Below are 922,746 nucleotides of genomic sequence, written 5' to 3'. Positions count from 1 at the left end.
GCTGCCGCAGGCTGCGGTCTCTTGATTTTCAAGATCAAAAGATCGCAGCCTGCGGCAGCTCCTACAGGGGATTTGTGGTGTGGCACATCAAATGTAACGTCTGTGCGTTGGTGATTTGGCAATCGCGGCGCTAAGGTCGGGGCTGCTCTGACTCAATGGATTGAGGGAACGCGCCATGCAAGCACCGATCTGCATTCGTCCAGCGAAACCTGCCGACGCCGGCCTCATCAGTCGCATCATCGAGCGCTCGATTCGCGTCGGTTGTGCGCTGGAACACCGCAACGACCCGCAACTGGTCAGCCGCTGGATCGGCCGACAATCTGCCGACGTCATCAGCGCGCACCTTGCCGACGCGCGTTGCTACCTGAATATCGCCTTGTTGCAGGACAAACCGGTGGGTGTCGGCATGGCCACGGCCAGCGGTGATATCGGCTTTTGCCATGTGCAGCCGGAATGGTTTCGCCGTGGCGCAGGACGTGCGCTGATGAGCGACCTGGAGGGCTGGCTGCGGATTCGTGGCGTGCCGCAGGCGTGCATCGCCAGCACCCGCATTGGCGCGGCTTTTTATCGACATCTGGGCTATTGCGATTCGGCGCCACCCGCCAGCGATCAAGGCTTGCACCGCGTGACGCTGTACAAGCCGTTGGCATTGCCTGGCTGACAACTTGATCAAGGGTCTAAATCCTCGCCCCGCTTAAGCGTTTCCAGAACAGGAAAACCTGCATGTGCGCCCCGCGACCGGAACGCGCACCTGTGCGGTGTGCTGTTTTGGTCACTATCCATAGCGTATTGAGGGGTCGAGAGATGTCAGTCGCCACCAGCCTTATCGAAGAGTCGTCGGGGCGGATCACCACCACGCCGGCGGAAACCCTGTACCAGTTCAACGAATCGCCACTGTTGGCCCGGCAGAGCCAGCAGGAGTCCAATGCCCGCAGCTACCCGCGACGCATTCCGCTGGCCCTCAAACGCGCCAAGGGCCTGTACGTCGAGGATGTCGAAGGGCGTACGTTCATCGATTGTCTGGCCGGCGCTGGCACGCTGGCCTTGGGGCATAACCACCCGGTGGTGATCGAGGCGATCCAGCAAGTATTGGCGGATGAATTACCGCTGCACACCCTCGACCTGACGACGCCAGTGAAGGATCAATTCGTCCAGGACCTGTTCGGCCTGTTGCCGCCGGCACTCGCGGCCGAGGCGAAAATCCAGTTCTGCGGGCCGACCGGCACCGATGCGGTGGAAGCCGCGCTGAAACTGGTACGCACCGCCACCGGGCGCAGCACCGTTCTGTCGTTCTCCGGCGGTTATCACGGCATGAGCCAGGGCGCCTTGAGCCTGATGGGCAGCCTGGGGCCGAAAAAGCCGCTGGGCGCCTTGCTCAGCAACGGTGTGCAATTCATGCCGTTTCCGTACGACTACCGTTGCCCGTTCGGTCTCGGCGGCGCAGCCGGGGTCAAAGCCAACCTGAGTTATCTGGAAAACCTGCTCAACGATCCTGAAGCCGGCGTGCAGTTGCCAGCAGCGGTGATCGTCGAGGCGGTGCAGGGCGAAGGCGGGGTGATTCCGGCTGACGTCGAGTGGCTGCGCGGTTTGCGCCGGATTACCGAGAAGGCTGGCGTGGCGCTGATCGTCGATGAGATCCAGAGCGGTTTCGCCCGTACCGGCAAAATGTTTGCCTTCGAACACGCCGGTATCGTCCCCGACGTAGTGGTGTTGTCCAAAGCCATCGGCGGCAGCCTGCCATTGGCGGTGGTGGTCTATCGCGACTGGCTCGACACCTGGCAGCCGGGCGCCCACGCTGGCACCTTCCGTGGCAATCAGATGGCGATGGCCGCCGGCTCCGCGGTGATGCGTTATCTGCTCGAACACAGGGTCTGCGAACACGCTGCCGCCATGGGCGAACGCCTGGGCGAACACCTGCGCATCTTGCAACGCGACTTTCCGCAACTGGGCGACATTCGCGGGCGTGGCTTGATGCTCGGCGTCGAGTTGGTTGATCCGAACGGCGCACCGGATGCGCTCGGTCATCCACCCGCGTTCGCACGTCTGGCACCGCTGGTGCAGCGCGAATGCCTCAAGCGCGGACTGATTCTCGAATTGGGCGGCCGGCATGGCGCGGTGGTGCGCTTCCTGCCGCCGCTGGTGATCACCGCCGCCGAAATCGACCGTGTCGCCGAGATATTTGGCCGGGCCTTGGCTGCTGCCACTGCCGCTGAGTAAATTTTTCGCAGCGCCGGACGTTCTTTCTACATAACCGGCTGCACTCGGCTGCAGCCCACCCTCACAACGATGGAGAACCAGCATGACGTCAGTATTCGACCGCGAGGACATCCTCTTTCAGGTCGTGGTCAACCACGAAGAGCAATACTCGATCTGGCCGGATTACAAAGCCGTGCCGCAAGGCTGGCGAACCGTGGGCAAGAGCGGCCTGAAGAAGGAATGCCTGGCCTACATCGAAGAAGTCTGGACCGACATGCGTCCGCTGAGCCTGCGGCAGAAGATGGAAGGGCAGGCGGCTGCTCAGTAATCTGACAGGTAAAAACAAACCCGCTGGACTGGTGAAAGTCAGCGGGTTTTTTATGGGCTTCAAAAGATCGCAGCCTTCGGCAGCTCCTACAGGGTGTAAATATTCCCGTGTAGGAGCTGCCGAGGGCTGCGATCTTCTGATCTTAGGCCGAAGGCCCGCCGCTCAACCCCTTGAGCAACAAATCCACATTCCCCTCCAGCTCCGCCACCGGATCCTCGGCATCGGTACTCAACACCAGCAAATGACTGCCCGACGCGGCAATCGCCGCTTTCACCGCCTCGGACGGCTGGCGATGATGCAGGACCACGGCCACGTCATTGTCCTTGAGCGTCGACGTGAGTTTCTTCAAGTCCTCGGTTGTCCACTCGGCATCCGGCCTTGGATCCTGACCAATCAGCTCCAGATTCAGGCTGCCGATCAGGTAACCGAAGTGATCGCTGAGGCTCACCACACTCAAGTTGTCGACCTCGGCCAGACGCGCTTCGCTGTCGGCGCTGAGCTTGAGCAGGCGCTGTTTCAGCGCCGCCAGATTGGCCTCGACCTTCGGTTTGGCCGACGGCGCCAGGCGCACCAGATCCGCCGCGATCACGTCAGCCATCCGTCCCATGTTGTTGCTCGCCAGCCATGGCTGACTGTTCAAGCCATCGACCTTCAGCCCCGGCTGCACAGCGATCCCCGGCAGGGCGCCGTCCACCGGACGTGCTGCGTCGACCTCGACAATGCGAATGTTGCTGCGCCGTGCGATCGGGTACAGCGGATCGTCCGCCCACAGCGAGCGCACGCCGATCACCGCATCGGCATCGCCTGCCAGTTTGCCCAGCGCCGGTGCGCCGCGACCGGTGAAGTACGCAGTCTGACGGCTGCCCGGCAGATTGGCCGGGGCCGCGCGTTCCAGGCTGACGTCGGTGCCTTTGAGCAGCACTTCGCCGAGGCCGTAGGTGATGGGCAGCGAGGCCAGTACGCGTAGCGGTTGAGGGTTTTCAGCCGCCAGCAACGGGCTGCCGACCACCCCGCACAGGGTCATGGCCAGGGTCAGTTTTCGCAGGGAGAAAGTCATTTATCCAAGGTTCCCTTTCAGACTCGGAACAACCCCGCGCGCAATGGCGGCGAGGGCAAAGGCGATGCCGGCGACCAGAATGATCGCGGCGCCGGACGGGATCGGCAGATCGAAGACGATCGGCGCGAGAATTCCGCACAGGGTGCTGACGGTGGCAATCAGCACCGAGCACCAGAAGAAGCCCTTGAGCGACTGGCTGAGCAAGCGTGCTGCCGCCGCCGGAATCACCAGCAATGCGCCGACCAGAATCGCGCCGATGACCTTCACCGCCGCGACGGTGATCAGCGTCACCAGGATCACGAACAGGTAATCCAGAGTCTTCACCGCGACCCCGCGCACCGCCGCCAGTTGCGGGTTGAAACTGGCGAGCATGATCCGGTTGTACAGCGGCAACGCCAGGGCCATGACCAGCGAGCCGACAATCGCCAGCACCAGCAGGTCGTTGCCGTTGACCGTCAGCACCGAACCGAACAGCACGTTCTCCAGAATGTGCACGTTGATCTTGCCGGCCAGAATCAGCAGCAGGCTTGCACCCAAGGCCAGCGACACCGAGAGGAACACACCGATCAGGGTGTCCGGCGCCAGACCGGTGCGGTTGCGCAGGTAATTGAGCAGGATGCCGAACAACAGGCAGTAGCCGAACAGGCTGCCGTACGGCCCGGTGTAGGGTTCGCCGAGCAGAATGCCGATGGCCACGCCGGTCAGCGCCGCATGGCCGACCGCTTCGGAGAAAAACGCAAAGCGCTTGACCACCACCAGCGTGCCGAGGCCACCAAGCACCGGGCCGATCAGCAGCCCGGCGAGCAGCGCGTTGACCACAAATCCGTAGGCCAGCGCTTCCGGCAGGTAACCGGACGACGCCCAGCCCTGAACCATCAAACGAAAGGCTTCGTAACTCATCAGACCGCGCTCCGAGGATGGGTGGAAAACAGGCTCAGCAGCCGTTCCGGGGTCAGCGCCTGTTGCGGCGTGGCGTCGAACAGCACGCGGCGGTTGAGACCAGTCACCCGGTCGGCCAGACGCTTGACCGCTTCCAGATCGTGCTCGATCCACAGCACGGTGATGCCAGCCGCGCGCCAGTCGCCGAGCAGGCGTTCGAAGACCTGAATCCCGGCTTCGTCGAGCGCTGACATTGGCTCATCCAGCACCAGCAATTGCGGGGCCGGGATCAAACCTTGAGCGAGCAACACACGCTGGCGTTCGCCACCGGACAACGCGCCCATGCGCCGCTTGCGTTTGTCCTGCATGCCGACCCGTTCCAGCGCCTCGCCGATGACCTTGGCAAAGTGCTTGCTCAAGCCGAGAAACGCCGGCCGGCGCTGACACATGGCGGCCATGAAGTCGTCGACGGTCATCGGCAGGCCTCGATCGAACTCCAGCGCCTGCGGCACGTAACCGATGGTCCCGGGTTGACCGGGCCAGTGCAGGCTCAGTTGACCTTGGTGCGGCATCTGCCCGAGCAGGGTCTTGATCAGCGAGCTCTTGCCGCCGCCGTTGGGGCCGACCAGGGCGTGCACGTGGCCGGGTTGCACTTGAAAGGTGACGTTGTCGAGGATTGTCGTGCGCCCGAGCGTCAGAGAGACTTGCGCAAAATCCAGAGTCGGCCCCAATCCCTGTGGGAGCGAGCCTGCTCGCGAATGCGGTGTGTCATTCGACAAAGATGTTGGCTGACCCGGCGCCTTCGCGAGCAGGCTCGCTCCCACAGGGGATTGATGGGTGTCAGAGAGGGTTTCTTTTGCTGTCATGCCCCGGACTCCTGAATCGCCCGCACCACGGTGTCGAGGTTGCCGGTCATTTCCTTTTCGTACTTGTCGGCGCTGTATTCGCCGTAGGAAATGTGCGACAGCGGGTACAGCTTCACCCCAGACTCACGCTGGATGGTTTCGACGTAGGTCGAAGGGAAATCCATCTCGGAGAAGATCACCTTCACATCGAGCTCGCGCAGTTGGTCGATGGTCTTTTTCAACTGGCTCGGGCTCGGTTCGATGCCGTGGGCCGGCTCGACCACGGCCGTCACTTCCAGGCCGAATTCGCGCAGCAGGTAGTCATAAGCCGCATGCACCGTGGCCACGCGCAGTTCGGCGTTCGGTGCCTCGGTCAGTTTGGCCAAGGCATCGGCGCGCATCTGCCGCAGGCGTTTGCCGTAGGCGCGGGCGTTCTGGGTATAGGCCTTGGCGTTGTCCGGGTCGAGTTTGCCCAGCTCGCGGGCGATGTTATTGACCTGGGCTATCGAAGCGCTGATCGACAGGAAGGTATGCGGGTTGACCACTTTGCCGGCGCCGCGCGCGGCGGTTCCGGTGGCGGCCAGCAGCGGCACGTTTTCGTTGGCTTCGATGGTCTTGATGTTCGGCGTTTCGCTGGCGGCGATCATGCGGTCGGCGAAGTCGTCATGGCCGACCCCGTTGAGCACGATCACGTCCAGCCCGCTGATGCGCTTGATGTCTTCGGCGCGTGGCTCGTAGGCGTGCGGGTTGAAACCGGCGGGAATCAGCGGCACCACCTCGGCCTTGTCGCCGACTATGTTCGCCACATAGCTGTAGTACGGGTGCAGGGTGATGCCGATGCGCAGGCGTTTGCCCGGATCGGCGCTGGCCAGCGGACTCAGCAGGCACGCGCACAGGCCTAAGAGCAAGGTGCGCAGGAGGGGACGGCGAGGCAGGGAAATAAGCATGGGCAAGCGGTCTTCTCTCGGGTGAAGGCGAAGGTTCAGTGGCGATGCTCGCGGGTCACGCCGGCATCGAACTGCGCGATGATCTGTTTCCAGCCAGCGGCGGACAGCGCGGCGTCGGTCAGGTCGGCGGGCGTCTGCAGCTCGGCGGCGCGGTTGAGCCAGATGTCCGGCGCGGCAGTGGCGTCGGCGCTCAGCCGCATCAAGAATGAACCGGCGACGGCGGGCGCCTGGCTGTGGCCGAAATAGGCGGTGTCCGCCAGCAATTGCCAGGCATGCCCGCCACGGCTGACCGAACTGGCGTCCTGGGCGAACGGGGCGAAACCTTCTTCGGCCAGGGTCGGTGGCGTCGGCAGGCTTTGCTGTTCTGCACGCAGCAGGCGGATTTCGTCGAGGGTCACTCGCAGGTCGGCGTAGATGCCTTGCTCGGCGGCACTCAGGTCGCGCCGCGCATCGAGCTGATGGCTGGCAACCGGTTCCGGTTCATGGGACACCCCGCGCCATGTCACCACCGAGCCGGCGACGGCAAGGATCAGCAAACACAACAGCAGAACGTTAAGGGTTTCATGCCCGGCACCGGCCGGGCGGACGACTTGCGAGGTGGGCGTGCTCATGGGGCCTCGATGTCGGCTTGGTCGATTTCCACGACGTGGCCGGGGCCGGCGTCGAACAGCACGTAAAACTCGGCCGCCGGTTTCTTGAACGTCACGGTCGAGTCGGCGCCGAGCTTGCCCGGCAGCAGAATGGTTTCGTCGTAACCGATCACATCGAGGGTCACCCCCGGTGCGCCGCTGCCGTCGGAGAAGCCGCCGGTGCATTTGATCTGCTCGGCATCAACGGCTTTGCATTCGCACATCGGGTTATGGGCCAGGGCGCCGGCGCTGAAACCTGCGCACAGCATCAGCAACGCGGCGCGCAACCGCAGGCGGGAAGGGCGTTGAACGCGGTTCATGGTTTGGCTCCTTGTTTGGTCAGCCAGGCGAGGGTCGCGGGAGAGGCCTGGCTCAGGGGAATCGAGGCTTGGTGCAGGCTGCCGTCCCAGCCTTCCATGGTGATCCACAGTTCGGCATCGGCCTTGGTCTTTTCCGCCACCGGCAGTTGCGCGCCCATGCGATACGGCGTGCCGAAGAAAATCACCCCGGCGGCGCGCAGGCTGCGCGGTTTGCCGATGCGCAGGTAGGTGGCCTTGACCTGTTCGACGCAGGCGTCGCAGAGGGCGGCATTGAAGTCCTTCATGTAGCCGGCGGGGCCGCTCAGGCGCGGTGCTTCGTTACGCAGTTCGGCCAGGCGCAGGCTCCACGGGCCGACCTGGATTTCGCCGACCTCATGTTCACCGAGGCCGACGTCACCGCGAAACAGCGCAGCATCGGCGAAGTACTTGGGCATGAACCCCAGCGGAATCAGCAGCAACAAGGCGTTCAGGTGAAAGCGCCATTTGTGCCAGAAGCGGCGCAGGGCGGACGGTTGGGCAGTGCGATTGGACGGGCTCACAGGCTGACCTCCGCCGGTTCACGGCTGACGCGGGGGCTGCGGGCCTTTTTATTCTCGCGCTTGAGGGCGTTGGCGGTGGCCAGCGCGGTGCGCTTGGTCCAGATCAACAGGCCGCTGAGGACCATCATGCTCAGCAGCAGGCCGAAGAAGAACCAGATCAGTTTGATCCACAGACCGCCGAAATCACCGGTGTGCAGCGGGCGCATCGACTCGGTGACGAACTCCAGCGAAGAGCGGTCAGTCAGCAGTCGGGTGGCGGCCATGTCACCGTTGTACGGGTTGAGCGTGGCGGTCTGGAACATCAGTGGATACCAGCCGCGACCGCCAACGCTCAGGTGACTGTAAGCATTGCCCGGCAGGCTGACGAAGCTGACATCCAGCCCGGGGATGTGCTGTTCGGCGATCTGTACCGCGCGATCAAGGCTGATTCGCGGGGGAGGACTGGCGTCGTTCGACATCGGTACGCTCTCCCGGGACATGGCGGGAATGATCGGCTCGCTGCTGATGGACACCTGGTTGTCGGCCAGAATGGCCTGAATCAGAAACCAGGTGCCGGTGATCGAGATCACCGCGATGAACCAGATTGACCAGATGCCGCTCAGTCGATGGAAATCGCCCCAGAAGATCCGCGCGCCGTGGCGAAATCGCAGGGTGGGCTTGAAGAAGCCTTTCCAGAATCGTTTGTAGACCACCAACCCGGTGACCAGCGAGGCCAGCATCGGCAGGCCGAGGAATGACACCAGGTACCAGCCCCAACTGAAACCGTTGGTGAACGGCACCAGCCACCAGCCGTGCAGGGCCCGGGTGAACGCCTTGAAGTTGAAGTCCGGCGCCGGGCCTTGAATCACGCCTGTGTACGGGTTGACGTAGACCGTCTGGGTGCGGCCGTCGGGGTAGCTGACCTCGACATCGAGGGCGAAGTGCGACTCGTCGGGACGGCTGATGCTTTCCACCAGCGTCTGCGGTTCGGCCTGTTTGATCGCGGCCAGCACCTGATCGTAACTGAGCCGCGGCGCATCGTCCGACGGTTGGCTGGCGCGCATCTGCGGGTTGGCCAGCCAGACGATTTCCTGGCTGACCACCGCCAGCGTGCCGGTGACACAGACGATCAGGACAAAAAACCAGATCGGCAACGCGAGCCAGCTATGCACCAGGAACCACAGTTTGGAACGGGATTTCTTCGACATGATTGCGCGTCTTGATTTCGATGAAAGGGCACGCGGCTACGGGCTTCGCAGCGCGGGTGTCCGCAAAAAGGCGCGGTCGTGGCGGTTGCCTGTGCGAACGGCCTGCATCTCTATAGGACGGATGAGCCGGACAAATCCCGATGGCTGATATGAAAGTAAATGTTTCGCACTTCCCCCAGTCACCACCAACCCCTGTGGGAGCGAGCTTGCTCGCGAATGCGGTAGATCATTCAACATTGATGTCGACTGACACGACGCCTTCGCGGGCAAGCCCGCTCCCACAGGGGCGTTCGCTGATCAGCCGATCAAACACGCTTCATGAATGGCGCTCTCACTGTCGGGCAATTGATGGCCGGTTCGCGCTCCTTATGATGGAAAGCACTGGATTTCCCGAGTGAGCCCCCTGATGAGCCCCAGAACCCTCTACGACAAACACATCGATTCGCACACCGTGTGCCGCCTCGACGATCAGGGCCATGTGCTGCTGTATATCGATCGCCAGGTGATCAACGAATACACCAGCCCGCAGGCGTTCAGCGGTCTGCGCGCCGCCGGGCGCAAGGTCTGGCGGCCGGGCACGGCGCTGGCGGTGGTCGATCACGTCAATCCGACCACGCCGCAACGGGTGGCGGCGATGCCCGATGCCGGCGGTGCGCGGCAGGTGTCGTATCTGGCGGAAAACTGCCGGGACTTCGGCATCGAACTGCTGGATATCCTCGACAAACGTCAGGGCATCGAGCATGTGATCGCCCCGGAGCAGGGCTTCATTCTGCCGGGCATGGTCATCGCCGCGGGCGACAGCCACACCACCACCTACGGTGCGCTGGGGGCGTTCGGGTTTGGCATTGGCACCTCGGAAATCGAGCACCTGCTGGCCTCACAAACGCTGGTCTACAAACGCCTGAAAAGCCTGCGCGTGACGGTGGAGGGCGAGCTGGCACCGGGGCTGACGTCCAAGGATGTGATCATGGCGCTGATCGGTCGCATCGGTGCGTCGGGTGCCACGGGTTATGCCATTGAATTCTGCGGTTCGACCATTGATGCGCTGAGCGTCGAAGCGCGGATGACCATTTGCAACATGGCGGTCGAAGCCGGTGCACGCGGTGCGTTCATGGCGCCGGACGAAACAGTTTTTGCTTATCTCGAGGGCAAACCCCGCGCACCGCAAGGCGAACTGTTAGCGCGCGGCGTGGAAAAATGGCGTGAACTGCGCAGCGATCCCGGTGCGGTGTTCGACCGAGAAATCCACCTCGACGCCACTCTGCTGGAACCGATGGTCACTTGGGGTACCAGCCCGGATCAGGCGGCGCCGATCGGCGCGCAGGTGCCGGACCCGCAAAGCATCGCCGATCCGATCCTGCGTCAGGACATGCGCCGCGCCCTGCATTACATGGGCCTGGAGCCGGGCATGGCGCTGCGCGATATTGTCATCAGTCACGCGTTTATCGGCTCCTGCACCAACGCGCGGATCGAGGATCTGCGTGACGCCGCCAGCGTCGTGCGTGGGCGGCGGGTGGCCGGGCATGTGCGGGCGATGATCGTGCCCGGTTCCAGCGAAGTGCGCGCTCAGGCCGAGGCTGAAGGGCTGGCGCAGATCTTTATCGACGCCGGGTTTGAATGGCGTCAGTCCGGTTGCTCGATGTGCCTGGCGATGAACGATGACGTACTCGCGCCCGGCGACCGTTGCGCCTCCAGCACCAACCGCAATTTCGAAGGCCGCCAGGGTGCCGGGGCGCGTACGCACCTGATGAGCCCGGCGATGGTCGCCGCCGCCGCGATCAGTGGCCACCTCACCGACATCCGCCACTTTGGAGAACGTCCATGAGTCTGCAACCCTTCACGCAAGTCAGCGGCCAGGCCGCGCCGCTGCTCGCGGCCAACGTCGACACCGACGTGATCATGCCCAAGCAATTCCTCAAGGGCATCGACCGTCAGGGACTGGATCGTGGGCTGTTTTTCGATCTGCGCTTTCTCGCCGACGGTACGCCCACCCCGGAATTCGTGTTGAACCAGCCAGCCTGGCAGGGCGCGAGTTTTCTGGTGGTCGGGGCGAATTTCGGCTGCGGTTCCAGCCGCGAACACGCGGTGTGGGGGTTGCAGCAAATGGGCATTCGCGCGCTGATCGGCAGCCGTTTCGCCGGGATCTTCTTCGACAACTGCCAGCGCAACGGGGTGTTGCTGATCACGCTGGATGAGGCGCAGGTGCAGCGCATTGGCCGGTTGGTGAGTCAGCCTGAAACGGCGCAGATCAGTGTGGATCTGGAGACGCAGCAGATTCATCTGGCGGACGGTGAAGTCATCGATTTCCAGATTGACGGCTTGCGCAAGACCGCGCTGTTGCTGGGGCTGGATGCGATTGGCAGTACCTTGCAGCGACGAGCGCAGATCGAGGCGTTCGAGCGCGAACACCTGGCCGCCAACCCATGGCTGGCCTGACACACCTTTGACCCTGTGGGAGCTGGCTTGCCAGCGATGAGGCCAGCACATCCAACATTTATATTGGCTGAGCTGACGCCTTCGCTGGCAAGCCAGCTCCCACAGGGTTTTGTGGTGTTTGGGCTAGAGAGAAAGATCCTTGAAATGCCCCTGCAAAAACTCCACACACGCCCGCAGCTTTCCGGAGTTGGCCAGCCGCGTCGGGTACACCGCCCAGACATTGGCGCTCTGGCTGTAATCGGCCAGCACCGGCAGCAGTCGGCCCTGTTCCAGCAACGGTTTCACATCCCACAATGAGCGCAGCAACACCCCGCGTCCGTCGAGCGCCCATTGCAGGACGATTTCGCCGTTGTTGGACGACAGCGGCCCACTGACGCGCACGCTTTCCTGCGTGCCGTCACGATCCAGATCCCAGATGCCGAACGCGTTGTCGCGCTCCTTGATCACCAGACAATCGTGTTGTTGCAGATCGTCCAGGGTCTGCGGTGTACCTCGGCGTTCAAGGTATCCGGGCGCAGCGCACAGCACCCGGCGGTTGCTCACCAGTTGCCGGCCGATGTGCTGGCCGGGCAGGTCGTCGCCGACGCGGATTTCCAGATCGAAACCTTCGTTGACGATGTCCACCGCGCGGTCGAACAGGTCCAGGCGAATCTGCAATTGCGGGTGCCGTTCCGCCAGCAGCGAAACCGCAGGCGCCACATGGTTGCGGCCGAAGCCGAAACTGCTGCAGATGTGCAGGCGTCCGCGTGGGCTGTCGTGGGCGTCGGCCAGATCGTCGTGCAGTTGCTGGAAATCATCGAGGATGCGCAAAGCCCAGCGCTGCACCCGCTCGCCGTCCTCGGTCAGCGACACGCGGCGACTGGTGCGGTGCAGCAGGCGGGTGCCGAGGGTCGATTCGAGAATCTGGATGCGTTTGCTGACGTAGGCCGGGCTCAGGCCCAGCTCATCGGCGGCGGCTGCGAAGCCGTTCTTGCGGATCACGGTCAGCAGCACCCGCAGGTCTTCGGGCAGGGGCACGGGGTCTTGGTTCCGGGACATGTGGGGGCGGGCACTGGCGGCACAAGCCGCCAGCATAGCATCGGTGGGGAACGCTCGATTCAGCGCAGGAAATCCAGCGCTTCGGCGAGCAACAGTTCGGGCACTTCTTCGGCCAGATAATGCCCGGCCGGCAGCGCCTTGCCACTGACGTTGGTTGCCACGTGCTGCCATTCCTTGAGCGGGTCGAAGCAGCGCCCGACCGTGCCTTGCGCGCCCCACAGCACCCGCAGCGGCAGGTCAAGATGATGGCCGGCAGCGAGGTCGGCCCGGTCATGTTCCAGGTCGATGCTGGCGCTGGCGCGGTAGTCCTCGCAAATGCCTCGGGCGCTGCCGGGACGTTGCAGACAACGCAGGTATTCGCTGAACGCTGGCCCGGTAAACGGCGTGAGCCCGGCGCTGCGGCTGCCCATGACGCTGCGCAGATAGCCTTCAGGATCGGCTTCGATCAGGGTTTCCGGCAACGGCGCCGGGCGGATCAGGAAGAACCAGTGCCAATAGGCGCGGGCAAAGGCCTCGTTGGTCTGCGTGTACATCGCCAGGGTCGGGGCGATGTCCAGCAGCATCATCCGTTGCACCGCAGCGCGGTGGTCGAGGGCCAGGCGATGGGCGACCCGCGCGCCACGGTCGTGGGCCAGCACCGAAAACTGTTCGAAGCCCAGCGCCTGCATCAACTCGAGGTTGTCCCTGGCCATTTCGCGTTTTGAGTAATGACGATGTTGTTCATCGGCAGCCGGCCGGGCGCTGTCGCCGTATCCGCGCAGGTCGGCGGCGACCACGGTGAAATGCTCCGCCAACTGCTCGGCAATCTTGTGCCAGATCACATGGGTCTGCGGGTGTCCGTGCAACAGCAACAGGCCCGGGCCGCTGCCGCCGAGGCGGTAGGCGATGTCGACACCGTTGATGTGGCGCTGGTCTTTGCTGAATCCGGCAAACATCGGGCTGATCCTTGTTCAGGTGCGGGTGGGATGCATCCTGAAAGTGTTCGGCATGCGGGGCAAGGGTTGAAGCGTGGTGTGGTGGTTCATGAAGTGTGATGTGTGTCGCCAGGGCTGGCCCCTTCGCGGGCAAGCCCGCTCCCACAGTGTTTTTCTGTGTGACACCCATCGTGTAAACACCAAAGATCTCTGTGGGAGCGGGCTTGCCCGCGAAGAGGCCAGCCCAGCCCCTGAAAATCTCAACCCTGCTGAAACATCTCCATCGCCCGCTGCCTGATCTGCTCCTCGGTCAGATCCTCCTTGCGCGTCGCCAGAAACCACAGATGCCCATAAGGATCTTTCAGCGTCCCGCTGCGATCACCATAAAACTGATCCTTGACCTCGGACACCGCTTGCGCCCCGGCCTCCAGTGCCCGCTGAAAGGATTTGTCGACATCGGTGACATACAGATGCAGACCGACCGACACGGCATGGTCCGGGCCGCTCAATGGCCCTTGATCGCACGGTGTGCCGAGCATGATCGCGCTGTCGCCAATGCGCAGCTCGGCGTGGCCGATACGGCCGTCCGGCATGTCCAGGCGCATGACCACCGTGGCGCCGAAGGCTTTTTTATAGAATTCGATGGCATCGGCAGCCTTTAGGATGCCGAGGTACGGGGTAATGCTGTGATACCCCTCGGGAATGGGTTTGACGCTCATGACGTTCTCCCTGTTCTTTGTTTTGCGAGGTAGGGCTCCACCGGATTTGTGGAAAATTCACTATAGAACTGTCTGCGCGGGCAGAATTTTTCCCCGACGAGCCGTCAGCCGAGAAAGTGCGCCCCCGGCCCTTTCTCACCGAGCACATCGCCCTGGTTGCGCAACGGGCAAGCTTCCATCGACAGACAGCCGCAGCCGATGCAGCCGGTAAGCCGGTCACGCAACAGGGTCAGCTGATTAATCCGTTCATCCAGCTCGCGGCGCCATTGCTCGGAGAGGATTTTCCAGTCCGCTGCGGTTGGTGCGCGGTCGTCGGGGAGTCTCTTCAGCGCCTCGCCAATCTCCGCCAGCGGAATACCCAGGCGTTGCGCGACCTTGATCAACGCTACTCGGCGCAAGACCGCCCGTGGATAACGGCGCTGATTGCCGGCATTGCGCTGACTCTTGATCAGGCCTTTGGCTTCATAAAAGTGCAGGGCAGTGACCGCGACACCGCTGCGCGCGGCGACTTCGCCGACGGTGAGCTGTTTGTGCAGGTTTTCCGGGGTGATCATTTTGCAAAGGGCTCTTGACCTTGACTTAACTAGAGGTTTTACCCTGCAGGTCTTCGAGTCGCAAGACTCGGCTTAATCAGTGGGGACTTCTCATGCAAACCTCAGCGAAAAATCGCAGTTTTACCCAATTGATCGAATTCGAGATCGAGCCGCGTCAGCAGCCGGCATTGGTTTCGGCGCTGTCGCAGCAGAGCGAACATCTGGCGCAGCGCTACGCAGGCTTCGTCAGCGCCAGCGTCCAGGTCAGCGACGACGGTCGGCGGGTGCTGAGCTTGCTGCAATGGCAAAGCCGCGAAGCCGGGGAGGCGGCGTTCTGTCGCTATGAAAGCGGCGAGCAGGATTTCTGGCAGCTGATCCGCGCCCATCAGGCGAAAACCGTGACCTTCAATTCATTTCAGGTGTTGAGCAGCATCGCCCGCAGCCATGACGATGCGCTGCACTGCAACCTGGTCGGCTAGATCGACAACTGGATCAGGCGTTCACCGCGCAGGTTCTCCGTGAGCCGCCGCTTGTTCACCGCCAGTTCGCCGATCTTTATCAGCCGTGTGCGCGTGACGTTGCGGCTCAGACCGAGCAGCGCGGCGGTGTGCACCTGGTTGTAATGGCAGAAGCGATAGGCGGCGCGCAGCAAGGCGTCTTCGACCTTTTCGTGGAGGGCGCCGGCCTGTTGCTCGAAGAGCTTTTGAAAGGCCCGTTCCAGCAACGCTTCCGGTGAATCGTCGGCGCCTGACTGCTGATCGTCCGCGCGCTCGATGCGCAGGTTGGACAGGCGCAGATCATCGCGCTCGATCACACCGTTGCGGCAGATCAACAGGGTGTGATGGATGACGTTTTCCAGTTCGCGGATGTTCCCCGGCCAACTGTAGCTGCGCAGTTTCTGTTCGGCACCGGGGCTGATACTGACCCGTCCGTAACCCAGGCGCTGGCTGTAGGCCTCGATGAAATGCCGGGTCAGCGGCAGGATGTCGCCGGGCCGTTCGCGCAGCGGACTGAGTTCCAGATTGACCACGTTCAACCGGTAGAACAGGTCTTCGCGGAAGTTGCCGGCATTGATCGCTTTCTCCAGTTGCACGTTGGTCGCGGCCAGCACCCGCACATCGATCGGAATGCTTTTGCGCGAACCGAGGCGCACCACTTCGCGTTCCTGCAACACCCGCAGCAACTTGACCTGAATCGCCATCGGCAAATCGCCGATTTCGTCGAGGAACAAAGTGCCGCCGTCCGCCTCTTCGAACCAGCCGGCCTTGGCGCCGAGCGCGCCGGTGAAAGCGCCTTTTTCATGGCCGAACAGCTCGGCTTCCACCAGTGATTCGGAGAAGGCGCCGCAGTTGACTGCGACAAACGGCCGATGCCGGCGGTGGCTCAGGTTGTGAATATGCCGCGCCACCAGTTCCTTGCCGGTGCCGGTCTCGCCGATGATCAGCACGCTGGCTTCGCTCGGCGCGACCTGTTGCAGATGCGCCAGCAAGGCCTGGGATTTCGGGTCTTCGAAGACTTGCGCGGTGGCACGGATCGACGTCGCCAGAGCGGGTGAGGGCGGAAGGGTCAGCAGTTGCATGGGACTCGCTCCATTAAAGGCAAGATCAGGAATAGAACGTCGGCACCGGCAGCGCCTGGTTCAGCGCCCAGTCGCCCAGCTCGTGTAGTTTGTAATCGAGCGGGTCGTGCAGAGTCTGCGTGCGCAGGTTGCGCCAGTGTCGGTCGAGACGCAGCGAGGCGTGGGTTGAACGCGCGCCGGTGACTTCGAACAAACGGCTGCAGATGTCCAGTCCCTGACGACTGGCGGCGACCTTGGCGGTGGCAATCGCCGTGGCCAGATGTCCACGTTCTTCTGCGGTCAGGTTCGGGCCTTTGGCCCAGGCCTCGTCGAGCAGCGCGGCGGCCCGCTCGACCAGCAGACGAATGCCTTCCAGTGCGACCCAGAACTCGCCGTAATGCGCGAGCACGTATGGGTCTTCGCGCACGTCGCGGGCGGCGGATTTGTGCCAGAGCCGGGTTTCGCTCAGGGTGTATTGGCGGGCTTCTGCAAAGGCACCTTCGGCGATCCCGAGAAACAGGTGGGTGAAGGTCAACTGCGCAATCAGCGGACGCAGGCAGGCGAACGGCGTGCTCAACGGGCCGGGATCGAGCAGCAGCTCGGATTCTTCGACCCGCACCCGTTCGAACGTGGCGCTGCCGCTGTCGGTCTGGCGCTGGCCGATGTTGTTCCAGTCGTCGTGCAGAGTGATGCCGCTGCGACCGCTGGGGATTGCCGCGATCAGCAATTTGCCGCCGGCACTTTCGTCGACGGCGGAAGCGATCAACATCTGCGAATCGCTGGCGCCGGAGCAGAAGCTTTTCTTCCCGGAAAACTCGCGCCAGCCGCCGAAGTCCTTGACCACAGTGCGGGTGTCGAGTGGGTTGAGGGCGTTACCCCAGAACCAGTTCTGCCGCGCGGTCTGTTCGAACCATGGCTGCCATTGTTCGGGCCGCGAGAACAGGCGCACGGTGGCAAGCATCAGGTGATGAAAGCCGAAGACGTGGGCGATGGAACTGTCGACCTTGGCGAACTCGCGCACGACTTGCAGGGTTTCGCTCCATGTCGCGCCGAGGCCGCCGTAACGGTTGGGAATGCTCAGAGCCAGCAGGCCGCTGTCGCGCAGGGCATCGCGTTCGGCCTTCGGTGTACCGCCGCGCTCGTCACGTTCGACGGCGGTCAGGGCAAATTCGGCGGCCAGTTGGCGCGCGGTCTGCAGCGGGGAGAGCAGGGTGCTTTGTGGTTTGGCGGTCACACCAAAACTCCTATGTTCTACAACTTCCGTGTAGGAGCTGCCGAAGGCTGCGATCTGTTGATTTGATTTTTACAAGCAAGATCAACAGATCGCAGCCTTCGGCAGCTCCTACAGTGGACGTTTTAGGCCTTTGCCTGGGTGGGCAACACATCGTTGGCAATCATTTCGCCAAACGGCCCGGTGAGGTTGGTCACGCCGCGTCCGGCCAGGCTCGCGTAGGGTTCCGGCAGCAGCGGGAACACCAGTTCGGCAAAGCGGTAGGCTTCTTCCAGGTGCGGATAACCGGAGAAGATGAAGCTCTCGATACCGAGGTCGGCGTACTCCTTGATCCGCGCGGCCACTTGCTGCGGATCGCCCACCAGCGCGGTACCGGCACCGCCGCGTACCAGACCGACGCCGGCCCACAGGTTGGGGGCGATTTCCAGGTTGTCGCGACGCCCGTCGTGCAACGCTGCCATGCGTCGCTGGCCTTCGGAGTCGAAGCGCGAGAAGGATTTCTGCGCGGCCTCGATGGTCTCGTCGCTGATGTGCTCGATCAGTTTGTCCGCCGCTTTCCATGCTTCTTCAGCGGTTTCGCGGACGATCACGTGCAGACGAATCCCGAACTTCACCTTGCGCCCGTGCCGCGCCGCACGTTCGCGCACATCGGCGAGTTTTTCGGCGACGGCGGCGGGCGGTTCGCCCCAGGTCAGGTACACGTCGACTTGCTCGGCAGCGAGGTCATGCGCCGCGTCGGACGAGCCACCGAAATACAGTGGCGGATAGGGTTTCTGCACTGGCGGATAGAGGGCCTTGGCGTTCTGTACTTTCAGGTGTTTGCCTTCGAAATCCACCGATTCGCCTTGCAACACCCGGCGCCAGATCTTGAGGAATTCGTCGGTGACTTCGTAGCGTTCGCTGTGGCTGAGGAAGCTGCCGTCGCCACGGTTTTCGTCGGGGTCGCCGCCGGTCACCACGTTGATCAGCAGGCGGCCGTTGGACAGTCGATCGAGCGTCGCCGCCATGCGCGCCGAAACGGTGGGCGAAATGATCCCCGGACGGATCGCTACCAGATAACGCAGGCGCTCGGTCAACGGCACCAGCGCCGAAGCGATCACCCACGAGTCTTCGCAGGAGCGCCCGGTGGGAATCAGCACGCCGTGGTAGCCGAGGCTGTCGGCGGCTTGCGCCACTTGTTTCAGGTAATTCAGGGTGACCGGGCGCGCGCCTTGGGTGGTGCCCAGGTAATGCCCGTCGCCGTGGGTCGGCAGGAACCAGAAAACATCCATGAACAGCTCCTTAAGCGATTTTCAGCAACGGTTTGATTTGCGTGCCGAACAGCGGCGCGGCGCGTTCGGCGGCCAGGCGAATGCGCGCTTTCAGCGGTTCGCTGGTGATCTGGTAGTCGGCGAAATCGGCCTCGGTGGCATAGACCCCGATGGGCAGGGTCACGGCCTGGAAGAAACTGAACAGCGGCCGCAACTGGTGATCCAGCACCAGCGCATGGCGCTCACTGCCCCCGGTGGCAGCGAGCAGTACCGGGGTGTCGATCAGCGCGTTGAGGTCGATCAGGTCAAACAGATGCTTGAGCAGGCCCGGGTAGGAACCGCGATACACCGGCGCGGCGACGATCAGCAGATCGGCCTGTTCGATGGCTTGCAGTTCGGCCTCGACCTCGGCGTTCAGCTCCTGACGCGACAGGGCACCACCCAACGGTCGGGCGATGTCACCGAGTTCGATCAGATGACTCTCGACCGGCAAGTGTCCGGCCAGTTCGGCCAACAGCGCTTGGGTCAGCACCAGCGTGCGCGATGGACGCCAGGTGCCGCCGGAGAGGGCGACGACTTTCAGGGGACGCGACATGATCAGTTCCTTTTTTTCAACAGTTGCTCAGCGAGCAGTGAGTCAGTGCCAAGGCTTGAGCAAGCGCTGTACCAATTCCTGAGAGGCCCGGTTTTATTGGGCCTGAGCGCTCTGGCGTGAGTCGGTTGTGCGGATATCAGGCGGGTTTGTTGATCTGCTGTTGCCTGGGCAACAGTTGCTGGAGCAACAGTTGTTCGCCGTGTGCAGGGATTTATAGCGACTGCTGTTTATTCCGTAAAAGAACGTTAATCGATATTTATAGATCATTAGGAGATATGGCGACGATACAGCTGAAATCCTGATAGCCACTATTGAACGCGTTGATTTTTGCCCGGACGGGCGCGGGCGTAGCCTTTGTCCATCGACTACCACCGCCCCGCCAGGACGCTCCCCATGAATCATTTACTGACTGTTTCGCTGTTGCTCGCTGTCTCCGTACTCGCCGGTTGCGCGACCCACGTTTCCCCCGAACAACGGCCTTACACCGCCGAAGAAACCCGCGAACTGGCGATGGAAGCGCTGAATCGCAGCGGCTTGTCCTTCGACGAATATCACGCGAAGAAAGCCGCACTGCTGGGCGAATCGCAATTCGACAAGAAAGCTGAAATGAGCGCCGGGCGAGCCATACAGCTGCACGGTCGTCCAAGTTAATCGAAAACTGTACTGCTCGAATTTTCGCGTAACTGTCCGTGGGTTTGCGGGCTGCCGTGCGATAGGGTCAACACCTGAATGACCCCCGACGGATTGCCCTCCATGACCCTTTCGCTTGATCTGCTGTTGGGCTTTGCCCTGTTTGCCCTTGTCACCTCGATTACACCGGGGCCGAACAACACCATGTTGCTGGCGTCGGGGGTGAACTTCGGCTTCAACCGCACCATTCCTCACATGCTCGGCATCACCTGCGGTTTCTTCGTATTGGTGGTCGCGGTGGGCTTTGGCCTGGGCGCGGTATTCCAGACATACCCGATTCTGTACACGGTGCTGCGCTATGTCGGCGCCGCGTATCTGTTGTACCTGGCGTGGAAAATCGCCCACTCGGGGCCGGTGGGCGAGGGCGTCGAAGGCGAGGCCCGGCCGATCAGCTATCTCGGCGCGGCGGCGTTCCAGTGGGTCAATCCCAAGGCCTGGATCATGGCCATCGGCGCCATCAGCACCTACACGCCGATGCAGGGTTATTTCACCAACGTGGTGGTGATTGCCGCCGTGTTTGCCATCATCAACCTGCCCAGTGTCGGCGTCTGGGCGGCGTGTGGCACGCTGTTGCGCAACGTGCTGAAGGACCCGCGCTGGTTGCGCGTGTTCAACTGGGGCATGGCGGCGCTGTTGGTGATTTCGCTGTACCCGTTACTTCTCGAAAGCTTTCACTGACGCATTGCTTCAACCGCCGGCCCGATGCCTGTTAAGCTCGGCTTCAGGAGCGTTCCTACGCACTTTTAAATGAAGTTGTTCTTCTTTAACGGCATCCGATCAGGTATTGATGACGCTCTCGAACCGACGCGCAGCTCACAAGGCTGCGTTGTGCCGTTTGCAGACACGAGCCTCCTGATCCCGGAACACGCTCTGCGAGTCTTTTATGAATAAACGTCCGCTGTATTTCGATTACGCCGCCACCACCCCGGTGGACGAGCGAGTCATCCAGATGATGATCGACTGTCTGGGTTTTCACGGTAACTTCGGCAACCCGGCGTCCAGTTCCCATGCCTTTGGCCAGCAGGCCCGGCAAACGGTCGAGCAGGCCCGTCGACAAGTCGCCGAACTGGTGGGCGCCGAAGCCGCGCAGATCGTCTGGACCTCCGGTGCCACCGAATCCAACAACCTCGCCCTCAAGGGCGTAGCCCAGGCGCGCGGCGTTGCCGGTGGCCACATCATTACCAGCCAGATCGAACACAAAGCCATTCTTGATACCGCCCGGCAATTGCAGGACGCCGGTGTTGCGGTGACCTATCTGGTGCCGGATGCCGAAGGCCTGATCACCCCGCAAGCGGTCAGCGAAGCCATGCGCGACGATACCTTTCTGGTGTCGCTGATGCTGGTCAACAACGAACTCGGTACCCTCAACGATATCCCGGCCATTGGTGAAGTCGTGCGCGGCCGTGGCGCGCTGTTCCACGTCGATGCCGCGCAGGGTGCGGGCAAAGTGGCGATCGATCTGCAGCAATGGCCGGTGGACTTGATGTCGTTTTCGGCGCACAAACTCTATGGCCCCAAGGGGATCGGCGCGTTGTATGTCGGCCCGCGCGCGCAGCAGCGTTTGCAGGCGCAGATTCATGGCGGCGGCCACGAAGGCGGGCTGCGTTCCGGGACGCTGGCGACGCATCAGATCGCCGGCATGGGCGCGGCATTCGCCCTGGCCGCTGTGGCGTTCGATGAGGAGAAAACATCCATCGTGGCGCTGCGTGAGCGCTTGCTCGAACAGTTGTCGAGCCTGCCTGGCGTGCGTCTCAACGGCAGCGCTAGCCAGCGCATCCCGCATACGTTGAGCCTGACGTTCAGCGAAGGTGAGTTCAACGGTGCAGCCTTGAGCCAGTCGATCGCCTTTTCCGCGACCTCGGCCTGTAACTCGGCGAGCAACACGCCCTCTCACGTGCTGTTGGCCCTGGGGCACGATGCCCGGCTGGCCGGTCGCACCATTCGCCTGAGCCTCGGCCGTTTCACCACTGCCGACGATATCGATCAGGCGGCAGAACTGATCAAAAGCGCCTGCGCCAGTGCTCCGGCATTCTGGGCGACAGGGCTTTAACCAGCCGGTTTTCACGGCTACGAACAATAACGATGAAGTGATTGGCAGGAGACATGATGAGTACCCAGACTTTGACCGAAGGAACGGTTCCCCAGCGCCTGGCGCGCACCCGTGAACTGATGCGCCGCGAAGGCATTCATGCGTTGCTGGTGCCATCGGCGGACCCGCACCTCTCGGAATACCTGCCGGGTTACTGGCAAGGGCGCCAATGGCTGTCGGGCTTTCATGGCTCGGTCGGCACGTTGATCGTGACTGCCGATTTCGCCGGGGTCTGGGCTGACAGTCGCTATTGGGAGCAGGCGACCAAGGAACTCAAGGGCAGCGGCATCGAACTGGTCAAGCTGCAACCGGGTCAGCCGAGTCCGCTGGACTGGCTCGCCGAGCAGACACCCGAAGGTGGCGTGGTCGCGGTCGACGGTGCGGTGATGGCCGTTGCCTCGGCCCGCACGTTGAGCAGCAAGCTTGAAGCCCGCGGCGCGCGTCTGCGTACCGACATCGATTTGCTGAATGAAGTCTGGGTGGACCGCCCGAGCCTGCCGAACGCGCCGATCTATCAACATCTGCCACCGCAAGCGACGGTCAGCCGTGGCGAAAAACTCGCCAAACTGCGTGAGACCTTGCGGGAACGTGGCGCCGACTGGCACTTCATCGCCACCCTCGACGACATTGCCTGGCTGTTCAACCTGCGCGGCGGCGATGTCTCGTTCAATCCGGTGTTTGTGTCGTTCGCGTTGATCAATCAACAGCAAGCGACCCTGTTTGTGGCCTTGAGCAAAGTCGACGCCGAGTTGCGCGCAGTGCTGGAGCAGGATGGCGTGACTCTGCGCGATTACCGCGAAGTCGCCGACGCCTTGCGCGCTGTACCAGGCGGCGCGAGCCTGCTGGTGGATCCGGCGCGGGTGACCAGCGGTTTGCTGGATAACCTGGACAAAGGCGTGAAACTGGTCGAAGGCCTGAACCCGACCACGCTCGCCAAATCGCAAAAGAGTGAGGCTGATGCGCAGCACATCCGCAAGGCCATGGAGCAGGACGGCGCGGCGTTGTGCGAGTTCTTCGCCTGGCTGGAATCGGCCTGGGGTCGTGAACGCATCACCGAACTGACCATCGACGAGAAACTCACTGCTGCCCGTGAGCGTCGTCCGGATTACGTGTCGCTGAGCTTCAACACGATTGCCGCGTTTAACGCCAACGGCGCAATGCCGCACTATCACGCCACCGAAGAAGAACACGCGGTGATCGAGGGTGATGGCTTGCTGCTGATCGACTCGGGCGGCCAGTACCTGGGCGGCACTACCGACATCACCCGAATGGTGCCAGTGGGGACGCCAACGGCTGAGCAGAAGCGTGATTGCACTCGCGTACTCAAAGGCGTGATTGCTCTTTCGCGGGCGCAGTTCCCGAAAGGCATTCTGTCGCCGTTGCTCGACGCCATCGCCCGCGCACCGATCTGGGCGGAAAGCGTGGATTACGGTCACGGCACCGGTCATGGGGTCGGCTATTTCCTCAACGTTCACGAAGGCCCGCAGGTGATCGCCTATCAGGCAGCACCGGCACCGCAAACGGCGATGCAAGCGGGGATGATCACCTCGATCGAACCGGGCACTTATCGTCCGGGCCGTTGGGGCGTGCGCATCGAGAACCTGGCGATGAATCGCGAGGCGGGGAGCAGCGAGTTCGGTGAGTTCCTCAAGTTTGAAACCTTGACCCTGTGTCCGATCGACACGCGCTGCCTGGAACCGTCCTTGCTGACGCAGGAAGAGAAGCAGTGGTTCAACGCCTATCACGCTGAAGTGCGTGAGCGTCTGAGTCCGTTGCTGGAGGGCGCTGCGCTGGAGTGGCTGAACACGCGCACCGTGGCGATCTGAATGGCTGAAACCCGGGCGCTGTCGGCAGTGCCCGGGTGTTGTTTCTAATCTTGACGCAGGGCCTCTTCGACGAAGTCGAGGCGGTCCTGTCCAAAGAACATCTGGTTGCCGATAAACATGCTCGGCGCGCCAAACACCCCGCGTTTAATGGCTGTTTCGGTGTTGTCCTTCAGGGCTGCCTTTACTGTCTCATCGTTGGTCAGGGCCAGAACTTCATTGGGGTCGAAGCCGTGCTCGCTCAATACCGCAGCGACAGTTGCCGGCTCATCAAGCGGGCGTCCCTCCACCCACAATGCCTTGAACAGACAATCGATAAACGCGTGAAAGCGTTCCGGTTGGCGCAGTTGGATGCCGGTGACGGCTCGCATCAGCATCAGTGTGTTGATCGGAAAATGCGGATTGAATTTCAGCGGCACGCCGTAACGCTTGGCGTAGCGATCCAGATCCTGAAACATATAGCGGCCCTTTGCCGGAATCATCGCCGGCGATGCGTTGCCGGTCGCCTTGAACACGCCGCCCAGCAGCATCGGGATGTAAATCAGCTGGCTCGCGGCCTCGGCACAGATCTTCGGCAACTGGGTATAGGCCAGGTAAGTGGCAGGGCTGCCGAGATCGAAATAGAACTCCACGGTTTTCGTCATCTTCGCTGCTCTCTATTTATTGTTATGGAGGAGGTGGGGCTTACCAGCGTTCGTTCCACGGGCGCAGATCCAGTTCGAAGGTCCAGGCATCCCGTGGCTGACGGTGCAGATACCAATAGTTTTCGGCGATGTGTTCTGGGTTGAGAATACCGTCCTGATCCTTGGTCGCGTACTTCTCCGGGAAACTGTTGCGAATGAAATCGGTGTCGATGGCGCCATCTACCACCACGTGCGCGACATGGATGTTCATCGGCCCCAGCTCACGCGCCATGCTTTGCGCCAGTGCACGGATACCGTGTTTGGCGCCGGCAAACGCGGCAAATCCGGAAGCGCCACGCAGTCCAGCGGTAGCGCCAGTGAACAGAATGGTGCCGCGCTGGCGCGTGACCATGCGCTTGGCCACTTCGCGGGCATTGAGAAAACCCGAGAAACAGGCCATTTCCCAGATCTTGAAATACTTGCGCGCAGTTTCTTCGAGAATGCTGCAAGGCACGTTGGCGCCGATGTTGAAGACAAACGCCTCGATCGGACCCAGGCGGGTTTCGATCTCTTCAATCAACGCGATGACGTCTTCTTCCTTGCGCGCATCGCAGGCAAAACCATGTGCTTCTCCACCCTCGGCCAGGATCGCGTCGACCAGCGGCTGCAATTTGTCGGCACTGCGCCGGGTGACGCAAGCGACAAATCCTTCCCTGGCAAAGCGCTTGGCAATCGCTCCGCCGGTGGCATCGCCGGCACCAACGACTAATACGACCTTCTTGTTGTTATTCATGGGTGAATCCCTTTAGTAAACGATCGTTAAGTGAACGAACGTTATGCTAGGATCCGGACAACGTCAAGGCGGTCGATCAAGAGGGTAAGCACATGCGGTATTCCGCCGGTCACAAGCTGGAAACCCGAGAAAAACTGCTGAACAGCAGTGCACTGTCAGCCAAGCGTTCGGGCTTTTCCACAGTCGGTGTCGATGGTTTGATGAAGGCTATCGGCTTGAGTGGCGCGGCGTTTTATAGCCACTTCTCGTCGAAAAACGAGCTGTTCACCGCTATCGTCGAGCGCGAACTGTGTCAGAGCCTGGAGCGGCTGGGGGGGAAGGGGGCGCAGGACCGTGAGCGGCTGGAACGCTGTCTCAAGCAGTACCTGAGCATGGCTCACGTGGAGCAGCCTGAATCGGGCTGTGCCTTGCCGACGCTGGGCGCGGAAATTGCCCGTTCAGATGATCAGGTTCGCGAGCAGGCAGAGTTGTGGATTTGTCGGCTGCAAGCCAGTTGGGCGCAGATTCTGGAAAGCGACAGCCTGGCCTGGGCGATTCTGTCGCAATGCGTCGGAGCGCTGGTAGTGGCGCGGATGCTGGTGACGCCGGAGATTCAACAGACGGTATTGCAGTCCAGTCATGAGGAAATCGGGTGTCAACTGGCTGCTCGGAAAGGCGGGCAGCCTGAATGATTCACTTGCAGATGACGATCATGCTGCGGCTGGTATAGCCAGCCGGATTGAGACCGAACGGGTAATCGCCTGGCTCTTCCACGGCGTCCCCGGATTTGGCGATGACCTTGTAGCCTTTGGGGGCGCAGGAATTGGCGGCGCTGGTGTAGCACTTGTCCCAAGAGGACGACAGCCCGGAACAGTTGATGTGCAGCCCTTTTTTACCGTGCTTCACCTGGGTCTTGGAGGTCGCTGCGCACCCCGCTACTGCCAATACAGCGATCAGTATCAAAATTCGTTTCATTACCGTCCTTATGGTAGCCACGAGTCTGGCGCTCGGGTCTGCCTGTATTCGCCTGCGCTTTAAGCGGTTTGATATCCCTGTCCGAAAAATCCATGTCTGGCACTGAGTCAAGGGGGCTAAACATGGCCTAAATGAACGCCAATTGCCAGACCTTCGTCAAATCCTGTCTCAATCCGCCGCAACGGCGGGCTTGGCGGTGCTGCCCATGGTCATGGTTGCCCCGACGGAAGCCAGAATAATGCAGAGGATCGCCATCCATTGTGACAGCGTGAGGTACTCCTGCAAAAACAGGAGGCCCGACAATGCGCCGAAGGCCGGTTCGATACTCATCAAGGTACCGAAGGTGCGGGCAGGCATGCGGGTGAGGGCGACCATCTCAAGGGTATAGGGCAAAGCTGTTGAGAGGATGGCGACGCCGATGGCGATCGGGATCAGCGACGGGGTCAGCAACGCGGTGCCGGCATGCACGATGCCGATCGGCGCGACAAACAGTGCGGCGATCATCACGCCCAGAGCCGCAGTCGTCACGCCGTTGTCTGCACCAGCTTTTTGGCCGAACAGAATATACAACGCCCAGCACACGCCGGCGCCCAGGGCATAACCGGCGCCGACCAGATCAATTCCCGCGGATGTTGCTCCCGTCGGGATCAACAACAGCAGGCCGACCGCCGCCAAGGCAATCCAGAGAAAATCGATAGCGCGGCGAGAGGCGTAAATGGCGACGGCCAGCGGACCCGTGAACTCAAGCGCGACTGCAATACCAAGCGGTACGGTGCGCAATGACATATAGAAGAGGAAGTTCATCCCGCCCAGCGCCATTCCGTAAACGATCACTGTCCGCAGCGACTGAGCTGTCAGCCTTGCGCGCCATGGGCGCAGCAATAACAGCATGATTACGCTGGCGAAGACCAGACGCAGAGTGGTCGTCCCTTGAGCGCCGACTACCGGGAACATGCTTTTGGCTAAAGAGGCGCCAGACTGGATGGATGCCATGGCTATTAATAAGAGGCCAACCGGGAACAGCGTTGAGGCCAGAGAGCGAGGTTGGTCAGTCATTGCGAGGCATCGTCCAAAGGTAAGAGCAGAGTATTGTTTTAGGTGTTGGGCAATATACTGCGCATTCGGAGGCATTGCGTCTATATATAGCTGGCTTTTTCGGTGTCTCGACAGAAAACTGAAATTAACGGTTGACTGCAGATTCTGGAGGTCTATAATTCGCCCCACTTCCGGCGCAGTCGAAACGGAAAACTCCTTGAGATTCAATGAGTTACGCAGTTTCGGCAGCGGCTTGCTTCAGTTTATCGAAGCCTGGAAGGAGTTGAAGGGGCGGTGATGTTTGGCTCTTTTGACGGTTCGATCTTCTCGGTCGAAAGCGGTGAAAAAGAGGTGTTGACAGCAGCGTGTAACGCTGTAGAATTCGCCTCCCGCTAACGAGAGATCGGAAGCGCAAGTGGTTGAAGTTGTTGAAGAATTCTTCGAAAGCTTCTGAAAATAATCACTTGACAGCAAATGAGGCTGCTGTAGAATGCGCGCCTCGGTTGAGACGAAAGATCTTAACCAACCGCTCTTTAACAACTGAATCAAGCAATTCGTGTGGGTGCTTGTGGAGTCAGACTGATAGTCAACAAGATTATCAGCATCACAAGTTACTCCGCGAGAAATCAAAGATGTAACCAACGATTGCTGAGCCAAGTTTAGGGTTTCTTAAAAACCCAAAGATGTTTGAACTGAAGAGTTTGATCATGGCTCAGATTGAACGCTGGCGGCAGGCCTAACACATGCAAGTCGAGCGGATGAGAGGAGCTTGCTCCTGGATTCAGCGGCGGACGGGTGAGTAATGCCTAGGAATCTGCCTGGTAGTGGGGGACAACGTTTCGAAAGGAACGCTAATACCGCATACGTCCTACGGGAGAAAGCAGGGGACCTTCGGGCCTTGCGCTATCAGATGAGCCTAGGTCGGATTAGCTAGTTGGTGAGGTAATGGCTCACCAAGGCGACGATCCGTAACTGGTCTGAGAGGATGATCAGTCACACTGGAACTGAGACACGGTCCAGACTCCTACGGGAGGCAGCAGTGGGGAATATTGGACAATGGGCGAAAGCCTGATCCAGCCATGCCGCGTGTGTGAAGAAGGTCTTCGGATTGTAAAGCACTTTAAGTTGGGAGGAAGGGTTGTAGATTAATACTCTGCAATTTTGACGTTACCGACAGAATAAGCACCGGCTAACTCTGTGCCAGCAGCCGCGGTAATACAGAGGGTGCAAGCGTTAATCGGAATTACTGGGCGTAAAGCGCGCGTAGGTGGTTTGTTAAGTTGGATGTGAAATCCCCGGGCTCAACCTGGGAACTGCATCCAAAACTGGCAAGCTAGAGTATGGTAGAGGGTGGTGGAATTTCCTGTGTAGCGGTGAAATGCGTAGATATAGGAAGGAACACCAGTGGCGAAGGCGACCACCTGGACTGATACTGACACTGAGGTGCGAAAGCGTGGGGAGCAAACAGGATTAGATACCCTGGTAGTCCACGCCGTAAACGATGTCAACTAGCCGTTGGGAGCCTTGAGCTCTTAGTGGCGCAGCTAACGCATTAAGTTGACCGCCTGGGGAGTACGGCCGCAAGGTTAAAACTCAAATGAATTGACGGGGGCCCGCACAAGCGGTGGAGCATGTGGTTTAATTCGAAGCAACGCGAAGAACCTTACCAGGCCTTGACATCCAATGAACTTTCCAGAGATGGATTGGTGCCTTCGGGAGCATTGAGACAGGTGCTGCATGGCTGTCGTCAGCTCGTGTCGTGAGATGTTGGGTTAAGTCCCGTAACGAGCGCAACCCTTGTCCTTAGTTACCAGCACGTTATGGTGGGCACTCTAAGGAGACTGCCGGTGACAAACCGGAGGAAGGTGGGGATGACGTCAAGTCATCATGGCCCTTACGGCCTGGGCTACACACGTGCTACAATGGTCGGTACAGAGGGTTGCCAAGCCGCGAGGTGGAGCTAATCCCACAAAACCGATCGTAGTCCGGATCGCAGTCTGCAACTCGACTGCGTGAAGTCGGAATCGCTAGTAATCGCGAATCAGAATGTCGCGGTGAATACGTTCCCGGGCCTTGTACACACCGCCCGTCACACCATGGGAGTGGGTTGCACCAGAAGTAGCTAGTCTAACCTTCGGGAGGACGGTTACCACGGTGTGATTCATGACTGGGGTGAAGTCGTAACAAGGTAGCCGTAGGGGAACCTGCGGCTGGATCACCTCCTTAATCGACGACATCAGCTGCTCCATAAGTTCCCACACGAATTGCTTGATTCATTGAAGAAGACAAAAGCTAAGTAAAAGCTTAGAAATGAATATTCCGGCGTGAATATTGATTTCTAGTCTTTGATTAGATCGTTCTTTAAAAATTTGGGTATGTGATAGAAAGATAGACTGAACGTTACTTTCACTGGTAACGGATCAGGCTAAGGTAAAATTTGTGAGTGACTCTTAAGAGTTTTGCGAATTTTCGGCGAATGTCGTCTTCACAGTATAACCAGATTGCTTGGGGTTATATGGTCAAGTGAAGAAGCGCATACGGTGGATGCCTTGGCAGTCAGAGGCGATGAAAGACGTGGTAGCCTGCGAAAAGCTTCGGGGAGTCGGCAAACAGACTTTGATCCGGAGATGTCTGAATGGGGGAACCCAGCCATCATAAGATGGTTATCTTGTACTGAATACATAGGTGCAAGAGGCGAACCAGGGGAACTGAAACATCTAAGTACCCTGAGGAAAAGAAATCAACCGAGATTCCCTTAGTAGTGGCGAGCGAACGGGGACTAGCCCTTAAGTGGCTTTGAGATTAGCGGAACGCTCTGGAAAGTGCGGCCATAGTGGGTGATAGCCCTGTACGCGAAAGTCTCTTAGTCATGAAATCGAGTAGGACGGAGCACGAGAAACTTTGTCTGAATATGGGGGGACCATCCTCCAAGGCTAAATACTACTGACTGACCGATAGTGAACTAGTACCGTGAGGGAAAGGCGAAAAGAACCCCGGAGAGGGGAGTGAAATAGATCCTGAAACCGTATGCGTACAAGCAGTGGGAGCAGACTTTGTTCTGTGACTGCGTACCTTTTGTATAATGGGTCAGCGACTTATTTTCAGTGGCGAGCTTAACCGAATAGGGGAGGCGTAGCGAAAGCGAGTCTTAATAGGGCGTCTAGTCGCTGGGAATAGACCCGAAACCGGGCGATCTATCCATGGGCAGGTTGAAGGTTAGGTAACACTGACTGGAGGACCGAACCGACTACCGTTGAAAAGTTAGCGGATGACCTGTGGATCGGAGTGAAAGGCTAATCAAGCTCGGAGATAGCTGGTTCTCCTCGAAAGCTATTTAGGTAGCGCCTCATGTATCACTGTAGGGGGTAGAGCACTGTTTCGGCTAGGGGGTCATCCCGACTTACCAAACCGATGCAAACTCCGAATACCTACAAGTGCCGAGCATGGGAGACACACGGCGGGTGCTAACGTCCGTCGTGAAAAGGGAAACAACCCAGACCGTCAGCTAAGGTCCCAAAGTTATGGTTAAGTGGGAAACGATGTGGGAAGGCTTAGACAGCTAGGAGGTTGGCTTAGAAGCAGCCACCCTTTAAAGAAAGCGTAATAGCTCACTAGTCGAGTCGGCCTGCGCGGAAGATGTAACGGGGCTCAAACCATACACCGAAGCTACGGGTATCACGCAAGTGATGCGGTAGAGGAGCGTTCTGTAAGCCTGTGAAGGTGAGTTGAGAAGCTTGCTGGAGGTATCAGAAGTGCGAATGCTGACATGAGTAACGACAATGGGTGTGAAAAACACCCACGCCGAAAGACCAAGGTTTCCTGCGCAACGTTAATCGACGCAGGGTTAGTCGGTCCCTAAGGCGAGGCTGAAAAGCGTAGTCGATGGAAAACAGGTTAATATTCCTGTACTTCTGGTTATTGCGATGGAGGGACGGAGAAGGCTAGGCCAGCTTGGCGTTGGTTGTCCAAGTTTAAGGTGGTAGGCTGAGATCTTAGGTAAATCCGGGATCTTAAGGCCGAGAGCTGATGACGAGTTACCTTTCAGGTGACGAAGTGGTTGATGCCATGCTTCCAAGAAAAGCTTCTAAGCTTCAGATAACCAGGAACCGTACCCCAAACCGACACAGGTGGTTGGGTAGAGAATACCAAGGCGCTTGAGAGAACTCGGGTGAAGGAACTAGGCAAAATGGCACCGTAACTTCGGGAGAAGGTGCGCCGGTGAGGGTGAAGGACTTGCTCCGTAAGCTCATGCCGGTCGAAGATACCAGGCCGCTGCGACTGTTTATTAAAAACACAGCACTCTGCAAACACGAAAGTGGACGTATAGGGTGTGACGCCTGCCCGGTGCCGGAAGGTTAATTGATGGGGTTAGCTAACGCGAAGCTCTTGATCGAAGCCCCGGTAAACGGCGGCCGTAACTATAACGGTCCTAAGGTAGCGAAATTCCTTGTCGGGTAAGTTCCGACCTGCACGAATGGCGTAACGATGGCGGCGCTGTCTCCACCCGAGACTCAGTGAAATTGAAATCGCTGTGAAGATGCAGTGTATCCGCGGCTAGACGGAAAGACCCCGTGAACCTTTACTATAGCTTTGCACTGGACTTTGAATTTGCTTGTGTAGGATAGGTGGGAGGCTTTGAAGCGTGGACGCCAGTTCGCGTGGAGCCATCCTTGAAATACCACCCTGGCAACTTTGAGGTTCTAACTCAGGTCCGTTATCCGGATCGAGGACAGTGTATGGTGGGTAGTTTGACTGGGGCGGTCTCCTCCTAAAGAGTAACGGAGGAGTACGAAGGTGCGCTCAGACCGGTCGGAAATCGGTCGTAGAGTATAAAGGCAAAAGCGCGCTTGACTGCGAGACAGACACGTCGAGCAGGTACGAAAGTAGGTCTTAGTGATCCGGTGGTTCTGTATGGAAGGGCCATCGCTCAACGGATAAAAGGTACTCCGGGGATAACAGGCTGATACCGCCCAAGAGTTCATATCGACGGCGGTGTTTGGCACCTCGATGTCGGCTCATCACATCCTGGGGCTGAAGCCGGTCCCAAGGGTATGGCTGTTCGCCATTTAAAGTGGTACGCGAGCTGGGTTTAGAACGTCGTGAGACAGTTCGGTCCCTATCTGCCGTGGACGTTTGAGATTTGAGAGGGGCTGCTCCTAGTACGAGAGGACCGGAGTGGACGAACCTCTGGTGTTCCGGTTGTCACGCCAGTGGCATTGCCGGGTAGCTATGTTCGGGAAAGATAACCGCTGAAAGCATCTAAGCGGGAAACTTGCCTCAAGATGAGATCTCACTGGAACCTTGAGTTCCCTGAAGGGCCGTCGAAGACTACGACGTTGATAGGTTGGGTGTGTAAGCGCTGTGAGGCGTTGAGCTAACCAATACTAATTGCCCGTGAGGCTTGACCATATAACACCCAAGCAATCTGAATGCTCGAAAGAGACCAGATTGCGGTGTGTGAAGACGCAATGAACCGAAAGTTCGCGCAGCTTACAAACACCTGTATCACATACCCGATTTGCTGAAGCGAGGCCAGTTGGTCACGAGTCAGTACCCGAATTTCTTGACGACCATAGAGCGTTGGAACCACCTGATCCCATCCCGAACTCAGAAGTGAAACGATGCATCGCCGATGGTAGTGTGGGGTTTCCCCATGTGAGAGTAGGTCATCGTCAAGATTAAATTCCGAAACCCCAATTGCGAAAGCAGTTGGGGTTTTGTTTTGCCCGCAGGAAAGTGCTTGGCTCGCCAAGATCAGACGATACAGGTGTTCCAACCGTCGCCAGGACTGCCATTGGAGAAAATCCTTCTGAAGTGACCAATCGGTTTTTGGTATGGTGCAGCTCGTTTTTTAACGGATTGATGTCATGCCCATGGATCGGCGCTCAAATTATGTCAAAGAGTTGCTGTAGAAATGCCTGAACCCATCCCGATCAAAGATCATGAAAAAGAGAAGCGCTTGGTCAACAAACGGTTGATCGCCTGCGCTTTGTTTGTCTTTGCTATCAGCTGCGCGCTGGTGGTGCGCTTGTACATCCTGCAGGTGGTTGAATACGACTACCACTCGACCATCTCTGAAAACAACCGCGTGCACGTCTTGCCGATTCCGCCGACGAGAGGCCTGATCTACGATCGCAATGGCGTGCTGCTCGCTGATAACCGTCCTAGTTACAACCTGATCATCACCCGCGAACGCGCCACTGATGTTAATCAGGAGCTGGACGAGGTGATCAATCTGCTGCATTTGCCCGCTGAAAATCGTACGGTTTTCGATAAGGCCATGAAGCAGTCCCGTCACCCGTTCACCCCGGTGACGCTGTTCTATGGACTGACGGAGGAGCAAATCGCCGTGTTGGCGGTTAACGAGTTCCGTTTGCCGGGCCTCGATGTCGAGCCGCAGTTCGTTCGGCATTACCCGCTGGGTCCGCACTTTGCGCATTCAATCGGTTACGTTGGCCGGATTAACGAAAAAGAATCCAAAACCCTCGACTCGGTGGAATACCGCGGCACGCAATCCATCGGTAAAACCGGCATTGAACGCTTCTACGAAGCGCAGCTGCACGGTCACGTTGGCTACGAGGAAGTTGAGACCAACGCCCAAGGCCGAGTGTTGCGAGTGCTCAAGCACACCGATCCGGTCCCTGGCAAAAACATCGTTCTAAGTCTTGACGTCAAACTGCAGGAAGCTGCTGAAGCCGCACTGGGCGACCGCCGTGGTTCGGTGGTGGCTCTCGATCCATCCACTGGTGAAGTGCTGGCCATGGTCAGCAATCCGAGCTTCGACCCGAACCTGTTCGTCACTGGTATCAGCTCCAAGGAATACTCGGCGCTACGCGATTCCATCGATCGGCCGCTGTTCAACCGTGTGCTACGCGGCCTGTATGCACCGGGTTCGACCATCAAACCCGAAGTGGCGATTGCCGGCCTTGATGCCGGTGTTGTGACCCCGCAGACACGAGTCTTCGACCCGGGCTATTACCAGCTCCCGGATTTCGATCACAAGTACCGTAACTGGAACCACAGCGGCGATGGCTGGGTGGACATGGACGCGGCGATCATGCGTTCCAATGACACCTACTTCTACGATCTGGCGCACAAGCTCGGCATCGATCGCCTGCACGACTACATGGCAATGTTCGGCCTCGGCGAAAAAGTCTCGCTGGACATGTTCGAAGAGTCGCCCGGTTTAATGCCATCTCAGGCCTGGAAACGCGCCACGCGCCGTCAAGCCTGGTTCCCTGGGGAAACAGTAATCCTGGGCATCGGCCAAGGCTACATGCAGGTCACGCCGCTACAACTGGCTCAGGCCACCGCACTGATCGCCAACAAGGGCGTTTGGAATCGACCGCACTTGGCGAAGACCGTCGATGGCGTTGCGCCGGTCGACGAGCATCCTATGCCGAATATCCTGCTGAAGAACCCGCGTGACTGGGATCAGGTCAACCACGGCATGCAGATGGTGATGCACGATGCCCGGGGTATCGCGCGCGCCGCAGCGGCCGGTGCGCAGTACCGCATCGCCGGCAAGAGTGGTACGGCGCAGGTGGTGGCGATCAAGCAGGGTGAGCGTTACAACCGTGAGAAAACTCTCGAACGGCATCGCGACAACGCCTTGTTTGTCGGCTTCGCTCCGGCAGAGCATCCGAAGATCGCCATCTCGGTGATGATCGAAAACGGTGAGGCCGGTGGTCGGGTTGCCGGTCCCGTGGTGCGGCAGATCATGGACGCCTGGCTACTGGACCAGGACGGCCACCTCAAGCCGCAATACGCGGCGCCGGCCAAGCCGCCGGGTGACCCGCACGTGTAGCCGGAATGCGCTTCACCGCTCCGGCTCACGTTGGCTACGCCGTGAAGCTGTCGAGACAGAGGTTTGGGTAACAGACTATTTGCAGCTGTAACCCTCGGGCATCGTGACGCTGTAGTTACGTTGCACGCGATCCTGGAAGTCCAGATTGTGCAGGCCCTGTTCGACCAGAAAGGCCTCGACCTTAGCGGCCTGACAGTCCTCGTTATAAGACGACGCCCGCAGCAGATACACCGTGCGTTTGCTCGCCTCATCCCGGGCGGTGGCAATAAAGGTACTTAAGGTGGTATAGCCGATTCGCTCCGAAGTACCTACCGGACCATAGGTCGTATTGGGCTTACTGGTGCAGGTCAGTCGGTCATCTTTCTTCTTGGTATTTTTGCAAACGGTCGTAGTACTGGTTGGCACTTGCCCATAGTCGGTAGCGGTATAACGGTAAGACACTTGCCGGCTGCCGATATCGAGGCTGATGGTCATTTTGATCGGTGCGTGATTTCTGGGCAGGCTGGCGTCGGTATAGACCTCTTGGAAACCCCTGTCTTTCAATGCGTTGACCATGTCGCGGAGATAGTAGCGGGCACTCAGTGCGTTTTCATCAGCGCCATTCGTCGAGGTCACCAGTACGGTTGCCTTTCGGTCGAACTGATAGTCCGGATCAGGAATTGCATTGAGTGCTACGTCAAATTGTGTGGCGCAGCCGCTGAGTGACGCTGTCAGCAATAACAGCGTGCATAATAAAAAACGGGACATGACAAAGCCGCCTTGAAACTAAGGATTGAATAAGCGTTAACGATTGGGACCTGCGACAAATAACTCGCCGTCCGGAGAATATCTCAGTCTTTCTGGTATTCCAGCAGATCGCCCGGCTGGCAATCGAGCGCAGCGCAGAGCTTGTCCAGAGTTGCCATCTTCACGCCTTTGACTTTGCCGTTTTTGAGCAATGACAGATTGGCCTCGGTTATTCCGAGCAAGGCGGCTAACTCTTTCGAGCGAATTTTTTGCGTGGCCATGACGACGTCAAGGCGGACGATAATGGTCATTATGTTGTTCTATATGTATTGGCTTTGCTCATCGCTGAGTACTTTTGCGTCACGCATGATAATTGAAAAGATACAGAGTAATACGCCTTTGATTATCTCGTAGGCAGAAGCGGAAGACAGGCCGATCGAGAACTGGAAAATCCGATCCCCCGGCGGCAGATCTATCGACAACGCCAGCCCTTGCAAGGTCTCTATTAGCGGGTAGGTTGCCGGAGAAACGATGCAGAGTACGCCCACTCGCCAGAGCACCCTGATGTTGCGGTCGGTCCATGTTTCGCCGCGCGACAAGCGCAGAAAAAACAACCCGGTCAGCCATAACGCGTAAGCCGACAGGACAACGGGCAGGAAATCCAGAAAGACGATCAGCGCAGTGACCGTTGATGACAGCCAAGTGTCAGGATCAAGCAATGCACCTTCGACAAACGGGTCAAGCAATTGCGGCGAGCCTTCTGCAAAGGCATAAAGCAGGCTTGCCAGCATTTCATCCTTCTTGAAGAACCAGATCGTCACGTTGCCACCGACCTCCGTAACCCCCAGAACCCAGACAAGAATCGCAGCCAGCAGCCCGATCCAGTGCATGCGCTGCGGCGCCAATCCGTTGATGTGAGTACTCATGAAAATTCCTGGTTGTTACAATTTGGTAGCGAATTTTCGATGAAAAATTATCTTATTACAATAATTAATTTTGATTTTGTTGCTGCTCCACCTGCTTCTGTTCCGGCTCCGCGCAATCGCTTGTAATGGTGCGGAAATCGATTCACTGGCCAGCGAGCCGAAGCTGCGCCAAGTGTGGAATCAACAACCCTGGCGGCAAGACCGAAGCCACTACACAATCAGGTCCCTGGCACTGGGCAACTCATGTCACCTTCCTGACACTTCAAATACTGCTTCAGCGCCTCAATCCGTGCCTTGGTCACAGCGGTCAGGCAATTGCTGTAGATCAGCGGATAAACACTCCCGCCCTCGACCCCGGATGCCGAAAACTTGCACTCGGTATCGCGAAACCCGATCCACGCTCGCTGCGCACCCACCAGCAGCTTCTTGCGGTCAGGGTTGTCCTTCAAACGGCCGATGATCTGCTGATACACCACGTTCAACTCCTTGTCAGTCGACTTGAATTCCTGCCCGGCACACTGGTTCATGGTGGCCTGGTCGCTGGCATTGGCGCAGTCGACGGCAGCGTGGGCGAGGGGGCTGAACAGAAAGGGTGTCAGGGCCAGAAGCAGGCGTGGCGACATTGGGTAATCTCACTGAGTCGGATGGAAAGTGCAGTGCAGTCTAGCGGCTATGGAGCGTCTAATCAGGGACGCGTAGCCGGGAGGCGTCGAGCAGGCGATCTGCGGTGGCTGCAATCTCCTCGCCGTCATGGAGCATTTCCAGCCAGTGGGCGGGAATCGACCGAATGCCGTAGTAGGCCCCGGCCAATTGGCCGACGATCGCGGCAGTAGTGTCGGCATCATCGCCCAGGTTGGCGGCTTGCAGAATCGCCGCAGCGAAACCGTCAGTGTGATGAAAACACCATAGCGCCGCTTCCAGCGACTCGACGCTGTAGCCGCTGCCACGGATTTCGCTCGCCGACTTTGCGAGGTAATCACCTCGGGCGATGGCTGCGACTTTTGGCTGAACGAAGGTTGTGTCTGGCAATTTGCGCAATTCTGACTTGGAGGCGCCTAGCAGTGCTTTGCTGAGCACTTCGGCAAATAATTGACAGCATTCGATGGCTTCAGGTGCAGCATGGGTGGTTCGCGAACTGTCACTGGCGAACTGGCGAATCTGCCGGGCATCAGGGAAATAAAACAGCACCACCGGCACCAGGCGCATCAGCGACCCGTTGCCGGCGGTAAACGGGTCGGTAGATCCCGCGAACGGCTGACCGGTTTGCTGATACCGCGACAGCGCCTGGCTGACCGTCATGCCGATATCGAAACAATCACCGGTTGAACTGAGATACCCCCATTGCCACCAATTCAGATAGCGTCCCATCTGGTCCGCGGCATCGAATGTGTTTTTCCTCAGCAGGCTCTCCGCCAGGCACAGCGCCATCGAGGTGTCATCCGTCCATTGCCCGGGTTTCAAGTGAAAGGGGCCGCCACCGACCATGTCCGTCAGCGGCTGGAATGAGCCTCTTGGCCTGAACTCCACCGTGGTGCCGACGGCATCGCCGCAAGCGAGGCCGAGCAGGGCGCCGCGATAACGTTCGGAGAGAGAGGGCTGCATGCTTCGTCCTTGTCTGTGTCTATCTCGCAGGAAACGGTAACAGGTTCATCGCAGGGGGGCGCTCGTTTCAATGAACGGAAATGCCGCTGAATGTTTCCTTTGGATTGGACGGGTGCAGCCCTTTGATACAACTTCAGGTTGGACATGTGGTCATACAAGCCTACTGTTCAAAACAGGAGGTGACTTATGAAACCGGTACCCAATAGTTTCGAACGAAAAATCGCGCTCAAGGCGCCACGTTCATATGTCTGGCGTGCATTGGTCGATGCCGAGGCGTTTGGCCAGTGGTTTGGTGTGGCACTGGAGGGCAGGCGGTTCATTGCCGGGGAATGGACGCAAGGGCAGGTCACCTATCCCGGTTATGAGCATGTGCTGTGGAACGTACTGGTGGAGCGGGTGGAGCCGCAGCAGCTGTTTTCGTTTCGCTGGCATCCGTACGCGGTCAATCCGAACATCGACTATTCCCAGGAGCCGACAACGCTGGTCAAGTTCGAGCTGCAGGATTACGAGAGCGGCACATTGCTCAAGGTGTCCGAGTCCGGTTTTGCGCATATCCCCGATGTGCGGCAGAAGGAGGCGTACTACATGGACAGTCGTGGCTGGGAGGAGCAATTGAGTCGACTTGAACAGTTTCTCGCCGAAAGTGCGAAGACGCGCGAGCGTGATGGTGACTGATAGCGCAGTATTTGAACCCTGGCTGCAACGCTGGGCGCTGGTACCGGATGGTGAGCCGATCATCACCCCGGGTAGCCGTTTGTTACCGGTGAATTACGGTGATGCGCCGGCCATGCTCAAGATCGCACTGGATACCGACGAACAGTACGGCAATCGGCTGATGGTCTGGTGGGACGGTGACGGCGCCGCGCAGGTGCTGGCCCATCATGAGAACGGTCTGCTGCTGGAACGGGCGATGGGGCGGCGTTCGCTGATGCACATGGCGCTTCATGGTGAAGACGACGACGCCACCCGGATCATGTGCACGGCGCTGGCGCGCTTGCATGCGCCGCGTCCGACGCCATCACCGCCGCTGGTGGAGCTGGCACCGTGGTTCGCGTCGCTGCGAGTGGCCGCCGCCAAACATGGCGGCGCTTATGCCTTGAGCCTGCAAACGGCTGAAGCGTTGCTCGCAGACCCGCAGGATGTGGTGGTGTTGCACGGAGACATGCACCACGACAATGTCCTTGATTTCGGTAAGCGCGGCTGGCTGGCGATCGATCCCAAGCGGGTACGCGGTGAGCGTGGTTTTGACTACGCGAACCTGATCTGCAACCCGGATTTGCCGACGGCTGGTGATGCCGAGCGTTTCCGGCGGCAGGTCGACGTCATTGTCGAGGCCGCCATGCTGGATCGCCAACGGTTGCTGCAGTGGGTGCAGGCGTTCGCCGGGTTATCTGCCGCCTGGTTTATGGAGGATGACCAGCAGGAGCAGGCCATCGGACAGCTGAGCGTCGCGTACATCGCGGCCTGCATGCTCGGTGCCTGACGAGCGTAGGGGTTTTCGGAAGGGCTTTTATAGCGAATGTCTTACACGCGGCGGTAGCTTTTGCGACTATTGCCGATTGGATCCACGGCGTAATCTATATCCATCAACTGAGACACAGGGAGTGTTTCAGGATCACGGATGATCGACCATTAGCAAGGATCGCTGCCGACAGGGAGTCGATAATGGTCTTGGGAAAAACCCGCTTCGGCGGGTTTTTTTTCGCCTGTAGAAAAGTACATCACCCTGTAGGAGCTGCCGCAGGCTGCGATCTTTTTGATCTTGCTTTTGAAAGCCAAAATCAAAAGATCGCAGCCTGCGGCAGCTCCTACAGGGAAACGTGTTTTCAGGAAGCAATCAGTTGGCGCAGGACGTAATGCAGAATCCCGCCCGACTTGAAGTACTCCACCTCATTCAACGTATCGATGCGGCACAGCACGTCGAGCTTCTCCTGGCGGCCGTCATCGCGAGTGATGACCAGGGTCAGGTTCATGCGCGGCGTCAGCTCGACGCCAGTCAGCCCCTGGATATCAAGGGTTTCCTTGCCTGTGAGGTTCAGGCTCTTGCGGTTCTGATCGAGCTTGAACTGCAGCGGCAACACGCCCATGCCCACCAGGTTGGAACGGTGGATGCGCTCGAAGCTTTCAGCGATCACCGCTTTGACACCCAACAGGTTGGTGCCCTTGGCCGCCCAATCGCGGCTGGAGCCGGTACCGTATTCCTGACCGGCGATTACCACCAGCGGCGTGCCCGAGGCCTGATAACGCATGGCGGCATCGTAAATCGGCATTTTCTCGCCGCTCGGGATGTAGATCGTGTTGCCACCTTCTTCGCCGCCGAGCATCTCGTTACGAATGCGGATGTTGGCGAACGTGCCGCGCATCATCACCTCATGGTTGCCACGTCGTGAGCCGTAGGAGTTGAAGTCCCGCGGTTCCACGCCTTTCTCGCGCAGATAGCGCCCGGCCGGGCTGTCAGTCTTGATGTTGCCGGCCGGGGAGATGTGGTCAGTGGTCACCGAATCACCGAGCAGCGCCAAAACCCGCGCACCCTTCACGTCAGTGATCACCGGCAATGGGCCGGAAATGTCGTCGAAGAACGGCGGATGCTGGATGTAGGTCGAATCGTCCTGCCACACATAGGTGGCGGCTTGCGGCACCTGGATCGCTTGCCACTGTTCATCGCCGGCAAACACCTCGGCGTATTCCTTGTGGAACATCGCGGTGTTGACCTGATTCACCGCATCGGCGATTTCCTGGCTGCTCGGCCAGATATCGCGCAGGTACACCGGATTGCCTTGCTGGTCGTTACCCAGAGGCTCGCTGCTGATGTCAGTGCGCACACTGCCAGCCAGAGCATAAGCGACCACCAGCGGTGGCGAGGCCAGCCAGTTGGTCTTGACCAGGGGATGTACCCGGCCTTCGAAGTTACGGTTGCCGGACAGCACCGACGCCACGGTGAGGTCAGCTTTCTGAATGGCCTTCTCGATCGGCTCCGGCAATGGCCCGGAGTTGCCGATGCAAGTGGTGCAGCCATAACCGACCAGCGAAAAACCGAGCTGATCAAGGTATTGCGTCAGCCCGGCTGCCTTGTAGTAGTCGGTGACCACTTTCGAGCCGGGGGCCAGCGAACTCTTGACCCACGGCTTGCGCGTCAGGCCTTTCTCCACGGCTTTTTTCGCCAGCAGACCAGCCGCCATCATCACGCTCGGGTTGGAGGTGTTGGTGCAGGAGGTGATGGCGGCGATCACCACCGCGCCGTTTTTCAGACGATAGGTGTGGCCTTCATATTCGTATTCGGTTTCGCCGACCAGATCGGCGTTGCCCACGGCCACCCCACCGCCGCCCTCGCTTTCCAGGCGGCCTTCTTCCTTGCTGGTGGGCTTGAATTGCAGGTCCATGAAATCACTGAAAGCCTGCGCGACATTCGGCAACGAGACCCGGTCCTGCGGGCGCTTTGGCCCGGCTAGGCTGGCTTCGACGCTGCCCATGTCCAGCGCCAGGCTGTCGGTGAACACCGGTTCCTGACCAGGCAGGCGCCACAGGCCCTGAGCCTTGGTGTAGGCCTCGACCAGTTTCACCACTTCAGCCGGGCGGCCGGACAGGCGCAGGTATTCGAGGGTTACGTCATCGACCGGGAAGAAGCCGCAGGTCGCGCCATATTCCGGGGCCATGTTAGCGATGGTCGCGCGGTCGGCCAGGGGCAGGTCGGCGAGGCCGTCACCGTAGAATTCGACGAATTTGCCAACCACACCTTTCTTGCGCAGCATCTGCGTGACGGTCAGCACCAGGTCGGTGGCGGTGATGCCTTCCTTGAGTTTGCCAGTGAGTTTGAAGCCGATCACTTCCGGGATCAGCATCGACACCGGTTGGCCGAGCATCGCCGCTTCCGCCTCGATTCCGCCGACGCCCCAGCCGAGTACGCCGAGGCCATTGATCATGGTGGTGTGGGAGTCGGTGCCGACGAGTGTGTCGGGGAACGCGTAGGTGCGGCCGTCCTCATCCTTGGTCCATACCGTGCGCCCGAGGTATTCGAGGTTGACCTGGTGGCAGATCCCGGTGCCCGGTGGCACCACGCTGAAGTTGTCGAAGGCGCTCTGGCCCCAGCGCAGAAACGCATAACGCTCGCCGTTGCGCTGCATCTCGATGTCGACGTTCTGTTCGAAGGCGCTCGGGGTGGCGAATTTGTCGACCATCACTGAGTGGTCGATCACCAGATCCACCGGCGACAGCGGGTTGATTCGCTGCGGATCGCCTCCGGCCTTGGCCATCGCCGCACGCATCGCAGCGAGGTCGACCACGGCGGGCACGCCGGTAAAGTCTTGCATCAATACCCGGGCAGGGCGGTACTGGATTTCCCGATCTGAGCGGCGCTCCTTGAGCCAGGCGGCGATGGCCTTGAGGTCGGCGCCGGTGACAGTTTTTTCATCTTCCCAGCGCAGCAGATTTTCCAGCAGGACTTTCAGCGACATGGGCAACTGGTCGATGTTGCCCAGGCTTTTCGCGGCATCCGGCAGGCTGAAATAGTGGTAGGTTTTTTGGTCGATCTGCAGTGTTTTAAGGGTCTTCAGACTATCGAGGGACGGCATTACGATCACTCCTTTGAGTCCGCACGGCTACGGACTGAGGGGACGGGCAGAGCTATCAACGTAGCCCTGTTTTCAGTAGCTGGCTAATAACTGGACTCTATCGATAAGTCCAAGGTTCCGAACTCGGCTATCATGCGCCGGTTTTCGTGACAGGCTTTGCTTCACCGCAAGGCTTGAGCAGCGTGCAGGGGCCGAATATCCGCCCTCTGCCCAGGAGTAAGAATGAACACCCTATTCATGCATTGCCGGCCAGGCTTCGAAGGCGAAGTCTGTTCGGAGATTTCCGACCTCGCCGCCCAGTTGAATGTGGCCGGTTACGCCAAGGCCAAACCGGCCACCGCGTACGCGGAGTTTGTCTGCAGCGAAGCAGACGGCGCCGAGCGCCTGATGCGCGGCCAGCGTTTCGCCGAGCTGATTTTTCCGCGCCAGTGGGCGCGCGGTGTATTCATCAATCTGCCGGAAACCGATCGCATCAGCGTGATCCTCGAGCAGATGGCGGAATTCCCGGTCTGCGGCAGCCTGTGGCTGGAAGTGGTCGATACCAACGATGGCAAAGAGCTGTCTAACTTCTGCAAGAAGTTCGAAGGCCCGCTGCGCAAGGCGCTGACCGGTGCCGGCAAACTGGTGGACGACGCCAGCAAACCGCGCCTGCTGCTGACCTTCAAAAGTGGCCGCGAAGTGTTCCTCGGCATGGCCGACGCCGGCAACTCGGCGATGTGGCCGATGGGCATTCCGCGCCTGAAGTTTCCGCGCGAAGCGCCCAGCCGTTCGACCTTGAAACTGGAGGAGGCCTGGCACCATTTCATCCCGCGTGATCAGTGGGATGAGCGCCTGCACAGCGACATGACCGGTGTCGACCTCGGTGCGGCACCCGGCGGTTGGACCTGGCAACTGGTCAACCGCGGCATGCTGGTGACCGCCATCGACAACGGCCCGATGGCCGAGAGCCTGATGGACACCGGACTGGTGCAGCACTTGATGGCCGACGGCTTCACCTTCAAGCCCAAGCAACCGGTGGACTGGATGGTCTGCGACATCGTCGAGAAGCCGGCGCGTAACGCGGCGATGCTGGAAGAATGGATCGGCGACGGTCATTGCCGCGAAGCGGTGGTCAACCTCAAGCTGCCGATGAAACAGCGCTATGCGGAAGTGAAGCGCTTGCTCGAGCGCATCGCCGATGGCTTCAAGGCGCGCGGGATCAAGGTCGATATTGGCTGCAAGCAGCTGTATCACGACCGCGAGGAAGTGACCTGTCATTTGCGTCGGCATGACATCAAGAAAGCCAAATCCCGCTGAGTCACCATTAAACCCTGTGGGAATGTCTCTGTGGTGAGGGGATTTATCCCCGAGGGGGATGCAGCGCATCCCCACTCTTTGGGGCCGCTTCGCAACCCATCGGGGATAAATACCCTCGCTACAGATGACTGAGCACCCGGCAATGCGCGACAATGCCGGCCAGTTTCAGGAGTGAATCATGAGTGAAATGATCGATACCCCGGTCGACGGCACCCTCGACGCCACCGGTCTCAATTGCCCGGAGCCGGTAATGATGCTGCATCAGCACATTCGTGATCTGGTGCCGGGCGGCCTGCTCAAGGTGATCGCCACCGATCCCTCGACCCGTCGCGACATTCCCAAGTTCTGTGTGTTTCTCGACCACGAACTGGTGGGGCAGCACGAAGAGGCCGGTACTTATCTGTACTGGATCCGCAAGAAGTCCAATTGAATCAGGACAAAAAAAGACCTGCATGTGCAGGTCTTTTTTTATGGCTGATCAGCCCACCGAACGACTGATCCGAATACGCTTGCGTGCACTGCGCGTCAGGCGAATCGACAACATCAGCGCCGCGCAGCTCAGGCCGACAATCAGCCCTTGCCACAGACCGCTTGGGCCACGCGGTTCGCCGAGCCAGTCGGTCAGACCGAGGGCGTAACCCACTGGCAGGCCAATGCCCCAGTAGGCGAACAGGGTCAGAATCATCGTTACCCGGGTGTCCTGATAACCGCGCAGAGCGCCGGCAGCCGTCACCTGGATCGCGTCGGAGAACTGGAACAGCGCCGAGTACACAATCAGCATTGCCGCAATCTGGATCACCATCGGATCGGCGGTGTAGATCGACGCGATCGGCTCGCGCAGCAACAGCATCATGCTCGCCGACAGGCAGGCATACGCCAGTGCGGTGCCCATGCCGACGCCGGCGGCAAAGCGTGCTTCCCGCGGCTCTTCACGGCCCAGCGCCTGGCCGACACGCACCGTGACGGCCATGCCCAGCGAATACGGAATCATGAACACCAGCGAGCTGACGTTCAGCGCGATCTGGTGCCCGGCCACCACGGTGGCGCCAAGGCTGCCGATCAGCAGGGCGATCACGGCGAAGATGCTCGACTCGGCAAACACGGCGATGCCAATCGGCAGGCCGATCGCCAGCAGACGTTTGATCACCGCCCATTGTGGCCAGTCGAAGCGGCTGAAGATCTCACTCGAACGATACGCCGGCGCCCAGCGCTCCCATCCGGCCAGACCCAGCGCCATGACCCACATCACGATGGCCGTGGCCCAGCCACAGCCCACGCCACCCATGGCCGGCACGCCGAAGTGGCCATAAATGAAGATGTAGTTCAGTGGAATGTTCAGCGCCAGACCGCACAGACCCAGCACCATCGCCGGGCGGGTACGGCCGATGCCGTCACTGGTGCAACGCAGCACGTGATAGAACGCCACCGCCGGCAGACCGCTGGCAATGCCGTGCAGGTATTGCATGCACGGGCCGATCAGTTCGGGATCGACTTTCATCAGGTGCAGCACCGGCTCGGCGGCGACCAGCATGCACGTGGCGATCAGGCCGACCACCAGTGCCAGCCACAGCGCTTGACGGACAATCGGGCCGATTTCGCTGTGGGTGCCGGCGCCAAAACGCTGGGCGACTTTCGGCGTGGTGGCCAGCAGGGTGCCAGTCATCAGCAGAAACACCGGGACCCAGATCGAGTTGCCCAGTGCTACCGCTGCCAGGTCACGCGGCCCGACACGGCCGGCCATCACCGCATCGACGAAGCCCATGGCGGTGGTCGCCAGTTGCGCGATGATGATCGGCAGCGCGAGGGCGAGCAGATTCCTGAATTCCAGGCGAATTCGCGCGGGGCGGGTGAGTGAGGCAGCGAGCGGTTGATCAGTAACAGAATTCACAGGCAAAGCGTCCACAGGGATTGATGCGCAAGGCGCCGCATTCTACGCCGCTGACGCTTTGGTCAGGAAAAATCCTCTGTTGCGGATTTGTAATCTGTAGGAGCTGCCGCAGGCTGCGATCTTTTGATCTCGATCTCGATCTTGAAAAACAAAATCAAAAGATCGCAGCCTGCGGCAGCTCCTACAGTTAAACTGCCGATCCGCCCAAGGAGCCCGCCATGCTGATTGTTGCCGACGAAAATATCCCCCTGCTCGATGCGTTTTTTGCCGGTTTCGGCGAGATCCGCCGGGTACCGGGCCGTGCCATCGACCGCGCGACGGTCGAGCAGGCCGATGTGTTGCTGGTGCGTTCGGTGACCAACGTCAATCGTGCTTTGCTCGAAGGCAGCAAAGTGCGTTTCGTCGGCACGTGCACCATCGGTACCGATCACCTCGATCTCGATTATTTCACCGAGGCCGGCATCACCTGGTCCAGTGCACCCGGTTGCAATGCGCGAGGTGTGGTCGATTATGTGCTCGGCAGTCTGATGACCCTGGCGGAAATCGAAGGCGTTGAATTGCCGCAACGTACTTATGGGGTAATCGGTGCCGGTGAAGTCGGCGGTAGGCTGATCAAGGTGCTCAAGGGCCTGGGCTGGAATGTCAAAGTCTGCGACCCGCCGCGTCAGGCAGTCGAGGGCGGTGATTACGTGAGCCTCGAGCAGATCATCGAGCAATGTGACGTGATCAGTCTGCACACGCCGTTGACCCGTACCGGCGCAGGCGCGACCTGGCATCTGTTCGATGAGCCGCGTCTGCAACAGCTCAAACCGGGTACCTGGCTGATCAACGCCGCCCGTGGCCCCGTGGTGGATAACGCTGCGTTGCGCAACGTGCTGCTGGCGCGTGAGGACCTGCAAGCGGTGCTCGACGTGTGGGAAGCCGAGCCTGAAGTCGATGTCGACCTCGCCGAGCTCTGCGTGCTGGCCACGCCGCACATTGCCGGCTACAGCCTTGATGGTAAACAGCGCGGCACGGCGCAGATTTATCAGGCTTATTGCGAATTCATCGGTCAGACGCCGAGCATCCAGCTCAGTGACTTGCTACCGGCACCGTGGCTGTCAGAAGTGACCCTGCACGCCGACAGCGATCCGGCCTGGGCGCTGGCGATGTTGTGCCGCGGGGTGTACGACCCGCGCCGCGATGACGCGGATTTTCGTCGCAGTCTTGTCGGCAATGTCGCGGAACAGCGTGCGGCATTCGATGTGTTGCGCAAGCAGTACCCGGTGCGGCGCGAGATCGAGGGGCTGAAGGTGCGGATCGACGGAGATTCGCAGCAGTTGCAAAAGATTGTGGCGGCGCTGGGGGCGGTGGCTGTCTGAAGTTCCTGTAGGAGCTGCCGGAGGCTGCGATCTTTTGATCTTGCCTTTGAAAAACAAAGTCAAAAGATCGCAGCCTTCGGCAGCTCCTACACAGAACAGAAGAGAACGGCAGGCAGAAAAAACCCGGCCAAACAGGGGCCGGGTCAGGAAGACAGTGGCTATATCACTTTTGTTCGGCAGGCTTGGCCAATCGCTTCTCCAGCTCGCGGCACGCGTCCTGGATCATGTCTTCAGTGATCGGTACTTCACGCCCATCCTTGTCGATAATCGAGCAACCCAGAGATTGGCCGGGCTGGGTGCGGATCACTTGAATCTTGTCATCGCTGCTGTGTTGCAAGGACATGGCCTGTCTCCTCATCAGGTTGTGCACGTAGATTAAAACCGCCACGTGACCAGGCTGTGACAACACCCTTGGGTCTGTCAAAAGCGGCATCTCCACTCCAACAGAAATGACCGCTCGTCTCAACCGGGACATTAGACCAATAGCAACTATGGCCTAGTCTTTGGGGGCATATTTAACCTGACTCATTGTGATTTACAGAGTTCCGCCCCATAGAAGGTTTAGGCTAGCCCTTTCATCAACACGGATGTGTACCTGAATGATCTCGAAGCTTTCTTCCCGGCACCGTCGAGCGCTGAGTCTGACCAGCCGGTTTCTGGCGCCTTATCGTTGGCAAGTCTGCGCTGCGCTGTTGGCGTTGATCGTCACTGCGGCCGTTACTTTGTCGATGGGGCAGGGGATCAAATTGCTGGTCGATCGGGGTTTCATGACGCAGTCGCCGCACCAACTGAACCAGAGCATCGGTATCTTCATGCTGATGGTGTTGGGCCTGGCGATTGGCACCTTTGCGCGGTTTTACTGGGTGTCGTGGATCGGCGAGCGAGTTGTCGCGGATATCCGGCGCGAGGTGTTCAACCATCTGGTCTACCTGCATCCCGGCTTTTACGAGAATAACCGCAGTTCGGAGATTCAATCACGGCTGACCGCCGACACGACGTTGCTGCAATCGGTGATCGGCTCGTCGCTCTCCATGTTTCTACGCAACCTGTTGATGGTGATCGGCGGAGTAGTGCTGCTGTTCGTGACCAATCCGAAACTCACCAGCATCGTGGTAATCGCCTTGCCCTTCGTGGTCGCGCCGATTCTGATTTTCGGGCGGCGCGTGCGCAATCTGTCGCGGTTGAGTCAGGATCGGGTCGCCGACATCGGCAGCTACGTTTCCGAGACGCTCGGGCAGATCAAAACCGTTCAGGCCTACAACCATCAGGTGCAGGATGAACGCCGTTTCGCCACGACGGTCGAGGACGCGTTTGATACTGCGCGCAAACGGATCTTTCAGCGCTCCTGGATGATTACCGTGGTGATCGTGCTGGTGCTCGGCGCGGTGGCGGTGATGTTGTGGGTCGGCGGCATGGACGTGATAGCCGGGCGCATTACCGGGGGTGAACTGGCGGCATTCGTTTTCTACAGCCTGATCGTCGGCAGTGCCATCGGTACGTTGAGCGAGGTCATCGGCGAGTTGCAGCGTGCGGCGGGTGCCGCCGAGCGCATTGCGGAGTTGCTCAGTTCGCAGAACATCATCCAGCCACCGACCCTCGGGCTGGTGACGTTGCCTGAACGGATCAAGGGCGAGTTGCAATTGCAGAATGTGCACTTTTCCTACCCGTCGCGTCCGGACAGCTATGCCATCAGCGGCTTGAGCCTGACCATCAGGGCTGGTGAAACCCTGGCCCTTGTCGGGCCTTCCGGTGCCGGTAAATCCACGGTGTATGACTTGTTGCTGCGCTTCTACGACCCGCTTGAAGGCCGGATCCTGATTGACGGGGTGCCGCTGACGAGCCTCGATCCGCTGGATCTGCGGCGCAATTTCGCCCTGGTCTCGCAATCGCCAGCGCTGTTTTTCGGCAGCGTCGAAGAGAATATTCGTTACGGCAATGCCAACGCGACACTGGAGCAGGTCAAGGAAGCGGCAAGAATTGCCCACGCCCATGACTTCATCGAGAAGATGCCCAACGGTTATCAGACTCATCTGGGGGACGCTGGCCTCGGCCTTTCCGGCGGCCAGCGTCAACGTCTGGCGATTGCCCGCGCGTTGCTGGTGGATGCGCCGATTCTGCTGCTGGACGAAGCCACCAGCGCTCTCGATGCCCAGAGCGAACATCTGATCCAGGAAGCGCTGCCAAGCCTGATGCACAACCGCACCACGCTGGTGATTGCGCATCGCCTGGCCACGGTGAAGAACGCCGACCGGATCGCCGTGATGGATCAGGGCCGATTGGTCGCAATCGGTACGCATCAGGAGCTGATCGTGAGCAATCCACTGTATGCGCGGCTGGCGGCGTTGCAGTTCAACGACGGGCATGCGATGGCGGTGTAGAACTGCCGAAGCCTTTCCTGGCAGCAAAAAAATGCCCGCATCGATGGATGCGGGCATTTTTCATTTCAGGTATTCAGCACCTGTCATTGATCGTCGAAATACCGCTCATGCCAATCTACCAGCGGCTGCGGCGAATTGAGTTTTTGCCCGTAGATCACCGAGTACGACAGCACGTTCTGCACGTACTGGCGGGTTTCGTCGAACGGGATGCTTTCCACCCACACATCGAAGCTCAGGTGATCGGCGCCGCGCAGCCACTGGCGCACGCGGCCGGGGCCGGCGTTGTAGGCGGCGGAGGCCAGGACGCGGTTGCCGTTGAACTGGCTGTGCACCTGGCTCAGGTAAGCGGCGCCGAGCTGGATGTTCTTGTCCGGATCGAGCACTTGCTGCGGCGAGGCCAGCGGGATGCTGAACTTGCGCGCGGTTTCCTTGGCGGTGCCGGGCATCAATTGCATCAGGCCGCTGGCGCCGACGCCGGAGCGGGCGTCATCCATGAACGCGCTTTCCTGGCGGGTGATGGCGAACACCCAGCTCGAATGCAGGCCGCGCGTCTTGGCTTCACGCACCAAGGTGTCGCGGTGGGCCATCGGGAAGCGGATATCCAGGTCGTCCCAGTATTGCGCCTGACTGATGGTGCGAATGGCCGGGAAGTACCATTTCAGGTCGTAAGCCAGTCTGGCCTGGGCGACCATTTCGTCACGATTGAAATGGCGGCTGACGTGATACCACTCGCGGCGCCCGTCGACGATCTGCCCGCGCGCATGGAATTCCAGAGCGCGACGCACACCGGGGGTGTTACGCACTTTGTTGATGGTGGCCTGGCTGAGTACCAGCGGCTTGTTCATCAGCGAGTAAGGCAGTTGCGAGCGGTCGGCGGCGAGGAAGCCGTAGAAGTCGCGTTCTTTCGCCAGGTTCTTGTACAGGGTCTGCGCTTCCGGGTTCTGCGGTTGCGCCAGTTCCAGGCTGCGGGCCTGCCAGTAACGCCAGCGGTTGGTGGTCGCCAGATCCTGCGGCAGCCGACGGGTCAACTGATACGCATCGTCCCAGCGTGCCAGACGCAACAGCAGGCGCAGGCGCCATTCGGACACGGTGTTGTCACGCAGCTCCGGATCGTATTTGGTCATCACGTCCAGCGCGCGGCTGTCGAAACGCCGAGCCAGTGTCAGGCCGATTTCCCGGGCAATCGCGACTTTTTCGTCACGGGAAAAATGCATGCTGCTGGCGTATCCGTCGAGCAGGGCCATGGCCTTGTCCGGGTCCTGACGGGCGAGGCGGCGCAGGCCGAGGCTGACCACGTCGGACATCGGCTCGTCAGCGGGAGTGAAGCGCGACGGCTGATTGAGCAGTTCGGGTTTCTGCGCCACATCCACCAGCAGCCGACCGCGTGGGGCGAGGGTGGTGAGGCCGTTGACCAAGCTGTTGGCCAGTGGATAGTTGCGCGCCTGTGCGGCAAGTTTGGTGCGCTCCCAGCGTTTCTGCTCGGTCAACTGGCCATCGGCCGCCCAGATCCCGAACAACCCGTCACAGGCGGCCGGTTGCGATTTGCCGGTCAGCCACAGTTTGTCGGCGTTGGCATAGCCCTCGGCCTTGTGGCCGCTGCTGATCTGGTACTGCGCATTGAGGCAGTCCAGTTCGGTGAAGTTGAGTTTCGGGTCGTAATATTTGGTGAAGGTGGCCCAGTCGCCACGGTCGGCGAGCCAGCGCAACCAGCGCAGCTTCATCCAGTTGGCCTGGGGCAGGTCGCCGTGCTCGGCGAGGAATTTCTCGATTTCCTCGTTACTGGCGGTTTTCAGACGCGCGGTCAGTTCGTCGTAAGCCAGGTACGGTTCCAGCGGGTAATCGGCCAAGGCCTGGCTGTAACGAAAGTACGGGCCGGTATCGCCCTTGGCCAGTGCGCGCTTGGCTTCATCGTAATACTGGCGCTGGGTCGACAGGTCCACCGCCTGGGCGGATTGAGCGGCAGCGGCGGTAAGTAGCAAACAGGACAAGACACTGAAAAGGCGACTGCGCATGAGACATCCGGGCAGAGAAATCATGACAAGTACCGGCCGCGGCCAGCACTGAATTGTCTGTAGCTTAGCCTTTTGCCAGCAACGGGCGAAAGCTTTGCGGGTCTTGCAGCACAAGTTCGCAACAAATGTTGTGCAGAGTGCTTCAGCAGACAAATTGCCGGCCTGTTGAGGTCCTGATTCAGGTAGAATGCGCGCCCGGTTTTTGGAGAAGCTCATGACCCTGCTCAAATTCAGCGATGTGTCCCTTGCATTCGGCGCGATGCCGTTGTTGGACAAGGTGTCCTGGCAGATCGCCCGTGGTGAGCGGGTGTGCATCATCGGCCGCAACGGCACTGGCAAATCCAGCATGATGAAACTGGTCAAGGGCGACCAGAAACCCGATGACGGCTCGGTGTGGCGTGCCCCCGGTCTGAAAATCGGTGAATTGCCGCAAGAATTGCCGGTGGCCGACGGGCGGACGGTATTCGACGTGGTTGCCGAGGGGCTGGACGGTGTTGGCGCCTTGCTCGCCGAATACCATCACTTGAGCCAGAACATCGTCACCGACGCCGATCTGGACAAGCTGATGCACGTTCAGCACGACCTCGAAGCCCGTGACGGCTGGCGTTTGCAGACGCTGGTCGACAGTACCCTGAGTCGCCTGCAACTGCCGGCCGACAAGACTCTTGCCGAGTTGTCCGGCGGCTGGCGTCGCCGCGTGCTGCTGGCGCAGGCGCTGGTGTCCGAACCGGATCTGCTGCTGCTCGACGAACCAACCAACCACCTGGACATCGGTGCGATTGCCTGGCTCGAAGAAGCCCTGAAGGATTTCCAGGGCGCCGTCCTGTTCATCACGCACGACCGTTCCTTCCTGCAAAACCTCGCCACGCGCATCCTCGAACTGGATCGCGGCGGTCTGATCGACTGGAACGGCGACTACGCCAGCTTCCTCGTGCATAAAGAAGCCGCGCTGGCTGCTGAAGAAACCGCCAACGCGCTGTTCGACAAGCGTCTGGCTCAGGAAGAAGTGTGGATCCGTCAGGGCATCAAGGCCCGTCGCACCCGTAACGAAGGCCGTGTGCGTGCCCTGAAAGCCCTGCGCGTTGAGCGCAGCGAACGTCGTGAACGTACCGGCAAAGCGAATATTCAGCTGGAAACGGCAGAGAAGTCCGGCAAGCAAGTGATGGTCCTGGACAACGTCAGCTTCCATCACCCGGACGGTCCGTACCTGATCAAGGACTTCTCGATGGTCCTGCAGCGTGGCGACCGTATCGGTCTGCTCGGCGCCAACGGTACCGGCAAGACCACTCTGCTCAAGCTGATGCTCAACGGCCTGCAACCGACCAGCGGCAAAGTGGAAGAGGGCACCCGGATCGATGTGGCCTACTTCGATCAGTTGCGTCATCAGCTCGATCTGGAAAAGACCGTGATCGACAACGTCGCCGAAGGTCGCGACTTCATCGAAATCGATGGCCAGAGCCGCCACGTCCTGAGCTACCTCGGCGACTTCCTGTTCAGCCCGCAGCGTGCGCGCACGCCGGTGAAGGCGCTGTCCGGTGGCGAGCGTGCACGTCTGTTGCTGGCCAAACTGTTCAGCAAACCGGCGAACCTGCTGGTACTTGATGAACCGACCAACGACCTCGACGTCGAGACTCTCGAACTGCTCGAAGAAGTGCTGCTGACGTTCAACGGCACGGTGCTGATGGTCAGTCACGACCGGGCATTCCTCGACAACGTGGTCACCAGCACTCTGGTCTTCGAAGGTGAAGGCAAAGTCCGTGAATACGTCGGCGGTTATCAGGACTGGATCCGTCAGGGCGGTTCGCCGCGCCTGTTGGGCGTGACCGAGAGCAAGTCGGGCAAGGCTGACCTGAACTCGGCGGTGGTCACTGCTGAACCGGCCCCGGTTGCCGCGCCTGTCGCTGCGGCCCCGGCTGCGAAGAAGAAACTGAGCTACAAGCTTCAGCGCGAGCTGGAAGCGCTGCCGGGTGACATCGACAACAAAGAGCAGCAGATTGCTGCGGTCGAGGCTGAAATGGCTGAAGCCGGCTTCTACCAGCGTCCGCCGGCCGAAACGGCCAAGGTGATTGCCTCACTTGAGCAGTTGCAGGCTGAGCTGGATGCACTAGTGGAGCGTTGGGCGGAGCTGGATGCCTGATTGTTTCCAGGCATGAAAAAGCCCGGCGTCCAGTGATGGACGCCGGGCTTTTTAGCTTTTCACAAGGGCCTGGGATCAGCGTTTGACCAAGTGCACCGCCAGCACATCACAAGGTGCGCCGTGCAAAACATCGTTGGCGGTTGAACCCAATAGTAGTGCCAGACCATGTCGGCCATGGCTGCCGACCACGATCAGGTCGCATTCCTGATCCTTGGCGAAGTGGTGGATTTCCTGGCGTGGCTGGCCGTAGGTCAGGTGGCAGTTTGAGCCTTCCAGTTCGGTGTATTTGTGCTTCAGGCGCTCCAGGCGTTCCTTGGCTTGATCGAACTGTTGTTGTTGCAGTTGTGACAGATCCATCGGTACGTCACCCCCAAAGGCCATGGCCATCGGTTCGACGATATGCACCAGCGACAGCTTGGCGCCATTGCTCACCGACAGCTCTCGGGCGCGGTGGATCACAGGGTCGCACTCTTCGGTCAGATCTACGGCGACCAGGATATGGTGGTAGGGCATGAGGTGCTCCTCGTGAGGGATCAATATTGTTAAGTATGGCTGGTTTCAAGCGCATTGGTTCCAAAGTGACGCAATGGGCTCATGACAAAACGGGAGTAGAGATATGACGGTCTGGCTGGTGGTGTCAATCCTGCTGGTGGTGTTGAGCCCCCTGGCGTGGTTGCGTCCGTCCCGTGCACAGAGTGGCCGGATAGCCTTGCGCACGGAGGCCCGGCGCATCGGGCTGGCCATGCAGCTGGCGCCCCAGGAGTGGCCGCACTGGCTGAGCCAGGAGCCGCCAAACCCGTGCGCGCAATACCATCGGCCACGGCGCGGCAAGCAGCCGGCTTGCTGGACGTATTGGCAGAAAACCCCGGGCGTGTGGGTCAATCAGTGGCAGGAAGTCTGTGAAGATTCGCTCCTGTTGAATCATCTCGAAAAATTGCCGGGCAACGTTTTCAAGGTCGAAGCTGACAAGCAGATGATCGCGCTCTATTGGGGCGAGAAGGGTGACGCTTCGGTTCTGCTGGAAATTGATGCCACGCTGAAAGCACTGGCATGACTCATGGACGTTTCGCGCTGCAACGGTGCGAAACGTCTGGCAGACGAGCAATAAAAAGCCCGACATGATTCATCGGGCGGGGTGGCCAGGCAGGCCGGAAATTCTTTTTGATGTTGATTCGGCGTGTTCCGGTCAACACACGTGCGCTTGTTTTCCTTCGTGGTCCAGCGAGCGTAGCCTGTTAAACAAGGCTTGCAGCGAATTAGGGCGACATTTCTAACTATTAATCTTATGAATACCCTCACATGCAAGCATGTGTCGGCGGCTGCGTCTTACAGAAATGACCGCAAAGTCGCATTTCAACCCGTATTTAGGGCGATTGACAATTGTCGGAAATTCCGTGAAGGTGGCGTACCCAAATCAAACGGGCGTATGAATTGAGCGTTTGTCTTACAGACTGCTCCTACAGAATCCCGACTATCGCGTTGGCGGGTGTGCCGGGTGGATTGGCGTCAGCATCGACGAAAAAGCGTCCTGCCGAGCCATTTACCTGCGTCCGACGTGTACTGTTCAGCTTCCATATCGTGGAGATCAGTTGATGATTTACGAAGGTAAAGCCATCACGGTTAAAGCTCTTGAAAGTGGCATCGTCGAATTGAAATTCGACCTCAAGGGTGAGTCCGTCAACAAGTTCAACCGTCTTACCCTGAACGAACTGCGTCAGGCCGTGGACACCATCAAGGCAGATGCTTCGATCAAGGGCGTGATCGTCAGCAGTGGCAAGGACGTGTTCATCGTCGGTGCCGACATCACCGAATTTGTCGACAACTTCAAGCTGCCGGATGCCGAGCTGGTTGCTGGCAATCTCGAAGCCAACAAGATCTTCAGCGATTTCGAAGACCTCAACGTTCCGACCGTAGCCGCAATCAACGGCATCGCCCTGGGTGGCGGTCTGGAAATGTGCCTGGCGGCGGATTACCGCGTCATGTCGACCAAGGCCAAGATCGGTCTGCCGGAAGTCAAACTGGGCATCTACCCGGGCTTCGGCGGTACCGTGCGTCTGCCGCGCCTGATCGGCGTCGATAACGCCATCGAGTGGATTGCCGCCGGCAAGGAAAACCGTCCTGAAGACGCGCTGAAAGTCAGCGCCGTCGATGCCGTGGTTGCTCCAGAGAAGCTGCAGGAAGCTGCCCTTGAACTGATCAAGCGCGCGATCTCCGGCGAGTTCGATTACAAGGCCAAGCGTCAGCCAAAACTTGAAAAACTCAAGTTGAACGCCATTGAACAAATGATGGCTTTCGAAACCGCCAAAGGTTTCGTGGCAGGGCAAGCTGGCCCGAATTACCCGGCGCCGGTTGAAGCGATCAAGACCATCCAGAAAGCCGCGAACTTCGGTCGTGACAAGGCGCTGGAAGTCGAAGCTGCAGGTTTCGTCAAGCTGGCCAAGACCTCTGCCGCGCAGAGTCTGATTGGCCTGTTCCTGAACGATCAGGAACTGAAGAAAAAGGCCAAGGCCTACGACGAAATCGCCAAGGACGTAAAACAGGCTGCGGTACTGGGTGCTGGCATCATGGGCGGCGGTATCGCCTATCAGTCGGCCTCCAAAGGCACGCCGATCCTGATGAAAGACATCAACGAGCACGGTATCGAGCAGGGTCTGGCCGAAGCCGCCAAGCTGCTGGTGGGCCGCGTTGACAAAGGCCGCATGACCGCTGCGAAAATGGCTGAAGTGCTCAACGGCATTCGTCCGACCCTGTCCTACGGCGACTTCGGTCACGTCGACCTGGTTGTTGAAGCCGTGGTCGAGAACCCGAAGGTCAAGCAAGCCGTGCTGGCTGAAGTCGAAGACAAGGTCAAAGAGGACACCATCCTCGCGTCCAACACCTCGACCATTTCCATCAGCCTGCTGGCCAAGGCCCTCAAGCGTCCGGAAAACTTCGTCGGCATGCACTTCTTCAACCCGGTGCACATGATGCCGCTGGTGGAAGTGATCCGTGGCGAGAAGTCCAGCGAGCTGGCGATTGCCACCACCGTTGCCTACGCCAAGAAAATGGGCAAGAACCCGATCGTCGTCAACGACTGCCCGGGCTTCCTGGTCAACCGCGTCCTGTTCCCGTATTTCGGCGGTTTCGCCAAGCTGGTCAGCGCCGGTGTGGATTTCGTGCGCATCGACAAGATCATGGAAAAATTTGGTTGGCCGATGGGCCCGGCGTACCTGATGGACGTGGTCGGCATCGACACCGGTCACCACGGTCGTGACGTGATGGCTGAAGGCTTCCCGGATCGCATGAAGGATGACCGTCGCTCGGCAGTCGACGTGCTTTACGAAGCCAAACGTCTGGGCCAGAAGAATGGCAAGGGCTTCTACGCCTACGAGACCGACAAGAAGGGCAAGCAGAAGAAGGTGGCCGATCCGTCGGTGTTGGAAGTGCTCAAGCCGATCGTTTACGAGCAGCGCGAAGTCACTGACGAAGACATCATCAACTGGATGATGATTCCGCTGTGCCTGGAAACCGTGCGTTGCCTGGAAGACGGCATCGTTGAAACTGCCGCCGAAGCCGACATGGGTCTGGTTTACGGTATCGGTTTCCCTCCATTCCGTGGCGGTGCACTGCGCTACATCGATTCGATCGGTGTTGCCGAGTTCGTTGCCCTGGCTGACCAGTACGCTGATTTGGGCGCGCTGTACCACCCGACCGCGAAGCTGCGCGAAATGGCCAAGAACGGCCAGAGCTTCTTCGGTTAAGCGCCCCCAACTAGAGTGAGAGTGAACTTATGAGCTTGAATCCTAGAGACGTCGTGATTGTCGACTTCGGTCGTACTCCGATGGGCCGCTCCAAGGGCGGCATGCACCGCAACACCCGTGCCGAAGACATGTCGGCGCACCTGATCAGCAAACTGCTGGAACGCAACGCCAAGGTCGATCCTGCTGAAGTCGAGGACGTGATCTGGGGCTGTGTGAACCAGACCCTGGAGCAGGGCTGGAACATCGCGCGCATGGCGTCGCTGATGACCCAGATCCCGCACACCTCGGCCGGCCAGACCGTCAGCCGTCTGTGCGGCTCGTCGATGAGCGCCCTGCACACCGCTGCGCAAGCGATCATGACCGGTAACGGTGACGTATTCGTGGTTGGCGGCGTCGAGCATATGGGTCACGTGAGCATGATGCACGGTGTCGATCCGAACCCGCACATGTCGCTGTACGCGGCGAAAGCCTCGGGCATGATGGGTCTGACCGCGGAAATGCTCGGCAAGATGCACGGCATCACCCGTGAGCAGCAGGACGCCTTTGGCGTGCGCTCCCACCAGCTCGCCCATAAGGCGACGGTGGAAGGCAAGTTCAAAGACGAAATCATCCCGATGCAGGGCTACGACGAAAACGGCTTCCTGAAGCTGTTTGACTACGACGAAACCATTCGTCCGGAAACCACTCTGGAAAGTCTGGCGGCCCTCAAGCCTGCCTTCAATCCGAAGGGTGGCACCGTGACTGCCGGTACTTCGTCGCAGATCACCGATGGTGCTTCGTGCATGATCGTGATGTCGGCGCAGCGTGCACAGGACCTGGGGATCCAGCCGATGGCCGTGATCCGTTCGATGGCGGTGGCGGGTGTGGATCCGGCGATCATGGGCTATGGTCCAGTGCCGGCTACACAAAAAGCCCTGAAGCGTGCGGGCCTCGGCATCAACGATATCGACTTCTTCGAGCTCAACGAAGCTTTCGCTGCACAGGCCCTGCCAGTGCTGAAAGATCTGAAAGTGCTCGACAAGATGAACGAGAAGGTTAACCTGCACGGCGGCGCGATCGCCCTGGGTCACCCGTTCGGTTGCTCCGGTGCCCGTATTTCCGGCACTTTGCTGAACGTGATGAAGCAGAATAGCGGCACCTTTGGGGTGGCCACTATGTGCATTGGTCTCGGCCAAGGCATCTCCACCGTCTTCGAACGCGTTTAAGCGTCTCGTCGATGGAAGCCGGGGCCAAGTGCCCCGGTTTTTGTTTTTGTGGATTTATTTTTGTATTTATTTTGAAAAAATTTGAGTGAGGGCCGAAGCATGCCGATACAACCTGGGCTCTACCAACATTACAAAGGTCCGCAGTACCGCGTATTCAGTGTGGCGCGGCATTCCGAGACCGAGGAAGAAGTGGTCTTTTACCAAGCCCTGTATGGCGATTACGGCTTCTGGGTACGCCCTTTGAGCATGTTCGTCGAGTCGGTCGAGGTTGACGGCGAGCAGGTGCCACGCTTTGCTTTGGTGCAAGCCGAACCGAGCCTTTTTTCCAAGCCATGAGGCGAGTGCGCACAGAACCCTGTGCTTGACCTCACCTTGTAGCCACTATATATAGCGGTGCCGCGTCAGGCGCCAACCGCCTTTCACTTCTAGAATTCAGGAATTTTCTGATCCATGGGCAAATCGCTGGTCATTGTGGAATCCCCGGCTAAGGCCAAGACCATCAACAAGTATCTGGGCAACCAATACGTGGTGAAGTCGAGTATCGGCCATATCCGAGACCTGCCCACCAGCGGTTCGGCTAGCGCCAGCAAAGAGCCGGCCGCCAAGCGCGGCAAGGCCGCCGCGGGCGAAGGGCCGGTGCTCACGCCGAAAGAGAAGGCGCGCAAGCAACTGGTTTCGCGCATGGGTGTCGACCCGGAACATGGCTGGAAAGCCCAGTACGAGATCCTTCCGGGTAAAGAGAAGGTCATCGAAGAGCTGCGCCGGCTCGCCAAGGATGCTGACACCATCTATCTCGCAACCGACTTGGATCGCGAGGGGGAAGCCATTGCCTGGCACCTGCGCGAAGCCATCGGTGGTGACGACAGCCGCTACAAGCGCGTGGTCTTCAACGAAATCACCAAGAAAGCGATTCAGGAAGCGTTCTCCGAGCCGGGCGAACTGGACATCGATCGTGTGAACGCCCAGCAGGCGCGTCGTTTCCTCGACCGCGTTGTGGGTTACATGGTCTCGCCACTGCTGTGGGCCAAGATCGCCCGTGGCCTGTCGGCCGGTCGCGTGCAATCGGTTGCCGTGAAGCTGGTGGTTGAGCGTGAGCGTGAAATCCGTGCGTTCAACCCGGAAGAGTACTGGGAAGTGCACGCCGATCTTGGCACCGCCAAGGGCTCGACTGTACGTTTCGAAGTGGCGCGCGAGAAGGGCGAGGCCTTCAAGCCGCTGAACGAAGCCCAGGCCACGGCCGCGCTGGAGAAACTCAAGTCCTCCAGCTACAGCATCGTCAAGCGCGAAGACAAGCCGACCAGCAGCAAGCCGTCGGCGCCGTTCATCACGTCCACCCTGCAGCAAGCCGCGAGCAATCGTCTGGGCTTCGGCGTGAAGAAAACCATGATGATGGCCCAGCGTCTGTACGAAGCCGGCTACATCACTTATATGCGTACCGACTCGACCAATCTTTCGGCCGATGCCGTGGCGATGGCGCGCACCTACATCGAAGATGAGTTCGGCAAGAAGTACCTGCCGGAAGCGCCGAATGTCTACAGCAGCAAAGAAGGCGCACAAGAGGCTCACGAAGCGATTCGTCCTTCCGACGCCAACACCACGCCAAGCAAGCTTGCAGGCATGGAGCGTGACGCTGAGCGCCTTTACGAGCTGATCTGGCGCCAGTTCCTTGCTTGCCAGATGCTGCCGGCGCAGTACCTGTCGACCACTGTCAGCGTCGCTGCTGGTGACTTTGAGCTGCGCGCCAAGGGCCGCATCCTCAAGTTCGACGGTTACACCCGCGTCCTGCCGCAGATCGCCAAGCCTGGCGATGACGACGTTCTGCCCGACATGGCCCAGGGCGATGTGATGAAGCTGATCAAGCTTGATCCGTCGCAGCACTTCACCAAGCCGCCAGCGCGTTACTCCGAAGCGAGCCTCGTGAAAGAAATGGAAAAACGCGGTATCGGTCGTCCCTCGACCTATGCAGCCATCATTTCGACCATTCAGGATCGCGGCTACGTGACCCTGCACAATCGTCGTTTCTACTCGGAAAAGATGGGCGACATCGTCACCGAGCGTTTGTCGGAGAGTTTCTCGAACCTCATGGACTATGGCTTCACTGCCGGCATGGAAGAGAACCTCGATGACGTGGCTCAGGGCGAGCGTGACTGGAAAAACGTGCTGGACGAGTTCTACGGCGACTTCAAGAAGAAGCTTGAAGTGGCGGAGAATCCGGACAATGGCATGCGTGCCAACCAGCCCGTGATGACCGACATTCCGTGCACCACATGCGGTCGTCCGATGCAGATCCGTACCGCATCGACCGGTGTGTTCCTTGGCTGCTCGGGTTACAGCCTGCCGCCGAAGGAGCGCTGCAAGGCCACCGTCAACCTGGTGCCAGGCGACGAGATTGCCGCGGACGACGAGGGCGAGTCGGAGTCGTTGGTTCTGCGTGGCAAGCATCGCTGCCCGATCTGCAGTACGGCGATGGACGCCTACCTGCTTGATGAGAAGCGCAAACTGCACATCTGCGGTAACAACCCGGATTGCGCGGGCTACGAAATCGAAGAGGGCAACTATCGCATCAAGGGCTATGAGGGTCCGAGCCTGGAGTGCGACAAGTGCGGCAGCGAGATGCAGCTCAAGACCGGTCGTTTCGGCAAGTTCTTCGGTTGCACCAACCCAACTTGCAAGAACACCCGCAAACTGCTGAAGAGCGGTGATGCGGCGCCGCCGAAGATGGATCCGGTGAAGATGCCTGAGCTGAAATGCGAAAAGGTCAACGACACCTACATCCTGCGCGACGGTGCTTCGGGTCTGTTCCTGGCAGCCAGTCAGTTCCCGAAAAACCGCGAGACCCGTGCTCCACTGGTGATCGAGATTCTGCCGCACAAGGACGAGATCGATCCGAAGTACCACTTCCTGTGCGAAGCGCCGCAGAAGGATCCTGATGGTCTGCCAGCGGTCATCCGCTACAGCCGAAAGACCAAGGAGCAATACGTGCAGACCGAAGTAGACGGCAAGCCTACCGGCTGGAAGGCGTACTACGATGGTGGTAAATGGACTGTTGAAGACAAGCGCACGAAAGCCAAGGCTGAGTAAGCGTTAGCCTGATACAAAAAAGGCCGCATGATAACCCTCGGGTTTTCATGCGGCCTTTTTGTTTTGTGCTTGCGGTCGGATCCGTTGATCCATGACACTGTAGGGTCTGTGTGACGCAATTATTTCGCTGTGGAGACTGCCGGCATGGCGCACGAACTCTATACCCGCACCAATCAGAAAATCTATTTCGCCGGCCTGTCGCTGGAAGCTCTGGCTCGTGCCGAAGAGGGGCGAGCGATGAATTCGCTGGCGCTGATCCAGGCTGGGCGTGAATCGGCGTTATTTCACCTCTACGGCGCGCTTTTGGGACTGTGCCATGAGATCGCCGGTTTCTATCGTCTGCCTCAGGCTAATGCGTCGCGAGCAGAAGTGTTGTTGACTCGTGACGTCCTGGAATCGATTGCCATCCCTGAGCTGGCCGAGATGGTGGAACTGGCCGGTAACCCTGAAACCTGGCTGGCGAAACTGCTGGCGGCGCATTCGGCGTTGTTCCAGCCGCCACGGGTGCCACAGAAGCCCAAGGGCGATGTGACGCAGCCATTGATTCAGGCCATTAATCTCGATGAGGAAGAGGCGCCGCAGGAGTTGAGTCGCGAAGAGCTGGAGAGCTGGCGGCAGAATCTCAAAGGTCTGGCGATCCGCTTTCGCGAAGGTCTGAACGAATGCTGATGGGCATTGGTACGGTGGCAATCTGAAACATGCTGCTGGTCAAGATCCCGAGCGAAGCCCGAATGATGTCTATATAATCCCTGCCTTTCGTGGAGAACAGACCTATATGCCAACGTCCTTTCTAGAAATTGTCGAGTTACCAGACGGCCGAATCGAACTGCGCAGGGCTGAGGACGAGGGTTCTCTGGTGACGCTGGATTTCTCCGAGGATGCCAAAGCGTTCCTGCAAGGCCAGCACGTGGAAATCGCCAAGGCGATGTTAAGCGTCGGCGTACAGATGGCCGGTCGTATGGTCGAAGGCGAGTTTGATAAGGAAGAGGGGCCGCGGGTTCTTCACTGAGCCCCGCCTGTCGGCGATTGCCGCTATCGCATCAGATCGGCTTCTCTGTCCCTGGAGAAGCCATGCGCTTCACACAGCGCGCGTTACCAGTGAATCAACCCAGTCGAATGTTCAGGCTCTGAGCGTCGCCCGTGCGGGCAGCGCCGATCAGCTGTTGCCGGGAACTTGTGTTCAGTGGGTTGAGCCATGTCACCACTGTGTGGCTACGGCCCAGACGCAGCGCTTCACACGCCAGTTGCTGAGCGCTTTGCGCGCCACGTGGTTGCAGCAGCAGAATGCGTTCACGGTTCAGGCCGGCCTCTCGCAGCCAGGTTTGGGTCAGGCTGGCGGGTGGGGCGATCAGCGTCAGCCAGCGCGCGTCCTGATCCTCGCTCAGTTCACGAAGGATCGGGGCAAGCAGGTTCAGGCAGTTCCCGGCCGCACCGCGCAGTGACAGCTCACTGAATACTTCCGGTTCGGCAATCCATGGGCGCTCGACGACATCTTTCAGGATCGGCGCCATCGGTTGTGCCAGAAACGCTTCGAATAAAGGCAGTTGTGTTTGCTGAGGTGTGTGTGGGAACTGCATAAAGCCTCCTTTAGCGGCGGATGACGCCGACACTCAAGCCTTCGATCACCAGTTCCTGATCTTTCAGGTCGACTTCGATAGGGGCGAACTCAGGGTTTTCGGCAATCAGCCAGACTTTGCTGCCTTCGCGCTTGAAGCGCTTGACCGTCACTTCATCGCCGATCCGTGCAACCACGACCTGGCCATTGCGTGCTTCGCGAGTAGTGTGAACCGCCAGCAGGTCACCGTCGAAAATGCCGATGTCCTTCATGCTCATGCCGTGTACGCGCAACAGGTAGTCGGCTCGGGGATGGAAGAAGGCCGGGTTGATGTTGCAGGACTCTTCGATGTGCTGCTGGGCGAGGATCGGAGCACCGGCGGCGACCCGGCCAATGATTGGCAGGGTGGAGTCATCGGTCTTGGCTTCGAAGCCAGGGATGCGGATGCCCCGAGAAGCACCAGGCGTCATCTCGATGGCGCCTTTGCGGGCCAGGGCCTTGAGGTGCTCTTCAGCCGCGTTTGGCGACTTGAAACCCAGCTCCTGAGCGATTTCCGCGCGGGTTGGCGGGTAGCCGTTGTCTTCGAGGCAGCGTTTGATAAAGGCCAGAATCTCGGCTTGGCGTGGCGTCAGCTTTAGCATATTGATCGCTCTGTCTTTTTATACAGTGACTGGGATTATATACAGTGAAGCAGTCTTGGCAATGCCCGTTTTTTTGCGGCCCGCCGGACGGTCGGCTGCCGTGCTTATTAAAGGAGCGGACGAGTGTGGTTAAATAGCTGACCGACCATTCCCAAAACGAACTGGCAGGCTTGACAAGGCACAGGCTGAAACGTATGTTTCAAACAAGTGTTTGTCAGGCGGAGTAGCCATGGCCCAGTCGGAAACCGTTGAACGCATTCTTGATGCTGCCGAGCAGTTGTTCGCGGAGAAAGGTTTCGCCGAAACCTCATTGCGTTTGATCACCAGCAAGGCCGGGGTAAACCTGGCGGCGGTGAACTATCATTTCGGCTCCAAGAAAGCCCTGATCCAGGCGGTTTTTTCGCGCTTCCTCGGGCCGTTCTGCGTCAGTCTTGATAAAGAGTTGGAACGGCGTCAGGCCAAGCCGGAAAACAAACCGACACTTGAAGAGTTGCTGGAGATCCTCGTTGAACAGGCGCTGGTGGTCCAGCCACGCAGCGGTAACGACCTGTCGATTTTCATGCGTTTGCTCGGGTTGGCGTTCAGCCAGAGCCAGGGTCACCTGCGTCGTTATCTGGAAGACATGTACGGCAAGGTGTTCCGCCGCTACATGCTGCTGGTCAACGAAGCGGCTCCGCGCATTCCGCCAATCGAACTGTTCTGGCGCGTGCACTTCATGCTCGGCGCTGCGGCGTTCAGCATGTCGGGCATCAAGGCCCTGCGCGCGATTGCCGAGACCGATTTCGGCGTCAACACGTCGATCGAACAGGTGATGCGCCTGATGGTGCCGTTCCTCGCCGCTGGCATGCGTGCCGAAACCGGTGTCACCGATCCGGCGATGGCAACAGCGCAATTGCGTCCGCGCAGCAAGTCGACTCCGGTAGCCGCCAAGGTTTAACCGCACACGGGTGGGCGCGGCAGTTTACATCCGCTAAGCTAGCCGCCCATGCCGACTCTCGTTCTGAACCCGAAATCCCAAGAAATTGCCGACCTGCCGAGCATTGCTCACGGTAGCGATTTCCTGCGGGTCGGGTTTTTCGTTTTCAAGGAATTTCTATGACTGCTGGCCTGCAAGGCTCGTTGATGGTGGACGTCGCCGGTACCTGGCTGACGGCCGAAGATCGCCAATTGTTGCGTCAGCCCGAAGTGGGTGGCCTGATCATTTTTGCCCGTAACATCGAGCATCCACGGCAGGTGCGTGAGCTGAGCGCCGCGATCCGCGCCATTCGCCCGGATCTGCTGCTGGCGGTGGACCAGGAGGGCGGTCGCGTCCAGCGCCTGCGTCAGGGCTTCGTGCGCCTGCCGGCGATGCGCGCCATTGCTGACAACCCGAATGCCGAGTACCTCGCTGAGCAATGCGGCTGGATCATGGCCACTGAAGTGCTGGCGGTCGGCCTTGATCTGAGTTTCGCCCCGGTACTGGACCTGGATTACCAGCGCAGCGCCGTGGTTGGCACCCGTTCGTTCGAGAGTGATCCCGAGCGCGCCGCATTGCTCGCTGGAGCGTTTATTCGCGGCATGAACAGCGCCGGCATGGCTGCCACTGGCAAACATTTCCCCGGTCACGGCTGGGCTGAAGCCGATTCCCACGTCGCGATCCCGAACGACGAGCGCAGCCTTGACGACATCCGCGCCAATGACCTTGTACCGTTCGCCAGGTTGAGTAAGCAGCTCGCGGCGGTCATGCCCGCCCACGTCATCTATCCGCAAGTCGATTCGCAACCTGCCGGCTTCTCCCGTCGCTGGTTGCAGGAGATCCTGCGCGGCGAGTTGCAGTTCGACGGGGTGATCTTCAGCGACGACCTTTCAATGGCCGGCGCTCACGTGGTTGGCGATGCCGCCAGCCGTATCGAAGCCGCACTGACTGCCGGCTGTGATATGGGGCTGGTGTGCAACGACCGCGCTGCTGCGGAACTTGCGCTCAGTGCCGCGCAACGGATGAAGGTCAAGCCGTCCACGCGCATTGCGCGGATGCGCGGCCAGGCGTTCGCCAGCACCGACTACCGTCAGGACCCGCGCTGGCTCACTGCAATCGGTGCGCTCAAAGACGCTCAACTGATCGATTAAGGATTATTTGCTATGACGGTTTACGCAATCATTGGTGGCACTGGCCTGACTCAACTCGAAGGCTTGACCATTCGCCAATCGCTGGCGGTAGACACGCCTTATGGCGCGCCATCAGCCGACGTGCAGATCGGTGAATACGCTGGCAAGGAAGTGCTGTTCCTCGCCCGTCACGGCCATCCGCATCGCTTTCCGCCACACAAGGTCAACTACCGCGCCAACCTGTGGGCGCTGAAGCAGGCTGGCGCGGAGGCGATCATCGCGGTCAACGCGGTGGGCGGGATTCACCCGGCCATGGGCACCGGCCATTTCTGTGTGCCGCATCAGATCGTCGACTACACCAGCGGTCGCGAACACACGTTTTTCGCCGACGATCTGGAGCACGTCACCCACATCGATTTCAGCTTTCCTTACAGCGAGCCGCTGCGTCAGCAATTGATTGCGGCGGTGGCTGCCGAAGGTTGCGAATACAGCGATCAGGGTGTGTATGCCTGCACTCAGGGCCCGCGTCTGGAAACCGTGGCGGAGATCGTGCGACTGGAGCGCGATGGCTGCGACATCGTTGGCATGACCGGCATGCCGGAAGCCGCGCTGGCCCGTGAACTGGAGCTAGATTACGCCTGCCTGGCGCTGGTGGTGAATCCGGCGGCGGGCAAGACCACCGAAGTGATCATCATGGCCGAGATCGAGCAGGCGCTGCATGACGGGATGGGCAAAGTGAAATCGGCGTTGGCGCGGGTGCTCAAGGGCTGAGTCTGACCGAAACCGATTTGGCCTCATCGCTGGCAAGCCAGCTGCCACAGGTATCGAGTTGAATCACAGTGTTGTGTTCGACTCATAACCTTGTGGGAGCTGGCTTGCCAGCGACAGCTCTCTAATTGGCAGGGAGGGGCTCAACGCTTGTCGAGCTTATCCGGCAACGGCGCAAACAGCGCTTCGATGTCATCGCTCTGTAGTTTCCAGTCTCCGGCCTTGCGCCCATCCAGCACGCCAGCTGCCAGGTCGGACTTTTCCTTCTGCAGGTGCTGAATCTTCTCTTCCACCGTGCCCCGGGCAATCATCTTGTAAACGAACACCGGCTTTTCCTGGCCGATCCGGTACGCGCGGTCAGTCGCCTGATTCTCGGTTGCCGGGTTCCACCACGGGTCGTAATGAATCACCGTGTCCGCTTCGGTCAGGTTCAAACCAACGCCACCGGCCTTCAGGCTGATCAGAAAGATCTGACGCTTACCGCTCTGGAATTCCTTCACCGGCGTGCGCCGATCGCGGGTCTGTCCCGTCAGCAGGGCATAGGCCACGTTGCGTTTTTTCAGTTCGTCTTCGATCAGTGACAGCATCGACGTGAACTGCGAGAACAGCAGAATTCGCCGACCTTCCTCAAACAACTCCTCGAGCATTTCCATCAGGCTGTCGAGCTTGCCGGAACTGCTGCCGCGAGCGGGCAGGGTGGCGTCGTTGACCAGGCGCAAGTCGCAGCAAACCTGACGCAGCTTGAGCAGGGCTTCGAGAATGATGATCTGGCTACGCGCCACACCCTTGCGAGTGATCTCGTCACGAACCTTCTTGTCCATCGCCAGGCGCATGGTTTCGTACACGTCGCGCTGGGCTTCGTTGAGATCGACCCAGTGGATGATCTCGGTCTTGGGTGGCAGCTCGGTAGCCACCTGTTCCTTGGTGCGGCGCAGCAGAAACGGTTTTATCCGCCCATTGAGGTGCTGCAATCTGACTTCGCTGGCGCGTTTTTCGATCGGAACGCGGTAGTCGGCATTGAAACTTTTGACGTCGCCCAGCCAGCCCGGCAGCAGAAAGTGGAACAACGACCACAACTCGCCGAGGTGGTTTTCCAGCGGTGTGCCGCTCAGGCACAGCCGTTGGCGCGCGTTGAGTTCGCGGGCAGCCTGTGCGGCTTTGCTGTTGGGGTTCTTGATGTATTGGGCTTCGTCCAGCACCAGAACGTGCAGCGGCTGTTGCGCCAGGCGCTCGACGTCCTTGGGCATCAGCGCGTAAGTGGTGAGGATCAGGTCGAAATCGGCCAGATGCTCGAAGTGTTTTTTGCGGGCGGCACCGTACAGCGCGACCACTTTCAGTTGCGGCGTGAAGTGCGCAGCTTCGTCGAGCCAGTTCGGGATCAGGCTGGTGGGCATCACCACCATGCACGGCCGATCCAGGCGCCCGGCATTTTTCTCGCTGAGAATATGCGCCAGAGTCTGTAGGGTTTTGCCCAGGCCCATGTCGTCCGCCAGGATCCCGCCAACCTCTAGCTGACGCAGGGACTGCATCCAGCTCAAGCCTTCGAGCTGATAAGGCCGCAACGTCGCGTTCAAGCCCTTCGGCGCTTTGGCGCTGAAGTCGCGAATGTCGCGCAGGCGTTGGGCGAAGCTGCGAATCTGCTCGCCGCCTTCCCACAGCAGGGGAAGGCCTTCCAGCGAATTGAGCCGCGTCGCGTCGGCTTTGCTCAGGCGCAGGGTGGTTTCGCCCGGCTCCTGCAAGTAAAACTCGCCCAGTGTCGCCAGCACCGGTTTCAGTCGGCCAAGGGGCAGGGCCACCTGCAGTGGCCCGTGCTCACTGTTGCGTTGCGGAATATTGACCAGAATCAGTTCGTCATCGCGTCGCCGTGCCAGGCGTTCCGGGTTGAGGATTTCCGTGTGCGAGCGCATCAGGTTGAGCAGGATCGGCAGCAGGCTCAGGCGTTCGCCATTGACGATAATCCCCAGCTCCAGATCGAACCAGTCGCGCTCCGGCGCCTGTTCGACGGTGGCGTACCAGTCGTCGACGGCGGTCAGGTCGAAGCCGAATTCCTCGTCGATCTGCAATTCCCAACCTTGGGTGCGCAGCTTCGGCAATTCGTTGAGGGTGAAGGTCAGCCAGGCGCTGTCGTTGACCATCTCGTACAGCTCGCCGGCGCTTTCCGGCAGCGCCTTGCTCTGGCGGGTGGCGATGCGAAAGCCGAGGATTCTTAACTGTTCGCGGTAGGACTGTTCCACTTCAGGATGGCGTTTTATCCGCAGCGTCTGGGTTTCCTGGCGGATCAGGATGTCGCTGTTTTTCTGTCCGCTGACGTATTCATCCAGATAGCTGAACGACAGCGCCGCGCGATGCTGGATGTAGCGCTGCATCTTGCCGTTGCGTGGCTCGAACGCGCTGAACTCGACGCTGGCCAGCCACAGGCGCGGCAGCGGTTGCACGTTGTCCACCAGCACTTGCGGCGGCGCCTTGGGGCTGCGGTTCTCCAATACGGCCTGGAGTTTTTCCAGCAGTTCGGCGTCTTTTGCGGCGGCCGGGTATTCGAGGGTTTCCTGCACTTGCAGAAGTACCGCAGCGCAGTGCTTGCAGTTGTTGCGCACCGGGCAGGTACAGCTGGCGTCAACCAGCAGCAGGGTGCCTTTGGCTGACTCACGCAGGTGAATGGTCTGACGGTAGACGTTACCGCCAGAGCCTTCGCAACTGGCGGTGATGGTCGCATCGCCAACCTGCGCGATGCGTACCCGATTCTCCAGGGCGTAGCGGCGGCCACGCTCCAGGCTCTGTTCCTTGAATCGGCTGACCCAGGAGGGTGCCAACGGTTTACTCAGGGGCGGGGACATAAGGACTTCGATCAGTCCGGAATCGCTTCAGGAGCTTGCCGAGGGGCGGGCGCCGTCAGGGAAGTGATCTTGATCAGCAGCGCCAGGTGGCCGTTGTCGAGATAGTTGAGCTGGCCGTTTTTAGTGTGGCTGTCCTGCTTCAAGCGTTCGCTGGCAGTGACCATGCCGTTGGCGTCGATCTGGTTGACCCAGAAGTCGGCGTTCACGTCGGTGAAGCGCCCGAGTTTCATTTCCAGGGTGCCTTCGATCGGGAACTGGCCGAACTGTTCCTTGCCGTCGCTGACGGCCACCTTGGTCGGCGCTTCGCCGAGGGTTTGCTGCCAGGCCTTGTGCAGCAGCACGCTGTACTCGCCGGTGGCGCTGAGTTTGTTGGCCACCTCATTCAAGGCAGGTGTGCGCTGGCTGGCATCGTCGAGGCGTTGAGCGCCGGCTGCCCAGTCTTCCGGGGCCGCGCGGCTGACAATCGCCGGTACGGCGTTCTGCCGCACCAGAATCATTTCGACCATGTAGGTGTCATCGGCAAACGCCATCGGTGCTACGAAGCTGAGTAGCAAAGTCAGTGAGCGAAACAGGCGCATGCGGCGTCCTTCAAACAGTTTTCGGGAGGAGGCGCTCGAACAGCGCCTCTACAGTATTAAAGCGCTCTTCCGGGCGTTCCATCGGCACTTGGAACTTGAACATTGTGGCGCCTTCGAATTTGTAGCGTTTTGGCTGAGTCTGGATCAGTTTGATCAAGGTCATCGGGTCGACCGGCGTCTGCGCGGCGAACTCGATGCGGCCACCCTGCGGGCCACCGTCGACTTTCTTGATGCCCAGTTGTTCGGCCTGCAACTTCAGCGCGGTGATGCGCACCAGATTCTTGGTCGGCTCCGGCAGCAGACCGAAGCGGTCGATCATCTCCACTTGCAGATCCTTCAGGCCTTCCTCGTCGGTGGCCGAAGCGATGCGCTTGTACAGGATCAGGCGGGCATGAACATCCGGCAGATAGTCTTCCGGTATCAGCGCCGGCACCCGCAGGTTGACTTCCGGGCCACCGCCGAGCGGTTGATCAAGGTTCGGTTGCTCGCCCTTGCGGATCGACTTCACCGCGCGTTCGAGCATCTCCATGTAGAGCGTGAAGCCCACGGCCTGAATCTGCCCGCTCTGGCCGTCGCCGAGCAATTCGCCGGCGCCACGGATTTCCAGGTCGTTGGTCGCCAGTACGAAACCGGCGCCCAGATCCTGAGTGTTGGCAATCGCTTCCAGACGCTTTTCCGCGTCCGAGGTGATTTGCTGGCGCGGCGGCGTCAGCAGGTAGGCGTAAGCCTGGTGGTGACTGCGACCCACACGTCCGCGCAACTGGTGCAATTGCGCCAGGCCGAACTTGTCGGCGCGCTCGATGATGATGGTGTTGGCGCTCGGCACGTCGATGCCGGTCTCGATGATGGTCGAGGCGATCAGCACGTTGAAGCGCTTGTGATAGAAGTCGCTCATCACCTGTTCGAGTTCGCGTTCGCGCATCTGCCCATGGCCGATGCCGATCCGCGCTTCCGGCACCAGTTCGGCGAGATCGGCAGCGCACTTCTCGATGGTCTTCACGTCGTTGTGCAAGTAGTAAACCTGCCCACCGCGCAGCAGTTCACGCAGCAGGGCCTCTTTGACCGTGCTCTTGTTCTGCTCCATGACGAAGGTGCGCACCGACAGGCGGCGCGCTGGCGGCGTGGCGATGATCGACAGATCGCGCATACCCGACACCGCCATGTTCAGCGTGCGCGGAATCGGCGTGGCGGTCAGTGTCAGAATGTCGACTTCGCTGCGCAGGGCCTTGAGCTGCTCTTTCTGCCGGACACCGAAACGGTGTTCTTCGTCGATGATCACCAGTCCGAGGTTTTTGATCTTCACATCGTCGGACAGCAGCTTGTGCGTACCGATGACGATGTCGATCTTGCCTTCCGCCAGATCGGCAATCGCCGCGTTGACTTCCTTGGCCGATTTGAAGCGACTCATCACTTCTACGGTCACCGGCCAGTCGGCGAAGCGGTCGCGGAAGCTGTTGTAGTGTTGCTGGGCGAGCAGGGTGGTCGGCACCAGAATCGCCACCTGACGCCCGCCGTGCACGGCGATGAACGCTGCGCGCATCGCCACTTCGGTCTTGCCGAAACCGACGTCGCCGCAGACCAGGCGATCCATCGGCTTCGGCGCGAGCATGTCTTCGCGCACGGCTTCGATGGTCGCTTGCTGATCCGGGGTTTCTTCGAACGGGAAACCGGCGCTGAACGTCGCGTAATCGGCTTTCGGGTCGGCAAACGCGTAGCCTTCGCGCGCGGCGCGGCGGGCATAGATGTCGAGCAATTCAGCAGCGACATCGCGCACCTGTTCGGCCGCCTTGCGCTTGGCTTTCTGCCAGGTTTCGGAGCCGAGGCGGTGCAGCGGTGCCAGTGAGTCATCGCTGCCGGTGTAACGGGCGATCAGGTGCAGGTTGGCCACCGGCACGTAGAGCTTGGCGTTCTCGGCGTATTCCAGGGTGAGGAATTCGGCCGCCTGATTGTCGATTTCCAGAATCGTCAGGCCCAGATAACGCCCGACCCCGTGATCGATGTGCACCACTGGCGCGCCTTCGCGCAGCTCGGTGAGGTTCTTGATCACGGCATCGTTGTTGGCGTCGGCACGTTTTTCCCGGCGACGACGCTGCATCACCCGCTGACCGAACAGCGGACTCTCGGCCACCAGCGCCAGCGCCGGGTCATCGAGCATCAAACCCTCGTCGAGCGGGGCAATGGTGATCGCCAGACGGTCCTTGCTCGCAACGAAGTCCGGCCAGCTGTCGACGGTTTTCGGCCGCAGCTTCAGACGCTCCAGCAACTCCAGCAGGACTTCACGACGGCCCGCGGATTCGGCGGTGAACAGCACGCGTCCGGGGAATTCGTCGATGAATGCCGAGAGTGCCGCCAGCGGTTGCGTCGCCTTGGCTTCGATCGCCAGGTTCGGCAGCGCTTGCGCCGGGAAGCGCTCGCGACCGGCACCGGCTTCGACGTCCTGCTGACTGGCCACTACCCGTGGCCAGCTCTTGAGACGGGCGAAGCAGTCCTCCACCGGCAGGAACAGTTCGGCGGGCGGCAATAAAGGACGTGATGGATCGACGCGGCGCTCTTCGTAGCGATTGCGCACGTCGTTCCAGAAGTTTTCCGCTGCTTGCTCGATGCCCGGCAGCGAGAACACTTGCGTGTCCTGCGGCAGGTAATCGAACAGCGTCGAAGTCTCATCGAAGAACAGCGGCAGGTAGTACTCGATACCGGCGGGCGTGATGCCGCTGCTCAGGTCCTGGAAGATCGGGCAGCGCCGGAAGTCGACATCGAAGCGCTCGCGGAACCGCGCCTTGAAGCGGGTGACCGCATCTTTCTGCAGCGGAAACTCTCGCGCCGGCAGCAGTTTGACCGATTCGACCTTGTCGATGGAGCGCTGGTTTTCCGGGTCGAAGGTACGCAGGGTTTCGATTTCGTCGTCGAACAGGTCGATGCGATAGGGCAGTTTGCTGCCCATCGGGAACAGGTCGATCAACGCGCCGCGTACGGTGAACTCGCCGTGCTCGTAAACCGTATCGACGTAGCGATAGCCGCTGGCTTCCAGGCGCGAGCGCATCTGTTCGACATCGAGCTTCTGCCCGACATCCAGCACCAGGCTGCTGCCGAGCAGAAATTTGGTCGGCGCCAGGCGATGCAGGGCGGTGGTGATCGGCACCACCAGCACGCCGTGCGCAAGTTCCGGCAGCCTATAAAGACTGGCGATGCGCTGGGAAATGATGTCCTGGTGCGGCGAGAACAGATCGTACGGCAGGGTTTCCCAGTCGGGGAAATGCAGCACGGGCAAATCCGGGGCGAAGAAACTCAGCTCCTGTTCCAGCCGTTCGGCACTCTGGCTGTCGGCGGTCAGTAGCAGGGTGAAGCGCTTGGCTGCGCTGGCAGCCTCGGCAATCGCGAGGCTGAGGGCGGCACCGGGCAAGTTGCCCCAATGCTGTTTACCTGCCGCGGCAGGGAGAAGCGGTAGACGCAGAACAGGCACGGAAGGTTGAGCTCCAGGCGTTGCGACAAAGTCGGTAATTGTAGCGGCGTCAGGTGCCGGCTGTCAGTTGCAGACTGCGTCTATCTGCGCGGTTTGCGCGAAATGTAGTGGTAACCATAAAAACGAGCACTTTTTTTACGGTTATGTAGTGCCGAAATCGACCGGTGTTACGGAGGGTTACAGACATCGTTTAACAGTCGTCGAAAAATTGACTGCGCTGAAAGCCCCGGTTTTACTGGGCTGGCGCGAGGCGTAATTTTTTTGAACGGAATTTTGTTACCGATTGCGCGACAAGCGCGCATTGCTACAAGAGGTTCTCGGCGGCATAATGTAGCCCCTTTTTTCTGCCCCTACATGTGGAAGGTTCCCGTGACTCAGAAGCCCGACCAGTGTCTTGGTGAATGGATCGACCGTGAAGCACTCGCAGAAGCGATGATTCCGCTTATCGGTCAGCTCTACCGCAATAACAACGTGGTGAGCTCGATCTATGGCCGCAGCCTGATCAACCAGTCTGTCATCGCGATTCTCAAAGCTCACCGCTTTGCTCGCCACCGTTCCTCCGACGATAGCGAACTCTCCGTCCACGAAACATTCCCTCTGCTTAAAGCCATGAGCGAGCTCAAGCTCGGCGCGGCTTCGGTAGACCTGGGCAAGTTGGCGTTCAAATTCCGCAGCGAAGGCAATGGCCGCAGCGCCGAGCAGTTCGTGCGTGAAGAACTGGCTGACGTGGTTGGTCAGCAAAACGCTTCGGCCCGCAAAGGCACTGACGTTGTGCTGTACGGCTTCGGTCGTATCGGCCGTCTGCTGGCGCGCATCCTGATCGAGAAAACCGGTGGTGGCGACGGTCTGCGTCTGCGTGCCATCGTCGTGCGCAAGGGCGCCGAAAACGACCTGACCAAACGCGCCAGCCTGCTGCGTCGCGATTCGGTACACGGTCCGTTCAACGGCACCATCGTCATCGACGAAGAAAACAACACCATCACCGCCAACGGTAACCTGATCCAGGTGATCTACGCGAAGAACCCGACCGAGGTGGATTACACCCAGTACGGCATCAAAGACGCGCTGCTGGTGGACAACACCGGTGTATGGCGTGACGCCGATGGCCTGGGTCAACACCTGCAATGCCCGGGTGTTGCTCGCGTTGTTCTGACCGCGCCTGGCAAAGGCAAGCTGAAGAACATCGTTCACGGTATCAACCACAACGAAATCACCGCTGACGACAAGATCGTGTCCGCCGCTTCTTGCACCACCAACGCCATCGTGCCGGTGCTGAAGGCTGTGAATGACAAGTTCGGCATCATCAACGGTCACGTCGAAACCGTTCACTCGTACACCAACGACCAGAACCTGATCGACAACTTCCACAAGGGTGACCGTCGTGGCCGTTCCGCCGCGCTGAACATGGTCATCACCGAGACCGGTGCTGCCACCGCTGCTGCCAAGGCCCTGCCTGAGCTGGCCGGCAAGCTGACCGGTAACGCGATCCGCGTTCCGACGCCAAACGTGTCGATGGCCATTCTCAACCTGAACCTTGAGAAAGCCGCCAGCCGTGAAGAGATGAACGAGTACCTGCGCTACATGGCGCTGCACTCCGATCTGCACAAGCAGATCGACTTCGTCAACTCGCAGGAAGTGGTGTCCACTGACTTCGTGGGTTCGCGTCACGCCGGTGTGGTCGATGCTGAAGCGACCATCGTTCAGGACAACCGCGTTGTGCTGTATGTCTGGTACGACAACGAGTTCGGCTACAGCTGCCAGGTGGTTCGCGTGATGGAAGACATGGCCGGTGTAAACCCGCCAGCGTTCCCGCGCTAAGCCTTGACTGCAAATGAAAACGCCCCGACTTAGGTCGGGGCGTTTTTTTATGCCTGGCAGATCTCTATTGCCTGATCCGGCCTCATCGCTGGCAAGCCAGCTCCCACAGGTTTCCTGGCAGGCTGCGCAATGGCATGTACGCCTCAAGACCTTGTGGAGCTGGCTTGCCAGCGATGGCGTCCTATCTGGCGCCACCTGCCACAGCGGCTTGCGCAGTGCGCAATTCATGTTTGTTTCCGCGGAACAGCACCAGCGTCGCAATCAGCCCCAGCACCGCCGCACCGCTGAGCCAGATTCCCGGCGCAGCCTTGTTGTCCAGCACGTGAATCAGGTAAGTACAGGCCGCAGGCGTAAAGCCGCCAAAGGTCGCTGTCGCCAGGCTATAGGCCAGCGAGAACCCGGTCGTGCGCACTTCCACCGGCATGATTTCGGTCAGCGCCACCACCATCGCGCCGTTGTACGAGCCGTACAGGAACGACAGCCACAGCTCGACGATCAGCAGATGACTGAAGCTCGGGTTCGCCACCAGCCACGACAGCGCCGGGTAAGCGGTCAGGATCGCCAGAAGGGTCGCCGCCAGCAGTAGGGGTTTGCGCCCGATCTTGTCGGACACCGCGCCCATCACTGGCAGCCAGAAGAAGTTCGACAGACCGATGCACACCGTTACCAGCAGCGCGTCGAAGTCCGACAGATGCAGTTCGGCCTTGCCGAACGTCGGGGTGTAGGCAGTGATCAGGTAGAACGAAACCGTGGTCATCACCACCAGCGCCATGCCAGCGATGACGATGCCGAAGTTCTGACCGATCGAGCGGACGATTTCCCGCAGGGTAGGGCGATGTTTGCGCGCCTGGAATTCCGGCGTTTCTTCCAGCGAGCGACGAATCACGAAGATCACCGGAACGATCATGCAACCGATCAGGAACGGCACGCGCCAGCCCCAGTCACCCATCTGCTCCGGGCTCAGCCAGTGGTTGAGACCCACCCCGAGCAGACCGGCAAACACCACCGCTGCTTGCTGGCTTGCCGACTGCCAACTGACGAAAAAGCCCTTGCGGCCCGGCGTGGCGATTTCCGCCAGATACACCGAAACACCGCCCAGCTCGACGCCGGCCGAGAAGCCTTGCAGCAAGCGACCGAACAGCACGATCAACGGCGCGGCGACACCCAGGGTGGCGTAACCCGGCACGCAGGCGATCAGGATCGTACCGGCGGCCATCAGCGCAAGGGTAATGATCAGGCCCTGGCGACGACCGTGACGGTCAATGTAAGCACCAAGGAAGATCGCCCCCAGCGGACGCATCAGGAAGCCAGCGCCGAAGGTGGCCAGGGACAGCATCAGGGAAGCGAAGGCGCTGTCGGCCGGGAAGAAGGTTTTGGCAATGGCCGTGGCGTAGAAGCCATAGACCATAAAGTCGAACATCTCGAGAAAGTTACCGCTGACAACGCGAAAAATCGCTTTGCCTTTGCCCGTGGTCGAGGACATTTTCAGTTACTCATTATGGGTTTCTTGTAACGCGTTGCATCCGTTGGGGAGCGTGCGGGCCTTTGATCCATAATGGCTGGCGCGCTTTTATGGGGAGATGAAGAATTGTTCACTGGACGATGGGTTGGGCTTGTGAGTGTGGTGGTTGTACTCGTGGCCTGTGGCAACGGTGAGTCCATGGAAAGCTTTGGGGGGCCGACCATGGGCAGCACGTATTCGATCAAGTACGTGCGACACGCGGGTATTGCCGAACCGGCGCAAGTTCGCCGGGAAGTGGAGGCTATCCTCGCGAAAGTGGATCGGCAGATGTCGACCTATCGCAATGACTCCGACATCGAACGTTTCAATGCCTTGCCAGCGAACAGCTGTCAGACCATGCCGGCTGCCGTGCTCGAATTGGTCCGAGTTGGTAAGCAACTGGCAGAGCAAAGCGAAGGTGCCTACGACTTGACCGTCGAGCCGCTGATGAATCTGTGGGGGTTCGGCCCGCAAGGGCGTGAAGAGAAAGTCCCCGACCCCGCCGTGCTGGCCGAAACCCTGCAGCGGGTCGGCTACCGCCATTTGCGTATCGACGGCGACCGCTTGTGCAAGGACGCTGCTGTCGAAGTCGACTTCAACAGCATCGCCGCCGGATACGCCGTCGACACCATCGCCGCCAGACTCGAATCGATGGGCATCCATGACTATCTCGCCGAAGCCACCGGCGAGCTGAAGGCCAAGGGCAATAAGCTCGACGGCTCGGCATGGCGCATCGCGCTGGAGGCGCCGCGTGACGATCAACAGGTGGCCGAACGGATCATTCAGGTCGATGGCTACGGCTTGTCCACCTCCGGTGATTACCGCAACTATTTCCTGCAGGACGGCCGGCGCTATTCCCACACCTTCGATGCGCGGAGCGGGGCGCCGGTCCTGCACAACCTGGCATCAGTCACGGTGATTCATCCTTCAGCGTTGATGGCCGATGGACTATCGACGCTGTTGCTGATTCTCGGGCCTGAAAGGGCTTGGGACTATGCCGAAAAACACGACATTGGTGCATTCTTCGTGATTCGTGCCGATACAGGCTTTGTTATTCGCACCAGTGCGGCTTTCGAGCGCCTGAGTCGTGCAAAAGTTGACTGAAAACAGTACGAAAGCTGGCGTTGTAGTGCAGGCAAAAGTAGCCTACGACGCGACCAAGGGTTAATGTGCGCGGCGTTGACGCTTCTATAGACTGTGTCCGGGTTCTTTACTGGCCCCCAATTGTTCCTTCGCGCCGCGATTCGGCGTGATTTAGCCGCCGGTGCTGCTGGCACCGCGGCCTGTTCTGAGGAGTACGCATGGCTGTCTACAACTACGACGTGGTGGTGCTGGGTTCCGGCCCGGCGGGAGAAGGCGCGGCAATGAACGCCGCCAAAGCAGGGCGCAAGGTGGCCATGGTCGACAGTCGTCGCCAGGTCGGCGGCAACTGCACCCACCTGGGAACCATCCCGTCCAAGGCCCTGCGTCACTCGGTGCGGCAGATCATGCAGTTCAACACCAATCCGATGTTCCGGGCGATCGGCGAGCCACGCTGGTTCTCCTTCCCGGACGTGTTGAAAAGCGCTGAAAAGGTTATCTCCAAACAAGTCGCTTCGCGCACCGGCTACTACGCCCGTAACCGCGTCGACGTGTTCATCGGTACCGGCAGCTTTGCCGACGAGCAAACCATCGAAGTGGTCTGCGCCAACGGCGTGGTCGAGAAACTGGTGGCCAAGCACATCATCATCGCTACCGGTTCGCGTCCGTATCGCCCGGCGGACATCGATTTCAATCACCCGCGTATCTACGATAGCGACACCATCCTCAGCCTTGGCCACACCCCGCGCAAACTGATCGTTTACGGCGCCGGCGTGATCGGTTGCGAATACGCCTCGATCTTCAGCGGTCTGGGGGTGCTGGTCGAGCTGGTGGACAACCGCGGTCAGTTGCTGAGCTTCCTCGACTCGGAAATCTCCCAGGCGTTGAGCTACCACTTCAGCAACAACAACATCACCGTGCGCCACAACGAAGATTACGATCGCGTTGAAGGCGTGGACAACGGCGTGATCCTGCACCTGAAGTCCGGCAAGAAGATCAAGGCCGACGCTTTGCTCTGGTGCAACGGCCGTACCGGTAACACCGACCAGTTGGGTCTGGAAAACATCGGGGTCAAGGTCAACAGCCGTGGCCAGATCGAAGTCGACGAGGCTTACCGTACCTGCGTGCCGAACATCTACGGCGCCGGCGACGTGATCGGCTGGCCGAGCCTGGCCAGTGCCGCCCACGACCAAGGGCGTTCGGCGGCTGGCAGCATTGTCGATAACGGTAGCTGGCGCTTTGTGAATGATGTGCCGACCGGCATCTACACCATTCCGGAGATCAGCTCGATCGGCAAGAACGAGCAGGAACTGACCCAGGCCAAAGTGCCGTACGAAGTCGGCAAGGCGTTCTTCAAGAGCATGGCGCGTGCGCAGATCGCCGGCGAGCCGCAAGGCATGCTGAAAATCCTGTTCCACCGTGAAACCCTGGAAGTGCTGGGTGTTCACTGCTTCGGTTATCAGGCGTCGGAGATCGTGCACATCGGTCAGGCGATCATGAACCAGCCGGGTGAGTTGAATACGCTGAAGTACTTCGTCAACACCACGTTCAACTACCCGACCATGGCCGAAGCCTATCGGGTAGCGGCGTACGACGGCCTCAACCGGCTTTTTTGACGGGCTCCGGCCGGTGGCCTGAGCCGGCCGGGGAGACCGATTTCAGCAATTCTCGAGGGTGGCAGTGGCCAAACCGGGAAAGTCTGTAATCAGGCTGTCAACGCCGAAGTCGGCGAGTCTGCGCATCAGCGCAGGCTCGTTGACGGTCCACACCGACACATGCAGCCCCTGACGCTGCGCCTTCTGCAGGCGTTCCGGCGTACACAGCGTCCAGTTCAGCGCCAGAATCTCACAGCCATAGCTGGCGGCGACCTTCAACGGGTCGAGCCAGGCGTATTCGGCGACCAGTCCACGCGACACGTCCGGCACCAACTCCAGCGCTGCCTTCAGTACTTCCCGCGAACTCGAAGTAATGGTGACCTTGTCCAGCAAGCCATGACGCTGGGCCATTTCGCGAATCGCCAACACGGTGGTGGCGGCGCGGGTGCGTGAAGCGCTTTTGACTTCCAGTTGCCAGTGCTCGAAATCGCACTGCTCGAACAGTTCTTCCAGGGTCGGAATCGGGCACGGCTTGATCCAGCCCGGGCCGCCCTTGCGCGCGTCGTAGGTCACCAGTTCGGCGGCGGTGTGCTCGACCACCTTGCCGCGCCGGTCGGTGGTGCGCTTGAGGGTCGGGTCGTGGATCACCATCAGCTCGCCGTCCTTGGACAGGTGCAGATCCAGTTCGCAACGGCGTACGCCGTGCTTGAGACATTCCTGAAAACTGGTCAGGGTATTTTCCGGTGCTTCGCCCTTGGCGCCGCGGTGGCCGTAGATGAGGGTCACGGTGCTTCCTTAATTAAATGCCTGATTCGTTCTGTTCACGGGCCAGGCGTCGTTCCTGGGCCTGTTTCTGCAAGATATAGCGGGCGAGCAACTGGCGTTGGGCGTCGGTCAAGTGTTCGAACTCGGTGCCGACGTCGTAGCCATCGCCCTTGCGGTCGCAATGGGTCACGCGGGCACGCAGCAGCAGGCCCAGTGCCTGCGGCATCAGCACCAGTTTCACCGACAGGTGCGCGCCCGTGGCGATCGGCGTCGGGTGCTGAAAGTCGATTCCGCCTTCGGAGAGGATCACCGGCTGCGGCTCGCCGATATGGCCGAGCACGGTCAGGGCGACCACCTGACTGAGCAGATCGATGCGTTTGTTCTGGGATTTGAGGAACGCGGCAATGGCCCGGTCGCGCTCGCTGATCTGGCGCAACAGGTGCTGCGACTCGAATTCGCTCAGGTGCAGTTCGCTGAGCAGGTTGAACAGCGGGGAAGCATCCTGCAACACTTCCTGGCCTGCGGCTTCGGGAGCGGACAGGGGCCGAATTTCCAGTGCGATCATGTCCTCGATACGGTAGTATTCGCGGCGATCTTCTTCATCTAATGTCGACATGGCGAACCCATGGTAGCGGCGGTGGTCTGAGTGTAAAGCTGGTTATCGACCCCCGCCACAAGGACGTTCCTTTTCCCTCCGAACAAGCCCCGACATGTTCAGACCTCTCTTCGTATTTATCGGCACGCGTTATACCCGTGCAAAGCGTCGCAATCATTTTGTGTCATTCATTTCCCTGACTTCGATGATCGGGCTCGCCCTCGGCGTGATCGTGATGATCGTGGTGCTCTCGGTGATGAACGGCTTCGATCATGAGATGCGTACCCGCGTGCTGGGCATGGTGCCCCACGCGACTCTTGAAACCGGCGAACCGATCAACGATTGGCAGAGCCTGGCCGCCAAGGTCAAGCGCAACCCGGAGGTAACGGCCGTTGCGCCGTTTACTCAGATGCAGGGTTTGCTGACCAACAACGGCCAGGTGTCCAAGGTGTTGCTCAACGCCATCGACCCCGCGCTCGAGCGCAATGTGTCGATCATCGACAACTTCATGAAGCAGGGCAAACTCGACGATTTGACGCCGGGCAGCTTCGGCATCGTCATCGGCGACAAGGCCGCGACCAAGCTCGGCGTGGGCCTGGGTGACAAAGTCACCTTCGTCGCGCCGGAGGTCAGCGTGACCCCGGCCGGGATGTTCCCGCGCATGAAGCGCTTTACCGTGGTCGGCATCTTCCATGTCGGCGCCGGTGAGCTGGACGGCTATCTGGGCGTCACCAACCTGCAGGATCTGGCGAAGATGCACCGCTGGAAACCTGATCAGGTGCAGGGCATCCGGTTGAAGTTCGATGATCTGTTCCAGGCGCCGCGCGTGGCCTGGACCATCGCCCAGCAGTTGGGCGAAGACCATTACTACGCCCGCGACTGGACCCGTACCCACGGCAACCTGTATCAGGCAATCCGCATGGAAAAAGCCATGATCGGTCTGCTGTTGCTGCTGATCGTCGCGGTGGCTGCGTTCAACATCATTTCCACGCTGGTGATGGTGGTGAATGACAAGAAGAGCGACATCGCCATTCTGCGTACCCTCGGCGCTACGCCGGGGACGATCATGCGTACGTTCATGGTGCAGGGCACCGTGATCGGCGTGGTCGGTACGGCGATTGGTGCGGTGGTCGGGATCTTCGCCGCGCTCAACGTCAGCGCTGCTATTTCCGCCCTTGAAGGGCTGATCGGCCACAAGTTTCTCAACGCCGACGTGTATTTCATCGATTACCTGCCGTCGCAGGTGCAGAGCCAGGACGTGGTCATGGTCTGCGCCGCTGCGTTGGTCCTGAGTTTCCTCGCCACCCTGTATCCCGCCTGGCGTGCTGCGCGCACCCAGCCGGCGGAGGCGCTACGTTATGAGTGAGTCGGGCATGAGTGATAAAGCAATCTTGAGTTGCCGCAACCTGGGCAAATCCTACGAGGAAGGCCCGGAGTCGGTGCAAGTGCTGGCCGGTCTGCAACTGGAGTTGCACCCGGGCGAGCGTGTGGCGATCGTCGGCAAATCCGGTTCGGGCAAAAGTACCTTGCTCAACCTGCTGGGCGGTCTCGACACCCCAACCGAGGGCAGCGTCTGGCTTGACGGCGAAGAACTGTCAGCGCTGAGCGAAAAGAAGCGTGGCCTGCTGCGTAACCGTGCCCTCGGGTTCGTGTACCAGTTCCACCACTTGCTGCCGGAATTCACCGCACTGGAAAACGTCTGCATGCCGTTGCTGATCGGCAAGACCGCGATCCCGCAAGCACGTCAGCGTGCTACCGCGTTGCTGGAGCGTGTCGGTCTGGGCCATCGTCTGGAGCACAAACCGGCCGAGCTGTCCGGTGGCGAGCGCCAGCGTGTGGCCATCGCCCGTGCGCTGGTGAACAATCCGGGCCTGGTGATGCTCGACGAGCCGACCGGCAACCTCGATTCGCACACCGCCGAAGGCATTCAGGACTTGATGCTGGAACTCAGCACTTCGATGCGCACGGCGTTCCTGGTGGTGACTCACGACATGAACCTGGCCCGCCAGATGGACCGCGTCCTGCAACTGCAGGAAGGCTGCCTGACTCCAATCGCTTGAGAGCTACTGCGCTCGGAAATACTGCGTTAAAAACAGGCTCGGAATGCTCATTTACAGCCAGTAGACTCCGCTTCCTCGCCTGTTTTTGCCTTGTCTTTCCTTCGCTCGCTACGCTCTCAAACGATTGGCCGCTTTTTTAAGCTTGATTTTTTATACGGTGCCCCAGCGAATGTTCAGACCGTTATCGATCTTTATCGGCACGCGCTATACCCGCGCCAAGCGCCGCAATCGCTTTGTTTCGTTCATCTCGATGACTTCGATGATCGGGCTCGCCCTCGGCGTGCTGGCGATGATCGTGGTGCTGTCGGTGATGAACGGCTTCCAGCGCGAAATGAGCTCGCGCATCCTCGGCATGGTGCCGCACGCGACCATCGTTGGCGTCAAGCCGATCAATGACTGGCAGCCGGTGGCCGCTGCCGCGCTGAAAAATCCCGAAGTGACCGCCGCCGTGCCGTTCACCGAGATGGAAGGCATGCTGTCTTACAAGGGCTTGATGCAGCCGATCCAGATCAGCGGTGTCGATCCGGCTCAGGAAGGCAAGGTGTCGATCGTGGCCCAGCACATCGTGCAGGGGCGTCTTGATGATCTGAAGCCGGGTGAGTTCGGCGTGGTAATCGGTGAAATCACCGCGCGCCGCTTCCGTCTCAATGTCGGCGACAAGATCACCCTGATCGTCCCGGAAGTCAGCAGCGCACCGGGGGGCATCACCCCGCGCATGCAACGGCTGAACGTGGTCGGTGTGTTCAAGGTAGGCGCCGAGCTGGACGGCTCGATGGGCCTGATCCACGTGGCCGATGCCGCGACCATGCAGCACTGGCAGCCGAATCAGGTGCAGAGCGTGCGCTTGGCGGTGAAGGATCTGTACGCCGCGCCGAAAGTCTCCTCGGACATCGCCGCAGGCCTGGGCGCCGAGTTCAAGGCTGACGACTGGACCCACACCCAGGGCAGTCTGTTCAGCGCGATGAAAATGGAAAAAACCATGATCGGCCTGCTGTTGCTGATGATTGTCGCTGTGGCGGCGTTCAACATCATCGCCACGCTGATCATGGTGGTGAACGACAAAGGCGCGGATATCGCGATTCTGCGCACCATCGGCGCCACGCCACGGCAGATCATGGCGATTTTCATGGTGCAGGGCACGGTGATCGGCATTGTCGGCACATTGATTGGCGGTGTGCTCGGCGTGATTGCCGCGCTGAACGTCAGCGAGATGGTCGGCTGGGTCGAGCGCGTCACCGGGCAGCACATCTTCAGTTCCGACGTGTACTTCGTCAGCAACTTGCCTTCGGAATTGCAGGGCGGGGATGTGCTGTTGATCTGCTCGGCGGGCTTTATTCTGAGCTTCCTGGCGACGGTGTACCCGGCGTTGCGGGCGGCGAAGATCGAGCCGGCTCACGCGTTGAGATATTCGTAAGCGCTGAAATCGCCATCGCGGGCAAGCCCGCTCCCACAGGTATTGAGTTGAGTCACCATTATGTGAACGACACAAAATACTGTGGGAGCGGGCTTGCCCGCGATGGGGCCGTACCTGCTGGCCTCAAGCCTCCTTGGGCAACTCGATCACAAACCGCGTCCACCCCGCAGCCGATTCGCAATGAATCTGCCCACCATGCGCCCGGATGATCGATTGGGTAATCGCCAGCCCCAACCCTGCATGCTCACTGCTGCCTTCATGCCGCGCCGGATCGGCGCGATAGAACCGGTCAAACAGCCGTGGTAACAGCTCTGCCGAAATCTCTTCGCCACTGTTCTCCACCGACACCTGCACCGCATGCGGCTGATCGACGATGGACAGGCGCACGCTGCCTCCCGCTGGAGTAAAGCGCAGTGCGTTATCCAGCAGATTCGACAAGGCCCGGCGCAGCATGCTGCGATCGCCCTCTATTCGCGCATGACCTTCACGGCTCAGCGTCACCCCGGCGTCTTCGGCCAGTGGCGCGAAGAATTCGAGCAATACATCGCTTTCATCCGCCAGCTCCAGCGCCTCGCGCTTGGGCATCAGCAAACCATGGTCAGCCTTGGCCAGATAAAGCATGTCGTTGACCAGTTGGGCCATCCATTGCAGTTCTTCGAGGTTGCTGTGCAGGGCTTCGCGGTAATCCTCGAGCGGCCGTGGGCGGGTGAGGGTGACCTGGGTGTGGGTCAGCAGGTTCGACAGCGGTGTGCGCAGTTCATGGGCGATGTCGGCAGAAAACGCCGACAGCCGCTGAAACGAGTCATCGAGGCGTCCGAGCATGGCGTTGAAGCTGTGGGCCATTTCTGCCAGCTCCGGCGGCATTTGCGCTTCCGGCAGTCGGGCATTCAGCGATTGTGCGGAAATCCCACGGGCGACTGCACTCATGCGCCGCAGTGGGCGCAAGCCGCTGCGCGCCGCCCACGCGCCGAGCAGCGCAGTGGCCAGGGCCGACAAGCCGACGGTCAGCCAGATCAGATGCTGCATGCGTTGCAGGAAGTGCTGGTGATGGGTGATGTCCAGCAGCAGCGTCAGTTGTGGTGTATCGGACTTGTCCGGGTAGAGCGGGGCGTTGAGCACGCGGTAGTCGGCGCCGTCATGGCTGATGGTCGACAGGCCGGATTGTTTCGGCAACTCCGTAGGGATCTGCGTCGAACTGTCGTACCAGCGCTGGCCGTCACTGCCGGTAATACGCAGCGCCAGATCGGCCTGGCGGCTCAGCTCATCCGCCAGCCGCGCCTCACGCTGAGCGGGTTGCACATCCTGCAAGGCCCGGCGCAGGCCGATCAGTTTGCCATCCAGCAATTGCTGATCGAGCTCAATAAAGTGCGCCTCGCTGGCGCGGCTGAACAGCACCCCGGCGAACAGCGAGACCACGGCGGTGCACGCGGCAAACAGCAGAGCCAGACGAGAACTCAGCGACAGGCGACGCATCAGGCTGGACGCTCTTCAAGCACGTAACCCATGCCACGCACGGTGTGGATCAGTTTGCTGGGGAAGTCATCGTCGATCTTCAGACGCAGGCGACGGATCGCCACTTCGATCACGTTGGTGTCGCTGTCGAAGTTCATGTCCCAGACTTGCGAGGCAATCAACGATTTCGGCAACACTTCACCCTGACGGCGCAGGAGCATTTCCAGCAGGGCGAATTCTTTGGCGGTGAGGTCGATGCGCTGGCCACTGCGTTCGACCCGGCGGCGAATCAGGTCCAGGCGCAGGTCGGCCAGTTGCAGGCTGGTTTCCTGGGGTGTCGCACTGCCCCGGCGTAGCAGGCTGCGCACCCGCGCCAGCAACTCGGAGAAGGCGAACGGTTTGACCAGATAGTCGTCGGCGCCGAGTTCGAGGCCATGAACCCGATCCTCGACTGCATCTTTGGCGGTAAGAAACAGTACCGGCGTGTCGAGGCCGGCACTGCGCACTGCTTGCAGAATCTGCCAGCCACTGCGCCCGGGCAGCATCACGTCGAGAATCAGCAGCGCATAATCACCGCTCAACGCCAGTTGCTGGCCGCTGTTGCCGTCGGCCACCAGTTCGGTGTTGAACCCTGCCTCGGTCAGGCCCTGGCGCAGGTAGTGGCCGGTTTTCGGTTGGTCTTCGACGATCAGCAGTTTCATGGGCGACTCGGATATAGAGAAACGAAAGCGTTATACCGTGGGAGCAGACGGCGTGCGCCAACCTGACAAAGTTGTAATCTGCCTGTCAGGTAGCTGCCAGCGCAGGCGGGCTAGAGTTTCCCACAGGCTGAACCTTTTCTTGTTGGAGTATGACCATGTTTTTGCGCAACCCTCTGGCCGTCGCCGCCTGCTTGCTGGCACTGAGTTCACCTGTCTGGGCCGCTCCCGCACACACTTATGATTTTGGCCAACCGGCACCAGCAGCCAAGGCTACTCGCAGCATTGAAGTTGTACTGAACGACATGTCGTTCGACCCCAAGGCGATTCAGGTCAAGGCCGGTGAGACGGTTCGCTTTGTCCTGGTGAATAAAGGCCAGTTGCTGCACGAATTCAACCTCGGTGACGCGGCGATGCATGCCCAGCACCAGCAGGAAATGTTGCAGATGCAGCAAAGCGGCATGCTGACGCCTACCGGCATGAAAGAAATGTCCCACGACATGGCGGGCATGGATCACGGCAGCATGGGCCACGGCATGCAGCACGACGACCCCAACAGCGTGCTGGTCGAGCCGGGCAAGACCGCGGAGCTGACCTGGACCTTCAGCAAGGCCACCAGCCTGGAATTCGCCTGCAATATTCCCGGTCACTACCAGGCGGGCATGGTCGGCAAACTGACTGTCAGTCAGTAAGCACTCAAAGGCGGGCGCAAAGGCTGATAGAATCCGCTGATTCTTCAGTCAGGTTTCCGCCATGCATCCCGCAGCCGAACATTCGCCGCTGGGCAAATCCAGCGAATACATCGCCACGTACACGCCGTCACTGCTGTTCCCGATTCCGCGCACCGCGAAATGGGCCGAACTGGGCCTGACCGCTGAAACCCTGCCGTATAAAGGTGTGGATTTCTGGAACTGCTTCGAACTGTCGTGGCTGCTGCCGTCGGGCAAACCGGTGGTGGCGATCGGTGAATTCAGCATTCCGGCGGATTCGCCGAACATCATCGAATCGAAGTCGTTCAAGTTGTACCTGAACTCGCTGAACCAGACGCCGTTTGCCGACATCGCCAGCCTGGAAGCGACGCTGGTCAAGGACCTGTCGGCCGCTGCTGGCAAACCGGTCGGCGTGCGCGTACGCAGCCTGAAAGAGGTCGAGGCCGAAGGCGTCGTGGCGTTGCCGGGCGTGTGCATCGACGATCTGGACATCAGCGTCAGCAACTATGAGCATCCGCGTCCGGAACTGCTGCGTTGCGATGATTCGCGAATTGTCGAAGAGAGCGTGCACAGCCATCTGCTCAAATCCAACTGCCCGGTGACCAGCCAGCCAGACTGGGGCAGCGTGGTCGTGGAATATCGTGGCGCGGCGCTGGATCACGCCAGTCTGCTGGAATACATCGTCAGCTTCCGCCAGCACTCGGACTTCCACGAGCAGTGTGTGGAGCGGATCTTCCTCGACCTGCAGCGTTTGCTGAAGCCGGAGAAGCTCACGGTGTTTGCGCGGTATGTGCGTCGCGGCGGGCTGGATATCAACCCGTATCGCAGCACCGAAGCGGTACAACTGCCGAACCACCGACTGGTCCGTCAGTAAGATCAAAAGATCGCAGCCTGCGGCAGCTCCTACATGAGATTCCCTGTAGGAGCTGCCGCAGGCTGCGATCTTTTGCTTTTTTGGGATGCCCGCGAATCAGATCCCCATGCTGCCCAGCGCATTGACGATATTGCGCAGGGTGCCGGCAATGGCCGGGTGTTCGAGTTCAAAGCGGTCAACCGCCAGGTTCACGCCATCGGCGATACTGGCGTCCTGGGTGGCGCTTTCCAGTTTGATTTCGGTTTCAATCTGCGCCATCAGCGCGTGCAAATCTTCACGCTCGGCTTCGGACAGCGGCGGATTCTGCTCCAGTTGCTCGCGCAGGGTGTCGAGTTGTTTTTGCAGTTCTTGGGCGGGCATGGTGGTTTCCTTTTATCAAGAGGCACTGGCATTGACCGCAGCCGCGCGCCAAAGGTCTATGGCTGACCTTTAGATTAATCCACTCTGCTGCAACCTGCATGATCCCGGTCAGGGCTTTTCGCCCTTGAGGCGGCGCAGGTTGATGTCGGCCAGGCAGGTGTCGAGTTCGCCCAGGTGGTCGATCACCGAATGCACGCCCAGATTGAACAACTGCAGGGTCGCCTTGCCGCGGCGCTGTTCGCGCTCCTGTTGGCTCAAGGCTTGCCACTCGCTCGGCGACAGGCCGCACAACGAGCCGCAGGAAGCCAGGCCAATGGTCCACAGCCCGGCGTTGAGGCCCGCTTGCAGCAGGCGCGGCTCGCCACTGACCAGCACGCAGCCATCCAGACGGCTGACGTTCAAGCCCATCAGCGCCTGCCAGCAGGCATTCGGCGCGGGCCATGGATTGTTTGTTGCTGAATATTGCGTCGGTTTGATCCACGCCGGTAGAGAGGCCGCCAGGGGATGCGCGAGGGCAGGGGGCAGTTCATCGATCCACGCACAGGGAATCTGCTGGCGCTGCAGGCTGAGCAAGCTGTCAAGGGCGCCGGGTGTGGCGTCGGCGTGCTCGGGCAGCATGCTGGCGTGTTGCCGGGCACGGGCACCGAAATCCACCAGACAGCCACTGAGTCCGAACAGCACGGCGGTCAGGCCGGGCGCGGCGACAGGCAAGGCTTCAGCGTGGGTCATGGCAACGTCCCTGAAATAGTCACGAGGTTAGGCGACATCGGTGACAGCTGGATGACAGGTGTGTGAAGGCGCTCTCTGGAAACGTCCTGCATTACTCTTGACAGGTAGACTGCCCAAAACGGCTTTTGCGCTTATACTAGCGGTCTTAACGCTTGGGCCGACGGTGCCCGCGCCAGTACGAATCCAAGGAGCTTTTCTATGCGCTGGAGCAATCCTCTCGCTCAGCTATGTGTATGTGCCAGCGTCTTGCTGGTTCCGTTCGCCGCCAATGCTGCAACGGAAGAAGACCCTTGGGAAAGCGTCAACCGCCCGATCTTCCAGTTCAACGACTTCGTTGACACCTACGCGCTCAAGCCGCTGGCGCAGGGCTACGAGTACGTGACGCCGCAGTTCCTTGAAGACGGCATCCACAACATGTTCCGCAACGTCGGTGACGTCACCAACCTGGCGAACAACATTCTGCAGGCCAAGCCCGCAGCCGCCGGTGTCGATACCGCGCGCATCATCTTCAACACCACGTTCGGCCTGCTGGGCTTCTTCGATGTCGGCACCAAAATGGGCCTGAATCGCAGCGATGAAGACTTCGGTCAAACTCTCGGTTACTGGGGCGTCAGCAGCGGCCCTTACGTGATGCTGCCGTTGCTCGGCCCGAGCACCCTGCGTGATGCGCCGTCGAAGTACGTCGACAGCTACACCGGTCCGTACCGCTACATCAACGACGTGCCTGTGCGTAACTCGGTGTTCGGCCTGAACATCGTCGACACCCGCGCCAGCCTGCTGTCGAGCGAGAAGCTGATCAGCGGCGACAAGTACACCTTCATCCGCAACGCCTACCTGCAGAACCGCGAGTTCAAGGTCAAGGATGGTCAAGTCGAAGACGATTTCTGATTTCGACCGATGACAAGAAGGCGGCCCTTGGGGCCGCCTTTTTTGTGTGCGCTTATTTCATTTTCAGAATGCTCAGGCCGAGCTTCTGGCTGTCGCCATCCTGGGCCTTGACCCAGACCACTTCGGTCTCCGCTTCCAGACCGCTCAAGGCGGCATGATCGGAGTCGATGCGCACACTCAAGCGGTCGCCAACCGCGAACTGGCGCGGTGCCTCAACCTGCATGCCGCTGCTCGAGAGGTCGATGCACACCGCTGATACCTCATCCCCCTCATGGATCAACACCACATCGGCGTCGACCCGCATGCGGATGAAATCACGCTTTTCGCTGTAGTCCCGACCGGTTTGACTCATGGTTTTGACCTTCCATTGGGTTACGGTTTGAGCGGTTCTTATAACTCTCGGTGATTTGACAAGTAAAGTCGTCAAGCGACCATCGGCGCATGCTTGAAACGCCCCGCGGATGGGAGTACCGTCTGCGCCTTAGAAGGGCACCTCTGGTGCAATCGCGTTCCGGGCCACTGCTCGAAAGCGGTGCAGCAGAGAGGCTAGAAAGCGAATCCAGTAGTCTGAGCCGGGCCGATGCCCCGCCTGCTACGCCAACCTAATTCTGGCGCCGTTTGCCCACATGCCAAAAACCAGTGCCACGCTGCTGATAATCGATGATGACGAAGTAGTGCGCGCGAGCCTCGCGGCCTATTTGGAAGACAGTGGTTTCAGCGTCCTGCAGGCCAGCAACGGCCAACAGGGTCTTCAGGTATTCGAGCAAGACAAGCCCGACTTGGTCATCTGCGATCTGCGCATGCCGCAGATGGGTGGGCTCGAACTCATCCGTCAGGTCACCGAGCGGTCACCGCAAACGCCGATGATCGTCGTTTCGGGTGCCGGCGTGATGAACGACGCGGTCGAGGCGCTGCGCCTGGGTGCGGCGGACTACCTGATCAAGCCTCTTGAAGACCTGGCCGTGCTCGAGCACTCGGTGCGTCGTGCGCTTGATCGTGCGCGCCTGCTGCTGGAGAACCAGCGCTACCGCGAGAAGCTGGAGAAGGCCAACCGCGAGCTCGAAGCCAGCCTGAACCTGCTGCAGGAAGACCAGAACGCCGGTCGCCAGGTACAGATGAACATGCTGCCGGAAAGCCCGTGGCGCATCGACGAGTTCCAGTTTGCCCACCAGATCATCCCGTCGCTGTACCTGTCGGGAGATTTTGTCGACTATTTCCGCGTCGACGAGCGTCGGGTGGCGTTCTACCTGGCTGACGTGTCGGGGCATGGCGCCTCTTCGGCGTTCGTCACCGTGCTGCTGAAGTTCATGACCACGCGCTTGCTGTTCGAGTCCAAGCGCAACGGCACATTGCCGGAATTCAAGCCTTCGGAAGTCCTTGGTCATATCAACCGGGGGCTGATCAGTTGTAAGCTGGGCAAACACGTCACAATGGTCGGTGGAGTCATCGACGAGGAGACCGGTTTGTTGACCTATAGCATCGGCGGCCATCTGCCGTTGCCTGTGTTGTACACGCCTGACAGTGTTCGTTACCTCGAAGGCCGCGGTTTGCCGGTGGGCCTGTTCAACGAGGCCACCTACGAAGATCACGTGCTTGAGCTGCCACCGGTGTTCAGCCTGACGCTGATGTCCGACGGTATTCTGGATCTATTGCCAGAACCTACGCTCAAAGAAAAAGAAGCCGCTTTGCCACAACGGGTGAAGTCGGCGGGCGGCAGCCTGGATGGTCTGCGGCAAGTGTTTGGATTGGCCACGCTAGGGGAGATGCCGGATGATATCGCCCTGTTGGTGTTGAGCAGGAACCTTCAATGAGTACCGGTAGAATCCAGTTCGCCGAGCAGGACGGCACCTTCGTCCTGAAGTTCGTCGGTGAAGTTCGCCTGACCCTGTGTTCGGCGTTGGATGCGACTATTGAGAAAATCTTCACCGCGCTGAATTTCAACGCGATTGTGATCGATTTGACCGAAACCCGCAGCATCGACAGCACCACCCTGGGCCTGTTGGCCAAGCTGTCGATCCTGTCGCGGCAAAAGGTCGGCCTGCTGCCGACCGTCGTCACCACCCACGAAGACATCACCCGTCTGTTGCAGTCGATGGGCTTCGAACAGGTGTTCAACATCGTCAACCACCCGGTGCCGTGCCCCGAGTGCCTGGACGACCTGCCGGATCAGGATCAGTCAGAAGAAGTGGTGCGGATCAAGGTGCTTGAAGCGCACAAGATCCTCATGGGGCTGAACGATTCCAACCGTGAAGCCTTCCATGACCTGGTGAATGCCCTCGAAAGACACTGATTCTTTGAGGTTGAGGTTGTCTGTTCCGGCCTCTTCGCGGGCAAGCCCGCTCCCACAGTGATTGAGTGAACCCGAGATCTTCATTCCACACCTGACCCTGTGGGAGCGGGCTTGCCCGCGAATGCGTCAGTCCAGACGATGCATCTTCAGGCACTGCATAAATAAAAAGGGCGAACCCAACCGGGTTCGCCCTTTTTGCATTTCAACCGCTCAGATCACAGCTTGGCCTGCAACAGCGCCTCGAGCTTCTCCTGGTCACGGGCAAACTGACGGATGCCCTCAGCCAGTTTCTCGGTGGCCATCGCGTCTTCGTTGGACAGCCAGCGGAATTGCGCTTCGTTGAGGCTCAGGCGCGCTTCGCCGGCGTGGCCCGGGGCGAGTTTGCGCTCCAGTTTGCCGGTGTCGGCTGCCAGCTTGTCGATCAGATCCGGGCTGATGGTCAGGCGGTCGCAGCCGGCCAGTTGTTCGATCTGGCTCAGGTTACGGAAGCTGGCGCCCATGACCACGGTCTTGTAATCATTGGCCTTGTAGTAGTTGTAGATGCGGGTCACCGACTGCACGCCCGGATCATCGGCACCGGTGTAGTCGTTGCCATTGGCCTTCTTGTACCAGTCGTAGATGCGGCCCACGAACGGTGAGATCAGGAACACCCCGGCGTCAGCGCAAGCGGCAGCCTGAGCGAAAGAAAACAGCAGGGTCAGGTTGGTCTGGATGCCTTCCTTCTCGAGAATCTCGGCTGCGCGGATGCCTTCCCAGGTCGACGCGATCTTGATCAGTACGCGGTCACGGCCGATGCCGGCCTTGTCGTACAGCTCGATCAGGCGATGGGCACGCTTGAGCACGGCGTCCTGGTCGAATGACAGGCGCGCATCCACTTCAGTGGAAATGCGGCCCGGAATCACTTTGAGGATTTCCTGGCCCACGGCGACGCCGAAACGGTCGCTGGCCAGGCCCACGTCGCCCTTGCAGTCGCTGACGCAAGCGTTCAGCAGCTCGGCGTAAGCCGGGATGGCGGCGGCTTTGAGCAGCAGGGAAGGGTTGGTGGTGGCGTCGACCGGCTTGACCCGGGCGATCGCTTCGAAGTCGCCGGTGTCGGCAACCACGGTGGTCATCTGTTTGAGTTGTTCCAGCTTGGAAGTCATGGGTGTGCTCTGTCCTGTGGGTTTGACGACATTACCCGAGCGCTGACGGCCACTCAAGGGCATCAAGGCGTAACGGGCTCCCCGGGGGCAACAACCTGAGAACGGCTGTTTGAAGGGTGGGGCGCGGTATCGATGAATACGATGCCAAAATCGGCCGCAGGTTCAAAGCAACTGACCTGTGACCAGGCCAGTTGCCGCTGACTTATTGGGCGTTAAGTTGCAATTCGGCCGCCGCTCTCGCCGGTTTTGGCTGGCCGTCAGAGGTCAGCAAGCCGAAGTTCTTCTCTCGTTCATTGCTGCCTGAATCACTGTTTTTCCATTCATAGATCGAAGTCAGTGGAATGTTCAGCCTTTTGACGTCGGCTATGAACGCCCCGACTTTGCTGGCTTGTCCTTCAATCCCGCCGTTGGAACCGAGCGCCGAAATACCCCATTCACTGATGACTCCCGGCAGATGGAAATTCTGCTGGATGAACGATTGCGCATTGCTGATCTGCGTGGCTGTCATGCCGTAGGGATGGTAGGAAATCGCATTCAGGCACTTGGGGTATTCACTGACAATCCTGCTCAACGCCACGGTGGACGCCGAACCGGCCGTTGGCGGCCGCGCGAAACCGTAGCCGACCCGCGGTGCTGACTGCGGTTTGTCCTGGAGTGTTTTGCACACCGCACTCATGAACGGCACAAACGTGGTGTCGAAATTGCGCGTGGGCCAGTAGGTTTCCAGATCTGGCTCGTTCCAGATCTCCAGTGCTACCAGTTGTGAGCTGTAGGCGGTTTCAAGGCCGGTCAGGGTATTGGCAAAAGCTTCGCCTGCCGTCGTCAGTTCATTAGTGTTGGCCGGCGTCGTGGTCAAAGGCTTGATGGCGCGCACGGTCAGGAGCACCGGCAGGCCAGCAGAGCCGGCTGCGGCGAAAGCATCGCTGACCTGTTTTTGATAGGCCTTGGCGCTGAGGCTGTCGCTCCATACCCCGAAGCGCACGAAACTGAAGCCGGCAGCCTTGATGTTGGCAGCGTCGTCGGCGGTGAAACTCTGGATCTTCACCTGGACGCCGATGGTTCTGGCGGGAAGCTTGGGAAACAGTTCACTGGCGTGAACATGGGTGGCGACACTGAGTGCCAGCAGCGCCGAGGCGCCGAGCTGTGTGAGATGGGCTGATTTCATGTCTGCTCTCCGGATGAGAATGACAACAACGAATAGTTATCCCGTTACTCCTGTTTCGAAACTAACAAGGGTGCTTAGTGCGTGATTGTTATTTTTTGTCAGGAAAACAAGACCTGAAAATCACAGTTATTTTTAGTCCGGTAATTCTGTTTTGGCGGCTTTTGAGGCTGTGGTACTTAATACGCTGGTACTGACAGGGCGAATCTATTTCTGAGTGCAGGATGATCTAGTGGGTTCATTAATATTCGCACTAGATGTTGGCAGAATGATATTACACAGGAAAGTAAACCTTGTTCAGAAATATCCTGGTTGTGTGCGTTGGCAATATTTGCCGAAGTCCGACAGCAGAACTTCTGCTGCGTAACGCGCTGACCCCCTCAACCATCTCCGTGACTTCCGCAGGCCTCGCAGCGCGAGTCGGCGAAGGCATGGAAGCCTCGGCACGCCAGGTGCTGGAAGATCACGGGCACAGCGCCGAGGGGTTCAAGGCGCGGCAATTGACGAGCGATATCGTCAATGCATCAGACCTGATTCTGGTCATGGAAAAACAACATGTGAATCAGGTGCTGAAGATTGCTTCGCATGCCCGAGGCAAAGTGTTTCTTCTTGGCAAGTGGCAGGGCGAAAGAGAAATACAGGATCCGTATCGTCAAGGTAAGGCCGCTTTTATTCATGCCCATGCATTGATTGAAGATGCTGTTAGCTCGTGGGCGCAGCGCCTCGGACATTGATGAATATTCTTCAGATCAGTGAATGGTAAGAAAGACTTATGCAGTTACCGTCAGTAATCGCCAACCGTGATAACGATCAAGACAGTATTGATCTTCTCGGCATATTCGGCAGTTTGATCGACCAGAAATGGCTGATCGGTGCATTCACCGGTGCCTTCATGGCCGCCGGCGTTGCCTACGCGGTATTGGCGACGCCGGTGTACCTGGCGAACGCGCTGGTGCAGGTCGAGCCGAAAAAAAACGACATGCTCGGCTTTTCCGACCTCAGCAGCATGCTCGGTGGGCAATCGCCGTCGGTCACCGAAATCGGCATCATCAAATCCCGCGCGGTGATCGGCAAAACCGTCGACGACCTGCGTCTGGACATCGACGTCACCCCCAATACCTTCCCGGTCATCGGCGGTTTTCTCGCCCGGCGTTATCGCGGTGAAACCGAGTCCAGCGTGGCGCCGCCGCGTTTTGGCTTCAACAGCTACGCCTGGGGCGGCGAGCGTCTGGAATTCGCCCGGCTCGATCTGCCCAAAGAACTGTTGGGCAAGAAGCTCACCCTGATTGCCGGTGAGCAACAGCACTTTCAGTTGCTCGATGACAACGACAACCTGCTGATCGAAGGCGTCGCCGGCGAAGCCTTCGCGCAGGACGGCGTCGAGGGGTTGATCGAGCGTCTGCAAGCCAATCCGGGTGCCCGTTTTGAAGTGGTGCGCAATCCACGGATCGTGACTATTCAGGGTTACCAGGATGCGCTGGATATTTCCGAGCAAGGTAAAGAGTCGGGGATTATCCGTCTGGCGCTGGCCAGTGCCGACGCCGCCGAGGCGGTGAAGATCCTCAACAAGATTGCTGCGCTCTACGTGGATCAGAACGTACGTCGCACCTCGGCGGAAGCGGCGCAAAGTCTGGCGTTCCTGCAAAGTCAGTTGCCGCAGGTCAAGCGTGATCTGGCCAAGGCCAGCGATGCGCTCAACGCTTACCAGACCCACGGCAAGACCGTGAACATTTCCCTGGAAACCCAATCGGTGCTCGGTCAGTCCGTGGCGCTGGAAACGCGGATTTCCGAGCTGAAAATGCAGCAGGCGGAAATGGATCGCAAATTCACCAAGCAGCATCCGGCGTATCGCGCCTTGATGTCGCAGATCGGTGAATTGACCCAGCAGCAGAAATCGCTGGAAGGCAAGGTCGGCGACCTGCCGGCGACGCAACAGGAGCTGCTCAACCTGACCCGCGATGTGGAAGTGGCTTCGCAGATCTATACGCAGTTGCTGAACAAATCCCAGGAGCTGGACATTGTTCGCGCCGGTGCGGTGGGCAACGTGCGCCTGATCGACCCGGCGGATGTCGACCTGACCAGCCCGGTCAAACCGAAAAAAGCCCTGATCGTGCTGATCGCGACGTTCCTCGGCGCCTTTGTCGGCGTGGCGCTGGTGCTGTTGCGCAAATCCCTGAGCAAGGGTCTGGAAGGCCCGGAAGCCATCGAACAGCTCGGGCTGCCGGTGTACGCCTCGATTCCCTACAGCGCCTTGCAGCGCGAAGAGGATACGAAAAAGGGCCGGGCCAAAATCACCGCTGAAACACCGGCCTATCTGCTGGCGTTGCGCAACCCGACCGACCTGTCCATCGAGTCGATCCGCAGCCTGCGCACCTGCCTGCATTTCGCCGCGCTGGATTCGACCAACAACCGCATCATGATCTCCGGCCCCAGCCCGCAGGTCGGCAAGACCTTCGTCTCGTCCAACCTCGCCGCGGTCATGGCGCAGAGCGGTCAGCGCGTGTTGCTGATCGACGCCGACATGCGCAAGGGCCACTTGCACAAGACGCTGAATGTACCGATCGCCAATGGTCTGTCGGACCTGCTGGTCAAGCGCTGCAGCATCGAGCAGGCGATCAACACGGTGGAAATCGACAACCTGCACTTCATCAGCCGTGGTCAGGTTCCGCCGAATCCCTCCGAGCTGCTGATGCATGCCAACTTCCGCGACCTGCTCGCCGAGCTGAGTCAGCGCTACGACGTGGTGATCATCGATACGCCGCCTCTGCTGGCGGTGACCGATGCGGCGATTGTCGGGCGTGAAGCCGGCATCAGCCTGATCGTCACCCGGTTTGCGGTTAATCCGGCCAAAGAGATTGAAATGACCATCCGCCGCTTCGCGCAGAACGGCATCGAGCTCAAGGGCGCGGTGTTCAACGGCGTCGAGAAGCGCGCCGCCAGTTACTACGGCAACGGCAACTACGGTTACTACAACTACGAATACGCGTCGGACAAATCCTGAGTGTCAGCGCTTGTCCTTACATGCAAGGAAGTGGGTGGGTTGTGAAGAAAATACTGCACGTGGCTGAAACGATAAAAGGTGGGGTTGCCACCGTTATCCGCACGATATCGGCGTCGCCCGAAGGCCAGGACGCGAACTACGAATGGGTCTATCTGGTGCCGCTCGACCAGAAACAGGAGCTGCACGGCATCGATCAGCGCCAGATTCGCACGTTCGTCAGATCCGGGCGTAACGTGCCTTCGCTGCTGAGCTTTGCGTGGGAACTGGCACGGACGCTGTTCAAGGAAAAACCCGATGTGGTGCATCTGCACAGCACGTTCTCCGGGGTGATCGGCCGCTGTGTTTGTGTGCTGCTCAAGCCGTGGCGTCGGCCGAAAATCGTCTACTGCCCGCACGCGTTTTCGTTCCTGATGGAAAGCTCGCCCATCAAGCAGAAGGTCTACGCCTCGATCGAGCGTGTCTTGCAGAAAGTCACCGACGTGATCATTTGCGTCAGTCGCTACGAGATGGACAAAGCCGCGCGGTTCGGTATCGAGCGCAAGCGCATGCGCCTGATTTACAACGGCATCCCGCACAAGGATGACGCACCGAGGGCCGACAACCCCGCGCCGATTCATCTGCTGTTCGTCGGTCGCCTCGACTACCAGAAAGGCTTCGACGTATTGCTCAAAGCCTTCGCCAAGGTGCAGCGCAGCGATCTGAAGCTGACGGTGGTTGGCAGTGCGGTCAACGAGGACAAGGTCGAGTGCCCCGAGATGGACGCGGTCGAGTACCTGCCGTGGGTCACGCCGGCCGAAGTGCAGGCGCTGTATCAACAGGCCGACGCGCTGATCGTCCCGAGCCGCTGGGAAGGTTTCGCCATGGTGCCGCTGGAAGGCATGGCCATGGGTTTGCCGGTGATCGCCAGCAACTGCACGTCATTGCCCGAACTGGTTACCCATGAAGTGTCCGGCTACGTCTTTCCCACCGGTGACCACCAGGCGCTGGCCGATGTACTGGCGCGAATCCAGAAGCCGCGGTTGCTCGACCTCGGCAGCGAAGGCCGGAGCATCGTGCGTGAGCGCTTCAGTGCCGCGCTGATGATCCGCCAGACCTACGACGTGTATTGCGCTCCCACTTATTAAGTAGAACTCAAGCTTATGAACGTAACGATTTTGCATGGCTACAGTGCGTCCAACTCAGGTGACGGCCTGCTCGTCGATCTGGCCATCGCGTTGGTGCAGCGCAACTTTGGCGAAGACACTTCGATCAACGTCGTGGCCTCCGACCCGCAGTCTTTCGCCTACCTGCCGCACCCGCGTTTCGACGCGCCGGTGATGGCGGCCAAGGGCTTGGGGCGGGTCAAGCAGGCGGTGTTCCTCAATCAGTCGTATGCCGGGCTGGCGGATCTGTTGCGCAAGACCGATCTGATCGTCGGCGTCGGTGGCGGCTACATGCGCTCGAAAAGTGCCTTCGAACACATCAAGCTCAAACTCGGCCACGCCAAGCAACTGGAAACGGCGATCCTCAGCAAGGTGCCGTCGGTGTACCTGCCGCAAAGTATCGGCCCGTTCCATGGCGAGAGCCGCCAGATCGTCGATCACTACGCCAGCGCTGACGCGGTGTTCGTGCGCGATAACCGCTCCTCGGCAATGTTCGATGCCTGCGAAAATGTCTACCGCGCGCCGGATCTGGCGGTGCAGTCACTGGCGAGCAAGATCCTTCAGCAACCGAAGTTCACTCGCTGCGCCGCTTCGCCGGCCACCGTGTGCGTGGTGCTGCGCAAGCCGCCGGAATGGAGCAAGGAAAAGAAGGTCGCCTACGTCGCCAACCTGAAGCTGCTGCTGCAGCGCCTGAAGAACAAAAGCAAAGTGGTTTGCGCCGTACAGAGTGCCGTTCGCGGTAACGACGACGGTGCGTTCTATCGCGAGCTGGGCATCAGCGAAGAGCTGCTGTCGTTGAAGGCGACGATTGCCAAATATCAACCGGACCTGGTGATCTCGGTGCGTCTGCACGGCGCCATCGAATCGCTGTTGTCCGGTGTCCCGGCGTACCACATCAGCTATGAACGCAAAGGCTTTGGCGCCTATCAGGACATGGGCGTGGAAGACTGGGTGATCAATGGCGGCGACATCAATGTCGACCAGATCATCGACACCGTTTATGCGCCGAACGCGCTGTCGAACTTCGGCAAGCGCCTGACCGACACTTGCCGCGAAATCGAAGCCAAGACGGTGATGATGGACGAGATCATCAAAGGCGTCGTTCGATGATATTCCGCTTGCTGCTGCGCGGCGGAGCCTTGGGCGCGAAGTTTCTGCTGGTGTTGGCCATCACCCATTACCTGGGCTACGAAGCGCTGGGGTTTTATGGCGTGGTGGTCGCCGCGTCGCTGATCGCTTCGAAGTTCTACAGCGTTGGTTTCAGTTCCGAGATCAATCGGTTGATCAGCGTCGGCGGCAGCTCGCGGCGGGTGGTCGACAAAGTCCTGCTGCTGTACCTCGCGGTGGGGCTGCTGCTGTCGCTGGCAACGGTGGGGATCTATTCGCTGTTTCAGCAGGTCGAGGCGGGCACCGCGCTAATCCTCTGCGTGACGCTGGTGTTGCTCACTGAACACCTGTCCTTCGAGATCAACTCGTTCGTGTTTTCCGCACAGAAAGCCACCGCGGGTGCGCTGCTGTTCTTCATCAAGACCGGTCTCTGGGCGCTGCTGGCGGTGGGCGCGATGATGCTCGACTGGGTGTCGGGCATCGCCAGTGTGCTGTGGTTGTGGGTGGCCGCCAACGTGTTGGTGATCGTCGCCGGTTACCTGATCGTGGTGAACGTGCACAAGGGCCGGGTCAGCGAAGCGCTGACGACGGCGACCGTGTGGAAGGCCGGGTTGCCGTTTTATTTCGGTACGGGCTTGATCGCGCTGAGTCAGTATGCCGAGCGCTTTCTGATTGCCGACCTCGAACCGTATGCCAATCTCGGTAAATACGTGTATGCGTGGTCGGCGGCGAACACTCTGCAGGCGCTGTCTTACGCGGTGGTGGCGGTAGTCGGCATTCCGGTGCTGGCCAAGCGGTTTCAGGCGGATCAACAGGCGTTCAGCGTCCGGCAGTTGTTCGTCAACAAGTGGGTGATGCGCTCGTTAGCGGTGTCAGCGGCGGTGGCCGTGCTGATCTATCTGTTCTTCAACGTGGTGCTCGATTACGTCGCCAGCAGCGTGCCGCGTCCGGATAACGCACTCCTCGGCGTGTTGATCTTTTCCTTTGCTCTGCGGGCCATCGGCGACATCGTCTGGGGCGGTCTGATCGCCTCGAAAAACAGTCGGGTGTCATTCGCCAGTGCGGCGATTTGCTTGCTGGTGTCGGTGCCGGTCAGCTACCTGCTGATCAAGCACTATTCGATTTATGGCGCGGCGTGGGGCAATGTCTTTGCGATCATCGTGCAGCTCGGGGTGATCGCCGTGTTGACTCGAGCGGCCCGTGCCAAAGGGGCGCTGGCATGGGGTTGAAGTTGCCGTGCATCGAGTTTCGCGGCCGCAAACTCGATTCCTCGCTGTCGTTCCTGATTCTGTTTACCGGGCTGTTTCTGTCGGTGGCGATGCCGCTGCTGATCCCGCGCGATCCGGGGCCGGATGCGATGACCTTATGGTCGTCCTACGCCCGCGCCGACAACTGCAATTTCTGGAACCCGTTCTCGCCGGATCGCTCCTCCTACGAGTGTTCGGCGTTCCTGCTGCGGCCCACCGGGATCAACCTGACCAACGCCTGGGCCTACGGGATGTTCTGCAACTTCTTCCTCACGGCGATCCCGGTGGTGGTGTTTCGGCGCATGCCACTGGCGATCTTCGGCACCCTGTGCCTGTGGGGTGTGGTGCGTTCGTTTTTTCTGGAAAACCTGACCAAGGAAATCATCGTCTCGGTGGCGGTGCTGAGCATTTTGTTCAGCGCATTGACGCGCAAATACCGCGGCGGTTTTTTTCTCTCGGCGGTGATCTATGGCGTGCTGATCCGGCCTTACTGGATTCTGTTTTCGCTGTCGTGGGTCGGCGTTTGCGTGATGAAAAAGTACGTGTCGCGCTTCACCTTCTTCCTGATGCTGTTCCTGTTTTACCTGGCGGTGGCCATGGCGATTCAGCTGGCGCTGGGCTTTCCGGTGTCGTCGATTCGCGCCAGCAACAACGAGTTGCGCACGGCGGGGGAGGAGGGGTCGAAATCGCTGATCGTCTCGTGGCTCAGTGGCAGCGACTTCGTCTCGCAGGCGCTGGACTCGATGATCATTTTCTTCCGGTTGTCGTTCCCGGTGGAGCTGATTCTGTTGTCCGGGCCGGGTCAGGTGATCTTCGTCGCGCTGATGATCATGACCGCGCTGCTGCTGTTCAAAGTCATCACCTCCACCGATTACAAAGGTGCGCCGATCGAGACCAAACCCAAGGAACTGATCGCGATCCCGCTGGCGTTTCTGTTGGTGCAAGGCTTGTTCGAGCCGGACTTCGGCTCCTTTGCCCGACACTTTTCCATGGTGGTGCCGGTGCTGTTTGTCGGCCTGGGCCTGATGTTGCGTGCGAACAAACCGGTGCGGGTTGAGTCACGCGTTCTGAATTGAGGCAGGTGCTGTATGTCGAGCAAGAAAAAGTCCCTGGAAATCGAAACCCTGCGTGGTCTGGCGTGCCTGCTGCTGGTGCTCTACCACGTCATCGGCCCGTTGGGCGGAGGGCTGAAAATCGATCTCGGCTCGCCGTTCCGGGTGATCGCCGATTCGATGGTGTACGTGCGCATGCCGCTGTTCACCTTTATTTCCGGCTACATCTATTCGATCTACAAAATCCGTGGCAATGACTTTTCCGCATTCTTCAGCGGCAAGGTGCGACGGTTGATCGTGCCGTTGTTTTGTGTCGGTGTGCCGTTCTCGGTGTTGCAGGCGGTGGGGCCGGGGGTGAACAAGGACGTCGGGGTGATCGATGCGCTGCTGTCGTTCTGGGTGCCGGTCAATCACTTCTGGTTCCTGCAGGCGGTGTTCATCATTTTCATGTTCGTCGGCCTGCTGGAATGGCGTGGGATGCTGCGTTCGATGACCCGCTTGTACCTGCTGTTCGCCTTCGCTGCGGCGCTGTTTCTGCTGCCACCGTTCAAGCTCGATGCGTTCGGCATCAACGGTGCGATTTACCTGCTGCCGTTTTTTGTGGCGGGGATGATCGGCCAGGAAAATGTCGAGGCGTTGAAGCAACGGTTCAAGGTGATCGGGCCGCTGGTGTTTGTGTTGATTTCGTTGACGCTGCTTTACGTGGCGGCGATTGATCGTGAGTTGATTGTCGACCGCCGTAGCCTGATTGGCTTGACCGTGGGTTGCGTGTCCTGCATTGCTTTGCTGTCGAGTGACATGCGCTCGAAGTGGCTGACCTGGCTGGGCGGCTACTCTTACGCGATCTTCCTGTTTCATGTGTTGTTTGCGGCGACTTCGCGGTTTGTCATGGGGCGGTTGGGGGTGAAGGACGAAAGCATTCTGGTGCTCACTGGCCTGCTGTTCGGTCTGTTGGGGCCGGTGGTGCTGTCGATGATTTTCAGTCGCTTCAATGTCACTTCGGTGCTGTTTTTGGGCGAGCGTGCGGCGAAGAAAAAACCGGTGGCGGGCATTGCTCCGGTGGTGCCGGCCAGTAGCTGAAAAGCTTCGCGAGCAAGGATCTCTGGAACTCACCATCTCTGTGGGAGCTGGCTTGCCAGCGATGGGGCCAGATCAGATGAAGTTTATGCGCCTGACCCACCGCCATCGCTGGCAAGCCAGCTCCCACAGGGTTTGGGTGTACAAGGATTTAGCGGATGACCTCAACCGCTGCTCGCGAAGGGGCCATTCCAGACTGAAGGAAATAATGCATGTTGGCAGTAAATGACGCTCAGCCCGTCGCGGCGTCGGTGGTGGAAGTGGGCGATGCCCGCGAGCGCTTTGCGCAGTGGCGCGAAGGCAAGGCCGGGAAGGTGTTGTCGGTCTCGGTAATTGGCGACAGCTACAGCGCCGGGCAGGATTTCTACCTGAACAAACTGGTGCAGCGCGTGGCCGGCGAGGTCGGATTTGCCGGCCCCGGTTATGTCGGTTTCAACCATGGCGCGGCGCTGGGCGGCACGCATTTCAAATACACCCGCAGCAGCGAAAAATACTTCGGCGGTGGCTGGCAAGTGTCCGGCCTCGGCCAGGCCAGCCCCGACAGCCGCACGGTGATCGGCAAGCCCGGTGCCTGGCTGCAAATCGATGCCAGCCCGACACCCGCCATCGACACCCAAGTCACCCAGGCGAAATTGCTCTACCTGGGCAACGGCGAGCCGAGTGAGCTGCGTTACCGCTGGACGCCCGCACAAGCCTGGCAACCCTTGAAACTTGAAGGTTCAGGCGTACAGGAACTACCGCTCGCAGGTCTTTCGGCAGCCGCAGACTGGTCGTTCAAACTGGAAGTGGTGAAGGGCGCACCGACTTTGTTTGGCCTGTGGCTGAGCAACGAGCAGAACGGCGTGCGGGTCTCGAAACTGGCGGCCTCGGGCGCGGCCTCAGCGGACTTCTATCACCGCGATCCGCAATGGCAAGTGCAGTGGAAAGCCGCCGTGTCGAAGATCCCCGCCGACATTTACCTGATCATGCTCGGCGGCAACGACCAGGGTTTCGGGGTCAAACCCGAGCAGTACCTGCACAACGTTCAAGGGTTGGTGGCGATGATCCGCGAGATCCAGCCGGCGGCGAGCATCAACCTGATCATGCGTCAGGACACCACGCGGTCCAGTGCCTATCCGATGTCGGCGTATGCGCAGGTCTTGCAGCCGTGGGCGCATGAGCAGCAGTTGGGCTTTGCCAATCTGCAATGCGCGTTCGGCCCTGACGTCAAACGCTATGCAGCGGCGATGATCGGGCCGGACAAGATTCATCCGCAGCCCGCGACGGGTGGGAAAGTGATTGCCGACTACTTCTATCGCTGGATCGTCAGTGGCATCAACGCAGACAGTTGCGACCCAACGAAACCCCTGTAGGAGCTGCTGAAGGCTGCGATCTTTTGATCTTGATCTTAAAAACAAAGTCAAAAGATCGCAGCGTTCCGCAGCTCCTACAGGGGGAGTGTTTTTATTTGAAGTGATCTATCTGGCTCAGGAGCTCCGCAGTCTTCTGCGGCATCAGTTGCGTCGCACACCGTGTCTCGACATTGATGATGATCGCCGGCTCGTTGCAGCACAGGCGTACGCGGAAGCGCCAGTCGCTGAAGATCACTTTCAGGCCATCGCGGTCGTCCATTTCCAGCGCCTGCTCGGCATACAGGTGTTTCAGATGGGCGAGCAGGGGATAGGGATCGGCCAGCGGCCGGCGAATGTCGCCGGACGAGGGAAACATGCCGATGCGTTCCACCAGCAGGATGCTGCCCAGCCAAGACTCGTTGGCGCTGGGCAACGGCTGATGCCGTGACAGCCGGCTCACCGCCCCGAGGTTGCCCACCTCCCGTTCAATCTCTGCTGCATGCTGTGCCATGTTCATGGTTGCCTCCTGAAAAGAGAAGTGGGCGGAAGCCGTCTCAGCGGCCCTTGAGGTAGACGTTGTCGTAGCAGAAGTTGGTCGCCTGCAGATAACCCTCGGCGTCACCGCAGTCGAAGCGCAGGCCCTTGAACTTGTAGGCCAGCACGCAACCGTTCTGTGCCTGTTTCATCAGCGCGTCGGTGATCTGGATCTCGCCGCCCTTGCCCGGTTGGGTGTCGGCGATCAGGTCGAAGATGTCCGGGGTGAGGATGTAGCGGCCGATGATCGCCAGGTTCGACGGCGCGTCCTGCGGCGCCGGTTTTTCCACCATGTTATTGACCCGGTAGATGCCCTCGGACATCAGTTCGCCGGCGATCACCCCGTACTTGTGGGTCTGGTCGGCCGGGACTTCCTGGATGGCGACGATCGAGCAGCGGAATTTCTTGTACAGCTGGATCATCTGCGAGAGCACGCCGTCACCGTCCAGGTTCAGGCACAGGTCATCGGCCAACACCACGGCGAAGGGCTCATCACCGATCAACGGACGGCCGCTGAGAATCGCGTGACCGAGGCCCTTCATTTCCACCTGACGGGTGTAGGAGAAGGTGCAGGTGTCGATCAGCTCGCGGGTGCCGGCGAGGAATTTCTCTTTCTCGGTGCCGCGGATCTGGTGTTCGAGTTCGTAGCTGATGTCGAAGTGGTCTTCCAGCGCACGCTTGCCCCGACCAGTGACGATGGCCATGTGTTGCAGGCCGGCGTCCCGTGCTTCTTCAACGGCGTATTCGATCAACGGCTTGTTGACGATCGGCAGCATTTCTTTCGGCATGGCTTTGGTCGCCGGCAAGAAACGCGTGCCATAACCGGCAGCGGGGAACAAACATTTACGAATCATAAAAGTATCCTGGACAGTCATGGAACACAGGCAACGGATGCGCGCACTTACGAACGCGCACAAGTTTCAATGATTATTGAACGAGTACTTTAATACCTGAGTCAGGTTGTTAATGGCAATTAGTGCGGAGGGTAAAACCTGACAATGTTATGAGATGTCGGTTATAGCGTTATTGGTTATTTTTAGTCGGTATCTGTTGATAGTGATGAGTGCACTCGGGGTGCTAATAAGTACCGGGCAATACAGTTTGACCTGCAAAAATATTTATTGCCAGTGGTTGAACTAATTTTGTTTAAGGCTGTTGTCGTCCTTATTTGTGTGGTGCGCCACAGATTCAATGAAAGGGACTTGACAGGCTACTTGTCACTTATCCAATGACGGACCGCGCTATGAAGATTCTGGTAACGGGTGGCGCCGGCTATATCGGCTCGCACACCACACTTGCGCTGCTTGAAGCAGGTTATGAAGTTGTTGTACTGGATAATCTTTGCAACAGCAGCGATGCGGCACTGCATGCGATAGAAGGTATTTGCGGCAAAAGCGCGCTGATGATTCGCGGCGATGTCTGCGACCGGCCGTTGCTCGACCGGATTTTTCGCGAGCATCAAATCGACGCGGTGCTGCATTTTGCCGGGCTCAAGGCCGTCGGCGAGAGTGTGCGCAAGCCGCTGGATTATTACGAGAACAACGTCGGCGGCAGCATCACGCTGTGTCAGGCGATGGCGGCGGCCGGGGTGTTCCGGCTGGTGTTCAGCTCGTCGGCCACGGTGTACGGCGAGCCTGAGCAGATGCCGATCCGCGAGGATTTCCCCACCGGTATTCCGACCAATCCTTACGGCCAGTCCAAGCTGATCGTCGAGAACGTGCTGCGCGACCTGAGCCAGGCCGAGCCGCGCTGGAGCATCGCCTTGCTGCGTTACTTCAACCCGATCGGCGCGCATCACAGCGGGCATATGGGCGAAGACCCCAGCGGCATCCCCAACAACCTGCTGCCCTACATCAGCCAGGTCGCGGTTGGCAGCCTGCAGGAACTATCGATTTTCGGCGACGATTACCCGACCATCGACGGCACCGGGGTTCGCGATTACATCCATGTCGTCGACCTCGCCGATGGCCATCTCAAAGCCCTGCAATCGATTGCCGATCGTCCGGGCATTCACACCTGGAACCTCGGCACCGGCGACGGCTACAGCGTGATGCAAGTGCTGCATGCCTTCGAACAAGCCAGCGGGCGTCCGGTGCCATACCGAGTGATGCCGCGGCGCAGCGGCGATATTGCCGAGAGTTGGGCCGACGCCTCCAAGGCCGCAAAAGAACTTGGCTGGAAAGCCACGCGCAGTTTGCAGGACATGGTCACCGACACCTGGCGCTGGCAATCGAATCATCCACGCGGTTATCTCGAATGATGTCGTTCTAATACTGAATGTTAGTTTCGGTCAGCTGTTAGATATCGTCGGGAAAATACGCTGGAAATGCCTTTTGCAAGTCCGTAGATATAAACCTGCCGTTCGACTTTTATCAGTTGGGTAAGACTGTGAAAGAACGACGGATCTTGTTCGCGATTTTCGCGAACTTGAACGCTACCACCGCTAACTCAGGCCGGTTTTTAACAGGCCGAATGTTAGAAAGGAGTTGATATGAAAAAAGTGATGGCGATTGCCCTGTTGACGATGTTGAGCAACTGGGCGTCCGCTGCTGAAGCGCCGCTTACTGCGGTGACCAATGTATCTGGCAGTGTCGCGGCTTCTACAGCGCCTGCTGCCAGTACTGCAATGGTTGCCAGTGCAGTCGCGGCGTCCAACAGCGGCGGAAGTGCCAACGGCGGTACCACGGGCACCACCGGTACTACCGGCACCACTGGCACGCACAACTAACAGGAACATTTGTTAGTGCAGTACAGGGTCGCCCGACGCAAGTCGGGTGACTTTATTTTTAGATTCGCCCTTGGATAGCGTAGTGCCATTATGACTCGTAGTTTTTCTCTTTTGCTGTTGGCAAGTATCGCTTTGCAAGGTTGCATGTTTTCCCCCGGCCAATACCTGAGCACCGGCGACATCACGCGCCAGGGCGCCAGCGAAAGCAGTCGGGTCGAGCTGATTCCGATCACGCCCAAGCTGATCTCGATGACCCGCGCCACGCAAAAGCGTGAGTCGGTGCCGGCGGAACTGTTGGCAACGCCGGCGGAATACCGCATTGGCAGCAACGATGTGTTGTACATCACGGTCTGGGATCACCCGGAGCTGACCGCGCCATCGGGGGCACAACAGCAGATCGACGCCAACGGTCGACTGGTGCGCTCCGATGGCACGCTGTACTACCCGTTCATCAAGGAAGTGCAGGCGGCCGGCAAGACCATTCAACAGCTGCGCTCGGACATCGAATCCCGCCTGTCGGCATTCATCGCCGAGCCGCAAGTGGATGTCGCGGTGCTGCGTTTCGCCAGTCAGAAAGTGGTGGTTTCGGGCGCCGTGGCGAAGGCCGGTCCGCAGCCAATTTCCACCAACCCGCTGAGCGTGGTCGAAGCCCTCGGTACGGCCGGCATCGACACCAACAACGCCGATCTGTCGGGCCTGCTGCTGACGCGCAATGGCCGGGTGTATCCGCTCAATCTCGACTCGCTGAACCAGCAGGACTCCGAGTTGCAGCACGTCTTCCTCAAGGGCGGCGATCAGTTGTATCTGCCGTACAACGACAACAAGCGCATCTACGTCATGGGTGAAGTCAACCAGCCCCGCGCGCTGAGCTTCAAGACCGCGACGATGAACCTCTCCGATGTGCTTGGCTCGGTCGGCGGCTTGAGCCAGACCACCTCCAATGGCAACGCGGTGTATGTGATTCGCGGGGTGGAAAACCTCGATGTCGAGCCGGCGAAGATCTATCAACTGGAAGCTCAGTCGCCGACCTCAATGGCACTCGCTTCGCATTTTGAAGTGCGTCCGCAGGATGTGGTGTACGTCGGCCCGGCCAACGTCACGCGCTGGAACCGCTTCATCAGCCAACTGGTGCCGTCGGCATCGATCGTCGGGACCGGGGCTTCCGCTGCGAAGAACTGGAGCGAATTCAGTAACAACAGCAAATAAGGCCGACCGTGAAAACCTTGAAAGTGGGCGTCTGCCTGATGGCGGCCTTGATGTTGTGTGGCTGCAACCCGCTGATGACCGCCTCGGTGCGCAACCTCAAGTCGGCGGTGATCGGCCCGGACGAGCTGGACGTGAGCGCGGCCCAGGTGGCCGAGGTCAAGTACCCGCAAATCAAACTGACCACGCCGTCCGGCTCCGGGGTACTGGCGCTGGTGCGCGAGCGTGAAGACCTGCAGTTCTGGGTCGCCTCCGGCAAACAGGTGTTGCTGCTGCGTGACGGCCTCGCCGTGCGCACCATCGGCCTCGGTGTCGAGGGCGATCTGGACGGCACGCGGCTGGCTGACAACGCGCCGTTCAAACGTGGCCTGCATCAGGTCGCCGACGGCTTCACCAGTCAGCGCTGGATCGACCTGTACAAGGGCCAGGAAGTCGGCTTGATCGTCAACAGCCGGTTCTCCCGCTGTTCCACGCAAACCCTGCACATTCTCGACAAGGAATATACCGTGCTGCGTGTCGACGAACGCATCGACGTCCCGGCCATCGGCCTGCGCGCGACCAACCATTACTGGGTCGATCCGCTGGACGGTTTCATCCTGCAGAGCGAGCAGCAACTGACCACGCAACTGCGCGTGCGCATCGTGCAACTGACCCCTGATCGCAGGCATCTGCCGTGAAGCGCTTACGCATGTTATCGGCAGGGTTGTTGTTGCTCAGCGACGTCAGTCAGGCAGCGGTCACGGTCAGTGGCGATGTGGCCAATCCGGGGCCGGTGGAATTGCCGCCGGGCGGGCGCTTGCTCGACGTGATCAGCGTGGCGGTGCCGAATGCCGAAGGTTACTGGCTGGCCGGCGTGTTGCTGCGCCAGTCGTTGCTGGAACAGCAGGCGCGGCTCAAGGCCGGAGTGTTGTTCGATCTCGATGTCTTGCAGCGCATGGCCTCGTTGTTTGATCGACCGAGCCGCGCGGCACTGGCGCTGCGTCTGTCCGAGCAGGTGCGGCAGATGCCGGTCACCGGGCGCCAGGTAGCGGACCTCGATCCGGTCGCGGTGGAAGTCGGTTTCGCGCGCAACATGCGTCTCGACGATGGCGATCGTCTGATCTACCCGAAACGGGTCGACGAGGTGCAAGTGCTGGGCGCGGTTGCCGAGACCTGCCACCTGCCTTATCAGCCCTTGCTGGAGGCGCGCGAGTATCTGGAAAACTGCACGCCGCTGGACGATGCCGAAGCCGATTACCTGTGGCTGATCCAGCCCAATGGTGCGGTGCGGCGCGTGGGCATTGCGCACTGGAATCGCGAGAGCGGGCAGTTCCCCGTGGCCGGCAGCAAGATTCTGGTGCCGGTGAAAAACGATGATCTGGATCCGCCTGTTCCTGAACTGAATCAGCAGTTGGCCGAATTGATTGCCACGCAGCTGGCTGAGGTGGTTCGTTGAAGTTACGTGTTGCAGCTGTGTTGTTATTGCCGTGCGGCCTGGTGTATGCCGAGCCGCGTATTACTCAAAATGATTTTGGTGGCACCGGTCTGTTGCAGACCCCGACCGCGCGCATGGCGCCGGCCGGCGAACTGAGCGTCAATGCCAACCGCACCGAGCCTTACAGCCGCTACAGCGTGTCGTTGCAGCCACTGGACTGGCTCGAAGGTTCGTTCCGCTACACCGCGATCACCAACCGGCCGTACGGCCCCGAGGCGCTGAGCGGCAGCCAGAGCTACAAGGACAAGGCGGTCGACGCCAAAGTCCGGTTGTGGCAGGAAAGCCACTGGGCGCCGGAAGTGGCGCTGGGCTTCCGAGACATTGGCGGTACGGGTCTGTTCTCCAGCGAATTTTTTGTCGCCAACAAACGTTTCGACAATTTCGATTTCAGCGCCGGCATTGCCTGGGGTTATCTGGGTAATCGCGGCGACCTCGACAACCCGCTGGGCTACGTCAGTGATCGCTTCGATACCCGACCGGCTCTCGAAGGTACCGGTGACGTCAACTCCGGCTCGTACTTTCGCGGTCGGCCGTCGTTCTTCGGAGGCGTGAGCTACCAGACGCCGTGGGATCGACTCAGCCTGAAACTCGAATACGAAGGCAACGACTACAAGCACGAGCCGAAGGACAACGTGATCAAGCAAGATTCGCCGATCAACTTCGGCGCGGTGTTCAAGGTGGCCGATTCGGTGGATGTCAGTGCGGCGTGGGAGCGCGGCAATACGGCGATGTTCGGCATCACGTTCCACACCAATTTCGTCAGCCGCAAAGCGCCGGCCAAGACCTACGATCCGACGCCGGAACCGCTGCCGGCGAAGATGCCAACCACGCCGATGGAACAGGTCAACTGGGCCGACGTGTCGCAACGTTTGCAGCAGAATGCCGGGTACAAGGTCGAGCGCATCAGTCAGCGTGATTCCGAGCTGATCGTCTACGGCGAGCAGCAGCGCTACTTCCATTCGTCCAAGGCTGTTGGCCGCGCGAGCCGGATTCTCGACAACAGTGTGAACGACGACATCAACTGGTTCACCGTGGTCAACAAGCGCTACGACCTGCCGCTGGAAGAGACCAGCGTGCCGCGCCAGACCTTCCGCGAAGTGATCAACAACGAGGAACCGCTGGAGTCGCTGCACCGCACCACCGAGATCAACCCGGCGATGCCGCACAACGAGAAAACCCTCTACAGCGAAGCGCCACAGCACTTCAATTACGGCGTCGGCCTGGGCTTCAAGCAGAACGTCGGCGGCCCGGATGGTTTGCTCTATCAATTCAGTGCAGACGCGGACGCGGAGTACCGCTTCAACCGCAATACCTGGTGGAACGGCTTGCTCAGTGCCAACCTGGTGAACAACTTCGACAAGTTCACCTACGACGCGCCGAGCGGCCTGCCGCGGGTGCGTACCGATTTGCGTCAGTACCTGACCACCTCGGAGGTGACCATGCCGTTATTTCAGGTCAGCCATGCCGAGCAGTTGGACAAAGACCTGTATGGCATGGTCTACGGCGGTTATCTGGAGTCGATGTTTGCCGGTGTCGGCGCTGAGGTGCTGTTCCGGCCGACCGGCGAGCGCTGGTCGGTGGGGGCGGATCTGAACTACGTGCGCCAGCGCGAGTTCGACCAGGGTTTCGGCCTGCGCGACTACTCGGTCTGGACCGGGCACATCACTGGCTATACCGATTTGCCGTACGACACGTTGGCTGCGGTCAGCGTCGGTCGTTATCTGGCTGGCGACTGGGGCGGTACGCTGGACATCTCTCGCGAGTTTTTCAACGGTGTGCGTTTCGGCGCTTGGGCGACGATCACCACGGCTGGCAGTGCCGAGTACGGGGAGGGTAGTTTCGACAAGGGCATCTACCTGTCGATCCCGTTCGACGAAATGATGAGCATGTCGACCATGCGCCGCGCCAATCTGGTCTGGGCCCCGCTGACCCGTGACGGCGGCGCCAGGCTCAATCGCAGCTTCCAGCTGCACTCGATGACCGATAGCCGCGAGGGTGACATGTTCTACCGCAACTTCTCGAAGATTACCGAGTAACCCCAGAGCCTGCTCGGGAGCTGTGGGAGCGGGATGAACTGGATATCCCGATCCACCCCCAATCCCTGTGGGAGCGAGCTTGCTCGCGAAGGCGCCAGTCCATTCAAAACCCATGTTGCTTGACCCACCGCTATCGCTTGCAGGCAAGCTCCCACAGTGATTTTGTGGTGTGCCCGATTTGAGTGAACACCGCCGGACCCTGTGGGAGCGAGCTTGCCCGCGAAGGCGTCGGCACATTCAACATCTCTGTCGGCTGACCCACCGCCATCGCGGGCAAGCCACGCTCCCACAGTGGATCGGGATGAACTGAATATCCCGGATCCACCGCCGGACCCTGTGGGAGCGGGCTTGCCCGCGAAGGCGTCGGCACATTCAACATCTCTGTCGGCTGACCCACCGCCATCGCGGGCAAGCCACGCTCCCACAGTGGTTCGGGGTGAAGCAAATATCTTGATCGACAACCCAATCCCCGTGGGAGCGGGCTTGCCCGCGATGGCGTCGGCACATTCAACATCTCTGTCGGCTGATCCACCGCCATCGCGGGCAAGCCACGCTCCCACAGTGGTTCGGGGTGAAGCAAATATCTTGATCGACAACCCAATCCCTGTGGGAGCGGGCTTGCCCGCGAAGGCGTCGGCACTGCCACCCTCGCAACCGCCTGATCCCACCACCAAATCCCGCCCACAAAAAAGGGGACTTTCGTCCCCTTGCGCTATCGCCTGGCTTGTCACCAGTCCATCAATAAATATCTTTCGACAACAGCGTAAACGGCGTCTTCACCAGGATCTTCAGATCCAGCCACAACGACCAGTTGTTGATGTAATGCAGGTCCATCTCCACCCGACGCTGCATCTTGTCGAGGGTGTCGGTCTCGCCACGGCAGCCGCTGATTTGCGCCAGGCCGGTGATGCCCGGTTTGATTCGGTGACGAGCCATGTACGCGAGGATTTTCCCCGAGTAGTAGTGGTTGTGCGCGACAGCGTGAGGGCGCGGGCCGACCAGGGCCATCTGCCCCTGCAGCACGTTGAACAACTGCGGCAACTCATCCAGAGACGTGCGGCGGATGAAGCGTCCGACGGCGGTGATGCGCGAATCATTACGGCTGGCCTGAACCACTTCACGATCATCGTGCACGCGCATCGAGCGGAATTTCCACACCTGAATTACCTTGCCGTTCCAGCCGTGGCGATCCTGTTTGAAGAACACCGGCCCCGGCGAGTTGATCTTCACCGCCAACGCGATGAACAGCAGGACCGGGCTCAACAGAATGATCGCCAGCAGCGCCACGCCTTTTTCCACCAGACTTTTGCTCAACGCAGCAGTAGGGCGGCTGGTCAGCGGGCTTTCGTTGAGGCAGATTGCCGGCAGACCATCCACGACCTTCACCGAGTGGTTGAGCAGGGTCAGACTGTTCAAGTCCGGCACCCAGACCACATCAACGTTGGCCCCGAGCAAATCGACGTACATCGCTTCGATTTTCGCCGCTTCCGCCAGCGGCAGGGTGATGTACAGACGGCGGATGTCATGATCCTTGATCAGTTGCAGCAGATCTTCCTGATCGCCCACCACCCGTGGTGCATCCGAGTCCAGAACCGGTTTCGTGCCATTGCTGACCAAACCTACCAGTGGCAGGTTTTCCACCAGACTGATCTTCTGCGCCAGGCCCAGCGCCAACTCACCCGTACCGACAATCAAGGTTTTCTGCGCATTGGTACGGGAACGCTGGTAGTACTTGGAAAACGCATGCAGCGGCGCGTACAGCAGCGCCTGACCGAGGAAGCCGTACACCGCCCAGCTCAGCGTCACTTCACGGGAAAACACCTCGTCGGCCTTGCACACGAACGCGATGCCGGCCAGCGCGAGCATGGTCATCGACCAGCCCATGAACAGACGTCCCAGACCCGTCAGGTAATTGTCCTGTTTGCGATAGACGCCGCTGAACGTGTACGCCGGTACCGAGGCCAGTACCGCCAGTGTTGCGCACAGGCGGTAATAGAACTCGACGGTGCCGGTATGGCGTTCAGCAAGTACGAACAACAGCGCGACAATGAAACCTTGCGCCAGCGCCCATTGGCCCCAGAAGGTAAGTCCCTTGAGGCCGCTATTTCGATTGATCCGTAGAGAGAGTTCCATGAGATATCCCCAGAAATACGTCCATTCAGGTTTCGACAGTTAAAGTCCGAGTTGCTAGATAGGCTTGTTGTTGTTATTGGACGAGTGTCCTGAGGTAACAACGTCGATAGGCCGAACTGTCGTCAATCAATAGACTAAGTTATTGCCGGAGAGGGTGTCTGACGAGTTCTAACAAGATGGCACTGTGCCAACTTTCGAACAATCAAATACAAGGCTGTTAGAAAAGGTCGTGGAGCAAGGGGTGAATAAATGATGTTGTGTTTGTTACTGTAGGAGGGGTGGAGGCAGGGAACTTTTATTTACCAGGGAGGTGAAGTCAAACAGAGTGCTCTTGTTGTTTTTGTAATCGCACTGTTTTCTGTTTGTTTTGTTCGCGGAGATCGTGCGTGTTTACGCAACGATTTCCTGGATGAGGCAATAACCGCGGTTTCTTACGGCACGGAACAATCGCTCCCCATTACTGGCGCTTTTGAACTTGTCCTGCAGGCGACTCAGGCACATCTCCAGGCCACGATATTGCTCCGGTTCACGGCCGATGCTGAGGATCAGATCGTCGCGGCTGACAACGCGCTCTTCGTGATGGAGCATTTTGCGCACCAGCGCGGTTTCCAGTCCGGTCAGGCTGATTTCGACGCCTTCCTTGATCAGGGCGCCTTGATCATCGTCCAGATGCCAGGTCGTGTTGCCAGTGGCAGCGTCCTCAATGGCGGCAGTGCGGTTGTCGCTCTCTGCACTCTGAAACGGCTTCGCCGATTGTGCGGACAGCCATTCCGATTCGAGGGTGGCGAGGATGCGCTGGGTATCGTGTTCAATTGTGCGGGCCACGTGTTTACGGGTGCCGCTTGGGTAAGAGAACTCCATCAGCATGGGCGCGGAAGAGGGCGAAGTAGCACCTTCAATAAACATTTGTGCCTGAGACGTGCCAAACGAATTGAAGCGCTCGCTGGACAGAATGCTCTCAAGTTCACGCTGCGACGTTGTACTGTGAGTCACGACGACAAAATATTTTCTCGGGAGGGTTGTACTCGTTTCCATGTCTCTCTCCTAAAATGTGCACCAAAATGGGCGAAAAGATAAATCGGCAGGCGAGCAATGACTTCCTCGGAAGTAATCGACAGGCAGGGTCTGGGCTTAAAATGGCCCTCGATAAGTTCCACTCGTTCTGCTGCTATGTTGTGAAGTTTATTGTTATGGTTCGGTGTAGCCGTGCTCATTCAATGGCTTGATTATAATTAGATGTGAAGTACAACTAGAGCGGTATGGTTGCATATGACGATCCTTCGTGATTATGCAAAGAGGATGGCTGCCCGAGAGTCAGGCAGTCGATATCAGACCCCGCATCAGGCGATAGCCGTAGCCGCGGATGCTCTGAATCGCGTTCGTACCATACATGTCCTTGATTTTTCCACGCAAGCGGCTGATGGATTTTTCCAGCGCTCTCGGGTCGTAGAAATGGGTGTTGAGCCCCATGATGCTGGCGATTTCATCATGGCTGAGGATGTGATTGCTGGTCTGCGCAAAGGCTTCCAGGATCTTCATCTCGGCGAACGAGATGTCGAGTTTCTGACGGGGGCTGCCCAGCAGGCAGATACGCGTAGGGTCGAGCGTCAGATTAATATCCCGCTGCCATTCTTCACTGTTGAAGAACTCACCGAGCAGCTCGTCGCCCTCGTCGGCAAGGGTATTGAGTTTGATACAGAAGTCGGCACCAGCCAGAAAATACTTGATCTTGTTGAACGCGCCGCGACCGGTAATGACCGCGCAGATGATCGGCTTCAAGTTGTCGCTGCGCAGGCTTTCGATCAGCGCAAGATTGTCTTCCAGCGCTTGCGGAGTATCGATAACGATGAAAATGGCGCGATACGGACCAGAAAGTTCATTGTTGAAGGAACTAGTGTACGACTCGGCCTCAAGTGCCATATCTGTGCGAACGTGCTTCGCGATCAGCGCCCTGAAATTTTCGGCCACGCCACGGGTACGACCCAGAGTAAGAACACCGGGTACGTCGTTAGTCGGGCGCGGACTTCTAGTCGCCAAGTTCCCTGAGAGCATCATGCATTGACTCGAATTAGGTGCTGACATCGGGATGTTAAAGCACCGGTTCTCATCTGTGACTGACAATTGGTAACATTCACGCGATTTTTAGACGTGGCTCCCGAGTTTTCTAACAATAATTAAGCATTTCAAGCTTTTAGTTGATTTTCTCGGGGCTGTGAACTAGTCGTTACATGGTGGCAATGTGGAATTGTGCCACTATTTTGAATCTATGGCGATGGCTTTATTCATGTCCAATTGCCACTGTTCACGATCCTGAGACAGTGTGAGCTGGATCACACTTTATTGGCGAATCGAACTTTTTTCTACTATAGGCCTAAATATTTTTCGGGTAGTTGGTAGGCGGACGTTTATTAACATGGCTTGAGTGTGTCTTTTGATAAGACATATTCTCCGTCGCCTGATCAGGCAATGGGTGTCGCGTTATACCGATTGTTTAACTTCAGATACTCAATTCCTGAATACAGTTGACCGGTCGCTCAGCAAGAGCGCTCTGACGGAGGATTAATGGATTTCTGGACCTTTATCCAGGTGTTGATTTTGGGCGCGGTAGAAGGCCTGACCGAGTTCTTGCCGATCTCCAGTACCGGCCACCAGATCATCGTCGCCGACCTGCTGGACTTCGGCGGCGAACGCGCGATGGCGTTCAACATCATCATTCAACTGGGGGCGATCCTGGCCGTGGTCTGGGAGTTTCGCCCGAAGATCTTCGACATCGTCAAAGGCCTGCCCACCCAACGCAATGCGCAACGTTTCACCCTCAACCTGCTGATTGCCTTTCTGCCGGCGGTGATCCTCGGCGTGCTGTTCGCTGACAAAATCCATCAATACCTGTTTAACCCGATCACCGTGGCCATGGCCTTGGTGGTGGGCGGCATCGTCATGTTGTGGGCGGAACAGCGCAGCCATGTGGTGAGCGTCGATCACGTCGACGACATGCGCTGGTCAGACGCGTTGAAAATCGGTTTCGTGCAATGCCTGGCAATGATTCCCGGCACGTCGCGCTCGGGCTCGACCATCATCGGCGGTTTATTGTTCGGCTTGTCCCGGAAAGCCGCCACAGAGTTCTCGTTTTTCCTCGCCATGCCGACCATGGTCGGCGCCGCGGTGTACTCCGGCTACAAATACCGTGACCTCTTCCAGGCCAGCGACCTACCGGTGTTCGCCCTCGGATTCGTCATCGCCTTCATCTTCGCCATGATCGCCGTGCGCGGCCTGCTCAAATTCATCGCCAACCACAGTTATGCGGCGTTCGCCTGGTACCGGATCGCGTTTGGCTTGTTAATTCTGGCGACGTGGGTGTTTGGCTGGGTGAACTGGACGGAAGCGGCGGCGGGGTGATGCGCACGCCAGGCGGATCAACCCGCCTGGCGCGTTTTACGGAAGGAGGGCATCAACGCCCTTGCAGCAACTCACCCGCCTGATCCAGCAGCGCCAGCGGATCCTTGGCCTTGTGAATGTCCACCGACAACAACTGACGGAATTTACGCGCCCCCGGGAACCCGGTGCCCAACCCCAGAACATGCCGGGTGATGTGATGCATCGCACCACCCGCCTGCAAATGCTCGGCAATATAAGGCCGCAACTGCGCCAGCGCCTCGGCACGGCTGATCACCGGCGCGCTGCTGCCGAACAACTGCTGATCGACCTCCGCCAGCAAATACGGATTGTGATAAGCCTCACGCCCGAGCATCACACCGTCGAAGGTCTGCAAATGCTCGTGGCAGGCCTCCATCGTCTTGATCCCGCCGTTCAACACAATCTCCAGCTCCGGAAAATCCGCCTTCAACTGCGCCGCCACGTCATACCGCAACGGCGGAATGTCGCGATTCTCCTTCGGCGACAACCCCTCCAGAATCGCAATCCGCGCGTGCACGGTAAAACTGGTGCACCCGGCATCCCGCACCGTCCCGACGAAATCACACAACTCGGCGTAACTGTCCCGCCCATTGATCCCGATCCGATGTTTCACCGTCACCGGAATCGACACCGCATCGCGCATCGCCTTCACACAATCCGCCACCAACTGCGGATGCCCCATCAGGCACGCACCGATCATATTGTTCTGCACCCGATCACTCGGGCAGCCAACATTCAGGTTCACCTCGTCGTAACCATGCGCCTGCGCCATGCGCGCGCAGGCGGCCAGATCGAGCGGAACACTACCGCCGAGCTGCAGCGCCAGCGGATGCTCGGCTTCGTTGTGACGGAGGAAACGTTCGTGATCGCCGTTGAGTAGGGCGCCGGTGGTGACCATCTCGGTGTAGAGCAGAGCGTTCTTCGACAGGAGGCGCAGGAAGTATCTGCAATGCCTATCAGTCCAATCCATCATGGGTGCAACGGAAAACCGTCGAGATAGCGCAGGGCTTGAGTTTACTGGGCTGGAGTGGGTATTTGGTACCATTTGGCTCAACGTATTTATAGCGTGTTTTTAGGCGTTTTCAGGCGTTTTTTCGATGGCGCTGGTACAATGTACCAATCACTTTCGGAATTGTACCAGTCGATTATGGCAACGATCAGAGCACGAAAACGCACCGATGGCTCAGTCAGTTACACGGCACAGATACGCCTGTTTCGCGATGGAGCGCAAGTCTACCAAGAGAGCCAGACCTTCGCCCGGAAACAGGCGGCACAAGCGTGGGTGCGGCGACGTGAGGCAGAGCTAGATCAGCCTGGTGCGATTGAGCGGGCGAACCGCAAGGGCGTCACCGTTCAGGACATGATCAAGCAGTACTTGGATGAAATGGAGAAAGTCCGGCCGTTGGGTAAAACCAAGGAAGCCACTCTAAATGCTATCGCGGCGACGGAGTTTGGCCAGACCGTTGATTCGGCTATCAACAGTCAACGATTGGTGGATTTTGCACTCTGGCGAATGAGTAAAGAGGGCGGCGGCGTCCAGCCGCAGACGGCTGGCAACGATTTGGCGCACCTTGGGGCTGTCCTTTCGATTGCGCGTCCCGCTTGGGGGTATGAGGTAGACCCTCACGCGATGCCGGACGCTCGGAAGGTGTTGAGGAAGCTCGGCTACAACATGAAGAGCCGGGAGCGCGATCGTCGTCCAACGAAGGACGAGCTGGATAAACTTTTGGAGCACTTCGTCAGCATGCAGCAGCGTAGGCCTAGTTCGATCAACATGCTGAAGGTGATTGGCTTCGCGATTTTTTCCACGCGTCGGCAGGATGAGATAAGCCGAATTCAGTGGGAGGACGTCGATGAGTCGAATCAGCGGGTGCTGGTGAGAGATATGAAAAACCCCGGGCAGAAAATTGGCAATGATGTTTGGTGCCACCTACCCGACGAAGCCTGGAGAATTCTGCAGAGCATGCCAAAAGAGCGTGGGGAAATTTTCCCGTACAACTCGTCGTCGATCTCCACGGCCTGGGCGAAGGCGTGCAAGTTTCTAGAGATCGAAGATCTTCACTTCCACGATCTGCGACACGACGGAGTGAGTCGGTTGTTTGAGATAGATTGGGATATTCCGCGGGTGGCCAGTGTGTCTGGGCATCGTGATTGGAATTCATTGCGTCGATATACCCATCTGCGCGGGCGAGGTGACCACTATGCCGAGTGGCCGTGGTTAAAGAGGATAATTCAGGCGCCCGTGAAGTTGGGCGCCTGGGGTAAGCAGTGATTTAACTGGCTCGGCGGTACCCGTTGAGCTGGTTGCACTCTTTCACCGCAGCTTCCCGTTGCAGATCAAGGTAGGCTGCCAGATCAGCGATGTGGATGCCTTTAGCGCTTTTCTGACTCGACTCCAGCCGTGTGATCGGGATTTTGATCTGTCCTGCCATAACCTTGCGCTGGAACATATCGGTCGTCAGGTGCGTGAAGTAATCTTTGCAGACCTGCTCAAGTGGGATAATGGCCCGGCCATTGTATTGGGCCATTAGAATGAAGGAAGTATTCATTTATTCTCCTCGCGAATAACCACTTTTCTTCTGCTGGCCGCAGATAGGTTTGGTATTAATGCTGGTGCGGGCCTTACAGTAAAACATGTTCCACCCACCTCGACTGTTTGAACACCCCTAAGAAATCCAGTTATGTCGATATCAATGCCATTCTTTAAACGACGTTGATGAGCCGCTACCAAATGTAGTATCGGTCGTTTTCGTCCTGTCTCGGTCAGTGGAACTGATCTCGCGTACAGCAAGGATTTAATTTGCTCGGGCATCGAGCCCAGGCGGGCGAGGCAGTTGGATTCGCGGGCCTCTATAGTCCAGCAATGTCGGCTATCGGCTATGAATTGCAGAGCGATTGAAGCCCTGGCTTCACGATCTTTGAGCTCCTTTTCGGGAGTGGTGAAATAATGATTACTTTTGTATCGATCAGATAGCTCAAAGCGTTGATCACAGGCAACCACTTTGCCTTCTTTCGTTATGCAAAAGAATGATCGCTCACCTTCTACAAATTCATTTTCCGATGCGGCAATTATAATTTCATACAACTGTCCACCTGACCGTCTATACCAGGTCTTGGGTAAATTGGTGACTTTTCGAATATATGTGGCTTGAAAGAAACCACCATATTCATCGGGCCGGGCTTGATGAGTTCTCGTAAACCCAATGCATCCAATCGAAGGCATAGGGTCATTGATGACATCAAACTCCCAATCTCCAACGCACGTTGTATTGGGCGCGATGATGACTCTGTCGTTGCTCGGAATATACGGCCCGATCCGTCTGATAAGGTTCAATCGCTCATTAGTAAGCGTGTTAGGACCCGCTCCTTTACTTTTTTTGATTCTGGTCTCAAAACAGGTAATTAAGGCAGCGGCGACACAGTCTTCAAAAGAATCAGTTGTCCATAAATCTTGGGTGTCTGTCGCCTGATATCCATCGTTTCCAGAAAGGTGCGTATACCCCACTGCAGGCTGCGCGGGCGGGCGATCCTGAGCGATTAGCGTTGCATTGGGTGTGGCTGCCTCGCGCAGCTTTTCGTGGGGTATAAGTACCTCTGCAGTGGCGCTGGAGGAGGCAATAATGCCTGCTGCTGCGCAGCAGAGACTATTGTTTACAGGCGTGTCGATCCCACTGTCATCGCGAAGCAAAGCGGCCAGCATTTGCGTGTTGTCCTGTGAGTGCGTCATGCCGCTTTCCTCCGATGTTCGATAGCAAGTTGATCCATCAGGCGCTGGTGGTAAGTGTTGCGCGCCTCTGCGGCAGACCACGGACGGATGGTTTCAACCATGGGTTCAATGCCGACCAAGCAATCCCAGATAGCCGGTTCGGTTGGCATGAGGTCGCGACGTTCGGTGGCCAGTGCTATCAGGTCGGCCTGATGGATGCAGGTCGGGAGTTCTGGGGCGATATCGAACCGCTCGCAAACGCGCCACCAAATGCAGTCCTCGAAGTGTTGGTAGGCACTAATCCACTGCTTGAGTGGCCGTGTCATATCGCCCAAGTACGCCTCGGGAGCGTCATGGAGCAAGGCCACAAGTTTGTGTTCTTCTGGCACCAGGTCGGCGACGATGCAGCTGTGCTGAGCCACGCTGTAAAACTCGCGGGTGTGGCCGTTGAAGCGGCACAAATGAGCCAGCGAGTGTGCAATGTCTCGCGGATCGATCATTTCGGCGTCCGGCTCAAGCAAATCAAAGCGCTTGCCGGTATGGGTGAGGATCCAGCTCATGCTGCACCTCTCGATTGCGCGGCGGTCGCAATAGCCTGGTGTTCTTGTTGGAAAAAAACGGCAGCGTTCTCCGCATCGTCCGTGCTGAGAGCAATACGAAGAGGAACCACCTCAACCTTTGCAGGGCCTGTTAATTCGGCGGGTTTCAGTAAATCGGCCATGGCGAGCGCTTGGTCGATCAGGGCGCGGGTTTCGCGTTCGAGTTTTTTCCCCGTGCGGAAGGCGGCGAACGTATCGGCGGCAATGCGGAGCTTTTCGGCGATTTCGAGCAGCGTCTGGCGTTCGGGATTGCCGAGCGTCAACGCTTGCTGAAGGCGTTTGCTGAATTGCGCCAAGTGGGCGTGGTCAGCCTTGATGAATTTGAGGGAGGCTCTTAACTCGCTAATGGTCTTGGCGCTTTCGGCGCGCAGGATGTCGTCGCTTTGTTTCATGCCAGCGGACATGCCGTCGGTACGGCCCATGATGTAGCCGGCCCAGACTAATAGTCCGGCCAGAATGATTAGGGCGATGAGTGCGCAGATTTGAATTGCAGTCATTTGGTTTGCTCCTGGTTCAGTGTCGGACTGGTGGTGGCAGTCCTTGAGATAAGGCTTACTCGGTTGGCTCGTCTTGCTGGCTCTGCATGTCTTCGTCGGCCTGGTAGGCGCGGATATCGATGAGCGATGCAACGTGTCGAATGTGGGCGTACTTGGGCGCTTTCCGACTTGAGTCCAGTGTGGTGATCGGAAGCTGGATCCGACCGCTGTTGATTTCAATCACAAACTTTTGCTCGTTGAGGTTGCGGAAATACTTTTCGCGTACGGCCTCCAGCGGAATCAGCACATCACCGAAGGTGCGGTACAGCAGCTCGATGGTCGTGGATTCAGGAGCGGGGCGTAGCCGCAGTGGGGCTTGGGCTGCATTACTCATGGCTTTGTGTGGCCTCCTTGCGTTTGCTTCTTGCTGGATGGTTCCAGGCGTTCAGGCAATGGCGTTTGGTCAACTCCCGCAGATGCTCGGGCACCTCAAGGAGCGCGGCATTGCGCTCCTCTCGTGTCCGCATTGCGATGATCTGTCGGGCGTATTCCCTAGGCCACGTCACGGCGGTCTGCCGGAATTTCAGGTAGGTCGATGCCGAGTTTTTCAGCCAGCCAACGAATGCCGGCTTGCTTGACCCGCGTCGACTGGCTGTATTGCAAGCCGTACTTTTCGTCATGCCAGGTGCCGTCCTTGACCCGCAGATACTCTTTGTCCCGTTTTGGGTAAGCCGGCAGGTTGCCCTTAAGCAGGTCTTTTTCCCGCATGAGTGCAATCAGTTTTGGACGTGTGAGGCCTAGTTGCGAGGCTGCTTGGGCGAGGGTGCGTTCCATGTCGTCCACCTCATGCCGCATGTGCGGCAGGTGTTGCTGCGGCCGCGAGATGGTTGATGGACTCGATAACCATCAGGTAAATCTCGGCATCGGTGTCGCTCACGGTGAAGCATCGGGTGTTGGGGCTTTTGTTCCCGATGCTCAGGATGATGGTCGCCCTTCGGCGCGTGTGTGTGCGGTGAATGGCAACGTGCAGGGGGAGATCAAACCCCATGTCGAGGCTCAGCACGCCGCCGGTGCGCACCAGCTCAAGCACGCGCTGCTTGTCTTGGGTTTCAAAGCGGCCGTATACGCGGCTGGCATGCGGGAGATGAACCGGATCGCTGCTATTGCTCGGATCGAACGGTCCGTTAGCGATCTCTTCAATGAAGTCGGCCAGCTTAAGGTGAGTTTTCTTGTCGCTTGGAAGGGTCAGCGTGTGACGCTCAGTCCCCAGCTCGACACTGAATGCGGTCTCAGTTGCGCCCCGTTCCACTTTGAGGCGGAACGCAAGGCACTCGCGCGTGGGAGCGGTTCGTAGGACATGATTGAAGGTTTCGGTCAGGTTGACCTGAGCTTTGAGCAGCTGCAGGGTGCGGTTGTCGATTCGGTATTTGCTCATGCCGCGTGCCCTCCGCCATTTGGATCAAATGGAGAGGCTTGGGGCTTGGCAATAAGCTTCGGTTTGTTGTTGTGAATGATGACCAAGCAGCCGGTGATGGACTGCAGCTGCTCGATCATCTTTTTATTACTGACGCACGCCGGGTGGACGTGGAGGGTTGCACTGGTTTGCATAGGTGATGCCTCGCTCTGTGGTGTGAGAGTGAGGCAAATATCACGCAGTGTGTTTTTTAAGTCAACACGGTATGTGATTATTTTTCACGGCGCGTGCAAAAAACGAGATGATTTTAGGATGCCGCCGACCAGGTGGATCTCAATTACGTCGGCCGCGGCGATATGAATTGGTGGGTGTTCGGCATTCACGCTATCCAAGCGGTACATCCCATCTCTCAGGTAAATGAACTCCTTGATCATCGTTCGGCCTTCTGTGGTTCTTACCACGACCTCATCGCCGCTGAAGTAGTTCTTGTTGGGTTCGATCAGCACGTACTCACCATTTTTGATCCTGGGAAGCATGCTGTCGCCGGTAACCTTCAATCCGTAGGCATCTGGATCATCGCTGTGGATACTTAAGTAACCATCGCCGTGGCCTGGAGGAAAATCAAGCGCTTCAAAATATCCTTCATTGCCCAGCTGTGCGGTTCCAACCACCGGAACACTCCCTGTTTTCGCTTGTCCTGCCGATGTCAATCCTTCGCTCTGGCTGCTCTTGAGTCGAGGAGGATATCTGATGTCGTAAATATTGCCGTGCGCATCACCAGATAGGTGAGGTAACGGCCCCTCGACATCTTTGACCAACTGTGTGAGCGACGTTTTTAGGGCAGCAGCAATTTTCCCTAGATCCTGAAGGTTGGGCTGGCGTTGGTCCTTCTCATAGTTACCTATGCGAGATTGTGATTCCCAGCCACAGGCAAGGGCCAGATCTTTCTGGCTCATACCCTTGGCTTTTCTAAGTGATTTGATGCGTGAGCCGAGTGTGTTCATTTGCATTTTTTACCACGCATTGAAATAAATTTATCGCACTTTGCGTGTTGTAAAAATCACGAATCGTGTTTATTCTGCGGTTCAGTTATAGGAGGTCGTTATGAACAGGATTGCTGACCATCGAGAAAGGGCGGGTATAAAGCAGCGGGATTTGGTTTCGACTCTTGGATGGACGCAGACACGGCTTAGTAATTATGAGTCCGGACGGCGTATAGCTGGACTTGCAGAATCTCGTGCGATTACGGCTGCGTTGAATCAGCTCGGAGTCAAATGCTCGCTTGATGATGTCTTTCCGCCAGAGATAGATTTCAAAAAAGTAGCTTAGAAAAAAGGCGACCGAAGGGTCGCCCAGTTCCTCCCGACACGCACCACCACAGCGCTGTCGGGCCGCGATTGGGATTGGCGGGCAAACCAAATGCAAAACCGCCCATTCCTCTCGCGTTTTCCAGAGCTCGGAAGCTTTGGTGTTGCTGCCTTTTCCACCACAGAGCTGGCAGCTTTTGCGCCAGGGGTGAACAACGGATTGTTCGCCCCGGCACGGTGCCGGTGTTGGTCATAGGGACCTCGCCGGCGTTTGGGCCTATCAAGCCACACGACAAATGTATCACTACTGCCTGTCGTGCGGCACTGGCAACATTCAAGGATTAATGCCATGAGCCGAATCGCTCTGAGTTCTGTAGATCGAGCCCAGCGGGAAGTCCTGCCGCTCGATCTTGCGCTTTATCACGCTGCACGCGACTACCCAGGCGGCGCCGCTGCTATCGCAGCCACCACTGGCCGCAACGCCACGACGTTGCAGCACAAGCTTTCCCCAACCCATCCAAGCCACACCGTGAACATCCAAGAGTTTGGCGAGATCCTGGAACTGACTAAGGATCGCCGCATTCTGGATGCGGTGCATGCGCTGGTCGGCGACACGACTTGGCAGGAACTGGCTGAGGCCTACACCAACGACATGCCCGAGACATTGACGACCGGCATCGCGGAGTATTTCCGGCAAGTGGCGGATCTGGCCGAGACCTGGGCTAAGAGCATCGGTGACGGCGTCGTCACCGACCAAGAACTGGCGGCGATTCGTCTGCAGGTATTTCGTGGGATTCAGGGTCTGCTCGGATTGTTCAACCGCGCCACCTACGTCAACCAGACGACGCGAGGTGCTGACCATGGCTGACATCGCAGACTTCGCTAATGATCTGGTTCTAGAGCGTGTCGACCAAGCGCTCGCAGCACGTCGAATCGCCGCCAAACCTGCCTTGGCGGCGCACTCGTTTCAGTTCTGCGAAGAGTGCGATGAGCCAATTCCGGAAGCGCGCCGTGTGGCGCAGCCTGGCTGCACGCATTGTGTGGATTGTCTTTCCCTCGTGGAATTGAAGGGAGCTCGTCATGCTCGATGAAGTATTGGCGCAGTTCGCGGACTACGGTCTTTTACCAGCGCAGCCGCTGGTGTTCGGTAAGCTCACTCGGTGCAAGACAGCGCAGGATAAGGGCACAGAGAAAAACGGCTGGTATGTCGCCCATGAACATCGCACCGAGAAAGGCGAGACGCTTATTTTCGGCTCATTCGGCGATTGGCGTTCGGGCGAAACGCAGAAGATCAAGGTTAAAGCCGGTCGGATGTCTCCCGAAGAACGCGAGGTTATGCGCGCCCGTCAGGAGGAGGGCAAACGTCGTGCTGCTGAGGTGGCAGCCAATTCGGCGCGCCGGGCGGCGAAGCGTGCGGGCGGCTTATTCCAGCGCATGCCGGAGAAGGGTCGCAGCGAGTATCTGGACCGCAAGCAGATTGTCGGTTTCCGGGTTCGCTACGCGCCGCGCTCAGGTGCAGTCTTGGTTCCCATGAGCAATGCGCGGGACGAAATCGTCGGGCTTCAGGTGATTTACCCGAGCAAACAGGAAGACACCGGTCGGGACAAGTCCTACTGGCCCTACGGGATGTCGAAAGAGGGTGCTTTCCACCTTATCGGGCCGGATGCTGAGCCAGGTGATCCAGTACTGGTATGTGAGGGCTACGCCACCGGCGCCAGCCTGCACATGGCGACTTCGCTGACCGTGGCGGTGGCATTCGACGCGGGTAACCTGCTGGCCGTGTGTAAGGCCATGCGCGAGCGGTTTGCCGGTTGCCCTCTGATCATTTGCAGGGACGATGACTGGAAGACCACGAAGCCAAACGGCGACGCCTGGAACCCAGGTGAAGAGAAGGCCAATAACGCGGCACTGATCGTCGGTGGCCAAGTGGTTGCGCCGATCTTCTCCAGTGAGCGGGAAGTGAAGTGGACCGACTTCAACGATCTGCATGTCGCCGAGGGTTTGGAGGCGGTGCGCCGTCAGGTATTGGCTGTGGTCAAGCCACCGGCTGCAGGTGGTTGGAAAGATCTACTAGCTCGCAGCGATAGCGGCGCTCTGATCGCACACATGCAGAACGTTGAATTGATACTGGCCAATGATCCACGTTGGGCTGGGGTCATCAGCTACAGCGCCTTCAGTTCGAAGCTCGTCAAGCTACGTGCGGCGCCTTATGGCGGCGGCACGGGAGACTGGGCGGATATCGATGACGTGCGGGTGATGAAGTGGCTCGCGCAGCAATACAACCTTCGGGTCAAGGCGTCCCATGTGATCGAGGCGGTCAGTGTGGTCGCACATGATCATGCGTTTCATCCGGTGCGGCAGTACCTGCGCAAGCTCGAATGGGATCGCGTGCCTCGTCTGGAAAGCTGGCTCACCGATGTCATGGGTGTGAAGGCCACCGACTACTCGTCCAAGGTTGGCAAGCGCTGGATGTTGTCGGCCGTGGCGCGAGTGATGAAGCCTGGCTGCAAGGCTGACTCGGTGATGATCCTTGAGGGTGCGCAGGGCGCCGGTAAGTCGACGGCGATGAGCATTCTCGGCGGCGAGTGGTTCATGGATACGCCGTTCGCGCTGGGCGACAAGGACGGCTTTCAGGCGATCAGGGGCAAGTGGATTGTCGAGCTGGGCGAGCTGGACAGCTTCAACAAGGCCGAGAGTACCAAGGCCAAGCAGTTTTTCTCGGCGTCCACGGACACTTATCGCGAGAGTTACGGCCGTCGCACCATGGACGTGCCGCGCCAGTGCGTGTTCGTGGGTACGACGAACCAGGACGAATACCTCAAGGACGCGACTGGTAACCGCCGTTATTGGCCGGTGGCATGTACCAAAGTGGATCTGGAGTTGTTGCGCTCGATCCGCGACCAGCTTTGGGCCGAGGCGGTTTTCTGCTACGACGCGGGCGACCTCTGGTGGGTAACGCTGGATGAGGCGGCATTGTTCGCGGAGGAGCAGGACGAGCGCTTCGTAGTGGACGAATGGGAAACACCAATCTTGACCTGGTTGGAAGAGTCGCAGATTGGTGAGACCACGACCGGCAGCGAGGTGCTGACTCAGGCTCTCAAGCTCGACCCGGGACATTGGGGTAAGCCGGAGCAAATGCGTGTCGGTGCAATCCTGCATCGGTTGGGCTGGAGACGTTTCCGGCTCGGTGCAATGACCAAGAGTCGGCAGCGGTTGTGGGGCTACAAAAAGCCAGCGGACTGGGGGAAGGCGCCTGCCTTGGAATTAGAAGCTTCAGAGGAGCCTTGTTTCGGTGATTAAGGAGATCGATTCGCTGCTTCGGTTGTGGGCGCAGGAGCTGCATTCCGAACATTCGAAAGGGGGGCTTGCTGGGGGGAACATGGTTGCCATGATGATGGAGAGCAATGGGCAACTGATTCGTGGACGGCGGGCCTTTCGTGCGCCGCTGGAGAGTTCTCTCGACATCGAGCTGATCGTGAACAAGCATCTTCCGCCTGAGCTGGTGACGGTTGTGCGGGAGCATTACTGCACGCTCGACGTTGATATGCGCTTGCGGTACGCGCACTGCGGTTGTGGCCGTGACACGTACTACCAGCGCCTGCATGAGGCACACCTGCAGATCTTCGGCGTAATGATGGGGATGGCTGCGTGACCCCAGGCTTTCGTCCGGCTGTTGCTGTCCCACCGGCCCGCCTTGTCCCACTATGTTTAGACGTAGTGGGACAGGTGCGGGCCTTGTCTTTGCTGGGCTGTCCCACCGTCCCACCTTGCAACGTCACCCGCCCGCATATGCGTAGCAGACACAATGCACGCGCGCTTCACGCGCAAGCGTGTTTATAAATTTCTCTCTTTACACGAGAAAATAGATAAATAAGTAGGACGGTGGGGCAAAGCCCCGAATCTAGGCGCTCTCAGGCGTCCCACCTCAATTCTAAAAGGTGGGACAGATGGGACGGCGCCGAAACAACAGAATGCCGTGGTGAGATATTCGCTTACATTCGCTAGACGTTCACACCACATTGACCACTTATTCACCGGGTGGCATTAAACCGGGGTTGCTGCCACCGGAATCGACCTGTAAAAAGTAGTCATCTTCGATAGGTGCGACCGCAGAGAGCGGCACGCACCAACCACCAAACCCGGCCATTGCGCCGGGTTTTTGCGTTTAGGGGTTGGCGATGACAAGCGAGCAACAAGCACTGGCAGAAATGCCAATCTGGTTAGTGATCGTCCTGGCTCTGGTCGGTGGCGTATCGGGAGAGATGTGGCGGGCCGACAAGGACGGGGCGCGTGGCTGGGCATTGTTGCGCAGGCTGGCACTTCGGTCCGGCGCCTGCATTGTGTGCGGGGTGTCGGCGATGATGCTGATGATCGCCGCCGGCATGACAATCTGGACGGCTGGCGCCTTGGGTTGCCTGACTGCGATGGCAGGTGCAGATGTGGCCATCGGGTTGTACGAACGCTGGGCTGCCAAGCGGCTTGGCGTGTGCGATGTCCCGCCGAATGGCGGTGGGCCAGCCTGAAACCGCCGGGGACCCTGGGGTTATTCGGAGGGTACGGGGTCGGAAACCCGCGGGAAAGTGTTAGCGGGGGCGCCCCCAGCTTACTGAAATTCAATCCATTGAAATTGAAAGGTCTGCATTGAAAAGCCGTTGAAAGGAGGGCTTATGACAGAACCAACTTACCTGTCAAAAAGCGCCTTTGCGGCGCGGATCGGCAGGGCACCGAGCTACATCACTTGGTTGAAAAACAACAACCGCCTGGTGCTGTCGCCGGACGGAAAACTGGTGGACGTTCAGGCCAGCGAAGCGTTGATTCGCGACACCGCTGACCCGAGCAAAGCCGCCGTCGCTGATCGGCACCAACAAGACCGGATTCAGCGTGACGTTTACAACCAACTGTCGACCCAAACCGAGCCGACTTCCACGGCTGCGCCGCCGCAGGTGCTTACCGGCGAAGGCAAACTCCCCGACTTCCAGAAGGCCCGCGCCCTGCGTGAGCACAACATGGCCAAGCTGGCGGAGATCGAACTTGGCAAAGCCCAAGGCTCGCTGGTCTCCAAGGAGGCGGTCGAAACCGGTGCCTACAACGCCGGCCGAATGCTGCGCGATCAACTGTTCGGGCCACTGCCGCAACTGTCCCACGACCTTGCGGCCATGACCGATCCCTGGCTGATCGAAAAACACCTGACGGCCACCTTCCGTCGAACGCTGGAAGAAGCCGAGCGGCTCTCTTCGGCAGATCTTGAACACGCCATGACAACGGACTGAACCCATGCACGCGGAATTTCCTGACGGTGCAGAGGTGTACCGTGAGGCTTATTTCCGTGGACTGCGCCCCGATCCAGACCTTTGGATCGACGAATGGGCCGATGAGTACATGCGAATCCCGCGTGACACCGGTGCCCCTGAACCCGGCCAGTATCGCACCTCACGGACACCTTATGCCCGCGAGCCAATGCGCTGCCTGTCGCCGGCTCACCCTTGCAGACGCGTGGTCACCATGGTGGCCTCGCAGCTGATGAAAACGCAGATCGCCCTGAACTGGATGGGCGGCCTGATCCACATGGCGCCGTCGAACATCCTGGCATTGCTGCCGAGCCTGAGCCTATCCAAGCGGGTGTCTGGGCGGATCAGCAAGACCATCAAAGCGACGCCGGTCCTGCGCGAGCGAGTGGCTGCTACCCGTTCGCGGGATGCACGTAACACGATGGACACCAAGGAATTCGAGGGCGGCTCGCTGTACGTCACCACCGCCGGTTCTGCGGCCAACTTATCGGAGCTGTCGGCGCGTTACATTTACGGCGATGAGGTTGATCGCTGGGAGAACGATGTCGGCCAGGAGGGTGATCCCATCCGACTGGCGGAGACGCGAGCGACCAACTTCGGCCGCAACGCCAAGATCTATTTTTCCAGTTCGCCAACGATCAAGGGTGCCTCGCGAATCGCGGATCTGTTCGAGTCCAGCGACCAGCGGCATTACTACGTGCCGTGTCCCACCTGCGGTCACATGCAAGTGCTGGAATGGGAACGGCTGCACTACAGCAAGGACTTCAGCACTGTGCATTACGAGTGCGCAGCACCTGAGTGCGACGTCCTGATCGAGGAGCACCACAAGAGCGACATGCTTGCCCGAGGCGAGTGGCGCGCTCATGCCGCTGGCGACGGCAAAACCGTTGGTTTTCATCTCAATGCACTGTACTCGCCGACCGGCTGGATGAATTGGGCCGGCCTTGCCGTGGAGTTCGAAGACGCCAAGAAAGCCCAGGCCCAAGGCGACACAAGCCTGATGCAGGTGTTCTACAACACCCGGCTGGCCAAGGTCTGGGACAGCGCACTCGAACAGACCAAGGCGGAAGTGTTGATTGCTCGGGCGCGGCTGGAGACCTACACCCTCGGCACGATGCCGGCCGGTGTGCTGATGCTGACCGGCGCCGTCGATGTTCAGGCCAATCGTCTGGAACTGATGGTGATGGGCTTCGGCGTCGGCATGGAACGCTGGGTAGTCGACCACCAGATCATCTGGGGCGATCCGGCAGACGAACGCACCTGGGCGGTGCTGGACGAGAAACTCAAGGCGCGTTACCGGCATCCTTGTGGTGTCGGCCTGGCGATTCTCGCCGTCGGCGTCGACTCCGGTGGTCACCACACCGATGAGGTCTACCAGTTCTGCCGCGTTCGCCGCTGGCGCAACATCTTCGCCATCAAGGGCGCGAGCAAGCCGGGCCGACCGGTGATTGCACAGCGCCCGTCCATGGTCGACGTGACATGGAAAGGCCAGACCGAACGCAACGGCGCCGAGCTGTGGTTTGTCGGTACCGACACTGCCAAAGACTGGATCTACAACCGCTACCCGTTCCCGGACGGGCCGGGTTCGCTGCACTTTGCCAACGACCTGCCGGACGAGTTCTTCGCCCAGTGCGTCGCTGAACGCAAAGTCGTTCGCTACGTGCGCGGACACAAGCGCATCGAATGGGTGAAGGGCAAGGCCGAGCGCAACGAAGCGCTCGACCTGATGGTGTATTGCCTCGCGATGGCGCATTACCTCGGCATCAACCGCTACCAGGAACACGACTGGGATCGGGTGCGTCAGGCGCTGGCCCAGTCCGGCTTGTTCGACGACGCCTTAGGCATCAAGCCTGTTCAGGGCGAGCGACTTGATGGCGAGCAAACACCGGCGCCTGCAGCTGTGCGCCAGGCTCAGACCGCACCACCACCCGCTGCACCGGCTGCGCAATCGCGACCGGCAGCTCCCCCTCAACGCCGTAGTTCCACCAGCGGTTACCTGAAGAGACGCTGATATGTCCTTTACTCAAAAACACCTCGACGCCATCGAGCGCGCCATTGCGCGTGGCGAAAAGACCGTGCGCTACAGCGACAGAACGGTGGAATACCGCGACGTCGACGAACTGCTCCGCGCCCGTGAAGAAATCCGCAGCTCGCTCACCAGCGCTGCCGGCCCGCGCTCGCGGGTTGTGCGGCTCAGTCATGGAGGCAAGGGAATCTGATGGCTCGACAATTCCCGGCGCTCTCACGTAGCGGATTCTTGCTGCCATCGAACATCAAGGCCAGCTACGAAGGCGCCGGGGAGGGTCGCCGATCTGCTAGCTGGGATGCCACCGACAACGGCATCAACAGCATCAACACCCCGGCGCTGCGCAACCTGCGTGCCCGCTCACGGGCGGCGGTGCGCAATGACCCGTATGCGGCCAACGCCATCAACAAACGGGTCAGCAACCTGATCGGCACCGGCATCACGCCACGCCCAAAGGTCAAAGACGAAGCACTGCGCAACCTGCTGCAGGAACTATGGGACGACTGGGCTGACGAGTCGGATGCCGACGGTCTGTGCGACTTCTACGGCCAGCAGGCGCTGGTGGCTCGCACCGTGGAAACGGCGGGCGAGTGTTTTGTGCGGTTGCGTCCGCGCAGTCTGGACGAAGGCCTGGTGGTGCCGCTGCAGCTGCAGACCCTGGCACCGGAGTTCGTGCCGCACGACAAGTTCGAGATGACCAAGACCGGCAACATCATACGCGCCGGGATCGAGTTCAACCCGGCCGGCAAGCGCGTGGCCTACTGGATGTACCGCTCGCACCCGCGTGATGCATCGTCGCTCAACAGCGGCTACAACCAACTGGTGCGCGTGCTAGCCAGCCAGGTGCTGCACATCTTCGAACCGCTGGAACCGGGACAGTTGCGCGGCGTGCCGCGTATGTCACCGGTTCTCAAACGTCTGCGCAGTCTCGACAACTACGACGACGCGGTGCTGTTCCGGCAGGAAGTCTCCAATCTGTTCGCCGGCTTCATCAAACGTCCGTCGCCGGACATGGGCCAGGTACCTCGCGACCCGGTCACCGGCCAGTTGATCACCGCCGACCGCGACGGCTTCACGCCAATGGTCGCGCTGGAACCCGGCACCATGCAGGAGCTGGGCGCCGGTGAGGAGGTCGAGTTCTCCAAACCACCGGACGCTGGCAACAACTACCCGGACTTCATGCGTCAGCAACTGATGGCAGCGGCAGCGGGTACCGATACGCCCTACGAGATCCTCACGGGTGATATGAAAGGCATCAACGACCGTGCGCTGCGCGTCGTACTCAACGAGTTCCGGCGCCGCCTCGAACAACTGCAATTCAACGTCTACATCCACCAGCTTTGCCGGCCGGTCCGCGCTGCTTGGCTGGATATGGCGGTATTGAGCGGCGTGATCGAACTGCCGGACTACGCCAAGCGTCGTCGCGAATTTCTGCGCACGCGCTGGGTGCCGCAAGGGTGGGCCTACATCCAGCCGGTGCAGGACGTGCAGGCGCGAATGCTCGAGGTCAATGCCGGGTTTGGTTCGCGCAGCGAGATGTGTCTGCGCACCGGTTACGACTCAGAAACGGTCGACGCGGAAAACGCCGCCGACGCTCAACGTGCCCGCGACCTGGGCCTCAATTACCGAACGCTCGTCGAGGTTGATAGTGAACACGACGATCAGGAGAAACCATGAAACCGCCGTTCACTCTACGAATCTTCAACAAACTGGACGGGCAACTGCCCGTGCAAGACAAACACTGGTACAGCCTCCGGGCCAGCGGTGAAGCCGAACAGCGCACTATCGAGGTGTATGTCTACGGCGAGATCGGCACCTGGGGTATTACGGCCAATCAGTTCGTGCGTGACCTAGCCGCGCTGGATGACGGAACTTCACCGATTGTAGTGGCGTTCAACAGCATCGGCGGCGACCTGTTTGACGGTCTGGCCATTCATAACGCCCTGTCGCGTCTGGGTGAGCGCTGCACCGGTCGTGTCGATGCCCTGGCAGCCAGTGCCGCGAGCGTTGCAGTCTGCGGCGCTCATCGGGTGGTAATCGCGGAAAACGCCGCACTGATGATCCACAACCCGTGGACTTATGCCTCGGGTGATGCCGAGGATATGCGCAAGGTAGCGACCGCTTTGGATCAAGCGCTGGAGCTCATCATCACGGCCTACAAGGCCAAGGCGCCGGATATCGACGAGGTAGAGTTGCGGCGCCTGGTCAATGCAGAAACCTGGCTGACGGCTCGCGAAGCGGTGGCCCTCGGATTGGCCGATGAAGTCGGCGACGGTGTGCAAATCAAGGCGTGTCTGGGGCAGGGCACGGTCATGCAGAAATACCAGCGCACGCCCCAGGCGCTGCTGGATCTGCTCAACGAACCCACGAAACCGACCGAGCCGGTGGTCGACAAGCCTGAGCCATCGGCACCTGGTGCGGATGCAGCGGCGCTGGCTCTGCTGATCACCCAGTCATGCACTCAGGCCGGTATCAGCAACTTGATCGAACCGCTGATTGCAGCGACCAAGCTGGTTGACGAAGCGACTGTGCAGGCCGCGATCACCCAGGCCAAGTCGATCCGCGATCTTTGCGTTGCTGCCCGGCTGCCAGAGTTTGCGGTGGAGTTTGTACAGGCCGGACTGGACACCGGTGCCGTGCGTGCGCGGCTCTTCGATAAGGTCGTAGGGAAAGGCGGGGGCTTCGAGATCGACAACAGTCTGCCGCAGAACGAAGACCCTGCTCCCAAAATTCAGGCCAAGCAACCCGATCCGCCATCCATTTGGGCGGCACGTCAGGCCGCTCAATCTCAAGCCTTTAAAGGAGTAAGACCATGACCATCAAACGCGAACCGATGCATGCAGGTGAGTTCCTGCTGTCCGAGGGCGCCGGGACCATCTCGCGAGAAGCAATCAACGTCGCTGCCGGTCACGCACTGGAGCCGGGTCAGATCCTCGGCCTGGTGACCGCGAGCAGTGAGTTCGCCCCGTACAACCCAACCGCCGAAGACGGCACGGAAAACGCCGTTGCCATTCTCTACGGCCCGCTCGGTGAGTCGGATGTCGTTCGTCGCGGGCGCGCCGTGGTGCGTTTGGCCGAAGTCAGCGAAGCACACCTGACCGGTCTGGATCTGGCCGCCGAGAAAGCACTCGCCACTCATTTCGTGATCGTCCGCTAAGTCGATCCTTCTTTTATATGCATCCCGCCGCGTGCGGGATTTTTCGTTTCTGGAGAGTACCCATGGCCGATATCACCATTTTTGACGACGAAGCTTTCAGCGTCGACTCGCTGACCGCTGCACTCAATGATCAACCTTACCTGCCGGGACGCATCAGCGCCCTGGGCCTGTTTCGCGAGGAAGGCATCACCACCCTGACCGTTCAGATTGAAAAGGACGGCGATACCCTGGCCCTGGTGCCGGCTGGTGAGCGTGGCACGTCCGGCCTCGTGGTTGCAGGCAGCAAACGCAACCTGATCCCGTTCAACACCGTGCACCTGCCGGAGCGCTTCACGATCAAGGCCGACGAGATCCAAGGCATCCGTGCATTCGGTACTCGTACTGAGTTGCAGGCAGTGCAGGACGTGGTCAATGCACGTCTGGCCAAGGCGCGGCGCCAGTTGGACGCCACGCACGAATTCCAGCGCATGGGTGCATTGAATGGCCAGATCCTTGATGCCGATGGGAAGACCGTACTGCTGGACCTCTATGACCGATTCGGTGTGGATCGCCAGAAACTGTCCATGGGGTTGGCAGATTCGAGCACTGAACTGCGGGTTAAGTGCGGTGAGGCCCTGGACATGCAGGAAGACGCGCTCGGCAGTGTGACTAGCACCGGATCTCGCGCCTTCTGCGGCAAGAACTTCTGGAACAAGCTGATCGTTCATAAGTCGGTCAAAGAGACCTACCTCAACAACCAGCAGGCAGCAGCCCTGCGTGGTGATGCTCGTGAGAGCTTCGAGTTCGGCGGCATCATCTGGGAGCGCTACCGTGGCAAGGTGGCCGGTGTGTCGTTCGTGCACGACGACAAGGCGTTGCTGATTCCCGAAGGCGTGCCGGATCTGTACATCTCGGTGTTTGCTCCTGCTGACTACATGGAAACGGTCAACACCCAGGGTATTCCTTACTACAGCATGATCGAACCATTGCCGTTCAAGAAAGGCATGGCCGGTGAAGCCCAGTCTAATCCGCTACACCTGTGCACGCGGCCTCGGGCGCAGATCTTGCTGGAGCTCTGATCATGTCCTTCCGCGAATTGCTGGAAGACGTCGACGACACGGTGTTCGAAACCCTCGGCGACACGGCTCGGATTGAGGGCTACGACGAGCCGGTGTTGGGCATGTTCGCCGCACCGTGGTTGCAACCCAAGATGGGCAATACCAGGACGGCGTTGCGTGAACCAAAGTTCGAGATTCGCGTCCGCGATTCGCATGGCCTGAGAAAAGGGCTGCTTGTCAGTGTGGATCTGCCGGAGCTGGACGGCGGTGGCGACTATGACCTGCTGCAGCTGGAGCCGGGCGGTGATGGACTCGTCGCCTTGATACTGAGGAAACGCCCATGAGTGTTGGTAGCCACTTCAAGCCCTCGGCCGGCGGCGGGATGATCTCGCTGCAGACCTCGGCGGCAGATCTGAAAGCCTTTCAGGACTTTGCCGCCTTGCTGCCAAAAGCAGCGGCCAACGCCCAGCGCCGAGCCATCAACAAAACCCTGCGCTGGCTTGCCACACAAATTGCCCGCGCCGTCGGCCGGCAGGAACGCATTGCAGTCGCTGCTGTACGTCAGCGCCTGCGGGCCTACCCGGTCAGTGGTGGTGCCAACAGCGGCAAATTGTGGTTCGGCCTCAATGCTATGGAGGCCAGCCGCATTGGTCGCCCTCGGCAGAGTCGATCCGGTGTCTCGGTGGCAGGCCGGCGCTTTCAGGGCGCGTTCTTCAAGAAGGTCTACGGCAACAGCGCAGACGTTTGGATTCGTACCGGCAGCAAGCACTTCAGGGCGAGCGATTATCCCGACAGCGATGTCAGCGGTGCGGTCGGCGCGAGTTCGGGTTGGATCGCCGAGCACGACAACCGCTTCCCCCTAGCCAAGGCCAAGGTGTCGTTGGAGCAGGCCCGCCCGCACTTCGAGAGCTGGGTACGTCAGGCTGACGAACACCTGGTGCATGTCCTGCAGCAGGAACTCAATTTCGAAGTGCAGAAGCACTTGAAGGGGAAATGACGTGACGGATCAATCGGACGAGCCGTTCAGTCTTGAACAGCTGTATCACGCCATCGAGCGGCGCATTCAGCAACACTTTCCGTGCCTGCAGGCGGTGTGCATGTGGCCGGATGATTTGGATCGCTTACCGCTGCCTGCGGTGCTGATCGAATTGGCCGAGATGGAGCCGGGTCTCGATCCGGGAACTGGTGAAACCGGCTTGGCCTGCAAGTTCGAGGCTCGGGTGATCACCGATCCGATTCAGTCGGATCATCATCAACAAGCGGTGTTCTTGGCGGGCCACCTCGCCGCGTTGCTGCGCATGCAGTGCTGGGGCGTTGGGGTTGAGCCGGCCGAGTTCGTTCAGGCCATGCAGGACTGGACCAAACCCGAACTGGACGGATACACCGTCTGGGTCGTGGAATGGACGCAGCAGATCTACCTCGGTGAGGCCGAATGGCCTTGGCCGGATCAGCCGCCGGGCATCCTGGTGTTGAATATTGACCCAGGCGACGGCCCGTTCCGTCCGGAGGACGTGCAATGAGTTCCGGTTACGTCGCGGCCCAGCACGACCGCATGCTCGCCGGCCTGGTCAAGGATTGCTATGTGGTGGCGGTGGATTTCGCCGCATCCCCCCCAGTGTGCCGAGTCTCGGACGGGGAGTGGGTCAGCGGCTGGGTTCGCTGGCACAGCGTTGCAGCAGGCAAGGCGCGGCACTGGCGGGCGCCGAGCATCAATGAGCAGGGCACTTTGATCAGTACCAGCGGCGATGTCGCGCAAGGCACGTTCATTCCTGGTCTTTACGGCAATGGTGGCCCACCACCAGACAACCGCGACCACGTCGAGGTCTGGCGTTTCGATGATGGAGGCTCACTGGTCTACGACTGGCAGGCCAATAGTTACACCATCACCCTGCCGAGCGGTACGGTCACCATCAAGGTCGGATCGACCCAGGCCGAAGTCACCGACAACGCTGTCAGCGTGAAGTCGGGAACGATCGATCTGGAGGGCGCCGTGAACATCAAAGGGCCGGTCAATATCGACGGCCCGCTGCACGCGACACAGAGCATCACCAGCGATGCCGATATTCTGGCCGCCGGTGTAAGTGACAACCACCACAAGCACTAACTCATCACTCATTCAGCCCGCCGCGAGCGGGCTTTTTCATGCATGGAGAAACCATGGCCAAACATCAAGACGATTTGCCTGCGCCTGAGTCCGTCCCGATCAGCGCCGTGCAGATGACCTCGACCGTGACCTTTCGCGACACCCTCTACACCTCGCGCACGGTCATCCTGCCTGACGGCCGCACCCTGGCCGTAGCGAAAGCCCAGGTGTCGGTTGATGGCACCGACGATGTAGCGCTGAAGTGCCTTAAAGCCCACGCCGAGTTCGAGCAACTCAAGGAGTAAACCCGATGATCGGAATGGATCGCCACACCGGGCAACCCATCTCCGGCATCGAGCATTTACGTCAGTCGGTGGCGGACATCCTTGGCACGCCGTTGCTGAGCCGCCGCGAGCGTCCGGAGTACGGCAGCAAGCTGCGGCGCATGGTCGACCTGCCCATCAACGAAGGCTGGAAAAGCGCCGCTCAAGCGGAAGCGGCCCGGGCGCTGCGCCAGTGGGAACCGCGACTAAAGCTTGAGCGCGTCGTCGCCATCTCGGTATTGGGCGGGAAAATCAATTTCAGAATCAGCGGCGAGTATCTCGGTGAGCGCGGCACGTTGGAGGTGTGGGTATGAGTACGCTGGTAGATCTGACTGAGCTGCCCGCACCGGACGTGCTGGAGCCTCTGGACTTCGAAGAAGTGTATGGCGAAGCGTTGAACGTGTTTCGCAGTTACATGGGCGACAACTGGACAGCGGCGCTGGAGAGCGATCCGGTGACCAAGCTGCTGGAGGTCGGCAGTTACATCAAACTCGGCAACCGGGCGCGAGTCAACGATGCGGCCAAGGCACAGTTGCTGGCTTATGCGATCGGTGCCGATCTGGAGCAGCTGGCCGCAAACGTGAATCTGAAACGCTTAGTCATTCAGGCGGCGGATCCGCTGGCGGTGCCGCCGGTCGAGGCGGTGCTGGAGTCCTACGATGCCCTGCGCGAACGGGTGCAGATGGCCTACGAAGGGTTGACCACGGCGGGGCCACGCAACAGCTACATCCTGCATGCCCGTAACGCCTCTGCGCTGGTTGCTGACGCAACAGCCGAAAGCCCGGCGCCGGCCTGTGTGGACGTGACGGTGCTGGGCCTGGAAGGGGACGGCGTGGTTGGGCCGGAGCTGCTGGCCTTGGTCGCTTTGGCTGTGAATGACGACGATGTGCGCCCGGTTGGTGATCGGGTCAGGGTACGCGGCGCCGAGATCCTGCGGTACCGGATCGATGCGGTGCTGCACATGAAAGGTACCGGCCCGGAAAACGACGCCGCACTCGCCGAGGCGATCAAGCGCCTTGAGGCCTGGATCAATCCACGCCGTCGCTTGGGCGTCGAGATGGCCCGCTCGGGTGTCGATGCGCAGTTACACGTCGCCGGTGTGGCCCGCGTTGAACTCAAGGACTGGCAGGATCTGAAACCCACCAAGGCGCAGGCGGCGTACTGCACCGGTTTCACCGTCGTGTTGGGAGGCTGATATGCGCAGTCTTCTACCGCTCAACAGCACTCCCCTGGAACGGGCTATAGAGGCGACCTTTGCCGAAACCACGCTGATTCCGTTGCGCACACTGTACAACCCCGACACCTGTCCGGTGCACCTATTGCCGCATCTGGCGTGGGCTTGGTCAGTTGACCGTTGGGACCCGGCTTGGCCGGAAACGGTCAAACGCGCCGCGATCAAGGCCTCGTTCTACATCCACAAGCACAAGGGCACTATCGGCGCTCTGCGCCGGGTGGTTGAGCCACTGGGTTACCTGATCGAGGTGCTGGAGTGGTGGCAAAGCGTACCGGAAGGCGTGCCAGGTACCTTCGCGCTGAAGGTCGGCGTACTTGACACCGGCATCACCGAGGAGATGTACCTCGAACTCGAACGCCTGATCGACGATGCCAAACCAGTCAGTCGCCAGCTCACAGGACTGGCGATCAGCCTCGAAACACAAGGCGATATGAATATCGCGGCGTGCCTCTACGAAGGCGACACGATTGAGGTTTACCCGCCCGTCATGCGTGACATCGAAGTCACCGGGACTATTGGCGTGATAGGTCGCGAACACACTATAGACACTCTGGATGTTTACCAATGACTGATGCGAACTCTCAGTTTTTTGCCATTCTCACGAACGTGGGAAAGGCCAAGCAGGCGAACGCTGACGCGCTCGGTATTCCCTGGAAGATCACCGATATGGGCGTAGGTGACGCCAACAACATTGACCCGGTTGTGCCCGTCGAGACGCAGACCAAGCTGATCAACGAATGGCGCCGCCGGCCCCTGAATCAACTCAAGATCGACCCGGTCAATCCAGCGGTACTTGTCGCTGAGCAGATCATTCCGGCCGATGAGGGCGGTAAGTGGATTCGTGAAATTGGCCTGTACGACGCGGACGGCGATCTGGTAGCCGTTGCCAGCTGTGCGCCCAGCTTCAAGCCGTTGCTGTCACAAGGTTCGGGCCGGACGCAAATCGTGCGCATGAATTTTGTCTTCGGCAGCACCAGTAACGTCACGCTGAAGATTGACCCGGCGGTGGTGCTGGCCACTCGCGAATACGTTGACCAGAAAATTCTGGAAGAGCTGTACAAGCTCGACAATAAGCAGTCGGTACGGGTGGCCACCACAGGCAATATTACGCTGGCTGGGATTCAGACACTCGACGGGGTGGCCTTGGTGGCCGGTGATCGTGTGCTGGTGAAGAACCAGGCCTCCGCCAAGGACAACGGGATCTGGATTGTGGCAGCGGCGGGCTGGTCGCGTGCGGCAGATGCGGACTCGAATGCCGAGGTAACATCCGCGTTGCTGGTGTCGGTCGAGCAAGGCGCTACGCTCGCCGACACCCGTTGGCAGTTGATTACCGACGGGCCGATTGTCCTGGGTACCACGGCGCTGACATTCCAAAACGTGACGCAAGGTTTTGCGCCAATCAACGCCCCGGCGCTGGTCAACCCGACGGCCAATACACCGCCACAGTTTGATACTTCATCGAAACTTGCCACGACCGAATTTGTGCAGCGCGCAATGGGCAGTCTGGCCGGCTACGCTGCCTACTCAGCAAATACGGTTTTGACGGCTGCCGATGTCGGCAAGTACGTCTATGCCAATGCCCCGACAATTACTCTTACGCTGCCTGATGCCTCGCTGTTGCCTGCTGGGAGTCGCTTTTACATTCAGGCGTCAGCCACGGCTACCTGCACCGTAAAATCAGTAAACGGCAACATTGCTGGGCCTAATGGCAACACTATTGGTTCGCCCAATGTGGTGTTGGGTAACGGCGTTGCGTCGGAATTCATCGCGGGGGGTGGTGGCTGGCTTGCTGTAGGCGGGTCGGGTGTTTCTTCGATTCTGGGGAGTGGCTATCAGCGGCATCCGTCGGGGTTGATCGAGCAGTGGGGTACAGGCGTTACGGATGCTAACGGATACGTCTACATCACATTCCCTGTCCCGTTTCCCAACGGCTTGCGCAACATCATCCCTATTCATGTCGGCTCGCTATGTCTCATGCCGGCGGTCATGGGGGCGAGTCTGAGTTTGACCGGTTGTACGGTGCGCATGCAAAGCTCTAACGGCACATCGTCGACTAATTGGTTGGTCTGGTGGCGGGCAATAGGAAACTGATGATGAATAGAGTTGTATTTTTTAGTCCCTCAACGTGCGGCGCCTACTTGCTGGAAGTCCATGGCTCTGACATGCCAGCGGACGTGGTAGAGGTGGCGGCGAGTGTTTGGCAATCGCTGCTCGATGAGCTGTCGCGCAGTCCGAAAAAAATGTCGTCACGGCCCAATGGTCAGCCGGTTCTGATTGATCCGCCGCCGCTTGACTCGGAGGTGCTGGCCGAAACTGAGCGCGCTTGGCGGGATGCGCAGTTGGCCCTGTCCGATCCGCTGGTCTCCCGGCACCGCGACGAGATCGAGGAGAGCGGTGCGACCTCGATCACTGCTGAGCAATACGCAGAGCTGCAGGCTTATCGCCGGCAGTTGCGCGACTGGCCGCAAGGCTCGCAATTCCCGCTAGCCGAACATCGGCCGATCGCGCCGCTGTGGCTGACCGAGCCGCCTCAATAAACGCCCCGCACTGACGGGGCGTTTTCTTTTCCGTTACGCGTAACACCAACACCAACACCAACACCAACTCCTCAAGCCTCGCAGACACGCGGGGCTTTTTCGTTTCTGGAGAACGAGCCTTATGAGTTTCTTTCACGGCGTCACGACCACCTCGGTCGATACCGGCGCACGCACTATCTCGTTGCCGTCCTCGTCGATCATCGGCTTGTGCGACACCTTCAGTCCCGGGCTGCTCGGTGGCGGTACCGCCAAGGCCGGCGAACTCAAACTGATCACTACCGAGCGTGAAGCCATTGCCGCGTTCGGCGCCGAGTCGGCGATCACCAAAGCCTGCCAAGCGATCTACGCCAAAGCCAAGGCGGTCATCGTCGCCATCGGTGTGCCGGAGATGGACGACCCGGCGCTGCAGACATCGGCCATCATCGGCGGTGTTCTCGCTTCCGGTCAGCGTACTGGCCTGCAGGCGCTGCTTGATGGCAAAAGCCTGTTCAACGCTCAGCCGCGATTGCTGATCGCGCCCGGCCATTCCGCCACGCAAGCGGTGGCCACGGCCATGGATAGCCTGGCGCAGAAGCTGCGAGCCATCGGCATCATCGACGGGCCATGCACGACGGATGAGGCTGCCATGGCCTACGCCGACAACTTCGGCAGCCGCAATTTGTTCATGGTCGATCCTGGTGTGCAGTACTGGGATACCGGTGAAAGCAAGACGGTGGATGCGCCTGGCTCTGCATGGACGGCGGGCCTGTTTGCCTGGACGGATGCCACCTACGGTTTCTGGGCTTCGCCTTCGAACAAGGAACTCACCGGCATCACCGGTACCACCCGCGCCGTCGAGTACCTGGACGGCGATGAAACCTGCCGGGCCAACCTGCTCAACAACGCCAACATCACCACGATTATTCGCGACGATGGATACCGCCTCTGGGGTAACCGCACGCTGTCCAGCGATCCGAAATGGGCGTTTGTCACCCGCGTACGCACGCTGTTCATTCTGATGGACGCGGTGCAGGCCGGGCACAAATGGGCGGTCGACCGTTCGATCACCAAGACCTACGTCAAGGACGTTACTGACGGCCTGGAAGCGTTCATGCGCGATCTGAAGAATCAGGGCGCGGTGATCAACTTCGAGGTGTACGCCGACCAGGAGCTGAACACGGCCAGCCAGATCGAGCAGGGCAAGGTGTACTGGCGGATCCGCTTCACCGACGTGCCGCCAGCCGAGAACCCGAATTTCCTCTTCGAAGTCACCAACGAGTGGATGACCGAAGTGCTTGAAGCCGCCTAAGGAGGCCACCTGATGATTCCTGAAGTTCTGTCCAACTGCGCCGGGTTTATCGACGGCGTGAGTTTTGCCGGCGAGATGCCGAGCCTGACCCTGCCCAAGGTCGTGTTGAAAACCGAAACCTACCGGGGCGGCGGCATGGCCGGCGAGATCGAGATCCCGACCGGTGTCGAGAAACTTGAAGCCGGTTTTACCACCAACGGTGTGCGCCGCGAGGCATTGAAATGGTTCGGTTTGTCCGACCGTACCGCCTGCACGGCGGTGTTTCGCGCCTCGTTCAAAGGTCTTAAGGGCAAGGTCACTCCGGTCATCGTGACCATGCGCGGCGGTCTCAAAGAAGTCGACATGGGCGACTGGAAAGCCGGCGAAAAAGCCGAGAGCAAACACAACATGGCGTTGACCTACTACAAGCTCGAAGTCGGTGGCCGGTTGATCTACGAGATTGACATGGTCGGCATGGTGCTAGTAGTCGACGGCGTTGATCAACTGGCAGAAGAACGCTCGGCCCTGGGCCTTTAAGGACATACGCAATGACTCAAGCAATTCAAGTTACACCCGAACAGTCGCTCCCTAAGTGGATGGAACTGACCGAGGAAGGATTTCGTATCAGCCTCAAATACCCGACCGAACTCAATGGTGTGCAGGTCGACCGCCTGACTATGCGCGCACCTTGCGTGCGGGATGTGCGGGCCGCGCAAGCGGCCTCCAACGGTGATGCCGAACAGCGAGAACTGTCGCTGTTTTCCTCGCTGACCCAAACCTCCGAGGCGGACCTGGTGGGGCTCAAGATGGTTGATTACATGCGCTTGCAGGCCGGCTACTTTCGTCTGGTCACGGACGACTAAGTGCGACGGTTCTACGTTGAAGATCCTAGCCAAGCGTATGGCCAAAGAGACCGGATTCTCGGCGGCCGAGATCCTGGCCATGTCCTTCAACGAACTGGTGTGGTGGCTCTCCGATTGAGCCACCGCTTAACCAACCTTGCGCATAAGGTCCGCACATGGCGAAGAACCTCGCACTCGGCTTTGTCATTGGCGGCGCCGTCGATCCGACGGTAGGCAAAGCGTTCAAGGACGTCGAAAGTAAGATCAAACATTTGGACACTGTGGGCAGCAAGGCCCGTGTGTTGCAGAACACCATTGGCGACACCATGCGTCTGCGCGATGAATGGCGTAAGGCACACACCTCCGGCGCCGAAGGCGCAGACAAGCTGCTGGCGAAATACGAAAAGAATCTCGCACTGCTCAAGAAACAGGGCGTCGAGGTGGGGCGGCTGAGCAAGGCTTACGCCACCATGGGCCGCGTGGCCGCCGGCGCCGAACTGAAAGCGATGGGCCACCGGCAGATCGAGGAGGGACGGTCCGGCCTGAAAAGCACCCTCGGTCAAGCGGGTGCCCTGACCGCAGCAGCTGCCATCCCGACCAAGGTCAGTGCGGACTATGGCGCGATCATCCGGGACATTGCGATCAAGGCCAACATTGCCAACTCGCCGGAAGAGGCTCAGCTGTCCAAGACTGTGATCGACACCTCACGCGATACGGGCATGGCGCGCAATCAGGTGGCCGAGGTGGTTAACGCCCTGGTCGGCGCCGGTATGGAGTTGGACAAGGCGTTGTCCTATGCACCGACCGCAGCCAAATTCGCGGTGGGCCAAGGATCGGAGGGCACTGAAACGGCGAAGATGATCAACGCTTTAGGGCAGAACGCCAAGATCACGGACCCCAAGGTGATGCAGCAGGCGCTGGAGGCCATCGCCTACCAGGGCCAGGCGGGCAGTTTTGAAGCGGTCGACATGGCCAAGTGGTTTCCCGAGTTGCTGGCCGGCATGGGCAAACTGGGTATCACCGGCATGGATTCGGTGACGCAACTGGGCGCGATGCTGCAGGTGCAAATGAAGACCGCCGGTGGGTCGGACGAAGCGGCGAACAACCTCAAAAACTGGATGGAGAAAATCGGCTCCGGTGAAACGGTCAAGGCTTACCAGAAGGCCGGGATCGACTATAAGGGGTCGATGCAGACCGGTTTGCAGAATGGTAAATCCACACTGGAATCCAGTTTTGCCCTGGCCCAGAAGTACATCGAAGCGACTGATCCGAAGCGGGCAGCCGAGATGGCCAAGGCCACTGCGGCGATCAGTAAAGAGGCCGATCCCGAAAAAGCCAAAGCCATGATGAAGTCTCTGGAGGAGGCTTTGCGCACCGGTGACCTGTTCGCTGATATGCAGGTCAAGGCAGCCTTGACGGCATACATGCAGAACAAGGATCTGTATGAGCAGCTGAAAAAGGAGTCCGCTGGGGCGACCGGTATCCTCGACAAGAACCTGGCCGAGCGCCGGCAAACCTCGGCGCAGAAATGGTCCGAAATGGCCCAGTCGATGGACGATGCCATGCGCAGCATCGGCGATGCGATCCGACCGGTCACCGATTCCGTAGCCGATGGCATCAATAACGTCAGTCGCAAACTGTCGGGCTTTGCCGACGAATTTCCACGGGTCACGCTTGGCATCGGCTCGGCCGTGGCTGGACTGGTTGCGCTCAAGGGGGCCGTCAGCGCCTTCAAGGTTGGCAAGGGGCTGATGAACCTCGGGCGCGGCACCCTGATGGGCAACCCAAACATCCCGCAAAAGGTGATCGTCACCAACCTTCCGGGTGCTAGTGGCGGGCTGAATGGCGGTGATCTCGATGCCAGCGGTGAAGGCAAGAAAGGCAAAGGGGGGAAAGGCGGCGGGAGAGGAGGTAGTGGTCGTGGCGCCCAGATTGTCGACGGCATGAAAGGTCCAGCGCTGCTGGCGGTGGTCGATGCTGGTTTTAAAGCCTACGACACCTACGAAAATGCCGAGACCCAGGATGAAAAAGCGGAAGGCTACGGACAAGCGGCCGGTGGTTTGGCAGGTACCTTGGCCGGTGCGGCTGCCGGTGCCGCCATCGGCACGGCGGTGCCGATCATTGGCAACATCGTCGGCGGCCTGATTGGCGGCTATCTCGGTTACATGGGCGGCGATGCGCTCGGTGGCGTCATGGGTAAAAAACTGTTCGGCGCTGATGAGTCGCTGAAAAAAGTACCGGATGCCGGGCCGTTGATGATGGCCAACGCTGGGCAGAACCTGCCGCCGGTGATGGGCGACATTGCCCGGTCATTCGGACCCAAGCCGGCCAATGGTCCTTTGGCACCTGCTGCAGCAATGGGCGATGTGGCCAGGTCGTTGGCCGCACCTGCGAGTGCACCAGTGCCACCGGCTCTTCTGGCTGCACCGGTTCCTGCTGCGAAAGCCGAGTCACCAAAAATCGAGCAACAGGTCCAAATCTCGGCGCCGCTGCACATCACCGTGCAGGGCGATGCCAAGGATCCGGCGCAAATGGCGCGTGAGCTGCAGCCCTTCATCGCGCAGCAGATGCAGCAGGCCACGCAGCAGTTGCAGAACCGCAAGCTGTATGACGAACCGCATGTGTAAGGAGGGCCAATGGCCTACATGGAACAGCTGCAGTCCGGTCTGAAGAATCTGGCTGCCGCGGGGGAAACTGGACGACGTAGCCTCGACGGCATGATGGGGCCGGTCAACGGTGCCATCAGCGAGATCAGCGGCGCGGCCTCGGAGCTGGAAGGTATTCCAATCGTGGGGCCGGCGGTCGGGGCGAAGCTGCAGCGTGTCATGCGCAGCGTCAACGCCGCGCAGGCCAAGGTCGGCCAGGTGGTGGCCACCTACAATAAGGCCACCCGCGCCGTGTCGCAAATTGATGAGCGGATGGGCGAACTCAAGGAACAGGCAGCGCGGGCGTCCACCGCGATCAACAAGATCGCTGGCAAGGTCAGTCCATCATTGGGGAACATTTTGCCGACCGGCTCACTGGCGGGTGACGCGACACCAATGCCGGAAGCGGTGAAGCCGTTTCCGCACCTGCTGATCGTGCAGCCGCTGGATCCCAAGGCGGTCCCTTATTACTTCAACCTGGACACCGCCGCGTTCGACGAACTGCGACGCTCAACGGAGTACCGCTGGGCGTCGCAGGAACGGTTGACCCGCCGTCCCGCGCAGCAAGCGGTGGGCATCGGTGAGGAAAAAATCACCCTCAAGGGCGCGGTTTTTCCCGGCTTCAAAGGCGGGATCAAACAGCTGGATACTTTGCGCAGTCTCGGTGCCCAGCTCCTGCCTCTGACCCTTACCACCGGCTATGGCGACGTGCTCGGCACCTGGTGCTTGAAGAACGTCGATGAAGAACAGAGCGCGCTCCTGCAGGGCGGGATCCCGCGTAAGCAAGCGTTTACCTTGGAGTTTGTACGCTATGGCGATGACCTGCAGAACGTCTGACGGGGATCTGCTGGACACCTTGTGCTACCACGCCTATGGGCATTTGAGCGGAACGGTCGAGGCGGTGTTGGACGCCAATCAGGGCCTGGCCGACGAGCCGCAACCGTATCGCGCAGGCATCGTGATCGAGCTGCCGGACCTGCCGGCACCCGATGACAGCGAGGTGATGCTGTGGGGCTGATGCCCCTCCGGTATGCCACGCAATGACTCAATCGGCCCGCCCACTGCGGGCTTTCTTTTGGACGGAATGATGACCCCAATCTTTCGCGTCGTGGCCGACGGCGCCGACATCACCCAGCGGATCAATGATCGGCTGCTGCAGCTCAAGACCACAGACAAACCCGGCATGGAATCCGATGAGTTCGAGTTACGCATCGATGACCGTGACGGAGCAGTAGTGCTGCCCCCTCGGGGGGCCAGCATCGAGATCTTCCTCGGCTATGCAGAAACCAAACTGACCCGCATCGGCCGTTACGTCGTGGATGAGATTGAGCTGTCCGGTCCACCAGACACGTTGGTGATCACCGGTAGGGCCAGCGACATGCGCGGCAGTGGCAAGACTACCCGCAGTGGCAGCTGGGAGAATGTGCCGCTGTCGCGGATCGTTGCCGACGTTGCCGCCCGTAACGGCTGGCAGCCGGTGTGCCCGGTGCAAACCAAGGTGCCTCGCGCTGATCAACTCAACGAATCGGATTTCAATTTCATCACGCGTCTGGCCAAGCAGTACGACTGCACGGCCAAAGTCGCCGACGGCAAGCTGCTGGTCATGCCGCGGCAGGCCGGGCAGAGCGCCTCGGGTAAGAGCCTCGGTGTAGTACCGATCCAACGGCGCGACGTCAGCCGCTTTCAGTTTCGTCTCGGTGATCGCAACACGCACAAGGCGGTATCGACCAAGCACCAGGACAAGAAGACCGGAAAGCTCGCAGTGGTCACCCTGGATAACGACGAATCGCCGGACGGCTTGCCGCCGGTGCATACCGATCGACACATCTACCCGAACAAGTCTGCCGCTGAAGTGGCGGCCAAAGCGCGGCTGGCGGCTTTCAACCGTTCCACCGCCGGCGTTCGTTTGGAGATGCCCGGGCGTACCGATCTGTTCGCCGAGCGCTCGATCAATGCTCAGGGTTTCAAGGTCGGCCTCGATGGTGAGTATTTGGTCGATTCGGTTGAGCAGGTGTTCACCCAGTCGGGCTGGAGCACAACGGTCGAATGCAATGGCGGCAAAAAGGGCAAGGCGAAAGCCAAAGGCAAGAAGAAAAAAGCGGCGAAGGATCTGAAGGTCGTTCAGCTCAACTAAGAGCGTCGCATCCCCACACATCAAGGAGACATCAATGTCACTGACAGAACAGCAACTGCAACGCATCATGCCCGCCGCCCGCCGCCAAGCGGGCGTTTTTGTATCTGCACTCAACGCGGCCATGTTGCACCGACAGATCAACACGCCGAAACGCCAAGCCGCGTTCTTGGCTCAAATCGGGCACGAGTCCGGTCAACTGCAGTACGTCCGGGAGCTGGGCGGCGATCAATACCTGAGCAAATACGACACCGGTGCCCTGGCCGCAAAACTGGGCAACACCCCGGCAGCGGACGGCGATGGCCAGCGTTATCGTGGTCGTGGGCTGATTCAGGTGACCGGCCACGACAACTACCTGCGCTGCAGCCTGGCACTGTTCGGCGACGAGCAATTGCTGCGTACCCCAGAGCTGCTGGAGTTGCCGCAGTGGGCTGCTGAATCGGCCGCATGGTTCTGGTCGGTGAATGGGTTGAGCGCGCTCGCGGATCAGAACGAATTCAACGCGATCACCCGCAAGATCAACGGTGGTCTCAATGGCCTGCAGGATCGACTGGAACTTTGGGGGCGGGCGAGGGCGGTGTTATGCGTCTCGGCGACCTGATCCCGGCGCCGTATCGGCTGCTGGGCAAGGTGGTGCTGCTGATCGGCTTGGTCGGCACGTCCGCCGCCATTACCTGGCAGGTGCAGGACTGGCGCTACTGTAGTCGCCTCAGCGAGCAGTCCCGACTACACACCGAAACCCTCAATCAGATGGCCCAGGCCACGGCCGCGCAACAGCGTGCCGAGCAGGACAAGCGCCTCGCGCTCGAGCAGCGTCTGGCAGCCAGCGAACAAACCCATTACCGAGCCTTGAGCGATGTCCAACGTGATCAAGGTCGCCTGCGCGACCGCCTTGCCACTGCTGATCTGCGCCTGTCAGTCCTACTCGACGCCACCAGCGGCGCCGGCAGCGGATCGGTGTCAGCCGCCACCGCTACCGGCGGCGTGGTTCATGGCCCCACAAGAGCCGAACTTGACCCAGCGCATGCTCAACGAATTATCGGCGTCACCGATGACGGCGACCGGGGGCTGATTGCCCTCGCGGCCTGTCAGGCATACGTCAAAGAAGTCTCAATACCGAAGTGAAAAAGAGCGGCCTGTCTGGATGCGTCAACATCCGGACAGGCCGCCGTCCCTGCAGATCGTCCCTGCAAGTCCAGCCAAGGCTCTTGCTCCGTGCACAAAGCGCGGCGAGCCTAGCACCTGTTTATCCATACAGTAAAGGTCTTGCTTTTTATGTCTACACCCATCATCCCTTGGATGGGCGGCAAACGCCGCCTGGCCGACCGCCTCCTTCCGCTTTTTCCGCCACACGAATGCTACGTTGAAGTCTTTGCCGGCGGTGCCGCGCTGTACTTCATGAAGCCCCAGCCGTCGCCGGTCGAAGTCCTCAACGACATCAACGGCGACCTGGTCACGCTTTACCGCGTCGTGCAGAACCACCTCGAAGAGTTCGTGCGCCAGTTCAAATGGGCACTCAGCTCGCGACAGGTGTTCGAATGGCAGAAAATGACCCGCCCCGAAACCCTCACCGACATCCAGCGCGCCGCCCGATTTTTCTACCTGCAGCACCATGCCTTCGCCGGCAAGGTCTCCGGTCAGACATTCGGCACGGCGACTACTGCACCGGCCATCAACCTGCTACGCATCGAGGAAAACCTCTCGGCCGCGTGGCAGCGCCTGTCCGGCACCTACGTCGAAAACCTTCCCTGGCTTGAATGCGCCGAACGCTACGACCGTGCCCACACCTTCCACTACATGGATCCGCCGTACTGGCAGACCGCTGGTTATGGCGTGGACTTTCCGTTCGAGAACTACGAGCGGATGGCCGACTTTATGCGCCGCTGTAAAGGCAAGGTGATGGTCAGCATCAACGATCATCCTGACATCCGCCGCGTGTTCGAAGGCTTCCACTTCGAGACCTTGGACATTCGCTACACCACGACCAATCAGCGGCAGGGGAAGGCCGAAGTGAGTGGCGAGCTGGTGATCATGAACTGGGAACCGGCAGCGTTGGGTGGGTTGTTCTGACAGATGCCGGATATCATTTCTTTACTTCCCACCCTCCCGTCTATCCGATATTTCCTACAGAAATTGACCGAATGCCGATCTGAAAGTTAACTGTACATTCGTACAGTATCGGAAGTCGTGCGTCATGAGCTTTTCAATCCTAGGCCCTATTGCCGTGGCCGGTCGGAAGTTACCTCTTTGCCTTTTTCGAGTGCCGGCAGGTTTTCCTTCGCCGGCAGCGGATCACATCGAAACCCACATCTCGCTCGACGAAGTGCTCAACATTCGTGCCCCACATGTTTACTTGGTGAAAATTGCCGGAGAGAGCATGCAGGGGGCAGGGATCTTTGACGGCGATTTAGCGGTGGTGGATCGTTCACTGGAGCCGGCGCACGGGCATATTGTTGTTGCGCTGCTCAACAACGATCCGCTTTGCAAGCGGCTGTGCATCCGTGGGAAAGAGGTCATCCTGCTGTCTGAAAACCCCAAGTACCCGCCGCGCTATGTGCTGGAAGGCGATGAGCTAGCGATCTGGGGCGTGATTATCGGTAGTGTGCGCAGTCATGTCTAAGCAGGTGCCGGTGTTCGGCCTGATCGATTGCAACAGCTTTTACGCCAGCTGTGAGCGAGTGTTTCGTCCTGACTTGGCCAAGGTCCCCATCGTTGTCTTGTCGAATAACGATGGCTGCGTCATCGCCCGCAGCTACGACGCCAAGCGTTACGTGAAAATGGGCGAGCCTTATTTCCAGATCAAACACAAGCTAAAGCAGCACGGCATCATCCCGTTCTCTTCGAATTACGCGCTGTACGGTGACATGAGTGAGCGCGTCATGACCCTGATCGAGTCCATGGTGCCCGCAGTCGAGGTCTACAGCATCGACGAAGCCTTCGTCGATCTCACCGGCATCACCGATTTGGATGGCCTCGGTCGACAGATTCGGAGTCAGGTACTGAGGTGTGCTGGCATTCCAGTCGGCGTTGGTATCGCTCAGACCAAGACCCTGGCCAAATTGGCCAACCATACGGCCAAACGCCTGCAGGCGCAGACAGGTGGGGTCGTCAATATTTGCGACCCAACTAAGCGTGACTGGGTGCTGCGTAACACCGACGTTTCAGAGGTGTGGGGTGTTGGGCGTCGCATGAAAGTGCACCTAGATACCATGGGAATCAAAAGTGCTATGGATCTGGCCAAAGCCGACCCTTGGACACTGCGTAAAAACTTCAGTGTGGTGATCGAAAAGACGGCGCGCGAACTCGCCGGCACCCCATGTCTGGAGCTGGACGAACCCGATCCGCCGAAACAGGAGATCTGCTGCAGTCGAATGTTCGGCACCCGCCTGACGGAACTGGCACCGATCAAGGAAGCGGTGGCCACCTACATGATGCGTGCTTCAGAAAAACTCAGGGCGCAAAACTCGCTGTGCAAGAAAGTGCGAGTGAGCATCCGCACCGGCATGTTCAATCCGGAGGAGGCGAAGTACGCCAATGGTGTGGTGATCGATATGCCTTACCCTACGGATGACGTCAGGCTGCTAACCAAGGCTGCAGTTGATGCGCTGGATCGGATTTATCGCCCTGGTTTCAAGTACAGCAAGGCGGAGGTCTTGCTAATGAACCTGTGTCAGCCAGGTGAATACACGGACGATCTGTTTGCGGCTTCTCAACCGACCGAATCTACCAAGGTCATGGCCGTACTGGATCAGATCAACGAACGATGGGGAAGGGGGACACTGCGAGCGGCGAGCGTCCCAAGTAACCCAGAGTGGGCCATGCGGCGTGAAATGATGAGCCAGAGCTACACGACCCGCTTGGATCAATTGTGGACGATCAACTGTAGGTAGTGAGAAGTCTGCTATCGGCCAAAAGCGGCCGTCGGGTGTCTACGAAACTTGGGGCTATTCAACGTTAGCGGTGCCTTGGCCGCTATCGACGGCGATGAAGAGTTCATCAAAATGACGCTGGCAATGATGCTGACACCCGAGTGACTGAAGTCGGCCGCTCAGATTTCAGATTCGGACCATCTACAGAATCGCCAACCCTGAAGCCCGTTGCAGACGTTAAGAAATAGAGGTGCTGGAAACCGACTTAACCAACCGCTCACTCATCGTGCGGCCTATAAGCCTTGCGGTTCGTCAGGAGAATCTGCAGACTGGCGTGGTGTTCTTGCGACCTACCCTACGATGAACGGCGAAATTCCACTAGCAGCCTATGCCCACACGCTTCTCCGACCAAGCGGCCCTACGATATCTGACGATCAGAAAGCATCGACGGACAAAAATAGGCATGCCGATGGCCTGGCGACTGCCATGGTTTACGACGTACTGTCCCTATCGGATAGACGTAAGCACGGCATATTTTTCTCTGGTGCTGCCTGGGCAAAGACGCTCGTCTCTCAACTCGATGTCAATCGCTGGCAGCGTTTTATAGATCCGAGTGTGGGTACAGGAGATCTTTTATTAGAGATTTGCCTACAACTGCCACTAGAGGACACTGTATTAGCAACATTGTCTGCTTGGTCGGAGCGACTTGCAGCGATCGATTTACGAGAATCCTTTCTTCATATCGCTTGGGCTCGGATTCAATCATTAGCTCATTCACGGCATACAGAGTTAAATGGCAGGTCAGAAGCGTTTGCCCCACTCCCATTGCCAGCATCTTTCCGCGTCGGTGATGCACTCGAAATGGCGCTGGAGCTCAAAATGGGCGATTGCGTAATCATGAATCCACCCTATCAAAGGGTTATAGCTCCTGCGTCCAGCTTCGTAGGTGCAGGCAAACGATCAGCTGCTGCCCTACATATTGAACATGTACTGAACAATGCGCAAACGGGAGTAGGCGTTGTCGCTCTCATTCCTGACGTTTTGCGTAGTGGAACATCTTATCGTCGATTTAGAGCGGAGCTTTCTCAACGCCTCCAAGTTATTGACTTTAGTCCATTCGGCAGCTTCGGTTCATCAGCTGATGTTGACGTCGCAGTATTAGTCGGCGCAACGGAAAAAAACCCGTCCAAAGTAAATAGCAGCATTAACATCCAACCGACCAACGCTAAATTAGTTGGCGATAGTTTTTCCGTTAAAGTTGGACCGGTGGTCCCTCACAGAGCACCGAAAACCGACGTAATGTATGGCTACTTGACTGCCAAAAACGCAGCAACATGGGAAGAAATTTCTCAACCAAGTCATTTTGAAAGCTTTCAAGCCAGATTGGAAACCGGGCCCTTTGTAATTGTTAGACGTACATCTAGTCCTTCTGATAAAAAACGGGCTCGAGCATCCCTCGTGACCTATAAAAAAGAGCTATTAGTAGAAAATCACCTATTAATACTCAAACCATACAGTGGAAAAGTAAAAGAATGCCGAGCACTAATGAAACTACTGAAAGATTCTCGTACTGATCAGTGGTTAAACGATCATATTCGGTGCCGCCACTTAACAGTAAGTGCTCTATCTAAACTTCCATGGTGGGACTAAAAATCAAGTGGGGGATACACGTATGGATACAACATCGACAGGGTTTCGATTTGCACCCTCTATCCTCACTCGGCTTGGTGAGGAGTTAGTTCCAAACCTCGACCAAGCAATTATCGAGCTCATTCGGAATTCATACGACGCAGATGCAACGATCTGCAACATAGAAATAAAAGATGACCCTGCAAATGGAGGTACCATCGTTCTGTCTGATGATGGCACCGGGATGCTGGAAGAGCATGTTGTAAATAATTGGCTGGTCCTTGGCGGCTCTACTAAAACCAGTTCCAAACTCACCCCAGGTGGGCGTAGAACCGTTGGAGATAAAGGACTAGGTCGACTGGCTGCACTACGTGCAGGAAGCCAAGCAAGCATGATCACCCGCCATGTCAGCCAAGACGCTGACGCCGCAGTGAAGATCACTATCGATTGGAAAAAGTTCGAAGACGTACTTATAGTTGAAGATGTAGCTCTTCCAACCGCGGCAGCGCATCGCGAAAATCATGGTACGACTATCACTTTAACTGGACTTAAGCGAAAGCTGGGACGCAGCGAAATTGATCGATTGGGCCGTAGCATCGTTCTTCTTACAAGCCCATTCGAGGGAAACGCTAGCTTTCGTGTAAATCTTGATGCGCCAGACTATCCCGAACTCGAAGCTCGCGTACGAAACGCTTACTTAGATGATGCTGAATATGTTTTACGTGCGAAAATTTTAGAAGATGGCACAGCATTCGCCGAAGTGACAGACTTCAAGGGTGTGACGCTGTACAGCGATAACTCATCAGAATGGCTGCTCCGGAAGTCTGATGAAAGCTCTATTTATAACGCACCTCCGTCTACATTTGAGCTCTATAGCTACGTCTTTAACAAAAATTCTTTTGCCGGACGCGGATCCACAATAGGTGAAGTTAAACAATGGCTAAGAACGGTCGGCGGCGTGCACTTTTATCACCGAAAATTTCGAGTTCCTCCTTATGGAGATCCAGGTCACGACTGGCTTGATATGAACTTGTCTCGAGCTAGAAGCCCAGAGGAAAGACCATCCACCAACAACAGTGTTGGCCGAGTTATAGTTGATGATCCTGATGGAATACTTCGCCAAAAAACAGATCGATTTGGCTTTATCGAAAGTGATGAGTTTCTTGAGATTCGGAGATTTGCAAAAAACGCACTTGAATGGTTCGCTCGACGCCGCCTTCGAGATGCTGAAAGCCGGCGCGACAATCAAAAAGATGAATCCCGAACGGCACCGGCACAAGCGCGTGCCGAACTGATGGAAACAATCTCGAACTCTATGCCACTATTAGAGCGCGAGAAAGCATTTAAAGCTCTTGACCGTATCCAGCAGAACTATGAGAAGGTTTTGAAAGCAACACGTGAAGATCTTATTTTATATAGATCACTCGCGACTGCCGGTACTACAGCAGCAGTTTTCGCACATGAAATTGGAAAACCCATTCAAACTATTATTGGTAATCAGAAAACCATAACAAGAAGAATCGCAACTCTTAGCCCTCCTGAAGGAGTAGCTCGACTTGCGGAACCACTAGAACTCATAAAAACTGCATCAAACAGGCTGTCAAGATTTGCCGGAATGCAAATAGATTTTTTAAAACGAGAAAAACGCAGGCACGGCGCGGTCGATATAAACTCAGTAATTCGAAACTTACATCAACTGTGGCAACCCGTTTTAGAGGACTCAAAAATCTCATTAAACCTTGAGTTCCATGACGTTCAGGGCGCGGTAATTTTCGGAACCGAAGCTTTAGTCGAGACAATTATAACAAACTGCCTAACCAACTCTGTAAGTGCGTTTGAGCGCGAAGGCGCAAGGACCATCGATCGCACTATTCATTTACGCGCAATCGTTGAAGGTAACACCCTTGCTGTTGAAGTAGAAGACAATGGTCCAGGAATAAATATGAACCTGGACGAAATTTGGCTGCCTGGACGCACCACTCGACAAGAAGGCACTGGCTTTGGGTTAACCATTGTCAAGGACTCAACATTAGATCTCGGTGGCACGTATAATGCTTCGAATGAACAAAGTATCGGTGCTAAATTTCGTTTTGTCTTCCCACTTGTTAACAACAACACGAAGGATCAAAAATGAAGGCAATAAAAACGGTTGCAGTAGTAGATGATGATACAGAAGCTGCTCAAACTATTATCCACACCTTAGAGGATGGAGGTTTCACCGCGTTTCGACAGCAAGCATTCGACACCATAGAGCAAATGGCAGATGCGATAATCGCTGGATCGGACGCAGCGGTCTGCGACCATCGACTTCGGTATGGAGCTTATGCTGACATCACGGGAGCTGAATTGGGTGCTGAACTTATAAAAAGAAAACACCCAACAATTCTAGTCACTCAGTACCTTGATCAGTATGCAGATATTGCTATACGGAGCTACAGGAGCGATTTGCCTGTTGTGCTCCGCCGAGAAGAGGCAGACGAACCAACTGAACTACGCGCTGGTTTCGCACGATGCATTATTGAATTCCGGCGCGGAAAGGTTGACAGCAGAAAACTACATAGCACTATTTTACAAGTAAAAGATATTCAAAATATTGGTGGAACCATGGTTGTTGATGCCATCGTTCACGGTTGGAACTCCAAAGATACTGTTAGATTCCCAATGGATCTCGTTCGACAAGAGGATAGATCTGCAGTGCGCGAAAATAGCTCCCTAATCGCAATGACGAACGTGGGCACTGACGAGAAGGTCGATCTATATTTCGAAAACGTACGTTTGGCCCCAGAACCGGATTCTAATGATGGCCTCTAGTGAACTTATAATATTAGATGTTGGTCATGGAAATTGCGCTGTCATTAAACACGGTACGGAAGCAATCATTATTGATGCACCCGGAAAGCCAATTGTAGCAAGGACACTTGATGAGCTTGGAATTAAGTCCATCCATGCCTTACTTATATCTCACGCTGATAGTGACCATCTGTCGGGAGCGATTCCTTTACTGTTGAACGCTGAACGTCCAGTCGCTCATGTCTATGTGAACCCTGATAACAGAGACAGCAATGTATGGCACAATTTTCGCGTAGCTGTAGGAGAAGCACGCGCTAACTGGGGAACGTCCACTCACACATCGCTGAACGTCGAAGACCCAAAAGGTCTGGCACTCCACGGCACAACACTTAAAATTCTTCATCCGACGCCAGAAATATGCCTCGCAACTACTGCTGGGACACATACGGATGGCCATCGTATAAATGCGAACAACATGTCCGCGGTTATACTTGTAGAGCACAATGGCGAAAGACTTTGCTTACTGGCGGCTGATTCAGATCAACATAGTTTGGAGATAATGGTTGAAGGATCAACAGATTTAAGTGCACCGATTTTAGTGTTTCCTCATCATGGAGGTCACGCTGGGGCGGGAACTGATAATCGAGCATTCGCTCGAGATCTAGTGGCAAATGTCCAGCCTTTGCTTGTACTTTTTTCACTTGGTCGAGGAATTCACGGAACACCCCGATCAGATATTATTAATGGAGTTCGCGAAGGATTGGCCGGCACAGAACCCTACATAGCGTGCACTCAGCTTTCACGCAATTGCTTATCAGGATCAAGCCCAACTAGCGAGAGCAGAAACCTAAACAAACACTCTGACGGATACAACAAAGATAGTTGCTGCGCTGGAACTATCAGTGTGTCCCTCGAGGCCGACGGATTACCTACGCTTCTCGCGGGCTTGGTTGCAAACCATGAAAGTTTTATAAAAAAGGATATACCCAATTCTCTCTGCAGACGTCAGCTCGGGAACAATCAGGCTACACCGCAAGTAATTGCACGTGCCTAGTGATTTTCCGGGGCTGAGCACAACTGAGGTAGAAGAATTTAGCAGTGCACCCAATGTTGGTGAGGTTCGGGACAGGTGATGTGCGCGTGAAGTGGCCAGGTTGGTTGTTGACGCATTCATTCCTGTTGCATTTTTTCACTCGGGGTGGAGATAGAATCGCATATCCTCGCTGCCGCAGTTACTGGCTATGCGGTATTGGTGACCTGGCTTTGGGACTGATCACTGGCCTTTTTGGCCGGAAAGCTATTGTTGCCACCACCGTGGCAGTTGAAAGTGTAGTGCTCAAACACCTGGCCCATCAGCTTCAGGTTCTGGGTGATATCGATCCGCACGCGGTGGTGGCCATCGCTTCGATCGGGCAGGAAGAACAGCACCATCACGATCACTCAGCTGCGCAAATCGATGTAAGCGATCTTCGGTTCAGAGCACTGTCACCGATGGTGATTGCTTGGACTGAAGCCGTGATTTGAATGGGTATGCGTTCTTAGTAAAAGCGCCAAATAGCTTTTTCCATCAGCAATGTAATGAACGACCGCACCTTTCTGGGGCGTCAGCGAGCGTGGTCAAACGTCCACTTCTGGCCGAAAGCAGACCTGGGTGGGTGAGGGCGGAGATGATCTCTGAAAGCTTTCTAGGGCATATTTAGGGCAAATCCGAGGCCGCTTTAGGCCGCAGAGAACCAAGGCACCAAGCGTGAATGCCCGAGATTTTGGGCCTGAAGCGGTCTGCCAAGATATTGGAAGGGGTTCGAATCCCTATCCAAACTTTGGAAGTGGGCAGGTCCTGATGTCGCGGGGATGCTGCAATCGCATTGAACCTGTCACCGCTCATAGCTCTACACTGAATCCTTTCATGCCCACGCTATCGGCGAAGCTCCCCACCGCTGTCAGGCTGGCCTAGGTGCGCATCGATTCACGCCGCGTGAGTACCGACACCCAGCGTGCGCCGTTACCGCCAGTCGAATCGACAGGCCCCATTCGGGGCCACCCTCGATCCTGGCCATTAGGCATTCACGCACCGCGTGTTGTTCAGCCCTGGGCGCGCAACACGTCAGTGTGAATGCCTTCGCCGATCACTGTTGGTGCTCCTCGCGCCGCGCCGTAGCCGCCGTCTCAAAGGTCTTGTACAAGCCTTCGATACTGGCCGCGTTCAGTATCTTGACCGTCTCCAGGCCCAGCACAAAACCTTCGGCGCGATCGCTGGCGCGGAACAGATCGTCCGCCGTGTGCGACAGCTCGATTTGGTGCAGCAGTTTTAGGGTCTGCACCTCCACCGCATTCGGCAGGTTCAGTGCCGCCAATGTATCGGCCATGCTCACTCCCATTTCCAACCGTTGGTGTTCGCCGACGACTCTGGCGTCAGCTCGAATTCCCCAACATTGATCAGCAGCCAGCCGCCGCCCGGTTCGTTGCAGCCATCGATCATTTGCCCCTGTACCAGGTGCCCGTCAGGCAGGATCATCCGAAGCAGGTTGGCCGCCTTGGGTCCATGTAGATACTGGTGCAGTTCAATACGAACGCGCCCAGTGCCGGCATCGCTCAAACGCACTGGACATTCGAGTGTCGTCAGCTCAATCGGTGCCTGCCCTTGGTAGTGGGCGATCACGGCGACGGTAGCCAAGCCCTCATAGGCGTACGACATGAATTGGGTTCCCTGTTCGAAGAGTGGCCTGAATGCATCGACCAGACAATGAGGGAATGGTAGACCAGCAAGGTAGGAAGTGGTTTCCATACTGCCATAAAAAGGCCCCCACACCGGGGTCGGGTGTGGGGGCCGATTGAACATAGGCTGGAATTACGATCAGTGGCCTGTTCACCGTCGGCAGGAACTGTTTCGCCTCCGATAGATGGCCCGTTTTTGGGATTGACGCTCAGTATTTCGCGTATTAAAAATAAATCCTGCGTGGCACTCACAGCAATTCAAACAATAAGGAGGCCGTAACATGATGCGTAGAGGTTCGAGGTATTGGCTCTGGGCGGATTGTGAGTTGCACTGTCGGTCACACGATGAAGTGTTGAGTGACGGGAGCATTATTGATGTTCAGGCCCGAGTTTCGAGAAAGGGCAGAACGCAGTTATTCATCGGTGTATATAACGGGGACGGATTCCCCTTGTTTGAAGAAGCTCATGACGAGTTACCTAACGACACGATGACAACGGCTCTCGCGTGGGGCGTTGATCGTGCGCGTGCAAAGGCAGCAGGCAATCGGGTGCAAGCGACTTCAGTCAGCGAAAATTCGCTGGCACCTTCTGGTCAACAGCGAACATCTGCTGCTTGATCCCCCAACTGCCCCCGGCCTTTTACCGAATCAACCACGGTGTAAGGCCGGTTTACTTTCTTTATCCCCGAAGGCGCATGATCAAATCGGTTAGTGCTTGTGCGTTTTTATCCAAGGTTTCCATCGCCATGCCAGCATTAACGGCGACACACTCTGCTCCGTTCTCCGATAGCCACTTGACGACCTCATCTATAGCGACACCGATCGCGTGCTGATTGTGCAAAAGCAATGTCATCGCATCTGCTGTAGCAATGTTGAGATCTGAATTGTCTGGCATGTGATCCATCCTGGATTAAGGGGTGTCGCAAAGCCTAGCTCATTCCGCCGATGAGACCGGCAAGACGGTACATTCCTGAGGCCCACTTTCGCACCAGAACAATGCACCAGTCCCATCTCAGTCCCATATGGCCTTGTTTCAGACGCCAAAAACCACAAACCACCAATTTTCTCTAGGAAATTCAGGAGATTGCGTTTACTGAATGTGGCGGTGAAGGAGAGATTCGAACTCTCATTTTGTATGAGGCCATTACGAACTGAGCCGAACGACGCGAAGCTCGCTGACCATCTCGACATCCTCATACCCGTGTTATTGACAGTATCAGCATTGTCCAGATTGGAGCCTAAAATGCTTGCTTAAAAATTGCTACGGAGAAGAGCGGACAAAGCAAAATCTCCAAGTGAAGGAATATTGCTGGTACGCAACTGGTACAAGCTTTTTTTTGATGCGCCTTTGGGCTTTATTTAAAGGGGCGGGCGAAACAATGCGTCCGATCCATCATCGGGGCGACGGAGAAGCGGCGGGAGAGTGGGGCGGGTGTGGCGGAGATAGGGGACATTGGCGGTTCTGGATTGGGTGGGGCTGGGAGGTGGGGGAGTTTATCAGGAATGGGGGGAGGACGGGTTTGGAGGCTGGTGGAGGTCTATTTCCGAAAGGTCGACCCGGTGACGATGAATGCTTGGTATTAAAAGTTCGTCTCCTCCTTGTTCCTGTGAGCGAGCAGATTGAGTTGCTCTTTCGCGATCTCGATTGGTTGTACGTTGAAGTGAATACCCCGTACTTCTACAGCCTCGCCGCCGGTGACGAGGCGATGGATAGCCCCTCCCAGTTATTTGGCATCTTTCTGACTTTACCGGCACCAAATGAGCAACGGTGAAGTGTTCGCCGGCATCTGGGCCGACAGTTTTTTTGGCGCCCGGGCGCGGCTGCAAATCCCCGCGGAGCTGCTCGACGGCTACCAGGGCAACCAAAGTGCGATGGTCGCGGCCCTTCCCGGGTTACGACCAGGTGCAACGATCAACAACGGCGAGCGCATCACCAGCGTGACGCTCGCCAATGACCAGATGGCCATCCGATGGAAGACGCAATCCGCCGCGCTGTAGAGCGCCAATTTCCGAACTCACCGGCGGCTACCACTTGCCGCGCTTCGCCTTGGTTACCGCAGTGGCCGACGCGCCGGCGGATGCCGGAATCTGCGACGACTTCCGCCCGCGCTACGCCGTAGACATTGTGGTACTCGGCGCCGACGACGAGCCAGACCCGGCCATACCGCCGCTCACTGGCGTTCCGTTGCCGCTGCCCACCGGTGGCGAAGAAATGGGCATCTATGCCTTTCCCGAGAAAGGAACGCGCGTAGTGGTGTGTTTCGCCTACGGCCTGCCGAACAAGCCCTACATTCAATCAATCTTGCCGCACGGGCTGAGCATGCCGAAGGTGCCCAAGGGCGACCAGGTATGGCGGCACAGCGGCGCCGCCCAACAGCGCGTCTATGCCGACGGGAACTGGCTTCGCCAGACTGATGGCAAGATCCGAGATCACGCGATCGAGCGCGAAGTTGAAGCCCTGAACAACCGCGAACAGTTCCAGAACCACACGCAGACAATTGACGACCACTCGACCGAGTCGGTGGGTGGCGTTAAGACGATCGAGGCGCTGGGCGCGCTCAAGCTGTTGTCGGGCGGATCCGCGAGCCTGGCGGCGTTGGATGATCTGCATCAGGCTACCGGTCGGGATCTGAATCTGGTGGTGGGTCAAAAACACAACGCCACGGTGGGTGGCGATATGCAGGAACGGATTGAAGGGGCGCGTCAGAGTTTGGCAGGTAGACATCAAAAACTTCTGGCGCCCAAAACGTGGATTGGATCAGAAAGTGTCAATGTTTTGCAGGTAATAACCGATCTTATTGATTTAGTGCAACAATTGAGTAATCAACTAGCCGCACGCACTCATGTTCCGGGGCTTGCGCCCAGCACCGCAAGCGCACTTAAGTTTACTAATGACGCAAATATGGCAGCCCAACTATCTGAAAAACTAAAAAACATAACACTATAGAACCTACTCATCCTCATCCAGAAATTTAAATGCGCTACAGTAGTATGTCACCTCAGTAAGTTTTTCTACCTCTGCAACCTCACTTTTGGGGTATTTCATGCGGATGTGAGTATAAAAAAATAAACCCACAGTAATGCTGAATGCAAGAGCAATTATCACTAAAAGAAATCCCTAAAAGAAACTAAATTCGCATAAATTATAGACCAGGAAAACCCTAGCTCAGGTTTTCCAATAGCAGGAATAAAACTCAGAGGATAAATTATCCCTAAAAAGAAAATTATGAGAACCAGTATTAATGCAAACGCAATCTGCCGAGGAGACTCAGGATTATTTCTAATAGAAGCTAAAAATTCAATTGATAGTCGAGAGTGGTGTTTTGCCTCACGATAACTCTTATCAAAATTATCTTTGAACTCAGTCAGTGCACCAGGCCTCAAGTTACCGATATCACCGCAAGTGCTGTAGAAGAGGCGCCCTCCCTGAAATCCGTTAACTCCCATTTGGGAAAGGTACGCATTGGCTTTGGCCATGGTCGCCATATTTAAACTTGCAAAATAATTACCAAACGGTGTGATTGTTCTAGCCGCTTCCGCTTCCGCTTTCTCGACAGCCTCTCGCTTCTCACGATTTGCTGCATTCTCTTCGAATATCGACTTGGCAATAAAACGCAACTCAAATTCAATTTCCGTGCGCTCAGTTAACTCCGAAAAATCATTATCAAAAATAAAATCATCCAAAACCTGGTCCGTGATCTTATCTATTGACTCACAGCCAGAAAAATGATCATCGAGATAATCATGAAATTTACTGTACTCAGGCCTATTATAATGATCGTTATACCAACTGATTTTGTGGCTTTTCGCAGTGTCTTTAATTTTTTTCGCTTGAATTAGCAGGTCATTCAGTTTGGCTCTTTTTTCATAAAATACGGTCTGATTAGAAAATATTTTCGTGATAATGAAAGCGCCGAAAATACCTACAATTGCAGCTGCGGACTGAGAGAGAGTGCTAAAAAACGAATTCCAATCGGCGTTCATATCTTATCCCTGAAGTAGGCATCTTTTCGTTTATCACATCTGATCCAATGGTTGCCAGTCACGCGCTAAGCGTCGGTTTTTCACGAATGATTACCCCTGCCTACACCACCAAGACTGAGCGTATGCGCAACCATCGACGTACTCAATACCACTCAACACAAAGCCCGTGACGGCCATTCCTGCCAGCGTTGCGTCTAGAAGCGGTGGCAAGGGATCCGGATCAAGCGGCATTCCCATCTCGACGCGTGCGACGTTGGCAGCTCTGCCTAGCTCATGACAGTTAGTAGAGTTGACCATGACGTTGCCCCGGATCGCCGGATAGCGGCGCCGCTCTTTGGGATCTAGCGCGACACCGCGTAAACGCATGGGTGTAACCAGTACGTGCATGATTCCTCCTACGCGTCAACGCCAAGATCGAGCTGCGACTCAACGGCATAGGCAAGCGCAGCGTCTGCCATCTCCAACAACTCGCTAAGGTGATCAGAATCAATGACGTGACTCTGGTGCAGCGCATGGGCTTGCCTAGGCAATGTTTTGTGGTGGGCACCAGGCATTGCTAGCAACGCGGCCTCATCCGGCAGCATGACATGCCACTGCGCCATCGCGGATGGCTCCGGGTTAATAGTTCGCGCAGATTGTCTATTCATCGACCATGCTTACCCTCTCAGAATGCTGTATATAAAAACAGTATAACGATAGGGGAATCCCTCAACACCGATCAGGCGACTGACGGCAATCGGCGGTCGCTAGGCTGCCCAGGGAAATTCAGCTGCCACAAGAAAAAATGGCTGAAAAAGCACTTATCCCCCTCCCGCCGACGGAGCCTGCTTCTTTTTTTTTGCAAATTCGTAGGTAGTACAGGCATCCCTGCGGCGTAGGCGGCCCGGGAGTCTTAGCGAATAATCGGCCATTTCACGGAATGCAACGTTTTGCAGGGGTGTGACGCCCGCTTACACGATGTACGGTGGCCCCTCGAGAACGGGATATTTACCGAAGTCCCTGCTTTCATTGAGCCAAAAGATTGAAATAACCATTTCGGTGGCCACCCAGCAAGGATTGTGGCGTGAGTGAAGGTTTCACAGCTTAACAAAATCGATAAGCTTTCTACATTTTTGTCAGCCAAGGCGTCAGGCAGTTTTAGAACTGACGCCCTGAACTGGTGAGAGAGCTTTAGTAAACTATTTTTATCTCAGGGTCTTTGCTTATAAATACATGATTCTCGATTATTTTTCGCCTTGAAGTGCTTGATAAGCGTCGGAACGATTCGTACTGCAATTGGAATATATCTAGCTCTGCTTGCTCTAGCTTGGTTAGTCTTCCAGAAAGCTTAACTAGCGAAGAGCCAACATAGGAAAGGGAGAGACCTAAAAGGCCATCATCTTCTAGACTTTCTTGTAGTTCAAAGAAATAACCGTGCTTCGTAAAAATCGTGTACCACGGCAAAGGTGGATTATCTATCGCGCTATCTATATCAGATTGAGATAAATAAAATCGATCGCCGATTTTGTTGCCCATCACCGCAAACATCTCTCTTGCTTCACCTTCAAGATCCATCGTATTCAGCGCTTCCGTTGCGCCTGCACCTTCAACATTTTGATAGATTCCTTTGACAATCTCTTCAATTTTTTCTGACGCGGCAGTCAGTGCGGCGAGCGTCTGATTCGTCGTAGAGAACTGCTTCGCCAGTGAGCGGGTTTGTAAATAGTCGAAAAACATACCTGCCCATTGTTTTCTAAGATGCTCGAATATTTCTTTGTTCAGGTTGAATCCAAAAAAGCCGTTGTTGTTAGGGGCTTGTCTTACTTGATCGATAAAGTTGAAAATATCAATCGCGTGTTCTTGTTTGTCTATTGATGGAAATTTAATTTCTTTGGCGAAAGACTGATCTTTATTTCGCTGCCAAACATTATGATCATTAAGTACGTCTTGTTTTATGAAGGTGAAAATCGGAATTCCCTGCTCTCGAGCTGCGATGTATTCCGCATTTGTTATAGATTTAGTTTTGTCTGCTATGTATTTTCCGCCGAAACGCCCGCCGATTATAAGAATAAATATTTGGCAGTTGCTAGTCTCTCTTATACATGCAGTGTGAGTGTGCAAGTCGGGATGGTAAAAAACATCTCCTCTTTCACTTAATGCTGTGTCGAAGCCAAAACTTTTGCAAAAAGAAATCATACCATCACGTTCATCAGCAAGATCGTAGCATGTTGAACTGACAAAAACTCTAGGTGTAGCCATTACTTGTCTTCCTGTACTTATAAATGGGCGGTAAAGAATGGTTCAGCAGATTGAGAGGCTTGGCGTGGCTGACTCAACGTTATTGCCATCCTTGCAGAGCGAACGATTGGACTTCCTTTAACTGGTCATTCGACAAATTTAACGGACTCCTCTGAGACGAGCCAAGGTTTGTTTGACATACCCTGCGATTTCGCCAGATGTGTGAAGCGATCCCGCACATTACCTCCGACATCTACCGCATTTTGCTGATCTACCCACGGCGCCAGCCCCACCACCGCAGATCTCATCCAATCAGTCCTTTTCCTGCGCTATCAAGCGTGCCATGCCTTGCTTAATAAAACCGGCATTCTCGCCAATTCGCCCAAGAGCCGAGCGGATATTCTCGCCAGTATCGGTGAAGCCTTCTCCTTCGGCCAGCAATGTCAGTTCCATGATCGCGGCTTCTAAGGCTATCTGATTTTCGTAAATTTTTTCGAGGACTGTGGCGAGGGAATATTCACTGCCCATGGCAACGACTCCATTCGTAAAACTAGAGGCATAGCAGCGCAGTCGGAATGGCCAATTTAAGGTCGAGGGCGGGGAAAGGGTAATTTTGGTAAGGCGATGCGGGAAAGGGGCTGTAGCCCTTGTAAATCGAGGCTTTGGTGTATTACCTCAATGGGTAATATTTGGTAAGACTGGAGGTAATATTCTTTCAAGGTTATGATTTTAAAGGGTTTTCCATGGGGGTGGAATTACTAGCGTCCATGGTAATTGTCTAACCTTTTTCTTACCATATTATTACTTTCATATAATTCACTTAAGTCACTGATTTTATTGGTTTATCTCTCTAATTAAAAAGAAAATTCCCTAAATTACCTTTTCCCCATGGGTCAACCTGAAAAGCCAGTATTGTTGATGGAAGGAGGCCAGTCCGGGCGCTTCCACACAGATCGCATACTGTCACCGGAAGTGTCACCAGCTTCGCCTGTCTCTAACCGACACCGCTGGAAGCATTGAAAATAGTTGATCGGATGAAGGCAATAGAATCCTCATCACCAGCTCGAGAGGCTTTCAATGAGGACTGATTCTGCGGCAACGATAGTGCCGGTGATTGGAGCGGAAAGCGGATGCTTAAATTTGCTAGAGCGGATTAGGAGGGAGGAGCCAGACATGGCAGCGAATATTGCTGGTACAGAGGTGGTACGCGATATGCAGAGTGGGTTTATGGGCCTTTATTTATAGGGTAGTCAGCGAAAGTAGATCCTATCCATCATCGGGGCGACGGCGAAGCGGCGGGAGAGTGGGGCGGGTGTGGCGGAGATAAGGGACATTGGCGGTTCTGGATTGGGTGGGGCTGGAAGGTGGGGGAGTTTATTAGGAATGGGGGGCGGACGGGTTTGGAGGCTGGTGGAGGTCTGTCTTCTTTGCTCAGTAATAGTGGATGCTTGGTAGTAAATAAATCTGACCTACGCAGTTGTCTGTTATGTGGGCCATTTCTTACTCCTTTAACTCGTTGCAGGGAAATGGGTGTACTGACTTTGTTTTTTTTTTGTGTGTGTGTGTGGGGGGGGGATTTATTTTTGATAGTGTTTTTGGATTTCCTTCCAGATGTAGCCATATCTGAATTTTAGCCAGCGTATTACTAGCCTGTCCCGCTGTCGGCGGAAGTTGCTTTTCTCTCTTGCCTTCAGCATTTCATTTATGTCAGCTTTCAAGTTTTCTAAATTGAATGCTGACCATATCATTGGAATCACCGTCTCAAGGTTCGTATGACAGACAGGCGCTACCTCATGATAAAGAATTCGCCTGATTTCATCAGGGTCATAGTCTTCGGTTTGGCGCGCAATAGCTTCGTAATCAACTTCTGTATCAACAAAATCGTCAGATAGCGCCCAATAGACGTAAGCGAGTTCCTCATCCATCATTGAACGTTCCATGCCAAGAGAAACATCGGGTAAAAAATTGGCGAGTTTATTTAGATAAAGCCGCCAATTTTTAGAGGCACAGCTCAGCACTATTTTGCCTGCTTCTCTTTCATTTTCTCGATGGCATTAGGTAGATTTTGAATAAATTTAACACCTAGATAAAAGGACCCTTTGCCGACCAGCTTTGCCGCCGAAGCAGCCCGGTCCATACCCGTACCATGGGAAAAATCATCCTTAACTTCACTCCACGCTTCGCCCATCATTTTATCCAGCGACTCGTTGAAAGAAGGTCCGCTTTTTTCCTGAATCTCGTCGTCCATGCTTTTTCCTCAGGTAAGCAAGCTCACAGCGATAATATGAGCTTGCTATGCAGGTAATCTGTTGGTTTTAGGTTTCTACTGCAGAAATGATTTTTGCCTGACCGCGCTCTCGTTCCTTGATTTTTTCCTTTGCCTGACTCGCACTGCTCGCTCGTACACTGGTAGTAATTACCGAAGAGTTCGTACCGCGAGTAAACGTTATGCGGAAATTCTTGTCGCTCATCCTTGCTTCTCCCAGTGATGTCAATATGCCTTGCAGGCGAATATTTATCAGTTGGGCTTTAAAAGCACAACTCTGTACGACAGATTGATCTGTCCGACGCCACTTGGCGTAAGACAGGACTACATCCACTCATGCGGTAGCGGCTACCCGGTTTAACAGGCCTTCTGAGCAAGCAGCCTTAGCAACATATGCTTGAAACGCTTTCATTCCCCAGGCTGAATTAGTCTGATGATCGCTGCAGCCAGTTTGCCGCTGTGATTTAAATGCAGTACTCCTCAAGCTCCTTCCAAACGATTACTTCCACATTTGTTTAAATGAGGCCCGCTGTCGCAGTCCCGCTCCTACACCACCTTGCACCATCCCCTACACCTAAGACAGAATCCCCCGGCTTGTGCGTCTAGCCCGCAGGTTCTATCGTCCCTACGTCACTGAAAACAGTGTCCGGGTTTGGTAGCCCGTTTCGTTTCTAGACTCATGGCGTCACCGTGTGCAGTCCTTTCCAGGACTCCGATTTCATGGTGGTCATGCGTGGGGCTCATTCGTGGGCGCCGGGTTCTAGTGCGACCGGTCTACCAACCCGCGTATGGCCGCCACCTATCGTTTGGTAGCGAGGGTGATGGCTCCTTTTAGTATTCGCACTAGAGGCTCCATCCATGTTCAAACCAACACCCAACCCACCAGAAACCAACCCCGCATCCCCCTACGAATCCCTCGATTCCCGCAAACTCCACGAAGCCGCCGAGCGCGCCCTTGATCACTACCTCACCCCAACCAGCCAGATCATGGCCAGCGGTGATCAATCCAGACCGATGTTCCTCGCCAACCCGGCCTACGACACCGAATCCCTGCTCGCCAATGCCAGCGAGTCCTTGGGTTCCGCCACCACCATGCTCAACGATTTCGCCGCGTTGCTGGATGTCTCGCACCGCAAGACGCTGTTGGGTATTGCGCAGGTGGTGATGTTGGGGGAGTTGGCGGTGAATCAGGCGCTGGATAACGTCGAGCTCAAAGCGTAGATCGCTGCCCTCCGTGGCAAGCGGCGGGGTCGCGGAGGGCGCTCAGTCGATGCGCAAACCAACCGCCGAAATGGCAGGTTTCAGCCTGATTTCGCAGCAATAGCGATGTGCCACAAAAAATGATGGCAATGCGTCATCATGCGCTCAAAAAAGTTCAACGATTATACAAAAATATAAAGTTGTACAACTTTTCCCAAAATTTATAGCATCTGCTCCAACACCTCTGCTGAAACGATAAATCCAGCGCAAACCCTGGATTTGTCCGCTGGTGCGTGCGCCGTGGGTACGGTTTTTCGCGTCAGTCTGTTGCAGCCGGGACAGTTGGAGCTGTCCGCCATTTGCTCAGGATGACGCCCCCCGAATATGAGCGGCAATTGCGGTTGCCTGAGATAAATTTTTTGTGCCTGACGTTGAATCGCGTCAGGGCGTTAGAGGCTGAACATGGCAGAAGCATCGAGTTTTCTGGGCAACATCAAGGTTTCTCGAAAGTTGGGGGCCGGGTTTGGCGTTCTGTTGCTGGCGGTGGGAGCGGTGGCCTTCATTGGCTACAGCAGCAGCAATGTGCTGGTGGATCGCCTGGACACCACGCGTCTGATCGGCACGCTCAACGATGCGACGCAGGACATGCGTCTGTCGGAGAAGCAATACGAAGCGGCGGCGGATGTCACTTATGCCGAGGCTTATCAGTCGCAGTTGAATGTGTTGCAAGGGCTGATCGCCAAGGCCTTGCAGACTCTGACGCGGGCGGAAAACCAGCAGGCCTTGAAGCGTTTGCAGGACACCACGCTGGCTTACGATCAGCAGGTTAAGCGCCTGGTCGAGGCGGACAAGGCCACCAGCGATGCGCTGAAACCGTTGGGGGCGATGTCGGACAAGTACGCCGAGACCTTCAACAGGCTGTTCGAGAGCGCCACGGCCAGTGCGTTGGCGTCAGCCGACAGTGCGCGGGTGGCGGACTTGCGCACGGTGGCGGATCTGCGCAATGGCATGACGATGTTTCGTCTGATGCTGCGGCGTTATATCGCCGTGCCGAGCGAGGCCAACAAGCAGGTGCTGCTGGACACCACCGATACGTTTCTGACGGACATGAGCAAGGCGCGCAGCGGGTTGCCGGCGGCCCTGTCGAGTCAGCTTGAAGAGGCGCAGGCCGGGATCCGGCGTTATCGCGAGGTGCTGATGGAGGTCGCCGCGCTGTTCGAGCAGAAGCAGAGCCTGCGCCAGCAGGTGGATCAACAGAGCCAGGCGATGGACAGCATCATGACCGGGCTGATGGACACCCAGCAGCGTCTGGCGCGGGACGATCAACATCGTGCCTTTATCCAGATTGCCGTGCTGACCGTGCTGGCGCTGGTGGTCGGTTTGTTGGCTGCGGTGTTGATCTCGCGGCAGATCACCGGGCCGCTGGCGCTGACGGTGGAACTGGCGCGGCGGATTGCCAAGGGCGATCTGACGGTGCAAGCCAAATCCAGCCGTAAGGATGAGTTGGGCGATCTGCAAAACGCGATGCAGGACATGGCGCAAAGTCTGAACACGCTGGTGCAGGGGATCGGTAACGGCGTGACCCATATTTCGACGTCGGCCGAGAAGCTTTCGGCGATGAGCGAGCAGACCAGCGCCGGTGTGCGCCAGCAGAAAGTCGAGGTGGATCAGGTCGCCACGGCGATGCACGAAATGGCCTCGACGGTGCAGGAAGTCGCACGCAACACCACCGACGCATCGGCCGCCGCGACCCTGGCCGATCAGCAGGCACGTCACGGCAGCGCGGTGGTCAAGCAGGCGACTGTGCAGATCAGCGAACTGTCGGTGGCAATCGAGGACCTGGGCGCGGCGATGAACGTGCTGTCCCAGGACAGTGAGCAGATCGGCAAGGTCATCGATGTGATCAAGGCTGTCGCCGAGCAGACCAACCTGTTGGCGCTGAACGCGGCGATTGAAGCGGCGCGGGCGGGGGAGCAAGGCCGTGGTTTTGCCGTGGTTGCCGATGAAGTGCGTTCGCTGGCGCAGCGCACCCAGGATTCGACCAAGGAAATCGAAGCGCTGATTGTCACCTTGCAGCAGGGCACGCAAGCGGCCTCTACACTGATGACATCCAGCCGCGAACGCACGCTGGACACCGTGGTGCTGGCGCAGAAGGCCGAGCAGGCGATTACCGAGATCAACCAGTCGATCGGTACGATCCAGCAAATGAGCCTGCAGATTTCCGCCGCCGCCGAGCAGCAAAGTGCGGTGGCCGATGAGATCAATCGCAGCATCGTCAGCGTGCGCGATGTGGCTGATCAGTCGGCCGTCGCCAGCGAAGAAAGTGCTGCCGCGACCCTTGAGCTGGCGTCGCTGGGGCAGGACTTGCAACGCATGACGGCGCATTTCCGCACCTGATGGCATTTCGCAATGAACTTGGCCGGAATTGACCGGTCAGCCTGTATAAGCGGGGGCCGCCACGCGGCGCCACCCGGTCCGTGCAGTGATTTTTTTCTGGGCCATGGATGGTTGCAACCCGCTCTCAGGGGGCGTCATGACCAATACACCCATTTTCCCCCAGCCCAGCGGGGGGTGCCAAGGCTGCCGGCAAAAAGGCGAGGCCGACATGGCGTTCTCCTTCGCGTTCCAGCCGATTGTCGATGTGCGTGATCAATCAACCTTCGCCCACGAGGCGTTGGTCCGGGGCGTGCAGGGCGAAGGGGCGCTGTCGGTGCTGCAGCAGGTCGATGACCAGAACCGCTATCGCTTCGATCAACTGTGCCGCGTGCGGGCAATCTCCACCGCCGCGCAGCTGGGCCTCACCGGTTTTCTCTCGATCAACTTCCTGCCCAACGCGGTTTATCGCCCGGACCTGTGCATCCGCAGCACGCTGGAGGCGGCGCGTGCGCATGCGTTTCCGCTCGAGCGGCTGATCTTCGAAGCGGTCGAGGGTGAGCACGTTGAAAGCAACAAGCACTTGATGAACATCCTGCGTGAGTACCGCGAGTTTGGTTTCAAGACCGCCATTGATGACTTCGGTGCGGGGTATTCCGGGTTGAATCTGCTGGCGGACTTTCAACCGGATCTGATCAAACTGGACATGGCGCTGATACGCGGTATTCACCGCGACCGCGTACGTCAGGCAATTGTGCGGGGCGTGGTGGGCATGTGTACCGAACTGGGGATCGAGGTGATTGCCGAGGGCATCGAGCACCCGGAGGAGCGGGATTTCCTCGCTGACTGCGGGATTTATCTGATGCAGGGATTCTGGTTCGCCAAACCGGCGTTCGAGGCGATGGCACAGATTCCTGCCGGGGCGTGGCGGGCGGTGTGATGCGAAGCTGAACCCGTGCTGTCGATCAGCCAGGTTTCATCTTGCCGGGTGCGGTGAACGCCTAGGATGCTTGCACAAGATCATCCCAAGGGGAGCCATACCATGCGCGCCGCTGTCGTCAAAGTGCTGTTGATCGCTGCAACTGTCTCGGTATTGAGTGCCTGTTCGGGCGCCGGTGGCTTGACCACCACCAGTTGTTTTTCTGCGGATTGTCAGTCGCCCGAAGGGCGCAGTCATGCCACGACCCTGAAGTTTGGCGGCAACAGCATTGGCAGCAGCTTGAATCAGTACAGCTCCGGGATGTTGCATGATGATTGATCAAAATCGAGGCTGAACCTGTGGCAAGGGAGCTTGCTCCCGCTGCGGCGCGAAGCGGCGCCTCAAAAGAAGGCCTGCTGCGCAGTCCAGCGGGAGCAAGCTCCCTCGCCACAACTGTTTGTGCCTGGACGATTACTGCGGCACTGCCAGCCACTCACCAATGACCTTCTGATAACTGCCAGTGACTTTGCTCAGATGCAGCCACTGATCGACGTACAGCTTCCAGCTGATGTCATCACGCGGCAGCAGATAAGCTTTCTCGCCGTACTGCATGTATTGGTGCGGATTCACTGCGCACAACCCCGGTTTGAGTTTCTGCTGATACAGCGCTTCCGAGGCGTCGGTGATCATCACGTCGGCCTGGTTGTCGAGCAGTTGCTGGAAGATCGTCACGTTGTCGTGCAGGGCCAGTCGGGCCTTGGGCAGGAAAGCGTGGACGAAGGCTTCGTTGGTACCGCCGGCCGGTTCCACCAGACGTACGTCTGGCTGGTTGATCTGCTCGATGGTCTGATATTTGGCTTGGTCGGCGCAGCGCACCAGCGGGATCTTGCCGTCGCTGTCGAGGGTGTTGCTGAAGAAGGCTTTTTTCTGCCGTTCCAGCGTCACCGAAATGCCGCCCATGCCGATGTCGCACTTGCCGGCCTGCATGTCCGGCATCAGGGTTTTCCAGGTGGTCTGCACCCACTCGACCTTGACCCCGAGGCTGTCGGCCAGCGAGCGCGCCATGGCGATGTCGATGCCTTCAAATTCGCCGTCGGCGCGCTTGAAGGTGTAGGGCTTGTAGTCGCCAGTGGTGCAGACACGCAGTTGGCCTTGTTGCTGGATGCTGTCGAGGTGCGAAGTGGCTTCCTGGGCTTGCACACCTGCGGCCAGGGTCAGCGCGCCGCAAAGGATCATCGTGCTTTTTAGAATGGTCATGAACATCGGGCTTCTGCAGAGGACGGTGAGCCAGTGTAGTGAAAGGCCTTCGCGGGTGTCATCCCGCGTCCGGACTCAACGTGCCGAGCCACGCCACCAGCGCCACGATCAGCAGGGCCATGCCCAGTTCCAGCAGCACACTGCGTCTGAGTGCGTTCGCCGCGATGACGTGCTGTCCATCGCGTAGTGATCGCGCCAGCGCCGGCCCAAGGTGGAAGCGGTTCAGCGCGGCCAATACCAGCATCCCGGCAAACAGCACGACCTTGATCGCCAGCAATACGCCGTAAGTGCCGAGCAGCACGTCATCCAGCCTCGGGCCGACGATGAACAGGTAATTCACCACGCCGCTCACTGAGAGCGTCAGCACAATCGTCGCGCCGACCCATTCGAAGCGTTTCACCGCCTCAGCCAGCAGGCGAATCCGCGCTTCATCCACGCGACCCCGTGCCAGCAGCACCAGCGCCAGCATCCCCCCCAACCACGCACCCGCCGCCAACAGATGCAGGATGTCGCTGAGGAAATGCCAGACCCGCAGCGAGCCCTCGTCCATGGCCCCGTGCCCACTCCACGCAAGGGAGCTGAGGACAACCGCGCCGGCAGTCGACTCGAGCCACTTCCCCGGCTGAATCAGCACCACGATCAGCGCAATCATGCGCAGCGCCCACGCCAGCCCGACGTCCGTTTCCAGCAGCATCATCTGCAGATGCGGCCAGAGCGCGGCGAGTTCGGTTTCGCCACTCATGGTGCTTGTCATCAGCACCAGTCCAGCCACTGACAGCAGTGCCCCGATCAACGCCAGTCCACGCAGCATCGGGCCAGAGCGCAGGTCGGCGTTGGCGCTGTACAGCGTAAACAACCCCACCCCGAACAACAGCAGCAAATCCACATACAACCCCAGGCGCAGAATGATGTTGATCAGTTCAGCCATCGCTCACTTCACTTTGAACGTGACGTTGCCGGTGATCGGGTGCGTGTCGGACGACACCGCGCGCCACTCGACCTGGTAGGTGCCGGCAGGCAACGGCGCGAGCGGGGTGACGAGCATGGATTTCGGGTCGCTGCCAGCGCTGACTCTGGCCTTCATCGGCATCGGTGAATGGGCCATGCCGGGCATCTCGGTCATCACCAGTTTGGCGCCGGAGAACCGGGTCAACAGGTTTTCGGAAAAGTGCAGCTCGATCTTGTCCGGCGCTGCGCCGTCAGCACCTTCGGCCGGGGTTGATGACAGCAGTTTCGGGTGGGCCTGGGCGAGGGTGCTCAGGAGCAATCCGCTGGCGAGTACAAGGGTGATATTCAACGTGCGCATGCAAGACCTCTGGGGTGTTTTTCAGTGGGAATTCAAAACCACAGCCGCACACCGAGCACGAGGCGTGCTTCGCTGCGATCCTCGCCTTCTTCGCGGGCGTAATCGGCGGTGTTGCCGTAGGTGCGGTTCCACGTCACGCCGAGGTACGGCGCAAATTCGCGGCGGATTTCGTAGCGCAGGCGCAGGCCGGCTTCAGTGTTCGACAGGCCGGAACCAAGGCCTCGTTGCGGGTCGTTTTTGCCATAGACGTTGAGTTCGGCGGTGGGCTGCAGGATCAGCCGGTTGGTCAGCAGAATGTCGTAGTCGCCTTCCAGCCGCAGTGCGCTTTGTCCGCCCTCACCAAGAAACGCCGTGGCCTCGGCTTCGAAGTTGTACAGCGCCATGCCCTGCAGACCGAACGCGGCCCAGGTTTGTGCGGCGCCGGGTTTGAAGTCCTGACGTACGCCGCTGACCACGTCCCACCACGGCGAAATCGCATGGCCCCACAATGCCTGGAGCTCGGCGTCCTCGGTCTTGCCGTTGCTGCGTTCGCCTTCGGAACGCAGCCACAGGCGATCGATGTCGCCGCCGATCCAGCCGGACAGATCCCAGGCCAAAGCGCTGCCGTCATCGGCGTTTTGCCATTCAAGTTTGTCGGCGAGGAAGTAGCTGTTGATCGCGCTGTCATGCACCTGATGGCCGCCGGGGCTGGCGAACACGGCGGCGCGGTCGGCGTCGGTCAGCGCCGGGATCGGCGTGCGGCTTTCAGTGGGGGCGGCAGGCTGCATCATGCCGTCGTCCATGCTTTGCATCGAGTGATCCATGCCGGGCATCTGGCTGTGATCCATGCCTTGCATGTCGTTGGCGGCCATGACGGAGGTGCCGATGAACAACACGGAGAACGCTGCAAATCGAGTCATCATCAGCCCCTTCATTCTTCCACCCGCACTTCGCGGAACATGCCGGTTTCCATGTGATAAAGCAGATGGCAGTGATAGGCCCAACGACCCAGTGCATCGGCCGTGACCCGGTAACTGCGACGGGTACCGGGGGGCATGTCGATGGTGTGTTTGCGCACCTGGAAGTTGCCGTTTTCGTCTTCCAGATCGCTCCACATACCGTGCAGGTGGATGGGGTGGGTCATCATCGTGTCGTTGACCAGCACTAGGCGGATGCGCTCACCGTACTTCAGGCGCAGCGGCTCGGCGTCGGAGAACTTGATGCCGTTGAATGACCAGGCGAACTTCTCCATGTGCCCGGTCAGGTGCAGCTCGATCGTGCGCCCGGGATCGCGGCCGTCCGGGTCGTCGAAGGTGCTGCGAAGATCGGCGTAAGTCAGCACGCGACGACCGTTGTTGCGCAGCCCGAGGCCGGGATCGTCGAGTTTCGGTGTGGGGGTCATGGCTTGCATGTCCACCAGCGGGTTGTCTTTTTCGCTGGCGGGGTGCGATTGCATCGGGCCCATCGCCGAGTGGTCCATGCCCGCCATGTCGCTCATGTCCATCGAGCCGTGGTCCATGCCACCCATGCCCATGTCGTCCATGGTCACCAATGGGCGCGAATCCAGCGCTGGCAGCGGGGCCGTCAGACCGGCGCGGGACGCGAGGGTGGCGCGGGCGTAACCGCTGCGGTCCATGGCCTGGGCGAACAGGGTATAAGCGTCGGCGGCGGGTTCGACGATCACGTCGTAGGTTTCCGCCACCGCGATACGCAGTTCATCGACGCTGACCGGTTTGACGTGCAAACCGTCCGCTGCCACCACGGTCATTTTCAGCCCGGGTATGCGCACGTCGAAGTAGGTCATGGCCGAGCCGTTGATCAGGCGCAGGCGCAGTTTTTCGCCGGGGCGAAACAGGCCGGTCCAATTCGAGTCAGGAGCGTGGCCGTTGATCAGGAAGGTGTAGGTGGCGCCACTGACGTCGGCGATGTCGGTGGGGTTCATCTTCATTTGCGCCCACATCGTGCGATCGGCGACGGTGGCGCTCCAGCCTTTGTCGCTGACGTCGTCGATGAAATCGCCAACCGTGCGCTTGTGGTAGTTGTAGTAATCGGACTGCTTTTTCAGGGTCTTCATCAGGCTGGCCGGGTCTTCGTCGGTCCAGTCGCTGAGCATCACCACGTAGTCACGGTCGTAGTGGAACGGCTCCGGTTCTTTCGCATCGATCACCAACGGCCCGTAGACCCCGACCTGTTCCTGCAAGCCGGAGTGGCTGTGATACCAGTAAGTGCCGTGCTGCCGCACCTTGAACTGGTAAACATACACGCCACCCGGTTCGATGCCGTGAAAACTCAGACCCGGCACGCCGTCCATGTTGGCCGGCAGCAGGATGCCGTGCCAGTGAATCGAAGTGCTGTCCTTGAGCCGATTACGCACCCGCAGCGTCACCGTGTCGCCTTCGCGCCAGCGCAACAGCGGACCGGGCAGGCTGCCATTGATGGTCAGCGCAGTGCGCGGGCTGCCGGTGAAGTTGACCGGGGTTTCGCCGATGAACAGCTCGAACTCGCTGCCGCTCAGCTCATTGATCTGCCCTGGCCCGCTCAGCGCCCAGACCGGCGCGCGCCACAGACCGAGGCCGCCGAGCAGGCCGCCGGCGGCGAGGCCTTTGACGAAGGTGCGTCTTGAAGTGTTGGAAGGCATGCGCTGGAAGTCCCCGTTTGAAACATGACGGGGAGGCTAACCAGCGCTGGCTTTCAGTTGGCTGAGGGCGGGATTACAGTTTTGACAGTTTACCCGCCCGCGTTACAGGCCGAGCCCTTCCTGCACCACCTGCAACAGATTGTTCTCGGTCAGCGCAATCGCATCCAGCTCCTGTCCGGTTTCCACCGTTTGCAACCACCAATGGCTTTCATGATGTTCATCGACGGTGCGCAGCAGGGAGGTGTTGCGATCCGGCAGGGTGATCTGCACGCGGCCGGCGCCGTCCTCGGTAAACCGGGCGATGGGATCAAAGGTCAGGGTTTGCTGGTTGGCTTCGATCACCAGTTGGTCGATCGCGTAATCGTGGCTTTCGCCATCAGGTGAGCTTTCGCAAACGTGGGTCGGGTTGCGGCGGATTTTCAGGCCGACTTCGGTGACGGGCTGCAGCCAGGCCTCGATGCGGTGGTACAGGTCATAGACCTGCGCCGGCCAGCAATCGATCTCCAGCGCGGCATCCGCGTGGGTGTGCCGGGTTTGCTTGAGTTTGGCGGCGAGTTCGTCTGCTTTACTCATTTCGGATCCCTTGGTTTGATGTCTGCCTGTTAATCGTAGACCTTTCAACGGCGTACGGTCTTGCCTTGCGTCATGCGCTTGCAACACAAGCATGGCGAAATCAGCGCTGGCCAAGTCTGGTCAGCATCAAAAACCACGGACGCAGGCGTCCCAAGGAGCGGGTACATGAAAAAGCTGTTTACAATTCTGGCGCTGATCGCGCTGACGGCCGGTAACATCGGCCTGAGTTCGGCGCGTCAGTCGCACGCCAGCAAGGTGCAAACGGAAGCGGTGGCGGGGCAGTTCGATTACTACCTGCTGACGCTGTCCTGGTCCCCGACCTTTTGCCTCACTCACAAAGATGACGTGCAATGTTCCGGCAAGGGTTACGGCTTCGTGCTGCACGGTTTGTGGCCGCAATACGCCAATGGCGGCTGGCCCGAATCCTGCCCACCCTTGACCACGCTGTCGGCGGCGGAGACGACCAAAGGTCTGACGCTGTTTCCGACCAAAAAACTGCTTGATCACGAATGGTCCAAGCACGGCACTTGCAGCGGTCTGGGCGCGATGGGCTATCTGGATGAGGCGGACAAAGCGGTGGGCGCGGTGAAGATCCCGCAAGAGCTGCAGCCGTTCAGTTCCTCGTATTATTTCGAAGCCCAGGAAATCGCCGACCTGTTCCGCAAGGCCAACCCGGGCATCCCGGCCAATGGCATCGCGGTGATCTGCAGCGGCCCGGAACTCTCGGAAGTGCGGGTGTGCATGGGCAAGGATCTGCAGTTCGGTGCCTGCGGCAAGGGCGTGAAGACCCAGTGCCGGGCGGGGGATATTCGGGTGCCGCCGTCGCGTTGATGTGAGTGGTTTGCACGAATGAAAAAGGCGCCTCGATCGGGCGCCTTTTTTTGCCTGGAGGTTTGAAGCAACCTGGAAATTCACGCATGCTTGCGCCCCCAAAAGGATGACCCGCAACACGGCAAGGAGCTGTTCATGAGCGGAAAACCCGCCGCCCGCGTCACCGATCCGACCGCCTGCCCACTCCCGGGACATGGCACCAATCCGATTGCCAGTGGCTCGCCGAATGTGAATTTCGACGGATTGGTGAAAAGTGGCTTATCTCCTTTGGCCCTTCATTAAACGTCAATGTAGACACAAATTATGCAAATGCTTTGGGGTTGTTTACTGCCCGTATCGCCGGGGCAAGCCGGCAGGCGATATGCTTTTTGACTCAATCATGAAGGAGTTTCCATGATGTACAGGCTACTCCTTTGCGTTTTACTCGCTATTTGCTCTGGTTGTGCGAAGAACCACGTAAAGCCTCCCGCAAACCTGAGCTTCGAGTCTGTGGAAAGAGAAAAGTCGCTGCTATACGTCATCCGGTATCAGTCGGACGTTGATGTGTTGGATCTTTTTGATCGCGGAGAGCGAGTTGGGGTGATTTCGGGCATGCTTCATTGCGCATTGGCGGATGATCATGATTTCTCAGTAGGCAAAGCCATACAGTTTTCCGCCACCGGTTTGATACGCTCGGAAAAAAATGAAAACAACAAGGCCAAGTTTTCCTATCTCACTCGCGCATTCTTGATTGAAACTTCAAGCAACCGGAGTTCTGAAAGAAATCTCTCGGTGGCAGAGCTGAATCAACTCCTCGCCAACAAACAACAAATCCCCTGCAAAGTCGTCGTCACCGCGTACGGCTATAAACCCTACTACTCAAACACCATGAACCTGCCGGTCGCGGATCTACTGCGGGAAATCAACAAACCCCGATAGCTGCCACTGGTGCCCTGCGCGAATGCCCTGCGCAGATACGCGAGGGCGATCACCTGCAAAACGACCTCTGAAAATAAATCGCGGCGCGGCGTTCATCCAAATCCCTCGCGCGCCGATACAGCGAGGCGGGCGTGTGTTGGCGCGGCGGGTTTGCCGTGCGCATCCCGGTGGGCTACGCTCACAAAAAGTAAGGGTTTCGGGCTGCGGCCCCTGTCGTACCTGCCCAGGACACGTTTTTGCCAATCCCCATTCACGAACCGCATCATACTCCCGGCACGCTAAAACGCCTGCCGTTGCGCAAGGCGGCAGCGCTGTTCATCGTTGCGGTGTGCCTGTGCCTGTCCGGCTTGCTTTATTTGCAGCTGGAGCAGACGCGGCGTCAGGATCTGGCGAACGCGCAGGTTGCCTCTACCAACTTGACCCGAGCCATGGCGCAGCAGGCCGAAGACACGTTTCTGGCTGCCGATCTGGTGCTCACCAGTCTCGCCGACTGGGTCGAGGACGATGGTTATGGCGCCGCGCAGCGACCACGCCTGCAAAAAACCTTTGCCCGCCGGGTGCAGCAACTGGAACAGTTGCATGGCATGTTCCTGTTCGACCGCGAGGGGCAGTGGGTGATTACCTCGTTCCCGGACCTGCCTCGTGGCAACGGCGTGGCCGACCGCGAGTACTTCAGGTTTCACCAACAGAATGTTTCTACCGTGGCGCACATCGGCCCGGCGATCCGCAGTCGGGAAAATGGTGAGTGGATCATTCCGATCTCGAAGCGCATCAATGACCGCGCCGGCAACTTTCAGGGCGTGCTGATGGCCGGGATCAAGATGGCGTACTTCGACCGCTTCTTCAAAAGCTTCAGTATTGATGACGACGGCATCATGTTTCTCGGCCTCAAGGACGGCACCTTGCTGGCCCGGCGACCGTTCGACGAAAGCCTGATCGGCTCGTCGCTGGCGCGGGGCAAGATCTATCAGAAACTGCTGCCTGAAGCACCGGCCGGTACGGCGATGATCAGATCAGTGGTCGACGGCGTGGTGCGATTGTACGGCTATCGGCAGTTGGCGGCTTACCCGCTGGTGGTCGCGTCCGCCTCTTCGCGCGACACGATTCTCAAGGGCTGGTCCGAGCGGGCCTTTCAGTCCAGCGTGATTGTGGCGCTGGTGATTCTCGGCGTCGGCCTGTTCGGCTGGGTGTTCATTCATCAGGTGCGTGACGGTGAGCGTATCGAGAAAAACCTGCGCAAGGCACAGCGCGCACTGGAGCAGATTGCGACTCATGACAGCCTGACCGGGCTGGCGAACCGGCGGCTGTTCGAGCAATCGCTGGACATCGAATTCGCTCGCGGTGCACGGCAGTCGAATCCGGTCGGCCTGATCATGCTCGATATCGATTTCTTCAAACGCTACAACGATGCCTACGGCCATGTGGCGGGGGATCATTGCCTGACCCAGGTGGCCCAGGTGCTGAAGAACAGTTGCCAGCGCAAGGCTGACCTGGCAGTACGGTACGGTGGCGAAGAGTTCGCGGTGCTGCTGCCGGACACTGACATCAACGGCACGCTGGCGATTGCCGGGCAGATCCGCCGCAGCGTGATGGACAAGCGCATCACCCACAGCGGTTCGCCGACCGGCTACCTCACGGTGAGCCTGGGTTGTTATGCGTTTGTGCCCAGCGGCAACGACAGCGTGGAAGAATTTATCCAGCGTGCCGACGCGGCGTTGTATCAGGCGAAAAACGCCGGGCGCAATCGCGCGGCGGTGTTGTCGCTGGAATCGGAGGTTGCCGAGTTGATGCGTTCGGATCGCTAAAGGCCCGCCCCTGATCTGTGGCGAGGAGCCAGGTTCCCGCGCCACAGATTGTTGGCTTTATGCCGGATCACCAGCGGTCACGCTTGTTCGTTCAGCTCCCGGTGCCACCGCCGGCACCGCCGGTTCCGCCGCCGGCCGAACCGGTGCCGCCACCCGCCCCCGAACCAGAACCCATGGTGCCACTGTTAGTGCCCGTGCCCTTGCCGGCGCCATCGGTACTGTCGCCGTTTTTCGGTGCTCCGGGATTGGTGTTGGGAGGCATGTTGGTGCCACTTGTCGCACCGGATTGGGTGCCTGAGGAATCTGCCCCGTCATTGGCGGCAAAGGCGCCGAGCGACGCGGAGGTCAACAGCCCGGCGAGCAACAGCGAAGTCAGTTTGCGCGATGTCATGGTACGTCTCCAGAAAGGGTCGGTTACCTGACTTTGGTCTGACGGCCCTGAACGTTGGTGCCACCTGGCTGACGAGCGGTTGCGACCTGAGCTTTACTGAGCATGCGGCAGGTCGCGGCAATCAGGCTAGAGGTGAGCGCCTGTTGCGCGGCAGGCGGTTGATCCGATGCAACCAGCGGCGCCGCCACCGGGTCACAATGGTCATACCTTGTTCGCCGGAGCCTGGACGATGAAAAACCTGCGGATTGCCACCTTCAACGTCAACGGTTTGCGTGCGCGGTTACCGAACCTGCTGCAATGGCTCAAGCGCGAGCAACCGGACATCGCCTGCCTGCAGGAGCTCAAGTCGGTGGACAGTGCATTTCCGGCTGCCGAACTCGAAGCGGCGGGTTACGGCGCGATCTGGCACGGTCAGGCGTCATGGAACGGCGTGGCGATCCTCGCTCGCGATGCGCAGCCGCTGGAAAGCCGTCGTGGTCTGCCGGGCGATCCCGACGACAAGCACAGTCGTTATCTGGAGGCGGCGGTGCACGGCGTGCTGGTCGGCTGCCTGTACTTGCCCAACGGCAATCCGCAGCCGGGGCCGAAGTTCGATTACAAACTGGCCTGGTTCGAACGCCTGATCCGCTACGCCAAGGATCTGCAAAGCAGCGATCATCCGGTGGTGCTGGCCGGCGATTACAACGTGGTGCCCACCGACATGGACATCTATAACACCCGTTCCTGGCTCAAGGATGCGCTGCTGCAGCCCGAAAGCCGCGAGTGTTATCAACGGCTGCTCGATCAGGGCTGGACTGATTCGCTGCGTCATCTGTATCCCGAGGATCGCCTCTACACGTTCTGGGATTACTTCCGCCAGCATTGGCAAACCAACTCCGGTCTGCGCATTGACCATCTGCTGCTCAACCCGGCACTCAGCCCTTACCTGCACGAGGCCGGGGTCGACGCCTGGGTGCGCAACGAACCGCACGCCAGCGACCATGCACCGACCTGGATTCGTATCGGTTCGCGCAAGCGGCGGTAGCGCTGATTGGCGAAATCAATTGTCGGAGTCGGGGCCTGATCCCGTATACCTGTCGGCCAGCGGCACAGCGATCCGCGGCCACATGCAAAAGGACTGAGCAATGAGCGAGCCACGTCTGGCGAATCCGACGTTGTACCTGCAACGCCTGGGATTCGATGCCCCACCGGCACCGACCCTGGAAACCCTGCGGCAGCTGCAGTTACGCCACACCGGCGTCTTCCCCTTCGAGAACCTGTCGACGATCACGGGCGCGCCGGTGCTGATCGATCTGGCGTCGGTCGAACAGAAAGTTCTCCACGGAGGCCGGGGTGGTTACTGCTACGAACTGAACAATCTGTTTCTGGCGTTGTTGCAGGAATTGGGCTTCGAGGCCCGTGGCATCTCCGGCCGTGTGGTGCTGGCGCAACCCGAGGGCACCTGGACGGCGCGCACCCATCGCTTGAGCCTGGTGATCATCGACGGCGAGCGTTACATCACCGATGTCGGCTTTGGCGGCATGGTGCCGACTGCGCCGCTGTTGCTCGATACCGAGGCTGAACAGCCGACGCCGCACGAGTCCTATCGCATCGAGAAACAGGCCGACGGTTACATGCTGCGCGCCAATGTCGCAGGCGAGTGGCGCGCGATGTACCTGTTTGATCTGCAACGCCAGGAAGACATCGATTACACCCTCGGCAACTGGTACGTCTCGACCCATCCCGAGTCACCGTTCGCCAAACGGCTGATGGTTGCACGCACTGGCGATGGCTGGCGACGGACCCTGAACAACGGCAGCTTCGCGATTCATCACATGGGCGCCGACAGCGAGCGGCGCGAGGTGGCGGATGTCGATGAGTTGATCGAGGTGCTGGAGCTGGAGTTCGGCCTGAGCTTGCCTGACCAGCCGCATGTGCGCCAGTCGCTGGCGCGGATGCTCGTACCGGCCTGATCTCAAGGCTTTGCCTCCGGTTCCAGTACCCGGCGGATTTCACCGACCGCCGCCGAGAGCTTTTTTTCCAGACTCTTGAGGTCGGCGGCGGTGATGCCTTTCTTGAATTGCCCGGAGTGGGGCGGCTCGGCCTCCTGCGTTTTGCTGCCAGCCTCCAGCAGGGCATGGCGCAGGGTGTTGTTGATCACCGTCTGATAACCGAAGCCTTCGTTTTCCGCCACGTTGCGGGCGGCTTCGATGACCGCGTCATCGAGCATGATGGTGATGCGGGTCTTGCCCTTGGCGGGCGCCAAGGCGCCGCGTTTGCCCTGCGAGAAGTCGTATTCGTCTTTCATTGTTCAAGCCTCCAGAAAGTAAGCGCAACGCTCGCTCGGTGTGGCGACGCCTGCAGAAATGATTCGTACGACGTTGGCTTCGCGATAACTGTACGCAACCACCAGCAAAAGCCCTTTGCCATCAAGGCCGAGGGTGATCCAGCGCTGTTCGTCATGGTCGTTGTCCTCGATCGTCAGCGCGCGCTCGTCGTGAAAGACCGGCTCGGTCTCGGCAAGGCTGACGCCCCTGTGCTTGAGTTTGTTGGCTGCGTTCTTGCTTTTGTCGTACTGAATTTCGAATGACTTCATTATGCATACTTTATATGTATAAAAAGAGCGCCGGTGCACCGCTGGTCGCCATGAATAATTCAGCCTAGTGCGATAAGAACCGGGGGCAGGAGGGGATGTGTTGCCGGATTTGTGGGAGCTAGAGGTGGCGAGATAGAAGCTTGGGTGGCTACCTATCCATTATGTGACTGATAAGTTGTATACAACTCTATGGACATTTGTCCCGAGTATTGAATACAGTGTGCGCATAACAAAAACCAGGGAACCCCCCACATGAAAACGCCCCATGTTTCACACCAACGGCCCGAGGACGAAAATCTCGGGGTCGGCGCGAATATGGCTTACGGCCTGCAACATGTTCTGACCATGTACGGCGGTATCGTTGCGGTGCCACTGATCATTGGCCAAGCGGCCGGGCTGTCGCCGGCGGACATTGGTTTGTTGATTGCTGCTTCATTGTTTGCGGGGGGGCTGGCGACACTGCTGCAAACCCTGGGTCTACCGTTTTTTGGCTGTCAGTTGCCGCTGGTGCAGGGCGTGTCGTTCTCCGGTGTCGCGACCATGGTCGCGATCGTCAGCAGTGGCGGGGAGGGCGGCTTCCAGTCGGTGCTGGGCGCGGTGATTGCCGCGTCGTTGATCGGCTTGCTGATTACGCCGGTGTTCTCGCGAATCACCAAGTTTTTCCCTCCACTGGTCACCGGCATCGTGATCACCACCATCGGTCTGACGCTGATGCCGGTGGCGGCGCGCTGGGCCATGGGTGGCAACAGCCATGCGCCGGACTTCGGCAGCATGCAGAACATCGGGCTGGCGGCGGTCACGCTGGTGCTGGTGTTGTTGCTGAGCAAGGTCGGCAGTTCGACCATCTCGCGTCTGTCGATCCTGTTGGCCATGGTGATCGGCACGGTGCTGGCGGTGTTCCTCGGCATGGCGGACTTCTCCGGTGTCGCTCAAGGACCGATGTTCGGCTTCCCGACGCCGTTCCACTTCGGCATGCCGACTTTCCACTTCGCCGCGATCCTGTCGATGTGCATCGTGGTCATGGTGACGCTGGTGGAAACCTCGGCGGACATTCTGGCGGTCGGTGAGATCATCGGCACCAAAGTCGACTCCAAGCGCCTGGGCAACGGCTTGCGGGCGGACATGCTGTCGAGCATGTTTGCGCCAATCTTCGGATCGTTCACCCAAAGCGCCTTCGCGCAGAACGTCGGGCTGGTGGCAGTGACCGGGATCAAGAGCCGTTACGTGGTGGCCACTGGCGGCGTGTTCCTGGTGATTCTCGGTCTGCTGCCGTTCATGGGGCGAGTGATTGCTGCGGTGCCCACCTCGGTGCTGGGCGGTGCCGGTATCGTGCTGTTCGGGACGGTGGCGGCGAGCGGCATCCGTACGCTGTCGAAGGTCGATTACCGCAACAACGTCAACCTGATCATCGTCGCGACCTCGATCGGCTTCGGCATGATCCCGATTGCCGCGCCGAACTTCTACGATCATTTCCCGAGCTGGTTCGCGACCATTTTCCACTCGGGCATCAGCTCGTCAGCAATCATGGCGATTGTGCTGAACCTGACCTTTAACCACTTCACCGCCGGTAACTCGGACCAGCAGTCAGTGTTTGCCGCTGCGGAAGAGCGGACCCTGCGTTATCGCGACCTGGCGGCGTTGCGTGAGGGTGACTACTTCAGCGACGGCAAACTGCACGATTGCGACGGCAAGGAAGTGCCGGTGGTCGAGCCTGATGACCACGATCATGGGCATGGCGTGCCGAAGACCCAGATGAAGAGCAGCGAACACGTTTGATCGCTGATTGGGTGAAAAAGGCCGAACTGTAGTTCGGCCTTTTCGTTTGAAGATCAAAAGATCGCAGCCTTCGGCAGCTCCTACAGGGGAACGCATTCCACATGCAGGAGCACCGCAGGCTGCGATCTTTTGACTTTTCGAGCGCCCACAAAAAAGCCCCTGAATCTTTCAATTCAGGGGCTTTGCTATTTGGCTCCACAACCTGGACTCGAACCAGGGACCCAATGATTAACAGTCATTTGCTCTACCAACTGAGCTATTGCGGAATTGGTGCGTATGTTACTGATTCAAAAAGAGAAGTCAAGCAATGGATGTAAATTTTCAGGTGTAGGCAGGACGGACGGTGATTTGTCAGTGATTGGCGGTTACCAGAAAACCATCGGCGGTCTACCATGGGGCCCCGGAAGTGGTCACACGCGCTGCCGGCCATTCGCCGAAAAGGTACGCGCCATGAAGCCTGCAATCCGCAACAACGAGGTGCTCGCATGAGCATCGCGCAAATCAGTCTGCCCAAGGGCGTTGGCCCCCACGCCGAGAAACTCTTCGACGCAATCACTCAGGCCGGTACAGCTGAGGAACTCAATCGCGCTGGCGGCAAAGCCGAAGGTTTCGTGCTCGGCCTGGAAAGCACCAAGGCGATCAAAAGCCAGATCGCCGAATCGCTGTACGTCGTGTATGACGATGCCGCGAGTCAGCGCGCGAGCGAACTGGCTTAACTGCCGAAGGTAATCGTTCCGAGCAGTAATTTGGCGTACGCCGCGGTGGCCGCCAGTTGCACCAGCCACAGGGCGAGACCGCCGAGAAACACCCCGGCGGCGACTTGCAGCACCAGGCTTTTTTCGCGTCTGGCCGGGGCGCGGGGGATGAAGTCATCCAGGTCGTCACGGTCGGCGCGCAGGTTGTCGTTTTTCATTTGGGTTCTCACAGAATTCCTGGATGTATATGAAACCTGTGGGAGCGAGCCTGCTCGCGAATGCTGTCAGCCACCAACAATGGCGACTGACCCACCGCATTCGCGAGCAGGCTCGCTCCCACAATTAAGATTTGTATGCAGTTTAGAGGGAATGTTGCATTCCTTCGGACAAATAAAAAACGGGAAGCCCAAGGCTTCCCGTTTTTCATTGCCAGGCGAATCAGATGACCTGCACGATCGCATCCGTTACCGCTTTGATGTTGCTCTGGTTCAGTGCCGCGACGCAGATGCGGCCGGTGTCCAGGGCGTAGATGCCGAACTCGTTACGCAGGCGATGCACCTGTTCGGTGGTCAGGCCGGAGTAAGAGAACATGCCGCGCTGACGGCCGACGAAGCTGAAGTCACGCTGCGGGGCTTTCTCGGCCAGCAGGGCGACCATCTGCTCGCGCATGCCGCGAATGCGCAGACGCATTTCTGCCAGTTCGGCTTCCCACTGGGCGCGCAGTTCCGGGCTGTTCAACACGGCGGCGACAACGCTGGCACCGTGAGTCGGCGGGTTGGAGTAGTTGGTGCGGATCACACGCTTGACCTGCGACAGCACGCGCGCGCTTTCTTCTTTCGATTCGCTGACGATCGACAGGGCGCCCACGCGCTCGCCGTACAGCGAGAACGACTTGGAGAACGAGCTCGAAACGAAGAAAGTCAGGCCCGATTCAGCGAACAGACGCACAGCCGCGGCGTCTTCGTCGATACCGTCGCCGAAACCCTGGTAAGCCATGTCGAGGAACGGCACGTGACCTTTGGCCTTGACCACGTCCAGCACATTCTTCCAGTCGGCCGGGGTCAGGTCGACGCCGGTCGGGTTGTGGCAGCAGGCGTGCAGCACAACGATCGAGCCGTTCGGCAGGGCGTTGAGGTCGTCGAGCATGCCGGTACGGTTCACGTCGTGGGTGGCGGCGTCGTAGTAACGGTAGTTCTGCACCGGGAAGCCAGCAGTTTCGAACAGCGCACGATGGTTTTCCCAGCTCGGGTCGCTGATCGCCACGACGGCGTTCGGCAGCAGTTGCTTGAGGAAGTCGGCACCGATTTTCAGCGCGCCGGTACCGCCGACAGCCTGAGTGGTGACGATGCGACCGGCAGCGATCAGCGGCGAGTCGTTACCGAATAGCAGCTTTTGCACGGCCTGGTCGTAGGCGGCAATGCCGTCGATCGGCAGGTAGCCACGGGAGGCGTGCTGAGCAGCGCGAATGGTTTCGGCTTCGATCACCGCGCGCAGCAGGGGAATTCGCCCCTCTTCGTTGCAGTAAACACCTACACCCAGGTTGACCTTGGTGGTCCGGGTATCGGCGTTGAATGCTTCGTTGAGGCCCAGGATTGGATCGCGGGGTGCCATTTCGACAGCGGAGAACAGGCTCATTATTACGGCGGCTCTGAATGGAGAGTGGAGGGACGTGTCGCGCTCCAGCCGAATGCACTAGAGCGGTGCACAAACGGGGAGCTAGTATAGAGGCCATTACTGAGCAATGGCGACAGGCGATTCAGCTTTTCCGGCAAGTTTTTCCGATTATTTCTTGACCGTTAGTCGATTGACTCTGTCAGAGACTTTACCGGATGTAGGACGTTTGCCTTGAAAGGCGAGGCAATCGGCTCCACATTGAGCACAATCTTCGTTTTTCCTTGGGCGACAACGGTCGTTTGCGGTCATCCCCGCGGCTCGGCTGTTTTCTGCGCGAGCCGCGATCCCAGAGGTGTGTATGTCCGAATTCCAGCTAGTCACCCGCTTCGAGCCCGCCGGCGATCAGCCGGAAGCGATTCGCCAATTGGTCGAGGGCATCGAAGCCGGGCTGGCGCACCAGACGCTGCTCGGTGTGACCGGCTCGGGCAAGACCTTCAGCATCGCCAATGTCATCTCGCAGGTACAGCGCCCGACGCTGGTGCTGGCGCCGAACAAGACCCTCGCCGCGCAACTGTATGGCGAGTTCAAGGCGTTCTTCCCGAACAACGCCGTCGAATACTTCGTTTCCTACTACGACTACTACCAGCCCGAAGCCTATGTGCCGTCGTCCGACACCTTCATCGAGAAGGACGCGTCGATCAACGACCACATCGAGCAGATGCGTCTGTCCGCGACCAAAGCGTTGCTCGAGCGCAAGGACGCGATCATCGTCACCACGGTGTCGTGCATCTACGGTCTGGGCAGTCCGGAAACCTATTTGAAGATGGTGCTGCACGTCGATCGCGGCGACAAACTCGATCAGCGCGCTTTGCTGCGGCGTCTGGCCGACCTGCAATACACCCGCAACGACATGGATTTTGCCCGGGCGACGTTCCGCGTGCGCGGCGACGTGATCGACATTTACCCGGCCGAATCCGATCTGGAAGCGATCCGCATCGAGCTGTTCGATGACGAGGTCGAGAGCATTTCCGCGTTCGACCCGCTGACCGGCGAAGTCATCCGCAAGATGCCGCGCTTCACCTTCTATCCGAAGAGTCACTACGTGACGCCGCGCGAGACCCTGCTCGACGCCATCGAGGGGATCAAAGTCGAGTTGCAGGAGCGTCTCGAGTACCTGCGCAGCAGCAACAAACTCGTTGAGGCCCAGCGCCTGGAGCAGCGCACCCGATTCGACCTGGAAATGATCCTCGAACTGGGTTACTGCAACGGTATCGAAAACTACTCGCGCTACCTGTCCGGGCGTCCTGCTGGTGCCGCGCCGCCAACGCTTTATGACTATTTGCCGGCCGACGCCTTGCTGGTGATCGACGAATCCCACGTCAGCGTGCCGCAAGTCGGCGCGATGTATAAGGGCGACCGTTCGCGTAAAGAAACCCTGGTGGAATATGGCTTCCGCTTGCCGTCGGCACTGGACAACCGGCCGATGCGTTTTGACGAGTGGGAAGGGGTCAGCCCGCAGACGATTTTTGTCTCGGCGACGCCGGGCAACTACGAGGCCGAGCATGCCGGGCGCGTGGTCGAGCAAGTGGTGCGTCCGACCGGCCTGGTCGACCCGCAGGTTGAAGTGCGCCCGGCGCTGACCCAGGTTGACGACTTGCTCTCGGAAATCACCAAGCGCGTGGCGGTCGAGGAGCGGGTGCTGGTCACCACGCTGACCAAGCGCATGGCCGAAGACCTCACCGATTACCTCGCCGACCACGGCGTGCGCGTGCGCTATCTGCACTCGGATATCGACACCGTCGAGCGGGTCGAGATCATCCGCGATCTGCGCTTGGGCACCTTCGATGTGCTGGTGGGGATCAACCTGCTGCGTGAAGGTCTGGACATGCCGGAAGTCTCGCTGGTAGCGATTCTGGACGCCGACAAGGAAGGCTTCCTGCGTTCCGAACGCTCGCTGATCCAGACCATCGGTCGTGCTGCGCGCAACCTCAATGGCCGGGCGATTCTCTACGCCGACCGCATCACCGGCTCGATGGAGCGGGCGATTGGCGAGACCGAGCGTCGTCGCGACAAGCAGATTGCCTTCAACCTCGCCAACGGCATCACGCCCAAAGGCGTGTTCAAGGACGTCGCCGACATCATGGAAGGCGCCACCGTGCCCGGCTCGCGCAGCAAGAAGCGCAAGGGCATGGCCAAGGCTGCCGAAGAAAACGCCAAGTACGAAGCCGAACTGCGCTCGCCGAGCGAAATCACCAAGCGTATTCGCGCGCTGGAAGAGAAGATGTATCAACTGGCGCGGGATCTGGAATTTGAGGCAGCGGCGCAGATGCGCGATGAGATTGCCAAGTTGCGCGAGCGGCTTTTGGCGGTTTGAACTTCATCGCCTGATCGGGCCCATCGCTGGCAAGCCAGCTCCCACAGGGATTGAGGGCGTACACAAAATGTGTGAGCACCAAAGAAACCTGTGGGAGCTGGCTTGCCAGCGATGAGGCCGGTCCAGGCAACACAGATCAGTGCGACTCCCCGGCCTTCAATCCCTGCGGCAATTTCCTGGTCAGTAATATCGCCAACATGCTGATCCCCAGCGCAATCCCGACAAAGTGAAACGCATCGTTGTAGGCCATGATCAGCGCCTGCTGGTGGACGATCTCGCTCAACTTGCCCAATGCCGCCGTGTCACTGCCAAAGCGGTCGGTCATCGACGCCAGCCGCTCGGCCACTTGCGGATTGGTCGGCACCACCGCCTCGCGCAAATAATCGAAGTAAGTCTTGGTCCGTGCATCCAGCAGCGTGGCGAGCAGGGCAATGCCGATCGCACCGCCGAGGTTGCGCAGGATGTTGAACAGGCTCGACGCCGATCCCGCGTCCTGCGGCAGGATGTATGCGGTAGCGATCAGCGAAATGGTCACCATGATCAGCGGCTGGCCCAGCGCCCGGATGATCTGGATCTGATTGAACTGCGGTCCGGCGAAATCCGGGTTGAGCACTCCCGACGAAAAACTCGCCAGCCCGAACAGTCCGAAGCCCAGGGTGCACAGCCACTTCGGTGGAACGAACTTCATCAGTTTCGGTACCAGCGGAATCAGGAACAGCTGTGGCACGCCCATCCACATGATCACTTCGCCGATTTGCAGGGCGTTGTAGTTCTGGATCTGCGCCAGGTACAGCGGCAGCAGATAAATCGAGCCATACAAGCCGACACCCATGCCCAAACTGGAAATGCTCGACAGGCCGAAGTTGCGATTGCGCAGGATGCCGAGGTTGATCAGCGGGTTGGGTTTGGAGACCTGCACGATGACGAAGGTGATCAGGCTGAGGAGGGCGATGCTGCCGAGGGTCACGATCAGGTTCGATTCGAGCCAGTCCTTGCGGTGGCCCTCTTCAAGAAACACCTGCAGGCAACCGAGGCCGACACCGAGGGTGAGAATCCCGGCGTAGTCGGTGCTTTTCAGCAGTTCCCAGTGCGCTTCTTTCTTCTCCAGCCCGTACATCAGCCCGGCGATCATGATCAGCCCCGGCGGAATGTTGATGTAAAAGATGTATTCCCAGCCCCAGTTTTCCGTGAGCCAGCCGCCGAGGGTCGGGCCGATGGACGGAGCAAAGGTCGCGGTCATGGCGAACATCGCCATGCCTTTGGCGCGATGATGTTCGGGGAGTTTGATCAGGGTCAGGGTGAACGCCAGCGGGATCAGCGCGCCGCCGGTGAAACCCTGCATGGCGCGGAAGACAATCATGCTTTCGAGGCTCCAGGCCATCGAGCACAGCAACGATGACACCAGAAACCCCAGCGACACCCACACCGCCAGCCGTCGTGCCGAGAGCAACTGCACCAGCCACGCGGTCAGCGGAATCATGATGATCTCCGCCACCAGATAGGAGGTGGAAATCCACGAGCCTTCTTCCAGTGTCGCCGACAGCGCGCCCTGAATGTCCTTGAGCGAGGAGTTGGTGATCTGAATGTCGAGCACTGCCATGAAGGCGCCAAGCATCACGCTCATCACCGCGATCCAGTCCCGCCGGGTCGGTTCGCCGGCCGGGCGGATCAGTTGATCACCGGCCATTGTCTGGGGCGTCTTTGATGTTCACGGTGGCGGTGACCGACATGCCCGGACGGATCTTGCCATGCAACGGATTGTCAGCCTTGAACGTTAATTTCACCGGAATTCGCTGCACGACTTTGGTGAAGTTGCCGGTGGCGTTGTCCGGCGGCAACAGGCTGAACTGCGCACCCGAGGCGGCGAACAGACTGTCGACACGCGCCTCGATCGGCGTGTCGCTGTAGGCGTCGAAAGTCAGTTCGGCTTTTTGGCCGGGGACCATGTGGCCGATCTGGGTTTCCTTGAAGTTGGCCTGCACCCAGATGTCTTCGTCCGGGACGATCGACAGCAGGTACGCGCCGGCCTGCACCACTTGGCCGTTGCGCGCGGCACGCTGGCCGACCATGCCGCTGATCGGTGCGTGGATGTCGCTGCGGGTCAGGTTGAGTTCGGCTTGTGCCAGATCGGCGCGGGCGTTGGCGATCTGCGCGTCGAGGCGTTTGATCTCGGCGGTCAGTGCGTTGACCTGCTGGCGCTGGCTCTGCGCATCGGCTTGAGCCTTGGCCACTTGTGAGCGGGCAATGTGGTTGTCGGCGGAGAGGGTGGTGACCCGTTCCTCGGACACAAAACCAGGCTTGCGCAGGGCTTCAGCGCGAGACAGATCTATCTGCGAGCGACCCAGCGATGCCTGGGAGGCAGCCACTTGCGCGTCGCTGGCGGCGATCAGGCTCGATTGCTGAGTCAGTTTGCTTTGCGCCTGCAAGCGCTCGGCTTCGCGGGTGGCGAGGGCGGCGCTGGCGCGATCCACGGCCAGGCGGAAATCATTGGGTTCGAGGCGTACCAGCAACTGGCCTTTTTCCACGTGCTGGTTGTCCTGCACCAGCACTTCGTCGATGCGCGCGCTCAACTGGCTGGAGACGCGGGTGATCTCGCCCTGGACATAGGCATTGTCGGTGCTTTCATAAAAGCGTCCCTTGAAAAACCAATGGGCGAAGAAGCCCCCGGCAATCAACAGAACCAGCAGCAGGAAAACGAACAGGCGACGCTTGAGTTGGGCAGGCATGGGCAAACTGTAGTCGAGGAATTGTAAGGAAAGTTATCAGCGGGAGAATCTGGCACGAAGCCGATAAACGGTAAATGCTGTCGACCGATATTCGGCCATTCGCCACGCTCTATTGGCGTTCCAGCCGCAAACTTGGCTTAAATGCCCTGCCCGCTGGAGCGGGGCGGGTGTCGCCTGTTACCATTCGCCGCTTGATTGTTTTGCTTTTCATTCTTTTCGAGACATGCCATGACCACCGTCCGCACTCGCATCGCGCCATCGCCTACCGGGGACCCCCACGTAGGTACCGCTTACATCGCATTGTTCAACTACTGCTTTGCCAAGCAGCATGGCGGTGAGTTCATCCTGCGCATCGAAGACACCGACCAGTTGCGTTCGACCCGCGAGTCCGAGCAGCAGATTTTCGACGCCCTGCGCTGGCTGGGGATCGACTGGAGCGAAGGCCCGGATGTCGGCGGCCCGCACGGCCCGTACCGGCAGAGCGAGCGTGGCGATATCTATCAGAAGTATTGCCAGCAACTGGTGGACATGGGCCACGCGTTCCCATGCTTCTGCACCGCTGAAGAACTGGACCAGATGCGCGCCGAACAAATGGCGCGCGGCGAAACCCCGCGTTACGACGGCCGCGCGCTGCTGTTGTCCAAGGAAGAAGTCGCGGCGCGTCTGGCCGCTGGCGAGCCGCACGTGATCCGTATGAAGGTGCCGACCGAAGGCGTCTGCGTGGTGCCGGACATGCTGCGTGGTGATGTCGAGATCCCGTGGGATCGCATGGACATGCAAGTGCTGATGAAGACCGACGGCCTGCCGACGTACTTCCTCGCCAACGTGGTCGACGACCACCTGATGGGCATCACCCACGTGCTGCGCGGCGAAGAATGGCTGCCGTCGGCGCCGAAACTGATCCTGCTCTACGAGTACTTCGGCTGGGAACAGCCGGAGCTGTGCTACATGCCGCTGCTGCGTAACCCGGACAAGAGCAAGCTGTCCAAACGCAAGAACCCGACCTCGGTGACCTTCTACGAGCGCATGGGCTTCATGCCCGAAGCGATGCTCAACTACCTCGGTCGCATGGGCTGGTCGATGCCGGACGAGCGCGAGAAGTTCTCGCTGCAGGAAATGGTCGACAACTTCGACCTCAAGCGTGTGTCCCTCGGCGGGCCGATTTTCGACATTGAGAAGCTGTCTTGGCTCAACGGCCAGTGGCTGCGTGACCTGCCGGTGGAAGAGTTCGCCGCGCGTGTGCAGAAGTGGGCGTTCAATTCCGAATACATGATGAAGATCGCGCCGCATGTCCAGGGCCGCGTGGAAACCTTCAGCCAGGTTGCACCGTTGGCCGGGTTCTTCTTTGCCGGTGGTGTCAATCCGGATGCCAAGCTGTTCGAGTCGAAAAAGCTCTCGGGCGATCAGGTGCGTCAGCTGATGCAGTTGATCCTGTGGAAGCTGGAAAGCCTGCGTCAGTGGGAGAAGGACAGCATCACCGCGACGATTCAGGCGGTGGTCGAATCCCTTGAGCTGAAGCTGCGTGACGCGATGCCGCTGATGTTTGCCGCGATCACGGGGCAGGCAAGCTCGGTATCGGTGCTCGATGCGATGGAAATCCTCGGCCCGGACCTGACCCGTTTCCGTTTGCGCCAGGCGATTGACCTGCTGGGTGGCGTGTCGAAGAAAGAAAACAAAGAGTGGGAAAAGCTGCTGGGCGCTATCGCCTAAGCACTTGTGATTCCCTGTAGGAGCTGCCGAAGGCTGCGATCTTTTGCTCTTGCTTCTAAAGACCAACGGCAAAAGATCGCAGGCTGCGCCAGCTCCCAAAGGTCGACGGTGTGCGTAAACCTCCCGGATTTTCGGGGGGAGGGCGGTAAGTGATTGTTATGCCGACAAAAAACTTTGAATTTTTTCAAAAATAAGTTTGACAGGCTTTCGATACGCCCTTAAGATTCGCCCCGTCCTCAGCGATGACATCAACGATGAGGGGCTATAGCTCAGCTGGGAGAGCGCTTGCATGGCATGCAAGAGGTCGACGGTTCGATCCCGTCTAGCTCCACCAATTTACACTTCGAAGCCTGGCCACACCGGCTTCGAAGCGATCAACAATCAGCGTTGATCAGTTGTATGGAAGGGTTTGCGTCCCCTTCGTCTAGTGGCCTAGGACACCGCCCTTTCACGGCGGTAACAGGGGTTCGAGTCCCCTAGGGGACGCCAGTTTTACAGAAGCGATGTTGCAAGATGTCGCTCCGCCGCGAGGCGAAAAATCCGGGGCTATAGCTCAGCTGGGAGAGCGCCTGCATGGCATGCAGGAGGTCAGCGGTTCGATCCCGCTTAGCTCCACCAATTTTACAGTTCAAGGTCTGGCCACACCGGCCTTGAATCAGATCAGATCTCAGCACTGATCAGCTGTATAGAAGGGTTTGTGTCCCCTTCGTCTAGTGGCCTAGGACACCGCCCTTTCACGGCGGTAACAGGGGTTCGAGTCCCCTAGGGGACGCCACGATTACCCGCTCTGCGGGATTTATAAGGGTCATTCAATTATTGAATGGCCCTTTTGTTTGTCTGGCGTTTGGCCAACTCTCCATTTTCCTTACACTGTGCTTCAGACCAGCGGTCATATCCTCGACTTGCAGAATATTATTATGCGAATAATATTCTAGTCGTAATATTCGGAGGCAACGATGAACGATAAAAAAGCTCAAACCCGCGAACGCATCCTCAAGGCTGCCAGCGCTGCGCTGATGCAGCGGGGTCCGGCGGATCCCAGCGTAGGCGAAGTGATGGGCGCCGCCGGCCTGACTGTTGGTGGTTTCTACGCGCACTTCGAAAGCAAGGACGCAATGATGCTCGAAGCGTTCAAGCAACTGCTCAGCCGTCGACGCGACCTGATTGCCGACATGGACTCCGAGCTGACCGGCGAAGAGCGTCGCGCCCTGGTTGCTGCGTTCTATCTGTCGCGCAAGCATCGGGATTCCAGCGATGCTGCGTGCCCGATACCGGCTTCGATTGGCGAACTGGGGCGTCTGCCGGAATCCTTCCGCATCGCACTGAACGAACACCTGGAACTGATGATTGCGCAGTTGGCGTCCAGCCCCGAGGACACCGACAAAGCATTGGCTGATGTGGCGTTGATGGTGGGTGGTCTGGCGCTGGCACGCGCGCTGGGCCCGGGCGATTTATCCGATCGATTGCTGCGCGCTGCCAAGTCGGCGGTGCGTTGACCTGAAGGCAACACGCCTGAGGAGAGAGCGATGAACACGTTGAAGTGGGTTCGTGGCGTTAATGGCACCTTGGGCTGGATTGCACCAAAGCGGGTAGCGAGCAAAATGCGCGTAGCGTTCATGACGCCGCGCACGTTGCCGCTGCGCGATTGGGAGCTGCCGCTGCTGGCGAGCTCCGAACGCATCACTTTGCGCTTTGGCCTGTCGGCGCTGCGCTGGGGCCAAGGCCCGGCGGTGCTGCTGATGCACGGCTGGGAAGGGCGACCCACGCAGTTTGCGGCGTTGATCACAGCGCTGGTCGAGGCCGGTTACACCGTCGTTGCCCTTGATGGTCCGGCTCATGGTCGTTCGCCGGGGCGTGAAGCCAACGTCGTACTGTTCGCCCGCGCCATGCTCGAAGCAGCCGCCGAACTGCCACCGCTGCAAGCCGTCATCGGCCACTCCATGGGCGGCGCCAGTGCCATGCTCGCGGTCCAATTGGGGTTGCGTACAGAAACCCTGGTCAGCATCGCGGCGCCCGCACGGATCCTGGGAGTGCTGCGTGGTTTCGCCCGTTACGTCGGCATGCCGCCGCTGGCACGATCCGCCTTCATCCGTCAGGTCGAGCAGGATGTCGGCATGCGCGCCGCCACCCTAGATGTCGCGCACTATCAACTGGATATGCCGGGCCTGATCGTGCATGCCGAGGATGACAATTTCGTCCCGGTCAAGGAATCGCAATTGATCCACGAGTCCTGGTTCGACAGTCGCCTGTTGCGCCTGGAAAGCGGCGGTCACCAGCGCGTACTGGCCGACCCTCGGGTGGTTGATGGCGTGTTATCACTGTTGGCGGGGCGCAGCCTTCAAGCGCGGCAATCGGCCTGACATCCGTTACACTGCCCCGGTTGAATAATCTGACCGGGAGTGGGGCATGGGCTGGGATCGGGCAACGCCGTTCACCATTGATCTGCAAGTAGGCGCCGAGGACATCGACGGGTTGGGCCACGCCAACAACGCGGTGTACGTGACCTGGCTCGAACGCTGCGCCTGGCGCCACTCGCAGCGCCTAGGGCTGGATCTGGTCGAGTACCGGCGCCTGGATCGGGCGATGGCTGTGGTGCGGCACGAAATCGATTACCTGGCGGCGGCCTACGAAGGCGACGAGCTGCAACTGGCAACCTGGATCGTCGATTGGGATCAGCGCCTGAAAATGACCCGCCACTTCCAGCTGATCCGCCCCAGCGACAACGCCACCCTGTTGCGCGCCCAGACCACCTTCGTCTGCATCGAACTGTCCACCGGCAAGCCCAAGCGCATGCCGGCGGAGTTCATCGAGGGTTACGGCCCGGCGATCCTGTCCCTGGCCTGACCCGATTCCTGTAGGCGCTGCCGCAGGCTGCGATCTTTTGATTGTGATCCTTAAAAATCAAAGTCAAAAGATCGCAGCCTGCGGCAGCTCCTACAGGTGGTCGTGGGTTTAACCGGCTTAATCCAGTAAACTGCCGCACGTTTTTTCTTCCTGAGTAGTGTTTTCCCCATGCAAATTGCCCTGGCGCCCATGGAGGGGTTGGTCGACGACATCCTGCGCGACGTGCTGACCCGCGTTGGCGGCATCGACTGGTGCGTGACCGAATTCATTCGGGTCAACGATCAGCTGCTCACCCCGGCTTATTTCCACAAGTTCGGCCCGGAGCTGCTCAACGGCGCCCGCACCCGTTCCGGCGTGCCGCTGCGCGTGCAATTGTTGGGTTCCGATCCGGTGTGCCTGGCGGAAAACGCGGCGCTGGCCTGCGAGCTCGGCTCGGAAGTCATCGACCTGAACTTCGGCTGCCCGGCCAAGACCGTCAACAAATCGCGGGGCGGGGCGGTGCTGCTCAAGGAGCCGGAACTGCTCAACAGCATTGTCGAGCACGTGCGTCGCGCCGTGCCGGCACACATCCCGGTCACCGCGAAGATGCGCCTGGGTTTCGACAGCCCGGATGGCTCGCTGGTCTGCGCCACCGCGCTGGCCGAGGGCGGCGCCGAACACATCGTGGTTCACGCCCGCACCAAGGTCGATGGCTACAAGCCGCCGGCGCATTGGGAGTGGATTCCGCGGGTGCAGGACGTGGTCAAGGTGCCGGTGTTCGCCAATGGTGATATCTGGAGCGTCGAGGACTGGCGCCGCTGCCGCGAGATCAGCGGCGTCGAAGACATCATGCTCGGACGCGGTCTGGTATCGCGCCCGGATCTTGCCAAGCAGATCGCCGCCGCGCGCGCTGGTGAAGACGTGGTCGAGATGAGCTGGGCCGAGCTGCTGCCGCTGATTCAGGACTTCTGGCTGCAAGCCAAGGCGCAGATGACCGCACGCCAATCGCCGGGTCGCTTGAAGCAGTGGCTGGCGATGCTGACGCGCAATTATCCCGAGGCTACCGAGCTGTTTACTGTGCTGCGTCGCGAGACAGAACCGGACCAGGTCTCGCGTTTACTGGGTTTGCCGGTCGCCGAAGCGGCCTGAAAAAAATCTTCAAATACTCTCTTGAAATCATTTTGGCGGTCCCTATCTAAGGGTTACGCGATGCCGAATTCGGGTCGCGGAGACACAAAAACTTGCTGATTGTTTTCAGGAGATTTGAACCATGAGTACTGCATTTTCCCTGGCACCACTGTTCCGTTCTTCGGTGGGTTTCGACCGTTTCAACGACCTGTTCGAAACCGCTCTACGCAACGAGCCAGGCAGCACCTACCCACCCTACAACGTGGAAAAACACGGTGACGATCAATACCGCATCGTCGTGGCGGCCGCCGGTTTCCAGGAAGAAGACCTGGAACTGCAAGTCGAGAAGGGTGTGCTGACCATCAGTGGCGGCAAGCGTGATGTCAACGAAGGCGTGACCTTCCTGCATCAAGGCATTGCCCAGCGGGCTTTCAAGCTGTCCTTCCGCCTGGCTGATCACATCGAGATCAAGGCCGCCGATCTGAGCAACGGTCTGCTGAGCATCGACCTGTTGCGGGTGATCCCGGAAGAAGCGAAAGCCAAGCGCATCCCGATCAACGGAGCGCAAAAGCCGGTTCTGCAATAAGACCGAGCAATAAAAAAGGGCGCCACTGGCGCCCTTTTTTTGTGCCCGTCATTCGAGCATCTTTTTCAATGCTTCCAGTGCCACCGGCCGACTGTGCAGGTAGCCCTGATACAAATGGCAGCCGAGCCCTTGCAGGAACGCCAGTTGCTCCGGCGTCTCCACGCCTTCGGCAATCACCTCCAGTTCGAGGCTGCGGGCCATGGCGACGATGGCGCGGATGATCTCGGCGTCGTTGGGGTCGGTGGTTGCGTCGCGGATGAACGACTGGTCGATTTTCAGAGTATCGACCGGCAGGCGTTTGAGGTAAGTCAGCGATGAATAGCCGGTGCCGAAATCGTCCATGGCGAAGCTCACACCGAGTTTTTTCAGGCGACGCATTTTGCTGATGGTGTCTTCCAGGTTCTGGATGACGATGCCTTCGGTGATCTCCAGTTTCAGCAGCGAGCAGGGCAGGCCATGGCTGCTCATGCTGTGTTCGATACGTTCGACGAAGTCGTTCTGGCGGAACTGCCGTGGGCTGATGTTCACGCACAGGCTGAAGTTGAGCGGGTCGACCAGTTTCAGCGCGATCAATTGTTTGAACGCCTCGCAGGCTTCATCGAGAATCCAGGTGCCGACTTCCAGAATCAGACCGCTGTCTTCCAGTACCTTGATGAATTCGGTGGGCGATTGCGCACCCAGTTCCGGGTGGTTCCAGCGCACCAGCGCTTCGGCGCCGATGATGCGGTTGTCCTGCGCGTCGACCTGCGGCTGGTAATGCACGTTGAACTCGCCGCGCGACAACGCCAGGCGCAGATCGGTCTCCATGCGCAACCGCTCGCTGGCCGCTTTCTGCATGGTGTTGTGGTACATCTGCGTGGTGTTGCGCCCGGAGTCCTTGGCCCGGTACAGGGCAATGTCGGCGCGCTTGAGCAGGTCGGTCGGGGTCGAGCCGTGGTCGGGAATCAGCGCCACGCCGATACTCGGTGTCACTTGCAGGCGCTGGCCGTCGAGGAACATCGGCTCCGACAGCAGCTCGCGAATGGTGTCGGCCAGCTCGCGCACTTGCGCGCTGACCTCGTTGCGCGTGCCTTCGAGACCGCTGAGCAGTACCACGAACTCATCGCCGCCGAGACGCGCCACCGTGTCCTCCATGCGCACGCTGGCTTCGAGCCGTGCGGTGATGATTTTCAGCACCGTATCGCCGACCGGATGGCCCAGCGAGTCGTTGATGTGCTTGAAGTGGTCAAGGTCGAGGAACAGCAGCGCACCGCGCAGGTTGTGGCGCTTGAGCAGGGCGATCTGCTGGCTCAGGCGATCCATCAGCAAGGCGCGGTTGGGCAGGTTAGTCAGCGGGTCGTGATAGGCCAGGTGGCGGATCTGCGCCTCGGCATTTTTCAGCAGGCTGACGTCGCGCGCGGTCAGCAGCAGACACGCGGTTTCGTTGAGGGTGATCGGTTCGATCGACACCTCCACCGTCAGCAACTCACCGCGCTTGTTGCGTCCGAGCATTTCCTGATGATGCACGCGGCCCTTGATCTGCAGTTCGGCGAGCAGCGCCGAGCGTTGTTTCTCTTCGGCCCAGATGCCGATCTGATACACGGTCTTGCCCACCACCTCGTCGGCGCGATAGCCGGTCAGGCGGCAGAAGCCGTCGTTGACCTCCAGATAGCGCCCGGTGTCGCGCTCGGTGATGGTGATCGCGTCGGGGCTGGAGTGGAACGCCTTGGCGAATTTCTCTTCGCTGGCCTTGAGTGCGGCCTCGGAGCGTTGCTGTTGAGTGATGTCGCGCAGGGTGGTGACGATGCACGGCTGATTGCCAACGCTGATCTGCCGACTGGAAATCACACACGTCAGCGACTGGCCGTCCTTGTGCTGGACGATGATCGCGACATTGCTCAGGCCCTGTTCGCGGATGACGCGTTCGATGCGTTGCAGGCTCTTTGCCGAGGCGTCCCACAGGCCGATGTCTTCGGCGGTGCGTCCGATGACGTCGGCGGCGCTCCAGCCGAAAGTCTGGGTGAAGCTGTTGTTGATTTCGATGAACTCGCCGCTGTCCTGACGGGTGACGCAGATCGGGTCCGGACTGACCTGAAACAATGTCGCGAATTTTTCTTCCGAGGCCACCAGACGTTGCTCGCGCTCGACCTGATCGGTGATGTCCAGCAAGGTTCCGGCCATGCGCAGCGGCGCGCCGTTTTCGTCGCGATAGAGGCGGGCGCGGCTTTCCAGATAACGTGAGCTGCCGTCGGGCAGTTGCACGCGATAAGTCAGCTGATAGTTGCCGGCCGGGCCCTCGCGCAGGCTGCGGTAGGCGTCGCGCATGCTGTCGCGCTCTTCGCCGGGCACGCCTTCGAAAAACTCTTCGAATGACTCGTGAAACGGGATCGGTTCCAGCCCGTGCAATTGCGCGGCCCGCGCCGAGCCGTAGAGCATGCCGCTGGGGATGTGCCAGTCCCAGGTGCCGAGCTGCGCCGAGTCCAGCGCCAGATCGAGACGTTCCTGGCTGTCTTTCAAGGCGTGTTCGGCGGCTTTGCGCTCGGTGGTATCGAGGAATGTGCTGAGCAGATATGGCTGGCCTTCGAGTTCGACCTTTTGCGCGCTGAGAATGCCGTCATGGATCTGCCCGTTGCTGGCGCGAAACTGCACTTCCATGCTGACCAGTTCGCCTTTGGCCTTGGTCTTTTTCACCAGTTCGGCACGTTGTTCGGGGTGTACCCACAGGCCCAGCTCCAGGGTGGTGCGGCCAATGGCGCTCTGCACCGGCCAACCGAACAGGCTTTCGAAATACTGGTTGGCCTCGCTGATCAGGCCGTCTTCCTGGCGCGTCAGCAACACCATGTTCGGGCACAGATGAAAGAGTGTGGCGAAACGTTTCTCCGAGCTGCTGAGGGCCTGTTCGCGTTGACGCTGGTGGGTGATTTCGCGAATCACCCCGATCATTCGGGGACGGCCGTTTTTGTCCGGCAGCAGGCTGCCGCTGATTTCCAGCCAGTGCAGGCTGCCGTCGGGCCAGCGGATGCGGTGGTGCATCGCCTGTTCCAGCGGCGCGCCGGCAATCACCGCGTGGAAGGCGCGCACGGTTTTCGCCCGGTCTTCGGGTGGCAGCAGGTCGAGGTATTCGAGGTCTTGGGGCAGCGGTTGCCGTGGATCGAAACCGAACAGCGCCTGAGTGCCCCGTGACCAACTGATCTGACCACGCTCGATGTCCCAATACCAGGCGCCGAGCCGGGCGCCGTTGAGTGCGGCGAGCAGTTGCGGCGCACTCTCCCAGCTCTGCTCGGAACGTCGCGGATCAATGGCCTGAATACGCGGCATCGGCGGAATTCGGTCAACAGATTTCGGCATTGTTAACGGGCCTTGAGCTGATGGTGGCGTTAGGCACAGGGACAGCGGCTCTATAGGAGTAGCACAAGTTAGCCTGGAGTCCCTGGCAGATCGATTTGCGCATCCAGCAAGGCCATGAAAGCCCTTGCCGCATTCGACAGCGTCCGTTCGGTGTGCACGATATAGCCTAGCTGGCGACTGAGCTGTATGCCCGGCAAAGGTATGCGCGCCACCTGTTCGTCAAGCATGGTACGGGGCAGAACACTCCAGGCCAGACCAATGGACACCATCATCTTGATGGTTTCCAGGTAGTTGGTGCTCATGGCGATGTTCGGCGTCAGCCCTTGGGCTTCGAACAAGCGTTGGACAATGTGATGAGTAAAGGTGTTGCCGCCGGGAAAAACCGCCGGATGACCGGCAACGTCCGCCAGGCTCACGGCGCCATTGCTGATCAGCGAATGCTCCGGCGCTACCACGAAATCCAGCGGGTCGTCCCACACAGGCGTGGCTTTGACCAGTGTGTGCGGCTCCGGGGCCAGAGTGATCACCGCCAGCTCGGCGCGGCCGTGGAGAATTTCTTCGTAGGCCACTTCCGAATCGAGGAACTGAATATCCAGCGCCACTTGTGGGTAGCGGCGGGTGAATTCCCTCAAGAGTGGCGGCAAACGGTGCAGGCCGATGTGGTGACTGGTGGCCAGGGTCAGGCGACCGCTGACTTCACCGGTCAGGTTGGTCAGGGCGCGACGCGTGTCGTCCAGCACGTTGAGAATCTGGTAGGCCCGGGGCAGCAGAGCGCGGCCGGCTTCGGTCAGGCCGACTTCACGACCCAGGCGGTCGAACAGGCGCACGTTCAATTGTTGCTCCAGCCCGGCGATGCGTTTGCTGATCGCCGGTTGGGTCAGATGCAGGCGTTCCCCGGCGCCGGAGAAGCTGCCAGTCTCGGCGATGGCGATAAACGCATTGAGGTTGGCCAGATCCATGGTTTGTATTCCAGTTGGTTATCCAAAGCATAAAAAATATGAATTTGAGTTATTTAATGTAACCCCATAGGATCGGCCTCACAAGCCAAAGGGTTATTGATAAGCCCAGGGCATAGAAACAAGCTGATGAGGAACCGTCTGATGGCCGGCAAAACGCTCTACGACAAGCTCTGGGATTCGCATTTGGTCAAGCAGCGCGACGATGGCTCGGCGCTGATCTATATCGATCGTCACATCATCCACGAAGTGACCTCGCCGCAAGCCTTCGAAGGCCTGCGTCTGGCCGGGCGCAAGCCGTGGCGCATCGATGCCAACATCGCGACCCCGGACCACAACGTACCGACCACGCCAGAACGCAAGGGCGGCATCACGGCCATTGCCGACCAGGTCTCGCGTTTGCAGGTTCAGACCCTCGATGACAACTGTGATGAGTACGGCATCGTCGAGTTCAAGATGAACGACATCCGTCAGGGCATCGTCCACGTGATCAGCCCGGAGCAGGGCGCAACCTTGCCGGGCATGACCGTGGTCTGCGGCGACTCGCACACCTCGACCCACGGAGCCTTCGGTGCCTTGGCGCACGGGATCGGCACTTCCGAGGTCGAGCACGTGCTCGCCACCCAGTGCCTGGTCGCGAAGAAAATGAAGAACATGCTGGTACGCGTCGAAGGCCAGTTGCCGTTCGGCGTGACCGCCAAGGACATCGTCCTCGCGGTGATCGGCAAGATCGGCACCGCCGGCGGTAACGGCCATGCCATCGAATTCGCCGGCAGCGCGATTCGTGATCTGTCCGTCGAAGGCCGCATGACCATCTGCAACATGTCCATCGAAGCCGGCGCCCGCGTGGGGCTGGTGGCAGCGGATGAAAAGACCGTCGAGTACGTCAAGGGCCGTCCGTTTGCGCCGAAAGGCGCGCAGTGGGATCAGGCGGTTGAAGCCTGGAAAGACCTGGTCTCCGACGCCGATGCCAAGTTCGATACCGTAGTCGAACTGGACGCTGCGCAGATCAAGCCGCAAGTCAGCTGGGGCACTTCCCCGGAAATGGTGCTGGCCGTTGATCAGAACGTGCCGGATCCAGCCAAAGAGATGGATCTGGTCAAGCGTGACTCGATCGTCCGCGCCCTGAAATACATGGGTTTGAGCGCCAATCAGGCGATCACCGACATTCAGCTGGATCGCGTGTTCATTGGCTCCTGCACCAACTCGCGCATCGAAGACTTGCGCGCTGCAGCCGTGATTGCCAAGGGCCGCAAAGTCGCTTCGACGATCAAGCAGGCCATCGTGGTGCCGGGCTCGGGTCTGGTGAAGGCGCAGGCGGAGGCCGAAGGTCTCGACAAGATTTTCCTCGAAGCCGGTTTTGAGTGGCGTGAGCCGGGTTGCTCGATGTGCCTGGCGATGAACCCGGACCGTTTGGAGTCCGGCGAGCATTGCGCTTCGACCTCCAACCGTAACTTCGAAGGCCGTCAGGGTGCCGGTGGTCGTACCCACCTCGTGAGCCCGGCCATGGCCGCTGCGGCGGCGGTGAACGGTCGTTTTATCGACGTTCGTGAATTGATCTGAAGGAGAGCGCAGCATGAAAGCTTTTACCCAGCACACTGGTCTTGTCGCGCCTCTGGATCGTGCCAACGTCGACACCGACCAGATCATTCCCAAGCAGTTCTTGAAATCGATCAAGCGCACCGGTTTCGGCCCGAACCTGTTCGACGAGTGGCGTTACCTGGATGTCGGCCAGCCGTATCAGGACAACTCCAAGCGCCCGTTGAACAAGGACTTCGTGCTCAACGCCGAGCGCTATCAAGGCGCCAGCGTGTTGCTGGCCCGTGAGAACTTCGGTTGCGGCTCCAGCCGTGAACACGCCCCGTGGGCGCTGGAAGAATACGGTTTCCGCAGCATCATCGCGCCGAGCTACGCCGACATCTTCTTTAACAACAGCTTCAAGAACGGCTTGCTGCCGATCATTCTGAGCGACGCTGAAGTCGATGAGCTGTTCAAGCAGGTCGAGGCCGCGCCGGGCTATCAGTTGCAGATCGATCTGCACGAGCAGACCGTGACCAGCCCGAACGGCAAGGTGTACCACTTCGAGATCGACGCGTTCCGCAAGCATTGCCTGCTCAATGGTCTGGATGATATCGGCCTGACCTTGCAGGACGGCGATGCGATTGCCGCGTTCGAGGCCAAGCATCGTGTGAGCCAGCCATGGTTGTTTCGCGACGCGTGAGATTGATTTAGTCAGGGCTGGCCCCATCGCTGGCAAGCCAGCTCCCACAGGTTTTGTGAACGCTGCAAATCAATGTGGGAGCTGGCTTGCCAGCGATGAGGCCGGAACAGGCATCCCAAGATCAAAAGGAAGTCCCTATGACCAGCACTGCTCAGCACACTCAGGTCGTACAAAAGCAATTCGGTGAACAGGCCGCCGCCTACCTGAGCAGCGCCGTTCACGCTCAAGGCACCGAATTCGCGCTGCTACAGGCTGAACTGGCCGGGCAGGGCGCGGCCCGGGTGCTGGACCTGGGGTGCGGCGCCGGTCATGTGAGTTTTCATGTGGCGCCACTGGTCAAGGAAGTGGTGGCCTACGACCTGTCGCAGCAGATGCTCGATGTGGTGGCCGCTGCGGCGGTTGATCGCGGCATGAACAACATTGCCACGGTCAACGGCGCCGCCGAGCGTCTGCCGTTTGCCGATGGCGAATTCGATTTCGTGTTCAGCCGTTATTCGGCGCACCATTGGAGCGACCTCGGCGTAGCCCTGCGCGAAGTGCGTCGGGTGCTGAAACCGGGTGGTGTGGCGGCGTTCGTTGACGTGTTGTCACCGGGCAGCCCGCTGTTCGACACCTATCTGCAGAGCGTTGAAGTGCTGCGCGACACCAGCCATGTGCGCGATTATTCTGCCGGCGAGTGGTTGCGTCAGGTCAGCGAGGCCGGGCTGCATACCCGCAGCACCACGCGTCAGCGTCTGCGTCTGGAGTACAGCAGCTGGGTCGAGCGCATGCGCACGCCCGAGGTGATGCGCGCGGCGATTCGCCAGTTGCAGCAGTCGATGGGCAACGAAGTGCGCGAATATTTTGAGATTGATGCCGACGGCTCGTTCAGTACAGATGTAATCGTATTGATAGCTGAGCGATAAGAATTTTTCCGGGCGCGCCCTGAGTGGCGCACCGACTGATGACATGAGGAAAGCATGAGCAAGCAGATTCTGATTCTCCCGGGTGACGGTATTGGTCCGGAAATCATGGCCGAAGCGGTCAAGGTGCTGGAGCTGGCCAACGACAAGTACAGCCTGGGCTTCGAGCTGAGCCATGACGTGATCGGTGGTGCCGCCATCGACAAGCACGGCGTGCCGCTGGCCGACGAAACCCTTGACCGCGCCCGTGCTGCCGACGCCGTCCTGCTGGGCGCCGTGGGCGGCCCGAAATGGGACGCCATCGAGCGCGACATCCGCCCTGAGCGCGGCCTGCTGAAGATTCGTGCGCAACTGGGCCTGTTCGGCAACCTGCGTCCGGCGATCCTCTACCCGCAACTGGCCGACGCTTCGAGCCTGAAGCCGGAAATCGTTGCTGGTCTGGACATCCTGATCGTGCGTGAGCTGACCGGTGGCATCTACTTCGGCGCGCCACGCGGCACCCGCACCCTGGAAAACGGTGAGCGTCAGTCCTACGACACCCTGCCGTATAGCGAAAGCGAGATCCGCCGCATTGCCCGTGTCGGTTTCGACATGGCCATGGTGCGTGGCAAGAAGCTGTGCTCGGTGGACAAGGCCAACGTGCTGGCGTCCAGCCAACTGTGGCGTGAAGTGGTCGAGCAGGTCGCCAAGGATTACCCTGAAGTCGAACTCAGCCACATGTACGTCGACAACGCCGCCATGCAACTGGTGCGCGCACCGAAGCAGTTCGACGTGATCGTCACCGACAACATGTTCGGCGACATCCTGTCCGACGAAGCCTCGATGCTCACCGGTTCCATCGGCATGCTGCCGTCGGCTTCGCTGGATTCGAACAACAAGGGCATGTACGAGCCTTGTCACGGTTCGGCGCCGGACATCGCCGGTAAAGGCATTGCCAACCCGCTGGCGACGATTCTGTCGGTGTCGATGATGCTGCGTTACAGCTTCAATCTGCACGAGGCGGCCGATGCCATCGAGAAAGCCGTCAGCGTGGTGCTGGATCAAGGCTTGCGTACCGGTGACATCTATTCGGCCGGTTGCACTAAAGTCGGAACGCAGGAAATGGGTGACGCAGTAGTCGCCGCGCTGCGGAATCTGTAATCTCTCGGGCCCGCTGCGAAATTCAATACAAAGCAGCGGCCCACTTTTCAAGAAGGTGTAGTTGCGATGAAACGTGTAGGTCTGATCGGTTGGCGCGGCATGGTCGGTTCCGTGCTCATGCAGCGGATGCTGGAAGAGCAGGATTTCGATCTTATCGAGCCGGTGTTTTTCACCACTTCCAATGTCGGTGGCCAAGGCCCGTCCGTGGGCAAGGACATTGCTCCGCTCAAGGACGCTTACAGCATTGAAGAGCTGAAAACCCTCGACGTGATCCTCACCTGTCAGGGCGGCGACTACACCAGCGAAGTGTTCCCGAAGCTGCGCGAAGCCGGCTGGCAGGGTTACTGGATCGACGCGGCGTCCAGCCTGCGCATGAACGATGACGCGGTCATCATTCTCGATCCGGTCAACCGCAAGGTCATCGACCAGCAACTGGACGCGGGTACCAAAAACTACATCGGCGGCAACTGCACCGTCAGCCTGATGCTGATGGGCCTGGGCGGTCTGTTCGAAGCCGGTCTGGTCGAGTGGATGAGCGCCATGACCTATCAGGCGGCCTCCGGCGCCGGCGCACAGAACATGCGTGAACTGATCAAGCAGATGGGCGCGACCCACGCTGCGGTGGCCGATCAACTGGCCGATCCGGCCAGCGCGATCCTCGACATCGACCGTCGCGTGGCCGAAGCCATGCGCAGCGACGCGTACCCGACCGAGAACTTCGGCGTACCGCTGGCCGGCAGCCTGATCCCGTGGATCGACAAGGAACTGCCGAACGGCCAGAGCCGTGAAGAGTGGAAGGCCCAGGCCGAGACCAACAAGATCCTTGGTCGCTTCAAGAGCCCGATCCCGGTCGACGGTATCTGCGTGCGCATCGGCGCCATGCGTTGCCACAGCCAGGCGCTGACCATCAAGCTGAACAAAGACGTGCCGATCGCTGATATCGAAGGGCTGATCAGCCAGCACAACCCTTGGGTCAAACTGGTGCCGAACAACCGCGACATCAGCATGCAGGAGCTGAGCCCGACCAAGGTCACCGGCACCCTGAACGTCCCGGTGGGTCGTCTGCGCAAGCTGAACATGGGCTCGCAATTCGTCGGTGCTTTCACCGTCGGCGACCAACTGCTGTGGGGCGCGGCCGAACCGCTGCGTCGCATGCTGCGGATCCTGCTGGAACGTTGATCGCTTGATGCAATGAAAGAACCCGTGTCTTGTGAGAGGTGCGGGTTTTTTTATGCCTTGGATTTTCGGGTATCAGCTCTGGCCTCATCGCTGGCAAGCCAGCTCCCACAGGTTTCAGGTGTGTACAAATATCTGTGTCCCACACTGACCACTGTGGGAGCTGGCTTGCCAGCGATGAGGCCGGTCAGGCGGCACAAATCCCCGGCAGAAATTGCCTGCATGGCAGTCACCCGGTAAAGTGCCGCTCCCCCCGTTTCGCCAGAGGTAGAACCATGACCCAGACCCTAGATATTGCCGTCGTCGGCGCCACCGGTACTGTCGGCGAAACCCTCGTACAGATTCTCGAAGAACGCGACTTTCCGGTCGGTAACCTGCACCTGCTGGCCAGCAGCGAATCCGCTGGCAGCTCGGTGCTGTTTCGCAACAAAAACGTGCGCGTGCGCGAAGTCGACGAGTTCGATTTCAGCAAGGTCAAACTGGTGTTCTTCGCCGCGGGCGCTGCCGTTTCCCTGAGCTACGCGGCGCGTGCCCACGCGGCCGGTTGCTCGCTGATCGACCTGTCCGGCGCATTGCCGGCCGAGCAGGCGCCGCAAGTGGTGCCGGAAGCCAACGCCGAGGTCATCGCCGGTCTGACTGCGCCGTTCCAGGTCAGCAGCCCAAGCCCGTCGGCGACGACGCTGGCCGTGGTGCTGGCGCCGCTGCTCGACTTGCTCGACCTGCAATACGTCAACGTCACCGCCAATCTCGCCGTCTCCGCGCAAGGTCGCGAAGCCGTGACCGAGCTGGCGCGGCAGACCGCCGAGTTGCTGAACATGCGTCCGCTGGAGCCGACCTTCTTCGATCGGCAGATGGCTTTCAACCTGCTGGCCCAGGTCGGTACGCCGGACGCTCAAGGCCACACGCTGCTGGAAAAACGCCTGGTGCGCGAGCTGCGTCAGGTGTTGGCGCAGCCTTTATTAAAGATTTCCGCTACTTGCGTTCAAGCCCCGGTGTTTTTTGGCGATAGCTATAGCGTGACCTTGCAGTCAGCGAGCGCGGTCGACCTGGAAAAGGTCAACGCCGCACTTGAAGACGCACCCGGCATCGAGCTGGTTGAAGCGGGCGATTACCCGACGGCGGTGGGTGACGCGGTGGGGCAGGACGTTGTCTATGTTGGCCGTGTGCGCGCCGGTGTCGACGACCCGGCGGAACTTAATCTGTGGCTGACGTCAGATAACGTACGCAAAGGCGCGGCCCTCAACGCTGTGCAGGTTGCTGAATTGTTGATAAAAGACCTGCTGTAAAAGATACTTGGCAACAATTTGTCGACTGATTCTAGGTGAGCGCTATGCTTGCCCGGAGCACTCGATAACGTGTCACCCTCCGGGACTTTCCGGGGCATCAAAGAAATGATCGCGCGCGGCATGTGTCGTCGTCGCGCGCAATGCCTTACGGCAGCGGCAATCAACATCTTCTCGCTGGCCGAGGAACGTTCAAACAAAGGATGAGGCTATGGTTCAAGTTCGCAAACTGGTGTTAGCAATAGCGGCCGCCTCGGCGCTGTCCTCCGGTATGGCGCATGCCCTCGGGCTCGGGGAGCTGACCCTGAAGTCGACCCTGAACCAGCCGCTGGTGGCCGAGATCGAGTTACTCGACGTCAAGGATCTCACCGCTGCCGAAGTGGTGCCGAGCCTGGCTTCACCCGAAGATTTCGCCAAGGCCGGTGTTGATCGCCAGGCCTTCCTCAACGACCTGACGTTCACTCCGGTGCTCAACGCCAGCGGCAAAAGTGTGCTGCGCGTGACGTCGAGCAAGCCGCTGTCGGAGCCGATGGTGAAATTCCTCGTGCAGGTGATGTGGCCGAATGGCCGTCTGCTGCGCGATTACAGTGTGCTGCTGGATCCGTCGAAATTCTCGCCACAGACCGCTGACGCCGCCGCGCAACCGGTGCCGTCGCAGACCATCACCGCACCGACCACCGGCGCAACGCACCCGAATCAGTACACCACCACGCCGCGCGATACCCTGTGGGAGATCGCCGCGAAGGCGCGCACCGGCGGCTCCGTGCAGCAAACCATGCTGGCGATTCAGGCGCTGAATCCGGATGCGTTCATCGACGGCAACATCAACCGGCTGAAAACCGGTCAAGTGTTGCGTCTGCCGGACTCGGTGGAAAGCACCGCGCTGCCACAATCGAAAGCGATTGCCGAAGTTGCCGCGCAGAACGAAGCCTGGCGTCAGGGCCGTCGCTATGTGGCCAAGCCGGGTACCGGCCAGCAGCAGCTCGACGCAACCAAGCGTGGTCGCAGCAATGCCGGCACCGGCCAGAATGCCAAAGACAACTTGAGCCTGGTCTCCGCCGAAAGTGCCAAGGCGCGGGGCAAAGGCCCGGCCGGCGATGCCAAGGCCTTGAGCAACAAACTGGCGGTGACTCAGGAAAGCCTCGACACGACCCGTCGTGACAACGAGGAACTGAAAAGCCGCATGGCTGATCTGCAAAGTCAGCTGGACAAGCTGCAGCGCCTGATCGAGCTGAAGAATAATCAGCTGGCGAAAATGCAGGCCGACGGTACCGGTGCCGCGCCAGCTGCCAACGCTGCGGTGCCGGCGATCACTGCTGAGCTGGCCGCCACTCCGCCGGCGACCCCGGCAGAAGCTGCACCCACCCCGGAATCGGCGATTGCGCCACCGGTCGACACGCCTGCCGAGACGCCAGTGGTTGCGCCAAAACCGGTGGTCGATGAAGACAAAACCTTCAATGAACTGCTGACCAATCCGATCCTGCTGGGTCTGATCGGCGGCGGTGCGGTGGTGTTGCTGCTTCTGCTGTTGCTGCTGGCCCGTCGCCGCAAAGCCCAGCAGGAAGCCGAGAAACACCTGCGCATGGCCCGCGCTTTGGCTGAAGAGCAGGAGTTCTCTGCCGAGCAGGATCTGCCGGAAAGCAGCTTCGAAGGTCTGGAAACACCTGCCGCCAGCGTCAAGCTCAACACCCCGGCATCTGCGCCAGCGCCTGCGGCGGTAGTGGCTCCGGTGGTGATGGCCGAGCCGATTGCCGCGCCATTGGTCGCGCCGGCCGCCGAGCGTTCCGATGACGTGCTGGACAAGGCTCAGTCGCATATCAATGCCGGTCGCCTGAATCAGGCTGCCGCGTTGCTGGAAGAAGGCGTCAGCCTTGAGCCGCAGCGCAGCGACCTGCGCCTGAAACTGATGGAAGTCTATGGTCAGCAGGGTGACCGCGATGCGTTCGTCGGTCAGGAGCGCCAGCTGGTTGCCAATGGCGACAACTTCGCCAAGGTCGAAGAGCTGAAAAAGCGCTTCCCGGCCATGGCTGTAGTCGCGGTCGCTGGTCTGGCTGCAGCGGCGGCTGCCGCCGAACTCGATGCGCAATACGTCAAGGAGCTGCTGCTTGACGAGCCCGAGGCGCCTGCACCTGCGCCGGCGGCGGACGATCTGGACAGCGCGTTCGACCTGAGTCTGGACGACCTCGATAACATTACCCCGGTTGAGCCTGCGCCTGTTGTCGCACCTGAAGCACCAGTGGAGCTGGACGAGTTTCCGGCTGACGACGATCTGAGCTTTGAGTCGGTGCTGCAACAGCAGACCGAGATCAAAGAGAACCTCGACGACCTGTCGGACTTCGACCTCGATCTGGACCTCGGTGCCGAGCCTGCGCCAGCCCCGATGGCTGACCTGGCGGACGATGACTTCCTGCTGGATCTGGACGAAGGCGTGAAAGACCTGTCGCCGGCCGAGCCTGTGGTCGCCAACGAAGTGCCACAGGACGATCTGGAGCTGCCCGCCGATTTCGATCTGTCGCTGGCCGACGAGATGGACACCAACCCGGCCGAACCGGATGCCTTCGCGGCAGAGCTGGATGACGTCAACGCCGAGCTGGATCGTCTGTCGCAGAGCATCGCCGAGCCGACCTTTACCGAAGCCGACGCGGCCATGGGTGATGATCTGGGCGAAGACGACTTCGACTTCCTCGCCGGCACCGACGAAGCCGCCACCAAACTCGATCTGGCTCAGGCCTACATCGACATGGGCGACAATGACGGCGCGCGCGACATCCTCAACGAGGTGTTGACCGAGGGGGATGAGAAGCAGCGGGGCGAGGCCAAGGAAATGCTTTCGCACCTGGCTTGAGTCAGCGGTAAATCAAAAACGGCAGCCCGATCAAGGCTGCCGTTTTTGTTTGGGCAGAATTTAGTGGCGGCTGTGCAATCGCCATCGCTGGCAAGCCAGCTCCCACCGGTATTGCATGCGCTGCAGAAACTGTGGGAGCTGGCTTGCCAGCGATGGGGCCGGATCGGTCAACACAGAACTGACTGGCATCCCCGACCCACAGCCTTATAATGCCCGCCTTTGTACATCAGCAGGCTGTCCCACCTTGGCAAACATAGATAATCCGGCCGCCGAAATGGCACCCGAAGGCTTTTACCGCGTGGCACTGGGCGTCGAGTACAAAGGCTCGCGCTACAGCGGCTGGCAGCGTCAGTTGACCGGCGTGGCCACGGTGCAGGAAGAGCTTGAAAAAGCCTTGTCGAAAGTCGCCAATTCGCCGATTTCGCTGCAGTGCGCCGGTCGCACCGATGCCGGGGTGCATGCGTGCGGGCAGGTGGTGCATTTCGACACGCCGGTCGATCGTTCGCTGAAAGCCTGGGTGATGGGCGCCAATATCAATCTGCCCCACGACATCAGTGTCAGTTGGGCGCGGGTGATGCCGGCGCATTTTCATGCGCGGTTCAAAGCCATCGCCCGACGTTACCGCTATGTGATCTACAACGATCAGATTCGTCCGGCGCATCTCAATGAAGAGATCACCTGGAACCATCGCCCGCTCGACGTCGAGCGCATGGCGCAAGCTGCGCAATATCTGATCGGCACCCACGACTTCAGTGCGTTCCGTGCCGGTCAGTGCCAGGCCAAGTCGCCGATCAAGAAGATGCATCACCTGCGCGTGACCCGCCACGGCAAGATGATCGTGCTCGATATCCGTGCCAACGCCTTTTTGCACCACATGGTGCGCAACATCGCCGGTGTGCTGATGACCATTGGTGCCGGCGAGCGCCCGGTGGAGTGGATGAAGGAAGTGTTGGAGAGCCGAGAGCGGCGCTCCGGTGGCGTGACAGCGCATCCGTATGGGTTGTATCTGGTGCAGGTTGAGTATCACGACGAGTTCCCGCTGCCCGAGCGTTTCATCGGGCCACATTTCCTTACGGGTTTCTCGGACCTTGACGGCTGACGCCTCCCGACGCTTTTGTTACCATCCGGGACTTTCCCGGTTTTTACCTTGAGGTTTTTATCGACATGTCAGCCGTTCGCAGCAAGATTTGCGGGATTACCCGCATAGAGGATGCGTTGGCAGCGGTCGAGGCCGGGGCCGATGCCATCGGTTTCGTGTTTTATGCAAAAAGTCCGCGCGCAGTGAGCGTGCAGCAGGCAAGGGCGATCATTCAGGCTTTGCCACCCTTCGTGACGACGGTGGGCTTGTTCGTCAACGCCAGTCGCTGTGAATTGGGGGAAATCCTCGATGCCGTGCCGCTGGATCTGTTGCAGTTCCATGGCGACGAGACCGCTGAAGAGTGCGAAGGCTGGCATCGTCCGTACATCAAGGCATTGCGGGTCAAGGCCGGCGACGATATTGCGGCTGCCGTCGATGCTTATCCGAGTGCCAGCGGTGTGCTGCTCGACACCTACGTCGAAGGTGTGCCCGGCGGAACCGGTGAGGCGTTCGACTGGTCATTGATTCCGCAGCAATTGAGCAAGCCGCTGATCCTGGCGGGTGGCCTTACCCCGGAAAACGTCGCCGACGCCGTGGCCCGGGTCAAACCGTACGCCGTCGATGTCAGCGGCGGGGTAGAGGCGAGCAAGGGCATCAAGGATCCTGCGAAGATCCGCGCGTTCATCAATGCCGTACGCAGCAGCTCGCAGGGAGCGTCTACTTCGATGTGACGGCTGGCAGTCTGCCGCCGTCCATCAATGCACTTGCACAAAGCAGGCGAGGCTGAGGGTTTCTGGAGGTGCACGCAGGTCATGTTTCGCGCTGACCGCGGCGTTCCACGAACCATCGCCACACACATGAATTTAGCTGAAGGGCATACGCGGGGCTGCGAACCAGAGCGTTCGGGCCGCCGGTACTGGAGAAAGAAAGCATGAGCAACTGGTTGGTAGACAAACTGATCCCTTCGATCATGCGGTCGGAGGTCAAGAAGAGCTCGGTGCCTGAAGGTCTGTGGCACAAATGCCCGTCCTGCGAGGCTGTGCTGTATCGTCCTGAGCTGGAAAAGACCCTGGATGTTTGCCCCAAGTGCAACCACCACATGCGCATCGGCGCACGGGCGCGTATCGACATCTTCCTGGATGCCGAAGGTCGCAACGAGCTGGGTGCCGATCTGGAGCCGGTTGACCGTCTGAAGTTCCGTGACGGCAAGAAGTACAAGGACCGTCTGGTTGCTGCACAGAAGCAGACCGGCGAAAAGGACGCGCTGATCTCCGTCAGCGGCACCTTGCTGGGCATGCCGGTGGTGGTGTCGGCGTTCGAATTCAACTTCATGGGCGGTTCCATGGGTGCCATCGTCGGTGAGCGCTTCGTGCGCGCCGCCAACTACGCCCTGGAAAACCGTTGCCCGATGATCTGCTTCGCCGCCTCCGGTGGTGCGCGCATGCAGGAAGCGCTGATCTCGCTAATGCAAATGGCCAAGACATCGGCCGTACTGGCGCGCCTGCGTGAAGAAGGCATTCCGTTCATCTCGGTGCTGACCGATCCGGTCTACGGCGGTGTTTCTGCCAGTCTGGCGATGCTTGGCGACGTGATCGTCGGTGAGCCAAAAGCCCTGATCGGCTTCGCCGGTCCGCGCGTGATCGAGCAGACCGTGCGGGAAAAACTGCCGGAAGGCTTCCAGCGCAGCGAGTTCCTGCTGGAGCATGGCGCAATCGACCTGATCATCGATCGTCGTGAACTGCGTCCACGTCTGGGCAATCTGCTGGCGCAGCTGACCGGTCAGCCGACACCGACCTACGTCGCCGCTCCTGTCGAGCCAATCGTCGTTCCACCGGTGCCTGCCAACGTATGACCGAGCGTACCCTTGGCGAGTGGCTCGCCTACCTTGAACAGTTGCATCCATCGGCCATCGACATGGGGCTGGAGCGTTCGCAACAGGTAGCGTCCCGCATGGGACTGGGCCAGCCGGCGCCTCGGGTGATCACGGTCACCGGCACCAACGGCAAGGGTTCAACCTGCGCTTTCATGGCTTCATTGCTACGGGCGCAGGGCCTGAGCGTAGGTGTCTACAATTCTCCGCACCTGCTGCGTTACAACGAGCGGGTGCAGCTCAATGGCGTCGAGGCCACTGACGAACAGCTGTGCGAGGCCTTCGCTGCAGTCGAGGCCGGGCGAGGCGACACTTCCCTGACTTACTTCGAAATGGGCACCCTGGCGGCGTTCTGGCTGTTTCAACAGGCAAAACTTGACGCTGTGGTGCTGGAAGTCGGTCTGGGCGGGCGTCTGGATACGGTCAATGTGGTGGATGCCGATGTCGCGCTGGTCACCAGCATTGGCGTTGATCATGCCGAATACCTGGGCAATACCCGTGAATCCGTGGCATTCGAGAAGGCCGGGATTTTCCGTCAGGGCAAACCTGCCTTGTGTGGTGATCTGAATCCTCCGCAGCCGTTGCTCGACAAGGCGCGCGAATTGGCGTGTCCGTTTTTCCTGCGTGGGCGTGATTTCGACCTGGGAGTCACTGAGCAGCATTGGCAATGGCGCGGTACCGATGCGCAAGGCCTGCAGGTCGAACTGCATGATTTGCCGTTGCTGGATCTGCCGATGGAAAACGCCGCGCTGGCCTTGCAGGCGTATCTGTTGCTCGGTCTGCCGTGGGATGCCTCGCAGATCGTTGCAGCCTTGCAGGCGACTCGCGTGGTCGGGCGTCTGGATCGTCGCTCCTTTGACTTCAATGGCAAACGCTTGAACCTGCTGCTGGATGTGGGACACAACCCGCACGCGGCGGAATATCTGGCGCGGCGTCTGGCCAGTCGGCCACTGGCGGGCAAACGTCTGGCGGTGTTCGGCTTGCTGGCCGACAAGGATCTGGATGGTGTTGTCGGCGAATTGAATGCTAGTGTCCAGCATTGGGCGGTCGCGCCGCTGGATTCGCCGCGTTCGCGCCCGGTCAGCGAATTGCACGCCGGGTTACAGAACCTTGGCGCATCCGTCACGTCCTATGACAGTGTTGCGGCGGCGCTGGAAGGGCAGTGCGCAGTGGCCACCAGTGACGACGAGATTCTGTTGTTCGGATCATTTTATTGTGTCGCCGAGGCCCTTGAATGGCTGGCCCGGCGCTCCACGGAGGAAGCGGCAAATGGCTTTGCTGGATAAAGCGTACAAGCAGCGCATGGTTGGTGCCCTGGTGCTGGTGGCACTGGCGGTGATTTTCCTGCCGATGCTGTTTTCCCGTCAGGACGAGCAACGTCAAGTGACGGTCGAGGCGCCATCCGCACCGCAAGCGCCGGCTGTGCCGCAAGTGCAGCTCGAGCCGGTAGCTGTGCCTGAGCCGCAAGCACTGCCGCAGGAGCCGGTACCGAGCGACGACGAAGTGGCCGAGCAATCGGCGCCGTCGATGCCGATTGCCGCAGCACCGGCACCCGCGCCGACCCCGGCTCCGGCAGCCAAACCGGTTGCGCCTGCGCCCGTTGCCAAGCCTGCTGCGGCGCCGGCTCAGCCGATTGCTGCGGCTGCGGCCAAGCCTGATACCACGCAAAGCCGGGTCGATGCCAACGGTCTGTCGGTCAGCTGGTCGGTGCAACTGGCCAGCCTGTCGAGCCGTGAGGGCGCGGAATCGCTGCAGAAAACCCTGCGCAGCCAAGGCTACAACGCTTACATCCGCTCCGCCGATGGCAAGAATCGGGTGTTCGTCGGGCCGCTGATCGAACGTGCCGAGGCTGATCGTCTGCGGGATGTGTTGAGCCGTCAGCAGAACCTCAAGGGTTTTGTCGTGCGCTTTCAGCCCGAGCGCGGCTAGGATCTATCGATTCGATTGAAATGCACTGAAAATCGCAGCTTACCGACAGCGGTGCGCTCTGCTAAAATGCGCCGCCTTATCCGTCTGTAGGCTGCACTGTGCCATTTACCCTGGTTGACTGGGCGATCGTTGCAATCATCGCCATCTCCGCTTTGATCAGTTTGAGCCGCGGCTTCGTCAAGGAAGCATTATCGCTGGTGACCTGGATCATCGCAGGAGCGGTTGCCTGGATGTTCGGTGGCTCACTGTCCGAGTACCTCGCCGGATACATCGAAACCCCATCGGCTCGCGTGATCGCGGGCTGTGCCATCATGTTTGTCGCCACACTGATCGTGGGCGCAATGATCAATTATCTTATCGGCGAGTTGGTGCGCGTGACCGGGTTGTCCGGCACCGACCGATTCCTGGGCATGGCCTTCGGCGCGGCGCGTGGCGTGTTGCTGGTGGTCGTGGCAGTCGGGCTGTTGAGCCTGGGGCCGGTACAGCAGGACGGGTGGTGGAAAGAATCACAGCTCGTGCCAAAGTTTCTATTGGTCGCCGACTGGTCCAAAAACCTGATTCTCGGGTGGAGCAGTCAGTGGCTTGCCAGCGGAATCAGCGTACCCGCTGATATTCCGTTCAAGGAGCAGCTCTTGCCGTCGGCCAAAACGCCACAGTGAGTGTTGTTCAGTTCAGATCCATTAAGTAGGGGTTGCGTCGCATGTGTGGCATCGTCGGTATCGTCGGTAAGTCGAACGTCAATCAGGCGCTGTATGACGCGCTAACCGTGCTCCAGCACCGCGGCCAGGACGCTGCCGGTATCGTGACCAGCCATGATGGCCGGTTGTTCTTGCGCAAGGACAATGGTCTGGTGCGTGACGTGTTTCAGCAGCGTCACATGCAGCGCCTGGTCGGCCACATGGGTATCGGCCACGTGCGTTACCCGACCGCCGGCAGCTCGACTTCGGCCGAAGCGCAGCCGTTTTACGTCAACTCGCCTTACGGCATCACCCTGGCGCACAACGGCAACCTGACCAACGTTGAACAGTTGGCCAAGGAAATCTACGAATCCGACCTGCGTCACGTCAACACCAGTTCCGACTCGGAAGTGCTGCTCAACGTGTTCGCCCACGAGCTGGCCCAGCGCGGCAAGCTGCAGCCGACCGAAGAAGACGTGTTTGCCGCCGTGACCGACGTGCATAACCGTTGCGTCGGCGGTTACGCCGTGGTGGCAATGATCACCGGTTACGGCATCGTCGGTTTCCGTGACCCGCACGGCATTCGTCCGATCGTGTTCGGCCAGCGTCACACCGACGAAGGCGTCGAGTACATGATCGCTTCCGAAAGCGTTTCGCTGGACGTACTCGGTTTCACCCTGATCCGCGACCTGGCCCCGGGCGAAGCGGTCTACATCACTGAAGACGGCAAGCTGCACACCCGTCAGTGCGCGACCAACCCGTCCCTGACCCCGTGCATCTTCGAACACGTTTACCTGGCGCGTCCGGATTCGATCATCGACGGCGTGTCGGTGTACAAGGCGCGTCTGCGCATGGGTGAGAAACTCGCCGAGAAGATCCTGCGCGAGCGTCCAGAGCATGACATCGACGTGGTCATCCCGATTCCGGACACCAGCCGCACCGCCGCGCTGGAGCTGGCGAACCATCTGGGCGTGAAATTCCGCGAAGGTTTCGTCAAGAACCGTTACATCGGCCGGACCTTCATCATGCCGGGCCAGGCGGCGCGCAAGAAATCGGTTCGCCAGAAGCTCAACGCGATCGAACTGGAATTCCGCGGCAAGAACGTGATGCTGGTCGACGACTCGATCGTGCGCGGCACCACCTGCAAGCAGATCATTCAGATGGCCCGCGAAGCCGGCGCGAAAAACGTCTACTTCTGCTCGGCGGCCCCGGCCGTACGCTTCCCGAACGTTTACGGCATCGACATGCCGAGCGCTCACGAACTGATCGCACACAACCGTTCGACTCAGGACGTGGCGGATCTGATCGGCGCAGACTGGCTGATCTATCAGGACTTGCCTGACTTGATCGAGGCGGTCGGTGGCGGCAAGATCAAGATCGAAAACTTCGATTGCGCGGTGTTCGACGGCAAGTACGTCACCGGCGACGTCGACGAGGCTTACCTGGACAAGATCGAGCAGGCACGCAACGATGCCTCCAAGGTCAAGACCCAGGCGGTCAGTGCGATCATCGATCTGTACAACAACTGAGTTTCTACCGGCCCTGAGGGGCCGGTTTTGTATCTGGCAAAAGACTTTCATTTATTCAGAACAGGGCAAGGAGTGACAGCATGAGTCAGGAATGGGATGCCGGTCGGCTGGACAGCGACCTCGAAGGCGTAGCGTTCGATACCCTGGCCGTACGTGCCGGTCAGCACCGTACGCCGGAAGGCGAACACGGTGATCCGATGTTCTTCACTTCCAGCTATGTGTTCCGTACCGCCGCCGATGCGGCCGCGCGCTTTGCCGGGGAAGTGCCGGGCAACGTTTACTCGCGTTACACCAACCCGACTGTGCGCGCGTTCGAGGAGCGTATTGCTGCGCTGGAGGGTGCCGAGCAGGCGGTCGCCACTGCCACGGGCATGGCCGCGATCATGGCGGTGGTGATGAGCCTGTGCAGTGCCGGCGATCATGTGCTGGTGTCGCGCAGCGTGTTCGGTTCGACCATCAGCCTGTTCGAAAAGTACTTCAAGCGTTTCGGCGTGGAAGTCGATTACGTGCCGCTGGCCGATCTGTCGGGTTGGGAGGCGGCGATCAAACCGAACACCAGGCTGTTGTTCGTCGAATCGCCGTCCAATCCGCTGGCCGAGCTGGTGGATATCACCGCGCTGGCGGAAATCGCTCACGCCAAAGGCGCGATGCTGGTGGTCGACAACTGCTTCTGCACGCCTGCCTTGCAGCAACCGCTGAAGCTCGGTGCAGACATCGTCGTGCATTCGGCAACCAAGTTCATCGACGGCCAGGGCCGGTGCATGGGCGGGGTGGTGGCCGGTCGCAGCGAGCAGATGAAAGAAGTTGTCGGTTTCCTGCGCACCGCCGGGCCGACCCTCAGCCCGTTCAATGCGTGGATCTTCCTCAAGGGCCTGGAAACCCTGAACCTGCGGATGAAGGCGCACTGCGCCAACGCTCAGCAACTCGCCGAGTGGCTGGAGCAGCAGGACGGTATCGAGAAAGTCCATTACGCCGGGCTCAAGAGCCATCCGCAGCACGAGCTGGCCCAGCGTCAGCAGAAGGGCTTCGGTGCGGTAGTCAGTTTCGAGGTCAAGGGCGGCAAAGAGGGCGCATGGCGCTTTATCGACGCCACCCGCTTGATCTCGATCACTGCCAACCTTGGTGACAGCAAAACCACCATCACCCATCCGAGCACCACCTCCCACGGCCGTCTGGCGCCGCAGGAGCGTGAGGCGGCGGGGATTCGTGACAGCCTGATCCGCATTGCGGTCGGTCTGGAAGACGTGGCGGACCTGCAGGCCGACCTGTCGCGCGGTCTGGCGGCGTTGTGATCGAGTTGTCGACGCCGACGGCGGGTACCCATGGCCGCGTGGCGCTGGTCACCGGCGCCGCGCGTGGCATCGGTCTGGGCATCGCGGCCTGGCTGATCAGCGAAGGCTGGCAAGTGGTGCTGACCGATCTTGATCGCGCACGCGGTTCGAAAGTGGCCAAGGTGCTGGGCGAGAATGCCTGGTTCATCGCCATGGACGTGGCGGATGAAAGTCAGGTGGCATTGGGTGTTGCTGAAGTGCTTGGGCAATTCGGTCGTCTCGATGCGTTAGTGTGCAACGCGGCGGTGGCTGATCCGCACAACATCACCCTGGAAAGTCTGGATCTGGCGTACTGGAATCGGGTGCTGGCGGTGAATCTCAGCGGGCCGATGCTGCTGGCCAAGCACTGCGCGCCGTATCTGCGCGCGCACAACGGCTCGATCGTCAATCTGGCCTCGACCCGTGCGCGGCAGTCGGAGGCAGATTCCGAGGCCTATGCGGCGAGCAAGGGCGGGTTGTTGGCGCTGACCCATGCGCTGGCGATCAGTCTTGGGCCGGAGATTCGGGTGAACGCAGTCAGTCCCGGCTGGATCGATGCGCGGGATCCTTCTGCGCGTCGAGCCGAGCCGCTGGCCGATGCCGATCATGCGCAGCATCCGGCGGGCAGGGTAGGGACGGTCGAGGATGTGGCGGCGATGGTCGCGTGGCTGTTGTCGCGCAACGCCGGGTTTGTGACCGGGCAGGAATTCGTCGTGGATGGCGGCATGACCAAGAAGATGATTTACACCGAGTAGATCGCGTGCTTCTCCTGAGTTTGCGTCAAATGGACTGCCGTCTTCGCGAGCAAGCTCGCTTCCACATTTGGAATGCAATCCCCTGTGGGAGCGAGCTTGCTCGCGAATGCAGTCTTGCAGGATGGAAACAATTTCGTCTTTTTCAGAAAAACTTCAATCCTGCTATTGACTTAGGTTCGCTACCTGCGTAAATTTCGCGGCCTCGGAGATGCAAACGGGTGATTAGCTCAGCTGGGAGAGCGTCTGCCTTACAAGCAGAATGTCGGCGGTTCGATCCCGTCATCACCCACCACTCCCGAGAAACTTGCGAAAGCAAGAGGTAGGCTGAAAGTGCCTCCACCGACGCGCAGCGGTAGTTCAGTCGGTTAGAATACCGGCCTGTCACGCCGGGGGTCGCGGGTTCGAGTCCCGTCCGCTGCGCCATATTTTACGAGTCGGCATTGTCCGGTTCGCGATTGAAAAGCACCGAAGCTTTCAGTCAAAACGAGTTACTTGAGCGCAAGCTCAAAGCGATACGCAGCGGTAGTTCAGTCGGTTAGAATACCGGCCTGTCACGCCGGGGGTCGCGGGTTCGAGTCCCGTCCGCTGCGCCATATCTGTTTCAAGGACCACTGAACGCCTTGAAACACCGAAAGCAACCCTTGGTTGATTCGGAATCGATAGCAAAGACCCTGGTCGAAAGACCGGGGTTTTTTGTGTCTGAAATTTGACCGCTCTCCCTTCACTACCCAGTCCTGCACAAATCCCTGCAGGAGCTGCGGCACGCTGCAATCTTTTGATTTTGATCGTAGAAGCAGGATCAAAAGATCGCAGCCTCGTTTCACTCGATAGCGCCTACATGGGGTGGGCAACCGCATTCGACTATGTAAGGCGGGGGGCAATCGACCTCATGCGGTGCCACGTCGCATTGATTTTTGATTCTTTAGTCAAGTTTTTGTAACTGGTTGTTTGCTGCGAGCGCGGAAACCTTTAAAGTTAACCTTTCGGTCAGCTTTGCACTGTCAACACGCCCTTTGTTTAGCCAAGAAGGGCTTCTGCAAGACTCGAGATTCCCAGTAGATAACCAGAAGGGCGGACACATAACCGCCCAGAGGATGATCCATGTCCAACCGTGATATATCCCGGCGCTCGTTCCTCCAGGGCGGGCTGGTGGCGGGTGTGAGCGTCACGCTCACGCCGCTCAGCAGCCAGGCGCTGGCTGCCTTGATGGAAACCAGCGTCACCGTGCCGTCCGAGAAGTGGCTCGGCAACAACGGCAAGGCGCGTCAGCGTAACGATGCGCTGTCCAAAGTTTGCGGCAGCAAAGTATTTGCCCGCGACATTCGCTCCAAGGACATGCCGGGCTGGCCTGAGCAACAGGGCCACGCCATGCTGCTGAAAACCATCAAGGCCGACCGTATCTACGCTGGTTACGACCTGTCGTGGCTCGGTGCCGACTTGCAACCTGACCGCATCGTCACCGCGGCCGATCTGGACAAGGACGGCATCGTCTTCCCGGAAGAGCACGCGCCGGACCCCTTGCTGCCGGAAGGCAAAGTGCCGATGTTCATCGGTCACCCGGTAGCAATCCTGATCTGGAACGATTTCGAGCGTTTCCGCCAGGCCAAGAACAAACTCAAATTCAATGACAAGGCGATTCGTTACGGTGCACAAGTGCCGTACTACGAAGGCGATCCTTATGGCAGCTTCCGCTACGTGCGCGTGGGCGGTCCGACCTCGGCCGACGAAGACGAATTCGCCAGCCTGAAAGACTCGATCCTGTTCCCGATGCTGAAGAACCGTCGGCCGGTGTGGAATTCTCAGCCGAACCTGCACGGCAACCTGACTGAGCGCGGTCTGTTCTACGCCGATCGCATGAAGAAAGAGATCGATAGCCCGCCAGACAACTGGCTGGTGTTCGATGAGCGCTACAAGACCCCGTCGATCGAACCGGCTGCGATGGAACCGGACAACGGCAACGGCTGGTACGACCCGAAAACCAAGACCCTGCATTTCGTGGTTGCCACTCAGTGCCCGCTGGAAGCCGCGACCGAGACCGCGAAAATGATCGCGCCGTCGCGCTTCGGCCTGGCCAACTTGAACATGCACCCGGGTTACACCGTGGGTTACGGTTCCAAAGACCACAACATCTTCGTCTACTACGCGGCCCTCGCGGCGCTGTACGGTGCCGGTGTGCCGATCCGTCTGGCGAATGACCGCTATGAGCAGTTCCAGAGCGGCATCAAGCGTCACCCGTTCGACATCCGCTACCAGTTGGCGGTGGACAAGAACGACTACAGCTTCAAGATTTTCCGTGCCGAGATGAGCGTCGACGGTGGCGGTCGCATCAACTACAGCCCGTCGGTGGCGGCGGTGGGTGCCACGGCAGCGCAGTCGATCTATTACATGCCGCAGAACGATCTGCAGGTCACCGCTTACCACTCGCGTGGTGTTGAGGCGGGGTCGATGCGCGGTTACGGCACCCTGCAAAGCATGGCCTCAACCGAAATGATGGTCGACGAAATCGCCCATCGTCTCGGCGTTGACCCGATTGATCTGCGTCGCAAGAACGCCTTGCGTTCGGGGATGAAAAACACCCAGGGCGCGATCCCGGCGGGTGCTCTGCGCTTGCACGAAATTCTCGATAAGGCTTCGGTGCACGAAGTCTGGAAAAACCGCGACGCGATCAAGAAGCAGCGCGAAGCCGCCGACCCGGACAACTGGTACGGCGTGGGTTTTGCCATTTGCCAGAAAGACTTCGGCACCGGTTCGGAAGCGCCGATGGCCAGCATCGAATTCACCGCTGAAGGTCGCATCACCCTGCGCCACATCGGTATCGAAATCGGCACCGGCATGTCCACTTCGCAAGCGCTGGTGGTGGCCGATTTCCTCGGTAGCCCCGCGCATGAAGTGAAGACCGGTGAAACCGAATGGCAGGAAATGCAGCTGATCACCAGCGGCAACCCTTACATCATGAGCCAGGCCGAACAGGACAACCTGCTGCGCAATCCGCGCTGGGTTGGCAAGCTGGCTTCGGCGTCGTCCGCGACCAACTCGGCCTACTATTTCAGCCACGCCACCCGTGAAGCGGCGCGCGTGCTGTTCAACAATGGCTTGTGGCCGGCGGCCATGGAAATCTGGCGTCAGGGCCCTTACGGCGGTCAAGCCAACCCATACGTGGTGCGTCGTGAAGATGCGCATTGGGTCGACGGCAAACTCACTGCCAACGGCATGCAGCCGTTGAGTTTTGAAGAGCTGGCCAAGCGCGCTCACGAACGTGGCCTGGTCACCGGTGCCACCGTTCACGCGTTCAACCGCTGGAGCTGGGCCGAGGCTGAATACAGCATCGACGGTGTGCGCGAGCGTCTGCCGCTCGACGGTCTGGCGGTGAAGTACGGCGATGGTGCGCCGAAGGCGAAGAAGGCGCTGATGAACACCGCTGGTTTCCACCTGCTGGATCGCCAGAACATCAACTACCCGGTGGTTCAGTTGAACAATGCCGCGGTGACTTACTACAGCCCGGTCGCGACGCTAGTCGAGCTGAAGGTCAACAAAGGCTCGGCGGAAGTCGAAGTGCTCAACCACCATTCGTGGGTCGAGTGCGGTCGGGTGCTGGTTGAAGAACTGGTCAAGGGCCAGCTCGAAGGCGGTATCGCGATGGGTATTGGTCACGCATTGATGGAAGAGATGCCGCTGTACGAAGGCGGACCGGGGGAGGGTGACTGGAACTTCAACCGTTATCGCCTGCCGATGGCCCGTCACGTCGCAGTGTGGAAGCAGACCGCGGAGATTCTGCCGCCGCTGTCGCCAAGCGATCCGTCCAAAGGCATCGCCGAAGTGGTGATGATCCCGGTGGTTGGTGCCATCGGTAACGCCGTGGCGCATGCCATCGGTAAACGTGTTCGCGATCTGCCAATCACTGCTGCGCGCATCAAGGAGGCCCTCAATGGCTAACCGTCCGCTTCAACTGACCCTCAATGGTCAATCCGTCGGTCCGGTGGACATCCCTGATGACCTGCCGATGATCGACTACCTGCACGAATACAAGAATCTCACCGGTTCGCGCCTGGGCTGCGGCCAGGGCATCTGCCACGCCTGTGTGGTGATCGTCGACAACCCGGACGGCACCAGCGAAGAAGTGCGCACCTGCATCACCGGCGCGCATTACTTCGAGGGCAAAAAAGTCCGCACCATCGAAGGTCACGCCAAACGTGATGAGAGCGGTCAGGTCACTGAGCTGAACCCGATCCAGCAGCGTTTCGTCGACGAATTCGCCTTCCAGTGCAGCTATTGCGCGCCGGGCTTCGTCAACGCCGCGACGGTGCTGGTGGAGAAGCTGCAGCGCCAGCCGATCGTCAAAAGCCAGCTGGAAAGCGTCATCGAAGACAGCCTCGGCCATCACGTCTGTCGTTGCACCGGGTACGTGCGTTACTACAACGCCACGCGCAACGTGCTGACCGATCTCGGCCTGGTCAAGGAGGGTTAAGCATGAAGCATCTATTGACCCGCTTGACCCTGGCGGTCGGGCTGGCTGCGCCGGTGTTATTTGCCCACGCCGACGATCAGGTCAAGCGCGGCGAATACCTCGCCCGCGCGGCCGACTGCATGGCGTGCCACACCGCACCGGGCGGCGCGCCGTTTGCCGGCGGGCTGCCGATCGTCTCGCCGTTCGGCACCATCTACGGCACCAACATCACTCCGAGCAAAGAGCACGGCATCGGCCTGTACAGCGATGACGAGTTCTTCGCCGCGCTGACCGAAGGCAAGCGTCGCGACGGCGCCAATCTGTATCCGGCGATGCCCTACACCTCGTATCACCTGGTGCCGCGGGAAGACTCGGACGCGATTCATGCGTACCTGAAAACCATCGAGCCAATCGAGCGCGCCGCGCCGGCCACCCGCCTGAGTTTTCCGTTCAACGTGCGTCCGGGCCTGATCGGCTGGAACATGCTGTACGGCAAGGCCTTGAAGCTTGAGTCTGGTGAAGGCAAAAGCGAAGCCTGGAAGCGTGGCCAGTACATGGTCGAAGTGCTCGGCCACTGCGGCGAGTGCCACACGCCACGCGGTCTGCCGGGCGCGATGCAACTGGACAAGCGCCTGACCGGCGGCATTCTCAACGGTTATCTGGCACCGAGCCTGCTCGCCACCGATCTGGCGGCGCGTGGCTGGAATCAGCAGGACCTGAGCACGTTCCTCAAGCACGGCATGAGCGCCCAGGGCACGATGTTCAACGAGATGTTCCCGGTGTTCCACAACAGCACCCAGGGCCTGAACGATCAGGATCTGGCGGCGATGGCGACGTTCCTGCTTGGCGACAAGCCGCCCGCGGCGAAAGAGCTGACTGAAGTGTCGCTGGACAAGCTCAGCCCGAGTGCCCAGCGCGGCCGTCAGGAATATTTGAACGTCTGCGCCGGTTGCCATGCTGCCGGCGGCGAAGGCAAGCCGCACATCGCCGTGGCCATGCGCGGCAACACCACGCTGCGTCTGGAAGATCCGCGCAATCTGTTGCGGGTGATCGAGGACGGCATCGGCGAGCAGAAATTCGCCGGGTTCGAACACATGCAGCCAATGCCGGGATTCGCTGACAAGCTCAGCGCTGAACAGCTGACCGATCTGCTGAACTACCTGCGTCAAGGCTGGGGCGGCCAGTCGGCAGAGTTGGCAGTGAGCGATGTGCAGAAGCTGCAGGCTGACGCTCCAGCCGTCGAGCACAAGGCGCACTGACATGCAGCATCTCGATCTACAGGTTGTGCGGCGGGCACTGGAGTGGTCGGTGGCCGGGCAGCGCATTTGGCTCTGTACGGTGCTGACCACTTACGGCTCGGCGCCGCGTGCGCCGGGTTCGCTGCTGGCGGTGAACGATAACGGCCAGTGGATCGGGTCGCTGTCCGGTGGCTGCGTCGAGGAAGACTTTCTCGCGCGCGTCGCTGAAGGTGCGTTTCTCGATGCGGTCAACGTGGTGCGTTACGGCGAAGGTGATGATCCGCGCTCGCGGGTCAGCCTGCCCTGTGGCGGTATTCTCGACGTACTGGTAGAGAAATTTGACGCCGACTGTGAAGTGCAGGCGCATCTGCGTGAGCTTGAATCGGCGTTGCTCGGCCAGCGTCGTCTGATTCGCGAGGTCGATCTGGCCAGCGGTGCGCGCAATCTGTTCGCGGATCGCGAGCAGGGCGCGCGCATCGAGCGCGAGATCGACCGGGTGCGGATTCGCATCGGTGCTGCTCAGCGCTTGCTGCTGGCGGGTTACTCCAGCGTGGCGCAGGCCTGTGCCGAGTTCGCGGTCGGTCTCGGCTTCGAAGTGATTCTTTGCGATCCGCGCGACGAAGTGCTCGAAGGCGTGGTGCTGAATGGCGTGGAGATTCGTCGGCAATTACCGTCAGTGTTTATCGCCGATGGCGGCTGTCATCGCGATACCGCGGTGGTAGCGCTGACCCATGATCCGCGTATCGACGACCTGGCAATGATGGAAGCGGTGCGCACCGAAGCGTTTTACATCGGCGTCATGGGCTCGCAGCAGACCTCGCAGAAACGTTTCGAGCGCCTGCGCAGGATTGGTGGGCTGGGAGAGGTCGAACTGGCGCGGATTCATGCGCCGATCGGGCTTAACCTGGGCAGCAAGACACCGGCTGAGATCGCTTTGGCGGTGCTGGCGGATATCTTGCGGATTCGTAGCGGGATCGCCCGAGACCAGCTCTGATCTGGATTTTGCAAATATTTGTGGCGAGGGAGCTTGCTCCCGCTGGACTGCGCAACAGGCCTTCTTTCTAGATAAAAGAGGGGCCGCTGCGCGACCCGGCGGGAGCAAGCTCCCTCGCCACAGTTGTTTGCCAGTCAAGAAAACTGATCAGAAACCCAGCTTGTCACGCAGTCCGTAATACCACGCACCCAGCGCCGCAAATGGCGTACGCAGCAACTGCCCGCCCGGGAACGGGTAATGCGGCAGATCGGCAAATGCATCAAAACGCTCGGCCTGTCCACGCAACGCCTCGGCCAGTACCTTGCCGGCCAGGTGGGTGTACGTCACGCCGTGGCCGCTGCAGCCCTGCGAGTAATAAATGTTGTCGCCAAGGCGTCCGACCTGCGGCAGGCGCGACAGGGTCAGCAGGAAATTGCCGGTCCAGGCGTAGTCGATCTTCACGTCCTTGAGTTGCGGAAAAGCCTTGAGCATTTTCGGGCGGATGATCGCTTCGATGTTCGCCGGGTCCCGCGCGCCATAAACCACACCGCCGCCGAAGATCAGGCGCTTGTCACCCGTCAGGCGGTAGTAGTCGAGCAGGTAGTTGCAGTCCTCGACGCAGTAATCCTGTGGCAGCAGGGATTTCGCCAGTTCTTCGCCCAGCGGTTCGGTAGTGATCACCTGAGTGCCGCACGGCATCGATTTGGCCGCCAGTTCCGGCACCAGATTACCGAGGTAGGCGTTGCCGGCAACGATGATGAACTTGGCCCTGACCTTGCCTTGCGGCGTGTGCACCACCGGACTGGCACCGCGCTCGATGCGCACGGCCGGCGATTGCTCATAGATCGTGCCGCCGAGGGACTCGACTGCAGCGGCTTCACCGAGCGCCAGGTTCAGCGGGTGGATGTGACCGCCGCTCATGTCGAGCATGCCGCCGACGTACTGATCGCAGGCGACCACTTCGCGAATGCGGCGCTGGTCGAGCAGTTCCAGTTGCGTGTGGCCGAAGCGCTCCCACAGGCGCTTCTGCGATTCCAGGTGACCCATCTGTTTGGCGGAGAGGGCGGCAAACACGCCGCCGTCCTTCAGGTCGCACTGGATGTTGTATTTGGCCACGCGCTCCCGAATGATCCGGCCGCCTTCGAAGGCCATCTGCCCGAGCAGTTGTGCTTGCTTGGGGCCGACTGTGCGCTCGATAACGTCGATGTCGCGGCTATAGCTGTTGACGATCTGCCCGCCATTACGCCCCGACGCACCGAAGCCGACCTTCGCTGCTTCCAGGACTGTGACGCGAAAACCGTTCTCCAGCAGAAACAGCGCCGAGGACAGCCCGGTGTACCCGGCGCCGATCACACAGACATCCGTCTCCACATCATCCTGCAGGGCCGGACGTGGCGGTGCGGCATTGGCCGACGCAGCGTAATAAGACTCTGGGTAAGGGGTGTTCGCCATCCTGCAGCCTCTGTTTAATATATTTTACGAGTGCGTCGATCCTACCCGAGTTGAAAAACCTCCGCCAGCCACCGGAAAAATCTTCTTCACCGACCCTAAATTAAATATTTTGCATATTCATAGGGTTAGGTGAAAAAAAGGTGTTGACACCCCTCCGGAATTCCGTAGAATGCCGCCTCACAGCAGGCACGTAGCTCAGTTGGTTAGAGCACCACCTTGACATGGTGGGGGTCGTTGGTTCGAGTCCAATCGCGCCTACCAAACAAAATCCGCTCTGCTGGGCGGTCTGGAAGGGCTCACCGAAAGGTGGGCCCTTTTTTGTTATCTGCGATTTTTCAAAGCCGTGCTCCAGGCGCTCGCCTCAATCCTTCCGATCTTTCGTTACCCTGACTGCTTAGCGTGTTTCGAAATAACACGACCTGTTGATATGGCGTTCTGTGCTTTTTTTGGATCCGTCGAAAAAGTGTGGATATTGAAGGGGTTACCGGGATTTTTAACCGTCCGGTGATCAAAAAAATGTTGTTGCTGATCGTGAACTTCAGTAACATCTGCCCCGCGTTCACCACCACGGTTTATGCATTTTTAAATCCCAAGCTTCCATCAGCTGCTTGGGATTTTTTTTGCCTGCGATTTGGCCAATCCCGTTCTCTGTCTCCTTGCTTCCTGCGCGAAGCTTTCCAGTCCCACTGCTGTGTGCGGGCGAAACCGGTTTTTTTCGACTACTACTGAGTGGCGTTTTTCACGGCTTTCTCAAGGAGTTCGTCGATGCTGGTTCATTGGTTTCTCGCCGCTATTCATCTCTTGGCTTTTGCACTGGGCTTCTGGGCCGTGTTGGCCCGTGGCGCGGCGTTCAGTCGTTTGGCGACTGGCGTCGGTGAAGCAAAACGGGTTTTGCTTGCCGATAATCTGTGGGGCATTGCTGCGCTGGTGCTGTTGGTGACTGGCGGCATGCGCGCTTTCGGCGGCTTTGAAAAGGGCACTGACTACTATCTGCACCAGCCGCTGTTTCATTTGAAGATGACGTTGTTCGTGCTGATTCTGCTGATAGAGCTGGCGCCGATGATCACGCTGGTCAAATGGCGGATCGCATTGGCGCGGGGCAAGGTGATCGATACCGGGCGTGCAAAGTTGTATGCACGGATCAGTCACGTCGAGGCGCTGCTGTTGGTATTGATGGTGATTGCAGCCACTGGCATGGCGCGCGGCGTGACGTTCGGCTAGCAGGGAGCAATTCCCTGTGTTCTCTCGGAAATGTCTGACAGCCAGGCTGGGCAGTCGCAGGTAGTATCGCGCTGCAGGGGGGAAGGGAGCGAATGAAGTAGAGCGATGGGATGTGTCAGGCGCCGTGCCCAGTGGGCTGGGGAGCGGATGGCAATACGGCGCGTGTATCTCTAGCCAGTCATTATGCAAAGCAAACGAACTGGCTACTGACTGCAATGCGGTTCAGGGCGTTTGTGGCTTGTCCGGGGCGGTCAGGCCGGCCTGAATGCGCTGATAGATTTCTTCACGGTGTACGGCAACGTTTTTCGGAGCATTGATGCCGATACGGACTTGCTGACCGCTTACGCCGAGGATGGTGATCGTAATGTCATCACCAATATTTATGCTTTCACCGACTTTGCGGGTGAGTATCAGCATGGTCTTCTCCTTGATTGCTTTGTAGGGCACCTGATTCAGACAGTGCAGAGGTCGGTGGTACGTATAGATTAGTGCGAAGTCTCACGGTTTGGGTGCCTCTTTCTGACGCGCAGATGCGGCATTAATTCCCAGGGCGTAACTATACAGAGGCTGCAATCATCAATCTCGTTGTTTTGTGCCCATTTTGCGGGCCTCGCGAAGTATTTATGAATGTTAAGATCGCCGCTTTGTGATTTTCGAGGAAAGCGTTGTGCGCAAACTGGTCTGGATGGTCGCGGCACTGGCATTGGCGGGATGTGGTGAAGGCAAGAGTGTAGACGTGCAGAAGCCGAAAACGGCAGTCGCGGCCGCACCTGCGGCGGCGTCCGCCCCGCAATGGGACCTCGAAGTGCGCGGCGAAACACCTCAGGCTGTCAGTGACCTGAGTGGCTGGTTGATCGAGCATGCGTTCGTGCCGACCGTGATCAAGGACAGCAGCGGCAAGACGCGGATCCTGATTGGTCCGTTCAACTCCCAGGCCGACGCGCAAGCACGCAAGGTCGAGGTGGATGCAGCATTGGTGAAGGCCAAGAAGCAGAACGTCGAATCGGTGATCGTCGAGCATCCGCTCGCACCGTAAGCCGCACTTTCCGCGGAGCGGCCTAAAGGACATCGCAGTCGACTCGTCTTATACGAGTCAATCACGATTTCTCGAAGGAGCTCCGCATGGCCTCCGCCGCTCCCTATAAGCTTTTCAATGCGGTTTTGCGCCGCAAGACGCTGGTGAGTCCGCACATGATGCGGATCACGCTCGCCGACCCTTCAATAGGTGGCATGGCCACTTGGGCGCCGGACCAGCGCGTCAAACTGTTCTTCCCTGCTGAAGATGGATCACCTGCGAGCCTTGCGCAGGAGGAGGGCTGGTACGCGCGTTTTCGTTCGATGTTGGCGAGCCAGCGGCCAGCAATGCGCACCTACACCATTCGTCATTTGCGCGCTGATCAGGGCGAGGTCGACATCGATTTTGTCCTGCATGGCGAGACTGGTCCCGCGTCGCGCTGGGCGCTGCGTGCGCAGCCGGGAGCGTCGATGCAGATTCTTGCTCCCGACAGCGGTTTTTCCGCGCAGGACGCCGGAGGGTTCGAATGGAAACCGCCGCAGCTGCTCAAACAGGTTTTGCTGGTAGCGGATGCCACGGCATTGCCGGCCGCCATGGGCATTCTTGACGAGTTGGCTGCCATGTCCGGACCGCCTCAGACTCAGGCTTACTTTGAAGTGGACAGCGCCCCAGACATGCTCCCGGTGCCGGATTGGCCAGGGCTGTCGGTGCAGTGGCTGATTCGCGATCAGGCGCCAGAAGCAGTGGCTGGCGCGCTCATGGTAGAGGCTGTGCAGCAGGCGTTCTTGCCTGCAGAGGATTCATCGGTCGGGCAAGCCGCCGAACTCGCCGAAGTCGATATCGACAAAGACATTCTCTGGGAGATCGCCAACACGGCCCCCGAAGGTTTTTATGGCTGGATTGCCGGCGAAAGTGCTGCGGTCATGCGTCTGCGCAAATACCTGATCAAGGAATGCGGTATCCCCCGCGAGTCACTCAATCTGATGGGCTACTGGCGCTACAACAAGGCTGGCAGCTAAAAACAGAAAAGGCCTCGAACATCACGTTCGAGGCCTTTTCTTTTGCGCTGAAGAATCAGCCGCAGGCTTTCAGGTTCACCGGGCCGACAAATTCATTGCCGTGTCCCATGACGCACGCCACGCTCTGATTACGCTGGCGTTCCCAGTCTTGCACCGGGTACGTCTTGTTCCAGGCTTCGTAAAGCTGCCGATCCTGTTTCGACAGGCGCAAGCCGTACTGCTTGCTCATGTAGAAATAGGTGCGCGCGATCATGCCGCGAATCGACGGGCGAGGCATGACCTTCTTGGCCTTGAAGTCGACTTGAGTCAGGCACGAGCCATACTGACCGGATTGCACCGGCAGCCAGCCGTAGCTGAAGTTGCTGCGATCACCGTTGACTTCGCCAATGCTCGGTACCAGGTTGTGCAGGTCGGCTTCGGCTCTCTGATAACTCGGGTCGTAGCGTGTGCAGTTCTTGCGCCCGCCCGACTGCCAGCATTGACGCTGGTGACCGAATTCCCACGCCGGGACAATGTGCTCCCATTCGATGCGCGAAGCGCGCTTGGCATTTTTGCGTGGCACATAACCGCAAGCCTTCAAGTCCACCTTGTTGCCAGTGTATTTGCATCCGCAGTAAAACTCGGTGGACTGCGGTGCATACAGCTTCCAGGCGGCTTTCTTGGCCTCGGTAAAGGTGCGGGGAGCGCCAGCCTGGGCGCCAAAAGCGATGAACAGCAACAGTAATGCAAAACAGCGGACACTCATTGAATCAATCTTCCTTCGGCACAACCCAAAAAATCTGCACGCCACCATCGTCGCGATAGGCGAGTGTGACGTTGTCGTTCTCGTCGATTTCCTCGAGCAGTTGCTCCCATGCATCCACAGGCTCGTCCGGCAGACGGAAGATCAACGCGGCTTTGGCTTTTTGTGCGGTAGGGGAATTGATGATTTTTTGAACGCGCATACCCATGCGTTCGTAAGCAGCAGGAGCATCAGGGGAGGTGGCCACGAGGTAATCCTTATTAAGCTGTACGTGCATACAGTATTTAACTGTAAGCATTTTCGCAACTGCTTAAAATTCAAGAAAATCCTCTGACAGCGCTTTTGCGATTTTGGTGTAAGCCGGGTCGATTATTTTGTGCGAAAAAGTCGCGCGCAGCGTAGGTGGCTGCACCACCCGCCGCGCGGGCGAGTGGTGAGCAGGTTGCCCGATCCGGAAAGGCTCAGGCGAGGGCCAATCAATATTCCCAGAACATCCGTTGCAGCTCTTTGCTGTCGTTGGTTTTGGTCAGGGCGACCATGGCCAGGATCCGGGCTTTTTGCGGGTTCAGGTCGTGAGCGACGACCCAATCGTATTTGTCGTCAGGTTGTTCGGCGTTACGCAGAACGAAACCACCGGCGTTGACGTGGGACGAGCGGATGATCTGCACGCCGTCTTTGCGCAAGGCTTGCAGGCTCGGCACTACGCGCGAAGAAACAGAACCATTGCCGGTACCGGCATGGATGATGGCTTTGGCGCCGGCCTGGGCCAGTGCTTTGTAGGCGGTGTCATCAACGTTGCCGTAGGAATAGGCGATTTCTACGTCAGGCAGGCTCTTGATGTTCTTGATGTCGAATTCCGAATCCATGGTGTGGCGCTTGGCTGGCAAGCGGAACCAATAGGATTTGCCTTCGACCACCATGCCCAGCGGCCCCCAGGGGCTTTTGAACGCCTCGGTCTTGATGTTGATCATTTTGCTCACGTCGCGACCGGACTGGATTTCATCATTCATGGTCACCAGCACGCCTTTGCCGTGCGCTTCTTTGCTGCTGGCCACGGCGACGGCGTTGTACAGGTTGAGCATGCCGTCCGCCGACATGGCGGTGCCCGGACGCATCGAGCCGACGACGATGATCGGCTTGTCGGTCTTCTCGACCAGGTTGAGGAAGTAGGCAGTTTCTTCCAGGGTGTCGGTACCGTGGGTGATGACGATGCCATCGACGTCTTTGCTGTCGGCCAGTTCGGACACGCGACGACCCAGTTGCAGCAGGTTGTCGTTGGTGATGCTTTCCGAGGCGATCTGCATGACTTGTTCGCCACGCACGTTTGCCAGTTTGCTCAACTCGGGGATGCCGGCAATCAGTTGTTCAATGCCAACCTTGGCCGCCTGGTAGGTGGCGCTGTTGGCTGCGCTGGCGCCGGCACCGGCAATGGTGCCGCCAGTGGCAAGTACCACGACGTTGGCGAGTTTGGTCTGGGTTTCGACTTCTTTTGCCTGAAGGGCGGTTGGCAGGAGCAGGAGGAGGGCCAAAGCGCCCGGTACCAAGGTGTTGAAAGCAGATTTCATTATTTTTCTCTCTAGTAGTGAGACGGTGCTGATGCAGGTTCATCTAGATGCGCCCCGAGCCGATCTGAATGCTCGGGGTCCAGGCTAAGGAGCAGGATCCGTACCAGCGCTACTTTGCTTCAGAGAAATGTTTAACATCATGATTTACATCAGGATTTTATGGATCGGCCAATGGTTGTTTCGATCACCTGTCCGGGTTTCCGAATATTGGGACCTTTCATGTTCGGCTCACCGAAAAAGGCTACAACTCTTGACGAACGAAGCGGCTTGCCGGTTTCGGCTTTTCTGCTAAAGAAACCCGTCAGCAGGCCGATGGGTGTTAAAGGAAACGATTATTTAGGGAGTTCACATGTCACTGACGATCGGTTTTTCACATCCCGGCGCAGTCACCATCGGCGGTAAAACCGCAGCGACAATCAATGCAATGAACCAGGCGGAAGCAGACGCATCCGAAGAGGCGCTGGGCGTTGAAAAAGAGCAAAGCAACCAGGTCAGAACCGGTGGACCTGCGCAAGAAGCCAGCCAGGCGAGTAGCGCTGACAGCGGCGATAGCCTGAGCATCACCGTCAAAATGTTGCTCAAGCGGATGCAGGAATTGCAGAAGCAACTGCAAGAACAGCAACAACAATTGGCGGCGGCGCAGGCGGCAAGTTATCCGACGCCCGAGGCCAAGTCACAGGCGGTCATGTCCGTTCAGGGCCAGATCGCGCAAACCAGCGGCGCGCTGATGGAAGTCGCGGCGGCACTGGTCAAGGAAATGTCCAAGGATTCAACCAGCGGCAACCTGGTCAGTACCACGGCGTAAGCAGGGAAGGGCGAATCAGCCGATTCGCCCTGCGATAAAACGATGATTTCTGATTGTTGACAAATGTCGGCGGGATTCGCATAGTTCGGTCTACGCAAACGTTTGCGCGGCTTCCCCGGTGCCCTATTGGCCGGAAGAGAGCGCTGAAGCTTACGCCAGCGCGAGCGTTGCTCACAATAATCATAAGATCGGAGTGAACCCATGAAGCTGCCATTCGCTGGACGTCTTCTTGCTGTCGCTATGCTGGCTGCTGCAGCCGCCGCACTACCTGTCTCTTCGGCCTTCGCCGAGTCCCCGGAAAAACCCAAAGTCGCATTGGTCATGAAATCCCTGGCCAACGAATTCTTCCTGACCATGGAAGATGGCGCCAAGGCTTACCAGAAAGAACACTCCGCCGATTTTGACCTGATCTCCAACGGCATCAAGGACGAGACCGATACCGCCGGCCAGACCCGCATCGTCGAGCAGATGATTCTGGCCAAGGTCAACGCGCTGGTCATCGCACCGTCCGATTCCAAGGCCATGGTGCCGGTCATCAAGAAAGCCGTCGATGCCGGCATCACCGTGATCAACATCGACAACCAGCTCGATCCGCAAATCGTCAAAAGCAAAAATATCAGTGTGCCATTCGTAGGGCCGGACAACCGCAAGGGTGCGCGTCTGGTCGGTGAGTACCTGGCCAAGCAACTGAAGGCCGGTGACGAAGTCGGCATCATCGAAGGTGTGTCCACCACCACCAACGCCCAGCAGCGCACCGCCGGCTTCAAGGATGCGATGGGCGCGGCGCAGATCAAGGTGGTTTCGTTGCAATCGGGGGACTGGGAAATCGACAAGGGCAACAAGGTTGCTGCTTCGATTCTCAGCGAATACCCGGATGTGAAAGCGCTCTTGGCGGGTAACGACAGCATGGCCGTCGGCGCTGTTTCCGCTGTGCGCGCTGCCGGCAAGGCGGGCAAGGTACAAGTGGTCGGTTACGACAATATCAACGCGATCAAGCCGATGCTCAAGGACGGTCGTGTGCTGGCGACGGCCGATCAGTTCGCTGCCAAGCAGGCTGTGTTCGGTATTGAGACCGCACTGAAAATCCTCAAGGGCGAAAAAGTCGACAGCGGCGCCAATGGCGTGATCGAAACGCCAGTCGAGCTGGTCACCCAGTAAGTCTTTCGGCGACACAACGGCGCTCGTCCGTCCGGACGAGCGCATGGAGAGTTTTTATGTCAGTTTCCGCCCCGAACGCTGTCCTCTCGGTCAGCGGTATCGGTAAGACCTATGCGCAGCCGGTGCTCACGGGCATCGACTTGACGCTGATGCGCGGTGAAGTGCTGGCGCTGACCGGTGAAAATGGTGCCGGTAAAAGCACGCTGTCGAAGATCATTGGTGGTCTGGTCACGCCGACCACAGGCCAGATGCGGTTCCAGGGCAAAGACTACCGCCCTGGCAGCCGTACCCAGGCTGAAGAGCTTGGCGTGCGCATGGTCATGCAAGAACTCAATCTGCTGCCGACCCTGTCGGTGGCGGAAAACCTGTTTCTCGACAACCTGCCGAGCAACGGCGGCTGGATCAGTCGCAAGCAATTGCGCAAGGCCGCCATCGAAGCCATGGCGCAGGTCGGCCTCGATGCGATTGATCCGGACACTCTGGTCGGCGAGTTGGGTATCGGGCATCAGCAGATGGTCGAGATCGCACGCAACCTGATCGGCGATTGTCATGTGCTGATTCTTGATGAGCCGACGGCCATGCTCACTGCCCGTGAAGTGGAAATGCTTTTTGAGCAGATCACCCGTTTACAGGCGCGTGGGGTTGCGATCATCTATATCTCCCACCGCCTGGAAGAGCTGGCCCGAGTTGCGCAACGCATTGCTGTGCTGCGTGACGGCAATCTGGTCTGCGTCGAGCCGATGGCCAACTATAACAGTGAGCAGTTGGTGACCTTGATGGTCGGCCGTGAGCTGGGCGAACACATCGACATGGGCCCGCGCAAGATTGGCGCGCCAGCCCTGACGGTCAAGGGCCTGACCCGCTCCGACAAGGTGCGCGATGTTTCCTTTGAAGTGCGTGCTGGCGAGATTTTCGGGATTTCCGGGCTGATCGGAGCCGGGCGCACTGAATTGCTAAGGCTGATTTTTGGCGCCGACCTCGCCGACAGCGGCACGATTGCGCTGGGTTCGCCGGCGCAGGAGGTCAGTGTGCGTTCGCCGGTTGATGCAGTGAAGCACGGCATCGCCCTGATCACCGAAGACCGCAAGGGTGAAGGCTTGCTGCTCAGCCAGTCGATCAGCGCCAATATTGCTTTGGGCAACATGCCGGAAATTTCCCGGGCCGGGGTCGTCAATAACAGCAACGAAATTTCTTTGGCGCAGCGTCAGATCAACGCCATGCGCATCCGCAGTTCGAGCCCGACCCAATTGGTTTCCGAGTTGTCTGGCGGTAATCAGCAGAAGGTCGTGATCGGTCGCTGGCTGGAGCGTGATTGCTCGGTGCTGTTGTTCGACGAGCCGACTCGCGGCATTGATGTGGGTGCCAAGTTCGATATCTATGCCTTGCTGGGCGAGTTGACACGTCAGGGCAAAGCGCTGGTGGTGGTATCCAGTGACCTGCGCGAGCTGATGCTGATCTGCGACCGGATCGGTGTTCTGTCGGCAGGGCGTTTGATCGATACCTTCGAGCGCGACAGCTGGACCCAGGATGATTTGCTTGCTGCCGCGTTCGCCGGCTACCAAAAACGTGATGCGCAGCTCAATGAAGCGGCGCCTAGGGAACTCCCATGAAAACTGCATCTTCTGCCGGCAAACGTGGTGGCAATTTCTACGGTCTTGGCACCTATCTGGGCCTGGCGGGTGCCTTGTTGGCGATGGTGGCGTTGTTCTCGGTCATGAGCAGCCACTTTCTGTCCTATGACACCTTCAGCACGCTGGCCAACCAGATCCCCGATCTGATGGTGCTGGCGGTGGGCATGACCTTCGTGCTGATCATCGGCGGCATCGACCTGTCGGTCGGTTCGGTACTGGCACTTGCCGCCTCGACAGTCAGCGTCGCGATTCTCGGCTGGGGCTGGAGCGTGTTGCCGTCCGCTCTGCTCGGTATGGCGGTGGCTGCACTGGCGGGTACGGTGACTGGTTCGATCACTGTAGCGTGGCGTATTCCGTCGTTCATCGTTTCGCTCGGTGTGCTGGAAATGGCCCGTGGCCTGGCGTATCAGATGACCGGTTCGCGCACCGCCTACATCGGTGATTCGTTTGCCTGGCTGTCGAACCCGATCGCCTTTGGTATCTCGCCGTCGTTCATCATTGCCTTGCTGGTGATCTTCATTGCGCAAGCGGTGCTGACCCGCACCGTGTTCGGTCGCTACCTGATCGGCATCGGCACCAACGAAGAAGCGGTGCGTCTGGCCGGGATCAATCCAAAACCGTACAAGATTCTGGTGTTCAGCCTGATGGGGCTGCTCGCCGGCATCGCCGCGCTGTTCCAGATTTCCCGTCTGGAAGCGGCGGATCCGAATGCCGGCTCCGGCCTCGAACTGCAAGTGATCGCTGCGGTGGTCATTGGTGGCACCAGCCTGATGGGGGGGCGTGGTTCGGTGATCAGCACCTTCTTCGGTGTGTTGATCATTTCGGTGCTGGCGGCCGGTCTGGCGCAGATCGGTGCGACGGAGCCAACCAAGCGCATTATCACCGGTGCGGTGATCGTCATTGCGGTGGTACTCGATACCTATCGCAGTCAACGCGCCAGTCGACGGGGCTAAGCCATGGCAACGATCAAGGATGTGGCGGCGCTCGCGGGGATTTCCTACACCACGGTTTCTCACGTGGTGAACAAGACCCGGCCGGTCAGTCAGGAGGTGCGGTTGAAGGTCGAGGCGGCCATCAAAAGCCTCGATTACGTGCCAAGTGCCGTGGCGCGTTCACTGAAAGCCAAGACCACTGCGACCATTGGCTTATTGGTGCCTAACAGCCTCAACCCGTATTTTGCCGAGTTGGCTCGGGGTATCGAGGATTACTGTGAGCGTAACGGCTATTGCGTGATCCTTTGCAACTCTGACGATAACCCGGAAAAACAGCGCAGCTATTTGCGGGTGCTGCTGGAGAAGCGCATTGACGGCCTGATCGTCGCCTCCGCCGGTGGCGACATCGGGCTCGCGCAAGGGCTGGCCGGGGTGAAAACGCCGATGGTCATCGTCGACCGCGGGCTGGATGGCGTGGACGCCGACCTGGTGCGCATCGACCATGAATATGGTGCCTATCTGGCGACGCGTCACCTGCTGGAGCTGGGCCATCGTGACATCGCCACCATCGGCGGTCCGTCGAGCACCAGCGTGGCGCAAATGCGTCAGGCCGGTTTTTGTCGAGCGCTGCAGGAGGCGGGCATCAAGGTGCGGGCCGAGCGCATGCTGGAAAGCGATTTCACCAGCACTGGCGGTTACAACGCGGCGGCGATCCTGCTTGAAAGCAATCCGCCGAGTGCGATCTTCGCCGGTAACGACATGATCGGGATCGGTGTGCTGCGCGCGGCGGCCGAGCGCAATGTCCGCGTACCGAGCGAGCTGTCGGTGATCGGCTTCGACGATATCCAGATGAGTCGCTACGTGTACCCGGCGCTGACCACCGTTGGCCAGTCGATCCTGCAGTTGGGCGAGATGGCTGCCGAAGTGCTGCTGCGAAGGATTGCTACCCCGAGTCTGGTCACCGATCAACGAATCGTGACCCCGAGTATTGTCTTGCGCGAATCGACTGCACCGCTGTCAAGCGTGTTCACCGAGTACCGCTGAAATCGAATTGACGAGTAGTGATGTATGCCAGCAAATGTAGTGGTAATAGGCAGCCTGAACATGGATCTGGTCACCCGGGCGCCACGGCTGCCAAAGGGTGGTGAAACGCTGATCGGTCATTCTTTTGCCACCGTTTCCGGCGGCAAGGGCGCCAATCAGGCAGTCGCTGCTGCGCGCTTGGGTGCGCAGGTGGCGATGGTCGGCTGTGTTGGCAACGATGACTACGGCGTGCAATTGCGCGACGCATTGCTGGCCGAGCAGATCGATTGTCAGGCGGTGAGCACGGTTGCCGACTCCAGTGGCGTGGCGCTGATTGTGGTCGATGACAACAGTCAGAACGCCATCGTGATCGTCGCTGGCGCCAACGGTGCAATGACCCCGGCGGTGATTGACCGCTTTGATGCAGTTCTGCAGGCGGCCGACGTGATTATCTGCCAGCTGGAGATCCCGGATGCAACGGTGGGGCATGCGCTCAAGCGTGCGCGTGCGCTGGGCAAGACCGTGATTTTAAACCCGGCGCCGGCCAGTCGTCCGCTGCCGGCAGACTGGTATACCGCCATCGATTACCTGATTCCCAACGAAAGCGAAGCCGCTGCATTGAGCGGGTTGCCAGTCGATTCGCTGGAGGCCGCAGAAAGCGCTGCCAGTCAGTTGATCGCAATGGGCGCGGGCAAGGTCATCGTTACCCTCGGTGCGCAAGGCTCGCTGTTCGCCAATGGCAAAGATTTCGAGCATTTCCCGGCGCCCAAGGTGCAGGCGGTCGATACCACCGCCGCGGGCGATACCTTTGTTGGTGGTTTTGCCGCAGCGCTTGCCAGTGGCAAATCCGAGGCTGAGGCGATCCGTTACGGGCAAGTCGCTGCAGCGTTATCTGTGACCCGGGCCGGCGCACAGCCTTCCATTCCCACCATGTCCGACGTACAGGCGTTCAAATCCGCATGAAAAAAACTCCTTTGCTCAACGTCGCGTTGTCGCGGCTGATCGCATCCCTGGGCCATGGTGACATGGTGGTGATCGGTGACGCCGGACTGCCGGTTCCTCCTGGTGTTGAACTGATTGATCTGGCGCTGACCCACGGCGTTCCGGATTTTGTCAGTACCCTGAAAGTCGTGCTCAGCGAGATGCAGGTGGAGAGCCATGTGCTGGCCAACGAAATCCTCGACAAGCAGCCGACCGCCCTGGTTGTGCTGGACGAGTTGCAAGAAGAGGGCGCCCTCGGTCGGCGCGATCTGCTGACTCATGAGCAATTCAAGGTCCTTAGCCGACAGGCACGGGCGATTGTTCGTACAGGCGAATGTCAGCCGTACTGCAACATCGTGCTGGTGGCCGGAGTAACGTTCTAATCGGGTTTTCGACCCTTTCATTTTCATCAGCACAAGGAATGCGCCATGCACCGTTACGCTCACAAACTCCACCAATTGCTTCGGAGTCTGCTGCTTTTGTCTTTTATGACCGCCACCAGCGCTCAGGCTGCTGAAAAGATCGACCTGATCATCGACACCGATCCGGGTGCCGACGATGTGGTTGCCCTGCTGTTCGCCCTGGCTTCGCCGGATGAACTGAACATTCGCGCACTGACCACCGTGGCCGGCAACGTGCGCCTCGACAAGACTTCGCGCAACGCGCGCCTGGCTCGCGAGTGGGCAGGGCGCGAGGACGTTCCGGTTTACGCGGGCGCGCCGAAGCCGCTGATGCGTACGCCGATCTACGCCGAGAACATCCATGGCAAGGAAGGCCTGTCGGGTGTCACCGTGCATGAGCCGAAAAAAGGCCTGGCCGAAGGCAATGCGGTCAACTACCTGATCGATACCCTGAAAAAAGCCAAACCGCACAGCATCACCATCGCCATGCTGGGCCCGCAGACCAACCTGGCGCTGGCGCTGATCCAGGAGCCGGAGATCGTTAACGGTATCAAGGAAGTGGTGATCATGGGCGGCGCGCACTTCAATGGCGGCAACATTACCCCGGTGGCCGAATTCAACTTGTTTGCCGACCCGCAAGCGGCAGAAGTGGTACTCAAGAGTGGTGTAAAACTGACCTATCTGCCGCTGGACGTGACCCACAAGATTCTCACCAGCGACGCCCGCCTGAAGCAGATTGCCGCGCTCAACAACAATGCGAGCAAGATTGTCGGCGACATCCTCAACGAGTACATCAAGGGCGACATGGAGCACTACGGCATCCCTGGCGGTCCGGTGCATGACGCTACCGTCATTGCTTACCTGCTCAAGCCGGAGCTGTTCACCGGTCGCTCGGTGAACGTGGCCATCGACAGCCGTGAGGGGATCACGTTCGGTCAGACCGTGGTCGACTGGTACGATGGTCTGAAACAGCCGAAAAACGCATTTTGGGTCGAGAATGGTGATGCCCAAGGTTTCTTCGATCTGCTGACTGAGCGTCTGAAGCGCTTGAAGTAAGGCCTGGACCCGCAGGTGCAAGTCTGCGGGTTTTTACTCCCTCTCCGTGTCCGGCGTGCTCTTGTCGTCATGCTGGTACCGTTCGAACACTTGAGCGATAAACGTTTGTGCGCCTTGTGTTCCCATCGTCTTGACCAGCAGATCGATGCTGATCAGCGCCAGCTCCTCCGAACTGCCCGGGCTATACGAACTGTGCCCCTTCGGCCAAAGAACCTTGATGTCGGCGGAGATGCTTACGGTGCTCATGAGTGCGCTCGAAAAGTCGGGAATGTCTGAGCGCGAGTTAACCACTTTGTCGGGCGTTTGGCACTGCGACTTAGGCATGGGCGCGACGCTATGCGACACTTGGTCTTTTCCGGTTGAACCAAGGAATGTGCTGTGCAGATCGATTTGAATTCCCCCGACGGCCTCACACTTGACGCTGTGCGCCAGTTGCTCGCGTCGGCCAGCGATGATGTACACACGCAACTGCGCGTGACCAAGGGTGGGATTGCCTATATTTCTTCCGGTGTGACCGGCGGGCAGGATATTGACGGCCTGCTCTTTCGCCTGGAAACCTGGGCCAAGGGTTCGGGGTATGTCGGCAATGTCGCGGCCAGTGATGAAGTCTGGGTGATGCAGATTTTCAACGCACTGAAAGACAACTGGCCGAATCCGCCGCTCGATTACATCGACGTCTATTGAGCTTCGTTAATATTCGGTGACGATTGTGTGAGGATGCGCTGCACGCTCTTCAGGCAGACTCAGCGTTTTTCCGGATCGTGGGGCAGGGTGGCAGCATTGGTTGTGAAACCAAACGCCAGATTGGCGGTCGCACGATCTCAGCTTAACCATTTGAAAGAAGGAGGCTTCATGCCTTTGAAGTTCGCGTCTCTGGGTGCACTTATGGCCGTTGTCATGTTGGCCGGTTGCAGCACGACCTCCAGCGAGTCGGCAAAGGATCCTGTGGCGACCGATGCCGGTCACAGCCGCTGTGAAGCAAAGGCAGCGGAATTTGCCATCGGTAAAAAGGCTTCGCCGGAACTGCTCGATCAGGCGCGTGCCAAGGCTGGCGCGCAAAACGCCCGTTTCCTCAAGCCAACCGACATGATCACGCTGGAATACCGCTCCGATCGCTTGAATCTGAACACCGACAACAACCTGGTGGTCACCCGCGTCAACTGCGGTTGATCGCAGAGCGCTTTTGTTGCCGGCATAAAAAACCCCGTCACATGGACGGGGTTTTTTTAGCGCGCCGGGAAATTACTCTGGGCGAACTTGTGCAGCTTGCATACCCTTTTGGCCTTTCTCAGCCACGAAAGAGACGGTCTGGCCTTCTTTCAGGCTTTTGAAACCGTCGGATTCGATAGCTTTGAAGTGTACGAACAGGTCGTCACCGCCACCTTGAGGAGTGATGAAGCCGAAGCCTTTTTCATCGTTGAACCATTTAACGGTGCCGGTTTGGCGATTAGACATGGTGTATCTCCAAGAAACATATATTTTCAGTAGTACTGTGCTGCTCAGGCCAACTGGGCACACCCGGGTATCATAGTCGAAATGTTCGCTTTGGTAGCCCCCCGGACGTGCTGTTTGCTTTCATATTGCATCGATTTCAACCTCTGAAATGTCTGCAAGCCCCGGTTTCAGTGGCTTTTGGCCGAAAGAAGAGGGTGTAAAAAAAGCTATAAAACCTGCGTAAATTATCGATTTCGGGGTCTTTTTAGCGATTTTTGGTCTGCCGGACGCCCGAAAAAACATTCATCAGCGCTTATTTCTGCACGCGGCAAACCGAGATTTCTTTCAGTGCACGTTGACCCAGTTCACCACTTGGCGGGGTGTTCTTGTCCATCAGTTGCGCGATCTCTTGCGTGGTGAATTTCTTTTCCAGAACATCGGCACCGCAAGCGCAGTGTTTATTGGCTTCGGCTGGATTGACGCTCTTGCTGGCGGCGGCGGTGCAGTCGTTCATGTACTGGGCTTTGACACCGGCAGGCCAGGCCGCGTTGGCGCTCAGCGGCAGTAGCAGGGCCAGCGGGGCCGCGTAAGCAAAAAGTCGGGTAAGGCGCATGTCGGAAACTCCTTGGGTTGATATCGGCGACGATTCTCAGCTTATTTGAGGCAAAGCGTATATCCCAAGTTCACTTTGCGTCGCAAAAATGCATAAATCTTCAGCACTGAAAATCCTTCGACTCGATGACCGCTCATCTGTGCTAGCATGCCGGGCTCATGCGTTCTCAGGCTCCGGATGGCCTTCAGCCCCGAAGCGGTCAGCGTGCGAAACCCTGATTTGAATCCCAGTCACTCTGGTTCGGTTTTCCGGTTGGCCGCAAGGCTCCTGCCGCTGTAAGGCAGGCGTTCGTCATTGAATGGCCTGGATCGGATCTTGTACTGGCTCATCCCAACCCACGTGACCTTTGGTAGGGGTCACCACTAGGAGAGGAGGCGCCATGCCAACTATTACTCTTCCCGACGGCAGTCAACGTTCATTCGATCACCCGGTTTCCGTAGCCGAGGTCGCCGCATCCATTGGTGCCGGTCTGGCCAAGGCCACCGTGGCCGGCAAGGTCAACGGCAAGCTGGTTGACGCCTGCGACATCATCGACAGCGACGCGACGCTGCAAATCATCACGCCAAAGGATGAAGAGGGGCTGGAGATCATTCGCCACTCTTGCGCGCACCTGGTTGGCCATGCGGTCAAGCAACTGTACCCGACTGCGAAAATGGTCATCGGCCCGGTTATCGACGAAGGCTTCTATTACGACATCGCCTTCGAACGTCCTTTTACGCCGGACGACATGGCCGCCATCGAACAGCGCATGCATCAGCTGATCGACAAGGATTACGACGTCATCAAGAAAGTCACTCCGCGCGCCGAAGTGATCGAAGTGTTCAAGGCTCGCGGCGAAGATTACAAGCTGCGTCTGGTCGAGGACATGCCGAACGAGCAGGCCATGGGCCTGTATTACCACGAAGAATACGTCGACATGTGCCGCGGCCCGCACGTGCCGAACACGCGTTTCCTGAAGTCCTTCAAACTGACCAAATTGTCCGGTGCCTACTGGCGCGGTGATGCCAAGAACGAGCAACTACAGCGCGTTTACGGTACTGCCTGGGCAGACAAGAAGCAGCTGGCGGCTTACATCCAGCGCATCGAAGAAGCGGAAAAGCGCGATCACCGCAAGATCGGCAAGCGCCTGGGCCTGTTCCACACCCAGGAAGAAGCGCCGGGCATGGTGTTCTGGCACCCGAACGGCTGGACCCTGTATCAAGTGCTCGAGCAGTACATGCGCAAGGTGCAGCGTGACAATGGCTACCTCGAGATCAAGACCCCGCAAGTGGTCGATCGCAGTCTGTGGGAAAAATCCGGGCACTGGGCCAACTACGCCGACAACATGTTCACCACCGAGTCGGAAAGCCGCGACTACGCCATCAAGCCGATGAACTGCCCGTGCCACGTGCAGGTGTTCAATCAGGGTCTGAAGAGCTACCGCGAGCTGCCGATGCGTCTGGCCGAATTTGGTGCGTGCCACCGTAACGAGCCGTCGGGTGCGTTGCACGGCATCATGCGGGTGCGCGCGTTCACTCAGGACGACGCGCACATTTTCTGCACCGAAGAGCAGATGCAGGCTGAATCCGCAGCGTTCATCAAGCTGACCATGGATGTTTATCGCGACTTCGGCTTCACCGACGTCGAGATGAAACTGTCCACTCGTCCGGAAAAACGCGTAGGTTCCGACGAGCTGTGGGATCGCGCCGAAGCGGCACTGGCGGCAGCCCTCGATAGCGCGGGCCTGCCGTATGATCTGCAACCGGGCGAAGGTGCGTTCTACGGTCCGAAGATCGAGTTCTCGCTGAAAGATTGCCTCGGTCGCGTCTGGCAGTGTGGTACCTTGCAGCTCGATTTCAACCTGCCTGTCCGTCTCGGCGCCGAATACGTCTCCGAAGACAACAGCCGCAAGCATCCGGTGATGTTGCACCGCGCGATCCTCGGTTCTTTCGAGCGTTTCGTCGGGATTCTGATCGAGCACTACGAAGGTGCATTCCCTGCGTGGCTCGCGCCAACGCAGGCAGTGATCATGAATATCACTGATAAACAGGCAGATTTCGTCGCTCAGGTTGAAAAAACTCTCAACGAAAGCGGATTTCGTGCCAAGTCCGACTTGAGAAATGAAAAGATCGGCTTTAAAATCCGCGAGCATACTTTGCTCAAGGTTCCCTATCTTTTGGTTATCGGAGATAAGGAAGTCGAGATGCAGACTGTCGCTGTGCGTACTCGTGAAGGTGCTGACCTGGGCTCGATGCCCGTCGCCCAGTTCGCTGAGTTTCTCGCGCAAGCGGTTTCCCGGCGTGGTCGCCCAGATTCGGAGTAATTATTATTAAGCGTGAAATGAGACAAGATAAACGAGCTGCACCGAAAGCCCCGATCAACGAGAATATCTCGGCACGCGAGGTTCGGTTAATTGGCGCTGATGGCGAGCAGATTGGCATCGTCTCGATTGATGAAGCGCTTCGTATTGCTGAAGAAGCAAAGCTTGATCTGGTAGAAATCTCTGCTGACGCAGTCCCACCGGTTTGCCGGGTGATGGACTACGGCAAATCGATCTTCGAAAAGAAGAAGCAGATTGCAGCAGCGAAGAAAAACCAGAAGCAGATTCAGGTAAAAGAAATCAAGTTTCGTCCAGGGACGGAGGAAGGGGATTACCAGGTAAAACTGCGCAACCTGGTACGTTTCCTGAGTGACGGGGACAGGGCCAAGGTATCCTTGCGATTCCGCGGCCGTGAGATGGCCCACCAGGAGCTGGGGATGGAACTCCTCAAGCGGGTTGAAGCTGACCTGCTCGAGTACGGTTCGGTCGAACAGCATCCTAAGATGGAAGGACGCCAGCTGATCATGGTCATCGCCCCGAAAAAGAAGAAGTAATCAACAGGGCACGGCAGGCCTTCTGATTATGTTTATCAACTGAATGCGGAGTATCCGAACATGCCAAAAATGAAAACCAAAAGTGGTGCTGCTAAGCGGTTTCTGAAAACTGCTAACGGTATCAAGCACAAGCACGCTTTCAAGAGCCACATCCTGACCAAAATGTCGACCAAGCGTAAGCGTCAACTGCGCGGTAGCAGCTTGCTGCATCCGTCTGACGTGGCAAAAGTCGAGCGCATGCTGCGCCTTCGTTAATTTTAGTCAAGAATAGAGGAAGTAACTCATGGCTCGTGTAAAGCGTGGCGTCATTGCCCGTAAGCGTCACAAAAAAATTCTGAAACTTGCTAAAGGCTACTACGGCGCACGCTCCCGCGTATTCCGTGTTGCCAAGCAAGCGGTAATCAAGGCAGGCCAATACGCCTACCGTGACCGTCGTCAGAAAAAACGTCAGTTCCGCGCTCTGTGGATCGCTCGTATCAACGCTGGTGCTCGTGTTAACGGTCTGTCCTACAGCCGTTTCATTGCTGGCCTGAAAAAAGCGTCCATCGAGATCGACCGTAAGGTTCTGGCTGATCTGGCAGTGAACGAAAAAGCGGCGTTTGCTGCGATTGTCGAGAAAGCTAAAGCCACCTTGGCTTAAGTACCCCCGACAGTCACCCGGCCTCACCTCTGTGGGGTCAGGTGTTAAACGTCATAAATAGGGGAAGAGCCTTCAAGCTCTTCCCCTATTTTGTATCTGGAGTCTGTACATGGAAAACCTGGATGCGCTGGTCTCTCAAGCACTAGAGGCTGTGCAAAGCGCTGAAGATATCAATGCCCTGGAGCAAATCCGGGTTCAATACCTTGGCAAAAAGGGTGAATTGACTCAGGTGATGAAGACCCTGGGGAATTTGCCGGCAGAAGAGCGTCCGCAAGTCGGCGCCCTGATCAACGTTGCCAAGGAGCGTGTTACAGGCGTTCTCAATGCGCGCATGGCCCTGTTTGAAGAAGCCGAACTGGCTGCCAAACTGTCTGCCGAATCCATTGACGTGACGTTGCCGGGCCGTGGCCAGACCTCCGGTGGTCTGCATCCGGTGACCCGGACTCTGGAACGAGTCGAGCAGTTCTTCACCCGCATCGGCTACGGTATCGCCGAAGGCCCTGAGGTCGAAGACGACTATCACAACTTCGAAGCGCTCAACATCCCAGGCCACCACCCGGCCCGGTCGATGCATGACACTTTCTATTTCAATGCGAACATGTTGCTGCGCACCCATACCTCGCCGGTACAGGTCCGGACCATGGAGTCCAAGCAACCGCCGATCCGCATCGTCTGCCCAGGCCGTGTGTATCGCAGCGACTCCGATATCACCCACTCGCCGATGTTCCACCAGGTCGAAGGCCTGCTGGTCGATCACGATATCAATTTTGCCGATCTCAAAGGCACCATCGAAGAATTCCTGCGGGTGTTCTTCGAGAAAGAGCTGGCCGTACGTTTCCGTCCTTCTTACTTCCCGTTCACCGAGCCATCCGCTGAAGTCGATATGGAATGCGTGATGTGCAGCGGTAAAGGCTGCCGCGTCTGCAAGCAGACCGGCTGGCTGGAAGTCATGGGCTGCGGCATGGTCCACCCGAACGTGCTGCGCATGTCTGGCATCGATCCGGAAGAGTTCTCCGGTTTTGCTTTCGGTATGGGCGTCGAGCGTCTGGCCATGCTCCGTTACGGCGTGAACGACTTGCGTCTGTTCTTCGACAACGACTTGCGGTTCCTCGCGCAATTTCGCTAGTCGTAACGAATTCTTAGGAGAGCAGGATGAAATTCAGTGAACAATGGCTGCGTGGCTGGGTTAGCCCGCAGGTAAGTCGCGACGAGCTGGTTGCTCGTCTGTCGATGGCGGGTCTGGAGGTCGATAGTGTGGCCCCGGCCGCCGGTGTATTCAGCGGCGTGGTCGTCGGCGAGGTGCTGAGCACCGAGCAACACCCTGACGCCGACAAGCTGCGTGTGTGCCAGGTCAGCAATGGCGCGGAGACCTTCCAGGTCGTGTGCGGTGCGCCAAACGTGCGTCCGGGCCTGAAGATTCCGTTCGCCATGATCGGCGCCGAACTGCCGGGCGACTTCAAGATCAAGAAGGCCAAGCTGCGCGGCGTCGAGTCCAACGGCATGTTGTGCTCGCAAGCCGAGCTGCAGATTGGTGAAGGCAACGACGGTCTGATGGAACTGCCGGCCGATGCGCCGGTGGGCGAAGATTTCCGTGTGTATCTGGATCTGGAAGACGCCAGCATCGAGGTCGACCTGACCCCGAACCGTGGCGACTGCCTGTCGTTGGCCGGCCTGGCCCGTGAAGTGGGTGCGCTGTACGCCGCTCCGGTTACCCGTCCGGTGGTCATGGCGATTCCGGCTGTGCACGACGAAGTGCGTCCGGTAGACGTGCTGGCGCCTGCCGCTTGCCCGCGTTACCTGGGGCGTGTCATCCGTAACGTTGACCTGTCCAGGCCGACCCCGCTGTGGATGGTTGAACGACTGCGCCGCGCCGAAGTGCGCAGTATCGACGCTGCCGTCGACATCACCAACTACGTGATGCTCGAGCTGGGTCAGCCGCTGCACGCGTTCGATCTCGCCGAAATCAATGGCGGCATCCGCGTGCGTATGGCTGAAGAGGGCGAGAAGCTGGTGCTGCTCGACGGTCAGGAAGTCAGTCTGCGTAGCGATACGCTGGTGATTGCCGACCATACTCGCGCTCTGGCGATTGCCGGCGTGATGGGGGGCGAACACAGCGGAGTGTCCGCGACCACGCGCGACGTGTTCCTGGAAAGTGCGTTCTTTGACCAGATCGCTGTGGCGGGCAAGGCCCGTTCCTACGGCCTGCACACCGATGCTTCGCACCGATACGAGCGTGGCGTGGACTGGCAACTGGCCCGTGAAGCCATGGAGCGCGCCACTGGCCTGCTGCTGGAAATCACCGGTGGTGAAGCCGGCCCGATCATCGAAACCGTGAGCGAGCAGCACCTGCCGTCGATCGCGCCGATCACCCTGCGTGCACAGCGCATCACCCAGATGCTGGGGATGGAAATGGATTCGGCGCAGGTTGAGCGTCTGCTCAGCGCTTTGGGTCTGAAGATTTCCGCTGACGGAGCAGGTCAGTGGCGCGTAGAAGTGCCAAGCCACCGTTTCGATATCAGCCTGGAAGTCGATCTGATCGAAGAGCTGGCGCGTCTTTACGGCTACAACCGTCTGCCGGTTCGTTACCCGCAAGCGCGTCTGGCGCCACAAGCCAAAGCTGAAGCACGCAGCGAGCTGCCTGAGTTGCGTCGTCTGCTGGTTGCCCGTGGTTATCAGGAAGCGATCACTTACAGCTTCATCGATCCCAAGCAGTTCGAACTGTTCAATCCGGGCGTTGAGCCGCTGCTGCTGGCCAACCCGATTTCCAATGACATGGCTGCCATGCGCTCGTCGCTGTGGCCGGGCCTGGTCAAGGCGTTGCAGCACAACCTGAACCGTCAGCAGGATCGCGTGCGTCTGTTCGAAAGCGGTCTGCGCTTCGTCGGTCAGCTGGAAGGTCTGAAGCAAGAGCCGATGCTCTCGGGTGTTGTTTGCGGCAGCCGTCTGCCGGAAGGTTGGGCACAGGGTCGCGACAGCATCGATTTCTTCGATGTGAAAGCGGACGTTGAAGCGGTTCTGGGTTACGCCGGTGCGTTGGAGGCCTTCACTTTCACTCCGGGCAAACATCCGGCGCTGCACCCGGGTCAAACCGCGCGCATTGAACGTGATGGGCGTGAAGTCGGCTTCATCGGTGCGATTCACCCTGAACTGTCCAAAGCCCTGGGTCTGGATCGTCCGGTATTCGTCTTCGAGCTGGTTTTGGCTGAAGTCGCTTCCGGAAAAATGCCGCAATTCCACGAGTTGTCGCGTTTTCCTGAAGTGCGTCGTGACCTTGCACTGATCGCGCACAAAGACGTCGCGGCCTCGGCTGTACTCGACGTAATCCGTGAAAATGCAGGCGAATGGCTCACGGATCTCAGGCTGTTTGACGTGTATCAGGGTAAAGGCATTGATCCTGATAGAAAAAGCCTTGCAGTTGGCTTGACCTGGCAGCATCCATCGCGCACTCTTAATGACGATGAGGTGAATTCGACGACGCAAAATATCCTCACCTCGCTCGAACAAAAGTTGAACGCCACGTTAAGGAAGTGACGTATGGGGGCTTTGACGAAAGCTGAGATGGCGGAACGTCTGTATGAAGAGCTGGGCCTGAACAAGCGGGAAGCCAAGGAATTGGTCGAACTGTTTTTCGAGGAAATCAGGCACGCTCTTGAAGACAACGAGCAGGTCAAATTGTCCGGTTTCGGCAATTTCGACCTTCGGGACAAACGCCAGCGGCCTGGCCGCAACCCGAAAACGGGGGAAGAAATCCCGATCACGGCTCGCCGTGTGGTCACCTTTCGTCCAGGGCAGAAGTTGAAGGCCCGAGTTGAGGCTTATGCTGGAACCAAGTCATAACGACGAGCTACCCGTCATCCCGGGCAAACGCTACTTCACCATTGGTGAAGTCAGCGAGCTGTGTGCGGTAAAACCACACGTGCTGCGCTACTGGGAGCAGGAGTTTCCTCAGCTCAACCCCGTCAAACGCCGCGGAAACCGCCGGTATTATCAGCGCCAGGACGTGCTGATGATCCGGCAGATCCGCGCGCTCCTTTACGATCAGGGTTTCACCATCGGCGGCGCGCGCCTGCGTTTGTCCGGCGATGAAGCCAAAGACGACACCACCCAATACAAGCAAATGATCCGCCAGATGATCGCTGAGCTTGAAGATGTACTGGTGGTGCTCAAGAAATAAAAAGCTGCGTTTGAATACTTCCAGTTTTCAAAAGCTTGCGCTATATTCTTGAGCGCTCTTCGAGATGAAGGGCAGGTTCCAAACCAGTCGGGGCGTAGCGCAGTCCGGTAGCGCACTAGCATGGGGTGCTAGGGGTCGAGTGTTCGAATCACTCCGTCCCGACCATATATTTCAATGACTTAGGCCAATGTTAATGACATTGGCCTTTTTCATGCGCGTGAGTTTTGCGGGACGACTATGCTGTGCCCAGCCAAAAAGCCACGCCTCAATGCAGAACCCTACGGCTCTCACCAATCCTGATCCGGTCCAGCGCCCGGTTCAATGCATCCAGTGCATCCAGAAGTGCCTTTGCTTCTGACTCTCGGCCATCGCCCCATAAACGTTCCGCCATTTTGTTCAGGGCCTGGATCGAGCGTTCGATGTCAGCGACGGTCGCGGGTGCCTGGGTTTGCGCTTCTTTGCTGGGCATACTTTCATTCATCTGCAGGGGATTGGCGATGCCCAGCATGATCGGCGTTCGCTGTCGGTCAATCCAGTGGTTACTGCTTTGTCTTGCTCTGAATATCTTCCGAGTCGCTGGAGGTTGCCGCGTCTTTCTCGGTTTCTTTCGATTCTGCGCCCGAGTTCGAGCCTGAGGCTTCTTCACCTTTCTTGTTGGCTTTTTCTTCGTTTGATTCAGATGTGTTGCTGGATTGATTGACGCCTGGGATGGCCGTGGGCGGTGCGGCTGATCCTGCTTTCTCGGTTGCCAGTGTCAAGGCAGAGCCAGCCAGCATCAGGCTTGCAAGCATCAGGGTTGCAATCTTGTTGTCCATTTTTCCGGCCTTGTTGGGTGGTGTACCGCATTGGAGGCACCAGGCTCGCCAAGGTGCTGCTCATTGGACGAACGGCTGGCTTTGCGCGCCATGCGGCAATTTGCTGGCCCCCAGGTCTGAGCTTCCTCGGCAAAATCGCCTTTTTTCAAAAGGTTAGGTTGGCTATATGCGGACGATTGTCATAACCGTTGCAACGCTTTCCCTGGCTGCCTTTGCTTCGGCCATTGAAGCGAGGGAGTTGAGCAAGAGTCATCGGTTTGCCTGTACCTGGGGCTCGGACATCGCCGCCGGGGCGCAGCAGTCGAAGCTGTCGGGGATCTCGTTGTATGGCGCACGCAAGCAGTTGCAGGTGCGCAAGTTCCAGCAACCGTGGATGCGCATGACGGCGATGGGCATTACCGAGCAGACCTACAACAGCACCTCGAAGCTCAAGCCGGCGGCAGTCAAGCAGACTTATTACGAACAATGTGTGCGGCATGAACTGGCCCAGCGATAAACCCAAAAGCCCAACCTGAAACGGTTGGGCTTTTTCATGCCTGACGAAACGTCAGCGTCACTTGTCGCTCTCGCAATTGACCATCCAGGAGACCCCAAAGCGATCGACCAGCATGCCGAACCGGGCGGCCCAGAACGTCGCCTCCAGCGGCATGTCGACGCGACCGTCCTTGGCCAGCGCATTAAACACTCGCTCGGCTTCGGCAATGCTGTCGACGTTGAGGGAAATCGAGCAACCGCTCATGCCTCCGGTTGGCCGGTCGGGCGTGGTGTCGGAGGCCATGATCATCTGGTCACCGACTTTCAGGCAGGTGTGGATGACCAGGTTGTGGTGCTCTTTCGGTACGTGTTCGGCGGCGGGTGTTTCGCCGAAAGTCATCATCGCTTCGAGTTTGCCCTGCAAGGCTTGTTCGTAAAAAGTGAAGGCTTCGCGGCAGTTGCCGTTGAAGATCAGATAGGGATTGATTCGCATGGTTGCGCTCCTGGCAGTAGGCGCGGAGAGAGGCGATTTTCGCCAGGTTCCGCGAAAGGCGGTTAAAAACATAGCAGAGCATTGGACGTCGCAACGGCCGGAGTTTTTCCAGATGTTTTTCTTCTGAAAACACCGGGTTTCAGCACGGATAAACCCTGCGGAGTACCATGACACCCTGTACGACCTGTCGAGCTTGATCTGCCATGCCTTTGATTTCCCGCTTCAATGCCCTGTTTGATCAGGCCCGGCGCGCCTTGCTATTGGTTTGGGCGACATCACGCGGATTGTTTCTGGGGCTGGTGCTGGCGACCCTGATTGCCGGCGTGCTGCCGGCGCTGGCCGCGTGGCTGGGGCAGCGTATTGTCGATGCGGTGGTGACGGCGATGCAGTTGCACGCGCAGCAGGGCGATGCCCCGCTGTGGCCGGTGTTGCGTTATGTCCTGCTGGAGGCGGGGGTATTGGCGCTGTTGTCCGGCACACAGCGGGCATTGTCGGTCCAGCAGTCGCTGCTGCGGGTGCAGTTGGGGCAGAAGGTCAACACGCTGATTCTGGAAAAGGCCCAGACCCTGTCGCTGGTGCAGTTCGAGAACTCCGAGTTCTACGACAAGCTGGTGCGCGTACGCCGCGAAGCCTCGACTCGACCGCTGGCGTTGGTGATGAAGTCGCTGGGGCTGATCCAGAACCTGATCATGCTGATCAGCTTTGGTGTGCTGCTGGTGCACTTTTCGCCGTGGGCACTGCTGTTGCTGGTGATCGGCGCGTTGCCGGTGTTCTTTGCCGAGGCACATTTTTCCGGCGATGCTTTCCGCTTGTTTACCCGCCGGGCCCCGGAAAGTCGGCAGCAAAATTACATCGAAACCTTGCTGTCCCACGAGGCTTATATCAAAGAGGTCAAGTTGTTCGGCTTTGCACCGTTGCTGCTGCAGCGTTATCGGGACACCTTCGCCAAGCTCTATGCCGAGGATCGGCGCCTGACCTTGCGTCGCGATGGCTGGGGTTTTGGTCTCGGCTTGCTCGGCACCGGGGCGTTCTACCTGGCCTATGCGTGGGTGGTGATCGATGCCGTGCACGGCAATATCAGTCTCGGCCAAATGACCATGTACCTGGTGTTATTCAAGCAGGGGCAAAGCGCGGTCAGTAGCAGTCTGAGCGCAATCAGCGGCTTGTATGAAGACGGTTTGTACCTGTCGAACCTTTACGAATACCTGGCTGAACCGGTGCTGGCCGATTCCGGTCATCTCACCGTCGGCGCGCACCCGGGCGATGGCCTGCGCTTTGAAAACGTCGGTTTTCGTTATCCAGGCGCCATTCGCGCGGCACTGGAAGGCATTGACCTGCACCTGGTGCCGGGCAGGAGCGTGGCGCTGGTGGGGGAGAACGGTTCAGGCAAGACCACCCTGATCAAACTGCTGACCCGCCTTTATCGGCCGGATCAAGGGCGCATCCTGCTTGATGGCAGTGACTTGCAGGATTGGGAAGAAACCACTTTGCGCCGGCGCATCGGCGTGATTTTCCAGGACTACATCCGCTACCAGTTCACCGTGGGTGAAAACATTGGCGTTGGCGATACCCTGGCGTTCAATGAAGAATCACGCTGGAAGGCTGCGGCTACCGAAGGCATGGCCGCGCCGTTCATTGAAGGGCTTGACCGCGGCTACGCCACACAGTTGGGTCGCTGGTTTGCTGGCGGTCAGGAGTTGTCGGGTGGGCAATGGCAGAAGATTGCCTTGTCCCGGGCCTACATGCGCCGCGATGCCGATATCCTGATTCTCGACGAGCCGACCTCGGCCCTGGATCCGGCAGCGGAAGCGGCAGTGTTCGAGCATTTCAGCCAGCACAGCGAAGGTCGCATGACCCTGCTGATTTCCCATCGCTTTTCCAGTGTGCGCAACGCCGATCAGATCATTGTGCTGGAGGCCGGACGGATACTGGAGCAGGGCGGTCACGACAGCCTGATTGCCGCCAATGGACGCTACGCCAAATTGTTCGATCTGCAGGCTCGCGGCTATCGCTAGGAATCCTGTGCGTTGCGGGCCATTGCCGGGCCGGCCACGCGCGGCGCGGGTTTTGATTGCATCAGCGCATCGATCGCCTTGCGATAATTCTGTCCGCCCAGTGCCATGCTGTTGTTGTGGGTCGCGCCTGGCACCAGCAGCAGTCGTTTCGGTTGTCGGGCGGCGTTGAACAGTTGCTCGCTGAAGCGTGGCGGCACGAACGCGTCGGCCATGCCGTGCACTACCAACAGCGGCATGTGAATCTCGGCGATCTTGTCGATGGAGTCGAATTTCTGCGACAGCAGCCAGCGCACCGGTAGCGAGGTGTTGGCCACGGCGGCGGCCACATCGGCGAGGGAGGTGAAGGTCGACTCAATCACCAGACCCTTGACCGGTAGCGGTGCATGGTCCCGCGCGGCGTCCTGGCCGAGCTCTGCCGCCAGATCAATGGCCACGGCACCGCCTAGCGAGTGACCGTAGATCAGGCGCTTGCTCGGGTCGGGCTGCAGCAGTTTGAAGCGCTCCCACGCCACACGGGCGTCTTCGTACACGCTGCTTTCCGAAGGCAGATCGCCCTTGCTCTGACCGAAACCGCGGTAGTCGATGGCCAGTACCGAGTAGCCGGCCGCGCGCAATTGTTCGATGCGGAACAGCTGCCCGGTGAGGTTCCAGCGCACGCCATGCAGATAAAGAATGGCCGGTGCATTGGCTTTTTCCGCCGGCCACCACCAGGCATGAATATTCTCCCCGGCCTTGAAGCTCTTGGGCTGCAGGTCGAGTTCCTGCACGCTGCCCGGCAAGCCGCGATACCAGCCGGCCGTGCCCGGTTCGATGCGAAACAGCAGCTTGCGCTCGGTGTGTTCGAGCACCGCACAACTCGTCGGTACGCCAATGATCAGCGCAGCCATGCAGGCGAACGCCAGACGGCGACGACGCAAACGCGTCATGAAGGACAGGAACATTAAACGATTCACCACGGCGCAGACAAAGAAGGCTTTTTACCAGATGCCTTGATCTGCGCGTGAGTTTTTCGACCACCGTCTCCTCGCAACGATTACAAGATGCTGCAGCTCAGTTCACCCGCAGGACGATTTTGCCGATATGGTCGCCACCTTCCATGCGTGTATGCGCCTGGGCCGCCTCGTGCAGCGAGTAGACCTTGTCGATGATCGGCAGGCAGCGCCCGGCGGCCAGCGCTGGCCAAACATGTTCGCGCAGTTGCCCGGCAATCTCGGCCTTTTCCTCTGTGGTTCGCGCACGCAGCAGTGAACCGGTGATCACTGCCCGTTTGGCCATGATTGCCAGCAGGTCGATGTCGTTGGCCTTGCCGCCGCCGAGAAAGCCGAGCATCACCAGTCGGCCATCCATCGCCAGTGCGCTGACATTACCGTTGAGGTACGAGGCGCCCATGATGTCCAGGACCGCATTCACGCCGTGCCCCGCGGTCTTTTCGGCGATGACCGTGGCGAAATCCTGCTCGCGATAATTGATCGGTTGCCCACCCAGTTTACTGATTGCCGCGCATTTATCGGCACTGCCGGCGGTGGCAAAGGCTTCGATGCCGAATTCACGGCACAGCATCAGTGCGGTGGTACCGATGCCGCTGGTGCCACCGTGGATCAGCACGCGCTGACCACGTTGAGCGTTGCCGAGACCGAACAGGTTGGCCCACACGGTAAAGAACGTTTCGGGGATCGCGGCGGCCTGCACCCAGTCCAGACCTTCGGGGATCGGCAAGGTTTGCCCGGCCGGCACCGTGCAGTATTCAGCGTAACCGCCGCCGTTGGTCAGCGCGCAAACTTTGTCCCCCACGGCAAACTGACTGACCCCCGCACCCAGCGCCACCACTTCGCCGGCCACTTCCAGACCGGGAATCGGATTCATGCCCGGCTTCATCGGGTACTTGCCTGCCCGTTGCAGGGCGTCGGGGCGGTTGATCCCGGCGGCATGCACGCGAATCAGCACTTCGCCGGCTGCGGCGACGGGCAGGGGCACACGCTTGGCTTGCAAGACTTCGGGGCCACCAGGTTGAGTGATTTCGATACGGGTCATTTCGCTGGGAAAGGTCATGTCGATTCCTGTTGCTTGAGGTTCTGAAGATGGGAGCACAGCCCGCAGGCAATGATTCCCTTCAATTTTCACAGACGCGTGGTTCAGTCGCTGAGTGCAGCCATTTCAGGGCATGCTCCAACAAGATCGCCACGCCAATCGCCCCTGCGGCGATCACGAAGAGCATTGCGTGATGACCGCCCGTGGCATTGAACAGTGCCGAATAGGCGAATCCGGCCAGCGCCTGAAACGTGGCAAACGATACGGTGGCGCGGCTCCAGGCGATTTGCTGGCGATGGTGATCAGGCACCAGTTCATGCACGCGAGCCAGGGCCAGCGGCACGATCCCGGGCGGGAATGAACCGATGATCACTGCCAGTACGGCCAACGCCATGAAGGACTTGGAAACCGCCAGCAGTCCCAGCGCAATCGCCTGTACCAGCAATACCAGCCGAATCCCCATCCGCGCGCCAAGCCGATCCGCGAGAAAGCCATAACTTACCGGGCCGACAATTGCGCCCAGGCCATACATCACCCAAACCAGTGCGCCAATTTGCGCCCCGGCACCGAGCCCACGAGCGACGTAATCCACCAGAAACACCATGGCCGGCACCAGTCCTGCGGCCATGAATGCGTATTGGCCGAACAGTAAATAGACGGCGGAAGGGGTTGGCTCAACCGTCGCGCCTGCGTGAGTGGCGGTCGGGTGCGGGAGATCAGCAGGCCAGCCAAACCAGCTTATTACGGTCAGCAACAACGACAATCCGCCCAGTCCCAACCAAGTGGCGTGCAGGCCCATATTCAACAAGGGCGGGACGATGGTCCCGGAGGCGGCAATCCCCAGGCCGATACCGAGAAAAATCGCACCGCTGGCCAGTCCTTTGCGGGATGTCGGCACATGGGGCAGTACAGTCGCCGCCACCAGCACCATAATTGCACCGCCGGTAATCCCCGACAGCAACCGCCAGCCAAAGAACCAGCTCACCGACAACGGAAATGCACAGGCAAAAAACGCTGCGGTGACCAGCAGCATCATCAGTCGCAGGGCGTTTTTATTGCCCAGTTGCCGCGCTAGCGGGCGGCCGAGCAGGGCGCCGATCAGATAGCCGACCAGATTGGCTGCACCGAGGTACACCACGTCGTTGGCAGAAAACCACTGCGCCTGAATCAGCGAGGGAATAAGCGGTGTATAGGCAAAACGCGCCAGACCAATGCCGACCAGGCTGGCGCAGAGTCCCGAGAAAATCGGTAACGCTGAGGTCGATGTACGCATGACAGCCATCCTGAGGAAGTTCTAAGGCACTCAGAATATCGGCTATCTTTGCTGCGGTAATGCAGCGAATTGGCTTTATAGTGATGCAAATTTGCATCGGGCGGGACAGCATGAACTGGGATGATGCGCGGGTATTTCTCGCGGTATGCAGAGAGTCGACCTTACGCGGCGCAGCGCGGGTTCTGGGGGTGGATCAGGCGACTGTCGGGCGACGGATCACGGCGCTGGAAAAATCCCTGAGCGCGACCTTGTTCCTGCGCACGTCCGACGGCTACGCACTGACCGCAGTCGGCGAAGCCGCGCTCAAAAGCGTGGAAAAAATGGAGCAGTCGGCGCTGGCGCTTGAGCGGCAGATTCAGGGCCTGGATGCCCGTCTGACCGGCACCGTACGCGTCAGCACCACCGACTCGCTGGCCATCGACTTTCTGATTCCGGCCATTAGTCGCCTGCACGCGCAGCACCCGGACGTGCGTGTGCAACTGGACGCCTCCACGCAGATCCTCAGCCTGGCCAAGCGCGAGGCCGACATCGCCGTGCGCAATACCCGGCCTGACAATCCCGATCTGATCGCGCGGCGGATTGCGCGCTGGCCCGTGGGGTTGTTCGCTTCACAGGCGTATATCGACGCTCATGGCATCCCGCCGCAGGGTACGGCGTTCGAAGGCCATGACCTCGTGGTCTACCAACCGTATTTGCAGACGCACAAGGACATGACACTGGTGTGCGAACCGCTGCAGCGCGGGCGTATCGTCGCCAGCCTGAGCTCCAGTCTGCTGGTACGGCGCTCGATTGCGGCTGGCCTGGGCTTAGGAGAAATTCCGGTGTACATGGGCGAGCGCGATGGCCTGATCAGGCTTTGGCCGGAGCGCAATCGCCCGCAACCGTATGAGGTCTGGCTGGTGACCCACGCGGACTTGCGCCACACCGCACGGGTCAGGGCGGTGATTGAGCAGATTGTCGAGGCGTTTGCACTGGAGAATGAGTGACGGCTCAAAGCGCTTTGGAGAAGCTACATCGTCTGACGAAACGCCCTACACCCACAGCAGAATCTGCCGGCTTGTGGGCTTGGAGCGCCAGCCCTACTGTTGATGCAACTTGCAGCGCCAGGAAATCGGTGTGAGTGATGCGCCAGAACAGGTATCGGTAACCCAGGGAAGGGATCGGATTGAAAGCCAGGGAATTCGAGCAATATCAAAGCACTGACACATTGAGCAGAGGTCGTAACACATCAGCCATGAACGCAATCAGCCGTGAAGAATTCAACGCGAGGATCGAGACCATCGAGGCAAGAATGGATGCTCGCGTAGAGCGAGTGCACGCAGATATCCGAGAGTTCCTTGGCTCTCAGACAGAGCGAGACAAGGCTATTGAGCGCATCCAGTTCGAGCGGGATAAACGTTACGAGTCAATGATTCAAGGCATTGCCATTGAATCCAGAGAGGCGCTCAAAAAGGCGGGCACCGTGAATGCCAATGTCTGGATGGCAACGGCAGTGTATTTGTTTGGCGTGGTCAGCATTGTCGTGGGTGGGTATTTCGCCAGCCAGGCCAACCTTTATGTAGCGGTACAAACAACGTTGGCGGCGGTTCAGGCGGGCAAGGATGTCGGTGCAGCGAAGCCTGCCGAGCTGCCATCATCGGTGTTGCCAAAATAAACAACGGCCTTCAATCGAAGGCCGTTTTTGTTGCCATTGAAAACCCCTGCCTCATGGCATTTGCGGCAGCTCTTGCGGACGCAAGTCAAACACCAGTACTTCGGCATTCACGCCATTGCTCAGGGTCAGCGCCTGTTCCTCGCGAACCCGCACGCCGTCACCTTCCTGCAGCGACTGGCCGTTGAGTTCAACGCTGCCACGCGCCACATGCACGTAGGCGTAACGGTTGGCGGGCAGTTCCAGCGTCGCGCTTTCCTTGCCATCGAACAACCCGGCGTAAACCCGCGCATCCTGGCGCACTGTCAGCGAACCATCGCTACCGTCCGGCGAGATAATCAGTTGCAGGCGACCGCGTTTTTTCTGCGTGCTGAAGTGCTCCTGCTGGTAGCGCGGCTTGGCACCCGCCACTTCCGGCACGATCCAGATCTGCAGAAAGTGCACTGGACGGGTGGCCGAATGGTTGAATTCGCTGTGGGCCACACCACTGCCAGCGCTCATCAGTTGCACGTCACCGGGGCGGATCACCGAGCCGGTACCCAAGGTGTCCTTATGCTCCAGCGCACCTTCAAGCACGTAGGAAAAGATCTCCATGTCGCGGTGCGGGTGCTGGCCGAAACCCTTGCCGGCCGCCACGCGGTCATCGTTGATCACCAGCAGGTCGGAAAAACCCTGTTCGCGTGGGTCGCGGTAGCTGGCGAAGGAAAAGGTGTGGAACGACTTCAACCAGCCATGATTGGCGAGGCCGCGGTCGGAAGCTTTGCGAAGGGTCAGCATGATGAATTCTCCTTGCAGGACGTTGATTCGTCCGAGTGAGGAGAAGGTTACTGTTAATCGGCTGAGGCAATAAGTAGATCGAAATTGAAATACTGTCCTGCTCAGGTTGACAGTTTTGTGGAGTCGATCACGCATTCTTTTCGCCGGATGTCATGCACTTGGCCATAATGCGGGTCTGTTCCTTCCCTTGATTTCAGTGATGTTCACCCATGAAAACCGTGGCAATGGTGCTGTTCCCCGACTTTCTCCTGCTCGACATGGCCGGCCCCATGGAGGTGTTTTCGGTCGCCAATCGCTACTTGAAACCTGAAGATCACTACCAATTGATCACCCTGGGCACTGAGCACGGGATGCTGCGAGCTTCCAATGGTGTGCAGGTGCAGACCGACCGCCATATTGACGACCCGGCCCAGGCCTTCGACCTGCTGCTGGTACCGGGTGGACCGGGTGCCTATAACGAAAAACACCCGGCGCTGCTTGCCTGGTTGCAACGCTCGGTGGGGCAGTCCGGTTGCTACGGTTCGATCTGCACCGGGGCGTTTGTGCTCGGGCATGCCGGTCTGCTCGACGGTTATCGCGTGACCACTCACTGGAACTACACCGAACGTTTGATCAAGGCGTTTCCCAAGGCGCAGGTGGAAACCGACCAGATTTATACCGAAGACCGCAATCTGATTACTTCGGGAGGCGTGACCGCCGGCATCGATCTGGCATTGGCCGTAGTCGCCCGGGATCACGGGAAAAAGCTCGCTCAGGACGTGGCCAAGGTGCTGCTGGTGGTGATGAAACGTCAGGGCGGGCAAGCGCAGTTCAGTCCGTTGATGGCCGCAGTGGCGCCACAGGAAACCGCGATCACCCGCGTGCAGAACCATGTGCTGGAGCATCTCGACGAAGCCTTTACCGTCGAGCGCATGGCGGGGCTGGCGAACATGAGTACCCGGCATTTTGCGCGGCTGTTTGCGCGGGATGTGAACATGACGCCGATGGAGTTTTTGCAAAACGCCCGGATCGATTGCGCGCGTAATCTGCTGGAAACCACTGAGCTGCCGTTGAAGACCGTGGCCTACAAAAGTGGTTTCGGCAGTGTGCGCCATATGCGTTTTCTGTTTGCGGAAAAGCTCGGCCTGACCCCGGCGCAATACCGCGAACAGTTCAGCTAGAGCGGTTGTGTCCGTCCGGTGCATCCGGATGTCCGTGTTGCGCCCTGTACGGAGGTTGTACCGTCACCTGCGCCTGCCAAGATAAACGGTAACGCTTGGAAGGGAGAAGCGCTGAGCGCCGAGGGCATGCTGCCCGCGCGCGTTGGCGCTGGAAAACGGCATGAACAGCCACAAAGATTTACCCGCTGCATCGGTGTTGTATTTCGGGCCATACGCCTTTCATCTGCGCCAACGGCTGATCCTCGACGGGGATCGACCATTGCGCATGGGCGGCCGCGCCCTCGATATTTTGCAGGTGCTGGTCGAACACGCCGGTCGCGTCGTAAGCAAGGAGCAGTTGATCGCCCGCGTGTGGCCGGACAGTGTGGTCGAAGAGATCAACCTGCGGGTGCACATCGCCGCGTTGCGCCGGGCGCTGGGCGATGGCGAGAAGGGCCAGCGCTACATCGTCAACGTGCCGCAATGTGGTTACAGCTTTATCGCGCCGGTGCACGGCGACAGCGTCGCGCAGGTCGTGTTCGACACCATGCAGACGCCGCAACAGAATCTGCCCGCCCGCTTGACTCCGGTCATCGGCCGCGATGCGCTGGTGGGCCGTCTGGTCCGGCAAATGCCCCTGTGCCGCTTGATGACACTGACCGGCCCGGCCGGCATCGGCAAATCCACGGTGGCGCTGCGGGTGGCCGAATTGCTGTTGCAGCATTACCGCGACGGCGTCTGGTACATCGACCTGTCCATGCTCGGTGATGCGCCGTCACTGCTTGAACACCTGTTGCGCACCCTCGACCTTTCGTTCGATGCGTTAGCGTCGCGTCATGCCTTGCTGCTGCTGGATAACAGCGAGCGGTGTCGTGACTCATGCCGGGCATTGGTGGAGCGACTGCAACTGGCGGCGCCGCGGCTGGCGCTGCTGGTCACCAGTCGCGAACCGTTGCAGGCCAATCTGGAAACCCTGCAACCGATTGTGCCATTGACCTTTCCCAAGGCCTCGACACCGGCCAGCGTCGATGAACTCATGGGCTATTCGGCGGTGCAATTGCTGGTCAGCCGCGCGCGTGCCCGGCAGCACGATTTCAGCTTGCGCGAGCAGGATCTGCAAACCGTGTGCAGTCTCTGTCGTCGTCTCGACGGTTTGCCATTGGCCATTGAACTGGCGGCCGCGCAGATCGATGCGCTGGCGTTGGTAGGGCTGCAAGCGCAACTGGACAACGCCCTGCACCTGCTCAGGCATGGCCGCCGCACCGCGAAGCCAAGACATCAATCCATGAGCGCAGCGTTGGACTGGAGCTATCAGGATCTGCGGCCCTGCGAACGTCGGGTCTTGCAGCGCCTGTCGGTATTCAAGATGGCCTTCACCGAAGAGGCTGCGCTGCGGGTTATCGACGGTGGGCATCTGCGATCGGTGATTGAACGCCTGGCTGCCAAGTCATGGCTGACGGTGGAGCGGGGTGCAGATGCAGTGCGTTACCGAATGCTCAATCTTCTTCGCTGTTACGTCCGTGAACAGACCGAAGCCAGCGTTGAACCGAGTGCTATCGCGTACCATCGCGCGCTGTACCGCAGGCCAAATCGATCAGCTGCGGGTGTGCAACTGTTCATGCAACGCATCGAGCAGTAAGCGCACCTTGCGCAGGTCCGGCGTGGCATAGCCTTCGGTGAAGCGTTGATGGATCGGGGTCAGCAGCTCCAGTGCTTCGCGGTGGCGTGATTGGCGCTGCCACAGTTGGGCCAATGTTGTGGCGCTGCGCAGTTCCCAGGCCAGCGCGCCCTGCGCACGGGCGGTGGCGAGGGCGTTTTGCAGGAGGTGTTCTGCCTGCTCGCCAAGGCGTCCCTGCGGACAATCCGCCTCGTCCGCCAATAACCGCTCAGCCTCGGCCCGCAACACCTCCGCCGTGCTCCAGCCTGCTGCGCCACTGTGCGCCCGCTCCAGCAGCGCTTCGTCGATATGGCGGGCATCGAGTGTGACCATCAGCTCCTTGATCAGCCCGTTATCCGCCGGCGCGTCGGGTTGGGCCAGGCGTTCATCGATCACCTGCGCATAGTGCCGTCCCCAGCGATAGAACAGCAGCACCGAGTGCTTCTGCGCCTGCTCCAGCAACAGTTGCAACAATTCGCGCGCAGTCCTGGCGTCGCCGTTGTAATGCGCAATCAGGCAGCTGGCCAATGCCAGGGTGTAGCAGATCGACGTTCCGTGGTTGATCTGCACGGCGATATCCAGCGCCTGCCGGGCGGTGCGCCACGCCTGTTCGGGAAACCCCTGCAGCCACAACACCCGGGCGAGAATGGTCAACGAAGCCACGCTCTGGTCGTACTGCACGCCAAAGCCGTGGGTGAAGCGGTTGCGACAACCACTGTGGGCCATACGCTGAATCACTTGCTCGGCGTTGATCCGCGCGCGCGGCTGGTCGCCGGCAAAGTGCAGCGCAAGGACACGCAAGCGGTGAATGCTCAATGACAGCAGCGGGTCGTCGTGGCCACCGAGGCGGTCGAATTGTTCGCTTTGCTGCAATGCCGCCTGGTAATGCCCACAGCTGAGATTGACCGCCAGGTGGCCGGAGATTGCGCGCAATTGCGCGGCGACGTCGTGGTGCTGCTGCGCCAGCGCGTTAGCTTGAGTGAACGCTTCAATGGTTTCCGGCGAACCGCCGCAGGTGTGATAACAAGCGCTGCCGAGTGCCAGTTGCAAGGCTGTCTGCAGGCGCGGACAGGGTTGTTCCGCGCTTTTGAGCAAGGACAACGCCTGACGGACATGCGCGCCATATTCCTTGAGCAATGACAGCTCCTGCCACAACGCGGCCGACGTCGCGGTCAAACGGATACCGAGAGGGCGCGAGCCGTTGCCGTGCAAACTCCAGTCGAGTGCAGCGCGCAGATCTTCCAGGCCTCGGGCATAGCGCTCGATCCATTGTGTGGTCGGAGTGTGTTCCCATTCGGTCTGCGCTTGCTCCATCAACGTCAGATAGCGTTCGGCGTGGCGTTCGCGCAGGGTTTCGCGTTCGCCGCTGAGTTCGAGTTTTTCCAGGGCGTAATGGCGGGTGGTGTCGAGCAGGCGATAAAACACTTCTTCATCACCGACTTCCACGTTCAGCAGCGATTTACCCACCAGTTGCGTGACCGATGCGAGCACCTGCGTGGGATCGATGTGTTGACCGACGATCACCGCCGCAGCCGAGGCCAGGCTGAAGCTGCCGCGAAACACCCCGAGGCGCCGCAGGCAAGTCTGCTCGCAAGGGGTGAGCAGATTGAAACTCCAGTCCAGCGTGGCGTGCAGCGTTTGATGCCGCGCATGGCGCTGGTGGTTGCCCGCCGCCAGTGGGTGCAAGTGATCCTGCCATTGCTCCAGCAGGCCGCTCAGGCCCAGGCTTTCGACCTGCGCTGCTGCCAGTTCCAGAGCCAGCGGAATACCGTCCAGACGCCGGCAGATTTCCATCGCCAGGGGTAGCTCGGCATCGCTCAGTTCAAAGCGTTCATGGGCGCCCATCGTTCGTTCGACGAACAGTTGCAGGGCGGCGAAAGTCATCGCCTGCTCGCGATCGAGACGGCTCGTCGCAGGCGGGCAATCGAGGGATTCCAGACGCTGCACGAACTCGCCCTCAGCGCGCAGGCTTTCGCGGCTGGTGGCCAGAATATGTACGTGCGGTGCGCCGCGCAGGAGGCTCTCGACGAGCAGCGCCACGGCATCGATGAGGTGCTCGCAGTTATCGATCACCAGCAGCATCTGCCGTTCGCGCAAATCGTTGATCACACTCGCCAGCGGCGCGCCGTCGTGTACCGCCAGATCAAGCAGGGTCGCCAGTTGCGAGGCGATCAGCGCCGGGTCGGTGAGCGGCGCCAGATCCAGCAGGCGGATGCCATCGCGATAGCGTCCGAGCAACTGCTCGGCGACGCGCAGGGCAACGGTGGTCTTGCCAATGCCGCCGGGGCCGATGAGGGTGATGCAGCGCTGTCGCGGCAGTTGCTGCATCAAGCTGTCCACCAATGACTGGCGGCCGATCATCCGGGTACGGCGCAGCGGCAGGTTGTGGCGCCCGGGCGCCGCCTCCAGTAGCCGTTGTCCGTTGGCGTGCACCGTCAGTGGGGCAACGAAACTGTAGCCGCGCTGGGCCACGGTCACGATATAGCGCTGACCGGCCTGACCGTCGCCCAGCGCCTTGCGCAGGGCGGCCATGTGCACCCGCAGATTGATGTCTTCGACGACGGTGTCCGGCCATACGCCGGCGAGCAGTTGCTGCTTGCTCACCACTTCTCCGGCATGCGCCAGCAGCATCAGCAGAATATCCATGGCGCGCCGCCCCAGCCGCAACGGCTGGTCACCTTCCATGACCAATCGTTGTCCGGTGTAAATCCGATAGGGGCCGAAGCCGATGGCCTGATTCGGGGAAAGACTCAACAGCGCACTCCTGCGGTGATGCGGCGATCCTGGCAGATGGACGCTGCGTGAAGACGCAGATCGTCGGCTACAAGGTATCGCAGCATATTCCTCAGGTTTGGCCATCAGTGCAACGCCGGGCTCTTGCGCAACGCTCAAAAGCTCAGATGCCGTGTCCGGGGGGCGTTGCCATCACGCATGACCTGACAGCGCCAGGCAAACGGATTGATCCCTTCGCTGCGGGTGAACATGTGGCAGAAATGTGCCTGATCACAGAAACCGCATTCCAGGCTGATCTGCGTCAGGCTCAGGCCGGTGTGGCGGATCAGCAGCTTGGCGCGGGCAATGCGCTGCTCGCGGATCCAGTCCTGCGGCGCCAGACCGGTGCTGGCCTTGAACGCCCGGGAGAAATGGCTGCGCGACAATGAGCAGGCGCGTGCCAACTCGGCCACTTCCAGGCTTTCTCCGAGGCGTTCGAGGATCAGTTGTTTGACCTGCCGCTCCCGTTGCGGGCTGAGGCCGCCGATAAGCGGCCGGGGCGTTTCGCTGGCAGGGGCGAGGGCGACGGATTGCTGTAGAGGAGCCATGGCCGGTGTCCGTGTCGTGGAGGTGAAAAACAACGCTGCGCAGAGGCCTTCATTGTTAAGAAGGGACATGCCGGCTGACGAGTTAATCGTTGTTAATTCGCAGGCCTGACACGGATGCAAACCACCGTTGATCGGGTAAAGTGCTCAGCACTTGCGAACGGTCTTAGAAGGAATTGCAGCCCATGAACCGTAACGATCTGCGCCGTGTCGACATGAACCTGCTGGTGATTTTCGAAGCGCTGATGTTCGAAAAGAACCTGACCCGCGTCGCCGAAAAACTGTTCATGGGCCAGCCGGCGGTCAGTGCCGCGCTGGGGCGTTTGCGTGACCTGTTCGATGATCCGCTGCTGTTGCGCAACGGCCGCAGCATGGAGCCGACGGCGCGAGCGCTGGCGATTCTGCAGGAGCTGCAACCGGCGATGGACGTGATTTCCGGTGCGGTCAGCCGGGCCAAGGAATTCGATCCGGCGACCAGTTGCGATGTGTTCCGTATCGGCCTCTCGGATGACGCCGAGTTCGGTCTGTTTCCTCCGCTATTGCGCCAGTTGCAGGAAGAGGCGCCGGGGATCGTGGTCGTGGTGCGCCGCGCCAACTACCTGCTGATGCCGGCGTTGCTGGCGTCCGGGGAAATCTCCGTCGGCGTGAGTTACACCACCGATCTGCCGGCCAACGCCAAGCGCAAGAAACTGCGCGACATTCCCTGCAAGGTTCTGCGTGGCGACGACCGCCCGGGGCCGCTCACGCTTGACGAGTACTGCGAGCGGCCTCACGCCATGGTGTCGTTCTCGGGGGACCTGAGCGGCAACATCGACATGGACCTGGCCAAGGTCGGCCGCAGCCGCCGGGTGGTGCTCGGTGTACCTCAGTTCAGCGGCCTGCGCGCGCTGTTGGCGGGCACCGAGATGATCGCTACCGTGCCGGATTACGCCGCGTGTGCGCTGGTGGAAGGTTGTGCGTTGCGAGCTGAAGATCCGCCGTTTCCGATTGATGCGGCGCAACTGTCGATGGCCTGGAGCGGGGTGCATGACAACGACCCGGCAGAGAAATGGCTGCGGTCGCGGATCAGTCAGTTCATGTCGGTGTCGCTGGATGTTCCAGTGGTGTGAGTGACCGTTCGTCTAAAACAGCGTTCACCCTGTTAGTTCTGACAGTGGTGAGTGCTCGCCTTTCCGTGTTTGATGGGTCAATGCCGAAACGGCCAGCCCTCGGGGGAAGTGAAAATGGACGTGCCGATTACCGCGCTTACCCGTGACGATCTGTCGCGACTGGCAATTAAAGAAAGTTCAAATGGTTTCCTGTTGCCAGCGGCCGCCCGGTACAACCTGACGGTAATAATCGACTTCCCTTGGTTGCCAGGAGACTTACTTTCCATCACGTGGGCCGGGACTCCAGGTTCCGGTTCCTATACGTCGCCGCGCATACCGATCGGCGGATTTAAACCCCCTTTCACGACCCACATTAACAATATTCTGGTGGCTTTCAATCTCGGTCGGACTGTCATCGTCAGTTACACGCTTTACCGTGGCACTGAACCTCCTGTGGTATCGCAACCTTTGCCGCTCTTCATACCGCTCATAAACCAACTTGATCTGCCCCTGCCGGTGATCAAAGAGGCAAACGACGAAGGTGGGGGCACTCACTTGGATGTGAGCGATCTGACTGAGGTTACTTTACGTATCCGGTCATGGCTGCTGAGCAGGCGCGAGCAGTTCTTCTGGCTCCTGCTCACAGGCGTGAAAGCCGACGGCAGTGTCTGGGAGGCCTGGTATTGGCAAGCACCGGGAAATATTGTTGGTAATGAATTCAGCCTCGGGTATTACGAACAAAAGATCCCTGCCGCGCCGCTGCAAGGTCTGCAAAATGGAAGCGTGTTGACAATGAGGTTTTGGGCCGGTCTGCAGAACAGTCCGGATCGGTCCGATGCCCAGGCATTTGCACATCGTAACTACATCGTCCTGACGGACCCTGTGAGCGCGCCAAGGATCGAACGGATCACTGATCCGCTCGATCAGGAGATCGGCGAAGATGGCGACACGCTTTTCACCAGCGCCACATTGCACGGTGCCGCGACAGAAGAAGTCAGCGTGTTTGACGGGCAAGCGCCTCTGGGCAGGGCGCCGGCCATAGCGGGCGTATGGAAATTTCCGGTTACTGGATTGACCCAGAGCCCACACATCTTTAAAGGTCAATACGCCGGTGGCGGGGTATCCAATACTCGGACGATCAACGTTCTGGAAAACCGCGAAGTACGGATCAAGGAATCAACCGGCAACACTCATTTGAATCCTTCTGCGTCCATTAATACGCTGACGTTTGTGCTCGATTATCCGAGCCAGCCTGCCGACCTGGTCAGCGTGCGCTGGATCGCCGCGCAAGGCACGCCAGCGGCAGGTTCGTATACATCGCTGCCGGTCGCTGTGGGTGCCACGCCCAGGGAACTAACGGCGCCTGTCTCTCTGGTGGCCTTCAGCATCGGTAAATCCGTTGAAGCTACCGCCTCCTACGTACGCGGCGGTGCACCGGCGGTGCAGTTGCAACCCTTGGCGCTATCCGTGCTGCCGATCCCGAGCAACTTGCTCATATCCCCAGTGATCGACGAGGCCAAAGACACTCTCGAACTGGACAAGAAGGACATCGTGACCGGAGCGAACCTGACTTTCGGCAACTGGATACACATAGCGAGAGGCCAACGACTGGAACTCACCCTGATGGGCTTCACGGCCAATGGCATCGAGAACAATCGAAGTATCTGGACACCCGATCGCAATTCGGTTCATCAGGCCTGGGTCTTGAATCGAGGCTACACGTTCGGACTCCCGCTCGACTATCTGCTGTCGCTCGGGGTCGGGACATTGGTGAGCATCCTGTTCACAGTGAGAACGGATCAAGTGCCAAGCTCGACGGCAGTCACGGTTTTCGAACCGCGTCGGTACACCATCGTGGACTCGCGCTGACCGGAGGAGGGAATAAGGATTTCGGCTTTGGACGGTTGGGACGCGGAGCATCCCGGCTGCATTCCCATGCAGAACGTGGGAGCGATCGATCAAGAGCAAAGAGAGCACACCCATCCAATTTCCCCCCGATCAATCGTTGCACTATTCCCTGCAATGATTGATCAAGGGTGGATCCATGAACGCTGTACAACGCAATGACCAGGCGCAGAACCTCGGCCTGCTCTTACTGCGGGTGACCGGCGGGTTGTTTCTGCTGTTCGTCCACGGCTTGCCCAAGTTGCTGGACTTCACTGCGCAGCTGCAACAGATCGAAGACCCGTTCCACCTCGGTGCCCACCTCACTTTGATTCTGGCGATCTTCGCCGAAGTCCTCTGTCCGCTGCTGATCGTCGCCGGGGTGCTGGCGCGATTGGCCTGCTTGCCTATTCTGTTTGTGCTGCTGGTGGCGCTGCTGGTCGTGCATCCGCAATGGAGTGTGGCCGAAGGACAGTTCGGCTGGTTGCTGTTGATCCTCTTCACCACTGTACTGATCGCCGGGCCTGGACGGCTGGCGCTCAATGCGCGTTTGCCCGGAGTGCTTCGTTATGCCTGATACCCCGTCCCTGAGAAAACCGGGAACCGAAGAAACCGTGACGCTGATCGTCAAGCACCGGGTCAAGGCCGGCTTCGAACGAAATGATTGCCACAGTGCCGGACTACGCCGCGTGTGCGCTGGTCGAAGGCTGCAACCTGCGCGCCGAAGATCCACCGTTCCCGATCGATGCCGCGCAGCTGTCGATGGCCTGGAGCGGGGTGCACGACAACGACCCGGCCGAGCGCTGGCTGCGCTCGCGAATCAGCCAGTTCATGGCGGCGCCGCTGGATATACCGGCGGCCTGATGCCGTTCGTCGATAACTGGCATTCACCTGTAAGTTCTGGCGATCCGGTGCGCGACCGTTCGTCGTGAATATCAGCGCACCTGTCAGATCTGACAGGTGCGCCAAGACCAGTTTAGCGGTTTGCTGTCACCTGCCCCCAAATAAATGCACAGGTGCACGGCTTATGAACCTCCCCGATTCTGATGACAACGGCGTACTTCAGATATCTGCGCCCTTCGTAGTCGACGCCACCATTCCTGTCAATGGCGCAGCAATAGGCGTCCCGTTGCGTATCTATGACGATGTGGTCGATGGTCTCGGGGCGACCGTGACAGTCGATCCACCGTTGAGCGGAACGGTTGACCCAGGCGATGTCATGCGATTGATGCTGGAGGGCGAGACGGCAATTCTCGACAGTCACATCTTCGGTGATGTCGACGCTAAAGTGTTCATGCGCATCCCCAAGGGCCGGCTGCCATTCGCCAGTGTTTTCGGGCTTTACTGCGAGGTCATACGAGGCAGTCAGAATGTCGGTACTTCGGCGACTGTAACAGGGCTGTACAACAAGATTCGTCCGGGCCACGAGGCCGCCAAGCCCACCAACGGAGTGCATTCGGAACTGAAGCTGCGCTTGCCCGAGACCATTTTGAAAGGCGTCACTGCCGACTTCGTCAGCGCTCAGGTTTGTGTCAGTTACCCGTATTGCCGGGCCTACGACGTAATCACCCTGCGGTGCAACGGCAAACGGCTGAACTACACGGTCAGCGCGACCGAAGCACCGCCTCCGCCCAATCCGGGCTCGGCGGTGCCCATCACTGTATGTTTCACCGTTACCCGGGCCTATCTGGACAGTGCGAAGTGGCCGGATCAGACCCTTGAGTTTGATTACACCGTCACCGACCAATTGGGTAACACTGTTGATCCAGATGCCATCTGGTCGGCTTCGCAGGTCGTTGAAGAGAATCTGGACGGCACCCGATTCCTGCCACTGATCTATCGGGAAGTTCCAGGCGAATCGGGAGATGTCTCGGAAACCATCGACTTGTCGAAACTCGACAGAAATCCCCTGTCGCTGATCGTGCTCACCAACGATAGCCGCATGCGACCCGGCGATATTATCAATGTGACCTACATAGCCAGAGTGCCTGGTCAACCGGATGAAGTGGTAAAGGTCAGCGGTGAAATCGAGGCAGATGCGTTCGGACAGAACCGGCCATGCGTCCTGCAAGTGCCCTATGACCGGGTAATCCCCGGCAGTGCGGTGACGTCGAATTATGAAGTGATACGCGGCGGGGTGCGGATCGGCATTGCCAGTTCCGCCCTGGCGCAAGTGGTGGGAGAAGGGCGGCCGGATCTGCCACAGCTTCGGTTTCAAAAGTCGGTCAATGGCGTCTACGGCCCGGATGATCCGGCGAATGCTGGCGGTGCGAATCTGCAGGTCGAACTGCTGGGCTTTCTGCCGGGAGACAGGGTGCAACCATTCTTCGAGCAGCCGTCCGGAGCGGGTGTACCGTCATTCGAGGCCAAGGCCCTGAACGCCAACAGCCGTGCCAATTATCCGGTGGACAAGCAGTTCATCGAAAATCACCGGGGTGAAACCTTCAGGTTTTTCTCCCTTTTGTACCGCAATGGCCAGACCTATAAGTCGCCACCCTTGTCCGTGTTGATCAGAGAAGCTGCACCCCGGGTCGCGCCGCTGGTCGTAGGTTCACGCGGTACCACCACACGTTACTGGTCGAACAACGGCAGCTCGCGCTTACTGACGGCGCTCGATCCTGCCAGCCTTAGCCCCATGGAAACGGTATGGCAGTACGACGGCGACAGTCAGCAACTTCACGGTTCGCGTTTTGACGACACGCAACCCCGACGTCTGCTTCGGGTCGGTAGCGGTGAGTTTCAGGTGCTGCTGCAACGCGCCAATATATTCGGTGGTGGCTGGGGTGATCCCGCCGCACCCGGCGAAGCCAATGCGGTATTTGCGGCCCTGCGCGATTCCGGAGGGCTGGTGGCCTGGGGGTTGAACCGCTATGGAGGCACTCTGCCGGCGGCCATCGCTGCACTTGGGGATGTAACCGAAGTCTTTGGCGGTGCCCGAGCCATGGCTGCTTTGCGTGCGAATAATACGGTCGTGGCGTGGGGCGATGCCGCTTACGGAGGCGTTCTGTCTGCCGCAGTTTCGCGTCTGACCGATGTGGTCAGCGTCACTGCGGGTGGTTATGGCGGCGCGGTGATTCGCAGCAACGGCCAGGTGGCTGCCTGGGGCGACGTCCTGTTTGGCGGATCGGTACCCGCCGCCATTGCAGCGCTGACCGACATCGTCAAGGTCAGCGCCACGGTTTCCGCATTCGTGGCACTTCGTGCCAATGGGCAGATTGTCGCTTGGGGTGACGCCCGATTTGGCGGTACGTTGCCTGTCGGGATTGCGGCGCTGCGCGACATCGTCGCGGTGACCTGCAATCACAATGCATGCGCGGCATTGCGAGCCAATGGCGCCGTCGTCGGCTGGGGCGAAGGGGTGTCGGGCGGCACCGTGCCTGCCAACATTGCCGGACTCACCAGCATTGTCGAAGTGATCAGCTCCGGATCGGCGTTTGCCGCGCGGCTCACCAGTGGACAAGTGGTCGCATGGGGAAATCCGAAAGCCGGTGGTGTGGTGCCGCCGCGGATTGCTGCGTATGCCAATGTCATTGAAATCATCGGCGGCGGCTATGGTTTTGCGGTCCGCCTGGATAACCATCAAATCGACACATGGGGCGATTCAGCCCAAGGCGGGCTGGTTCCGGCTTCGGTGGCCCGACGTACGGACGTCATGCAAATCGCCAGCACCAATGGTGCCTATGCGGTGCTCTATGCAGACGGCACGGTCGAAGCGTTTGGCAACCCGGTGTGGGGTGGCGATATCAGGTCTCTAGCCGGTCAGTTGACAGGGGTCAGATCGATCACCGGCAACGCCCAGGCGTTTGCTTTCCTGACGTTCGATCGCCGCTTGATCACCGCAGGCTTGCCGGGGGGCGGGGGTAACAGCGATGCGGTTCAGGATCCCCTGTTTCGACAGTTGTCCTATCAGCTCAATTGATGCTGCACGCACTTTTACAGCAGGAGCTGCCGCAGGCTGCGATCGTTTGATGTCGATTTAAAAACAGGATCAAAAGATCGCAGCCTGCGGCAGCTCCTACAGCACATATGTCCAATTTTCCTGCGCCCGTAACGAGCATGATTCAACCCGACAAGAATGAAAGGGTAGGGTCATGAACGCTTTCCAAAAGGAGGAACGGGTGCACGACGCCGGCCTGCTGTTCCTGCGGGTCAGTGGCGGATTGTTTCTGCTGTGGGTGCACGGCTTGCCCAAGCTGTTGAACTTCAGCGCGCAATTGCAACAGATCGAAGACCCGTTCCACCTCGGTGCCCACCTCACGTTGATCCTGGCGATCTTCGCCGAAGTCGTCTGTCCGCTGCTGATCGTCGCCGGGGTGCTGGCGCGATTGGCCTGCTTGCCTATTCTTTTTGTTCTGCTGGTGGCGCTGCTGGTCGTGCATCCGCAATGGAGTGTGGCCGAAGGGCAGTTCGGCTGGTTGCTGTTGATCCTCTTCACCACTGTGCTGATCGCCGGGCCTGGACGGCTGGCGCTCAATGCGCGTTTGCCCGGAGTGCTTCGTTATGCCTGATACCCCGTCCCTGAGAAAACCGGGAACCGAAGAAACCGTGACGCTGATCGTCAAGCACCGGGTCAAGGCCGGCTTCGAACAGCCCTACGAAGCCTGGCTGCGCAATATCGTCAGCGTGGCGGGGCGTGAAGAAGGGCACCTGGGTGTGGACGTAATGCGCAGTAAACAGGGTGGCCTCGCGCTGTTCACCTGCGTGCTGCGTTATTGCTCGACCGAGGCGATGCAGCGCTGGCTCGACTCCCCACAGCGTCAGGCGCTGATCGAAGAGGCCACGCCGATGCTCGCCGACGGCGACCAGACCGAGGTCAATGCGGCCAACGAGTTCTGGTTCACGCCACTGGTCGACGCTGCCACGCCACCACCACGCTGGAAGCAGGCCGTCGTGACGCTGTTCGTGATCCTGCCGCACACCTTGTTGGTGCCGCTGATCTGGGGGCCGCTGCTGCAACTCAATGCATTCCTGTCCAACTATGTGGTCGCCACGTTCCTGATCACCCTGACCATCGTGGTGTCGGTGGTGTACGTCTGCATGCCGGCCGCCACTCGCTTGTTCGCGCCGTGGCTGGCGGCCACTCAGCCCCATGAGCACCTGGAATCCAACGCCCATCCGCCGCGCTGAAGGGGCGGATACGGACTTCGTTTCACTTATCTCGAAGGAACTGCGATGAACGCCGATCTGATTCTGTTCAATGGCCAATTTCATACGGTAGACCGCGAAAAACCTCTCGCCAGTGCTGTGGCGATCAAGGACGGACGCTTTGTCGTCGTCGGCAACGACACCCAGGCCATGGCCCTGCGTGGTTCGGCCACGCAAGTGATCGACCTGCACGGGCGCTGCGTGATCCCCGGCCTCAACGACTCGCACTTGCACCTGATTCGTGGCGGCCTCAACTACAACCTCGAACTGCGCTGGGAAGGCGTGCCGTCGCTGGCCGATGCACTGCGCATGCTCAAGGAGCAGGCCGACCGCACGCCGACCCCGCAATGGGTGCGCGTGGTCGGTGGCTGGAACGAATTCCAGTTCGCCGAAAAACGCATGCCGACCCTCGAAGAACTCAACCAGGCCGCACCGGATACCCCAGTGTTCGTCCTGCACCTGTACGACCGCGCCTTGCTCAACCGCGCCGCCCTGCGCGTCGCCGGTTACACCCGCGATACGCCGAACCCGCCGGGTGGCGAGATCGTGCGTGATGCCAACGGCAACCCGACCGGGATGCTGGTGGCAAAACCCAACGCGATGATTCTGTACTCGACGCTGGCCAAGGGGCCGAAGCTGCCGCTGGACTATCAGGTCAACTCGACCCGCCAGTTCATGCGCGAACTCAATCGCCTCGGCCTGACCAGCGCGATCGATGCCGGCGGTGGTTTCCAGAACTATCCCGACGACTATCAGGTGATCGAGCAACTGGCCAAGGACGACCAGTTGACCGTGCGCATCGCCTACAACCTGTTCACCCAGAAACCGAAAGAAGAGCTGACCGATTTCCAGAACTGGACCGGCAGCGTCAAGTTGCACCAGGGCGATGACTTCCTGCGCCACAACGGCGCCGGGGAAATGCTGGTGTTCTCGGCAGCGGACTTCGAAGACTTCCTCGAACCGCGCCCGGACCTGCCGCAGAGCATGGAACAGGAGCTGGAGCCGGTGGTGCGCCACTTGGTCGAGCAGCGCTGGCCCTTCCGTTTGCACGCCACGTACAACGAATCGATCAGCCGCATGCTCGACGTGTTCGAGAAGGTCAATCGCGATATTCCGTTCAACGGCCTGCCGTGGTTCTTCGACCACGCCGAAACAATCACCCCGCAGAACATCGAGCGGGTGAGGGCACTGGGCGGCGGCATCGCGATTCAGGATCGCATGGCGTTCCAGGGCGAATACTTCGTCGACCGTTACGGCGCGAAAGCCGCCGAAGCTACGCCACCGATCAAACGCATGCTCGCCGAAGGCGTGCCGGTGGGCGCCGGCACCGATGCCACGCGGGTTTCCAGCTACAACCCGTGGACGTCGCTGTACTGGATGGTCAGCGGCCGCACCGTCGGCGGTCTGGCCTTGTACGAAGAAGGTTTGCCGCGCACCACCGCGCTGGAACTGTTCACCCACGGCAGCGCCTGGTTCTCGTCCGAGCAGGGCAAGAAGGGCCAGATCAAGGTCGGGCAACTGGCGGATCTGGCGGCACTGAGCGCGGACTTCTTCCACGTCGAGGAAGAAGCGATCAAGTGGATCGAGTCGGTGCTGACCGTGGTCGGCGGCAAGATCGTTTACGCCGCCGGCGATTTCGAAGACCTCGGCCCACGCTCGATCCCCGTGCTGCCGGACTGGTCGCCGGTGGTCAAGGTGCCGGGCCACTGGCGCCCGAATTCGCCTTTGCAGGCGCAAGTGCATCAGTGTGTCGGTGCCTGCGCGGTGCATGCGCACAGCCATGAAAAAGCCCGACTGTCGAACGCTCCGGTCAGTGACTTCGCCGGTTTCTGGGGCGCGTTCGGCTGTTCCTGTTTCGCGTTCTGATCACTACAAAAAAGCGCCGGCCACCCGGTCGGCGCCTCATGCAACAACCATCCACCGAGGAGTTTCCCATGAGCGTTCCCTACAAGCGTCTGAACAAAGATGATGCGGTCGTGCTGCTGGTCGACCACCAGACCGGTCTGATCTCGCTGGTACAGGATTTCTCGCCAAACGAATTCAAAAACAACGTGCTGGCACTGGGCGACATCGCCAAGTTCTTCAAGCTGCCAACCATCCTCACCACCAGTTTCGACGCCGGCCCGAACGGCCCGATCGTGCCTGAGCTGCGCGAGCAGTTCCCGGATGCACCGTTCATTCAACGTCCTGGCCAGATCAATGCCTGGGACAACGAGGACTTCGTCAAGGCAATCAAAGCCACCGGCCGCAAGCAACTGATCATCGCCGGTGTGGTGACTGACGTCTGCGTGGCGTTCCCGACCCTGTCGGCCATCGCCGAAGGTTTTGAAGTGTTCGTGGTGACCGATTCTTCCGGCACCTTCAACACCACCGTGCAACAAGCGGCGTGGGCGCGCATGTCGGCGGCCGGTGCACATCTGCTGAACTGGTTTGCCGTGGCCTGCGAGCTGCAAGGCGACTGGCGCAACGACATGGAAGGCTTGGCGCACCTGCTGTCCGAACGCCTGCCGAACTACCGCAACCTGATCAACAGCTACACCAAGTTCACTGCCAAGTGATTGCTTGAACTGAAAGTGCCCGCTTGATTGCGGGCATTTTCATGTGCAGTAAAAAGTGGCGTAATCCACCACCTCCTGTGGCGAGGGAGCTTGCTCCCGCTGGGCTGTGCAGCAGTCCCCGAAATCTGTGAGCGCTGCGCACTCAAGCGGGAGCAAGCTCCCTCGCCACAAGGTATGGCGTCCACCTGTTTGTCAGGGCTAGCGCTTTTGCAACCAGCCGAGAAACCCACCCTTGCGCACCGCCACCGGTTTGGCCATCAACGCCAGCCGGCTGTTCTGCTGTCGCACGGCCTGCAATTTGTTCAACGCCTGGCCGACTTCGCTGCGCTGTTCCATGCACTGACGGGTCAGGTTCTTGTCGAGACGGTAGATGATCGAAGAGGTCAGCGCGGTAAACGTTGCTTGCGAAGGCGTATCTGCAAGGATGCTTTGCTCACCCATGACCTCGCTCGGCCCCATGCGCCCGGCCTCGCTGAAGCCATTGCCATCCGGCACGCTGGCGCTGACTACGCCGGTGGCGATCACGAACAGGCTGTCCGGCACCTCCTCCAGATTGAGCACCACCTGCCCGGCGCTGTACTGCTGCGCGACCATCGATTCGGCGAGGCGATCACGTTCCTCATGGCTCAGCGAGCGGAAGACTTTCACTTCATCGAGCAACGCCCGGGCGCGGGTCGAGGGTTCGATCACACCGTCCGGATGCCGGGAAATACCTGCAGCTTCGAGATGCCGGTGGGCGAGGTCGAACAGTTGATTGCGCACTTCGCCTTTCTTGCCCAGCTCGGCGATGAAACCGCTGGCCACGTATTCCGACATTTCGTCGCCGGCCTCTTTCAGCACCGCTTTCGGTGCGGGCGTCAGCAACAGACTGCTGCTGCCTTGGAGCGTGCGCTCGAGGGCGTCGAGCACCCGACGCGGGCGAATGTGGTTCGGCACCTTGATGCTGATCGACACGCCGTGCAGGTTGTTCGGGCGACTGAGGTTGACGATCTTGGCCTTGGCCGCCACCGAGTTCGGCACCACGGCCAGAGTGCCGGTGCTGGACAGCAGATGCGTGGCACGCCAGTTGATGTCGAGCACCTTGCCTTCAACGCCGTCGATGACCACCAGATCATCCACCTGATACGGCTTGGTGGTGTTGAGCACGATGCCGGAAAACACGTCGGCCAAGGTGCTTTGCAGCGCGAGACCGATGACGATGGCCACCACGCCCGAAGTCGCGAGCAGGCCTTTGACCGGCAGATCCAGCACATAACCGGCCGCTGCGACGATGGCCGCCAGAAACACCAGCGCGCCAATCACGTCCTGCAACAGCCGACCGCTGTGGCCGATGCGTCGCATCAGAATCAGGCCGATCACTTCGGTCAGCACCCGCGCGGCGTACAGCCACCAGAGAATGCCCAGCGCCGTCGCCCCGAGCTGTGCCACCGGGTCATCGGCAAACAGTGGAGCCTGCAACGGGCTGACGCCGGCATTGATGGCCAGCGCGCTGAATGCCAGAAACAGCACCAGCCGCACACCGACCCGCGGCGCGCGGTGCTTGAACGGGGCGAGGTGCCAGAGCAGGGCGTCGAGCAGCAACAGCGCGGCGCTCCAGGACAGCAGGTGGGTGAGGAGGATGGACATGGCGATCTCCGGAACTGCATGAACGTCGGTGTTGAAGAGGCTTTTGTGGTGAGGGGATTCATCCCCGATGGACTGCGCAGCAGTCCCCTGCCTTTTTGGTTAGCAGTGGGGTCGCTTCGCAACCCATCGGGGATGAATCCCCTCACCACAAGGGTTCTTGCAATCAAAAAACTCGCCACACTGTTGGGTGTGGCGAGGGAGGGGGCCTCAGTTCAGATGCGTCTTCAGCTCAGCCGCGGCCTGGCGCACGGCCGCTTTCACTTCGGGAATCTGACTCAGCGGATTGAGCAAGCCAAAGTCATGAATCATCCCGTTGTACCGCACCGAGGTCACCGGCACACCGGCCGCATCCAGATGCCGTGCGTAGCCTTCGCCTTCGTCACGCAGCACGTCGAATTCGGCGGTCTGTACCAGCGCGGCGGGCAGGCCCTTGAGCTGTTCGGCGCTGGCGTTGAGCGGCGAGGCGTGGATCTGCGCGCGTTCGGCCGGGTTGGTGGTGTAGTTGTCCCAGAACCACTGCATCATGCCCTTGGTGAGGAAGTGGCCCTCGGCAAATTGCTGGTACGAGCCGTTATCGAACCCGGCGTTGGTCACCGGCCACATCAGCAACTGGAAGCGCAGGGCCGGGGTTTTCTGTTCCTTGGCCATCAACGCCACGACCGCCGCCATGTTGCCGCCGACGCTGTTGCCGGCCACCGCCAGACGCTTGCCATCGACCCCGATCTGCTTGCCGTTTTCCGCGACCCATTTTGTCGCCGCATAGGCCTGGTTGATCGCTGTCGGGTACTGCGCTTCCGGCGACGGCGTGTAATCGACGTACACCGCGACCGCTCCAGAGCCGACCACCAGATCGCGAATCAGGCGTTGGTGAGTCGGGTAATCGCCCAACACCCAACCACCACCGTGGAAGAACATGAACACCGGCAATTCGCCTTTGACCTTGGCCGGCCGCACCACTTTCAGGTTGATGGTCTGGCCATCGACCTTGATCGCCTTGTCGCTGACTTCAACCCCGGACAGGTCAACCTTCACCGACGCCTGGGCACCGGTCAGCACCGCACGGGCATCCTTCGGGCTCAGCTGTTCCAGCGGTTTGCCACCGCCGGCGGCGAGGGCTTCGAGGAAAGCCTGGGTGTTGTGTTCGACGCCCGGGCTGCCGGCGGCGAATGCGTTGCCGATGGAGAGGGCGAGGAGGGATGCGGTCAGGGTTTTTTTGATGTTCATGCTCAATTCCATTTTTTGATTGGTCGTGTTCTCTGTAGGAGCTGCCGAAGGCTGCGATCTTTTGATCTTTAAAAGATCGCAGCCTTCGGCAGCTCCTACAGGTTTGGGGTTGGTTTCAACACCGTGAACACAGATTAATGAGCTGTCGAAATGTGAAAAAGCGGCTATAAAGCGTTTAACTGTCCACCAGAGAGTGACAATGAACCCGTTCGAAGACATGCGTATTTTTTGCCAGGTCATGGACTCCGGCAGCTTCACGGCGGCGGCTGATCAATTGGGCCTGTCCAAGCAGTTCGTGAGCCGCCGCTTGATGCAGCTCGAAGAGCGCCTCGGTGTGCGCTTGTTGAACCGTTCCACCCGACGCCTCGACGTCACGCCACTGGGTCAGAGCTACTACGAGTCGGCGCTGCGCCTGCTCGGCGAAGTGGAGCAGGTCGAACAGGGCATCGCCGGGCAGACCGCCGAGCCGCGCGGGACGATTCGCCTCAGTGCGCCGCTGTCGTTTGCCGTGGCGCATCTGGGTTGTCTGTTGCCGCTGTTTTTGCAGCGCTATCGCGATGTCACCGTGGAAGTGGATTTGAGTGATCGCCCGGTGGACCTGCTCGGCGAAGGTTATGACCTGGCGTTGCGCATCGGTGTGCTGGAAGACTCGACGCTGATCGCCCGGCGCATCGCCGCCATCGAACGGGTGTACTGCGCCAGCCCGGCGTATCTGGCCGAACGTGGCACACCGCTCTACCCCGAAGACCTGCACAGCCACGACTGCCTGCCGTACGGCCATGGTCGTTCGGTGCAATGGCGCTTCAACGCGGGGCAGGGCAAGCCGCTGCTGGTCAACGTCACCGGGCGCATGCGGGTGAACAACGGCGAGTTGCTGCGCGATGCGGCGGTGCAGGGAATGGGGATTACCTATCTGCCGACGTTCATCGTCGGCGCGGCGCTGAAGGACGGGCGACTGCTGCCGGTACTCGACGACTACAGGCCCGAGCCGCTGACCCTGTCGGCGGTGTATCCGCAACATCGCCAGGCGTCGCGACCGGTGCAGGCGCTGGTCGAGTTTTTGCGCGAGCGCCTGAATCAGATGTAAGCGTTCCGAACTACAGGAGTGAGCCTGCTCGCAATAGCGGTGTTTCAGTCGATGATGATTTGGCTGAACCGCCACAATCGCTGGCAAGCCAGCTCCCACAGTGGATCGGCGGTGCGGCTTACAAAGTCGCAACAACCGTATTGATTGGGCTGTTCTAGACTCGGGGCCGCTCAATCACGAGCATCGTCCGGAGTGCGCCATGGAAGTGCCCAACAATAAAACCGCTATCGACAGCAATCGACAGGCGTGGAACGATTCCGCTCGCCATCACCGTGAATCGGCGGAATGGCAAGCGCTGTTGAACGACGTTTCGCAGGCAGATTTTTCCTGCCTCGACGATACCTTGCGCGGTCTGCTGGAACAGGTCGGTGTCGTCGGTAAAGAGTTGATTCAACTCGGTTGCAACAACGGTCGCGAAAGCCTGTCGCTGTTTGCCCTCGGCGCGCGCAGTGTGGTCGGCGTCGATCAATCGGAGGCGTTTCTCGAACAGGCTCGCGAATTGAACCAGCGCTCGCCGTACAACGCTGAATTCATCGAAAGCGATATCCATCACCTGCCGGCTGCGCTGCACAGCCGCTTCGACGTGGCGCTGATCACCATCGGCGTGCTGAACTGGATGCCCGACATCGGCGAGTTCTTTCGCCACGTGGCGTTAACCCTGAAACCGGGCGGCAAACTGGTGATCTATGAAACCCATCCGTTTCTGGAAATGGTTGATCCTGAAGGCGAAGACCCGTACCGCCTCGCCAGCTCCTACTTCCGCGCCGAGCCATTCGTGCAGGAAGAACCGATTGTCTACGTCGGCAAGGTCGAGCAGCAGGCGGCCAAGTCCTACTGGTTCGTGCACACCCTCGGCGCGATCTTCAGCGGCGCCATCGCCGCCGGCCTGAACATCGCACACTTCAGGGAATATGCGCATTCGAATCGCGAAGAGGTGTATGACCAGTATCTGAATCGCGAGGCGCAGATGCCGTTGTGCTTCACCTTGGTCACCAGCAAGGCCTGAAGCTTTCCATCGCTCCAACCGGCCATATCGCTGGCAAGCCAGACTCCCACAGTTTTTTGGTTCGCACGAAAATAGCGAGGACACCTGAACACCTGTGGGAGCTGGCTTGCCAGCGAAGGCGTCGATAAGGTTTCAAGTCTGGCTGAAAGAATGAAAGTCGACTTCGACCGTTTGACCCTTCTGAATGTTCGAGCAAGCCTGTGCCACATAGCCGATGGTTCGAAGCAACTCTTCATCGTCGTCATCGCTTAGCACTTGTTTCAGATACTCACGAATTGCCGCGACATCAACGAGTAATGACGGCAACTCTAGGCTGGTGAGTTTGTAGCTCAACTTTCTGCTCCCTTCTGTTTTTGCGCCAATTTACTTGATCAAGCCATTGGCAACAGTCAGGCATAGCCTTTAGGGCAGGAGGGCGATTCTTTTTCGGCTGTGGGCAAAGTCCTGTGTTACGCAATCCACTGTAGGAGCGAGCCTGCTCGCGCTGGCGGCCAAATGGCCGCCAGCGCTTTTACGACCGAATGACGCCTGCGCCGCCGCACTCACCACTGGCCGGCCAGGTTTGCGCAGGGGGGCCAGACGTGAGCCGCCATAGCGGCTTTCGCGGTAGAAGCGCCAGCGGCCGAACAGGCCGTAGACGTGGGTGACGCGGCCCTGTTCGTGATAGCCCGTGCGGATGTGCAGCTTCAGCGCCGGGATGTTGCGGGTTTCGCAGACGTCGACGACTTTGTCGCAGCCTTGAGCCGCCATGGCTTCCCAGAGGGCGACTTGTACGTCTATCAATCGAGTGCCGCGGCACCCCGTAAAAAATCCTTGTTCAAATCGGCATAGGACACCCGCGGCACCCCCGTCAGCCGCTGCTCCAGCACGCGGTTCAGGGATTCTCCGGGGTTGAGATAGGCATCGCCGAAATCGCTGTCGAGCTGATTGGGGTGGGCGACGATTTCCAGCACGCCGTCGCTCGGTGCGGGGGCGTTGCGCAGGTCCACTGGCGTGCATACGTAGTCCGCCGTCGCGCCGGCCAGGCTCTGCAAGCGCCAATTGAGCAAACCTTTGAACACGCGTTTTGGCAGACTGAGGTTCTGCCCCAGATTGCGCGCCAGGCGAATCGGCACGCCTTGCTGAGCGGCAAACCGCGCGACGATTTCACCAATCGGCCAGATGTTGTGCACGTGTTGGTGCGAATCGATGTGGCTTGGCCGTAGGCCATGCGCGACGCAACGCTGCCACTGCGCCTGCAACTCTTCTCGTACTGCGTCGCGATCTTCGCGACTCAGCCACAGACTATGGCGTGGCAGGCTCAGATCGAACACGCCATGCCCATCGCAAAAGGTTCGGCTGCGCAGAATCGAAGCACTCAACGGCCGGCCGTAAGTCAGATTGAAGTGCAATCCGACCCGACCTTGCAGCGACGCATGTCGGGCCATCACACAGGCCGCCTCAAACGCCGGCATGTTGGCCATGGCCGTGGCCGAGCTGATGACCCCAGCCTGAAACGCGGCGAAGATCGTCGCGTTTTCGTTCGGGCTCAAACCGAAATCGTCAGCGTTGACTATGACTTGGCGAGGCATGATCGCCCTCCGTGGTGATGACGACAGGTGTCGGTGCCGGTCTGGCCGCACGTCGCGCGCGCCATTGCTGCACCGTCGGTTTCAAGCGATGCCAGAGGCGCAACCCCAGCCCCAGCAATATCCCGCTGGGGCGCCAGGAATAGAAACTCCAGCGCCAGTGCTCCAGTTGGCCGGTCATGCGCTCGTGTAACTGGTGGCTGGAGTTTTCCAGGCTGACCCGCGAGGCATCGATCCAGCGCCATTGCTCATCCAGCCCCCAGCGAATCCATTCCTCCAGCAACACCCGGCCGCTGCCCAGATCGGCGTATTGCGGCAGGAACGCGAGGTTGTAATCGTAGAGTCGACCCTGTTCCAGCAAGCCGAGGCGATAGCTGATGCAACGCCCGTTGAGTTCCAGCGTCACCACCCGCACCAGGCCCTGGCCGGCGAGGGCGGTGAAGGCGCGTTCGATCCATTGCCGACTGCGCTCGCTGGCGAAGATTCCCACGCCTTCGTCACCTTTCCAGCTCACTGCTTCGACTTCGCTGATCGCCCGCAACAGCGGACCCATGCTCAGCGAATCGGGGGTAATGCGCCGCACCAGGGCGCCACACGCGGCAATCCGTTTGCGCGCCCGGCGCAGTTTGTAGCGCGGGTCACCGGAGACTTCCTGATGATCGGCCTCGCTGATCAGATGCACCGGCACCCGACAACTGAGACGGCGTTCGCCCGTGGAGCTGTGGGCCATCCATGGGGTGAGAGTGCTTTCTTCACCCGCAGGCTCGGATAACTCGTTGAGTTGCAGCAGCGCGTGCGGCAGGTGTCGGCGGATCAGGCGCAGGGCTTCGCGCATGTCATCGCCCTTGAGCAACGACAGCAGCGCCAGTCGGTCCGCCAGTGGATGGCCCAAGTGATGCAACACGCGAAACGGCACACCGGCAAAGCGCTCGCGGCCCGCCACCAACGGCAGGCACAGGCGCAATTCGTCCGCTTCCCAACCGAGCAGGATGTGCAGGCTCTCGCCCGCGCTCAGTGCCTGCTCTGCCGCGCACAACCAGCCCAGGTGGTTGAACGGCGTGTGATCGGTCACCCGCAAGCGCAGCGCCTCATAGGCGACTGCCGGAAAGTCGGCGGCGCACAGTGAAGTGCGCCATTCGAATCGCGCCGTCATGGGCTCAGGCCGCCGTGGCTGTGACAGGTGGACGGGACGGTTTGCGCAGCGCATCCAGCCGCGAGCCGCTGTAGCGGGTTTCGCGATAGAAGCGCCAGCGACCAAACAGAGTGTAGATGTTCATGATCCGGCCCTGCTCGGTATAACCCATGCGCAGGTGCAGTTTCAGCGCCGGGATGTTGTGGAACTCGCAGACGTCCACCACCTTGTCGCAGCCTTGCTCGGCCATGGCATTCCACAGTGCCAGTTGCACGTCCACCGACAGCTCGGTGCCCCAGAAGGCGCGGGTCAATTCGCCGCCGAATTCGAAGAACTCGCCAGGCTTCACCGGGAACATGCAACCGTAGTAGTGCCGGTCGAAATAGTCCCGCTTGCTGCCCCAGATAAAACCTACGGCATCGCCTTGTTCGTCCAGATACATGAGCCCGGTATGACCTTCGTTGGCCAACTCTGCCATGGTCCCGACACGGTCGCCGAAGTAGCGCGCGAAGGCGCTGGCGTTGTCGGCAGTGATCGTCACTGCCCTCACCGGTGGATACGGCTTGAGGTTGTGCGGCGGCACCGGGCTGACCAGATCGCGTTCCATCCACAGCAGCTCCTGATGGGAAAACACGAAGTGCTTCCACGCCTTGGCGAGGGTGACGCGCAGGCCTTTTTGTTTAATCTGTTGGCTGACTTTTTGCGCAATGCTCATGGTTTTTGCTCCTGATGATATGCAACGCGTGGCGTGCGGGCCCGCGTGGCAGAACATGAATCGACGGTTCATGAAGGGGTCCAGCTGAGGGCGAACAGGGTCTGCCCCGGCAGCTCGAAACGTACGCGGCCGTCCTGGCAGAGAAACGGCGCGTCGCGGCTGCGGTTGTCCGCGCCGAAGTAATGCAATGCACCGTTACTCAGCGGGCACCGGGCGCCGTTCAATTCGATTTGCTGCAGTCGCGTGCCCTTGTTTACGCCGAGCAGGCCACGCTGGGCGTCGCCGGCCATCGCCAGCACATCGACTTCAAAGCCGTCGTTCTCCAGCCACAGCACCTGATGCAGCCAGTGCTGCGCGATGAACTGCTGGGCCAGCCCCACCGGTTTCAGCTCGAAACCCTCAGCGCCCAGGACCCGGATCATGCCCTTGGGGTATTCCGGTTCATCGGCGGCCTGAAACCAGTTGAGCATGCTCAGCAAACCGTCCTGCGAGGCGTTGATCACCACCGAGGTCCACCACAGCGCGGCGTAGCGGGTTTCCTGATCGTAGGGGCTGAGGCTGGAGCCGCTGGACAGGTTGGTCTGATCCAGCAGCAAAGCCTTGCGCGGTTGGCCGCGAGCGTCGAGGCCAACCAGTTCGGCAGCGCGGCGCACGCTGTCGCGGTAGACCCGGGTGGCGAGCAGATCGCGGATCATCCATTCGTGCCAGGCCAGTGCGTCGATCTGCCCGGCGGATTCACCGAGCAAGCGCCGCGCCCAGTCAATGCCACGCTTGTCTGCCGCGTTATCGGCGAACGGCCCGTTGACCAGCCGCGAACTGGCCGGCATGGCGATGCGCACGCCGGCCCTGGCATTCGCTGGATCGCTGCGTACTTGCCTGGCCATGCTGGCGAAAATCGCCCGGTATTGCTCGAAGCTCGAATAGTTGAGGTTCGGCTCATCGGCAAAACCGATGTAGTGCGTGCCTTTGCCGCCCAAGGCGCGGGTGCTGGCCAGCCACGCGTCGAGCCCGCCATTGCTTTGCACATCGGCGCGCAGATCGGCCTGACGCTGGCTGCCGGCGAGCAGGGTGATGTCCTGTCGGATGCCGAAACGCTCCTGATAAACCTTGCGGAATGCGTCTTCGAAGTGCGGGTTCTTCGCCGTGACATCGACAAAGCTGTAGTAACTGGCGGCGGTCGCTTTCAACGCATCCAGCACCGCATGGCTACTGGCGGGCGGCATCACATAGGGCAGGGCGATGCCCAGATCCGGCGTGCGTCCGAGGATTTTTTCGTGCAGGGTCAGGTGGATCTGGCCGGTCTCTTCGCGCACAGGTTTGAGTTGCTGCGGCGTCTGCGCAAACCGATTGGCCGTGCCGTCGAGCCAGAACGCCGCTTTGCCGCTGCCTTGCAGGCGCAGACGCCAGACCTGTTCGCGTTCGCTGACCGGCAACGCCAGTTGATCGAACTGCCAGTAGGCGCGATAGGGTTTGAGCGCCAGCGTCAGTGGCTGATCATCGCCCACGCGTTGCGCCTGCAGCGCGTTGACCCCGCCATGAAACTTGCCGGCCAGCACCGCCTGTTCCCCCGGCGCCACCTTGAAATACAGCTCGTCGCCGTTCTGTGTCTGCGCGCTGAAATGCACCTTGGCCGGCTCGAACAGCGCTACCGTGTGCTCATCGTGTTCGACCCGATAATTGCGGAAGCTGTAGCCAGGGATTTCCAGGCGATAACTGGCAGCGCCGGGCAGCAACGGCCAGCTCTGGGTGCCGCGGGTTTCGCTGGCCTTGATCAAGCGTTCGCCCTGCAGTTTGCCCTGGCCGTCGAGCAGGTACAGATGCTCTTCGTTGGCGTCGGCCTGCCACGCCGGGGTCCAGCGCACGGTCACGCTGTCCGGGCGATCGGCTTGCAGATACAGGCTGCCGTCGCGGATCTCGCCCCAGCGCATCGACGCGGCAAAGGCGTCCAGCGACAGGCCGAGACCGAGCAGCAGGACCAGGCGGTTCATGCGGCCTTCCGGTGCAGCATCTGCCACATCGGCGCGATGTCACTGGGCAGGATGATCAGGGTTTGCCAGAACGCCACGCCGCTCAAACGGCAGTACAACACCAGCATCGCCACCGTCACCGCCAGATAGGCAATCGACGACGCCGCTGCTGCGCCGACGATGCCGTAGGCCGGAATCAACACCAGGTTCAGCGCCAGATTGAGCAGGGCGCCGAGGCCCATCAGCAGCGACACCGTACCGGGGCGGTTTTTTCCCAGCAGGTCCAGACGCAGGATGCTCGCGTAGCACAGCCCGAGCAGCCCCGGCAGCAAGGCGAGCAGCGCCGGATACGCCGGTTGGTAAGCGATGCCGAACAGGGTGACGATCAGCCAGTTGCCGATCACGGCCATGCTCAGGCACGCGCCGAGCATCACTGTGGCGGTCAGGCGCAGGGCCAGCGGGGTGACCTTGTCCATGCCTTCGTCCTGTTGCAGCAGGCGTTTCATCAGCGGCGTGGTCACCGCTTCCGGGACGATCAGCAGCAGTTCGGCGGCGGCGCTGGCCATCGCATAATGACCCAGCGCGGTACTGCCGAGCAGAGCGCCGATGAACAGGTAGTCCGAGCGCAGAATCACCTGCTGGAACAGCAGATCCGGATGGCTGCGCGCGCTGTAGCGCAGCAGTTCGTTCTGGCTGGCGCGATCCCATTGCAGGTGCAGCGGTTGCGCGCGTTTGAGCCAGACCCAACCGGCCAGCACCACCAGGCTGATTCCGGCCAGCCAACTGATCAACGCCGCTTCCAGTGCCGCGCTTTTCCACATCCAGAACAGCGCGAGAAACAGCAGCAGCGGCGCCAGCGATTCGGTCAGGCGCAAGGCGTTGAACGCGACCACGCCACCGGAGGCGTTGTGCAGGGTCAGCAGACCGCTTTTCAGCACGGTCAGCGGTACCGCCAGCAGTAACAGCCAGGCCAGCAGACCGAGCTGCACGGTGACATCCAGTTCACTGCCGAACTCACGCACCAGCGCCACCACCAACAAGGTCAACAGGCCGGCGAGCAAGCATCCGAACACCAGCACCTGACTCAGCAGCAGCCCCATCGGTCGTTGCTTGGCGGCCTGATAACCGACGGCTGAATTCAACCCGCCACTGGTGGCAGCGCTGATCAGATCGGGCAAGGTGCTGAGCAGCGCAAACAGCCCGCGCTCACTGGGGCCGAGGATCCGCGCCAGCAACACGTTGCGCAGCAAACGCAAGGCGATCATCGCCAGTTTGGTGCCCATGCTTAGCGCCAGATGCTTGAGGTAATGGCTGCGGCTCATGGCCGGTTTCCACGAAAGATGCGCCACGACAGCAGCTCGGGATTACGCGCGGTGCGTTGGCTGACGCCGAAACGTGGCAGGTTCAGTGGATCGCCTTCGCCGCGATAGATGCCGGTGCCGGTGCCCAGCGCGAACGGGTAATCGTGGGCAGCAATCTGCCTGCGCACACGGTCGTCGTTGTTGCCGTTGGGGTAGCAATACACCGGCAGTGGCCGGTTGCAGCCGTTGTTCAAGGCGTCGCGGCTGCGACGGATTTCTTCGCTCAGGCGCACATCGTCCAGTTCCGTGAGGATCGCGTGGCTGGCGCCGTGCGGGCCGAAACGCACCAGTCCCGAGGCTTCCAGCGCCCGCACCTGATGCCAGTCCAGCGCTTGCGGCTGCGCTTCGGGCGGACATTCGTCAGTCAGGCGTTCGAGCATCGCCGGTTCAAGGTCTTTGAGGCTTTGCAGGTAATGCAGCAGCGACAGGCTGCGACGGTCGACATCAATGTCATCGACCAGTACCGGCAGTGGGCGATGGATCATGTGCAGGTATTCGATCAAGTGCATGCGGGCCTTTTCGCCATGGCTGCCCCACAGGGTCTCGCCAAGGCTTTCCCACCAGAAGCGCTGGCGGCTGCCGATGAAGTCGGTGGAGAGAAAGATGCTCGCCGGCACCTGATGTTTTTGCAGCAGCGGGAACGCATTGACCGCGTTGTCGCGCCAGCCGTCGTCGAACGTCAGCGCCACCCGTGGACGGTCGCTGCGCAGTGAGGTGGGCGCAAGGATGTCCATCAGCGGCACGCAATCGAAGTGTCGGCGCAGCCACACCAGCAGGTGCTCGAAGGCTTTCGGTCCGACACACAGCTCATTGCGGTGCGGCAGGTCGGCGGCGCGGTCGTTGGCCAGCACCCGGTGCAACATCAGGATCACCCCGGCGCCGTGCAGCTGATTACGTCCCACCGGGGAATTGAGGTAAAGCCAGCCACTGGTGCGTTTTATTAATTGTTTGATCGCCATGGCTTCGCTCCTTTCAACGGTTTTGTTCAGGATTCCACTGGGCGTAACGCTGGCCGCGCAGGAACTGCCACAGGCCGATGCTCATGCCTGCCAGCGTGACCAGCAGAAATGCCGCAAGGCGAAACGGTTTGGGTAACCGGTGTTGTGAATCCAGCAGTCCGGCAATCGCCACGGCGTAACCGAACAGTTGGGCGATCAGGGCCAGTCGATAGAATCCGTGGTCCTCCCACAGCCAGAAATTGCTCAGCAGCAATGGCAACAGGAGGATCGGTGCCAGGCGGCGGATCAGTTTGTGGCTGATCAGCGCAATCGAATACAAGCCATGTTTGAACGGGTTGAGCAGTTCACGGCGCTGGGCGAGGCTTTGCAGGCCACCGACGGTGACGCGTTGACGGCGGCGGAATTGTTTATCCGCTTCGTCGACACCGTGGTCGATCACCTGCGCCTCGGGCACATAGACAATGCGCTTGAAGGCGACCGGCGCGCAGGTGCTGAGAAAGAAGTCGTCATTGACCTCCGCCGGTACGCTCTGGAACAGCTCGCGGCGCAGGGCGAGCAGGGCGCCGTCGGCCGAGACCATGCAACCGGTGCGATTCTCCACCCGGCGCAGCCAGCCCTCGTAATGTCGGTACAGACTGTCGCCGACGCTCAACCCGCCACCGGTCACCGGAATCACCATGTGCCCGGCGCAGGCGCCGACATTCGGATCACTGAGCGGCGCGAGCAGGTAGCCGAGGGTTTCCCGCGACCATTGGTTATCGGCATCGGTGAACACCAGAATATCGCCGGTCGCCAGCGCCGCCCCGGCGTTCAGCGTTGCCGCTTTGCCCTGGCGCGGCAGATCGAGGACGGTGATGCACGAATCGACCACCTTGTGCGCACAGGCCACGGTGTCGTCGGTCGAGCCGTCGCTGGCGAGGATGATCTGCAGCGTGGCCGGCTGATAGTCCTGCGCCAGCAGCGTGCGCAATTTGTGCTCGATATGCCGCGCTTCGTTGTGCGCGGCGATCACGATGCTGATGTTCAGCGGCGGCGCCGGGCTGTGGCGCCAGGCCGGGAACAGCGGTGCCAGCACGGTCAGCAGCAAAGGGTAGCCGAGGTAGGCGTACACCGGCAGCAGCAGGCACAGCCAGAAAATGAATTCAGCCACGGGCAGGCCTCCTGGCATTCCAATGACACAGACTGAGAATGAACGCGGCGCCCGCCAGGTGCAGACGCAGCCAGTGCAGGCCCCAGAGTTGCAGGGTCAGAACGACATTGTGGTGCCGAGCGCTCTGACGAATGCTCAGCACCAGTGCGGGCACCAGGGTCAGCATCACCATGATTGCAGCGTGATGCGGAAAGCCGTCGAGCAAGGCCGAGAGGGTCAGAAAGTCCAGTATCCACACACCAAGCGAGAGCAGCGGAAAACGCAGCAGCCGCAGGCTGAACCCATGGGTGCGCAGCAGTTGCAAGTGACTGCCTTGCCGCCACATTTCCTTGCCCATCCACTCCCGCCAGTTCATTTCGTAGCCCCAGTGCAGGGCCACGCTGCTGTTCACCGACAGCAGCCGCGCGCCTTGTTCGTGCAGACGCAGGGTGAACTCTTTGTCTTCGCCGGTGCGCAGGTGTTCGTTGAAACCACCGACCTTGTCGAACCAGTGCCGGCGCATCAGCAGGTTGCAACTGGGCAGCCAATCCACCGTATGCGATGCCTGGCTCGGCGGGCGCAGCGTGCGGCGTTGCCAGGCGGTGGCGTACCACGGCGCGGCAGCGGGGGTGTGCAGGTCGAGGCCGAACACGTCGGCCTGACCCTCGGCTTGCAGCTCGAACAAGGGCTTGAGCCAGTCTTCGGGCATCTCGACGTCGGCATCGATAAACGCGATCCACTCGCCGCTTGCCAGCAGCGCACCGCGATTGCGCAGCGCACCGATCAGCAGGCCCGGCAGCACCAGCACCTGTGCACCGAACTGGCGGGCGATGTGCGGGCCGTCGTCGTTCGAACCGTTGTCGACCACGATCAACTCGCAGTCGACATCGGCCGCATGTGCGGCTTTTTGCGCGGCCAGCAGCGTGCGGCCAATGTGCCGCGCCTCGTTGAACATCGGGATGATGATGCTGATCCGGCTCATGGTCTGGCCTCGGTCAGTGGCGCCTGTTCGGCTTTGAGGCGCAGGACGCTGGTCAGCGCGAGCATGATCCACACGTATTTCTGATTCGGTGCGCTGAGGAACATCAGGAACAGGGTCAGCGACAGGAAACTCACGCCGAGGTGGGTCATCAGGTCCGCCTGTTGCCAGTCGCGCCGCCGCATCCACGCGGCGCGTGCGCGAATCAGGTTGTACAGGCCGAGGCCGAGCATGCCGACGAACAGCAGGCCGGCAGGAATCCCCAGTTCACTGAAGATTTCCAGGTAGGTGTTGTGCGCACGGCGGTACAGGTCGCCGATCTTGCGGTTGGCGGAAAACGCCTTGGCGTAGCCGGTGGTCGCGTAGTGCAGCGGGAAGGTGCCGGGGCCGGAACCGAGCAGCGGGTTCTCGCGGATCATCTGCCCGCCGACCACGATGTACGAGGCGCGGCGGCCGAGGGATTCGTCCTGTGCCTTGGAACCGGCGCTGAGAATACTCAGCGACTGAATGCGCGCGACGTAGCCGGCGGGCATCGCGTAGATCGCCAGCGGAATCACGATCGCCGCACCGAGCATGGCGAACCCCAGGTGCCGTGGACGGATCCGGGTGAGTTGCGCGCGGTAGTGCCAGCAGCCGATCAGCAGACTCAAGGCCACCACCACCAGCCCGGAGCGCGATTCGGTTTTGGTCATGCCACCGAGCAGCAGCAGGCAGCAAGCGCCCCAGAACAATCGGTGCAGCAGGTTGGGCCCACGAATCACCAGCAGCAGCGCCAACGGAATGGCGAAGGCGATCAGCAGGGCAAACGCGTTGGGGTCTTCCAGAAGACCGGCAGCGCGCCCCTGATCCTGGAATTTGACCGAAAACATCGCCATGGCGCAGGTCGTGCTGACGCTCAGGGTCACCAGTCGGGCGAACAGGTCGAGATTCAGTTCACGGCCAATCAACAGGGTAATGACAAACAAGATCAGGCCGACGCTCAGTTCGCGCAGGTGTCCCAGCGACATGCCCACGTCATCGGTGTTGAGCAGGCTGAGGAAATACAGGACCAGAAACCACAGCAGAAACCGCCAGATATTGCTGCGCAGGCGCTCGCCGGGAATCAGGTGCAGGGCCAGTTGCAGCATCACGATCACCGCCAGCGAGGCGCCGATCAGTTTGCTTCCGGACAGCGCACTGTCCTTGAAGAAACCTTCAAACGGTACCAGCGCGGCAATGCCCAGCAGGCCCCAGGTCGGCTTGCGGTACAACACCGTGAACCCCACCAGACCAATGACCGCACCCGGTGCGAGAAATGGATAAGGGCTGGCGAGCAAACCGATGCACACCAGACCGAGCAGCGTGACGATCGAGAGCGGGAAAATCATGCGCGTGCCTCCCGTGCCGTGCGGATGTACAGCTGCGACCAGCGTTCGGCCAGGGCCTTGAGGTCGTAGCGATCCTGTTGCGTACGCTTTGCGTTGTCACACAATTGCCGAGCCAGGTTCGGCTCGTTCAGCAGGTTATCGAGCTGGCGGGCGAGGTCGGCGCTGGCGGCGGGTGTCGCCAGCAAGCCGTTGTGCCGATGCTCGAGTACATCGGGAATGCCGCCGACCGCAAACGCCACCACCGGCACGCCGCTCTGCATCGCTTCGAGCAGAATCATCGGCGTGCCTTCGGTGCGCGAGCTGATCACCAGCGCATCCAGTTGCTGCCACCACGGCTGCATGGCGGTCTGGTAACCGGGCAGGCGAATTCGTTGCTGCAAACCTGCGGCGTCGATCCGCGCCAGCAGCGCCTCACGTTCCGGGCCGTCGCCGAGCATCACCGCGTCCAGTTGCGGATGCTGGTGACACAGCGGAATCAGGGCATCGAGAAACAGGTCCGGGCCTTTCTCGCTGCTCAAGCGCCCGACATAACCGGCCAGCCAGCGCTGACGGTCAACGTTGCTGACCCGCGCGGCGGCGGCGGGTAACCCGTTGGGGATCACCTGCAGCTTTTCAGCTTGCACGCTGGCCTGACGATGCAATACGGCGATGCTCTCGGCCACGCACACCACCCGATCCACCGAGGCGGTGCGGCACAACTGCAGACTCAGCCAGGTGTAGAACTTCTGCTTGCGACTGCGCGGGGTGAAGCCGTGTTGGGTGATGACCAGCGGCAAACGCAACAGCGTCGCGCCGACCCAGCCGAACAACAGCCCCTTGAAGTTGTGGGTGTTGATCAGCGGTCGTTCGCTGCGCCGGGCCCGCAGGTGGCGCAACAACTCACCCGGCCCGGCACAACCACGACAGTCCACCCCGGCCTCGCGAAAGCGCGCGATCAACGCTGGCGGTGCATCGAGAAACAGCACCTGGTGCTGCCCCGGTGTCGCCAGGCAGTGATCGAGCAACATGCGCTCGGCCCCATAGAAGCCGCCGCTGCTGAGCAAGTGAATGATCGGCAGCGCGGCGTTCGGGGTGGACAGCGTGTTCAATTGCGCACCCAGTGCACGAAGCTTGGCACGGTCCAGTTCTTGTGCGGATTGCTCGGCAGCACGTTTTCGTCGTTGATCACCAGCAACACGGGCAGGCCCAGTTCGTGGGTGATTTGCGCCGGGTGTTTGAACCGGTGATCGAAGAACTCACGCACATAGACCAGGGCAATCGCCAGCAGCAGACCGGTGAACAGCCCGAACGGGATGATCAGCAGCGGTTTGGGGAACGCCGGCTCGGTTGGCTCAAACGGCGGGCTGAGCACTTTGGCGTTCGACAGGTCATCGTTGAGCGAACCGGCGGTGCTGCTTTCGGCGAAGCGTTGCGCATAGGTCGAGAACGCCGTGTGCAGCGCGTCGATTTCCGTGTCCATCTGCCGCAGCTTGCTCTGGGTCTGTTGCAAGGTGTGGATGCGGTTCTTGAACTCGGCGATGCGCGCGGTTTTCTGATCGATCACCTGTTGCACCACGGCCAGGTCGTTGGTGCGTTCCTGAATACGGTTGCTCACCACTTTGAGGAACTGCTGGCGGGTGCGGGCGATCTGCTCGCGGGTCAGCAGCATCGGCTCGCTGCCGGGCTGGAACACCGCGAGGTCATTCATGTAGCGGCTGACTTGCGTGGTCAGTTGCTCGCCCAACTGTTTGATTTCCCGATCCTCGAACGCCACGTTATCGACGGTGGTGGTGAAGGTGAAGGGGAAGGTGTAGTCGTTGAGCTTGTTGCTGCTGGCGGCCGTCAGCGCGGTTTTCAGGTATTCGAGCCAGCGCTGGCTCTGCAACAGGCGATCCTGATACAGGTTCAGGGCTTGCTCTTCGGTATTGATCGCGTTCAGGCGGAAGGTGATTTCTTCTTTCGGATCGGACGATGCAACACTCTCCAGCAGCGCTTGCCGATTACCTTCCAGTCCATCGAGGCGCACCTGATACAGGTGCTTCTTGGTTTCGTAGAAAGACTGCGGCAGGTCGATCGACTGCAGCGCCTGACGGCTGACCAGATAGTTCTGCAGCAGGGTCGCAACGAACGTGGTGCCCTGATGCGGATCCGGGAAACTGTAGATGATCGAGATCACGTTGGAGCCGGGCAGGGTCTCGATCTTCAGGCTGTCGATCGCATCTTGCGTCAAGCCATCGAGCACCGTGTCACGCACCGGATCGGTTTGCAGCCCGAGCATGTTGCGCAGCGGATTGATCACGTACTCACGCAGCGGCGAAGAGACGTAACGGCGGAACGGGTTGCTCACCAGTTTGGCGACTACGCCCACAGGCGGGTCGTACTCGCCCTTGTCGCGTAGCTCGCTGATGGTCTGGCGGATCAGCGCCGGGGACCGCAGGATGTTGCTTTCGGTTTCCATGTCCGCCAGCGACGGCGGAATGAAGGTGGCGTTATCGACCGTCAGTGACGTGGTGGCGTCACCCTGGGAAAGTTTTTTCGACTGCACGATCACCTGGGCGGTGATATCGAAGCTCTGCTTGAGCACCAGCGGCAGTACCAACGCGATGACTGCAAAGATCAGGAAGACCCGTTTCACCAGCTGCTTGTTGGCGAAGAAGATCCTGAAGAACTCATGCAGGTAGTTTTCCTTTGGATTCATGATCGGTCACCTGAGAGTCAGTTGTTGTTACTGCCTTTGTTGTCGACGCGGTAGCCGAAGCTGAAACCCACGCCCTGGAACAACACTACGTCGGCCAGTTGCCGGGCCAGATCGCCGGCACTCGCCAGCTTGGTTTTCGGCACGAACAGCATGTCGTCCGGTTGCAGATAGGCGATCTGCGACGCATCGCCCGACAGGGCTTTTTCCACGTCGTAGTGCACGGCCTGCACCTGATTGCCGTTGCGGCGCATGATCACCACCGAGTCCAGACGCGCCTTGACGTTGGTGCCGCGCGCCAGGGTCAGTGCTTCAAGCACCGACACTGGACGGCGGATCGGGTAGGAGCCCGGTTGGCCGACCTCGCCCAGCACGTAGATCTCGTTGCCAGCGGTGGACTTGAGCATCACATCGACGCTCATCCGCCCCGGCAATTGCGCGTACTTCTGGTTGAGGAAGGTTTCCAGTTGATTGATGGTCATGCCTTGCAGCGGCACGGCGCCGATTTCCGGAAAGCTCGCATAACCGTCGTTGCCCACGGTGATCTCGCGGCTCATGCCGGTAGCGGGGTGATTCAGCGCGCTTTTCAGGTTGTGCTCATTGGTCAGCGGGCTAATGACCTGCACCGTCAGTTGATTGCGGTTGGGCTGGAACAGCTGTTTGCGCTGGTAGGCACGCTGGATTTCATCGCGCGCCTCATCGGCGGTCAGGCCGGCGATTTTCACCGAGGTGTTGGCGCCGGGCAGATTGATGGTGCCGTCGGGCAGCACCAACTGGTTGCCATTGAGCTGGCTGGCAGCGGTGAAGTTCAGGCCGATCTGGTCACCCGACTGCACGCGGTAGGCGTCCGAGCCGCTGGTGCTGATGTGGAAGATCACATCCAGCACGTCTTGCGGGCGCAAGGTCTGCTCGATCTTCGGCATGTCGGTGGCCTGGGCGTTGGCCGGGGTGGCGGTGAGAATATTCACCGGCATGTGCTGGGTTTCGGAATTGCTCGAGCAGCCTGCAAGCGGCAGCATCAGCAGAACCAGTATCTTGGCGTTCATGGCGTCATCCCTCGCGTTTGCTTACAGGTTTTTGTAGAGCCACTTGGGCATGTAGTACTTGCGCCGGTTGAATACGCTGCCGACCACTTTTGCCCCGGCCTGGGTCAGGCGTTGCACGGCGGCCTGGGCGACTTCCCAGCGGGTGTCTTCGGCGCGGACCACGAACACCACGCCATCGACCTGAGTGGCGAGCACCAGCGTGTCGGCGGCGGAATACACCGCGTCACCGTCGATCACCACGAAGCGATACTGCGTGCCCAAGCGGTCGAGCAGCGGGCTCAGGCGCTCGGCGGTCAAGTGCTCCAGGGTGCGGATCGGCCGGCCGTTGGGCAGCACGTGGAACGGCAGGCTGGAAACCTGCACCACGCAATCCTGCAACAGCGGCGGGTTGTCCGGGTTGAACAGCAGGTCGCGCAGGCCGCGCTCCTTGCCCAGGTTCAATTGCTGCGTGAGGCTGCCCGCCGACTGGCTGGCGTCGACCAGCAGCACTTGGCCGCTGCTCATCTGCGCCAGTTGGCTGGCCAGCGCCAACGCGCTGGTGGTGGTACCGGCGCCGGGGTTGGCGGCGGTCAGGAACAGGATCCGCAGATCCAGATCCAGCACGGTCGAAATCAGGTTCGATTCGCTGGGGTTGGCAATGCTCAGGCTTTTGTTGGTTGAACCGTCCATTAGCTTGCTCCGTGGCCGCTGAATACTTTGAAAGGGGTTTTCAACAAGATCTTCAGATCAAGCAAAAGGCTTTGCTCGGCGATGTAGCTGAGGTCCAACTCAACGCGCTGGTCGAAGTCGATATTGCTGCGTCCGGAGATCTGCCACAGGCCGGTCATGCCGGGGTAGATGCTCAGGCGCGCGAGGTGATTGTCCTTGTAGCGGTAGGCGTTGAACGAGGTCGGCCGCGGGCCGACCAGGCGCATGTCACCGCTCACCACGTTGAACAGGTTGGGCAGTTCATCGAGGCTGGTGCGCCGCAGGAAACCGCCGATACCGGTGATGCGTGGGTCCTTGTCGATCTTGAAATCGATGGCGTCGACCCCGTGCTTGTTGAGGTGACGCAGCGATTCCTTCAGCTCTTCGGCGTTGCAGACCATGGTGCGGAACTTGTACATGCCGAAGGTGCGGCCGCGATAACCGGTGCGTTTCTGCACGAACATCACCGGCCCCGGGCTGGTGAATTTGATGGCCAGCGCCAGGCCCAGCAGCAGCGGCGAAAACACCACCAGCAGCACCAGCGCACCGAAGCAGGCCAACACCCGGTTGGTGCGGGACAGCGTCCATGGCCGGCCACCGTCACGGCCGGTCAGCCAGCCACGGCCCTGCCTGTGGATGGCGGAATCGAGGCGCATTCGGTGCTCGGGATCCATGCGCTTGTCGCGGCGCATCTGGTTGATCGGTACACCTTGTTCATGTCCAGTCATGGGGTCCTCCGCTGATGTTCAGCCGCGAGCGGCGCGTGGGCGATAGGCAGTGGGGTAGTAGTCGCGAAACCAGGCGATGAAACGCCCCAGTCCTTCATCCAGCTCGATCCGGGGCTGGAACCCGGTGGCCTGGGCCAGATCATCGGTCTCGGCACAGGTGTTGAGCACATCGCCCGGTTGCAGGGGCAAGAGCTCGACAATGGCTTTCTGGCCGAGGTGTTTTTCCATCAGCGCCAGGTAGGTTTTCAGCTCCACCGGGTGGTGGCCGCCGATGTTGAACAGGCACCACGGGGCCATGCTGCTGCCGGCGTCGGGGTGCTCGCGATCCCACTCCGGGTGGCTGTGTGGCGGATGGTCGGTGAGGCGCGCGATGCTTTCGACGATGTCGTCTATGTAGGTGAAGTCGCGCTGGTGCTCGCCGTAGTTGAACAGTTTCAGCGGCGTGCCTTCGGTGATCGCCCGGGCAAACTGGATGGGCGACATGTCGGGCCGCCCCCATGGCCCGTACACAGTGAAAAAGCGCAGGCCGGTGCTGGGAATGCCAAACAGGTGGCTGTAACTGTGGGCCATCAGCTCATTGGCTTTTTTAGTGGCGGCGTACAGCGACAGCGGGTGATTGACGCCGTCGTGCACCGAATACGGCGTGTGCTGGTTGGCGCCATACACCGAGCTCGACGAGGCATAGATCAGATGCTCCACCGGATGGTGGCGGCAGCCTTCGAGAATGTTCAGGAAGCCGCAGAGATTGCTGTCCAGATAGGCTTTCGGATTTTCCAGCGAGTAGCGCACCCCGGCCTGCGCCGCGAGGTGGATCACCACCTGCGGTTGCTCGCGGACAAACAGCGCTTCGATCGCGGCGGCATCGGCCAGATCAATGCGTGCCAGCGGGAAATGCCCGACCTGGTCACGCACCCATTGCACGCGATCATGTTTGAGCTGCGGGTCGTAGTAGCCGTTGAAGTTATCCAGGCCGACCACCGCATGCCCGTCGCGCATCAGCCGCAACACGCAGTGGGCACCAATGAAGCCGGCTGCACCAGTGACCAGGATTTTCATGGGCGCAGTCCTTCGGGTGCGATGTGGCGCAGGCCGATGCCGCTGTAATGCAAACCGGCGGCGGCCACGTGTTCCGGGTTGTAGAGGTTGCGACCGTCGACAATCACTTTGGAGCGCAACTTGCTCGCCAGCAGCTCGAAATCCACCACGCGGAAATTCTTCCATTCGGTGCAGATCACCAGCGCATCGGCATCTTCCAGGGTGTCGTCGCGGGTGGCGCACAAGTGCAGATCGTCGCGATAGCCGTACAGGCGCCGGCATTCGGACATGGCCTCCGGATCGTAGGCCTGCACGCTCGCGCCTTCGGCCCACAGCGCGTCCATCAGGTAGCGGCTGGGGGCTTCGCGCATGTCATCGGTATTGGGTTTGAACGCCAGGCCCCAGATCGCGATCGACTTGCCAGCCAGGCCTTGCGGAAACTGCGCCTTGAGTTTGCTGAAAAGAATGTGCCGCTGGCTGTCGTTGACATCAGTGACGCTGCGCAGCAGTTTCAGCGGCATGCCGTTGTGTTCGGCGGTGTGCAGCAGGGCGCGCAGATCCTTGGGAAAGCATGAACCGCCGAAGCCGCAACCGGGGTAGATGAAGTGGTAACCAATGCGCGGATCGGAACCGATGCCTTTGCGCACCGCTTCGATGTCGGCGCCCAGCAATTCAGTGAGATTCGCCAGCTCGTTCATGAAGCTGATACGCGTAGCGAGCATCGCGTTGGCCGCGTACTTGGTCAGCTCGGCGCTGCGGTTGTCCATGAACATCAGTTTTTCGTGGTTGCGGCAGAACGGCGCGTACAGCTCGCTCATCTGTTCGCGGGCCGCGTCATCGCGGGTGCCAATGATGATCCGGTCCGGGCGCATGCAATCGGCGAGGGCGCTGCCTTCCTTGAGGAATTCGGGGTTGGACACCACCCTCACCTGGAGGCTGCTGCGGCCGCGGCGCTGCAATTCTTCGCAGGCCTTGGCGGCGACCTGATCCGCCGTGCCGACCGGCACCGTGGACTTGATGATCAGGGTACGATCGGCCTCCATGTGCGAGGCGATCTGCCGGGCGACGTTGAGCACATGGGTCAGGTCGGCGGAACCGTCCTCATCGGCGGGGGTGCCTACGGCGATGAAGATCAACTCGGCATGCTCCACTGCGTCGCTGGCCTGGGTGCTGAACAGCAGACGGCCAGCCTTGATGTTTTCTTCCAGTGCAGCGGATAAGCCCGGTTCGCTAATAGGCGGCACGGCTTGTTGCAGTTGTTTAATCTTGTTCGGGTCAATATCGACACATAAAACCCGATGTCCCACATCGGCAAGTGCGGCGGCTTGAATTAATCCGACATAGCCGGTGCCAAATACGCTCACGTCCATCTGCGCACCCTCGATAGAGCGAAAAGAAGAAGTTCGGAAGAAGACTGTAAAAGGGGTATAGCGCAGGGTTTGGAAAGCGTGTCAGCAAAATGACATGTTGCACCTGTATAACACTTGAGCGCTTTTTGGCGATTGGCCATCAAGTCATTGCTGCGATTGGATTTGTTGATTTTTTGCAGATTTGTTCAGATTCAAAATAAGCGATAAACGGTTGTAAGTCTTTAATTTAAAGGCTTCTAGCGTTTCGTGTGTGTCAGATTTGAGTCACCGGTTTTTTGACGCTTTGTGAAAAAAACAGTCAATTCTTGCGCTTTGATGGCCGGGTGCTAGTGTCAGGTTCTGACCGACAAACCTTTGACTCCCTGCCGTTTTGCGCGAGCGGTATCGCCATGTTCAGATATGCCAAAGAATTACTTTTATTTGTTTACTTGCTGCTTTACTCCGAATATTACATTGATCGGTTAAATGCTATCGGCGCAGGTTTTGCTGTACTTCTTTTTGGCGCGATGTTTTTGGCGCTTACTTTGGCGTTATATCTAACGGCGTATATTCGTCAAGCTCTCATTCGCCACTTGTTCGCAATAACACTGTTTGTCTCGGCAGTGTTTTTCGATGTTTATACCCGGGTCACCGCGGATTACCTGAGCTACAGCAGCTTTGTCTCGCTGGTTTACTCTGGCGGCTTCATTCAGGAAGCCGCTTACCAGTATCGCGACGCGATCATTCATGGCGTGCTCAGCGGCCTGGTGTTGCTGTTCGGCATCGGGCTCAAACCGCGGCATGCGCTGGCAGTGCCCAATGCATTAAGGGTGGCGGCGCCGGTGTGTGGTGTGCTGCTGTTGAGCGCGGTGTTGTTCCTGCGGGCGGGCGAGGGGGCGCGGGGCTTGCCGATCATGTACACGCCGCTGGCCTATCTGAACCTGTTCACCTATGAAGCGCTGCACAACACGGTCGGTCCGCGTGAGCCCGTGACGCTGGCGCGCAGCGCTGCGACGGTCAATCACGACATCGTGCTGATTATCGACGAAAGCATCTCCGGCAATTACCTGGACATCAACGCGCCGTTCGGGGTGCACAGCAACCTCAAGCAGGCGCATCCGGGGGTCGAGATTTTCAACTACGGCTACGCCGCGTCCATTGCCAACTGCAGCGCCGATACCAACGTTACGTTGCGTTACGGCGGTACGCGTGCCGACTACATACGGATCAACAGCACGCTGCCGTCGATCTGGCAGTACGCGAAAAAGGCCGGGTTGCGCACGGTCTACATCGACGCCCAGCGCACCGCCGGCAATCTGCAGAACCTGATGACCGACACCGAGAAAAAGGACATCGACGAGTTCGTGCAGTTTGACCAGACCAGCGTGCGAGACCGCGACATGGCTGCCGCCGCGAAGCTGATCGAGTTGCTCAACGACGATCAGCCGGAGCTGGTGGTGATCAATAAAGTCGGCGCGCATTTCCCGGTGCACGACAAGTACCCCGACGCCTTCATGGCCTACCGTCCGACCCTGCCGCGCGGGCAGTTCACCGAAGTCGCCGATACCGGCAAACGCGACGGTTTCAACGGCCAGCCGGACGATTGGCTGCTGTACCGCAACGCCTACAAGAACACGGTGTTATGGAACGTGGGCGAGTTTTTCGCCCGGGTATTTGCCCAGGCCAGGCTGAACAATGCGCTGCTGATCTACACCTCCGATCACGGCCAGGACCTGCATGAGCGCGGCAATCCCGGGCTCAATACCCACTGCGGTGGTGATCCGGTGGAGGAGGAGGGGCTGGTGCCGCTGGTGGTGATTCAGGGCGATCAACTGCACGGCCCGGATTGGGCGCAGTCATTGCCGGTGAACAAGGACCGTTCCAGTCACTACAACATTTTCCCGACGCTGCTGCAGCTGATGGGTTACGACCTGGCGGGCATCGAGGCGGTATATGGCAAACCGCTGACGCTGCCGACGGCGGACGATTTCACCTTCAACTACCGCTTCAATGCGCGGCTGGGGGCCAGGCCTGAGTGGAAGCACATTGATCTGAACACCATTGTCACGCCGGGGGAGGCGGCGACCAGTGTGGCGACCGGGGATTGAGCGTTGTGTCGGGTTCACTGGCCTCATCGCTGGCAAGCCAGCTCCCACAGTGTTTCAGGGTGAACCTGGTGTTTGTGGACAACCCCAATCCCTGTGGGAGCTGGCTTGCCAGCGATGGGGCCAGTGCAAACACCACTGATTTGATCAGCCCGCAATCCGCTATCCTTGCCCCACACTGATCCAACGGATGGCGGCATGCTTCAGGTTCAAGGCGTCTTCAAAAGTTACCTCACTCCCCAAGGCTCATTGCCCGTGCTGCAAGGCGTCGACCTGACGCTCGAACCCGGCGGCAGCCTGGCGCTGATGGGCGAATCCGGCAGTGGCAAAAGCACTTTGCTGCACCTGATCGCCGGCCTCGACAAGGTGGATCGCGGCAGCATCCACAGCGGCGAGCATCGGCTGGAGCAGATGAACGAAGCGCAACTGGCCGACTGGCGCCGCACGGAAATCGGTCTGGTGTTCCAGCAGTTCAACCTGATCGGCAGCCTGCGGGTCGAGGACAATCTGGCGTTTCAGGCGCGCCTGGCCGGACGCCATGACCCGCGCTGGCAAGCGCATCTGGTGCAGCGCCTGGGTTTGGGTGATTTGCTCAAGCGTTATCCCGAACAACTGTCGGGCGGCCAGCAGCAGCGGGTTGCATTGGCCCGGGCGTTGGCGTCGCGACCGAAACTGCTGCTGGCCGACGAACCCACCGGCAGCCTTGACGAAGCCACTAGCGATGAAGTGCTGCGCCTGTTGCTGGAGTTGCTCGACGACACGCCGACCACGCTGCTGATGGTCACGCACAGCCCACGCGTGGCGGCGCGACTGGCGCAGCGGGTGGTGTTGTCCAAGGGCCGTCTGACGTGAACGTGTTCTGGCAAACCCTGCGTGCGCTGCTCAGCCATTGGCGGCGGCATCCGGTGCAGTTCTTCAGTGTGCTGACGGGATTGTGGCTGGCCACCAGTCTGTTGACCGGCGTCGAGGCGCTGAACAGTCAGGCCCGCGACAGTTACGCCCGGGCGAGCCAGATGATCGGCGGCGAACCGCAGGCCAGCCTTGCTACGCCCAATGGCGCGACGTTTACCCAGCAATGGTTCGTTGACCTGCGCCGCCAGGGCTGGCCGGTCTCGCCGCTGCTGCAGGGGCGGCTGGTACTCAAGGATCACCCGGATCAGCGCCTGCAGCTGATGGGCATCGAACCGGTGTCGCTGCCGGTGGATTCCGCCGTGGCCGGGCAGGCGATGCCAATCGAGCGCATCGTCGCGTTCTTCTCGCCGCCAGGCGTTACGTGGATTTCGCCTGAGACCTTGCAGGCCCTGAACCTCAGCGAAGGCGCAACACCCCAGGCCGTCAACGGCCAAAACCTGCCACCGCTGCAGGTACAAAAGGACATGGCGCCGGGCGTGTTGCTGGTGGACATTGGCGTCGCGCAGAGTCTGCTGGAGCAACCCGGGCAAGTGTCACGCTTGTTACTGCCCAAGGATTTTCACGCCGAGTTGCCGGCCGCGTTCAATGGCCGGTTGCAGCTCAAAAGCAGCGCCGAGGAAAACAATCTGGCGCGCCTGACCGAGAGCTTTCACCTGAATCTTGATGCCTTGGGATTTCTCTCGTTCGTGGTCGGGCTGTTCATCGTGCACGCGGCCATCGGTCTGGCGCTGGAGCAGCGTCGTGGCCTGCTGCGCACCTTGCGTGCCTGCGGGGTCGGTGCGCGGATGCTGATCGGCAGCCTGATCGTCGAACTCGGTGTGCTGGCGTTGATTGGCGGGGTGTTCGGAGTCGTCAGCGGTTACTGGCTGGCGAGCGTATTGCTGCCGGATGTCGCCGCCAGCCTGCGTGGTTTATACGGCGCGGAAGTGGCGGGGCAGTTACGCCTGAGTCCATGGTGGTGGTTCAGCGGTATTGGTCTGAGTCTGTTCGGCGCGTTGCTGGCCGGCGCCAACAGTCTGTTGCGGGCGGCACGTTTGCCGCTATTGGCGGTGGCGGACCCACAGGCCTGGCATCAGCAACATGCGCGCTGGTTGCGCCGTCAGGGTTGGCTGGCGGTGCTATTGGGCGTAATCGCGCTGCTGGCGCTGCTGTTCGGCGACAGCCTGAGCAGTGGTTTTGTGTTGATGGCCGGGTTGCTGCTCGGTGCCGCACTGGCGTTGCCGGTGGTGCTCAGCGCGGTGCTCAATCGATTGCTTGGGCGCAGTCGTTCGGTGCTGGGTCAGTGGTTTCTTGCTGATTGCCGCCAACAGTTACCGGCACTGAGTCTGGCGCTGATGGCGCTGTTGCTGGCGCTGGCGGCAAACATCGGCGCGGGCAGCATGACCGCCGGTTTTCGCCAGACCTTCAACGACTGGCTCGAACAACGCCTGAGTGCCGAGCTGTACCTCAACCCGGTGAATCCGGCGCAATCGCGCGAGATGTACGTCTGGCTCAAACAACAGCCGAACGTCAGCGCGGTGCTGCCCAACTGGCAAGTCGCGGTGACCCTGCAAGGCTGGCCGGCTGATGTCTTCGGGGTGATCGATCATCCTTATTACCGGCAGCACTGGCCGTTGCTCGAGGCGATCGCCGGTGATCCGTGGGCGCACCTGGCGACGGACGATGCGGTGATGCTCAGCGAACAACTGGCGCGACGGCTGAAGGTTCGCGCGGGGGATCATCTGAGCGTGCCGACGCCGGGCGGGCCGTGGTCACCGCGCATCGTCGGCATCTACGCCGATTACGGCAATCCCAAGGGCCATCTGTTGGTCAACAGCAACCACCTGCTGCGCCTGTGGCCGACGCTGACGCCGAACCGTTTCAACCTGCGTATCGCGCCGCCCGACATCCCGTGGTTTTTGACCGCGCTGCAAACGCGCTTTCAGCTCGATGACAGCCGCATCGTGGATCAGGCGCGGCTCAAGGGCTGGTCGGTGCAAGTGTTCGAACGCACTTTCGCCGCCACCGCCGCGCTCAACAGCCTCACTTTGGCGGTGGCCGGTGTGGCGCTGTTCATCAGTTTGCTGACCCAAAGTCAGAGCCGCCTCGGGCAACTGGCGCCGCTGTGGGCCTTGGGCGTGACGCGCCGGCAGTTGATGCTGCTCAACCTCGGCCAGACCTGGTTGCTCGCGTTGCTGACGCTGGTGCTGGCGTTGCCGCTGGGGATCGCGTTGGCGTGGTGTCTGGACGCGGTGATCAATGTGCAGGCGTTCGGCTGGCGTTTGCCGTTGCGGGTTTTCCCGCTGCAACTGCTGCAGCTGCTCGGGCTGGCGTTGCTGGCAACGCTGTTGGCCTCGGCGTGGCCGCTGTATTCGTTGTACCGCACGCAACCGGCGGATCTGCTGAGGACGTTTGCTCATGAGGATTAACCGGGTTGCGTTGCTTTTCACGCTGTTGGTGTTGGGCGGTTGCGATCAGCCTGTACCTGAGCAGAAGGGCTTCGCCGGACTTGGCGATCAGGCTGCGCAGTTCACCGCTGTGGTGCCGGGGCGGGTATTCAGCTTCCCGGCGGATCACGGCGCCCACGATGGGTTTCGTATCGAGTGGTGGTACGTCACCGCCAATCTCAAGGATCAGCAGGGCCACGATTTCGGTGTGCAATGGACGCTGTTTCGCAGCGCCTTGAAACCTGCGCCAGAGCAACCGGGCTGGGCCAGCCAGACGATCTGGCTCGGGCATGCCGCGGTGACGTCGGCCACCGCGCACCATGCCGCCGAGCGCTATGCTCGGGGCGGAGTGGGGCAAGCCGGGGTGAACGTGGCGCCGTTCGAGGTGTGGATCGATGATTGGCGCTTCGCCAGCCAGGCGCAGGATCCGCTGACGGATGTGCAACTCAGTGCCCGCGACAAAGCCTTCAGCTATCAACTGCACCTCACCTCCAGCCGCCCGTTGGTGTTGCAGGGCGACAACGGCTTCAGCCGCAAATCCGAGCAGGGCCAGGCCTCGTACTACTACAGTCAGCCGTTCTTTCAGGCCAGCGGCACCCTGCAAATCGACGGCCAGACCTACACCGTCAGTGGCCCGGCATGGCTGGACCGTGAGTGGAGCAGCCAGCCGCTGGCGGCCAATCAGACCGGCTGGGACTGGTTTTCCCTGCATCTGGACAGCGGTGAATCGCTGATGCTGTTTCGCACCCGACAAACCGATGGCGCACCGTATCTGACCGGCACCTGGATCAACGCCGACGGCCAGACTGAAACCTTGCACGCTGAGCAGATCAAACTCACGCCGCAAAACACCGCAAAAGTTGCCGGGCACACGATGCCGGTGCGCTGGTCGATCAGCATTCCCGACAAACACCTCGACATCAGTCTCGACGCGCTCAACCCCAAGGCTTGGATGAACCTGCGCATTCCTTATTGGGAGGGCCCGGTGCAGATCAGCGGCAGCCATGGCGGGCGCGGCTATCTTGAAATGACCGGATACTGACTGCTGATTGCCATTCATGTAGGAGCTGCCGAAGGCTGCGATCTTTTGATCCTGTTTGTAAAAATCAAAGTCAAAAGATCGCAGCCTGCGGCAGCTCCTACAGGGATTGGGTTGAACTCCGTTTCATTGCGCAGCCTCTACAAACTATTACCCGTGGAGGATTAGCCATGAGCGACGACCTGCAACCCCCAGACCTCAGCACCTGGCAGCGCCTGTTCGACGATCAGACCTACTGGCAGCAGTCCCCCGACGCTCACTATTTCGACCTGCAACGCATCGCCGACGACCTGCTCGGTCAAGGCGCGATCGATCTGGAGCAGTGGCAGATCCTGCGCGCCAAGGCCGATGACCTGCACAAGAATTCGCCCGCCGCGAATGTCGCCAATGAACTGGATGACCCTGACGCCTGAGGAGCACTCCCATGAAACCCGTATCCCCCAGTGAACATCCCGATGAACCCCGGCCACCGGGAGAGACCGAGCGCGATAACGACGCCCTGCGCCCGACCGACCCCAAGCAACGCAAGGACAGCGGCAAGGGCACCGCCAGTGGCGAATCCACTGCGCAAGAGACTGCTGCGGCAGAATCGAAAGCCAAGCCCTGAACAGCGTCTATGCTCAGTGGCACATTCGGCGCCAAACACGCGTTGGCGCCGGTTGCTGCCATTCACTACAGGGAAAGTACCGCTTATGAAGCTCCACGCTCTGGCCAAGGCCATCACCCTTGCAACCGTTCTGTCCGCCACCAGCTTCGTTGCCATGGCGGCGGACATTCCGCTGTCCGCCACCATCGAGGCCGATCAGGTCACCACCAAAGTGCTGGCCGTTGATGCGGCCAACCATCAGGTCGTGCTCGAAGGTGCAGAAGGCCGTCAGGTTCACGTCCAGCTCAGCGACAAGGCGAAAAACCTCGCCAACCTCAAGGTCGGCGACCTGGTAAAACTCGAAGTACAACGCTCGGTGGCGGCTTACCTCGATACCGATGTGGATAAAGGTCTGCCTGGCACCGTCGAACGCAGCGGTGAGCTGCGCAAGGCGCCGGGCAGCGAAAACCCGGGCGGCGAGGCTTATCGCCAGATTCAGGTGCAACTGAAAATCACCAAAATTGATTTGAAGAATAATCAGGTGACCCTGCAAAACCCGCAGGGTCAGTCGAAAACCCTCGACGTGAAAAAGCCTGAAATCCAAGCCAAGCTGAAAGATCTGAAAGTAGGGCAGAGCGTAGTTGTCACTTATACCGATGTATTAAAAGTGACCAGTCAGCATGAAAGCTGAGTATTAACTCTACAAGATGATTGTTCTTGTACAAATTATTGTATGAGAACAATCATCTGAAATGAGCTGAGCCGTGCTTTGAAAGTTTCACGAAAGGATTTCGTCGATAAATATCTATTAACTTCTTCGTACATAAAATTTACCTTTGTGTATGACGACATATCCGCCAACTTCTATTAAAATCCTTCCCGTTCGCCCAGTGTCAGGGCTCTTTACCGGTGCATGGATTGCCAGGCCATTACACTGGGCGAACACCTCTTCGGAGCGGATGTATACAATTTCAGATTAAAAAAAGGGCGACTTTGCGGTCGCCCTTTTTTGTGTTCATGATCAAACCGATGCTTGCTTTTCAAAACGTTTGAGAGTGGCCTCGTACATTCTGGTACGACGGTGGTTTTTGCCGTAGGTGCCGGCGGCAGCGACGGTGCCTGCCTGGATGTGATCCAGATAGCGGAAAATCTTGCGCGGTGACAGCAGCTTGATGCCATAGCCCAGACCGACCATTCGATCCTGCAGGGTATAACCGGGCACTCGGTCATCCATGCAAAAGTGCAGTCCATGGGACTTCATCAACTTGGCGTTCCACAAAGTGCAGAAACTCTTGAGATGAGTTTCCCGATAAGGTTTCGGCTCTTTGCTGCGCAAACCCAATGCCGTTTTCGCCCGGCGAATATAGTGTTTGCAAAACCGCGAAGTTAGTCGCCAGGTGTCTCTCAGAATCCCTCGATTGATTTGCTCGACACACCCGACTGCGGCGATGTCCGCAGACTTTGTACACTCACGCAGCATCATCGCGAAGACTTCCTTGTCGTAGACAAAAGTGTCGGTGTGCAGCAAAAACAGATAGTCGGTTTCAACTTTTCCCAGCGCCAGATCCAACGCCTTGCCATGGGCGATATGTCCCGCTTCTTTGCCGGGGGAAGAGCGTTCGATCAGATTGATCCAGTCCAGCGAGCGCAAATAATCCAGACTGGCGTCGGCAGAATCATTGTCCACCACCCAAACCGGAATGCGCTGTTCCTGGACATGCTGGCGCAACAACTCCAGGCACATCCGGGTGATGTCCGGGGTTTTGTAATTTACCAATACAAGACTGAAATTCGGCTGCGTAACGGCTGGTAAATCAAACTGGCTCATTCGGGAAGCTCATCCGCGGTTGATCGGCGACAGGTGTCTCTCGGGCCGGGATGCTAGCGACGCAAGCTTAGTTGAAGCTTAATTTGCTGTTCAGGAAGTGAGGCGAGGTGTTTCGAGACACGACATCTCGCGCATGTAATCCGGTCCACACGTTAAACTGCGCGCATCCTCAGATGCTTCAAGGAAGAAACGGCACCTGCCGTCGCCCCACGGATGAAACCACTTTCCCTCTACCACCCGGCCTTGTACTGGCTGCGCGTGTGGCAAAAAAGACTGTTCCGCCAGATCGCCTGGCACTGCTCCAGCAATCGCTACGCACGCCTGGTTGCCGGCGCTGACCGCATGCCATTCCGCTACCTGAAACACACCTCAAAACTCATCCGCAAACTCGACGACTCCGACCTCGCCCTGCAACACAACAAAGTCATCAACCTGAAACTCGCCGTCGCCGCCATCGACGGCCTCATCATCGCCCCCGGCGAACACTTCTCCTTCTGCCGCCTCGTCGGCCGCCCAACCCGCAAACGCGGCTACGTCGAAGGCATGGAGCTGTCCTTCGGCGAAGCACGCAGCGGTATCGGCGGCGGAATCTGCCAACTGAGCAACCTGATCCACTGGATGGCGATCCACTCACCGCTGGTCGTGGTCGAGCGCTCCAACCACAGCTTCGATCCATTCCCGGACGAAGGACGAGTACTGCCATTCGGTTCCGGCGCGGCAATTTTCTACAACTACGTTGATCTGGTACTGCACAACCCGACGGGTCGGAGTTTTCAGTTGAAGTTGAATGTGGGGGACACGCAGCTGTAGGGCGAGTTGTTGTGCGATCAGGTGCGGGAGTATCGGTATCATGTGTTTCAAGAAGGGCACCGGTTTGTACGGGAGGGAGAGCGGGTGTATCGGGAGAATGAGATCTGGCGGGAGGTGAGGGAGAAGGGGCAGGTGGGGGAATTGGTGGAGCGGGTGAGGTTGTATCGGAATCGGGTGGTGGTTAAGTATGAGGTGATGGACGAGTTGATCGGGTAGGGCGCACAAATAGCTACGATGATATTGGCGCCCACTGATCAGTTTCTGAAATAGAGCTCATCCAGTTGGCGTTTGCGTATGGATAGATACTCTTCCCATACCTTGGGGAAGTCTTCATCTTTGGTCAGTGGAAAGGTCAGATAGATGTACCTTCCAACCACACTGATGTATTGCCTCACACGCTTGAAGGCCGGTTGTTCGTAAGCTGCCACGCTTTCGTCATAGGCGTCATGGTAGTGATGGATGCTCACTCGGTGCGGGGCGATCATGCACCGCGAGAAATCGATCACCCAGCAGCTGTCAACGGCTGTACTCAAATAACCGTAGACACCGTCGCTGGATAGACGAATGCACGAATTAGCCTGGGTGCCGTCGTCATCGTTGACCAATATGACCTTGTCCGAAAAGTATTTGATATTTCTGCCGTCAGATCCTTCCAGGAGCAAGCTCCAGCCTTCGACTCCCATGCGGAACTCACCGTTGTTTTCGAAGGTGGCGGTCCAGTTATTGGTGAGTGTGATTTGATGTTTATTCATGGGTGCTCATGTAAACTGAAGGGCTGCAAAGAATGGGTATGGTTTCTGCATAGAGCCAAGAAGCTCACGAGCCAGATTTATGAAAGCGTTTAGGTTGTAAGATAATCACATCTATGTAATAAGAAACTGTGATCTTTTCCCGACATCGTCGGTAGTGCCTGAATGCACTACTGTCTATAAAAGTGTCAGTGAGCGCATTGCGCTACACTGCGCCGTCATTATTGTATGCCTTAATATTGGCTATACTAATATTTTTTTTGCTTGGCATGTGGTTATACAGTTATTTTCAAATTTAATTGTGACTTTGCAGTCTGAGGATTTTTCCTCGATTGTTAAGGTGGTGGTGCCGCTGAAGTTGAAGTTCTCTACATTAAAATTTTCTATGTCTACTATGTAGAGCTGAAACTCATACTCGTTGTAATTCTTTGTCAGCCACTTTTTAGGGGCTGCTTGCTCTATTTTGCTGGATAATTTTATGCATATAGAGTTTCCGTCCAGCATTACGTATGACGTACGCATGCTTGAGGGGGAATATGTTTCTCCGAAAATAGACGTTCACTGTTTTTTGTTCGATATTGATGATGTCCACATTCTAAATTGCTCGAAATATGTAGTGGGCTTTACCAGGTGCTTTGCCTGTTCTAGAGTTTTTAATTGGTCGTTGATTGAAGTGGTAAGAGGGCGACGGATCGATTTTTAATCCCTTTTAAATCGGAAAGCGAACCGGTAAATAAATCTGTCCCCTTAACCCACTAATTTAATGCGGTATTTATGGAAATAGAAGAATTTTAGATTTTGAATTGTTTTAAATATCTATCCTCAGCTATGCCGAAGTCGTGATCTGCAGGTTTCTCAAAGCTGTTCAAGACTAAGAGTGCATCCCTTGAGTCTTAATCGTTTAATTTCCTCATCAAATGTGTACTTTGACAGATCCTTGTTTTTTAAATCATATTGCTGCCTAAGCAGACGAAATAGTTTTCCTATGTTTTTCTTGCTTCTCTCGTCAAGACTTTCGATTAGGTCGTAACTATTGCTCGATAAAAAGGCTATTTTGTTTTTGAGTGTGTAGTAGGCGCTTATATTGGAGAATAATCCTTCGGCATCTGAATAATCTTCTTTTAAATATTTTGCATAATCTTCAAATATCGATGTAAGTAAGTTTTGTGCGGCTTTCTGGTTCTTTAAAATGCTGCACATTTCCTGCCAGTTGCTAATAAAAAGATGGTCTCCCCAGTCTGAGCCTCGAGCAAAATATTGTCCATTTCCTTTAAAGAATTCAGAAATTTCGTGAAGATCTAATGCAGTTTCAAAAGTGGTCTTCATTGAAGCTTTTCCCAGTCATCGAAGTTTTTCAATGAAAAAAGGGGCGGATGTATTTTCTGAAAAGAGGGCTGGCAAAGAGGAGCCTTTCAATCTCTATTGATTAGAAAGGGCAGGCTGGAAAATAAATCCGTCCCCTTTTGCCCTAATAATAAATCTGTCGCCTTTGTTGCAGGTGCCCTCGACGCCAAAACGTGCCGCTGTATTTAGTCATGCTAAATGAGTGGATCAGGTTGTCCTTTGTTGTTCGCCATTAATCGGAAAAAAGGCAGTTTGTTTTTCAGCGATAAAAGACAAAGCTGCCAATTTTTTTCATGGTTTGCTTTCTCTATTTCAGTTGGTAGGTGAATTTCTCATCTAGTCCAAAGCTTTCATCTTGGCTTTTTACTCGGTCAAGAATGGTTAAGATTTTTTTATATGCATCACCCATTCGTTCTTCTGAATGTTTTGAGTTCGTCCAAATTAATTCAACTGGACGTTCTACGTCGGTGCTGAGCAGGTCCCAAAGAGCATTGAGGTTGTTTCCATAATATTGGGTGACGGAAAAAGCAGATGCTATTCGCTTATGGAATTCTTGCTCGGATGTGATGGATAATCCATCAAGCTCAATTATCATGTTGATTTACTTCCACTTTCCAATAGGGGTGACAGTTTCGTAGTGATCGCTAGTGATGTAAAGTAGTCCGTCATCTGAGTAGAGCAATCTGGTTCCAGGCTGATTGCTTCGAGACATCGTATTGTTGAGTCCGACGTCAGCTTCATACCAGGTTCGGCCAGGGGCTGATGGAAGTACGTTTGTATCATTATAGAAAACATCCCCGCCTAGCTGCCCACCAGGAACGCTATTGTTGACTGCTTTACCTTTTTTCCATCCGCTTTGTGTTGCCTGAGCTTTAGTAACGTAGTTTGGGGGAAGATCACCAGTGGCTCGCAAACTTTCGACTAAGGGGTTGGCGGCCTCAGTCGTTCTAAGGTCACGTTTCATGGCTTCGTATTTGGCGGCGTTATGAGCTGAGTTGTCATAGGCTTCTGGCTCATCACACTCTTTACTTGCTAACCCCAACGGATCCACCCACCCCGTAGGGTTAGGCACGTACTGGTAGCTATTCAACCCACCCGCCAGCTTGATCGGATCCGGCGTCAAAAACCGCCCAGTGCCCGGATTGTAGTAGCGGTGCCGGTTGTAATGTAACCCCGTCTCGGCGTCGAAATACTGACCCTGGAAGCGCAGCGGATTATCGATCTCGCTGACGTCCAGCGCGGCGAGGTTGCCGTAGGCGCGGTACTTCGCGGACCACATGATCTCGCCACTGTAGTCGGTGAGTTCCTGCGGTGTGCCGAGGTGGTCGAGTTGGTAGTAAAACGGCGTGGCTTTGCGCGGGCCTTCGCCATCAAGCATCGCCAGTGGACGGAAGCTGCCCGGCTCGTAAATGTAGCTGCGATAGCGATTGTCTGCGCTTTCGGCGATCAGCCGTTCGCCTTGCCACAAGAACTCGGTGGTCTGACCATCGACAGTTTTTTCGATACGACGACCGAAGGCATCGTATTTGTAGAACGCGGTGCTGCCACCCGGCAGGCTGACGCCGATTAGGCGATGCTGGCAGTCGTAGCGGTATTCGGTGACGAGTTTCTGGCCGGTACCACGGCGTTCGCGGATCAGGTTGCCGTAGGCATCGTAGTCGTAATGGCGGTCGCCTTGCATCAGCAGACGGTTGCCTTTGACGTTGGCGAGGTTGGCCGTGCCTTCGTTGTTCTGACCCAGCAGGTTACCCGCCGGGTCGTGGGCGAAGCTCTCCGGTGTAGCGCCGCGTACGCTGATGAGCCGGTCGAGCGGATCGTAGTGATAGCTGCGATTGCCTTTGCGGCTATCGTCGATGCCGGCGAGGTTGCCATTGGCGTCGTAGTTGTAGCGACGCTGGAACAGGTTCTTGTCTCGCTGGCCGACTGTGTGCGCTTGCAGGCGACCCTGTTCGTCGTACTGGTATTGGCTGAGCAGCAGGCCTTGCTGGCGCTGTTGTTCACGACCGGCGCTGAACTGGTGGCTGGTCAGGCGGGAGCCGTTGAGGTCGATGCTGCTCAGGCGTCCGCCGGACAGGTGACGGTAGTCGAGTGTGCTGCCATCGGGTAGGCGACAATGGCTCAGCTGGCCGACGCTGTCGTACTCGTAGCGCAGGGTGCCCCAGCCTTGGTGTTCCTCGATGAGGCGGTCTTGCAGGTCGTACTTGTAGGCGAGCGGCCAGTGGCCGTCGTTGACGTTTACGAGGCGACCGAGGGCGTCGTAGCTGTAGTGAATCTCCTCGCCATCGGCGAGGGTTTTTACCAGCAGACGGCCAGCGGCGTCGCGTTGATACTCGGTAACGAGTTCGCTGCCGTCATCACCGAATTCGGTTTTCTTCAGCAACTGGCCGTTGAGGTCGTATTCGTAGGCCGTGCGGCGACCGTCGAAGCCGGTTTCCTGTTGGATCAGGCCGTTCGAGTAGTAATCGAGATGGTAATGTTCGCCGCGCTCGTTTTCGATGTCGGTGAGCAACAGACGCGAGTTGTCGTAGCGGTAGCGCAGTTGGCTGGCGTCCGGATTGATGCGGCGGCTGACCAGGTGCAGGTTGTCCGCATACTCATATCGCGTAACGCGACCGAGTTCGTCGCGTTCGGCGGTGACGTTGCCATAGGCGTTGTAGGTGAAGGCACGTGTTGCGCCGCCCGGCAGCGTGACTTGTGCCAGGCGGTTGGCCGCATCCCATTGGTAGTGGGTGATGGCGCCGGATTCTTCCTGACGGGTGATCTGCCGACCCAGTGCGTCGTAGCGATACTTGCGCTGACCGCCGTCCGGCAGGCGTTCTTCCAGTAACTGCCCGAGGTTGTTCCAGCCGAGTTGATGGCGGCTGCCGTCGGGGTGGCGGATCTCCAGCAAGCGACCTTGGGCGTCGTAGCTGTATAGCGTGGCATTGCCGTTCGGGTCGATTTGCTGGGTGATGTCGCCCTGAGGGTTGCGTTGGTACTTCCAGCTGGCTTTGCCGCGATGAACATCGCTGACGAAACCATTGATGTATTCATACGTGGTCGCTTCGTCTTCCGGCGGGATGACGGCAGTCATCAGTCCGTTGTCGTCGTACCGGTATTCGGTGACGGCACCCAAAGGATCCTTTTCCGCGATCAACTGACCTTTGTCGTTGTAGGCCTTCAGATGTTCGGCGCCGTCCGGGTCGACCTTGCTGATCAGTCGCGCCTGGTCGTCGTGGGTGTAGACCTCTTCGCTGCCGTCGGCGTTGGTTACCGTTACGCTGCCTTTATCGTCCCAGGCGTAGTGCGCTTCCATCTGCGAGAAGTTGGCCCAGTGACGGATGCAGCGAGACAGTTTGCCTTCGTTCTCCCACTCCCAATAGAAGGCCGCGCCGCCTGCCAGTTGGCGCTCCAGAATCACGTGCTGATCGTTGTAGCGATAGCGCTCGGCTTCGCCGGCCGCGTTCTTCGCTTCGATCAGACGGTGCTGTGCGTCATAGCTGTACGTCACCAGCGTTTGAACGGTGTTCCAGGTATCTTCCAGGTTGTCCGCCGGCAGGAACTGTTGATAGTCCACAGCGATAATGTGTTTGCGGTCATAGCGCAGCAGCAGGGCGCGACCGGCACCGTTATCGAGGCGCTTGATTCGACCGTGGATATCGCGCGTGACGTGCAGCCGATTGCCATAGCTGTCGCTGATGGCGATCAGGGTGGCGCCTTTGCTGTTGAAGCGGAAGTGGTAGAACGATGGGCGTTTGCCTGCCTGTGCCAGAACCAGTTCGGCGGGATCGTCACCGAGAAAAATGGCGGCTCGTGAGAGAGTGTTGGTGATTGCTGGACGTTTTTCTGTTGGGAGAGGGAAGGGCGTTGCGCGGTTTTCGTGGTCGGTCCAGATGACTTCGTCGTCACTGATCTCGAGGCGATGCGCCAGCGCATGGCTCCAGCCATAACCCAGGCCACAATCGATTTCCACTGCACTGGTTCTGTACAGGCGGGTCCACTCAAACGGCAGCAGACCATCCAGTTGACCATCGGTCAGCGTCAGCAACTCTTCACCGGTAACCATCGAAACCGGGCATTTGTCGACTCGTGTGCAAGACACGGGCTCCGCGCTTTTGTTGGCGGGCGTCGTGGCTTGTCTCGAAGCATCGTCCCCGTGCGCCCCAGTACCTAGGCGAGCGTTTGTCTTACCATCGAATCGAACTTGCACTACGCCTTGTTTAACTTGCCTTCCAATACCGCGCGCGGCCACTTGAACATACTTGGTAACGTATGCCATGAAGCCTTTAATAATTTCAAAGATTGACTTAACAAAATTAACAACGGCTTTAAGGACGATTTCTCCGTATTTCTTGATTCGTGCGACGAGATAAATCAGCCCCGTGCCTTCGGCTGCCACTGTCAAAACGATGGAAATGACGATGTCGATGGCAATACCCACGACAGCCGCTGTAGTCATCTTTGCGGCATCGCCTGCGGTTTTCATCGGTGGCAAGCTGGCCAGCCAGATAATTGCAGTGTGCATCATGAGAAAAAGCGCTGCTTCGTCACTGGCTAAAAGCATGGCTTTTTTCATGACATCAGGGGCGGTTTTTGCTACATCAATTAGCTCTTGCGCACCTTCGCCTAATTTTTTTCCAAATTTGCCAGGATCCTGAAGGATATCGAGGACAAGTTTGATTCCATCCCAAACGCCTTTAATTGCCTCCCATCCACCGTCAAGGATGCCGCTACCGACGGCCATGACCGTACCTGAAAGAGAAAGGCTCGACCATTGCTGCCGATATCCCCCAGGCCCCGTCCATTTGTTGCGCAGAAAACCTTCGAGTTCGCTGTTAAGTCCCTTGTATGAGTCGAACAGCGTATCGATCTGCGCAGGTGTCACTTCGTTGTGAACGCGGATGATGTAATTTTTTCCCGGCACACCACCTGACCAACTACCTTTACCTTTAGCATCGAGTTTGACTTTGTGGATAGCGCCGCCATCCACTGCAACGACCTCAACTTCGATATCGCCCAGAGGAATGTCGTAAAGCGATTCGAACTTGCTCTCGATTAGCAAAGGACCTTTCAATGGGCATTGAGCCACAACACTGAAATTGTCATCAGTCATGCTTACCGCAGTCGATGATCCGCCTGCTTTGAGAATTCGCTCCATTCCCAACAGGGAGGGTTTATTGGTTTTATGGCTGACTTCATCAGCCAGACTTGCATACCAGGAATGGGTTTGCTTCTGGTAAATCGTCAGGCTGTTTTTGAAGTTCTTCAGTTGGTTGTCAACGAAGGCAATGCGTTCCTTTGCGATCATCAGCCTTGCTCCAGAATCAGGTGGTTTAACAGTGCTTCTTTAAGGTTTTTCGGCGCATCCGGGCGGCGCACGAAACGGCTGACTTTCAGCTTCAGGTTGTTCTCAGGCCAAGCGTTGTAAACATCCGGGCGGTCTTCTTCCAGCCACTGCATCAGGTTGCTGATCAGTGTCGTCGGGTTCTCCTTGGCTAAGCCATCCAGCAACTCCTTCGGCACCTCCCACCACGGCCAATCCTTCACCTTCGGCAATACCCGCGTCCCAACCTCCAGCGTCTTCCCGTTAATCAGATACCGCTCAAACACCGGCATTACTTCCCCAGCCTTCTCCCCAAGCCCCTTCAGAATCGGGTAGATATGCCGCCCATCCCAAAAGCGGAAAAACACCTCAGTCCCGTCCGGCATTTTCACCTGTGTGAGGCTGCGCAGGTGCTCGAACACCTCGTTCGGTTCGGCGCGTGAGATGGCCAGCCAGCCCCAGTCGAGGGCGTCGGTTTCGGCGATCCAGGGCAGGAATGCCGAGTTCGGTTTGAGTTCGGTGACGTAGGGCATCACCGGTTGCCAGGTGGAGTAGGGCGTATCGCCCCAGATTGGCAGGAGTTGGGCGGTGGGTTCGGTCAGGTACAGGGTTTTCAGTGCGTCGGCATCGCTCGCTGCGCTGACGATCAGGTACAGGCGCTCGTCATTTTGCAGCGGCTGTTGTGCCAGCCAGTCCTTGGGTGTCAGTTGATCAGATGGCACAGGCACCTGCCTTGCATTTTTCGCATTCTTCGCAGAACGGCGCGTTGCATTTGAGGGTGTTGATCTGGGCCGGGGTCAGGACCTGGCCGGCTTTGTCGGCGTCGGCCTGTTTCAGCACGCCGGGCATCAGCGGGGCGGCGCCGGTGCCGCTGCCGGGGCTGCCGCCGGAGTTGATGTTGATCGTTGGGCCGCTCAGGGTCACGCCGCCGGCGTCGATCTTGATGAAGCTGCTGCCGCCGACCAGGGTCAGTTCTGCGCCGGCTTCCATCACCACTTTCATGCCGCTGCTCAGGTGAATTTCCTGGCCTGCATCAATGAACTGGCCGGTGCCGATCTTGATGTGCTGGTTGACGCCCACGGTCAGGTGGTCGTTGGCGCGGGCTTCGACTTTGCGGTCTTCGTAGACGGTGTGGTGTTCTTCGGCCTTGAATTCTGTGTAGCTGTTCTGCTCGACAGTGTCGTGGCGTTCGTTGCCGACGCGGATCTTCTGGTCGTGCTCGATGTTCTCGTCCCAGTCGCGCTGGGCGTGGAGGAAGATCTGCTCCTGACCTTTTTTGTCTTCGATGCGCAGTTCGTTGTAACCGCCGCCGCCCATCGAGCTCAGGGTCTTGAAGGTGCTGCGGGTCTTGTTCGCTGGCAGCGGGTAGGGGACGGTGTTTTCCTTGTGGTACAGGCAGCCGCTGATCAGCGGTTGATCGGGGTCGCCTTCAAGGAAGGTGACCAGCACTTCCATGCCGATGCGCGGGATGGCGATGCCGCCGTATTGGGCGCCGGCCCAGGCGCTGGAGACGCGCAGCCAGCAACTGGTCTTGTCGTCGGCCTGGCCTTCGCGGTCCCAGTGGAACTGGACTTTGACCCGGCCGTACTCGTCGCAGTGAATCTCTTCACCTTTGGGGCCGGTGACCACGGCGCTCTGGCTGCCGAGGATGCGCGGTTTCGGGTGGCGTAGGGGCGGGCGGTTCGGCACGTCCCACGGGGTCGCCTGGAAGCGGTTGCGATAGCCCTGGTGGAAATCGTCTTTCAGCGCGGTGGTGTCGCTGGTCACCGACTCTTCGAGCACTTGCGGCTGTTTGCCTTCGTGCAGCACTTCGGTCAGCAGCCACAGGTCATTCCACTTGGCTTTCGGGTGCTCGGTCAGGGCGAGGAAATGGCCGCTGACCAGCAACGGCTGATCACTCTTGCCTTCGGCGAGCTGAAAGTCGCTGCGATGGCGTTCGAGGGCGCGTTTGGCCAGGTGTTTGCCGCGCTCGCGGTCGATGAACCGGCCCGGGTAGTCGTAGTCTTCGAGGTCGGGCAGGGCGTCGCCGCGGTTTTCGCTTTCCAGCGTCAGGCGCGGTTTTTCGAAGTCGTAATCGCGGCGCGTGGTGCGGCTGGTGCGGGTTTCCAGGCGCAGGTCGAAACGTTTGATCACCGGATTGCTGGCGACCATGCCGGAGTCTTGCTGGTAGGCCACAGGCTGGAGTTTCGGGAACACCGTCTGGTCATCGCCGAACACCAGCTTGTGCGCCGTGGCGCTGTGCTGGAAGTGGTAGTGGATACCTTCTTCCTCGCACAGGCGCTGGATGAAGTGCAGGTCCGATTCATCGTATTGCACGCAGTAGATGCGCTCGGGATAGATCGAACCGGTCTTGAATTCGTAGGCGTTGCTCTGGATGCCGTGTTCTTCGAGAACCATGCCGATGATTTTCGGCACCGTGAGGTTCTGGAAGATGCGTTGATTGACGCGATGGGCCAGGTACGACAATTGCGGGCGCAGGGTCACCGAATAACGGGTCAGGCGCTTGCCGGAATCGCCTTGCGCGGCGCGATAGATCTGGCCGTGAATGCCGCTGCCATCGGGCGACAGCTGCAGGAAAGCCGGTTTGTGCAGCAGGGTTTCGAGGTCCAGCGACGGCTGCTCACTGACCAGCTCCACCTCGAACACAAAAGGCTGGCTGATGGCTTCCCGGCCGGTCAGGGTGAATACCTGAAAATCGGCGGAGAGCCCTTCGATGGTCAGGGCAAAGTGGGTTTCATTGGCCGGCGCGAACATCCCTTGTTCCTCGTGCTGTACAGCGGCGTTCGTCGACTACCGCCAGGCGGTTCAACGCACGCGAAATTCTGGAGGGGCGTAAACAACATCGACCAGCAGGGCTGGTCGATGCTTGTAACGATCAGCCGTAATTAAACGACTGGAGCACGCCAGTCATCGGAACCCGAAGTACCGGATACTTCGTGGGTCCAGGTGATTTTGCGGTAGGTGAACTGCACTTCTTCCAGGTGGGTGAAGTGCGAGTTGCCTGGATCCTGGCAGTTGTGCATTTTGTTGTTGATGGCGACGATGATCGCGTCTTCCAGTTTGGTGGTGTAGTAGTGCTCTTGAGTACCTTGAGCCGAAGTACGGTACCACTGGATAACGATTTCGCTCATGCGCTCGCCGGAGGTCAGAGCGGCTTGCAGTAGAGGCGAAGCCTTGTCGTAGACCTTGGTGATGATCACTGGCTTGTGAACGCGCTGACCGGTTGGCTGACCGGATTGTGGGTCACGCGGGATGATCACGTCGTGGCTGAAAGCCTGAACCATGACCTGGTCTTCGTGGCCTTCCTGGTAGGTGTTGCCAACGGAGTCGGCGGTGAAAGCGCCGGCAGTGATCAGGCCTTGTTTTTCGCCGGTAACCGACATGTACGCTGGTGTTGCCATGGGGTGCTCTCCTTGCGGATAAATTTAGGGTGCCCGGGAGGCGAAATCGCCCGGTGGGTGCCTGACTGTTATCAAGGAGCGTGCCAGGTTTGTCGAAGGCCCCGGCAGCCGGGGGTGAAGCGGCTGTAGCCTGCGGTTTTGCCGATGTTTTTATTGAATCGAGATGGAAAGTGCGCAACTTCTTGCGCAGTACTGCGCAAGAAGTTGCGCACTTGGCTGTAAGCCTCTCCGATCAAGGGCTGTAGCGCGACAAGTCACGTTTTTTGCCGGACAAGTGCGCAAGAAGTTGCGCAGTAAGGCCAAGTGCCAGCGTCGAGCGTTTGAAACGATCCACCCAGCGCGACGGTCAATCACTCACGACTGCGCCGCAGGCGTCTGAACATTCCCCACCGCGAGTGAGAACGACATGAAAATCCTGATGGTTTTAACGTCCCACGATCAACTGGGTGATACCGGCAAGAAAACCGGCTTCTGGCTGGAAGAATTCGCCGCGCCGTATTACGTGTTCAAGGATGCCGGCGCGCAACTGACGCTGGCCTCGCCCAAGGGCGGCCAGCCACCGCTGGACCCGAAAAGTGACGAGCCCGATGCGCAGACCGCCGCAACCGAGCGCTTTCGCAAGGATTCTGCCGCCCAGTCGGCATTGTCGTCGACAGTCAAGCTGGACACGGTAAAGGCTGCGGATTTCGATGCCGTGTTCTATCCCGGCGGCCACGGCCCGTTGTGGGACCTGGCTGAAGACCGCCATTCGATTGCGCTGATCGAAGCGTTTTACAACAGTGGCAAACCCGTGGCGGCGGTGTGTCATGCGCCCGGTGTGCTGCGATATGTCAAAGGCGCCGACGGTCAGCCCCTGGTTAACGGTAAGCAGGTGACAGGCTTCACCAACAGCGAAGAAGAGGCGGTAGGACTGACGGACGTGGTGCCGTTTCTGGTAGAGGATGAGCTCAAGGCCAAGGGCGGGATTTTCTCCAAGGGCGCGGACTGGTCGAGCTACACCCGTGAAGATGGATTGTTGCTGACGGGGCAGAATCCGGCGTCGTCGGAGGAGACGGCTTTCGCGTTGTTGTCACGGTTGCGCTAATAGCAAAAGCAAAAGATCGCAGCCTGCGGCAGCTCCTACAGGGGGAAACACATTCCATCTGTAGGAGCTGCCGCAGGCTGCGATCTTTTGATCTTTCAGCGCGAAAGCGCTGCCAGACACTCCTCAATCGAACGCCGCTGTGTCTCGGCATACAACCCCAATTCATCAATGGTTGCACGCCCCAGCGCCTGTTCGAACGCCTGGCGGTTCGAGTGTTCGCCATAGTGTGTCTGCGCAGCATCCCCAAGGTTCGACTGAAAAATCCCCGCCGCACTCACTGGCAGAAAATCTTCGTACACCAACGGTTCAGCTTTCACATGGCCTTCGCGGAGCAAATCCTCCAGCGACGTCGACGTGAGGCTACCCGCTGCCAAGCCTTTTTCCGTGGGGAAATAGCGAAAATACGCCAGCTCCTGTTCACGCATGCCGTCGACGCTGTCCGGAAATTCGCCAAAGTGCTCGGTCATCAGCGTGTTGTAACGTGCGGCGTTACCTTCGTTAGGGAAATCGCCCAGTTCATCGCGCGCGGCATTCAGCAAGCGGTCATACAGCGCTCGGCCTTTGGGCGTCAGCGCCGCACCGCGTTGTTCGATTTCACCGAAACGCGCGCTGTGGCTACCGCGAGTCTCGTGCTGATCGGTGAAGGCGATCGGCTCGTCCAGCGCCTTGAAACTGGTCTGGCGCAACAGGATCGGGCACTTGCGGCGTGGCGGGCCTTCGATCACCGCTTTCGGGGTGATGCCGTGCACCGGCATCTGCGCCTGGACGATATCGATGTCCAGGGTGCGTGGGGTCAGGTGATTGATGTGCGGGCCTTTGAACGCCACCACATCGGCGATCAGACGGTGCTGGGCGCTGAGGGTCTGGTACTGCGCAGCGGTGACGGTGGCGCTGTGATGCCAGCGAAAGGTTTCCAGTGCCTGCAGGACGAATTCCCTGGCTTCATCCTCATTCAGCCCGCCGACGGACTCCGCCCGCTCGATCAGATGCAATGCCGCAGGGGTGAAGATCGAACGCTGATTCAGCACCGATTCGGCAAACGCCCGCAGTTCGGGATCCTCGATCAACTCAAGGCGCAGTAATGAGGTGAACACCCGAAACGGACTGACCTGCAGCGCCGCTTCATGCACCGCGCGAAACGCCGTGGAGTGCACCGGCACACCCGCCGGGGTCAGGTCGTAGTAGCCCACCGGTTGCATGCCCATCACCGCGAACAAACGCGCTAGGGTCGCCAGTTCTTTGGCTGTGCCAACGCGGATCGCGCCGTGGCGCTCCATGTCCAGGCGCCCGATTTCACCGGTGCTGTCGAGCTGCCGTGCGAGGTCTGGCTGAGCGGCCAGCACTTCACGGTTGGTCTGTTCCACCAATTCCATCAGCGCGCCGTACAACGGCACTTCTTCGCGGTACATGTCGGACATCGCTTTGGAAAAGCGTTGGCGGATCAGGTCGGGGCTGACGAAAGGCTGCACGGTCATGAAAAAAATTCCTGCCACGGTCACGTAAAGGATGGAGGAAAAGATCGCAGCCTTCGCCGACGGCGGCAAACGAAGAATCCTACGAACTTCATTCTGCCAACGACTGATCCACCAGTTCGATCCAGTGCAAAATCTGCGTACGTCCGGCGCCGGCCAGATGATTCTGGCAGCCGACGTTGGACGTGACGATCAGCTCCGGGCGCCCGCTTTCCAGCGCATTGAGGCGGTTGTCGCGCAATTGCCGGGCGAGGGTCGGCTGCGTCAGCGAATAAGTGCCGGCCGAACCGCAACACAGGTGACCGTCCGGCACGGGTGTGAGATTGAACCCGAGGCGGGTCAGCAGCGCTTCGACTGCGCCGCCGAGTTTCAGCGCATGTTGCAGTGTGCAGGGGCAATGCACGGCGATCCGCCGCTGGCGGGCGGCGCACACTTGCTCCAGAGGTTCCTGAGCGAGCAGTTGCACCAGATCCAGCGTTCGCTCACTGATCTGCCGCGCCTTGTCGGCGTAGCGCGGATCCTGCGCCAGCAGATGCCCGTAATCCTTGATGAACGCGCCGCAACCGCTGGCCGTCTGCACGATGGCTTCCGCGCCGTTTTCCAGCTGTGGCCACCACGCGTCGATGTTTTGCCGCGCGCGGTCGAGGCCTTTGGCCTGGGCGTCGAGGTGATAGTCCAGCGCGCCGCAGCAACCGGCCTCGGCCACCGGCGTGACGCTGATCCCTAGTCGATCGAGCACCCGCGCCGTCGCATCATTGGTGTTCGGCGACAGGCCTGGTTGCACGCAGCCTTCGAGCAGCAACACCCGCCGCGCATGGCGTGGGGCGGGGCGTGAGCCGGGCACTGGGGCGCGTTGCGGCAATTTGCTTTCGAGGATGCGCGGTAACAGCGGCCGGAACGTCGTGCCTACCCGCAGCAGTCCCTTGAATACGCCCGGATTCGGCGCCAGTGCACGCAAGCCCTCGCGCAACAAGCGCTGGGCGGCAGGGCGGGGCACGGCCTGATCGACCACCGCCCGACCGATATCCAACAGGTTGTGATAGTCAACACCAGAGGGGCAGGTGGTTTCGCAATTACGGCAGGACAGGCAGCGATCCAGATGCAACTGCGTCTGCTCGGTGGCCGGCGCCCCTTCGAGCACTTGCTTGATCAGATAGATGCGTCCGCGTGGCCCATCGAGCTCATCACCGAGCAACTGATAGGTCGGGCAGGTGGCGTTGCAAAAACCGCAATGCACGCAGGTGCGCAGAATCTTTTCCGCCTCGGCCGCACGCGGCAGTTGTCGGGATTGTTCGCTGAGGGTGGTCTGCATGGCTAGAACTCCGCGTACATCCGGCCGGGGTTGAACAGTCCTTGCGGATCGAGTTGCGCCTTGAGTTGCCGGTGATAACGCATCAACGTGCGCGGCAGCGGCTGGAACGGTGTGTCGCTGGCGCCATGGGTGAAACAGGTGGCATGGCCACCGAGTTCCCGGGCGAGAATCTGAACGTGCTCGTGATCGGACTTCAGCCAGCGTTGCGCGCCGGCCCAGTCGATCAACTGCTGGCCGGGCAAGCCTTGCGGCCCGAGATTGTTCGGCAGCGACAGGCGCCACAGCGGCAGGCCTTCGTCGAAAAAGCTCAGGCGTTGCTCGTTCAAGTCGCGCCAGAACACCGAGTCCAGCGGCTCGCCGCCGAGTCGTTGATGCGCGGCGGTCACCGAGCCTTCGCCGCCCTCCAGGCGCAGGTACAGGCTTTGCCCGTCATGGCAGGCGCCGCTGATCGGCAACGGTTGCTGGCCCCATTCGGCCAGCCTGGTCAGCGCTCGGGTGCAGTCGATATCGAGGCGGATGCTCAGGCATTGACGCGGTTTCGGCAGGACTTTCAGCGAGACCTCGGTGAGCACGCCGAGACAGCCGAAACTGCCAGTCAACAAGCGCGACAGGTCGTAGCCGGCAACGTTTTTCATTACCTCGCCACCGAACCGCAGGTGCTCGCCAAGGCCTGTGATGACCCGGGTACCGAGGACGAAGTCGCGCACCGAACCTGACCATGGCCGCCGTGGCCCGGACAGTCCGCTGGCGATCATCCCGCCGACGGTGGCACTGTCACCGAAGGCCGGTGGTTCGCACGGCAGCATCTGCCCGGCAGCGTCGAGCGCCGCGAGCAACTCGCGCAGCGGCGTACCGGCGCGCACGCTGACCACCAGCTCGGTCGGTTCATAGCGCACGATGCCGCAGTGCGCGCGGGTGTCGAGCACTTCGCCGGCCACCTCGCGCCCCAGAAACGCCTTGCTGTTGCCACCCTGGATTTTCAGCGGCGTGGCGTTGGCCCGGGCCTGATTGACCTGATCCAGCAGGGCGCCGCTGGCGTCGACGTCAGCCATCAGAAGCGCTCCAGTTCGGGGAATGGCAATTGTCCGGCATGAATGTGCATCGCACCGAATTCCGCGCAACGGTGCAGGGTCGGGATGTTCTTGCCGGGGTTGAGCAGGCCTTGCGGGTCGAACGCGGTTTTGACGGCGTGGAACAGGGTCAGCTCTGCGCTGTTGAATTGCGCACACATCTGATTGATTTTCTCGCGGCCGACGCCGTGTTCACCCGTGATGCTGCCGCCGACGTGCACGCACAATTCGAGAATTTTCCCGCCTAACGCCTCCGCGCGCTGCAGTTCACCGGGCTGGTTGGCGTCGAACAGGATCAGCGGGTGCATGTTGCCGTCACCGGCATGGAACACATTGGCCACGCGCAAGCCGTATTCGGCGCCGAGGCGCGCGATGCCTTGCAGCACGCCGGGCAATTCGCGACGCGGGATGGTGCCGTCCATGCAGTAGTAGTCCGGGGACAAGCGGCCGATCGCCGGAAAGGCGTTTTTGCGTCCGGCCCAGAAGCGCACGCGCTCGGCTTCATCGCGGGCCTGACGCACCTCGCTGGCGCCAGCCTGCAGCATGACCTCGCGCACCCGCAGGCAATCGTCGTGGACATCGGCTTCGACACCATCGAGTTCGCACAGCAGAATCGCTTCGGCAGCGACCGGGTAACCGGCGTGAATGAAGTCTTCGGCGGCGCGGATCGCCAGGTTGTCCATCATCTCCAGGCCACCGGGAATAATCCCCGCAGCGATAATGTCGGCCACCGCGCGGCCAGCCTTTTCCACCGAATCGAAGCTGCCCAGCAGCACCTTGGCGACCTGCGGTCTGGGCAGCAGTTTGACCGTGACTTCGGTGATGATCCCGAGCAAACCTTCGGAGCCGGTGAACAGCGCCAGCAAATCGAAGCCCGGCGCATCGAGGGCCTCGCTGCCCAGCGTCAGGCGTTCGCCTTCGATGGTCAGCACTTCGATCTTCAGCAGGTTGTGTACGGTCAGACCGTACTTGAGGCAATGCACGCCACCGGCATTTTCCGCGACGTTGCCGCCGATCGAACAGGCAATCTGCGACGACGGATCCGGCGCGTAATACAGGCCGAACGGCGCCGCCGCCTGGGATATCGCCAGGTTGCGCACCCCGGGTTGAACCCGTGCGGTGCGAGCCGCCGGGTCGATGTGCAGGATGTTGTTGAACCGCGCCATCACCAGCAACAGGCCGCTTTCCAGCGGCAGCGCGCCGCCCGACAACCCGGTGCCGGCGCCACGGGCCACCACCGGCACGTGGTGTTGATGGCAGAGTCTGAGCAGGGTTTGTACCTGATCGAGTCGCCGGGGCAGCGCCACCAGCATCGGCGTGGTGCGATAGGCCGACAGGCCATCGCATTCGTACGGCTTGAGTTCGTCTTCGCGCCACAGAAGGTCGAGATCCGGGAGGGCGTGCTGCAGGGTTTTCAGCAGCTCAGCCTTGTTCACTTCCGGTAGCGAGCCGTCGAGGCGTTCGTCGTAGAGAATGTTCATTCCAATTCCATTGGCGGACGGGATTACCTGTGGTAAGGAGATTTATCCCCGACTGGCTGCGCAGCAGCCCAACCCAGAACATGCGGTGTGTCTGATTCAGCTTGGTGCTGGAACCGGGCTGCTCTGCAACCCATCGGGGATGAATCCCCTCACCACAATAAATCCCCTCACTACAAGGATAGTTGTGGGATTCATCGCTGACTGCCCAGAAACTCTCGATACAACCGCGCAGTATTCCCCGGTTGTTCGACCATCGGCATGTGCCCGACACCGTCCCACACTTCGACCCGCAGATTGGCGATGCCCTTGCTCCACACCGGCACGCTGCTGACGTCGATCAAGCGGTCCTTGCGCCCCCACAGCAGTAGCGCCGGGCATTTGATCTCGGCCAGTTTCGGTTCCATCGGCGGGCTGGCGCGAAAGTCGCGGAAGATCTCTTCCAGCTCATCACGCTGGCGTTGGTAACGTTGGGCGATGGCGTCCAGCACCAGCCCGGGTACCCACGGTGGCGAGGCCATGGTCATCGCATAAAACTGGCGGAATTCTTCCCGGGAGTTGATCAGGAACGGGTTATGCCCACGGGCCAGATGGCGTTCCATGTCGCTGGCCTGCGGTGCGGTGACGCCGGCCGGGTCGATCAGTGCCAGTGAGGCAATCCGGTCCGGGTAGGTTGCCGCCAGCCACGCTGCGATGTAGCCGCCCATCGAGTTGCCGATCACGTGGACTTTCTCCACACCGCACACGTCGAGCAGCTGGATCATGCGCTTGGCCTGCAGCGCAATGTCATAGCCGCCACCGGCCTTGAAGCCGGTTTCACCGTGGCCGGCGATGTCCGGAATGATCACCCGGTACTGGCGGACAAAGTGCCTGGCGAAGCGCAGCCACAGATTTTTCTCGGCGCTGTAGCCGTGCAGCATCAGGATCGCGCTGGCGGCTTCATAAGGCCCACCTTGCCAGGTCGAGACCGTCATTTCGGCAATCGGCACTTCGATCTTGTGCAACTTGTACATCCTGGCCTCGAGCGCCGTGCTCAGGTCATACAGCCAATGGCCGATCGCCGGATAACTCAACCAGCTCCAGGCCACGAAAACCGCGAGAGCGACAAACAGCACAAGCATCGACGTCTTCCTTTTACGTGTTCAGGACAGAATGTGGTCAGCCGGTTTCAGCGCCCGGGTCAACCGGTAGTAGCTGAAACTGAAGCCCGGAAATATCGCGATCACATGACCGCTCTTGCTTTGATACCAACTGTGACAGCCGCCGGACTTCCATACCGTGCGCTCCATCTCACGGTGGATCATTGCAGTGTAGGTACGTTCCGCGTCGGGGCGCACTTCGATGCTGCGCAATCCTTTTGCCTGCAGGGTGTGGATACAGTCGAGGATGTAGTTCATCTGCGCCTCGATGATGAACAGCGCCGAGGTATGCCCGATGCCGGTGTTGGGCCCGGTGACGATAAACAGGTTGGGAAAGTCCGGCAGGCTGGTGCCCAGGTAGGCGCGCGGGTACTGCGCCCAGACGTCCTTGAGTTGCACGCCGTGCTTGCCGGTCACCGGATAAGAGACCACGCCGTCGGTGGCGTCGTAGCCGGTTGACCACACGATCAGATCGACCTCGATGTGCTGGCCATCCTGGGTAACGATGCCGGTTTCATCGACTTCGGCGATGCCTTGCTCGCGGCTGTGCAGGGTGACGTTGGGTCGGGTCAGCGCCGGGTAATAGGTGCTGGAAAGCAGGATGCGCTTGCAGCCGATGGTGAAGTCCGGGGTGAGTTTTTCGCGCAACAGCGGGTCCGGTACCTGTTGCTTGAGAAAACGCAGGGCCTGGCGCTGGACCAGGTGAATCGCCGGTTTCGAATATTTGAAGGCGATGACCCGCGTTTCGAATTGCCAGTAAAGCAGCCAGCGCAGCAGCTTGTAGGCCGGTTTCACTCCCAGCAGCCAGCGCTGCAAAGGCCCGAACCGGCGATCGGCGCGCGGCAGCACCCAATGTGGTGTGCGCTGGAATACATGCAGTTGTGCGACCTCGGGGGCAATCGCCGGAATGACCTGCGCGGCACTGGCGCCGCTGCCGACGATGGCCACGCGTTTACCGCGGTAGTCGTAGCTGTGATCCCAATTGTTTGTATGAAAAGTCTTGCCCTGAAAGCGATCCTGGCCGGGGAAGGGTGGGATCACCGGTTGGCTCAACGGTCCGGAGGCGTTGATCACGAACTGCGCGCAGAACATCCCCTTGTTGGTGTGCACCGCCCACTGCCTGGCGGCGTCATCCCATTCGATGCGTTCGACGTTGGTTTGCAGTTCCACGCGTTCGCGCAGGCCGAAGCGTTCGATGACATGTTCGGTGTATCGGTGCAGTTCAGGCTGGGCGGCAAACATCTGCGTCCAGCGGTACGGCGCGAAGGACAGCGAGTACAGCGGTGAGGGCACATCCACCGCTGCGCCGGGATAGGTGTTCTGGCACCAGGTGCCGCCGAAGAACGTCCTTCGTTCCAGCAGGCGAAAATCGTCAATGCCGGCCTTGAGCAAATTGACCGCCGCACATTGGCCGCCAAATCCGCTGCCGATGATCAACACCTGGTAGGTCCGCATGGGTCTCCTTCTTATAGTCGTTTCACCGTTTTCATCCTTTCAGGTATAGCTAAAAATTCGCCGAGTGGGAGCGGGCGGCTGGGCGGTGATGGCTATTTAGCGGCTGGCTGATAGACTCCCAGCACATCGGTCTGACGGTGTGCGCAGGTTCCGTTGAGTGGTCGAGGCCCTTATGCGAAACAAGGGGGGAAAGGGACTTTCACTGGCCAGGAGGCTTTATACATCGCGAACCCTCGGCCTGGTGCTGGGGTTGTTGTGCGTGAGCGTGGCGATGTACCCGCTTGACCCGTCGCCGTGGGTCTGGGCACTGATGCTGTTCAATGGCCTGGTCTGGCCGCATCTGGCGTTTCAATGGGCCCGTCGCTCCAGCGTTCCCTACCATGCTGAACACCGCAATCTGTTGATCGACGCGTTTATGGGCGGCTTCTGGGTCGCCGCCATGCAGTTCAATCCGTTGCCCAGTGCCACCACCGTTTCGATGATGGCGATGAATAACGTCGCCATCGGTGGCGTGCGTTTTCTCGCGGCGGGCCTGGCGGCGCAGGTCCTTGGAATCGGCGTCGGCCTGGTGGTGTTCGCTCCGGCATTCATCCCGCCCACCTCACCTTTACAGCTGTATGCCTGCCTGCCATTGCTGATGCTGTACCCGTTGGCGCTGGGCTGGATCTGCTTTCGCCAGGCCTATACGCTGGGCCTGCACAAGCGTGAACTGCTGGCCCTGAGTCGCACCGACAGCCTGACCGGCCTGCTCAACCACGGCGCCTGGAAGGATCAACTGGACATCGCGTTTCAACGTTGCCGTCGACAGCAACAGGGCGCGGCGATTGCGTTGATCGATATCGACCACTTCAAGTCGATCAATGACACGTATGGGCATGTGGCGGGTGACATCGTCCTGCGCCAGTTGAGCAAAATGCTCAAGCAGAACCTGCGCGCTGCGGATATCGCCGGTCGCTACGGCGGCGATGAGTTCTGCGTGATTCTGCCCGACCTGCCGCTGTTCAATGCGGCGCAGGCCATGGAAGCCTTGCGCGAACGTTTCGCCACCCTGGGTTACGAGCAGAACCCGGCGCTCAAGGTCAGCCTGAGCATCGGTCTGGCGGCTTATGATCCGGCGCATGGCGACGCGACCCGTTGGCTCAATGATGCGGATCAGGCGCTGTACGAGGCCAAGGCAACCGGGCGCAATCGAGTGATCTGCAACAGTGACGACCTGCCGAAACAGGAACTGCTCGATTCGGTCTGACTGCTCACCACATTCACCTGTGCGAGCCGGCTCGCTCGTGGAAGTGTTCGGTGTCGGCGGCTCCGGTGTCGCATCCGCTATAGAGCCTTGCGTTGATGTCAGGTACGGTTTGAATCCCCCGACGCGAAACAAGGATCGATTCATGACGTTCTCATTTCCCCGCTCCCTGCTGGCCGCCAGCCTCGGCCTGTCTCTCGCCTTCAGCGCTGCCGGTGCCTTCGCCGAACCGCACAAGCAAGTGCTGGCCGATGCCGAGCAGTATCAGCCTGAAGCCCTGAAACTGCTGGAGCGGCTGGTCAACATCGACTCCGGTTCCGGCTATGAACCGGGCCTCAAACATGTCAGCGAGATCGCCATCGACGAGCTGAAAAAACTCGGCGCCACCATCGAGCTGGTGCCCAACACCCCGGAAAAAACCAACCACGTGCTGGCCACTTTCAAAGGCACCGGCAAGGCGAAAATCCTCTTGATGGCGCACATGGACACGGTGTTCAAGGAAGGCTCCGCCGCCGAGCGCCCGTTCCATATCAAGGACGGCCGCGCCTACGGGCCGGGGGTGATGGACGACAAGGGTGGCATCGTCGCCGGGATCTATGCGCTGAAGATCCTGAAGAACCTCGACTTCAAGGATTACGCGCAAATCACCTTCCTGCTCGATGCCAGCGAAGAAACCGGCTCGGACGTCGCCACCGACCTGATCAAGAAAACCGCCAAGGCCCACGACGTGACGCTCAACCTCGAACCGGGGCGTCCGGCCGATGGTCTGGTGGTGTGGCGCAAAGGCAGCGCAACGGCGCTGGTCGAGGTCAAGGGCAAGGCTGCGCATGCGGGCGTCGCGCCGGAGTTGGGACGCAACGCAGCGATGGAAGCGGCGCACCAGATTCTGCAACTGGGCAAACTCGGCGACGAAACGAAGAAAACCACGATCAACTTCACTGTGCTCCAGGCCGGTGATCGCACCAACGTGATTCCCGATCACGCCACCGCCAAGGCTGACGTGCGCGCGGCCGTGCCGGAAGAATTCGACCGGATCGAAAAAGACCTGGCGCGGGTCTCGCAGGACAAGCTGATCGCGGAAACCGAAGTCACCACCAGCCTCAAACGCGGCTTGCCGCCGATGCCGCAAACGGCGGAGTCGGATCGCTTGATGGCGATGGCCCAAGGGATTTACGGCGAGATCGGCCGCAAGCTGACCGAAGAGGGCAGTGGTGGTGCGGCGGATGCCAGCCTGTCAGCCGGCGTGGGCACACCGACGCTGGACGGTTTCGGGATTGTCGGCGGCAATATTCATACGCCGGAGGAGTACGCTGAAGTGGCGAGCGTGGCGCCGCGGATTTATCTGTTGTCGCGGATGATCATGGAATTGGCCAAATAGTCACAGTCTGAACATTGTTCAGTGCTGAGGCGACCGGCCCCATCGCTGGCAAGCCAGCTCCCACAGTAGAACTTCAGTGGACGCAGTATCTGTGTTCGACACCGATCAAATGTGGGAGCGAGCCTGCTCGCGATGGCGTGAGCACAATCAACATCCATATAGCCTGATCCACTGCTTTTACTGGCAGGCCAGCTCCCACGGACGTTGGTGATGCCCACAAATCCATGTCGGCCAAATAACCTTTGGGAGCTGGCTTGCCAGCGATAGCGTCAGCCCGGTCATCACATCACTCCTTGACGCTCATGTATTCCTTCGCCCAGAGAATGTAGTCCTCTGGCTGGGTGTAGGTGTGCGTCAGTTCGGTGGCACTCAGGTCCGAAGCCTGGGTAAAGATCTGTCGTTGCTCACGCAGGCTGTCGTAGGTGGCCTTGATCGCCGCGAAGTACGCGCCGTGACCGTCGATGGTTACGCGCACACCGAGTTCGGCCAGACGCTTGTCGTCGCGCAGCGCCGGGTTGCCGTAGGTGACCAGCATCAGTGGCACGGTCAAGTGTTCGGCAATCTGTTCTAGCTGATCGAAGTCCTGCACGCCGACCATGCAGATGCCGTCGGCACCGGCGGCCTGGTATTGCTTGGTGCGGCTGATGATTTCCTGGTTCGGCAGAATACCGGCGTTGGTGCGGGCGATGATCGCCATTTCCGAATCGACCCGGGCTTCCAGCGCTGCACGGATCTTGCCGACGCCTTCGGCAACCGAGATCAGGTCGGTGGATTTACGGCCGAATTGTGCCGGCAGCAGTGTGTCTTCGATGGTCAGTGCGGCGACGCCGGCGCGTTCCAGCTCAACGATGGTGCGCATCACGTTGAGGGCGTTGCCGTAGCCGTGGTCGGCGTCGGCGATCACGGGCAGCTGAGCGACGCGGCCAATGCGGGTGGCCTGCTCAGCGAACTCGCTGAGGGTGATCAAGGCAAAGTCGGGAGCGCCCAGCACCTGCAAAGAGGCGACGGAGCCGCCGAGGATCCCCACTTCAAAACCCAGGTCTGCGGCAATGCGCGCGGACATCGGATCGAACACCGAAGCCGTGTGGTAGCAGGTGTCGGAAGCCAGCAATTGACGGAAGTTACGGCGCAAATCTTGATGGGAAAGCCTGGTCATACGAGTTCCACCAATACAAAGGAATGGAACGGCTTGAGCAAAGGTGTCAACGCCGAAGAATGAAAAGGCTATCACGCGAATGGGTCAAGGTTCATGACGAATTTGCGAGTGAGGCGTTGATCACGGATGCAAAGGCTGAAAGGTTTCATCTGCAATCAGCGGATTTCCAGTGTCAGGACAGTTGTTCAGGCCGCGACTGCGTGTTGCTGTTGCCTGGGCAGCAGCACGGCGCGGACCGAATTGCCCGGCTGCAGTTGCAGGCGCTTGGCGGTCAGGCGATCGACCACCAGGGTATTGCCGACCAGACGACCGGGGGCCACGGTGATGCGGCAGTTCTCCAGGCGACGGTTATGGATCAGCCACAAGGGGGCCTGATCGTCCGGCGTGCCGAGGCTCAAGGTCAGCGCCTGGCTGTCGCGCACGGTACGAATGCTGCCGATCGGCGCTTCGATCACCGGGCCACCGTCGAAGATGTCGATGTAGCCCTTATGTACAAAGCCTTCCTCGCGCAAGATCTTCAGCGCCGGCTCGGTATTGGGGTGTGGCTGGCCGATGGCCGCTTGTGCCTGTTCGGTCAGCATGCAGGTGTACAACGGCTGGCGCGGCATCAGTTCGGCGATGAACGACTTGTTGCCCAGACCCGACAAGTGGTCGGCGTGGCTGAAGTCCATCTGGAAAAAGTGCCGGCCCAGGCTGTCCCAGAACGGCGAACAACCGCGTTCATCGGCACTGCCACGCAGTTCGGCGATCATCTTCTCGCCAAACAACTGCGGAAATTCGGCCACGAACAGCAGGCGCCCCAACGACAGCAGCCGGCCGTTGCTGCCATGACGATGGTCGTGGCTGAGAAACAGCGAGCACAGCTCCGACTGGCCGGTCAGCTCATTATTGAGAAACAGCGTGGGTATCTGTCGGGAAATGCCCAGATCCGCTGACGAACTCACGGTCAACCCGACGCGGTAGTTGTACCACGGCTCGCGCAGGCCAACCGCGCCGGTCAGGGCGCTGACACCCACCACGCGCAGGTCGTCGTCTTCGAGCACGAACAGGTAGTCGGCGTCGGCCCGTTCCACCTGCTCGGCGAACGCACGTTGCGCCCAGCGCACCCGGTGAGCGAGGCGGTCTTCATTGGCCGGCAGGGTGGTGAACCCGGGGCCGGCCTGCTGCACCAGAGTCATCAGCGCTGGCAGGTCGCTGACTTTGACCGGACGGACGATCATGCGGTAACTCCTTGTACGCGCCTGTTCGGGCACTGTCGTTGGGTGTGCAACCGGGCGCCGTTCACAGGGCTGTCAGCCTGATCGTGCTGCCATCGGTGACCTTCAGCGCCGTGCACAGGGCTGGCGTAAGGGACAGCGGTTGATCGGGCTGGTAATCCAGTTCGGCGACGATGGCCCGGAAACCGTGCAAGGCGTCGTTGCTCACCAGATAGCGTCCCCGAGCGTCGATTTGTGCTTGCTGGCGCACGGTGGCGGTCTGGCTGCGGGCGATCGAACGGATGTTCGCGGTGCGCGCATACAGGGTCGGGCCGGCGTCGAACAGGTCGATATAGCTGTTGGTTTCAAAGCCTTCGCGTTCAAGGATGTCGAACGCTTCCTGGCCGTCCGGGTGAATCCGGCCGATGCATGCCTGTGCTTCCGGGGGCAGCATCGGCACGTAAATCGGGTATTGCGGCATCAGTTCGGCGAGAAAGGTGCGGCTTTGCAGACCGCACAGGCGCTCGGCCTCAACGTAGGGCAGGTCGAAGAAATGCTTGCCCAGTGCATCCCAGAACGGTGAATGGCCATTCTCATCGCTGTAGCCGACGATTTCGGTGATCACCGCATCGGCGAAACGGGATGCGTGAGCGGCGATGAACAGCAGCCGCGCCCGCGACAGCAGTTCGGAAAAAGCGCTGCGCACCAGCGCATTGTCGATGTGAAAACCGCGCAGCAGGGTGTGGTCGTTGAGGTCGTGACACAACGACAGCGCCGGCACGCCGTGTTCGATGTTCAATTCCCGCGAGGCGCTGGTGAAGTGGCGGTTGCGCAGGCTGTAGAACGGTTCGTTGAAACCGGCCGTGGCGAGGATCTCCGAGCAGCCGACCAGCCGCCGAGTGTCGAGGTCTTCCAGCACGAAGAAGTAATTTTCCGGGCCTTGCGCCTGAATGTCGTGGTCGAACGAGGCGCAGGAACCGGCGATTTTTTCACGCAGGCGTTCGCTGTCGTCCGGCAGCGACGTGACGCCGACCAGACTGTCGCGGGCCAGTTGCTGCAATTGCGGCAGGTCGGTTGGCTCGACTGGGCGTAAGACCAGCATGGATGCACTCCTGTATCAAAGGGTCCGGTGATCCGCACCGAACCTGACTATCACTGTCGGTTGCCACGCTTTAAAGCGGCGGTCGCCTGATTTGTTGTCAGACGCCGCTCTTTTTCTTGTCAGCCGTTACTCGGGTCAGGCAGCGCGCTGCTGGCGCCGAGCTTGTTCAGGAAGAACAGGTACACCAGACCCAGCGCGATCCAGATCAGGCCGAGTTTCTGCGCATCGACGCCCATGTTGTACATGATGGCGGCGACGATGATGAAGCCGATCACCGGGCAGATCAGATGGCGCACGACCTGGCCGGACTTCTGCCGACGCCAGTAGTAGTTGATCACTGTCAGGTGCAGCAGCATGAAACCGCTGAGGGCACCGAAGTTGACCAGCGAGGTCAGGGTGTCGACCGAATTGATGAACAGGTAGCAGATCACCAGCGACAGCAGCGCCACCAGATAAATGCTCAGGTACGGGGTGTTGTGCTTCGGGTGCACCTTGGCCAGCACTTTCGGCAACTTGCCGTCACGCGCCATGCCGAACAGCAGGCGCGACACCGCGGCTTGCGAGGTGATTGCCACGGCAACCCCCCAGGCCAGAGCAGTCGCCACACCGGTCAGCGTTGCCAGCCAGCTGCCCGCCGCGATTTCGGCGATTTCATAGAACGCAGTGTCGGCGGACTTGAAGCCCATGCCGGCAGCGAGGTCGGTGGCGATCCAGGTCTGTACGACGAAAATCGCGCCCATCACCAGCAGTGTGATCAGCGCTGCCCGACCGACGCTTTTGCCCGGGTCGCCCTTGATTTCTTCGGCGAGCGTCGAGATCGCATCGAAGCCAAGGAACGACAGTACCGCAATCGACACCGCCTGCATCAGCAGGGCGAAGTTGAATGTTTCCGGGTGATACAGCGGCGCCAGGGTCAGCTCGCCGTTGCCGCCGCCGTTGTGCAGGGCATTCCAGGCGTAGAACAGGAAAATCCCCAGCACCACCAATTGCGCCAGCAGGAAGATGATGTTCATCCGTGCGGTGAAGGTGATGCCGCGCAGGTTGACGAACGTCGCGCTGACGAGGAACGCCAGAATGAAGCCGACTTTCGGAATGTCCGGGTACAGATGGTTCAGGGCCATCGCCGCGTAGACATAGAGCAGCGGCGGAATCAGCAGGTAGTCGAGCAGCATCAGCCAGCCGGCGAGAAAGCCGACGTGTTGGTTGAGGCCGCGTTGCGCGTAGGAGTAGACCGAACCTGCAATCGGAAATGCCCGCGCCATGCTGCCATAGCTCAACGCGGTGAACAGCATCGCCACCATGCCGATGATGTAGGCCAGCGGCACCATCCCGGGCGCCTCGGCATTGACGTAGCCATACACGCCAAACGGGGCGATGGGGATCATGAAGATCATTCCGTACACCACCAGATCGGTCAGTGTCAGGCTACGTTTCAACTCCTGTTTGTAGCCGAACTCTTCTATTTCCATGAAGCGCAACTCCTTGTCAGCCTATCCGGCGTTTTTCGTTGTTATGTCGGTCCATCGTTTACCGCGTTATCAATCTTTGCATTCGTTACAGCAGCGGTGCCAGGCGCTCGGCCCACAGCGAAACCGCTTCCGGGCTGCGCAGCAGATCGTTGCGCACTTCGATCAGCACCGACTCCAGTCCACGGGCATCGCCGTGCACTGGCACGGTCATGTCACCCAGCGGATCGATCCGGTACGGCTGGTTGCCCGCGACCTTCAACGGGTGCTGGCCGAGGCCGTCGATCAGCCGTTGTGCGTAGGCGCTGGCCTGGCCGAACAACACGCCGACTTCCAGCGGGCGCGGCTGGCCGTAATACACCGGGGTAAAGCTGTGAATCCCCACCACCCGTACCGCTTGACCCTGCGCGACGCGTTGGTCGATCAGGGTTTGCAGCCGGGCGTGAAACGGTTTGAACAGCGTCTGGCGCCGGTACTCGCGAGTGGCTTCGTCCAGCTCGCGATTGCCGGGCACCTGATAAATCTCGCTCTGTGCCGGAATGCTGTCGGGGGCATGCCGGGGCCGGTTGAGGTCGATCAGCAACCGTGAATAGTTGGCGCTCAACAGTGTCGCCCCGAGCACCTGCGAAAGCTTTTCAGCCAGTTGCAAGGCGCCGATGTCCCAGGCGATGTGCTCGCGCGCGGCTGCATCGTCCAGGCCCAGGTTGTTCAGGGCTTCGGGGATGTAGCGGCTGGCGTGCTCACACACCAGGATCAATGGATGCGATGAATCTTCACGACTCAGGTTGTAGACCGGGCGGGTATACAACCCCAGCTCGGCGGATTCAGTACAGGCGTGCATAGTGCTCACACAGGTCAGCGGGCGAGAGCTGTTCCGTCAGCGCCAGTTCCTCGGTTTTAAGGGCGTGGTAGGTGTCGAGCAACGGCTTGGGCAGCCATTGGTTGAAGGCTGCACTGTCACGCAGGCAATCCAGCGCCTGGGCCAGCGAGGCGGGCAGGGCAACGATGCCCCGGGCCTTGCGTTGCTCGTCGTTGAGTGAATCGGGTATTTCATCGGTGATTGCGTTCAGCGCCAGGCGCTGTTCGATGCCCAGCCGTCCGGCGATCAGCAGCGCGGCCATCGCCAAGTGCGGCGAAGCGGTGGCGTCCATGGCGCGGAATTCGAGGTTGTACTGCGCCGCCACGGATTTGCCGCCCAGGCTCACGGTCGGACAAATGCGCAACGCCGCTTCACGGTTCTGCTGCCCCAGACACGCGTAGGACGCGCTCCAGTGATGCGGCTGCAGGCGTTCGTACGACACCGGCGTCGGTGCGGTGAATGCACACAGCGCTGGCAGATAATGCAGGATCCCCGCCGCCCAATGCTGGCCGAGGGTCGACAGACCGTTGCTGGTGCCGGCGTCGTAGAGCAGCGGCAGACCTTGCAGGTCGAGCAGGCTGACGTGCAAATGCACACCGTTGCACACCGCATCAGCCTTGGTTTTCGGCGCGAAGCTGACGTCGAGGCCCATTTGCCGGGCGATTTCACGGGTGATCTCGCGCACATTGACCGCACGGTCCGCCGCTGCCACGCCACAGGTCGGGCGGCAGGTGATTTCGTATTGATGCTTGCCGTATTCCGGCAGAAACATCTCTGGCTCGACGCCACCGGCACGCAAGGCGCTGAGCAGCCAGCCGCCGAACTCGGCGCCCTGACGCTGGGCTTCGAGGGAAAACGCCAGGTGTTCGGCGAAGCCGGCATGCAGGTTGAATTCATGTTCGAACGCTGCGTTGACCTGCAGGCCGAGGTCGTCGCGATAACGTTCGATTTCATCGCGCAGCAGCGTGCGCGGACAGGCACTCCACGGGCGGCCATCGGTTTCGCGAATGTCGCCGTGGATGAAGTCCAGCGCCGGCGCTGCGGCATCCGGGCCGTTGCCGACGGTGACGCGGCTGCTCAAGTCAGGGATCAGCCGCAAATCACCATAGGCGCCCCATGGGTTGGTCGAGGCGATGATGTCCTGAGGCGTCAGTGCGCTGTTGGCCGGCACCCAGCCGCACCCGGCCGCTTGATAATGCTCCAGCTGATCGGTGGGAAACGAACGGCCACGGGTGATGCCGATCAAGTCAGTGGTGACGATGGTGGTCATCGGCAACGGCGTCAGGCGCTCGCTCATGGGCGCATCTCCTGCAACCTGCCGAGCACCGTCTGGGTGTCGGTGATCCAGCAGTAGCCCTTGATCGCATTCAGGCAGGCGTCATGTCGCGCCGGGGTGTAGGTGGCGCAGGCGTCTTCGACCAGCGTCACCAGATAACCGCGGTCGGCGGCATCACGCACCGCCATGTCGACGCACTGGTCGGTGACGATGCCGGCGACGATCAAGTGGCGGGTTTCGAGGTTGCGCAGCACGTAATCGATGTTGGTCGAGTTGAACACCCCGGACGAGGTTTTCGGTAACACGATCTCGTTTTCCACCGGCGTCAGGTCGTCGATGATCCGCGCCTGTTCACTGCCCTTGGGCAGGTGCATGTCCGACAGTTTGTGATCCAGCGAGCGGTCGCGGCCGTCAGCGGTCAGGCTTTCGATAATGGTGTGCAGCACGTTCTGCCGCGCTTCACGAAAGGCGCTGAGCAAGCGGCGCTGGTTGGGCACCACCTGCATGTGGGTGCGGGTCAGGAAATACTCGGCGTCCGGGCCGTTCAGGTGCGGGTCGAACTGCGGTTCGAGCCAGGCACGCTGCATGTCCACCAGCAGCAACGCAGTGTGGTCGATGACGAACGGCAAGTCCCGCGGTGAGCGGTGGGGAAGACTGAACATCCTTATTTATCCTCCAGCAGGTGGGTGTGGAACTCGTTGCGCATGGCGTCGATGCCTTCCAGGCGATCGGCCAGATCGGGGCTGCGCAGGGTCAGGCAGGCAATCAGAGCTTCGACCTGGGCCAGCGCTGGCACCATGGTGTCGAACGGCGAAGCCGATTCCACCGGGGCGCTGATGATCAGGTCGGCCAGTTCACGCAGCGGTGAGGCATAGATGTCGGTGAACAGCACCACCCGGGCGTTGCGGCTTTTTGCAGCACTGGCCACGCGCAAGGCCTGGGTCTGATAGCGGCGATAGTCGAACAGCAGCACCACGTCCTGGCGTTGCAGATCGAACAGGCGGTCGGGCAGCTGCGCGTTGTCTTCCAGGGCAAAGCAGCCGGGGCGCAGCAGACGCAAGTGATTGAGCAGGTAGTTGGCCATCAGACTGCTGAAGCGTCCGCCGAAGCAGTAGATCTGGTGCCGCGTTTCGAGCAGCCAATCGAGCAGAATGCGTATGTCTTCGGGCTGGGTCAGGACCTGGGTTTCCACCAGCAGGCGTTGGCTATCGGCCAGATAATGGCCCCAGGCGTCGTCCTTGTTCAGGTGCGAACGCGGCTGCAACAGGGTGCGCGGCGAGCGCAGGCGGTGGTCCATATCGCTGAGCAGGGCGTCCTGAAATTCGGCATAACCGCCGAATCCGAGCTTTTTCACCAGCCGCACGATGGTCGGATCGCTGACGCCGGCGTGTTCGGCCAGACGCGCCATCGGACCCAGGCCATTGCGTGGATACTGGTCGAGCAGGGCGCGAATCACTTTGCGCTCCGACGGCGTCAGCTCCAGGCCGGGATCGGTGATCAAGTCTCTAAGAGGGGGCATCCGGGCTCCTGCTGGATGAGGGGGTGTTGAATTTGTTTCATAATCCGTTAAAACAGTATTTATGTAACTCAGGTTACATGTCTAGTGAATTTTTTGCGGTAGGAATTCACTGTTTAAATAACCTCAAAGAGCTGTGTCACAAGGGCTACACCGATGTCCTCGACCCTTGTAGTCCATTGCCTATTGGCGTGTGAGACATTGCCGTTTTTGTACGCTCGCCGGGGTAACGTCCTGGCTCGCGAGGTCCCCCGGGCCGCCCGGTTTTGCGGCACAATTGCCGCAAAACCGGCGGTTTGCCGCCGATTCAACCGATGTTCAGCGAGTGCAACCCTGTGCAATCCACCTGTTTGACTTTGATCTGCCACGCTCGAACCGTCGCACAGAAATTGTCGCGTTTTCCTACGAACGAGCCGGTTGAAAATCCGCCATCAGAGCTCGCTGCGTTGACCACACAATTCGCCAGCGCCCGCCATCTGCTGTGCGGGCCGGAATTGCGTACGCGCCAGACCGCCGAGTGGTTCGGTGCGGCGCCGCAGGTGGACGAAGCGCTGCGCGATTGCGATATGGGGCGCTGGCACGGACAAGCGATCAAGGATCTGCAACTGCGCGAGGCCGGGGCTTTGCAGGCATGGATCAGTGATCCGCAGGCGGCACCCCATGGCGGCGAGTCGGTGACGCAATTGGGCGAACGCGTGGCGGCGTGGCTGGCCAGCCTGCAAGGCGTGCCGGGTCCTATCGTCGCCATCACCCATCCTTTCGTGGTGCGGGCTGCATTGATGCAGGTGGTGCAGGGCGTAGCGTTCAACGCGATTGATGTTGAGCCGCTGTCAGTCGTTGAACTGCGGTTCAACGGGATCTGGCGGCTACGCTTGCCGAGTAGCGTTCGTGTGGGAGCACAGTGATGAAACGACTGCTGGTCATCGGCATCGGCGCCGGCAACCCCGACTACATCACCCTGCAGGCGGTGAAAGCGCTCAACCGGGTAGACGTGTTTTTTCTGATGGACAAAGGCCCGCGCAAGGACAAACTGATCGATCTGCGTCGCGACATCTGTGAGCGCTACATCACCGATCCTGCCTATCGTTTCGTCGAAGCTCACAGCCCTGAGCGTGAGCGTGGCGACGTGGACTACACCCGCGCGGTCGAAGATCTGAACCGTGCAAAGCAGGAAACCTTCGAGCGGCTGATCAATGAAGAATTGGCTGACAACGACTGCGGTGGTTTCCTCGTGTGGGGCGATCCGGCGCTGTACGACAGTACGATTCGTATCCTGCAGGCGATTCTGGCATCAGGCCGCTGTGCGTTCGAGTTTGAAGTGATCCCCGGGATTACCAGCGTTCAGGCACTGGCCGCGCAGCATAAAGTGCCGTTGAACAGCATTGGCCGGTCTGTCGAAATCACCACGGGCCGGCGTCTGGCGGCGGGGCAGGTGAGTGACACGGACAGCCTGGTGGTGATGCTCGACGCTGAAGATTCCTACCGTCATGTGGCGGATCAGCAGACCGAGATTTACTGGGGGGCCTACCTGGGCACGCCGGATGAGCTTCTGATCAGCGGCAAGCTTGAGGATGTTGCGGATCAGATCGAGCGCACGCGCAAAGCGGCGCGGGCCGAGCATGGGTGGATCATGGATACCTATCTGTTGCGCAAGCCCTGAATTGTCGGGTGTCGGTTCGGGCCTCATCGCGGGCAAGCCCGCTCCCACAGGTTTTCGGGTTGAAATAAGTTGTGTGTACGACGCCAAACCTGTGGGAGCTGGCTTGCCAGCGAAGGCGTCCGGAAACTCACCTCAGGATATCGCTTTGACCCCACGCCCAAACCGCTCCCGATACACCGACGGCGGCACCCCGACCACGCTGCGAAATGCCACGCGAAAACTTTCCACTGATCGGTAACCACAGCGCTCGGCAATCTGTTCGCTGTTGTGCGCTGTGCTTTCCAGCAGTTCCCGCGCCCGCGCCAGGCGTTCGTGTTGCAGCCACGCCTTGGGCGATTGCCCGCTGGCCTCGCTGAATCGCCGCAGAAACGTGCGCTCGCTCATCGCCGCTTCGCTCGCCAGATCGCGCACTTCCAGCGGTTGGTGCAGACGCTCGCGAGCCCACTGCATCACCCGTGACAAATCATTGCGCGGCGTCGGGCTGACAGGCGTGGGAATGAATTGCGCCTGGCCGCCGGTGCGTTGCGGCGACATCACCAGCCGCCGCGCCACCGAATTGGCGACCTGAGTGCCAAAGTCGCGGGCCACCAGATGCAGACAGGCATCAATCCCGGCGGCGCTGCCGGCCGAGGTGATCAACTGACCCGAGTCGACGTACAGCACATCCGGATCCACCGCAATCGCGGGGAAGCGCCGCGCCAGTTCATCGCTGTAGCGCCAGTGGGTGGTCGCGCCGTGGCCGTCGAGCAAGCCGCTTGCGGCCAGCACGAACACCCCTGAACAGATCGATAGCAGCCGCGCACCGTGGGCGTGGGCCTGACGCAATGCGCCAAGCAGGGCCGGCGGCACCGGGGCTTCGCGATCACGCCAACCGGGAATGATGATGGTGCGTGCCTGCGCCAGCAGCTCCAGGCCGCCGTCGGCCAGGACGTGAATGCCGCCCATGGCGCGCATCGGCCCTGCGTCGACGGCGACGATGCGGTGCTCGTACCACGGGAAATCGAACTCCGGCCGGGCGAGGCCGAAGATTTCCACGGCAATCCCGAACTCGAAGGTACAGAGGCCGTCGTAGGCCAGAATCGCGACCAATCCAGGTGAATCAGGCATTTGGCGGAAAGTTCCCGGTGAGTGTCTTGCGCGCCACTGTAGCGCCAAGTGACGGCCCGATAAAGTCTGTTCACACCCCAACTGATACAGGAGCTCCACAACATGCCCAGCCTGGTTCGCGAAATGCCTGCTGCGCCGTCGGCGATTGCCCTGATGCACTTCAGCAATCGTCTGACCTATGAAACCGATTGTTCCGACGTCTTCAGCAGCCAGGAGGCCGGTGAGGTCGATTTTGTCCTAGTCGATGTGCGTGGTTCGCTGGCGTTCGAGCGCGGTCATGTACCGGGCGCGATCAATATTCCGACGCGGTTGTTGACGCCCGAAGCCTTGTCGACTTACGCCAAGGACACATTGTTCGTGGTCTATTGCGCAGGTCCGCACTGCAACGGCGCCAACAAGGCAGCGGTGAAACTGGCGGCGCTGGGTTATCCGGTCAAGGAGATGATCGGTGGCGTGTGCGGCTGGCTCGATGAGGGCTTCAGCTTGAGTACTACTCAAGCCGCCAAGGCGCCTATTGGATGTGAATGCTGAATGCTTTTGTAGGAGCTGCCGAAGGCTGCGATCTTTTGACTTTTAAAGAGCAAAAGATCGCAGCCTTCGGCAGCTCCTACAAAGGCAATTTTTGTCATTTTCAAAGATTTGTCCTACAGCCTTTGCACCATGTCGGCGCACCGTTGATCCCGGTCAACGCGTGCGCCGATGTTCTGTAAGTATTTGTCGCCTAAACACAATTTACCCTGTGCGCGCCGCCATAGACTGCCGTCCACTTCGGTTTTTGCTACTTGATGGCCATGACCGAACGCCAATCGAAAGCTGCCAATAAAAGCCTCCGCACACAGGAGTAATAAATGAAGAAGCTAGTGATGTTCGGTGCCCTGGCACTGTCGATGTTGTCCCTGACCGCTGTCGCCGAAGACGCCAAACCGATTCGTCTGGGGATCGAAGCCGCTTACCCGCCATTCTCGATGAAAACCGCTGACGGCAAGCTCACCGGGTTCGATGTCGACATCGGCGATGCGCTGTGCAAACAGATGGACGTTAAATGCGTGTGGGTCGAGCAGGAGTTCGATGGCCTGATCCCGGCACTCAAAGTGAAGAAGATCGACGCGATCCTGTCCTCGATGACCATCACCGACGACCGCAAGAAGAACGTCGATTTCACCATCAAGTACTACCACACCCCGGCGCGCTTCGTGATGAAGGAAGGCTCGGGTGTCAAAGACCCGCTGACCGAACTCAAGGGCAAGAAAGTCGGCGTACTGCGCGCCAGTACCCACGACCGCTACGCCACCGACATCGCCAAGGACGCCGGGTTCGAAGTGGTGCGCTACGGTTCGCAACAGGAAGCCAACCTGGATATGAAATCCGGTCGTCTGGACGCGATGCTGGCCGACTCGGTCAACCTCAGCGACGGTTTCCTGAAGACCGACGCCGGCAAAGGCTTCGAATTCGTCGGCCCGACCTACGAAGACGCCAAGTACTTCGGTGGCGGCGCCGGCATTGCGGTGCGCAAGGGCGATACCGAGCTGGCCGAGAAATTCAACAAGGCCATCACCGAAATCCGCGCCAATGGCGAGTACAAGAAAGTCCAGGACAAGTACTTCGACTTTGACGTGTACGGCCATTAATACGGCGTAGAAAAAAGTGGTCCCGTTTGCGCGGTGGCCACTTTTTTTGTGCTCTCTTTCTACGGCGGAGATTCACTGTGGGAGCGAGCTTGCTCGCGAATGCGGTTTAACATTCAACATCTTTATTGACTGTCAGGTTGCATTCGCGAGCAAGCTCGCTCCCACAGGGATCTCATCGATCCAGATCTACCAGACTGCAGGAGTTTTCCCATGCAACGCATCGACCATGTCCTGCCCTGGAGCCACTTGGGCAGCGAACGTTCCCTCAGCGTCTTCCGTTACGGCGCGGGCAGCCGCAAGGTCTACATCCAGGCCAGTCTGCACGCCGACGAACTGCCGGGCATGCGCACCGCATGGGAACTCAAGCAACGCCTGAATGCGCTGGAACAGCAGGGCCGTCTGCAAGGGGTGATCGAGTTGGTGCCGGTGGCCAACCCGATCGGGCTCGATCAGCATTTGCAAGGCAGCCACATGGGCCGCTTCGAGCTGGGCAGCGGAAAGAATTTCAACCGCGCGTTTGTCGAACTCAGCGCGCCAGTGGCGGCGCGCATCGGCGAGCGGCTGGGCAGCGATGCCGAGGCCAACATAGCGTTGATCCGGCAAACCATGGGCCAGGTGCTCGATGAACTGCCGGCCCCGGCCTCGCAGCTGGAAGCTCTGCACCGCTTGCTGCTGCGCCATGCCTGCGACGCCGACATCACTCTGGATCTGCATTGCGATTTTGAGGCGGCGATTCACCTCTACGCGCTGCCGCAACACTGGCCGCGCTGGCAATCGCTGGCGGCGCGACTGCAGGCCGGCGTTGCACTGTTGTGTGAAGACTCCGGCGGCAGTTCGTTCGACGAGTCGTGCTCATCGCCGTGGCTGCGTCTGGCGCGGGCGTTTCCGAACGCGGCGATTCCCCCGGCGAACCTTGCCACCACCCTGGAACTGGGCAGTATGGGCGATACCCGGGTAGATCTGGCGCAGGCCAATTGCGAAGCGATACTCGGCTTTCTCGCCGAGCAGGGGTTCATCAGCGGCGAATGGCCGGCGGCCCCGAGCGAGTGCTGCGAAGGCATGCCGTTCGAAGGCACCGAATACCTGTTCGCGCCGCACCACGGCGTGGTCAGTTTCCTGCGTAATGCCGGGGAGTGGGTCGAGCAGGGCGATGCGTTGTTCGAGGTGGTGGACCCGTTGAATGACCGCCTCACCACCGTCCGCGCCGGCACCAGCGGCGTGCTGTTTGCGATTGATCGTGGGCGTTACACCCAGCCGGGAATCTGGCAGGCCAAAGTGGCGGGGCGTGAGCCGATTCGGGTGGGCAAGTTGATCAACGACTGATAGAACTCCGGTGTTTTTGCTGGCCTCATCGCTGGCAAGCCAGCTCCCACAGGTTTTGTGAACACCACCGATCACTGTGGGAGCTGGCTTGCCAGCGATGGCGGCATCCGCGACACCACAACGTTCAGACAATGTTAGGCTGCCCCGAACCCGACACTCCGTGAAGGAAGGCTCTATGTTGAAGGCGTTTGCCCTGTTAACCCTGCTGGCGTCCAGCGCCGTGCATGCGCAAACCACGCTGCAAAGCGACTTGCCACTGAAATACATCGAACAGGTCCACCCGGACGCGGACACTCGACCACTGGTGATATTCCTGCACGGCTACGGCAGTAACGAAGCCGATCTGATCGGTATGAAATTTCAGCTGCCGGCGCAGTACAACTACCTCTCGGTGCAGGCGCCGCTGGCGTTGGGCGAAGGACGTTTCCAGTGGTTTCGCAAGAAAGGCGAAGGGGCTTACAACGGCGAGACCGATGATCTGCAGGCCAGCGGCCAGAAGTTGCGGGAGTTTGTCGCGCAGGCGGCGCAGAAATATCACGCCAGCCCGGACAAGGTGTACCTGATCGGTTTCAGTCAGGGCGCGATGATGACCTACGAAGTGGGCTTGCGTCCGCCGGTGGCGGTCGGCGGGATTGCGGCGTTGAGCGGACGGCTGTTGCCGGTGTTGAAAACCGAACTAAAAGCCGAGCAGCCACCGCTGCCGCTGCACATCTTCATCGGCCATGGCACCGCCGATGATCGAGTGCCGTACCGCGACGGCACCGAGGCCAATACGCTGCTGCAGAAACTCGCCTATAAGCCCGAGTTTCACGCCTATCCCGGCGTCGGCCACAGCATCAGCGCGGCCGAGCTGCGTGACTTGAACGCCTGGCTGCAGCAGCTCAACCCATGACGGTCACTTGTCCTTGAGGATGGTTTTCACCAGCGCATCGTGACCGCTTTTGTCGCTGGCCCGGGAAATCACCTGGACCAAGGCCATGCGTTTGCCGGAGGCGGCGAGCAGGGTGGTATTGAGTGTCTGGCCGCCGCCTTGGGTGGCAGTACTGTCGACCTGACGCACGCCGAGGCCGCTGCTTTTCTGGGTCAGACTCTTTTCTGTGAGCTTGTTGAAGTCCGGCAGCGCCTTGCGCTGGTCATCGATGAAACTTGCCAGGCTGCCGTCGAGAAATTCGTTGTCGTTGTCCTTCACGCTGGTGCCACCGGCGATCTGGTTTTCCGCGGCGATGACCACGGTCTTGGTCGCCTGATTGGTGTACATCGTGCCTTTGGCACCGGTCGGCCCGGCTGGCAGCGGGTCGGCGGTGAAGCCTTTGGGCAGGACGAAGGTGAACTTGCCGTCGAGCATCGACACGTTGTTGGTCGAGGCCTTTTCCTTGGGCTTGGCTGCCTGGGCGTTGAGGGCGCCGAGACCGGCGACCGCCGCCAGCAACAGGACGACGGCTTTCTTGCTGAGCAATGACATGTGAATCTCCGAGGGATGGTCGCGCCAGGGCGGCGATGATCCCACGGAGCATGCCTGGCATTCCAGCGCGGTTTGTCAGGTGTTCGCATCAGCCTCGGAAGTACGGTTTTTTGCCGGAACAGGTCGGGCCAGCAGTTTGCGGGTGACCCCGAGCATGGCCACCGACACCGCGACACCGGCGAGGAATCCGCTGAGGCCGAGGCTTGGCAGGGTCAGCGCCGACGCCAGACAAAACGCCGAAAACGAGTACATGCCCGTCGCCGTCGCCCGCAGCAATGCCGCGGTAAATGCCGGGCCACGGGTCTGCTGAGAAAACACCGCCATCACACTGCCGAGCACCGGGAACACCGCGAGCAGACCGCTCCAGCGTTCGCCCACGGTACTGGCGAGCATCGTCACCAACAGCGTCAGCGCCGCGCCGGCAATCATTCGCCAGAGCAGTTTGTCCGATTTCGGTGCCGGGCCGTTCAGCACCGGTTGCACATTGGGGAACAGGTACGGCGCGGCGAGCAGGGCAGTGGCCGCCGCCGCGACGGAGAACGTCAGTGACGACGGAATCAGCGACAACACCAGCGCCAGCACCGCCCACACTGCCAGGGAAATCGTCAGCGCCCATGGCCAGTTCGCCCGCTGCGCCACCTGCGCGTAGGTGATGCAGAAGGCGATCATGGCGAACATCGCCGACAGTGCCGCGACCGCCGATTGCGCAGCAAACGACGGCCCCTGTTCGATGGCGAGGAAAAACAGAATCGGCCCGACCACCACTGGCAATCCCGACAGCCAACCGGCGACGCTCGGCCCCCAGCGCTTGCCAGCGAGGGAAATCAGCAGCAGGAAACCGGGGATCAGCAGTAATTTGAGGATCAGCACGCGGGAGGCCTCCGGGGGATTGAACGGCCACGGTAACCGATTGCTGCATTGATCGACAATTTTTGTATACAAAGTGCGCGAGTGATATCCGCTATGCTCTGAAGATCAGGGTATACCGGGGTCGATGCCGCAATGAACAAACCATCGAAGTTGCTGCGTGGGTGCTGTGGCATCGGCTTGTGGGCGTTGTTACTCACACCGACCTGGGCCAATTGGCAGGACGCGGTGCCCGGCGCGCAAATCATCGGCACCGGCGATTTCAGCGTGTTCGGCTTCGACGTCTACAACGCCCGGTTGTGGAGCGCGGCACGCCCATTGTCGACCGAACAGCCCTTCGCCCTGGAGCTGATCTACCGGCGCGAGATCTCGCGCGATGATCTGGTGCAGGCCAGTGTCGATGAAATCAAACGGCTGGCAGGCTCGGGCGTCAGTCCCGCGCAACTGGCCAGGTGGCAAGGACAAATGCAGCAATCGTTCGTCGATGTGCAGGCGGGCACACGGATTACCGGCGTATACCTGCCGGGGCAGGGTGCGCGATTCTTTGTCGGGCAGCAGTTGCAGCACGAAATTGATGATCCGCAATTTGCCCGGGCGTTTTTCGATATCTGGCTGGATCCGCGTACTCGTAATCCCGAATTGCGCGAGCAGTTACTGGGTATGAGTCGTTAAGAGCAAAAGATCGCAGCCTTCGGCAGCGCCTACAGGATATGCATTCCAATGCAGGAGCTGCCGAAGGCTGCGATCTTTTGCTCTTCAAGGGTTCAACTGAAACCTCTAAGCTGCGTCTTTCGAACTTGTTTCTGGATGTGTGCGTGAAATTCAGCTTACCCAAAATCGCCACTGCGCCGTTCTGCCCGCCAGAAGTAGCCGGCAGCGTCGCGGTCGATCCGAACGCTTCGTTCTTCAAACGCGTGCTGCGTTTTGCCGGTCCCGGCCTGTTGGTGTCGATCGGCTACATGGACCCCGGTAACTGGGCGACCGCCATCGAGGCCGGTTCGCGTTTTGGTTACAGCCTGCTGTTCGTGGTGTTGCTGGCGAGCCTGGCGGGAATGGTCGTGCAATGCCTCTGCTCGCGGCTGGGCATCGCCACCGGCCGCGATCTCGCGCAATTGTCCCGTGAGCGCTACAGCACCCCGACCGCGCGCCTGCAATGGGTGCTGGCGGAAATCTCGATCATCGCCACCGATCTGGCCGAAGTGCTCGGCTGTGCCTTGGCCTTCCATTTATTGCTGAGTTGTTCGCTGACCTTCGGCATTGCCCTGACTGCCTTCGATACGCTGCTGGTGCTGGCTCTGCAGAACCGTGGCTTCCGTCGGCTGGAGGCAATCATGCTGGTGCTAGTGGCGACCATCGGCGTGTGTTTCTTCGTTGAGCTGGTGCTGATCAAACCTTACTGGCCGCAGGTGTTCGCCGGATTCAAACCGTCGCTCTCGGCGATCAGCGATGCTGCGCCGCTGTACCTGGCGATCGGTATTCTTGGCGCGACGGTGATGCCGCACAACCTTTACCTGCACACCTCGATTGTGCAAACGCGGATGATCGGCAAGGATCTGGCCAGCAAGCAGGACGCGGTGAACCTGGCGCGCATCGACACCATTGGCTCGCTGGCGCTGGCGCTGCTGGTCAACGCGGCGATCCTGATTCTGGCGGCGGCCGCTTTTCATCAGTCGGGGCATACCGACGTGGTCGACATTCAGGACGCCTACCACCTGCTCGACCCGCTGGTCGGTGGCGCGCTGGCCAGTGTGCTGTTCGGCGTCGCGTTGCTGGCGTCGGGGCAGAGCTCGACGTTCACCGGGACCATCGCCGGGCAGGTAATCATGGAGGGTTACCTGAACCTGCGGATTCCCTGCTGGCAGCGGCGTTTGATCACGCGTGGGCTGGCGTTGATCCCGGCATTCATTGGCGTGTGGCTGATGGGCGATAACGCGGTGGGCAAATTGCTGGTGTTGAGTCAGGTGGTGTTAAGCCTGCAGCTGCCATTTGCGCTGTACCCGTTGATTCGCATGACCAGCGACAAACAACTGATGGGGCCGTTTGTGAATCGGCTGCCGACCCGGGTGCTGGCGTGGGGATTGTTTGTGGTGATCAGTGGGGCGAATGCCTGGTTGATTCTGCAGATGGTGGTGTGAGCCATGTTTTGTGCTGCCTGAACCGGCCTCATCGCTGGCAAGCCAGCTCCCACAGTGATTGAGGGTGGATTCAAATTCTTTGTATACCCCAAGACCCTGTGGGAGCTGGCTTGCCAGCGATGGGGCCCTGAAGATCGACACAAAATTCAGGCAAAAAAAACCGGTGCAACGCAAGTCGCACCGGTTTTTTTGTTGCCAGCGAGCAGCGGATGTCGTGGATCCGCCGCCCGCCGATGAACTCGATTGTTAAGGGCGTTCCAGCGCCAGCGCCACACCCTGACCGCCGCCGATGCACAAGGTCGCCAGACCTTTTTTCGCATCACGCTTGAGCATCTCGTGCAGCAAGGTCACCAGCACCCGGCAGCCCGACGCACCGATCGGGTGACCGAGGGCGATGGCGCCGCCGTTGACGTTGACCTTGTCCAGATCCCATTGCAGATCCTTGGCCACCGCCAGTGATTGTGCGGCGAAGGCTTCGTTGGCTTCGATCAGGTCCAGTTGACCGATGTTCCAGCCTGCCTTGTCGAGGCAGCGACGGGTGGCCGAGACCGGGCCGATGCCCATGATCGCCGGGTCCACGCCCGCATTGGCGTAAGCCGCAATTTTCGCCAGCACCGGCAGGCCCAGAGCCTTGGCTTTCTCGGCGCTCATCAGGATGACGGCGGCGGCGCCGTCGTTCAGCGAGGAGGCATTGCCGGCGGTGACGCTGCCATCCTTCTTGAACGCCGGACGCAGTTTGGCCAGCGATTCGGCGGTGGTGTCGCCGCGCGGTTGTTCGTCGACCTTGAACGCGACCGGATCACCTTTGCGCTGCGGGATCAGAATCGGGGTGATTTCATCGACGAAACGCCCGGCTTCGATGGCTGCGGCGGCCTTGCGCTGCGAAGCGGCGGCAAAGGCGTCCTGCTGCTCGCGACTGATCTGGTATTGATCGACCAGATTCTCGGCAGTGATGCCCATGTGGTAATCGTTGAACGCATCCCACAGACCATCGCTGATCATGGTGTCGACGATTTGCGCGTGACCCATGCGCAGACCGGTGCGAGCACCCGGCATCACATAGTTGGACAGGCTCATGTTCTCCTGACCGCCCGCGATGATCACCTCGGCATCGCCACAACGAATCGCCTGCGCGCCCAAGTGCAGGGCTTTGAGGCCCGAGCCACAGACCTTGTTCAGGGTCATGGCTGGCACGGCATGGGGCAGGCCGGCCTTGATCGCCGCCTGACGCGCCGGGTTCTGCCCAGCGCCGGCGGTCAGCACCTGGCCCATGATCACTTCATCGACCTGCGCACCGTCCAGACCGGTCTGTTCCAGCAACTGACGGATCACCGCAGCGCCCAGATCCACCGCGGACACGCTGGCCAGAGACCCTTGGAAACTGCCGATCGCGGTGCGCGTGGCGGCAACAATTACGACGTCTTGCATTTTCGAATTCCTCACTGGGCAGCGAACTGCATTTCCGGTACGTGATCCGGGACGATCAGTTTACCAGCGGTTTTGGCGACGATTTCCTCGACGCTGACGCCAGGTGCGCGTTCCTTGAGGACAAAAGCGCCATTTTCGATTTCCAGGTAGGCGAGGTCGGTCAGTACGCGCTTGATGCAGCCGGCGCCAGTCAGCGGCAGGCTGCATTTGCTCAGCAGTTTGGACTCACCGTCCTTGGAGGCGTGGGTCATGATCACGATGATGTTGTCGGCACCGGCCACCAGATCCATCGCGCCGCCCATGCCCTTGACCAGTTTGCCGGGAATCATCCACGAGGCGATGTTGCCTTCGACGTCGACCTCGAACGCGCCGAGCACGGTCAGGTCGACATGCCCGCCGCGGATCATCGCGAAGGATTCGGCGGAGTTGAAGATCGATGCGCCGATGCGCGCGGTGACGGTCTGCTTGCCGGCGTTGATCATGTCGGCATCGATGGTGTCTTCAGTCGGAAACGGGCCCATGCCGAGCAGGCCGTTTTCCGATTGCAGCATGACTTCCATGCCGTCGGGAATGTAGTTGGCGACCAGGGTCGGAATGCCGATACCGAGGTTCACGTAGTAGCCGTCCTGCATTTCGCGGGCGACGCGCTGAGCCATTTGTTCGCGGGTAAGTGCCATGTTCTTATTCTCCGTCAGCCTGAGTTATTTGCGGATGGTGCGCTGTTCGATGCGCTTTTCGAACGTGCCGCAAATGACCCGGTCGACGTAGATGCCGGGGGTGTGGATCTGCGACGGATCCAGTTCGCCGGGCTCGACGATTTCTTCGACTTCGACCACGGTGATCTTGCCGGCGGTGGCCGCCAGCGGGTTGAAGTTCTGCGCGGTGTGACGGTAGATGACGTTACCGAAATGGTCGGCTTTCCAGCCTTTGACGATGGCGAAGTCGCCAGTGATGGATTCTTCCATCAGGTACTTGCGCCCGTTGAATTCACGCACTTCCTTGCCTTCGGCGACCGGGGTGCCGACGCCGGTGGCGGTGAAGAAGGCCGGGATACCGGCGCCGCCTGCGCGCATTTTCTCGGCGAGGGTGCCTTGCGGGGTCAGGATGACTTCAATGTCGCCCTTGAGCAGCTGCTCTTCGAACAATTTGTTTTCGCCGACGTAGGAGGCGATCACTTTGCTGATCTGGCGGTCAGTCAGCAGCACACCGAGGCCGAAACCGTCGACGCCGCAGTTATTGGAGACCACGGTGAGATCGCGGGTGCCTTTGCGCTTGATCTCGGCGATCAGGTTTTCCGGGATGCCACACAGGCCGAAGCCGCCGGCAATCACGGTCATGCCGTCTTCAAGACCCGCCATGGCCTCCTCGTAGGAACTCACGCGCTTGTCGAAACCTGCCATATGCACCTCTTTTATTGTTTGTCGGGCGGCTGGCTAGCCGAATGACTGGAGTGTCGCGCTGGAGGATATATTTGTTAAGTTGATTTTTAAGGTTGATTAATAGATAAAACTCAATAATTTCGGCTGTTACCCTGTAGGAGCTGCCGCAGGCTGCGATCTTTTGATCTTGATCCTAAAAAACAACATCAAAAGATCGCAGCCTGCGGCAGCTCCTACATGGATACGGCGTTTACTCGGCAATATCGCTAACAGGGCGTTATCCAGTATGACCATCAAACAGATCCGCGCCTTCCTCGCCGTGGCCCAGAGCCTGAGTTTCGCCGTGGCCTGCGAGCGTCTGCACTTGTCGCAATCGGCGCTGAGCCTGACCATCAAGGCGCTGGAAGAGGGTTTGGGCGGGCGGTTGTTCAGTCGCAACACGCGCAATGTGGCGCTGACCGCCGAGGGTGAATCGCTGCTGCCGCTGGCTCGGCGCCTGATCGCCGATTGGGACAACGCCGAAGACGAAATGCGCCAGCGTTTCAGTCTGCAACGCGGACGGGTGACGCTGGCGGCGATGCCGTCGTTTGCCGGCAACCTGTTGCCGCCGATCCTCAAGACGTTTCGCGCGCGCTATCCAAACGTCAATGTCACGGTCAACGACGTGATCAACGAACAAGTGCTGGAAATGGTGCGCGACCGCCACGTGGAACTGGGTGTCGCGTTCGAGCCGATGCAGAACACCTCGCTGACGTTCACGCCGCTGTACATGGACCGCTTTGTCGCGGTGGTGCCGCAAGATTCAGCGCTGGCCAGGCTTGGCGAAATCGACTGGCAGACCTTGCTGCAGGAACCGTTCATCACCCTGCAACGGCCGTCGACAGTGCGGGTGATGCTCGAAGAACACTTGCTGGCCCGGGGCATGAAGCTCCCGGTGGAGTTCGAAAGCCATCAACTGGCAACCGTCGGGCGCATGGTCGCCAGCGGCCTGGGAGTGAGTGCAGTGCCGGCGTTGTGTGCCGAGCAGATGCTCGAACTGGGCGCGCATTGCCTGACCTTGAATGATTCAGTGGAGCGAGCGATTGGCGTGCTGACCGAGCCCGGCAATGAACTGTCGGCAGCGGCGCAGGCACTGTTCGACATCCTCAAAGCCGAACACTGAACCCTGAACTGAGATCCCATCCCTGTAGGAGTTGCCGAAGGCTGCGATCTTTTGATCTTGCTTCTAAAAGACAAAGCCAAAAGATCGCAGCCTTCGGCAACTCCTACAGGGATTTTCGGTATTCAGGTAGATAAGTGTTGCGCCAGCAACGGCAGCAGTTGTTCGCATGACGCCTCGATCTTCAGATCCAACAGATCATCGGCCCGGGTCTTGCCCAGATTGATCGCCAGCATCGGCTTGCCGCGATCGGCGATCACCCGGCACAGACGGAACGCTGAATACGCCATCAGCGACGAACCCACCACCAGCAAACCCTCGGCTTTTTCCGCTGCGGCCATGGCCCGCGCCGCCGTCGGCTGCGCCACGTTCTCGCCAAAGAACACCACGTCCGGCTTCATCCGCTCCCCGTCGCAATACGGGCACTGCGGCGTCTGAAAGCGCGCCTCGAAGGCCGGATCGAGCAGGGTATCGCCGTCCGGCGCCTGCACTGCATCGACCCCGGCCAGATACGGATTCTGCTCGACCATGCGTTGCTGAATCTCATCGCGCGCACTGCGTTGGCCGCAATCCAGGCACAGCACCCGGTGCAGGCTGCCGTGCAATTCGATCACATCCTGACTGCCGGCCTGATCATGCAGGGTGTCGACGTTCTGTGTGATCAAGGCGCTGATCCGTCCCTGGCGCTGCAAATCCGCCAGTGCTGTATGCGCCGCGTTGGGTTGCGCCTGACGCACCCGGGGCCAGCCAAGCATGGCCCGCGCCCAATAGCGGCGGCGGGATTCGGGAGCGGCGAGAAATTCCTGATACATCATCGGTTGCCGGCCCCGGCGCACACCTTCGTTATCGCGGTAATCCGGAATGCCCGATGGCGTGCTGATGCCGGCGCCGGTCAGCACCAGAAAATCGCCATCGGCCATGGCCTGGCACAGGGTGTTGAAGTGTTCGCGGGTCGGGCTGTCGAGCATGCTCAGCACTCCGGGGAGGACGGTGCTCGCAGGTTAGCATTAACCGTGTGGCGAGGGAGCTTGCTCCCGCTGGATTGCAAGGCAAGCCCAAGAACAGGCCTGCTGCGCAGTCCAGCGGTAGCAAGCTCGCTCGCCACAGGTGATAGCGGTGAATTATTTGCGCGCCTCCAGAATCAGATTGAACGGCGTCTGCGTCGCCCGGCGGAAGTGCTTGAACCCAGCCTCGGCAAACACTTTGCGCAAGCGCACTTCACCCGCCTGCGCACCGAGCCCCAGGCCGACTTCCTGGGACAGCGAATTCGGCGTGCAGATAAAGGTCGAGGCCGCATAAAACAGGCGTCCGACCGGGTTGATATTGTCGTCCAGCGTATCGTTGGCAAATGGCTCGACCAACAGCACCGTGCCGTCGTCCTTTAATGATTTGAACGCATGCTGCGCAGCGCCGACCGGGTCGCCCATGTCGTGCAGGCAGTCGAAATAGCAGATCAGGTCATAGCCGTCACCGGGATAGCTTTTGGCGGTGCTCTGGAAGAATTCTGCCCGGCTGCTGACACCGCCTTCTTCGGCGCGCTGGGTGGCGACGGTGATTGACGGCGCGTGATAATCGAAACCGACAAAGTGCGATTTGGGAAACGCTTGGGCCATGATCACCGTTGAAGCGCCGTGGCCGCAGCCGATGTCGGCGACTTTGGCGCCTTTTTCCAGTTTGGCCACCACGCCGTCCAGCGCCGGCAGCCATTCCGCGATCAAGTGCCCCTTATAGCCGGGGCGGAAGAAGCGCTCCGTACCGCTGAACATGCACGGGTGGTGATCGCCCCAGGGCAGGGCGCCGTTGCCGCGCATGGCTTTGACCAGTTTGTCCTTGTCATGGAAAAACGAGGCCACCACGCCGAGTCCGCCGGCGACGTACACCGGTGAGTCTTCGACGGCGAGTGCCAGCGCCTGTTCTTCTGGCAGACGGAACTGGCCATCGTGATGCTCCATGTAGCCGGACGCGGCGTGCGCACTGAGCCATTCGCGCACCAGTCGGGGATTGCAGGTGGTTTTTTCAGCGAGGGCTTGCGGGGTGATCGGCTGACTGTCGGCCATTGCCCGATACAGCCCGAGTTCTTCGCCAACGATGACGTTCGCCAGCATTGCGGCGCCGCCCATGTCGTTGACCAGTTTGCCCATGAATGCGTTGAGTCTTGATTCGTCCATCACGAGTGCTCCTGATACAGGATCACCGTCCGGTGGCAAAACGTTGTCGAGGCATGGGCCGCAGGGCGATGGTCACGGAAATGGGCAGGGCACAGCTGACGTCGTCCTGCATTCCCCCTCGACTGGGTAATGAATCAGTCTAGCCGGGCCGGGTGAACCTTGCAGGCTGTGTGAGCCTGCAATTCCGATGAGGAATCTGTGCGGGGGTCAGCGCAGCGGCAGCCTCAGCACGGCACACAGCCCACCGCCCTCGCGATTGCTCAGGGTCAGCGAACCTCCGAGGGCCATGGCCAGTTGCTGAGCGATCGCCAGTCCCAGACCGGTACCGCCGGTATCACGATTACGCGAGTTTTCCACGCGATAGAACGGTTGCAGCACATGCGCCAGTTCGGCATCGGCGATGCCCGGGCCACGATCCATGACGGTGATTGCGAGGCTATCCTTGTGGGCTTCGACCCAAACTTCGGCGGCACCGGCGAATTTCAACGCGTTGTCGGTCAGGTTCACCAGCACCCGCCGCAGGGCCTGGGGGCGGGTATCGATCACCGCCGCGCTCTTGCCGATCAGGCGTACATCCTTGCCCATGTCCTGGTAATCGAACACCAGGCTGTCGAGGAAGGCGTCGAGGTCGGTGCGCCGGCTTTCTTCGGTCGAACCATGGATGCTGCGGGCGTAGGCCACGCCTTCGCGGACCAAGTGCTCCATTTCGCCGAGGTCGCTCCACAGTTTGTCTTTTTCCACTGAGTCGTCCATGAACTCGGCACGCAGCTTCATGCGGGTGATCGGGGTTTGCAGGTCGTGGGAAATCGCTGCCAGGAGTTGCATGCGCTCCTTCAGATACGCGGCGATGCGTGTCTGCATCGCGTTGAAGGCCCGCGCGGCGTGGGCCACTTCGATCGGGCCTTGCTCGTCGAGCATCACGGGATGGGCGTTGGGATCGAGGGTGTCCACGGCGTTGGCGAGGCGGGCGAGGGGGCGGATGGCAATGCGCACCGCCAGCCAGGTGCAGGCGATCAACAGCGCCAGTTGTCCGAGCAAAACCCCCGGCAGCCACGGCGACAAGGGCGGCATGGCCGGACGCACATCAATCGTCACCGGGCTGCCGTCGCTGAGTCTGACGTGGGCCTGAAAGTGTTTTTGCTCCCCGGCAAACCGGGTGAAGCCCAGCGGGTGTGCACCGCCGAGCGCGGCGCTGATCGAGGTCACGGCCACCGGCACCTCGTCGGCCTCGGGGTCGAGCGGCGCACCGGATTCGCCGACACTCAACAGATAGTCGTAGTTGGTGCGGGACAGTTGCTTGAGCCAGGCGGGCCGTTCCTGCGCGGGCAAGCGGTCGAGGATGGCGATCGACGTCGAGACGTCGTTTCGCATATTGCCCAGCATGGTGCTTCGGGCACTCTGGAAACGCTCGTAGTACTGCGCGCCAAACGACAGCGCCTGAGCGAGGATCAGCCCGACCAGAAAGATCAGCGACAAGCGTGACGCCAGCGTCCGTGGCCACTGCAGCCTGAAACTCATGCCGAAGCCCCGAAAATTTCCACCGGTAGCGAGAACACATAACCTTCGCTGCGCACGGTCTTGATGTAAGCCGGTTCGCGCGCATCGTCGAGCAGACGCTGGCGCAGGCGGCTGACCAGCAGATCGATGGAACGATCAAACAGATCGGCCTCGCGCCCCTGGGTCAGGTTGAGCAACTGATCGCGGCTGAGCACCCGTTGCGGGTGATCGAGGAACACCCGCAGCAAGCGGTATTCGGCGCCGCTGAGCGCGACCAGCGTGCCGTCCTGGTCCAGTAGGTGACGGGCCGAGGTGTCCAGCTGCCATCGGCCGAAGCCCAGCAGCCGACCGCTTTCGGTGACCACCAGGTTCGGCGGCAGCATCCGCGTGCGCCGCAGCACGGCGTTGATCCGCGCCAGCAGTTCGCGGGCAGCGAACGGTTTGGTCAGGTAATCGTCAGCACCCATTTCCAGGCCGATGATGCGGTCGGTTTCATCGTTGCGCGCGGTGAGCATCAGCACCGGCGTGGCCTTGTGTTTGCCCACGCGCAACTCGCGGCACAGCTGCAGACCATCGTCGCCGGGCATCATGATGTCGAGCACGATCAGGTCGACGGTGTTGGCTTCGAGAAAGCTGCGCATCTGTCGGCCATCGGCGACCACGGTGGTGCGCAAGCCGTTCTTTTTCAGGTAATTGCCAACCAGCTCGCGGATTTCGCGGTCGTCGTCGACGATGAGAATGTGATCGACATGTTCCATCGGTGCAGAACCTCTATCAAAGGGCAATGCCATGCAGTCTATCGAGCCTGCGCCGGCTTGCCTGCCAGGGTTTGTATTGCAGTGTATCTGGCGCCATGACGGATACATACACACGCAAAAACGCGATTTTTTCAGGGTTTTGTATCGCTGTGTATCTCCGGGTGGCGCAGATACACAACGCGTCATAACGGGCATTTCCAGACACAGACGTGATACCTCAGGCGCCTCAAATAGGCTCCATCGAGGCGCATCCAGCTTGCCTCGGCTCAACCCACCCACGCCTTGAGGTAACCGCCATGACCCGCACATCCGTGATCGCCGCGTGCCTGTTCGCCGCCCTGAACATCTGCACCCTGTCGGCCCGTGCCGAAGCCGATATCACCCCGCACACCTACACCTACGGCACGCACCTGGACGTGCAGAAAGTGCTGTCGATGACCCAGGACACCTCGGTGACCTGCGGCATTGTCGATGCGCGCATGACCTACCTCGATTCGGCAGGCAAAACCCAAGTGCTGGATTACCGTAAATTCGCCGATGGCTGCAACAACCAGAACTGAGTGCTCAGATGCATCGAGAGTCACCGCCCGCGCATATCAATGGCTCACAGGTCGCGCACCATGAGCCATTGCTCGTTGTCCCAGGCGCGAAAGCGCTCCAGCACTGTCCAGCCGCGTTTGGCGTAATAGTCCTGCTTGTTCTGTGTGTGCAGATAGAAGCGTGCGAAGCCGCGCTGTTTCGCCGCCTGGCTGATGCCGTCGATCAACCGTTCTGCCAGCCCCTGGCCGCGAGCTTGCGGGCTGACAAACACGCATGCCAGCCACGGGCCGAGATCCGGACGCAGCGCCAGGTCCGCCCGGGCCAGTGCCGCACCGCCGAGCAGGCGCTCGCCGTCCAGCGCAATCAGGCACGACCAGTCACCATTGTTCTGGCCGGCAGCGAACTCGCGTTGCCATTCGGTCAAGGGTTGCTCGGCATATTCGTAGGCGAACTGGCGGTGGATCCACTCGGCGTAAGTGTCGCTGTGCTGCGGGTGATCGACGAGCCATTCAAGACGCAGGGACATGATGGAATCCATTCACGGAACACGGGAAAGCATAAAAACCGAATGCCCCATGCAATGGCAATCTCGAAGTGTCTCGAGGCCTTTACAAAAAGCCGCCATTCATCGGCCAAGCCAGGGTTTTCCAGGCTCTTCGGACGATTGGCAGGGACGCCATCGACCCTCGGCGCGATAGTGGATGAGCAGGGCCACTGCCGTCCCTGTCACTGATAAAAAGAACGCGAGGTTGCCATGCCGAAATTCGTGATTGAACGCGAGATTCCAGGGGCCGGAAAGCTGTCGCCGCAAGAACTAAAAGCCGTATCGCAAACCTCCTGCCAGGTGTTGCGTGAACTCGGGCCACAGGTGCAGTGGCTGCAGAGTTACGTCACGGCCGACAAAATCTATTGCGTCTACATCGCCCCTGACGAGGAGCAGGTGCGCGAGCACGCCAGGCTGGGCGGCTTCCCGGCCAACAGCGTGGCACGGGTGATGACGGTCATTGACCCGACCACGGCTGAATGAAGTTCTCCAACCTGCTGCGGAGCACGATTGATGAGTACGCCCATTGATCTGACGGGTCTGAAGGAGCGCCAGAAAGTCGCCTGGGCCAGCGGCGATTACGCGGTGATCGGTACCACCTTGCAGATCGTCGGCGAAAACCTCGCCGAGGCTTGCGACCTGCGCTGCGATGAAGAGGTGCTGGATGTCGCCGCCGGTAACGGCAATGCAACCCTGGCGGCAGCGCGGCGTGGCTGCAAGGTGACCTCGACCGACTATGTCGCGGCGCTGCTCGAGCGTGGACAGGATCGGGCGCGGGCCGAGCATCTGGAGGTGATTTTTCAGGTCGCCGATGCCGAAGCGTTGCCGTTCGCCGACGAGAGTTACGACGCGCTGCTGTCGACCTTCGGCGTGATGTTTGCCCCGGATCAGGCCACTGCAGCTGCAGAACTGGCGCGGGTCTGCCGAAGGGGCGGGCGCATCGGTCTGGCGAACTGGACGCCGGAAGGCTTCGTCGGCCAGATGTTCAAGGTGCTTGGTCGCCACGTCCCGCCTCCCGCCGTGGCCCAGCCGCCGTCGAACTGGGGCACCGAAGCGTGGTTGCACAGCCACTTCAATGAGCGCGAATTTCTGCTGCAGGTCACCCGCCGCACGTTCAACTTCCGTTATCGCTCGGCGGCGCATTTCATCGACATCTTCCGTCACTGGTACGGGCCGGTGCACAAGGCTTTCGCGGCATTGCCGCCGGAAAGCGGTCAGGCGCTGGAGAGTGATCTGGCGGACTTGCTCAACCGCTCGAATCGGGCGGGAGCCGGTTCGCTGGTGGTGCCGAGCGAGTATCTGGAGGTGGTGATCACCAAACGCTGAATGGCGGAACAATGCCAATCCCTGTGGGAGCTGGCTTGCCAGCGATGGCGGCCGTCCTGTCAAAACGATGTCGACTGACAGTACGAAATCGCTGGCAAGCCAGCTCCCACAGGTATTCGTGTTTGGCAGGTCTGGCGCTATTTCAGGTGTGCCCCATCAACCCACTCCAGCGCCGTACGCCAGATGCAGATCCCCAGAAAGTACGCCGACATCAGCAGCCACAACCCCATCACCAGCGGATTGATCACCGGGTGATTGAGCACCAGCGACAGGCTGCACAGCAGCCAGATTGCCGTTACCGCGATGTTGATCGGCATGAACCGGCGCACTCGGAACGGGTGCAGGAACTTCATGCGGGTCACGGTCAGCAGCGCCAGGCCAATGATGGTCAGGAAAGTGATCCACGGTCCCGGGCCAATGATGTACAGGCACAGCGCGACCACGTTCCACGCGGCGGGGAAACCGACGAAATAGTTGTCCTTGCTTTTCATGTTGACGTTGCAGAAGCAGAACAGCGACGACACCAGAATCAGCGACACACTCAGCAGCAGGGTGTAGTCGGGCAGGGGGATGTAGCGGTAGATGAACAGCGCCGGGATAAACACGTAGGTCAGGTAGTCGATCACCAGATCGAGGATCGAGCCGTCAAAACTCGGCAGCACCGATTGCACATTGACCTTGCGCGCGAGCGCCCCGTCGAGGCCGTCGACGATCAATGCCACGCCCAGCCACATCAGGCAATGGGTCGGCTGGTTCTCCAGCAGGGCGAGGGTCGCCAGAAAGGCAGTGACCACGCCGGTCGCGGTAAAACCATGGGCGCCCCATGCTTTGAGCCTGGCGATGTGTACGGTCGATATCACAGGGGCGTTCTCCAGAAAAATGAAGCAAGCCGGGTATCACCCTCGAGCAAAGGGCGCCGGCAAACCGGGTCGGGGTTGCAGCTATCGACCGGTTTGGCCGGGATAAGGTTCACCACCGTTGAATCTTAGCTGGTCGCTCGAAAAATACCTCGGCGGAAACCGCCGGTGTCAGCCAGACGGTGCTGGCGCGATGGCTGCGCCGGTCTATTGTTGCCTGACGCAGTGAATGCCAATGCCTGAGGACGAGATCATGAACACCAGCGATTTGCTCGAACAACTGCTGCGGGGCCAGGCCTCGGCGGGACAACAAGGTGCTGGTTCGGCCGGCAGTGGGCTGGGTGGGTTGGGCGGCTTGCTTGGCGGTCTGTTGGGTGGTGGTGCAGGCCCCGGCGGCAGTGCGGCGCAGTCCGGTGGGCTGGGCGGTCTGGGCGGTCTGCTCGGAAGTCTGCTCGGCGGCGGTAGCGGTGGTGGCTTGGGCGGCGCGCTGGGTGGGGCACTCGGTGGCGGCGGAACACAAAGTCGTTCCGGCGGCACTAATTATGCGGCGCTGGCCTCATTGGGAATGATGGCGTTCCAGGCATATCAGGCCTGGCAGCGAAGTCAGGCGTCGGCGGCGCCACAACAGATCCCGCAAACGGCCAATCTGCTGGCCGGGCCCGAGATCGAGGAACACAGCCACGCGGTGCTGCGGGCGCTGATCGCGGCGGCCAAGGCGGATGGTGAGATCGACCCCCGGGAACGGCAGATGATCGATGAAGAGATTGGCAAACACACCGACGATCCACAATTGCAGCAATGGTTTAACGCTGAAGTTGCCAAACCGCTGGATGCCAACGAAGTCGCCACGGCTGCCAACGATGACCAGGCCATGGCTGCCGAGATGTACCTGGTCAGCGTGATCCTGGTGGACCACCAGCAAGATGCCGAACGCAACTACCTGGATGAACTGGCTGCCGCGCTGCAGATCGATCCGCAATTGCAGGTGCATCTGGAGCAGCAGGCCAAGGGGCAGGGCTGAAGCAAAACTCAAAAGGTCGCAGCCTTCGGCAGCTCCTACAGGGGACAATCGTTCCAAATGTAGGAGCTGCCGAAGGCTGCGATCTTTTGATCTTCAGAGCCATACTGCGTCCCATAGCGGGTAATCACCCGGGCGCTTTACCAGACCGGCCCGCAATGGATTCATGACAATGTAGCGGGCAGCCGCTTTCAAATCTTCATCGCGACGCAGAGCTCGGTCGTGATAGCCGCGTTGCCACAGGCCTCCCTGACTGCCAGACATCAGGTTTACCGACCGACAGCTACGCGATTTGACGCGGCACATCAGCTGGGCCAAGGAGCCTCGTTTCAGGTCGACCAACCAATGCAGGTGATCCGGCATGACCACCCAAGCCAAAGACACGCCCAATCCTGCCTCATCTGCCGCGCGCATCTGCTCAACCAATAATCTTCCGACTTTCCAGTCGGAAAAAACCGGCCGACGCTCCTTAACCACCGCCGTCAGCAAATAAACCCGCCCAACCTCCGAATAGCGTCCCTTGCGTAAACCGCAGGCTTTTGCAGCTTCAGGCATTCCATTGCCCTCCGTAACCATCGTCCTTCAACACTAGCTGCCCAATGACAGTTCACGAACCCAAGCCATTACACGATGTAAATGTAGGAGCTGCCGAAGGCTGCGATCTTTTGATCTTGATCGTAAAAGACAAAATCAAAAGATCGCAGCCTTCGGCAGCTCCTACAGTGACCAAGTGACCAAGTGAAAGAGAATTGGCACTGATCGCCGTCCGTCAGGGCAATTTTCATGTCGATTGAATTTTTCTCCGTAGCGGTTGCTCTGCTGCTGTAGAGGCGTGAAACAACGCCCTGACCGGCCAACCGAACGAGAACACTGACATGACTGCCCTGACCCCTCTGCAGGCGCCGAGCGCGCAGCAACAGCCCATCACTGCCGACGGCGATTTGCGGCGTATTTATGAAGCGCTGCTGCTCGAGCATTCGCCTGACACCCTCGCGCAGGATTTTCTCGCCGAGCAGTTGCAGCGCGCCGCGCTGCTGCCTGAAGAACTGCCGCAGGATCCGTCTGCGTGGCAGGAGTGGGTCGCCGGGCACTGCACAGAAGTTGCCCGGCAGTACGCCGATTACCTGCAACAGCGCCAGGCCGGCGGACCGCGCCAGTTCTTCAGCAACAAGGCTCACGCGCTGTACTTTCTGCAAGCCGTGGCACCGACCAAACTGGTGGATGGCGCGTGGCTGTACGGCTTGTTGGCGCAATGGCGCGATCCGCGTTTTGATGGCTTGCTGTGTACCTATCTGGAAGAACTCGGCGACGGCAATCCTGCGCAAAACCATGTGGTGATCTATCGCAAACTGCTCGCTGAACACGGTTTGCAGGATGCCAGCGCCATCGCCGATGAGCGCTACCTGCAAGGTGCATTGCAACTGGCACTCGGTGCCTGCGGTGAAGCTTGTTTGCCGGAGGTGATCGGTTACAACCTCGGTTACGAACAATTGCCGCTGCACCTGCTGATCAGTGCCTATGAGCTCAGCGAGTTGGGCATCGATCCGTACTATTTCACCCTGCATGTGACCATCGATAACGCCAGCACCGGTCATGCGCAAAAAGCCGTGCAGGCGGTGCTCGACCTGTTGCCGCTGGAAGCGGATCGCAGCGAGTTTCTGCGCCGGGTAGCGCTGGGCTATCGACTCAACGATCTGGGGCAGGGCAGCCGCGCCATCATCGAGGGTTTCGACCTGGAACAGGAAGTGCTGGCGATGCTCGAGCGCAAGCGTCCGTTTGGTCAGCACATGCATTCCGACTACTGCCGCTTCGACGGCAAAACCGTCAATCAGTGGCTGGCCACGCCCGAGCAACTGCCCGGGTTTCTGCAGGTGATGCAGGACAAGGGCTGGATCAAGCGCAATCAAGATCCGCAGGCCAGCCGTTTCTGGCAGTTGATCGACGGCGACGGTGCGGCGATGTTCGGCGTGTTCAGTCCTTATGAAAAGCAACTGCTGCACGACTGGATCGCCGGCGACTGGACGTCCTTGGAGAGGAATACGACGCCAAGACGCAGCCGTCAGGTCGCCACCCCTGACGCCGCCGTGCCCGAACACGATCCCGATGTGCAGCGTCTGACCTGCGCGCTACAAGGCCAGGACGGACACGCGCAAATGGCCACGCTGATCCCATGGCTGTCACCGGCCCGCCATGCCCACCCGGCGGGGCTGTTGGCAACGCGTCGCTTCATCGAACTCAAATCCAGTCTGCGTTAAGGAATTCTCCATGAATCAGGAAGAACATTTGTCTGCCGACGACCTCACACTGCTGCAGCTCGGTCGACGCTTGCAGGCCGACGGTTATCGTTTCATCACGCCGACGCCTTTGACCCATCAGCGGGTCAACCAGCGGGACGAGGGGCAGGTGGCCGATACCTTGCGTGATGTCTTCGGCTGGTCGCGCCCGTTTGAACCGGGGTTGTTGTCCGCCGAAGAGCAGCGGCAGTTACAGGAGGCGCAAGTGATTGACGCCTACGACGGCCGCTTGAAAAGCCGGGTGCGCTGGTCGAGTCTGGATGACCTGTTGTTCGTGCATTCGGGCTTTCCCACCGATGCCGCCGATTCGGTGTTTTTCGGTCCGGACACCTACCGTTTCGCGCAGTTGATTCACGCACATCTGCAGCAGAGCTTTGCACCGATCCAGCGTGCGGTGGATATCGGATGCGGGGCGGGCGTCGGCGCGATTCTGATTGCCCGCGCGCGGCGCGAAGCGCAGGTGTTGGCGGTGGACATCAACCCCGCCGCGCTGCGCCTGACCGCGATCAACGCGGCATTGGCCGAGGTTGTTAACGTCGAGGTGCAGGCCAGCGATGTGTTGCAGGGTACCGACGGCGACTTCGACCTGATCGTCGCCAACCCGCCGTACATGGCCGATCCGGCCGGACGTGCCTATCGGCATGGTGGTGGCTCGCTCGGTGCCGGGTTGTCGCTGCGCATCGTCGAGCAGGCACTCAATCGGCTGGCACCCGGCGGCTCGTTACTGCTGTATACCGGCGTGGCCATGGTCGATGGCCGTGATCCGTTTTTCGACACGGTGGTGCCACGCCTGGATTCGGCGCGATTCGGTTGGACCTATCGCGAACTGGATCCCGACGTGTTCGGTGAAGAATTGTTGAACCCCGGTTACCAGCGTGTAGACCGGATCGCCGTGGTCGCGCTGACTGTGACCCGCATTGGCTGACACAAGGCAGGTGCGCCATGACCAGGAACCTCGACGACTACAACCGCATGCGCGATTTTTCGGCGACCTCGGAGCCCGCTGCCATCAAGCGCCGTGGCCGCAGCAAGGCGACTGAGCATGCGCTGCAGTTCTGCATCCAGAAGCACGACGCTTCGCACCTGCATTATGACTTTCGCCTCGAACTCGATGGCGCGCTGAAGAGCTGGGCGGTGCCCAAGGGGCCGTCGCTCGACCCCAAGGTCAAACGCCTGGCGGTGCACGTCGAAGATCACCCGCTGGATTATGCGACGTTCGAGGGCAGCATTCCCGAAGGGCATTACGGCGCCGGCGATGTGATCGTCTGGGATCGTGGTGTGTGGATTCCGCAGGAAGACCCGGCCAAGGCTTACGCCAAGGGCAAACTTAAATTCGAACTGCAAGGCGAGAAGCTGTCCGGCCTCTGGAATCTGGTGCGCACCCACATGCCGGGCAAGAAGGAAAACTGGTTTCTGATCAAACATCAGGACAGCGCTGCACGCCCGCAAGACGATTACGATGTGCTCAGTGCCGAGCCGCACAGTGTGCTCAGCGACCGCACCTTGATCAGCAAACCCAAGCTTGCCGCCGAGCAAGCCAAACCGGTGAAGAAGGCCCCGGCCAAACCGCGTAGAACGGCGTCCGGTACGCTCACGGGTGCGCGCAAGGCCAAACTGCCGGCGCAACTCAAGCCGGAACTGGCGACGCTGGTCGACAGCGCCCCCGAAGGACAGTGGAGTTACGAGATCAAGTTCGACGGTTACCGGATTCTGGCGCGCATCGATCATGATCAGGTGCAGCTGTTTACCCGCAATGGCCATGACTGGACGCACAAGCTGCCGCAACAGGCGCAGGCTCTGGCCGAGCTGGGCCTGGAATCGGCGTGGCTGGACGGCGAAATGGTTGTCGCCAACGAACACGGTGTGCCGGACTTTCAGGCACTGCAGAATGCGTTCGAAGCTGGAAGCAGCGGCAACATCGTCTATTACCTGTTCGATTTGCCTTACCTCAATGGCGTCGACCTGCGCGAAGTGCCGGTCGAGGAGCGCCGCGCCGCGCTGTCCACAGTGCTCGCTGGGCATCAGCAGCCCTTGCTGCGCTTCTCCGAAGCCTTCGACGAAACCCCGGACGCGCTGCTCAACAGCGCCTGCCAGATGCAAATGGAAGGACTGATCGGCAAGCGCCTGGGTTCGCCTTACGTATCGCGGCGCAGCAGCGACTGGATCAAGCTCAAGTGCAAGCATCGTCAGGAATTCGTGGTTGTCGGCTATACCGATCCGAAGGGCGCGCGCAGTGCCTTCGGCGCCTTGCTGCTGGGTTTGCATGACCGCGACAGTGGCGAATTGCGTTACGCCGGCAAGGTCGGCACCGGGTTCAACGACACCACCCTGAAAAGCATCCTTGCCCAACTCAAGCCGTTGCAGGTGAAGAAGGCTGCCGTGGTCAACCCGCCAAGCGGCTTCGACGCCAAGGGTGTGCACTGGCTCAAACCGAATCTGTTGGCGGAAGTGGCATTCGCCGAAATGACCAAGGACGGCTCGGTGCGCCATGCCGTGTTCCATGGTCTGCGCAATGACAAACCGGCCAGGGCAATTACCGAGGAGCGCGCGAAACCCGTGAAGACTTCAGCGAAAGCCACCCCATCGAAAAAGGCTGCACCGGCAAAGAAAAAGGCTGAAGCAGCACCGTCACAACTGGGCCTCGCCAGCGGCAAGGTGCGCATCACCCACCCCGACCGGGTAATCGATGCGGTCAGTGGCACCACCAAGATGCAACTGGCCGAGTATTACGCCAGCGTCGCCGAGTGGATCCTGCCGCAGCTCAAGGATCGTCCAGTGGCACTGGTGCGTGCGCCGGACGGTATCGCCGGCGAACTGTTCTTCCAGAAAAACGCCGAGCGTCTGGCGATTCCCGGCATCACCACGCTGGACAAGGAGGTTACCGGTCAGCCGGTGATGCTGATCAACAACGCCGAAGCCTTGATCGGCGCCGTGCAGATGAGCACGGTCGAGCTGCACACCTGGAACGCCACCACCATTGATCTGGACAAGCCTGACCGCTTTGTCCTCGATCTTGATCCGGATCCCGCGCTCCCATGGAAAAGCATGGTCGAAGCCACTGCGCTGACTCTGACCGTGCTCGACGAACTGGGGCTCAAGGCGTTTCTCAAGACCAGCGGGGGCAAAGGCATTCACTTGGTGGTGCCATTGACCCGCAAGCACGGCTGGGACGAGGTCAAGGATTTCAGCCATGCGATTGTCAGTCATATGGCGAACTTGTTGCCGGAACGGTTTTCCGCGGTGTCCGGGCCGAAAAACCGGGTTGGACGAATTTTCATCGATTACCTGCGCAACGGTTTGGGTGCCACCACTATTTGTGCCTACGCGGCGCGCACCCGCGAGGGGCTGCCGGTGTCGGTGCCGCTGTTTCGCGAAGAGGTGGCGCAGATCAAGGGTGGCAATCAGTGGAACATCAGCAATGTCCATGAGCGCCTGAACGAGGTCGGCGACGCGCCGTGGGCCGACATGAAGAAAACCCGCCAGAGCATCACTGCAGAGATGCGCAAGCGGGTTGGCATGAAAAGATGATCAAGTGTCGCGCAGCAAGTCGTGGGCGTTGAGGAGTTCGAAAGCGATTTCAGGGTGGTTGCTCAGGCCTCGACGAATGGCCGCCGGAATCGCTTTGCGCGTCTTGCGGCACAGACCCGGCAGCGCTTCGATCTGAATCTCGATGCCGAGCATGGTGCGCACTTCATGAAAGCCCGGCGCAACTTCAACTCGCAGGCCCAATTGTTCGTGCATGCGATCTTGCAGATGGCGCAGGTCGGCGAGGTCTTTGAGTTGTTCCAGGCGGGCGAGCAGGATTTTTTCCTGCTCGCGAGTCAGGCGCAGGATACGCAGATCGCTGCCGGGATTTTCCAGCAACGATTCGCGCCCGCAATCGCAGGCGCCGGGCGGGCAGGGTGAGCGCAAAGGCGCAGGCGGCGCAAGAGTCGTCATGGCCTCCATCATAGAGGCCGTCGGACTGTTTTGCCTATGTGCCTTCAGTTGCCATCCATCGGCCGCTGCCTGCGTGGCAACTACTGATTCAGGCCTTCGTAATGCACCAGAATCGCGTTGGCAAGGTCTTCATCGCTGGCGTTGAGACCGGGGTTGTCGTGCCGGACCTGTTGAAGCACCGACTCCAGATAGACCCCTCGTATGGCACCGCCGCTGGCCACGAACGCTGACAGGTCATCGCGCGCCGGGATCACCATTTTGTGATCCTTGAAGGTCGAGTAAAGCGACGCGGAAACACCCGCCGAGGTGGCGACATCGCCGGCATCGACACGGGCCAGAGCCGAGCCGACAGGGAGGCACAGCAGGAGAGAAGAAACGAGCACTAACTTGCGCATGACGGTGTTCCTCCACAAGCGCGAAGCAAAAAGGAAGACTACATAATCTCAGAGGTGCGACCTTTGCCGGAGTTCCGTTCAAACACGCGGATACTTGCTGAAACGCTCTGAAGCGGCACATCTGCACAAATAAGCTTAACTGAACTCCTGACAGGTGCATTCGGCGCGCCTCAGGAGGAACCCACCGTGTCGATCAAATTGCGTTTGCTGTTGCTGATAGCAACCAGCCTGCTGACCGCGCTGATCGTGAGTCTGGTCAGCTATGTGGGGAATACGCGGATGTCCGCGGCGGTAGACGACAACGCGGTGAGCATGACTGCGCTGCGCAATCACATGGAAGCCGACATGATGCACGATGCACTGCGGGCTGACGTGTACTCGGCGATGCTGGTGGGCCTGGGCAAAAGTACCGGCACGGCCGCTGAAGTGCGGGATTCGATCAATGAGCACGCGAGCCATTTTCGCGAAGTGCTGGATGAAAACCTCAAACTGCCGGTCAACCCGACAATCAAGACCGCGCTCGAACAGATCAAGCCCAGCCTGGACACCTACATCGAGGCGGCCGAGCGCATTGTCGGCCTGGCACTGGATAACCCGGACAGCGCGCAGCGGGAGCTCGGCACGTTCAATGCTGCGTTCAGTCAGCTCGAAGCGCAGATGGCCGCGCTCAGTGAGCTGATTGAAAGCAATACCCGGGACACCAGCAAAGCCACCGACAGCGCCATTCGAAATGCCAACATCGCCCTCGGCGTGGTGCTGCTCGCCAGCCTGTTGCTATTAATGGCGCAAGGGCGTTGGGTGACCCGCAGCATCATGGGGCCGCTGAAGTCCGCCAACCACATCGCCCAAAGCATTGCGCATGGCAACCTCAGCGAGCCGATCAGCGAACCGGCCGGCAAGGATGAAGCCAGCACGCTGATCCGCAACCTGGCGACCATGCAGCGCGATCTGCGAGACATGATCGACGTGGTGCGCCGCAACGCGCATGGCGTCAGTGGCATGAGCGAGCAGTTGAGCCACGGCTGCCATCAGGTCGCCGACAGCAGTCAGCAGCAAAGCACCGCCGCCGGCACCATGGCCGCTGCCGCGAGCCAGATGACCGCCAGCATCGAGGAAATCACCCGCCATGCCGAACGCGCACTGGGCATGGCCAATCAGGCCGAGTCGCTGGCCAAGAGCGGCGGACAGGTGATCCATCAGGTGGTCAGCGACATGGACGACATCGCCCGCTCGGCGCAGCAGTCGGCACAGGTGATCCGCACGCTGGATCAGGAATCCGAAGGCATCTTCAACATCATTCAGGTGATCAAGAGCATCGCCGACCAGACCAACCTGCTGGCACTCAACGCCGCCATCGAAGCGGCACGAGCCGGCGAGCAGGGCCGGGGCTTCGCCGTGGTCGCCGACGAAGTGCGCAGTCTGGCCGCGCGGACCAGCGCCTCAACCCAGGAAATCGCGGCGATGGTCGCGCGCATCCAGAACAGTACCCGCGAAGCGGTCAGCAGCATGGAGGCCGGCGTGGCTCAGGTGGACAAAGGCATGGCGGTCACGGCTGAAGTCGAGCGGGCGATCCGCGAGATCCTCGACGCCACCCTCAGCACCACGCAACTGGTCAATGACATCACCCGCACCATCGGCGAGCAAAGCCAGGCCAGCAACGAAATTGCCCATCAGGTGGAAATGATCGCCGGGATGTCCGAGGGCAACAGCAAAGTGATCGGGCAGACGGCCAACACCACCGATGAACTGTCGAGTCTGGCCGGGGCGCTGGCGTTGTCGGTGGACCGGTTTCGGTTGTAGGGCCGCCATCGCGAGCAGGTTTGCGGATCATGTTCAGCCCAAACCGGCCGATAACGCCCAGAGCGGAAAAAGACTCTCAAGTCGGGAACAGACGCGCGGGTTTGCCCTGACGTGATATTCTTCGCGCCAACTTGGTTTGACCTAATTCGGTTGGCCTGCCTTTTTGGCAGGCTGACGGAATCCCTGTCGCTCAAGTAGCTGAAGCCAATAATGATAAAAAGTCAGTTCAGAAGGGACATTAACTGAGGTCGATGCGGTACGTCGGCCTTGTGTGCCCACCCGTCAACATTGCAGTGTGAAGGTGCCCGCGACCCTGGCCTGAGTGTCGCGACAAAAGGCCCTCATACCCACAACAGCGGCGGGCGGAAGGCGTTTTATCATAGGTGCAACAGATGTTTAAGAAAGTGAACACAGCCTTGCTCGGGCTGGCTTTGGCGATGGGGATGTCGTCCGCCAATGCTGCAGAAGCAAAGAAAGTCGACGTTCTGTTGATCGGCGGCGGCATCATGAGCACCACCCTGGGTGTGTGGATCAATGAGCTGGAGCCAAGCTGGTCGATGGAAATGGTCGAGCGCCTCGATGGCGTCGCCCTGGAAAGCTCCAACGGCTGGAACAACGCCGGTACTGGTCATTCGGCGCTCGCCGAGCTGAACTACACCCCGGAAGACGACAAAGGCAACGTGACGATCCCGAAAGCCGTCGAGATCAACGAAGCGTTCCAGGTCTCCCGTCAGTTCTGGGCCTGGCAGGTTCAGCAAGGCGTTCTGAAGAACCCTCGCTCGTTCATCAACACCACGCCGCACATGAGCTTCGTGTGGGGTGACGACAACATCAAGTTCCTGAAAAAGCGCTACGAAGCCCTGCAGGCGAGCCCGCTGTTCGCCGGCATGCAGTACTCCGAAGACCCGGCTGTGATCAAGAAGTGGGTCCCGCTGATGATGGAAGGGCGTGACCCGAACCAGAAAATCGCGGCCACCTGGAGCCCGCTGGGTACCGACATGAACTTCGGCGAAATCACCCGCCAGTTCGCCGGTTACCTGCAGACCAAGCCTAACTTCGACCTGAAGCTGTCGAGTGAAGTCGAAGACATCACCAAGAACGCCGATGGCACCTGGCGCGTCAGCTACAAAAACCTGAAAGACGGCACCAAAACCGAAACCGATGCCAAGTTCGTGTTCATCGGCGCCGGTGGCGGCGCTCTGCACCTGCTGCAGAAGTCGGGCATTCCTGAAGCCAAGGAATATGCTGGCTTCCCGGTAGGCGGCTCGTTCCTGGTGACCGATAACCCGGCCATCGCCGAGCAGCACCTGGCCAAGGCCTACGGCAAAGCTTCGGTTGGCGCACCGCCGATGTCGGTTCCGCACCTGGACACCCGTGTTCTGGACGGCAAGCGCGTCATCCTGTTTGGCCCATTCGCGACCTTCAGCACCAAGTTCCTCAAAGAAGGCTCGTACCTGGACCTGCTGACCAGCACCACCACCCACAACATCTGGCCAATGACCAAGGTCGGCATCAAGGAATACCCGCTGGTCGAGTACCTGGCCGGTCAACTGATGCTGTCGGATGAAGACCGTCTGAACGCGCTGAAGGAATACTTCCCGAACGCCAAAGCCGAAGACTGGCGCCTGTGGCAAGCCGGCCAACGCGTGCAGATCATCAAGCGTGATGAAGCCGCTGGCGGCGTGCTGAAACTGGGCACCGAAATCGTTGCTGCACAAGACGGCTCCATCGCTGGTCTGCTGGGCGCATCGCCAGGCGCGTCGACTGCTGCACCGATCATGCTGAGCGTGCTGCAGAAAGTCTTCAAAGACAAAGTCGCTACCCCTGAGTGGCAAGCCAAGCTGCACCAGATCGTTCCAAGCTACGGCACCCAGCTGAACAACGATCCGGCCAAAGTGGCACAAGAGTGGGCGTACACCGCCAAGATCCTCGAACTGCCAACGCCTCCGGTGATCGGTCAGGCTGCTCCGGCTGCACCAGCAGCTGAGAAAGCTGAAGCACCGAAGGAAAATGCTGCACGTGACATGGCGCTGTAACCACACGCCAGATGCACAAAAGCCCACTGCACCGGTAACGGTCAGTGGGCTTTTTTTGTGCCAAAAACCCGCTGTAGGAGCTGCCGCAGGCTGCGATCTTTTGATCTTGATTTGAACAGATCAAGATCAAAAGATCGCAGCCTGCGGCAGCTCCTACACAGGTTTTGCGTTTGCCAGGTAGGCGCCCAACCGCCGTCCCATTTCCTCGCCGAGGGCCTGCAACCCACTCAACGGCCGCACCATCACCTCGAACTCGATAATTTTCCCGCGCTCATCGAAGCGAATCATGTCGATCCCCTTCAACTCTTTCGTCCCCACCTTGGCACTGAACTCCAGCACCACATTCAAACCATCGGCAGTCGCCAGTTCACGGTGGTATTTGAAATCTTCAAACACGTTGAACACGGTGTTGAGGATCATCGTCACCACAGGTGCGCCGGGGTAGGGCGAGTGGGCCATGGGCGAGCGGAACAGCGCATTCGGATCAAGCAGCTCGGGCAAGGCCTTGAGGTTGCCGGTGCGGATCATCTCGTGCCAGCGCTTCAAGGATTCGGCGGCGTTGGGGTGCAGGTTCAGTTTGGACATTGACCACTCCTGGAATTGTTGTTGTTTTTCGCGCGACGGCAATCACTCTAGTTCAAAGCGGCGTGCCCTCGAATCTTTGTGTGCCGGTCTGAATATCACGCCATGTCCGGAACAGATCAGTTTGGTATCTGATCTGTATTTTTCTGTTGGATCTGCCTCTGTAACCGGCTCAGTCAGGCGCTCAGAATAGCCCGGCAATCCGGTCACCCGCGGCTGCCCTTCATCCCGAAGCGCCCGGTGCACCGCAAGCTCAACATTAAGGAGAGCAGCATGAACAAGATGGCGATTTTCCTCGGTGGTTTTCTGACGTTGACCATTCTGATCGGAATGCTTGCGACGATTTCTCCGGTCTGACTCCGGCAGTACTCCACCAGACTCCAGCGCCCTTTCTTATCGAAGGGCGCGGCTGTTTCTACCGCGTTGTCATTTCTCGCATCACACCGTACTGGTGTCCGTCCGCTAACTGGACTAAACCGGGATATCCAGTCCCGGAAACTTTCACTGTGCCTGATCTGTCATGGACTCGTTGATCAACGCTGCCGGCCGTGCGCTCGCGGTGGGTGATCCGCTGGCCGCGTTGAAGCTCGTCGCCTTGCGTGAAGACCCGCCTGCGCTGGCGCTGCGGGGCATCGCCATGGCTCAGCTCGGTGATGTGTCCCGAGCCAAGGCGCTGCTGCAGCGGGCGGTCAAGGCGTTCGGCGCCAACGAGCCGTTGTCCCGAGCGCGCTGCGTCGTGGCCGAGGCCGAAGTGGCGCTGGCGACGCGGGATCTGGGCTGGCCGGTGAAAGCGCTGGAGGCGGCGCGGCAGCGCTTGCTCGATCACGGCGATCAACTGAACGCTGCGCATGCCCGCTATTTGCAAATCCGCCGGCTGTTGCTGATCGGCCAGCTCGATGAGGCGCAGGCGTTGCTCGCCGCACTTGATCCCACCGCGTTGCCCCCGCCGTTGCGGGCCGCTCATGGATTGATGACGGCCGGTATTGCGCTGCGTCAGGTGCAGGCGCACACGGCGCGGGCGGCGCTGGAACTTGCGCAACGGGCGGCGCAGCAAGCGGCTATTCCCGCGCTGACCGCAGAGACCGAACAGGCCTTGCAAATGCTCGATGCACCTGCGGCGCAACTGATTGTGTCTGGCCGGTCTCAGACCGTGACGCTCGCGCAGGTTGAAGCGTTGTTCGCCTCGCCGGCGCTGGTGGTCGATGCGTGTCGCTACAGCGTGCGCGGCGCGGGGATGACCGTGGCCCTGGCGACGCGGCCGGTGCTGTTCGGTCTGCTGCGGATGCTGGCTCAGGCGTGGCCGGAAGATGTGTCGAGAGAGGCGCTGATCGCTCAGGCGTTTCGCTTGAAACTAAGCGACGAATCCCATCGCGCACGCCTGCGGGTGGAGATCGGTCGCTTGCGTTCGGCGTTGCAGCCCCTGGCGCGGATCATCGCGACGGCGCGCGGTTTTGCCCTGGTCGCCGAGGATGTGGCGTTGCTCACCTTGCCGGTCGAGGATAAATACGCCGCGCTGCTGGCCTTGCTCGCCGATGGCGAAGCCTGGTCGAGTTCGGCGCTGGCGTTGGCGTTGGGCTGCAGTCAACGGCAAGTGCAGCGTTCACTGGAAGCACTGGCGCAGGCGGATAAAGTGCAAGGGTTCGGTGTGGGTCGTGCGCGGCGCTGGACCATGCCGCCGTTGCCGGGTTTCGCGACGATCTTGTTACTCCCGGTGTCGTTGGGCAATGGCTAGGCTGGACACTCATACCAACGAGGAAGGCAGCATGAAACAGGCAAACGCAGAAATCCTTCGTGAGTACGGCCCGTTCGACGGCGTCGAACGTGTCCACGGCGTGACCTTCGACGGCCAGCACGTGTGGTTCGCCAGTGACGGCCAGCTCAATGCGCTGGACCCGGCCAGCGGCGAAACCGTGCGCACGCTCAAAGTCGGTGCCGACGCTGGCACCGCGTTCGACGGCCAGTACCTGTTCCAGATCGCCGACAGCCGTATCCAGAAAATCGACCCGACCACCGGCCGTGTGCTGAACACCGTCCCGGCGCCGGGCGGCGGCAACGATTCGGGGATGGCCTGGGCCGAAGGCTCGCTGTGGATCGGCCAGTATCGCGAGCGCAAGATCTATCAGGTCGATCCTGAGACCGGCGCGGTCTTGCGCACGCTGGCGTCAGACCGCTTTGTCACCGGGGTCACCTGGGTCGACGGCGCGTTATGGCATGGCACCTGGGAGGGCGATGAAAGTGAACTGCGCCGGGTTGATCCGCAAGATGGCGAGGTCCTGGAGCGTTTGAAGATGCCTGCGGGGACAGGCGTTTCCGGGCTGGAAGCGGATGACGGCGAGCGCTTTTACTGCGGTGGCGGGGGGAGTGGGCGGCTGCGGGCGGTGCGGCGGCCCAAGTGATGGAGGGTGCCTGCTCTGGCCCTTCGCGAGCAGGCTCGCTCCCACATTTTGCCCGGTTGAGGCTGAACCCATGTGGGAGCGAGCTTGCTCGCGAAGGGGCCAGTAGCTTCACTGAAAATCTCTCAGCGAATCAAGGCGCACCAAACACCATCGTCCAGTAAACCCCTTCATCACTGCGCGCCTCACTGGCAAAACCCGCGCCGACCTGGGTGAACATCGGGTTCATCAGGTTGGCACAATGCCCGGGACTGGCCAGCCATCCGGCCATCGCCTTGCCCGGTGAACTCTGGCCGGCGGCGATGTTTTCGCCGATCTGCCGGCCCCGATAACCTGCCGCCCTTGCGCGATCGGCCGGCATGTCGCCGTCCGGATCACGGTGGGCGAAATAGTTGCCATACGCCATGGCCTTGCTATGCCCTTGCGCGGCGGCTCCCAGCGCCGGGTTCCAGCTGAGCGGGCGAGCGGCGGCGAAGCGCTGGCGTCCACACATCCGTGGGCGTGCACGGGCGGCGTTGACCTCGGCGAGCAAGGCTTTGCCGACGCTGCGGTTGTCGCCGACGCGACTGTCGAGCACCGGTTGCGCCAGCACCACTTGCCATTCACCGCGGGCGCGGCTGACGCCGATGTCGGCGTACTGGGCGTCGAGCAGGGCGGTGCAGTGGCTGTCTTGCAGCTGTTCGAAGGCTTCCTCGGCATCCCCGGCACCGACGATGCGGATGCTGCGCACCGCCACCGCCGAATATCCCGAAGACTTCAATCTCTCGCGCAAGCCACCGCCGTAGCCATAGCCGATCGGCAACGCCAGATTCGACTTCAGCGACAGTGGCGCCAGGCGCTGGGCAGGGCGACGTTCGCAGCGTTGCGGATGGGCGCGGTAATCGTTGATGGCGGCCACCAGCTGCCGCTCTTCGCTGGCGTGGGCGGTCTCGGTGAACAGTGGGGCAAGGATCAGCAGGCACAGCGAAACGAAGCGTGATGAGCGAACGACATGGCGCATGGGACGGCAGACTCAGGGGAAAGGACAGTGCTGAAGTGGGTGGTCGCGGAATGCGGCGCCACTAGGACTGGGCTTTTTGCACTTGGTTCATGCTGGCAAACTGGCTTTTTTGCTGGGTGTGAAGGAGAGGGTGATCCAGGATTTTGTGTTGTCCGCGCTGGCCCCTTCGCGAGCAGGCTCGCAAAGAGCCAGGTGGGAGCGAGCCTGCTCGCGAAGGAGCCAGTTCAGCCGACGCAATAATCGGCTATCAGCGATCAAGCACTGCCTGCATCCACTGCAGATACTGCGCCCGCTCGGCAATCGAGTTGTGCCCCGAATCCGGCACTACTCGCAGCGTCGCCACACCTTTGGGGAAATGCCCCAGCAGCCGCTGCGTGCTGTCCCGTGGAATCACCTCATCATCGCTGGCTGCCAGCAGCAGGGTCGGTACTTGAATGTGCGCGGCATAGCGACCCGACTCGAAGCGATCCTTCAGCAGCCATTTCACCGGAAACCACGGGTATTGGCGCACGGCGAGTTCTTCGAGGCTGTTGTACGGCGTCACCAGAATCAATGTCTGCGCCGGGCGCTGACTCGCCAGCCGCACCGCCACTCCGGAACCCAGGCTGCGCCCGACCACGGCAATCTGCGGATGGCTGGCGTAGACCCGGTCAAACAGCGCCAGCGCATCTTCGGCAATCGCTTCCTCCGAGGGTGAGCCACCGCTGCCGCCAAAGCCCCGGTAGTTCAACAGATACACCGCGTAATCGGGAAACGCTGCGCTGAATGAAGGCAAGTTGTGCGACACGTCCTCGGCATTCCCGCCGAAGTAGATCAGCGCTTTCGGACCCGCATGTTCGCGAACGGTTATCCAGACATCGGCATCCGGCATCGCCAGTTTCAGCCGTGAATCTGCCGTGGTCACGGCACTGCCAGGCTGGGGGAAATAGATCAGCGAACGCTGAAACACGAACAAGGCCCCGCACAGCAAAACGTAGAGGGCGATGAGCAAAGCGACGACTGACATCAGGATTCTGGACATTCGGCTAACTTTAACGGGACGCGGGTGTTCGCTGTCGCAGTGTAGTCCAGCGCCGTGGAGGGACAGCTGTCGCACACAACGTGCAACAGATTCACGCAGCAGGGGAACCAGCATGAGCCACACTGAGGGTTGCTCCCGTCGCCGATTGCTCACGCTGGCTGCCGGGGTTTCGGCGGTGCTGAGCTTTGACCGGGCGTTGGCCACTGCCGCCACGCCGAGTGCCACTTCGCCGAACCAGGCAGGAGACCAGACCATGCAGACCCGCGCCATCCCTTCCAGCGCCGAACGACTGCCCGTGGTGGGCCTGGGCACTTATCGCGGCTTCGATGTTGAGCCCGGCGAGACCGCCTATAAACAACTGCCGACAGTGCTCGACGAGTTGTTCAAAAAGGGCGGCACGCTGATCGACAGCTCACCGATGTATGGCCGCGCCGAGCAAACCACTGGCGAACTGCTGGCGATCCACGAACCGCGTTCGCCGGCCTTTCTCGCCACCAAGGTCTGGACGCGCGGGCGCGAGGAAGGTATCGCGCAGATGGAGCAATCCTTCCGTCTGCTGCGCACCGAACGCATCGACCTGATGCAGATCCACAACCTGCTGGACTGGCAAAGTCATCTGCCGACTCTGCGCGCGTGGAAAGCCGAGGGGCGTATCCGCTACATCGGCATCACCCATTACACGCCCTCGGCTTACGACGACGTCGAAGCAGTGCTCAAGGCTGAACCACTCGATTTTCTGCAAATCAATTACGCCCTCGATGACCGTGGCGTGGAAAAACGCATTCTGCCGTTGTGCCGCGAGCGCGGGGTCGCGGTGATCTGCAACCGGCCGTTTGGCGGTGGCGGGCTGCTCGAGCGGCTCAGGGGCAAGCCGCTGCCGGCGTGGGTGTCGGACGTGCAGGTCAACAGTTGGCCGCAACTGGCGCTGAAGTTTTTGCTGTCGCACCCGGCGGTGACCTGCGTGATTCCCGGCACCGGCAATCCGCGCTATATGGCCGACAACGCTGGCGCGGGGTTCGGGCCGATGCTCACCGATGCGCAGCGGCATCAGTTGATTGCGCTGCTGGGATAGGCGCCTGCCCGCGATACCGCAACGCCTCGACCAACAACGCAAACGCCGGCGCCGCCTGCCGTCGACTCGGGTAATACAGGTGATAACCGGCAAACGTCGGACACCAGTCGGCCAGCACTTGCAGCAGACGCCCGTCGGCCAGATAGGGCGCGACGATGTTTTCCGGAATGTAGCTCAGGCCAAAACCGTCGAGTGCGGCGTCGAGCAGCGGATACACGCCATTGAGGGTGACTTGCCCGGAAACCCGCACCTTGAGGCTTTCGCCATCCTTCTCGAACTCCCAGGTGTACAGCCCGCCGTTGGTGGGCAGGCGCAGGTTGTTACAGGCATGGGCGGTCAGATCCCGCGGTGTTTGCGGCTGTTCACGCTTGGCGAAGTAAGCAGGCGAGCCGACCACCGCCATGCGCATGTCCGGGCCGATGCGGGTGGCAATCATGCCTTGCGCGACATCTTCGCCCAGCCGCACGCCGGCGTCGAAGCCTTGCCCGGCGATGTCAACGAAACCGTAGTCGCAGATCACCTCGACGGCGATGTCCGGGTATTGGGGCAGGAATTCCTTGAGCACCGGACGCAACAGCCAATTCAGCGAATGGTCGGTGGCACTGATGCGGATCCGGCCTGCGGGCGTCTCGCGCAGGTTGCTCAGGGCCGCCAGTTCCTGCTCGATCTCTTCGAAGCGCGGGCCGATGGTCTGCAGCAGATGTTCGCCAGCCTCGGTGGGCGAGACGCTGCGTGTGGTGCGCGTCAGCAGGCGCAGGCCAAGGCGCGCTTCGAGGGCGCGAATGGTATGGCTGAGCGCCGATTGTGAAACGCCCAGTCTGGCCGCGGCTTTGGTGAAACTGCGCTCGCGGGCCACAGCGAGGAAGGCGAGCAGGTCACTGGCGTTTTCTCGAAGCATTGATGAGTGTCCTGCATAAGTTTTTTCGAATTCTAGTCGATTATCTGAAGAGTACGGCTCGCTAAACTGACGCAAGTTCCCTGTAGGAGCTGCCGCAGGCTGCGATCTTTTGATGTTGTTTTTGAAAATCAAAGATCAAAAGATCGCAGCCTGCGGCAGCTCCTACAGGGAGATCTCTTTCAGATTTGGAGTCTTGTGATGAATGCACATATCTCAGGCGTTACCGTCACCCCCAACGGCTCGCAGCCTTCGGCCAAAGGCCCGACGGACTGGTTCACCGGCACCGTACGCGTTGACGCGCCGTTCAAAGGAAGCGAGGCAGCGCGCGTCAGCGGCGCCACGGTGACCTTCGAGCCGGGCGCACGCACCGCGTGGCATACCCATCCGTTGGGTCAGACGCTGATCGTCACCGCCGGTTCAGGTTTTGTGCAGGAGTGGGGGCAACCGGTTCGCGAGATCCGCCCCGGCGATACCGTGTGGATCGCGCCGCAGGTGAAGCACTGGCATGGCGCCGCGCCGACCACGGCGATGACACACATTGCGATTGCCGAGGTGCTGGACGGTGAAGTGGTGGAGTGGATGGAGCAGGTGAGTGCGGCACAGTACCCGAACTGACCTGTGGAGGAGCTGCCGCAGGCTGCGATCTTTTGACTTTAGCCTCTCAAGCAAAAGCAAAAGATCGCAGCCTGCGGCAGCTCCTACAGAGGGTCAGATCATCTCTGGCAAGGAAGAGAGGATCTTGTCGAGGGTGATCGGATACTCACGCACCCGCGCCCCGGTGGCGTTGTAGATCGCATTCGCCACCGCCGCACTCACGCCGCAAATCCCCAGTTCACCCACACCCTTGGCTTTCATCGGCGATGAAACCGGATCGGCTTCGTCGAGGAAAATCACTTCCTGATGCGGGATGTCAGCATGCACCGGCACCTCGTATCCAGCCAGGTCGTGATTGACGAAAAAGCCCAGCCGCTTGTCCACCGCCAGCTCTTCCATCAGTGCCGCGCCGACGCCCATGGTCATCGCCCCGATCACTTGGCTGCGCGCGGCTTTCGGGTTGAGAATCCGTCCCGCCGCGCATACCGCGAGCATACGCCGCACGCGGACTTCGCCGGTCGCTGCATCCACTGCCACTTCGACGAAATGCGCACCGAAAGTCGACTGCTGATACTGCTTGGCGAGGTCGCCGAATTCGATGCTGTCCTCGGCCTCGACCACGCCATCTTTTGCCGCATCACGCAGCGGCAGAGTCTTGCCGCCGGCACGCACCTGACCGTCGGCGAACTCGACGTCACTACCGCTCATGCCCAGCTTCGTCGCCACCGCTTCACGCAGTTTCATGCACGCGGCATACACCCCGGCAGTCGAGCAGTTACCGCCGAACTGGCCGCCGGAACCGGACGACACCGGGAAGTTCGAATCGCCCAGATGCACCGTCACATCCGCCAGAGGCACGCCCATCATCTCGGCGGCGGTCTGGGCGATGATGGTGTAGCTGCCGGTACCGATGTCGGTCATGTCGGTTTCCACCGTGACCTTGCCATCGCGCTCCAGCCGCACCCGGGCGCCGGATTTCAGCAGCAGGTTGTTGCGAAACGCCGCAGCGACGCCCATGCCAATCAGCCAGCGGCCTTCGCGACGGCTACCGGGTGTGGCGTTGCGCTGGTTCCAGCCGAATTTCTCGGCGCCGGTCTGCAGGCATTCGATCAGACGCCGCTGAGAGAACGGACGCTCGGTTTTTACCGGATCGACCTGCGTGTCATTGAGGATGCGGAACTGCACCGGGTCGAGCTTGAGCTGCTCGGCCATTTCGTCCATGGCGATTTCCAGCGCCATCAGCCCCGGCGCCTCACCCGGCGCGCGCATGGAGTTTCCTTCGGGCAGATCCAGCGGCGCCCGGCGCATGGTCACCCGGCGGTTTTCCCCGGCATAAAGCAACTGGCTCGGTTGCGCGGCGACCTCGACTTTGCCGTCCTTGAGGTTGCCCGACCAGCCTTCGTGGGCGATGGCGCTGAGCTTGCCGTCCGCCGTCGCGCCCATCCGAATACGCTGAATCGTGGCCGGGCGGTGGGTGGTGTTGTTGGCCATTTGCGGGCGGGCGAGAGCGACTTTCACCGGGCGGTTGGCCAGGCGCGCACCAAGGGCGGCGAGGATCGCGTCGGCACGAATGAACAGTTTGCCGCCGAAGCCGCCGCCGATGTACGGCGAGATCAGGCGCACGTTTTCCTTGGGCAGGCCAAGGGTCGTGGCGACGTCGCCGACGCTCCAGGCAATCATCTGATTGGAGGTCCACAAGGTCAGGTGATCACCTTTCCATGCGGCCAATGTGGCGTGCGGTTCCATCATTGCGTGGGATTGATCGGGGGTGGTGTAGGTCTGGTCGAACTGCACCGGCGCAGCGGCAAAGGCTTTGTCGAAATCGCCGTGGGTGACGTCGGGCAACTCGTCGTCTTCGACGCCTTGGTCAAGCACGTTGGCCAGTTCAAACTCGCCTTTGGCCGTGACGTAATCGACCTTGACCAATTGCGCTGCGGCGCGGGCCTGCTCGAAGGTCTCGGCGACCACCAGCGCCACAGCCTGGTGATAGTGCTGCACCTCGGGCCCGGCGAGCAGCGGCGCCGAATTGTATTGGCCTTTACCGAGCTTGCCGGCATTGGCGGCGGTAACGATGGCCAGCACGCCCGGCGCGGCTTGGGCCGCGTCAAGATCAATGTGGCTGATGCGGCCCTTGGCGATGGCCGAACCGACCATGAAACCGTAAGCCTGATTCGCCACGGCCTTATGCTGCTCGTAAGCATACGGCGCCTGGCCGCTGGTTTTCAGCGGGCCTTCGATGCGGTCGGTGGGCCTGCCGACGACTTTCAGTTGGTCGATCGGGTTGGTGGTGGCGGGCGTGTCGAATTTCATGCCTGATCCCTCGCTTGCGCCAACACCGAGCCCAGCGTGCGCTCGACCAGCGTCAGTTTGAATTGGTTGTCGTGGGTTGGCGTGGCGCCGTCAAGCAGACGTTCGCTGACGGCTTTAGCGCCTTGGGGCAGCAACGCGTCAGCGGCGTCGACCCGCCACGGTTTCGGCGCGATACCACCGACCGCCACACGGCCGCTGCCGTCCTTGTGCAGGATCAGTCCGACCGATACCAAGGCAAAGGCGTAGGACGAGCGATCGCGCACCTTGTGATAAATGTGCGTGCCGCCGACTGGAGCCGGCAGGGTTACCGACGTGATGAACTCGCCGGGGGTGAGGTTGGTTTCGATATTCGGCGTGTTGCCCGGCAGTTGATGGAAATCGGCGATGGCGATGCTGCGGGTGCTGCCGTCCGGTTTCACCGTTTCAACCTGTGCATCGAGGGCGCGCATGGCAATTGCCATGTCGCTGGGGTGGGTGGCGATGCAGGCGTCACTGACTCCGATCAGCCCCAGTTGCCGACTGACCCCGCCAATCGCCGCGCAGCCGCTGCCGGGCTGGCGTTTGTTGCAGGCCTGATTGACGTCATAGAAGTACGGGCAGCGAGTGCGTTGCAGCAGGTTGCCGGCGGTGCTCGCCATGTTGCGCAACTGACCGGAAGCGCCGGCGAGCAAGGCGCGGGAGAGCAGCGCGTAGTCCTTGCGCACGCGGCTGTCGGCGGCCAGATCGGTGTTGCGCACCAGCGCGCCGATGCGCAATCCGCCTTCAGGTGTGGCTTCGATCTGATCGAGGCCCAAGTGGTTGACGTCGATCAGGTGCAGCGGGGTTTCGATGTCGAGTTTCATCAGGTCCAGCAGGTTGGTGCCGCCGGCGATGAACTTCGCGCCTTCAATCTGCGCCGCCAGCGTTGCGGCTGCGGCGGGGGAGTCGGCGCGGCTGTAATTGAACGCTCTCATGCTGGCACCTGCGCAACTTCAGTGATGGCTTCGATGATGTTCGAGTAGGCGCCGCAGCGGCAGATGTTGCCGCTCATGCGCTCCTGGAATTCGCTGGCGATCAGTTGTGGCGCCTCGGTCAGGCTGGGGCTGACGTGGCTGGGGATGCCCTCGCGAATTTCCTTGAGCACCGCCACCGCCGAACAGATCTGCCCCGGCGTGCAATAGCCGCACTGGTAGCCGTCGTGCTTGATGAACGCGGCCTGCATCGGGTGCAGATGGTCGGGCATGCCCAAGCCTTCTATGGTGGTGATCTCGCTGCCTTCGTGCATCACCGCCAGGGTCAGGCAGGCATTGATTCGGCGGCCGTCGGCGATCACCGTGCAGGCGCCGCACTGGCCGTGGTCGCAGCCTTTCTTGCTGCCGGTCAGGTGCAGGTGTTCGCGCAGGGCGTCGAGCAGGGTGGTGCGGTTGTCGACCTCAAGGGCTTGGGGTGTACCGTTGACGTTGATTGTCAGTTTGGCCATGGCGGGTTGCTCCAGACTGGCCGCGTAGGCCTTGAGGCTGATGAAAGGGGGCATTGCAAACGCGGTGGCGGTCACCGCGCCGAGGATCAGGAATCTTCGTCGGGAAATCGTCATGCTTCGATTCCTCTCTGGCTTAATCAGGACGGCAGGGATTGAAGGGCCCATAAGGGCGCGCCGGCATGTTTACCGGTCTCGTTCTTGGAATGACCTGCGCGGAGGGGAAAAGGTTTTTGCGGATTTGCGCTATAGAGTTATGCGCAGGATTCATTAATGAGCTGGGCGACGCTGACCTTGTGGGAGCGGGCTTGCCCGCGATGAGGTCGTGTCAGTCAGCATTGCTTGAATGACACACCGCCATCGCGGGCAAGCCCGCTCCCGCAGGTATTGTGTTCAATGCCCGCCAACCACCATGTGCGTGAACGGCGCCACATACGCCTGCAACGTCACCAGCCCGCCCACCAGGATGGCCAGCACAATCGAGTGGAAGAACACGTAGCGCAGAATTTCGCCCTCATGCCCATACCAGCGGGTCGCGGTGGAGGCGACCACGATCGATTGCGCATCGACCATCTTGCCCATCACCCCGCCGGAACTGTTGGCCGCCGCCATCAGCACCGGGCTGATGCCCAGCTGTTCCGAGGTCACTCGTTGCAGTCCGCCGAACAGCACGTTCGAAGCTGTGTCCGAGCCAGTCAACGCGACGCCGAGCCAGCCGAGCAGGGTGCCGAACATCGGATAGAACACTCCGGTCGCGGCAAACGCCAGACCCATGGTGGCGTCCAGTCCGGAATAACGCGTGAGGAACCCCAGCGCCAGCATCGCGGCAATGGTGATCAGCGAAAAGCGCACCACCCACAACGTGCGCAAGTATTGCTTGATCAGTTGCGGGATCGAATAGCCCATCAGCAGTCCGCCGACAATCGCCGCCAGCAGAATGCCGCTGCCGGTGGCGGTGAACCAGGTGAACTTGTAGATCGCTTCCTCGGCTTTCGGCGCCGGCACCACCGGCGGGACTTTCTGCACTTGCAGGTGCAGGGTGGTGAAGGTCAGCGCCGGGGAGAAAATCGGGTTGGCCTCATTGAGCGGTTTGCCTTGTGGATCGAGTTTGACCGCGTGCGTCACCGGGTCCAGTGCCGGGCGCACATCGAAGATGTTCTTGAAGCCCTGGGTGCCCCAGGCAAACACGAACACCGTGAGGATGATCCACGGCATCCACGCACGCATCACCGCCGGGCGTGCCTGATCGCTGAAGGCGGCGCTGGCGGTGACTTTTTCTTCCTCGACCCGGGAGTTGTCGACCCGCCCCGACAGGGCAGCCGAGGTGTACACCGTCGCCGGTTTCCAGACTCGCAGAAACAGGGTCAGACAGGCCATGGAAATCAGCGCGGCGATCACGTCCACCAGCATCGGCCCGTGGAAGTTCGAGACGAGGAATTGCGGCACCGCGAAGCTGACTCCGGCCACCAGAATCGCCGGCCAGATCTCCAGCATCTTGCGCCACCCGGCAAACGCCCAGATCAACCAGAACGGCACCAGCACCGAGAAAAACGGCAGCTGCCGACCGACCATCATCGACAGTTCCATCTCATCCAGTCCGGTGACCTTGGCTAGGGTGATGATCGGCGTACCGAGTGCGCCGAACGCCACCGGTGCGGTGTTGGCAATCAATGCCAGACCCGACGCCGCCAGCGGCGAAAAACCGAGGCCGATCAAAATCGCTCCGGTTACCGCGACCGGCGTACCGAACCCGGCGGCGCCTTCGAAAAATGCACCGAAGCAGAACGCGATCAGCAGCAACTGCAAACGCCGGTCATCGGTGATGCGTGCGAGGGAATCCTGCAGCACTTTGAACGAGCCGTTCTCGGTGGTCAGGCGGTGCAGAAAAATGATGTTGAGCACGATCCAGCCGATCGGCAGCAAACCATTGGCCGCGCCGAACAACGCCGCCGAACCGGCCATGCTCGCCGGCATGCCGAAGGCGAAGATCGAAATCAACAATGCCGAAGCCAGGGCGAGCAGGGCGGCCAGGTGCGCCTTGACGTGAAAGAACGCCAGCGCCGCGAGCATCACCACCACCGGCACCGCGGCCATGAGCGTGGAGATCAGCGGGTTGCCGAACGGGTCGTAGATTTGCTGCCAGACCATGATCCACCTCTGCTTGTTGTTATCGAGGCGCAGATCCATTGCGTGGGAGTCGGTAAGCAGCAGTATAGGTGGCATTTCGCCGCCGCCCGGATACAGCAAATCGGCCGATCAACGGTCGTGCCCGGGCAGTGAATCAAAGTCCTTTTGTCCGGTCGTATCAGCGGCTGCGCGCACTGCGTCCTGTGAAGGCGTGGGCAGTGGCAGCCGTTCCGTCGTCAAGACCTTGGTTTTAGGGAAGTGTTGAATGAAGCGCGCTACAACGATGCTACTGACCGTGACTGCCGCCGTATTGCTGGCGGGCTGTGTGGCGGACTTTGATGATGACCACCGCCACGGGCGGCATTACGATCGCGATCATGGCCGTTACTACGACCATGACCGACGTTGGGATGATCGCGACGATGGTCGTCGTGACGGGCGTCGTTACTATCGTGACCGCGACGATGACTGAGTAGAAATGAAAAGGGCGTTCCCGCAACGGGAACGCCCTCGGCGATTAAAAATGAGCGCTCGCCCGGACGCTGGAATGCGCAGGCACGGTGGCCTCGAGATCCAGCAAATGGGTGGCGAGTATGTCGCTCAGAAAGCGGAACTGATCGTTGATGCCGACCACTTCATTGCTGAAGTGATTGCTCGCAGCGGGCATCAGCACATCGTCGAAATCTTCGTTGAACAGCAGCGCTTGCGTCTTGCGCGAGACGACCTGCTGGTCGTAATAGTTGCTGCCGAACGCCGGGAAGCTTACGGAGAGGGTGATGGTGCGAATCATGATGGGTACTCCTCGTTGCGTCTCGGATGGATGAATCGTGCCTTGGCCGGGCGGTGGGCGGAAGGCAATCGTGGCGATGGTGAATATCGACGGCGTTGATGGTTGATAGGTGTGGTGGATTGACTGGCCTCATCGCTGGCAAGCCAGCTCCCACAGGTTTTCGGCTGTTCATTGGGTTGATGGCTACTGAAGTTTTCCATGGAGCTTACAAGCCAGCTCCCACAGGTTTTTCGGGTGCTCAATGGATTGATGTTCACAGAAGGGCTCTGTGGGAGCTGGCTTGCCAGCGATGGCGTCGGTACAGCCAACATCCTCGGAAACTGACACACCTATACTCAATGCTGTCTCCCTCCATTCAAGGACTCCACCACCGTGAACCTGCGTGCGCTGAGCCTCGCCGCACTGTGTCTGCTGGCTGGCTGCGCCACCTCGGCCCGCGCTCCGGTGGCGCCGCGAGCGGTGGTGGTATCCCCGGCGACCTGGCAGCAGATCGACCGCGACATCGTCAGCGCCTCGCAGCAATCCACCGAGCAAGTCAAAGTATTTGCCCGTGGTTCGATGGAACATTGGCGCACTCGCGTCTATCAGCAAACTGAAGAAAATTTCATTCCGTGGTTCAGCAGCTACTGGACTCAGGAATGGCTGTCGATGAAGGTCAGTTGGTACACCATCAGTGCTGGCGGCGAACAGGACGCGTCGGCCAAGCGTCTGGCGAGCTATCTGCTTGAGCAATATCAGGAAAGAGTGCTGGCGCCGGTCGCGGTGGAGATCGATCCGGACGCGATCCTCGGTCAGGCCACGGCGTTCTACGCGCAACTGATGGCCCAGCAGATGCCGCTCATCGCCCAGCGCTATGGCATGCCGGTGGCCCAACTCAACGGGCGTCTGCAGAAGGTCCCGGCCATCGCCCTCGGGCCGCCGCCGGCGCGGGATGCGTCGCTGTATCAGATCATCAGCACCGAGCCGCTGAACACCTTGCCGGCGTATGCCGCGCTGATCGACAAGATCCACACCGAGGGCGGCAGCAAGGGCATTGCCTCGACCGACGCCGGCATGGCCCCTGTGGCCAAACGCGCCAGTCAACGGATGGAAGCGGAAATGGCGCCGCGCGGAGCGGCCAGTGCGGTGGCGGCTGCGGCGGGCAAGTTGGTTGGCGGGGTGATCTCGATTGGGGTGGCGGGCATCCGCGCGATCATCCAGGCCAATGACCGGCCCGACAGCGAAGCGCTGATTCGCAGCAGCCTGGGCAGTACCTTCGACAAGGCCTGGACGAAACTGCTGCAAAACCCGACCACCGGGGTCATGGCTGGAACGCTGCATATCGCCGGGCAGGTCGAGGGCAGCCTTGGCGGGGGCGAACAACCGTCGGTCGGGCAGGGGCTGAATCGTGTCGAATGGCGACCTCCCGAATCGACCAATCAGCAGATAGAACCCAACGTGCAAGGAGAGTGATCATGGCTTACATCGATATTTTTGTAGCACCCGTGCCGAATGCCAACCGCGAGCAGTACAAAAAACACTGTGCGATCGCCGCGAAACTGTTCAAGGAGTACGGAGCGAAGGAGGTGGTTCAGGGCTGGGGCGATGACGTGCCGGAAGGCAAAGTCACGTCATTCCCGATGGCGGTAAAACTCAAGGACGGCGAGACCGTTTCGGCCGGCTGGTTGATCTGGCCCGACAAAGCCACCCGCGATGCCGGCATGGCAAAGATGATGGAAGACCCGCGCATGCAACCGGACGTCAACCCGATGGGGTTTGATGGGCAACGGATGATCTTTGGGGGCTTCAAGAACATTCTTGAATCCTGAACTCACCAGATTCCGTGTAGGAGTGAGCCTGCTCGCGATGACGGTGTGTCAGTCAGCGGGTTTGCAAAATGTGCCGGCCTCTTCGCGGGCAAGCCACGCTCCCACAGGGTTTTGCGGATGGCGACGATCATGGGCACGCCACAAATCCAGTGTGGGAGCGAGCCTGCTAGCGAAAGCGGCGTGTCAGGCAATGTGAGGCTGAATGTGTGGACGCTTTCGCGAGCAGGCTTGCTCCCACATGGGGTGGTGGTCACTCTGGAGTGGGGGTGATCCGGCAGCTTTTGCGGTGGCGGATTTCTTCCTCCGTCGGTCGTTCGCGGACGAATTCGAAACGCGGTTCACCTTCGCTGTAATGCACCAGCCAGCCCCATTCCAGCTCGGTTTCATCCTGCCCTGGGCTGGGTGGTCGGGCCCACCAAGGCTCTTTGCTGAGGATCTCGCGCATGGCGACCTCCAGTTCGATGGCCATCCTTGAACTATAGCCGGCTGTCGCGAGTCGTCAGAGAAGGCCGTGTAGAATCGGCCGATCGACCAGCGAAGGAGCAGGGCCATGACCGATGATGCGCGCAGGGATGAACCGTTCAAGCGACTCTTTTTCGCCCTCGACTGCCCACCACCACAACGCAAGGCCATCGCTCAGTGGCGCGCCGATCTGCGCTTGAGAACCGGCAAAGCGGTGCCGGCGGATAACTTTCACCTGACGCTGCTGTTCCTCGGCGCGGTGCCGCTGGCGCAGATCCATGAAGTCTGCGAGGCCGCCGGCAAGGTACGCACGCCGGGTGAGCCATTGAAGATCGTGCTGGATCGTTTGCAGGTCTGGCATCGCGCGGGGATCTTGTCCCTGGCGCCGGAACAGGCGCCGCCGGCGTTGTCGCGTCTGGTGTATGCGCTGGAACAGGCGATGCTGCCGTTCGGCTTCGAGGATTCGCCGCGCGAGTTTCGCCCGCACCTGACCCTGGCCCGGGACTATCGCGCAGCGGAACCGGAAGCCGCCACGCCGCCGGAGTTCTTCCTGCGTGCCGAGCGCTTTGCCTTGTTCGAATCGCACAAGGGCCGCTATCGGATCCTGCAGGATTGGCAGCTGAAATGAACCCACAAAAAAAGGCGCCCGAGGGCGCCTGAAATTCACCTGAGCCGAGGGAGCCAGGTGAGGCCGTTCATTGCAGGGTGCAGCGGTGGTAAGGCGCTGCGTGAACGGGAAATCAATGATTCTGCGAGTCAACACCCTCCCTGTGGGAGCTGGCTTGCCAGCGATTGGGGCGGCACATCCAACATCGTCGTCGCTTGACTCACCGCCATCGCTGGCAAGCCAGCTCCCACAGGGTTTCCAGTTTTTGTCACAATCTTCAATCAGCCGGATTACTTACCGAGCTTCACCCGGGTCCAGCCGCGGGTCATGATCCGCTGGGTGGCAATCGGCTGATCCGGCACCGCGTACAACGTCGCCATTACCGCCTGCGACGGGTACGAACCCGGGTCGTTGCGGATCGCTTCGTCCACCAGTGGCGTCGCCGCCGAGTTGGCGTTGCTGTAGCCGTTGCTGTTGGTGATTTCGGCGATGATCTCCGGACGCATCAGGAAGTTCATGAACAGGTAGGCGTTATCGACATTCGCCGCATCGCGCGGGATGGCGACCATGTCGTAGAAACTGCCGGCGCCTTCCTTCGGAATGCTGTAGTCGATCTGCACCTTGTTGCCGGCTTCCACCGCGCGAGCCTTGGCCTGCAGCACGTCTCCGGAGTAACCGACCGCCACGCAGATGTTGCCGTTGGCCAGGTCCGAGATGTACTTCGAGGAATGGAAGTACGCCACGTACGGGCGGATCTTCATGAACAGCGCTTCGGCTTCGAGGATGTGCGCCTTGTCCTTGTCGTTTACCGGATAGCCCAGGTAGTGCAGGGCAGCCGGGATCATTTCGGTCGGCGAGTCGAGGAAGCTGATGCCGCAGGCTTTCAGCTTCTCGGCGTTTTCCGGCTTGAACAGCAGGTCCCAGGAGTTGGTCGGGGCGTTGGCGCCGAGCACTTCCTTGACCTTGTCGGGGTTATAGCCGATGCCGATCGAGCCCCACATGTACGGGAACGCGTGAGCGTTGTCCGGATCACTGGCGGAGGCGTTTTTCAGCAGCACCGGGTTGAGATTCTTCCAGTTCGACAGCTTCGATTTGTCGAGCGGCTGATAGACCCCGGCCTTGATCTGCTTGGCCAGAAAGCTGTTGGACGGCACGACAATGTCATAGCCGGATTTGCCCGCCAGCAAACGCGCCTCAAGGGTTTCGTTGCTGTCGAACACGTCGTAGGTCACCTGGATGCCGGTCTCGTCTTCGAACTTCTTGACGGTGTCCGGCGCGATGTAATCGGACCAGTTGTAAACACGCAGCACCTTGTCGTTGGCCTGGACGCCCGTGGCGATTGCGCCCATTAAGGACAGTGTCAGCAGAGTCCTGCCAAACATTTTCATCGGTGAAACTCCATTCTTCTTATTCAAAAACACACATCTGAAACTTGATCGACAAGCGCCTTTCTGTAGGAGCTGTCGAGTGAAACGAGGCTGCGATCTTTTGATCTTAAAAAACAAAGTCAAAAGATCGCAGCGTGCCGCAGCTCCTACAGGTCAAGCCGTGGTGGCGGCGCGTTGCGGCTGCTGCCACGCCTCATTCGCCGTTTGATCCATCGCTTCCTGAATCGCCTTCTTGCGGCTGGCTTCTGCCTTGCGGCCGAAGTACCAGACCAGGAAAGTCACCAGCGACACCGCCAGCAGAATCAGGCTGGCCACGGCGTTGATCTCGGGCTTCACGCCCAGACGCACCGCCGAGAACACTTCCATCGGCAGGGTGGTCGAACCCGGCCCGGAGACGAAGCTCGCCAGCACCAGGTCGTCCAGCGACAGGGCGAACGACATCATGCCGCCCGCCGCCAGCGATGGCGCGATCATCGGAATGGTGATCAGGAAAAACACCTTGAACGGCTTGGCCCCCAGATCCATCGCGGCTTCTTCAATCGACAGATCCAGCTCGCGCAGGCGGGCGGAGACTACCACCGCCACATAAGCGGCACAAAACGTGGTGTGGGCGATCCAGATGGTGACGATGCCACGCTCCTGCGGCCAGCCGATCAATTGCGCCATCGCCACGAACAGCAGCAACAGCGACAGACCGGTGATCACCTCAGGCATCACCAGCGGCGCCGTCACCAGACCGCCGAACAGCGTACGACCCTTGAAGCGCGTCACCCGCGTCAGGACGAAGGCGGCCAGGGTGCCCAACGCCACTGCGGCAATCGCGGTGTAGCAGGCGATTTCCAGCGAGCGCACCACCGAACCCATCAGTTGCGTGTTGTCGAGCAGGCCGACGTACCACTTCACCGACCAGCCGCCCCACACCGTCACCAGTTTCGAGGCGTTGAACGAGTAGATCACCAGAATCAGCATCGGCAGATAGATGAACATCAGGCCGAAGATCAACATGAACTTGGAAAAACCGAAGCGTTTCATCCTCGTGCCTCCATCTCTTTGGCCTGGCTGCGGTTGAACAGCAGAATCGGCACAATCAGGATCAACAGCATCACCACCGCCAGCGCAGACGCCACTGGCCAGTCGCGGTTATTGAAGAACTCTTGCCACAGCACACGACCGATCATCAGTGTCTCCGGGCCACCCAGCAGTTCCGGAATCACGAACTCGCCGACCACTGGAATGAACACCAGCATGCAACCGGCGATGATGCCGTTCTTGGCCAGCGGCACGGTGATTTTCCAGAAGTTGTTGAAGTTGCTCGAACCCAGGTCCGACGCGGCTTCCAACAGGCTGCCATCGTGCTTGACCAGGTTGGCGTACAGCGGCAGCACCATGAATGGCAGATACGCGTAGACCACGCCGATATACACCGCGGTGTTGGTGTTGAGGATCTCGATCGGGTGATCGGTCAGCCCCGTCCACATCAGAAACGCGTTGAGCAGACCGTTGTTGCTGAGGATGCCCATCCACGCGTAAACGCGGATCAGGATCGCGGTCCAGGTCGGCATCATGATTAACAGCAGCAGGACGTTTTGCGCTTCCTTGCTCGCTTTGGTGATCGCATAGGCCATCGGGAAACCGATCACCAGGCACATCATCGTGCTCAGCGCCGCGACCTTCAGCGAACCGAGGTAGGCCGACAGGTACAACTCGTCTTCGCCGAGCATGGTGTAGTTGCCGATGTTCAGCATCAGCTGGAATTTCTGTTCGGCGTAGGTGTAGATCTCCGAGTACGGCGGGATCGACAGCGCGGCTTCCGAGAAGCTGATCTTCATCACCAGGAAAAACGGCAACATGAAGAACAGGAACAGCCAGATGAACGGGATGCCGATGACGAACTTTCGCCCGCTGGGCACCAGGCGCAGGCATTGCTGATTGAAGGTTCTCATGAGCGCAGCACCACGCCGCTGTCGTCTTCCCACCACACGTAGACCTTGTCGTCCCAGGTCGGACGCGCGCCACGGCGTTCGGCGTTGGCCATGAACGACTGGACGATCTTGCCGCCGGGCAGCTCGACGTAGAACACCGAGTGGCCGCCGAGGTAGGCGATGTCGTGCACCTTGCCTTCCGACCAGTTGTAGCGGGTCTCTGGCTTGAGGGTGCTGACGAGCATTTTTTCCGGACGGATCGCGTAGGTGATCGACTTGTCCTGCACCGAGGTACTGACGCCGTGACCGACGTAGATCTTCTGCTGCAAGTCCGGGCTGTGGATGATCGCGTGACCTTCAAGGTCTTCCACCACGGTGCCGTCAAAGGCGTTCACGTTGCCGATGAATTCGCAGACCATGCGGCTGACCGGCGCTTCATAAATGTCGACCGGGCTGCCGATCTGGGCGATCCAGCCCAGGTGCATGATCGCGATGCGCTCGGCCATGGTCATGGCCTCTTCCTGGTCGTGGGTCACCATCACGCAGGTCACGCCGACGCGCTCGATGATTTCCACCAGTTCCAGCTGCATCTGCGAGCGCAGTTTTTTATCCAGTGCGCCCATCGGTTCGTCGAGCAGCAATAGCTTCGGGCGTTTCGCCAAAGAGCGGGCGAGGGCGACGCGCTGGCGTTGACCGCCGGACAACTGATGGGGTTTGCGTTTGGCGTATTGGGTCATGTGCACCAGGCGCAGCATCTCTTCGACGCGGGCGTCGATTTCGCTGGCGGGCAAACGGTCCTGCTTGAGGCCGAAGGCAATGTTCTGTGCCACGGTCATGTGCGGGAACAGCGCGTAGGACTGGAACATCATGTTGATCGGCCGCTCGTAGGGCGGCATGTCAGTGATGTCCACACCGTCGAGCAGAATCCGCCCTTCAGTCGGCCGTTCGAAACCGGCGAGCATGCGCAGCAGGGTCGATTTGCCCGAACCGGAGCCACCGAGCAGGGCGAAGATTTCGCCCTGATGGATCTCCAGGGACACATCGTCCACGGCCGTGGTTTCATCGAACTTCTTGGTGACACGATCGACTTTCACCAGAACCTTTTTCGGTTGCTGGTGGCCTTCAAGTGCCTTCCGGTAAGTGCTGGAGGCGTTTGCCATGTGAAACTCCCAACAGGTTTCGTTCGCTCGGCCAACGTGGCCGGGCATAAGTGGATTGCAAGCCAGGGAAAACTGTCCTCGCCACACATGGCCTCTGTAGGAGCTGCCGAAGGCTGCGATCTTTTGATCCTGATTCTGAAAAACAAAATCAAAAGATCGCAGCCTTCGGCAGCTCCTACAGGAGGTCGCATTGGCTGCGGGTTACCCTGACCTGGTCGGCGCCGCCGTCCTGGCTGCCTGGGTCGTACTTGTTGTTATTACGGTTTGTTGTTTTCACGGATGACGGATGCGCACACGCGCAACCGCCGACCCCGTGGGGGCAGTAAACAGTTTTGAAATCCTGGGTGGTGTCAGCGCTGGTTGCGTCGCGCCGCCCGTTGCCGGCAAGCCTCACCGAACGCCTGGAAAATCTTCAGGTAGTTCGGGTTGTCCAGCACTTGCCATTCCGGGTGCCATTGCACGCCGAGGGCGAAGGTCGGACTGTGCTCGACCGAGATCGCCTCGATCAGCCCATCCGGCGCCACCGCTTCGGCACGCAGGCCGGGCGCGAGGCGGTCGATGCCCTGACTGTGAATCGAGTTGACCTGGAATTCGCCCGGCAACTCGAGTGCCTCGAACACACCACCGGCCAGCACGCTCACGGCATGCGCCGGTGCGTATTGCACGGCCACGTCCGGGCTGTCGGCTTCGCGGTGATCGAGCATGCCCGGCAACTCATGCACCTTCTGGTGCAGGCTGCCGCCGAAGGCCACGTTCATTTCCTGGAAGCCACGGCAAATGCCGAGCACCGGAACGCCCGCCGCAATGGCTGCACGCAATAAAGGAAGGGTGGTGGCGTCCCGCGCCGGATCGTGATCCGTGCCGGGGGCGCTGTCCGGGCCTTGATAGTGGAAGGGCTCCACGTTCGAGGGTGAGCCGGTCAGCAGCAGACCGTCGAGTTGACCCAGCAGGTCTTCGATTTCAGTCAGTTTGCCAAGGGAAGGAATGACGACGGGCAACCCCAGCGCCGCAACGCTGACAGCGCGAACGTATTTGTCGCCGCTGATGTGATAGGGGTGCAGGCCAATCTGTTTGACGCACGCTGTAACGCCGATCAATGGCTTGAATGCCATTTTTATTCACCTCGAAGTTTGACACTTGAACGAGCTTTTCCGGAGCTTAGCCTCGTTGATTTTAATTAACAACTGCCATGTAAAAAATTCTAAACGCCGTTCATCCAATCTTCATGATTCCAGGCCTTGCGGCGCCTGCATTGGCACGTGGGTGTTAAAAAAAGCCCGAAAAATAAACGCTGAACGGCTGGGTGTTCGCTATTGACTTCACTTTGCCTTTCGGATTGACTGGCTCGGCGAAACAGCAGTGAACATAATAATTAACAGCTAAATAGGTGCATCATGTCGGTCCCTCTGCGTGCCGTTCAACTCAACGAAGCAAACGCATTCCTTAAGAAACATCCTGAGGTTTTGTACGTCGACCTTCTGATTGCAGACATGAACGGTGTGGTGCGCGGCAAGCGCATCGAGCGCACCAGTCTTCACAAGGTTTACGAGAAAGGCATCAACCTGCCGGCCTCGCTCTTCGCCCTCGACATCAATGGCTCCACCGTGGAAAGCACCGGTCTGGGCCTGGACATCGGTGACGCCGACCGCATTTGCTACCCGATCCCCGGCACCCTGAGCATCGAGCCGTGGCAGAAGCGCCCGACCGCACAACTGTTGATGACCATGCACGAACTGGAAGGCGAGCCGTTCTTCGCCGACCCGCGTGAAGTGTTGGCCAACGTAGTGCGCAAGTTCGACGAACTGGGCCTGACCATTTGCGCTGCCTTTGAACTTGAGTTCTACCTGATCGACCAGGACAACGTGAACGGCCGTCCGCAGTCGCCGCGTTCACCGGTCTCCGGCAAGCGTCCGGTATCGACTCAGGTCTACCTGATCGACGATCTCGACGAGTACGTCGACTGCCTGCAAGACATCCTCGAAGGCGCAAAAGAGCAGGGCATCCCGGCTGACGCCATCGTCAAGGAAAGCGCCCCGGCGCAGTTCGAAGTCAACCTGCATCACGTCTCCGACCCGATCAAGGCTTGCGATTACGCGGTGCTGCTCAAGCGTCTGGTGAAAAACATCGCCTATGACCACGAGATGGACACCACCTTCATGGCCAAGCCGTATCCGGGCCAGGCGGGCAACGGTCTGCACGTACACATTTCGATCCTGGACAAAGAAGGCAACAACATCTTCGCCAGCGAGGATCCCGAGCAGAACGCCGCGCTGCGCCACGCGATCGGCGGTGTGCTGGAGACCCTGCCTGCGCAAATGGCGTTCCTCTGCCCGAACGTCAACTCGTACCGCCGCTTCGGCGCGCAGTTCTACGTGCCGAACTCGCCGAGCTGGGGCATCGACAACCGCACCGTTGCGGTACGTGTACCGACCGGTTCGGCCGACGCCGTGCGCATCGAGCATCGCGTGGCCGGCGCCGACGCCAACCCGTACCTGCTGATGGCTTCGGTACTGGCAGGCATTCACCACGGCCTGACTAATCAGATCGAGCCGGGCGCACCGGTTGAAGGCAACAGCTACGAGCAGAACGAACAGAGCCTGCCGAACAACCTGCGCGATGCATTGCGCGAGCTGGACGACAGCGAAGTCATGGCCCGCTACATCGACCCGATGTACATCGACGTGTTCGTCGCGTGCAAGGAAAGCGAGCTGGCCGAGTTCGAAAACTCGATCTCCGACCTTGAGTACAACTGGTATCTGCATACGGTCTGACGCTCAAGCGCGATCCCGTTAACACCGCAAAACCCTGTGGGAGCGGGCTTGCCCGCGAAGAGGCCATCACCTTCAACATTGAAGGTGACTGACCCACCGTATTCGCGAGCAAGCTCGCTCCCACAGGGATATCGGTCACCAATTCTCCTGTGTGAGTCACCCCCATGACCATGACCCGCAACGACTGGGAACAACGCTTCCAGTCCCTGACCCTCGAATCCCGCGCGTTCATCAACGGCGAATATCGCCCGGCGATCAGCGGTGCCACCTTCGAATGCCTGAGCCCCGTCGACGGCCGTTTCCTCGCCTCCGTGGCCAGCACCGATGAAGCCGACGCCAACCTCGCCGTCGAGGTCGCACGCCAGTCGTTCAATTCCGGCGTGTGGGCCAACAAGGCCCCGGCCGAGCGCAAACGCATCCTGATCCGCTTCGCCGATCTGATCCTGCAACACCAGGAAGAACTGGCGCTGCTGGAAACCCTCGACATGGGCAAACCGATCAGCGACTCGATGAGCATCGACATTCCGGCGACCGCCAACGCGATCCGCTGGAGCGCCGAAGCCATCGACAAGATCTACGACGAAGTCGCCGCCACCCCGCACGATCAACTCGGCCTGGTGACCCGCGAGCCCTCTGGCGTAGTCGCGGCGATCGTACCGTGGAACTTCCCGCTGATCATGGCCAGCTGGAAATTCGCCCCGGCGCTGGCGGCGGGTAACTCGTTCATCCTCAAGCCTTCGGAAAAGTCGCCGCTGACCGCCATCCGCATCGCCCAACTGGCGCTGGACGCGGGCATTCCGAAAGGTGTGTTCAACGTCCTGCCGGGCTTCGGCCACACTGTCGGCAAGGCGCTGGCGCTGCACATGGACGTCGACGTGCTGGCCTTCACCGGCTCCACGGCGATTGCCAAACAACTGATGATTTATGCCGGCCAGAGCAACATGAAACGCGTCTGGCTCGAAGCCGGTGGCAAGAGCCCGAACGTGGTGTTCGCCGACGCCCCGGACTTGCGCGCGGCCGCCCAGGCTGCGGCCGGTGCCATTGCTTTCAACCAGGGCGAAGTGTGCACCGCCGGTTCGCGCCTGCTGGTGGAGCGTTCGATCCGCGAGCAATTCATTCCGCTGTTGGTGGAAGCGCTGCAAGCGTGGAAACCGGGGCACGCCCTCGACCCGGCAACCACCGTCGGCGCCGTGGTCGATCAGCGTCAACTGGACAACGTGCTGCGCTACATCAGCCTCGGCCGCGAGCAGGGCGCTGAACTGATCGCCGGCGGCCGACGCACCCTCGAAGAAACCGGCGGCACTTACATCGAGCCGACGATTTTCGACGGCGTGACCAACGCCATGACCATCGCCAAGGAAGAAATCTTCGGCCCGGTGCTGTCGCTGATCACCTTCGACACCGTTGAAGAAGCGCTGCAGATCGCCAACGACAGCATCTTCGGCCTCGCCGCCGGCGTGTGGACCAGCAACCTGAGCAAAGCGCACACCTTCGCCCGTGGCCTGCGCGCCGGCAGCGTCTGGGTCAACCAGTATGACGGCGGCGACATGACCGCACCGTTCGGTGGCTTCAAACAGTCGGGCAACGGTCGCGACAAATCGCTGCACGCGTTTGACAAGTACACCGAGCTGAAAGCGACCTGGATCAAGCTCTGATTTTCTACAGCGGCGGTCGCTCCTGATGAGTGACCCTCGGAGAACAATAAAATGAAGCAACAACACGTCAACAGCTACTACGCCGCCACCCGCAACGAAGTCATCGACTTCCCGACCCTTGAAGAGTCGGTCGAGTGCGACGTCTGCATCATCGGCGCCGGTTACACCGGCCTGTCCTCGGCCCTGTTCCTCACCGAGGCCGGCTACAAAGTGACGGTGCTCGAAGCAGCGAAAGTCGGCTACGGCGCCAGTGGCCGCAATGGCGGGCAACTGGTCAACTCCTACAGTCGCGACGTCGATGTGATCGAAGAGCGCTACGGCGACAAGACCGCAGAAATCCTCGGCAGCATGATCTTCGAAGGCGCCGACATCATCCGTTCGCGGATCAAGGACTACGACATCAAATGCGACTATCGCCCGGGCGGCATTTTCGCAGCGATGAACAAGAAACAACTCAACGGTCTGGCCGAGCAGAAGCGCAGCTGGGAACGTTACGGCAACAAAAACCTGAAGATGCTCGACGCTGCCGACATTCGTCGCGAAGTCGGCTCTGACGCCTACGTTGGCGGCCTGCTGGACATGCAGGGCGGCCAAGTGCATCCGCTGAACCTGGCCCTCGGTGAAGCCGCGGCCATCGTGCGTCTGGGCGGCAAGATCTACGAGCAATCGGCCGCCGTGGAAATCAAGTACGGCGAGCCTAACGTCGTGCGCACCGCCAAAGGCCAGGTCCGCGCCAAGTACCTGCTGATCGCCGGCAACGCCTACCTGCCGCAGGGTCTGGACAACCGCGTGACCGCCAAGAGCATGCCGTGCGGCTCGCAGATCTGCGTCACCGAACCGTTGACGGAAAAGCAGGCGCGCAGCCTGATCACCAACAACTACTGCGTCGAAGACTGCAATTACCTGTTGGATTACTACCGTCTCACTGCTGACAACCGTTTGCTGTACGGCGGCGGCGTGGTCTACGGCGCCCGTGAACCGGACGACATCGAAACCCTGATCCGGCCGAAGATCCTCAAGACCTTCCCGCAGCTCAAGGACGTGAAAATCGACTACCGCTGGACCGGCAACTTCCTGCTGACCATGTCACGCATGCCGCAATTCGGCCGCATCGAGAAAAACGCCTACTACATGCAGGGCTACAGCGGTCACGGCGTCACCTGTTCGCACCTGGCCGGCAAACTGATCTCGGAAATGATCCGCGGCGACGCCGAACGCTTCGACGCCTTCGCCTCGCTGCCGCACATGCCGATGCTCGGCGGGCGCACCTTCTCCGCCCCGTTGACCGCCCTCGGCGCCGTGTATTACTCGCTGCGCGACCGCTTCGGCATCTAAGTTACCTCCCCGGCGGCGGCCCCCAAGACCCCGCCGGTTTTTTATCTGATACACCAAGAATCAAAATGTAGGAGTGAGCCTGCTCGCGATGAGGCCAGTGCAGCCACCCTCACTCCCGCTGACACACCACAAAACCTGTGGGAGCTGGCTTGCCAGCGATAGCGGTCTTTCAGCAAAAGGGATGTTGAATAGGCCACCCAATCGCTGGCAAGCCAGCTCCCACAGGTTTTGTATACAGCCCGGAAATACCACCGGCAGGCTCATTTCACCCACCGTCCATCGAACCTGCTGAGCAACACCGGCAAACGTGATTTAATAGCCGCCTTTCACGGTTCCGGGACACGGGAGCAACGTGATCCGCGCCTTGCGCGGCACCCGCCACCCACCCCCATTACCCTTAAGTACTACTCACATAAGGCTGTCATGGATACGGGTTCTCGACTCAAACTAGTACGCGAAAGCTACAAACTCTCCCAGCGCGAGCTGGCCCGGCGTAGCGGCGTGACCAATGCCACCATCTCCCTGATCGAACAGAATCGCGTCAGTCCTTCCGTCAGCTCACTGAAAAAGCTGCTCGAAGGCATCCCGATGTCCCTGGCTGACTTCTTCACTTTCGACCAGCCCCCGCGCGAACACCAATACGTGTTCCGCGCCAACGAACAACCCGACCTTGGCCGCCACGGCCTGCGCCTGCTGCTGATCGGCGCCTCAGTGCCCAGCCGCCAGATGCGCTTGCTGCGTGAGCAATACGCACCGGGTGCAAGCTCCGGCGAAGAGCCGATTGTTCACGCGGAAGGCGAGGAGTGTGGGTTGGTGACGCGCGGCACGGTCGAGTTGACGGTGGACGGGCAGGTGAGCGTGTTGAGTGCGGGGGACGGGTATTACTTTCCGACGACGCTGCCGCACAAGTTCCGGAATATCGGGGCGGATGAGGCTGAGATTATTAGTGCGAATACGCCAGCGAATTTTTGATGATTTGCGGCACGATATGGAAAGGCAGCGGGTTTGGTTTTATTCAAAGCCATACCCTTATGCCGGTGTATGGCTTTGATTACTTTTTCGGCGTTGCTAAAACATGGTCTCAATTTTTCTCTAAATTCTTAATTACTTATTCGCCGTACTTTAGTTCTGCCAGGGTTGGAGTTTTCGGTGTGTTTGACTCTTTGAAAAACTTGATCGGATTATAAATGTCGTCATTTAGAGTGGCGCTCCATTTTGTGAAGGATGGCGAACCACCGACGTAGTCTGCTTCCCATCTCCAAGCGCCATGTGACGTACGGAATTCGAGCACTGTTTCATCTTGGCCGTCCCAGTAGAAATGGTAGTGGCCTTCCACTTTTTCGCGAGTTTTCTCTTGATCGTCATAAAAATAGCCGCTGCAGGTTCCGTTTGATTCGTTGAACTTGTCAATCTCCAGGCGGTATATATTTCCGCTTCCGCCATCATAGTTTCCATTCAGGGGGTATGTCATTTTTCAACCTCCAGTTTCTAAGCGAGCATGATCTTGGAGTACATGTTTCTGGGAGGTGATAATGTATTTTGGTTAAAGTTGCTGTCACCTGTAATACATGACAGGTTTTAATATTTTTAATTAATTATGATTATTTCGATTGGTGCTTATCCCGCTGCCTCCAACGGAGGCAATTGCAACGGTATCAGTAGCCATGACCTGCGCCGTTAGTGCGAAGCCATGAAACGTTGATCGATCTCCGTTCAGTCAAATTCATCACTTGTCACATCCCGGTTCATCGCCAATGGTTCCCCCCATCGGCACCACGACGTAGACTGCGAATCAAGTTGTAACGCCTCGCCCACGGACGGAACCGCGCATGATTGAAATCGGCAGCCGCAACAACGCCCCCACCCCGCAGCACCCCACTCAAGACATCTACATTTTCAGCATCGACCAGTCCCGACCGGCGACACCGTTCTGCTTCGAGCAATCGATTGGCGGCGGGCATGCCAATCAGGGCGGGGCGCGGTGGTTGGCGCTGGATGAGCTGGATGGCTGGCCCGGCGAATGGCGTGAGCATTTGAAGAAGGCTGATTGTGCGTGGGTTGCGCAGGTGATCGATGCGCATCGGGAGGTGGACCAAGCGACATTGGTGTCCATGCTGCTTGAGCAACATGCCCAGCCAGTGGGGCGTTTGAAAACAATCGGCAACTGGCTTAAACGCAATATCCACGTCGGTGGCCGTTACGGTCTCTAACCCGAGGAATCTCCATGCCCCAGACACTCGAACGCGCTATCGCCATCGCCGCCACCGCCCATGCCGGGCAGGTCGACAAGGGCGGTGCGCCGTACATTCTGCATCCGCTGAAAGTCATGTTGCGCATGAATTCGCTGGAAGAACGCATCGTCGCGGTGCTGCACGATGTGGTCGAGGATTGCGGCATCAGCCTCGATGATTTGCGTAAGGAAGGCTTCAGCGAAGAGGGGCTGACGGCGATTGAGTCGGTGACCAAAGTGCCGGGCGAATCCTACGAGGATTTCGTCGAGCGCGCGGCGCAGAACCCGATTGGCCGGGTGGTGAAACTGGCGGATCTGGAAGAGAACAGCGACCTGTCGCGGATTGCCTCGCCGAGTTGGGAGGATCTGGAACGAGTCGAGAAGTATCGCCGGGCGATTGGGCGGTTGCGCACGTAAGAACGAAGCCCACCCTGTAGGAGCTGCCGGAGGCTGCGATCTTTTGACTTTGATTTTCTAAAGGCAAGATCAAACGATCGCAGCCTTCGGCAGCTCCTACAGGGGAGTGGGATACATCAGGGAAATAGCCAGGAAGGCGAAAAAATGAAATCGATTCTGTGTTTGTTGATCGCGGCCGCCGTTGGCGCTGCGTTGCAGGTCAGCGGTGTGCCTCATGGCCTGTTGCTGGGAGCGATCCTCGTCACCGCACTGGTCACCACGCGCAGCGGTTTTGCCCCCGCGACCCCTTATGGTCTGGGCTACATCCAGGTCACGCTGGGTATCGCCACCGGGCTGATGTTCGAGGCGTGGGACAGTGCAACGGCATCGGCGATGTTGCCAAGCCTCGGCGTTCTGTTGCTATGCCTGACGGTACAGATTGCCCTCGCCGGAGGATGGCTGACCCGCGGTGCAGGCTGGAACCGTACCGATGCGCTGTTGGCGGTATACCCCGGCGCACTGGCAGCGGTGTTTGATTTGCTGGAGTCGGAAAAGGCCTCAAGCAAGGTCATCATCGTGCACCTGATGCGGTTGCTGTTGATCACGGTGCTGGTGAGCTTTTTGATTCCCGGGCAGGGCTCGGTGGCGGTGGTTGAAAGCCCTCCGTTGAGCACGGGCATGGCGTTGATCGTATTCGCACTGATCGGTTTGAGCGTGGTGCTTGGGCGCCTGTTGCTGGCGATCGGCGTGCCCGCGCCGTTCATGTTGACGGCGATTCTGCTGACGGCGGTGTTTGTGAAATCGGGTTGGCTGCATGGTTTTCACATGCCGGACTGGAGCCTGAATCTGGCGGCGCTGATTCTCGGCGTGCGGATCGGCTCGCGTTTTCAGGGACTCGGTTTTGCGGAGCTGGGGCGGCATGGTCGGACGGCGCTGGTGTCGGTCGGCTTGATGATCGTGGTGGCGGCGGCATTTGCCGAAGTAGCGGCGCGTTGGCTGGGCAGTGATCCGCTGTCGCTGTGGCTGGCGTATATGCCGGGGGCGATCGAGACGATTGCGATTGTCGCGTTTGCCGGTGGGCTGAATGTGGTGTTTATCCTCACGCATCATCTGGCGCGGATGGTGTTGCTGCACTTTGCGCCGGCGTTGTTGGTGCAGGTGCGGCGAGCGCAGAAAGAAGTCTGAAGCACACCCTCCTGTGGCGAGGGAGCTTGCTCCCGCCGGGCTGCGAAGCGGCCCCAATCCTGATGTCGCGGTGTTTCAGGTGCACCGAAATCGCAGGTTTTGCGGCGACTGCGTCGCCGAGCGGGAGCAAGCTCCCTCGCCACAAAGGTTCAGTTATCTTTACCGTGTGTGGGCGGCAAAGCCCTCAAGCCCTGGGGCGATACCTTCCTTCAACGTCAACGCCGGAATCTCGTAATCCCCGGCATTCTGCTGCCGATACGCAATCGGCCGCGTGCTCCACAACTCATCCAGGCGCGTGCCCAGCGCCTCGCAGGTCTCGGCAAACCGCGCCTCATCCATGCGACTGGTGCGGTACACCAGGAAGGGTGGCACCACGTCGAAACCGGGGTAGAACAGCACGCCGTGCTGGATTGGAAACAGCAAATCGTCAATCGGCCCGTTGATCCCGCGTGGGCTGTAATGCGAATCCCAGCCTCCGGTGGTGACCAGCAGCATCGCGCGTTTGCCTTTCATCTTGCCTTCGCCGTAGCGCTCGCCCCAGCGCGCATCGGAGTGTTCGCCGACACCGTAGGCAAACCCGTAGGCATACACGCGCTCGACCCATCCCTTGAGGATGGCCGGCATGGTGAACCACCACAACGGGAACTGCAGGATCAATGCGTCGGCCCACAGCAGTTTTTCCTGCTCGCGGGCGATGTCGGCGGACTGCCGGCCCTGTTGGTAAGCCAGTTTCGAATCGATCGAAGCGTGGAATGGCCGGCTTTCATCGCGACCGGGGGCGTCATCGGCGTCGATCGTGGTTTTCCAGTTCATCGCATACAGGTCAGAGACCTGCACGGTGTGGCCGGCGGCTTGCAGGCGCTGGACGGTGAAGTCCTTGAGCGAGCCGTTGAGCGAAGTGGGTTCGGGGTGGGCGTAGACCAGTAGCACATTCATGTGGCAACTCCTTGGTTGGATGCAGGCAGGATCAGTCCTTGATCGGTATATTGGAAATGAATGTCTGATATGTCAGGTATAGCCATGAATAATTTACGACGTCTGGATATCAACTTGCTGTTGACCCTAGACGTGTTGTTGGCAGAACACAACGTAACCCGCGCCGCAGAGCGGTTGAACCTGTCGCAGCCGTCGGTGAGCGTGCACCTGGCCAAGCTGCGCGAGATTTTCGGCGACCCGCTGTTGCTGCCCGGCCCTCGGGGCGTGCGCCCGACTGCACGGGCCGATGAACTGCGCGAGCCGTTGCGTGAAGCGCTGCAGGCACTGGAGCGCGCGGTGGCGCCGGCCAGCGCGTTCGATCCGGCGCAGGCCAGGCACATCTGGAAAGTCGCGGCGACCGATTACGGCGAGTCGACGGTGGTGCTGCCCGCGCTCAGCGGTTTGCGCCTTCAGGCGCCGGGCACGCGGCTGGCGGTGCTTGATCTGGTGCCGGCGCAGTTGGCCAGGCAGGCGGAGCAGGGCGTGTTTGACCTGGCGCTGCACATCACCGAAGACGCGCCGTTGGATCTGCATCAGCGGGTGCTGTTTACCGAGCATTACGTGTTGGCAGGTCGCGTCGGCCATCCGGGGTTGAAGCGTAAGCCGACTCGCGAACAGTTCTGCGCGCTGGAACACGTGATGGTGTCGCGCGAGGGAGGGGGCTTTTTCGGGGTCACCGACAAGGCGCTGGCCGAGGTCGGTCTGGCGCGCAAAGTGGTGTTGTCGGTGCCGCATTTTCTGATGGTGATGTCGGTGCTGGCCAGTACTGATCTGGTGGCGATGCTGCCGTCACGGCTGGTGCGCGGCAACCCGGCGTTGCAGGTGGTGGACGCACCGCTGCAGGTGCCGGGCTACGAAATGGCAATGTTCTGGGGCGAGCGCGCGCACCGCGACCCGGCACACAAATGGCTTCGCGAGCACTTGGCGGCGTCGGTGTGACGTATCAGGCGTGGCCAAGGGCAATCGCAAAAGACACCACGATCATGCACGCAAACGCAAAATTGAGATTCATCAGCTGTTCATCCTGAGCCTTTTTAAAGTGAGGCCATTCTGAACAGGGGCCATGCAAAGAAAAAATTCGGCCTGTTGATTCCAATGATCGAAACAATTGATACCCGCCGGTTTGTGTTTGCCCGAGGCTTTCGCTAGTCTCGGCAAAAAAACCTGCAACTACAAGCACAAACAGGCAAAACCATGCACGATCATTCGGTCACCGAACTGCCCTCCCTGCGCCGGCAGAAAATCCTCCTGATTCTCGAACGCGACGGCAAGGTCATGGCCTCCGAGTTGAGCCAGCATTTCGCCGTGTCCGAAGACACCATTCGCCGCGACCTCGCCGAACTGGACAACGCCGGGCTGGTGCAGCGCGTGCACGGCGGGGCGCTGCCACGGCCCAAGGACAGCGGCAAGGATTACTTCACCCGGCTGGATGAGACCGATGAGGTCAAAGTGCGGTTGGCGCAACGGGCGGCGCGAGAGGTGGAGGACGGGCAGATTGTGCTGTTCGATTCCGGCTCCACCACTTTGCAGGTGGCACGCTCGCTGCGGGCGGATATCCAGATCACCGCGGTGACCGCCGCGCCGATGACGGCCATCGCGTTGTCTGAGTACAAGGGCGTGAACGTGATTCTCGCCGGAGGGCAACTGAACCCGCGCACGATGTCGGCCGGTGGGCACGAGGCGGTGCGCATGCTGGCCGGGATCAAGGCGGATCTGGCCTTTACCGGCGTCTGCGCGATTCACCCGGAAGTGGGCATCACCTCGCTGCACTTCGATGAAGTGCCGGTGAAACAGGCGCTGCTCGACAGCGCGACGCGGGTGATTGCGGTGACCACGGCGGACAAGCTCGGGGCGGTGGAGCCGTTTGTGGTGGCGCCGTGCACGCGCCTGCATACGCTGATTACCGAGCGGCATGTGGCGTCGGGCAGTGTCGAGGATTATCGGCGATTGGGGATTGTGGTGGAGCAGTTGCCGGACTGAGGTTTTGTGCTGAGGCTGATGGCCTCATCGCTGGCAAGCCAGCTCCCACAGGTTTTGGTGGTGTACATCAGGTTGAGTACGACACGGACACTGTAGGAGCCGCCGAAGGCTGCGATCTTTTGACTTTGTTTTTAAGATCAAGATCAAAAGATCGCAGCCTTCGGCAGCTCCTACGGGGATCGGGGGTGTCAGCGAAGGCGTTCGAGCATCTGGTAATACCACATCCCCGCCGCCAGCAACGGATTGCCCAGTAAATCCCCCATCGGCACCCGAATGTGCTGGCACTGCGCAAAGGTGTCGAACTGTTCCATCTGCCCGGTGATCGCGCGGCTCATGATTTCGCCCATGATGTGCGTCGTCGCGATGCCGTGTCCCGAGTAGCCCTGGCAATACCAGACGTTGTCCGAGAGCTTGCCCAGTTGCGGGATGCGGTTGATCACGATGCCCATCGCGCAGCTCCACTGGTAGTCGATCTGCACCCCTTTGAGCGCCGGGAAGGTCTGCTCGATGCACGGGCGCAGCTCGGCGGCGATGTCCCGTGAATCCTTGCCGCTGTAGTTGGCGCCGCCACCGAACAGCAGACGACCATCAGCCGTGAGGCGGTAGTAATCGAGGACGAAACGGCAGTCATACACCGCGAGGTCTTCGGGGTTGATCTGCCGCGCCAGATCACCCAGCGGCGCGGTGGTGACGATGCCGCCCATGGCCGGGAAAATCTTGCCCTTGAGCTGACCCGGTTCGAGTTTGTGATAGACGTCGCCGGCGAGCATGACCTGATTGGCGTCGATCTGGCCGTGGGCGGTGCGTACGCCCGGGCTCTTGCCGTGAATGATCTCCAGCACTTCACTGTTCTCGAAGATCAATGCACCAAGACTTTCTGCCGCCCGCGCTTCGCCGATACACAGGTTGAGCGGGTGCAGATGCATGTTGCGCGTGTTCTTGATTGCGCCGTGGTAGAGGTCGCTCTGCAGCAGGTCGCGCACTTGACTGCGGTCGAGCAGGCTGACTTCGTCGCCGAGGCCGCGACGCACGGCTTCCTCGTAATCATTGCGCAAACCGGCCATGTGGCTCGGCTTGTAAGCCGCGTGCAGATGACCGTGTTTGAGGTCGCACTGAATGCCGTATTTCGTCACGCGCTGCTGGATGATTTGATGCCCGCGCCAGCGCAGGTGCCAGATGAAATCGTCGACCTCATCGCCGAGTTTCGGGCGCATCTGTTTGCGCATCGCGCCGTCGCCGGAGAGGCTGCCGGTGACTTGTCCGCCATTGCGCCCGGTGGCGCCCCAGCCGATCTTGTGGCTCTCGACGATGGCGACTTTCAGGCCTTTTTCGGCGAGTTCGACGGCGGTGGCGACGCCGGTGAAACCGCCGCCGATGATCACCACATCGACTTGATGTCGGCCTTGCAGGGTCGGGTAATCGGTGTCCTGGTTGAGGGTGGCGGTGTAGTAGGAATTGCAGCGTTGGGTCATGTTAATGTCCACACAAAATTCGGGAGTCAACTCGAGGACCCTGTGGGAGCTGGCTTGCCAGCGATAGCGGCGTATCAGTCACCAGAGATGCTGAATGTGCCGGCCCCATCGCTGGCAAGCCAGCTCCCACAGGATTCAGGGTGTATGTCAGGCTTCGGTCAGGTACCAACGCCAGTCCTGCTCACCCACCTCGGCCATGAACTGCCGGTACTCGGCACGCTTCACCGCCAGGTACACGCCAAGAAATTCCTGGCCGAGGGCATCCCGCGCCCACGCAGAGTTTTCCAGCGCCTGCAGCGACGTCAGCCAGTCGGTCGGCAGCAATTCCTTGGCCTGCGCATAGCCGTTGCCCTCGACCGGCGCACCCGGATTGAGGTTTTCACGAATCCCGCGATGGATCCCGGCAAGGATCGCTGCCGCCGCCAGATACGGGTTGGCATCGGCGCCGCAGATGCGATGTTCGATATGCCGGGTGTTGGCCGGGCCGCCCGGTACGCGCAGGCTGACAGTGCGGTTGTCGACGCCCCAGGTTGGCGCCAATGGCGCGTAGCTGTTGGCCTGGAACCGGCGGTAGGAGTTGGCGTTGGGGCAGAACAGCAGCAGCGTATCGAGCAGCGAGGCGAGCATGCCGCCAATCGCCGTGCGCAGCAGCGGGGTGCCGGCCGGATCCTCGGCGGCAAACAGGTTGCGTCCTTCGCTATCGGCAAGGCTGACGTGCATGTGCATGCCGGTGCCAGCCAGATCATCGAATGGCTTGGCCATGAACGTCGCCTGCATGCCGTGCTTGTGCGCCACCGCTTTGACCAGACGTTTGTAGCGTACCGCCTGATCCATCGCGACCAGTGCGTCGCCATGTTCGAGGGTGATTTCCACTTGGCCCGGGGCGTATTCGGAGATCGCCGTGCGCGCCGGAATGCCGTGCAGTTTGCAGGCGCCGTAGAGGTCGGCGAGGAACGGTTCGATCTGCTCCAGTTCGCGCAAACCGTAGACCTGAGTGTGTCGCGGTCGGCCGCCATCGGCATCCAGCGCCGGTTGCGGACGGCCGTTGTGATCGCGTTTGGCGTCGAGCAGATAGAACTCCAGTTCGCACGCCATCACCGGGTGATAACCCTCGGCCTTGAGGCCGTCGATGACCTTGATCAGCAGATGACGCGGGTCGGCGATGCTCGCTGGCATCCCCTCGGTCGGGTGCATGCTGACCTGCACCGCCGCGGTGGGAATCTGCCGCCACGGCAGGCGCACCAGACTGCCTTCGAGCGGGTAGGCGCGGCAGTCGATGTCGCCGACGTCCCACACCAGCCCGGAGTTTTCCACGTCCTCGCCCTGCACGGTGAGGCCGAGGATGGTGCTGGGTAGCGGGCGACCGCTCTGGTACACGGCAAGCAGTTCTTCACGGTGCAACAACTTGCCGCGTGGCACGCCGTTGGCATCGAGGATGAACAGCTCGATCATGTCGATATCGGGGTTTTGTTCAAGGAACAGGCGTGCGTCTTCGATGGCTGCGAATTTCATGGTCAATCACTCACGATGGCGCCGCGCAGGCGCGCAGAATCGGGCCGGACACGACGCGGTAAATAGGCGTGGGTGTCCTGGCAGGGATATCAAAAAGAAAAAAGTATTTCGCTAATGCCCGGCAGTCGGAAGTGACACTGAACCTGTGGTGAGGGGATTTATCCCCGACGGCGCGCGTAGCGGGCCAAAAAGATAGGGACTGCTGCGCAGTCCATCGGGGATGAATCCCCTCACCACAATGGATCTTTTCTGACTGTCGGAATCAGCAGGCGATATCCGGCGGGCGTGCGGAGTGACGCAGCTTGGAACGGCGCAGGGCCATGGGGAGATTGACGATGCGATTCATGCGCGGCCCCTGTGACAGAGGGCGCACATAGCGGAGACGTTCAACCTTTCTGGTTGTTGTGGTGACGTACTCATAACGCGTGTTTCCGTTGGCGGAAAACGTCGGTGGCGGGGCAGACCCGCCGACCGGTGTGCCCGGATAGTAAGGGGCAATCTGCGGGTGTGTAAACCGCTGATTGCGCCCCGGCACCGTTGGACGACGTTCAGTGCAGCAGGTGAAAGCCCAGCCCGGCAAGGGCGCAAACGATCAACACTTCGATCACCCCGCGCTTGAAAATGAACAGCGCCAATGCCGCCAGCAGCGCCAGCCCGATCGAAAACAGATCCGGATGCCCGGCGAAACCGCTCGGCCAGAACACGTGATAAGCGAAGAAACACGCCAGGTTGAGGATCACCCCGACCACCGCCGCGGTGATCGCGGTCAGCGGTGCGGTGAATTTCAGTTCGTTGTGGGTCGATTCCACCAGCGGCCCGCCGGCGAGGATGAACAGAAACGAAGGCAGGAAGGTGAACCAGGTCACCAGCGTCGCCGCCAGTGCACCAGCGGCGAATGCATGTTCCGCACCGAACGCCGGTTGCACATAACCGCCGATGAAACCGACAAACGCCACCACCATGATCAGCGGGCCGGGTGTGGTTTCGCCGAGGGCGAGGCCGTCGATCATCTGCGTCGGCGTCAGCCAGCCGTAGTGCCCGACCGCGCCTTGATAGACATACGGCAACACCGCGTAAGCGCCACCGAAGGTCAGCAGCGCGGCTTTGGTGAAGAACCAGCCCATTTGCGTGAAGGTGCCGTCCCAGCCGAACAGCGCGGTCAGCAGGCCCATCGGCAAACACCATAAAGCCGCGCCGATCAACAGCAGGCGCCACAGCTTTGGCAGGCTGAATCGCGCATGCTCAGGCGTCGGCGTGTCGTCATCGATCAACGCCGGGCCGAAGGATTTGGCACTGCTGCGCTGACCGCCGTTGTTGAAGCGCTGTGGCGCCAGTCGCCCGCCGAGATAACCGATCAGTGCCGCCCCGAGCACGATCAGCGGGAACGGCAGATCAAAGGCGAAGATCGCCACGAATGACGCCCCCGCGATGGCCCACAGCCAAGCGTTTTTCAGCGCCCGCGAGCCGATGCGGTGCGCCGCGTGCAAGACAATCGCGGTTACCGCCGGTTTGATCCCGTAGAAGATTCCGGCGACCACCGGCACGTCGCCGAAGGCGATGTACAGCCACGACAACGCAATCAGAATAAACAGCGACGGCAGCACGAACAGCGCCCCGGCGATCACCCCGCCCCAGGTGCGATGCAACAGCCAGCCAATGTAGGTTGCCAGTTGCTGGGCCTCGGGGCCGGGCAGCAACATGCAGTAGTTCAGCGCATGCAGAAACCGTCGCTCGGAGATCCAGCGCCGGCGCTCGACCAGTTCCTGATGCATGATCGCGATCTGCCCGGCCGGGCCGCCGAACCCGATGCAGCCGAGCTTGAGCCAGAAGCGCCAGGCCTGGCGCAGCGTTACGGGAGCGGGTCTGGGCAAATCTTCGGGTGAGGTGTTCAAGCGCGGCGCCTGCGGTGGATATTGTCGGAGCCGCTATCTAAGCAGTTTTTTGTTCAAGTGTGGTGTCAGGCTTGGCCCTTTCCAAACAACTTGCGCGCCTCGGCGAAGCACTTCTCGGCGATCGCCGAACGCGGTTCGGTCTTGCGCATCACCAGCCCCAGCGGTGCCAGCACACTGGCATCCGGCAATCGCATGAACGACAGATGTTCGATCGGCTCTTCCAGCCCGCTGTCCAGCGGCATGATCGAGCAACAGAAGCCCTGATGAATGGCCTGCAACAGCTGATAGGTCGAATCGCTTTCCAGGATCGGCTGCGGATTGAGGCCGCGACTGCGGAAACTCAGGTCGATGGATTTGCGGTAATGCATGCCGGTGGTGATCATCCCCAGCGGCAGTTCGGCGGCGTCCTCCCAACTGATGTCCGAGCCTTCGAAATGGAAGTGGCGGTTGTCGTAAAGCAGCCCGACGCGGGTTTCGCCAATCTCGAAAAAATCGAAATAGTTAGGGTTGACGTGGTCGAGGTAGCACACGCCCAAGTCCAGTTGATTGTTGCCAAGCTCGGCGATGATCTCGTCGGAACTCCCCGACGACAGACTGAATTTCAACTCGGGATACGTGCCGGACAAGCTCTGGATGTAAGTGATCGGGTTGAAGTTGCTCAACGGCACCAGGCCCAGGCGCAGGCTGCCGACCAGTTGCCCGCGGCACGCTGCGGCTTCGGCAAACAGGCCGTCATGCGCGGCCAGCAGCGTGCGGGCCCAGGCCAGCACTCGTTCGCCGGCCTCGGTAAACCCTTCAAAGCGCTGGCCGCGATTGACCAGCACCAGATCCAGCTCATCTTCCAGATTGCGCAGACGCATCGACAGGGTCGGCTGGGTAATGTGGCAGCGGGCGGCGGCCTGGCCGAAGTGTCGGGTTTCGTCCAGCGCGATCAGGAACTTGAGTTGTTTGATGTCCACGATGGCACCTGCTCGTTGAGAAATCGGATTGAGTATCGACGCAGCGGCGCGCAGCGCACGAAAAACGCGAGGTGCGACGATCTCACCTGACGGTATGTGCGCCGGATCGGAAGAATTGAATAGCCTGTCGATCCGCTCTGGCGCCCATGGTTTCAAAGGCGTTGGCCGAGGTCAACGGCGCCGATAGAGCAGATCGATTATGGGGTGGGTCAGAGTGATCAGACCGTACTTGCGGGGGGGAGCGAGATCAGCTCAGCACATAGTCCACCGGCAGCAGCATTGGTGGAAGGTCGGTCACGCCCAGTTCGCTGAGGACATCACGCTCGATGGTGCGCACCAGCGAGTCGGTCGCCAGGTCGTTTTCGTCGCGGCCGAACGGGTCTTCCAGCTCGTCGGCAATCGCGTCCAGACCAAAAAATGTGTAGCTGACAATCGCGGTAAACAGCGGGGTCAGCCAGCCCAGCGGTTCGGCCATGGCGAACGGCAACAGAATGCAGAACAGGTAGATGGTGCGGTGCAGCAGCAAGGTGTAGGGGAAGGGTAGCGGGGTGTTTTTGATCCGTTCGCACACCGCTTGCGCCTGGGTCAGGCTGGTCAGGTGATTGGCCAGCAGCATGTAGCGCCACTCGCTCAGTTCGCCGCTCTGGTGCAGATCGGAGCATTGCTGGCCGACCTGCTGCAGAATGCGCCCGCTGTAGTCCGGCACCTGTGCATCGTGTTGCGGGGTGATCCACGCACGGCTGGCCGCCGCTTCGTTTTCCCGGCGCAACCGCGCATTCAGCGAGTGGGCGAAACCGCAGAGGTTGAGCAGCAACGGTTTGCGCTGCGCTGATTCGCGGATGACCTGGGTTTCGCGGATCACCGAACGAATGTGCACCAGCACATCGCCCCAGGCCTTGCGCGCTTCATACCAGCGGTCGTAGCAGGCGTTGTTGCGAAAACTCATGAAGATCGACAGCGACAAGCCGAGCAAGGTGAACGGCGTGGCGTTGACCTTGGTGAAGTTGCTCGGGTGGAGCATTTCCATCAGCACGATGGCCGAGGCCAGCAAGGTGACCATCAGCGTGCGCAGGGCGATGCGTTTGGCGATCGAACCCTTAAGGGTGAAGAGGATGGCGAACTGGTTGACCTTGGGTCTGATGATCATGCTGGGCGATCCCGGTTACGCAGGGTGAGGGCGGCTCAACCGCCGGTCATGTTCATGAAGCGCACGACCTGAACGTCGTCGTTCACTTCGAAATTGTGCCGGTACGGCTTGAGTTTCATCGCCTCGATAATGGCCTTTTCCAGCCGCTGCGGTTGCCCCGGATGAGCGCGCAACACGGCTTTGAGGTCCACCGAATGCTCGTTACCCAGACACAGTAGCAAACGCCCTTCGACGGTCAGCCGCACGCGGTTGCAGGTGCCACAGAAATTGTGGCTGTGCGGCGAGATAAAGCCCAGGCGAATGTCCGGTGCTTCGGCCACGCGCCAGTAGCGCGACGGGCCTTGGGTCGACTCGGCGGAATCGATCAGGGTGTAGCGCTCGGCGATTTTCTCGCGCACTTGGACGCTGGAGAAAAACGATTCGGCGCGACTGTGTTCGCTGATGATCCCCAGCGGCATTTCCTCGATGAACGAGACGTCGAGCTGGCGGTCGATGGCGAAACTCACCAGATCGTTGATCGCCTGATCGTTGCGTCCCTGCATCACCACCACGTTGAGTTTGGTTCGGGTGAAACCGGCCTTGCGCGCCGCATCGATGCCCTTGATCACCTGCGCCAGATCACCGGTGCGGGTCATTTGCTTGAAGCGATCCGGGTCGAGGCTGTCGAGGCTGATGTTCAGGCGGCTGACCCCGGCGTCGAACAGCGGCGCGGCGAGTTTGTGCAGTTGCGACCCGTTAGTGGTCATGCACAGCTCACGCAGGCCGGGCAGGGCGGCGATCTGTTCGCACAGCCTGACGACGCCCGGTCGGATCAGCGGCTCGCCGCCGGTCAGGCGAATCTTGCGCGTGCCCAGCGCCACGAAGCTCTGCGCCAGTTGATAGATCTCCTCCAGCGTCAGCACTTGCTGGCGCGGCAGAAACTGCATGTCCTCAGCCATGCAATACACGCAGCGGAAGTCGCAGCGGTCGGTAACCGACATGCGCAGATAGTCGACGCGGCGGTTGTAACCATCGATCAAGACACGCTCTGACATGACAGCCTTGCAGGAGTAGAGAAGCCGCATTGAGCGGAAAGAATGGAGTGCACGCAGGTTAGGGGCAACGTTGGCAAGCGTCCAATCACTATTAGTGAATGGCTGATTGATGCGCTCGATGATGAGCTGATTGTTCACCGAGACGACGATCCGGGTTGAACGCCGACAGTGGGCGTGCTCGTGAAGGCGCCCGTGCAGTCGCCACCATTGTCAGAGCACATCCACTGTCAGCTATGACCGCTGATGTTCCATCAATCAGGGTTATGGCGCGCCAAACATCGCGGTCCAGTAAATGCCGGCGCTGCTTTTCGGGTCGGTCGCGTAGGCGGCGCCGAGTTCCTTGTATTGTGGGTTCATCAGGTTGGCGCAGTGACCGGAGCTGGCAAGCCAGCCGTCGACGACCTTGCGCACGGTGTCTTGCCCGGCAGCGATGTTTTCGCCAACCAGTTGGCCGCCGTAGCCGGCCAGTTCGGCGCGGTCGCCCGGGGTGCGGCCGTCACGGTCCTTGTGGTCGAAGTAATTGTTGTTGGCCATGTCGCGGCTGTGATCCTGAGCGATGCTGCCCAGGCTTGCACTCCAGGCCAATGGTGCCGCGGCGGCAAAGGCCTGGCCGCCGCATTGACGTGGCTGGGCGCGAGCGGCGTTGAGTTGTTCAAGCAACTTCTGGCCTTCGCTCTGCGCATCCCCGAGTTTTGCCGACAGCAGTGGTCGTGCCAGCACAATGCGCCAGTCGCGATCGGCGCGGCTCACGCCGACATCGACGAACTGCGGATCCAGCACCACCTGACAGAAGCTCTCCTCAATCGCCTTCATCGCCGACGCCGCATCGCGCGGGCCGTTGAGGGTGATCGCCTGCACATTGACCATCGGGTAACTGGCGCTGGCCATAGCCTGTTGCAGATCGACTGCTCCCGCGGCCGGCAGCCTCAGTCGCGGGTCGGCCGACAGCGGTGGCAGTTCATTGGACGCCTGGCTGCCGCAACGCTGCGGTTGGCTGCGGTAAGTATTGATCGACTCGATCAGTTGCGACTCGTCGGCAGCCATGGCCGAGGCGGCCACGGCCAGCCCAAAGGACAGCGCGGCAAAGCGCAAAACGGATGGCATGAAACGCATGGAAATCTCCTTGAGCGGAATGCGCTCATGATGCGCGAAAGGCCCCCGGTCCGTGCAATGTCTTTTTCTTCATCGAGCCGGTTTTTCTGCGGAACGTTACGCCGGCCTTTGCCGTCTACACTCTCCGAAGGCCCCGGGAACCGGGGGTCTCCCCCACGAAACACCTTGCCCGGAACGGGCGCTGCCGGAAGAACTGACATGGGATTGAAATGGTTGGCTGGCTGTTTCGCAGTAACCCTGATGGCCGGTGTGGTGATGGCCACCGATCAGGCCCCGATCAAGGCCAAGGCCGAAGAAAAAGCCCAGGTGCTGGAAGAGAAAGCCGCTGACAAAGTCAGCGCGGCGCCGGCACCCAAATCCGAAGCGATCACACCGACTGAAGTACAAGCCGTGGACCCCGCCGGCACCGCGCCGCTGGACGACCCGATCACCTGTCTGGCACGCAGTATCTACTGGGAAGCCAAGGGGCGCGACACTGCGGAAATGCAGGCCGTGGCCAGCGTGGTGATGAACCGCCTGGGCCATGATGGCTTTCCCGACACCGTGTGTGCAGTGGTCAAACAAGGGTCGGAAACCAAGAGTTGCCAGTTTTCCTGGTGGTGCGATGGCAAGGCCGATCAGGTCAAGGAAGACGCTGAATACACCTTGGCCAAGGACATCGCCGGCAAGGCGCTCAACCGCCAGTTGCCGGATCGCACCCGTGGCGCGTTGTACTTTCATGATCGCAACGTGCACCCGAGTTGGGCCAAGGAGTACAAAAAGACCGCCGCGGTCGGCAAATTCCTGTTCTATAAACCGGCCGGCGGCGATGCGCGTTAGACGCAGACTTCCCGTACACAATTGCGCAACCAGCGGTGCGCCGGATCGGCGTCCATGCGCGGGTGCCAGAGCATCGATACGCTGATCGGCGGCATCCTGAAGGGCAGGGCGAAGCTGTGCAGGCCCATGCGCAGCTTGCTGGTGTGACGCTCTGGAACCGTGGCGATCAGGTCTGATTCGCGGACCAGCGTCAGCGCCGCCGAAAACCCGCCGAATGAAGTAACGATATCCCGCGTCAGACCCGCAGCCAGCAACGCTTCGTCCACCGGGCCGCTGCTGCGCCCGCGACGTGAGATGAGAATGTGCTGGCCGCCGGCGAAGCGTTTGCTGCTGATCTTGCCCGCACTCAATGGATGGCCCTCACGAACTACACCAATCCAGTGATCCTGAAACAGGATACGGCTGTGCAGCGCCGGGTCGGTGCTTTCATCGACCACACCGGTCTCCAGATCCACCCGCCCTTCACGTAGAAGGGTGCTGTCCTTGTCGGCCTTCTGCACAAAGCGCAGGCGCACGCCGGGTGCTTCTTCGGCGATGCGCGCGAGCAGGGCGGCGGCGAAGGTTTCAACAAAACCGTCGGTGTTGCGCAGGGTAAAGGTGCGCTGCAACTGGCCGGGGTCGAGAATCTCGGCGGGGCGCAAAGCGGCCTCGGCTTCCTGCACCAGCGTGCTGACTCGCTCACGCAACTCCAGCGCACGCGGGGTCGGCACCAGGCCACGCCCGGCGCGAACCAGCAACGGGTCGCCGGTGGTCTCGCGCAGCCGGGCCAGCGCACGGCTCATGGCCGACGGGCTCAGCCGCAGAATTTGCGCGGCGCGGGCGACGCTGCCTTCGCGCAGCAGTACGTCAAGGGTGATCAACAGGTTAAGATCCGGTGCGCTCATGACATGGCGTTCCATGCAGGTATCAAGTGCAAAGCATGCGTCTTGCGCCCTGCCTTGTCGAGACTCAGGCTATGCCGTCTGACCTTCGCACCAGGAGCGCCCGATGCCCGGATCCCCCTTGCCCCCTCAAGCCCGCTGGGCGCTGACCAGCCTGGCGCTGTCGATGTTGATGCCATCACTGGACACCAGCATCGCCAACGCCGGATTACCCACCCTGGCCGCCGCGTTCGATGCGACGTTTCAACAGGTGCAATGGATCGTGCTGGCGTATCTGCTGGCGGTCACCACGTTGATTGTCAGCGTCGGGCGTCTGGGCGATGTGTTCGGGCGGCGGCGATTGCTGCTGATCGGCATTGGCATTTTTACCAGTGCGTCGTTGTGTTGCGCACTGGCTCCGGGGCTTGGCTGGTTGATCGGCGCGCGGGCCGTGCAGGGCCTGGGCGCGGCAATCATGTTCGCCTTGACCGTGGCGCTGGTGGCGGATGCGGTGCCCAAAACGCGGGCGGGCAGTGCGATGGGCCTGCTCGCGACGATGTCGGCCACCGGTACCAGCCTCGGGCCGTCACTGGGTGGTCTGCTGATCGCGCATGTCGGCTGGCCGTCGATCTTTGTCCTCAACGTGCCCTTGGGCCTGCTCAACGCGTGGCTGGTTTATCGCTATCTGCCGGCGGATCGGCCGGTGCGGGCGGGTGTTACGTTTGATTATCTCGGCAGCGCAGTGTTGGTCTTGACGCTGGCGGCCTATGCGCTGGCGATGACGCTGGATGGATTCACCCTGGTGTTGCTGCTGTCGAGCGTAGGCGGGGCGGGGCTGTTTATTGCGGTCGAGATGAAAGCCAGAGCGCCGCTGATTCGTTTGTCTCTCTTCAACGACGCGCGGCTGAGCAGCAGCCTTGCGCTGACATTGCTGGTGACGACGGTGATGATGACCACGCTGGTGGTCGGGCCGTTTTACCTGAGCCGAGGCCTGGGGCTGGGCAGCACCGTGGTCGGCCTGGCGTTGTCAGTCGGGCCGCTGCTGGCCGCGTGTGGCGGGGTGCCGGCCGGGCGTCTGGTGGATCGCTTCGGTGCGCGGCGTGTGGTGCCGGGGGCGTTGCTCGGGATGGTCGGGGGTTGCAGCTTGTTGGCGTTGTTGCCGATGCGTCTCGGCCTGCCGGGGTATCTGTTGCCGATGGCGGTGATTGCCAGTAGTTACGCGTTGTTTCAGGCGGCGAACAATACCGGGTTGATGGCGACGGTCAGTCAGGATCAGCGCGGCGTGGTGTCGGCTTTGCTCGGGCTGTCGCGCAATCTCGGACTGATCACCGGCGCGGCGGTCATGGGCGCGGTGTTTGCCTCCGCTACCGGCAACCCGACGCAAGCCCCGGCCGAGGTCATTGGCAGTGGCTTGCACTGCACGTTCGGGGTTGCGGCGGCGCTGATGGTCATGGCCCTGATCGTCAGCTGGCGTGGCTACTCAAGATACTCGCCACCTGTTGTGGCTGGCAGTTGAGGTACGGCGAGGACTTCAGCCAGCGCTGATCCGGGTACCAGGAGAACATGAACTGGCCGTCCTTGAGTTTGTCGATCACCTGCTTTGCCACTTGCGGACGCACCGCCGGGCAACCCTGGCTGCGACCGATTCGGCCTTGACGCTTGCTCCACAGCGGATTCACGTAGTCGGCGGCGTGGATCACGATGGCGCGGTCGCGGGCCAGATCATTGAAGCCCGGCTCCAGACCGTCCATGCGCAGCGAATAACCATGGGTTCCCTCGTAACTTTCCTGGGTGCGGAACAGCCCGAGGCTGGACTGGTAGCTGCCTTCGCGATTGGAGAACTGAGTGGCGAAGTTTTCCCCGGAATTCGAACCGTGGGCGACCAGGTCGCGCAGCACCAGTTTCTGTCTGCTCAGGTCGAAGATCCACAGCCGGCGCGCGGTGGAGGGTTGCGAGTAATCGATGATCGCCAGATGGCGTGAGGGGCGCGCGCCATTGTTGACCGCGCATTGCATGGCGTTCAAGGCGCCTTTGAGCGCTTGGGGATTGAGTTCCGGCGCGGCGTGCGCGAGGCTGGTGAAGAGAACCGGCGATGGCTTGCCGGCGGCGAAAGCTGGGCTGCTCACGGCGACGAGGGTCGCGCTGGTCAGCAGAAGTCGGCGCAAAAACGTCAACATTTATACAGTGTCCTCACTGGCTACTTATTTGGCACTTTGGCTCCTGACTCCCAGTCATACCCGACAGACCCCTGTTTCGAGCCTGACTGTTCAGCGCACCTGATGTAAGGTTGACCGTCAATGAGACGGCCACGGATTGGAGTAAAGCAGTTGTTCAAAAAGTACGCATGCTACTTGAGCATTTGTTTGCTCGCTGCGCCGTTTGTCGCTTGTGCCGATGAACCCTTGCCGCCGTTGCAGACCCTGCCGACGCCGCCGGCGCAAATGCCGGTCGAACCACAAAGTCCGCTGCAAGCGGTGCTGATCGGTTTGCCTCAGGCATGCCCGGCGATTGCCGCACAGCTGAGTGGTCCGGCGCTGGCGCAACTGCAAGCGTTCTACCAGCAGCAGGACTGGCTGCCGGTGTGGGCCAGCGAGTCCGGGCGTTTGCCGGTCTTGCGTGCGCAGTTGCAGTTGTTGGCCGACGATGGCCTCAATCCCAAGCGCTATCCGGTGGCCGTCAATCCACCGCAGGACGGCGAGTTGTGTGCCGATATCGACATCAGCCGCTTTTATCTGCAAGCGCTGCAAGACCTGCATTTCGGGCGTCTGTTGCAGTCGCATTTCGAGCCGCTGTGGCATGCCGATGACACCCCGCGTGATCGTCAGGCGGAATTGCTGGCGATCGCGGTACCCGGCCTGCACGACATCAAAGCCGCGTTCGATCTGGCGCGTCCGCGTCTGGCGCAGTATCAAAGCCTGCGTCATCTCTATGCCAGCCAACGGCTGCAGGCCTTGCCGCACTGGCAGGCGGTGGGCAACGGCCCGCTGCTGCGCCCGGCGATGGAGGACAAACGCGTGCCGGAACTGGCCCAGCGGCTGTTCAACGAGGGCTATCTGACCCACGTCACCGGCACGCCCGGCAATGCCTATGAGGGTGTGCTGGTGGAAGCGGTGAAGAGCTTTCAGGCCAACCATTCATTGCAGGCCGACGGGGTAGTCGGGCCGGGGACGATTGCCGAGCTCAACATCAGCCCGCTGACGCGCCGCGAGCAGTTGCGGGTCAACCTCGAACGTTTCCGCTGGCTGGCGCAGGACATGGAGCCCAATGGCTTGCTCGTTAACGTCGCCGCCGCCGAACTGACCCTGTATCAGGGCGGCGTGCCGGTCTGGCAGACCCGTACCCAGGTCGGTCGCGCCGAACGGCAGACCCCGCTGCTCAAATCCCGGGTCACGCGCCTGACCCTGAACCCGACCTGGACCGTGCCGCCGACCATCTGGAAAGAAGACAAACTGCCGGCGATCCGCAAGGATCAGACCTTCCTCAGCCGGCAGAACCTGCAAGTCCTCGACGCCCATGGCCAGCCGTTGGCCGCGGCGGATATCGACTGGGACAATCCCGGCAACATCATGCTGCGCCAGGAGGCCGGGCCGCGGAATCCGCTGGGGCAATTGGTGATCCGCTTCCCCAACCCGTTCGCCGTGTACCTGCACGATACGCCGAGCAAGGCCCTGTTCGACAAAGGCCCGCGCGCTTTCAGCTCGGGCTGTGTGCGGGTCGAGCACCCGATGCAACTGCGTGACCTGCTGTTGACCCCGGCGGAACGTACGCGCACCGACACCTTGCTCGCCACCGGCAGCACCCACGAATTCCGCCTGTCGGCACCGGTGCCGATCCTGATGACCTACTGGACGGCGCAGGTCGGCAAGGATGGGCAGGTGCGTTATGCGCCGGATATCTACAGCCGTGACAGTGCGCTGCTCGCCGGCCTCGACGGGGCACACTGACCGATCTCTGTAGGAGCTGCCGCAGGCTGCGATCTTTTGATGTTGCCCCTCAAAATCAACATCAAAAGATCGCAGCCTTCGGCAGCTCCTACAGGTGTTGTGTGATTCCGCAAGCTTGCGCAGCGTCTAGCCCCAGTGTCCCCGCAATCCCATGGGGCGAGACTTCGGAACCCGGCATGCAAGCGCTGTTGAACGAGATTCTTGACGCTGTCCGGCCCCTGATCGGGCAGGGCAAAGTGGCTGACTACATTCCCGCCCTCGGCACCGTGCCGGCCAATCAACTGGGCATCGCCGTGTACGGCAACGACGGCGAAATGTATTGCGCCGGCGATGCCGAGACGCCGTTCTCGGTGCAGAGTATCTCCAAGGTGTTCAGCCTGGTGCAGGCCATCGAGCATTCCGGCGAGGCGATTTGGGAGCGTCTGGGTCACGAGCCGTCCGGCCAGCCGTTCAACTCGCTGGTGCAGCTGGAGTTCGAGCGTGGGCGCCCCCGTAATCCGTTCATCAACGCCGGGGCGCTGGTGATCTGCGACATTAACCAGTCGCGTTTCGCCGCGCCGGCCCTGTCGATGCGTGATTTCGTGCGGCGCCTGTCGGGCAATCCGCAGGTGATCGTCGACGGCAAAGTCGCCGAATCCGAATACCAGCACCGCGCCCGCAACGCGGCCATGGCGTACCTGATGCAATCGTTCGGCAACTTCCACAACGACGTCGAAGCGGTATTGCGCAGCTACTTCAGCCACTGCGCGTTGCGCATGAACTGTATCGACCTGGCGCGGGCGTTCTGCTTCCTCGCCAACGACGGGTTCTGCAAGCACAGCGGCGAACAGATCCTCACCCGGCGCCAGACGCAGCAGGTCAACTCGATCATGGCCACCAGCGGCCTGTACGACGAGGCCGGCAATTTCGCCTATCGCGTCGGCCTGCCGGGCAAGAGCGGGGTCGGCGGCGGGATTGTCGCGGTGGTGCCGGGGCAATTCAGCGTGTGCGTGTGGTCGCCGGAACTCAATGCTGCCGGCAACTCGCTGGCTGGGATGGCGGCGCTGGAAATGCTCAGTTCGCGGATTGGCTGGTCGGTGTTCTGACCCAATCTTTCAAACACTGCAAAACTTTGTGGGAGCTGGCTTGCCAGCGATAGCGGTGGTTCAGCAACGTCAATGCCGGGCTTGCCGGCCTCATCGCTGGCAAGCCAGCTCCCACAGGTTTGCTGGTGTTTGTAGAAGGTGTGTTTCAGCGCAGAATCCGCTACATTTTCCGGCCGCCCCTCATATGGTGAATCCGCTTCATGTCTCTTGCGCTCGAACGTCTAGTCGCCGGCACGCCGATCCCTTTCGCTGGTAACCGCGTGACCGTGGTCAGCCCCGAACTGGCGGCGCGGTTTCAGCCCGGTGACCACCTTTTGGTCGAGCAGGTGAGTGGCGAGCTGTTGCTGATTCCGGTGGTCGATCAACAGGCCGCTGCGGTAGCCATCGAACGCGCTGAAGCGGCTTTCACTGCTTTGTCGGCGGTGACCGACCAAGCCATCAGTCGTTTCTTCGATCTGTTCGCCCAACGTCTGGAAACCCCGGAATGCTGGAGCCTGATCGAAGCGGCAAACCTGGCCGACATCGAACGCGCCAAGGCCCGTGGTCGCTCCACCACCCGGCTGCTTGCCGACGAGCGCATGCGCCGTGACATGATCGCCGGTCTGCGCGCCTGGCGGGATGCGCCGGCCACGCGCGGCAAGGTCATCAGCAGCGTCGAACACGACGGCTGGAAAGTCGAACAAGTGGTGTCGCCGCTGGGCATTGTGGCGTTCGTGTTTGAAGGGCGGCCGAACGTGTTCGCCGATGCCGCCGGCGTACTGCGCACTGGCAACACCGCGGTGCTGCGCATCGGCAGCGATGCGTTGGGCACCGCGCAAGCGATCGTCACTCACGCGCTGAACCCGGCGCTGGCCGATGCCGGTCTGCCGGTGGGGGCGGTGTCGCTGGTGGAAAGCGTCAATCACGCCGCCGGTTGGGCGATGTTCGCCGACCGGCGTCTGTCGCTGGCGGTGGCCCGGGGTTCGGGGCGTGCCGTCAGCCAGTTGGGCAGCATCGCCCAGCAGGCGGGCACAGCGGTCAGCCTGCACGGCACTGGTGGCGCGTGGCTGATAGCCGATCGTGATGCCGATGCCACACGCTTCGCCGCCGTGGTGCGTCACTCGCTGGATCGAAAAGTTTGCAACACGCTGAACGTTTGCCTGATTCAACGCGACCGTGTCGCCGAACTGCTGCCGTTGTTCCTCGATGCGCTCAAACAAGCGGGCACAGCACGCGGGCAGGGCTGCAAACTGCACATCGTCGCGGGCAGTGAAAGCTATCTGCCGGCCGAGTGGCAGAACGCGACGGTCGAGGTCTATCGCGCCGAGGGGTATCAGACCGAGGCCTTGGCCGAAGCGCTGGCGGAGTCCGATTTGGGTCGCGAGTGGGAATGGGAAGAAACTCCGGAAGTCAGTCTGATGATCGTCGATGATCTGGATCAGGCGATCGCGCTGTTCAACCGCTACAGCCCGCAGTTCACGGTGTCGCTGATCAGCGAGGATGCGGCGGCCCAGGAACGTTTCTACAACGCGGTGAACGCGCCGTTTGTGGGCAACGGGATTACCCGTTGGGTCGATGGGCAGTACGCGCTGAACAAGCCAGAGCTGGGGCTTTCGAACTGGGAGAGCGGGCGCTTGTTTGCGCGCAGTGCGATTCTTTCGGGGGATGGGGTGTTTACGGTGCGTAGCCGTATGACGCAGGTCGACCTCAGCGTAAAACGCTGAAAACGCCTTATCCCGATTGATGCACACCGGCCCTGTGGTGAGGGGATTTATCCCCGATGGGGCGCGAAGCGGCCCCAAGAGATCGGGCCTGCTGCGCAGTCCATCGGGGATAAATCCCCTCGCCACAAGTTCCTCTTCACCTCAGCGGATTTGTATCAGGCGGCTGCGCTGGCGTTTGCCTGAATGGCACACGTCGCCGGTTGCTCATCCAGTGGCACAAACGTACGGCGGTCCGCCGCCAGCGCGTCGATTGACCCGGTCTCGATGTCATAGACCCAGCCATGCAGGTTCAGCAGGCCTTTTTCCTGGGCCAGGCGCACGCTTGGGTGGGTCTGAATGTTCGCCAGTTGCGCGATCACATTTTCCCGCACCATCGAACTCAATTTCGCCGCGTCATTGGCGTGCGGTCGTGCCTCGTTCACCACTTTCGCCGACTCGGCATGTTGCAGCCAGCCGCTGACGGCGGGCAGGTGATCCATGCATTTGCATTGGGCAATCGCGGTCATCGCGCCGCAATCGGAGTGGCCGCAGATCACGATGTCAGTCACCCCAAGCACCGCCACCGCATATTCCACCGTCGCCGACACCCCGCCCGGATGCGGGCTGTAGGACGGCACGATATTGCCCGCGTTGCGGATCACGAACAGTTCACCGGGTTCTTGCTGGGTCAGCAGTTCCGGGACGACGCGGCTGTCGGAACAGGTGATGAACAAGGTCCCGGGTTGTTGAGTGGTCGCCAAGTGTTTGAACAGTTCGGTGCGTTGCGGAAACGCCTCGTTCTGGAACTTCAGGAAGCCTTCGATCAGGTTTTTCATGGTGTTGTCCTCTCAGTTCGAACAGCCGGTGCCGAATTCGCTGTATTGAAGAATGTGTTTTGCGCCGTGGCTGTCGAGGTAGGTCATCTCGACCGGTACAACGCCGCAGACGTCGGCGACCGGGGTGATGCTCACGACTTCAGCAATATCCAGCGCCATGCCGTAGCGGTAGGCAATGGCCTCTTCATCAGCCTGGGCCTGGGCGGCGAGGCCGGCGAGCAGGGCCAGGGTCAGGGTCAACAGAATTTTGCGCATGGGGCAGCCTCCAGGCGGATGTGGTGACGATTTGGTAATTCGGGTTTGGATGGGCCCGCACCTCAGATGCGGGCCGGGTGGATCAGAACGGACGCAGTGGCAGGAACTTGCCGTCGAGGGTGACCACGGCGCGGGAGCCGCCTTCCGGGTCTTCGACTTTCTTGATGTCGAGCTTGAAGTTGATGGCGCTGATGATGCCGTCACCGAACTGCTCGTGGACCAAGGCTTTGAGGGTGGTGCCGTAGATCTGGATCATCTCGTGGAAGCGGTAGATGGTCGGGTCGGTCGGCACGCCGCTGAGGCTGCCGCGCAACGGGATGATCTGCAGGGCGGCAACGGCGTCGGCGTCCAGTTCAAGCTTGGCGCCGACCACTTGCGCGGCGTCTTGCGGCAAAGGGTGCTGGCCGAGCAGGGCCGCGGTGACGTAGGCCAGGCTCAGGCCGGTGTCGTCGGCCAGATCCTGCCACGACAGATTTTTGCGGGCCTTGATATCGAGAATGCGGGTGGTCAGGGCCAGGCTGGCATCGTTGTAAGCGTGGGACTGTTGCATGGTGTCGCTCCTTTCAAGGTTGGCTTGCTGTGTGGGAGCCATCTTCTGCCGGTTGATCCATAGCGTCCAAGACCGATATACAATGCTTCGCATAAGTCCTGCCTATAGATGGTGAGCCCGATGCTGTTGCGACATTTGCGTTATCTGCTGGCCGTGGCCGACCACGGCGGATTCACCCGGGCGGCGGAGGCGTTGCACGTGTCGCAGCCGACCTTGTCGCAACAGATCCGCCAACTTGAGGAAACTCTGGGGGTGGCCCTGTTTGATCGCACTTCGCGCACGGTCAAGGCCACCGATGCCGGCGAGGCTTACATTGAGTGTGCGCGGCGGGTGCTGGTGGAGCTGGAGGCGGGCAAGCGGGCATTGCATGACGTGAAGGATCTGTCCCGTGGCAACCTGCGTCTGGCCATGACCCCGACCTTCATGGCGTATCTGGTCGGGCCGTTGGTGCGTGATTTCGCGGCGCGCTACCCGGGTATCCATCTGCAGATTCTCGAGCTGTCGATGGACGATATCGAGGCGGGACTGGCGGACGATTCGCTGGACATCGCGATTGCCTTTACCCCGGTGCGCCACCCCGATCTCGAGTGCATTCCGGCGTTTACCGAAACCCTGGGGATCATGGTCGGGCGCGAGCACCCGCTGTACGACAGCAGCGGGGTACTGACGTCGAGTGACCTTGCACAGCTGGATTTCGCCTTGCTGGCACCGGACTTCATTACCCGGTTATCAATCGATGAATATTTTCGTCAGTTAGGGATCACGCCGCAGGTGCGAATCGAGGTGAACTCGGTGAGCACGTTGCTGGAGGTGGTGCGACATGCGCCGATGGCGACGATGTTGCCCGAGGCGATTGCGACCGAAGACCGGGCGTTGCGCAGGCTGCCAATCGAGAACGAAGCGCCGCAGCGTGGGGCGGCGTTGTTGCGCCGGCGCAATAATTATCACAGCGCGGCAGCGCTGGCGTTCATGAACCTGGTACTGGAACTCAATATCCCCCTGTAGGAGCTGCCGAAGGCTGCGATCTTTTGATCTTGATCTTAAAAAACAAAATCAAAAGATCGCAGCCTTCGGCAGCTCCTACAGTGCAGTTTCAGGGAGCAATAAAAAGGGCCTGCTTCTTTTGGAAGCAGGTCCTTTTATTGATTGAAGTTGTAACTCAGCAAAACCGGTCAATCACCCGAACTTCATTCTTGTTCTGCATCGAATCCCACGCCTGTTTCAGCGTCTGCAGCACATTGCCGATGAAGTCTTTATCGGCCGCGGCTTTTTTGCCGACATAACCGTGGCCACGGCGGTACATCTTCAGGCGGGCCAGCAGGTTCTGGTTGTTGCGGTCGAATTCTTCTTCACCAGCGTGGGGCGACAGGCAGTCGATATGCACCTGACCCGACTTGCTGATCCAGAGAATGTGGCTGTCGTGGCTGTCTTTTTGCGCCGCGAACATACGAGCCAGTTCTTCGATAGTAGGTTGATTGTTCAGATTCATGATGTTTGCCCCTTGACCAGTCTGGTGATCTTTCAAAGTTGATTCGCTAATACAGGTAGCCCATCGGTTAGTTGATCCCTGGCACCGAAACCAGGACGTCAGCGGTCGCCCGTGAGAAGTACGGGGTCATGCGTCTGTTGCATGTAGTCGTGTTGAATAACTGCTACGCAATAGCGTCACAACGAGGAGAAGCAGCGAAAACCGGGAGGCTCCTTGACGACGTTTTCAGGGTCGACCACAAGCATCTTGAGAATTTTCGCCAGCGCTTCTCGTCCTTGTACTGGACGTTCAGGCCAGGTCAGCTTCTTCAATCTGCCTTGTGGGCAGCGTGTATCCGGAAAAAACAACTCGGCGGTCAGACGAGTTTGCTCAAGCGTGTTACCGATGTTCCCGATCGGGGAACGTCTTCATCATGCAAAAGCAAAACGACGCCGTCAACGGTTTTGTAGTGATTATTTTTGATCACTACATATTGTCGGACAAAGCTGTTTTGGAATGAGAAAAGTTCCGTTCAGGCAACGGACGCGGGGCTGTGAAAGATGTAGAAGGTGCAGGGATAACCGTCGACCGAACGCTGCTGGCGGACGAACTCACCACCGCTCAATTTGGGGATCAACCGGGCCCAGAAGTGCCGTGCAGGCAGGTTGGCGTCGATATGAAAAATCTGCCACTGACCGGGCAAACGACTCAAGAGGGCAGAGACGACAAACTGCGCGACGCCTTGGCCACGGAAGCGTCGGGTGAGGAAGAGGTAGCTGATGTTGTATTCAGTGCCGTCGATGTGGGTGTCATTGTCGACGATCACGAACCCGGCCAATTCGCTGTCGATGCGGATCAGGAACGGCTGGGTAGCTGGATTGCGCCAGTAGTCGTCTTTCGGCTGAATACTGAAGAAGCCATGTTCGCCGAGTTTCAGTGGTAGCCATTGGCTGAAGTCGTACATGTAGAACTGCATGAGGTTTTCGATGGTTTGCAGTTCGTCGCGGTGGGCGGGGTGCAGTTCGATGGTGGGCATTGGGGGGAACTCCTGAAGATTGCGGCTTCAGTATTGTCGAATCATACCTTGTGGCGAGGGGATTTATCCCCGATGGGCTGCGAAGCGGCCCCAGCTTTTCCTTAAACCGGGGGACTGCTGCGCAGTCCATCGGGGATAAATCCCCTCGCCACAGTTGCCCCGGCGGTTTTGCTTCGGGTCGATTTGCGTTTCTTTTTCCACCGCGCGGCAGCCTTGCCGGCCGGTGGCGGGCCGCTGATGGTCAGGTTCAGGGCCGAACAGCGGGTGATCTGCTTGCTCATCCACGCCGCCTGTTTGGTGACGAACTCTTCCAGACTCATCTCGCCGTTCTGCACCATGTCCAGCGCCTGCTCCCAGATGGCGGTGGTGCCGGGATCGGCAATCGCCCGCGGTACGGCGTCGATAAGGCTGAAGGCCGGCGGGGTCGCGGCCAGCGCCTTGCCGTTCTTCACCAGATAACCACGATCCAGCAGGCCCTGAATGATCGAGGCGCGCGTGGCTTCGGTGCCGATGCCGGTGGTGTCCTTGAGTTTCTGTTTGAGCAGCGGATCTTCCACCAGTCTGGCGACGTTCTTCATCGCCTTGATCAGATCGCCTTCGGTGTAGGGTTTCGGCGGCTGCGTCCAGAGGTCCTTGAGGTTCACGCCGGCCACGGCGCAATCGATACCCTGGCTTAGCGCCGGAAGCGTTTGTGGGGCTGGCGCTTCACGGCCCTTGGCCGGGGCGAGGGCTTCAGGCAGGGCACGTTTCCAGCCCGGTTCAATGATCTGCTTGCCGACCGCGCGCAACGCTTCACCGGCGCAATCGAAATCGGCCTGAGTACGATCGTATTCATGGTTGGGCAGGAATTGCGCCAGATAACGCGCGCGAATCAGGGTATAGACCGCCCGGTGTTTGCCGCTCAGGCGTTCGAGATTTTTCGCCGCAGCCGTGGGGATGATGCCGTGGTGGGCGCTGACCTTGGCGTCGTTCCACGCTCGGGAGCGACGCTGCGGGTCGAGGTGACCGTTCAGCGCGTCGAGGCTCGGGTCGGCCTGACGCAGTGCCGCAAGTATCCCCGGCGCTTCGCTGTGCTGGCTCAGCGGCAGAAAGCCGCAATCGCTGCGCGGGTAGGTGATGACCTTGTAGGTTTCGTAGAGCGCCTGGGCGATGTCGAGGGTTTCCTGGGCGCCGAGACCGAGTTTCTTCGAGCAGACTTCCTGCAGGGTGCCCAGATCGAAAGGCAGCGGTGCCACTTCACGCATGCGCTCGGTGCGTAGCTTCATCACCCGCGCAGTGTCGGCATTGCTGATTGCCGCCGCCGCTTGTTGCGCCAGTGCCTGATTCAGACAGCGATCCTGATCGTCGCAAACGTTGCTGGGCGCACGCCATTGCGCAGTGAACCGCGTGCCGTCGTGCAGCAGTTGCACATCGATCGCCCAATACGGTACCGGGACGAAATCGGCGATGCTGCGGTCGCGATCCACCACCAGTCGCAGCGTCGGCGTTTGTACCCGACCGACCGGCAGCACGCCCTGATAGCCGGACTGCCGGCCCAATAGAGTGAACAGGCGGCTCATGTTCATGCCGATCAGCCAGTCCGCCCGCGAGCGACCCAGCGCCGAGTGATACAGGCTGAAGGTTTCCGCTCCCGGCTTCAGCGCGGCCAGAGCCTTGCGAATTGACGCCTCGTCCAGCGCCGACAGCCACAAGCGCCGGATCGGCCCGCGATAGCGGCAGTGCTCGACCAGTTCCCGGGCAATCATCTCGCCCTCACGGTCGGCGTCGGTGGCGATGATCAGCTCGCTGGCCTCGCCGAGCAGGCGCTTGACCGCCTTGTACTGGCTGGCGGTGCGCGGCTTGACGGTCATTTTCCACTTGTCCGGGATGATCGGCAGATCCGCCAGTACCCAGCGTTTGTAGCGCGCGTCGTAGGCATCCGGCGGTGCGGTTTCCAGCAGATGGCCGATGCACCAGGTCACTGTGACGTCCGTCCCCAGCCAGCAGCCGTCGCCGCGACGCCTGGCGCCCAGCACGGCCGCGATGTCTTTGGCCTGGGAAGGTTTTTCACAGAGGTACAGCCGCATAACCACCGTCGTCGATCAGTTCACTGGAGGTGCACAGAATGGCCGCAGTTGGCGCTCGGGGCAACTTTTATCTGTATGGATATACAGATCAAAACATTGCCGGAGATGACCGGTATTACCGGGACGTCGCGAGCGGCTATCGAGAAATCGATTGGCAAGGCAGTTGACGCCCGTGTCAGGTTCACCGGGCTTCTCAGAAACGCGAGTGACCGGGGCGATCTCGCTAGTGGATCGCCGTGCTCGACGCGTACTGCCAACTCTGAAACAAGGAAGTCCCACAATGGCTCAAGCCAAAGCGAAAACCAGCAGCGCCTATGACGAAGTGAACGCCTTCAGCCACCTGTACGACCGTGGCGTCGGCCTGGTGAACGGCAAACCGTCATTCACTGCCGACCAGGCGGCTGACGAAATCCTGCGCAAAAACCTGTCGTGGCACGACAAGAACGGCGACGGCAAAATCTCCCTGACTTACACCTTCTTGACCGAGAAACCGGCGAACTACAACCCCAACCTCGGCAATTTCAGCCAGTTCAGCGCTCAACAAAAGGCTCAGGCCCTGCTGTCGATGCAATCCTGGGCCGACGTGGCCAAGGTGACCTTCACCGAGGGGCAAGGCGGCGACGGCCACATGACCTTCGGCAACTACGACGTCAGCACTGGCGGTGCGGCGTTCGCCTACCTGCCGAGCGGCGGCAGCTATGATGGCCAGTCGTGGTACCTGATCAACAACCAGTATCAGGTCAACAAGACCCCGGACACCAACAACTACGGGCGTCAGACCCTGACCCACGAGATCGGTCATACCCTTGGCCTGTCGCACCCGGGCGCCTACAACGCCGGCAACGGCAACCCGACCTACAACGACGCCAAATATGCCGAAGACACCCGTGGCTACAGCCTGATGAGCTACTGGAGCGAAGCCAACACCGACCAGAACTTCAGCAAGGACGGCAGCGGCGCCTACGCCTCGGCACCGCTGCTGGACGATATCGTCGCCGTGCAAAAACTCTACGGCGCCAACTATGAGACTCGCGCCGATAACACCACCTACGGTTTCGGCTCCAATACCGGGCGCGATTACTACAGCGCCACCTCGGCGTCGTCGAAGCTGGTGTTCTCGGTATGGGACGGTGGCGGCGATGACACGTTGAACTTCTCCGGTTTCACCCAGAACCAGAAAATCAACCTCAATGAAGGCGCGTTCTCCGATGTCGGCGGGCTGGTCGGCAACGTGTCGATCGCCTATGGCGTGACCGTGGAAAACGCCGTTGGCGGTTCCGGCAATGACCTGCTGATCGGAAACTCGGCCGTCAACCATCTGTTCGGCGGAGCCGGCAACGACATCCTTTACGGCGGTGGCGGCGCGGATGTGCTGTGGGGCGGCGAGGGTGCGGACACCTTCGTGTTCGGTGCGGCCAGTGACTCGACCAACAACCAGCCGGACTGGATCATGGATTTCAAAAGCGGCGTGGACAAGATCGACCTCTCGGGCATCGCCGGTTTCGCCACGGGCGCGGCCACGCTGAACTTCGTCAGCGGTTTCACCGGCCATGCGGGCGATGCAATCCTGACTTATTACGCACAGAGTGGTCAGACCGGGCTGCTGATCGATCTGACGGGGCAGGGTGAGGTGGACTTTGCCGTCGGTGTGGTGGGGCAGGCGCTGGCGACGGATATCGTGGTTTGAGCTGATCCTGACTGACACCGATTCAGGGCAACTATCGTCCTGTGGCGAAGGAGCTTGTCGAATCGTCGCACCGTCCCGCTCGGCGGCGAAGCCGTCGCAAACTCGGAAATCGCGTTATACCTGACACACGCGATTCCCGGATTCAGGGCTGCTACGCAGCCCAGCGGGACGGTGCGACGATTCGACAAGCTCCCTCGCCACAGTTCATTTGTCCCTGGAGACCCCCCATGAGCACCACCGGCCTCAATCCCGTCATCACCCTCGAAGAACTCCCCGGTTGCCTGCTGGTGAAATTCCACGGCATCCAGGTCGCGGCGTCCTCGCATGTGCTGGTCCTCCATGAGGCCAACTACCCGCCGGTGTACTACGTGCCCCGCGAGGACATCGACGAAAAATACTTCGCCCGCACCGACCACACCAGTTATTGCCCGTACAAGGGCGATGCCAATTACTTCAGCTTGCAAATACCGGGGCATGAGGCGGCGAATGCGGTGTGGACGTATGAGAAACCGAAAATCTCGGTCGAGCAGATCAAGGACTATGTGGCGTTTTATCCGGATCAGGTGAAGTTCGAGGTGATCAAGGCGGATGCTTAGTTCCTGGAAGAAGAGATTCAATTGTGGCGAGGGGATTTATCCCCGATGGACTACGTAGTAGTCCCATTTTTCACGGGGGGCGCACGCACCCCATCGGGGATAAATCCCCTCGCCACAGGTTTTTTTCACCCAAGGATCATGTGTTCAGGTTCAGATTCAGTTCTTGTCCAGATCGATATTCTTCGTCTCCCGCAGACAAATCATTCCCACCACCAGGCTCACCCCGGTAATCAGCACCGGGTACCACAGCCCATAGAAAATATCCCCGGTGTACACCACCAGCGCGAACGACACCGTTGGCAGGAAGCCGCCGAACCAGCCGTTGCCGATGTGATACGGCAGGGACATCGAGGTGTAGCGGATGCGCGTCGGGAACAGTTCGACCATCAGCGCCGCCAGCGGGCCGTAGCACATGGCCGAGATGATGATCAGCGCGACGATCAGTGCCACGATCATTGGTTTGTTGATTTGCTGCAGGTCGGCCTGTTGCGGGTACCCGGCGAGGGTGACGGCGCCGCGCAGGGCCGATTCGTCATAGCCGTCGATCTTCACGTCGCCGATGCTCACCTGCACGCCGCTGCCGGCCGGCGCTGCGGCGCTGGTGTAGGGCAGGCCTTGCTTGACCAGGAAGGTCTTGACCTTGTCGCACGGGCTGTCGAATTTGGCCTTGCCCACCGGGTCGAACTGAAAGGTGCAGGTTGCTGGGTCCGCCAGCACGGTGATCGGCGCCTGACGACTGGCCTGATCGATTGCCGGATTGGCGTAGTGGGCGAGGGATTTGAAAATCGGGAAGTACAGCGCCGTCGCCAGCAGCAAACCGAGCATCAACACCGGTTTGCGTCCGACCTTGTCCGACAGCCAGCCGAAAATGATGAAGAACGGCGCACCGATCACCACGCTGATGATCAGCAGGCTGTTGGCAACGGCCGGATCCATTTTCAGAAACTGGGTGAGGAAGAACAGCACGTAGAACTGCGCGGCGTAAAAGGTCACCGCTTGCCCGGCATTGATGCTGAACAGCGCAATCAGCACGACTTTGAGGTTCTCCCATTGGCCGAACGATTCGCGGATCGGCGCCTTCGACGCTTTGCCTTGCTCTTTCATTTTCAGGTAGGCCGGCGACTCGTGCAGGCTCAGGCGGATCCAGGTGGAAATGCCCAGCAGCACGATCGACAGCAGGAACGGAATACGCCAGCCCCAGACTTCGAATTGGTCACCGGTGAAGTACCGGCAACCGAGCACCACCAGCAGTGACAGCAGCAGACCGAGGGTCGCGGTGGATTGAATCCAGCTGGTGTGGAAACCGCGCTTGCCGATGGGCGCGTGTTCCGCCACGTAGGTCGCGGCGCCGCCGTATTCACCGCCCAGCGCCAGGCCCTGGAGCATGCGCAGCACCACCAGAATGATCGGCGCGGCGATGCCGATGCTGGCGTAGTTCGGCAGCAGACCGACACAGAACGTGGCGATGCCCATCAGGACGATGGTCGCGAGGAAGGTGTATTTGCGCCCGATCATGTCCCCCAACCGACCGAACACCAGCGCCCCGAACGGCCGCACGATAAACCCGGCGGCGAAGGCCATCAGCGCGAAGATGAACGCCGTGGTGTCGTTGACGCCGGCGAAAAATTGCTTGCTGATCACCGCCGCCAGGGCGCCGTAGAGGAAGAAGTCATACCACTCGAACACCGTCCCCAAGGACGAGGCGAAGATGACTTTCTGTGTGGCATTGCTGGTGCTGGCGCCGCTCGCGGCATCCAGCGGCTGAGCGTGTTCTGACATATCGGTATCCCTCACAGTGATTGTTTTTGTTGTTCCACTGGTGTTGCGCGCTGCCTTGAACGAATTACACGGCCCCCTGTAGGAGCTGCCGCAGGCTGCGATCTTTTGATCTTGTAAAAGCCAAAGGCAAAAGATCGCAGCCTGCGGCAGCTCCTACAGGGGGTGGGCCAGTTCGGGGGTGGGTGTGCAGGTCCTGATCGGTGGGTTGAGGATCATCTGCGCCGCCTTCTCGGCAATCATCAGCGTAGGCGAACAGGTGTTGCCCGAGGTGATGCGCGGCATGATCGAGGCGTCGGCGATGCGCAGGCCGGGCACGCCATGCACGCGCAGTTGTGCATCGACCACCGCGTCAGCGTCATTGCCCATGCGGCAGGTGCCGACCGGGTGGAAGATCGTCGTGCCGATTCGCGCCGCCGCTTCGTGCAGTTGCACCTCGCTCTGCAGGCTGTCGCCGGGCAGATACTCCACCGGTTTGAACGCCTGCAGGGCCGGGGCGCTGACGATGCGGCGGGTCAGGCGGATCGCATCGGCGGCCACGCGCAAATCTTCGGGATGGCTGAGGTAGTTCGGTTGAATCAGCGGCGGATCCTGAGGATCCGTCGAACGGATGTCGATCCGCCCACGGCTCTGCGGACGCAGATCACAGACCGACGCAGTGAACGCCGGGAAACCGTGCAGCGGCTCGCCAAAGCGCTCCAGCGACAGCGGTTGCACGTGGTATTCAAGGTTCGCTGAAGTCTGCTCCGGCCCGGAGCGGGCAAATGCGCCCAACTGACTCGGCGCCATCGACAGCGGCCCGCTGCGGTCATACAGATAACGCAAACCCATGCCCATCTTGCCCCACAGGCTGCCGGCGATCTGATTCAACGTGCGGGCGTTTTGCAGTTTGTAGATCAGGCGCAATTGCAGGTGATCCTGCAGGTTGCCGCCCACTCCCGGCAGCTCATGTATCACGCCGATGCCGAGGTGTTCCAGCAACGGTCGCGGGCCGATTCCGGAGCGCTGCAGAATGCTCGGCGAACCGACGGCGCCGGCGCAGAGGATGATTTCCTTGCGCGCCTTGAAGCGTTTGACCTGGCCTTGGTGGCGGGCACTGACCTTCGATGCGCGGCCGTTTTCCAGCAACACGCGATCCACTTCAACGCCGGTCAGCACCGTCAGATTGGCCCGGTCACGAACCGGTTTGAGAAATGCCTTCGCCGCGTTCCAGCGTACGCCGGCCTTTTGGTTGACCTGGAAGTAGCCGCAACCCTCGTTGTCGCCCTGGTTGAAGTCGTCGATGCTGGCGATGCCGCTCTGCTGCGCGGCACTGCGAAACGCGTCGAGAATCGGCCATGACAGCCGCTGTTGCTCAACCCGCCATTCACCTTTGGCACCGTGAAATTCAGCGGCGCCGGCAAAGTGGTTTTCGCTTTGTTTGAACAGTGGCAGCACGTCGTTCCAGGCCCAGCCCGGATTGCCCTCGGCCGCCCAGCCGTCATAGTCGCCGGCCTGGCCGCGCATGTAGATCATGCCGTTGATGGAGGAGCAGCCACCGAGCACTTTGCCGCGCGGGTAACTCAGGCTGCGACCCTGCAGGCCGGGTTGGGCTTCGGTCTTGAAGCACCAGTCGGTGCGTGGGTTGCCAATGCAGAACAGATAGCCGACCGGGATGTGAATCCACGCATAGTTGTCGCGTCCGCCGGCTTCGAGCAGCAACACCCGTTGCTGCGGGTCTGCCGACAATCGATTGGCCAGCAGGCAGCCGGCAGGTCCGGCGCCGACCACGATGTAGTCGTATTCATCAAGGGAAGTCTGCATTCCCTGACCTCGCTTTTTGTTTTTATTGTCCGACACTCTAGTTGTCAGCTTTCGTTAAAAGAATGTTAGTTTTTACCCAGCCGCTGTGCGTTTTCGAACAGCCTGGCTTGACCCTGGCTGACAAGGACACCCCATGTTCGACTGGAACGACCTGCGGTTTTTTCTGGAGTTGCAACGCAGCGGCCGCCTGCTCACGGCCGCCCGACGCCTGAACACCACTCACGCCACCGTCGCCAGGCACATTGAGGCCATCGAACGGAGCCTCGGCACCGCACTGTTCGTCCAGCATGCCCAAGGCTACGAAATGACTCCGGCGGGGGAGGCGCTGCTCAAGCACGCCGAGGCCATGGAAAACGTCGCGCTATTGGCCCAGGAAGAGATCACCCAATCCACCGCGCCGCTGGGCAAGATCCGCGTCGGCGTCACCGAAGGGCTGGGTATCAAGTTTCTCGCCAGCCGCATGATCGGCCTGTTCGAACGCTATCCCGGCCTGGAGGTGGAGCTGGTGGCCGTGCCGCGGTTCGTCAGCATCCTCAACCGCGAGGCGGAAATCAGCATCCACCTCGAACGCCCGGCTGCCGACATGCTGGTCACGCGCAAGCTCACCGACTATCGGTTGGCGCTCTACGCCAGTCAGGCCTACCTCGACAAGGCACCGCCGCTACAGAGTCGCGAAGACCTCGCCCGGCATGGGTGGATCGGCTATGTGGATGATCTGCTGTTCAGCCAGGAACTGATGTTTCTCAACAGTTTCTGTCGCAGCCCGCGCGTTGTATTCCACAGCACCAGCGTGATCGCCCAGCAGGAGGCGGCGCGCTCGGGCCTGGGGATTGCTGTGTTGCCCTGCTATATGGCGGCGTCGGATCCGGATCTGCGGCTGTTGCTGCCGGATGAGCGCATTGAGCGCAGTTACTGGATCAGCACCCGGCGCGAGCTGCACAAATCGGTGCGGCTGCGGGTGGTCTGGGATTATGTGGTGGGGCTGTGCGAGGCGGAGCAGGGGCTGCTCACCGGCAAACACTGACACCTCAAGGTTTTTCAGCCGGCTCGAGATTTCACCGATCTGGATCAATATTTCCCTTTGAAATATCACCTAACTTAAAAGATCCAGGCCCTTGTTGCGGTATCGACTACAGTGCTCCGGTGCGCAATTTGCTGCGCTCATGGAGTAGCCCGGCAGCCCCCACCAATAACCACAACGGGTCGCCAGGCAGAGTGCAGCAAGGAGCTGACGTAGAACTCCCCCTGAAACTTTTCACGGATGAACATCGTAATGCACTGCCTCGAACGCACCTTTGATATCCAGCCCCTGACCCAGGCGGATATGACTGTCCACATCAACGGCCAACCGGTTAGCGCGGCCATCGGTGAAACGGTCCTCAGCGTTATCCAGTCCCTCGGTGTGCGCCAGGTCGCACGCAACGATCATGACCAGATCAGCGGCGCCTATTGTGGCATGGGCGTGTGCCAGTGCTGCCTGGTGAAAATCAACGGTCGGCACAAGCGCCGAGCCTGCCAGACGGTGGTGCGCGACGGTATGCGGATTGAAACCCGGGTCAACCGCATCAACGAGCAGGAGGTTGTATGAGCCTGCAACCGGTGATCGTCGGCGGTGGTCCGGCGGGGATGGCGGCGGCCATCGAACTGGCGCGCCATGGCGTGCGCTGCACCTTGCTCGAAGAGGCTTCGCGCCTCGGTGGGGTGGTCTATCGCGGGCCGTTGCGTGATGGCGTGCAACTGGATTACCTCGGGCCACGTTATTTCGAAGCCCTGAGCAAACTGCACGGTGACTTTCAGCAACAGGCCGGGCTGATTGACGTGCGCCTGAATCATCGCGTGGTCGGCGCCGAAGGCACCCGTGCCCTGGTGGTGCTGGATGGCGATGAGCAACTGCATGAGATCGATTATCCGCAATTGCTGCTGGCCGCCGGTTGTCACGAACGCAGCGTGCCGTTTCCCGGCTGGACCCTGCCGGGCGTGATCATGCTCGGCGGCCTGCAACTGCAAATCAAAAGTGGCGTGGTCAAGCCGCAGGGGCCGGTGGTCATCGCCGGTACCGGGCCGTTGCTGCCGCTGGTGGCAACGCAGCTGCACGCGTCCGGCGTCAAGGTCGCGGGCGTATACGAAGCCTGCGCCTTCGGCAAGATCGCCCGCGAAAGCCTGGCGTTGCTGAACAAGCCGCAGCTGTTCCTCGATGGTTTGAGCATGCTCGCTTACCTGAAACTGCACGGCATCCCGATGAACTACGGCTGGGGCGTGGTCGAAGCTCACGGCGACGGCGAGCTGAAAAGCGTCAGCGTGGCACCGTACTCGGCCACCTGGGAGCCGGACCTGACACGCATCGAGCGCTTCGAAGCCCAGACCCTGGCGGTCGGTTACGGTTTTATCCCGCGCACCCAGCTCAGTCAGCAAATGGGCCTCGACCACGGTTTCAGCGACGACGGTTACCTGCGCGCCAATGCCAACAGCTGGCAACAAAGCAACGAGCCGCATGTGCACCTGGCCGGTGACATGGGCGGCATTCGCGGCGGTGAAGCGGCGATGCTCGCCGGCAGAATCGCTGCCACCTCGATCCTGCTGCAACGCGGGATTATCGAAGAGGATCTGGCACGGGTACGCCGCGACCGCTACTTGGGCAAACTCAAATCCATCGTGCGCTTCCGTGCGGCTGTTGATCGCTACACCGAACGCGGTGTCGGCCAGACCGCCTTGCCGGCTGCCGATACGGTGATCTGCCGCTGTGAACATGCAACCCGCTCGGACATTGATCTGGCGCTGGAGCAAGGCGTGCAGGACATCGCCAGCCTGAAGATGCGCACCCGCGTCAGCATGGGCGATTGTCAGGGCCGGATGTGCGTCGGCTACTGCAGCGATCGCCTGCGCCAGGCGACCGGGCGCAAGGACGTTGGCTGGTTGCGCCCGCGTTTCCCGATCGATCCGATTCCTTTTTCCGCGTTCCAGTCCGGCGGCACGGAGGCCGTTTCCCATGAGTAAGTTCTATGACGTGATCATTGCTGGCGGCGGCGTGATCGGGGCGTCCTGCGCCTATCAATTGTCCAAGCGCGAGAACCTCAAGGTGGCGTTGATCGACACCAAACGCCCGGGCAACGCAACCCGCGCTTCGGCCGGCGGCTTGTGGGCCATCGGCGAGTCGGTGGGGCTGGGGTGCGGGGTGATTTTCTTCCGGATGATGTCGGCCAACCGCAAACGCGAAACCCAGGGCGCGGCTGTGGCGGTGGACGCCAGCACGCCGCATATCCTGCCGGAGTCGTTCTTCGATTTCGCCTTGCAGTCCAACGCGCTGTACCCGGCGTTGCATCGCGAGTTGAAGGACAAGCACGGTATGGATTTCAAGTTTGAAAAGACCGGACTGAAGTTCGTCATTTATGACGACGAAGACCGGCTCTACGCCGAGCACATTGTCAGCTGCATTCCGCATCTGGCCGATCAGGTGCGCTGGCTCGACCAGGCCGCATTGCGCGAAGCCGAGCCGAGCGTCAGCCATGAGGCTCGTGGGGCACTGGAATTTCTCTGCGACCACCAGGTCAGCCCGTTCCGTCTCGCCGATGCCTACATGGAAGGTGCGCGGCAGAACGGCGTCGACATCTTCGTCAATACCAACGTCACTGGCGTGTTGCACCACGGCAGCCGCGTGACCGGCGTGCAGACGGCCGAAGAGGGCGTGTTCCACTGCAAGACCCTGATCAACGCCGGCGGCGCCTGGGCGGCGGATTTGAGCGAATGGGCCACCGGTGTGCGGATTCCGGTGAAGCCGGTCAAGGGCCAGATCCTGCTGACCGAACGCATGCCGAAGATCCTCAACGGCTGCCTGACCACCAGCGACTGCTATGTGGCGCAGAAGGACAATGGCGAGATCCTGATCGGCAGCACCACCGAAGACAAAGGCTTCGACGTCACCACCACCTACCCGGAAATCGCCGGACTGGTGCAGGGCGCGGTGCGCTGCCTGCCGGAACTCAAGGACGTCAACCTCAAGCGCACCTGGGCCGGATTGCGTCCGGGGTCGCCGGATGAGCTGCCGATCCTCGGGCCGATGCGTGGGGTGGAAGGGTATCTGAATGCCTGCGGACACTTCCGCACCGGCATCCTGACCTCGGCGATTACCGGGGTGCTGCTGGATAAACTGGTCAACCAGGAAGCACTGCCGCTGGATATCACACCGTTCCTCGCGGATCGGTTTGAGGTGGCGCCGGTCAAGCAAGAACGGGAATTAGAGCTGGCCTGATCCAATCCCCTGCGGCAGCTCCCACAGGGTTTTCGGTCGTTCACAAAACCTGTGGGAGCGGGCTTGCCCGCGAAGGCGTCGGTGCTGTCGGCCTGAAGTTTGGATCTGTGCAAGGAGGTCAGGCCTTGCGCGCTTCCTCTTCCAGTTGATCCGATTCGAACAGCCGCGCCAGTTCCGCGCGGGCTTCCTGAGCGGTCTGCAGGACTTTGGCCGCGTCGTCGTAAACGGCGTGCTGCGCCTCCAGCACCTGCTCGTCGTGGTGCTTGAAGCGCTTGATCCGCGCATCGGCCTGAGCCTGGGTCAAACCCAGGCCGACCAGGGTGCGGCGGCTCATTTCCAGACTGGAGTAATAGGTCTCACGAATCGGCTCGGCGCCGACATCCACCAGGCGGTGCACGTGCTGACGGTTACGTGCGCGGGCGATGATCTTCATGTGCGGATACAGCTTGCGCACGATCTCGGCGGTCTTGATGTTGGTTTCCGGATCGTCCGTGGCAATCACGAAGTATTCCGCCTCGCCAACCTTTGCCGCATTGAGGATTTCCGGGCGCATCGGGTCGCCATAGAACACCGGCACGCCGCCAAAACTGCGCGACAGTTCGATGGTTTCCACTGAAGTGTCGAGGGCGACGAACTTGATGTTCTGCGCCCGCAGAATCCGCGCCACGATCTGGCCCATCCGGCCCATGCCGGCGATCACCACGCGCGGTGCCTCGGTATCGATTTCGCGGAATTTCTCCGGTACTTCCACCGGCTGCACTTTCGGGCTGACCAGCCGCGCACAGATCAACAGCAGCAACGGCGTCAACGCCATCGACAGGGTGATAGTGAGCACCAGCAGGTCATACAGGCGCGGTTCGAACAGGCCCTGATCGCGCCCGATCTTGAACACCACAAAGGCAAATTCACCGCCGGCGGCGAGCACGATGCCCAGGCGAATTGCACTGACCTTGGTCAGCCCACCGGCCAGGCGCCCGACCACAAACAGCAGCGGCAACTTCAAGCCGATCAGCAACAGTGTCAGGCCCAGCACGGTGATCGGCGCACTCAGCAGCAGACTCAGGTTGGCGCCCATGCCGACGCTGATGAAAAACAGCCCGAGCAGCAAGCCCTTGAACGGCTCGATCTGCGCTTCCAGCTCATGCCGATATTCGGAGTCCGCCAGCAACAGGCCGGCGAGGAAAGCCCCGAGGGCCATCGACACGCCGACCAGATCCATCAGCCACGCCGTACCGATCACCACCAGCAATGCGGTGGCGGTGGACACTTCCGGCAGACCGGTTTTTGCCACCACGCGGAACACCGGACGCAACAGATAACGCCCGCCGACCACCACCACGGCGATTCCGCCGAGTACTTGCAAACCGTGATTCAGGCTTTCCGCGTTGCTGGTGGCATGCGCGCTGCCGGCGAGCATCGGCACCAGCGCGATCAACGGGATCGCGGCGATGTCCTGAAACAGCAGAATGGCAAACGCCAGCCGCCCGTGCGGGCTGGTGAGTTCCTTGCGCTCGGCCAGGCTCTGCAGGCCGAATGCGGTGGACGACAGCGCCAGGCCAAGGCCGAGGACAATTGCACTGTTCAGCGGCTGACCGAACACATACAACGCCAGCACGCCGATTACTGCCGCTGTCAGCAGCACCTGCGCCAAGCCCACGCCAAACACCGATTTGCGCATCACCCACAAGCGCCGTGGCGACAGTTCCAGGCCGATGATGAACAACAGCAGCACCACGCCCAGTTCGGAAATATGCGCGACACTTTGCGGATTACCGATCAGACCGAGCACCGACGGGCCAATGATCACCCCCGCCAACAGATAACCGAGCACCGCGCCCAGTTGCAGACGTTTGGCCAAGGGCACGGTGAGCACTGCGGCGAACAGAAACACGACAGCGGCTTGTAACAGGTTGCCTTCATGGGGCATGGGTTGACTCCTGACAGCGGTACGGCGGGGGTGACAAGGATAAAGGCTGAAACGATTCAAGATCCATCGAAGATCCGCTGCAGGAGCTGCCGCAAGCTGCGATCTTTTGATCTTGATTCCGGAGATCAAAAGATCGCAGCCTGCGGCAGCTCCTACAGGGTTCAGTGTAAGTCTGTAATAATTTGCATCAAATAGTTACATTGATAGCCTTCGCGAATCAGTCTTTCCGAGTCCGCCATGGCCATCAACTTCGATCTCAACGACCTGCAAGCCTTTCGCGCCGTGGTCGAACAGGGCAGCTTCCGCAAGGCCGCCGACACCGTGCGCCTGTCACAACCGGCCTTGAGCCGTCGCATCGAAAAGCTGGAGGACGCCCTCGGCGTAAAACTGTTCGAACGCACCACGCGCAAAGTCAGCCTGACTCAGGCCGGGCGCGGCTTCATGCCCAGCGTCGAGCGTTTGCTGGACGATCTGGATGTGGCGTTGCTGGGCATCAGCGAAGTCGCTTCGACGCGAATGGGCCACGTCACCGTGGCCTGCGTGCCGTCGGCGGCGTACTACTTCATGCCGCGCGTGGTCGCCCGTTATCACCGGCAATTCCCGCGCATCAAGGTCAAAGTCCTCGATTCCAGCGCCCACGACGTGCTCAGTGCGGTGGTCAATGGCGAGGCGGATTTCGGTTTGAGCTTCATCGGCACACAGGATGCCAAAGTCGATTTCGAACCGCTTGTGCAGGAGTGCTACGTTGTCGCCTGTCGCCGTGATCATCCGTTGGCCGGGCGCAGCAGCGTGAGCTGGGACGAGTTCTATCAGCAGGATTACATCTCGCTGGACAAGACGTCCGGCAACCGGTTTCTGCTCGATCAGGCCTTGAGCCGAGTGGTGCCGCAACGCCAGAGCATCTGCGAGACGCGGCATGTGACGACGATGATTGGTCTGGTGGAAGCGGGGCTTGGCGTGGCGGCGGTGCCGCTGATGGCGATGCCCGGGCCGGATCATCCGATCCTGACCCGGGTGCCGCTGACCGATCCGCAAGTGATGCGCAGTGTCGGCATCATCAAGCGCCGGGGTCGCACGTTGACCCCGGCAGCACTGGAGCTGGAACGGCTGGTGGTGGAAATGAAAGTCCAGCCGCCGACGCTCAGCGCTTGACCGAATCCAGCCCGGTGGCCTGTACGTCAGCCTGAGCGGCAGGCGCGGCGAGGTAGTCGAGCAGGGCCTTGGCCTCTTTTGGATGCTGCGCACCGACCGGGATGCCGGCGGCAAAACGCGTCACCGACTGCACCGATTCCGGAATCTTGCCGACAAAACCTACCCCCGGCACCGGCAGCAATTCGCTGACCTGCTGGAAGCCCAGTTGATAATCGCCGGTGGCAACCACTGAACCGACCGGGACTTTCGGGACCATCTTCGCTTTCGGTTTCAGCTGCTCCTCGATACCGAGTTTGTTGAACAACTCCTTCTCGATGTACACGCCGCTGGCACTGTCGGAGTACGCCACCGATGTTGCGTCGAGCAGGGTTTTCTTCAGGCTTTCGACGCTGCTGATGTCCGGCTTCGGCGCGCCCTCACGCACCACCAGACCGATCCGCGAATCCGCCAGTTCGACCCGCGAGGCCGGGTCGACCTTGCCTTGTTTGATCAGATCATCAAGGGCATAGCCGACCATGATCACCACGTCGGCGTGTTCGCCACGGGCGAGGCGGTTGGGGATCGCTTCCGGCGCCTTGCCCATCGACGGGCCGAGCTGGGTGTCGAGGGTGTTGCCGGTGGCCGCCGCGAATTTCGGGCCGAGGATTTTGTAGGCGGCGGTGAAACCGCCCGACGTCATCACGTTCAGCTGTTCAGCATGGGCCAGGGCGCTGAACGCGAAGAGGGCGATGGCGGTGAAATTGATCAGTTTTTTCAAGGTGTTGCTCCTTATGCGGCAACCGGTTGCAGACGGCCGCCTGCGCGGCGATAGAGGTACAACGTGGCGCCCAACGCGCACAGTGCGCCGACGCTCATCCAGTAACCCGGCGCGGCCTTGTCGCCGGTGTACTGGATCAGGAAGGTCGACATCGCCGGGGTGAAACCACCGAAAATCGCGGTCGCCAGACTGTAGGCGAGGGAGAAGCCGGCCACCCGCACTTCCACCGGCATGATCTCGGTCAGCGCCGGAATCATTGCGCCGTTGTACATGCCGTAGATGAATGACAGCCACAACAGCGACAGCAACATGTGACTGAAACTCGGCGCCTGCACCAGGTAAGACAGCGCCGGGTAGGTGCTGGCCAGCGCCAGCAGCGACATCGCAATCAACACCGGACGCCGGCCGATGCGGTCGGACAACATGCCGCCAATCGGCAGCCAGAAGAAGTTCGACACGCCCACCAGCAAAGTCACCAGCAACGCATCGGAGGTGCTCAGGTGCAGCACGGTTTTGCCGAAGGTCGGCGCGTACACGGTGATCAGGTAGAACGCGGTGGTGGTCAACGCGACCATCAACATGCCACCGAGTACCACGCCCCAGTTCTGGCCGAGGGTGCGGAACACTTCCTTCATGCTCGGGCGGTGTTTGCGTGCGGCGAATTCTTCGGTTTCCGCCAGGTTACGGCGCAGCAGGAAGATGAACGGCACGATCAGGCAGCCGACGAAAAACGGAATCCGCCAGCCCCAATCGGCCACCACGCTCGGCGCCATCCACGCGTTCAGCGCATAGCCCAATGCTGCCGCGACGATGATCGCGACCTGCTGACTGGCTGACTGCCAAGCGGTGAAAAAGCCTTTGCGGCCCGGTGTGGCGATTTCCGACAAGTACACCGAAACACCACCCAGTTCCGCACCGGCGGAGAAACCCTGCAACAGCCGTCCGACCAACACCAGCGCTGGCGCAAATAGACCAATGGTCTCGTATCCGGGCACCAGCACAATCAGGATCGTGCCGCTGGCCATGATCGACAGGGTGACGATCAGCCCCTTGCGACGACCGACGTCGTCGATATAGGCGCCAAGCACAATAGCGCCCAGCGGACGCATCAGAAAGCCTGCGCCGAATACGGCAAAGGTCATCATCAGGGAAGCGAACTCACTGCTCGCCGGGAAGAACACCGCCGCGATCTGCGTGGCGTAGAAGCCGAACAGAAAGAAGTCGAACTGTTCGAGGAAGTTGCCCGAGGTCACCCGGAAAATGGCGCCGGCCCGCGAGCCGCCGTGTGGGATTGAGGCTGTCATAGAAAAATCTCCACCGCTTTTATGACGTGCGCGACGTGGAAGCGGCGCACGGTTGTTATTGCGGCGGATGGTCGCGCAGCTGTAACAGGATGTTAATTGCATTGTTGGCATGGATTGATGCGCAAAGCGGATCAATCCTGAAAACACGTCTAACCTGTGGGAGCGAGCCTGCTCGCGAAAGCGGTGTGTCAGGTAATCAAGAGGCTGAATGTGCCGACGCCATCGCTGGCAAGCCAGCTCCCACCGTTTTTGCGGTGTACCCGCTGTTCCTGCAACACCAAGAAAACCTGTGGGGGCTAGCTTGCCAGCGATAGCGGCCTCACAGACAACTACAATCCCCGGCCAGTCCACGCAAAAAACAAGGAATGATTCCAGTCCTCCGCAGTCGGAGTTCAGGTATCACACATCTGAAGGAGGTTCACCGATGAACAGCAAAACCCTAATCGCCAGTCTGGCCCTCGTCGCCGGCATTGCCGGGATCAGCCCACTTGTTCAAGCGGCGCAAACCTCAAGCGAACCCACCGTCCAGTCGCCGACCAGCGACCGTGAATTGAAGGTCAACGACCGCGCTCCAGACATTTATCAGCGCAGCGACAAAGCATTGAAAAACTGGAAACAGAAAGGCTTGAAAGCACCGGTCGACCAGGCGCAGTGGGTGCAGATCAACGACAAGTACGTGATGGTCATGATCACCAACGGCACCATTGTCGAGATGCAGCCTGTCGAGCGTTAAATTCCCGGACTCAGAGGCCCTGGGCGTGCAGCCGCGCAGGGCTCTCGCCCCCCAATCGATACTGATTATTCCCACTGCGCTTGGCCTCATACATCGCCAGGTCGGCAATGTGCAGCAGTCGGTCCATGGTCGGCGCATGGTCGGGAAATACCGCGACGCCAAGGCTGGTGCCGATGTGGCGCTGGTCGTTGCCGATGCTGATCGGCGGCGACAGTTCGATGAAAATCTTCTGACAGATGCTGCGGGCTTCGTCCTGCAGGTTGAGGCTCGGGGCCAGGCCTTGCAGGATCACCACGAATTCGTCGCCGCCAATCCGTGCGACGGTGTCGGTGGCGCGCAGGATGCGTTTCAGACGCGTCGCCGTGGTGATCAGCACGCGGTCGCCGGCGGCGTGACCGTAATGGTCGTTGATCGCCTTGAAGCCATTGAGATCGATAAACACCAGTGCCACGCGGGTCAGGCTGCGGCGCGCCTGTTCCAGTGCTTCGGATAAACGCTCTTCAAGCACCAGGCGATTGGGCAGACCGGTCAACGGGTCGAAGTGGGCGAGGTGCTGAAGGTAACTGGCCGAGGCTTTTTCCTCAGTGATGTCGCGCACCACGCCCATCATCTTGATCACCGCATCGTGGTCGTTGCGCACCACATTGCCGGTTTCCCGCAGCCAGCGAATCGTACCGTCGGGCCAGACCACGCGGTATTCCTCATCGTGGTTTTCACCGGTCTCCAGACAGCGCAATTCACCCTCGCGCACTCTGACGCGGTCGTCCGGGTGCACGCAGGCGCAGAACAGCGCATAAGACGGGGTGATTTCGCCGATCTTGAACCCGAACATGCCGTAGATCGCGTCCGACCAATACAGCCGGTCGGTGTCGACTTCCCAATCCCAAGTGCCGATGCGGGCAAAGTACTGGCTGCGTTTGAAACGCTCGGCGTCACCGTCCTGGTGGATATTCTGGCGTTCGGCGGCGCGGGTCAGCAGCTCGCGGTATTCGTCCAGTTGCTTGCGCAAATCGTGCTCGCGCCAGATCAGGACGACGATTAATCCAAGCATGACAACGCCAAGGGCAAGGCTGATCCAGAGGTCAGTCATTCGGGAACTGCCAGCATGAACAATCGATCCGTGAAGTAATGGCGGTTGGCTATCTTAATGGGTTGTCAGTCACTTCGGATACAGCGCCAATCTTCGTTAATGAGTTGCGAACAGCCGACATTTCTGGGAAAACGGCGACCAGCTGAACAATAGAGTGAATGGCATGAATGATGAACTGCAGGTAATCGATCTCCAGGTGGGCGAGGGCAAGACTGCCGTCAAAGGTGCACTGATCACCACCCACTACACTGGCTGGCTGGAAGACGGCAGCGAATTCGACTCTTCCCACAGCCGAGGCAAACCTTTCCAGTGCGTGATTGGCACGGGCCGGGTGATCAAGGGCTGGGATCAGGGGCTGATGGGCATGCAGGTCGGCGGCAAGCGCAAACTGCTGGTGCCGGCGCATCTGGGGTACGGCGAACGAACGATGGGCAAGATCCCGCCGAATTCGAATCTGGTGTTTGAGATTGAGTTGCTGGAGGTTTTGACGCGGGAGGATTGAGGCGGGCAACCGCCGATCAATCAATTTCCATGTAACCTGTGGCGAGGGGATTTATCCCCGATGGACTGCGCAGCAGGCCTTCTTGAGGTATCGCTTCGCGATCCCCCTCGTCACGGTTACTCAGGTCACCATTGCCATCGCGTTCTGCGCCCGGTGCCGATCCCGCTCATTGAGGCCCATGGCGACTTATGCGACGACGTGGGCATCTGTTTTATTGGTCATGTGAAATTCTCCTTTGCGCCGTTTTCCTTGTGGCGAGGTAGCTTGCTCCCGCTGGGTTGCGAAGCGACCCCAAGATCCATCGATCCGGATCGGATCCGGATTTCGACTGCCGTGCAACTAGCAGGTCCACCGCTTTCGCGAGCAGGCTCACTCCCACAGGGGGAGTGAAATCGCTTTCCGCATCCCGTTCATCCCTTGAAGGCTCACCGAACTTGCGATTGCCCAAGCCATCGGCGACTATGCGCGCCATATAGGGGTAGGGGGTATAGGTATGTCGCACATTCACGAACACAAAGACGAGTTGCTCAACCGCGTGCGGCGGATTGCCGGGCAGGTGCAGGCGGTGGAGAAAGCGCTGGAAGGCGATGCCGATTGCGCCAAGACCTTGCACCTGGTGGCGGCGATTCGCGGGGCGGTCAACGGGTTGATGGAGCAGTTCATCGAGGCCCACACCCGTGAGCACGTGGCGCATCCCGACCTCACCGACGAACAGCGGGCCCAGGGCGCCGAAGATCTGTTGCAAGCCATCCACCGTTATTCCAAATAGAGCATCCGCATCATGAGCCTGACCCCAAGCGCTGAGCGTTTTAGCCACGATCACCAGTTTCTCGGCGCATCTCACGACGAAAATGCCCGCCGCACTTTGTGGGTGGTGGCGCTGACGTTGGTGATGATGATCGGCGAGATTGCCGCCGGCTACATCACCGGCTCCATGGCCCTGCTGGCCGATGGTTTCCACATGGCGACCCATGCCGGCGCGTTGGGTATCGCCGCGGCAGCCTATGGTTTTGCCCGGCGCAATGCCAACAACCGCCGCTACAGTTTCGGCACCGGCAAAGTCGGCGATCTGGCCGGATTCGCTTCGGCGATGGTGCTGGGGCTGGTGTCGCTGGGCATTGCCGGCGAGTCGATTTTTCGTTTGTTCGAACCGACCACCGTGGCGTTTGGCGAAGCCACTGTTATTGCGATTGTCGGCTTGGGCGTAAACGTCCTCAGCGCCTTCCTGTTGATGGGCCATCACGGCCATGACCACGGCCATCAGCATGACCACGGTCATGATCATCATCACCATCACGACAACAATCTGCGCTCGGCCTACGTCCATGTGCTGGCCGATGCCCTGACCTCGGTGCTGGCGATTGCCGCGTTGCTGGCCGGGCGTTATCTCGGTTGGGTATGGCTGGACCCGGCGATGGGGATTGTCGGTTCGATTGTCATCGCGAAATGGGCTTACAACCTGATGCGCGACAGCGCCGCGGTGCTGCTCGACACCACCGACGAGCCGGTGGCGGCGGAGATCCGCGAGTTGCTGGAAACCTCCGACGATGTGCGCATCAGCGATCTGCATGTCTGGCAGGTCGGCCCGCAGGCGCGGGCGGCGATTGTCAGTGCGGTCGCGGCGGCGGGCGTGACGGCGGAGGTGATTCGCGAACGGCTGGCGCCGGTGCATGAACTGTCGCACCTGACCATCGAGTTGCGCAGCGCTTAAGGCTGCACTGCGCTGAACAGTGGAATCCGCCCATTGAGCGATGGGCGGTAATGCCACGTCAGTTGTTGCAGATTCACGCCCTGATCAAGGATTTCTCTGACAGTCGCAGCGGCAATGCTCAGCGCCAGCGTCTGCCCTGGACACTGATGCCGGCCACTGCCAAAGCTGAAACTGCGCCGGTCAGGTCGATCCAGCAGAAACCGCTCGGGCTCTGCATTTAACAAAGGATCGCGGTTGGCCGAGGCCAGCAGCACCAGAATCACCTCGCCAGCCTCGAGCCGCACGCCATCGATTTCGCAAGCCTGTGCGACAAAGCGCCGAGTGTTCTGCACCGGCGGATCAAAGCGCTGAACCTCGGCCAACAGTGCGTCCACAGAGGCATCGCGCAACTCAGGTTCACGCCGTAACGCAATCAGTGCATTGCCGATCAGCCCGGCTGTCGCCTCAAATGTCTGCGAGCAGAGTCCGATCAGGTTGGCGATCAGGGTTTCTTTGTCCCCCGCGAATCGCTGCTCGATCGCCTGGAGCAAATCGCTGTTGGCTTCAGCCAGCAACTCGATGAAGTAACCGCGCAATTGCTCAGCCGCCGCATGCGCCGCCGCCAGTTGCAGGTCATTGCTCAGCGGCGACAGGCAGGCGACGAAATCCGCCGTCAGCTCACTGATCGCCCGACCTTGCGTCGGGGTGAAGCCGAGCAGCGTCGCGACCACACACACCGGGCCGCGAAACATCGCCTTATATAAGCCGTCCGCGTCCGCTGTCATCAGCCGTGCTGCCACCAATGCGCGTACCTGATCGTCATCGATCAACTGCAGCGCCGGTTCCACCGCAGAGCGTGGGCAGCGCTGACGCTCGCCATCGTTCATCCGCATCAACTGTCCGAACACCTTGCCAGCCAGCCCCGACGCAATCGCCTTGGGCACCGGTTCCTGCAGCGGCCGCACCCGGCAATCGGCATGCGTCAGCACCGCACGCACCGCTCGGGCGCTGCTGGCGACCCACAGTTTCAAGCCATGATCAAAGGTCAGTCCGCCCTCAGCGCGCAGTTTGGCGTAGTAAGGGTAGGGATCGGCATGCGTCGCAGCGATGATCGGGTCCATGGTGCACAGCCTTGTCGTCGGGAAAGTGATGCGAGTATCTTCAGTTCGCAGCGAGGACGATTCGTCGGGGAACGAAATATGCACGCAGAACATCAAGACATCGGCGTTTCGCAGGTGGCAGCCGCCATCGCCGAACCGGCACGCACCAAAATCCTCTGCTCGCTGATGGACGGCCACGCCCGCACCAGCACTGAATTGGCCGCCGTTGCCGAGGTCAGCGCCTCTACCGCCAGCGCGCACCTGGCCAAACTCAAGGATCTGTCGCTGGTGCGCCTGCACGTGCAGGGCCGCCATCGTTATTACAGCCTCGCCGATCAACGGGTGGCGCAGGCGCTGGAAGCGTTGATGGTGATCGGCCAGAACGCCGCGCCGAGCTTCAAGCCGCACACTCCAGATCGTCTGCAATTCGCGCGCACCTGCTATGACCATATGGCTGGCACGCTGGCGGTGTTGCTGCATGACCGTTTGCTCGCGGCGGGATGGCTGGTGGAAACCGACGAGCGGGCTTATCGCTTGAGCGAGAGTGGCGAGGCGCTGTTCGTGGGCTTGGGTATTGAGGTGCAGGACTTGAGTACCTTGCGCCGCAAGTTCGCTTGCCCGTGCCTGGACTGGAGCATGCGTCGGCCGCATCTGGGCGGTTCGTTGGGCGCGGCGTTGTTGCAGATGGCGTTGAAACGCAAGTGGGTGACGCAGGATCTTGACAGTCGGGCGTTGGCACTGACCGTGGCGGGGCGCAAGGCAATGGGTACGCGGTTTGGTCTTGAGTTGCCGTTAGACGCGAAGGTCAAAAGATCGCAGCCTGCGGCAGCTCCTACAGTAATCGCGTACACCCGATAATTCTCAGCCCTGCCCAGTCCCTGTAGGAGCTGCCGAAGGCTGCGATCTTTTGATCCCGTTTTGCACCTTGTGCCAATCCGACAGACTCGATACTGTACGTATAACCAGTACAGGGTCTTCGCCATGCAAATCATCGACAAGCTCAGCATTCTCGCCGACGCCGCCAAGTACGACGCCTCCTGCGCCAGCAGCGGTGCGCCCAAGCGCAGCTCCGAGGGCAAGAGCGGGTTGGGTTCGACCGACGGCATGGGCATCTGCCACAGCTATACGCCGGACGGTCGTTGCGTGTCGTTGCTGAAGATTCTCCTGACCAATTTCTGCCTCTACGACTGCCAATACTGCGTCAACCGCCGCTCCAGCGATGTGCCGCGTGCACGCTTCACCCCCGAGGAAGTGGTGACGCTGACCCTGGATTTCTACCGGCGCAACTGTGTCAGCGGGCTGTTTCTCAGTTCCGGAATCATCCGCTCGGCGGACTACACCATGGAACAACTGGTACGCGTGGCGAAGCTGTTGCGCGAACAGCATGAGTTTCGCGGCTACATTCACCTCAAGACCATTCCCGAGGCCGATCCGGCATTGATCGAGGAGGCCGGGCGTTATGCCGATCGCCTCAGCGTCAATATCGAATTGCCCACCGATGCCAGCCTGCAAACCCTGGCGCCGGAGAAACAGATCGGTTCGATCAAGCAGGCGATGAGCACCATTTACACCGGCGTGCAAACGGTGCTCAACGAACCGCGTTCGGCGAAATTCGCTCCCGCCGGGCAGAGCACGCAAATGATCGTCGGCGCCGATGACACCGACGACAGCACGATCTTGCACAGCGCTCAGTCGCTGTATGGCAACTACCGCTTGCGCCGCGTCTACTACTCGGCCTTCAGTCCGATTCCCGACAGTCCGAAAAGCGTGCCGCTGGCCGCGCCACCGCTGATGCGCGAACACCGTCTGTATCAGGCCGATTTCCTCTTGCGCAGCTACGGCTACAACGCTGATGAGTTGCTCAAGGGCCCGGGTAATCTGGCGCTGGACATCGACCCCAAACTGGCTTGGGCGCTGCAGAATCGCGAAGTGTTTCCGCTGGACCTGAACCGCGCCGAGCCGTCGCTGATCGCGCGCATCCCGGGCATTGGCCTGCGTACCACCGAACGTCTGGTGCAATTGCGCCAGCAACGGCGCATCCGCTACGAAGACGTGGCGCGCATGCGCTGTGTGCTGGCCAAGGCCAAGCCCTTCATCATCACCAGCGACTACCACCCGCAGCAGGCTGAAGTCACCAGCCACATGCTCTATCAGCAACTGCGCGACCGGCCGCAGCCGCAACAGATGGGATTGTGGGGATGATCAATCTCGATTGCGACGACCTGTTCGACACCTGGCGTCAGCAGGCGCGCTGGCTGCTCAGCCATGAAGTCGACCCGAGTCTGGTGAGTTGGGCGTCGGAAGGGGTGAGCGATCTGTTTGCCAGTGACGTACATGTGCCGGAGAGGCAGGGGCCGTTTCAGGCGCGCATCCCTCGCGCATTGCTTGATACCCTGGAGCAAGCCGCACGCTACCGGGGCGACCAGCGCTGGAGTCTGTTGTATGAAGTGCTGTGGCGGGTCAGCCACGGCGACCGCACGGCGATGATGGCCGGCGATAAACTCGGCAGCGAGTTGCAGCGGCGGATCAAGCAGGTACAGCGTGAAGCCCACCATTTGCATGCGTTCGTGCGTTTCATCGAGCGCCCGAAGGATCAGCCGGGCCCGCAATACGTCGCATGGCACGAGCCGGCCCACGACATCCTGCACAGCGCCAGCGAGCATTTCATCGGGCGCATGGGCCGGCATCGCTGGTTGATCGCCACGCCGCGTGACGGGGTTTATTACGATGGCGAGCAATTGATCCATCAACGCCAATGCCCGCTGGAATGGCAGCAACTGGCGCAGAACGTCGATGACCCGCACGGCGAGTTGTGGCTGACGTACTACAGCCACATCTTCAACCCGGCGCGGTTGAACGAGAAGGTCATGCAAGGGCACTTACCGGTGCGTTTCTGGAAGAATCTGCCGGAAGGGGAGTTGATTCCCGGATTGATTACCCAGGCGCGCACGGGCAAGCAACAGAATGGTCAGGCCAGCGGGATCGCTGCGCGAGGCGGCAAACGGATTGCGCTGAAATAGAAAATCAAAAGATCGCAGCCTGCGGCAGCTCCTACAGGAGATCTGTGTAGGAGCTGCCGCAGGCTGCGATCTTTTGATCTTGCTTCCAATAAAAAGCCCCCCATCAATCACTTGATGAGGGGCTTTTGTGCATCTGCAGCCGTCAGATCAAACCTTGACGATCCAGCCCGCTGGCGCTTCGATGTCGCCGGTCTGCACGCCAGTCAGCTCTTTGTAGAGCTTCTGGGTGACCGGGCCGACTTCGGTTTCGCTGTGGAACACGTGCAGGTGGTCGTTGTAGCTGATGCCGCCGATCGGGGTGATCACCGCAGCGGTACCGCAGGCGCCGGCTTCCTTGAAGTCCGACAGCTTGTCGATCAGCACGTCGCCTTCCACCACTTCCAGGCCCAGACGGGTTTTCGCCAGTTCGATCAGCGACAGGCGGGTGATGCCTGGCAGTACGGAGGGCGAGTTCGGGGTGACGAACTTGTTGTCGTGGGTGATCCCGAAGAAGTTGGCCGAACCGACTTCCTCGATTTTCTTGTGGGTCAGCGGATCCAGGTAGATGGCGTCAGCGAAGTGCGCCTTCTTGGCCTGGGAGCCCGGCATCAGGCTGGCGGCGTAGTTGCCACCGACCTTGGCCGCACCGGTGCCTTGTGGGGCAGCGCGGTCGAAGCTGGAGATCTGGAAATTGTGCGGGGTCAGGCCGCCCTTGAAGTAGGCGCCGACCGGGATCGCGAATACCGAGAAGATGAACTCTGGCGCGGTGCGCACGCCGATGTTGTCACCCACGCCGATCACGAACGGACGCAGGTACAGCGCGCCGCCGGTGCCGTATGGCGGGATGAAGCGCTCGTTGGCGCGAACCACTTCTTTGCACGCTTCGATGAACTGCTCGGTCGATACGTGCGGCATCAGCAGGCGGGCGCAGCTGCGCTGCATGCGCGCGGCGTTCTGGTCGGGACGGAACAGGTTGATCGAGCCGTCCTTGCAACGATAAGCCTTCAGGCCTTCGAAGCACTGCTGGCCATAATGAAGGGCCGTCGAGCCTTCGCTGATGTGCAGCACGTTGTCTTCGGTCAGGGTGCCTTTGTCCCACTCGCCATTGCGAAAGTACGACAGATAGCGTTTGTCGGTCTTGATGTAGTCAAAACCCAGCTTGTCCCAATTGATGCTTTCGTTACCCATGACACCCTCTATCACTGAACAACCGTCGAAACGGTTCAAGGCTTCTGACGTTTTTTTGGATGGGCACAACAATACTTCATTCTGGAGCGGTTTCGCAGCCCGGACGATGGGGGGAAAAGCAGATTTATTAGCCTGCTTATGAAAAACCCTTGTCCATCGCTGAAAAGATCGCAGCCTGCGGCAGCTCCTACAGAATCGGCAACCCCCTGTAGGAGCTGCCGCAGGCTGCGATCTTTTGATCTTTAAAGGTGCAGCGCATGCCCCAAAGCCCGCAACGCCGCTTCCTGCACCGCTTCACCCAGGGTCGGATGCGCATGGATGGTGCCGCCGATGTCCTCCAGGCGCGCGCCCATTTCCAGGCTTTGCGCAAACGCCGTCGACAATTCGGAAACACCTGCTCCGACCGCCTGCCAGCCGACAATCACATGATTGTCGCGACGCGCGACTACGCGCACGAAGCCGCTTTTCGATTCCAGGGTCATCGCCCGGCCATTGGCGGCGAACGGGAAGCTGGAAACGATGCAGTCCAGCCCGGCAGCCTTGGCCTCGTCCGGGGTCTGGCCGACCACCACCAGTTCCGGGTCGGTGAAGCACACGGCGGCGATGGCGGTCGGATTGAATTCGCGGTGCTTGCCGCTGATCAGTTCGGCAACCATTTCGCCCTGGGCCATGGCGCGGTGCGCGAGCATCGGTTCGCCGCTCAGGTCGCCGATGGCGTAGACGTTGCGCATGCTGGTCTGGCAGCGGTTGTCGATCTTGATCGCCGAGCCGTTCATATCCAGATTCAGCGCTTCGAGGTTCCAGCCCTGCGTATTCGGCTTGCGACCGACGGCCACCAGCACCTGATCGGTTTCCAGATTGAGGGTGTCGCCGTTCGGGTCACGCACCTGCAGAGTGCCGTCGAAACCCAGCACGCTGTGCTTGAGATAGAGCTTCACGCCCAGTTGCTTCAGCGCTTCGTGCACCGGTTGCGTCAGCTCGGCGTCATAGGCCGGTAGGATGCGATCCTGCGCCTCGACCACGCTGACTTCGGCGCCGAGCTTGCGGTAAGCAATGCCCAGCTCCAGACCGATGTAACCGCCGCCGACCACCACCAGACGTTTGGGTACCGCTTTCGGTGCCAGCGCTTCGGTGGAGGAGATGATCGGCCCGCCAATCGGCAAAATCGGCAGGTTGACGCTGGTCGAACCGGTGGCCAGCACCAGATGTTCGCACTGGATCCGCGTGTCGCCGACTTCCACGGTTTTGCCGTCGATGACTTTGGCCCAGCCATGGATGACCTGGACCTTGTTCTTTTTCAGCAGCGCGGCGACGCCGGTGGTCAGGCGATCAACGATGCCGTCCTTCCACTCGACGCTTTTAGTGATGTCGAGGGTCGGCGCGGCAACGCTGATGCCCAGTGCCGAATGCTGGTTGTGGTGTTGAGTCTGGTGAAACTGCTCGGCGACATGAATCAGCGCTTTCGACGGAATGCAGCCGATGTTCAAGCAGGTGCCGCCGAGCGATTGGCCTTCGACCAGAATCGTCGAGATGCCCAGTTGCCCGGCGCGAATCGCCGTGACGTAGCCGCCGGGGCCGCCGCCAATGATCAGCAGCGTGGTGTTCAAGGTTTGCATGGCGTCACTCCACAAACAGGGTCGCGGGTTGTTCGAGCAGACCACGAATGGCCTGGATGAAGAGCGCCGCGTCCATGCCATCGACCACGCGGTGATCGAAGGAACTGGAGAGGTTCATCATCTTGCGGATCACCACTTGGCCTTTGACGACCATCGGCCGTTCGACGATTTTGTTCACGCCGACGATGGCCACTTCCGGCAGGTTCAGCACCGGCGTGCTGACGATGCCGCCAAGGGCGCCGAGGCTGGTCAGGGTGATGGTCGAGCCGGACAACTCGTCGCGGCTGGCCTTGCCATTGCGGGCGGCATTGGCCAGACGCGAGATTTCTGCGGCGCTGTCCCACAGGCTGCGCGCCTCGGCGTGACGCACCACCGGCACCATCAGGCCGACATCGCTTTGGGTGGCGACGCCGACATGCACCGCGCCAAGGCGGGTGATGACCTGGGCTTCGTCGTCGTAACGGGCGTTCATCTGCGGAAAGTCGCGCAGGGCCACGACCAACGCGCGCACCAGGAACGGCAGCAAGGTCAACTTGCCCCGGCTGGCGCCGTGTTTCTCATTCAGATGCGCGCGCAGTTCTTCGATGGCGGTGACGTCGATTTCCTCGACGTAGCTGAAGTGCGCGGCACGCTGGGTGGCGTCCTGCATGCGCTGGGCGATCTTGCGGCGCATGCCGATCACCTGAATCTGTTCTTCGTCGTTGCGCTGGGCGTAAGCGGCGACCGGTGCCGAAGCGTTCGACTGCCCCTGCGCCAGATAGGCTTCGAGGTCTTCGTGCAACACGCGACCGGCCGGGCCAGTGCCGCGGACCAGACGCAATTGAATGCCCAGATCCAGCGCATGTTTGCGCACGGCCGGCGAGGCCAGCGGACGTTCATCGGCTTCGCGGGCAACCATCGGGCCCTGGCACACTGGCGCCGGACGCGGTGCGGCAGCGGCGGCAGGTTTACTCTCGGCAACCGTTTCAACTTTCGGCGCAGCAGGCGGCTCTTTCGCAGCAACCGGTGCTGGCGCGGCGGACTCTTTCAGGTTTCCGGCGCCTTCCACTTCGATGCTGATCAGCACACTGCCGACCGCCATCACTTCCCCCGGCTGACCGCCGAGGGCAATCACCTTGCCGTGGACCGGTGACGGAATATCGACCATTGCCTTGTCGGTCATCACGTCCGCCAGCACCTGGTCTTCAACGACCAGATCACCGACCTTGACGTGCCACTGCGACAGCTCTACTTCTGCGATGCCTTCGCCGATGTCCGGCATCTTGATAACGTGCGTGCCCATTCAGACCTCCATGACCCGTTTCAACGCCGCGCCCACTCGGGACGGCCCTGGGAAATACGCCCACTCTTGCGCGTGCGGGTAGGGCGTGTCCCAACCGGTGACGCGTTCGATCGGCGCTTCCAGGTGATGGAAGCAATGCTCTTGCACCAGCGCTACCAGCTCGGCGCCGAAACCGCAGGTGCGAGTGGCCTCGTGTACCACCACGCAACGCCCGGTTTTTTTCACCGATTTGACGATGGTGTCCAGGTCCAGCGGCCACAGGCTGCGCAAGTCGATGACTTCGGCATCCACGCCGGATTCTTCGGCAGCCACTTGCGAAACATACACGGTGGTGCCGTAGGTCAGCACGGTCACGTCCTTGCCTGGACGGGTGATCGCGGCGACGTCCAGCGGTACGGTGTAGTAACCGTCCGGCACCTGAGCTTGCGGGTGTTTCGACCACGGGGTTACCGGGCGGTCGTGGTGGCCGTCGAACGGGCCGTTGTACAGGCGTTTTGGCTCGAGGAAGATCACCGGGTCATCGTTTTCGATGGAGGCGATCAGCAGGCCTTTGGCGTCGTATGGGTTGGAGGGCATCACGGTGCGCAGGCCGCACACCTGAGTGAACATCGCCTCGATGCTCTGGCTGTGGGTCTGGCCGCCGTAGATGCCGCCGCCGCAGGGCATGCGCAGGGTCATCGGCGCGGTGAACTCGCCGGCCGAGCGATAACGCAGGCGCGCGGCTTCGGAAATGATCTGGTCGGAAGCCGGGTAAACGTAGTCGGCAAATTGGATTTCGGCGACTGGACGCAAGCCGTAGGCGCCCATGCCCACCGCCACACCGACGATGCCGCTTTCGGAGATCGGTGCATCGAATACCCGCGAGGTGCCGTACTTGGTCTGCAGGCCTTCGGTGCAACGGAACACGCCGCCGAAGTAGCCGACGTCCTGCCCGAACACCACCACATTGTCGTCACGCTCAAGCATCACATCCATGGCCGAGCGCAGGGCCTGGATCATGGTCATGGTGGTCGTGGTCATGGCGGTTTCCAACTGAATATTGTTGTTGTGATCGTTCATGTCAGATCCCCAACTGCTGACGCTGGCGCTTCAAGTGCTCCGGCATCTCTTTGTAGACGTCTTCGAACATGGTCGCGGCGCTTGGAATCTGGCCGCCGGCGAGGGTGCCGTACTGTTCGGCCTGTTTCTGCGCGGCAATCACCTCGGCTTCGAGTTCGGCGCTGACGGCGGCGTGCTCTTCTTCCGACCAGTGGCCAACCTTGATCAGGTGCTGCTTGAGGCGGGCAATCGGGTCGCCCAGTGGGAAGTGGCTCCAGTCGTCAGCAGGACGGTATTTCGACGGATCGTCGGAGGTCGAGTGCGGGCCGGCGCGGTAGGTGACCCACTCGATCATGGTTGGGCCGAGGTTGCGCCGGGCGCGTTCAGCCGCCCAGGCGGAGGCGGCGTAGACTGCGTAGAAGTCGTTGCCATCGACGCGCAACGAGGCGATGCCGCAACCGACGCCGCGTCCGGCGAAGGTGGTGGCTTCACCTCCGGCGATGGCCTGGAAGGTCGAGATTGCCCATTGGTTGTTGACCACGTTGAGAATCACTGGCGCGCGGTAAACGTGGGCGAAGGTGAGGGCGGTGTGGAAGTCCGATTCGGCGGTGGCACCGTCACCGATCCAGGCCGAGGCGATTTTGGTGTCGCCCTTGATCGCCGAGGCCATGCCCCAGCCGACGGCTTGAATGAACTGAGTGGCGAGGTTGCCGGAGATGGTGAAGAAGCCGGCGTCCTTGACCGAGTACATGATTGGCAACTGCCGGCCCTTGAGCGGATCGCGCTCGTTGGACAGCAGCTGGCAGATCAGGTCGACCAGCGGCACTTCGCGGGCCATCAGAATGCTTTGCTGGCGGTACGTCGGGAAGCACATGTCGTCGATGTTCAAGGCCAGGGCCTGGGCGCTGCCGATGGCTTCTTCGCCAAGGCTTTGCATGTAGAACGACATTTTTTTCTGGCGCTGGGCGACCACCATGCGGTTGTCGTAGATCCGCGTCTTGAGCATGGCACGCATGCCCTTGCGCAGGATGTCGACCGGCACATTTTCAGCCCAAGGGCCGAGGGCGTTGCCCTGATCGTCGAGCACCCGAATCAGCCCACGCGCCAGGTCGGCGGTGTCGGCAGGTTCGACGTCAATGGAAGGTTTGCGCACCGTGCCGGCATCGGTCAGATGCAGGTAGGAGAAGTCGGTTTTGCAGCCTGGGCGGCCCGAGGGTTCAGGGACGTGCAGACGCAGCGGTTCATACGCTTGGGTCATGGCTTCTACGCTCGATCTTGTGAATTTCTTGTAGTGAGCTGGCAATCATTCTTGGGTGAAAGAAATCTTGTCCTACAACAATCATAGGCCCGGCCAAGAAGAATATTTCTCTCTGTTTCGTTGCGTTGGAGACGATTTGCAGATAGAAATTCTGCATAAACATAAAAAACAGGTGGTTTTGTCTCATGCGCAAACTGGACCGTACCGACATCGGCATTCTCAACAGCCTTCAGGAGAATGCGCGCATCACCAATGCCGACCTCGCACGCTCGGTGAACCTGTCGCCGACGCCGTGTTTCAACCGGGTCAAGGCAATGGAGGAATTAGGCCTGATTCGCGAGCAGGTGACGCTGCTGGATGCCGATCTGCTGGGGCTGCACGTGAACGTGTTCATCCACGTCAGTCTGGAGAAGCAGGTCGAGGAGGCGTTGCAGCATTTCGAAGAGGCGATTTCCGACCGCCCCGAGGTGATGGAGTGCTACCTGATGGCCGGCGACCCGGACTATCTGATCCGGGTGCTGGTGCCGACGATTCAGGCGCTTGAACGCTTCATGATGGACTTTCTGACCAAGGTGCCGGGGGTGGCGAACATCCGGTCGAGTTTTGCCTTGAAGCAGGTGCGCTACAAGACCGCGTTGCCGTTGCCGGCGAATGGGTTGACGCTGGGTTCTTGAAGATCAAAAGATCGCAGCCTGCGGCAGCTCCTACGCAGGGCACGCACAAACCATGTCCCTGTAGGAGCTGCCGAAGGCTGCGATCTTTTGCTTTTAGAGCTTATTGATCGGCACCTTCAGGTAAACCACACCATTGTCCTCGGCCGCCGGAAAATTCCCCGCCCGCACATTCACCTGAATCGCCGGCAGCAACAGCGTCGGCATGCCCAACCCCGCATCGCGCTGGGTGCGCATCTCGACAAACGCCGCCTCGTCGATCCCGTCATGTACATGAATATTGCTCAGACGCTGCTCACCGACGGTGGTCTGGCACTGCGCGGCGCGGCCTTCGGGCGGGTAGTCGTGGCAGACGTAGAGTTTGACGCTGGCGGGGAAGGCCAGCAGTTTGTGGATCGAGTTGAACAGCTGATGCGCGTCGCCGCCGGGGAAGTCGCAGCGGGCGGTGCCGACGTCGGGCATGAACAGCGTGTCGCCGACCAGGATCTGCTCGCCGTCGATCAAGTAGGCCATGTCCGCCGGGGTGTGGCCGGGGACGTGCAGGGCGGTGGCTTTGAGATTGCCGATCCTGAACGACTCGTTCGGGGCGAAGAGGTGATCGAACTGCGAGCCGTCGACGCAGAATTCCGGCTCCAGATTGAACAGCGTCTTGAACACATTCTGCACTTTGCTGATCGACTGACCGATGGCGATCTTGCCGCCCAGTTCGCGGCGCAGGTACGGCGCGGCGGACAGGTGGTCGGCGTGGGCGTGGGTTTCCAGCAGCCATTGCACTTGCAGGCGGTGGTCACGAACGAAGGCGATGATTTTGTCGGCCTGTACGGTGCTGGTGCGACCGGCGGCGCCGTCGTAATCGAGGACCGGATCGACGATTGCACATTGCCCGCCATCGGCTTCATAGACCACATAGCTGTAGGTCGAAGAGGCGGGGTCGAGGAAAGCTTCAATCTGCGCGGGCATGGACACCAACCTGAATCAGGGAAATGGGTTGCAACACTTTATCTAAAAACATAATGTTCGCAGCTTAAGTGACGTTGAAGGCATCATGCAAATGCAATCCAGTCTGACCGAATGTGAAGTCGCCCAATTGCGGGCCTCCGCCTCCAAGGCCTGCGCGCTGCTCAAGGCTTTGGCCAATGAGGACCGTCTGTTGATCCTGTGCCAGCTGACTCAGGGCGAACGCAACGTCGGCGAGCTGGAAAAAATGACCGGTGTGCGCCAGCCGACGCTGTCCCAGCAACTGGGCATCCTGCGCGATGAAGGCCTGGTGGCGACCCGCCGTGAAGGCAAATACATCTTTTACGGCCTGGCCAGCCCTGAAGTGATTCAGGTGATGAAGACCCTGTCCGGGTTGTATTGCGGGGCGGTGCTCAAGAGCTGGGGCCACCCATAAATGTCAGCCAACACAATACAAAACCTGTGGGAGCTGGCTTGCCAGCGATGGCGGAGTGTCAGTCGCCATCAATAGCGGTTGACACGTCCCTATCGCTGGCAAGCCAGCTCCCACAGGTTTCGTGGTTTGATTCGAAAAAATCCTTGCGTGCAGCAATAAGGAACAAGCAATGAACGATCAACACTGGGGCCCATCCATCAGTGCAGACATCGTGGTCATCGGCGGCGGCACCGCCGGCATCGGTTTTGTCGCCAGTCTGCTCAAGCGTGATCCCACTCTGAACATCACCGTGATCGAGCCGAGCGCCCACCACTACTACCAACCGGCGTGGACGCTGGTCGGCGGTGGCGCCTATGACGTCAAGGACACCGTGCGGCCGATGAGCAAAGTGATGCCGCGTCAGGCCACCTGGATTCAGGCGGCGGTGACAGCGGTGGATCCCGACACACGTCACCTCACGCTCAACGATCAACGCCGCGTCAGCTACCAGAACCTGATCGTCTGCCCCGGCCTGCGTCTGGCCTGGGAGAAAATCGAAGGCCTGCAGGAAAGTCTCGGCCAGCATGGCGTGACGTCCAACTACAGCTATCAGCATGCGCAGTACACCTGGGATCAGGTGCAGAAACTGCGCGGCGGCAAGGCGCTGTTTACTCAGCCGGCGATGCCGATCAAATGCGCTGGCGCGCCGCAGAAGGCGTTGTACCTGTCGTGCGATTACTGGCGCAAGACCGCTGTGCTGAATAACGTTAACGTCGAGTTCAACCTCGCCGGTGCTGTACTCTTCGGTGTCGCGACCTTCGTCCCGCCGCTGATGAAGTACATCGAGAAGTACAACGCGCAACTGGCCTTCAACAGCAATCTGGTCAGGGTCGACGGCCCGGCGAAAACCGCCTGGTTCGAGATCAAGGACGCTGACGGCAACGTCACCACACAGGCGAAAACCTTTGACCTGCTGCATGTCGTGCCGCCGCAAGTCGCGCCGGACTTCATCGCCCAGAGCCCGCTGGCCGACGCCGCCGGCTGGTGCGAAGTCAATCCGCACAGCCTGCAACATCCGCGTTACCCCGAAGTGTTTGGTCTCGGTGACGTCTGCGGCACCCCTAACGCAAAAACCGCTGCCGCCGTGCGCAAGCAGGTCGTGGTCGTCGCCGAAAACCTTCTGGCGCTGCGCAAGCGGCAGCCGTTGCCACTGAAGTACGACGGCTATGGTTCCTGCCCGCTGACGGTGGAGAAGGGCAAGGTGATCCTCGCCGAGTTCGGTTACGGCGGGAAGTTGCTGCCGACCTTCGCCCTTGATGCGACCGTGCCGCGCCGCTCGGCGTGGTTTCTCAAGGCGACGCTGCTGCCGTGGTTCTACTGGAACGGCATGCTCAAGGGCCGCGAGTGGCTGACCGGTTTGTCCAAAGTCGACTGAGAACTCCCTATGTTGCTGGCAAGTCTGTTTGGCGTGTTGATGGGGCTGATTCTCGGGCTGACCGGGGCGGGCGGCGGGATTCTCGCGGTGCCGGCGCTGGTGCTTGGCCTCGGCTGGAGCATGACTCAGGCCGCGCCCGTGGCGTTGTTCGCGGTGGGCAGTGCGGCAGCCGTCGGTGCCATCGACGGTTTGCGTCATGGCCTGGTGCGCTATCGCGCGGCACTGCTGATTGCGGCGCTTGGCGCGGTGTTTTCGCCGCTGGGGATCTATTTCGCGCATCAGTTGCCGGAGCAGGTTCTGATGATCCTCTTCAGCCTGCTGATGGTCATGGTCGCCTGGCGCATGTTGCGCCGCGAGCGTGCGCAAGTGGGACCGAGCGACCACGGCCACGCGAGCTGGGGGCAGAAGAACTGCATGCTCAATGAACAGACCGGGCGCTTCGACTGGACCGCCAAATGCACCGCGACTCTTGCGGTATTGGGCGCGGTGACCGGCGTGGTTTCGGGCTTGCTCGGCGTCGGCGGAGGGTTCCTGATCGTGCCGGCGTTCAAGCAACTGACCGATGTGCAGATGCGCGGGATCGTGGCGACGTCGCTGATGGTGATCAGCCTGATTTCGGCGATTGGCGTGATCGGATCGTTTCACGCAGGCGTGCGGATTGACGCACAGGGCGCGGCGTTTATCGTCGCCAGCATCGTCGGCATGATCATCGGGCGCAAGCTTTGTGCGCGGGTCCCGGCGCGGACGTTGCAGGTGGGGTTTGCCAGCGTGTGTCTGGTGGTGGCGGGGTATATGTTGTTGCGTGCCTGAATGTTGGCAGATCAAAAGATCGCAGCCTTCGGCAGCTCCTGCAGGAATCGCATTCCCATGTAGGAGCTGCCGAGTGAAACGAGGCTGCGATCTTTCAGGCTGTTACAACACCAAGTGCGGTAGCCACAGGGAAATGGCGGGGATGTAAGTGACCAGCATCAACACCAGAAACAGCACGGCATAGAACGGCAGCAGCGCTTTCACGGTGCGTTCGATACTGACCTTGCCCACCGCCGAACCGACAAACAGTACCGCGCCCACCGGCGGCGTTATCAGCCCGATCCCGAGGTTGACCAGCATGATCATGCCGAATTGCACCGGGTCGACACCGATGCCGAGAATCACCGGCATCAGAATCGGCGTGAGGATCAGGATCAGCGGCGCCATGTCCATCACCGTGCCGAGCAACAGCAGCATGACGTTGATGCACATCAGGATCACGTAGCGGTTGTCCGACAGGGTCAGGAACAGCGTGGTGATCTTCGCCGGTATCTGCATCAGGGTCATGATGTAGCCGAAGCTTGCGGCGAAACCGATCAGGATCATCACGATCGAAATCGTCCGCACGGTGCGGTGCATCAGTTTCGGCAGTTCGCTCCACTTGTAATCGCGGTAGATGAACATGGTCACGAAGAATGACCACAGCACGGCAATCGCCGCCGATTCCGTGGCGGTGAAGATCCCCGAGAGGATGCCGCCGAGGATGATCACCATCGCCATCATGCCCCAGAGTGCTTCGCCGACGATTTTCAGCGCCTGGCGCATCGGGATCACTTCACCCTTGGGGTAGTTGCGCTTTTTCGCGAAGATGAGGCACAGCACCATCAGGCAAGCGCTCATCATCAAGCCCGGCACGATGCCGGCCATGAACAGCGAGGCAATCGAAACGGTACCACCGGCAGCCAGAGAATAGAGCACCGAGTTATGGCTTGGCGGCGTGAGCAGGGCTTGCACCGAGCCGCTGACGGTCACCGCGGTGGAGAATTCCCGAGGATAGCCCTTGCGTTCCATTTCCGGAATCAGCACTGAACCCACCGACGCGGTGTCGGCCACCGAGGAACCGGAGATCGCGCCGAAGAAGGTCGAGGCGACGATGTTGACCAGCGACAGACCACCGCGCACGAAACCCACCAGCACTCCGGCACATGCCACCAGCCGGCGGGACATGCCGCCCTCGGCCATGATCGCACCGGCCAGGACGAAGAACGGAATGGCCAGCAGTGAGAATTTGTTCACCCCCGACGCGACCTGAATCATCACCGCCTGGAACGGGATGTCGATCCACCATGCACCGATCAGTGCGGCGGCGCCCAGCGCGTAGGCGACTGGCATGCCGATCAGGATCAATACGATAAAACTGCCCAGCAGAATCAGAGCGTCCATTAAGCGGCACCTTCGCTTTCTTCAACCAGATCGAACTGCACGACACGCCGTTTGCTCTGGTCACCGAGCAAGAGCTTTTCCAGAACGAAAACCAGCGTCAGCAAGCCGCCCACGGGAATCGGCAAGTAGGTCACGCCAACCCGCAGATCGGGCAGGGCTGCCATGAACTGATTCCAGGTGGACATGCACAGCTTGGCGCCCCAGATGGTCATGAAAATGCAGATCGACGCCATGAGCAGTTGCGAGAATATCGCCGCCGCAGCTCTCAGTTGTGGGGGCATGCGATCGGTGAGCATGGCCACGGCCATGTGTGCGCCGGCGCGGTAACTGGCGGCGGCGCCGATGAAGGTAAACACCATCATCAGCAGGATCGCCGTGGGCTCTGGCCAGCTCGAACCGGTGCCCAGGACGTAGCGGGCGAACACGCCCCAGGGAATCATCAGGGAAATCGCCAGGACGGCAAGGCCGGCGACCCAGATGCACGTCATGTAGATCTTGTCGTTGATACGCAGCAGCAGATTCTTCATCGGGTTCCACCGTAACCGGGCGCACCTGAGTCATCAGGTGCGCCGGGCCTGGTTAATGAGTACGGAGCGGGAGGCGTTACTGAACGGCTTCGATTTTCTTGATCAGGTCGGCGTACGCCGCGCCATACTTTTCCCGCACTGGCGCGGTGGCGTCGTAGAAGGGTTTCTTGTCGACCTGGATGAACTCGACGCCCGCGGCCTTGAGTTTTTCTTCGCTGGCAGCGGACTTCTTGTCCCACAGCACGCGTTCTTCAGCCTGGGCAGCCTTGGCGGCGGTCTTGACTAGCGCCTGTTGTTCCGGGGTCAGTTTTTCCCAAGTGATTTTTGACATCACAATCGGCTCCGGCAGGATCAGGTGACCGGTCAGGCTATAGAACTTGGCGTTCTGGAAGTGGTTGTGTTCGAGCAGGGTCGGCGGGTTGTTTTCCGCGCCGTCGATCACGCCGGTCTGCAAGGCGCTGAAGATTTCCCCGGTGTCCATGGCGATACCGTTACCGCCCATGGCATTCATCATGTCGATGAACATCGGGTTGCCTTGCACGCGAATCTTCATACCCTTGAGGTCTTCGAGCTTGCGTACCGGTTTCTTGGTGTAGACGTTGCGCGTGCCGCCGTCCATCCAGGCCAGCGCCACCAAGCCGAATTCGGAGTGGGTGATTTTGTCGAGGATCTCGTCGCCCACCGGGCCGTCGATGACGTTACGCATGTGTTGATGGTCGCGGAAGATGAACGGCATGTTGAACACGTTCACGTCCGGGACCACGGGGCCGACAATACCCAGGCTGACGCGAGACAGCTGCACCGCGCCGACTTGCATCTGCTCGATGACTTCCTTTTCAGAGCCCAGCACGCCGCCGGGGAAGTATTGGAAGGTCAGCTCGCCGTTGGTTTCCCGGGTCAGGGTCTTGCCCATGTTTTCTTCGGCCACTACCGTTGGATAACCGGCGGGGTGGATGTCAGCGAATTTGAGTTGCAGGGCCTGGGCGGCGCCAGTGAAGGTAAACATCAGTGGGAGTGCGGCGGCCAGCAAGGTGCGTTTGAAGTTCATGGGGGTGAGTCTCCAGTCTTGTTATTGTTGTGTTCAAGGCGCAGCGGTGCAGCAGAGGGGTTTAAAGCAGATCGTTGAACAAGGATTCGGCAAGGCCTTTGACGTAGGGCTTCAACGCGAACACGCCGCCGGCCAGGGATTGCGGATCGCGGTCGTCGCCGGGACGAATCGAGGCGACAAACAACGTGTCCATGTCGCTGCCGCCGAAGGCACACATCGTCGGTTTCTGCACCGGCACTTGCAGCGAGAAGTCGAGGCGCCCGTCCGGAGCAAAACGGTGAATCAGTCCGGCGTCGTTGGCGCAAATCCAGTAGCAGCCTTCGGCATCCACGGCAGCGCCATCCGGTCGGCCGGGGAAGTGGTTCATGTCGACGAAAACGCGGCGGTTCGATGGCGTGCCGGTCTCGGTGTCGTAATCGAAGGCCCAGATCAATTGCACGTGCGGATGTGAGTCCGACAGGTACATCGTCTTGCCGTCGGGGCTGAAGCCGAGGCCGTTCGGCACGATGAACCCGTCGAGCTGCGCTTCGATCACGCCTGACGAGACGGCGCCGTAGCGGTAGAGTCGGCCTGCAGGCGCGTTCAGGCCCATGTTCAGCACCATGCTGCCGGCCCAGAAACGGCCCTGGCGGTCGCAGCGACCATCGTTGAGGCGCATGTCTGCCCGGCTGTGCTCGACGGTGGCGAGTCGTTCGCTGTCGAGGCTGCCATCGCTGTGCGGATGCAGATGAAAAAAGCCGCTCTCCATGCCGGCAACCCAGCCGCCACCGCTGTGACGGGCGATGCAGGCGAGCATTTCAGGGGTTTTCCAGGCGTGCACATGGCCGGTGTCAGCGCTCCAGCGTTGCAGCCCGCCGTTGGGAATATCGACCCAATACAGCGCGTTTTCCTGCGGCACCCAGACCGGGCTTTCGCCCACGGCGTTGCGAGCATCGACGATCAATTCGGCTTGCATACTCATTCCTTTGCGTCGTTGTCAGGGTGTTCAGTCGCCGAAGGGACCGGCCGCGACGAACGCGCCACCCTGGTAGATCCGTGCCGGGTCATCGGCGGCGGGCATGGGTTGCGCTTCGACTTTTTCACGGAACACTTCGGAGCTGTCCTTGGCTTCAAAACCGAGGTGGCTGGCGAGGCGGTTGTCCCACCAGACGTCCTTGTTGGCGGACATGCCATAGACCACCGTATGGCCAACGTTGGGCGTGTACAGCGCGCGTTCGAGCAATTGGGTGAGGTCGTCGAAGCTGAGCCAGGTGTGCATCATTCGGCGGTTCTGCGGCTCGGGAAATGAGGAGCCGATGCGGATGCTGACGGTCTCGATGCCGTAGCGATCAAAGTAGAAACTGGCCATGTCTTCGCCGTAGGACTTGGACAATCCGTAGTAGCCGTCGGGGCGGCGGGCGCAGCTGGCGTCGAGCGGTTCGTCCTGTTTGTAGAAGCCGATGACGTGGTTGGAACTGGCGAAGATCATTCGCTTGACGCCATGGCGGCGTGCAGCTTCGTAGATGTGAAATACGCCGCAGATGTTGGCGCCGAGAATTTCTTCGAACGGCCGCTCGACGGAGACACCGCCGAAATGCAGGATCGCGTCGACGCCTTCGACCAGTTGGTGCACCGCCTGTTTGTCGGCAAGGTCGCAGAGGACGATTTCTTCGCGATCATCACCGGCAGGGGCAAGAGCGGCGATGTCCGACAGGCGCAAGACATGGGCATAAGGGCGCATACGTTCGCGCAGGACTTTGCCCAGGCCACCGGCGGCGCCGGTCAGCAGCAGACGATTGAACGGGGCACGGGGAATAGAGGTGGACGTCATGGCACTCCCTTACACGTTGTTATTAGGTTTGTTGTAGGTTGTCGTATGACTGTGCTGAAGTATCGGTAGGCTTTCCGGAACTTGTCAACGCGACTTTTGGTGTAAATGACGGAAGGGGCTCATTTACTTTTCAATCACCGCGAGGCCTTCGTTGCACTGCAATTTCCTTGTGGGAGCGAGCCTGCTCGCGAAAGCGCTGTGGCAATGAACATCAATGGTGAATCTGCCGCCGCCATCGCTGGCAGGCCAGCTCCCACAGGTACCAGCGTTGTTTTCAATGACCGCATTCACTACAAATTCTGTGGGAGCTGGCTTGCCAGCGATGTGGCCATCCAGGCAACTCTTGCATCGACTGACAAGGCGCCTTCGCGAGCAGGCTCGCTCCCACAGGGTAAAAAAGAGATCTGGTTACAACAACGAAATCGGGTAGCTGACAAAGATCCGGTTCTCATCGAACTCATTGGTGCTGAAGTCCCGGCGTATCGTCGCGTTGCGCCATCTCACATTGAGGTTTTTCAGCGGTCCGCTTTGCACGGTGTACCCCAGTTCCGACTCGCGGCCCCATTCCTTGCCGTCGGTAATCGTCCCGGTGTGCACGTTGTCGCCGCTGATGTAGCGGTTCATCAGGGTCAGGCCGGGAATGCCGAGGGCGACGAAGTTGTAGTCATGCCGCAACTGCCAGGAGCGCTCTTTGGCGTTGTCATAACTGGCGTTGTAGCTGTCGTTGGCCAGGGTGCCGCCGCTGGTGCCGTTGACCCGCATCCAGGCGTCGTCGCCGCTGAGTTTTTGCAAACCGACGTAGAAGGTGTTGCCGCCGTAGCGGGCTGAAAGCAGGGCGAACGCGGTCTTGTTATCGAGGTCGCCGGCCAGGGCGCTGCCGTCTTCCTTGCCGGTGAAGAAACCGAGGTTGGCGCCCAGCGTCCAGTCGCCCAGCGGCTGACTGTGGCTGAGGTTGAAATACTGCTGCTGGTAGATGTCGCTGAGTTCGGCGTACCACACGCCGAGCAGGGTGCGCTTGTCGTTGAAGGTGTATTCGCCGCCACCGAAGTTGAAACGGTCAGAGGTGAAGGCGCCGCGGCCGTTCATCGACAGGTCTTCCATGCTGGCATCGTTGCGTGGGCTGTTGCCACGGAACTGCCCGCCGTAGAGGGTCAGGCCGTTGATTTCGGTGGAAGTGACCTGGCCACCGCGAAAGGTCTGCGGCAGGGAGCGGCCATCGTCCGAGCGCAGGATAGGCAGCACCGGCATCCATTCGCCAACCTTCAATTCAGTCTTCGACACCTTGGCCTTCAGCGCTACACCCAGTCGCCCGAAATTGTCTGCCGGGCGACCATCATCGTGGATCGGCAACAGTTGCGTACCGCCGGTGCCTTTGCCGCCATCGAGTTTTTGCGAGTACATCCCCAGCACATCGAGACCGAAACCGACCGTGCCTTGGGTGAAGCCGGATTTGGCATCGAGGATGAAGTTCTGCGTCCACTCTTCAGCCTTGCCCTGCGGATAGTTCGGGTTGACGAAGTTGCGATTGAAGTAGGCGTTGCGCAGGTTCAGCGTGGCTTTGCTGTCTTCGAGGAAGCCTTCGGCGTCTGCGCTCATGGGCAAAACCAGGGCGAGGCTGCTGCAGCCGATCAAAGTCAGGGTGGAACACGGGCGGGGCATGGAAATACGGGACGTGCGAACGGAATTGCAGACGAGTGTGCTCACGGTGACGCTCCCTGTTTCATTTGTTGTTTTTATTATTGTTATACGTCGTCGTACAACATGGTTGCGGATAGTTGCGAGGTTTTCCGCAAAAGTCAACAGGGCTTTTTACGATGAGTTTGCGCGAGTTGGCAGCCCTCCAGATGCTGCGAAGAGGGCTGTTTTCGGCGGCTTACCGGTTGTAGAGCGCCTCCGTGTTGTCGATCAGCGGGTTTTTCTCGGTCAGGACGACCCGGGCGATCTGATCCTTGCGCATGAAACTTACCTTCGGATGCGCTTGCGCATAACAAATGAACCGCTCCATCGCCTCGACCATCGCCGGTGTGCCGCCGATGCGGTCGTGCAGACTCACCGACATCATCCGTCGCTGGCTCGCGCCTTCGGCGTACAGGCGATCAAATTCCAGCACCAGTTGCTGATAGAACTGCTCGGCGGAGAAATGCCGGCCCTCGATCAGCACGATGTCGTTATTGCGCAGGGTGTACGGCACCACGGCAAATTTGCGTCCACGGACCATGGTCACGAACGGTTCGTCGCGGCTGACGTCATCGATGTGATAGGTGAAATTCAGGTCTTGCAGAACCTTCAGCGTATTGGGGCTGCGCCGCAGCCAGTTGGCGTTGTAGCCCACTGAGCGCTGGCCGGTAAGTTTTTCCACCGCGTTGACACCGTCGCCGATGAACTGTTTTTCCTGGTCGTAACTCATGTTGTACGAATCGGCCCAACGCATGCCATGGGCCGCCAGTTCATGGCCGCGCGCAGCAATCGCTTTCGCCAGTTCCGGGTGCTTGAGCGCCGCTTCGCCGACCACATGCGAGGTGACCTTGATGCCGGTGCGATCCCACAGGTCGAGCATCCGCCACAAGCCTTCCTTGTAGCCATAATCAAACCAGGTCTGCGCCGGCAGATCCGGATAACCCTTGGGCAGCGGCGTGCCGGAGAACGGACTTTCCGCGCCTTCGGGCTGACCGCCGGTTTCGAACTGCATCGACACCGAGATCACCAGTTGCGAACCGTCCGGCCACGGGCGTTCCTGAGCGAAGGCGAGGGCCGGCAGCAGCAGGGCGGTCGCCACAAGGTTTTTTAAAAGATGTAGGGAGCGTTGCCGGTGGGGCGTGGTCATAACGGGCACCTTGCAGGTTGAGAAGGGCTGCAAGGGTGGCAGTTGCCCGGTGCGGGAAAAATCCGTTGCGGGCGAGAAGACCTTTAAACAGAATTTACGAATCCGCCGCAAACCTGTGGGAGCGGGCTGCCGGTCACCCTGTTGCCGAGCCGAGTGTCGCCATCGCTGGCAAGCCAGCTCCCACAGGATTGTGGGTTTGCCGCAAGATGTGCGGCAAACTCCCGGCAACACAAGCACAAGGTCTTTCAATGGATCGATACGCCCCGCGCAACTGGCAGCCGCACGAGAAGCCCAGTCTGCCCGGTTCCCCCTCGACGCCGCTGCACTCCAACCCCAAGCGCCTGGCCTATGCGCTGGTCGGGCTGTTGGTGGCGGTGACCGGTGGTCTGGGCAACTCGCTGGTGGTCGCCAACCTGCCTTACCTGCAAGGCGCGTTGGGTGCGACCACGGCAGAGATGGCCTGGCTGCCGGCCGCGTACGTGATGACCAACGTGTCGATGAACCTGCTGCTGGTGAAGTTTCGTCAGCAGTTCGGCCTGCGTGCATTCACCGAGGTGTTTCTGGTGCTGTATGCGCTGGTGACCTTCGGCCACCTGTTCGTCAACGACTTGAACTCGGCCATCGCGGTGCGCGCGGCGCACGGCATGGTCGGTGCGGCGCTGAGTTCGCTGGGTCTGTATTACATGATCCAGGCATTTCCGGCCAAGTGGCGGCTGAAGGCGCTGGTGCTGGGCCTGGGGGCTTCACAACTGGCGCTGCCGCTGGCGCGCCTGTTTTCCGAAGACCTGTTGCAAATCGCCGAATGGCGTGGCTTGTACCTGTTCGAATTGGGCATGGCCTTGTTGTCGCTGGGCTGCGTGTTGCTGCTCAAGTTGCCGCCCGGTGACCGCTTCAAAACCTTTGAACCGCTGGACTTTCTGACCTTCGCCATCCTCGCCAGCGGCGTGGCCCTGCTCTGCGCGGTGTTGTCGCTGGGGCGGATCGACTGGTGGCTGGAGGCCGACTGGATCGGCTATGCGCTGGCGGCCTCGATTGCCCTGATCCTCGCGGGCCTGGCCATCGAGCACAACCGCAGCAACCCGATGCTGATGACCCGCTGGCTCGGCAGCGGCACGATGATCCGCCTGGCGCTGGCGGTGACCCTGATTCGCATGGTCACCTCGGAACAATCCACCGGCGCGGTCGGTTTCATGCAGAACCTCAACATGGGTTATGAGCAACTGCACAGCCTCTACGTGGTGATGCTGATCGGCAGCATCGCCGGGCTGGCGACCAGTGCGCTGACCATCGACCCCAGGCACCTGCTGATGCCGCTGATCATCTCGCTGGCGCTGATGGCCACCGGCTCGGTGATGGACAGTTTCTCCAACAACCTGACCCGTCCGCAAAACCTGTATTTCAGCCAGTTCCTGCTGGCCTTCGGCAGTACATTCTTTCTGGGGCCGACCATGGTGTTCGGCACCCGCAACGTGTTGACCAACCCGCGCAATCTGGTGAGTTTTTCGGTGTTGTTCGGGATCTGCAACAACCTCGGCGGCCTGCTCGGTGCGGCATTGTTGGGCACGTTCCAGATCGTGCGTGAGAAATTCCATTCCAGTCATCTGGTCGAGCACCTGACGCTGTCCGATCCGCTGGTGGCCGCCCGCGTACAGAGCGGCGGGTCGGCCTATGGCAGCTTGCTGGCCGACCCGAGTCTGCGCAACCTCGCCGGGATTCGCAGCCTGGCCAACGCAGCCACGCGCGAAGCCAACGTGCTGGCCTATAACGATGTGTTCATGCTGATCGCCGTGATTGCGGTGCTGACCATGATCTGGCTGTCCATTCGTGCGCTGTGGCTGATGAGCACCACCAAAGCCGTCGACCCAGCGCCTTCCGTACCTCCTGACGGTGCCTCCCATTCATGACCGAACCCACCACCACAACCACCAATGCCATCGCCGCCACCCCGGAAGGCGTGGCGCCGCCGTCCTCGCCGAACACCGAGCCGCGCTCGTTGCGGGTGCGGATCATCTCGTCACTGGGCTTTGCCGCGATTGCCATCGTCGGCGTGCTGATCGTGCTCTACGCCTGGCAACTGCCGCCGTTCAGCAGCGCCGTCGAAACCACGGAAAACGCCCTGGTGCGCGGGCAGGTGACGATCATCGGCCCGCAACTCAGTGGCTACGTGTTCGAGGTGCCGGTGCAGGATTTCCAGTACGTGAAGGCCGGTGATTTGCTGGTGCGCCTGGATGACCGGATTTATCAGCAACGCCTCGATCAGGCGCTGGCGCAACTGGCGGTGCAGAAAGCCGCGCTGGCCAATGTGGTGCAGCAACGCAACAGTGCCGAAGCGACGATCAAGTTGCGTCAGGCGGTGGTGGCCGACAGCGAGGCGCAGTTGCGTAAAAGCGAGGCGGATCTGCGCCGTAACAAGGAGCTGGTGAGTGACGGCTCGGTGTCGAAACGCGAAATGGACGTGGCGCTCGCGGCCAATGCACAAGGTATTGCGGCGGTGGCGCAGGCCAAGGCCAATCTGGAAATCGCCCGGCAGGATCTGCAGACGGTGATCGTCAATCGCGGTTCGCTGGAGGCGGCGGTGGCCAGCGCTGAAGCGGCGGTGCAACTGGCGCGAATCGACTTGTCGAATACGCGCATTGTCGCCCCGCGAGACGGCCAGCTCGGGCAGATCGGCGTGCGCCTGGGCGCCTACGTCAATTCCGGGGCGCAGCTGATGGCGTTGGTGCCAAACCAGAAATGGGTGATCGCCAACATGAAGGAAACCCAGATGGACAACGTGCGCGTCGGGCAGCCGGTGCGCTTCACCGTTGACGCGCTGAACCACCGTCAGTTCACCGGGCATGTGCAGCACATTTCGCCCGGCACCGGTTCGGAGTTCGCCCTGCTGCAGGCGGATAACGCCACCGGCAACTTCGTGAAAATCGCCCAGCGCGTGCCGGTGCGGATCACCATCGATCCGGATCAGCAGGAGGAGGAACGCTTGCGCCCGGGGATGTCGGTGGTGGTCAGCATCGACACCGCAGCGGGCGACACGCAACCGCATTGAGAGCAAAAAGATCGCAGCCTTCGGCAGCTCCTACATTGGAAGGCGATTCCCTGTAGGAGCTGCCGAAGGCTGCGATCTTTTGCTTTTCAGACTGCAATCATCGGCGGCAGGGTGCCGAGAAGGGAGACCGCAGCAACGGCACCCATCCCCAACAACCACTCCAGCAGCACACTGCGCTTGAGCGCGCCCATCCGCTGTTCACAATCCTCGATCCGCAAGCGGTTGAACAGCGCCAGTGCAAGCATGCCCAGCACCAGCAACGCCTTGATCAGCAGGATCAGGGCAAAGCCACTGAACAGCGGCGTCGGCCACCATTGCCCGGTCAGCACGCGCACGTTGATCAACCCGCTGATCAGCAACCCGCCCACAATGACGTAACCGACACCGCTGAAGCGTTGCAGGATCCGGCTCATCGTTTCGCCGGGTTGACGCAGGATCAATACCAGCAGCAACAGCCCGCCGAGCCATGCGGCGACGCAGGTCAGGTGAACGATCTGGTTGAGGATCAGCAGTTGTCCATTCAGACCGTCGAGCATCGCGCCGTGACCGACCGGCGCCAGGGTCGCCAGGAGCAGCGTGCTCAAGCCCAGGCGCAGCGGCAGGCTCGATCGCCAGGGCGTGAACAGCAACGCCAGCAACAGCGCGTTGATCAGCAGATGCCAACGCCAGACCTGACCGAAAAACGTAGTGCCCAGCACCGCGCCAATCGTGCCCGGGTCGAACGCGGCCGCCGCCGAACTGGCCATGCTCGCGGTGATCAGCAGCGCCCAGGTGACACCGCTGACCAGCGCAATTGCCGTCAGCCAGCGCGCCAGTCGCGCCAGATGCCGATCCAGTGTCGGCACCGGCGCCTTGAGCAGCAGTGGCTGAAACAGCCAGGTACCGAACAGCATCAACACCGCGCTGAAATGCACGAAGCGGCACAGCACCAGCGCTTCACTCATGAATTACTGGCCGACCTTGAACTGATAAGCGCCTTCGCTCTTGTGCGTGTCGACCGATACCGCGTGCCATTCGACTTTGTATTCACCGGCGCTGAGTGGTGCGGCGGGGGTGACGATCAGGGTTTTCTTGTCGCCTTCGGTGCTCAAAGGTTTGAGCTCGACAGGGGCGCCGTCGTGGGTCAGGCTGACTTTGGTGAAGCTGGCCTCGACGCCTTCGGAAAAGGTCAGGCGCAGATCGGCCGGAGCGGCGACGGTGCTGTCGGCAGCCGGGGTCTGGCTTTTCAAGTGGGCGTGGGCAAAAACCGAAGATGCGGCGAGCAGCGAAGCAAGCAGGGCAGTGGTGGTCAGGACCTTCTTGAACAGCATCGCGGGTACCTCTGAGGCAGGACAAAGAAACGCCAGTTTAGCCATGCGCCGACCGTCGTACGAAGTTTTGTTTGCAGCGGTCGCCCCGAGGCCAGAGCGGATGCTAGTCTTCAACAACGTCGTTGTCAGGGAGCCCTCATGGGCAATCACAAGATCGAGATTCGTCGCAGTAACGTCGAGAAAATCCTGCTGGCGGCGGAAAAGGTGTTCGCCGAAAAAGGCTTCGGCGGCACCGCCATGGCCGATATCGCCGCCGAAGTGCAACTGCCGCGCTCCAACCTGCATTACTACTTTTCCACCAAGAGCGAACTGTACAGCGCGGTGCTGTTCGACCTGCTGGAGGTGTGGAAACAGGACGCGCTGTGCTTCGAGATGTTCGACGATCCACGGGTGGTGCTCAGCAGCTACATCCGCGCCAAGATGAACCACTCGCGCAGTCGGCCTTATGGTTCGAAAGTCTGGGCCAACGAGATCATCCACGGTGCGCCGACCCTGGGTGAGGCGCTGGACGCCAGCCTGTACGACTGGGCAAAGATGAAGGAAGCGAAGATCCGCCAGTGGGTGGAGGACCAGCGGATTCTGCCGGTGGAGCCGTCGAGCCTGCTGTACATGATCTGGGCCTCGACCCAGCACTACGCCGACTTCGATCATCAGGTGAATATTCTGAACGAGCACCAGCCGCTGTCGGACATGCAGTTCGAGCGGGCGGTGCAGACGGTGACCAGTGTGATTTTGCGGGGGATCGGGTTGGAGCCATAAATCAAAAGATCGCAGCCTGCGGCAGCTCCTACAGAGATCGGTGTAGGAGCTGCCGCAGGCTGCGATCTTTTGATCTTAAGAATCAGACCGCGACATGATAGGGATTGCGCGGATCATGATTCCAGTCCAGAAACGGCTTGCCGGTCTCCATCGGCACCATCTCGATGCAGTCCGCCACCGGGCAGGTGATCTGGCACAGGTTGCAGCCGACACACTCCTCATCGATCACTTCATATTTATGCGTGCCGTCGGCCTGCTTCAGGCTGCTGATCGCCTGGTGTGACGTGTCCTCGCAAGCAATGTGGCAACGCCCGCAACCGATGCACGCGTCCTGGTCGATCTTCGCGATCACCTGATAGTTGATATCGAGGTACTTCCAGTCCGTGGTGTTGCCCACCGCACGCCCGGAAAACTCGGCGATGTTGGCGTAGCCTTGGCTGTCCATCCAGCGCGACAGCCCGTCCTTCATCTCCTCGACAATCCGGAAGCCATGCAGCATCGCCGCCGTGCACACCTGCACCGCGCCGCTGCCCAGCGCCATGAACTCCGCCGCGTCACGCCAGCTGCCGATGCCGCCAATGCCGCAGATCGGCAGGCCTTGGGTCTGCGGATCACGGGCGATATCGGCGACCATGTTCAGCGCAATCGGTTTGACCGCCGAGCCGCAATAACCGCCGTGGGTGCTTTTGCTGCCGACGGTGGGCAGGGCGACCATGTGTTCCAGGTCGACGCTGGTGATCGAGTTGATGGTGTTGATCAGCGACACCGCATCGGCGCCACCGCGATGGGCCGCGCGGGCGGCGACGCGGATGTCGGTGATGTTCGGCGTCAGCTTGACGATCACCGGCAACGAGCAATAGGTCTTGCACCAGCGAGTGACCTGCTCGACGTATTCCGGCACCTGACCCACCGCCGCGCCCATGCCGCGTTCGGGCATGCCGTGCGGGCAACCGAAATTCAGCTCGATGCCGTCAGCGCCGGTGGCCTCCACCAGTGGCAGGATGTGTTTCCACGACTCCTCCACGCACGGCACCATCAGCGAGACGATCAGCGCACGATCCGGCCAGTCCTTCTTCACCTGGGTGATTTCACGCAGGTTGATTTCCAGCGAGCGGTCGGTGATCAGTTCGATGTTGTTGATCCCCAGCACCTCGCGGTTGTTGCCGTAGTGCGCCGAGTAGCGCGACGAGACGTTGACCGCTGCCGGGTCCTCGCCGAGGGTTTTCCAGACCACACCGCCCCAGCCGGCCTCGAAGGCGCGGACCACGTTGTAGGCCTTGTCGGTCGGTGGCGCGGAGGCCAGCCAGAACGGATTGGGCGCTTTGATGCCGGCGAAGACTATCGAGAGATCGGCCATTTACGCAGCCTCCACGTTGAGCATCAGTTGTGCGTTGATCGCCTCGGCGGCGCGTTTGCCGTGCTGTACGGCTTGCACGGTGAGGTCTTGATCGAGACTGGTGCAGTCGCCGCCGGCATACACGCCGGGAATGCTGGTGCGCAGGTTGTCGTCGACCTGAATCCGTTCGCCCTGACGCTTGAGCTCACGGGCCAGCGGGTCGGTGAGGGCGCTGCTGTCGAAGGCCTGGCCGATGGCTTTGAAGATCGCGTCGGCGGCCAGTTCGAAAGTTTCGCCCGTGGTTTGCAGGCGACCGTCGACCAGATCGGTTCGGGCAAAACGCATGCCGCGCACCTTGCCTCGCGCATCGAGCAGCACTTCTTCCGGTTGCGCCCAGGTCAGCAGGCGTACCTGGTTGGCCTTGGCAATGTCCTGTTCATGACCGGTCGCGCCCATGTCCGCCGCACCCCGGCGATACACCAGATTCACGTCACGCGCTCCGAGGCGGGCCATTTGCACGGCCATGTCGATGGCGGTGTTGCCGGCGCCGAGGACGATGCAGCGTTCGGCCAGTGGCAGTTGCGTCAGGTCATCGGCCTGGCGCAGTTCGCGGATGTAGTCAGTGGCGGCGAGCAGGCCAGGGGCGTCTTCGTGGGCCAGGCCGAGCTGTTTGCTGGCATTCAGGCCGAGGCCGAGGAACACCGCGTCGAACTGCTGATGCAGCTCGCTGAGGGTCAGGTTCTCGCCGAGTTTCTGCCCGTGACGGATTTCGATACCGCCGATCTGCAGGAGGAAATCCAGCTCCTTCTGCGCGTAGTCGTCGACCAGTTTGTACTTGGCGATCCCGTATTCATTGAGGCCGCCTGCCTTTTCCCGTGCTTCGAAAATCACCACGTCGTGGCCGTGCATGGCACTGCGGTGGGCACAGGACAAACCCGCTGGCCCGGCGCCGACCACGGCGATGCGCTTGCCGGTGCTCGCCGCACGCTGGAACGGGTGCTCGGTGAAATTCGCGTTGTCCACGGCATAGCGCTGCAGCAGGCCGATCAGCACCGGCGCACATTCCTGAGCGTTGTTGCGCACGCAGGCTTGCTGACAGAGGATTTCCGTCGGGCAGACCCGGGCGCAACTGCCGCCGAGGATGTTCGCCGAAAGGATTTTCTGCGCCGCACCGGGCACGTTGTCCTGATGGATGTTGCGGATGAACGACGGAATATCGATCTCGCTCGGGCACGCATTGACGCAAGGCGCGTCATAGCAATACAGGCAGCGCGAGGCTTCAAGATGTGCCTGCCGGGCATTGAGCGGTGGTGCCAGATCAGTGAAATGGCCGGCGAGGGCGGCCGCACTTTCGTGCGGGTGCGGGAGGTGGTTCAGGGTCTCGATCACGGTTTTTTGCCTCACGGTTATTGAGGTTCTCTGCCTCTGTCGGGCAGTGGTTTTTGTGTTGTCTGGACGGGCCTCTTCGCGAGCAAGCTCGCTCCCACATTTGGAATGTGTACACCCTGTGGGAGCGAGCTTGCTCGCGAAGGCCGAAGGCCTGGATTTCAGCGTTTCACAGCCGTCGGCTTATGCATCTCAGCCCGCTTGCTCAGCAAATCAAACACCGCCGGATACGCCGGCCGTTCGATGTACCGCCCGGCGCCGCGCTCGGCGCGCAGGTCGCCGTCGGCCCAGACCACTTTGCCCTGGCTGACGGTATGGCTCGGCACGCCGCGCACGGTCTTGCCTTCGAAAATGTTGAAGTCCACCTGCTGATGGTGGGTCTTGGCGGAAATGGTGCGGGTGCCTTGCGGGTCCCACAGCACCAGGTCGGCGTCGGCGCCGACGCGAATCGAGCCTTTGCGCGGGTAGAGGTTGAAGATTTTTGCGGTATTGGTGGAGGTGAGGGCGACGAAATCCTGCATCGACAAACGGCCGCTGTTGACCCCTTCATCCCACAACACCGCCATGCGGTCTTCGATGCCGGCGGTGCCGTTGGGGATCTTGCTGAAGTCGTCGCGCCCGGCGGCTTTTTGCTCGGCGCAGAAGCAGCAGTGGTCGGTGGCGGTGGTGTGCAGATTACCGCTCTGCAGGCCATGCCAAAGAGCTTCCTGATGCCCGCGCGGGCGGAACGGCGGGCTCATCACATAACCGGCGGCGGTCTGCCAGTCCGGGTGCTGGTAGACGCTGTCGTCGAGCAGCAGATGCCCGGCCAGCACTTCGCCGTACACCGGTTGGCCCTTGCTGCGGGCGTAAGTGATTTCGTCCAGCGCTTCCTTGGTCGACACGTGCACCAGGTACAACGGCGTGCCGATGGTCTCGGCAATGCGAATCGCCCGGCTCGCCGCTTCGCCTTCCACCTGCGAGGGCCGCGACAGTGGATGCGCTTCCGGCCCGGTGATGCCCTGGGCCATCAACTTGCGTTGCAGGTGATAAACCAGTTCACCGTTTTCCGCATGCACGGTCGGCACGGCGCCGAGTTCCAGGCAGCGCTCGAAACTCGCCACCAGCGTGTCGTCGGCGGCCATGATCGCGTTCTTGTAGGCCATGAAATGCTTGAAGCTGTTGATCCCGTGGTGGCTGACCAGCTCGGCCATTTCCTCGCGCACCTGCTCGCTCCACCAAGTGATCGCGACGTGAAAGCCGTAGTCCGAGGCGGACTTTTCGGCCCAGCCACGCCACTGATGAAACGCTTCCATCAATGACTGCTGCGGATTGGGAATCACGAAGTCGATGATCGACGTGGTACCGCCAGCCAGACCTGCGGCAGTGCCGCTGTAAAAGTCTTCACTGGCCACGGTGCCCATGAAGGGCAATTGCATGTGGGTGTGTGGATCGATGCCGCCGGGCATCAGGTATTGGCCGCTGCCGTCGAGCACTTCGGCACCGGCGGGAATATCCAGGTTTTGACCAATGGCGTTGATCACGCCGTCGGCGCAATAGACGTCGGCGCGATAACTTTCATCATGGGTAACAACGGTGGCGCCACGGATCAACAGAGACATTCCGAGTTCCTCGCAGGCATGACCGACTTGTGCCGGTTCTCAATGTTTTATTGATGTACAGCGCTGATCGGCGTATTCCTGTCAGCGCTGTCAGGAATAGAAGCTAGCCGCAGTTCTGCAATTGATCAAGATTATTTTTTATAAGCTTATTGCTGTTTCAAATCATTGAAAAATAACGATAAAAAACATAAATCACCAAAATGGTGAGGCTGTTCACCATTTTGACGCACTTGACAGGATGGAAATATGAGCAAGATTTCCTATGTGAAATCAGCTGCTTGAAGTTGAGCTGCGGTTAATCGCCTGTAATGAAAAAAAGTGCAGTGCACCAGATTGAGTCCTGACAGTTCGGACAACTTGGCAAACGTTTAGCCTGAGCGTGCAGACAGGTTTTCGCGGACTCCTCCGGTGAATAATTAAAAGCGTGAATTATCAGAAAGTTGCAATGCGTTTGTAGTACCGCCTGAGCGTCGGACGGAGTACCCGGCACGTTTATTGATGCCGCCGCTGACACCATGGCCGGTGCAAGAAAGTTGTCAGTTCCTCCGGCCATCGTCCGGCTCGCACCCTGGTGTGCAGCCGCCTGATGAGCAAAAAAATAATCAGAAGAACAGTGGAGCGGCCATGCAACAGAACAGATCGCAAGTGACCGAGCGCGACGGCTTGTTCGAACTCGAAGCCGGCAGCGACGTCCTCGACAGTCCCCGTTACAACCACGATATGGCACCGACCAAGGTGCGCGAGCGGACCTGGAACAAATGGCACATCACCGCGCTGTGGGTCGGCATGTCGATCTGCGTGCCGACCTACACCCTCGGCGGGGTGCTCACCGCTTACTTTGGCCTGACCGTTGGTGAAGCGCTGCTGGCGATTCTGTTCGCCAACGTGATCGTCCTGATTCCACTCACGCTCAACGCCTTTCCCGGCACCAAATACGGCATTCCCTTTCCGGTGTTGCTGCGTTCGTCGTTCGGCATTCTCGGCTCCAACGTGCCGTGCCTGATTCGTGCGCTGGTGGCGTGCGGCTGGTTCGGGATCCAAACGATGTTTGGCGGGCTGGCGATTCACTTGTTTCTCGGCTCGGTATTCGAGGGCTGGAAATCCCTCGGCGGCACGGGGGAGGTGATCGGCTTCATGATTTTCTGGTCGCTGAACCTGTGGGTGGTGATCCGTGGCGCCGAGTCGATCAAGTGGCTGGAAACCCTGTCCGCGCCGTTGCTGGTGGCGGTTGGCATCGGCCTGCTGGTGTGGGCCATGCCCAATGTGTCGATGACCGAGCTGCTGGCGATTCCACCGAAACGCCCGGAAGGCGCGAGCGTGGTCAGTTACTTCGCCGCGGGGCTGACGGCGATGGTCGGCTTCTGGGCCACGTTGTCGCTGAACATTCCCGACTTCAGCCGTTACGCCAAAAGCCAGAAAGACCAGATCCTCGGGCAGATTTTCGGCCTGCCGCTGACCATGTTCCTGTTCGCTTCGCTGGGGGTGGTGATGACCGCCGCGTCGGTGAAGCTGGTCGGTGTCACGGTATCGGATCCGGTCAGCCTGATCGGCCATATCCAGAGCCCGCTGTGGGTGGCGGTGGCCATGGCGCTGATCATCATCGCCACGCTGTCGACCAATACGGCGGCGAACATTGTTTCGCCAACCAACGACTTCCAGAACATCGCGCCCAAGGTGATCAACCGTACCAAAGCGGTGTTGCTCACCGGCTTCGTCGGGCTGGCGTTGATGGCCCACGAGCTGCTGAAAAAGCTCGGTCTGATCGTTTCCGATGTCAGCCTGGAAACCGTGTATTCCAACTGGCTGCTCGGCTATTCGAGCCTGCTCGGACCAATCGCCGGGATCATGGTGGTGGACTATTTCCTGATCAAGAAGCAGCAACTGGACTTGGCCGGGCTATACCGCGACGACGTGTATCCGGCGTGGAACTGGGCCGGGTTTGCCGCGTTTGGCGTGCCGGTGGTGCTGACCCTGCTATCGCTGGGTAGCGATGCGTTCAGCTGGTTTTACAGTTACGGCTGGTTTACCGGTTCGGCGCTGGGCGGGGTGATTTATTACGGGTTGTGCGTGATGCGGGCGCAGCCTTCGGTCGTGAAATCACCGGTGTGAGGGAGGGCCTCATCGCTGGCAAGCCAGCTCCCACAAGGATCAAGTCGTACACAAACCATGAGTTCACTCAAAACCTGTGGGAGCTGGCCTGCCAGCGATGGCGGCCTGGAAAACACCAAAGAAATACCCTAAGAAACTGCCTGAGGAGATCAACATGAACGCAGCCGTAGACGTTCTGCAATCCACCCATCAGCACATCAACCGCGACCGCCTCTGGGCCTCGCTCATGGAACTGGCCAAGCTCGGCGCCACAGTCAAGGGCGGGGTCTGTCGCCTGGCCTTGACCGACCTCGATCGCCAGGCCCGTGACCTGTTCGTGCAGTGGTGCAAGGACGCCGGATGCAGCGTCACGGTGGATGAAGTCGGCAACATCTTCGCCCGTCGTCCGGGGCGTAACCCGAACCTGCCGCCGGTGATGACCGGCAGCCACATCGACACCCAGCCCACCGGCGGCAAGTTCGACGGCTGCTTCGGCGTGCTCGCCGGGGTCGAAGTGCTGCGCACCCTCAATGACCTCGGCGTGGAAACCGAAGCACCGCTGGAAGTGGTGGTCTGGACCAACGAAGAAGGCTCGCGCTTTGCTCCGTGCATGATGGGTTCCGGCGTGTTCGCCGAAAAATTCACCCTCGAAGAAACCCTGGCCAAGGTCGATGCCGACGGCGTCACGGTTGGCGAAGCGCTCAACGCCATTGGTTACGCGGGGTCACGCAAAGTCAGCGGGCACAAGGTTGGCGCCTATTTTGAAGCACACATCGAGCAAGGCCCGATCCTCGAAGATGAGCAGAAAACCATCGGCGTGGTGCTCGGCGCGCTCGGGCAGAAGTGGTTTGATCTGAAACTGCGCGGCGTCGAAGCGCACGCCGGGCCAACGCCGATGCACCTGCGCAAGGACGCCCTGGTCGGCGCCTCGGTGATTGTCGGTGCAGTCAACCGCGCCGCCCTCGGCCACCAACCCCACGCCTGCGGCACCGTCGGTTGCCTGCAAGCCTACCCCGGTTCGCGCAACGTCATCCCCGGCGAAGTGCGCATGACCCTCGACTTCCGCCATCTGCAGCCAGAGCGCCTCGATTCGATGATTGCCGAAGTGAAGCAGGTCATCGACGCGACCTGCGAAGAACACGGCCTGACCTATGAACTGACCCCGACCGCCGACTTCCCGCCACTGTACTTCGAAAAGGGCTGCGTCGAAGCCGTGCGCAGCGCGGCGAAAGGCCTGGGCTTGTCACACATGGACATCGTCAGCGGCGCCGGCCACGACGCGATTTTCCTCGCCGAACTCGGCCCGGCCGGGATGATCTTCGTGCCTTGCGAAGGCGGCATCAGCCACAACGAAATCGAGAATGCCGCGCCGGATGATCTGGCGGCCGGGTGCGCGGTGTTGTTGCGGGCGATGCTGGCGGCATCGGCGATGGTAGCGGCGGGGCAGCGCGCCGCCTGAAGATCAAAAGATCGTCCGATCGCGGCCCGAGCCTGCGGCAGCTCCTACAGTTGGATTGCATTCAAACTGTAGGAGCTGCCGAAGGCTGCGATCTTTTAGTGGCCACCTGTAGGAACGAATTGGTTTGATCAACCGGGCCGGTCATTTTTACTTGCAGTGCCCTGACGTCGGTCGGGGCCGTCAGGGTTGCCCACATCCAGCAACCGTCGTTCGACCAACACATTCTCCAGTGCCTGACGCTCGACCGGCGCCATCTGGTGTTCGCGCTTTTTCAGCTCCAGCAGAATCGGGCTGGACCAGGTGCGATAAGTCTGTTCGATGTTGCGACGCGACGTCATCAGTCTCTCCTTGATCAAGAGCCCGGTGTAGCTGGCAGGGGCTCAATCCGATGAGGGAATAACGTTAGTCGACAAACCCCGAATCCGCGAATGACTCAATGTTTTGTGGGAGCTGGCTTGCCAGCGATAGCAGTGGGTCAGTCTCTGCTGCATTGACTGAACGCCCGCCATCGCTGGCAAGCCAGCTCCCACAGGGTTTTGCATTGAATGTGAGATCGGATCAATCGTCGACGTTCATCATCGCCTGCACACCTTCCCACGCCTCGGTGCGCATCCGCTCAATATCCAGCCCCGGAATCACGCCGTTATCGACCACGATCCGGCCGCCCACCACACTGTATTTCACCGTGATCGGTTCCCCTGCGACGACGGGTGCAACCGCGCAATCGTGGAAGCCGAAGAAGCGTGGATGGTCGAGGCTGTAGATCACCAGATCCGCCGCTTGCCCGACTTGCAGTGTACCGACCGCGCCCAGTCCCAATACCTGTGCACCGCCCGCCGTGCCCCAGTGGATCACGTCTTCGGCGGTGGTCGCCGAGGCGCCTTGTTCGGCGCGGTGGATCAGCCACGCGGTGTTGGCTTCGCCGACCATGCTCCCGGATTCGTTGGACGCCACGCCGTCGACGCCGAGGGAGATCGGCACGCCAGCCTCAAACATTTGCGGCACCGGCGCGACGCCGCTGCCCAGGCGTGCATTGCTTACCGGGCAGTGCGAGACGCCGCTACCGGTCTGGGCGAGCATGCGGATTTCCCCCGGTTGCAGGTGCACGGCGTGGGCGAACCAGACGTCGGGGCCGAGCCATTCGTGTTCGGCGACGAATTCCACCGGCAGGCAGTTGTACTTGTCGCGGCAGAAATTCACATAGTTCTGGGTTTCCGACAGGTGTGTGTGCAGGCGCAAACCGAGGCCGCGCGCGGTGTGCGCCAGTTCGCGCAGCAGGGTCGGCGGCAGCGAGAAGGTCGGCGTGGTGGGCGCGACGACCACTCGGCGCAGGGCGTCCGGGGTGTCCTGGTGATACCGCGATTTCAGCCGCTCGATATCGCCGACCATTTGCTCGAGGCTTTCCGGTTGCAACGCCGTTTTCGAGAAGCCCGGGTGCGCGCTGGCGGATTCCAGCGCACCACCGCGACACAACACAAAGCGCAGCCCGAACTCATCGGCCAGATCAAACAACAGATCCCCGGTTTCGGTCGTGCCGTGAGCATGGTAGAGATAGTGGTGATCGGCGCACGTCGTCACACCCGACAGCAGCAACTCGACCATGCCCAGACGGGCGGCGATCCTTGCCAGTTGCGGGGTAAAGCGGTTCAAACGCGGGTAGGGCACACTCGCCAGCCAGCCTTGCAGATCCTGATTCAAACCTTCGGGCACGGCTTTGAGCAGGTTCTGGAACAGGTGATGGTGGGTGTTGATCCAGCCCGGATAGACCACGCTGTTGCGCGCATCGATCACCCGTTCGCCGGGGTGTGGCTCAAGGTCGGCGGCCATTTCGGCGATGCGTCCGTTGATCACGCGAATGTCCACCGCGCCGGCCCGGGCACGCGGACCGCGCAGGCCGGTCATCACCGCGAGCGGGTTTTTGATCAGGATGTTTTGAAGTTGAGTCATGTCAGGCTCCAGTCAGAGAATGTGCGAGGCGGATTTGCCGGCTGTGGTGTCTGGCACGCTGACGCCGTTGAGCGCCGCGTTGAGCAGCACCGACACCAGGCAGGCGATGACCACGCTGCTGTGCAGGAACGGCTGTGACCACTCGGGCAGTTGTTTGAACAGCGTCGGCGCGAGCACCGGTACCAGCGCGGCAGCGATGGTGAAACCGACGATCAACACGTTGTAGCGATTGCGTTCGTAGTCGACCTTGGCCAGGGTCTGGATGCCCGCCGCCGCGACCACGCCGAACATGGCAATGCCGGCACCGCCCAGCGCCGCCGTCGGCATCGAGGCGATGATCGCCCCGGCCTTGGGCACCAGTGCAATCGAACACATCAGCAGGCCACTGACGGCGACCACCCAACGGCTGCGCACGCCGGTCAGGATCACCAGACCGACGTTCTCCATGAAGGCGATAAACGGGAATGCGGCGAACATTCCGGCGATGGTGCTGGCCAGGCCATTGGCGCGCAGGCCGTTGACCACTTGCTGGTCTTCCACCGGTTTGTCGACGATGTCGCCGATGGCCACGAACAGCCCCATCGACTCGACCATCTGCACGATCATCACCACCACCATGGTCGCGATAGGGATCAGGCTGAACGTCGGCAGGCCGAAGTAGAACGGGTAGGGCACGGTCAGCCACGGCGCCTCTTCAACACTGTGGAAATTGCCCATGCCCAGACCGTAGGCCAGACCGGCGCCGACCAGCATGCCCACCAGCACCGCCATGTTGCGCAGCAGCGGACTGCCATAGCGATTGACCAGCAGAATGGTCAGCAGCACCACCACCGCCACCGCGAGAAAGGCTGGTGCGCCGAAGTTGCTCGCGTTGCGTCCACCACCGACCCATTCATAGGCAATCGGGAACAACTGCAGACCGATCACGGTGACGATGCAACCGGTCACCACCGGCGGGAAAAACCGCCGTAACCGGCCCACGAACGGGGCCATCAACAGGGTGAAAATTCCTGCACCGATCACTGCGCCGCAGACCCCGGGGAAGCCCACCTCGGGGTTGCTGCCGATGGCGATCACCGGGCCGACGCTGCTGAACGCCACGCCTTGCAGGATCGGCAGGCGCACACCGAATTTCCAGAAACCGACGGTCTGCAACAGGGTGGCAATGCCCGAGCAGAACAGCGTGGTGCTGATCAGCACCACGGTATCGGCGTGGGACATTTTCAGGGCGCTGGCAACGATCAACGGCACGGCGATGGCGCCGATGTACGAGACGGCCATGTGTTGCAGGCCGAGGGTGAGCATCTGTCGCACCGGCAAAACGCGGTCGACGGGGTGCACGGTGGAGGAAGGAGTGGCTGACGACATGGGGAATCACCTCTGGCTGTTTTTATGCGGTAGAGAGGGGTATTCGTCTGATGCCGCGCAGCTCAGGAACACAGTGCAACCCTGTGGGAGCTGGCTTGCCAGCGATGGCGATTTAGCAGTCACCATCTTTATCAACCGACAGTCTGCTATCGCTGGCAAGCCAGCTCCCACAGATTTTGTGTTGTGCAAAAATCTGGCATCAGTCATTCGTGCCCGAAGCCGCCATCCACCGGCTCCGATGCCTTGTTCAGCCTGCCAGGCAGGCGGCAAAGCCCTGGTTCAGCGCCGCGCGATCCAGGTCGCGGCCGATGAACACGATCTTGCTCGAGCGGGGCTCCGTGCCCCAGGCGGTCGAGGCGCGGAACTCCACCAGGCTGTGCACGCCTTGCAGCACGTAGCGCTGGTCTTCGTTGGCCACGGCGAGCACGCCTTTCATGCGGTAGAGGTTATCGGCCTGGGACGAGCGCAGTTCGCTGATCCAGCGGTGGAACGCCATCAGGTTGACCGCACCGTCCACGGCGATGCCCACCGATGACACGCTCGGGTCGTGTTCGTGGTCGGGCTCATCATGGTCGTGGTGGTCATGGTGGGCGTGCTGTTCAGCGCCGATTTCCATGAGCTTCTGCGTGCATTCGAAGGCGCCGATGCCGAGGATTTTCGTCAGATCGATCTGCGCATGAGTGGAGGTCACCAGATCCGCCGTGGCGTTCAAACCACGGATCTTGTCGCGCAGGGTTTCCACTTCACCGCTGCTGACCAGATCGACCTTGTTGATGACGATGCGGTCGGCGCAGACGATCTGATCCACGGCCTGATTGTCGACGCCATCCAGTTGCAGATCCTCCAGGTGCTGGGCAATGTGCTTGGCATCGACCATGGTCACGATTGCATCGAGTTCGACGTCTTCGGCAATCGGGTCATTGATGAAAAAGCTTTGCGCCACCGGGTACGGATCGGCGAGGCCGCTGGTCTCGATCAGGATGTGATCGAGGCGCACCGGGCGCGCCACCAGTTCGCGGACGATGCGCACCAGATCCTCACGAACCTCGGCGGTGCAGCACACGCAGCCATTGACCATTTCGTAGATTTCTTCGGTCTCGGAGCTGAGCACCAGATCGCCGTCGATGCCGACCTCGCCGAACTCGTTTTCGATCACGGCGATCTTGCGTCCGTGGTTTTCCTTGAGGATGTAGTTGAGCAGGGTGGTTTTGCCGGCACCGAGGAAGCCGGTGAGGATGGTCACGGGGATTTTGGTGTTGCGGGTTGGGGCGTTGAAGGGGGTGTTCATCTGGAGCTCCTTTGATTGGCGTTTGTGGCGAGGGGATTTATCCCCGATGGGTCGCGAAGCGGCCCCAAAATCTGCAATTGCGCTGTGTCAGGAAAATCTCATTCACAGGTTTTGCGACTGCTGAGCAGTCGGTCGGGGATAAATCCCCTCACCACAGGTATTCATATCCACATTGGGATTTGGGTGTTCTTTCCAGCGGGTGGCAACGCCGGCATCGAGGCCGAACAGGTCGAGCACTCTGCCCAGGCTGTGATCGACCATCTGCGCCAGGCTTTCGGGCCGGGCATAGAACGCCGGCACCGGCGGGGCGATGATCCCGCCCATCTCGGTCACGGCCGTCATGTTGCGCAGGTGGGCGAGGGTCAGCGGGGTTTCGCGGGCCATCAGCACCAAGGTGCGGCGTTCCTTGAGGGTGACGTCGGCAGCGCGGCCGATCAGCCCGGACGACGTGCCGGTGGCAATCTCCGCCAGGGAGCGCATCGAACACGGCGCGACCACCATGCCCAGGCAGCGAAACGAACCGCTGGCGATCCCGGCGGCGACGTCATCGGCGCGGTGGTAGTGGCTGGCGAGCGCAGTGACCTCGGCCAGTTTGTAGTCGGTCTCGTGGGCCATGGTCAGCAGCGCGGCGCGGCTGATGATCAGGTGGCGCTCAATGTCCAGTTCGGCGAGCAATTGCAGCAGACGCACGCCATAGATGAAGCCGGACGCACCGCTGATGCCCACAACCATCCGCTGGCGGCTCACGATGCAAGGCCTTTGAGCAACACCCGCGCACGTTCAAGCACATCCTGATCCAGCTGCGCCTTTATCCCGTCGAAGCCTGAACCGCGTGTGGCATCAAGCCCCATGCGCGAAGTGGTGCCGTTGACCGATGACGACGGATCCAGCGGGCTGCCGGGCAAGCCATCGATCACGAAAATATCCAGATGCGGCTGGAAGTGCGTGGCCAGTGCCCACAACACCTGACTGTCGTCGGTGATGTCGATATCGCTGTCCACCGCGATCACGTTTTTCAGGTACGGATCCCAGCCGAGCAGGGCTAGCATGATCTGCCGCGCCTCGCCGTCACGGCTCTGATCCAGCGCCACGTAGCAATGAAAGTGGGTGCCGGAATTCGGGTAGTGCACGGCGGTGACAGCGGGGAAACGCGCCTTGAGCTTCTCGCTCATTTCCGCTTCGCGGGGCAGTCGGGCGAGGGTCAGGTGTTCGGCGTAGCGGCCGCCCATCACGTCCACCAGCCAGGCATCCTTGCGCCGCAACAGGGTGTCGACGCGCAGCACGTTGTTGGTCGAGCGATCCGAGGAATAACCGCTGAACTCACCGAACGGGCCTTCCTCGGCGTAGGCCGTCGGGTCGATGGCGCCTTCGAGGACGAACTCGGCGTATGCCGGGACGCCGATGCCGTAACGCGGGGTCTTGACCAGTTCCAGCGGCGCGCCGAACAAGCCACCGGCGACGGCGCGTTCATCGCTGCCGTAGGGCAAGCGCGCTGCCGCCGCGAGCATGAACAGCGGATGTGCGCCGACCACCATCGCCACGCGCAATTCTTCACCGCGTTCACGGGCGGTCTGCAGCATTCGCCACAAATGTCCGCGCGAGTGCAGGCTGGTCGCCAGGGAATGGCGGGCGTGGCGCATCGAGCGGTGGTAGCTCATGTTGGCGATGCCGGTCAGCGGGTCCTCGGCAATGATGATCGCGTTGGTGATGTACGGCCCGCAATCACTGTCGAAGTGCTTGAGCATCGGCAGCAGCGCCAGATCCACGGCTTCGCCTTCGAACACTTCATCAAGCACCGGGCCGCTTTCTACGTAACGCGGGGCAATGGGCTGGTTGGCGCGCTGCTGGAAGGTTTCGTGCAGTTGCGCAGGCGTGACACCGAACAACCGCGCGATGCGGGTGCGGGAGGCGAACAGGTTGGTCGCCACCGGCACCTTGAGGCCGCCGACGTTTTCGCAGATCAGCAACGGATCGCGGCCCTGTGCGGCGAGGGCATCGACCAGGGCGGTGACGTCCTGATCGGCAGAAACGGGTTGGGTGATGGTGAGCACATCGTCCGGGTACTCACGGCGATAGGCATCGATGAACACGTGAAAGTCCTGAGAATCGCCGAGCGTCGAACGGGTCATGGTTTCACCTCGTAAAAAGCAGGCACGCAGGGGTGAGAAGGCGTTCGATCGAGCAGCCGTTGGCCTGCCGGTCGAGGGAGCGCCGGGTCATCTTCGTGCCTGTAAAGTCGCTGTGTTGTTGCAGTGTTGCCTTGTGGGTGACATTTGTGGCGAGGGGATTCATCCCCGATCGGCTGCGAAGCAGTCGTAAACCAGTCAGCGCGGTCTGCCTGATACAACGCGGTTGCAGGTTTTGGGGCCGCTGCGCAGCCCATCGGGGATAAATCCCCTCACCACAGGGTTCCCTTGTGCCCCAGGAATCAGCGTTACCCAGGAATCAGCGTTGCCTAGAGATACGTGGTCGTCAGGCGAATATCCGCCTCAACCAGATCCTTCGGCGGTGGCGTCGGTTCGATTCCGCACAACCGCGCGATGTTGTTGCCCAGGTAATCCTCCAGATGATCCTCATCGATGCCCAGACCTTGCGGCGCCGGTGAGCACAACACCTCCAGCTCGCGCAGCCACATGCCCGGTTCGTTCGGCGGCGAGTCGGTGCCGAACACGATCTTGTTGCGCGGCAATTCCTTGGCGAATTCGACGATCCGCGACTGGAAGCACCAGCCGGATTCGCAGTACACGTTCGGCGTGTCCATCGCCATCCAGAACGCCTCGAACGAGTAGTTGCCACCGGTCTGGATGCCGAAGTGGCCGATGATGAAATTGACCATCGGGAACTCGCGGATGATCGGGTAGAACATCGTCGGAATGGTGTACGGTCCGTCGCCGGTATGGATCAGCACCACGATGTTGTACTTGGCGCAGACTTTCATTGCCGGACGCAGCCAGTCCAGTGCCCGATCCGGGCGATAGCCGTGCATGTTGGCGTGCAGCTTGAGCATCTTGAAACCGTATTCCTTGATGTGGAATTCCAGCTCCGCCGCACCGTTTTCCGGTCCCCAGCGCGGGTTGAAGTTGAAATTGCCGATGAAGCGGTCCGGATACTTCACACAGAGTTCGGCGACGTACGACATGTAGTCACGCACGCCTTCGCGGCCCCGACGGTTGCCGTCGCGATAACCGGTGTTGCCCGGTGGCGGCTGGATGAAACCCATGTCGATGCGGCGTGGCTTGCCGTTGATCATGTACGGGCCGTCCATCAGCTTGAGCATGCGCTCGCCAGTGAACGGTTCGCCGGTGTGGCGCCAGGCCTCGTCGACCAGATTGGTGGGGTGCAGATGGGTGTCGATGATCATCGGTTCAGCTCCTGGCCAGTTGCGTGGTGACGGGGCGCTTGAGTTGCGCCTCTGCTTCGGAAACGGAACGCGGCGGCGGGGTGGGCTCGAGGCCGATCATCCGCGCGGTGTTGTTGCCCAGATACTCTTCGAGGGTGTCCTCGTCGAGGTTCAGGCCCTGCGGCGGTTCGTGGCACAGCACTTCGAGCAGGCGCAGCCACATGCCCGGTTCGTTCGGCGGGGTGTCGGTGCCGAACAGGATCTTGTGCGTTGGCAAGACCTTGGCGAACTCGACGATCCGCGATTGCAGACACCAGCCCGATTCGCAGTAGACGTTGGGCAGCTCCATCGCCCATTGCATCGGTTCGAACACGTAGACCCCGCCGGTCTGCACGCCGAAGTGGGCCATGATGAAATTCACGTTGGGGAATTCCTTGATCATCGGCACCCATTCCGACGGGATGCTGTACGGCCCGTCGCCGGTGTGCAGCTTGACCGGGATGCCCAGTTCGGCGCATTTCTCGAAGCACGGGCGCACCCAGTCCAGCGCCCGGTCAGGCCGGTAGGCGTGCATGTTGGCCTGCATCTGCACCATCTTGAAACCGTGTTGCTTGACGTAGCGCTCGATCGCCTCGACGCCGTTTTCCACGCCGCAGCGCGGGTTGTAGACGAAGCAGCCGATGAAACGATCCGGGTAGGTCTGGACCATTTTCAGGGTGTAGGCCATGTAGGCGTCGATGGATTCACGGCCCGAGAGTTCGCCGTCGGTCCAGGTGTAAATCGTGTTGCCCTGCGGCGGCTGGATGAAGGCTTTGTCGATCCGGCGAGGCTTGCCGTTGACCATGTACGGGCCATCCATCATCTCCAGCAGACGCTCGCCGGTGAACGGGTCACCGTCATGCCTCCAGGCGAGGTCCACGAGATCCGTGGGATAGCAGCTGATATCGATGATCATTGAAGTCGATCTCCTGATAGCGGGGAAGGGAGCCTTGCGGCTCTCGGCATCCACGCCCCGGGCAATCGGCCATTTCTATGCGCAGGTCTCGCGCATTCCCTCGCCTGTTCGCATCCGGCCCGGGTGGGTGGTTGCTGAGGGCGAGTATTGGAAAGGGGGGAGGGGTTCGTACAATATTAATTGGGCGCGCTGGTGATACTTGGGCGATATGGTTTGGGTTTCAGGGTGAATGTGCCGACGCCATCGCTGGCGAGCCAGCTCCCACAGGTTTTTGTGGTGTGACAAAGATCGGATCAACACTTCGATCACTGTGGGAGCTGGCTTGCCAGCGATGGCGTCAAGTTTGTGTACGCAGGGCCAACTGTTTGATGGCTTCAACCACCGGCGCCACCCGCTCAGCCTGCCCATGCGGCCACACCGCGTAGAGGTTGTAATGCGCAGCAATCTGCGCCTCGTTCAACGCCACCAGCTTCCCACTGCGCAACGCATCGGCGGCGAGCAAACCGCGCACCAGCCCGGCGCCAACCCCGGCTTCGGCAGCCGCAATCAGGTTGGCCGCATTATCGAAAATCACCCGCGCCGCTGGCTCCACCGGGGGCATTCCGGCCGCATCCAGCCACGGAATCCACGAGCGTCGCGTATAGCCCAATAGCGGCAATTCAAGGATCTGCGCCGGGCTCAACGGCAACTGCAAACCACAGCGCTCAAGCAACGCCGGCGAAGCCACCGCCAGCACCCGATCGCCGCAGATCTGCGTCATCTCGCAGTCATCCCAATCGCCATAGCCGTAACGCAACGCCAGATCCACCCGCTCGAAGCTGCTGCGATCACTGCGCGGCATCGATAACAGGGTCACCTCGTAATCCGGCAGTCCGTCGAGCAATTCCGGCAGGCGCGGATTGAGCCAGCTCTGCGCCAGTTCACTGTCCACATCCAGGGTCAGGCGCTGCGCCACGCTGCGGTTTTTCACCGAGGACAGGGCCCGGTCGATCTGCGCCAGCCCGTCCGCCAGTACGCTGGCAAACAACTGCCCGGCATCGGTGAGGTTGCTGCCGCCGCCTTCACGCACGAACAACGGCTGACCGATGAAATCTTCCAGTGCGCGAATCTGCTGGCTGATCGCACTGTGAGTCAGATCGAGCTTGCGCGCCGCGCTGGAAAAACTGCCGCTGCGCGCCGCGTGGATAAACGCACTCATGGACTGCACCGACGGGTATCGCTTGTACATGTTGTTAGTCCTGCTTACAGCGGTTGGCAGAAATCGTCGCTGGCTGCGGTTTGCCCGGGTTTCCAATAATCGGTCACCAGGCCCGCACAAAGACGGGCCGCTCTTTGGAGCCTGACAATGATCGCATTCACGGTAAACGGCGAACGACGCGAGCTGGATGAAGCGTCCCCCTCCATGCCCTTGTTATGGGTACTGCGTGATCAACTGAAACTTACCGGCACCAAATTCGGCTGCGGCATGGGCCTGTGCGGTGCCTGCACCGTGCATCTGGACGGCGTCGCGGTGCGTTCCTGCCAGTTGCCGCTGGCCGCCGTCGCGGGCCACAGCATCACCACCATCGAAGGCTTGTCGCCGAGCGAGAGTCATCCGCTGCAACTGGCCTGGGTCGCCGAAGATGTGCCGCAATGCGGCTACTGTCAATCCGGGCAGATCATGTCCGCCGCCGCGCTGCTCAATACTGGCGCGGCAGTGACCGACGATTCGATCCGCAATGCGATGAGCGGCAATATCTGCCGTTGCGGCACCTACGGGCGGATCAACAAAGCGATCAAACGTGCGGCGAACGCGCCGAAGGAGGCGTGATGAGGCTGCGCGACGACACCTTGCTCGAACCGTCCCGCCGGGTGTTTCTCAAGCAAGCGGCGACGGTCGCTTCGGGCCTGGCGATTGCCCTGTACCTGCCGTCCGGTAGCGCCGCCAGCGACTCGAAAATCCCGGCGGCGGCCACGGAATTCGAGCCCAACGCCTGGGTGCGGATCTTCCCCGACGGCACGGTAAAGCTGGTGGTGCACAAGCACGATTCCGGCACCGGCACGCAAACGGCACTGGCCGCATGCGTAGCCGAAGAACTGGATGTGAACCCGATGACCGTGCAGGTGATCACCCCGGAAGATCCGTTCTTCGAGACCTACATTCATCCGGTCTGGAAAGTCTTCTCCACCGGTGGCAGCACCAGTGTTTCTCTCGAATACGAGCGCTTGCGCATGGCCGGCGCCACGGCGCGGGCGTTGCTGATTGCGGCAGCAGCGAAGCAATGGAAAGTCAGCCCCGACAGCTGCAGTACCGAAGACGGCCGGGTCATTCACCCTGCCAGCAAACGCAGCCTCAACTACGGCGAACTGGTGGGCGTGGCGGCGCATTTGCCGGCACCGGCCAATGTCACGCTGAAAGATCCGGCGCAGTTCAAATACATCGGCAAACTGCGCCACAAGCGCGATGCCGCGGCCAAGGTCTGCGGGCGCTTCAAGTACAGCATCGACGTGCAACTGCCGGGGATGCTGGTGGCAGTGATTCAGCGCGCGCCGGTCGTCGGGGCGAAGGTCCTCAGCGTGGATTCGGCGGCGGCATTGCAGGTGCCGGGCGTGCGCCAGGTGATTGCAGTCCCCGGGCGCCCGGACGTGCTCGGTGGCAACCTGGAAGGCGTCGCGGTGCTGGCCGAGACGTTCTGGGCGGCGCAGCAGGGCCGCAAAGTGCTGGAGATCAAATGGAGCGACTCGCCACTGGCCGGGTTCGACAGCGCGGAACTGGCCGCGGCGCAAGCGGCCGCTATCTCCGACCCGAAAAGCCGGACCATCAAGGCCATGACGCAGGGTGATGTTGACGCGCAATGGCCGCAGGCGGCGCAGCTGATCGAAGCCGATTACCACATGCCGTACAAAGTACAGAACCCGCTGGAACCGATCTGTATCACCGCACAGGTCAAGGACAACGCGATCACCTATTGGGGCGGCGTGCAGGTGCCGTCGTCGGCGCTGGAAGCCGCGCAAACAGTCTGCGGCATCGCCAAGGACAAGGTCACCATCAACGAGCTTGTGTCCGGCGGCAGCTTCGGTGCGCGGGAGGCCAAATACTGGTTGTTCGAAGTGGCGTTTCTGGCGCAACAGACCGGCGTGCCGGTGAAGTTACTCAACAGCCGCGAAGACGAAATGCACGCACTGTTCAATCACCCGGCGACGCTGCACCGGGTCAAGGGCGCACTGGATGCCCAAGGCAAACTCAGCGCGCTGCAATTGCACGCGGTGTCACCGGCCTCGCCGGAGCAGTGGGAGCCGGGTTACTTCGAGCGCCCGGATCACATGGATTACAGCACCACCGAGGCGATCACTGCATGGGACTTCGCCTACCGTCCGCCGCATCTGCAGTTGAACTGGGTCAAGCACGAAAGCCAGGTGCCGAGCGGCTGGTACCGCTCGGTGAGCTTCATTCCCAACGTGTTCGCCATCGAAAGTTTCATGGACGAACTGGCCCACGCGGCCGGCGCCGATCCGTTGGCCTTCAGGCTGGCGAACATGCAGGAACGGCCACGGCATGTGGCGGTGCTCAAACAGGCTGCCGAACGCGCCGGGTGGGGCCAGCCGCTGCCGCCAGGCACTGCGTTGGGGATTGCCACCCATCAGGGTTACAGCAGTTTTATCGCCGTGGTGGCGCGGGTCGCGACGGTCGATGGCAAACCGAAAGTCGAGAAGCTGACGTGTGTGGTCGACTGCGGTCTGGCGGTGTCGCCCGGCGGCGTCGAGGAGCAGATCTACGGCGGCCTGATGTGGGGCCTCGGTCATGCGTTGTTCGACCGGCTCGACATCCAACAGGGCAGGGTGGTGCAGAGCAATTTTCACGACTACCGCGTGACCCGCATGTCGGACATGCCGGCCACCGATATCGTGGTGCTGGATGGCGAGCCGGGTAAACCCGGTGGCGTCGGCGAGTTGGGCAGTCCGTCGGTGGCCCCCGCGATTGCCAACGCTCTGTTTGCGTTGACCGGCGTGCGCCAGCGGTCGACACCGCTGAGCCTGGGGTAAGCCGCCATGGACCTGCGCCTGCTGCGGTATTTCATGGCCCTGGCCGATGAGTTGCATTTCGGCCGGGCTGCGGAGCGGTTGCACATTTGTCAGCCGCCGTTGAGCCAGCAGATCCGTCTGCTGGAGGAGGAGTTGGGCACGCCGCTGTTCGAGCGCAGTCATCACCGGGTCGAGCTGACAGCCGCGGGGCAGATGCTCAAGGAGCAGGCACCGCTGGTGTTCGAACAACTGGAACGGGCGCTGGACCTGACCCGTCAGACCGGGCGCGGGCAGCTTGGTGAGCTGGAGATCGGCATGATCAGTTCGGTGATGGTCGGCGTGTTGCCCAAGGCCTTGCACCTGTTTCGTGAACGCTATCCGCAAGTGAACTGGCGTCTGCATGAAATGACCCCGGCGGCGCAGGTCAAGGCGTTGAAGGAAAAACGTATCGACGCCTGCGTGTTTCGGGTCGGTTATGACGATCCGTTGCTGCGTAACGAGTTGTTGATCTACGAACCGATTCATGTGGTGATGCCGGCCGATCATCCGCTGGCAAGGCGCGAAGTACTGGCTCCGGCGGATCTGGCGCAGGAACCGTTCGTTGCGCTGGAACTGAAGCAGTCGCGGTTTGCCAACTTCCTTTATCAGTGCTGCGTTCAGGCCGGGTTCACCCCGCAGATCCGCCAGCAGGTGATTGAAGTGCAGACGCTGCTCAGCCTGGTGCGCGCCGGGTTCGGGGTGGCGCTGCTGCCTGCTTCTATCGAGCAGCTGGCGCCGGCAGGGCTGGTATTTCGCAGGCTGACGCCGGCGCTGCCGGAAGTGCCGCTGTACGCGACTTACCGCGCCGATGATGCTTCGCCGGTGCTCAGGCTGTTTCTCGACACGTTGCGCGAGCTGGTGGAAACCTCAGATCAACCTTGATCCCCTTGTGGGAGCGAGCCTGCTGGCGAAGACGGTGTGTCAGCCGACAGATTATTTGAATGACATACCGTATTCGCGAGCAAGCTCGCTACCACAGGGGGACTGTGGTGGGGCGCACATTTATGTTCGGCACGATCACGCACGCCTGCGGTCGTAATCTTCACACGCGCATTCCCTGTGGAGATCCAATGAGCCAGGAAGTCCTGACCACTGAAACCAATCGTCGCCAGTTGCAGCAGATCATCGCCGGGCTGTCCGACGGGGTGATTCTGCTGGAACTCGATCAGAGCATCCTCTGGGCCAACGAGGCAGCACTGGCCATGCACGGTGTCAGCCGGATCGGCGAGCTGGGCACTAATGCCGATGAGTATGCCAAGCGTTTCACGCTGCGTTATCGCAACAATCACCTGTTGCCGCCCGAGAACTATCCGATCAGCCGCGTCGCACGCTGTGAGGTATTCAGCGATCTGTTGGTCGAAATGTCTGCCATGGATGACCCGGAACGCGTCTGGGTGCACAGTGTGCGCAGCATGGTACTGACCAACCGCGAAGGGCAGCCGGAGTCGCTGGTGCTGATCATGAGCGACGTCACCGATTGGGCCAATGCCGAGCAGCGCTTCGAAAAGACCTTCAATGCCAACCCGGCGCCGGCGGTGATCTGCCGCCTCAGCGACTTGCGTTACATCAAGGTTAATCCGGGGTTTCTGGAGATGACCGGTTACACCCGCGATCAGGTAATCGGTACCTCGGCCTATGAAATCGATGTCTTCGATCAGGCTGAGAAAAAGGATCTGGCGATCCAGCGTCTGCGCGATGTGGCGACCATTCCACAGATGCAGGCTCAACTGCGTCTGCCCGATGGCGGCAGCAAGCAAGTGATCGTCGCCGGGCAACCGTTGGTGCTCAATGATGAGGATTGCATGCTGTTTTCCTTCGTCGACATGGAGCTGCGGCACAAGGCGGAAGTGGCGCTGCGTCAGAGTGAGGAACGCTTCGCCAAGGCGTTTCGCCTGACCCCGGTGCCGATTCTGATCTGCAGTGCTGACGAGCAGCAGGTGATTGATGTCAATCAGGCGTTCCTCGACACCCTCGCCTACGACAGCGACGAGGTGGTGGGCAAAACCGTGACCCAGCTGCATTTCATCGACGACGACGGTGCGCGGGCCCGGCTGCTGAACGCCCTGGCCAAAAGCGGTCGGATTGATCGGGTCGACGTCCGCGTGCGCAGGAAGGATGCAGAGCTGCTGGAGTGCGCGGTGTCGGCTGACACCGTGAACATTCAGGACACGCCGTGCTATCTGCTGGTGCTGATGGACATCACCGAACGCAAGCGCACCGAGCTGGAACTGGTGGCGGCGATCGAAGAGGTGATGAAGGATGCTTCGTGGTTCAGCCGGACGCTGATCGAAAAACTGGCGAATGTGAAGAAGGTCAACTCGCCGCAGCTGCCGAGCGTGTCGTTCACTGATCTGACGGCGCGTGAGCGCGACGTGCTGGGGCTGATCTGCGAGGGGTTGGCCGACAAGGAGATCGCCGCCCGGTTGAAGCTGGCACCCAATACCGTGCGCAATCATGTAGCGACGGTGTATTCCAAGCTCGATGTGCACAGTCGCAGCGAGGCGATTGTCTGGGCGCGGGAGCGCGGGCTGTTTTCCGGCGAACGCGGCGCCAAGGGGCAACGGTAGGTGCAAATGCACTAATCGATGAGGTGCAAATGCAGGTTCTGGCGCGGTGGAGCAGTTCTTAGTCTGGTGGGGTGCGATACGAGCCTGTTGGCTTGGGATCGTCTCCCTTCGAAGCAGCTAAAGGAACAAGCTCCATGATGAATCTTGCGCAGTTGCGCGCCAGCCTTGAGCAGAGTTTCTCGCCCTTGGCGTGCGAGTGTTCAGTGGATGGGGATCATTCGCTGACGGTGAAGTTGTATCACCGGGAGTCGGGACAGGTGGATCTGGTGATCAGCGGGTTGAAACTCAATGAGTTGCGAACGCCGGAGGCTGTGGCGGCGTTGATTGATGAGTTGCGGTATGAGTTGGAGAGTAATTCTTTGCGGGCTGCTCGGGATCCGGATATGGCTTAGGGTTTTTGGCTGTTTTGGGTGTGGATCCGTTACTGCGGGTGTTGCTGATCAGGGTTCCGCCCTTACGGCGGGTCACTTTTGGCAAACGCCCCAAAAGTAACCAAAAGGTCTATGCCCTGACGTTCGGCCCTCGCTTAGGCTCGGGTTCCTTCGCTGCGGGATTCATCCGGGGGCAGCGCCTACGGTTTGCTTCGCTGCACCTCCTCTCGCTGTGTTTGGCTGCGCCAAACGGTCGCTGCGCTCCCCCCCCGGATAAATACCTCCACTCAGCCTGCCGACGGGCCCTCAGATCAAGAGCGGTACTCGAGCTAACGCTCATCGTGTTGAGTGGGGCGGCTTCGCCGCATGGGGTGTGCACGAATAAAGTTGTGGGAGCTGGCTTGCCAGCGATGGCGGCCTGACAGCCGACCAATCTCTAACTGAAAACACCCGATCCCACTGCGGGAGCTGGCTTGCCAGCGATAGCGGCCTCCCAGTCAACAAATTGCTTGCTGAGGCAACCCTCCCTCACAGATTTTGCTCTCCACAAAATCGACAGCCAATTCCCTCATCCCCCTCCATTTCACTGGCGCTCGCCGGGTAGTCGGCTATAAAGAATGAGTGGTCAGGTCTTCCGTCATCCGCGGTATTCGTGCGCGATAGCGGAAGTGGCTCTTCCATTCACCGCGGGTCGTCCTATGAATAATCCTGGGAAACGCGTGTATCTGCCGTTGTCGCTGGCTTTCTCTGTCGCGCTATTGAGCGGCTGCGCCAGTCCTCCGCCACCGCCTCCTGCTGCGCCGCCACCAGCGCCGGTGCGTACCTGCCAGACGCTGGAGAACACTCAGGTGTCTGGCGATATGTACGTTGACGAGCAGGTCACGCGCCATATCACCACCACCCGGTGTGTCACGCAGTAGCGTGGGGCGGCTTGGTTGGCGGTGCATTTTGGCTGGCACCTGGCCAAGGTCATTGCCTGACCTCAATCCCGTGCAGGAGCTGCCGAAGGCCGCGATCTTTTGATCTTTAATCTGCAAAATCAAAGTCAAAAGATCGCAGCCTTCGGCAGTTCCTGCACAGACACGTCTGGTTCAGGACAGGAACCCACCGTCCACATTCAGCGCAACCCCGGTGGTGTAGCTCGACGCATCACTGGCCAGGTACAGCACCGCCCCGGCCATTTCACTCGGATCGGCTACGCGCTTGAGCGGAATCTGCGTCAGCGCCTGCTTGAGGATCGTGTCGTTCTTGACCAGTGCCGAGGCGAATTTGGTGTCGGTCAGGCCCGGCAGCAGGGCGTTGCAACGGATGCCGAATTGCGCGCATTCCTTGGCGAAGACCTTGGTCATGTTGATCACTGCCGCTTTGGTCACCGAATAGATGCCCTGGAAGATCCCCGGTGAAATACCGTTGATCGACGCAACGTTGATGATGCTGCCGCCACCGTTTTCGCGCATCAGCTTGCCGGCTTCTACCGACATGAAGAAGTAGCCGCGAATGTTCACGTCGACGGTCTTCTGGAATGCGCTCAGGTCGGTGTCCAGCACGTTGCAGAACTGCGGGTTGGTCGCGGCGTTGTTCACCAGGATATCGAGGCGGCCGAACTGTTCCTTGATCCCGGCGAATACCTGGCTGATCTGTTCCATTTCACCGATGTGGCAGGCCACGGCGGTGGCTTTGCCGCCAGCGGCGATGATCGCGTCGGCGACATGCTGGCAACCTTCGAGCTTGCGGCTCGAGACGATCACATGGGCGCCTTGCTGGGCCAGCAGTTTGGCGATGGCTTCACCGATGCCGCGGCTGGCGCCGGAGACGAATGCGATTTTGCCGTCGAGGTCGAACAACTGAGTCTTGGACATGGGGGTTCCTTGGTATGGGCCGTCAGAGGCTCGATTTCGCAATGACCTGCAGGCTCATGTGCTCCAGCAGTTTGTTCATGTGAATGAACTGCGCGAAGCGTTTGTCCTGAGTCTGGCCGTGGTAGAAGCGGTAGTAGATCTGCTGCACGATGCCGGCCAGGCGGAACAGGCCGTAGGTGTAGTAGAAGTCGAAATTGTCGATGCGGATGCCCGAGCGTTCGGCGTAGTAATCGACGAACTCGCGGCGGGTCAGCATGCCCGGGGCGTGGCTGGGCTGGCGGCGCATCAGTTGCACGGGGGCCGGATCGTCCGCCTGAATCCAGTAGGCGAGGGTGTTGCCCAGGTCCATCAGCGGATCGCCGAGGGTGGTCAGTTCCCAGTCGAGCACGCCGATGATCTGCATCGGGTTGTTCGGGTCGAGGATCACGTTGTCGAAACGGTAGTCGTTGTGCACGATGCTTGAGGTCGGATGGTCGGCCGGCATCTTGTCATTGAGCCAGGCCTTGACCGTTTCCCAGTGCGGCGCATCCGGGGTCAGGGCTTTTTCGTAACGTTCGCTCCAGCCCTTGATCTGACGGGCGACGTAACCTTCCGGCTTGCCCAGATCGCCGAGGCCGCAGGCGTTGTAGTCAACCCGGTGCAGTTCGACGAAACGGTCGATGAAGCTCTTGCACAGTGCTTCGGTCCTGGCTGCATCGAGGCCCAGTTCTGGCGGCAGATCTGAGCGTAGGATGATGCCCTTGACCCGCTCCATCACATAGAACTCGGCACCGATCACCGACTCGTCGGTGCAGTGCACGTAGGCTTTCGGGCAGTAGGGGAAACCGTCGCGCAGTTGATTGAGGATGCGGAATTCGCGGCCCATGTCATGGGCGGATTTGGCCTTGTGGCCGAACGGCGGACGGCGCAGGACAAATTCCTGGTCCGGGTATTCCAGCAGGTACGTCAGGTTCGACGCGCCGCCGGGAAACTGGCTGATCTGCGGCGTGCCGGTCAGGCCCGGAATGTGCGCCTTGAGGTACGGATCGATCAGGCTGGCATCGAGTTCTTCGCCAGAGCGGATACGGGTGGACTGGTCAGTAAGCGCCATGCTTATCCCTTCTGCTTATTTTGGAGGCCAGACATCATTGGCTAATCTAATGGCGCACCAGGGCGGCCACAAGCGCGCAGCGGTCTTATAGGTTAGCGTGTTGCAGGATAATCAGCGTTTCGAATAGGCACCGGCAGCAGGGCGCTGCCGGCGCATTTTTAATGCACGCGCTGGTTGGTGAGTCTCGGTGGCAGGATGACCGGCGTCAGCACCGGTTGCCCCGAAAAGAATGCCATCAGGTTTTTCCCCACCAGTTCCACCGTACCTTGTGTGGCTTCCGGCGACAGACCGGCGACATGCGGCGTGAGAATCACATTGTTCAGGGTTTTCAGCGCATCGGGCACCTGCGGTTCGTGATCGAACACGTCCAGCGCAGCCCCGGCAATCCGTCGTTGCTCAAGTGCGCTGATCAAGTCGGCCGTGGCGATCACGCTGGCCCGGGCGATGTTGACGATGAAACCGGTCGGGCCCAGAGCATCAAGTACCGGACGCGTCACCAGATGCTGGGTGCCAATCCCGCCCGGCGTGGCGACGATCAGAAAATCCGAAGCCCGCGCCAGTTCGGTCGGCGTGGAGCAGAACGCATAGGGCACATCACTGCGCAGCTGCCGGTTGTGGTAACTGATCTGCATGTCGAAACCAAGGTGAGCACGTTTGGCAATCGCCATGCCCACCGCCCCCAGGCCGAGAATCCCCAGGCGTTTATTGGCCAGCGACGGACGCATGATCTTCGGCCATTCACCCCGGCGCACCGCCGCGTCGCAGCGCGGAATGTCGCGTACCAGTGCTAGCAGCATGGCCAGGGCATGGTCGGCCACCGACGAGGCGTTGACCCCGGCGCCGTTGGTCACGGTAATCCCGCGATCGCTGGCGGCCTGCAGGTCGACGTGTTCGTAACCGGCACCGATCACGGTGATGATCTTCAGCGCCGGCAGGGCGGCGATTTCCTCGGCGGTCAGACCCAGCGGGCCACGAGTCAGTACAGCGTCGATCCGTGCCCCGTGGGTGGCGATGGCTTGCGCCCGTTCGGCAGGGGTTGGTGCGAGGATCAGATGAAAGCCCTGATGCTCGAGAATCGGCAGATAGTCATTGATGGTTTCAACCAGTACCAGAACGGTGGCGGGCATTGCGCGGCTCCTGTGATCAATGGCGGTTCGGTCGCGAAGTCGTGTCAGGGTGCTGATTCCAGAGCTGTTTGGCAATGATGGCCGCAGCCCCGCTTCAGCCAGTGTAGGAGCTGACACGGGGAGCGCGCGGGCGCTTCGTCAGAAGCTCGCCCCGTTATTGTTGATCGGCTGCACGAAGACGCCAGCGAGTCCAGTCAACTGGCGTATTGGGCGTTTTTTGATTTCGACGCGGACGAGGGGCATGGGCAAAGACTCCGTGGGGCAGGGAACTCCTCTCACGCTAGAACATGTCGGCCAGATTGAAAGTGTGGGGTGATGAGCTCGCCGCTGTTTTTGTACGAGGCTACCTACGTTTTTCGCGGATTTTGCCTACGAATTTGGCAGATGCGTCTGCTACCGGAATGGTGATGAACGCGAAATCATGGGGACACAAAGTAGCTCGGGCAGTGACTACCAACAGCCAAGGAAGGCAAATGCTTCAAAACAATCGAGAACACCTGGAACTCGAAAGGATAATGAGTGAAATACGGAAACTGGCGGCCGAGAGAAAAAAGCTTATAGCGGAAGAAAAGAAGTTGAGGTGGGATACGTATTTTTATCCGTTTGCGGTAGTCACTGGGGTGTTGACCGCAACAGCAGCTGTAGTAGGACTTTCACTCAAGTTTTAAGTGTTCGCGTTTGTACCATTCAAACCCACTCTCTAAAAAGGAAATCACCATGAGTACATTTGACCGTCAGGCCATGATTGATCGGGCAGATCGAGAATACGATGAGGACGTTGAAAGAATGCGCATCAAAAACAAGGGCGATATGTACCCAATCTGGGGAATGCTGGCGTTCGGCCTGTTTTGCATGTCACTCGGATTTCTCCTCGCTCGATCAATCTGATCGTCTTGCCGGTGGAGTTGTCGCTGAAACTTGTCGAAAAACGACATTTCACTTATCCGAAACCGACAGCTATTTTCCCGAAAACGACAACCCGCTGATCTGCTCCGTACAACCATTCCTCAGCTAAGTCTTTGCTTCTGCTCATTTATCACGGAGAATCGCGCCCCTGTTTCGGCCGGAGCATGTCTGTCGGTTTTTTCCGACGCGTCCCGACCGAGTGGCAAGTGACCGGAATGCGGAGATCCGACCGGATGAATGATCAGGCCAATAGCGTCGACGAACGCTATGAAGCGGCAGCACCAGCTGAACTGTCGAGCTGGAATCGCCATGACACCACGTGGATGTTGGGACTGTTCGGGACGGCCATTGGCGCCGGTACCCTGTTTTTGCCGATCAACGCCGGTCTGGGTGGCTTCTGGCCGCTGGTGATCCTCGCGCTGCTGGCCTTCCCGATGACGTTCTTTGCCCACCGGGGCCTGACCCGCTTCGTCCTCTCCGGTCGCGAAGGCGCCGACATCACTGACGTGGTCGAGCAGCATTTCGGCATCAAGGCCGGTGCGCTGATCACCCTGCTGTACTTCTTCGCCATCTTCCCGATCCTGCTGATCTACAGCGTCGGCCTGACCAACACGGTCGCCAGTTTCCTTGAACACCAACTGCACATCACGCCGCCACCGCGCGCGCTGCTGTCGTTCGTGTTGATCCTCGGCCTGCTCGCCGTTGTGCGTTGCGGCGAGCAAGCCATCGTCAAGGCGATGAGCCTGATGGTGTATCCGTTCATCGTTGCGCTGCTGTTCCTCGCGGTGTACCTGATTCCGCACTGGAACGGCGGCATTCTTTCCACCGCCTCGCAAGTGCCGGCACCGTCGGCGCTGCTGCACACCCTGTGGCTGGCGATCCCGGTCATGGTGTTTTCGTTCAACCACTCGCCGATCATCTCGGCGTTTGCGGTAGATCAGAAGCGTCGTTACGGTGTCAACGCTGACCAGCGCAGCTCGCAGATCCTCTGCCGTGCCCACCTGTTGATGGTGGTGATGGTGCTGTTCTTCGTCTTCAGTTGCGTGCTGACCCTGTCGCCGGAACAACTGGCCGAAGCCAAGGCGCAGAACCTGTCGATCCTGTCGTACCTGGCCAACCACTTCAGCAACCCGACCATCGCGTTCGCGGCGCCGTTGATTGCGTTTGTGGCGATCTCCAAGTCGTTTCTCGGTCACTACATCGGCGCCAGCGAAGGCCTCAAGGGCCTGATCGTCAAGAGCGGCAAGCGTCCGGGTGCCAAGGCGCTGGATCGCATCGTGGCGGCGTTCATGCTGGTGGTGTGCTGGATCGTCGCGACCCTGAACCCGAGCATTCTCGGGATGATCGAGACTATCGGTGGCCCGGTGATCGCTGCGATTCTGTTCCTGATGCCGATGTACGCGATCCGTAAAGTACCGGCGATGGCGCGCTATCGCGGTCAGGCGTCGAACGTGTTTGTCACCGCCGTAGGTCTGGTGGCGATTTCGGCGTTGATTTATTCGCTGACGGCATAAGCCAAAGCGCCAGAGACTCAGCTACAGTGGCCGCTGTGCGTGATGCGCACAGCGGCTTTTTTTTGTCTGGAGACAGTGGATTGTCGAGTACGGCCCAACCGGTAGAACCCACCAATCGCTGGCGTGACATCCTCGCCGGCCTGTCGATTGCCGGGCTGCTCTTGCCCGAAGCGGTCGCTTATTCGACCATCGCCGCGCTGGCGCCGCAGGCCGGCGTGATTGCCCTGTTTGCCGGATTGCTCTGCTACGGACTGTTTGGCACCAGCCGCTTTGCCATTGTCTCGGCCACGTCTTCGTCAGCGGCGGTGCTGGCGGCGACCACCGCGACCATGGCCAATGGCGACCCGCAGTTACGCGCGACGCTGGCGGTCGGCTTGGTACTGGTCACCGGTGGGCTGTTCTTGCTGGCGGGGATCTTTCGCTTCGGCAGCGTGACTTCGTTTATCGCCAAACCGGTATTGCGCGGTTTCGCCTTCGGCCTGGCGCTGACGATCATCCTCAAACAGGTCGCCAGCGTGGTCGGCGTGCACCTGACCGATGCCAATCTGGTGCGCTTCGCCCCGCAATTGCTCGAACAACTGCCGCAATGGAACTGGTCGGCGGCCGTTGTCGCCGCGGTGGCGCTGCTGTTGTTAAGCCTGTTCTCCCGTTTTCCACGAGTGCCCGGCGGTTTGCTGGTGGTAGTGATCGGTATCGTCGCCGGGCAATGGCTGAACCTTCCGGCTCACGGTGTGAAGTTGATCGGCTTGATCGACCTGAGCCTGGAAGTACCGAATCTGCCGGTGCTGCCGTTTGCCGACTGGCTGCGGCTGGGTGAGGTGGGGTTCGCGCTGGTGATGATTCTGTATGCAGAGTCGTACGGCTCGATCAGTGCGTTCGCCCTCAAACACGGTGATCGTGTGACCTCCAACCGTGATCTGCTGGCGCTGGGGGCCTCGAATCTGTTGTCCGGGTTGTTCCATGGCATGCCGGCGGGGGCCGGGTATTCGGCGACGTCGGCGAACGAGGCGGCCGGGGCGACGTCACGCTGGGCCGGTGGCGTGGCGGCGCTGGTGGTGCTGGTGATCGTGCTGACGGTGTTGCCGTGGATCGCCCTGACGCCGGAGCCGATTCTGGCGGCCATCGTGATTCATGCGCTGGCGCGTGGCTTGAGTCTGCAGCCGCTGGGGCGCTACTTCGTCTGGCGCCGGGATCGGCTGCTGGTGATGTGCGCGGTGGGGGCGGTGCTGGTGCTGGGCATTCTCGACGGCTTGCTGGTGTCGGTGGCGATCAGCGTGTTGCTGATGCTCAAACAGATGTCGGCGGCGGACATTCAGGTGCTCGGGCGGATCGACGGCGGGCACGATTTTGTCGATTTGCAGCGACATCCAACGGCGACGGTTGAGCCGGGAGTGCTGATTGTGCGGCCCAGTGAGGCATTGTTTTTCGCCAATGTGGAGCGGATTCTCGGTGCGGCGCTGCATTTGATTCGTCATTCGGACGCGCCGGTACACACGGTGATCCTCAGTCTGGAGGAAACCCCGGACCTGGACGGTACCAGTATCGAGGCGATGCAGGCGTTTTTCCTGCGGGTGCATCAGGAGGGCAAGCGGCTGATTCTGGCGCGGCTCAAACAGGAAGCGCTGGCCGTGTTGGAGGCGTTGCCGGAGGTGACGGCCAACGGGGTGATACTCAGCGGGCTGAGCGTCGATGGGGCGGTGCAGCAAGCCTTGAAATCTGACGCCTCCCTGTAGGAGCTGCCGGAGGCTGCGATCTTTTGATCTTGCTTTTTAAGATCAAGAGCAAAGATCGCAGCCTTCGGCAGCTCCTACAAGGAATGATGTGGAACAGAGCACGCATAAAAAAACGCCGCTCATCTCACGATGGGCGGCGTTTTTCATTGCAGTGTCGCGTTAGGCTTGAACGACCGGAATCTTGGCGTTCGCAGCCGCTTCACGGAACTCGGCGATCTGGTCGAAGGACAGGTAGCGGTAAACGTCGGCCGCCATGCTGTCGATCTTGCCAGCGTATTCCATGTACTCCTCGACGGTCGGCAGGCGACCCAGGATCGAAGCCACGGACGCCAGTTCGGCCGAAGCCAGGTAGACGTTCGCGCCGTCGCCCAGACGGTTCGGGAAGTTACGGGTCGACGTCGAGACCACGGTGCTGTTCGGCTCAACGCGTGCCTGGTTACCCATGCACAGCGAGCAGCCTGGCATTTCCATGCGTGCGCCGGCCTTGCCGTAGATGCCGTAGTAGCCTTCTTCGGTCAGTTGGTGAGCGTCCATCTTGGTCGGCGGCGACAGCCACAGACGGGTTGGCAGCTGACCCTTGACCTGGTCCAGCAGTTTACCGGCAGCGCGGAAGTGACCGATGTTGGTCATGCACGAACCGATGAACACTTCGTCGATCTTCTCGCCAGCGACGCTGGACAGCAGACGGGCGTCGTCCGGATCGTTCGGCGCGCACAGAACTGGCTCGTTGATCTCGGCCAGATCGATTTCGATGATTTCGGCGTATTCGGCGTCGGCATCGGCTTCCATCAGTTGCGGGTTGGCGATCCAGGCTTCCATCGCTTGCGCGCGACGTTCCAGGGTACGTGCATCGCCGTAGCCTTCGCCGATCATCCAGCGCAGCAGGGTGATGTTGGACTGCAGGTACTCGGTGATCGACTCTTTCGACAGCTTGATGGTGCAACCGGCAGCCGAACGTTCGGCCGAGGCGTCGGACAGTTCGAATGCCTGTTCCAGGGTCAGGCCTTCCAGGCCTTCGATTTCCAGGATGCGGCCGGAGAAGGCGTTTTTCTTGCCTTTCTTCTCGACGGTCAGCAGACCGTTCTGGATGGCGAAGTAAGGAATGGCATGAACCAGGTCACGCAGGGTGATGCCAGGTTTCATTTTGCCTTTGAAGCGCACCAGGATCGATTCCGGCATGTCCAGCGGCATGACGCCGGTGGCAGCGGCGAACGCGACCAGACCGGAACCGGCCGGGAACGAGATGCCCATCGGGAAACGGGTGTGCGAGTCACCACCGGTACCTACGGTGTCCGGCAGCAGCATGCGGTTCAGCCACGAGTGGATGATGCCGTCGCCCGGACGCAGGGAAACGCCGCCGCGGGTCATGATGAAGTCAGGCAGGGTGTGGTGGGTGGTCACGTCGATCGGCTTCGGATACGCCGCGGTGTGGCAGAAGGACTGCATCACCAGGTCAGCGGAGAAGCCCAGGCACGCCAGGTCTTTCAGTTCGTCACGGGTCATTGGACCGGTGGTGTCCTGAGAACCTACGGTGGTCATTTTCGGTTCGCAGTAGGTGCCAGGACGAACGCCTTTGCCTTCTGCCAGACCGCACGCCTTGCCGACCATTTTCTGCGCCAGGGTGAATCCCTTGGTGCTTTCAGCCGGTGCTTCCGGCTTCTTGAACAGGTCGAACGCAGGCAGACCCAGTTCGGCGCGAGCCTTCTCGGTCAGGCCACGGCCGATGATCAGCGGGATACGACCGCCGGCACGGACTTCGTCCAGCAGCACAGGGGTCTTCATTTCGAAGGTGGTGATGACTTCGTCGGTACCGTGCTTGCAGACTTTGCCGGCGTGCGGGTACAGGTCGATCACGTCGCCCATGTTCATGTTCGACACGTCGAACTCGATCGGCAGTGCGCCGGCATCTTCCATGGTGTTGTAGAAGATCGGAGCGATTTTGCTGCCGAAGCAGAAACCGCCAGCGCGCTTGTTCGGCACGTAAGGGATGTCGTCGCCGAAGAACCACAGCACCGAGTTGGTCGCCGATTTACGCGAGGAACCGGTACCGACCACGTCACCGACGTAGGCGATCGGGAAGCCCTGGCCGCGCATTTCTTCGATCTGCTTCATCGGGCCGGTCTTGCCTTGCTCGTCCGGAACGATGCCGTCACGGGCCATTTTCAGCATGGCCAGGGCGTGCAGCGGGATGTCAGGACGCGACCAGGCGTCTGGTGCCGGGGACAGGTCGTCGGTGTTGGTTTCGCCGGTGACCTTGAACACGCGCAGGCTGATCTTGTCGGCCAGCACCGGGCGCTTCTTGAACCACTCGCCGTCAGCCCAGGATTGCAGCACGGCCTTGGCGTGAACGTTGCCGTTCTTGGCTTTTTCAGCCACGTCGTGGAAGGCATCGAACATCAGCAGGGTGTGCTTGAGTTCTTCGGCAGCCACTGGCGCCAGCTCGGCGTTGTCCAGCAGTTCAACCAGGGTCACGATGTTGTAGCCGCCCTGCATGGTGCCGAGCAGTTCTACAGCGCGTTTCTTGTCCAGCAGAGGGGAGGTGACTTCGCCTTTGGCCAGGGCCGACAGGAAACCGGCTTTGACATAAGCGGCTTCGTCCACTCCTGGTGGTACGCGATTGGTGATCAGGTCAACGAGGAAAGCTTCTTCGCCAGCCGGAGGATTCTTCAGCAGCTCGACCAGGCCTGCAGTTTGTTCGGCGTTAAGCGGCTGGGGAACGATACCCAGGGCTGCACGCTCTTCGATATGTTTGCGGTAGGCTTCAAGCACAGTTATTACCCTCATCAGTGGTCCCAAATGGGTGTCCGGGACGCTCATCCCGAAATTGCCGTACTCATGCACCGCACGACGTTGTGAGTCGTTTGGCCAGAATTACCGGCAATTCCTTACAGAAGCTGCTTTCAAAGTTTTACGCCTGCAGAACGGGGAGCTGATGAGGGTTGGCGTTGGGCTTTTCCCCGCTGGAAAAACCCTTCGCCAACACCGCTCTGAAGGAACGACTGTGCTCGTGACGCTTTGAAAACAGCTTCTAACGGACATTGGCGCCTTAAAAGGCTGGCTGATTCTACGGCAAAAAAAATTTAAAGGTAAGTCGCGCTCTATTGGACTTTGGTGGCGTTGTGCACGGGCGCGCCAAACCGCGATCCAGCGCTTGCCCCTGACGTTTGAGGGGTGATCAATGGCCGACAAAGGGCTAACATGCCGACCTGTTCCGCGTTTCAGTGTTTTGCCAATTTATGCCCAATCAGACCATCAAGACCCCCTGCGTCGGCCTCTGCTCCACTGTTTACGGAGATCTGGTGTGCCGTGGCTGCAAGCGTTTCCACCACGAAGTGATCCACTGGAACGGTTACGGCGAGGAGGAAAAGCGTGCAGTGTGGTTGCGTCTGGAGCAATTGCTGTCACAAGTGATGGCGAGCAAGGTCGAGATCTTCGATTCGGCGCGTCTGCGCCAGCAGCTGGAACAGCGCAAGATCCGCTTTGTACCGCATCAGTCGGAATATTGCTGGGCCTATCAGCTGATCGCTCGCGGGGCGCGGGTGATCATTAATCTGGAGGCCTACGGGATGGTGTTGCTGCCGGAGTTCCGCGACTGGAACCTGCCGGAACTGCGTGATGCCATTGATCGGGAATTCTTCCTGTTGTCGGAAGCGCATTATCAGCGCTATATCGCACCGGGCTTTCTCAAGGACGCCTTCGGCGCCTAGCAGCTTCGCGAGCAGGCTCGCTCCCACAATGATCGGAGTGAAATGCAAATGTTGTGGGAGCTGGCTTGCCAGCGATGAGGGCGGTGCATCCAATATCAATGTTGACTGACCCACCGCTTATCGCTGGCAAGCCAGCTCCCACAGGGATATGCATTCCAACGGTGGGAGCGAGCCTGCTCGCGAAGGCGCTGGTTCAGGCACCGTAATCCTCAGTGTTTCACCGCCAACTCCACCAGATGATCCTCAACCTCCTGCGGCTTGAGCACCAGCACGTCGCTTTCCAGTGCATCCAGCACCACTTCAGCGGTATTGCCGATCAACGCGCCTGACAACCCGCTGCGCGCTACGGTGCCGATCACGGTTACCGCCGCCTGCAGCTTGTGCGCCATGAACGGAATCAACACATCCGCCGGGCCTTCCTCGATATGCAAATGCTCGTCGTCCACATCGAACTCGGCCTGAAACGCCTTGCACTGCTCGCGGTACCGCGCTTCGATGGTTTCCTTGAGCTGGAAGGTCGGATCCGCGGCCGAGAGCATGGGCGACGGATGCGCCGTGATCACATGCAGATGCGCCTTGGCCAGGCTGGCAATGTCGTAGCCATGATCAATGATCGTGGTGTGCAAATGCCGGTGTTCGCCATCGGCATTGCCCACATCCACAGCCGCAAGAATCACTCGGTCTTTCCAGGAGGTGGATGTTTTCACCAACAGCACCGGAGTCGGGCAGTGGCGCAGCAGTTTCCAGTCGGCCGGGGTCAGCAGGGCCTTTTTCAGCGCGCTGTCGGGATAGTGCTGTTTGATCACCAGCCCGCAACCTTCGGCCTGCTGCACGTCGATGATGGTCTCGTGCAGGCTTTCGTTCCATGCCTGTTCGGTGGTCACGCTGTAGCCATCCGCCAACAGCGCGGCTTTGAGCACGCCAAGCATGCCGGCATGGTCGTGCTTGCGGTCACACACCAGCAGGTGCAGATGGGCCCGGGTCACGCCGGCGATCAACTTGGCGCGCTTTAGCGCCAGGCTTTCCGAGTGTTCGGGTTCGATGACCACCAGAATGCTGCGAATGGCTTGCATGAGCGGAGTCTCCAGCAAAGAAAAGGCACGGCGTTGCACAACTATAGTTGCTGCTCATGCGCCTGCGACTTGATGCATATCAACGCCTGCGACTGGTGGTCTGCGGGCAGGCCGGTATAATCGGCGGCCTTTGCTCGTACACCTTTTACCGTGAGCCTCATGATCCTTCCCGAAATCCACGAATTCCTTGGCTGCCGCACGCCCGACGCCTGGGTCCAGGCGGCACTGGCCGATCAGGAAACCCTGCTGATCGACCACAAGAACTGCGAGTTCAAGGCCGCCAGCACCGCGCTGAGCCTGATTGCCAAGTACCATTCCCACGTCGACCTGATCAACATGATGTCGCGTCTGGCCCGGGAAGAACTGGTGCACCACGAACAGGTCATGCGCCTCATGAAACGCCGCAAGATCGAGCTGCGCCAGCTGCACGCCGGGCGCTACGCCTCGGGACTGCGCAAAGTGGTGCGCAGCCACGAGCCGGTGAAACTGGTGGATACGCTGGTGGTCGGCGCATTCATCGAAGCGCGCAGTTGTGAGCGTTTCGAAGCGCTGGTGCCGCATCTGGACGAAGAACTCGGCAAGTTCTATTTCGGCCTGCTGAAAAGCGAGGCGCGGCACTTCCAGGGTTATCTGAAACTGGCTTACCAGTACGGCGACGCGAAGGACATCGCTCAGGTGATCGACAAGGTGCGTGCTGCCGAGCAGGAACTGATCGAGTCGCCGGACGACGAGTTCCGCTTTCACAGCGGTGTGCCGGCTGCCGCATAACCTGTAGGAGCTGCCGAAGGCTGCGATCTGTTGATCTTGTTTCAAAAATCAAAAGATCGCAGCCTTCGGCAGCTCCTACTTGTTAAAAACTCTTAAGAGTATGAAATATCACCGAAAACCGGCCCCTGCGGCCTGTTTTTGTTGCCCGAAACAACGCCTTGCGAACGATTGCCGCCATACTGTCGACCATTTCACACATGGGTTGGCAGACGGTCGTTATGGATAACCTGGGTTTTGGCAAAGTCCTGCTGGTCGAAGACGATGAACGTCTGGCCACGCTGATTGCGCACTTTCTCGAGCAGCATGGCTACGAGGTGCGCGCGGTGCATCGCGGTGATCTGGCAGTGGCCGCGTTTCTCGAATTCCAGCCCAAAGTGGTGGTGCTTGATCTGATGCTGCCGGGGCAGAGCGGGCTGCACGTGTGCCGGGAAATTCGCAGCGTGTCGGACACGCCGATTGTCATCCTCACCGCCAAGGAAGACGACCTCGACCACATTCTCGGCCTGGAATCCGGCGCCGACGATTACGTGATCAAGCCGATCAAGCCGCCGGTATTACTCGCCCGGCTACGCGCCTTGCAGCGTCGGCAGATGCCGGAGGCCGGCGTGGTCAGTGCGCTGGAATTCGGCCGCTTGAGCATCGACCGCAGCTGCCGCGAAGTGCGGCTGGCTGGCGAGATCATCGAAATGACCACCATGGAATTCGAGCTGCTGTGGCTGCTGGCCAGCGCCGCCGGCAAAACCCTGTCCCGCGATGACATTCTCAACCGCATGCGCGGTATCGCCTTCGACGGGCTCAATCGCAGCGTCGACGTGTACATCAGCAAGTTGCGCAACAAACTCAAGGACAATCCCCGTGAGCCGGTGTGCATCAAGACCGTGTGGGGCAAGGGTTACCTGTTCAATCCATTCGCGTGGGAGCTGTAGATGCTGCGGTTATTCCTCGGGCTGTTTCTGGTGATGACGGTGGGCCTGGTCCTGGCCCTGCAAACTGTCGAACACACCTTCAACGCGTTGCTCGACAACCAGATGCAGGCCTACAACCGTGAGGCGGTGCGCGGGCAGGCGTGGTCACTGGTCGAGCACATGCGCGATCAGCAAGGCGCGGCCCGAGAACAGCAGTTGGAAGCGTTGCGCCCGCACTACGGCTTGTCGCTGAAGCTGATCGAAGCCGATCAACTGGACCTCAGCACCGAGGAGAAGGCCGAACTGGCGCAAAACCTGTTGGTGATCCGCGACAACTACACCCAGTTCATCAGCAACATCGACGGTGGCTCGCAACTGCTCAGCATCAAGCTGCCGCCCGAGCCGAGCCTGATGCCGTTCTACATCGCGGTGGCTTATGCGATGCTCGCGGTGCTGATCGGCATCGTCCTGTTCTTCTGGGTACGCCCGCACTGGCGCGATCTGGAAAAACTGCGTCTGGCCGCCGAGCGCTTTGGCGATAACGATCTGTCGGTGCGCATTCAACTGTCGAAACGCTCGAACATCCGCGATCTGGCGGAACACTTCAACCTGATGGCGGCGCGCATCGAGAGCCTGATCGCCAATCAGCGCGAGCTGACCAACGCGGTCTCCCACGAATTGCGTACGCCAATTGCACGGCTGTCGTTTGAACTCGACCAACTCAAGCAACAGCCGGATGCCAACCAGAACCGCGAACTGATCGCCGACATGTACGCCGACCTCGGCGAGCTGGAAGAAATGGTCTCCGAACTGCTGACCTACGCCAGCCTCGAACGCGGTGCGACGGTGATCAAGCGCGAAAACATTCAAGCGGCCAACTGGCTCGACAGCGTGGTCGGTAGCGTTGCACTGGAGGCGGAAGCGGCGGGGGTGCAGTTGCTGATTGGTGACTGCCGGCTCGACACCGTGCGCATTGAGCCGCGGTTCATGGCGCGGGCGGTGATCAATCTGCTGCGTAATGCCATTCGTTATGCCGAGCAGCGAGTCGAAGTGACGCTGGTGCGCAGCGGCGATTACTACGAAGTGCGGGTCAACGACGATGGCCCGGGGGTGCCAGTGGAGGGCCGGGAGAAAATTTTCGAACCGTTCTCGCGACTGGATGCCAGCCGCGACCGGCGTACCGGTGGCTTTGGGCTGGGCCTGGCGTTGGTGCGACGGGTGTCGCAGTCCCATGGCGGGCAGGTCGAGGTCGGGGAATCGGTGTGGGGTGGGGCGTCGTTCCGGATGACCTGGGCGCATCTGGACTGATCTGCGTTGTCGGTTCCAGCCCTATCGCTGGCAAGCCAGCTCCCACAGGTTTTGTGTACGCCGAGGAACCTGTGGGAGCTGGCTTGCCAGCGATTGGGCCATCAAAGCCAGCGCAAATCCATGCTCATTTGACCAGCCCCAAGCGCTCATGCCACTGCGCAATCGACTCTTCGGGATACACCGCAAACTGTTTGTCCTTGGGCTTGGCATCCACTTCGACCCAAGGCGCCTTCGACCCCAGCATCAAATGCGTGTGTTGCGGCGGCACCGGCAGCGGCGTATCGATGGCCGAGGCGAACGGGTGAATCAGCTCCGGCCACTCAGGGCTGAACAACCATAAACCGCTGCCGCACTGTGAGCAGAAATGCCGTTCGGCTGTGCTGCGATGGGCACGTTTGTCACCTTCGTCCTTCATCTTCGCGTGGTAGATGCTGATGTGCTTGCGCCCCTGAACCTTGAGGCTGGCCGCGTCGCCACCCAGGTTGATCGCGTAACCGCCACCGCCCTGGGTCTTGCGGCAGATCGAGCAGTAGCAGCGTTGATAGGGATAGGGATGGGCGCTGGTCAGGCTGAAGGTGACGGCGCCGCAGTGGCAGGAGCCTTCGAGGTGCATGAGGGGCCTCCGGTTGGCTGGATGGGTTTGAATGAGCCTAGAAGAATTGTGTGAATGTGCCGACGCCATCGCTGGCAAGCCAGCTCCCACAGTGGATTTTTTGGTGTGCGCGACTTTGCCGTTCGACACAAAACCTGTGGGAGCTGGCTTGCCAGCGATGAACGATAACTCGGTCGCACTGGACGCCCACCGCCAGCCCGGTCAGCATGTCCCCAAAAAAGGCACCCCAACCCATGCGAAGACTCCCCTCACTGGCCGCCCTCAGAACCTTCGAATGCGCCGCCCGCCACGCGCATTTCGGCCGGGCTGCCGCCGAGTTGTGCGTCACCGACAGCGCGGTCAGCCACCAGATCCGTCAGCTCGAAGAGCAGCTCGGCGTCTCGCTGTTCATCCGCGAAGGCCGGCAGATCCGCCCGACCATCGCCGCCGGGCGCCTGATGCAGAGCCTGCAGCAGGCCTTTGAATTGATCGGCGAGGCCTGCGATGAACTGCGCGACCCATCCTCGCTGGCGGTCGTGCGTCTGGCGGTCACCGCCGAGCTGGCGCAGAAGTGGCTGGTGAACCGCCTCACCGATTTCTATGCGCGCTATCCGCACATCACCCTGCATCTCTACGAACAGCCGATCGACGCCAGCGCGCCCGGCGAGGACATTGATCTGGCGATCACCTATGGCACCGGACCTGTCGACAGCAGTTCCTGCTTCGTGCGGCCGTTGCCGGCGCTGCAATTCTTCCCGGTGTGCAGCCCCGGGCTGTTCAACCAGGGCGCTTTGAAGTCGCCGAAGGACCTGGTGCGCCATTGCCTGCTGCACGACGATCAGGATGGCAAGACCTGGACAACGTGGCTCACCAGCCACGCCGGCGATCTGCGCCCGCAGCGTCAGCTGTATTTCGCCCATGCCGGGTTGGCGCTGGAAGCGGCGGCGCAGGGGCAGGGCGTGGCGATGGGCGACAACCTCACCGCGCAAGAGGACCTGCTGAGCGGGCGACTGGTGCGGCCGTTCAGCGCGAGCATGACCGCGCTCGGCCAATACGCGCTGGTTTGCGAACGGCTGCGGCTGGAGCGTCCGGCGGTGGCGCAGATGCTCGAATGGTTCAACGATCAGTTGAGCGATTGATGAGTTGAATTCAACGGTTCCGCAATAATCATCGTTGGCGAGCCTGCCGGCCGCGACCTTAGCCTGTGGTCATTCCCCACCCAAGACGAGGTTTGACCATGGCACGTTTGCTCGACTCCACCCCCAAACACGACGGCTTCCGTCTGCCCGGCGAATTCGAAGCCAAATCCGGCTGCTGGCTAGGCTGGCCGGAGCGCACCGACGTGTGGCGCAACGGCGCGAAACCGGCGCAGAAAGTCTGGGTGCAGATCGTCACCGCCATCTCCTACAGCGAACCGGTCACGGTCTGCGCCTCCGCCGCGCAATTTGCCACCGCCCGCCGCCAATTACCGCCGCAAGTGCGCGTGGTCGAGATGACCTGCAACGACACCTGGTTTCGTGACAGCGGCCCCTGTTTTGTGGTCAATGATGAAAGCGGCGAAGTGCGTGGCGTCGACTTCGAGTTCAACGCGTATGGCGGGCTCGACGGTGGCCTGTATTACCCGTGGGACAAGGACGACCAGATCGCCAGCAAGATCCTCGAAATCGAACGCTTCGACCGTTACCGCGCACCGCTGATTGCCGAACTCGGCGGCATCCAGAGTGACGGTCAGGGCAGCATCCTCACCACTGAGCAATGTCTGCTCAACCGCAATCGCAACCAGCATCTGGGCAAGGACGAGGTCACTCGGCGCCTGACCGATTACCTTGGCGCCGAACAGGTGATCTGGCTGCCGCGCGGCTGCAAGTTCGACGAAACCGATGGCCATGTCGATGACCTCGCGTGCTTCGTGCGCCCCGGCGAAGTGGTGTTGCAATGGACTGACAACCGCGATGACCCGCAATGGGAAATCTATCAGGAGGCCTACGACATCCTGCGCAGCACCCGCGACAGTCGAGGTCGCGCGTTGATCGTGCACAAACTGCCGCAACCGGACGTGCTGGAGTGGACCGCCGAGGAAGCCGAAGGCCTCGATCAGCAGGACAGCACCCACACCCGTCAGGCCGGCACCAGAATCTGCGCGTCGTACATCAACTACTACGCCGGCAACAGTTCGATCGTGGTGCCACTGTTCGGTGATCGCAACGATCAAGTGGCCATGGCGACCCTGGCCGAACTGTTCCCGCAGCACCAGATTGTCGGCATCGAAAACTCCAGGGAAATCCTTCTCGGCGGCGGCAACGTCGCGTGCATCACCATGCCGCAATACGCCGGCACGCCAAACATCAAGGGGGTGTGATGATGGGCCTGCACAAACTGACTCAAGCGTTATTGCTGGTGCTCGCACCCCTGTGTGTGCAGGCCGCCGACACCGCCAGACCGGTGGTCAATCTGTACATCTGGGGCGAGTACCTGGCCCCGGATACGCTGAAGAATTTTGAAGCGCAGACCGGCATTCAGGTGGTCGCCGATCACTTCGATTCGCTGGAAACCGTGGAAACCAAACTGCTCACCGGGCGCAGCGGTTATGACCTGGTGCTGACCGCCGGCCAGCACCTGTCGCGGGCCATCGAGAGTGGTGCGATCCAGCCGCTGGACAAGGCGCAAGTGCCGCACTTTGCCGGGGTTGGCGAGGAGTTTCGCCAGCACATGGCGGTGTTCGATCCGGGCAACCGCTACGCCGGGATTTACGCCTGGGGAACCACGGGGGTGGGCTATCAGGAACAGGCGATCAAGCAGCGTCTGCCGCAGGCGCCGACCGACAGTTGGGCGATGCTGTTTGACCCGGCCGTGGTGGCGAAATTTGCCGATTGCGGGGTCAGTCTGCTCAACGATCCGAACGAAGTGTTCGCGGCGGTCATGAAGTACATGGGCCTGGACATCAACCGGCAGAACCTCGATGACCTGAAACTCGCCGAGCAGCAACTGGCGAAGATCCGCCCGTACATCCGTTACTTCGACAACGACCTGAACATCAGCGACCTGGCCAACGGCAACACCTGCGTGGCGATGTCATGGAACGGCAACGTGGCGATTGCAGCAGGGCAGGCGCAAGCGGCGAACAAGCCGTTCCAGCTCAGTTACCGCATCCCCAAAGAAGGTACGTTGATCTGGTTTGACGCCATGGTCATTCCCAAGGATGCGCCGCATCCGCAGGCCGGGCTGGCGTTGATGGATTATCTGATGACGCCTGAGGTGATCGCGCCGATCACTGACATCATCCACTACGCCAATGCGATCACGGCGGCGAATGCTTTGGTTGACGCGTCGATCCGCAATGATCCGGGGACGTATCCGTCAGCGGCGGTGCGGGCTTCGCTGTACAGCAAGAACGACAATGGCAAGGCGTTCAATCGGGCTTTGATTCGGGCGTTCAGCAAGTTGAAGTCAGGTCTGTGATTTGAGATTGAATCAACTGGTGCCTTCGCGAGCAGGCTCGCTCCCGCCTTTGCAATGCATTCCCCTGTAGGAGCTGCCGCAGGCTGCGATCTCTTGAAAGCAAGATCAAAAGATCGTCCGATCGCGGCCCGAACCTGCGGCGGCTCCTACAGGGGTTTGGGTACGCGCCACAAATACCAGGCCGCCACCGTCCGATACGGGCTCCACGCCAAGCCGATCTCGATCATTTGCTTGCGCGTCGGCTGCACCTCCAGCCCCTTCAATCGGCGATAGCCCTCGCGCACGCCAAAGTCATCCGCCGGCAAAATATCCATGCGCTCCAGGCTGTAGATCAGCAGCATCTCCACCGTCCAGCGGCCAACCCCGCGCAGGCTGACCAGACGTTCAATCAACGTCTCGTCGTCCATCGCCAGCGCGGTGGGGTAGTCCGGTACCACGCCGTCCAGCGTTGCCTGGGCGATGCCCTGAATCGTTGCAATCTTGCCCGCCGAAAAGCCGCAGCCGCGCAGTTGATCAAAGTCGGTCGCGAGAATCTGTTCAGGCCGGGGAAACGTCTGTCCGGGAAACAACGCCACCAGGCGCCCGACAATCGCGTCCCCGGCCTTGGCGTGCAGTTGCTGATAGGCAATCGCCCGCACCAGCGACTGATACGGATCACGCGTCGGGTGCGGTTGATGCAGGCAGGGGCCGACGGCGGCAATGTGGCGTTGCCAGTCCTCGTCGAGCGCGGCCAGAAACTCACTGGCCGCCTGATAACGATCCGGCATGCTATTTCAGCAGACCGTTGACTTCGCCGTAGGTCAGCGCCTTCAGATCATGGGTATCGAGCTTGCCGCTGGCGAGGAAGCTTTTCACCAGAGCACCCATCGCGCCATAGAGGAATTCGGCGATCCCGGACCCGGCGCTCAAGCGCCGCACGCCCAGGGCGTGCAGCTCGGTCGGCGAGGGCAGGCAGGCGAAGCCGAGCACGTTCACCGGCAGTGACGTGCCCTTGCAGATTGCCTCGATTTCATAAGCGGCGGTCACGCCAGCGGCAAACAGCCCATCAGCCCCAGCCGCCTGATACAACGCCGAACGGCGCAGGGTTTCGGCGACGCGATCCTCAGCCGGTACCAGACCCTTGAGGTAGACGTCCGTGCGGGCGTTGATGAACAGCTTCACATTGCGCTTGCGAGCGGCTTCGCGGGCGACTTCGATCTTGCGTGCCAACAGTTCCGGGGCGCCGCTGCCGTCCTCGATATTGATCCCGACCGCACCGGCAGCGAGCACCGCATCAATGACTTCGGTCACGCGCCCGAGGTCATCGGAATAACCGGCCTCGATGTCCACGCTCAGCGGCACCTGGATCACCCGCGCGATGGATTCCACGGTTGAAATCAACCGTTCAAGGGGCAGGGTGTTGCCGTCTGGGTAGCCATGCGCCCACGCGACTGCCGCGCTGCTGGTCGCGACCGCTTTACCGCCCGCGTGCTCGACCAGTCGCGCGCCAGTGGCGTCGGCGACGTTGGTCAGGATCAGTAGACCTTCCTGGTGTAACTGGTGGAACCGAGTGTCGAGCGCGTTCATCGAAATCCCTTCTTGTGAGTGGAGCGAAGTGTCAGAAAGCCAGGGGTTGTGTGATCTGCACCGCAGCGTTTTCCAGCCTCAGCAGAAACGCCTTGCGCGGCTGCCCACCACCATAGCCGGTCAGTGAGCCATCCGCGCCAATCACCCGATGGCACGGCACCACGATCGACAACCGATTGTGCCCGTTGGCCAACCCCACCGCGCGACTGGCGCCGGGTTTGCCCAAACGTGCCGCGATGGCACCGTAGGTGCTGGTGTGGCCGAAGGGGATGTTCAGCAGTTCGTTCCAGACTTGCCGGTCGAACGTGCTGCCGGGCAGGTGCAGTGGCACGCTGAAGACACTGCGGGTACCGGCGAAGTATTCCTTCAGTTGTTGTTCGATCTGCTGCAGATGGGCATCGTGCCCCGGTGCGACCACGTAGCCGTGACGGGCCTGCAATTCCTCAACCTCGCGGGTCAGCGCCGGGCGGTCGAGAAACTCCAGTAACACCAGTCCCCGACGTTCGGCCATGGCGATCATCGGCCCCAGTGGTGTGGTCAGGCGGGTGAACAGCAGCGGTTCGCTGTTGGCCGCGCGTCCCGGCGTGATGTGGAAGGATTTCTGGAATGCGTCACGAAAACCGCTGAGTGATTCATAGCCGGAATCAAATGCCGCGTGATCAATCGAGGCGCCCTGGCGAATGCCACCCAGCGCCATGCCGAGCCGGCGCGTGCGCAGCCAGGCATGGAAGGTCATGCCGAAGTGCTGCTTGAACCAGCGCCGCAGCTTCAGCGGTTCGATGCCTTCGGCCAGCAACTGGGCGTCGCTCCAGCGCATTTCGGGGTCGGCATCGACGGCTTTGAGCAGGCGCTGCACCCAATCGGGCGCGATGGCCGCAGCGTCCAGCGGCTTGCAGCGCAGGCAGGCGCGATAACCGGCGCTCAGGCACTCATCGGCATGGGTGAAAAATTCGACGTTTTCCGGCTTCGGCTTGCGCGCCGTGCAACTGGGGCGGCAGAAGATCCCGGTGGTTTTCACGGCCGTGAAGAACACCCCCTCGTAGGCGGTGTCGCGTTCGAGCATGGCGCGAACCATCTCGGCGTGGGGCGGCAGCAGTGCGGTTTGTATGTTCATGGCCAGAGCTTAAATCCAGGATTTCGATGGCTCCACCGAAAAATCGACAGTGAATTTCCAGAACCTCTGAACTACCGTGTAGGAGCTGCCGCAGGCTGCGATCTTTTGATCTTGTTTCTTAAAATCAAAAGCAAAAGATCGCAGCCTTCGGCAGCTCCTACAGAGTGGGTGAGGTGTCGAGTTTATGCATCCGTTTTCGATTCAACATATTGATCACATCGTCCTGCGCGTCGCCGATCTGCAGCGCAGTATCGATTTTTACTGCCAGGTCTTTGGTGCCGAGGTGGTCAGGCACAACGAGCCGCTGGGTCTGGTGCACCTGCGCGCCGGGACTTCGATGATCGATCTCGTCGACTTGCAAGGCGAGCTGGGCAGGAAGGGCGGCGGTGCCGCCGGGACCGAGCGGCGCAACGTCGATCACTTCTGCCTGCGCATCGAGCCGTTCGATGAATTTGCGCTGACCGAGCACTTGCAGGCACACGGTCTGACCGTGGAAAAAGCCGCCCGACGCTTCGGCGCCGAAGGCTACGGCCTGTCGCTGTATTGCTTCGACCCGGACGGCAATCAGGTCGAACTCAAAGGCCCGTCCGAGGCTTAAGCGCGCTTGGCGAACAACAGCACTGAAGCGGCCGCCGACAGCAGCCCTGCACAGCACCGGTTGAAGATCCGTTTACCGCGCGGCTCGGCGAACCAGCGGCGCATATGCAGACCCATCCACGCATAGGCACCGATCGCGATCCATTCCAGCAGCAGGAACAGTGTACCGAGCACGGCGAATTGCGCCGGCACCGGGCGGCTCGGGTCGACGAATTGCGGCAGGAACGCGGTGAACAGCAAAATCGCTTTCGGATTGCCCGCCGCCACCAGAAACTCCTGACGCGCCAGGCGCCAGAATCCCACCGACGCTCCCGCCACTTGCTGCTCGGCCTCGGGATTGGCGCGCCACAGTTGCCAGGCCAGGTACAGCAGATACGCCGCGCCGATGATCTTGATCGCATGGAACAGCCATTCCGAGGTCTGCAGCACCACTGACAGTCCGGCGCCGGCGAGGGCGATCATCCCGGCGAACGCGATAATCCGCCCGATACCGGCGGCGCAGGCCCGGCGATAGCCATAGCGGGTGGCATTGCTGACCGACAGCAAATTGTTCGGGCCGGGGGCCATGTTCAAGGCAAAGCAGGCCGGCAGAAACAGCGTAAGCGTGGCGAGATCCATGGATGTGGGCTCCAGAAGCGATGCCGCTTTTTTATCACAGGCGGCGGCCGCGTTGACCCATACAGTCGCGCGGCGCTGTCGCGGTACAGCCTTGGCAGTTCCTTCAATCCAGTCGAACTTTTCCGATTGGCCGGAACTCTCAAAAGTCTGAAGGCGCTGGTTTCGTCAGAAAAATCTATGCGCCAAGTCAGAAAAAGGCGTTTGCCGTGTAATATTCGTCCAAAGCTGCAAACACCCTGCCGGCCCCGAAGCGGCCCCACCAAGAGCGATTTACATGCAAGCAAAGGCCCGTGAAGTTTATGTGCCGCCGGTGCTGCAAGATCTGCGAGCCGGCACTGCCGAACTGCACATCGCACTGGAAAAACGTCTTCCTTTTTTCTCCAATACCCTCGATTTCAAGGCTTTCGTACGGTTGATGCAGGCTTATTACGGCTTTTATCGGCCACTGGAAAACGCATTGCTCGACAGCGGCGCGATCCCGGTGGATTTCGATCTTGCGCCACGCCTCAAATCGCAGATTTTGCTCGATGATTTGCAGGCTCTGGGCCTCACGACCGAGACCATCGTCCGTTTGCCACAGTGTCAGACGTTGCCCGTGATCGACTCCGGGCCGACTTGCCTGGGTGTGCTGTACGTGCTGGAAGGGGCAACCCTCGGCGGGCAGATCCTGCGTCGCGAAATCGCTTCGCGGTTGCGTCTGGACGCCGACAACGGCGCGGCATTCCTCGACGTTTACGGCGCTGCCACCGGCCGCCGCTGGCGCGATTTCATTGATTACCTGGGCAGTCGACCGCTGAGTGCGGATGAACGTGAAGCCGTGGTTGCGGCGGCCCAATCCACATTCAGTTGTTTCGAGCGCTGGCTCGAAAGCCGGGAGGTACTGGCATGAACCCGCAAGACCAAGAAGCCTTTGAAGAACTGCTGGCCAACTGTGCCGACGAACCGATCCGCTTTCCGGGTGCCATCCAGCCCCATGGCCTGTTGCTGACCCTGAGCGAGCCGGCGCTGGACATCATTCAGATCAGCGCCAACGTCGAGACCCTGCTGGCACGCCCGGCGCAAGAACTGATCGGCCAGCCACTGCACGAATTGCTAGGTGAGACGCACGCGGCGGTCGTGCGCGAGGCGTTGCAACAACCGGTATTTGCCGATGCCGGACCGCTGCATTTCCGCCTCAACGGCACCGCATTCGAAGGTTTGCTGCACCGTCATCAAGGCGTGTTGATTCTGGAACTGGAAATCCACGTCGAAAACTTCCAGCCGCGTAACGTCGCCGGCAACCAGACCCATCTGGGACGCATGCTCCAGCGCTTGCAGGCAGCCACCACATTGCAGGCGCTGTATGACATCAGCGTCAAGGAAATCCAGGCGATGACCGGTTACGACCGGGTGCTGATCTACCGCTTCGAAGAGGAGGGCCACGGCCAGGTGATCGCCGAGGCGTCCGATCCGTCGATGGAAGTGTTCAACGGCCTGTTCTTCCCGGCTTCGGACATCCCCGAGCAAGCGCGCGAGCTGTACCGCACCAACTGGCTGCGGATCATCCCGAATGCCGATTATCAGCCAGTGCCGCTGGTGCCCAAGCTGCGCCCGGACACCCAGACCCCGCTGGACCTGAGTTTCGCCACCCTGCGCAGTGTCTCGCCGATTCATTGTCAGTACATGAAAAACATGGGCGTTCTGTCGTCGATGAGCATCTCGCTGCTCAAGGGTGACAAACTCTGGGGCCTGATCAGCTGTGGCAACCGCCAGCCGCTGCATGTGCCGCACGAGTTGCGCAGTGCCTGTCAGACCATCGGTCAGGTGCTGTCGCTGCAGATCAGCGCGATGGAGGCGCTGGAACTCAGCCGTCAGCGGGAAGAAAAGGTCGAGGCACTGGCATTGCTCAATCAGGCCATGATCGACTCGCCGCAAAACGTCTTCGATGGCCTGGCGCAACAGCCGCAAGTGTTGATGGCACTGGCCGGGGCCGGGGGCATTGCGATCATCGAAGACAAGCAGTTGCACCGTTACGGCAACTGCCCGGAACCGGAAGACATTCGCGCCCTGCACAAGTGGCTGCAGGAAACCGGCGAGCCGGTGTTCGCCAGTCATCATTTGGCCAGCGTCTACCCGCCGGCCGCGCAGTTTCAGCAAGTGGCCAGCGGCGTGCTCGCCATGAGCCTGCCCAAACCGGTGGACAACGGCGTGTTGTGGTTCCGCCCCGAGGTCAAGGAGAACATCAACTGGAGCGGTGATCCGCGCAAGCCGCTGGACCTGGAAAACTCCGATGCCGGCCTGCGTCTGCGCCCGCGCACTTCGTTCGAAATCTGGAAAGTCGAGATGGCCGGGATCTCCACCAAGTGGAGCCACGGCGATCTGTTTGCGGCCAATGACCTGCGCCGCTCCGCACTGGAAAACGACCTGGCCCGGCAGGTGCACCGCGAGCAGGAAGCGGTGCGCGCCCGGGATGAGCTGGTGGCAGTGGTTTCCCACGACTTGCGCAATCCGATGACCGTGATTTCCATGCTCTGCGGCATGATGCAGAAGACCTTCAGTTCCGACGGCCCGCACACTTCGCGGCGCATCTCCACCGCGATCGACACCATGCAACAGGCGGCGGGGCGGATGAACACGCTGCTCGAAGACTTGCTCGATACCTCGAAAATCGACGCCGGGCGCTACACCATCGCCCCGCAGACCCTGGACGTCGGGCAGATGTTCGAGGAAACGCAATCCCTGCTGGGGCCGCTGGCGCTGGACAAGGACATCAGCATCTCGTTCCAGGCCGACCCCGACCTGAAAATCCATGCCGACCCGGAGCGCCTGTTTCAGGTGCTGTCGAACCTGATCGGCAACGCGATCAAGTTCACCCCGCGCAAAGGTTCGGTGGGCGTGCTGGCCAAGTCTGACGGCAAGGAAATCGTGTTTACCGTGCGCGATACCGGTGAAGGCATTCCCAAGGAAAACCTGGCGCGGGTGTTTGACCGCTACTGGACGGTGAAGGAGGGCAACCCGACCGGAACCGGACTGGGTCTGTACATCACGCAGGGGATTGTTGAAGCTCACGGCGGACGCATCGAGGCCAGCAGTGAGCCGGGTGAGGGCACGGAGTTTCGGTTTACCGTGCCGGCGATGCTTGCCGGTGAATGAAACAATCCGTGCCTCGTTAAACGGGGCACGGATTTTGAGTGGTCAGCCCAGGTCGCTCAACGACATGAACACGTGTTTCGGCATCGGTACAAATCGCTGGTTGCGCAGCTGGCTGATCGCATACACCGCGCTGGCGGTACGACCATTGCCGTCGCCGAAGCCTTGAAACCCGGCGATGGCCGCCAGCAAGTGTTTGTCGAAGTGCTCATGGGCGGCATCAAGCGTTTTCAGGTGTTGCTCCAGCAAGGCAAAACCGCTGACGCTGCTGCCATACTTTGACGGCGCCCCCGCCTCGCGCACGGACCCAGCCAGTTGAGGAACCAGTCGGCCGTGGATCTCTCTGACCACGGTCGCATCGGTCAGGGATCTGTTGTTGCCCGCATACTCACGCAGGATCGCCACAATGTGTGCCAGTTCGTTGTCGGAGGTCGAGCCTTTGACCATCCACGCCCCGGCTCGCTGCGCATTGTCGGAGAAACCCTGCGGGTTGAACGACGATTCGGGCATCACATCGGTGTAGGGCGGCTTGCCAAGATCCAGCTTCAAGACGTTTTGCTGATGATTCTTGAGGTAGATGATTTTCTTTGATTCAAGCTCGGCCATGAACCCGAGTGTGTCGGAATAGTCACGGGCTTTTGTAGTGAACTTCGTTCCATTGAACCTGGGGCCCTTGCTTTTTGTGAACGTGATCAATACATCGTTCGCTGCGGCATGGCCTATTAACGATTCCAGTTGCTGGAATCCCTTTGACGGCGCAGCCGCTTCCCTCGTTGCAGTATTGAAAAGATGCTGCAGCTCTGTCGCATTGCTGCCCTTGGGGACGGATATAACGTCCTGACTCAGTCGTGTGACGATCTGTTCGACAGTTTCCAGCGCGTCATCCTTGAACAGTGCCCGCGCATGAGCCACCGTCGGCAGGGTCATGCGAATCTCGGCCGCCGCCCCGGACTTGCTCAACGCTTTGACCAGGTCGTAGGAGCCACTGCTGGCGGTCGTCAGTCGACGCAACTGGCGGGCGGCTGTCATGCTGATCGAACTGCCAGCCTGGCTGAGTTTCAGTGCGCCTTTGCCTGCCAGCTTCCCGGCGCCGACGATCACTTGGGGAACACCGTCGACGGGGTTGAAGATTGACACCAGAACACTGCCGGCCACGCGCCCCAGGCTGAGCAGCCTGGTGCTACTTGCCACTGCCTTTGCCAGCGCACCGGCCGCCCCGATAAAGACGAAGGACACAGCAAGGGCGTCGATGACGCAGCTGAAGGCGGCCCCGCTGCGTTTATCTGGATCATCTGAAGTCAGTTGCTGGATACAGCCTCTGAATGGAATGAAGATATTCAGAATGATGTTGGCAACGCGCTCGTACGCTTCCTGCTTTTCCTCGTATTCAGTCTGGTCATAGCCCATCCGGTAGTATTCGTCGTAGGTGATCGGCGGGTTCTTTTGCGCAATGAAGTCGGCAATGTCTTTCAGCCTCGGCGATTGGTAACTTTCCATTGGCGATGTGTACCAGGCTGACTCTTCGTCGTATGGCGCAAATTGACCAAACCGATCAAGCAGCATGCCGAACTCGTGAACATCTGCATGTTCGGCCAGTTCCCAGTGGCGGCGCGGCAGTAGTTTATTGATGTCTGCCTGTTCGCTCTGGGAAGGCGTTGCACCCTGAAAGTACGCCGCGTGCTCGGTAATGATGTTTTCCAGATAGGTAAGGCGCGGGAAGTTCCCGTTCTTGCCGTTGGTCGCTCCGTCGAAGCTTGCTGTGTCTTCGTTAAATATATGACCGCTGGCGAAAGCCTCGGCCAGGCGATCGCTTTTGCGGCACAGTCCTTGTAACGGGAACAACTCATAGCAATGGTTTTTCGATTGGTGACGGCACAGGATGACCACCCCGTGCGGCGAGAAGTGGTCGGCGCTGTGCCCGGGGATATTGCGGTTACCGCGCACCAGGTAGAGCGTTAATGCGCCCTGTGTCAGTGCTTCTCGATCACTCAGGCCGAGGCGGGAAAATGCCAGCCGGATCATGGTGCTGATTCCCGACTTGAAGGTTTCGTGCTGCCCCTTGATCTTTGCGGCATACAATTGATTGACTGGCGCAAGGCTGGCCAATGTCGGATGCACGTCGTGCAAATTGCGCCGGGTCGATGTGCTGGTGAGGTTTTTACGGTGTAACTGGTTGGCAAGGTAAAGATTGATCACCGTGTCGCTGATCAGTCCCCCTTTATTGTGCGGCGAACGAAATACCTCCTGATGGTGGTTGATGTCGGCATCGAACAGCGTTTGCTGCGCCAGGTTCCTTCGGCTGGCCGGCGCAGTGGTTATAGACTTCAGTGCCGCCTCCAGTTCATCGGCATATGTGTTGTAGTGATTCATTGCCGCTGTTGCGATTTGTGCTTCGGATAATGTCGAATCTTCACGGAGCATCACTTCGTTGATGTTTGCCCAATCCAGCACGCACTGCAGATTGAGTAATTGATGCAGGGAGCGTTGTGCATCGCTGAGCGGCGCCAGTTCGGCAAATTTCATCAGTTGCTCATAAGACAGTTTGCGCGACAACCCGGGAGCGATCCTTTCTGTCAGCATGACCGCCTTGCGCAACATGACCCAGCCTGGTGAGCCGATCAGCAGTGTCGGCGGGGTAACGACCAGAAACTCTGGTGATTGCCCCGCCAGCACCAGTTCCACTGCCAGGTAAGCGGCAAACAGACTGACGCGGTTGATCTGCTCAAAGTGGCGCTTGAGACGAGTCCGCGCCTGCGCCGGGGTTTCATGCACATACAGCGATTCATAACGCAGACTTCGATGAGTTTCGACCCGTTCCTCCGAGCCCATGTCCAGGTCCAGCACGACCGCGGCCAGCAACAGCCGGCTGCGGGTGACCTCCGTTATTGTGGGGGCCTTGCCTTCGATCAGAAGTGCATCGAAACAGCTCTGAGCCAGACGGTGTGCCTCGCTCGTTTGCATCAAATACTCCCACGCCAGTCGCGGATCTTCCTGCAGCAAGGCGCCGCTTTTTCTCTTGAGCACCACATCCGTCAGGTAGTTGATCAACGGTTCGGAATGCCGCCCCAGGTCGGCCATCAACTTTCGCACGACCTGCATGATCACAGGATACTGTGCGGGCTCGATGATCAGGGCTACATCCTGAGTCTCTTCGGAAATGCCCCAGTAGTTAGCGAATTTTGGCGGCGCGGGCATTTTGAAGTTCAGGCAGTCGATCAAGTTTGCAAGGTCTGCGTAGTCGTTGGGCGGATCGATTTCCTGAAACGCCAGCCAGTTGCGCAGTGGCACGGTGGCGCTGGAGGAAATAATGCCGCCAGAACGCCATGCGGTTTTCGACAAGAGTTCGATATCGTTCCGTAAAGATTCGATCTCATACAGTTCGTCGGTAATGATGGTGGATTGGATGTAAAAGCCCGTAGCACCGAATTCCTCATAGGCGGCGTAAACTTCACCATTGCTTCTGACCATGAAAAAGTGATCGGCAGGAAGGTCGAAGGAGGCAATGAATTCAATGAATTCCGGATGTTTGCTGAGTGAGCGCAGCAATAATTTGCCAGCGAGATGTTCGCTGTCGAAACGACTTCCCGACACCACTTCCGTGGCGAGTTGCATGAGGTCTTCTTCAGCACGAAAAGATTGTCGAAGGAAATTTCGGTTCTCCAGAGCCCTGGCGATTTTCAATCGTTCTACTTCGTCGGCCGATGCAGGGGTCGTTGCAAAAAGGTTGCGGTTAATATCCATATTGAGTTGTTCTGGTCCGTGTTGGTTAGTGCGGCAATCAGCCAGGTTAACGTGGCTGGTTGTGAAGGGGTCGGGAATATAAAACATCGAGCAAAGTTGGTTTTTTGTTTTAAGTTGCAAGTTGTTTTTGAAAGTGCCGAGATGTCTGTTTGAGGTATTAAGTGGCAACAGAAACTTCGTCGCCGGTTTCAATGGCCTGAGTGGTGGCGCGGGTCGTGGGTGATTTTGTTCAATACGCGGGCGCACGGCGCTGTCTACTGTTGGCTCCTTGTTCCCCAATTTGCAGCAGGTGCGTAATGAGTCTGATTGTGTCGATGGCGGCGTTTGCGCTGGTGGCATCCATAACCCCGGGGCCGGTAAATATCGTCGCGCTGAGTTCCGGGGCGCAATACGGCTTTCGGGCCAGTCAGCGGCATGTGGCGGGGGCGACGCTGGGCTTTGTGCTGTTGCTGGTGCTGATGGGGTTGGGCCTGCATGAAGTCCTGAAACTGTGGCCATTCCTGACCCGGGTGGTGCAATTGGCCGGGGTGGCGTTTCTGTTGTTCATGGCCTGGAAGCTGGCTGCCGATGACGGCCAGTTGCATGCCGGCGAAGCGGGGCGGGCGCCGTCGATGCTGTACGGCGCGGTGATGCAATGGCTCAACCCGAAAGCGTGGCTGGCCTGTGTGGCAGGGATGGGCGCGTTTGTCGCCGATGGCGAGGCGCGGCTGGTCTGGCAGTTCGCCGCAGTGTATCTGGTGATCTGTTATCTGTCGGTCGGTTGCTGGGTGTACGCCGGAACGTTTTTGCGGGGGTATCTGGGCAATCCGGCGGGGATGCGCCTGTTCAATCGCTTGATGGCCTTGTTGCTGGCGGCGAGCGCGGTTTATCTGCTGTTGCCGTGAGCCCGAAGTCGATGGTCAGCCGCGATATTGGCCGGGTGTCGCGGCCAGATGCTGTTTGAACGCGCGCTGAAAATGCGCCTGATCGGCAAACCCTGCTTCCAGTGCAACATCGGCAATCAGCTGGCCGCTGCGCAGGCGTTCGCGGGCAAACTGGATGCGCTGGTTGACCAGAAACGCGTGCGGCGTCATGCCGTAATGCTGCTTGAATGCGCGGATCAGATACGACGCTGATAACTGCGCCGCCGTGCAGATGTCCTCCAGGCTGAGCAGGTCAGTGCAATGTTCGCGGATGAAATCGGCGGCGCGTTCGAGCTTGAAATTCGGTTCGCGCAGCGCCGGTTCAGCCGGGTTCAGGCGCCATTGCAAATCACTGAAAAACTCCACCGCTGCGCTGTGTTTACGCTGTGCGTCCTGCTGCTCATCGACCAATAGGGCGTAAAGCCCTTGCAGGTCACGAAACAGTCGCAGGTCATCCAGGTGCGTGGTGGCAAATCGGCGAAACTCAAGTTCGGCACTGAACCCCAACTGATGCTGCAGATCGGTCAGCCATGGCGTATCGACATACAACATCAAGTACGACCACGGCTGATCATCGATCGGATTGCAGGCATGCACGTCGCCCGGATTCATCAGCACCACGGTGCCGGCGGCCACTTCGAATGTCGATTGCTCATGCACATAAATGCTGCGCCCGGCCGTGATCGCGCCGATGGAAAAGTGCGCATGGGAATGGCGTGAGTAGCAGACCTCACGACCATCGGCGATGGCCCGCGCTTCGATGAAGGGCAGGGCATCGTCCCGCCAGAAGCGTGGGGCTTTTTGAGGATTTTTGGCGGCAGCGTGTTTCATCGTTATGGTTCCCGGCAGGCCAGACCCGGAGTGTATTAGCTCTGGCCGGCAAAGGCCCGCTCCAGTTCAGCGATGTCGAGTTTTTTCATCGTGAACATGGCCTGCATTGCCCGTTGCGACTTGCTGGTGTCGGGGTCCTGCATCATGTGCATGAACGCCACCGGCACGATCTGCCACGACACGCCGTACCTGTCCTTGAGCCAGCCGCATTGCTGGGCCTCGACCGGGCCACCGGCCGACAGGTTGCCCCAGAAGTGGTCGATTTCTTCCTGATTCTGGCAGTTGACCTGAAACGAAATCGCCTCGCTGAACTTGAACATCGGCCCGCCATTGAGACCGGTGAAACTGTGGCCGTCGAGTTCGAAACTGACGGTCATCACCGCACCTTCCGGCTTGCCGTGGAATTCCTCGCCGACCTTGCTGTAGTGGGTCAGTCCGGTGATTTTCGAATGATCGAAGATCGAGCAATAGAACTTCGCAGCCGCTTCGGCCTGATCATCGAACCACAGGCACGGTGTGATTTTCTGGAAACGTTGCATGGCAGTCATCCTCGGCAGGTTAGACACGCGGGATTTACAGCGTAGTCAGTCCTTGGTCGACTGGCGGTGCCGTAGATCGACAAGTGCAGTGCAATTCAGCAACACCCTGAACCTGTGGGAGCTGGCTTGCCAGCGATGAGCCGGCACGTTCAGAAGTGATGCTGTCTGAGCCACCGCCATCGCTGGCAAGCCAGCTCTCACAATGTCTGTGACTCAGTCAGGATGTGCAGGAAGTCAGCGCCGTTCGGCGATCATCAGTAACGACTGTGGCACGGGGCTTTGCGGATGCTGCGGCTCCTGCAAACCGAGCATGTGAAACCCGGCCATGTCCAGCGCGTTGCACCAGCTCGACAGCGTGCGGAAATACCACGGCATCGGCTGCCACTGGCCCTTGAACGCGGCGAACGATTCTTCACGCCAGCCATCCTGATAATTTCCGGCCGCCACGGCCCACGGATGCAGGGTCTGAATGATGATGGCGCCGCCGGGAACCAGCAACGCATGCATCGCAGCAAGCAGCGGGATGATGTCCTGATGCAGTAGCGAAAAGTTGGCACAGATCAAATCGTAATCACGGCCAACATCAATCTCGGCGTCGACCAGCGCCGCGTAACGGGCGACATGCACCTTTGTCGAACCGGCCGCACGTGCCGCCTCGATCAGACTCGCATCGCCGTCGACACCCGCCGCATCAATGCCGCGATCCGCCAGCGCGCGCAACAACCAGCCTTCGCCGCAACCCAGATCCAGCACGCGTTCCGGTTGGCGGCCCATGATCGCCAGCAGGATTGCCTGATCGGTGACCTGCTGACGGCTTTCGATGGCACCGCTGCGGATCACCTCGATCCAGGCTTCAGCGTTGGCGTGCCAGCTCTGCAACAAGGTGGATTCAAGGGAGGGCATGGCGCTGTCTCCGAAATTGTGAGCGTTCGCTTGTACGGCTGCTATGTTCAAAGGCTGAACAAAGTCTGGCAGAGGATAGACACCATGACCCCATTAACCGGCGGTTGCCTGTGCGGCGACGTTCGCTTCAAAGCCGCGGGCCAACCTTACCGCATCGGCATTTGCCATTGCCTCGACTGCCGCAAACATCACGGCGCATTGTTTCATGCTTCGGCGATATTTCCCGAGAAGGCGGTGACCGTCAGCGGGACTCTCGGCGAGTATCAAGGGCGGGTGTTTTGCCCGCGCTGTGGTTCGCCGGTACTTGCGCGTTCGGGGGATGAGATTGAAGTGAACGTCGGCTCGCTGGACGCGCCGAACCAGTTCAAACCGACTTATGAGCTGTGGACCATCCGCCGCGAGGCCTGGTTACCGGCGCTGCCACTGGCGCACCATTACGAACGTGATCGCGAAGGGACGGGCCGTACCGAGGCGTAGTACGCAGTCAAGCCAATCACCCAGTCCCCTGTGGGAGCGAGCCTGCTCGCGAATGCGGGGGGCAGCCAACCCATTACTGACTGACCGATTGCCTTCGCCAGCAGGCTCGCTCCCACACGGTTTCTGGTGTGACCGAGTATGCAGCAGGCCTCTGAAAACCTGTGGGAGCTGGCTTGCCAGCGATGGGGCCGGCACATCCACAATTGATGTTGCCTGATCCACCGCCATCGCTGGCAAGCCAGCTCCCACAATGATGTGTGTCAGCCGCGAATAAACGCCAACAAATCCGCATTGATCGTCGGCGCCTCGGTTGTCGGCATCCCGTGTGGAAAGCCCGGATACGACTTCAGCGTGCCATTTGGCAGCAGTTTCGCCGACAAAGGCCCCGAGTTCGCATACGGCACGATCTGATCATCCTCGCCATGCATCACCAGCACCGGCACGGTGACCTTCTTCAGGTCTTCGGTGAAGTCGGTCTGCGAGAAGGCAACGATCCCGTCGTAATGCGCCTTGGCGCCGCCGATCATGCCCTGACGCCACCAATTGCCGATGATGCCTTCCGAAGGTTTTGCTCCCGGACGGTTGTAGCCATAGAAAGGACCGCTGGGAATGTCGCGATAGAACTGCGCGCGATTGGCCGCCAGTTGTGCCTGAAAATCATCGAACACCGATTTCGGCAAACCACCGGGATTGCTTTCGGTCTGGACCATCAACGGTGGCACCGCGCTGATCAACACGCCTTTGGCCACGTTGTCCTGCCCATGCCGGGCGATGTAGTGGATGACCTCACCGCCGCCGGTGGAGTGGCCGACATGCACTACGTTCTTCACCCCCAGATGCTGAACCACCGCCAGCGCATCGTCGGCGTAATGATCCATGTCGTGACCGTCCCAGACCTGACTTGATCGCCCGTGCCCGCGCCGGTCATGGGCAATCACCCGAAAGCCCTGGGCCAGAAAGAACAGCATCTGTGCATCCCAGTCGTCCGAGCTGAGTGGCCAGCCGTGGTGAAAGTGGATCACCGGAGCGTCCTTCGGGCCCCAGTCCTTGTAGAAGATATCGACGCCGTCTTGAGTGGTGACAAATCCCATGTTCGCGACTCCTGACCAATGTGATGGGTGACCGCGCTCATCGCAGCCCGGTGGTGCTGGCTCGGGTGAGCGCCGTTATCAGCCAGAAGATTAAAGTCGACATTTTTACGTTGAGGCATGACCGGTGGTCGCAACGCCTGGCTTGCGGCGCAATTTGGGCTTTGCTGAAAGGGATAAGCCGAGGCGCGCACAGGCTTCGATGGCCGTAGCGACGCCCCTTCAGAACACCGTGAGTCTGAGGAAAACCCCCGATGCTGACCTTGAATATCAATGGCAAGGATCAGGAACTCGATGTGCCGGCAGACATGCCGCTGCTCTGGGTCCTGCGTGATGTGGCGCGCCTGACCGGTACCAAATTCGGCTGTGGCATGGCCCAGTGCGGCGCCTGCACCGTTCACGTGGATGGGGCACCGTTGCGTGCCTGCATCACGCCCGCCACTGCCGTGGCCAACGGCCAGAAAATCCTTACCATCGAAGGCCTGTCCACCGACGGCTCGCACCCGGTGCAGCAAGCCTGGGCCGAACTCGACGTGGTGCAATGCGGTTACTGTCAGTCCGGGCAGATCATGTCTGCCGCGGCGCTGCTGGCGAAAATCCCCCAACCCACCGACAGCGATATCGATCAGGCGCTCTCCGGCAACATTTGCCGCTGCGGCACCTATCCGCGAATCCGCGCTGCGGTGAAACGTGCGGCCGAGATTGGCTGATTGGGAGACAGACGATGAACAGTCCTGTATCGCGTCGCGGCTTTCTCAAGGGCAGTGCCGTGCTGGGTGGTGGTCTGGTGGTGGCGTTTGTCGTGCCCGGTGCCCATCGGTTTGCGCGGGCAGCGGAGAATGAAGGCAAGGTCTTCGCGCCGAATGCGTTTTTGCGCATCGCCGCCGACAACAGCGTGACGGTGTTGCTCGGGCATTCGGAAATGGGCCAGGGCATCTGGACTGGCCTGACCATGCTGATCGCCGAAGAGCTGGACGCCGACTGGTCGACGATCCGCGTCGAGCACTCGCCGGCCTCGGCGGCCAATTACGGCATGCCGGCGTTTGGCGGAATGCAGATTACCGGCGGCTCGACCTCGACCTGGATGGAGTTCGACCGATACCGGCTCGCAGGGGCCACGGCGCGGCAGATGCTGGTGGAAGCGGCGGCCAAGCGCTTCAACGTTGCGGCGTCGACGATTCGCACTGAGTCGGGCGTCGTGATTGCCGGCGATAAACGCGCGACGTATGGCGAACTGGCGGATGCCGCCGGGCAACTGCCGGTGCCGGATCCGAAGTCGATCACCTTCAAGGAGGCCAAGGACTGGAAAGTCATCGGCAAACCGACCAAACGCCTCGACACCCCGGAGAAAATCACCGGGCGCGCCAAGTTCGGCATGGACGTGCAGTTCGACGGCTTGATGACCGCGATGGTCGCGCGGGCGCCGGTGTTCGGTGCCACGGTCAAATCCTTCGAGGGGGCCGAGGCGCTGGCGGTGCCCGGCGTGCACAAAGTGGTACAGGTGCCGACCGGCGTGGCGGTGATTGCCGATCATTACTGGGCGGCGAAACTCGGGCGTGATGCCTTGAAAGTCGATTGGGACATGGGCCCGCACACTGACCTGAGTAGCCAGGGCCTGCTCGACAGCTTTCGCAAACTGGCGGCGACACCGGGGACTTCCGCCAGCCAGGCCGGGAATCCGCAGGGCAACTTCAATAAGGCGGCGAAGAAAATCGACGTCGAATACAGCGTGCCGTATCTGGCGCATGCACCGATGGAACCGCTCAACTGCACGGTGAAGATCAGCGCCGACAAGTGCGAAATCTGGACCGGCACGCAATTCCAGACCCTCGACCAGATGGTCGCCGGCAAGATCACCGGGCTCAAACCGGAGCAGGTGGAGATTCACACCGAGTTTCTCGGTGGCGGTTTCGGGCGCCGGGCCAATCCGACCTCGGACTTCGTCGCTGAAGCCGTGCAAGTGGCGAAAGCGGCCGGGATGCCGGTGAAAACCGTCTGGTCCCGTGAGGATGACATTCGTGGCGGTTATTACCGCTCGATGTTCCTGCATCAGGCGCGCATCGGCCTCGACGGGCAGGGCATGCCGTTGAGCTGGCAGCATGTGCTGGTCGGTCAATCGATCATGGCCAGCACGATGCTTGAACAGACCATGGTCAAGAACGGCATCGACGCGACTTCGGTCGAAGGTGTGGCTGACAGCCCGTATATCAAAGGCCTGGCTCATCAACAGGTCGAGCTGCATTCGCCGCAGACCGGGATCAATGTGTTGTGGCTGCGCTCGGTCGGGCACAGCCACACCGCGTTTGTCATGGAGTCACTGATCGATGAAATGGCCACGGCGGCCGGCAAGGACCCGGTGGAATACCGGCGAACGTTGCTCAAGGATCATGCGCGCCATCTCGGTGTGCTGAATCTGGCGGTGGAGAAGGCCAACTGGACAGCGCCATTGCCGGACGGGCATGCGCTGGGCGTGGCGGTGCACGAGTCGTTCGGCAGTTATGTGGCGCAGGTGGCCGAGGTCTCCCAGGACAATCTGGCGATCCGCGTGCACCGCGTGGTGTGTGCGGTGGATTGCGGGATCGCGGTCAATCCGCAGAGCATCGCGGCGCAGATGGAATCGTGCATCACCTTTGGCCTGGGCATGGCGCTGCACAGCAAGCTGACGGTCAAGGACGGCGCGGTGGTGCAATCCAACTATCACGACTATCAGGTGCTGCGCCTCAATGAGATGCCGCTGGTCGAGGTGCATATCGTGCCCAGCCGCGACAAACCCGGCGGCATCGGCGAGGCCGGTGTTCCGCCTACCGCGCCGGCGGTGGCCAACGCGGTGTATGCACTGACCGGGCAACGCCTGCGTGAACTGCCGCTGCAACTGTCGGGGGTGTGAGATGAAACGACATCTGCTGTTGGGCACGGTGATTCTGCTGGGGCTGGGCGGCTACGCTTCGGACCTGTTCGCCGATGATCAGGAGGCGCTCAAGGCGTTCGGCACGGTGCAGAAGGTGTTCCAGAGCCCGCGTTGCCAGAACTGCCACATTCCCGGCGACTCGCCGCTGCAATTCGATGCCGGCAAACCGCATGCGATGAATGTCGTGCGCGGCATGGATGGCAAGGGCGCCGCCGGTTTGCCTTGCGCCACCTGCCATGCCGAGCGCAACCCGCCCGACAGTTATGGCCCGCATGCGCCTCCGGGGGCGCCGCACTGGAGCCTGCCACCGGCGGCGCACAAGATGGCCTGGATTGGCCTGCCGCCGGACAAGTTGTGCGCGATGATCAAGGATCGTTCCAGCAACGGCGACCGTGACTTCGCCGCGCTGATCAAACATGTCAGCGACGACAAACTGGTGTTGTGGGGCTGGAATCCCGGAGCCGGGCGCGCGCCGGTGCCAGTGCCGCATGACATTTTTGTGGCCCAGTTCAAGCTTTGGGCCGATGCCGGCGGGCCGTGCCCGGTGGCGGGCGGTTGAGTGTGTGAGTCGCTGGCGATTCAAGCTACTCTAACGGTCGTTGACCCTGATGGAGTGCGTGATGCTGGCCCCGATCAAACCCGCCAATGAAGCTGTGCGAATCCAGGCATTGCACGGACTGAACGTCCTGGACTCTGCGCCCGAAGAGCGTTTCGACCGTTTGACGCGTCTGGCCAAACGGCTGTTCAACGTGCCTATTGCGTTGGTCACGCTGGTCGACAAGGATCGGCAATGGTTCAAGTCGTGCGTCGGCCTCGACGTCAACGAAACCCCACGGGATGTGTCGTTCTGTGGGCACGCGATTCTTCAGGATGAATTGCTGCTGGTGCCGGATGCCAAGCAAGACAAACGCTTTCATGACAATCCGCTGGTGACCGGCGAGCCGAACATCCGTTTTTACGCGGGCTACCCGCTGACCGTGCCCAACGGCAACAAGATGGGCACGCTGTGCCTGATCGACACCAAGCCGCGCGAGCTCGATGACGAGGAGCGCGGGCTGTTGCGCGATCTGGCCGGGATGGCCGAGCAGGAATTGATGGCGGTGCAGATGGCGAACATGGACGAGCTGACGCTGCTGTCCAACCGCCGTGGTTTCAAGGCCCTTGCTCAGTATGCGCTGGAGGCCTGCAAGCACCGGGACAAACCGGCGACGCTGCTGTTTTTCGATCTCAATGACTTCAAACACATCAATGATCACTATGGGCATGCCGAAGGCGACAGTGCGCTGAAGACTTTCGCCGACGTGCTGCGCATCGCTTTTCGCGAGAGCGACGTGGTCGGGCGCCTGGGCGGTGATGAGTTCGTGGCGCTGCTGACCGGCTCCAGTCACGTCGAAACCACGGCGATCATGGCGCGGCTCAAGGACATCCTCGACGAGCGCAATACGATGTTGCAACGCGGCTACGACATCCGCTTCAGCGTCGGCCAGATCGAATACGATCCGCAACGGCATGACACGGTGGATCGGCTGCTGGCGGATGCCGATAGCGCAATGTACGAACACAAGCAGCAATTGAAGCGCGGCCATTGAGGGCCTCAGCGCTGGCTAGCCAGCTCCCACAGATTTCGCGGCTGCCCACACAATCCAGGGACTGCACGGAACCTTGTGGGCGCTGGCTTGCCAGCGATAGCGGCCGGTCAGACGCCACACTTCTATTTGGCAAACAACTGCCCGATATCCTTGAACGCCTTGAACTCCAGCGCATTGCCACACGGGTCGAACAGAAACATCGTCGCCTGTTCGCCCACCAGGCCGTGAAAGCGAATCCCCGGCTCAATCACAAACCGCGTGCCCAGCGATGTGAGGCGTTCGGCCAGCGCCTGCCATTGCGCCATCCCCAGCACCACTCCGAAATGCGGCACCGGCACGTCATGCCCGTCCACGGCATTGGTGTGGGCAGCTTCCTGTGCAGCGTTTTTCGGCGCCAGATGAATCACCAGTTGATGGCCGAAGAAGTTGAAGTCGACCCAGTGTGCGCTGGAACGTCCTTCCTCCAGCCCGAAAACTTCGCGGTAAAAGTGCCGTGCGGCGGCCAGGTCATAGACGGGGATGGCCAGATGGAATGGGCTGAGTGACATAGGTGCGGTCTCGATCAACGGTTGGGGTGAGCTGAGTCTAGCGCTGTGCATTTCGATTGAAAGACGATAGTTTTTGCGCCGAGCTCAAATTATTTCGATCAATCGAGGTGTCCATGCTGCGTGAACTCAAGACCTTTCTGGCGGTGGCGCAGCACGGCACGTTTGCCGCGGCGGGTCTTCATGTCGGCCTGACGCAATCGGCGGTCAGCGCGCAGATCCGCAATCTGGAACAGACCCTCGGCGTAAGGCTGTTCGATCGCACCGGTCGGCAGGCGATCCTCAATCCGGCAGGACAGCGCGCGGTGCCGATGGCGCAGGAAATGCTCGCCACCTTCAGCCGCATGGCGATCAGCGAAGACGCCAGCGAGTTTCGCGGCGAGCTGAGAATCGGCGCCGTGGCCACCGCACAGACGGGGTTGTTGCCTCAGGCCTTGCTGCGCTTGCGCCAACAGGCGCCCGGCGTGGAGCCGAAACTGGTGCCGGGGGTGTCGCTGAACCTGCTGAGCCAAGTGGATGCAGGGCAGGTCGATCTGGCGGTCATGATCAAGCCGCCGTTCGAATTGCCCAAGGAGCTGTCAGCGCAGGTGATCCGACGCGAACCGTTCGTGCTGATCGTACCGCGCGGTGTCGAGGGCGATGATCCGCTGCAATTGCTCGCCGAGCATCCTCATGTGCGCTACGACCGTAACTCGTTCGGGGGGCGACTGGTGACGCGCTTTCTGCGTGAGCAGCGGATAGACGTCCACGTAGCGCTGGAGCTGGATGAGCTGGAAGCGATCGTTAAAATGGTCGAATGCGGGCTCGGGGTTTCGTTGCTGCCCATGGCTGGGCTGTGGCTGGAGCATCCGCTGAGGGTGAGAGTGATCGAACTGGGCGAGCTGAAGTTTTATCGGGAGATGGTGCTGTTGCAGCGTTACAGCCAGCGCGGCCAGCCGATTCAGCAGTTGTTCGCCCGTTGCCTGGAATCGCAGGCATGAAAAAGCCCGCCAATTGGCGGGCTTTTTATCGGCAACGCGAAGATTACTCTTCGATGTTGCCCATGGCGGTGGTGTTGAAGCCGCCGTCCACGTACATGATTTCACCGCTGATGCCCGACGCCAGGTCGGAGCACAGGAAGGCGCCGGCGTTGCCGACTTCTTCGATGGTGACGTTGCGGCGCAGTGGAGTTTGCGCTTCGTTGGCGGCCAGCATCTTGCGGAAGTTCTTGATGCCGGAGGCGGCCAGGGTACGGATCGGGCCAGCCGATACGCAGTTGACGCGGGTGCCGTCCGGGCCCAGGGAACCGGCCAGGTAACGTACGCCAGCTTCCAGCGAAGCCTTGGCCATGCCCATCACGTTGTAGTTCGGCATGGTGCGCTCGGCGCCCAGGTACGACAGGGTCAGCAGACTGCCGTTGCGGCCTTTCATCATCTCGCGGCCAGCCTTGGCCAGGGCCACGAAGCTGTAGGCGCTGATGTCGTGAGCGATGCGGAAACCTTCACGGGTGGTGGCTTCGGTGAAGTCGCCGTCCAGTTGGTCGCCCGGGGCGAAGCCGACGGAGTGCACGATGCAGTCCAGGCCGTCCCACTTCTTGCTCAGTTCTTCGAAGACCTTGGCGATTTCTTCATCGCTGGCCACGTCGCACGGGAAGCACAGCTCAGGGCTCGAACCCCAGCCCTGTGCGAACTCTTCAACGCGACCCTTGAGTTTGTCGTTCTGATAAGTGAAGGCAAGCTCAGCGCCCTCGCGATGCATGGCGGCAGCGATGCCGGATGCGATGGACAGCTTGCTGGCGACACCGACGATCAGTACGCGCTTACCGGCGAGAAAACCCATGTGTTGCTCCTCTTTCAGGTTATTGCGCAGTGGCTGGTGCCAGAAAAGCGGCTTCCAGCAACTGCTGTGTATACGAATGTTTGGGAGCGGCAAAGATGGCTTGCGCGTCTCCCTGTTCGACCACTTGGCCATGCTTGACCACCATCAGCTGGTGGCTCAGCGCTTTGACGACAGCCAGGTCATGGCTGATGAACAAATACGTCAGGTTGTACTTGGCTTGCAGTGAACGCAACAGCTCCACCACTTGCCGCTGCACCGTGCGGTCGAGCGCCGAAGTGGGCTCGTCCAGCAGGATCAGCGCCGGTTTCAGCACCAAGGCCCGGGCAATGGCGATACGCTGCCGTTGCCCACCGGAAAATTCGTGGGGGTAGCGGTGCCGGGTTTCCGGATCCAGACCTACCTCCTTCAATGCCGCAATAATCGCCGCTTCCTGCTCGGTCGCGGTGCCCATCTTGTGAATCCGCAGGCCTTCGCCAACGATGTCGCTGACGCACATTCGCGGGCTCAGGCTGCCGAACGGGTCCTGAAACACCACCTGCATCTCCCGCCGCAACGGGCGAACCTCGTTCTGCGTCAGGCAGTCTAGCTGCTTGCCCTCAAAGCGGATCGCGCCTTTGCTGCCGATCAGCCGCAAAATCGCCAGACCCAGCGTGGATTTGCCGGAACCGCTTTCCCCCACGATCCCCAGAGTCTGTCCCTGAGGCAGGCTGAAATTGATGCCGTCCACTGCCTTGACGTAATCCACCGTGCGCTTGAGCAGGCCTTTCTTGATCGGGAACCAGACTTTCAGGTTCTCGACTTCGAGCAGCGGCGCCCCGATTTTATTGGTCGCCGGGCCTCCGCTGGGCTCCGCGCCGAGCAATTCCCGAGTGTACGGATGCTGCGGCGAACGGAACAGCTCTGCGCACGATGCCTGTTCGACGATGCAACCGCGCTGCATGACACATACGCGATGCGCAATTCTTCGCACCAGGTTCAAATCATGACTGATCAGTAACAGCGACATGCCCAATCGAGCCTGAAGTTCCTTGAGCAAATCGAGGATTTTCAGCTGAACGGTCACGTCCAGGGCGGTGGTTGGCTCGTCAGCGATCAGCAGTTCCGGCTCGTTGGCCAGCGCCATGGCGATCATCACCCGCTGGCGCTGGCCGCCAGACAATTCGTGGGGCAGGGCCTTGAGACGTTTGTGCGGCTCGGGGATGCCGACCATCTCCAGCAGCTCCAGCGTGCGCTTGGTTGCGACTTTGCCGCTCAAGCCCTTGTGGATGCCCAACACCTCGTTGATCTGCTTCTCGATCGAGTGCAGGGGGTTGAGCGAGGTCATCGGCTCCTGAAAGATCATCGCGATGCGGTTGCCACGGATGTGGCGAATGGTCTTTTCGCTCAGGTCCAGCAGATTCTGCCCGGCATAGGTGATGCTGCCGGCCGGATGGCGGGCCAGCGGGTAGGGCAACAGGCGCAGGATCGAATGCGCGGTCACCGATTTGCCCGAGCCGGACTCGCCGACCAGCGCCAGGGTTTCGCCGCGCTTGATGTCAAAGCTCACGCCCTCGACCACCCGGTGCAGTCGCTCGTTGAAGCCGAACTCGACGGCGAGGTCGCGCACTTCGATCAGATTGTCCTGATTCATTTCACTTCCTCGGGTCGAAGGCATCGCGAGCGGACTCGCCGATAAACACCAGCAGACTCAACATCAGCGCCAGCACCGCAAACGCGCTCATGCCCAGCCACGGCGCCTGCAGGTTGGATTTGCCCTGAGCCACCAGTTCACCCAGCGACGGGCTGCCGGCCGGCAAGCCGAAGCCGAGGAAATCCAGCGCGGTGAGGGTGCCGATGGCGCCGGTGAGGATGAACGGCATGAAGGTCATGGTCGAGACCATCGCGTTGGGCAGAATGTGGCGGAACATGATCGCGCCGTTCTGCATGCCCAGCGCCCGCGCCGCACGCACGTATTCGAGGTTGCGCCCACGCAGGAACTCGGCGCGCACCACGTCGACCAGGCTCATCCACGAAAACAGCAGCATGATCCCCAGCAGCCACCAGAAATTCGGCTGGACGAAACTGGCGAGGATGATCAGCAGGTACAGCACCGGCAGCCCCGACCAGATTTCCAGAAAGCGCTGCCCGGCCAGATCGACCCAGCCGCCATAAAAACCCTGCAACGCGCCGGCAATCACGCCGATGATCGAGCTGAGTACCGTCAGTGTGAGGGCAAACAACACGGAAATGCGGAAGCCGTAGATCACCCGTGCCAGCACGTCGCGGCCCTGATCGTCGGTGCCCAGCAGGTTGTCCGCCGAGGGCGGGGCCGGGGCCGGGACTTTCAGGTCGTAGTTGATGCTCTGGTAGCTGTAGGGAATCGGCGCCCACAACACCCACGCGTCCTTGGCCTTGAGCAGTTCGCGGATATACGGGCTCTTGTAGTTGGCTTCCAGCGGGAATTCGCCGCCGAAGGTGGTTTCCGGGTAGCGCTTGATCGCCGGGAAGTACCAGTGGTTGTCGTAATGCACCAGCAGCGGCTTGTCGTTGGCGATCAGCTCGGCGCCGAGGCTCAGGCCGAACAGAATCAGAAACAGCCACAGCGACCACCAGCCACGCTTGTTGGCTTTGAACAGTTCGAACCGGCGGCGGTTGAGCGGGGACAGGTTCATCTCAATGCTCCCGGCTGGCGAAGTCGATGCGCGGATCGACCAGGGTGTAGGTGAGGTCGCCGATCAGTTTCACCACCAGCCCCAGCAGGGTGAAGATGAACAGGGTGCCGAACACCACCGGGTAATCGCGGTTGATCGCCGCTTCGAAACTCATCAGGCCCAGGCCGTCGAGGGAGAAGATCACCTCCACCAGCAACGAGCCGGTGAAGAAGATGCCGATGAACGCCGACGGAAACCCGGCAATCACCAGCAGCATGGCGTTGCGGAACACGTGGCCGTAGAGCACGCGGTTGCGCGTCAGGCCCTTGGCCTTGGCGGTGACCACGTACTGCTTGTTGATCTCGTCGAGGAAGCTGTTTTTGGTCAGCAGGGTCATGGTCGCGAAGTTGCCGATCACCAGCGCCGTCACCGGCAGCGCCAGGTGCCAGAAGTAGTCGAGAACCTTGCCGCCCAGGCTCAGCTCATCGAAGTTGTTCGAAGTCAGGCCGCGCAACGGGAACCAGTCCAGATAACTGCCGCCGGCAAACACCACGATCAGCAGAATCGCGAACAGGAATGCCGGGATCGCGTAGCCGATGATGATCGCCGAACTGGTCCACACGTCGAAGTGGCTGCCGTGCCGCGTGGCCTTGGCGATCCCCAGCGGGATCGACACCAGGTACATGATCAGCGTGCTCCACAGCCCGAGCGAGATCGATACCGGCATCTTCTCCTTGATCAGGTCGATGACCTTGGCGTCGCGGAAGAAGCTGTCGCCGAAATCCAGCTTCGCGTAGTTCTTGACCATGATCCACAAGCGTTCCGGGGCCGATTTGTCGAAGCCGTACATGTGCTCGATTTCCTTGATCAGCGCCGGGTCCAGGCCTTGCGCGCCGCGATAGGCGGAGCCGGCCACCGAGACTTCGGCGCCGCCACCGGCGATGCGACTGGTGGCGCCTTCGAAGCCTTCAAGCTTGGCGATCATCTGCTCCACCGGGCCGCCTGGCGCGGCCTGGATGATGACGAAGTTGATCAGCAGGATGCCGAACAGGGTCGGGATGATCAGCAGCAGTCGCCGAAAAATATACGCCAGCATCTGATTACTCCGTGCCCACAGGGTCGGCTTGCAGTTTGGTTTCGACTTCTATGGCGGGTTTCGCGTCAGGCTTGACCCACCAGGTGTTAATCCCGATGTCGTATTTGGGCGAGACTTTCGGGTGACCGATGTGGTTCCAGTAAGCCACGCGCCAGGTCTTGATGTGCCAGTTGGGGACTACGTAGTAACCCCATTGCAGCACCCGATCCAGCGCCCGGGCATGGGCCACCAGGCTGCTGCGTGAATCGGCGTTGATCAGGCTTTCCACCAGTTGATCGACGATCGGATCCTTCAGGCCCATGGTGTTGCGGCTGCTCGGTTTGTCGGCGGCGGCGCTCATCCAGAATTCGCGTTGCTCGTTACCCGGCGAGTTGGATTGCGGGAAGCTGCCGACCATCATGTCGAAGTCCCGCGAGCGCACGCGGTTGATGTATTGCGAAACGTCGACACGGCGGATCACCAGATCGATGCCGAGGTCGGCCAGATTGCGTTTGAACGGCAGCAGCACGCGTTCGAATTCGGTCTGTGCAAGGAGGAACTCGATGACCACCGGTTTGCCGCTGGCGTCGACCATTTTGTCGTCGACAATCTTCCAGCCGGCCTCTTGCAGCAGTTGATAGGCCTCGCGCTGCTGGGCGCGGATCATGCCGCTGGCGTCGGTCTTGGGGTTCTCGAAGGCTTCGCTGAACACCTGCGCTGGCAGTTTGCTGCGAAACGGTTCGAGGATCGCCCGCTGCTCGGCGTCCGGCAGGCCGGTGGCGGCCATTTCCGAATTCTCGAAATAGCTGCGGGTGCGGAAGTAGGCACCGTTGAACAGCTGTTTGTTGGTCCACTCGAAATCGAACAGCAGACCGAGCGCCTGCCGCACCCGCACATCCTGAAACACCGGACGGCGCAAATTGAAAACGAAGCCCTGCATGCCGGTCGGGTTGCTGTTGGCGATCTGTTCCTTGATCAGCCGGCCTTCGGTGACCGCCGGAATGTTGTAGGCGTTGGCCCAGTTCTTCGCGGTCATTTCCAGCCAGTAATCGAACTGCCCGGCCTTCAGCGCTTCGACGGCGACGGTGTTGTCGCGGTAGTAATCGGTGGTCATCACGTCGAAGTTGTAGAACCCGCGATTGACCGGCAAATCCTTGCCCCAATAGTCCTTGACCCGCTCATAGCGCACCGAGCGCCCGGCCTTCACTTCGGCGACCTTGTACGGGCCGCTGCCCAGCGGGATTTCCAGATTGCCCTTGGTGAAATCGCGATTGGCCCACCAGTGTTTCGGCAGCACCGGCAACTGGCCGAGGATCAGCGGCAACTCGCGATTGTTGGTGTGCTTGAACTTGAACAGCACCTTGAGCGGGTCTTCGGCGATCACCTCATCGACGTCGCTGTAGTAGCCGCGAAACAGCGGCGAACCGTCTTTGGTCAGGGTCTGGAAACTGAATACCACGTCTTCGGCGCGCACCGGATGGCCGTCATGAAAGCGCGCTTCCGGACGCAGGTAGAAACGCACCCAGCTGTTGTCCGGGGCTTTCTCGATCTTCGCAGCGATCAGGCCGTACTCGGTGAACGGCTCGTCGAGGCTGTGCTTGGTCAGGGTGTCGTAGATCTGCCCGACATCATCGGCCGGCACGCCTTTGCTGATGAACGGGTTGAGGCTGTCGAAGCCGCCGAACCCGGCCTGGCGGAAGATCCCGCCCTTGGGTGCGTCGGGGTTCACGTAATCGAACTGTTTGAAGTCCGCCGGGTATTTCGGCGGCTCGTTGTACAGGGTTACCGCGTGTTGCGGGGCGGCAATCGCCAGCCCGGCGAACAGCAGACCGCTGGCCTGCAGGAGCAGGGCACGGATGAGGGTCATTTATTGTTCTCCGAAGATTTCAGCCACCACGCGCTCAGGCCCAGGGTGTAGGGCGGCGTGGTGACGAAAGCCAACCGGTTGCGGTAGGCCAGTCGGTGATAATTGAGGTACCAGTTGGGAATGCTGTAGTGCTGCCACAGCAGCACGCGGTCCAGCGCCTTGCCGGCGGCGACCTGTTCGTCGCGGGTTTGCGCGGCGAGCAATTGTTCGAGCAGGTGATCGACCACGGGGTTGGCGATGCCGGCGTAATTCTTGCTGCCCTTGACCCCGACCTGACTGGAATGGAAGTACTGCCACTGCTCCAGGCCCGGGCTGAGGGTCTGGTTGAGGGTCATCAGGATCATGTCGAAATCGAATTGATCCAGACGCTGTTTGTACTGGGCGCGATCCACCGTGCGCAGGCGCGCATCGATGCCGATGCTGTTGAGGTTTTCGATGTACGGCTGCAGGATCCGCTCAAGGTTCGGATTGACCAGCAGCAGTTCGAAGCTCAGCGGCTGCCCGGCAGCGTTTTGCAGGCGCTGGCCGTTGAGCTTCCAGCCGGCCTCGGCGAGCAGCGCCAGGGCCTTGCGCATGGTTTCTCGCGGGATGCCACGGCCATCGGTTTGCGGCAAGGTGAACGGCTCGGTGAACAGCTTCGCCGGTAACTGATCTTTATACGGCTTGAGCATCAGCCATTCGTGCCCGACCGGCAGGCCGCTGGCGCTGAATTCGCTGTTGGGGTAGTAACTGGTGGTGCGTTTGTAGGCGTCGCTGAACAGCGCGCGGTTGGTCCACTCGAAGTCGAACATCAGGCCCAGCGCTTCGCGCACCTTGACGTCGCTGAAGGTCGCGCGTCGGGTGTTCATGAACAGGCCCTGGCTCTGGGTCGGGATCTGATGCGGGATCTGCGCCTTGATCACGTCGCCACGGCGCACCGCCGGGAAGTTGTAGCCATTGGCCCAGTTCTTCGCCTGATGCTCGATGTAGATATCGAATTCACCGGCCTTGAACGCTTCGAAGGCCACGTCGCTGTCGCGGTAGAACTCGACTTCCATGCGATCAAAATTGTACTTGCCGCGATTGACCGGCAGGTCCTTGCCCCAGTAATCCTTGACCCGCTCGAAAATCAGCTGCCGCCCCGGCGTCACCGAGGTGATGCGATAGGGGCCGCTGCCCAGCGGTGGTTCGAAGGTGGTGGCCTTGAAGTCGCGATCTTTCCAGTAATGCTGTGGCAGCACCGGCAGCTCACCGAGGCGCAGAATCAATAACGGATTGCCCGAGCGTTTCATCACGAAACGAATGCGCTGCGGGTTGAGGATGTCGACCCGTGAGACTTCCTGCAGGGCAGTGCGGTACAGCGGGTGGCCGTCCTTGAGCAGTGTTCGGTAGGAGAACGCCACGTCGTAGGCGGTGATCGGTGTGCCATCGTGGAAACGTGCTTCCGGGCGCAGATTGAACACCACCCAACTGCGATCTTCGCTGTATTCCACCGATTGCGCGATCAGGCCATAGCTCGATGCCGGCTCGTCGCCGGACGGCGAATACTGGCCGGTGCCGACCATCAGCGGCTCGTTCAGCTCATTGATGCCGTACTGCAGGAAATTCGGCGTGGTGACCGGGCTGGTGCCCTTGAAGGTGTACGGGTTGACCGTATCGAAGGTGCCGAACGCCATCACCCGCAACGTACCGCCCTTGGGCGCTTGCGGGTTGACCCAGTCGAAGTGGGTAAATCTGGCCGGGTACTTGAGCGTGCCGAACTGCGCATAACCGTGACTCTCGGTAATCGTCGCGCTTGCGGGTGAGCTCAAGGCCAGGCTGATCAGGAGCAGGAGGAGGGGACGCTTCAAGTCAGATCCGATCCAGGCGGCTTGGGCTTTGTGGGCCGTACAGTAACAGCTTGTCTGGACAGGAAAAAGATGCGGGTTAATGGGCTGTTAATCGGCGTGCAATTCTCACCCGGTTTGCATTGTAGTGAGGGGATTCATCCCCGATGGACTGCGCAGCAGGCCCCGTGGTTTTTGGAAGGCAGGGGCCGCTTCGCGCCCCATCGGGGATGAATCCCCTCACCACAAGGAATCCATCGGGGACAATAATTCGGGCAATAAAAAAAGCCCCTGAATTTCAGGGGCTCTTTGTCAGTGCGGCTGGTAAACCGTGAGCATCTGCCCAGGCTTGAGGGCCTTGCCGGCACCCGGGTTCCAGCGCTTGAGATGCTGCATCTCGACGTTGAAACGCTTGGCCACCACGTACAGGGTATCGCCGCGTTTGACCTTGTACTGGGTCTGCTGCTGGCTGTCGGCCTTGCCTTTGGTCTTGCTGTTGGCGGCAATCACCGTGTTGATCCGGCCACTGTTGCGAGCCGGGGCGCGCTTGGTGGTGTCCTGCATCACCAGGGTCTGGCCGACCTTGAGGTTTTTGCCGGTCAGCTTGTTCCAGCGCTGCAGGTCCTTGACTTCGACCTTGTTGGCCTTGGCGATGGAACCGAGGTTGTCACCGCGTTTGACCCGATAGGCGCGTTTGAGCTTTGCCACCTCGGTCGGATCGGCACCGTCGAATACCGGTTTCAGCGAACGGGGACTGATCAGTTCTTCAGGCCGCATGGTCTGCAGGCTGGCGGTCAGCAGTTGCGCCTTGGACGTCGGCACCAGCAGATGCTGCGGGCCGTCGATGGTGGTGCGTTGCTTGAAGGCCGGGTTGAGCTGGAACAGTTCGTCTTCGTCGATGTTGGCCACCGCCGCGACCTTCGACAGGTCCATGCGCTGGTTGATTTCGACGACCTGGAAATACGGTTCGTTGGCGATCGGGTTGAGGTTCACCCCGTAGGCTTCCGGGGCCAGCACCACTTGCGACAGGGCCAGCAGTTTCGGCACGTACGCCTGGGTTTCCGCCGGCAACGACGACAGGTTCCAGTAGTCGGTCGGCAGGCCGAGCTTCTCGTTGCGCTCGATGGCGCGGCTCACCGTGCCTTCACCGGCGTTGTAGGCCGCCAGGGCCAGCAGCCAGTCGCCGTTGAACATGTCGTGCAGACGGGTCAGGTAATCCATCGCTGCGGTGGTCGAGGCGGTGATATCGCGACGGCCGTCATAAAAGCGGGTCTGGCGCAGGTTGTAGTAGCGACCGGTGGACGGAATGAATTGCCACAGCCCCGAGGCGTCGGCGCGCGAGTAGGCCATCGGGTTGTAGGCGCTCTCGATCACTGGCAGCAGGGCCAGTTCCAGCGGCATGTTGCGCTCTTCGAGACGCTCGACGATGTAATGAATGTAGAGACTGCCGCGTTCGCCGGCATTCTCGAGGAAAGAAGGGTTGCTGGCGAACCACAGGCGCTGTTGCTCGATGCGCGGGTTGACGCCCAGGCCGTCCTGCAGCTGGAAACCACCGCGCATGCGCTCCCAGATGTCCTGAGGCACCTGCGGGCTGGGCTTTTCGCTCAGCCAGATCGGTTTCTGCTTGGCTCGCGCAGCAATGTTCGGCGTATGGGTCGCTTCAGTCTGCGGAGCATGGCTGGAACAGCCCGCCAATGTGGCGGACACAGCCACCGCGATGGCTTGGGCCAGGCGGGTCAACGTGTCTGAATTGACGGACTTACGTATGGATGACGACATTGGCTGGAAGTAAGTTCCGGGCAAAAATGTCGGGCGATTCTAGAAAGCGCACCCCCTGCGGTCAACCATTCAGAATTTTTGTACCAGGGGGCGAGTCACTTAGAATTTATCTTTCCACGCCCGCAGAGCCGCAAAAACCTCACTCGGCGCCCGGTTTTGAGCGCCTGCCCGTTCGTCCACTTTTTGTGTAACTAATGTTTCAGAGGTGCGCAGAAACGGATTGGTGAGCTTTTCCAGGGCCAGGGTCGACGGCAGGGTCATCACGCCTTTTTCCCGTTGTTGAGTGACTTTTTCCAGACGGGCGGCAATGTCCGGGTTGCCCGGTTCGACCGCGGCGGCAAACTTCAGGTTGCTCAGGGTGTATTCATGGGTGCAATACACCAGCGTATCCTCGGGTAACGCGGCGAGGCGGCTGAGCGAGTGGTGCATCTGTTGCGGCGTGCCTTCGAACAGGCGCCCGCAACCGGCGGCGAACAGGGTGTCACCGCAAAACAGCAGGCCGTGGTGGTAATAAGCAATGTGCCCGAGGGTGTGACCGGGCACCGCATAGACATCGAAGTCCCAGCCGAGGACGCTGACCGTGTCGTTGTCCTTGAGTGCCACATCGCGTCCCGGGATGTTTTCGCTGGCCGGACCGTAGACTGTGGCGCCGCTCACGGCTTTCAGGCGTTCGACGCCGCCGACGTGATCGTGATGGTGATGGGTGATCAGAATGTCGCTCAGCACCCAGCCCGGGTGTGCGGCGAGCCAGGCCTGCACCGGCGCGGCATCGCCCGGATCGACCACGGCGCAGCGCTGGGTGCGGTGATCCTGTAACAACCAGATGTAGTTGTCGGTGAACGCGGGCAGGGCACTGATCTGTATCATCGTCGGAATTCGCCAAGCGGAAAACATTGGCGCATCTTAGAGCTTCTAGCGGCGTTGGAGAATGACATGACCGATAAAGCGTTCGCTCAGGCCGATCCCGACTGGCTGGCGTTGATCGGCGCGGCCCGTGAATGGCTCGCCGGCCCGCTCGGGCAATTTCTGCTGGATGAAGAACGACGCATGCTCGAAGACGAGTTGGGGCGGTTCTTCGGCGGCTATCTGGTGCATTACGGGCCATCGGCGCAGACCCCGCCGTCGGCGCCACAGGTGCAGCGCAACGTGCGGCTTGGCGCGCCATTGCCGGGGGTCGAGATCGTCTGCGAGGAACAGGCCTGGCCGTTGAGCGAGCACGCCGCCGACGTGGTGGTGTTGCAGCACGGTCTGGATTTCTGCCTGTCGCCCCACGGATTGCTGCGTGAAGCGGCGAGCAGCGTACGCCCCGGCGGGCATCTGCTGATCATCGGCATCAATCCCTGGAGCACCTGGGGCCTGCGCCATGTGTTCGCCCACGACGCCTTGCGCCAGGCGCGCTGCATCTCGCCGTCGCGGGTTGCCGACTGGCTCAACCTGCTGGGCTTTGCGCTGGAGAAACGCCGCTTCGGGTGCTATCGTCCGCCGCTCGCGTCGCCCAAGTGGCAGGCCCGACTGGCCGGCTGGGAACGCAAGGCCGGCGACTGGCAACTGTCGGGCGGTGGCTTCTATTTATTGGTCGCGCGCAAGATCGTGGTTGGCCTGCGACCGTTGCGTCAGGAACGTCGCGAGCCGATGGGCAAGCTGATTCCGCTGCCGATGGCCAAGGTCAACCGCCGTCGGATCGAACCGTAAACCTTCTTTTTATAGTGGCCGGACCTGCTCCGGCCGCGGCCATCGTCGATCCGCGATTGACGGGGCCAGGCATTTATCTGGATAGCGTGGCATGAGCGAAAGCGTCGATAGCGTAGAACTGTTCACCGACGGCGCCTGCAAGGGCAACCCCGGCCCGGGCGGCTGGGGCGCCTTGCTGGTGTGCAAGGGCGTGGAAAAGGAACTGTGGGGCGGCGAAGCCAACACCACCAACAACCGCATGGAACTGCTCGGCGCCATCCGTGGCCTTGAAGCCCTGAAGCGTCCTTGCGAAGTGCTGCTGGTGACCGACTCGCAGTACGTGATGAAAGGCATCAACGAGTGGATGGCCAACTGGAAGAAACGCGGGTGGAAAACGGCCGCGAAAGAGCCGGTGAAAAACGCTGACCTGTGGAAAGAGCTGGATGAGCAGGTCAACCGCCACAAGGTCACCTGGAAGTGGGTGCGCGGGCACATTGGTCATCACGGTAACGAACGGGCTGACCAATTGGCCAACCGTGGGGTAGATGAGGTTCGCGGGTACAAGCAGAGCTGATTGCCAGCAGGCTCACTCCTGCCATCTGGAATGCATTCCCCCGTAGGAGCTGCCGCAGGCTGCGATCTTTTGATTTTGTTTTTTCGAAAGCAAGATCAAAAGATCGCAGCCTGCGGCAGCTCCTACAGGGTTATCGGCGCCGATCAAGCGGTGGTGGGCGACGCGCACCGTGAGCGTGTTAACATCGCCGCTTTTGCACGATTGACCCCGTTGAGAACTGAACACTGATGGCCACCAGATCCGTTGTACTCGATACCGAAACCACCGGCATGCCGGTGACCGATGGTCACCGGATCATTGAAATCGGCTGTGTCGAACTGATCGGTCGGCGCCTGACGGGCCGGCACTTTCACGTTTACCTGCAACCGGACCGCGAGAGTGATGAAGGGGCGATCGGCGTTCACGGCATCACCAACGAATTCCTCGTCGGCAAACCGCGTTTCGCCGAGGTCGCCGACGAGTTCTTCGAGTTCATCAATGGCGCGCAGCTGATCATCCATAACGCGGCGTTCGACGTTGGCTTCATCAACAACGAATTCGCCTTGATGGGCCAGCACGATCGTGCGGACATCACGCAGCACTGCACCATTCTCGACACCCTGATGATGGCGCGGGAACGTCACCCGGGCCAGCGCAACAGCCTCGACGCCTTGTGCAAGCGTTATGGCGTCGACAACTCCGGCCGTGAACTGCACGGCGCTTTGCTCGACTCGGAGATTCTCGCCGACGTCTACCTGACCATGACCGGTGGCCAGACCAGCCTGTCGCTGGCCGGCAACGCTTCCGACGGCAATGGCACGGGCGAGGGCGCGGACAACTCCGCCACCGAAATCCGTCGCCTGCCGGCGAATCGTCAGCCTGCGCGGATCATCCGGGCGACGGAAGACGAGCTGGCGGAGCACCTGGCGCGGCTCGAGATCATCGCCAAGTCGGCCGGTGGCCCGGCGCTGTGGACGCAGATCGCCGAGGCTGACGCTCAGGCCTGAACACATTTTGTGGCGAGGGAGCTTGCTCCCGCTTGGCTGCGAAGCAGTCATAAAACCTGAATGCACATTGATGCTGAACGAATACCGGGGGCCGCTTCGCGCCCCGGCGGGAGCAAGCTCCCTCGCCACAAAAGCCGAGTCAGGCTGAATGAAGCCAACTGGCCACCCTCGCCACTTTCGCTGCAACCCTCTACCCTGAGTGCATTGGCAGACATTGATCCGCCGCCTCGGGACACTGAGCCTCATGTACAAAGATTTGAAGTTTCCGGTGTTGATCGTCCACCGCGACATCAAGGCCGACACGGTCGCCGGCGAGCGTATCCGGGGCATCGCCCGGGAGTTGGAGCAGGAAGGTTTCAAGATCGTTTCGGCCATCGACTACACCGAAGGGCGGTTGGTGGCGTCAACCCATCATGGTCTGGCGTGCATGCTCATCGCTGCCGAAGACGCCAGCACCAATTCCCATCTGTTACAAAACATGGCCGAACTGATCGGTCTGGCGCGGGTTCGGGCTCCGGATCTGCCGATCTTTGCCCTCGGCGAACAGGTGACCCTGGAAAACGCCCCGGCCGATGCGATGGCCGAACTCAATCAGTTGCGCGGCATTCTCTATCTGTTCGAAGACACGGTGCCGTTTCTCGCCCGGCAAGTGGCGCGGGCGGCGCGCAAATACCTGGATGGCCTGCTGCCGCCTTTTTTCAAGGCGCTGGTGCAGCACACCGCCGACTCCAACTATTCCTGGCACACCCCCGGGCATGGCGGTGGCGTGGCCTACCACAAGAGTCCGGTGGGGCAGGCGTTTCACCAGTTCTTTGGCGAAAACACCCTGCGTTCGGATTTGTCGGTGTCGGTGCCGGAACTCGGTTCGCTGCTCGATCACACCGGCCCGTTGGCTGAAGCCGAAGAGCGCGCGGCGCGCAACTTTGGCGCCGATCACACGTTTTTCGTGATCAATGGCACCTCGACTGCCAACAAGATCGTCTGGCACTCGATGGTCGGTCGGGATGATCTGGTGCTGGTCGATCGCAACTGCCACAAGTCGGTGCTGCACGCGATCATCATGACCGGCGCGATCCCGTTGTACCTGTGCCCGGAGCGCAATGAACTGGGGATCATTGGTCCAATTCCGCTGAGCGAATTCAGTCGCGAATCGATCCAGGCCAAGATCGACGCCAGCCCGCTGACCAGGGGCCGCGCGCCGAAAGTCAAACTGGCGGTGGTGACCAACTCGACTTACGACGGCCTGTGCTACAACGCCGAGCTGATCAAGCAGAGCCTGGGCAATAGCGTTGAAGTGCTGCATTTCGACGAGGCGTGGTATGCCTACGCGGCGTTTCACGAGTTCTTCGCCGGGCGCTATGGCATGGCCACCTCGCGCACAGAAGACAGCCCACTCGTGTTCACTACACATTCCACGCACAAGCTGCTCGCCGCGTTCAGCCAGGCCTCGATGATTCACGTACAGGACGGTGGTGCGCGGCAACTGGACCGCGATCGTTTCAACGAAGCGTTCATGATGCACATCTCGACCTCGCCGCAATACGGCATCATCGCCTCGCTGGACGTGGCCTCGGCCATGATGGAAGGCCCGGCCGGGCGTTCGCTGTTGCAGGAAACCTTCGATGAGGCGCTGAGTTTTCGTCGCGCGCTGGCCAATCTGCGCCAGCACATTGCGGCGGATGACTGGTGGTTTTCGATCTGGCAGCCGCCCGGCGTCGAAGGCATCGACCGGGTGCAGACCGAAGACTGGCTGCTGCAGCCGGACGCCGACTGGCATGGCTTCGGTGAAGTCAGCGACGACTACGTGCTGCTCGACCCGATCAAAGTGACCCTGGTCATGCCCGGATTGAATGCCGGCGGCGCGCTGAGCGAGAAGGGCATCCCGGCGGCGGTGGTCAGCAAGTTCCTCTGGGAGCGCGGATTGGTGGTGGAGAAGACCGGGCTGTATTCGTTCCTGGTGTTGTTCTCGATGGGCATTACCAAAGGCAAGTGGAGCACGCTGCTCACCGAGTTGCTCGAATTCAAACGCAGCTACGACGCCAACGTCAGTCTGGCGAGCTGCCTGCCTTGCGTGGCGCAGCAAGACACCGCGCGCTATCGCGGCATGGGTCTGCGTGACCTGTGCGATCAACTGCACGCCTGTTACCGCAGCAACGCCACGGCCAAGCATCTGAAACGCATGTACACGGTGTTGCCGGAAATCGCCATGAAACCGGCCCACGCCTACGATCAACTGGTGCGCGGCGAGGTCGAGGCGGTGCCGATCGATGAGCTGGAAGGACGGGTCGCGGCGGTGATGCTGGTGCCGTATCCACCAGGGATTCCGTTGATCATGCCCGGCGAGCGCTTCACCGAGGCAACCCGCTCGATCATCGACTACCTGAAATTTGCCCGCACGTTCGATAGCAGCTTTCCCGGTTTTGTCGCTGATGTGCATGGACTGCAACATGAAGATGAAGGCAATGGACGGCAGTACACCGTCGATTGCGTCAAGGAATGAGGACTTTTCCGAGTATGCAACCGGTCATGAATCCAAAATACCCAGGACTGTCGGTGCGCGTCGCCGACGATGGTTTTGCGGCGTACATCTGGGGCAGCGACTTCAGTTTCGAGGTGGCTGCATATGGCGCGGCAGCCGTTGGCCAGCCGGTCGAGCGCTGGGCGGTGACGCCGATCGTGCCGTACCGCAAGTGCTACGGCATCGATCCTGAAGAGTTCAGCAGCTATCGCGACGCCGCCGACAGCGCGATTTTCATGGCGTATCTGGACGACGAACCGGTCGGCCATCTGGTGATCAGCACCAACTGGAACGGTTTTGCCCACATCGATGAATTGGCGGTGCACGCACCGGCACGCCGTCATGGCGTCGCCAAGGCGTTGCTGGATGTCGCGCAGTTCTGGAGTCGCAAGAAGAAGCTGCCGGGGATCATGCTCGAGACGCAGAACAACAACCTCGGTGCCTGTCGTTTGTACGAACGTTGTGGCTACGAGATTGGCGGTATCGACCATTTGCGTTATCGCGGGATAGACCCGAATACCGCCGAAATTGCGCTGTTCTGGTATCGACTGTTCGATAACCCGCTGGAAAACCCGCTCAGCTCGCCAGCATCGCCTCGGCTTGTTCCGTGACGATCGCCAACAGCGTTTGAATTGCAGCCGGCGTGGCGCTGTGTCGGTAGCTCAGCGCATACAGGCTGATCGGCACCGCCGGTGACAACGGGCAGACGTCCAGGCCGCCCGCCCTTGCACCGAGCGCAGTGAACGGGTCGACGATGGCCAGGCCTTCGCCGGCCTCGACCATGCTGCGCATCATCTGATGGGTTTGCACCCGGGTCTGGATGCTCGGCGCCGGGCGCAGGGCCTGGAGCTTGTTTTCCAGCGCCGGGCTCAGCGGGTCGTGGCCTTCGAGGCCGACCATCGCCTGGCCGGCGAGGTCCTGCAGGGAAATGTACTTCTGCTTCGGTTGCAGCCAGCCGTGCGGCGCGAGCAGTTGCAGCTTGCCGTGGGCCAATGGCTGGCAGTGGATGTCGGGGTGTTCCGGATCGTGCAGGCTCAGGCCCAGATCGCTTTCGCGCAGCAGCAGGCTGCGGACGATGTCGCACGTGGGCGAGCTGAGCAAGCGGCAGGGCGCGTCGGGCAAACGTCGGCGCAACAGCGCGATGCTTTGCGGCAACAGCTGTTGTGCCAGCGGCGGGGTGCCGATGATGCGCAGGGGCGGAGCGAGGTATTGCTTGAGGCTGCTGGCCAGCCGCTGCACCGGCTCCAGCGCCTGATAGACGTGAGCGATTTCCACCTGCAGCGCCCGCGCTTCGGGCGTTGACTGCAATCGACCGCGCACGCTGGCGAACAGCATGAACCCCAACTCGCTCTCGGCTTCGCGCAAACGCTCTTCGACGTCAGTCACCGGGAGCTGCAGCCATTCGGCGGCGGTGCCCAGGTGACCGGTCTGCAAGAGCGCCTGAATCACTTCGATATGACGTAAACGCATGCGTGAAGTCCATGTTCAGCAGGTGGGGTCAGTGGCTGAATCCTACCCCAAGTCTGCGCATATGACTTCTGCTCATAACGCGCGGTTATTGAGCGACGGTTGGCTCGGGTTCGCGGATCAGGGTGATGTCCGACTGAACCAGCAAAAACTCATTGTCGCTGAGCTTCTTGACTCGATCGCCAATCGCCAGTTTGTAGGTGGTGACAGGCTCCATGCCGGTGAAACCGTCTGCCGACGGGGTGGATTCCTGGAACTCATGCACGGAATAAACGCGGCCTTCCGCATCTCTTGCATGGAACTGACCGACGAGTACTGCTGCCATCTGCTTAGAACCTCTGGAGATAAAACGCTTGATTTGCGGCTTGGTAGACCGTCATCAAGCCCTGTAAGTTTTCCTGCAGGAAAAAAATAATCAGCACGGAAGAATTTCCTGCGCACGCTGGTGAAACGGTCATCGAATCATCTATAACTACTGGCTCTTCCCACGGACAGTCGAGAGTCTTCCATGAGCAATGTGTACAACGTCGCTGTAGTCGTCGGCAGCCTGCGCAAAGCATCGATCAACCGCAAAGTGGCACTGGCACTGGCCGAGCTGGCACCGGCGAACCTGAAACTGAAGATTGTCGAAATTGGCGATCTGCCGCTTTACAACGAAGACATCGACGGCGATTCACCGCCGGCAGCCTACAGCACTTTCCGCCAGCAGGTGGGCTCTTCCGACGCGGTGCTGTTTGTCACCCCGGAATATAACCGCTCGGTGCCGGCGCCTTTGAAGAATGCGATTGACGTGGGTTCACGGCCGTATGGCAAAAGCGTCTGGAGCGGCAAGCCGGGGGCGGTGATCAGCGTGTCGCCGGGGGCCATTGGCGGTTTTGGCGCCAACCAGCACCTGCGCCAGTCTTTCGTGTTTCTCGATGTGCCGTGCATGCAACAGCCGGAAGCGTACCTGGGCGGTGCGGGCTCGGCGTTTGACGAGGCGGGCAAATTGAGCGAGTCGGTCAAGCCGTTCCTGCAAAATTTCATCAATGCGTATGGGGAATTTGTGGAACAACACAAAAAATAATCGGGTCAGAGCTGCGGCTTGAGAAAATCCTGTGGGAGCGAGCCTGCTTGCGAAAGGGCCATCAGCCACACCTCGTGGTGACTGACAGTCCGCTTTCGCGAGCAGGCTCGCTCCCACAGTTGTGTGGTTTGGTTTATTTCATTCATTAAGGCTGTCGCGAATGCTCGCTGCGTCACTTATCTTCCTGCTGACCATCACCCTTGTCATCTGGCAACCCAAAGGCCTCGGCGTCGGCTGGAGCGCGACGCTCGGCGCCGTGCTCGCATTGATCTTCGGCGTCGTGCACCTGAGCGATATTCCGCTGGTGTGGCAGATCATCTGGAACGCCACCGGCACCTTCGTTGCACTGATCATCATCAGTCTGTTGCTCGACGAAGCGGGATTCTTCGCTTGGGCCGCGCTGCATGTGGCGCGCTGGGGGCGGGGCAGTGGGCGCAAGCTGTTTGCCTACATGGTGCTGCTCGGCGCGCTGGTGTCGGCGCTGTTCGCCAATGATGGCGCGGCACTGATCCTCACGCCGATCGTGATTTCGATGCTGCTGGCGCTGCGCTTTTCCCCGGCGGCAACCCTCGCGTTCGTCATGGGCGCCGGTTTCATCGCCGACACCGCGAGCCTGCCGCTGGTGGTGTCGAACCTGGTCAACATTGTTTCGGCGGACTTCTTTCACATCGGCTTCAACCGCTATGCGGCGGTGATGGTACCGGTCAACTTCGTCAGCGTGGCCGCGACCCTGGGCGTGTTGATGTGGTTCTTCCGCCGCGACATTCCCAAGGCCTACGACCCCGAACAGCTTGAACAACCGCATACGGCGATCCACGACAAGGCCACGTTCTACGCCGGTTGGGTGGTGCTGGTGATCCTGTTGATCGGCTGCTTCTTCCTCGAACAGCTGGGCATCCCGATCAGCGCGATCTCCGCAGTCTGCGCTGCGTTGCTGCTGGGGATCGCTGCCCGCGGTCACAAGATCTCCACGCGCAATGTGCTCAAAGAAGCGCCGTGGCAGATCGTGATTTTCTCGCTGGGCATGTACCTGGTGGTCTATGGCCTGCGCAATGCCGGGCTGACCGGGTATCTCGCTGGATGGCTAGATGTGTTCGCCGGTTATGGCGTGTGGGGCGCGGCGCTGGGCACCGGGGTACTGACAGCACTGTTGTCGTCGATCATGAACAACCTGCCGACGGTACTGATCGGTTTGCTGTCAATTGATGCCAGCCAGGCGAGCGGTGTGGTCAAGGAAGCGATGATTTATGCCAACGTGATCGGCAGCGACCTGGGGCCGAAAATTACCCCGATCGGCAGTCTGGCGACGTTGCTCTGGTTGCATGTACTGGCGCGCAAGGATATCCGGATCGGCTGGGGGTATTACTTCAAGGTCGGGATTGTGCTGACGGTGCCGGTGTTGTTGATGACCTTGGCGGCTTTGGCGTTGCGGTTATCCCTTTAGACCGAGTTGATCCCATCGCTGGCAAGCCAGCTCCCACAGGTTTTGTGATGCGGCTCAGATAGTGAGCACACAGAAGATCGCTGGCAAGCCAGCTCCCACAGGTTTTGTGGTGCGGCTCAGAAAGTGAGCACACAGAAGATCGCTGGCAAGCCAGCTCCCACAGGTTTTGTGATGCGGCTCAGAAAGTGAGCACACAGAAGATCGCTGGCAAGCCAGCTGCCACAGGTTTTGTGATGCGGCTCAGAAAGTGAGCACACAGAAGATCCCTGTGGGAGCTGGCTTGCCAGCGATGGGGCCGGTGCAAACACCGCAAAATCTCAAGCCTGGCCCGGCACATTCGGCCAGAGATCCGCCACCAGAAACAACCGCTCCGCCTCTTCCCATTCGCCCCGGGCATTCTCGGTCAGGCGCACCATCAGTTGCGCCGGAGCCATCGGTTCCAGGGTGTCCAGCCACCTCTGCAGGTGTTCAGTGCTCCAGGTCTGATCCGCCGGGTAGTGCGCCGGCGCCAGCCACGCATGGCGGGGCAGCGGTTGCCAGCGTCCGGCCGGGCGCTGGGCGACGAACGCCGGCCAGTCCTTCTGATGCAACCAACTGCCGCGCAGATGCTGCGGATGCGCCCCTTTCGGCGGCTCGGCGTGACCGGGCCACGGGTACAACAGATAGCCGCCCAGCCACAACTGCGCACTGAATACTTCGATATCCAGCGTGGCCAGTGCCGCACGGCTTTCCGGGCGCGCCGAGATCGGCAGCTGGTGTTCGGCCAGATGCGCCAGTTTGCGGTCCAGTCGATCGTGGCAACCCGGCCCCAGCCATTGCGCCGGGTCGTGGCCGTCACCATGCTGCGGCCCCAGGTACAACTTGATCGCCAGCTCCAGGTGATGCACGCCGTCGCGGTCGCGCAGCAGCATGTCCAGTTCACCGAGGGTGTGGCCTTCGCGGCGGATCGGCAGGTTGGCGGCAATCAGTTCGATGCCCGGCGCATGCTCCACGGCAAACTGCCACAACCGTTCGTAATACAGGCCCAGTCGTCGGGTGCGCGCTTGCGACAACCAATGCAGCAAGCCATAACTGTCCCGATCCAGTTGCCGCAGCCACTGCTCCAGGCGCGCGGGATCGCTGACCCAGTCGCTGCCGGCCAGCGGATGACGTTGCGGCCAAGGCGTCGCCGCAAGCATCGGCGGGGCGAGAATCACCCACGCCAGATCCCGCACTTCGGGATGGCGTAATTGATGGGGCAACAGGAGCAGGTCGGGAAACAGGATCATCTTGCGAGCATAGCCTGAAACACGCGCGCACCCTTGAGGCTGAAAGGATTTTGTCTATGGCGGGCTTTCGCCCATAATCGTGCTTTTCGCGTTTTCGATTGTCCGCAGAGGTCCCATGGAGCAATTTCGTAATATCGGCATCATCGGTCGCCTGGGCAGTTCCCAGGTGCTGGATACCGTCCGCCGACTGAAACGCTTTCTGCTCGATCGTCACCTGCACGTGATTCTCGAAGACACCATCGCCGAAGTCCTGCCGGGCCACGGCCTGCAAACCTCGTCGCGCAAGATGCTCGGCGAAGTCTGCGACATGGTCATCGTCGTCGGCGGTGACGGCAGTTTGCTCGGAGCTGCACGCGCATTGGCCAAGCACAATATTCCAGTGCTGGGGATCAACCGTGGCAGCCTTGGCTTTCTGACGGATATTCGCCCCGATGAGCTGGAAGTCGAAGTGGCCAAGGTGCTCGACGGCCACTATCTGGTGGAAAACCGTTTCCTGCTGCAAGCCGAAGTCCGCCGCCACGCCGAGGCCATCGGCCAGGGCGATGCGCTGAACGATGTGGTGCTGCACCCGGGCAAATCGACGCGGATGATCGAGTTCGAGCTGTACATCGACGGCCAGTTCGTCTGCAGCCAGAAGGCCGACGGCCTGATCGTCGCCACCCCGACCGGTTCCACCGCTTACGCGTTGTCGGCGGGTGGCCCGATCATGCATCCGAAGCTCGACGCCATTGTGATCGTGCCGATGTACCCCCATATGTTGTCGAGCCGGCCAATTGTGGTCGATGGCAACAGTGAGCTGAAAATCGTCGTGTCGAAAAACATGCAGATCTACCCGCAGGTTTCCTGCGACGGGCAGAACCACTTCACTTGCGCGCCGGGCGACACCATCACCGTCAGCAAGAAAGCCCAGAAGCTGCGGCTGATTCATCCGCTCGACCACAATTACTACGAAGTCTGCCGGACCAAACTCGGCTGGGGCAGCAAGTTGGGTGGTGGAGGCGACTGATGCTCGATCCCGCGCGCAGTTATGACTTGATTGGTGACGTGCACGGATGCGCCCTGACCCTCGAACACTTGCTTGACCGCCTCGGTTATCACAAGCAGGGCGGGGTCTGGCGGCACCCATCGCGCATGGCCGTGTTCGTCGGCGACATCATCGACCGTGGCCCGCGGATCCGCGAAGCCCTGCACATCGTCCACGACATGGTTGAGGCCGGGCAGGCGCTGTGCATCATGGGCAATCACGAATTCAACGCACTGGGCTGGAGCACGCCGGCGCTGCCGGGCAGCGGCAAGCAGTTCGTGCGCGAACACACGCCGCGTCATGCACGCCTGCTGCACGAAACCCTGACCCAGTTCGAAGACCATCCGGGCGACTGGCATGACTTCCTCAACTGGTTCTACGAACTGCCGCTGGTGGTCGATGCCGGACGATTCCGCGTGGTGCACGCCTGTTGGGATGCCAGCCTGATCGAACCGTTGCGCGGTCTGTTCCCCGATGCGCGTATCGACGAGCACTTTCTCCAGGCCTCGGCCGTGCCCGGCAGCTTCGCCTGCACGGTGTTCGACCGCTTGCTGCGCGGCACCGACATGCGCCTGCCGGATGGTCTGACCATGACCAGCGGCGACGGTCTGGTGCGTTCGTTCTTCCGTACCAAGTTCTGGGAAGACGATCCGAAAACCTACGGCGACATTGTCTTCCAGCCGGATGCACTGCCTGAGCCGGTGGCGCAGAAACCGCTGACCTCCAGTGAAAAAAACAACCTGCTGCGCTACGGCATCGACGAGCCGTTGTTGTTCGTCGGCCATTACTGGCGCAGCGGCAAACCGGCGCCGATCCGCCCGAATCTCGCGTGTCTCGATTACAGCGCGGTGCTCTACGGCAAACTGGTGGCCTATCGTCTGGATCAGGAAACACGCCTGGATCCGCATAAATTTGTCTGGGTCGATGTCGAGCGGCCGGAGGTGCTGCAATGAGTGCGGTAGCGGTATTGCGTCTGCCACTGGCGGTGGATTTGAGTGGTTTCGTCAAGCTGCTGCAACGGATGCAGGTGCCGCATCGGGTCAGTGAAGAGGCGGGCGAGCAGGTGCTGTGGGCGCCAGCGGAAATCAGCGAAGACGTACGTTCGCTGTACGAGCGCTTCCCGGCCGGCGATCCCGATCAGCAACTGGACATCCCGCTGGCGCCAACCTTCAAGCGCCCGAGCTTCGCCGAACAACTCAAACACGCCAAGGCCACCGGGTTGATCCTGCTGCTGAGCCTGCTGGTCGGTGGCCTGACCTATCTGGGCGACAACCTCGAAACGATCCGCTGGCTGACTTTCCTCGATTTTCGCGTGGTCGGCGAGTACATCCAGTTCACGCCGCTGGCCGACAGCCTGGCGGCGGGGCAGTGGTGGCGCCTGTTCACGCCGATGCTGCTGCATTTCGGCATCCTGCACCTGGCCATGAACGGCATGTGGTACTGGGAGCTGGGGCGGCGCATCGAGTCACGTCAGGGCAGCATCAATCTGCTCGGGCTGACCCTGCTGTTCAGCCTGGTGTCGAACTACGCGCAGTTTGCCTGGAGCGGCCCGAGCCTGTTCGGCGGCTTGTCCGGCGTGCTTTACGGACTGCTTGGCCACTGCTGGATTTTCCAGTTGCTGGCGCCGAACCCGGCGTATCGCCTGCCGCGTGGGGTGCTGGTGATGATGCTGGTGTGGCTGGTGATCTGCATGTCCGGGCTGGTTTCGATGATCGGTTTCGGTCAGATCGCCAACGCCGCGCACGTCAGCGGGTTACTCATCGGATGCTTCACCGGTTTGTTGGGCGGTTTGTATAACCGCCGTAAACTGGCCGCCTAACATTTTCAGTGAATAGAGAGCACGGAGACCCAGATGTCCTCTTTTAACGACATGATCAACAACATCACCCCGGACATCTACGAGAGCCTGAAACTGGCCGTGGAAATCGGCAAGTGGTCCGATGGCGGCAAACTCACCGCCGAACAGCGCGAGCTGTCGCTGCAGGCGATGATCGCCTGGGAAATCCAGAACCTGCCTGAAGACCAGCGTACCGGTTACATGGGCCCGCAGGAATGTGCGTCGAAGTCGATCGAAGTGCCGAACATCCTGTTCAAGTCGGATGCCATCCATTGATCGAGATTGGCCGCGGTGCAATCAGCAAAATGTCGGCGCGCCTGGACGGGCCGAACGTGCAATACGCGTTTCGTCTCGATGACGTCGAGGTGCCGGTCAACCCCATGATCGGCACTACGGTGCGTCTGGAGTACCTGGGGGCGATTCATTGCACCCATTGCGGGCGCAAGACCAAAACCAGTTTCAGCCAGGGTTACTGCTACCCGTGCATGACCAGACTGGCCCAGTGCGACCTCTGCATCATGAGCCCGGAGCGCTGCCACTTCGAGGCCGGCACCTGCCGTGAGCCGGAGTGGGGTCAGAAGTTCTGCATGACCGATCATGTGGTGTATCTGGCCAACTCGTCGGGGATCAAGGTTGGCATCACTCGTGCTACCCAGTTGCCGACCCGCTGGCTGGATCAGGGCGCGAGTCAGGCGCTGCCGATCATGCGCGTCGCCACGCGTCAGCAGTCGGGCTTCGTCGAAGACCTGTTCCGCAGCCAGGTGGCCGACAAGACCAACTGGCGCGCCTTGCTCAAGGGCGATGCGGCGGCGGTGGACCTGGCGCAAGTGCGCGATCAACTGTTTGAAAGCTGCGCTGAAGGCTTGCAAGGTCTGCAACAGCGATTCGGCCTACAGGCAATTCAGACGATTGCCGATGTAGAACCGCTCGAAATCCGCTATCCGGTCGAGCAATACCCGGCCAAAATCGTCAGCTTCAACCTGGACAAGAACCCGATTGCCGAAGGCACGCTGCTGGGGATCAAGGGTCAGTACCTGATTTTCGACACCGGCGTGATCAACGTTCGTAAATACACGGCCTATCAACTCGCCGTGCATCAATAAGGATTCCAGCATGCGCACCGAACAACCGAAGATGATTTACCTGAAGGACTATCAGGCGCCCGAGTACCTGATCGACGAGACGCACCTGACCTTCGAGCTGTTCGAGGACCACAGCCTGGTCCACGCGCAACTGGTGATGCGCCGCAACCCGGAGCGTGGCCCGGGCCTGCCGCCACTGGTACTCGACGGCCAGCAGCTGGAACTGCTGTCGGTGACCCTGGCCGACCAGGAACTGGGCGCCGGCGATTATCAGCTGACTGAGAACACCCTGACGCTGCAGCCGGCCAGCGCCAGCTTCACGGTCGACACCAGCGTCAGAATCCACCCGGAAACCAACACCGCGCTGGAAGGCTTGTACAAGTCCGGCACGATGTTCTGCACCCAGTGCGAGGCCGAAGGCTTCCGCAAGATCACTTATTACCTCGACCGCCCGGACGTGATGAGCAAGTTCACCACCACGGTGGTCGCCGAGCAGCACAGCTATCCGGTGCTGCTGTCCAACGGCAACCCGATCGCCTCCGGGCCGGGCGAAGACGGCCGGCACTGGGCGACCTGGGAAGATCCGTTCATGAAGCCGGCGTACCTGTTCGCGCTGGTGGCCGGTGATTTGTGGTGTGTCGAAGACACCTTTACCACCATGACCAATCGCAATGTTGCACTGCGCATTTACGTCGAGCCGGAAAACATCGACAAGTGCCAGCACGCAATGAACAGCCTGAAGAAGTCGATGCGCTGGGATGAACAGGTCTACGGTCGCGAGTACGACCTGGACATCTTCATGATCGTCGCCGTCAACGACTTCAACATGGGCGCGATGGAGAACAAGGGCCTCAATATCTTCAACTCCAGCGCCGTGCTGGCCCGCGCCGAAACCGCCACCGACGCCGCGCACCAGCGGGTCGAGGCGATCGTCGCCCACGAATATTTCCACAACTGGTCGGGCAACCGCGTGACCTGCCGCGACTGGTTCCAGCTGTCGCTCAAGGAAGGCTTCACCGTGTTCCGCGACGCCGGTTTCTCTTCGGACATGAACTCGGCCACGGTCAAGCGCATTCAGGACGTGGCGTACCTGCGTACCCACCAGTTCGCCGAAGATGCCGGTCCCATGGCCCATGCGGTGCGTCCGGACAGCTTCATCGAGATTTCCAACTTCTATACCCTGACCGTGTACGAAAAGGGTTCGGAAGTGGTCGGCATGATTCACACCCTGCTGGGCGCCGAAGGCTTCCGCAAGGGCAGTGACCTGTACTTCGATCGCCATGACGGCCAGGCCGTGACCTGCGACGATTTCGTCAAGGCCATGGAAGACGCCAACGGTGTCGATCTGACCCAGTTCAAGCGCTGGTACAGCCAGGCCGGCACGCCGCGTCTGGCGGTCAGCGAGTCCTACGACGCTGCGGCGAAAACCTACAGCCTGACCTTCCGTCAGAGCTGCCCGGAAACGCCGGACAAAGTGGAAAAACTGCCGTTCGTGATCCCGGTCGAACTGGGCCTGCTCGACAGCAAGGGCAACGAGATTGCCCTGCGTCTGGCCGGTGAAGCGGCAGCGCAAGCTACCAGCCGTGTGATCTCGGTGACTGAAGCCGAGCAGACGTTCACCTTCGTCGACATCGCTGAACACCCGCTGCCATCGTTGCTGCGTGGTTTCTCGGCGCCGGTCAAACTGAGCTTCCCGTACAACCGCGACCAGTTGATGTTCCTGATGCAGCACGACAGCGATGGCTTCAACCGCTGGGATGCCGGTCAGCAACTGTCGGTGCAAGTGCTGCAGGAATTGATCACCCAGCAGCAGAAGGGCGAAAGCCTGGTGCTTGATCCACGTCTGATCTCGGCGCTGAAAACCGTGCTGTCCGACGAGTCGCTGGATCAGGCCATGGTCGCTGAAATGCTTTCGCTGCCGAGCGAAGCGTATCTGACCGAAATCAGCGAAGTGGCGGATGTCGAGGCGATCCACGCCGCTCGCGAGTTTGCCCGCAAGCAACTGGCGGACAACCTGTTCGAAGCGCTGTGGCTGCGTTATCAGGCCAACCGCGATTTGTCGAAGCAGACGCCATACGTGGCCGAGGCCGAGCACTTTGCCCGTCGCGCGCTGCAGAATATTGCGCTGTCGTACCTGATGCTCAGCGGCAAGCCGGAAGTGTTGGCCGCTACACAGGAACAGTTCGAAAACAGCGACAACATGACTGAGCGCCTGACCGCGTTGGCGGTGCTGGTCAACTCGCCGTTCGAAGAACAAAAAGCCAAAGCGCTGGCAACTTTCGCCGAGCACTTCAAGGACAACCCGCTGGTCATGGATCAGTGGTTCAGCGTGCAGGCCGGCAGCACATTGCCGGGCGGTCTGGCGCGGGTGAAGGCGTTGATGCAGCACCCGGCGTTCAACATCAAGAACCCGAACAAGGTACGTGCGCTGGTCGGTGCGTTTGCCGGGCAGAACCTGATCAACTTCCACGCCGCCGACGGTTCGGGCTACCGCTTCCTCGCGGATCTGGTGATCGAATTGAACGGCTTCAACCCGCAGATCGCCTCGCGGCAATTGGCACCACTGACCCGCTGGCGCAAATACGACAGCGCCCGTCAGGCCTTGATGAAGGCTGAGCTGGAGCGGATTCTGGCTTCTGGGCAGTTGTCGAGTGATGTGTACGAAGTGGTGAGCAAAAGCCTGGCGTAAGTAGGGATAAGATCAGACCTTGTGGGAGCTGGCTTGCCCACGATGGCGGCCTCAGATTCAACGTTGATGTTGACTCATCTACCGCTATCGCTGGCAAGCCAGCTCCCACAGGTTTTTGCGTTTTCTGTTATTTCAGGTCAAACCGATCCAGCTCCATCACCTTGGCCCACGCCGCCACGAAGTCCTTCACGAACTGCTCCTTCGCGTCAGCACTCGCATACACCTCGGCCAGCGCGCGCAAAATCGCGTTGGAACCAAACACCAGATCCACCCGCGTCGCCGTCCACTTCACGCTGCCGGTCTTGCGGTCGCGTCCTTCGAACTCGTCTGCTGCCGGTGAGGTCGGCTTCCACTCCACGCCCATGTCCAGCAGGTTGGTGAAGAAGTCATTGCTCAGCGTTTCAGCGCGCGAGGTGAACACACCATGCCGACTTTGCCCGACGTTGGCCCCCAATACCCGCAGACCACCGACCAGTACGGTCATTTCCGGGGCGGAGAGGGTGAGCAGTTGGGCCTTGTCGATCAGCAATGCTTCGGCGGAAACGGTGTATTTGCCTTTGCTGTAGTTACGGAAACCATCGGCAATCGGTTCGAGGAAACCAAACGACTCGACATCGGTTTGCTCCTGAGTCGCATCGGTTCGACCTGGATTGAACGGCACCGACACCGAGTGCCCGGCGTTTTTCGCCGCTTGTTCGACCCCGGCGTTACCTGCCAGCACGATCAGATCCGCCAGCGAGACTTTCTTGCCGGATGATCCGGCGTTGAACTCGTTCTGAATGCCCTCAAGGGTTTTCAGCACCTTGTCCAGTTGCTCCGGCTGATTGGCCTGCCAGAATTTCTGTGGGGCCAGACGCAGACGGCCACCGTTGGCGCCGCCACGCTTGTCGGAACCACGGAAGGTTGATGCGGCGGCCCATGCGGTGGACACCAGTTGCGACACCGACAGCCCGGACGCCAGCACTTTGCTTTTCAGCGCCGCCGCGTCGTTGCTGTCGATCAGCGGGTGCGTGGCCTCAGGAATCGGGTCTTGCCACAGCAGTTCCTCGTTCGGCAGTTCCGGGCCGAGGTAGCGCGACAGTGGGCCCATGTCACGGTGAATCAGCTTGTACCAGGCGCGGGCGAAGGCGTCCGCCAGTTGGTCCGGGTTGGCCAGGAAGCGTCGGGCGATCGGCTCGTAGATCGGGTCGAAGCGCAGCGCCAGGTCTGAAGTGAGCATGGTCGGCGAGAGCTTTTTGCTCGGATCGTGCGCATGGGGAACGGTACCCGCCCCGGCGCCATTTTTCGGTTTCCACTGGTGCGCACCGGCCGGACTCTTGAACAGTTCCCACTCGAAACCGAACAGGTTTTCCAGGTAGTTGTTGCTCCACTGGGTCGGAGTGGTGGTCCAGGTGACTTCGAGGCCGCTGGTGATGGTGTCGGCGCCTTTGCCGGTGCCGAATGCGTTGCGCCAACCGAGGCCTTGTTCTTCCAGTCCGGCCGCTTCCGGCTCAGGCCCGACATTGTCGGCCGGGCCGGCGCCGTGGGTTTTGCCGAAGGCGTGACCGCCGGCGATCAGGGCCACGGTTTCTTCGTCGTTCATGGCCATGCGGCCAAAGGTTTCGCGGATATCGCGACCCGAGGCGACCGGATCGGGATTGCCTTCCGGACCTTCCGGGTTGACGTAGATCAGGCCCATCTGCACGGCGGCCAGCGGGTTTTCCAGGTTGCGTTCGCCCTGATCGGTGCGGCTTTCCTCTTTGCCATGCAGATCGGGTTCGGCCACCAGTGTGCCGTCCCCGGGTTCTTGCATGGCTGACTTGTCTTTGCCGTAACGGCTGTCGCCACCGAGCCATTCGCGTTCCGAACCCCAGTACACGTCTTCATCCGGCTCCCAGACATCGGGACGGCCGCCGGAGAAACCGAAGGTCTTGAAGCCCATGGATTCCAGTGCGACGTTGCCGGTGAGCACGATCAGGTCGGCCCAGGAAATATTGCGACCGTATTTCTGTTTGATCGGCCACAGCAGGCGCCGGGCCTTGTCGAGGCTGACGTTGTCCGGCCAGCTGTTGAGCGGGGCGAAACGCTGCTGGCCGGAGCCGGCGCCCCCGCGCCCGTCGGCGGTGCGATAGGTGCCGGCACTGTGCCAGGCCATGCGGATGAACAGCGGGCCGTAGTGACCGAAGTCGGCTGGCCACCAGTCCTGCGAGTCGGTCATCAGCGCGCGCAGGTCTTGTTTCAGGGCCTGGAAGTCCAGGCTCTTGAAAGCTTCGGCGTAGTTGAAGTCCTTGCCCAGCGGATCGGACTTGGGCGAGTGCTGGCTGAGGATCTTCAGGTTCAGTTGATTCGGCCACCAGTCACGGTTCGTCGTACCACCACCGGCAGCGTGGTTGAACGGGCATTTCGATTCATTTGCCATGTTCGGATCCTTATCAGGTCTTGTGCGGCCGGCTCATGCCGACTTCGGACTAGTAAGGCTAGACCCGACTTGGGCAACCAGCTAATAGGCCGACTATTGGAGGTTGATAGGCGCAGTCTTTCAGCGTTTTTGCCTGTTGCGCAGGTTGGATGATTGTCTGATGCGACCTTGAAATCCCCGTGCTTGAGGGCTTGCTGCAAAACGGATTGCGAGAATCGTGATGACAGAAAGAAATGTTATTGTATAACATAAAAAAGATTTCATTCTGTTTCTGCCAGCGTTATTCGCCAAACGCCGGCAGCGATCTCATTTTTCTGCTCATGGAAGTTCTGAAATGCCTGCCCGTTCCCAACCCCTTCAACGACGCCTGACTCCTCTGGCCGCCGCACTGCTTGTTGCCTCACCTGTGTTCGCCGCCGAGCCGCTCGAACTGCAACCGCAAGTCATCACCGGCAATCCGCTGGGCAGCCAGACCCTGGCATCGCCCTCGACCGTCCTCAGCGGCGACGACCTCACGTTGCAGCAGAAGGGTAGCCTCGGCGAGACGCTGAACAAGCAGCCCGGCGTGTCCTCGTCGTACTTTGGCCCGGGCGCGAGTCGGCCGATCATTCGCGGGCAGGACGGTGACCGCATTCGCATCCTGCGTAACGGCGTCGGCGCGCTGGACGCCTCGTCGCTGTCCTACGATCACGCGGTGCCGCTGGACCCGGTCAACGTCGAGCGCATTGAAATCGTCCGTGGCCCGGCGGCGTTGCTGTACGGCGGCAGCGCGATCGGCGGGGTGGTCAACACCTTCGATAACCGCATCCCCACCGAAGCCATCGAAGGCATTCACGGGGCCGGCGAGTTGCGTTACGGCGGTGCCGACACGACCCGCAGCAGCGCGGGGAAACTCGAGGCCGGCAACGGTCAGTTCGCCTTGCACCTGGACGCCAGCGCCCGTGAATTCAATGACCTGAAAATTCCCGGCTACGCCAAGACCGGCACGGCGCGCGCCAACGACGACGGCGACTCGCGCAAGCATCGGCTCGCCAACAGCGACGGTCGTCAGGATGGCGGCGCCGTCGGCAGTTCCTACACTTGGGATGACGGTTACGCCGGTCTGTCCTACAGCCATTACGATTCGAACTACGGCTCGCCCGCCGAAGACGACGTGCGCATTCGCATGCAGCAGGAGCACTACGCGTTCGCCTCGGAAATGCGCAATCTCGACGGGCCGTTCAGCTCGATCAAACTCGATGCCGGCTACACCGATTACCAGCACCGGGAAATCGAGGGCGGTGAAGTCGGTACCACCTTCAAGAACAAGGGTTACGAAGCTCGGGTCGAGGCCCGGCATCAACCGCTGGGCCCGTTCAACGGGGTAATCGGCGCCCAGGTCAGCCGCAACGAATTCTCGGCACTGGGCGAAGAAGCCTTTGTGCCGCACACCGATACTGACGCTGGCGCACTGTTCATTCTGGAAGAGTTGCAAGCCACTGAGCGCCTGCTGTTCACCCTCGGCGGACGCCTCGAACACACCACCGTCGACCCGGACGCCAAAGGCAACGAGCGCTTTGCCAATGCCGACCGCTCCAGCAGTTTCACCGCCGGCAGCCTGTCGTCCGGCGCGGTGTACACGCTGACGCCGATCTGGTCGGTCGCCGCGACATTGGGCTACACCGAACGCGCGCCGACCTTCTATGAGTTGTACGCCAACGGCGCCCACGTCGCGACCGGCACCTATGAAGTCGGCGATGCCGGGCTGTCGAAAGAAAAAGCCGTGTCCAGCGACCTCGCATTGCGCTTCGACAACGGCACGCACAAGGGCAGTGTCGGTGTGTTTTACAGTCACTTCTCCAACTACATCGGCTTGCTCGGCACGGGCCGTACACTGAATGACGAAGGCGAAGAGGATGCTGGCGGGATTGCCGAATACACCTACTCGGGTGTGCGTGCACGTTTCAGTGGCATCGAGGCGCAGGATCGCTGGACGCTTGGCGAAAATGCCTACGGCAAATTTGCTTTGGAGCTGTCAGGCGATTACACCCGCGCCAAGAATCTCGACAACGGCCAGGACCTGCCGCGCATCGCGCCGCTGCGCTTGAACAGTGGTTTGCTGTGGGAGCTGGATCGCTGGCAGGCGCGGATCGATATCGAACACGCCAGCTCGCAGCATCGTGTGCCAGACAACGAAAGCAGCACCGACGGCTACACCACGCTGGGCGCCAATGTGGGTTATCACTTTGATGTCGGCCAGAGCAAATGGCTGGCCTTCGTCAACGCCGAGAACCTGACCAACCAGACCGTGCGCTATGCCAGTTCGATCCTGCGCGATATTGCACCGGCAGAAGGTCGCAGCATTCAGGTCGGGTTGCGCACGACGTTCTGATAGCCCTTCGCCCCCCTGTCGGAGCCGCCGCAGGCTGAAATCTTTTGATCCTGAAAAAACGAAATCAAAAGATCGCAGCCTGCGGCAGCACCTGCACGGGCATCAGCTTGATTGTGCGGTGTCATCCTCCGGCAGCGCATCCAGCGGATCTTCCTGCCCCGGCAATTCGGTGATCACACTGAAATCCGTGACCTCGACCGCGCCCAATCCATAGCCCAGCAAATGGAACGAGAAGGCCTTGCGCTGTTGCGGGTTGTCGAAGCTGAAATCCATCTCCAGCGGCTGGTCCGCCGTGGCGACCATCTCGGTTGGCAGGCCCAGTTGCACGTCCTGTTCGAACTCCTTGGCCTTGAGCTGAATGTACGCCGCCTGCTGCGGGTCCACCGAGCGCACGGTCAGGCGCACGCGGGTGTGCGAGCCCTTGGGCATTTCCAGATACTGCGCGCCGATCAGGTTGTCGGCCCAGTCATCGTTGATCTGCGCCTGCAGCGGGATGACGTTATTGCTGCCAAACTGGTAACGCTGATTGAGCGGGGTGCGCAGCAGCGACAGGTCCAGCGCCATGGCCCGCGCGGCAATCTGCCGGGCCTGCTGGCTGCTTTCATTGCCCTTGAAGGTGGCACGCTCGGCAATGAACCCGGCGCTTTCGTAGTAGCGGCAACGGCGCGGCATGTCGCACTCGGAGAAGATCCCCTGACCATTGTGGTAGCGCAGTTTGCCGTTGGTGTAGGACATGATTTCACGCCCGCTGTCGTAGTCGCGAAACAGCGAGCGGCCGCTCAACGCCGTCGGCACTGGCAAGTCGAAATAGTCGAGGATCGATGCGCTCAGATCGACATGACCGTACACCCCGGCATTCAGTCGCGGCAGTTGCTCATGTTCCGGTGCCAGCGTCAGGTTGAAGCCCCACGACGACGCCAGACGCACACCATCGATGCCGTGGGATTCGTCCGAGGTGATCACCACCAGCGTGTCCTTGAGCACGCCCTGGCGTTCGAGGCCGCTGAGGAACTGCCCCAGCGCATCGTCGAGATAACCGACAGCGGCCTGCTTCGGTGTCTCGTAGCGCGCCAGATAGTCTTCCGGTGCGGAGTAGGGCTGGTGGGTGCCAACGGTCAGCAGGGTGAGCATCCACGGTTGCTTCTGCTGCTTCAGTTGACCAACGTAATCCAGCGCGCCTTCAAAGAACGCCTTGTCATCCTTGCCCCACGGAAACTCCAGATAGTTGGCGTTAGAGAACCATTCCAGACCGTGGGTCGCATCGAAACCGATGTGCGGCATGATCTTGTCTTTGGCCATGAAGCGCAGACCGGCGCCTTGCAGGTAGTGGGTGCTGAAGCCGTGCTGGCGCAACTGCGCCGGCAGGCAGGCCTGATTGCGCTCCTGTTGGGTGAGCATTTCCACGCCTTTGGGCGTGCCGTTGTTGAGTTTGTCGTAATCGCCACAGAGCATGGCGTACAGGCCGCGAATGGTCTGGTGCGTATGCAGCACGTAATCCGGGGTGTTCATGCCGCGCTCGGCCCAGCGGCTGAGATTGGGCATCAGGTCTTCCTGATAATGGCTGCCGATGGCCTCGCGATTGGCGCGGATGTACGCGCCGGGAATGCCTTCCAGGGCGATGATCAGCACGTTGCGCGCCTGCCCCGGCGCGGCCAGCAATTTGTGGCCATTGAGATCCAGATCGGTCAGCCCGGCCATCTGTGGCGCGGCGGGTTCGGCGTCACCGTCCAGCCATTCCTCGGCCTGCAACTGCAGATCGGCGACTTGTGAGGCGAGCAACTGATGCGGCAAGTTGTACATGCGCCACGGATCTTCCTCGCTCGGCCACTGGTTTTGCACACCCCAGTGCGCGGCGAACAGCAGCGCCGGTGCGGCCCACACGGCACGGGGCAGGGCAGCAGCGGGTTGCGCGCGATTGGCGAACCGCGTCAGCAACCAGAACAGCAGCGCCAGCAACAGCGCCACAGCCAGCGCCGGATGGGCAAAGCCGCCACCGGTGGAGTTTTCCACGAACTGCGGGTCAATCAGGTAATGCAGGTCGGCAGGATTCGGCAGCCGGCCGACAGCACTGACCAGTTCCGCCGTCGCCACCGCCAGCAACCCCCAGAACAGCAGCAACGGCAACGCCAGCCACCACGCCCGGCGATGCAGCAACATCACCAGCAAACTGCCAATCGCCAGGTCGGACAAATAGCCCAGCGGCGACGACCAGCCCAACGCCGCGCGCAGGCACACCGGTACGATCAGTACCAGCAGAATCAGGGAAAACAGGCGGGCATGCGGTTGCCGCAACCAACGCAAAAGAACGCTCACAAACACAGACCTTCCAGCCATCAAACCGTCATAAAAGTGTGCGCGATGATACCAAGGGTGGCCTGTGTGATCGCCCTTTTAAACGCGTGGCTGATCTGCTCGCGCAGGCGCGGTAAAGGGCTTGAGGACGGTGACCAGCGGTGATGTCAGCCCGCTAGCGGTCGACGCACAGCGTGTAACCGATGGCAGATTTATTGTTTCAGGCTGTTTAAATCAGCGCATGACGACCCATGCGAGCGTGCTATGGATATTCGATAACGGTATTTAATTTCTGTTTTTTATAGCGATAGAGTTCGGTCTTTCAGCCAAATCCACCCCTGCTGCGAGGTTGTCATGGCCACACCGTTCAAACGTTCTGCGCTGACCCTGTTGGCCGCATCTCTGGCGAGCAGCATGCTGTTCAGCAGCGGTGCGCAGGCCGAAGGCAAGATCAGCATCGCCCAGCAATTCGGCATCGGTTATCTGATCCTCGACGTGGTTCGTGATCAGCAACTGATCGAAAAACAAGGCCGGGCGCAGGGGCTGGAGATCAAGGTCGACTGGAACAGCATCTCCGGCGCCACTGCCATGAACGAAGCACTGCTGACCGGTGCGCTGGACGTGGTCTCCGCCGGGGTGCCGCCGATGCTCACCGTGTGGGATCGCACCCGTGGCAAACAGAACGTCAAGGCTATTGCCTCGCTCGGCTCGATGCCCAATTACCTGCTGACCAACAACCCGAACATCAAGACCCTGAAGGATTTCAGCGACAAGGATCGCATCGCCGTACCCGCAGCGGGCGTGGGTTTCCAGTCGCGGACCCTGCAGATCGAAACGGCCAGGGAATTCGGCAATGACCAGTACAAGAAATTTGACGACATCTCGGTCAGCCTGCCGCATCCGGACGCCACGGCGGCGCTGATTGCCGGCGGTTCGGAAATCAACGCGCATTTCTCCAGTCCGCCGTTCCAGTATCAGGCGCTGCAAAACCCCAACGTGCACAAAGTGCTGAGTTCCTACGACGTGCTCGGTGGTCAGGCCACCTTCAACGTGCTTTACACCACGGAAAAATTCCACGACGAAAACCCCAGGACCTACAAGGCGTTCTACGACGCGTTGGCCGAAGCGGAAAAAATAATCAAAGCCGACAAACCCGCCGCCGCCCAGGCGTACATCCGCGTCGAACAGTCGAAGCTGCCGCTGGCGCTGGTCGAGAAGATCGTCACCGATCCGGAAATCGACTTCACGGTGGTGCCGCAACGTACGTTCATCTATGCCGAAAAACTGCAGGAACTGGGCGTGCTGAAGAACAAGGCCGGCAGCTGGAAGGATTACTTCTTTGAAGAGGCGCATGGTGGCGCGGGGAGCTGATGCATAAAAACAGCCGCCGAGCGGCGGCTGCCGGAGTTGAGTGATCAGGACTGCAAGGCTTCCATCAACACCTGCACCAGTTGGCCACCCTCAGGGGTTGCCCAACTGCCGGCCAGTTCGGCGATCAACTGATTGGTCGTGGTCAGGGTCACCCCCCCTTTGTCCATGCGGCGCAAGGCGATATCGTCGGCCATGACGCTCGGCGATCCGCCGCCATCGGCAACCACCTGCACTTCATAACCGTCGCGCACCAGACTCAACGCCGGGTATACCGTGCAGACGTCGTTGGTTACCCCGGCAATAATCAGCTTCTTGCGTCCGGTCGCCTTGACGGCGCCGGCAAAGTTTTCATCATCCATGGCGTTGACGATGCCCAAGCGTTTGACTCGTGCGGCGAACTCGGCAGGCAGGATCGTCTCAAGTTCGCTGAGCAATGGACCCTGAGCGTATTCCTCCATACTCGACGTCAGCACCACCGGCAGTTTGAGAATGCTTGCGGTTCTGGCGAGCATCAGGGCATTGCGTTTGAGTTCTTCGAACGGAATGGATTTCACCCAGCCCATGGTGCCCACCTGATGGTCGATCAACAGCAGGGCAGCATTATTGGCACTGAATTTCTCGTAACTCATGGTATCTCTCCTGGCAGATGTTACGGGGCACGGCGCCCCGGTCGATGGAACGGTTCAACGGGGTTGCAGAGTTCCGAACTCACCGCGCTGATAGGCCGCAACCGCCCGGCTCAGCGCGTCTGACGAGGCAAGTGCCAGCGGCCCCTGCCAATACACCGGTTGATGCAATGGCACACCACGAAACACCACGGCGTGGGCGGGTGCATCTGTAGCCCGCAGGGTGATGCTGTGCGCTTCGCCGATGGCCAGGCTCACGGGTACCTGCGCGTTGTCGATGGTGAAACGCTGGTCGTCGATCCAGATGTCGCCGTCGATTGGCATGACGAACGCCGACTCGCCGCTGGCAACGGGAATCCGCACTTCGTGCCTCGGCTTGATGCTGATATCGAGCAGGCTTACGTCGGTCGGCAGATCCAGCGGCGAGCGGGTGTCGAGAAAGGCACCCAGTGGCACCCGGATTTCGGCCCCCGGCAAACGCAAGACCGGCACGTCTTCAGGGGCAAGACTGAGGGCAAAAGGCGCAGCCTCCTGAAATGCGAGCGGCAAATTGATGAAAATTTGCAGCATGTGTACGGTCTTGCCGCTTTCGTTCGGGACCTCTTCGTGAACGATGCCTTTGCCGGCGGCTGTCCAGTGCAGGCCACCTGGTCGAATCAAGTTGCGGTTGCCCAGCGAATCACGGTTGTCGATTGCGGTTTGCGAGTCGGCAAACAGATACGACACCGCGCTGAACCCAGCGTGTGGGTGGGGCGCAAACGTCGGCCCGCTGATCCACGCATGGTCTACGGCAAGAAACGGGTCGATGCTGACATCCGGCTGCCCGCCGTGCAGAGAAAAGGCACGGAAATGGCTGCCGTGACGCATGGACTTCAAGGAGGCGCGGGCGGACATGGCAGACTCCTTACGCTTGGCTCAATGTCGGATAGTCGATATAGCCCTTGGCGCCCGGGGTGTAGAACGTGTCTTTGTCCGGTGCATTGAGTTCGGCACCGAGACGCAGACGCTCGGGCAGATCCGGGTTGGCAAGGAACGCACTGCCGAACACCACAGCATCCGCTTGTGCGTTTTCGATCAACGCCTGGGCGGCGGCTTGATCGAGTCCTCCACCGATCAGGTAGCGACCATCGAAGAGTGGCCGCAGCAACGCGTGATAGTCGGTCTTGGCGCCAAACAAGGCGACGTGCAGATAAGCAAGGTCGAGACTGTGCAGGTGCTCGACCAGATAGGTGTACGTTGCTTGTGGGTCGGCATCGATGATGTCGTTGAAATTCATCTCGGGGGAGATTTTCAAGCCCACGCGATCACTGCCAATTTCCGTGGCAACTGCCGCCAGTACTTCGAGGAGGAACCGCGCGCGATTTTCCACCGAGCCGCCATATTCATCACTGCGCTGGTTGCTGCCAGAGGAGAGAAACTGCTCTGGCAGATACCCGGAGGCCCCATGCACTTCAACACCATCGAAACCGGCCTCAATCGCCCGGCGAGCTGCCTGACGGTAGCCTTCAACCACTGCGGCAATTTCGACCACGCTCAGTGCATGCGGCGTGACGAAGTCTTGCAGGCCATTCGAGGTCCAGGTCTGACCAGCCGGTTTGATCGCCGACGGTGCCAGGGGCAGGGCGCCGCGGGGTTGCAGCGACGGATGGGAGATTCGTCCGCTGTGCATCAATTGCATGAAAATTCGGCCGCCTTGAGCATGCACCGCGTCGGTGACTTGTTTCCAGGCGCTGACCTGTTCGTCGGTCTCGATCCCGGGAGTACGCACGTAGCCTTTACCCGTCCCCTGGGGATACACGCCTTCACTGATGATCAGGCCGGCGCCGGCGCGCTGCGTGTAATAAGTGGCGACCAGATCACTGGGTACGCCGTCGTCATCGGCACGGGATCGAGTCATCGGCGCCATCACCAGACGGTTCTCAAGTACAACGCGACCCATCTGGACGGGCGTGAATAGCGAACTCATTTTGCTGCTCCTCGGTAATTGATGTGGCTATCATTGATCAATCCGTTTTCGGGATAAATCCGCTAAAGATGAAATGACTATTCCACTCATGGAGCAATTTCCGTGGAGCTTTTGAACGATATGGCGCTGTTTGTGGAGGTAGTGAAGGTGCGCAGCTTTCGTCGCGCGGCCGAGGCACTGGGCATGCCCAATTCGACTCTATCGCGGCGCATCAGCGGCCTTGAAAAGGCCATTGGCCTGCGTTTGCTACATCGCACCACGCGCAAGCTTGAACTGACTGAAGCCGGGCAGCTGTACTTTGACCGCTGCAAGCGGATCGTCGAGGAGGCGCGCCTGGCGCACGAGCAACTGGGTGAAATGCTGGCGCAGCCCAGTGGACTGTTGCGCGTGTCGATGCCGGTGGATTTCGCTAACGTTTATCTGGCACCGCTGATCGCCGAATTTGCCGGGAATTACCCGGGCATCAGCTTCGATTTCGACCTTACGCCACGCCAGGTGGATCTGGTCAGCGAGCCGGTGGATGTCGTGATCCGCATGGGTGAGCCGGCGACGTCCAATCTGATCGCCCGCAAGCTCACCACGTTGCGACGCGGGTTGTATGCATCACCGGGGTATCTGCAGCGTTTTGGTACGCCGCGGCAACCGAGCGATCTGGTGAAGCACGAGTGCTTGCGTTTGCGCACGCCAAGGCCGGACAACTGGATCCTGTCTACGGCCGGAGAGACGATTGAAGTCGAAATCGCCGGACGCTTTCAGCTCAACAGTGTCGGCATGCTCAGGCGCCTGGCCATGCTTGATCAGGGAATCGCCGTGTTGGCCGAAGGCATTGCCGCCGAAGATCTGGCCAGCGGCGCGTTATGCCGGGTGTTGCCGCAGTGGCAGTCCAATTCAATTGCGGTATACGCACTGACGGAAACCCGCTTGTTGCCGGCCAAGACCCAGCGTTTCATCGAGTTTTTGCGTGAGCGGCTGGTGGATGCCTGAGGATGTTGTCGGCGCCAGCCTGAAGCTGTTCACCTGGAAAACCGTACTGATCACCCTTGGGCTGTGGACAGTGGTCAACCTGATCACCGGTTGGCTGGGATTCTTTGTGGCAGCCGGTTATCTCGGTTATCGCTGGAGTCAGGTGTTGAAGCGCAAGCAGCAGTTGGCTGCGGCGCCCGTGGAGAAAACTGCGGCGGCACCGCGCTCGGGGATGTCGAGAGAAAGCGTGCGCAACGCACTGGCCCGCAAGCGCGGCTGACAGGTGCGATAAAAAAAGGGGCGACCTGATCATCAATCAGGCCGCCTCTTTTTATTACCGCCAAGTCAGATCAATGCATCTTGCTGTGATCGTGGCCTTCCATGTGCGTCAGCGCACGGACTTCGGCTTTGACTTCGACGGTTTCTTTCTCGCCCTTGGCGTTTTCCACGGTCAGGGTCAGCGGCACGCTTTCGCCTTCCTTGAGCTGAGCGGTCAGGCCCATCAGCATCACGTGGTAGCCGTTCGGGTCGAAGCTGACCGCTTTGCCGGCCGGCAGGTCGACCGATTTGACCGGGCCCATGCTCATCACGTCGTTCTTCATGGTCATTTCGTGGATCTGTACATCTTTGGCCACCGGCGAGGCCACGCTCAGCAGTTTGCTGTCGCTGTCGGCGGTGACGGTCATGAACGCACCGCTGGCCGATTGGGTCGGTACGGTCGCACGCACCCAGGCGTCGTCGACCTTGGTCTGAGCGCTAGCCTGAAACGCCAGGCCCAGCAGGGACACAGCGAGAACGGCGCGTTTGATGTTGTTCAAAACGGGGTGCATCAGCAGACCTCCATAACGGTGAGCAAATCTTCCGTGCACTCTTGTGCCGAAAGCGATACAGACAGACCCAGGCGCAACTGGCCGCGCGAGTCGTAGACGTAACTGGTGGACGTGTGGGAGATCGTGTAGGTGTCGCCCGCCGGGACCTTCTCGTAGAACACGTCGAATTCCTTGGCGGTGGCCTTGGTTTCCTCGACGGTGCCGTACAGCGCGACGAAGCTCGGGTCGAAGGCTTTGACGTAGCTGTCGAGGATCTGCGGCGTGTCGCGTTCCGGGTCGAGGGTGATGAAGATCACCTGCAGACGGTCGCCATCCTTGCCCATCAGTTTTTTGATTTGCGCGGCGCGGGCGAGGGTGGTCGGGCACACTGCCGGGCATTGGGTGAAGCCGAAGAAGATCATCGGCATCATGCCGCGGAAGCTCGACAGCGTCATGGTTTCGCCGTCGGTGTTCTTCAGCTTGAAGGTGCGCCCGAGGATCTTGTCGCTCAGGTCCTTGCCGTACTTGTACGACAGTTGGCCACGGGTGTCGCAGCCGGCGAGCAGGCCCAGGCCCAGCACGCCCATTCCCGCAAGCACCTTGCGGCGAGTCAACAAAGCCGTCATCTAATACCGCCTTTTGCAGCCCGTCAGTCGGCAGGACTGGCGGGGGGTTAACCGTAAAAGCGGCGCATGATACCAAACTGACGGCAGACGCCGGCCACGGATCGCCGCGTGGCGTCGGATCTGGCGACAAAAGGTGTAAGAAAAAGTGACGGGAGGCTAATGAAAATTCGCCTCATCGGCCCGCCAGCCGCCGCCCAGCGCGGTGTACAGGTTGACCTCGGCCACCAGTTGCGCCAGCCGATCGGTGATCAGCCCCTGCTGTGAACTGAACAGCGAACGCTGTGCGTCGAGAAACGTCAGGCTGCTGTCGACGCCATTCTGATACCGATGCTGCGCCAGGTTGTAGTAGTCCTGAGTGGCCCGCACCAGATCGCGTTGTGCCTGCAATTGCTGCTGATAAGTGCTGCGCGCCGCGAGGCCATTGGCGACTTCCTGAAACGCGGTCTGAATCGATTTCTCGTATTCGGCGACTGCGACGTCTTTCTGCAATTTCGAATAATCCAGGCTCGCGCGCAGGCTGCCGGCATTGAAAATCGGCAGGTTGATTTGCGGCTGGAACGTCCAGGCGCCCGAGCCGGCGCTGAACAGCCCGGACAGATCGCGGCTGGAGGTGCCGGCACTGGCGGTCAGGCTGACACTGGGGAAAAACGCCGCGCGCGCCGCGCCGATATTGGCGTTGGCCGCCTTCAGTTGGTACTCGGCCTGGAGAATGTCCGGGCGCCGTTGCAGCAAATCCGACGGCAACCCGGCCGGCAGTTGCCGGATCAGATCGCTGGCCAGTGGTTGCGCCGGCAGTTGCTCGGGGACGGGCGCGCCGACCAGCAGCGTCAGGCTGTTGAGATCCTGCGCCACCTGGCGTTTGTAGCGCGCCAGATTGGCTCGCGAACTGTCGACGCTGGTCTTGGCCTGCGCCTGTTCCAGTGCCGAAGACTTGCCGGCGTCACGGTTGCGCGTGGTCAGGCGCAGGCTCTGTTCATCGGCGGCGAGGGTCTGGCGCGTCAGTTCAAGCAACTCCTGATCGGCGCGCCAGGTCAGGTAGGCATTGGCGACGTTGGCCACCAGACTCAGCTCGGCACTGCGCCGCGCCTGCTCGGTCGCCAGCCAGGTCTGCAGCGCCTGCTCGCTGAGGCTGCGCACCCGGCCGAAAAAATCCAGCTCATAGGCACTGACGCCGAGATTCGCCGCATAGGTCGAATTGATCATGGCTTTGCTGCGGGTCACGCTGGGCGGCAGGCGCTGGCGCGACTCGCTGGCATTGGCCGACACCGCCGGCAGCAGATCGGCGCGCTGGATCCGGTACTGCGCCTGGAACGCCTCGACGTTCAGCGCCGCCACGCGCAGGTCGCGATTGTTCAGCAGTGCGCTTTCAATCAGCTGTTGCAGCGCCGGGTCGTGGAACAGCGTGCGCCAGTCTTCAGTGCGCGCTGCGGCGGGTGTCTGTGTCGGGTAAACCGCACCTTGCGGGTACTGCGCCGCGCTCGGTGAGGCAGGGCGCTGGTACTCGGGAATCAACGAACAACCGGCCAACAGGACGGCGAGGGACAGCAGGGACATGCGCAACATCGAACGCTCTCATGCAGAAAAAATACGTGCCGGGGGACTCAGTCTCCACACCCCTCGCGAACACCGTTGAAGCCTGACTTCGCCGTTATGCCCCCGCCATCCAGCGCGCCAGGCCATGCCGTCCGCTGACGCCCAGTTTGGCGGTGGCACGCTTGAGGTAGGTCTCGACCGAACTGCTCTTGACCCGTAGCTGCTCGGCCAGTTGCGGCACGGTGCCGCCGGTCAGCAGCCCGAGGCAGACTTCCTTTTCCCGGGCCGAGAGGACAATGGCGCCCAGCGCCAGGCGCTCGTCGAACACCTGCTGCAACGGCGCCTGCTCCAGATCGGCCAGGGGCAGGCGCGGTTGTTTGGCGACGATCTGTCGACTGAGTTGCGCGTGCCGTTCAATCAGCGGCAACAGGGTGTCGGACAGGCTTTTGAGAAACGACAGCTCCGGCAGGGAAAACACCCGTTGCGTATGCGGTCGGTAGAACGAGATGACACAACGGCGGTTGGAGGTGCGCGACACCAGATTGCACTGGTGCACGCTGTGCTGCGGATGGCGGGGCTGGAGTGAGGCTTTGAGTTGAATCAGCAGGGAATCATTCATCTCGATCATCTTCTGCAAGAGCGGATGATCGTCCGGACTCGTCAACGGGTCTGGCGGCGGAAAGGTCTGCGGCAGGCCGGCGCTGCCCAGCGCCTTGATCTCGACCACGCTGGCCTGACGTTCGTCCAGCGTCCACTCGCTGAGGTCGACGCGATTGACCGGCACCAGGGTGTCGACCAACTGGAACAGGTTATTGGCGAAATGATCATCGCCGGTGCTGGCAATCAGTTCCCCCAGTTGCCAGTAGAAGTGCGGGTTTTCCATGTTGCGAATGCTGCCGGTCAGATTCATATCCTTGTCATCCCTGGTTCCGAGTCATCACCGAGTCGTCCGCTGTTGATGCAAAAGCCGCCCACGCAATCGTCTCTCCTTGAAACTGATCTGGGGCGGGATTTAAGCCTATGGATTTGTCCTACGTCTGTAGGGGAAAACAGGGACACAAAGTGCCATCATTTCTGAAAGTTGGCGCCGGGCTTCTGACGCTGCCAGGTACAGAGGTCGCGCTTTGCGTGACTGTTCGGTCACGGCAAAGGCTTGAAAACCGGGGCAGTTACGTTTTCATGTGCTGACTGCGCTGGTCGATGGCGGCGTCAGCGTGTGGCATTTTTCCTACAAGAATTTCAGTATTTCCTCTCCGAACTTTTAGTGGGTTCCCACCCAATAAGGCTGTTCAAGCGCGGACTGGCCGGCGCGTGGGACGAGGTTGTCCGGGTTTCAGGTGTCATGTCGGCCTCGGGGCCGATGCTTGAATAGGCGCAAAATCACCTGAGAAGGATCTTATGCCGCCTATTTCCGCCCCTGCGGTGGCCACGCCGTCCGCATCGCTCCAGACGTATCCGCTGACCGCTGCGCAGTTGGATATCTGGCTGGATCAGCTGAGTCGCGGTGATTCGCCGCTGTACAACATCGGCGGCTACATGGACCTCAGTGGCCCGCTGGAGCCGGCCCGGATGCAGGCCGCGCTGGAAGCGCTGGTGGCCCGGCATGACGCAATGCGCACGGTGCTGTTGCCCGGCGCCGGTGCAACAGGCTTGCCGCTGCAGCAGTTTGCCCGGTCAGTCGCAGTGCCGATGCCGATCCACGATGTGTCGACGCACGGCGAGCCTGAGTCGGCGGCGCGGCGATTGGTTCAGGCGCGCATCGATCAACCCTTCGTGCTGGACGGCGGCTACCTGTTCCGCTTTCAGTTGATCCACCTCGATGACCAGCGACATTGGTTAGCCGTGCAGGCTCATCACTTGATCTTCGATGGCTGGAGCTTTGGCGAAATGTTCAAGTCGCTGGACGAGATCTATAACGCGCTGGCGCACGGCCAACCGGCACCAGTCGCGGCGCCGTCGTACATCGACTTCATCGAAGACAATGCGCGCTACCAAGCGTCGCCGCGTTATGCGCAGGATCGCGCCTACTGGCTGGACAAGTACCGACAGATGCCCGAACCGCTGTTGCTGCCGCGGCACCCGCAGCGCCAGACCGGCCCCGCCGCGCAGACGCAGGTCTACACGCAGCCCTTGCCGACGCTGCTGCACGAGCGCATGAAGCAGGTGGCCCGGGCGTACGGTGCCTCGGCGTTCCATGTGCTGCTGGCGGCGCTGCATGTCTACTTCAGTCGCAGCACGCAGCGTGACGAATGGGTGGTGGGGTTGCCGATTCTCAACCGCTCCGGCGCGCGCTTCAAATCCACCCTCGGGCTGTTCGCCCAGGTCAGCGCGGTGCGCATGGGTTTCGGTCGCGAATCTACCTTCGCTGAGCTGGTGAGCGCGATCCGTGATGAGCTGCGCAAGGATTTCCGCCATCAGCGCTTCCCCGTGAGTGAAATGAACCGCGCCCTGGGTTTACTGCGCGAAGAGCGCTCGCAGCTGTTCGAGGTCACGGTTTCCTACGAACAGGGCACTCACGATTATCGCTACGGCGAGGCATCGGGAAGGATCATCAAGGCCTCGAACGTCGAGGAGGCCACGCCGCTGGCGGTGCACCTGCTGAGCAGTCTTGCCAACGACGACGCGCGCCTGTACCTGATCTACAGCGAGGCATATTTCAGCGCCGATCAAGTCAAGGCCCTGGCGGAACGCTGGTTGTTGATTCTGGAGCAGGGGCTGGAGGCGGTGAACCTGCCGGTGGCGGATTTCGACCTGAGCACGCCCGAGGAAACCGCGCTGCTGCAACAGTGGAATGCCACGCGGGTGGACTACCCGGCGCCGACCACCCTTGCGCAGCGTATCGAAGCGCAGGCAATGCTGCGGCCGCAGGCGCTGGCGGCGGTTGCTCAAGGGCAATGCCTGAGCTATGCCGAACTCAATCAACGTGCGAATGCGCTCGCTCATCATCTGCTCGACCTCGGTGTGCGCCCGGATGACCGGGTGGCTATCATCGCCCGGCGCGGGCTCGACACACTGGTCGGGTTGTTGGCGATTCTCAAGGCTGGCGCCGCTTATGTTCCGCTGGATCCGGCGCATCCGGCCGAGCGCCTGAGCTATCTGCTGGAGGACAGCGCGCCCATCGCGGTGCTGACCCAGCGTGCGCTGCGCGAGCATTTGCCGGCGCTGTCGGTGCCGGTGATCGAGCTGGATCAGCCGAGCTGGTCCGCCGAGCCTGTCGGCGCGCCGAAAGTGTCGGGGCTGACCCCGGCCAACCTCGCTTATGTGATTTACACCTCTGGTTCCACCGGTCTGCCCAAGGGGGTGATGGTCGAGCATCGCACCCTGTGCAATCTGGTCGATTGGCACGCTGACGTTTTCGACCTGCGCGCCGGCAGCCATACCTCGAGCCTGGCCGGCTTCGGTTTCGACGCGATGGCCTGGGAAGTCTGGCCGGCGCTGTGCGTGGGCGCGACCCTGCACCTGGCGCCGGTCAGCGAGGGCGGCGAAGACATCGATGCGCTGCTCGACTGGTGGTGTGCGCAGCCGCTGGAGGTGAGCTTTTTGCCGACCCCCATCGCCGAATACGCGTTCAGCCGCCAACTCGCTCACCCGACGTTGCGCACGCTGCTGATCGGTGGCGATCGCCTGCGCCAGTTCCCGCGTCAACAATCCTTCGAAGTGATCAACAACTACGGGCCGACCGAAGCCACTGTAGTGGCGACCTCGGGTCGCATCGACGCCGGGCAGGCGCTGCACATCGGCAAACCGGTGAGCAATGCCACGGTGTATCTGCTGGATGAACAGCAGCAACCGGTGCCGCTGGGCGTGAGCGGCGAGTTGTACATCGGCGGGGCCGGCGTGGCTCGCGGTTATTTGAACCGCGCCGACCTGAGCGCCGAGCGCTTCCTGCGTGATCCGTTCAGCGCTGAACCGGGGGCGCGCATATATCGCACTGGCGATCTCGCACGCTGGCGCGCCGACGGCAATCTGGAGTATCTGGGGCGCAACGATGATCAGGTGAAAATCCGTGGCATCCGGATCGAACCGGGGGAAATCGAGAGCGCACTCACCAGCCATCCAGCGGTGCGAGAAGCGGTGGTGCTGGTGCGCGACGGACAATTGTTGGCCTGGTTCACCGAGCGGGTGCCGTTGAACATCAATGAACTGCACGCGCACCTGAAAACCCGCCTGAGCAGCGCCATGCTGCCGAACGCCTACGTGCGTTTGCCGGCGCTGCCGCTGACCGCCAACGGCAAGGTCGATCGCAAGGCGCTGCCCGCGCCCGGGGCAGGAGATTTGATCCGCCGCGAATACGAGGCACCGCAAGGCGAGGTCGAAATCGCCCTGGCGCAGATCTGGGCCGAAGTCCTGCAAGTGGAGCGGGTCGGGCGTCACGATCACTTCTTCGAACTGGGTGGGCATTCGTTGCTGGCGGTGATGCTGATCGAACGCATGCGTCAGCTCGATCTAAGCAGCGACGTGCGCGTGCTGTTCAGCCAGCCGACGCTCGCTGCACTGGCCGCTTCGGTCGGCAGCGGTCGGGAAATCGAAGTCCCGGCCAACCGCATCGCTGCCGATTGCACGCACATCACGCCGGCGATGTTGCCGCTGGTACAACTGCAGCAGATGGACATCGAACGGATCGTCGCCAGCGTTCCGGGTGGCGCCGCCAACGTGCAGGACATCTACCCGCTGGCACCGTTGCAGGAGGGGATTCTCTACCACCACATCACTGCCGCGCAGGGCGATCCGTACCTGCTGCAGTCGCAACTGGCGTTCGACAGTCTTGAACGCGTCGAGGCCTTCGCTGCGGCGCTGTGCGAGGTCATGGCGCGCCATGACATTCTGCGCACTTCGGTGCTCTGGGAAGGCCTGACCACCCCGGTGCAAGTGGTGTGGCGTGAAGCGATTGTGCCGTTGCAGGAGGTCGAGCTGGATCCGCGTGACGGGCCGATCCTTGAACAGTTGCACGAGCACTTCAACGCCCGGCGTTATCGCCTCGACGTCAGTCAGGCGCCGTTGCTGCGTCTGGTGTATGCGCGTGATCCGGCGCTGGATCGGGTGGTGGGGATTCTGCTGTTCCATCATTTGGCGATGGATCACATCGCTCTCGAAGTGATGCGCGGCGAACTGCAGGCCAGCCTGTGCGGACACAATTTGGCGCTGGCGCCGCCAGTGCCGTATCGCAATTACGTGGCGCAGACGCGGCTGGGCGTCAGCGAGCAGGAACACGAGGCGTTTTTCCGCGCGCAACTGGCGGACATCGACGAGCCGACCCTGCCATTCGGGCTGATGGAAGTGCAGGGCGACGGACGCGGCATTGACGAAGCGCAGCAGACCCTGCCGGCTGACGTCTATCAACGCTTGCGCACCCAGGCACGCCAGGCCGGGGTCAGCGTGGCGAGCCTGATCCATCTGGCGTGGGCGCGGGTGCTGGCGGCGACGTCCGGCCAGCAGCGTGTGGTGTTCGGCACGGTGCTGATGGGGCGTATGCAAGGCGGCGAGGGCGCTGACCGCGCTTTGGGCGTGTTCATCAACAGTTTGCCGTTGCGCATCGATGTCGATGCCGGGGTGCTCGACGCCGTGCGCGCCACCCACGCGCGACTGACCGCGCTGCTCGGGCATGAGCACGCGTCGCTGGCACTGGCCCAGCGCTGCAGTGGCGTCGCCTCGCCGTCACCGTTGTTCAGCGCGCTGCTCAACTACCGGCACAGTGACGAATCTGAATTGCTGGAGCCGTCCAGTCAGGCCTGGCAGGGTATCGAAACCCTGGCCAACGAGGAGCGCACCAATTACCCGCTGACCATGAGCGTGGATGATTACGGCAACGGCTTGCGCCTCACCGGCAGGGCCGTGGCGCAGATCGGCGCGCAACGGATTTGCGGCTACATGCAAACCGCGTTGAGCGGCCTGGTACAGGCCTTGGAGCAGACTCCGCAACAACTGTTGAACCGCTTGCCGATCCTGCAAGCCGAGGAGTTGCAACGTTTGCTGATCACGTTCAATGCCACTGAGGTCGATTGTCCGCTGGACCAGCCACTGCACGCGTTGTTCGAAGCACAGGTGCGGCGTAAGCCTGACGCCATCGCGCTGCAATCCGCGCAGGGAACCCTGACTTACCTCGAGCTCAATCAGCGCGCCAATCGCCTGGCCCATCACCTGCGTGAACTCGGCGTTCAACCGGACTCGCGCGTAGCGATCTGTGTCGAGCGCGGGCTGGATCTGGTGATCGGTCTGCTGGGGATTCTCAAGGCTGGCGGCGCCTATGTGCCGCTGGATCCGGACTATCCGCTGGAGCGCCTGAACTACATGTTGCAGGACAGCGCGCCGGTCGCACTGCTGGTGCATGGCGCCACGCGGCAATTGCTCGGCGAGCCGGGTGTGACGATGATCAATCTTGATCACGGCAGTTGGGAGCAGCAGCCGTCAGACAATCTGCAGGTGCCGGGCCTGAGTGCTTCGAACCTCGCTTACATGATCTACACCTCGGGTTCTACCGGGCTGCCTAAGGGCGTGATGATCGAGCATCGCAGCGCCTGCAACATGGTGCATTGGGGTTCGCAGCTCAGTCCGCCAACCGAACACGGCGCACTGCTGCAAAAGGCACCCTTCAGCTTCGACAGTTCGGTGTGGGAGATCTTCTGGCCGTTGTGTTCCGGGATGCGTCTGGTGCTGGCGCGACCGGACGGCAACCGCGATTCGGCGTATGTGGTGCAGACCATTCGTGAGCAGCAGGTGACGGTGGTCAAGTTTGTGCCTGCCTTGCTGCAGCAGTTCATCGAGCAGGACGGTGTCGAGCAATGCACCAGCCTGACCGATGTGCTCAACGGTGGCGGCGAACTCAGTGCAGCGCTGGCGCGTCAGGTGCGCGATCGCCTGCCGTGGGTGCGGTTGCACAACGTTTACGGGCCGACCGAAACCACCGTGGACAGCGCCGGCTGGACGCTGGAGCCGGACATGCCGGTGCCGGAGAGCGTGGTGCCAATCGGTACAGCCTTGAGCAACACGCGGCTGTACGTGCTTGATGCGTATGGTCAACCGGTGCCGCAAGGTGTCAGCGGGGAGTTGCACATCGGCGGCGTCGGCGTGGCGCGCGGTTATCACGGTTTGCCGGAAATGCAGGCCGAGCGCTTCATCGACAGCCCTTTTGTGGCGGGGGATCGGCTGTATCGCACGGGAGATCTGGCGCGCTACAACAATCATGGGGAACTGGAATTTCTCGGCCGCAACGACTTCCAGATCAAGCTGCGTGGTTTGCGTCTGGAGCCGGGAGAAATCGAGGCACGGTTGATCGAGCATCCGGCGATTCGCCAAGCGGTGGTGATGGTGCGTGATGAGCGTCTGGTGGCCTGGTACACCGTGCGCGCCAGCATCGACGCGCCATCGTTGGAAACCTTGCGCGGCCATGTGCTGGAGCGTTTGCCCGAGTACATGGTGCCGGGTGCGTTCGTATTGCTCGACGCCTTGCCACTGACACCGAACGACAAGATCGATCGCAAAGCCTTGCCGGAGCCGGGGGCCGATGCCGTCATCAATCGCCCATACGTGGCACCCGAGGGCGAAGTCGAAACCACGCTGGCGCGGATCTGGGGCGAGGTGCTCGGCGTCGAACAGGTCGGTCGTCACGACAACTTCTTCGAACTGGGCGGGCACTCGTTGTTGGCGGTGAGTTTGGTGGCGCGCATGCGCCAGAGCGGTTTGCACACCGACGCCCGGGCGCTGTTCAGTCAGCCGACCCTGGCGGCGCTGGCGCTCAGCACCACACCCGAGGCGCAGCAAGTGTTCATCCCGCCAACCACTATCCCGAGCCTGGCCCGCAAACGCCGGCTCTGACGCCGAACCCTGTAGGAGCTGCCGCAGGCTGCGATCTTTTGATTTGGCTTTTAACAGCAATATCAAAAGATCGCAGCCTGCGGCAGCTCCTACAGGGGGGGATTGCGGCGCCCGAGCCGGCGGCTTGTCCCCGCTTCCCATGTCAGCCCCGCAAGCCCCGATGTTTTAGCTTTTCCAGGCTGCGCGCAGCAGGCACGGACTCGCGGCTGCGCGCTCCTTTTTCTCGTATTTACAGCAGGTTATCCCATGCATTTCAGCGAACTGATGGCTGTTCTTTCCACCCATGCGATCCGCCTTCAACAGGAAGATGAAGACCTGGTCATTCTGGGCAGCGACGACGCGCTGGACGATGCGTTGTGGGACAGCCTCAGCGAACACAAGGCGCAGCTGCTGGAACTGGTCGCGCAAAACGGTGGCGACTGGCTGAGCCCGGCGTTTCGCATCACCCCGGACATGCTGCCGCTGGTGACTCTGGATCAGCCGACCATCGATCGCCTGGTCGCCAAAGTACCCGGCGGCGCCGCCAACCTGCAGGACATTTACCCGCTGGCGCCGCTGCAGGAAGGCATGCTCTACCTGCACCTGTCGGCAGCCGCCGGCGATCCTTACGTGTCACAAGCGCGGTTCGCCTTCGACAGCCCCGAACGGCTGGAAGCCTTCGCCGAGGCGTTGCAGTGGATGATCGAACGCCACGATATCCTGCGCACTTCGTTTGTCTGGGAGCGTCTGGACGAACCGCTGCAAGTGGTGCAGCGGCAGGCTCGTCTGCACTGCGAGGAAATCGCCCTCGACCCGGGCGCGGATGTACTGGCGCAACTGCTGGAGCGCCACGACCCACGATACTTCCGCCTCGACATCCAGCAGGCGCCGCTGCTGCGTCTGGTGTACGCCATGGACCCGGCCAACGGGCGCGTGGTCGCGCTGTTGCTGTTCCATCACCTGATCATGGACCACGTCGCCCTCGACGTGGTGCGCCGCGAAACCCGCGCGCACCTGCTCCGCCAGACCGCGCAGGTCGGGCCGCCGGTGCCGTATCGCGATCACCTGGCCAAGGCGCGCATGGGTCTGGACGAGCAATCCCATGAAGCGTTCTTTCGCGAGATGCTCGCCGATATCGACGAGCCGACCTTGCCGTGTGGTCTGCAGGACGTGCAGGGCGACGGCCAGGACATCGAAGAAGCCGTGCTGATGCTCGACGCGGATTTGAGCCGGCCACTGCGCGGCCAGGCGCGTCAGCTCGGCGTCAGCGTCGCCAGCCTGATGCACCTGGCGCTGGCGCGGGTGCTCGGCCAGTTGTCCGGGCGCACGGCGGTGGTGTTCGGCACCGTGTTGCTGGGGCGGATGGAGGCGGGTGAGGGCGGCGAACAGGCGCTGGGGATGTTCATCAACACCTTGCCGCTGCGGGTGGATGTCGGGCAGGACGGCGTGCGCGCCGGGGTGCTGGCCACCCATCGACGCCTGACCGCGTTGCTCGGCCATGAACAGACCTCGCTGGCCCTGGCCCAACGTTGCAGTGCGGTGGCGGTGCCGACGCCGTTGTTCAGCGCGATCCTCAACTATCGCCACAGCAGCAGCGAAGAGATCGCCGAGGTCAGCGAACTGGCCCCCGGCGTGCAAGTGTTGGGCGCCCGCGAGCGCACCAACTACCCGCTGACGATCAACATCGACGACCTCGGCGAAGACTTGCGCATCACCGCGCTGGCGGATGCGGCGCTGGGTGCCGAACGCATCGCCGCTTACCTGCACACCGCGTTGCACAGCCTGCTACAGGCCTTGCAATCGAACCCGGATGCGCCGCTGCACCAGCTGAATATTCTGCCGGCGGCCGAGCGCGAATACCTGCTGCACGGAGTCAACTCGCCGTTGCCGCAGTTCCCGCAAACGCCGTTGATCCATCAGCAGTTCGAAGCGCATGCGGCGGCACGCCCGGGGGCCACAGCGCTGCTGTTCGAAGAGCAGACGCTGAGCTACGGCGAGCTCAACCGCCGCGCCAACCAGCTTGCCCACCACCTGCTGGCGCTGGGGATTCGCCCGGATCAGCGCGTGGCGATCTGCGTCGAGCGCGGCCCGCAGATGATCATCGGCCTGCTCGGTATCCTCAAGGCGGGCGCCGGTTACGTGCCGATTGACCCGGCGTATCCGCTGGAGCGCATCGCCTACACCTTGCAGGACAGCGCCCCGGTGGCGTTGCTGATTCAGGCCGATACGCTGGACAGGATTGGCGCGCTCGAAGTGCCGAGCATCGATCTGGACAGTGTGCAGTTGCAGGCTGAACTCGGCAGCAATCCGCAGATTCCCGGGCTGAGCCCGAGTCATCTCGCCTACGTGATCTACACCTCGGGTTCCACCGGGCTGCCCAAAGGCGTGATGGTCGAACACCGCAACGTGGTGCGCCTGTTTGCGGCGACCCACGACTGGTTCAACTTCAACCCGCAAGATGTGTGGGCGCTGTTCCATTCCTTCGCCTTCGATTTCTCGGTGTGGGAAATCTGGGGCGCGCTGGCGTTTGGCGGCCAGTTGCTGCTGGTGCCGCAGGCCGTGAGCCGCTCGCCGGACGACTGCTACGCGCTGCTGTGCCGCAGTGGCGTCACCGTGCTCAATCAAACGCCGAGCGCCTTCCGCCAGTTGATCGCCGCGCAGGGCCGCAGCCCGTTGCAGCATTCGCTGCGCGAGGTGATCTTCGGCGGCGAAGCCCTGGAGCCGGGCCTGCTCAAACCGTGGTACGCGCGGGTCGGCAATGCCGGTACGCGGCTGGTGAACATGTACGGCATCACTGAAACCACGGTGCACGTGACCTATCGCCCACTGGAAGCAGCGGACGCGCAACTGGTCGGGCGCAGCCCGATCGGTGTGGGCATTCCCGACCTGCAGCTGTACGTGCTCGACGCGCAGCGCGAACCGGTGCCGGTCGGCGTGATCGGCGAGTTGTACGTCGGTGGCGCCGGGGTTGCCCGCGGCTACCTCAACCGCGAGGCGCTGACCGCCGAGCGCTTCATTGCCGACCCGTTCAGCGGCCGTGCTGCAGCGCGCCTGTACAAGACCGGTGACCTGGCGCGCTGGTCAGCGGATGGCAGCCTCGACTACCTGGGGCGCAACGACGATCAAGTGAAGATCCGGGGTTTCCGCATTGAGCTCGGTGAAATTGAAGCTCGCCTCGCCGCCTGCGCCGGTGTGCGCGAAGCGCTGGTGATCGCTCGTGAAGACAGTCCCGGTGACAAGCGTCTGGTCGCCTACTGGCTGGCCGCCGAAGGCACTGAACCGAGCGCCGCGCAATTGCGCGACGCGTTGCTGCAATCGCTGGCCGACTACATGGTGCCGAGCGCCTTTGTGCGCCTCGACGCCATACCGCTGACCACCAACGGCAAGCTTGATCGCAAAGCCTTGCCACAACCGGACAGCGATGCCTTTGCCCGTCGGGGTTTCGAAGCCCCAGTGGGGGAAGTTGAAACCCTGATCGCCGGCATCTGGCAGACCTTGCTCGGGGTTGAACAGGTCGGGCGACACGACAACTTCTTCGAGCTTGGCGGCCATTCGCTGTTGGCGGTGAAACTGATCGAACGCATGCGTCAGCACGACTTGCAGTGCGACGTGCGCGTGCTGTTCGGCCAGCCGAGCGTTGCGGCGCTGGCGGCGACCTTGACTCACAGTCACGCCCTGCGGGTGCCAGAAAATCTGATTGCCGCCGATTGCACGCGGATCACCCCGGACATGTTGCCGCTGGCCACGCTGGATCAGGCCGCCATCGACCGCGTGGTCGCCAGCGTGCCCGGCGGCGTCGGCAATGTGCAGGACATTTACGGCCTGGCACCGTTGCAGGCGGGGATTCTCTACCACCATCTGGCGACCAGCGCCGGTGACCCCTACGTGTTGCAGGCGCAATTCGCCTTCGCCGGACTGGCGCAGATCAAGGCCTTTGTCCGCGCGCTGAACGCGGTGATCGTGCGCCACGACATCCTGCGCACCAGCGTGTTCTGGGAAGGGCTTGAGGAGCCGGTGCAAGTGGTCTGGCGCGAGGCGCCGCTGGCACTGGAGCGGATCGACGCCGACCTGCTGGAAGGCGATGTGCTGGAGCAGATGCAGGCGCGGTTCGATCCACGGCACTACCGCCTCGACCTGCGCCGCGCGCCGCTGATGCGTCTGGCCTACACCGAAGACCGTGCACAGCAGCGCTGGGTCGGCATCCTGTTGCTGCACCACATCGTCCTCGACCACACTGCATTGGAAGTGCTGCTCGCGGAAATGAACGACAGTCTGCAACCGAGCGGTGTCGATCTGCCGGCGCCGGTGCAGTACCGCAACTACGTGGCGCAGGCGCAGCAACAGGCCAATGCCGAGGCGCATGAAGCGTTCTTCCGCGACATGCTCGGCGACATCGACGAGCCGACCGTGGCCTTCGGTGTGCAGGACGTGCATGGCGATGGCAGCAGCAGCGTCGAGAGCGCGCAAGCGCTGGATTCGAGTGTGGCCCAACGCTTGCGCGAACAGGCGCGGCGCCTCGGCATCAGCGCCGCGAGTCTGGTGCACCAGGCCTGGGGCCAGGTGCTGGCAAAGGTCTCGGGCCGTGAGGAAGTGGTATTCGGCACCGTGCTGCTCGGGCGCATGCAGGGCGGCGAGGGCGCCGACCGCGCACTCGGCATGTTCATCAACACCTTGCCGTTGCGGGTCAGTGTTGGCGCTACCTCGGTAGAGCAAGGCGTGCGCGTTACTCATGAGCGTCTGGCGCAATTGCTGGCGCATGAGCAGGCCTCGCTGTCGCTGGCCCAGCGTTGCAGCGGTGTGGCGGCGTCGCTGCCGCTGTTCAGCAGCTTGCTCAACTATCGCCATAGCGCGGCGGAACCGGCAGGTGTGACCTGGGACGGGATCGAGATTCTCAGCTCGCGCGAGCGCAGCAACTATCCGCTGGTGGTCAGCGTCGATGACCTCGGCAGCGGTTTCCGCCTGAGCGTGCAGGCGGTGCCGCAGGTAGATGGTGCGCGGGTCTGCGATTACTTGCAGACCGCGCTGCACAATCTGCTGACGGCGCTGGAGCACAATCCGGCCACGCCGCTGCGGCAGATTTCGGTGCTGTCGCCGAGCGAACAGCAGCGGGTCCTGGTCGGCTTTAACATCAGCGGTCGCGACTTCCCGCCGGCGCAAACCGTGCAGCGTTTGTTCGAGGCCCGGGCGGCCGCGCACCCTGCAGCGTTGGCGGCGGTGCAAGGTGCGCAGCAGTTGCGCTATGGCGAACTCAATCAGCGGGCCAATCGCCTGGCACATCACCTGATTGGCCTCGGTGTGCAGCCCGATGACCGGGTGGCCCTGTGCGCCCGGCGCAGTCCAGACATGCTGGTGGCGCTGCTGGCGATCCTCAAGGCCGGCGCCGGTTATGTGCCGGTCGATCCGGCGTATCCGGCGGAACGCATCGCCTACCTGTTGCAGGACTGCGCCCCGGTGGCGGTCGTGGCGCAGGCCTCGACTCGCGATCTGCTCGGTGGCGTGCCGGTCATCGATCTGGACAACGACCTCTGGCAGCACCTGTCGGATGCCAATCCGCAGGTGCCGGCATTGACGCCGAACCATCTGGCGTACGTGATCTACACCTCCGGTTCCACCGGTCAACCGAAAGGGGTGATGGTCGAGCACGCGACCCTGGAAAACCTCGTGCACTGGCACGCTGAAGCCTTCGACTTGCAGGCCGGCAGCCAGACCGCGAGCGTCGCCGGCTTCGGTTTCGATGCGATGGCCTGGGAAGTCTGGCCGGCGCTGTGTGTTGGCGCGACCTTGCACCTGCCGCCGCCGTCGATCCGCAACGAGCACCTCGACGAGTTGCTCGACTGGTGGTGCGCGCAGCCGTTGCAGGTCAGCTTCCTGCCGACGCCGGTGGCCGAATACGCGTTCGGCCGGCAATTGCAGCACCCGACCTTGCGTACGCTACTGATTGGCGGCGACCGACTGCGTCAGTTCAGTCGTCAGCAAACCTTCGAGGTGATCAACAACTATGGCCCGACTGAAGCGACGGTGGTCGCCACCTCGGGCCGGGTCGAACCGGAACAGCTGCTGCATATCGGCCGCCCGATTGCCAATGCCAAAATCTATGTGCTGGACGTTGAGCAGCACCCGGTGCCGGTGGGTGTGGCGGGCGAGTTGTATGTCGGCGGCGCGGGCGTGGCGCGCGGCTATCTGAATCGCCCCGAGCTGAGTGCTGCGCAGTTCCTGTTCGATCCGTTCAGCGACGAGCCGCAGGCGCGCATGTACCGTACCGGCGATCAGGCGCGTTGGCTGGCCGACGGCAACATTGAGTACCTGGGGCGCAACGACGATCAGGTCAAACTGCGTGGCGTGCGTATCGAACTCGGTGAAATCGAAGCCGCGCTCGGCAGCCACGCGGCGCTGCGGGAGGCGGTGGTACTGGTTCGCGATGGACGGCTGATTGCGTGGTTCATCGAGCGCACGGCGGTCGATATTCAGCAGTTGCACACGCATTTGCAGGCACGCTTGCCGGAGGCGCTGTTGCCGGCGGCTTACGTGCGGCTGGACGCATTGCCGTTGACCGCCAACGGTAAGATTGACCGCAGGGCCTTGCCGGAACCGGAGCACGGCGCGTGGCTCAGCCGCGAATATGAAGCGCCACGAGGTGCCGTGGAAAACGCGCTGGCGCAGATCTGGATCGACGTGCTGAACGTCGAGCGCGTCGGGCGTCACGACAACTTCTTTGAACTGGGCGGGCATTCGCTGCTGGCGGTGAGCCTGATCGAACGCATGCGTCAGATCGACCTCGCGGCCGACGTGCGCGTGTTGTTCAATCAGCCGACCCTCGCTGCACTGGCCGCCGCTGTGGGCAGCGGTCGCGAAATCGAAGTACCGGCCAACCGCATTCCGCCGGGTTGCACCCGCATCACCCCGGACATGCTCAGCCTGACCGAACTCGATCAATCGAGCATCGAGCGCATCGTCGCCACCGTGCCCGGTGGCGCGGCCAATGTGCAGGACATCTATCCGCTGGCGCCGTTGCAGGAAGGCATTCTTTATCACCACCTGAGCGCCGAACAGGGCGATCCGTACCTGCTGCAATCGCGGCTGATCTTCGACAGCGTCGAGCGTCTGCGCACTTTCAGCCGAGCCTTGCAGCAGGTCATCGCCCGTCACGACATTCTGCGCACCAGCGTGGTCTGGGAAGGCTTGCCGAGTCCGCATCAGGTGGTGTGGCGCGAGGCGCCGCTGGTGGTACAGGCGGTGCCGCTGGATCCGGCTCAGGGCGACGTCCTCGAACAGTTGCACGCGCGCTTCGATGCCCGCTACAACCGTCTCGACTTGAGCCAGGCGCCGTTGATGCGCATCGTCTATGCCGAAGACCCGGCGCAGCAACGGGTGGTGGCGATCATCCTGTTCCAGCACTTGATTCTCGACCACACCGCCATGGAGGTAGTGGGCCAGGAAATGCGCGCGTTCATGTTCGATCAGGCCGACCGCCTCGGCACGCCGATGCCGTACCGCAACTACGTGGCGCAGGCGCGTCTGGGTGCCAGCGAGCAGAAGCACGAAACGTTCTTCCGCGACATGCTCGGCGATATCGACGAGCCGACCCTGCCGTTCGGTTTGCACGACGTGCAAGGCGATGGCGGCGACATTGAAGAGGCGCAGCAAGCCGTCGATGCCGGATTGACCCTGCGCCTGCGGGAGCAGGCGCGGCAGTTGGGTGTCAGCCCGGCCAGCCTGATGCATCTGGCCTGGGCGCAGGTGCTGGGGGTACTTGCCAACCGCCGCGACGTGGTGTTCGGCACGGTGCTGTTGGGTCGCTTGCAGGGCGGCGCGGGCGCGGATCGCACCCTGGGCGTGTTCATCAACACCTTGCCGCTGCGGGTGGATGTCAGCGAAGGCGTGCAGTCTGCTGTCAAGACCACCCACGCACGGCTGACCGCGCTGCTGGCCCATGAACATGCGCCACTGGCGCTGGCCCAGCGTTGCAGCGCGGTGTCCGGCGCGCCGCTGTTCAGCGCCTTGCTCAACTACCGGCATACCGTCGCCGAGGCGCAGCCGCGTGACGGTCAGGGCATCTGGGAAGGCGTGCAATTGCTCGGCGGCGAAGAGCGCAGCAACTATCCGCTGACCCTCAGCGTCGACGATCTCGGCACAGACTTTTCTTTGACCGTGCTGGCGTTGACGCAGATCGGCGCGCAACGGATCTGCGGCTACATGCACACCGCGCTGGAACATCTGCTGCACGCACTGGAACAGGCGCCACAGCGTGCGCTCAACCGTTTGCCGATTCTTGCGGTGGAGGAATACGAGCGCTTGCTGGTCGGGTTCAACCCGACGGCGGCGGCATACCCGCGCGGGGCGACGATTCAGTCACTGGTGCAAGTGCAGGCCGAGCTGCAGCCACAGGCGCTGGCGGTGGTGCAGGGCACGCAGCAACTGACCTATGCGCAACTCAATCAGCAGGCCAATCGCCTGGCCCATCACTTGCTCGGCCTCGGCGTGCAGCCGGACGACCGGATTGCCGTGTGCCTGCCACGCAGCCCGCAGATGCTGGTGGCGCTGCTGGCGATTCTCAAGGCTGGCGCCGGTTATGTGCCGGTCGATCCGGCGTACCCGGCGGAGCGCATCGCCTACCTGTTGCAGGACAGCGATCCGGTGGCGGCGCTGGCGCAGGGCTCGACCCGCGAGCTGCTGGGCCGGGTGCCGGTGATCGATCTGGATCAGAACCTCTGGCAGCACCTGGCGGCGACCAATCCACAACTGCCGACGCTGACCCCGGCGCATCTGGCCTACGTGATCTACACCTCGGGTTCGACCGGCCAGCCGAAAGGCGTGATGGTCGAACACGCGACCCTGGAAAACCTTGTGCACTGGCACTGTGAGGCGTTCGACCTGCGCGCCGGCAGCCACACCGCCAGCGTCGCCGGTTGCGGTTTCGACGCGATGGCCTGGGAGGTCTGGCCGGCGCTGTGTGTCGGCGCGACCCTGCACCTGCCGCCGCCGTCGATCAGCAACGAACATCTGGATGAACTGCTCGACTGGTGGCGCGCGCAGCCGTTGCAGGTGAGCTTCCTGCCGACGCCGATTGCCGAATACGCCTTCAGTCGTGAACTGGGGCATCCGACCTTGCGCACGTTGTTGATCGGGGGCGACAAGTTGCGCCAGTTCCCGCGTGAGCAGACCTTTGCCGTGATCAACAACTACGGCCCGACCGAGGCTACGGTGGTTGCGACTTCCGGGCAAATCCATGCCGGGCAATTGCTGCACATCGGCCGGCCCATCAGCAACGCCAGGGTTTACTTGCTCGATGAACAGCAACGTCCGGTGCCGGTTGGCGTGGCGGGCGAGCTGTACGTCGGTGGCGCGGGGGTGGCCCGTGGTTATTTGAACCGTCCCCAGCTGACCGCCGAACGCTTCCTCGAAGACCCGTTCAGCGATGAGCCGCAGGCGCGCATGTACCGCACTGGCGATCTTGCGCGCTGGCTGGCCGACGGCAATATCGAGTACCTGGGGCGTAACGACGATCAGGTCAAACTGCGCGGCGTGCGGGTGGAACTGGGGGAAATCGAAGCGGGATTGACCAGCCATCCGGCGGTGCAGGACGCGGTGGTGCTGGTGCGCGAGGCGCGGTTGATCGCCTGGTTTACTGCCCGCACAACGGTCGATATCGAGGATCTGCGCGCGCATTTGCAAGCGCGTCTGCCACAGGCACTGGTGCCGGCAGCTTACGTGCGGCTTGAGGCGCTGCCACTGACCGCCAACGGCAAACTCGACCGCAAGGCCTTGCCCGAACCGGATCAGGACGCCTGGCTCAGCCGCGAATATGCAGCGCCGCAAGGGCCGGTGGAGACCGCGCTGGCGCAGGTCTGGGCCGAGGTGCTGCAGGTCGAACAGGTCGGGCGGCACGACAACTTCTTTGAGCTGGGCGGGCATTCGCTGCTGGCGGTGACCCTGATCGAGCGCATGCGTCAGCTCGGCCTGAGCACCGACGTGCGCGTGCTGTTCAGCCAGCCGACCCTCGCCGCGCTGGCCGCCGCCGTCGGCAGCGGTCGCGAAGTCGCGGTGCCGGATAACCTGATTCCGTTTGGTTGCACACATATCACTCCAGACATGCTGACCCTGCTGCAACTGGATCAGCAGAGCATCGAGCGCACCGTTGCCACGGTGCCGGGCGGGGCCGCCAACGTGCAGGACATTTATCCGCTGGCGCCATTGCAGGAAGGGATTCTTTATCACCACTTGAGCGCTGGGCAGGGTGATCCGTACCTGCTGCAATCGCGCCTGGCGTTCGACAGCCTTGAACGCTTGCACGCCTTCGCCGCTGCGCTGCGTCAGGTCATGACCCGGCACGACATTCTGCGCACCGGCGTGGTCTGGGAAGGGTTGGCAACGCCGGTGCAAGTGGTCTGGCGCGAAGCCGAGCTGCCGCTGCAGGAGGTTGCATTCGATCCGGCGGGCGGTGATGTTCTGGCGCAGTTGTATGAGCGTTTCGACGCGCGTCATTACCGCATCGACCTCAGTCAGGCGCCGCTGATTCGCCTGGTGTACGCGCAGGATCCGGCCAACGACCGGGTGGTCGCCATGCTGCTGTTCCATCACATCGCCATGGATCACACGGCGCTGGAAGTGGTGCAGCAGGAAATGCAAGCGATCCTCTTTGGTCACGACGAAGCACTGCTGCCGGCCGTGCCCTATCGCCACTACGTGGCGCAGACGCGGCTGGGCGTCAGTGAGCAGGAACACGAAGGGTTCTTCCGCGCGATGCTCGGTGACATCGACGAGCCGACGCTGCCGTTCGGTCTGCTGGAGGTGCGCGGCGACGGGCAGGATATCGAAGAAGTCCGGGAGAACGTGCCCGAAGCCTTGGCGCGGCGCTTGCGCAGCCAGGCGCGGCAGCTGGGCGTGAGCGTCGCGAGCCTGTTCCATCTGGCGTATGCCCAGGTATTGGCGGCGACCTCCGGACATGAGCGCGTGGTGTTCGGCACCGTGCTGCTGGGGCGGATGCAGGGCGGTACCGGCGCTGATCGCGGTCTGGGAATGTTCATCAACACGCTGCCGCTGCGGGTGGATCTGGGCGATGTTTCGGTGCGTGCCGGCGTGCGTGCGACCCATGCGCAGCTGACCGCGTTGCTCGGCCATGAACATGCGTCGCTGGCATTGGCTCAGCGTTGCAGCGGCGTGGCAGCGCCGTCGCCGCTGTTCAGCGCGATGCTCAATTACCGGCACAGCGTCAGCGAGGAACAGCAGCAGGCCACGCGTCTGAGCTGGCAGGGCATCGAAAATCTTTCCAGCGAAGAGCGCACCAACTATCCGCTGAGTCTCAATGTCGATGACCTGGGCGAAGGTTTTATCCTCACCGCCATGACCCCTTCGCGCATAGGCGCGGCACGGGTGTGTGGCTTTATGCAGCAGGCGCTGGCGGGACTGCTCGAGGCACTTGAACAGACACCGCAGCAGACCTTGAACCGCCTGCCGGTGCTGGCGGATGCCGAGCGCCAACAGTTGCTGTTCGGCTTGAATGCCACAACGGTCGATTACGATTTGCAGCAGACGATTCATGAGCTGTTCGAAGCGCAAGTGGTGCGTTCGCCACAGGCCCCCGCCGTGGTTGCAGGTGAGCAGCAACTGAGCTACGCCGAACTCAACGCCCGGGCCAATCAACTGGCGCGGCATCTGCGCGGATTGGGCGTAGGGCCGGATGCGCGGGTGGCGATCTGCGTCGAACGCGGTCTGGACATGGTGGTCGGGCTGTTGGCGATTCTCAAGGCCGGCGGCGGGTATGTGCCGCTGGATCCGGCGTATCCGCTGGAGCGTCTGGCCTACATGCTGGAAGACAGCGCGCCGCTGGCGGTGCTGGTACAGGGTTCGACGCGGTCGTTGCTTGGCGATGTAGCGGTGCCGCTGATCGATCTGGATCAGCCGCACTGGAAATCGCTGCCAACGGAAAACCTGCATGTCAATGAGCTGACCCCGAATCACACCGCGTACGTGATCTACACCTCCGGCTCGACCGGCCAACCGAAAGGCGTGATCAACGAGCATCGCGGGGTGGTCAACCGCTTGCTGTGGATGCAGGACGCCTATCAACTGACCGCCAGCGACACGGTGTTGCAGAAAACCCCGTTCAGCTTCGACGTCTCGGTCTGGGAATTCTTCTGGCCGTTGATGACTGGCGCTCGATTGGTCATGGCCCGGCCCGAGGGGCACAAGGATCCGCAGTACCTCAGTGAAGTGATCGAACGCGAACACATCACCACGCTGCACTTCGTGCCGTCGATGCTCGACGTGTTTCTCGCTCACGCTGACACCGCACGTTGCAGCAGTCTGCGTCAGGTGATGTGCAGCGGCGAAGCGTTGCCGGGCAGCGTGGTGCGGCGCTTCAAACAGCAACTGCCGGGGAGCGAACTGCATAACCTTTACGGCCCGACCGAAGCAGCTGTCGACGTGACCGCGTGGAGTTGCGCCGGGCCGCTGGAGCAAACCCCGGACAACACGCCGATCGGCAAACCGATCGCCAACACCCGCATGTACATCCTCGATGCCCAGCAACAACCGGTGCCGCACGGCGTGGTCGGCGAGCTGTACATCGGTGGCGTGCAGGTGGCGCGCGGTTATCTGAATCGCCCGGAACTGAACGCCGAGCGCTTCCTCAACGATCCGTTCCAGGCCAATGGGCGGATGTACCGCACCGGCGACATCGCGCGCTATCTGGCGGACGGCAACATTGAATACCTCGGTCGCAACGACGATCAGGTGAAGATCCGTGGTTTGCGCATCGAACTCGGTGAGATTCAGGCACGCCTGACCCAGATCGACGGCATTCAGGAAGCCGCCGTACTGGCCCGCGAAGATGCATCCGGCGACAAGCGTCTGGTGGCGTACTACACCGGGGCACGCCTGGAAAACGACGTGCTGCGCAGTCATCTTCTGGAGCACCTGCCGGACTACATGGTGCCCGCGCTGTTCGTGCATCTCGATACATTGCCGCTGAGCCCCAACGGCAAACTCGACCGCAAGGCGCTGCCGGCGCCGGATCTGGCCGCATTGCCGGTGCGCGAATACGAAGCGCCGGTCGGCGAAGTGGAAATCACCCTCGCACGGCTCTGGGCCGAGTTGCTCAACGTCGAGCGGGTGGGGCGCCACGATCATTTCTTTGAACTGGGTGGGCACTCGCTGCTGGCGGTCAGTCTGATCGGCCGGCTGCGTCAGGAAGGCATGGAAGCCGATGTCAGGTCGCTGTTCGAACATCCGACCCTGGCCGGCTACGCCGCAATTACCGAACGAATGGAGATCGTCCTGTGAACGTGATCGAACTGTTGGCCACATTGAAGGCCAAGGATATTCAGCTGGCGGTCGCGGACGACCAATTGCGGGTCAATGGCAACAAGCAGGCCTTGAACGACCCGGCGTTGCTGGCGCTGTTGCGCGAGCACAAACCGGCGCTGATCGAGCTGATCAAGGCCGGGCAGTACTCGGCCAGCAAGCACGGGCAGGTCGAGGTGCCGGTCAACGGCATCGTTGCCGGCACCACGCGCATCACCCCGGCGATGCTGACGCTGGTAGAGCTTGACCAGGCGACCATCGACCACCTCGTCGCACAAGTCCCCGGCGGCGCAGCCAACGTGCAGGACATCTACCCGCTGGCGCCGCTGCAGGAAGGCATCCTGTATCACCACGTCAGTGGCGGTGACGGTGATCCGTATGTCATGCAGTCGCATTTCGCCTTTGCCAGCCGCGAGCGTTTTCAAGCGTTCGCTCAAGCGCTGCAAGCGGTGATCGATCGCCATGACATTCTGCGCACCGCTGTGCATTGGGCCGGACTGGACGCGCCGGTGCAGGTGGTCTGGCGCCGCGCCGAACTGCCAGTGGAAGAGGTGACGTTGCCTGATGCAAATGGCGACGTGCTGGCGTATCTGCATGAGCGTTTCGACGCCCGGCACTTCCGCCTCGACGTGACCCAGGCGCCACTGATGCGTCTGGCCCACGCCTGGGATGAAGCCGGGCAACGGGTGATCGCCACGCTGCTGTTCCATCACATGGCCCTCGACCACTCCGCCCTCGACGTGGTGCGCCACGAAATGCGCGCCTGCCTCACCGGGCAGCGTGAACGGCTCGGGCGCCCGGTGCCGTTTCGCAACTACGTGGCGCAGGCGCGTCTGGGCGTCAGCGAGGCCGAGCACGAGGCATTTTTCCGCGACATGCTCAGCGACATCGACGAACCGACGCTGCCTTACGGCCTGCAGGATGTGCAGGGTGACGGCAGCGAAATCGTCGAACTCAGCGTGCCGGTGCCGACGCTCTTGGGCCAGCGCTTGCGGGCGCAGGCGCGGACGCTCGGCGTCAGTGTGGCCAGCCTGTTCCACCTCGGCTGGGCGCAGGTGCTGGCCGCGCTGACCGGCAAACAGCAGGTGGTGTTCGGTACGGTGCTGATGGGCCGCATGCAGGGCGCCGAAGCGATTGACCGGGCGCTGGGGATTTTCATCAACACCTTGCCGTTGCGGGTGAATGTCGACGGGCAGGATGTGCGCGCGGCCGTCAACGCCACCCACGCACGGCTGACCAGGCTGATGCGTCACGAACACGCACCGCTGGCCCTGGCTCAGCGCTGCAGTCACGTGGTGGCGCCGACGCCGTTGTTCAGCACACTGCTCAATTATCGCCACAGCCACAACGTCGCCACCACCAGCGCCGGAACCCTCGCGGCGTGGGACGGTATCTCCACGTTGCACTCCGAAGAGCGCAGCAACTATCCGCTGACGATGAGCGTCGATGACCTCGGTGACGCCTTCAGCCTGACGCTGCTGGCCAGCACCGAGACCGATCCGCAGCGCATCTGCGACTACCTGCTCTGCGCACTGCAGAACCTGCTGCTCGCCCTGGAACAGGCGCCGCAGACACCGGTCAATCAATTGCCGGTCCTGCCGGCGGCAGAGCTTGAACAGGTGTTGCGCGGCTTCAATTCCACTCAAGTGGATTTCCCTGCGCCACAGACCCTCCAGCAACGTTTCGAGGCGCAGGTGGCCGAGCGGCCGGACGCGTTGGCAGCAGTGTTTGCCGACGCGCAACTGACCTACGCCGAACTCAATCAGCAAGCCAACGCCTTGGCGCAGCATCTGATCGACCTGGGCGTGAAACCGGATGATCGCGTGGCGATCGTCGCCCGCCGTGGGCTGGACACCCTGGCCGGACTGGTGGCGATCCTCAAGGCCGGCGCCGGTTACGTGCCGATTGACCCGGCGCATCCAGCGGAGCGTTTGAACTATTTGCTCGACGACAGCGCGCCCGTCGCCGTACTGACCCAAAGCCATCTGCGCGAGCGACTGCCGGCGCTGAACGTGCCGGTGCTTGAACTCGACCGCTGCACTTGGCCGCTGACGGTCACGCAAAACCCGCAGGTTCCCGGTCTGAGCACCGTGCACCTGGCCTATGTGATCTATACCTCCGGCTCCACTGGCCTGCCCAAGGGGGTGATGGTCGAGCATCACACCTTGAGCAATCTGGTTGACTGGCACTGCGCGGCGTTCGACCTGTGTGCCGGGCGTCACACCTCAAGCCTCGCCGGGTTCGGCTTCGATGCGATGGCCTGGGAAGTCTGGCCGGCGCTGTGCGCGGGCGCGACCCTGCATCTGGCGCCGACTCACGAGGGTGGCGAAGACATCGACGCCTTGCTCGCCTGGTGGTGCGCGCAGCCGTTGGACGTGAGCTTTCTGCCAACCCCGGTGGCCGAATACGCCTTCAGCCAGCAGCTCGAACACCCGACCCTGCGCACGCTGCTGATCGGCGGCGACCGCTTGCGTCAGTTCAATCGCCACCAGCATTTCGACGTGATCAACAACTACGGCCCGACCGAGGCCACGGTGGTCGCCACTTCGGGTCTGGTGCAAAGCGGCGATGCGCTGCACATCGGCAAACCGCTGAGCAATGCCACGGTGTACCTGCTTGACCAACAACAGCGCCCGGTGCCGCTTGGTGTGGCTGGCGAGTTGTACGTTGGCGGTGCCGGGGTCGCCCGCGGCTACCTGAATCGCCCGCAAATGACTGCCGAGCGCTTTCTGCGTGACCCGTTCAGCAGCGCACCCAATGCGCGGATGTACCGCACCGGTGACCTTGCGCGCTGGCGCGAGGACGGCAACCTCGAGTACCTGGGGCGCAACGACGATCAGGTGAAAATTCGCGGCGTACGCATCGAACTGGGCGAGATCGAAACCTGCCTCAACCTGATGCCGGGGATTCAGGAGGCGGTGCTGCTGGCCCGCGAAGATCAACCCGGCCAGCCGCGACTGGTGGCCTACTTCACCGAACAGGCGCAGGTCGAAGCGCTGCCGGTGGGCGAGTTGCGCGCGCAATTGCTCAGCCGTTTGCCGGAGTACATGGTGCCGACCGCGTTCGTCAAACTCGCCGCGCTGCCGCTGACCGCCAACGGCAAGGTCGACCGCAAGGCCTTGCCGGCGCCTGATCTGGCGGCGTTGTTCACCCGTGAATACGCGGCGCCCGAAGGCGAGGTGGAAACCGCGCTGGCGCAGATCTGGGCGGACGTGCTGCAAGTCGAGCGGGTCGGGCGTCAGGATCACTTTTTCGAACTCGGCGGGCATTCGTTGCTGGCGATGCGCATGGTCTCGCAAGTGCGCCAGCGCCTGGGTGTCGAACTGGCGCTGAGCGATCTGTTTGCCAACGCCGAACTGGCGGCGGTCGCCTCAGTGCTGAGCGAGGCCGGACGCTGTGCGCAACCACAGATCGTGCCGGTACCGCGTGACGGCGCGTTGCCGCTGTCGTTCGCCCAGCAACGCCTGTGGTTCCTCGCGCAAATGGAAGGCGCCAACACCGCCTACAACATTCCCGTGGCGATGCGTCTGCGTGGCCGTCTCGACGACGCGGCGCTGCAACGCGCACTGGCGCGGATCGTCGCCCGCCACGAAACCCTGCGCAGCCGCTTCGCGCAATTCAACGACGAAGCGCAGGTGCTGATCGCCCCGGTGGACACTGGTCTGCTGCTGCGAATCGAAGACCTGCGCCAGCACCCGCAACCCGAGGAAACCCTGCAGGCACTGATTCAGGGCGAAGCCTCCGGGCCGTTCGACTTGCAGGACGATCCGTTGATTCGCGGGCGACTGGTACGCCTGGCCGACGATCACCATGTACTGTTGCTGACCCTGCACCACATCATCTCTGACGGTTGGTCGATGGGGGTTTTGACCCGGGAGCTGATGGCGCTGTATCAGGCGTTCAGTCATGGCCAGCCGGATCCGTTGCCGCCGCTGGCGCTGCAATACACCGACTACGCGGTGTGGCAGCGGCGCTGGCTCAGCGGCGAGGTGCTGCAACGCCAGAGCGAGTACTGGCAACAGACCCTGGCCGGCGCCCCGGCGCTGTTGATGCTGCCGACCGATCGGCCGCGCCCGGCGCAGCAGGACTATGCCGGCAGCAGCGTTGCGGTGGTGCTCGACGAGCGTCTGAGCGCGGGACTCAAGGCTTTGGGCCAGCGCCACGGCGTGACCCTGTACATGACGCTGATGAGTGCCTGGGCGATGCTGCTCAGCCGCTTGTCCGGGCAGGCTGAAGTGGTGATCGGTTCGCCGGTGGCCAACCGCACCCGCGCCGAAATCGAAGGCCTGATCGGCATGTTCGTCAACACCCTGGCGCTGCGCATCGACACCTCGGGCGAGCTGAGCGTCGAAGCGCTGCTGGCGCGGGTCAAGGCACAAACCCTGCAAGCGCAGGCGCATCAGGATCTGCCGTTCGAGCAAGTGGTGGAAATCACCCGGCCCGTGCGCAGCCTGGCGCACAGCCCGTTGTTCCAGACCTTGCTCAGTTGGGATGGCCTCGAAAGCCCGGCGCTGGCCCTCGGCGAACTGACGCTGGAAGGCGTGGCCGAGCCGAGCCACTTCGCCAAGTTCGACCTGTCGCTGAGCCTCAGTGAGTCCAACGGCATCATTCGCGGATCGCTGGAATACGCCACGGCGTTGTTTGACCAGAGCACGGTCGAGCGCTTCGTCGAGTACTTCCAGCGCCTGTTGCAGGCGATGGTCGGCAACGATCAGGCGCTGCTGGAAAGGGCGCCGCTGCTGGCGCCAGAAGAACAGCAGCGTTTGCTGGTCGAGTTCAATGCCACGGTGGTCGATTACAACCTTGAGCAGACCATTCACGGCTTATTCGAGGCGCAAGTGGCGCGCTCGCCGCTGGCACCAGCGGTGGTCGCGGGGGAGCAGCAACTGAGTTACGCCGAACTCAATGCCCGGGCCAATCAACTGGCGCGGCATCTGCGTGAGTTGGGCGTAGGCCCGGATGCGCGGGTGGCGATCTGCGTCGAGCGTGGTCTGGACATGGTGGTCGGGCTGCTGGCGATCCTCAAGGCTGGCGGCGGTTATGTGCCGCTGGATCCGGCGTATCCGCTGGAGCGTCTGGCCTACATGCTGGAAGACAGCGCGCCGCTGGCGGTGCTGGTACAGGGTTCGACGCGTTCGTTGCTCGGCGATGTAGCGGTGCCGCTGATCGATCTGGATCAGCCGCACTGGCAGTCGCTGCCAACGGAAAACCTGCATGTCAATGAGCTGACCCCGAATCACACCGCGTACGTGATCTACACCTCCGGCTCCACCGGCCAACCGAAAGGCGTGATCAACGAACACAGCGGGGTGGTCAACCGCTTGCTGTGGATGCAGGACGCTTACCAACTGAGTTCCGCCGACACGGTATTGCAGAAAACCCCGTTCAGCTTCGACGTCTCGGTCTGGGAGTTCTTCTGGCCGCTGATGACCGGCGCCCGATTGGTCATGGCCCGGCCCGAGGGGCATAAGGACCCGCTGTATCTCAGCGAAATCATCGAACGCGAACACATCACCACGTTGCACTTCGTACCGTCGATGCTCGACGTGTTTCTCGCCCACGCCGAAACCGCACGCTGCAGCAGTCTGCGTCAGGTGATGTGCAGCGGCGAAGCCCTGCCGGGCAGCGTGGTACGGCGTTTCAAACAGCAACTGCCGGGCAGCGAACTGCATAACCTCTACGGCCCGACCGAAGCGGCAGTGGACGTGACCGCGTGGAACTGCGCCGGGCCGCTGGAAAGTACACCGGACAACACGCCGATCGGCAAACCGATCGCCAACACCCGCATGTACATCCTCGATGCCCAGCAACAACCGGTGCCGCACGGCGTGGTCGGCGAGCTGTACATCGGTGGCGTGCAGGTGGCGCGCGGTTATCTGAATCGCCCGCAGCTGAACGCCGAACGCTTCCTCGACGATCCGTTCCAGGCTAATGGGCGGATGTACCGCACCGGCGACATCGCCCGTTATCTGGCGGACGGCAATATCGAGTACCTCGGTCGCAACGACGATCAGGTGAAGATCCGTGGTTTGCGCATCGAGCTCGACGAGATTCAGGCGCGTTTGACCCAGATCGACGGCATTCAGGAAGGCGCCGTATTGGCCCGTGAGGACGTGCCGGGCGAGAAACGTCTGGTCGCGTACTACACCGGGGCACCGCTGGAAATCGAAACACTGCGCAGCCATCTGCTGGAAAACCTGCCGGACTACATGGTGCCCGCGCTGTTCGTGCATCTCGATACATTGCCGCTGAGCCCCAACGGCAAACTTGACCGCAAGGCGCTGCCGGCCCCGGATCAGGCGGCGCTGACCGCCGGTGAATACGAAGCCCCGGTCGGCGAAGTGGAAATCGCCCTCGCGCAGCTTTGGGCTGAACTGCTCAAGGTTGAGCGGGTAGGGCGCCATGACCATTTCTTCGAACTGGGTGGCCACTCACTGTTGGCGGTGAATCTGGTCGCGCGCATGCGTCGCGCCGGTCTGACGGCCGACATCCGCGTGCTGTTCAACCAGCCGACCCTCGCCGCACTGGCCGCTGCCGTGGGCGGTGAACCGGAGGCCGAAGTCGCGGCCAACCTCATCACCACGGACTGCACACGCATCACTCCCGAGCTGCTGCCACTGGTGGCGCTCGACCAGCCGAGCATTGACCGCATCGTCGCCAGCATCCCCGGCGGCGTGGCCAATGTGCAGGACATCTATCCGCTGGCGCCGTTGCAGACCGGTATCCTCTTTCATCACTTGTCCGCCGCCCAGGGCGATCCGTATGTGTTGCAGGCGCAGTTTGCCTTTGCCGACGAGCAGCGCCTGAACAGCTTCACCCAAGCCTTGCAGAACGTAATCCAGCGCCACGACATCCTGCGCACTTCGCTGTTCTGGGACGGGCTGCAAGACCCGGTGCAAGTGGTCTGGCGTGAGGCGCCGCTGGCGTGCGAAGCGCTGGAACTGAATGGCGCGGACGGCGATGTACTCGAGCAATTGCGCCGGCGTTTCGACGCTGCGCAGTACCGCATGGCCGTCAATCAGGCGCCGCTGATGCGCGTGGTGCACGCCTGGGATTCAGCCAATCAGCGGGTGGTGGCGTTGTTGCTGTTCCATCACCTGGTCATGGACCACGTGGCGCTGGAGGTGCTGCAACACGAGATGCAGGCGTTCCTGATCGGTCAGCCGCAGCGTCTGGCTGAGCCGGTGCCGTATCGCAATTACGTGGCGCACACCCTGTCGGGGATGAGCGACCAGCAGCACGAAGCGTTCTTCCGCGAGATGCTCGGCAACGTCGACGAACCCACCTTGCCTTACGGGCAGAACCCGGCGCAGGAAGGGCTGGCCACGCAGGCCCGGTTGAGCCTCGACGCCACGCTGAGCCGCAACCTGCGCAGTCAGGCGCGGCGTCTGGGTGTCAGCGCGGCGAGCCTGATGCACTTGGCGTGGGCGCAGGTGCTGGGGCCATTGTCCGGTCGTGATGACGTGGTGTTCGGTACGGTATTGCTCGGTCGCTTGCAGGGCGGCGAGGGCGCCGAACGGGCGCTCGGGGTGTTCATCAATACCTTGCCGCTGCGCATTGATCTGCGCGCGCACAGCGTCAAGGGCGCAGCACTGGCGACGCATCAATTACTCAGCCAGTTGCTGCAGCACGAACACGCACAACTGGCGCGCATTCAGCATTGCAGCGCCATGGCGCCGAGCACGCCGCTGTTCAGCACGTTGTTCAATTACCGTCATGGTGCCTCGGCAGGTGGCGGTTCTGCCGAGGCCCGGGCGGCCTGGCAGGGCATGCAATTGCTTGAGGCCGAGGAGCACAGCAACTACCGCCTGACCCTCAGCGTCGACGACCTCGGCGAAGGCTTCAGCCTGACCGCACTGGCCGGCGCCGGCATCGACGCGCGGCGCACTTGCGCTTATTTGCAATGCGCCTTGCACGCGCTGGTGGAGGCGCTGGAGCACTCGCCGCATCAAGGCTTTGAACGGCTGTCGATCCTGCCGGGCGTCGAGCGCGAGCAGGTGTTGCACACCTTCAACGCGACCCGCGCCGATTACCCGCAGGGGCTGACGATCGCCCAGCGTTTCGAGCAGCAAGCCATTGAACGGCCGCAGGCGCTGGCAGCGGTGTTTGCCGGTGCCTCGCTGAGCTATGCCGAGTTGAACCGCCAGGCCAACACCTTGGCGCATCATCTGATTGCATCGGGTGTACAGCCTGACGACCGCGTGGCCATTGTCGCCCGGCGCGGTCTCGATACGCTGGTCGGGCTGGTGGCGATTCTCAAGGCCGGCGCCGGTTATGTGCCGGTGGATCCGGCGCACCCGGCGGAGCGCCTGAGCTATCTGCTGCAAGACAGTGCGCCCGTCGCGGTGCTGAGCCAAAGCGCTCTGCATGAACGCCTGCCGGCATTGTCGGTGCCGCTGATCGACCTTGATCTGCGCCAATGGCCAAACGAGCCCATCGACAACCCGTCGCTGTCGGCCCTGACCCCGCAGCACCTGGCTTACGTGATCTACACCTCCGGCTCCACTGGCCTGCCGAAAGGCGTGATGGTCGAGCATCAGACCCTGAGCAACCTGGTGGACTGGCACTGCGCGGCCTTCGATCTGCACGCTGGCAGTCATACCTCAAGCCTGGCCGGGTTCGGTTTCGACGCCATGGCCTGGGAAGTCTGGCCGGCCTTGTGCGTTGGCGCGACCGTGCATCTGGCGCCAAACCATGACGGCAACGAAGACATCGACGCGCTGCTGACCTGGTGGCGTGCGCAGCCGCTGGACGTGAGCTTCCTGCCGACCCCGGTAGCCGAATACGCCTTCAGTCAGGAGCCGGCGCATCCGACCCTGAAAACCCTGTTGATCGGCGGCGATCGTCTGCGCCAGTTCAACCGCAACCAGCCGTTCCGGGTGATCAATAACTATGGCCCGACCGAAGCCACGGTGGTGGCGACCTCCGGCCTGATTGCGGCGGGCGACGTCTTGCACATCGGTAAACCGGTGAGCAATGCCACGGTGTATCTGCTCAACGCGCAGCAACGCCCGGTGCCGCTGGGCGTGATGGGCGAGTTGTATGTCGGCGGTGCCGGCGTGGCCCGTGGGTACCTGAACCGTCCGCAGATGACCGCCGAACGCTTTCTGCGCGATCCGTTCAGCAGCGTGCCAAATGCACGTCTGTACCGCACCGGCGACCTGGCGCGCTGGCGCGAGGACGGGACGCTTGAATACCTCGGGCGCAACGACGATCAGGTGAAAATCCGTGGCGTGCGTATCGAGTTGGGTGAGATCGAAACCCGCCTCAATCAGCTCGACGGCGTTCAAGACGCGGTGCTGCTGGCCCGAGAGGATGAACCCGGCCAGCCACGTCTGGTGGCGTATTTCACCGAACAGGGCGACGCGCTGAGCGTTGGCGATCTGCGCGCCCGGCTGTTGGCGCAACTGCCGGAATACATGGTGCCGGCGGCGTTCGTCAGGCTTGACGCATTACCGCTGACCGCCAACGGCAAGGTCGACCGCAAGGCGCTGCCGAAGCCGCAGCTGACCGCACTGTTCAGCCGCGAATACGTCGAACCGCAAGACGCGCTGGAAACCGCGCTGGCGCAGATCTGGGCCGAGGTGCTGCAGGTCGAGCGGGTTGGCCGCCATGATCACTTCTTCGAACTCGGCGGCCATTCGCTGCTGGCCATGCGCATGGTCGCGCAGGTGCGTCAGCAACTGGGGCTGGAACTGGTGCTGGCCGATCTGTTCGCCAACCCTGAACTGGCGGCGGTCGCCGAATGCCTGTGCGTAGCGCAGGTCAGTAGCCAACCGCAGATCGTCGCGGTGCCGCGTGACGGCACGCTGTCCTTCGCCCAGCAACGCCTGTGGTTCCTCGCGCAGATGGACGGCGGCAATTCGGCGTACAACATTCCGCTTGGCCTGCGCCTGCACGGGCGGCTTGATGTTGGAGCCTTGCAGCGCGCGCTGACGCAGATCGTTGCGCGGCACGACACCCTGCGCAGCCGTTTCGTCAGCGTCGACGATCAGGCGCAGGTGATGATTGCACCGGTCGACAGCGGCCTGCTGCTGCAGGTGGAAGATCTGCGCCAGGATCCACAGGCCGAAGCCACGGTGCAGGCACTGCTCACGCAGGAAGCCGCGACGGCCTTCGATCTGCAGCACGATCCGCTGATTCGCGGACGCCTGCTGCGTCTGGCTGACGAGCAGCATGTGCTGTTGCTGACCGTGCATCACATCGTCGCCGATGGCTGGTCGATGGGGGTGCTGACCCGTGAGCTGATGGCGCTGTACCAAGCCTTCAGTTACGGGCAACCGAATCCGTTGCCACCACTGGCGCTGCAATATGGCGACTACGCCGTGTGGCAGCGGCGCTGGCTCAGCGGTGACGTGCTGCAGCGGCAAAGCGATTACTGGCAGCAGACCCTCGACGGCGCGCCGGCGTTACTGACCCTGCCCACCGACCGTCCGCGTCCGGCACAGCAGGACTTCGCCGGCAGCAGCGTCGAAGTACGGCTCGACGAGCGTCTGAGTGCCGGGCTCAAAGCCTTGAGTCAACGGCACGGCGTGACCCTGTTCATGACCCTGATGAGTGCCTGGTCGCTACTGTTGAGTCGTTTGTCCGGGCAGTCCGACGTGGTGATCGGCTCGCCGGTGGCCAACCGCACCCGGGCCGAGATCGAAGGCCTGATCGGCATGTTCGTCAACACCCTGGCCCTGCGTATCGACACTTCGGGCGAGCCGAGCGTTGCTGCGCTGCTGGCACGGGTCAAGGCGCGCACGCTGGAGGCGCAGGCGCATCAGGATCTGCCGTTCGAGCAAGTGGTGGACATCGCCCGGCCGGCGCGCAGTCTGGCGCACAGCCCGCTGTTCCAGACCACGCTGAGTTGGGACAGCAGCGTCGGCCCGCACCTGGCGCTGGGCGATCTGAGTCTTGAAGCTGTGGCTGCGCCGGGCCGGGTGGCCAAGTTCGACCTGACCCTGACCCTGGGTGAGGTCAACGGGGTGATTCGCGGTTCGCTGGAATACGCCACGGCGTTGTTCGATCACGCGACCGTCGAGCGCTATGTCGGCTACTTGCAGCGCCTGCTGGCGGCGATGGTCGCCGATGATCAAGCGGTGCTGGAGCGGGCGCCGTTACTCGCCGAGTCTGAGCGTCAGCGCTTGCTCTACGACTTTAACGCCACCGCACGCGAATACCCGCAGGCCCTGACCGTGCACGGGATTTTCCAGCAGCAGGCAGCGGCGCATCCCAAGGCGGTGGCGGCGGTGCACGGCGAGCATTCGCTGAGCTACTTCGAGCTGAACGCCCAGGCCAACCGTCTGGCGCATCATTTGATCAGCCAAGGCGTACAGCCGGGCGATCACGTGGCGATCCTGCTGCCGCGTTCGCTGGAACTGCTGGTGGCGCAACTGGCGATTGCCAAGTGCGCGGCGGCCTATGTGCCGCTGGATATCAATGCTCCGAGCGAGCGGCAGGCGTTCATGGTCGAGGACTGTCACGCGGCGGCGTTGCTGACCCTGAGCCGTGAAGTCATCGACTACGCCGCGCCGCGCATCGACCTCGACCGCTTGACCCTCAGCGGCCAACCGACGCATAACCCGAATCTGGCGCAGTCCTCGGAGTCGCTGGCGTACATCATGTACACCTCCGGCTCCACCGGCACCCCGAAAGGCGTGATGGTGCCGCACCGCGCTATCGGCCGCCTGGTGCTGAACAACGGTTACGCCGATTTCAATGCGCAGGACCGCGTGGTATTCGCCTCCAACCCGGCGTTCGACGCCAGCACCATGGACATCTGGGGCCCATTGCTCAACGGTGGGCGCGTGGTGGTGATTGATCACCAGACCTTGCTTGATCCGAACGCCTTTGGCCGCGCGTTGAGCGCAACCGGGGCGACGGTGCTGTTCGTCACCACTGCGCTGTTCAACCAGTACGTGCAACTGATTCCGCAGGCGCTCAAAGGCCTGCGCATTCTGTTGTGTGGTGGTGAGCGTGGCGATCCGGCGGCGTTCCGTCGACTGCTGGCCGAGGCGCCGGCGCTGCGTATCGTGCATTGCTACGGCCCGACCGAAACCACCACTTACGCGACGACGTTTGGAGTGCGTGAAGTGGCGGAAAACGCCGAGAGCGTGCCGATTGGCGGGCCGATCTCCAACACCCAGGTGTACGTGCTCGACGCGCACCAGCAACCGGTGCCGATGGGCGTGACTGGCGAGTTGTACATCGGCGGGCAGGGCGTGGCGCTGGGTTACCTGAATCGCCCGGATCTGACCGCCGAAAAGTTTCTGCGTGATCCGTTCAGCGAGCAGCCGGGCGCGTTGCTGTATCGCACCGGCGACCTCGCACGCTGGCTGGCCCCGGGGCAGCTCGATTGCATCGGGCGCAATGACGATCAAGTGAAGATCCGTGGTTTCCGCATCGAGCTTGGGGAAATCGAAAACCGCCTGCTCAACTGCCAAGGGATCAAGGAAGCCGTGGTGCTCGCGCGCCGCGATGGCCAGGACATCACCCGTCTGGTGGCGTACTACACCGCGCACGCCGGCCGCCTGGACAGCGCGGATCTGCACGCGCAGTTGCTGGCGCGACTGCCGGAATACATGGTGCCGAGCGCGTGGGTGCAATTGGAGGTCCTGCCGTTGAACAACAACGGCAAGGTCGACCGCAAGGCGCTGCCGGCGCCGACGCAGGCAGCGATGCTCAGCCGGGTGTATGTCGCGCCGATCTCGGCGCTGGAACACCATCTGGCACGGATCTGGGCTGGCTTGCTGCGGGTTGAACAGGTCGGTCGTCACGACAACTTCTTCGAACTGGGCGGGCATTCGTTGCTGGCGATGCGCATGCTGTCGCAGGTGCGCCAGCAGTTGGGCGTCGAGCTGACCCTCGCCGAGCTGTTCGCCAACCCCGAGCTGGCCGCTGTCGCCGAGGTGCTGAGCCGGGCAGGGCGCAGCACCTTGCCGGAGATTTTGCCGGCACCGCGTGATCAGCGATTGCCGCTGTCCTTCGCCCAGCAACGCCTGTGGTTCCTGGCGCAGATGGACGGCGGCCACAGCGCCTACAACATCCCGGTCGGTCTGCGCCTGCGCGGTCGACTGGATGAAGACGCGCTGCAGCGGGCACTGGCACGCATCGTTGCGCGTCACGAAACCCTGCGCAGCCGCTTCAGACAGATCGACGATCAGCCGCAGGTGCTGATTTTGCCGGCCGAAACCGGTCTGTTGCTGGCGGTAGAAGACCTGCGCCAGCACCCGCAGGCTGACAACGCTTTGCGTGGTCTGATCCAGGAGCAGGCCTGCGCCTCGTTCAATCTGCAGCACGATGCGCTGTTGCGCGGACGTCTGGTGCGTCTGGCTGATGATCATCATGTGCTGTTGCTGACGCTGCACCACATCATCGCCGATGGCTGGTCGATGGGCGTGCTGACCCGCGAGCTGGCGACGTTGTATCAGGCGTTCAGCCGTGGCGAAGACGATCCGCTGCCGCCGCTGGCGCTGCAATACACCGACTACGCAGTGTGGCAGCGGCGCTGGCTCAGTGGCGAGGTGCTGCAGCGCCAGAGTGATTACTGGCAGCAGACGCTGGCCGGTGCGCCGGCCTTGCTGAGCCTGCCCACTGACCGTCCGCGTCCGCCGCAGCAGGACTATTCCGGCAGCCGCGTCGACATCCTGCTCGATGAACAGTTGAGCACCAGTTTGAAAGCCTTGTGTCAGCGTCGCGCGGTGACGCCGTACATGGTGATCATGAGTGCCTGGGCGATGCTGCTCAGCCGTTTGTCCGGGCAAAGCGACGTGGTGATCGGCTCGCCGGTAGCCAACCGCACCCGCGCGGAGATCGAAGGCCTGATCGGCATGTTCGTCAACACCCTGGCGCTGCGTCTCGACACCTCGGGCGAGCCGAGCGGCGAGGCGTTGCTGGCGCGGGTCAAGGCGCAAACCCTGGCGGCTCAGGCGCATCAGGATCTGCCGTTCGAGCAAGTGGTGGACATCAGCAAACCGGTCCGCAGTCTGTCGCACAGCGCGTTGTTCCAGACCATGCTCAGTTGGGACAACAACGACGATCCGAGCCTGACCCTCGGCGACCTGACCCTGGAAGGCGTGGCCGGCGGCAGCCATTTTGTGAAATTCGACCTGTCGCTGAGCCTTGGCGATTCCCACGACGGCATTCGCGGTTCGTTGCGCTATGCCACGGCGCTGTTCGATGAGTCGACGGTGCAGCGTTTCGTCGGCTACTTCCAGCGGCTGCTGGCGGCGCTGGTCAACGATGATCAGGCCGTGCTCGCGCAAGTGCCGTTGCTGGCGCCGCAGGAGCAGAAGCGTTTGCTGGTCGACTTCAATGCCAGCGCCGTTGATTGCCCGCTGGAGCAGCCGCTGCATGGCTTGTTCGAAGCCCAAGTGCGGCGCAAACCGGACGCTGTCGCGCTGCAGTCCGCGCAAGGAACCCTGACCTACCGCGAGCTCAATCAGCGTGCTAACCGTTTGGCCCAGCATCTGCGCGAACTCGGTGTGCAGCCGGATGCGCGGGTGGCGATCTGCGTCGAGCGTGGGCTGGATCTGATCGTTGGTTTGCTCGGCATCCTCAAGGCCGGTGGTGCCTATGTACCGCTGGACCCGAGTTACCCGGCGGAACGTCTGGCGTACATGCTCAAGGACAGCGCGCCGACTGCGGTGCTGGTGCAGACCGCTACTCGCGGGTTGTTCGATGAAGCGGCCGCCACGGTGATCGACCTTGACCGCAGTACCTGGCAGCACCTGCCGGATCACGATTCGCCAGTACCGGGCCTCAGTGCTTCGAATCTTGCGTACATGATCTACACCTCGGGTTCTACCGGGCTGCCGAAGGGCGTGATGATCGAGCACCGCAGCGCCTGCAACATGGTGCATTGGGGTTCGCAGCTCAGTCCGCCGACCGAGCACGGCGCGCTGCTGCAAAAGGCGCCGTTCAGTTTCGACAGTTCGGTGTGGGAGATTTTCTGGCCGCTGTGTTCGGGGATGCGTCTGGTATTGGCGCGACCGGATGGCAACCGCGATTCGGCCTATGTGGTGCAGACCATTCGCGAGCAGCAGGTGACGGTGGTCAAGTTCGTCCCTGCGTTGCTGCAGCAGTTCATCGAACAGGACGATGTCGAGCAATGCACCAGCCTGACCGATGTGCTCAACGGTGGCGGCGAACTCAGCGCAGCGCTGGCGCGGCAGGTGCGTGATCGCCTGCCGTGGGTGCGTCTGCACAACGTTTATGGCCCGACCGAAACCACCGTGGACAGTACGGGCTGGACGCTGGAACCGGACATGCCGGTGCCGGAAAACGTGGTGCCGATCGGTACAGCCTTGAGCAACACCCGTTTGTACGTGCTCGATGCCTACGGTCAACCGGTACCACAAGGCGTCAGTGGCGAGTTGCACATCGGCGGCGTTGGCGTGGCGCGCGGTTATCACCGACTGCCGGAGATGCAGGCCGAGCGTTTCATCGACAGCCCGTTTGTGCCGGGGGATCGCCTGTACCGCACGGGAGATCTGGCGCGCTACAACAATCACGGCGAGCTGGAGTTTCTCGGCCGCAACGACTTCCAGATCAAGCTGCGGGGTTTGCGTCTGGAACCGGGAGAAATCGAGGCGCGGTTGATCGAGCATCCGGCAATTCGCGAGGCGGTGGTGATGGTGCGTGATGAGCGTCTGGTGGCCTGGTACACCGTGCACTCGGGCGTAGAAGCACCCAGTCTGGAGGCTTTGCGGGCGCATGTGCTGGAGCGTTTGCCCGAGTACATGGTGCCCGGTGCGTTCGTATTGCTCGACGCGTTGCCGCTGACACCGAACGACAAGATCGATCGCAAAGCCTTGCCGGAACCGGGGGCAGATGCGGTGATCAACCGCCCATACGTGGCACCCCAGGGTGAAGTCGAAACCGCGCTGGCGCGGATCTGGGGCGAGGTGCTTGGCGTCGAACAGGTCGGACGGCACGACAACTTCTTTGAACTGGGTGGGCATTCGTTGCTGGCGGTGAAACTGGTCAATCTGCTGCAACGGGCCGGGCTGCCACTGTCGCTGGCCGAGCTGTTCCAGCACCCGAGCATCGAGTCTGCCGCCGCGCTGCTCAATCAGGGCGAGGCACTCAGTCAGCCTGACGGGCTGGTCGTGGTGCGCGCCGGGGAACACGGTACGCCGCTGTTCCTGATGCATGAGTTCAGCGGCCGCGACGTGTATTTCCCGACGCTGGCCCAGCACATCGGTGGCGAGTTCCCGATTTACGGCCTGCCCGGTGTGCCGCTGGGGCAAGCGCCATTGCGCACGCTGGAGTGCATGGCGCAGCGCATGGTCGGCATCATCCGTGCGGTGCAGCCACATGGGCCGTATCGTCTGGCGGGCTGGTCGTTCGGTGGGGTGCTGGCGCATGAGGTCGCCCAGCAATTGCTTGGCCTCGATGAACCGGTGGAGTTTATCGGCATGCTCGACAGCTATGCGCCAAATCCACTCGCTCAGGATAAAACGCTGTGGAGCGGCGAGGGCCTGGACAAGCGCCAGTTGCTCGGCCATTGCCGTGGCCGTTCGCTGATGCTCGGTGCTGAAAGCGAGGCAGCGCTGGCGGCGGTGCAAACGCTGGAAGCACAAGTCGAACAACTGGACTTCCCCGAGCTGTTCCAGCGCTGTCAGGCGCAACAACTGACCGACCCGGAACTGGCGACGGTCAGCGCGGCGGACGCCTGGCATTACTTTGATCGCGAAGCCGCGCATCGCCTGGCGCTGGCGCATTACCGGGTCAGCCCGGCGAGCCAGCCGATCCACTTGTTCCGTGCTCAGGAGCTGATGGACGGCCAGTCATTGCCGAGCCCGACGCGCGGCTGGGAAGAGCGCTTCGACACTCGCTTGCTGCGCTGCATCGACATCCCCGGCGATCACCGGACCATGATGAAGCATCCGCACATTCAGGCACTCGGTCAGGCCATTACCGGGGCGCTGGAAACCCTGGTGACGCCGCAGCCGACACGGTATCAACCGCTGCTGACGATTCAGACCGGGCAGCCGGGGCATGCGCCGATTTTCTGCGTGCCGGGGGCGGGTGACAGTGTCACCGGGTTCATTCACCTGACCGAGGCTATCGGCCCGGAATGGCCGATCATCGGCTTGCAACCGCGCGGGCTGGACGGCGTCAGTGTGCCGCACAGCGCGGTCGAAGCCGCTGCCGCGTTCTACCTGCAGGCCATCGAGCAGATTCACCCGCAAGGGCCGCTGCACCTGATCGGCCATTCGTTCGGCGGCTGGGTCGCGCATGCCATGGCGGCGCAGTTGCAGGCGGCCGGGCGCGAGGTGGCGTCGTTGACCTTGATCGACAGCGAGGCGCCGGGCGCTGACGGCACGGCGGGCAAGCCGTACACCGCGACTGCGGTGCTGCAACGGCTGATCGACACCTTGCAGTTGTCCTGTGGCAAGTCGCTGGGCATCGATCCGGCGACCTTCGCCAACGCCGACGACACCACGCAGTTGCGCCTGCTGCACGAAGGCATGGTGCGCGCCGGGGTGTTGTCGGAGCGCGCGGCGCCGGACGCGATGCACGGCCCGGTCCGCACGTTCGCCAGCGCCTTGCGCACGGTCTATCAACCGCGTCTGGCCTACAGCGGGCCGGTGCGGCTGGTGCTGGTCGATGACCCGACGCTGGACGAGTGGGGCAATCAGCGCGAACAGGCGGCGATGCTCGAAGGCTGGCAGCGGCAGGTCAGTGATCTGGCGGTGTGGTACGGGCCGGGCAACCACTTCACGATTCTCAAGGCGCCCAACGTCTTCAGTTTCGCCGCGTGGTGGCACGACGGCCTGGCGCTGGCGGTCGGCGAAGCGCTGTCCTGAGTGTGGTTTTTCTATCAAGACCCGGCCGCTGGCCGGGTCCATCCCTGAACGGACTTGTGGTTATTTATGGAAAAGTCGAAGTTGCGCAAAGTCGGTATGGGGTTGGCGTTGGCGGCGGTGGCCGGGTTGGTGCTGTACACGGTGCAGGCCCCCGCCGAAGCGCCGAAATACCAGACGGCGCCGGTCGAACGTACGGACATCGAAAACACCGTGCTCGCCACCGGTTTGCTGGAAGGCGTCAAGCAAGTGGATGTCGGCGCGCAAGTGTCGGGGCAGTTGAAGTCGCTCAAGGTCAAGGTCGGCGACAAGGTGAAGAAGGGCCAGTGGCTGGCCGAGATCGATCCGCTGGTGCTGCAGAATACCCTGCGCCAGGCGCAGGTCGATGAGGAGAACCTGCAGGCGCAGAAGCGCGCGACGCAGGCGCAGCTCAAGCAGACCAAAGCGATATACCAGCGCTATCAGAACCTGCAGGAAGACGCTTCGATCTCGCGTCAGGATTTTGAAACCGCGCAATCGAACTACGAGGTGCAGCAGGCCAATCTGTTGTCGCTGGACGCGCAGATCAAAAGTGCGCACATCCAGATCGATACCGCCAAGGTCAACCTCGCGTACACGCGGATCGTCGCGCCGATCGATGGCGACGTGGTCGGCATCGTCACCCAGGAAGGCCAGACCGTGATCGCCAACCAGTTGGCGCCGATCCTGCTGAAACTGGCGGATCTGGACACCATGACCATCAAGGCCCAAGTGTCGGAAGCCGACGTGATTCATATCGCGCCGGGGCAGCAGGTGTATTTCACCATTCTCGGCGAAGACAAACGTTATTACGGCAAGCTGCGCGGCACTGAGCCGGCGCCGCAGAACTTCCTCGAAACGCCGCCGGCCGGTACGCCGAAACAAAACACCGCGGTGTTCTATAACGCGCTGTTCGAGGTGCCCAATCCCGACCATCGCTTGCGCATCTCGATGACCGCGCAAGTGCGCATCGTCCTCGATACCGCGCAATCGGTGCTGACCGTGCCGGTGGCCGCGCTTGGGCCACGCAACGCCGATGGCAGCTTTCCGGTGCGGGTGCTGGACGCCAAGGGCCAGGCGCAGTCGCGCAACGTGCAGACCGGGATCAACAACAATGTCAAAGTGCAGATCAATCAGGGCCTCAGCGAAGGCGAGCGGGTGGTGATCGGTGATCCGTTGCCCGCCGTGGCGGGGGCTTGAGCATGACGCAGCCGTTACTGCAACTGACTGGCATCACCCGCAGTTTCACTGCCGGCGACCGCGAGTTTCTCGCGCTGAAGGACATCAACCTGACGATCAATGCCGGAGAAATGGTGGCGATCATCGGCGCCTCCGGCTCCGGCAAATCAACCCTGATGAATATCCTCGGCTGTCTTGATTACGCCACCGCCGGCAGCTACAGGATCAACGGTCAGGAGACCCGCGACCTCGACGATCAGGCGCTGGCCGAACTGCGCCGCGATTACTTCGGTTTCATCTTCCAGCGCTATCACTTGCTGCCGCACCTGAGCGCGATGCACAACGTCGAGATGCCGGCCATCTACGCTGGCATTCCGGCGCCGCAACGCCACGCCCGCGCCCGTGAGTTGCTGGCGCGGCTAGGCCTCGACGGGCACCTGACGCATCGCCCGAGCCAGCTCTCCGGCGGTCAGCAACAACGGGTGAGTATCGCCCGGGCCTTGATGAATGGCGGTGAAGTGATCCTTGCCGACGAACCCACCGGCGCGCTCGACACCGCCAGCGGCAAGGAGGTAATGCGCATTCTGCTGGAGCTGCACGCAGCCGGGCACACGGTGATTCTGGTGACCCACGACCCTAAAGTCGCGGCCAACGCCGAGCGCATCATCGAAGTCAGCGACGGCGAAATCCTCAGCGACCGGCGCAACCAGCGCGACACCGGGCAACTCTCGGACGAAGAGCAGGTGCCGCCCAAACCACCGGCGACCCGCCGCCTGGTCGCCAGCCTCGGGCTGTTCAAAGAAGCCTTCAACATGGCCTGGGTGGCGCTGATTTCACACCGCATGCGCACCTTGCTGACCATGCTCGGGATCGTCATCGGCATCACCTCGGTGGTGTCGATTTCGGCGATCGGTGAGGGTGCGAAAAACTACGTGCTCAAGGACATTTCGGCGATTGGCAGCAACACCATCGATATCTATTCCGGCAGCAGTTTCGGCGACAAGCGCGCCGCGTCAATCGAGACACTGGTGCCGGCCGACGTTACCGCGCTGAATCAGCTGTATTACGTCGACAGTGCCACCCCGGTGGTCGGCCGCAGCATGCTCCTGCGTTACCGCAACATCGACCTCGACGCGCAGATCAACGGCGTCAGCGACCAGTACTTTCAGGTGCGCGGGATCAAACTGGAGGCGGGCATTACCTTCAGCGAAAGCGATGCGCGGCGCCAGGCGCAGGTGGTGGTGATCGACTACAACACCCGGCATCGGTTGTTCGCCGAGGGTGTCGATCCGCTGGGCCAGGTGATCCTGATCGGCAACCTGCCATGCACGGTGATCGGCGTGGCGGCCGAGAACAAAAACCTGTTTGCCTCCGGCAAGACCCTCAACGTCTGGGTGCCCTACGAAACCGCCGCCGGCCGGATCCTGGGCCAACGCTTTCTCGACAGCATCAGCGTACGGATCAAGGACGGCCAGTCGAGCAAAGTGGTGGAAAATCACGTCACCCAATTGATGCTGCAACGCCACGGCATCAAGGATTTCTACACCAACAACCTCGACAGCGTGATGCAAACCGTACAGAAAACCAGCCGCTCGCTGGCCTTGCTGCTGTCGCTGATAGCGGTGATTTCGCTGGTGGTCGGCGGCATCGGGGTGATGAACATCATGTTGGTGTCGGTCACCGAGCGTACCCGCGAGATCGGCATTCGCATGGCGGTCGGCGCACGGCAGTCGGACATTCGTCAGCAGTTTCTGGTGGAGGCGGTGATGGTCTGCCTGCTCGGCGGGGCCATCGGCATTTCCCTGTCGTACGCCATCGGCCACCTGTTTTCGCTGTTCATCAAGGAATGGGAAATGGTGTTCTCCATGGCCTCGGTGTTGACGGCGGTGATTTGCTCGACGCTGATCGGCATCGTCTTCGGCTTCGTCCCCGCGCGTAATGCATCGCGCCTGGACCCGATCGAAGCGTTGGCACGGGACTGATTGCCGGAGCTGATTGGCCGGGCTCGTGCCTTAAGCGCACAAATCGAAAGGGACGGGTCACGACCCCGTCCCTGTTTTTCGCCCTCAATCCAACTGTGGGAGCTGGCTTGCCAGCGATGACGGCCCACAAGCCGACCAACCTCCCAACTGAATGTACTCAATCCAACTGTGGGAGCTGGCTTGCCAGCGATGACGGCCTACAAGCCGACCGACCTCCCAACTGAATGCACTCATTCCAACTGTGGGAGCGAGCCTGCTCGCGAAAGCGTCCTGCCAGACAAAATCAAAACAACAGAGCAAACGCCGCACATAAACATAACCCCGCAACCACGTTTAAAGTACACGAACCGTTACGCCATACCGGCTACAACGCCTTGCGCCGTTACCTACGCGTACGCCAGAATCCGCCGGCTTACACAGCTATGGGCCGGGCTATATCGTTTCCCAGTCACTGAAAATCAGTGATCGGGTTAGCTAGCCCGTCTGTAATAGCTGTATGGCAACACCTATGCAGTCCCTTTGCGGGGCTCGGTTTTATGGTGGTCATGCGTGGGGCTCACTCGTGAGCGCCGGGTTCCTATTGCAGCCGGTCTACCAACCCGCGTATGGCCACCACCCCTCGTTTGGTAGCGAGAGTGATGGCTCCTGAATAACTGCAATAGGAGTACATCCATGTTCAAAGCCACACCCAACCCGCAGACACCTCAATCCCGTACGACCCAGCCCTCGACCCGCAGAAGATAAAAGCGGCCACCGACCGCGCCATCAACTTCTACCTCAACCCCGGCGCCCTGAAGATCTCGATCCCTTCAACACCCTCAAGCAAATCCAACAGAATCTTCCTCATCGACCCCACCGTGGACGAGGAAACCTTGCTCGTCGAAGCCTGCGAGTCCTTGGCAGCCGCCAGCGACATGGCCCGTGATATCGGCGACACCGTCGACCACCCACAGCGCCGGGCCATGCTGATGCTGCATCAGGTGATCATGCTCAGTGAACTGATGGTCAACCGAGTCCTAGACGGCCGCCGCATCCCGAACTAACTGCCCGGTCCTCTGTAGGAGCTGCCGCAGGCTGCGATCTTTTAATCTTGCTTTTAAAAACAACATCAAAAGATCGCAGCCTGCGGCAGCTCCTACAGGTCATCATTCTTTCAAAGTGCCTCGATCGGAGTGCCAGCTGATGTCCGAAACCTCACCCAATCCGCCGATTACAGACCCGGTATCGCCGTATGAATCCCTCAACTCCAGAAAACTCCACGAAGCCGCCGAACGCGCCCTCGACCATTACCTCGCGCCCGCGCACATCATGGCCACACCGTACACCCCGAGCAGCATGTTCCTGGTCAACCCGCAAACCGACACCGAATCCCTGCTGGCCAACGCCTGTGAATCCCTGGCCTCGGCCACGGTCATGCTCGGTGATTTCGCCGGCACGCTGGAAGGGCCGGGTCGCAATACGGCGCTCGGCATTGCGCAAGTGGTGATGCTGGGGGAGTTGGCGGTGAATCAAGCGCTGGATAGAGTCATGCCGAAGGATTAAGCCGCCAATGTAAAAAACCGCCACCCGGGGAGGGCGGCGGTTTTTTCTTCAGTGGCGGACTCAGGCCGCGCTGGTGGCGGTGGACGTGTCCTCCGGCGAGTACATCCAGCGCATCAACGAATGCCGGCCGCTGATTCCCAGCTTGATCGCGGCGCGCTTGAGATAGCTTTCCACCGTGTTGACCTTCAACTGCAATTGCTCGGCCAGCTCCGGCGCGGTACGCCCGGCGAGCAGGCCAATGCACACCTCGGTTTCGCGATTGGACAGGCTCAGGCCCAGTTGCTGCAAACGTTCGTTGAAGCGCAGTCGCAGGTTGTCCAGGCCCGGTTGCGCGCCGTCAGTGCCGGGCGACGGCTCCTCAGTGCCGGTTTGCAAGGGTTGCAGGGCGTGTATGTGTTTTTCCACCATCGGCAACAGCACCGGAGAGATGTCCTGCAACAAACTCTGCTCCTGAGCCGAGAACCGTTGCGACTGGTCGTTGCGATACACCGAAATCACGTAGCGGTAGCCGTCCTTGCGTCGGCTCAGGTGCAATTGTGAGGCGTCGGCGCTGGCGGAGGCGGGCGGGTCTATTGGCGCGCTCGAGCGTGCGGCAATGTGTTCGCAGAATACCGTTTCAGCCTGCTGGGCCGGGTCTTTGCCGGTTTCCGGCGGATTGCGATGGGCGGGGCGGCCGACCGGCTCAACGCGCATTTGCCGAATGTGCGTGGCGTCCACCGCCAGTTGCGTCTGGATCAGGTCATGCAGCATTCGCGGAAAGTGCCGGCTACCGGTGCTCGCAATGACTTTGCCGATATGGGGAAACAGGTGTGAGTTCATAAACATCATCCATGAGTTGCAGGTGAAACAGTCCCATTCCTGACCTGCGTCGAGCGTGTTCCCTGGTCGACGCAATGTCAGGATGTGGATCCTATCCTAGTACAACGTTTGAAAGACGGTTTAATGAAGGCGTGATCAGCTTATAACTTCACTCGATTTTTTCCGGCGCCACCACCCACACGCTGCACGGCATCTTGTACAGCAGGTGTTCGACGGTGCTGCCGATCAGACGGCCCACACCCCGGTGGGCGATGCGGCCCATGACGATCATGTCGATGTCATAAGCATCGGCGTAGCTGGCCAGTACCTTGGCCGGGTCGCCCAGGATCATGTGCTGGTTTTCTGCCGGAATATCGTTGCGTTCGGCCAGCTCACGGAACGCTTCGCCCTGGGCATCGAACAGCGCCTTGGCGGCACTGGAGGAAAAGAACGCGGAGGCGTGATCGAAACCGAATTCGGCGGCGCTGAGCGAGGTCAGGTCATGGGCGTAAATCACGTCGAGCTGCGCATTACACAGCGTCGCCAGTTTATCGGCCTCGTACAGGATCCGGTCGTTCAGACCTTGGTACTGACCATCGCGATGGAACGGGTCGACCGCCGCGACAATCCGCCGTGGCAGCGCGTGTTGCACATGGCTGACGAAATGCAGCGGCACCGGGCATTCGCGCAGCAGGTGCACATCCAGCGGGGTGAACATCAGGCGCGACAGCAGCGATTCGTGTTCCAGTGCCTTGATCAGCGCCGTCATCGGTTGTTCGTGCAGGTGAATGAGGATTTCCTGCAACGGCCTTTCGACCCAGACCACCTCGGTGGTGACGTGCACCCCGAGTTTGCGCAATGGCCGGGCCTGATCCTCAAGCCATTGATGATGGCGTTCGATGTAACCCAGGCGCATCTGTTCCAGCGCTTGTTCGTTAACCAGTCCGGCGGTCGCCAGGCCTTCCAGATAATCGAAGGCGACGATGTGCAACGCCGCGTCGGATGCCTTGGCCAGCGCGGCGGCGCGCTCGAAAGCCGGGCTGTTTTTCATCAGGGGCGAAACCACCAGCATGAAACGCGATTGTTCAGACATGACAAATCTCCCGTGGTTGATCGCACACACGACGCGAAAGGGCGGCGTTGTGTTCGGGCCGTGAGCCTTGAGTCCATCGTGGCCCGGGCGTGGCGGGCGGGATTGATATTTGTCAACGGGGCGATTCACCCACACAGTCCATCGGACGTGCGGTAGGGGGTGGCTGTCCGAGGTCCCGGGTGGGAGCGGGCGTGCTCGCGACAGCGGTGGGCTGATCCGCAGATTGTTTGACCATTATCAACGTTGGCGCTGTGACGACGGCGCAGTCTTGAAGACATCTCAAGCTGCGACCCGCTCAGAGGATTTGATCATGACCATGATGAAAGCAGCGATCTTCGTCGAAAAGAACCGCATCGTGCTCGACGACAAGCCGATTCCGCAAGTCGGACCACTGGATGCGCTGGTGCGCGTCACCACCACGACAATCTGCGGCACCGACGTGCATATCCTGCGCGGCGAATACCCGGTGGCCAAAGGGCTGACCATCGGTCATGAGCCGGTGGGCGTCATTGAGCGACTGGGTTCGCAGGTGCGCGGTTTCGTCGAGGGTCAACGGGTGATCGCCGGGGCCATTACGCCCAGCGGCCAAAGTTACGCCTGCCTGTGCGGTTGCGGCTCGCAGGACGGCCCGGACACCCGCCACGGCTTCAAGGCGATTGGCGGCTGGAAGTTCGGCAACACCATTGACGGCTGCCAGGCCGAATACGTGCTGGTGCCGGACGCCCTGGCCAATCTGTGCCCGATCCCCGACGGCCTCAGCGACGAACAAGTGCTGATGTGCCCGGACATCATGTCCACCGGTTTTTCCGGGGCGGAACGCGGGGAGATCAACATCGGCGACAGCGTCGCGGTCTTTGCCCTCGGGCCGATCGGCCTGTGTGCGGTGGCGGGGGCGCGCCTCAAGGGCGCCACCACGATCATCGGCGTCGATGCCGTGCCCGAGCGCATGAGCGTCGCCCGCCGGCTGGGTGCGACCCATGTGGTCAACTTCAAGGACGGCGACGTGGTCGAGCAGATCATGGCGTTGACCGATGGCCGTGGCGTCGACGTGTCCATCGAAGCGCTGGGCACCCAAGGTACGTTCGAAGCGGCCTTGCGGGTGCTGCGTCCCGGTGGTCGCTTGTCGAGCCTGGGGGTGTACTCCAGCGACCTGCGCATTCCGCTCAATGCCTTTGCCGCCGGGCTGGGCGATTACAGCATCGTCTCGACCCTGTGCCCCGGTGGCAAGGAACGCATGCGCCGCTTGATGGCGATGGTGCAAAGCGGCGCAGTGGATCTGTCGCCGCTGGTGACCCATCGCTTCAAACTCGATGACATCGAGGCGGCGTATGAGCTGTTTGCGCATCAGCGCGACGGGGTCATGAAGGTGGCGATTACCCCTTGAACAAGGGCCTTTTCCGATTCGACGGAGGCTTTTCGATGAACATTGATATCAGTGCAACGGCGGCGCCGCATGGCTGGGTGGTGTCGTTGGATGATTGTCGCGTGTACTTCAATCAATTGCAGGAGGCGCAGGCTTTTGTCAGCCGGCTCCAGGCCCGTATCGACGCGCCGCATCCCTGGCCACACGCAACTGAGCGTCAAACATTTACCCCACCCGCGCCGGCCAGAACAGTGAAGGCTGTTGCGGGCTGAATTCGATCCGCGCAGGGGTAAGGCAGGGCAAATCGACGATGAATGAATCCCTGGGTTTGACGGGGGCGGCGGCTGCCTTGGGCATCGGCATGCTCATCGGTCTTGAGCGCGAACGGCACAAGGGCACTGGTGAGCGTCGAGGCAGCGCAGGTTTGCGCACCTTCGCGATCAGCGCATTGCTGGGCTACGCCGCGATGGTGGTGGGGGCGGCGTTGTTGGTGGGGATTGTCGCAATCGGTTTGACCTTGCTGATCACCGTCGCCTATTGGCGCGGGCGCGATGACGACCCCGGCGTGACCAGCGAAGTGGCGCTGCTCATCGTGCTCATATTGGGCGCGTTGTGCACACGCTCACCCGAACTGGCGGTGGCGATTGGCGTGGTGGTGGCGGGTTTGCTGACGTATCGGGAAAAGCTGCATGACTTCGCGATCACGCAGTTGAGCGAAACCGAAATGCGCGATGGCCTGATCTTGCTGATAACCGCATTGGTGGTGTTGCCGTTGACACCGGATCGCTACATCGGACCGTACGCCGCGCTCAATCTGCGCACCATTTGCACCTTGACGGTATTACTGATGCTGGTGGGCGCCGGCGGGCACATTGCCGTTCGTACGCTGGGCATTCGTTACGGCTACGTCCTCAGCGCCATCGCCTCCGGCTTCGCCTCCAGCACCGTGACCATTGCGACGATGGGCCATCGGCTCGCCCGGGAGCCGGCGAATCTGCGAATCCTCAGCGCGGCAGCGCTGCTGTCCAATCTGGCGACCATGGTTCAGACCGGGCTGATTCTCGCCACCGTCGATCCAGCCTTGTTGCGCACCATGTGGCTGCCGTTAGTCTGCGGCAGCGTGGCGACGCTGATCTACAGTGCTTGTCTGATGCTTCCCCGACCCGCCAGAGGAACTGAAAAGACGCTGTCGATAGGCGGTGCATTCAATTTGAAACTGGCCTTGATCGTTGCGTTGACCATGACCGCGATCACCCTTGTGTCATCGGCCATGCTCAGTCAATTCGGCCAAATGGGCGTGATGCTCACCGCCACCTTCAGCGGTTTCGCCGATGCGCACGCGTCTACCGCCTCGATCGCCGGGTTGGCCAAGGCCGGTCTGTTACCGGTGGAGGCGATTGTCGCTCCGGCGCTGATTGCGATCAGCAGCAACTCGTTAAGCAAATGCGTGGTGGCCTGGGTCAGCGGCGGCAGGCGTTTCGCGGCGATTGTCATCCCCGGGCAAGTGTTACTGACACTGGCGATGTGGGCCGGCACTTTGTGGCACTGAAATCCGGCGACGCGGGTTTGAGGCAGAGCTGATCAAGATCAACTCGTCGGCAGCAGGAGCGGGCAATCTGGAGATCTGTTCACTCGATCCCGATGGCCGCCGTGCCGAGGTGCCCCATGTCGCAGACCCAACGCTTGTTGTTGATTGCTCCCCCAACCATGAGCCACACCCCGGCGTTCGAGCGCGCCGCCGCGTTGGCCGTCGCCATGCAGTTACCGTTGCACATCGTCGCCTTCGATTACCTGCAGGCGCTGGCGGTGGCGGGGCTGTTCGCCCCTGAGCAAATCCGTCTGGCCCGGGACGGTTATTTGCGCACGCATCGCCAGTGGCTGGCCGAGCAGGGCAAATTGCTCGAACGGCATGGCATCCAGGTCACCAGTGAGGTGGTCTGGGTGCAACATCCTTACGAAGAAGTCCTGCAGTTCGTCAACGAAATGCCGTTGGCGCTGATCATCAAGGATGCGCAGCAGGAGTCGGCGTTGAAGCGGGTGTTTTACACCCCGCTGGATTGGCAACTGCTGCGCGATTGCCCGGTGCCGGTGCATCTGGTCACCGATGACGTGCATCCAAGGCCACGCAGTGTGCTGGCGATCATTGATGTACTGCGCAGTGAAGATCAGGACTTGCTGTTCAACGATCAGATTGTCGACGCTGCGGTGCGCCTGGCCGAGCAGTGTGATGCCAGGCTTGAGTTGCTGCATGTCTACGACTGGGCAGCGGTGTATGCCACGGACATGGGCTACGGCGCCTTGCCGCTGGCCACCGGCATCTATGAGTCACTGGGCAGTGCGCAACAGGAGGCATTTGCCGCCCTGGCCGAACGCCACGGTGTTCCGCCGACCTGCCGACATTTTGTCGAGGGGCCACCGGTGCCGAGCATTTGCGAGTTTGCCGCCGAACATCACATTGAGGTGATCGTGTTGGGCACGGTGCAGCACCACGGTTTGAACAAGTTGTTGGGCACCACCGCCGAACAGATCCTGCATCGCGCGCCGTGCAGTGTGCTGGCGATCAAACCGGGACATACCTTGCAATCGTGAAAAAATCGCCCGGCCCCGAGTCGTTTGCAGACTCGGGACCGGGCGCTGTTTTACAGCTGAAGACGGTGTATGACCTGACGGCTGTCTTCAGGATCGTGGTGGGTTTCGAACTTCAGCGCCCGGGCCAGTTCGCGCATCGGTTCGTTGCTGGCAACGTCGACCGAATACATCTGGCGGAAGCCGTTCTGGCGTGCAGCCTTGATCAGATGCTCCATCAACAGCGTCCCCAGGCCCAGGTGTTGCCATTCATCGGCAACGGTGACGGCGCATTCGCATTCATGCTCGCCGGTGGCGGCATAACGGCTGATGCCGATTTCGATCAACTGGCCGTTTTCATGCACCAGCGCGATGAACGCCGTGCGCTGCCGGTTATCGGTGTCCATCAGTTGGTCGAGCATTGCCGGGCCGGGCTCGCTGATCTGCGCCAGAAAACGCATGTGCCGGGACTCGGGCGACAGGCGTTTGATGAACGCGTATTCACGCTCGCGATCCTTTTCCGCCAACGGACGGATCAACACATGACGCCCATCCTTGACGGCCTCGATCCAGTGTTGCCCGGAGACTGCGGCGTAGGCCGCCACGGCTCGATCGTTGTGGTCTTTGACTGTAAGCATGGGGTAATCCTCCATCCGGTTTGAAAGGCTGACGCGGGTTGAGCAACGGTTGTTTTTGATGGTTTTACGCCGTCGCCGAGGCCAGCATCTGATCTGGATCAGACACACGCGAACGCGTCACTCAATGGCCGTTGGTTGATGTAAATCAACGTCGGGCAGTGGGCCGCGAGCGCAGGCTGGAACCTTGCCGGTCGTTCAACGCCGGTGCCGAGCGGAGGTGTGTGATGGGGCAATATCAACGTTTGCTGCTGGTCGCCGACCAGACCCTGCATCAGTCACCCGCCATGCTGCGCGCCATGGCGCTGGCCAAGGCGAGCGGGGCGGCGCTGGACGTACGGGCCTTTGTCGAACCGGTGCCGGTTGCGCATCTGTGGGAAGAAAGAATCGACGAAGTCGACGCTCAGCGCTATTTGCGGCGCTACCGCCGCTGGATCGCCGATGAGGTCGAACGGCTCAACGGCCATGGCCTGAAGGTCACCGTCGACGTGGTGTTCACCACGCACCCGTTGCTGGAAATTCTCAGGACCGTGCAGGCACTCAAGCCCGATCTGCTGATCAAGGATGTGGCGCTGGAGCCAGTGCTGAAACGGGTATTCATCACGCCACTCGATTGTCACTTGCTGCGTGAAAGCCCGGTGCCGGTGCACCTGGTCAATCAGATTCGCTACGCATTACCGCATCGAGTGGTCGCGGCGGTGGATCCGTTCGATCCGGCCACGCAGATCAACGGCTTGAACGACACCATCATCCAGACGGCCAACGCCCTGGCCTTGCAATGTGACGCGCCGTTGCACTTGTTGTACGCCTATGACTTGTCGGCGGCATTCAACGGTGACGCACCGCTGGTGACCGGTGGCTGGAACGGCAACTTTGTCGAAGAACTGCGTGAATCGCTGCATCAGGCTTTTGTGACGCTGGCCGATCGTCATGGCGTACCCCCGGAGCGTCGGCATTTCGCCATGGGCTTGCCGGTGCCGGTGATCAGTGAGTTTGTCGAGCAGTACCTGGCTGACGTGGTGGTGATGGGCACGGTGCATCGGGTCGGGGTTGACCGGTTGATCGGCAGCAACACCGAGCGGGCACTGTACTCGGTGCCGGGCAGCATTCTGGCGGTCAGGCAACGGGGCCCCAGCGATTGACCGGCCGGGGCCGGCCTCAGCGCGGCGAGCGGTGGCAGCCGGCAACCAATTGCTTGAGGCCGTCCATGTTCTGGATTCGCACGTCGCGGCCGCTGATTTCCACCAGCCCCTGATCCCGCAGGTGAGCGATGCCCCGGCAGATGGTTTCCAGACGCAGCCCGAGAAAGGAGCCGATTTCCTCACGGCGCATTTTCAGCACGAAATCCTTCGCCGAGTAACCGCGCAGGCTCAAGCGTTGCGAAAGGTTGAGCAGAAACGCCGCCAGCCGCTCATCCGAGTTCATGTTGCCCATGAGCATCAACATGCTGTGGTCGCGCACGATTTCACGGCTCAGCAACCGATTGAGGTTGTGCTGCAGTGACGGCAGGTTCTGCGCCAGTTTTTCCAGCTGCGCAAAGTGGATCGGACAGACCTCGCTGTCCTCCAGGGCAAAGGCATTGCAGGCATGCTCGTCGGCGCTGATGGCGTCCAGCCCGAGCATCTCGCCGGGGATGTGGAAACCGGTGACCTGTTCACGGCCGTCCACCGACAGCATGCTGGTCTTGAACGAGCCGATTCGCACGGCATACAACGAGCGCAGCGGATCGCCCGTGCGGTACAGCGCGGCCCCCTTTTTGACCTTGACCCGTTGCACGATCAGCGTGTCCAGGCGCTCGACTTCTGCACCGCTCATGCCGATCGGCAGACACAACTCCAGCACACTGCAGTTGGAGCACGCGGTTTTGAGGTGGTGCACCGGCAAAGCAAGTTTTTCGGACATGGGAAGGTTCACGCGGTTGGGGGTGGAATAAGCATAGGTGCCCCGCATACGGACATCGATTTCATTTAACAACCGCCTGCGCCAGCTGACGAACGGACGAAAGCGCAGTGCGGGGAACGCAGCTGCGCCATTGCTTGATAAAAATCAGAACCCTCGCAAGGCACCGTCGGATACTGGCCGGGCAAATGGTCACTACTCGATCGACAGGGATGTCAGGCTGGCCCTCAGGCCAGTACCGCACTGCCAGGATGAGGTTCGTATGCTCAGATTCAAGCGAATGCTGTTGATCGCGCCTGCCGAAATGGTTCGCACCCCGGCCTTTGATCGCGCGATGGCTCTGGCCCAGGCAACCGGTGCGGCGCTGCACATCGTGGCGTTCGATTATGTGCAGGCGCTGGCAGTGGCCGGTCTGTTTGATCACGATGCGATGGCCCAGGCACGCGAGGGTTATTTGCAAGTGCACCGGCACTGGCTGGAGCAACAGGCCCGGTTCTACACCGGCAGCAGCGTGCAGGTCAGCAGCGAAGTGGTCTGGGCCAGGGCCACGCCGGCGCATCTGCTGGAGTACATCAACGACTATCGGGCCGATCTGGTGATCAAGGATACCCATCATGTCCCGGCGCTGAATCGGGCATTCCATCGACCGCTGGACTGGCTGTTGCTGCGCGACTGTCCGGCCCCGGTGCATCTGGTGACCGAAGCCCGTCATCCTTTGCCGCGGAAAATGCTCGCCGCCGTCGATCTGTCGCATCTGGAGGCTCTGACCCGAGGCCTCAATGACCGCATCCTCGATCTGGCCGCCACGCTGGCAAGCGCTTGCGACGCCGAGTTGCACCTGCTCAACGTCAGCAACTGGTCGGTGCTGGGCGATGCGGCGATGAGCGTGCCGACCCTGAGTCTGGATCACAGCCTGTGCGAGGCGATCAACGACACCCAGCAAGAGGCGTTTGATGCGCTGGCCGAGCGTTACGCAATCGAGACTCAACGCCGACACCAGATGACCGGGATCCCGCACAAGGTGATCGAACAGTTCGCTCGCCAGAACGCGTTCGACCTGCTGGTGCTCGGTACCGCCTACCAGCAGGGCCTCAACGGCTTTATCGGCGCGACGGTCGAGAGTGTCCTCAACCGGGCGCCGTGCAGCTTGATGATCGCCAAACCCTTACCCGATGCGGATTGAGGAGCAACCAGACAAAGCCGATCCGGGCCATTGGATTGTCCGTTATGAGTTGACAGTGAAACGCTTTTCAGCAGGTTTATCGGTTTCGGTGGTGTCAGTAATCTGTGCCCATGTTCAACGCAACGCCAACCACCACAACCAAGAAAAGGGAATCAAACATGAGCACTGCAACCTACAACCGCCTGAACAAAGACGACGCCGTAGTCCTGCTGGTCGACCACCAGACCGGTCTGATTTCTCTGGTTCAGGATTTCTCGCCAAACGAATTCAAGAACAACGTGCTGGCGCTGGCCGACCTGGCGAAATTCTTCAACCTGCCTACCATCCTCACCACCAGTTTCGAACAAGGCCCCAACGGCCCGCTGGTTCCGGAACTGAAGGAAATGTTCCCGGACGCGCCATACATCGCCCGTCCAGGCCAGATCAACGCCTGGGATAACGAAGACTTCGTCAAGGCGATCAAGGCCACCGGTCGCAAGCAGATCATCATTGCCGGTGTCGTGACCGACGTCTGTGTCGCATTCCCGACCCTGTCGGCACTGGCCGAAGGCTTCGACGTATTCGTCGTCACCGACGCCTCCGGCACGTTCAACACCACCGTTCAGCAAGCCGCCTGGAACCGCATGACCCAGGCCGGCGCACAAATGATGAACTGGTTCTCGGTCGCCTGTGAGCTGCACCGCGACTGGCGCAACGACATCGAAGGACTGGGCAATCTGCTGTCGCAGCGGATTCCGAACTACCGGAACCTGATGAACAGTTACTCGGCGTTGACCGCGCAGCAAAAGTGACTGCAGCGTTGTGAATGTGAAAGCCTGCCCTGAAAAGCAGGCTTTCTTTGTTTGCGCCGCTGCATCAGCGTTGCTACCCGTTGTGTTGACCGAACGCGCACACCAGCAGTTTTTTTGATCACCACCACCGGGTATTCCCAGTCGTTTACGGCTAATCTGCGCACTCGCTGACGACAACAAGACAACAACAGGAGTCACTGATGCAACCGATCCGTCTCGGTCTGGTGGGCTACGGCAAGATTGCCCAGGATCAACATGTTCCGGCGATCAACGCCGATCCCGGATTTCGTCTGGTGGCGGTCGCCACGCAAGGTAAACCCTGTGCCGGGGTGGAGAACTTTCACTCGTTGAGCGAGTTGCTGGAACACGGCCCCGAGGTGGATGCGATTGCGTTTTGTACGCCGCCGCAAGGTCGGTTCGCACTGGTGCAGCAGGCGCTGGCCGCCGGCAAACATGTGTTGGTGGAAAAACCGCCGTGCGCCACGCTGGGCGAGGCGATGGCTTTGGTCAATCAAGCCCGGCAGCAGGACGTCAGTGCGCTGTTCGCCTGGCATTCGCGCTACGCCCCCGGTATTGAAGCTGCCCGTGACTGGCTCGCCAGTCGCACGCTGCAAAGCGTGCGGATCGACTGGAAGGAAGACGTGCGCAAATGGCATCCCGGTCAGACGTGGATCTGGCAACCCGGTGGTCTGGGCGTTTTCGATCCGGGCATCAACGCCTTGTCGATCGTCACCCGTTTGCTCGCGCAGCCACTGTTTGTCGACTCCGCCGAACTGCGTGTACCGGACAACTGCCAGTCGCCGATTGCCGCGTCGATCAAAATGTTCGATGCCAGCAGACTCGACGTGCAGGCCGAGTTCGATTTCGACCACGGTCACGACGAACTCTGGAGTATCGAGATTCGCTGCGCCGAAGGTGTGCTGCGTCTGGACAACGGCGGAGCGCTGCTGAGTATCGATGGCGTGCCCCAAGCGGTGTCGGAAGAGGGCGAGTACACGGCGGTGTATCGACACTTCCGGCAACTGATTGGCGATCAGGCCAGCGACGTGGATCTGCAGCCACTGCGGCTGGTGGCGGACAGTTTCTTTGTCGGCAGTCGGGTGGCAGTCGAGCCGTTTTATGATCCGGCACGCTGATCAGTTGAAGCGGGATAGCGGTTGTGCGATGACGGCGAACCTCAGCGTCAGGCCTAAGCTAATGCAAAAAGGGTATTTGTTTGTGGTTTTTAAGATCGTTTAGTTTTGTCTCACGACGAATCAAACGCATCAAACCGATAGACCCCCGATTGCCATGACGGCACACGCTGAATCGATCAAAGGCTCTTCAGGTTTGGTTCACACGGGAGTGAATCATGCCGCATACCCTCGATATCACCACGCTGCCGACGCTGGACCTGTCGTTGTTCGAAGGCACCGCGCAACAGCGTTATGAATTTCTTGAAAACCTGCGTCACGCCGCGCGTGACGTCGGCTTTTTCTATCTCACCGGCCATGGCATCGACAGCGACCTGCTCAAGCAGGTGCAGGATCACGCCCGGCAGTTCTTCGCCTTGTCCGAGCACGAAAAAACCGCCGTCGGCATGATCAATTCGCCGCACTTTCGCGGGTACAACCGTGCCGCTTCCGAGATCACCCGTGGTCAACCCGACTGGCGTGAGCAATTCGATCTCGGCGCCGAGCGTGAAGCGTTGCCGCTGGACGCGGACAGCCCGTTGTGGGCGCGCTTGCAGGGACCCAACCAATGGCCGGCGGCGCTGCCAGAACTGAAACCGCTGCTGCTCGAATGGCAACAGGCGATGACGCGCATGGCGTTGCGCCTGCTGCGTGCCTTTGCCCAGGCGCTGTCGCTGCGGGCGGACGCGTTCGATCAGTTGTACGGCGACAAGCCCAACGAACACATCAAGTTGATGCGCTACCCAGGCCAGGCCGCCAGCGCGAGCCAGCAGGGCGTCGGCGCGCACAAGGATTCCGGGTTTCTGAGCTTTCTGCTGCAGGACCAGCAGGCCGGTCTGCAAGTGGAGGTCGAAGAGGGGCGCTGGATCGATGCGTTGCCTCGCGACAACACGCTGGTGGTAAACATCGGCGAACTGCTGGAGCTGGCCACCAACGGTTATCTGCGCGCCACGGTGCATCGGGTGGTGTCGCCGCCCGCAGGCAGCGAGCGTTTGTCCATCGCCTTTTTCCTCGGCGCGCAACTCGATGCCGTGGTGCCGCTGTACCCGTTGCCCACCGCGCTGCTGCGCGAAGCGCGTGGCCCGGCGAGTGATCCGCTCAATCCGCTGTTTCGCGATGTCGGCTGGAACTACCTCAAGGGCCGGCTGCGTTCGCACCCCGACGTCGCCCGGCGCTTCTATGCCGATGCGCTGATGCCCGCCGCACCGGCTCGCAAGACCGTCAACGCCTGATTCATCACTCGCTCAAGGACTCCGCACATGTTGAAAAAAGCAGGTTTGACCCTGGCCGTGCTCGGCGCGCTGGTGACTTCGTTCGGTGCTCAGGCGCTGGAGCCGTTGCGAGTGGCCGCTGATCCGGTGCCCCACGCGCAGATTCTCGCGTATATCCAGACTATCGATCCGCAACTCAACCTCAAGGTCATCGAGATTCCCAACGGGGTGAACTCCAACGAGCTGTTGGTGCACGGCGATGTCGATGCCAATTACTTCCAGCATCTGCCGTACCTGAAATCCCAGGAACAAGCGCTGGGGCAGAAACTCGCGGTGGCTGCCACGGTGCATATCGAGCCGCTGGGCATCTATTCGCGCCGGCACAAAAGCTTCGCCGAGGTGCCGGAAAAAGGCACCGTCGCCGTGCCCAACAACGTCACCAACCTGAGCCGTGCGCTGTACCTGTTGCAGGACAACGGGTTGATCAAACTCAAGCCCGGCTTCAAGGATCCGGCGGCCGATCAGGCCACCCCCAAGGACATCGCCGAGAACCCGAAACAGCTGAAGATCCTTGAAATCGAATCGCCGCAGATCCCACGGGCGCTGGACGACGTCGACCTTGCGGTGATCAACGGCAACTACGCGCTGGAAGCCGGACTGGTGCCGGCCCAGGATGCGCTGGGGCTGGAGAAGGCCGAGCACAATCCGTACGCCAACATTCTGGTGACCACGCCGAAATTGCAGAACGATCCGCGGATTGCGCAACTGGCCAAGGACCTGACCTCGCCGCAAGTGGCGAAATACATCAGCGATAACTTCAAGGGGTCGGTGATTCCGGTGGAGGATGCCAAGCCATGATCGTCGTCGAGCAGTTGAGCAAGACCTACCCGTCGGCGCCGGCGCCGGCACTGGATCAGGTGTCACTGAGTATTCCCGACGGCGCGATCTACGGCATCCTCGGGCGCAGCGGCGCAGGCAAGTCGACCCTGTTGCGCTGTCTCAATCTGCTCGAACGCCCGGACAGCGGGCGGATCCTGATCGACGGCGTGGATCTGCTGACCCTGTCGCCCAGCGACCTGCGCCGCCAGCGGCAGCGCATCGGCATGATTTTCCAGGGCTTCAATCTGCTGCATTCACGCACCGTGTTCGACAACATCGCCGTGCCGCTGGAGATCGCCAACGTCGGCAAACCGTGGCGCCATGTGCGGGTGCGCGAGCTGCTGGAACTGGTCGGTTTGACGGACAAGGCGCAAGCCTTTCCCTCGCAGTTGTCCGGTGGGCAAAAACAGCGGGTGGGGATCGCCCGCGCCCTGGCAGCGGAGCCTGCGTATCTGCTGTCGGACGAAGCCACCAGTGCACTGGACCCGGAAACCACCGCGTCGATTCTTGACCTGCTGCGCGATATCAATCGGCAACTGGGCGTGACCATTGTGCTGATCACCCATGAGCTGGACGTGGTCAAGTCGATCTGCGATCACACAGCGTTGATGGCCGACGGGCGCCTGATCGAGTCCGGCCCGGTGCCGCGTTTGCTTGCCGATCCGCAGTCGAGTCTCGGCACTTCGTTGCGTCCGACCTGCGGCCTGCCGCTGGGCCACGACATCCCCGGGCTCAGCTTTCTCAAGCAATACGGCGTGCGGGCGGCTCAGTCATGAACCGCACGATCAACTGGGATGAAATCCTGCAACTGCTGTTCAACGCCACCGGCGAAACCCTGTACATGGTCTTGCTCGCCGGGCTGTTCACGCTGCTGATCGGTTTGCCGCTCGGGGTGTTGCTGTTTGTCAGTCGCCGCGACGGATTGTGGCCGCTGCCACGGCTCAATGCTGTGCTGGGTTCGCTGGTCAATCTTGGGCGCTCGCTGCCCTTTGTGGTGATGTTGATTGCGCTGATTCCGCTGACGCGTCTGCTGGTCGGCACCACCCTCGGCAGCACCGCGGCGGTGGTGCCGATCACCATTGGCGCGTTTCCGTTTTTCGCGCGGATCGTCGAGAACGCGCTGGACGAAGTCGACAAGGGCCGGATCGAAGCGATCCTCGCCATGGGCGGCGATATCCGCCATGTGATTTGCAAAGTGCTGCTGCCCGAAGCGCTGCCGGCCCTGCTGGCGGGGATCACTCTGACGCTGGTGATGCTGATCGGTTTTTCTTCCATGGCCGGGGTAATTGGCGGTGGCGGCCTCGGTGATCTGGCGATCCGTTACGGCTATCAGCGTTTCAACAACGAAGTGATGGTCGCCACCGTGGTGGTGCTGGTCATTTTGGTGCAGGGCGTGCAGAGCCTGGGCGACCGGCTGGTGCGTTCGCTGGCCCATCGACGTTAAGGAATATTATGAGTGTCGTCGTGGCCCGCGCGCCGCTGATTCAGGTGCGTGAACTGAGCAAGCGCTTCGGCTCGAGCAGCGCCCTGGATCGCGTCAGCCTGCAGATTCATCCCGCCGAAGTGGTGGCGTTGCTCGGTGCCAACGGTGCCGGCAAATCGACGCTGGTGAAGATTCTCGCCGGCAGCCAGCGCGCTGATAGCGGCGAGATTTACATCGACGGCCAGCCCCGGCAATTCAGTTCGCCGCTGTCGGCACGTCGGGTCGGAATCGTTGCCGTGCATCAGCAGATCAATGAGGGCATTGCGCCCGGTTTGAGCGTGGCGGAAAACCTCCTGCTCGATGAGTTGTGCAGGCCCGACGCGGACTTCTGGCTCAACCGCCAGCGCCTGCTGGAGCGCGCCGCGAGTATCGCCGCCGGGCTGGGCCTGAAATTGCCGCTGGAGCAGCCGATTGAACACCTGGGCCAGGCCGAACGGCAGTTGGTGGTGCTGGCGCGGACCTTTGCCCTGCAGCCGCGTCTGCTGATTCTTGATGAGCCGACCGCCGCGTTGTCGGTTGCCGAGGCGCAGCGGCTGTTCGGGCTGATTGACACCCTGCGCAGCCGTGGCGTGGCGATTCTGTACATCTCCCATCGCTTGTCCGATCTGCAACGGGTGGCGGATCGCGCCATTGTCCTGCGCGATGGTCGACTGGCCGGGGAATTCAGCGCACGGCAGTTGCCGGAAGCGGTGCACGCCATGCTCGGGCAGGCGCTGGACGGGCATGTCTACACGCCCGGCAGCGTGGGCCGAAAAGTCATTGGTGTGCGCGGTTTGCAGATTTTGCCGCGCTCCAGGCGTTTCGATTTCGACCTGTACCAAGGCGAAGTGGTGGTGCTGACCGGGCTGCTCGGCGCCGGCAAAAGCGAGATGGCCGAAGTGCTGTTCGGTTTGCGCAAAGCCGTGGCCGGCAGCCTGCAACTCGATGGCATGGAGTGGCTGCCGGGTTCGCCAAGGGACGCGATCCACAGCGGTGTATTTCTCGCGGCGGAGGATCGCGCCAGTCAATCGTTGGTGCCCGATTTCTCCCTGCGCCGGACCCTGACGCTGCCGTTTCTGCAGCGCTTCACCCGTGCCGGTTTCATTCGCAACCGCGCCGAAGCCGCAGCGGTCGAGGCGCAAGTCGCGGCGCTGGGGATCAAGACTGCCGGCATCGAGGTGCCGATGAGCGCGCTGTCCGGCGGCAATCAACAGAAAGTTGTGCTGGGTCGCTGGCTGCTCGGGGCAGGGCGGGTGTTGATTCTCGATGAGCCGTTTCAGGGCGTCGACGTGCGCGCCCGTCGCGAGATCGGCCAATTGTTGCGCGACACTGCCGGCGGCCGGGCAACCCTGGTGATTTGCGCCGATGTCGATGAAGCCCTGGAAATCGCCGACCGCATTCTGTTGGTGCGCGATCACGCGGTGGTCGCCGAATACCCACGTGCCGGTCTTGAGCGCGCGACCCTGGTCGCTGCGCTGGCCGGTAGCGACGCTAGCGAAAATCCCTTTCATGCCACGCCAAGGAGCAGAGCGAGTGCCTGATTCGAGTTCATTGTTGTCGTCCGCTACGGCACCCGCCGAGCGCCTGCTGCACGCGCTGATCCGCTACGGCCTGTTGTGGCTGTTGGCGCTGATCGTGGTGTTTTTCAGTGTCGCGGAGCCGGCGTTTTTGCGCGTCGGCAATCTGTTCAGCATCTTGCAGTCGGTGTCGATCGTTGCGCTGTTGGCCCTCGGTGTGACCCTGACCATGGCCGTCGGCGGACTTGATCTGTCGATCGGTGCGGTGGCGGCGATGAGCCTGATGATCGCCAGTTACGTGATGGTGGTGCTCGGCTGGGGCGCGGTGCCGGCGGTGCTGATCAGTCTGGGCGGTGGCGCACTGGTCGGGCTGCTCAATGGCTGGCTGATCGTCAAGCTGCGGGTGCCGGATATTCTCGCGACGCTGGGCAGCATGTTTCTGGTGATCGGCGTGCAACTGATTCCCACGGGTGGGCGCTCGATTGCGGTGGGCATGACCTTGCCCAGTGGTGTGGAAACCGAAGGCAGCTTCAGTGCGGCGTTTCTAGCGCTGGGACGTGGGCGTTTGTGGGAGGTGGTGCCGGTGCCGGTAGTGATCACCGCGCTGCTGGCGCTGGCGGTGTGGCTGTTTCTCGAGCGCACGCGCATTGGCCGATTGTTCTATGCGATTGGCGGTAACGAGCAGGCAGCGCGATTGTCAGGCGCGCCAGTGCAGCGCTTCAAGTTGCTCGCGTACGTGCTCTCGGCGTTGCTCGCCTCGCTCGGCGGGTTGCTGTTGGCGGCGCGCCTGGGTCGGGGTGATGTCAGCTCCGGCAACGGTCTGGTGCTCGACGCCCTCGGCGCGGCGCTAATCGGTTTTGCCGTGCTCGGCGCGAAGAAGCCCAATGCGTTCGGCACGTTGGTCGGCGCACTGTTGGTGGCGTCGCTGCTCAATGGCCTGACCATGCTCAACGCGCCGTATTACGCGCAGGATTTCGTCAAGGGACTGGTGCTGGTGCTGGCCCTGATGTTCACCTTCGGCCTCGCGCATCGGGCGCGCTGAGCCGGTTCATTTGTCGCTGCAAGGAAGATGTATGCACGGTTCAATCAAGCAGTTCGCACGCCACTGCCTCGCCGGCGCGGTGCTCTCGGCGTTGGCTTTGAGCGCACAGGCCAAGGCATTGCCGGGTGCTCCGGCGCCGTTCGACAAGGGCCAGGTGCAGATCGCGCTGGTCGGTTATCTGTTTTCCGGGGACTTTCCCGAGGCGTACCTGCGCGGCGTGGAGAAACAGACCGAGGCGCTGGGGGCCAATCTGCGGGTGTTCGATGCGCGGCAGCAGGCGGCGAGTCAGGGCGAGATGATCGATCAGGCGATCGACCTCGGGGTCGACGGGATCATCGTGCAACTGGGCCTGGCGGAAACCCTCAAGGGACCGATTGACCGGGCGATCGCCAAAGGCATCAAGGTGGTGGCGTTCGACGTTGACTTGAACAGTCCGCAAGTGACTCAGGTCGAGCAGGATCACCATGCACTGGCGCGGCTGGCGCTGGATCAGGCCGTGAAAGACAACGGCACGCGGTTCGATGCCGGTTACGTGTACATCAGCGGCTTCACGCCGATGGAGCGCCGCGACGAGATCTGGAGTGAGGTGAAAAAGGCCAATCCGGGCATCATCGAGAAGGCGCGTTTCGGCACGCTCAATCCGCCGATTGCCAACTCGGTGGCGGATCAGGCCAGCGCGGTGCTGCGGGCCAACCCGGATATCAGCGTGATCTTCGCGCCGTTCGACGAGTTCGCCAAAGGCGCGAAAATCGCCGTCGACGAGGCCGGGCTGGGGCGCAAGGTGAAGATCTACAGCGCTGACATTTCCACCGCCGACATCCAGATCATGAAAGAACCGGACAGCGCCTGGGCGGCGACCGCAGCGGTCAATCCGCAAGTGGCAGGGGCGATCAGCGTGCGCAGTCTGGCAATGTTGATTGCCGGCGAAAATCCGGGGCATCAGGTGCTGGTGCCGCCGACCCTGATCACGCGTCAGCAACTGCTCGATCTGGACGTGAAAAACGTTCGCGATCTGGCGCAGAAACTCCCGGCGTTCGGTGATACCGCCAACGTGGCGCGGGCGGAGTGGATTCCTGTGGCGAACTGAAAATCCTGTATTTATCCACCGATCCCTGTGGGAGCGGGCTTGCCAGCGATAAGGTCCGTTCAGCCACCTTATTTATTGACTGATACACCGCTTTCGCTGGCAAGCCAGCTCCCACAGGTTTTGTGGCGTGCACCAATCCGCTGATCGACACAATCCACTGTGGGAGCGGGCTTGCCCGCGAAGGCGCCGGTTCAGTCGATAAAGACGTTGGATGTGCCAACGCCATCGCTGGCAAGCCAGCTCCCACAGGGAAGTTTTCTACATTTTAGTTAGTTGATGTTTAGTTGGTTTAAGTGTTGATGGAACAACACTTATGTTGCTCTAAATACAACTATTCAGCCGGATCTAACCTAAGTGTTATTGGTTCTTTTACGGCAAGCCTTCAGCCCGTCTAGCATCGGTGTTCAACGGAGAAACTGACTTTGGGGATTCTGCGCTTCAGTCACTAATCAGCCTTCACCGCCTTCCTGATTTCCAAAACTACAGCAGACATTGCCGTGCATTGATTGCCGACCCTTTATTGTCGGCAACGGCCGGGTATTAGCTGCGATAAAGGAGCTGTCACATGTATCAGCGTTCCCGTTCATTACTGGCTATCGCGGTGGTCGGTGCGATCTGGCAACTTCCGGCGCAAGCCGAAGACACTTCTACCCGCGTTGACGATGACACACGGCTGGGTACCGTGCTGGTCACCGGCACTCGGGGCACGGCACGTACGGTGCTCGACTCTCCAGTGCCGGTGGACGTGTTGACCGCCGCCGATCTCAAGTCCACGGGCGCGGCCGACGGTGAACTGGGCCAGGCGCTGCAGACGTTGCTGCCGTCGTTCAGCATGCCGCGTCAGTCCAACTCCGGTGGCGCCGACCATGTGCGCGCCGCACAGCTGCGCGGCATGAGTCCGGACCAGGTGCTGGTGCTGGTCAACGGCAAGCGCCGTCACACCTCGGCGGTGGTCAACGACTCGTCGAAAATCGGTCGCGGCACGGCGCCGGTGGACTTCAACTCGATCCCCATCAGCGCGATCAAACGCATCGAAGTGCTGCGCGACGGCGCCGGGGCGCAGTACGGTTCCGACGCGATTGCCGGGGTGATCAACATCATCCTCGACGACGCCCCCGAGGGCGGTGAAGTGTCCACCAGCTATGGCGCGTTTCACACTCATCAGGACGCCATCGGCAGAACCACCACCGACGGCCAGAACAGCGTGACCACCGCCAAGATCGGCACGCGCTTGGGCGAAGAGGGCGGGTTCATTCGCGGCGGCACCGAGTACAAAAATCGCAATCCGACCAACCGCGCCGGTTTCGATGGCTTTGCCGATACCCCGGACCAGCGCAACTACGTGATGGGCGACGGCCTGGCGCGGGACGTCAACCTGTGGTTCAACAGTGAGCTGCCGCTGGCGGGTGGCAAGGCTTACAGCTTCGGCACTTACAACCAGCGCCACACCACCGGCGCCGAATTCTATCGCTACCCCTACGAGCAGCCGCAGTTCTATCCTAACGGCTACCTGCCGCAGTCGCTGGGCGACAACAAGGACGTCTCTGCCACTGCCGGTTTCAAAGGCATGATCGGCGCAGACTGGGACTTCGACAGCAGCGTCACCCATGGCCGCAACCGCTTCGACGGCTCCACCCGCCGCACGCTCAACGTCAGCCTCGGTGAGGACTCGCCGACCCGGTTCGACACCGGCGATTACGAACTGCGCCAGACCACCACCAACCTCGATTTCAGCCGCGAACTGCGCCTCGGCGGACGCTCGTTCGTGCTGGCGCTGGGTGGTGAATACCGTTACGAAAATTACCTGACTTACGCTGGTGACGAGGCCTCCTACATCGGCTCCGGCGCTGACGGCGCCAACGGTCTGCGCCCAAGCGAAGAATCGGACCTGGACCGCAACGTGTTTGCCACCTACGCGGAAATTTCGGGCGATCTGACTGACCGCTTTTTCGTCGACGCCGCCACCCGCTGGGAACATTACGATGATGCCGGCAGCAAACTCACCGGCAAGCTCAGTGGTCGCTACAAACTGACCGAGCAGTGGGCGTTGCGCGGTGCGGTGTCGAACAATTTTCGCGCGCCGTCGCTGGCGCAGAGCGGCTTTCAGAACACCACCAGCAACTTCGGCGAAGGCGGCACGCTCACCGATATTCGCGTGCTCTCGGTCAACGACCCGATCGCCCGCGCGCTGGGGGCAGAGAAGCTCGATCCTGAAACCTCGAAGAACTTCAGCCTCGGCCTGACCTTCCAGTTCAACGAGCGCTTCGATGCCTCGCTCGATGTGTTCCGCATCGACGTCAAGGATCGCATCACCCTGTCGCAGCGCATCGGCAGCGATGCCATGGAGCAATACATCAACGATAACTTCGGTGTGGCCGGGGTACATGATGTCAACTTCTTCACCAATGCCGCCGACACCAGCACCCACGGTGCCGAACTGGTGCTCAACTACCACCAGCCGCTGTATGAAGGGCAACTGGGCCTGACCACCGCGTACACCTACAACCACACCAAAGTCACCAGCACCAAAGGCACGCCCGCGCAACTGACGGCGCTGGGTATCGGCAACGATGCGCTGGTCGGCGTTGAAGAAACCAACACCCTGACTGACGCGGCGCCCAAGGATCGTTTCGTGTTTTCCGCCAATTGGGCCAGCGAACACTGGGGCTTGCTCGGGCGTCTGACCCGGCAGGGCGAGACCACCCGCGTCTTCGACTTTGGCGACTCGCAACCGGAGCAGACCTACGGCGCGGTGTGGCAACTGGACGCCGAGGTGACCTACAAATTCACCCCGAAATTCAGCGTGGCCCTGGGCGGCAACAACCTCACCGACAACTACCCGGAACGCTCCGGCTCGGCGATCAACTACGGCGGCAACCTGCCGTATGACGTGCTGTCGCCGATTGGCACCAATGGCGCGTATTACTACGCCAGCGCCACTTACGGCTTCTGAGCCGATTCGCCATGGATGGCGGATCTTCTGCGGGACACTCAATGAATCACTCCAACAGCCCCAAGCGCCATCTGCCGGTGCTGCAGGCGGTGCTGATCACGCTGGGCATGGTGATCACCACCGACATCCTCAAGACCGCGCCGACCGTGGCGCTGAACGTCGGGCCGGAATATTTCTACTGGGTGTGGGTGCTCGGCGGCCTGGCGTCGATGGCCGGGGCGTTGTGCTTTGCCGAAATGGCCACGGCATTCCCACATCCCGGTGGCGACTATCACTTTCTGCGCACCGCCTATGGCGAGCGCATGGGGTTCCTGTTTGCCTGGTCACGCTTCTCGGTGATGCACACGGGCTGGATCGCCTTGTCGGCGTTCATGTTTGCCGATTACGTCAACGCCGTGGTGCCGTTGGGGCGATACGGTTCGGGGCTGTTTGCCGGCGGGGTGATCGCTGCGCTGGTGCTGCTCAATCTCACCGGCAAGCACATCGGTTTCATCACTCAGACCTTGCTGGTGGGCTTGTTGGCGCTGGGCTTTCTGAGCATCGCCAGCGCCGGTGTGTGGCTGGCGTGGCAGGGGATCGAAGCCGCGCCAGCAAGCGTCTCGGTCACGCCGGAAAACACCGGTATGGCCGGGTTTTCCGCAGCGATGATTTTCGTGTTTCTGGCGTTCGGCGGCTGGAGCGATGCGGCGACCTTGTCGGCGGAAGTGCGCGACGGTCGACGTGGAATATTCATCGCCATGCTCGGTGCGCTGACGGTGTTGATGGCGATCTATCTGGCACTGAACTGGGCGTTTGTGCGAGGCCTGGGATTCGCTGGACTGGCGGCGAGCAATGCACCGGCGGTGGAGCTGTTGAACCGTGCATTTGGCGCGCCTGGCGTGCTGCTGATTCTGCTGATGGTGGGTATCGCGGCCATCGCCAGCATCAACTCGACCCTGCTGGTCGGCGCCCGCACCACCTATGCCGCTGCCCGCGATGTGCCGCAGTTGCGTCGTTTCGGCGAGTGGCACGAACGCGACGGCGTGCCGCGCAAAGCGTTGCTGGCGGAGGGCTCAGTGGCGTTGTTGCTGGTGCTGTTCGGCAGCTTCACCCAGAGCGGCTTCAACACCATGGTCGAGTACCTGACCCCGGTGTATTGGCTGTTTCTGAGCTTCAGCAGCCTGGCGTTGATCATCCTGCGCCGACGCTTTCCCGACGTGCCGAGGCCGGTGAGGGTGCCGTTGTATCCGCTGTTGCCGCTGCTGTTTTTCGGGCTGTGCCTGTACATGCTCTATTCGAGCGTGACAGTGGTGGGATGGGGCGCTTTTCTGGGGATTGGCGTGTTGCTGGTGGGCGCGCTGCTGTTGGCGGGGTTGAGCCGCCTGGCGTCGACGCCTCGGCAAGCTCTGGGGCCGATCAGCGATTAAAACGAGACTTCGGCCGGTTGCGACAGACGCAGTACCGACAAGTCTCCGGTAATGCGTTTGTACGCCAGCCGAATCGCCTCGATATTGCCAGCGTTCTGTGGATTGTTCTCGTGCAGGATCACGATGACCTTGGTGCTCAGCCGCTCCGGCTCCTTCGCCCCATGATCGCGCCACTGTCCGTACGCATCGAACACGGTGAAACCGTCGGGAAACCGCGACGTCACTTCCTTGTCGAGAAACTCGCGCCAGCGCGCCGGGCTGACCGCGCCGTCCTTGCCATCCACGGTGCCCACCGAGAAGTACAGCTCGGTGCGGATCCATTGCGCCTGCGCCGGACGCGTGGCGTCACCTTGCAGGGTGGAGCTGGCGGGATCTTTGGTATGCACCGAAACAGCAGGAGGACTGGCGCACCCGGCGACAGCGACAAACAGTGCAGCCAGTAACAGGCGTCTTTGCATGGAACATTCCTTTTATGAGTCAAGTGCAGACGCGCAATGATAGGGGCTGAGGTTAATAGCGATAAAAGATTAAAAAATGATTTTCCGGTTGATTAATGGAATAAAAAATCATCGAGTCGTGGGTACCGGACGTGCCAACGCCATCGCTGGCAAGCTAGCTCCCACAGGTTTTGTGGCGTGCACAAAGCCGCTGATCGACACAATCCCCTGTGGGAGCGGGCTTGCCCGCGAAGGCGCCGGTTCAGTCGATAAAGACGTTGGATGTACCAACGCCGTCGCTGGCACGCCAGCTTTCACAGGTTTTGTGGCGTGCACAAAGCCGTTGATCGACACAATCCCCTGTGGGAGCGGGCTTGCCCGCGAAAGCGGTGTGACATTCAGCGATGAGGTTGGCTGATCTGACGCTTTCGCGAGCAAGCTCAGCGCCCCTCATGCTGCTTGCGATAAGCCCCCGGTTGCACGCCCACCGACTTGGCAAATGCCCGGGTAAACGCGGCGATCGACTGATAGCCCACCGCCGCACACACCTGTTCCACCGTGTGGTTAGTCCGCAGTAACTGGCAGGCATGCCGAATGCGCAACGCCAGCAATACCTGCCCCGGCGATTGTCCGGCCAGTTCGTTGAAACGTTTGAAAAATGCCGAGCGCGACAGGCCGGTACTCGCCGCCATGCTCTCCAGCGACCACGGCAATTGCGGTTGTGCGATCAACTGGTCCAGCAACGGCGCGAACTGCGGATTGCGCGCCAATGCCACAAGGCCGCCGAGGCTCTGGTTGTCGGCCATCTGCTGGCGCAGCACATACAAAAACAGCAGATGACTCAAGCGTTCGAGCAGCGCCGAGGAGGGTGCCGGCAGGCGTTCGCACTCTTGCAGGATCAACTCGAACAAGGCTCGCGCCGCGCTGGAAGACGGATCGCCCGCGCGCAGGATGATCCAGTCTGGCAACCCCTCGATGATCAGCGATGACAATCCCGACTTGAAATGGAAGAACCCGCAAACCAGCCCGACACCGTCCTGCGCCTGGCTGTCGAGCGCGGTCATGGCCCTGCGCGGCAGCGTCTGGGCGAGGGCTGTCTCTTCGGCGCTGGAGAGGCGGTAATTCAGATCCCGCAGCAGAAACACCACATCCCCGGCGTTCAACGGTATCGACCGTGCCTGCCCATCAATGTGCAGCCAGCAACGCCCCTGCACGATCAAGTGAAAACTGGCGCGCGCCAGCCCGTGCGTACTCGCGTGCCAGCCCCCGCAATAGCGCCCGACGTGGAACAGACTGGCGTCGAGTTCAAGGCTTTCTAATAACCAATCAACCAAAGGGCTGGACGAAATCATCTAATGGAAACACTCAGGAGCAAGTAATCGCTACTTTAGAATATGGATCGAAATTTTTATAACCAACAGACTGACCGGACACTCAACAGCAGGAGTCCACTCCATGTCGCGCGTCACTCTTCACACCGTGCAAAGCGCTCCCGAAGCCGCCAGACCGTTTCTGGAAAATGCGCAGAAAAACTCCGGATTCATTCCAAACCTGCTGGCCGTGCTGGCCAATGCCCCGGCCGCACTGGAAACCTACGTCACGGTATCGGCGCTCAATGGCAAGTCCGAACTCAGCCTCGCCGAGCGCGAAGTGGTGCAACTGATTGCCGCGACCAACCATGGTTGCGATTTCTGTGTCGCAGGTCATACCGCCGTGGCGCTGAATAAGGCCAAACTGCCGCCGGAAGTGGTCAGTGCGCTGCGTGAGAAAGCCACCGTGCCCGTGGAAAAACTGGAAAACCTGGCCACGTTTGCCCGCGAAGTGATTGCCACCCGAGGCAAGGTCAGCGATCAGACCTTCAACCAATTCAAGGCCGCCGGCTACACCGAAGGCAATGCGCTGGAAGTGATCCTCGGCATCAGCCTGGCGACCCTGTGCAACTTCGCCAACGTGTTCGCCGACACGCCGCTCAACCCTGAGCTGGCGGCGTATCGCGCTTAATCCGCCAGCGCTTCGGGCCGCATCGTCTATGGTTGATGCGGCTGCGTACAAGGAGAGAAACGACATGCTCAATCCGGCATTGATGCAATGGCTGGAACACAACGCCCAGGCCCTGGATGCGGGCGACGGCGATCCGCAACAGGTACTGACACAACTGGCGCAGGCCGGGGTGCTACGGGTCGGCATCAGTCCAGCGCTGGGCGGCAGCGATGGTCACGTCAGTGATGCCGTGGAAACCCTGGCCGCTGTCGCCAACCATTCACTGGCGGCGGCGTTTGTGTTCTGGGGCCAACGGGCCTTTATCGAATACCTGCTGCACAGCCCCAACGCTGCGCTGAGGGAAAGACTGCTGCCGGTGTTGCTCAGCGGAGAGCTGGCCGGGGCTACCGGTTTGTCCAACGCGATGAAATACCTGTCGGGCATCGAGGCACTGCAAGTGCGTGCCGTCGACACCGCAGACGGCTGGACCTTGAACGGGCGTCTGCACTGGGTGACCAATCTGCGCCAAAGCGGTTTCGTGGTGGCGGCGGCAATAGAGCACGAGGAGGGCGGTTCGCCGTTCGTGCTGGCGATCGCCGATGACGCTGCCGGCGTGCAACGTTCCGCCGACCTGCAACTGATGGGGCTGCAGTCGAGCAACACCGCAGCGATCGATTTCGCGCAAGTGGCGGTCGGACGCGAATGGCTGCTGCACGAGGACGCGCGCAAGTTTTTGCCGGCAGTGCGCCCGGCGTTTCTCGGCTTGCAATGCGGCATGGCGATTGGTCTGGCGCGACGGGCGCTGGCCGAGGTCGAAGGACACTTGCAGGACGGCCGTTCGATTCTGCTGGAGCCGTTGCAGGAACAACGCGAGCAACTGGCGCAGAGCGTCGACGCGCTCAAGCAGGGCCTGCACGACGGACGTTTCCTGTCCCAGCCGGGCGCGTTGTTCCAGATCCGCATCGCGCTGGCCGAATCCGCCGCCAATGCGGTGCAACTGGAGTTGCAATCGAGCGGCGGCAAGGCCTATCTGACCGAGCACGGCAGTGGTTTCGCCCGGCGCTGGCGTGAGTCGGCGTTCGTGCCGATCGTCACGCCGAGCCTGGTGCAACTGCGCGCTGAATTGCAGCGGCAGAAACGGGAAGCGACGGCATGACCGCGCCGGTGCTGGAGGCGCACGGCATCAGCCTCGGCTACCCGAAAGAGGAGGGCTGGCACACCGTGCTGGAACATTTCGACCTGCAATTGCAGCCCGGCGAAGTGGTGACGATTCTCGGCCCCAGCGGTGTCGGCAAATCGAGTCTGCTGCGTGTGCTGGCGGGGTTGCAGGCACCGCAGCAGGGCCGGGTGAGCCTGCTTGGCGAACCGCTGACCGGCGCGCACCCTCGGGTGGCGGTGGCGTTTCAGGACCCGAGCCTGTTGCCGTGGCTGACCCTGGAAAAGAACGTCGCCTTCGGTCTCGACTTCGCCCGCCAGCCGCATCTCACGGCCGAGCAGCGCAAGGCGCGGATCGACCACGCCATCGCTGCGGTCGGCCTCGAACACGCGCGGTTGCAGCACCCGGCGCAGTTGTCCGGCGGCATGGCCCAACGCACCGCGCTGGCGCGGTGTCTGGCGCGGCAGCCGCAGGTGCTGTTGCTCGATGAACCGTTCGGCGCGCTGGATGAAATCACCCGCGCCGACATGCAGCAGTTGCTCCTGCAACTGATTGCCGAGCACCACACCGCAGCCGTATTGATTACCCACGATATTGACGAAGCCCTGCTGCTCTCCGAGCGGATTCTGCTACTGGGTAACAGCCCGGCGCACATCCTCGGCGAGTGGCGCATCGACCTGCCTCAGCCGCGTGCCGAGCTGGTCGAGGAACTGGGCGCGCTGCGCATCGACATCCTCAAAACCCTTCGGCGGGCGAGCCGCAATCCCCTTACTCAACCTGTGCCCGCTACGTCGGAGATTGACCATGTGCCTGGACGACTTTACTCACACACGTCGTGACTTCCTCAAACTCAGCGCGTTGCTGACCGCTGGCGGCGCGTTGCCGCTGCTCAACAGCCTGAATGCCCGTGCCGCTGCCGAGCCGAACGCGCCGGTGCGCATCGGTTATCTGCCGATCACCGACGCCACGCCGTTGCTGGTGGCGCACAACAACGGGCTGTTCGAGGCCGAAGGCATTCAGGCCGAGCGCCCGGTGCTGCTGCGCAGTTGGGCGCAGGTGATCGAGGCGTTCATTTCCGGGCAGGTCAACGTGATTCATCTGCTGTCGCCGATGACCGTGTGGGCGCGTTACGGCAGCAAGGTGCCGGCCAAGGTCGTGGCGTGGAACCACGTCGGCGGCTCGGGCCTGACCGTGGCGCCGGGCATCACCGAGGTCAAGCAATTGGGTGGGCAATCGGTGGCGATTCCGTTCTGGTATTCGATTCATAACGTGGTGGTGCAGCAGCTGTTCCGCGATCATGGGCTGGTGCCGGTGAGCAAATCGGCGAGCGCCGCGTTGGCGCCGAACGAAGTCAATCTGCTGGTGCTGCCGCCGTCCGATATGCCGCCGGCCCTGGCGAGCAAACGCATCGCTGGCTACATCGTCGCCGAGCCGTTCAACGCGCTGGCCGAGGAACTCAAGGTTGGCCGCGTGCAGCGCTTTACCGGCGACGTCTGGCGCAATCACGCCTGCTGCGTGGTGTTCATGCATGAGCAGGATCTGAACCTCCGTCCCGAGTGGTCGCAGAAAGTGGTCAACGCGATCGTCAAGGCGCAGGTCTGGACCCGCGACAACCGCGCCGAGGCCGCAAAACTGCTGTCCAGGGACGGCGAAAATCGCTACACGCCGCACGCGCAACCCGTGCTCGACCGGGTGCTGTCGCCGGCCACCAGCGACCGCGAGCAATATCTGGCCAGCGGCGCGATTCAGCACAGCCATTGGGACGAGCAGCGCATCGATTTTCAGCCGTACCCGTTCCCCAGCTACACCGAAGAACTGGTCAAACGTCTGAAGGACACGTTGATCGAGGGCGACAAGGGGTTCCTTGCCAACCTCGATCCGCAGCAAACCGCCCGGGATCTGGTAGACGATCGCTTCGTGCGTAATGCCATTGCTACAGTCGGCGGGATGAAGGCATTCGGATTACCGGAAAGCTTTGATCGCAGCGAGGAGTTCGGCCTCTGATGCGTCAGCGATCTTCTTCGACCGTGCACGGTTTGCTGGGCGTCGCGGGGCTGTTGTGCCTGTTGCTGCTGTGGTGGCTGGGCGTACACGTGTTCGGCGGCAGCGACAGCCTGGCACTGCGTTTTTCACCCGAGGCAACCCTGGCCAGCCTCGGCGAACTGCTGCTGCGCCCGGAGCTGTACGAGCATGTGCTGGTCAGCCTGAAGCGGATTCTGGTCGGTCTGCTGCTGGCGCTGCTGATCGGTGTGCCGCTGGGCTTGATGATTGGCAGCTACCGGCATCTGGAAGCGGCGACCACGCCGGCGTTTCAGTTTCTGCGGATGATTTCGCCGCTGTCGTGGATGCCGGTGGTGGTGATGCTGATGGGTGTCGGTGATCAGCCGATCTACTTCCTGCTGACCTTCGCCGCCGTGTGGCCGATCCTGCTCAACACCGTGGCCGGCGTACGCCAGCTCGACCCGCGCTGGCTGCAACTCAGCCGCAGCCTCAGCGCCACCCGTTGGGAGACCCTGCGCAAGGTGATCCTGCCCGGCGTGCTCGGCCATGTGCTGACCGGGGTCCGGCTGTCGATCGGCATTCTGTGGATCGTGCTGGTGCCGTGCGAGATGCTCGGGGTCAGCGCCGGGTTGGGCTACTTCATCCTCGATACGCGCGATCGTCTGGCGTATTCGGAACTGATGGCGATGGTGCTGCTGATCGGCGTACTGGGTTTTGCGCTGGATGCGTTCGCGCGCTGGCTACACCGACGCTGGGCGCCGGCCTGAGCCTCTTCACCAGCAGGCTCGCCCCTGCCCGCAATCCTGCAATCACCACAAAGCCCTGTGGGAGCTGGCTTGCCAGCGATGGGTCCGTGTCAGTCACCACCCGTGCAGACTGACCCACCGCCATCGCTGGCAAGCCAGCTCCCACAATAATCTCGGCCAGTAACCAAGTCCGTGTACACCGCAAAACCTTTTAGGGGTCACGGGCTCGACGCCGGTTTCGCCAGCGCAATCCCCGCATCCCCCAGCCGCTTGAGAATCTCGAACAGCAGATCACTCTTGGTCCCGCCGACGATCCGTGGGCTGCCGACATAGCCCGTCACCGTCAAGGTGATGCCATCGGGCGAGAGTTTGCTGAAGCGCACGTACGACGCCGGTTTGTCGAGGATGTTTTCGTTTTCGCGGTAGGTGTTCAGCAGCAGTTCCTTGACCTGTTCCGGGTCGATGTCCAGCGGGAACATCAGCTCCAGGCTCGCCACCCCCTGGGCGCTGCCGCCAAGGGTGACGTTGCGCAGGTTCTGCGAAATCAATTGTGAGTTGGGCACGATCACGATGGAGCGGTCGCTGAGCTGGATTTCCGTGGCGCGCACGTTGATCCGGCGGATATCGCCTTCGACACCGCTGATGCTGATCAGGTCGCCGACCTTCACCGGGCGCTCGGTGAGCAGGATCAGCCCGGAGACGAAGTTCTTGACGATCTCCTGCAAGCCGAAACCGATCCCCACCGACAATGCACTGACGATCCACGCCAGATTGGTCCAGCGCACGCCCAGCGACGACAGCGTCAGGAGAATGACCGTGGCATAACCGATATTGGAAAACAGCGTGCTCAGCGACGCGCACATGCCCGGATCCATGTCGGTCTTGGGCAGGAATTCGTTGTCGAGCCAGCGGCGCAGGGCGCGGATCAGGTAGATACCGATCAGCAGCGCCAGCACGGCATTGATCAGGTGCGCGGGTACGATGTTCAGCTTGCGTAAGCCGGCACCACCGAGAATGCCCAGGACATTGCTGGTCAGTTGCCCGAACGTGGTGCCGATGCCGCCGACGAACAAGGTGATGACCGCCAGCAGCAACAGCCCGGCGCGGCTGGCACCGGACAGCACAATCGAGATCTGTTCCAGCCGCCGGTCGCCCAGGCCCAGGGTCTGCTTGAGCGTCCTGCCCGCCGAGTAGCGCGGCGAGAACAGGTACTCGCAGGCGTCCTTGACCACTTGCACCAGTAAATAGAACCCGGCCAGCACGATATAGGCCCATACCAGCTCAAAAGTGATGAAGCGGGCCAGCGACACGTAGCCGGTGAGCAAGGCCAGCGCCGACACGCCCATGCACACCGTGGCGATGCTGTAGATCGCTCCGGCAAACGTGCTGGCGGCCTCCGGTTCATTGGCGCTGATCAACGCCTTGCGCACTTTGCCGACGCGCAACAGCAACGGCACCAGAATCACGATCACCACGATGGCAATCACCCCGCGCTGGGCGATCACGATCTGGCTGCTCATGCCGGTGGCGTTGCTGACTTGCACCAGCGTCACCAGCACCAGCAGGGTGGCGGCGAGAATCCTCGGATACGGGCGCAACGCCAGCGCTACCGAGTCGGCCATCGCCGGCAGCCGCCATGAAGGATGCTGGGTCGACAGCAGTGCGCGGCTCAACGCGGTAATCAGGACGCAGGCGTAAACGGCTTTTTCGAATTCTTCGGAAAAAGTCTGCAGCACTGGCGTCAACGGCTCGTGACGGGTGCAGGCATAGAACAGCAGGTGCAGGGCGATGGCTGTGGTGCCCAGGGTCGCCAGCGCCGAGGCGAAGGCCAGCGCGCTGCGACGCAGGCGACCTTCCGGCATGCGGTGGATGCACAGCCAGGTCAGGCCACGTTCGGCGAGTCGGCGACCGACCGTCCAGAAAGTCAGCGCCAACAGCACCAGCACACAGGTGAAAAACCGTTCCCCCGGGGCCCAGACGGTGGCCCAGGTGAGGTTCACCTGATCGATGAAAAACTTCAGGCGCTGACGATCATCCGGTTCCGGCGCCACCAGCGGCGACCAGAAGGCCGGGCTCAGAATGCTGTCGGTGCGCAGCGTCAGTTCGCTTTCGAGCAATGTGCGACGAATCCCGGCAATTTGCGTGATCAGCTCGGCTGCGCTCTGCTTGAGCGCGGCAAGGCTTTTGAGCGTGGCATCGACCTTGTTTTTCTGCTCGCTGAGCAACGCCCGTTGTGCGGCGATTTCCGCCTGTTCGGCGGCAATCTGCGTATCCGGTGCGGCGCCGAGCACCCCCAGTTGCACCGCCAGTTGCGCCTGCTGCGGCAACAACGATGCGGACAACCGATCGACATCCAGAATGAACGTCTGCACCCGGTCCTGCGGGCCTTCGAGCTGGTTGTAATTGTTGGCGGCGGAAATCTGCTGCTTCAGTCCGTCGAGACGCAATTGCAAGGCTTGCAGATCACTTTGCGAGACCTCCACCAGCGGCGCCGCAGTGGTCGCCGAGGGCGCCGGCAAATCCGCCGCGCACAGTAGCGAACTGCCCGCAGCGAGCACGGTCAGCGCGACAAAAAACAATGCCTTCAATGTGTTGCGCATCGGAGGGGCCGGTTCTCGTTGATCACACAATCTATGAGGTTAGGTGATCGAACCGGGCACGGCGGAAAATTTCCGGTTAGCAGGGCAGGGGCGCCGTAGGGCGTGCGTGTTTTGCTGTGGTTGTCCTCATAATGCCGCAGCCTGGCATCCATGGCTCATCAAAATACCACCCGGCCGGAAATGCAGTGCTGAACGGCACCGCCCACCCAGACGGTGCCGTCCACGTGCTGGATGTGCAATCGGCCGCGGCGGCCGATGGCGGTGCCTTGGCTCACGGTGTAGCGGTCGCCAAGGATGCCTGAGCCGATCAGCCACTGAGCCAGGCTCGCATTGAGGCTGCCGGTGACGGCGTCCTCGGCGCATTCCTCGCCCATGAAGGCTCTGACTTCCACGTCCGTTTCAGCACCGGGACCCGCCCACGGCGCAATAACCCCGACATTCAGCCCCCGCAGCGCCGGGTAATCAGGCTTGATCGCCAACACGTCTTCGCGACTCGCCAACAACACCCCCGCCCAACCCGGGCCGTTATCGACCCATTGGCTCGCGCGGATCTGCCCGGTGGAGAGGCCGAGTCCTTGTTCGATCAGGTTGAGCGTCGTTGCCTCCAGCGGCCCGCTGCGCACCAATGGTGGCGCGGAGAACGCCAGTTGCGCGCCTTGTTTGCGTACCCGAATCAAGCCCGCCGGGCACTCCTGAATAATCTCGACCTGCTCAGGCTTGTCGTTCTGCGCGAGCCACACTTTGCAGCTGCCCAGCGTGGGATGCCCAGCGAAGGGCAGCTCTCGCAACGGTGTAAAAATACGGACACGGTAGTGCGCGTCCGGCGCCTCGGGCTTCAACAGAAAAGTGGTCTCACTGAGTTGCGTCCAGCGGGCGAACGTCTGCATCTGCTCGGTCGTCAGCCCATCTGCATCCACCACCACGGCCAGCGCATTACCTTCGTAGGGGTGATCGGCGAATACGTCGACTTGTTCGAACTGCAGCGAGCGTGGCATTGAATGTCCTTACAGGTTGAGTCAGGGAAGGTCTTTTACGCCGATGGATTCGGATTATGGGCGCAGACTGTCAGGTGCCGGTCCAAGACATTTCGATATGCGTGTCGGTTGCGCCAGTCCGGCGAAAGCCCAGTCGTTCATAGAGCTTCTGCGCCAATGTGTTCGTGCGAAAAGCGCCCAACTGCAAAGGCACCTTGCGGGCAGCAGCTTGCAGCTGGAGGTTCCTCAGAATGCGCGAGCCAATGCCTTTGCCTTGGTACGCCTGCGAAATAGCGATGTTCTGAACATGGATTCGATCTTCTTTGTCCAGAATCTGCACGTATCCAACAATCCGGCCATCTTGTTCAATAATCGAAGTGGCTGCGCAGGCGAATTCCGCTGTGAAATTTGCCCGTTGCCACTTCTCATCCCAGCCCCATATTTTTTCGATGTGCTCGCGAAAGACTGCTCGATGCAAGTCAAAGAGGGTTGTCTGGTCACCATCGGTGGCGGGGCGTAGCGTCATGCGGGTCTCTGATTTGTGCTTTTGGCTGTTGCTGAGGCTAGCGGCTGCAACAATAAACGGCAATTCGGATTGATCATGGCCCGCCGCATCTGACTGCCCCCGGACAATCACAACGCCACCCGCTCCACAAGCCTGCTGAACTCCAGCGGATGACCGGGGAATTTCGCCGGTTATAAGCTACAGCCGATCCCTATTCCCGGCAGGAATGTGGCCTATGAAATGATTCGATTTTTCTTGTCTCGTTTCCCGGCGTAGCGTGCCCCAACGACAAGGAGAATCATCGTGGCCTCATCCTCGACCAACCCTGCAGCAAAATTCGACACCTCGCGCGCCAGCGAGTACGCCACACAGAGCCGTATCGCACTGGCCGGTTACGACGCCTGTCACGATCTGGCGGCTTGCATGTTGGCGGCCACGCTCGGCCCGGCGCGGGCGGCAAACGTGCTGGTGGTGGGCGCGGGGGGTACGGCGCAGGAAATCATCGCAATGGCCGCGCTGGAGCCGGACTGGCGTTTCACCGCTGTCGATCCTTCGGCACCCATGCTGGACGCCGCGACGCAGCAATTGCAGGCCCACGAATTACTGCACAGAACGCAGCTGCATCTCGGGCATGTCGATGACTTGCCGGCCGCCCCATCCTTCGATGCGGCAACATTGATCGGTGTGCTTCATCACCTCAAGGGTGATGAACCCAAACAACACATCCTGTGCTCGGTCCAGGCGCGGCTGAAACCGGGCGCACCGCTGATTGTGGCGGGCAATCACTACGCCTATGCCAGCCAACCGTTATTGCTGCAGGCGTGGGGGCAGAGATGGCGGCAGCAAGGCGCGAGTGCTGATGAGGTGGCCGCCAAGCTCGGGAAAATCCTGCAGGGCGCGGATCCGCCGCATTCCGAAGCAGCGGTTCAGGCGTTGTTGCATAAGGCGGGATTTAGCCAGGCGACGCGCTTCTTCAGCAGTCTGTTCTGGGGCGCGTGGCTGGCGTGCCGACTGCCTGTCTCAGCCGACTGAGTGTGATCGAAACCTGAATTGCAGAATCAGCTCTCGCTGCTCTCAACCGGTTCGGCCGCCGCTTCGGCAGCCATCTTTGCGCGCTCGGCCTTGCTGATGTATTTGGGCTTTTTCGGCGCCAGTTTGGCGCTGGCCTTTTTGGCCTTTTCCTTGAACAACTGCTGCAGTTTCTTTTGGCGGTTCATGTTTCTACTCGGTGAAGTGGAGCCGGGCATGTGCCCATCAAGCGCGCATTAAATCCGGGTCGCAGCCATTTGGCGAGCCTGTTGCAGCAATGCGGGATCAAACTGCTCACGGGTGTCCATTCGCACACCGCGCAAACCCGCTGTTTCCAACTGCGTCCTATATAGCGCCTGCGCGCAATAGTTGATCAGAATAGAGCGCCGACGTGCGCCATTCACGTTGCGACTCCCCGCGTGGAGCAGATCGACGTCAAACAGCAAAATGTCCCCCGCAGTCCCTGAAAGCTGCACGACAGCAGTCTCGTCGTTGGGGTCGAATGGTGGCTGTTGTGGTGAAGGTCGGTGACTGCCCGGGACGATGCGCGTGGCGCCGTTGTCGGGGCCGTAGTCATCGAAAAAGGCGATGGCGTTGACCATGTCGCCGGGCCGCTGGATCGACAAGTCGCGGTGCAGTTGCTGATGGCCACCGCCGGCAAGCGGTTCGCGACCCTCGACCTGGGACAGGAAGAAGCGTTCGCCGATCAACTCGCCTGCCACCGTCAGAACCTGCGGCAGGCGACACACCGCTTGCACCGTTGCATCCAGGTCCAGCAGCGAATGGCGCCAGTCCATGCCGCGCGGTACCGGCCAGTGTTCCGATGCTTGCACATTCGCATCGAATATCGCGCGCAGGTCGGCGAGCCAATTCCCCGGGATCGCATCGCGCAGCAGCGCGTAACCTTGCCGGTGAAGCTTTTCGCGCTCGATCATGGCTTCGGTAACGTCAGGAAATCGCTGCTCAGCAGCGCGCCGAGGGCTGTGTTCAAGACTGATCTTTTCCAAGAGTGCATGGGTTGTTTTGAGACAGGGCTGCGCGCAGATTCGTAGACCGGCTGCCATGAGGATAGCCGACGCATGCGCCTCTGCATCGAGGCTACGTCGGAACACCGGCGCGCGCGTCCGGATTTGAAATACCCGCCACCGCCCGCTAGAGTCGCGCCCCTTGTCCGGCCAGCAGCGCCGGCGATGGCTGGGGAAGAGGGCGGCAGTTGAACGAACACACATTGTCCATGCGACTGGAGCGGGTGGCGGCGCATGTACCGGCTGGCGCGCGGTTGGCGGATATCGGCTCGGATCACGGCTATCTGCCGGTGGCCCTGTTGCGCCGTGGCGCCATCGTTGCGGCGGTGGCCGGCGAGGTAGCGCAGACACCGTTCCATGCCGCGGTGCGCACGGTGCGCGACAACGATCTTCAGCCGTTCATCACTGTGCGTCTGGCCAGTGGCCTGGCGGCGATCGAGCCGTCCGACGGGATTACCGCGATCAGCCTGTGCGGCATGGGCGGCGAGACGATTCGTGACATTCTCGACAGCGGCAAGGCGCGTTTGCGCGGCCACGAACGGCTGATCCTGCAACCCAACGGCGGCGAGCAACCCCTGCGCCGGTGGCTGATGGATAACGGTTACCGCATCCTCGATGAGGAAGTGCTGCAGGAAAACCGTTTCTTCTACGAAATCATCGTCGCCGAGCGCGGTGCCCCGGTGAGCTACAGCGCCCGACAGTTGTACTTCGGCCCATTGCAGATGCAGGCGCGCAGTCCGGCATTCCTCGCCAAATGGCAGCGTCTCTTACGGCAGAGACAGAAAACGCTGGCCAGTTTCAAACAGGCGCGCCAGGAAGTGCCCGGGGAGAAACTGGAAGAAATTTCGCTACAGATTCAGTGGATCACTGAGTTGCTGGCTTGATCTGCCGTGTTGGCGCTTGCGCTCCTTCAGGTTTAAAGTCAGCTTCAAGGTTAACGTGCTTGCGGAGTCGGACATGAGAATCGGTGAACTGGCAAAAATCAGCGGACTGGCGCCGTCGCGCATCCGCTTCTACGAAGCGAGCGGGTTGATCACTTCGGTCGCGCGCAAAGCCAATGGCTATCGCGATTACGCCCCCGACACACAGTGGGTGTTGCATATCATCACCGGCGCGCAGGCGGCAGGTTTTTCCCTGGAGGAAATCCGTCAGTTGATGCCGATGAATGCCAACGGTTGGCAGCACGACCAATTGCTCAGTGGCTTGAAGCAAAAGGTCGATGAAATCGAGGTGCTGCAGCAACGGCTGGCGCAGAACAAGGAACAATTGCTGCTGGTCATCAAAGGGATCGAGGGTAAACCTGCGGGGATGGCGTGTGCGGACAATGCGCAGAGGCTGATCCAACGGCTGTGCGAAGAAGGCGTGGCTTCTGCGCCCGACAAGCAGCCAGCAGTTGCGGCAAGAAAAACCAACGCCCGTCAGGCATCCAGAGCCTGACGGGCGTTACAGCTTTCAGCGCTTGCCAACCAGCGTGGCAAGCGGTTTTGGCGCATAGAGCGCACTCTGGAACTCAGGGACATATTCGTACTTGAGCATTTTCCCCAGCTTCAAGTCGCGCAGGTAATTAGAAAGGCTGCCATCGCCCAGCGTCAGCGTGGCGGCATCCGCGTCCCGGCTGGAACCGTGGCTGAGCTGGCGCGACACCGCGTAGCCATAGGCCAGTTGGCCTTGGTGATCGAGGTTGGTGAAACTGCTGGTGACGATATCCTCATCGCGCGACAGTTTGTCGAGCTTCTTCGCGGTGAAGGACACGTCCGGTTTGCCGGTCTGGCTGTCACTGATCTCATAGATCACGGATTGCCCGTTTTCTTTGCGCTCAATGCCGGTCAGCCACTTCGGCAGGTTGTAACCGACCACTCCGCGCACCCGTGCCAGCTCGGTATTGACCGGCAACTTGAGCACATAACCCCAGAAATCTTCTGACATCGACTGGCCAATCAACGTGAGCGGTCCCAGGTTGGTTTTGCCGGGTTTGTTGGTGATGATCGACACGGCAACTTCGTTATAGGCGTCGTTATCGCAATGCTCGTAGGTGTAGGCGGTGAATGCGATCAAGCCACGTCCTGGCCAGACTTGCAGTGGCTGCACGGTGGCCAGTATTTCCGGCGGCATCAACGACCGGAGCCGATCGAGGTCGGCCGTGTAGATCGCCGTGACACGACTGTTCTGATAGTAGAAATTGGGCGAAAACGACTCAAAGCCAATGTCGACCTTGTTCTTCGCCAGGCCCTTGAACCAGCTCAAATCAACGCCCGGGACTTCGGCGGCAATCACCGACAACGGCGGATTGGAGCGAAAGCGGTCATACAGGCCACCCTTGACGACGGGTACTGAATGGCCGGCAATGTCGATGGTGGTGGTCTCGGTCAGATCGGGCATTTCAGGTGTCTCCGCCAACGCAGCGTTGGCAAAAGTGGTGATCAGCAATCCTGTTAAAACGGCGCTCGCGACTTTCAATCGGACTTTCTCCGGTGGGTAGGCACTACAAAAAGATTCAGCGCGTTCGTTCGCCGGCGCTGAGCACCGCCATCACGGCTTCAGCCACGGCCTTGGGCGATTGAGGGTTCTGGCCAGTCACCAGCCTTCCATCGGTAATGGCAAACGAAGTGAACGGCAGCCAGCCCTTGCGATAGCGCGCGCCTTGGCTCACCAAGCGGTCCTCAAGAAAGAACGGCACCTGATTTTTCATGCCCGAGAGCAGCTCTTCGCGGTCGGAGAACCCGGTGATGTTTCGACCCTTGATGATCAACTGGCCCTGGCTGTCTTTCAGATCCAGCAGACCCGCCACACCATGGCACACCGCCGATACGATGCCGCCCTGGTTGTAGATGGTTTCGGCGACACGGCGCAGGTCAGGATTGTCGGGAAAGTCCCACATGACGCCATGGCCCCCGGTGAAGTAGATGACGCCGAAGCGGGACGGATCGACCTCGGCGATCGGCAACGTATTGGCCAGGCGCGCGCGGAACGCAGGCGACTGCAAATGCTCCCGCGCAGCCTTGTCCATGTACAACCAGCCCAGACTGCGTTCGTCCAGAGGCACCGCGCCACCCTTGGGGCTGGCAAACACGGTGGTGTAGCCGGCAGCTTCCACCACATCGGTGAAGTGGGTCAGTTCGGTCAGCCACAAGCCGGTGGTATCGGATCGCGAGGGATAGCTGGCGTGATTGGTCATGATCACCAGGATCTGGCGATCCTTGATCGCCGCCGACTCAGCATTTGCAAACGTCATGAAAGCACCACCTATCAATAGCAGGGCAGAGGAAACAAGGGTCTTGAGCATCATCCGGGCTCCATCGAGCAAGCAGGTCAGCGCATGCTCACCTTAAACCTCACTTTAAGGTCAACCCCGCTGCTGCGAATAATTTGTGCTGATGCCATCGGACTTTTGCTTGACCCTCAACCTGACTTTAACGCTAGCGTCTGAAGCTGATTGGGCAAGGCAATAACGCCGGTCATCAATCCACTCAGGAGCCAGGCATGAGTCAGCAAGACCAACCGGATACATCGATGAAATGGATGATTTATGGCGCCAACGGCTATACCGGCGAACTGATCGCTCGCGATGCCGTCAGGCGTGGACTCAGGCCGGTGTTGGCTGGACGTAGCCGCGACAAGGTCGAAGCGTTGGCCCGGGAACTGGGTCTCGAAGCCCGGGTGTTCGGTCTGGACGACCCTGCGCGGTTGCTGGCGCAGATCAAGGGCCACGGTTTGATTCTGCATTGCGCGGGGCCGTTTTCCGCGACCGCCGCGCCGATGATCGAGGCCTGCCTGCGGGCCGGCGCGCACTATCTGGACATCACTGGCGAGATTGCCGTATTCGAACATGCGCAGTCCCTGAATGAGCGGGCGCGGGCAGCAGGGTCAGTCATTTGCCCCGGCGTCGGCTTCGATGTAGTCCCGACCGACTGCGTTGCCGCCGCCCTGAAAGACGCGCTGCCGGATGCGACGCATCTGGCGCTGGGCTTCGATTCACGTTCGAGCTTTTCACCCGGCACTGCCAAGACTTCAATCGAAGGCCTGGCGCAGGGTGGCAAGGTCCGACGTGACGGCAAGATTGTTTCCGTGCCGCTGGCCTATCGGGTACGGCGTATCGATTTCGGTGCCGGGGAGAAGCTGGCGATGACCATCCCGTGGGGCGATGTGTCCACCGCCTGGCACACCACCGGCATCGCCAATATCGAGGTGTTCATACCGGGATCGGCGGGGATGATTCGCGGCGCCAGGCTCGCCAACTGGATTCGTCCGTTGCTGGGACTGTCGTTTGTGCAGCGGCTGCTCAAGGCGCGCATCGGCAAGACAGTGACCGGTCCGGATCAGGCAAAACGTGCTGACCAAGGCACCTATGTGTGGGGCGAGGCCCGCAATGCGCGCGGTGAAAGCAAAGTCGCTCGCGTGCACACCGCGAACGTTTACAGCCTGACGATCGACGCTGCGTTGGCGGTGGTCGGCTATCTGTTGCGGACAACACCACCCGGCGGTGCCTACACACCTGCGCGGTTGTTGGGCGCGGATCTAGTGACGCACTTGCCAGGGTCGAGCGAAATCAACATTGAATGATCTTGAAAAAAGTCATTGACCTTAAAGTTTACTTCAATCTTATGGTGGCCTCATCTCCAGTTGAGGACTGCACCATGAATGTGTTCGACCCCCTGACCCTACCCAACGGTTCAACCATCAAAAACCGCATCGCCAAAGCCGCCATGGAAGAAATCATGGCGGACGCCGACCAGGCACCCTCCGCAGAATTGATGCGTCTGTATCAGGCGTGGGCCGATGGCGGTGCAGGGCTGATCATCACCGGCAACGTGATGGTCGACGGCCGCGCGATGACCGGGCCAGGCGGTGTGGTGCTGCAAGATGATCAGCAACTCGACAAGTTCAAGCGCTGGGCGCGGATCGGCCGTTCTGCCGGTGCCCAGTTCTGGTTGCAGATCAATCACCCGGGGCGCCAGATGCAGTCCAACCTCGGGCAGAAAACCTGGGCGCCATCAGCGGTACCGCTGGACCTGGGCAAACTGTCCAAGCGTTTCGCCACGCCCCACGCCATGACCGCCCGTGTGATTGAGGACGTCATCCAGCGCTTTGCGCGCACCGCACGCCTCGGTGAACAGGCCGGCTTCACTGGGGTGGAAATCCACGCCGCCCACGGCTATCTGTTGAGCCAGTTTCTCTCGCCTCTGACCAATCAAAGGACGGACGAGTGGGGCGGCTCTCTGCAGAACCGTGCGCGGTTGTTGGTCGAGATCGTCAAGGCAGTCAGGGCTGTGGTTTCTGCAGAGTTTGCCGTAGCGGTCAAACTCAATTCCGCCGATTTCCAGCGCGGCGGATTCACCGCTGACGACGCGAAAAAGGTCTTTGAGTTGCTCAACGATCTGGGCGTGGATCTGGTGGAACTGTCCGGTGGCAGCTACGAAGTCCCGGCCATGCAGGGTGAGGCGCGCGATGGTCGCACGTTGGCTCGTGAGGCCTATTTCGTCGAGTTTGCCCGGGATATACAGACCGTTGCGAAAATGCCGGTAATGGTCACGGGGGGCATTCGTCGTCGCCCGGTAGCCGACAGTGTCGTGCAGAGTGGTGTGGACATGGTCGGCATCGGCACCGCGTTGGCCATCGATCCGCACCTGCCGCGCGACTGGCAGCAGGGCAAGGACAACGCCCCGCAATTGCCGCCGATCACTTGGAAAAACAAGGCCGTTGCCGCCCTGGCGAACATGGCGGTGGTGAAGTTTCAGCTGGGTAAACTCAGTCGGGCGAAAAAGCCTGATCCGGGTGTGTCACCGTTGCGCGCGCTGATTCTGCAGCAGATCGGCATGGCGTTTCGCACTCGGCAATATCGGCGCTGGGTGGAAAAGCGTTCGGTGTGAGTCGCAAGGCACTTCAATCGTGACGTTGGCGGACGCTCTGACGAGAGCCCGCCCACGTCAACCGGTCAGTTCGGCATCAGCACCGTATCGACCACATGAATCACACCATTGGATTGCATGACGTCCGCGATGGTGACGGCAGCTTTTCCACCTTTGGCGTCCTGCACCCACAACTTGCCATCATGTAGCATGACAGTCAGCGATTCGCCCTCGACGGTTTTCAGCATCACTTTACCGCCGTGCATTTTGGCGTCGTCCATCAACTGTTTAGCCGTGTGAGTGCCGGCCACGACGTGGTAAGTCAGGATTTTGGTCAGGTCCGCCTTATGTTCAGGCTTGACCAAGGTATCGACCGTGCCGGCAGGCAGTTTTGCGAAGGCTTCGTTGGTGGGGGCGAAGACCGTGAACGGGCCCTTGCTGTTGAGCGTATCCACCAGGCCGGCGGCCTTGACCGCAGCGACCAGGGTGGTGTGATCCTTGGAGTTGACTGCGTTTTCGACGATGGTCTTCGTTGGATACATGGCCGCCCCGCCAACCATCACGGTATCGGCGGCAAAGCTGGATCCAGCGCCGAGGCAGAGCAGGGTGAAGCAAGCGACAGCAAGGCGTTTGATGAGCATGTGCATGGTGCGTCTCCTTGATTCTTCGACCCTTCGAATGAGGGTGTTGAATGTACGGAGCAGGGGGCGAACCGGATGCAGAGCAGAGAGAAAATTTTGGTTTTTCATCTGGGCATGGATGCGCAGGCACTCGTCCACAGGAGATATCCATGACGACAGACGCAGGCCCCCCCAAGGCATTTGCCGTAGGTTCAATGATTGGCAGCGTCGCTCAACTGTTGAAGCTCAAGTTGCCTGGCAGCACTCGCTTCGAGGGCCGCACGCTCTATATCCAGGTACCGATGAATGCTTTGGAGGTTGGCAATTTTCTGTTTGATTTCGGCCATCTTCTTTTCAATCAGCTTCGCGCCGTCAGCACAATCGATCAGCTTGTTGCGCTGCGCATCCAGAATCTCGCCTATTTCTCCCAGGGAAAATCCCATGCTTTGCGCGCGCTGGATAAAGTCCAGATCCTGCAGGGTTTGCTCGGTGTAGACACGATAGTTGTTGGTTTGCCGCAGCGGTGAGATCAGGCCGATCTGCTCGTAGTAACGCAAGGTATGACGGCTGGCGCCGCTGCGAGCCTCGAGTTCGCCGATTTTCATGAAAACACCGCTTGACTGTAGAGTTGAGTCGATACTTTACGCTGGATTTCTCACCTTCAACAAGGAGTAGGGAAATGAGCGTGGAGTGCTTTGTCACGGGGGGTACCGGCTTTATCGGTCAACATTTGCTGGCAAACCTGAGTGCAAAAGGTCACACCCTTCGGGTATTGATGCGTCGCCCGGAGCGGCTGGCCGCGTTGCGCGAGCAAGTTGATAGTTTAGGCGGGTGCGCGACACGGGTATTTGCCGTGGCTGGCGATCTGGAGCAGGACAATCTCGGGCTAAGTCTGGCTGATCAGGACGTGCTGAGGCGCGCCAGCGTCATATTCCATCTGGGCGCCCACTTCGCATGGGGTCTTTCGGTGGAGCAGTCTCGTGCAGTGAATGTGCAGGGGGCAAAGCGTGTGGCGCTGTTGGCGGCTGAGCAAAAAAGCCGTTTAGTGATGATCGGCGGCTACATGCTGAACAATCATGAACATCTGCAACGCATCGGCATTGATCGTCGCCAGCCGGAGTTGACGAACTGGCCCGCCGTTTACCGACGTGTCGGTGGATACGAGGCAAGCAAGCTGGAGGCGCATTTTGCGACCCAGCAGGTCATGTCCGCCAAGGGTGGTGAGATGACCGTTGTCCACCCTGCGACGGTCTGTGGCCACAGCCGCACGGGGCATATCGTTGACGGTCAGCCGCTGGTGGCGCTGATACGCAACCTGGTGCAGGGCAAGATGACTGCAGTGCCCGGTACCGCCGAGCACTGGCTGCCACTGGTCACCGTCGATTATCTGGTCGAACTGGTGGCCGTTTGTGCTTTTGATCCTGCCATGGTGGGCGAGGAACTGCTGGCGCTGGATGATCAAACGCCAAACTTGAGAGAACTCCTGGCACAGGTGGCTAAACCTTTGGGCTTGAAGTCTCCCAAACATCACATTTCACTTCGACTGCTGAAGTGGCTACTGAGTATTCCTCCGGTCGCGTGGTTTTTGAATACAAAACCCGAAGCCTTGGACTTTATCCAGACCACTCGTTTCAACACAGCGGCGGTCGAGCGGTTTGCCAACAGGCATGGAATAGTTAAACCGGACATACGTCAGGCCTTGCAGCATACGGCAACGTTCGTCAACGCGTATTGCTTAGCCAAGGACAGGGCGCTCTGACGTTCACCGCTCTCTCGGTCAACGACAAGCGGTCAGCATGGCAGGCAGTTATAGCTGACGCGTAACGATTAAAATCGAACACCTTTGCTTCACCTTGCCGATTGATGGCCAGGTTGACGCTGCCCGCGGTAAAGCGGGCACCGCTTCCAATATGAAAAAAAGGCTTACACGCCGGCTTACCAGTTGTAACTGACTTTGGCGGTAATCTCCCGACCCGGGTTGTAGTAGTTCGCTGTGCCGGAACCGACCACGTGCTGCTCATCCAGCAGGTTGCTGACATTCACTGCAAGGTCGGTACCCTTGGCGATCTTGTAGTTGAAGGCGGCGTCGAACAGTGTGGTGCCATCGCTTTTGCCGGAGTTGGCTGCATCGAAGTAATAAGAGCCGACGTAGCGCGCACCCAAGCCAACGCTGACATCAGTGCCGGGTACGTCGTAATAACTCCAGAGCGAAGCGGAATGCTTGGGTGCCGTGGAGAACTCATTACCCTTCAGAGAACTCCCGTCGTACAACGAACCGCGCAATACCTCGGACTCCATATAGGAATAGCCACCGATCAGGCTCAGGTTCTGCGTCACCTGCGCCTTGGCCTCTAGGTCGAGGCCGCGCGCCCGCGACTCGCCCACCGTTTGTTGCTCAATGATGCCGCTCGGCAGCACCACGGCGATGGTGACGTTTTCCTGGGTCAGGTCGTAAACGGCTGCGGAGAACAGTGCGTCCATCCCCATCGGCGCATACTTCACGCCTACTTCGTACTGCCTGCCCGTCTGCGGTGTCACCCCAACCTGCGGCGGCGAGACGGATTCCACCATGCTCACATAGGTGGACACCTCGTCGTTGACGATGTAGGTCAACGCACCTCGGTAGGAGGTTTCGGAGAAGTTGTCTTTCTCAGTGGATTGCAAGCCTTTGCTGGTCAGGTCCATCGAGTCGTTGCGCACACCGCCGGTGACGATGAAACGCTCGTAGAACGACAGGTTCTGCTGAAGGAATACGGCTTTGGTGGTCGCGTCTCGCTTGTTGACGGCGTATGGCGTGATTGCGCGTGAAACGCCAGTAAACACGGGATTGGCAATGTCAATCGAGGTCGTCGGGGCGTAGACCGAGCTTTCCCTGGTTGTCGAATCGAGGTACTCCACGCCCACCAGGCTGCTGCTGTCGATGTTCTCGAAGCGGGCATCGTATTGCAGCATCAGATTGCCGTTGAACTGGTCGGCTTCGGTGTCCGTGCCAAACTGATACCGGTCAACGGTAGTGCCGACACGTGCAGCGCTGTCGCTGAGGTAAACGTAGCCGAAATCATCGGTCAACTTGCTGTAACGCAGGTTGCTGCGCAGCACGAAGCCGTTGTCGAAGTCGTGGGTGATGTTACCGCTGAGGCTGGTGCGCTCGACATCGTGAAAGTTATAGCTGGGTTCGCCATAGAACTTGCTGCGGTCGTATTCCTTGTCCAGCGGATAGCCACCGCTGTTTGGCGAACTTTCGGTCTTGAGGTAATCCAGAATCATCGTCGCCGACGTGTAATCCGTCGGTGCCCAGGTGAGGCCACCCATAAACAACTGGTTGTCGTCCTGCGAGTGATCGTACTCGCGGTCGCTGTTTTGGCCTTTGGCGGTAAAGCGGCCAGCGAGGGTTTTCTCGTCGTTCAGCGCGTCCCCGACATCGATGCCTGTCTCGACATGGTCAAACGAACCGTAGGTCACATAGCCTTGGCCAAACTGCTCGAAGCGCGGCTGTTTGGTCACAAAATTCACCGAACCACCCGGGTCCGCGGGGCCAAACAGCGTGGAGTTGGCGCCACGCAGAATCTCGATACGCTCATAAGCGAATGGATCTTCGCGTACGCCGCGCATCGAACTCAGGGTCAAGCCGTCACGGTAGGTGGTGGCCTGGAAGCCGCGGATCTGGAAATAGTCGTTGCGGTCATCCGTACCGTAGAAGTCACTGATCACGCCCGGCGTGTATTGCAGCGCCTCTTCCGTGGTGCTGACGCTGCGTTGCTCCATTTCCTTGTTGGTAACAACCGACACCGATGCCGGTGTGTTGAGAATGCTGGTTGCCACCTTGCCGCCAACCCAGAGTTCCTTGGCGACCACCGAGTTGGCGTCGTCGTCGGCACTGACCCTGACCTTGGCATTGATGATCAGGGGGGCAAGGCGGTAGTCCTCGACGTCCGTTGCGTCGAGCTCCAGCGGGCCGGCAGTCTTTGCTTGAGGGACCAGCAGGTAAGCATTCGGGCCTTGCCGTTCGACTTGCAACTCGCTTCCCTGCAGCAACAATGACAGCGCTGCCGACGTATCGAGCGTGCCATTCACGCCAGCAGTGGTGCGGTTCGCGACACTCGACGCGTCGAAGGAAAGACTGATGCCAGCTTCGCGCGCAAAGCGGTCAAGCGCCGGCGCCAGTGGGCCCGCAGCGACGTTCCACTGTTTGACTTGATTGCGCGGGGCAGCGCTCGATGTTTGCGCCAGCGACGGCAATGCGTAGATGCTGACGATCACACCCAAAATCGCACCGTGCAAGGCTCGATTTAATGGATGGCGCTGTGAAACCGGGGACGAACTCATTTTCTCGCTCCAAGAAAGGACATCGGCAGACTGGCCTGTATTCCGGCCTTCCTTAGAGGTCGAACGAGAATGAGAAACCACCTCATTAATTTTCAGGTAGTAAAAGGTTTTGATTTACTCAGGTGGCAGCGGTCACGGTGACCCAAAAACGGGTCCGGTAATCTATGTGCAAGTGCAGTGACTGCGCGATCAATGCCAGAACCTGATCGTTATCGGCGAGCTGGAAGGTGCCGGAAACGCGACGATCAGCGACCTCTTCGGCGCAACGCAATACCCCGGGGCGATAACGCGACAACTCCACGATAAAATCATTGAGGCGCATATTGCGCGCACTGATCACCCCGTCCCCCCAGCTCCATAGATCAAGCCCCTGGTCACTGACCTTTCGCACGCCACTGGTTGTGAGCAATAGCTGATTTCCTGCCTCGACGCTGCGGCTTGCAGGCGTTTGACTGGAGCCGGGAAACAGCGTGACCGATCCTTCCTGAGCCGCGACCAGCGTGCCATCGTCACGTTCGCGCGCCAGAAAGCGGGAACTCTGAGCGCGCATGATCCCGTCACGTGATTGCACCCAGAACGGCCGTGCTTGAGGCGAGTGTTGATCCGCGCCGACATTTACGATGATTTCACCACGTCGCAGGATGATCAGGCGTCGCCGGGCGTCGAAATCGCTGTCGACCGCGCTATCGCTATTGAGCTGGATAAGGCTGCCATCATCGAGCTGGAACCTTCGTTGCTCGCCGGTGCTGCTGCGCTGCTGCGCAAGCATGGCTGGTACGGGTGTGTAGTCTCGGCCGAGCCAGGCTGCAGCGCCAACGGTAGCCAATATGCCCAGTAGCTTCAGGCTTTCCCGCCGCCGGATTCCATGGTTGGTGCCATTGAGGGTTTGTCGGGCCAGTTGAGGTGGCACGCCGGCGAACTCATCCCCAAGCGTTTCCACACGCTGCCACGCCAATACATGCTCTGGGCGCTGCTGCAGCCAATGCTCAAACGTATGCTGCGTTTGTTCATCGGCTTGATTGAAGCGAAGGCGCACCAGCCATTGAATCGCCTGCTCAACAATGGCCGGATCCAGCGCCTGCGGCTCACGCCTGGACATAACGCAAGCGATAGCAGTTTTGCAGAGCGGTGGCAAGGTCGCGTTCTACGGTCGCGCGGGAAACACCCAGCTTTTCGGCTATTTGCGCGCACGTCAGACCGTCGAGTCGGGCAAATAAAAAGGCCTGGCGAACTCTCGGTTTAAGCATGCCGAGCATGCGGTCTATGCGCTCAAGCGCATCAAGAATCATCAGCCGGCTTTCCTCTGAGGGAACCTCGTGTTGAGGCAGCAACATGACGCTTTCCAGGTAGGCGCGTTCGAGTTCACGACGACGATACTGATCAATCATCAGTCCGCGGGCGATACTGCTCAAATAGGCGCGTGGTTCGCGTAAGGGGCTGGACTGACGGGATTTGAGCAGTCGCACGAAGGTGTCCTGCGCCAGATCTGCTGCGTTATCGCGACATCCAGTGCGTCGGATCAGCCAGCCGTGTAACCACGAGTGGTGGGTGCGATAGAGCAGCCCTAGATCTGCAGTGCCTAGTGTTTCATCGCTGCGCATCGGAATCCCGGCAAGTATACAATTGATAATTAATCGCATTCTACTCAGGGGATAGGCCTTAGGCAAATACGGGCAAATGTCGTCATTCTGTAGAGGCTGCGGGTGGACGCGCACAATGAATGGGCTTGACTGCCGCGCAGCCTCGGATGCGCGGCAGGAGCTTGTTTCGATACTCACGGAACAATCGCGATACCAGCGTCGTTTTTACAACGCAAACCCAGTCCCACGCGTATTTACAAACAACGAGTAGATCGAGTGACTACTGGCCATGAACAGTCGATTGCCTTCGCGTCCGCCGAAGCACAAGTTCGGGCAGCGCTCTGGCAGCGAAATGTGCCCGATGGCCTTGCCCTGCAAATTGAAAACGCGCACGCCGTCGAGTTTTTCCAGGTCGGCCTTGGGATCACCATTGCCGCCCCAGCCACACCACAGGTTGCCCGCTTCGTCGCATTTGATGCCGTCAATCGCGGCATAGTCCAAGCCTTCGATGTGCTTGCGGCGTTCGCCCAGGGTGCCGTCGTCTTTCACCGCAATCGCCCAGATCAGGCGATTGGGCTTGGCGCGACCTTCGACGACATACAGGGTCTTTTCATCGGGAGAAAAGCACAGGCCGTTGGGACCGTTGAGGTCGTCGATTACCCGAGTGACTTTTTGGCTCTCGCCGTCGATGCGGTACACGGCATGGGGTTGGCTCGGGGTGACTTTGTGGCCTTCGTAGTTATTGCCGGTCTGGAATGGCGGGTCGGTGAACCAGATCGAGCCATCACTTTTGCAGACAATGTCGTTGGGCGAGTTGAAGGGCTTGCCGTCGAAACTGTCAGCCAGCACGGTGCTCCTGCCATTGTGTTCGGTGCGCGTGATGCGGCGCCCTTCGCGAGTGGTGGTGGAGCCTTCGCAAACGATCAGTCGCCCTTGTCGATCCCGGCACATGCCGTTGGAGAAGTTTGAATGTTCGCGGTACACCGTGAAGGAGTCGGTGATTTCGTCCCAGCGCATGATGCGATTATTGGGGATGTCACTGACCAACAGATACCGGCCATCACCGACCCACACCGGTCCTTCGGCCCAGCGCATGCCGGTGGCGAGTTTTTCAACACTGGCGTTGAAAATACGCAGATCCAGGAAGCTGTCGTCGAGGATGTGAATCAGTGGATCAGGGTAGCGCTGACTCAAAGGTTCGGCGGCATCGGAGAAGCGGGGCAGTGCGGCGCTGCCGACGGTGGCGAGCGTGGCGGAAACAGCGAGCGACTTTTTCAGGAAACTGCGGCGGGTATTGCCTTTCGTTTGATCAAGGCTTTCAGGCTTGGCGGACAGGAATGAGTCCATGTAGCGATCTCCGTGGTTTTATTTTTGTTGAGGAGACGTAGTAATACCCTGTGATAAGACATCGTACAAGTCGATATGGCATGGCCAGTGCTGCATGTTATCCCGGTGACTGGAATCGATCTGGACGATACGGCGCTGACTCTACCGACGCTGTCTTGCCTGGCCCGTGATATCAGGGAAGCTGCGCCGAACCCGGTTACGGGGCAGTTGTTGAATTGTTCAGGGAAGCGTTGATGGCACTCAGGGTGTTGGTGGTTGGCGGGTATGGAAACTTTGCAATCCTATGCGGCGGCCGAAAGCTGCATCGAGGCGGGCGTCAACTATTGCGATCTGGCGGACTGCCGGACGTTCGTCAATGGCATCGGCGTACTCGATGCCCGAGCGAGAGAGGCCGGTGTCGCCATCCTTAGTGGTGCAGTTCGGTGCCGACGCTGTCGTCGGCGATCATCGATGAGCAGCGCCATCACTTCAAACGCATCGACTCGATCGAGCACGGCATTTCCTCGTCAGCGAAAACGCCGGGGTTGTCGACGATCGAGGGGGGGCTGGCGTATGCGGGCAAGCCGATCCGCCAACTGCGCAATGGTCAAGTGCATGAGGTGATGGGTTGGTGCGTGACCACAGGGTCTGGGCCGCCGGGTTGCATCGCTGGGGGACATGGTTTGAGCGTTTCGGTGATGGCAAAAGTGCTACGTATACGAAGATGACGCCGGGGCAGTGGCTGCAGTTGATGCTGTAGCGGAGCATTCACATTGGCGACTTGAGAAAGCGACGTTCGTGATCGGGGGCGGGCAACAGGCAGGTGTCGTACTTGCCAAAGATCCGATAACGATTCAATGCCACGCGGTCGTAGGCCCAATCTCTGAGTGCTCGTGGGAAAACTCGCAGAAGCCTGACCGGCGACCAACGAGCCGGCAGTTGTGCAATGACTTCGAAGAACGCATCCGATCGTACCCAGTAATGTTGGTCGCGGATCACCGCCATAGTGTCGAACTGATCCACCGGCAGATCGGCCCATGCCAGCAATGCCTGACCTTCTGGCGATTGCACTGCCGCCAGGCGTACCCGCTGTTTGTTGTCGTGACGAATCAGAAAACGCGCCCAGCCGTTGCATAGCTTGCAGACGCCGTCGAACAGCACCACGGTCTCGCCTGGATTAAGCAAGGGGGCGGGGGTAGGGCGGATTCGGGAGCCAGGAAGATGGGCTGTCATTGTGAGGCGTCATCCGAAGGCGGTGTCTTGGGCGATGGACTATATGCTGCGCATCCGTGGCGGTTGCGTCTATATATAGAAGAAATTTTTTGGGGGACACAGAAAACTGAAATTAACGGTTGACGGCAGATTCTGGAGGTCTATAATTCTCCCCACTTCCGGCGCAGTCGAAACGGAAAATTCCTTGAAATTCAACGAGTTACGCAGTTTTCGACGGCAGATCGCTTCAGTTCATCGAAGCCTGGAAGGAGTTGAAGGAGCGGTGATGTTTGGCTCTTTTGACGGTTCGGTCTTCTCGGTCGAAAGCGGTGAAAAAGAGGTGTTGACAGCAGCGTGTAACGCTGTAGAATTCGCCTCCCGCTAACGAGAGATCGGAAGCGCAAGTGGTTGAAGTTGTTGAAGAATTCTTCGAAAGCTTCTGAAAATAATCACTTGACAGCAAATGAGGCTGCTGTAGAATGCGCGCCTCGGTTGAGGCGAAAGATCTTAACCAACCGCTCTTTAACAACTGAATCAAGCAATTCGTGTGGGTGCTTGTGGAGTCAGACTGATAGTCAACAAGATTATCAGCATCACAAGTTACTCCGCGAGAAATCAAAGATGTAACCAACGATTGCTGAGCCAAGTTTAGGGTTTCTTAAAAACCCAAAGATGTTTGAACTGAAGAGTTTGATCATGGCTCAGATTGAACGCTGGCGGCAGGCCTAACACATGCAAGTCGAGCGGATGAGAGGAGCTTGCTCCTGGATTCAGCGGCGGACGGGTGAGTAATGCCTAGGAATCTGCCTGGTAGTGGGGGACAACGTTTCGAAAGGAACGCTAATACCGCATACGTCCTACGGGAGAAAGCAGGGGACCTTCGGGCCTTGCGCTATCAGATGAGCCTAGGTCGGATTAGCTAGTTGGTGAGGTAATGGCTCACCAAGGCGACGATCCGTAACTGGTCTGAGAGGATGATCAGTCACACTGGAACTGAGACACGGTCCAGACTCCTACGGGAGGCAGCAGTGGGGAATATTGGACAATGGGCGAAAGCCTGATCCAGCCATGCCGCGTGTGTGAAGAAGGTCTTCGGATTGTAAAGCACTTTAAGTTGGGAGGAAGGGTTGTAGATTAATACTCTGCAATTTTGACGTTACCGACAGAATAAGCACCGGCTAACTCTGTGCCAGCAGCCGCGGTAATACAGAGGGTGCAAGCGTTAATCGGAATTACTGGGCGTAAAGCGCGCGTAGGTGGTTTGTTAAGTTGGATGTGAAATCCCCGGGCTCAACCTGGGAACTGCATCCAAAACTGGCAAGCTAGAGTATGGTAGAGGGTGGTGGAATTTCCTGTGTAGCGGTGAAATGCGTAGATATAGGAAGGAACACCAGTGGCGAAGGCGACCACCTGGACTGATACTGACACTGAGGTGCGAAAGCGTGGGGAGCAAACAGGATTAGATACCCTGGTAGTCCACGCCGTAAACGATGTCAACTAGCCGTTGGGAGCCTTGAGCTCTTAGTGGCGCAGCTAACGCATTAAGTTGACCGCCTGGGGAGTACGGCCGCAAGGTTAAAACTCAAATGAATTGACGGGGGCCCGCACAAGCGGTGGAGCATGTGGTTTAATTCGAAGCAACGCGAAGAACCTTACCAGGCCTTGACATCCAATGAGCTTTCCAGAGATGGATTGGTGCCTTCGGGAACATTGAGACAGGTGCTGCATGGCTGTCGTCAGCTCGTGTCGTGAGATGTTGGGTTAAGTCCCGTAACGAGCGCAACCCTTGTCCTTAGTTACCAGCACGTTATGGTGGGCACTCTAAGGAGACTGCCGGTGACAAACCGGAGGAAGGTGGGGATGACGTCAAGTCATCATGGCCCTTACGGCCTGGGCTACACACGTGCTACAATGGTCGGTACAGAGGGTTGCCAAGCCGCGAGGTGGAGCTAATCCCACAAAACCGATCGTAGTCCGGATCGCAGTCTGCAACTCGACTGCGTGAAGTCGGAATCGCTAGTAATCGCGAATCAGAATGTCGCGGTGAATACGTTCCCGGGCCTTGTACACACCGCCCGTCACACCATGGGAGTGGGTTGCACCAGAAGTAGCTAGTCTAACCTTCGGGAGGACGGTTACCACGGTGTGATTCATGACTGGGGTGAAGTCGTAACAAGGTAGCCGTAGGGGAACCTGCGGCTGGATCACCTCCTTAATCGACGACATCAGCTGCTCCATAAGTTCCCACACGAATTGCTTGATTCATTGAAGAAGACGATAGAAGCAGCTTTAAGCTCCAAGCTGATAGCTCTGAGCTAATCAGTTACGCGCTCGAAATTGGGTCTGTAGCTCAGTTGGTTAGAGCGCACCCCTGATAAGGGTGAGGTCGGCAGTTCGAATCTGCCCAGACCCACCAATTTTGTATGGGGCCATAGCTCAGCTGGGAGAGCGCCTGCCTTGCACGCAGGAGGTCAGCGGTTCGATCCCGCTTGGCTCCACCATTAACTGCTTCTACTTGTTAGAGCTTAGAAATGAATATTCCGGCGTGAATATTGATTTCTAGTCTTTGATTAGATCGTTCTTTAAAAATTTGGGTATGTGATAGAAAGATAGACTGAACGTTACTTTCACTGGTAACGGATCAGGCTAAGGTAAAATTTGTGAGTGACTCTTAAGAGTTTTGCGAATTTTCGGCGAATGTCGTCTTCACAGTATAACCAGATTGCTTGGGGTTATATGGTCAAGTGAAGAAGCGCATACGGTGGATGCCTTGGCAGTCAGAGGCGATGAAAGACGTGGTAGCCTGCGAAAAGCTTCGGGGAGTCGGCAAACAGACTTTGATCCGGAGATGTCTGAATGGGGGAACCCAGCCATCATAAGATGGTTATCTTGTACTGAATACATAGGTGCAAGAGGCGAACCAGGGGAACTGAAACATCTAAGTACCCTGAGGAAAAGAAATCAACCGAGATTCCCTTAGTAGTGGCGAGCGAACGGGGACTAGCCCTTAAGTGGCTTTGAGATTAGCGGAACGCTCTGGAAAGTGCGGCCATAGTGGGTGATAGCCCTGTACGCGAAAGTCTCTTAGTCATGAAATCGAGTAGGACGGAGCACGAGAAACTTTGTCTGAATATGGGGGGACCATCCTCCAAGGCTAAATACTACTGACTGACCGATAGTGAACTAGTACCGTGAGGGAAAGGCGAAAAGAACCCCGGAGAGGGGAGTGAAATAGATCCTGAAACCGTATGCGTACAAGCAGTGGGAGCAGACTTTGTTCTGTGACTGCGTACCTTTTGTATAATGGGTCAGCGACTTATTTTCAGTGGCGAGCTTAACCGAATAGGGGAGGCGTAGCGAAAGCGAGTCTTAATAGGGCGTCTAGTCGCTGGGAATAGACCCGAAACCGGGCGATCTATCCATGGGCAGGTTGAAGGTTAGGTAACACTGACTGGAGGACCGAACCGACTACCGTTGAAAAGTTAGCGGATGACCTGTGGATCGGAGTGAAAGGCTAATCAAGCTCGGAGATAGCTGGTTCTCCTCGAAAGCTATTTAGGTAGCGCCTCATGTATCACTGTAGGGGGTAGAGCACTGTTTCGGCTAGGGGGTCATCCCGACTTACCAAACCGATGCAAACTCCGAATACCTACAAGTGCCGAGCATGGGAGACACACGGCGGGTGCTAACGTCCGTCGTGAAAAGGGAAACAACCCAGACCGTCAGCTAAGGTCCCAAAGTTATGGTTAAGTGGGAAACGATGTGGGAAGGCTTAGACAGCTAGGAGGTTGGCTTAGAAGCAGCCACCCTTTAAAGAAAGCGTAATAGCTCACTAGTCGAGTCGGCCTGCGCGGAAGATGTAACGGGGCTCAAACCATACACCGAAGCTACGGGTATCACGCAAGTGATGCGGTAGAGGAGCGTTCTGTAAGCCTGTGAAGGTGAGTTGAGAAGCTTGCTGGAGGTATCAGAAGTGCGAATGCTGACATGAGTAACGACAATGGGTGTGAAAAACACCCACGCCGAAAGACCAAGGTTTCCTGCGCAACGTTAATCGACGCAGGGTTAGTCGGTCCCTAAGGCGAGGCTGAAAAGCGTAGTCGATGGAAAACAGGTTAATATTCCTGTACTTCTGGTTATTGCGATGGAGGGACGGAGAAGGCTAGGCCAGCTTGGCGTTGGTTGTCCAAGTTTAAGGTGGTAGGCTGAGATCTTAGGTAAATCCGGGATCTTAAGGCCGAGAGCTGATGACGAGTTACCTTTCAGGTGACGAAGTGGTTGATGCCATGCTTCCAAGAAAAGCTTCTAAGCTTCAGATAACCAGGAACCGTACCCCAAACCGACACAGGTGGTTGGGTAGAGAATACCAAGGCGCTTGAGAGAACTCGGGTGAAGGAACTAGGCAAAATGGCACCGTAACTTCGGGAGAAGGTGCGCCGGTGAGGGTGAAGGACTTGCTCCGTAAGCTCATGCCGGTCGAAGATACCAGGCCGCTGCGACTGTTTATTAAAAACACAGCACTCTGCAAACACGAAAGTGGACGTATAGGGTGTGACGCCTGCCCGGTGCCGGAAGGTTAATTGATGGGGTTAGCTAACGCGAAGCTCTTGATCGAAGCCCCGGTAAACGGCGGCCGTAACTATAACGGTCCTAAGGTAGCGAAATTCCTTGTCGGGTAAGTTCCGACCTGCACGAATGGCGTAACGATGGCGGCGCTGTCTCCACCCGAGACTCAGTGAAATTGAAATCGCTGTGAAGATGCAGTGTATCCGCGGCTAGACGGAAAGACCCCGTGAACCTTTACTATAGCTTTGCACTGGACTTTGAATTTGCTTGTGTAGGATAGGTGGGAGGCTTTGAAGCGTGGACGCCAGTTCGCGTGGAGCCATCCTTGAAATACCACCCTGGCAACTTTGAGGTTCTAACTCAGGTCCGTTATCCGGATCGAGGACAGTGTATGGTGGGTAGTTTGACTGGGGCGGTCTCCTCCTAAAGAGTAACGGAGGAGTACGAAGGTGCGCTCAGACCGGTCGGAAATCGGTCGTAGAGTATAAAGGCAAAAGCGCGCTTGACTGCGAGACAGACACGTCGAGCAGGTACGAAAGTAGGTCTTAGTGATCCGGTGGTTCTGTATGGAAGGGCCATCGCTCAACGGATAAAAGGTACTCCGGGGATAACAGGCTGATACCGCCCAAGAGTTCATATCGACGGCGGTGTTTGGCACCTCGATGTCGGCTCATCACATCCTGGGGCTGAAGCCGGTCCCAAGGGTATGGCTGTTCGCCATTTAAAGTGGTACGCGAGCTGGGTTTAGAACGTCGTGAGACAGTTCGGTCCCTATCTGCCGTGGACGTTTGAGATTTGAGAGGGGCTGCTCCTAGTACGAGAGGACCGGAGTGGACGAACCTCTGGTGTTCCGGTTGTCACGCCAGTGGCATTGCCGGGTAGCTATGTTCGGGAAAGATAACCGCTGAAAGCATCTAAGCGGGAAACTTGCCTCAAGATGAGATCTCACTGGAACCTTGAGTTCCCTGAAGGGCCGTCGAAGACTACGACGTTGATAGGTTGGGTGTGTAAGCGCTGTGAGGCGTTGAGCTAACCAATACTAATTGCCCGTGAGGCTTGACCATATAACACCCAAGCAATCTGAATGCTCGAAAGAGACCAGATTGCGGTGTGTGAAGACGCAATGAACCGAAAGTTCGCGCTGCTCACAAACACCTGTATCACATACCCGATTTGCTGAAGCGAGGCCAGTTGGTCACGAGTCAGTACCCGAATTTCTTGACGACCATAGAGCGTTGGAACCACCTGATCCCATCCCGAACTCAGAAGTGAAACGATGCATCGCCGATGGTAGTGTGGGGTTTCCCCATGTGAGAGTAGGTCATCGTCAAGATTAAATTCCGAAACCCCAATTGCGAAAGCAGTTGGGGTTTTGTTTTGCCCGCAGGAAAGTGCTTCGCTTGCCAATTAGCTTCTAACTGCTCCGATCTGACGCGAAAGCCACGCTCGGCTGTGGTCCAGAACACCACTAGCCATGGTGGTAGGAAAATGAATAAAACCATGGGCGGACGAGGGCAGTAGATGTACTTCAACCGGTGCCGATTGTTGCCAACGCTCAGCGAGTTCCAGCGTGTCATCGCGCAGCGGATCCAGTTCACCGGTGAACATCAACGCCGGTGGCAATCCGCTCAAATCGCCGTAAAGCGGAGACAATGGCGCCTGTCGGCGTTCATCATCGCTCAGTCCTGGAGTCAGCAGGCGCAGCGCCTCAACCATGCCCGGGCCGTCGAGTACCAGCGTTTCTGCAGGTGCGGCGTGTACGCTCGGGGTGCCCGCGAGATCGTAGACGCCGTAATACAGCAAGGCGCCGCAGACGCGCTGCAACAAGCCGGGTGCTGGTTTGAGTGCCAATAACGTTGCGGTTGCCAAGTGCGCGCCCGCGGATTCGCCGACAATGATCACCGGCAGGCCAACGAATTCCGTGCAATCGTCGCTCAGCAGCCAGCGTGCGGCGCAAAGACAATCCGCCATCAACGCCTCAACCGGTGTATTGACTGCCAACCGATAGTCAACAGACACCACTGCCACGTTGCAAGCCTTGACCATTGCGATGTTAAGGTCATCGTTCATCTGTGCATTGCCGATCACCCAGCCGCCACCGTGGTAATCAAGTACCACACCCTTGGGCTTTCCTTGTGGGCGGATGATTCGGACGGGCACTGAAGCCGCGTGCGAATGAACCACAGTGCTTTGCACTTGAAGGCCGTGCTTGACCGGTTTGTTCGCGCCGAGCATCTGACTGGCGCGCAGCAAAGCCTGGATCAAACGCGGCGTCAGCCGATTGCGAACGCGAAACCGCGGCAGCCAGGCGAGTTTGCGGTTGAAGCGCTGCATTTGCGCCAAATCACTCTCGGTGAACTCAAGCGTGTTATCAGCCAAATCCTTCCTCCCTCATCAGCAATTCCCACTTAACGATATAGGGTGTTATGGCGGAGCAGTGAAGGGCGCCTCACGGTCAAGAACATTCACATCATTCCCCACCCGCTGCAAGGTTTCCGGTACCGCCAGCCACAACAGCACGAATGCCACCCCGGCTATCACCGCCAGGGTCAGAAATGCCGCGTTGTAACCGGCTTCCTGCAGTACAACCCCCGCAACGCTGGCACTTAATGCTGCGCCCAGACCAAACACCGTCGACAGGGCGCCAAGGCTGACATTGAAGTGGCCGGTGCCCAAGGTCAGATCTTTCACTACCACCGGAAACAGTGCGCCGAAGACTCCCGCGCCGACGCCGTCGAGCATCTGTACCGCAACCAGCCAGTAAGGGTCTGCGGACAAGGTGTAGAGCACACCGCGCAATGGCAGTATCAGGAAGCCCGCGAGCAGCAGCGACTTGCGTCCCCACACATCGGCTTTGGCCCCAACCAGCAAGGCGACCGGCACCATGACCAGTTGCGCGGCGACGATACAGGCCGAAGTCAGGGGCGTCGCCATTTGCAAATTGACCTGCGCCAGCTTCTGGCTCACCAGTGGCAGCATCGCCGCGTTGGCCAAGTGGAAGAGGGCACAACAGATGGCGAACATCAGCAGCGCTTTGTTGGTCAGCAATACCGTCAATCCCGAAGGCGTCTTGCCGTGGGCGGCGTCGCTTGGGTCGAGCCCGCGGGCGAGATCATGGTTGATGGCGTTGCTGTCGACGAAGCTCACGGCGATCACGCTGCACAGCGCCATGACCGCCATCAGATAGAACACCGCCACCGGCCCGAACAAGTAGGCAAACCCACCGGCCAGCAGCGCCGCGCAGGCGTTGCCAGCATGGTTGAAAGTCTCGTTGCGTCCGGTGCGCCGGGTGAACGCGCGCGGGCCGGTGATGCCCAGGGTGATCGCCGAGATGGCCGGTGCGAATACCGATGCCGCTGCGGCGCTCAGCGCCTGAGTGATCGCCACCAGACTGAAGGACGTCACGAAGGGCAATACCACGCAACTGCCCGTCACCAGCAACGCAGCAATCGCGATGACCGCTCGTTTACTGCGCGTATTGTCGACCAGCGCACCGGCGGGTGTCTGGGTGACAAGGGCGGCGACGCCAGCGAGGGTCATCACCAGCCCGATACTGGCCGGTTCCCAGTGATGCACGGCCAACAGGTAAATGGCCAGATACGGCCCGAGTCCGTCGCGCACATCGGCGAGGAAGAAATTCAGGCTGTCCAGCGAGAGGTTGTTGCGACGATCGGAGTGAGTGTCCACGCTGGCACCTTCGATATCGAGGTTGCGTAAAGTGACGCAACCTCCGTCAATTCAGTGAGTGGTCGTCTGCGGATTTAGTTGCACGGTCCGTATGTGGCCACTCGACTCCGTTTCGAGTGGCCACGCTGCGAACGGCTCAGTTAATGCGCGGATGCTGCTGCACCAACTCCTTGCGTTTAGCTTCCAGTTCGGCGATTTCGGCGTCGATGTCTTCGATTTTCTGCTCGATGTGGTCGTGGTGTTCCTTGAGCAGTTCCTTGGCTTCCTCAAGGTCCGACGCCGCCGGTGCAGCACCCCGTAGCGGTTTGTTGGCGGTCTCTTTCATGGTCACGCCGGTGATCAGGCCGACCACGGCAATCACCATCAGGTAGTAGGCCGGCATGTACAGGTTGTTGGTACTCTCCACCAGCCAGGCCACGGCCGTCGGGGTCAGACCAGCAATCAGCACCGAGACGTTGAATGCAGCGGCCAGCGCGCTGTAGCGGATGTGCGTGGGGAACATCGCCGGCAGGGTCGAGGCCATGACGCCGATGAAGAAATTCAGCAACACCGCGAGGATCAGCAAACCGGAAAAGATCAGGCCGATCTTGCCGCTGTTGATCAGCATGAACGCCGGGATCGCCAGCAGAAACAGACCGATACTGCCGACAACAATGAAGGGCTTGCGGCCAATCTTGTCGCTGATAAAGCCGATTGCCGGCTGCACGAACAGCATGCCGACCATGATCGCGATGATGATCAGCACGCCACGGTTTTCGCTGTAGTGCAGGTTGTGCGACAAATAGCTCGGCATGTAGGTCAGCAGCATGTAATAGGTGACGTTAGTCACCGCCACCACGCCGATGCAGGTCATCAGGCTGCGCCAGTGCTTGGTTGCGACTTCCTTGAACGAGACTTTCGGCCCGCCCGCCAGACCTTCACGGTCGCCTTCTTCGAGTTTTTCGACGTGCTGCTGAAATGCCGGAGTTTCTTCCAGTGCATGCCGCAGATAGAGGCCGATCATACCCAGCGGCAGGGCGAGGAAGAACGGCAGGCGCCAGCCCCATTCGAGGAATTTCTCTTCGCCGATGATCGTCGAGATCAGCACCACCACGCCGGCACCGAGGACAAAACCGGCAATCGAGCCGAAGTCCAGCCAGCTGCCGAGGAAGCCGCGTTTGCGGTCGGGCGCGTATTCGGCGACGAAGATCGAGGCGCCGGTGTACTCACCGCCGACCGAAAAGCCCTGGGCCATTTTCGCCAGCAACAGCAGGATTGGTGCCCAGATGCCAATCGACTCATACGACGGTATCAAGCCAATGGCGAAGGTGCTCAGCGACATGATCACGATGGTCGCGGCCAGCACTTTCTGCCGCCCGTATTTGTCACCCAGTGCACCGAAGAACAGCCCGCCCAGCGGACGAATCAGGAAGGGCACCGAGAAGGTCGCCAGCGCTGCAATCATCTGTACACCAGGATCAGCCCCGGGGAAGAAGATCTTGCCGAGTGCATAGGCGACAAATCCGTAGACCCCGAAGTCGAACCATTCCATGGCATTGCCCAGCGCGGCAGCGGTGATCGCTTTGCGCATCTTGGCGTCGTCGACAATGGTGATGTCTTTCAATCCGATGGGATTGACCTTGTTTTTCCTTGATTTCATGCGGGTCACTCATAGCTGAACGGATTCGATGCCATTGTTTTGGTGGCATGGGTTCTTTCCGTCAGATACAAGAAGACACGAAATAATTCACTGCTCGTGGCATTTTTGTCGTCCGCAGCCGCACAGGCGCCGCACAGCCCACCCGGCGGTGATTACGCAAAAGCACAAGACGTCAGGCTGAAAACCCGGATAATGGCCGCCAATTCGTTTCTGCTCTCTGGTAAACCCGCATGGAAATCAAGGTCAACTTTCTCGACAACCTTCGACTTGAAGCCAAGTTCGACGACTTCACGGTGATCGCCGATCAGCCCATCCGCTATAAGGGCGATGGCTCGGCACCGGGGCCGTTCGACTACTTCCTCGCGTCGTCGGCCTTGTGCGCGGCTTACTTTGTGAAGCTGTATTGCGAGACGCGTAACATCCCGACCGACAATATTCGCCTGTCGCAGAACAACATCGTCGACCCGGAAAACCGCTACAACCAGATCTTCAAGATTCAGGTCGAATTACCGGCGGACATCTCTGAAAAGGATCGCCTGGGCATTCTGCGTTCGATTGATCGCTGCACGGTGAAGAAGGTCGTGCAGACCGGTCCCGAGTTTGTGATCGAGGAAGTCGAAAACCTCGACGCCGATGCGCAGGCGCTGCTGATGCCGCATTCGACGTCGGAGGCGGGCACTTACATCGTTGGTAAAGACCTGCCGCTTGAGCAGACCATCGCCAATATGTCGGGAATCCTCGCGGATCTGGGGATGAAGATCGAGATCGCCTCGTGGCGCAATATCGTGCCCAACGTCTGGTCGCTGCACATCCGTGACGCGCACTCGCCGATGTGCTTCACCAACGGCAAGGGCGCGACCAAAGAGGGCGCACTGGCCTCGGCACTGGGCGAGTTCATCGAGCGCCTGAACTGCAACTTCTTCTACAACGATCAATTCTGGGGCGAAGACATCGCCACCGCCGAGTTCGTGCATTACCCGAACGAGCGTTGGTTCAAACCCGGCCCGAAAGACGAGTTGCCGCCAGAGATTCTCGACGACTACTGCCTGGACATTTACAACCGCGACGGCGAACTCAAAGGCTCGCACCTGTACGACACCAACTCCGGCAACACCCAGCGTGGCATCTGCTCGCTGCCGTTCGTGCGCCAGTCGGATGGTGAGGTGGTGTACTTCCCGTCGAATCTGATCGAAAACCTGTTCCTGAGTAACGGCATGAGCGCCGGCAACACTCTGGCTGAAGCCCAGGTGCAATGCCTGTCGGAGATCTTCGAGCGCGCGGTCAAACGCGAAATCCTCGAAGGCGAAATGGCCCTGCCGGACGTGCCGCAGGAAGTACTGGAAAAGTTCCCGAGCATTCTCGCCGGGATCAAAGGTCTGGAAGAGCAGGGCTTCCCGGTGCTGGTGAAGGATGCGTCGCTGGGCGGTGAATTCCCGGTGATGTGCGTGACCCTGATGAACCCGCGCACCGGTGGTGTGTTCGCCTCGTTCGGCGCGCACCCGAGCCTGGAAGTGGCGCTGGAGCGCAGCCTGACCGAGCTGCTGCAAGGCCGTAGCTTCGAAGGCTTGAACGATTTGCCGCAACCGACGTTCTCCGGCCAGGCAGTGACCGAACCGAACAACTTCGTCGAGCACTTCATCGACTCCAGCGGTGTGGTGTCGTGGCGCTTCTTCAGTGCCAAGTCTGACTTCGAATTCGTCGAGTGGGACTTCTCCGGTCACGGCGAAAACTCCAACGCCGAAGAAGCCGCAACGCTGTTCGGCATTCTTGAAAACCTGGGCAAAGAAGCCTACATGGCGGTCTACGACGATCTCGGCGCCAACGCTTGCCGGATCCTGGTGCCGGACTACTCGGAGATCTACCCGGTCGACGATCTGATCTGGGACAACACCAACAAAGCCCTGCAATTTCGCGCCGACATCCTCAACCTGCACAGCTTGAGCAAGGTCGGCCTGCGCAACCTCGCCCAGGGCCTGGAGAACAGCGAGCTGGATGATTACACCGACATCACCACGCTGATCGGCATCGAGTTCGACGACAACACGCCGTGGGGCAAGTTGACCATTCTGGAGCTACGCCTGCTGATCTGCCTTGCCCTGCAGAAATTCGAGCAGGCCAAGGATCTGGTCGAAGCTTTCCTGCAGTACAACGACAATACCGTCGAGCGCGGCTTGTTCTATCAGGCGGTGAATGTGTGTCTGGAAATGGAACTCGATGAAGACCTGGAACTGGCCGATTACGAAGCCAACTTCCGTCACATGTTCGGCGACGAGCGCATGGACGCGGCGATTGGCTCGGTCAACGGCAGTGTGCGTTTCTACGGTCTGACACCGACCAGCATGAAGCTTGAGGGGCTGGATCGGCATCTGCGTCTGATCGACAGTTACAAGAAGCTGCACGCAGCAAGGGCGAATGCGGCGGCGTTGAAGCGCTGATAGCAGACGGTCACTTCTGCTGAGTAAACCTGTAGTGAGGGGATTTATCCCCGATGGCGCGCAAAGCGGGCCCGGCTTCTTCAACCAATAAAGAAGCGGGCCTGCTACGCAGTCCATCGGGGATAAATCCCCTCACCACAAATAAGTATTGTGGGGACAGGGAGATTCAAGGATTGAAGAGAATGTCGTGCAGCTGGTCACTTTCTGGTCACTTCAAAAGTTCATGAGCAAGACTCATCAATTGCGCCGATCAAGAATCAGCGCGTTGCCTCAGGGAGCACTGGGTCCCGGATCCATCGTGTGAAACGCACCGTCTGCCCCTTTGGCACAGAATTGTTTCGGCACTGGCGTTTCTACGGTGCTAGTGCCGACAACGGAAAGCGCGTTCAACTCGACGATGCAGCCTGCGCTGAAGGTGCTGAGTTTGACGATCTTCAGTTGCATCTCATAGTCCTGCCCCGGCTGCGGAATGAACGACACCGGTTTGGGCGAACAGGCGATTGAACCCACCATGCCAAAGACCGCCAGGAACGGTTTATTGGCTTCTACCACGTACTCGTCGAACTGTTTGGTGGTGCTGTTGATTTGTCGGGTGGTCTGGCTGGCCGGCATGCCGACCACACTGTTGCGATGGTCCGAATCCCTGAATGGATAGACCCCTGAACTGTCGTTATGCGCCATCTTCCAGCCGGACTCCTCAGGCGAACCTCCCTTGAATGTTTCATTCATGAACTTCTCACAGCTTTGACCGTTGAAGTATGCGCCGTGGGCGTTATCACCGGTGATCAGTCGTACCCGGGCACTGTTGGCCGGATCGTACTTGGCCGCTTCGGTCTCGTTGCGGATGTCGATTTTACTGGTGGCGCAGCCGATGAGAGTCAAGCTGAGGGCGAGTGGGAGAAGCTGACGCATGGATGACCTTTCTGATCTGGAAGGGATTGGGCGCTGCACCCGCATTCTCGGGAAGAGACCGGGTACATGAGGAGCGCCCGGTTTATAGCGGCCTGATGGCGTAAAGGTTTAGAAGAAAGGGCGCTGAAGCGGTGCTTACGGAGTTGACCGGCTGGCTCAGCGTGCCTGGAAAATTGTCCAGCATGGTGCGATCAGCGTTTGCACTGCGCCTGCACCACCTGACAGGTGTTCGGCGTCCCTCCGGAGCGGCTCGCATAGCGCATGCAGTTATTCATCGACTTCTTGCGCGCCATGCTCAAGGTGTCGCCCCAGGCCAGACCACCTTCGCCGGAAGTCGGCACGGCTTTGGCGTAGCAGTTCGAGCCGTTGGTGGCGTAGCGTTTGCTCGAACAGCCGGCCGTCAGCGCCATGCCGGTGGCGAGCAGGGTCAGTAGCACCCAGGACGAGCATTGGCGTGCAGTGATTGTGGTCATCCGGGTTCCTCGTTGAGTCATGCGCCTCAATGGCCTCGCTGACAGGCGTTGGGCATTATCCAGCAATCGACATAAGGAAGCGTCCCCAATGCGTGCACCCACACTACACCTGATGTGCGGCAAGATCGCCTCGGGCAGATCCGCTGGACCAATCACTGGCTGAGCGAGTGTCGCACTGCCTGCATTATCTCGAAGTGGATGACGCCACCTGCCGTGCTCGGTTGCCTGCACGCAACGCACTGGCCGAGCATGAATTCGCCGCTTCGGGTGTGGAGTTTGATTTAATCACTCGATACTTTAAGGTGCCGGAGGTAGGCGAGGGGCTGGAGATTCTCATGCACCGCAATCGCCAGCAGGGCTGGCTCTCACAATGATCTCAGTGACCCACCGCATGACCCTGCAAGAGTGAGCCTGCTCGCGATGGGGCCCTGTCAGGCACCCTGCAGACTTTGCTGCACAAACCGCTCGATCAACCACCGCGCCGCCGGCCCCGGTGGCAGGTCGGTGCGGTAGATGACATCGAACGGGTAGATGCCGCTCTGGTACTCCGGCAGGTTCAAGCGCACCAGGCGGCCAGACTGCAAATCCTCTTCGACCATCGGCAACGGCATATTCCCCCAGCCAATTCCTTCGCGCAGCAACATGTGCTTGGCACCCAGATCCGCCAAGCGCCAGGTGCGGTTGCTGAGGACGGCGAAGTCGCGATCCTTGGTCAGTTGTGAACGGTCGGAAAGAACCAGTTGCGTCAATTCACGCCCGGCCCCCGGTGTGTTCGCCTCACCCGAAGCCAACGGATAATTCGGTGCCGCCACCGGAATCAGCTCGACATTGCCTGCGCCAATCCGCTCGACCGCATCGATGCCTTCGTTCATTGGCCCACTGACGCCAATGATCGCCCCGCGATTGATCACTCGCTCCGTCACCGCCCCCAACGCCTCCATGTGCAAGTGCAGGGCGACCGTGGGAAACGCCTCGCGAAAGGACTTCAACGCATCCACTACCCGCTGCGGCGGTAGCATCACGTCCAGCACCACGTGCACCTCAGCCTCCAGCCCCTGCAACAGGCCTTTGACCTTGGCGCGTAAGCCATGCACGCCGTTGGCGATGGTGCGCGCCTCTGCCAGTACGGTGCGGCCGGCCTCGGTAAGTTGCGGTTTGCGCGTGGTCTGGCGATCAAACAGCGTCACCCCAAGCTGTAACTCCAGGTTGGCCATCGAATAGCTGATCACCGACGTCGCACGGTGCAGCTTCCTCGCGGCGGCGGCGAAACTGCCCAGTTCCACCACCGTCAGAAACACCCGCAATTGATCCAGCGTCGGCGTGCCCGGGTCCGAAATCATGGCTGCTATCTCCTCATCATCAGCGAACCGGCATCGTCGCTGAGCGGCGTCAGCTTGTCTATTTTCTAGAACGTAATGATCGAAATTAGTCGGCTATTCAGATTAGCTGGCCGGGCGCACCATTTCCTCACTCGGACGATTCATCTCGGATCGCCCCACCTTTGAAGGAAATACCATCATGACCACCACTGCAAACATCGCTAAAACCGCTACTGAACAAAGCCGCAATGACATCACTCAGGCCTCGGCCTCGTTGGTCGGCCGCGTTCTGCTCAGCGCGATCTTCATCCTCTCCGGTTTTTCCAAACTGGCCGCCCCGGCGATGATGATCGGTTACATCAGTTCTGTCGGTCTGCCATTGCCACAAGTGGCGCTGGCGCTGGCAATCATCGTTGAAATCGGTGGCGGCCTGGCGCTGATCGCCGGTTACCGCACCCGTACCGTTGCCGCTGTGTTGGCGGTGTTCAGCGTGGTCACGGCGCTGGCATTCCACAATGCGCTGGGCGATCAGAACCAGTTCATCCACTTCTTCAAGAACATCGCCATGGCCGGTGGCCTGTTGCAAGTGGTCGCGTTCGGTGCCGGTCGTTTCAGCCTTGATGCCCGTCGTCGCTGATCACGCGCTAATTCCTTCAACCGATCGAGGTCTCCCATGAAAGCCATCCGCGTGTACGAATACGGCAACCCCGAAGTGCTGCAACTGGAAGAAGTCGCCGACCCTGTGGCCGGTGAAGGTGAAGTGTTGATCGAAGTCGCCGGGGCAGGGGTCAACCCGATCGACTGGAAGGTGCTTTCCGGGGCGATGAAAGCGTTCATCCCACTGCCGCTGCCATTCACCCCGGGCGTTGAAGTGTCTGGCAAGGTGATCGCCACCGGCCCAGGCGTGAGCGAATTCAAGCTCGGCGATGAAGTGTTTGGCTTCATCAACATCGTCGGTGGCTATGCGAGCAAAGCCGTGGCCCCGGTGGCCAAACTGGCACTGAAACCGCAATCGCTCAGCGCCTTGCAGGCTGGCGCCGTTCCGGCCACCGCGCTCACCGCGTGGCAAGCGTTGACCGAGCACGCTGGCGTTCAGCGGCTGCAGAAAGTGCTGATCCACGCAGCCGCCGGTGGCGTGGGCAGCATGGCGGTGCAGATCGCCAAGTACCTGGGCGCCGAAGTCATCGCGACCGCTTCGGCCAGTAACCATGCCTATCTCACAAAGCTCGGTGCTGATCAGGTGATCGACTACACCACCGTGGCGTTTGAAGAGCGGGTATCCGAGGTCGACGTGGTGCTCGATCTGGTCGGCGGCGACACCCAGAACCGTTCGTTTCGCGTGTTGAAACGCGGCGGGCTGCTGGTCTCGCCGGTCAGTGGGCCGAGCATGACTCTGGCCAACGACCATGGCGTGACGCCGATCAACTTCGCCACTCGTTCCGATAGTGCGCAGTTGTCGCTGATTGCCGAACTGTTTGATCGCGGCCACCTCACCGTCGACGTCGAAGTGTTCCCGCTGAGCGAGGCGAAACGTGCACTCGAAAAAAGCCTGAGCCGCCGTGGTCATGGCCGGCTGGTCCTCGATGCCACGAAGTAACCGCCGAACCCCTGTAGGAGCTGCCGCAGGCTGCGATCTTTTGATCTTCAAAAGCAAAAGATCGCAGCCTGCGACAGCTCCTACAGTTTTTTGTTAACCACGGACAAGAAACGCAGCCCATGGCCCGATCGCGCAGCCATTTTCTTGCGCAGTCGTTCTGTCATATTCGGTATCAGTTGATTGCAGATAGTAGCCAGCCCAACACTAATTCCAATGAGGCTGCACTGTGTTTCAACGTCTTGTGTGTTCGCTGTCCGTTCTGAGCCTGTCCATCGCTGCTGCCCACGCTGCCGAGACCGTCGTGCTCGACACGCCGCGCCTGCAAAGCATCGACAACTTCCGTGATGTCGCCGGGCTGACCACCGCGTATTCCACGGCCCACGATGGCACGATGCGCGGAGGCGTGTTCTACCGCTCCAACGCGATCACGCCGTCGGCAGCGGATCTGGCGACCCTCAACAGCCTCGGCATCAAAGCCGTCTACGACCTGCGCACGCCGAGCGAAATCGCTGGTACGCCGGACACAATGCTGAGTGGCGCGACCTACCAGAACATCGACATCATCGGCAGCACCACCTCGGGCGCGAACATCACCACCGTGTCGTTCAAAAGCGCCGCCGATGCCATCGCCATGATGGAACAGACCAACCGCGCTTTCGTCAGCGACGCGGGGATGCGCGGGCAGTTCGGCAAGTTGTTCAACGAACTGGCCAGCACCGACGGCGCGCAACTGTTCCATTGCACCGCCGGCAAGGACCGTACCGGCTGGACGGCCGCCGTGCTGCAGAGCATCGCCGGCGTCGACAACGCGACCATCATGGCCAACTACCTGGCGACCAACGACTACACCGCCGCCCGCGTCGCCGCGACCCTCAAAGCGTTGCCGCCGAGTATGGCCTCGATCTATGCGCCGCTGCTGGGCGTACAGGCCAGCTACCTGCAGGCCGGTCTTGATGAAGTCACCGCCGAATACGGCAGCATGGACAACTACCTCAAACAAGGCCTCGGCCTGTCGCAGGAAACCATTTATGTGCTGCGCGGCAAACTGGTCGAGTACAACAGCCTGCCGGGGCAGGCCGGATTGGTCGGCAACGCCGCTGCCGGTGCCGAATTACTGCGTCAATTGCAGAACACCAACCTGTCTGGCACCTACAGCGCCTACAACTATTATCTGCAATCGGCGATCGACGCCGGCACCCTCGGCGGTGTCGAAGCTCAGGTCGGCGGCCAGGTTCATGCCGACGCCGCCAGCTACCTGCTGCGGCAGAACGCGCTGATCGAACAAGCCGCCGCCCCCTACGCCAGCGGCTCCGACCTGAAAATCGGGCAATACCGGTTGTGGACCACCGCGCTCGCCGGTTACCTCGGCACTGACGGCTCGTCCCACGCCGAGAGCAGCAACGAACACAGCCAAGGCCTGATGGTCGGCATCACCCAGCGCTTCTCCGAACAACTCAGCGCTCGCGGCGGTTTCGGCTACAGCAAAGGCACCGTCGGCGGTGCGGGCGGCGAGGCTGATACCGACTTCACCTTCTTCAACCTCGGTGCGCGCTACGGCTTCACCAGCCTGGAACGCGGGCTGTTCGTCGACGCCAATGCCAGCGCCGGCTACGTCGATTACGCCAGCAAACGCGAACTCGGCGGCGGCCTCGGCACCGCCAAGGGCGACACCCACGGCAACCTCACCGGCGCGACCTTGGCGCTGGGTTACCGCGCTCCGGTCAACGGCATGATTCTCGAACCCAGCCTCGGCGTGCGCATCAGCCACCTCGACCTCAAAGGCTTCCAAGAGAAGGGCAGCGAACTGTCCCTCGACGTCGACGACAACACCGCCACCCGCCGCAGTGCCGTCGCCAACCTCAACGTGGCGTTCGCCCCGGTGGCGATGGGCGCCTGGCAACTGGTGCCAGGCGTACAAGTCGGCTACGAGCGCACGCTGGGCAACAACGACGTCAACAGCCAGGGTCACCTGCTGGGCCTCGACATCGAACAACGCGCCGCCTTCGACAACCGCGACCAGTTCAGCGGCGGCGTCAACCTGATGGCTAGCCTTGGCGCTGTCAGCGTCGGCGCAGAAGTCGGTGCCAGTGGCGGTGGTGACAGCCACGGTTTCAGCGGCAGCCTCAAGGCCAGTTACGCGTTCTAAATGACGGGATGACAATCAGGTCAAGGATGACCGCTATTCACAAAGCACCAGCAAAAACGGGTGAAGGCAGGGGATTGGCAACCCTGATTTACCGCCTAACCCTGTGGGAGCGAGCCTGCTCGCGAAGGCGTCATGTCAGCCAACATCACCGTCAACTGACCCACCGGCACCTTGCCTATAAACCGATCAACCCCGCCGCCTCAGCTGCGCCGGACTCACCCCATACGCCTGCTGAAAATACTGACAAAACCGCCCGACATTGCTGAAGCCAAAGCGCAACGCCACCTCCGTCACTGACGCAGAATGCCGCTGCCTCAGCGCCTCGAAAGCCCGCGCCAGCCGCACCTGCCGCTGATACGCCACAATCGACATCCCGACAAACCGCCGAAACCCCTCCTGCAATGCGCGCTGACTGACATTGCTCAACCGCGCCAGCTCTACGCCACTGACCAATTGCTCCGGATGCGCCTGAATGAACGCCATCGCCAACTTCACATGCCGCGGCGCCACTCTCGGCGCCGGCTGGCGCAACGCCTCGGTAAAATTGTGCGGCCACGCCTCCAGCACCGCATCAATCAACATCTCACGCAACCGCGACGGCATCAGCGTGCCGCTGTTGAGCAACAGATCAAACTCCGTGCCCGTCGCCAGATCAATCAACGCCTTGATCCCGCCATACGCCGCCGTGTGCAGATCCACCACCGGCTCAAACACAATCTTCTGCACAACCGGCCGCCCCAACAACGCCGCCAACCGCTCCGTGAGCTGCGCCCGACTCACCGAAATCCCGTGCTGCGCATGATCGTCGAGAAACCGCATCGATCGGATGTCCGCCTTATCAATCGCCAACCCCACCTGCGCCACACCGACGGACTCGGTGCGGTGGTTGAACACAATCTTGCCCGCCGTGGTAATCACGAAAGTGATCTCGTCCTGCGGGTCGGGGAAGGTGACGGTGAAATCACCGTGGTAATGCATACGCCGGAAACTCACGCCGTCGTGCCTGCCGTAGACACCGCCGATGATGATGCTGGAAGGGATCGGCGGGGAGTCGGCGTAGCGATTGCCGAAGAACCGGGAGAAGAGGGCGCCGAAGTCTTCGGCGTGGAGGTTTTCGGAGCGGAGGATGATTGTTTGGCGGGGTGGGACGACGGAGTACACCTTGGGTCGGTCCTTGGGTTTGGAGGCTACATTTAGTTTTGGGGAGGTTAGCAGGTTGGGATGACAGGCATATGATCGTTGCGTTTAACGATTAAAGTGTAAATCGTGAGCTTAGTTGAATTGCAACCAACGTCAGAAACGACTACAAATATGGTTCTTGAGGCAGATTGCTATCACAAGGAGGGTGTTATGGGGAGCTCTGGATCTGGGCGTTTTTCGGACTATCCTGGTACGAAGGCCAAGGAAGTCGTTGGTGAAGGCACGGGGGTTGAGGGAGGCACAAGCGGCATTGATAAATGCACCCAAGCATTTCATGTGCTTTTGGAAGACGTTGGTAATAGTCAGCTTTACTCGCGATCTGGAAGCGTCCCATCTCCAAAGACTCAATTGGGGATTCTCTTCGACGGACAGCGCGTTTTTGCCGTCGACCTGAACGGTGTAAAGGTGGGGGCCCTTCCTACCGCGTACAACTATCTTGTTGCATGCATGGACAGCGGCGTTAATTATTTGGGGATAGTTAGTTTCTCTGCGGCTTTGCCCGTGCCGACTGTCGAAGCTGATTTCGTACCGCAATGATGGTAGGAATTACTGAAAGCGTATTGGTGGTTGGTGAGCTTGTTATTGATTACACCCTTGGCCGAAATGGCGTTATGTGCAAGCTTCGCTTGGGGGGGGGTGGCACATGCGGCGAGAGGACTATGGGCTGCAGGGGTCGAATACGCTGTTGCCGTATTCTGTCCGCAATATCTAGTGGAAGAAGCTCAACAATATTTAAGGGAGATCGGTTGTCGCGAATTCATTTGGATCGGAGACGTAATGGGTGCTCCCAATGTCATCGTTATTGATGATGTAAAGGAAATCGGGCACCAAGGATACGAAGATCTTATGCGTGAAAGAAAGGTCCTGAAGCTTCGTGAACCGCTCCCTTCATTAAACGCCTACCTGAAGGTTGTCGTGTTTTCGGGCAGGTTCGACCTTCAGTTTCTTGCTCTAGCGCTTTCTGAAGATGCGCGCGTTTCATTTGATGTTGCTTATGATCTTGATGATCTTTCATTACTTGCATCTTTTAGAGATCGCCTTCAAGCAGTCATTATTTCGACGTCATCATCTTTGTTTATGAGGTTAGGGCATGAAGATGTAGGTGGTCTACTTGCAGAAGTTAGAGCCCTATCCCCCGAGGTTTTATTACTAAAAGAGAATCGTGGTGGGAGTCGACTCTTTGACATGCGCGATGAGAGCGTTCAACAGATTCCGGCTTCGCTGGGCCGTACGATGAACTCTGTCGGCGTTGGTGATGTTTACTCTAGCGTTATGGTGGCCTATTCACAAAAAGGGTGGAGAGAGGCTGCATGGCGTGGATCGCAAGCTGCGACCGTATATGCGCAATCTACATTTCCAGATGACATTAAACGTGATCTACAGCGTAACCTTCGGCTCAGCTTGAAAACTGTGCAAGCATTGGGAGGTACATCTCTTTCATGGCATGAACGTCAGAGTTACGCGATTTACCTAGCAGGCCCGGACTTTTCTTACGTTGCAAAACCAGAGCTTGACCAGGCGGTGGAAAGTCTCAGTTACCACAACTTTAGGGTTCGCCGACCGATACTAGAAAATGGTGAGTTGGAGAGGCCTGCTACAGAGGGTGCTCTTCGTCTGACCTATCATTTGGATTACCAGTTACTTAAGGACTGCGACGTGGTGTTTGCTGTTCCGCTTGATCGTGACCCTGGGACACTCGTAGAAATTGGGATGGCTATAGCGATGGGAAAAAAGGTAGTCACATATGATCCTCGGTGCGAAAACGAAAACACAATGGTGATGGTCGGTTGCTCCGTCTACTCCGCAGACCTTGATACGTGTCTGAACGGTACTTTCCGCGTAATTGCTGACTTAGGGCGCGAAAATCCATGAAAAGGGTACTGCTAATGGCTTCTGGCGGATTGGATTCAACCACCGTCGGATATCAGCTCGTCGCCGAAGGCGTTGAAGTGGTTCCAATTTTTTTTGACTACGGGCAACATTGCGCCGCTTTAGAGTGGGAGCGCGTGAATGAGGTTTTCCCATCTGTAATGGAACCGCCGGAGCGCTATAACATTTCCGAGGTTTTCCGAGGGTCTCAATCCCGATTGATTCGTGAGGCGAACCTCTGGACAGAGGAGGTGAAGGATGATGACCTTTACATACCATACCGGACGATGCTTTTTTTCGCAGCTGCGGCTGCGCGAGCCCAAACCACGGGCATTCTCGATGTCTACACTGGTTTTATAAACAGTAATCATGCTAAAGAAATCGATTGCACCGCCGCATTTATGAATAGTCTTGATGGGCTAACCTCCACAATAGGTCCTGTACGATTTCACTCGCCATTCCGGTACTCCTCCAAAAGTGATGTGGCTACTGCTGCTGCTTCCCTTGGTGTACCAATTGGACGTACTTATTCCTGTCAGGCGTCATCCCACTTTCCGTGCGGTGCTTGTCCAAATTGTGTTGAGCGCTTGAACGCGTTAAAAGAGGCTAATTTAGTATGAATAATCCACTCGTCGAGGTTCTCCTCGTAGCGCGTCTCATCGCCAACCGAGCGAGAGATGAGGGCGCGCTCTTCGACGAGAAAAATCCGCGTGCCACGTGCGATCATCTTGGAGCTGTGCTTGCCGACTCTATTCTTCAGGCCGGTCTAAATTATATGACAGTTGTACGGCCTCGCGTTCTTGAAATACTTAAGGTATATCCGAGCCGAGATACCATTTCCTCATTGATTTCTTTGATCAAAACAGGCGAGGTCGGAGCTTTTTTACAATGGCGACATTTCGAGAAAATCAGCCGTTTTGAATCCCTTGTGTTTTTTTTGAAAGAGAAAGGTATCGAAGATGTGCAGGATTTACGCTTAGCATTGTCCTCCTCTAAGTTTTGTGAAGACATTCAGACGGTAAATGGCGTCGGTCCCAAAACTGTTGACTATATGGCATGTCTCGTTGGTATCGACTCAATCGCGGTTGATCGGCATGTCCGCGCTTTTGCTCGAGCGGTCGGAGTTGATAATGACGATTATCATTTTCTTCGTAAGTCATTTTGCTGCGCAGCCGATCTACTGTCTCTTCCCCGACGCGAGTTCGACGCTTGGCTTTGGCGTCGAGCCGCTGCACCGTTTCAGGAACAGTTGTTATTAGCAGTTTGAAAATATTTTATTCAAATTATTGAATAGGCTAATTGTAGTTAAGTCTCTTCGAGCTCTACGTGCGTTTGGTAACCGCTAATCGATTTCCTCTGCTGCGCAGGTCTAGCTAGGGCCTTATAAGGCCCATTTACTATGCAGCAGCAATTAATTCGTCGCCAATTCCAGCAGCATCACCTCCTGCGCAATGCGCAGTAGCGTCTAGCAAGTCGGTCCCTCTATCAGCGCAGCTATATCCCCCAACGTCACCCTCGCCGAACTCAGCGATTCACGGGAGAGAGGGGAGCGTATTTGTTTTGCAGGAAATAATCTGTCCACTTTTATTGAAATAGCTAAAGTGTGTGCGTCAGACTTACACTTCTAATCTAAGCAGTCTTGATTGGGGTGGTCGGTTAAATTCTGCCGATCAGTGCTTAGGAATTAGCTCGATCCTAAACGAGTCGAAAGAGGACAGATTGATAAAGGGTAAGTATGTCTCCTTTTTGTTTTTCTGATCTATGATCCTAAGAGCTAAGCCGACACCGCTTCAGGATCGTTATCGTCTTCGGGTTCAAACGCTGCTATATTTGTTGCGGTTTGCGGTGAAACTTCATCAAAGCTTTCTAGGATCTCTATTAGCTCATGCTTGGCTAAATCGGCAGTAATTAGGATTGAGTCATTTAATTCTGCGTCTACGTTGTGAACAATGATGTCGCGAGCAAGCTGTATTTTTATAAGTTCTTTCGCTAGCTCGGAAGATATAACGTCTTCCTCAACTAACTTGTCGATGATGAGGCGGGTTGATGTTTTATTTTTTATTAGTTTTCTAGCTTGCTCATGATTCAGTGCATTCATTCCCGTCTCGATAAGCAGTTGCTGTATAGAGATCCAAATAGAGATGAGTTCTGCATGGGTGCTGTTAACTGTTGTGGCAATGTTCTCCGCAACCTCTTCTTTTTGTTCTGGAGACATATAGATACTGTCAAGTTTACTTAAGGCTTCGCCTAGTTTTTCTTTAACCTCTCCAGAAATTCTTAAAATATTGTCATAGTCGTCATGGCCAATGAAATTGTTGTGTGCTACAAGACATCTCAGCTCATATAACTTTGCCCAGCGAGTTTGTAAGTATTCGCTTTTGCAGCTGACTATAGGTTGAAAGTATCGTTCCCAGTTTGATGTTGGAACAAGCTCTTTTAGTTCGTCAATATTTATTTCGCTGGCGGACAGGGCTGAACGAACTTTTTCCATTAGTTTTGAGGAGTTGGCAGTTGAATAGGGCTTAAATAAAAAATCTGAAAGTTGAATGAAGTCGGTTTCAAATAGGTAGTTGTTGCCAGCTGCATTTTTCTTTGTTTTAATCGACTCAGAAACTTCTCTAGGCACCGCTTCTTTTGTCCAGCCTAACCCGATTTTCGTAAGCATGAATTTTGTTATGAGCTTTCGCATCATGTTTTCAATTTCATGAATTACTGGGTATGCATCAGATGACAAACTGCTACTCACGTCGTCCCAAAGCACTTCCACTGGCCTTTCAGCTGCTTTAGCCAAAATTGTTCTAATAGATTTGAGCAACGACAGGAATACGATTACCTCGCTTTTGTTTTGGCAGCCCAAGCGGACGTGGAAAAATACATGGCTGTTATTTTGAATTTCACCTTGTTGGACGTCATATTCAAATCTGAACCCTTCGAAAATTAGTCCTTTGGGTTTTATTTCGATACTGCCATATGATTGTATTAAGTTATTAAATGCGGAAATTGAATTGCAAAAACCTTCCTTGGAGTTGATTATCGCAAGGTATTCGACTTTGAGGTTTTCCATGACCATTTCTTTGCTAAGGTGATGGATGTGATAGTAGCGTTTTGAAATCTTCATGTCATCGACATGCTTCGATATAAATGCAAAGGCCCCCTTAGCGAGGTCGTCGTCGCCAGAAAGGGCAACTCATCTCAGTCCATCGGCACAACATTATCCAACGCCTGATTCACCGCCAATTCCCCCAGCATCACCACTTGCGCAATGCCCAGCAGGGTCTTGCGAATCGGGCCCTCAACCAGCGCCGCGACGTCCCCCAACATCACCGTCGCCGAACCCAGTGATTCACTGGCGTTCGCCAGCAATTCCTCGGTGGAGATTTCGGGATTGACGAGGAACAGGGTGTTGGGTGTGTAGGGCGTCGCCATGATTGGGCTGGCGGGGTTCAGGTAGTGGTCGAGGGCGCGTTCGGCGGCTTCGCTGAGTTTTCGGGAATCGGGGGATTCGTAGGGTGAGACCGTTTCGGTTTCGGGCGGATTGGGCGTTACTTTGAACATAGGTGAAGCTCCAGGATGAATAAAGTGGAGCCATCACCTTCGCTACCAAACGAAGGGTGGTGGCCAAACGCAGGTTGGTAGACCGGTCACCTGGATACCCGGCGCATCCGAAGATGCCCTACGCATGGCCACCATAAAAACAGCGGACGAGACCGTCCCTGCAAATAGGATTGCTATGCGACAGGTAAGCCGGGCTACCAAACCCGATCGCTGCTTTTCAGCGACCGAACCACGATAGAACCCGCACTCTGGGCGCACAAGCCGGCGGATTCTGGCGTAGTCGTAGGCAATGGCGCAAGGCGTTGTAGCCTGGGATGACGTTACGGCGAGTGTTTTTAAACGTGTGCGGGGAAAGGACTAAACGTGAAGGTTTTCGGGGCTGCGCTTTTCGTGAATGGATGGTTTGGCAAAGAGGAAAGCGGGGCAGTGCGATGTCGCTAAATCCCCTCGCGACGAGGATAGTTGTTGTGTGGAAATCAGAGGCTTCGGAGGATGGAGCTGACTCAGGTTCATCGCTGACTGGACTGACGCCTTCGCGAGCAGGCTCGCTCCCACATGAGGTTGGCGGTGTACACCCATGGTGTGGTCGATACGAAACCTGTGGGAGCGAGCTTGCTCGCGAATGGCCTGTCCACAGTTCTCAGGACTTATTCATCACCATTCTGGACACAGTGTTTGTCCAACCGACCGATTTTTGTCGTGCGCTTCAATCCCTAACATCGTCTGCAACCCGTGACACAACACGGTTCCCCACGAGACGGTGAACATCATGAAACTTGCAAAAATCGCTCTTCTTCTGGCCTTTGGCGGTATCGGCCCGCAGGCGTTTGCGGCGGATGAAACCGCGCCAGTCGAGGCGTACAACGCCGCCGCTCACCTAGACATCGCCCACGTGGTGTCGATCTCCGACGCGGCCAATCAGTGCGGCGCGGTGCCGGTGCAGATGACTTATGAAGACTCGAACGGCGCGCAACATGTCGTGCAATACCAAGTGATGGGCAGCGGTTGTTCCAACGGTTGATGTCGGTGCAGGCGCTGGAGGGGCGACACTCCAGGTCTGCGGCATTAAGCCTTGGCGAGTTCTTTGGCCCCGGCGATGTCTTCATCGGACGCCAGCAGTTGCGGAATGGCGGTTTTCAGGAACTCGACCCAGGTCTTGATTTTGGCGTCGACGAATTTGCGCGACGGGTAAATCGCAAACAGGTTGTATTCCTCCAGGCGGTACTGCGGCAGGACGCGCACCAGTGTGCCTCCGACCAATCCTTCGACGGCTGACGCCAGCGGCTGAATGCCGATGCCCATGCCATTTCTGATCGCCGTAGCCATGCCGTCGGCGGTGTTGATGTGGAAGGGCGAGTCGGGGATATTCTGGGTTTCCATGCCCTGTGGCCCTTCGAACACCCAGTTGTCTGCGGGCATCACCGTGTTGACGATGCGCAGGCAATCGTGCGCGGCGAGGTCGGCAGGTGTAGCGGGGTGGCCGCGTTTGGCCAGGTATGACGGCGATGCACAGAGAATGCTGTAAGTGGTGCCGAGGCGTTGCGCGACGAAACCGGAGTCCGGCAGGTCGCGGGCGAGGACGATCGACATGTCGTAGCTTTCTTCGAGCAGGTCGGGCAGGCGGTTGCTCAGGGTCAGGTCGAACATCACCGTGGGGTGAATCTCGCGGTAGCGGGCAATGGCATTGATCACGTAATGATTGCCGATGGCGGCCATGGCGTGGATCTTCAGTCGCCCGACCGGCAAGGTCTGGGCGGTGCCGGCTTCTTCATCGGCGTCGCGCAAGTCATCAAGAATTTTTTCGGCGCGCTGCAAATAACGTACGCCGGCTTCGGTCAACGCGAGGCGGCGGGTGGTGCGGTTGATCAGGCGCGTGTGCAGCCGGGTTTCGAGGCTGGAGACGGCTTTCGATACGTTGGTCGTGGTGGTGTCGAGCACGTCGGCCGCGGCGGTGAAGCTGCCGCTTTGGGCCACGGCGACGAAGCAGCGCAGGGTCTGAATAACGTCCATCGTTGTTGTTGGCTCTGTGGATGGGATGGCCATTCTAGAGTTTGCCGTGGCGGGTGTTGCAATTGTTTGCGAGCGAGGGGCGGGCGCATGGCGGGTGAAAGGCTGGAAGACATTCTGGCGCCGGGGCTTTCGGTGGTGTTCTGCGGGATCAATCCGGGGTTACTCGCGGCGGCGCAGGGGCATCATTTTGCCGGGCGCGGGAATCGCTTCTGGCGCACCTTGCATCTGGCCGGGTTTACGCCGCATGAGGTGCAGGCGGAGGACGATCAAAGCATCCTGCAATTTGGCTGCGGCTTGACGGCGGTGGTCGAGCGGCCGACGGCGCGGGCAGATCAGTTGGCGGCGCAGGAGTTCGTCGCGGCGGCTCTGGGCTTTGAACAGAAGATCAGCCGCTATGCGCCGCGTTATGTGGCGTTTCTCGGCAAGGCTGCGTATGCCGCGTTGTCGGGGCAGAAAGTGGTGGCGTGGGGAGCGCAGGCGAAGACTTTGGGGGGCGCGCACGTGTGGGTATTGCCCAACCCCAGTGGGCGCAATCGGGTGTTCTCCCTTGAGCAATTGGTCGCGGCCTATCAGGAATTGCATCAGGCATTGATCGCAGGCCGATCCAGCGGGGTTGTTCAACGCCAGCCTGGAGGGCAACACCCGGCGGGCGATTGATTTTCACGAGGGCGATCCGGTCGATGAGCAGGCCTTGAAAGCGCTGATTCGCGAGGCGATTGCGCTGAAGGTGTCGAAGTAAATCGTGGCGTTTGCCTTGATTCAGAAAATAACTGGCTGTTTTAAAACAAATTTTTTTGCACTCGGGGCTTCCCAGATCAAAAAAAGGTTGGTAAATTGCGGCCCATTCTCGCAGAGCTTGTTACAGAGCTTGAGACACAGGGGCGTCGCCAAGCGGTAAGGCAGCAGGTTTTGATCCTGCCATGCGTTGGTTCGAATCCAGCCGCCCCTGCCATATTCAGAAAAAACGCCAGTCCGGAAGGGCTGGCGTTTTTTTATGCGTGTGATTTTTGTCCGGCAGCGAGGGTTGCCTGAGCCGCACCGGAAGACTGTTGTAAACTGCCCCGCGAAAAGTCCCGGCGGGTTGTTGGCCGGCGACCCTCATTCTCTCCAGACCAGAGACTTACATGGCTAATCACGACCTCAGCTTCACCCCTGATCCGGATGCGGATTCGATTTCCTCGGATGTTGTCGGTTTCAACGGCATTCTGGTCTCGACCCAGATCCCGACCCGCGCCGATGGCAGCCTGGAACTGGGGGATATCACCCTGCAAAGCGAATGCACCCTGCAGGCGCTGAAAGTGGCGCTGGAGCGGGCGGGCAGTTCGATGGATCGGGTGATGCACCTGACCATTTACCTCACCGACATGGCCGACCGCGCTGCGTTCAATGAAGTCTACAAGCGCTTCTTCGCCAAGCCATGGCCGGTGCGCGCGGCGGTGGGCGTGGCGTCGCTGGCGGTGGAAGGCATGCGCGTGGAAGTCACCGCGATGGCCGCCAAGGCCTGATCAACCTGCAAAACCGTGCTGGTGGCCAGCGATGACGCCCGGCCATCCAGCACTCGTCTGCGTACTTACTTCAGCGCATCAGCCAGCGGCAACCGCGCCATGTGCCTGGCTTTCAGTGAGCCCAGGTACAGCCAGTCCCCATACTCGCGCGCCGTGGTGATCGGCGAGTAATTGCCGCTGCTGGCGTCCTGCAGATTGGCGATCACCTTGCCCTGCAGATCCAGCCCCAGCACAAACCCGCGTTTCTCCACCGGTTTGGGCAGCACAGTCAGTGCCCGGACGATCATCGTGCGCACCCACGGATGCCCGGCGGTGCCGTCGAGCAAGGCACTGCGCGGTGCGTAGAGGGCGACCCAGAAGCGGTTGCTGCCATTGAACGCGAGGTTGTCCGGCAAACCGGGCAGGTTGTCGATGAACACGTCGTGGATGCCGGCCTTGGGGCCCGTCAGCCAGTAACGACTGATGCGGTAGGCGCCGGTTTCGTTGACCAGCACATAAGCGTCGTCCGGGCCGAGTGTCACGCCGTTGGCGAACTGCAATTTGTCCAGCAGCACGCTGGTTTTGCCGGTCTGAAAGTCGTAGCGCAGCAAACGCCCGTCACCGCCATGTTCGATGATCGCCTCACCGTCGTGGCCGTAACCCCAGCGGCTGCTGGCATCGCTGAAATAGGCGTAGTGCCCGGACTTGTCGATCGCCACGTCGTCGGTAAAACCGAAGGGCAGGCCATTGGCCTCGGTGGTCAGAGGAATCAGTCGACCCTGCGCGTCGAGCGAGAGCAGGCCTTTGACCGCGTCGGCAATCACCAGCAGACCGTTGGGATGCCGCGCCAGCCCGAGAGGGCGACCGCCCGTGTCGCTCAGGACTTGGCGTGTCTTGCCATCGAGGCTGGTGCGAATCAGCCGCCCGTCATGCAGGCCGGTGATCAGGAAGTCGCCTTCCAGCAGCAGTGCTTCAGGGCCGTCGATGTCGCCCGGCCCAACCTGTTCGACGGCATTGAGCCGCTGGTTTTCGGCGTACAGCCCTTCGCTCAGTGACGGTGCCGCTGGCGGTTTCCACGCCACCGGTTGAACCCTGGTTGGCATCAACAGCAAGAACGCGATGACGAGAACGACCAGCAGTAACAGCAGGCGCTTCATGAATGTTGCCCCGTCAGCGTCAGGTGCTTGAGTGCCATGTCGCGCAGGGCCTGCATCGATGTGGCCGATTCACGTTCGATGCGGCGCTTCAACAGCAACAGGTTGGCAACGCGCATGCCCAAGCCGTCGAAGCGATAATCCAGGGTACGCACGAACCGTGTGCCGTCGCCTTCGGCCGTGCATTCGTAGGTCAGCCGCAACGACAGACCGTGGTCACCGCGCGCCCGCGCGCACCAGCGCCGGCCGGGGAGATACTCGGTGACCTCCCAGCGCAAATGACCGGCGCGCCCGCCGGCATGAATGTCTTCTTCGAAATGTGCGCCGGCGTGCAGCGGGCCTTGCGGGCCGTCGATTTTCAGCGACGAGGGATGCCACTGCGGCCAATGGTTGACGCTGGCGGCGTAGCGAAGGACGGCAATGGGTTCGCCGGCGATATCGATCTGGTGCTGCATGCGGGTCATGGCGGGTCTCGAATGGCGCAACGGGGCGGGTTGCGGCTCCCAGTACAGGGTGCCGAACAGGTAATCCATCAACGGCAGAACGATATTGAAATTGCGTTCCTGCATGCACTCGCGACGGTGATGCAGTTCATGCAGATGACGCATCTGGCGGATCCACGGCAGGCGAGTCAGCGGATTATCGGGCGGCAGATGTTCGCAGGCGTGAAACACCTCGTAGGTCAGGTAGCCCAGCACCATGCAGCCGCCGAACAGCCCGGCGACATTGGCGTTGAACTGTGCGAGCAGCCACCAGAGCGGCAAGGTGAAAAGCAGCGTATGCACGACGATAAGCCAGGCCGGAAACAGAATCACTCGCCAGTCGCGAGCGCCGTCGTAGGTCATGTGGCCGGGAGTGAAAAAGCTGTGGTGGTCACCGGCATGCCGCGCATAGAACAGCTTGGCGAACGTCTTTTTATGGTGGCCGAGATGGCGATGGACCATGTACACGCCAACGTTGAACAACAGCAGGGTCAGCGGCACGCTCAGCCATTCCAGTGGCTGTACCTGACGTGCGCTGCGCCAGAAGGCGCCGATCGCCAGCACGCCGAACAGCAGCACGAAAGCGCCGTGCAGCCACGGGTTGTACAACGGATGAATGGCCGCACGGTAGCGGCTGCGGAATGCCTCGGTGGTCTGCCTCAATGCGTTCACCTGCGGGTATTGTTGTTATACCCGGCAGATTAGCCGATCGGGCCGTTTGTGCAGGCCGGACCTTGAGGTCAGTTGTGCCATGCTCCGGTGTAAAGCGGCCGACTCAGCTCAACGGGTTCCAGCGCTGCGACCAGTCGTCATCGGTCTCGATCACCTGGCGCAACAGATCAAAGGCCTGTTGCAGGGTCGCCGAGTCTCGCTCGCGGGCGTACACCAAATAAGTTGGATAGCCGAATTCCGGGGCTTTGGTCACCGCTTCCAGCGCGCCGGTTTCCAGATAGCTGCGCACCACACGGGTGCGAAAGTAGCCGCTGCCGCCGTGTTCGAGGATGTATTGCAGGGCCAGCGGGCCGAGGTTGAAACTCAGCGCGGCTTTGGCCTTGTCTGGCAGGGCGGCGTCGTGCTGGCGACGGAAGTCCGGCCCCCAGTCGATGTAGACGTAAGGATCCGGGCGGTTTGGCGCACGCACCAGAATCAGTTTTTCTTCCAGTACCTGCTCGACTTGCAGGCCGGGCCAATATTCCGGCTGATAGACCAGCGCGGCATCGAGCACACCGAGTTCGAGTTGGCGCAGCAGGTTTTCGCCGTCGCGGATTTCCATGCGCAGGGCATGTCCGGGGATTTTTTCGCGCAGTTCGGCGGCCCAACTGAGCATCAAAGGGTTGCACAGGCTGACTTCACCGCCGATGTGCAGCACGTTGTGATAGCCGTCCAGCAGCGGCAAGTCGCGCCGCGCGGCTTCCCAGGTCTGCACCAGTTGATTGGCGTAGACCACGAAGGCCTCGCCATTGGCCGTCAGTTTCGCCCCGGCGCGGTTGCGCACGAACAGCGTGCTGCCCAGCTGACTTTCGAGCTTCTGCACCCGGGCGGTGATCGCCGTTTGTGTGACGAACAACTTCTGCGCCGCCGCGGCGAGGCTACCGTGGCGGACGATTTCCAGAAAGGTGCGGGCGAGGTCGATGTCCATGGGCGGGCCGGTGTCTGAGGTGCGGGCATTGTAAGTGCCGGCTCGCCACCGCGTCATCGTTCATTGCGCTGCGGTTTCCATGGATTTCGTGAGCGATGCAAACCCCTGCAGGAGTGAGCCTGCTCGCGGTGGCGGAATGTCTGCCAAACCAGTGCCGCCCGAGACACCGCCATCGCTGGCAAGCCAGCTCCCACAGGTACTGTGTCGGACGCAGAACCCTGTGGGAGGAATGTCTGCCAAACCAGTGTCGCCCGAGACACCGCCATCGCTGGCAAGCCAGCTCCCACAGGTACTGTGTCGGACGCAGAACCCTGTGGGCGTCTGGCTTGCCAGCGATGAGGCCGTAGTGGGCGCTGAAGCTCAACCCGCCAACTCAACCTTGCGCACCCGCGCCCAGTCTTCTACCAGCCGCGCCGGCGTGCCGCAGGCCTTGCGCTTGTAGACGAAGTGGCCGCACTTCTCGGCAAACTGGTTGCGGTTGTAGAGCATGTCTTCCTGCATTTCCTGCAGTTCGTTTTCCCGGCATTGCTCGATCAGCACCTGATCAACCCGCAATTTGCGCTCACGCACGGCGGCATAGGTCGGGTCGGTCAATGTCGCATTGGCCCGTTGCAGCAACCATAACGAAAACTCGTCCGGGCAGCGCGGACCGATCTCCTGGACCATGCCCAGTTGCAGCGCCTGCGTGGCGCTGATTGGCAGGCAGGCCTGGGTCAGTTGTTCGGCCACCGTCGGGCCGACAGCGCGGGGCAGGCTGTAGGTCCAGTATTCCGAGCCATACAGGCCCATGCTTTTGTAATGCGGATTGAGCACGATGTCGGCCCGGGCAAACACGATGTCGGCGGCCAGTGCGAGCATCACGCCGCCGGCTCCGGCATTGCCGGTCACGCCGCTGACCACCAGTTGCTGCGCGCTGAGCAGCTCGGCGCAGACATCGTCGATCGCCTGAATATTGGCCCAGGCCTCGGCGCCCGGATCCTGCGCGGCCTGGATCACGTTCAGGTGCACACCGTTGGAAAAACTGCCGCGCCCGCCCTTGATCAACAGCACGCGGGTGTCCCGCGATTTGGCCCAGCGCAGCGCTTCGACCATACGCTGACACTGTTCGGTACTCATCGCGCCGTTGTAGAACTCGAAGGTCAGCTCCCCGACATGCCCGGATTCACGGTAGCGGATCGGCTGATACGCCTCCTCATTGAACGGCTCGCGGGCGATTGACCAGTCGAGCGTCGGCACGTCGGCCAGTTGCCCGGCCAGCACGTGCCGCGCCGGTTGCTTGAAGGTTTCTTCGCCGGGCAGTGGTTTGCGCCGCAACGAACCGATCCACAGGCTGTGATCACCGGTGGCAACCAGTACCGCATCGTCATGCACCGCGAGGATCTTGCCGGGAATGCCGGTGCGTTGATCAAGGTGCGCGTCGTACACGTAATACTGCCCGCCGGCCAGACTCGCCAGTACACCGGGCTGGCCGTCAGCGGCGTCAATGCAGCGTTTGATGAATCGCGAGCAGTCGTGCCAGCTGAAGGTGCGGTCGGCCTGCTTCATGTTCGGTTGCAGGCGGCCACGGACTTTGGGATCGCTGTAATCCAGTGCGACAGGGACAAAGCCGTCGATGAATTTTTCGACCACTTCGCGAATACAGCGAATCGCCGCATCGCTGACTCGACCGTTGTACAACTCGGACTTGCGCAAGCCCGGCGGCAGATTGAATTCGCAGGTGGCCCAGACCGGGCCGGCGTCCATTTCCTCCACCGCTTGCAGGGCGGTCACGCCCCAACTTGTCAGTTCATTGGTGATCGCCCAGTCCAGCGCGCTGGCGCCACGATCGCCGACGATGCCCGGATGAATGATCACCACCGGCCGCAGGAGATTGCTCCACAGCGCTTGCGGCACGCGGTCCTTGAGGAACGGGCAGATCACCAGATCGGCGCCGCTGTGCTCGATCTGTTCGCACACCGAAGCCTCGTCGGTGAACACCACAACGCTGGGCGAATGCCCGGCCTGGCGCAGTTCCAGCCAGGCGCGTTGAGTCAGGCCGTTGAAGGCCGAGGACAGCAGAATAATCTTCAGTGATCGCATGGTTTTCTTCCTTGAAAGGGCTGCCGTGGGCTCCTGATGAGCCGTCCCTGGCATTCGATGGAGCGCGCAGATTAGTCAGTGCTGCAGCGCTGGCAACTGATCCGGGTCAACGTTGTGTGAGTCAATATTTCCCCGGCGATGAGGCTCCTTATTCTCAAAGGTTTGACTGTCCTGATTTTTTATTACTTCAAATGTAAGCAGCGCTATTGCACAGTCGCGCCAGATCAGGAGTCGGACGATCCCGGCAGAACGATGGTTTTTCGCAGCGGGTGGGACCCGTTTCAGGGAGCAAGACATGGGTGATGTTCAAAACCCGCATGACCGGATCATTGGGCAAATGTTCCAAAAGGACTATCGCTGGCTGTGCGCTGCCGTTGGCCGCACGCTGGGTTGCCCGCACAGTGCACAGGACATCGCCTCGGAAACTTTTCTGCGGGTATTGACCCTGCCGGACCCGACCGCGATTCGTGAACCGAGGGCGCTGTTGACCACCATCGCCCGACGGCTGATGTATGAAGGCTGGCGTCGCCAGGACCTGGAACGCGCCTATCTGGAAAGCCTGGCCCTGGCGCCGGAACCGGTGCATCCATCGCCGGAGGAACGCGCGCTGGTGATCGAAGCGCTGTTGGCGGTCGATCGCCTGCTCAATGGCTTGTCGGCCAAGGCCAAAGCGGCGTTTCTCTACCATCAGCTCGACGGTTTGACTTACAGCGAAATCGGCGAACGGCTTGGGGTTTCCACCAGTCGGGTGCAGCAATACATGGTCGAGGCGTTCAAACGCTGCTATCAGGCGATGCAGGCATGAGGCCGGACGACGCGGTGATCGATGAGGCGGCGCAGTGGATGGCGCTGTTGCAGTCCGGTGAAGCCAGCGCTGGCGAGCGTGCGGCGTTCGACGCGTGGCGGGCAGCCGACCCGCGACATCAGCGGATCATCGAACAAATGGACGGCGGTTTGAACCTGCTGCGCCATCCGGACTTGCGCGGGCTGCCCCGCAACAGTCTGCTGCACAGCCTGAATGCGCCGTCGAGTCGTCGGCGTTTTCTCAGCGGTAGCCTGAGTGTGCTCGGGATTGCCGTGCTGGCCGGATTGCTCGGGCGCCGCTACGGCTGGCTGCCGGAGGCGGGGGAGTTGGCGACCGGCACCGGCGAGCGGCGCGACTTTACCCTGGAAGATGGCAGTGCACTGAGTCTGAATGCCCGCACGCGGGTGGTGGCGCAATTCGATGCGACTCAACGCTTGTTGGCGTTACGCTCGGGTGAGTTGCTGGTGAACGTCGCCAAGGATCCCGCGCGGCCATTCGTGGTCGAGACCGAACATGGGCGGATGCGGGCGCTGGGCACTAAATTTCTCGTGCAACAGGGCGACGATTTTACGCGGCTGGTGATGCTGCATTCGCAGGTCGAAGTGGTCACCGCCGGCGGTGCACGGCAAGTGGTGGAGGCGGGGGAGAGTCTGCTGTTCAACGCTCAGGACATTCTGGCGCTGGAGCGCAGCAGCGGACAGGAAAGCGCGTGGGTGCAAGGTCGCCTGGAAGTGCGCGACCAGCCACTGAGCGAAGTGATCGACAGCCTGCGTCGCTATCGCCGGGGCATTCTGCACCTGAGTCCCGATGTGGCCGATCTGCGCCTGAGCGGTCTCTATCCGCTGGACGACAGTGACCGCACTCTGCAATTGCTGGAGCGCTCGCTGCCGATTCGCGTCACATGGCACAACCCTTACTGGGTCAGCATCGAACCCTCAATTCCACCTAACACCCTGTAGGAGCTGCCGCAGGCTGCGATCTTTTGATCTTTAAAAGCGAAAATCAAAAGATCGCAGCCTGCGGCAGCTCCTACACAAATGTGTGTGGAGTCCGGTTATAGGTTTATGACTTCTTGGCCTAATCGCCGCCCTATAAAAAGCGCCGGCCCGCTGCTCATTCCCTGCAGACGCCTTCAACAGGGAAGCCCTTGATGATTTCATTCAAACAACAATTACCTCGCCTGACTCTCGCCGCCGCATTGGCGATGGGGCTGGTGCCGATCGCGGTGTATGCGCAGGACTCTGCGGCCCAGGTCTACACCTTCGACATCGCCAGCGGCCCGCTGGATGAGGTTTTGCTGGATATCTCGCGCCAGACCGGCGTACCGATTTCCTTCAGTCAGAATCTGGTGGAGGGCAAACGCAGCAGTGCCGTGCGCGGCGCGTTGGGCGGGCGTCAGGCGGTCGAGAAAGCGTTGCTCGGCAGTGGCCTGCATGTCGAGCAGAGTGCCCAGGGCCTGAGCGTGCGCGAAGGCGCGGCGAGTACGCCGGTAGCGGCCAAAGTCAGCGCCGCGGCCCCGGCCACCAGCGCCGATTACCGCATGGAAAAAGTCACCGTCACCGGCTCGCGAATCGCTCGTGCACAGAGCGATGGCGCGACTCCGGTCAACGTCATCACCCACGAAGAGATGGAGGCGCGCGGCTACAAGAACGTCTATGACGCCTTGGCGACGCAGACGCAAAACACCGGCATGACCCAGGGCGAGGACTACGGCAATACCTGGCAACCGGCGGCCAGCGCGATCAACCTGCGGGGCCTTGGCCCCAATCACACGCTGGTGTTGATCAACGGCCGGCGCGTCGCCGATTACCCGACGCCGTACGACGGCAAAGTCAACTTCACCAACCTGGCGAACATTCCTTCGGCAGTCATCGAACGCATCGAAATTCTCAGCAGCGGCGCTTCGGCAATCTACGGTTCTGACGCGATTGCCGGGGTGGTCAACATCATTCTCAAGAAGCAGATCAATGGCATCGACGTCAATCTCAAGGGCGGTACCAGTGAGCGTGGCGGTGGCGACAATCAGCGCCTGCAAATCAGCGGCGGCGGCAGTTGGGGCGACTTCGACGGCTTGTTCGGCCTGGAGCTGACCAACCGAGAGCCGATCTGGGCCGATGATCGCGGCTTCATGCAGAGCGGCCCGCTGGCGGACGTCGGTTACCGTCGCGACCTGAGCAATAACCGCTACCTCGGCCCCGGTTGCGGCGCCTATCAAGGCACCTTCGACAACAAGCTGCTGAACAACGGCGGACGCTGCCGCACCGATCAGATGTACAACGATTACTGGACCATTCAGACGCAAAAGGAAAACTACGACGGCTACACCCGTGGCACCTGGCACTTCAGCGACAGCGGTCAGGTGTTTGCCGACTTGATGTATGGCCTCGATCACATTCAGAACAACACCCGTGGCCCGACGTTCACTTCGCCGGACTTCATCAACCAGAACAGCGGCAATCTCGAGCGCTGGTATCGCCGTTACGGCGAAGAGGAAATCGGTGGCCGCACCAGCAACAACAGCAAATGGACCGACACGTCGTGGACCGGCACCCTCGGCCTCTCGGACAAGATCGCCGACACCGGCTGGCGTTATGACCTGGCGGCCAACCGCTCGGAATATCGCAGCGTCAGAACCACGCGCTACACGCCGCTGTCCTCGATTCAGGATTTCTACCTCGGCCCGCAACTGGGCACGCGTGACGGTTACCCGGTGTTCGCCCCGGATGCCTCGCGTCTCGATCGTCCGCTGACGCCCCAAGAGTGGGAGCAGTTTCGCAGCAACCTGACACAGCGCAGCAAGTCGGTTTCCACCAGCTACAACGCGTCGATCAACGGTGACCTGTTTGACCTGCCGGCCGGCCCGGTCGGATTTGCCGGGGTGCTGGAAGCGGGCAAGCAGGAGTATCGCGTCGACCCGGACGACGGACTGAATGACGGCACTTTCTATGGTGTGAGCCCGGCACAAAGTTCCGGTGGTTCGCGCAAGCGTTACGCCGCCGGTGGCGAGTTCAGCATTCCGGTCACTGACACCGTGCTGGCCACTGCTGCCGGACGTTGGGACCAGTACAAATTCAGTGGCCGCAGCGAGCAGCAGAAAACCTACAACCTTGGGCTGGAGTGGCGCCCGATCACCAGCCTGTTGCTGCGCGGCAGTTACGGCACCAGTTTCCGCGCGCCGGATCTGAATTACATCTACCAGTCCGACAGCAACGGGTACTACCCGGCGCAGATCGACTACTACGGTTGCAGCCAGGGCGTGCAGGGCGCGTGTGATCGCGGGCGGGTCGATTACACCCAGAGCGGCACCCCGGACCTTGAGTCCGAACGCGGCAAATCCTGGACCTACGGTTTTGTCTGGTCGCCGTCGCGCAATTTCGATTTCTCCACGGATTTCTGGCGCGTAGAGATTGATGACCTGCTGACCACCGTCGACGAAAACCGCCTGTTGCAGCAAGAGAACGAATGCCGCAACGGCACCCAGGACATCAACTCGGCCAACTGCCAGTCGACCCTGGCGCGCATCGACCGCAACCCGGGCAATGCCGCCATCGATCCGAATCAGTTGCAACGGGTGCGGGTCAACGCGATCAACGCCGCCAGCGAGCGGGTCAGTGGTCTGGACTTCAAGAGCAATATCCGCTGGGGCGCCGGCCAGTACGGTGCGTTCAGTTCGGCGCTGGGCTATACCCTGGTGCTTTCGCATTTCTATAAAGAGTCGAACGAGGCGCCGACCCAGGACTGGCGCACATCGCGGACCAATTACGACTGGCGCAGCAAGGTCAACGCCAGTTTGACCTGGGATTACCAGAAGGCCACGGCGACGCTGATGGGCATTCGCTATGGGTCGGTGACCAACGGCGCGGGTGACGGGCGCCTGTCGCCGTGGACGGTGTTCAACGCCAGTGCGCGATACAAACTCAATGACCGCGCCAGCGTCGGGCTGACCGTGAACAACGTGCTCAACCAGATCAAACACGATGACTCGGCTGGCTGGCCGTATTACCCGACCGGTAACTATGACCCGTACGGGCGGCAGTGGTGGCTGGATGTGAGTTATCACTTCGGCAGTTGAGCGCACGGTATTCGTGGGTAATGTCCTACGGAAACAGGTCTGGATTTCGTAGAAACGGGGATATTTCCGACGACATTCTCAGGTTGGTCGTCGGAAGCGCGATCTATAGCATCGGAGCTGACATTGAAGTCGTAAACGGCTTGGACGCTCAGGCCTCTGATAACGGATGGATTATGCGAACTCCCCACCTCGAATACGAAACGCCTGCTTATTCCCATCGCCTTCACTGGCGCACCGATCGTGCCAGATGCCCCATGGAGGAGGTCACGATGCCCAGCGTCAAGGTACCCCGGCTGACGGGGGTGAAGAGGGCCGAGGGCAGACCTGTCGACTTGCTCGTGAATGGCCGGAACATAGGTGACGATGCCTTTCTGATCGTTGACCTGACCGATGAAGGTTTTGAGCTGAACGATGTCGTCAACATGCTTTCAACCTCTGAGCTTTATCTGCAAGGCGACATGGTCAAACGCATCACCGGCAAGTCGGTCAGCACCGTACGCCGATTACTGAAGGAAGGTAAAACGGTACGGCTTGACCCGCAGCAGAGCGTCGTCGCCTACCAATATGCCTTGGTGCTGGAAAAGGCCACTCGCGCCTTCGGGAGGCAGTCACGGGCCGAGGAGTGGCTGCGCAAGCCCAGCACCTACCTGAACGGTCGCGTCCCCGCGGAGTTTATTCGGCACTCACTGGGGTTTCAGATGGTGGAGCAGTATCTGGGGCAGCTGATATACGGGGTTTACACATGAATCCCTTGCCCTGGGACGAGCACTGGTATGCCTGGCGGCTGGATCCCGAGGTTTATGGCGGGACTTGGGACAGCGGGATGGGTTCAAATCTCAATGGTGGCCGATGGAACAAACCCGGACGACGAGTCGTTTATGCATCGGTCGATCCGTCGTCGGCCATTCTGGAGGTGGCAGCCAATCACAGCTTTGATGCGCTGGACAGTGAACCCTATGTACTCACGTGTTTTGAGGTCATCAACGAAGCAAAAGTGAAAATAGTGCAGCCTGAGGAAGTGCCGAATCCTTACTGGTTGAGCCCCGCCAAACCTTCACCCAATCAACAACTGTTTGCCGATTCGTTATTGGCAGAACATCCGTTTGTACTGATCCCCTCGGCGGCAACCCGCCATTCGTGGAATTTGCTGGTGAGCTGCGAATTGGCGGAGGGCCAGTTCAGGATGGTTTCTCAGGAGCGGTTTGGGCTGGATACCCGGTTGCTGAGGGAGATGGAACTGGTTTGATACACAGCTGGTTTTTTTGCATAACCTCATCACCCAACGGTCTAAATCGGGCTCTATAAAACCCTGCTGTCCATTGCACATCCCTGCATAAACCAAAACGCAGGGATGGCTGTTCATGATCCATTTTTCACCCGTTAGATCCCGTTTGAGCCTGGCCTTGCTGCTGGCGATCAATACCTTGCCGGCAGTTGCTGCCGACGAACCCACGACCCAGCTGCAACGGGTCGAAGTCACCGGCACCGCGATTCGCCGCGTCGATGCGGAAACCGCGGTGCCGGTCACAATCCTGCGAAATGAAGAATTGCGCGAGCAGGGCGTGAGCACCACAGAAGAACTGGTGAGCCGGATTTCCGCCAACCAGTCCTCGGTCGGCTCCGGCCGCTCAGTGGGTTCGAGCAGCGGCGGGGCGTCGTATGCCGATTTGCGTGGCATCGGCCCGAACAAGACGCTGGTGCTGCTCAATGGCCGGCGCCTGAGCAACAACGCGACCAACGCGATCAATGGCTCCGGGGTTGACCTGAACACCATTCCGTTCGCCGCCATTGATCGCGTCGAAGTGCTACGTGACGGCGCTTCGGCGTTGTACGGCACCGATGCGATCGGAGGGGTGATCAACTTCATCACCAAGACCAGCCTCACCGAAGGCCAGCTCAGCACCAACTACGACACGCCGACTCATGCCGGCGGTGGTGAAAGTCGTAACTTCAGTGGCAGCTGGGGCTTTGGCGATTTGCAGAATGACCGCTTCAACGTGTTCGGTGTGGTCAGTTACGACAAGCAGCAACGCCTGGCTGCCGAGGATCGTGGCTACACCTACAACTATCAGCCCGGACGCGGTCTCGATTACACCTCCGGCACCGCATCGCCGGCGAACTGGAGTCAGGGCCGCAATGCCACCAATCCGCTGGCCGGTTCCGGTTGCAACGCGCCGGGATTGCTGGCACGCAACGGTATTTGCCGCCAGAGCCTGTGGAACTATCTCGATCTGGTACCGGAAGCCGAGAAGACTTCGGCGTTCGCCAAAGCCACCGGCAAGCTCGCGGATGACCACAACGTCAGCCTCGAATACTTCTGGGCACGCAACGAAAACCGTACGCAGATCGGCCCTGGCACCTTGATGGGCAATCAGGTCAATCCCGGCACGACGTTCTATCCCGGCAACGGCATTACCCCAGGCCCCAACGGCTTCGCCCTCGACCCGACGCAACCGGTGGATGTGAACTGGCGAGAAACCGCCGTCGGCGCGCGCCAGCATGAAGACGACAACACTGGCCAGCGTTTGCTGTTGAACTTCGATGGCAGCGTGGTGGGTTGGGACTATAACGTCGGTGCGTCGTACAACCAAAACAAAGTGGTGAATGCCATTGAGGCCGGTTACGTCAACGACCGCGCCGTCAGTGCCGGTATCGCCAATGGCATCATCAACCCGTTTGGCGCGCAGACCGCTGCCGGACAGGCGTTGCTGGCGGCCAGCACGGTAGACGGCGATTACTCGACGGCGGTCGGTCGGGTGAAGGCGATTGACGGGCGTGTCAGCCGCGAAATTGGCGATTGGTTCGGCGCCGGCCCGTCGGCGCTGGCGCTGGGTGGCGAATACCGCAAGGAAGATTTTCACCAGGACTTCGCCCGGTTCGCCGCTGATGTGCAAAGCCTGGGTGTCGATCCGAATGCCAGCGTCGCCGGGGATCGCAGCGTCTCGGCGCAATACGCCGAGGTCAACGTGCCGGTACTCGACAGCCTGGAATTGTCCGCCGCCGTGCGCCACGACAAATACAGCGATTTCGGCAGCACCACCAACCCGAAATACTCGTTCCGCTTCCAGCCGTTCAAGGAGCTGGTTGTGCGTGGCGCCTACAGCGAGGGTTTCCGCGCGCCGTCGCTGTACGAGTTGTACAACCCGAACTTCACCACGTTCACCGTCGCCAACTACAACGACCCACGGCTGTGCGCTGGCGGTAATCCGAGCAACGGCGGGATCGCCAACCGCGACTGCGCCCAGCAGTTTTACAGCCGCACCGGTGGCAACACGGACCTGAGCCCGGAAACCGCGCGCAACGTCACCCTCGGTTTCGTCTATCAGCCGTTTGAGCGCCTGAGCACCGGGCTGGACTTCTGGTGGATCAACATCGCTAACCAGATCGCCGAATTCCCCGAGTCAGCGGTATTCGAGAACCCGGAACTGTACTCGGATCGCCTGGTGCGCAAGCCTGACGGCTCCATTGATCACATCGTCACGGGGCTGGCCAACCTCGGCAAGATCAAGACCAATGGTGTCGATGTCAGCTTCGATTACCGCCTGCCGAGCACCCCGTACGGCAACTTCGGTATCGGCCTGCAAGGCACCTATGTCAGCCGCTACGAGTATCAGCAGCAACTCAAGGGCGACTACATCGACAAGCTCGGCGATTTTCGTGGCGGCGACTTTTCCTCGGCCGGCGCTGTGGCTCGTTGGCGCCACAGCCTGACCGGCAGCTGGAACTACGGCCCCTACGGGGTGGCGCTGACCAACCGCTACACCAGCGGTTACCACGACTCCGACCGTGAGACTCACGATTACGTCGGCTCGTACAACGTCTGGGATCTGGCCGGCACCTACACCTGGCGCAAAACCCTGAGCGTGACCCTCGGTGCGAAGAACCTGTTCGACCGCGAGCCACCGTTCAGCAACCAAACCTACACCTTCCAGAGCGGCTACGACCCGAAGTACGGCGACCCGTTCGGGCGGACGCTGTACACGCGGGTCAATTACAAGTTCTGACCCGCTCTGTATAGGAGCTGCCGAAGGCTGCGATCTGTTGATCTTCAAAAGTCAAAAGATCGCAGCCTGCGGGAGCGGATTTCATGGAAGGGGCAGGTTTTAGTCACTTATTGATCTAAGCCTGCCCTATAAAAAACGCCGGCCTGTTGCACATCACAGGTAGGCAGGATGTTTGGTGATTGTTCGGGCGTCATCGCTGGCAAGCCAGCTCCCACAGGGATTTGTGAGCACCGCAAAATGTGTGGGAGCTGGCTTGCCAGCGATGAGGCCATAAACAGCGCCGTGCAAAAAAGGATCTGCCAATGTTCTCCAGGCTCATTCTGTTCAGCGCTTTTGCGCTGCTAAGCCCATTCAATTGGGCCGCTCCACAACCCGCGTTGACGGTCTACGGCGAAGCCCCCAAATTCGCCCCGGACTTCCAGCACCTGGCTTACACCAATCCCAACGCTCCCAAGGGCGGGACACTGCGCCGCTCTTCGCTGGAAAGCGGCCCGTTCGATCACCTGATTCCGTACATCGACAAAGGCACTGGCGTCGCCGAGATCGACGGCTGGCTCTACGCGCCGCTGGCCTATCGCAGCAAGGACGAACCCTACAGCGTCTACGGTCTGGTGGCGCAGCAGATGGAGCTGGATGCGGATCGCCGCTGGTTGCGCTTTTACCTCAACCCCAAGGCCCGGTTCGACGACGGCACGCCAATCACTGCCGAAGACGTGCGTTACACCTTCGAGCTGTTTATCACTCAGGGCAGCCTCAAATACCGCCAACAGTTTCGTGACGTCGCCGACGTCGTGGTGGAGTCGCCGACGCAAGTGCGCTTCAACTTCAAGAACAACGACAGCCGCACCTTGCCACTGGATCTGGCGACACTGCCGGTGTTGCCCGAACATTGGTGGCGCACGCGCAACTTCGCCGAGGGCGCCGGTTTCGAGATCCCGCCGGGCAGCGGCCCGTACCGCATCAGCGCGGTGGATGCCGGGCGCAGCGTGAAATTTCAACGCGTTGCCGACTGGTGGGCCAAGGACCTGCCGATCACGCGCGGCCTTTATAACTTCAATCACTTGAGTGTGGAGTTCTTCGCCGACACCGATGTTTCACGGCAAGTGCTCAAGGCTGGCGGCTTCGACTACAACCGCGAGTTTTCCGCGACCAGTTACACCATCGGCTATGCCGGGGCAGCGCTGGAGCAGGGCAAACTGCTCCGCGAACATCTGGCACCAGGTGCCGCGCAAGGTTCGCAGGGGTTCGTGTTCAACCTGCAAAAACCGCTGTTTCAGGATCGCCGGGTGCGGCAGGCGATCGCCATGCTCTGGGATTTCGAATGGAGCAACCGGCAGATGATGCGCAGCATGTACTTGCGCCAGCGCAGTTACTTCTCGCACAGCGCATTGGCGGCCACCGAGTTGCCGGACGCCGAGGAACTGAAAATCCTCGAACCGTGGCGCGGCAAGATCCCCGACGAGGTGTTCACGCAAGTCTTCGAAGCGCCGAAAACCGACGGCAGCGGCAACATTCGCGCCGAGCAGTTACAGGCCCTGAAACTGCTCGAAGCCGCCGGCTGGAAACCCCGTGGCGATCAGTTGGTGAACGCCAAAGGCGAGCCGCTGCAGTTCACCTTTCTCAACGGTCAGAAGGGTTTTGAAAGGCTGCTGCTGCCGTTCAAGCGCAACCTGGCGCAGATCGGTGTCGGCTTCGATATTCGCCAGGTCGACACCGCGCAATACACCAACCGCGTGCGCAATCGCGACTACGACATGATCGTCGTGGGTTACCCGGTGAGTCAGGCGCCGGGGCGCGAGATGTTCAATTACTTCGGCTCCGACGGCGCCGACGATCCCGGCTCGAATAACTACATGGTGCTGCGTGATCCGGCGGTCGATGCCTTGCTCGAAGGGCTGGTGCAAGCCGACAACCGCGAAAGCCTGCTGCGCCATGCCCACGCTCTGGATCGGGTGTTGCAGTGGGGTTACTACTGGATTCCCAATTACTACCCGCCGGGAATTTCCACGGTGTGGTGGAACCGTTTTGGCCGCCCGGCGACAGCGCCGCTGTATGACGCCGGGCTCGATACCTGGTGGGAAATCAGCCCGACCGCGCTGACCGCCACGCAGATGCAGCAACAGCAAAAGGAGTATGCGCATGTGGGGTTATAGCCTGCGGCGTCTGCTGCTGGTCGTGCCGACCTTGCTCGCCATTCTGCTGGTCAATTTCGTGATCGTGCAGGCCGCGCCGGGTGGCCCGGTGGAACAAGCCATCGCGCGCTTGCAGGGCATCGGAGTCGGCGCAGCGGTGGGCGGCGGTCATGTCGAAACCATTGGCGGCGAATCCCGCGCGACCCGTGGCCTGGACCCGAAACTGGTGGCCGACATCGAGCGTCAGTACGGCTTCGACAAACCGGCCGGTGAACGCCTGTGGCTGATGCTCAAAAGCTACGCGCACCTGGATTTCGGTCAGAGCTTTTTCCGCGGTGCCAGCGTCACCGAGCTGATCTGGCAAAAGCTCCCGGTGACCTTGTCGCTGGGCTTGTGGGCGACGTTGATCACTTATCTGGTGTCGATTCCTCTGGGCATCCGCAAGGCCGTGCACAACGGTTCGGCGTTCGATGTCTGGAGCAGCGTGGCGATCATCATCGGCTACGCAATGCCGGGCTTTCTGTTTGCGCTGCTGTTAATCATCGTGTTTGCCGGTGGCAGCGCGCTGGACTGGTTTCCGGTGCGCGGACTGGTCTCGGACAACTTCGCCGAGCTGTCGCCGTGGGGCAAGGTTGCCGATTACTTCTGGCATCTGGTGCTGCCGGTCACCGCGTTGGTGATCGGCGGATTCGCCACCCTGACGATCCTCACCAAGAACAGCTTTCTCAACGAGATCTCGCGGCTGTACGTGCTGACGGCGCGGGCCAAGGGCTTGAGCCAGCGTCAGGTGTTGTACGGCCACGTGTTCCGCAATGCGATGCTGCTGGTGGTCGCCGGATTACCGCAGGCACTGGTGACGGTGTTTTTCGGCGGCTCGTTGCTGATCGAAGTGATCTTCTCCCTCGATGGCCTCGGCCGTCTCAGTTACGAGGCGGCGGTGTCGCGTGACTACCCGGTGGTGTTCGGTTCGCTGTTCATCTTCACCCTGTTCGGCCTGCTGATAAAACTGCTCGGCGACCTGTGCTACACGCTGGTCGACCCGCGCATCGACTTCACCGCGAGGACTGTCTGATGCTGACTCTATCTCCCATCGGAAAGCGGCGCTGGGCGCGGTTCAAGGCGCATCGGCGTGGCTGGTGGTCGTTGTGGCTGTTTTTGCTGTTGTTCGGTCTGAGCCTGGGCGGCGAGCTCATCGCCAACGACAAACCGCTGCTGGTCGAGTATCAGGGCCAATGGTATTTCCCGGCTTTCAAACGCTACACCGAGCAGGATTTCGCCGGCGAACTGCCGTTCCAGCCGGACTATCGCAGCGCGCAGGTGCGGCAACTGATCGAAGAGCAGGGCGGACGGATGTGGTTTGCGCCGATCCCGTTCGGTTTCGATACCGTGAATTACGACCTGACCGATCCGGCACCGAGCCCGCCGAGCGCCGAGAACTGGCTGGGCACCGATGATCAGGCGCGGGATGTGCTCGCGCGGGTGATCTTTGGCACGCGGGTGTCGTTGCTGTTTGCCCTGGCGCTGACCGCTGCCAGTGCGCTGATCGGCATTGCGGCCGGTGCCTTGCAAGGCTATTACGGCGGTTGGGTCGATCTGCTCGGGCAGCGGTTGCTGGAGGTATGGTCGGGGCTGCCGGTGTTGTACCTGCTGATCATTCTGTCCGGGTTCGTCGAGCCGAATTTCTGGTGGTTGCTGGGGATCATGGCGCTGTTTTCCTGGCTGAGTCTGGTGGATGTGGTGCGCGCCGAGTTTCTGCGCAGCCGCGGTCTGGAATACGTGAAAGCCGCGCGGGCGTTGGGCGTTGGCGATGCGCAGGTGATCTGTCGGCACATCCTGCCCAATGCGATGAGCGCGACCCTGACGTACCTGCCGTTCATTCTCACCGGAGCGATTGCCACGCTGTCGGCACTGGATTTTCTCGGATTCGGCATGCCCGCCGGCAGCGCTTCGCTGGGCGAATTGATCGGTCAGGGCAAGAGCAATCTGCAAGCGCCGTGGTTAGGGCTGACGGCGTTTTTTGCCCTGGCGCTGATTCTTTCTCTGTTGGTGTTCATCGGTGAGGCTTGCCGAGATGCTTATGATCCAAGGACTTGAGATGAGCGAAAATCTGATCGAAATACGCAACCTGCGTGTGACATTCAACGGCCAGCCTGTGGTGCATGGCATCGACCTCGATATTCGTCCGGGCGAATGCCTGGCGCTGGTCGGCGAGTCCGGCTCGGGCAAATCGGTGACCGCTCACAGCATCCTGCAATTGCTCGACCCGAACATCACGCGGATCGACGGCAGCATTCGTTATGCCGGCGAAGAGCTGCTCGGCGTGCATGAGCGTTATCTGCGCCAGTTACGCGGCAACCGTATTGCGATGATTTTTCAGGAGCCGATGAGTTCGCTGAATCCACTGCACACGATCGAGCGGCAACTCGGTGAGAGCCTGGCGCTGCACAAAGGCCTGGCGGGCGCGCAGGCCCGTGAACGGATGCTTGAACTGCTCGAACTGGTCGGCATTCAGAACCCGCGCGAACGGCTCAAGGCCTATCCGCATCAACTCTCCGGCGGCCAGCGCCAACGGGTGATGATCGCCATGGCGCTGGCCTGTGAGCCGCAATTGTTGATCGCAGACGAACCCACCACTGCATTGGACGTGACGGTACAGCGCAGGATTCTGTTGCTGCTCAAGAAATTGCAGCAGCGCCTGGGCATGGCGCTGCTGATCATCAGCCACGACCTCAATCTGGTGCGAACCCTCGCGCAGCGGGTGGCGGTGATGCGCGGTGGACGGATCGTCGAACAGGCGCCGTGCGAGCAGTTGTTCAGTGCGCCGCAGCATCCTTACAGCATTGAATTGCTGAATGCCGAGCCGGGCGGGCATGCCTTGTGTCTCGGCGCGACAGAGGACTTGTTGCAGGTGCGCGATCTGAAGGTGCGTTTTCGTCTGAGCGGCGGTTGGCTGCGGCGCAACACCTGGCTGGACGCGGTGAAGGGCATCGATCTGAATCTGCAGCGCGGCAAAACGCTGGGGATTGTCGGCGAGTCGGGCTCGGGCAAGTCGACATTGGGCCAGGCGATTCTGCGTCTGATCGACGCCGAGGGCAGCATTCACTTTGCCGGTGAGGCGCTGCAACAGTTGAGCGGCAAGCAGTTGCGACCCCTGCGCAGGCGCCTGCAAGTGGTTTTTCAGGATCCGTTTGGCAGCCTCAGCCCGCGCTTGTGTGTGGAGCAGATCATTGCCGAGGGCTTGCAGGTACACAGTGATCTGAATGCTGCCGAGCGTGAGCAGGCGGTGATTGATGTGCTGCGCGAGGTTGGCCTGGATCCGGCCACCCGACATCGCTATCCGCACGAATTTTCCGGCGGACAACGCCAACGGATTGCAATCGCTCGGGCGCTGGTGCTCAAACCGGATCTGATCTTGCTCGATGAACCGACCTCGGCGCTGGATCGCACGGTGCAGAAGCAGATCGTTGCTTTATTGCGGCGACTGCAGGAAGAGCATGGGCTGACTTATCTGTTCATCAGCCATGACCTGGCGGTGGTGCGGGCGTTGGCCCATGACCTGATTGTGATGAAGGAGGGGGAGGTGGTGGAGCGTGGTCGGGCGGATGAGCTGTTTACGGCGGCGCGGCATCCTTATACGCAGGAGCTATTGGCGGCATCGTTTGTCACGTCGGTTTTACCTGTGACATATACGGACAGACTTTTATCCGTGGTGTAGTTCCGGTACATTCCGCGCCCTGGCCAATACAAGGAAGTAGATGATGGCAAAACCTGCCGCTCGACTCAGCGATCTCAATGCCTGCCCGGTAACCGGTCACGGTACCAACCCAAGCACCAGCGGTTCGCCCAACGTGAACATCAACGGGATGCCGGTGCTACGTGTCGGCGATACTACGGCTTGCGGCGACTCGGTCACCGAAGGCATCGGCAACATCCTGATCAATGGCAAACCCATTGCCTTTCTTGGCAGTGCCACCGCTCATGGCGGCATGATCATCACCGGCTCCGGTGACGTTTTCGTCGGCACCGCAGTCGGCGCCGCGCCGTTCACCCCGATCGTTACCGTGCCCAAGCATAGCGAGCGCTTCCAGCTGGTCGACGAAACCACCGGCGAAGCCATTCCCGATATGCTCTATTGCATCGAAACCGGCGACGGCCAACGCCTCGTCGGCCACACCGACAACCACGGCAACGCCGCCCGAGTGTTCACCGCCGATCCTACTTCCGTTGTCGTGCAATGGGGCAAGGAAGCCGCCGCTCACCTGGATGCGTTGGGCATTGCTTACTAAGGAAGGTCAGACGTGGCGCCACCGAAGAAAAAACAGGCTCAGACAAGCGATCAGCACGGCACGACGCAGGTGAAGGGGACACTCAAATACGATTATGTAACTGTGGTGGGCTCTTACCACATTAGTCGCTGGACGGAATTTCGCGGGAATTACGGCAACAAGATGAGTTTCATCAACCAAGGTGTTGGCCAGTTGAGAGACTACTCGAATCTTAAAAAGGGGGCCGCGGACAAAACCTTTTTTCTGCTGTTTGTCGCGGAGTACGATCCCAAAATGCGCGCCAGGCTAAAAGAGCTGGTCGTCAACACATACAGAGCCGAATACCTTGAGATTGATTCCGCCGCTGAACTGGTTGCTTTCATAAACAAGCGAGTAGAGGAAAAGCGCGAAATCAAACAGCTCGATATCTTTGCCCACGGCGTGGTGTTCAATATCGAGTTCGGTTACGAAATCGAAGGTAAGGATGCCAGCTATCGCTTTGGACCTGCCCAAGCGAGCCAGTTGCAGCCTGATGCCTTTGCCTTCGGCGCTAATATCTTTTCGTACGCTTGCCGAACCGGGTTGGGGGTTGATGAGACGGCGCTTGTCAGTGAGGGGCAGGAACATTACGAGCTCAGCCTTGCACAGAAGCTTGCCGATGCAACCGGGGCGACCATTCATGCTTACCCGCGTCGCAGCCTTTACGACCAAACATATGGCAGTGATGCAGAGCGCGATGGTCTGGAGGGGGCGAAGGCGCGTGTAGCGTCGGATAATCGAGCCAAATCCGCTTTCATGATCAAGAAGGCTGGCTACGAACGGCGTCTTGCTGAATACAGATTGTCAAAAAAGGACGACACAGCGGAGCTGCCGGGCGAAACAGCCCCGGTTCAGCCACCGGAGCTGGCTAACGAAAACGATAAAAAGCTTTTGATGCATGCCCAGAGTCGCGCGAAAAACGAAAAGAACATGAGCTATCCGCTGGACGATTATGGAGCTGTCGGAAAGGTGCGCTCAGGCAATACGCCGTTGGGGCCACCAAAGCAGCAACTGAAGTTTAAAAAAGGGCTTCCGGCACAACCATGACTGTTAATTTTCACAAGCGCGTGGGTCTCATAGCGGCCTTTTTGCTGGTTTTTAGTGCGATGGGTCTCTATCTGCACACAAGGGAAGATGCAATGAGCGAGAAAGTGATGATGTACTACGGCGACTGGAGTCCGGAAGAAAACCGTTTTGATGCAACAAAATGGTTTCGTACCGATATGTACCGCAGTGATGTTGTCGATGGAAAAAAAAGCGCTGTAACCATGCTGCGTAACAGACCATTACCTTTTAAGCCAAGCGACAACGATGAGTTGGTAGCTGGCGCCATTGTGGCCCTTGAGGCGGCGTATCCGCCGGTCAATGGTGACTTGCTTGGCAAGGAATGGCCGATGCTGATTCCACGCATCCGCTACCGTTACAGCGCTTTCGAAGCGCCGGATCAGCCGCAGGATTATTACAACATTTATCTGAAGTACCAGGGTGAGCGGTATGTCATCACTTTCGCCCGGGATGCGCAAACCGGTGAAATCATTCCAGGGGGTAGTGTCCAGTTGATGTACCCCGAGAGTGAGACCCAGATCGCCGATCGGCAGGTCTTCAAAGAGCTGGACGCCGCCGGCATCCAATGACCCGGAAATGACAAATCCCGCCATCAAGGCGGGATTTGTTTGTAATGCGACGAATCTTACGACGGGAACAGCTCGGACAGCTTCATCGACAGCATCATGTCGCCTTCAACGCGCAGCTTGCCGCCCATGAACGCTTGCATGCCGTCGGTTTCACCGCTGACGATGTCTTTCAGCGTTGCACTGTCCAGTACCAGCGTGCAGTTGGCGTCGGCGTTTTCGCCTTCCTGAATGTCGCAAGTACCGTCTTTGACGATCAGCGCGTAGTGCTTGTCTTCGTCGGTGATGTTGAAACCGAAGACCAGATCCAGACCGGCAGCGGCGGCTGGGTTGAACTTGGCTTGCATCGCTTTTACGGCATCAGCTACGGAGGTCATGGTTCGATCCTTTATGGGTTGATTGCAGCAGGGTCACAGTTATCCGGACTCAACGGTAAGTGATGAGTTCCGGGGCCTTCAGCAGTTGCAGATGCGCATGACTGTTGAAGGAAGCCAGAGTCACCTCGCGACCGCGGAATTTCAGCTGGTTGAGCGAGGTGTTGACGATTTGCCAATTCAGTTCAAAGGCCTGCCTGGCCGGTATTTGGGTAATCAGGTGGAGCAGGGCGGTAATGGTGCCGCCGGAGGTGAACACGGCGACTTTCTGATTGCCGTCGGCTTGTTCGAGGATGCGGTGAAGACCCCCCTGAACCCGTTCGACGAAACCCAGCCAGCTTTCCAGCCCGGGGGTGTCGTGGGTGCCGGCCAGCCAGCGCTCGATGACCAGCGCGAAGATGCGCTGGAACTCGGCGCGGTTCTGCGCGGCGTTGCGCAGGATGTCGATGGCTTCCGGCTCGTCCTCCAGCATGGCGGGGATCAGCGCACGAATCACTGCGTCGGCATCGAACTCGTTGAACGCGGAGTCGGTCTCCAGCGTCGGTACCGACAGGCCCTTGGCGCTGAATTGCTCCAGCGCGCTGCTGGCCGTGTGTTGCTGGCGGCGCAGGTCGCCCGCCAGGCAGCGATCGAAACGGATTCCCAACTCGGCCAGGTGCTGGCCGAGGATTTCTGCCTGGCGCACACCGATGGGCGACAGGACGTCATAGTCGTCTGCACCAAAGGAGGCCTGGCCATGTCGAATCAGATAGATGCTGCCCACGTCCGCGTCATCCCGGTACGTTGAAGGTTGTGGCGAGGTTATGAGGATGACGGAGTGCTGTCAATGAAAAAACATACGCTTGTTTGAAATGCCCGTTACAGGCCTGTTGCCAGAGGTTTCACGGCTGGCCGAGGAGGCGGCGCATGGGTATGCTGGAACCATCCCGCGCGTGTTTGTGCATCCGCGCATTGTTTTAAGGAGTCTCTGTGGAGTTTTTCACCGAATACGCCAGCTTCCTGGCCAAGACCGTAACGCTGGTGGTCGCCATTCTGGTGGTGCTCGCCAGTTTTGCTGCATTGCGCAGCAAGGGCCGGCGCAAGTCGTCCGGGCAGTTGCAGGTCAGCAAGCTCAACGATTTCTATAAAGGCTTGCGTGAGCGCCTGGAGCAGACCCTGCTCGACAAGGATCAGCTCAAGGCCCTGCGCAAGGGCCAGGCCAAATCGGAGAAGTCCGAGAAGAAGCAAAAGAACAAACCCGAGGCCAAATCCCGGGTGTTCGTGCTGGATTTCGACGGTGATATCAAGGCCTCGGCCACCGAGAGCCTGCGTCACGAAATCACTGCATTGCTGACCCTTGCCACCCCGAAGGACGAAGTGGTGCTGCGCCTGGAAAGTGGCGGTGGCATGGTGCACAGCTACGGTCTGGCCTCATCGCAACTGGCGCGGATCCGTGAGGCCGGCGTGCCGTTGACCGTGTGCATCGACAAGGTCGCCGCCAGCGGCGGTTACATGATGGCGTGCATCGGCGAGAAGATCATCAGCGCCCCGTTCGCGATACTCGGCTCGATCGGTGTAGTTGCACAACTGCCCAACGTCAATCGTCTGCTGAAAAAGCACGACATCGATTTCGAAGTGCTGACCGCGGGTGAGTACAAGCGCACCCTGACCGTATTCGGCGAAAACACCGAGAAGGGCCGGGAGAAGTTTCAGGAAGACCTGGACATCACCCACCAGTTGTTCAAGAACTTCGTGGCCCGTTATCGGCCACAACTGGCCATCGATGAAGTGGCTACCGGAGAAGTCTGGCTGGGTGTCGCGGCGCTGGACAAACAGTTGGTCGATGAACTCAAGACCAGCGACGAATATCTGGCCGACAAGGCGAAGAAAGCCGAGGTCTACCACCTGCATTACGCCGAGCGCAAAAGCCTGCCGGAACGCATCGGCATGGCCGCCAGTGGTTCGGTGGAGCGCGTGTTGGTGAACGGCTGGAGTCGCCTGACCCAGCAACGCTTCTGGTAAGCCACTTGCATAAAAGGCCCTTCATTGTTCTGCAATGAAGGGCCTTTTTTATTGAGGTGGTATATATGTATTTTTTAAGTTTGAAATGTTGATTGTGCGACCGTTAGTTTGATCTGTTATTCGCGCTTTTATAAAGAGGTCGGCTCGTTAAGCTGATGACTCCTTTAAGTGCGTGAGATCATCAATGTCCTCGTTAACCGATACAACTGCGTCAGCCACGCCAACTTCAGAACAGAAAGGCCTCTTTTTTTATTTGATCAAAAAGAATGCACCGCCCTGGATATTGGCGGCTTCCGGGGCGTTGCGCCGCGAACTCTACGACAGCCTCATTGAAAGTCATCGCACGCGCAGTACCGCAGGCGCGCTCCTGAACAAACTGCAGTCACCCGAGCAATTCTGCTCCCCCTTGCTGGCCAAGGCCATGTCCGACAAGCTGTCCATGCCACTGGACGTGTCCGGCGTGGTGTTTCAGCACGTGCGATCAACGTCGAGCCTGCTGGGACTGCGCAAAAAACTGGTGCTGCCGATCAATCGCGATCTGCTGGCCGCCGCATGCGAGAACTTCGAATCCCGCGAAACCGAGGCAAAAAACTACAGCGACACTTCACTGATCTATATCCCACAGAAACTGAACGCTGGCGTGGCTTCGATATTGCCAATACAACCCCATGACTTTGCGCAATTGTGCCGAACACTGGATCTGGGCAAGCAATATCAGACTCATCTTGAGTCGGTATTTGAACTTAACGTCGAATCGAGCAATGTGTTTGGCCAGTGCGTTGCCCATGTGCGAAGTTGTTTTGATGTGGATCGGCATATTGCGCTGATGAAAAAACATATCAGCACGTCGGTTCACCAAATGTTGAAGTGCGTGAAGGACGGCGACAGCACGATCAAACTGGGGAAAAACACGCTGGGGTATCAGAGTCTGGAAATGTTCAACATGACCCTGCATGGCCCGTTGTTCATCGGGCCTGTCAGCGAGCATGCCGACGATGATTATCGCTGCGTCGTTTACCTGCCGGGCGATCCGCTGCATCCGCTGAAAGAGTACGCCTCGTTCACCGACTTTGAGGTCGAGTTGAGCGGGCGCCTGAGAAACCCTGCATTCAAGACGTTCTTCATGGGCTTCCTGAAGCTGGGCGAGCGGGCGGCCTTTCAACAGGAACTGAATATTCGCCTGTATCCCGGTGGCAGTTCACTACTGACGGGCACCGGCACTTACGTGACGTTGACGGGTGTCGATATCGAGGGCGATCCCTTTACCGGGATACACCGTCAGCAGGTTACGCGGACCTTGGCCGACGCCCGGCTTCTGGTGGTTCCCACGGATGATGAAGACGAGAAAACCCGCCTCGCACGCCTGGAGACCTTCAAGGAAATCGGTATCGATCTATTGCTGGTCGCGGCCTCGTTTTTGCCTGGAGTGGGTGAAGTGCTGTTGACGGTGGGTACTCTGCAACTTCTGTCGCACGTCTATGAGGGCATTGCGAGTTGGACCCGTGGCGAGCAGGAGCAGGCCACGGATCACCTGTTCGATGTCATCGAAAACATCATTCTGATGGCCGCTTTTGCCGCCGGGACGAAAGTCGTCGGGGCGGCCTATAAAACTGTCAGGTCGTCGGCCTTCATCGAACGTTTGATCGTGGTCAATCCGGGCGGTGGACGCCTGCGCCTGTGGAAGCCGGACCTCAAGGCTTTTCGTCAACATCGGCGGTTGCCCAAAGGATTGCCCGTCGACGAGCGCGGGTTACGTTGGCTCGAGGGACAGGCTTACGTCACCCTCGACTCCGTTCGGTACGCAGTGCATCAGCAACCCGAGACCGAACTGTGGGAAGTGCTGCCTCCACCGGGCGCAGCAGAAAGCTACCGTCCGTTGCTCGAAACCAATGACCGCGGCGCCTGGCGTCATGACTCGGAGCGGGTGCAGGAGTGGGGGCGGCTGACGTTGTTCCGTCGTTTCGGCTACACCAGAGAAGCGATCCCGGACGCCATGGCGACGCGTGTTCTGGCGGTCAGTGGACTTGATGACAGCGTGTTGCGGCAGGTGCATATCGATCAGGTGCAGACCCCGGCACTGCTGGTCGATACCGTGCAACGTTTCATGGCGGACGCTGCAGTCAAAGCGTTTATCGAACAGTTACAGACGCCGAGTACGGCAGCGCTGGCCGACCCTGATCTGCAGTTGCATGTGCTCACCGCCGCAGCGAAATGGCCCTCCGATAGCGCAATCAGCGTGGTCAACGCGTTGGATTACCCAGTCAACCGTTACGGTTCGCAAACCGCCAAAAGCGTTATCCGGCTGACTGAGGACGCGTTGCAAAAAGGTCAGTTACACCATTCGCTGCTGTCGAAGCTGTCGCGCAATCAGCGAGAAAGCCTGCTCGGCAACGCGTCGACGAACACTGAAGTACAAGCACAGGAACTGGCACGGATCGTTGCCGAACAGGCTCAAACCGCGCGCCCCGATTTGTTCCGGCGGATATACCAGCGTAGCCAGGTCCCAGGCCATCCCCGGGTCGCGGTACTGATGCAACACTTTCCCGAGCTGCCCGGCAGTGCCGCCGAAGAGCTGGTGAATAATGCGTTCAGTGGCGAATGGCGCGAGCTGGACGCGAAACGCGTGCCCTTGCGGCTGGCGGAGGAGGCCCGGCGCTATCAGCAGATGATCCGTGTCTGTCGCGCCTACGAAGGTTTATACCTCGATGGGGCGGGAGGGCAGTACACCAATCGACTGGTGCTCGATACACTCAAACACCTCCCGGGCTGGTCGGACGCCGCGTTCGTGCAAATACTCGAATGGACCGCGACCCATGATTCGGCAGCCGCGATCGGGCCGGCGACAGCGAGCGAGCGTACGGTGATCAGCGTGTTCGAGGATCGAGTCAACGTCATTCAGGGCACCGACGCACCGCTTGTCACATTCACCAGGCGCACCCGCGAACACTATTTCCGCGCGCTCTGGATGGGGCTTTCGGCACAGCGCAGGACGGCGCTGGGCGTACAGGCGGAAAATGGTGCCGCCGCGCTGCAGGAAAAGATTACCCGCGTGGCGCAGGAGCGACGGACGATCTTCGCGCAGAGCGTTGGCGCGCGTCTCGGAGAGCTGTCACCCATGGGACTGGCCGAGCGTACTGCTGTCGTGTCCGGTGCGACCTCCGACGAGGTGACCAATGTCATGGTGCGCCGGGCCCTGGAGCTGTATCCGATGCACACCCCTGCGCAGATTCATCGTCTGCTCAACGCTCTGGGCACCAACGAAATCAAGGTACTGATGAAGCTCGAAGCGCTGCGGCTGGAGTTTTTCGCGCTCAGAGAAACCTTGAGTCGCTGGGTCAGCCGTCAGACCTGGCATTTGAGCGCCGATGGCACACGGCAGCCGACTCCCCGAGACAGCAAGCTGCGTGCCATGCGCGCGATCATTCGCAGTTGGCGCAAGGAGCCGGGGAATGTGGCTGCAGACCAAAGTTTATATGGCACCTTGCGGTTCGCGCCGGAGCCTTTGGGGGAGCTGCCGCCGGTGGTGGCCGATTTCAGTCATGTCGGGCGGGTCATCATGGACGGTGTGATGCCCCATGCCGGACTGAACGAATTTCTGCGCAACTTCAGCCAGTTGCGCAGCCTGTCACTGAGCGACAATCAGCTCAGCCAGTTGCCCGAGTCGCTGGAGCGGATACGCTGGCTGACGCATCTGGACCTGAGCAACAATCGCCTGCAGTCCTCTGATGCATCGCTTGCTCAATTGGGGCGGATGAAAGACCTGCGGGTGCTGCACCTTGATTTCAACCCGAACCTGGCGCAACTGCCCGATCTCGGTGGGCTGACGCATCTTGAGCAGTTGACCGTGCGCGGTAGCCGGATGACACACTGGCCACAGCGCCTGTCCGGGCTGCTCCGATTACAGTTGCTGGATCTGCGCGACAATCGGATTGAAACCCTGCCAGCGCAGGCGTTCGATACTACTCAATTGCCGCAGATGATTCGCTTGCACGGTAATCCGTTGTCTTCCGAGACGCTGAAAAACATCGCGACTTATCAGCAGACCTTCAGTGGTCGTTTCGGTGTGACGGCGATGGAGGGGCGCAAATCTCCCCTGCAAACCGTGGCGCGGGAAGATCAGAGTGTGCAGTGGCTGGCCGGGGAAAGTGCCAGCGTGACGTCGTCCCGGCGCGAGGTATGGGAGGCGCTGCGCGCGTTACCTGATTCCGCTGACTTTTTTCAAGTGTTGTTGCAACTGGTGCACACCGCAGAATTTACCCACGTGTATCCGCATTTGCGCCAGCGTGTCTGGGATGTGGTGGACGCGGCTGCCGGCGATCAGCGCCTGCGTCGGTCATTATTCAATGCGGCGCGCAGTGCCAGGGTCAGTGTCGACGGCTACAGCGCGTTGTTCAGCGAAATGGAAGTGCTGGTCTTGTGTTTCCGGGCGAGCGCGGCGGCCTCCGCCGGTGTGCAGGTGCTGGAAGCGCAACTGGTGAGTCTGCTCAAGGGCCTGTTCCGTTTGCACGAAGTGGAAAGCCTTGCGCTGGCGGACATCAGCGCACGTTTCCACACCGCGCCGATGGACTACGATCAGGCGCTGCAAGTCAGCCTGGCCTATCGGGTTGGTCTGGCGCAACGCCTGAACCTGCCGGCGCAGCCGCAGACGCTGAGCAAACCCTTGAATATCGAGGTATCGCCGACCGTCCTGGATCAGGCCTTTCAACAGGTGCTCAAGACCGAAAGCAGCGGCGCCTTACGCGACTGGAGCGTAGCGCAGACGTTCTGGGTCGAGTACCTGGAGTCGGCTCACGGTGATCGGTTTTCCGCCGTGAACGAACAGACGTCGCGGGAAATGGCTCAATTGGAAGGGCAGATCGAACTGACGCGCGAGGCGGCCTCGACGCAGATGAATGCCATCCTCGACAACTTCGGTAATCAGCGCCGGGAATTGATCGGGCAACTGACGGATCAGGCGTTGGCACGCCACGCCGAACTCGACGCAGCAAAGGCCGCGACGGCTGAAATGATGGAGGCTTGATGCGGCGTCGCTTGCACGCAACGCTTGGCGTTAACGCCCGGAATGAACAACGCCTTGAGCCCGATTGCAGGCTCAAGGCGTTTTTCGATCAGCGACGACGGAACAGCGGCAGCGGTTCGTCGGTGGCGGCCTGGTAGGTGACCGAGAAGTCCTTCAGGCTTTCCAGTGCTTCGTACGGGTCTTTGTCGGCGCGCAAGGCGAACGCATCGAAACCGCAGCGGTGCATGTAGAACAACTGGTCACGCAGCACATCGCCAATCGCCCGCAGTTCGCCTTTGAAACCGTAACGGTCGCGCAGCAGGCGGGCGTTGGAGTAGTTGCGGCCGTCGGTGAAGGCCGGGAAGTTCAGCGCGATGACCTGAAACTCGGCCACGTCGTTACCGATCTCCTCGGCTTCTTCATCGGCGTCCAGCCACACACCCAGTCCGCCGTCGCGGGCCTTGAGCATGCGGCTGTGTTCACGCCAAAGCTGCAACGGAACAATCAGATCGTCGCAATTGCTGATGTCGTCGATGTTGAAATCTTTCGGCAGCAAGTGCCAGGTTTCGTCGACGACTTCGTTGTTCTTAATGATTCGCTGCATAGACGCGTTCCTTGAAGAGGTCGATGCCAATACGCTGGTAGGTGTCGATGAAGCGCTCGTCTTCGGTACGTTGTTCAACGTACACGTCGATCAGCTTCGAGATCACGTCCGGCATGTCGTCTTGGGCAAAGGACGGGCCGAGGATCTTGCCCAGGCTCGCGTCACGGCTGGCGCTGCCACCGAGGGACACCTGGTAGAACTCTTCCCCTTTCTTGTCCACCCCGAGAATGCCGATGTGACCGACGTGGTGGTGACCACAGGCGTTCATGCAGCCGGAGATGTTCAGGTCCAGCTCACCGATGTCGAACAGGTAGTCCAGGTCGTCGAAACGGCGCTGGATCGATTCGGCGATCGGGATCGACTTGGCGTTGGCCAGCGAGCAGAAATCACCGCCCGGGCAGCAGATGATGTCGGTCAGCAGGCCAATGTTTGGCGTGGCGAAACCGCTTTCACGCAGTTCGCCCCACAGGGTGAACAGTTGGCTCTGCTCGACATCGGCCAGGATGATGTTCTGCTCATGCGACGTGCGCAGTTGGCCGAAGCTGTAACGCTCGGCCAGGTCGGCGACAGCGTCGAGCTGCTTGTCGGTGATGTCGCCCGGAGCAACGCCGGTCGGTTTCAGCGACAGGGTCACCGCGACATAACCCGGCTTCTTGTGCGCCAGGGTGTTGCGCGAGCGCCAGCGGGCGAAACCCGGATGCTCCTTGTCGAGTTCGGCCAGGGCCGCGGTCTGGTTCTCCAGAACCTTGTAGTCCGGATCGACGAAGTGCTTGGCGACGCGATGCAGTTCGGCTTCGGTCAGTGTGGTCTGGCCGCCGCGCAGGTGCTCCATCTCGGCATCGACTTTTTGCGCGAAGACTTCGGGGGTCAGCGCCTTGACGAGGATCTTGATCCGCGCCTTGTATTTGTTGTCGCGACGGCCATAGCGGTTGTACACACGCAGGATGGCGTCGAGGTAGCTCAACAGGTCCTGCCACGGCAGGAACTCGTTGATGAATGCGCCGACCACCGGGGTACGGCCCAGGCCACCGCCGACCAGTACACGGAAACCCAGTTCGCCGGCGGCGTTGTGGACCGGCTCCAGGCCGATGTCGTGAACTTCGATGGCGGCACGGTCAGCGGTCGAACCGTTAACGGCAATCTTGAATTTGCGTGGCAGGTAGGCGAATTCCGGGTGGAATGTGGTCCACTGACGGACGATTTCGCACCATGGGCGCGGGTCGATCACCTCATCGGCGGCGACACCGGCGAACTGGTCGGTGGTGACGTTGCGCAGGCAGTTGCCGCTGGTCTGGATCGCGTGCATTTGCACGGTGGCCAGTTCCGCGAGGATGTCCGGAATGTCTTCCACCGCCGGCCAGTTGAACTGCACGTTCTGCCGCGTACTGATGTGGGCGTAGCCCTTGTCGTAGTCGCGGGCAATCTTCGCCATCATGCGCACCTGACGGGAAGTCAGTTGGCCGTAAGGCACCGCCACGCGCAACATCGGCGCAAAACGCTGGATGTACAGGCCATTTTGCAGGCGCAGGGGGCGGAATTCTTCTTCGCTCAGCTCACCTGCCAGATAGCGTCGGGTCTGATCACGGAACTGCTTGACGCGGTCCTCGATGATCCGCTGATCGTACTCGTCGTATACGTACATATAAGTCCTGTTCTCAGGCTTTGGGCTACTCGGAAAACGCTGCGTTTTCGCTTGCTGGAGTCCGATGGTGCCTCTGCAATTACGCGCGCACGGCCGCGCACTCCCTAACGGAGCCGGGGCAATATACCCGTTTGCAGTTATGCGCAAAAGTGATGTTTGAGTATATGTAAAGAACCAAATCGCCTAACGAGAATAGTTGTTGATTAACCCACATTTGTCGCGGGGACAATCATCGTCTTAACTGTGATCGAGTCTTTCTGCAATCACCGATAAAACCGACAAGAGGCGATGCAATGAGCAATCCGACCAAGGCAAAGAAAAGCGATAGCAGTGTCGATGCATGGGCCATTCTGTTCCTGATTATTCTGGTCGTAGGGACAGCGGTATTCTGGGTCAGCCATCAGTAAACGACCGATCCGGGTCCGCTTCCGACGATTGTCGGACAAAAAACGGGATCAGGCGTCAATAGCCGCTGATTCGGGGGCTATAATGCGCGGCCATTTTTCCTTGGGCCCGGGTCTTTCATGTTGAAGTTTTTCTGCCTCAGCCTCCTGCTGTTCGGTGCGGTTTTCGGATCCGCAGCTCGGGCCGAGTCGGTGCTGTTCCTCAACCCGGGTACGACTCAGGAAGCGTTCTGGGTCAGCTATTCGCAATTCATGCAAGCGGCGGCTCACGACCTTGGCGTCGATTTGCAGATCCTCTATTCCCGACGCCAGCCCGAACTCACCGTGGCCCAGGCAAGGATTGCCCTGCAGGGACCGAACCGGCCCGACTACCTGATGTTTGTCAACGAGCAGTACGTTGCACCACAGATCCTGCGGCTGGCGGAAGGCAGCGGGGTCAAGCTGTTCATGGTCAACGCGGTGCTGACCGCCGATCAGCAGGCGCTCGTCGGCGAGCGGGCCGATCGCATTGGCAGCCTGGTGCCCAATGACGAGGAGGGCGGCTACCTGATGATGAAAGAGTTGATTCGCTTGCATCCGCCAGTGGCGCGAGACGAGTCGATTGAAGTGCTGGCGTTTTCCGGTCTGAAGATCACGCCATCGGCGCAATTGCGCGAGCGCGGCATGCAGCGTGCCTTGGCCGAGCATCCTCAGGTGCGCCTGCGACAACTGGTGTACAGCGGCTGGACACGGCAGCGCGCCTACGAACAGGCGCGGCAACTGGTCAGCCGGTATCCGAAGGTGTCACTGGTGTGGTCGGCGAATGACGAGATGGCGTTCGGCGCCATGCGCGCGTTTGTCGAAGCGGGCAAGGTGCCGGGCAAGGACGTGCTGTTCAGCGCGGTCAATACCTCATCCGAGGCGTTGCAGGCGGTGATCGATGGACGCCTGAGCGCACTGGTGGGCGGTCATTTCACCCTCGGTGGCTGGGCGCTGGTGGAGTTGCATGACTATGACCAGGGCGTCGACCTGGCCCGTTACGGCGGTCGTGATCGCCAGGTGCCGTTGCTGCAACTGATCGACAAACATCAGGCCCGGCAGATTCTGGCCATGGGCTCGGCACCGGGTTACGGGGTGGGCTTTCGCAAGCTGTCCGCCAAGGGGCGTCCGGCCTCGTATCGTTACCCGTTCGAGCTGCAGACCCTGATGCACTGACCGCCCTCAGACCCCGGCGAAATGCAGCACCAGTTTGACGATGGCAAACAGGGTCAGGGCGAACACGGCGGTGAAGCCGATCCCCAGGATCACGAAGTGGCTGGGCTTGCCATGGGTGAAGTCCCTTGCCCGATTCTTCCCGCTTTGCACGCCAAATGCCGCCGCCATCACGCTGTGCAGCATCTGCCAGAAGCTCGGTGGTTTGTTGTCGACTGGATCGTCCATAAATCCCCCGTCCGAAAGGCTGTCCCGACAGCATAGTCAATCCTGCGGGTTGTGCCGTGGTCGCACGGGGGACCCTGACGTGTCCGGACATAGGTTCAAGGCCATGCGATAACTATGTACCGCAGGTCACTGCGGCGGACATGGTGTCCTGTGCTCCCATTATTCAGGAGAGACAGGATGTCCCATCATTCCCCGACGTTGCCCCGTGCGCCCGTCAGCGCCAGCGTCCACGGCAAGTTGCTTGAGCAGATGATCCCCGATTGGCTGATTGCCGCCTCGCCAGCCCGGCAAGCCGCGATGAAAGCGGCCAGTACCCGTCCACCGCCCGGCTATCACGAATTCCCGCAGAAACAGCAACAAGCCTTGAAAGACCAGGTCACGGCTGCCTTTGTCGCCCAGACCCGACTCGACAAGACCATGGCCGGCCTCGAAAGCGTCGAGGCATTTGCCCAAACGTTGCTTGGCGAGGCACTCAAGGATCAGTTCAACGTCACGGTCGATCTCGGCAAGACCTTGCTGTGCCTCAGACGGCCCCTCGAACTCGGAGTGCTGGAGGTGGAAGTGTCCACCTTCGAAGTGTTGAAACTGCCATTGCTGCAAGCGGCACTGCACAACTTCGAGGCTTGGGAATGTGAAGCCGGGGCCTATCACACCAAATCCGGTTTCATGGTCGAGACAGCGACCCCCGGCGAGTTTCAGACCGCAGAAATCGGCATCTCGATCAGTCAGTTTTTGACGCTGTGTCGTTCACTCGACGTCGGTTCGCTTTATCAGACGCGGATCAAAGCGTTTTTCGAAAACACCGACACCTTGCGTGGGCAGTTCATCGCCAGTCAAAAGGCCGCGTTGCGTGCCGCCGCGCAATGGGCGCTGCTGAAAAAGGACATCGAGCCTGCCGACTACCGGATGATTCTGTCGGTGGTGGACGGTCAGATCCACCCGCAACTCGGCGGCAAGGCCGTGTGGTTTCGCGATCTGAGCCTGATGAAGCGGCGGATGACCGGTTGCGTCGTGTTCAGCATCAGCGAGCGCTACCGCTACACCAACGAATTCATCGTCTACATTCCCCATGACCCGCAACACCCGCTCAAGCGTTACACCAGCGCGCAGATGCGTGAGGTGTTCAAAGGCAAGTTCACGGCGACCGACACTACGGCGACCGGGCAAGGACCGACCGCTTACCAGCGGTTTTTCAGTCAGTTCGTGGCCTACGCCGACCGCCCTTACTATTTCAGTCAGTTCACCCAGAAGGCCGCGGACGCCCCGAGTGACCCGTTGCATTCGATCTGGGTCAAGGTCGCACAGCTGATACCGCCGCTGTCCACTATCGTACAGATCAAGGAGTTGCCACCCGAAGTCCCTGGCAAGCGCGAGCCGCACCCTGACCCGTATCTCGACCCGTTTGCCATCACGCGCCAGGACGTTGCCGGGATCTGGGGCGCCAACACCGATTTGTGGCAATACCTTTACGAACAGCACCGGGCCAAATTCATCGCCGACGCGCGCGCCCATGCCGTGCCCACGGCGGACGTCGACGCCCGGGTCCGGGCAGCCAAACTCAATCATCTGCTCGAACTCGGCATGCTGGGGTTGAACATGGTGTCGATGTTCGTCCCGGTGCTGGGCGAAATCATGATGACCGTGATGGCGGGGCAACTGCTCTACGAATCCTTCGAAGGCGCCATCGAATGGTCGGAAGGCGATCGTCAGGCTGCCAAGGCGCATCTGGTCGATGTGGCGCAGAACCTGGCACTGATTGGCGTAATGGGCGCGGTGGGCAAGGGCGTAAGCCGCCTGCGCGCGGCCTCCGCCGAACCCGTGATCGAGCAGCTGCAACCGGTCGAGCGGCCCGATGGCTCGGTTCGTCTGTGGAAACCCGACCTCGATGCCTACGCCAGCGATATTGTCCTGCCAGCAACTGTCGGGCCCGACGCACAAGGCGTGTATCGGTTCGACGGCAAGACCTTCATTCGCCAGCAGGGCAAGCTCTATCAGACGCACTACGACGAGAACCTGAATAACTGGCGCATCCTCCACCCGCAGGATCCGGCGGCGTATCAACCGCTCCTCAAGCACAATCGACTGGGCGCCTGGCGCCACACCCTCGAGCGGCCGCTGCACTGGGATCGACTGACCTTGCTGCGGCGCATCGGTCACTCGACTGACGCATTTTCGGATGAGCAATTGCTCGAAATCGCCGACCTCAGTGGTGTCAGCGATGATGCCCTGCGGCAGATGCACCTCGATCACCAGCCGGCGCCACTGGCCCTGGCCGACACGCTGCGCTTGTATGAGGCGAATCAGCAGGTCGGGCGCTTGATCGACCAAGTCGAACGAGGAGCCAGGCTTGACGATTCGTACCTGCTGACGCTGCCCATGCTTACGCAAATGCCGCGCTGGCCGAGCGGGCAGATGCTGGAAGTCTTCGACGGACCGCAGTTGTCCGGCCCCAGCCGTCTGTTCGGCGCGCCGTCAGGTGCAATCGAGGGCCCGACGCGTGCGCCGATCCGGATCACCCGCGCCGACGTGCTCGACGGCCAACTGCCTGCGCGCATTCTGGCAACGCTGGATGAGCCGCAAACCGTTTGGCTGCTGGGTGCCGAGCCGGCGCGGGTCATCGAATCCCGGCCGCTGGAGTTGCGCAAACAGATCGCCGATTACCTGCGAACCCGGCAGCCGGCAATGTTCGACAGGCTGTATGACGAACCCGCGCTGAACGACCCGCGAATCGCCAGGCTACAGGCCGCCACACCGGGGCTGGGCAGCTCGGCGGCAATCCGTGTGTTGCTCGAGGCGAATGCCGAGGAACTGACGCGTCTGCAGAACGGTGGGCGGGTACCGTTGCGGCTGCTGGAGATCTCCCGTGAATATGCCCGGCAGCGGCGTTTCAACCATGCGATTGCCGGTCTGCACATGGAAAATTCGGCCGGCGGCGACAGCCAATGGCTGGCCTTGCGCGCCCTGGAGCGGCTGCCGGGCTGGTCGGACGAAGTGCGTCTGGAAGTACGCGAAGGCAGTGTCGACGGGCCGTTGATCGACAGCCTTGGCGGCGAAAGCGCCGGTCAGACTCACTACCTGGTCAAGCGCGGGCCGGTCTATCAGGCGTACAGCGCGCACGGGGAAGCGCTCAACGGCGTCCCGCGGCGCGGGGACAACTTTTTTGCCTCGATCCTCCATGCGTTGCCCGATCAGACGCGACAGGCTCTGGGTTTTGCCGAGGTTTCGCGTAGTGCCGGACTGCGCCGGGCAGTGATCGAGTATGTGGCCCGCCATCGCACCGAACTGGCTCGGCTGGCGAGCAGGCGCCATGGCCACAAGCAGCGCTTCAAGGCGCCGGTGCGGGTACGCCAGCATGGCCTGGGTTATTACGCCAGCGGTCGCGGCGAAGGCGTGAACCCGCTGCTGGTGACGCGCGTGCAGGACGTGTATCCGGCGCTCACCGATCAACAGGCGGGCGGGTTCATCCTCAAGCAATTGGCCGCCGGGCGAACTGACGCGCAGATCTACGAGATGTTACAACGGCGCCTGCGTGAATGGCAGGCGCTCGAATCGACACTGGCGCAATGGGAAGGTGTGCCTTCCCCGGAGCCGACGCTGCAATCGATGATCGGCGGCAAATCCAGCGTCGTGCGCAGCCTCAAGCAGAGCTGGCGCCATGCGCCGCTGGCCGACAGTCAGGCAAGTGCCGCACGCCTCGATCTGACGTGCGACGAGCCGTTGCCGGAGCTGCCGGCAGATTTCTCGCATGTGCGCGACCTGCGCATCAGAGGGCGTTGCATCACCGATGCCAACGGCGATGAACTGTTGAGCCATTTCCCCAGGCTCAAGGCGCTGCGCATCAATGCCACCGCAGAAACGTTTACCAACGTGCCGGCGGTGCTACAGAACATGCCGGAGCTGACTGACCTGACGCTGTATGGCGCGATGCCCTATGCCGCCGACATGCCGGCACGCCTGGCTCAGTTGACCCGACTTGAAGCATTGAGTGTCAGCACCTCGAGTTATCAGTCGCTGGCGTTCGACGTCAGCGGCATGCGCAATTTGCGCAGCCTGGACATCGTCGCCTATTCATTGTTCGACTGGCCTGCGGGTGCGTTGGAGCTGCCGGCCCTGGAGCGTCTGAACCTCAGGGACACGAGCATCAGCACCGTGCCCGCCGAGCTGCTGCAGGGGCACGAAAAACTCTGGTCGGGGCTATCGCTGGACTGGTCAAGATTCTCCCGGGAAAACTTCGCGGGCGTGTACGAATACGTCAAAACCCTGCCGGAGCACCTGATTGATCGAGAGACGATGGTCAGGGATTATTGTCGCGGCGAGTTGCGGCGCCTGGGCGAGGGCGTGCATCAATCCACCGAGGGGATATTCCATCGTTTCTTCGAGCAATGGCCCGATGAGCAGCAGCGTTTCACCGCCATCAATGCCTTGAGCGATCAATATGCGGCGCTGGAACGTGAACTCAGTCAGTGGCAGCAGCGCCTGGTGGTGTCGGCAGAATCGCTGTCCGAACTGATCGCGCGATCAAACCTGGTCCATGTGCTCAAAGCCAGTTGGCGCAGCGGGTTGTTCAAGCGCTATGGCGCAACGATCAGCGCCTCGACCGTGGATTTGTCGGGGTTGAGGCTCAGCGAGCTTCCGGTGTTGCCGGCAGACGCCTTTGCGCATGTACGCACGCTGCTGCTCAATGGCCAGCGGGTTGCCGGCGCGCAGATGCGCGGGTTCATCAGCGCATTCAGCGAAGTCCGCACCCTTGATCTGAGTAACAATGCCTTGCACGAGTGGCCGATCGAGTCGCAGCGCCTTTCGCGCTTGATGCACCTGGACCTCGCCGACAATCTGTTGACCGATGGTTCAAGCCTGCAGAGCGGATTGAGTGAGTTGCCTGCGCTTGAACAGCTCAATCTGCGGAACAATCCGCTGAGCGAGTTGAACGTGGGCAGCCTGCAGCGTTTGAAGGCCCTCGACCTGCAGCGCACGCACCTGCAACACTGGCCGGCAGGCGCAGAAGGCTTGCCGCAACTGTCGTGGCTGGACCTGCGCGATACCCGAATCAGCACGCTGCCGCCCGTCGTGCTTGAGAGCACCTCACTGCTCAACACCAACCTGACCGGTGCGCCCCTGACCGCAGCGGCGTCGGCGCAACTGCGTTCGGCGCAACTGCGGCTCGAGCACGACCTGGGTCTGCCTGCCGGCGCGCTGGATACGTTTGCCCGGGAGCCGGTGCCGGCGACGTTTCCCCCAGCGGAGAACGGTTTGACCGTGGCCCGCCAGTTGCTGCCGTTGACGCCGGCACCTGTCAGTACCGGGCTGGTACGCATGCGCCAGAATCTGCAGCGGATGCAGCCGGCCTTTAGCGATAAACAAGCCATGCAAGTGATCGAGGCGCTGCGTAGCGATGGCGCCACTGATGCGCAGATCGCCGAGCAGATCACGGGCTGGAGTCAGACGTTTGAAACCCTCGTTCGCCGACTCAACGGCTGGCTGTATACCCGCGAAACCCGTGGAGCTGATTGGGTCATCTCTTCGCAGTCGCGCAGCCTCGCGGCGTGGCGCATCCTCACCTGCTGGCGTGCCAGGTTAGCGGTTGCCGGGGGCGATGCGGTTCTGGATCTCAACGGCCTGCAATTGGGCGATCTACCGGCGCTGCCCGAGGATTTCGGGCATGTCGGCAGCCTGGACCTGACAGGCACTCGGGTGACGGCCGAGGGCAGCGACGGGTTTCTCAAGTCGTTCACCCACCTGCGTCATCTGACCCTTAATGGCAATGCGCTCACAGCGCTGCCTGAGGGCGTCCGGCAGATGCCGCAGCTGGAGCGACTCGAGCTTTCCAGCAACCACTTCAGCGGCAGCGAGGACCTGTATGCCGCGCTGTCCGGTCTGGAGCATCTGCAAGCTCTGGACCTGAGCTACAACTACCTTGATGCGTTCGACGTCAGCTATTTCGAGCATTTGCAAAATCTGGATCTGCGCAACAACAATCTGGCCGAATGGCCGGCCGGTGCGCTGGATGCGCGGCACCTGCAGACACTGAACCTCAGTCGCAACGACATCACCGCCATCCCCGAAGAGGCGCTGGACGGTCAGCACGATGAGCTGATGGACGGCACCGACCTGACTGACAACTACAACTTGTCGCAGGAGTCCCTCGAAAGGCTCAGGGCTTATCAGACGGCGGGTAACCGCCAGCGGGTGCTCGGTTTCTCGAGTTCCGATCTGGAGGAAATGGCTGACGATGTTGCCGGCGGGCTCAGCGAAACCACGAACAGCATCGAGTCGGACGAATCGCTTCCGGACGAACAGGCCCATGCGCAGCAGAAAGCGCCGTGGCTGGCGAATCTGCCGCCGGAGCAGGCGTCCGCCCGAGACCGGCTCTGGGATCAACTGGCTGCGGAACCGGACAGCGGGGCATTCTTCCATTTGCTTGACCGATTACAGGACACCCAGGAGTTTCGCGTGGCCAATGCCGACCTGACCCGACGGGTCTGGAGGGTCATGGAGGCTGCCGCCGCCGACAGTGAACTGCGCGAGGTGATTTTCGCCGGCTCGGCCACCCATGGAACGTGCGTGGACGGGCGAATCCTCACGTTCAGTGGCCTGGAGAGCAAGGTCTTTACCTACAACGCCTTGCTCGATTTGCCGGCCGGTCGCCCGGGAATTCGCGGCGAGGCCTTGTTGTCGTTGTCGCGGCAGCTGTTCCGGCTGGACAAGGTCGATGAACTGGCGAAAGCGGCGGCTGCGCGCAGTGGTTTTGACGAAGCCGAAGTCCGCCTCGGCTACCGGATCGGTCTGACCGGTGGCTGGGAGGATGGACTGGAATTGCCCGGGCAGCCGAAAAACATGAAATTTGCCTCCGGTGTAACGCCTCAGCAGTTGTTCGATGCGCGGGCCGAGGTGGTTGGCGCGGAGCACTCCGACCGGTTTCTGGAGGATCTGATCCAGCGCGATTACTGGCTGGATTACCTCAAGGAGCAGCAGCCCGAAGCGTTCAGACAAATGGATGAAGGGCAGTTGATGGAGGAGGGCGAGGACGACGGTCTGAGTGTTGACGACCCGCTTTATCTGAGCCGGTTGTTCGATCAGGCAGCGGCGCGCAATGCCAGGCTTATCGAATTGACGCGACAGGCGATTGAATGGATCGGTTTGTCTGCCGACAAGGCACCAATGCCCGGCTCATCCGGGCAATCGTCAGGCGCGTAAAACCTGGTGAACGGTCACTCCCCGGCTGATCCGTGGAGTGACCGTCGCGCTTATTCGTCGTAACCGAGGTTCGGCGCCAGCCAGCGCTCGGTCACGCTCAGTTCCTGACCTTTGCGCGAGGTGTAGCTCTGCACCTGATCCTTGTCGACCTTGCCCACGGCAAAGTATTGCGCTTGCGGGTGCGCGAAGTACCAGCCGCTGACGGCTGCTGCGGGGAACATCGCATAGTGTTCGGTGAGGAACACGCCGCTGCGGCCCGCGCGCATTTCGCTGGCCTCAGGATCGAGCAGGGTGAACAGCGTGGCCTTCTCGGTGTGATCCGGGCAGGCCGGGTAACCCGGTGCCGGACGGATACCGGAGTACTGCTCTTTGATCAGCGCTTCGTTGTCCAGCACTTCGTCCTTGGCATAACCCCAGTGTTCTTTACGCACTTGCTGGTGCAGCCATTCGGCGCAAGCTTCCGCCAGACGGTCGGCGAGGGCTTTGACCATGATCGAGTTGTAGTCGTCGCCAGCGTCCTGATAAGCCTTGGCCACTTCTTCGGCGCCGATGCCGGCGGTGGTGATGAACCCCCCGACGTAATCGGTCACTTCGCTGTCTTTCGGCGCGACGAAGTCGGCCAGCGAGAAGTTCGGTTTGCCGTCGGTCTTGATGATCTGTTGACGCAAGTGATGCAGGCGCGCCATGGGCTTGCCGTCATCGCCGTACAGCTCGATGTCGTCATCATGCACTTGATTGGCCGGCCAGAAACCGAACACCGCACGGGCGCTGATCAGCTTCTCGTCGATCAGCTTGGTGAGCATTTCACGCGCATCCTTGTACAGCGCGGTGGCGGCTTCACCGACCACTTCGTCTTCGAGGATGCGCGGAAACTTGCCGGCCAGGTCCCAGGAGATGAAGAACGGCGTCCAGTCGATGTATTCAGCCAGCACGTTGAGGTCGATGTTGTCCAGCACGCGGGTGCCGGTGAAGGTCGGTTTGACCGGCGTGTAGCTGGCCCAGTCGAACTGCGGCTTCTTGGCGATCGCCGCCGCGTAGCTCAGGCGCTCGGTACGGGCGCTGCGGTTGGCGGTGCGCTCACGCACGTCGACGTAATCGGCGCGGGTCTTCTCGACGAATCCGGCCTTGAGTTCCTTGGACAGCAACTGCGTCGCGACGCCGACCGCACGCGAGGCGTCGGTCACGTAGACCACCGCATCGTTGCTGTACTTCGGCTCGATCTTCACGGCGGTGTGCGCCTTGGAGGTGGTCGCGCCACCGATCATCAGCGGCAGGTGGAAATCCTGACGCTGCATTTCCCGGGCAACGTGAACCATCTCGTCCAGCGACGGCGTGATCAGGCCGGACAGGCCAATGATGTCGCACTTTTCTTCCTTGGCGACCTGAAGGATTTTCTCCGCCGGGACCATCACGCCGAGGTCGACGATGTCGTAGCCGTTACAGCCCAGCACCACACCCACGATGTTCTTGCCGATGTCGTGCACGTCGCCTTTTACCGTGGCCATCAGGATCTTGCCCTTGGCTTCCGGCTTGTCGCCTTTTTCCAGTTCGATGAACGGGATCAGATGCGCCACGGCTTGCTTCATCACGCGGGCGGATTTGACCACCTGCGGCAGGAACATTTTGCCGGCGCCGAACAGGTCGCCAACGATGTTCATGCCGGACATCAGCGGGCCTTCGATGACTTCGATCGGGCGGGCAAATGACTGGCGCGACTCTTCGGTGTCTTCGACGATGTGCGTGGTGATGCCCTTGACCAGCGCATGCTCCAGACGCTTGTTGACGTCCCAGCTGCGCCACTCTTCGGTCTCGGCTTCCTTGACGCTGCCGTCGCCCTTGTACTTGTCGGCGATGGCGAGAAGGGCGTCGGTGCCTTCCGGCGTGCGGTTGAGGATCACGTCTTCGACGGCGTCGCGCAGTTCCTGCGGGATCTGGTCGTAGATCTCCAGCTGACCGGCGTTGACGATACCCATGGTCAGGCCGGCGCGGATCGCATACAGCAGAAACACCGAGTGAATCGCCTCACGCACCGGGTTGTTGCCGCGGAACGAGAACGACACGTTGGACACACCGCCGGAGCTCAGCGCATACGGCAGCTCGTCGCGGATGTAGGCACAGGCGTTGATGAAGTCCACAGCGTAATTGTTGTGTTCTTCGATACCGGTGGCCACGGCGAAGATGTTCGGGTCGAAGATGATGTCTTCCGGCGGGAAGCCGACTTCGTTGACCAGAATGTCGTAGGAGCGTTTGCAGATCTCTTTCTTGCGCGCTTCGGTGTCGGCCTGGCCGGCTTCGTCGAAGGCCATGACCACCACTGCCGCGCCGTAGCGTTTGCACAGCTTGGCGTGATGGATGAACTGCTCGACGCCTTCTTTCATGCTGATCGAGTTGACGATGCCCTTGCCCTGGATGCACTTGAGGCCGGCTTCGATGACTTCCCATTTCGACGAGTCGATCATGATCGGCACGCGAGAGATGTCCGGCTCGCCGGCGATCAGATTGAGGAAGGTCACCATGGCCTTCTTCGAATCGAGCATGCCTTCGTCCATGTTGATGTCGATCACCTGGGCGCCGGCCTCGACCTGCTGCAGGGCGACTTCCAGGGCTTCGGTGTAGTTGTCTTCACGGATCAGGCGGGCGAACTTCGCGGAGCCGGTGATGTTGGTGCGCTCGCCAACGTTGACGAACAGCGAGCTGCGATCGATGGTGAACGGCTCCAGGCCCGACAGGCGGCAGGCCTTGGGAATATCCGGAATCTGCCGCGGCGCGTAACCGGCGACAGCTTTGGCGATGGCTTCGATGTGGCCCGGAGTGGTGCCGCAGCAACCGCCGACGATGTTGAGGAAACCGCTTTGGGCGAATTCTTCGATGACCTTGGCGGTGTCCACCGGCAATTCGTCGTACTCGCCGAACTCGTTCGGCAAACCGGCGTTCGGGTGCGCCGACACGTGGGTGCTGGCCTTGTTCGACAGCTCTTCCAGATACGGACGCAGTTCGCTGGCGCCGAGGGCGCAGTTGAGGCCGACCGAGATCGGCTTGGCGTGGGCCACCGAGTTCCAGAACGCTTCGGTGGTCTGGCCCGAGAGGGTGCGGCCGGACGCGTCGGTGATGGTCCCGGAAATCATGATCGGCAGTTCAATGTGCAGCTCTTCGAACACGCCTTGCACGGCGAAGATCGCGGCTTTGGCGTTGAGCGTGTCGAAGATGGTTTCGATCAGGATCAGGTCGACGCCGCCCTCGATCAGGCCTTTGGTGGCTTCGGTGTAGTTTTCTACCAGTTCATCGAAGGTGACGTTGCGGTAGCCGGGGTTGTTGACGTCAGGCGACAGCGAGCAGGTACGGCTGGTCGGGCCGAGTACGCCGGCGACGAAGCGTGGCTTGTCCGGGTTCTCGGCGGTCTTGGCGTCGGCCACCTTGCGCGCCAGGCGCGCGCCTTCTACGTTTAATTCGTACGCCAGTTCTTCCATGCCGTAGTCAGCCATGGAAATGCGCGTTGCGTTGAAGGTGTTGGTTTCCAGAATGTCGGCGCCGGCATCCAGATAAGCCTTTTCGATGCCGCCGATCACGTCCGGACGGGTGATGACCAACAGGTCGTTGTTGCCCTTGACGTCGCTCGGCCAGTCGGCGAAGCGTTTGCCGCGATAATCCTGCTCCTCGAGCTTGTAGCTCTGGATCATCGTGCCCATGCCGCCATCGAGTATCAGGATGCGCTCTTTGAGGGCTTGCTTGAGAGCTTGAAGGCGGACGCTGCGATCAGACATTGGGACTACTCGAAAAGACCATGACGAAGGGCCGGGATCATAGCAAACCTGTGCGCTTTTGGAGCATGTGCCGCTTTTGCATGAATATCGCTCATGTTGGTACGGGCGTCATACTGTAGAATCGCGGGCGTTTTTTTCTGGATCGGGATCAAGGGCATGTCGTACCGCGTCATCAGCATTTTCTTGCTGTTTTTAAGCTGGGGCGCCGTGGCGCAGGAACCCGCGATTTCTCCTGCTATTTCGTACACCCGAGACATCCAGCCGATCTTCACCGAGAAGTGCGTGGCCTGCCATGCGTGCTACGACTCGGCGTGCCAGCTCAATCTGGGCAGCGGTGAAGGCGCTGGCCGTGGCGCGAGCAAGATGCCGGTCTACGACGGCGAGCGCACCCAGGCCGCGCCGACCACGCGACTGTTCTATGACGCATTCGGCAAACGTGCGTGGCAGCAGAAGGGCTTCTATTCGGTGCTCGACGCTCAGGGCAGTCAGGCGGCGCTGATGGCGCGCATGCTGGAACTGGGCCACAAAACCCCGCTGACCCCGAATGCCAGGTTGCCGGAAGAGATCGTCCTCGGCCTGCAACGGGAAAACATGTGTGCGATGCCCGCCGAGTTTGAAGGCTATGCCGGCGCCCATCCGAAAGAAGGCATGCCGCTGGCGGTGACCGGCCTCACCGATCAGCAATACCAGACCCTGCAACGCTGGCTGGCGTCCGGTGCGCCGATCGACGAGCAAGGCCTGGCCCCAAGCGCCAAAGAAGCGCTGCAAATCGTGCAGTGGGAAAACCTGCTCAACACCCCGGGCGCGCGGCAGAGTCTGGTCGGGCGCTGGTTGTTCGAACACTGGTTCCTCGCCCATATCTATTTCAAGGACGGCGAGCCGGGGCACTACTTCCAGTGGGTGCGTTCGCGCACGCCGACCGGGCAGCCGATCGACCTGATCGCCACCCGCCGCCCGAACGACGATCCGGGCACTCAGGTGTATTACCGCCTGTGGCCGGTGCAAGGGGTGATCGTGCACAAGACCCACATCACTTATCCGCTGAGCCCGGCGAAGATGGCGCGGGTCAAGAGCCTGTTCTACAGCGGCAACTGGCAAGTCAACGCGTTACCGGGGTACGGGCCGCAGAGCCGGGCCAACCCGTTCGCCACGTTCGAAGCGATTCCGGCGCAGGCGCGCTACCAGTTCATGCTCGACAATGCCGAATACTTCGTCCGCACCTTCATTCGCGGGCCGGTGTGCCGTGGGCAGATTGCGACGGATGTGATCCGCGATAACTTCTGGGCGCTGTTCCAGGCGCCGGAACACGATCTGTACATCACCGACCCCAACTATCGCGGCCAGGCCACGCCGTTGCTGGCAATGCCGGGGCAGAACGATGACGTCGGCAGTGTCCTGAGCCTGTGGCACAACTACCGCAACAAGCGCAACGAATACGAAGCCCTGCGCCGCGACAGCTACGCTGACCAACCGCCGCCGAGCTGGTCGACCCTGTGGGCCGGCAACGACAACGCGCTGCTGAGCATTTTCCGCCACTTCGACAGCGCTTCGGTGACCAAAGGCCTGATCGGCGAAGTGCCGCAAACGATGTGGCTGTTTGACTATCCGCTGCTGGAGCGCACTTATTACCAGTTGGCAGTCAACTTCGATGTGTTCGGCAACGTCTCCCATCAGGCGCAGACCCGTCTGTATTTCGACCTGATCCGCAACGGCGCCGAACAGAACTTCCTGCGTCTGATGCCGGCCGATTCCCGTGAGGACTATCTCGACGATTGGTATCAGAGCAGCGGCCAGTTCAAGATGTGGCTCGACTACGAAGCCATTGACGACGACAAACCGACCGGGCTGAAACTCGATCCGAAGGACCCGAAATACGACTTCGCCATGCAACTGCTGGCACGCTACGGCGACCTCAATGCGCGGCCGGATCAGATCAACCGCTGTGATGGCGCCTACTGCTCGCGGCCGAACATTGATCCGGCGTTGCAGAACGCCGAACAGGCGCTGAGCCGCCTGACGTCACGACCGGCCGCCGGTCTCAAGGTCATCGACCAATTGCCGGAAGCCACCTTGCTGCGCATCGAAACCCGCAGCGGCAAACGCGAGGTCTACAGCTTGCTGCGCAACCGTGCGCACAGCAACGTGGCGTTTCTGTTGGGCGAATCCCTGCGCTATCAACCGGGACTCGACACCTTGACCATTTATCCAGGCGTGCTCAGCAGTTACCCGAATTTCATGTTCAACATTCCGGCCGCGCAAGTCCCGGAGTTTGTCGATGCCATGGAAAGCGCCAAGGATGCCGATCGCTTCGAGAAAATCGTCGAACGTTGGGGGATCCGTCGCAGTCATCCGCAATTCTGGTTCTATTTTCACGACCTGAGCCAGTACATCCACGAAACCGAACCGGAGGAAGAGGGCGTGCTGGACATGAACCGCTACGAGAATCTTTGATCGTTGAGATCGACCTGCTGTCCCAACTCCAAGCAACACCGCAAAGCCCCTGTAGGAGCTGCCGAGTGCAACGAGGCTGCGATCTTTTGATTCTTTAACAACAAAGATCAAAAGATCGCAGCGTGCCGCAGCTCCTACAGGGGGGGCGGAGGTGATTCAGGAATTGTGCACGGGAGCCGATCATGTTGATTTCAGTGCAGGCCCTGCGCGCGCTTGCCGCGTGGACCGTGGTCTGCCATCACTTCATGCAGATTTTCTTCGACTTCAAGGCGCGCGGCCCGGTCGGGCAGTTCTTCATTGATAAAGGCGCAGTCGGCGTCGATGTCTTCTTCGTCATCAGCGGGCTGGTGATTTTCTTGTCTACCGAAAGCAAGTCGTTGCCTCCGGCGCGGTTTCTGCTGTATCGGCTGTCGCGCATCGTCCCGGCATACTGGCTGTACACGCTGCTGATGGCGTTGCTGGTGGTGTTCGCCCGACCGCTGTTGCCGGATCAGTCGGTGGACTGGGCGCATGTCCTGCTGTCGCTGCTATTCATTCCTGCGCAGAATCCCGGCGGTTATGGGATCTATCCGACGCTGAATGTCGGCTGGACGCTCAATTACGAGATGCTTTTCTATGTGTTGTTCGCCTGTGCGCTGGTGTTCCGCTGGCAGGTGCGCTTGCTGGTGGTTGGCGCGTTGCTGTTTTCGGTTTGTCAGGCGTTTGGCTGGATCAACGAGTTTTACCGTTCGGACATCGTCTACGAATTTTTGCTGGGGATCGGCATTGGCGTGCTCTATCGCCGGGGCTGGATCGGTGCAGGTTTATGGCTGCCGCTGTTGGCGATGGGGGCCGCGTTGACAGCGGTTTACCACCTGACGCCGGCGCCAAGGTTGTTGAACTGGGGGATTCCGAGCGCGGTGCTGGTGATGGCGTGTATGGCACTGGAGCGCTACGTCGAGCACAACCGCGTGATGAAATGGCTCGGTGACTGTTCCTATTCGGTGTATCTGATGCATGTGCTGGTGCTGTCGGTTGGCGGTTTTATCGCGCGGCGTTACGGGGTCAACCCGTATCTGATGTTCATCGTCTGCGCGGTGGCCATCGCTGTGGGGTCGTGGTTGAGCTACGAATGGGTGGAAAAACGCAGCTATCGGTGGCTTAAAGCACGGATCGATGGCGAACCGCTGCGCGTACCCGTCGAGAATCTTTCCCGACAAAAATACTAGGACTTTGTCCGGCGCAATGATTGGCGTAAACTGCGCCCAAGCCTGCGAGGAGTTTCCATGACCGCTATTACCATTACCGACGCCGCCCACGATTACTTGGCCGATCTGCTCTCCAAGCAGAACACCCCGGGTATCGGCATCCGCGTCTTCATCACCCAGCCTGGCACCCAGTACGCCGAAACCTGCATTGCCTACTGCAAGCCGGGCGAAGAAAAACCTGAAGATACCGCGCTGGGGCTGAAAAGCTTCACCGCCTATATCGACTCGTTCAGCGAAGCGTTTCTCGACGATGCCGTCGTCGACTACGCCACCGACCGCATGGGCGGCCAGCTGACCATCAAGGCGCCAAACGCCAAAGTCCCGATGGTCAACGCCGACAGCCCGGTCAACGAGCGCATCAACTATTACCTGCAAACCGAAATCAACCCGGGGCTGGCCAGCCACGGCGGTCAGGTCAGCCTGATCGATGTGGTCGAGGACGGCATTGCCGTGCTGCAGTTCGGCGGCGGCTGCCAGGGCTGCGGCCAGGCCGACGTGACCCTGAAGGAAGGCATCGAGCGCACCTTGCTTGAGCGTATTCCAGAGCTCAAAGGTGTGCGCGACGTGACCGACCACACGCAGAAAGAAAACGCCTACTACTGAGTAAGGTGTTCACTGCGAACATGAAAAACGGCGCCCCGTGAGCGCCGTTTTTTATGTCCTTTTGTAGCGAGGGGATTTATCCCCGATGGGGTGCGAAGCAGCCCAAGAAATGGAACTGCTGCGCAGTTCATCGGGGATAAATCCCCTCACCACAGGTTCTTTATCCAGCCACAAAACTCATCTGACTCAGGGTCTGTAGAGATGTGCATGCCCCGCGCGATACAACGATGACTCGCTGAACACCTCACTGCCCAGCACCCGACCCACCAGAATCAACGCCGTACGCCGAAACCCCTTGGCCGCAACCTTCGCCGCAATGTCCTCCAGCGTCCCCACCACCCAGTCCTGATCCGGCCACGTCGCCCGGTGAATCACTGCAATCGGGCAATCCGCGCCGTAATGCGGCAGCAATTCAGTGATGATTTTCTGCAGATGATTGACCCCCAGGTGAATCGCCATGGTCGCGCCATGTTGTGCCAGATCGCCGAGTTCCTCGCCGGCGGGCATCGCGGTTTTGTCCGCATAGCGGGTCAGAATCACGCTCTGTGACACATCCGGCAGCGTCAACTCGGCGCCAAGCAAGGCTGCACAGGCGGCGGTGGCGGTGACGCCGGGGATGATTTCGAACGGAATATTCAACTCGCGCAGATAACGAATCTGCTCGCCAATCGCACCGTACAGGCTCGGATCACCCGAGTGCACCCGCGCCACGTCCTGGCCCTTGCCGTGGGCGGTTGTGATCAGTTCAATGATCTGCTCCAGATGCAATTCGGCGCTGTTGACCACCGTTTCCGCCTGATGTCCCGCGAGCACGGCGGCCGGCACCAGCGAGCCTGCGTAAATGATTACCGGGCAACTGCGAATCAGTCGCTGGCCTTTGACGGTGATCAATTCCGGGTCGCCGGGGCCGGCGCCGATGAAGTAGACGGTCATGAAGACATCCTGTGAAAAGCGGGGCAGGGCAACGCTTCAGATGAAGATTGCTCATGATCAAACAGGGGGATTATCGGGAATTTACGCAGCGCCGGCCAATGCCAGTGTCGCCTGAGCGTATTTCTGCCGGGAAATCAGCAGCTTTGCCGGTGCCTGAATCAACTGCTCGGCCAGGGCCAGGGCGGCACTTTCCGCCACACCGTAGCAACCGGTGCGCTCATAGGCAATCTGCGAGTGATGGCTCAGTCGCTGCTGGTAAATGGCCAATTCTTCGCTGCTGAAATACAACAGCGGCAGCGCCAGTTGGCTGGCCAGTTCCTGCAGACCGGGTTCATCGCGTTTCAGGTCGATGCTGGCCAGGGCCTTGACCGCCTCGAGTTCTATACGATGCGCCTGCAACGCCTGATCGAGTAACGCGCGCAGCGTGCTGGCCGGGCAGCCGCGCTGGCAGCCCAGGCCGACCACCAGGGTCGGCGCTGCGCGGTCATCGGTCATGCGTGGTATTGACCAGCGCTTTTGCGGCGGAACAACCAGGCGCTGATCAGGCCCAAGGCCAGCCAGAACGCCACGTTGGTCAGCTGCGAAGCGATTTTGAACTGGGCTTCCAAGGCTTCCGGAGCGAGCATCGAATGCACTTCCGGTTGCGGCGCGCCGATCACATGCGGCACGGCGAGGATCGCCACGCCCAGCAGCTTCATCAGCCAGTGACGGCTGAACACGATGAGGGCCAGGCCGACTGCGGTGGAAGCGGCGGTGCCGATCCACCACGTTTGCCGCGACGCCAGATCGGCGGCAGCGGTGCCCGGCAGTTCAGGCGGCAGGCCGAGGGTCGGCGCGAGGACGAAGGTCGCGTAACCGGCCAGGCCCCAGAGCAGGCCCTGCGAAGTTTTGGTCGGTGCACGCAGGGTGTACAGGCCGGCGAGCATCAGCGCGAAACCGACCGCCACCACCAGATTGCCGCCGGTGGTCGAGACCACACGCTGCCAGCCGTCTTCCGGCTCCCAGGCTTCAGCGTCGTGAGTGTGTGCGGCCGTACCGGCGGCGTGTTCGTGAACGGCCACCGGTTCGGATTTTTCGAAAGTTTCAGCCTGCAGAATCAGTGGCGAGACCCAGAAGCTTTGCAGCAACGTCAGCAACAGGGCGGCCAGCAGGCCGGTGAAGCCTGCAGTTTGCGCGATACGCTTGATCATGTCGGCTGGTCTCAGTGGCACGGGAACGCGGCGCTGTGGCGGGTATCGTGAGCGGCGTTGTGCACCGCTTCGATGTGCGAGAAACCGGCGAAGTAAACGAGGCTGGCGCCCAGGATCGACGCGAAAATGGCGGCGGTCAGGCGTTGGCTCAAAGTGGCGGTGCTGGAGATGTTGTCGGTGTTGCTGGCGGTGCTGCTGATGATCGACATGGCGCTTCCCTCTGGAGTGTCAGCGGGTGATATAGAGCGCATGAAAACCCCTGCGAGTCGCGCACGCAGAGGTTCGAACAGCGCCCGCCCACCGCGGGTTTGTTATGTTCAGCGACGCAAAATGCGCGCTGTGTGTTGCGGGCCGGTCTCCGGGCTCACGAGGGGTTGGCGTCAGGCCGACCTGCAAGCATCACCTTCCCATGCCGCAATGGCACAGTGGATTCGACGCTTCGCTCGCTTACCGTTGCGGGGGCAGCACCGGACTGACATGGCTTTGAGTAAAGCACATGATTCACCGGTTTCCCGTTTCACCCTGTGAAGGGCACCCGTAACAAGTTGTGTAGGAGAGCATGGGTTGGGGAAACTAGTCAATTTTGTGGGTGGATCCGTTGCTGCGGTAACGGCCACTTAGGGTTCCGCCCTTACGGCGGGTCACTTTTGGCAAACGCCCCAAAAGTAACCAAAAGGTCTATGCCCTGACGTTCGGCCCTCGCTTAGGCTCGGGTTCCTTCGCTACGGGATTCATCCGGGGGCAGCGCCTACGGTTTGCTTCGCTGCACCTCCTCTCGCTGTGTTTGGCTGCGCCAAACGGTCGCTGCGCTCCCACCCCCGGATAAATCCCTCCACTCAGCCTGCCGACGGGCCCTCAGATCAAGAGCGGTACTCGAGCTAACGCTCATCGTGTTGAGTGGGGCGGCTTCGCCGCATGGGGTGTGCACGAATAAAGTTTTGGAAGCTGGCTTGCCAGCGATGGCGGCCTGACAGCCGACCAAATTTCTAACTGAATACACCCAATCCCCTGTAGGAGCTGCCGAAGGCTGCGATCTTTTGATCTGCTTTGGCTTTGGCTTTGGCTTTGGCTCTGGCTTTTGATGTGGCTTTTGACCTTCAGCCCCTTCGGCAGGCCGAGCGGAGGTGTCCATCAGGGGGGGAGGCGCGCAGCGCCGTGCGGCGAAGCCGCATGCATCGAGAGGAGGTGCAGCGAAGCAAACCGTAGGCGATGCCCCCGGATGGACACCGTAGCGAGGGAACACTGAGCCTCAGCGAAGTGCCGTACGCCGGGGCAAAGCCTTTTGGGTTACCTTTTCGGCGTTTGGAAAAGGTGACTCGCTGTAAGAGCGAAACCGCCAGCGGCGACACCCGCAGAAACGGATATGCCCCCAATCCAAAAAAAACCAGACCCCGTAACCCGAGGTCTGGCAAAAGTGACCCGCCGCAACGGCGAAACCGTAATCAGCAACCCCCGCAGCAACGGATATGCCCCCAATCCAAACATTGACCCATCCTCAACCCATGCGTAGCCTTGCACCTTCGAGGTTCTTCGGCCCACGCCGAAGCTAAGAAGGGAACGCGGTCAAAGCCGCGGCTGCCCCCGCAACTGTGAACGGTGAAGTTCGTTGCCACGCCACTGCCAGCTCAATTCACTGAGCCCGCGGGAAGGCGCAGCGAATGCCAGGTCCATGGCCTGAACACCGTCAGCCAGGAGACCTGCCTCGTGACAGATTTCTCACTACAACCGGGCGGGGTGATCCGGTGGCGAATTCTTCCGCGCGCACGCCCGCAGCGGATCTCGTCCCGTATGCCCGCCACCTTGCCAAAGGGCATACGATGAAAACACTGGCCAAACTCCCCGTCACCATCGTCACCGGTTTCCTCGGCTCGGGCAAAACCACCTTGCTGCGCCATATGCTCGACAACGCTCAGGGCCGCCGTATCGCGGTGATCGTCAACGAGTTCGGCGAGCTGGGCATCGACGGTGAGATCCTCAAGCAATGCACCATCGGCTGCACCGAAGAAGAAGCCACCGGCCGCGTCTACGAACTGGCCAACGGCTGCCTGTGCTGCACGGTGCAGGAAGAGTTCTTCCCGGTGATGCGCGAACTGGTCGCCCGTCGCGGTGATCTCGATCACATTCTGATCGAGACGTCCGGTCTGGCCCTGCCAAAACCCTTGGTCCAGGCTTTCCAGTGGCCGGAAATCCGCAGCGCCTGCACCGTTGACGCGGTGATCACCGTGGTCGACAGCCCGGCCGTGGCCGCCGGGACCTTTGCTGCGTTCCCGGATCAGGTCGATGCCCAGCGCAAACTCGATCCGAACCTGGATCACGAATCGCCGCTGCATGAATTGTTCGCCGACCAACTGGCCAGCGCCGATCTGGTGATCCTCAACAAGGCCGACCAGACCAGCCAGGAAGACCTCGCTCGCGTGCGCGCTGAAGTCGCTGAAGAACTGCCGCCAGCAGTAAAAATCATCGAAGCCAGCAACGGTCGCCTGCCGCTGGACGTGTTGATTGGTCTCGGTGCCGGATCCGAAGAACACATCGACAGCCGTCACAGCCATCACGATCACCACCACGACGGTGATGACGACCACGATCACGACGCCTTCGATTCGATCTCCATCGAACTGCCGCAAGCCGACGAAAGCCTGCTGCTCGACGCGCTGACGCAACTGGTTGTGCAGCACGGCATCCTGCGTGTGAAGGGCTTCGCGGCGATTCCGAACAAGCCGATGCGCCTGTTGGTTCAAGGCGTGGGCACGCGTTTCGACAAGCACTTCGACCGCCAGTGGGGCGCTGACGAAGCGCGCGTCACTCGTCTGGTGTTGATCGGTCAGGAACTCGACGCTGCGCAACTCGAAGCGCAACTGCGCGCCGCGCTCAGCGTTTAAGCCATGCACCTGCTCAGGACCCAGCCCGGCGGTTTCGTGTCGGATGACAACATTGCCGACCTTGGACAAACCCCCGCCGAGCTGGTGATCCTGTGCAGCGGCGACTCCAGCCTGGCGCTGCTCGCCGAAGCGGCGCAGCAACTGCCCGAGGATTACCCGAGCCTGCGCCTGGCCAATCCGATGCAGGTGCAGAATCACGCCTCGGTCGATCTGTATGTCGATGAGGTGCTGCGGCACGCCAAGGTCATCCTGATTTCGTTGCACGGCGGCATCGCCTACTGGCGTTATGGCGTCGAGCGTCTGGTGGAATTGTCCGAGCGCGGGGTGCAGGTGATTCTGGTACCGGGGGATGACCGTCCCGACCCGGAACTCAGTGACCTGAGCACCGTACCCGCCGAAGATCGCGACCGTCTCTGGCAGTTTTTGCGTCAGGGCGGCATGGGCAATGCGCTGGGCTTCTTCCATTGCCTGGCCAACCGCTGGCTGGCGCGCGACTACGCCTGGGGCGAGCCGCAAGCGTTGCCGCGCACGGCGATTTACCACCCACAGAAAAACACCGCCGCACTGAGCGACTGGCAAGCCGAATGGCTGCCCGGTCAACCGGTCGCGGCGGTGTTGTTTTATCGCTCGCATTTGCAAGCGGCGAACACCGCGTTCATTGATGTGTTCTGCCAGCGCTTGCAGGCGGCGGGGCTCAATCCGTTGCCGATCGCCGTCGCCAGCCTGAAAGAACCCGGCTGTCTGTCAGTGGTCGAGGACTGGCTGGATGAGGTCGAAGCTGCGGTGATCCTCAATACCACCGGCTTCGCGCAATCCAGCCCGGAAGCGCCGCACCTGCGGCCGTTCCGGCGCAATATTCCGGTGATTCAGGCGATCTGCGCCCAGGACAACGAGCCGGGCTGGCGCGACAGCGAGCAGGGTCTGGGGCCACGAGATCTGGCGATGCACATTGCCTTGCCGGAACTCGACGGGCGCATCATCAGCCGGCCGATCAGCTTCAAGGATCTGGCCTGGCGCAGCGAGCGCAGTCAGTCCGACGTAGTCTGCTACCGGGCGCAACCCGAGCGCATGGATTTCGTCGCTGAACTGGCCCGGCGCTGGAGCGATCTGGCGCGGCTGCCGAACGCTGAAAAACGCATCGCACTGATTCTCGCCAACTACCCGACCCGCGACGGTCGCATCGGCAATGGCGTCGGCCTCGACACGCCAGCGGCGGCGTTGAATATCCTGCGCGCGTTGCAGACCGACGGCTTTCCGTTGACCGCGGAGTTGCCGGACAGCGGCACCGCGTTGATCCAGCAATTACTCGGCGGGGTCAGCAACGACCTCGACAGCATCGACCTGCGCCCGTGTCAGCAAAGTCTGGCGATGGACGCCTACCTGGCGATGTTCAATGCGCTGCCCGAGGCCAATCGCGCGGCAGTGCTGGAACGCTGGGGCACGCCGCAAAACGACCCGATGTGCCGCGACGGGCGAATGATGATCGCCGGTCTGCGCTTCGGCCTGACCTTCGTCGGCATTCAGCCGGCGCGCGGTTATCAGGTCGATCCGAGTGCGGTGTATCACGACCCGGATCTGGTGCCGCCGCACGGCTATCTGGCGTTCTATTTCTGGCTGCGCAACACCTACGGCGCGCACGCGGTGATTCACGTCGGCAAGCACGGCAACCTCGAATGGCTGCCGGGCAAGGGCGTGGGGCTTTCGCAGAATTGCTGGCCGGACGCGCTGCTCGGGCCGCTGCCGAACATCTATCCGTTTATCGTCAACGACCCGGGCGAGGGCGCCCAGGCCAAACGGCGCACGCAAGCGGTGATCATCGACCACCTGATGCCGCCGCTGACCCGCGCCGAAACCTACGGCCCGTTGCGCAATCTGGAACTGTTGGCCGACGAATATTACGAGGCGCAACTGCTCGATCCGCGTCGTGCGCGAGAGCTGCAACGCGACATTCTGCAACTGGTGCGCGAGACGCAGATCGACCGCGAACTGCAACTCGACGCGGGCCTGGACAGTGATGCCGACGCCGCGATCTGGCTGCCGCGGCTGGACACCTACCTGTGTGATCTGAAGGAATCGCAGATTCGCGATGGCCTGCACATCTTTGGCGAATCGCCGACCGGACGTTTGCGTATCGATACCTTGCTGGCTTTGCTGCGCATTCCGCGTGGCGACGGCAAAGGCGCACAGTCGAGTCTGCTGCGGGCGTTGGCCAAGGCGTTTGAATTGAGCTTTGATCCGCTGGATTGCGCCCTTGCCGATCCATGGAGCGGCACGCGCCCAGCGGAGCTGCAAAGCGTCAGCGACGAAGTCTGGCGCAGCGCTGGCGATACCCGCGAACGCCTCGAACTGTTCGCTACTCAACTGATCGCCCAAGCACTACAAATCCCCTGTGGGAGCGAGCTTGCTCGCGAAAGCGGTGGGTCAGGTACATCAATGTCGACTGACACGACGCTTTCGCGAGCAAGCTCGCTCCCACAAGGGGCGTGTTGGGCTGAAGTGAGGGCGATCATTGAAAACCTGCGCGAAGTCATCGCCCCACGCCTCGACGCCTGCGGCCCCGCCGAAATGCGCGGTCTGCTCGACGCCCTCAACGGCCGCTTCGTCCCCGCCGGCCCAAGTGGCGCGCCCAGCCGTGGCCGTCTCGACGTGCTGCCCACCGGGCGCAACTTCTACTCGGTGGACGTGCGCAACCTGCCGACCACCACCGCGTGGCGCATCGGCTTCCAGTCCGCGACGTTGATTCTCGAGCGGCATTTGCAGGATCACGGCGATCACCTGCGTCAGCTCGGCCTGTCGGTGTGGGGCACTGCGACCATGCGCACCGGCGGTGATGACATCGCCCAGGCCATGGCGCTGATGGGCGTGCGCCCGGTGTGGGCCACCGGCAGTCAGCGCGTCGATGATTTCGAGATTCTGCCGCTGAGCCTGCTCGACCGGCCACGGGTCGACGTCACGCTGCGGGTCTCGGGCTTTTTCCGCGATGCCTTTGCCAACCTGATTCGTCTGTTCGACGCCGCCGTGCAAGCGGTAGCGACGCTGGACGAACCGGATGACCTCAACCCGCTGGCGGCGAAGGTGCGTGCCGAGCGCGAGGCGCTGTTGCAATCGGGGCTGGATGCCGACGCGGCGCGGCGTCAGGCCGGCTGGCGGATTTTCGGCGCCAAACCCGGTGCCTATGGCGCGGGCGTGCAGGGCGCCATCGACGGTCGCCTGTGGCAGAGTCGCGAGGATCTGGCCGAGGTCTACCTGAACTGGGGCGCCTACGCCTATGGCGGGGCGGATGAGGGCACCGCCGCCCGCGAACAGTTCGTCCAGCGCCTGAGCCAGGTGCAGGCGGTGTTGCAGAATCAGGACAATCGCGAGCACGACTTGCTCGATTCCAACGACTATTACCAGTTTCAGGGCGGCATGCTCGCGGCGGTGGAAACCCTGCGCGGGGAAGCGGCGGCGAGTTATCACGGCGATCACAGTCAGCCGGATCTGCCGAAAATCCGCACCCTGAAAGAAGAACTCAATCGGGTGATCCGCTCGCGGGCGGCCAATCCGAAGTGGATCGACGGGGTCAAACGTCACGGCTATAAAGGCGCGTTTGAACTGGCGGCGACAGTCGATAACCTGTTCGCCTTCGACGCCACCACGCAACTGATCGACGATCATCAATATGCGTTGCTGGCCGACGCCTATTTGCTCGACCCGACGACCCGGGATTTTGTTCGTGAACACAATCCGCATGCCCTGCGCGACATGACCGAACGCATGCTGGAAGCGCAGCAACGCGGGATGTGGCAGGAACCCGGCGTGTATAAAGAAGCACTGGAAAACCTGCTGCTGGATATAGAAGAAGACACCTGATGCACCGCAATCCCCTGTGGGCGCGAGCTTGCACGCGAAGGCGTCGTGTCAGACAGTATTTTTGTAGCTGGCACACCGCTTTCGCGAGCAGGCTCGCTCCCACAGGGATCAACGTGGCTCCCAGCGATTTTCGAAAGATCACCGACCATGACCGAGTATTGAAGATGACCGACATCCCGCATTTCCCGCTCTCCGCCGTGGTCGGCGCTGATGACTTGAAACTCGCGCTATACCTCACCGCCATCGACCCGAAAATCGGTGGCGTGCTGATCGAAGGCCCACGCGGAATGGCTAAATCGACTCTGGCCCGTGGCCTCGCCGATCTGCTGGCCAGCGGTCAGTTCGTCACCTTGCCACTGGGCGCCACCGAAGAACGTCTGGTCGGCACCCTCGATCTGGATGCCGCGCTGAGTGAAGGTCGTGCGCAGTTTTCTCCCGGCGTGCTGGGCAAGGCCGACGGCGGTGTGCTGTACGTCGATGAAGTGAATCTGTTGCCCGATCATCTGGTGGATCTGCTGCTGGATGTGGCGGCCAGCGGCACCAACCTGGTCGAGCGTGATGGCATCTCGCATCGGCATTCGGCACGGTTTGTGTTGATCGGCACAATGAACCCGGAAGAGGGCGAATTGCGCCCGCAGCTGCTGGATCGTTTTGGCCTGAACGTCGCCCTCAGCGGCCACACCGCGCCGACCGAACGCGGGCAGATCATCCGTCGCCGACTGGATTTCGACAGCGACCCGCAGGTGTTCTGCGCGCAGTGGGAAGCCGAGCAGCAAGCGCTGCGCGAACGCTGCGAACAGGCGCGCATCACCTTGGCGCGCATTGCGCTGGACGACGAGGCTTTGGCGAGCATCACCGAGCGCTGCTTTGCCGCCGGCGTCGATGGCTTGCGGGCCGATCTGGTCTGGCTGCGTGCGGCCCGAGCCCACGCGGCATGGCGCGGCGTCGAAGCCATTGCCGAGCAAGACATCGATGCGGTGGCGGAATTTGCCCTGCGCCATCGCCGTCGTGGGGCCACTTCGCCCAGCCCTCAACCATCTGCGCAGAACCAGACCAGCACCCAGGCCGAACCAAGCGATGGGCAGGGGCAGTGGGGCGACATGCCTGCTCCGGCGCTGGCGACTGGCGCACGCCGCGAAGTGCCGAGCTGGCCAAAAAAGTAACCGGCATTCGTCCCCGATCCGACGCGGGGGCGAATGCCAGACCCCGCGCCGGACGACTCGACTACGGACGCCAGGGCAAGCGCCACGCTGCGCGCAGCGGTCTGGTGAACTGGCCAGGGACGCTGCTAAACGGCCGGCCGCAAACCCGTGAGGACTTGCAGTTCCAGCTGCGTACGCGTGCTCCCCATGAGTTATGGCTGGTGATCGTCGATGCGTCGGCTTCGACGCGACGGCATCAGGCACTGAGCGATGCCAAGGGTTTGCTCGCGCAATTGTTTGATGATGCGTATCGACAAAGGGCGCGACTGGCCTTGCTGACCGCCAGTGGCAGCGCGCCGCAATGGCAGGTGCAAGGATTGAAGGCTTCAAGTGGCTTGCGCACCTGGCTGGAGACACTGGGCGCGGGCGGCGGCACGCCATTGGTGGCGGCGTTGACGCAGGCGCAGCAATGGCTGATGCAGCGACAAAAGCGCTTTCCGGCCGAGCAGCAGCGCTTGTTGCTGGTCACGGACGGACGTTTGAAAACCTTGCCGCCGCTGCTGCCGCTGGAGTGTCCGGGGTTGCTGATCGACATCGAGCGGGGGCCGATCCGTCTGGCGCGGGCGCGGGAATTGGCGGCGGTGCTGAATGCGGAATATCGGCATATCGATGATGTGTGAAGTCTGAGCGGGCCTCTTCGCGAGCAAGGTTGGTGAACACCGCTTGCTCTGTGGGAGCGAGCCTGCTCGCGAAGGTATCGCCTCGGACCATGCGGGATCACCAAAAACCGCAGCGCTGCTCTATGCTCCACCCAGCCCAATCACAAGGAGTGAATCATGCGGGTACTGGTCGCCAATTCTCAGGACGATTTTCGCGTCAAGGCCTACGCCGGCACCAACGGCGTGCTGCTCGCCATGGACTTGGCCGAATCCCGCCGTAATGGCTTGCTCGGGTTTGCCATCGAAAAGCAGCAGGGCGACAAACCGTGGTTGTTCCTGTTCAACAGCCTGACGTTTCCCGGCAAGGTTCACACGTTCCCGCAATATCACGCCACGCCCAGCGATAAGGCACCGCTGCAGAAATTCCGCTGGGCCGATTACGCCGTCAACCCGGGCACGACCCTGCACTATCGCGTGCACCTGGCCTACGGCACGGCGGACGCGCCGCTACTGGGCGAATCGCTCGCGCTGAGCATCACCAGCGACGACGGCCACCTGGCCAATCAGAGCGTGATCTTCAATCGCGCCGTGGCTGCCAGTCAGGCGTTTCAGCGCAAATTTCCCGACCTCGACGCACAGATCAGCGCCAACAAGAACCTGCCCATCGAAGCCTGGCCCGACGCGGCGCGCCTGTGGCTGGAGAACGGACTGCTGGCGCGATTGCTGAGCTTCAACGAGCAGGCTGTGGACGCGCAGTGGGCGTTGGACATTGCGATCTACGAGTATCAGTTGCAGGCGATCATTGATGCCGTGAACGCGGCATTCGCGCGAGGGGTGCAAGTGCGCGTGCTGTACCACGCCCAGCCTGATGATCCCGATACGACCCTGAATGAAGCGAACCTTGCCCAATTACCAGCGGCGAACAAGCGTGGCCGGGTCACTCACAACATTTTCCACGACAAATTCATCGTCCTCAGCCGGGTCGATGGCGTCGGTCAGCGTCAACCGAAGGCGGTGCTGTGCGGCAGCACCAATTTCACCGCCAATGGCGTGTATCGCCAGGCCAATGTGGTGCATACGCTTGATGACGTGACCATTGCCACGCGCTATTTGCAAACGTTCGAAGAGGTCTGGGCCAACCCCGCCGACGTTGCTGCGACGCGCAACTGGATCACCGAGCACAACCCGATGGATCCGACGCAGCCGCTGTTCGCCGGGTTCTCGCCACGCAGCGGTGGCGGCGATTTGCGTGAGTTTGTCGAGATCATCGAGGCCGCCAGCAAGGACGTGCTGTTTGTCACGGCATTCACCTTGCCGGACGCGATCCTCAATGCGTTGCTTGGCAAGCCCCATGACGACATCCTGCGTTACGGCCTGCAAAACACCGCGAGCCGCATTACCGGGTTTCATGCCGACCGCAGCGCCGAATTCGCCGCCACCGCCTTGCTCAACACCGGGCTGGAAGGCTGGCTGAAAGAAAACATGAAAGGTCAGAAGGGCAACCTGTTGGTGCACACCAAAGCGGTGGTCGTCGACTTCACCAGCGACAGGCCGACGATTATCAGCGGCAGCCACAACCTCAGCACTTCGGCCAGTCACGGCAATGACGAGAACTTCCTGATCATTCGCGGCGACACCGATCTGGCTGATCGTTACGGTCTGGAATTGCTGCGGTTTTATGAACATTACCGCTTCCGCTATTTCGCGAAAAAACTCGAGCTGAAGCAGGTGAGTCCGTTGGCGGTGGACGACAGTTGGACCAACGATTACTACGTGGAGGGGGATTTGCGCCAGTTGTCGCGGTTGCGCTTTGCCGGACGATGACAGACTCCTGTAGGAGCTGCCGCAGGGGGGCAGTGGTCAGTTGATACAGATTTTGAAATGATTTCGCTCTGTAGGAATTGTCGTCGGAGCCTGTACGCTCCAAGGCCATTTTTCATTCAGGATTTGCATGAACACCCTCTTGGAGCCTCCCAGTCGTACCTTCTCCTCGCGCCATGGCGCGGTCTTGACGCACTCGCAGCATCCGGTTTTCCGACACCCGTCTATCGTTGACAACGCAGCCTCAGAGCCTTCGCGTTGCACTTTGCCGTGCCCGGCAGCCTGAATTTACTGAAGAGAGATCGAGACATTTTATGGAATGGTTAGCGGATCCCACGGCCTGGTTAGGCTTGTTGACTCTGATCGTGCTGGAACTGGTGCTGGGTATCGACAACCTGGTGTTCATCGCGATTCTGGCGGACAAACTGCCGCCGCATCAGCGTGATCGTGCGCGGATCATCGGCCTGTCGCTGGCACTGATCATGCGTCTGGGCCTGTTGGCGAGCATTTCCTGGCTGGTGACCCTCACGCAGCCGTTGTTCGAAGTGTTCGGCAAGAGCTTCTCCGGCCGTGACCTGATCATGCTGTTTGGTGGTGTGTTCCTGCTGTTCAAGGCGACGATGGAGCTGCACGAACGGCTTGAAGGCCACGTCGGCCAGCGCTCGACCAACGCCGCTTACGCGCTGTTCTGGCCGATCGTGGCGCAGATCGTGGTGCTCGATGCGGTGTTCTCGTTGGACGCGGTAATCACCGCCGTCGGCATGGTCGACGAGTTGGCGGTGATGATGATCGCGGTGATCATTTCCATCGGCCTGATGATTGTGGCCAGCAAGCCGCTCACCCGCTTCGTCAATGCGCACCCGACGGTGATCATGCTGTGTCTGGGCTTCCTGATGATGATCGGTTTAGCCCTGACCGCCGAAGGCCTGGGCTTCCACATTCCGAAAGGCTATCTGTACGCGGCCATCGGCTTCTCGATCCTGATCGAGGTGTTCAACCAGATCGCCCGGGCCCGACGCAAACGTTCGATGCAAGGCCTGCGCCCGCTACGTGAGCGCACGGCACACGCGGTGATGCGCTTGCTGGGCGGACGCAAGCTGGAAGTGGAGGAGGTCGGCGAGGAAATTTCCGATCTGCTGGATGACGGCGAAGCCCCGAGTGCAGACCTGTTCGACCGGCGCGAGCGGGTGATGATCAGTGGCGTGCTGCAACTGGCCGAACGCCCGATTCGCAACCTGATGACCGTGCGCGCCGACGTTGACACCATCGATCTGGCCGACGACGCCGAAACGATCCGGACAAAACTGATGCACTCGTCCTATTCGCGTCTGCCGCTGATCCGCAACGGTGCCGTGGATGAACCGTTGGGCTTCGTGCACAAGAAGGAATTGCTCAAGGAGTACCTGAGCGGCATTGAGCCGAACCTGGAACATCTCGCACGCAAGACCATCAACCTGCTCGACAGCTATTCGATCCTCAATGCGCTGGAGCAGATGCGCGCAGCGTCGACCCACATTGCTTTTGTGGTCAACGAGTTTGGCGACTTCGTCGGCGTGCTGACCATGACCGACATCCTCGAATCGATTGCCGGCGAACTGCCCGATGCCAGCGAAATCGAAGGCCCGGATGTGATCGAAGAGCAGGGCGGGTTCATGGTCAACGGCGCTCTGAATCTGACGCGTGTGCGTGAACGTACCGGATTTGGTGCGCAGCCAACCGAGGATTATCAGACGTTGGCCGGGCTGGTGATGAGTCTGCTGGATCGCCTGCCGATGATCGGCGATCGCTTGCAGTACGAAGGCTGGCAGATGACCGTCAAAGCCGTTGAGGAACGACGGGTGACGCAGGTGTTGCTGGTGCGCGATTCTGCGTAAGGCAGCAGCCTTGCGCTGACGGTGCCGGCCCCTTCGCGGGCAAGCCCGCTCCCACAGTGCACGCGTCGTACACGGAATGTGTGAACAACGTTGACCCCTGTGGGAGCGGGCTTGCCCGCGAAAGCGATGTGTCAGACGCCGTAACGATTACGGCAAATGCACTGCCTCAAATCACCCGCCGATGCGCACGCGTGATTGTGCAGAGCCTGCTCAATGTGCGGCGCAACCACGGCAGGTCATGTCGTGGTTTCTGCTGCACCACCGGTGCCCTAGTCCTGCCAATATGCCGGGCAAAGTCCGCAGCCAGTGTTTCCTCTGTGCCGATGCCCTTGAGCTTCTTCAGCAACTTGCCGTTCTTGTAGAACAGCACCGTCGGCGTGCCGGTGACCAACGGATGGCGCGGCGACTCACGGGTATTGAGCATGTAGATATTCGCTCGCAGCCGATATGGCTCGGCAATTTCTCGAAACACCGGCCCGGCCCATTCGCAGGCAGGACAGTGTTCATTGGCGAAGTACAGGATCACCGGGCGCCAGGTTTTCAGGGCTTTGCGATAAACCGGGGCCAGATTGGAAATGGTATTGGCAGCGCTCATTGAGAACTCCTTTTCAACGACCTCGAAGGTTCGATGACGTTAAAGAAGGGTGAAGAACAGGTCTACTGTCAGAAATTACAGGTGGCCTGTGGATTCGCGAGATTTTTCCCACTTTTATGAAGGACCGGCCCGACACGAAGCCCAGAAATGTGGAATGTCGGGACGTGATACCTTTTTTCACTCAATAAAAGAGAAGGTGGGAATAAGCGATAGACGTCGAAGCCGTCTTGGAGTGCTAGCACCATTAACAGCACTCCAGGGAGCACCATCATGACTCACGTAGTTCTTTCCAATATCGTTGCGAGTATTTCTGAATTGAAAAGAAATCCCATGGGTACCGTGGCCGCCGGTGGCGGCCAGTCTGTTGCAATCCTCAATCGAAATGAGCCGGCGTTTTATTGTGTGCCCGCGAAGGAGTATGAGGCGATGATGAATCGTCTTGAGGACCTGGAACTGATCGCACTATGCAAGGAGCGAGAAAACGACCCAACCATTAAGCTCTCTATAGATGACCTATGAGCTGGAGTTTTCCGAGAAAGCGTGGAGAGAATGGAAAAAGCTTGATTCAGCATTACAGATCAGTTCAAAAGAAAGCTCGCTACACGTCTGGTCAACCCTCACGTTCCTGCCGATCGACTTCGAGGGTTGGGAAACGCTTACAAAATCAAGCTTCGCAGTGCTGGATACAGGCTGGTCTATCGCGTAAAGAACGAGGTTTTGGTTGTTACCGTGATTGCGGTAGGGAGAAGAGAGCGGGGAGAGGTTTACGACAAAGCCGCTAGCCGATAGATAAGGAGAGAGGGCGCGTTCAAACGCCAAACACATTTGCACCGAAATAGTCGTCGATGCTCCCATCTGGGAACCAGCTACTCGCGATTTGTAGCCTAAAGTAGCGCAGCCCATCAGTACATTCATGTAACACCATTCCTCGCATTTCCCGCATCCTGTTGATTCCAAAAACATTTCAACTCAGCGCAGATTCCCTTTGAATCCTGTGGCACACTTTCTGCTGTCTATTCCGTAGTAACAAACCGTATTCCGGTATAGCGGAATAAACATCATCCTGGAGTGCTTGCCATGCATCGCCGTCCTTCGTTGTTCAAAGCGTGTGTTTTTGTTCTTGCGGCTTCGTCCGCTGCCATGGGCATGGCCCAGGCAGCCGACAGCAAACTCGACAGTGTTCTGGCCCGGGGCAAGCTGATTGTCGGCACCGGCAGCACCAATGCGCCGTGGCACTTTCAGGGTGCGGACGGCAAGTTGCAGGGCTTTGATATCGACATCGCCAGGATGGTGGCCAAGGGTTTGTTCAATGACCCGAACAAGGTCGAGTTCGTCGTGCAGTCGTCCGATGCGCGGATTCCCAACCTGCTGACCGACAAGGTCGACATGAGCTGCCAGTTCATCACCGTCACCGCCAGCCGTGCGCAGCAAGTGGCGTTCACTTTGCCGTACTACCGCGAAGGCGTCGGCCTGCTACTGCCGGCCAACAGCAAGTACAAGGAAATCGAAGACCTGCAGGCTGCCGGTGACAGCGTCACGGTGGCCGTGCTGCAAAACGTCTATGCCGAAGAACTGGTGCACCAGGCGCTGCCCAAGGCCAAGGTCGATCAGTACGACAGCGTTGATCTGATGTATCAGGCGGTGAACTCCGGCCGTGCCGATGCCGCCGCTACCGATCAGTCGTCGGTCAAATACCTGATGGTGCAGAACCCTGGCCGCTACCGCAGCCCGACCTACGCGTGGAGCCCGCAGACCTACGCCTGCGCGGTCAAGCGCGGCGATCAGGATTGGCTGAACTTCGTCAACACCACGCTGCATGAAGCCATGACCGGCGTTGAGTTCCCGACTTACGCGGCATCCTTCAAGCAATGGTTCGGTGTCGACCTGCCGTCGCCTGCGATCGGTTTCCCTGTCGAATTCAAATGATCCCGTGAGAGTGGGGCGATACAAATCGCCCCGCTCAAGGTACTGCTGACCATGAACTATCAGTTGAACTTTGCTGCCGTGTGGCGCGATTTCGACACCTTGCTGGCGGGGCTCGGTCTGGGTCTTGAACTGGCGTTGGTGTCGATTGCCATCGGCTGCGTGATCGGCCTGCTGATGGCGTTTGCCTTGCTCTCGAAGCATCGCGCCTTGCGGGTGCTGGCCTCGGTGTACGTCACGGTGGTGCGGAATACGCCGATTCTGGTGTTGATTCTGTTGATCTACTTCGCCTTGCCGAGCCTGGGGATCCGTCTGGACAAGATCCCGTCGTTCATCATCACGTTGTCGCTGTATGCCGGTGCCTATCTGACCGAGGTGTTCCGTGGCGGCTTGCTGAGCATCCCCAAAGGCCAGCGTGAAGCGGGGCTGGCGATCGGACTCGGTGAATGGCAGGTCAAAGCCTACGTGACCGTGCCGGTCATGCTGCGCAACGTGTTGCCGGCGCTGTCGAACAACTTCATTTCGCTGTTCAAGGACACCTCGCTGGCCGCCGCGATTGCAGTGCCGGAGCTGACCTACTACGCGCGCAAGATCAACGTCGAAAGCTACCGGGTGATCGAAACCTGGCTGGTGACCACGGCGTTGTATGTCGCGGCCTGTTACCTCATTGCCATGCTGCTGCGTTACCTCGAGCAGCGTCTGGCAATCCGCCGATAGGAGGCTGCGATGTACGAATCCCCCAGTTGGTTACATGAGTTGTGGGTCGCTCGCGAGACCTTGTTGCAAGGGTTTCTGACCAGTGTGCAGGTGTCGGCGCTGGCGATTCTGTTCGGCACGCTGCTCGGCGTCGTCGCCGGTCTGGTGCTGACTTACGGCAAGTTCTGGATGCGCGCGCCGTTTCGTTTTTACGTTGACCTGATTCGCGGTACGCCGGTGTTTGTGTTGGTGCTGGCCTGCTTCTACATGGCGCCGGCGCTCGGTTGGCAGATCAGCGCGTTTCAGGCCGGTGCGCTGGGTCTCACGCTGTTTTGCGGCTCGCACGTTGCCGAGATCGTGCGCGGTGCCTTGCAGGCCTTGCCGCGTGGGCAGATGGAAGCGAGCAAGGCGATTGGCCTGACGTTCTATCAGTCCCTCGGTTATGTGTTGCTGCCACAAGCGCTGCGGCAGATCCTGCCGACCTGGGTCAACTCGTCCACCGAAATCGTCAAGGCGTCGACCTTGCTCTCGGTGATCGGCGTCGCCGAACTGCTGCTCAGCACCCAACAGATCATCGCCCGGACCTTCATGACTCTGGAGTTCTACCTGTTCGCCGGTTTTCTGTTCTTCGTCATCAACTACGGCATCGAATTACTCGGCCGGCACATTGAAAAGCGGGTGGCCCTGCCATGACTCAAGCTCAAGTTTCCAACGTTTCAAATGGCCAGCCACTGCTGGATATCCGTGGCCTGCACAAACAGTACGGCGCAGTCGAAGTGCTCAAGGGCGTCGATCTGAGCATGCAGCGTGGCAACGTCGTGACGCTGATCGGCTCCAGCGGTTCGGGCAAGACCACCTTGCTGCGCTGCGTGAACATGCTCGAAGAGTTCCAGGGCGGGCAGATCCTGCTCGACGGCGAGTCCATCGGCTATGACGAGGTCGGCGGTAAACGTGTGCGCCACGCGGAAAAAGTCATTGCCCGCCATCGCGCCATGACCGGCATGGCCTTCCAGCAATTCAATCTGTTCCCGCATCTGACAGCCTTGCAGAACGTCACCCTCGGTCTGCTCAAGGTGAAAAAAATGCACAAGGACCAAGCCGTCGCGCTGGCCGAGAAATGGCTGGAGCGAGTCGGCCTGCTGGAGCGGCGCAATCACTTTCCCGGGCAGTTGTCCGGCGGTCAGCAACAGCGCGTGGCGATTGCCCGGGCGATTGCGATGAACCCGAGCCTGATGCTGTTCGACGAAGTCACCTCGGCCCTCGATCCGGAGCTGGTCGGTGAAGTGTTGAACGTGATCAAGGGACTGGCCGAAGACGGCATGACCATGCTGCTGGTGACCCACGAAATGCGTTTCGCCTTCGAGGTCTCCGACAAGATTGTTTTCATGAATCAGGGGCGGATCGAAGAGCAGGGGCCTCCCAAGGAGCTGTTCGAACGCCCGCAATCGCCGCGTCTGGCTGAGTTTCTCAAGAGCACGCGGTTCTAATTTTTGCTTTGTAATCAGGAGAATTACCCATGAGCATTACTCGATACGGCACCGGCAGCACGGCCGCTGGCGGTCAGCCACGTCCTTTCGCACGCGCCGTTGAAGCGGACGGCTGGCTGCACGTGTCCGGCCAGGTGCCGGCAGTGGATGGCGAGATCATCGTTGGCGGCATCGTCGAGCAGACCCACCAGACCATGAAGAACCTGATCGCGATTCTCGAGGAGGCCGGTTATGGCCTGGAGGATGTGGTGCGGGCCGGGGTGTGGCTGGACGATCCCCGGGATTTCAGCAGTTTCAACAAGGTTTTCGGCGAGTACTTCAAGCCTGAACATGCCCCGGCGCGGGCCTGTGTGCAGGCGAGCATGATGGTCGATTGCAAGGTCGAGATCGATTGCATCGCGTACAAGAAAAAGGCCTGATTGTCGTCGGCTCTTGTAGGAGCTGCCGAAGGCTGCGATCTTTTGGCAATTTTGGATGCACCACGAAGGCAAGATCAAAAGATCGCAGCCTGCGGCAGCTCCTACAGAGGCATTTTGAGTGAGTACTGACATGACCGAAGACACCATCAAACGCCGGGCCCGTGGTCTGGACCGGGCGTTCGATATCCTCGATTTCCTCAAGGAGATCGGCCAGCCGCTGCGTCCGAATGACATCGCCAACGGTATCGGCAGCCCGAAATCCACGGTCTACGAACTGGTGGCGTCGTTGCTGGAGCGACGGATTCTGGAGCCGGTGGGCAAGGACGGGCACGTCTATCTCGGTCGTCAGTTGTACTTCCTCGGGCAGGCGCACCTGCGCCATTTCGACCTCAGTCGCGAGGCCGATCATGCCTTGCAGGACATCGTCAGCCAGACCCGGGAAACCGCGCAGATGTGCCTGCTCAACGGGCGCAAATACACGGTGGCGTTGATGAAGGAGGGCGAGCGGCATTTCCGCATTTCGTCCGACATCGGCGAAAACGCGCCGATCCCGTGGACTGCATCCGGACGCCTGTTGCTGGCGCATTTGAGCGACCAACAGATCATCGACCTGATCGACGAAGACGACTACATCCTGCCCGACGGCGAACGACTGCCGCTGGAGCGCTTTCTGGCGGAAATTCGGCAGGCCGGGATCGACGGTTTCTTCTCCTTCGACAGCGTGGCCGACACCTTCACCCATTGCTTCGCTGCGCCGGTCAAAGACCCCAGTGGCGTGGCCATCTGCACCCTGTGCATCGTCGCCCCACGGGCCGATGCGAAAAACAATTACGACGACTATCGCCGGGTGCTGATCGAGAGCGCCAACAGCCTCGCCCGGCGTATCAACGAATAACCGCGGCGGCCTGCGGCCGCGACTGAATGCGAGGAGTTTGACCATGACGACTGCCATCAATACCGCTGTGGAAAAGGGCGCCGCTGCCATTGGCGCGCACCTTGTGCGTGACGTCAGCCTGCCGGCGCTGGTGCTGCACCGCGAGGCGCTGGAGCACAACATTCGCTGGATGCAGACGTTCGTCAGCGACAGCGGCGCCGAACTCGCGCCCCACGGCAAAACCAGCATGACCCCGGCGCTGTTCCAGCGTCAGCTCGACGCCGGCGCGTGGGGCATCACCCTCGCCAGCGCCACGCAGACCCGCGCGGCGTATGCCCACGGCGTGCGGCGGGTGTTGATGGCCAACCAACTGGTCGGCACGCCGAACATGGCGCTGATTGCCGATCTGCTGGCCGATGCGGATTTCGATTTCTACTGCATGGTCGATCACCCGGACAACGTCGCCGATCTGGGCGCCTACTTCGCTTCGCGCGGCGTGAAGTTGAACGTGATGATCGAGTACGGCGTGGTCGGTGGCCGTTGCGGTTGCCGCAGCGAGCAGGAAGTCATCGCACTGGCCCAAGCGATCAACGCGCAACCGGCGCTGGCCCTGACCGGCATCGAAGGTTACGAAGGGGTGATCCACGGTGATCACGCGGTCAGCGGCATTCGCGAATTTGCTGCGTCGCTGGTGCGGCTGGCGGTGCAGTTGCAGGACAGCGGCGCGTTTGCCATTGCCAAGCCAATCATCACTGCCTCGGGTTCGGCGTGGTACGACCTGATCGCCGAGTCGTTTGAGACGCAGAATGCGAGCGGACGCTTCCTCAGCGTGCTGCGCCCGGGCAGTTATGTCGCCCATGACCATGGCATCTACAAGGATGCGCAATGCTGCGTGCTGGATCGTCGCAGTGATCTGCACGAAGGCCTGCGTCCGGCGCTGGAAGTCTGGGCCCACGTGCAATCGCTGCCGGAACCGGGTTTTGCGGTGATCGCCCTCGGCAAGCGCGACGTGGCATTCGATGCCGGTTTGCCGGTGCCGTTGCTGCGTTACAAGGCCGGCGTTGTGCCGGCGGTCGGCGACGATGTCGGCACGTGCAAGGTGACGGCGGTGATGGACCAGCATGCGTTCATGAGTGTGGCGCCCGGGGTTGAGTTGCGGGTCGGCGATATCATTTCCTTCGGCACCTCGCACCCGTGTCTGACCTTCGACAAGTGGCGGGTGGGGTTGTTGGTGGATGAGCAGTTAGCGGTGGTCGAGAACATGGGGACTTGTTTCTAAGGCTTGAGACCGCGTTGCGGCGATTCGCTGGCAAGCCAGCTCCCACAGGAATCTCATGAGTTGTGAAGATTGTGTGGGAGCTGGCTTGCCAGCGAAGAGGCCAGATCAAACACCACCGAATCAGCAGAGACGCCACCCGATGACCACCCTCAGCCCCCTGGGCCCGAACACCCCGCGCATCGCCCTGATCGGCGAATGCATGATCGAACTCCAGCACCGCGCCGACGGCAGCCTGCAGCAAAGCTTCGGCGGCGATACGTTGAACACGGCGGTGTACCTGTCCCGCGCCCTCGGCGACAACGCCCAGGTCGATTACGTCACCGCGCTGGGCGACGACAGCTTCAGCGATGCCATGTGCCAGAGCTGGGCCGATGAAGGCATTGGCCTCGACATGGTGCAGCGTCTGCCCGGTCGATTGCCGGGCCTGTACTGCATCCAGACCGACGCCAACGGCGAGCGACGTTTCCTCTACTGGCGCAATGAGGCGGCGGTGCGCGATTGCTTTACCACTCCGGCGGCGGAGCCGATTCTTGCAGCGCTGCCGGATTACGACGTGCTGTATTTCAGCGGCATCACCCTCGCTGTGCTTGGCGCCAAGGGCCGTGAGCGTTTGATCCAGACCCTCATCGAAGCCCGGCAGCGCGATGCGCGGATCGTCTTCGATAACAACTATCGGCCACGTTTGTGGGCGTCACAGGAAGAGGCGCGGGCGGCCTATCGCAGTGTGTTGCCGCATGTCGATCTGGCATTGCTGACCGTCGATGACGAGCAGGCACTGTTCCATTTTGCCGATTGCGACACGGTGTTTGAGGCGTACGCGCAGATCGGCACGCCGGAAGTGGTGCTCAAACGTGGCGCCGAGGCGTGCCTGATTCGTTGTGATGGCGAGGCGTTCGAAGTGCCGGCGCAGAAGGTCGAGAAGGTCGTGGATACTACGGCGGCGGGGGATTCGTTCAGTGCGGCGTATCTGGCCAGGCGGTTGTCGGGTGGCAGTCCGGTCGAGGCGGCGCAGGCGGGGCATTGGCTGGCAAGTCGGGTCATCCAGTTCCCGGGAGCGTTAATCTCTAAGGGCTGACAACTATCCCTGTAGGAGCTGCCGCAGGCTGCGATCTTTTGATCTTGTAAAAGCAAAATCAAAAGATCGCAGCCTGCGGCAGCTCCTACAGGGGAGGTGGGGCAATCAAGTCAATCGCGGAAAAACACCTGCACCAGGTGATAGCCAAACTTGCTCTTGATCGGTCCGTGCACTGTGCGCAACGGTTTCTTGAAAATCACCGCATCAATCGCGCCGACCATCTGGCCCGGCCGCACTTCACCCAGATCGCCGCCGCGCTTGCCGGACGGGCAGGTCGAGTATTTCTTCGCCAGCACATCAAACGCTTCGCCCTTGGCAATGCGTTGTTTGAGCTGTTCGGCCTCTTCGGCGGTTTTCACCAGAATGTGGCGGGCTTGGGCTTTCATCGTGCGATACCTGTAACGGGGTGACGGCGGGGCGCGGGATTATGCCTCAAGTGACGGCGTTTGGTTGATCATCTCGCGGATCTTGTTCGCCAGCACTTCAATCGAAAACGGCTTGGCCACCATGTCCATGCCGTCCTCGAGAAAGCCCTGACGCTCCGCGGCTTTCTGCGCATAACCGGTCATGAACAGCACCTTCAATCCCGGGCGATGCTGGCGGGCGATTTCCGCCAGTTGCCGGCCGTTCATCCCCGGCAGACCAACGTCGGTCACCAGCAAGTCCACACGCAACTCCGATTCCAGCAGCGGCAGGGCGGCGCTGGCATCGGCCGCTTCGTGGGCGAGGTAACCCAGCTCCTTGAGCAGGTCGAGCACCAGCATGCGCACCGCTGGGTCATCTTCGACCACGACCACGGTTTCCCCGCAAGTGGCCGTCGGCGCTGCACTGAGGGTTTCCACGACTGGCCGTTCGGGCTCCAGCAGGTTCAGGCGCGGCAAGTACAGGCGCACACAGGTGCCCTGATTCGGCAAACTGTCGAGGCTGACATGGCCACCCGATTGCTGGGCGAAGCCATAAATCATCGACAGCCCGAGACCCGTGCCCTGACCAATCGGTTTGGTGGTGAAGAACGGATCGAAGGCCTTGGCGCGCACTGATGGCGTCATGCCGGTGCCGTTGTCGCTGACCGCCAGCATCAGGTAGTCGCCGGCCTTGACCGGTTCAAGGGTGGTGATGTCGTTGCCGTCGAGGTAGACGTTGGCGGTTTCGATCAGCAGTTCGCCACCGTCGGGCATGGCGTCGCGGGCGTTGATCACCAGGTTGAGCAGGGCGTTTTCCAGTTGGCTGACGTCGGTGCTGATCGGCCACACATCGTCGGCCAGGCGCAGCGTGAGTTCGATCGGGTCACCCTTGGTGCGGCGGATCAAATCTTCCAGCGAATGAATCAGTTCGTTGACGTTGAGGGTCTTGCGATCCAGCGATTGCCGACGGGAGAACGCCAGCAGGCGATGGGTCAGGGCGGCTGCACGGTTGGCCGACGACACCGCCGCTTCGGTGAAACGGCCGATTTCCTCGGCGCGGCCGTCGGCGATGTAACGCTGCATCAGGTCGAGGCTGCCGATGATCCCGGTGAGCATGTTGTTGAAGTCGTGGGCGATACCGCCGGTGAGCTGGCCGACCGCTTCCATTTTCTGCGCATGGCGCAACGCATCTTCGGCGCGCTCGCGTTCGAACATCTCGTTCTGCAGGCGCTGATTGGCCTGGGCCAGTTGTTCGGTACGGGCGCTGACTCGTTCCTCAAGGGTTTCATTGAGGTTGCGCAGTGCCTCTTCGGTCTTTTTCCGTTCACTCTCGTCGATCACGAAAATATAGAAACCGTTGACTGAGCCATCGGCGCCGTGGCGCGGCAGGTAATTCATCAGCGCATGACGGCTGCTGCCGTCACGGTGCGGGGTGTACAGGCTGAACGAGCAGGGACGCCCGGCGAGCGCCTCGGCGATGTACGGCGCGCGCAGGAAATAGGCTTCTTCGCCGATCACTTCGCGAATGGTGCGGCCATACAATTCCTGAGGCGTGAGGCCGTACCAGTCCAGATACGCGGCGTTGTTCAAGCGGAAGCGCTCTTCGTGGTCGACGTAACTGATGAGGATCGGCATCGCGTTGATGATCAGCTGCAATTCGGTCTGGCTTTGACGCAGCGCCTGCTCGGTGTGTTTGCGCTCGGTGAGGTCCAGCGCGGCGCCGAGGAAACGCACGGGTCGCCCGTGGTGGTCCTTGTAACAGCGGCCACGGGCAAACACCCAGCGCAGTTCGCCGTCGGCTTTGAGCAGCCTGTATTCCTCGGCGTATTCGGTACCGTGGGTAATGCAATGCTTGATGCTGCGGGCGATCAACGCGCGGTCTTCGGGGTGCACCCCTTGCAGGTAATCGCTGATCGGCAGTTGACTGGCCAGCGCCGGATCAATGCCGTGCAGTTGGGCGAAATGGGCATCGGCGATGAAGCGGTCTTCACCGATGTCCCAGTCCCAGGTGCCGACGGCATCGGTAGCGGCCAGCGCCAGTTGCAGGCGCTCCTCGGTGTCGCGCTGGGCCTTGAGGCTTTCTTCGGAACGACGTTGCAGTTCAAGGGCGATACGCCGGCGCTCGTTGGTTTCGATGGCTGTGACCAGAATTCCGGCCACTTGTGCATCTTCATCGCGGATGGGGCTGTAAGTCAGGTCCAGCCAGAAGTCGGACTCCTTGCCTTCGCGTTGCAGGGTAAATCGCCGTTCGCTGTAGGTGCGCACCTGGCCTTGTAGGACGGCTCGATAAATCGGGTCGGTAAAGTCCTGAAGTTCTGGCCATATCAGGTGCGCTGGCTGTCCGAAAGCGTGCGGATGCTTGCTGCCGGCGAGCATCGCGAAGCCGTTGTTGTAGATCTGCGTGAGCTGCGGCCCCCACAACAGCAGCATCGGCATCGGCGAGTGAATCACTATATCCACCGCGGTGCGCAGGCTTTGCGGCCAGGTGCCGGCGGCGCCCAGCGGAGTGCGGCTCCAGTCGATACGGGCGATCAGGGCTTGGGCGTCATCGGGGGTGGGTGCTGCGTTCATCACATCTATCCTGAGCGTCGGTCAGTGCGTTGGCATCTACTATTCTTGCACTTGCGGTAGACGCTGTATGACCCGTTACGTCACGACAGCGGGTCATTTCTGTTCATTGAATGCTTCGCGGGTGCTTATTGCCATGGAAATCGATGCACTGTTGCTCCGTCTGTCGAGCCAGCACGGCTCGGATCTGTTTCTGTCCACGGGAGCGCCACCCAGTGCGCGTATCGATGGCGTGCTGACGCCGTTCAGCGAGCAGCCATTCAAACCCGGTGAGGTCGAGGCCATCGCCAACTCCCTGATGGACGCCGAGCAGCGGCGTGAGTTCGATCGGGATCTGGAAATGAACCTGGCGATTTCCCGCACCGGTGTCGGACGTTTTCGCCTGAACATCTTCAAGCAACGCAACGATGTGTCAATCGTGATCCGCAACGTCAAACTCGATATCCCGCGCTTCGAAGACCTCAAACTGCCGCCGGTGCTGCTGGATACAGTGATGCTCAAACAAGGGCTGATCCTGTTCGTTGGCGCCACCGACTCCGGCAAGTCGACCTCGCTGGCCGCACTGATCGACCATCGCAATCGCCACAGCAGCGGGCACATCATCACCATCGAAGACCCGGTGGAGTATATCCATCGACACAAGCGCTCGATCATCAATCAACGCGAAGTCGGCGTCGATACCCGCAGTTTCCATGCGGCGCTGAAAAACACCCTGCGCCAGGCCCCGGACGTGGTGCTGATCGGTGAAATCCGTGACCGCGAAACCATGGAACATGCGCTGACGTTCGCCGATACCGGGCACCTGGTGCTGTCGACGCTGCATGCGCACAACGCCAATCAGGCGCTGGACCGCATCGTCAATCTGTTCCCCGAAGAGCGCCGCCCGCAGTTGCTGCATGCGCTGGGCAACAATCTCAAAGCGTTCGTCTCGCAACGTCTGGTGCGCACGTTGGACGGTCAGCGCCGCGCAGCGGTCGAAGTGATGCTCGGCACGCCGACCATTGCCGACCTGATCCGCCGCAACGAATTGGGCGAACTCAAAGGCATCATGGAGAAGTCCGGCGAGGTCGGCATGCAGACCTTCGACGCGGCGCTGTATGCGCTGGTGGTGGAGGGCGTGATCAATGAGGACGAAGCGCTCAAGCATGCCGATTCACAAAACAATCTGCGCCTGCGTTTGAAACTGCATGCCGAAGCGGGCCCGGCGCCCGCGCCCACCACATCAGGCGACTGGGGCTTGATGGATTAACACCTGACCCTGGTGGGGAGCGAGCTTGCTCGCGAAAGCGGTGTATCAGTCACATTACTATCGACTGCCGGGTGGCATTCGCGAGCAAGCTCGCTCCCACAGGAGGAACGTTTAGTCCGACAGCTCCGGGCGATTGCGAAACTGCTCCAGCGCTTCAGGATTGGCCAGCGCATCAGTGTTCTTCACCGGTTCGCCATGCACCACATTGCGCACCGCAAGTTCGACCACTTTGCCACTGATGGTGCGCGGAATATCGGTCACCGCGACGATCTTCGCCGGCACATGACGCGGTGTGGTATTGGCGCGGATCACTTGGCGGATCTGTAGTCGCAGGTTGTCATCGAGCTTCACGCCCTCCTGCACACGCACAAACAGCACCACGCGCACATCGTCCTGCCATTGCTGCCCGATCGCCACGCTGTCCAGCACCTGCGGGACTTTCTCGACCTGACGATAAATTTCCGCCGTACCGATGCGCACGCCGCCGGGGTTGAGCACGGCGTCGGAGCGACCGTGGATCAGCATCCCGCCGTGGGGCAATTGTTCGGCGTAATCGCCTTGGGCCCAGACGCCGGGGAACAGGCTGAAATAGGATTTGCGCAGCTTTTCGCCGTCAGGGTCGTGCCACAGACCGACGGGCATGGCCGGGAAGTGCCGGGTGCAGACCAGTTCACCTTTTTCGCCGACCACTGCAACGCCGGCGTCGTTCCACACTTCAACCGCCATGCCCAGGCTCTTGCCCATGATTTCGCCGCGGCGCACCGCCGACAGCGGGTTGCCGTTGACGAAGCACGAGACCACATCGGTGCCGCCGGACATCGACGCCAGGCACACGTCGCGCTTGAAGTCGCGGTAGACGAAGTCATAGCTCTGCGGCGACAGCGCGGAGCCCGTGCAGAGCAAGGTCTTCAGGCTACTCAGATCATGGCTTTGCACAGGCTTCAAACCACTGCTTTCCAGTGTCGCGAGAAACTTGGGGCTGGTGCCGAACACGCTGATGCGCTCGTCGTCGATCAGATCCAGCAGTCGCTCATGGCCGGGGTGAAACGGCGAGCCGTCATACAACACTACCGCGCTGCCGACCGCGAGAGCCGAGACCAGCCAGTTCCACATCATCCAGCCGCAAGTGGTGTAGTAGAACAATCGGTCACCGGGGCCGAGATCGACGTGCAGGCCATGCTCCTTGGCATGCTGCAACAGCACGCCGCCGGTGCTGTGCACGATGCATTTCGGTACGCCGGTGGTGCCGCTGGAATACAGCACGTACAGCGGGTGATTGAACGGCACCGGGACAAACCGCGGTTCGCCGCCGGGTTGGTAGAAGTCGTTCCACAACGTCACGTTGGCACGGGTGTGGAAATCCTCGGCACGGGCCTGCGCGCGAGCGTAGGGCACGATGATTAACTGCTGCAGCGATGGCAGTTGCGCGAGGATTTCGTTGACCTTGGTGGTTTGATCAATGTCTTTGCCGGCGTAACGGTAGCCGGCGCAAGTGATCAACACTTTGGGTTCGATCTGGCCGAAGCGGTCGATCACGCCGTGGGTGCCGAAGTCCGGCGACGAGCACGACCAGATCGCCCCGAGGCTGGTGGTCGCGAGCATCGCCACCAGGGTCTGCCAGGTATTGGGCATGCACGCGGCCACTCGGTCGCCGAGGCTGACACCGGCGGCTTGCAGGCTGGCCTGAAAACCGGCGACGTGCTCGGCGAGTTCGGCCCAGGTCAGTTGTTCGCGCTGGCCGTTTTCCGCCACGGCGATCACTGCGACTGCATCGTCACGACGGCGCAGCAAGTGTTCGGCAAAGTTCAGGGTCGCGCCGGGAAACCATTCGGCACTGGGCATTTGCGCGCCTTCACGCAGGATAGCGTCGGGTTGGGTGTGAAAGCGGATATCGAAGAAATCGACGATCGCCTGCCAGAACGCTTCGCGCTGATCCACGCTCCAGCGGTGCAGATCGGTGTAGCTGCTCAGCGCCAGGCCATGACGCTGATTGATATCGCGGCGGAACTGATCCATGCGCGATTGGGCGATACGCTCGGCATCGGGTTGCCAGAGGAGGTCGGACATTGGTTTGCCTCTTGTTTTGTTGTTCCAGCACACAGGTCAGCGTGCAGCACTTAATTCTGTGGCGAGGGAGCTTGCTCCCGATCGGCTGCGCAGCAGTCGTAAATTGCCGGGGGCGGCTTCGCCACCCAGCGGGAGCAAGCTCCCTCGCCACAGGGGGCTTGCGCTGTTTACTGCGCCAACCAGCCCCCATCAATATTCCACGCCGCCCCCCGCACCTGACTCCCAGCCTCACTGCACAGAAACAACACCAGTTCCCCCAGATGCTGCGGTGTGACGAATTCCAGCGACGGCTGTTTTTCCGCCAGCAAATCATGCTGCGCCTGCTGCGGATCAACGCCTTTGGCGGCGCGGTCATCGATCTGTTTCTGCACCAGCGGCGTCAACACCCAACCCGGGCAGATCGCGTTGCAGGTCACATTGCTGGTGGCCGTTTCCAACCCGACCACTTTGGTCAAACCGATTACCCCATGCTTGGCCGCCACATACGCAGCCTTACCGGTCGAACCCACCTGACCGTGTACCGAGGCAATGTTGACGATCCGCCCCCAACCCTTGGCGCGCATGCCCGGCAGACTCAGGCGGGTGCTGTGAAACACCGAGGACAGGTTGATCGCGATGATCGAATCCCAGCGCTCCACCGGAAACTCCTCCACGGCCGCCACATGCTGAATCCCGGCGTTGTTGACCAGAATGTCGACGCCGCCGAATTCGCGTTCGGCGTAAGCGATCATGTCGGCAATCTGCGCCGGATCGCTGACGTCCGCCGGGTGGTGACCGACCTTGCCGCCGAACTGGCCGACCTCGGCGATCACGCTCGAGGCATCACCGAAACCGTTGAGAATCAGGTTGGCGCCGGCCTTGGCCAGGCTCAGGGCGATGCCCAGACCGATGCCGCTGGTAGAACCGGTAACCAGTGCGGTCTTGCCCGAAAGAGTCGTCATGAATACCTCACACAATGCCAGTGGCGTAGAAAGTACCGATCACTACGAAGACCGCGAGGGTCTTGATCAGCGTAATACAGAAAATGTCTTTATAGGCTTCGCGGTGGGTCAGGCCAGTGACTGCCAGCAAGGTGATCACCGCGCCGTTATGCGGCAAGGTGTCCATGCCGCCGCTGGCCATCGCGGCCACGCGGTGCAGCACTTCCAGCGGAATGTTCGCCGCGTGCGCCGCGGCGATGAACTGCTCGGACATCGCCGCCAGCGCAATGCTCATGCCACCCGATGCCGAACCGGTGATACCCGCCAACAAGGTCACGGTAATCGCTTCGTTGACCAGTGGATTGGGGATTTGCTTGAGCCAGTCGGCCAGCACCAGGAACCCCGGCAACGAGGCGATTACCGCACCGAAACCGTATTCCGAGGCGGTGTTCATCGCCGCCAGCAATGCGCCGCTGACCGCACTTTTGCTGCCTTCGGCGAGTTTGCTGCGGATCGCCTTGAAGCCGAACACCAGCACCATCAGGATGCCGATCAGCAATGCCGCCTGCACCGCCCAGATTGCGGTGAGCTTGGCGATTTCCGTGGTTACCGGCGTGGCCATGCCGGGCAGCGCGAGGCTGTGGGTCTTGCCGTACCACTGCGGAATCCACTGGGTGAACAGCAGGTTCATGATGCCCACCGCCAGCAGCGGTGAGAGGGCGATCCATGGATTCGGCAGTTTCAGGTCTTCGGCGGTTTCCGGTTCGTTACGCAGTTCGGTGCCATAGCCCTCACCAGCCCGCTGGGCCTTGTTGCGTTGGCGCTGCAAGAACAGCATGCCGACGCAGAACACGAAAATCGTGCCGATCACGCCCAGCCACGGCGCGGCCCATGCGGTGGTGTTGAAGAACGTGCTGGGGATGATGTTCTGAATCTGCGGCGTACCGGGCAGGGCGTCCATGGTGAACGAGAACGCGCCGAGGGCGATGGTCGCCGGGATCAGGCGCTTGGGGATGTTGCTCTGGCGGAACATTTCCGCGGCAAACGGATACACCGCGAATACCACCACGAACAACGACACGCCGCCGTAGGTGAGCAGGGCGCAGACCAGCACGATCACCAGCATCGCCTGACGGGTGCCGAGCAAGCGAATCGCTGCGGCCACGATCGAACGGGAGAACCCCGACAACTCGATCAACTTGCCGAACACGGCGCCGAGCAGGAATACCGGGAAATACAGTTTGATGAAACCGACCATTTTCTCCATGAATACCCCGGTGAAGGCAGGGGCGACGGCGGAGGGGTCGGTCAGCAGGACAGCGCCGAGGGCGGCAATCGGGGCGAAGAGAATGACGCTGTAGCCACGGTAGGCGGCGAGCATCAGCAGCGCAAGGGCTGCCAAGGCAATGATCACACTCATGGAGTGTCTCCAGGGATTGTTATTTTTGTGGGTGTTGCGGGTGCAGGAGAGGCGTTAGCGAGATCTGTGCCAGATATTCAACTTGTTGAAATATAAGGTTTTTATAGAGTTTTTCGATCAGCTATTCGAAGCAATGTCTCGATAGTGAGACTTTTTTTGAGGCGAAAAGATCGCAGCCTTCGGCAGCTCCTACATGGGATTTTCGTATCAACCCTGTAGGAGCTGCCGAAGGCTGCGATCTTTTGATCTTGAAGTGAATGTCTCGCTAACGAGACTACATCTCTTTATTGAGACTCTGCGATGCCCAAGGCCAGCATCTTCTTGTACAGCGTCGACCGCCCCAGCCCCAGACGAGCCGCCGCCTCCGGCACCTTGCCCGCACATTGCGCGAGCGCCGACTGGATCAGTTGCCGGTCAAACCGCTGCCGCGCCTGGGCAAAACTCTCTTCCGCCAACGGCTCCAGCGTCGGCACCGATGGGCGCTCCACCGGGGTAAAGGTGCCAATGGCCGCGCGAATATCCTCGTCGGTGAGAACCAGGTCATCGCTGAGCAGCGCTGCGCGTTCCAGCACGTTGCGCAATTCACGAATGTTTCCCGGCCACGCATGTTGTCCAAGCAACTCCAGCGCTGTACGGCTCAGCTCATGCTGGCTGCGCAACTCTTCAAGGATCGCTTCGCTGAGCGCCGGCAAGTCATCGAGACGTTCGCGCAGCGGCGGAACATGGATGGGCAGCACGTTGAGGCGGTAATACAGGTCGGCGCGGAACTCACCGCGCTTGATCGCCGCTTGCAGATCGGTCGACGTCGCTGCGATCACCCGTACATCGCTCTGGATCACGTCGTTGGAGCCAACCGGTTCGAATTCCTTTTCCTGCAATACCCGCAGCAGTTTGCTTTGCAGCGGTAACGGCATGTCGCCAATCTCGTCGAGAAACAGCGTCCCGCCCTGAGCAATCTGCAACTTGCCGGTACGCCCCTTGCGATCAGCGCCGGTAAACGCGCCAGGTGCAGTGCCGAAGAACTCGGCTTCCAGCAGCGCTTCGGGAATCGCCGCGCTGTTGATGCTGACGAACGCCTTGTGCGCCCGGGGCGAGGCGCTGTGAATCGCTTGAGCCAGCAACTCCTTGCCGGTGCCGGTTTCGCCGAGCAGCAACACGGGTGATTCGGTGCTGGCACTACGGCGGGCGCGGCGTTTGACGTCGAGGCTGGCGCTGCTGGTGCCGATGAAATGGGCGAAGTTGTATTTGGTCTGCCGGGCCCGCAGCAGCGAGCGGGTCGAGGCCAGCTCTTCCTGCATGCTCAGGTAGCGCTTGAGCATCGGCGACAGCGTGCGCAACTCATCGAACAGGGCAAAACCGATAGCGCCAATCACCGCGCCGGCGTCGTCGTGGATCGGCAGGCGCATGACCACCAACGGCTCTTTTGGCGTGTCCTGCATGTCCAGCAGAATGGGGCGGCCGGTACGCACCACTTCACGCAGCAGGCTGCCGGGGATCACGCTTTCGCAGGGTTTGCCGATGGCTTTTTTCGCCGACTCCAGCCCAAAACGCCGGGCATAGCGCTCGTTCATCCAGACGATATTGGCATCGCGATCGACAATCACCGTGCCTTCGCTGGACTGCTCGATGATCTCGAACAGCGAGCGGATCGCCAGCGTGCGCACGCGTTGGTAGTCCTTGAGGCTTTCGGTGGTGTTCATGGGTGAGTTGATCCGGAGTTTGGGTTGTCTGTTCGGGCCTCTTCGCTGGCAAGCCAGCTCCCACAGGTTTCTCTGGGGTACCCCATATTTGGGTACAACCCGAATCCCTGTGGGAGCTGGCTTGCCAGCGAAGGTCGCGACCCGGTATCAAGGCAAGCGCCGATTATGCCTACCCCGGATGCGCCGCTGCCAACAGCTCTTTGGTGTAAGGGTGCTGCGGCGAGTCGAACACTTCGTGACTGGCGCCGCGCTCGACCACCTTGCCGTCCTTGATCACGATCATGTCGTGCGCCAGCGCCCGTACCACCGCCAGATCGTGACTGATGAACAGGTAGGTCAGGCCGTGTTTTTCCTGAAGGTCGCGCAGCAGGGCGACCACCTGCTTCTGTACGGTCCGATCGAGCGCCGAGGTCGGCTCATCGAGCAGGATCAGCGCCGGCTTCAGCACCAGGGCCCGGGCGATAGCGATGCGCTGGCGTTGACCGCCGGAAAATTCGTGCGGATAGCGATGACGACTTTCCGGATCGAGACCTACTTCCTTGAGCACGCGGATCACCTGGGCATCGCACTCTTCGGCGCTGGACTGACAATGCACCTCCAGCCCCTCGCTGATGATCTGCGCCACCGACATCCGTGGGCTGAGACTGCCGAACGGGTCCTGGAACACTACCTGCATCTGCCGGCGCCACGGCCGCAACTGCTTCTGGTCGAGGCCATCAAGGGCGGTGCCCTGAAAGCGAATGCTGCCCTCGGAATCGAGCAGCCGCAGAATCGCCTGGCCCAGGGTCGATTTCCCCGAGCCGGATTCGCCGACAATGCCCAGGGTCTTGCCGCGCTGGATATTCAGGCTGATGCCGTCCACTGCACGCAGGTATTGCTTGCGCTGGAACAGCCCGCCACCGACGACGAACTCGACGCGCAGATCATCGACTTCCAGCACGTTCTCGCGTTCGTCCCGGGGCAGGGCTTCGCCTTCCGGCTCGGCGTTGAGCAGCACGCAGCTGTAGGGATGCTTTGGCTCGGTAAACAGGGTTTCGCACGGCGCCTGCTCGACGATTTCACCCGCCTTCATCACGCACACCCGTTGCGCGATGCTGCGCACCAGATTGAGGTCGTGACTGATCAGCAGCAGCGACATGCCCAAGCGCTGCTGCAAGGATTTGAGCAGCAGCAGGATCTTGCGCTGCACCGTCACATCCAGTGCCGTGGTTGGCTCGTCGGCAATCAGCAGTTCCGGCTCGCAGGCCAGGGCCATGGCGATCATCACCCGTTGCCGCTGACCACCGGACAGCTGATGCGGATAGGCTTTGAGGCGCTCTTTGGGTTTTTGAATACCCACCAGTTCCAGCAGTTCCAGAATGCGTTGTTGCGCTGCTTTACCGCCCAGGCCGCGATGCACCAGCAGCGTTTCGCCGATCTGTTTTTCAATGGTGTGCAGCGGGTTGAGCGAGGTCATCGGTTCCTGAAAGATCATCGCGATGCGGTTGCCGCGCAGTTCCCGCAGTACCTTCGGATCGGCACCGAGCAGTTCCTGGCCGCGATAGAGAATGCTGCCAGTGGTTTGCGCATCACTTTCGGGGAGCAATTGCAGAATCGAATGTGCGGTCACCGACTTGCCCGAGCCCGATTCACCTACCAGTGCCAGGCACTCGCCGGGGCGAATGTCCAGGCACAGGTTGCGCACTGCCGGCTGGCCATGGAAGGCGACATTGAGGTCACGGATTTCGATCAGGTTATCAGTCATGGTCACACTTCAGGATCGAGGGTCGAACGCGTCACGTAACGCTTCGCCGATGAACACCAGTAAAGAAAGAATCAGCGCCAGGGTGAAAAACGCCGTCAGCCCGAGCCACGGTGCTTGCAGGTTCTGTTTGCCCTGACCGATCAGTTCGCCCAGCGAAGCGCTGCCGGCGGGCATGCCGAAACCAAGGAAGTCGAGGGCGGTGAGGGTGGAAATCGCTCCGGTCAGAATGAACGGCAGGTAACTCAGCGTTGCGTTCATCGCATTGGGCAGGATGTGCCGGACAATCACCTTGCGGTCGCTCAGGCCCAGGGCGCGAGCGGCTTTGACGTATTCCAGGTTGCGCCCGCGCAGAAACTCGGCGCGCACCACATCCACCAGCGCCAGCCAGGAAAACAGCGCCATGATCCCCAGCAGCCACCAGAAATTCGGCTCGACGAAACCCGACAGGATAATCAGCAGATACAACACCGGTAACCCGGTCCAGACTTCCAGCAGGCGTTGCCCGAGCAAATCGACCCAGCCGCCGTAATAGCCTTGCAGGGCCCCGGCGGCAATCCCGATCAGTGCACTGATGGCGGTGAGCATCAAGGCAAACAGGATCGACACCCGGGCGCCGAAAATCACCCGCGCCAACACATCGCGCGCTTGATCGTCAGTGCCCAGCCAGTTGACCTTGGAAGGCGGGCTCGGCGCAGGTTGATTGAGGTCGTAGTTGGGCGTGTCGTCGCTGAACGGAATCGGCGGAAACAGCAGCCAGCCACCGTCCTTGCGGATCAGGTTCTGCACGTAATCACTGCGATAATCGGCCTGGAACGGCAGCTGGCCGCCAAATTCCTGCTCGGTGTAACGCTTGAACACCGGGAAGTAGAGCTGGCCCTGATAGTTGACCACCAACGGTTTGTCGTTGGCGATCAGTTCACCGCCCAGCGTTACCACGAACAGTCCGATGAACAGCCACAGCGACCACCAGCCTCGGCGGTTTTTCTTGAAGCGTGCGAAACGGCGTCGGCCCAGGGGCGAGAGCTTGAACATCAGGCGTTCCTCGCGGCGAAGTCGATACGCGGATCGACCAGGGTGTAGCACAGGTCGCCGATCAGTTTTATCAAGAGTCCGAACAGGGTGAAGATGAACAGCGAACCGAATACGACCGGGTAGTCTCGGGAAACCGCCGCTTCGTAACTCATGCGGCCGAGGCCGTCGAGGGAGAAGATCACTTCGATCAGCAGCGATCCGGCAAAGAACACACTGATGAACGCCTGTGGAATCCCCGAGACCACCAGCAGCATCGCGTTGCGAAACACGTGACCGTAGAGCACGCGGCGCTCGCTCAGGCCTTTGGCGCGGGCGGTGACCACATACTGGCGGGTGATTTCATTGAGGAACGAGTTCTTGGTGAGGATCGTCAGCGTGGCGAAACCGCCGATCACCAGCGCCGTCACCGGCAACACCAGGTGCCAGAAATAATCGGCAATCTTGCCCAGGGTCGACAGCGATTCGAAGTTGTCCGAGACCAGTCCGCGCACCGGAAACCAGTTCAGCGAGGTGCCGCCGGCAAACACCACGATCAGAAACATCGCAAACAGAAACGCCGGCATCGCATAGCCGATGATGATCGCGGTGCTGCTCCAGATATCGAAATGGCTGCCGTGATGCACGGCCTTGCGAATGCCCAGCGGGATCGACACCAGATAGGTGATCAGTGTCGCCCACAGGCCGAGGGAAATGGTCACCGGCATTTTTTCCAGAATCAGATCGGTGACGGTGGCGCCGCGGAAAAAGCTTTTGCCGAAGTCCAGCTGCGCGTAGTTCTTCAGCATCAGCCACAAGCGTTCATGCGCCGGCTTGTCGAAACCGTACTGTTTTTCGATGTCCTTGATCAGTTGCGGGTCGAGGCCACGGCTGGCACGCGAAGTGCTGCTCATGGTCTCGCTGGCACTGCCGCCGACGCTCGTTCCGCCGATGCCTTGCAGATGCGCGATGGCCTGTTCGACCGGGCCGCCGGGGGCCGCCTGGATGATCACGAAATTCACCAGCAGGATGATCACCAGCGTCGGAATGATCAGCAGCAAGCGCCGCAGAATGTAAGCCCACATCAGTGCGGTCCTCCGGGTCTGCCACGACCGATTTTTTCGGCGGTCATCTGCTGGTTGGTCAGCGGCGTGCTGCTGATTTCCCACCAACTCTCGATGGCTTCGTCATTGCTGGCTTGTGTCGCCGGCATGCCGAACCGGTTCCACCAGACGGTAGAGGTGCCCGGCGGGTAATAGTTGGGAATCCAGTAGTAGTTCCATTGCAACACCCGATCCAGCGCGTGGGCGTAGTGCAGCATGTCGCTCTGGGTCGAGGCGCGGATCAGGCCGTTGATCAAGGTGTCGACTGCGGGATTCTTCAGCACCATGTAGTTGTTGGCGCCGGGGTCGTTGGCCGAAATCGAGCCGAAGTAGTTCAGCAACTCGCCCCCCGGAGATGTGCTGACCGGGTAGCCGGTGACGATCATGTCGTAGTCGCGGCTCATCAGGCGATTGACGTATTGCGAGGAGTCGATGCGGCGGATATTCAGGTCGATGCCGATCTGTTTCAGCGTGCGTTTGTAAGGCAGCAGCAGGCGATCCATGCCGTTCTGGCTGACCAGAAAGGTGAAACTCAGCGGTTCGCCCTCGGCGTTGACCAGTTGGTCGCCATCGGGGTTCCAGCCTGCCTGTTCGAGCAACTCCAGAGCCTGCAACTGTTTATCGCGGATCAAGCCGCTACCGTCGGTTTTCGGCGCCTCGAAGACCTGGGTGAAGACCTCGTCGGGAACCTGCCCGCGCAGCGGCTCAAGGATTTTCAGCTCCGCCGCATCCGGCAGCTCGCGGGCGGCCAGGGCGGTGTTGGAGAAATAGCTCTGCTGGCGGATGTACATGTTGCGCATCATCTGCCGGTTGCTCCACTCGAAATCCCAGAGCATCGCCAGTGCCTGACGCACCCGACGATCCTGGAACATCGGTTTCTGCAGGTTAAACACGAAGCCCTGTGCCGATTGCGGGGCCTCGGTGGCCAGGTGGGCTTTCTGCAAGCGGCCGTCACTCAGCGCCGGGCTGTCGTAACCGATCGAATAGCCGGTGGCGGAAAACTCGCGATTGTAATCATAGGCGCCGCCGCGCAGCACCTGGCGTGCGACATCGGTGTCGCCGAAATACTCGATGCTGAAGTGATCGAAGTTGTACAGGCCGCGACTGACCGGCAGGTCCTTGCCCCACCAGTCGGGATTGCGCTCGAATGTGATGCTGCGCCCGGAGTCGACCTTGCCCACCCGATACGGGCCGCTGCCCAGCGGGGGTTCATAGCCGCCGCCACCGGCGAAGTCGCGGGTTTTCCACCAATGCTCGGGAAACACCGGCAGGGTGGCGATGTCCAGCGGCAAGGTGCGGTTCTCGTTGCTCTTGAAGTCGAAGCGCACGGTCAGCGGCGCTTCCACTTCGACACCTTTGACATCGGCGAACTGCGTGCGATAGCGCAGGCTGCCCTGGGTCATCAGCAAGTCATAGGTGTAGCGCACGTCTTCGGCAGTGATCGGCGTGCCGTCGGCGAAACGCGCCTGGGGGTTGATGAAAAAGCGCAGGGACAGGCCGTCCTCTGAACGTTCCATTTTTTGTGCCACCAGGCCATAGACGGTGTAAGGCTCGTCCATCGAACGCTGGGCCAACGGCGAATAGAGCATGCCGTCAATCTGGGTGACGCCGATGCCCTTATCGATATAAGGCAGGATGTGATCGAAATGCCCGATCTCTATCGCCGAGCGGCGCATGGTGCCGCCCTTGGGCGCCTGCGGGTTGGTGTAGTCGAAGTGGCTGAAACCGGCCGGGTATTTGGCCGGTTCGCCATAGACGGTCAACGCGTGTTGCGGGGTGGCGTCCACACCGACGGCGCCCAACAACAGGGCCACGGCAGTGAACAGCAGAGAAGGGAAAGCCAGTCGCATTGTCAGCCTTAAAGCCGGGTGATCGATAAGCGCAATTTGTACGCGAGCGGCGCGTCAGTCGCCAGCCGTATCCTGTAACCAAAACACAACGGCCCACCAGAAGGCGGGCCGTTGGGGCAGCAATCAGGCGACGGATCAGTCCTGGCGGCTGGTGACTTCGAGCAAGTGATAACCGAACTGGGTCTTCACCGGGCCTTGCACGACGTTGATCGGCGCGCTGAAGACCACGGTGTCGAACTCCTTGACCATCTGGCCAGGACCGAAAGAACCCAGGTCGCCGCCCTGACGACTGGACGGACAGGTGGAGTTGGCCTTGGCGACTTCGGCGAAATCAGCACCGCCTTCGATCTGGGCCTTGAGTTCGTTGCACTTGTCTTCGCTGGAAACCAGGATGTGGCGGGCAGTGGCTTTAGCCATGGGGAAAATCTCCAATCTATTTCAGTAAAGTGTGGAGCCTACCGGAATCAGTAAGCGATTTCTCGGCAAAGTTCCGCTCGGTGCGCTGGCGCACGCTTACAGCTGCGCAGCCCGCAGGCGAGCAGCATGCTCGACGTAGAGGGCGATCGGATCCTGGCCGGTTTTTTTCACTCCGTCGGTTCGACGCAGACTGCCCAGGTGGCTGAAAGGATAGTCGGAGCGGATGACCCGGCCCAGATGGGAACTGTAGCGTCCCACGAAGCCATCGTTCTGTCCGGCCTCAGCGACAAAATGCTCTGATAATCCCCGGCAGACGATATGCACCGGATCAAGTGCCTGCAATAAGTTGTCCTGCAGCGTGCCGCTCCAGGAATAGTAGTGAACGTCATTGACCCGCTCCGCACCCTGGCCGCCCCAGCTGGAAGGCAGACCTTGCGGGTACTTTCTGTTGAATTGCCCAACACCTGCGGTCGTCAGGGCATTGAGTGCAGCGACAGCGTTCTGCGGCAGGCCCGGTTGCCCGCTGAGCAGCGAGAGGAAGCGGGCAAACTGTGTTGCAGCGTGCTCCGCCACCTGCTCCGGCAGGCCACCCGGTATCAGGGCCTGGCGTAAGGCGTCAGCCAGTTCCGAACCGTGATTGGGGCCACTTACCGACGTGACCGAGGCGACTTTCTCCGGTGCCAGCGCAGCGGCGTAACGGCACGCCAGCGCGCCCTGGCTATGCCCGATCAGGTTGACCTTGCCGGCTCCTGTTCCTCGCAGAACGCTTTCGATCTGGAACATCAATTGCTGGCCGCGTACTTCGTTGTCATGGGTCGCAGACAGCTGCGGCACAAACACTTGGCCGCCTGCTTCCCTCAGCGCTTGCTTGACATCATGAAAAAGCTCGAAATGGCCGATACGGTCAAACCCGAACAGGCCATGGACCAAAAGGATGGGGTAGCGGGTTGTCGCATTCCGTTGCATGTTTCTGCCTCTTTCTGCAGATGCTTGTCAGTGGTTGGTGCGTGCCACTGTAAAACAGGCCTGCGGGTCGGCGATGTCTGAAAGCTCCTCGGTACTGAAAGGAAACTGGACTAAAAGTGGTACGAATATTCGCTTCTGCTTGAGGGGGTAGTCGGAACATTTGGCAATCTTTTGAGCGGTATCGCTTGATTCTGCTTCGTATGCCTACGTCATGCGGTGCATTTACCCTGCTGATGGGAGGCATTGTGCTGACTTCTGGCGATTGCTGGATGGTGTTCAATGGAGTTCGTTCGACGCTGCCTTCATGGCGGCGTTTTATCCAAGGAATGGAGCTACGAATGTCTATATACGAAGTCAACGGCGACGCCTCTGTGGCGACCGCGTCAAATACCTCTCCCGTAGCGGATGACTCCGGTGGACGCGGTCTTCTGAGTTTGAAGGTGGACGGCGAGAACTTCGAGTTCTGCTATCGACCTGCGTCTGCACCGGCACCCGCTCCAGTCTCGTGGCTGCCTGCGCCCATGATTGAAGTGATGGAGGGCGGAATGCTTGATCCCACACTGAACCAGGCATTCGTCAGGGTTGCGCCTTACCCGAATATGGTGTGCGGCGACAAACTTGTGCTGCACTGGCAAGGGCTGGATGACGAAGGCTTGTCCTACATCCACGAAATCACTCGCACGGTCAGTGAAGGCCAGGTGGGGCAGGAACTTGTCTTTGTCGTGAAGGGATTGCACATAGCAGCGCTGGAGCGTGGCTCACTGGAGGTTTTCTGGACGCTGTACAGCGTCGCGCTGCCGGAGCCGCTGTCATCCAGGCGCTTGCAGCTGGATGTGGGCGATCCGGAACCCGATCTGCTGGCGCCGATCCTTGAAGAGACGGTGGGTGGGACGCTTGATCCGGACCGTGTTCCGCAAGGGACTGGCGTGATCGTGCGACCTTACGCCCGGATGGCTGTCGGGGACCGAGTCATCCTGTCCTGGCAAGGTGTCGAAGGACTGCCGGTGATCAATGATGTAATGCTCGTAGAACAGTTTGCTGTGGGCGAAGCGCTGTCTTTCTGGATACCCGCGCATTGCATCGCCCCACATCGCATGCACGAGGTGAGCGTCAGCTACCGGGTAGAGTCAGGCTCGGCTCAGATAAGGCAGTCTGCAAGACTGCGCGTTCTGATCGCACCCTTGATGCGAGGTGATCTTGCAGCTCCGCAGGTACTGGAGGCGCAAGACGGCGAGCTGGAGGTAGTGGATGCCGAGGATGGCATTACCGTGGTGATCGACAATGCCCAGGCTGAGGAGGGGGAGCTGGTTTACTTGAAATGTGATGGTGAGTATTTCAGTCATCGCGATGATCGGGATATCACCCGGGAAACCGCAGGCCAGCCCGTGGTATTCATCGTGCCTTACCGTTTCTGGCGAGAGCATCGGGAAACTGTGGTGCAGGTGTCGTATTCGGTGGAACGGCTGGATGATGTCAGCCAGGCCTCTGAGGTGACCCGTATCCGGGTGCGGGCATAACCTGTGGTGAAAGCTGAACGATGATTCAGCCTTTGCGGGATTTTGACAATCCCGCAAAGGCTGTTCAGCTCATCAGGCTCGAAGACGTTCGGCTGCGTTCGATAGCAACAGCTCTGTCGCACTGAACCCAAGGCAACCATCGGTCACCGACACGCCGTAACGCAGGGCGGGGCCTAGAGGCTGGCAGCCTTCGAACAGGTGGGACTCAATCATCATCCCGATCAAGGAACGATCCCCCTGCAGACGCTGTTCGAGCACCGCATTGAACACCTCGGGCTGGCGCAGAGGATCCTTGCCGCTGTTGGCGTGGCTGCAGTCAACCATGATCCGCGCCGGAATCTTCAGGCGTTTCAAGTCGGCACGGACCTGGGCAATGCTTTCGTGACCGTAGTTCGGGCCGTGATGGCCACCACGCAGCACCATGTGTGTGTCAGGGTTGCCCGGGGTCTGAATGATCGCCGGGTGCCCCTGGCTGTCGACACCAAAGTGTCGATGCGGGTGGGCTGCTGAGCGCATGGCATCGACAGCTACAGCGACGCCGCCGTCAGTGCCGTTCTTGAAGCCGACGGGCATGTTCAGACCACTGGCCATTTCCCGGTGGATCTGCGATTCGGTGGTGCGTGCACCGATGGCAACCCAACTGAGCAGGTCGTCGAAGTAGCCGGCAGCCATGGGCTGCAGGAGTTCGGTAGCGACAGGCAAGCCCAGGCGGATCATCTCGATCATCAATTCGCGCGACAGGGTCAGGCCCGCAGCCATGTCGTCGCTGCCATCCAGATGCGGGTCGTAGGCCAGACCTTTCCAGCCGACGGTGGTCCGTGGTTTTTCGACGTAAGCGCGCATCACCAGCAGCATCTCGTCGCTGACTTGATGTGCGAGGCGGGAAAGCTTTTCGGCGTATTCGAGTGCGGAGCGCGGGTCATGAATCGAGCAAGGGCCGACGACGACCAGCAGGCGATGGTCTTCGCCATTGAGAATCGCGCGGACCGCCTGGCGATGGGCTGCGACTTGCTGGGCGAGGGCATTGCTCAGGGGCAATTGCTGTTTGAGTTGCAACGCGCTGGGCAGACGCAGGGTCAGCGCTTCGTTGGCAGAATCGAGGGTGGACAGTGGCAGAGCAGAAACAGACGAGTTCATATTCAGGATTCCTGGGCTGGTGGCGGGTGCTTCCCGCTCACTCGGCCCTACTGGGGTGTTCGACAATTGGCCGTATTGGCTGCGTGTGTGTGCTTGCCACCTGTGGGTGACCGATCGGAGGCGGCAGGCTGTCCCGAGCGGAGGCTGCTAAATCGCCAGGCGCTAAAAGTGTCGTAACGGTAATAAGTGGCGTAGTTCATGTCGTGATTCCTCAAAGTGTCTGGTGTGTTGCTGAAAAAGTGGGGGCCTGAAAAAACAAAACCCCCGGTCGGGAGGCCGACCGGGGGTGAGAATTCTCTGGTAGGCGACCCGTTTTCATGGGCGCCGTTTGGGTATCAGGCGCGCCAGTGGCTAAACCAATACCCAAAATAAAAGCTGGCAGGAGCACAAGCGTCATTCACCCGGGCAGCCGCAACCGAGCGCAAGGCGCTGGCGGAACGAAGCTGTGAGAGGGCGTTGAACATGGTTTGTCTCCAATGAATGCGCCGAGCTTACTAGAGCCCCATGCGCCTGAGCAATCAGAAATTGCTATCGCGCCTACATGACATTTCCTATTGCTTGAGTGCCGCAGGCGTTGTGACACACTGCGTATTTGGCACAATCCCAAGGATGAATAATGTCAACGTTCACCATCGCTGCAGCTCAATCGTTCTCCGTTGCCGGTGATCTGGCGGCGAACATCGCCCGTCATTTGCGCTTCATGGCCGTGGCAGCGGAGCAGGGCGTCGAGTTGCTGGTGTTTCCGGAGCTGTCGCTGACAGGTTACGAAGGCCAGATGGCTGCAGACATGGCAATTGATCCGCAGGATTCGGTGCTGCAACCCTTGCGCGATTGCGCGCGCGAGCTGGGTCTCATAGCGGTGGTCGGGATGCCGATTCGCCTGAAGGGTAGCTCCAAGGTATGGATCGGCGCGCTGACGTTAGGCAGGGATGGTTCTCTCGAGGTGTACAGCAAACAACATCTGCACAGTGGCGAAGAGCTGTTCTATGCCACAGGTGCTGGTGGTTCGTCCTTGCGCATAGGCGGCGATACCGTCGCGCTGGCGGTCTGCGCTGATTTTTCCCACGCCAGCCACGCGGCAGCGGCTGCCGTTGCTGGCGCCGACCTGTACGCAGCAGGCGTGCTGATTGGCGAGAAAGGCTATGACGTGGATAGCGCGATATTGCAGGGCTACGCCCATAAGCACTCGATGGCGGTTCTGATGGCCAATCACGCCGGGCTCACGGGTGGATGGCAATCGGCGGGTCGCAGTGCCGTCTGGTCTGAAGACGGCACGCTGGTTGCCGCCGCGCCAGGGCCTGGTGAGCTGTTGGTCGTTGCGCGACGTGATGCCGGCGCATGGCTGGGGCGGGTAGTTCCGGTGGTGGCGGGGCAATGACCTGGCATTTGCGTCGCGCCGAACTGGCTGATCGGGTATTTGCCCGAGAGCTGACGTGCCAGAACATGCTGCGCTATTACATTGGCCACGATCTGCTGTGGCAGGACCAAGCGTTCGAGGTTGCCTGGGATGGACGGGACAATTGGCTGATCATTCTTGACCAGATTCCTGTGGGATTTTTCAGCCTCAGTCGCGATCGCCGGGCGTTGTATATCCGCGAGCTGCAAATAGGCGAGGCGTTTCGCAGGCAGGGGGCTGGATCCTGGGCGATTGATCAGGTTATTGCCATGGCCCGCGCTGAAGGACTGCCGGCGCTGCGTCTGACCGTATTCAAAAATAATCCTGCGCAAAGCCTGTATAAGAGAAAAGGCTTGAATGTGTGTGGCGAGGACGAGTGTTTCCTGAGGATGCAGCTTGATTTCGGTACACCTGTGCTCTGAAACCCACGGCTGGCAAGCCTTCAATGATTAATTGAAACTTTTTAAATGACGCTTGCCGCTAGGTCTGTCTGGCAGTTTTTGCTAAGGTGTCCGGCATCCCAATAAGACCATATCGCGAGGTGTCTGCTTGATTAGGGTGCTAGTGGTCGATGACCATGATCTCGTTCGTACAGGCATTACACGTATGCTGGCCGATATCGATGGCTTGCAGGTGGTTGGACAGGCCGAGTCCGGGGAAGAGTCCCTGATCAAGGCCCGTGAGTTGAAACCCGATGTGGTCCTGATGGACGTAAAAATGCCCGGTATCGGTGGTCTCGAGGCCACGCGCAAGCTGTTGCGCAGCCATCCGGACATCAAGGTTGTCGCTGTCACGGTGTGTGAGGAGGATCCATTCCCTACACGTCTGTTGCAGGCAGGTGCCGCCGGCTACCTGACCAAGGGCGCGGGTCTGCCGGAAATGGTTCAGGCCATCCGCTTGGTGTTTGCCGGCCAGCGTTACATCAGCCCGCAGATTGCCCAGCAACTGGCGATCAAATCGTTCCAGCCAACCAATGACTCACCGTTCGATGCCTTGTCCGAACGGGAAATCCAGATTGCGTTGATGATTGTCGGCTGCCAGAAGGTGCAGATCATCTCCGACAAGCTCTGTCTGTCGCCGAAAACCGTGAATACCTATCGCTACCGGATCTTCGAAAAACTGTCGATCAGCAGTGATGTCGAGTTGACGTTGCTGGCCGTGCGCCACGGCATGGTTGATGCCAGCGCCTGATCATGACTGAAATATTCGATTCCGGCGCCTTCCTGGCGACTGTCAGTGGGCGTCCCGGCGTCTATCGCATGTTCGACAGCGAGGCACGCCTGCTGTATGTCGGCAAGGCCAAGAACCTCAAGAAGCGACTGGCCAGCTATTTCCGCAAGAGCGGACTGGCGCCGAAGACCGCTGCACTGGTCGGGCGTATCGCACAGGTCGAAACGACCATCACCGCCAATGAAACCGAGGCATTGCTGCTTGAGCAGACGCTGATCAAGGAGTGGCGGCCGCCGTACAACATTCTGTTGCGCGACGATAAGTCCTATCCCTATGTATTTCTGTCTGACGGCCAGTTCCCACGGCTGAGCATCCATCGTGGCGCGAAGAAGGCGAAGGGCAAGTATTTCGGCCCATATCCGAGCGCCGGGGCCATTCGCGAAAGCCTCAGCCTGCTGCAAAAGACCTTTTTCGTCCGGCAGTGTGAGGACAGTTACTACAAGAACCGTACGCGCCCTTGTCTTCAATATCAGATCAAACGCTGCAAGGCACCTTGTGTCGGTCTGGTTGAGCCGGAAGTTTATGCCGAGGATGTGCGCCACTCGGTGATGTTTCTTGAAGGGCGCAGTCACGCGCTGACCAATGAGCTGTCAACGGCGATGGAAGAGGCGGCGATCAATCTCGAGTTCGAACGCGCCGCCGAGTTGCGTGACCAGATTGCCTTGCTGCGCCGGGTCCAGGATCAGCAAAGCATGGAAGGCGGTACGGGCGACATCGATGTCATTGCAGCCTTCGTCAACCCGGGTGGCGCGTGCGTTCATTTGATCAGCGTGCGCGGCGGGCGAGTGCTGGGCAGCAAAAACTTCTTTCCACAGGTGGGTATTGAAGAGGAGGTTGCCGAAGTCATGGCGGCGTTCCTCGGCCAGTACTATATCAGCAGCCCGGAACGCGACTTGCCGAGCGAACTGATCGTCAACGTCGTGCCCGAAGACGCCACGGCCCTGATCGACGCCATCCACGAGTTGCGCGGTCGCGAGCTGAGCATCAGCCACCGGGTGCGTGGCACGCGGGCGCGCTGGCAGCAGTTGGCGGTCACCAATGCCGAGCAAGCGCTGGGTGCGCGCCTGGCCAACCGTCAACACACGGCTGCGCGCTTCGACGCGCTGGCAGAAGTACTGAACCTGGATGAACCACCGCAGCGCCTCGAATGCTATGACATCAGCCACTCCAGTGGCGAGGCGACTGTCGCCTCTTGCGTCGTGTTCGGTCCGGAAGGTGCGATCAAATCCGACTATCGGCGTTACAACATTGAGGGCGTCACCGCGGGCGATGACTATGCGGCCATGCACCAGGCCCTGACCCGGCGCTTCAGCAAACTGAAGGACGGGGAGGGCAAGCTGCCGGATATTCTGCTGGTGGACGGCGGCAAGGGACAATTGTCGATGGCCCGCGACGTGCTCAACGAATTGGCGGTGCCGGACCTGATCCTGCTGGGTGTGGCCAAGGGCGCAACCCGCAAGGCAGGTTTCGAAACTTTGTATCTTAATGATGCCGCCCATGAGTTCACTTTGCGTGGCGACTCACCTGCGTTGCACCTGATCCAGCAGATTCGCGACGAGGCACACCGGTTCGCGATCACTGGCCACCGTGCGCGGCGCGGCAAAACCCGCCGTACGTCGACGCTGGAAGGTGTTGCAGGTGTAGGGCCGACCCGGCGTCGGGACTTGTTGAAACATTTTGGTGGATTGCAGGAGCTGTCTCGTGCAAGCATCGAAGAGATCGCCAAAGCACCGGGGATCAGTAAAAAGCTCGCAGAGTCGATTTATGCAAACCTGCATAGCGAGTAGAATGCCAACTCACCTCGTAGCCAGTTGTGCCGATGAATATCCCGAATCTGATTACCGTTCTACGCGTCCTGCTCATCCCGATCTTCATTTTGCTGTTTTACCTGCCTTATCAGTGGAGCTACATGGCCTCCGCCTCGGTGTTCGCCTTTGCGGCGGCCACTGACTGGCTCGACGGCTATTTGGCTCGTCGCCTGGAACAAAGCACGCCGTTCGGAGCCTTTCTCGATCCGGTTGCCGACAAGCTGATGGTGGCCGTCGCTTTAGTACTGCTGGTTCAGGAGCACGGCAACTTGTGGCTGACACTTCCCGCAGCCGTCATCATTGGCCGTGAGATTGTCGTATCGGCCTTGCGTGAATGGATGGCCGAACTGGGTGCCCGCGCTCATGTAGCGGTGTCCAATCTCGGCAAGTGGAAAACCGCAGCGCAGATGCTGGCGCTGGTGATCCTGCTGGCCAATCCAAGAGACTTCAGTTTCTGGGTCTTGCTGGGTTATGCCTTGTTGATGATCTCGGCAGGCCTGACGTTGTGGTCGATGGTTCAATACTTGCGGGCCGCCTGGCCGCATCTGAAAACCGACGTTGAAAAGAAATAAAACTTTTTTGAATCAAAGGGTTGACGGGGCATCTGAAATCTATAGAATGCGCCACACCAAGCGGGAATAGCTCAGTTGGTAGAGCACGACCTTGCCAAGGTCGGGGTCGCGAGTTCGAGTCTCGTTTCCCGCTCCAAGTTTGTACGCGGTTGTTGTGGTGCTACTAAACAGCAATCGTTTGAGGCCGAGTAGCAAAATGGTTATGCAGCGGATTGCAAATCCGCCTACGCCGGTTCGATTCCGACCTCGGCCTCCACTCTAAACAAGCTCCGTAGATCCATGATTTACGGAGCTTTTTTATTTCCAGTGCGCTGCAAGATTTAGTCTTGAAATCAACCACTGTGAACTTGCTTCACCGGGACGTGATGTATATATTTCCCGCTCTGCTTTACAAGGCTTAACGCTGTCGGGTTTGCTGATCGACTGCTTTGAGCACTACACCGCGCTACCGCCCGAATGGCGAAACTGGTAGACGCATGGGACTTAAAATCCCCCGCTCGTAAGGGCGTGCCGGTTCGATTCCGGCTTCGGGCACCATGAATATCAAGGGCTTGCATGACATTCCTCATGCAAGCCCTTAGTTCTTTTTTCCGCAATCAAAAAATCTTTTCCGCAATTCGTGACCGCCAGTCACTTCGTAGGGGTAACCTTCATCCCCTTGCGCATTCGGATGTACTGTTCTGTCATCCCAACGGTTGTATGTCCTAGCTGGTCCCTAGCTTCTCGGATGCTCCCCGTTGACTCCTCCTTATCCGTCGCCGCTTTTGCTCTTAGGTCGCGCATCTGAAATTCTGCTTTTGGAATTCCGGCTGCTTCCCTGGCGTCATCAAACCGCTTTCTGAGCATGCTGGTCGTCATTGGCTGCCCAGAGTCGATTACTACCAGACGTGTTGATCTGATTTTGTGCCCAGCCTTTCGCGTCATGATTCGATCGATTACGACTTTGAGCTCACCAATGATCTCGATCCTTCGTTTAGCCCCGGTCTTGCCTTGCTGAACGGAGAGCTTTCCGTCTTTTATGTCTCGCTCATCCATCTTCAATGTGTCTGCGATCCTCTGGCCTGTTAGGTAGAACAGGTCCAAAGCGTCCCTCAATGGCTGATCAGCATGTCGGTAGGCTCTCGCAAGTACGTCGTCTTCAACATATATGTCGCGACCGGTTTCTTTGTTACCTTTCACGCCTGAGCAAGGATTTGCCAAAGATGTATAGCCATTCTCGCGAGCAAAGTTCCAGATGGAGCTGAGTAATGCCTTCTCCCGATTCGCGCGAATAGGTGCTGTCTTGCCACGGTGACGAAGGTACTGGCTGACATGCTTCGGTTCGATAGCTTCTAGAGGGGCGGGCGGGTCGTTGAAGAACAGAAGAAGGTTTTTGAGTTCGCGCGCGTTGTCTTTTTGGGTGGCGTGGGCTTTGGTGGGAACCACCTCATTCATATAAAGCTCGGCTACGTAAGCAAAGGTAAGTACGGTTTGTGTCAGGGCTTGAGAGACGCGGCTTTTTTCGAGCTTTGCGTACTCTAAGATGGCCAGGCCGTAATCCGTACCTAGCGGGATCTCCTTGCGTGGTTTCCCGCCAGTGTCGTAAAGGTAATAGGTTGTGTTGCCGCGTTTTCTCTCGCGCAGGCGAGGAATGCTCCCCGGCTTTGTTGGTCTTCTACCCATTCATCCCACCAGGCGCGGCTGCCACGTTGGAGTTTCTGTCGCGTTGGTAGTTGCTCCTGTCAACGCGGACGCAATCACGCAAGGCCAGCCATTGCGCTTGATGGTATGGCGAATGCCATTGCGCTTCAGCACCATAATCTGACCGGCTTTAGTTTTAGCTCCGGTCAGTTCGCAGACTTGCTCATGGCTAAGAAATTGAATACTCATGCTGGCTCCTTGCTAGGAAATGCAGATCGCTTCGAGTGCGCTTGCATTGCGGCCTTGCCGCCCTCGGTTCCTGGGTACAGCTGCGCAGCCATTACAAGCGCCTGTTCGCGCAGCGATCGGGCATCACACTCGAGCTTCTTGCCGGTACGAAAGGCGCTGAAGGTCTCGGCGGCGATCCGCAGCAGCTCGCCGATATCGACCAGCGTCTGGTGCTCGGCCAGGCCGAAGAGTGGACCTGCTTCAAATCGTTTGCAGGTGTGTGCCAAGCGCGTGTGATCGGCCCGGATGAACTGCAGGGAGGCCTGGAGCTCGCGGATGGTTTTGGCGCTTGCGGCGCGCTGGATGTCTTCACCCTCGCGCAGGCCGGTCTCCAGGCCATCGCTGCGGCCCATGATGTAACCGCCCCAGAGCAGCAGGGCGGCCAGAACTATCAGGGTGATGAGTGCACCGATTTGTATTGGGGTCAGCATGTGGTGTGCTCCTGGGATTGTCGTTGGCTGGTGGTGACAGCCGTCAGTGGTGTGGGGGCAACAGGGCGTTGGCCGTCGTGCTGTCGCTGCATGTCTTCATCCGCTTTGTAGGCGCGGATGTCGATCAGCGAGGCGACGTGGCGGATGTGCGCGTACTTCAGCGCCTTGCGGCTGGTGTCCAGCGTGGTGATCGGAAGCTGGATCCGGCCGCTGTTGATCTCCGTCACGAACGACTGCTCGTTGAGATTGCGAAAGTACTGCTCGCGGACTTTTTCCAGCGGGATCAGGACGTCACCGAAGATGCGATAGAGCAGTTCGACGGTGGCCGATTCGGGCGCCGGATGCAGGCGGAGCGGGTTCTGTGCAGCGTTACTCATGGCCTTGTCGAGCCTCCTTGCGTTGTTGTCGTGCCGGGTGGTTCCAGGCGTTCAGGCAGTGGCATCTGGTCAGCTCGCGCAGATGTTCGGGCACTTCGAGGAGCGCGGCGTTGCGCTCCTCACGTGTGCGCATGGCAATGATCTGGCGGGCGTACTCCCTAGGCCACGTCACGGCGATCTACCGGGATGGCAGGAAGATCGATGTCCAACTGCTCGGCCAGCCAACGGATACCGGCCTGCTTCACCCGAGTCGACTGGCTGTACTGCATTCCGTGTTTCTCGTCGTACCAGGGGCTGTCCTTGACCCGCAGGTACGCTTTGTCTCGCTTCGGGTTTGCCGGCAGGTTTCCCTTGAGCAAACCTTTTTCCCGCATGAGAGCGATCAGTTTGGGGCGAGTGAGGCCGAGTTGAGCGGCTGCTTGGGCGAGGGTGCGTTCCATAAACTGTTCCTCAAGCAGCATGCGCAGCAGGAGTGGCCGCTGCAGCAAGGTGGTTGATGGACTCAATGAGTTTTGCGTAGATCTCGACATCGGGGGCGTACAGGGTGAAGCAACGCGTATGCGGGCTCTTGTTGCCGATGCTCAAGATGGCGGTGGCGCCGCGGCGTGAATGGGTGCGATGCAGCGCCACATACAGGGGAAGCTCGAAACCCATATCGAGACTCAGCACACCGCCGGTGTGCACAAGTTCGAATACGCGCTGCTTGTCCAGGACTTCAAAGCGGCCGTATTGACGATCTGCATGCGGGCGATGCACCAGGTCACTGGAGTTGCTCGCGTCGAACGGACCGTTGGCAATCTCTTCGATGAAGTCGGCGAGTTTGAGGTGCATCTTCTTGTCGTTTTGCAGGGTCAGCGTGTGGCGTTCGCTGCCCAGCTCCACGACAAAGGTGCTTTCCACTGTGCCGCGCTCAGCCTTGAGGCGAAACGCCAGGCAATCACGCTTCGGTACTGTGCGCAGGATGTGGTTGAAGGTCTCGGTCAGATTGACCTGGGCATTGAGCAACTGCAGGGTGCGGTTGTCGATCTTGTACTTGATCATGCCGCGCGCCCTCCGCCGTTCGGGTCGAAACTTTTGGCAGGAGGGTGACGTTTTTTGAAGGTCTTGGTGCTGATAAAAGCGCAGCCAGTTTCTCGGGCCAAACGGCGAACCTCGAAAATACGGCAGGGATCAGCGATGGTTGGGTGCAGGTGAATAGTAGCTTTGGTATGCATGAACTTTGCTCGCTCTGTGGTGAAAGAGTGAGCGCAAATTAGCAACAGCTAATCTGTTTCGCAATAGCAAATGCTAAATTTCAGATCTCCAAGTACTTTGACGCCTTCAAAATAGCGCCTACGTAATGAATTTTTTCGACGAGCTTTTCTTCCAAGAAGATAGGAGGGTAGCTGTCGTTAATGCTGTCGAACCGAAGTTGACCGTCCCGGTGATAAATGAACTCTTTCACCATCGCCCTACCGTCGGTGGTCCTCACGAGTACCTCATCGCCAGTTTGATAACGATGATTCGGCTCAATAAGCACAAACTCCCCGTTTTTGATGCGTGGGTGCATGCTGCTTCCCACGACTTTCAAGCCATATGCATCGGGATCGGAACTGATGATTTCCAAGTAGCCATCGCCATGCCCAGGGGGGTACTCAAGCGCGTCGAAATAGCCGTCAGTACCCAACATTGCCTTTCCGACTACGGGCACTGGGGCGGGGCGCCGTTGCTCGCTTGCTTCTCGCTCCTCAGCGGTTCTAAGGGCGGTTTCGTTGATGGTTGCATTGAAGAAAGCGGGGTGGGGCAAAACTGGGGGCTTGAGGCCAAGAGCTATCCAAGCGGCGGTGATTTGATGCTGATCCTCGGCCGAGTAGGTTCCCGTGGTAAGCAAATCAGCAGGAATTGCGAGCTTTTTAGCAAGGTTCGTGGCAGCCCGGTCACCCAACGTCCGGTGCCCGTTCAGGATCTGAGAAATGTACGAAGCGTCCACATCTGCATGCGCTCCGGCAAAGTCCTTGAGTTGGTTTTCACCAATCAGGGCTTTAAGAATCGTGAGGCGTTTTTCGTAGATATTCATATAGGGAATCATCGGTGCTCCGTTAGCAAAATGTAAATTACGTTTTGCTATTGCGGGCCGGATTAGCAGTTGCTAATCTTGTGTGGAATAGGGGGTTAGCAATGACGCTTCTCGAATACATAAAGATCCTAGACGACGCACAGCTCAAGACCTTTGCCTCTCGGTGTAATACCTCAGTCGGCCAATTAAAGCAGGTCGCTTATGGCAATCGTCGGGCGAACGCAGCTTTATCCATTTCGATTGATCGACATAGCAGTAGTCGAGTGACGTGTGAGTCGTTAAGGCCAGACATTGATTGGCAATATTTGCGAATGCAGGCACCAGCTAATCAAAGCGTAGAAAACGCTGCATAGAAAAAAGGCGACCCAAGGGTCGCCCAGTTTCTCCCGACAGCATCACCACAATGCGGTCGGGCCGCGATGTCGGAAGGTGAGCACACCACATGCCGCCGACCTTCATCGCGTTTCCAAGGCTCGGAAGCCTTGGTGTTGCTGCCGTTCTTACCACAGAGCTGGCAGCTGTTGCGCCAGGGGTGAACAACGGATTGTTCGCCCCGGCACGGTGCCGGTCATCCCCTGCAAGGGTTCCCGGCGTTTGGGCCATACCAAGCCACGCGACAAATGTATCACCACTCCCTGTCGCGCGGCACTGGCAACTTTTAGGATTAATGCCATGAGCCGAATCGCTCTCAGTTCTCTGGAACGGGCGCAGCGGGAAATCCTGCCGCTCGATTTAGCGCTGTACCACGCCGCTCGCGATTACCCGGGCGGCGCTGCTGCCATTGCAGCCACGACCGGTCGTAACCCGACCACGCTGCAGCACAAGTTGTCGCCGACCCACCCTAGCCACTCCATCAATATTCAGGAGTTTGGCGAGATCCTCGAACTGACCAAGGATCGCCGCATTCTCGATGCGGTGCATGCGCTGGTCGGTGACACGATCTGGCAGGAATTGGCCGACACTTACACCAACGATATGCCCGAGACCCTCACCACGGGTATCGCCGAATACTTCCGCCAGGTCGCCGATCTGGCCGAGACCTGGGCCAAGAGCATCGGTGACGGTGTCGTCACCGATCAGGAACTCGCGGCGATTCGCCTGCAGGTGTTCCGGGGTATTCAAGGTCTGCTGGGTTTGTTCAACCGCGCCACCTACGTCAATCAGACGACGCGAGGTGCTGACCGTGGCTGACATCGCCGATTTCGCCAACGATCTGGTGCAGGAACGCATCGATCAGGCCATGGCCGCGCGGAGCGCTGCCAAAGCCGAAAGCGCTGCCCATTCCTTGCTGTTCTGTGAAGCGTGTGACGACCCGATCCCGGAAGCGCGCCGCCTGGCTCAACCGGGTTGCTCGCAGTGCATCAGCTGCCAATCCCTCTCTGAGCGGGGGATTCAGCATGCTCGATGAGGTATTGGGCCAATTCGCCGATTACGGTCTGGAGCCAGCGCAACCGCTGGTGTTCGGCAAGCTGACCCGCTGTAAGACATCGCAGGACAAGGGCAAGGAAAAGAACGGCTGGTACGTGGTCCACGAGCAGCGCACGGAGAAGGGCGACACCCTGATCTTCGGCGCCTTCGGTGACTGGCGTTCGGGCGAGACACAGAAGATCAAAGTCAAGGCCGGTCGCATGTCCTCCGAGGAGCGCGAAGTGATGCGCGCTCGCCAGGAAGAAGCCAAGCGCCGCGCCGCCGAAATCGCGAATAACGCTGCGCGACGGGCCGCGAAAAGGGCGCAGGGTTTGTTCGAGCGCATGCCGACCACCGGGCGTAGCGATTACCTGGACCGCAAGCAGATCGTTGGTATCAATGTCCGTTACGCGCCGCGCACTGGTGCGGTACTGGTGCCGATGAAGAACGCTCGCGATCAGATCATGGGCCTGCAGGTGATCTTCCCGAACAAGCAAGAAGACACCGGTCGCGACAAATCCTACTGGCCTTACGGCATGGCGAAGGAGGGCACATTCCACCTGCTCGGTCCGCACCCGGTACCGGGCGAACCGGTGCTGGTCTGCGAGGGTTACGCCACCGGCGCCAGCCTGCACATGGCGACGTCGCTCGCTGTGGCCGTGGCCTTCGATGCGGGTAACTTGCTGGCCGTGTGCAAGGTCATGCGCGAACGCTTTGCCGGCTGCCCGCTGATCATCTGCCGCGATGACGATTGGAAAACCACTAAGCCTAATGGCGATGCTTGGAACCCTGGCGAGGAGAAGGCGAGCAATGCTGCGTTGATCGTCGGTGCCCAGGTGGTCGCGCCGATCTTCTCGGTCGAGCGTCACGACAAGTGGACCGACTTCAACGACCTGCACGTCGCCGAAGGCCTCGACGCGGTTCGCCGCCAAGTGCTCGCTGTGGTCCGTCCACCTGCCGCCGGTGGCTGGAAAGATCAACTGGCTCGCAGCGAGAGCGGCGCCCTGATCGCGCACATGCAGAACGTCGAATTGATCCTCGCTCACGATGAACGCTGGGCTGGGGTAATCAGCTACTGCGCCTTCAGCTCGAAGATCGTCAAGCTGCGTGCTGCGCCTTATGGCGGCGGTACCGGCGAATGGGCCGACATCGATGACGTGCGCGTGATGAAGTGGCTCGCGCAGCAGTACAACCTGCGTGTGAAGTCCTCGCACGTGATTGAGGCGGTCAGTGTCGTGGCTCACGACCACGCGTTTCACCCGGTGTGCGAGTACTTGAAGAAACTCGAATGGGATCGCGTGCCGCGCCTGGAGCGCTGGTTGACCGATGTCATGGGGGTGAAGGCAACCGATTACACGTCCAAGGTCGGCAAGCGCTGGATGATCTCGGCTGTGGCACGGGTGATGAAGCCCGGCTGCAAGGCGGACTCGGTGATGATCCTCGAAGGCGTACAAGGCGCCGGTAAGTCGACCGCCATGAGCGTGCTCGGCGGTGAGTGGTTCATGGATACGCCGTTTGCCCTCGGCGACAAGGACGGCTTCCAGGCGATTCGCGGCAAGTGGATCGTCGAGCTGGGCGAACTGGACAGCTTCAACAAGGCCGAGAGCACCAAGGCCAAGCAGTTCTTCTCGGCGTCGACCGACACCTACCGCGAAAGCTATGGCCGCAGAACCCTGGACGTGCCACGTCAGTGTGTCTTCGTCGGTACCACCAACCAGGACGAGTACCTCAAGGATGCCACCGGCAACCGTCGTTATTGGCCGGTGGCCTGTACCAAGGTCGACGTGGCGTTGCTGCGCGAGATTCGCGATCAGCTGTGGGCCGAAGCGATGTTCTGCTTTGAGGCCGGCGACCTATGGTGGGTAACGCGAGAGGAGGCGCCAATGTTCAGCGAGGAACAGGACGAACGCTTCGTGGTGGACGAATGGGAAACGCCAATCCTGACCTGGCTTGAAGAGTCGCAAATCGGCGAGACCACCACCGGCAGTGAGGTGATGAGTCAGGCACTCAAGCTCGATCCCGGCCACTGGGGCAAACCAGAGCAAATGCGCGTGGGTGCGATCCTGCATCGATTGGGCTGGCGGCGGTTCCGTTTGGGCGCCTTGAGCAAGAGCGGCCAGCGGCCTTGGGCGTACAAGAAACCGGAGGGTTGGGGCAGGGCGTCTGCGCTGCAACGGGACGAGTTCGAGGAGCCATGCTTCGATGATTAAGGCGATCGATATGGCCCTCAAACAATGGGCGCAGGAGCTGCACAGCGACGAGGTAGCTGCCGGTTACTCGGGCGGCAATATGGTCGCCATGATGATGGAGAGCGGTGGTCAGCTGGTGCGCGGCAGGCGAGGAAGCCGGGTACCGCTCGAGGCGTCTCTGGACATCGAACGCATCGTCAAGAAACGCCTCGATCCCGAGCTGATGACCGTGGTGCAGGTGCATTACTTCCAGCCTGACGCGCCCTTGGCGGCACGTCTGACGCGCAGTGGCTGCACGCGCAACGTTTACTACCAGCGTCTGCACGACGCCCACATCGTGGTCGAGCACTTCCTCCTGGGGGAAGCGGCTTGATCGTGGGCATCCCTTTGGCTCACGCCGTCCCACCGACCTGCGTCCGTCCTACTGCTTTTGCAGTCGTGGGACGGGCGCAGGCCCCGTCGTTGTTGGGCTGTCCCACCGTCCCACCTTTTTTGCCTCCCACCCGTGTATGCGTAGCGGGCACAGGTACGCGCGTTCACGCGCACGCGTGTTTTTTAAATTTCTCTCTATACACGAGAAAAGAGAAAGAAAAGTAGGACGGTGGGGCAACGCCCCAATCTGCGGGACTTTCAGACGTCCCACCTTGTTTTAGAGAAGTGGGACGTATGGGACGCCGTTAAATCAACAGAAGCAAAAGCCAGCCGGGTTGAGATATTCACCGACATTCGCCAGTCGTTCACCAGGCGTCACCCACACATTCACCGGATGGCATTAAAACGGTCTTGCTGCCAGCAGAATCGAGCTGTAAAAAGGGGCCATCTTCGATGGGTGCGACCACAAAGCGCGGCAGGCCACCCACCACCTGACCTGGCCAGAGCGCAGGGTCTTTTTGTTTAAGGGGCAGGGCCATGACGAACGAGCAACAGGCGCTGGCAGAAATGCCCATCTGGTTCGTGATTGCCCTGTCATTAGTTGGCGGCGTGTCCGGCGAGATGTGGCGCGCTGACAAGGATGGGGCAAGAGGCTGGGCGCTACTGCGCCGCCTTGCACTTCGGTCCGGTGCCTGCATCGTCTGCGGCGTGTCGGCGATGATGTTGTTGTTTGGCGCGGGCCTGTCGATCTGGACGGCAGGAGCCTTGGGTTGCCTGACCGCAATGGCCGGCGCGGACGTCGCCATCGGCTTGTACGAGCGCTGGGTCGCCAAGCGGCTGGACCTGAGCGAGGCCGAGCCGAAGGCATGATCTGGGTAGGCCGGGTGGGGCGCCGATTTTTCCGGGTCCTCCCCGAGGGCCGCCCCCTACACGGGTTATCGAACTCGCGGAATCTCTCTAGCTGAAACCTTCGCAGGGATGTCCGTCTTTCCAAATGGAAGACGTCACTCAGCACTGATACCGATCACGTATGTGGCGGTTGTAGTAAGAGCCTTTTGATGTGGCAGCCATCAAACCTTGATGCACTGCTGGGGGAACACCGCAGAAGTCGTAGGAGTGGCCTTGTTCAAAGCGGATTTTCATTCGTCTTGTCGCTGGGTCGTAACCAACAGCGGTCATCGCACTGGATCGCACGGCAATCATCTCCATGACTTCTCTCCCTTTGACAGATCGTCAACAGAGACTAGTCGAGCGAGGCGGATCTGCAGCCCAGGCCACCGAAAAGTCGCCGGGGACCCTGACGACTTTCAAAGGGCACGGGGTCGGAAACCCGCGGGATCTTGTTAGTGGGAGGCCCGCCAGCTTACTGAAATTTCAATCCACTGAAATCTTGAAAGGATTCATTGAAAAGCCGCTGAAAAGGAGGGCTTATGAGCGTAACCACGTACTTGTCTAAAAGCGCCTTCGCGGCGCACATCGGCCGATCACCGAGCTACATCACCTGGCTGAAAGAGAATGGCCGCCTGGTTCTGTCACCCAATGGTAAGCAGGTCGACGTGCTGGCCACTGAAGCGTTGATCCGTGATACCGCTGACCCGAGCAAGGTTGCCGTATCTGCTCGCCACCAACAGGAGCGGCTTCAGCGTGATGTGTACAGCCACGTCGCAGCTCAATCCGAGCCGACCAAAATGGCTGCGCCGCCGCCCGTTGATCCTGCGCAAGGGCAGACTCCGGACTTTCAGAAAGCACGAGCGCATCGAGAGCACTACCTGGCGCGGATGGCTGAGATGGAGTTTCGCAAGGCGCAGGGTGAACTGGTCGAGATCAGCTTCGTGCAGAAGGCTGCCTACGAGACGGCACGTTCGCTCAACCAATCGCTGATGAGCTTGTCGCCTCAATTGGCGCCGCAGCTCGCCGCGCTGTCGGATCCATGGGAAGTTGAGAGGCAGCTAACGGCTGCGCTGCGGCAGCGGCTTAACGAAGCAGCTCAAGTGTCCAGTGACGACTTCGGATTCACATTGAGCGAAGTCTAACGATATGCGTGCTGACTTGAGGTCACTCGATTGACATCGCGATTGTGCGCCAGTGGCCTCATTTTTTTGAGCTCATTCTGAATTCCAGAGCTGCTTTACTTGGATGGTCTGACACGTTTTCGGGAAGAGTAAGGAGTCTTTGATCCAGCGAAGCATACTCGCTACTTTTCCGAATGCGCTCCGAGATCTGAATCGACAAATTCTTTGGGTCGATCCAAATCAGTCCCAGATCGAACAGCGTATGAATGTCAGCTCGTAGGAGCAGCCCGTTCGAGATCATATCTGTCTGATCACCCTGGTAGGGGTGTATGTGAGCGGCCTCAAGCGCCGGTTCAACATCGCATCCTGTTATGGCACATCTTCCCTTGTAGGCTTTCAACAACATGGCCCTAAAACGAGTCTGGCCACGACGCTGCACGATTGCGGCGAAGGTCCGCTCGCGTGAGTCGGTGACGTCTGAAGGATCGAATGCCCCTTGAGTGCCAAGCTTCCTCTCCATCTCATTCAGATCGACGTCGTAGCTATCGGCGCCTTCGCGTTTTAAAACGAATGAGGTAGGTTTAGAGCCAGAAGCGTCTTCGTAACAAAAAGCTCCTTCGTATCGGAAGCCCGCGCCGGAGTACTCTTTTCTCGTTCGACGATGGAAGACCAACAACTCCAACCCCAGTTGCTTATGCTGGAAAATGAGATGGTCAGTGCGTCCCTTGGATTGACCTTCCATGCGCAGCGTGTCATCCGTAAGGGTATCAACGTACTGGGTTCGGTCAGGTGTCTTCTGTTCAGTCACAAACAACCAAACCGAATCGTATCCCTTGGGCCGAAAGATACCGGTTTTGAGGGTGGCGTCTTTGATTCCGAAAAGCTGGCTGAGATCGTTTCTTGTGTAGATCGCGCCGGGCTTTAGTCGCGCTGATGACAGGTTTTCCATTGGGCGTTCGGCTCTGTTGATGATCATAAAAGCAAATGTGCTGGTCCTTTTAACCTCGGACGTTGAGTCTACATCTGCTTCCGGTATGCATACGACCCATGCATATTAAGCAGTGCCGTGTTGGTCAAACGCATGAGCGTTCTCCGACTGTCGTACGAGCCAGCACTGGGCCCACATTCATGATTCAAAGTTGCTTTGTTCGGTGTTGGACGCGGAGGGGATTTGGATTAGCTGTGCCGCGAGGTATGGATATCGTCGGTCTTGATGCATGAAAACGAGTGAGTAGTGAGCCTGTCGCGTCTCATGTGCGAACTAGGATACTCTCCTCGCACTCGCTTAGATGAATCAGCAACTGTCTGCAGCGGCCCTAGGGATAGGGCCAAGCCATAATTACAGGAGTTCAAAATTGAATAGACGTTCGCGTAAGGCGCCCGCAAGACGGAAGAGTGACTGGAAGATAACGTTAGTGACGTTCACACTCGTTGTTGTGATTGCGGTGGTTGCCGTCTCAGCAATCGTTCAAAATCGAGGGTTTCGTGTTGAAGTGAATCCCAAACAGATAGGCTTAACGTTGCAACCAGCAGAGCAACCCAGCCCCTCTATGTCCACTTACAATCCCTCCTCTCCCATCGTTACTGGACCTGGTGCGCATGTCGTAACTGAAGCCAAAGGACCGAACAGGTCGCAGGCTACTGGTACCACTCCGAACAGCGGGATGTCCACCCAGGGTGCGGCCTCACCAATCGTGACCGGGGAAGGCGCGGTGGTTAAATCCACTGTCGATACACGACCATGATGAAGGAAAAAGTTCGCTGGGCGGTGATGATGATTTCGGTGCTTGCATTGCCTCAGTTTGCTCTGGCGCAATCTCAGAATATGCAAACCACTGGACCGTGCTCGTCGATCGTTACTGGTGCGGGTGCATCCGTTAGCAGCACGTGCATTGGCATCACGAAAGAAGTGCTGAAGCGTCTTAGCGAAACCACAGCCGTGAGCAAGGGCCGCGGGCTTGTTGTTAAAGAGACTTGGCTCAGTCCTACTGTGATGTTCGGACAAACCAGCGATGGGCAAAAAGTAAATGAGCAGGTTTACATTACAGTCCGTGTCACAAACATTACGGCGGCGCCAATGCTCCTGACGGCAGCTAAATGGGAGATTGTGCAGGCGAGGAATTTGTCGAAGGGCGGCGCCTCATTCTTCTCCAAGAATTTGTTGTGGCCCGTGATTTCGATGAGCAAGCCGATCAAAATCGATGCTGGAGAGCAGGTTGATGTCGAGTTCGCTGAGGGACTGGAACTGAATGGAATGGCGAGCCGCATTCGTAAGAACCGAGATATAGACACTGCTTATACGTTGCCTGGGAACCCCATGCGGATCAACGGCGACCGATACGTCAATTGGTTCTCTGAGCAAATGAGCCTGCTGTACGGCGAAAAAGCCCAGTTGCGGCTCACGCTTTATGAGGGCGACTACAAGTCTGCCGCCAGCGTTCTAGTGCCACTTAGCCAGGGCGTGGACTTCTTCTACCATGGAGAAGCGGTAGACCAAAAAGGAAACGTTCAGTACGCGCCTCGCCTGGCTTACGATGCCTTTCTGGGTCAGTACCTCGAAATGCGTGAAAAGATGGAGCCAGGCTTTCGTATAAACACTCCGCCAACTAGGGTGATCGAGGTGATACCCGATCCTAACGTTTGGGGTAAGCAAAGGTATCGGGATCTCGGAGTTCAAGAGCAGCCGGAGGAGTAACGTGCTGCGTTGGAGTTTAGGGGTAAAGCTTTCTAGAGAATTTCAACCGCAGCGTTAAGTCTGGTTGCCCAGACTTAACGCTGAAACTATGGGTGATAGTCGGCACACCCTCATGAAGCTCCATTCAGAAAACTCCTTTCGCCCAACGTATCTTGAAATCTTCTAAGGGAAATCGATAACCGCATCGTCAGTGCCCCCGCGCTTTTAGTCGCTCGCCGACTCTACGACCTCAGTAGAAGCACGAGACTCATTTCTTTTTTGGTTACCTTGCGGCGTTCGTTAGAATTCCAGTAACCTATTAATAGGCACATTCGGTAGGTGCCCGCCGTCCACTCTTAGCAAAGCAATAGCGCTATCGTGATTTCACCCGTTTCAGACAAGCCCTATATTGGGTTCTCGTAGTGGACAACAGGCCCAGCCCCTGGAGGCTGATATGCAACACGCCCTTACTTTCGCTGACGTACAAAGCGTCAAGCGCCTCGCGAAGCAACTCAAACAAGCGCATCCAGAACTGCCTCACGGTAAGCGATTAGACCTTGCCGCGGCGGAGTTTCTCGGTGTTCGCAATTATAAAGAGCTGAACAGCCGGTTTCAGGCAGTGATCGATCATTACCTGGATTCACCAGGTGGTCCGAATGCTGTCGCACATTGCCTTTACTGTGACTTCCGATTTGCTGCTGATCTTAGAAGCGATCAAAAGGAGCATCGCGAGATTCATGAGCGGATCATGGAGGTTCACGAGATCACTGGCTATCGCCCAGGAACTTACGTGGAGCGAGAAATCTTGAAAAAGGAAGGCCACACCAAGGCGCGCAGTGCCGATCTCTTGGAAGATCGTATTGAGGGGGCGCTGCTAGTTTTGCGCGGATGGTTTGATCGTTCATACCACAATACTATCGAAGCAGGACAATGGCGTAAGCACCCTTCCTTCGAGGTATACGTGGCCATGATGGTCCCGTATATGGAAGAGCTTTTTCCTGAATTGGCTCCCTCTCTTGCGCAGCGCTACGGTCGTACTCCTGGCGTGATTGCACGCGGCCAGACCAACTGGTCGCTGCGATAGTAAAAAATAAGGCCCAGCTTCGGCTGGGCTTTTTACAGGTCAGGTCTCGACGACAGGGCTACCACCACTCGCTAGGCTCCCGTTATTGGATGGCTGCTGGAGGCTGCACCACTGCTTGATAGCTACTTCCGCTCCATACGCGGCAGTTCTTAGCGCCGAGCGCGCTTTACCCATACATGTATAAAAGGTCGTCGATCAGCTCTAGCTCCGGCTGTGTGTACTGGACTTTGTTGTACCGTCTAATGTCCTCAAGCACACCTCTGATCGGAACTTGACGCGAAGGGTCCTGAACGATTTCGATCAGACGGTCGTAATCGGGATCTCTACCCTTGAGGTATTTTTCAATCAGTTCTTTGAGCGCTACGCGCGCCTCTAGATCAGTTAGCACTGTTACTTCTCCGGCAAAATCGTGACTTCATCAGCTTTGATGATGGTGGTGGTACCCGGTTTGGGTATGAGTTGCCGAGCACCGCCTGTTCCGTAGTCAGGGTACGCTTTCGTGAACGGTTCCAGATTCGGACCTTTACCACCGAGCTCATACGGCACTGTAACGGTTGGCTCGCCATCCTTATAGAGTTGCAGTGTGTCGAACTTCAATCGCAGGCGACCATCACTCCACGCAGGGTCGGGATCAGCAGGAGTGACATGCTTTGGCGCTCGCATCTGCAATGCTTCTGTAGCAGCGTCTCCAGTCTCAAATTTGTCGAACCCAAAATAGGATAGTCGTGCGTCGCCGGTGTTGATCGTGTTCTGCGCGTGAGTGTTTACTGTTCCGTCAGCGTTTTTGTAGCCCATGTATCGATATGCCGTCGAAGGTAATGTCGAGTCCGGTCCGGATGGGCCAACGTAAAAATCTGGCTTCGACTCGACGACCGCCGGTGGAGTGACGTCTCCAGTCTTTACGCTGGAGTCTGCAAGAGTAGGGGTAGTGTTCGGAGAAGATGATCCTCCAGGCTTGGGGCAGTTCGCAGCGGGCTTCAGTGGTGCTTTTTTCGCAACACCAGAAATCGCTTTAGTAATCGCCCTGAACATTAGTCCGAGCGGGTCTACCCAGCCGGTAGGGTTGGGGGCGTACTGGTAATTGTTTAGGCCACCTGCAAGCTTTACCGGGTCGGGGGTTAGAAACCGTCCTGTGCTCGGGTTGTAGTACCGATGGCGGTTGTAATGAAGTCCGCTCTCTGCGTCGAAATACTGGCCTTGAAACCGTAGCGGGTTGTCGATCTCCGCGACATCCAGCGTAGCCAGGTTGCCGTAGGCTCGATACTTGGCCGACCACATAATTGCGCCGCTGTAATCGGTGAGCTCCTGCGGCGTGCCCAAGTGATCGAGCTGATAATAGAACGGCGTGGCTTTCAGAGGGCCTTCACCGTCGAGCATCGCCAAGGGGCGGAAGCTGTCTGGCTCATAGACATAGGTGCGATACCGACTTTCACCGCTCTCTACAATCAGCCGTTCGCCTTGCCAGAGGAATTCGGTGGTGTGGCCATCGACTGTTTTCTCGATACGTCGACCGAAGGCGTCGTACTTGTAGGTCGCGATACTGCCGCCGGGTAGGCTGACGCCGATCAAGCGATGCTGGCAGTCATAGCGGTATTCAGTGACGAGCTTCTGCCCGGTACCGCGGCGCTCGCGAATCAGATTTCCGTAGGCGTCGTAGTCGTAGTGGCGGTCACCCTGCATCAGCAGGCGGTTGCCTTTGACGTTGGCAAGGTTGGCGGTGCCTTCGTTGTTCTGGCCCAGCAGATTGCCAGCTGGGTCGTGCGCGAAGCTCTCCGGTGTTGCTCCCCGAACACTGATCAAGCGATCAAGCGGATCGTAGTGGAAGTTACGGACACCCTTTAGGTTGTCATTGATGCCTGCGAGGTTACCTGCCGCGTCGTAGTTATATCGTCGCTGCAGCACGATGCTGTCGCGTTGGCTAACGCTGTGAGCCTGCAAGCGCCCCTGATCGTCGTATTGATACTGACTCAACAGCAAGCCTTGCTGACGTTGCTGTTCACGACCAGCTTTGAACTGGTGAGATGTCAGGCGAGAACCGTTGAGGTCAATGCTGCTGAGATTGCCGCCGGGTAACCGGCGATAGTCGAGCTTGCTACCGTCCGGTAGACGGCAATGCTTTAATTGGCCTACGTTGTCGTACTCGTAGCGCAGGGTGCCCCAACCCTGGTGCTCGGTAATCAGCCGATCTTGGGAGTCGTATTCATAAGCCAGTGGCCAATGACCGTCATCAACATTGACCAAGCGACCGAGTGCGTCATAGCTGTAGTGAACTTCCTCACCATCGGCCAATTTCTTCACAAGCAAGCGGCCAGCGGAGTCACGTTGGTATTCAGTGACCAGCTCGCTACCGTCGTCGCCGTACTCAGTTCTTTTCAGCAGGTTGCCATTCAGGTCATATTCGTAGGCAGTACGGCGACCATCAAATCCAGTTTCCTGCTGTATGAGCCCGTTTGAGTAATAGTTGAGCTGATAATGTTCGCCGCGCTCGTTTTCGATCTCAGTCAGCAGCAGGCGTGAGTTGTCGTAGCGATAGCGCAGCTCACTGCCGTCCGGGTTGATGCGGCGGCTGACAAGTTGCAGATTGTCGGCGTATTCGTAGCGTGTGATACGGCCTAGTTCATCGCGCTCGGCTGTGACCTTGCCGTAGGCGTTATAGGTATAAGTGCGGGTCGCACCGCCAGGCTGTGTGGTCTGCGTCAAGCGGCCAGCCGCATCCCATTGGTAATGGGTGATCGAGCCGTGTTCGTCCTGGCGGGTGATTTGACGACCCAGTGCGTCGTAGCGGTATTTACGACGACCACCATCGGGCAATGCTTCTTCGAGCAATTGACCCAGTCCATTCCAGGCGAGCTGATGCCGTCCGCCGTCTGGATGAACGATCTCCAGCACACGACCTTGGGCATCGTAGCTGTAGTGTGTTTCGTTGCCGTCAGGATCTGTCTGGCGGGTGATATCGCCTTGGCTATTTCGCTGGTATTTCCAGCTCGCTTTACCTCGGTGAATCTCACTCACAAAGCCATGTCGATATTCGTAGAACGTCGGCGCATCTTCAGGAGGAATAACAACGGCAAGCAGGCCGGCATCGTTGTAACGGTATTCGGTAATTGCTCCGAGAGGATCCTTTTCTGCAATCAGCCGACCTTTGTCGTCATAAGCCTTTTGAGTCTCAGCGCCGTCCGCAGCGATCTCGCTGATGAGTCGAGCATTTTCGTCATGCACATAAACCTGCTCGCTCCCATCCGCGTTTGTAACGGTAACTTTGCCGGCATCGTCCCATGCGTACTGCGAGTCCATCTGCGAAAAGCTGGCCCAGTGACGGATGCTGCGTGACGATTTGCCTTCGTTTTCCCACTCCCAGAAAAAGCTTGCACCACCGGCCAGTTGTCGTTCCAAAATGACGTGATGGTCGTTGTAACGGTAGTGTTCAGTTTCACCGGCAGCATTGGTGGCGCTGATGAGCTGGCCTTGCGCGTTGTACCGATAGGTCACCAGTGTTTGAACGGTGATCCATGGCTCCTGTCGTTGACCCTGATCCGTGTACTCAGCACGGCGCTGCTGATAATCCACGGCAACGATATGACGGTCTTCGTGGCGGACTAACAGGGAGCGTCCGGCGTTGTTGTCGATGCGTTGGATTCGGTCAGCGAAGTCGTAACTCAGCTGTAACTGGTTGTTGTACGCGTCACTGATGGTGATCAAGCGACCCGCACGGAAATGATAAAAGCGCGGATTCTGCCCGGCCTGCGTCAGGATGAGTTCGCCTGGTGTCGATCCCAGGTAGATGGCCGCTTTCGACAGGCTGTTGATGATGGCGGGGCGTTGCTGTGTCGGCATCGGAAAACGAGTGGTTCGGTTTTCGTTATCCGTCCACAGGACGCCCTCTTCATCCAGATCCAGTCGATGAGAAAGAGCGTGGCTCCATCCAAACCCAAGGCGGCTGTCGATCTCGACCGCACTGGTGCGATAAAGGCGCGTCCACTCAAACGGTACCAGACCATCGAGTTGGCCATCGGTGAGAGTCAGTAATTCTTCGCCCGTGACCATCGAGACCGGGCAGCCATTGGTGCAGGTGTCTTGCGCCGGCGCCGCACTCTTGTCGTCAGGATTCTTCGATTGTTTCGAGGCGTCATCAGGGCGCTTGCCGTGTTCAACGGTCGTGTTACGTTTGCCATCAAAGCGTAGCTGCGCGACTCCTTTCTCTACACGAGTCGCCACTCCACGAGCTGCGACAGCGACGTATTTACCGACGTAACCCATGAAGCCTTTGATGATGGTGAACAACGACTTCACGAAGCCAGTAACAGCCTTGATGATGATCTGGCTGTACTTAGCGAGGCGCGCGGCGAGGTAAAACAACCCGGCACCTTCGGCCGCAACGGTCAGCACGACTGAAATTACAATGTCGATGAGGATCCCGATAACGGCAGCGGATGTCATCTTCGCCGTTTGGCCGGCCATCTGCGTCGGTGGTAATCCCGCGACCCAGATAGACGCGCAGTGAACCATCAGAAACAGTGCAGCTTCGTCACTTGCCAGCAACATGGCTTGCTTCATGACGTCCGGCGCGTCTTCGGCAAGCTTTACCAGTTCCGCTGCTCCTGCACCCAAATCTGCTGCGAAATCTTTAGGGTTCTGAAGAATGTCCAGGGCCTTCGAGATGCCATCCCAAACTCCCTTGATGGCCTCCCATCCACCCTCGAGAATGCCGACCCCAATTGCCATCGCTTTGGCTGACGCACTCTGATTCGACCACTGCGGTTTGAAGCCTGCCCATTCTTTGCGCAGGAAACCTTCTAGATCGGCAGCTAAGCCGTCATAGGATTTGAACAGGGTGTCGATCTGCGCAGGCGTCACCTGATCGTGGACGTGGATCTTGTAGGATTTCCCAGGCTGCCCCTGAAAGCTGCCTTTACCCTGTTTATCCAGGGTAATCGTCGACTTGGCGCCTCCATCCACCGCTATGATGTCGACCTTGATATCGCCGATAGGGATGTCGAAAACCGATTCGAATTTGCTCTCAATCAGCAGCGGCCCTACAAGCGGGCACTTCGCGACGTATGAAAAATCACCATCAGTCATGCTGACAGACTTGCTGGAGTCGCCGGCCTTTATCACACGCTCCATACCAAGCAGGGAGGGCATGTCTGCGGTTTGGCTGGCTTTGTCAGCAAGCTGTGCGTACCAGCTCTTGGTTTCCTCGCGGTACAGCTTCAGGCTGTTTTTGAAGGAGTCCAATTGTGTTTCGATAGTGGCAACGCGATCCATCAGCCTTGCTCCAGAATCAGGTGGTTTAACAGTGCTTCTTTAAGGTTTTTCGGCGCATCCGGGCGGCGCACGAAACGGCTGACTTTCAGCTTCAGGTTGTTCTCTGGCCAAGCGTTGTAAATGTCCGGACGTTCTTCTTCGAGCCACTGCAGGAGATTGCCAATCAGTGTCGAAGGGTTTTCCTTGGTCAAACTGTCCAGCAACGGCTTCGGCACCTCCCACCACGGCCAATCCCGCACCTTCGGCAAAACCCGTGTCCCAACCTCCAGCGTTTGCCCATTAATCAGATACCGCTCAAACAACGGCAGCACTTCCCCAGCCTTCTCCCCAAGCCCCTTCAGAATCGGGTAGATATGCCTGCCATCCCAGAACCGGAAAAACACCTCAGTCCCGTCAGGCATCTTCACCTGTGTCAGGCTGCGCAGGTGCTCGAACACGTCGTTCGGTTCGGCGCGTGAGACGGCCAGCCAGCCCCAGTCGAGGGCGTCGGTTTCGGCGATCCACGGCAGGAATGCCGAGTTCGGTTTGAGTTCGGTGACGTAGGGCATCACCGGTTGCCAGGTGGAGTAGGGCGTGCCGCCCCAGATCGGCAGGAGCTGGGCGGTGGGTTCGGTCAGGTACAGGGTTTTCAGCGCGTCGGCATCGCTTGCTGCGCTGACGATCAGGTACAGGCGCTCGCCAGTTTGCAGCGGCTGTTGTGCCAGCCAGTCCTTGGGTGTCAGTCGATCAGATGGCACAGGCACCTGCCTTGCATTTTTCGCATTCTTCGCAGAACGGCGCGTTACGTTTGAGGGTATTGATCTGGGCCGGGGTCAGGACCTGACCGGCCTTGTCGGCGTCGGCCTGTTTCAGGATGCCTGGCATCAGCGGGGCGGCGCCGGTGCCGCTGCCGGGGCTGCCGCCGGAGTTCATGTTGATCACCGGGCCGCTCATGGTCACGCCGCCGGCGTCGATCTTGATGAAGCTGCCGCCGCCGATCAGGGTCAACTCGGCGCCGGCTTCGAGCACGACTTTCATGCCGCTGCTCAGGTGGATTTCCTGGCCGGCGTCAATGAACTGCCCAGTGCCGATCTTGATGTGCTGGTTCACGCCCACGGTCAGGTGGTCGTTGGCGCGGGCCTCGACTTTGCGGTCGGCGTAGACGGTGTGGTGTTCTTCGGCCTTGAACTCGGTGTAGCTGTTCTGCTCGACGGTGTCGTGGCGTTCGTTGCCGACGCGGATTTTCTGGTCGTGCTCGATGTTTTCGTCCCAGTCGCGCTGGGCGTGCAGGTAGATCTGCTCCTGACCTTTTTTGTCTTCAATGCGCAGTTCGTTGTAGCCGCCACCGCCCATCGAACTCAGGGTCTTGAAGGTGCTGCGGGTCTTGTTCGCCGGCAGCGCGTAGGGGACGGTGTTTTCCTTGTGGTACAGGCAGCCGCTGATCAGCGGTTGATCGGGGTCGCCTTCAAGGAAGGTGACCAGCACTTCCATGCCGATGCGCGGGATGGCGATGCCGCCGTACTGGGCGCCGGCCCAGGCGCTGGAGACGCGCAGCCAGCAACTGGTCTTGTCGTCGGCCTGGCCTTCGCGGTCCCAGTGGAATTGCACTTTGACCCGGCCGTACTGGTCGCAGTGGATCTCTTCACCTTTGGGGCCGGTCACCACGGCGCTCTGACTGCCGAGGATGCGCGGTTTCGGGTGGCGCAGCGGTGGACGGTTCGGCACGTCCCACGGGGTCGCCTGAAAGCGGTTGCGGTAGCCCTGATGGAAATCGTCTTTCAGCGCGGTGGTGTCGCTGGTCACCGATTCTTCCAGCACTTGCGGCTGTTTGCCTTCGTGCAGGACTTCGGTCAGCAGCCACAGGTCGTTCCACTTGGCCTTCGGGTGCTCGGTCAGGGCGAGGAAATGGCCGCTGACCAACAGCGGCTGGTCGCTCTTGCCTTCGGCGAGCTGGAAGTCGCTGCGGTGGCGTTCGAGGGCGCGTTTGGCCAGGTGCTTGCCGCGCTCGCGATCGATGAAACGGCCTGGGTAGTCGTAGTCTTCGAGGTCGGGCAGGGCGTCGCCACGGTTTTCGCTTTCCAGGGTCAGGCGTGGTTTTTCGAAGTCGTAGTCGCGGCGAGTGGTGCGGCTGGTGCGGGTTTCCAGGCGCAGGTCGAAGCGCTTGATCACCGGGTTGCTGGCGACCATGCCGGAGTCTTGCTGGTAGGCCACAGGCTTGAGTTTCGGGAACACCGTCTGGTCATCGCCGAACACCAGCTTGTGCGCCGTGGCGCTGTGCTGGAAGTGGTAGTGGATACCTTCTTCCTCGCACAGGCGCTGGATGAAATGCAGGTCCGATTCATCGTATTGCACGCAGTAGATGCGCTCGGGATAGATGGAACCGGTCTTGAATTCGTAGGCGTTGCTCTGGATGCCGTGCTCTTCGAGAACCATGCCGATGATTTTCGGCACCGTGAGGTTCTGGAAGATGCGTTGGTTGACGCGGTGCGCCAGGTACGACAGTTGCGGGCGCAGGGTCACCGAATAGCGTGTCAGGCGCTTACCGGAATCGCCCTGGGCGGCGCGGTAGATCTGGCCGTGGATGCCGCTGCCATCGGGCGACAGCTGCAGGAAGGCCGGTTTGTGCAGCAGGGTTTCGAGGTCCAGCGACGGCTGCTCACTGACCAGCTCCACCTCAAACACAAAAGGCTGGCTGATGGCTTCCCGGCCGGTCAGGGTGAATACCTGAAAATCGGCGGAGAGCCCTTCGATGGTCAGGGCAAAGTGGGTCTCATTGGCCGGCGCGAACATCCCTTGTTCCTCGTGCTGTACAGCGGCGTTCGTCGACTACCGCCAGGCGGATCAACGCACGCGAAATTCTGGAGGGGCGTAAACAACATCGACCAGCAGGGCTGGTCGATGCTTGTAACGATCAGCCGTAATTAAACGACTGGAGCACGCCAGTCATCGGAACCCGAAGTACCGGATACTTCGTGGGTCCAGGTGATTTTGCGGTAGGTGAACTGCACTTCTTCCAGGTGGGTGAAGTGCGAGTTGCCTGGATCCTGGCAGTTGTGCATTTTGTTGTTGATGGCGACGATGATCGCGTCTTCCAGTTTGGTGGTGTAGTAGTGCTCTTGAGTACCTTGAGCAGAAGTACGGTACCACTGGATAACGATTTCGCTCATGCGCTCGCCGGAGGTCAGAGCGGCTTGCAGCAGAGGCGAAGCCTTGTCGTAGACCTTGGTGATGATCACTGGCTTGTGAACGCGCTGACCGGTTGGCTGACCGGATTGTGGGTCACGCGGGATGATCACGTCGTGGCTGAAAGCCTGAACCATAACCTGGTCTTCGTGGCCTTCCTGGTAGGTGTTGCCAACGGAGTCGGCGGTGAAGGCGCCGGCAGTGATCAGGCCTTGTTTTTCGCCGGTAACCGACATGTACGCTGGTGTTGCCATGGGGTGCTCTCCTTGCGGATAAATTTAGGGTGCCCGGGAGGCGGAATCGCCCGGTGGGTGCCTGTCTGTCATCAAGGAGCGTGCCAGCTTTTGGCACATGTCCGGGAGCTGGGGACTTCACCGCTCTGGAATGCGGGTTTGAGCGTTTTTTGAACTGTCCAATAGCTCGAAGTGCGCAAGAAGTTGCGCAGTACTGCGCAACTTCTTGCGCACTTGGCTGGAGGCCTTGAAGTACATGGCCTCCAGCGGAGTCGGTGAGCATTTTTACAAAACAAGTGCGCAACTTCTTGCGCAGTATGGCGTTAGGCCATGCCTGGCGAGTATTTCGTTCTACGTTCCTGAATCATGCGATGGGGGCTGGCTGCTTTCGGCCAGAAGCGGACATTCAGGAACGACTGCTTCCGCCCCATAGCTGCCCTTCGGAACGAGCGGAAACTAGACCAGTAACTGTCATATGACGATGCCCGCACTTCAAAAGCAGGAGTCAATTGTTATGCGGTATCTGCCTGGCTTCTCTTGCTTTTGAGAATGTGGTGAAGGGTCAATTTATTCCGTCCTACTTGATATGGAGACCGACCTCGTTGAGGGTGTACTTGATTCTACTGGACGCGCGGCCAGTGCTGAGCATGTTGAGTAAAAGCAAGTCATTTACTCCGCACAGCTTCAGAATAATAGCGGGATAGATGTTACTAAGGGCATTGTTTAGCGAGTAGATTTTCCCTAGAAAATCTCCATAACCTCCGGGCTCTCGTTGTCCTCCAAAATGAGAAATGTCATTACGTTTGCCAGCACACTCGTTACAAAAATTCCGAAGTGATTCAGCTGGAAAATTTAATGGCAAAAGTTTTATACATTCAACCAAGCGTTCAGCGAGAGAGGGCTCAGCAGAATGCTCAAGTTTAGTTTCCAACCATTTTCGATCCTTAGCCAATGTTATTTGCCCAATGATACGTTGAGCTTTCAGCTCTAGCTTAGAAGGAGGCGCGTCTTTATTCAATGTGCGATGCAAGGATTCGAGCCCCCATATTAAATTAACAAATCGATGCTCTACGTATAGCTCGACACCACGGCGCGTTCCTAAATACAAGCTCATTCCGGGCCCTAACTCCTCCCTTTTAATTTGCCACTGTTGAAAAAGATGACCGAATTCTTCTCGAATAGTTGAAAATGTTAAAAGGCAATTATGGCGTGTGGGTGGAGCGGCTGAGTTTCTAGATCTTAAAAAATAAAATCTATATGATTTGGTGTTGCTTGCAGTGCGGCCTATCGTTAGAGATGGCCACTCCATGCTATAGTCTGAACCAGTTAAAATTAGGAAAAAATCAGTGATAGAGGAAAAGTACTTTTTAAGCTCCGAAGATGTTTTTTTAAGTCTGGATAGATACTTGAAGCTGATTTTCTCAGTGATGTTTATTGAGTGATTTTTTTGATTGCCAAACATTGGAGCAAGCAAGTCAAACTCTACTGATACAGTACTGCTATCTTCTAGTTTGTACTTAATATTTTTCTGTGTCTTGTGGGTTGCTACTAGCTTTCTTTTTGTTCTACTCGTTTCAATGGAGCCCAATCCTAGCCAGTCCTCAAATCCATCAAGCGGAATTGAAAGACCATCAAACATTATCTCCCCTTTCGATTCGGGGAGCGGTTTAGAACCAATTAAACAATTTGTTGCTCCATAGTTTTCATAAGAAATACCACCGAAGGATGCTTTGCCTCCTTGGGTATAGACGTCCGTCAACAGCACATGCTCGCTTGAGTTTTTGAGCCGGCCTTCAATATCAGGGCATGAATTTCCCGACCCCACAAAAATTCTGGACATCGGGTGATCCGCTGAAGCTAAATACCCATGCAGCTCAATGCTTATTCGTCCTTCATCAGTAATTATCAAATCACCTGCTACTGCTGACTCCGGGACAATGTCGTCCTCAGGAATCGGCTCATTTCGCCACCAAAAATAGCCGCTTTCCTTAATCGTCTTGCTTTCCATAACGAACCCTATTTTTCATGTTTGGGTGCTTGTAGGCTTGGCAGGCTACTTAGCGAGATATCAAGGTAGCCAGTAAAGAGGCTCACGTCGACTGCCCTACTGATTTCTCCAACGTGACTAATGCAAGGAATGAGAAAGGTCGTTTCGATCTCCTTCATACGCTGCATGCCTAGACTAGTGGCAGAGTTCGCTATCTGACGAACCAGAGACGAGCAGGCCAAAAGCGGCCGTTCGCAAACAACCATTTTGATCCATAGTGCGATCCAACGTAGCACCTAGGAGGTACTTACTTCTAATCGATTGGCGTGGGAAATCAGGTAGGATGGCAAAGCTGCTGCGGCCCGCGCCGGGACTGCACCTGACCCGTTTTGAGACCCGCTATGACTAGGCATTCGGAAGCCTTCATTGATCTTGATCGAACTTTTTCCAAAATTCTCATGGATGGCGATGTTTCTGACGATGCGGACCTGAGCGTTAGGACCCGAACAAGCGGAGAGCTCCACTGGCCAGATTTGCTCAGCTACCACCGAGTAATACTGCTGTCCGAGGCCGGCTCAGGCAAGACGGCTGAAATTCGAAATGTTACCCGTCAACTTCGAAGGGAAGATAAAAGCGCTTTCTTTCTACGGATCGAAAACATCATGTCCGAATTTGAGGATGCCTTCGAGGAAGGGACATTCGATGAATTCGAAAGCTGGCTTACTTCAGACACCGAAGGATGGCTGCTCCTGGACTCAGTTGACGAGGCCCGGTTGGGTGATCCAAGAGAATTTGAGCGGGCAATCCGTAAGCTTGGGCGGTTGATTAAGAGCATTGGAGCCAAGGCGCATATTCTTATCACAGGGCGTAGCACGGCCTGGCGCGCAAGCACGGATTTAGCGATTTGCGAGAAGGCTTTTGAGTTTGAGGCCCGGGTTCGTCACGCAATTCCAGCAACAGCAAATGATCTTGATGGTGTTGTACAAGCGACAGCAAGTGAAGCAGAGCTTGGGGCATCGTTTCTCGTGGTGACGTTGGACGATATTCATGGTGAGCAGATTGATCGCTTCTTAGAGGCGACTGGCGTCCAAGATGTAAAGGCATTCCGCACCGCTGTAGAGCGTAAAGAAGCGGAATCGCTAACTACCCGCCCATTGGATTTCTTGGAGCTTGTCGATTTCTGGCATGAACACGAGCGAATAGGGACAAGGTTGGAGTTGATGAAGAGCAGCATCAACCGTCGACTTGAGGAGCGCGATCAGAATCGCGCCGAGTTTAAGCCAATTGCTCCAGAAAAACTGCGTGAGGGAGCACGCCTCCTCGCTGCTGCGACAACTTTGGGACAGATTTCGACAATATGTGTCCCTGACGGTGAGGCTAATAAAACAGGAATTTCCGTTCGTTCAATACTGAAGGGTTGGAATGACGCGGATGCCGGAGCCTTGCTGAGTCGACCTATTTTCGAACCTGGCATTTATGGAACTGTTCGATTTCACCATCGTACCGTCCGGGAATACCTAACGGCAGAATGGCTCAATGACCTTATCCGCGGCGCCGCCTCGAGAGTAAAAATTGAGAACTTGTTCTTTCTTACTCAGTACGGACTGCAGGTGATCAATCCTTCAATGCGTCATGTGTTGCCGTGGCTAGCACTTTTGGACGAGCGAATCCGTACGCGGCTAGAGGACCTAGCTCCAGAAGTCTTTTTTGAAGGAGGCGATCCTGGACAGCTCCCGCTGAGTACCCGCCAGAATATTCTTCGCAAAGCGTGCGAGCAGTTAGCTCAGCCAGCTCACAGTTGGACGATTACCGACTATTCGGCAGTCCAGCGATTTGCGCATCACGATCTTGCAGAGGACATCAACGAGCTATTGAGGCTTTATCGTACCAACGATGACATCGTCTGGTTTCTGTTGCGAATGGTTTGGCACGGCGAAGTAATAGATTCGATTGAAGAAGTAAAACAATTCGCGCTCAGCGCTACGCAAAAATACACTCGTTTGGCTGCTATACGTGCAGTCATCGACCTGGGAACATCCCAGGATGTCGCGGATGTGCGTCTGGCGCTTTTGGAAGGACCCTCCAACGTCAATCGGGAATGGTTGGCTGAGATGATTGAGGGACTTTCGCTCAACAGCGACTGGCTACCTTGGCTTCTAAAAGCGATTGAGAGAACAATCGAAAAGGAACACTTGATCGGTAGCGATAATCTAACGATGAAGCTGTCGTCTTTAGCATCTGATTGTCCTCTGGAACACCTTCCAGCATTTATTCACGGCCTTGGCTTGCTATTGGAGAAGCCTCCACTTGAAGAGCATGGTTTCAATGCTATCTCGAAGGGATTTGGTTGGCTTGCACAGGTCGCTGGCATATCGGTACTTCGTTTATTGAAAGCGCGCGACCTATTTGCACTCAACGAATCGGTGCTCGCGATTCTAAGCAAGTTGGCTCAGGCACATGTTTATGATGAACGAGATATCCAAGGGCTTAGAGAGAAGCTGCAAGAGATCGTGCCTACGTGGCCAGAACTCGATTACAAACTGTTCTGGTATGACGTCAACGTAGCTCGTAAAGGTCGGGTGCATCGCGAACCCGTTACACACGTCAGTCAGTTGCTTGGGTTCCAGCCATTCTGGTCGTTGAACAAAGAAAACTTCAGCCTTGTCTGCGACCAAATCGTGAGTCTCACGGATATGCAAGACCGCCTTATGGCGCTTAGCATGGCTTTTAATATCTACACCGAGCACGCGAAACCTTCTTCTTGGATAACTCAGCTCAGGCAAGCTACCGAGTGCCACGCCGATCTTCGCGCGCGCCTCGAAAATCTCTTGAATCCACCGAAGCAAGGGATTGAGGAGTGGGAATTAAAATCTGCTGAGTGGAAAGAAAAAGCTGCTCGACGACATGCCGAAGAGGCAGAACAGCGTCGTTCTTGGCAAGTAGGTCTCGCTACTAACGTAGATCTGATTAATAGCCCTGAGCGGGGTGTGATGACTAAAAACCAAGCTTACCTGCTAGATCGCATGCGTGAGAGCTCATCATCCTCGAATACATGGAGCAGCGGTGATTGGCCCTCGCTCATTGCCGAGTTCGGCTTACCGGTTGCTCAAGCGTTTCGAAACTGCGCTGTTGGCTTCTGGCGAGGCTATTGCCCAACGTTGCCCTCAGAGGGGGCCGCTGCCAATTCGACCCCCTATCAGGTGATTCTAGGACTCACAGGTCTCGCTATTGAGTATAGAGAAGAACCCTCTGTGTTTGCACATATGTCCGCAGAAGACGCTCGGAACGCAGCTCGTTATGGATTACTTGAACTTAATGGCTTTCCGGAATGGCTTCCCAAGCTATTCGCACTTCATCCGCGACCAGTGCAAGAAATTGTGGCTCATGAAATCCAATATGAGCTAGATGGCTTGCATTTGGACAGTAGCGGAAATCGCATCCTGCAAAGATTGCGCTGGGGTGGAGATTGGATGTATGAGGAACTAGCTGCTCCACTCATGGCTCGGCTGGAACAACCTATCAAACATAGTGAGTCTCTTCAGCTTGCGCTCAGCATCGTTCAAGATTCGTCGATCAATGATGACTTGCTAGGCGCGCTAGCTTGCAGGCATGCCTTGGGTGAGAACAATCCTGATATAGCACCTATTTGGTATGCAGTGTGGGTTGGAACGCTACCCTCTGCGGCTATAACAGCATTGGCATCTCGTATCGACTCTCTGTCATCTGATGAGGAAAAGGCGAAATTCGCCATGCTAACTCTCAAAGCTCTCGTAGGCAGCCGAACAGCTAGTCGCTGCCGCCAAAGCTACAAAAATGTTGAACATGCTAAGACGTTGTACCTGCTGATCCACAAATATGTACATATTGCAGATGACATTGACCGCGCAAACACAGGGGTCTATTCGCCCGGACTTCGGGATGATGCTCAGCATGCCCGTGATGGGCTTCTAGCGTTCATTAGGGAGACTCCTGGCAAGCAAGCATTCCTTGCCCTGATGGAAATCGCCAAGGCCCACCCAGCAGAGATGCTTCGCCCTTGGAGTGCATTTTATGCTCAGCAGAAAGCTACAGCCGACTCTCGAACACCTCCTTGGCAGCCAGAGATGGTCATAGACTTCCACTGCTACTTGGAAAGGATTCCTTCCACCCATCGTCAACTTTGGAATCTTGCGGTAGAACGCCTCAATGATTTGAAGCACGACCTCGAGGATGGCGATTCGAGCATCGCGGAAATTCTGTTACTAGCTGAACAAGAGAACACCATCCGAAAATTCATCGGAAATTGGTTGAGAGATCGTGCGGCTGCGCGCTACGCCATCCCACAAGAAGAGCAGCTAGCGGACGATAAACGCCCAGATTTTAGAGTCCATGGCGTCAGTTTTGATGCCCCAGTGCCTGTGGAGCTCAAGCTTGCAGATAAATGGACTGGAGCCGAATTGATTGAGCGGCTAGAAAATCAACTTGGACGAGATTACCTACGTGACGTCCGTTCGAGCTGCGGGATTTTTTTACTTGTCAACCGAGGAGGTAAAAAAAGTTGGAGCCTTCCTGGGAAAAAGAAGGTTGCCTTTAAGGAACTTATCGATGAGCTGCGGCAACAGTGGATTTTATTATCCCCTAATTTTCCCAATATAGAGGACGTTGAGGTCATTGGAATCGACTTGACCACGCGAGGCGGTATGGCTGCAGTCAAGACGATAAAAAATAATCAGGCTAAGCCAATTTAAGAGAACGCTAGAGCAGGTATGCATACCTCTGTCTGGAGTAAACATATTAGTACTGAATGCTAGTATTAGGCCTTAATCCCTCCTTTTGACCGACTGCTTTTGGCCGAGAGCAGCCGCTCATGATCGTCCGCTTTCGGTCCAGACTGTGTGAAAACGCAACTAAGTACGTCGAGTAGCGAAAGAAGCTGGGGCAGCTTTTAAATTCGCAGGGGTGAGTGGATATCTACCCCAGTCGGGCAACACCCGCGGCCCAGAAAGCAATATACGGACGAAAAAACGCTTGGACTCATGTCCTCATCGCTTCAATCAGCCCAGCGACGCCAAAGATGCTTATCATTCGATCGGCCGCACCCTCGACGAAATGCCGGCGCTCCAAGGGCACAGTGGATAAGGGGAGCGTCGAGGTGCTTGCCGGCACCGAGGGCGTTGAGGTCGACTGCAGCGGTGATCTGCTGTGGCAGAGGCAGGCGGAAGTCTCTGCCCAGTTGCTCGGCCTCGTCGGCAAGCCACTGGCGATTGTCTGCGAGCAGCCGCTTGCCATCGCTCATCATGCGAAGGTGGCGACATCGTCGAAATATGCGGATATCCAGCAAGGCCCCGCTATATCCCGCCGCGCTGGCGTGTGACGCATTTGCGGGCTGAGCATTACCAACATACGCTTGAACCGGCTCATCGCACCTCGATGTGTGGCCCCCCGGTTGCTGTTATCTGATCTGTTGTGCTCAGTCTAGATGCGACAGACCCTGTTAGGAGCTTTGACGATTTGTCAGCGGCTGGGGCCTTCGGGCCTTCGAGTCTTGGGCGCTGGTGAGGATGGCTCAAGCGCCTCGACCAAGCGCCAGGCCTGAGCCAGTTGGTGGAACTGCCGCGAAGTATCGCCAGTACAGATCCGCTCCAGCTCGCGACACACCTCACTGGCCAAACACATACGCGCGAGCCATTCGACGAAGGGTATCAACACCCTATTGCCACTGCTTTTCCATAATTTGCTCAGCCATACATCCTGTTTGAGCGCGGCCGGGGTGCCTGGTGTGTTGGCAATCAGATCGAGGAAGTACCGATTGGCGGCTTGGCGCTGAGTGGCATCGGTTAGGGCAGAGCGGATCAGTTGTCGGGTGGGAGCACGTAACTCGACGATCATCCCAGGCAGCATTTCGTTGGGGGTGAATCCTGCGATCGTGAAAAAGCCAATCCGGTTGGCCTGGCATTGGGTGATGGCCTCGGCAAGCTGGCGGGTGTAGAGCCCGACCTGCTCCAATTCGACACGTTGCTTTCTGATCTTGGCTAGGCAAGCACGAAGCTGGTAACTGCCCGGCACGACATCACACAACCTATGAAACTTGGCCAGGCAGCGGTCGTCCAGCGACAAGGCATCACCGTGAACCACGAAGAGGTCGTCCTCACTGACGTGGCCCGCCGCCCACAACAGTAGCCAGAGGCGTGCTTTCTCGTAACTGGCGAGCGGTGAGTCATCCAGGGTCTGCGTCAGGATCGAGTACATCACCACCCATTCCTGATCGACGTTGGCAGGTTCCTTCAGCGCGCCAATACCCCAGGCGACCATGGCCTTGAGCAACCCGGTCGTGCGTTTTGTGCGTCGTGCTTCGACCAAACGCAGCAACATTGAAGGTTTGGACATATTGCGGGTTCGGCGCCGCCAGAGGTCGAGGAATGCGCTGATCGCGAGGGCGTTCTGTTGATGCTCGCGGTTGCTGGAGGCGATACCGCGAAAGGCCTCATAGCCCATGTCAAGCGCATCATCAACGGCAGGGGTATTCCACCTGGCCAAGTCATGCTGCGCGGTCAGCCACCACACGGGCAGAAAGCCCGGTGTCGGCAGTGCCAAGGCTTCTTCGGCCCGGTCGGCATCGAGCAGCGCCCAGGCGTATTCAGCGGTCGCCTCACGCAGCAACTCACCCGGCAACAATGCAAGGTCTTCGCGCAACGGCGGCATTTGGCAGTAGGCGCGTGCCAGCGCTGCCGGGTAGGGCGTGAGCTCACTGAGGTCACCGGCCATGGCTTGCCTGACCAGCGTCTGCTCCTGCTGGTCCAACTGCTGCGGGCTTTGCAGCGTCATCAGGCGGTGATAGACGACTTCCAATAGGTGCTGCTCGCTCGACAGGTCTGGGTCGCATCCCTCACGATGATATTCAATGGCTTCTCGGTGCAACAGCTGCGCAAGCGGCCCGGCCACCGGGTCCTTGCGCAGCAGGCCTAAGGTCACGATACGCAGGTCCTTGCGGTGGCGTACCTGATTCGGCGCGTGCTCATCGACTAACCAGGCATGCTGCCTGAGGCGGTCGAACAGCGCCTGAGATTGGTCCTGCGATAGCTCGTCGCCCAGCACCAGGGGGGCCAACACGTCATGCACCAGTGTTGGCGTGACCACACGCAGTACCAACCCCGGATACGCCAGCTTGCGCAGCGGGTCGCTCTCGCCAATGCCGATGCGATTGAGAATGCGGGTGTAAAGCACGCCCTGGCCGAGCGCCTTGTCCAGCCCGGCAGCATCTTTCAGGAATTCATCTACATGGTCGGGATGGTTTGCCAGGTAACGGCCCACAAGCCTCAGTACCAGCGGGTTGCCGTCCAGCGCGGCGGCCACTTTTTTTGCATGGCGGCTGCTTAGGCCTTCGCGGCTCAGCAGGGCACGGGCATGGTGTTGGGACAGTGGCGCCAGGTTGAACGGTTTACCGATCCTCGTGCCCAACGGCAGCGCCATGTTTGCCGCCGCGCGCCCTGCTACTAGCACGCGCATGCCGTGCATGTCGAAGTCCTGCCAGACTATGTCCAGCCACTCGGCCAACGCGCCGACGGCGCTATCGCCACGGCCAGCGAGCATTTCGAACGTGTCCAGCACCAGCAAGACGGGTTGCTTGTGCAGCCCGAGCCGGTGAATGACGGAGCGGATGAGCGCGCTGCCTTCCATGCTGGACGACAACGTCTGCTCGCGGCTAGAGCTCATGTCGTAGCGGCTAGCCGAACGATCGGTGAACGAGCGCTTGAAGTTCTTTCTGATATCGTTGAAATCGTCTTTGGCCTTGGGGTTGTAGCGAGCCAACTGGCGGGTAAGCTCCAAGGTCAAGCCAGGCCCTTCAGGGTCTAGCGAGGGCCGGTCAAAATCGAAATGCACGATGGGCAGGGGAGGCGTGAGGGCATTCAATGATTGGGTCAGTGCCGCGAGCAGGCTCGACTTGCCGATCCCGCCTTCGCCGTAGATGACCCGAATTTGCCCATTATTTTGCGCATCGGTGGCGAAGACCTGGAGCTCGCTCAGTTCATCTTCGCGTCCGATCAGGCCTTCGCCCACGAGTGCCTGCAGCTCCTGATCACGGGTGCGGTTACCTATTTCGCTTTGCACCTGCCGTGCATCTGGCAGGCTCAGGGTTTTACGGGTGTCGGACAAGCCTTGCAACCAACCGGTGGCCACCGCCAAGGATTGCAACTGCGGCGTGCTCAGCAGTTGCAGTTGCGGCTGCCATCCACGCAGTAGCTGTGCGGTGTATTTGCCTTCGAGGTCTTGGAGGGCGGGCTTGAAATGGTCAAGTACCCTGCGCGTGAAGTCCGGATTGGCCAGCAATTCGGCCAGCGCCTTGCGTCGAGGCCCGATGGACAGGCGGCGGTACAGGTCCCCGGTGTCGATCACCAGTTCGGAGATGTCGCTGAGGTGCGCAACTAGGGCCTCGCGCTCGCTGGGGGGGGCTTTGCGAGCCAGTTGGCCGAGGTCGAAAGCACCTGCCAAAGCGACGTTGGCAATCAACTCGCGGGCCTTTTCGGTAAAGGTATCGGTGGCCGATATTTGCTGGGCGGCCAGGCTTTCTTCCAGCGCGGCGAGGCGCTTGCGCAGTGCTTCGTCGTCAGAGGCCGTCATAGGGATCTCATGTTGTCTAGGAATAGCCCGCACATCGTGGCCATGCAGTGCAGATTGGCAGTTGTGGGTTGGCCGGCAGCCACAGTTGTATAGCGCTTGCTCAATGCTGTGCGGTACTTGATGTCGGGCACGCCAGAGAAGGCTTTATCCATGTACTGCGAGAACTTTGCAGGCGTGAGGTCGGGCAGTATCTGCTCGCTCCAGTAGGCGGCTGCGACTCTGGGAGGCGTGCCCTCATAGCCCAGCAACACGATGCGGAGCCAGTGGTAGCCCGCCAGTGCCTCGTAAAGCAATTCCAGCAATTCGCGAAGGTTATTGCCGTCGCCCAGCGGCACATGGGAGGCGTCCGGGCGTTTCAGGTCGTCGAGCAGCAACCAGACGTAGCGTTCCATGCGTGCTTGGTCGAGCCTGGCCAGCAACTCGGGTACCAAGGTGTTGCGCAGGTAGGCTACGGATGTGGTTTCACCTTGCGGCGGGGTGAACGGCGAGGGGTTGCTCTTGCCTGCGGCCGTCAGTAGCCGCAATGCGAAGTCTTCTGCGCCAAGGGCATGGATATCCAGCGCCGACATCCGCACCACACGGTGCTGCTCAGGCGGAAGCAGGGCCTTGAACAAGTCAGCGGTAAAGGTCATTCCAGCCGGCATGCGCAGGCTCGGGCGAATAATCAGCCCACGCTGGTTGTCGTTGGTGCAGGACTCACGCAGCCATGCCAGGGTCTGCTCGCGATCAACGATGGGGCGCGGGAACCCGTCCGCATCATCGAAGCTGTAGGGCCAGTTTGATGGCAGCGTTACAGGTTGTTGTGCAATGGCCGCAGCAACTTGATCGATGGCCGTTGCCAGGTTGCTCGCCGGTGTCACCCCAAGCAACTCGCCCGTGTGAACGCCGACTACTCTGAAGTTGACGTCGAAACATGGCGCCCCCGAGCTGCCGGGCTCGGAGTTGACCGAATGCTGGAACAGCCCTGGGTTTACATGCAGCCCAGTAACCTTGCCTTGCTGATGGCACATCACTTGCCCCTCGGGATGTTGAACCACCAGTAGGTAATCCTCGTGATACGGCAGGGCACCGCTCATCTCGATAGGTCGGGCCATCGGCAAGGGGGCTTCGGCCAGGCGAATGATGGCGTAGTCTTGGCCGGCCAAAACATGCTGGACGATCCCGCCGGGTTGTATTGCCGGTGAGTTCAGTGCCACCAACCACTGTTCGGCAAGCAGGAACTCACGGGGTTTGCGGCGTACCCGGCGGCCTCCGAACACGTCGAGCTTGTCGTCAAAGTACACGACGACTCTGAAAGGGTCAGCTTCTTCGGATTTGTCCACATCGACCAAAGGGCCATTCGGTCTGCCTGAGGTCAGCACATGGCCGGCAGTGACCACCATGTCAGGCGGCACGAGCCATCCTGTGCCGGCATGACGGCCATCGATCTCGATACGGCACACATAGTCGGCAACGTGCAGTAGCCCCTTGGCATGCAGGGCACTGTTCAAGAATGGTGAATCGGCATCGATCAAGGCCTGGGTTTTGACCATCCAGGGCGACGCGGTCTGCTTGATCGCCTCCTCGATGAAGCCGCGAGTCACTAGCCGAGCGGTCACGCAGTTGGTGCAGAACTCGCTCAGCCAGCCTCCCGAGCGTGCATGGCTGAAGGCCCTGGCCAGGCGCTGTTCGAGCGTATCGCCGGCTTGGCTCAGGGTATCGTACTGGACCTTTGTGTCATCGCTTTGTTGCAGGGTGAGAAAAAGTTCGGCAAAGGCCAACTCACCATCGACCACCCACTTGGCTAGGCGTAGATCCTCCGCCGTCATGAACCACTCTCCATCACCGCACGTATGTCATGTGCCAAGTTGTACTCCCCGGATCGCCCGCCAAAATGCAAGCCAATGACTTGCCAGGTATCATCTAGGCCGATCACGCAACTGCCCGAGTTGCCGCCTAGGGTCGAAGCGTCGTGGCTGAAGCAGCGCGGAGGCTGGCTATCGCCGAGCACCTGACCAAGCGTATCGCCCAACAGGCCCGGCGAGAGCCGTTTGACGTCGAAAACGCCCTTGAATAATTTGAACAGAACCTTGGCGTTCTCCATGCCAAACGACGGCTCGGCCGGGAAGCCGATTGTGACCAGCGGCGTGCCTGGCTTCAAGGCTTGGGCATCGCGTGCATCGCACACTTGCAGTGGCGTGGGCAGGCGATTGTTGTGCAGCGCCTGGATCTGTATCAAGGCGAAGTCTAGGCGCCGTGGTACGCCGAGTTGCAAGATCGGCTCGGGCCCGAAGCGCTCAACGGCGACGGGGCGAGCGAGTGCAGCCGGTGGGTTGCTGCGCTGGTGCTCACCCCCGAAATCGATGACCAGGTCGTCCTTGAAGCGCCAGGTACCCGTGCCGTCCAGTGCGGCCATTTCCTGCAGCACATGGCGATTTGTCGCGAGCAGGCCCGTGTCGACCAAAAAGCCCGTGCCCAACGTTTTACTGTCGCCGTTGGGCTGCTGCTGGGCAATGCGGGCAATTTTGCCTAACGTTTCCCTGAGCAGGGGTTTGCTCTTGGTCAGGCGGCTGAGCCAGCCGCCAATCTGTGGGTCCTGAAAATCGATGCTGTCGTTACTGACCAGTAGCGCCGGCCGCGAGCCGTCGGTGAGGATGATGGCCTCGATGCCGACGCGCATGGCCGGTGTGAGGATACCGTTCTCGCTGCGCAGGTAATCAAGGCCTGCGCGAGCACTGGCCAGCAGGTGTCTGGCCGCGGGGTCGTTTTCATCGACCTGCGCTGCCAGGCGCGCGAGCGAATGCTCACGTGCCTGTTCGGTCAGTGGATCCGCCCCAAGGCTTTCGCGGCCATTCACGTTTGCCTGGCTGAACAGGCGAGTGCGCAGTTGCTTTGCGACGTCCATGTTCACACTGCGGTGATTGCGAAGTGCAACGGTTCACTGAGTGTCGGTTGGCCCTGGAAGCGCAATTCATAAAGGCTTGGCACGAGATTACTGGACTTGATGACCAGGCTGAGGCGGTCGAGAAGTGGCCCTGAATAGTTCACTGGGTATGTATGCGCTGGCAATTGTGCATCTGCGCGAGCATCGGTAATGACCAGTTCCCCTTGGATGCTCGCGGTGCGTCCTTTGCCATCGAGTGCATTTAGATTGAGCACCTCCAAGGTCACTTCGATCGACTCGCCCTGCTCGTAGACCGGACGATCAAGAGAGCCCGCCAATGTGGCTTCGCCGACTGTCTCGATGGCAGGCCCAACGTTCCCGCCCAGCAAGCGGAAGAACGCACGGCGAAACGTTTCGCCTTTGAATACGGTGGCGTGCTCGTTGATCACGATCTGGCGCTGGCCAGTCGTAGGTAACGCGCTGTACAGCGGCACTGTGCCGTCGCCGGCATCATCGGTTTTGGTAATGATCGACTTGGCATGATTAACAGGCTGGCCGGAGGTGTGATTGACATTGATGCGAGTGACGGTTTGATGGCCGTTGCCGGCAAAGTAGAAGTAACGCACCCCTTCAGGGCGCGTGCCCGCAGCGAGCACTTGGTGCATCCGCTGAGCTTTGTTCACCAAGCCATAGTCCAGCCCCAAGTCCTTGGCCGACTGTTGTTCATAGATGTCGACGGCTCTCAGGTCAGGACTGTTCAGCGCCCATACCGCCGCTTCGCCGGGGGCAGGGAGGAGTTGGTAGGCCGACGGATAGCGTGGGTCGTTGGCCAGGCACTTGACGTCTGTTGCACTGACCCCCGCAGTGCTGTCCAAGCCGAAAATGCGCGCCAATGCCAGTGGTGCGCCTAGGTGTGGTGTGCCCAGGGTAATCAATTGGGTGATGCAGGCGAACCAAGGTTGTTTTTGGTTTTGCGCTTGTTCGAGAAGCAAGCGAGAGACCAGGCCGCCCATGGAGTGGCCGACCAGGGTAACGCGCGCACCGGGCTCTTGGGTGTGCAGTTTTTCAAGCAGCTTGGCCAGCTTTTGCGCGCTATTGAAATTGTCTTGCCGCCAGTCATAGCCGAACTCGATGCGGCGCTTACCTTTGTCGGTGTTCTTGAACCCCAGGTCGTCAAGGTGTTCGCGCAGCAGGCTGTAGAAGTTGTAGCAGGCCACTTTGTTGATCGGCTCGCCGACTTTCAGGTCGGGCCGAGTCAGCAGATCTAGGCGTTTGTAGCCCATCACGGCTTCGTAGGGCGTCGGCGGCCAAACCTCTTCTGGCTTGCCGTCTGCGTCGGTTGCCAGCAGGGTAGTGCCCATGATGCCTGGAATCAGGATGACGATATCCACTTCAACCTCCTTGTCGGGTTTCGACCTGCGCTCACTTGGGGTTGAGAGAAGCTAGTCAAATACCTCGGTGATTGCAAATCGCCACAACTCATCAATGCACATCTCGACGAATATGTAGCTCTGCACCTTGACGATGGCAGCAGTCTATTTAAGCGGGTAGGAGCCAAGCTATCTGCATCACTACAACATCTTCTTCAATTTGAGCCTATCGGAGGGCTAGGCTTGGCGGATGTGCTCGCTATCGACTGTGAGCAACGGGCTGAGAAGATTGATACATATTGTCTCCATCATTTGCACCCTGTATCGATAAAACCGAAGCAAACGGCACATGAGGGCGTCTCGGATAGCTGGACAACTTGCAACGCACTAAAGTTTGGCACGCCACTATTTGGGAGAAGCCACCCTATCAGGTGCGGAAATTGCCTTCCTGCTCGGTTTTGAAGATCCCAATTCCTTCTATCGTGCATTTCAGGACTGGACTGGGCAGACATTCGACCTCGCCCGTCGTGCCATCCGCCTCGGCTGAAAGGCTGGGCTTGAGAGGAAGTTTCCTAAGCTGGAGGCGCTCAGGGAGTCGTGGTGTACTGCAGCAGCTAGGCAGGTCTGGTACAAGTACAACCACCGAGGAGAAAACCGGGCTACGCGCCCGGCTTCGAATTCTCTTGCGTTATTCTGAATATTGAAAAGGGAGACTCAATGGTTTCTGAGTCACGATCTATGTCAGCTTCGGAGATCTCACCTGCGACCTCCAGCTCTGAAATTATTTTCTTTATATTCGCAATCTTATCAAGGACGCCAGCCAGTCCCAAAGCCACCTCCAATCTAGCATCTACAGCAGCTTGGTTGATTGAGTGAAGATAGGTTATATAATCGTCATTAGGGTAGCTTGGTTTCTTCTTGATGCACTCATCCCGATAGGACTCGAAAAAGTCCAGCACCGAATTGCATCGGCTATCATGTGCAACCAGCTTATCTATCAACTTAATATCTTTATCTTTGTTAAGGTACAAGTGCGCGTATAGCGAATCGCGCAAATTTCTCGAATCCCCGGAGCCACTAATTACCAACTGCTCATAGATCAAGCGCACTTGCCCTTCAAGCTTTGCAAGCAGCTGTCTGGAGTTGTGATCACCATTAAACCTTGATCTGTATTTAAGATAGCCGGTGAACACTCGAATAAAAATCAGGTTCGCCAGCCTATCTAGCGTTGTAACATTTCTTTCTGGAGATTTCACAATGACCTCAGGAGAGCACATGAAGTCATCAATGGCTATGTCAAATTCAGTTGCCGCATCCAAACTTGAATTCAATACGTCAGTTAGATTATCGCCGAGGTCTCTATAGTGGATTAACTTGCGCATGACCTTTGCATATTCTTTTGCAAGGCCTGAAAAAAGCACGTTTTCTCTCTCGTTAACCATCATATTGAAAAAATCATCAAGATTGTTTTCAAATACGATGTTGTTATTAACCTGAATTAGAGTTTGTGGTATCACACCTGCGGGATGGCCGGAAATATGCTTTACGATTTGACCAGCACCGTCTCGGACGAGGCCGACTGTGGCAACATTGAATTCGCCGCTGTCGATTCCTTCTTGCACTCGTCTATCACTGTAATGAGAGTACTTCTTACCCACGTAACGCTCCACACGGTACCGATGGGGCAACCCAAGCCTCCATTCTTGGGTGACAAAATACCGCGTGAATGATCCCATGTCATCGCCCAGTCTTGAGCAGACGGGGCGTTAAGCGTATTCCTCCTTATACTGTTTCCACAGACCATTGCCGCTCACAGCCTTGGACGCAAGCAACGTGCCCTTAATCTCTGGTAGTGATGAGCTGTCGCTGCGCAGCCGGACTTAGGGGGAGACCTTGTGGTAGGTCACTTTCACCGCCTGGTCTTCTTCGCCCAGGTTGACGCTTTCGAAGATGATCTGCAGGTTGACGTTCGAGTTAATCAGGCCTCCCAGGCGAGTCGAGGCCTTGGTGGCATACACGACAGTGGCCTCGGCGCCGTCAATGAAGCCAGCAGCCAAGTCAAATTCGATCGAGCCCCCGGAGACGCGGTAGGCGATTTCATCTAGGACTTCCCCGCCAATGGTGATAGATGTGACAGATGCAATCATGCCCGTTACGACAACGCTGCTGGTGGGGAGATTTCTGGGACTGCAGAGATTAGCTGTCGGTACCGGTCGGTGGCTGAGCAAGCGTTCATGTTTTACACTGACGATCATGACCAGGCCTTCGTTGGCACTACGTCGATTGCTGAGTTTAGCGGCGGCATGAGGTTTGAACAGGTGGGCAATCTGACCGGTAATTCTTGGCGGTTCGAGGGCGAGGCGCCCAGCAATGGAGGGGGGGCGCCGGGCGAGCTGGAGTTCAGAGTTAGCACATTCAGATCCAATCGTCGTTCGCATAACCAGGGCTGCAACAGATTGATCAGCGCTGAGGGAAAAAATTAGAATCCCCGCAGCGCGGGGATTTTTGTTTACTGCGGAGTGGCGCGAGGGATCAGTGAAAAGAAATCGGTTTCAGTCTCATGAAGGACATCAAGCAGCTCTACAGGCTGACATCCTGGCTTGGGTTTAATGGTGAATGTGATCGGGAAGTTGGGACGAATAGTTCCTGTGAACGGTGCGGCTATCAACCCTGATGCTTTGCCGATACCCTCAATTTCCACATTTTGGTGCGGGCCTGAGTGAATCGCAGCAGCACCCTCAACCCACACGAAGACATCATCCATTGCGTTTTTGACAAGGAACATGAATTTAGGGTTGGACTCTTGCAGTAATGCCGCTTTGACTGTGACCTTGAGTTCTTTGGTCGGGTCGCCGGCAACAGTGTATGCCAGATTTGAAAAGTCTGAATGCTTCGGTGTGAAATCAGTCTTGCCTGCGATCCGATCCTTGATCTGCTGAATTGTTGACTCAATGCCATTCGTGTACATATCAATGAATAGCCTATGCACAGTGATCGGTGGCATTGGGGCGCCATCAACACGCACTGGAACAAAAGTGATGTTACCTTTCGCGGCTTGGTATAGGGCGCTCTGCCACTCCATTTCGACCATGCCGCTCTTGAGACTGTTTCCAGTGACAAAAAACAGGAAAAAGTCGGGAGACGCTAGGCCTTCATTCATCTTGCCGATGATGCTGTCGCCAGGCTGAATAGACCAGTCATCGTAAAAGACCGACTCTTGGCCGTAGATCTTCCTCAACTCAATAGCGACTGGCTCTACAACCGGTTTGTCTTGATAGTTATGGCTTAAAAAAATCGTAGGCATGGCACATCTCCCTGTGTCGAACGCTGATTCTACACTGGGTGATGGCCAGTTGACTGCTATCGAGGCAGGGCGAGTTCACGGTCGCTCCCCCAGGCCTCCAGCAGATCTGTTCCTGTTCGGCCTGAGGTAGTGAAGTCCCCTGAGCGCGGCTGTTAGTAGGGCTCGGCAGGCTTTTTGTCTTCAAGCTCCCAGTTTGACCTGATGCCGAACAGAGCCAAGATCACGGCAATCAGGAGCTTGATTCCGGCTTCGAGCTCTTGCTGCTGACTCGCCTTGACGTAATAGATAGACAATCATTTAAGGCCACTTTCAGCGATATCTCTGCACTTATTAATGGTTGCGCTTAAGGCCTGAAGGTGGATCTTATAGCCTGACTCATAGTCACTATTGTCGAATTTTTTCAGCCACAATTCGAAATTTTCTTTTCGCGCTACCGATTGTTTTCCAATGAGTTCTAACAAAGGGATGGAAGCTTGCATCAGCGCTAAGATCTCTCCGTGGAGTTCAGGGAAATATAAGCGCTGGAGCAGGACCGCTTCATCTAGAGGCGAGGGAGAGTCGTGTGCTTCGTCCTTGAAAAGAAGTGTATTTTGCTTTTCTGATATCCATGCGGAGTAGGCTGAAACGGCCCTAGCAATATCCTCTAATTTTCCAGCCAAGAATTTCTTTCGATCACGACGCGCCGATATAGATTGAGTAACAAGCTGGGCAGAAATTCCGCCAAGCAGCGTTAATGTTCCTCCCACTATAATAGGTAAAAGTTTGATCCATTCGGCATGTAGTGTTGGTTCGATATCCATACGGGCGCTTATCCTAGTCGTATTGGTTTGTCAATTAATGATATTGAGACGACTTGATTTTGCATAGATCCTCGTCTGCAGAAATCGAGGCATTTCGGGATGTGATAAGCAGCTGCAGCCGGTAGCGAGATGAACTAATCTTCGGGATCACCCATCAAGGACGACCGCTATGCCAGATAACTCAGTCTTCAAAATCGCCACTGCGGACGCTTTGACATTACTTCTGGACAACCAGCAAGCGCTGGGTGCTGCGATCGAAGAGAACGCCCATTGGATCTCTGGTTCTGGTGCAGACAAAATCGCCGATAACGCCGTTTCAGCCTTGGAAACTCTGGATAGAAATGCGCAAGCCATCACCGACGCGATCATGCGAATCAGAAATTCGTAAACGGCTTACCGATTGACAGAATTCCAGCCTATGTTCACTCGGCTCCCACACCTTGCCCAGGCGTGGGGGCGTTATTTTGCGGCCACGGCAATCAGCCCCCCCCCGGTGCTGGTCTACCATTCCTTGGCTGTCTGGCTACTGACGTGCATCTGAGTGGTCTTAAAATGCGTGATCCTGCAGCCCGATTTCTTTCCGCAATTTATTTTGAGGTGCTAATTTTGCTGGCTTAGAGCGGAGAGAAAATTTTCATGATGCGGAAAAATTCTGATCGTAAGGCATTGAATTTAAAGTAAAAAAACCATGGACTTAAAATCCCCCGCTCGTAAGGGCGTGCCGGTTCGATTCCGGCTTCGGGCACCATCTAAAATCAAGGGTTTGCGGGCGAAAGCTGATGCAAGCCCTTGTTTGTTTTCAGATCGCCATTTTTAAATGGCTTCTCGCCAATTCTTCCGTTTCCCTTTTCCTCCTGTGTGCAAAGACCGTTGGTCACTTCTTGAGGCAATCAATCCTGCGAGCGTCTACGTTTGTGGCTTGGTCGAAGATATCAACAGTCATTGATTGAACATTTGAGCTTGACCCGATGGCGTTGATATCAGGATGGATCTTGATCAAGGCGCGGTGCATCGCTCAGGCGATGGGCATTCGGACGGCCTGTCTGTCACGCCAGACCCGCCATTTTTAACGTGTTAAGGAGAACACCGATGGCAATCAATCAAGTGCACGCAGCAACCGATAAAACCGCTCTCGTCGAAGCCGAGGTGTACCGTTGGTACAATCTCTTCTTTCCGTGGTCGCGCGGTATGTCTTCCCGGTCGGAAGGCGCCATCAAACCCCTGTACGACGCGTTGGCGAATGACTTTCGTGTGGTACTCACCGATGGACAGATCATGAGTCGAGCGGATTATTGGGAGCGACTTTGGGGGTTGTACGGCGAGCGTGCTGGAAGCCCTGAATCGCACATCACCAACCTCTCGATCACAGCGCTTCCAGGGGACTGCTTCCTGGCCGTCTTCGACCTTGTCAAAGACGGCATCACCAAGAAGAAAGTCGATTCGGCGCTTATGCGCCTCGACCAGACCTCGCCATCCGGAATTTCATGGGTTTACGTGCATGAAAGCGAGCACGAAAGGGCTCTTGCGTAAGTCACTTGAGTTCTACTCTTGTGGCTGAAAAGCCTGCATGTTTTAACGTTGACGAACAATCAGGCCCAGCCCCGTGCTGGGCTTTTTTGTATCTGCTGTTTGGTCAGAAAACAACAAGCCCAGGCATGCCCGGGCCCGTTTAGGGAATACATTTAGCGCGAATCAACCTCTTTTGCCGCCTGGGCGTTTAATCGTTCCTTGCGCTTGCGCAGCCAACTGAAGAATGCATGAGCCGGGTGTAAAAACGCCGCACCTGCGCATAGCAGCAAGATGATGAAAATGGCAATCAGCGGGAGGCTTTCGTGCGAGAACATGGTGGGGTACTCCTGTAGGCACTATGTTGGAACCCGCAGGCTAGACGCTTCTAGCCATGCTTGCGATGAACGTATGTTCATCCTCGGGCGCTTGAACTGTGCTACGGAGGGCTCACCAAAATGATCAAGTCCAGAGGTGCGCAGGCACCGGCCTCAGCTGAGGCCAGCGCCGTGCGTGAGTGATTACGCAGATGTGTTTTCAGCTGCGTTTCGGCAGTTTCCAGTTCGGGCGGATGAAATGGCAGGTGTAACCATTCGGTATCCGCTCCAGATAGTCTTGGTGCTCGGGTTCCGCTTCCCAGAAGGGGCCCGCCGGTTCGATTTCAGTGACCACTCGCCCCGGCCACAGCCCGGATGCATCGACGTCGGCAGCGGTGTCTTCAGCAATGTCGCGTTGCTGTTCGTTAAGGTAGTAAATCGCCGAGCGATAACTGGGGCCGAGATCGTTGCCTTGACGGTTGGGTGTGCTCGGATCGTGGATCTGGAAGAAAAATTCAAGGATCTGCCGGTAGCTGATCACCGCCGGGTCGAAAACGATCTCGATGGCCTCGGCGTGGTTGCCGTGGTTGCGATAGGTCGCATTCGGCACATCGCCACCGCTGTAGCCGACTCGCGTCTGCAGCACCCCGGGATAGCGTCGCAGCAGGTCCTGCATGCCCCAGAAGCAGCCCCCGGCGAGAATCGCGGTTTCGGTTTTTCCGGTCATGATCGTTTTTGCCTCTCGGTGACGGTGGATACGGTTCTGGTTATGAGGGCGCGTTGGCTATTTGCAAGCTTGACTCAGGGTGAAGGGCTGCTCGAAACGGTGTTTTCAATAAAATGCCCTGACGATAAGGTCAGGGCATTGAGGGTTTCGAGCGGTGAACTCGTGGCAATTCGCGCTGAGTGATGGACGAAAACCAAGACATCAAGCGATTACACAAACGCTTGCCCGAAAAAGCCCCGTGGCAGGCGTTGCGGACCCGCCAGAGCGGTCAAGCGTGCGATCCATTCCGAGCGCCAGTTCGATGCACCATGATCAGCCTGTGTGTGGCGCGCTGCGCGTCGAGCAGCGTTGCGCTGGGTTTTGCGCGCATTTTTGTAGGCATCGGTGTTGCGGCAACTGCGGCATTTGACGCGATTGAGTTCCTGGCTCGAGGCAAGGTTGTTGCCTTTGTGACCACAAGCCAGGTGTCCGTCTACTTTGAAATGGATAACCATGGATCAGTCTCCTGGTGACGTGTACAGGTTATGACCTGCCATGACTGCGGGTGTTCGCCGGATCGGCCAGGCGGTACGCGTTGAGACTGTCGTTATTGCCATCCGGTCATCTGAAACGAGGCAGAGGCCGCTCGACGGGTTGCAACGAAGACAGCGTACTGCGAATCAGCGGCGTATCTTTTTCGATGTCGTTCAGGCGATCACGTATGCGCAGGGCGGTCGGATGGCCGCCTTGATGATCGACCCAGTCGGCAATTTCCTTGCAGGCCGCAGCCAGGCGCGCCTGACGGGAGTCAAGCAGGGTGAGGAGGGTGGTGATGGACTCTTTTTCGGACATGGAGCACCTCCGTTCAGACAAACCGTTGAGAGGCAGCAAAAAGCCCGCGGGCTGCGAGCTCTCTGCCGTTGGGGCGCTGGTCCGTCAGCTGCTTTGAGTATAGACCCCGCCTGTCAATTGCATCAGCCGGCCGATTGTCGCGCCGGTCGCGGCGAGCTGGCCGCATTGAGCCTTTGGCATTCGCGCCGGGCATCTTCCTCAAGATCATAGCCGTCACCGATGAAGCCTCCGGTTCGGGTGTCATTGATCCGAAACCAGCTGCTGGATTCGGCAGGTTCATGCTGACTTTCCCCGGCGCGGCGGCCGTGAATGATGATCTTGTTGCAGCGCTTCACGACAAAGATGTCTTCCATGGCGTCACCACAGCAAATAGGTGTCAGATCAACTATAGAAGCCTTGGCCAATCGTGCAAAAAATAGCCAGTCAGTTCGTCGGTTGCAGCCACTCGGTGGCGCGCCAATCCAGGCGATGCGTCGGCTTCAACGCCTGTAGAAACTCTGGAACCTGGGAAACCGCGATTGATTGCTCGGCTACCAGCGCGATCAAGACGCGTCGATCATTTGCTCGAGAAACATCGCCAGCGCCACTTCCTCAGCGCGCAGGCCTTTGCGCACCCTCGGGCGTGGCAGTTCGGCCAGCGCACCGAGCAGGAAGCGCTCGACCACGGCGGGATGGATGTAGCATTTGCGGCACACCGCCGGGGTGTTGCCCAGCTGTTTGGACACGCTCTTGACCATCTCCACCACATGCCGTTTCGCCTCGGCTTCGGACTCCCATTGCAGTTCGCGCAATACCGCCAAGGCCAGCGCGCTGCCAGCCCAGGTGCGGTAATCCTTGGCGGTGAAGTCGGCACCGGTGAGGGTTTGCAGGTAGCTATTGACGTCGTGGGAGCTGACGGTGTGCCGCTCGCCATTTTCATCCAGATACTGAAACAGATTCTGTCCCGGGATTTCCAGGCAGCGCTTGATGATGCGCGCCAGGCGACGATCCTTGACGGTGATCTGGTGTTCAATGCCGCTTTTACCGCGAAACTGGAACAGGATCGCGCTGCCGTTGACCTCGACATGCCGGCTGCGCAGGGTGGTCAGGCCATAGGAGCGGTTGTCCCGCGCGTACTGGGTGTTGCCGACGCGGATCAGTGTGGCGTCGAGCAACGTGATGACCGTGGCCATGACCTTGTCGCGGCTGAAGCCTGGTGCGTCGAGCAGGGTTTCGAGCTGTTTGCGCAACTTCGGCAGCGCCAGGCCGAACTCCCGCAGGCGCGAGTACTTGTCGGCGTCGCGCACCTCGCGCCAGCGCGGGTGATAGCGATACTGCTTGCGGCCCCGGGCATCGCGGCCGGTGGCCTGCAAGTGGCCACGCGGATCGGCGCAGATCCACACGTCGGTGTAGGCCGGCGGCACTGCCAGCGCGTTGATCCGCTTGATCTCATCGGGGTCGTTGATCCGTTGTCCGGCCGGATCGAAGTAGGCGAATTTGCCACGCAGTTTTTTACGGCGGATGCCGGGTTGGGTATCGTCGACGTAATGCAGGTCGGGCGGTAAGACGTCGGCTATTGCGGTGTCGGGCATGGCGGTGTCCTTGGCGAATCGCTCTGTTACAGCGATTGACCGCAGGCCGTGGCCGTCGTGCCAACCAATTCAGGCCAGCACGGCGACGGCCTTGATCTGCGCCCACAAATGCTGGCCCGGGTGGATGCCGAGCTGATCCCGGGAAAACCGCGTGATCCGTGCCAGCAGCGGTGTGCCGCCGGCATCCAGACGAATCAGCACGTGCGCGGCGTTGTCCGCCGCCAGCTCACTGACCACGGTCACCGGCAAGCGATTGAGGATGCTGCTGGCTTCGCTGTTGTGCAGGGCCAGACTGATGTCGCGGGCGTGCACCTTGCAGCGCAAGGCCTGACCGACCGCCATCGGCGCGTGCGTCACGCGGATGTTCATGGCCGTGGCCGGCAATTGCAGACTCAACAGTTGGTACTCGGCATCGTAGGCGCTGACCTGGCCTTCGATGATCACCCCGGCGTCATCGCCCAGTGCCATTGGCAGGTCCAGCCGGGCGAGGGTCTCGCCAATCGGGCCGCTGGCCAGGGCCTTGCCGTCGCTGAGCAACACCAGATGATCGGCCAGCCGCGCCACCTCATCCTGCGCGTGGCTGACATAGAGCACCGGAATGTCCAGTTCATCATGCAGGCGTTGCAGGTATGGCAGGATTTCGTTTTTGCGCTGGCTGTCGAGGGCCGCCAACGGCTCATCCATCAGCAGCAGTTTCGGGCTGGTCAACAGCGCGCGGGCGATACCGACACGCTGGCGTTCGCCGCCGGACAGATGCTGCGGATGGCGTTCCAGCAGATGGCCGATGCCCAGTAGCTCGGTGGCTTGTGCCATGTCGACCCGGCGCTGGGCCTTGGCAATGCGTTTGAGGCCGAACTGCAGATTGGCCAGCACTGACAGATGCGGGAACAGACTGGCTTCCTGGAACACGTAACCCAGCGCACGTTTGTGCGGCGGGACAAAAATCCGCCGTTCGCTGTCCTGCCAGACTTCGTCGTTGATCTGTATGAAACCTTGCTCGGCGCGCTCAAGCCCGGCGATACAGCGCAGGCAGGTGGTTTTGCCCGAACCGGAATGACCGTACAGCGCAGTCACGCCACGCCCCGGCAAATGCAGATCAATATCCAGGCTGAAACCCGAATAAGCGATTTTCAGACGTGCATCAATCATCGATCAGCTCCAGCCCGTGCGGGTCTTGCGGCTGGAGTAGAGCGCCAGCAACACCAGAAACGAAAACACCAGCATCGACCCGGCCAGCCAATGGGCCTGAGCATATTCCATCGCTTCGACATGGTCGTAGATCTGCACCGAGACCACGCGGGTCTTGTCGGGAATGTTGCCGCCGATCATCAGCACCACACCGAATTCACCGACGGTATGCGCGAACCCGAGGATCGCCGCGGTTACGAAACCGGGACGGGCCAAAGGCAGGATCACGCTGAAAAAAGTGTCCCAGGGATTGGCGCGCAAGGTCGCGGCCACTTCCAGTGGGCGGGTGCCGATGGCCGCGAACGCGTTCTGCAACGGTTGCACCACAAACGGCATGGAATAGATCACCGAACCGATCACCAGCCCGGTAAAGCTGAAGGTCAGCGTGCCCAGGCCCAGCCATTGCGTGAAGTGGCCGAGAAAGCCATTGGGCCCCATTGCCAGCAGCAGATAGAAGCCGATCACAGTCGGCGGCAGCACGAGGGGCAGGGCGACGATTGCGCCGATGGGGCCGCGCAGCCAGGAACGACTGCGCGCCAGCCACAGGGCAATCGGAGTGCCGACGACCAGCAGGATCGCGGTGGTCAGGGACGCCAGTTTCAGGGTCAGCCAGATCGCCGCGAAGTCGGCACTCGAGAGCGACATTTAGAGCTGGTAACCGTAAGACTTGATCACCGCAGCGGCTTTCGGGCCTTTGAGGTAGTCAACCAGCGCTTTGGCGGCGGCGCTGTCTTTGCCTTTGTTGAGGATTACCGCGTCCTGTTTGATCGGGTCGTGCATGTTCGCTGGAACGATCCACGCCGATCCGCTGGTGACCTTGCCGTCCTTGTAGATCTGCGACAGTGCTACGAAGCCCAGTTCCGCATTACCGGTGGACACGAACTGGTAGGCCTGAGTGATGTTCTGGCCTTCAACGATTTTGGCTTTGGTCGCTTCAGTCAGCTTGAGTTTTTCCAGCACCTGAGTGGCGGCCAGCCCGTACGGTGCGGCTTTCGGATTGGCGATGGACAGGTGCTGGTATTCATTTTTCTTCAGCACTTCGCCTTTGCCATCAACGTAACCTTCTTTCGCCGACCACAGCGCCAGAGTGCCGATGGCGTAGGTGAAGCGCGAGCCCTTGACGGTATCGCCTTCTTTTTCCAGTTTTTCCGGAGTGGTGTCGTCCGCCGAGAGGAACACTTCGAACGGCGCGCCGTTCTTGATCTGGGTGTAGAACTGGCCGGTGGCCCCGTAGGCGGCGACCAGTTTGTGCCCGGTGTCTTTTTCGAAGTCGGCAGCAATGGCCTGGATCGGCGCGGTGAAGTTGGCGGCAACCGCCACCTGCACTTCATCGGCGTGAGCGGCGCCCAAGACAAAAACCGACAGCAAAGAAGCCAGGCAAGCGGGGGCAAAACGTGAGGCACGAAGGGTCATAACAGCTCCGTTATTGGCGAATGCAGAGGGCAGTTATTGTTGGAGGTGGACTGCACCGATGCGAAGGGTGAAACGCTATATAGCGAAATATATAGCGAAATGCCGCTAAACAGGAAGTGCTGTTGTATACAGGATGAGGCTGTGTCGCGCCTCATCCTGGATCGGGTCAGTGTCGGACCAGTTTTGTCAGTGCGCCTTGCGCCAGTTCCCGGGTCAGTTCGGCGCTGCTCAGCTCCTTGCCCAACGGAAAAGCCTGCCCGGCCCAGAGGTTGCTGAACTGCGCTTCGCTTTTTGCCCGCAAGGGCATCAGCGCTCCGCCGGCCAGCGGGAAGGCCGGGGCTTTCGCTGACATCGGGCCGATTTCGCGCATCACTCGATTGAGAATGCCGCGAGCCGGGCGGCCGGTGAACAGGTTGGTAATCGCGGTTTCGCTTTCCTTGGCGGTGCGCAGCGCCTGATGATGGGAAGCGCTGACTTTCGCTTCCGGGGTAAACAGATATGCGGTGCCGACCTGCGCTGCCGATGCACCGAGTATCAATGCCGCGGCCACCCCGCGCGCATCGGCAATGGCGCCGGCAGCGATCACCGGTACTTTCACCGCATCGACAATCTGCGGCACCAGGGCAAAGGTACCGACCTGACTGCTCAGGTCATCGCTGAGAAACATCCCGCGATGACCACCTGCCTCGTAGCCCATGGCGATGATCGCGTCGCAACCGTTTTGTTCAAGCCACACTGCTTCATCGACAGTCGTGGCAGACGAGAGGATTTTCGCACCCGTGGCCTTGACCCGATCCAGCAGGGATTTCTCCGGCAGGCCAAAGTGAAAACTCACGACTTCAGGACGAAACTCTTCCAGCACGGCGCACGCTGCCGCATCGAAGGGGGCCCGGTTGGACACCGGCGTCGGTGCATCGAAATCGACACCCAGTTCGCGGTAGTACGGCTCCAGCAGGTTTTTCCAGTCCCGCGCGCGCTGTTCATCGGCAGCCGGTGGCTGATGGCAGAAGAAATTGACGTTGAACGGCTTGCGAGTGTGCTCGCGAATGGTCTGCAGTTCTTCGCGCAGTTGCTCGATACTCAGCATTGCGGCGGGCATCGAACCCAGGCCACCGGCGTTGCACACGGCGATCACCATGGCCGAATTCGTGGCACCGGCCATGGGGCCCTGGATGATCGGCAGCTCGATGCCGAGCAGGTCAAGAATGCGAGTGTCAGGCCATTGGCTCATGGAAGCGGTTCTCCGAACGATGAAACGGGGCAGGGACGGCAGAGCCGGTTTTTTAACAGCAAAACCGGACTCAGGGCCAGCGCGAATTTTCCGCGCACGGACAGCCATGCGCCGTCAGCGTCGATGAAAACCGCCGCCACCGCCACCAAATGAACGGTTCATGACTTGCGAGGAGTTGTGAAAGTTGTTGGTGCGCTGGTTGCCGAAGTTACGCGCTGCAGATTCACGATTGAGGTTTTGCAGTTGAGCAGTGTTGTTGACCGGTGCCGTGCGGGTCGGGCTGCCCTTGACCATTGATTGCCAACCGTTGTCGGTTTTCTTGTAGACGTTACCGTCGTGCCCGGCATAGACGTTGTCGCCGACCCGTGCAGCGCCGCCGTTGCGGCCCCTGACGCCAGCATATTGCGTGGTCTTGTCGGTGTTGGGGTTGTACACCGCGCCACGGTTGGCGGTGACTTGCGTGCCGTTGCGTGCGTTGCCCGCTGTCACTCGGCCGCCGGCGATGGCGCCACCGTTCGGCCCGACCACCTCACCGCTGCGTCCGGCCGCGTAGTTGCCGTTGTAGGCATTGTGTACGGCACCGCGCTGGCCCGCCGCGGCAATCCCGGTGCGCGAGTTATAGGACGAGCCGACCTGACCGGCCCAGCGATTGCCGGTCCAGGCGTTGTAGCCGGCGCCGTAACGGCTGACGGTCGCGCGGTCGCCCCACTGACGATAAATGTTGCCGGTGGTGCCGGCCCAGCCACCGGGCCCCCAGGCCACGGCACCGCCGCGATAGCCGTAAGCGGCGCCGCCCCAGGCCAGCGGCGCAGGATACAAGCGCGGCCCCCAGGCATAACCCCAGCCGTAATTGCCCCACCACGGATAAGCACCCCAGCCCCAACCCATTGCCACGGTGTTGCCGCCCCAGCTCCAGCCGAAGCCGAAACCGAAGGTCCAGCCGGTCCAGGGTGTATAGCGAATCGCGACACCGAAACCGTAGGTCACGGGCGGCCCATACCAGACACTGCCAACCCACGGCGTGTACGGATATCCGGTGCCGTAAACCACCACACCCGTGGCCGGATCCAGGTTCGACCCTTGATACCCCGGGGTGTAGCCAACCACCACCGTGTCGCCGCTGGACTCATAGACTTTGACGTAAGTGAGGTAATGCATCGGTGAACTCGGCGGGATGGAATAGATCACCGACGGTACCGAACTGGCGACGACCCACGGTCCGCTGACTGTCGTTGCGGTGAACCAGATGCCGTTCTCCACGGCATACCAGCTGTCGTTGTCGACACGAATGATCGGCGTCGCGCTGTTGACCACATATTGCAGCGACGTGGTGTTGATCGGTTTGAGTTGCGGCTCGCCGTCGAACTGCGGCGCGGTCATTTTCACTGCACTTTTCTTGATCGCCGAGGTTTGCGGGATGGTGGCGGCAATCGCGGCTTCCTTGGCCTGCGGCGTACCGGCGACGGAGGCCTTGACGTTCTCTTTCGGGCTGTCGTCGGGGATGTTGGCGAAGTCGGCAGGCAATTTGTCCGCCGGGGTAAACGTCCACGGCCCGTTCATGTCGGCGGCCCGGAACCAGCGTCCGGAAATCAACACGTAGCTGTTCTGGTCGCCGATTTCCTTGAAGATGTGTCCGGTGGTGTTGCTCACGTAGAGCAGGCTGGTGCCCTGAATCGGCGACCACTGCGCAGCCCCGTCGGTAACGATCAGCTCGGTGGGGGTAGTGGCGATGAAGATTTTCGGCTGCGGCGGTTTGGCCAGATTTGGCACCTTGTCTTTCGGATCACTCTGCCCGGTCAGCAGATCGACCTGGCGGCTCTGGATCGCCGCCTGTTTGGCCTTCTCCAGATCGGCAGGCGGTGCGGTCAGGCGGGTGTACTCGCCGCTGAGGTTGTCAGCGACCATCCAGCCATCAAACACATGCAAGTAGTGCTTGCCCTCGGCGTCCTTAAGCAATAACGGGCGGGTGTTGATCACCCGCTGCAACCCGGTGCCCTCGACCGCGCGATACGCCGCGTCGCCATCAATATAGACAAGCAGGGCGGGGACGTCGGAACTGATGATCGCCGGCGGGGTATTTTCCAACGGTGCGCTGTCGGCTTTCTGCTCTGCCGACAGCACACCGACGGCGGCCTCGAGTTGATCGAGGGAAATGGTCTTCTTGCGGCTCTGGGCATCCTTTTGCAGTGCCGCGAGCCAGACATCCGCCTGGCTGGCATCGGCGGGGAAGTCGGCCTTGATGATCTTGTATTGATCCAGTGCGACCCAGCGCGTGGCCTTGTCGACCAGCGTGTGCGCACTGAACTGGACAATGCCGTAAGTGGGTTTGCCGTCGGCGCCGGTGGCTTCGACCGCCGCCCGGGCATTGAGTGTGTAGCCATCCCAGCTGTCGAGTTGCGGCTGGTACACGGTCAGCCTGGCCTTGCCGCTGGTGATCACTTGCGGCCACGTCGGCGCGCTGGGGGCGGCGTCGGCAGCGGCGGGTTTGCTGGCAGTGGCCGGGGCGGCCCACGGGTTGCCGGCGGTCAGCAGGCACAGCATCAGGATTGCAAGCCATGAGCGCGGGTAAGGCATTGTCAGCTCCATCGACAGGGGCCGCTTTCAGCAGGAGGGCAACGAAAGCACGACCGTCGAAAAAGCATAGTCGCCCGCTATGGAATCACTGGGCGGATTTGCGAATTGGCGCAAAGTCGGGTGGGGCAATGTGTTGCTTTGTGTTATTTCAAGGCGCGAGGATTTGAATCCACTGAGTGAGAGGCAGCCATGTTCAACGGCATTTTGATCGACAAAGACGACAGCGGTTACCGCGCCAGCCTGCAGCAGATCGATGAAGCGCAGTTGCCCGAAGGCGACGTAACGGTGCGGGTGGCGTACAGCACGCTGAACTTCAAGGATGGTCTGGCGATTACCGGCAGCAGCCCGGTGGTACGCCAGTTTCCGATGGTGCCTGGGATCGACCTGGCGGGCACGGTCGAGGTCAGCTCGCATCCTGACTACAAGGTTGGTGATCAGGTGCTGCTCAATGGCTGGGGCGTGGGCGAAAGTCACTGGGGTGGCCTGGCACAGAAGGCGCGCCTCCGTGGCGACTGGCTGATTCCCTTGCCCGAGGCCTTCAGCGCCGCGCAAGCGATGGCCATCGGTACCGCCGGCTACACGGCGATGCTGTGCATTCTGGCGCTGGAGCGCAACGGCGTGACGCCGGATCAGGGCGAAGTGCTGGTGACCGGCGCCAACGGAGGGGTGGGCAGTTTCGCCATCGCCTTGCTTAGCAAACTCGGGTATCGCGTGGTGGCATCCACCGGCCGGGTGTCCGAGCATGAGTACCTGAAGCAACTGGGCGCCAGCGAGATCATCGACCGCGCAACCTTGTCGGAACCGGGCAAACCGCTGGCCAGGGAACGCTGGGCCGGCGTGATCGACTCGGTCGGCAGCCACACCTTGGCCAACGCCTGTGCCAGTACCCGCGCCGAAGGCACGGTGGCGGCCTGCGGTCTGGCCCAGGGTATGGATTTTCCTGCGTCGGTGGCGCCGTTCATTCTGCGCGGCGTGACCCTGGCGGGCATCAACAGCGTGACCCAACCCAAGGCCCGGCGGATCGAGGCCTGGAAACGTCTGGCCAAGGATCTGGACTTCGCCTTGTTGCCTTTGATCAGCCACGAAATCGCCCTGAGCGAAGCCATCGACGCGGCACCCAAATTGCTCGCCGGACAGCTGCGCGGCAGGGTTGTGGTCGACGTCAATCGCTGACAGAGTAAGCGCCATTGCGGCCCTGTGTGGCCGCACTTCTATGACAGGGAGCGGTATTTTCGATGGATTTGAAACGACAGCAAATCGACGCCTTCACCGTGGCCGGCCTGCGTGTGCGCACGACCAACGCCGCAGAGCACCAGCCCCAGAGCGCAAAGATCGGCCCGATGTGGGGCCGGTTTTTCAGTGAAGAACAGGCCGAGAGTATTCCCGGCAAGATCCCGGGCTCTGCAATTTATGGTGTGTATTCGGCCTATGAATCCGACGCCTCGGGTGCATTCGATGTCACCGCGGGGGTCGCGGTCAATGCACAACCCAAAGGCTATGAGACCGTACAGATCGAAGCCGGCGAATATCTGGTGTTCGAGGCGCAGGGGCCGTTGCCTGACGCGGTCATTGCGACCTGGGGACGGATCTGGACTTTCTTTGAGGAGAACCCTCAGATTCAGCGTCGCTATGCCACCGACTACGAGGCCTATACCGGCCCCGAGTCCGTGGCGGTCTGCATCGGGATTCGCTAAGGCTGGGTTTCGCGATCCAGCAACTGGCGCTTGCGCTCCACACCCCAGCGATACCCCGAGAGATTGCCATCGCTGCGCACCACGCGGTGGCAAGGAATTGCCACGGCCAGACGGTTGGCGCCGCAGGCTTGCGCCACCGCGCGCATGGAAGTCGGCGCGCCAATGCGTTGGGCGATTTCGGCGTAACTGGCGGTGCGACCCACCGGGATTTCCCGCAACGCCTGCCAGACGCGCTCCTGAAACGCGGTGCCGCGCACATCCAGTGGCAAGTCGAGGCCCAGTGCCGGGGCTTCGATGAAACCCACCACTTTGGCAATCAACTGTTCGAACCCGGCGTCGGCGCCAATCAGGTTGGCCTGACGGAACTGATCCTGCAGATCACACACCAGTTGGTGCGGATCGTCGCCCAACAGGATCGCGCACACCCCGCGTTCGCTTTGCGCCACCAGAATCGCCCCGAGCGAACATTGGCCAACGGCAAAGCGTATGTCGTTATTGCGCCCGGCAGCGCGATAGTCACCGGGCTTCATGCCCAGCAGCTTGTCGGCCGATTCGTAAAAGCGGCTGTTGGAATTGAAGCCGGCGTCGTACAGCGCATCGGTCACCGAACCGCCATTCGCGAGCCGTTCCCGCACCCGGCGCGAGCGATGCGCCGCCGCGTAACCCTTTGGCGTCAGACCGGTAGCGGCCTTGAATACGCGATGAAAATGGAAGGGGCTGAGGCCGGCGGTCGCGGCGAGCTGGTTAAGCGCCGGCGCAGTTTCGCAGGTTTCGATCTGCCGGCAGGCCAGCGCCACCGTCGCGGCATGTTGGGCGGCGACGTCGGTCTGATCCTTGCGAGTGCGTTTGCTCGGACGATAACCCGCCGCCTCGGCTGCTTCGGCGCTGTCGAAAAATTCGACATTTTGCGGCTTGGGCAATCGCGAAAGGCTGCTCGGGCGGCAATAGATACCGGTGGTTTTCACCGCGTAGACAAACTGCCCGTCGGCTCGCGGATCCCGCGCGATCACGGCGGCCCAGCGTGGATCGGTTTCAACATTGATGATCGGCGAAAGCTTTTTCATGACGAGTAGTCCGTTGACCTGTTTGATTCAGGTTAACCAGCAGCAATGTGGGTAACACTCCGGGCCTTGCGGTCAAACTTTTCAGATCACCCGGCGACCCGGAAGGTCAGATTGATCCGCCGCTCGCCCAGACGCGGATGCTGGCCGGGCTTGATCGGCAGCACACCGTGAAAACGCAGGCGATCGACCCCGCCCCAGACCACCATGTCGCCGTGCAGCAGAGGAATGCGCTGGCTCTTGTCGCTGCGGACAAAACCACCGAACAGGAACATTGCCGGCAACCCCAAGGACAACGAAACGATCGGCGCCGCGTAGGCATGTTCGTCCTTGTCCTGGTGCAAAGACATCTTGGCGCCGGGGACGTATTGGTTGATCAGGCACGAATCGGCGTGAAATCCGGCAAATCCTGCGCGCAGCGCCGCTCTCTGTGCCAGTTCGAACAACACTTGGGGCATTGCCGGCCACGGCCTGCCGCTCAGCGGATCCACGGTGCTGTAGCGATAACCGCTGCGATCGGTGATCCAGCCCAGCGCTCCGCAGCTGCTGGTGCCCACTGACATGCTGAAACCGCCCGGGGTCATCATGTGACGCAATGGCGCTGCGGCGAGAACGCCCTCCAGCGCCGGCAACAGCTGATCGATCATTGGCAGGGCGAAACCGCGCAAAACCCACGATTGTTCACCGATTTGCTCGGCGCGGGGTTGTTGCTCGGGTTCGTGGTCGGCGAACAGGTCGAAGTGGCTCGGTTGCATGCTGCTCATACTGCGTCGTGGAAGATGATGCCCAGAGTATGCCGGTTTCCGCTGTGCAGGCGACTGACGCCATGACGCATGGTCACCCGATAATCGCCGCGTGTGCCGCTGACCGGGCGCTGGTTGACCGCGAATATAACGGCGTCACCCTTTTGCAGATCCACGACGTGTGGTCGCGACTGCAGGCGTGGACGCTGCTCGGTCAGGACGAACTGTCCACCGGTAAAATCCTGTCCGGGCTGCGACAGAAGAATCGCCACTTGCAGTGGGAAAACCAGATCTCCGTACAGATCCTGATGCAGGCAGTTGTAGTCCTGCGGGCCGTATTGCAACAGCAAGGGTGTCGGCCGCAGTTGGCCGGCATCGTGACAGCGCTGCACAAACCCGGCATGGGTTGCGGGAAAGCGTACAGGCAGATTCATGCGTTCGTACCAGCGGTTGGCCAGCGGCACCAGGCGCGAGTAAAGCGCAGTGCGCAGACGTTCGATGGTTGTCGGCAGGGGATAGCTGAAGTACTTGTATTCCCCGCGACCGAAACCGTGGCGAGCCATGATGACCTGCGAACGAAACGGTTCGGTCTGCGAATACAGGGCGCTCAAGCGCTCACAGGTTTGCGCCGACAGCAGTGAGCGGACGATGGCATAGCCATATTGATCCAGATGCTGTTCGAGGCTCGCCCAATCGAGCGCATCCAGCCGAGACGGGGACATTGACATTCTGACTCCTGAACCCTTTGGTCGAGTCTGTCAGTCTGGGCAAATCCCGGCGGCAGAACACTCCGCCGCTTGCGGTCGAATCCGGGGTGTTGCGTTACAGGGCTTTGCTGACGGCGATATCGCTGATCACATCTTCGGTCTGGCCGTGGATGGCATCCAGTGCAGCCCTGGCTTCTTCCACGGTGCCGTCTTGCAGTTGCGCGAACTCGAAGCGGCGCTCGCCGTTGAGCTTGTATTTGATGACGTATTTGGTCGTTTGGGCCACGGTCATGCTTACCTTGCGTTGGGGCGACTCAGCTCAGTTTGGAGCTGGAGCGGCGGATGATCTTGATCGAGTGGGTCAGGGTCGGTTTGCGCGTGACGCTGATGGCGCGCCGGCTGACGGTGTCGATGGTGATGTTCCAGAAACCGGTGCTCGGCGCGGTGATGCGCGCCGGAAACGTGTCGAAAGCGCCGCCGTGGTAGGTGTGGCGGCCGCCGTTCTTGAACGCACGGAAGTTGGCGTCGTTCATCAAGCGGATGTTGCAGGTTTGCGAGCATTGGATGACGACAATGTCGTCTTCGTTGAGGTGCTCGCGCTGGTGAATGAATTTCATGGGCGCCTCCAGAAGGGCTTTTTCTACTAAATCAAAACGATAGCATGTGCGATTGGCGCAGTTTATCAGCCCGAACGGGTTATTATCCCGCCGTCGAGCGCTGCTTTGACAATTAAAAACGGTTATTCGCGATTCGCTGCGGGTTTAATGGAGTAAGCCTCGGAGAAAAATGGCATTACTGCTGTCCGAGGGTCTTTATGGGAGGTATTTGTATGAAATGGGGTGTGGTGTGTCTGCCGTTGATGTTGGTCATGGGTGGTTGCGCGAGTGTTTCCGAAATCAATGAAACCTTGCCCACCATGAGCGTGATTTCCGGCAAGAAACCCCATGAGTATGCGCAGTGCCTGGCGGACAAGCTGGCTAACAGTCGCGGCGCACTGCAGATGCAGCCGCACAAGGATGGCGTGCGGGTGATTGTTCCCGGGAAATTTTCCACTGGCGCGGCAGCGGTATTTGATATCGACGACCGTTCCGGCGGCAGCAGCATCAAGTTGCATGAGCGCATGTCCAATGTGCCGATTCGTCCTCGTGACGTGCAAAACGCCGCCAATGCCTGCATTTCCGGCTGATAGAATAGCGTTCATCAGCACCAGTGCCGCCACAGTCATGCTGTGGCGGCATTTTCATTTCTGGAGTCGCGCATGAAGCGAGAGCAAGTACGGGAACGGCATGCAGAGGGCCTTATCTCTGCCACGCATGTGATTCAGAATCCGGCGAACTCGGGTGAGTGGATCGTGTTTTTCAAGAAGAGCGCCGGTCGCAGCTATTTTCTGGTCGACGATAACGACGAAGTCGAATCCTTCGCCCGGCTCGACGATCTGATCGAGATCGTGCGCGGGCTCGGGATCAAGTTCGCCGAGATCCACATGTAGGGTCTATTTGCAGACCACCACCACGCTGCGGTTTTTATAGTTGCCGACATCGACCCCCAGGGTCTTTTCGCTTTCCTTGGGTGCCGGTGTGCCGTCCGTACCGACAATGCGATAACCGGTGCCCGCGCAGGAAGCATCGGCTTTTTCGTAGCAGGTGGCCCAGGAGTTGGCTTCCCCGGAGCAGTCGATACTCAAACCCTGTTCGCCGTTGTTCAGGTAGGTGGTTTGCGAGGTGGCACAGCCACCCAGGGCCAATACCGCGATCAGCGGCAGCATTTTGTTCATGTTCATAAGTGTGTCGTCTTCAGCGAGGGAGGGGCTAAACGCTCTGACAGCGCCGGAGTGAAAAGGTTATAGCGATTGGCCACTTGTTTTTATCGGGTTGCGAGCGGCCACAAAAAAGCCCTGCGCAAGGGCAGGGCTCGGCGCGTGTCGCAACCGGTCAGTCCTGATCTTTGCCACGGCGTTTGGACGACGCAGGGGTGTCAGTGAACACCGACGCCACATCAGTCGCCAGCTGCTCGCTGTCGAAAGGCCCGGCGATGTGTTCGCCATTGGTCGTGGTCAGGTTCCACTTGCCGTCTTTCTTGTCGATCACATACCCGTTGATGATTTTTACCGCGGCCATCTATCTGTCTCGTTCGCTGGTTCAAAGGCGCCATGATACCGACAAATCCTCACATTGGGGGATGATGAGCGTAGAGTGATGCAGCGCATTTGCGTGTTTGAGCTACTCTGTTTTCGCGGGTCGAAGTTGCCAACGGAACTATCGGCGAGAATATTTCTCTATGTTGGCATCGGTTAGCCAGTGCGGGGCATTGTAAGGTGCACGCCGCCTGATTAGACTGCGCCGAAACTCGTACACACAGCCCTTTCAAGGACTTATATGATCAAGAAATGCTTGTTCCCAGCAGCCGGTTACGGTACTCGCTTCCTGCCAGCGACTAAAGCCATGCCCAAAGAAATGCTGCCGGTGGTAAACAAGCCACTGATCCAGTACGGCGTTGAAGAAGCTCTGGACGCTGGCCTGACTGAAATCTCGATCGTGACCGGTCGTGGCAAGCGCGCTCTGGAAGACCACTTCGACATCAGCTATGAGCTGGAAAACCAGATCAAGGGCACCGACAAGGAAAAATACCTGGTCGGCATCCGCAAGCTGCTGGACGAGTGCTCGTTCTCCTACACCCGTCAGACCGAAATGAAAGGTCTGGGCCATGCGATCCTCACCGGTCGCCCGCTGATCGGCGATGAACCCTTCGCCGTGGTACTGGCGGACGACCTGTGCGTCAACCTCGAAGGCGACGGCGTACTGACCCAGATGGTCAAGCTGTACAAGCAGTTCCGCTGCTCGATCATCGCCATCCAGGAAGTCGACCCGCAGGAAACCAGCAAGTACGGCGTGATCGCCGGCGAGATGATCCGCGACGACATCTACCGCGTACACAGCATGGTCGAGAAGCCAAAGCCGGAAGACGCGCCGTCGAACCTGGCGATCATCGGTCGTTACATCCTGACGCCGGACATCTTCGACCTGATCGAACAGACCGAGCCAGGCAAGGGCGGTGAAATCCAGATCACCGACGCCCTGATGAAGCAAGCCCAGAATGGCTGCGTCATGGCCTACAAGTTCAAGGGCAAGCGTTTTGACTGCGGTGGCGCCGAAGGCTACATCGAAGCGACCAACTTCTGCTTCGAGAACTTCTACAAGACCGGCAAGGCTTACTGATCGCGCCCGATCTGCAACGCGAAGGGTGTGAAAGCACCCAAGCGAATGCACCCACAAACGCCCCGACTTGTTCGGGGCGTTTGTTTTTGTGCTGGAAAAAACCTTGGGTCTGGCGGCGCGATTGGCTGACGCCTTCTGAGCGTGCTGGCTGCTTTTTAACGGGGGAGGGTGCGGGCATGCTTGCTCGCTGCCCCGATTCCCTTCAGGCGGCACTGCAGGGCCCCGGGCAAACGGGCAACCCGTCCGCCCAGAACGAAAAAAGCTCCGTATCTTGCGATACGGAGCTTTTTCTTTATGCGTTACTCCGATTGCGATCTCTCGAAACCGGCGCCTTCCAGGCGGTTACTGCTGCACGACATTCGCTGCGGTGGGCTCGACCTTCTTCGGCTTCATCAGGCTGAAGTCGATCAGGGCGCGCTGCTCGCGTTCGTACGGGTTGCCGATCATCAGCGGACGCGGTTTGAAGCTGTCGCTGACCAGGCTCTTGCTGCGGTCCAGTTCATCGAAACTCAAACCGGCCATGTCTGCCCAAGTGTGGATCAGATGCGAGCTGCTGTACGGCCGGCTCAGGTCGGCGGCAAAGTTCCAGTCATGGTTCTCGCGCCATTTCGGCGATGCCCAGGCCATGAACGGGATGGTGTACATCGGTGCCGTCGGTTTGTTCTCGTTACGGCCGAGGGTGTTGTGGCCGACCGAGTCAAACACATCTTCACCGTGGTCGGAGAGGTACAGCAGGAAACCATTCGGATCGGACTTGGCGTAGTCCTTGATCAGGCTCGATACCACGAAATCGTTATACAACACGGCGTTGTCGTAGCTGTTGTAGGTCGGCACCTGATCGTCACGCACGCCGGCTGGAACGCCGGTACGGTCCTGGAACTTGTCGAAGGTCGGCGGATAGCGGTACTGATAGCTCATGTGCGTGCCGAGCAGATGCACGACGATCAACTTGCGCTGCGCCGGGTCACTCAGGGCCTTGTTGAACGGCTCAATCACGTCACCGTCGTACTGCGCGGCGTTCTGGTTGCGGTTGTTGTTCAGGTACACCTGCTCGTCGGCCTGTTCGGAGAAGGTCGTGAGCATGGTGTTGCGCTTGGTCATGGTCTGCTGGTTGGTGATCCAGAAGGTCTTGTAGCCGGCCTGTTTCATCATGCTGACCAGTGACGGCGTGGACAGGTACAAGTCCGGATTTTCTTCGTCGGCGAAGGTCAGCACCTGCTGCAACGCCTCAATGGTATACGGGCGCGGGGTGATGACGTTGTCGAACACCGCGAGCTGATCCTTGAGTTTGTCCAGTTCCGGCGTGGTCTCGCGGCCATAGCCATACAGGCTCATACGCTGGCGGTTGGTCGATTCGCCGATCACCAGCACCAGCGTCGACGGTTTATCCGCGTCGGCAGCCTTGAGGTTATGCAGCGGCGGGACCTTGCTTGCACTGTGCAGCATGTCCTGCATGCCGGCCAGAGTGTCGAGGTATCGGTGGTAAGCCACGGCCATTTGCCAAGGCACCGCCGGCTCGATGCGGTCTTCGAACTTCTCGAAACCTCCGGCGAAACTGCCGGTGCGCTGGGTCTGCTTGATCAGCGGATAGCCGACCACGGCAATCAGGATTGCCAGCGCCGCAACGTAGGCGCGGCCACGGGGCATGTACACCGGGCGCAGGCGTGTCCAGAGAAAGTAGGCGAAAGCGGTATGCGCGAGGAACGCCGGGATCATCCACCAGGCAAAGTACTGGGTCATGTACTCGCCGGCTTCCGACACGTTCGACTCGAACATGATGAAGATGACGCTTTGCGAGAACTCCTGCTGATAGATGAAGAAGTAGCCCAGGCTGGCCATGGAACAGGCCCACAGGACGATACCGATCAGCGCAGCCAGCAGTTTGGTGCGTTTGGGAAACGCCAGCATCGGGGCGAGCCACAGCGCACTCATCACGAAGGCCTGACGGAAACCGCTGAAACCGGAGGTGCCGGTCAGTTGGATCAACAGTTGGGTGATGCCCGAGAAGTACCAGAAAAAAGCAAAGAGCCAGAGAACCCCGGCCCAATCGAAACCTGTCGCAGTCGTTTTGCTGCGTTTGAACAATGCCATTCAGCACTCCAGCTCATCGTCACTAACCAACGCCGGAACACTACAGCAAACCGACGAACGGAAGCCGCGCGCAAACGCACGGCCAGATGGGGCGCGAGTATCACGAACGTAATGTGAAAACTTCGTTAGTTGCTGATTGCTGGCGGGAGCGGATCATGACGGGAACGACAGGCGCCGTTCCCGATGCTGGCGGGGCAGGTCAGGCGTGCGGTTGACGCTGGACAACCGGCAGAGGTTTGGGCTGAGCGCCCTGGGTCAGCGAGCGCAATTGCGCCAGCTCCTGCTTCAACTGGTCGCGCTCGTCCTTCAACTGGCGCAATTCATCGCGACGGATCGTGACATACAGGGTTTGTGGCGGCATTGCTGTGTGTACTGTGCCCATTGCTCACCTCGCAAATGGCGTGTCTCAACTGCAGATTGTCCCGGTGCCGGGCTACAGATCTGCTATCGGCGCCAATTTTGATTTCTTTTGCCCGTGAATGGAACTTTTTTATTTTTCATGGTCGGTGTGTCTTCGGCATGATTCGGGGCGTTATCAGTCTGGATCGGGCACAATGCCCGGAAACTTCGGCCCGACGCTCTGGACTAACCTCCATTAGTCGCGTTGGGCTATAACCAATGACACACATTTATTTGTAGTAAGGAGCATCAGCACATGCAACTCGGGATTATTGGACTGGGCCGCATGGGCGGCAATATTGCGCGGCGTCTGATGCTCAACGGTCACACCACCGTTGTTTACGACCGCAATACCGCCTTTGTCGACACCCTGGCCGCCGAGGGCGCCACGGGCGTTGCCGATCTGCCTGCGCTGGTCGCCGGCCTGGCCAAGCCACGTGCCGTGTGGGTCATGCTGCCGGCCGGTGCGCCGACCGAAGACACCATCAACACCCTGAGCGATTTGCTGGAAGCCGGCGACACCATCATCGATGGCGGCAACACCAACTATAAGGATGACATTCGCCGGGCCAAGACCCTCGCCGAAAAAGGTCTGCACTACATCGACGTTGGCACTTCCGGCGGCGTCTGGGGCCTGGAGCGCGGTTACTGCATGATGATCGGCGGCGATGCCGAGACCGTGAACCGTCTGGATCCGCTGTTCGCCGCTCTGGCGCCGGGCATGGGCGAGATTCCGCGTACCAAGGACCGCAAGTCCGAGGATCACCGCGCCGAACACGGCTACATCCACGCCGGTCCCGCCGGTGCCGGGCACTTCGTGAAGATGATTCACAACGGCATCGAATACGGCATGATGGCCGCGTTTGCCGAAGGCTTCGACATTCTCAAAACCAAGTCCAGCGAACGCCTGCCGGAAGATCAGCGTTTCGACCTGAACGTGGCCGACATCGCTGAAGTCTGGCGTCGTGGCAGCGTCGTATCCTCCTGGCTGCTCGACCTGACCGCCGACGCGCTGGCCAGCGATCCGAAGCTCGACGGATTCTCCGGTTCGGTGGCGGACAGCGGCGAAGGTCAATGGACCATCGAAGCGGCCATGGAGCAAGCGGTGCCGGTACCGGTGCTGTCGAACTCGCTGTTCTCGCGCTACCGCTCGCGCGGCCAGGGCACCTTTGGTGACAAGATTCTTTCGGCCCAGCGCTTCGGCTTCGGCGGCCACGTGGAGACACCGAAGAAATGACCCATACGATCCGCAGAAAATCCAAGGCAGAACCCGCACCACCGACCACGCTGTTTTTGTTCGGTGCCCACGGCGACCTGGTCAAGCGCTTGCTGATGCCGGCGCTGTACAACCTCAGTCGCGACGGCTTGCTTGACGAGAATCTGCGGATCGTCGGCGTTGACCACAACGCCATTACCGATGAGGCCTTCGCGCAAAAACTCGAAGACTTCATCCGTACCGAAGTGGCGGCGCAGGTCGGCAAGGGCGATCAGATGCTTGATCCGGCCTTGTGGGCCAAGCTCGCCAAAGGTATCAGCTACGTCCAGGGCGATTTCCTGGACGACAGCACCTATTCCGCGCTGGCGGCAAAAATCGCCGACAGTGGCACGGGCAACGCGGTGTTCTACCTGGCCACCGCGCCACGTTTTTTCAGTGAAGTGGTACGCCGTCTCGGCGCCGCCAAACTGCTGGAAGAAACCCCCGAAGCGTTCAGAAGGGTGGTGATCGAGAAACCGTTCGGTTCCGACCTGCACACTGCCGAAGCCTTGAACGCCTGCCTGCTCAAGGTCATGTCCGAGAAACAGATCTATCGGATCGACCATTATCTGGGCAAGGAAACCGTGCAGAACATTCTGGTCAGCCGGTTCTCCAACAGCTTGTTCGAAGCGTTCTGGAACAACCATTACATCGACCACGTGCAAATCACCGCCGCGGAAACCGTCGGCGTTGAAACCCGTGGCAGTTTTTACGAGCACACCGGTGCGCTGCGCGACATGGTGCCCAATCATCTGTTCCAGTTGCTGGCGATGGTCGCCATGGAACCGCCGGCCGCGTTTGGCGCTGACGCTGTGCGCGGTGAAAAGGCCAAAGTGGTCGGCGCGATCCGCCCGTGGAGCGTCGAAGAGGCACGGGCCAATTCGGTACGCGGTCAATACAGCGCCGGCGAAGTCGATGGCAAAGCGTTGAATGGCTATCGCCAGGAAGCCAACGTGTCGCCTGACAGCAACACCGAAACCTATGTCGCGCTGAAAGTCATGATCGACAACTGGCGCTGGGTTGGCGTGCCGTTCTACCTGCGCACCGGCAAACGCATGAGCGTGCGCGATACCGAAATCGTCATCTGCTTCAAACCGGCGCCGTATGCGCAGTTCCGCGACACCGAAGTCGATGAGCTGCAGCCGACTTATCTGCGTATCCAGATCCAGCCCAACGAAGGCATGTGGTTCGACCTGCTGGCCAAACGGCCGGGGCCGGCGTTGAACATGGCCAATATCGAGCTGGGGTTCGCGTACAAGGATTTCTTCGAAATGCAGCCGTCCACCGGTTACGAAACGCTGATCTACGACTGCCTGACGGGGGATCAGACGCTATTCCAGCGCGCCGACAACATCGAGAACGGCTGGCGCGCGGTGCAGCCGTTCCTTGATGCCTGGCAGCAGGACGCGAGCGTGCAGACTTACGCCGCCGGGGAAGACGGTCCACAAGCCGCCAACGATCTGCTGACTCGCGATGGTCGCGTCTGGCATGGCCTGGGATGAGGGAGTCGATCCGTTTTTTATTGAGTGACATGGACGGCACGCTGTTGCTGCCCGATCACAGCCTGAGTCAGCGCACCATTGATGCAGTGCGTTCGCTGCGCGAGGCGGGCGTGTTGTTCAGCCTGGCCACCGGGCGCCCGCCCAAGGCCATGTTGCAGCAGATCGAAGCCTTGGGTGTCGATCTGCCGACCGCCGCCTTCAATGGCGGCACCATCGTCAATCCGGACGGCGGCGTGTTGGTGGCGCATTACCTGCCGGTGCCGACGGCGTTGATTGCTTTGGCGTTGTTCGCCGACCAGCCGGAAGTGGAAATCTGGGTGTTCAGCGGTGGCGACTGGCTGCTCAAGGATCCACACGGGCCGATGGTGCCGCGCGAACAGCACGGCCTCGGTTATCCGCCGGTGGTGGTCGAGAGTTTCGAGCCGTATCTGGAGCGCATCGACAAGATCGTCGCGACCAGCAACAACACGGATTTGCTGATTGAACTTGAGGCGCGCCTGCTGCCCAAGGTCAACGGCATGGCTCAGGTCTCGCGTTCGCAACCGGTTTATCTGGACGTGACGGCGCTGGAGGCCAACAAGGGCACCGCGCTGTCGACGATTGCTGCGCATCTGGGCATCCCGCTGGAGCAGACGGCGGCGATTGGCGATGGCGGTAACGACCCGGCGATGTTCCATTGCGCGGGATTGTCGATAGCCATGGGGCAGGCGGAAGAGGCAGTGAAGCGTCAGGCTGATGTGGTGACTGCGCCAAACACCGAAGATGGCGTAGCCCTGGCGATCGAGAAGTACATCCTCAAGTAACATTTGTAGGAGCTGCCGCAGGCAGCGATCTTTTGATCTTGTTTTTTTATGCAGCAAGATCGACAGATCGCAGCCTTCGGCAGCTCCTGCATGAGGTTGTTGTCAGAGCCAGTAGCTGACGGCGTACCAGCCCAGCAAGCCCATCACCACGGTGTATGGCAATGCCATCCACACCATCCGCCCGTACGACAGGCGTACCAGCGGGGCAATCGCCGAGGTCAGCAGGAACAGGAACGCAGCCTGACCGTTTGGCGTCGCCACGCTCGGCAGGTTGGTGCCGGTGTTGATCGCGATGGCCAGCGTCTCGAAATGCTCGCGGCTCATGTGCCCGGACAGGAAAGCCTGTTTCACTTCGGTGATGTAGATCGTGGCGACGAACACGTTATCGCTGATCGCCGAGAGCAGACCGTTGGCGATGAACAGCATGCCCGGCTGTTGCTCCGCCGGCAGCGCCAGCACCCACTGGATCAGCGGCGCGAACAGTTGTTGATCGTGAATCACCGCGACCACGGCGAAGAACACCACCAGCAACGCGGTGAACGGCATGGCGTCCTTGAATGCGTTGCCCAGACGGTGTTCGTCGGTGATGCCGGTAAACGCGGTGATCAACACGATAACCATCAGGCCGATCAAGCCGACTTCGGCAACGTGAAACGCCAGGCAGCCAATCAGAATCAACGCAGCAGTGCCTTGTACCAGCAGCGCGGCACGCTGACGCGGAGTGCGTTCGGCGTCATCTTCGGCAGCGTAATTGGCCAGCACGGCGCGGACGTTGTCCGGCAGCAGGGTGCCATAGCCAAACCAGCGCAGTTTTTCCAGCAGTACGCAGGTCGCCAGCCCAGCCACCAGCACCGGCAACGAGACCGGCGCGACTTTCTGGAAAAATGCCGCGAAGTGCCAACCCATCTCATGGCCGATCAACAGGTTCTGCGGTTCGCCCACCAAGGTGCAGACGCCGCCGAGTGCGGTGCCCACAGCGCCATGCATCAGCAGGCTGCGCAGAAACGCCCGAAACTGTTCCAGGTCGTCATGGTGCAGCACCGGCAAGTGTCGGTCGTCGCTGAACTCGCTTTCCTGGCGCGGATCGTTGCCCGAGGCCACACGGTGATAAACCGAATAGAAGCCGACGGCGGCGCTGATGATCACCGCCGTCACGGTCAGGGCATCGAGAAACGCCGACAGAAACGCCGAGAGGAAGCAGAACATCAGCGCCAGAATCGCCTTGGAGCGTACGCCCAGCAGCAGCCGCGAGAACAGAAACAGCAGCAGATCCTTCATGAAGTAAATGCCGGCGACCATGAACATCAGCAGCAGGATCACCGGGAAGTTGTGCACCAACTCATCGTATAGCGCCTGCGGCGTGGTCATCTTCAGCAGCAGGGCTTCAATCAACAACAAGCCGCCGGGCATCAACGGATAGCACTTGAGGGCCATGGCCAGTGTGAAAATGAATTCGATCACCAGCAGCCAGCCAGCGGCGACCGGGCCGACGGTAAATAGCACCACGGCATTGAGGATCAGGAAGCCGACGATGCTCGCCTTGTACCAGCGGGGCGAGTGCCCGAGGAAATTATGCGCGAAGGCCTGGGCCAGTGAACCGGACATCGGTTGCTCCTTGTATTAAGAAGCGCGCAAAGTGCCGCAAGTGACTGGCAAGTTCAAGTCTCGGGGGATTATTGATTTATATAGCGGGCAATCATGGCCCGGTAGTTGCCGTCCAGAGAATAGCCGCCGACCAGGATGTGTCCATCGGCCTGCACCGCCAGTGAGTTGGCGATATCCAGGCTGCGTCCCAGTCGCGTGCGCAACCAGCCGTGGCCGTTACCGAACTCGCGGTCGAGTTGGCCGTCGGGCAGGTAGCGCGCGACGATGAAATCGGCCTCGATACCGCCAATCGTCGCGCCCACCGCAATGATGCGGCCATCGGTCATGCACTGCGCCGCGCTCCACTGGCAGCCACTGGGGCCGATCTCCAGCAGATGCGGGTGGCCGGCATGGTTGCGCAACTCCGGGCGACCGTTGGGGTGCAGGCTCAGCGCCATGCAGCGGATCGGGTCGCGGCTGCTGCCAAAACAATGCAGATGCTCCATCGAATGCAGCACCTGACTGACCATCGCGCTTTGTCCGTGGGCCTTAAAGGCGAGGAAACCGTCCACCGCAAAGCGCTCATCCAGACGTCCGTCGGGCAGATAACGTGCCACCAGACCTTCCTGAGGAAAGTCGATGGCGCCGGCAACGATGATGCGCCCATCCTCTTGCAGCAGCAGGCAGTTGAGCCAGGTGTTGAGCAGCAGGTGGCGGATCATCACGAATCCACGGCCATTGAAGCCGGGATCGAGGGTGCCGTCTGGAGTCAGACGAATCAGCATGCCAGCATGGTCGGCCAATTCGAAGTGGTGATTGGCAATCAGCAGAATGTGCCCGTCGTCCTGCACCGCGAAGTCGCACGCTTCGGCCCCCGGCACTCCGGGCGGAAGCCAGCTATCCCGAGACCCGACGGACAGGTCACCCGGCAGGCGCACGACTTGTCGACCATTGTCACCAAACGATGGGTCAGGCAAGCCGTCAGCCGTGAAGCGGGCGCAGGCGGGCAGGGTACGGTGAGCGTTCTCATAATGCAGGCCGGCCAGCAGAATGCGTCCGTCTGGCAACACCTGCACCTTGGCACCCATGGCTTCGAATCCGGGGGCGAATTCGCCGATCACGCTGCCTTGAGCGCCGAAGCCGAGATCGGCAGAACCGTCGGGAAGCATTCGCGCCAACCCGAAACGGCTGCCTGCGGCAGTGCCAATCTTGGCAGCCACCAACACCCGGCCTTGTGGATCAAGGGCCAGGCCTTGAGTCATGCTCGACACGCTGCCGGCGAAATACACTTGGGCAATGCCGGAGTGGGCAAAATCTCTGTCGAGTTGCCCGGCGTGAGTCTTTGACGGCGGGAGCGCAACGGCGTTCTCGGGGGACATGCATGCTTCTCCTTGCAAGTTGACCAGGCCCGAATCGGGCGGGTAACTGCATGAGCGAAACATTCAATCCCTGAATACGCCGAAGTACAACTGACATAACTAACAGGTGGAGGGTCGCACTGTGCCAGAACAGTGTCTTTTTGAACCAAATGAAAGCCTGCCAAGCAGTGTCGCCTGACGCTTTAAAGAAAGTTGTACAAACGTACTGGAGATAAACAGCAACAGATAAATAAAAAGAGCAGGGCGGACGACTGGATGTCGTCCGCATTACCTTCTGATCAGTGCGGCATCGACCACGATTGCAACAGGTAACCTTCTTCGCTCAGTTCGGCGCGTGCCTGCTGCAGCAGTTGTTCCAGTTGCGCCGGGTCGGAGTAAGCGCTGCTTGGAATCTGCTTGCGGCCGATATGCGAGTTGGTACGGTCGATGACGGTCAGGTTCAGTTCGCCGTTGCCGTCTTGTGGGGCCCAGGCCACGCACTGGAAAGGTTTAAATGCGTGGTTGGCAATCAAAAGAGCTTCGTTGATACGGAGCGGGGCGGTCATGGGGTCTTCTCTCTGTCGTGCCCAATCAAGTGATGTGCCGTCGGTTGGGCTTACCGTTCGGCTGGTTACTTGTACTGATGCACGCAACCCCGAAGCAGGTCACACACGAAACGGAGAAATTTCAACTTTATTGCTTATGCTCAGGATTTCGACAGTTTTTGAAAGCCTGGCGAAAGAGCGCAACTCGATAGCTAACTAATAACCCGGCTTCTTATAACTCTTTAGCTTGTACGCCTATAAGCAATCGATACAAGCCCCTGTCAATTTCTTGCTAATGTTACAGTCGGGTCTGCCAAATGACTGTTTTTACAATAATTTCCTCAAATTTGGCGCCAAGGAACAGTCATGATCGAAGCGCCAGCGTTACGACGTTTATTGGTAGTCGACCCCTGTGACGACTGTCATCGCCTGTTACCCGGATTGCGCGCGGTCGGCTGGGATGTCGACAGCTGTACCCTGGAAAATGCCGCCGATCGGCCATGCGACGTCGGCCTGCTCAGATTGCAACCTTTTCACCTCGAGCGCCCGGAAGCCGTCAAGGAACTGATCAGCCGCAGCGGCACCGAGTGGATCGCGGTGCTGAATCAGGAGGTCCTGCGGTTGCAGAACGTTGGCGACTTCGTCTGCGAATGGTTTTTCGATTTCCATACATTGCCGTTCGATGTCTCGCGGGTCCAGGTGACCCTTGGGCGCGCGTTCGGCATGGCGCGTTTGCGTGGACAAGGCACGATTCACGTCGATCAGCCGGAACACGAGTTGCTCGGCGACAGCAAGCCGATCCGCGAGCTGCGAAAACTGTTGAGCAAACTGGCGCCGACCGAGTCCCCGGTATTGATCCGCGGTGAAAGCGGTACCGGCAAAGAACTGGTCGCGCGCACGCTGCACCGCCAGTCCCAGCGCCACAGCAAGCCGTTTGTGGCGATCAATTGCGGGGCGATTCCCGAACACTTGATTCAGTCCGAACTGTTTGGCCACGAAAAAGGTGCCTTTACCGGTGCCCATCAGCGCAAGGTCGGGCGCATCGAAGCGGCCAACGGTGGCACGCTGTTTCTCGATGAAATCGGCGATTTGCCGTTGGAATTGCAGGCCAATCTGCTGCGTTTCCTGCAGGAGAAACACATTGAGCGTGTCGGTGGCAGCCAGCCGATTCCGGTGGATGTGCGCGTCCTCGCGGCCACCCACGTCGACCTGGAAGCCGCCATCGAGAAAAAACGCTTTCGCGAAGACCTGTATTACCGTCTCAATGTGCTGCAAGTGGTGACCGCGCCATTACGCGAGCGACACGGTGATCTGTCGATGCTGGCCAACCATTTCTCGCACTTCTACAGCCATGAGACTGGCCGCCGTCCACGCAGCTTCAGCGAGGATGCGTTGATCGCCATGGGCAAGCACGACTGGCCGGGTAATGTGCGCGAGCTGGCCAACCGCGTGCGACGGGGTCTGGTGCTGGCGGAGGGGCGGCAAATTGAAGCCCGGGATCTGGGGTTGATCAGTCAGCACTCAGTCTCCACGCCGATGGGCACGCTTGAAGACTACAAGACCCGGGCCGAACGCCAGGCCTTGTGCGATGTATTGAACCGGCACAGCGACAACCTCAGCGTCGCAGCGAAAGTGCTTGGGGTCTCCCGGCCAACGTTTTATCGCCTGCTGCACAAACATCAGATTCGCTAGAAACCAAAGATCAAAAGATCGCAGCCTGCGACGACTCCTACAGTTGTAATCCCTGTAGGAGCTGCCGCAGGCTGCGATCTTTCGCGTTAGAAGTAGTACGGGAATTTCAGGCTGAAGGAGAAGTCCGGGGCATCCGGGGTCATGCCGATCGACAGGTTGGGTACGATGGTCAGGTTATCCGTGGCGGCAATGGTCATACCGACGTTGAAGTAACCCGCGTTGGCGTCACTGGACACCACCGATTGCCAATCCCCGCCATCGGGTTTGAGTTTGCTGCGGCGTTGCACCAGATCAGACATCGAAAACGACATACTCATCTTTTCGTTGAGTGCAAACGCGATACCGGCGCCGATCTGGAAGCTGTCGCCAATGCTGACCTTGCCTGGCGTTTTCTGATTGACGGTGGCACTGATGTCGTCAAACGACTCCTCCAGGTTGTGGGTGTAGGACAGGCTGCCGAACAACACCGCCGGGTCGAACGTCTTGACCAGCGAAACCCCGGGAGTGATCGACCAGACGCCGTTACCGGTGGGCAAGGTATCAGGCACGAACAGGTTGGAGTTGGCATCGGTCTGGCGCAATTTGATCCCGAACGGATCCTTGCCCGTTGGCGCCTTGACTCGCAGGGTGACCACGGCGTCCGGGGTGTTGACCGACTCGTCGAGGAACTTGTAGGCGATACCGAAGTTGACGTCGCCGATGGTTGGATCACGCGAAACATCCTGTTCCGTCGTGACGTTCGATGCACCACCGTTGCCGCCGCCGGACTGGTAGGTCGACTCGCGGTAGACCACCGGTACGTTGACGTCGAACTGCCATCGGTTGTCGAAGTTGTAGCGGCCGGTCAGGTCCAGCGTCCAGGTGTCGGCCTTGATCCGGTCGAGGTTGATGTTGCCAAGAAAGATCGAGTCCAGTGCGAGGAAGCCGTTGAGGATCAGCTGCCGGGTGTCGTAACGCGAGTAGGTCACACCGGTTTCAAAACTGAATTTGCCGCCGCCGAAGAAGCCGCTGGCCTCGTCGTAGAGGTTGGACACACTCTGTGCCGGTTGCGAATCGTCGGCCAGCGACTGGCCATAAGAAGCCCCACTGCCCCCCGCTGCGCCCCCCGACGCTGCTGCCGCCCCAGTCCCGGGCGCGCCGGTGCTGGTGGCCACTCTTGGATTGCCTTTCATGTCAGACGGCGACTTGGCCAGCCGTTTGGGTTGCGGCGCTGCCGGTTGATCTTCAACCTGACGAACCCGTTGTTCGAGCACCGCCAGGGCCTTTTGTTGTACTTCGTATCGTTGCTTCAGCTCCAGAAGTTCCTGTTTCAGGGTCTCCACATCTGCGTCGGGTGCTGCTTGCAGCATCGCCGCAGGTAGAAGAGTGCTCAAACATACAGCGGCACGCAGTGATACTGATCGATACATGAATAAGCCGTCCCTTTAAGCCCAATGATCGAGACTCAGCGTAGTTCAATATCCGATATTGCGTAGTGCCCTGAGTTGAGTCAGGTTGCAGTCCAGTGCGCCGGGGCTGATGCCGTTATTGTTAAGTACAACATTGAGTTGGGTCATGTTGTTGACCACGTTGGCGCTGCCCAGCAGGCGGGTGTTCTGCAGCAGGCCGCCCTGGGCCACTTGTTGCAGGGCGGTGCCTTGATTGCCCGAGGCCTGAATGGCCATTTGCACGCCACTGTTGGTGGCCGAAACGGCGACGTTGCCAGCGGCATTGCTGGCACCGATGGTTTGCCCGGCAATCAGGGCCTGACCTTGTGCGGGGGCCAGTGGAGGAGGGGTGTTGGCCTCTTTTACGTTGATCGCCACATTGTTGTTGGCGGTGTTGCCGTCGCCGGCGGCGCGTACGCTCTGGGTCACGCCCTGGCTGCTATTGAGTGCCGCACCACCAATGACATTGCCAGTACCCGGCGTCGGGGTGCTGCCGTTGCCCTGTTCCTTGATGGTCGAGACATAAAATTCCGGTTTGATCGTGGCGGCCTGGATTTGCATCGACGTCGCAGCGCCGATCAGATCACCGCTGGCGTTGCGCCAGGTACTGCTCATGACAATGCCGAAGCTGATGATCCGCCCCGGCATGACGTAACGACCCCGAAGCTGTGACAGCTCCTGATCCTGGATTTCGATAGGTTTGAACCCTGCATTGGCGTAGCCTGACGCGCTCGCTGCCAGGCAGGCGGCGGCCAGCCAGTATGAGGTTTTCATCTGCTGCTCCCGGGACATCCAGCCCCATTCTTTATAATCGGCGATTAAAAGAAGTCGCTCTGTATGAACCCGAAGTCCATCAATTCAGCATCTTTGACAGGGTTGAAGTTATCCAGCTTGTTCTTGGCCGTCAGCGGAGTCGGTGGTGTGCGCAATGCATTGGTTTTGTCATAACCGGGGCCGACGATGGCGAAGACGATGCCGTTCCAACCTTTGACAAAGTCATCATGGGTGTAGCGTTTGTGGCCTAAGACGGGATCTCCGATGTAAACCCAATCCTTGTCCGAACGCTGCAGAACCACGAAATGCTTGTAGCCGCGAATTTCCAACAGTACCACCACCGGGATCGTGACTGCGTCGAGCTTCTCCGGTGGAATCTTGTAACCCCTGGCGCGCATGCCGATGCTTTCTACGTAGCGCTTCATGTCCAGCATGGAAAAACCCTGAGTGCGAACAAGGTCTTGGTCGGCGTTGACCAGCATGCCTTTGATGATGTGCTCCTCATCGACGTCGAGCCAATAGGCCTGGCGCAATACCGTGGCCAGTGCGGCGGCGCCGCAGCTGAAATCGGTTTTCTGTTCGACAATGTCGGCAAACTTGCGCTCACGGATGCTTTGCACGTTTTTGTAGACGAGTACGCCGCCGGGCAGGGCAGCGACGGGCATCTGGGCAGCCTGGGTCAGGCCGGACAGGCAAAGCAGGGCGATAAAGGCAGTCTTACGCATGATCGATACGCCTTTGCGGACTGAGGAAAAGCCCCGTTTCCGGGGCTTTCGTTTCGATCGCGATTACATGCAGGCTTTGCAACCTGCAGCGATGGACAGCGAGTTGCTTTGTTGGTTGCCAACACCGGCGGCGTTGTTGTAACCAGCGTTACCGGAGAAGTTGTTACCAACGTTCGAGATGTTCGCGTTGTTGGTCACAGGGTTTTTCCAGCCATCAGGGGTCAGCACTTGTTGAGTGGTGACGCCAGCCAGGCCGAAGACACCGACAGCTTCGAAGGTGGCTTTCTGATCTTTGCTGCCGCCGTTACCGCCATGGCCGCGATCGTTGTCGCCATAGCCGCCACCGCCGTGGCCTTTATCACCTTCGATGGTAGCTTTGCCAACGGCAGCGAATGCGCCGACGGCGGCCACGGTGCCGGTGAGGGTATCTTTTTTGTAGGTTTGAGTGCCGTTATTGGACACAGTCAGGCCAGTGGAGCTTTGGTTCGCAGCAGCAGCGGCGTTAGCTACACGACCACCCGATACAGCAATAGCCAGGTTGTTTTTCTGTTGGTTGAAGTTGCCGGCACTGTTGTTCACGCCAATGTTGCCGGAACCGCCGTTACCCACGTTGTTGAGGTTGGCGTTGTTGGTTGTCGAGTAGTTGGCAACCGCGTTGTTGTTGTTGACCTGAGTGGCGCTGGAGACAGATACCGCGCTGCCGAAGATAAAGCTTTCGTCGGCAGTCGCCAGTGCAGCAGCGTTGTCTTGCTGGTTGCCATCGCCGGCGGTGTTGTTCATGCCGACGTTGCCGTTGGTGCCATTGGCCGAGTTATTGACGTTGGCATCGTTTTTGGTGCCTTGGTTGCCCACCAGGTTGCCATCGCTGTTCTGCGTGTCGAGTACGGCAGCCCCGGCGCCGGCTCCGATTTGCAGAAGTTGTTCCAGGGTAGGGCCTTTGGGTTCATGGTTGCCATGGCCATTGCCGTGCCCGTTACCATGATCATTGCCGCCTGCCTGAGCCGCCATTGCCATTACTGCTGCAAGTGCGAAAACCAGTGGTTTGAGAGCCATTGTAGGTTTCATGGTGTTTCTCCATCGTGCTTATTAGTTGGTTAAGTGTTGGTACTTTCTAATTGCACTGCTTTTGTTGTTTGGGTCAGTCAGCGACCCGGATGCTCAGGGTGTTAGCCATACGGTTCCCCACCCCGGCACTCTGGTTCACCTGGATCACCCCTCGGCTGCCGGTGAAGGCCTGATCACTTGTCGTGACCTGGCGACTGCCGGGTGAGGTGCCAGTTGCTCCTGAGCTCGGTAAAAGCGCCACGTTCTGTTGCGACAGGGCGCTGTCGTCAACGCTTTGCGGGGCAGCACTGATGCTGACGCGCGTCACGTTGGCCATCTGGTTGTTCGCCCCGGCCCCCTGGTTCACGCCCAGGATTCCGTTGCCATTACTGAAAGAGGTGCCGCCAATGGTGGCGCTGGCGTTCATCGACGGGTTGGCCGGGGTATCCAGCTTTTGCCTGACGATGGTTGTGGCGCTGGCGTTGGTGCCGATGGCGATCGCTTTGGTATTGGTCTGTTGCATCTGGTCGCCAGCAGCCTGGTTGACGTTGTAGTTGCCGCGGTACTGGACGCCGGTGTCCTGAATGTTCGCGTTATTGACCGAGTCGGGGGCGGCCAGCGCCTGGACGCAGCCGAAAAGGGCAAGTAAAAGAAGGGAACGATTCATTTCATTGACCTCCGGCCATGCGGGTCAGCGGAGCAAGACCGGAACTCATCGCACGGTTGACGGTGTTGGAGATCGAACCGCCCGCGCCACCGCCGTGACCGCCGCCCATGCCGGGCAGGCCATTGGGATTGGTCAGGGTGTTCATGCCAGGCATGTTGGCGGTGGGCGTGGTGATATTGCCGCGAATCGAAGAACCACTGGCTACACTGGCAAATTCACCGTCATTGAGCTCGGTGCTGGTCATCGCCTGATTGATGCGAGCCGAAGGGTTGGCATTGACCGTGGTTGGGTAGGGGTCTTTGCCACCGCTGCGCCCGATAGGAATGGGCTGAACGTCGCGGTTGAGAACGATCACGCCATTGCCTTCGGCTTGAACGTTGAAACTGATGAATGTGCTGGCGGCTGATCCAATCAGCAGAAGGCAGGTCAGGCCTTTATTGATATTCCCCACGGCGGCAATTCCTTCTTCAGTGGGCTGGCTCTTGTCAGCGTTGGGAAGGAGACAGCGAAAGCTGTGCCGCTTTTGAGTTGTTGTTGATTTTCAACGGGTTGGCGCTGGGCCGCACAGGGTTGATACAAAAGCTGTTTCAACGCTGAAACAGTCGTGCAGACGCCCACCGGTTCCATGGCGGCGCAAAGCTCTGGGACAAGGGTTTGCCGGGGACTGTTTCACTGGCGAAACAGATGTCCTGACAAAATGATGAAGGCCGTTGAATTGGCCGCTTTGCGCTCAGGGAGGTGTTTCAGGAATGGACACTTTCGCCCTGAACGGAGCTACTCGATGGATCAATCAGCCAATAACCGGGCGACGGCTTCAAAAGCCTGAACGCGGCGTTGATCCCAATCGCCCTGGATGATCTGCACCGGCTGCTTGTGCTGTTCCAGCCAGTCATGGGTGGCCTGAAAGAACGCCATGCGTTCGCTGAGTTGTGGCTGGCAACGTTGGCCGTCATCCGTCCAGTCGATCAGCTCCGGGGACAGCAGCAGGTGCAGGTCGTAATGCCGTGCCAGCAGCTCGGGTTCCAGCCATGTCGGGCAGTCGCCAAACAGGGTCCGGCTCCACAGGATATTACTCAGTAAATGGGTGTCGAGAATCAGCAATCGCGGTTGCTGCGCCCGCGCGTGATCTTCCCATTGCAACTGTCCACGGGCGATGTCGGGAATGTCGTTCAGGCAGGTATCGCGAGGATTCTGCTCCATGAACCAGCGCACGTATTCGTCCACCCGCAGGCCGCCGAAGCGCTCCTGAAGGCCTGCGGCCAGCCAGCTCTTGCCGGTGGATTCCGGGCCGGTGAGGACAACCACCTTCATCGCTGCAACGCCGGATCGGCGCGCCATTCCCGCCAGCCTTGCACCGCAATCAGGGTGAACAGGGCATACAGCGCGGCGGTAAGGTACAAGCCCTTATATAGAAACAGACCGACGAAAATCACATCCAGCACGAACCACAGTGCCCAGCATTGCAGGCGTTTCTGTGCCATCCAGAGTTGTGCGACGAGGCTGAAAGCAGTCAGTGCGGCATCAAGCCACGGTTGTGCGGCGTCGGTCCAGTGCGCCATGGCCGCGCCCAGCAGCAGGCTACCGAATGCGCCCACACTCAGGCCGAGCAGAATAGCGCGCCGATCCAGACGTGTGACGTCGCGTCCGTCATGCATTGTCCCGGCGCGGGTCCATTGCCACCAGCCGTAGACTTGCAGCGCGGCGTAGATCACTTGCAACAACATGTCCGAGTACAGCTTCACGTCATAGAAAATCCAGCTGTACAGCAACACCATGACCAGGCCGATCGGCCAGCACCATGGATTCTGTTTGACCGTCAGCCACACGGCAATCACACCGAGGGCGGCGGCAAACAGTTCAAGCCCGGACATGGGGGTTCCTTGGGAGAATTGAGGAGGGAGCGGATTGTACCCAAAAACCTGTGGGAGCGAGCCTGCTCGCGAACGCGGTATGTCACCAATGCAGATGTTGACTGACATTACGCCTTCGCGAGCAGGCTCGCTCCCACAAGGGTGAGGGGTCAGACGCGGAACTGGCGCAGAAGCTGATTCAACTGCTCGCTCAGTTGCCCCAGCTTCACGCTCGCCGCACTTGACTGCTCCGCCGCCAGCGCAGTGCTGTGAGACAGGCCGGCCGCCTGCGTGACGTTCTGGTTGATGTCCTCGACCACATGCGCCTGTTGCAGCGTGGCGCTGGCAATCGACGCGTTCAGGCCGTTGAGGTTGCGCAGTGCCTGGCCGATGGCGTTGAGACTGGCGCCGGCAAGGCCAGCCTGTTCAATGGTCAGCTGCGAGGCTTTGCTGCTGTCACCGATGACTTTCACGGCCGCTTCGGAATGGTTCTGCAGGCGCTCGATCATGGTCTGGATTTCCGCCGTCGACTTTTGCGTGCGCTGCGCCAGCAGCCGCACTTCATCGGCCACCACCGCAAAGCCCCGGCCCTGTTCACCGGCACGGGCCGCTTCGATGGCCGCGTTGAGGGCCAGCAGGTTGGTCTGCTCGGCAATCGAGCGGATCACCTCCAGCACACTGCCGATCTGCGTGCTTTCGGCGGCGAGGGTGCGGATCACTTCGACCGCCTGGTCAATGGTGCCGGACAGTCTGTCGATCTGTTGCAGGCTGCCGTCGATGTTGATCTGGCCCTGCTGCGCCTGGGCTTCGGCATCGCGCATTTCAGCGGCAGCATGCTCGGCATTCTTCGCCACATCCTGCACGCCGTAGGTGACTTCGTTGATCGCGGTCGCCACCAGTTCCATCTGCTGCGATTGCTGCTGGCTGCGCTGCTGGGCCTGGGTCGCATCGTTGCCCAGTTCGCTGGACGACTGGCCCAGCGCGCTGGCCGAGATCTGCAGGTCACCGATGACCCGGCGCAACTTGGCGGTGAAGGCGTTGAAGTGATGCGCCAGTTGTGTGACTTCGTCTTGGCCATGGGTATCGAGGCTGCGCGTCAGGTCACTTTCGCCGCTGGCGATATTGGCCATGGCATTCACGGTTTCCTGCAACGGACGCGCGATGCTGCGGGCAATCAAAATCACCAGCAGGGCCATGATCAGTGCAATCGCCAGGCCGATTACCGAAGCCTTGATCACCTGGCCCTGGAACTCGCTCTGCACATCATCGACGTAAACGCCGGAACCAAGGATCCAGCCCCACGGTTCGAACAGTTTTACATAGGACGTTTTCGCGACCGGTTCGCTGGCGCCGGGCTTGGGCCAGCGGTAATCGACCATGCCCGCGCCTTTGCTTTTGGCGATCGCGACCATCTCGTTGAATACCGCAAAACCGTCCGGATCGCGGATCGCCGAGAGGTTCTGGCCTTCGAGTTTGGGGTTGGTCGGGTGCATGACCATCACGGGGGTGAGGTCGTTGATCCAGAAGTAGTCGCTCTGGTCGTAGCGCAGGCCGCGAATGGCGGTCAGTGCCTGCTTCTGTGCGGCGTCGCGGGTGAGGGTGCCGGCGGTTTCCAGGTCATGGTAGTAGCTCAGCAAGCCGCTCGCGGTCTGCACCACGTGCTGGGTTTTCTGCGCCTTGGCGTGGTAGAGGTCATCGTGGATCTGCTTGAGCATCAACACACCCAAGGTCAACAACATGACCACGGCCACAATCAAAATGAGCCACAAGCGTCGGCTGATCGACACACTGCGCAAGCTGTTCATAACGCTGCCACTCCGATTTCTTTTTCTTGTAATAAATCAACGCCAGCATCCAACCACGTTTGAGTGGTCGGGCATACGCGACCCAAGTCGTATAACGCCGCAGCACTATTAAGGCTTGTCTGTTAGGATTTCGGCCCCGCGCGCGAAAACCTGAATCCAAGTTGATATTTCACGGAATTTTGACCGTTTCGTGTGGATGCTGTGCGCGCGGAATCGGTACAGCAACAAACAGCTACGCTGATCGCAGTGAACGTAAAAATATTATCGGGGCATGCCGGCGTGCATCGCTCTTTGGGGGACTGATGGATCTTTGGATCGCTTTGCAGGCACTGATTCTTGGAGTTGTAGAGGGGCTGACGGAGTTTTTGCCCATTTCCAGTACCGGACACCAGATCATTGTTGCCGACTTGCTCGACTTCGGCGGCGAACGGGCCATGGCGTTCAACATCATTATTCAGCTCGGCGCGATCCTTGCGGTGGTCTGGGAGTTTCGTCGCAAGATTCTCGATGTGGTAATTGGCTTGCCGACCCAGCCGAGTGCGCGACGTTTTACTGCCAACCTGCTGATCGCATTCCTGCCGGCGGTGGTGTTGGGGGTGATTTTTGCCGACCTGATTCACCAGTACCTGTTCAACCCGATCACCGTCGCGACCGCATTGGTGGTGGGCGGCGTGATCATGTTGTGGGCAGAGCGCCGCCAGCATGAAGTGCACGCCGAAACCGTGGACGAAATCACCTGGAAAGACGCGCTGAAGGTCGGGTTCGCCCAGTGCCTGGCGATGATTCCCGGCACCTCGCGGTCCGGTTCGACGATTATCGGTGGTTTGCTGTTCGGCCTGTCGCGCAAGACCGCGACCGAGTTCTCGTTCTTCCTGGCGATGCCGACCATGGTCGGTGCGGCGGTGTACTCCGGTTACAAGTATCGCCACCTGTTCGTGCCGGCGGACTTTCCGGTGTTCGCCATCGGCTTCATCACGGCGTTTATCTTCGCCATGATTGCCGTGCGCGGTCTGCTCAAGTTCATCGCCAGCCACAGCTACGCGGCGTTCGCCTGGTACCGGATCGTTTTCGGTCTGGTGATTCTGGCGACCTGGCAGTTCGGCTGGGTGGACTGGTCGGCGGCCAAACCATGAGTGATTCCCGCGCACGCCGCCCGGATGGACGCCCGTCCGGTGGCGGCATTCAGCATTTGAAACTGAAACTCGCAGTGCTGCTGATCGTCTGCGCGTTGCCGCTGTTCGGCTCGCTGTCGATGTGGCTGCGCGGCATCTCGTTGGTGCCGTTGACTGCTTATGGAGTCGTCAGTGTGCTGGCGTTTTTCATGTACTGGGCAGACAAACGCAAGGCCCGCGCCGATGCCTGGCGCACGCCGGAGAACATCCTGCATGCGCTGGAACTGGCCGGCGGCTGGCCCGGGGCGCTGATTGCCCAGCAGGTGTTCCGGCACAAGACGCGCAAGGTGTCGTTTCAGATTCTGTTTTGGGTGATTGTGGCGCTGCATCAGGTGTTCTGGATCGACCAGTTGTTTCTGGGTTCGAACCTGCTGTCACTCTTCTGAATCACCACAAATCCCCCTGTAGGAGCTGCCGCAGGCTGCGATCTTTTGATCTTGCTTTTTCAAAGATCAAAGTCAAAAGATCGCAGCCTGCGGCAGCTCCTACAGGGATCGGGTTCAGAGCAGTAATCCGATTTGAGTTTTTTTGGGCAATTTGCCCACCACCAACTGATGCGAACGCGTCAGCAATCCTTGCAGTTCCTCGGCGCCCAGCGGGTAGGGCGGGTGCATGATGATCCACTGTGCCCGCGCCAGATACGGCGCCGGGTGAATACCCGGGCGGTCGCAATGGCCGAGAAACAGATCCTTGTCGACCTTGAATGCCAGTGAATCCCCGCGCAACCCCTGCAAGGCAAACATCTTGTTGCCGGCAATCGAGAACACCCGCACGCCGCCCCATTTGTAATCCTCCCGCGCGCCCGGCAAGGCCAGGCAGAAGGCGGCGACATCCGCTTCGTTCATCTTTCCCTTGCTCATAACAGCCGCTCCCCACACGCATTGAACGATTCGACCAGATGGTCGATCCACGCCCGCACCGCCGGCATCACCCCGCGTCGATGCGGATACACCGCCTGCAACCAGCCGCCGGGCAACGACCACTCGGGCAACAGTTGCACCAGCGCGCCGCTTTCAAGGTCGGCTTCGCAATACATCATCGGCAACAGGGTAAAGCCCTGGCCGGCGAGTACGCAGGCTTTGCGCACGATAAAGTCATCGATGCCCAGGCGCGCTTCCATATTCAGCTCGACGCTATTGCCTTGCTGATCAAGCAAACGCACGTGAACCATGCGGTCGGCTTCCAGCGCGCCAAGTACCGGCAGGTTTTTCAGATCCTGCGGGTGGGCAATGGTTTTGCCTTCGACAAAGGCCGGGCTGGCCACCACCACCATTTGCGCCTGACGCAGACGGCGGGTGACCAGCAATGGATCTTCATCGCCCAGTTCACGTACGCGCAGCGCCACGTCGAAGCCTTCGGCGACCAGATCCACGCGGCGGTTGAGCAGCACCACCTCCAGTTGCACCTGGGGGAATTTGCCCAGAAATTCGCTGATTACCCATGGCAACATTTCTCGCGCCAGCCCGGTGGGGCACGATACCCGCAAGCGCCCGCGCGGTTCACTGGACATGCTGGCAACGGCTTCGTCGGCCATCTCCGCTTCCAGCAACATCGCCTGACAGTGGCGCAGATAGCGTTCGCCGACAGCGGTCAGATTCAACTGGCGCGTGGTGCGCTGCAGCAGGCGTGCGCCCAGGCGTTCTTCGAGCTCGGCAATGCGCCGCGACAACCGCGACTTGGGAATGCCCAGTAAGCGGCCGGCTGCCGCAAAGCCACCGGCCTCGACCACCTTGGCGAAATAGTACAGATCGTTGAGATCCTGCATGAAAAATCCACCGTTCTATCAGTGGGACGAACTATCGCATTGTCGGCGGCTAATCAGCTATTGGTTTCTTCCGTAGGATTGTCTCCATTCCGTCGCCGCCGGCGATTCTTTCCAGGAGATTCCACATGAAACTGCTGCACATCGATTCGAGCATTCTGGGCGACAACTCCGCTTCCCGTCAGCTGAGCAGCCAGGTCGTCAAAGCCTGGCAAGCCGCAGAACCTGCGGCCGTGGTGACCTACCGCGATCTGGCCGCCGACGCCATCAGCCACTTCTCGTCGACCACTCTGGTGGCTGCCGGTACCACCGCTGAACTGCGCGACGCCGCGCAACAGCACGAAGCCGAATTGAGCGCTTCGACCCTGGCCGAATTCATCGCTGCCGACGCCATCGTCATCGCCGCGCCGATGTACAACTTCACCGTGCCGACCCAGCTCAAGGCCTGGATCGACCGCGTCGCCGTTGCCGGCCAGACGTTCCGTTACACCGAAGCGGGTCCGGAAGGCCTGTGCGGTGGCAAGAAAGTGGTGATCGTCTCCACCGCCGGTGGCATCCATGCCGGCCAGGCGAGCGGCATCGCCCACGAAGAATATCTGAAGCTGGTACTCGGTTTCCTCGGCATCACCGACATTGAAATCGTCCGTGCCGAAGGTCTGGCCTACGGTGATGAAGTGCGCAACAACGCGATGAGCGCCGCTCAGGCGAAGATCAGCGAGCAACTGTTCGCCGCCGCGTAAGCATTGCGTAAAGACCAGCTGCCGTTCAGGTAGCGCCTCAAAAAACTCTGTATTCTGGTTCTGCAAGGGCCAGGTGCGGAGTTTTTTGTTTCAGACTGTTGCATAATCTGGCCCGGGTTATGCAGTCAAACGATCAACGTCTGAGTGCAACGCCACGCCGGATCACCGAACCTCAGGGTTACGGGCGTGTCGGAACACAAAGGATCTTTCGATTGAGTAACACAGGGTGGGCCATCCGATGATGCGTCTTTGTGCAACGTTACTGATTTGCCTGCTTGGCAGCCTCGGTTCAGTGCATGCCGCGCCCGGGCGACACCCTGTCTGGAGTGTCGGTTACCACGAGATGACGTTCCTCGATCCGCTGGATCTGCAACCGATGCGCGCCATCGCCTTCTATCCCTCCAGCGACCGTGAGCACAGCAGTCTGCTTGAGGGCTACACCGTCGAGGCGGGCGCCGACACCAAGGTTGCCATCGGTCGTTTCCCGATGCTGATGCTGTCCCACGGCAACACGGGCACGCCGCTGGCGCTGCATGACCTCGCCACCTCGCTGGCACGCAAGGGCTTTGTGGTGGTCGCGGTGATTCATCCCGGCGACAACTCCAAAGACCACAGTCGCCTCGGTACCCTGAGCAATCTGTATGGGCGGCCAATCCAGATTTCCGAAGCGATCACCGCCACCCTTGGCGACCCGATGCTCTCGCCGTTCGTCAACGCCGATCAGGTCGGGGTGATCGGCTATTCGGCCGGTGGCGAAACCGCGTTGATTCTCTCTGGCGCGCAGCCGGATCTGGATCGCCTGCGCCGGTACTGTCAGGAGCGCCCGGACGACCGTGACGCCTGCAACACTCAGGGCGAACTGATCGTCGATCGTGATGACTTGCAACCGGTGGCCGATCCGCGCGTGCATGCGCTGTTGCTGATGGCGCCGCTGAGCCTCAAATTTGGCCGTCATACCCTTGCGGACGTGCATGTGCCGGTGCTGCTGTACAGCGGCGATGGCGACAAACTGGTGGCGTTCGACAAAAACGCCGCGGCGCTGGCGCGCAAACTGCCGACCGCGCCGGACTTCAAATTGCTGGCCGGGGCAGGGCATTTTGTGTTCATGGCGCCGTGCAACGAAGAGCAGATCCGCGCCATGCCGGCGCTGTGCACCGACGCTGACGGCGTGGATCGCGAAGACATCCACCGCAACCTGATTTCCGAAGCCGGACAGTTTTTCTCGCGCACGCTGGGCAGGCCGAGCCGGGCGGGGATGCAGACCGCGGATCAATGAAGATCAAAGATCAAAGATCAAAGATCAAAAGATCGCAGCTTTCGGCAGCTCCTGCCGTGGATTTTTGTAGGCGCTGCCGAAGGCTCGGGCCGCGATCGGACGATCTTTTGATTTCGTTTTTCAGCTCATCGCCCGGCGCTTGAGCAACAAGGTCAACCCCAGCCCGAGCACCGACAACAGCGCCGCACTGAAGAAAATCCACGCATACCCCAGGTTCAGCGCCACCGCGCCCATCAACGGCCCGGCAATCGCCAGTGCCAGATCAAAGAACACTGCATAAGCCCCCAGCCCCGAGCCACGGCTGGAACTGGGCACCTGCTTGATCGCCTCGACCCCCAGCGCCGGATACACCAGCGATAAGCCAAACCCGGCCAGCCCCGCGCCGATCAAAGCGAACGTGGTCGACGGTGCCAGCCACAGCAGCACCAGGCCGAGGGTTTCGATGCTCATGCAGGCAATGGCCGAGTTAAACCCGCCAAAACGGCTGATCGCCGAAATGAACAGCAGCCGTGACAGGATGAAGCACACGCCGAATACCGTCAGGCAATACGCGGCGCCGCTCCAGCCACGGTTGAGGTAATAAAGGGTGATGAAGGTGGTCAGCGTGCCGTAACCGATCGACGCCAGACTCAAACTGGCCCCATACGGTGCGATGCGCCCGAATACTGCCCAAAAAGACAGCCGTTCGCCGCGCACCACCGGTACCGAGGGTTTATTACGGATGATCACCAGAGCGGCCGCCGCCAGTACCGACAGGGCAATGCCCAGGCTGGTAAAGCCGTAGTCGGCAACCATTACCACGCCCAGCGGCGCGCCAATCGCAATCGCGCCGTAGGAGGCAATGCCGTTCCAGCCGATCGACCTTGCCGTGTGCTCCACGCCGACCTGGCCCATGCACCAGCTGATGGTGCCGACGCCGATCAAACCCTGTGCAACGCCAAGCAGCAGCCGACCGATGATCAGGATAATCAGGCTCGGCACCGGGAAATCCTGTAGCAGCGTCGAAATCAGCGTCAGCAGCCCGCTGAGCACAATCCCCGACAAGCCATACACAATCGCCCGTTTGGTGCCCAGCGTGTCCGACATGCGCCCGGCCATCGGTCGACTGAGCAACGTGGCCAGATATTGCGAGCCGATGACCAGTCCGGCAACGATCGCGCTGAACCCCAGTTGCTCGTGAACATAGCCGGGTAACACTGCAATCGGCAGACCGATGCACAGGAAGGCGACAAAGGTATAGAAAACGATGGAGACGATCTGCAGGGTGATCGCCAGTGAGCTTTGCAAAGGCTGTTGCTGCGCAGACATGTGGACTCGTTCGCGGGCGGCGGTGGGAGAATCGGCATCATGGCTGGGTGCTGAAATAAAAGGAAGCAGGCTAACTAATTTACTTGGAGTCGGTGGTGTTTTTGAGGGCCTCTTCGCGAGCAGGCTCGCTCCCACATTTGGAACGCGATTCCCGTTGGAGCGAGCCTGCTCGCGAAGGGCTTCGCAGCACAAAATCACGATCCCTTGAAATGCAAAAAGCCCTGTCACACCGACAGGGCTTTCGCTTGAAGCTTGGAGCAAGAAGCTCGCAGCTATCTTTAGAACACCACACCCTGACTACGCAGGTAGTCATCGTAAGTGCCGCTGAAGTCAGTCACGCCGTTCGGGCTCAGCTCGATGATGCGCGTGGCCAGAGACGATACGAACTCACGGTCGTGGCTGACGAAGATCAGCGTACCCGGGTAGTTTTCCAGCGCCAGGTTCAGCGCCTCGATCGATTCCATGTCCAGGTGGTTGGTCGGTTCGTCCATCACCAGTACGTTCGGCTTTTGCAGGATCAGCTTGCCGAACAGCATGCGACCTTGCTCACCGCCGGAGATGACCTTGACCGACTTGAGGATCTCGTCGTTGGAGAACAGCATGCGACCCAGGGTGCCACGAATCACTTGCTCGCCCTGCGTCCATTGACCCATCCAGTCGAACAGGCTGACATCGTCTTCGAAATCGTGGGCGTGATCCTGAGCGTAGTAGCCCAGCTCCGCGCTCTCGGTCCATTTCACAGAACCGGCGTCGGGCGTCAGCTCGCCCATCAGGGTGCGCAACAGCGTGGTCTTGCCGATGCCGTTCGGGCCGATGATCGCCACGCGCTCGCCGGCTTCCACGGTAAAGCTGAAGTTCTTGAACAGGGTCTTGCCGTCGAAGCCCTTGGACATCTGCTCGATCGTCACGGCCTGGCGGTGCAGCTTTTTGGTCTGTTCGAAACGGATGAACGGGCTGACACGGCTCGATGGCTTGACCTCGGCCAGCTGGATCTTGTCGATCTGCTTGGCGCGGGAAGTGGCCTGTTTGGCTTTCGAGGCGTTGGCCGAGAAGCGGCTGACGAACGTCTGCAGTTCGGCAATCTGGGCTTTCTTCTTGGCGTTGTCCGACAGCAGTTGCTCGCGGGACTGGGTCGCGGCCGTCATGTACTCGTCATAGTTGCCCGGGAACAGACGCAGTTCGCCGTAGTCCAGGTCAGCCATGTGGGTGCACACGCTGTTGAGGAAGTGACGGTCGTGGGAAATGATGATCATGGTGCTGTTACGCACGGTGAGAATCGATTCCAGCCAGCGAATGGTGTTGATGTCCAGGTGGTTGGTCGGTTCGTCGAGCAACAGCACTTCCGGATCGGAGAACAGTGCCTGAGCCAGCAAGACCCGCAGCTTCCAGCCTGGCGCCACTTCAGACATCGGGCCGAAATGCTGTTCCAGTGGAATACCCAGACCCAGCAGCAGTTCACCGGCACGGGACTCGGCGGTGTAGCCGTCCATCTCGGCGAACTCGGTTTCCAGCTCGGCCACGGCCATGCCGTCTTCTTCGCTCATTTCCGGCAGCGAGTAGATACGATCGCGCTCGGCCTTGACCTTCCACAACTCTTCGTGACCCATGATCACGGTGTCGATCACGGTGAATTCTTCGTAGGCAAACTGATCCTGACGCAATTTACCCAGGCGTACGTTCGGCTCGAGCATGACCTGACCGCCGGACGGCTCGAGATCGCCACCGAGGATTTTCATGAAGGTCGACTTGCCGCAACCGTTGGCGCCGATCAGACCGTAGCGGTTGCCGCCGTTGAATTTGACCGAAACGTTTTCGAAGAGCGGCTTGGCGCCGAACTGCATCGTGATGTTAGCTGTGGAGATCAATTACCTTACCTATCAATGGGTTAGAGCTGGTCTTTTTTACCTGATACCGATTTGATACCAATCTGGAGCTTTTCCAGCTCCCCCCAGTCTGAGCTTGAGTTGAGCCAACGCGCATACGTCGTCAGCAACATTTGGACGCTGTGGCCAAGCTGCTGAGCGATGAATGCGGGGTTCATGTTGGACATTAAGCATATTGTCGCATAAGTATGACGGCAGTTGTACGGCGGCCGATGAGGCAGAGCTAAAGCCTTCAGTGCTGGCCTCCATTGTTTGTGCAGGTCCGACGTTTGCTTGATGTACTCGCTGTTCTTCGAGGGCGGGAACACGTAGGGCGTGGTTTTGATCTTGCCGATGCCGTTTGCACGACGCTCTGCGTACTGACGGGCGAACTTGAGCGCGTGCAGCGCTCGTTCATTCAGCAGAACAAAGCGGTCCTTGTTGGTCTTGGTTCGCTCCTCGACGAGGCCAAGCGCTACAGTGCGGCAGACATGTACCTGGCGTTTCACCAGGTCGACAGCATCCCAGCGCAACGCCGCGACTTCCGACAGTCGAAGGCCAGTGAAGAATGCGAACTCAAAGAATGCGGCATAGATTCCGCTGGGCCAGTGGGTTGTTTGGTACAGGTGGGCGATGATGCGGTTCGCTTCATCCAAGGAGAACGGGCTGATCTCCTTTCGCGAGCGTTTGGGGCGGTCTATCGTCGCGGCGGGGTTCCTCTTGATCAACTCTTCAGCTACTGCCGCTTCCAGAATCGTCGATAGTTTGACCAGGGCGTTACGCCGAACTCCTGGCGATGTCCACTCCGTGGCCGCAATGATGCGGCGAAGGAGTGCGGTGGTGATTTGGTCTATTCGGATCAGTGCCAGCGGCGGAATCCAGTACAGATTCAGTGCACCTTTGTAGTTGTTGCGCGTGCCGGTTGTGATGACTCGACCATCAAGCCAAAGCTGGGCGTACTCGTGAAAGGTTGGAATGCTGTTCAGCATAACGGCCGATTCGGGGAACAGCTCGGCGTACTTGGTATCATCCAGGAGGCCGAGCTTGATCAGACTCTTTACTTGATCGCGTAGTTGGGATGCAGCTTTAATGCCTTTTTGCGTCGCGGGGTAGGGGAGCGTTTCACATCTGCGGACCCCGTTCCAAGTAAAACGAATCCTGAGGGATTTGCGGAAGAGTTCCACTCCACTGGGCAAATCCATTGTGCTTCTTGCCATTCCTCATACCTTCTTTTGCTATACAAAATTCGATGTCCCTGCTTGTTCCAGACCCCTTCCGGAATCTGTTTTCTCGCGCGGCGCGTCGCAAGAGCCCTAGACGAAATGCCTAAAAAATGGGCCATAACTTCCTCAGAGACCTTATCTACGTCAGGGTGAGGTATGGATTCCAAACTGCTATTCGTCATCTCTTTAACCCTCCCGTCTTTGTGAGTAAGGCGCTTCTTCCTACGAACCCGGGGTGGGACGTTCCGTCCCTTGCGATTGAGGCAGAAGTAACCATCACGCAGCCTCCACAGTAAATTGGTTGGCGGTACCGAGTGTTTGTCCCACTGAGTTGCCCTGAATTCCTGGTTGCAGTTGCGCCGCCATTGCGAGCGCTTGCTCGCGCAGACATCGGGCATCACGTTCGAGCTTCTTGCCGGTACGAAAGGCGCTGAAGGTTTCGGTGGCGATCCGCAGCAGCTCGCCGATATCGACCAGCGTCTGGTGCTCGGCCGGGCCGAAGAGTGGACCTGCTTCAAGTCGTTTACAGGCGTGTGTCAGACGCGTGTGATCAGCCCGAATAAACTGCAGGGAGGCCTGAAGCTCGCGGATGGTTTTGGCACTTGCGGCGCGTTGGATGTCTTCACCTTCGCGCAGGCCAGTCTTCAGACCATCACTGCGGCCTATGATGTAACCGCCCCATAGCAGCAGAGCGGCGAGAACTATCAGGATGATGAGTGCACTGATTTGTGTTGGGGTCATCATGTGGTGTGCTCCTGGGATTGTCGTTGGCAGGTGGTGGCAGCCGTCAGTGGTGTGGGGGCAGCATCAAGCTCGTCGTCCTGCTGTCGCTGCATGTCTTCATCAGCCTTGTAGGCGCAGATGTCGATCAACGAGGCCATGTGCCGAATGTGAACGTATTTGAGTGCCTTGCGACTGGCGTCGATCGTGGTGATCGGAAGCTGAATCCTGCCGTTGTAGATCTCAGTCACGAACAACTGTGAGTTCAGGTTACGAAAATAAGCCTCCCGCACTTTTTCCAGAGGGATCAGCACATTTCCGAAGGTGCGATAGAGCATTTCGACGGTGCTGGATTCAGGTGCTGGATGCAGGCGAAGCGGATTTTGTGCAGCGTTACTCATGGCCTTGTCGAGCCTCCTTGCGTTGTTGTCGTGCCGGGTGGTTCCAGGCATTCAGGCAGTGGCGTTTAGTCAGCTCGCGCAGATGTTCGGGCACTTCGAGGAGCGCGGCATTGCGCTCCTCGCGGGTGCGCATGGCAACGATCTGGCGGGCGTACTCCCTAGGCCACGTCACGGCGGTCTGCCGGGATGGCGGGTAGATCGATGTCCAACTGCTCGGCCAACCAGCGGATGCCGGCTTGCATGACGCGAGTCGACTGGCTGTACTGCATTCCGCATTTTTCGTCATACCAGGGGCTGTCCTTGACCCGCAGGTAGGCTTTGTCGCGCTTCGGGTCCGCCGGGAGGTTTCCCTTGAGTAAACCTTTCTCCCGCATGAGAGCGATCAGTTTGGGGCGAGTGAGGCCGAGTTGTGTGGCTGCTTGGGCGAGGGTGCGTTCCATATCGTCCTCCTCATGCCGCGTGCGCAGCAGGAGTGGCCGCTGCAGCAAGGTGGTTGATGGACTCAATGAGCCTTGCGTAGATCTCGGCATCGGGGTCATACAAGGTGAAGCAGCGCGTATGCGGGCTTTTGTTGCCGATGCTCAAGATGGCGGTGACTCCGCGGCGTGTATGAGTGCGATGCAGCGCCACATGCAGGGGAAGTTCAAAACCCATGTCGAGGCTCAGCACGCCGCCGGTGTGTACCAGTTCGAACACGCGCTGCTTGTCCTGGACATCAAAGCGGCCGTATTGACGATCGGCATGCGGGAGATGCACCAGGTCGCTGGAGTTGCTCGCGTCGAACGGACCGTTGGCAATCTCTTCAATAAAGTCGGCCAGCTTTAGGTGCATCTTCTTGTCATTCTGCAGGGTCAGCGTGTGGCGTTCACTGCCCAGCTCGACGACAAAAGTGCTTTCCACTGTTCCGCGCTCAGCCTTGAGACGGAATGACAGGCATTCACGCTTTGGTGCTGTGCGCAGGACGTGGTTGAAGGTCTCGGTCAGGTTGACCTGGGCGTTGAGCAACTGCAGGGTGCGGTTGTCGAGCTTGTATTTGATCATGCCGCGTGCCCTCCACCGTTTGGATCGCTAGGAGAGGGCTGGCAGGACTTGGCAACAAGCTTGGGTTTGCTGTTATGAATGACGACCAGACAGCCCGTGGCGAGCTGCAGCTGTTCGATTAGTTTGCGATTGCTGACGCATGCCGGATGGACATGCAACGTTGCGGTGGTGCGCATAGGTATTGCCTCGCTCTGTGGTAAAGAGTGAGGCAAATATCAACCAACGGTTAAACTAAGTCAACAACTGATAGGTGAAAATTCAGTTTCGTGTGTTCATTCAGGAGTGAACGCCCCCACGATTTTTCCGCAAATCTGCATGTCGTCAGTCATCTCAATGATGGGGTATTGCGGGTTGATAGGTTTCAGATAGTGCTTTCCTGCATCCTTCACAAGAACCTTGAATGTGGCTTCATTGCTACTCGGCAGCGAAGCAATCACGCGATCGCCATTGTTCACTACAAGATCGGGATCGACAAAGATGATGCAACCCTCAGGATAACTGCGACCCGGGCCGGTATTCGTCATTGAGTCCCCCACAACGCGAAGCGCGTACCCCGATCTACTGATATTTACTGGGCAGGGCACCCATTGTTCGGCATGTAGCAGTTCGACGGTGGGTGCTATCTCGCACCATGCGCCGGCTTGAACCCAAGAAATCAACGGTACTTTGTTCATGCTTGAAGTCAGAGCGATAACGTTCTCGTCATGCACTGCTTGCTGATTGCCTGTTTCATGAGGAAAAACCGGCATGACTCCATGCTCAAGCCATTCTCTCCGCACACCCAGCCACGCGGATAGTGCAGTCAAACTATCGATTTCAGGAATAGCTGCTCCGTTGAGCCATTTGCTAACGGCCTGGGGTGTCTTTACGACTCCCTTGGAACTGAGCTGTTTGATGATGTCAGCCCCTCGGCCACGCTGGCGAATGCCATTGGCGTCGAGTGCGGAATTTAGCCGCTCGGCAAACATAAGTCTTTCGGATTCTTTATCAATCATAGGTTGATAGTCACATAATGATTGCTAATCTGTCAGTTGAACATTATTATCAACCGTCAGTTGAAAGGAGGCATTCATGTTAGACCCACAGAGTTTCCCTAACGCCATTGCCTTCGCCTTTGAGGCTGTTGGCGGTATTGGAGCAGCGGCACGCGCGTGTGGACGCAGTTATCAAGCACTCAATAAGTGGAGGCTAGCAGCTTCCTTACCACGCACCGATTACACCGGTGAGACGGAGTACGCAAGGCTGCTTGCTGCGGCCGCACGAGAAAAAGGCAATCCATTCGACGCTGATTGGTTGCTTGGAAAATCGGCTCCGCAGAAAGCGGCATAGAAAAAAGGCGACCCTAGGGTCGCCCAGTTCCTCCCGATAGCATCACCACAATGCGGTCGGGTCGCGATGTCGGAAGGCGAGCACACCACATGCCGCCGACTTTCATCGCGTTTCCAAGGCTCGGAAGCCTTGGTGTTGCTGCCGTTCTTACCACAGAGCTGGCAGCTGTTGCGCCAGGGGGGAACAACGGATTGTTCGTCCCGGCACGGTGCCGGTGTTGGTCTTACGAACCTAGCCGGCTTTGGGCCTCTCCAGACCACGCGGCAAATGTATCACCAACTTCTGTCGCGCGGCACTGGCAACTTTTAGGATTAATGCCATGAGCCGTATCGCTCTCAGTTCTCTGGAACGGGCGCAGCGGGAAATCCTGCCGCTCGACTTAGCGCTGTACCACGCTGCCCGCGATTACCCGGGCGGGGCTGCTGCCATCGCTGCCACGACCGGTCGTAACCCGACCACGCTGCAGCACAAACTGTCGCCGACCCACCCGAGTCACTCCATCAACATTCAGGAGTTCGGCGAGATCCTCGAACTGACCAAGGACCGCCGCATTCTCGATGCGGTGCATGCATTGGTCGGTGACACGATCTGGCAGGAGCTGGCCGACACTTACACCAACGACATGCCTGAAACCCTGACCACGGGTATCGCCGAATACTTCCGCCAGGTCGCTGATCTGGCCGAGACCTGGGCCAAGAGCATCGGCGACGGTGTGGTGACTGATCAGGAACTGGCGGCGATTCGCCTGCAGGTGTTCCGGGGCATTCAAGGGCTGCTCGGGTTGTTCAACCGCGCCACCTACGTCAACCAGACGACAAGAGGTGCTGACCGTGGCTGACATCGCCGATTTCGCCAACGATCTGGTGCAGGAACGCATCGATCAGGCCATGGCCGCGCGGAGCGCTGCCAAAGCCGAAAGCGCTGCCCATTCCTTGCTGTTCTGTGAAGCGTGTGACGACCCGATCCCGGAAGCGCGCCGCCTGGCTCAACCGGGTTGCTCGCAGTGCATCAGCTGCCAATCCCTCTCTGAGCGGGGGATTCAGCATGCTCGATGAGGTATTGGGCCAATTCGCCGATTACGGTCTGGAGCCAGCGCAACCGCTGGTGTTCGGCAAGCTGACCCGCTGTAAGACATCGCAGGACAAGGGCAAGGAAAAGAACGGCTGGTACGTGGTCCACGAGCAGCGCACGGAGAAGGGCGACACCCTGATCTTCGGCGCCTTCGGTGACTGGCGTTCGGGCGAGACACAGAAGATCAAAGTCAAGGCCGGTCGCATGTCCTCCGAGGAGCGCGAAGTGATGCGCGCTCGCCAGGAAGAAGCCAAGCGCCGCGCCGCCGAAATCGCGAATAACGCTGCGCGACGGGCCGCGAAAAGGGCGCAGGGTTTGTTCGAGCGCATGCCGACCACCGGGCGTAGCGATTACCTGGACCGCAAGCAGATCGTTGGTATCAATGTCCGTTACGCGCCGCGCACTGGTGCGGTACTGGTGCCGATGAAGAACGCTCGCGATCAGATCATGGGCCTGCAGGTGATCTTCCCGAACAAGCAAGAAGACACCGGTCGCGACAAATCCTACTGGCCTTACGGCATGGCGAAGGAGGGCACATTCCACCTGCTCGGTCCGCACCCGGTACCGGGCGAACCGGTGCTGGTCTGCGAGGGTTACGCCACCGGCGCCAGCCTGCACATGGCGACGTCGCTCGCTGTGGCCGTGGCCTTCGATGCGGGTAACTTGCTGGCCGTGTGCAAGGTCATGCGCGAACGCTTTGCCGGCTGCCCGCTGATCATCTGCCGCGATGACGATTGGAAAACCACTAAGCCTAATGGCGATGCTTGGAACCCTGGCGAGGAGAAGGCGAGCAATGCTGCGTTGATCGTCGGTGCCCAGGTGGTCGCGCCGATCTTCTCGGTCGAGCGTCACGACAAGTGGACCGACTTCAACGACCTGCACGTCGCCGAAGGCCTCGACGCGGTTCGCCGCCAAGTGCTCGCTGTGGTCCGTCCACCTGCCGCCGGTGGCTGGAAAGATCAACTGGCTCGCAGCGAGAGCGGCGCCCTGATCGCGCACATGCAGAACGTCGAATTGATCCTCGCTCACGATGAACGCTGGGCTGGGGTAATCAGCTACTGCGCCTTCAGCTCGAAGATCGTCAAGCTGCGTGCTGCGCCTTATGGCGGCGGTACCGGCGAATGGGCCGACATCGATGACGTGCGCGTGATGAAGTGGCTCGCGCAGCAGTACAACCTGCGTGTGAAGTCCTCGCACGTGATTGAGGCGGTCAGTGTCGTGGCTCACGACCACGCGTTTCACCCGGTGTGCGAGTACTTGAAGAAACTCGAATGGGATCGCGTGCCGCGCCTGGAGCGCTGGTTGACCGATGTCATGGGGGTGAAGGCAACCGATTACACGTCCAAGGTCGGCAAGCGCTGGATGATCTCGGCTGTGGCACGGGTGATGAAGCCCGGCTGCAAGGCGGACTCAGTGATGATCCTCGAAGGCGTGCAGGGCGCCGGTAAGTCGACCGCCATGAGCGTGCTCGGCGGTGAGTGGTTCATGGACACGCCGTTTGCCCTTGGCGACAAGGACGGCTTTCAGGCGATTCGTGGCAAGTGGATCGTCGAGCTGGGCGAGCTGGATAGCTTCAACAAGGCCGAAAGTACCAAGGCCAAGCAGTTCTTCTCGGCCTCGACCGACACCTACCGCGAGAGCTATGGCCGCAGAACCCTGGACGTGCCACGCCAGTGTGTCTTCGTCGGTACCACCAACCAGGACGAGTACCTCAAGGACGCCACCGGCAACCGTCGTTATTGGCCGGTGGCCTGTACCAAGGTCGACGTGGCGTTGCTGCGCGAGATCCGCGACCAGTTGTGGGCCGAAGCGATGTTCTGCTTTGAGGCCGGTGATCTCTGGTGGGTGACGCGAGAGGAGGCGCCAATGTTCAGCGAGGAGCAGGACGAACGCTTTGTGGTGGACGAATGGGAGACGCCCATCTTGACCTGGCTCGAAGAGTCGCAGATCGGCGAGACCACCACTGGCAGTGAAGTGATGAGTCAGGCGCTCAAGCTCGATCCCGGTCATTGGGGCAAACCGGAGCAGATGCGCGTGGGTGCGATTCTGCATCGACTGGGGTGGCGACGGTTCCGTTTGGGCGCTCTGAGCAAGAGCGGCCAGCGGCCTTGGGCTTACAAGAAACCGGAGGGTTGGGGCAGGGCGCCTGCGCTGGAGCAACCTGCGTTTGAGGAGCCGTGCTTCGATGATTAAGGCAATCGATATGGCCCTCAAGCAATGGGCGCAGGAGCTGCATAGCGACGAGGTCGCCGCCGGTTATTCGGGCGGCAACATGGTCGCCATGATGATGGAGAGCGGCGGTCAGCTGGTGCGCGGCAGGCGCGGGAGCAGGGTGCCGCTGGAGGCTTCTCTGGACATCGAGCGCATCGTCAAGAAACGCCTCGATCCCGAGCTGATGACGGTGGTGCGGGTGCATTACTTCCAGCCTGATGCGCCCTTGACTGCGCGTCTGGCTCAGAGTGGCTGCACACGCAACCTCTACTACCAGCGCCTGCATGACGCCCACATCGTGGTCGAGCACTTCCTCCTGGGGGAAGCGGCTTGATCGTGGGCATTACTCTGGCTTGCGCCGTCCCACCGGCCTGCCTCCGTCCCACCGCTTTTTGCAGTGGTGAGACGGGCGCAGGCCGCGTCGTTGTTGGGCTGTCCCACCGTCCCACCTTTTTCATGCCTCCCGCCCGTGTGTGCGTAGCGGGTACAGGTACGCGCGTTTACGCGCACGCGTGCTTTTTAAATTTCTCTCTATACACGAGAAAAGAGAAAGAAAAGTAGGACGGTGGGGCAAAGCCCCAATCTGCGGGGCTTTCAGACGTCCCACCTTGTTTTGGAGAAGTGGGACGCATGGGACGCCAGAAAAGCAAAAGACAGCCGGGAAAGATATTCACCGACATTCGCCAGCCGTTCACCGGACGTAAGCCACACATTCACCGGATGGCATTAAAACGGGCTTGCTGCCACCAGAATCGACCTGTAAAAAGGAGCCATCTTCGATGGGTGCGACCGCAAGGCGCGGCAGGCCACCCACCACCTGACCCGGCCATTGAGCCGGGTCTTTTTGTTTAAGGGGCAGGGCCATGACGAACGAGCAACAGGCACTGGCAGAGATGCCGATCTGGTTGGTGATTGTCCTGTCACTGGTTGGCGGTGTGTCCGGCGAGATGTGGCGCGCTGACAAGGATGGGGCACGAGGTTGGGCGTTACTGCGCCGCCTTGCACTTCGATCCGGTGCCTGCATCGTTTGCGGGGTGTCGGCGATGATGTTGTTGTTCGGCGCGGGCCTGTCGATCTGGACGGCGGGCGCCCTGGGTTGCCTGACCGCGATGGCCGGCGCCGATGTCGCCATCGGCTTGTACGAGCGCTGGGTGGCCAAGCGGCTGGACCTGAGCGAGGCCGAGCCGAAGGCATGAGCCGGGCAGGCCGGGTAGGGGGCAGATTTCACGGGTCCTCCCTGAGGGCCGCCCCCTACACGGGTTATCGAACTCGCGGAATCTCTCTAGCTGAAACCTGCGCAGGGATGTCCGTCTTTCCAAACGGCAGGGGCAGCTCAGCGCTGATAACGATCACGTATGTGTTGGTTGTAGTAGGCGCCCTTGGATACAGCGGATATCAACCCGTTGTGTATGGCTAAGGGTACATCGAAGAAATCGTAGGAGTGTCCCTGATGAAAGCTGATCCTCATCTGTTTCGTGCCAGCATCGTAGCCAATAGCGATTATCGCCCTTGAATACACGGCAATCATTTCCATGACTTCTCTCCTGCTGACGGAACGCCATCGGATACTAGCCGAGTTGCAAGGATCTGCGGTCCGCCAAACGGCGCCGGGGACCCTGGGGATTTCCAAAGGACACGGGGTCGGAAACCCGCGGGATCGCGTTAGCGGAAGGCCCGCCAGCTTACTGAAATTTCAATCCACTGAAATCTTGAAAGGATTCATTGAAAAGCCGCTGAAAAGGAGGGCTTATGAGTACAGCTACGTACCTGTCAAAGAGCGCCTTCGCTGCGCACATCGGCCGATCACCGAGCTACATCACCTGGCTGAAAGAGAATGGCCGGTTGGTGCTGTCGCCCAATGGCAAGCAGGTCGACGTGCTGGCCACCGAAGCGTTGATCCGCGAGACAGCCGACCCAAGCAAGGCTGCCGTCGCTGCTCGCCACCAACGGGAACGGCTTCAGCGTGATGTGTACAGTCACGTCGCAGCCCAATCCGAGCCGACTAAAATGGCTGCGCCGCCGCCCGCTGATCCTGCGCAAGGGCAGACTCCAGACTTTCAGAAAGCGCGAGCGCATCGAGAGCATTACCTGGCGCGGATGGCGGAGATGGAGTTTCGCAAAGCACAGGGAGAACTGGTGGAAATCAGTTTTGTGCAGAAGGCGGCGTATGAAACGGCGCGATCGCTCAATCATTCACTGATGAGCCTGTCGCCTCAATTGGCGCCTCAGCTCGCTGCTCTATCTGATCCATGGGAGGTAGAGAGGCAGCTAACGGCTGCGCTGCGCCAGCGGCTTAACGAAGCCGCTCAAGTGTCCAGTGACGACTTTGGATTTGCATTGAGTGAATGCTAAAAGTATCTGTGGACCTGTCCCGTGACAACGACGCCAAGAAGCTGGCTATTTGGCGGTCTGCTTTCAGCCTCAAGCAGCTTCGCGTGATCCGTCTTGAGGGCTCTGCTGATCGCCAGAGACAACAGATTATAATCTGTCTCCTTATCTTCAGTTTCTGAAAGTGGTCATTTCAACCTCTGTCGGGGCTTCCGTAATGAAATAACTTGCAACTCTTGAACGATTGAGAAAACACATGTGGCTCTCTAAATTTTTACTCACAACGCCGGGCCCCTCTGACAGCGAATAGCTGCCATGTCGGAGTTGCAGTTCGTACAACTTCGACACTAGAGGAGTGGGCTCATGACTGCCCTGGAACCGTTCTTTTTTGCCGAGTTTCTCGGCACCGCCACTTGGTTGTGGCTCGTTTTTGTCAGCATCGTTTTGGGCCTTTTGATCTTCGATCTTGGGGTGCTGCACCGTGAGCATCGAGAGATCGGCGTCCGTGAAAGCCTGCTGCTGTCTGTGGGCTATATTGCCGCCGGCTTGCTGTTCGGCCACTGGGTCTGGCAGGTCAAGGGCGGTGATGCCGGGATGGATTTCTACACCGGCTTTCTGATCGAGAAATCGTTGTCGATGGACAACGTCTTCCTGATGGCGATGATCTTCAGCTTTCTCTCAATTCCGCGCAAGTACCAGCACGAGGTACTGTTCTGGGGCATTCTCGGTGTAATAGTGCTGCGCGCTATCATGATTGGCCTGGGTGCAGCGCTGATTGCCGAGTTCAGTTGGATACTCTACGTGTTCGGCATCTTCTTGCTTTTGACCGGGGTAAAGATGCTGTTCAGCAAGATCGATGCCAACCCGGACCTTAGCGAGAACCTGCTGGTGAAGTTCCTGCGCAAACACATGCGGGTGACCGACCGCTTGCATGAAGGACACTTCTTCGTTCGCCAGACCGATGCCAAGGGCAAGTCCGTGGTCTGGGCGACGCCGTTGTTCCTGGCCTTGGTGCTGATCGAGTGTGCCGACCTGGTATTCGCAGTGGACAGCGTTCCGGCGATCTTTGCCATCACCCAGGACCCGTTCATTGTCTACACCTCTAACATTTTCGCCATCCTCGGCCTACGTGCGCTGTATTTCGCTCTGGCGGCAATGATCCACCGCTTCGCCTATCTCAAGTACGCCCTGGCGCTGGTACTGGTGTTTATCGGTGGCAAGATCTTCATGGTCGGCATCATCGGCAAGATTCCTGCAGTCCTGTCTTTGAGCGTGACGGTGACTTTGCTGCTTGGCGGTGTGCTGCTTTCGCTGTGGAAAACCCGCGGCAAGAACTCCGCTGGCCCGCAGGTTTGAACCCAGGCAGAAGTTGGCCGCTAAACGAAATTCGCCAACCCGGCGTAAGCGCTGGGTTTGGCGATTTCTGCCTGTTGGGAGGGTTGTAATTGCCCCATGGCTACGCCTTGGCTCAAGCAACCTGACTGATTTAGTTATCGAGCGGCCTATCTTGAGTGACCATAGGTGGGTTGAGGAGTTCTACGCGGTAGAACACAGATATTAGGGCAACTGCCATCAAAAGAGCAGTGCAACAAACGAGGGCTTTCGATACCTTATCACTGAATCGTCCCTGATTTCCTAAATGCATCCGACTGCCTGCTTTTAGCCGGTTAGCGCCCCTTCCTCTGGTCAGTCATCCTTGTCCTTCGACACGTGGAGGACTAATCATGAACACCTTCGCTACCTACAGCCGCCAGCCTTGGAACAAAGGAAAACTGGTCGGGCAGAAAGCTCCACTCAGCCTGAGAGATATCTGGGCCATCCGGCTAAGGCTTCAAATTGCAGAACGTACCCGTGATCTTGCGCTCTTCGATCTGGCCATCGACAGCAAGTTTCGGGCCTGCGACTCAACCAAGCTTCGTGTGCGCGACGTCGCGCACGGCGAGCACGTATCACCACGCCCCATAGTGATGCAGCAAAAAACGATGCGGCCAGTGCAGTTCGAGATCACCAAACAAACACGGTTTGCTATCGCGGCCTGGATACACCAGGCGCAACTCCGGAGCGAGGACTGCCTTTTTCCGAGTCAGCTGCATACCTCAGACCATCTATCATCACGTCAATACGCACGTATCGTCAAAGGCTGGGTGGAAGCCGTTGGCCTTGATCCAACCATGTATGGCACTCACACAATGAGGCGTACGAAGGCATCGCTGATCTATCGCAGGACGAAGAATCTACGAGCGGTTCAACTGCTCCTTGGCCATACGAAGCTGGAGAGCACCGTTCGATATCTGGGAATTGAAGTCGACGATGCCCTGGAGATGGCGGAACAGACCGAGGTTTGAATATTCATAGCGACGGTCGAGCCCTGACCGTCATTATCCGGCCAGAAGCGGATGGCTCCTGGCCGTTTTCGCTGATTGGACCCGGGATCACAAAGGCTATTCACTCACCAACTGAATGATTGTCTTGCCCTTGCCACGGCCTTCGGCGACCTGGCGAAATGCCTCGTTGACGTCTGGCAGCGCAAAGTGATGCTCATCCACGCGAATCGTCAGTTGACCGGCGTTGGCCAATGCGGCGGCTTCGCGCAGAATGGCGCCGTGGTGTTCGCGGCCTTTGCCGGTGAGCAGCGGCGTCAGGGTGAAGACGCCCGAATACGTTGCGCTTTTGAACGACAACGGCGCTAGGCTGTGCTGGCCCCAACCCAGGCAGCTCAGCACATACCCGGTATAAGCTTTCACGGCATGGAATGAAGCATCCAGTGTGCTGCCGCCGACGGTGTCGTAGACGATGTCGAACCCTTCACCAGCCGTGTAGTGCTCGATATAGTCCTCGACGCTCTGGGCCTGATAGTCGATCGCCGTAGCCCCGAGCGAACGAATGAAGTCGAGACTACCCGCCGACCCGGTGGCGTAGACGTCGGCACCGCGAGCCTTGGCCAGTTGCACGGCCATTTGGCCGACGCCACCGGCGCCGCCATGGATCAGCACGCGCTGACCGGCGCGAACATTGGCGTGGTCGACCAGACCTTCCCATGCAGTGATGAATACCAAAGGCAATGCAGCCGCCTCACGCATGCCCAGAGTGTGTGGTTTGGCAGCGATCAGCCGGGCATCCACGGCAATGTACTCGGCTATGGTGCCTTGGGCGCCGCCGATCCCGCCGGGCATGCCGAAGATTTCCTGGCCTACGGTGAAACCCTCGACGGCTCCGCCCAGTTCGACAACCGTACCTGCGAGGTCCAGGCCGAGCACTGCTGGCAGGGGCTGGCGCGCATGAGCCCCTGCGCCGGCAGCGATTTTGGTGTCTAGCGGGTTGACCCCGGCGGCGTGAACCTTGACCAGTACCTGGCCTTGGCCGGGGACCGGGCGAACGAATTGGCGGACAGCCAGAGGAGCCTGAGCGGATTCCGCGACAGCGGCGAGCATGGTGTGATTCATGACGGATACCTCTGATTGAGTTGACACCTGCAGATTGCCGCGCTTTCATCATTCCGATAAGAAGCCAAATCGGCATATGACTTATTCCAGGAAGAGGCCGAAACGACGATGGACCTGTTCGACAGCATGCGCACGTTCGTTCGCGTCGTGGAACGCGGATCTTTTTCCGCGGTGGCTCGCGAATTGAATATGGGCCAGCCAGCAGTCAGCAAGCAGGTGCGCGCGCTGGAGGAATACCTGGGTGGACCATTGTTCGCTCGCAGCACCCGGTATCTGGCCCTGACCGATCAGGGGCAACGTTTTTACAGCCATTGCCAGGAAATTCTCGGGCACCTCGAAACTGCCACTCGCAACTTCACCAGCGGTCAGGAGCAGATCGCCGGCCCTCTGCGCGTCGCCGCACCGGTAAGCTACGGGAGGCTATGCATCGCGCCGTTGATAGGGACTTTCCTGCAGTGCCATCCCGATGTCCGGATCGATCTACGGCTGAGTGACCACAATGAAGACCTGCTCAAGGAAAACATCGACTTGGCGATTCGCATTGGCGTGGTTAAAAGCGAGGGATTGGTGGCAGTGCCGCTGGGCACAAGTCCGCGGCGGGTCTACGCCGCGCCCTGCTATCTGGCTCGACGCGGCGTGCCAGATGTGCCCGAGGAGCTGACAAGACACAATTGCATCGGTTTCACCTTGCTCGAGCATTACGATAGTTGGCACTTCATGCACATCGCGCAGGAGTTCAATGTAGCGATCAAGGGCAACGTCACCAGTAACAGCAGCGAGGCCATCCGTGAGATGGTTCTCTCAGGCTTGGGTATTTCCCTATCACCAGAGTGGTTGTTCACATCTGACGTCGAGCAGGGCAAGGTGCGTACCGTGCTCGACAATTATCAGGCCAGTGCTCTGCCTGTCAGCGCCGTGCTCAGTCGTGAGCGACGACGTTCAGCGCGGACGATGGCGTTCATTGATTTTCTCCGCGAGCATTTACTGTAGAAAACGTCTTGTCATGCACCGTCCGCTTTTGGCCGGCAGCGGTCGTTTGTGAGCGTTCGCTAAGGGCTTATTGCCACCTGTTACGGTGCCCTGCGATCGGCCAAAGGGAAAACGTAGATTACAGATTGACATTTTAGGAGGAGGAATCAGAATAATTGTACAGTATTTTATTTTTGTACAAATATTTCGGTGTCTTTGATGTCTACCTCCGAACTGCTCGTTTCATGGAGTAAAAAATGGGGTCTTAACAAAGGAATGGTTATTTGCAAGGCCTGCGGCGCTGGGCAAGCAGAAGTAGATGGCGCTACCAATTTTGCACATATGCCTAAATGCCCTAGCGCAGATAATGAACTTAAGCCTTGGAATGATCTGCTTGCCGCTATAGGTAGCGGCTCCGAAGATAGCCGCCCTATCCGTAGGTCAGAGATCTGACAGCCTTCTACGGCCTAAAGCAGTTCTTAAACTTATTACTAATGGCAAGGCTACGGGGCACCAATGGCAGCTCATGGCCGGTAGCGGTCGCCTGCCGACGTCCGCTTTTGGCTGTGGATTCAACCGGTCGACGCAACAGATTGGCTAAATCGTTCTGCCGGTGTTTCGTAGTCTAGCGTTTTCCGAGGGCGGCTATTTAGCTGCCTTGCCACTTCATTGAGCGTGGCTTGCGAGTGCTCCGCAAGGTCGGTTCCTTTCGGGAAGTACTGCCTTAACAACCCGTTGGTGTTCTCATTTGATCCTCGTTGCCAAGGACGATGAGGATCGCAGAAGTAGACTTTGATGTCGGTAGCCACCGTAAAGCGTTTATGGTCAGCCATCTCTTTACCGCGATCCCAGGTCAGCGATTTGTAGAGTTCTTGGGGCAAGTTACGGGCGTTTTCAATTAGGGCGCTGATGACCGTCTCGCTATCCTTACCGTCCAATTTCACTAGCATTACGTAGCGGGTATGTCGCTCAACAAGAGTGGCAATTTGGCTGTTCCTGCTACCGCACAGCAGGTCGCCTTCCCAGTGACCTGGCACCGCCCGATCCTTAGCCGCGGCCGGGCGTTCACGGATCGATACAGCATCAGTGATTCGTCCGTGATTTTCTTTTTTCTGCGTGTGATGACGCGAGCGACGCATGGCCCGCGTGCGCCGTAAATGCTCAAGCAACTCCTTCTTCAGAGCCCCGCGAGCCTGTATGAAGAGCGTGCGATAGATCGTCTCGTGTGACACCTGATAGCTCGTATCGTCCGGGTACGTGCGCTTCAACCAACCGGCAATCTGTTCCGGTGACCACTGCAATTGAAGCTTGTCTGCAACAATTTGCGCCACCGTTCGGTTCTCAACAAGTTTGCAGACCTTGGGTCGATGGGCGCGATCCCAGGCAGCCTGATCAGCTTGATTAGCCCGGTAGCATCCTTGGCCACCGTTGCGTCTGATCTCACGGCTGATCGTAGAGGCTGCTCGCCCTAGCAACGCAGCCATGGAACGGATCGAGTTACCTGCCACCACGGCACGCGAAATCTCTTCACGCTCAGCCAACGTCAGCGCCAATCTGGATCTGCGGCGTACAGCGGGTCTGATACCGCCTGTTTCCGCCAAGATGCGCTGTATCGATGAATGGTTTCGATCAAATAGTTGGGCGATGTGCTGGAGAGAGTCGCCTTTCTGCCAGTGATCCCACATCAGTTTTTTCTGGCTTTCGGTGTAATAGATCCGAGGTCTCTGCTTCATCTGCAACACTCCTTCTGCTTACACAGAATTTAGTCGTGTTGGGTCGACCGATTGAATCCAAAGCCGAAAGCCGCCGTTCGTGCGTGGCAGCTATCGACTAATAGCTTCCACACGAATGAGCGTTATTGGGTGTCATATGCGAAAAAAAAACCGCCAAGGGGAGGCGGGTGTGAAGGGGTCATGAGGGTTAAACTTGAGTGTAGACGGTGACGAGCTTCCCGCTAGAGAGAGTGAAATGGATCACTAAATGATTGGGAGCTGAACCCTAAAGATGATGCCCTGCTCAGGAGTTGAAACCACTCCGATTTTTCCTCCGTGGGCTGTCCCGATCTCCGACGCAACGAACAGCCCCAAGCCGGCAGTCGATCCTTTTTCGGTTGCTGCATAGCTTGAGTAACGGGCTTGGGGATCGAAAAGATTGGGTATTACACCCGCAGGTATAGGTTCGCCGCGATTCTGGACGCTGAAGACTGAGCAATCGTCATCTTGAGACAAGGTCACATGTATAGGCTGCAGCGAGTCACCATGTCTGACCGCATTACTGATCAAATTAGTGAATACTTGTTCGATGCGCGATGGGTCATACCGCCCCGGTACTCGTTCACTCACATTCGAAACTATCTTCGCCTGAGGGAACGCGGTGCGTAATTCTTCTATAACAGATGCGCACACAATCGATAGATCAGTATCTTCTGGATTCACTGGTATGCCCGCGCCAAGATTGGAGCGAGCCAGTCCACCAAATAGCCGACCATGTGATTGGCTCTGCTTACACTCGCGTTGATTTGCTCTGCCAGCCTCCGATCCCTGTCAGTCATATTGGCGTTTTTACGCAGCATGTCACTAGCCATCAATAAAGCCCCAAGCGGTGATCGCAGGTCATGACCGAGTACGCCCAAAACAGTTTTGCGCGTGCTCTCCACGGCTTCACCGTATCTCGCAATCGACTCCACGAGCGCTTGGTCTATTGTTTCATTGAAGCGGATGATGTCTTGCACATCGTGCTCGTCATCCACGCGCTGTTGGGCCAGCCACAACCTGAGCACACTCGAGCGCAGCGCGCGATATTCCGACACCATCTGATCCATGGAAAACCCCGCGACAAACCTCGTCATTGCATGGGTCTGGGCCGGTGAATCGCCTTCCGTATTGGGGCCATGGCCCAGTGATTTGGCGATCTGCTACCGCTCGCTCTGGGGGCTTTGCATATCCTCGGCGACGGTTCTCAGGATGTGCTCCGAATGATCGCGCAAACCCTTGGAATCCATAGGCGGCAGAGCGGTTTCCACGGAGCGGGCAAAGCGCTCCCAGGCAGAGAGAATCTGTTCGATATGCCTCAGGATGAACTCGTGCCGTCTCATCATTGTCCTTGAATCAGGCGAAGGCGTCTGGCGTCGGGCGAAGCCGGGTCTAAGGCTAGATCCTGACGAAGGGTTCGAAAAGACAGCGCTCTGACTGATGCCAGTCAGTTAAGTGTGAACGCTGTACGTGTGGCGAGGGAGCCTGCTCCCGCTGGCCGCGAAGCGGCCTCTCTTTGTCTCAAGAGCAGGGACTGCTGCGCAGTCCAGCGTGAGCAAGCTCCCTCGCCACAGGTTATCTTTTAGCCTTTCTGCTTCTTGGCTGGTCGGCATTAAGCGCTCCGGTGCTTGATAAATGGTCGACATCTTCGACCGGAACGCTCTGGCAGGTGCTTCGGCGGGTATTGTGCAGCAAGGCTGACCAGCGAGGTGCAAGTGCTATGGAAACCGCCGATACCGCACTCATGGCCGCGCGCATGCAGTTTGCGATCACTATCAGTTTCCACATTGTGCTGGCGGCGTTCACCATTGGTCTGGCGAATTTCCTGATGGTACTCGAAGGCTTGTGGCTCAGGAGCGGGCGCGAGGTCTATCTGGATATTTTCCGCTACTGGCTCAAGGTCTTTGCCTTGACCGTGGCGATCGGCACGGCCTCCGGACTGATTCTGGAGTACCAGTTCGGGCTGAACTGGTCGCGGCTTTCGGCGCAGGCCGGGGACATTATCGGGCCGTTGATGTTTTACGAAATTCTTGCGGCGTTTTTTCTCGAGGCCGGTTTTCTCGGCATCATGCTGTTCGGCATGAAGAAAGTTGGCCCGCGTCTGCACTTCTTCGCCACCTGCGCGGTGGCGGTCGGCTCGCTGATCAGCGCGTTCTGGATCCTGTCGGCCAATTCGTGGATGCAAACGCCTGCCGGCTACGCCCTCGACGCGAACGGGCGCTTTCACGCAGCGGACTGGTGGGCGATCATTTTTAACCCTTCGTTTCCCTATCGCCTGGCGCACATGATGCTGGCGGCCCTTCTCGGCACCGCGACATTCGTCGCTGGCGTCAGCTCCTGGCAGTTGCTCAAGGCTGCGCATAACCCGCGGGCCCGGGTGCAATTGTCCATGGCGTTGTGGGTGATCGCGCTGTTGACGCCGGTGCAGATCGTGGTCGGTGATCTGCACGGCCGCCATAGCTTGCAGCTGCAGCCGCAAAAGGTCGCCGCCATCGAAGGCTCGTGGACGCGCCCGGTGCAAGGCGCTGGCGAGCCGCTGCGGATTTTCGCCTGGCCGGACATGGACGAGCACCGCAATCACTGGGAGCTGGCGATCCCGCGTATCGGGTCGTTGTACCTGCGCCACGACCTGAGCAGCACCATCGCCGCGCTCGACGAATTTGCGCCGCAGGACATTCCGCCGGTGCCGCCGGTGTTCTTCGCCTTTAGACTGATGGTGGGGCTGGGATGTCTGATGCTCGCGCAAGGGGTGGTCAGTCTGGTGCTGCGCTGGCGCCAGCGATTGTATGTTTCGCGGCGCTGGTTATGGGCGAGCGCGTTCCTGACCCCGGCGGGGTTTCTGGCGATGCTCAGTGGCTGGGTGGTGACCGAAGTCGGCCGGCAGCCGTTTACCGTTTACGGGCTGCTGCGCACCGAGGACAGCCTGTCCTCGGTATCGCGGGCGCAGGTGCTCGGCTCAACCTGGCTGATCCTCGGTTTCTATCTGGTGATTTTCACGGTGGGGCTGTGGGTGTTGCTGCGGCTGTTGCGCGAGCCACCGCGCCATGGCGAACCCGGTCCGCAGCCAACCCTGCCCGACGAAATCAGGCGCTCCTGAGGAACAGTCTCATGGACACTGACGCGATCACGCTGCTGTGCGCCGGCGCCCTGGCGTTCTCAGTGATCAATTACGTGCTGCTCGACGGCACTGACCTCGGGGTCGGCGTGCTGTTGGGATTGACTCGCCGCAGCGATCACCGACGCGCCATGGCCGTGAGCATCCTGCCGATCTGGGACGCCAACGAAACCTGGCTGGTGCTCGGGGGAGGCGGGTTGCTGGCATTGTTTCCGCAGGCCTACGCGATTCTGCTGCCGGCGCTGTATCTGCCATTCATTCTGATGTTTCTGGCGTTGATCTTGCGCGCGATGGTTTTGGAGTTTCGTGATCACGCCGCGAGCGCACGGATGAAACGTCTGGTGGATGCCGGCCTGCTCTGCGCTTCGCTGCTGACCGGCATGGCGCAGGGGGTGGTGCTCGGCACGCTGGTGCAGGGCGTTCCGCACGCTGGCGGGCAATACAGCGGCACTGATTGGGAATGGCTCGGTCCGTTCCCGTTGTTTTGCGGTCTGCTGTTGGTGTGCGGTTATACGTGGCTGGGTGCCTGCTGGCTGTATTGGCGCACCGTCGATGAACTGCAGCAGCGCTCGGCACGTCAGGCGCGGGTGCTGGCGTGGGTCACGGTCGGGCTGCTGATTGTGCTGTTGCTGTGGACATCGACGCTGTATGCGCAATATGCCGAGCGCCTGATCTCGCCCTTGATCGGATTGCCGGCAGCCTTCGCCGCTGCCGCGTTGCTGACAGGTTTTTTCCTAGGGTTTCGCAGCCGCTTTGACTGCCTGCCATTGTTTGCCGCGCTTGGCGTTTTTGTTCTGGCGTTCGGCTTGATGCTGGTCGCGCTGTTCCCGTTGATCATTCCGCCCGACCTGACTTTGCAAGCGGCGACCTCGAGTCGCAACAGTCAGATATTCGTACTGGTGGGGTTCGCGCTGCTGGTGCCGGTCACCCTGATTTACAACACCTATGGCTTCCGGGTGTTCAGTGGCAAAGTCCGGGTGCCGCCGTCCCACTGATCCAGAAATATGCAAAACAGAGTGAACTCGCGCTGGCTGAGTCCTTCGGAACTTGAAGAGGCTGTTCTTCAATTCTTCCATCGCCAGAGGATTCCACCATGCGAGCTATGACCTACCAAGGCGCCCACGACGTCAGAGTCGAGACCGTGCCGGATCCGATCCTTGAAGCACCCGATGACATCATCCTGCGAGTAACCGCCACGGCCATCTGCGGCTCGGACCTGCACCTGTATCGGGGCAAGGTCCCGACGGTCGAGCACGGCGACATCTTCGGCCATGAGTTCATGGGCATTGTCGAGGAAACCGGTTCGGCCGTGACCGCGGTGCAACGCGGCGATCGAGTGGTGATCCCGTTTGTGATTGCCTGCGGCGACTGTTTCTTCTGTCAGCATGCGCTGTACGCAGCGTGTGAAACCACCAATGCCGGGCCGGGCGCGGCGATGAATAAAAAGCGTATTCCACCGCCGGCGGCGCTGTTCGGTTTCAGCCGGATGTACGGCGGGGTTCCGGGCGGTCAGGCCGAGCTGGTGCGAGTGCCGAAGGCCAACACTGGGCCGTTCAAGGTGCCGGGAACGCTGGCAGACGAGAAGGTCTTGTTCCTGTCCGACATTCTGCCAACGGCGTGGCAAGCGGTGATCAATTCCGGCGTCGGCGAAGGTTCGAGTCTGGCGATCTACGGCGCCGGACCGGTCGGCCTGCTCAGCGCGGCGTGTGCGCGCATGCTTGGCGTCGAGCGCATCTTCATGGTCGATCACCATGCCTACCGACTGGCCTATGCGCAGCGCACCTACGGTGTGATCCCAATCAACTTCGATGAGGACGACGACCCGGCGGATACCATCATCAGCCAGACGCCCGGCAACCGTGGGGTGGATGGCGTGATCGATGCGGTGGGCTTCGAGGCCAAGGGCAGCACTAC

Annotated in this window: 809 protein-coding genes, 16 tRNA genes, 6 rRNA genes, 13 pseudogenes and 2 riboswitches (1 of these 846 running past the window's edge); of the genes and pseudogenes, 452 read left to right on the top strand and 392 right to left on the bottom strand. The window is 59.9% G+C overall.

Annotated elements, in window-relative coordinates; translation table 11 throughout:
- Nucleotides 1-175 precede the first annotated feature (175 nt).
- The 3 genes from AC193Q_RS11255 to AC193Q_RS11245 all read left to right on the top strand — a co-directional run bounded on the left by AC193Q_RS11255 (nt 176) and on the right by AC193Q_RS11245 (nt 2,524).
- Nucleotides 176-661 (top strand): GNAT family N-acetyltransferase, encoded by a 486-nt coding sequence (locus tag AC193Q_RS11255; protein WP_121186464.1) that lies wholly within the window; start codon nt 176-178, stop codon nt 659-661.
- A 143-nt stretch (nt 662-804) separates the two neighbouring features.
- Nucleotides 805-2,217 (top strand): diaminobutyrate--2-oxoglutarate transaminase, encoded by a 1,413-nt coding sequence (locus AC193Q_RS11250; protein WP_483879545.1) that lies wholly within the window; start codon nt 805-807, stop codon nt 2,215-2,217.
- Nucleotides 2,218-2,299: 82 nt separating this feature from the next.
- A complete protein-coding gene (locus AC193Q_RS11245) occupies nt 2,300-2,524 on the top strand; it encodes an MbtH family protein (protein ID WP_016985437.1) in 225 nt (74 codons plus the stop codon).
- Between the two features lie 142 nt (nt 2,525-2,666).
- Here AC193Q_RS11245 and AC193Q_RS11240 read toward each other — a convergent pair whose 3' ends face one another.
- Genes AC193Q_RS11240 through AC193Q_RS11205 form a run of 8 tightly spaced genes read right to left on the bottom strand, consistent with a single transcriptional unit; the run spans nt 2,667 to nt 8,927 of the window.
- Entirely contained in the window at nt 2,667-3,581 is a 915-nt protein-coding gene (locus AC193Q_RS11240) for a metal ABC transporter solute-binding protein, Zn/Mn family (RefSeq protein ID WP_121186459.1), read from the bottom strand.
- The gene (locus AC193Q_RS11235; protein ID WP_003226663.1) at nt 3,582-4,481 is read right to left on the bottom strand and encodes a metal ABC transporter permease; all 900 of its coding nucleotides are present in this window, start codon (nt 4,479-4,481) and stop codon (nt 3,582-3,584) included.
- Nucleotides 4,481-5,326 (bottom strand): metal ABC transporter ATP-binding protein, encoded by an 846-nt coding sequence (locus AC193Q_RS11230; RefSeq protein WP_121186457.1) that lies wholly within the window; start codon nt 5,324-5,326, stop codon nt 4,481-4,483. Before AC193Q_RS11230 ends, AC193Q_RS11235 begins: the two co-directional genes overlap by 1 nt.
- Entirely contained in the window at nt 5,323-6,252 is a 930-nt protein-coding gene (locus tag AC193Q_RS11225) for a metal ABC transporter substrate-binding protein (protein WP_121186455.1), read from the bottom strand. The genes AC193Q_RS11230 and AC193Q_RS11225 overlap by 4 nt, the downstream gene beginning before the upstream one ends.
- A gap of 35 nt (nt 6,253-6,287) precedes the next feature.
- Nucleotides 6,288-6,863 carry a DUF6162 family protein gene (locus AC193Q_RS11220; protein ID WP_121186453.1) on the bottom strand — a complete coding sequence of 192 codons (576 nt, stop codon included), beginning with the start codon at nt 6,861-6,863 and terminating at the stop codon, nt 6,288-6,290.
- On the bottom strand, nt 6,860-7,201 hold the full coding sequence (locus AC193Q_RS11215) for a hypothetical protein (RefSeq protein WP_007965473.1): 342 nt from the start codon (nt 7,199-7,201) through the stop codon (nt 6,860-6,862). Before AC193Q_RS11215 ends, AC193Q_RS11220 begins: the two co-directional genes overlap by 4 nt.
- On the bottom strand, nt 7,198-7,740 hold the full coding sequence (locus AC193Q_RS11210; protein ID WP_041069742.1) for a hypothetical protein: 543 nt from the start codon (nt 7,738-7,740) through the stop codon (nt 7,198-7,200). Before AC193Q_RS11210 ends, AC193Q_RS11215 begins: the two co-directional genes overlap by 4 nt.
- Nucleotides 7,737-8,927, bottom strand: a complete 1,191-nt coding sequence (locus AC193Q_RS11205) for a PepSY-associated TM helix domain-containing protein (protein WP_121186451.1) — start codon at nt 8,925-8,927, stop codon at nt 7,737-7,739. Before AC193Q_RS11205 ends, AC193Q_RS11210 begins: the two co-directional genes overlap by 4 nt.
- A 406-nt stretch (nt 8,928-9,333) precedes the next feature.
- Between AC193Q_RS11205 and leuC (AC193Q_RS11200) the strand changes: the two genes are divergently transcribed.
- Nucleotides 9,334-10,752 (top strand): 3-isopropylmalate dehydratase large subunit, encoded by a 1,419-nt coding sequence (gene leuC, locus AC193Q_RS11200; protein WP_483879544.1) that lies wholly within the window; start codon nt 9,334-9,336, stop codon nt 10,750-10,752.
- On the top strand, nt 10,749-11,363 hold the full coding sequence (gene leuD, locus AC193Q_RS11195; RefSeq protein ID WP_121186447.1) for a 3-isopropylmalate dehydratase small subunit: 615 nt from the start codon (nt 10,749-10,751) through the stop codon (nt 11,361-11,363). The genes leuC (AC193Q_RS11200) and leuD (AC193Q_RS11195) overlap by 4 nt, the downstream gene beginning before the upstream one ends.
- A gap of 123 nt (nt 11,364-11,486) precedes the next feature.
- Here the strand turns inward: leuD (AC193Q_RS11195) and AC193Q_RS11190 are convergent, their stop codons facing one another.
- The 4 genes from AC193Q_RS11190 to soxR all read right to left on the bottom strand — a co-directional run bounded on the left by AC193Q_RS11190 (nt 11,487) and on the right by soxR (nt 14,588).
- A complete protein-coding gene (locus AC193Q_RS11190) occupies nt 11,487-12,437 on the bottom strand; it encodes a LysR substrate-binding domain-containing protein (protein WP_483879543.1) in 951 nt (316 codons plus the stop codon).
- Between the two features lie 23 nt (nt 12,438-12,460).
- The gene (locus tag AC193Q_RS11185) at nt 12,461-13,336 is read right to left on the bottom strand and encodes an alpha/beta fold hydrolase (RefSeq protein ID WP_095668702.1); all 876 of its coding nucleotides are present in this window, start codon (nt 13,334-13,336) and stop codon (nt 12,461-12,463) included.
- Nucleotides 13,337-13,575: 239 nt separating this feature from the next.
- Nucleotides 13,576-14,034 carry a VOC family protein gene (locus AC193Q_RS11180; RefSeq protein ID WP_095668703.1) on the bottom strand — a complete coding sequence of 153 codons (459 nt, stop codon included), beginning with the start codon at nt 14,032-14,034 and terminating at the stop codon, nt 13,576-13,578.
- Nucleotides 14,035-14,138: 104 nt separating this feature from the next.
- On the bottom strand, nt 14,139-14,588 hold the full coding sequence (gene soxR, locus AC193Q_RS11175; RefSeq protein WP_047295338.1) for a redox-sensitive transcriptional activator SoxR: 450 nt from the start codon (nt 14,586-14,588) through the stop codon (nt 14,139-14,141).
- A 92-nt stretch (nt 14,589-14,680) separates the two neighbouring features.
- Here soxR and AC193Q_RS11170 point away from each other — a divergent pair, with 92 nt between their 5' ends.
- On the top strand, nt 14,681-15,046 hold the full coding sequence (locus tag AC193Q_RS11170; protein WP_003226650.1) for an antibiotic biosynthesis monooxygenase: 366 nt from the start codon (nt 14,681-14,683) through the stop codon (nt 15,044-15,046).
- On the opposite strand, the gene AC193Q_RS11165 is transcribed toward AC193Q_RS11170, so the two are convergent.
- The 4 genes from AC193Q_RS11165 to msuE all read right to left on the bottom strand — a co-directional run bounded on the left by AC193Q_RS11165 (nt 15,043) and on the right by msuE (nt 19,201).
- On the bottom strand, nt 15,043-16,146 hold the full coding sequence (locus tag AC193Q_RS11165; RefSeq protein WP_121186445.1) for a sigma-54-dependent transcriptional regulator: 1,104 nt from the start codon (nt 16,144-16,146) through the stop codon (nt 15,043-15,045). The two genes, AC193Q_RS11170 and AC193Q_RS11165, sit on opposite strands and share 4 nt — an antisense overlap.
- A gap of 25 nt (nt 16,147-16,171) precedes the next feature.
- Nucleotides 16,172-17,359 carry an acyl-CoA dehydrogenase family protein gene (locus AC193Q_RS11160; RefSeq protein ID WP_121186443.1) on the bottom strand — a complete coding sequence of 396 codons (1,188 nt, stop codon included), beginning with the start codon at nt 17,357-17,359 and terminating at the stop codon, nt 16,172-16,174.
- A gap of 122 nt (nt 17,360-17,481) precedes the next feature.
- A complete protein-coding gene (ssuD, locus tag AC193Q_RS11155; protein WP_095137367.1) occupies nt 17,482-18,627 on the bottom strand; it encodes an FMNH2-dependent alkanesulfonate monooxygenase in 1,146 nt (381 codons plus the stop codon).
- Nucleotides 18,628-18,637: 10 nt separating this feature from the next.
- On the bottom strand, nt 18,638-19,201 hold the full coding sequence (gene msuE, locus AC193Q_RS11150) for an FMN reductase (RefSeq protein ID WP_121186441.1): 564 nt from the start codon (nt 19,199-19,201) through the stop codon (nt 18,638-18,640).
- A gap of 393 nt (nt 19,202-19,594) precedes the next feature.
- Between msuE and AC193Q_RS11145 the strand changes: the two genes are divergently transcribed.
- From AC193Q_RS11145 to AC193Q_RS11130, 4 genes are all read left to right on the top strand, one after another.
- A complete protein-coding gene (locus tag AC193Q_RS11145; protein ID WP_047295328.1) occupies nt 19,595-19,852 on the top strand; it encodes a hypothetical protein in 258 nt (85 codons plus the stop codon).
- Between the two features lie 102 nt (nt 19,853-19,954).
- Complete coding sequence (locus tag AC193Q_RS11140) at nt 19,955-20,569, top strand: LysE family translocator (protein ID WP_041069783.1); 615 nt, start codon at nt 19,955-19,957, stop codon at nt 20,567-20,569.
- Between the two features lie 205 nt (nt 20,570-20,774).
- Nucleotides 20,775-21,941 carry an aminotransferase class V-fold PLP-dependent enzyme gene (locus AC193Q_RS11135; RefSeq protein WP_121186439.1) on the top strand — a complete coding sequence of 389 codons (1,167 nt, stop codon included), beginning with the start codon at nt 20,775-20,777 and terminating at the stop codon, nt 21,939-21,941.
- A 56-nt stretch (nt 21,942-21,997) separates the two neighbouring features.
- The gene (locus AC193Q_RS11130) at nt 21,998-23,806 is read left to right on the top strand and encodes an aminopeptidase P family protein (RefSeq protein WP_121186437.1); all 1,809 of its coding nucleotides are present in this window, start codon (nt 21,998-22,000) and stop codon (nt 23,804-23,806) included.
- 44 nt (nt 23,807-23,850) lie between these two features.
- On the opposite strand, the gene AC193Q_RS11125 is transcribed toward AC193Q_RS11130, so the two are convergent.
- Entirely contained in the window at nt 23,851-24,447 is a 597-nt protein-coding gene (locus tag AC193Q_RS11125; RefSeq protein ID WP_121186435.1) for a 2-hydroxychromene-2-carboxylate isomerase, read from the bottom strand.
- Nucleotides 24,448-24,487: 40 nt separating this feature from the next.
- Nucleotides 24,488-25,219 (bottom strand): SDR family oxidoreductase, encoded by a 732-nt coding sequence (locus AC193Q_RS11120; RefSeq protein ID WP_483879542.1) that lies wholly within the window; start codon nt 25,217-25,219, stop codon nt 24,488-24,490.
- A 92-nt stretch (nt 25,220-25,311) separates the two neighbouring features.
- Here AC193Q_RS11120 and AC193Q_RS11115 point away from each other — a divergent pair, with 92 nt between their 5' ends.
- Complete coding sequence (locus tag AC193Q_RS11115; protein WP_483879541.1) at nt 25,312-25,890, top strand: TetR/AcrR family transcriptional regulator; 579 nt, start codon at nt 25,312-25,314, stop codon at nt 25,888-25,890.
- A gap of 1 nt (nt 25,891) precedes the next feature.
- On the opposite strand, the gene AC193Q_RS11110 is transcribed toward AC193Q_RS11115, so the two are convergent.
- Both AC193Q_RS11110 and rhtA read right to left on the bottom strand, forming a co-directional pair.
- Nucleotides 25,892-26,173, bottom strand: a complete 282-nt coding sequence (locus AC193Q_RS11110; RefSeq protein WP_041069802.1) for a hypothetical protein — start codon at nt 26,171-26,173, stop codon at nt 25,892-25,894.
- A gap of 168 nt (nt 26,174-26,341) precedes the next feature.
- Nucleotides 26,342-27,229 (bottom strand): threonine/homoserine exporter RhtA, encoded by an 888-nt coding sequence (gene rhtA / locus AC193Q_RS11105; RefSeq protein WP_041069804.1) that lies wholly within the window; start codon nt 27,227-27,229, stop codon nt 26,342-26,344.
- Between the two features lie 668 nt (nt 27,230-27,897).
- On the opposite strand from rhtA, the gene AC193Q_RS11100 reads away from it, so the two are divergent.
- The 4 genes from AC193Q_RS11100 to mrdA all read left to right on the top strand — a co-directional run bounded on the left by AC193Q_RS11100 (nt 27,898) and on the right by mrdA (nt 35,015).
- Nucleotides 27,898-29,434: ribosomal RNA gene (locus AC193Q_RS11100) — 16S ribosomal RNA — on the top strand.
- Between the two features lie 291 nt (nt 29,435-29,725).
- Nucleotides 29,726-32,617: ribosomal RNA gene (locus tag AC193Q_RS11095) — 23S ribosomal RNA — on the top strand.
- A 153-nt stretch (nt 32,618-32,770) separates the two neighbouring features.
- Nucleotides 32,771-32,886: ribosomal RNA gene (gene rrf, locus AC193Q_RS11090) — 5S ribosomal RNA — on the top strand.
- Together the 16S, 23S and 5S rRNA genes form the textbook arrangement of a ribosomal RNA operon.
- A 236-nt stretch (nt 32,887-33,122) precedes the next feature.
- Nucleotides 33,123-35,015: a penicillin-binding protein 2 gene (gene mrdA / locus AC193Q_RS11085; protein ID WP_483879540.1), complete on the top strand. Its 1,893-nt coding sequence runs from the start codon at nt 33,123-33,125 to the stop codon at nt 35,013-35,015.
- A 75-nt stretch (nt 35,016-35,090) separates the two neighbouring features.
- Here mrdA and AC193Q_RS11080 read toward each other — a convergent pair whose 3' ends face one another.
- From AC193Q_RS11080 to AC193Q_RS11060, 5 genes are all read right to left on the bottom strand, one after another.
- On the bottom strand, nt 35,091-35,762 hold the full coding sequence (locus tag AC193Q_RS11080) for a hypothetical protein (protein WP_121186424.1): 672 nt from the start codon (nt 35,760-35,762) through the stop codon (nt 35,091-35,093).
- 83 nt (nt 35,763-35,845) lie between these two features.
- Nucleotides 35,846-36,052, bottom strand: coding sequence for a helix-turn-helix domain-containing protein (locus tag AC193Q_RS11075; RefSeq protein WP_003226632.1), 207 nt, complete (start codon nt 36,050-36,052; stop codon nt 35,846-35,848).
- Between the two features lie 9 nt (nt 36,053-36,061).
- Nucleotides 36,062-36,667 carry a DUF2975 domain-containing protein gene (locus tag AC193Q_RS11070; RefSeq protein WP_041069052.1) on the bottom strand — a complete coding sequence of 202 codons (606 nt, stop codon included), beginning with the start codon at nt 36,665-36,667 and terminating at the stop codon, nt 36,062-36,064.
- 218 nt (nt 36,668-36,885) lie between these two features.
- Complete coding sequence (locus tag AC193Q_RS11065) at nt 36,886-37,290, bottom strand: lysozyme inhibitor LprI family protein (RefSeq protein WP_121186422.1); 405 nt, start codon at nt 37,288-37,290, stop codon at nt 36,886-36,888.
- A 58-nt stretch (nt 37,291-37,348) separates the two neighbouring features.
- Complete coding sequence (locus tag AC193Q_RS11060) at nt 37,349-38,269, bottom strand: ADP-ribosylglycohydrolase family protein (RefSeq protein ID WP_047295304.1); 921 nt, start codon at nt 38,267-38,269, stop codon at nt 37,349-37,351.
- 186 nt (nt 38,270-38,455) lie between these two features.
- Between AC193Q_RS11060 and AC193Q_RS11055 the strand changes: the two genes are divergently transcribed.
- Both AC193Q_RS11055 and AC193Q_RS11050 read left to right on the top strand, forming a co-directional pair.
- Nucleotides 38,456-38,944 (top strand): SRPBCC family protein, encoded by a 489-nt coding sequence (locus AC193Q_RS11055; protein ID WP_041069044.1) that lies wholly within the window; start codon nt 38,456-38,458, stop codon nt 38,942-38,944.
- Nucleotides 38,934-39,752 (top strand): aminoglycoside phosphotransferase family protein, encoded by an 819-nt coding sequence (locus AC193Q_RS11050; protein WP_047295302.1) that lies wholly within the window; start codon nt 38,934-38,936, stop codon nt 39,750-39,752. Before AC193Q_RS11055 ends, AC193Q_RS11050 begins: the two co-directional genes overlap by 11 nt.
- Nucleotides 39,753-40,095: 343 nt before the next feature.
- Here the strand turns inward: AC193Q_RS11050 and acnA are convergent, their stop codons facing one another.
- On the bottom strand, nt 40,096-42,837 hold the full coding sequence (acnA, locus tag AC193Q_RS11045; protein WP_483879539.1) for an aconitate hydratase AcnA: 2,742 nt from the start codon (nt 42,835-42,837) through the stop codon (nt 40,096-40,098).
- Nucleotides 42,838-43,059: 222 nt separating this feature from the next.
- Here acnA and rlmM point away from each other — a divergent pair, with 222 nt between their 5' ends.
- Together rlmM and tusA are read left to right on the top strand one after the other, a co-directional pair.
- Nucleotides 43,060-44,133, top strand: a complete 1,074-nt coding sequence (gene rlmM / locus AC193Q_RS11040; protein WP_483879538.1) for a 23S rRNA (cytidine(2498)-2'-O)-methyltransferase RlmM — start codon at nt 43,060-43,062, stop codon at nt 44,131-44,133.
- A gap of 178 nt (nt 44,134-44,311) precedes the next feature.
- Nucleotides 44,312-44,563, top strand: a complete 252-nt coding sequence (gene tusA / locus AC193Q_RS11035) for a sulfurtransferase TusA (protein ID WP_007961802.1) — start codon at nt 44,312-44,314, stop codon at nt 44,561-44,563.
- A gap of 48 nt (nt 44,564-44,611) precedes the next feature.
- Here the strand turns inward: tusA and AC193Q_RS11030 are convergent, their stop codons facing one another.
- A complete protein-coding gene (locus AC193Q_RS11030) occupies nt 44,612-46,021 on the bottom strand; it encodes an MATE family efflux transporter (protein WP_047295296.1) in 1,410 nt (469 codons plus the stop codon).
- Between the two features lie 218 nt (nt 46,022-46,239).
- Between AC193Q_RS11030 and pdxB the strand changes: the two genes are divergently transcribed.
- On the top strand, nt 46,240-47,382 hold the full coding sequence (gene pdxB, locus AC193Q_RS11025) for a 4-phosphoerythronate dehydrogenase PdxB (protein WP_131671824.1): 1,143 nt from the start codon (nt 46,240-46,242) through the stop codon (nt 47,380-47,382).
- A gap of 163 nt (nt 47,383-47,545) precedes the next feature.
- On the opposite strand, the gene AC193Q_RS11020 is transcribed toward pdxB, so the two are convergent.
- On the bottom strand, nt 47,546-47,725 hold the full coding sequence (locus AC193Q_RS11020; RefSeq protein WP_483879537.1) for a PA1571 family protein: 180 nt from the start codon (nt 47,723-47,725) through the stop codon (nt 47,546-47,548).
- A gap of 256 nt (nt 47,726-47,981) precedes the next feature.
- On the opposite strand from AC193Q_RS11020, the gene AC193Q_RS11015 reads away from it, so the two are divergent.
- The gene (locus tag AC193Q_RS11015; protein ID WP_047295293.1) at nt 47,982-49,760 is read left to right on the top strand and encodes an ABC transporter transmembrane domain-containing protein; all 1,779 of its coding nucleotides are present in this window, start codon (nt 47,982-47,984) and stop codon (nt 49,758-49,760) included.
- 83 nt (nt 49,761-49,843) lie between these two features.
- On the opposite strand, the gene AC193Q_RS11010 is transcribed toward AC193Q_RS11015, so the two are convergent.
- Entirely contained in the window at nt 49,844-51,772 is a 1,929-nt protein-coding gene (locus AC193Q_RS11010; protein WP_483879536.1) for a transglycosylase SLT domain-containing protein, read from the bottom strand.
- Nucleotides 51,773-51,986: 214 nt separating this feature from the next.
- On the opposite strand from AC193Q_RS11010, the gene AC193Q_RS11005 reads away from it, so the two are divergent.
- Nucleotides 51,987-53,909 carry an ATP-binding cassette domain-containing protein gene (locus AC193Q_RS11005; RefSeq protein ID WP_047295291.1) on the top strand — a complete coding sequence of 641 codons (1,923 nt, stop codon included), beginning with the start codon at nt 51,987-51,989 and terminating at the stop codon, nt 53,907-53,909.
- Nucleotides 53,910-53,984: 75 nt separating this feature from the next.
- Here AC193Q_RS11005 and AC193Q_RS11000 read toward each other — a convergent pair whose 3' ends face one another.
- Nucleotides 53,985-54,422 carry a universal stress protein gene (locus tag AC193Q_RS11000; RefSeq protein ID WP_047295289.1) on the bottom strand — a complete coding sequence of 146 codons (438 nt, stop codon included), beginning with the start codon at nt 54,420-54,422 and terminating at the stop codon, nt 53,985-53,987.
- A gap of 103 nt (nt 54,423-54,525) precedes the next feature.
- Between AC193Q_RS11000 and AC193Q_RS10995 the strand changes: the two genes are divergently transcribed.
- The 7 genes from AC193Q_RS10995 (at nt 54,526) to AC193Q_RS10965 (ending at nt 62,944) form a co-directional block, all read left to right on the top strand.
- Nucleotides 54,526-54,963: a hypothetical protein gene (locus tag AC193Q_RS10995; protein ID WP_483879535.1), complete on the top strand. Its 438-nt coding sequence runs from the start codon at nt 54,526-54,528 to the stop codon at nt 54,961-54,963.
- A 538-nt stretch (nt 54,964-55,501) separates the two neighbouring features.
- Nucleotides 55,502-57,649: a fatty acid oxidation complex subunit alpha FadB gene (gene fadB, locus AC193Q_RS10990; protein WP_047295284.1), complete on the top strand. Its 2,148-nt coding sequence runs from the start codon at nt 55,502-55,504 to the stop codon at nt 57,647-57,649.
- 29 nt (nt 57,650-57,678) lie between these two features.
- Nucleotides 57,679-58,854 (top strand): acetyl-CoA C-acyltransferase FadA, encoded by a 1,176-nt coding sequence (gene fadA, locus AC193Q_RS10985; protein ID WP_007910465.1) that lies wholly within the window; start codon nt 57,679-57,681, stop codon nt 58,852-58,854.
- Between the two features lie 99 nt (nt 58,855-58,953).
- On the top strand, nt 58,954-59,190 hold the full coding sequence (locus AC193Q_RS10980; protein ID WP_041069004.1) for a DUF1653 domain-containing protein: 237 nt from the start codon (nt 58,954-58,956) through the stop codon (nt 59,188-59,190).
- 114 nt (nt 59,191-59,304) lie between these two features.
- On the top strand, nt 59,305-61,935 hold the full coding sequence (topA, locus tag AC193Q_RS10975) for a type I DNA topoisomerase (protein WP_121186410.1): 2,631 nt from the start codon (nt 59,305-59,307) through the stop codon (nt 61,933-61,935).
- 144 nt (nt 61,936-62,079) lie between these two features.
- Nucleotides 62,080-62,604, top strand: a complete 525-nt coding sequence (locus AC193Q_RS10970; RefSeq protein WP_041068998.1) for a DUF6586 family protein — start codon at nt 62,080-62,082, stop codon at nt 62,602-62,604.
- Between the two features lie 106 nt (nt 62,605-62,710).
- Complete coding sequence (locus AC193Q_RS10965; protein ID WP_003226592.1) at nt 62,711-62,944, top strand: hypothetical protein; 234 nt, start codon at nt 62,711-62,713, stop codon at nt 62,942-62,944.
- Between the two features lie 94 nt (nt 62,945-63,038).
- On the opposite strand, the gene sulA is transcribed toward AC193Q_RS10965, so the two are convergent.
- Both sulA and lexA read right to left on the bottom strand, forming a co-directional pair.
- Entirely contained in the window at nt 63,039-63,512 is a 474-nt protein-coding gene (gene sulA, locus AC193Q_RS10960; protein WP_041068994.1) for an SOS-induced cell division inhibitor SulA, read from the bottom strand.
- Nucleotides 63,513-63,522: 10 nt separating this feature from the next.
- Nucleotides 63,523-64,131, bottom strand: a complete 609-nt coding sequence (gene lexA / locus AC193Q_RS10955; RefSeq protein ID WP_103485794.1) for a transcriptional repressor LexA — start codon at nt 64,129-64,131, stop codon at nt 63,523-63,525.
- A 229-nt stretch (nt 64,132-64,360) separates the two neighbouring features.
- Between lexA and AC193Q_RS10950 the strand changes: the two genes are divergently transcribed.
- The 3 genes from AC193Q_RS10950 (at nt 64,361) to AC193Q_RS10940 (ending at nt 66,987) form a co-directional block, all read left to right on the top strand.
- Entirely contained in the window at nt 64,361-65,068 is a 708-nt protein-coding gene (locus tag AC193Q_RS10950; protein ID WP_047295276.1) for a TetR/AcrR family transcriptional regulator, read from the top strand.
- A gap of 158 nt (nt 65,069-65,226) precedes the next feature.
- On the top strand, nt 65,227-66,237 hold the full coding sequence (gene nagZ / locus AC193Q_RS10945; RefSeq protein ID WP_121186408.1) for a beta-N-acetylhexosaminidase: 1,011 nt from the start codon (nt 65,227-65,229) through the stop codon (nt 66,235-66,237).
- 12 nt (nt 66,238-66,249) lie between these two features.
- Complete coding sequence (locus AC193Q_RS10940; protein ID WP_121186406.1) at nt 66,250-66,987, top strand: S-methyl-5'-thioinosine phosphorylase; 738 nt, start codon at nt 66,250-66,252, stop codon at nt 66,985-66,987.
- A 140-nt stretch (nt 66,988-67,127) separates the two neighbouring features.
- On the opposite strand, the gene AC193Q_RS10935 is transcribed toward AC193Q_RS10940, so the two are convergent.
- The 3 genes from AC193Q_RS10935 to mfd are packed head-to-tail and all read right to left on the bottom strand — an operon-like array spanning nt 67,128 to nt 73,856.
- Nucleotides 67,128-69,818, bottom strand: coding sequence for a DEAD/DEAH box helicase (locus AC193Q_RS10935; RefSeq protein ID WP_483879534.1), 2,691 nt, complete (start codon nt 69,816-69,818; stop codon nt 67,128-67,130).
- Between the two features lie 11 nt (nt 69,819-69,829).
- A complete protein-coding gene (locus tag AC193Q_RS10930; RefSeq protein WP_047295268.1) occupies nt 69,830-70,396 on the bottom strand; it encodes a CsiV family protein in 567 nt (188 codons plus the stop codon).
- Between the two features lie 10 nt (nt 70,397-70,406).
- Nucleotides 70,407-73,856 carry a transcription-repair coupling factor gene (gene mfd / locus AC193Q_RS10925; protein ID WP_121186403.1) on the bottom strand — a complete coding sequence of 1,150 codons (3,450 nt, stop codon included), beginning with the start codon at nt 73,854-73,856 and terminating at the stop codon, nt 70,407-70,409.
- Between the two features lie 354 nt (nt 73,857-74,210).
- Here mfd and AC193Q_RS10920 point away from each other — a divergent pair, with 354 nt between their 5' ends.
- On the top strand, nt 74,211-75,674 hold the full coding sequence (locus AC193Q_RS10920) for a glyceraldehyde-3-phosphate dehydrogenase (RefSeq protein ID WP_003226583.1): 1,464 nt from the start codon (nt 74,211-74,213) through the stop codon (nt 75,672-75,674).
- Between the two features lie 181 nt (nt 75,675-75,855).
- Here AC193Q_RS10920 and tcuC (AC193Q_RS10915) read toward each other — a convergent pair whose 3' ends face one another.
- Complete coding sequence (gene tcuC / locus AC193Q_RS10915; RefSeq protein WP_047295263.1) at nt 75,856-77,157, bottom strand: MFS transporter; 1,302 nt, start codon at nt 77,155-77,157, stop codon at nt 75,856-75,858.
- 72 nt (nt 77,158-77,229) lie between these two features.
- Between tcuC (AC193Q_RS10915) and AC193Q_RS10910 the strand changes: the two genes are divergently transcribed.
- Complete coding sequence (locus tag AC193Q_RS10910; protein ID WP_183082858.1) at nt 77,230-78,279, top strand: FAD:protein FMN transferase; 1,050 nt, start codon at nt 77,230-77,232, stop codon at nt 78,277-78,279.
- 197 nt (nt 78,280-78,476) lie between these two features.
- A complete protein-coding gene (gene sthA, locus AC193Q_RS10905) occupies nt 78,477-79,871 on the top strand; it encodes a Si-specific NAD(P)(+) transhydrogenase (RefSeq protein ID WP_041068973.1) in 1,395 nt (464 codons plus the stop codon).
- Between the two features lie 42 nt (nt 79,872-79,913).
- On the opposite strand, the gene AC193Q_RS10900 is transcribed toward sthA, so the two are convergent.
- Nucleotides 79,914-80,636: a glycerophosphodiester phosphodiesterase gene (locus tag AC193Q_RS10900; protein WP_041068969.1), complete on the bottom strand. Its 723-nt coding sequence runs from the start codon at nt 80,634-80,636 to the stop codon at nt 79,914-79,916.
- A gap of 13 nt (nt 80,637-80,649) precedes the next feature.
- Complete coding sequence (locus AC193Q_RS10895) at nt 80,650-81,231, bottom strand: PilZ domain-containing protein (protein ID WP_047295261.1); 582 nt, start codon at nt 81,229-81,231, stop codon at nt 80,650-80,652.
- A 94-nt stretch (nt 81,232-81,325) separates the two neighbouring features.
- On the opposite strand from AC193Q_RS10895, the gene AC193Q_RS10890 reads away from it, so the two are divergent.
- From AC193Q_RS10890 to AC193Q_RS10880, 3 genes are all read left to right on the top strand, one after another.
- Nucleotides 81,326-82,576, top strand: coding sequence for a lipoprotein-releasing ABC transporter permease subunit (locus AC193Q_RS10890; protein ID WP_095668723.1), 1,251 nt, complete (start codon nt 81,326-81,328; stop codon nt 82,574-82,576).
- Nucleotides 82,577-82,583: 7 nt separating this feature from the next.
- The gene (lolD, locus tag AC193Q_RS10885) at nt 82,584-83,270 is read left to right on the top strand and encodes a lipoprotein-releasing ABC transporter ATP-binding protein LolD (protein ID WP_167734160.1); all 687 of its coding nucleotides are present in this window, start codon (nt 82,584-82,586) and stop codon (nt 83,268-83,270) included.
- A gap of 169 nt (nt 83,271-83,439) precedes the next feature.
- Nucleotides 83,440-84,684 (top strand): lipoprotein-releasing ABC transporter permease subunit, encoded by a 1,245-nt coding sequence (locus AC193Q_RS10880; protein WP_121186397.1) that lies wholly within the window; start codon nt 83,440-83,442, stop codon nt 84,682-84,684.
- Nucleotides 84,685-84,807: 123 nt separating this feature from the next.
- Here the strand turns inward: AC193Q_RS10880 and AC193Q_RS10875 are convergent, their stop codons facing one another.
- Together AC193Q_RS10875 and AC193Q_RS10870 are read right to left on the bottom strand one after the other, a co-directional pair.
- Nucleotides 84,808-86,157: a heavy metal sensor histidine kinase gene (locus AC193Q_RS10875; RefSeq protein WP_483879533.1), complete on the bottom strand. Its 1,350-nt coding sequence runs from the start codon at nt 86,155-86,157 to the stop codon at nt 84,808-84,810.
- Nucleotides 86,157-86,837: a heavy metal response regulator transcription factor gene (locus AC193Q_RS10870; RefSeq protein ID WP_121186393.1), complete on the bottom strand. Its 681-nt coding sequence runs from the start codon at nt 86,835-86,837 to the stop codon at nt 86,157-86,159. Before AC193Q_RS10870 ends, AC193Q_RS10875 begins: the two co-directional genes overlap by 1 nt.
- 155 nt (nt 86,838-86,992) lie before the next feature.
- Between AC193Q_RS10870 and copI the strand changes: the two genes are divergently transcribed.
- Complete coding sequence (copI, locus tag AC193Q_RS10865; RefSeq protein WP_121186391.1) at nt 86,993-87,526, top strand: copper-resistant cuproprotein CopI; 534 nt, start codon at nt 86,993-86,995, stop codon at nt 87,524-87,526.
- A 61-nt stretch (nt 87,527-87,587) separates the two neighbouring features.
- Nucleotides 87,588-88,418 carry an NADPH-dependent 7-cyano-7-deazaguanine reductase QueF gene (gene queF / locus AC193Q_RS10860; RefSeq protein ID WP_121186389.1) on the top strand — a complete coding sequence of 277 codons (831 nt, stop codon included), beginning with the start codon at nt 87,588-87,590 and terminating at the stop codon, nt 88,416-88,418.
- 96 nt (nt 88,419-88,514) lie between these two features.
- On the opposite strand, the gene AC193Q_RS10855 is transcribed toward queF, so the two are convergent.
- Nucleotides 88,515-88,778, bottom strand: a complete 264-nt coding sequence (locus tag AC193Q_RS10855) for a DUF4404 family protein (protein WP_041074003.1) — start codon at nt 88,776-88,778, stop codon at nt 88,515-88,517.
- Nucleotides 88,779-88,886: 108 nt separating this feature from the next.
- Nucleotides 88,887-89,507 carry an HAD superfamily inactivated hydrolase PcrP gene (gene pcrP / locus AC193Q_RS10850; RefSeq protein WP_121186387.1) on the bottom strand — a complete coding sequence of 207 codons (621 nt, stop codon included), beginning with the start codon at nt 89,505-89,507 and terminating at the stop codon, nt 88,887-88,889.
- Nucleotides 89,508-89,705: 198 nt separating this feature from the next.
- Here pcrP and AC193Q_RS10845 point away from each other — a divergent pair, with 198 nt between their 5' ends.
- A complete protein-coding gene (locus AC193Q_RS10845) occupies nt 89,706-90,395 on the top strand; it encodes an MlaA family lipoprotein (protein WP_047295245.1) in 690 nt (229 codons plus the stop codon).
- 52 nt (nt 90,396-90,447) lie between these two features.
- Here AC193Q_RS10845 and AC193Q_RS10840 read toward each other — a convergent pair whose 3' ends face one another.
- Entirely contained in the window at nt 90,448-90,747 is a 300-nt protein-coding gene (locus AC193Q_RS10840; protein ID WP_095668728.1) for a PilZ domain-containing protein, read from the bottom strand.
- Nucleotides 90,748-91,021: 274 nt separating this feature from the next.
- On the opposite strand from AC193Q_RS10840, the gene rssB reads away from it, so the two are divergent.
- Together rssB and rssC are read left to right on the top strand one after the other, a co-directional pair.
- Nucleotides 91,022-92,206, top strand: a complete 1,185-nt coding sequence (gene rssB / locus AC193Q_RS10835; RefSeq protein WP_121186385.1) for a two-component system response regulator RssB — start codon at nt 91,022-91,024, stop codon at nt 92,204-92,206.
- The gene (rssC, locus tag AC193Q_RS10830; RefSeq protein ID WP_003226553.1) at nt 92,203-92,685 is read left to right on the top strand and encodes an anti-sigma factor antagonist RssC; all 483 of its coding nucleotides are present in this window, start codon (nt 92,203-92,205) and stop codon (nt 92,683-92,685) included. Before rssB ends, rssC begins: the two co-directional genes overlap by 4 nt.
- Nucleotides 92,686-92,900: 215 nt before the next feature.
- Here the strand turns inward: rssC and tal are convergent, their stop codons facing one another.
- Together tal and AC193Q_RS10820 are read right to left on the bottom strand one after the other, a co-directional pair.
- Nucleotides 92,901-93,827 carry a transaldolase gene (gene tal / locus AC193Q_RS10825; protein WP_027611470.1) on the bottom strand — a complete coding sequence of 309 codons (927 nt, stop codon included), beginning with the start codon at nt 93,825-93,827 and terminating at the stop codon, nt 92,901-92,903.
- Between the two features lie 202 nt (nt 93,828-94,029).
- Nucleotides 94,030-94,992: a glycoside hydrolase family 5 protein gene (locus tag AC193Q_RS10820; RefSeq protein WP_047295240.1), complete on the bottom strand. Its 963-nt coding sequence runs from the start codon at nt 94,990-94,992 to the stop codon at nt 94,030-94,032.
- A 290-nt stretch (nt 94,993-95,282) separates the two neighbouring features.
- Between AC193Q_RS10820 and AC193Q_RS10815 the strand changes: the two genes are divergently transcribed.
- From AC193Q_RS10815 to AC193Q_RS10780, 8 genes are all read left to right on the top strand, one after another.
- Nucleotides 95,283-95,723 (top strand): low molecular weight protein-tyrosine-phosphatase, encoded by a 441-nt coding sequence (locus tag AC193Q_RS10815; protein WP_047295238.1) that lies wholly within the window; start codon nt 95,283-95,285, stop codon nt 95,721-95,723.
- A gap of 38 nt (nt 95,724-95,761) precedes the next feature.
- A complete protein-coding gene (locus AC193Q_RS10810) occupies nt 95,762-97,990 on the top strand; it encodes a polysaccharide biosynthesis tyrosine autokinase (RefSeq protein ID WP_121186381.1) in 2,229 nt (742 codons plus the stop codon).
- Nucleotides 97,991-98,031: 41 nt separating this feature from the next.
- Entirely contained in the window at nt 98,032-99,114 is a 1,083-nt protein-coding gene (locus tag AC193Q_RS10805; protein WP_483879532.1) for a glycosyltransferase, read from the top strand.
- A 15-nt stretch (nt 99,115-99,129) separates the two neighbouring features.
- On the top strand, nt 99,130-100,242 hold the full coding sequence (locus tag AC193Q_RS10800; RefSeq protein WP_483879531.1) for a polysaccharide pyruvyl transferase family protein: 1,113 nt from the start codon (nt 99,130-99,132) through the stop codon (nt 100,240-100,242).
- Nucleotides 100,239-101,468, top strand: coding sequence for an MATE family efflux transporter (locus tag AC193Q_RS10795; protein WP_483879530.1), 1,230 nt, complete (start codon nt 100,239-100,241; stop codon nt 101,466-101,468). Before AC193Q_RS10800 ends, AC193Q_RS10795 begins: the two co-directional genes overlap by 4 nt.
- Entirely contained in the window at nt 101,459-102,562 is a 1,104-nt protein-coding gene (locus AC193Q_RS10790) for a hypothetical protein (protein ID WP_047600104.1), read from the top strand. The genes AC193Q_RS10795 and AC193Q_RS10790 overlap by 10 nt, the downstream gene beginning before the upstream one ends.
- Nucleotides 102,563-102,574: 12 nt before the next feature.
- Nucleotides 102,575-103,618, top strand: coding sequence for an acyltransferase family protein (locus tag AC193Q_RS10785; protein ID WP_121186367.1), 1,044 nt, complete (start codon nt 102,575-102,577; stop codon nt 103,616-103,618).
- 209 nt (nt 103,619-103,827) lie between these two features.
- On the top strand, nt 103,828-104,967 hold the full coding sequence (locus AC193Q_RS10780) for a GDSL-type esterase/lipase family protein (RefSeq protein WP_121186365.1): 1,140 nt from the start codon (nt 103,828-103,830) through the stop codon (nt 104,965-104,967).
- Nucleotides 104,968-105,058: 91 nt separating this feature from the next.
- Here the strand turns inward: AC193Q_RS10780 and AC193Q_RS10775 are convergent, their stop codons facing one another.
- Both AC193Q_RS10775 and galU (AC193Q_RS10770) read right to left on the bottom strand, forming a co-directional pair.
- Nucleotides 105,059-105,463 (bottom strand): mannose-1-phosphate guanylyltransferase, encoded by a 405-nt coding sequence (locus tag AC193Q_RS10775; protein ID WP_095668739.1) that lies wholly within the window; start codon nt 105,461-105,463, stop codon nt 105,059-105,061.
- Between the two features lie 37 nt (nt 105,464-105,500).
- Nucleotides 105,501-106,334, bottom strand: a complete 834-nt coding sequence (gene galU, locus AC193Q_RS10770; RefSeq protein WP_047295217.1) for a UTP--glucose-1-phosphate uridylyltransferase GalU — start codon at nt 106,332-106,334, stop codon at nt 105,501-105,503.
- 389 nt (nt 106,335-106,723) lie between these two features.
- Here galU (AC193Q_RS10770) and galE point away from each other — a divergent pair, with 389 nt between their 5' ends.
- The 6 genes from galE to AC193Q_RS10740 all read left to right on the top strand — a co-directional run bounded on the left by galE (nt 106,724) and on the right by AC193Q_RS10740 (nt 112,921).
- A complete protein-coding gene (galE, locus tag AC193Q_RS10765) occupies nt 106,724-107,740 on the top strand; it encodes a UDP-glucose 4-epimerase GalE (RefSeq protein ID WP_121186363.1) in 1,017 nt (338 codons plus the stop codon).
- Between the two features lie 231 nt (nt 107,741-107,971).
- Entirely contained in the window at nt 107,972-108,208 is a 237-nt protein-coding gene (locus AC193Q_RS10760; RefSeq protein WP_003226528.1) for a hypothetical protein, read from the top strand.
- 90 nt (nt 108,209-108,298) lie between these two features.
- Nucleotides 108,299-109,414 carry a polysaccharide biosynthesis/export family protein gene (locus tag AC193Q_RS10755; RefSeq protein WP_183082857.1) on the top strand — a complete coding sequence of 372 codons (1,116 nt, stop codon included), beginning with the start codon at nt 108,299-108,301 and terminating at the stop codon, nt 109,412-109,414.
- An 8-nt stretch (nt 109,415-109,422) separates the two neighbouring features.
- Nucleotides 109,423-110,088: a YjbF family lipoprotein gene (locus AC193Q_RS10750; RefSeq protein WP_483879529.1), complete on the top strand. Its 666-nt coding sequence runs from the start codon at nt 109,423-109,425 to the stop codon at nt 110,086-110,088.
- Nucleotides 110,085-110,846, top strand: coding sequence for a capsule biosynthesis GfcC family protein (locus AC193Q_RS10745; RefSeq protein WP_476286768.1), 762 nt, complete (start codon nt 110,085-110,087; stop codon nt 110,844-110,846). The genes AC193Q_RS10750 and AC193Q_RS10745 overlap by 4 nt, the downstream gene beginning before the upstream one ends.
- Complete coding sequence (locus AC193Q_RS10740) at nt 110,843-112,921, top strand: YjbH domain-containing protein (protein ID WP_121186357.1); 2,079 nt, start codon at nt 110,843-110,845, stop codon at nt 112,919-112,921. The genes AC193Q_RS10745 and AC193Q_RS10740 overlap by 4 nt, the downstream gene beginning before the upstream one ends.
- 738 nt (nt 112,922-113,659) lie before the next feature.
- Here the strand turns inward: AC193Q_RS10740 and AC193Q_RS10735 are convergent.
- The 3 genes from AC193Q_RS10735 to AC193Q_RS10725 all read right to left on the bottom strand — a co-directional run bounded on the left by AC193Q_RS10735 (nt 113,660) and on the right by AC193Q_RS10725 (nt 117,109).
- Nucleotides 113,660-115,054: an undecaprenyl-phosphate glucose phosphotransferase gene (locus tag AC193Q_RS10735; protein WP_121186355.1), complete on the bottom strand. Its 1,395-nt coding sequence runs from the start codon at nt 115,052-115,054 to the stop codon at nt 113,660-113,662.
- Between the two features lie 390 nt (nt 115,055-115,444).
- Entirely contained in the window at nt 115,445-116,089 is a 645-nt protein-coding gene (locus AC193Q_RS10730) for a winged helix-turn-helix domain-containing protein (protein WP_041074648.1), read from the bottom strand.
- A 279-nt stretch (nt 116,090-116,368) separates the two neighbouring features.
- The gene (locus AC193Q_RS10725) at nt 116,369-117,109 is read right to left on the bottom strand and encodes a winged helix-turn-helix domain-containing protein (protein ID WP_121186353.1); all 741 of its coding nucleotides are present in this window, start codon (nt 117,107-117,109) and stop codon (nt 116,369-116,371) included.
- A gap of 507 nt (nt 117,110-117,616) precedes the next feature.
- Between AC193Q_RS10725 and AC193Q_RS10720 the strand changes: the two genes are divergently transcribed.
- Nucleotides 117,617-118,450, top strand: a complete 834-nt coding sequence (locus tag AC193Q_RS10720; protein ID WP_007969588.1) for an undecaprenyl-diphosphate phosphatase — start codon at nt 117,617-117,619, stop codon at nt 118,448-118,450.
- A gap of 52 nt (nt 118,451-118,502) precedes the next feature.
- On the opposite strand, the gene dusA is transcribed toward AC193Q_RS10720, so the two are convergent.
- A complete protein-coding gene (gene dusA, locus AC193Q_RS10715) occupies nt 118,503-119,513 on the bottom strand; it encodes a tRNA dihydrouridine(20/20a) synthase DusA (RefSeq protein WP_483879528.1) in 1,011 nt (336 codons plus the stop codon).
- 102 nt (nt 119,514-119,615) lie between these two features.
- On the opposite strand from dusA, the gene AC193Q_RS10710 reads away from it, so the two are divergent.
- Nucleotides 119,616-120,740 carry a site-specific integrase gene (locus AC193Q_RS10710; protein ID WP_473016014.1) on the top strand — a complete coding sequence of 375 codons (1,125 nt, stop codon included), beginning with the start codon at nt 119,616-119,618 and terminating at the stop codon, nt 120,738-120,740.
- A 1-nt stretch (nt 120,741) separates the two neighbouring features.
- Here the strand turns inward: AC193Q_RS10710 and AC193Q_RS10705 are convergent, their stop codons facing one another.
- From AC193Q_RS10705 to AC193Q_RS10665, 9 genes are all read right to left on the bottom strand, one after another.
- Complete coding sequence (locus AC193Q_RS10705) at nt 120,742-121,017, bottom strand: pyocin activator PrtN family protein (RefSeq protein ID WP_103305111.1); 276 nt, start codon at nt 121,015-121,017, stop codon at nt 120,742-120,744.
- On the bottom strand, nt 121,014-122,195 hold the full coding sequence (locus AC193Q_RS10700) for a hypothetical protein (RefSeq protein ID WP_483879527.1): 1,182 nt from the start codon (nt 122,193-122,195) through the stop codon (nt 121,014-121,016). Before AC193Q_RS10700 ends, AC193Q_RS10705 begins: the two co-directional genes overlap by 4 nt.
- The gene (locus AC193Q_RS10695; RefSeq protein WP_473013084.1) at nt 122,192-122,734 is read right to left on the bottom strand and encodes a phosphohydrolase; all 543 of its coding nucleotides are present in this window, start codon (nt 122,732-122,734) and stop codon (nt 122,192-122,194) included. Before AC193Q_RS10695 ends, AC193Q_RS10700 begins: the two co-directional genes overlap by 4 nt.
- Complete coding sequence (locus AC193Q_RS10690) at nt 122,731-123,270, bottom strand: hypothetical protein (protein ID WP_483879526.1); 540 nt, start codon at nt 123,268-123,270, stop codon at nt 122,731-122,733. Before AC193Q_RS10690 ends, AC193Q_RS10695 begins: the two co-directional genes overlap by 4 nt.
- Before the next feature lie 55 nt (nt 123,271-123,325).
- Nucleotides 123,326-123,643, bottom strand: a complete 318-nt coding sequence (locus AC193Q_RS10685; RefSeq protein WP_038362343.1) for a pyocin activator PrtN family protein — start codon at nt 123,641-123,643, stop codon at nt 123,326-123,328.
- A 158-nt stretch (nt 123,644-123,801) separates the two neighbouring features.
- Entirely contained in the window at nt 123,802-124,083 is a 282-nt protein-coding gene (locus AC193Q_RS10680) for a phage antirepressor KilAC domain-containing protein (RefSeq protein WP_483879525.1), read from the bottom strand.
- 10 nt (nt 124,084-124,093) lie between these two features.
- Nucleotides 124,094-124,684, bottom strand: coding sequence for a hypothetical protein (locus tag AC193Q_RS10675; protein WP_483879524.1), 591 nt, complete (start codon nt 124,682-124,684; stop codon nt 124,094-124,096).
- Nucleotides 124,681-124,857: a hypothetical protein gene (locus AC193Q_RS10670; protein WP_162999859.1), complete on the bottom strand. Its 177-nt coding sequence runs from the start codon at nt 124,855-124,857 to the stop codon at nt 124,681-124,683. Before AC193Q_RS10670 ends, AC193Q_RS10675 begins: the two co-directional genes overlap by 4 nt.
- Before the next feature lie 84 nt (nt 124,858-124,941).
- A complete protein-coding gene (locus AC193Q_RS10665; protein WP_038362533.1) occupies nt 124,942-125,667 on the bottom strand; it encodes an XRE family transcriptional regulator in 726 nt (241 codons plus the stop codon).
- Nucleotides 125,668-125,767: 100 nt separating this feature from the next.
- On the opposite strand from AC193Q_RS10665, the gene AC193Q_RS10660 reads away from it, so the two are divergent.
- From AC193Q_RS10660 to AC193Q_RS10465, 40 genes are all read left to right on the top strand, one after another.
- Nucleotides 125,768-125,992, top strand: a complete 225-nt coding sequence (locus AC193Q_RS10660; protein ID WP_080750752.1) for a helix-turn-helix transcriptional regulator — start codon at nt 125,768-125,770, stop codon at nt 125,990-125,992.
- 327 nt (nt 125,993-126,319) lie between these two features.
- Entirely contained in the window at nt 126,320-126,838 is a 519-nt protein-coding gene (locus AC193Q_RS10655; protein ID WP_038362352.1) for a phage regulatory CII family protein, read from the top strand.
- A complete protein-coding gene (locus AC193Q_RS10650; RefSeq protein WP_122612692.1) occupies nt 126,831-127,061 on the top strand; it encodes a TraR/DksA family transcriptional regulator in 231 nt (76 codons plus the stop codon). Before AC193Q_RS10655 ends, AC193Q_RS10650 begins: the two co-directional genes overlap by 8 nt.
- On the top strand, nt 127,051-129,270 hold the full coding sequence (locus tag AC193Q_RS10645; protein ID WP_103305116.1) for a VapE domain-containing protein: 2,220 nt from the start codon (nt 127,051-127,053) through the stop codon (nt 129,268-129,270). Before AC193Q_RS10650 ends, AC193Q_RS10645 begins: the two co-directional genes overlap by 11 nt.
- A complete protein-coding gene (locus AC193Q_RS10640; protein ID WP_038362361.1) occupies nt 129,263-129,622 on the top strand; it encodes a PA0613 family protein in 360 nt (119 codons plus the stop codon). Before AC193Q_RS10645 ends, AC193Q_RS10640 begins: the two co-directional genes overlap by 8 nt.
- A gap of 526 nt (nt 129,623-130,148) precedes the next feature.
- Entirely contained in the window at nt 130,149-130,493 is a 345-nt protein-coding gene (locus tag AC193Q_RS10635) for a phage holin family protein (protein ID WP_038362364.1), read from the top strand.
- Between the two features lie 144 nt (nt 130,494-130,637).
- Entirely contained in the window at nt 130,638-131,240 is a 603-nt protein-coding gene (locus AC193Q_RS10630) for a terminase small subunit (RefSeq protein WP_483879523.1), read from the top strand.
- 4 nt (nt 131,241-131,244) lie between these two features.
- The gene (locus AC193Q_RS10625; protein WP_483879522.1) at nt 131,245-133,269 is read left to right on the top strand and encodes a phage terminase large subunit family protein; all 2,025 of its coding nucleotides are present in this window, start codon (nt 131,245-131,247) and stop codon (nt 133,267-133,269) included.
- A gap of 1 nt (nt 133,270) precedes the next feature.
- The gene (locus AC193Q_RS10620) at nt 133,271-133,477 is read left to right on the top strand and encodes a phage head-tail joining protein (RefSeq protein ID WP_266200793.1); all 207 of its coding nucleotides are present in this window, start codon (nt 133,271-133,273) and stop codon (nt 133,475-133,477) included.
- Nucleotides 133,477-134,961, top strand: coding sequence for a phage portal protein (locus tag AC193Q_RS10615; RefSeq protein WP_483879521.1), 1,485 nt, complete (start codon nt 133,477-133,479; stop codon nt 134,959-134,961). Before AC193Q_RS10620 ends, AC193Q_RS10615 begins: the two co-directional genes overlap by 1 nt.
- Complete coding sequence (locus tag AC193Q_RS10610) at nt 134,958-136,100, top strand: head maturation protease, ClpP-related (protein ID WP_483879520.1); 1,143 nt, start codon at nt 134,958-134,960, stop codon at nt 136,098-136,100. The genes AC193Q_RS10615 and AC193Q_RS10610 overlap by 4 nt, the downstream gene beginning before the upstream one ends.
- A complete protein-coding gene (locus AC193Q_RS10605; RefSeq protein ID WP_483879519.1) occupies nt 136,097-136,441 on the top strand; it encodes a head decoration protein in 345 nt (114 codons plus the stop codon). The genes AC193Q_RS10610 and AC193Q_RS10605 overlap by 4 nt, the downstream gene beginning before the upstream one ends.
- A 62-nt stretch (nt 136,442-136,503) precedes the next feature.
- Nucleotides 136,504-137,499, top strand: a complete 996-nt coding sequence (locus AC193Q_RS10600) for a major capsid protein (protein ID WP_483879518.1) — start codon at nt 136,504-136,506, stop codon at nt 137,497-137,499.
- A 2-nt stretch (nt 137,500-137,501) separates the two neighbouring features.
- A complete protein-coding gene (locus AC193Q_RS10595; RefSeq protein WP_277760813.1) occupies nt 137,502-137,822 on the top strand; it encodes a head-tail joining protein in 321 nt (106 codons plus the stop codon).
- Complete coding sequence (locus AC193Q_RS10590; protein ID WP_483879517.1) at nt 137,819-138,475, top strand: hypothetical protein; 657 nt, start codon at nt 137,819-137,821, stop codon at nt 138,473-138,475. Before AC193Q_RS10595 ends, AC193Q_RS10590 begins: the two co-directional genes overlap by 4 nt.
- Before the next feature lies 1 nt (nt 138,476).
- Complete coding sequence (locus AC193Q_RS10585; RefSeq protein ID WP_483879516.1) at nt 138,477-138,998, top strand: hypothetical protein; 522 nt, start codon at nt 138,477-138,479, stop codon at nt 138,996-138,998.
- Complete coding sequence (locus AC193Q_RS10580; protein WP_483879515.1) at nt 138,995-139,582, top strand: phage baseplate assembly protein V; 588 nt, start codon at nt 138,995-138,997, stop codon at nt 139,580-139,582. The genes AC193Q_RS10585 and AC193Q_RS10580 overlap by 4 nt, the downstream gene beginning before the upstream one ends.
- 53 nt (nt 139,583-139,635) lie before the next feature.
- Nucleotides 139,636-139,866 carry a hypothetical protein gene (locus AC193Q_RS10575; protein ID WP_103520680.1) on the top strand — a complete coding sequence of 77 codons (231 nt, stop codon included), beginning with the start codon at nt 139,636-139,638 and terminating at the stop codon, nt 139,864-139,866.
- A gap of 5 nt (nt 139,867-139,871) precedes the next feature.
- Nucleotides 139,872-140,198: a GPW/gp25 family protein gene (locus tag AC193Q_RS10570; RefSeq protein ID WP_103368789.1), complete on the top strand. Its 327-nt coding sequence runs from the start codon at nt 139,872-139,874 to the stop codon at nt 140,196-140,198.
- Nucleotides 140,195-141,079, top strand: a complete 885-nt coding sequence (locus AC193Q_RS10565; protein ID WP_483879514.1) for a baseplate assembly protein — start codon at nt 140,195-140,197, stop codon at nt 141,077-141,079. Before AC193Q_RS10570 ends, AC193Q_RS10565 begins: the two co-directional genes overlap by 4 nt.
- A gap of 1 nt (nt 141,080) precedes the next feature.
- A complete protein-coding gene (locus AC193Q_RS10560; protein ID WP_483879513.1) occupies nt 141,081-141,686 on the top strand; it encodes a phage tail protein I in 606 nt (201 codons plus the stop codon).
- Nucleotides 141,683-143,209, top strand: a complete 1,527-nt coding sequence (locus AC193Q_RS10555; protein ID WP_483879512.1) for a phage tail protein — start codon at nt 141,683-141,685, stop codon at nt 143,207-143,209. Before AC193Q_RS10560 ends, AC193Q_RS10555 begins: the two co-directional genes overlap by 4 nt.
- A 71-nt stretch (nt 143,210-143,280) precedes the next feature.
- The gene (locus AC193Q_RS10550; RefSeq protein ID WP_483879511.1) at nt 143,281-143,655 is read left to right on the top strand and encodes a tail fiber assembly protein; all 375 of its coding nucleotides are present in this window, start codon (nt 143,281-143,283) and stop codon (nt 143,653-143,655) included.
- Nucleotides 143,656-143,776: 121 nt separating this feature from the next.
- Nucleotides 143,777-144,943: a phage tail sheath subtilisin-like domain-containing protein gene (locus AC193Q_RS10545; protein WP_483879510.1), complete on the top strand. Its 1,167-nt coding sequence runs from the start codon at nt 143,777-143,779 to the stop codon at nt 144,941-144,943.
- Nucleotides 144,944-144,955: 12 nt separating this feature from the next.
- Complete coding sequence (locus AC193Q_RS10540) at nt 144,956-145,459, top strand: phage major tail tube protein (RefSeq protein WP_483879509.1); 504 nt, start codon at nt 144,956-144,958, stop codon at nt 145,457-145,459.
- 11 nt (nt 145,460-145,470) lie between these two features.
- Nucleotides 145,471-145,785: a phage tail assembly protein gene (locus tag AC193Q_RS10535; RefSeq protein ID WP_103368782.1), complete on the top strand. Its 315-nt coding sequence runs from the start codon at nt 145,471-145,473 to the stop codon at nt 145,783-145,785.
- A gap of 155 nt (nt 145,786-145,940) precedes the next feature.
- Nucleotides 145,941-148,391: a phage tail tape measure protein gene (locus AC193Q_RS10530; RefSeq protein ID WP_483879508.1), complete on the top strand. Its 2,451-nt coding sequence runs from the start codon at nt 145,941-145,943 to the stop codon at nt 148,389-148,391.
- A 9-nt stretch (nt 148,392-148,400) separates the two neighbouring features.
- Nucleotides 148,401-149,246, top strand: a complete 846-nt coding sequence (locus tag AC193Q_RS10525; RefSeq protein WP_483879507.1) for a phage tail protein — start codon at nt 148,401-148,403, stop codon at nt 149,244-149,246.
- Nucleotides 149,221-149,427 carry a tail protein X gene (locus AC193Q_RS10520; RefSeq protein ID WP_139055585.1) on the top strand — a complete coding sequence of 69 codons (207 nt, stop codon included), beginning with the start codon at nt 149,221-149,223 and terminating at the stop codon, nt 149,425-149,427. Before AC193Q_RS10525 ends, AC193Q_RS10520 begins: the two co-directional genes overlap by 26 nt.
- A 69-nt stretch (nt 149,428-149,496) precedes the next feature.
- A complete protein-coding gene (locus tag AC193Q_RS10515; RefSeq protein ID WP_483879506.1) occupies nt 149,497-150,543 on the top strand; it encodes a phage late control D family protein in 1,047 nt (348 codons plus the stop codon).
- 34 nt (nt 150,544-150,577) lie between these two features.
- On the top strand, nt 150,578-151,141 hold the full coding sequence (locus AC193Q_RS10510; RefSeq protein WP_483879505.1) for a glycoside hydrolase family 19 protein: 564 nt from the start codon (nt 150,578-150,580) through the stop codon (nt 151,139-151,141).
- Nucleotides 151,123-151,665, top strand: a complete 543-nt coding sequence (locus AC193Q_RS10505) for a lysis system spanin subunit (protein ID WP_483879504.1) — start codon at nt 151,123-151,125, stop codon at nt 151,663-151,665. The genes AC193Q_RS10510 and AC193Q_RS10505 overlap by 19 nt, the downstream gene beginning before the upstream one ends.
- 150 nt (nt 151,666-151,815) lie before the next feature.
- A complete protein-coding gene (locus AC193Q_RS10500; protein ID WP_483879503.1) occupies nt 151,816-152,610 on the top strand; it encodes a DNA adenine methylase in 795 nt (264 codons plus the stop codon).
- A 124-nt stretch (nt 152,611-152,734) separates the two neighbouring features.
- Nucleotides 152,735-153,160: a LexA family protein gene (locus AC193Q_RS10495; RefSeq protein ID WP_096796959.1), complete on the top strand. Its 426-nt coding sequence runs from the start codon at nt 152,735-152,737 to the stop codon at nt 153,158-153,160.
- Nucleotides 153,153-154,430 (top strand): translesion error-prone DNA polymerase V subunit UmuC, encoded by a 1,278-nt coding sequence (umuC, locus tag AC193Q_RS10490; protein WP_483879502.1) that lies wholly within the window; start codon nt 153,153-153,155, stop codon nt 154,428-154,430. Before AC193Q_RS10495 ends, umuC begins: the two co-directional genes overlap by 8 nt.
- A gap of 465 nt (nt 154,431-154,895) precedes the next feature.
- On the top strand, nt 154,896-156,059 hold the full coding sequence (locus AC193Q_RS10485; protein WP_483879501.1) for a hypothetical protein: 1,164 nt from the start codon (nt 154,896-154,898) through the stop codon (nt 156,057-156,059).
- A gap of 22 nt (nt 156,060-156,081) precedes the next feature.
- The gene (locus tag AC193Q_RS10480; RefSeq protein ID WP_483879500.1) at nt 156,082-158,172 is read left to right on the top strand and encodes a sensor histidine kinase; all 2,091 of its coding nucleotides are present in this window, start codon (nt 156,082-156,084) and stop codon (nt 158,170-158,172) included.
- Nucleotides 158,169-158,849: a hypothetical protein gene (locus AC193Q_RS10475; RefSeq protein ID WP_483879499.1), complete on the top strand. Its 681-nt coding sequence runs from the start codon at nt 158,169-158,171 to the stop codon at nt 158,847-158,849. Before AC193Q_RS10480 ends, AC193Q_RS10475 begins: the two co-directional genes overlap by 4 nt.
- Nucleotides 158,839-159,882 carry a ComEC/Rec2 family competence protein gene (locus tag AC193Q_RS10470; protein ID WP_483879498.1) on the top strand — a complete coding sequence of 348 codons (1,044 nt, stop codon included), beginning with the start codon at nt 158,839-158,841 and terminating at the stop codon, nt 159,880-159,882. Before AC193Q_RS10475 ends, AC193Q_RS10470 begins: the two co-directional genes overlap by 11 nt.
- A 107-nt stretch (nt 159,883-159,989) precedes the next feature.
- Nucleotides 159,990-160,352 carry a demethoxyubiquinone hydroxylase family protein gene (locus AC193Q_RS10465; protein WP_483879497.1) on the top strand — a complete coding sequence of 121 codons (363 nt, stop codon included), beginning with the start codon at nt 159,990-159,992 and terminating at the stop codon, nt 160,350-160,352.
- Between the two features lie 602 nt (nt 160,353-160,954).
- On the opposite strand, the gene AC193Q_RS10460 is transcribed toward AC193Q_RS10465, so the two are convergent.
- Both AC193Q_RS10460 and AC193Q_RS10455 read right to left on the bottom strand, forming a co-directional pair.
- Nucleotides 160,955-161,194: a hypothetical protein gene (locus tag AC193Q_RS10460; RefSeq protein WP_483879496.1), complete on the bottom strand. Its 240-nt coding sequence runs from the start codon at nt 161,192-161,194 to the stop codon at nt 160,955-160,957.
- A 2-nt stretch (nt 161,195-161,196) separates the two neighbouring features.
- Complete coding sequence (locus tag AC193Q_RS10455) at nt 161,197-161,523, bottom strand: hypothetical protein (protein ID WP_483879495.1); 327 nt, start codon at nt 161,521-161,523, stop codon at nt 161,197-161,199.
- A 301-nt stretch (nt 161,524-161,824) separates the two neighbouring features.
- Here AC193Q_RS10455 and AC193Q_RS10450 point away from each other — a divergent pair, with 301 nt between their 5' ends.
- Nucleotides 161,825-162,160: a hypothetical protein gene (locus AC193Q_RS10450; protein WP_483879494.1), complete on the top strand. Its 336-nt coding sequence runs from the start codon at nt 161,825-161,827 to the stop codon at nt 162,158-162,160.
- Between the two features lie 61 nt (nt 162,161-162,221).
- Here AC193Q_RS10450 and AC193Q_RS10445 read toward each other — a convergent pair whose 3' ends face one another.
- A complete protein-coding gene (locus tag AC193Q_RS10445) occupies nt 162,222-162,437 on the bottom strand; it encodes a hypothetical protein (protein WP_483879493.1) in 216 nt (71 codons plus the stop codon).
- A gap of 481 nt (nt 162,438-162,918) precedes the next feature.
- Nucleotides 162,919-162,996 (bottom strand): annotated as a pseudogene (locus tag AC193Q_RS10440) (hypothetical protein); the annotation flags it as partial.
- Between the two features lie 304 nt (nt 162,997-163,300).
- Between AC193Q_RS10440 and AC193Q_RS10435 the strand changes: the two are divergent.
- Nucleotides 163,301-163,540, top strand: a complete 240-nt coding sequence (locus AC193Q_RS10435) for a hypothetical protein (protein WP_483879492.1) — start codon at nt 163,301-163,303, stop codon at nt 163,538-163,540.
- A pseudogene (locus AC193Q_RS10430) lies at nt 163,513-164,489 on the top strand (hypothetical protein). Before AC193Q_RS10435 ends, AC193Q_RS10430 begins: the two are co-directional and overlap by 28 nt.
- A 158-nt stretch (nt 164,490-164,647) precedes the next feature.
- Here AC193Q_RS10430 and AC193Q_RS10425 read toward each other — a convergent pair.
- The 7 genes from AC193Q_RS10425 to AC193Q_RS10395 all read right to left on the bottom strand — a co-directional run bounded on the left by AC193Q_RS10425 (nt 164,648) and on the right by AC193Q_RS10395 (nt 169,991).
- Nucleotides 164,648-165,526, bottom strand: coding sequence for a hypothetical protein (locus AC193Q_RS10425; RefSeq protein ID WP_483879491.1), 879 nt, complete (start codon nt 165,524-165,526; stop codon nt 164,648-164,650).
- Nucleotides 165,527-165,616: 90 nt separating this feature from the next.
- The gene (locus tag AC193Q_RS10420) at nt 165,617-165,913 is read right to left on the bottom strand and encodes a hypothetical protein (RefSeq protein WP_483879490.1); all 297 of its coding nucleotides are present in this window, start codon (nt 165,911-165,913) and stop codon (nt 165,617-165,619) included.
- A gap of 8 nt (nt 165,914-165,921) precedes the next feature.
- Nucleotides 165,922-166,128, bottom strand: coding sequence for a hypothetical protein (locus AC193Q_RS10415; RefSeq protein ID WP_483879489.1), 207 nt, complete (start codon nt 166,126-166,128; stop codon nt 165,922-165,924).
- A 568-nt stretch (nt 166,129-166,696) separates the two neighbouring features.
- On the bottom strand, nt 166,697-167,764 hold the full coding sequence (locus tag AC193Q_RS10410) for a DUF4062 domain-containing protein (RefSeq protein ID WP_483879488.1): 1,068 nt from the start codon (nt 167,762-167,764) through the stop codon (nt 166,697-166,699).
- A gap of 291 nt (nt 167,765-168,055) precedes the next feature.
- A complete protein-coding gene (locus AC193Q_RS10405) occupies nt 168,056-168,271 on the bottom strand; it encodes a hypothetical protein (protein WP_483879487.1) in 216 nt (71 codons plus the stop codon).
- Nucleotides 168,272-169,320: 1,049 nt separating this feature from the next.
- Entirely contained in the window at nt 169,321-169,671 is a 351-nt protein-coding gene (locus tag AC193Q_RS10400) for a DUF7079 family protein (protein ID WP_121186303.1), read from the bottom strand.
- Nucleotides 169,672-169,760: 89 nt separating this feature from the next.
- The gene (locus tag AC193Q_RS10395) at nt 169,761-169,991 is read right to left on the bottom strand and encodes a hypothetical protein (RefSeq protein ID WP_121186301.1); all 231 of its coding nucleotides are present in this window, start codon (nt 169,989-169,991) and stop codon (nt 169,761-169,763) included.
- Between the two features lie 876 nt (nt 169,992-170,867).
- On the opposite strand from AC193Q_RS10395, the gene AC193Q_RS10390 reads away from it, so the two are divergent.
- From AC193Q_RS10390 to AC193Q_RS10370, 5 genes and pseudogenes are all read left to right on the top strand, one after another.
- Nucleotides 170,868-171,230, top strand: a complete 363-nt coding sequence (locus AC193Q_RS10390; protein ID WP_121186299.1) for a DUF6124 family protein — start codon at nt 170,868-170,870, stop codon at nt 171,228-171,230.
- 441 nt (nt 171,231-171,671) lie between these two features.
- Nucleotides 171,672-172,700: pseudogene (locus tag AC193Q_RS10385) on the top strand (methyl-accepting chemotaxis protein); the annotation flags it as partial.
- A gap of 33 nt (nt 172,701-172,733) precedes the next feature.
- Nucleotides 172,734-173,606, top strand: coding sequence for a methyl-accepting chemotaxis protein (locus AC193Q_RS10380; protein ID WP_373557813.1), 873 nt, complete (start codon nt 172,734-172,736; stop codon nt 173,604-173,606).
- Nucleotides 173,607-173,742: 136 nt separating this feature from the next.
- Nucleotides 173,743-174,522, top strand: coding sequence for a S6 modification regulatory phosphodiesterase RimA (gene rimA, locus AC193Q_RS10375; protein WP_047293171.1), 780 nt, complete (start codon nt 173,743-173,745; stop codon nt 174,520-174,522).
- A gap of 102 nt (nt 174,523-174,624) precedes the next feature.
- Nucleotides 174,625-174,840, top strand: a complete 216-nt coding sequence (locus AC193Q_RS10370; RefSeq protein WP_047293172.1) for a hypothetical protein — start codon at nt 174,625-174,627, stop codon at nt 174,838-174,840.
- A gap of 132 nt (nt 174,841-174,972) precedes the next feature.
- Here AC193Q_RS10370 and AC193Q_RS10365 read toward each other — a convergent pair whose 3' ends face one another.
- The 6 genes from AC193Q_RS10365 to AC193Q_RS10340 form a co-directional block, all read right to left on the bottom strand.
- Nucleotides 174,973-175,758 carry a transporter substrate-binding domain-containing protein gene (locus tag AC193Q_RS10365; protein WP_483879486.1) on the bottom strand — a complete coding sequence of 262 codons (786 nt, stop codon included), beginning with the start codon at nt 175,756-175,758 and terminating at the stop codon, nt 174,973-174,975.
- Between the two features lie 58 nt (nt 175,759-175,816).
- Nucleotides 175,817-176,686 (bottom strand): copper homeostasis membrane protein CopD, encoded by an 870-nt coding sequence (gene copD, locus AC193Q_RS10360; RefSeq protein WP_483879485.1) that lies wholly within the window; start codon nt 176,684-176,686, stop codon nt 175,817-175,819.
- A gap of 3 nt (nt 176,687-176,689) precedes the next feature.
- A complete protein-coding gene (gene copC, locus AC193Q_RS10355; RefSeq protein ID WP_476286779.1) occupies nt 176,690-177,064 on the bottom strand; it encodes a copper homeostasis periplasmic binding protein CopC in 375 nt (124 codons plus the stop codon).
- Between the two features lie 32 nt (nt 177,065-177,096).
- Nucleotides 177,097-177,963 (bottom strand): copper resistance protein B, encoded by an 867-nt coding sequence (locus AC193Q_RS10350; RefSeq protein WP_483879484.1) that lies wholly within the window; start codon nt 177,961-177,963, stop codon nt 177,097-177,099.
- Between the two features lie 11 nt (nt 177,964-177,974).
- On the bottom strand, nt 177,975-179,681 hold the full coding sequence (locus AC193Q_RS10345) for a copper resistance system multicopper oxidase (RefSeq protein ID WP_483879483.1): 1,707 nt from the start codon (nt 179,679-179,681) through the stop codon (nt 177,975-177,977).
- Nucleotides 179,682-179,783: 102 nt separating this feature from the next.
- Entirely contained in the window at nt 179,784-180,254 is a 471-nt protein-coding gene (locus tag AC193Q_RS10340; protein ID WP_047293177.1) for a hypothetical protein, read from the bottom strand.
- A gap of 165 nt (nt 180,255-180,419) precedes the next feature.
- Here AC193Q_RS10340 and AC193Q_RS10335 point away from each other — a divergent pair, with 165 nt between their 5' ends.
- From AC193Q_RS10335 to AC193Q_RS10320, 4 genes and pseudogenes are all read left to right on the top strand, one after another.
- Nucleotides 180,420-181,085 carry a ribonuclease T2 gene (locus AC193Q_RS10335; protein ID WP_483879482.1) on the top strand — a complete coding sequence of 222 codons (666 nt, stop codon included), beginning with the start codon at nt 180,420-180,422 and terminating at the stop codon, nt 181,083-181,085.
- A 135-nt stretch (nt 181,086-181,220) separates the two neighbouring features.
- A pseudogene (locus AC193Q_RS10330) lies at nt 181,221-181,331 on the top strand (PAAR domain-containing protein); the annotation flags it as partial.
- 147 nt (nt 181,332-181,478) lie between these two features.
- A complete protein-coding gene (locus tag AC193Q_RS10325; protein ID WP_483879481.1) occupies nt 181,479-182,003 on the top strand; it encodes a hypothetical protein in 525 nt (174 codons plus the stop codon).
- A 236-nt stretch (nt 182,004-182,239) separates the two neighbouring features.
- Nucleotides 182,240-183,808, top strand: a complete 1,569-nt coding sequence (locus tag AC193Q_RS10320; RefSeq protein ID WP_483879480.1) for a sensor domain-containing diguanylate cyclase — start codon at nt 182,240-182,242, stop codon at nt 183,806-183,808.
- A 91-nt stretch (nt 183,809-183,899) separates the two neighbouring features.
- Here AC193Q_RS10320 and AC193Q_RS10315 read toward each other — a convergent pair whose 3' ends face one another.
- The gene (locus AC193Q_RS10315; RefSeq protein ID WP_047293181.1) at nt 183,900-184,199 is read right to left on the bottom strand and encodes a hypothetical protein; all 300 of its coding nucleotides are present in this window, start codon (nt 184,197-184,199) and stop codon (nt 183,900-183,902) included.
- A gap of 229 nt (nt 184,200-184,428) precedes the next feature.
- On the opposite strand from AC193Q_RS10315, the gene AC193Q_RS10310 reads away from it, so the two are divergent.
- Together AC193Q_RS10310 and AC193Q_RS10305 are read left to right on the top strand one after the other, a co-directional pair.
- Nucleotides 184,429-185,223 (top strand): exodeoxyribonuclease III, encoded by a 795-nt coding sequence (locus tag AC193Q_RS10310; RefSeq protein WP_041065979.1) that lies wholly within the window; start codon nt 184,429-184,431, stop codon nt 185,221-185,223.
- A 100-nt stretch (nt 185,224-185,323) separates the two neighbouring features.
- Nucleotides 185,324-186,151, top strand: coding sequence for an arylamine N-acetyltransferase family protein (locus AC193Q_RS10305; protein ID WP_239777719.1), 828 nt, complete (start codon nt 185,324-185,326; stop codon nt 186,149-186,151).
- A 2-nt stretch (nt 186,152-186,153) separates the two neighbouring features.
- On the opposite strand, the gene AC193Q_RS10300 is transcribed toward AC193Q_RS10305, so the two are convergent.
- Both AC193Q_RS10300 and AC193Q_RS10295 read right to left on the bottom strand, forming a co-directional pair.
- Entirely contained in the window at nt 186,154-186,486 is a 333-nt protein-coding gene (locus tag AC193Q_RS10300; protein ID WP_047293183.1) for a BrnA antitoxin family protein, read from the bottom strand.
- Between the two features lie 3 nt (nt 186,487-186,489).
- Nucleotides 186,490-186,774 (bottom strand): BrnT family toxin, encoded by a 285-nt coding sequence (locus AC193Q_RS10295; protein WP_483879479.1) that lies wholly within the window; start codon nt 186,772-186,774, stop codon nt 186,490-186,492.
- Nucleotides 186,775-187,026: 252 nt separating this feature from the next.
- Here AC193Q_RS10295 and AC193Q_RS10290 point away from each other — a divergent pair, with 252 nt between their 5' ends.
- Complete coding sequence (locus tag AC193Q_RS10290; RefSeq protein ID WP_095668808.1) at nt 187,027-188,550, top strand: nucleobase:cation symporter-2 family protein; 1,524 nt, start codon at nt 187,027-187,029, stop codon at nt 188,548-188,550.
- Between the two features lie 190 nt (nt 188,551-188,740).
- Here AC193Q_RS10290 and AC193Q_RS10285 read toward each other — a convergent pair.
- A tRNA-Asn gene (locus AC193Q_RS10285) sits at nt 188,741-188,816 on the bottom strand.
- Nucleotides 188,817-189,035: 219 nt separating this feature from the next.
- Between AC193Q_RS10285 and AC193Q_RS10280 the strand changes: the two genes are divergently transcribed.
- Nucleotides 189,036-189,266, top strand: a complete 231-nt coding sequence (locus tag AC193Q_RS10280) for a hypothetical protein (protein ID WP_145595033.1) — start codon at nt 189,036-189,038, stop codon at nt 189,264-189,266.
- Here the strand turns inward: AC193Q_RS10280 and AC193Q_RS10275 are convergent.
- Nucleotides 189,263-189,463 carry a hypothetical protein gene (locus tag AC193Q_RS10275; protein WP_047293188.1) on the bottom strand — a complete coding sequence of 67 codons (201 nt, stop codon included), beginning with the start codon at nt 189,461-189,463 and terminating at the stop codon, nt 189,263-189,265. The two genes, AC193Q_RS10280 and AC193Q_RS10275, sit on opposite strands and share 4 nt — an antisense overlap.
- Nucleotides 189,464-189,683: 220 nt before the next feature.
- On the bottom strand, nt 189,684-190,880 hold the full coding sequence (locus tag AC193Q_RS10270; RefSeq protein ID WP_047293190.1) for an amino acid aminotransferase: 1,197 nt from the start codon (nt 190,878-190,880) through the stop codon (nt 189,684-189,686).
- Nucleotides 190,881-191,217: 337 nt separating this feature from the next.
- Between AC193Q_RS10270 and uvrB the strand changes: the two genes are divergently transcribed.
- Nucleotides 191,218-193,233: an excinuclease ABC subunit UvrB gene (uvrB, locus tag AC193Q_RS10265; protein ID WP_108183251.1), complete on the top strand. Its 2,016-nt coding sequence runs from the start codon at nt 191,218-191,220 to the stop codon at nt 193,231-193,233.
- A gap of 136 nt (nt 193,234-193,369) precedes the next feature.
- On the opposite strand, the gene AC193Q_RS10260 is transcribed toward uvrB, so the two are convergent.
- Both AC193Q_RS10260 and AC193Q_RS10255 read right to left on the bottom strand, forming a co-directional pair.
- A complete protein-coding gene (locus tag AC193Q_RS10260; RefSeq protein WP_483879478.1) occupies nt 193,370-194,920 on the bottom strand; it encodes an MDR family MFS transporter in 1,551 nt (516 codons plus the stop codon).
- Nucleotides 194,910-195,959 (bottom strand): HlyD family secretion protein, encoded by a 1,050-nt coding sequence (locus AC193Q_RS10255; protein ID WP_047293197.1) that lies wholly within the window; start codon nt 195,957-195,959, stop codon nt 194,910-194,912. Before AC193Q_RS10255 ends, AC193Q_RS10260 begins: the two co-directional genes overlap by 11 nt.
- A gap of 228 nt (nt 195,960-196,187) precedes the next feature.
- On the opposite strand from AC193Q_RS10255, the gene gltX reads away from it, so the two are divergent.
- From gltX to AC193Q_RS10205, 10 genes are all read left to right on the top strand, one after another.
- A complete protein-coding gene (gene gltX / locus AC193Q_RS10250) occupies nt 196,188-197,669 on the top strand; it encodes a glutamate--tRNA ligase (protein WP_047293199.1) in 1,482 nt (493 codons plus the stop codon).
- 258 nt (nt 197,670-197,927) lie between these two features.
- Nucleotides 197,928-198,003: transfer RNA gene (locus AC193Q_RS10245), tRNA-Ala, on the top strand.
- A gap of 79 nt (nt 198,004-198,082) precedes the next feature.
- Nucleotides 198,083-198,158: transfer RNA gene (locus AC193Q_RS10240), tRNA-Glu, on the top strand.
- A 53-nt stretch (nt 198,159-198,211) separates the two neighbouring features.
- A tRNA-Ala gene (locus AC193Q_RS10235) sits at nt 198,212-198,287 on the top strand.
- Nucleotides 198,288-198,368: 81 nt separating this feature from the next.
- Nucleotides 198,369-198,444: transfer RNA gene (locus tag AC193Q_RS10230), tRNA-Glu, on the top strand.
- Between the two features lie 181 nt (nt 198,445-198,625).
- The gene (locus AC193Q_RS10225; RefSeq protein ID WP_007969225.1) at nt 198,626-199,165 is read left to right on the top strand and encodes a TetR/AcrR family transcriptional regulator; all 540 of its coding nucleotides are present in this window, start codon (nt 198,626-198,628) and stop codon (nt 199,163-199,165) included.
- Between the two features lie 30 nt (nt 199,166-199,195).
- Nucleotides 199,196-200,029, top strand: coding sequence for an alpha/beta fold hydrolase (locus AC193Q_RS10220; protein ID WP_483879477.1), 834 nt, complete (start codon nt 199,196-199,198; stop codon nt 200,027-200,029).
- A 46-nt stretch (nt 200,030-200,075) separates the two neighbouring features.
- A complete protein-coding gene (locus tag AC193Q_RS10215) occupies nt 200,076-200,513 on the top strand; it encodes an acyl-CoA thioesterase (RefSeq protein WP_095668811.1) in 438 nt (145 codons plus the stop codon).
- Between the two features lie 168 nt (nt 200,514-200,681).
- A complete protein-coding gene (locus tag AC193Q_RS10210; RefSeq protein WP_483879476.1) occupies nt 200,682-201,641 on the top strand; it encodes a tRNA dihydrouridine synthase in 960 nt (319 codons plus the stop codon).
- 121 nt (nt 201,642-201,762) lie between these two features.
- Nucleotides 201,763-202,206, top strand: a complete 444-nt coding sequence (locus AC193Q_RS10205; protein WP_047293206.1) for an Hsp20 family protein — start codon at nt 201,763-201,765, stop codon at nt 202,204-202,206.
- Between the two features lie 48 nt (nt 202,207-202,254).
- Here the strand turns inward: AC193Q_RS10205 and AC193Q_RS10200 are convergent, their stop codons facing one another.
- Nucleotides 202,255-205,533 carry a sensor domain-containing protein gene (locus AC193Q_RS10200; RefSeq protein ID WP_041066032.1) on the bottom strand — a complete coding sequence of 1,093 codons (3,279 nt, stop codon included), beginning with the start codon at nt 205,531-205,533 and terminating at the stop codon, nt 202,255-202,257.
- A 68-nt stretch (nt 205,534-205,601) separates the two neighbouring features.
- A complete protein-coding gene (locus AC193Q_RS10195) occupies nt 205,602-206,492 on the bottom strand; it encodes a LysR family transcriptional regulator (RefSeq protein WP_041066034.1) in 891 nt (296 codons plus the stop codon).
- Between the two features lie 141 nt (nt 206,493-206,633).
- On the opposite strand from AC193Q_RS10195, the gene leuC (AC193Q_RS10190) reads away from it, so the two are divergent.
- From leuC (AC193Q_RS10190) to AC193Q_RS10080, 23 genes are all read left to right on the top strand, one after another.
- Complete coding sequence (gene leuC / locus AC193Q_RS10190; RefSeq protein ID WP_095668812.1) at nt 206,634-208,052, top strand: 3-isopropylmalate dehydratase large subunit; 1,419 nt, start codon at nt 206,634-206,636, stop codon at nt 208,050-208,052.
- Between the two features lie 13 nt (nt 208,053-208,065).
- A complete protein-coding gene (gene leuD, locus AC193Q_RS10185; protein WP_047293213.1) occupies nt 208,066-208,710 on the top strand; it encodes a 3-isopropylmalate dehydratase small subunit in 645 nt (214 codons plus the stop codon).
- A gap of 137 nt (nt 208,711-208,847) precedes the next feature.
- Complete coding sequence (locus AC193Q_RS10180) at nt 208,848-209,615, top strand: class I SAM-dependent methyltransferase (RefSeq protein ID WP_483879475.1); 768 nt, start codon at nt 208,848-208,850, stop codon at nt 209,613-209,615.
- Between the two features lie 54 nt (nt 209,616-209,669).
- Nucleotides 209,670-210,752 carry a 3-isopropylmalate dehydrogenase gene (leuB, locus tag AC193Q_RS10175; protein WP_483879474.1) on the top strand — a complete coding sequence of 361 codons (1,083 nt, stop codon included), beginning with the start codon at nt 209,670-209,672 and terminating at the stop codon, nt 210,750-210,752.
- Between the two features lie 66 nt (nt 210,753-210,818).
- Nucleotides 210,819-211,931, top strand: a complete 1,113-nt coding sequence (asd, locus tag AC193Q_RS10170) for an aspartate-semialdehyde dehydrogenase (protein ID WP_003226428.1) — start codon at nt 210,819-210,821, stop codon at nt 211,929-211,931.
- 272 nt (nt 211,932-212,203) lie between these two features.
- Nucleotides 212,204-213,214 (top strand): aspartate-semialdehyde dehydrogenase, encoded by a 1,011-nt coding sequence (locus AC193Q_RS10165; RefSeq protein WP_047293220.1) that lies wholly within the window; start codon nt 212,204-212,206, stop codon nt 213,212-213,214.
- 208 nt (nt 213,215-213,422) lie between these two features.
- Complete coding sequence (locus AC193Q_RS10160; RefSeq protein WP_483879473.1) at nt 213,423-216,056, top strand: motility hub landmark protein FimV; 2,634 nt, start codon at nt 213,423-213,425, stop codon at nt 216,054-216,056.
- A 274-nt stretch (nt 216,057-216,330) separates the two neighbouring features.
- Nucleotides 216,331-217,155, top strand: coding sequence for a tRNA pseudouridine(38-40) synthase TruA (gene truA / locus AC193Q_RS10155; protein ID WP_041066053.1), 825 nt, complete (start codon nt 216,331-216,333; stop codon nt 217,153-217,155).
- 65 nt (nt 217,156-217,220) lie between these two features.
- Nucleotides 217,221-217,865, top strand: a complete 645-nt coding sequence (locus AC193Q_RS10150) for a phosphoribosylanthranilate isomerase (RefSeq protein ID WP_145595072.1) — start codon at nt 217,221-217,223, stop codon at nt 217,863-217,865.
- 200 nt (nt 217,866-218,065) lie between these two features.
- A complete protein-coding gene (accD, locus tag AC193Q_RS10145; RefSeq protein ID WP_041066058.1) occupies nt 218,066-218,986 on the top strand; it encodes an acetyl-CoA carboxylase, carboxyltransferase subunit beta in 921 nt (306 codons plus the stop codon).
- Nucleotides 218,983-220,290 (top strand): bifunctional tetrahydrofolate synthase/dihydrofolate synthase, encoded by a 1,308-nt coding sequence (gene folC / locus AC193Q_RS10140; RefSeq protein WP_483879472.1) that lies wholly within the window; start codon nt 218,983-218,985, stop codon nt 220,288-220,290. The genes accD and folC overlap by 4 nt, the downstream gene beginning before the upstream one ends.
- Nucleotides 220,274-220,933, top strand: coding sequence for an SPOR domain-containing protein (locus tag AC193Q_RS10135; RefSeq protein ID WP_483879471.1), 660 nt, complete (start codon nt 220,274-220,276; stop codon nt 220,931-220,933). The genes folC and AC193Q_RS10135 overlap by 17 nt, the downstream gene beginning before the upstream one ends.
- A 98-nt stretch (nt 220,934-221,031) precedes the next feature.
- Entirely contained in the window at nt 221,032-221,592 is a 561-nt protein-coding gene (locus AC193Q_RS10130; RefSeq protein WP_007961197.1) for a CvpA family protein, read from the top strand.
- A gap of 41 nt (nt 221,593-221,633) precedes the next feature.
- Entirely contained in the window at nt 221,634-223,139 is a 1,506-nt protein-coding gene (gene purF / locus AC193Q_RS10125) for an amidophosphoribosyltransferase (protein WP_003226416.1), read from the top strand.
- 80 nt (nt 223,140-223,219) lie between these two features.
- Nucleotides 223,220-224,431 carry an O-succinylhomoserine sulfhydrylase gene (locus AC193Q_RS10120; RefSeq protein WP_483879470.1) on the top strand — a complete coding sequence of 404 codons (1,212 nt, stop codon included), beginning with the start codon at nt 223,220-223,222 and terminating at the stop codon, nt 224,429-224,431.
- Nucleotides 224,428-225,204: an SDR family oxidoreductase gene (locus AC193Q_RS10115; RefSeq protein WP_047293232.1), complete on the top strand. Its 777-nt coding sequence runs from the start codon at nt 224,428-224,430 to the stop codon at nt 225,202-225,204. Before AC193Q_RS10120 ends, AC193Q_RS10115 begins: the two co-directional genes overlap by 4 nt.
- Nucleotides 225,205-225,420: 216 nt before the next feature.
- Nucleotides 225,421-225,496 (top strand) — tRNA-Val (locus AC193Q_RS10110).
- A gap of 54 nt (nt 225,497-225,550) precedes the next feature.
- Nucleotides 225,551-225,627, top strand: a tRNA-Asp gene (locus AC193Q_RS10105).
- A 93-nt stretch (nt 225,628-225,720) separates the two neighbouring features.
- A tRNA-Asp gene (locus AC193Q_RS10100) sits at nt 225,721-225,797 on the top strand.
- Between the two features lie 508 nt (nt 225,798-226,305).
- Nucleotides 226,306-229,137, top strand: a complete 2,832-nt coding sequence (locus AC193Q_RS10095) for a xanthine dehydrogenase family protein molybdopterin-binding subunit (protein ID WP_047293233.1) — start codon at nt 226,306-226,308, stop codon at nt 229,135-229,137.
- Nucleotides 229,130-229,669 (top strand): (2Fe-2S)-binding protein, encoded by a 540-nt coding sequence (locus AC193Q_RS10090; protein WP_047293235.1) that lies wholly within the window; start codon nt 229,130-229,132, stop codon nt 229,667-229,669. Before AC193Q_RS10095 ends, AC193Q_RS10090 begins: the two co-directional genes overlap by 8 nt.
- Before the next feature lie 2 nt (nt 229,670-229,671).
- On the top strand, nt 229,672-230,907 hold the full coding sequence (locus AC193Q_RS10085; RefSeq protein WP_047293237.1) for a c-type cytochrome: 1,236 nt from the start codon (nt 229,672-229,674) through the stop codon (nt 230,905-230,907).
- Between the two features lies 1 nt (nt 230,908).
- Entirely contained in the window at nt 230,909-231,880 is a 972-nt protein-coding gene (locus AC193Q_RS10080; RefSeq protein ID WP_483879469.1) for an XdhC family protein, read from the top strand.
- A 147-nt stretch (nt 231,881-232,027) separates the two neighbouring features.
- On the opposite strand, the gene AC193Q_RS10075 is transcribed toward AC193Q_RS10080, so the two are convergent.
- On the bottom strand, nt 232,028-233,311 hold the full coding sequence (locus AC193Q_RS10075) for an NAD(P)/FAD-dependent oxidoreductase (protein ID WP_131671785.1): 1,284 nt from the start codon (nt 233,309-233,311) through the stop codon (nt 232,028-232,030).
- A gap of 184 nt (nt 233,312-233,495) precedes the next feature.
- Here AC193Q_RS10075 and AC193Q_RS10070 point away from each other — a divergent pair.
- From AC193Q_RS10070 to AC193Q_RS10060, 3 genes are all read left to right on the top strand, one after another.
- Nucleotides 233,496-233,572, top strand: a tRNA-Val gene (locus AC193Q_RS10070).
- Between the two features lie 204 nt (nt 233,573-233,776).
- On the top strand, nt 233,777-234,040 hold the full coding sequence (locus AC193Q_RS10065) for a hypothetical protein (RefSeq protein ID WP_147438971.1): 264 nt from the start codon (nt 233,777-233,779) through the stop codon (nt 234,038-234,040).
- 36 nt (nt 234,041-234,076) lie between these two features.
- The gene (locus tag AC193Q_RS10060; protein WP_483879468.1) at nt 234,077-234,532 is read left to right on the top strand and encodes a DUF2214 family protein; all 456 of its coding nucleotides are present in this window, start codon (nt 234,077-234,079) and stop codon (nt 234,530-234,532) included.
- A 222-nt stretch (nt 234,533-234,754) separates the two neighbouring features.
- Here the strand turns inward: AC193Q_RS10060 and csrA are convergent, their stop codons facing one another.
- The gene (gene csrA, locus AC193Q_RS10055) at nt 234,755-234,949 is read right to left on the bottom strand and encodes a carbon storage regulator CsrA (RefSeq protein WP_003179932.1); all 195 of its coding nucleotides are present in this window, start codon (nt 234,947-234,949) and stop codon (nt 234,755-234,757) included.
- Nucleotides 234,950-235,199: 250 nt separating this feature from the next.
- On the opposite strand from csrA, the gene AC193Q_RS10050 reads away from it, so the two are divergent.
- Nucleotides 235,200-235,568, top strand: a complete 369-nt coding sequence (locus tag AC193Q_RS10050) for a sporulation protein (RefSeq protein ID WP_047293271.1) — start codon at nt 235,200-235,202, stop codon at nt 235,566-235,568.
- Between the two features lie 86 nt (nt 235,569-235,654).
- Entirely contained in the window at nt 235,655-236,566 is a 912-nt protein-coding gene (locus AC193Q_RS10045; RefSeq protein WP_121186258.1) for a siderophore-interacting protein, read from the top strand.
- 55 nt (nt 236,567-236,621) lie between these two features.
- On the opposite strand, the gene AC193Q_RS10040 is transcribed toward AC193Q_RS10045, so the two are convergent.
- The 3 genes from AC193Q_RS10040 to AC193Q_RS10030 all read right to left on the bottom strand — a co-directional run bounded on the left by AC193Q_RS10040 (nt 236,622) and on the right by AC193Q_RS10030 (nt 238,873).
- Nucleotides 236,622-237,311, bottom strand: coding sequence for an endonuclease I family protein (locus tag AC193Q_RS10040; protein ID WP_121186256.1), 690 nt, complete (start codon nt 237,309-237,311; stop codon nt 236,622-236,624).
- A 4-nt stretch (nt 237,312-237,315) separates the two neighbouring features.
- The gene (locus AC193Q_RS10035) at nt 237,316-237,606 is read right to left on the bottom strand and encodes a DUF1654 domain-containing protein (RefSeq protein ID WP_121186254.1); all 291 of its coding nucleotides are present in this window, start codon (nt 237,604-237,606) and stop codon (nt 237,316-237,318) included.
- Nucleotides 237,607-237,784: 178 nt separating this feature from the next.
- The gene (locus tag AC193Q_RS10030) at nt 237,785-238,873 is read right to left on the bottom strand and encodes an asparaginase (RefSeq protein WP_027611548.1); all 1,089 of its coding nucleotides are present in this window, start codon (nt 238,871-238,873) and stop codon (nt 237,785-237,787) included.
- Between the two features lie 349 nt (nt 238,874-239,222).
- Between AC193Q_RS10030 and AC193Q_RS10025 the strand changes: the two genes are divergently transcribed.
- From AC193Q_RS10025 to AC193Q_RS09990, 8 genes are all read left to right on the top strand, one after another.
- Nucleotides 239,223-239,678: a hypothetical protein gene (locus AC193Q_RS10025; protein ID WP_121186252.1), complete on the top strand. Its 456-nt coding sequence runs from the start codon at nt 239,223-239,225 to the stop codon at nt 239,676-239,678.
- Nucleotides 239,679-239,879: 201 nt separating this feature from the next.
- Nucleotides 239,880-240,836 carry a sugar ABC transporter substrate-binding protein gene (locus AC193Q_RS10020; protein ID WP_121186250.1) on the top strand — a complete coding sequence of 319 codons (957 nt, stop codon included), beginning with the start codon at nt 239,880-239,882 and terminating at the stop codon, nt 240,834-240,836.
- Between the two features lie 56 nt (nt 240,837-240,892).
- Nucleotides 240,893-242,446, top strand: a complete 1,554-nt coding sequence (locus AC193Q_RS10015; protein ID WP_121186248.1) for a sugar ABC transporter ATP-binding protein — start codon at nt 240,893-240,895, stop codon at nt 242,444-242,446.
- Nucleotides 242,443-243,420 (top strand): ABC transporter permease, encoded by a 978-nt coding sequence (locus tag AC193Q_RS10010; protein ID WP_041066117.1) that lies wholly within the window; start codon nt 242,443-242,445, stop codon nt 243,418-243,420. The genes AC193Q_RS10015 and AC193Q_RS10010 overlap by 4 nt, the downstream gene beginning before the upstream one ends.
- A gap of 3 nt (nt 243,421-243,423) precedes the next feature.
- A complete protein-coding gene (locus tag AC193Q_RS10005) occupies nt 243,424-244,443 on the top strand; it encodes a LacI family DNA-binding transcriptional regulator (RefSeq protein ID WP_121186246.1) in 1,020 nt (339 codons plus the stop codon).
- Nucleotides 244,444-244,467: 24 nt separating this feature from the next.
- A complete protein-coding gene (gene rbsK / locus AC193Q_RS10000) occupies nt 244,468-245,385 on the top strand; it encodes a ribokinase (RefSeq protein WP_121186244.1) in 918 nt (305 codons plus the stop codon).
- Entirely contained in the window at nt 245,382-245,786 is a 405-nt protein-coding gene (gene rbsD, locus AC193Q_RS09995; protein WP_041066125.1) for a D-ribose pyranase, read from the top strand. The genes rbsK and rbsD overlap by 4 nt, the downstream gene beginning before the upstream one ends.
- Before the next feature lie 45 nt (nt 245,787-245,831).
- Entirely contained in the window at nt 245,832-246,860 is a 1,029-nt protein-coding gene (locus tag AC193Q_RS09990; RefSeq protein WP_047293285.1) for a nucleoside hydrolase, read from the top strand.
- Nucleotides 246,861-246,893: 33 nt separating this feature from the next.
- On the opposite strand, the gene AC193Q_RS09985 is transcribed toward AC193Q_RS09990, so the two are convergent.
- Nucleotides 246,894-247,106, bottom strand: a complete 213-nt coding sequence (locus AC193Q_RS09985; protein ID WP_095669300.1) for a hypothetical protein — start codon at nt 247,104-247,106, stop codon at nt 246,894-246,896.
- A 132-nt stretch (nt 247,107-247,238) separates the two neighbouring features.
- Between AC193Q_RS09985 and AC193Q_RS09980 the strand changes: the two genes are divergently transcribed.
- Together AC193Q_RS09980 and AC193Q_RS09975 are read left to right on the top strand one after the other, a co-directional pair.
- Entirely contained in the window at nt 247,239-247,544 is a 306-nt protein-coding gene (locus AC193Q_RS09980; protein WP_041066130.1) for a hypothetical protein, read from the top strand.
- A 168-nt stretch (nt 247,545-247,712) separates the two neighbouring features.
- Nucleotides 247,713-248,030, top strand: coding sequence for an I78 family peptidase inhibitor (locus AC193Q_RS09975; RefSeq protein WP_047293287.1), 318 nt, complete (start codon nt 247,713-247,715; stop codon nt 248,028-248,030).
- A gap of 72 nt (nt 248,031-248,102) precedes the next feature.
- Here the strand turns inward: AC193Q_RS09975 and AC193Q_RS09970 are convergent, their stop codons facing one another.
- Both AC193Q_RS09970 and AC193Q_RS09965 read right to left on the bottom strand, forming a co-directional pair.
- Complete coding sequence (locus AC193Q_RS09970) at nt 248,103-248,315, bottom strand: cold-shock protein (RefSeq protein ID WP_003179963.1); 213 nt, start codon at nt 248,313-248,315, stop codon at nt 248,103-248,105.
- 292 nt (nt 248,316-248,607) lie between these two features.
- Nucleotides 248,608-248,907, bottom strand: a complete 300-nt coding sequence (locus AC193Q_RS09965) for a hypothetical protein (protein ID WP_047293289.1) — start codon at nt 248,905-248,907, stop codon at nt 248,608-248,610.
- 379 nt (nt 248,908-249,286) lie between these two features.
- On the opposite strand from AC193Q_RS09965, the gene thrS reads away from it, so the two are divergent.
- From thrS to AC193Q_RS09920, 9 genes are all read left to right on the top strand, one after another.
- Complete coding sequence (gene thrS, locus AC193Q_RS09960; RefSeq protein ID WP_007961251.1) at nt 249,287-251,209, top strand: threonine--tRNA ligase; 1,923 nt, start codon at nt 249,287-249,289, stop codon at nt 251,207-251,209.
- Complete coding sequence (gene infC, locus AC193Q_RS09955; protein WP_170929410.1) at nt 251,209-251,760, top strand: translation initiation factor IF-3; 552 nt, start codon at nt 251,209-251,211, stop codon at nt 251,758-251,760. The genes thrS and infC overlap by 1 nt, the downstream gene beginning before the upstream one ends.
- Before the next feature lie 60 nt (nt 251,761-251,820).
- On the top strand, nt 251,821-252,015 hold the full coding sequence (rpmI, locus tag AC193Q_RS09950; protein WP_002553160.1) for a 50S ribosomal protein L35: 195 nt from the start codon (nt 251,821-251,823) through the stop codon (nt 252,013-252,015).
- 28 nt (nt 252,016-252,043) lie between these two features.
- On the top strand, nt 252,044-252,400 hold the full coding sequence (gene rplT, locus AC193Q_RS09945; RefSeq protein WP_002553161.1) for a 50S ribosomal protein L20: 357 nt from the start codon (nt 252,044-252,046) through the stop codon (nt 252,398-252,400).
- Nucleotides 252,401-252,509: 109 nt separating this feature from the next.
- The gene (pheS, locus tag AC193Q_RS09940; RefSeq protein WP_121186241.1) at nt 252,510-253,526 is read left to right on the top strand and encodes a phenylalanine--tRNA ligase subunit alpha; all 1,017 of its coding nucleotides are present in this window, start codon (nt 252,510-252,512) and stop codon (nt 253,524-253,526) included.
- 26 nt (nt 253,527-253,552) lie between these two features.
- Nucleotides 253,553-255,931, top strand: a complete 2,379-nt coding sequence (gene pheT, locus AC193Q_RS09935) for a phenylalanine--tRNA ligase subunit beta (protein WP_483879467.1) — start codon at nt 253,553-253,555, stop codon at nt 255,929-255,931.
- Between the two features lie 3 nt (nt 255,932-255,934).
- On the top strand, nt 255,935-256,237 hold the full coding sequence (gene ihfA / locus AC193Q_RS09930; RefSeq protein ID WP_002553164.1) for an integration host factor subunit alpha: 303 nt from the start codon (nt 255,935-255,937) through the stop codon (nt 256,235-256,237).
- Nucleotides 256,218-256,574: a MerR family transcriptional regulator gene (locus AC193Q_RS09925; RefSeq protein WP_003179985.1), complete on the top strand. Its 357-nt coding sequence runs from the start codon at nt 256,218-256,220 to the stop codon at nt 256,572-256,574. The genes ihfA and AC193Q_RS09925 overlap by 20 nt, the downstream gene beginning before the upstream one ends.
- 88 nt (nt 256,575-256,662) lie before the next feature.
- A tRNA-Pro gene (locus AC193Q_RS09920) sits at nt 256,663-256,739 on the top strand.
- Between the two features lie 100 nt (nt 256,740-256,839).
- Here the strand turns inward: AC193Q_RS09920 and AC193Q_RS09915 are convergent.
- Both AC193Q_RS09915 and AC193Q_RS09910 read right to left on the bottom strand, forming a co-directional pair.
- Nucleotides 256,840-257,043 carry a hypothetical protein gene (locus tag AC193Q_RS09915; RefSeq protein ID WP_483879631.1) on the bottom strand — a complete coding sequence of 68 codons (204 nt, stop codon included), beginning with the start codon at nt 257,041-257,043 and terminating at the stop codon, nt 256,840-256,842.
- Between the two features lie 70 nt (nt 257,044-257,113).
- On the bottom strand, nt 257,114-257,389 hold the full coding sequence (locus AC193Q_RS09910; protein ID WP_047293307.1) for a hypothetical protein: 276 nt from the start codon (nt 257,387-257,389) through the stop codon (nt 257,114-257,116).
- Nucleotides 257,390-257,555: 166 nt separating this feature from the next.
- Between AC193Q_RS09910 and AC193Q_RS09905 the strand changes: the two genes are divergently transcribed.
- A complete protein-coding gene (locus AC193Q_RS09905; RefSeq protein WP_007961262.1) occupies nt 257,556-257,885 on the top strand; it encodes a hypothetical protein in 330 nt (109 codons plus the stop codon).
- A 57-nt stretch (nt 257,886-257,942) separates the two neighbouring features.
- Here the strand turns inward: AC193Q_RS09905 and AC193Q_RS09900 are convergent, their stop codons facing one another.
- Nucleotides 257,943-258,356, bottom strand: a complete 414-nt coding sequence (locus AC193Q_RS09900) for a VOC family protein (RefSeq protein ID WP_095668827.1) — start codon at nt 258,354-258,356, stop codon at nt 257,943-257,945.
- A gap of 203 nt (nt 258,357-258,559) precedes the next feature.
- Here AC193Q_RS09900 and AC193Q_RS09895 point away from each other — a divergent pair, with 203 nt between their 5' ends.
- Nucleotides 258,560-260,371: an ABC transporter ATP-binding protein gene (locus tag AC193Q_RS09895; RefSeq protein WP_121186237.1), complete on the top strand. Its 1,812-nt coding sequence runs from the start codon at nt 258,560-258,562 to the stop codon at nt 260,369-260,371.
- On the opposite strand, the gene AC193Q_RS09890 is transcribed toward AC193Q_RS09895, so the two are convergent.
- The 3 genes from AC193Q_RS09890 to AC193Q_RS09880 all read right to left on the bottom strand — a co-directional run bounded on the left by AC193Q_RS09890 (nt 260,368) and on the right by AC193Q_RS09880 (nt 263,672).
- Nucleotides 260,368-261,312, bottom strand: coding sequence for an alpha/beta hydrolase (locus AC193Q_RS09890; protein WP_121186235.1), 945 nt, complete (start codon nt 261,310-261,312; stop codon nt 260,368-260,370). The two genes, AC193Q_RS09895 and AC193Q_RS09890, sit on opposite strands and share 4 nt — an antisense overlap.
- A 109-nt stretch (nt 261,313-261,421) precedes the next feature.
- Nucleotides 261,422-262,420 carry an NAD(P)H-quinone oxidoreductase gene (locus AC193Q_RS09885; RefSeq protein WP_239777641.1) on the bottom strand — a complete coding sequence of 333 codons (999 nt, stop codon included), beginning with the start codon at nt 262,418-262,420 and terminating at the stop codon, nt 261,422-261,424.
- Between the two features lie 61 nt (nt 262,421-262,481).
- Nucleotides 262,482-263,672: a YbfB/YjiJ family MFS transporter gene (locus AC193Q_RS09880; protein WP_121186231.1), complete on the bottom strand. Its 1,191-nt coding sequence runs from the start codon at nt 263,670-263,672 to the stop codon at nt 262,482-262,484.
- Nucleotides 263,673-263,782: 110 nt separating this feature from the next.
- Here AC193Q_RS09880 and AC193Q_RS09875 point away from each other — a divergent pair, with 110 nt between their 5' ends.
- Nucleotides 263,783-264,658, top strand: coding sequence for a LysR family transcriptional regulator (locus tag AC193Q_RS09875; protein WP_121186229.1), 876 nt, complete (start codon nt 263,783-263,785; stop codon nt 264,656-264,658).
- Nucleotides 264,659-264,837: 179 nt separating this feature from the next.
- Nucleotides 264,838-265,326 (top strand): hypothetical protein, encoded by a 489-nt coding sequence (locus AC193Q_RS09870; protein ID WP_483879466.1) that lies wholly within the window; start codon nt 264,838-264,840, stop codon nt 265,324-265,326.
- A 51-nt stretch (nt 265,327-265,377) separates the two neighbouring features.
- Here the strand turns inward: AC193Q_RS09870 and AC193Q_RS09865 are convergent, their stop codons facing one another.
- The gene (locus AC193Q_RS09865) at nt 265,378-266,100 is read right to left on the bottom strand and encodes a pirin family protein (protein WP_121186224.1); all 723 of its coding nucleotides are present in this window, start codon (nt 266,098-266,100) and stop codon (nt 265,378-265,380) included.
- Nucleotides 266,101-266,309: 209 nt separating this feature from the next.
- Between AC193Q_RS09865 and AC193Q_RS09860 the strand changes: the two genes are divergently transcribed.
- Nucleotides 266,310-267,260 (top strand): GlxA family transcriptional regulator, encoded by a 951-nt coding sequence (locus tag AC193Q_RS09860; protein WP_047293323.1) that lies wholly within the window; start codon nt 266,310-266,312, stop codon nt 267,258-267,260.
- Nucleotides 267,261-267,420: 160 nt separating this feature from the next.
- Complete coding sequence (locus AC193Q_RS09855; RefSeq protein ID WP_121186222.1) at nt 267,421-268,878, top strand: helix-turn-helix transcriptional regulator; 1,458 nt, start codon at nt 267,421-267,423, stop codon at nt 268,876-268,878.
- Here AC193Q_RS09855 and AC193Q_RS09850 read toward each other — a convergent pair.
- Together AC193Q_RS09850 and AC193Q_RS09845 are read right to left on the bottom strand one after the other, a co-directional pair.
- Nucleotides 268,834-271,650, bottom strand: coding sequence for a helix-turn-helix transcriptional regulator (locus AC193Q_RS09850; RefSeq protein WP_121186220.1), 2,817 nt, complete (start codon nt 271,648-271,650; stop codon nt 268,834-268,836). The two genes, AC193Q_RS09855 and AC193Q_RS09850, sit on opposite strands and share 45 nt — an antisense overlap.
- Nucleotides 271,651-271,784: 134 nt before the next feature.
- Entirely contained in the window at nt 271,785-272,216 is a 432-nt protein-coding gene (locus AC193Q_RS09845) for a helix-turn-helix domain-containing protein (RefSeq protein WP_047293328.1), read from the bottom strand.
- A 182-nt stretch (nt 272,217-272,398) separates the two neighbouring features.
- Between AC193Q_RS09845 and AC193Q_RS09840 the strand changes: the two genes are divergently transcribed.
- The 9 genes and pseudogenes from AC193Q_RS09840 (at nt 272,399) to ycaC (AC193Q_RS09800) (ending at nt 282,888) form a co-directional block, all read left to right on the top strand.
- A complete protein-coding gene (locus AC193Q_RS09840; protein ID WP_095668835.1) occupies nt 272,399-273,322 on the top strand; it encodes a LysR family transcriptional regulator in 924 nt (307 codons plus the stop codon).
- A 114-nt stretch (nt 273,323-273,436) separates the two neighbouring features.
- A complete protein-coding gene (locus AC193Q_RS09835; RefSeq protein WP_483879465.1) occupies nt 273,437-275,170 on the top strand; it encodes a hypothetical protein in 1,734 nt (577 codons plus the stop codon).
- A gap of 175 nt (nt 275,171-275,345) precedes the next feature.
- Nucleotides 275,346-275,762 carry a DoxX family protein gene (locus AC193Q_RS09830; RefSeq protein ID WP_047293330.1) on the top strand — a complete coding sequence of 139 codons (417 nt, stop codon included), beginning with the start codon at nt 275,346-275,348 and terminating at the stop codon, nt 275,760-275,762.
- 71 nt (nt 275,763-275,833) lie between these two features.
- Nucleotides 275,834-276,049 (top strand): annotated as a pseudogene (locus tag AC193Q_RS09825) (LysR family transcriptional regulator); the annotation flags it as partial.
- Between the two features lie 163 nt (nt 276,050-276,212).
- Nucleotides 276,213-279,104, top strand: a complete 2,892-nt coding sequence (locus AC193Q_RS09820; RefSeq protein ID WP_483879464.1) for an RCC1 domain-containing protein — start codon at nt 276,213-276,215, stop codon at nt 279,102-279,104.
- Nucleotides 279,105-279,276: 172 nt separating this feature from the next.
- A complete protein-coding gene (locus AC193Q_RS09815) occupies nt 279,277-279,693 on the top strand; it encodes a DoxX family protein (protein ID WP_121186214.1) in 417 nt (138 codons plus the stop codon).
- Nucleotides 279,686-280,312, top strand: a complete 627-nt coding sequence (locus AC193Q_RS09810) for an antibiotic biosynthesis monooxygenase (protein WP_121186212.1) — start codon at nt 279,686-279,688, stop codon at nt 280,310-280,312. The genes AC193Q_RS09815 and AC193Q_RS09810 overlap by 8 nt, the downstream gene beginning before the upstream one ends.
- Before the next feature lie 45 nt (nt 280,313-280,357).
- On the top strand, nt 280,358-282,196 hold the full coding sequence (locus AC193Q_RS09805) for an amidohydrolase (RefSeq protein WP_198758486.1): 1,839 nt from the start codon (nt 280,358-280,360) through the stop codon (nt 282,194-282,196).
- A gap of 68 nt (nt 282,197-282,264) precedes the next feature.
- Nucleotides 282,265-282,888, top strand: a complete 624-nt coding sequence (ycaC, locus tag AC193Q_RS09800; RefSeq protein WP_041066222.1) for an isochorismate family cysteine hydrolase YcaC — start codon at nt 282,265-282,267, stop codon at nt 282,886-282,888.
- A 198-nt stretch (nt 282,889-283,086) separates the two neighbouring features.
- Here ycaC (AC193Q_RS09800) and AC193Q_RS09795 read toward each other — a convergent pair whose 3' ends face one another.
- Both AC193Q_RS09795 and AC193Q_RS09790 read right to left on the bottom strand, forming a co-directional pair.
- On the bottom strand, nt 283,087-284,514 hold the full coding sequence (locus AC193Q_RS09795) for a mechanosensitive ion channel family protein (RefSeq protein ID WP_121186208.1): 1,428 nt from the start codon (nt 284,512-284,514) through the stop codon (nt 283,087-283,089).
- 207 nt (nt 284,515-284,721) lie between these two features.
- Nucleotides 284,722-285,738 carry an alpha/beta hydrolase gene (locus AC193Q_RS09790; RefSeq protein ID WP_108183146.1) on the bottom strand — a complete coding sequence of 339 codons (1,017 nt, stop codon included), beginning with the start codon at nt 285,736-285,738 and terminating at the stop codon, nt 284,722-284,724.
- A gap of 199 nt (nt 285,739-285,937) precedes the next feature.
- On the opposite strand from AC193Q_RS09790, the gene AC193Q_RS09785 reads away from it, so the two are divergent.
- The gene (locus AC193Q_RS09785) at nt 285,938-286,825 is read left to right on the top strand and encodes a LysR family transcriptional regulator (RefSeq protein WP_121186206.1); all 888 of its coding nucleotides are present in this window, start codon (nt 285,938-285,940) and stop codon (nt 286,823-286,825) included.
- Between the two features lie 199 nt (nt 286,826-287,024).
- Nucleotides 287,025-287,831 (top strand): class I SAM-dependent methyltransferase, encoded by an 807-nt coding sequence (locus AC193Q_RS09780; RefSeq protein WP_121186203.1) that lies wholly within the window; start codon nt 287,025-287,027, stop codon nt 287,829-287,831.
- A 132-nt stretch (nt 287,832-287,963) separates the two neighbouring features.
- On the opposite strand, the gene AC193Q_RS09775 is transcribed toward AC193Q_RS09780, so the two are convergent.
- From AC193Q_RS09775 to AC193Q_RS09690, 18 genes and pseudogenes are all read right to left on the bottom strand, one after another.
- Nucleotides 287,964-288,164 (bottom strand): transcriptional regulator, encoded by a 201-nt coding sequence (locus tag AC193Q_RS09775; protein ID WP_121186201.1) that lies wholly within the window; start codon nt 288,162-288,164, stop codon nt 287,964-287,966.
- A gap of 192 nt (nt 288,165-288,356) precedes the next feature.
- Nucleotides 288,357-288,611, bottom strand: a pseudogene (locus AC193Q_RS09770) (N-acetyltransferase); the annotation flags it as partial.
- A complete protein-coding gene (locus AC193Q_RS09765) occupies nt 288,611-289,402 on the bottom strand; it encodes a ChbG/HpnK family deacetylase (RefSeq protein ID WP_483879463.1) in 792 nt (263 codons plus the stop codon). The pseudogene AC193Q_RS09770 and the gene AC193Q_RS09765, both read right to left, overlap by 1 nt.
- The gene (locus AC193Q_RS09760; protein WP_047293344.1) at nt 289,374-290,552 is read right to left on the bottom strand and encodes a GNAT family N-acetyltransferase; all 1,179 of its coding nucleotides are present in this window, start codon (nt 290,550-290,552) and stop codon (nt 289,374-289,376) included. Before AC193Q_RS09760 ends, AC193Q_RS09765 begins: the two co-directional genes overlap by 29 nt.
- Before the next feature lie 4 nt (nt 290,553-290,556).
- Complete coding sequence (locus AC193Q_RS09755) at nt 290,557-291,246, bottom strand: GNAT family N-acetyltransferase (protein ID WP_047293345.1); 690 nt, start codon at nt 291,244-291,246, stop codon at nt 290,557-290,559.
- A gap of 68 nt (nt 291,247-291,314) precedes the next feature.
- Nucleotides 291,315-293,234, bottom strand: a complete 1,920-nt coding sequence (locus AC193Q_RS09750) for a hypothetical protein (protein WP_047293346.1) — start codon at nt 293,232-293,234, stop codon at nt 291,315-291,317.
- Nucleotides 293,231-294,535 (bottom strand): lipopolysaccharide biosynthesis protein, encoded by a 1,305-nt coding sequence (locus AC193Q_RS09745; protein WP_047293348.1) that lies wholly within the window; start codon nt 294,533-294,535, stop codon nt 293,231-293,233. The genes AC193Q_RS09750 and AC193Q_RS09745 overlap by 4 nt, the downstream gene beginning before the upstream one ends.
- On the bottom strand, nt 294,532-295,533 hold the full coding sequence (locus AC193Q_RS09740) for a polysaccharide deacetylase family protein (protein WP_047293349.1): 1,002 nt from the start codon (nt 295,531-295,533) through the stop codon (nt 294,532-294,534). The genes AC193Q_RS09745 and AC193Q_RS09740 overlap by 4 nt, the downstream gene beginning before the upstream one ends.
- Before the next feature lie 13 nt (nt 295,534-295,546).
- Nucleotides 295,547-296,683, bottom strand: a complete 1,137-nt coding sequence (locus tag AC193Q_RS09735; protein ID WP_483879462.1) for a glycosyltransferase — start codon at nt 296,681-296,683, stop codon at nt 295,547-295,549.
- A complete protein-coding gene (locus tag AC193Q_RS09730) occupies nt 296,676-297,644 on the bottom strand; it encodes a glycosyltransferase (RefSeq protein WP_121186188.1) in 969 nt (322 codons plus the stop codon). Before AC193Q_RS09730 ends, AC193Q_RS09735 begins: the two co-directional genes overlap by 8 nt.
- Entirely contained in the window at nt 297,641-299,008 is a 1,368-nt protein-coding gene (locus tag AC193Q_RS09725; protein ID WP_121186186.1) for an O-antigen ligase family protein, read from the bottom strand. The genes AC193Q_RS09730 and AC193Q_RS09725 overlap by 4 nt, the downstream gene beginning before the upstream one ends.
- Nucleotides 299,005-300,096: a glycosyltransferase family 4 protein gene (locus AC193Q_RS09720; protein WP_121186184.1), complete on the bottom strand. Its 1,092-nt coding sequence runs from the start codon at nt 300,094-300,096 to the stop codon at nt 299,005-299,007. Before AC193Q_RS09720 ends, AC193Q_RS09725 begins: the two co-directional genes overlap by 4 nt.
- Nucleotides 300,093-301,685 carry a Wzz/FepE/Etk N-terminal domain-containing protein gene (locus AC193Q_RS09715; RefSeq protein WP_121186182.1) on the bottom strand — a complete coding sequence of 531 codons (1,593 nt, stop codon included), beginning with the start codon at nt 301,683-301,685 and terminating at the stop codon, nt 300,093-300,095. The genes AC193Q_RS09720 and AC193Q_RS09715 overlap by 4 nt, the downstream gene beginning before the upstream one ends.
- Before the next feature lie 17 nt (nt 301,686-301,702).
- A complete protein-coding gene (locus AC193Q_RS09710) occupies nt 301,703-302,728 on the bottom strand; it encodes a polysaccharide biosynthesis/export family protein (protein WP_483879461.1) in 1,026 nt (341 codons plus the stop codon).
- Between the two features lie 21 nt (nt 302,729-302,749).
- Nucleotides 302,750-303,397 carry a CpsD/CapB family tyrosine-protein kinase gene (locus AC193Q_RS09705; RefSeq protein ID WP_041066276.1) on the bottom strand — a complete coding sequence of 216 codons (648 nt, stop codon included), beginning with the start codon at nt 303,395-303,397 and terminating at the stop codon, nt 302,750-302,752.
- Complete coding sequence (locus tag AC193Q_RS09700) at nt 303,397-304,143, bottom strand: sugar transferase (RefSeq protein ID WP_047293357.1); 747 nt, start codon at nt 304,141-304,143, stop codon at nt 303,397-303,399. Before AC193Q_RS09700 ends, AC193Q_RS09705 begins: the two co-directional genes overlap by 1 nt.
- A gap of 18 nt (nt 304,144-304,161) precedes the next feature.
- A complete protein-coding gene (locus AC193Q_RS09695) occupies nt 304,162-305,199 on the bottom strand; it encodes an NAD-dependent epimerase (protein ID WP_097088761.1) in 1,038 nt (345 codons plus the stop codon).
- Nucleotides 305,196-306,548 carry a UDP-glucose dehydrogenase family protein gene (locus tag AC193Q_RS09690; RefSeq protein WP_121186180.1) on the bottom strand — a complete coding sequence of 451 codons (1,353 nt, stop codon included), beginning with the start codon at nt 306,546-306,548 and terminating at the stop codon, nt 305,196-305,198. The genes AC193Q_RS09695 and AC193Q_RS09690 overlap by 4 nt, the downstream gene beginning before the upstream one ends.
- A gap of 389 nt (nt 306,549-306,937) precedes the next feature.
- Between AC193Q_RS09690 and AC193Q_RS09685 the strand changes: the two genes are divergently transcribed.
- From AC193Q_RS09685 to AC193Q_RS09655, 7 genes are all read left to right on the top strand, one after another.
- Entirely contained in the window at nt 306,938-308,635 is a 1,698-nt protein-coding gene (locus tag AC193Q_RS09685; RefSeq protein ID WP_121186178.1) for a sulfatase-like hydrolase/transferase, read from the top strand.
- A 195-nt stretch (nt 308,636-308,830) separates the two neighbouring features.
- Complete coding sequence (locus tag AC193Q_RS09680) at nt 308,831-309,484, top strand: ABC transporter ATP-binding protein (RefSeq protein WP_121186176.1); 654 nt, start codon at nt 308,831-308,833, stop codon at nt 309,482-309,484.
- Nucleotides 309,481-311,952: an ABC transporter permease gene (locus AC193Q_RS09675; protein ID WP_121186174.1), complete on the top strand. Its 2,472-nt coding sequence runs from the start codon at nt 309,481-309,483 to the stop codon at nt 311,950-311,952. Before AC193Q_RS09680 ends, AC193Q_RS09675 begins: the two co-directional genes overlap by 4 nt.
- Nucleotides 311,942-313,012 carry a lipocalin-like domain-containing protein gene (locus AC193Q_RS09670; protein ID WP_121186172.1) on the top strand — a complete coding sequence of 357 codons (1,071 nt, stop codon included), beginning with the start codon at nt 311,942-311,944 and terminating at the stop codon, nt 313,010-313,012. The genes AC193Q_RS09675 and AC193Q_RS09670 overlap by 11 nt, the downstream gene beginning before the upstream one ends.
- Before the next feature lie 167 nt (nt 313,013-313,179).
- Nucleotides 313,180-313,422, top strand: a complete 243-nt coding sequence (locus AC193Q_RS09665; RefSeq protein ID WP_095668849.1) for a hypothetical protein — start codon at nt 313,180-313,182, stop codon at nt 313,420-313,422.
- An 11-nt stretch (nt 313,423-313,433) separates the two neighbouring features.
- The gene (locus tag AC193Q_RS09660; protein WP_047293368.1) at nt 313,434-313,616 is read left to right on the top strand and encodes a hypothetical protein; all 183 of its coding nucleotides are present in this window, start codon (nt 313,434-313,436) and stop codon (nt 313,614-313,616) included.
- Nucleotides 313,617-313,701: 85 nt separating this feature from the next.
- The gene (locus AC193Q_RS09655; RefSeq protein ID WP_041066300.1) at nt 313,702-314,286 is read left to right on the top strand and encodes a hypothetical protein; all 585 of its coding nucleotides are present in this window, start codon (nt 313,702-313,704) and stop codon (nt 314,284-314,286) included.
- A gap of 330 nt (nt 314,287-314,616) precedes the next feature.
- Here AC193Q_RS09655 and AC193Q_RS09650 read toward each other — a convergent pair whose 3' ends face one another.
- Nucleotides 314,617-315,423, bottom strand: a complete 807-nt coding sequence (locus AC193Q_RS09650) for a glycosyltransferase family 2 protein (RefSeq protein ID WP_483879460.1) — start codon at nt 315,421-315,423, stop codon at nt 314,617-314,619.
- Nucleotides 315,424-315,636: 213 nt separating this feature from the next.
- On the opposite strand from AC193Q_RS09650, the pseudogene AC193Q_RS09645 reads away from it, so the two are divergent.
- Nucleotides 315,637-316,449: pseudogene (locus AC193Q_RS09645) on the top strand (VanW family protein).
- Between the two features lie 38 nt (nt 316,450-316,487).
- On the opposite strand, the gene AC193Q_RS09640 reads toward AC193Q_RS09645, so the two are convergent.
- The 8 genes from AC193Q_RS09640 to AC193Q_RS09605 form a co-directional block, all read right to left on the bottom strand.
- A complete protein-coding gene (locus AC193Q_RS09640; RefSeq protein WP_121186168.1) occupies nt 316,488-316,985 on the bottom strand; it encodes a hypothetical protein in 498 nt (165 codons plus the stop codon).
- A 240-nt stretch (nt 316,986-317,225) separates the two neighbouring features.
- Entirely contained in the window at nt 317,226-317,486 is a 261-nt protein-coding gene (locus AC193Q_RS09635) for an Imm50 family immunity protein (RefSeq protein ID WP_183082854.1), read from the bottom strand.
- A gap of 351 nt (nt 317,487-317,837) precedes the next feature.
- The gene (locus AC193Q_RS09630; RefSeq protein ID WP_121186164.1) at nt 317,838-318,308 is read right to left on the bottom strand and encodes a hypothetical protein; all 471 of its coding nucleotides are present in this window, start codon (nt 318,306-318,308) and stop codon (nt 317,838-317,840) included.
- Between the two features lie 325 nt (nt 318,309-318,633).
- Nucleotides 318,634-318,921 carry a barstar family protein gene (locus AC193Q_RS09625; RefSeq protein WP_183082853.1) on the bottom strand — a complete coding sequence of 96 codons (288 nt, stop codon included), beginning with the start codon at nt 318,919-318,921 and terminating at the stop codon, nt 318,634-318,636.
- 6 nt (nt 318,922-318,927) lie between these two features.
- On the bottom strand, nt 318,928-323,613 hold the full coding sequence (locus AC193Q_RS09620; protein WP_483879459.1) for an RHS repeat-associated core domain-containing protein: 4,686 nt from the start codon (nt 323,611-323,613) through the stop codon (nt 318,928-318,930).
- Nucleotides 323,613-324,350 (bottom strand): DUF4123 domain-containing protein, encoded by a 738-nt coding sequence (locus AC193Q_RS09615; protein ID WP_483879458.1) that lies wholly within the window; start codon nt 324,348-324,350, stop codon nt 323,613-323,615. The genes AC193Q_RS09620 and AC193Q_RS09615 overlap by 1 nt, the downstream gene beginning before the upstream one ends.
- Nucleotides 324,340-326,382, bottom strand: a complete 2,043-nt coding sequence (locus AC193Q_RS09610; RefSeq protein ID WP_483879457.1) for a type VI secretion system Vgr family protein — start codon at nt 326,380-326,382, stop codon at nt 324,340-324,342. The genes AC193Q_RS09615 and AC193Q_RS09610 overlap by 11 nt, the downstream gene beginning before the upstream one ends.
- A gap of 131 nt (nt 326,383-326,513) precedes the next feature.
- Nucleotides 326,514-327,029, bottom strand: coding sequence for an Hcp family type VI secretion system effector (locus AC193Q_RS09605; protein ID WP_003226246.1), 516 nt, complete (start codon nt 327,027-327,029; stop codon nt 326,514-326,516).
- A gap of 406 nt (nt 327,030-327,435) precedes the next feature.
- Here AC193Q_RS09605 and AC193Q_RS09600 point away from each other — a divergent pair, with 406 nt between their 5' ends.
- A complete protein-coding gene (locus AC193Q_RS09600) occupies nt 327,436-328,113 on the top strand; it encodes a type 1 glutamine amidotransferase domain-containing protein (protein ID WP_483879456.1) in 678 nt (225 codons plus the stop codon).
- A 95-nt stretch (nt 328,114-328,208) separates the two neighbouring features.
- Here AC193Q_RS09600 and hglS read toward each other — a convergent pair whose 3' ends face one another.
- The 6 genes from hglS to AC193Q_RS09570 all read right to left on the bottom strand — a co-directional run bounded on the left by hglS (nt 328,209) and on the right by AC193Q_RS09570 (nt 336,039).
- A complete protein-coding gene (gene hglS, locus AC193Q_RS09595; protein WP_483879455.1) occupies nt 328,209-329,588 on the bottom strand; it encodes a 2-oxoadipate dioxygenase/decarboxylase HglS in 1,380 nt (459 codons plus the stop codon).
- An 88-nt stretch (nt 329,589-329,676) separates the two neighbouring features.
- A complete protein-coding gene (glcF, locus tag AC193Q_RS09590; protein WP_239777613.1) occupies nt 329,677-330,897 on the bottom strand; it encodes a glycolate oxidase subunit GlcF in 1,221 nt (406 codons plus the stop codon).
- A gap of 2 nt (nt 330,898-330,899) precedes the next feature.
- Nucleotides 330,900-331,949: a glycolate oxidase subunit GlcE gene (glcE, locus tag AC193Q_RS09585; RefSeq protein WP_483879454.1), complete on the bottom strand. Its 1,050-nt coding sequence runs from the start codon at nt 331,947-331,949 to the stop codon at nt 330,900-330,902.
- Nucleotides 331,949-333,448, bottom strand: coding sequence for a glycolate oxidase subunit GlcD (glcD, locus tag AC193Q_RS09580; protein WP_483879453.1), 1,500 nt, complete (start codon nt 333,446-333,448; stop codon nt 331,949-331,951). Before glcD ends, glcE begins: the two co-directional genes overlap by 1 nt.
- A 191-nt stretch (nt 333,449-333,639) precedes the next feature.
- Nucleotides 333,640-334,566 carry an alpha/beta fold hydrolase gene (locus AC193Q_RS09575; protein ID WP_047293385.1) on the bottom strand — a complete coding sequence of 309 codons (927 nt, stop codon included), beginning with the start codon at nt 334,564-334,566 and terminating at the stop codon, nt 333,640-333,642.
- 21 nt (nt 334,567-334,587) lie between these two features.
- The gene (locus AC193Q_RS09570) at nt 334,588-336,039 is read right to left on the bottom strand and encodes a flavin-containing monooxygenase (protein WP_483879452.1); all 1,452 of its coding nucleotides are present in this window, start codon (nt 336,037-336,039) and stop codon (nt 334,588-334,590) included.
- A 172-nt stretch (nt 336,040-336,211) separates the two neighbouring features.
- Here AC193Q_RS09570 and AC193Q_RS09565 point away from each other — a divergent pair, with 172 nt between their 5' ends.
- Nucleotides 336,212-337,285 carry a diguanylate cyclase gene (locus AC193Q_RS09565; protein ID WP_095668862.1) on the top strand — a complete coding sequence of 358 codons (1,074 nt, stop codon included), beginning with the start codon at nt 336,212-336,214 and terminating at the stop codon, nt 337,283-337,285.
- A 142-nt stretch (nt 337,286-337,427) separates the two neighbouring features.
- A complete protein-coding gene (locus AC193Q_RS09560; RefSeq protein ID WP_483879451.1) occupies nt 337,428-338,660 on the top strand; it encodes a M20/M25/M40 family metallo-hydrolase in 1,233 nt (410 codons plus the stop codon).
- 286 nt (nt 338,661-338,946) lie between these two features.
- On the opposite strand, the gene AC193Q_RS09555 is transcribed toward AC193Q_RS09560, so the two are convergent.
- From AC193Q_RS09555 to AC193Q_RS09520, 8 genes are all read right to left on the bottom strand, one after another.
- Nucleotides 338,947-339,816: an isocitrate lyase/PEP mutase family protein gene (locus AC193Q_RS09555; protein ID WP_007968750.1), complete on the bottom strand. Its 870-nt coding sequence runs from the start codon at nt 339,814-339,816 to the stop codon at nt 338,947-338,949.
- 185 nt (nt 339,817-340,001) lie between these two features.
- Nucleotides 340,002-341,036 carry an arginine N-succinyltransferase gene (gene astA, locus AC193Q_RS09550; RefSeq protein ID WP_041074151.1) on the bottom strand — a complete coding sequence of 345 codons (1,035 nt, stop codon included), beginning with the start codon at nt 341,034-341,036 and terminating at the stop codon, nt 340,002-340,004.
- A 61-nt stretch (nt 341,037-341,097) separates the two neighbouring features.
- Nucleotides 341,098-342,114: an arginine N-succinyltransferase gene (locus tag AC193Q_RS09545; protein WP_047293392.1), complete on the bottom strand. Its 1,017-nt coding sequence runs from the start codon at nt 342,112-342,114 to the stop codon at nt 341,098-341,100.
- Between the two features lie 119 nt (nt 342,115-342,233).
- Complete coding sequence (locus AC193Q_RS09540) at nt 342,234-343,583, bottom strand: APC family permease (protein WP_222018948.1); 1,350 nt, start codon at nt 343,581-343,583, stop codon at nt 342,234-342,236.
- Nucleotides 343,584-343,668: 85 nt separating this feature from the next.
- The gene (locus AC193Q_RS09535; protein WP_041074157.1) at nt 343,669-344,421 is read right to left on the bottom strand and encodes an N-formylglutamate amidohydrolase; all 753 of its coding nucleotides are present in this window, start codon (nt 344,419-344,421) and stop codon (nt 343,669-343,671) included.
- Complete coding sequence (locus tag AC193Q_RS09530; protein WP_401279908.1) at nt 344,405-345,736, bottom strand: type I glutamate--ammonia ligase; 1,332 nt, start codon at nt 345,734-345,736, stop codon at nt 344,405-344,407. The genes AC193Q_RS09535 and AC193Q_RS09530 overlap by 17 nt, the downstream gene beginning before the upstream one ends.
- Entirely contained in the window at nt 345,733-346,377 is a 645-nt protein-coding gene (locus AC193Q_RS09525; protein ID WP_483879450.1) for a cysteine hydrolase family protein, read from the bottom strand. Before AC193Q_RS09525 ends, AC193Q_RS09530 begins: the two co-directional genes overlap by 4 nt.
- Nucleotides 346,378-346,379: 2 nt before the next feature.
- Complete coding sequence (locus AC193Q_RS09520; RefSeq protein WP_483879449.1) at nt 346,380-347,234, bottom strand: MurR/RpiR family transcriptional regulator; 855 nt, start codon at nt 347,232-347,234, stop codon at nt 346,380-346,382.
- A 311-nt stretch (nt 347,235-347,545) separates the two neighbouring features.
- On the opposite strand from AC193Q_RS09520, the gene AC193Q_RS09515 reads away from it, so the two are divergent.
- Together AC193Q_RS09515 and cobF are read left to right on the top strand one after the other, a co-directional pair.
- Entirely contained in the window at nt 347,546-348,136 is a 591-nt protein-coding gene (locus AC193Q_RS09515) for a histidine phosphatase family protein (protein WP_483879448.1), read from the top strand.
- Nucleotides 348,136-348,891 (top strand): precorrin-6A synthase (deacetylating), encoded by a 756-nt coding sequence (gene cobF, locus AC193Q_RS09510; protein ID WP_483879447.1) that lies wholly within the window; start codon nt 348,136-348,138, stop codon nt 348,889-348,891. The genes AC193Q_RS09515 and cobF overlap by 1 nt, the downstream gene beginning before the upstream one ends.
- A 132-nt stretch (nt 348,892-349,023) precedes the next feature.
- Here the strand turns inward: cobF and ftrA are convergent, their stop codons facing one another.
- Entirely contained in the window at nt 349,024-349,998 is a 975-nt protein-coding gene (gene ftrA / locus AC193Q_RS09505; RefSeq protein ID WP_047293405.1) for a transcriptional regulator FtrA, read from the bottom strand.
- 102 nt (nt 349,999-350,100) lie between these two features.
- Here ftrA and AC193Q_RS09500 point away from each other — a divergent pair, with 102 nt between their 5' ends.
- The 5 genes from AC193Q_RS09500 to AC193Q_RS09480 all read left to right on the top strand — a co-directional run bounded on the left by AC193Q_RS09500 (nt 350,101) and on the right by AC193Q_RS09480 (nt 353,841).
- Nucleotides 350,101-350,529 carry a rhodanese-like domain-containing protein gene (locus AC193Q_RS09500; RefSeq protein ID WP_483879446.1) on the top strand — a complete coding sequence of 143 codons (429 nt, stop codon included), beginning with the start codon at nt 350,101-350,103 and terminating at the stop codon, nt 350,527-350,529.
- Entirely contained in the window at nt 350,523-350,708 is a 186-nt protein-coding gene (locus tag AC193Q_RS09495; protein WP_147438969.1) for a hypothetical protein, read from the top strand. Before AC193Q_RS09500 ends, AC193Q_RS09495 begins: the two co-directional genes overlap by 7 nt.
- Nucleotides 350,709-350,846: 138 nt before the next feature.
- On the top strand, nt 350,847-351,626 hold the full coding sequence (locus AC193Q_RS09490) for an ABC transporter substrate-binding protein (RefSeq protein WP_047293409.1): 780 nt from the start codon (nt 350,847-350,849) through the stop codon (nt 351,624-351,626).
- Between the two features lie 210 nt (nt 351,627-351,836).
- Nucleotides 351,837-352,949, top strand: a complete 1,113-nt coding sequence (locus AC193Q_RS09485) for a M14 family metallopeptidase (RefSeq protein ID WP_483879445.1) — start codon at nt 351,837-351,839, stop codon at nt 352,947-352,949.
- A gap of 175 nt (nt 352,950-353,124) precedes the next feature.
- Entirely contained in the window at nt 353,125-353,841 is a 717-nt protein-coding gene (locus AC193Q_RS09480; protein ID WP_483879444.1) for an alpha/beta hydrolase, read from the top strand.
- A gap of 3 nt (nt 353,842-353,844) precedes the next feature.
- Here AC193Q_RS09480 and AC193Q_RS09475 read toward each other — a convergent pair whose 3' ends face one another.
- Complete coding sequence (locus tag AC193Q_RS09475; protein WP_483879443.1) at nt 353,845-354,411, bottom strand: DcrB/PsbP domain-containing protein; 567 nt, start codon at nt 354,409-354,411, stop codon at nt 353,845-353,847.
- A 75-nt stretch (nt 354,412-354,486) separates the two neighbouring features.
- Entirely contained in the window at nt 354,487-355,281 is a 795-nt protein-coding gene (locus tag AC193Q_RS09470) for a hypothetical protein (protein ID WP_483879442.1), read from the bottom strand.
- Between the two features lie 132 nt (nt 355,282-355,413).
- On the opposite strand from AC193Q_RS09470, the gene AC193Q_RS09465 reads away from it, so the two are divergent.
- Together AC193Q_RS09465 and AC193Q_RS09460 are read left to right on the top strand one after the other, a co-directional pair.
- A complete protein-coding gene (locus AC193Q_RS09465) occupies nt 355,414-355,950 on the top strand; it encodes a chalcone isomerase family protein (protein ID WP_121186126.1) in 537 nt (178 codons plus the stop codon).
- Between the two features lie 143 nt (nt 355,951-356,093).
- Nucleotides 356,094-357,413: an Nramp family divalent metal transporter gene (locus AC193Q_RS09460; protein WP_483879441.1), complete on the top strand. Its 1,320-nt coding sequence runs from the start codon at nt 356,094-356,096 to the stop codon at nt 357,411-357,413.
- A gap of 246 nt (nt 357,414-357,659) precedes the next feature.
- On the opposite strand, the gene AC193Q_RS09455 is transcribed toward AC193Q_RS09460, so the two are convergent.
- From AC193Q_RS09455 to AC193Q_RS09445, 3 genes are read right to left on the bottom strand one after another with little or no spacing between them, the layout of a single operon-like run.
- On the bottom strand, nt 357,660-358,841 hold the full coding sequence (locus tag AC193Q_RS09455; RefSeq protein WP_047293421.1) for an acetyl-CoA C-acetyltransferase: 1,182 nt from the start codon (nt 358,839-358,841) through the stop codon (nt 357,660-357,662).
- An 11-nt stretch (nt 358,842-358,852) separates the two neighbouring features.
- Nucleotides 358,853-359,518 (bottom strand): CoA transferase subunit B, encoded by a 666-nt coding sequence (locus AC193Q_RS09450; RefSeq protein ID WP_047293423.1) that lies wholly within the window; start codon nt 359,516-359,518, stop codon nt 358,853-358,855.
- 24 nt (nt 359,519-359,542) lie between these two features.
- On the bottom strand, nt 359,543-360,241 hold the full coding sequence (locus AC193Q_RS09445) for a CoA transferase subunit A (RefSeq protein WP_121186122.1): 699 nt from the start codon (nt 360,239-360,241) through the stop codon (nt 359,543-359,545).
- Between the two features lie 265 nt (nt 360,242-360,506).
- Here AC193Q_RS09445 and AC193Q_RS09440 point away from each other — a divergent pair, with 265 nt between their 5' ends.
- Complete coding sequence (locus AC193Q_RS09440) at nt 360,507-361,382, top strand: LysR family transcriptional regulator (RefSeq protein WP_047293426.1); 876 nt, start codon at nt 360,507-360,509, stop codon at nt 361,380-361,382.
- 122 nt (nt 361,383-361,504) lie between these two features.
- Here AC193Q_RS09440 and AC193Q_RS09435 read toward each other — a convergent pair whose 3' ends face one another.
- The 4 genes from AC193Q_RS09435 to AC193Q_RS09420 all read right to left on the bottom strand — a co-directional run bounded on the left by AC193Q_RS09435 (nt 361,505) and on the right by AC193Q_RS09420 (nt 365,802).
- A complete protein-coding gene (locus AC193Q_RS09435; protein ID WP_483879440.1) occupies nt 361,505-362,347 on the bottom strand; it encodes an NAD-dependent protein deacetylase in 843 nt (280 codons plus the stop codon).
- 153 nt (nt 362,348-362,500) lie between these two features.
- Nucleotides 362,501-363,547 carry a class I SAM-dependent methyltransferase gene (locus tag AC193Q_RS09430; RefSeq protein WP_047293431.1) on the bottom strand — a complete coding sequence of 349 codons (1,047 nt, stop codon included), beginning with the start codon at nt 363,545-363,547 and terminating at the stop codon, nt 362,501-362,503.
- 207 nt (nt 363,548-363,754) lie between these two features.
- Nucleotides 363,755-365,065, bottom strand: a complete 1,311-nt coding sequence (locus tag AC193Q_RS09425) for a sensor histidine kinase (protein ID WP_047293433.1) — start codon at nt 365,063-365,065, stop codon at nt 363,755-363,757.
- Entirely contained in the window at nt 365,062-365,802 is a 741-nt protein-coding gene (locus AC193Q_RS09420) for a response regulator (RefSeq protein WP_047293435.1), read from the bottom strand. Before AC193Q_RS09420 ends, AC193Q_RS09425 begins: the two co-directional genes overlap by 4 nt.
- 296 nt (nt 365,803-366,098) lie before the next feature.
- Here AC193Q_RS09420 and AC193Q_RS09415 point away from each other — a divergent pair, with 296 nt between their 5' ends.
- Nucleotides 366,099-366,362, top strand: coding sequence for a DUF2790 domain-containing protein (locus AC193Q_RS09415; protein ID WP_047293437.1), 264 nt, complete (start codon nt 366,099-366,101; stop codon nt 366,360-366,362).
- A gap of 44 nt (nt 366,363-366,406) precedes the next feature.
- Here AC193Q_RS09415 and AC193Q_RS09410 read toward each other — a convergent pair whose 3' ends face one another.
- Nucleotides 366,407-366,868 carry a GNAT family N-acetyltransferase gene (locus AC193Q_RS09410; RefSeq protein ID WP_095668876.1) on the bottom strand — a complete coding sequence of 154 codons (462 nt, stop codon included), beginning with the start codon at nt 366,866-366,868 and terminating at the stop codon, nt 366,407-366,409.
- Nucleotides 366,869-367,096: 228 nt separating this feature from the next.
- Here AC193Q_RS09410 and AC193Q_RS09405 point away from each other — a divergent pair, with 228 nt between their 5' ends.
- The gene (locus AC193Q_RS09405) at nt 367,097-367,369 is read left to right on the top strand and encodes a DUF4242 domain-containing protein (protein WP_047293441.1); all 273 of its coding nucleotides are present in this window, start codon (nt 367,097-367,099) and stop codon (nt 367,367-367,369) included.
- Nucleotides 367,370-367,399: 30 nt separating this feature from the next.
- Nucleotides 367,400-368,212 carry a class I SAM-dependent methyltransferase gene (locus tag AC193Q_RS09400; protein WP_047293443.1) on the top strand — a complete coding sequence of 271 codons (813 nt, stop codon included), beginning with the start codon at nt 367,400-367,402 and terminating at the stop codon, nt 368,210-368,212.
- A gap of 137 nt (nt 368,213-368,349) precedes the next feature.
- On the opposite strand, the gene pcsA is transcribed toward AC193Q_RS09400, so the two are convergent.
- Nucleotides 368,350-369,072, bottom strand: coding sequence for a phosphatidylcholine synthase (pcsA, locus tag AC193Q_RS09395; RefSeq protein WP_041073513.1), 723 nt, complete (start codon nt 369,070-369,072; stop codon nt 368,350-368,352).
- Between the two features lie 250 nt (nt 369,073-369,322).
- Here pcsA and AC193Q_RS09390 point away from each other — a divergent pair, with 250 nt between their 5' ends.
- Nucleotides 369,323-370,090, top strand: coding sequence for a tellurite resistance TerB family protein (locus tag AC193Q_RS09390; RefSeq protein ID WP_121187786.1), 768 nt, complete (start codon nt 369,323-369,325; stop codon nt 370,088-370,090).
- Between the two features lie 93 nt (nt 370,091-370,183).
- Here AC193Q_RS09390 and AC193Q_RS09385 read toward each other — a convergent pair whose 3' ends face one another.
- Entirely contained in the window at nt 370,184-370,642 is a 459-nt protein-coding gene (locus AC193Q_RS09385) for an REP-associated tyrosine transposase (RefSeq protein ID WP_095668879.1), read from the bottom strand.
- Nucleotides 370,643-370,962: 320 nt separating this feature from the next.
- On the opposite strand from AC193Q_RS09385, the gene AC193Q_RS09380 reads away from it, so the two are divergent.
- From AC193Q_RS09380 to ligD, 3 genes are read left to right on the top strand one after another with little or no spacing between them, the layout of a single operon-like run.
- The gene (locus AC193Q_RS09380; RefSeq protein ID WP_483879439.1) at nt 370,963-372,342 is read left to right on the top strand and encodes an iron-containing redox enzyme family protein; all 1,380 of its coding nucleotides are present in this window, start codon (nt 370,963-370,965) and stop codon (nt 372,340-372,342) included.
- A gap of 10 nt (nt 372,343-372,352) precedes the next feature.
- Entirely contained in the window at nt 372,353-373,306 is a 954-nt protein-coding gene (locus tag AC193Q_RS09375; protein WP_047293454.1) for a methyltransferase, read from the top strand.
- Between the two features lie 17 nt (nt 373,307-373,323).
- Nucleotides 373,324-375,909 carry a DNA ligase D gene (ligD, locus tag AC193Q_RS09370; RefSeq protein WP_315438638.1) on the top strand — a complete coding sequence of 862 codons (2,586 nt, stop codon included), beginning with the start codon at nt 373,324-373,326 and terminating at the stop codon, nt 375,907-375,909.
- On the opposite strand, the gene AC193Q_RS09365 is transcribed toward ligD, so the two are convergent.
- Both AC193Q_RS09365 and AC193Q_RS09360 read right to left on the bottom strand, forming a co-directional pair.
- Nucleotides 375,910-376,332 carry a hypothetical protein gene (locus AC193Q_RS09365; RefSeq protein ID WP_041073505.1) on the bottom strand — a complete coding sequence of 141 codons (423 nt, stop codon included), beginning with the start codon at nt 376,330-376,332 and terminating at the stop codon, nt 375,910-375,912. It abuts the gene before it with no gap.
- 68 nt (nt 376,333-376,400) lie between these two features.
- A complete protein-coding gene (locus tag AC193Q_RS09360; RefSeq protein WP_025111286.1) occupies nt 376,401-376,715 on the bottom strand; it encodes a DUF2388 domain-containing protein in 315 nt (104 codons plus the stop codon).
- A gap of 186 nt (nt 376,716-376,901) precedes the next feature.
- On the opposite strand from AC193Q_RS09360, the pseudogene AC193Q_RS09355 reads away from it, so the two are divergent.
- The 3 genes and pseudogenes from AC193Q_RS09355 to mqo form a co-directional block, all read left to right on the top strand.
- Nucleotides 376,902-377,612: pseudogene (locus AC193Q_RS09355) on the top strand (MCP four helix bundle domain-containing protein); the annotation flags it as partial.
- A 39-nt stretch (nt 377,613-377,651) separates the two neighbouring features.
- Entirely contained in the window at nt 377,652-378,515 is an 864-nt protein-coding gene (locus AC193Q_RS09350) for a methyl-accepting chemotaxis protein (RefSeq protein ID WP_483879630.1), read from the top strand.
- 392 nt (nt 378,516-378,907) lie between these two features.
- Nucleotides 378,908-380,551, top strand: a complete 1,644-nt coding sequence (gene mqo / locus AC193Q_RS09345) for a malate dehydrogenase (quinone) (RefSeq protein WP_041073501.1) — start codon at nt 378,908-378,910, stop codon at nt 380,549-380,551.
- A gap of 153 nt (nt 380,552-380,704) precedes the next feature.
- Here the strand turns inward: mqo and AC193Q_RS09340 are convergent, their stop codons facing one another.
- A complete protein-coding gene (locus AC193Q_RS09340) occupies nt 380,705-381,136 on the bottom strand; it encodes a nuclear transport factor 2 family protein (protein WP_121186112.1) in 432 nt (143 codons plus the stop codon).
- A 517-nt stretch (nt 381,137-381,653) separates the two neighbouring features.
- On the opposite strand from AC193Q_RS09340, the gene AC193Q_RS09335 reads away from it, so the two are divergent.
- Nucleotides 381,654-382,865, top strand: a complete 1,212-nt coding sequence (locus tag AC193Q_RS09335) for a helix-turn-helix domain-containing protein (protein ID WP_121186110.1) — start codon at nt 381,654-381,656, stop codon at nt 382,863-382,865.
- Nucleotides 382,866-382,896: 31 nt separating this feature from the next.
- Nucleotides 382,897-383,529 carry a Vgb family protein gene (locus AC193Q_RS09330; RefSeq protein ID WP_047293469.1) on the top strand — a complete coding sequence of 211 codons (633 nt, stop codon included), beginning with the start codon at nt 382,897-382,899 and terminating at the stop codon, nt 383,527-383,529.
- Nucleotides 383,530-383,659: 130 nt separating this feature from the next.
- Here AC193Q_RS09330 and AC193Q_RS09325 read toward each other — a convergent pair whose 3' ends face one another.
- The gene (locus tag AC193Q_RS09325) at nt 383,660-384,526 is read right to left on the bottom strand and encodes a CAP domain-containing protein (RefSeq protein ID WP_041073492.1); all 867 of its coding nucleotides are present in this window, start codon (nt 384,524-384,526) and stop codon (nt 383,660-383,662) included.
- A gap of 247 nt (nt 384,527-384,773) precedes the next feature.
- Entirely contained in the window at nt 384,774-385,547 is a 774-nt protein-coding gene (locus tag AC193Q_RS09320) for an alpha/beta fold hydrolase (protein ID WP_476283674.1), read from the bottom strand.
- A gap of 112 nt (nt 385,548-385,659) precedes the next feature.
- On the opposite strand from AC193Q_RS09320, the gene AC193Q_RS09315 reads away from it, so the two are divergent.
- The gene (locus AC193Q_RS09315; protein ID WP_183082851.1) at nt 385,660-386,619 is read left to right on the top strand and encodes an aldo/keto reductase; all 960 of its coding nucleotides are present in this window, start codon (nt 385,660-385,662) and stop codon (nt 386,617-386,619) included.
- On the opposite strand, the gene AC193Q_RS09310 is transcribed toward AC193Q_RS09315, so the two are convergent.
- Nucleotides 386,576-387,517: a LysR family transcriptional regulator gene (locus AC193Q_RS09310; protein WP_047293814.1), complete on the bottom strand. Its 942-nt coding sequence runs from the start codon at nt 387,515-387,517 to the stop codon at nt 386,576-386,578. The two genes, AC193Q_RS09315 and AC193Q_RS09310, sit on opposite strands and share 44 nt — an antisense overlap.
- A 198-nt stretch (nt 387,518-387,715) precedes the next feature.
- On the opposite strand from AC193Q_RS09310, the gene AC193Q_RS09305 reads away from it, so the two are divergent.
- The gene (locus tag AC193Q_RS09305) at nt 387,716-388,132 is read left to right on the top strand and encodes a (R)-mandelonitrile lyase (protein WP_047293477.1); all 417 of its coding nucleotides are present in this window, start codon (nt 387,716-387,718) and stop codon (nt 388,130-388,132) included.
- 93 nt (nt 388,133-388,225) lie between these two features.
- Here the strand turns inward: AC193Q_RS09305 and paoC are convergent, their stop codons facing one another.
- From paoC to AC193Q_RS09285, 4 genes are all read right to left on the bottom strand, one after another.
- The gene (gene paoC, locus AC193Q_RS09300; RefSeq protein WP_483879438.1) at nt 388,226-390,421 is read right to left on the bottom strand and encodes an aldehyde oxidoreductase molybdenum-binding subunit PaoC; all 2,196 of its coding nucleotides are present in this window, start codon (nt 390,419-390,421) and stop codon (nt 388,226-388,228) included.
- Nucleotides 390,418-391,374, bottom strand: a complete 957-nt coding sequence (locus AC193Q_RS09295; RefSeq protein ID WP_121186102.1) for an FAD binding domain-containing protein — start codon at nt 391,372-391,374, stop codon at nt 390,418-390,420. The genes paoC and AC193Q_RS09295 overlap by 4 nt, the downstream gene beginning before the upstream one ends.
- Entirely contained in the window at nt 391,371-391,994 is a 624-nt protein-coding gene (gene paoA, locus AC193Q_RS09290) for an aldehyde dehydrogenase iron-sulfur subunit PaoA (protein WP_095668892.1), read from the bottom strand. Before paoA ends, AC193Q_RS09295 begins: the two co-directional genes overlap by 4 nt.
- Before the next feature lie 276 nt (nt 391,995-392,270).
- The gene (locus AC193Q_RS09285) at nt 392,271-394,025 is read right to left on the bottom strand and encodes an L-lactate permease (protein ID WP_121187784.1); all 1,755 of its coding nucleotides are present in this window, start codon (nt 394,023-394,025) and stop codon (nt 392,271-392,273) included.
- Nucleotides 394,026-394,269: 244 nt separating this feature from the next.
- On the opposite strand from AC193Q_RS09285, the gene AC193Q_RS09280 reads away from it, so the two are divergent.
- Entirely contained in the window at nt 394,270-394,476 is a 207-nt protein-coding gene (locus AC193Q_RS09280; protein WP_041073476.1) for a hypothetical protein, read from the top strand.
- Nucleotides 394,477-394,521: 45 nt separating this feature from the next.
- Here AC193Q_RS09280 and AC193Q_RS09275 read toward each other — a convergent pair whose 3' ends face one another.
- Complete coding sequence (locus AC193Q_RS09275; RefSeq protein ID WP_121186100.1) at nt 394,522-394,794, bottom strand: hypothetical protein; 273 nt, start codon at nt 394,792-394,794, stop codon at nt 394,522-394,524.
- 372 nt (nt 394,795-395,166) lie between these two features.
- Between AC193Q_RS09275 and AC193Q_RS09270 the strand changes: the two genes are divergently transcribed.
- Entirely contained in the window at nt 395,167-396,246 is a 1,080-nt protein-coding gene (locus AC193Q_RS09270; RefSeq protein ID WP_121186098.1) for a hypothetical protein, read from the top strand.
- Nucleotides 396,247-396,248: 2 nt separating this feature from the next.
- Complete coding sequence (locus AC193Q_RS09265) at nt 396,249-396,602, top strand: DUF1428 domain-containing protein (RefSeq protein ID WP_121186096.1); 354 nt, start codon at nt 396,249-396,251, stop codon at nt 396,600-396,602.
- 250 nt (nt 396,603-396,852) lie between these two features.
- Here the strand turns inward: AC193Q_RS09265 and AC193Q_RS09260 are convergent, their stop codons facing one another.
- Nucleotides 396,853-397,047, bottom strand: a complete 195-nt coding sequence (locus tag AC193Q_RS09260; RefSeq protein WP_047293818.1) for a PIN domain-containing protein — start codon at nt 397,045-397,047, stop codon at nt 396,853-396,855.
- A gap of 105 nt (nt 397,048-397,152) precedes the next feature.
- On the opposite strand from AC193Q_RS09260, the gene thpR reads away from it, so the two are divergent.
- Nucleotides 397,153-397,692 carry an RNA 2',3'-cyclic phosphodiesterase gene (gene thpR / locus AC193Q_RS09255; protein WP_121186094.1) on the top strand — a complete coding sequence of 180 codons (540 nt, stop codon included), beginning with the start codon at nt 397,153-397,155 and terminating at the stop codon, nt 397,690-397,692.
- 269 nt (nt 397,693-397,961) lie between these two features.
- Here thpR and AC193Q_RS09250 read toward each other — a convergent pair whose 3' ends face one another.
- From AC193Q_RS09250 to AC193Q_RS09230, 5 genes are all read right to left on the bottom strand, one after another.
- On the bottom strand, nt 397,962-399,059 hold the full coding sequence (locus tag AC193Q_RS09250) for a polyamine ABC transporter substrate-binding protein (protein WP_121186092.1): 1,098 nt from the start codon (nt 399,057-399,059) through the stop codon (nt 397,962-397,964).
- Between the two features lie 153 nt (nt 399,060-399,212).
- Nucleotides 399,213-400,091, bottom strand: a complete 879-nt coding sequence (locus AC193Q_RS09245; protein ID WP_047293492.1) for an ABC transporter permease subunit — start codon at nt 400,089-400,091, stop codon at nt 399,213-399,215.
- Complete coding sequence (locus AC193Q_RS09240; protein WP_371260449.1) at nt 400,088-400,969, bottom strand: ABC transporter permease subunit; 882 nt, start codon at nt 400,967-400,969, stop codon at nt 400,088-400,090. Before AC193Q_RS09240 ends, AC193Q_RS09245 begins: the two co-directional genes overlap by 4 nt.
- 29 nt (nt 400,970-400,998) lie before the next feature.
- Nucleotides 400,999-402,141 carry a polyamine ABC transporter ATP-binding protein gene (potA, locus tag AC193Q_RS09235; protein ID WP_041073459.1) on the bottom strand — a complete coding sequence of 381 codons (1,143 nt, stop codon included), beginning with the start codon at nt 402,139-402,141 and terminating at the stop codon, nt 400,999-401,001.
- A 350-nt stretch (nt 402,142-402,491) separates the two neighbouring features.
- Nucleotides 402,492-403,253 (bottom strand): gamma-glutamyl-gamma-aminobutyrate hydrolase family protein, encoded by a 762-nt coding sequence (locus tag AC193Q_RS09230; RefSeq protein ID WP_047293497.1) that lies wholly within the window; start codon nt 403,251-403,253, stop codon nt 402,492-402,494.
- 282 nt (nt 403,254-403,535) lie between these two features.
- Here AC193Q_RS09230 and AC193Q_RS09225 point away from each other — a divergent pair, with 282 nt between their 5' ends.
- The 4 genes from AC193Q_RS09225 to AC193Q_RS09210 all read left to right on the top strand — a co-directional run bounded on the left by AC193Q_RS09225 (nt 403,536) and on the right by AC193Q_RS09210 (nt 408,874).
- On the top strand, nt 403,536-404,912 hold the full coding sequence (locus AC193Q_RS09225) for a glutamine synthetase family protein (protein ID WP_047293499.1): 1,377 nt from the start codon (nt 403,536-403,538) through the stop codon (nt 404,910-404,912).
- Between the two features lie 164 nt (nt 404,913-405,076).
- The gene (locus AC193Q_RS09220; RefSeq protein WP_121186090.1) at nt 405,077-406,567 is read left to right on the top strand and encodes an aldehyde dehydrogenase; all 1,491 of its coding nucleotides are present in this window, start codon (nt 405,077-405,079) and stop codon (nt 406,565-406,567) included.
- Nucleotides 406,568-406,618: 51 nt separating this feature from the next.
- A complete protein-coding gene (locus tag AC193Q_RS09215; RefSeq protein ID WP_121186088.1) occupies nt 406,619-407,902 on the top strand; it encodes an NAD(P)/FAD-dependent oxidoreductase in 1,284 nt (427 codons plus the stop codon).
- Between the two features lie 423 nt (nt 407,903-408,325).
- Nucleotides 408,326-408,874 carry a cupin domain-containing protein gene (locus tag AC193Q_RS09210; protein WP_011333561.1) on the top strand — a complete coding sequence of 183 codons (549 nt, stop codon included), beginning with the start codon at nt 408,326-408,328 and terminating at the stop codon, nt 408,872-408,874.
- A gap of 136 nt (nt 408,875-409,010) precedes the next feature.
- Here AC193Q_RS09210 and AC193Q_RS09205 read toward each other — a convergent pair whose 3' ends face one another.
- Entirely contained in the window at nt 409,011-409,373 is a 363-nt protein-coding gene (locus tag AC193Q_RS09205) for a hypothetical protein (protein ID WP_095668898.1), read from the bottom strand.
- Nucleotides 409,374-409,731: 358 nt separating this feature from the next.
- On the opposite strand from AC193Q_RS09205, the gene AC193Q_RS09200 reads away from it, so the two are divergent.
- The 3 genes from AC193Q_RS09200 (at nt 409,732) to AC193Q_RS09190 (ending at nt 411,713) form a co-directional block, all read left to right on the top strand.
- The gene (locus AC193Q_RS09200) at nt 409,732-410,112 is read left to right on the top strand and encodes a hypothetical protein (RefSeq protein ID WP_047293512.1); all 381 of its coding nucleotides are present in this window, start codon (nt 409,732-409,734) and stop codon (nt 410,110-410,112) included.
- A gap of 14 nt (nt 410,113-410,126) precedes the next feature.
- Nucleotides 410,127-410,549 carry an HD domain-containing protein gene (locus AC193Q_RS09195; protein WP_483879437.1) on the top strand — a complete coding sequence of 141 codons (423 nt, stop codon included), beginning with the start codon at nt 410,127-410,129 and terminating at the stop codon, nt 410,547-410,549.
- 144 nt (nt 410,550-410,693) lie between these two features.
- Nucleotides 410,694-411,713: an AbrB family transcriptional regulator gene (locus AC193Q_RS09190; protein ID WP_121186084.1), complete on the top strand. Its 1,020-nt coding sequence runs from the start codon at nt 410,694-410,696 to the stop codon at nt 411,711-411,713.
- Nucleotides 411,714-411,872: 159 nt separating this feature from the next.
- Here AC193Q_RS09190 and AC193Q_RS09185 read toward each other — a convergent pair whose 3' ends face one another.
- Nucleotides 411,873-412,649, bottom strand: a complete 777-nt coding sequence (locus AC193Q_RS09185; RefSeq protein WP_121186082.1) for an NAD(P)H-dependent oxidoreductase — start codon at nt 412,647-412,649, stop codon at nt 411,873-411,875.
- An 84-nt stretch (nt 412,650-412,733) separates the two neighbouring features.
- Here AC193Q_RS09185 and AC193Q_RS09180 point away from each other — a divergent pair, with 84 nt between their 5' ends.
- Nucleotides 412,734-413,627 carry a LysR family transcriptional regulator gene (locus AC193Q_RS09180; protein ID WP_483879436.1) on the top strand — a complete coding sequence of 298 codons (894 nt, stop codon included), beginning with the start codon at nt 412,734-412,736 and terminating at the stop codon, nt 413,625-413,627.
- Nucleotides 413,628-413,882: 255 nt separating this feature from the next.
- Nucleotides 413,883-414,668 (top strand): DeoR/GlpR family DNA-binding transcription regulator, encoded by a 786-nt coding sequence (locus AC193Q_RS09175; RefSeq protein ID WP_121186078.1) that lies wholly within the window; start codon nt 413,883-413,885, stop codon nt 414,666-414,668.
- A gap of 188 nt (nt 414,669-414,856) precedes the next feature.
- Here AC193Q_RS09175 and AC193Q_RS09170 read toward each other — a convergent pair whose 3' ends face one another.
- The 7 genes from AC193Q_RS09170 to AC193Q_RS09140 all read right to left on the bottom strand — a co-directional run bounded on the left by AC193Q_RS09170 (nt 414,857) and on the right by AC193Q_RS09140 (nt 423,797).
- Nucleotides 414,857-416,140, bottom strand: coding sequence for an NAD(P)/FAD-dependent oxidoreductase (locus tag AC193Q_RS09170; protein ID WP_121186076.1), 1,284 nt, complete (start codon nt 416,138-416,140; stop codon nt 414,857-414,859).
- A 147-nt stretch (nt 416,141-416,287) separates the two neighbouring features.
- On the bottom strand, nt 416,288-417,652 hold the full coding sequence (locus AC193Q_RS09165) for a glutamine synthetase family protein (RefSeq protein ID WP_121186074.1): 1,365 nt from the start codon (nt 417,650-417,652) through the stop codon (nt 416,288-416,290).
- A 548-nt stretch (nt 417,653-418,200) separates the two neighbouring features.
- Entirely contained in the window at nt 418,201-419,544 is a 1,344-nt protein-coding gene (chrA, locus tag AC193Q_RS09160) for a chromate efflux transporter (protein ID WP_095668905.1), read from the bottom strand.
- Nucleotides 419,545-419,609: 65 nt separating this feature from the next.
- On the bottom strand, nt 419,610-420,503 hold the full coding sequence (locus AC193Q_RS09155; RefSeq protein ID WP_483879435.1) for a LysR family transcriptional regulator: 894 nt from the start codon (nt 420,501-420,503) through the stop codon (nt 419,610-419,612).
- A gap of 247 nt (nt 420,504-420,750) precedes the next feature.
- Nucleotides 420,751-421,650: a bestrophin family protein gene (locus tag AC193Q_RS09150; RefSeq protein WP_121186070.1), complete on the bottom strand. Its 900-nt coding sequence runs from the start codon at nt 421,648-421,650 to the stop codon at nt 420,751-420,753.
- 35 nt (nt 421,651-421,685) lie between these two features.
- On the bottom strand, nt 421,686-422,684 hold the full coding sequence (moaA, locus tag AC193Q_RS09145) for a GTP 3',8-cyclase MoaA (protein WP_121186068.1): 999 nt from the start codon (nt 422,682-422,684) through the stop codon (nt 421,686-421,688).
- Nucleotides 422,685-422,945: 261 nt separating this feature from the next.
- Nucleotides 422,946-423,797: a CAP domain-containing protein gene (locus tag AC193Q_RS09140; RefSeq protein WP_095668909.1), complete on the bottom strand. Its 852-nt coding sequence runs from the start codon at nt 423,795-423,797 to the stop codon at nt 422,946-422,948.
- Nucleotides 423,798-423,995: 198 nt separating this feature from the next.
- On the opposite strand from AC193Q_RS09140, the gene AC193Q_RS09135 reads away from it, so the two are divergent.
- A complete protein-coding gene (locus tag AC193Q_RS09135; protein WP_047293535.1) occupies nt 423,996-424,616 on the top strand; it encodes a cell wall hydrolase in 621 nt (206 codons plus the stop codon).
- Here the strand turns inward: AC193Q_RS09135 and AC193Q_RS09130 are convergent.
- The gene (locus AC193Q_RS09130; protein ID WP_121186066.1) at nt 424,613-425,500 is read right to left on the bottom strand and encodes a LysR family transcriptional regulator; all 888 of its coding nucleotides are present in this window, start codon (nt 425,498-425,500) and stop codon (nt 424,613-424,615) included. The genes AC193Q_RS09135 and AC193Q_RS09130 overlap by 4 nt on opposite strands.
- Nucleotides 425,501-425,603: 103 nt before the next feature.
- Between AC193Q_RS09130 and AC193Q_RS09125 the strand changes: the two genes are divergently transcribed.
- A complete protein-coding gene (locus tag AC193Q_RS09125; protein ID WP_121186064.1) occupies nt 425,604-426,992 on the top strand; it encodes an MFS transporter in 1,389 nt (462 codons plus the stop codon).
- On the opposite strand, the gene AC193Q_RS09120 is transcribed toward AC193Q_RS09125, so the two are convergent.
- On the bottom strand, nt 426,940-427,653 hold the full coding sequence (locus AC193Q_RS09120; RefSeq protein WP_047293537.1) for a murein L,D-transpeptidase catalytic domain family protein: 714 nt from the start codon (nt 427,651-427,653) through the stop codon (nt 426,940-426,942). The two genes, AC193Q_RS09125 and AC193Q_RS09120, sit on opposite strands and share 53 nt — an antisense overlap.
- A 150-nt stretch (nt 427,654-427,803) precedes the next feature.
- Between AC193Q_RS09120 and AC193Q_RS09115 the strand changes: the two genes are divergently transcribed.
- The 3 genes from AC193Q_RS09115 (at nt 427,804) to AC193Q_RS09105 (ending at nt 432,208) form a co-directional block, all read left to right on the top strand.
- On the top strand, nt 427,804-429,420 hold the full coding sequence (locus tag AC193Q_RS09115) for a L,D-transpeptidase family protein (protein WP_476283708.1): 1,617 nt from the start codon (nt 427,804-427,806) through the stop codon (nt 429,418-429,420).
- Between the two features lie 176 nt (nt 429,421-429,596).
- Nucleotides 429,597-430,505 carry a glutaminase B gene (gene glsB, locus AC193Q_RS09110; RefSeq protein ID WP_027611723.1) on the top strand — a complete coding sequence of 303 codons (909 nt, stop codon included), beginning with the start codon at nt 429,597-429,599 and terminating at the stop codon, nt 430,503-430,505.
- Nucleotides 430,506-430,705: 200 nt separating this feature from the next.
- Nucleotides 430,706-432,208, top strand: coding sequence for an aldehyde dehydrogenase family protein (locus AC193Q_RS09105; protein ID WP_121186060.1), 1,503 nt, complete (start codon nt 430,706-430,708; stop codon nt 432,206-432,208).
- A gap of 155 nt (nt 432,209-432,363) precedes the next feature.
- On the opposite strand, the gene AC193Q_RS09100 is transcribed toward AC193Q_RS09105, so the two are convergent.
- The 3 genes from AC193Q_RS09100 to cynS all read right to left on the bottom strand — a co-directional run bounded on the left by AC193Q_RS09100 (nt 432,364) and on the right by cynS (nt 433,828).
- The gene (locus AC193Q_RS09100; RefSeq protein WP_121186058.1) at nt 432,364-433,023 is read right to left on the bottom strand and encodes a carbonic anhydrase; all 660 of its coding nucleotides are present in this window, start codon (nt 433,021-433,023) and stop codon (nt 432,364-432,366) included.
- Nucleotides 433,024-433,035: 12 nt separating this feature from the next.
- Complete coding sequence (locus AC193Q_RS09095) at nt 433,036-433,278, bottom strand: DUF2790 domain-containing protein (protein ID WP_121186056.1); 243 nt, start codon at nt 433,276-433,278, stop codon at nt 433,036-433,038.
- Nucleotides 433,279-433,360: 82 nt separating this feature from the next.
- Nucleotides 433,361-433,828 carry a cyanase gene (gene cynS / locus AC193Q_RS09090; RefSeq protein ID WP_041073392.1) on the bottom strand — a complete coding sequence of 156 codons (468 nt, stop codon included), beginning with the start codon at nt 433,826-433,828 and terminating at the stop codon, nt 433,361-433,363.
- A 120-nt stretch (nt 433,829-433,948) separates the two neighbouring features.
- Between cynS and cynR the strand changes: the two genes are divergently transcribed.
- The gene (gene cynR / locus AC193Q_RS09085) at nt 433,949-434,833 is read left to right on the top strand and encodes a transcriptional regulator CynR (protein ID WP_483879434.1); all 885 of its coding nucleotides are present in this window, start codon (nt 433,949-433,951) and stop codon (nt 434,831-434,833) included.
- A 154-nt stretch (nt 434,834-434,987) separates the two neighbouring features.
- Here cynR and AC193Q_RS09080 read toward each other — a convergent pair whose 3' ends face one another.
- From AC193Q_RS09080 to AC193Q_RS09070, 3 genes are all read right to left on the bottom strand, one after another.
- Nucleotides 434,988-435,317 (bottom strand): hypothetical protein, encoded by a 330-nt coding sequence (locus AC193Q_RS09080; RefSeq protein WP_047293552.1) that lies wholly within the window; start codon nt 435,315-435,317, stop codon nt 434,988-434,990.
- A 511-nt stretch (nt 435,318-435,828) separates the two neighbouring features.
- The gene (locus tag AC193Q_RS09075) at nt 435,829-436,332 is read right to left on the bottom strand and encodes a GNAT family N-acetyltransferase (protein ID WP_121186052.1); all 504 of its coding nucleotides are present in this window, start codon (nt 436,330-436,332) and stop codon (nt 435,829-435,831) included.
- A 101-nt stretch (nt 436,333-436,433) separates the two neighbouring features.
- Entirely contained in the window at nt 436,434-438,398 is a 1,965-nt protein-coding gene (locus AC193Q_RS09070; RefSeq protein ID WP_121186050.1) for a DNA topoisomerase III, read from the bottom strand.
- Between the two features lie 280 nt (nt 438,399-438,678).
- Between AC193Q_RS09070 and AC193Q_RS09065 the strand changes: the two genes are divergently transcribed.
- The gene (locus tag AC193Q_RS09065) at nt 438,679-440,085 is read left to right on the top strand and encodes a serralysin family metalloprotease (RefSeq protein WP_121186048.1); all 1,407 of its coding nucleotides are present in this window, start codon (nt 438,679-438,681) and stop codon (nt 440,083-440,085) included.
- Between the two features lie 227 nt (nt 440,086-440,312).
- Nucleotides 440,313-440,681: a DUF427 domain-containing protein gene (locus AC193Q_RS09060; RefSeq protein ID WP_121186046.1), complete on the top strand. Its 369-nt coding sequence runs from the start codon at nt 440,313-440,315 to the stop codon at nt 440,679-440,681.
- A gap of 156 nt (nt 440,682-440,837) precedes the next feature.
- On the opposite strand, the gene AC193Q_RS09055 is transcribed toward AC193Q_RS09060, so the two are convergent.
- The gene (locus AC193Q_RS09055; RefSeq protein WP_047293563.1) at nt 440,838-442,460 is read right to left on the bottom strand and encodes an MFS transporter; all 1,623 of its coding nucleotides are present in this window, start codon (nt 442,458-442,460) and stop codon (nt 440,838-440,840) included.
- Between the two features lie 153 nt (nt 442,461-442,613).
- Nucleotides 442,614-444,260 carry a GMC family oxidoreductase N-terminal domain-containing protein gene (locus AC193Q_RS09050; RefSeq protein WP_121186044.1) on the bottom strand — a complete coding sequence of 549 codons (1,647 nt, stop codon included), beginning with the start codon at nt 444,258-444,260 and terminating at the stop codon, nt 442,614-442,616.
- A gap of 133 nt (nt 444,261-444,393) precedes the next feature.
- Here AC193Q_RS09050 and AC193Q_RS09045 point away from each other — a divergent pair, with 133 nt between their 5' ends.
- From AC193Q_RS09045 to hcnC, 4 genes are all read left to right on the top strand, one after another.
- Complete coding sequence (locus AC193Q_RS09045; RefSeq protein WP_121186042.1) at nt 444,394-445,284, top strand: LysR family transcriptional regulator; 891 nt, start codon at nt 444,394-444,396, stop codon at nt 445,282-445,284.
- Nucleotides 445,285-445,533: 249 nt separating this feature from the next.
- Nucleotides 445,534-445,848, top strand: coding sequence for a (2Fe-2S)-binding protein (locus tag AC193Q_RS09040; RefSeq protein ID WP_047293821.1), 315 nt, complete (start codon nt 445,534-445,536; stop codon nt 445,846-445,848).
- Nucleotides 445,845-447,254, top strand: coding sequence for a cyanide-forming glycine dehydrogenase subunit HcnB (hcnB, locus tag AC193Q_RS09035; protein WP_121186040.1), 1,410 nt, complete (start codon nt 445,845-445,847; stop codon nt 447,252-447,254). Before AC193Q_RS09040 ends, hcnB begins: the two co-directional genes overlap by 4 nt.
- On the top strand, nt 447,247-448,506 hold the full coding sequence (hcnC, locus tag AC193Q_RS09030) for a cyanide-forming glycine dehydrogenase subunit HcnC (RefSeq protein ID WP_121186038.1): 1,260 nt from the start codon (nt 447,247-447,249) through the stop codon (nt 448,504-448,506). The genes hcnB and hcnC overlap by 8 nt, the downstream gene beginning before the upstream one ends.
- A gap of 118 nt (nt 448,507-448,624) precedes the next feature.
- Here hcnC and AC193Q_RS09025 read toward each other — a convergent pair whose 3' ends face one another.
- Nucleotides 448,625-450,433, bottom strand: coding sequence for a monovalent cation:proton antiporter-2 (CPA2) family protein (locus AC193Q_RS09025; RefSeq protein ID WP_047293571.1), 1,809 nt, complete (start codon nt 450,431-450,433; stop codon nt 448,625-448,627).
- A 237-nt stretch (nt 450,434-450,670) separates the two neighbouring features.
- On the opposite strand from AC193Q_RS09025, the gene AC193Q_RS09020 reads away from it, so the two are divergent.
- On the top strand, nt 450,671-451,585 hold the full coding sequence (locus tag AC193Q_RS09020) for a LysR family transcriptional regulator (RefSeq protein ID WP_121186034.1): 915 nt from the start codon (nt 450,671-450,673) through the stop codon (nt 451,583-451,585).
- On the opposite strand, the gene AC193Q_RS09015 is transcribed toward AC193Q_RS09020, so the two are convergent.
- The gene (locus AC193Q_RS09015; RefSeq protein WP_121186032.1) at nt 451,575-452,342 is read right to left on the bottom strand and encodes a substrate-binding domain-containing protein; all 768 of its coding nucleotides are present in this window, start codon (nt 452,340-452,342) and stop codon (nt 451,575-451,577) included. The genes AC193Q_RS09020 and AC193Q_RS09015 overlap by 11 nt on opposite strands.
- Before the next feature lie 11 nt (nt 452,343-452,353).
- The gene (tcuC, locus tag AC193Q_RS09010; RefSeq protein WP_041073363.1) at nt 452,354-453,646 is read right to left on the bottom strand and encodes an MFS transporter; all 1,293 of its coding nucleotides are present in this window, start codon (nt 453,644-453,646) and stop codon (nt 452,354-452,356) included.
- A 424-nt stretch (nt 453,647-454,070) separates the two neighbouring features.
- On the opposite strand from tcuC (AC193Q_RS09010), the gene AC193Q_RS09005 reads away from it, so the two are divergent.
- Entirely contained in the window at nt 454,071-454,379 is a 309-nt protein-coding gene (locus AC193Q_RS09005; RefSeq protein WP_027613230.1) for an RcnB family protein, read from the top strand.
- A 10-nt stretch (nt 454,380-454,389) separates the two neighbouring features.
- On the opposite strand, the gene AC193Q_RS09000 is transcribed toward AC193Q_RS09005, so the two are convergent.
- A complete protein-coding gene (locus AC193Q_RS09000; protein ID WP_121186029.1) occupies nt 454,390-455,469 on the bottom strand; it encodes a sensor domain-containing diguanylate cyclase in 1,080 nt (359 codons plus the stop codon).
- Between the two features lie 163 nt (nt 455,470-455,632).
- Between AC193Q_RS09000 and AC193Q_RS08995 the strand changes: the two genes are divergently transcribed.
- From AC193Q_RS08995 to dmeF, 3 genes are all read left to right on the top strand, one after another.
- Nucleotides 455,633-455,971 (top strand): FKBP-type peptidyl-prolyl cis-trans isomerase, encoded by a 339-nt coding sequence (locus tag AC193Q_RS08995; RefSeq protein ID WP_121186027.1) that lies wholly within the window; start codon nt 455,633-455,635, stop codon nt 455,969-455,971.
- A gap of 493 nt (nt 455,972-456,464) precedes the next feature.
- Nucleotides 456,465-456,740: a metal/formaldehyde-sensitive transcriptional repressor gene (locus AC193Q_RS08990; protein ID WP_121186025.1), complete on the top strand. Its 276-nt coding sequence runs from the start codon at nt 456,465-456,467 to the stop codon at nt 456,738-456,740.
- A gap of 12 nt (nt 456,741-456,752) precedes the next feature.
- A complete protein-coding gene (gene dmeF, locus AC193Q_RS08985; protein ID WP_047293581.1) occupies nt 456,753-457,682 on the top strand; it encodes a CDF family Co(II)/Ni(II) efflux transporter DmeF in 930 nt (309 codons plus the stop codon).
- On the opposite strand, the gene AC193Q_RS08980 is transcribed toward dmeF, so the two are convergent.
- Nucleotides 457,679-458,782, bottom strand: a complete 1,104-nt coding sequence (locus AC193Q_RS08980) for a cytochrome P450 (RefSeq protein ID WP_047293583.1) — start codon at nt 458,780-458,782, stop codon at nt 457,679-457,681. The two genes, dmeF and AC193Q_RS08980, sit on opposite strands and share 4 nt — an antisense overlap.
- 78 nt (nt 458,783-458,860) lie before the next feature.
- Here AC193Q_RS08980 and AC193Q_RS08975 point away from each other — a divergent pair, with 78 nt between their 5' ends.
- The 3 genes from AC193Q_RS08975 to AC193Q_RS08965 all read left to right on the top strand — a co-directional run bounded on the left by AC193Q_RS08975 (nt 458,861) and on the right by AC193Q_RS08965 (nt 461,781).
- Nucleotides 458,861-459,619 carry an ArsR/SmtB family transcription factor gene (locus AC193Q_RS08975; RefSeq protein ID WP_095668922.1) on the top strand — a complete coding sequence of 253 codons (759 nt, stop codon included), beginning with the start codon at nt 458,861-458,863 and terminating at the stop codon, nt 459,617-459,619.
- A 123-nt stretch (nt 459,620-459,742) separates the two neighbouring features.
- Nucleotides 459,743-460,963 carry a putative DNA modification/repair radical SAM protein gene (locus tag AC193Q_RS08970; RefSeq protein ID WP_047293587.1) on the top strand — a complete coding sequence of 407 codons (1,221 nt, stop codon included), beginning with the start codon at nt 459,743-459,745 and terminating at the stop codon, nt 460,961-460,963.
- Entirely contained in the window at nt 460,960-461,781 is an 822-nt protein-coding gene (locus tag AC193Q_RS08965) for a TIGR03915 family putative DNA repair protein (protein WP_121186023.1), read from the top strand. Before AC193Q_RS08970 ends, AC193Q_RS08965 begins: the two co-directional genes overlap by 4 nt.
- Before the next feature lie 147 nt (nt 461,782-461,928).
- On the opposite strand, the gene AC193Q_RS08960 is transcribed toward AC193Q_RS08965, so the two are convergent.
- From AC193Q_RS08960 to AC193Q_RS08940, 5 genes are all read right to left on the bottom strand, one after another.
- Entirely contained in the window at nt 461,929-462,948 is a 1,020-nt protein-coding gene (locus tag AC193Q_RS08960; protein WP_047293591.1) for a branched-chain amino acid aminotransferase, read from the bottom strand.
- Between the two features lie 242 nt (nt 462,949-463,190).
- Nucleotides 463,191-464,564: a dihydrolipoyl dehydrogenase gene (lpdA, locus tag AC193Q_RS08955; RefSeq protein ID WP_121186021.1), complete on the bottom strand. Its 1,374-nt coding sequence runs from the start codon at nt 464,562-464,564 to the stop codon at nt 463,191-463,193.
- A gap of 4 nt (nt 464,565-464,568) precedes the next feature.
- The gene (locus AC193Q_RS08950) at nt 464,569-465,846 is read right to left on the bottom strand and encodes a dihydrolipoamide acetyltransferase family protein (protein WP_047293593.1); all 1,278 of its coding nucleotides are present in this window, start codon (nt 465,844-465,846) and stop codon (nt 464,569-464,571) included.
- Nucleotides 465,847-466,905 (bottom strand): alpha-ketoacid dehydrogenase subunit beta, encoded by a 1,059-nt coding sequence (locus tag AC193Q_RS08945; RefSeq protein WP_041073339.1) that lies wholly within the window; start codon nt 466,903-466,905, stop codon nt 465,847-465,849. It abuts the gene before it with no gap.
- A 1-nt stretch (nt 466,906) separates the two neighbouring features.
- On the bottom strand, nt 466,907-468,142 hold the full coding sequence (locus AC193Q_RS08940; RefSeq protein ID WP_041073337.1) for a 3-methyl-2-oxobutanoate dehydrogenase (2-methylpropanoyl-transferring) subunit alpha: 1,236 nt from the start codon (nt 468,140-468,142) through the stop codon (nt 466,907-466,909).
- Nucleotides 468,143-468,327: 185 nt separating this feature from the next.
- Between AC193Q_RS08940 and bkdR the strand changes: the two genes are divergently transcribed.
- The gene (bkdR, locus tag AC193Q_RS08935) at nt 468,328-468,816 is read left to right on the top strand and encodes a Bkd operon transcriptional regulator BkdR (RefSeq protein ID WP_027613216.1); all 489 of its coding nucleotides are present in this window, start codon (nt 468,328-468,330) and stop codon (nt 468,814-468,816) included.
- 93 nt (nt 468,817-468,909) lie between these two features.
- On the opposite strand, the gene AC193Q_RS08930 is transcribed toward bkdR, so the two are convergent.
- Nucleotides 468,910-469,773, bottom strand: coding sequence for an MBL fold metallo-hydrolase (locus AC193Q_RS08930; protein WP_095668926.1), 864 nt, complete (start codon nt 469,771-469,773; stop codon nt 468,910-468,912).
- Nucleotides 469,774-469,864: 91 nt separating this feature from the next.
- On the opposite strand from AC193Q_RS08930, the gene AC193Q_RS08925 reads away from it, so the two are divergent.
- From AC193Q_RS08925 to AC193Q_RS08915, 3 genes are all read left to right on the top strand, one after another.
- Entirely contained in the window at nt 469,865-470,206 is a 342-nt protein-coding gene (locus AC193Q_RS08925) for an ArsR/SmtB family transcription factor (RefSeq protein ID WP_003224002.1), read from the top strand.
- Between the two features lie 169 nt (nt 470,207-470,375).
- Entirely contained in the window at nt 470,376-471,620 is a 1,245-nt protein-coding gene (locus AC193Q_RS08920) for an NAD(P)/FAD-dependent oxidoreductase (protein ID WP_121186015.1), read from the top strand.
- 9 nt (nt 471,621-471,629) lie between these two features.
- A complete protein-coding gene (locus AC193Q_RS08915; RefSeq protein WP_047293598.1) occupies nt 471,630-472,430 on the top strand; it encodes a sulfite exporter TauE/SafE family protein in 801 nt (266 codons plus the stop codon).
- A gap of 102 nt (nt 472,431-472,532) precedes the next feature.
- On the opposite strand, the gene AC193Q_RS08910 is transcribed toward AC193Q_RS08915, so the two are convergent.
- The 7 genes from AC193Q_RS08910 to AC193Q_RS08880 form a co-directional block, all read right to left on the bottom strand.
- A complete protein-coding gene (locus AC193Q_RS08910) occupies nt 472,533-473,813 on the bottom strand; it encodes a TRAP transporter large permease (protein WP_047293599.1) in 1,281 nt (426 codons plus the stop codon).
- Nucleotides 473,813-474,340: a TRAP transporter small permease gene (locus tag AC193Q_RS08905; protein WP_047293601.1), complete on the bottom strand. Its 528-nt coding sequence runs from the start codon at nt 474,338-474,340 to the stop codon at nt 473,813-473,815. The genes AC193Q_RS08910 and AC193Q_RS08905 overlap by 1 nt, the downstream gene beginning before the upstream one ends.
- 76 nt (nt 474,341-474,416) lie before the next feature.
- Complete coding sequence (locus AC193Q_RS08900) at nt 474,417-475,388, bottom strand: TRAP transporter substrate-binding protein (RefSeq protein ID WP_121186013.1); 972 nt, start codon at nt 475,386-475,388, stop codon at nt 474,417-474,419.
- Between the two features lie 61 nt (nt 475,389-475,449).
- The gene (locus AC193Q_RS08895) at nt 475,450-476,343 is read right to left on the bottom strand and encodes an SMP-30/gluconolactonase/LRE family protein (RefSeq protein ID WP_121186011.1); all 894 of its coding nucleotides are present in this window, start codon (nt 476,341-476,343) and stop codon (nt 475,450-475,452) included.
- A 30-nt stretch (nt 476,344-476,373) separates the two neighbouring features.
- A complete protein-coding gene (locus AC193Q_RS08890) occupies nt 476,374-477,198 on the bottom strand; it encodes an NAD-dependent epimerase/dehydratase family protein (RefSeq protein ID WP_121186009.1) in 825 nt (274 codons plus the stop codon).
- 408 nt (nt 477,199-477,606) lie between these two features.
- Nucleotides 477,607-478,902, bottom strand: coding sequence for an OprD family porin (locus AC193Q_RS08885; protein WP_121186007.1), 1,296 nt, complete (start codon nt 478,900-478,902; stop codon nt 477,607-477,609).
- A 169-nt stretch (nt 478,903-479,071) separates the two neighbouring features.
- Nucleotides 479,072-480,022, bottom strand: a complete 951-nt coding sequence (locus AC193Q_RS08880) for a polysaccharide deacetylase family protein (protein WP_121186005.1) — start codon at nt 480,020-480,022, stop codon at nt 479,072-479,074.
- A 248-nt stretch (nt 480,023-480,270) separates the two neighbouring features.
- On the opposite strand from AC193Q_RS08880, the gene AC193Q_RS08875 reads away from it, so the two are divergent.
- Nucleotides 480,271-481,926 (top strand): MFS transporter, encoded by a 1,656-nt coding sequence (locus AC193Q_RS08875; RefSeq protein WP_047293613.1) that lies wholly within the window; start codon nt 480,271-480,273, stop codon nt 481,924-481,926.
- Nucleotides 481,923-483,065 carry an HlyD family secretion protein gene (locus AC193Q_RS08870; RefSeq protein ID WP_121186003.1) on the top strand — a complete coding sequence of 381 codons (1,143 nt, stop codon included), beginning with the start codon at nt 481,923-481,925 and terminating at the stop codon, nt 483,063-483,065. The genes AC193Q_RS08875 and AC193Q_RS08870 overlap by 4 nt, the downstream gene beginning before the upstream one ends.
- Nucleotides 483,066-483,151: 86 nt before the next feature.
- On the opposite strand, the gene copD (AC193Q_RS08865) is transcribed toward AC193Q_RS08870, so the two are convergent.
- Nucleotides 483,152-484,009 carry a copper homeostasis membrane protein CopD gene (gene copD / locus AC193Q_RS08865; protein WP_121186001.1) on the bottom strand — a complete coding sequence of 286 codons (858 nt, stop codon included), beginning with the start codon at nt 484,007-484,009 and terminating at the stop codon, nt 483,152-483,154.
- A 3-nt stretch (nt 484,010-484,012) separates the two neighbouring features.
- Nucleotides 484,013-484,375, bottom strand: coding sequence for a copper homeostasis periplasmic binding protein CopC (gene copC, locus AC193Q_RS08860; protein WP_095668937.1), 363 nt, complete (start codon nt 484,373-484,375; stop codon nt 484,013-484,015).
- Between the two features lie 138 nt (nt 484,376-484,513).
- Here copC (AC193Q_RS08860) and AC193Q_RS08855 point away from each other — a divergent pair, with 138 nt between their 5' ends.
- Nucleotides 484,514-485,134 (top strand): TetR/AcrR family transcriptional regulator, encoded by a 621-nt coding sequence (locus tag AC193Q_RS08855; protein WP_095668938.1) that lies wholly within the window; start codon nt 484,514-484,516, stop codon nt 485,132-485,134.
- 82 nt (nt 485,135-485,216) lie between these two features.
- Here the strand turns inward: AC193Q_RS08855 and preA are convergent, their stop codons facing one another.
- The 3 genes from preA to hydA all read right to left on the bottom strand — a co-directional run bounded on the left by preA (nt 485,217) and on the right by hydA (nt 489,457).
- Complete coding sequence (preA, locus tag AC193Q_RS08850; RefSeq protein WP_483879433.1) at nt 485,217-486,491, bottom strand: NAD-dependent dihydropyrimidine dehydrogenase subunit PreA; 1,275 nt, start codon at nt 486,489-486,491, stop codon at nt 485,217-485,219.
- Nucleotides 486,492-487,859: an NAD(P)-dependent oxidoreductase gene (locus AC193Q_RS08845; protein WP_121185999.1), complete on the bottom strand. Its 1,368-nt coding sequence runs from the start codon at nt 487,857-487,859 to the stop codon at nt 486,492-486,494.
- 158 nt (nt 487,860-488,017) lie between these two features.
- Nucleotides 488,018-489,457, bottom strand: coding sequence for a dihydropyrimidinase (gene hydA, locus AC193Q_RS08840; protein ID WP_121185997.1), 1,440 nt, complete (start codon nt 489,455-489,457; stop codon nt 488,018-488,020).
- A gap of 624 nt (nt 489,458-490,081) precedes the next feature.
- Between hydA and AC193Q_RS08835 the strand changes: the two genes are divergently transcribed.
- Entirely contained in the window at nt 490,082-491,566 is a 1,485-nt protein-coding gene (locus tag AC193Q_RS08835; RefSeq protein WP_095668942.1) for an NCS1 family nucleobase:cation symporter-1, read from the top strand.
- A 154-nt stretch (nt 491,567-491,720) separates the two neighbouring features.
- Nucleotides 491,721-493,004 (top strand): Zn-dependent hydrolase, encoded by a 1,284-nt coding sequence (locus AC193Q_RS08830; RefSeq protein WP_047293625.1) that lies wholly within the window; start codon nt 491,721-491,723, stop codon nt 493,002-493,004.
- 128 nt (nt 493,005-493,132) lie between these two features.
- On the opposite strand, the gene AC193Q_RS08825 is transcribed toward AC193Q_RS08830, so the two are convergent.
- From AC193Q_RS08825 to AC193Q_RS08785, 9 genes are all read right to left on the bottom strand, one after another.
- Nucleotides 493,133-493,342, bottom strand: coding sequence for a hypothetical protein (locus AC193Q_RS08825; protein WP_102357207.1), 210 nt, complete (start codon nt 493,340-493,342; stop codon nt 493,133-493,135).
- A gap of 220 nt (nt 493,343-493,562) precedes the next feature.
- Nucleotides 493,563-494,951 (bottom strand): amidohydrolase family protein, encoded by a 1,389-nt coding sequence (locus tag AC193Q_RS08820; protein ID WP_121185995.1) that lies wholly within the window; start codon nt 494,949-494,951, stop codon nt 493,563-493,565.
- 12 nt (nt 494,952-494,963) lie between these two features.
- Nucleotides 494,964-496,319, bottom strand: a complete 1,356-nt coding sequence (locus AC193Q_RS08815; protein ID WP_121185993.1) for a nucleobase:cation symporter-2 family protein — start codon at nt 496,317-496,319, stop codon at nt 494,964-494,966.
- Nucleotides 496,320-496,566: 247 nt separating this feature from the next.
- Nucleotides 496,567-497,607, bottom strand: coding sequence for a CobW family GTP-binding protein (locus AC193Q_RS08810; RefSeq protein WP_121185991.1), 1,041 nt, complete (start codon nt 497,605-497,607; stop codon nt 496,567-496,569).
- 102 nt (nt 497,608-497,709) lie between these two features.
- Entirely contained in the window at nt 497,710-498,339 is a 630-nt protein-coding gene (locus AC193Q_RS08805) for a UbiX family flavin prenyltransferase (RefSeq protein ID WP_483879629.1), read from the bottom strand.
- Between the two features lie 11 nt (nt 498,340-498,350).
- Complete coding sequence (locus AC193Q_RS08800) at nt 498,351-499,736, bottom strand: UbiD family decarboxylase (RefSeq protein ID WP_121185987.1); 1,386 nt, start codon at nt 499,734-499,736, stop codon at nt 498,351-498,353.
- 326 nt (nt 499,737-500,062) lie between these two features.
- Nucleotides 500,063-500,968 carry an amidohydrolase family protein gene (locus AC193Q_RS08795; protein WP_003224037.1) on the bottom strand — a complete coding sequence of 302 codons (906 nt, stop codon included), beginning with the start codon at nt 500,966-500,968 and terminating at the stop codon, nt 500,063-500,065.
- A 4-nt stretch (nt 500,969-500,972) separates the two neighbouring features.
- Nucleotides 500,973-501,902 carry an amidohydrolase family protein gene (locus tag AC193Q_RS08790; protein ID WP_086792694.1) on the bottom strand — a complete coding sequence of 310 codons (930 nt, stop codon included), beginning with the start codon at nt 501,900-501,902 and terminating at the stop codon, nt 500,973-500,975.
- A 337-nt stretch (nt 501,903-502,239) separates the two neighbouring features.
- Nucleotides 502,240-503,130, bottom strand: coding sequence for a LysR substrate-binding domain-containing protein (locus AC193Q_RS08785; protein ID WP_121185985.1), 891 nt, complete (start codon nt 503,128-503,130; stop codon nt 502,240-502,242).
- A gap of 117 nt (nt 503,131-503,247) precedes the next feature.
- On the opposite strand from AC193Q_RS08785, the gene AC193Q_RS08780 reads away from it, so the two are divergent.
- From AC193Q_RS08780 to AC193Q_RS08760, 5 genes are all read left to right on the top strand, one after another.
- Nucleotides 503,248-503,712 carry a (2Fe-2S)-binding protein gene (locus tag AC193Q_RS08780; RefSeq protein WP_041073291.1) on the top strand — a complete coding sequence of 155 codons (465 nt, stop codon included), beginning with the start codon at nt 503,248-503,250 and terminating at the stop codon, nt 503,710-503,712.
- On the top strand, nt 503,712-505,925 hold the full coding sequence (locus AC193Q_RS08775) for a xanthine dehydrogenase family protein molybdopterin-binding subunit (RefSeq protein ID WP_121185983.1): 2,214 nt from the start codon (nt 503,712-503,714) through the stop codon (nt 505,923-505,925). Before AC193Q_RS08780 ends, AC193Q_RS08775 begins: the two co-directional genes overlap by 1 nt.
- 6 nt (nt 505,926-505,931) lie before the next feature.
- Complete coding sequence (locus tag AC193Q_RS08770; protein WP_095668952.1) at nt 505,932-506,825, top strand: LysR substrate-binding domain-containing protein; 894 nt, start codon at nt 505,932-505,934, stop codon at nt 506,823-506,825.
- Between the two features lie 188 nt (nt 506,826-507,013).
- Nucleotides 507,014-508,510 carry a helix-turn-helix transcriptional regulator gene (locus AC193Q_RS08765; protein ID WP_121185981.1) on the top strand — a complete coding sequence of 499 codons (1,497 nt, stop codon included), beginning with the start codon at nt 507,014-507,016 and terminating at the stop codon, nt 508,508-508,510.
- A gap of 134 nt (nt 508,511-508,644) precedes the next feature.
- On the top strand, nt 508,645-508,902 hold the full coding sequence (locus AC193Q_RS08760; protein WP_041073283.1) for a DUF1652 domain-containing protein: 258 nt from the start codon (nt 508,645-508,647) through the stop codon (nt 508,900-508,902).
- Nucleotides 508,903-509,972: 1,070 nt separating this feature from the next.
- Here AC193Q_RS08760 and AC193Q_RS08755 read toward each other — a convergent pair.
- The 3 genes from AC193Q_RS08755 to AC193Q_RS08745 all read right to left on the bottom strand — a co-directional run bounded on the left by AC193Q_RS08755 (nt 509,973) and on the right by AC193Q_RS08745 (nt 512,957).
- Nucleotides 509,973-510,740: an SDR family oxidoreductase gene (locus AC193Q_RS08755; protein ID WP_121185979.1), complete on the bottom strand. Its 768-nt coding sequence runs from the start codon at nt 510,738-510,740 to the stop codon at nt 509,973-509,975.
- A gap of 22 nt (nt 510,741-510,762) precedes the next feature.
- Nucleotides 510,763-511,830, bottom strand: coding sequence for a phosphotransferase family protein (locus tag AC193Q_RS08750; RefSeq protein ID WP_121185977.1), 1,068 nt, complete (start codon nt 511,828-511,830; stop codon nt 510,763-510,765).
- 158 nt (nt 511,831-511,988) lie between these two features.
- Nucleotides 511,989-512,957, bottom strand: a complete 969-nt coding sequence (locus AC193Q_RS08745; RefSeq protein WP_121185975.1) for a 2-hydroxyacid dehydrogenase — start codon at nt 512,955-512,957, stop codon at nt 511,989-511,991.
- A 287-nt stretch (nt 512,958-513,244) separates the two neighbouring features.
- Between AC193Q_RS08745 and AC193Q_RS08740 the strand changes: the two genes are divergently transcribed.
- The 4 genes from AC193Q_RS08740 to AC193Q_RS08725 all read left to right on the top strand — a co-directional run bounded on the left by AC193Q_RS08740 (nt 513,245) and on the right by AC193Q_RS08725 (nt 517,110).
- Nucleotides 513,245-513,625, top strand: coding sequence for a hypothetical protein (locus AC193Q_RS08740; RefSeq protein WP_401276345.1), 381 nt, complete (start codon nt 513,245-513,247; stop codon nt 513,623-513,625).
- Between the two features lie 49 nt (nt 513,626-513,674).
- On the top strand, nt 513,675-513,845 hold the full coding sequence (locus AC193Q_RS08735; RefSeq protein ID WP_179294976.1) for a hypothetical protein: 171 nt from the start codon (nt 513,675-513,677) through the stop codon (nt 513,843-513,845).
- A 251-nt stretch (nt 513,846-514,096) separates the two neighbouring features.
- Complete coding sequence (locus AC193Q_RS08730) at nt 514,097-515,377, top strand: HAAAP family serine/threonine permease (RefSeq protein ID WP_047293638.1); 1,281 nt, start codon at nt 514,097-514,099, stop codon at nt 515,375-515,377.
- 80 nt (nt 515,378-515,457) lie between these two features.
- Nucleotides 515,458-517,110: a SulP family inorganic anion transporter gene (locus tag AC193Q_RS08725; protein WP_483879432.1), complete on the top strand. Its 1,653-nt coding sequence runs from the start codon at nt 515,458-515,460 to the stop codon at nt 517,108-517,110.
- Nucleotides 517,111-517,269: 159 nt separating this feature from the next.
- On the opposite strand, the gene acnB is transcribed toward AC193Q_RS08725, so the two are convergent.
- On the bottom strand, nt 517,270-519,879 hold the full coding sequence (acnB, locus tag AC193Q_RS08720) for a bifunctional aconitate hydratase 2/2-methylisocitrate dehydratase (RefSeq protein ID WP_041067375.1): 2,610 nt from the start codon (nt 519,877-519,879) through the stop codon (nt 517,270-517,272).
- Between the two features lie 467 nt (nt 519,880-520,346).
- On the opposite strand from acnB, the gene AC193Q_RS08715 reads away from it, so the two are divergent.
- Nucleotides 520,347-520,817: a DUF1289 domain-containing protein gene (locus AC193Q_RS08715; RefSeq protein WP_041067373.1), complete on the top strand. Its 471-nt coding sequence runs from the start codon at nt 520,347-520,349 to the stop codon at nt 520,815-520,817.
- Between the two features lie 209 nt (nt 520,818-521,026).
- On the opposite strand, the gene AC193Q_RS08710 is transcribed toward AC193Q_RS08715, so the two are convergent.
- Entirely contained in the window at nt 521,027-521,890 is an 864-nt protein-coding gene (locus AC193Q_RS08710; protein ID WP_182404326.1) for a universal stress protein, read from the bottom strand.
- Between the two features lie 159 nt (nt 521,891-522,049).
- Here AC193Q_RS08710 and AC193Q_RS08705 point away from each other — a divergent pair, with 159 nt between their 5' ends.
- From AC193Q_RS08705 to AC193Q_RS08695, 3 genes are all read left to right on the top strand, one after another.
- Nucleotides 522,050-522,658: a MiaE family protein gene (locus AC193Q_RS08705; RefSeq protein ID WP_047293644.1), complete on the top strand. Its 609-nt coding sequence runs from the start codon at nt 522,050-522,052 to the stop codon at nt 522,656-522,658.
- Nucleotides 522,659-522,876: 218 nt separating this feature from the next.
- Nucleotides 522,877-523,584 carry a response regulator gene (locus AC193Q_RS08700; protein WP_027613172.1) on the top strand — a complete coding sequence of 236 codons (708 nt, stop codon included), beginning with the start codon at nt 522,877-522,879 and terminating at the stop codon, nt 523,582-523,584.
- Entirely contained in the window at nt 523,585-524,871 is a 1,287-nt protein-coding gene (locus tag AC193Q_RS08695) for an ATP-binding protein (protein WP_182404344.1), read from the top strand.
- Between the two features lie 124 nt (nt 524,872-524,995).
- Here AC193Q_RS08695 and AC193Q_RS08690 read toward each other — a convergent pair whose 3' ends face one another.
- The gene (locus AC193Q_RS08690; RefSeq protein WP_047293648.1) at nt 524,996-525,484 is read right to left on the bottom strand and encodes a GFA family protein; all 489 of its coding nucleotides are present in this window, start codon (nt 525,482-525,484) and stop codon (nt 524,996-524,998) included.
- 233 nt (nt 525,485-525,717) lie between these two features.
- Here AC193Q_RS08690 and AC193Q_RS08685 point away from each other — a divergent pair, with 233 nt between their 5' ends.
- The 3 genes from AC193Q_RS08685 to AC193Q_RS08675 all read left to right on the top strand — a co-directional run bounded on the left by AC193Q_RS08685 (nt 525,718) and on the right by AC193Q_RS08675 (nt 528,922).
- On the top strand, nt 525,718-526,602 hold the full coding sequence (locus AC193Q_RS08685) for a LysR substrate-binding domain-containing protein (RefSeq protein ID WP_047293650.1): 885 nt from the start codon (nt 525,718-525,720) through the stop codon (nt 526,600-526,602).
- 98 nt (nt 526,603-526,700) lie between these two features.
- Nucleotides 526,701-527,822 carry an agmatine deiminase gene (gene aguA / locus AC193Q_RS08680; RefSeq protein ID WP_182404345.1) on the top strand — a complete coding sequence of 374 codons (1,122 nt, stop codon included), beginning with the start codon at nt 526,701-526,703 and terminating at the stop codon, nt 527,820-527,822.
- A gap of 2 nt (nt 527,823-527,824) precedes the next feature.
- Nucleotides 527,825-528,922, top strand: a complete 1,098-nt coding sequence (locus tag AC193Q_RS08675; RefSeq protein WP_483879628.1) for an extracellular solute-binding protein — start codon at nt 527,825-527,827, stop codon at nt 528,920-528,922.
- Between the two features lie 146 nt (nt 528,923-529,068).
- Here AC193Q_RS08675 and AC193Q_RS08670 read toward each other — a convergent pair whose 3' ends face one another.
- From AC193Q_RS08670 to AC193Q_RS08660, 3 genes are read right to left on the bottom strand one after another with little or no spacing between them, the layout of a single operon-like run.
- On the bottom strand, nt 529,069-529,689 hold the full coding sequence (locus tag AC193Q_RS08670) for a DNA-3-methyladenine glycosylase family protein (RefSeq protein WP_121185964.1): 621 nt from the start codon (nt 529,687-529,689) through the stop codon (nt 529,069-529,071).
- 1 nt (nt 529,690) lies between these two features.
- Entirely contained in the window at nt 529,691-530,488 is a 798-nt protein-coding gene (locus AC193Q_RS08665) for an isocitrate lyase/PEP mutase family protein (RefSeq protein ID WP_047293658.1), read from the bottom strand.
- Between the two features lie 31 nt (nt 530,489-530,519).
- Nucleotides 530,520-531,602, bottom strand: a complete 1,083-nt coding sequence (locus AC193Q_RS08660) for a bifunctional transcriptional activator/DNA repair enzyme AdaA (protein WP_182404347.1) — start codon at nt 531,600-531,602, stop codon at nt 530,520-530,522.
- 184 nt (nt 531,603-531,786) lie between these two features.
- Between AC193Q_RS08660 and AC193Q_RS08655 the strand changes: the two genes are divergently transcribed.
- Nucleotides 531,787-532,200, top strand: a complete 414-nt coding sequence (locus AC193Q_RS08655) for a VOC family protein (RefSeq protein WP_047293663.1) — start codon at nt 531,787-531,789, stop codon at nt 532,198-532,200.
- On the opposite strand, the gene AC193Q_RS08650 is transcribed toward AC193Q_RS08655, so the two are convergent.
- Nucleotides 532,197-532,817 carry a LysE family translocator gene (locus AC193Q_RS08650; protein ID WP_182404348.1) on the bottom strand — a complete coding sequence of 207 codons (621 nt, stop codon included), beginning with the start codon at nt 532,815-532,817 and terminating at the stop codon, nt 532,197-532,199. The genes AC193Q_RS08655 and AC193Q_RS08650 overlap by 4 nt on opposite strands.
- Before the next feature lie 274 nt (nt 532,818-533,091).
- Between AC193Q_RS08650 and AC193Q_RS08645 the strand changes: the two genes are divergently transcribed.
- A complete protein-coding gene (locus AC193Q_RS08645; RefSeq protein WP_483879431.1) occupies nt 533,092-533,706 on the top strand; it encodes a biliverdin-producing heme oxygenase in 615 nt (204 codons plus the stop codon).
- A complete protein-coding gene (locus tag AC193Q_RS08640) occupies nt 533,703-535,949 on the top strand; it encodes an ATP-binding protein (protein ID WP_483879430.1) in 2,247 nt (748 codons plus the stop codon). The genes AC193Q_RS08645 and AC193Q_RS08640 overlap by 4 nt, the downstream gene beginning before the upstream one ends.
- A gap of 42 nt (nt 535,950-535,991) precedes the next feature.
- On the opposite strand, the gene AC193Q_RS08635 is transcribed toward AC193Q_RS08640, so the two are convergent.
- The gene (locus tag AC193Q_RS08635; RefSeq protein WP_483879429.1) at nt 535,992-539,933 is read right to left on the bottom strand and encodes a hypothetical protein; all 3,942 of its coding nucleotides are present in this window, start codon (nt 539,931-539,933) and stop codon (nt 535,992-535,994) included.
- Between the two features lie 50 nt (nt 539,934-539,983).
- On the opposite strand from AC193Q_RS08635, the gene AC193Q_RS08630 reads away from it, so the two are divergent.
- Nucleotides 539,984-540,571 carry a LysE family translocator gene (locus AC193Q_RS08630; RefSeq protein ID WP_108182964.1) on the top strand — a complete coding sequence of 196 codons (588 nt, stop codon included), beginning with the start codon at nt 539,984-539,986 and terminating at the stop codon, nt 540,569-540,571.
- 15 nt (nt 540,572-540,586) lie between these two features.
- On the opposite strand, the gene AC193Q_RS08625 is transcribed toward AC193Q_RS08630, so the two are convergent.
- From AC193Q_RS08625 to AC193Q_RS08615, 3 genes are all read right to left on the bottom strand, one after another.
- Nucleotides 540,587-541,420, bottom strand: coding sequence for an AraC family transcriptional regulator (locus tag AC193Q_RS08625; protein WP_182404352.1), 834 nt, complete (start codon nt 541,418-541,420; stop codon nt 540,587-540,589).
- Nucleotides 541,421-541,455: 35 nt separating this feature from the next.
- A complete protein-coding gene (locus AC193Q_RS08620; RefSeq protein WP_483879428.1) occupies nt 541,456-541,959 on the bottom strand; it encodes a VOC family protein in 504 nt (167 codons plus the stop codon).
- A 234-nt stretch (nt 541,960-542,193) separates the two neighbouring features.
- Nucleotides 542,194-542,862 carry a class I SAM-dependent methyltransferase gene (locus AC193Q_RS08615; protein ID WP_483879427.1) on the bottom strand — a complete coding sequence of 223 codons (669 nt, stop codon included), beginning with the start codon at nt 542,860-542,862 and terminating at the stop codon, nt 542,194-542,196.
- Between the two features lie 84 nt (nt 542,863-542,946).
- On the opposite strand from AC193Q_RS08615, the gene AC193Q_RS08610 reads away from it, so the two are divergent.
- Nucleotides 542,947-543,339: a GFA family protein gene (locus tag AC193Q_RS08610; RefSeq protein ID WP_483879426.1), complete on the top strand. Its 393-nt coding sequence runs from the start codon at nt 542,947-542,949 to the stop codon at nt 543,337-543,339.
- 260 nt (nt 543,340-543,599) lie between these two features.
- Here AC193Q_RS08610 and AC193Q_RS08605 read toward each other — a convergent pair whose 3' ends face one another.
- Nucleotides 543,600-544,430 (bottom strand): alpha/beta fold hydrolase, encoded by an 831-nt coding sequence (locus AC193Q_RS08605; protein ID WP_047293684.1) that lies wholly within the window; start codon nt 544,428-544,430, stop codon nt 543,600-543,602.
- Nucleotides 544,431-544,681: 251 nt separating this feature from the next.
- On the opposite strand from AC193Q_RS08605, the gene AC193Q_RS08600 reads away from it, so the two are divergent.
- The 4 genes from AC193Q_RS08600 to AC193Q_RS08585 all read left to right on the top strand — a co-directional run bounded on the left by AC193Q_RS08600 (nt 544,682) and on the right by AC193Q_RS08585 (nt 548,924).
- Nucleotides 544,682-545,137, top strand: a complete 456-nt coding sequence (locus AC193Q_RS08600; RefSeq protein WP_483879425.1) for a (2Fe-2S)-binding protein — start codon at nt 544,682-544,684, stop codon at nt 545,135-545,137.
- 14 nt (nt 545,138-545,151) lie between these two features.
- Nucleotides 545,152-547,314 carry a xanthine dehydrogenase family protein molybdopterin-binding subunit gene (locus tag AC193Q_RS08595; RefSeq protein WP_483879424.1) on the top strand — a complete coding sequence of 721 codons (2,163 nt, stop codon included), beginning with the start codon at nt 545,152-545,154 and terminating at the stop codon, nt 547,312-547,314.
- Between the two features lies 1 nt (nt 547,315).
- Complete coding sequence (locus tag AC193Q_RS08590; RefSeq protein WP_041067306.1) at nt 547,316-547,894, top strand: hypothetical protein; 579 nt, start codon at nt 547,316-547,318, stop codon at nt 547,892-547,894.
- Between the two features lie 61 nt (nt 547,895-547,955).
- Entirely contained in the window at nt 547,956-548,924 is a 969-nt protein-coding gene (locus AC193Q_RS08585) for a sensor domain-containing diguanylate cyclase (protein ID WP_047293691.1), read from the top strand.
- 122 nt (nt 548,925-549,046) lie between these two features.
- Here AC193Q_RS08585 and AC193Q_RS08580 read toward each other — a convergent pair whose 3' ends face one another.
- Nucleotides 549,047-549,472 carry a VOC family protein gene (locus tag AC193Q_RS08580; RefSeq protein ID WP_483879423.1) on the bottom strand — a complete coding sequence of 142 codons (426 nt, stop codon included), beginning with the start codon at nt 549,470-549,472 and terminating at the stop codon, nt 549,047-549,049.
- 113 nt (nt 549,473-549,585) lie between these two features.
- Between AC193Q_RS08580 and AC193Q_RS08575 the strand changes: the two genes are divergently transcribed.
- Complete coding sequence (locus AC193Q_RS08575) at nt 549,586-550,449, top strand: LysR family transcriptional regulator (protein WP_483879422.1); 864 nt, start codon at nt 549,586-549,588, stop codon at nt 550,447-550,449.
- Between the two features lie 43 nt (nt 550,450-550,492).
- Here the strand turns inward: AC193Q_RS08575 and fabI are convergent, their stop codons facing one another.
- From fabI to gloB, 8 genes are all read right to left on the bottom strand, one after another.
- Nucleotides 550,493-551,287, bottom strand: a complete 795-nt coding sequence (gene fabI / locus AC193Q_RS08570; RefSeq protein WP_003202751.1) for an enoyl-ACP reductase FabI — start codon at nt 551,285-551,287, stop codon at nt 550,493-550,495.
- Nucleotides 551,288-551,306: 19 nt separating this feature from the next.
- Nucleotides 551,307-552,917 carry an ABC transporter ATP-binding protein gene (locus AC193Q_RS08565; protein ID WP_483879421.1) on the bottom strand — a complete coding sequence of 537 codons (1,611 nt, stop codon included), beginning with the start codon at nt 552,915-552,917 and terminating at the stop codon, nt 551,307-551,309.
- A 1-nt stretch (nt 552,918) separates the two neighbouring features.
- A complete protein-coding gene (locus AC193Q_RS08560; RefSeq protein WP_095668973.1) occupies nt 552,919-553,938 on the bottom strand; it encodes an ABC transporter permease in 1,020 nt (339 codons plus the stop codon).
- Between the two features lies 1 nt (nt 553,939).
- Nucleotides 553,940-555,013 carry a microcin C ABC transporter permease YejB gene (locus AC193Q_RS08555; protein WP_025109088.1) on the bottom strand — a complete coding sequence of 358 codons (1,074 nt, stop codon included), beginning with the start codon at nt 555,011-555,013 and terminating at the stop codon, nt 553,940-553,942.
- 4 nt (nt 555,014-555,017) lie between these two features.
- Nucleotides 555,018-556,859 carry an extracellular solute-binding protein gene (locus AC193Q_RS08550; RefSeq protein ID WP_182404356.1) on the bottom strand — a complete coding sequence of 614 codons (1,842 nt, stop codon included), beginning with the start codon at nt 556,857-556,859 and terminating at the stop codon, nt 555,018-555,020.
- Nucleotides 556,856-558,688: an extracellular solute-binding protein gene (locus tag AC193Q_RS08545; RefSeq protein ID WP_182404357.1), complete on the bottom strand. Its 1,833-nt coding sequence runs from the start codon at nt 558,686-558,688 to the stop codon at nt 556,856-556,858. The genes AC193Q_RS08550 and AC193Q_RS08545 overlap by 4 nt, the downstream gene beginning before the upstream one ends.
- Before the next feature lie 288 nt (nt 558,689-558,976).
- A complete protein-coding gene (locus tag AC193Q_RS08540) occupies nt 558,977-560,443 on the bottom strand; it encodes a LysM peptidoglycan-binding domain-containing protein (RefSeq protein ID WP_239776487.1) in 1,467 nt (488 codons plus the stop codon).
- A gap of 99 nt (nt 560,444-560,542) precedes the next feature.
- Nucleotides 560,543-561,310, bottom strand: coding sequence for a hydroxyacylglutathione hydrolase (gloB, locus tag AC193Q_RS08535; RefSeq protein ID WP_483879420.1), 768 nt, complete (start codon nt 561,308-561,310; stop codon nt 560,543-560,545).
- Nucleotides 561,311-561,376: 66 nt separating this feature from the next.
- Between gloB and AC193Q_RS08530 the strand changes: the two genes are divergently transcribed.
- The 5 genes from AC193Q_RS08530 to AC193Q_RS08510 all read left to right on the top strand — a co-directional run bounded on the left by AC193Q_RS08530 (nt 561,377) and on the right by AC193Q_RS08510 (nt 566,803).
- Nucleotides 561,377-562,135 carry a methyltransferase domain-containing protein gene (locus AC193Q_RS08530; RefSeq protein WP_047293705.1) on the top strand — a complete coding sequence of 253 codons (759 nt, stop codon included), beginning with the start codon at nt 561,377-561,379 and terminating at the stop codon, nt 562,133-562,135.
- 91 nt (nt 562,136-562,226) lie between these two features.
- Entirely contained in the window at nt 562,227-562,688 is a 462-nt protein-coding gene (rnhA, locus tag AC193Q_RS08525; protein ID WP_003224162.1) for a ribonuclease HI, read from the top strand.
- 227 nt (nt 562,689-562,915) lie between these two features.
- Complete coding sequence (gene dnaQ / locus AC193Q_RS08520) at nt 562,916-563,674, top strand: DNA polymerase III subunit epsilon (RefSeq protein WP_047293706.1); 759 nt, start codon at nt 562,916-562,918, stop codon at nt 563,672-563,674.
- A gap of 244 nt (nt 563,675-563,918) precedes the next feature.
- Complete coding sequence (locus tag AC193Q_RS08515) at nt 563,919-566,174, top strand: Orn/Lys/Arg family decarboxylase (RefSeq protein ID WP_483879419.1); 2,256 nt, start codon at nt 563,919-563,921, stop codon at nt 566,172-566,174.
- Nucleotides 566,175-566,188: 14 nt separating this feature from the next.
- The gene (locus AC193Q_RS08510; RefSeq protein ID WP_483879418.1) at nt 566,189-566,803 is read left to right on the top strand and encodes a GNAT family N-acetyltransferase; all 615 of its coding nucleotides are present in this window, start codon (nt 566,189-566,191) and stop codon (nt 566,801-566,803) included.
- Here AC193Q_RS08510 and AC193Q_RS08505 read toward each other — a convergent pair.
- Both AC193Q_RS08505 and AC193Q_RS08500 read right to left on the bottom strand, forming a co-directional pair.
- A complete protein-coding gene (locus AC193Q_RS08505) occupies nt 566,769-567,662 on the bottom strand; it encodes a LysR substrate-binding domain-containing protein (RefSeq protein ID WP_315438074.1) in 894 nt (297 codons plus the stop codon). The two genes, AC193Q_RS08510 and AC193Q_RS08505, sit on opposite strands and share 35 nt — an antisense overlap.
- An 85-nt stretch (nt 567,663-567,747) precedes the next feature.
- Nucleotides 567,748-567,984, bottom strand: coding sequence for a hypothetical protein (locus AC193Q_RS08500; protein ID WP_041067263.1), 237 nt, complete (start codon nt 567,982-567,984; stop codon nt 567,748-567,750).
- A gap of 183 nt (nt 567,985-568,167) precedes the next feature.
- Here AC193Q_RS08500 and AC193Q_RS08495 point away from each other — a divergent pair, with 183 nt between their 5' ends.
- Both AC193Q_RS08495 and AC193Q_RS08490 read left to right on the top strand, forming a co-directional pair.
- Nucleotides 568,168-568,725, top strand: a complete 558-nt coding sequence (locus tag AC193Q_RS08495; RefSeq protein ID WP_131671350.1) for an NADPH-dependent FMN reductase — start codon at nt 568,168-568,170, stop codon at nt 568,723-568,725.
- Nucleotides 568,726-568,885: 160 nt separating this feature from the next.
- Nucleotides 568,886-570,169, top strand: coding sequence for an arsenic transporter (locus tag AC193Q_RS08490; protein ID WP_483879417.1), 1,284 nt, complete (start codon nt 568,886-568,888; stop codon nt 570,167-570,169).
- Between the two features lie 317 nt (nt 570,170-570,486).
- On the opposite strand, the gene AC193Q_RS08485 is transcribed toward AC193Q_RS08490, so the two are convergent.
- Nucleotides 570,487-571,437, bottom strand: a complete 951-nt coding sequence (locus AC193Q_RS08485) for a DUF1853 family protein (protein ID WP_483879416.1) — start codon at nt 571,435-571,437, stop codon at nt 570,487-570,489.
- A gap of 115 nt (nt 571,438-571,552) precedes the next feature.
- Here AC193Q_RS08485 and AC193Q_RS08480 point away from each other — a divergent pair, with 115 nt between their 5' ends.
- The 6 genes from AC193Q_RS08480 to pepN are packed head-to-tail and all read left to right on the top strand — an operon-like array spanning nt 571,553 to nt 578,069.
- Entirely contained in the window at nt 571,553-572,443 is an 891-nt protein-coding gene (locus AC193Q_RS08480) for an NAD(+) kinase (RefSeq protein WP_003224174.1), read from the top strand.
- A complete protein-coding gene (locus AC193Q_RS08475) occupies nt 572,440-573,414 on the top strand; it encodes a metallophosphoesterase (RefSeq protein ID WP_372241222.1) in 975 nt (324 codons plus the stop codon). Before AC193Q_RS08480 ends, AC193Q_RS08475 begins: the two co-directional genes overlap by 4 nt.
- The gene (locus AC193Q_RS08470; RefSeq protein ID WP_041067247.1) at nt 573,411-574,280 is read left to right on the top strand and encodes a rhomboid family intramembrane serine protease; all 870 of its coding nucleotides are present in this window, start codon (nt 573,411-573,413) and stop codon (nt 574,278-574,280) included. Before AC193Q_RS08475 ends, AC193Q_RS08470 begins: the two co-directional genes overlap by 4 nt.
- A gap of 33 nt (nt 574,281-574,313) precedes the next feature.
- Entirely contained in the window at nt 574,314-574,574 is a 261-nt protein-coding gene (locus AC193Q_RS08465) for a YeaC family protein (RefSeq protein ID WP_007919229.1), read from the top strand.
- Nucleotides 574,571-575,401, top strand: coding sequence for a DUF2797 domain-containing protein (locus AC193Q_RS08460; RefSeq protein ID WP_095668982.1), 831 nt, complete (start codon nt 574,571-574,573; stop codon nt 575,399-575,401). The genes AC193Q_RS08465 and AC193Q_RS08460 overlap by 4 nt, the downstream gene beginning before the upstream one ends.
- Nucleotides 575,402-575,411: 10 nt before the next feature.
- Nucleotides 575,412-578,069: an aminopeptidase N gene (pepN, locus tag AC193Q_RS08455; RefSeq protein ID WP_483879415.1), complete on the top strand. Its 2,658-nt coding sequence runs from the start codon at nt 575,412-575,414 to the stop codon at nt 578,067-578,069.
- 127 nt (nt 578,070-578,196) lie between these two features.
- Here pepN and katG read toward each other — a convergent pair whose 3' ends face one another.
- Nucleotides 578,197-580,467, bottom strand: coding sequence for a catalase/peroxidase HPI (gene katG, locus AC193Q_RS08450; RefSeq protein WP_047293728.1), 2,271 nt, complete (start codon nt 580,465-580,467; stop codon nt 578,197-578,199).
- Between the two features lie 334 nt (nt 580,468-580,801).
- Here katG and AC193Q_RS08445 point away from each other — a divergent pair, with 334 nt between their 5' ends.
- Complete coding sequence (locus tag AC193Q_RS08445; RefSeq protein ID WP_315438072.1) at nt 580,802-582,838, top strand: TonB-dependent receptor domain-containing protein; 2,037 nt, start codon at nt 580,802-580,804, stop codon at nt 582,836-582,838.
- Nucleotides 582,839-582,940: 102 nt separating this feature from the next.
- Here AC193Q_RS08445 and AC193Q_RS08440 read toward each other — a convergent pair whose 3' ends face one another.
- Nucleotides 582,941-585,172 (bottom strand): LTA synthase family protein, encoded by a 2,232-nt coding sequence (locus tag AC193Q_RS08440; protein ID WP_121185915.1) that lies wholly within the window; start codon nt 585,170-585,172, stop codon nt 582,941-582,943.
- A gap of 312 nt (nt 585,173-585,484) precedes the next feature.
- Between AC193Q_RS08440 and AC193Q_RS08435 the strand changes: the two genes are divergently transcribed.
- On the top strand, nt 585,485-586,501 hold the full coding sequence (locus AC193Q_RS08435; protein WP_121185913.1) for an ABC transporter substrate-binding protein: 1,017 nt from the start codon (nt 585,485-585,487) through the stop codon (nt 586,499-586,501).
- Between the two features lie 44 nt (nt 586,502-586,545).
- Here the strand turns inward: AC193Q_RS08435 and AC193Q_RS08430 are convergent, their stop codons facing one another.
- From AC193Q_RS08430 to AC193Q_RS08420, 3 genes are read right to left on the bottom strand one after another with little or no spacing between them, the layout of a single operon-like run.
- Complete coding sequence (locus AC193Q_RS08430) at nt 586,546-587,130, bottom strand: isochorismatase family protein (protein ID WP_041067227.1); 585 nt, start codon at nt 587,128-587,130, stop codon at nt 586,546-586,548.
- Nucleotides 587,131-587,184: 54 nt separating this feature from the next.
- Nucleotides 587,185-588,021 (bottom strand): pirin family protein, encoded by an 837-nt coding sequence (locus AC193Q_RS08425; RefSeq protein ID WP_047293736.1) that lies wholly within the window; start codon nt 588,019-588,021, stop codon nt 587,185-587,187.
- Between the two features lie 10 nt (nt 588,022-588,031).
- Nucleotides 588,032-589,093, bottom strand: coding sequence for an alkene reductase (locus AC193Q_RS08420; protein WP_121185911.1), 1,062 nt, complete (start codon nt 589,091-589,093; stop codon nt 588,032-588,034).
- A 102-nt stretch (nt 589,094-589,195) separates the two neighbouring features.
- Between AC193Q_RS08420 and AC193Q_RS08415 the strand changes: the two genes are divergently transcribed.
- Entirely contained in the window at nt 589,196-590,077 is an 882-nt protein-coding gene (locus tag AC193Q_RS08415) for a LysR family transcriptional regulator (RefSeq protein WP_047293740.1), read from the top strand.
- On the top strand, nt 590,070-590,336 hold the full coding sequence (locus AC193Q_RS08410) for a hypothetical protein (protein ID WP_183082850.1): 267 nt from the start codon (nt 590,070-590,072) through the stop codon (nt 590,334-590,336). The genes AC193Q_RS08415 and AC193Q_RS08410 overlap by 8 nt, the downstream gene beginning before the upstream one ends.
- 70 nt (nt 590,337-590,406) lie before the next feature.
- Here the strand turns inward: AC193Q_RS08410 and AC193Q_RS08405 are convergent, their stop codons facing one another.
- The 4 genes from AC193Q_RS08405 to AC193Q_RS08390 form a co-directional block, all read right to left on the bottom strand.
- The gene (locus AC193Q_RS08405; RefSeq protein WP_047293742.1) at nt 590,407-590,886 is read right to left on the bottom strand and encodes a copper chaperone PCu(A)C; all 480 of its coding nucleotides are present in this window, start codon (nt 590,884-590,886) and stop codon (nt 590,407-590,409) included.
- Entirely contained in the window at nt 590,886-591,491 is a 606-nt protein-coding gene (locus tag AC193Q_RS08400) for an SCO family protein (protein WP_041067212.1), read from the bottom strand. Before AC193Q_RS08400 ends, AC193Q_RS08405 begins: the two co-directional genes overlap by 1 nt.
- Nucleotides 591,492-591,647: 156 nt before the next feature.
- Complete coding sequence (locus AC193Q_RS08395; protein WP_302183176.1) at nt 591,648-593,054, bottom strand: efflux transporter outer membrane subunit; 1,407 nt, start codon at nt 593,052-593,054, stop codon at nt 591,648-591,650.
- Between the two features lie 85 nt (nt 593,055-593,139).
- Nucleotides 593,140-593,934: a helix-turn-helix transcriptional regulator gene (locus AC193Q_RS08390; protein WP_041067206.1), complete on the bottom strand. Its 795-nt coding sequence runs from the start codon at nt 593,932-593,934 to the stop codon at nt 593,140-593,142.
- A gap of 488 nt (nt 593,935-594,422) precedes the next feature.
- Between AC193Q_RS08390 and AC193Q_RS08385 the strand changes: the two genes are divergently transcribed.
- The 7 genes and pseudogenes from AC193Q_RS08385 to AC193Q_RS08355 all read left to right on the top strand — a co-directional run bounded on the left by AC193Q_RS08385 (nt 594,423) and on the right by AC193Q_RS08355 (nt 636,633).
- Nucleotides 594,423-600,836: a non-ribosomal peptide synthetase gene (locus AC193Q_RS08385; protein WP_121185909.1), complete on the top strand. Its 6,414-nt coding sequence runs from the start codon at nt 594,423-594,425 to the stop codon at nt 600,834-600,836.
- A 246-nt stretch (nt 600,837-601,082) separates the two neighbouring features.
- On the top strand, nt 601,083-614,096 hold the full coding sequence (locus tag AC193Q_RS08380) for an amino acid adenylation domain-containing protein (protein WP_483879414.1): 13,014 nt from the start codon (nt 601,083-601,085) through the stop codon (nt 614,094-614,096).
- Nucleotides 614,093-631,915 (top strand): non-ribosomal peptide synthase/polyketide synthase, encoded by a 17,823-nt coding sequence (locus AC193Q_RS08375; protein ID WP_483879413.1) that lies wholly within the window; start codon nt 614,093-614,095, stop codon nt 631,913-631,915. The genes AC193Q_RS08380 and AC193Q_RS08375 overlap by 4 nt, the downstream gene beginning before the upstream one ends.
- Before the next feature lie 66 nt (nt 631,916-631,981).
- Nucleotides 631,982-633,130, top strand: coding sequence for a macrolide transporter subunit MacA (gene macA / locus AC193Q_RS08370; protein ID WP_483879412.1), 1,149 nt, complete (start codon nt 631,982-631,984; stop codon nt 633,128-633,130).
- A gap of 2 nt (nt 633,131-633,132) precedes the next feature.
- Nucleotides 633,133-635,091 carry a MacB family efflux pump subunit gene (locus AC193Q_RS08365; protein ID WP_483879411.1) on the top strand — a complete coding sequence of 653 codons (1,959 nt, stop codon included), beginning with the start codon at nt 633,133-633,135 and terminating at the stop codon, nt 635,089-635,091.
- Between the two features lie 672 nt (nt 635,092-635,763).
- Nucleotides 635,764-636,134 (top strand): annotated as a pseudogene (locus AC193Q_RS08360) (DUF6124 family protein).
- A gap of 139 nt (nt 636,135-636,273) precedes the next feature.
- Nucleotides 636,274-636,633, top strand: coding sequence for a DUF6124 family protein (locus AC193Q_RS08355; protein ID WP_121185899.1), 360 nt, complete (start codon nt 636,274-636,276; stop codon nt 636,631-636,633).
- Nucleotides 636,634-636,693: 60 nt separating this feature from the next.
- Here AC193Q_RS08355 and AC193Q_RS08350 read toward each other — a convergent pair whose 3' ends face one another.
- Both AC193Q_RS08350 and AC193Q_RS08345 read right to left on the bottom strand, forming a co-directional pair.
- Nucleotides 636,694-637,452, bottom strand: coding sequence for a helix-turn-helix transcriptional regulator (locus tag AC193Q_RS08350; RefSeq protein ID WP_483879410.1), 759 nt, complete (start codon nt 637,450-637,452; stop codon nt 636,694-636,696).
- Nucleotides 637,453-637,600: 148 nt separating this feature from the next.
- Nucleotides 637,601-638,524, bottom strand: coding sequence for a universal stress protein (locus tag AC193Q_RS08345; protein WP_095668998.1), 924 nt, complete (start codon nt 638,522-638,524; stop codon nt 637,601-637,603).
- A 310-nt stretch (nt 638,525-638,834) separates the two neighbouring features.
- Here AC193Q_RS08345 and AC193Q_RS08340 point away from each other — a divergent pair, with 310 nt between their 5' ends.
- The 4 genes from AC193Q_RS08340 to AC193Q_RS08325 all read left to right on the top strand — a co-directional run bounded on the left by AC193Q_RS08340 (nt 638,835) and on the right by AC193Q_RS08325 (nt 642,476).
- A complete protein-coding gene (locus AC193Q_RS08340) occupies nt 638,835-639,908 on the top strand; it encodes an NAD(P)-dependent alcohol dehydrogenase (RefSeq protein WP_483879409.1) in 1,074 nt (357 codons plus the stop codon).
- 35 nt (nt 639,909-639,943) lie between these two features.
- Nucleotides 639,944-640,159, top strand: a complete 216-nt coding sequence (locus tag AC193Q_RS08335) for a hypothetical protein (RefSeq protein ID WP_182404378.1) — start codon at nt 639,944-639,946, stop codon at nt 640,157-640,159.
- Nucleotides 640,160-640,197: 38 nt separating this feature from the next.
- Complete coding sequence (locus AC193Q_RS08330; RefSeq protein ID WP_483879408.1) at nt 640,198-641,436, top strand: MgtC/SapB family protein; 1,239 nt, start codon at nt 640,198-640,200, stop codon at nt 641,434-641,436.
- Between the two features lie 116 nt (nt 641,437-641,552).
- Nucleotides 641,553-642,476: a universal stress protein gene (locus AC193Q_RS08325; RefSeq protein ID WP_095669002.1), complete on the top strand. Its 924-nt coding sequence runs from the start codon at nt 641,553-641,555 to the stop codon at nt 642,474-642,476.
- Nucleotides 642,477-642,526: 50 nt separating this feature from the next.
- Here AC193Q_RS08325 and AC193Q_RS08320 read toward each other — a convergent pair whose 3' ends face one another.
- Nucleotides 642,527-643,090 carry a GNAT family N-acetyltransferase gene (locus tag AC193Q_RS08320; RefSeq protein WP_121185891.1) on the bottom strand — a complete coding sequence of 188 codons (564 nt, stop codon included), beginning with the start codon at nt 643,088-643,090 and terminating at the stop codon, nt 642,527-642,529.
- A gap of 224 nt (nt 643,091-643,314) precedes the next feature.
- On the opposite strand from AC193Q_RS08320, the gene AC193Q_RS08315 reads away from it, so the two are divergent.
- Nucleotides 643,315-644,229: a universal stress protein gene (locus tag AC193Q_RS08315; protein ID WP_047293763.1), complete on the top strand. Its 915-nt coding sequence runs from the start codon at nt 643,315-643,317 to the stop codon at nt 644,227-644,229.
- Nucleotides 644,230-644,245: 16 nt separating this feature from the next.
- Here the strand turns inward: AC193Q_RS08315 and fnr are convergent, their stop codons facing one another.
- Complete coding sequence (gene fnr, locus AC193Q_RS08310; protein ID WP_041074991.1) at nt 644,246-644,989, bottom strand: fumarate/nitrate reduction transcriptional regulator Fnr; 744 nt, start codon at nt 644,987-644,989, stop codon at nt 644,246-644,248.
- A gap of 259 nt (nt 644,990-645,248) precedes the next feature.
- Between fnr and AC193Q_RS08305 the strand changes: the two genes are divergently transcribed.
- From AC193Q_RS08305 to AC193Q_RS08250, 12 genes are all read left to right on the top strand, one after another.
- Nucleotides 645,249-646,169: a universal stress protein gene (locus AC193Q_RS08305; RefSeq protein WP_483879407.1), complete on the top strand. Its 921-nt coding sequence runs from the start codon at nt 645,249-645,251 to the stop codon at nt 646,167-646,169.
- Between the two features lie 158 nt (nt 646,170-646,327).
- Complete coding sequence (gene ycaC, locus AC193Q_RS08300; protein ID WP_041074995.1) at nt 646,328-646,960, top strand: isochorismate family cysteine hydrolase YcaC; 633 nt, start codon at nt 646,328-646,330, stop codon at nt 646,958-646,960.
- 200 nt (nt 646,961-647,160) lie between these two features.
- On the top strand, nt 647,161-648,096 hold the full coding sequence (locus AC193Q_RS08295; protein ID WP_476283786.1) for a Gfo/Idh/MocA family oxidoreductase: 936 nt from the start codon (nt 647,161-647,163) through the stop codon (nt 648,094-648,096).
- Between the two features lie 215 nt (nt 648,097-648,311).
- Nucleotides 648,312-649,364, top strand: a complete 1,053-nt coding sequence (locus AC193Q_RS08290; protein WP_182404383.1) for an isopenicillin N synthase family dioxygenase — start codon at nt 648,312-648,314, stop codon at nt 649,362-649,364.
- Between the two features lie 27 nt (nt 649,365-649,391).
- Entirely contained in the window at nt 649,392-650,201 is an 810-nt protein-coding gene (locus tag AC193Q_RS08285) for a MetQ/NlpA family ABC transporter substrate-binding protein (RefSeq protein ID WP_182404384.1), read from the top strand.
- Complete coding sequence (locus AC193Q_RS08280; RefSeq protein ID WP_476283784.1) at nt 650,198-650,998, top strand: ATP-binding cassette domain-containing protein; 801 nt, start codon at nt 650,198-650,200, stop codon at nt 650,996-650,998. The genes AC193Q_RS08285 and AC193Q_RS08280 overlap by 4 nt, the downstream gene beginning before the upstream one ends.
- Complete coding sequence (locus tag AC193Q_RS08275; protein WP_476283782.1) at nt 650,995-651,666, top strand: methionine ABC transporter permease MetI; 672 nt, start codon at nt 650,995-650,997, stop codon at nt 651,664-651,666. Before AC193Q_RS08280 ends, AC193Q_RS08275 begins: the two co-directional genes overlap by 4 nt.
- An 8-nt stretch (nt 651,667-651,674) precedes the next feature.
- Nucleotides 651,675-653,225 carry an ATP-binding cassette domain-containing protein gene (locus AC193Q_RS08270; protein WP_476283780.1) on the top strand — a complete coding sequence of 517 codons (1,551 nt, stop codon included), beginning with the start codon at nt 651,675-651,677 and terminating at the stop codon, nt 653,223-653,225.
- Nucleotides 653,218-654,243: an ABC transporter permease subunit gene (locus AC193Q_RS08265; protein ID WP_476283778.1), complete on the top strand. Its 1,026-nt coding sequence runs from the start codon at nt 653,218-653,220 to the stop codon at nt 654,241-654,243. Before AC193Q_RS08270 ends, AC193Q_RS08265 begins: the two co-directional genes overlap by 8 nt.
- Before the next feature lie 31 nt (nt 654,244-654,274).
- Complete coding sequence (locus AC193Q_RS08260) at nt 654,275-655,330, top strand: substrate-binding domain-containing protein (protein ID WP_476283776.1); 1,056 nt, start codon at nt 654,275-654,277, stop codon at nt 655,328-655,330.
- A 565-nt stretch (nt 655,331-655,895) separates the two neighbouring features.
- Nucleotides 655,896-658,283, top strand: coding sequence for a TonB-dependent receptor domain-containing protein (locus AC193Q_RS08255; RefSeq protein ID WP_476283774.1), 2,388 nt, complete (start codon nt 655,896-655,898; stop codon nt 658,281-658,283).
- 41 nt (nt 658,284-658,324) lie between these two features.
- Nucleotides 658,325-659,689 (top strand): amino acid permease, encoded by a 1,365-nt coding sequence (locus tag AC193Q_RS08250; RefSeq protein WP_476283772.1) that lies wholly within the window; start codon nt 658,325-658,327, stop codon nt 659,687-659,689.
- Here AC193Q_RS08250 and AC193Q_RS08245 read toward each other — a convergent pair.
- Together AC193Q_RS08245 and AC193Q_RS08240 are read right to left on the bottom strand one after the other, a co-directional pair.
- Complete coding sequence (locus AC193Q_RS08245; protein WP_182404390.1) at nt 659,686-660,147, bottom strand: DUF3574 domain-containing protein; 462 nt, start codon at nt 660,145-660,147, stop codon at nt 659,686-659,688. The two genes, AC193Q_RS08250 and AC193Q_RS08245, sit on opposite strands and share 4 nt — an antisense overlap.
- A 419-nt stretch (nt 660,148-660,566) precedes the next feature.
- Complete coding sequence (locus AC193Q_RS08240) at nt 660,567-661,478, bottom strand: cupin domain-containing protein (protein ID WP_476283770.1); 912 nt, start codon at nt 661,476-661,478, stop codon at nt 660,567-660,569.
- Between the two features lie 103 nt (nt 661,479-661,581).
- Here AC193Q_RS08240 and AC193Q_RS08235 point away from each other — a divergent pair, with 103 nt between their 5' ends.
- The 5 genes from AC193Q_RS08235 (at nt 661,582) to AC193Q_RS08215 (ending at nt 666,030) form a co-directional block, all read left to right on the top strand.
- Nucleotides 661,582-662,127 carry a carboxymuconolactone decarboxylase family protein gene (locus tag AC193Q_RS08235; protein WP_476283768.1) on the top strand — a complete coding sequence of 182 codons (546 nt, stop codon included), beginning with the start codon at nt 661,582-661,584 and terminating at the stop codon, nt 662,125-662,127.
- 64 nt (nt 662,128-662,191) lie between these two features.
- On the top strand, nt 662,192-663,262 hold the full coding sequence (locus tag AC193Q_RS08230; protein WP_476283766.1) for an acyl-CoA dehydrogenase family protein: 1,071 nt from the start codon (nt 662,192-662,194) through the stop codon (nt 663,260-663,262).
- Nucleotides 663,259-664,101 (top strand): ATP-binding cassette domain-containing protein, encoded by an 843-nt coding sequence (locus AC193Q_RS08225; protein ID WP_476283764.1) that lies wholly within the window; start codon nt 663,259-663,261, stop codon nt 664,099-664,101. The genes AC193Q_RS08230 and AC193Q_RS08225 overlap by 4 nt, the downstream gene beginning before the upstream one ends.
- Nucleotides 664,067-665,266, top strand: a complete 1,200-nt coding sequence (locus tag AC193Q_RS08220; RefSeq protein ID WP_476283762.1) for an ABC transporter substrate-binding protein — start codon at nt 664,067-664,069, stop codon at nt 665,264-665,266. The genes AC193Q_RS08225 and AC193Q_RS08220 overlap by 35 nt, the downstream gene beginning before the upstream one ends.
- Nucleotides 665,266-666,030 carry an ABC transporter permease gene (locus AC193Q_RS08215; protein WP_182404395.1) on the top strand — a complete coding sequence of 255 codons (765 nt, stop codon included), beginning with the start codon at nt 665,266-665,268 and terminating at the stop codon, nt 666,028-666,030. Before AC193Q_RS08220 ends, AC193Q_RS08215 begins: the two co-directional genes overlap by 1 nt.
- Nucleotides 666,031-666,227: 197 nt before the next feature.
- On the opposite strand, the gene AC193Q_RS08210 is transcribed toward AC193Q_RS08215, so the two are convergent.
- The 3 genes from AC193Q_RS08210 to AC193Q_RS08200 form a co-directional block, all read right to left on the bottom strand.
- The gene (locus AC193Q_RS08210; protein WP_476283760.1) at nt 666,228-668,609 is read right to left on the bottom strand and encodes a DUF3772 domain-containing protein; all 2,382 of its coding nucleotides are present in this window, start codon (nt 668,607-668,609) and stop codon (nt 666,228-666,230) included.
- Nucleotides 668,610-668,767: 158 nt separating this feature from the next.
- A complete protein-coding gene (locus AC193Q_RS08205; RefSeq protein ID WP_121185881.1) occupies nt 668,768-669,604 on the bottom strand; it encodes a PhzF family phenazine biosynthesis protein in 837 nt (278 codons plus the stop codon).
- A gap of 70 nt (nt 669,605-669,674) precedes the next feature.
- A complete protein-coding gene (locus AC193Q_RS08200; RefSeq protein WP_121187778.1) occupies nt 669,675-670,109 on the bottom strand; it encodes a GNAT family N-acetyltransferase in 435 nt (144 codons plus the stop codon).
- A gap of 282 nt (nt 670,110-670,391) precedes the next feature.
- Between AC193Q_RS08200 and AC193Q_RS08195 the strand changes: the two genes are divergently transcribed.
- Nucleotides 670,392-671,120, top strand: a complete 729-nt coding sequence (locus tag AC193Q_RS08195) for a class I SAM-dependent methyltransferase (RefSeq protein WP_121185879.1) — start codon at nt 670,392-670,394, stop codon at nt 671,118-671,120.
- A 26-nt stretch (nt 671,121-671,146) separates the two neighbouring features.
- On the opposite strand, the gene AC193Q_RS08190 is transcribed toward AC193Q_RS08195, so the two are convergent.
- The gene (locus AC193Q_RS08190) at nt 671,147-671,305 is read right to left on the bottom strand and encodes a DUF2986 domain-containing protein (RefSeq protein ID WP_080963266.1); all 159 of its coding nucleotides are present in this window, start codon (nt 671,303-671,305) and stop codon (nt 671,147-671,149) included.
- A gap of 48 nt (nt 671,306-671,353) precedes the next feature.
- A complete protein-coding gene (locus AC193Q_RS08185; protein ID WP_476283874.1) occupies nt 671,354-672,052 on the bottom strand; it encodes a phytanoyl-CoA dioxygenase family protein in 699 nt (232 codons plus the stop codon).
- 278 nt (nt 672,053-672,330) lie between these two features.
- Between AC193Q_RS08185 and AC193Q_RS08180 the strand changes: the two genes are divergently transcribed.
- Together AC193Q_RS08180 and AC193Q_RS08175 are read left to right on the top strand one after the other, a co-directional pair.
- Nucleotides 672,331-673,026 carry a tRNA (adenine(22)-N(1))-methyltransferase gene (locus AC193Q_RS08180; protein WP_095669010.1) on the top strand — a complete coding sequence of 232 codons (696 nt, stop codon included), beginning with the start codon at nt 672,331-672,333 and terminating at the stop codon, nt 673,024-673,026.
- Nucleotides 673,027-673,099: 73 nt separating this feature from the next.
- On the top strand, nt 673,100-673,579 hold the full coding sequence (locus AC193Q_RS08175) for a MerR family transcriptional regulator (RefSeq protein ID WP_095669011.1): 480 nt from the start codon (nt 673,100-673,102) through the stop codon (nt 673,577-673,579).
- Between the two features lie 15 nt (nt 673,580-673,594).
- Here the strand turns inward: AC193Q_RS08175 and AC193Q_RS08170 are convergent, their stop codons facing one another.
- Together AC193Q_RS08170 and AC193Q_RS08165 are read right to left on the bottom strand one after the other, a co-directional pair.
- Nucleotides 673,595-674,599, bottom strand: a complete 1,005-nt coding sequence (locus AC193Q_RS08170; RefSeq protein ID WP_121185875.1) for an acetoacetate decarboxylase (ADC) — start codon at nt 674,597-674,599, stop codon at nt 673,595-673,597.
- 37 nt (nt 674,600-674,636) lie between these two features.
- A complete protein-coding gene (locus AC193Q_RS08165) occupies nt 674,637-675,428 on the bottom strand; it encodes a type 1 glutamine amidotransferase domain-containing protein (protein WP_095669013.1) in 792 nt (263 codons plus the stop codon).
- Between the two features lie 194 nt (nt 675,429-675,622).
- Between AC193Q_RS08165 and AC193Q_RS08160 the strand changes: the two genes are divergently transcribed.
- Nucleotides 675,623-676,702 (top strand): saccharopine dehydrogenase NADP-binding domain-containing protein, encoded by a 1,080-nt coding sequence (locus tag AC193Q_RS08160; RefSeq protein WP_476283757.1) that lies wholly within the window; start codon nt 675,623-675,625, stop codon nt 676,700-676,702.
- 74 nt (nt 676,703-676,776) lie between these two features.
- The gene (locus AC193Q_RS08155; RefSeq protein WP_483879406.1) at nt 676,777-678,009 is read left to right on the top strand and encodes an NADH:flavin oxidoreductase/NADH oxidase family protein; all 1,233 of its coding nucleotides are present in this window, start codon (nt 676,777-676,779) and stop codon (nt 678,007-678,009) included.
- Nucleotides 678,010-678,074: 65 nt separating this feature from the next.
- On the opposite strand, the gene AC193Q_RS08150 is transcribed toward AC193Q_RS08155, so the two are convergent.
- Both AC193Q_RS08150 and AC193Q_RS08145 read right to left on the bottom strand, forming a co-directional pair.
- Complete coding sequence (locus tag AC193Q_RS08150; RefSeq protein ID WP_121185869.1) at nt 678,075-678,635, bottom strand: fasciclin domain-containing protein; 561 nt, start codon at nt 678,633-678,635, stop codon at nt 678,075-678,077.
- A gap of 185 nt (nt 678,636-678,820) precedes the next feature.
- Nucleotides 678,821-679,213: a MerR family transcriptional regulator gene (locus tag AC193Q_RS08145; protein ID WP_182404410.1), complete on the bottom strand. Its 393-nt coding sequence runs from the start codon at nt 679,211-679,213 to the stop codon at nt 678,821-678,823.
- A gap of 74 nt (nt 679,214-679,287) precedes the next feature.
- Between AC193Q_RS08145 and AC193Q_RS08140 the strand changes: the two genes are divergently transcribed.
- Entirely contained in the window at nt 679,288-680,367 is a 1,080-nt protein-coding gene (locus tag AC193Q_RS08140; protein ID WP_483879405.1) for an SDR family oxidoreductase, read from the top strand.
- Nucleotides 680,368-680,543: 176 nt separating this feature from the next.
- On the opposite strand, the gene AC193Q_RS08135 is transcribed toward AC193Q_RS08140, so the two are convergent.
- From AC193Q_RS08135 to AC193Q_RS08120, 4 genes are all read right to left on the bottom strand, one after another.
- Nucleotides 680,544-682,934, bottom strand: a complete 2,391-nt coding sequence (locus AC193Q_RS08135; protein ID WP_095669017.1) for a TonB-dependent siderophore receptor — start codon at nt 682,932-682,934, stop codon at nt 680,544-680,546.
- Between the two features lie 118 nt (nt 682,935-683,052).
- Nucleotides 683,053-684,033 carry a FecR domain-containing protein gene (locus AC193Q_RS08130; RefSeq protein WP_095669018.1) on the bottom strand — a complete coding sequence of 327 codons (981 nt, stop codon included), beginning with the start codon at nt 684,031-684,033 and terminating at the stop codon, nt 683,053-683,055.
- Nucleotides 684,020-684,535 carry a sigma-70 family RNA polymerase sigma factor gene (locus AC193Q_RS08125; protein ID WP_121185863.1) on the bottom strand — a complete coding sequence of 172 codons (516 nt, stop codon included), beginning with the start codon at nt 684,533-684,535 and terminating at the stop codon, nt 684,020-684,022. Before AC193Q_RS08125 ends, AC193Q_RS08130 begins: the two co-directional genes overlap by 14 nt.
- Nucleotides 684,536-684,739: 204 nt before the next feature.
- Nucleotides 684,740-685,861: an SMP-30/gluconolactonase/LRE family protein gene (locus AC193Q_RS08120; RefSeq protein WP_121185861.1), complete on the bottom strand. Its 1,122-nt coding sequence runs from the start codon at nt 685,859-685,861 to the stop codon at nt 684,740-684,742.
- A gap of 276 nt (nt 685,862-686,137) precedes the next feature.
- Between AC193Q_RS08120 and AC193Q_RS08115 the strand changes: the two are divergent.
- Nucleotides 686,138-686,558 (top strand): annotated as a pseudogene (locus AC193Q_RS08115) (saccharopine dehydrogenase); the annotation flags it as partial.
- A gap of 50 nt (nt 686,559-686,608) precedes the next feature.
- Here the strand turns inward: AC193Q_RS08115 and AC193Q_RS08110 are convergent.
- Complete coding sequence (locus tag AC193Q_RS08110) at nt 686,609-687,073, bottom strand: thiol-disulfide oxidoreductase DCC family protein (RefSeq protein WP_121185859.1); 465 nt, start codon at nt 687,071-687,073, stop codon at nt 686,609-686,611.
- 184 nt (nt 687,074-687,257) lie between these two features.
- On the opposite strand from AC193Q_RS08110, the gene AC193Q_RS08105 reads away from it, so the two are divergent.
- The 6 genes from AC193Q_RS08105 to rrf (AC193Q_RS08080) all read left to right on the top strand — a co-directional run bounded on the left by AC193Q_RS08105 (nt 687,258) and on the right by rrf (AC193Q_RS08080) (nt 692,951).
- Complete coding sequence (locus AC193Q_RS08105) at nt 687,258-687,437, top strand: hypothetical protein (protein ID WP_183082849.1); 180 nt, start codon at nt 687,258-687,260, stop codon at nt 687,435-687,437.
- A 293-nt stretch (nt 687,438-687,730) separates the two neighbouring features.
- A 16S ribosomal RNA gene (locus tag AC193Q_RS08100) occupies nt 687,731-689,267 on the top strand.
- A 124-nt stretch (nt 689,268-689,391) separates the two neighbouring features.
- Nucleotides 689,392-689,468: transfer RNA gene (locus tag AC193Q_RS08095), tRNA-Ile, on the top strand.
- Between the two features lie 9 nt (nt 689,469-689,477).
- Nucleotides 689,478-689,553: transfer RNA gene (locus AC193Q_RS08090), tRNA-Ala, on the top strand.
- A gap of 237 nt (nt 689,554-689,790) precedes the next feature.
- Nucleotides 689,791-692,682 (top strand): 23S ribosomal RNA (locus AC193Q_RS08085).
- A 153-nt stretch (nt 692,683-692,835) separates the two neighbouring features.
- Nucleotides 692,836-692,951: ribosomal RNA gene (gene rrf / locus AC193Q_RS08080) — 5S ribosomal RNA — on the top strand.
- A 74-nt stretch (nt 692,952-693,025) separates the two neighbouring features.
- Here the strand turns inward: rrf (AC193Q_RS08080) and AC193Q_RS08075 are convergent.
- From AC193Q_RS08075 to proP, 3 genes are all read right to left on the bottom strand, one after another.
- Complete coding sequence (locus AC193Q_RS08075) at nt 693,026-693,952, bottom strand: alpha/beta hydrolase (protein ID WP_121187776.1); 927 nt, start codon at nt 693,950-693,952, stop codon at nt 693,026-693,028.
- A gap of 90 nt (nt 693,953-694,042) precedes the next feature.
- A complete protein-coding gene (locus tag AC193Q_RS08070) occupies nt 694,043-695,305 on the bottom strand; it encodes an MFS transporter (RefSeq protein WP_121185857.1) in 1,263 nt (420 codons plus the stop codon).
- Nucleotides 695,306-695,441: 136 nt separating this feature from the next.
- Entirely contained in the window at nt 695,442-696,944 is a 1,503-nt protein-coding gene (gene proP / locus AC193Q_RS08065) for a glycine betaine/L-proline transporter ProP (RefSeq protein ID WP_041071723.1), read from the bottom strand.
- A 230-nt stretch (nt 696,945-697,174) separates the two neighbouring features.
- Here proP and AC193Q_RS08060 point away from each other — a divergent pair, with 230 nt between their 5' ends.
- Complete coding sequence (locus AC193Q_RS08060; protein WP_483879404.1) at nt 697,175-699,379, top strand: OsmC domain/YcaO domain-containing protein; 2,205 nt, start codon at nt 697,175-697,177, stop codon at nt 699,377-699,379.
- A gap of 270 nt (nt 699,380-699,649) precedes the next feature.
- On the opposite strand, the gene AC193Q_RS08055 is transcribed toward AC193Q_RS08060, so the two are convergent.
- Together AC193Q_RS08055 and AC193Q_RS08050 are read right to left on the bottom strand one after the other, a co-directional pair.
- Nucleotides 699,650-700,291 (bottom strand): hypothetical protein, encoded by a 642-nt coding sequence (locus tag AC193Q_RS08055; protein WP_121185854.1) that lies wholly within the window; start codon nt 700,289-700,291, stop codon nt 699,650-699,652.
- 191 nt (nt 700,292-700,482) lie between these two features.
- Nucleotides 700,483-700,764, bottom strand: a complete 282-nt coding sequence (locus AC193Q_RS08050; RefSeq protein WP_121185852.1) for a hypothetical protein — start codon at nt 700,762-700,764, stop codon at nt 700,483-700,485.
- 158 nt (nt 700,765-700,922) lie between these two features.
- Between AC193Q_RS08050 and AC193Q_RS08045 the strand changes: the two are divergent.
- Nucleotides 700,923-701,138, top strand: a pseudogene (locus tag AC193Q_RS08045) (ATP-binding protein); the annotation flags it as partial.
- A 57-nt stretch (nt 701,139-701,195) separates the two neighbouring features.
- Here the strand turns inward: AC193Q_RS08045 and AC193Q_RS08040 are convergent.
- Nucleotides 701,196-702,104 carry a LysR family transcriptional regulator gene (locus AC193Q_RS08040; RefSeq protein WP_121185850.1) on the bottom strand — a complete coding sequence of 303 codons (909 nt, stop codon included), beginning with the start codon at nt 702,102-702,104 and terminating at the stop codon, nt 701,196-701,198.
- 178 nt (nt 702,105-702,282) lie between these two features.
- On the opposite strand from AC193Q_RS08040, the gene AC193Q_RS08035 reads away from it, so the two are divergent.
- From AC193Q_RS08035 to AC193Q_RS08025, 3 genes are all read left to right on the top strand, one after another.
- The gene (locus tag AC193Q_RS08035) at nt 702,283-702,720 is read left to right on the top strand and encodes a DoxX family protein (RefSeq protein ID WP_121185848.1); all 438 of its coding nucleotides are present in this window, start codon (nt 702,283-702,285) and stop codon (nt 702,718-702,720) included.
- A 36-nt stretch (nt 702,721-702,756) separates the two neighbouring features.
- Nucleotides 702,757-703,680 carry an NADP-dependent oxidoreductase gene (locus AC193Q_RS08030; protein ID WP_121185846.1) on the top strand — a complete coding sequence of 308 codons (924 nt, stop codon included), beginning with the start codon at nt 702,757-702,759 and terminating at the stop codon, nt 703,678-703,680.
- Nucleotides 703,681-703,906: 226 nt separating this feature from the next.
- Nucleotides 703,907-705,826: a tyrosine-protein phosphatase gene (locus AC193Q_RS08025; protein ID WP_121185844.1), complete on the top strand. Its 1,920-nt coding sequence runs from the start codon at nt 703,907-703,909 to the stop codon at nt 705,824-705,826.
- A gap of 186 nt (nt 705,827-706,012) precedes the next feature.
- On the opposite strand, the gene AC193Q_RS08020 is transcribed toward AC193Q_RS08025, so the two are convergent.
- Nucleotides 706,013-706,987: an AraC family transcriptional regulator gene (locus AC193Q_RS08020; protein WP_121185842.1), complete on the bottom strand. Its 975-nt coding sequence runs from the start codon at nt 706,985-706,987 to the stop codon at nt 706,013-706,015.
- Nucleotides 706,988-707,092: 105 nt separating this feature from the next.
- On the opposite strand from AC193Q_RS08020, the gene AC193Q_RS08015 reads away from it, so the two are divergent.
- The 4 genes from AC193Q_RS08015 to AC193Q_RS08000 are packed head-to-tail and all read left to right on the top strand — an operon-like array spanning nt 707,093 to nt 710,162.
- Nucleotides 707,093-707,563 (top strand): hypothetical protein, encoded by a 471-nt coding sequence (locus tag AC193Q_RS08015; RefSeq protein WP_217325297.1) that lies wholly within the window; start codon nt 707,093-707,095, stop codon nt 707,561-707,563.
- A 33-nt stretch (nt 707,564-707,596) separates the two neighbouring features.
- Nucleotides 707,597-708,898, top strand: a complete 1,302-nt coding sequence (locus AC193Q_RS08010) for a nucleoside 2-deoxyribosyltransferase (protein ID WP_483879403.1) — start codon at nt 707,597-707,599, stop codon at nt 708,896-708,898.
- Nucleotides 708,895-709,515: a 7-cyano-7-deazaguanine synthase gene (locus tag AC193Q_RS08005; RefSeq protein WP_080963239.1), complete on the top strand. Its 621-nt coding sequence runs from the start codon at nt 708,895-708,897 to the stop codon at nt 709,513-709,515. The genes AC193Q_RS08010 and AC193Q_RS08005 overlap by 4 nt, the downstream gene beginning before the upstream one ends.
- A complete protein-coding gene (locus AC193Q_RS08000; RefSeq protein ID WP_047291395.1) occupies nt 709,512-710,162 on the top strand; it encodes an HhH-GDP family DNA glycosylase in 651 nt (216 codons plus the stop codon). The genes AC193Q_RS08005 and AC193Q_RS08000 overlap by 4 nt, the downstream gene beginning before the upstream one ends.
- 507 nt (nt 710,163-710,669) lie before the next feature.
- Here AC193Q_RS08000 and AC193Q_RS07995 read toward each other — a convergent pair.
- Both AC193Q_RS07995 and AC193Q_RS07990 read right to left on the bottom strand, forming a co-directional pair.
- Nucleotides 710,670-711,959: a HepT-like ribonuclease domain-containing protein gene (locus AC193Q_RS07995; RefSeq protein WP_047291398.1), complete on the bottom strand. Its 1,290-nt coding sequence runs from the start codon at nt 711,957-711,959 to the stop codon at nt 710,670-710,672.
- A gap of 128 nt (nt 711,960-712,087) precedes the next feature.
- On the bottom strand, nt 712,088-712,450 hold the full coding sequence (locus tag AC193Q_RS07990) for a DUF6124 family protein (protein ID WP_121185840.1): 363 nt from the start codon (nt 712,448-712,450) through the stop codon (nt 712,088-712,090).
- A gap of 769 nt (nt 712,451-713,219) precedes the next feature.
- Between AC193Q_RS07990 and AC193Q_RS07985 the strand changes: the two genes are divergently transcribed.
- On the top strand, nt 713,220-713,471 hold the full coding sequence (locus AC193Q_RS07985; RefSeq protein WP_121185838.1) for a DUF2790 domain-containing protein: 252 nt from the start codon (nt 713,220-713,222) through the stop codon (nt 713,469-713,471).
- Between the two features lie 44 nt (nt 713,472-713,515).
- On the opposite strand, the gene AC193Q_RS07980 is transcribed toward AC193Q_RS07985, so the two are convergent.
- A complete protein-coding gene (locus tag AC193Q_RS07980; RefSeq protein ID WP_121185836.1) occupies nt 713,516-714,460 on the bottom strand; it encodes a LysR family transcriptional regulator in 945 nt (314 codons plus the stop codon).
- Nucleotides 714,461-714,547: 87 nt separating this feature from the next.
- Here AC193Q_RS07980 and mug point away from each other — a divergent pair, with 87 nt between their 5' ends.
- The 4 genes and pseudogenes from mug to AC193Q_RS07960 all read left to right on the top strand — a co-directional run bounded on the left by mug (nt 714,548) and on the right by AC193Q_RS07960 (nt 715,965).
- Nucleotides 714,548-715,117 carry a G/U mismatch-specific DNA glycosylase gene (gene mug / locus AC193Q_RS07975; protein ID WP_121185834.1) on the top strand — a complete coding sequence of 190 codons (570 nt, stop codon included), beginning with the start codon at nt 714,548-714,550 and terminating at the stop codon, nt 715,115-715,117.
- Nucleotides 715,059-715,199 (top strand): annotated as a pseudogene (locus AC193Q_RS07970) (DUF1801 domain-containing protein); the annotation flags it as partial. The gene mug and the pseudogene AC193Q_RS07970, both read left to right, overlap by 59 nt.
- Before the next feature lie 138 nt (nt 715,200-715,337).
- Nucleotides 715,338-715,412 (top strand) — tRNA-Gln (locus AC193Q_RS07965).
- Between the two features lie 172 nt (nt 715,413-715,584).
- The gene (locus tag AC193Q_RS07960) at nt 715,585-715,965 is read left to right on the top strand and encodes a RidA family protein (RefSeq protein WP_025113298.1); all 381 of its coding nucleotides are present in this window, start codon (nt 715,585-715,587) and stop codon (nt 715,963-715,965) included.
- Nucleotides 715,966-716,030: 65 nt separating this feature from the next.
- Here the strand turns inward: AC193Q_RS07960 and AC193Q_RS07955 are convergent, their stop codons facing one another.
- The 4 genes from AC193Q_RS07955 to AC193Q_RS07940 form a co-directional block, all read right to left on the bottom strand.
- On the bottom strand, nt 716,031-717,101 hold the full coding sequence (locus AC193Q_RS07955; protein WP_483879402.1) for an SMP-30/gluconolactonase/LRE family protein: 1,071 nt from the start codon (nt 717,099-717,101) through the stop codon (nt 716,031-716,033).
- The gene (locus AC193Q_RS07950) at nt 717,098-718,243 is read right to left on the bottom strand and encodes a sterol desaturase/SRPBCC family protein (protein WP_483879401.1); all 1,146 of its coding nucleotides are present in this window, start codon (nt 718,241-718,243) and stop codon (nt 717,098-717,100) included. Before AC193Q_RS07950 ends, AC193Q_RS07955 begins: the two co-directional genes overlap by 4 nt.
- A gap of 112 nt (nt 718,244-718,355) precedes the next feature.
- Complete coding sequence (locus tag AC193Q_RS07945; protein ID WP_041072725.1) at nt 718,356-719,219, bottom strand: LysR family transcriptional regulator; 864 nt, start codon at nt 719,217-719,219, stop codon at nt 718,356-718,358.
- 360 nt (nt 719,220-719,579) lie between these two features.
- On the bottom strand, nt 719,580-721,298 hold the full coding sequence (locus AC193Q_RS07940) for a hydrogenase maturation protein (protein ID WP_121185828.1): 1,719 nt from the start codon (nt 721,296-721,298) through the stop codon (nt 719,580-719,582).
- Between the two features lie 295 nt (nt 721,299-721,593).
- Between AC193Q_RS07940 and AC193Q_RS07935 the strand changes: the two genes are divergently transcribed.
- From AC193Q_RS07935 to AC193Q_RS07875, 13 genes are all read left to right on the top strand, one after another.
- On the top strand, nt 721,594-722,103 hold the full coding sequence (locus AC193Q_RS07935) for a sigma-70 family RNA polymerase sigma factor (protein ID WP_047291417.1): 510 nt from the start codon (nt 721,594-721,596) through the stop codon (nt 722,101-722,103).
- Entirely contained in the window at nt 722,100-723,062 is a 963-nt protein-coding gene (locus AC193Q_RS07930) for a FecR domain-containing protein (protein ID WP_047291419.1), read from the top strand. Before AC193Q_RS07935 ends, AC193Q_RS07930 begins: the two co-directional genes overlap by 4 nt.
- Before the next feature lie 191 nt (nt 723,063-723,253).
- Nucleotides 723,254-726,175, top strand: coding sequence for a TonB-dependent receptor (locus AC193Q_RS07925; protein ID WP_121185826.1), 2,922 nt, complete (start codon nt 723,254-723,256; stop codon nt 726,173-726,175).
- A gap of 269 nt (nt 726,176-726,444) precedes the next feature.
- A complete protein-coding gene (locus AC193Q_RS07920; RefSeq protein WP_182401459.1) occupies nt 726,445-726,921 on the top strand; it encodes an MbcA/ParS/Xre antitoxin family protein in 477 nt (158 codons plus the stop codon).
- Complete coding sequence (locus AC193Q_RS07915; protein WP_108182862.1) at nt 726,918-727,421, top strand: RES family NAD+ phosphorylase; 504 nt, start codon at nt 726,918-726,920, stop codon at nt 727,419-727,421. The genes AC193Q_RS07920 and AC193Q_RS07915 overlap by 4 nt, the downstream gene beginning before the upstream one ends.
- 115 nt (nt 727,422-727,536) lie before the next feature.
- Nucleotides 727,537-730,179, top strand: a complete 2,643-nt coding sequence (locus AC193Q_RS07910) for a TonB-dependent receptor (RefSeq protein WP_121185824.1) — start codon at nt 727,537-727,539, stop codon at nt 730,177-730,179.
- A gap of 302 nt (nt 730,180-730,481) precedes the next feature.
- Nucleotides 730,482-732,332: an extracellular solute-binding protein gene (locus AC193Q_RS07905; protein ID WP_121185822.1), complete on the top strand. Its 1,851-nt coding sequence runs from the start codon at nt 730,482-730,484 to the stop codon at nt 732,330-732,332.
- A complete protein-coding gene (locus tag AC193Q_RS07900; RefSeq protein ID WP_047291428.1) occupies nt 732,319-733,383 on the top strand; it encodes a microcin C ABC transporter permease YejB in 1,065 nt (354 codons plus the stop codon). Before AC193Q_RS07905 ends, AC193Q_RS07900 begins: the two co-directional genes overlap by 14 nt.
- Nucleotides 733,383-734,405, top strand: coding sequence for an ABC transporter permease (locus AC193Q_RS07895; RefSeq protein ID WP_121185820.1), 1,023 nt, complete (start codon nt 733,383-733,385; stop codon nt 734,403-734,405). The genes AC193Q_RS07900 and AC193Q_RS07895 overlap by 1 nt, the downstream gene beginning before the upstream one ends.
- A gap of 1 nt (nt 734,406) precedes the next feature.
- On the top strand, nt 734,407-736,026 hold the full coding sequence (locus AC193Q_RS07890; RefSeq protein WP_483879400.1) for an ABC transporter ATP-binding protein: 1,620 nt from the start codon (nt 734,407-734,409) through the stop codon (nt 736,024-736,026).
- A 43-nt stretch (nt 736,027-736,069) separates the two neighbouring features.
- Entirely contained in the window at nt 736,070-736,597 is a 528-nt protein-coding gene (locus AC193Q_RS07885) for a PAAR domain-containing protein (protein WP_121185816.1), read from the top strand.
- Nucleotides 736,598-736,609: 12 nt separating this feature from the next.
- A complete protein-coding gene (locus AC193Q_RS07880; RefSeq protein ID WP_121185814.1) occupies nt 736,610-737,662 on the top strand; it encodes a hypothetical protein in 1,053 nt (350 codons plus the stop codon).
- Nucleotides 737,659-738,249, top strand: coding sequence for a hypothetical protein (locus tag AC193Q_RS07875; protein ID WP_131671723.1), 591 nt, complete (start codon nt 737,659-737,661; stop codon nt 738,247-738,249). The genes AC193Q_RS07880 and AC193Q_RS07875 overlap by 4 nt, the downstream gene beginning before the upstream one ends.
- 56 nt (nt 738,250-738,305) lie before the next feature.
- Here the strand turns inward: AC193Q_RS07875 and AC193Q_RS07870 are convergent, their stop codons facing one another.
- Together AC193Q_RS07870 and AC193Q_RS07865 are read right to left on the bottom strand one after the other, a co-directional pair.
- The gene (locus AC193Q_RS07870) at nt 738,306-738,623 is read right to left on the bottom strand and encodes an SCP2 sterol-binding domain-containing protein (RefSeq protein WP_007967870.1); all 318 of its coding nucleotides are present in this window, start codon (nt 738,621-738,623) and stop codon (nt 738,306-738,308) included.
- A 49-nt stretch (nt 738,624-738,672) separates the two neighbouring features.
- Nucleotides 738,673-739,383 (bottom strand): histidine phosphatase family protein, encoded by a 711-nt coding sequence (locus tag AC193Q_RS07865; protein ID WP_121185812.1) that lies wholly within the window; start codon nt 739,381-739,383, stop codon nt 738,673-738,675.
- A gap of 206 nt (nt 739,384-739,589) precedes the next feature.
- Between AC193Q_RS07865 and sohB the strand changes: the two genes are divergently transcribed.
- Both sohB and AC193Q_RS07855 read left to right on the top strand, forming a co-directional pair.
- Entirely contained in the window at nt 739,590-740,621 is a 1,032-nt protein-coding gene (gene sohB / locus AC193Q_RS07860; protein ID WP_041072698.1) for a protease SohB, read from the top strand.
- Nucleotides 740,622-741,042: 421 nt separating this feature from the next.
- Entirely contained in the window at nt 741,043-745,641 is a 4,599-nt protein-coding gene (locus tag AC193Q_RS07855) for an NEL-type E3 ubiquitin ligase domain-containing protein (RefSeq protein WP_483879399.1), read from the top strand.
- A gap of 88 nt (nt 745,642-745,729) precedes the next feature.
- Here AC193Q_RS07855 and AC193Q_RS07850 read toward each other — a convergent pair whose 3' ends face one another.
- Entirely contained in the window at nt 745,730-746,224 is a 495-nt protein-coding gene (locus AC193Q_RS07850) for a DUF934 domain-containing protein (protein ID WP_047291445.1), read from the bottom strand.
- Nucleotides 746,208-747,866, bottom strand: a complete 1,659-nt coding sequence (locus tag AC193Q_RS07845; RefSeq protein ID WP_047291448.1) for a nitrite/sulfite reductase — start codon at nt 747,864-747,866, stop codon at nt 746,208-746,210. The genes AC193Q_RS07850 and AC193Q_RS07845 overlap by 17 nt, the downstream gene beginning before the upstream one ends.
- A 524-nt stretch (nt 747,867-748,390) precedes the next feature.
- Here AC193Q_RS07845 and AC193Q_RS07840 point away from each other — a divergent pair.
- Nucleotides 748,391-749,464 (top strand): ABC transporter substrate-binding protein, encoded by a 1,074-nt coding sequence (locus AC193Q_RS07840; protein ID WP_121185808.1) that lies wholly within the window; start codon nt 748,391-748,393, stop codon nt 749,462-749,464.
- Nucleotides 749,465-749,470: 6 nt separating this feature from the next.
- On the opposite strand, the gene AC193Q_RS07835 is transcribed toward AC193Q_RS07840, so the two are convergent.
- Nucleotides 749,471-749,689, bottom strand: coding sequence for a DUF2970 domain-containing protein (locus AC193Q_RS07835; RefSeq protein WP_025112547.1), 219 nt, complete (start codon nt 749,687-749,689; stop codon nt 749,471-749,473).
- A gap of 177 nt (nt 749,690-749,866) precedes the next feature.
- Between AC193Q_RS07835 and AC193Q_RS07830 the strand changes: the two genes are divergently transcribed.
- The gene (locus AC193Q_RS07830) at nt 749,867-756,883 is read left to right on the top strand and encodes an NEL-type E3 ubiquitin ligase domain-containing protein (protein ID WP_483879398.1); all 7,017 of its coding nucleotides are present in this window, start codon (nt 749,867-749,869) and stop codon (nt 756,881-756,883) included.
- 50 nt (nt 756,884-756,933) lie between these two features.
- Here AC193Q_RS07830 and metH read toward each other — a convergent pair whose 3' ends face one another.
- The gene (gene metH / locus AC193Q_RS07825; protein ID WP_047291457.1) at nt 756,934-760,644 is read right to left on the bottom strand and encodes a methionine synthase; all 3,711 of its coding nucleotides are present in this window, start codon (nt 760,642-760,644) and stop codon (nt 756,934-756,936) included.
- A 156-nt stretch (nt 760,645-760,800) separates the two neighbouring features.
- Here metH and AC193Q_RS07820 point away from each other — a divergent pair, with 156 nt between their 5' ends.
- The 3 genes from AC193Q_RS07820 (at nt 760,801) to nfuA (ending at nt 764,945) form a co-directional block, all read left to right on the top strand.
- Nucleotides 760,801-763,095, top strand: a complete 2,295-nt coding sequence (locus AC193Q_RS07820) for a fatty acid cis/trans isomerase (RefSeq protein WP_483879397.1) — start codon at nt 760,801-760,803, stop codon at nt 763,093-763,095.
- A gap of 182 nt (nt 763,096-763,277) precedes the next feature.
- Complete coding sequence (locus AC193Q_RS07815; protein WP_121185799.1) at nt 763,278-764,303, top strand: acyltransferase family protein; 1,026 nt, start codon at nt 763,278-763,280, stop codon at nt 764,301-764,303.
- A gap of 57 nt (nt 764,304-764,360) precedes the next feature.
- Complete coding sequence (gene nfuA / locus AC193Q_RS07810; RefSeq protein ID WP_003225494.1) at nt 764,361-764,945, top strand: Fe-S biogenesis protein NfuA; 585 nt, start codon at nt 764,361-764,363, stop codon at nt 764,943-764,945.
- A 186-nt stretch (nt 764,946-765,131) separates the two neighbouring features.
- Here the strand turns inward: nfuA and cobM are convergent, their stop codons facing one another.
- From cobM to AC193Q_RS07790, 4 genes are all read right to left on the bottom strand, one after another.
- Nucleotides 765,132-765,878, bottom strand: coding sequence for a precorrin-4 C(11)-methyltransferase (cobM, locus tag AC193Q_RS07805; RefSeq protein WP_047291463.1), 747 nt, complete (start codon nt 765,876-765,878; stop codon nt 765,132-765,134).
- An 81-nt stretch (nt 765,879-765,959) separates the two neighbouring features.
- Entirely contained in the window at nt 765,960-766,373 is a 414-nt protein-coding gene (locus AC193Q_RS07800; protein ID WP_047291465.1) for a cobalamin biosynthesis protein, read from the bottom strand.
- Nucleotides 766,370-767,068, bottom strand: coding sequence for a CbtA family protein (locus AC193Q_RS07795; RefSeq protein ID WP_095669042.1), 699 nt, complete (start codon nt 767,066-767,068; stop codon nt 766,370-766,372). Before AC193Q_RS07795 ends, AC193Q_RS07800 begins: the two co-directional genes overlap by 4 nt.
- Nucleotides 767,069-767,079: 11 nt before the next feature.
- Nucleotides 767,080-767,277 carry a CbtB domain-containing protein gene (locus tag AC193Q_RS07790; RefSeq protein ID WP_131671731.1) on the bottom strand — a complete coding sequence of 66 codons (198 nt, stop codon included), beginning with the start codon at nt 767,275-767,277 and terminating at the stop codon, nt 767,080-767,082.
- Between the two features lie 123 nt (nt 767,278-767,400).
- Nucleotides 767,401-767,622: riboswitch (cobalamin riboswitch) on the bottom strand.
- 952 nt (nt 767,623-768,574) lie between these two features.
- Nucleotides 768,575-768,787, top strand: a riboswitch (cobalamin riboswitch).
- A 98-nt stretch (nt 768,788-768,885) separates the two neighbouring features.
- On the opposite strand from AC193Q_RS07790, the gene cobW reads away from it, so the two are divergent.
- The 6 genes from cobW (at nt 768,886) to AC193Q_RS07760 (ending at nt 779,295) form a co-directional block, all read left to right on the top strand.
- On the top strand, nt 768,886-769,947 hold the full coding sequence (cobW, locus tag AC193Q_RS07785) for a cobalamin biosynthesis protein CobW (RefSeq protein WP_121185793.1): 1,062 nt from the start codon (nt 768,886-768,888) through the stop codon (nt 769,945-769,947).
- A 3-nt stretch (nt 769,948-769,950) separates the two neighbouring features.
- On the top strand, nt 769,951-773,799 hold the full coding sequence (cobN, locus tag AC193Q_RS07780) for a cobaltochelatase subunit CobN (RefSeq protein ID WP_121185791.1): 3,849 nt from the start codon (nt 769,951-769,953) through the stop codon (nt 773,797-773,799).
- A 164-nt stretch (nt 773,800-773,963) separates the two neighbouring features.
- Nucleotides 773,964-774,962: a magnesium chelatase ATPase subunit I gene (locus AC193Q_RS07775; RefSeq protein WP_483879396.1), complete on the top strand. Its 999-nt coding sequence runs from the start codon at nt 773,964-773,966 to the stop codon at nt 774,960-774,962.
- Nucleotides 774,890-775,621, top strand: a complete 732-nt coding sequence (locus tag AC193Q_RS07770; RefSeq protein ID WP_483879395.1) for a vWA domain-containing protein — start codon at nt 774,890-774,892, stop codon at nt 775,619-775,621. Before AC193Q_RS07775 ends, AC193Q_RS07770 begins: the two co-directional genes overlap by 73 nt.
- 156 nt (nt 775,622-775,777) lie before the next feature.
- Entirely contained in the window at nt 775,778-777,424 is a 1,647-nt protein-coding gene (locus tag AC193Q_RS07765) for a phospholipase D-like domain-containing protein (protein WP_121185787.1), read from the top strand.
- A gap of 311 nt (nt 777,425-777,735) precedes the next feature.
- A complete protein-coding gene (locus AC193Q_RS07760) occupies nt 777,736-779,295 on the top strand; it encodes a TerC family protein (RefSeq protein WP_483879394.1) in 1,560 nt (519 codons plus the stop codon).
- A 166-nt stretch (nt 779,296-779,461) separates the two neighbouring features.
- On the opposite strand, the gene AC193Q_RS07755 is transcribed toward AC193Q_RS07760, so the two are convergent.
- Nucleotides 779,462-779,890, bottom strand: a complete 429-nt coding sequence (locus tag AC193Q_RS07755) for a thioredoxin domain-containing protein (RefSeq protein ID WP_121185783.1) — start codon at nt 779,888-779,890, stop codon at nt 779,462-779,464.
- Nucleotides 779,891-780,160: 270 nt separating this feature from the next.
- Between AC193Q_RS07755 and AC193Q_RS07750 the strand changes: the two genes are divergently transcribed.
- The 10 genes and pseudogenes from AC193Q_RS07750 (at nt 780,161) to AC193Q_RS07705 (ending at nt 787,643) form a co-directional block, all read left to right on the top strand.
- Nucleotides 780,161-780,409: a type II toxin-antitoxin system Phd/YefM family antitoxin gene (locus AC193Q_RS07750; RefSeq protein ID WP_121185781.1), complete on the top strand. Its 249-nt coding sequence runs from the start codon at nt 780,161-780,163 to the stop codon at nt 780,407-780,409.
- Nucleotides 780,399-780,679: pseudogene (locus AC193Q_RS07745) on the top strand (type II toxin-antitoxin system RelE family toxin). The gene AC193Q_RS07750 and the pseudogene AC193Q_RS07745 overlap by 11 nt, the downstream one beginning before the upstream one ends.
- 288 nt (nt 780,680-780,967) lie before the next feature.
- The gene (locus AC193Q_RS07740) at nt 780,968-781,816 is read left to right on the top strand and encodes a transporter substrate-binding protein (protein WP_041064599.1); all 849 of its coding nucleotides are present in this window, start codon (nt 780,968-780,970) and stop codon (nt 781,814-781,816) included.
- Nucleotides 781,817-781,867: 51 nt separating this feature from the next.
- Nucleotides 781,868-782,530: an amino acid ABC transporter permease gene (locus tag AC193Q_RS07735; RefSeq protein WP_003225455.1), complete on the top strand. Its 663-nt coding sequence runs from the start codon at nt 781,868-781,870 to the stop codon at nt 782,528-782,530.
- Nucleotides 782,531-782,539: 9 nt separating this feature from the next.
- A complete protein-coding gene (locus AC193Q_RS07730; RefSeq protein ID WP_041064595.1) occupies nt 782,540-783,202 on the top strand; it encodes an amino acid ABC transporter permease in 663 nt (220 codons plus the stop codon).
- On the top strand, nt 783,199-783,996 hold the full coding sequence (locus AC193Q_RS07725; protein WP_041064592.1) for an amino acid ABC transporter ATP-binding protein: 798 nt from the start codon (nt 783,199-783,201) through the stop codon (nt 783,994-783,996). The genes AC193Q_RS07730 and AC193Q_RS07725 overlap by 4 nt, the downstream gene beginning before the upstream one ends.
- 29 nt (nt 783,997-784,025) lie before the next feature.
- Nucleotides 784,026-784,415, top strand: a complete 390-nt coding sequence (locus AC193Q_RS07720; RefSeq protein ID WP_007912330.1) for a RidA family protein — start codon at nt 784,026-784,028, stop codon at nt 784,413-784,415.
- Between the two features lie 130 nt (nt 784,416-784,545).
- Nucleotides 784,546-785,310, top strand: a complete 765-nt coding sequence (locus AC193Q_RS07715; protein WP_047294799.1) for an IclR family transcriptional regulator — start codon at nt 784,546-784,548, stop codon at nt 785,308-785,310.
- Nucleotides 785,311-785,353: 43 nt separating this feature from the next.
- Entirely contained in the window at nt 785,354-786,568 is a 1,215-nt protein-coding gene (locus tag AC193Q_RS07710) for an amino acid deaminase (RefSeq protein WP_121185778.1), read from the top strand.
- Between the two features lie 139 nt (nt 786,569-786,707).
- Nucleotides 786,708-787,643, top strand: coding sequence for a sugar kinase (locus AC193Q_RS07705; RefSeq protein WP_121185776.1), 936 nt, complete (start codon nt 786,708-786,710; stop codon nt 787,641-787,643).
- Between the two features lie 110 nt (nt 787,644-787,753).
- Here the strand turns inward: AC193Q_RS07705 and AC193Q_RS07700 are convergent, their stop codons facing one another.
- The gene (locus tag AC193Q_RS07700) at nt 787,754-788,029 is read right to left on the bottom strand and encodes a peptidylprolyl isomerase (RefSeq protein WP_003225447.1); all 276 of its coding nucleotides are present in this window, start codon (nt 788,027-788,029) and stop codon (nt 787,754-787,756) included.
- A gap of 39 nt (nt 788,030-788,068) precedes the next feature.
- Entirely contained in the window at nt 788,069-790,618 is a 2,550-nt protein-coding gene (locus AC193Q_RS07695; RefSeq protein WP_095669051.1) for a PAS domain-containing hybrid sensor histidine kinase/response regulator, read from the bottom strand.
- A gap of 133 nt (nt 790,619-790,751) precedes the next feature.
- Between AC193Q_RS07695 and AC193Q_RS07690 the strand changes: the two genes are divergently transcribed.
- Nucleotides 790,752-791,864 (top strand): PilT/PilU family type 4a pilus ATPase, encoded by a 1,113-nt coding sequence (locus AC193Q_RS07690; RefSeq protein ID WP_121185774.1) that lies wholly within the window; start codon nt 790,752-790,754, stop codon nt 791,862-791,864.
- Between the two features lie 111 nt (nt 791,865-791,975).
- On the opposite strand, the gene AC193Q_RS07685 is transcribed toward AC193Q_RS07690, so the two are convergent.
- The 10 genes from AC193Q_RS07685 to AC193Q_RS07640 form a co-directional block, all read right to left on the bottom strand.
- Nucleotides 791,976-793,931, bottom strand: coding sequence for an acetoacetate--CoA ligase (locus AC193Q_RS07685; protein WP_121185772.1), 1,956 nt, complete (start codon nt 793,929-793,931; stop codon nt 791,976-791,978).
- A 167-nt stretch (nt 793,932-794,098) separates the two neighbouring features.
- On the bottom strand, nt 794,099-794,872 hold the full coding sequence (hbdH, locus tag AC193Q_RS07680) for a 3-hydroxybutyrate dehydrogenase (RefSeq protein ID WP_047294787.1): 774 nt from the start codon (nt 794,870-794,872) through the stop codon (nt 794,099-794,101).
- 7 nt (nt 794,873-794,879) lie between these two features.
- Nucleotides 794,880-796,271, bottom strand: a complete 1,392-nt coding sequence (locus AC193Q_RS07675) for a GntP family permease (protein ID WP_047294785.1) — start codon at nt 796,269-796,271, stop codon at nt 794,880-794,882.
- Nucleotides 796,272-796,555: 284 nt separating this feature from the next.
- Nucleotides 796,556-797,971, bottom strand: coding sequence for a sigma 54-interacting transcriptional regulator (locus AC193Q_RS07670; RefSeq protein ID WP_121185770.1), 1,416 nt, complete (start codon nt 797,969-797,971; stop codon nt 796,556-796,558).
- Between the two features lie 169 nt (nt 797,972-798,140).
- Complete coding sequence (locus tag AC193Q_RS07665; RefSeq protein WP_121185768.1) at nt 798,141-799,715, bottom strand: ABC transporter ATP-binding protein; 1,575 nt, start codon at nt 799,713-799,715, stop codon at nt 798,141-798,143.
- Nucleotides 799,716-799,724: 9 nt separating this feature from the next.
- Nucleotides 799,725-800,747, bottom strand: a complete 1,023-nt coding sequence (locus tag AC193Q_RS07660) for an ABC transporter permease (protein ID WP_121185766.1) — start codon at nt 800,745-800,747, stop codon at nt 799,725-799,727.
- Nucleotides 800,747-801,808, bottom strand: coding sequence for a microcin C ABC transporter permease YejB (locus AC193Q_RS07655; protein WP_047294779.1), 1,062 nt, complete (start codon nt 801,806-801,808; stop codon nt 800,747-800,749). The genes AC193Q_RS07660 and AC193Q_RS07655 overlap by 1 nt, the downstream gene beginning before the upstream one ends.
- On the bottom strand, nt 801,808-803,676 hold the full coding sequence (locus AC193Q_RS07650; RefSeq protein ID WP_483879393.1) for an extracellular solute-binding protein: 1,869 nt from the start codon (nt 803,674-803,676) through the stop codon (nt 801,808-801,810). Before AC193Q_RS07650 ends, AC193Q_RS07655 begins: the two co-directional genes overlap by 1 nt.
- A 135-nt stretch (nt 803,677-803,811) precedes the next feature.
- Entirely contained in the window at nt 803,812-804,093 is a 282-nt protein-coding gene (locus tag AC193Q_RS07645; RefSeq protein WP_007912303.1) for a peptidylprolyl isomerase, read from the bottom strand.
- 96 nt (nt 804,094-804,189) lie between these two features.
- Entirely contained in the window at nt 804,190-805,059 is an 870-nt protein-coding gene (locus tag AC193Q_RS07640; protein WP_121185762.1) for an esterase/lipase family protein, read from the bottom strand.
- Between the two features lie 338 nt (nt 805,060-805,397).
- On the opposite strand from AC193Q_RS07640, the gene AC193Q_RS07635 reads away from it, so the two are divergent.
- Nucleotides 805,398-806,576 (top strand): hypothetical protein, encoded by a 1,179-nt coding sequence (locus AC193Q_RS07635; RefSeq protein ID WP_121185760.1) that lies wholly within the window; start codon nt 805,398-805,400, stop codon nt 806,574-806,576.
- A 72-nt stretch (nt 806,577-806,648) separates the two neighbouring features.
- On the opposite strand, the gene AC193Q_RS07630 is transcribed toward AC193Q_RS07635, so the two are convergent.
- Nucleotides 806,649-807,713, bottom strand: coding sequence for a 3-deoxy-7-phosphoheptulonate synthase (locus tag AC193Q_RS07630; RefSeq protein WP_047294773.1), 1,065 nt, complete (start codon nt 807,711-807,713; stop codon nt 806,649-806,651).
- Between the two features lie 616 nt (nt 807,714-808,329).
- Here AC193Q_RS07630 and AC193Q_RS07625 point away from each other — a divergent pair.
- The 8 genes from AC193Q_RS07625 to AC193Q_RS07590 all read left to right on the top strand — a co-directional run bounded on the left by AC193Q_RS07625 (nt 808,330) and on the right by AC193Q_RS07590 (nt 813,256).
- Nucleotides 808,330-809,091 (top strand): carbon-nitrogen hydrolase family protein, encoded by a 762-nt coding sequence (locus tag AC193Q_RS07625; RefSeq protein WP_121185758.1) that lies wholly within the window; start codon nt 808,330-808,332, stop codon nt 809,089-809,091.
- Entirely contained in the window at nt 809,088-809,531 is a 444-nt protein-coding gene (locus AC193Q_RS07620) for a GNAT family N-acetyltransferase (protein WP_121185756.1), read from the top strand. The genes AC193Q_RS07625 and AC193Q_RS07620 overlap by 4 nt, the downstream gene beginning before the upstream one ends.
- Before the next feature lie 127 nt (nt 809,532-809,658).
- Nucleotides 809,659-810,300, top strand: a complete 642-nt coding sequence (gene gacA, locus AC193Q_RS07615) for a response regulator transcription factor GacA (protein WP_024012761.1) — start codon at nt 809,659-809,661, stop codon at nt 810,298-810,300.
- Between the two features lie 2 nt (nt 810,301-810,302).
- On the top strand, nt 810,303-812,126 hold the full coding sequence (uvrC, locus tag AC193Q_RS07610; protein WP_121185754.1) for an excinuclease ABC subunit UvrC: 1,824 nt from the start codon (nt 810,303-810,305) through the stop codon (nt 812,124-812,126).
- A 32-nt stretch (nt 812,127-812,158) separates the two neighbouring features.
- The gene (gene pgsA, locus AC193Q_RS07605) at nt 812,159-812,719 is read left to right on the top strand and encodes a CDP-diacylglycerol--glycerol-3-phosphate 3-phosphatidyltransferase (RefSeq protein ID WP_003225417.1); all 561 of its coding nucleotides are present in this window, start codon (nt 812,159-812,161) and stop codon (nt 812,717-812,719) included.
- A 60-nt stretch (nt 812,720-812,779) separates the two neighbouring features.
- Nucleotides 812,780-812,855: transfer RNA gene (locus AC193Q_RS07600), tRNA-Gly, on the top strand.
- Between the two features lie 46 nt (nt 812,856-812,901).
- Nucleotides 812,902-812,975: transfer RNA gene (locus AC193Q_RS07595), tRNA-Cys, on the top strand.
- Between the two features lie 194 nt (nt 812,976-813,169).
- A tRNA-Leu gene (locus AC193Q_RS07590) sits at nt 813,170-813,256 on the top strand.
- Nucleotides 813,257-813,349: 93 nt separating this feature from the next.
- On the opposite strand, the gene AC193Q_RS07585 is transcribed toward AC193Q_RS07590, so the two are convergent.
- From AC193Q_RS07585 to AC193Q_RS07555, 7 genes are all read right to left on the bottom strand, one after another.
- Entirely contained in the window at nt 813,350-814,381 is a 1,032-nt protein-coding gene (locus AC193Q_RS07585; protein ID WP_056785472.1) for a site-specific integrase, read from the bottom strand.
- Nucleotides 814,382-814,588, bottom strand: a complete 207-nt coding sequence (locus AC193Q_RS07580; RefSeq protein ID WP_060843854.1) for a DUF4224 domain-containing protein — start codon at nt 814,586-814,588, stop codon at nt 814,382-814,384.
- Nucleotides 814,585-815,058 (bottom strand): hypothetical protein, encoded by a 474-nt coding sequence (locus AC193Q_RS07575; RefSeq protein ID WP_483879392.1) that lies wholly within the window; start codon nt 815,056-815,058, stop codon nt 814,585-814,587. The genes AC193Q_RS07580 and AC193Q_RS07575 overlap by 4 nt, the downstream gene beginning before the upstream one ends.
- Complete coding sequence (locus AC193Q_RS07570; protein WP_483879391.1) at nt 815,052-815,435, bottom strand: pyocin activator PrtN family protein; 384 nt, start codon at nt 815,433-815,435, stop codon at nt 815,052-815,054. The genes AC193Q_RS07575 and AC193Q_RS07570 overlap by 7 nt, the downstream gene beginning before the upstream one ends.
- Nucleotides 815,436-815,593: 158 nt before the next feature.
- Entirely contained in the window at nt 815,594-815,875 is a 282-nt protein-coding gene (locus tag AC193Q_RS07565) for a phage antirepressor KilAC domain-containing protein (protein ID WP_483879390.1), read from the bottom strand.
- Between the two features lie 10 nt (nt 815,876-815,885).
- Nucleotides 815,886-816,476: a hypothetical protein gene (locus tag AC193Q_RS07560; RefSeq protein WP_483879389.1), complete on the bottom strand. Its 591-nt coding sequence runs from the start codon at nt 816,474-816,476 to the stop codon at nt 815,886-815,888.
- Nucleotides 816,477-816,729: 253 nt separating this feature from the next.
- Nucleotides 816,730-817,491 carry a S24 family peptidase gene (locus tag AC193Q_RS07555; protein ID WP_102688073.1) on the bottom strand — a complete coding sequence of 254 codons (762 nt, stop codon included), beginning with the start codon at nt 817,489-817,491 and terminating at the stop codon, nt 816,730-816,732.
- A gap of 101 nt (nt 817,492-817,592) precedes the next feature.
- On the opposite strand from AC193Q_RS07555, the gene AC193Q_RS07550 reads away from it, so the two are divergent.
- The 6 genes from AC193Q_RS07550 (at nt 817,593) to AC193Q_RS07525 (ending at nt 822,329) form a co-directional block, all read left to right on the top strand.
- The gene (locus AC193Q_RS07550; RefSeq protein WP_483879388.1) at nt 817,593-817,844 is read left to right on the top strand and encodes a helix-turn-helix domain-containing protein; all 252 of its coding nucleotides are present in this window, start codon (nt 817,593-817,595) and stop codon (nt 817,842-817,844) included.
- Between the two features lie 319 nt (nt 817,845-818,163).
- Entirely contained in the window at nt 818,164-818,682 is a 519-nt protein-coding gene (locus tag AC193Q_RS07545) for a phage regulatory CII family protein (RefSeq protein WP_009049401.1), read from the top strand.
- Complete coding sequence (locus AC193Q_RS07540; RefSeq protein ID WP_008080171.1) at nt 818,675-818,899, top strand: TraR/DksA family transcriptional regulator; 225 nt, start codon at nt 818,675-818,677, stop codon at nt 818,897-818,899. The genes AC193Q_RS07545 and AC193Q_RS07540 overlap by 8 nt, the downstream gene beginning before the upstream one ends.
- Nucleotides 818,889-821,108: a VapE domain-containing protein gene (locus AC193Q_RS07535; RefSeq protein WP_483879387.1), complete on the top strand. Its 2,220-nt coding sequence runs from the start codon at nt 818,889-818,891 to the stop codon at nt 821,106-821,108. The genes AC193Q_RS07540 and AC193Q_RS07535 overlap by 11 nt, the downstream gene beginning before the upstream one ends.
- Nucleotides 821,101-821,460 carry a PA0613 family protein gene (locus AC193Q_RS07530; protein WP_134023329.1) on the top strand — a complete coding sequence of 120 codons (360 nt, stop codon included), beginning with the start codon at nt 821,101-821,103 and terminating at the stop codon, nt 821,458-821,460. The genes AC193Q_RS07535 and AC193Q_RS07530 overlap by 8 nt, the downstream gene beginning before the upstream one ends.
- A gap of 536 nt (nt 821,461-821,996) precedes the next feature.
- Nucleotides 821,997-822,329 (top strand): phage holin family protein, encoded by a 333-nt coding sequence (locus tag AC193Q_RS07525; protein ID WP_483879386.1) that lies wholly within the window; start codon nt 821,997-821,999, stop codon nt 822,327-822,329.
- Between the two features lie 138 nt (nt 822,330-822,467).
- Here AC193Q_RS07525 and AC193Q_RS07520 read toward each other — a convergent pair whose 3' ends face one another.
- Nucleotides 822,468-822,668 carry a KTSC domain-containing protein gene (locus tag AC193Q_RS07520; RefSeq protein ID WP_483879385.1) on the bottom strand — a complete coding sequence of 67 codons (201 nt, stop codon included), beginning with the start codon at nt 822,666-822,668 and terminating at the stop codon, nt 822,468-822,470.
- A gap of 221 nt (nt 822,669-822,889) precedes the next feature.
- Between AC193Q_RS07520 and AC193Q_RS07515 the strand changes: the two genes are divergently transcribed.
- A complete protein-coding gene (locus tag AC193Q_RS07515; RefSeq protein ID WP_483879384.1) occupies nt 822,890-823,492 on the top strand; it encodes a terminase small subunit in 603 nt (200 codons plus the stop codon).
- Nucleotides 823,493-823,550: 58 nt separating this feature from the next.
- Here the strand turns inward: AC193Q_RS07515 and AC193Q_RS07510 are convergent, their stop codons facing one another.
- Entirely contained in the window at nt 823,551-824,420 is an 870-nt protein-coding gene (locus tag AC193Q_RS07510) for an HNH endonuclease (RefSeq protein ID WP_483879383.1), read from the bottom strand.
- Nucleotides 824,421-825,212: 792 nt separating this feature from the next.
- Here AC193Q_RS07510 and AC193Q_RS07505 point away from each other — a divergent pair.
- Nucleotides 825,213-826,166: a hypothetical protein gene (locus AC193Q_RS07505; RefSeq protein ID WP_483879382.1), complete on the top strand. Its 954-nt coding sequence runs from the start codon at nt 825,213-825,215 to the stop codon at nt 826,164-826,166.
- A gap of 433 nt (nt 826,167-826,599) precedes the next feature.
- Nucleotides 826,600-827,229, top strand: a complete 630-nt coding sequence (locus AC193Q_RS07500; protein ID WP_483879381.1) for a hypothetical protein — start codon at nt 826,600-826,602, stop codon at nt 827,227-827,229.
- A gap of 390 nt (nt 827,230-827,619) precedes the next feature.
- Here AC193Q_RS07500 and AC193Q_RS07495 read toward each other — a convergent pair whose 3' ends face one another.
- The 5 genes from AC193Q_RS07495 to AC193Q_RS07475 all read right to left on the bottom strand — a co-directional run bounded on the left by AC193Q_RS07495 (nt 827,620) and on the right by AC193Q_RS07475 (nt 837,897).
- Nucleotides 827,620-832,494 (bottom strand): RHS repeat-associated core domain-containing protein, encoded by a 4,875-nt coding sequence (locus tag AC193Q_RS07495; RefSeq protein ID WP_483879380.1) that lies wholly within the window; start codon nt 832,492-832,494, stop codon nt 827,620-827,622.
- Nucleotides 832,494-833,231, bottom strand: a complete 738-nt coding sequence (locus tag AC193Q_RS07490; protein ID WP_483879379.1) for a DUF4123 domain-containing protein — start codon at nt 833,229-833,231, stop codon at nt 832,494-832,496. Before AC193Q_RS07490 ends, AC193Q_RS07495 begins: the two co-directional genes overlap by 1 nt.
- A complete protein-coding gene (locus tag AC193Q_RS07485; RefSeq protein WP_098964554.1) occupies nt 833,221-835,263 on the bottom strand; it encodes a type VI secretion system Vgr family protein in 2,043 nt (680 codons plus the stop codon). Before AC193Q_RS07485 ends, AC193Q_RS07490 begins: the two co-directional genes overlap by 11 nt.
- Before the next feature lie 131 nt (nt 835,264-835,394).
- Nucleotides 835,395-835,910, bottom strand: a complete 516-nt coding sequence (locus AC193Q_RS07480) for an Hcp family type VI secretion system effector (protein WP_003226246.1) — start codon at nt 835,908-835,910, stop codon at nt 835,395-835,397.
- A 556-nt stretch (nt 835,911-836,466) separates the two neighbouring features.
- Nucleotides 836,467-837,897, bottom strand: coding sequence for an ApeA N-terminal domain 1-containing protein (locus AC193Q_RS07475; RefSeq protein WP_483879378.1), 1,431 nt, complete (start codon nt 837,895-837,897; stop codon nt 836,467-836,469).
- A 380-nt stretch (nt 837,898-838,277) separates the two neighbouring features.
- Between AC193Q_RS07475 and AC193Q_RS07470 the strand changes: the two genes are divergently transcribed.
- The gene (locus tag AC193Q_RS07470; RefSeq protein ID WP_483879377.1) at nt 838,278-842,603 is read left to right on the top strand and encodes an NACHT domain-containing protein; all 4,326 of its coding nucleotides are present in this window, start codon (nt 838,278-838,280) and stop codon (nt 842,601-842,603) included.
- A gap of 326 nt (nt 842,604-842,929) precedes the next feature.
- The gene (locus AC193Q_RS07465; protein ID WP_483879376.1) at nt 842,930-843,229 is read left to right on the top strand and encodes a hypothetical protein; all 300 of its coding nucleotides are present in this window, start codon (nt 842,930-842,932) and stop codon (nt 843,227-843,229) included.
- Nucleotides 843,230-843,369: 140 nt separating this feature from the next.
- Here AC193Q_RS07465 and AC193Q_RS07460 read toward each other — a convergent pair whose 3' ends face one another.
- From AC193Q_RS07460 to AC193Q_RS07445, 4 genes are read right to left on the bottom strand one after another with little or no spacing between them, the layout of a single operon-like run.
- Nucleotides 843,370-846,474: an ATP-binding protein gene (locus tag AC193Q_RS07460; RefSeq protein WP_483879375.1), complete on the bottom strand. Its 3,105-nt coding sequence runs from the start codon at nt 846,472-846,474 to the stop codon at nt 843,370-843,372.
- On the bottom strand, nt 846,471-848,282 hold the full coding sequence (locus AC193Q_RS07455) for a trypsin-like serine peptidase (RefSeq protein WP_483879374.1): 1,812 nt from the start codon (nt 848,280-848,282) through the stop codon (nt 846,471-846,473). Before AC193Q_RS07455 ends, AC193Q_RS07460 begins: the two co-directional genes overlap by 4 nt.
- Nucleotides 848,279-849,358: a trypsin-like serine peptidase gene (locus AC193Q_RS07450; protein ID WP_483879373.1), complete on the bottom strand. Its 1,080-nt coding sequence runs from the start codon at nt 849,356-849,358 to the stop codon at nt 848,279-848,281. Before AC193Q_RS07450 ends, AC193Q_RS07455 begins: the two co-directional genes overlap by 4 nt.
- Nucleotides 849,359-849,360: 2 nt before the next feature.
- Nucleotides 849,361-850,728 carry an alpha/beta hydrolase gene (locus tag AC193Q_RS07445; RefSeq protein WP_483879372.1) on the bottom strand — a complete coding sequence of 456 codons (1,368 nt, stop codon included), beginning with the start codon at nt 850,726-850,728 and terminating at the stop codon, nt 849,361-849,363.
- A 373-nt stretch (nt 850,729-851,101) separates the two neighbouring features.
- On the opposite strand from AC193Q_RS07445, the gene AC193Q_RS07440 reads away from it, so the two are divergent.
- Nucleotides 851,102-851,254, top strand: a complete 153-nt coding sequence (locus AC193Q_RS07440) for a helix-turn-helix domain-containing protein (protein WP_483879371.1) — start codon at nt 851,102-851,104, stop codon at nt 851,252-851,254.
- A gap of 112 nt (nt 851,255-851,366) precedes the next feature.
- Here the strand turns inward: AC193Q_RS07440 and AC193Q_RS07435 are convergent, their stop codons facing one another.
- From AC193Q_RS07435 to AC193Q_RS07420, 4 genes are all read right to left on the bottom strand, one after another.
- A complete protein-coding gene (locus tag AC193Q_RS07435) occupies nt 851,367-852,365 on the bottom strand; it encodes a hypothetical protein (RefSeq protein ID WP_483879370.1) in 999 nt (332 codons plus the stop codon).
- A 222-nt stretch (nt 852,366-852,587) separates the two neighbouring features.
- On the bottom strand, nt 852,588-852,962 hold the full coding sequence (locus AC193Q_RS07430; RefSeq protein WP_483879369.1) for a hypothetical protein: 375 nt from the start codon (nt 852,960-852,962) through the stop codon (nt 852,588-852,590).
- Nucleotides 852,963-853,216: 254 nt separating this feature from the next.
- Complete coding sequence (locus AC193Q_RS07425) at nt 853,217-854,011, bottom strand: toll/interleukin-1 receptor domain-containing protein (RefSeq protein WP_483879368.1); 795 nt, start codon at nt 854,009-854,011, stop codon at nt 853,217-853,219.
- A 293-nt stretch (nt 854,012-854,304) separates the two neighbouring features.
- Nucleotides 854,305-854,811 (bottom strand): hypothetical protein, encoded by a 507-nt coding sequence (locus AC193Q_RS07420; RefSeq protein ID WP_483879367.1) that lies wholly within the window; start codon nt 854,809-854,811, stop codon nt 854,305-854,307.
- 169 nt (nt 854,812-854,980) lie between these two features.
- Here AC193Q_RS07420 and AC193Q_RS07415 point away from each other — a divergent pair, with 169 nt between their 5' ends.
- Both AC193Q_RS07415 and AC193Q_RS07410 read left to right on the top strand, forming a co-directional pair.
- Nucleotides 854,981-855,199 (top strand): hypothetical protein, encoded by a 219-nt coding sequence (locus AC193Q_RS07415; RefSeq protein WP_483879366.1) that lies wholly within the window; start codon nt 854,981-854,983, stop codon nt 855,197-855,199.
- A gap of 701 nt (nt 855,200-855,900) precedes the next feature.
- Nucleotides 855,901-856,341 carry a hypothetical protein gene (locus AC193Q_RS07410; RefSeq protein WP_047294767.1) on the top strand — a complete coding sequence of 147 codons (441 nt, stop codon included), beginning with the start codon at nt 855,901-855,903 and terminating at the stop codon, nt 856,339-856,341.
- 152 nt (nt 856,342-856,493) lie between these two features.
- Here AC193Q_RS07410 and AC193Q_RS07405 read toward each other — a convergent pair whose 3' ends face one another.
- The 11 genes from AC193Q_RS07405 to AC193Q_RS07355 all read right to left on the bottom strand — a co-directional run bounded on the left by AC193Q_RS07405 (nt 856,494) and on the right by AC193Q_RS07355 (nt 866,169).
- A complete protein-coding gene (locus tag AC193Q_RS07405; protein ID WP_476284642.1) occupies nt 856,494-856,655 on the bottom strand; it encodes a hypothetical protein in 162 nt (53 codons plus the stop codon).
- A 199-nt stretch (nt 856,656-856,854) separates the two neighbouring features.
- Complete coding sequence (msrA, locus tag AC193Q_RS07400; protein WP_041064515.1) at nt 856,855-857,361, bottom strand: peptide-methionine (S)-S-oxide reductase MsrA; 507 nt, start codon at nt 857,359-857,361, stop codon at nt 856,855-856,857.
- Between the two features lie 209 nt (nt 857,362-857,570).
- Nucleotides 857,571-857,855, bottom strand: coding sequence for a hypothetical protein (locus AC193Q_RS07395; RefSeq protein WP_047294765.1), 285 nt, complete (start codon nt 857,853-857,855; stop codon nt 857,571-857,573).
- Nucleotides 857,856-857,961: 106 nt separating this feature from the next.
- Nucleotides 857,962-858,192 (bottom strand): hypothetical protein, encoded by a 231-nt coding sequence (locus AC193Q_RS07390; protein ID WP_007964939.1) that lies wholly within the window; start codon nt 858,190-858,192, stop codon nt 857,962-857,964.
- A gap of 122 nt (nt 858,193-858,314) precedes the next feature.
- On the bottom strand, nt 858,315-858,545 hold the full coding sequence (locus AC193Q_RS07385; protein WP_041064505.1) for a hypothetical protein: 231 nt from the start codon (nt 858,543-858,545) through the stop codon (nt 858,315-858,317).
- Between the two features lie 189 nt (nt 858,546-858,734).
- A complete protein-coding gene (locus AC193Q_RS07380; RefSeq protein ID WP_047294763.1) occupies nt 858,735-859,763 on the bottom strand; it encodes a DNA topoisomerase IB in 1,029 nt (342 codons plus the stop codon).
- Between the two features lie 69 nt (nt 859,764-859,832).
- Nucleotides 859,833-860,912: a molybdenum ABC transporter ATP-binding protein gene (modC, locus tag AC193Q_RS07375; protein ID WP_121185750.1), complete on the bottom strand. Its 1,080-nt coding sequence runs from the start codon at nt 860,910-860,912 to the stop codon at nt 859,833-859,835.
- A gap of 3 nt (nt 860,913-860,915) precedes the next feature.
- The gene (modB, locus tag AC193Q_RS07370; protein ID WP_182401369.1) at nt 860,916-861,596 is read right to left on the bottom strand and encodes a molybdate ABC transporter permease subunit; all 681 of its coding nucleotides are present in this window, start codon (nt 861,594-861,596) and stop codon (nt 860,916-860,918) included.
- Nucleotides 861,597-862,364: a molybdate ABC transporter substrate-binding protein gene (gene modA, locus AC193Q_RS07365; protein ID WP_483879365.1), complete on the bottom strand. Its 768-nt coding sequence runs from the start codon at nt 862,362-862,364 to the stop codon at nt 861,597-861,599.
- Between the two features lie 166 nt (nt 862,365-862,530).
- Nucleotides 862,531-863,595: an NAD(P)H-dependent flavin oxidoreductase gene (locus AC193Q_RS07360; protein ID WP_182401365.1), complete on the bottom strand. Its 1,065-nt coding sequence runs from the start codon at nt 863,593-863,595 to the stop codon at nt 862,531-862,533.
- 114 nt (nt 863,596-863,709) lie between these two features.
- Nucleotides 863,710-866,169 (bottom strand): autotransporter, encoded by a 2,460-nt coding sequence (locus tag AC193Q_RS07355; RefSeq protein ID WP_483879364.1) that lies wholly within the window; start codon nt 866,167-866,169, stop codon nt 863,710-863,712.
- A gap of 189 nt (nt 866,170-866,358) precedes the next feature.
- Here AC193Q_RS07355 and acuI point away from each other — a divergent pair, with 189 nt between their 5' ends.
- Both acuI and AC193Q_RS07345 read left to right on the top strand, forming a co-directional pair.
- Complete coding sequence (gene acuI / locus AC193Q_RS07350) at nt 866,359-867,342, top strand: acrylyl-CoA reductase (NADPH) (protein ID WP_095669066.1); 984 nt, start codon at nt 866,359-866,361, stop codon at nt 867,340-867,342.
- A gap of 62 nt (nt 867,343-867,404) precedes the next feature.
- A complete protein-coding gene (locus AC193Q_RS07345) occupies nt 867,405-867,863 on the top strand; it encodes a GyrI-like domain-containing protein (RefSeq protein ID WP_182401359.1) in 459 nt (152 codons plus the stop codon).
- Here AC193Q_RS07345 and ada read toward each other — a convergent pair.
- From ada to AC193Q_RS07320, 5 genes are all read right to left on the bottom strand, one after another.
- Nucleotides 867,860-868,927 carry a bifunctional DNA-binding transcriptional regulator/O6-methylguanine-DNA methyltransferase Ada gene (gene ada, locus AC193Q_RS07340; protein WP_483879363.1) on the bottom strand — a complete coding sequence of 356 codons (1,068 nt, stop codon included), beginning with the start codon at nt 868,925-868,927 and terminating at the stop codon, nt 867,860-867,862. The two genes, AC193Q_RS07345 and ada, sit on opposite strands and share 4 nt — an antisense overlap.
- A gap of 86 nt (nt 868,928-869,013) precedes the next feature.
- Entirely contained in the window at nt 869,014-869,679 is a 666-nt protein-coding gene (gene alkB / locus AC193Q_RS07335; RefSeq protein WP_121187774.1) for a DNA oxidative demethylase AlkB, read from the bottom strand.
- Nucleotides 869,680-869,684: 5 nt separating this feature from the next.
- On the bottom strand, nt 869,685-870,395 hold the full coding sequence (locus AC193Q_RS07330) for a 2OG-Fe(II) oxygenase (RefSeq protein ID WP_483879362.1): 711 nt from the start codon (nt 870,393-870,395) through the stop codon (nt 869,685-869,687).
- Nucleotides 870,396-870,489: 94 nt separating this feature from the next.
- The gene (locus AC193Q_RS07325) at nt 870,490-870,666 is read right to left on the bottom strand and encodes a hypothetical protein (protein WP_239776639.1); all 177 of its coding nucleotides are present in this window, start codon (nt 870,664-870,666) and stop codon (nt 870,490-870,492) included.
- A 22-nt stretch (nt 870,667-870,688) separates the two neighbouring features.
- Nucleotides 870,689-870,991 carry a DUF1883 domain-containing protein gene (locus AC193Q_RS07320; protein WP_041064472.1) on the bottom strand — a complete coding sequence of 101 codons (303 nt, stop codon included), beginning with the start codon at nt 870,989-870,991 and terminating at the stop codon, nt 870,689-870,691.
- A gap of 212 nt (nt 870,992-871,203) precedes the next feature.
- On the opposite strand from AC193Q_RS07320, the gene AC193Q_RS07315 reads away from it, so the two are divergent.
- Together AC193Q_RS07315 and AC193Q_RS07310 are read left to right on the top strand one after the other, a co-directional pair.
- The gene (locus tag AC193Q_RS07315) at nt 871,204-871,560 is read left to right on the top strand and encodes a hypothetical protein (RefSeq protein WP_003225393.1); all 357 of its coding nucleotides are present in this window, start codon (nt 871,204-871,206) and stop codon (nt 871,558-871,560) included.
- 72 nt (nt 871,561-871,632) lie between these two features.
- On the top strand, nt 871,633-871,863 hold the full coding sequence (locus AC193Q_RS07310) for a hypothetical protein (protein WP_027612691.1): 231 nt from the start codon (nt 871,633-871,635) through the stop codon (nt 871,861-871,863).
- A gap of 3 nt (nt 871,864-871,866) precedes the next feature.
- Here the strand turns inward: AC193Q_RS07310 and AC193Q_RS07305 are convergent, their stop codons facing one another.
- The gene (locus AC193Q_RS07305; RefSeq protein ID WP_080963283.1) at nt 871,867-872,154 is read right to left on the bottom strand and encodes a hypothetical protein; all 288 of its coding nucleotides are present in this window, start codon (nt 872,152-872,154) and stop codon (nt 871,867-871,869) included.
- Between the two features lie 151 nt (nt 872,155-872,305).
- Nucleotides 872,306-872,491, bottom strand: coding sequence for a hypothetical protein (locus tag AC193Q_RS07300; RefSeq protein WP_007964653.1), 186 nt, complete (start codon nt 872,489-872,491; stop codon nt 872,306-872,308).
- A 258-nt stretch (nt 872,492-872,749) separates the two neighbouring features.
- Between AC193Q_RS07300 and galU (AC193Q_RS07295) the strand changes: the two genes are divergently transcribed.
- The gene (gene galU / locus AC193Q_RS07295; protein ID WP_007912230.1) at nt 872,750-873,589 is read left to right on the top strand and encodes a UTP--glucose-1-phosphate uridylyltransferase GalU; all 840 of its coding nucleotides are present in this window, start codon (nt 872,750-872,752) and stop codon (nt 873,587-873,589) included.
- A 342-nt stretch (nt 873,590-873,931) separates the two neighbouring features.
- On the opposite strand, the gene AC193Q_RS07290 is transcribed toward galU (AC193Q_RS07295), so the two are convergent.
- Complete coding sequence (locus AC193Q_RS07290; protein WP_095669068.1) at nt 873,932-875,680, bottom strand: phosphoethanolamine transferase CptA; 1,749 nt, start codon at nt 875,678-875,680, stop codon at nt 873,932-873,934.
- A 199-nt stretch (nt 875,681-875,879) separates the two neighbouring features.
- Nucleotides 875,880-876,062, bottom strand: a complete 183-nt coding sequence (locus AC193Q_RS07285) for a DUF6026 family protein (protein WP_041064455.1) — start codon at nt 876,060-876,062, stop codon at nt 875,880-875,882.
- Nucleotides 876,063-876,335: 273 nt separating this feature from the next.
- On the opposite strand from AC193Q_RS07285, the gene gnd reads away from it, so the two are divergent.
- The 3 genes from gnd to AC193Q_RS07270 are packed head-to-tail and all read left to right on the top strand — an operon-like array spanning nt 876,336 to nt 879,639.
- Nucleotides 876,336-877,316, top strand: coding sequence for a phosphogluconate dehydrogenase (NAD(+)-dependent, decarboxylating) (gene gnd, locus AC193Q_RS07280; RefSeq protein ID WP_041064453.1), 981 nt, complete (start codon nt 876,336-876,338; stop codon nt 877,314-877,316).
- Nucleotides 877,313-878,836: a glucose-6-phosphate dehydrogenase gene (gene zwf, locus AC193Q_RS07275; protein WP_483879361.1), complete on the top strand. Its 1,524-nt coding sequence runs from the start codon at nt 877,313-877,315 to the stop codon at nt 878,834-878,836. Before gnd ends, zwf begins: the two co-directional genes overlap by 4 nt.
- Nucleotides 878,833-879,639: an HAD family hydrolase gene (locus tag AC193Q_RS07270; protein ID WP_483879360.1), complete on the top strand. Its 807-nt coding sequence runs from the start codon at nt 878,833-878,835 to the stop codon at nt 879,637-879,639. Before zwf ends, AC193Q_RS07270 begins: the two co-directional genes overlap by 4 nt.
- Nucleotides 879,640-879,741: 102 nt before the next feature.
- Here the strand turns inward: AC193Q_RS07270 and nhaB are convergent, their stop codons facing one another.
- The 3 genes from nhaB to AC193Q_RS07255 form a co-directional block, all read right to left on the bottom strand.
- The gene (nhaB, locus tag AC193Q_RS07265) at nt 879,742-881,244 is read right to left on the bottom strand and encodes a sodium/proton antiporter NhaB (RefSeq protein WP_047294739.1); all 1,503 of its coding nucleotides are present in this window, start codon (nt 881,242-881,244) and stop codon (nt 879,742-879,744) included.
- A 68-nt stretch (nt 881,245-881,312) separates the two neighbouring features.
- Entirely contained in the window at nt 881,313-882,602 is a 1,290-nt protein-coding gene (locus tag AC193Q_RS07260; RefSeq protein WP_483879359.1) for an NHL repeat-containing protein, read from the bottom strand.
- A gap of 278 nt (nt 882,603-882,880) precedes the next feature.
- Nucleotides 882,881-883,147, bottom strand: coding sequence for a hypothetical protein (locus AC193Q_RS07255; protein ID WP_041064446.1), 267 nt, complete (start codon nt 883,145-883,147; stop codon nt 882,881-882,883).
- Nucleotides 883,148-883,492: 345 nt separating this feature from the next.
- Here AC193Q_RS07255 and AC193Q_RS07250 point away from each other — a divergent pair, with 345 nt between their 5' ends.
- Entirely contained in the window at nt 883,493-884,818 is a 1,326-nt protein-coding gene (locus AC193Q_RS07250; protein WP_121185728.1) for a sigma-54 dependent transcriptional regulator, read from the top strand.
- Nucleotides 884,819-884,904: 86 nt separating this feature from the next.
- Here AC193Q_RS07250 and AC193Q_RS07245 read toward each other — a convergent pair whose 3' ends face one another.
- The 9 genes from AC193Q_RS07245 to AC193Q_RS07205 all read right to left on the bottom strand — a co-directional run bounded on the left by AC193Q_RS07245 (nt 884,905) and on the right by AC193Q_RS07205 (nt 893,110).
- Entirely contained in the window at nt 884,905-886,227 is a 1,323-nt protein-coding gene (locus tag AC193Q_RS07245) for a hypothetical protein (protein ID WP_041064443.1), read from the bottom strand.
- Nucleotides 886,228-886,272: 45 nt separating this feature from the next.
- Nucleotides 886,273-887,019 carry a hypothetical protein gene (locus AC193Q_RS07240; protein ID WP_483879358.1) on the bottom strand — a complete coding sequence of 249 codons (747 nt, stop codon included), beginning with the start codon at nt 887,017-887,019 and terminating at the stop codon, nt 886,273-886,275.
- Nucleotides 887,020-887,063: 44 nt separating this feature from the next.
- Nucleotides 887,064-887,744 carry a C39 family peptidase gene (locus AC193Q_RS07235; protein WP_095669074.1) on the bottom strand — a complete coding sequence of 227 codons (681 nt, stop codon included), beginning with the start codon at nt 887,742-887,744 and terminating at the stop codon, nt 887,064-887,066.
- A gap of 63 nt (nt 887,745-887,807) precedes the next feature.
- Nucleotides 887,808-888,809 carry a hypothetical protein gene (locus AC193Q_RS07230; RefSeq protein ID WP_007964628.1) on the bottom strand — a complete coding sequence of 334 codons (1,002 nt, stop codon included), beginning with the start codon at nt 888,807-888,809 and terminating at the stop codon, nt 887,808-887,810.
- A 73-nt stretch (nt 888,810-888,882) separates the two neighbouring features.
- Entirely contained in the window at nt 888,883-889,455 is a 573-nt protein-coding gene (locus tag AC193Q_RS07225) for an adhesin (RefSeq protein WP_095669075.1), read from the bottom strand.
- A gap of 1 nt (nt 889,456) precedes the next feature.
- On the bottom strand, nt 889,457-889,906 hold the full coding sequence (locus AC193Q_RS07220; RefSeq protein ID WP_047294729.1) for a hypothetical protein: 450 nt from the start codon (nt 889,904-889,906) through the stop codon (nt 889,457-889,459).
- Between the two features lie 335 nt (nt 889,907-890,241).
- A complete protein-coding gene (locus tag AC193Q_RS07215; protein WP_121185722.1) occupies nt 890,242-890,766 on the bottom strand; it encodes an AAA family ATPase in 525 nt (174 codons plus the stop codon).
- Nucleotides 890,763-891,326 carry a nicotinamide riboside transporter PnuC gene (gene pnuC, locus AC193Q_RS07210; RefSeq protein ID WP_095669076.1) on the bottom strand — a complete coding sequence of 188 codons (564 nt, stop codon included), beginning with the start codon at nt 891,324-891,326 and terminating at the stop codon, nt 890,763-890,765. Before pnuC ends, AC193Q_RS07215 begins: the two co-directional genes overlap by 4 nt.
- A gap of 149 nt (nt 891,327-891,475) precedes the next feature.
- Entirely contained in the window at nt 891,476-893,110 is a 1,635-nt protein-coding gene (locus AC193Q_RS07205; RefSeq protein WP_121185719.1) for a methyl-accepting chemotaxis protein, read from the bottom strand.
- Between the two features lie 302 nt (nt 893,111-893,412).
- Between AC193Q_RS07205 and AC193Q_RS07200 the strand changes: the two genes are divergently transcribed.
- Together AC193Q_RS07200 and AC193Q_RS07195 are read left to right on the top strand one after the other, a co-directional pair.
- Complete coding sequence (locus AC193Q_RS07200; protein ID WP_047294722.1) at nt 893,413-894,243, top strand: undecaprenyl-diphosphate phosphatase; 831 nt, start codon at nt 893,413-893,415, stop codon at nt 894,241-894,243.
- Entirely contained in the window at nt 894,240-894,668 is a 429-nt protein-coding gene (locus AC193Q_RS07195) for a DUF1294 domain-containing protein (protein ID WP_041064418.1), read from the top strand. The genes AC193Q_RS07200 and AC193Q_RS07195 overlap by 4 nt, the downstream gene beginning before the upstream one ends.
- Nucleotides 894,669-894,782: 114 nt before the next feature.
- Here AC193Q_RS07195 and AC193Q_RS07190 read toward each other — a convergent pair whose 3' ends face one another.
- Complete coding sequence (locus tag AC193Q_RS07190) at nt 894,783-895,142, bottom strand: MmcQ/YjbR family DNA-binding protein (RefSeq protein ID WP_041064415.1); 360 nt, start codon at nt 895,140-895,142, stop codon at nt 894,783-894,785.
- Nucleotides 895,139-896,047, bottom strand: coding sequence for a LysR substrate-binding domain-containing protein (locus tag AC193Q_RS07185; RefSeq protein WP_047294719.1), 909 nt, complete (start codon nt 896,045-896,047; stop codon nt 895,139-895,141). Before AC193Q_RS07185 ends, AC193Q_RS07190 begins: the two co-directional genes overlap by 4 nt.
- A gap of 125 nt (nt 896,048-896,172) precedes the next feature.
- On the opposite strand from AC193Q_RS07185, the gene AC193Q_RS07180 reads away from it, so the two are divergent.
- Nucleotides 896,173-896,784, top strand: a complete 612-nt coding sequence (locus AC193Q_RS07180) for an FMN-dependent NADH-azoreductase (protein ID WP_121185717.1) — start codon at nt 896,173-896,175, stop codon at nt 896,782-896,784.
- A gap of 238 nt (nt 896,785-897,022) precedes the next feature.
- Nucleotides 897,023-898,060 carry an alpha/beta hydrolase family protein gene (locus AC193Q_RS07175; protein ID WP_041064406.1) on the top strand — a complete coding sequence of 346 codons (1,038 nt, stop codon included), beginning with the start codon at nt 897,023-897,025 and terminating at the stop codon, nt 898,058-898,060.
- A 120-nt stretch (nt 898,061-898,180) separates the two neighbouring features.
- Here AC193Q_RS07175 and AC193Q_RS07170 read toward each other — a convergent pair whose 3' ends face one another.
- The 9 genes from AC193Q_RS07170 to AC193Q_RS07130 all read right to left on the bottom strand — a co-directional run bounded on the left by AC193Q_RS07170 (nt 898,181) and on the right by AC193Q_RS07130 (nt 905,610).
- Nucleotides 898,181-899,368 (bottom strand): MFS transporter, encoded by a 1,188-nt coding sequence (locus AC193Q_RS07170; protein ID WP_047294715.1) that lies wholly within the window; start codon nt 899,366-899,368, stop codon nt 898,181-898,183.
- Between the two features lie 278 nt (nt 899,369-899,646).
- A complete protein-coding gene (locus tag AC193Q_RS07165; RefSeq protein ID WP_041064399.1) occupies nt 899,647-901,233 on the bottom strand; it encodes an ABC-F family ATPase in 1,587 nt (528 codons plus the stop codon).
- A gap of 20 nt (nt 901,234-901,253) precedes the next feature.
- Nucleotides 901,254-902,447 carry a tyrosine-type recombinase/integrase gene (locus AC193Q_RS07160; RefSeq protein ID WP_483879357.1) on the bottom strand — a complete coding sequence of 398 codons (1,194 nt, stop codon included), beginning with the start codon at nt 902,445-902,447 and terminating at the stop codon, nt 901,254-901,256.
- A gap of 282 nt (nt 902,448-902,729) precedes the next feature.
- On the bottom strand, nt 902,730-903,197 hold the full coding sequence (locus AC193Q_RS07155) for a hypothetical protein (RefSeq protein WP_483879356.1): 468 nt from the start codon (nt 903,195-903,197) through the stop codon (nt 902,730-902,732).
- Nucleotides 903,194-903,574 (bottom strand): pyocin activator PrtN family protein, encoded by a 381-nt coding sequence (locus tag AC193Q_RS07150; RefSeq protein ID WP_483879355.1) that lies wholly within the window; start codon nt 903,572-903,574, stop codon nt 903,194-903,196. The genes AC193Q_RS07155 and AC193Q_RS07150 overlap by 4 nt, the downstream gene beginning before the upstream one ends.
- Nucleotides 903,567-903,746 (bottom strand): hypothetical protein, encoded by a 180-nt coding sequence (locus tag AC193Q_RS07145; RefSeq protein ID WP_483879354.1) that lies wholly within the window; start codon nt 903,744-903,746, stop codon nt 903,567-903,569. Before AC193Q_RS07145 ends, AC193Q_RS07150 begins: the two co-directional genes overlap by 8 nt.
- On the bottom strand, nt 903,733-904,014 hold the full coding sequence (locus AC193Q_RS07140; protein ID WP_008080166.1) for a phage antirepressor KilAC domain-containing protein: 282 nt from the start codon (nt 904,012-904,014) through the stop codon (nt 903,733-903,735). The genes AC193Q_RS07145 and AC193Q_RS07140 overlap by 14 nt, the downstream gene beginning before the upstream one ends.
- A gap of 10 nt (nt 904,015-904,024) precedes the next feature.
- A complete protein-coding gene (locus AC193Q_RS07135; RefSeq protein ID WP_483879353.1) occupies nt 904,025-904,615 on the bottom strand; it encodes a hypothetical protein in 591 nt (196 codons plus the stop codon).
- A 272-nt stretch (nt 904,616-904,887) separates the two neighbouring features.
- Complete coding sequence (locus tag AC193Q_RS07130; protein ID WP_145598525.1) at nt 904,888-905,610, bottom strand: LexA family protein; 723 nt, start codon at nt 905,608-905,610, stop codon at nt 904,888-904,890.
- Nucleotides 905,611-905,686: 76 nt separating this feature from the next.
- Here AC193Q_RS07130 and AC193Q_RS07125 point away from each other — a divergent pair, with 76 nt between their 5' ends.
- The 6 genes from AC193Q_RS07125 to AC193Q_RS07100 all read left to right on the top strand — a co-directional run bounded on the left by AC193Q_RS07125 (nt 905,687) and on the right by AC193Q_RS07100 (nt 910,422).
- Nucleotides 905,687-905,944, top strand: a complete 258-nt coding sequence (locus AC193Q_RS07125; protein ID WP_483879352.1) for a hypothetical protein — start codon at nt 905,687-905,689, stop codon at nt 905,942-905,944.
- A gap of 319 nt (nt 905,945-906,263) precedes the next feature.
- Complete coding sequence (locus tag AC193Q_RS07120; RefSeq protein WP_009049401.1) at nt 906,264-906,782, top strand: phage regulatory CII family protein; 519 nt, start codon at nt 906,264-906,266, stop codon at nt 906,780-906,782.
- Entirely contained in the window at nt 906,775-906,999 is a 225-nt protein-coding gene (locus AC193Q_RS07115) for a TraR/DksA family transcriptional regulator (RefSeq protein WP_008080171.1), read from the top strand. The genes AC193Q_RS07120 and AC193Q_RS07115 overlap by 8 nt, the downstream gene beginning before the upstream one ends.
- Complete coding sequence (locus tag AC193Q_RS07110) at nt 906,989-909,208, top strand: VapE domain-containing protein (protein WP_483879351.1); 2,220 nt, start codon at nt 906,989-906,991, stop codon at nt 909,206-909,208. Before AC193Q_RS07115 ends, AC193Q_RS07110 begins: the two co-directional genes overlap by 11 nt.
- A complete protein-coding gene (locus tag AC193Q_RS07105; protein WP_401278914.1) occupies nt 909,201-909,560 on the top strand; it encodes a PA0613 family protein in 360 nt (119 codons plus the stop codon). The genes AC193Q_RS07110 and AC193Q_RS07105 overlap by 8 nt, the downstream gene beginning before the upstream one ends.
- Nucleotides 909,561-910,089: 529 nt before the next feature.
- Entirely contained in the window at nt 910,090-910,422 is a 333-nt protein-coding gene (locus AC193Q_RS07100) for a phage holin family protein (protein ID WP_098963871.1), read from the top strand.
- 137 nt (nt 910,423-910,559) lie between these two features.
- Here the strand turns inward: AC193Q_RS07100 and AC193Q_RS07095 are convergent, their stop codons facing one another.
- Nucleotides 910,560-910,760: a KTSC domain-containing protein gene (locus AC193Q_RS07095; RefSeq protein WP_483879350.1), complete on the bottom strand. Its 201-nt coding sequence runs from the start codon at nt 910,758-910,760 to the stop codon at nt 910,560-910,562.
- A gap of 215 nt (nt 910,761-910,975) precedes the next feature.
- Here AC193Q_RS07095 and AC193Q_RS07090 point away from each other — a divergent pair, with 215 nt between their 5' ends.
- The 3 genes from AC193Q_RS07090 (at nt 910,976) to AC193Q_RS07080 (ending at nt 913,899) form a co-directional block, all read left to right on the top strand.
- Nucleotides 910,976-911,578, top strand: coding sequence for a terminase small subunit (locus AC193Q_RS07090; RefSeq protein WP_483879349.1), 603 nt, complete (start codon nt 910,976-910,978; stop codon nt 911,576-911,578).
- Between the two features lie 339 nt (nt 911,579-911,917).
- Nucleotides 911,918-912,910, top strand: coding sequence for a TerC family protein (locus tag AC193Q_RS07085; protein ID WP_483879348.1), 993 nt, complete (start codon nt 911,918-911,920; stop codon nt 912,908-912,910).
- A gap of 368 nt (nt 912,911-913,278) precedes the next feature.
- On the top strand, nt 913,279-913,899 hold the full coding sequence (locus tag AC193Q_RS07080; RefSeq protein ID WP_483879347.1) for a tyrosine-type recombinase/integrase: 621 nt from the start codon (nt 913,279-913,281) through the stop codon (nt 913,897-913,899).
- A 96-nt stretch (nt 913,900-913,995) separates the two neighbouring features.
- On the opposite strand, the gene AC193Q_RS07075 is transcribed toward AC193Q_RS07080, so the two are convergent.
- Nucleotides 913,996-914,997 carry a zinc-dependent alcohol dehydrogenase family protein gene (locus tag AC193Q_RS07075; RefSeq protein ID WP_121185689.1) on the bottom strand — a complete coding sequence of 334 codons (1,002 nt, stop codon included), beginning with the start codon at nt 914,995-914,997 and terminating at the stop codon, nt 913,996-913,998.
- A gap of 108 nt (nt 914,998-915,105) precedes the next feature.
- On the opposite strand from AC193Q_RS07075, the gene AC193Q_RS07070 reads away from it, so the two are divergent.
- Nucleotides 915,106-915,987 carry a LysR family transcriptional regulator gene (locus AC193Q_RS07070; RefSeq protein ID WP_483879346.1) on the top strand — a complete coding sequence of 294 codons (882 nt, stop codon included), beginning with the start codon at nt 915,106-915,108 and terminating at the stop codon, nt 915,985-915,987.
- 551 nt (nt 915,988-916,538) lie between these two features.
- Here AC193Q_RS07070 and AC193Q_RS07065 read toward each other — a convergent pair.
- The 3 genes from AC193Q_RS07065 to AC193Q_RS07055 all read right to left on the bottom strand — a co-directional run bounded on the left by AC193Q_RS07065 (nt 916,539) and on the right by AC193Q_RS07055 (nt 918,814).
- Nucleotides 916,539-917,699, bottom strand: coding sequence for an IS30 family transposase (locus AC193Q_RS07065; protein ID WP_096795984.1), 1,161 nt, complete (start codon nt 917,697-917,699; stop codon nt 916,539-916,541).
- Between the two features lie 243 nt (nt 917,700-917,942).
- A complete protein-coding gene (locus AC193Q_RS07060) occupies nt 917,943-918,308 on the bottom strand; it encodes a sensor histidine kinase (RefSeq protein ID WP_483879627.1) in 366 nt (121 codons plus the stop codon).
- An 89-nt stretch (nt 918,309-918,397) separates the two neighbouring features.
- Nucleotides 918,398-918,814, bottom strand: coding sequence for a histidine kinase dimerization/phospho-acceptor domain-containing protein (locus AC193Q_RS07055; RefSeq protein WP_483879345.1), 417 nt, complete (start codon nt 918,812-918,814; stop codon nt 918,398-918,400).
- 623 nt (nt 918,815-919,437) lie between these two features.
- Between AC193Q_RS07055 and AC193Q_RS07050 the strand changes: the two genes are divergently transcribed.
- From AC193Q_RS07050 to AC193Q_RS07040, 3 genes are all read left to right on the top strand, one after another.
- Nucleotides 919,438-920,814: a cytochrome ubiquinol oxidase subunit I gene (locus AC193Q_RS07050; protein WP_483879344.1), complete on the top strand. Its 1,377-nt coding sequence runs from the start codon at nt 919,438-919,440 to the stop codon at nt 920,812-920,814.
- An 11-nt stretch (nt 920,815-920,825) separates the two neighbouring features.
- Nucleotides 920,826-921,827: a cytochrome d ubiquinol oxidase subunit II gene (cydB, locus tag AC193Q_RS07045; RefSeq protein WP_483879343.1), complete on the top strand. Its 1,002-nt coding sequence runs from the start codon at nt 920,826-920,828 to the stop codon at nt 921,825-921,827.
- A 98-nt stretch (nt 921,828-921,925) separates the two neighbouring features.
- A protein-coding gene (locus AC193Q_RS07040) for a zinc-dependent alcohol dehydrogenase (RefSeq protein WP_121185679.1) crosses the window boundary here: on the top strand, nt 921,926-922,746 show its 5' portion. Its footprint extends 406 nt past the window's final position; the window shows 821 of its 1,227 coding nt (coding positions 1-821); its start codon is at nt 921,926-921,928; its stop codon lies off the right edge, out of view.

The sequence above is a fragment of the Pseudomonas sp. F2 genome (assembly GCF_057174385.1).
Note: the sequence above shows the minus strand (reverse complement) of the source record. Positions and strands in the feature narration are given on the sequence as shown.

Coding starts and splice junctions, on each gene's coding strand:
- AC193Q_RS07130 (WP_145598525.1), bottom strand. CDS start 905,610: ATGATTGATAAAGAATCCGAAAGACTTATGTTTGCCGAGCGGCTAAAT.
- AC193Q_RS07240 (WP_483879358.1), bottom strand. CDS start 887,019: ATGAAAACCTCATACTGGCTGGCCGCCGCCTGCCTGGCAGCGAGCGCG.
- AC193Q_RS09400 (WP_047293443.1), top strand. CDS start 367,400: ATGAGTACGCCCATTGATCTGACGGGTCTGAAGGAGCGCCAGAAAGTC.
- AC193Q_RS09315 (WP_183082851.1), top strand. CDS start 385,660: ATGAGCCACACTGAGGGTTGCTCCCGTCGCCGATTGCTCACGCTGGCT.
- thrS (WP_007961251.1), top strand. CDS start 249,287: ATGCCAACTATTACTCTTCCCGACGGCAGTCAACGTTCATTCGATCAC.
- AC193Q_RS07345 (WP_182401359.1), top strand. CDS start 867,405: ATGGATTTGAAACGACAGCAAATCGACGCCTTCACCGTGGCCGGCCTG.
- uvrB (WP_108183251.1), top strand. CDS start 191,218: ATGTCCGAATTCCAGCTAGTCACCCGCTTCGAGCCCGCCGGCGATCAG.
- AC193Q_RS08330 (WP_483879408.1), top strand. CDS start 640,198: ATGAATGAATCCCTGGGTTTGACGGGGGCGGCGGCTGCCTTGGGCATC.
- AC193Q_RS09835 (WP_483879465.1), top strand. CDS start 273,437: ATGGACGTGCCGATTACCGCGCTTACCCGTGACGATCTGTCGCGACTG.
- AC193Q_RS09985 (WP_095669300.1), bottom strand. CDS start 247,106: ATGAGCACCGTAAGCATCTCCGCCGACATCAAGGTTCTTTGGCCGAAG.
- AC193Q_RS10735 (WP_121186355.1), bottom strand. CDS start 115,054: ATGGAACTCTCTCTACGGATCAATCGAAATAGCGGCCTCAAGGGACTT.
- pdxB (WP_131671824.1), top strand. CDS start 46,240: ATGCTGATTGTTGCCGACGAAAATATCCCCCTGCTCGATGCGTTTTTT.
- AC193Q_RS07300 (WP_007964653.1), bottom strand. CDS start 872,491: ATGGCCGCGGTAAAAATCATCAACGGGTATGTGATCGACAAGAAAGAC.
- AC193Q_RS07430 (WP_483879369.1), bottom strand. CDS start 852,962: ATGATCGTCAGTGTAAAACATGAACGCTTGCTCAGCCACCGACCGGTA.
- AC193Q_RS07100 (WP_098963871.1), top strand. CDS start 910,090: ATGACGAACGAGCAACAGGCACTGGCAGAGATGCCGATCTGGTTGGTG.
- AC193Q_RS07690 (WP_121185774.1), top strand. CDS start 790,752: ATGGAAATCGATGCACTGTTGCTCCGTCTGTCGAGCCAGCACGGCTCG.
- AC193Q_RS08585 (WP_047293691.1), top strand. CDS start 547,956: ATGCTGGCCCCGATCAAACCCGCCAATGAAGCTGTGCGAATCCAGGCA.
- AC193Q_RS10610 (WP_483879520.1), top strand. CDS start 134,958: ATGAAACCGCCGTTCACTCTACGAATCTTCAACAAACTGGACGGGCAA.
- AC193Q_RS07620 (WP_121185756.1), top strand. CDS start 809,088: ATGACCTGGCATTTGCGTCGCGCCGAACTGGCTGATCGGGTATTTGCC.
- AC193Q_RS09065 (WP_121186048.1), top strand. CDS start 438,679: ATGGCTCAAGCCAAAGCGAAAACCAGCAGCGCCTATGACGAAGTGAAC.
- truA (WP_041066053.1), top strand. CDS start 216,331: ATGGCACCCGAAGGCTTTTACCGCGTGGCACTGGGCGTCGAGTACAAA.
- AC193Q_RS09430 (WP_047293431.1), bottom strand. CDS start 363,547: ATGGACGAATCAAGACTCAACGCATTCATGGGCAAACTGGTCAACGAC.
- AC193Q_RS09415 (WP_047293437.1), top strand. CDS start 366,099: ATGACCCGCACATCCGTGATCGCCGCGTGCCTGTTCGCCGCCCTGAAC.
- AC193Q_RS11215 (WP_007965473.1), bottom strand. CDS start 7,201: ATGAACCGCGTTCAACGCCCTTCCCGCCTGCGGTTGCGCGCCGCGTTG.
- AC193Q_RS07645 (WP_007912303.1), bottom strand. CDS start 804,093: ATGGCTAAAGCCACTGCCCGCCACATCCTGGTTTCCAGCGAAGACAAG.
- AC193Q_RS09310 (WP_047293814.1), bottom strand. CDS start 387,517: ATGCTTCGAGAAAACGCCAGTGACCTGCTCGCCTTCCTCGCTGTGGCC.
- AC193Q_RS10665 (WP_038362533.1), bottom strand. CDS start 125,667: ATGAACACACTCGGCTCACGCATCAAATCACTTAGAAAAGCCAAGGGT.
- copC (WP_476286779.1), bottom strand. CDS start 177,064: ATGCGCACGTTGAATATCACCCTTGTACTCGCCAGCGGATTGCTCCTG.
- AC193Q_RS10325 (WP_483879481.1), top strand. CDS start 181,479: ATGATGTACAGGCTACTCCTTTGCGTTTTACTCGCTATTTGCTCTGGT.
- AC193Q_RS09295 (WP_121186102.1), bottom strand. CDS start 391,374: ATGAGAGCGTTCAATTACAGCCGCGCCGACTCCCCCGCCGCAGCCGCA.
- glsB (WP_027611723.1), top strand. CDS start 429,597: ATGCAAGCGCTGTTGAACGAGATTCTTGACGCTGTCCGGCCCCTGATC.
- AC193Q_RS10780 (WP_121186365.1), top strand. CDS start 103,828: ATGTTGGCAGTAAATGACGCTCAGCCCGTCGCGGCGTCGGTGGTGGAA.
- AC193Q_RS09610 (WP_483879457.1), bottom strand. CDS start 326,382: ATGTTCGCGCCGGCCAATGAAACCCACTTTGCCCTGACCATCGAAGGG.
- AC193Q_RS09210 (WP_011333561.1), top strand. CDS start 408,326: ATGGATACGGGTTCTCGACTCAAACTAGTACGCGAAAGCTACAAACTC.
- AC193Q_RS10870 (WP_121186393.1), bottom strand. CDS start 86,837: ATGAAACTGCTGATCGTCGAAGACCAACCGAAAACCGGCCACTACCTG.
- AC193Q_RS08425 (WP_047293736.1), bottom strand. CDS start 588,021: ATGTCCGCCCGCGCCTCCTTGAAGTCCATGCGTCACGGCAGCCATTTC.
- AC193Q_RS11050 (WP_047295302.1), top strand. CDS start 38,934: ATGGTGACTGATAGCGCAGTATTTGAACCCTGGCTGCAACGCTGGGCG.
- AC193Q_RS09435 (WP_483879440.1), bottom strand. CDS start 362,347: ATGCTCGACAGCCCGACCCGCGAACACTTCAACACCCTGTGCCAGGCC.
- AC193Q_RS10895 (WP_047295261.1), bottom strand. CDS start 81,231: ATGTCGACATTAGATGAAGAAGATCGCCGCGAATACTACCGTATCGAG.
- AC193Q_RS08805 (WP_483879629.1), bottom strand. CDS start 498,339: ATGGTTGTGGGCATCAGCGGTGCGTCCGGCTTCATCTATGGCGTGCGT.
- AC193Q_RS08715 (WP_041067373.1), top strand. CDS start 520,347: ATGCCCAATCAGACCATCAAGACCCCCTGCGTCGGCCTCTGCTCCACT.
- copI (WP_121186391.1), top strand. CDS start 86,993: ATGTTTTTGCGCAACCCTCTGGCCGTCGCCGCCTGCTTGCTGGCACTG.
- AC193Q_RS08470 (WP_041067247.1), top strand. CDS start 573,411: ATGAGTGCGGTAGCGGTATTGCGTCTGCCACTGGCGGTGGATTTGAGT.
- AC193Q_RS09080 (WP_047293552.1), bottom strand. CDS start 435,317: ATGAATCTGAACAATCAACCTACTATCGAAGAACTGGCTCGTATGTTC.
- AC193Q_RS10675 (WP_483879524.1), bottom strand. CDS start 124,684: ATGAGCAAATACCGAATCGACAACCGCACCCTGCAGCTGCTCAAAGCT.
- AC193Q_RS09530 (WP_401279908.1), bottom strand. CDS start 345,736: ATGAGCGAGCGCCTGACGCCGTTGCCGATGACCACCATCGTCACCACT.
- ycaC (WP_041074995.1), top strand. CDS start 646,328: ATGAGCACTGCAACCTACAACCGCCTGAACAAAGACGACGCCGTAGTC.
- AC193Q_RS09790 (WP_108183146.1), bottom strand. CDS start 285,738: ATGAACATCAAAAAAACCCTGACCGCATCCCTCCTCGCCCTCTCCATC.
- AC193Q_RS11230 (WP_121186457.1), bottom strand. CDS start 5,326: ATGACAGCAAAAGAAACCCTCTCTGACACCCATCAATCCCCTGTGGGA.
- AC193Q_RS10460 (WP_483879496.1), bottom strand. CDS start 161,194: ATGGCCGATACATTGGCGGCACTGAACCTGCCGAATGCGGTGGAGGTG.
- AC193Q_RS08410 (WP_183082850.1), top strand. CDS start 590,070: ATGCCTGAGGATGTTGTCGGCGCCAGCCTGAAGCTGTTCACCTGGAAA.
- macA (WP_483879412.1), top strand. CDS start 631,982: ATGGAAAAGTCGAAGTTGCGCAAAGTCGGTATGGGGTTGGCGTTGGCG.
- AC193Q_RS08560 (WP_095668973.1), bottom strand. CDS start 553,938: ATGAACCTGTCCCCGCTCAACCGCCGCCGGTTCGAACTGTTCAAAGCC.
- AC193Q_RS09365 (WP_041073505.1), bottom strand. CDS start 376,332: ATGATGGAGGCCATGACGACTCTTGCGCCGCCTGCGCCTTTGCGCTCA.
- AC193Q_RS09710 (WP_483879461.1), bottom strand. CDS start 302,728: ATGAACGCCAAGATACTGGTTCTGCTGATGCTGCCGCTTGCAGGCTGC.
- AC193Q_RS07575 (WP_483879392.1), bottom strand. CDS start 815,058: ATGCTGACCCCAATACAAATCGGTGCACTCATCACCCTGATAGTTCTG.
- AC193Q_RS08205 (WP_121185881.1), bottom strand. CDS start 669,604: ATGCCACGCTCGCTGCAGTTCGAACAAGTCGACGTATTCGCCGATCAC.
- pheS (WP_121186241.1), top strand. CDS start 252,510: ATGGAAAACCTGGATGCGCTGGTCTCTCAAGCACTAGAGGCTGTGCAA.
- AC193Q_RS09445 (WP_121186122.1), bottom strand. CDS start 360,241: ATGGCAGGTTTCGACAAGCGCGTGAGTTCCTACGAGGAGGCCATGGCG.
- AC193Q_RS10855 (WP_041074003.1), bottom strand. CDS start 88,778: ATGCCCGCCCAAGAACTGCAAAAACAACTCGACACCCTGCGCGAGCAA.
- AC193Q_RS07695 (WP_095669051.1), bottom strand. CDS start 790,618: ATGAACGCAGCACCCACCCCCGATGACGCCCAAGCCCTGATCGCCCGT.
- copC (WP_095668937.1), bottom strand. CDS start 484,375: ATGCTGTTCAAGAAGGTCCTGACCACCACTGCCCTGCTTGCTTCGCTG.
- AC193Q_RS09040 (WP_047293821.1), top strand. CDS start 445,534: ATGCACTGCCTCGAACGCACCTTTGATATCCAGCCCCTGACCCAGGCG.
- AC193Q_RS10785 (WP_121186367.1), top strand. CDS start 102,575: ATGTCGAGCAAGAAAAAGTCCCTGGAAATCGAAACCCTGCGTGGTCTG.
- AC193Q_RS07080 (WP_483879347.1), top strand. CDS start 913,279: ATGAACACCTTCGCTACCTACAGCCGCCAGCCTTGGAACAAAGGAAAA.
- AC193Q_RS10755 (WP_183082857.1), top strand. CDS start 108,299: ATGACTCGTAGTTTTTCTCTTTTGCTGTTGGCAAGTATCGCTTTGCAA.
- pepN (WP_483879415.1), top strand. CDS start 575,412: ATGCGCACCGAACAACCGAAGATGATTTACCTGAAGGACTATCAGGCG.
- AC193Q_RS07630 (WP_047294773.1), bottom strand. CDS start 807,713: ATGAACTCGTCTGTTTCTGCTCTGCCACTGTCCACCCTCGATTCTGCC.
- AC193Q_RS07485 (WP_098964554.1), bottom strand. CDS start 835,263: ATGTTCGCGCCGGCCAATGAGACCCACTTTGCCCTGACCATCGAAGGG.
- AC193Q_RS09440 (WP_047293426.1), top strand. CDS start 360,507: ATGACCATCAAACAGATCCGCGCCTTCCTCGCCGTGGCCCAGAGCCTG.
- AC193Q_RS09125 (WP_121186064.1), top strand. CDS start 425,604: ATGCCCGGATCCCCCTTGCCCCCTCAAGCCCGCTGGGCGCTGACCAGC.
- rbsD (WP_041066125.1), top strand. CDS start 245,382: ATGAAAAAAACTCCTTTGCTCAACGTCGCGTTGTCGCGGCTGATCGCA.
- AC193Q_RS09795 (WP_121186208.1), bottom strand. CDS start 284,514: ATGTCCATCCTCCTCACCCACCTGCTGTCCTGGAGCGCCGCGCTGTTG.
- AC193Q_RS10970 (WP_041068998.1), top strand. CDS start 62,080: ATGGCGCACGAACTCTATACCCGCACCAATCAGAAAATCTATTTCGCC.
- AC193Q_RS08285 (WP_182404384.1), top strand. CDS start 649,392: ATGTTGAAAAAAGCAGGTTTGACCCTGGCCGTGCTCGGCGCGCTGGTG.
- AC193Q_RS10295 (WP_483879479.1), bottom strand. CDS start 186,774: ATGAAGTCATTCGAAATTCAGTACGACAAAAGCAAGAACGCAGCCAAC.
- AC193Q_RS09140 (WP_095668909.1), bottom strand. CDS start 423,797: ATGCGTTTCATGCCATCCGTTTTGCGCTTTGCCGCGCTGTCCTTTGGG.
- AC193Q_RS08060 (WP_483879404.1), top strand. CDS start 697,175: ATGGAAATCAAGGTCAACTTTCTCGACAACCTTCGACTTGAAGCCAAG.
- rimA (WP_047293171.1), top strand. CDS start 173,743: ATGACCAATACACCCATTTTCCCCCAGCCCAGCGGGGGGTGCCAAGGC.
- AC193Q_RS07330 (WP_483879362.1), bottom strand. CDS start 870,395: ATGTCAATGTCCCCGTCTCGGCTGGATGCGCTCGATTGGGCGAGCCTC.
- umuC (WP_483879502.1), top strand. CDS start 153,153: ATGTCTAAGCAGGTGCCGGTGTTCGGCCTGATCGATTGCAACAGCTTT.
- pheT (WP_483879467.1), top strand. CDS start 253,553: ATGAAATTCAGTGAACAATGGCTGCGTGGCTGGGTTAGCCCGCAGGTA.
- AC193Q_RS07905 (WP_121185822.1), top strand. CDS start 730,482: ATGTTCTCCAGGCTCATTCTGTTCAGCGCTTTTGCGCTGCTAAGCCCA.
- AC193Q_RS10485 (WP_483879501.1), top strand. CDS start 154,896: ATGGTTTACGACGTACTGTCCCTATCGGATAGACGTAAGCACGGCATA.
- AC193Q_RS07535 (WP_483879387.1), top strand. CDS start 818,889: ATGCTCGATGAGGTATTGGGCCAATTCGCCGATTACGGTCTGGAGCCA.
- AC193Q_RS07285 (WP_041064455.1), bottom strand. CDS start 876,062: ATGGGCACAGTACACACAGCAATGCCGCCACAAACCCTGTATGTCACG.
- metH (WP_047291457.1), bottom strand. CDS start 760,644: ATGTCTGATCGCAGCGTCCGCCTTCAAGCTCTCAAGCAAGCCCTCAAA.
- AC193Q_RS09335 (WP_121186110.1), top strand. CDS start 381,654: ATGGACTCGTTGATCAACGCTGCCGGCCGTGCGCTCGCGGTGGGTGAT.
- AC193Q_RS11180 (WP_095668703.1), bottom strand. CDS start 14,034: ATGAGCGTCAAACCCATTCCCGAGGGGTATCACAGCATTACCCCGTAC.
- AC193Q_RS08615 (WP_483879427.1), bottom strand. CDS start 542,862: ATGCCCTCCCTTGAATCCACCTTGTTGCAGAGCTGGCACGCCAACGCT.
- AC193Q_RS11110 (WP_041069802.1), bottom strand. CDS start 26,173: ATGAAACGAATTTTGATACTGATCGCTGTATTGGCAGTAGCGGGGTGC.
- AC193Q_RS07845 (WP_047291448.1), bottom strand. CDS start 747,866: ATGTACGTATACGACGAGTACGATCAGCGGATCATCGAGGACCGCGTC.
- katG (WP_047293728.1), bottom strand. CDS start 580,467: ATGGCAAATGAATCGAAATGCCCGTTCAACCACGCTGCCGGTGGTGGT.
- rhtA (WP_041069804.1), bottom strand. CDS start 27,229: ATGACTGACCAACCTCGCTCTCTGGCCTCAACGCTGTTCCCGGTTGGC.
- AC193Q_RS09910 (WP_047293307.1), bottom strand. CDS start 257,389: ATGGACAACAAGATTGCAACCCTGATGCTTGCAAGCCTGATGCTGGCT.
- AC193Q_RS10275 (WP_047293188.1), bottom strand. CDS start 189,463: ATGAAAAACGACAACCTGCGCGCCGACCGTGACGACCTGGATGACTTC.
- AC193Q_RS10570 (WP_103368789.1), top strand. CDS start 139,872: ATGATCGGAATGGATCGCCACACCGGGCAACCCATCTCCGGCATCGAG.
- leuD (WP_121186447.1), top strand. CDS start 10,749: ATGAGTCTGCAACCCTTCACGCAAGTCAGCGGCCAGGCCGCGCCGCTG.
- AC193Q_RS09785 (WP_121186206.1), top strand. CDS start 285,938: ATGAACCCGTTCGAAGACATGCGTATTTTTTGCCAGGTCATGGACTCC.
- AC193Q_RS08140 (WP_483879405.1), top strand. CDS start 679,288: ATGAGCGTGGAGTGCTTTGTCACGGGGGGTACCGGCTTTATCGGTCAA.
- tcuC (WP_041073363.1), bottom strand. CDS start 453,646: ATGACAGCCTCAATCCCACACGGCGGCTCGCGGGCCGGCGCCATTTTC.
- folC (WP_483879472.1), top strand. CDS start 218,983: ATGACCGAGCGTACCCTTGGCGAGTGGCTCGCCTACCTTGAACAGTTG.
- AC193Q_RS07470 (WP_483879377.1), top strand. CDS start 838,278: ATGACTAGGCATTCGGAAGCCTTCATTGATCTTGATCGAACTTTTTCC.
- AC193Q_RS08255 (WP_476283774.1), top strand. CDS start 655,896: ATGTATCAGCGTTCCCGTTCATTACTGGCTATCGCGGTGGTCGGTGCG.
- AC193Q_RS08550 (WP_182404356.1), bottom strand. CDS start 556,859: ATGACCCTCATCCGTGCCCTGCTCCTGCAGGCCAGCGGTCTGCTGTTC.
- AC193Q_RS11115 (WP_483879541.1), top strand. CDS start 25,312: ATGCGGTATTCCGCCGGTCACAAGCTGGAAACCCGAGAAAAACTGCTG.
- AC193Q_RS07730 (WP_041064595.1), top strand. CDS start 782,540: ATGTACGAATCCCCCAGTTGGTTACATGAGTTGTGGGTCGCTCGCGAG.
- AC193Q_RS10410 (WP_483879488.1), bottom strand. CDS start 167,764: ATGGCTACACCTAGAGTTTTTGTCAGTTCAACATGCTACGATCTTGCT.
- hcnC (WP_121186038.1), top strand. CDS start 447,247: ATGAGTAAGTTCTATGACGTGATCATTGCTGGCGGCGGCGTGATCGGG.
- AC193Q_RS09390 (WP_121187786.1), top strand. CDS start 369,323: ATGAACACCAGCGATTTGCTCGAACAACTGCTGCGGGGCCAGGCCTCG.
- AC193Q_RS07090 (WP_483879349.1), top strand. CDS start 910,976: ATGAGTACAGCTACGTACCTGTCAAAGAGCGCCTTCGCTGCGCACATC.
- aguA (WP_182404345.1), top strand. CDS start 526,701: ATGGCACGTTTGCTCGACTCCACCCCCAAACACGACGGCTTCCGTCTG.
- AC193Q_RS08395 (WP_302183176.1), bottom strand. CDS start 593,054: ATGTTGCGCATGTCCCTGCTGTCCCTCGCCGTCCTGTTGGCCGGTTGT.
- AC193Q_RS11070 (WP_041069052.1), bottom strand. CDS start 36,667: ATGAGTACTCACATCAACGGATTGGCGCCGCAGCGCATGCACTGGATC.
- proP (WP_041071723.1), bottom strand. CDS start 696,944: ATGAAATCAAGGAAAAACAAGGTCAATCCCATCGGATTGAAAGACATC.
- pgsA (WP_003225417.1), top strand. CDS start 812,159: ATGAATATCCCGAATCTGATTACCGTTCTACGCGTCCTGCTCATCCCG.
- sthA (WP_041068973.1), top strand. CDS start 78,477: ATGGCTGTCTACAACTACGACGTGGTGGTGCTGGGTTCCGGCCCGGCG.
- AC193Q_RS08620 (WP_483879428.1), bottom strand. CDS start 541,959: ATGCAACGTTTCCAGAAAATCACACCGTGCCTGTGGTTCGATGATCAG.
- AC193Q_RS08125 (WP_121185863.1), bottom strand. CDS start 684,535: ATGCGCAGCGATGAAACACTAGGCACTGCAGATCTAGGGCTGCTCTAT.
- ihfA (WP_002553164.1), top strand. CDS start 255,935: ATGGGGGCTTTGACGAAAGCTGAGATGGCGGAACGTCTGTATGAAGAG.
- AC193Q_RS07955 (WP_483879402.1), bottom strand. CDS start 717,101: ATGAAGCGCCTGCTGTTACTGCTGGTCGTTCTCGTCATCGCGTTCTTG.
- AC193Q_RS08150 (WP_121185869.1), bottom strand. CDS start 678,635: ATGCACATGCTCATCAAACGCCTTGCTGTCGCTTGCTTCACCCTGCTC.
- AC193Q_RS08685 (WP_047293650.1), top strand. CDS start 525,718: ATGCGAAGACTCCCCTCACTGGCCGCCCTCAGAACCTTCGAATGCGCC.
- AC193Q_RS09305 (WP_047293477.1), top strand. CDS start 387,716: ATGAATGCACATATCTCAGGCGTTACCGTCACCCCCAACGGCTCGCAG.
- AC193Q_RS09890 (WP_121186235.1), bottom strand. CDS start 261,312: ATGTTCCTGTCCTTCATGACGCGTTTGCGTCGTCGCCGTCTGGCGTTC.
- AC193Q_RS07425 (WP_483879368.1), bottom strand. CDS start 854,011: ATGCCTACGATTTTTTTAAGCCATAACTATCAAGACAAACCGGTTGTA.
- queF (WP_121186389.1), top strand. CDS start 87,588: ATGCATCCCGCAGCCGAACATTCGCCGCTGGGCAAATCCAGCGAATAC.
- ada (WP_483879363.1), bottom strand. CDS start 868,927: ATGAAAAAGCTTTCGCCGATCATCAATGTTGAAACCGATCCACGCTGG.
- AC193Q_RS10200 (WP_041066032.1), bottom strand. CDS start 205,533: ATGCCGAAATCTGTTGACCGAATTCCGCCGATGCCGCGTATTCAGGCC.
- AC193Q_RS07945 (WP_041072725.1), bottom strand. CDS start 719,219: ATGGACATCGACCTCGCCCGCACCTTTCTGGAAATCGTCCGCCACGGT.
- AC193Q_RS07675 (WP_047294785.1), bottom strand. CDS start 796,271: ATGAGTGTGATCATTGCCTTGGCAGCCCTTGCGCTGCTGATGCTCGCC.
- AC193Q_RS11060 (WP_047295304.1), bottom strand. CDS start 38,269: ATGCAGCCCTCTCTCTCCGAACGTTATCGCGGCGCCCTGCTCGGCCTC.
- AC193Q_RS11140 (WP_041069783.1), top strand. CDS start 19,955: ATGACCCTTTCGCTTGATCTGCTGTTGGGCTTTGCCCTGTTTGCCCTT.
- AC193Q_RS09700 (WP_047293357.1), bottom strand. CDS start 304,143: ATGACTGGACATGAACAAGGTGTACCGATCAACCAGATGCGCCGCGAC.
- AC193Q_RS09005 (WP_027613230.1), top strand. CDS start 454,071: ATGAACAGCAAAACCCTAATCGCCAGTCTGGCCCTCGTCGCCGGCATT.
- AC193Q_RS07915 (WP_108182862.1), top strand. CDS start 726,918: ATGAATCCCTTGCCCTGGGACGAGCACTGGTATGCCTGGCGGCTGGAT.
- AC193Q_RS08940 (WP_041073337.1), bottom strand. CDS start 468,142: ATGACCCAAGCGTATGAACCGCTGCGTCTGCACGTCCCTGAACCCTCG.
- AC193Q_RS08305 (WP_483879407.1), top strand. CDS start 645,249: ATGCTCAGATTCAAGCGAATGCTGTTGATCGCGCCTGCCGAAATGGTT.
- AC193Q_RS09175 (WP_121186078.1), top strand. CDS start 413,883: ATGCACGATCATTCGGTCACCGAACTGCCCTCCCTGCGCCGGCAGAAA.
- AC193Q_RS07995 (WP_047291398.1), bottom strand. CDS start 711,959: ATGGAAAACCTCAAAGTCGAATACCTTGCGATAATCAACTCCAAGGAA.
- AC193Q_RS08385 (WP_121185909.1), top strand. CDS start 594,423: ATGCCGCCTATTTCCGCCCCTGCGGTGGCCACGCCGTCCGCATCGCTC.
- AC193Q_RS10210 (WP_483879476.1), top strand. CDS start 200,682: ATGCAAATTGCCCTGGCGCCCATGGAGGGGTTGGTCGACGACATCCTG.
- AC193Q_RS08480 (WP_003224174.1), top strand. CDS start 571,553: ATGGAGCAATTTCGTAATATCGGCATCATCGGTCGCCTGGGCAGTTCC.
- AC193Q_RS07515 (WP_483879384.1), top strand. CDS start 822,890: ATGAGCGTAACCACGTACTTGTCTAAAAGCGCCTTCGCGGCGCACATC.
- AC193Q_RS10555 (WP_483879512.1), top strand. CDS start 141,683: ATGACTGATGCGAACTCTCAGTTTTTTGCCATTCTCACGAACGTGGGA.
- AC193Q_RS09455 (WP_047293421.1), bottom strand. CDS start 358,841: ATGCAAGACGTCGTAATTGTTGCCGCCACGCGCACCGCGATCGGCAGT.
- AC193Q_RS08995 (WP_121186027.1), top strand. CDS start 455,633: ATGAATGATGAACTGCAGGTAATCGATCTCCAGGTGGGCGAGGGCAAG.
- AC193Q_RS10795 (WP_483879530.1), top strand. CDS start 100,239: ATGATATTCCGCTTGCTGCTGCGCGGCGGAGCCTTGGGCGCGAAGTTT.
- AC193Q_RS09565 (WP_095668862.1), top strand. CDS start 336,212: ATGCGAAACAAGGGGGGAAAGGGACTTTCACTGGCCAGGAGGCTTTAT.
- AC193Q_RS07775 (WP_483879396.1), top strand. CDS start 773,964: ATGACCGACATCCCGCATTTCCCGCTCTCCGCCGTGGTCGGCGCTGAT.
- AC193Q_RS10400 (WP_121186303.1), bottom strand. CDS start 169,671: ATGATGGATGAGGAACTCGCTTACGTCTATTGGGCGCTATCTGACGAT.
- AC193Q_RS07410 (WP_047294767.1), top strand. CDS start 855,901: ATGGCAATCAATCAAGTGCACGCAGCAACCGATAAAACCGCTCTCGTC.
- AC193Q_RS08830 (WP_047293625.1), top strand. CDS start 491,721: ATGAACGCAGCCGTAGACGTTCTGCAATCCACCCATCAGCACATCAAC.
- AC193Q_RS07685 (WP_121185772.1), bottom strand. CDS start 793,931: ATGTCCGACCTCCTCTGGCAACCCGATGCCGAGCGTATCGCCCAATCG.
- dnaQ (WP_047293706.1), top strand. CDS start 562,916: ATGGCCACCAGATCCGTTGTACTCGATACCGAAACCACCGGCATGCCG.
- AC193Q_RS09495 (WP_147438969.1), top strand. CDS start 350,523: ATGCTGAATGCTTTTGTAGGAGCTGCCGAAGGCTGCGATCTTTTGACT.
- AC193Q_RS10345 (WP_483879483.1), bottom strand. CDS start 179,681: ATGCCTTCCAACACTTCAAGACGCACCTTCGTCAAAGGCCTCGCCGCC.
- nhaB (WP_047294739.1), bottom strand. CDS start 881,244: ATGTCCGGTTCACTGGCCCAGGCCTTCGCGCATAATTTCCTCGGGCAC.
- AC193Q_RS09540 (WP_222018948.1), bottom strand. CDS start 343,583: ATGGAAATAGAAGAGTTCGGCTACAAACAGGAGTTGAAACGTAGCCTG.
- AC193Q_RS08240 (WP_476283770.1), bottom strand. CDS start 661,478: ATGATTTCGTCCAGCCCTTTGGTTGATTGGTTATTAGAAAGCCTTGAA.
- AC193Q_RS08810 (WP_121185991.1), bottom strand. CDS start 497,607: ATGAACACCCCCTTCAACGCCCCAACCCGCAACACCAAAATCCCCGTG.
- AC193Q_RS10080 (WP_483879469.1), top strand. CDS start 230,909: ATGCAGCATCTCGATCTACAGGTTGTGCGGCGGGCACTGGAGTGGTCG.
- AC193Q_RS08775 (WP_121185983.1), top strand. CDS start 503,712: ATGAGGCTGCGCGACGACACCTTGCTCGAACCGTCCCGCCGGGTGTTT.
- AC193Q_RS07320 (WP_041064472.1), bottom strand. CDS start 870,991: ATGAAATTCATTCACCAGCGCGAGCACCTCAACGAAGACGACATTGTC.
- AC193Q_RS07670 (WP_121185770.1), bottom strand. CDS start 797,971: ATGAACACCACCGAAAGCCTCAAGGACTACCAACGCGTGCGCACGCTG.
- AC193Q_RS08135 (WP_095669017.1), bottom strand. CDS start 682,934: ATGAGTTCGTCCCCGGTTTCACAGCGCCATCCATTAAATCGAGCCTTG.
- AC193Q_RS10615 (WP_483879521.1), top strand. CDS start 133,477: ATGGCTCGACAATTCCCGGCGCTCTCACGTAGCGGATTCTTGCTGCCA.
- AC193Q_RS07065 (WP_096795984.1), bottom strand. CDS start 917,699: ATGAAGCAGAGACCTCGGATCTATTACACCGAAAGCCAGAAAAAACTG.
- modC (WP_121185750.1), bottom strand. CDS start 860,912: ATGATTGATGCACGTCTGAAAATCGCTTATTCGGGTTTCAGCCTGGAT.
- AC193Q_RS08145 (WP_182404410.1), bottom strand. CDS start 679,213: ATGAAAATCGGCGAACTCGAGGCTCGCAGCGGCGCCAGCCGTCATACC.
- AC193Q_RS10225 (WP_007969225.1), top strand. CDS start 198,626: ATGAACGATAAAAAAGCTCAAACCCGCGAACGCATCCTCAAGGCTGCC.
- AC193Q_RS11125 (WP_121186435.1), bottom strand. CDS start 24,447: ATGACGAAAACCGTGGAGTTCTATTTCGATCTCGGCAGCCCTGCCACT.
- AC193Q_RS08835 (WP_095668942.1), top strand. CDS start 490,082: ATGCAACAGAACAGATCGCAAGTGACCGAGCGCGACGGCTTGTTCGAA.
- AC193Q_RS09765 (WP_483879463.1), bottom strand. CDS start 289,402: ATGCCTCGCCAAGTCATAGTCAACGCTGACGATTTCGGTTTGAGCCCG.
- AC193Q_RS08575 (WP_483879422.1), top strand. CDS start 549,586: ATGCTGCGTGAACTCAAGACCTTTCTGGCGGTGGCGCAGCACGGCACG.
- AC193Q_RS07525 (WP_483879386.1), top strand. CDS start 821,997: ATGACGAACGAGCAACAGGCGCTGGCAGAAATGCCCATCTGGTTCGTG.
- msuE (WP_121186441.1), bottom strand. CDS start 19,201: ATGTCGCGTCCCCTGAAAGTCGTCGCCCTCTCCGGCGGCACCTGGCGT.
- AC193Q_RS08380 (WP_483879414.1), top strand. CDS start 601,083: ATGCATTTCAGCGAACTGATGGCTGTTCTTTCCACCCATGCGATCCGC.
- cynR (WP_483879434.1), top strand. CDS start 433,949: ATGCTGTTGCGACATTTGCGTTATCTGCTGGCCGTGGCCGACCACGGC.
- AC193Q_RS07700 (WP_003225447.1), bottom strand. CDS start 788,029: ATGAAAGCCCAAGCCCGCCACATTCTGGTGAAAACCGCCGAAGAGGCC.
- AC193Q_RS09420 (WP_047293435.1), bottom strand. CDS start 365,802: ATGGAACATGTCGATCACATTCTCATCGTCGACGACGACCGCGAAATC.
- AC193Q_RS08325 (WP_095669002.1), top strand. CDS start 641,553: ATGTCGCAGACCCAACGCTTGTTGTTGATTGCTCCCCCAACCATGAGC.
- AC193Q_RS08230 (WP_476283766.1), top strand. CDS start 662,192: ATGCTCAATCCGGCATTGATGCAATGGCTGGAACACAACGCCCAGGCC.
- tusA (WP_007961802.1), top strand. CDS start 44,312: ATGAGTGAAATGATCGATACCCCGGTCGACGGCACCCTCGACGCCACC.
- AC193Q_RS07225 (WP_095669075.1), bottom strand. CDS start 889,455: ATGAATCGTTCCCTTCTTTTACTTGCCCTTTTCGGCTGCGTCCAGGCG.
- AC193Q_RS10950 (WP_047295276.1), top strand. CDS start 64,361: ATGGCCCAGTCGGAAACCGTTGAACGCATTCTTGATGCTGCCGAGCAG.
- mqo (WP_041073501.1), top strand. CDS start 378,908: ATGTTTAAGAAAGTGAACACAGCCTTGCTCGGGCTGGCTTTGGCGATG.
- AC193Q_RS07640 (WP_121185762.1), bottom strand. CDS start 805,059: ATGCAACGGAATGCGACAACCCGCTACCCCATCCTTTTGGTCCATGGC.
- AC193Q_RS07380 (WP_047294763.1), bottom strand. CDS start 859,763: ATGCCCGACACCGCAATAGCCGACGTCTTACCGCCCGACCTGCATTAC.
- AC193Q_RS11220 (WP_121186453.1), bottom strand. CDS start 6,863: ATGAGCACGCCCACCTCGCAAGTCGTCCGCCCGGCCGGTGCCGGGCAT.
- AC193Q_RS10005 (WP_121186246.1), top strand. CDS start 243,424: ATGGCAACGATCAAGGATGTGGCGGCGCTCGCGGGGATTTCCTACACC.
- AC193Q_RS10035 (WP_121186254.1), bottom strand. CDS start 237,606: ATGCTTACAGTTAAATACTGTATGCACGTACAGCTTAATAAGGATTAC.
- lexA (WP_103485794.1), bottom strand. CDS start 64,131: ATGCTAAAGCTGACGCCACGCCAAGCCGAGATTCTGGCCTTTATCAAA.
- zwf (WP_483879361.1), top strand. CDS start 877,313: ATGACCCATACGATCCGCAGAAAATCCAAGGCAGAACCCGCACCACCG.
- AC193Q_RS10845 (WP_047295245.1), top strand. CDS start 89,706: ATGCGCTGGAGCAATCCTCTCGCTCAGCTATGTGTATGTGCCAGCGTC.
- ycaC (WP_041066222.1), top strand. CDS start 282,265: ATGAGCGTTCCCTACAAGCGTCTGAACAAAGATGATGCGGTCGTGCTG.
- AC193Q_RS08280 (WP_476283784.1), top strand. CDS start 650,198: ATGATCGTCGTCGAGCAGTTGAGCAAGACCTACCCGTCGGCGCCGGCG.
- AC193Q_RS09575 (WP_047293385.1), bottom strand. CDS start 334,566: ATGCTTGTGCTGTTTGTCGCTCTCGCGGTTTTCGTGGCCTGGAGCTGG.
- AC193Q_RS07175 (WP_041064406.1), top strand. CDS start 897,023: ATGATGCGTCTTTGTGCAACGTTACTGATTTGCCTGCTTGGCAGCCTC.
- AC193Q_RS10350 (WP_483879484.1), bottom strand. CDS start 177,963: ATGACTCGATTTGCAGCGTTCTCCGTGTTGTTCATCGGCACCTCCGTC.
- AC193Q_RS08960 (WP_047293591.1), bottom strand. CDS start 462,948: ATGGGTAACGAAAGCATCAATTGGGACAAGCTGGGTTTTGACTACATC.
- galE (WP_121186363.1), top strand. CDS start 106,724: ATGAAGATTCTGGTAACGGGTGGCGCCGGCTATATCGGCTCGCACACC.
- AC193Q_RS07510 (WP_483879383.1), bottom strand. CDS start 824,420: ATGGAAAACCTGTCATCAGCGCGACTAAAGCCCGGCGCGATCTACACA.
- AC193Q_RS09375 (WP_047293454.1), top strand. CDS start 372,353: ATGAATCAGGAAGAACATTTGTCTGCCGACGACCTCACACTGCTGCAG.
- AC193Q_RS07110 (WP_483879351.1), top strand. CDS start 906,989: ATGCTCGATGAGGTATTGGGCCAATTCGCCGATTACGGTCTGGAGCCA.
- AC193Q_RS07660 (WP_121185766.1), bottom strand. CDS start 800,747: ATGTTCAAGCTCTCGCCCCTGGGCCGACGCCGTTTCGCACGCTTCAAG.
- AC193Q_RS09695 (WP_097088761.1), bottom strand. CDS start 305,199: ATGAAAATCCTGGTCACTGGTGCAGCCGGCTTCATTGGTGCCCACTGC.
- AC193Q_RS09620 (WP_483879459.1), bottom strand. CDS start 323,613: ATGATCGCAAAGGAACGCATTGCCTTCGTTGACAACCAACTGAAGAAC.
- hcnB (WP_121186040.1), top strand. CDS start 445,845: ATGAGCCTGCAACCGGTGATCGTCGGCGGTGGTCCGGCGGGGATGGCG.
- AC193Q_RS10580 (WP_483879515.1), top strand. CDS start 138,995: ATGAGTTCCGGTTACGTCGCGGCCCAGCACGACCGCATGCTCGCCGGC.
- AC193Q_RS07235 (WP_095669074.1), bottom strand. CDS start 887,744: ATGCGTAAGACTGCCTTTATCGCCCTGCTTTGCCTGTCCGGCCTGACC.
- AC193Q_RS08590 (WP_041067306.1), top strand. CDS start 547,316: ATGAAACGACATCTGCTGTTGGGCACGGTGATTCTGCTGGGGCTGGGC.
- AC193Q_RS09975 (WP_047293287.1), top strand. CDS start 247,713: ATGCCTTTGAAGTTCGCGTCTCTGGGTGCACTTATGGCCGTTGTCATG.
- AC193Q_RS10335 (WP_483879482.1), top strand. CDS start 180,420: ATGAAAAAGCTGTTTACAATTCTGGCGCTGATCGCGCTGACGGCCGGT.
- AC193Q_RS07415 (WP_483879366.1), top strand. CDS start 854,981: ATGCCAGATAACTCAGTCTTCAAAATCGCCACTGCGGACGCTTTGACA.
- AC193Q_RS07850 (WP_047291445.1), bottom strand. CDS start 746,224: ATGCAGCGAATCATTAAGAACAACGAAGTCGTCGACGAAACCTGGCAC.
- AC193Q_RS08645 (WP_483879431.1), top strand. CDS start 533,092: ATGCAAGCAAAGGCCCGTGAAGTTTATGTGCCGCCGGTGCTGCAAGAT.
- AC193Q_RS09805 (WP_198758486.1), top strand. CDS start 280,358: ATGAACGCCGATCTGATTCTGTTCAATGGCCAATTTCATACGGTAGAC.
- AC193Q_RS10995 (WP_483879535.1), top strand. CDS start 54,526: ATGACGGTCTGGCTGGTGGTGTCAATCCTGCTGGTGGTGTTGAGCCCC.
- AC193Q_RS09170 (WP_121186076.1), bottom strand. CDS start 416,140: ATGACCCAACGCTGCAATTCCTACTACACCGCCACCCTCAACCAGGAC.
- AC193Q_RS07385 (WP_041064505.1), bottom strand. CDS start 858,545: ATGGAAGACATCTTTGTCGTGAAGCGCTGCAACAAGATCATCATTCAC.
- AC193Q_RS09205 (WP_095668898.1), bottom strand. CDS start 409,373: ATGACATACCCCCTGAATGGAAACTATGATGGCGGAAGCGGAAATATA.
- AC193Q_RS10880 (WP_121186397.1), top strand. CDS start 83,440: ATGTTCAGACCGTTATCGATCTTTATCGGCACGCGCTATACCCGCGCC.
- AC193Q_RS07555 (WP_102688073.1), bottom strand. CDS start 817,491: ATGAATATCTACGAAAAACGCCTCACGATTCTTAAAGCCCTGATTGGT.
- AC193Q_RS10515 (WP_483879506.1), top strand. CDS start 149,497: ATGACCCCAATCTTTCGCGTCGTGGCCGACGGCGCCGACATCACCCAG.
- AC193Q_RS08890 (WP_121186009.1), bottom strand. CDS start 477,198: ATGACGTCCACCTCTATTCCCCGTGCCCCGTTCAATCGTCTGCTGCTG.
- AC193Q_RS08005 (WP_080963239.1), top strand. CDS start 708,895: ATGAAAAGGGTACTGCTAATGGCTTCTGGCGGATTGGATTCAACCACC.
- alkB (WP_121187774.1), bottom strand. CDS start 869,679: ATGCAACCGAGCCACTTCGACCTGTTCGCCGACCACGAACCCGAGCAA.
- AC193Q_RS07665 (WP_121185768.1), bottom strand. CDS start 799,715: ATGACTGATAACCTGATCGAAATCCGTGACCTCAATGTCGCCTTCCAT.
- potA (WP_041073459.1), bottom strand. CDS start 402,141: ATGGCAAACGCCTCCAGCACTTACCGGAAGGCACTTGAAGGCCACCAG.
- rpmI (WP_002553160.1), top strand. CDS start 251,821: ATGCCAAAAATGAAAACCAAAAGTGGTGCTGCTAAGCGGTTTCTGAAA.
- cydB (WP_483879343.1), top strand. CDS start 920,826: ATGGACACTGACGCGATCACGCTGCTGTGCGCCGGCGCCCTGGCGTTC.
- AC193Q_RS09225 (WP_047293499.1), top strand. CDS start 403,536: ATGTCGGTCCCTCTGCGTGCCGTTCAACTCAACGAAGCAAACGCATTC.
- AC193Q_RS10800 (WP_483879531.1), top strand. CDS start 99,130: ATGAACGTAACGATTTTGCATGGCTACAGTGCGTCCAACTCAGGTGAC.
- AC193Q_RS10085 (WP_047293237.1), top strand. CDS start 229,672: ATGAAGCATCTATTGACCCGCTTGACCCTGGCGGTCGGGCTGGCTGCG.
- AC193Q_RS08495 (WP_131671350.1), top strand. CDS start 568,168: ATGAGCAATGTGTACAACGTCGCTGTAGTCGTCGGCAGCCTGCGCAAA.
- glcD (WP_483879453.1), bottom strand. CDS start 333,448: ATGAACATTCTCTACGACGAACGCCTCGACGGCTCGCTACCGGAAGTG.
- AC193Q_RS09055 (WP_047293563.1), bottom strand. CDS start 442,460: ATGTCAGAACACGCTCAGCCGCTGGATGCCGCGAGCGGCGCCAGCACC.
- AC193Q_RS10810 (WP_121186381.1), top strand. CDS start 95,762: ATGCAGTTACCGTCAGTAATCGCCAACCGTGATAACGATCAAGACAGT.
- AC193Q_RS07820 (WP_483879397.1), top strand. CDS start 760,801: ATGTCGTACCGCGTCATCAGCATTTTCTTGCTGTTTTTAAGCTGGGGC.
- AC193Q_RS09780 (WP_121186203.1), top strand. CDS start 287,025: ATGGAAGTGCCCAACAATAAAACCGCTATCGACAGCAATCGACAGGCG.
- AC193Q_RS08910 (WP_047293599.1), bottom strand. CDS start 473,813: ATGGACGCTCTGATTCTGCTGGGCAGTTTTATCGTATTGATCCTGATC.
- AC193Q_RS09855 (WP_121186222.1), top strand. CDS start 267,421: ATGAACAGCCACAAAGATTTACCCGCTGCATCGGTGTTGTATTTCGGG.
- hglS (WP_483879455.1), bottom strand. CDS start 329,588: ATGACCGTGCAGCCTTTCGTCAGCCCCGACCTGATCCGCCAACGCTTT.
- AC193Q_RS08785 (WP_121185985.1), bottom strand. CDS start 503,130: ATGTACAAGCGATACCCGTCGGTGCAGTCCATGAGTGCGTTTATCCAC.
- ssuD (WP_095137367.1), bottom strand. CDS start 18,627: ATGGATGTTTTCTGGTTCCTGCCGACCCACGGCGACGGGCATTACCTG.
- csrA (WP_003179932.1), bottom strand. CDS start 234,949: ATGCTGATACTCACCCGCAAAGTCGGTGAAAGCATAAATATTGGTGAT.
- AC193Q_RS08580 (WP_483879423.1), bottom strand. CDS start 549,472: ATGTCACTCAGCCCATTCCATCTGGCCATCCCCGTCTATGACCTGGCC.
- AC193Q_RS11225 (WP_121186455.1), bottom strand. CDS start 6,252: ATGCTTATTTCCCTGCCTCGCCGTCCCCTCCTGCGCACCTTGCTCTTA.
- cobN (WP_121185791.1), top strand. CDS start 769,951: ATGCACCTGCTCAGGACCCAGCCCGGCGGTTTCGTGTCGGATGACAAC.
- AC193Q_RS10505 (WP_483879504.1), top strand. CDS start 151,123: ATGCGTCTCGGCGACCTGATCCCGGCGCCGTATCGGCTGCTGGGCAAG.
- AC193Q_RS09845 (WP_047293328.1), bottom strand. CDS start 272,216: ATGGCTCCTCTACAGCAATCCGTCGCCCTCGCCCCTGCCAGCGAAACG.
- AC193Q_RS10300 (WP_047293183.1), bottom strand. CDS start 186,486: ATGAAAGACGAATACGACTTCTCGCAGGGCAAACGCGGCGCCTTGGCG.
- AC193Q_RS07475 (WP_483879378.1), bottom strand. CDS start 837,897: ATGGAAAGCAAGACGATTAAGGAAAGCGGCTATTTTTGGTGGCGAAAT.
- AC193Q_RS07900 (WP_047291428.1), top strand. CDS start 732,319: ATGTGGGGTTATAGCCTGCGGCGTCTGCTGCTGGTCGTGCCGACCTTG.
- AC193Q_RS08555 (WP_025109088.1), bottom strand. CDS start 555,013: ATGCTGGCGTATATTTTTCGGCGACTGCTGCTGATCATCCCGACCCTG.
- AC193Q_RS08050 (WP_121185852.1), bottom strand. CDS start 700,764: ATGACCACAATCACTGCACGCCAATGCTCGTCCTGGGTGCTACTGACC.
- AC193Q_RS10700 (WP_483879527.1), bottom strand. CDS start 122,195: ATGACGCACTCACAGGACAACACGCAAATGCTGGCCGCTTTGCTTCGC.
- AC193Q_RS09180 (WP_483879436.1), top strand. CDS start 412,734: ATGAATAATTTACGACGTCTGGATATCAACTTGCTGTTGACCCTAGAC.
- AC193Q_RS09340 (WP_121186112.1), bottom strand. CDS start 381,136: ATGTCCAAACTGAACCTGCACCCCAACGCCGCCGAATCCTTGAAGCGC.
- AC193Q_RS11055 (WP_041069044.1), top strand. CDS start 38,456: ATGAAACCGGTACCCAATAGTTTCGAACGAAAAATCGCGCTCAAGGCG.
- AC193Q_RS08780 (WP_041073291.1), top strand. CDS start 503,248: ATGATCGCATTCACGGTAAACGGCGAACGACGCGAGCTGGATGAAGCG.
- AC193Q_RS10520 (WP_139055585.1), top strand. CDS start 149,221: ATGGCGATGACCTGCAGAACGTCTGACGGGGATCTGCTGGACACCTTG.
- AC193Q_RS08210 (WP_476283760.1), bottom strand. CDS start 668,609: ATGCGCAACACATTGAAGGCATTGTTTTTTGTCGCGCTGACCGTGCTC.
- AC193Q_RS09050 (WP_121186044.1), bottom strand. CDS start 444,260: ATGCAGACTTCCCTTGATGAATACGACTACATCGTGGTCGGCGCCGGA.
- AC193Q_RS08800 (WP_121185987.1), bottom strand. CDS start 499,736: ATGACCCGTTCGACGCTCGGCGATTCTCAGGACTTTCACGTGTTCATC.
- rssB (WP_121186385.1), top strand. CDS start 91,022: ATGCCAAAAACCAGTGCCACGCTGCTGATAATCGATGATGACGAAGTA.
- AC193Q_RS09070 (WP_121186050.1), bottom strand. CDS start 438,398: ATGCGGCTGTACCTCTGTGAAAAACCTTCCCAGGCCAAAGACATCGCG.
- AC193Q_RS10365 (WP_483879486.1), bottom strand. CDS start 175,758: ATGACCATTCTAAAAAGCACGATGATCCTTTGCGGCGCGCTGACCCTG.
- AC193Q_RS09480 (WP_483879444.1), top strand. CDS start 353,125: ATGTTGAAGGCGTTTGCCCTGTTAACCCTGCTGGCGTCCAGCGCCGTG.
- AC193Q_RS08340 (WP_483879409.1), top strand. CDS start 638,835: ATGACCATGATGAAAGCAGCGATCTTCGTCGAAAAGAACCGCATCGTG.
- AC193Q_RS10290 (WP_095668808.1), top strand. CDS start 187,027: ATGAAAACGCCCCATGTTTCACACCAACGGCCCGAGGACGAAAATCTC.
- AC193Q_RS08595 (WP_483879424.1), top strand. CDS start 545,152: ATGAACAGTCCTGTATCGCGTCGCGGCTTTCTCAAGGGCAGTGCCGTG.
- AC193Q_RS08600 (WP_483879425.1), top strand. CDS start 544,682: ATGCTGACCTTGAATATCAATGGCAAGGATCAGGAACTCGATGTGCCG.
- glcE (WP_483879454.1), bottom strand. CDS start 331,949: ATGGCTGACGTCGACGCCAGCGGCGCCCTGCTGGATCAGGTCAATCAG.
- AC193Q_RS07315 (WP_003225393.1), top strand. CDS start 871,204: ATGAAATGGGGTGTGGTGTGTCTGCCGTTGATGTTGGTCATGGGTGGT.
- AC193Q_RS11170 (WP_003226650.1), top strand. CDS start 14,681: ATGCAAACCTCAGCGAAAAATCGCAGTTTTACCCAATTGATCGAATTC.
- AC193Q_RS07925 (WP_121185826.1), top strand. CDS start 723,254: ATGATTTCATTCAAACAACAATTACCTCGCCTGACTCTCGCCGCCGCA.
- AC193Q_RS07305 (WP_080963283.1), bottom strand. CDS start 872,154: ATGAACATGAACAAAATGCTGCCGCTGATCGCGGTATTGGCCCTGGGT.
- AC193Q_RS07735 (WP_003225455.1), top strand. CDS start 781,868: ATGAACTATCAGTTGAACTTTGCTGCCGTGTGGCGCGATTTCGACACC.
- AC193Q_RS10690 (WP_483879526.1), bottom strand. CDS start 123,270: ATGACTGCAATTCAAATCTGCGCACTCATCGCCCTAATCATTCTGGCC.
- AC193Q_RS07215 (WP_121185722.1), bottom strand. CDS start 890,766: ATGAAGGTGGTTGTCCTCACCGGCCCGGAATCCACCGGCAAGAGCTGG.
- AC193Q_RS10160 (WP_483879473.1), top strand. CDS start 213,423: ATGGTTCAAGTTCGCAAACTGGTGTTAGCAATAGCGGCCGCCTCGGCG.
- AC193Q_RS10635 (WP_038362364.1), top strand. CDS start 130,149: ATGACAAGCGAGCAACAAGCACTGGCAGAAATGCCAATCTGGTTAGTG.
- AC193Q_RS09095 (WP_121186056.1), bottom strand. CDS start 433,278: ATGCGCAAAATTCTGTTGACCCTGACCCTGGCCCTGCTCGCCGGCCTC.
- AC193Q_RS08440 (WP_121185915.1), bottom strand. CDS start 585,172: ATGGCTGGAAGGTCTGTGTTTGTGAGCGTTCTTTTGCGTTGGTTGCGG.
- AC193Q_RS07960 (WP_025113298.1), top strand. CDS start 715,585: ATGGCTAATCACGACCTCAGCTTCACCCCTGATCCGGATGCGGATTCG.
- AC193Q_RS07520 (WP_483879385.1), bottom strand. CDS start 822,668: ATGGAGATGATTGCCGTGCGATCCAGTGCGATGACCGCTGTTGGTTAC.
- AC193Q_RS08130 (WP_095669018.1), bottom strand. CDS start 684,033: ATGTCCAGGCGTGAGCCGCAGGCGCTGGATCCGGCCATTGTTGAGCAG.
- AC193Q_RS08900 (WP_121186013.1), bottom strand. CDS start 475,388: ATGAACTTCAAACGCACCTTGCTGGCCGCCGCACTCCCACTGATGTTT.
- pcrP (WP_121186387.1), bottom strand. CDS start 89,507: ATGACCCACGCTGAAGCCTTGCCTGTCGCCGCGCCCGGCCTGACCGCC.
- AC193Q_RS08895 (WP_121186011.1), bottom strand. CDS start 476,343: ATGCAAGCCGAATTGATCGTCGATGCTCGCAACGCCGTGGGCGAAAGC.
- AC193Q_RS10660 (WP_080750752.1), top strand. CDS start 125,768: ATGAACAGGATTGCTGACCATCGAGAAAGGGCGGGTATAAAGCAGCGG.
- AC193Q_RS07360 (WP_182401365.1), bottom strand. CDS start 863,595: ATGAGCCAATGGCCTGACACTCGCATTCTTGACCTGCTCGGCATCGAG.
- AC193Q_RS10455 (WP_483879495.1), bottom strand. CDS start 161,523: ATGTCGTACGCCTATGAGGGCTTGGCTACCGTCGCCGTGATCGCCCAC.
- sulA (WP_041068994.1), bottom strand. CDS start 63,512: ATGCAGTTCCCACACACACCTCAGCAAACACAACTGCCTTTATTCGAA.
- mrdA (WP_483879540.1), top strand. CDS start 33,123: ATGCCTGAACCCATCCCGATCAAAGATCATGAAAAAGAGAAGCGCTTG.
- msrA (WP_041064515.1), bottom strand. CDS start 857,361: ATGACCGGAAAAACCGAAACCGCGATTCTCGCCGGGGGCTGCTTCTGG.
- AC193Q_RS08175 (WP_095669011.1), top strand. CDS start 673,100: ATGAGAATCGGTGAACTGGCAAAAATCAGCGGACTGGCGCCGTCGCGC.
- mug (WP_121185834.1), top strand. CDS start 714,548: ATGGCGGGTGAAAGGCTGGAAGACATTCTGGCGCCGGGGCTTTCGGTG.
- AC193Q_RS08765 (WP_121185981.1), top strand. CDS start 507,014: ATGAGCCAGGAAGTCCTGACCACTGAAACCAATCGTCGCCAGTTGCAG.
- AC193Q_RS08445 (WP_315438072.1), top strand. CDS start 580,802: ATGCCTGCCCGTTCCCAACCCCTTCAACGACGCCTGACTCCTCTGGCC.
- soxR (WP_047295338.1), bottom strand. CDS start 14,588: ATGATCACCCCGGAAAACCTGCACAAACAGCTCACCGTCGGCGAAGTC.
- AC193Q_RS10630 (WP_483879523.1), top strand. CDS start 130,638: ATGACAGAACCAACTTACCTGTCAAAAAGCGCCTTTGCGGCGCGGATC.
- AC193Q_RS09465 (WP_121186126.1), top strand. CDS start 355,414: ATGAACAAACCATCGAAGTTGCTGCGTGGGTGCTGTGGCATCGGCTTG.
- AC193Q_RS11080 (WP_121186424.1), bottom strand. CDS start 35,762: ATGTCCCGTTTTTTATTATGCACGCTGTTATTGCTGACAGCGTCACTC.
- AC193Q_RS09200 (WP_047293512.1), top strand. CDS start 409,732: ATGATTGAAATCGGCAGCCGCAACAACGCCCCCACCCCGCAGCACCCC.
- copD (WP_483879485.1), bottom strand. CDS start 176,686: ATGGCTGAACTGATCAACATCATTCTGCGCCTGGGGTTGTATGTGGAT.
- AC193Q_RS07530 (WP_134023329.1), top strand. CDS start 821,101: ATGATTAAGGCGATCGATATGGCCCTCAAACAATGGGCGCAGGAGCTG.
- AC193Q_RS08220 (WP_476283762.1), top strand. CDS start 664,067: ATGTGCCTGGACGACTTTACTCACACACGTCGTGACTTCCTCAAACTC.
- AC193Q_RS11205 (WP_121186451.1), bottom strand. CDS start 8,927: ATGTCGAAGAAATCCCGTTCCAAACTGTGGTTCCTGGTGCATAGCTGG.
- AC193Q_RS09525 (WP_483879450.1), bottom strand. CDS start 346,377: ATGTTCAGTCTTCCCCACCGCTCACCGCGGGACTTGCCGTTCGTCATC.
- AC193Q_RS08675 (WP_483879628.1), top strand. CDS start 527,825: ATGGGCCTGCACAAACTGACTCAAGCGTTATTGCTGGTGCTCGCACCC.
- AC193Q_RS08200 (WP_121187778.1), bottom strand. CDS start 670,109: ATGACGCTACGCCCCGCCACCGATGGTGACCAGACAACCCTCTTTGAC.
- AC193Q_RS09660 (WP_047293368.1), top strand. CDS start 313,434: ATGAAACCCGTATCCCCCAGTGAACATCCCGATGAACCCCGGCCACCG.
- AC193Q_RS10150 (WP_145595072.1), top strand. CDS start 217,221: ATGTCAGCCGTTCGCAGCAAGATTTGCGGGATTACCCGCATAGAGGAT.
- AC193Q_RS07170 (WP_047294715.1), bottom strand. CDS start 899,368: ATGTCTGCGCAGCAACAGCCTTTGCAAAGCTCACTGGCGATCACCCTG.
- AC193Q_RS08905 (WP_047293601.1), bottom strand. CDS start 474,340: ATGAAGAATCTGCTGCTGCGTATCAACGACAAGATCTACATGACGTGC.
- AC193Q_RS10040 (WP_121186256.1), bottom strand. CDS start 237,311: ATGAGTGTCCGCTGTTTTGCATTACTGTTGCTGTTCATCGCTTTTGGC.
- AC193Q_RS07310 (WP_027612691.1), top strand. CDS start 871,633: ATGAAGCGAGAGCAAGTACGGGAACGGCATGCAGAGGGCCTTATCTCT.
- AC193Q_RS09425 (WP_047293433.1), bottom strand. CDS start 365,065: ATGAGTTTCAGGCTGCAGTGGCCACGGACGCTGGCGTCACGCTTGTCG.
- AC193Q_RS10315 (WP_047293181.1), bottom strand. CDS start 184,199: ATGACATCGCGCAAACTGACTTCGCTGTTGCTCGCCGGGCTGTTGACC.
- modA (WP_483879365.1), bottom strand. CDS start 862,364: ATGACCCTTCGTGCCTCACGTTTTGCCCCCGCTTGCCTGGCTTCTTTG.
- AC193Q_RS08350 (WP_483879410.1), bottom strand. CDS start 637,452: ATGAACTCACACCTGTTTCCCCATATCGGCAAAGTCATTGCGAGCACC.
- AC193Q_RS09750 (WP_047293346.1), bottom strand. CDS start 293,234: ATGAACCGCCTGGTCCTGCTGCTCGGTCTCGGCCTGTCGCTGGACGCC.
- AC193Q_RS08515 (WP_483879419.1), top strand. CDS start 563,919: ATGTACAAAGATTTGAAGTTTCCGGTGTTGATCGTCCACCGCGACATC.
- nagZ (WP_121186408.1), top strand. CDS start 65,227: ATGACTGCTGGCCTGCAAGGCTCGTTGATGGTGGACGTCGCCGGTACC.
- AC193Q_RS07395 (WP_047294765.1), bottom strand. CDS start 857,855: ATGGTTATCCATTTCAAAGTAGACGGACACCTGGCTTGTGGTCACAAA.
- AC193Q_RS09215 (WP_121186088.1), top strand. CDS start 406,619: ATGAAGCAACAACACGTCAACAGCTACTACGCCGCCACCCGCAACGAA.
- AC193Q_RS08500 (WP_041067263.1), bottom strand. CDS start 567,984: ATGGCAGCAGTACTCGTCGGTCAGTTCCATGCAAGAGATGCGGAAGGC.
- AC193Q_RS08320 (WP_121185891.1), bottom strand. CDS start 643,090: ATGCTTACAGTCAAAGACCACAACGATCGAGCCGTGGCGGCCTACGCC.
- fadB (WP_047295284.1), top strand. CDS start 55,502: ATGATTTACGAAGGTAAAGCCATCACGGTTAAAGCTCTTGAAAGTGGC.
- AC193Q_RS10015 (WP_121186248.1), top strand. CDS start 240,893: ATGTCAGTTTCCGCCCCGAACGCTGTCCTCTCGGTCAGCGGTATCGGT.
- AC193Q_RS10600 (WP_483879518.1), top strand. CDS start 136,504: ATGGCCGATATCACCATTTTTGACGACGAAGCTTTCAGCGTCGACTCG.
- AC193Q_RS09670 (WP_121186172.1), top strand. CDS start 311,942: ATGAGGATTAACCGGGTTGCGTTGCTTTTCACGCTGTTGGTGTTGGGC.
- AC193Q_RS10470 (WP_483879498.1), top strand. CDS start 158,839: ATGGCCTCTAGTGAACTTATAATATTAGATGTTGGTCATGGAAATTGC.
- AC193Q_RS11240 (WP_121186459.1), bottom strand. CDS start 3,581: ATGACTTTCTCCCTGCGAAAACTGACCCTGGCCATGACCCTGTGCGGG.
- AC193Q_RS10020 (WP_121186250.1), top strand. CDS start 239,880: ATGAAGCTGCCATTCGCTGGACGTCTTCTTGCTGTCGCTATGCTGGCT.
- AC193Q_RS09755 (WP_047293345.1), bottom strand. CDS start 291,246: ATGAGCATTGCGCAAAAAGTCAGCCAACAGATTAAACAAAAAGGCCTG.
- AC193Q_RS10695 (WP_473013084.1), bottom strand. CDS start 122,734: ATGAGCTGGATCCTCACCCATACCGGCAAGCGCTTTGATTTGCTTGAG.
- AC193Q_RS09665 (WP_095668849.1), top strand. CDS start 313,180: ATGAGCGACGACCTGCAACCCCCAGACCTCAGCACCTGGCAGCGCCTG.
- AC193Q_RS10395 (WP_121186301.1), bottom strand. CDS start 169,991: ATGGACGACGAGATTCAGGAAAAAAGCGGACCTTCTTTCAACGAGTCG.
- AC193Q_RS10890 (WP_095668723.1), top strand. CDS start 81,326: ATGTTCAGACCTCTCTTCGTATTTATCGGCACGCGTTATACCCGTGCA.
- AC193Q_RS10415 (WP_483879489.1), bottom strand. CDS start 166,128: ATGGCGCAGTGGCATGTCATGCTGCCGGATGAGGCCGCGTTGCTAGCA.
- AC193Q_RS10620 (WP_266200793.1), top strand. CDS start 133,271: ATGTCCTTTACTCAAAAACACCTCGACGCCATCGAGCGCGCCATTGCG.
- AC193Q_RS07255 (WP_041064446.1), bottom strand. CDS start 883,147: ATGACCGCCCCGCTCCGTATCAACGAAGCTCTTTTGATTGCCAACCAC.
- AC193Q_RS09020 (WP_121186034.1), top strand. CDS start 450,671: ATGGCCATCAACTTCGATCTCAACGACCTGCAAGCCTTTCGCGCCGTG.
- AC193Q_RS10090 (WP_047293235.1), top strand. CDS start 229,130: ATGGCTAACCGTCCGCTTCAACTGACCCTCAATGGTCAATCCGTCGGT.
- AC193Q_RS07910 (WP_121185824.1), top strand. CDS start 727,537: ATGATCCATTTTTCACCCGTTAGATCCCGTTTGAGCCTGGCCTTGCTG.
- AC193Q_RS07230 (WP_007964628.1), bottom strand. CDS start 888,809: ATGAAACCTACAATGGCTCTCAAACCACTGGTTTTCGCACTTGCAGCA.
- AC193Q_RS08690 (WP_047293648.1), bottom strand. CDS start 525,484: ATGCACCTCGAAGGCTCCTGCCACTGCGGCGCCGTCACCTTCAGCCTG.
- AC193Q_RS11250 (WP_483879545.1), top strand. CDS start 805: ATGTCAGTCGCCACCAGCCTTATCGAAGAGTCGTCGGGGCGGATCACC.
- AC193Q_RS09730 (WP_121186188.1), bottom strand. CDS start 297,644: ATGAGCCGGATCAGCATCATCATCCCGATGTTCAACGAGGCGCGGCAC.
- AC193Q_RS10670 (WP_162999859.1), bottom strand. CDS start 124,857: ATGCAAACCAGTGCAACCCTCCACGTCCACCCGGCGTGCGTCAGTAAT.
- uvrC (WP_121185754.1), top strand. CDS start 810,303: ATGACTGAAATATTCGATTCCGGCGCCTTCCTGGCGACTGTCAGTGGG.
- AC193Q_RS10010 (WP_041066117.1), top strand. CDS start 242,443: ATGAAAACTGCATCTTCTGCCGGCAAACGTGGTGGCAATTTCTACGGT.
- AC193Q_RS10480 (WP_483879500.1), top strand. CDS start 156,082: ATGGATACAACATCGACAGGGTTTCGATTTGCACCCTCTATCCTCACT.
- AC193Q_RS10645 (WP_103305116.1), top strand. CDS start 127,051: ATGCTCGATGAAGTATTGGCGCAGTTCGCGGACTACGGTCTTTTACCA.
- AC193Q_RS07625 (WP_121185758.1), top strand. CDS start 808,330: ATGTCAACGTTCACCATCGCTGCAGCTCAATCGTTCTCCGTTGCCGGT.
- AC193Q_RS08695 (WP_182404344.1), top strand. CDS start 523,585: ATGCTGCGGTTATTCCTCGGGCTGTTTCTGGTGATGACGGTGGGCCTG.
- AC193Q_RS09150 (WP_121186070.1), bottom strand. CDS start 421,650: ATGATCATCAGACCCAAGGTCAACCAGTTCGCCATCCTCTTCACCCTT.
- AC193Q_RS07895 (WP_121185820.1), top strand. CDS start 733,383: ATGCTGACTCTATCTCCCATCGGAAAGCGGCGCTGGGCGCGGTTCAAG.
- AC193Q_RS09650 (WP_483879460.1), bottom strand. CDS start 315,423: ATGAGCCAGTTTGATTTACCAGCCGTTACGCAGCCGAATTTCAGTCTT.
- AC193Q_RS09705 (WP_041066276.1), bottom strand. CDS start 303,397: ATGGACGGTTCAACCAACAAAAGCCTGAGCATTGCCAACCCCAGCGAA.
- AC193Q_RS07180 (WP_121185717.1), top strand. CDS start 896,173: ATGAAACTGCTGCACATCGATTCGAGCATTCTGGGCGACAACTCCGCT.
- AC193Q_RS07480 (WP_003226246.1), bottom strand. CDS start 835,910: ATGGCAACACCAGCGTACATGTCGGTTACCGGCGAAAAACAAGGCCTG.
- AC193Q_RS08915 (WP_047293598.1), top strand. CDS start 471,630: ATGTTGCTGGCAAGTCTGTTTGGCGTGTTGATGGGGCTGATTCTCGGG.
- AC193Q_RS08185 (WP_476283874.1), bottom strand. CDS start 672,052: ATGATCGAGCGCGAAAAGCTTCACCGGCAAGGTTACGCGCTGCTGCGC.
- AC193Q_RS09555 (WP_007968750.1), bottom strand. CDS start 339,816: ATGACCAGGCTTTCCCATCAAGATTTGCGCCGTAACTTCCGTCAATTG.
- AC193Q_RS09250 (WP_121186092.1), bottom strand. CDS start 399,059: ATGAAAATGTTTGGCAGGACTCTGCTGACACTGTCCTTAATGGGCGCA.
- bkdR (WP_027613216.1), top strand. CDS start 468,328: ATGCGCAAACTGGACCGTACCGACATCGGCATTCTCAACAGCCTTCAG.
- AC193Q_RS08605 (WP_047293684.1), bottom strand. CDS start 544,430: ATGGGATTTGTCACCACTCAAGACGGCGTCGATATCTTCTACAAGGAC.
- AC193Q_RS09130 (WP_121186066.1), bottom strand. CDS start 425,500: ATGAGCGCACCGGATCTTAACCTGTTGATCACCCTTGACGTACTGCTG.
- AC193Q_RS07245 (WP_041064443.1), bottom strand. CDS start 886,227: ATGTATCGATCAGTATCACTGCGTGCCGCTGTATGTTTGAGCACTCTT.
- AC193Q_RS09190 (WP_121186084.1), top strand. CDS start 410,694: ATGAAATCGATTCTGTGTTTGTTGATCGCGGCCGCCGTTGGCGCTGCG.
- AC193Q_RS08970 (WP_047293587.1), top strand. CDS start 459,743: ATGCAAATCATCGACAAGCTCAGCATTCTCGCCGACGCCGCCAAGTAC.
- AC193Q_RS08875 (WP_047293613.1), top strand. CDS start 480,271: ATGGATCGATACGCCCCGCGCAACTGGCAGCCGCACGAGAAGCCCAGT.
- AC193Q_RS10135 (WP_483879471.1), top strand. CDS start 220,274: ATGGCTTTGCTGGATAAAGCGTACAAGCAGCGCATGGTTGGTGCCCTG.
- AC193Q_RS10475 (WP_483879499.1), top strand. CDS start 158,169: ATGAAGGCAATAAAAACGGTTGCAGTAGTAGATGATGATACAGAAGCT.
- AC193Q_RS09325 (WP_041073492.1), bottom strand. CDS start 384,526: ATGCGCCATGTCGTTCGCTCATCACGCTTCGTTTCGCTGTGCCTGCTG.
- AC193Q_RS08225 (WP_476283764.1), top strand. CDS start 663,259: ATGACCGCGCCGGTGCTGGAGGCGCACGGCATCAGCCTCGGCTACCCG.
- AC193Q_RS09715 (WP_121186182.1), bottom strand. CDS start 301,685: ATGAATCCAAAGGAAAACTACCTGCATGAGTTCTTCAGGATCTTCTTC.
- AC193Q_RS11235 (WP_003226663.1), bottom strand. CDS start 4,481: ATGAGTTACGAAGCCTTTCGTTTGATGGTTCAGGGCTGGGCGTCGTCC.
- AC193Q_RS07390 (WP_007964939.1), bottom strand. CDS start 858,192: ATGTCCGAAAAAGAGTCCATCACCACCCTCCTCACCCTGCTTGACTCC.
- rplT (WP_002553161.1), top strand. CDS start 252,044: ATGGCTCGTGTAAAGCGTGGCGTCATTGCCCGTAAGCGTCACAAAAAA.
- gltX (WP_047293199.1), top strand. CDS start 196,188: ATGACCACCGTCCGCACTCGCATCGCGCCATCGCCTACCGGGGACCCC.
- AC193Q_RS09900 (WP_095668827.1), bottom strand. CDS start 258,356: ATGCGAATCAATCCCTATCTGATCTTCAACGGCAACTGCCGCGAAGCC.
- AC193Q_RS07155 (WP_483879356.1), bottom strand. CDS start 903,197: ATGATGACCCCAACACAAATCAGTGCACTCATCATCCTGATAGTTCTC.
- paoC (WP_483879438.1), bottom strand. CDS start 390,421: ATGAAATTCGACACGCCCGCCACCACCAACCCGATCGACCAACTGAAA.
- AC193Q_RS09560 (WP_483879451.1), top strand. CDS start 337,428: ATGACGTTCTCATTTCCCCGCTCCCTGCTGGCCGCCAGCCTCGGCCTG.
- AC193Q_RS10540 (WP_483879509.1), top strand. CDS start 144,956: ATGATTCCTGAAGTTCTGTCCAACTGCGCCGGGTTTATCGACGGCGTG.
- AC193Q_RS10215 (WP_095668811.1), top strand. CDS start 200,076: ATGGGCTGGGATCGGGCAACGCCGTTCACCATTGATCTGCAAGTAGGC.
- AC193Q_RS08215 (WP_182404395.1), top strand. CDS start 665,266: ATGCGTCAGCGATCTTCTTCGACCGTGCACGGTTTGCTGGGCGTCGCG.
- AC193Q_RS07705 (WP_121185776.1), top strand. CDS start 786,708: ATGACCACCCTCAGCCCCCTGGGCCCGAACACCCCGCGCATCGCCCTG.
- AC193Q_RS11185 (WP_095668702.1), bottom strand. CDS start 13,336: ATGTTTGCCGGATTCAGCAAAGACCAGCGCCACATCAACGGTGTCGAC.
- AC193Q_RS07765 (WP_121185787.1), top strand. CDS start 775,778: ATGCGGGTACTGGTCGCCAATTCTCAGGACGATTTTCGCGTCAAGGCC.
- AC193Q_RS10595 (WP_277760813.1), top strand. CDS start 137,502: ATGTCCTTCCGCGAATTGCTGGAAGACGTCGACGACACGGTGTTCGAA.
- AC193Q_RS10730 (WP_041074648.1), bottom strand. CDS start 116,089: ATGGAAACGAGTACAACCCTCCCGAGAAAATATTTTGTCGTCGTGACT.
- AC193Q_RS08665 (WP_047293658.1), bottom strand. CDS start 530,488: ATGAACGCGCTCGACACTCGGTTCCACCAGTTACACCAGGAAGGTCTA.
- asd (WP_003226428.1), top strand. CDS start 210,819: ATGAAACGTGTAGGTCTGATCGGTTGGCGCGGCATGGTCGGTTCCGTG.
- AC193Q_RS09135 (WP_047293535.1), top strand. CDS start 423,996: ATGGGATTGAAATGGTTGGCTGGCTGTTTCGCAGTAACCCTGATGGCC.
- AC193Q_RS11190 (WP_483879543.1), bottom strand. CDS start 12,437: ATGCTGGCGGCTTGTGCCGCCAGTGCCCGCCCCCACATGTCCCGGAAC.
- acnA (WP_483879539.1), bottom strand. CDS start 42,837: ATGCCGTCCCTCGATAGTCTGAAGACCCTTAAAACACTGCAGATCGAC.
- AC193Q_RS11020 (WP_483879537.1), bottom strand. CDS start 47,725: ATGTCCTTGCAACACAGCAGCGATGACAAGATTCAAGTGATCCGCACC.
- AC193Q_RS10390 (WP_121186299.1), top strand. CDS start 170,868: ATGTTCAAACCAACACCCAACCCACCAGAAACCAACCCCGCATCCCCC.
- AC193Q_RS09220 (WP_121186090.1), top strand. CDS start 405,077: ATGACCATGACCCGCAACGACTGGGAACAACGCTTCCAGTCCCTGACC.
- AC193Q_RS10500 (WP_483879503.1), top strand. CDS start 151,816: ATGTCTACACCCATCATCCCTTGGATGGGCGGCAAACGCCGCCTGGCC.
- AC193Q_RS07070 (WP_483879346.1), top strand. CDS start 915,106: ATGGACCTGTTCGACAGCATGCGCACGTTCGTTCGCGTCGTGGAACGC.
- AC193Q_RS09545 (WP_047293392.1), bottom strand. CDS start 342,114: ATGCTGGTCTTACGCCCAGTCGAGCCAACCGACCTGCCGCAATTGCAG.
- AC193Q_RS08365 (WP_483879411.1), top strand. CDS start 633,133: ATGACGCAGCCGTTACTGCAACTGACTGGCATCACCCGCAGTTTCACT.
- AC193Q_RS07405 (WP_476284642.1), bottom strand. CDS start 856,655: ATGTTCTCGCACGAAAGCCTCCCGCTGATTGCCATTTTCATCATCTTG.
- AC193Q_RS10445 (WP_483879493.1), bottom strand. CDS start 162,437: ATGCCAGACAATTCAGATCTCAACATTGCTACAGCAGATGCGATGACA.
- AC193Q_RS08925 (WP_003224002.1), top strand. CDS start 469,865: ATGCAATCCAGTCTGACCGAATGTGAAGTCGCCCAATTGCGGGCCTCC.
- AC193Q_RS08055 (WP_121185854.1), bottom strand. CDS start 700,291: ATGCGTCAGCTTCTCCCACTCGCCCTCAGCTTGACTCTCATCGGCTGC.
- AC193Q_RS07150 (WP_483879355.1), bottom strand. CDS start 903,574: ATGAGTAACGCTGCACAAAATCCGCTTCGCCTGCATCCAGCACCTGAA.
- AC193Q_RS09820 (WP_483879464.1), top strand. CDS start 276,213: ATGAACCTCCCCGATTCTGATGACAACGGCGTACTTCAGATATCTGCG.
- AC193Q_RS08655 (WP_047293663.1), top strand. CDS start 531,787: ATGCATCCGTTTTCGATTCAACATATTGATCACATCGTCCTGCGCGTC.
- AC193Q_RS07920 (WP_182401459.1), top strand. CDS start 726,445: ATGCCCAGCGTCAAGGTACCCCGGCTGACGGGGGTGAAGAGGGCCGAG.
- AC193Q_RS09640 (WP_121186168.1), bottom strand. CDS start 316,985: ATGAATAAACATCAAATCACACTCACCAATAACTGGACCGCCACCTTC.
- AC193Q_RS09740 (WP_047293349.1), bottom strand. CDS start 295,533: ATGGCGATCAAACAATTAATAAAACGCACCAGTGGCTGGCTTTACCTC.
- AC193Q_RS07250 (WP_121185728.1), top strand. CDS start 883,493: ATGATCGAAGCGCCAGCGTTACGACGTTTATTGGTAGTCGACCCCTGT.
- tal (WP_027611470.1), bottom strand. CDS start 93,827: ATGACTTCCAAGCTGGAACAACTCAAACAGATGACCACCGTGGTTGCC.
- dusA (WP_483879528.1), bottom strand. CDS start 119,513: ATGGTACCAAATACCCACTCCAGCCCAGTAAACTCAAGCCCTGCGCTA.
- AC193Q_RS09330 (WP_047293469.1), top strand. CDS start 382,897: ATGAAACAGGCAAACGCAGAAATCCTTCGTGAGTACGGCCCGTTCGAC.
- AC193Q_RS11165 (WP_121186445.1), bottom strand. CDS start 16,146: ATGCAACTGCTGACCCTTCCGCCCTCACCCGCTCTGGCGACGTCGATC.
- AC193Q_RS09185 (WP_121186082.1), bottom strand. CDS start 412,649: ATGAATGTGCTACTGGTCTACGCCCACCCCGAACCCACTTCGCTCAAC.
- AC193Q_RS07095 (WP_483879350.1), bottom strand. CDS start 910,760: ATGGAAATGATTGCCGTGTATTCAAGGGCGATAATCGCTATTGGCTAC.
- AC193Q_RS09100 (WP_121186058.1), bottom strand. CDS start 433,023: ATGAAAAACCTGATCGAAGGCTTCCTGAAGTTCCAGAACGAGGCGTTT.
- AC193Q_RS07715 (WP_047294799.1), top strand. CDS start 784,546: ATGACCGAAGACACCATCAAACGCCGGGCCCGTGGTCTGGACCGGGCG.
- AC193Q_RS09405 (WP_047293441.1), top strand. CDS start 367,097: ATGCCGAAATTCGTGATTGAACGCGAGATTCCAGGGGCCGGAAAGCTG.
- AC193Q_RS08000 (WP_047291395.1), top strand. CDS start 709,512: ATGAATAATCCACTCGTCGAGGTTCTCCTCGTAGCGCGTCTCATCGCC.
- AC193Q_RS08035 (WP_121185848.1), top strand. CDS start 702,283: ATGACCACCACTGCAAACATCGCTAAAACCGCTACTGAACAAAGCCGC.
- AC193Q_RS07815 (WP_121185799.1), top strand. CDS start 763,278: ATGTTGATTTCAGTGCAGGCCCTGCGCGCGCTTGCCGCGTGGACCGTG.
- AC193Q_RS08485 (WP_483879416.1), bottom strand. CDS start 571,437: ATGATCCTGTTTCCCGACCTGCTCCTGTTGCCCCATCAATTACGCCAT.
- AC193Q_RS08530 (WP_047293705.1), top strand. CDS start 561,377: ATGACCGATAAAGCGTTCGCTCAGGCCGATCCCGACTGGCTGGCGTTG.
- AC193Q_RS08950 (WP_047293593.1), bottom strand. CDS start 465,846: ATGGGCACGCACGTTATCAAGATGCCGGACATCGGCGAAGGCATCGCA.
- AC193Q_RS07325 (WP_239776639.1), bottom strand. CDS start 870,666: ATGACCGTGGCCCAAACGACCAAATACGTCATCAAATACAAGCTCAAC.
- lolD (WP_167734160.1), top strand. CDS start 82,584: ATGAGTGATAAAGCAATCTTGAGTTGCCGCAACCTGGGCAAATCCTAC.
- AC193Q_RS10310 (WP_041065979.1), top strand. CDS start 184,429: ATGAAAAACCTGCGGATTGCCACCTTCAACGTCAACGGTTTGCGTGCG.
- AC193Q_RS07755 (WP_121185783.1), bottom strand. CDS start 779,890: ATGAGCGCTGCCAATACCATTTCCAATCTGGCCCCGGTTTATCGCAAA.
- AC193Q_RS09630 (WP_121186164.1), bottom strand. CDS start 318,308: ATGAAGACCACTTTTGAAACTGCATTAGATCTTCACGAAATTTCTGAA.
- AC193Q_RS08390 (WP_041067206.1), bottom strand. CDS start 593,934: ATGAATCTGACCGGCAGCATTCGCAACATGGAAAACCCGCACTTCTAC.
- AC193Q_RS09260 (WP_047293818.1), bottom strand. CDS start 397,047: ATGCGCGAGATCCTCAGCAAAGAGCCTTGGTGGGCCCGACCACCCAGC.
- acuI (WP_095669066.1), top strand. CDS start 866,359: ATGTTCAACGGCATTTTGATCGACAAAGACGACAGCGGTTACCGCGCC.
- AC193Q_RS07455 (WP_483879374.1), bottom strand. CDS start 848,282: ATGACGGCGGAGGATCTACGCCTAGCCAAGTGGGTGGTCGATGGTGAG.
- AC193Q_RS08400 (WP_041067212.1), bottom strand. CDS start 591,491: ATGACGGCTTTGTTGACTCGCCGCAAGGTGCTTGCGGGAATGGGCGTG.
- AC193Q_RS08075 (WP_121187776.1), bottom strand. CDS start 693,952: ATGCAGCGCTTCAACCGCAAACTCGCCTGGCTGCCGCGGTTTCGCGTT.
- AC193Q_RS07725 (WP_041064592.1), top strand. CDS start 783,199: ATGACTCAAGCTCAAGTTTCCAACGTTTCAAATGGCCAGCCACTGCTG.
- AC193Q_RS10790 (WP_047600104.1), top strand. CDS start 101,459: ATGGGGTTGAAGTTGCCGTGCATCGAGTTTCGCGGCCGCAAACTCGAT.
- AC193Q_RS10270 (WP_047293190.1), bottom strand. CDS start 190,880: ATGAGCCTGTTCTCCGCTGTCGAAATGGCACCCCGCGATCCAATCCTG.
- AC193Q_RS07355 (WP_483879364.1), bottom strand. CDS start 866,169: ATGCCTTACCCGCGCTCATGGCTTGCAATCCTGATGCTGTGCCTGCTG.
- AC193Q_RS09060 (WP_121186046.1), top strand. CDS start 440,313: ATGAGCACCACCGGCCTCAATCCCGTCATCACCCTCGAAGAACTCCCC.
- AC193Q_RS09285 (WP_121187784.1), bottom strand. CDS start 394,025: ATGGTCTGGCAGCAAATCTACGACCCGTTCGGCAACCCGCTGATCTCC.
- AC193Q_RS11245 (WP_016985437.1), top strand. CDS start 2,300: ATGACGTCAGTATTCGACCGCGAGGACATCCTCTTTCAGGTCGTGGTC.
- AC193Q_RS10510 (WP_483879505.1), top strand. CDS start 150,578: ATGTCACTGACAGAACAGCAACTGCAACGCATCATGCCCGCCGCCCGC.
- thpR (WP_121186094.1), top strand. CDS start 397,153: ATGACCGATGATGCGCGCAGGGATGAACCGTTCAAGCGACTCTTTTTC.
- AC193Q_RS07420 (WP_483879367.1), bottom strand. CDS start 854,811: ATGGATATCGAACCAACACTACATGCCGAATGGATCAAACTTTTACCT.
- cynS (WP_041073392.1), bottom strand. CDS start 433,828: ATGCAACAGTCCCACGCTTACAACGATGCCAGCCTGGCCCTGACCACC.
- AC193Q_RS08355 (WP_121185899.1), top strand. CDS start 636,274: ATGTCCGAAACCTCACCCAATCCGCCGATTACAGACCCGGTATCGCCG.
- leuC (WP_483879544.1), top strand. CDS start 9,334: ATGAGCCCCAGAACCCTCTACGACAAACACATCGATTCGCACACCGTG.
- AC193Q_RS10940 (WP_121186406.1), top strand. CDS start 66,250: ATGACGGTTTACGCAATCATTGGTGGCACTGGCCTGACTCAACTCGAA.
- AC193Q_RS08565 (WP_483879421.1), bottom strand. CDS start 552,917: ATGAATCAGGACAATCTGATCGAAGTGCGCGACCTCGCCGTCGAGTTC.
- AC193Q_RS08120 (WP_121185861.1), bottom strand. CDS start 685,861: ATGGACTCATTCCTGTCCGCCAAGCCTGAAAGCCTTGATCAAACGAAA.
- AC193Q_RS10530 (WP_483879508.1), top strand. CDS start 145,941: ATGGCGAAGAACCTCGCACTCGGCTTTGTCATTGGCGGCGCCGTCGAT.
- AC193Q_RS09875 (WP_121186229.1), top strand. CDS start 263,783: ATGAACTGGGATGATGCGCGGGTATTTCTCGCGGTATGCAGAGAGTCG.
- AC193Q_RS08855 (WP_095668938.1), top strand. CDS start 484,514: ATGGGCAATCACAAGATCGAGATTCGTCGCAGTAACGTCGAGAAAATC.
- AC193Q_RS10045 (WP_121186258.1), top strand. CDS start 235,655: ATGGCCTCCGCCGCTCCCTATAAGCTTTTCAATGCGGTTTTGCGCCGC.
- AC193Q_RS08975 (WP_095668922.1), top strand. CDS start 458,861: ATGCACGCAGAACATCAAGACATCGGCGTTTCGCAGGTGGCAGCCGCC.
- rlmM (WP_483879538.1), top strand. CDS start 43,060: ATGAACACCCTATTCATGCATTGCCGGCCAGGCTTCGAAGGCGAAGTC.
- AC193Q_RS07495 (WP_483879380.1), bottom strand. CDS start 832,494: ATGGATCGCGTTGCCACTATCGAAACACAATTGGACTCCTTCAAAAAC.
- AC193Q_RS08435 (WP_121185913.1), top strand. CDS start 585,485: ATGGCCACACCGTTCAAACGTTCTGCGCTGACCCTGTTGGCCGCATCT.
- AC193Q_RS07185 (WP_047294719.1), bottom strand. CDS start 896,047: ATGCAGGATCTCAACGATCTGTACTATTTCGCCAAGGTGGTCGAGGCC.
- AC193Q_RS10025 (WP_121186252.1), top strand. CDS start 239,223: ATGTCACTGACGATCGGTTTTTCACATCCCGGCGCAGTCACCATCGGC.
- AC193Q_RS09410 (WP_095668876.1), bottom strand. CDS start 366,868: ATGTCCCTGCGTCTTGAATGGCTCGTCGATCACCCGCAGCACAGCGAC.
- purF (WP_003226416.1), top strand. CDS start 221,634: ATGTGTGGCATCGTCGGTATCGTCGGTAAGTCGAACGTCAATCAGGCG.
- AC193Q_RS08235 (WP_476283768.1), top strand. CDS start 661,582: ATGTCGCGCGTCACTCTTCACACCGTGCAAAGCGCTCCCGAAGCCGCC.
- AC193Q_RS10280 (WP_145595033.1), top strand. CDS start 189,036: ATGAGCATCGCGCAAATCAGTCTGCCCAAGGGCGTTGGCCCCCACGCC.
- AC193Q_RS11065 (WP_121186422.1), bottom strand. CDS start 37,290: ATGTCGCCACGCCTGCTTCTGGCCCTGACACCCTTTCTGTTCAGCCCC.
- AC193Q_RS11005 (WP_047295291.1), top strand. CDS start 51,987: ATGACCCTGCTCAAATTCAGCGATGTGTCCCTTGCATTCGGCGCGATG.
- AC193Q_RS07935 (WP_047291417.1), top strand. CDS start 721,594: ATGGGTGATGTTCAAAACCCGCATGACCGGATCATTGGGCAAATGTTC.
- AC193Q_RS07800 (WP_047291465.1), bottom strand. CDS start 766,373: ATGACCGATGACCGCGCAGCGCCGACCCTGGTGGTCGGCCTGGGCTGC.
- cobM (WP_047291463.1), bottom strand. CDS start 765,878: ATGACCGTCTACTTCATCGGCGCCGGCCCCGGCGACCCGGAATTGATC.
- AC193Q_RS09025 (WP_047293571.1), bottom strand. CDS start 450,433: ATGCCCCATGAAGGCAACCTGTTACAAGCCGCTGTCGTGTTTCTGTTC.
- AC193Q_RS07635 (WP_121185760.1), top strand. CDS start 805,398: ATGTCTATATACGAAGTCAACGGCGACGCCTCTGTGGCGACCGCGTCA.
- AC193Q_RS10260 (WP_483879478.1), bottom strand. CDS start 194,920: ATGGCCGGTGATCAACTGATCCGCCCGGCCGGCGAACCGACCCGGCGG.
- AC193Q_RS08660 (WP_182404347.1), bottom strand. CDS start 531,602: ATGAACATACAAACCGCACTGCTGCCGCCCCACGCCGAGATGGTTCGC.
- pnuC (WP_095669076.1), bottom strand. CDS start 891,326: ATGTCCGGGCTTGAACTGTTTGCCGCCGCCCTCGGTGTGATTGCCGTG.
- AC193Q_RS10545 (WP_483879510.1), top strand. CDS start 143,777: ATGAGTTTCTTTCACGGCGTCACGACCACCTCGGTCGATACCGGCGCA.
- AC193Q_RS10920 (WP_003226583.1), top strand. CDS start 74,211: ATGTGGAAGGTTCCCGTGACTCAGAAGCCCGACCAGTGTCTTGGTGAA.
- AC193Q_RS09840 (WP_095668835.1), top strand. CDS start 272,399: ATGAACCGTAACGATCTGCGCCGTGTCGACATGAACCTGCTGGTGATT.
- AC193Q_RS09000 (WP_121186029.1), bottom strand. CDS start 455,469: ATGACTGACCTCTGGATCAGCCTTGCCCTTGGCGTTGTCATGCTTGGA.
- AC193Q_RS08295 (WP_476283786.1), top strand. CDS start 647,161: ATGCAACCGATCCGTCTCGGTCTGGTGGGCTACGGCAAGATTGCCCAG.
- AC193Q_RS08650 (WP_182404348.1), bottom strand. CDS start 532,817: ATGGATCTCGCCACGCTTACGCTGTTTCTGCCGGCCTGCTTTGCCTTG.
- AC193Q_RS07565 (WP_483879390.1), bottom strand. CDS start 815,875: ATGGAACGCACCCTCGCCCAAGCAGCCGCTCAACTCGGCCTCACTCGC.
- AC193Q_RS08750 (WP_121185977.1), bottom strand. CDS start 511,830: ATGGCGCTTACTGACCAGTCCACCCGTATCCGCTCTGGCGAAGAACTC.
- AC193Q_RS09515 (WP_483879448.1), top strand. CDS start 347,546: ATGTTCAGCGAGTGCAACCCTGTGCAATCCACCTGTTTGACTTTGATC.
- AC193Q_RS08930 (WP_095668926.1), bottom strand. CDS start 469,773: ATGCCCGCGCAGATTGAAGCTTTCCTCGACCCCGCCTCTTCGACCTAC.
- AC193Q_RS08965 (WP_121186023.1), top strand. CDS start 460,960: ATGATCAATCTCGATTGCGACGACCTGTTCGACACCTGGCGTCAGCAG.
- AC193Q_RS08625 (WP_182404352.1), bottom strand. CDS start 541,420: ATGAAACACGCTGCCGCCAAAAATCCTCAAAAAGCCCCACGCTTCTGG.
- AC193Q_RS10650 (WP_122612692.1), top strand. CDS start 126,831: ATGGCTGACATCGCAGACTTCGCTAATGATCTGGTTCTAGAGCGTGTC.
- AC193Q_RS10450 (WP_483879494.1), top strand. CDS start 161,825: ATGATGCGTAGAGGTTCGAGGTATTGGCTCTGGGCGGATTGTGAGTTG.
- astA (WP_041074151.1), bottom strand. CDS start 341,036: ATGATCGTCCGTCCGGTCAAAGTCAGCGACCTGCCAGCGCTGATGACT.
- AC193Q_RS07135 (WP_483879353.1), bottom strand. CDS start 904,615: ATGATCAAATACAAGCTCGACAACCGCACCCTGCAGTTGCTCAACGCC.
- AC193Q_RS07140 (WP_008080166.1), bottom strand. CDS start 904,014: ATGGAACGCACCCTCGCCCAAGCAGCCACACAACTCGGCCTCACTCGC.
- hydA (WP_121185997.1), bottom strand. CDS start 489,457: ATGTCTCTGTTGATCCGTGGCGCCACCGTTGTTACCCATGATGAAAGT.
- AC193Q_RS08610 (WP_483879426.1), top strand. CDS start 542,947: ATGACCCCATTAACCGGCGGTTGCCTGTGCGGCGACGTTCGCTTCAAA.
- AC193Q_RS09885 (WP_239777641.1), bottom strand. CDS start 262,420: ATGACCTTTCCCAGCGAAATGACCCGTATCGAAATCACTCAACCTGGT.
- AC193Q_RS09915 (WP_483879631.1), bottom strand. CDS start 257,043: ATGCCCAGCAAAGAAGCGCAAACCCAGGCACCCGCGACCGTCGCTGAC.
- AC193Q_RS08640 (WP_483879430.1), top strand. CDS start 533,703: ATGAACCCGCAAGACCAAGAAGCCTTTGAAGAACTGCTGGCCAACTGT.
- AC193Q_RS09075 (WP_121186052.1), bottom strand. CDS start 436,332: ATGCCCACCATCGAACTGCACCCCGCCCACCGCGACGAACTGCAAACC.
- AC193Q_RS09600 (WP_483879456.1), top strand. CDS start 327,436: ATGAAAATCCTGATGGTTTTAACGTCCCACGATCAACTGGGTGATACC.
- AC193Q_RS11000 (WP_047295289.1), bottom strand. CDS start 54,422: ATGCCCTACCACCATATCCTGGTCGCCGTAGATCTGACCGAAGAGTGC.
- AC193Q_RS09810 (WP_121186212.1), top strand. CDS start 279,686: ATGCCTGATACCCCGTCCCTGAGAAAACCGGGAACCGAAGAAACCGTG.
- AC193Q_RS08630 (WP_108182964.1), top strand. CDS start 539,984: ATGAGTCTGATTGTGTCGATGGCGGCGTTTGCGCTGGTGGCATCCATA.
- AC193Q_RS07505 (WP_483879382.1), top strand. CDS start 825,213: ATGATGAAGGAAAAAGTTCGCTGGGCGGTGATGATGATTTCGGTGCTT.
- AC193Q_RS07795 (WP_095669042.1), bottom strand. CDS start 767,068: ATGATCAAGCGTATCGCGCAAACTGCAGGCTTCACCGGCCTGCTGGCC.
- AC193Q_RS08420 (WP_121185911.1), bottom strand. CDS start 589,093: ATGAGTTCGCTATTCACGCCCGTCCAGATGGGTCGCGTTGTACTTGAG.
- AC193Q_RS09685 (WP_121186178.1), top strand. CDS start 306,938: ATGTTCAGATATGCCAAAGAATTACTTTTATTTGTTTACTTGCTGCTT.
- galU (WP_047295217.1), bottom strand. CDS start 106,334: ATGATTCGTAAATGTTTGTTCCCCGCTGCCGGTTATGGCACGCGTTTC.
- AC193Q_RS07550 (WP_483879388.1), top strand. CDS start 817,593: ATGACGCTTCTCGAATACATAAAGATCCTAGACGACGCACAGCTCAAG.
- AC193Q_RS07940 (WP_121185828.1), bottom strand. CDS start 721,298: ATGCGATCACTGAAGATTATTCTGCTGTCCTCGGCCTTCAACGGCCTG.
- tcuC (WP_047295263.1), bottom strand. CDS start 77,157: ATGTCCTCGACCACGGGCAAAGGCAAAGCGATTTTTCGCGTTGTCAGC.
- AC193Q_RS11145 (WP_047295328.1), top strand. CDS start 19,595: ATGAATCATTTACTGACTGTTTCGCTGTTGCTCGCTGTCTCCGTACTC.
- AC193Q_RS10420 (WP_483879490.1), bottom strand. CDS start 165,913: ATGCACGTACTGGTTACACCCATGCGTTTACGCGGTGTCGCGCTAGAT.
- AC193Q_RS11130 (WP_121186437.1), top strand. CDS start 21,998: ATGAGTACCCAGACTTTGACCGAAGGAACGGTTCCCCAGCGCCTGGCG.
- AC193Q_RS10435 (WP_483879492.1), top strand. CDS start 163,301: ATGAGCAACGGTGAAGTGTTCGCCGGCATCTGGGCCGACAGTTTTTTT.
- AC193Q_RS08700 (WP_027613172.1), top strand. CDS start 522,877: ATGGATAACCTGGGTTTTGGCAAAGTCCTGCTGGTCGAAGACGATGAA.
- AC193Q_RS07120 (WP_009049401.1), top strand. CDS start 906,264: ATGAGCCGTATCGCTCTCAGTTCTCTGGAACGGGCGCAGCGGGAAATC.
- AC193Q_RS07710 (WP_121185778.1), top strand. CDS start 785,354: ATGACGACTGCCATCAATACCGCTGTGGAAAAGGGCGCCGCTGCCATT.
- AC193Q_RS10075 (WP_131671785.1), bottom strand. CDS start 233,311: ATGGCGAACACCCCTTACCCAGAGTCTTATTACGCTGCGTCGGCCAAT.
- AC193Q_RS10910 (WP_183082858.1), top strand. CDS start 77,230: ATGGCTGGCGCGCTTTTATGGGGAGATGAAGAATTGTTCACTGGACGA.
- AC193Q_RS10370 (WP_047293172.1), top strand. CDS start 174,625: ATGCGCGCCGCTGTCGTCAAAGTGCTGTTGATCGCTGCAACTGTCTCG.
- AC193Q_RS10710 (WP_473016014.1), top strand. CDS start 119,616: ATGGCAACGATCAGAGCACGAAAACGCACCGATGGCTCAGTCAGTTAC.
- AC193Q_RS09925 (WP_003179985.1), top strand. CDS start 256,218: ATGCTGGAACCAAGTCATAACGACGAGCTACCCGTCATCCCGGGCAAA.
- AC193Q_RS10930 (WP_047295268.1), bottom strand. CDS start 70,396: ATGCGCCTGTTTCGCTCACTGACTTTGCTACTCAGCTTCGTAGCACCG.
- AC193Q_RS08670 (WP_121185964.1), bottom strand. CDS start 529,689: ATGCCGGATCGTTATCAGGCGGCCAGTGAGTTTCTGGCCGCGCTCGAC.
- cobF (WP_483879447.1), top strand. CDS start 348,136: ATGAAACGACTGCTGGTCATCGGCATCGGCGCCGGCAACCCCGACTAC.
- AC193Q_RS07570 (WP_483879391.1), bottom strand. CDS start 815,435: ATGAGTAACGCTGCACAGAACCCGCTCCGCCTGCATCCGGCGCCCGAA.
- AC193Q_RS09350 (WP_483879630.1), top strand. CDS start 377,652: ATGCAGCGCGATCTGCGAGACATGATCGACGTGGTGCGCCGCAACGCG.
- AC193Q_RS10760 (WP_003226528.1), top strand. CDS start 107,972: ATGAAAAAAGTGATGGCGATTGCCCTGTTGACGATGTTGAGCAACTGG.
- AC193Q_RS09745 (WP_047293348.1), bottom strand. CDS start 294,535: ATGAGCCGCAGCCATTACCTCAAGCATCTGGCGCTAAGCATGGGCACC.
- AC193Q_RS10095 (WP_047293233.1), top strand. CDS start 226,306: ATGTCCAACCGTGATATATCCCGGCGCTCGTTCCTCCAGGGCGGGCTG.
- AC193Q_RS09895 (WP_121186237.1), top strand. CDS start 258,560: ATGCCTTTGATTTCCCGCTTCAATGCCCTGTTTGATCAGGCCCGGCGC.
- AC193Q_RS08710 (WP_182404326.1), bottom strand. CDS start 521,890: ATGCAAGCCATTCGCAGCATTCTGGTGGTCATCGAACCCGAACACTCG.
- gnd (WP_041064453.1), top strand. CDS start 876,336: ATGCAACTCGGGATTATTGGACTGGGCCGCATGGGCGGCAATATTGCG.
- AC193Q_RS08990 (WP_121186025.1), top strand. CDS start 456,465: ATGTCGCACATTCACGAACACAAAGACGAGTTGCTCAACCGCGTGCGG.
- AC193Q_RS07930 (WP_047291419.1), top strand. CDS start 722,100: ATGAGGCCGGACGACGCGGTGATCGATGAGGCGGCGCAGTGGATGGCG.
- AC193Q_RS11075 (WP_003226632.1), bottom strand. CDS start 36,052: ATGACCATTATCGTCCGCCTTGACGTCGTCATGGCCACGCAAAAAATT.
- AC193Q_RS07160 (WP_483879357.1), bottom strand. CDS start 902,447: ATGGCAAGAAGCACAATGGATTTGCCCAGTGGAGTGGAACTCTTCCGC.
- AC193Q_RS10550 (WP_483879511.1), top strand. CDS start 143,281: ATGCCAGCGGACGTGGTAGAGGTGGCGGCGAGTGTTTGGCAATCGCTG.
- AC193Q_RS07190 (WP_041064415.1), bottom strand. CDS start 895,142: ATGAGCAAGGGAAAGATGAACGAAGCGGATGTCGCCGCCTTCTGCCTG.
- AC193Q_RS09655 (WP_041066300.1), top strand. CDS start 313,702: ATGAAGCTCCACGCTCTGGCCAAGGCCATCACCCTTGCAACCGTTCTG.
- AC193Q_RS09690 (WP_121186180.1), bottom strand. CDS start 306,548: ATGGACGTGAGCGTATTTGGCACCGGCTATGTCGGATTAATTCAAGCC.
- AC193Q_RS10560 (WP_483879513.1), top strand. CDS start 141,081: ATGCGCAGTCTTCTACCGCTCAACAGCACTCCCCTGGAACGGGCTATA.
- AC193Q_RS10840 (WP_095668728.1), bottom strand. CDS start 90,747: ATGAGTCAAACCGGTCGGGACTACAGCGAAAAGCGTGATTTCATCCGC.
- AC193Q_RS07460 (WP_483879375.1), bottom strand. CDS start 846,474: ATGACGGCCTCTGACGACGAAGCACTGCGCAAGCGCCTCGCCGCGCTG.
- AC193Q_RS07750 (WP_121185781.1), top strand. CDS start 780,161: ATGACTCACGTAGTTCTTTCCAATATCGTTGCGAGTATTTCTGAATTG.
- AC193Q_RS09045 (WP_121186042.1), top strand. CDS start 444,394: ATGTTCGACTGGAACGACCTGCGGTTTTTTCTGGAGTTGCAACGCAGC.
- rnhA (WP_003224162.1), top strand. CDS start 562,227: ATGAGCGAAAGCGTCGATAGCGTAGAACTGTTCACCGACGGCGCCTGC.
- AC193Q_RS08190 (WP_080963266.1), bottom strand. CDS start 671,305: ATGAACCGCCAAAAGAAACTGCAGCAGTTGTTCAAGGAAAAGGCCAAA.
- glcF (WP_239777613.1), bottom strand. CDS start 330,897: ATGCAGACCACCCTCAGCGAACAATCCCGACAACTGCCGCGTGCGGCC.
- AC193Q_RS10565 (WP_483879514.1), top strand. CDS start 140,195: ATGAGTACGCTGGTAGATCTGACTGAGCTGCCCGCACCGGACGTGCTG.
- AC193Q_RS07855 (WP_483879399.1), top strand. CDS start 741,043: ATGTCCGACAAGCTGTCCATGCCACTGGACGTGTCCGGCGTGGTGTTT.
- AC193Q_RS09970 (WP_003179963.1), bottom strand. CDS start 248,315: ATGTCTAATCGCCAAACCGGCACCGTTAAATGGTTCAACGATGAAAAA.
- AC193Q_RS09865 (WP_121186224.1), bottom strand. CDS start 266,100: ATGCTGACCCTTCGCAAAGCTTCCGACCGCGGCCTCGCCAATCATGGC.
- AC193Q_RS08820 (WP_121185995.1), bottom strand. CDS start 494,951: ATGACTCAACTTCAAAACATCCTGATCAAAAACCCGCTCGCGGTGATG.
- AC193Q_RS09165 (WP_121186074.1), bottom strand. CDS start 417,652: ATGAAATTCGCAGCCATCGAAGACGCACGCCTGTTCCTTGAACAAAAC.
- lpdA (WP_121186021.1), bottom strand. CDS start 464,564: ATGCAAACCTTGAACACCACGCTGCTGATCATTGGCGGCGGCCCCGGC.
- hbdH (WP_047294787.1), bottom strand. CDS start 794,872: ATGACGACTCTTTCGGGCAAGACCGCACTGGTTACCGGTTCTACCAGC.
- AC193Q_RS09880 (WP_121186231.1), bottom strand. CDS start 263,672: ATGCGTACATCGACCTCAGCGTTACCGATTTTCTCGGGACTCTGCGCC.
- AC193Q_RS09520 (WP_483879449.1), bottom strand. CDS start 347,234: ATGCCCCCTCTTAGAGACTTGATCACCGATCCCGGCCTGGAGCTGACG.
- AC193Q_RS09360 (WP_025111286.1), bottom strand. CDS start 376,715: ATGCGCAAGTTAGTGCTCGTTTCTTCTCTCCTGCTGTGCCTCCCTGTC.
- AC193Q_RS08110 (WP_121185859.1), bottom strand. CDS start 687,073: ATGACAGCCCATCTTCCTGGCTCCCGAATCCGCCCTACCCCCGCCCCC.
- dmeF (WP_047293581.1), top strand. CDS start 456,753: ATGAGCCTGACCCCAAGCGCTGAGCGTTTTAGCCACGATCACCAGTTT.
- AC193Q_RS09385 (WP_095668879.1), bottom strand. CDS start 370,642: ATGCCTGAAGCTGCAAAAGCCTGCGGTTTACGCAAGGGACGCTATTCG.
- AC193Q_RS09830 (WP_047293330.1), top strand. CDS start 275,346: ATGAACGCTGTACAACGCAATGACCAGGCGCAGAACCTCGGCCTGCTC.
- AC193Q_RS10495 (WP_096796959.1), top strand. CDS start 152,735: ATGAGCTTTTCAATCCTAGGCCCTATTGCCGTGGCCGGTCGGAAGTTA.
- AC193Q_RS07545 (WP_009049401.1), top strand. CDS start 818,164: ATGAGCCGAATCGCTCTCAGTTCTCTGGAACGGGCGCAGCGGGAAATC.
- AC193Q_RS09635 (WP_183082854.1), bottom strand. CDS start 317,486: ATGCTGGACGGAAACTCTATATGCATAAAATTATCCAGCAAAATAGAG.
- AC193Q_RS10255 (WP_047293197.1), bottom strand. CDS start 195,959: ATGCCTGCCCAACTCAAGCGTCGCCTGTTCGTTTTCCTGCTGCTGGTT.
- AC193Q_RS08745 (WP_121185975.1), bottom strand. CDS start 512,957: ATGCCCGCCACCGTTCTGGTACTGGTTGAAACCATCAATGACTATCTG.
- AC193Q_RS10060 (WP_483879468.1), top strand. CDS start 234,077: ATGCTGGTTCATTGGTTTCTCGCCGCTATTCATCTCTTGGCTTTTGCA.
- AC193Q_RS08735 (WP_179294976.1), top strand. CDS start 513,675: ATGAGTACATTTGACCGTCAGGCCATGATTGATCGGGCAGATCGAGAA.
- AC193Q_RS07650 (WP_483879393.1), bottom strand. CDS start 803,676: ATGCGACTGGCTTTCCCTTCTCTGCTGTTCACTGCCGTGGCCCTGTTG.
- ligD (WP_315438638.1), top strand. CDS start 373,324: ATGACCAGGAACCTCGACGACTACAACCGCATGCGCGATTTTTCGGCG.
- AC193Q_RS10680 (WP_483879525.1), bottom strand. CDS start 124,083: ATGGAACGCACCCTCGCCCAAGCAGCCTCGCAACTAGGCCTCACACGT.
- AC193Q_RS07200 (WP_047294722.1), top strand. CDS start 893,413: ATGGATCTTTGGATCGCTTTGCAGGCACTGATTCTTGGAGTTGTAGAG.
- AC193Q_RS08945 (WP_041073339.1), bottom strand. CDS start 466,905: ATGAACGATCACAACAACAATATTCAGTTGGAAACCGCCATGACCACG.
- rssC (WP_003226553.1), top strand. CDS start 92,203: ATGAGTACCGGTAGAATCCAGTTCGCCGAGCAGGACGGCACCTTCGTC.
- fadA (WP_007910465.1), top strand. CDS start 57,679: ATGAGCTTGAATCCTAGAGACGTCGTGATTGTCGACTTCGGTCGTACT.
- AC193Q_RS09725 (WP_121186186.1), bottom strand. CDS start 299,008: ATGATTTTCCCGCTCTCGATCGTCACGCTGCTCGGTCTGGTGTGCATC.
- AC193Q_RS07055 (WP_483879345.1), bottom strand. CDS start 918,814: ATGACGAGGTTTGTCGCGGGGTTTTCCATGGATCAGATGGTGTCGGAA.
- AC193Q_RS07465 (WP_483879376.1), top strand. CDS start 842,930: ATGCTTATCATTCGATCGGCCGCACCCTCGACGAAATGCCGGCGCTCC.
- AC193Q_RS07075 (WP_121185689.1), bottom strand. CDS start 914,997: ATGAATCACACCATGCTCGCCGCTGTCGCGGAATCCGCTCAGGCTCCT.
- AC193Q_RS08870 (WP_121186003.1), top strand. CDS start 481,923: ATGACCGAACCCACCACCACAACCACCAATGCCATCGCCGCCACCCCG.
- AC193Q_RS10535 (WP_103368782.1), top strand. CDS start 145,471: ATGACTCAAGCAATTCAAGTTACACCCGAACAGTCGCTCCCTAAGTGG.
- AC193Q_RS07760 (WP_483879394.1), top strand. CDS start 777,736: ATGGAATGGTTAGCGGATCCCACGGCCTGGTTAGGCTTGTTGACTCTG.
- AC193Q_RS10605 (WP_483879519.1), top strand. CDS start 136,097: ATGACCATCAAACGCGAACCGATGCATGCAGGTGAGTTCCTGCTGTCC.
- AC193Q_RS11255 (WP_121186464.1), top strand. CDS start 176: ATGCAAGCACCGATCTGCATTCGTCCAGCGAAACCTGCCGACGCCGGC.
- AC193Q_RS07870 (WP_007967870.1), bottom strand. CDS start 738,623: ATGACCTCCGTAGCTGATGCCGTAAAAGCGATGCAAGCCAAGTTCAAC.
- AC193Q_RS08760 (WP_041073283.1), top strand. CDS start 508,645: ATGATGAATCTTGCGCAGTTGCGCGCCAGCCTTGAGCAGAGTTTCTCG.
- AC193Q_RS07985 (WP_121185838.1), top strand. CDS start 713,220: ATGAAACTTGCAAAAATCGCTCTTCTTCTGGCCTTTGGCGGTATCGGC.
- AC193Q_RS07790 (WP_131671731.1), bottom strand. CDS start 767,277: ATGTCGATCATCAGCAGCACCGCCAGCAACACCGACAACATCTCCAGC.
- AC193Q_RS10875 (WP_483879533.1), bottom strand. CDS start 86,157: ATGCGTCGCCTGTCGCTGAGTTCTCGTCTGGCTCTGCTGTTTGCCGCG.
- AC193Q_RS07205 (WP_121185719.1), bottom strand. CDS start 893,110: ATGAACAGCTTGCGCAGTGTGTCGATCAGCCGACGCTTGTGGCTCATT.
- topA (WP_121186410.1), top strand. CDS start 59,305: ATGGGCAAATCGCTGGTCATTGTGGAATCCCCGGCTAAGGCCAAGACC.
- AC193Q_RS10575 (WP_103520680.1), top strand. CDS start 139,636: ATGGCCAAACATCAAGACGATTTGCCTGCGCCTGAGTCCGTCCCGATC.
- AC193Q_RS10590 (WP_483879517.1), top strand. CDS start 137,819: ATGAGTGTTGGTAGCCACTTCAAGCCCTCGGCCGGCGGCGGGATGATC.
- AC193Q_RS09605 (WP_003226246.1), bottom strand. CDS start 327,029: ATGGCAACACCAGCGTACATGTCGGTTACCGGCGAAAAACAAGGCCTG.
- copD (WP_121186001.1), bottom strand. CDS start 484,009: ATGAGTGAAGCGCTGGTGCTGTGCCGCTTCGTGCATTTCAGCGCGGTG.
- fnr (WP_041074991.1), bottom strand. CDS start 644,989: ATGTCCGAAAAACTTGCTTTGCCGGTGCACCACCTCAAAACCGCGTGC.
- AC193Q_RS09860 (WP_047293323.1), top strand. CDS start 266,310: ATGAAAACCGTGGCAATGGTGCTGTTCCCCGACTTTCTCCTGCTCGAC.
- AC193Q_RS09275 (WP_121186100.1), bottom strand. CDS start 394,794: ATGATTCGCACCATCACCCTCTCCGTAAGCTTCCCGGCGTTCGGCAGC.
- AC193Q_RS07885 (WP_121185816.1), top strand. CDS start 736,070: ATGGCAAAACCTGCCGCTCGACTCAGCGATCTCAATGCCTGCCCGGTA.
- AC193Q_RS08430 (WP_041067227.1), bottom strand. CDS start 587,130: ATGAGTTACGAGAAATTCAGTGCCAATAATGCTGCCCTGCTGTTGATC.
- AC193Q_RS08040 (WP_121185850.1), bottom strand. CDS start 702,104: ATGATTTCGGACCCGGGCACGCCGACGCTGGATCAATTGCGGGTGTTT.
- AC193Q_RS09535 (WP_041074157.1), bottom strand. CDS start 344,421: ATGCACGCCTGTACTGAATCCGCCGAGCTGGGGTTGTATACCCGCCCG.
- AC193Q_RS10775 (WP_095668739.1), bottom strand. CDS start 105,463: ATGAACATGGCACAGCATGCAGCAGAGATTGAACGGGAGGTGGGCAAC.
- AC193Q_RS10030 (WP_027611548.1), bottom strand. CDS start 238,873: ATGAAATCTGCTTTCAACACCTTGGTACCGGGCGCTTTGGCCCTCCTC.
- AC193Q_RS08920 (WP_121186015.1), top strand. CDS start 470,376: ATGAACGATCAACACTGGGGCCCATCCATCAGTGCAGACATCGTGGTC.
- AC193Q_RS10340 (WP_047293177.1), bottom strand. CDS start 180,254: ATGAGTAAAGCAGACGAACTCGCCGCCAAACTCAAGCAAACCCGGCAC.
- AC193Q_RS08335 (WP_182404378.1), top strand. CDS start 639,944: ATGAACATTGATATCAGTGCAACGGCGGCGCCGCATGGCTGGGTGGTG.
- AC193Q_RS10405 (WP_483879487.1), bottom strand. CDS start 168,271: ATGGGCAGTGAATATTCCCTCGCCACAGTCCTCGAAAAAATTTACGAA.
- AC193Q_RS07195 (WP_041064418.1), top strand. CDS start 894,240: ATGAGTGATTCCCGCGCACGCCGCCCGGATGGACGCCCGTCCGGTGGC.
- AC193Q_RS07580 (WP_060843854.1), bottom strand. CDS start 814,588: ATGAGTATTCAATTTCTTAGCCATGAGCAAGTCTGCGAACTGACCGGA.
- paoA (WP_095668892.1), bottom strand. CDS start 391,994: ATGACGATTTCCCGACGAAGATTCCTGATCCTCGGCGCGGTGACCGCC.
- AC193Q_RS08165 (WP_095669013.1), bottom strand. CDS start 675,428: ATGATGCTCAAGACCCTTGTTTCCTCTGCCCTGCTATTGATAGGTGGT.
- AC193Q_RS09760 (WP_047293344.1), bottom strand. CDS start 290,552: ATGACGGCGCGATTCGAATGGCGCACTTCACTGTGCGCCGCCGACTTT.
- ftrA (WP_047293405.1), bottom strand. CDS start 349,998: ATGCCTGATTCACCTGGATTGGTCGCGATTCTGGCCTACGACGGCCTC.
- leuD (WP_047293213.1), top strand. CDS start 208,066: ATGAAAGCTTTTACCCAGCACACTGGTCTTGTCGCGCCTCTGGATCGT.
- AC193Q_RS10120 (WP_483879470.1), top strand. CDS start 223,220: ATGAGTCAGGAATGGGATGCCGGTCGGCTGGACAGCGACCTCGAAGGC.
- AC193Q_RS07050 (WP_483879344.1), top strand. CDS start 919,438: ATGGAAACCGCCGATACCGCACTCATGGCCGCGCGCATGCAGTTTGCG.
- AC193Q_RS07875 (WP_131671723.1), top strand. CDS start 737,659: ATGACTGTTAATTTTCACAAGCGCGTGGGTCTCATAGCGGCCTTTTTG.
- AC193Q_RS07290 (WP_095669068.1), bottom strand. CDS start 875,680: ATGGCATTGTTCAAACGCAGCAAAACGACTGCGACAGGTTTCGATTGG.
- AC193Q_RS08155 (WP_483879406.1), top strand. CDS start 676,777: ATGAATGTGTTCGACCCCCTGACCCTACCCAACGGTTCAACCATCAAA.
- AC193Q_RS09990 (WP_047293285.1), top strand. CDS start 245,832: ATGCACCGTTACGCTCACAAACTCCACCAATTGCTTCGGAGTCTGCTG.
- AC193Q_RS10980 (WP_041069004.1), top strand. CDS start 58,954: ATGCCGATACAACCTGGGCTCTACCAACATTACAAAGGTCCGCAGTAC.
- accD (WP_041066058.1), top strand. CDS start 218,066: ATGAGCAACTGGTTGGTAGACAAACTGATCCCTTCGATCATGCGGTCG.
- AC193Q_RS10685 (WP_038362343.1), bottom strand. CDS start 123,643: ATGAGTAATGCAGCCCAAGCCCCACTGCGGCTACGCCCCGCTCCTGAA.
- cobW (WP_121185793.1), top strand. CDS start 768,886: ATGAAAACACTGGCCAAACTCCCCGTCACCATCGTCACCGGTTTCCTC.
- gloB (WP_483879420.1), bottom strand. CDS start 561,310: ATGATACAGATCAGTGCCCTGCCCGCGTTCACCGACAACTACATCTGG.
- AC193Q_RS11010 (WP_483879536.1), bottom strand. CDS start 51,772: ATGCGCAGTCGCCTTTTCAGTGTCTTGTCCTGTTTGCTACTTACCGCC.
- AC193Q_RS08260 (WP_476283776.1), top strand. CDS start 654,275: ATGCACGGTTCAATCAAGCAGTTCGCACGCCACTGCCTCGCCGGCGCG.
- AC193Q_RS11120 (WP_483879542.1), bottom strand. CDS start 25,219: ATGAATAACAACAAGAAGGTCGTATTAGTCGTTGGTGCCGGCGATGCC.
- AC193Q_RS08815 (WP_121185993.1), bottom strand. CDS start 496,319: ATGTCGTCAGCCACTCCTTCCTCCACCGTGCACCCCGTCGACCGCGTT.
- preA (WP_483879433.1), bottom strand. CDS start 486,491: ATGGCCGATCTCTCGATAGTCTTCGCCGGCATCAAAGCGCCCAATCCG.
- fabI (WP_003202751.1), bottom strand. CDS start 551,287: ATGGGTTTTCTCGCCGGTAAGCGCGTACTGATCGTCGGTGTCGCCAGC.
- AC193Q_RS10180 (WP_483879475.1), top strand. CDS start 208,848: ATGACCAGCACTGCTCAGCACACTCAGGTCGTACAAAAGCAATTCGGT.
- AC193Q_RS08705 (WP_047293644.1), top strand. CDS start 522,050: ATGATCCTTCCCGAAATCCACGAATTCCTTGGCTGCCGCACGCCCGAC.
- AC193Q_RS09245 (WP_047293492.1), bottom strand. CDS start 400,091: ATGAAACGCTTCGGTTTTTCCAAGTTCATGTTGATCTTCGGCCTGATG.
- AC193Q_RS08730 (WP_047293638.1), top strand. CDS start 514,097: ATGAATGATCAGGCCAATAGCGTCGACGAACGCTATGAAGCGGCAGCA.
- AC193Q_RS08465 (WP_007919229.1), top strand. CDS start 574,314: ATGTCCTCTTTTAACGACATGATCAACAACATCACCCCGGACATCTAC.
- AC193Q_RS08795 (WP_003224037.1), bottom strand. CDS start 500,968: ATGATCATCGACACCCATCTGCACCCCACCAATCTGGTCGACGAGGCC.
- AC193Q_RS10720 (WP_007969588.1), top strand. CDS start 117,617: ATGGATTTCTGGACCTTTATCCAGGTGTTGATTTTGGGCGCGGTAGAA.
- AC193Q_RS10725 (WP_121186353.1), bottom strand. CDS start 117,109: ATGATGCTCTCAGGGAACTTGGCGACTAGAAGTCCGCGCCCGACTAAC.
- AC193Q_RS08505 (WP_315438074.1), bottom strand. CDS start 567,662: ATGCGTTTACGTCATATCGAAGTGATTCAGGCGCTCTTGCAGACCGGT.
- moaA (WP_121186068.1), bottom strand. CDS start 422,684: ATGTCAGAGCGTGTCTTGATCGATGGTTACAACCGCCGCGTCGACTAT.
- AC193Q_RS07655 (WP_047294779.1), bottom strand. CDS start 801,808: ATGTGGGCTTACATTCTGCGGCGCTTGCTGCTGATCATTCCGACGCTG.
- AC193Q_RS08490 (WP_483879417.1), top strand. CDS start 568,886: ATGCTCGCTGCGTCACTTATCTTCCTGCTGACCATCACCCTTGTCATC.
- AC193Q_RS08510 (WP_483879418.1), top strand. CDS start 566,189: ATGCAACCGGTCATGAATCCAAAATACCCAGGACTGTCGGTGCGCGTC.
- modB (WP_182401369.1), bottom strand. CDS start 861,596: ATGTCGCTCTCGAGTGCCGACTTCGCGGCGATCTGGCTGACCCTGAAA.
- AC193Q_RS07560 (WP_483879389.1), bottom strand. CDS start 816,476: ATGATCAAGTACAAGATCGACAACCGCACCCTGCAGTTGCTCAATGCC.
- AC193Q_RS07585 (WP_056785472.1), bottom strand. CDS start 814,381: ATGGGTAGAAGACCAACAAAGCCGGGGAGCATTCCTCGCCTGCGCGAG.
- AC193Q_RS07890 (WP_483879400.1), top strand. CDS start 734,407: ATGAGCGAAAATCTGATCGAAATACGCAACCTGCGTGTGACATTCAAC.
- rbsK (WP_121186244.1), top strand. CDS start 244,468: ATGCCAGCAAATGTAGTGGTAATAGGCAGCCTGAACATGGATCTGGTC.
- AC193Q_RS09680 (WP_121186176.1), top strand. CDS start 308,831: ATGCTTCAGGTTCAAGGCGTCTTCAAAAGTTACCTCACTCCCCAAGGC.
- AC193Q_RS10820 (WP_047295240.1), bottom strand. CDS start 94,992: ATGAAATCAGCCCATCTCACACAGCTCGGCGCCTCGGCGCTGCTGGCA.
- AC193Q_RS08880 (WP_121186005.1), bottom strand. CDS start 480,022: ATGACCACGCCCCACCGGCAACGCTCCCTACATCTTTTAAAAAACCTT.
- AC193Q_RS10965 (WP_003226592.1), top strand. CDS start 62,711: ATGCCAACGTCCTTTCTAGAAATTGTCGAGTTACCAGACGGCCGAATC.
- AC193Q_RS10425 (WP_483879491.1), bottom strand. CDS start 165,526: ATGAACGCCGATTGGAATTCGTTTTTTAGCACTCTCTCTCAGTCCGCA.
- AC193Q_RS10380 (WP_373557813.1), top strand. CDS start 172,734: ATGCAGGACATGGCGCAAAGTCTGAACACGCTGGTGCAGGGGATCGGT.
- AC193Q_RS08345 (WP_095668998.1), bottom strand. CDS start 638,524: ATGTCTGAACAATCGCGTTTCATGCTGGTGGTTTCGCCCCTGATGAAA.
- AC193Q_RS08405 (WP_047293742.1), bottom strand. CDS start 590,886: ATGCACCCCGTTTTGAACAACATCAAACGCGCCGTTCTCGCTGTGTCC.
- AC193Q_RS10655 (WP_038362352.1), top strand. CDS start 126,320: ATGAGCCGAATCGCTCTGAGTTCTGTAGATCGAGCCCAGCGGGAAGTC.
- AC193Q_RS09230 (WP_047293497.1), bottom strand. CDS start 403,253: ATGGCATTCAAGCCATTGATCGGCGTTACAGCGTGCGTCAAACAGATT.
- AC193Q_RS10525 (WP_483879507.1), top strand. CDS start 148,401: ATGGCCTACATGGAACAGCTGCAGTCCGGTCTGAAGAATCTGGCTGCC.
- AC193Q_RS07105 (WP_401278914.1), top strand. CDS start 909,201: ATGATTAAGGCAATCGATATGGCCCTCAAGCAATGGGCGCAGGAGCTG.
- AC193Q_RS07980 (WP_121185836.1), bottom strand. CDS start 714,460: ATGGACGTTATTCAGACCCTGCGCTGCTTCGTCGCCGTGGCCCAAAGC.
- AC193Q_RS07260 (WP_483879359.1), bottom strand. CDS start 882,602: ATGTCCCCCGAGAACGCCGTTGCGCTCCCGCCGTCAAAGACTCACGCC.
- AC193Q_RS09570 (WP_483879452.1), bottom strand. CDS start 336,039: ATGCGGACCTACCAGGTGTTGATCATCGGCAGCGGATTTGGCGGCCAA.
- nfuA (WP_003225494.1), top strand. CDS start 764,361: ATGACCGCTATTACCATTACCGACGCCGCCCACGATTACTTGGCCGAT.
- AC193Q_RS09450 (WP_047293423.1), bottom strand. CDS start 359,518: ATGGCACTTACCCGCGAACAAATGGCTCAGCGCGTCGCCCGCGAAATG.
- AC193Q_RS07835 (WP_025112547.1), bottom strand. CDS start 749,689: ATGGACGATCCAGTCGACAACAAACCACCGAGCTTCTGGCAGATGCTG.
- AC193Q_RS09905 (WP_007961262.1), top strand. CDS start 257,556: ATGCGGACGATTGTCATAACCGTTGCAACGCTTTCCCTGGCTGCCTTT.
- AC193Q_RS09105 (WP_121186060.1), top strand. CDS start 430,706: ATGTCTCTTGCGCTCGAACGTCTAGTCGCCGGCACGCCGATCCCTTTC.
- AC193Q_RS07450 (WP_483879373.1), bottom strand. CDS start 849,358: ATGGACGTCGCAAAGCAACTGCGCACTCGCCTGTTCAGCCAGGCAAAC.
- AC193Q_RS08245 (WP_182404390.1), bottom strand. CDS start 660,147: ATGCAAAGACGCCTGTTACTGGCTGCACTGTTTGTCGCTGTCGCCGGG.
- AC193Q_RS09500 (WP_483879446.1), top strand. CDS start 350,101: ATGCCCAGCCTGGTTCGCGAAATGCCTGCTGCGCCGTCGGCGATTGCC.
- AC193Q_RS08540 (WP_239776487.1), bottom strand. CDS start 560,443: ATGTCGTCATCCATACGTAAGTCCGTCAATTCAGACACGTTGACCCGC.
- AC193Q_RS10205 (WP_047293206.1), top strand. CDS start 201,763: ATGAGTACTGCATTTTCCCTGGCACCACTGTTCCGTTCTTCGGTGGGT.
- AC193Q_RS08770 (WP_095668952.1), top strand. CDS start 505,932: ATGGACCTGCGCCTGCTGCGGTATTTCATGGCCCTGGCCGATGAGTTG.
- AC193Q_RS09380 (WP_483879439.1), top strand. CDS start 370,963: ATGACTGCCCTGACCCCTCTGCAGGCGCCGAGCGCGCAGCAACAGCCC.
- AC193Q_RS07740 (WP_041064599.1), top strand. CDS start 780,968: ATGCATCGCCGTCCTTCGTTGTTCAAAGCGTGTGTTTTTGTTCTTGCG.
- AC193Q_RS08290 (WP_182404383.1), top strand. CDS start 648,312: ATGCCGCATACCCTCGATATCACCACGCTGCCGACGCTGGACCTGTCG.
- AC193Q_RS10935 (WP_483879534.1), bottom strand. CDS start 69,818: ATGTCCCCGCCCCTGAGTAAACCGTTGGCACCCTCCTGGGTCAGCCGA.
- AC193Q_RS08980 (WP_047293583.1), bottom strand. CDS start 458,782: ATGGACCCGATCATCGCTGCGACGCATGCCGATCCCTACCCTTACTAC.
- AC193Q_RS09815 (WP_121186214.1), top strand. CDS start 279,277: ATGAACGCTTTCCAAAAGGAGGAACGGGTGCACGACGCCGGCCTGCTG.
- AC193Q_RS10625 (WP_483879522.1), top strand. CDS start 131,245: ATGCACGCGGAATTTCCTGACGGTGCAGAGGTGTACCGTGAGGCTTAT.
- leuC (WP_095668812.1), top strand. CDS start 206,634: ATGGCCGGCAAAACGCTCTACGACAAGCTCTGGGATTCGCATTTGGTC.
- AC193Q_RS08755 (WP_121185979.1), bottom strand. CDS start 510,740: ATGTCCAAGACTCAGTTGTTCGACCTCGACGGCAAAATCGCATTCGTC.
- galU (WP_007912230.1), top strand. CDS start 872,750: ATGATCAAGAAATGCTTGTTCCCAGCAGCCGGTTACGGTACTCGCTTC.
- AC193Q_RS10220 (WP_483879477.1), top strand. CDS start 199,196: ATGAACACGTTGAAGTGGGTTCGTGGCGTTAATGGCACCTTGGGCTGG.
- AC193Q_RS07500 (WP_483879381.1), top strand. CDS start 826,600: ATGCAACACGCCCTTACTTTCGCTGACGTACAAAGCGTCAAGCGCCTC.
- AC193Q_RS10195 (WP_041066034.1), bottom strand. CDS start 206,492: ATGGATCTGGCCAACCTCAATGCGTTTATCGCCATCGCCGAGACTGGC.
- AC193Q_RS07720 (WP_007912330.1), top strand. CDS start 784,026: ATGAGCATTACTCGATACGGCACCGGCAGCACGGCCGCTGGCGGTCAG.
- AC193Q_RS10705 (WP_103305111.1), bottom strand. CDS start 121,017: ATGAATACTTCCTTCATTCTAATGGCCCAATACAATGGCCGGGCCATT.
- AC193Q_RS08030 (WP_121185846.1), top strand. CDS start 702,757: ATGAAAGCCATCCGCGTGTACGAATACGGCAACCCCGAAGTGCTGCAA.
- AC193Q_RS11015 (WP_047295293.1), top strand. CDS start 47,982: ATGATCTCGAAGCTTTCTTCCCGGCACCGTCGAGCGCTGAGTCTGACC.
- leuB (WP_483879474.1), top strand. CDS start 209,670: ATGAGCAAGCAGATTCTGATTCTCCCGGGTGACGGTATTGGTCCGGAA.
- AC193Q_RS08790 (WP_086792694.1), bottom strand. CDS start 501,902: ATGATCATCGATATCAGCTGCTATCCCACGGATCTCGTGGACCTCGCC.
- AC193Q_RS08825 (WP_102357207.1), bottom strand. CDS start 493,342: ATGACGTCGCGTCGCAACATCGAACAGACTTATCGCACCTGGTCCAGC.
- AC193Q_RS07125 (WP_483879352.1), top strand. CDS start 905,687: ATGTTAGACCCACAGAGTTTCCCTAACGCCATTGCCTTCGCCTTTGAG.
- AC193Q_RS09280 (WP_041073476.1), top strand. CDS start 394,270: ATGAAGCGCGCTACAACGATGCTACTGACCGTGACTGCCGCCGTATTG.
- AC193Q_RS09485 (WP_483879445.1), top strand. CDS start 351,837: ATGCAACGCATCGACCATGTCCTGCCCTGGAGCCACTTGGGCAGCGAA.
- AC193Q_RS07830 (WP_483879398.1), top strand. CDS start 749,867: ATGTCCCATCATTCCCCGACGTTGCCCCGTGCGCCCGTCAGCGCCAGC.
- AC193Q_RS08160 (WP_476283757.1), top strand. CDS start 675,623: ATGAGTCAGCAAGACCAACCGGATACATCGATGAAATGGATGATTTAT.
- AC193Q_RS08315 (WP_047293763.1), top strand. CDS start 643,315: ATGGGGCAATATCAACGTTTGCTGCTGGTCGCCGACCAGACCCTGCAT.
- AC193Q_RS07990 (WP_121185840.1), bottom strand. CDS start 712,450: ATGTTCAAAGTAACGCCCAATCCGCCCGAAACCGAAACGGTCTCACCC.
- AC193Q_RS11135 (WP_121186439.1), top strand. CDS start 20,775: ATGAATAAACGTCCGCTGTATTTCGATTACGCCGCCACCACCCCGGTG.
- AC193Q_RS09195 (WP_483879437.1), top strand. CDS start 410,127: ATGCCCCAGACACTCGAACGCGCTATCGCCATCGCCGCCACCGCCCAT.
- AC193Q_RS07270 (WP_483879360.1), top strand. CDS start 878,833: ATGAGGGAGTCGATCCGTTTTTTATTGAGTGACATGGACGGCACGCTG.
- AC193Q_RS08270 (WP_476283780.1), top strand. CDS start 651,675: ATGAGTGTCGTCGTGGCCCGCGCGCCGCTGATTCAGGTGCGTGAACTG.
- AC193Q_RS10165 (WP_047293220.1), top strand. CDS start 212,204: ATGACCCAGACCCTAGATATTGCCGTCGTCGGCGCCACCGGTACTGTC.
- AC193Q_RS09265 (WP_121186096.1), top strand. CDS start 396,249: ATGGCTTACATCGATATTTTTGTAGCACCCGTGCCGAATGCCAACCGC.
- AC193Q_RS09965 (WP_047293289.1), bottom strand. CDS start 248,907: ATGCGCCTTACCCGACTTTTTGCTTACGCGGCCCCGCTGGCCCTGCTA.
- AC193Q_RS07085 (WP_483879348.1), top strand. CDS start 911,918: ATGACTGCCCTGGAACCGTTCTTTTTTGCCGAGTTTCTCGGCACCGCC.
- AC193Q_RS09320 (WP_476283674.1), bottom strand. CDS start 385,547: ATGTCCAGAATCCTGATGTCAGTCGTCGCTTTGCTCATCGCCCTCTAC.
- AC193Q_RS09120 (WP_047293537.1), bottom strand. CDS start 427,653: ATGTTGACGTTTTTGCGCCGACTTCTGCTGACCAGCGCGACCCTCGTC.
- AC193Q_RS08250 (WP_476283772.1), top strand. CDS start 658,325: ATGAATCACTCCAACAGCCCCAAGCGCCATCTGCCGGTGCTGCAGGCG.
- AC193Q_RS07840 (WP_121185808.1), top strand. CDS start 748,391: ATGTTGAAGTTTTTCTGCCTCAGCCTCCTGCTGTTCGGTGCGGTTTTC.
- AC193Q_RS09475 (WP_483879443.1), bottom strand. CDS start 354,411: ATGTCATTGCTCAGCAAGAAAGCCGTCGTCCTGTTGCTGGCGGCGGTC.
- AC193Q_RS09490 (WP_047293409.1), top strand. CDS start 350,847: ATGAAGAAGCTAGTGATGTTCGGTGCCCTGGCACTGTCGATGTTGTCC.
- AC193Q_RS09625 (WP_183082853.1), bottom strand. CDS start 318,921: ATGATAATTGAGCTTGATGGATTATCCATCACATCCGAGCAAGAATTC.
- AC193Q_RS08740 (WP_401276345.1), top strand. CDS start 513,245: ATGTCGGCCAGATTGAAAGTGTGGGGTGATGAGCTCGCCGCTGTTTTT.
- AC193Q_RS10305 (WP_239777719.1), top strand. CDS start 185,324: ATGAGCGAGCCACGTCTGGCGAATCCGACGTTGTACCTGCAACGCCTG.
- AC193Q_RS08275 (WP_476283782.1), top strand. CDS start 650,995: ATGAACCGCACGATCAACTGGGATGAAATCCTGCAACTGCTGTTCAAC.